This window comes from Solibacillus isronensis, assembly GCF_023715405.1.
In the GTDB taxonomy this organism is placed as follows: domain Bacteria; phylum Bacillota; class Bacilli; order Bacillales_A; family Planococcaceae; genus Solibacillus; species Solibacillus isronensis_B.
The window spans coordinates 1612690-2361702 of sequence record NZ_JAMBOC010000001.1 but is presented as its reverse complement, the minus strand read 5'-3'; the positions used below and the strand labels follow the sequence as shown (position 1 = coordinate 2361702).

Below are 749013 nucleotides of genomic sequence, written 5' to 3'. Positions count from 1 at the left end.
ATTTCCCATTACGCAAGTAAGTAAGACCCCTGAAAGACGATCAGGTAGATAGGTTCGAGGTGGAAGTGCGGTGACGCATGCAGCTGACGAATACTAATCGGTCGAGGACTTAACCACATTTTATTGCACAATTCAATGAAACGTTTATCCAGTTTTGAAAGAATGAAATTTCTTTTAACTAAATAATTAAGTGAAGTGATGATGGCAAAGAGGTCACACCCGTTCCCATACCGAACACGGAAGTTAAGCTCTTTAGCGCCGATGGTAGTTGGGGGCTTCCCCCTGCGAGAGTAGGACGTCGCTTCGCTTATTTTTTTTGGGAGGATTAGCTCAGCTGGGAGAGCACCTGCCTTACAAGCAGGGGGTCGGCGGTTCGAGCCCGTCATCCTCCACCATTTTAATCAAGAGCCATTAGCTCAGTTGGTAGAGCATCTGACTTTTAATCAGAGGGTCGAAGGTTCGAGTCCTTCATGGCTCACCAGTTTTATAATCATTTTATATACTGTCAGAATAAAAATTCTCTAATGCATTTTGCGGAAGTAGTTCAGTGGTAGAACACCACCTTGCCAAGGTGGGGGTCGCGAGTTCGAACCTCGTCTTCCGCTCCAAAAAATGCCGGGGTGGCGGAACTGGCAGACGCACAGGACTTAAAATCCTGCGGTGAGTGATCACCGTGCCGGTTCGATTCCGGCCCTCGGCACCATCTTTTAAATAAACAATATGCGCCCGTAGCTCAATTGGATAGAGCGTCTGACTACGGATCAGAAGGTTGTGGGTTCGACTCCTGCCGGGCGCGCCATATAACTCAACTGGATAAAGCTTACACGCTTTACAAGTAGAGATAAACTTATCATCATGGCTACCTAGCTCAGCTGGCTAGAGCATTCGGTTCATACCCGAAAGGTCGTGGGTTCGACTCCCTCGGTAGCCATTTTATACTTTTGGAGGTATACCCAAGTCTGGCTGAAGGGATCGGTCTTGAAAACCGACAGGCGGGTAACACCGCGCGGGGGTTCGAATCCCTCTACCTCCTCCATTTTTACAAACTGAGTAATGAAACAAGTTTAAACATAATATTGTCGCGGGGTGGAGCAGTGGTAGCTCGTCGGGCTCATAACCCGAAGGTCGCAGGTTCAAGTCCTGCCCCCGCAACCAAATGGTCCCGTGGTGTAGCGGTTAACATGCCTGCCTGTCACGCAGGAGATCGCCGGTTCGATCCCGGTCGGGACCGCCATTTGTGGGTTTGTAGCTCAGTTGGTAGAGCATTAGATTGAAGCTCTAAGTGTCGGCGGTTCGATTCCGTCCAAACCCACCATATGCGGGTGTAGTTTAGTGGTAAAACCTCAGCCTTCCAAGCTGATGTTGTCGGTTCGATTCCGATCACCCGCTCCAGTTTTTAAATAGGGCCTATAGCTCAGCTGGTTAGAGCGCACGCCTGATAAGCGTGAGGTCGATGGTTCGAGTCCATTTAGGCCCACCAAATACAATTATTCCGAAGTAGCTCAGTTGGTAGAGCATCCGGCTGTTAACCGGCAGGTCGCAGGTTCGAGTCCTGCCTTCGGAGCCATGGCCCGTTGGTCAAGTGGTTAAGACACCGCCCTTTCACGGCGGTAACACGGGTTCGAATCCCGTACGGGTCATTTCTAAGCATGTAGCAGAGGCTACATGCTTTTTTGTTTGTAAAGGAATTTAAATTTTAATTTCCAATATAAATCCTCGAACTAGGAATTATCAATATTAGGTTGTTTAGAAAAAGACAAATCCCACTTCTAATTTTGAGTAATCATGAATGGATGATCAATCCATTACTACCAAAAAGATTTATTAGATACTATTCGAAAATAACTTCCTTTCTTTATTAAAAAACCTATAATGTATAAGGGAGGTTAGAAAATGAAAAAAGTATTTAGTTTATTATTAGTGTTTCTTCTAGCTATATCCACAATGTTACATACTACAACGACGAGTGCAGAACAAGTGTTTACCGACGTACCGCCAAAACATAGTAATTATCAGGATATAGCTTATTTATTGAATAAAGGGATTATTAGTGCCGACAAAAAGACGTACGGTGTAAAAGATATTGTGACGCGCGAAGAAGTGGCTGTCATGGTTGCAAAAGCTGTTGGTCTTGATGGGACACAACGAGCGACAAAATTTAAAGATGTTCCGAAGTCACATAAAAACAGCGGATATATTCAATCAGCTGTAGAAGCCGGTATCATTAACGGCTATACGGATGGCACGTTTAAGCCGACAACAAAAGTGACACGTGGTCATATGGCGGCATTTATTGCACGTGCATTTGATTTACCGAAGGGTACGAAAACATTTAAAGATGTAAAAAAAGGGCATACGGCATATGAAGCGGTAAGTCAATTAGCTGCAGCAAAAATTACAACTGGTTATGAAGACGGTACATTTAAGCCTGCGAATAATTTAACTCGTGCTCATATTTCTGCGTTTTTAGCACGTGCGGTGAAATATCAGGAGAGCTTAGGATCATCATCTTCTAAATTGAACGTACATTTTTTAGATGTTGGACAAGGGGACTCGATTTTCGTACAAGCACCAAATGGCAAAACAATGCTTATTGATGCAGGGACGAAAGAGTATGGGAATACGGTTGTTGCTTATTTGAAATCTAAAAATGTAACGAAACTTGATTACGTAGTTGCAACACATCCGGATGCCGATCATATTGGTGGATTGGCTGCAGTACTGGAAAGCTTTACGGTTGGTGAATTTATTAACAGCGGAAAAGTCCATACAACGGCAACGTATGAAAACTTACTGCAGATGGTAGCCGATAAAAAAATTCCTTATACAGAGCCGAAAGCGGGAGACTTGATTTCATTGGATTCAAATATGAAGACTCAAGTTTTAGCTGTCAATGCACAAGCAAGTGATATGAATGATGCTTCGATCGTCTTAAAGCTGACGTATCAAAATATGTCCTTCTTATTGATGGGCGATGCGGATGCAGGAATCGAAGAGCAAATTGCGAAGAAATATGATGTTTCCGCAACGATTTTAAAAGCGGGTCATCACGGTTCAAGTTCAAGTAGTTCGCTTGGATTTTTACAAAAAGTAAATCCGAAAGCGGTTATTTTAAGTTATGAAGAAGGCAACAGCTATGGCCATCCGCATAAAGAAGTGCTTTCAAACATTAAAACGGTTGGTACGAAAGCTTACGCAACTGCACAGGATGGAACAATTGTTGTGACAACGAACGGTCAATCCTACTCGATCAGTGCGAAAGAGTTCATCTTGCCGAATACGACACCTGAAAAACCAAAAGGTGATGTGAATTCTGGAACGTATGTTATTCCAGGAGCACCGACTGCATTTAAAAACTGTACAGAAATGCGGGTTTATTATCCGAAAGGTGTCAGCTCATCGCATCCCGCTTACGCAACAGCAAGAGACGGCGATAAAGATGGCTGGGCTTGTGAATTATAATATACGTGAAGCAGCTTAAGTGATATTTACTTAAGCTGTTTTTTTATTGGGCGTTTTTATTAGAACAATGTTGCGGGATATTAGAAAAGTTGTAGGGGATATTAGAAGAAATCAGAAGGATATTAGAAGTTGCGCCGGTTTCATCTATTTTTTAGTCTTGTATGCGGTCGAATTCGCAAAACTGTAATGCGATCAGATTTATATTAGAACATTCTCGAACATATTAGAACACTGCGACCAACCTTAAAAAGTTTTACCGTTAAGGAAAGGGGGAGGAAAAAATAAATGAAAAAACGAAACACCAGCAGTACGTCCGGTGTTTCGTTTTTTATTACATCCTTTATTACTGAACGCGGGCAAACCCGAATCCTGAAGCGTAGTCATCGCCTGTAGCGGTACCGTAACCGCCTTTAATATCTACAGCTTTTGCGCGTGTTTGTAAGTTAGAACGCAGTTGCGTGTGTGACCAAGACGGGTTTTGCGCCCAGATTTTTGCTGCTAAACCTGATACGTGAGGTGTAGCCATCGATGTTCCGCTAATTGTATTGTAGCCGCCGTTATACCATGTAGAATAAATGGCTGAACCAGGAGCTGAAATTTCAATATCACCTTGTTGAATGACATAATCGCCATCCGTTGAAGCATAACCGCGTGAAGAGTAGTCAGCTACACGGTAAGTGCCGTTTTGCTGTACATTTTCCAATGCAGCTACTGCAATGGCGTTCGGTAATGCACCCGGATAGCCGATTGTTCCTTGTGCATAGCCTGAGTTACCAGCAGCTGCTACTACAAGTACGCCTTTGCTGTATGCATAGTTGACAGCACTTGAAATTAGGCTGTTGTTCGCTGAAGAACCTAATGACATGTTAATAACTGTTTTTGTACGAGTAGATGTTGCTTGATCAGCCGCATGGCGAATCGCAGCAGCAATATCATCCGAGTAACCAGAACCGCTGTCTGTTAACACTTTGTATGCCCAAAGATCTGCATCTGGAGCAACACCGTAGACGCCACCTTGGTCGCTTCCACCATCAGCCAATGCTGAACCGGCAACATGCGTACCGTGGCCGTTTCTGTCAGTACAGCTATTGTTTACAACAGTAGTTGCAGTCGTAAAGTCTTTACATTGCTCCACATTGTTGGCTAGGTCAGGGTGGGACGTGTTCACTCCCGTATCAAGTACGGCGATATTTACGCCGCTTCCTCCAGATGTAGATGTTAAAGAACTATTATTATAAATCGCTTTAATTCCCCATGGTACTTGCTGGGAAGCTCTTGCGTAAGCTGATGCATCCGGCGTTCTATCTTCTACTGTATAATCCTCGCCCAACTCCAAGTTGATCGGATCTAAAGAAACGACAGGAACTTTTGTGACTGTGAAATTTTTATTCTTTTGTAATGCCTGAAATTGCTTTTCATTCATTTCCGTTGAAAATCCGTTCTCTGTTAATTCCCAACGAGCAGAATATTGTGCCTTTGCTGATTGTTTTGCAGACTGGTTGTTTGCTTCAATGTACACACGGAACTTTTCTTGGCCGACATTGTTTGCCGAATCGTCTTCGCTACCCAAAGTTGCCGCATGTGCTGGACTCATCAATGACCCTGCAATCAAAAGACTAAATAACGTACTCTTCACTTTTTTCATTTTTCCTGACCCCTTTTCAAAATATATTTAGATTACATATTGAATTTATCACATTAATAGTTTTTTGATTATTGGGAAAATATTAAGTATACTAGATAAACTAACAAACTAACTTTAAAAGGGGTGTGGTATTTGAATGAAAATAGGTTCTTTAATAAAGTACTACCGTACAAAGCTTGGAATGACTCAAAATGAGGTAGCAGCGGGAATTTGCTCGATTCCACATTTAAGTAAAATTGAGAATAACAATAAAGAAGCAAACTGCGAGACAATTCGACTACTCTTGGAACGTTTAAATATTAATAGCCGTGATGTAGAAAATAGCGAACACCATATCATAAAGTTATTGAAAGACTTACAAAAACAGATCAATTACCTAGAAAATGAAAAAGCTATTGCGACAATGGGGCTATTAAAAGATTATGAAGAGATCATTGGTTTTACAGAATCAGTTTATTTATATGAACTTTATAAATTACGTTACTACGTGTTTATTAACGATTACAAAATGGCGGAACATCAGTTGAAGTGGCTAAATGCCCACCGTCAGAATTTTTCCCAACATGAGAGATATTTACATTCTTACTATTATGCATTAGTTTTAATAACAAGGGGTAAGTATGCAGAAGCAGCTGTAGAACTAACTAATATACTTAAGACAAGCTCGGAACTTGGATCACTGGAAGGGGAGTTTTACTATCACTTTTCGTTAATAAAAGGCCGGCTGGATGAACCGAGCCAGGCGATTCTTTATGGGAGAAAAGCACTGCATTATTATAAGGATCAGTTTAATTTTAAGCGGATTATTTATACTTCCATGTCGCTCGCTCTTTATTACGCGCAGGGGAAAGTATTCCATGAAGCAATCGAAATTTATGATCATCTCTTGAGAAATGTGGAACTGATGCAGCAACAGCAGTTATTGCCTGCTATATATCATAACCTTGGGGATTTATATCAAATGAGAGGCGAATATGAAAGAGCCCTCGTTTATTTTGAGCAAAGTGCTTCGTTAATGGAAAATAACAGCGATAACTATCTATTTTGTTTATATAATTTGGGCATGACGCAATTTCGCCTTGATCAAAAAGTAGAAAGTTTCAAAACCTTTACTATGTTAAAGGAAGAAGCAAAAAGTAAGAGAAAACTAAGTTTTAATTTATTTGCTTCTTTTTATTTATATTTGCTAGGTGGACAAGAAAAGAAAGCAATGGAATTTTTGGAGGGGAGGTTAATTCCGTTTACAGCAAACAGTGAAGAGTTTAAAGAAATGCACCAGCAGTTTTCTTATTTACTGGGCGAGTATTACAGGCAAGAAAAGAAATTTGAAAAAGCAATCCAATTCATTTAATTATAAAGGAGACGAGGAATATGAAGAAAAACGTTAAATTATCGTTATTATTATTAAGTGTGGCATTGGTGACATTGTCTATCCCAATTTATCCCCCAGTTTTATCATAATAAAAAGCGCCATTCAGAAGCTTTTAAGCTGCTGGATGGCGTTTTGCATTATTTCATAACCTTTGATTTCATCAAAAAAGCAAAGCCTTCCGCGCTCTCCAATGAAAAAGATGCGCCCTGACCTTCCATTACATCAACAAGAACTTGCATATGCTTTAAATACTCCGACTGATGCTTATCAAAATAATACGGAACATCCGCAATTTCCCCGAGAAGTACAAGCTGGCTGCTAATATAGTGCCCGTCCTTTGTAAAACACATTGGCACCGTACCATCACAGCAACCGGAAGACTGCTCAAACACCAAGTTTCCATGCTTTGCCTTCAACAGCTCGATAACCTCAATCGCTTTTTCAGTCGCGATTAACTTTTCCATAAAGCATCCTCCTAAAAAAAGAGGATGTACTGTAAAAGCACATCCTCTAATAGTTCGCTTCTTGTTTCGGCTTAGAAGAAACCTTGAGCGTTTTTGTTATAGCTTACTAACATACATTTTGTTTGTTGGTAGTGATCTAACATCATTAAGTGGTTTTCGCGACCGATACCTGATTTTTTATATCCGCCGAATGCAGCGTGAGCAGGGTATTGGTGGTAAGTGTTTGTCCAAACACGACCAGCTTGGATACCACGTACAGCGCGGTAAGCTGTATCCATGTTACGTGACCATACACCAGCACCTAGACCGAATTCAGTGTCGTTAGCGATTTCCATAGCTTCTTCGAAAGTAGAGAAAGTTGTTACAGAAAGAACTGGACCAAAGATCTCTTCTTGGAAGATACGCATTTTGTTGTGACCTTTGAATACTGTTGGTGCCACATAGTAGCCGCCTTCTTGGTCAGCATCTAATTGGTTTTGGTAGCCGCCGATAAGTAGCTCAGCGCCTTCTTCTTTACCGATTTCGATGTAAGATAAGATTTTTTGTAATTGCTCATTTGAAGCTTGAGCACCCATCATTACTTCTGTATCTAACGGGTTACCGATTTTGATTGCTTTAACGCGCTCTAATACACGTTCCATGAATTTGTCATAGATAGATTCGTGAACTAATGCACGTGAAGGACATGTACAAATTTCGCCTGAGTTTAATGCGAACATTACTAAACCTTCGATAGCTTTATCTAAATACTCATCGTCATGATCCATTACGTCTGGGAAGAAGACGTTTGGTGATTTACCGCCAAGCTCTAATGTTACAGGGATAATATTCTCTGTAGCATATTGCATAATTAAACGACCTACACCAGTAGAACCAGTGAACGCCACTTTGTTGATACGTGGATTCGTAGCAAGTGGTTTACCAACTTCGATACCTAAACCATTAACAACGTTGAATACGCCTTTTGGTAATAAGTCTTGAATTAATTCGATTAATACCATGATTGAAGCTGGTGTTTGTTCAGCAGGCTTCATTACGATTACGTTACCAGCAGCTAATGCCGGAGCAATTTTCCAAGAAGCCATTAATAATGGGAAGTTCCAAGGAATAATTTGACCGACAACCCCGATTGGCTCGTGGAAGTGGTATGCTACTGTATCGTTGTCGATTTCAGAAATTCCGCCTTGTTGTGCACGAATCGCACCAGCAAAGTAACGGAAATGATCCACTACTAAAGGAATATCAGCGTTTAATGTTTCACGTACTGCCTTACCGTTGTCCCATGTTTCAGCAACAGCGATTTTTTCTAAATTTTCTTCAATGCGGTCTGCAATTTTATTTAAAATATTCGCGCGGTATGCAACAGAAGTTTGTGCCCAGGCACCTTTAGCTGCATGTGCTGCGTCTAATGCTAATTCAATATCTTCTTCAGTTGAACGTGCAACTGATGTAAATACTTTACCAGTTACAGGTGATTTTACATCTAGGTATTGTCCTTTTACAGGAGCTACCCATTCGCCACCGATAAAGTTATCGTATTTTTCTTTAAAGTTAACTACTGCACCAGCAGTATTAGGGTTTGCATAGATCATCTATTAACACCTCTATTATTGTTTTAAAGTTATAGTAACTTTATGTCTTAATTATGCAACTAAGTAAGTAAAATAGCAAATGAAAATGCTTACATACTTAGTTATGTCGTTATACTTGTAAAATGAAATCGCATGAAAAAATCATTTTTGGTGAAATTGTTTGTGTACTGATACAGTGGTTTTAGGTGGGTGAGGTGATGGAAAAAGTGGATTAAACCTTATATTATTATAATGAATGGTTATTATATAACAAAAATATATAGTGGAACTATATGTATAAAAATTCATGAACATTTATAAAAAATTTTTATATATTATATTTTCTATTTAATTAGTAGCTTTATAAGGGGTGTATTACCAGTTTAAAAAGTTGTTCGCATTACGAAATAATTTGAGTTAAAATGAACGTATTCATCAAAGAAAAGGGGAGAAGTTATGCTTCTTGTATTCGTCATTGCACTTATTGGGGCACTTCTATTCTCCGCGCTTTCACTGCCGATTCCATGGCTGATCGGTCCTATTTTTTCGGTACTGGTTGCCCAGTTTTTCATAAAAGATAGGCTGAGATGGCCAGCAGTTTTGCGTAATACTGGACTTATAATCGTCGGTGTCGCGATTGGACAGCAATTTGATTTCTCGCTATTTTCCGATTTCAAATCATTGCTGTTCTTTATGGTCATCGTCAATGTTCTATTGTTTGCGTTTTGTTTAGGTATTGCATGGATTATTGCCCGATCAACGGGTCTTACATTTAAAACAGCCGTCGCTGCCAATGTGCCAGGTGGATTATCTCAGCTTGTATTGTTTGCAGAAGAAGAAGGGGACGTCCATTTAACAGCAGTCACTTATTTTCATATTGTGCGTGTGTTGGGGGTCGTGCTGCTCATTCCGTTTTTAGTATCTGGTCACGTTGTTGGGGGGGCGAGTATTCCGTTAACATGGGATGTTTGGCAAGTGATCTTGGTCATTTTGCTCGCTGCTGTTGCCGTTCCGCTTGGCAGAAAATTAAAGCTGCCTGTCGCGCACTTTTTAACGCCAATCATCATTGTTATCGGATTAAAATTCTTTGGAATTGAAGCGCCGACAATGCCAAGTGATGTTCTTCATATTGCGCAAATTTTAATCGGTGCCTATATCGGGCTGTTATTAAAGCCGGAAACATTGCGTCTTCCATTGAATGTTTTGATCGGTGGGATTGCCAGTACGGTTGCGATGATTATTCTCACATACGGCACAAGCTTGCTCATCGCCCGGTTTTTAGATTTAAGTTTTGCGACAAGCTTTTTAAGTACAGCACCTGGTGGACTCGATCAAATGGGGCTTTTAGCGGCTGCGGTTAAGGCGGATATTTCCGTTGTAACGGTTTTCCAGCTGTTTCGTTTGCTGTTTATATTCTTATGTGTACTACCTATTATTAAGTGGGTTTACCGAGAGCGGGAAGAGTCTGTACAATAATGAATGATAAGCCGTTTCGTTAATTGTCTGCCCAGCAATCCAATCATTAATTGTGACAGGATTATCACGACATTTTAAATGGGAAAATGAGAAAAAAAGCCTGGATGCTAACCCTTTACGTCCTGATTAGGTTATACTAGAGAAAGTGATTAATTAGGAAGTAGGATTAAGAACATGCAAACGCAATCGAATCGACAGTTGTGGGCGCAAGCAGTGAAGACCGGCATTATAAAATCTAACTTAATTCCGATGATCGCGGCATTAATGCTCGCCCTGTATACGTATGAATTAAATTTTATTGATCATATTCCCGCTATTATTTATGCAATTATTGGTTCTGCGGCCGTCATAGCTGCTGCAGGTGCATATAACAACGTATATGACCGGGACATTGATCAAATTATGCCCCGTACAAAAACACGTCCAACCGTTACTGGAGAACTTTCTGCGAAGTTAGTGCTAATTGTTGCGACGATTTTATTAATACTAGGATGTACGGCGCTTTATTTAGCATCACCGTTAGCTGCTTTGTTAGGGTTTTTAGGTGTATTTTTCTATGTTGTCCCTTATACAATGTGGACAAAACGCCGTACGATCTGGAATACAGAAGTTGGTAGTATTTCAGGCGCTATGCCCCCACTTATTGGATGGGCAGCCGTCGCTCCGGATCTTTGGCATCCGGCTGCATGGGCACTGTTTCTAATTATGGTCATTTGGCAAATGCCGCATTTTTATGCCATCGCCATTCGTAAAAAAGAAGACTACGCCGCGGCGAATATCCCGATGCTACCTGTAGCAAAAGGGGAGCAACGCACATATATTCAGTCGAATATTTATCTCGTGCTCCTAATTTTATCGAGCTTTTTATTTTTACCGCTTAGCTTAGGTTTAACAATCGTTTCTCTTGTCCTTGGTGTCATTTGGCTCTGCATGAGTATTGCGGCATCAAAAAAACAAGGTGAGAAGAAATGGGCGAATATTATGTTCGGCTATTCGCTCTTCCATATGATGGCTGTATTTGGGACAGTCTTTATTTATGCAACAGTTGGCATGATTTTAAATGCGCTTTAAAGTTGTAGAATTAAAAACTCATTCATTTTCTTAGAGGGAAAATGGATGGGTTTTTTGTTTATAGAGGCTGAGCGCATGCATAGGTTTGTTCCTTTTTTTTTAGTGAAAAGTACTTATATATAATGAATTTCTCTTTTAAATTATAAAATTTCATCAAAAATCAACTAAGTAATATCAAAATATTATTATTTTCTATCCGCTTGTTGAGAAATTGTGAACAGAAAATGTGAGCATAATATGACAATGAGAACCCTCGTGTTTTTTGATGGAAGGGGACATGTTATTATTGGTTTATCAAGTAGAGCGGGTTGCATGGTAGGCAGACTTGCTCACTCATTGATATGCTATGTTACTCATAAATCTCGTACATGACTTCGACAACATATAAAACCCCCCTATTTTTTATATGGTCTCGTACGGATTACAAAAGACTCCAATGCTGTAGTGGGCATTGGAGTCTTTTTTGTTTAAGGCTAGGCTAAAGAGCCAACTCCACGCAACATTTCGGTCCCTCGTGCAAAAGTGGTGAAGCATTTACTTTTGCGTCGGGCCCTCCAATGTCAGAGGCTCACATGATGTGGGTCATTATGGGCATGCCACAGGGACATGGCGTTTTGCCCACTAGGAGTTGGACTGGCGCTTTAGCACTTTTATCTTTAAAATTTAATTGTTGCTACTTCATGCATGTAATCGCCAAGTACTCGCAAGCCTTGGTCGAAGTTTTCAAGATGGAAGTGTTCGTTTGGTGCATGGAAGTTTTCACTTGAAAGACCGAAGCCCATTAGCACAACAGGCAGGCCTAAAATTTCATCGAATGCTGCAACAATCGGGATTGATCCGCCACCGCGCGTATAAGCTGTAGGTACTTCGTATACTTTTTCATATGAACGACCTGCCGCCTGAATTGCCGGGTGGTCAAATGGTGTTAAATAAGGTTTTCCTTTATCAAATTCAGAAATCGTTACTTCGACACCAGTTGGTTTATGCTTTTCAATATGCGCTTTCAGTAAAGAAACGATTTCTTCAGGGTCTTGATCCGGTACCAAGCGGCATGTAATTTTTGCACCCGCTTCAGCAGGTAATACTGTTTTAATGCCTTCACCAGAGAAGCCGCCAAATACGCCGTTCACTTCCAATGTTGGACGTGCCCATGTTTGTTCCAAGTAAGAATAGCCAGCTTCACCGAATAATTCTTTCACACCGACTTCTTCTTTTAATGCTTCTTCATCAAAGTTTAGGTCACGGTAAGCTTGACGCTCTTCTTCAGATAGGGGACGCACTGAATCATAGAAGCCTTCCACTTGAATTGTCCCGTGCTCATCACGGAAAGATGCTAAAATTTCGGCAAGTGCATGGATCGCGTTTTGAACACCGCCGCCATAAAGGCCAGAGTGCAGGTCACCTTTTGCACCGCGCACATCAATCTGCACACCTGTTAGTCCGCGTAAGCCATAGCATACTGCCGGTTTTCCTTTTGCGTATAGACCTGTATCGGAAATGACGATCAAGTCTGCAGCTAATTTTTCTTTATTGTCCTCTGTATACTGTGGAAGAGACGGACTGCCGATTTCCTCTTCACCTTCATAAATGAATTTCACGTTTACCGGTAATGTACCTTCTGTCGCAAATAACGCTTCGATCATTTTTAAATGCATGAACACTTGTCCTTTATCGTCCGAAGAACCACGTGCAAACAGTTTATTGTCGCGGATGGCCGGTTCAAAAGGAGGTGTTTCCCATAAGTTTAACGGATCAACTGGTTGTACATCATAATGACCGTAGAACAGAATCGTCGGTTTGCCTTCAGCATGAAGCCATTCCCCATAAACGACCGGATGACCAGCTGTTTCATCTACTGATACGTTTTCGATGTTTAATGATTTTAAGTGGTCTGCCAGCCAGTTTGCCGCTGACAACATATCTGCCTTATGCTCAGATAAAGCGGAAATACTAGGAATGCGTAAAAATTCGTTTAACTCCGCTAAATGACGTTCACGGTTTTCTGTGAAGTAAGCATCTAATTTTTCTAAATGACTCATATGATTGAGTGCCTCCCTTTATCTTATTCAGCAACCCTCACCTTTTCAGGAGAATGTTGAGCGCTTGTTTGTTTAATTCAGCGAGTATCTTAAAAGCCCGCTGAATGAAGATAAGCCTCTGGCAGATGTCACAGATTTTTAAAGGAAATTTTTGAGTAAACTCAAAAAATCTGGACGCAATTACGCAGAGGCGTAATTGATTCGGTTGTAGAAATAATTATAGCATAGAACATCTGGAAATCAGCTTCTCATCTTTCCTTTTTTTGACCCTGCGTCAAACACCCAATACATTGTCGCTGTCGCAATGGCAAAGACAATTCCGCCATATAAAGGCAAGTAAATGGATTCCATCATGAGGGAAATTGTCATTAAAAGCGTGAAGGAGATGAGTAGATGCGCAAAGTATTTATGGAACCGTTGATGCAAAGTTGTTTTTAATTCAATCAGGACATCGGATACCATGACAAGCCCAAACTCTATAATCCCGTAAATTAGGATGAACCCAATTAAGTTGCCCCAACCTTCAAATTCAATTCCGACAAGCAGTAAAATTCCTACTTCCACGGAAATTGCGATTCCGATGATCGCTATAAATAGTAATCCGATAAAAATAAAGCCGATAAAACCTCCGAAATTCTTCATATAAACTCCTAACAAATTTGAATAGATAATAGTTAGTATAAATGATTTTTAGAAAAAAGAGGGAAGCACGCTCCGTGAGGGAATATAAAAGCAAACTTTTTTCAATTGATTCTCTAAATGATTATATGGAGTACCCGCGAATAATTATTTTATAAACCCATTTAAAGTTAAGAAATACTGAATTGTGTTTTTGATAAATATGGAAAGCAATCGGTGCAACTTCTGCTCAAATACGCTACGATAAAAATAATAAATCCAAAAGGGTGATCAGGATGTTCTATATATTGCTAAGTTATTTATTCGGTACAATCCTTTTTGCGGTCGTTATAGGGAAAATAAAAGGAATTGATCTGCAACATGCAAATAGCGGCAATCTTGGAGCGCGAAATGCCGGACGCACATTAGGTAAGTGGGCTTTTATCCTCGTGGCAGTGGGGGATGGTATGAAAGGGCTGATCGTAGTAGAAACAGGGCGTATGCTGGAGCTTCCTGAACTGACGATTGCACTTGCTGTCATTGCTGTAGTGCTTGGTCATTTGTACCCGTTTTGGAATCGCGGAAAAGGCGGAAAAGGAGTAGCAACGGTAATCGGAGCAATGGTCGCTTTTTCGCCGTTATTGATATTAGTATTTTTAACCGGCTTTTTATTGAGCCTGCTCGTAACAAAAAGTGCAACACTTAGTATGACAGGCGGATTCATCGTGTACGGACTAGTCTCGAGCGTATATATGGATGCAGGGTTTATCGTAACGATTGCACTTGTTCTCGTTATTTGGAAACAGCGTCAAAGCATTGTAGAGAGGGTGAAACCAAATGTACTGGAGTAAAATTGCAGCAACAGATGAAGAGTTCGACGCAATTGCAGCATTAAATTATGAAACATTTGTGGAGGAAATTCCTCAACATGAGCACAATCCTTCGCGTCGTCTCATCGATAAATTTCATGAAGAAAATGTATATGTGATAGTTTATAAAAATACGGAAATGGTTGGTATGGTAGCATTCCGCGATACACGACCATTTTCAATCGACCGTAAAATCGGGGATGTAGAAAACTATTTGGATGCAGAAGTTTGCGAGCATTTATGCGAAATCCGGCTGCTCGCGGTAAAAAAGGATCACCGGAACGGACGTGTTTTTACAAAGCTTGCAACAGCGATCTACCGCTATTTTTATGATGAGGGTTATACGGCATGTGTCATTTCCGGTACGGTACGTGAAGAGAAAATGTATACACAAATGGGGTTCAGACAATTTGCTTCAGCCGTCGGAACAGAGGAAGCACGTTATTTGCCGATGGTTTTAACACGGCAGGAAAGTGCGGTTTTCCGTGAGCGTCTGCGTGAACAGAATATAGTGTTTTTCCCAGGACCGGTTGCATTGGAAAAGCCGCTCATTCCATCAACGATTTCTCATCGCTCCGTAAAATTTCAACAAGAGCTTGATGAGATGGAAAATGAGTTATGTAAGCTAGCAAAGGCAAATTACGTAATACCGCTTGTTGGTACAGGGACACTTGCCAATGATGCGATGCTTGGCCAGATGAAAAGTGAATTTCCTAATGAAGCCGGACTAGTATTGGTGAATGGGGAGTTCGGCCATCGCCTTTATAACCAGGCAAAACAGTGGGGTCTACATATTGAAAAAATCGATGTTGGATGGGGAAATCTATTCGATATTGCGCAAATTGAAGCATATTTACAAATGGGCGGTTATCGATACATTGTATTTGTGCATGGCGAAACGTCAAACAGTATATTGAATCCGCTTGACGAGTTACGGGAGCTGGCGGATAAATATGATATCAAGTTATGTGCGGACTGTATTAGTTCGTTTGGTTCTGTACCATTTTCAATGCAGGGGCTTCACTATGCAACAGCAGTTAGCGGGAAGTCGCTCGGTGCGATGGCGGGACTTGCTTTCATCTTTTGTAAGGAACGGCCGTTTTCGAGTGATGCGCCGTTGTATTTAAATTTGCCTTATTATATAGAGAAACAAATTCCATTCACATTGCCGCATTATTTTGTGGAAGCTGTCAGTGATGCACTAAAGTTTTATCCGGGGCGCTTTGAAGTATTGGAAAAGCGGATGGCAACAATTAAAAATTCGGCATTTAAAGTAACAGCAACTTATCCGATGATTGCTACATGGGAACACCCGAAAATGGCAGAACTTCTTACTATATGTGCATTGAACGGCTTTTTACTGCATGGTGACAGCGCTTATTTAAAGCAACGCAACATCGCCCAAATCAGCACAATCCAGCCAAGTTTTGAAAAGGATTTTAAAAGATTACAAGAATTGCTTACTTATGTAATGGAAACGTTGTAGGGGATATTAAGGGATAGTTGATTGGAATGGAGGGGAGGCGACTCCTAGGGGGCTAGCCCGAGTGAGAGCGCAAGGAACAAAAGCTAAGAACGCCACGTCCTGTGGCAACGCTTTTGTGACCAACATCGTGTTGGCCTCGGGCCCCTGGAAAGCGTCCGACCCGGAATGGAAATCAACCATACTATAATGAAGAGGCGTTTACTATCATATAGAATTTTATAATGCAGAAACATTTATTTCGTTCAAATGATTACAACCAATCTTACAGCATTGTAAGGTAATTGAAAGCCAATCCGATAGAGTGTAATAGTTTAATTTGGCACAATAAGGTCATAAGGAAATTTAACATAAACATACGATGTAACTATGCCAAGGGCGCACTTCATATAAAATCTATCGGAGGACTTTCAAATGAATGAATTATTAACGACTATTTATGATGAATACAACCGCTACATTTACCATCTTTGCTTAAAGCTTACACGCAATCAAAACGAAGCAGAAGATTTAATGCAAGAAGTTTGGGTAAAAGTTGTACGCTATGAAGAATCAGTATCAAAAGTAGACCATGTAAAAGCATGGCTTACAACAATTACGATGAATACATTCCGCGACCGCTATCGCAAAAATGTACGTCGCAGTAAATACATGATGAATCAACCTGAACAATTAGACGTGCCGATTTTAGATTTGGTTCCCAACAATGATTTTACGACAGAAGAGCTTGTGGAAAAAACAGAAATCACAAAAATCGTCCAAGAGAAAATGGGCCAACTTGATAGCATTTACCAAAAAACATTATGGTATTTCTATGTGGACCAATTCTCACTAGCTGAAATTTCCGAGCTGATGAAAGTATCAATCGGTACTGTAAAATCTCGTCTGTTCCGCGCAAAAGCACGCTTGAAAGAAATTTTATTATCCGACAATGGTGTCGCAGAAGCAGTATTGGCTTAGTAAATTATAGGACGAAAGCTATGGCAGAAAGTTGCCATGGCTTTTTTTCCGTCTATGAATGGCGAATAAAAATAAAAGTGGCCAATATATCAGGAAGAGGCGAATATTATTTTAAAGTGGCTATTTTTTCTTTGAAAGTGGAGAATACAGAGGCAGTTGTGGCGAATACGAAAGAAGAAGCGGCGATTATCACACTAAAAGTGGTGAATAAAGTAAAACACGATTAGCAGAAGCCAAACAAAAGAACACATGAGCATCATATGCTCATGTGTTCTATAACTTCGTACATTTATCAAAAATTGCCGTTAAAGTTTTAATTTCATCTTCTGTTAACATGCCGAACAGGTTTTCGAAAAGATTGTCTACTTGCTGTTGAGAGCGTTCGAGCACTTCGATTCCTGCTTCGGTAATATGAATTTGCGAAGCGCGGCGATCCGTTTCATTTTGTGTTTTTTCAATGAGCCCCGCCTTAATGAGCTTCGTCGTCAAAACCGTCACGCCACCTGTAGTCACTTTCAGCTTTTCTGCAATGGCAGAAGGGCGCTTGGGGCCATCTGTATGCAAGTAAGCTAAAATTAAAATATGTGATTTCGAGAAGCCTAACTGATTTTGACTGTTCCATTGATTAGCAATTTTGCGTTCCAACGATGTCATCTTTTCAAAAAGTTCGGTTAACTGCTCGCGTTTATGCTCATTCATCAGTGTCAACTCCAAATGTTATCACTATTCTACGGCTAATTTCTGGAGGGCATTTAATTCAAATGCACGCACTTTACGAGGGATGAAACGACGAATGTCCATTTCGTTATAGCCGATCTGAATGCGTTTTTCATCAAGTAAAATAGGGCTGCGCAACATACGAGGATGCTGCTGTATTAAGTTGTACAGTTCTTGAATGGATAACTGGTCAATATCAATGTCCAGGTTTTTGAAATCATTCGAGTTTGTCGCAATAATTTCATCCGTACCATCTTCTGTCATACTTAAAATATGTTTAAACTCTGCTAAAGTCAAAGATTGAGATGTTGTTCTTTTTTCAGTATAAGTAATATTATTTTCGTTTAGCCATTTCAATGCTTTTCGTGATGAGGAACAGCTCGATTGTGTATAGATTGTTACTGTCATAATTAATTTCCTCGCTTTCCCATAATCAATAATTTGGTGATAGCTTAGTTGTAAGACATTTACTTATAATAATATCTTACCAGTAAGCTATTTATAATGCAATAAGTTTATTATATGTTTCCCTTTAACTGTTTACCCATTCTTCTAATAATTTATACGTATAAAACTATAAAAAGTTTCTAATTTAATATTACAGTTTTGTAAAGTAGAAACTAGAAGAGGGAGGGGACCTGCTGGGCGCGGTTAGTTTTGAACAGGAAATTATTCTAATATGTAGTGGGAGTGCTCTAAAAGACCGCGACTTTTTAATATATTCTTGAAATATTCTATATAGAACTTACTATTTAAAAATTTTTTCTCGAATAAAGAGGTTGACTGCGATTACCCAATAAAACAGCATTTGTTCCAATAAGTATGGCAGTTTTTAAATAAGTGCTCGAACAATTTATATATTCTTCAGCTATACCAAAAAATCCTTGCGAAGCGCTAATATATTAAAGAAAAATTCTAAAATTTGCATAGGATTTTCAAATATTTGCCATAATTCTTCTAACACACTAAAAAAACAGCGCACTCCTAAAAAAGAGTGCACTGCTTCATTAAAAACTATTTAAATTCGTTTAATTCCTTCGTTTCACGAGTCGTAAACCAGTCTTGCACGTTCCACACTTTTGTCGCTAAACCTTCATAGAACTCCGGCTCATGCGATACTAGAACGATTGTACCTTTGAAGTCCTTCATGGCGCGTTTAAGCTCTTCTTTCGCATCAACGTCCAAGTGGTTTGTAGGTTCGTCAAAGATCAGCCAGTTTGTTTGATCCATCATCAGCTTGCAAAGACGTACTTTAGCCTGCTCACCACCAGAAAGAGAATTCAGCGGACGAGTAATATGGTCTGTTTTCAGACCGGCACGTGCCAATGCTGCACGAACTTGTGCTTGTTCCATAGAAGGGAACGCATTCCACACATCATCGATCGGTGTGATTTTATCTGCTTTTACTTCTTGTTCGAAGTATGATGGCTCCAGATAGTCGCCTAAAATCACTTTACCGTCCAACGGTTGAACTTTGCCTAACATTGTTTTCAGTAAAGTCGATTTCCCGACACCGTTCATGCCGACTAATGCAATTTTTTCACCACGTTCGATTTGGAATGTAAGTGGCGGCAATAATGGTTTTTCTTTATCATAGCCAATTACTAAGTTTTCTGCTTCCACTATATAACGGCCAGGTGTACGCGCTTCTTTAAAGCTGAACTCCGGTTTTACGGCAGTTTCCGGGCGATCGATACGCTCCATACGGTCCAGCTGTTTCGCACGTGATTTTGCACGGCCGCTTGTTGAGTAACGTGCTTTGTTGCGCGCAATGAAATCTTCCTGCTGCTTAATAAATTCCTGCTGTTTTTCATATGCATCTATATGCTGGCGCTTATTGATTTCCGCAAGCTCGATAAACTTTTCATATGTCGCAGTGTAACGCGTCATTTTCGTGAACTCTAAATGTAGAATTACATCAACAACATTATTCATAAATTCCGTATCATGCGAAATTAACAGGAATGCATACGGATAGTTTTTTAAATAGTTTTTCAGCCAAGTAACATGTTCTTCATCAAGATAGTTCGTCGGCTCATCCAGTAATAATACTTTTGGTTTTTCAAGTAAAAGTTTAGCAAGTAAAACTTTTGTACGCTGACCACCAGATAATGCGGCAACATCGCGCTCCAGACCAATTGCATCTAATCCTAAGCCACGAGCGATCTCATCAATTTTCATATCAAGGCTATAGAAGTCACCAGCATCCAATGCATCCTGGATTTCAGACATTTCTTCCAATAGGCTGTCGTAATCTGCATCAGGTTCGCCTAACTCCACTGAAATTTCATTTAAACGATCTTCCTTCTTATATAAAGGTGCAAACGCGTCACGTAATGCATCACGCATAGAACGGCCGGCTGTTAAAACCGTATGCTGATCTAAATAACCGTAATGTGTGCCAGGCAACCACTCCACTTTTCCTTCATCGTGAATTGCTTGCCCTGTAATGATGCTCATCAATGTCGATTTCCCAACACCGTTTGCACCAACAAGTCCGATATGATCGCCTTCAACAAGACGGAATGAAACCTCTTTAAATAACGTACGGTCACCAAATGAATGACCTAAATTTTCAACAGTTAATATTGCCATATATAATCCTCCGAGTGTTTTAGTGTTTCCTACTAATAACGTTGATTTCCGTTTCGGCGGACGCTTTCCGGGGGCGTGGCCTGACACGAACGTCTCAGGCGTCACGCTTTTCCCCCAGGAAGCTTTGAGTGACTTCTTTGACTCCGCTTCGCTCTGCAACGAAAGGCGGAGCCGGCAGTTGCACTCGCCGCCTACACTCCAATCAACTAGATTCTTGTTTATAAAAAATTTTATCCATTAAAAAACCCGCAACATTAAAGTGCTGCGAGCTGTTTGTTTAGTTCTGCTAGCCGTGCTTCCATATTTTCAAGGCGTGCGAGCGCTTGTTTTACTGAGTCTGCATGGCCAAGTGATTCTAGCTTTTCCATATCGCCTTGAAGATTGATGTAATCATTCTTTAATTCGGCGATTTCCTGCTGAAGCTGGTCTTTTGTTTGCATCATTAATTACTCCTTTATTTTCGGAAATTAATCTTTTCATATTGTAACATAATGCATACATTTATGTGATGGGGAAAGCCTAACTTTTTAAGTTAAATATGTGCCATATTATGACGGGCATAAGCTAAATCGAGCAGCAGGTTTTTCAGAATATCATTGTTTGTCAAAATTTCAAGACTGCGCTGCTTTCGGACAGCACGTTCACGGCGCTGCTCATGAAGCAAGAGCTCCATTACGGCATTTTGAATAATGGACTGCTTCATTTTTCGACCTAACCCGATATGGATAAAGCCGTTCATCTCGCGTGTAAATGCATAATTCAGTTCATTATCCTGTTGGGCCGTTGTAATACAAGGAATTCCTGCTGCTGCCACTTTATATGGCGTATAGTTGGCATTGCAAATAATCAAGTCTGCTTGCGGCATCAACTCGAGCAGGGCATCAGGTTTTTGAACGATGACGGTATTTTTCCGGCTTAACGCCATCATTTTTAGACTATCGATGTCATGATGATAGTCATCATCAATCGCAACTGAAATCTTTAAGGGAATTTGAAGTTGGGTTAAGTGGCGTAAAGTACGGTAAGTCAGGTTGTTGCTATCCCCATCTTCAAATGCGACAACAATATGCGGAAGTGAATCTTTAATTGAGCTATCGGGTTTTTCAAGGATTTGATGTGCGACTTTTTCTAAATTTGGCGTTACGGCAAACGCATAGCTGCCGGCAAGCTCATGTGTATGGGTCTCTTCATGGGACTCACCAAACAACGAAACGATATGACAGTCGCTAAGCTGTGCACCCATGCCAAAATCATCAAAATGAACAATCGTCGGGCAAAACGGTTTAATCATTTCAATTTGTTCAACTTGGGTATCTTTGCCTTCATGGATGATTAAATGAGGTTCCAATTCACGAATTTTCTTTTTGAGTTCGATAAAACGTTCAAACTTTACAATATTTAAGCCTGTTTGGGCTAATTTATCAAGAAGCTGTTCGTTTGCAGTTTTCACAAAGAGAACGACCTCTTCTTCCTGCAACAGATTTGCCAATGTTACTGCACGCTCAAAAGGATAAGTTCCTTTAATCTCACAATGCTCGATAATCCATATAATTTTTCTTTTTTGCACGTAAATCCCATCCTTTCCACTATCTCTATAAAATATGGTGGAATTGCCGAAATTATGAATGAGAGAGTTTTCTACATATACATACATCAAAATAAAGAAAAGAGGAAACATATGAAAACGATGCGCTCGGCGTTGGTCGTAGGTGCAACAGGATTGGTCGGTTCTTCGCTTGTGAAGTTACTATGCGAGAGTGAGGAGTATGCTGCAGTCAATGTCATTTCGAGAAGACCGCTTGATTTTACGCACCCGAAGTTAGTTGTAAAGCTGTGTGAATTTGATCAGATTGCCGACAAGGATATTGAATTTGCTCATGAAGTATTTTGTTGTTTAGGAACGACGATGAAAAAAGCGGGTTCAAAGCAGCAGTTTGAAAAGGTCGATTTTGAGTATCCGCTAACGATTGCAGCTATTGCAAAAAACCGCGGGATCGGCCATTTTATTGTTATTTCTGCAATGGGAGCAAATGAAAAGGCACTTGCTTATTATAGTAAGGTAAAGGGAAAATTGGAGGCAGAACTTGTTAAAATGGATTTCCCTCGACTATCAATCGTACGTCCATCACTCATTACAGGGAATCGCCAAGAATTCCGTCTAGGAGAAACGATTGGCGATAAAGTATTAAAGATACTTAATCCGATTTTATTCGGACCGCTGAAAAAGATGCATTCCATAACAGCAACACAAATAGCATTGGCAATGAAAGTAATTGCACTTCACGGGAAAGAGCAAAATGTGGCGATTTACTTATCAGATGAACTGCTGGAAATGCAAATGCCCATGATTGAAAAGAGAGAAGCTTTAGCAGAAGAAGAAGAAGTGACCTTTAACTGGGATAAATACAAGGAAGACACATTGCCGACAGTAAATATTGAGGACGTAGAGGGAAGTGGGAAAAATGAAGAGCGGGGTAAATAAGGCTTAACAATCCTCACTTCCAGTTAGGAAATTATTGAAATCCCTTTCCCGATATAACAATGTAAGACGAAAGACTGAAATTAAACTTTACTAAGCAACTACCTATTAAAAAGCAATGTTATTCTGATACAATATGAGTACAATGATTTACATGGAGGAACATTTATGAAAATATTACTTGTCGATGGAACCATTTTTGGTCGTAAAACCGGCGTTCTTTTGGAACAGGTTCAACAATATATTCAAGCTTTCAACCCTTCGCTAGAATTAGAGATTTTATACTTCTCAAAATTACAGCATCAAATTTTAGACGGCAGTCCGCTAAATGATGATATGAAAAAAATGATACAAAAATTTGAAGAAGCAGATGCTTACATTTTCGCATCACCGATTTTCCAGGCATCGATCCCAGGCGTACTGAAAAATGCCTTCGATATGATTCCACCAAAAGCGTTACGTTACAAGCCTGCAGCTATTATCGGCAATGGTGGAACATACCAGCATCATTTAGTATTGGAAAACCAATTGCGCCCGATTCTTGATTACTTCCGCTGCCTAGTTACACCAAACTATGTATACACACATGCGGATCACTTTGATAAAGAAAATAAAATTATCGATGAAGATGTGCACAACCGCCTGCGCGAACTTGCACGAGTATTCGTTCAATATTGCGAAATGACAAAAACATTATCAAAACAAGCAGTTGATATGCAATAACCATTAGGAGCCTCCATTAATATATGGAAGCTTCTTTTTTATTTCTTCGGCAAACGCCTCATTACCCCTCAGAAAATTCATGAATATAAATTGGCGTATAATAAATTTCTTTAATCATCATAATTTAAAGTTAGGAAGATGCTATAATAGAATTGTTAAATTTTGTAATGACGAGGAACGGAAAATAGTTTCAATTGAATCCAACGTCATTTTGAAGTACCATGAATATTTATGTAAAGAGAAGATTTTACTTCCGGAGCATTTGGAGGCGAACCAATAGTGGAACAAACGATATGGCAACAGGAAGAAACACACTTAAAAGAAATTAGTGCTCTTCTAAAACAACAAATAAAGATTCAGTCCAATCATTTAAAAAAGCAAAAAGGAGACATTGTTGAGGAACGCTCACAAGCATCTTCGGAGTTTAACGATGTTTCAGGGGAAAGTGCCATTCAGTTTTCGCAAATGCTGCAAACGATGCAATTGCGCGAACGGGAGTATCTGAATGCCAGCGAACAATTGAGCAAAATGCATATTTTATATAAAAGTCCGTATTTCGGGCGTATTTCAATTGAAAATGAAGAAGGCGAGCGGGAACATTTATATATTGGCTTATCAACATTCCGCGAACCAAATACGGATGATGTGCTGATTTATGACTGGCGTGCACCAATTTCAAGCCTTTTTTATGAAAATAAAGTCGGAAAAGCACGCTATCAAATTCCGGACGGAGAATACATTTCGGTTACGATTCAAGGCCGCCGTCAGTATAAAGTAAAGTACGATGAGCTGTTGCAAGTGTTGGACGCGGATATATATGTAGGCGATGAAGTGCTGCAAAGTCTGCTGTCGGATACGGCAAAAGAAAAGATGAAATCGATTGTCGCAACGATCCAAAGTGATCAGAATATCGTCATTCGTTCATCGAATAAGGATAATTTAATCGTACTCGGACCGCCTGGCAGCGGGAAGACATCTGTTGCGATGCAGCGAATTGCTTATTTACTGTATGAGTACCGCCAAACAATGAATGCACGCAGTATTCTGCTTATTTCACCGTCCGATTTGTTCAATGACTACATTTCGAATGTGCTGCCGGAGCTCGGTGAGGATAATGTTCAACATACGACGTATTACCGTTTGTTGCGCGATTTAAAGTTATCTTATTATAAAGCAGAATCAAGCTACGAAAATATTGAACGTCTTCAAAAGGCGAGCAAAGAGGAACGCGAGCACTATGCATTTAAAGGTTCGCATGCATACGTAAAGCAGCTGCTGAAGTATATTGAAAGTCTAAAGAAGAGCGGCATGCCGTTTTATAATTTAAAAGTTGAAGGAAAGCTGTTCGTTTCCGCCAAGAAACTGACGGATCTGTTTTATGACAAGTTCGGCGCATTGGATATTGATTTCCGCTTGAAAAAAATCCGTACAGTACTGCTGGAAAAAATAGAGCAGGAAAAAACAAAAGACCGCAAAGTATTGATGAAGGAATTAAAGTCAGTCAATACGTATATCGGGACAGATAAGGAAATCGAGCAGCAGGCAAATGAAAAGCTTCAAAAAAGGTACGGCAAACTTGAAAGTGCGATTCATCAGCTAGGGTTTGTAAATTTAAATAAAATGTATCTGCATACGTTAACATACCAAAATGATAATTTAAAAACACAAATGATTCAGGCTGCAACGACTGAAACGCTGAAACAACGCATATTATATTACGAAGATTTGGCACCAATCATGTATATGCAAGCTGTTGTAAAAGGCTTGTATACAGATAATACGATTAAACATATTGTCATTGATGAAATTCAGGACTATTCGTATTTGCAGCTGCTGACGATTAAAGCAATGCATCCAAAAGCGCATTACACATTGCTGGGGGATAAAAACCAGGTCGTGCATCCGCAAATGAAGGACTCACTTGCAGGTCCATTGTCCAAGCACTTTAAAGCAGTCGAGTTAAATAAATCGTATCGCTCGACAAATGAAATTACCGATTTTATGAGTGCGATTTTAAACAACAAGACAACCGAGTCGCTTGGTGTATCAGGGGATAAGCCACAAATTATCGAAACGAATACAGGGTGCAAAACAATTGCCCAGCTTGTCGGCTTGCATTATAAAGAAGAAGAAAGCTTCGTCATTTTATGCAAAAATAAGCTGGCATGCGAACAATTATACAACGAATTAAAACCGCTTCTTCCACAGCTTCAGCTCGTTACAGAAGAACAGAAGGTATATATGAAGGGGCTGCTTATCATGCCCGGCTATATGGCGAAAGGCTTTGAGTTTACAACAGTTCTTGTAGCGGATGCCAATGCCCATGTATACAGGGAAGAGATGGATGCGTATTTACTGTATACAATTGCTTCACGTGCGACACGCCACTTATTTCTAGTAACGGACGGAACATTACCAAAAGCGCTTGCACACATCGGAGAACAGTATTATCGTAAAGAAGTGAACATTTAGCCGCCTTAATGCGTCTAACCGAAGAGGACTACTTTTTTAGGAGATACAAATGGAAAATTTTGATTTGATTTTAGTGTTAAAGCATTTTATTATCGGTATTGTTCAAGGTTTAACTGAACCGATTCCGGTGTCATCAAGTGGGCATGTCATGATTGTAAGTGAAATTCTGGGAATGGGCGAACAGGGCTTTACATTCGCAATCCTAACGAATACGGCATCATTGATTGCAATTATGTTTATTTACCGTGAAGATATTATTCGGTTAATTACTGGATTTTTACTGTTTATTAAAACACGTAATGCGCGATACCGTAAAGACTTTAATTTTGCGCTTTACGTCATTATCGGCTCGATTCCAGCAGGTGTTTTAGGGGTTTTGCTAAGCGATGTTATTGCAGACAGCGTGAGCATGACGACAATCGCGATTATGCTGTTCGTGACAGGGATTGCCTTATGGTTAATTCGTAATTTACGCGGAACGAAACGCGACGGGGATTTATCAGCAAAGGATGCCTTATTAGTAGGTTTTGGGCAGGCAGTTGCATTAACACCGGGGATTAGCCGATCGGGTGCGACAATTATTTCGGCAATCGCTGTCGGAATGAAACAGGAAACAGCACTGCGTTTCTCATTCATGCTGTATATTCCGGTGAGTTTAGGCGGTGTCGTTTTAGGGTTTACAGACTTCCTCGATGAGCCAAACAAAATGGATTTAGCCCTTCCGTATACAGTTACATTCCTTGCGACATTGTTTATGACATATTTCGCCATGCGCTGGTTCATGGGTATTATGAAAAACGGAAAGCTGCATTACTTCACGTATTACTGCTTTTTAGTTGGTATTTTATTATTAATATTCTTTTAGCATGGATAAACACGCTTGTAGTCTTAAAGGCTATAAAGCGTGTTTTTTAGTTCAAAGTAAGGTAGGGGTTACCGGTAATTTTCCATTTATTTTCCCAAATAAAACGGAATTACTTTCTCTATTTTTTCGAGTATTTGCATAACCTAATTTATCAGCCTTCCAAACCAATTTAGCACTCTATTTTTTGTCAAATTCAACTCGTCCAGTAAAAAAAGATTGACAAATGAAGCAGATTTTTATTTAATTAGTTAGGTTAACTAACCATTTTAGAAGAAATAGGGAGGTAATATAATTATGACTTTCTTTTTACAATTGCACCGTTTTCATAAACGATATACGCAGCGTCTTACTAATATACTGGCAGTGCATGAACTGTCTAATGCCAACTGGTCTTTAATGCATTATTTGGCGAATGAAGAGCTGGCAACAATGAGCCAGATTGCGAAATATTGGGATGTTGAGAAGCCGACTGTTTCCGCAAATGTTAAGACATTGACGAAACAAGAGCTTATTCAAATGAAACAAGGCAATGACAGACGGGAAAAATATATAAGTTTGACTGAAAAAGGAGAAAGATTGTATAAAAATATTTCCCCGGAAATTAAATTTCTACAAAATCAGCTATTAAACAACCTGTCAGACGAACAACAGGAGCTTTTCGAAAAAGCACTGTCTGATATGGAGAAAATATTGAAAGAAGGGCTAGAATGAAGGGAACAAAAGAACCAATCTGGACGAAGGATTTTATCATTGTATCGATCATTAACTTTATAGCAATCTTAATATTCTTCCTGCTAATGGTGACCATTTCAAGTTATGCAGTAGACACATATCAAGTTTCTACAAGTATTGCAGGACTTGTTTCTAGTATTTTTATTATCGGATCATTGATTGGCCGGATAGGGGCAGGACGTCTCATCGGCAGTATCGGGCCACAGAAGATGCTTTTAATTGGTCTTATTATATTTTTCGTAACAACAACACTTTATTTAATGGAATGGGGCGTTGTTTATTTATTGATTATCCGCTTATTACAAGGGATAGCTGTCGGAACGGTCGGAACAGCTACAGGTACGATTGTTGCTATGATTTTACCCGCATCACGTAAAGGGGAAGGGATTGGATACTTTAGCTTAAGCGCTATTTTGGCGACAGCAATAGGGCCGTTTGTCGGCATGTTTATGCTGAAGCTTGAAAATGGCTTTGATGTTATTTTTTATATGAACACTGCGCTTTCGCTTATATTACTAATCGCTTATTTCTTTGTTAAAATTTCCTTACCACAACCGAATAAACAAAGTGGAAATCAGGAAGAAAAGCTTTCATTTCTGGAAAAATTCATTGAACCAAAAGCGCTTCCGATTTCATTTATTGCCTTATTAATTGGCTTTGCATACTCGGGAGTTATGACGTTCATTACGTTTTATGCAAGAGAAATCAATTTAGTGGAAGCGGCAAGCTACTTTTTCTTAGCCTATGCGGGGGTTGTCGTTATTTCTCGTCCATTTACCGGGAAATTGATGGATGTGCGTGGTCCGAATATTATTGTGTATCCATGTATTGCCGTTTTCGCGATTGGAATGTTGCTATTCAGTCAGGCATCAGCAGGCTGGATGCTGTTACTTGCAGCTGTCCTTATTGGCTTTGGCTACGGGAACTTCAATTCCATTGCCCAAACGATTGCAGTTAAAGTAACGGAGCCACATCGATTTGGCTTAGCAACATCCACATACTTCATTTTGTACGACTTAGGATTAGGTGTCGGACCATTTATTTTAGGGATGATTGAACCTTATACAACATACCGTACAATCTTCGTATCGATGATTCCGCTAATTCTTGTCTGTATTCCGTTATATTATTTATTAGTAGGAAGAAAGCGAAAGCTGGCATAAGTTCTATTAAAGTAATTATTCAGAATGACAGTTTCATGTCATTAACTTACTAGCAATAAGCATGTATCTTCTTAAATGGTACATGCTTATTGTTTATTCGTTTAAAAAGTGATAAAATTTTGAAAATTACAAAAAGGAAGAGAGTCTATTATGCAATATTCTGATAGCATTTTAAAAACACCATCATCATTCATCCGAAATATTTTAAAGGTAACGGATGCATACGACGTCATTTCATTTGCGGGAGGCTTGCCAAATCCAATCTCATTTCCAATTGATGAGTTAAAGCAGTCGGTAAATGATGCGATTGATGCAAATGGTGCAAAGGTATTTCAATATTCTACGACGCAAGGTTATTTGCCGCTACGTCAGTATATTGCAGAAAAATATAATAACAAGCAATCGAACTTAAATTATACAGCAGATGATGTACTAATTACGACAGGATCCCAGCAAGCATTAGAGCTTATTTCCAAAGTTCTGCTGAACAAAGGGGACGGGGTTGTTATTGAGGAGCCCGGTTATTTAGGAGCGATCCAGGCATTTACATTACGTGAACCAAGTTTCTATGGTGTAACACTGGAAACAGAAGGACTGAATGTAGAACAGTTGAAGGATGTACTAAAACAGCCGAATGTGAAAATGGTATACACAGTTCCGAATTTCCAAAATCCTACTGGGTTAACGTATACGAAAGAGCGCCGTGAAGAAGTATTTGAAGCGGTAAAAGATCAAGATGTCATTTTTATCGAGGATGATCCATACGGTGAGCTTCGTTTTACTGGGGAACACTTGCCATATATCGCAGCTGGGAAGATGACAAACAGTGTCGTATTAGGTTCGTTTTCAAAAACGGTTACACCGGGTATGCGCCTAGGTTATATTTTGACGAAAAATCATGAACTTCTAAATCATGTCGAAACAGCGAAGCAGGCAACGGATTTACATACAAACATTTTCGCACAATACATTTTGCATCAGTATTTAACGACGAATGAGTATGAAGCGCATGTTGAGAAAATTATAGCACTCTACAAAACGCAAGCAGATGCGATGCTGGCTGCAATGGAAAAGTACTTCCCGCCATATGTGAAATATACAAAACCTGAAGGCGGTATGTTTGTATGGGTAACTCTTCCGGAAGGCGTAAATGCGCTTGATAAGTTTTCGGAAGCGATGGAGAAAAAAGTAGCATTCGTGCCGGGAAATCCATTTTATACGAATAAAGAATCAGTTAATACACTGCGTCTGAACTATACAAATGCAACACCTGAAATTATTGAAGAGGGTATTAAACGTTTAGCGGAAATTTTATAAGTAAATTTAGGGAAGCTATTGCTTGGAGGAATCCGAGTAATAGCTTTCTCTTATATTGTAAGTTTCTAGAAGGAAAAAAGGGGAATAATAATATAATTATATTAATTGAGAGCACACGTTGAGTGAACTAGAGAAGCGATTGCACCATTTCAGGTTTTTCCGCTGTCACCGGTCCTATATCGTCAATTTACATAAAGCAAGGGAAATCCTTACGTGGACCTGCAACAGTTACAGCTTATCCCTTTAAGGTACAAACAAATCATAAGTACCATTATCACGCACAAAACTTACGGAGCTATAAGAAATTGTCGGAATATAGATTTCCTGGGAAATAGCCCGTGCAATTCATCGAATTTTAACACCAAACACCTTCAATTTGCGACAATTCACCCTCAAAATAATGCTGTCATTTCCATTCTCCCTTAAATTAAAGGTAACAACGAAACCAAGGAGGAACAAATGATGACAAACATTATTGAGGTTCAAAATTGGCAAATGAAGTTTGGGAATTATTCAGGAAACGTACGAAAGATGAATAGCTTGGAAATAGAAATGGCTGTGCCGAAGTCTAAGTTTCGGCACAGCTGTTTTTTATCGTTATGAAACTATAAAAAGAAGCATACCCGATAGAGTATGCTTCTTGCAACTAACTATGTGAACTTAATTCCTTAGAATTAAAGTTTTGTTACGTTAGTAGCTTGTGGGCCACGGTTGCCTTCTTCAACGTCGAATTCAACTTTTTGACCTTCGTCTAAAGTTTTGAAACCTTCGCCTTGGATAGCTGAGAAGTGTACGAATACATCGTTACCGCCTTCAACTTCGATGAAACCGAAACCTTTTTCTGAGTTAAACCATTTTACTGTACCTTGTTGCATGAGAGAAAACCTCCAAAAAATTAATTAATTGAATTGCTAAATGTATAAAAAATTCACACATTAAAAAAGGGAGCGTACACGTTCACTTTTTTAATATGTGAATTGATCGTAAACAGCTTAAGCAATTTAATTAACTTTATTGTATAACAACATTATCCAAATGTCTACTAAAAATTCTCCAAATACAGAAGAAAATTTTGATTTTTCGTACAAATGAAGGGAAAGTACGATTATCAGGAAATAAATTAACAGTATTTTACTAGCTACTTTCGGAATAATAAGTAAATTTTTGTGAATTTATTAAATTTCATTTAGATAACTCGGTGTTTGTATAATTAAAATAAACTGAATGGATCAATTGGTTTATGGGAAATTAACGTGTCGTGTATGTTTTTTAGACTGCTTTCATCCCTGTATAATTAATTGTTCCCCCTATTTTGAAGTTTTAAACATCATTGTTGTAATTATTTTATTGAAGTTACCTGAACAAAATCAAATGATTAGTTCATAATCTCTAAAAAAGTTGAACCAGTAGGCCAGGTGACGAAGGCTCTAGAAGAAATTGCTCAAAGAAACTTATCGATACAACCATTGAAAATTAAAAATAAAGACGAAGTGGGTATGATGGGGCAAAGTTTTAATGAAATGCTGACAGATCTTCGAAGTATTGTCTCGAATGTAAATGAGTTGTCTATGCAGGTGGCTGCAAATGCTGAAGAACTTTCGGCAAGCTCGCAACAAAGTTTGGCCTCATCACAGATGGTGGCAAAATCAGCCGAGAATCAGTTGACTACAAGCACAGAGCAAGCGCACCATATGAATGCATCGATTGGTTCAATGGAAGAGCTACGTACAAGTGTTGATCAGATTTCAGGTGACAATGAACAAATGCTGAATGCCACTACTGATGTCAAAGATTTAATTGATCAAGGGGCGACAACGATTCAAAATGTTGTGGACCAAATGCAAACTATTCATACGACGTTTAAAGATACTACACAAATGATGAATACAATGTCCCAGCATTCGAGCAGCATTCAAAATATCACAGGTATTATTACAGACATTGCTGACCAAACCAATCTGCTAGCATTAAATGCTGCAATCGAAGCAGCGCGTGCAGGAGAGCATGGGAAAGGGTTCGCAGTTGTAGCGGAAGAAGTACGGAAGTTAGCGGAGCAATCGAAAAACTCAGCGACAGAAATTGGCGGTATGGTACAGCAAATTCAACAGACATCGAGTACGGCAACGAAAACAATTGTGGACGGCGGTACAATGGTTGATGAAGGAATGGAGAAAACATCTGAATCACTACGTGTATTCGGGGATATTGAAAACGGTATTGGAGAAGTGGTTTATCGTGTGGAATCTGTATCTGCAGCAATAGAAGAAATTCAGGCAATGACAGGCTCGGTAACAGAAAGCATGAGATCTGTTCAAGACCTTGCAGCAATAACAGCCGATAGTGCAAGCGACACGAGCGCGGCAACAGAAGAACAATTAGCGGCAACGGAAGAAATTTCGAGCAACGCTTATTCCCTATCTGAACTAGCTGAACAGCTGCAGCGAGAAGTTAGTCTCTTTAAACTATAATTGGAAGGGGCCATTAGCTGATATCAGTTAATGGCTCTTTTAATTGTATGCTATAGTAAAAACAAGGATTTTTGAAAGGATGAAACATATGGTTAAAAGCTTAGTATTAGCAGAGAAACCTTCAGTTGCACGCGATATTGCGAATGTCCTGAAGTGTCATAAAAAAGGCAATGGATTTTTAGAAGGAGACAAATATATCGTCACATGGGCGTTAGGACATTTAGTAACGCTGGCAGATCCGGAAAGCTACGACGAGAAATATAAGAAGTGGGATTTAGCCGATTTACCGATGCTGCCGGAACGTCTGAAATTAACAACAATCAAGCAGACAAGCAAACAATATAATGCGGTTAAATCACAGCTAACGCGCAAAGATGTTAATGAAATTATCATTGCAACAGATGCCGGTCGTGAAGGGGAGCTTGTTGCCCGCTGGATTATTGAACGTGCAAAAGTAAATAAACCGGTTAAGCGTTTATGGATATCATCTGTTACCGATAAAGCAATTAAAGAAGGCTTTGCGAATTTAAAGCCAGGGAAAGCGTATGAAAACTTATATTATGCAGCTGTTGCCCGAAGTGAAGCCGACTGGTATATCGGGCTGAACGCAAGTCGTGCATTATCGACGAAATTCAACGCACAGCTTAATACAGGTCGTGTACAGACGCCGGTTGTCGCAATGGTTGCGGCCCGCGAAGATGAAATTAAGCATTTTAAACCTCAAACGTATTATGGGATTGAAGCCCAAACGAAAGAGCTGAAATTAACTTGGCAAGATCAAAATGGCAATTCGCGCAGTTTTGATAAAGAAAAGATTGACCGAATCGTTAACACACTGGATAAGCAAAATGCGAAAGTAATCGACATTGAACGTAAACCGAAAAAGTCGTTTTCACCAGGGCTATATGATTTAACTGAATTGCAACGTGATGCAAACAAGCTATTTGGCTATTCGGCAAAGGAAACGTTGAATATTATGCAAAAGCTTTATGAATCACATAAAGTGCTCACATATCCTCGTACCGATTCACGGTACCTGTCATCGGATATTGTCAGCACATTGCCTGAACGCGTGAAGGCATGTGCTGTTGGGGAATATCGCACATTAGCAAACAAAGTACTAACAAAGCCGATTAAGGCCAACAAATCGTTTGTTGATGATAGTAAAGTATCGGATCACCATGCCATTATCCCGACTGAAGAATATGTAAACTTTGCGAACTTCAATGATAAAGAGCGTAAAATTTATGATTTAGTCGTAAAGCGTTTCCTTGCGGTACTTTTCCCTGCACATGAGTTTGAGCAATTAACGGTTCAAGCCGAAATCGGGAAAGAGAAGTTCATCGCACGCGGTAAAACGGTAATTACTGCCGGGTGGAAAGAAGTGTACTCGAACCGTTTTGATGACGAGGAAACTTCAGAGGATGTAAAGGAACAGCTGTTGCCACGCCTTGAAAAAGGACAAGTGCTAAACGTGTCATTACTAGCCCAAACTTCAGGACAAACGAAACCGCCAGCACGTTTTACAGAGGCGACGATATTGACAGCGATGGAAAATCCGGCAAAATATATGAACACGCAAAATAGAGCTCTTGCCGATACATTAAAATCAACTGGAGGGTTAGGGACTGTTGCGACACGTGCTGATATAATCGATAAATTGTTCAATTCATTCCTTATTGAAAAGCGCGGAAAAGACATTCACATTACGTCAAAAGGCCGCCAGCTGCTTGATTTAGTGCCGAATGAACTGAAATCACCGGAAACGACAGCACAGTGGGAGCAAAAGCTTGAACAAATTGCTAATGGCAAGCTGAAAAAAGATGTCTTCATTAATGAAATGAAACAACACACAAAAGCAATCGTTGCTGATATTAAAAACAGTGATAAAAAGTTCAAGCACGATAATATTTCAACGAAGACCTGCCCAGATTGCGGAAAGCCGATGCTTGAAGTAAACGGGAAAAAGGGCAAAATGCTTGTATGCCAGGACCGTGAGTGTGGTCACCGCAAAAACGTCTCACGCGTAACGAATGCCCGTTGCCCGCAATGTAAGAAAAAGCTGGAGCTGCACGGACAAGGCGATGGTCAGATTTTTGTATGTAAATGTGGTTACCGTGAAAAATTATCCGCATTTGAAGCACGCCGTAAAAAAGAAGGCGGCGGTAAAGTTGATAAGCGCAGTGTACAAAAATACTTGAAGCAGCAGGAAAAAGAAGTTGAGCCAATTAATAACGCATTTGCAGATTTATTAAAAGGCATGAAGTTTGATGAGTAATCATTTTGAATAATTAAATGCAAGATTGGAAAACCGTACTTTAAATAAGTGCGGTTTTCATGTTTTAAAGGGGTTCTGGAGTTTCTACTATATTAATCAATAAATAGCGTGAGAATGGAATCTATTGGAGCTTCACCATTCGCAACTGCCATCACTTTATCAACATACTGCTTGTCGATTAAATACTTTAACGGCTGCTCTACTGTATTAAAATGTTTGAATGTTTCCCGTGCTATCTCATCCCATTCTTTATAATAGGTTAAGTAGTCATTTGCCGTTACTTTTGTTCTTGATGTGCCTTCCTCAGGGATGCACTCAAAATCCTCATCATCTCCCAAAGTGCCGTAATCACATGTTAATTGCTCGCCAGGTTGAATGTCTTTTGCAGCCATTTGAAAATTATAAGCTGTATCGACACAATTTGGATTGAAACTGTGATTCATGTATTTTGCGTGATCCCAATGAAGAACATAAAGGCCGTCAGAATCTAAATATGCATATTTATAGACATCCGCTTTTTGCAAATCACCAAGGGTTTCAATGAATTCCTCTGTCAACATCAGGTCAAGGTCATCTTTAATCCAGACAATCGTTCCTTTAGGAATTAATTTTGTTGCAAAGACACCGACGCCTACCTCCTCACTGACGAATTGAATTTCTGTATCCGGGTGCATCATTTGTTATTCCTCCTAAAAATAATCCCATTCAAATGTTATGTTGGACGGGGATAAGTCATTTCCTTGAAATCAGATTGTTTTAATATGTTTATGTCATTACTTTCTATTTGGAATAGGCTTTCGTCTTGTTTTAAAACGCTATGATGCACGTGAATTTCACGTTATATTGCGGAATCCATTTCATTAGAAAACCATGTAGAATAATTACTGTTCTACATGGTTTATTTCACAAGCCTAACGTGATTATTGAATTCTCTTTATTCTTTTGTGCAATAATCCATCCGAGCTGTTATTCTCACCAAAAACAAAATCCGGCATATAGTAAGCTAAATATTTTCCGTAATTACTTTCCGTCTTCATTAATAACTCATCGACATAATAGGCACCTAAAGGAATCGTATCTAATAGTAAACTTGCGGTACCTGCATATATTCCGCACGCTACCTGAAAGTATGTGGCACTTGTGTTGTATTTTTTGAATATATCTTCACTTTTCATCGTGTTATACATATAGATTTCCTTATCTTCGTAAACTAAAAGAACCCCGACAAGATCTTCTCCTTCAACTTCTCCCTCAGCAGGGTCGATTAACGCTTGATTCCAATTCCAAAGGTCATCCACATCATCTAAATTATTTCGGATTAATTCCGTTGTATGTTCATTAACCCGATAAAGAAAGCCTAACTCAAAATCAAACAGTTTTCCTAATGACAGTACTTCCTCATGGGGCATGAGACATCCATAAAATTCTCGATCTCTTAACGTAACCTTAAATTCGGTCGCATACACATGATCGTACATGTAGAGCGGAATCTGATCACGGACAAACATAGGATAGCTTAAAATAGCTTCATCGAGAAAACATTCAACAGACCATGTTGTATAGATCGTTTTAGGATCGACAAGGTTTTCGTCTTTATAAAAAGAACTGTCATGCTCAAAAATATAGCAAGCTAAAGGTGGGTCACTCGTATGTTCCTTCAATAATTTAATTGCCATCCATTGCACGACACCGGGATTCATACCTGAGCCTATAATAGCTCTCGTATTGGTAATGGCATCTTTCTTTTTTTCGAACCGGGTATATCGTTCGGGAAGCGGAAAGCCATACAAGCTTTCGTCTAGATCAACTGCAGTGTTTTCTAAGGCTGAGTTTATATAATGAACGCCAAGCTTATTGCAGCATTCGACCATTTCGATGGTATCGGCCCAGGATACATCAATCACTAGTTTGGTGCTGGTTGATTGTAAATGTTCGATAAATTGATCAAGGTTATTCAAATCAAATTGAACGGTAATTATTTTATCCTTTAAATTAGGGAACAGTTGATGGTAGTAATCCATTGTTTTTTGTTTGATATCAATTAAGTAAAGCTTTGAAGTTACAATAAAATGGTGGATGGGATCATTTTTATCGGTAATCGAGTGATTTAAAATCGATAAGATAGACTTCGCAACACCACCCGTACTGCCAAGAATTGTGATTGTATATTCATTTAGTTGAACCACAGCAAAACATCCTTTACCTGTAATTCCTATAGCGTATGAAATTTTGGTGGGGGGTGTATGTATGACTAACTAGTTTAGAAAAATAAATTTAGTATGAAAAAAAATACCATTTTCTCTTGTGGAGAATAATGGTATTTAAAAGGCTCTATTTTAAGCAATATTTAGCAACGACTTCAGCTCCAGCTTTTGCTGCAACTAATAGTGCCCGTTCGTCAATATCAAACTTTGGGTGATGGTTCATATAAGGTACATCTAAATACGTCGGTTGGCAGCCAATATAATAAAAAGTGGAAGGCTTTGCGAGTGCATAATAGGCAAAGTCCTCAGATCCGGAGAATAAAGGCGCTTCTTCAACGGCAATGATTTCTTCCTGTTCCGAAGCTTCCAGTATTTCTACTACAAAGTTTGTTAAGTCTTCATCGTTTACTAATGGCGGGTAATCCTTTTCGTAAGTGAGCGTACAAGTAACACCAAATTGGATCTCCAAACCATCTACTAAACGTTTGATTTCCTGCTCAATCGTAGCGTGAACTGTATCGTTCATATATCGGACATCACCTTCAAGTGTTACCGCATCTTTAATAACATTGAACGTGCCTTTTCCATCAAAGGAACCGATTGTGACGACACCCATATCATACGGGTTTAACCGTCTGCTAATAACCGTTTGTACCGTTGTTACAAAATTCGAGGCTGCAACAATCGCATCGTTTGCCAGGTGAGGGGACGAACCATGCCCGCCTGTACCATGTACGACCAGTTTGAAAAATGAGCGACCGGCCATTGCAGCACCAGCACGGTAACCGATATGACCAACCTTAAATGTTGGAAATAAATGTGCTCCGACAATAATTTCACAGTCATCGAGCAAGCCGGAAGCCATCATACTTTTCGCACCACCAGGGGGTTTTTCCTCTGCATGCTGATGAATAATTTTTACTGTTCCGTGCAGTTCATCCTTTAATTGAATAAGGCAGTCCGCTAAAACAAGCAAATACGCAGTGTGACCGTCATGACCGCAAGCATGCATGACACCAGGGTTTTTCGATTTGAATGGGACATCTGTTTCTTCTTCAATTGGCAAGGCATCAAAATCTGCACGTATTCCGATGACGGGACCCGGATGACGGCCTTGAATTTCTACAATAATTCCGTACCCATTGCCGACATTGCGATGGACATTTACGTCTTTATTTTCATAGAAATCCGCGATATACTGCGCTGTTTGCTGTTCTTCAAAGGAAAGTTCCGGATTTTCATGCAAATGACGGCGAATTGCAATCATCTCATCGTTCCTAGTTGCTAACTTTTCCATTAACTGTTGTTTAATTGTCATGATGCTTGTTCACCTGCTTTCATTTTTTCAAGAATTACGGCAAAGAGTACTGTTCCTGCAATACAAATAAATGTTTGGAATGACGGCGGAACAGGACCAAGCGCTGCAAAAATACCTAACCCGATTGCACCGATTCCCCAAACAGGCTTTTTAAGGGCAAACTGTGCGAGCACGCCTCCAAAAATAGCCGGCAATACAAAGCTGAAGCTCGCGCGGATTGACTCAGGCAGCGCATTAATTAAGTAAGAACCACCTAAAATTACAGCAATTAGCATTGTTGTATTCACAATCGAAGCAGCAGAAATTGCTAATGTCGCTGTAACTTCACCTTTGCGTGTCCCTGGCTCTGCTTTTACGATGGATTGGGCAATAGATGCGCTAGGTAAGCACATATTTCCGATATTGCCTGTTAGAAAGGCCAAATACGTGCCCGACACACCTAAAATTGGGTAGTAGCTAATTGGCTCGACAAACCAGATGATCGATACAACGGCCCCGTAACTTAAAAAACCTGTTAAGATAACAGACCAACCTGGATGGTACCCTAGACCAAATGATAAATAGAGGGGAAGGGCAATCGTACAAATGATGACACTCCAAATAGTAAGACGCCCCCAGAAATGTGCCTGACTATGAAACGTTGCAAAGTTTTCCTCGCTTTTTGTAGGTGAAGCATCTGTTGTGTGACGCTCTAAAACGACCATTTTAATCATCCTCCTTCAATTAGATTAAGAAATACCCGACGCTCATACCGATTAAAATAACTAATCCTAGTGACCACTCACGGAGCCAATTCTGGTTAAAGCGTTGAGCTGCCCACATAATAACCGGCATTACAAGTAAAGCGACTATAAAAATAATCGTTTCATTCATACCTTTTGCGATCTGGCCACCACCAAAATATCCGAAAGCACCAATCATTGCTGCAGTCGAAATGACACTTAACCATTTTGCCCGATTGCCGCCACCGCTCGTTAACTTACTTTGAAGGCGACCAAGAGATTTCGTAAACAATGTTGTAACAATCAACCATCCCATGCCGCCTAAACACATTGTCCAAACTGCTGCTGTAAATGCTTGTGCTGAAAAGTTTTTGTCGCTCAACTGTTCACCTGCTGCTTCGGCCCCAAGACTTGCTCCTACTGTTTCGATCGGTGCTGATCCGACAATACCAATTCGCATCATTGTCGTTGGTTCACCAATTAAAGTAATTAAAGAAATGGCCACGATAATAATGGCAAATGATGGACCTAATGAACTAATTGCACCTGTTCGAATAATTGAAGTGACTTCCTTGTTCGTTAAGCCTACTTCTGGTGCTACTTTCTTTGAAATCCGTATAAAGACAATGGCTTGGAAAATTACAATGAGTACAACGACAAATGCTATAACCCATAAAATCGGATGATCCATAATCTCTGATGCTAAGTTCATAAAACCCCTCCTTTAAATTGACGAACAATTCAGTTTTTTAATACTATACTTTGTTTTCTTGTTGCGAAACAATGTGTAATCCTCTATATTTATAAATAAAATTATGGAATATTCTATATATTTCAGAAAGAGGGGAATGTCTATGTCAGATGGACAAGAAGCAATTCTACGTCACTTAACACTTTCAAATAAACAGTTATCTATCCTCGTGGAAAGTATCCGGACAATCACTTCCAAACTTCATATTGATGAAGTATTACATACAATCATGCGGCATGCACTGAACGTTATTCCTGAAGCAGATGCAGGGTATTTAATGCTTTTTGATGAACAGAAACAGTGTCTAATTCCGAAAACCTATATTCATTTCCCGCCACTTATTGAACAATTTCAAACAAAGCCGAATGAGGCCATTACTGGTCGTGTATTTGCGACAGGAATCGGTGAGTTCTTTAACAGTTACGATGAAATTATGGCTGCTATGTACCATCAAAATGTAAGCCCGCGTAATTTACAGACAATATTAAAGAGCGCACATGTTCCGCAAGCAGCTCTTTGTGTACCGATAACTGTTGATGCTAAGCCAATCGGCATCATGATCCTTCACCAACTTCGAAAGAAAAGAGACCTCACACAAGAAGATCTATTATTTTTTCAAGCCTTTGCCGATCAGGTAGGGGTGGCAATTCAAAAAGCCCAGTATTATGAACAGATGACTGAGAAAGTAAAAGAAGCGCACGAATTATCTCTGGCATTAGAGACAAAACATACCCTTCTTAAACAGCGCTATGATGTGCATGCTACATTAAATCAATTGCTCTTACAAAACGAACCGATTTCCGTCATTTTAAATGAACTAAAAAACTTAACACAATTACCAATTGGTTTTTATGATGCATATGATGATGTGTTTTTTGAAGATGATCAGTCCATTCCCCCTCACACAAAAGCTAAAATAAAAAAACAATTATTCTTGAAAATGAAGCCATTTGAGTATCGGCTTAAAAATGACCGCAGCTTTATTGTTTATCCTCTCTATAATTTGGATATTTGTTTAGGGAGTATGATTATTGAACAGAAAGGCATCATTTCCTACAAAGATCAGCAAACACTGGAGCAGGGGGCCAATATTTTAACACTGCAAATTTTACGCAATAAAAATGTTCTGGAGCACCATAACAAACGAATGCAGGAAACATTCCAGCATATCATCGATGCACCTAATCAAAAAACAGTTGCTTCTATGGCATATCAACTTGATCTAGAAGTGCTGGACTACTACCGATTATGTATTTTCGAGTTCAAACAAACGGCCGACATGTTATCGATTGAACAATATTTACATCAGTTCATCTCCATGCTAAAGGAACTATTTATAGGTGAACGGAAATTACTTTTTTATGAAAAAAACAAAATCACTCTTTTAATCGGTGTGCCGTCACCAGCAATGCTTACAACATTAAACGAAACACTCTCGCGCCTACAAAAAAAGTGGCAATCACTGCATAAACCGCTTTTTCGGTGCGCAATTAGTAAACAATATAAAACCCTACAGACAGTTTCTTCTCTATACGAAGAAGCGCTGCAAACATTGCGCTTTTTACATGTACGTGATGAATGGACAATTACGAGCTACGATAAAATCGGTCTCAACCAGCTGATTTTACAAGTCCCGCCAAAAGACTTGGCAAACTTCATTCATGACCAAATCGGTGAGTTATTGACTAAAGCCAATAAAAGTCACCTGTATGAAACATTGTTGGCCTATTTCAGATTTAATCGCTCCGTTCAGCAAACAGCACAGCATTTACATATTCATACCAACACTTTGTACCAGCGATTAAGCCGAATTGAGCAAATATTAAATATCTCGTTTCAAATACAGGAAGATGCACTGAAAATACAATTAGCCTGTTATTTAAAAGAAAATTACTTAACACCTGTAAAAAAACGAGAGTAAATATAGGGGAGTGAGGGGGATAACTGTCATGCTAGAAAATTAATACATCTTAATAAAAATGTATACTAAAATTTCAAGTGAGTATAAAATAGGACAAGTTAGCATGGGTGTAGGAAAGTGACTTTGTATTTAGGAGATGTTGGTGCAGAATTTTAATAGTTGACGAATTAGCACGGCCTACATACCCACAGAAAAAGTTGAAAAAATAGAGGAAGTGGAACAATGGATTGGTTCGGTAATATATTGGGTGAAGTGAATACAATATTATATTCATATGTATTAATAATTTTATTAGTAGGAACAGGCATATTTTTAACGGTTAAAACAAAGTTTATTCAATTTAGATTAATAGGTGAAATGTTTAAACTTATAACAGAATCGGCGCCAACAGATAAGTCAGGAAAAAAAGGTATATCTTCTTTTCAGGCTTTTACAATTTCTGCTGCTTCTCGAATTGGAACAGGTAATATAGCGGGTGTCGCGACGGCAATTGCTCTTGGCGGTCCCGGTGCGATATTTTGGATGTGGATGATTGCGCTGATCGGAGCGGCATCTGCACTAATTGAAAGTACATTAGCACAAGTATATAAAGTGAAAGATAAGAGTACTGGATTGTTTCGTGGTGGTCCTGCTTATTATATGGAAAAAGGCTTAAATAAAAGATGGATGGGTATTCTTTTTGCTGTTGTCATTACAATTACGTATGGCTTTATTTTTAATTCTGTCCAGGCAAATACGATTTCCATTGCATTTGAAGAAAGTTTTGGTGCCAATCGATTTGTAGTAGGTTTAGTATTGGCTGCTTTAACAGGGATTATTGTTTTCGGTGGATTAAAGAGAATTGTTAGCTTTACTCAAATAGTTGTTCCTGTTATGGCAATTTTGTATATTATAATTGCTCTTATTGTTGTATTCCTCAATATTTCCGAAATTCCGAATGTATTTCTTCTTATCATAAAGTCTGCCTTTGGATTGGAAGAAGCCTTTGCGGGAATGATCGGGGCAGCAATTATGAATGGTATTAAACGGGGATTATTCTCAAATGAAGCAGGGATAGGTTCTGCACCCAATGCAGCAGCAACAGCAGCTGTTTCACACCCAGTAAAGCAAGGGTTAATTCAAGCCCTTGGTGTATTTATAGACACATTAGTCGTTTGTACAGCAACAGCGGCAATCGTATTATTAGGCGATGCATACCTTCAATCTGACGCAACTTCAGTCAATTTAACGCAAGCCTCTTTAGTCGGAAGTTTAGGTGATTGGGCAGGCAGCTTCTTAGCGATCATTGTATTTATGTTTGCTTTTAGTACGGTTATTGGCAATTACTATTACGGTGAATCGAATATTAGTTTTATAAAAGATTCAAAGACCGGTTTATTAGTATTCCGTATATTTGTCGTACTTTTTGTTATGTTTGGTTCCATTGCAAAGGTACAAGTTGTATGGGATTTAGCGGATCTGTTTATGGCCTTTATGGCGATCATTAACTTAATTGCTATTCTCCAACTTTGGAAAGTGGCCAAACCGGTTATTAATGATTATTTAACTCAACGGAAGCAAGGCAAAGATCCAGTATTCTATAAGAAAAACGTACCTAATTTAGGCGAGGTGGAATGCTGGGGCGAAGATGAAGAAATAGAAGGAAAACGTTAAATTTGAGCTTTCATTCAGGAATACTACTTCGTAAATAGCTATTAAAATTTAAAATGGGGCAATCACTAAATTGGTGATTGCCCCATTACATTATATTAGAAGCGAGTCTAGTTTAACCCGTATGGCTGTAGACCCTTCTTTTTTACTTGAATACGCCACACCTCGTTCTTTGATGATTCGGTTACGTACAGGTACCCATCATGAAAAGCTAAGTTTGTTGCGAATGTTCCTGCATCTTCAGGAAGGCGAATTGTTCCGTATTTAAAACCATCGGCGTCAAGCACTACAACTTCTCCAGCTTGGAAATGAGCTACGTACAGATTGCCTTCAGCATCTACAGCTAATCCATCCGGGCCGATTCCGCCTTCAAAACGACCAAAAATAAACGGTGATTCAGGAGAATTTTCAGCATTCACAGAAGGCACAGATAAAATTTGATTTTTATCAAACTCTGAAATATAGACACGCTGACCATTTGCTGAAATTGCGATTCCATTAGGATAAGCAATATTCTCTGAGAAGAGGATTCCTTCAGTTTCGCCAGGAGGTAAGTAGAAGACACGACCTGTTGGATGAGTAGCACTAGAACCCATTGGCTCAGTAAAGTAAAGTCCGCCTGTTTCATCAAAAACAAGGTCATTTAAACCGTTTAAAGGTTTTCCATCGTAAGAATTGACAACAGTTTTGCATTCACCAGTAGCGGGATTGTAAGAATAAAGTTCTCCTTTACCATCCGTAATAAATAAGCGACCATCTTTGTGGAACTTTGCTCCAATTGGCATTAATTTATCTTTATCTCCTAAAACTGTTTTAACTTTGTCGTCTTTAATAGTTAGGATTTCACCGGTTGTCGGACTAACTAACCAGATGTTTCCTTTACGATCAAAGTTAATACCTTCCATGAATCCATTACCTGTAGCAACCTTTTCCCATTTACTACTCTGATGAATGATTTCAGAAATATCATGTCTTTCTTTTGCCGGCACTGGTTTTGTTTCATACAATGTCTTTGCACCAGTGAATGTGACCATTATAAGTGAGAGAACAAGAACCAATATCCATGCAAGTGCACCTTTTTTAGACCTCATAAATACCTCCTAAATGACAGTGAATTTTTTTGAAACAGTATTCCTCAAGAAGAAAGAAGTAATTAATTTATTAACCTTTTTGAATATAAGCGCTTATATTCTTGGTATCATATCATTTGTTCAATGGTCTAAATAGCAGAAAAAGAACTCGAATGAAACTAATAAAAAGTATTATTTTTAGCTATTTAGAAAATTCTTTATTTGTTATACTGGAAATTTAGACTATTATAAAAAATACTTGCTATATAATTGGGCTTTTTAACAAAGAATGTAGTCTATAAACATTTGATTTAAAAGAAAGGGGGACAACCTTTTTGCACTCTATACACAAAATAGGTAAAAGTTTTTGGTATATCACCCCAGTCTCGTTGACTGACCGCCCGATTTTAGGAATGGTGGTTGGCAGTAAAAAGACATTAATGATTGATGCAGGAAACTCGGAAGAACATATGCATTATTTTCTGAATGAACTTCAAAAAAGGGGAGTTCCTAATCCGGATTTAGTTGTCCTAACACATTGGCATTGGGATCATATATTTGGTCTTTCCGCATTACCCGATACTGTTTCAATTGCCTCCAAAGAGACTGAAAGGGAAATGGAGAAGCTTATTCCATTTTCATGGTCAGATGAAGCCATTGATGCGCGAGTAAATGAAGGCGTGGAAATTGAATTTTGTGCAAAAGCGATTAAGGAAGAATACACGAATCATCGAAATATTAAAATTACTTTGCCGGATATTACAATAGAGAAAAGGGCAGAGATAAATCTTGGTGATGTGACTTGTATCGTACAACAAGTTGGAGGGGACCATGCTGCAGATTCTGTCATTGTGTATATAAAAGAAGAGAAGATTCTTTTCTTAGGGGACTGCATTTATCCAAGAATGTATGCCGAAAAAGTACACTATACAATTAATGAAACTTTACGGTTATTAGATGTATTAGAAACTTTTGATGCGGAAACCTATATCCCTTCCCATCAACAACCAATTTCAAAAGAAGCTTTCGATAAAGAAGTCGCCATGCTAAGAACGATTGCCAAATATACAGAGGTCTGTAAGGGAGATTTACCGATAATAGTGAAGGAATACGAAAACTATGTAAAAAGGGAACTTACCGAAGATGAATTAGAAACCATCTCCCATTTTGCCGATGGATACTAACTGATTGCGCTCCTTTACGAGAAAAATTACAATTTTGAAGAACCACCTAATTGTTGATATACAACGAATTAGGTGGTTTTTTCTAAAAAAAGACGTTAGGCCAAAGAAAAATTAATAGAGAGAACATTTATAAGGTATTCTCTTTTTATTTCCCCTATATAAGTCAGCTGTTTCCTGTACTGTGCAACCCAAAAACCCCTTTGATTCTTAAAAATTTAAACCATCTGTATTAATTGCCAATTTGACAAAAGTAACAACCTATTTATAATTATAAGTTGTTAGATGTTAATTTTTACATATAACTCGCTCTCAGTAAAACAATCAGAAAGGAAGATTTTATGAAACTCATTAGTTTATCGAAGCTAGGATTAATTTTAGTATTAAGTTTATTATTAGCTGCATGTTCTTCGGAGGCTGAAGGTACAGAAAAACAAGCTGTCAACTTAGCCTATGTTGAATGGGAGACTGAGGTTGCCTCCACTCATGTAGTAGGACAAGTTCTAGAAGATTTAGGGTATGATGTAACGCTGACGCCTTTAGATAATGGAATTATGTGGGAAGCCCTTGCAAATGGAGAGGTTGATGGCATGGTTTCAGCTTGGCTACCGCAGACGCACGCCCCGCAAGTTGAGAAGTACAAAGGCCGTATAGATGATTTAGGTGAAAATTTGTTAGGCGGAAAAATTGGGTTAGTAGTCCCTAGTTATATGGATGTGGATTCCATCGAAGATTTAACAGATGAAGCGGGTAAAACGATAACGGGCATCGAACCAGGTGCAAATATAACAGGAACTACAGAAAAGGCGTATGAGATATATCCAAATCTTGAAGGGTGGACAGTACTAAGCTCATCTTCAGTAGCAATGACAGGGGCTCTTAAACAAGCGATTGAGAACAAAGAAGAAATCATAGTGACAGGTTGGTCTCCTCACTGGAAATTTAACTTATTTGATTTGAAGTATTTAGATGATCCTAAAGGGATGTACGGAACTGAAGAATATATCGGTACATTTGCACGTAATGGATTCAAAGAGGATAATCCTGAGGCACACAGTGTTCTCGATAATTTCCACTGGACGCCAGAAGATATAGAAAGTGTTATGTATGATATTATGGAAGGCATGGATCCGAAAGATGCAGCAAAAAAATGGATTGAAGAAAATGAAGCTAAAGTTGCCGATTGGACAAAAGAAGTTAAATAAGTACCAAGTAGCGGGTGCACTCAATTTGATCGGTCTCAGCATATAAGTCATCATGCTAAGGAGCGCTGGTTAACGGGAATGTCTGCTAGTATCATTTCTATCGCTTTTATTTTTACCTTAGCAGAATAACTTACTCTTGTCCCCATAAAAAAACACCTCTATGTTGATTCTTGGTATTCAATACCCATTTTTCAACGAAAGGTGTTTTTTATTTGTGTCATTATTTTAGGTCAGTGCAAAAATACATAAATTATTTCTGTTTGTTTTTTATTTCTAATAACCCATGTCATACATTAGGTGTATACTAGGATATTTATGGAAAGGAGACAAAACTTGAATAAAACCTTACTTAATGCACTTAGAAATGGGGGATTTATATTTTATGCAAGGCATGGAGAAGCGACTGTCGGAAGCGATTTAGCTAACTTAGACTTTCAAAACTGTTTAACTCAGAGAAATCTTTCTGAAATGGGACGTAGGCAAGCAATTTACTATGGAGAAATACTTCGGTATTTAAGAATACCATTCGAAATCCCTGTTTCCTCAAGTCCCTATTGCAGGACAATCGAAACAGCACAGTTAGCATTTGGTAGTGGTAATGTTCAAATTAATCCTTTTTGGGTTGAGATAAACAGGTTAAGCGAAAATTTACCAAGTAATGATAGGCAAATAATTTTGAGTAATCTTCAATCAATATTAGAATATATTCCGGATAAGGGGAAAAATAAAATGATTGTTGATCACATTTTCCCTGCAAAAGTTGGATTAGGTCCAATCTCTTATATGGGGACAGTTATTATTAAGCCAAAAGGGCGAGGTAACGGCTATGATATTGTTGGTCAACTATCTTTAGAAGATTGGTCTACATTAGATAGTTAGAAGAACATTGTGTGAACAAAAAACCATGGAGACCTAAGCACGGTATTCCCGATTGAATGAACTGATTTACAAATTAGTTATCATCTATATTTAATTTTTCAAACCAGCTGAATGCAACTTCTGCTTTAACTATTTGATTATTAGGTGAAATTAAGAAAATTACAAATGAACTACCTGGTGGAAAAATAAATTTTCCATCTTCATCTACATCTATATCTGAAAACCGCACTTAAATTTGTTACGGAAATGTACCGTATCATAAGTAAGTGCGGTTTTCTTTAATACCTTCAAGAAAATGAAATTTCTCCAATATAAATCTTAAAACCGATAATTTATGTAGATTTAGTAATGTACAGTAAATCTTCAATGTGTAAGCAATCGTTGTTTATTTTATTTCTGCTACTTTATTTAAGGCAAAAAAAATACACCTGCCAAATGCATTGTAAAAAATGCGGACACGTGGTAAGTTTATATAGATATACATAATTATTTGAACTTGTGTATATTATTCCTTACTCTAAGTATATATAAAAATTCTTTATTAGTCAACTCTTAAATATTTTCAAGGAGTGAATGTTATGAAAGCAGATTTCCTGAACGAACAAAAGAGGTTAAATAGCGTTGTGAACGTAATTAATGATCAAACACTTCAACTGGAATCAGAAACGTTAAAGCTCCGAAATGAAGTAGTAAATACTCGTAAGCATTTTTGGGATGAAATTAAAGTTAATACGGATTCGTTTGATGACTTTTTGGAAACCGTGATTAACTTAAGACAAGAAGCACAGGCATTAGCTGTTGGCGAAAGTACGCACCATCACGCATCCAAAAGATTAGCTGTCTTGCATCGGATGAAGTCAGTCCCTTATTTTGGACGAATTGATTTTCTTGAAGAAGGTTTTTCAGAGCAGGAGAAAATTTATATTGGGATTTCATCTTTGATGGATGCAAGTGGTGAGGACTTCCTTATTTATGACTGGAGAGCACCAATTTCAAGCGTCTACTATGATTATGAGCCTGGTCCCGCACAGTATACAACGCCTGGGGGCAAGGTTTACGGTGATCTCAAGAAAAAGTGGCAATACGTTATTCGTGATGGAAAACTGCAATCTATGTTTGACACAAGTCTCACGATTGGTGACGAAATTTTACAGAAGGTGCTTGGAAAAGGCGCGGATAAGTATATGCAAAGTATCGTAGCAACGATTCAAAAGGATCAAAACCGTATTATACGCCATGATCAAGGGCGTATGCTCATTGTGCACGGTGCAGCAGGCAGTGGTAAAACTTCTGCTGCATTACAAAGAATCGCATTTCTATTATATAAATACCGGGACCGTATAAAAGCCGACCAAATTATATTATTTTCACCAAATGCTATGTTTAATAGCTATGTTTCCAACGTACTTCCGGAGCTTGGGGAAGAAAATATGCAGCAAGTTACATTTCAGGAATATTTGGATCACCGTTTAAGTAAAGATTTTCACTTAGAAAATCCATATCACCAATTGGAATATGTGCTGACTGCAGCAAATAGCCCTTCGTATAGCGCAAGAATAAAAGGCATTCAATTTAAAGCATCTGTTAAATATGTTGAGGCAATTAAATTATACCGTGAAACTTTGGAAAAATCGGACCTGCTATTTAAGGATATAAAGTTCAGAGGGAAAACAATCATATCAGCCCAGCAATTGTCAGAGAAGTTTTATGGGGATCATATTTCACTGAGTTTCCAAAGCAGACTTGAAAAACTGAAAGACTGGCTAATGAATAAAATTAAAGAAATTGAAAAAGTTGAACGTTCTCAGCCATGGGTAGAGGAAGAAATTGAGCTACTAAGTGATGAGACATATCATAAAATTCACAAATATTTAGCGAAGAAAAAAGGCTTTGAACGAGAAGAGCAGGCAGATTACGAAATGGATCATGACGCACTTATTCAAGTAATCGTCCGCCTGAAATTGAAGGCAGTGAGAAAACAAATTCAAACACTCGACTTTATTGATTTAGAAGGCGTGTATAAACAGCTTTTTACAAATCCATTATTGATGCAACAGCGATTAAAAGTAGAAGTACCAAATGAGTGGGAAGCAATATGCGAAGATACACTGCAAATGATGGAGGCGGGAACGCTGTATTATGAAGACGCGACACCATTTCTGTTTTTGCAGGAATTGATTCAAGGCTTTCAAACGAACCGTTCGATCAAGCATATTCTCATTGATGAAGCGCAGGATTATTCGCCGTTTCAATTTGAATTTTTGAAGCGCTTATTCCCTTCTGCAAAAATGACAGTGCTAGGTGATTTTAATCAGGCTATTTTTGCTCATGCGAGTGGAGTGGTAGATTTTCAAGTACTTAACCACCTCTATGGAGAAGAAGAGACGGAAGTTGTCAACATGAACCGAAGTTATCGTTCGACAAAGCCAATTATTGAATTTACACGGAGTCTTATTGTAAATGGAGAAAAAATCATTCCATTTGAGCGCGCAGGCGGGTTGCCGGTATTAAACCAAGTGGAGAATCATACAGAATTGCATCAGCGTATTATGTCTAAAATTTCGGAATTGCAAAGTGAAGGTTATGGCAGTATCGCAGTTATTTGCAAATCAGCAGAAGAAAGTAAGACAGCATTTGAGGCATTAAATAAAATTGACGGAATTAAACTGATAAAAAGTGGTACAGCGGAATTCGAGCAAGGAATTGTAGTCATTCCTTCTTATTTAGCGAAGGGAATTGAATTTGAAGCGGTCATCATTTACGACGTATCCGAAAACGTATATGGAGACGAAAGTTTACGCAGAATTTTTTATACAGCCTGCACAAGAGCAATGCACGTGCTACAACTATATAGTGTAGGGAAACCGAATCCTTTTATGCAAAAGCCTTTAAAAGAGAACCTTGTACAACTTGAGTTGAATTCAGAAAGCCTTAGGTAAACATAGTTGTTTCATTAAAACTTAAAGTAAACGGAGCCCGAGAGTGTACCGGGCTCCATTTTAATTTTGGGTCTAAAATCCATATTACCTGTTATTTCTTAATAACCGGAATCCACATTTCGCCGTATACCTGACCGATTTGTTGATCCATTACAACTGCTGCGTTTGGACCTCCTACATAGGCATAATCTGTTGCTTCTTGTAACGCTTGTCCAAAGGCAATTCCAGTAACAATATTGGCCAGCTCTTCTGCAGTAGAAGCTTCGCCTTTAACAACTACGTACTCACCTTTAGGAAATTGGATAACTCTAGTTGCCTCTGGTAATGTTTCATCAGTCAGAACCCCGGCATAATGCATCATCTTATTATTCACTGCTTCGTTCACGATAAAAATATAGTCGTTTGTGGCTACAGCCTTTAATGCATCCAGTCTTCCATCCTCATTGACCACATGCCAAAAATCGGCCTTTTCTTTATTTATTCCCATATAGTCTGTGTAATCGCTCTTTAGTTCTGTTCCGAAACCTAAAACAACAAAGCTGTCCTTTTCTTCAATCGTGTAATTTGCCATATAAAACCCTTCTTTCAATTTTGTTTTAATCAAGATTTGTTTTTTTACTTGATAGGTTTATAATAGCCATAAATCATGTCAGAATATGATACTGTTTCGGAGGCGCCAATGAAAAAAGTTGAACGGATTAATACAATTATGCGGTATATCAACAACCGTGCTCACTTTACCATTTCTGAAATTATGCAAGAGTTTAATATCTCGCGTTCAACGGCTATACGAGATATTAGAGAAATTGAAACTATTGGGATGCCCCTTGTCGCTGAAGTAGGAAGAGAAGGGGGTTATAGTGTTCTGCATAATTCTGTGCTTCCAGCTGTTCGCTTTACAGATAATGAGATTAAAGCTCTTTTTATTGCCTTTATGGCGACAAGAAATCAACAGCTTCCATATTTAAAAAGTCGCCAGTCGTTAGCTGAGAAACTACTCGGTTTAATTTCAGAAAACCAGCAAGACGACCTTGTGCTGTTAAACCAAATCTTGCTTTTCGAAGGTACGAACCCTCACAATCCGGATTTGCTGGATTTATCCGATTTACCTGATCCTGTGATAGAAAAGCTTATACAAACACTTCTGATTGACCGCTATTTAATTATTTCAGTGAAAGAAGGGAAGTTAATAAAAACATATTCAATTTATCTCTTGTATCTTCATCATAAAAAGGGGAACTGGCTGATAGAAGGCTTTGATGCAGGTGAGGAAAAGAATCGGATTTTTCCTGTCTCGCATCTTATCGATATAAAATCGGACGAGGGGAAAAATAGAATCAGTAAGAAGGAGATTTTAGAAAAGCTTAGTGAGCGGAGTAAAGAGAATAACCTTGTACTTGAGCTTGGTCCAAAAGCGATTGCACAGTTTAAAAAATATCATCCTTTAAAGCTTTCTATTTCCTATACAAATCCTTACCAAACGACAGCCATTCTAGAGGCTTTCATCAATACTGAAAACGAGGAAGACATAGTAGAGATAACGAATTGGCTGCTGTTTCTGGGAGCGGATATAACAATTAGAAAATTGCCGGAAGAAGTTTTAAAAGGGATACAAGAGAGCGTGTCCGTATATTGCCGTTGAAAAACCCACTTAAACTGTATAAGTGGGTTTTATCATTGAAGACAAATTTCAATTTATATCTTTAACATATTGCTCCAGATCAGCGGGAGATTTTAGCTCATTCAGTTCTTTTACAGACTCCGCATCCTCTGATTCATACGAAAAATAAAATCGGGCAGTTCTATCATCCAAATGTTTGAAGTTAAACTCATTATAGGGTAGTTTGCGGTCCCTTTTCGTCAGCTGTTTTTGCACATCTTCATTAAAGAACACAATTTCAATGTTGAAGTAATTTAAATTCTGATTTTTAAAATGCTGAATCATCTTATAGGCTTTCTCCAGCTGGTCGTTTATATTGTTGGAGGATTCCAGAATAACATTTGCAAAGACAATATTTCCGATACCGTTAGCTTCTTTTTGCAAAATCTCTTCGTACGTGTCGTTATGGTCATATCGTGCTTCGATTTCATCCGAAAATGACACATTTACCATATAGGAGTATTTTTCAACCGTTCCATAAAGCTCTTCATACAGCAACCCGAATCGCGTATTCAGTTCATCACGCCAATGGATTTGCAAATACGTATCATAAAACGGCTCCATATCCTCATTTACCGAAACTGTAACTTCCAGATCAGGATTCTTTTTTGGATGAGCGATAATATGGTAATCCCCGAAATCATTGCCCAATGGTTTGGAGTAGGTAGATTCATCAATCACAAAGTCTTCGTTATATTTTTCTTCAAGAGAAGCTTCGGCGGCATTTTCTGCTTTGAAGCCGATAATCGGGTAGTAAAAATAATCAAATGAAGCAATCGTGAGTATTAAAATAAAGAACGCTGGAATCGCCAGTAACGCCAGTAACACTATCTTTATTATTTGCATCGCTGTTTCTCCTAAAACGTATAGCGTGCTACTTGCTCACCATCAATAACAAGGCCGTCTATTTCCTGGAAGCCCATTTTTTTATAGATGCGCTTTGCATGCTCATTGTCAGGTTCATAGGAAAGGGTAATCGTTTGATGGTGAGGTTCTTTCATTTTCTGAATATCCTCTATAACGAGCTGAACCGCCTCTTTGCCATAACCTTTCCCCTGATGTTTTTGGTCAATCATCATACGGTAAATCCAGTACTCATGGTCTTCTTCATCCAGACCATAAAGCGTGAACCCGACCATTTCCTCCCCATAGTAAATTCCTTTCGCATGGAAGTTTTGCAGAAAGTTCAGCTGTGCCAGTGATACCGCATTTGAGGCGACAAACTTCACTTGATCCTCCCGTACTTTTAGCGAGATCGCTTTTATCCAATTGTCTTTTGTAATCGTTTTTAAATGCAGCATTTTTTTCCCTCTCTCATTTAAAGTGAAGTATTGTGCGTTATGCACTAACAATTAATACCATAAAAGGGAGTGGAGTTAAATATTACATTTTACCGCATTTCATTATATTAAAAGGAAGTGGAATAACTGCTGAAAGTCCCAACAATCTCTTGTTTATATAACTGGGGGTATGTGGATATAAAGTTTACGATGATTAATCCATTGTCCAGAGCTGGATAGACATCGAATATAAAGCGGTCACCATACCGGATCGCCGTCAATGCAAGCGGCAATTCACGCCTGAATACTTCATAACGCCGCATTGCTGTATTAAAATCCTGTCCTTCTTTGTTAACCATTACATAGGCGTTGTAATAAATATAGTACCCATTCGTTTTCCAGTCGCCAATTACTTCATCTCTCATATCATTATTCACTTTGTCCCACGCAAACTGTGTTCCGATTGTTAAAAATAATTCTCCGGTGTTATCAGAATGGGTGAGTGTATGATGTCTTGAAATAACAGGTTCTGTTGCGGTAATACCATCCCTGTATTCAACGGACAGCCTTTCGGGATTAAATTTGTTCATGACATTGCTCCAATCTTTTTCTTTATTCATATGCATTCTTTTTATTGGGGGTGAAGGGGGCGTGACTATGAGTAATTAACGTTTCATCCAAGTATTTCAAATGTCTATATTGCGAAAAATCATGAACATATACTAGGTTAGAGTTCAAACTTAGTAGGGAGGTGAATCATATGCCATTTTTTGGGCAAAATTCTAGAGCGGGGATGTTTCCGCCAAATGGACAACAATTTGGTCCTCCACCGCAAATGGGCAGACAGCAGATGGGAATGCCTCGATCCAATGAATTTGCAAGACCGAGGGAAGCCTTTTATCCGCCATATCCAGTGAATCCTAGACAGGGGCGGCAGGGGCAACAGCAGTTCAATCCTTATCCACAACAGCAGCAACAGCAGTTCAACCCTTTTACCCAACAGCAACAACAGCAGGGGTCTCGCTTTAGCGGTCTATCTGATAATTTAAATACAATGATGGGCCATGTAGGGACATTAACTAATGGAATTAATACGATGAGACAAGTAGGCGCAATGCTGAATCTCTTTAGATAATTAAATATAAAACTCGAAATATCAATTTAGCCTATCAATAGAAAATTATTGATAAGCTTTTTTGTTTCTGTAAATAAAAAGACGCTAACCAACGGCTGTTTGCACAGTTGATTAGCATCCTAATTAATTTTTATTATGCTGATGAAGAATTGTTCTTTTTGATCGTTTTCTCATCCGAATGATGTTCGGGCCGATTTCATTTAATACAATCGCTATGAGGATCAGCACAATTCCGATCCATTGCAAAGTTGTGACCGTTTCAGCCAAAATAATGCTAGCCGATAAAATCGCGACAGGCAGTTCAACAGAAGTTAATATATTCGCCAAACCTCCTGAAATGAGTGGTGCACCGACTGCATAAAACAGTGGCGGCAATACCGCTCCAAACAATGAAACCCCGGCTGCACTCGTCATCAAGTTTCCTTCAAGAGGAAATACAGCAGGAATGTCCTTCATAAAGATAAGAAATACTAAAATCGTGGAACCTGTCACCATTAAAGATGTACGGGTTAATGGATGAACTTCAACAGCAACTTTCCCGCTGAAAAAGATAAAGGCAGCATATGTAAAGGCAGATAATATCCCCATAACAAATCCTTTAATCGGAAGGCCTTGCATATCGCCAGTTAAAATATTCGATGCGAAAAATACACCGATTAAAATAAGAACAATGGCCAATAGAGTAATCGGCGCGGGTTTAATTTTATTGAAAACCCATTCGAACATAATGCCGATCCAAACGAACTGGAACATTAAAATGATGGCCAGTGATGCAGGTAAATATTGCATCGCACCATAATAAAAAATACTTGTTAAACCAATAAAACAGCCGGTAATCATTATTGGAAGGATGTTCTTTTTAGTCAGTCCCTTCGCCCCGACCCCTTTTATGAAAGAGATCAACCATAACAGCAGAAAGGAAATGACCATTTGGACAAGATTGATTTGACCAAGTGAGTAACCGTGCCCAAACCCTAACTTAGCGAATACAGGTGTAAAACCAAAGCATCCTGCACCAAGCAGTACAAAGAATACGCCTTTATTTATCTTCATTTCTATAAACCTCCGATAGTGCTTGAGAATAACGATTTTATATTAACATATATAACTTACAGTGGCAGAGTTAGCGGGTTTTGTAGGGAATAAAAAAACTGGGAAAAAACCAAAAGAATGGGCTCTTTTGGTTTTCCTTTTCTTTACATTTAAACATTGTATAAAGCGCCGTCAATTGTGAACGAAGAAGAGCTTACATAAGAGGCTTCATCTGAAAGTAAGAAAGCAATAACATTTGCTACTTCTTCCGGTTCACCATAGCGTTTCATCGGTACAGCATCATTGTAGGCTGCTTGAGCTGCCTCAGCAGCGCCCGGCGCAACATTTGATTCAATTTTACGCATCATTTGTGTATTGATCACACCTGGATTTACCGTATTTACGCGAACATTATACGTTGCTGCTTCTAAAGCGGCTACCTTATTAAGACCCATTACAGCATGTTTAGAGGAATTATATAGTGCCATACTTGGAGAACCGATTAAACCGGCTACAGATGAAGTATTGACTATAGAACCGGATTTTTGCTCTTTCATTACCGGCAATACATATTTCAAACCGAACAGAACACCTTTTACATTAATGCCATATACAAAGTCGAATTCTTTTTCTGTAATTTCTTCAAGAGGTTTTGCTGGGCCTTCAACACCAGCGTTATTCACAAAGCCGTCGATCCGGCCGAATTTCGAAATGGTTTGATCCACATAGTTTTTTACATTGTCTTCTTTTGACACATCTGCTTTTACGATTAAGCTGTTTTCATCTGTAAGTGAGAGTTCTGTTTGAACGGATTTAATCGCGTCTTCGTTTAGATCGACCAATACAACTTTTGCTTTTTCATTAACCAGTTTTCTTACAACCTCTTTACCAATACCTCCTGCTGCGCCAGTGACAATGATGATTTTGTTTTCGAATTTCACTTTCTTCATCTCCTGTTTCTTTCAAATATTTTTTATAAATAATTGAATTCCTATAGAAAGTATGGACTTTCTACTACTTCTCAATCGACTAAAAGAAATGAAATTATTGACAACTAAATTTATAATATGGTAAATTTATCTCGAAATAAAGATACTTTAATTTGAAATAAATTACAAGGAAGAGGTAGCACAATATGAACTTTGAAGAATTAGTAAAATCTCGCCATTCCGCAATGAACTTTATTGAAAATGAACAAATGACAGAAGAGGATTTTAAAAATATATTTGAGCTGACAAAGCTGGCTCCAAGCGCATACAACCTTCAGTTTACGAATTACTTGGTTATTACAGATCAAGAGAAGAAAGAAAGAGTAAAAGAATTAAGCTACAACCAATATAAAATCCATACATCAAGCGGTGTTGTTATTGTTATGGGGAATAAAAACAGCATTGAAATGCCGGAAGTCGAAAAAATCTACAGTCCACTAAAAATGCTGAAGATGATGGATGAAGTGGAATATGATATGACGATGGAATTGATTAAAGGATATAGTGACGGGTTAAAAGACAATCCGCATGAATTAAATTTAGAATTGATGCGAAATGCAGGGATTCACGCCATGCTTTTTATGATGAGTGCCAAGCATTACGGATTTGATACATGTCCAATGCATGTCCATAATGTTGATGAATTAAGAAAAGAGTTCAATATTCCAGATCATTTAGAGCCGGTTATGATGATTACAATTGGGAAAAGCGTTGATAAAGTACGCGCACGAGGTTACCGTAAACCGGTTGGAGAATTTGTGAATTTCAATGGGTATTAGTGAATAAAAATTAAGCGACTGAACATCCGATAAGGGATATTCAGTCGCCTTTTATATTGTCCGGATTTCATTCAGAACTCGGATTTATTCCTTCTATTAAATCCGAGTGAGGGCGCCCGATTGCGTAGCCTTGCGCATAATGAACGCCAACTGATTGGATGAATTCATATTCCGCCTTTGTTTCAATGCCTTCAGCAATTACTTTTGTCCCCGATTCGATTGCATAATTTAAAATAACTGTTAAAAGCTGCTGCTGTGCTTTATGCTGATCGATATTTTGAATAAGTGAGCGATCCAGCTTAATGAATTCCGGCTTTAGATAAATTAATGTTTTTAAACTATTGTAGCCTGAACCGACATCATCAACCGCAATACGATAGCCTTGTGACCGGTAGTGGGAAAGGACCCGTGCAAATTCCTCGAAATCTCCGACAGCACTGCGTTCCGTCAGCTCAAATACAACTTGCTCAGGGGAAATATTCAATTTTTCCAGTAAAGCCCTTGTTTCGCCGCTATGATATTTTTTATCGAGCAAAACATTTGGATGGATATTGATAAACAAAGTGAAATCTTTCGTCGTATTGTAATTGAGCAATTTTTTGTGATAGCGCACGAGCGAAAGATTCCGGCAAAAGCATTCAAACAAAAATACTTTATCCGTTTGTCCAACAAATTCATAGAAAATATCGGCCGTTTGAAAAAGCTTCAGCGCAATAGGGCGGTTCAATGCTTCAAAACCAAATGTCGTATTGTATCTTACATCATAAATAGGCTGAAAATATGTACTCATTGCCTCCTGTGCAATAATATTTTTCAATGCTAATGACCGGGATAGATGACGGATTGTTTTACTCTTTAACAGAAACCGCTGCATCACTTCCTTGAAATCAATTGAATTGTTCGGCTTTGAATTTACGGATGTTTTCATGGAATGCTCCTACCTGTAGTAATGATTCTTAATTTTAAACGGAGATTGTTTCCATACTATAAAGGCAGTGTAAAGATTGGTTTTTTTATTATAGGTAATGGGTACTTGAATTAAAACTAACAGATAGTCCATTTTGTAGATTGAGAGAGCAGAGAAGGTTGGTAAGAAAGTTCTGAATATGAACAATCGGTGAATATCTTCTATATAAAAGCGGTATATGTTGGTATATTAATAAAAAATTAATGCAACTTTTACAAAAGGGGTGAAGAAGATGAAGATTAGTAGCTTGGCACGAAGATTTAGTCCAGAGTTAGATGATAGAAAACGCTCCCAGCTCCGCAAAGAGGCGGGCGAAGCATATAAAAAGCATGCACAGTATACGGATCCAAGTAAAAATCCACTGCTAAAAGTGCTGGAAAACCTCCTTTCCGGTAAAACAGAAAAAGATTTGCTAACACAGGATAATGCCAATCTGGCCGAAAATCTTGCAGTGGTAAATGACTTCACGTATAAACAAACACCAACATTGGATAATGTGCGTCCAGCATCAGCTGTCCCTTCATCTCAAGATTTACTTACAGCAGCAAATGTATCAACTTCCATTCCGCAAATGCCGGCAAACACTCAAAACCAACATTCAGAGCAAGTACAATCAGAGGAAGCAATCTCGTTGGCTAACGAAAATCTTTCCTTTACAATACCGGAAAAGTTCCAACAAGATTTTGCACTTAATCCAGACGAGCAAACAGTATTTGGTCGAGGGTTGGAAAAGCAGTTATTTCAGCGTTCATTCAATATAGTTGCAGAAAAGTATAACTCACATATTGCAATGGTGAATAACGGTTACCGTTTGACAGAGGAATCGGTTTTCTCCCAAATTGCATGACACTAAGCCCGCTCATATGGAGTGGGTTTTTTACATTTAAGTAAATTATAAAATTGCTTTGAAGCAGCACTTAGTAAATCATTCAGTGGTATAATATTTCCAAAGTTGAGAATATGGAGTGGTCTTTTTGGCGAAGAAGCAAGCAAAAACAAATGCAGTTCGTTTAATAGAGCAGAAAAAAATCGCACATGAAATTTTTGAGTATACGATTAACGACGGGGAATCGGTCGATGGATTGACCGTTGCCGGCAAAATAGGCCAGCCTGTCGAACACGTCTATAAAACATTGGTCGCGACTGCAGGAAAGGGCAATTATTTTGTTTTCGTCATTCCGGTTGATGCGGAATTAAATTTAAAGGCTGCAGCAAAAGTGGTAAGGCAAAAGAAAATCGAAATGCTCCCTGTTAAGGAGCTGCTTGGCTTAACCGGTTATATTCGCGGAGGCTGTTCGCCGATCGGGATGAAAAAGCTGTTTCCGACTATTATTGAGGAAGCGGCGACTGCACTAGATTATGTGATTGTCAGTGCAGGTAAAATCGGGATGCAGATCAAGCTTGCACCGGAAGATTTACAAAAGGCAACGAACGGGCAATTTGCATCGATTGTCTCATCATAGAAAGAAGGATTGTTGTGTCGAAGAAATTTAAATGGCAATGGGGAAGTTTTTTTGTAGGAATGATGATCATGGCGTTTGGTATTACAATGACGATTAAAGGGAATGTTGTCGGTACAGCTCCATGGGATGTTTTCCATATTGGTCTTTACAAGCAAATTGGATTGACGATCGGTTCTTGGTCCATTTTAACGGGTCTGACGATTATTATCGGGACATCGATTTATTTGAAACGCATTCCGAAGCTTGCCACGTTTTTAAATATGCTGTTCATCGGTTCATTTATTGATTTGTTCAACTGGCTCTTGCCAGAGACGAGTATTTTTGTACTGGAACTTGCGTATTTTACAGCAGGATTTTTTGTAATGAGCATTGGCTGTGCACTTTATATTGCGGCAAGTCTTGGCGAAGGGCCGCGTGATACGATTATGATGATTATTGCGAGTAAAGGCTATTCTGTGAAAACAGGGCGGCTCGTAATGGAGGTATTTGCGACAGGTGCCGGATGGCTGCTTGGTGGTCCTGTTGGTTTCGGGACGGTTATTTTAGCGCTCGGCACAGGTTATGTTATTCAGCCTTCCTTGTTTTTCTTTAAAAGAAAGCTTGAGGAAATAATCGGAGAGCCGCTTACATAAAATTTTCATTCTCTGTGCTAAAATATAGTGGAAATAGATATCGAAAGGATGAACGCGCATGTCAAACGTATTAAACACCTTTTTAGATGAAAACTTACTGGCACTACAAGCACAAGGTTTATACAACGAAATCGATCCGGTAGAAGGAGCAAACGGCCCGATCATTAAAGTTGGGGGCAAACAGCTTGTAAACCTGTCATCAAACAACTACTTAGGTTTGGCGACGAACGATGAGCTGAAAAAGATTGCTCAGGACACAATCGCCTCATATGGTGTTGGTGCAGGTGCTGTTCGTACAATTAACGGTACGCTCGATCTACACGTAAAACTGGAAGAAACATTAGCGAAATTTAAAGGTACAGAAGCAGCAATCAGCTATCAATCAGGCTTCAATTGTAATATGGCGGCAATTTCTGCTGTTATGGACAAAAATGATGCGATTTTATCGGATGCATTAAACCATGCTTCAATTATCGACGGCTGCCGTTTATCTAAAGCTAAAATTATTCCATTTGCGCATGCGGATATGGATGATTTACGTGCAAAAGCAAAAGACGCAAAAGAATCAGGCCTTTACAATAAAGTAATGGTTATTACAGACGGTGTTTTCTCGATGGATGGCGATATTGCCAAGCTTCCTGAAATCGTGGAAATCGCAAAAGAATTTGATTTAATTACGTATGTAGACGATGCACACGGTTCAGGCGTTACAGGTAAAGGTGCTGGAACAGTGAAGCATTTCGGTCTGCAACACGACATCGACTTCCAAATCGGTACATTGTCAAAAGCAATCGGTGTTGTCGGCGGCTATGTAGCAGGGAAGAAAAATCTGATCGACTGGCTAAAAGTTCGCTCTCGTCCGTTTTTATTCTCAACAGCATTACCACCAGGGGATGTTGCGGCGATTACACGTGCGGTAGAGATGATTATGGAATCAACAGAGCTGCATGACAAGCTTTGGGAAAACGGTCAGTATTTAAAAGATGGCCTAGCAAAACTTGGCTTTAATATCGGGGAATCGGAAACACCGATTACACCATGTATTATCGGCGAAGAAAAGCTGACACAACAATTCTCGAAACGTTTACTTGAAGAAGGTGTGTACGCAAAAGCAATCGTGTTCCCGACAGTACCAAAAGGAACAGGTCGCGTGCGCAATATGCCAACAGCGGCACATACGAAAGAAATGCTCGATGAAGCATTAGCGATTTACGAAAAAGTAGGCCGCGAGTTAGAAGTAATTAAATAAGCGACGTTAAGCTCAGCACTGATTTTGATGGTGCTGAGTTTTGTTATGTTGAGGATTATAAATAGTAAACTGAGGATTAAGTAAGGGTAAGTGAGGATTATTGAGATGAGTTTGAGGATTATTTAACTGAAATTGAGAATTAAATAAAAATGCGGCGAATAAAACACCGCATTTTCGATAGCAGAGCATTCAAAAGTCATTTCAAAACCGTCTGCGCAAACAGACCAAGCTTCGCGACACGCTGTATGGCTTCGCGCAAACGTTCTTCATCGACGAGCAGCCCGACACGAATATAGCCTTCGCCGTATTCACCAAAACCATTACCGGCTGCAACGGCAATATCCGCTCTTTCCAGTAAAAAGTCAGCAAACAGTTCACTCGTATATGGTGCAGGTACATGGAGCCATGCAAAGAACGAGCCTTTTGGTGCTGTGATTTCCCAGCCGATTTTATGGGCTTCTTCAACGAGTACATTGCGGCGGCGCTCATATAATGCACGCAATTCCTCTACACAAGATTGCTCTTCATTCAGTGCAACTGCGGCTGCATGCTGGATCGCAGGGAACTGGCTGCAAAACAGATGGTCCTGAATAATATTGATCGCTTCAATCATTTTTGCATTACCGACAGCAAAGCCGATACGCCAGCCTGCCATATTGTACGATTTGGACAATGTATAAAGCTCAATGCCGACTTCTTTTGCACCGGGTGCCTGAAGGAAGCTTGGCGGGCGTTCACCATCAAAGCCTAGTGCCCCGTAAGCGAAGTCATGGGCAACCGCAATGTTATTTTCTCTAGCGAACTGTACGGTCTGTTCAAAAAAATCATGCGTTGCGACACCGCCAGTCGGGTTGTTCGGATAATTTAAATACATTAATTTGGCCCGGTTTTTAATGTCTGTGGACAATGCTTCGTAGTCTGGCAAAAAGTGATTTTCCTCTTGAAGCGGCATCGTATCAAACTTTACATCTGCAAGTGCGACACCGGATAAGTAATCCGGATAACCCGGATCTGGGAGGAGCATATAATCGCCAGGATTCAAGAGTCCAAGCGGAAGTTCGACTAAACCGATTTTTGTTCCGCCTAAGACGGCCACTTCTGTAGCGGGATCAATGTCGACATTATATTCACGTTTATAGAAGTCCGCAGCTGCTTGCTTGAGCTCTGCAATACCACGGAACGGAGAATATTTATGTGTTTGTGGATCATTTGCCGCATTTTGCAGTGCTTCCACAATATGTGCCGGTGTTGGCTGGTCCGGGTTTCCCTGACCTAAATTAATCACATCGCGCCCTTCAGCAAGCGCTTCATTTACTTTGTTTACAAGTGCTGCGAAAAACTGTTGTGGTAATTGCTGAAGCTTTTTCGAAAATTCAATCATTCTTTATCACCTCTGAAAAATAGTAAGGTTAATGTTAGTCTAAAACTTCACTTAAGTAAAGTGAAGATTTTGACAACTTGAAGTGAGATGTTACAATGAAGTACGAATATGCGAAAATAGATTCGCACGGAATTTTTAAGGCGGTGGCAGTTATGAAAATCGGTTGTATTCAATTAAATGTTGGTTTTGGCAAGGTAGATGAAAACTATGAACGCGCGGAGAAATTTATTCGCGAAGCGGTAGCAGGCGGTGCTGAAATCGTTGTATTACCGGAAATGTGGAATACGGGCTATGCGCTCGAAAAACTGGAAGAGCTGGCGGACGAAAATGGAGAACGTACGAAATCATTTTTAAGCAGTCTTTCAAAAGAATTGGCGGTACATATTGTAGGTGGATCGGTATCGGTGAAACGTGATGATAAGTTTTTCAATACGATGTACACATTCAATCGCGATGGTGAATTAGTCGGCGAGTACAGTAAAGTGCATTTATTCCGCTTAATGGATGAGCATTTGTATTTGGAATCCGGCAGTGATATGAACCGTTTCGCATTAGGTGAGCTCGAAGCGGGCGGAGCAATTTGCTATGATATTCGCTTCCCTGAATGGCTGCGTTCCCATGCGTTGGATGGTGCTAAGGTGCTGTTTGTACCAGCACAATGGCCGACACCACGTATCGATCACTGGAAAATATTACTGCAGGCGCGAGCGATTGAAAACCAGTGCTTCGTCGTTGCGGTAAATCGTATTGCCCGTAAAGTGGAAAATTTCAATGGTCAGTCAATGATTATCGGGCCATGGGGTGAAGTGCTTTGGACAGGTGCAGAGGATGAGGAACTGGCGATTATTGACGTTGATTTTTCAACAGTCGATGAAGTGCGCGGCCGCATTCCTGTATACGAAGATCGCCGTCCGGGTCTTTATGAAAAAGTAATAAAAGAATAAATTTTAAAAGCGTACCGGATGAATGTCGGTGCGCTTTTTTTGCATTAAGCAGCAAATTAACTCACTGATACAATAAAAAAATCCCTCTCAACCAAAACAGCCACTACTTTCCACTTGCCATCTCACACGTCTCATTTTAATATAAGAACAAACGTTCGATATAAGGAGATGAGCTTTATGTATGAAAATGTGCCGGAACGTTCGATTATTTGTATTGATATGCGCAGTTTTTATGCAAGCTGTATTGCATCGGTTGAAAATTTAAATGTAATGGAAGTACCGATTGCGATTGTCGGAAATTTTCAGCAAAAGGGAAGTGTTGTACTTGCAGCGTCCCCTCCGATGAAAAAGCGCTTTAATATTCGCACAGGTTCACGATTATACGAAATCCCGCCACATCCGGATATTCGTCTTTTTGAGCCGCGGATGTCATTATTTATACGCATATCAATGGAAATTACACGTCTGTTCAACGAGTTCGTTCCAAAAGAGGCCATTCATGTATATAGCGTCGACGAAAGTTTTATCGATTTAACCGGAACCGAAAAATTATGGGGGCCGCCTGAAGAAACGGCAAAATACATTCAGCAGCTCGTTTACAACCAATTTGAAATTCCATGTGCAGTCGGTTTTGGCCCAAATATGCTGATGGCAAAACTGGCGCTCGACATCGAAGCAAAAAAGACGGGATTTGCGAAATGGACATATAATGATGTACCGGAAAAACTGTGGCCGATCATGCCGCTGTCCACGATGTGGGGAATCGGCAGCCGTACGGAAAGAACGCTGAATCATATGGGCATTTATTCTGTCTACGATTTGGCGCATGCCGATTTAGCGTTACTTGAAAAGCGCTTCGGAATTCTCGGCAATCAGCTGTATTACCATGCATGGGGAATCGATCATTCGACAGTCGGTGCGCCGATTATGCAAGGGCAAATCAGCTTCGGTAAAGGGCAGATGCTGATGCGCGATTATCGCAGTAGAAAGGAAATTTTAGTCGTATTGCTGGAAATGTGTGAAGACGTGGCAAGGCGGGCGCGGGAAGCGAAGAAAATCGGTCGGACGATTTCATTAGGGCTTAGCTACAGTAAAGATGCCTTCGGGGGCGGATTTCATCGTTCACGTACAATCGATGAGCCGACAAACGATACACTGAAAATTTTCGAAGTGTGTAAGCAGCTGCTCGATGAATTTTATGCCGAACGGCCGGCACGCAAAATTACGATTACATTAAGCAATATTGAAAGTGAATATTCGATGCAGCTCAGCCTGTTCGATGAGATGCGTTGGCGTAACCGCAAGCTCGGAGAAACGATGGACCGTTTACGTACAAAATACGGTACAACAGCGATATTGCGTGCGGTTTCCTATACGGAAGCAGGTACTGCACTGACACGGGCTGAATTAGTAGGCGGGCATAAACAATAGGGAGTGAAGGCGATGAACAGAGATAGAGGAACAATTAAATGGAGCGCAATGATGTTGCCGGAGCATGTCCAACTATTGCGTGAATGGCAGGAAGAGGACGCAATTGTTACCCAACCCCAACTTGACGAAGCCCAGTTAGAACAAATTAACATCAATCTGCAGCGAGCCTACACAGAGCATTGCCCGATCCAACTAAAAGTATGGGAGCAAACTGGCCTCTATACAGTTTCCGGGGCAATCCAAAAAATCAATATCCACGAACAATATGTCAAACTGGCAAACAGCGAAAGAATTCAGTTCCACCATATTTATGAAGCACTCTTGGATGAGTAGACTTTCCAGTTGTCCAATAAAAATATTGAAATGGGGGAGGCAACTCCAGCGGAAAGCGTCCGACCCGGAATGGAAATTGACCCAATGTTAGAAAGAGAAATTAAATTTCACTTGATTTTACAACCAGAGCCACTCGTATAAAAGTAATCTTTCTATTCGAATATTTCACACGTACAAATGTATTGCTGAAAAAGAATATTTTTAACATATTGTTTTTTAGAAAAGAACACCATATAATAAATTTCATGAAAATGTTTGAACATCAATATTTTTGGATGGTTATATGTATTTTCCACAAGGACATTTGTTTTAATAGATGAGAAATAATAGACGGTATATTCAGCGGTAACAGGCTGAAAACATGTCTTTTAAAGGATAGGGAGGCTTCAGATTGAAGAAAATTATGGTGACCGGTGCTTTAGGTCAAATTGGTTCGGAATTAGTAGAGAAATTACGCCATACGTATGGCACAGATAATGTATTGGCAACAGATATTCGAAAAATTGATCAGCATGAAGGTCCATTTGAAGTATTGGATGTAACAGATGGGAAACGCATGCACACACTTGCCCATGATTTTGGTGCAGACACGATGATACACATGGCTGCATTACTCTCGGCAACAGCAGAAAAAAATCCGGTATTCGCCTGGAATTTAAATATGGGCGGTTTAATGAATGCACTTGAAGTGGCACGTGAACTAGATATGCAGTTTTTCACGCCAAGTTCAATCGGCGCATTCGGTCCTTCTACGCCAAAGGACAATACACCACAAGATACATTACAGCGTCCAACAACGATGTACGGTGTCAATAAAGTAGCTGGCGAATTATTATGCGACTACTACTACACACGCTTTGGACTGGATACACGCGGTGTCCGTTTCCCGGGGCTGATTTCTTATGTAACGCCACCTGGTGGAGGAACGACGGACTATGCCGTAGATATTTATTATAAAGCTATTGCGGAAGGACGCTACACATCGTATATTGCAGAAGGTACGTATATGGATATGATGTATATGCCGGATGCACTGCAGGCCATTGTTGATTTAATGGAAGCAGATCCGGCAAAGCTTGTGCACCGCAATGCATTTAATATTTCGGCGATGAGCTTTGAGCCGTCACAAATCGCAGCCGAAATTAAAAAGCATATTCCAAGCTTCACAATGGATTATGATGTGGACCCGATCCGTCAGGCAATTGCCGACAGCTGGCCAAATGCAATCAACTCATCGGCAGCGATTGAAGAATGGGGCTTCAAAGCTAACTACGATCTGGAAAAAATGACGGTCGATATGCTGGAAAAACTAAAAGTACGATTAGCACAAAACGCGATTTAACTTATAGAAGCGAGTGAAACTGTTGAAAAGCAGTTCACTCGCTTTTTTATATAGGTGCCTGTGGAAAGCCTCGAGGTGGGAGACCCTAAAAGCAAAATTTTGTAATATTCGTTTCTCTAGTAAAATGAAATCGCTGCATTATTGACAAAATATTTTCATTTTTCAGTATATTATATTAGAATGGTATTGTGGGAGAAATTAGGAGGTGTTTTATTGGTAATGGGGATTGCCGGTAAAGATAATGCCTCATAAAAGGGGGAAATATATAATGATGATGCAAACACCACTCGTTTTAACAGATATGGTCAAGCGTGCAGAGACGTATTATGCACACAAAGAAATTATTTCACGTACAAGTGAAAAGAAGGTTCATCGCCTTACATACGGGCAATGGGTAAAGCGCACAAGAAAGTTAGCGCACGCATTAACAAAGCTGGGCATGGAGCGCGGTGACAAAATTGCGTCATTTGCCTGGAATCAGCACCGCCATTTAGAAGCCTATTTTGCGGTTCCATGTACAGGCGCAATTTTGCATATGGTCAATATCCGCCTGTCACCGGAACATATTGCGTACATTATTAATCATGCAGAAGATAAAATAATTTTAATAGATGAAGATTTAGTACCGCTCATTGAAGAAGTGCAGTCGGAACTGAAAACAATTGAACATTATATTATTATGGCGGATGGGGAACTGCCGGAAACAACATTACCGAACGTACTGTCATACGAGGCATTGCTGGAAGGAGCAGATGAAAACTTTGAGTTCCCGGAAGATTTGGATGAAAATGCGCCGGCAAGCATGTGCTATACAAGCGCAACAACGGGAAATCCAAAAGGGGTCGTGTATACACATCGTTCGCTTGTGCTGCACTCCATGTCAATTTCAATGGTGGATACGATGGCAATCTCGGAACGTGACACAATTTTACCGATTGTTCCGATGTTCCATGTTAACGCTTGGGGGATGCCGTTTGCAGCAGTGAATGTAGGGGCTACGCAAGTATTGATCGGTCCTCAGTTTACACCGGCATTAATATTGGATTTCATTGAGCAATACAATGTAACGAAAACGGCAGGCGTCCCGACAATCTGGCTCGGTGCATTGCAGGAGCAAGAAAAAAGAGCACGTAATTTATCGACATTACAGGAGATTTTCTGTGGAGGATCGGCTTCACCAAAAGGCCTTATTAAAAAGTACGAAGAAATGGGCATCAACTATATTGTGGTATACGGCATGACGGAAACTTCACCGATTGTTTCGATGTCACGTGATATGTCACATATGAATGACTGGTCATTGGATGAAAAAATTGAAACACGCGCAATGCAAGGCTTAACGGTTCCAGGAATTGAATCGAGCATCGTCAATGAAAACGGTGAAGTGCCGTGGAACGGAGAAACAATGGGCGAGCTGCGTCTGCGTGGTCCATGGATTGCGGCAGAATATTATGAGGATGAGCGTACAGCGGAAGCATTTTCTAATGGGTGGCTGTATACAGGGGATATCGCGGTTCGTTCAAAAGAGGGATTCATTAAAATAACAGACCGAACAAAGGACCTGATCAAATCCGGTGGTGAGTGGATATCATCCGTTGATTTGGAAAATGCGCTCATGTCGCATGAAGCGGTATTTGAAGCGGCGGTCATTGCCATTCCACACGCGAAATGGCAAGAGCGTCCGCTGGCATGTGTTGTCTTGAAAGAGGGGGCCTATGCAACAAAAGAGGAACTTACAGCATTTTTGGGAGGCCAATTTGCAAAGTGGTGGCTGCCGGATGATATCGTCTTCCTAACGGAAATTCCGAAAACTTCTGTTGGGAAGTTCTTAAAGGCGAAGTTACGTGAAAATGTGAATGAAATTTATCCACAGCTTCAACTGTAATTTGAAATGATGGGAACGCTCTTAATTACCGGGCGTTCCTTTTTTATATTTTTACTAGAATAAAAAGGGAAGGTGTGCAAAAATAATGGCAAGTTGATTTCAATTAAAGAAGGTGCGGAAATTGCGAATTTTAGTAGCGGACGATGATCATACATTGTGTGATAACATCGCGAAAATATTGAAGCTCGATTTTTATGCGGTTGATTCCGTGTTTGATGGAGCAGAAGCGAAGGATTTAATCGATTACTATCAATACGATCTGCTCGTGCTCGACTGGATGATGCCGGAAGCTTTAGGGATTGAAGTTTGCCGGTATGCACGGAGCAAAGGATTTGATGGTGGAATTTTAATGCTGACGGCAAAAGATGCAACGGAGGACATTATCGAAGGATTGGATAATGGCGCGGATGACTATATGGTGAAGCCATTTAAAATGGAGGAGCTTCGCGCAAGAGTCCGGGCACTGTTGCGTCGGAAAAACAAAATGGTGGAAGAGGAAGTCATCGTAGGTTCGCTGAAGCTTAATAAAAACAAGCGGACCGTTTTTATTGAGAATTTCGAAGTAAGCCTGACGAAAAATGAATTTCTGCTGCTCGAATATTTAATTGAAAATAGAGGACAAGTACTGACACATGAACAGATGCTCGACTATATTTGGGACATTGACGATAATGCCAACACAAATACACTGGCAGCGCTCATCCGTCTAGTGCGCAAGAAAATCGATATGGAAGATGAGCCGTCCTATATTCAAAGCATTCGCGGACTTGGCTATAAATTGAGGGACAGCGATGTTTAGAAAAATAAAAATGCGCCTCACATGGATGAATGCCATCAGCTATTTTGTTTTTCTCGTGCTGTTTTTAATTGTTTTCTATATATCTTTTGCGCAAATTTTGAACAAAGTACAGGAAAATATGGTTGAAAGTTATGCGGCTAACAATATTGATAAGTTTTTCAATATTTATAACGGACCACCGAAGCCTCCTCAGCGTTTTGAACTTGAAGTCGATAAAGTTAGCTTCTTTTATGTCGTTAACCGTGATCTGGAAATTTTATACGGCGAAGAGCTGCATGCGGGATTCAATAAAGTATTGCAGGAAAATTTAACGCCGGTAGAAACGAAACAGTTTAAACGATATGACTACGAAGGCGAAACATTGCTCGTTATGACACAGGCTGTGCGCATGAAAGGGGAGACACTGGGCTATATCGCAGTTGGCCAGGATGTCACGACATATGAAGAACTGTTACAAAACGTGCTTATTTTACTTATTATGCTGCTGACTGTTTCAAGTATCGGTATCGCGATTTTAAGTTATTTCCTAGTAAAAAAATCGATGGCACCAATCCAGACGTCGTATGAGCAACAACGTCAATTCGTAGCAAATGCTTCCCACGAGCTCCGGACACCGCTTGCCGTACTGTACAGCTCGCTGGAATTATTCGAAGCGCAAATGAAACAAAAGGGAACCGACTACCCGACTGATACGATGGATGATATGAAAAATGAAGCAAATTATATGAATGATATGCTTTCAAGTTTGCTTACGCTAACACGATCGGATCAAAATCAAATTCAGCTGAAAATCAGTGAAGTGGATTTATCGAATGTACTCATTCAACGAACACGTCGCTTTGCCAAAACAGTGCAGCACCTATCATTTCAGCTCAATATTGAGGACGATTTGACGAGTAAAGCAGATAAAATATTGGTAGAAGAACTGCTTTATATTTTACTGAAAAATGCAGTGACCTATACAACGGAAGGTACGGTTCATGTTCGCGCATATAAGGAAACAAGCTTCGTGAAAATTGAAGTGGCGGATACCGGGATCGGCATTGCAGCGGAAGATTTACCCCACATTTTCGAACGATTTTACCGGGCAGATAAAATACGCAATAAATCTGGAACGGGGCTCGGACTTGCCATCGCAAAAGTCATTACCGATCTGCATGACGGGCAAATTACAGTAAAAAGCGAGCTAGGCGAAGGGGCAGTATTTACTGTTGAATTGCCGATTGTTCAAAAGTAGGCGAGGAGTTCTGATTAACATCCGCAACAAAACAAAATACATGAATTATAGACTCAATTTTTTTCTTCTGGAGAAAAGTTGAGTTTTTTTATTTACCCGAACCATTTTTTCATTTTCATTTCATTTTTCCTCTGTATTGTATCGTTTGTAAGGAGGAATGACTTTGAAAGTGCGTACAAGATGGCTAGTTGTACCAATTATTTTAACGGTTGCCGTCGTGATAGCAGCAGTTTATGGGCTGAAGTATTTTAACGTAGAAAAATCAACAGCAGGCTATGACTATAAAGAACAATTATTTAACGAAGATGAACTCGGAGTCGTAGAAATAACGGTGAGTGACAGCAACTGGAATAAGATTTTGGACAACCCGACTGCCGAGGAATATGTGGAAGCAACAGTAACGATTAACGGTGAAGCATATGACAATGTAGGTGTTCGTGCAAAAGGGAACTCCTCATTATCAAGTGTGGCGAACAGCGATTCAGAGCGCTACAGCCTAAAAGTTGATTTTGCCCAATATGATACGAACCAGACATTTTACGGTTTGGAGAAAATTAATTTAAACAATAACTTTTCAGATACAACACAAATGAAGGAGTTTGTCTCATACGAACTGATGGAACAGCTTGGGATCGCGACACCAGCACACTCTTATGTGAAGGTGCTTGTGAATGGTGAATATTACGGACTGATGCTTGCCGTTGAAGAAATCGGGGAAGCCTTTGCAAAAACAAATTTCGGATCGACAGAAGGGTTTATTTTTAAACCGGAAGGCGATGGCAGTGATTTAGCCTATAAATCGGATGCTACAGATGATTACGCCGGAATTTTTGATGAAGTAAAAATGAACAAAAAAACAGCTGAAAAAAATTCGAATATCATCAACATGATGAAAGAAATTAGCGAGGGTGACAGCTCTTCGGTTGATATTGACCAGGTAGCCCGTTATTTCGCATTAAATACGGCGCTTGTCAGCATGGACAGTTATCAAGGCTCATTCAAGCATAACTACTATTTATATGAAGATGAAAATGGCCAATTCTCTGTTATTCCATGGGATTATAACATGGCATTCGGTGGATTTGGCGGTGGGGGTGGTCGTCCGGATGGGCAAGCCAATGCCGGTGCCAGTGCCGGGCAAAGTAACGAAGCACAAACAGAAGAAACTGCAAACAATCCTCCGGAGATGAACGGTGGCATGGGGGGCGGCGGTATGATGCTTAACGAAACGATTATAACCGACTCCAATATTAATTTCAGTATTACGGAGCCTGTATCCGGAACAACTGTTGATGCACGTCCATTATTGAAAATTATTTTAGAGGACGAAGAGGCGCGGGCGTTATATGACGGTTATTTAGAAAAAATCGCAACTGAAATTTTAACAGAACAAAATGTACTTGCGATTACAACCAAATTGCAAGATTTGCTGCAGAAAGCAGTAGATGAAGATCCGTCCAAATTTGCAACGACAGAGCAATTTCTGGCAGGAGTGAGCGGTGAACAAAGCTTGCCGGAATTTGCAAAACAGCGCAGCGAATCGATTTTAAAGCAGCTTGCCGGTGAAATTGAAGGTGTATCAGGGGCAGGATCAGGATTTGGCGGAGGTCCGGGTGGTGAAATGAACGGCGAAATGCCTGAAATGAACGGGCAAGCCCCATCGGAGTTCGGGGACAACGGGCAAGGGAATGCCAACCAAGAGCGCGGTAATCGCCCACAAAGAAATGGACAGTTACCCGCGAACGGAGAAATGCCGAACTTTGAAAACATGCCCCAAATGAACGGTATGCCAGGGCAGCAACATACAAAAGACGCGGCAACAGGCAATTCAAAACAGACGATCATCATATTGGCAGCTTCCTTTGCAGCAGTCATTATCGCAATCGGTGCTGTTGTAATCCTAAGCAGAAGAAAATATAAAAAGGGGTGAGCAAGGTGACAAAACAAACATCCTATAATCCAAATGGCCGCAGTGAAATGAAATTTGGGATTACATATATCGACTATCAAATTTTAAAAATGAAGCTGCGTCATATGATGAAGCTCGATCCGCATGCAAATGCAAACGGGCGTTATCTCATCCGTTCCTGTTATTTCGACAACTTCGACAATAAGGTAATGAACGAAAAGAAGGAAGGCTTTTTAAACCGGGATAAATACCGGGTGCGCATTTACAACAAAAGTGATGCGGTCATTCATCTTGAGCGCAAATCGAAGCGCAATAACCAGACATACAAATCTAAATGTTCGCTGACAAAAAAAGAATTTGAGCAATTGCGTGTAAATGATTTCGAATGGATGAAAGATGATGAGCGATCATTAATTCGAGATTTGTATAAAGATATCAAACTATATCACCTGAAACCAACGACCGTTGTCGACTATGAACGTGAAGCTTACTTGTATGAGCATGGCAATGTGCGTATAACATTCGATTGCAAAGTACAGACAAGCTTGCGCAATACGGATATGTTCGACAAAAACTTACCAATGGTCGATGTACTTGATCAAAATGAAGTCATTTTGGAAGTGAAGTATGACGAGTACTTGCCGACAGTCATTAAAATGCTGCTGCAGGGCATTCATACGCGTCATGAAGCTTATTCAAAATATCAGTTAAGCCGCATGTTCGGCTAAAAAATAGGAGGGATTTTAAGTGTTTACATTATTAGCAGCAACGAATATCACCAATTTTGATGATATTTTCAAATCGAGTTTTTTAGAAAAGACGTCCAGCTTTTCTTTAATTGACGCATTGATCGGACTGGCAAGTGCCTTTTTATTAGGTGTATTTATTTACTTCATATATAAGAAAACGTTTAACGGGGTTGTGTACTCACATTCGTTCAATATTTCGTTGATGATTATGGCTATGGCAACAGCACTTGTCATTATGGGAATCAGTCAAAATGTTCTATTATCACTTGGTATGGTCGGTGCATTATCAATCGTTCGTTTCCGTACACCGATTAAAGACCCGATGGATTTAATATTCCTGTTCTGGTCAGTAGTAGTCGGAATTTTATGTGGTGCAGGATTTATTCCTTTAGCGGTAATTGGTTCAGTCATTATCGGAGTAGTCATTATTGTTTTCCAAAATAAAATTGTGATCGAAAACCCGTACTTAGTTATAGTACGTTTTGAGCATGAAGAAACAAATACAGTAATCGAAAGATTGTTGAAAGAAGCTTCAAAACGTTATTTATTAAAATCAAAATCGGTAATGAATGATGAACAAATGGAAGTAACCTATGAAGTACGCCTAAAAGGGAACGATGCCGCTTTCGTATCAACATTATCAAAAGTAGAAGGTGTATCGTCAGCAGTAATGTTAAGCTATGACGGAAACTTCACAGCATAAAACAGGGAGTGTAATAATGAAAAAAACTATAATCGGTATCACATTGGCGGCTTCACTTTTGTTGGCGGCATGTGGTAATACAGATAACGAGATTGTCGCAACAACGGCTTACGGGGATATTACGAAATCAGGGTTTTATGAACAAATGAAAGAAATAGCCGGAACAACTCTTTTGGAACAAGTTGTAATTGATAAAATTTTAACGGACCAGTATGAAGTGTCAGACAAAGAAATAGAGGAACAGCTCGAAACGTATAAAGAAATGTACGGAGACAGCTTTGAATCGGCTTTGGCGACGAATGGCTATACAGAAGAAACATTCAAAGATACAATACGTTTCCAATTGCTCCAGCAAAAAGCGATGGAGGATGTTGAAGTAACACAAGAAGAAATCAAGACCTATTATGAGCAAGGGAAATATGAGCTTCATACACGCCACATTTTAGTCGAGACGGAAGAAGAGGCGCAGCAATTGTATGAAAAGATTTCGGAAGGCAGCGATTTTGAAACGGTTGTGAAAGAGAGCTCACAGGATAGCGAAACAGCTGAAAACGGCGGTGATCTAGACTGGCTGTCCATTGCTGATATGGAGGCAACATTTGCAGATGCAGCGTATGCATTAGAAACTGGAGAAGTATCAGAGCCGGTGGAAAGTACTTTAGGCTATGAAATTATTCAGCTGGTAGATAAACGAGAATTGAAAGACTATGCTTCACTGGAAGAGCAAAAAGAAGAAATCAAAAAGACATTGAAAGAGCAGATTGTTGCGAATACTGAGTGGGAAACAGTAGAGGCACGTTTATTGAAAGAAGCGAATGTTACAATTAAAGATGCTGATTTTAAAGGTACATTTAGCGAAACATTAAATGAAGAAGAGTAAACGAAAAATAAAAAACGGGGACGCATCGAATTACCGAGCGTTCCCGTTTTTCGTCGTCCCGCCTACGAAAAAGCGTTTCATAAGGGAGAGTCCTAAGTTGAAAAGGAAAATAATGAGTGCAACACGAAAGAATGCGACAAAGTATTGCCAAGTCGTTGTACTGTCTATGAACAGCTTTGGCATGCTATCTACTAATACATACGTAAAATAACCGGCAATCGCAATAAAAAACAAACCACCAAAAAAGTCCTTTACATTCATCTTGAACCCCCACTAAATAGATTTAATCAAAGGATACCATATAAAGGAAATATAATATATATAGAAGAAAGTGGGATGCAAAGGTACTGAAAGGAAGAGATGGGGTCCTCCAATTCTTCAAGCCGTTGCATCTTCAATAATCAGCAGCGATTAAATCACAGCTGTCTTCTTCGTTGCCTGTACAAGCGCTTCGATTGTTGCCCAGTCTTGCTCGACGAGTGCCGTAACAATTTTACTGCCGACAATTACTCCATCTGCGATATCGCCAAAGCTTTTTACATGTTCAGTCGTTGAAATACCGAAACCTGCTAACACGGGAATATTGCTCGCTGCTTTCAAGTTTGCAAAATGCCCGGCAAGTTCCGCGGCAAAGCTTGCACGTTCACCGGTAATGCCATTTACCGTTACAGCATAAACAAAGCCTTCACTTGCAGCGGCTAATTTCTTAATACGTTCAGGGGGACTCATCAATGATACGAGCTGGACAAGCGCAATGCCATTTACCTTTAAAGCGTCATGCAATAAAGCACTTTCTTCGTAAGGCATATCCGGTACAATCAGTCCTTGAACCCCACTGCGTTTTGCATCCTCTGCAAATGCTTCAATCCCATAAGCTAAAATCGGGTTTAAGTAAGTCATGACAACGAGCGGAATATGGATTTCCTGTGCAAAGCTTTGCAGTTCATCCAGTACTTTTTTCAATGTCACACCTTGTGCAAGTGCACGTTCACCGGCTTGTTCAATCGTTGGTCCATCTGCTACAGGATCGGTAAATGGTATGCCGACCTCAATTGCGGAAACTCCGATTTGCTGAAGCTTTAGTATAGTAGGTTTTAATGTTTCAAGCCCGCCATCGCCTGCCATAATATAAGGAACAAATGCTTTATCTCCTGCTGCTAATACGTTTTCAAGCTGTTTTTGCAATGTCATTTCGCGCCACCTCCAAGTTTATCCATTAATGTGTGAACATCTTTGTCTCCACGACCTGATAGGCAAACGACAACAATTTCATCAGCAGGTCGGTCCTTGGCAAATTGGCTCGCATAGTAAACGGCATGCGCGCTTTCCAATGCCGGTAAAATTCCTTCCGTTTCACATAATAGCTTTACACCTTCAAGTGCCTGTTCATCGGTAACAGAAGGGTAGGCAGCACGACCTGTTTCATGTAAATGACAGTGCTCAGGTCCAACTCCCGGATAATCAAGTCCTGCTGAAATTGAATGGGCTTCTTGAACAAAACCGTTATCATCCTGTAGTAAATACATGAACGCACCATGTAGGACACCTGTTTTCCCTACGTGAATTGCTGCCGCATGCTTGTCGGTATTGACACCTGAACCTGCAGCTTCCACTCCATATAATGCTACATCCTGATCTTCCACGAACGGATAGAACATTCCGATTGCATTACTGCCGCCACCGATACAAGCAATAACTGTATCCGGAAGACGTCCTTCCTGCTGTAAAATTTGGGCACGTGTTTCATCCCCGATGACACGCTGGAAATCACGGACAATTGTAGGGAAGGGGTGGGGTCCAAGTGCCGATCCTAAAATGTAATGCGTATCTTCTATATGAGTGACCCAGTGACGCAACGCTTCATTAACCGCATCTTTCAATGTAGCAGAGCCTTTTTCTACCGCAACAACTTTTGTCCCGAGCAGCTCCATACGGAAAACGTTCAGTTGCTGACGGCGTACATCTTCTGCCCCCATATAAACGATACATTCCATATCAAGCAATGCACACGCAGTTGCCGTTGCAACACCGTGTTGACCTGCACCAGTTTCAGCAACAATTTTTTTCTTCCCCATACGCTTTGCTAAAAGTGCCTGGCCGATCGCATTATTTATTTTATGTGCGCCAGTATGATTTAAATCTTCACGCTTTAAATAGATTTTCGCACCGCCGACTTTATTCGTTAAACGCTCCGCAAAATATAGGGGAGTTTCACGTCCGACATATTGCTTTAAATAATAATCTAGCTCTTCCTGGAAAGAGGGGTCTTTTTTTGCTTCCTCATATGCAAGCTCCAATTCCTCAAGTGAAGTCATCAATGTCTCGGGCACAAATTGACCACCGAATCGCCCGAATCGTCCTTTTACTGTCGTCATAAAATCAACTCTCCTTTTGCTGTTTCAATAAAATTCGTAATCGCTGCTGAACTTTTTCGACCATCTACTTCTACACCACTTGAAACATCTACTGCAAATGGCTCGACAAGCATAATCGCCAGTCCAACATTTTCTTCATTTAATCCACCTGCCAAAATAACCTTTTCAAGCGGGATTTTTACTTTATCAAGCAGCATCCAGTCAAAGGATTTTCCGCTTCCTCCACGAAAGTCAGTTCCAGGCGCATCGAACAAATAGTAGTCCACATCATACGTCGCTGCTCGTGTCACATCCTCTTCACTGCGAATCGAGAACGCTTTAATTGCCGGCAGCCCGATTTCTTGAATCTGTTCGGGTGTTTCATCACCGTGATACTGGATATAATCGAGTCCGACTTCTTTTACAATTTGACGAATAGTGGCTGGCTCTTCATTGACAAAAACCCCGACTTTTTTGACCGTACGCGGAATTGCCTTTGCCAGTTCCGCTGCTTCCTCTACCGTAATGCGTCGTTTACTGGGCGCAAACATAAATCCGATAAAATCAGCACCTGCTTTGACCGCTGTTTCTACATGTTCAATTTCTTTTAATCCGCAAATTTTTACTTTTGTCATCGATTTTCGCCAACCTTTGCTGTTATGTCGATTTGTAGTGCTTTTAGTGAATTTTTGACATCTCCGCTGCGCATTAATGCTTCGCCGACTAATATTCCTTTTGCGCCAGCATTCGCCACAAACTTTGCATCTTCCGGACCTAAAATTCCGCTTTCACTAATAAATGCTATCGGTGATGGAGGAAGAAGCTGCGCAATTTCAAGTGTTGCTGATAGTGAAACATCGAATGTTTTCAAATTCCGGTTATTCACTCCGATAATGTTTGCCCCAATGGCAAGGGCACGCTTTAATTCATCGGCATCATGTACTTCAACGAGCACTTCCAGCTGTTGTTCTGTCGCATAGGCGTAAAGGGATTTCAGCTGGTCGTCTGTTAATGCTGCAACAATCAACAGGACAACCGATGCGCCGGCAGCCTTCGCGTAGTCGATCTGTACTTCATGAATGATGAAGTCTTTACATAAAACCGGTATGTTTACGGCATTGGCAACGGCATTTAAATCCGCATAGCTTCCTTTAAAAAATGCGCGTTCTGTCAATACGGATATACAGGCAGCACCTGCTTCTTCATATTGTAAAGCTTGCTCAACAGGGTCGACTTCTGTCGCAATATCGCCTTTAGAAGGGGAGGCACGCTTCATTTCCGAAATGACTTGCAATGAATTGGCTGATATTAATGTTTCGTATAAAGAAGGGCGGACCTTATCAATTGTTAAAAACACAGGCTTTGTCGAAAGCAATTGTGGCAGCTCAGTCTTTTTTTGGTCAATAATACGGTCTAAAATCGTCATTTTACGGGTTCCTCCTGCATCTGTTTTTGGCTATAAGCAATGATATTCTCTAACTTTTCATAAGCGCGTCCGGATAAAATGCTGTCCTTCGCCATATCGATACCTTCTTTCATTGTCTCGGCAAGCCCATATGCAAAGAAGCCAATGCCGGCGTTTAAAAGAACCGTATCAAAATACACGCTTTGTTTTCCTTTTAGTAAGTCACGCATAATATCCGCATTTTCTGCAGGAGTGCCGCCGCGAATTGCAGAAAGTGGCTGTGAGGCTAAGCCGACATCTTCAGCACGCAGTTTAAATGGAATTATGTCCCCGCGGTCTAACAGTACAAAAGTGTTTTCACCATCCAGTGATGCTTCATCCATTCCTTGTGCACCAGATACGACGATTGCACGCTCACGTCCTAACAGATGGAGCACTTCTGCATAATCGGTCGTAAAGTTTGGTCGGTTAATGCCGACAAACTGTGTTTTTAGCGGAACAGGGTTTGTTAGGGGACCGACTAAATTGAAAATCGTCGGCTTGCCGATTGCCTGTCGTACTTCACCAATCCGTTTTAACTTCGGATGCATATTCGGAGCATGTAAGAAGGCGATACCGTGCTGTTTAAGCAATTCGGATGTTTGCTCGATATTCGGCAACAGCGTAATGCCAAGTGCCTCCAACACATCCGAACTTCCTGAAGCACTCGATACTTTCCGGTTGCCGTGCTTAGCTACTAAAATGCCGCCGCCTGCCAATACAAAAGCGGATGTCGTACTAATATTGAAGCTTTGAAGTCCGTCGCCGCCCGTGCCGCAGTTATCGATATAAATGCCTTCCGGTACGTCGACAGCAACTGCATGTGATTTCATAACAGAAGCTAAGCCTGCCACTTCATGTGCCGTTTCTCCTTTTGCACTCATCGCTGTTAAAAATGAGGCAATCTGTTCTTTCGGTGTTTGCTCATTAAAAATAAGCTGTGCCGCCTGCTGCATTTCCTCAAAAATTAAGTGCTCTTTTCGCTCAATCTGTTCAATGTATGGAAGTAAAGACATGTTCATCATCCTTTCAGTAAAGAGTGGAATGGCGCTTCTTCATCTGTCTCCGAGTGAAGCTGTGCGACATTTCCTTGAATTATTATCGTCTGTTCAGGTGTTGTGAAATCGACCTGACCATTAAAGCCGATATAGCCGATCAAGCCTTGTGCTGGTAATAGCCCTTTCACGACATCGATGGCATGAAGGGTAGGGCTTAACGTACTTGTTGTAACATTTGCAAGCTGCTGCACCGAATTTTCTGTACTATAGCGTTCGATTGACGGTGCATCATTCGTAACGGAAATATTCCCGTTCCTTACTTGCATGTAGTTTGATTTTGATGTACCGATTACTGTGCAATCATCAAATTCGACATAGTACATATATGGTGCAGCGTGCTCAATGCGCATTTTTCGATAAAGGGAAAGGGCCTCTCCGGAAAATTGTGCGCGATAACGTCCATTCCCCTCTTTTTCGACATGTTGTAATATATAGGAAGATTGTTCAGGTGTTGGTGTTGCAAACAGCTGTTCAATCAATTGATCAATGTTCGGTTCTACTTGCTCTGCTTCAATATTTGTATGGAAAACAGCGATTTCATCTGTTAAATGATCAAAAATAATGAGTGTATCGTAAACATGAAACTGCAGTTCAGGCAATGGCTTTTGCAATGCATGAATATAGCCAATTCCGCCACCTGTAAACGGATATTCCGTATGTGATGAGACACGAGGCATCACTTGCTTTAATAGTTGAACCAGCTCGCCTTCATATGTGTAGGCTTTATTGGAATGATGTGCATGATCTAAAAGTTGATCACCTGTCCCGATATACGTTTTACGAGGGTTGACCCCGATGAACGAATAGCGTCCATTCCCGTCATACTTAGAGGAACTTTCCAATAAAAACTTCCGTTCACCTTGCAGTCGCTGGAAAATAGAAATTGGTGTTAGTAAATCCCCATTTACTTTTTTCATTGATGTACGAAAATGTTGCTGAACTACCATATGAACAACTCCTTTTTTGAAATAAATTACGCCTTTACGATTCAGATTATTTAGCAATCTTGTAATTAATTTAAAGCTTTGCTGAACAAAAAAATCGCCCTCAGCAAAAGAATTAACTTTTGCTGAGGACGATCTGCACCGCGTTGCCACCTCGTTTGAAGCAAACCAAAAAAACCTTGCTTCCACTTAAACCTGATAACGGCAGGGTACCGTCCGCCGACTAACGCCAGCAGCTTTCATAAGGCCCATTCACATTTACCTTTTGGCGTATTTTCACCAGCCATACGCTCTCTTTACAAAACGGTAAATGCTACTCTTCTTATTCAACAATTTACTCAACTAAGCTCAACTAAACGAAAACGGTGGTCACGCTCCCGCAACCTGCTACCGTAAATAATAATTTGAATATGCTTTATTCTAACACTGAAAAATGAAATGTCAAACAATTCTAAAATATTTTCGCTGAATAAAAAACCAGCTGACGTTTTAAAACCAGCCGGTGAAAAAATCGATATTAAATTAATTTTTTGAAATTCAATCGTTTATTTAAAGTGTACATAATCGGTGCTCCAACCGCCAATACAACAAATTCGCCAAATGCTACAAACAGCCAAGTTTCCCAGAACGGGAAGCCAAGCACGATATTCAGCTGTGCTGCAATGATAAACATTGTAAACGTAAATAGTGTTGTATTAATAATCAGACGAGCCCAAATATTTTTCACAAACTTACAAATGAATATGAAAATTCCGAGTGTAATAATCGTATGTCCGACACCAAATACTAAATCAATTGGACCGATCGAAGACATCAGGAAATTGGAAATAAATACACCTAAAACAACACCTAACATATAGCGCGGGTTAAATGCGACTAAATGGTTAAAAATTTCGGCAATACGGAACTGTACTTGCCCAAAGCTAATTGGCGCAACAAGCATTGTGACAGCAATATATAATGTTGCAATAATGGCACTCGCTGCAATAAACTTTACCTTCATATGAAATTCCTCCTAGTTTTTTAACGTGGGATGGTTACGAACCACGCAAAGCAACTGCAATCATAGCAATATTGAAAATAAAAGTAAAGATTTATAGGACTTTTTTTTCAATAAATACTCAAAAAAATTCTAAAGAGTAAAAACTTCAACAAACCGCGTTGCTTAGCGGTTTGAAGTGTATCAACTAAATTTCGAAATGAGGCACATTACCTAGAATAAATTCAGAAGATTCTAAATGTTATTGACTATCTAAATACGACGCGGTAATATTATTTCAACACACTTCATCCAAATGAAGTTCGGTGCTTTAAATCGATAAAGTAAACTAGGGGGAAATAAGATGAGAAAAAATTTAATGAAGCTATCCTTTTTATTATTCGGGCTTCTTTTATTATTAGCTGCTTGTGGCGGGGAAGAGAGCGAGACATCTTCGAACGAGACGTCAAATGGCGAGGCTGTAGATACAGCTAAAGCAGATAGCGATAAAACATTTAAAATCGGAACAACACAAATTGTTGAACATCCATCATTAGATGCAGCAAAAGAAGGATTTAAAAAAGCAATTGAAGATGCAGGTATTAAAGCAGAATACGTAGACAAATCTGCGAACAACGATAACAGTGCAAACATGACAATCGCCCAGCAGTTAGTCGGGGATAATGTAGATTTGATTTTCGCAAACTCAACACCTTCAGCACAGGCGGCAAAAAGCGCGACTTCTGATATCCCGGTTATCTTTACATCGGTAACGGATGCAGTAGGTGCGGAATTGATCGAGTCAATGGCAACACCTGGTGCCAACGTAACAGGTACGATTGATTTACATCCGGAAACAATGCCGAAAACAGTTGCCTTCCTAAAAGAATTAGGGGCAAAAAATGTAGGGATGGTATATAACGCTGGTGAGCAAAACTCAGTTGCACAAATTGCGGCAGTAAAAGAAATTGCAGCAAAAGAAGGCGTAACAATTGTGGAAGCAGCGGTATCTGCTTCATCTGAAGTACGTCAGGCAGCAGAATCACTAGTAGGAAAAGTAGATGCATTTTATATTATTACAGATAATACGGTCGTATCGGCACTTGAATCTGTAATCGAAGTAGCAGATGCAAACAAATTACCTCTTGTTGTCGGTGAGCTTGATTCAGTAGAGCGCGGCGGTTTAGCAGCTTACGGTTTCGAATACTACGATATCGGCTATGAAGCAGGGCAAATGGCAGCACAAATTTTATTGGAAGGTAAAACACCTTCAGAAGTTCCGGCTGCGTACCCGGCTAACTTAAAACTAGTAATCAATAAAGCTACTGCAGAAAACTTAGGCCTGGAAATTAAGCCTGAATGGGAAGCAGAAGTACAATAATTCATTATTTTTTATAAAAAAGCAAGTCAGCCTAAACAGGTAAATGTTTAGGCTGACTTGCTTAAAACTTTTAAAAAAGTCAGGAGATGATTCGAGATGTTTACAGCTATGTTTGGGTCAGTGGAGCAAGGGATCATCTATGCAATTATGGCACTTGGGGTTTATTTAACATTCCGTGTGCTGGATTTTCCGGATTTAACGGTTGATGGAAGCTTTGTAACGGGGGCAGGTACGGCAGCGATGATGATCGTGCTTGGCTATAACCCGGTCCTTGCCACATTGGTCGCAACAGTTGCTGGATTTATTGCTGGATGTATGACAGGAATTTTACACACTAAAGGGAAAATTAATCCTCTTCTTGCAGGGATTTTAATGATGATCGCCCTCTATTCGATTAATCTTCGAATTATGGGATTAAGCTCAGATACCGGTGTAACACGACCAAATATTCCACTATTAAATTCAGAAACAGTTTTTTCGACGTTCGGTTCATTCTGGTCGAATTTAGGTATTGATTCAGCAATTACAAATGTACTGAAATCAATGGGCTTAGCTTCTGTTCCAACAACTTGGGGAATTTTAATTTTAATGATTGTTGTTACAACGATTATTAAACTAGTAGTAGACTGGTTCTTAAAAACAGAAATCGGTCTCGCGATTCGTGCAACAGGTGACAATAAACGAATGATTCGCAGCTTTTCGGCAAATACCGATTCACTGGTCATTTTAGGACTGGGAATTTCAAACGGTATGGTAGCATTATCGGGTGCATTAATTGCCCAATATACAAAGTTTGCCGATGTCGGATTAGGTATTGGTATGATTGTTGTCGGTTTGGCATCTGTAATTATCGGTGAAGCAATTTTCGGAACAAAGTCGATTGTTCGTGTCACATTTGCAGTTATTGCCGGGGCAATAATTTACCGAATGATTTACGCATTGGCGTTACGTGTAAAATGGCTTGACTCGGGAGATATGAAACTAATTACGGCGGTTATCGTTATTTTAGCGCTAGTAATCCCGCAAATCGTAGGGAAATATAAAGAGAAAAAGAGAAAAGCAAAACGTTTGGAAGAACGTCTCGCATTACAACAGGCAAAAGTAGATATTGAGCAGGGAGGGAAGAGCCTTGCTTAAATTAGATGGCATTAATAAAGTATTTAACGAAGGAACACCCGATGAGAAAATTGCACTGGACAATATTAATTTGCATTTGGCACCTGGTGATTTCGTTACAATTATCGGCAGTAACGGAGCCGGAAAATCGACAATGATGAATATGATTTCAGGAGCGTTAACACCAGATTTCGGCTCTGTCGAAATTAACGGCAATGATTTAACCCGCTTGCCGGAATATAAGCGTGCTGTACATATCGGCCGCGTATTCCAAGATCCGATGGCAGGAACAGCACCAACGATGACTATTGAAGAAAACTTGGCGATTGCCTATTCACGTAACACAAAGCGTTCATTGCGTTTTGGTGTTGATAAAAAGCGTCGAGAGTTTTTCAAAACGTCATTGGAAAAGCTGCATTTGAATTTGGAAAATCGTTTATCGGCTAAAGTCGGGCTATTATCGGGTGGGGAACGCCAGGCATTAAGTTTATTAATGGCGACATTTACGAAGCCTTCAATTTTACTGCTTGATGAACATACAGCAGCTCTTGATCCGTCCCGTGCAGAGCTTATTACAAAGCTGACAAAAGAGCTTGTCGAGGAAAGCCGGCTGACAACACTGATGGTCACGCATAATATGCAGCAGGCGCTCGATTTGGGGAATCGCCTCATTATGATGGATAAAGGGCAAATTATTCTGGAAGTCGGTGAAGACCGTAAACAGGACTTGACGATTCCGGATTTAATGCACGAGTTCGAACAAATCCGCGGCGAAAAAATGAATTCAGACCGCGCGTTATTAGGGTAAATGAAAAGTTCCAGAAAGATAAAGCAAAAACTCGATTTTCTCTGAGAGAAAATCGAGTTTTTATATTTCAATAAAAGTATTTATACTAGCAACGCAAACAGCGTACTGTCGTTATTTACTTCTTTATACTCGAAACCGTTTGCACGCATACGTTCAATTAATCCTGCGTGGTCTTCGCGATGTGCAAGCTCAATGCCGACCAATGCCGGACCACTTTCTTTATTGTTTTTCTTCGTATACTCAAACGTTGTAATATCATCATTCGGACCAAGCACTTCCGTCAAAAATTGGCGTAATGCTCCTGAACGCTGAGGGAAACTTACGATGAAATAGTGCAGCAGCCCTTCATAGATGAGTGAGCGTTCTTTAATTTCCTGCATACGCCCGATATCGTTATTTCCTCCAGAGATAATGATGACAACCGATTTTCCGCGAATTTGCTCTGCGTAAAAGTCAAGTGCTGCAACCGACAATGCTCCAGCAGGCTCGGCAATAATAGCATGCTTATTATAAAGATCTAAAATAGTCGTACATACTTTACCTTCCGGAACGGCGATAATATCATCCAAATAGTGACGGCATACTTCATATGTATCATGCCCAACACATTTTACAGCAGCGCCATCAACGAATTTATCGATCGTGTCCAGTGAAACCGCTGCTCCGTTTTGGAAAGCAGATTTCATACTTGCCGCCCCTGCAGGCTCTACACCGATAACTTTACTCGAAGGGGACAAGTTTTTAATGTAGGAAGAGACGCCTGACATTAATCCGCCACCGCCGATACTGCCAAATACATAATCGATCGGTTCTTCGATGTCATTCATAATTTCGACCGCCACTGTTCCTTGGCCAGCCATTACATCCGCATCATCGAATGGATGGATGAAAATGCGGTTCTCCTGCTCACAATAGGCAAGTGCGCTTTCCGCAGAGTCGTCAAATGTATCTCCTGCCAGTACAATTTCTACAAAGCTTCTGCCAAACATCCGCACTTGATCGATCTTTTGTTTCGGAGTTGTTTTCGGCATAAAGATTGTCGCTTTAATTTCCAGCTTTGCGCACGCATACGCAACACCTTGTGCATGGTTGCCGGCACTTGCACAGACGACACCTGAAGTACGAGCCTCATTTTCGATTTTTTTAATTTTATAATAGGCACCACGTAATTTAAATGAGCGAACATGCTGCAAATCTTCACGCTTAAAGTAAATTTTTGCCCCATACTTTTCTGATAAATATTCGTTTAATTGCAGGGGTGTATGTACAACAACATCTTTTAAAAAATGATGTGCGATTAATACGTTTTCGACTGCAATCGTATTCGGTTGAGTAACTCCCATTTCCATGTAACCTCCGTCATCTGATTAAAGATTATATTATTCTATCATAAATTTATGTCGTAATGGCGTAAAAATTCTGTAAATTATGAAAATTAATCAATACGTCATAATGAAAGCGGTTTAATAGAGAAATCAGGCATCGATTCAGACAAGATTTCCTTGAAACTGAAACGCGCACTATATCTCTTTGAAGTGCATATCATCGAACGGAACAGGAAAAGCTTATGTATGAACCAAGTCTTAAGTCACCTCCCAATGTTTATTTGAAAAACAAAGGGGAAAAATAAATTATTGTGGCAGGAAAATTTTGCGCATAGGAAAAACTTATTGGCAGCGTCCAAAATCATTTTAGGAGGAATAGCTATGACTAAAACAGCGATTATTACAGGTGGAGGCAGCGGGTTAGGACAAGCAACAGCTATCCGTATGGCACAGGAAGGTATTAATATTGCGGTAGTGGATGTCAGTGAAAAAGGCGGAAACGAAACAGTTGAACAAGTGAAAGCACATGGCGTAGACGCTATTTTCATTAAAGCGGATGTATCAAAAGCTGAAGAAGTAAAAAATTATGTTGATGAAACAGTTAAGCATTTTGGAGCGATTGATTACTTCTTTAACAATGCAGGAATTTCCGGCAGCGGTAAATTCTATTTAGATACGACGATTGAGGAAATTGAACAAATTGTCGGTATCAACTTGTTAGGGGCACTTTATGGTGTACGCTATGTGGCCGAAGTAATGCTGAAAAACGGTGGCGGTTCCATTGTAAATACGGCATCAAGTGCCGGTGTAATTGGACAGGATTCCGTTGTTACATATTCAGCAACGAAACACGGAATTGTCGGGTTAACAAGAAGTATGGTAGCGGAATACGCAAAAGACGGGCTACGTGTAAATGCGATCGCACCAGGCCCGACTGAAACACCAATGGTAAAAGCCTTTTATGAAGCAAATCCGCAAATGAAGGAAAATGCTACTGGTGGAATCCCTCAAAAACGCTTAGGTACACCAGAGGAAGTAGCAGAGCTTGTAACCTTCCTGCTAACTTCAAAAGCAGAGTATATTAACGGGGAAGTCATTCGAATCGATGGCGGCTTCACAAGCACGAAGTAAATAGTAAAAAGGGCTGCCCGGAACGTCAGTAGAGAATCTGACTTTCCGGCAGCCCTTTATTGTTTAATTAAAATAAAAGATGCGCAATTGCTGCGATAATTGGAATTGAAATGATTGTACGGATTAAGAAAATGATAAATAGATCCCAGATTTTTAATGGAAGCTTCGTACCTAGAATCAGTCCACCGACTTCCGACATGTAGATTAACTGTGTAACCGATACTGTCGCGATGAAGAAACGTGTCATTTCTGATTCAATGCCAGCACCTAAAACTGAAGGTAACAGCATGTCCGCAAAACCGACAATCATCGTTTGTGCAGCTTCACCGGCTTCAGGAATTTGCAGAAGCGCCAAAATCGGCTCAAATGGCATTCCTAGTATACGGAAGAAACTTGTAAACTCTGCTAACACTAATGCAATTGTTGCGAACGCCATAATAATCGGTGTAACCGCAAACCACATTTCCAGTACATTAATAAATCCATTTTTGATCATTTTACCTAAGTTACGGTTAGAATCGGCTTTCGATAAAGCATTGTGCAATCCAAAAGAAAATACATTATATCCATCTTGTACATCTTCACGGTTTGCAGGCACTTGAGAGCCATCAATTAAAGTATCCGCTTTTTGTTTTAACGGGTAAATACGAGGCATAATGAATGCTAAAATTAAACCACAAATAATGACAGAAGCATAGAACTCGATGAAGTAATCACCAATGCCGATTGTTTCAACTACAACTAAACAGAAAGTAATCGATACGACCGAAAAAGTTGTTGCGATTGTTGCAGCTTCACGGCCTGTATAATTTTTTTCTTCATATTGTTTGCTTGTAAGCAATACGCCGATTGTGCCATCACCAACCCAAGAAGCTAGACAGTCAATGGCAGAGCGTCCTGGGATCTTGAATAGGGGGCGCATAATTTTCACCATCATTGAACCGAAGAACTCGAGTAAACCGAAGTCTGTTAATAAAGGCAACAATAAACCGGCAAATAAAAACAGTACAAACATGAAAGTTACAAGACCGGATGCCGGATCAAGCAGCACGCCTGTTGTAACGTCACTTGTTAAACTCTCAGGTCCGATTTGGAACACATACATACTCGCAAAAATGACTGCAAGCACACGCATAATTGTCCAGAACCAGTTTACACGGAATAATGAATCAGCGAGTGTACGTTGCTCTTTTTTTTGCGGAATAAACTGCATTACGACAGATCCTGCCGCCGCAATAATAAATATGATGAATGCGAACCAGTGAATGAATGGCTCCACTTTACCTGCCAAAAAGTTCGCAAGGATCGCAATTGGTACTTTTATGCCGTCTTCTGTATTAATCGGTGTAATAAATAAAAACACACCAAGTGCAGAAAGGGCAATAAACAGAAACCAAGTATAAGAAGAAAATTTTGTTTTCATATATGATAACCTCTTTGATTGTTAGTTTGAATATTTATACACTATAAAACGTGTTTATTCATTTGTCTACTGTTTTACATAAAGATTAATATTTCTGAAAACTATACTGATTAAAAAATGAATATAATTAGGCTGGCGAAAGGTTTAGATGTAATAAACATCATATTTTTGAAGAAATAAGCTAAAATTGGACCGAATAAAAATACAAGAGATGAATACGAGAAAAAAGGACGTCTGCAAATCCCAAAATATGCAAACGTCCTTGAAATTATAAATATACATTAATCATTGAATGATACAGTATAAAACCTTTCGTTGCTTAACCAGTTATCTAGTGAGACATCACCGGTATCTACCCGTTTTTCTGCGTCTTGTATCATCCAGGCAGTTTGAGAAGCATGAGCTTTTAAAGCTTTTAACTTATCTGCTTTGACAGACGAGATTTCGATTGTAACATCCGGTTCACCGTTTTTCTCGACTGTGTCATTCGCAAATGCACAAGCTAAAATACGAGGGCGATACTGCTTATCGATACGACGTACCGCTTCGACAACAGCGCGCCCAGTTGCTTCATGATCGGGATGGACAGCAAAGCCAGGTAAAAATGTGAAGATTAGTGATGGATTCAGCTCGACAATCAAATCATTAACGAGCTTGACCATTTTCTCATCGTCTTCAAATTCAACTGTTTTGTCACGTAAACCCATCATACGCAAATCACCGATACCCATTGCCTCACACGCTTCCATCAACTCTTTTCTGCGTATTTCCGGCAATGACTCGCGCGTTGCAAATGGAGGATTTCCTAAGTTTCGTCCCATTTCGCCTAATGTTAAACAAGCATATGTAACAGGAACTCCCATGTTATGGAATAAGCGTAGTGTACCTGCAACTGAAAAGGCTTCATCATCCGGGTGCGGATAAACGACTAAAACGTGACGTTCTTCTTTTAATGTCATATAAGCGACCTCCTTAATAAGCAAATGGCGTTTCGCTGATTTCTAATGCAACCGCCAGCTTTCCAGTATTATCTAAACCAGCCATTAGTAATCGGCCCTGATCGTCCAGTTCAAAATGTGTAATTCCTTGTGCGTAAACCCAGCCATGCGGCATTTTAAGTCCGACACGGTGTGGGGCGTCTCCTACAACCTTTCCCAATTCATAGCGGATTTGTACATTGCGGATAAATGCGCCTGCATTGAAAAAGCCTTCATTGTAATGTGTTGCATAAGAGCCGTTTGTAGTTTCTAGATGAATAAAAACGTCTTTGTTCGCAAAAGAATTAATTAACTCCTGGAGCTCGTTAGTATTTACTTCCTTCATCACTCTTATTAACTCCTTTCGAATCTTTCTATTAATAGTATAGTCAAATATATTCGACTGTGAAACGAAAAAGTCACACAAGAATTGAGTTCTTGTGTGACGCCAAATCAATTACGCCTCAGCGTAATTGCGTCCGGATTCGGCTTTGCGCTGACGCAAAGACCTCATTACCGGATCTGTGACATCCGCCGGAGGCAAAACTTCTACGTGTAGAAGTTTTTATGCATGTAGATAGTTTGGAATTGTTGTAACAGTAATTTCAGGTGCACCGAAACGTGGTTTTGCCCCGTGCATTACTGGTCCAACATGTTCATTTAAAGCCCATCCGTGTTTAATCGCCGCTGAAACGAATTCTTTCGCTTCAATAACCGATTCCTCAACAGAAAGACCATTTGCTAAGTTTGCACAAATACTCGCTGCAAAAGTACAGCCTGCCCCATGATTATAAGTAGAAGAAACTTTTTCTGTTTCTAATAATTTAAATTCTACTCCATTATAGAACAAATCAACGGCTTTATCATGTACTAAGGCTTTTCCACCTTTAATTACAACATTTTTTGCGCCAAGCTCATGAATTTTCACAGCGGCAGCTTGCATTTGCTCGATTGTTTTCGGCGTTGTTGTGCCTGCCAGCTGTCCTGCTTCGAAAAGGTTAGGTGTGACAACTGTTGCATAGGGTAATAAATATTTAATCATTGCTGTCGTGTTGCCAGGGTTCAATACTTCATCTTCGCCTTTACAGACCATTACAGGATCGATGACAATTTTATCAGTGCCGGAAGCTTGAATCGCTTTTGAGGCCATTTGAATAATTTCTACAGTTGAAAGCATGCCTGTTTTAATGGCATCGACACCTGTTGAAAGGGCTGTATCGATTTGCTTTTGTAATAATTCTGTCGGTAGCGGTGTGACTGAGTGGCTCCAAGTTTTCGGATCCATTGTCACAACTACTGTCAATGCGACCATTCCGTATGTGCCATGTTCTTGAAAGGCTTTTAAATCGGCCTGCATACCTGCGCCTGCAGAAGTATCAGAACCGGCAATTGTTAAAGTTTTTTTTAGTGTCATATAGCATATCTCCTTAAAGTGAAAATTCGAATTATAATTAGGTTAAGTATAACGCCTAGCTGACTATATAAAAATAGTCAGAAAACGAAAAATCTATAATGCCAGATAAATCACTTGAACTTCTGCAGCAAATTCACTAGCGTATAAAATGAGGTGGAAATTATGATGGAACAGTTGACGAATAGTTGGAAAGATTTATTGGCTCGAGAAGCAGAGCAGCCGTACTATAGACTTCTTGAGACATTTTTAGAGAGACAATACAGGGAAGAGACAGTTTATCCAAAGAAGGAGAATATTTTCAATGCCCTCCAGTTAACGGATTACGAAAATGTAAAAGTAGTCATATTAGGACAAGATCCGTATCATGGTCCGAATCAGGCACATGGATTAAGTTTTTCAGTTGAAAAAGGGCAAAAATTGCCGCCGAGTCTAAAAAATATGATGAAGGAACTGCAGCAGGACATTGGCTGCGAAATCCCGGAACATGGGGACTTAACGTCGTGGGCAAAGCAGGGTGTATTATTATTGAACACCGTTTTAACTGTACAGGCAGGCAAAGCCAATTCCCATAAAGGCCAAGGTTGGGAACAGTTGACGAATACTATTATTGAACATCTCGCAAAACGTGAACAGCCAATTGTATTTTTATTATGGGGAAAACCGGCGCAAAGTAAACGGATTTTAATTGAACAGATTTCAGATAAACATATTATTTTGCAATCGCCTCATCCGAGTCCATTAAGCGCACACCGCGGCTTTTTCGGAAGCAAACCTTATTCAAAAACAAATAAAGCACTACTGTCTTTAGGACAGCAGCCTATTGACTGGTGCTTAGCGAAGAAATAGGGAAACAAGCTAAACTTTTGCCTGAAAGCATGGTAAAGTAATGATAGAAAGAGAGGGAACGGCAAATGAAAGTAGATTGCTTTAAATGCCAGCATTTTCGTGTGACATGGGATCAGTTTAATCCGCGCGGTTGCACAGCATATGGCTTTAAAACGAAGCAGCTGCCATCTCTCGTTGTAAAACAGTCTTCGGGAATGGACTGCTTAAAATTTGTACCGAAAAATAGAGAAGGTGGGCAAATGCGATGATTACGTATGAATCGATTGTTAAGCAAATTGAAAAATTGACAACAGAAGCAGCACATGCGGCAACAGAACAACAAGCCCGTGAAAAACTTGCGGCAATTCGTGCGCTATGTGATGTCGTTTTAGACGAAAAAATCAGTTCGCCAAAACCTGCTTCCATAAATAGCATGAGTACAACGATCTCGTCACCCGTATACACGCAACCGGTCGCAATTCCTGCACAAAAGCTTGAAGAAGACGATGCAAACGGCGACTCATTGTTTGACTTTTAACAGAGAGATACGCCTGTTCGGAATGAAATCCCCCTATTTATAGGGATGAAACTTGTATTAGAAAAAGAAAGAGGTAAAAGAAATGAAAGGTTCAATTATATCTGGCGCAATTCACGGTTTTTTAGCAGTTGCATTAGGCGCATTTGCAGCTCATGCACTCGAAGATTTACTGGATGAGTACAGCGCCGGTATTTGGGATACAGCGATCCAGTATCAAATGTTTCATGCAACAGCACTTATTTTGGTCGGTATTTTAATGTCAAAAGCTATTTTCGGTGAAGTGAAGCAGTTGAAAATTGCGATGTTCTGCTTTAATGCAGGTATTATAATCTTCGCGGGAAGCTTGATGGTATTAGCTTTAACAGGAATCGGTGTACTAGGCGCCATTACTCCTATCGGTGGGGTATTCTTTTTAGTGGGCTGGATAATGGTTATAACAGCAGTAGTAAAAAAGACTCAATAAAATTTATAGCATATACTTCTTAAAAAGGAAGTATATGCTTTTTTTATTATTTTATTAGGAAAATTAAATCTTTTATCTAAATTATTTGAATTTATTGTATAGTTATAAAGTAAGAGAGTAAAGGGGTAAGGAAAATGGACCAATTATTATTAAAGTTAGAAGATAATTTTGAAGAGATGGTAATTATTCGACGCTATTTACATGAGCATCCGGAACTATCCCATCACGAAGTACATACACCTGCATACATTGCCAAGTTCCACCGTGAATTAGGCTTGGAGGTTCGAGAATATGTTGGAGGGCGTGGAGTTGTAGCCACATTAAAAGGGGCAAAATCTGGAAAGACGGTAGCATTACGTGCCGATTTTGATGCATTGGCAATTCAGGAACTAAATGATTTTCCTTATAAATCAAAAAATGATGGAGTGATGCATGCATGCGGTCATGATGGTCATACGGCAACATTACTCATTTTGGCGAAAGCATTGACAGAAATGCGGGAACATCTATCCGGCAATATCGTGTTTATCCATCAGCATGCAGAAGAACTTGCTCCAGGAGGGGCAAAGGCAATGATCGAAGATGGCTGTTTAGACGGTGTGGACGTAATTTTCGGAACACATTTATGGGCACTGACTCCTTTAGGAGAAGTGCTTATACGAGAAGGAGCCATTATGGCAGCGGCAGATCGATTTGAAATTGTGATTCAAGGAAAGGGCGGACACGGTGCAGAACCACAGCATTCGGTTGACGCAATCGTTGTTGGTGCACACTTTGTCACTCAGTTGCAGACAATTATTTCGCGCCGTATTGCACCGCTTGAATCAGGTGTAGTGACGGTCGGACAATTTGAAGCGGTCAATCCGTTCAATGTCATAGCCGATACAGTGAAAATTCAAGGAACTGTACGTGCATTTGATGAACAAGTCCGAAAACAGATGAAAGAGGAAATCGAATTATTATTGAAAGCGACATGTTTAGGAATGCATGCTGACTATCGTTTTGAATACTTCGATGGGTATCCGCCTGTAGTCACTCATGTAGCGGAAACACAATTTGTTGCACAAATTGCAAACGAAACACCAGGTGTTGAAAAGGTCACAGTCTGTCCTCCATTTATGATTGGGGAAGATTACGGCTACTATATGCAGCTTGTTCCAGGAACTTTCTTCTTTACAGGAGCAAAGGATCCGGAATGGGAAACAGTTTATCCGCATCATCATGCCCGGTTTGATTTTGATGAACGGGCAATGCTTATCGCTGCAAAAGTTTTAGGACAGGCAACATTGGAATTTCTTTTAAATGAACAACGAGAAGAGGAATCAACATGAGTGTAGGGAAAAGATTAAATGCTGCACTAATTATAATGATCATATTAATTATGATTACAGTAGTACTTAACTATATGAGTTTGAAAAATATACAGGGAAATATGGAAGAAGCACTCGACTACAGGGTAGAGCAGATTCGTTCCGTAGACAAAATCCGTTTTAATGTCGCGATGCAAGGAATGTATGTGCGGGCACTTGTTTTTGATGGAAAAGAAGAATCTGCCGAAAGCTTTAAGCAGTACAACGAATTACTGGATCAGGAGATTGAATATTTAAGTACGCTAGTATCGAGTGATACGATGACAGAACAGATGGAACAAATCATTAAGTACCGGGATGACTTTAATTACGGTTACCTTGATATGATGGATGCTTTCGAACGGGGCGATCAAATACTCGCAAACGGTTTTATTAATACAAAACTGCGCGCAGCAAATGACGGAATGTTCGATGCAACAGCTCAAATGGTTGAGCATCAGGAAAAAGAACTTGATGCAATTAAAACGAAAGCCGGTGATGCGATTGGTTTCTCCGTTTTAGTTGCAGGAATTGCTTTAGCAATCAGTGTTCTTATTGGCGTACTTGTTATGATTTATATTCGTAAAACAATTATTTCCCCTTTAAATGGAATTGTGAATGAAGCGAATCTTATTGCAGCAGGGGATTTATCGCAGCAAGATATTCTAGTGAAAACAAAGGACGAAATTGGGCAGCTGGGCAACGCGTTCAATTCGATGAAAAATAATTTATCGAATCTGATTAAAAATATTCAGGTTAATTCAGAGCAAGTAAATGCGGCAGCACAGGAGCTTTCGGCAAGTACCGAAGAAATATCGGCGACGACGGAAGATGTAACGGTGCGGGTAAATGATACAGCTGAAAGAGCTCAAATTTCTGCACATGCATCAAATGAAAGTGCACGTGCTATGGAAGAAACAGCAGCAGGTGTACAACGAATTGCGGAATCAACGCAAAAATTGCTTGGGAATTCGGTTGATGCGACACAGACAGCTAAAGATGGTGGACAAATTATTTATGATGCCCAACAACAAATGAGCATTATTAGTTCATCCACAAACTCTGTAAATGCTCTAGTGCAAAAACTGGCACAACAAACAGAAGAAATTAATAACATTTCCCAACTAATCACATCGATTACGGATCAGACGAATTTATTGGCATTAAATGCAGCGATTGAAGCCGCACGTGCCGGAGAACATGGAAAAGGGTTCGCTGTTGTAGCCGATGAAGTGCGGAAGCTGGCAGAGCAATCCAAATCATCCGCCAACTCAATTGTTAACTTAACACTTGAAATTAAAGCGGATACAGAAAATGTTGAACGTGCCGTATCGGATTCGTTAGTTTCTGTGGAAGATGGTGTGAAGATTATTGCAAATGCAGGGGAATCATTTACAACGATTGTAGATGCAGTGACACAAATGTCGATGCAAATCCAGGAAATTTCAGCTACTTCCGAAGAGCTTTCTGCAAGTGCAGAGCAGGTGACAGCATCGGTTAATGAAATTGCCCAAAGTTCAAATGAATCAAGCGGCAATTTGGAGATGATTGCGGCAGCGGTAGAGGAACAGACCGCTACAATGCAGCAAGTAAATGCAGTTGCCGTGACATTAAGCGATAATGCACAAACACTCCAACAGGAAATTTTGCAGTTTAAAGTATAATCCATTCCATAAGGGTGAAATGAGTGGAAACCTGCTTGAAAAAGAGTTAAGTACTCGTAGTAAGAAGCTAATATTTTTATTTACAGCAAAAAACGTCATTTTTCTCCTGAGAAAAATGACGTTTTTGAGTTATGTCTGCTGCTTTTCTGCAACAAAAAAAAGGCGCTTAAAAAAGGCGCCTTACTTATTTAAGGTTGCTGTGTAAAGTAACTTAATTCTTCATCGAATTCCGCATAGTCAAAGTAAATCATCGGGAACAGGAAGCGGTGGTTATTTTTTAAATCACGTAAAATTACATGGTCACGGCCGGCTGCTTCCACAACCCCACGGACCGCCCGTGTATTACTGCCAGCTACCGCATTATCAAATGAAAAATAAAACGTACCTGGTTTACCTCTGTTTAATCGTAAAATATTCTCGATATAGGATTCCTCACGTGGAAAGCCTACTCCTTGCATACCTGGTATACCCGAAGTCATCGGAACCGTCGCAGGATTCATTTGTTGCATTGGAGACGTCCAATAATAAGTCAATTTTGCATCCTTTCATAAAGAAATTTAATATACTGCAGTCATCGGCGCAAGAAACAGTAAACGAAGAAATGGCTGCTGTTTCTCTGTGTTCACAATAAGCAGGACACTTGCTTCACCTTCTGCCGCACTGTAACCGAAGAAAGAAGGGCGGCATGTAAACCTTTTATTTGAAGTTTAGGCGTTCGATGTGACCTCCTTTTTCGACTTAGTATATGCATAAATAAAAAAGTTGAACACCAAAAACAGTGTTGTTTTTTGAACAGGCGACATACTATAGGTTAATTAGTTCGGATATATGTAATAAATTTCAATGTATTGGGAAAGATAAAGTAAATAAATAAGAGATTGTTGCCGGTGTTGACGAAAAGCGCAGGAGTGGAACATCATGAAAATAGGAGTTTGGTTAGGCATAATAATTAGCGCATTATTGTCTTTTGCGGTTGCAATATTTTATGAACAGCCGATTCATTGGTATTTATTGGTTCTTCTAATCATCATCGGTTTCTTCATTAATACAATCATTATAATTTTAAAGTTGCAGGATGAATCAAACGTAAAAGATGAGCCGAAATAAATCGGCTCATCTTTTACGTTTCAGGAAAAAAAAACCCGTTCCACACTTTTGAAATTGGTTAAGCCAAACATCAAGTGGGGGAACGGGTTAAGACATTAAATTGCTAACAGTTTTTCTAGTTTTTCATTGTCCAGCAGGTTTCCTACTAGGAACTCACCGAATTCGCCGTAACGAGCTGAAACTTCATCAAAGCGCATTTCATAAACGATTTTCTTGAATTGAAGCATATCATCAGAGAATAATGTAACGCCCCACTCATGATCGTCTAAGCCGACAGAACCAGTTATAATTTGTTTGATTTTACCTGCATAGCTGCGGCCGATTAGACCGTGGTCATACATCAATTTTTTACGATCTTCCATTGAAAGCATGTACCAGTTGTCATTGCCTTCACGTTTTTTATCCATTGGATAGAAGCATACGTATTTTGATTTTGGCAGTTCAGGATATAAACGCGCACGAACATGCGGGTTTTGATATGGATCTTCATCTGACTTACCAGCTAAATAGTTCGATAATTCGACTACAGAAACGTAAGAATACGTTGGAATTGTAAAATCGGCAATCGCCAATTTCGCGAATTTTGTTTCGATTTCATTTAGTTCTTCAGGTGTTTCACGTAAAGTCATAATCATGAAATCCGCTTTTTGGCCAATAATTGAGTAAAAAGCATTCGAACCTGTATCTTTATTTAAGTCTTCTAAAAATGCGATAAATTCTTTTGTAGCGGCTTCGCGTTCTTCGGCCGAAACCAATTTCCATGATGCCCAGTCCATTGAGCGGAATTCATGTAATGCGTACCAGCCGTCTAATGTAATTGCTGCTTCATTCATCTGTTCAAACACTCCTTGTAAATGAAAATGATTCACAAGTAGTGTAGCATAGTTTCAGGAAAAAATATCATTTCAAAACCGTAAATTCCGTCAATTCACCAATTTGACATGACTTTAAAATACGGTATGCTAAAGTGAGGAAAAATTAGGCTAGGAGTATAAAATATGAATGATATTTTGCAGCAAACAGTGTGGCGTTTTATCGATCAGTCGATCAGCGCGAATAAACGCTCGCCATTAGAGTCCTTTGCAATGGATGATACACTATGTCATCTAGTCGGTCAGAAAATGACCAATTCGACAATACGAACTTGGGTCCATCATGATGCAGTAGTTCTCGGAATTCAAGATCATCGCTTACCTTATATAGAGCAAGGAATGGAAACATTGAAGAACAGTGGTTATGAGCCGATTGTCCGCAATTCTGGAGGACTGGCTGTCGTATTGGATGCAGGGGTTTTAAATATTTCAATTGTATTAAATGAGGACAAGCCTCTAAGTATTAATAATGCATTTGAAATGATGGTTGCATTGATTCGTCAGTTATTCCCTGAAATTGCAACCAAAATAGAAGCATATGAAATTGTTGGTTCATATTGTCCAGGTTCATATGATTTAAGTATAGGTGGTCAAAAGTTTGCCGGTATTTCACAGCGTCGCATGAAAAACGGGATTGCTGTTCAGATTTATTTATGTGTTGAAGGCAGCGGCAGTGAACGCGCGGAACTGATTAAACATTTTTATGAAAGTGGTCTGCAAGGCGAGAAAACGAAATTCGAGTATCCGGATATCAAGCCGGAAGTCATGGCTTCACTTCAACAACTGACAGGGCAAAACCTGACAGTATTTGAAGTGAATGAAAGACTTCGCAATCTATTGAAGCAAAAGAATGGCCAGCTATTTGAACTGCCATTGCAGCAAGAGGAAATGGAATTGTACAACTTCTATTTAGACCGCGTGTTCAAGCGCAATGAATCAATGCTAAGTAAATAATTAAATAAAAAGCAGGCGAGGTGCTAATATAGCGCTTCGCCTGAATCATTTAACGATGTTTGGGAAATCAAGTTGCCGTTACGCTCCATTTTGAATGTTGGCGTGGCCTCAGTATCTGTTTCTAGTGCTACAAGTCGTCTTGCGCGGTTCATAATAGAAACAAACTGCTCGTAATCTTCTTTAATCGCTTTATTCTCTTTTTGCAGTGCTGCAAGCTGTTGCTCGAGCTGGTTTTTCTGTTCCGTTAATAGTGATGTCAATTTGCGCCATTTCAATAAATCCTGCTCATTTGAATTCGAATGCTGCAGTTGTACTAAGTATGCAATGACGATATCGAGTGATAATGCCGATAATGGTATCGATGTTGGCTGATTTTCATTTGACGGCAGTAAGTATACTGGTGTTGTTCTGCGTTTTGTAGCCGTATTCATCATGCGCATACGTTCTTTACGTTCTTTTTTTGCTTGTGCCAAATCTTCTTCATAAATACGTCGGACTACGGCATTCCAGCGAAATCCGCAAGCTGCTGCTGTTCGATTCAGTAAATCCCCAGCTTCTTCAAATGCATTTAATTGTGTACTTCCTTCTTTTACATGGCGTAAAACAGCCTCTGCTAACAGCTCATCATTCTCTTTCACCCATGCATCTTGTCTTGTTTTTGTCATCAAAAACTCCCCCTGATTAATAATAGTTTTGTTGTTGTAAATCTATCATGTCCAAAGGGGAAAACATTTATTCAATATATCGTAAATTGTTGCTAGAATGATGAGAAATATGTTCCTAGCAGAACTTTGACCGGAATTGCTAGGATAATGCTTGAATGAAATAAGCAAAATGAGATACAATAGCAAATAGGTTAAAACAGCGAAAATAGCTCATAGAGAGGTGTTGACACTATGGCAAACTTATTCCACGTTTGCGATGAATGTCAGGCCGTTAATTTAAAGACGTTAATTCCAAAATTAAAGGAAATTGATCCAGAAGCAACGATTGAAATTGGCTGTCATTCATACTGTGGCCCAGGCCGCAAAAAAACATTTACATTTGTAAATAACCGACCAGTCGCCGCATTAACTGAAGAGGAGTTAATGGTAAAGGTACTGGACAAATTGAAAAAGTAACAGCGTAAAAAGGACGCGTTCTGAAATATATTCAGAACACGTCCTTTTTGCGTTTTCGGCGGATTCATTTCTATTTCAATGACAACTCACTTATAATGATGTTAAGAGATAAGGAGGTGGGCTATGTTGATGACATATGCAAAAACAAAACTGCAAGAGGAAAAAGTTTTTAAAGACCCTGTCCATCGCTATATTCACGTTCGGGATCAAGTCATCTGGGATTTGGTCAAAACAAGAGAATTTCAAAGACTGCGCCGTATCAAGCAGCTTGGTACGACGTATTTAGTGTTCCACGGAGCTGAACATAGCCGATTCAATCACTCATTAGGAGTATATGAAATTGTCCGTCGTATTGTGGATGATGTATTTAAAGGAAGAAAAGAATGGGATGAGTCTGAGCGGTTACTCGTATTATGTGCCGCATTACTGCATGATTTAGGGCACGGTCCGTTCTCCCATGCATTTGAGAATGTATTTGAAACAGACCATGAATATTTTACACGTCAAATTCTGCTGGGGGATACAGAGGTAAATGCCGTACTCCGTCGAGTGGCGGATGACTTCCCTGAAAAGGTTGCACAAGTAATTGAAAAAACGTATCCAAATGAATTGGTTGTCAGCCTGATTTCCAGTCAGATCGATGCTGACCGTATGGATTACCTGCAACGCGATGCGTATTACACAGGCGTCAGCTACGGACATTTTGATATGGAGCGCATCATGCGTGTTATGCGTCCGCGCGATAATGGAGTTGTTATAAAAGAAAGCGGAATGCATGCGGTCGAGCACTACATCATGAGCCGCTACCAAATGTATTTGCAAATATATTTTCACCCGGTATCAAGAAGTGCGGAAGTCGTGCTGAACCATATTTTGAAACGGGTAAAAGTGCTGTGCAAAAATGATTATCCATTTAAATATGAACCGACGCCTTTCGTATCTTTTTTCAGAGGGAATGTTACATTGGAAGACTATATTGCACTTGATGAAAACATCATGATGGCGTATTTCCAATTTTGGATGGAAGAAGATGATGAGATTTTACGGGATCTATGCCGAAGATTCGTCAACCGGAAACTGTTCCAATATACGAATTTGAATCCTTACAAGCAGCCGGAAGTATATGCACAGCTGCAACGACTATTTTTACAGGCGGGCATTGACCCGGAATATTATTTAGTACATGATTCTACATCAGATTTACCGTATGATTTTTACCGCCCTGGTATTGAAGGGACGAAGAAGCCGATTTATTTACTTATGCAGGACGGGATGCAGCGTGAACTATCGGAAGAAAGTCAAATTGTTGAAGCAATTGCCGGTCGTATCAAGGTGGACCATAAAGTGTATTATCCGGAAGAGCTATTTACAGACGAGCGGATCCCGGCCACGTTGCGTAATGAAATTAAGCAGCTTATTGAGGAAGTATAATGTAAGCAGGATGGCCGGCACATAGCCGGAAAAAGCCCGCTAAGTTACAGAAATCAATACCCGCAAAATTAAAAACACCTCATTTTCCATAGGGAAGATTGAGGTGTTTCATATTTATTAATTAACTGAAATTCACGCTACTCAACCATTATTGATCGCTATAGCGTACGCCACCTTTTGCGAAGTGGTTTTTAGACATTTCTTCAATAATAATTGATACATTTTCTACTGGTGCGTCAACTGTTTTAGAAACAGCTTGTGTAACTTCTTCAACGAGCGCGCGTTTTTGTTCATCTGTGCGGCCCTCAACCATTTTAATTGTAACGATTGGCATATTGTCGCCTCCTAGTTAAAATATAGTGTATAGTATTTATATTAGCGTATTTGGAGGGATTTACAATGGCAAATGAAGAAAAATCGAAACCGAAAATGGGTTTTACAATAATAAAAAATGATCCTACCGATGGGCATAAAGGATTCGGTATTGGTTCACTTTCTTTGGAAAACGTTTCACCGGTCATTGTCGATGTCACGGAAGGAACAGCAATTGTTGATATCGGAGCAATGCATGCGAAAAGTGAAGTAGAGCGCGGCATTAAGTTTACGATGAACCGTGAAGACTCAGCAGGCGGAAAAGATTACTGGCTCGTATGGGTTACAATTGACCATAAAGAGTCAGGTGCTTATTTTGCGGGGGTAACGGCTTGTGAAATGGTCGTAAACCGTGAAAAACGTCGTGGCTACAAAATCTTGGCAGAACATGTAAACAGAATGGATAAATCGATGAAGCGCCACATAATTGTGGACCATATGGATGCGCCATCAAAGAAAATACTGGCTGACTTCCTGAAAAGCCACAATGAAGAAATGTGGAACAACAGTGAAGAAAAATTAAAACAGGACTTGGCATAATACTGCAATATTTAACGGAATCTATATTTTATTAGAAATATTACGCAATTCAGTGAACAATATGTGACATTTCAAAAACTACAAAAATCCATGGTTGAAACTGGTTCTAAAAGAAAGTAAACTGAATTTAAAGCTTGCGAAATAGTAGGCTAGGACATGTGGGAAATGAAACAGGTTGAGCAGTATGCGGCATTTGAACCTTCCCAAGCCGAATGCCCCATGGTTCTCAACCTTTCATTCACCACAAATAGAAAAGCTCTTTCGTGTCACGGACTAGAACCGGATACGAAAGAGCTTTTTTAATTAAATTTATTCCCAAAAGTTGCGCAATGCTTCAAAAGGCAATGATTCAAAGAAATTTCCCCAAGAATCCTGATTGAAGAGATCAAATGATGCACAAGATTCTTTTGGTATATCTTCTGTTTTCATGTAAATAATGCGCTGGCTTGAGCATGACTCATGCGCCAGTTTACCTGTACGAATATCGACAGTCACAGGCTCTACACCGCTTGGCATTGTAAATGTTTCGTTCGCCTTTCCATCAAGTGCTGTTTCCATAAAATCAATCCACACTTGCTTAGATGCGGCCATATCTGCCTGAACAGATAAAGTTTTACCTTGGTCATAGCCATTCCATACACCTGCAGTTAAACTCGGTGTAAAACCGATCATCCATTGGTCACTGTTTGTCGTTCCTGATTTGGCTGCATATGTGTGACTCATACGTGAACGCAATGATAACCCGGTTGCCGGAGAGTAATCACTGAATACAGGATCGAACATACCTGTCATCATTTGCGTTAAAATGAAAGCATCCTGTTCGGAAATGACTTGTTCTTCTTCAGGTTTCTTATATTTGTAAACGACTTTTCCTTTTGCATCGGTAATGGACAATACAGTAGTCGGTTGTCGTTTCTCTCCGCCCGCAGCAATGATGTTATAGGCATTTGTTAAATCATACAACGAGTTTTCTGCTGTTCCGAGTGCAATGGATGGTACATCTTTTTCGGAATAGTTTAGCCCGAAACGTTTCTGAACATCGCGGAAAGATCGGTAGCCGATGTTTTCCAGTGCTTTAACAGCATAAATATTATCGGAAATCGCCAATGCCTGCGCCATGGAAAGTTCGTGATCAGCATATTTTTTATTAACGTTTTGCGGTGTATAAGTTGCTCGTCCACTATCATACGTAAAAGTTGTTTCACTTACATCCAGGAAGGACATCGGATTGAAATCCTTTTCCAGTGCTGCCGCATACAGTATCGGCTTGATGGCAGAACCCGGCTGACGGTTACCTAACGCAACACGGTTAAACGAACTTACACTGTAATCACGACCGCCGACAAGTGCTGTAACAAAACCTGTATCAGCTTCCATACTTACAAAGCCAACTTGCAATTCACTGTTTGGCATATTCGTTTTGATCGCATTTTCCGCCGCGCGTTGATGTGCCTGGTTGAGTGTAGTTTGAATCGTCCAGCCACCTTCACTAATACTCAGGTTTTTTTCTTCTAAAATATCGCTTGCTTCTTCCCATACAACATCCAGGAAGTAAGGAGCAATTGATTTTGTCGCAATCCACTCATCGCTTTTTAGGGCAACCTGCTCAGAAGTGGCACGGGTTTTTTCATCGTCTGTAATTTTCCCCTGATCATTCATTAACCGCAAAATTACTTGCTGACGATTTGTCGCCTTTTCCAAGTTATTAAGCGGCGAATAATACGTCGGTCCTTTTGGCACGCCTGCAAGCATTGAAGCTTCGGCCAATGTCAGATCCTTTGCGGATTTGCCGTAGAAGTAACGGCTTGCTGCTTCGGCCCCGTACATTCCGTGTCCGTAATAAACCGTATTTAAATAGCCTTCTAAAATTTCTTCTTTTGAGTAAAATAACTCCAATCGATATGCAAAAAGGGCTTCGTTTAATTTCCGGTTCCAAGTTTTTTCATGGGTTAAATATAGATTTCGTGCATATTGCTGTGTCAGCGTACTGGCACCTTGCACTTTACTGCCGGCTTTAATATCCGCCAAAACGGCACCTGCAATCCGGGAAAAGTCAAAACCGCTGTGCTCGAAGAAATCTTTATCTTCTACCGCAACAGTAGCATCAATTAGGTAAGGCGAAATTTCATCAAGGTCTGTCCAGTAACGACGCTCCTTTGTAAAATAGTCACCTATCTGATTATGATTGCTATCTAAAAAAATTGAAGCTTTCGGAACGGTAAGTGGCGGTGCTCCGGCAACTTGTGCATATATACGTAATGAAAGGAACATAACAGCGAAAAAACATAAAAGGGCAATCATAAAGAGTCCGATTTTTTTTGCGAAATTTTTTCGCTTTTTTCGTTTTTTAAATTGCTGTCTTTTCAAGTTTTTCCACCTCATTTCTTATTTAATTGAGAGCAAAATAAATTTAACGAATTACAAAAAGTAATGAAAATTCTATTGCACTTTTAATGAAAACAACTATACTTTTTCGTAGCGTATATTACGTGATTGCAGCTATTACAAAAGTAATCCATAATGTCGAATTATGTCAGTTGCACTTAATTATACGAAAATAGCGAAACAAAAGTTTCATATGTTAGATTTAGTATGAGCAACTTCTTCTATCGCTATGCATTCTAAATTAAGAAATCGATTTAAAATACACAATTTAAAATAGAGAAAGGTATGGGTGAATGTAAATGAGATTTGATGAAACTTATGCAGGGAATATGTTTATTAAAAGCCACCAAAACTATGAAGAAAGTAAAGCTGTTTTATACGGCATGCCAATGGACTGGACAGTAAGTTACCGTCCCGGCCAACGTTTTGGTCCGGCCCGAATTCGTGAAGTATCGGTTGGTTTAGAGGAATATAGCTTTTATTTGGACCGTGAGCTGGCAGATGTACCTTTTTTTGATGCGGGAGATATTCCATTGCCTTTCGGTAATCCGGAAAAATCATTAGCAGAAATTAAGACGTTTGTCCGCCAAGTACTGGCAGATGATAAAATTCCAGTAGGGATGGGCGGGGAGCATTTAGTATCACTGCCGGTTATGGAAGCTGTCTATGAAAAGTATGCAGATTTAGCGATCATTCATTTTGATGCACATACAGATTTACGTACAGATTATGAAGGGGAGCAATACTCTCACGCAACACCGATTCGTAAAATCGCGGATACAATCGGACCTGAAAATGTTTATTCATTCGGAATTCGTTCTGGCTTAAAAGAAGAGCTGCAATGGGCAAAAGAAAACGGCATGCACATTTCATTATTTGAAGTATTCGAGCCGTTAAAGCAAGTGCTGCCTACATTAAAAGGACGCAATGTTTATGTAACGATCGACATTGACGTACTGGACCCTGCACATGCACCTGGGACAGGCACTGTTGATGCTGGTGGTATTACACCTAAGGAACTATTGGCATCAATTCATGAAATCGCACGCTCTGAAGTAAATGTTGTTGGCTTTGACCTAGTTGAAGTGGCACCAATTTATGATCACTCAGAAATTACAGTGAATACTGCTGCAAAATTAATTCGCGAAATGATTTTAGGCTGGGTGAAATAGCAGGGGGTTAGGTTCATAATTTACACAAATAAATATCATATCAAAGTCGTTGGCGATTGCTGGCGGCTTTTTATTATTAGAAATATAGTAGTGACAATTATTTCCATACACATTATGATTAGTGTGGACGGGAGGTATAGTTATGAGTTTAATTTTACGTTTAAGTAATGGTGAAAAGATAGAGATGAAAGCCAGTCTTAAGGAATTTGAAGAAATGTATTTACAAGATGACGGTTACTTTCATTATGGTTTTATAAGATTCGTGTTAAATGATGGAAAAGAAGAGCAGTCAGAATTAATATTTACAAACCACATTGTTTCTATAGAAGAAGTAAAGTGATATTCCAATCGGTTGTGGCTTTTTATTATCAAAATCGTATTATGTCTCATTTTATATATGCTTACAATTGTAGGTAGATGGGAGGTGATATTATGGTTGATAAAGTATGGCTTGAAGCATTGAAAGAAGTTAATACTCAAGCTTAACCGCTAATGTTAATTTAAAGGTACTCGACGGAGTATCTTTTTTTTGTAGAGGTTTCATTTAGACAAATACTGTAAGTTTGAAAAAATGTACCATGTTACAGTTCGATATTTACAGGGTAAAGAATAGTATGATGCCGCATGATAAGTGCTTCCGTTGATTCGGGTATTTCAAAGTATCCCGCTAATAAGGGTGCATATATATTTTTAATAAAACTGAAAATAATACATAGGGCGTTGCATTATTTACGGGGGGCAACTGCCAGAGCGAGCTTCAGAAGGAAGGGTAATAAGGCGCTGTAACATTATGTGGAGAACTTTGCATTTTGTTCGGCTACTCAGAGCCAAGTTAGAAATAGGAGTGTTTATGTTGGAAAAGGGTTATTTTATATTAATTATTTCATTGATCTTCAATGTACTGTTATTAGGAACAGGAAGTTATGTGGTGAAAAATATCGGCGGATTAGAATTTATTAAAGCAAAAATGCAGTCAACGCCTTCTCCCAAAACGGATTCCGCCTATTACTTTACGAAAAAAAGTGTCTTTGAACAGTCATCAAGTAGTAATATTGATAAAGTGTTCATAGGTGACAGTATTTCCGATTATGGAGAATTCCAGGAATACTTTCCCGATGAAGTTGTGCTGAATCGAGGAATTCGGAATGATTGGACAGGAGGGGTATTAAACCGTATTCAGGAAGTAGTGGACCGCAACCCAAAAGAGGCTTATTTAATGATCGGTGTCAATGATCTCCGTTACAAAACAGAAGACGAAGTATATAAACGTAATGTCGAGAAAATCGTGAATTCGTTTGAAGGAAAAGATACAAAACTCGCGATACAATCAATCCTGCCTGTGAATAATGGGTTGTTCGGAAATGAAGTGACAAATGATCAGGTGAAGCGGTTTAATATTATTTTGCAACAGATCGCGGAAGATAAAGGAATTGAGTATATCGATCTGCACTCAAGTTTTACTGATAAAAACGGGCAACTGGATAAGCAATATACAGGAGATGGGCTCCATTTAAATGGGAAAGGATATAAAGTTTGGGTCGATAGGCTTCTCTCAAAATAAAATGAAATATATAAAAAGCTGGACCTCGTGAGATGAGGTCCAGCTTTTTACGTCGATATAGGGGTCCTTTTTTTCTGGATTGAAAACCCACCAAGCAGTATTGTCCCGTTCGGTAACCACTTTTTTATTAAAATTGAAACAATGATAGGAATGAATATCCCAATCGTTGTGTAACCAATAAGCCCGTACGTCAAATAATCATTTAAAATAATATCTGCAAATATATGCAAATACATAATGGTAAGCGAGTGATTTTCTATTTTCTGCAGCCAATTGAGCGATAGTTTTGCTGCAAGCAACTGGAAGCAACCTACTAATACGATTGTAAATGATATGGGAATGACCAAATCCAATATAAAATGCTCATACCGTAAGAACTTCATACTCAGTCGATAATCGATGATATTGAACCGATCAAGCAACAACATCGTCGCACTCAGGAATACGGCCGCAACCATCCATCGTTTTGATATATCCATCCATAATTCTTTGAAATAATATCCGATTGCAAAATAGACGATTGCCATCATCGCAACATCGATGTTCCAAATCATTGGAATCGATTGCGCTGCTTCAGAGGGCTTGCCGCTGATGACTTTCATAGCGATGATGCTCTCAAAATGTGCGATAACATAAAAGAGTCCTAGAATTATAAACTGTTTCACCCGAGTGAAGTAAGTTGTCAACCACATGAATAATAAATATGTGAAGAATAATGTCGTTACAAACCAGAAAACACCATATGCTCCGCGAATAAAACGCCCCCCTATGGCAAGTGTCCATAAGTCATTAAGATACCATTCTATATCCCAATTGCCTGAAAAGATCTCCATTCCATAACGGACTAGTGTAATACTGACAAGGAAAAATAGGTAAGGGAAGATTAATTGCATGAAACGCTTGTGAATTGTCAGCTTTATTTCCTTTTTATCTAAAATCGGCTTAAAGAATAAACCACTTAATATGAAAAATGCCGGCATATGAAACCAATAAATATACTTTGCGAGTGGAAATTCAAGCTCTCCTGGATAATGCCCGATGACGACAAGAATCATTAAGAATCCCTTCGTAATATCCACCCACGTTATCCGTTTTTTGTTCATCAATAACACCTCTAAAAAAATATGCTGTTATTATATACCCTTTACTAATGTTAAAAGTGGAATGTAACAGTAAAGATATGTAATTGATATATATACGGGAAATCACGGATATAAAGGATTCTTGTGGTGTTTGAATTCATAAATTTTAAAAAGTGGAAATCTTAGGTATGGGTAAATAAGAAAAAGGTGCGTTAAAAGTTACTTCGACTTTTAACACACCTTTTTAATTTCGCTGTTTAATTTGATTATAATGGCAGATTGGAACATTTGCCTGATGTTTTGCTTTCAATAAGGCTTTATTTGAAAATCGGTAAAGCTCTTTAACAGTTTGTCCGTTTTGCGGAAATGAGCAGATTCCAATCGCAAGAGTCAGTTGACAGGATGGATAATTTTCAAAAGTAAGCTGCTGTACAGTTTTATTAATTGAATAGGCTAAAGTAATCGCTTCTGCAGGTGTCATTTGTGGCAGCACTACATAAAACTCATCACTATCAATTCGTCCGATAAGTGCCTTTTCCGGAAGCTGGTCTTTTATTAGTTGAGAGATTTGTACAAGTATTTCATCGCCTGCTTTATAGTGATACATATAATTCAATTCGCGAAACTGGCGAATATCGATATGAAGCAGTTCAAAAGGTATTTTTGCATTCACATAAGACAATAACTTCTGTTCAATCGCAATATTATTAGGCAGTTGTGTAAGCAAATCCGTTTTCTTTAGCGCATAGATTTGTTTAATTTGTTTATTTTTATCGTCAAGCTGCATTAATATTTTTCGGACTGCATAAAAAGTGAAGGTCGAAACAACAAAGTAAAGTATTAAATAGAACAGATTATTTACTTCGAATCGGTCATAAATAAGTAGGATGATAATGTGTTCGATTGTTATGATGAAAAAATAGATCGGTAAATTTTGAAACGTAATGGGACGTTTTATTGTAAAATAGCATGCAACGACGCTCACTACTAAAGTATTCAGCATGATAATGAAAGACAATATTGATGTGTACAATAAAACATACCGACTAATTACAATCATAAAGCCTGTAATGAAAATTGAAACAGGTCCCCCAAGTAAACCACTGAATAGCACAAAAATAATCCGATTGTTTATTAGCATACCGTGTGCATAGGGAGTAGCCAATGCAGTCAAAATAAAGGCGGCACATCCGAATGTCACACCGACGATGATGGACTTATATTTATGGATGAAAGGGTTATCTTCATATTGAATGAAAGGCCAAAAAATTAAAATCGTAAAGCAAAACAGAATCGAAAAGTTGATTGTCAGCTCAAAAAACATGGCATCACCCACCTTGGTAATATAACACTACCCGTTATTTTAAATTATTTATATGGAAATAAGAAGATAGTTTTGTTTTTGCCTGCTGTTTTGCTGTAAATACATTTTCCAGGAGTTCCAAAGATGTTTGTCCATTATCAGGATAGGAACTGATTCCTACAGTTACGGAAATATGAATAGATAAATCTTTGGATACTTCGAACTGCTGTTGGGCAATCATATTAATTAGATTATTGGCCTCTACAATTGCTACAGCAGGAGGCACATCCTTTAAAACGAGAAGAAATTCCTCACCGCCCAACCGGCCAACATAAGCCCCATTCTTATTTGCATATTCCATCAAGTGTTGGGCAAGTTGTTTAATAACAAGATCACCTGTAGAAAAACCATACTGCAAATTGAGCATTTTAAAATTCCGAATATCCATGAGCATTAAATTGAAATTGGATTTCTTTTTAATCATGTTTTTAATATGCTTTTCATTCTCTTTATTGTTCGGCAACTGTGTTAAAAAGTCGATCTTTTTCAAATGAGTCGTCTGTTTTACCGTATCATTGGCAAGTTTGATTTGGCGAATAACAATGTAAATGAAATAAAATGAAAAAATCGTAAATATGCCATAAAGCAATAAATACTCAAAGCTTTTATTATGGAAACAAAACCCGAGAAATAATGCAATTAATGTTTCAATAAAACAAGCCCAAAAAAATAAAAATATATTTTTATTGGTCAATTTATATTTCCTTGTGATAAAGAACAATGTCAGAACAAGAACAAGAAAATTAATATTCAGGATCATCGGTACCAATTCCAGATATGGCAGGAAAAACAGTCCGATTCCTATGGTCAGACCACTGATCAGAATAGCAAATGGCCCTCCTAATAGACCACTGTACAACACCGGAATGTACTGAATGTACATCATGAAATCATTCGTAAGGTGAACTGCCGAGAATGTTAAAACAAGGCCTGTTATACCAAATTTCACTCCGATTACATAAGGACGTGTGCGATGAATGAACGGTGTTTGTTTAAAGTGGTTAATAAATGGCCAATAAATTAAAAGTGTAAACGTAAATAATATACAGAAGTAAGATAATATTTCAATTAACATAATAAGCTCCTTTATACTTTAATCATTACAGTTCTGAACGAAAATTACTATAAAAATAGTGGAATTAAATAAAAATTGTTCAAATCAAGTTGATTGTAGGAGTAAGCGCAAAGTTAAGTTCGTTGTTGCTTAAAGATAGTTACTTATCCTATAATAAAAAGGTTATAGAAATATATGTATAGGAGCTGACTGCTATGGCGAACGAGAGCGGGAAAACAGTCAAAATCAAACTAGTTTCCTCAATCATTCCAACCGAGGGCGAGCTTGAACAATATGAAATGTGGCTTGAAGGCAGTTGTGTAGAAAAAGGGAACAGTCATTATTTGCGCTATGAGGAAGTTCAGGAGGATCTGCAAATTCAAACGACGATCAAACTTAATGAAGCGAATTCGTTTATTATGCGAAAAGGCGGTGTGAACATGCGGTTGCCTTTAAATCCGGACTTACGCGAGAATGGTCATTATGATAGCCCATTCGGTTCATTACCTCTTGTTACCGATACACATCAGTTAGCCATTGAAGTAGTACAAAGCGAAAAAGTGTCAGGGCAATTTAAAACGCAATATGACCTTATCATAGGTGGCAATTCAGTTGGCCATTACAAATTAGACATTGAATTTACGGAGGTATAACTATGAATGCAGTAGAACAATTACAGCAATCGATTAAAGCAGCATTAAAAGCAGCAATCGATCAAGCAGGCCTAGTAGAAGCAGGCACGGAAATCAACATCCATTTAGAAACACCAAAGGATAAAGCAAACGGTGACTTTGCAACAAATATCGCAATGCAATTAACTAAACTGGCGAAAAAGCCGCCACGTGCAATTGCAGAAGCGATTTTAGAACATTTAACGACTGAAGGCACAGACATCGAAAAGATTGAAATTGCAGGACCAGGTTTCATGAATATTACAGTTCGTAAAGACTTCTTGGCGAGTGTTGTTACAGCAGCATTTGAACAAGGCGAAAACTATGGTCGTTCAACTGCAGGCGCAGGAGAAAAAGTACAGGTCGAGTTCGTTTCAGCTAACCCGACTGGTGACTTGCATTTAGGCCATGCGCGCGGTGCATCTGTAGGGGATTCATTATGTAATGTATTGGATTTTGCTGGTTTTGACGTATCACGTGAATATTATATTAATGATGCCGGTAACCAAATTAATAACTTAGCGTATTCTTTGGAAGCCCGTTATAAGCAAGCATTAGGAATGGAAGCTGAAATGCCGGAAGACGGATACCACGGTCCTGATATTATCGGAATTGCCGGTAAGCTGGCTGAAGAATTCGGTGCAACAATTTTGGACAAATCTGATGAAGAACGCTTTAAATTTTTCCGTGAGCACGGCTTGAAACTGGAATTGGCGAAACTGCAAAATGACCTTAAAAACTTCCGTGTTGAATTCGATGTTTGGTATTCAGAAACTTCTTTATATGAAAACGGTAAAATCGATGTAGCATTAGACAAACTAAAAGCAAATGGCCATGTTTTTGATGAAGAAGGCGCGACTTGGTTCCGTTCAACAACATTCGGTGATGACAAAGACCGCGTATTAATTAAAAACGATGGTTCATACACATATTTAACACCGGATATTGCTTACCATGAAGATAAATTACGTCGCGGCTTTGATAAGCTGATCAATATTTGGGGTGCTGACCACCACGGTTATATTCCACGTATGAAAGCGGCAATCGAAGCACTTGGCTATGACCGCGGTACATTGGAAGTAGATATTATCCAAATGGTACAGCTGTACAAAAACGGCGAGAAATTCAAAATGAGTAAACGTACAGGTAATGCTGTAACGATGCGTGAATTAGTGGAAGAAGTAGGCTTGGATGCTGTTCGTTATTTCTTCGTTAAAACAGCAGGGGATTCACATATGGACTTCGATTTAGACTTAGCGGTATCACAATCGAACGAAAACCCGGTATATTACGCACAGTATGCACATGCTCGTATTTCATCAATTTTGCGTGCAGCAAACGAGCAAGGTTTCGAAGCATCATTGGAAAACCTGAACTTGCTAGTAGCAGAAAAAGAAGAAGATGTGCTTAAAAAAGTCGGCGCATTCCCGCAAATCGTGGCAGATGCAGCGAAACACCGCACACCACACCGTATCGCAAACTATATTCAAGACTTGGCTGCTGCATTCCATAGCTTCTACAATGCAGAAAAAGTATTGAACCAAGATAATAAAGAGCTGACAGAAGCTCGTTTAGCCTTGATCACAGCAGTAAAAACTACATTAGCGAATGCACTGAAACTAATCGGCGTAAACGCACCGGAAAAAATGTAATTTAACTTTTTAAAGCACTCTATTTCTATTTAAGGGAATAGAGTGCTTTTTATTTGAAATTGCCGTTGTTCTATTTGAAAAGCGATTTGTTCTACTTTAGATGCAACAGTTCGCCTTTCGCGTCGTAACTTTTCACATTATGGCGAATAGGTTCTCCTTTTTTCCGCAAACGTTCCACTTTCACCGGCAAAACTTTCAATTGTCGCGAAAATAGACTGCATGGAATCCCTATAAGGGGACTGGGGATATCTATTGACTTGTAATTTCCCGAAACGTACTATTAAATTTGACTTCTATATACAGGACAATAAATATGAGGTGGTGCTTTTCATGAGCAAGGAATTATTTATTCAAACAGACGAGCAGCAACAATGGCTGAAAAAGCTCGAAACAATAGCAGAGAGCGTGAAAGAACATGCTCAGCAAACAGATGAACAAGCGACATTTCCATTTGAAAATTTCCGGAAGCTGAGAGAAATCGGCTATACAAAAATAACATTGCCAAAGGAATATGGCGGAGATGGCTTTACAGTATATGATGCGCTGCTACTGCAGGAAACTTTGGCGAGCTATTGCGGAAGCACGGGGCTGGCTGTATCGTGGACAATTCAAAATGTAGGCGAAATATTTGAAAATCGCTACTGGGATGAACAAAAGCTCGACTGGTTTGGCAAAGAGATCGCAAATGGCGCGACAGTCAATCGCGCGGTAAGCGAGTTTGCGATGGGAAGCCCGGTTCGTGGGGGTCGTCCGGGGACTTCAGCAAAACGTGATGGTGATTATTATGTAATTAATGGACGTAAAAACTATACGAGCGGTGCACCGGACCTCGATTATTTTTTAGTGTCTGCATGGATTGAAGATGAGGGTCAGTTAGGATTTTTCCTCGTTCCGAAATCGGCGGAAGGGGTATCGGTCGAAAATACGTGGGACGTTGCGTCAATGCGCGGTACGGGAAGCGATGATTTAGTACTTGATAATGTACGTGTTGATCAAACAAGCTTAGTGGAAATCCCGAACTATTCAACCGGATTTAAGCTGAACGGCTGGCTGCTCCTCATCCCGGCAACTTATTTAGGGATTGCCCAGGCTGCACGCGATTACGCGGTCGACTTTGCGAATAGTCATTCCCCGAACAGTATTCAAGGAACAATTGCCCAGTTGCCAAACGTGCAAACGCTGATCGGAGAAATGGATTTGGCGTTGACGAAAGCACGCTTTACAATTTACGGTGTTGCGGGGCTTTATAATGATCCGATTAAAAAGTCGACATTAGTCAATGAAATCAATATTGCGAAACATGTCGTGACAAATACAGCAATCGAAGTTGTAGATAAAGCGATGCGTCTAGTTGGGGCAAAAAGCCTGCAAAGATCTAACCCGCTGCAACGTTATTATCGTGATGTACGGGCAGGTCTGCACAATCCGCCAATGGATGATATTACAATTAAACGATTGGCTGAAACGGCAATTGAAAAAAACTTGAAAGAGAAAGAATAAGCTGTTCTTTTATTCGTGATTTCAACAAATTAAGACAAATTATCAGAAATTTTAGCGAACGAGCATACATTTTACCGCCTATCAGCTATAATAGAGCTATTAATTTTATATGGACGATAAAGGTTCTTACTCGTTGGATTGAGTAAGGAGTAAAAGGGAAATCGGTTCAAATCCGATGCGGTCCCGCCACTGTAATTGCTAGTTAAGAGCAGCATGCCACTGAAAAACTTTCGGGAAGGCGCTCTTCAACGTTTATGCATAAGCCAGGAGACCTGCCTTTATAATGCCCTAAATTAAACCTACGAGGATAGGATGTGGCGGATAAATTCTTTTTATTGAATTTTATTTGCATACGTAAAGCTTCCCTCATTTATAGTAGGGGGAGCTTTTTATTTTTGTAGAAAATTATACAACAAGATTTCAGGAGGTTTTTATTTTGAAAAAATGGCAACTGCTTTCTTCCGCAGCATTACTTACATTAACATTGACTGCATGTAATTCGGAAAAAGCAACAGAAGAACAATCTGCAAATGGAAGCACAGAAGTAACGGAAACAGCACAATTTCCGGTTACATTAAAAGATGCTTTGGACAAAGAAATTACGCTTGAAAAAGCACCGGAGCGCATCATTACATTAGCTCCATCGAACACAGAAATTTTATTCGGCTTAGGATTAAACGATGAAATCATCGCTGTGAACGACAATGATACATATCCTGAAGAAGCATTATCAAAAGAATCAGTTGGCGGCATGGAGTTCAATTTAGAACAAATAATCGGTCTGCAGCCCGATTTAGTCTTAGCACATGAATCCGGATTGTACAGCTTCAATGAACAGGCGATTGCGCAGCTTGAATCAGTAGGAATTCCAGTATTCGTTGTAAAAGATGCGAAAACATTTGAAGAAACGTACGAAACGATCGAACAAATCGGGCAGCTGACAAATAAAGAACAAGCAGCCGAAAAAATGATTGCATCAATCAAAGAGGAGATTGAAGAAATTGAAGTGAAAGTAGCCGACCTGGAAGAGAAGTCCGTATTTGTTGTTGTTGGGACAAATCCGGAACTATATGTTGCTGGACAGGAGACGTTCATTAGTGAAATGCTTGAAGTATTAAATGTTGAAAATGCTGTTCCGGAACTCGATTGGCCGCAGTACAGCTCGGAGCAATTTGTAAAGAGCAATCCGGATATCATTTTAGTAACATATGAAAACGACATGGCGGCAATCGAGGAAAATGATGCATATGCAGAAATGGATGCTGTGAAAAACGCCAATGTGAAATTAGTCGATGGCGATACGACAAGTCGACAAGGTCCGCGTATTGTAGAAGGTATTGAATCAATTGGGGAAGCAATTTATCCAGAGGTATTCAATGAATAAAAAATATTCAATCGCCTATGTACTATCGATTGGATTGCTTTTAAGCAGTATTTGGATCGGCATTTCGTTCGGGTCTGTTAATATTCCGTTTTCGACATTGTGGGATAAAACAACAGATCCGGTTGCATACAGTATTTTGTGGAAAATCCGAATGCCACGCGTCATTTTAGCCGCATTAATCGGGGCTTCTTTAGCAATTGCGGGGGCAGCATTCCAAGGGTTGCTTAAAAACCCTTTGGCAGATCCATACACATTAGGAATTTCATCAGGGGCCTCGGTAGGTGCGGTAATGACAATCTTTTTAGGCATTTCCATACCGGTGCTCGGTGTATTCACATTGCCGATTTTCAGTATGGCTGGAGCTGCATGTACGATGATCATCGTCCTGACATTTGCCAGACTTGTTGACCGCTCGATGAAAATGGAGACGCTAATTTTGACGGGAATTATTTTCAGCTCGTTCTTAGGGTCCTGTATTTCCTTAATGGTCGCACTTACTGGTGAACAGCTACGAGAAATCATCGGCTGGCTTCTAGGAAGTGTATCGATGCGAGGGTGGCCATATGTCCAGATGGTTCTGCCATTTATGGTGCTTGGTACAGCAATTATTTGGCTGACTCGCCGTGAATTGAATGCGATGATTTATGGAGAAGAGCGTGCCCAGTATTTAGGGGTAAATGTTAAGCGCAGCAAGTATATGATATTGGCGGGTGGTTCCATTTTAACAGGAGCGGCTGTTGCTGCATCCGGGACAATTGGATTTGTCGGATTAGTAGTACCGCATATGATTCGCCTGCTAATCGGAGCAGACCATCGACATTTATTGACATTGTCGTTTTTGAACGGTGCAAGCCTGCTCGTCATTTGTGACTTAGTATCACGTACAATTATTTCCCCTATTGAACTGCCGATTGGTGTTATTACTTCCTTTATTGGAGCACCTGTCTTTGCCTATATCTTCTTCAAGCAACGTAGAAAGGTTGTTGCATAATGTTAAAAGTAAATAATCTATCCGGCGGTTACGGTGGGAAAACGGTTGTGAAAAATATGACGTTTCACGTGGAAAAAGGAAGAATTCTCGGGATTCTTGGTCCAAACGGCAGCGGAAAATCGACATTACTGAAGATGATCAGTGGTGTGCTGAAATGTGAAACAGGCGAAATTTTTATTGAAGAGAAACCGCTTAAAAGCTATGATAACAAGCAATTAGCGAAAAAGATGGCCGTACTCCCTCAATTAAATGCAAGCGCATTTACGAACAGTGTATATGATGCGGTTTCGTTAGGACGTTATCCCCATCAAAGCGGCTTCTTTTCTTCCTGGACCGAAGAAGATGAAAAGACAGTTCAGCGGGCGATGGAAAGCACAGGTGTGTCGCAATATAATAATCAGTACTTGGAGTTTTTATCGGGAGGCGAGCAGCAACGGGTATTTATTGCCCAGGCACTTGCACAAAATTCGGAACTGCTTCTATTGGATGAACCGACTAATCATTTGGATATCGCTCATCAAAAGCAGATTCTGGATATGATTCGGATGCAAGTTGAATTGCAAGGGCTGACAGTTGTCTCGATTTTTCATGATATTAACTTGGCATCGCTTTATTGTGATGAACTCCTTCTGTTGGAAAATGGTGAAGTACGTGCGTTTGGCGAGCCGCACGAAGTCGTGTTGCAAGAACAGATTGCCGATGTATATCAGGCTAGAATTGCGACATATCCTCACCCGGAGCTGCCAAAGCCGCAAATTACGATGTTGCCAAAGAATGAAATGGGACGAAAAGCTACGACAATCCAAATGGACCAGTTTCAAATAACGGAAGACTATATCGAATATCAGGCCCAGGCACCACTGAAAATAATTTCTTCTGCTGTGCATAATGCCGGCATAGGCTGGTATGACACATTACTCAACCGTTCCATTGCTCCAGAATACGATATTTATAATGTGAAGGAGGAAACGGAGCAATTTTTAATAGAGCGTAAATTTTCTCCAACAAATACAGTCGTGATGCTTACAGCAGTGGAAACAAGCTGTGCAGTAATTCGGCATTTCTCGAAAAATAATGTAGAAATCCTTGTCATGGTAACAGCAGGTGTAGGAAATAGTGTCGATGTTACGAAAACATATTTGCGGGAAGATGAGCCACATGTCGGTACGATTAATACATGGGTTATCGTTAATGGTAAGCTGACAGATGAAGCATTTATTCAGGCGATGATTACAGCAACAGAAGCAAAAACGAAAGCATTGGCAGATCAGCAAATAAAAGATTCAGTGACAAATACAATTGCAACTAGTACCGCTACCGACAGTCTATTGATTGCGGCTACCCAACAAGGGGATGAAATGCCGTATGCCGGACCTATTACGGAAATCGGCAAACTAATCGGACGGGCTGTTTTCGAAGTTACAATAGAAGCAATTAAAAAATATAAACAGCATTATAATAAGTAAAGTGGCTGGAAAAACGTCAGCTAAAAAAAGAGTGTCATTATACTAAAAGGGGATTTTTAAAAAAACTAGAAATACTATTTTAAATCGAAAGGGTGATTATTGATGAAATTATATACAAAGTCAGGCGATACAGGGAAAACGAGCATTATTGGAGGACGTGTCGATAAAGACCATCTGCGCGTTGAAGCATACGGCACAATTGATGAGCTGAATTCATTTATCGGTAAAGCTGTCAGTGAATTGGATCAGGAAAAGTTCAAGGATTTGATTGAAGATTTAACTGCCATTCAACACGAATTGTTTGATGGAGGCGGGGACTTGGCGAATGTGATGAAAGAACGTCATTATAAACTTACGGAAGAACCGATCACTGTTTTGGAAAACCGAATCGATGCACTTTCTGAAGAAGCACCACCATTAAAACGTTTTATCTTACCGGGTGGGGCGCCTGCAGCTGCTACACTGCATATCGCCCGCACTGTTGCCCGCCGCGCGGAACGGGAAACTGTATCTTTAATGAAAGAAATTGAAGATGTTTCTCTAGTTGTACAGAAATATTTAAACCGGTTATCGGATTATTTATTTGCTGCAGCACGTGTCGTAAACTACCGATTATCAATCCAGGATGTCGAATATATCCGTAGTGGTGACGTATTTAAATAAACGAAAAATGCTAGTTAAGACGATATATTTGTCTAACTAGCATTTTTTATATTTTGATTTAATTTTCAGAATTAATGACGAAATCTGTTGACTGAATGCTCATTCATAACTACAATGGGTTTATAGATTCATATAGTTTATCGGGGTGAATTGGATAAACAAAGGGGTAAAAACTTCGTATTCCAGGGGGGAAAACAATGAATACATTTTTAATTATTAACTGGATTGCATTCATCGCCGTGTTACTTTATGCGCTAGGGTTATTCGCATATTTATTAAAAACACGTTATGACTATATTCAACTTGGTCGTAAAGAAGAGTTCAATCATAAATTTTCTGAAAGCATAGAAGATATCGTTGAGAAAGTATTTGGTCAATCAAAACTATTAAAAGATAAGAAGATGGGACTTGTACACGTTCTGTTTTTCTACGGATTTTTAATGGTTCAATTTGGGGCTATCGATTTAATCTGGAAAGGGCTCGCACCGGGATCACACCTTCCGCTAGGTGGTCTGTACCCAGCATTTACATTTACACAGGAACTTGTTGTATTAACGATCTTAATCGCGGTAGCGGTTGCATTTTACCGTCGTTATATGGAGAAACTTGCACGTTTAAAGCAAGGTTTTAAAAATGGTTTAGTTTATATGTTTTTAGCTATTTTAATGTTTGCTACATTATTTGGCAATGGATTTTACTTAATTTGGCATGATCATGGTTTAACAGGATCAGAACCAGTAGCTTCTGCAGTTGCCTGGGTATTCCAATGGATGGATCCGACGATTGCTGCTGTTATGTTCTTCGTTATGTGGTGGGCACACTTGTTGGCATTATTAGCATTCCTTGTTTATATCCCGCAAGGCAAGCACTTCCACTTAATTACATCGATTTTCAACGTTTATTACAACCGTCAAGACCGTATTGGCACATTACGTCCAATCGATTTTGCTGCATTGGAAGAAGCGGAAGATGAGGAAAGTATGCCGCCGCTTGGAGTCGGAAAAATTCACGATTTCACGCAAAAGCAAATGCTTGATCTGTATGCATGTGTGGAATGTGGACGTTGTACGAATATGTGTCCGGCAACAGGAACAGGAAAAATGCTGTCACCGATGGACCTGATCGTAAAATTACGTGATCATTTAACATTTACTGGTGCAGTTGAGCTAAAGAAAAAGCCATGGGTGCCATTCTCATTCTTCAATAATACACAAGGTAACCAATTGGCAATGGCTGCTGGTGCTGAAGGTGCAGTAATTGAAGACATTTACAGCCCGTCATTAATCGGCGACGTTATTACAGAAGAAGAAATCTGGGCTTGTACAACATGCCGTAACTGTGAAGATCAATGTCCGGTAATGAATGAGCATGTTGATAAAATTATCGATTTACGTCGTTATTTAACGATGACAGAAGGTAAAGTGAATCCGGATGCTCAACGCGCAATGACGAACATTGAGCGACAAGGGAATCCATGGGGATTAAACCGTAAAGAAAAAGAAAACTGGAGAGAGCTTGACGAAACAGTTCACGTTCCAACAGTTAAAGAATTGAAAAAATCGGGCGAAGAAATGGAATATTTATTCTGGGTCGGTTCAATGGGTTCATTTGATAACCGCTCACAAAAAATTGCATTGGCATTCGCTAAACTAATGAACAAAGCAGGCGTAAAGTTTGCCATTTTAGGCAACAAAGAGAAGAACTCAGGGGATACACCGCGTCGTTTAGGTAACGAATTCCTGTTCCAGGAGCTTGCAACAGCCAACATTGATGAATTTGAGAAAAATGGTGTGACGAAAATTGTAACGATTGACCCGCACGCATACAATATTTTCAAAAATGAGTATCAGGATTTCGGTTGGAATGGGGAAGTACTTCACCATACAGAATTGCTGTACGATCTGATACAGGAAGGCCGTTTAACAATGGATCACCGTGTCGATGAAACGATTGTATTCCATGATTCATGTTACTTAGGACGCTATAATGATGTTTTCGATCCGCCACGCGAAATTTTAAAAGGTATTGCAGGCGTGAAGCTAGTTGAAATGGAACGTAATCGTGAAGACGGCATGTGCTGTGGTGCCGGCGGTGGATTAATGTGGATGGAAGAGCATGTCGGAAACCGTATTAACGTTGCCCGTACAGAACAGGCAATCGCAACACAGGCATCGGTAATTTCTTCAGGCTGTCCTTACTGTTTAACAATGCTTTCGGATGGAACGAAAGCAAAAGAAGTGGAAGATACAGTCGGTACTTACGATATTGCAGAAATTTTAGAGCGTGCGGTATTCGGAACACCGGAAAAAGCACAAGTTCAAGTTCAACAAGAGCAACAAGAAGTAGTGGAAGAAACAGTTGTAGCACCTGTAGAAACAATTGAAGCTGAGAAACAGGCATCACCTGTTGAATCTTCAACGCTTCCGGAAGAGCAGCAAGTAGCAACAGATGCAGCACCCGCTGACGATGAAAATAACGAACAAAACAAATAATCTATGAATTAACGAGAAATAAATTTATAGTCAGTATATTTGAATAATTGTTGCGAATTCAAAAAGGATTTAATACAATGAAAGTAAGCGAAGAAATGAGAGTAGTAAATACTCTCATTTTTTTCTAAAGAATGATTGAGCGAGCGTTCAGTCGAATTATTAATTACAGCCTGCAAGCAGTGTTTTTATTAGTAAGTGATGGGGATCGTTACTAATAGATTAATAGTCTGCAGCAGAACTTCACAATACGGATGGCGATGTATAAAATTCGGATTAATTCAAACAAAGGGGTGTATGGATTGTCGAGAACAGTCATTTTAGACGGCGCACGAACACCATTCGGAAAATTTGGTGGCGCATTAAGTTCATTAACAGCAAGTGATTTAGGCGGAATTGCAATTAAAGAAGCATTGGTGAAGGCCAATGTATCAGCAGATGAGGTAAATGAAGTCATTATTGGAACCGTATTGCAGGCGGGGCAGGGGCAAATCCCTTCACGGCAAGCGGCGACAAAAGCGGGAATTTCGTGGAATGTGAAAACGGAAACAATTAACAAAGTATGTGCTTCAGGTATGCGCAGTGTTACTCTTGCCGATCAGCTTATTCGATTAGGGGACGAAGAAGTGGTCGTGGCAGGTGGAATGGAATCGATGTCAAACGCACCGTACTATATGCCAAAAGGTAGATTTGGTTTGCGTATGGGAGATGCGAGTTTAGTAGACGGCATGATTTATGACGGTTTGTCTTGTGCCTTTCATCCGAAACAAGTGCATATGGGCGTTTACGGTAATGACACAGCGAGCAAGTTTGAGGTTTCCCGTGAACAGCAGGATGCATGGGCAGTTCGCAGTCATGAAAAAGCACTTGCAGCAATTGACTCAGGTAAATTTGCAGAGGAAATCGTAGCAGTGGAAATTCCACAGCGAAAAGGCGACCCACTTCATATTGAGACGGACGAAGCACCACGAGCAGGAACTACTTTGGAAACGCTAACAAAATTAAAATCGGCGTTCAGCAATGATGGCACAATTACAGCCGGAAATGCTCCAGGTGTGAATGACGGAGCGTGTGCACTTGTTTTAATGAGTGAAGAAAAAGCACAGCAGGAAAACCGTCAGCCGCTCGCAACAATTCTTGCACATGCGGAAGTTGGGGTAGCACCGGAAGATTTCCCTCAAACACCGGGACTTGTAATAAATGAGTTGCTTAAAAAGTCAGGTAAAACATTGGCAGACATTGATCTAATTGAAATTAATGAGGCGTTCGCAGCGGTTGCTCTAGTTAGCAATCAAATTAGCGGACTGGATGAGAGTAAAGTAAATGTTAACGGTGGTGCCGTAGCTTTAGGCCATCCGATTGGAGCAAGTGGTGCCCGAATTATTTTAACGCTCGCTTATGAACTGAAACGTCGTGGAGGCGGTTTAGGAATTGCGGCTATCTGTTCAGGCGGCGGTCAAGGGGACGCGGTATTAATCGAAGTTACAAACTAAGGGGATGAAATAAATGGCGATTCAAAAAGTAATGGTCATCGGAGCTGGGCAAATGGGTTCCGGGATTGCGCAAGTTTGTGCACAGGCAGGCTACGATGTCATTTTAAATGATATGAAGGAAGAGTTTTTCGAACGCGGTTTAAATACAATCACGAAAAACTTGGCACGTGATGTTGAAAAGGGCCGTAAAACAGAAGAAGAAAAAACGGCTGTGTTAGCTCGTATTACTAAATCATTGACGATTGAAGACGCGAAAAACGCGGATATTATCATTGAAGCAGCAGTCGAAAACATGGACATTAAACAATCGATCTTCAAGCAGCTTGATGAAATTGCACCAAAGCATGCGATTTTAGCAACGAATACATCAAGTTTACCGATTACTGAAATTGCGGCAGTGACAAAACGTCCGGAGCAAGTAATTGGTATGCACTTTATGAATCCGGTACCGGTCATGAAACTTGTGGAAATTATCCGTGGTTTGGCAACATCTGATGAAGTGTACGAAAAGGTTGCAGATATGACAAAGCAACTGGGGAAAACAGGTGTGGAAGTGAATGACTTCCCGGGCTTTATTTCAAATCGTATTTTACTGCCGATGATCAATGAAGCAATTTATGCATTGTATGAAGGGGTAGCAACGAAAGAAGCGATTGACGATGTAATGAAAATGGGAATGAATCATCCAATGGGACCATTAACATTGGCTGATTTTATTGGATTGGATACATGCTTGTCGATTATGGAGATTTTACACGAAGGACTTGGTGACAGTAAGTATCGCCCATGTCCGTTATTACGCAAATATGTGGCAGCCGGCTGGTTAGGCAAAAAGAGCGGTCGAGGATTCTACATATACGAAAGCTGAGGGACTTCTATGAATTTACAATTTACTGATGAGCAGTTGATGATGCGTAACATGGTCCGTGATTTTGCCAAAACCGAAATTGAGCCGTTTATCGAGCAGATGGAAGCGAGCGAGTTCCCGAGGCATTTGCTGACGAAAATGGGTGAGCTTGGGCTGATGGGAATTACGGCACCTGCTGAATATGGCGGGGCGGAAATGGATTTTACTTCTTATATTATCGCGATCCATGAACTATCAAAAGTAAGCGCGGTAATGGGCGTTATTTTGTCAGTGCATACTTCTGTCGGCACAAACCCGATTTTATATTTCGGCAATGAAAACCAAAAGAAAAAATATATACCGAAGCTGGCAAGCGGAGAATCGATCGGAGCATTTTGTTTAACGGAGCCTAGTGCCGGTAGTGATGCTGGTTCATTGAAAACGAAGGCAGTACGAGACGGCGATCATTACGTAGTGGACGGTGCGAAAGTGTTCATTACAAATGGCGGGGAAGCAGATGTGTATATCGTTTTTGCATCTACAAATCCGGAAGCCGGTTCACGCGGGATTTCAGCATTCATTGTAGAAAAAAATACACCTGGTTTAATAATCGGGAAAGATGAACGGAAAATGGGACTGCACGGTTCAAGTACGGTTCAGTTAACATTTGAAAACATGCGAGTGCCTGCAGAGAACCTGCTCGGGCAAGATGGAGACGGCTTTAAAATTGCGTTGGCCAACTTGGATGTAGGTAGAATCGGAATCGCAGCTCAAAGTTTAGGAATTGCCGAAGCTGCATTGGAAGCGGCAACTGCCTATGCAAAAGAGCGTATCCAGTTCGGAAAACCAATCGCCAAGCAGCAAGGGGTTGGCTTTAAGCTTGCCGATATGGCAACAGCAGTGGAAGCTGCCAAACTGCTCGTTTACCGGGCTGCAAACATGCGCAGTGAAGGACTGTCATGCGGAAAAGAAGCATCAATGGCAAAACTGTTCGCATCTCAAACAGCAATGGATACAGCAATCGAAGCCGTACAAATTTTCGGCGGCTACGGCTATACCGAAGACTATCCGGTAGAACGCTATTTCCGCGACGCAAAAGTAACACAAATTTACGAAGGCACAAGCGAAATCCAACGCATCGTTATTAGTAAGCATGTGATTGGTTGACGTAAACCTTCTACTATATTTAAAAAAGGGGACATGGGGAAATGAACTTTCAATTATCAGAAGAACACCAACAATTACGCGAAATGATTCGCGATTTTGCAATCAATGAGGTAGCACCAACAGCAGAGCACCGCGACGAGCATGAAGAATTTGACCGTGGTATTTTCGATAAAATGGCCGAGCTTGGCTTAACAGGTATACCTTGGCCGGAAGAATACGGCGGAGCAGGGTTTGACTACTTGGCATACTGTATCGCAGTTGAAGAATTATCACGTGTTTGTGCATCGACAGGGGTAACACTGTCAGCACACACATCACTTGCAGGCTGGCCGATTTTCAAATTCGGCAACGAAGAGCAAAAGCAAAAATATCTTCGTCCAATGGCAGAAGGTAAAAAAATCGGTGCTTACGGCTTAACAGAACCAGCTTCAGGCAGTGATGCAGGCGGAATGAAAACCTATGCAGTAAAAGACGGCGACGACTATATTTTAAATGGTTCGAAAATCTTCATCACAAATGGCGGGGTTGCAGATATTTATGTAGTATTTGCGGTTACTGATCCGGAAGCGAAAAATGGCACGACTGCCTTTATCGTTGAAGCGGACTTCCCGGGATTCTCTGTAGGGAAAAAAGAGAAGAAACTAGGAATTCGTTCATCTCCAACGACAGAAATCATCTTTGACAACTGCCGTGTACCGAAAGAAAACGTATTAGGCGAAGAAGGTCAAGGTTTCGTTATCGCTATGAAAACACTTGATGGTGGACGTAACGGAATTGCAGCTCAAGCAGTAGGTATTGCACAGGGTGCATTGGATGCAGCGGTTGACTATGCAAAAGAGCGTGTTCAATTTGGCAAGCCGATTACAGCAAATCAAGGTATATCATTCAAGTTAGCAGATATGGCAACAGAAATTGAAGCTTCTCGTTTATTGACGTATCAGGCAGCATGGCTGGAATCAAACGACTTACCATACGGAAAAGCATCGGCAATGGCAAAACTGCTTGCAGGTGATACAGCGATGAAAGTAACGACAGAAGCTGTTCAAGTATTCGGCGGCTATGGCTATACGAAGGATTACCCGGTAGAGCGTTATATGCGCGATGCGAAAATCACGCAAATTTATGAAGGTACACAAGAAATTCAACGCCTCGTAATTTCGCGTATGATTACGAAATAGCCTATGGCAAAAAATGATAAGCTGCACGTCCAATCGTCAATAAAAGATGAAAATAAAATTATCGCACGCCGTCAGCAAATTATCGATGCCGGTGTAAAGCTTTTCAAGGAAAAAGGATTTCATCGTGCAACAACAAGAGAACTTGCAAAAGCGGCCGGTTTTTCTATCGGGACTTTATATGAATATATTCGTACGAAAGAAGATGTTTTATTTTTAGTATGTGACAATATTTTCAATGAAGTAACGAAATGCTTAACCGATTTCCCTTCCGATACAGGTACAATCGAAGGTTTGAAACAGGCAATCCGTCAATATTATTTGCTTATTGATCAAATGCCTGAGGAGTTTACGATTATGTATCAGGAAACGAAGTCATTGCAAAAAGCTGCGATGCATTACATTCTCGATAAAGAGCTTGAAATGGTCGCAATCTTTGAACGCATATTAAAAGACTGTGTTGAAGCCGGCAATTTAACGCTGTCTGAAGATGCAATCTATTTAGCGGCAAATCACATCGTCGTACAAGGTCAAAGTTGGGCATTCCGTAAGTGGGCACTGCAAAAACGATACACGATCGATCAATATATAAAATTGCAAACAACAATGTTTTTACAAGGCATTATGCAGTTTGAAAATTAGGAAAGGAGAATCGCCATGTAGAGCAACTAGTCAAACAGTTTGCTTCGCATGGCTATTTTTCATTATTCCAACATAACAAAGGGGTTATTAAAATGGGGAAAACTGAAGTATACAAACCAAAAAATCATATTCGCTTTGTCACAGCATCGAGCCTTTTTGATGGGCATGATGCTTCAATAAATATTATGCGCCGAATTTTACAGTCAAGTGGAGCAGAAGTTATTCATTTAGGCCACAACCGTTCCGTTGAGGAAGTGGTGAATGCTGCAATACAGGAAGATGCGCAAGGGGTGGCACTATCTTCATATCAGGGCGGTCATATTGAATATTTCAAATATATGTACGATCTGCTTCGCGAAAAAGGGGCACCACATATTAAAATTTACGGTGGCGGCGGTGGTGTAATATTGCCGCGCGAAATTAAGGAACTGCATGATTACGGCATTGCCGGCATTTTTTCACCGGAAGATGGGCGCCAATTAGGTTTACAAGGGATGATAAACAAAAAGCTTGAAGGTGCAGATTTTTCTACACTAAAAGGAAATTACAAAGAACTTTTGGAAAAACTTTCGACCGATACGCCGGAAATTTTGGCGAATTTAATTACAGCTGCCGAAGTTGGCGGGGATACAGAAATTGAAGAAATGCTGCAGCTTGCACGAACTAAAAGTTTAAACACACCGGTAGTTGGGATTACAGGTACAGGCGGTGCAGGGAAATCTTCGTTGACAGACGAACTGATCCGCCGATTCCTGCAAGAATTCCCGGATAAAAAACTTGCGATTATATCGGTTGACCCGACAAAACAAAAAACAGGCGGGGCTTTATTAGGTGACCGTATCCGTATGAATGCCATCTTTAATAACCGTGTTTATATGCGCAGTTTGGCAACACGCGGCTCGCATACGGAATTATCAAGTTCGATTGGTGATGTACTCGATGTTGTACGCACAGCAGGATTTGATTTAATCCTTGTTGAAACAAGTGGTATCGGGCAAGGCGATGCTGAAATTACGAAACATACAGACCTTTCGATGTATGTAATGACGAGCGAATTCGGTGCCCCGACACAGCTTGAAAAAATCGATATGATCGATTTTGCGGATTTGATTGCGATCAACAAGTTTGAACGAAAAGGCTCTGAAGATGCATTGCGTCAAGTTCAGAAACAATACCAGCGTTCACGTGAACTATGGGAAGAACCGCTTGATCATATGCCTGTATTCGGGACGATCGCTTCACAGTTCAACGATTTAGGTACGAACTCATTATTTGCGGCTCTTGTAGCGAAAATTAATGAAAAGTTCGGTTTAGATTGGGAAACTTCGTATGAGCAATTTGTGAAAACACAAAAGCAAAACATTGTTATTCCGAATGACCGTCGCTATTACTTGCGCGAAATCTCGGAAACGATCAGAAATTATCATAAGCATGCGGAACAGCAGGCATTACTGGCAACGAAGTGGTATCAGCTTGAAGGAACGAAAGCACTGCTTCCGGAAAGTGAAACAGCATTAACTGCATCAATTGATTCTTTACTGGAAGGCGTTCAAAATGAATTAACTGCGGAGTCGAAGCGTATACTGAAAAATTGGAATGAATTAAAAGAAGCTTACGCTGGCGACGAACTTATTACGAAAGTGCGTGATAAGGAGATTAAAACAATTTTACGTACCGAATCGCTTTCAGGCTTGAAAATTCCAAAAGTCGCGCTGCCGAACTTTAAAGATTACGGCGAAGTTTTACGCTGGGTGTATAAAGAAAATGTACCAGGTGAATTCCCGTATACAGCAGGGGTTTTCCCGTTCAAACGAGAGGGAGAAGATCCGAAGCGTCAATTTGCTGGTGAAGGAACTCCAGAACGTACAAATAAGCGTTTCCACTACTTATCAAAAGATGATGATGCGAAGCGTTTATCGACGGCATTCGATTCGGTAACATTATACGGGGAAGATCCACATACACGTCCTGATATTTACGGAAAAGTCGGGGAGTCTGGTGTAAGCATCTGTACATTGGATGATATGAAGAAACTTTATGCGGGCTTTGATTTATGTGCACCTTCTACATCTGTATCGATGACGATTAATGGACCTGCTCCGATTATTCTGGCAATGTTTATGAATACAGCAATCGACCAGCAAGTACAAAAGCGTGAACTGGAGTTGGGCCGTACTTTAACGGTGGAAGAATTTATAGAAACGCGTGAACAGACATTGCAAGTGGTGCGCGGTACCGTACAGGCAGATATATTAAAAGAGGATCAGGGGCAAAATACTTGTATCTTCTCAACTGAATTTGCGCTGCGTATGATGGGCGATATCCAGCAATATTTCATCGATCATAAAGTAAGAAACTACTACTCGGTATCCATTTCGGGCTACCATATTGCCGAAGCCGGGGCGAATCCGATTTCGCAGCTTGCATTTACATTGGCAAACGGCTTTACGTATGTTGAATATTATTTAAGCCGCGGTATGAATATCGATGATTTTGCACCGAACTTAAGTTTCTTCTTCTCGAACGGTCTTGACCCTGAATATACAGTCATCGGTCGTGTAGCACGTCGCATCTGGGCTGTTGTCATGCGTGAAAAGTACGGCGCAAATGACCGCTCGCAAAAGCTGAAGTATCATATTCAAACATCGGGCCGCAGTCTGCATGCACAGGAAATCGACTTCAATGATATTCGTACAACACTGCAGGCATTAATGGCATTACAGGATAACTGTAACTCACTGCATACGAATGCGTACGATGAGGCAATTACAACGCCTACAGAAGAATCGGTACGCCGCGCGATGGCGATTCAAATGATTATTACAAAAGAGCACGGCTTATCGAAAAACGAAAACCCGTTACAAGGGGCATTCATTATTGAAGAGCTTACACAGCTGGTGGAAGAGAAGGTGCTGGAAGAGTTTGATCGCATGAATGATCGCGGCGGGGTACTTGGTGCGATGGAAACACAGTATCAGCGCGGAAAAATCCAGGAAGAATCGATGCACTATGAGCATTTAAAACATTCAGGACAACTGCCGATTATTGGCGTGAACACGTATTTAAACCCGAATCCGCCATCTGAAGAAGCAATCGATAACATGGAGATCGCACGTGCTTCTAAAGAAGAAAAAGATTTGCAAATTGCAAACTTGGCAAGCTTTAAAGAATCAAATGCGGACAATAGCCAAAAAGCGCTTGATCGATTAAAAGAAGTAGCTAAAACAGGTGGCAATATTTTTGAAGAATTAATGGAAACGGTTAAAGTAGCGAGCCTTGGCCAAATTACACAGGCCCTCTATGAAGTAGGCGGCCAATACCGCCGAAATATGTAGGGGATAACAGATTTATTGTTTGTAGCATGCGGAAAACAACTTAATAACTAGCCTTATTTACTTAGTTATTAGTAAAAAATGCAAAAAAATGAACTTAGAATACCACGAGTGCGGAAATTTTCGTTATACTAGTAAATACATGGACGATCTGATGAAGGAAGGTGCGCAATAGTGCAACAGTATGTACATTATATTTTAATTTTAGCATGCCTAATCGCAACCTTCTTTTTATATAACCGACAACTAGCAGCAATCCCTTTGCTGCTTTTATCCTTCATTTTATTTTTTGTTGCCTATAAAAAAGTAACAAATTTAAAAAACAAGAAATGAAACTAGCATAGTGATAGCATGTTTGTATATAATGGGTATTATGCTTATATCCATCCAGTTGTTGTACAAGCAACGACAAGAGCGGGTATAAGATCTTCGGCAGATGTTAAGGATTTGGAAGACGAATCCAAACGCAATTACGCCGAGTCGTAATTGATAAATAGACATGTAAGAATGGAAAGGACGTGCACGATTTGAACTTTCGTGGTATGACAGATGAACAATTAGCAGAAGAGTCATTAATCGACTTAGCATACGCACTATTAGAAGATAAAAAACAAGCAATGCCGTTAAATGAATTATTAAAAGGTATTCAAGCATTAAATGGTATTTCGGATGAAGATTTAAAATCCCGTTTAGTACAATTTTATACTGACTTAAACGTAGAAGGCCGCTTTTTATTAAACCAAGAAAATGGCTGGGGTTTACGTGAGTGGTATAAAGTAGAAACAATCGAAGAAGAAACAGCGCCAACAATTAAGACACGTAAGAAGAAAGCAAAAGCTGTTGACGACGAAGATGAAGATGAAGTTATCGACCTTGAAGAAGAGGATGTATTATTCGAGGAAGATTACGATGAATTCGTTGACGACGAAGAAGAGGAAGAAGTGGATGAGGAAATCGACTTCGTAGAAGAAGATATTGAAGAAATCGATCCTGACATCGATGAAGAAATAATCGATGAAGATGATACATTTATTATCGAGGATGATGAAGAAGAAATAGACGAAGAGTTAGATGAGGAATTAGAAGAAGACGAAGATTTAAAGTAATCAATTTTCACATTGGAAATTGAAAGTGCTTGACTTCTATTTCAGTTCCGTATAATCTTTTACTTGGGCTCCTTTAAAGAGGAGATTGACCGTATAAGTTATACGCTCCCCCTGCAAAATAGTGCAGGAGGAGCGTTTTTTATTTTTTCATGCGTTTTTAATTAGAAAAACATTCCCTTGCATTTAGGAAGCAATAGAGTGTTTTTCTAATTTGTTTTAAAAGAAGGAGGAATTTGTATGACAAAGTATATTTTCGTAACAGGTGGGGTAGTTTCATCACTTGGTAAAGGGATTGTAGCAGCATCTTTAGGTCGTCTATTAAAAAATCGTGGATTGGAAGTAACAATTCAAAAATTTGATCCATATTTAAATATTGATCCAGGTACAATGAGTCCATACCAGCATGGTGAAGTATTCGTTACAGATGATGGTGCAGAAGCGGACTTAGACTTAGGTCACTATGAGCGTTTCATCGATATTAATCTTGGTAAACACTCAACTGTTACTTCAGGTAAAGTATATCAATCGGTACTAAATAAAGAGCGCCGCGGTGACTACAATGGTGGTACAGTTCAAGTAATTCCTCACGTAACAAATGAAATTAAAGAACGTGTACAACGTGCTGGCCGTGAAACTTCTGCTGATGTTGTTATTACGGAAATCGGTGGTACAGTAGGTGACTTTGAATCACTTTCATTCCTGGAAGCGATTCGCCAAATGCGCCGTGATTTAGGCCATGAAAATGTAATGTACATCCACTGTACATTAATGCCTTATATTGCAGCTGCTGGTGAAATGAAAACAAAACCGACACAGCACTCTGTTAAAGAGTTGCGTTCATTAGGTATTCAGCCAAATATTATCGTATTACGTACAGAACAACCAGTTCCACAAGACATGAAAGAAAAAATCGCGTTATTCTGTGACGTAAAACCTTCTGATATTATCGAATCACGTGATGCAGAACATTTATATGAAGTGCCATTAAATCTTCATGCACAAGGTTTTGACCAAATCGTTCTTGATCATTTCGGTATTACAGCGCCAAAAGCGGATATGACAGATTGGAAAGAGCTTGTACATTTAGTGAAAAACCTGGAGCACAAAACACGTATCGCTTTAGTAGGTAAATACGTAGAATTGCAAGATGCTTATATTTCAGTTGTAGAAGCGTTAAAACATGCAGGTTATGTATACAATTCAGATATCGCAATCGACTGGATCAATGCTGAGCACGTTACAGCGGAAAATGTTGATGAATTGCTAGGACAAGCAGACGGTATTTTAGTGCCAGGTGGTTTCGGCGACCGTGGTGTTGAAGGAAAAATCGAATCGATCCGTTATGCACGTGAAAACGATGTACCGTTCTTCGGTATTTGCCTAGGTATGCAAATGGCGACTGTAGAATTTGCACGTAATGTTATGGGCTTGGAAGGTGCACACTCAACAGAACTGGACAAAAACACGAAGTATCCGATTATCGATTTCTTACCGGATCAAACAGAAGATACAGATATCGGCGGAACATTACGTCTTGGTCTATATCCATGTAAATTAAAAGAAGGATCTCGTGCACGCGCGGCTTACAATGGTGAAGAGTTAGTATACGAACGTCACCGTCACCGTTACGAGTTCAACAATGAATTCCGTGAAGCAATGGAAGCGGAAGGTATGGTATTCTCAGGATTATCTCCTAACAATAAATTAGTAGAAATTGTTGAGTTACCGGAAAAGAAATTCTTTGTGGCTGGCCAGTTCCACCCAGAATTAATTTCACGTCCACAACGTCCACAACCATTATTCCGTGAGTTTGTTGGCGCAGCGTTTAATAATAAAAAATAAAGAGTTGGGGCAAAAGTAGCTCCAAAATTAAAAGCAGCTCAATTTTACGATAGTAAAGTTTGAGCTGCTTAATTTGTATACCTATTTTGTATCCGTTGTTCTCCGTTACGGCGGACGCTTTCCTGGGGCACGAGGCCAACACGATGTTGGTCACAAAAGCGTTGCCACAGGACGTGGCGCTCCTAGCTTTTGTTCCAAGTCTCTTCCACGTGCTTGGCCCCTGGGAGTCGCCGCCTTCACTCCGAACAACTAATTTACCTTCTAATCAAAGAGAGGCACATATAAATATAAAAATATAAAAGACGACCCCCATACCAGTATGGATTAAGAGTCGTCAATAAATTATGCGAATGGAGACGGATGGCTGTCCATTAATTCGTCGTCCTCTTCATCATCGTCCACGAGCATTTCGTCGAATTCCATCTTAATTGCTTCATAAATATATAAAGCTGCAATAAGATGTGGAAATACGATGCGTTCGCCGAGCTTTGTAGGATGCGGCAAAATGCCACCGCGCACTTTCAATGAAATATACGTATAAGCAAGATCGCTTAACGGATTTTCATCGCCGGCCATTTCACTTGCGACAGCCGCAAATGGGATAAACTCTGCATGCAGTTGCTGAGCAAGTTTTAATGCTTGTTCATCTGTTGCGTGTCGAGTAAAAATAATTACACGGTCAGCAGGCAAAAGTTCAACATTTTCTGTATAGCGTGCAAACTTAGCAAATTTACCTTCACCAAGCTCTGCATTTATTGCAACAGCTTTCATTTCACCAAATGCCGCAAAGTAAATTGTTCCTTGCCCAATTGCTGCCTGTGCCAATAATCTTGCAGTTTCTTCAATAGATTCTTCTTCAGTTTGCTGAATGCGCTGTAGAAGACCTGTTAATTGCGTAGTTAAAATTTTAGACATATTAACACCTCAAAGTTATTATAAAATTGTGCACATAAAAAAGCAAAAGCACAAACTCTCTCGATAAAAGAGGGGAAATCAATTTAGTAATAGAATGTAACTTATATAAAGTGAAACTTCAATCAGTGGGGGGTTCTTGCCCACTGATTGTTAGTTGAACCAATCGGGCATTTATGGGTAGTTGATCTCCCGCCTATCCTTTTCGCCCTTGATAAGTACAGAGGCGGGAGTCTTACTACCCGTTAATCCGGGATAAATTATTATTATAATGGGGGATCACATTGAAGGGGATACTAATAGTAGATGATCAGCAGGGAATAAGGATGCTTCTAAATGAAGTATTTAAAAAAGAAGGATTCACAACTTATCTAGCGGCAAACGGATTTGACGCAATAAAAATTGCACAGGAAAATGCTCTCGATTGCGTCCTGCTGGATATGAAAATACCCGGAATGGACGGACTGGAGATTTTAGCCCGTTTGAAAGAAGATCACCCGGAGCTACCTGTAATGATGATGACTGCTTATGTGGAACAGCATATGATGGACAGAGCGAACGAATTAGGTGTGATAAAATACTTTACCAAACCTTTTAATATTTTTGAAGTACGTGATGAAGTTAATAAACTAGTAGAAAAGACTGAAAAAATATAAATGAAACAGGCGAGCAGGCAGTAGCGCATACTGTCTGTTTTTGTTATGATTAATCTAAATGTTTTTGTCAATTCATGTGATTTTGCATGGAATAGACGATGAAAAAAATACTTAAAAAAAGCATTTTGCGCAAACTATGTTTTTCTAGCAGCAAACTATTTATGTATCTTCGAGGAGGATTTTAATAATGGCATTAGTTTCAATGAAAGAAATGTTAATTAAAGCAAAAGCAGAAGGTTATGCAGTAGGTCAATTCAATATTAACAACCTGGAATGGACACAAGCCATTTTACAAGCAGCAGAAGAAGAAAAATCACCGGTAATTCTAGGTGTTTCTGAAGGTGCCGGAAAATATATGGGCGGCTTCATTGCTGTAGTAAAAATGGTTGAAGGCTTAATGGAAAGCTACAAAACAACTGTTCCAGTAGCAATTCATTTAGATCATGGTTCAAGCTTCGATAAATGTAAAGAAGCAATCGATGCTGGTTTCTCTTCTGTTATGATTGACGCTTCACACCATCCATTCGAAGAAAATATTCAAACGACTAAACAAGTTGTGGAGTATGCACATGCAAAAGGTGTATCTGTTGAAGCGGAACTTGGTACTGTAGGCGGCGAGGAAGACGGTGTCATTGGCGGCATTATGTACGCAAACCCACAGGAATGTAAAGCACTAGTTGAAGCTACAGGTATTGACTGTTTAGCTCCAGCATTAGGTTCTGTTCACGGTCCTTACAAAGGCGAACCAAACTTAGGATTTGCTGAAATGGAAGAAATCTCAACGTTGACAGATGTTCCGTTAGTATTACATGGTGGAACTGGTATTCCAACAAAAGATATTCAACGTTCAATTTCTTTAGGTACAGCAAAAATTAATGTCAACACAGAAAACCAAATTTCGGCTACGAAAGTAATCCGTGAATTTTTAGAAAATGATAAGAAAACATATGATCCACGTAAATATTTAGGTCCAGCTCGTGAAGCGATTAAAGCGACAGTAATCGGTAAAATGCGCGAATTCGGCAGCTCTGGAAAAGCTTAATTGATAGAGTGAACCTTCTTTCACGGGAGTCTTCATCTGCCGATACGTTTTCAAGGCAGAAATTCTACCTATTAATGCGGAATAATGAATCCACAAAAGAAAAGTGCACAAAATAAGCGTACTTTTCTTTGTGAACACGTGTTTTTCAACATAAGACATCTCGTTCACAAATTGAGCGAGATGTGTTTTTATAATCAAATGTAAATCGGAGGCTATTATAATGAAATTTTTTATCGATACAGCAAACTTTGACGAAATTAAAGAAGCATACTCTTGGGGGATTCTTTCAGGTGTAACGACAAACCCATCATTAGTTGCAAAAGAATCAGGCGTGAATTTCCACGACCGCTTACGTGAAATTGCTGAGCTGGTAAACGGCTCGGTTTCTGGTGAAGTAATTTCTTTAGACGCTGAAGGAATGATTCGTGAAGGGGAAGAATTGGCAGCGATTCACCCGAATATTACAGTAAAACTTCCAATGACACCGGAAGGATTAAAAGCATGTAAACACTTCTCTGAAAAAGGGATTAAAACGAACGTGACATTAATTTTCTCTGCTAACCAAGCATTGATGGCAGCACGTGCAGGCGCTTCTTATGTATCTCCATTCTTAGGACGTCTAGATGATATTGGTCAAGATGGCGTAGAATTAATCCGTGAAATTGCGGAAATGTTTGCTATCCACGAAATTGACACGGAAATTATTGCCGCATCTATTCGTCACCCGCAACATATTACGCAAGCTGCATTAGCTGGCGCACATATTGCAACAACTCCATACAAAGTTTTACAGCAACTGTTTAATCATCCATTAACAGACAAAGGAATTGAAGGATTTTTAGCGGATTGGGCAAAGCGTGAAGGGAAATAATAAGAATACCTCACAGCAGTTGCAGTCTACTTTACTGTGAAATTTGTCCAATGTAAGGGAGAACACAAAATGGATGTTTATAAAATTCAAGGCGGAAATCGTCTAAAAGGTAAAATAACCGTTAGCGGTGCAAAAAATAGCGCAGTTGCTTTAATTCCTGCATCAATTTTGGCTGATTCTTCCGTTACCATTGGAGGAATTCCAGAGATTTCAGATGCATGGACGTTAAAGGCACTACTTGAAGAAATTGGCGGCGAAGTAACATTCGAAAATGGCAAGATGAAGATTGATCCATCAAAAATGGTTGCGATGCCGCTGCCAAACGGCAATGTTAAAAAATTACGTGCTTCCTATTATATGATGGGTGCCATGCTTGGACGTTTTAAACAAGCGGTAATCGGCATGCCAGGCGGATGTTTTTTAGGGCCGCGTCCAATTGATCAACATATTAAAGGTTTTGAAGCTTTAGGAGCAAAAGTAACAAATGAGCACGGTGCCATTTATTTACGCGCAGAAGAACTAATCGGTGCGAAAATTTACCTGGATGTTGCAAGTGTCGGCGCAACAATTAATATTATGCTGGCAGCAGTGCGTGCAAAAGGGAAAACTACAATCGAAAATGCAGCGAAAGAGCCTGAAATTATTGATGTTGCAACACTATTAACCAATATGGGTGCCAACATTAAAGGGGCAGGAACGAGCGTTATTCGTATTGAAGGTGTAGATGAGCTAAAAGGTACAAAACATACAATTATACCGGACCGGATTGAAGCAGCCACATTTATGATTATGGCTGCAGCAATTGGTGATGGTGTACTCATCGATAATGTTATTCCGCTTCACATGGAAGCCGTCACAGCGAAACTTCGCGAAATGGGTGTAACTGTGGAAGAGAATGAGGAAAGCATCTTTATTTCCAAGCAAACGAAACTGCAGGCAATTGATGTGAAAACACTTGTCTACCCAGGATTCCCGACTGATGTTCAACAGCCTTTATCTGTATTAATGACGCAGGCAGAAGGTACTTCGATGATTACAGATACGATTTATTCTGCTCGTTTCAAGCATATAGATGAACTGCGACGTATGAGTGCAAAAGCTCGTGTTGAAGGCAATACTGCCATCATTCAAGGACCTGCATCTTTGGAAGGATCCACGGTAACGGCAACAGATTTACGCGCAGGTGCCGCATTAGTATTGGCTGGACTTATCGCAAAAGGTGAAACAGAAATTCACGATATTTACCATATTGAGCGCGGCTATAGTTCGTTAATCGAAAAGCTGTGTGCAATCGGAGCAAATATTCGTAAAGAGTCCATTGTCATTAATACAAAGAATAATGCATAAATTTGCTATAATTCGTGATCAGAATCGCGCAACGATGAGAGTATGATAATATATATTTGGGTAATGAAAATATGTTAGTTCATAATACAATTCAAAAAAGCAGTTAATTTAGGCTGTTAAAATCGGTTTTAACCGATTACAGGAGGCAAACACAAAATGGAACGTAGTTTATCAATGGAAGTAGTACGTGTAACAGAAGCAGCAGCGATTGCATCAGCGAAATGGATGGGACGCGGACTTAAAAATGAAGCGGACGACGCAGCAACAACAGCGATGCGTGTTATGTTTGATACAATCCCAATGCATGCGACAGTTGTAATTGGTGAAGGAGAAATGGATGAAGCACCGATGCTTTATATCGGTGAAGAATTAGGGCTTCGAAATGGCGGACCTGAAGTTGATATCGCAGTAGATCCATTAGAAGGTACAAATATCGTAGCAAAAGGTACAAATGGCGCGATGACAGTACTGGCAATTGCAGACCGTGGCAATCTATTAAATGCGCCTGATATGTATATGGATAAAATAGCTGTAGGACCGGAAGCAGCAGGAAAAGTTGATATTAACGCTTCTGTTACGTACAACTTATTGCAAGTGGCAAAGGCAAAAAATAAAGATATTTCCGATGTGGTAGCAACACTTTTAGACCGTCCACGTCATCAGCATATTGTCGATGAAATCCGTGAAGCGGGTGCACGTATTAAATTCATCCAAGACGGTGATGTAGGTGCAGCGATTAACACAGCATTCGATGAAACTGGTATCGATATTATGTTCGGTATGGGTGGTGCCCCAGAAGGCGTTATTGCGGCAGTTGCATTAAAATGTTTAGGTGGCGATTTCCAAGCGAAACTAGTGCCTGAAGATGAAGAACAGCTTGCACGTTGCGTAAAAATGGGAGTCGACGTTGATAAAGTATTAATGATGGAAGACCTAGTTAAAGGCGATGATGCGATTTTTGCAGCGACAGCTGTAACGGATTCTGAGCTTTTACGCGGTGTTCAATATAAAGGTTCCTATGCACTTACACATTCAGTTGTTATGCGTGCAAAAACAGGAACAGTACGTTTTATCGAAGGTCGCCACAGCATTGAAAAAAAACCAAAGTATGACCAAATTTAACTTCCTATATAATGTAAGTAGCCTCAAATAGAAAATGCCCATTTTCAAATTACTTGCACTATAATATAATAAATGCCCAGTGTAAAAACTGGGCATCTTTCAAATAAAGTGTAGTATACTTCTCTTACACAAATTCCTAAACAATAACTTAATTTTTTCAAATTAAATTTTAATAGACTGGAGAAAACGTATGACAGCATTAACAATTGCTCAATTAGAAAGCATGACATTAAAAGAATTATATGCTTTAGCGAAGCAATACAAATTATCAAATGCTAGTAAGCTAAATAAAAAGGAACTAATTTTTGCAATCTTAAAAACCCGCTCTGAACAAGAAGGCTTCTTCTTCATGGAAGGTGTTTTGGAAATTATTCCTACAGACGGCTTCGGATTCCTGCGCCCGATTAACTACTCTCCTTCAAAAGAGGATATTTACATTTCTGCTTCCCAAATTCGTCGCTTCGATTTACGAAATGGTGATAAAGTTTCAGGGAAAGTTCGTCCACCAAAAGAAAATGAACGTTACTATGGCTTATTGCAAGTTGATGCTGTAAATGGCGAGGACCCTGAAGTTGCAAAAGAACGTGTGCATTTCCCTGCATTAACGCCGCTTTACCCGAATCGCCATATCAAATTGGAAACAGTTCCTACAAAACTTTCGACGCGTATTATGGATTTAGTAGCGCCGGTTGGTTTTGGTCAGCGTGGTTTAATTGTGGCGCCGCCAAAAGCCGGTAAAACATCTTTATTAAAAGAAATTGCCAATGCGATTACGACAAACCATCCGGAAGCGGAACTGATCGTACTACTTATCGATGAGCGTCCGGAAGAAGTAACGGATATCGAACGTTCAGTTAATGCAGACGTAGTATCTTCAACGTTTGATGAAGTGCCTGAAAACCATGTAAAAGTAGCGGAAATCGTTTTGGAACGTGCACGACGTCTAGTAGAACAAAAACGCGATGTTATTATTTTAATGGATTCGATTACACGTTTAGCACGTGCCTATAACTTAGTAATCCCGCCAAGTGGCCGTACACTTTCAGGTGGTATTGACCCTGCTGCATTCCACCGTCCGAAACGTTTCTTCGGTTCTGCCCGCAATATCGAAGAGGGCGGCAGTTTAACAATTTTAGCGACTGCTCTTATTGATACAGGCAGCCGTATGGACGAAGTAATTTATGAAGAATTCAAAGGAACGGGTAACCTTGAACTGCACTTGGATCGTAGCTTGGCAGAACGCCGTATTTTCCCGGCAATCGATATCCGCCGTTCAGGTACACGTAAAGAAGAGCTTCTTATTCCGAAAGACCAGCTTGATAAATTATGGGCAATCCGTAAAACATTCAGCGATTCACATGACTTCGGTGAAAAGTTCTTACGCAAAATACGCACAACAAAAACAAACGAAGAATTCTTTGAAAAGCTTGATACAGATATGAAGAAAGCTACGAACGGTAAAGGGTTGTTATAGAATTTTAGAAGATTGACCGGAATGAAAATCAAGTTCTTGATTTAGTGAGGAACTACATACATTCAATTTCGTAAAATAATATAAAATAGTTGCAACCTTTTTTAAAACTTGCTATACTTCTTTAAGTATGAAACGTGCACATATATAGCTGACCTCAACACATTACGTATGTAGTGACATATTCGGGCTATGTAAGGTGCAGTTCGAAAATACTCTGTTCCGGATGGTTCAGGGCGAGAGGAGAAAACGAATATGAAACAAGGTATCCACCCAGATTACAAAGTAGCAACAGTAACTTGCTCTTGTGGTAATTCTTTTGAAACAGGTTCAGTTAAAGAAAAGATCTCAATCGAGTTCTGTAACGAATGTCACCCATTCTATACAGGTCGTCAAAAGTTCGCTTCTGCAGACGGACGTGTAGATCGCTTCAACAAAAAATATGGTATGAAATAATACCTCTGCCCATTTCCGGATTTCCGGAAATGGGTTTTTAATTTTTGTAGAGCATTAATTTTGTTTTATTAGAAGATATTGCGCAGTTATTAAAAAAATTTTGCAGGTTATTAGAAAATCCGAAACGTTTATTTGAAAACCGCAATGCGATATTAGAATATGTACATATTATATTAGAAGTTCAAACTTTTATTAGAAGGAATAAAAATATATTAGAAGAAATTAGAAGATATTGGAAATCTTTCGCACATGTTTTTCTAAAGAGAAAGATTCTAATAAATAGAGCACCTTTTGCAATAGACGAATGACAAAAAACTAGCTAAGATAAAAGAAGTAAAAGTTGACCTTGAGTTAGATACTCAAGGTTTTTTGTTGGTGAAAAAACGAACTTGCAATTTTAATTAGAAACGAGGAAATAGAAATGGCGCAATTATTTTATAAGCATGGGGCGATGAATAGCGGGAAATCGATTGAAATTTTAAAAGTTGCCCACAATTATGAAGAGCAAAATAAAGCGGTACTGATTTTTACTTCAGGAATTGATACACGCGATGAAGTCGGAACAGTTTCAAGCCGAATCGGTTTAAGACGTCCGGCGATTGCGGTGTTTGAAGATACAAACATATATGAAATAGTAGAAAAACACGAAGAAAGATTATATTGTGTACTTGTAGACGAAGTACAATTTTTATCAAAAGAACATGTATTGCAGCTGACTCAAATTGTCGATGAGCTGAACATTCCTGTTATGGGCTTTGGCTTGAAAAATGACTTCCAGAATGAGCTGTTTGAAGGCAGCCGTTATATGACGATATACGCGGATAAAATTGAGGAAATGAAAACTATTTGCTGGTTCTGTCATAAGAAAGCGACGATGAACTTACGAGTAGATGAAAATAAAAAGCCGGTCCGTACAGGTGATCAGATTCAAATTGGGGGTAATGATAGTTATTACCCTGTTTGCCGCAAGTGCCATTCCAATCCGCCACTATAATTTAGAGTGAACGGCACAACCAAATTTAAATATATGAATGCCAATGTGTAAATGATATGAAGAAAGTTCAACATAGATGTAGCAACAACCGTAAAATTTCTTTATACTAGTAAAGGTGCATTTTAACGTGACTCGTGAGAAGACGAGTGAAATACAACTAATAACAAAATAACTTTTAGAGGTGAAATATAGATGTTTGATCGTTTACAGGCGGTTGAAGACCGTTACGAAAGATTAAATGAATTACTAAGCGACCCGGATATCGTCAGCGATTCCAATAAGCTTCGCGAATATTCGAAAGAGCAATCCGATATTCAGGAAATGGTAGAAGTATACCGTGAATACAAATCGGTGAAAGAGCAACTGGCAGATACACGGGAATTAATGGAAATTGAAAAAGATGCAGATATGCTGGAAATGATGAAGGAAGAGTTTAACGATTTAAACAAACAAGTTCCAGAGTTAGAAGATCGTCTGCGTATTTTATTAATCCCTAAAGACCCGAACGATTCGAAAAACGTAATTATGGAGATCCGCGGTGCTGCTGGTGGTGACGAAGCCAATATTTTTGCTGGTGACCTATTCCGTATGTACACACGCTATGCGGAAACGCAAGGCTGGAAAGTGGATGTAATGGAAGCAACACCAAACCCGGCAGGCGGATTTAAAGAAGTAATCTTCATGATCAACGGTCAAGGTGCATATTCAAAATTCAAATATGAAAATGGCGCTCACCGTGTTCAACGTGTACCTGCGACAGAATCACAAGGCCGTATCCATACATCAACTGCTACGGTAGCATGTTTACCGGAAGTACATGTAGAAGATGTAGAAATTCATGAAAAAGATATTCGCGTTGATACATTCGCTTCATCTGGTGCAGGTGGTCAGTCAGTAAATACAACGATGTCTGCTGTTCGTATGACCCACTTACCGACAGGTGTTGTCGTTTCGATGCAAGATGAACGTTCACAAATTAAGAACCGTGAAAAAGCGATGAAAATTTTAGTAGCACGTGTAGCGGATAAACACCGTCAGGAAGCACAGGCTGAAATCGATGCAACACGTAAGACAGCAGTAGGAACAGGCGACCGTTCTGAACGTATCCGTACTTACAACTATCCACAAAACCGCGTAACAGATCACCGAATTGGTTTAACGATTCAAAAACTTGACCAAATCGTTGAAGGTAAGCTGGATGAAATCATCGATGCACTTATTTTAGATGAGCAGGCAACACGCTTATCAAATTTAAATGAAGATGCATAAAACCATTTTTGAGGCCCTGAATGGGGCTTCTTCTTTTTTAGAGGAAAACGGTCGCGAAGGAAATGCCGCACGGATTTTATTGCAGCATATTTTACAGACAAGCTATTCAGGATTAATGATGAAGATGCACGATATTCTACCCGAAGAGCAGCAACAGCAGTTTGATGCTTTTATTCAAGAGCATGTGAAAGGGCGTCCTGTACAATATATAACGGGTGTAGAAGAATTTTACGGACGCTCATTTATAGTTGATGAATCGGTACTGATCCCTCGTCCGGAAACGGAAGAACTGATTGTTGGAACGATTGAGCGGATCCGCAAGTTATTCGGAGACAAGCAAAATCTGAAGTTTGCCGACATTGGGACTGGCAGTGGTGCCATTGCCATTACAATGAAAAAGGAATGTCCGCAGCTTGATGTAACAGCAACGGATCTTTCACCTGCAGCACTTGCAACAGCACAAAAAAACGCTGAGCAGCTGCAAGCGGAAATTGAATTTAAGCTAGGCGATTTAACAGAACCGGTTGCAAATGAAAAATGGGATGTTGTCCTTTCTAATCCGCCGTATATCGCATATGAGGAAATGGAGGATATGTCCGATGTTGTCGTAGCGCACGAACCTCATCAGGCATTGTTTGCCGATGAAGAAGGACTATTGCTTTATCGTAAACTAGCAGAAAATTTACCGGCTCTTATGAAGAGGCCGGCATTAATTGGGCTGGAAATCGGTTATACACAAGGAGAAGCCGTAGCGAATTTTTTCAAAAAAAGCTTTCCAAATGCCCATGTATCAGTCATTCAAGATATAAATAAAAAAGAACGTATTGTTTTTTGTGAGATTAGTGAATAAAAAATAGATTCCTTGTAAACAATGTTTGCAAGGGGGAATGATTATGTTACATGATTACGATATTCAAAATGAATCCAATCTATTTTTAGCGATTGCTAAATTACTAATAAGTGTTCTATTTTTATATTGCGCTGCTACGTTTATACCTACTTTCGTAGATGAGGTACGCATTGATCAGGGAGAAAGCAATGACCAGTTAAAGTTCCGTGTTATTGCAAACAGTTCGACAAATGCCGACCAGCTTATCAAATATGAGGTTGTCGGAACAATTCAAACTTATTTGCAAAATACACCTGAATTTTCAGAAGATATCCACAGTGTGGAAAACATGTATCAGGAAATTCAGAAAACTTACCCACAATTAAAAATCACCTATAAGTTTGGGGATAACTTAATTCCCCCGAAATGGGTGGCTGGTCAGTTTTATCCGCAAAAAGAGTATTATTCTGTTAATTTCATTATTGGACAAGGTCGAGGCGAAAACTGGTTCTGTGCAGTGTTCCCAACGCTTTGTATAGTTAATGAGCCGGTGGAAAATGAACGGCCGCCATTTTTTATTGCTGAATGGTGGGAAAAACATATGGAAAAAAGTGATCCACAAAACACAGAAGAACTTGTAGAAAATGATCCAACTTACTCACAATTTGTGGATAGTTAACTCAAACATTTACAGAAAGGAGGAAAAAGTAATGCACACTTTCCAATTAAATGTGGATGAATTTGTGGATAATTCAGAAAATTATACACAGGCTGTGGATTTATTAAATAACGGCGAAATAGTCGCATTTCCGACAGAAACCGTATATGGCTTAGGTGCTGTTGCGACAAATGAGCTGGCCGTGAAGAAAATATATGCTGCAAAAGGAAGACCTTCGGATAATCCCTTGATTGTTCATATAGGAACAGTGGAAGAAGTATCGTTATATACAACAAATATTTCGGAAGTTGCCCAAAAATGTATGGATGCTTTTTGGCCTGGTCCATTGACACTTGTCATGCATGCAAAGCCGAATGTTTTAGCGTCAAGTGTTACGGCAGGATTAGATACGGTTGGAATTCGTATGCCCGATCATCCAGTAGCACTGGAACTTCTTCAAACATTAAAGAAACCGTTAGCAGCGCCTAGTGCAAATCGCAGCGGTAAGCCTAGTCCGACAAAAGCCGAACATGTATTTGAAGATTTGCAAAACATTATTCCTTGTATTTTGGATGGAGGAATGACGGGGATCGGACTTGAATCGACCGTTTTGGATGTCACACTGGATACACCCGTTATTTTGCGTCCGGGCGGGGTAACGAAAGAAATGCTCGAAGCGGTAATCGGACCAGTTATTGAGCCAAGTCTGGAACAGCAGAAAATTGAATCGACACCAAAAGCGCCTGGTATGAAATATACCCACTATGCACCGGAAGCTCCCGTCTATTTAATAGACGCAAATAAGGAAGCGATTGAAACGGCTATTGCCGAATTAAAACCGGAACATAAAGTTGCCTTATTGGCACCGGAAAGCTTTAAAGAAATTAAGGTCGATTATTATTTCTCATTCGGGAATGCAAATGATCTTGAACAAATGAGTGCTTCGCTATATGATGCATTGCGTGCATGCGATAAAACGGATGCCACGATTATTCTAGCGACGGCAACATCAAAAACAGGTGTTGGTACAGCTATTATGAACCGTCTGGAAAAGGCGGCAGGCGGCAAATGGTACGCACTATAAGAATAAAACCACATCTTGCAACATCGGGATGTGGTTTTTGTGTATAAACAAAAGGATATTTCCCGGCCTAAAAGCATAAATTACAACAGCGCTTAGTGGAAGAGGGGAATAGATGCAAGAAGTAGTTGCCGGGATCTTAATGTCGTTCGATGTCGTTGCACTGTATTTAATTGCTACAAATGTTAAGGCAAAATGGTTATTAGCTTTATGGACGGCATTTTTACATATGCTTTTTCCATTACTCGGTTACCGCTTTGGGGAATGGCTTGCCGTCTATTTAACAAACTGGGCATCAGGCCTTTCTACACTGTTATTGTTTTTTGTTGGACTGCAATTACTGCTCTCGAAGAAAGATGAAAGTTTTCCGGCAATGTCTTTACCGATAATTGCGATTTTTGCAAGTGTTGACACCTTTTCAGTTAGCCTTTCTTTTGGTATGCTAAATTTACAAAAATATGTTTTTGTTATCAGTGCTGGCCTATCAACATTTATATTGTCATATGCGGCATTGATAATAGCGCAAAAATCACCAATTTTTAAAAATAACGCATTAAAAAAAGTAGCAGGAATCCTCCTGATTATTATGAGTGTAATGCTACTAAAATGGTAAACTAGAGGGTGTGAGGAACATTAATATTTATTTTATTTGTACAGGCAACACATGTAGAAGTCCTATGGCAGCAGCAATTTTACAAGCAAAAAACTATGAGAATATTACTGTGCGTTCAGCAGGTATTTATGCGCACGAAGGCAGTGACATGTCCCTGAACGCAAAGGAAATATTACACAGAAAAAATATTGCGCAATCGCACCGTTCATCTCAATTTACGGTAGAAGATGCACAATGGGCGGATTTAATTTTAACGATGACGACCGCTCATAAAGAAATGGTCATCCGTTTAGTAGAAGAAGCGGCACATAAAACGTTTACGTTAAATGAATATGTTGCGATGGAAACAGGACTTGATATTCAAGATCCATTCGGTGGAAACCTGCAAGTATATGAACAAACATATGAGCAATTGAACGAAGCAATTAACAAGCTGGAAACTAAATTGAAGTTGGAGGATAAAATTTAACATGGACTCTCAGAAAAAGATCTTTAGTTTGCGCCGGAAGCTCGTATTGTTTGTCGGGATATTAGCGCTGATTACCTACACTTGCAGTTTTGTATTTATCGAATATTTACACCCAATGTTTTTTGAAACGACTAGCACAAGCTTATTTCAGATTATTACCTATTTATTAGGAATCTTTTGGTCATGTGCATTAGCAGCTGTATTTGGTTTAGTCATTGTTCGCCCTTTACAGCAATTGGAGCGCAGTGCAAACCATGTAGCGGAAGGTAAAATCGGACAAGATGTCGAAATGCCGAAAACAAATGATGAAATCCGCTCTGTAGCAGAGGCATTCCAAACGATGGTGTTTAATTTGCGTAAAATGGTAAACGGCATCGAAGACAATTACAAGTCAACCGATGAAACGATTTTGAAATTGTCGGAAGAAAGTATCTCTGTTACGAACAATGCCGAGCAAATTACAAGCAATATTAGCCAAATTTCATTAGGGGCTGAATCTTCGGCAGTTGCCATTCAAGAAACAGTGGAAGCAATTGAAGAGGTTCGCACATTAGCCGCGGAAGTGAACAATAAAGCACTACATACGGCAAGTCGCTCAAAAAATCTTTTGACAAACTTAACATCTACAACGGATTCGATTCATGGTGTTGTAAACAGTATTAAAAAAATCGCAACCGATAATGAAAATTCATTAGTAAATATTCGCGAGCTGGAAAAAAATGCTGAGCAGATTGAACGGATTATAGGTTTAGTAGGCGATATCGCAGGACAAACAAATTTACTTGCTTTAAACGCATCGATTGAAGCTGCACGAGCAGGTGAGCATGGGAAAGGCTTTGCGGTTGTTGCAGAGGAAGTCCGTGGTTTAGCGGATGAAAGTGCAAGTGCTGTGCAGGGGATTACAACATTGATCCACACGATGCAGCAAAATGTTTCGGTAGTAGTAAAACAGATGAACGAACAAGTATCATTTGCGGTAAATGAATCATCACGTGTTTCTGAAACAACGTCAGCAGTTGAAGGTATGACAAAATCTGTTTATGAAATGGCCGAGGATGTTGTCCAAATTTCAGAATTAGTCGCACAGCAAATGAAAAATATTGAACATACGTCACATCAATCACAGGAAGTGGCGGCAATTGCAGAGCAAACTTCTGCAAGCGCTCAGGAAGTAACATCCGCTTCACTGGAACAGGCCGAAGCGATCAAGCAAGTAGAAGAACTGGCGAGCAATTTGAAACAACAGTCTGCAGAGCTGTATCGAATGATTCAACAATTCGACCGCACACAGTAGATCGGAATATAGGTTTAAAATACCTGATGGATAAACGGACATGTTTATCTGTTGGGTATTTTTATTTCGTTCGTGAGTGCATTTCAATGAAGTTTTCTAATATAAAGGGAAGATTGTCTAATTACCGTGTTAAAGTTCTAATAATATGTCGATCTTCTAATATCCGAAGCGAATGTTCTAATAAACAATACCAAGCTTCAAAATCATGTACACGTTTCGAAAACAAAAAGCCTGGGTATGGTACACTATTGTTTACAATAATTAGTCCTGGGGGGATTTATATTGAACAAAATGAAGTACTGGCTACTGATGGGTGTAGTCGTAGCGGGTCTTGCTGGATGTGGAGACGCAGAGGATGCGGATACGACAGATTCAGTTGACTCAACACCGGCCGAATCCACTGAATCATCAGGAGGAACGGATTCAGCTGAAACTACAGATGTCTCAGCAGGTGAAAAAGTGGCAAATGCCAGCTGTGTAGGGTGTCATGGCGGAGATTTAACGGGAGCAATGGGGCCGGACTTAACGAAAACTTCTTTATCAAAAGAGGAAATTGTTGATGTCCTAGTCAATGGTAAAGGTGCAATGCCGTCGGGTACAGCAGATGGGGAAGAAGAAGCGGTAGCCGAATATATTTTATCATTACAATAACTGTTGAAGACCTGCTCTAATCTGAGCGGTCTTTTTTATTGGGAACTAATTGCTCAAAAGCCTTTTTAACTTAACAAACTTACGTAAAGCTGAACATTGAAGTGATTTATAATAGAAAAACAAGAGAATATCATCGAAATGTTAACGATAAGGTACGATTATTCACTTAATATTCGTCTTTATGCATGTATTTTGAAAGTTATTCGGAAAAGACGTGTTATTCTTCCGGAATAAATGGTACACTGATGGTGAATATAATAAGTAATAAAATCAAGGCAGGAGGGATCTTCATGAGAATTGCAATTTCTTCAGATCACGGCGGTAATAATTTACGTAAAGAGATTATGTCACTACTTGATGAAATGTCAATCAGTTATGAAGACTTTGGTCCACAAACGGACGAGTCAGTAGATTACCCGGACTATGCACGTCCAGTAGCTGAGAGAGTAGCTGCAGGGGAATTTGACAGAGGAATTTTAATTTGCGGGACTGGAATTGGAATTTCGATTGCTGCAAACAAATTTAAAGGGATTCGTTGTGCACTTGTACATGACGTGTTCTCGGCAAAGGCGACACGTTGTCACAATGACTCAAACGTTTTAGCAATGGGTGAGCGTGTAATCGGTCCAGGGCTGGCACGTGAGATTGTTGCAACTTGGTTGGATACACAGTTTGAAGGCGGTCGTCATATTCGCCGTGTTGAAAAGATAACTGAAATCGAAGAAGGGTAACAGATGGTGATTCAATGATAAACTTACACGATTTGCAAAAAGATTTAGCGCAAGCATTATCCGAATTTGAGCAACAAGTGAAGTTTTCTGAAGGTCAGCTATTTGTCATCGGCTGTTCCACATCGGAAGTGATGGGTGAGAAGATTGGAACAGCTGGTGCATTCGATGTAGCGCAAGTTCTATACAAAGAATTTTCAATATTCGCGCAAAGACATAAAATTCACTTAGTTTTCCAAGGCTGCGAGCATATTAACCGAGCGCTGACACTCGAGGCTGCAGCTGCTAAAATGTACCATTTAGAACCTGTTTCGGTCATTCCGGTCCGTACAGCAGGTGGCTCTATGTCTGCATACGCTTTTACACAAATGGATGAGCCTGTAATTGTGGAAACCATCCAAGCACATTACGGGATTGATATCGGTCAAACATTAATCGGCATGCACTTAAAAGCGGTTGCTGTGCCTTTACGAACATCTGTTGAGCAATTAGGCGATGCAGTCATTACGTTAGCGACAACACGTCCGAAACTTATCGGTGGAGAACGTGCGCAATATACTGTAACACCTTAACGTTACATATATCATTTTGAATTGGAAACTCCGATCGAATCGGAAGTACATTTAGGGGGATTTGAAAATGGCATTTGAAAAATTAGCAGGACAAGACAAGGCAATTTTAGACGCAATTTTATTAGAGAAAAAACGTCAAAACACAAACATCGAACTAATCGCATCAGAAAACTTCGTATCGGAAGCTGTAATGGAAGCACAAGGTTCATATTTAACAAATAAATATGCGGAAGGTTACCCTGGCAAACGCTATTATGGCGGTTGTGAACATGTAGACGTAGTGGAAAACATTGCGCGTGACCGTGCAAAAGAATTATTCGGTGCAGCATATGTTAACGTACAGCCACACTCAGGTGCACAAGCGAACATGGCAGTTTACCATACAATTTTAAAACCGGGTGATACAGTACTTGGTATGAACTTATCACACGGCGGTCACTTAACACATGGTTCACCAGTAAACTTCTCAGGTATTCTTTATAACTTCGTAGAATACGGTGTAACTGAAGATACTAACTTAATAGATTATGAAGATGTTCGCCAAAAAGCGTTGGAATCGAAGCCGAAATTAATCGTTGCTGGTGCATCAGCTTATCCTCGTGCGATCGACTTTGCAAAGTTCCGTGAAATCGCGGATGAAGTTGGCGCATATTTCATGGTTGATATGGCGCATATTGCCGGCTTAGTAGCAGCAGGCGAGCACCAAAATCCAGTACCGTATGCAGATTTCGTAACGACTACAACTCATAAAACGTTACGTGGTCCTCGTGGCGGTATGATTTTAACTAATGATGGAAAATGGGAAAAAGAATTAAATAAATCAGTATTCCCGGGTATTCAAGGTGGTCCATTAATGCATGTCATCGCTGCAAAAGCAGTATCTTTCGGTGAAGCATTACAACCGGAATTTAAAGATTACGCAAAACAAATTAAAGCAAATGCAGCTGCACTTGCAAAATCTTTAGTTGATGAAGGTGTTGAAATCGTTTCAGGCGGTACAGACAACCATTTACTTCTATTAAATGTGAAATCTTTAGGTTTAACAGGTAAAGTTGCTGAGCATGTACTGGATGAAGTAGCAATTACAACAAACAAAAATACTATTCCATTCGATACAGAATCACCATTCGTAACATCAGGTATCCGTGTAGGTACAGCAGCTGTAACTTCTCGCGGTTTCAAAGAAGAAGATGTAATCGAAGTAGGTAAAATTATCGCTTCAGTTCTTAAAAACCATGAAGATGCAGCAGTAAAAGAAGAAGCACGCAAACGTGTTGAAGCTCTTACAGCAAAATATCCTTTATATGCATAATTGAGTTTAAGCCTTCTATTTACAATATGTAGATAGAAGGCTTTTTTATTAGAAAAAATAACGAATAGATAGGCTACTAAAGCAAATCCTAATTGAAGATATATTTGTTCTATTTTTGTATTATAAAAAGGGCAATTTTTAAAACATTCCTATCATAGTTTTCGTTAACTTTATTTTCTGTTATACTGTTTTAGATAAACAACAGTTAGGAGATGTCAACGTGAGTAAAGTATACGTATTTGACCACCCATTAATCCAACATAAGTTAACTTATATTCGAGATAAAGAAACAGGAACAAAAGAATTCCGGGAGTTAGTTGATGAAGTAGCAACATTAATGGCTTTTGAGATTACTCGGGATTTACCGCTGGAAGAAATTGAAGTGGAAACACCTGTTACGAAGGCGAAAGCGAAAGTATTATCTGGGAAGAAAATGGCGATTGTCCCAATTCTACGTGCGGGTATCGGAATGGTAGATGGCGTATTAAAATTAATTCCTGCTGCAAAAGTAGGTCATATTGGTCTTTACCGTGATCCGGAAACATTAAAGCCGGTAGAATATTATGCGAAACTTCCAGCAGATGTTGAAGAACGTGACTTCATTATTGTTGACCCGATGTTAGCAACGGGTGGTTCAGCTGTAGAAGCGATTAATTCACTGAAAAAGCGTGGCGCTAAAAGCATTAAGTTTATGTGTCTGATCGCAGCTCCAGAAGGTGTCGAAGAAATTCAAAAAAATCACTCAGACGTAGATATTTACATCGCATCTCTAGATGAAAAATTAAATGATCATGGCTATATCGTACCAGGCTTGGGTGATGCCGGGGATCGTTTATTCGGAACAAAATAATAAATAAACGAGACGTCCGTAAGCAGTTGCGGGCGTTTTCTATTAATACGGCAAGTATACTAAACACTTGCAGAAAAAATTAATTATAGATTAGACAAGGAGAAGAATAATGACGAAGAAGTTTAAAGTTATGACGATTTTTGGAACACGTCCGGAAGCAATTAAAATGGCACCACTTGTGCTGGAACTGGAAAAGCATCCGGAACAAATTGAATCGATTGTTACTGTAACGGCCCAGCACCGTCAAATGCTTGACCAAGTGTTGGAAACTTTTGAAATTACACCGGATTATGATTTAAATATTATGAAAGACCGTCAAACATTAGTAGATGTAGCGACGAATGCACTTTTAGGACTTGATCGAGTAATGAAAGAAGCGAAGCCTGATATCGTGTTAGTACATGGTGATACGGCGACAACTTTTGTTGGGAGTCTGGCGGCTTTCTACAATCAAATTGCAATTGGCCATGTGGAAGCAGGACTTCGTACAGGTCAAAAATATTCACCTTACCCTGAAGAGATGAACCGTCAGTTAACAGGTGTAATGGCAGATTTGCATTTTGCGCCAACTGAGCAATCTCGTGCAAACCTGTTAAAGGAAAATAAACCGGCAGAAGCAATTTTCGTAACTGGTAACACGGCAATTGATGCATTAAAAACAACAGTCAGTGATCATTACACACATCCGGTTATTGAAAAAATCGGTTCAGATCGCATGATTTTACTAACAGCACACCGTCGTGAAAATCTAGGTGATCCAATGCGCAATATGTTCCGTGCAATTATGCGTCTATTGAACGAGCATGATGATGTTCAGGTTGTTTACCCGGTGCATATGAATCCTGCAGTACGCGAAGTTGCAAATGAAATTTTAGGGGACAACCCACGTGTTCATTTAATTGAACCGTTGGAAGTATTTGATTTCCACAATTTCGCTGCCCGCTCTTACATGATTTTAACGGATTCTGGCGGTGTTCAAGAAGAAGCACCATCGTTAGGGAAGCCGGTGCTGGTTTTACGTGATACGACAGAACGTCCTGAAGGGATTGCAGCAGGTACATTAAAACTTGCGGGAACAGATGAAGAAGTTATTTACAAGATGGCAAAAGAATTGCTAGTAAATGATGAAGCTTATGAAGCAATGGCACATGCATCGAATCCGTATGGAGATGGATTTGCTTCAGAGCGTATTGTGGAAGCATTATTGAAGTTTGCTCAAAAACAGTTAGTAGAAGAAATTATCGAAAAAGCAGAGACTCGATAATCCAAAAAATTACTGAAATTTACTTAAAAATGAAATTGACAACAGGAATTAGCGTTTTCCTCCTGTTGTCAAGTATTAAATTCGTTATTATTGCCAAAAAATTTTTTCTTGGATACAAAAAATGAAACGACATGGAAAAAACGCATGAAATAGCGAATTTTAGCGTTAGTGAAAAAATGCAAAAAATATTTGTGCATAACTATACACAAATTTGTCAACAATTTGACAAGGAATGTATCTATGTGAAGTTTTTCACCATTACTAATTGACATCAAAAACCCCCTATTGTATGCTTACAAAGGGTAAGAATGATAAGAGTTTCGCCTAGTCAAAAGACGTTGAAACGCTTGTTATATCAAGTTTCTACTAGATTGACAGTTGAAACGAAACTCGTCAATTTGCAACGTTCTATGCGCCTGGATGAAGTCCGTTAAGATTAAGAGACATTTAGAAGTATGAAATGAATGTTCACTATGGAATTTTCCTGAGGTGGAAATTATTTACTACTTGTAACGGCCTCTAATTTTGTAGTGCATTTACTACGTTTTAAATTCATTTAATGGTCGATGAACACTTTCTTTACTCGAAAAAAGTTTCAGGAGATTAACTGCCAATGCTAAATTTGCATCACGTTTTTGCAATGCAGAAGAAAGCGTTCTTTTTTTTGCTTGCTGTTTGTACGTTAGGCTGGGGATTTTCGCCATATGATTCGATATTTGCTGGTATAGCCCTAGGTGCGTTCTTTGGTACGTATAATTTTTGGATTTTACTTCGACGTATGGAAAAATTTGACCGTTCCATTAGTGAAGGGACAAAAGTAGCATCTATCGGTACAGCGCTTCGCTTTGGATCAGGTGTTGCCGCAGTCGCAATCGCAATATCGTTGCCACAATATTTTCACTTAATAAGCACGGTCATTGGGCTGATGATTCCGTACATCTTTTTAGTAGTAGAAAGAGTAGTACATCATATAAAAAGCCACTAAGGTGCATTTGAAAGAGAGGTGAATGCAAAAATGGATCATACAGCTCCAGAGCTACATTTGGATTTAGGCTTTATGACGCTTACTTTCAACTTATCTACAGTACTAACTCTCTTAGTAGCTGCAGTCATCGTATTTATTATCGCGTTTGTTTCAACACGTACACTTGCGTTAAAACCGACTGGTATGCAGAACTTCATGGAATGGGTTATGGATTTCGTGAAAAATATTATTAAGAGTAACATGGACTGGAAAACTGGTGGACGCTTCCACATTCTAGGGATTACATTAATCATGTTCATTGCAGTGTCCAACTTACTTGGTTTACCAATGGGTGGTATTGCTTACGGCAGTGATTTATGGTGGAAATCACCAACAGCCGATCCAGTCGTAACAATGACATTAGCTTCGATGGTTCTAGTATTAACACAGTATTACGGCGTGAAAATGCAAGGTACAGGCGGTTATGCTAAAACATTCTTCCAACCAATGTCGTTTATGTTCCCGTTAAAAGTTATTGAAGAGTTTGCAAATACGTTAACTCTAGGTCTACGTCTATACGGTAACATTTATGCCGGGGAGATTTTACTAACGTTACTTACTGGTTTAGCAGTTTCAAGTGCGTTTGGTTTCTTCGGTGCAATCGTACCAATGATGGCGTGGATGGGATTCTCGATTTTCATCGGGTTTATCCAAGCTTTCATTTTCACTATGTTAACGATGGTTTACATGGCTCACAAAGTGAGTACAGACCATTAATTATAAGTTTCCGCATTCAATGTAGTGCGGTAATTTGAACCAAAAAAAAATTACAACATCCAAGGAGGATATTATCAAATGGTAGGTTCAGTAGGTTTATTAGCAGCAGCAATCGCAATCGGTTTAGCAGCACTAGGTGCAGGTATTGGTAACGGTTTAATCGTTTCAAAAACAGTAGAAGGTATCGCTCGTCAACCAGAAGCACGTGGCGCACTTCAAACTACAATGTTCATCGGGGTAGCGTTAGTAGAAGCATTACCGATCATCGCAGTAGTAATCGCATTCATCGTAATGAACCAATAGTCTTCATTAAGATTATTAAATCCAGTGGCGAAGTAGACTTCTTTTGAAACCCTTCGCCATTAGTTTTGTGTATAAAAGATATACCCTTTTTATTTAATATTAAATATGAACAAAAAGTATGACAAAATATAGATTTTATTCAAGCTCTTGAAGGGAGTGAAACAATCGTGTTTTTAGACTATCTTGTACTAGGTGCAGGCGCTAGTGGCATTAACTTAGGTGATGCTCTTGCGACTTTAGTGATTTTCTTAGGTTTAATGGCACTTCTTAAAAAGTTCGCTTGGGGTCCTTTAATGGGTATCATGCGCGAGCGTGAAGAGTTAGTTGCGAGCGGTATCGATGCAGCTGAAAAAGCTAAAAAAGAAACACAAGCACTATTAGAAGAACAAAAGAGCCTTCTTAAAGAAGCTCGCACTGAAGCGCAATCAATTATTGAGAACGCTAAAAAGCAAGGCGAAGCAACTCGCGAAGAAATCGTGGTAACTGCACGCGCTGAAGCGAACCGTCTAAAAGAATCTGCTGTTCGTGATATCGAAGCAGAAAGAGAAAAAGCAATCGCTGCTGTACGTGAAGAAGTAGTTTCATTATCAGTACTTGCTGCGTCTAAAGTTCTTGGGAAAGAAATTTCTGAAGCAGACAATAGCGCATTAATTAAAGAAACGATTGCGAAGGCAGGCGAAGCGAAATGAGTCAATCGACTGTAGCAAATCGCTATGCTCAAGCAATTTACGAATTAGCATTAAGCAACAACCTTCTTGCAGAAGTAGGTGCAGATTTACGTGAGATCAAAACAGTATTGGCTACGAACGAAGAGTTTATGGCCTTACTTACTGCTCCGAAAATTTCTACTGATCGTAAGAAAGAGCTTATCGCTCAAATTTTAACGGGTGCACAGCCAATCGTTGTAAATATGGTTCAATTCTTAATTGAAAAGAAACGTTTAAATGAATTAACAGCTGTAGCAGACCAATATCAAGCATTATCAGCTGCCGCTCAAGGCACTGCAGATGCAAAAGTATACTCAACGCGTGAATTAACAGATGGCGAACGTGCAGAAATTTCTGCTGCTTTCGGCAAGTTAGTCGGCAAAGGGCAACTTAACATTACAAACATTATCGATGCGTCATTAATTGGTGGCGTACGCGTTCAAATCGGCAACTATATTTTCGACAGTACTGTAGCGTCTAAGCTAGAGGACTTAAAACGAACATTAGTTGGCTAAATCTTAAGAAATGTGAGAGGTGAACATACATGGGCATCAAAGCTGAAGAAATCAGCAGTCTGATTAAACAGCAGATTGAAGGTTATCAATCGGAATTAAAAGTAAGCGAAGTAGGTACAGTTATCACTGTTGGTGACGGTATCGCTCGTGCTCATGGCCTCGACAACGCCATGGCTGGAGAGCTTTTAGAGTTCTCAAACGGTGTTATGGGTATGGCACAAAACCTAGAAGAAGGTAACGTTGGTATCGTAATTTTAGGAGACTACCTAGGCATCAAAGAAGGCGATGAGGTTCGTCGTACAGGTCGTATTATGGAAGTACCAGTTGGTGAAGCACTAATTGGCCGTGTTGTAAACCCACTTGGTATGCCAGTGGATGGATTAGGTCCAATCAACACAACAAAATCTCGTCCAATCGAAAGTCCAGCTTTCGGTGTAATGGCACGTAAATCAGTACATGAGCCATTACAAACAGGTATCAAAGCGATTGACGCTTTAGTACCAATCGGTCGTGGTCAACGTGAGTTAATCATCGGTGACCGTCAAGTTGGTAAAACATCTGTAGCGATTGATACAATCTTAAACCAACAAGGCGAAGATATGATCTGTATCTACGTTGCAATTGGTCAAAAAGAATCAACTGTACGTAACGTAGTTGAAACTTTCCGTAAGCACGGTGCATTAGATTACACAATCGTTGTAACTGCATCTGCATCACAACCAGCTCCATTACTATACCTTGCTCCTTTCGCAGGTGTATCTATGGCAGAAGAATTCATGTTAGATGGTAAGCACGTATTAATCGTGTATGATGACTTAACTAAACAAGCATCAGCATACCGTGAACTTTCACTTCTTCTACGCCGTCCTCCAGGTCGTGAAGCATACCCTGGTGACGTGTTCTACTTACACAGCCGTCTACTTGAGCGTGCTGCGAAGTTAAACGAAACATACAAAAACGGTTCGATTACAGCGCTTCCATTCGTAGAAACGCAAGCGGGCGATATCTCTGCATATATCCCAACAAACGTAATCTCAATCACAGATGGTCAAATCTTCTTACAATCTGACTTATTCAACTCTGGTGTACGTCCTGCGATCAACGCTGGTTTATCAGTATCACGTGTAGGTGGTTCTGCTCAAATCAAAGCGATGAAAAAAGTAGCGGGTACATTACGTCTTGACTTGGCAGCATTCCGTGAGTTAGAGTCATTCGCTCAGTTCGGATCTGACTTAGACGCAATCACACTTGCTAAATTAGAGCGTGGTAAACGTACAGTTGAAGTTTTAAAACAAGACTTAAACAAACCACTTAAAGTTGAAAAACAAGTTGCGATCCTTTATGCATTAACTAAAGGTCACTTAGATGATATTCCAGTACAAGACATCGTTCGTTTCGAAAACGAATTCTTAAGCTGGTTAGATACAAACCACACAAATGTTTTAGATCATGTTCGTACAACTAAAGAACTTGCTCCAGACGCAGAGTATGTTGAAGCTATCAATGCGTTCAAAAAGACTTTCGCTAAATCTGAGTAAGAATTGAACGGTTTTTCACGCACAATACTGTAGCGTGAAAAACTGGACAACTCTTTTTTAATAAGAGCTTGATAAAAATCTAAAGGTGGTGAAATACCAGTGGTAAACTTACGCGAAATTAAAGGTCGTATTAACTCTACAAAGTCAACGAAACAAATTACGAAAGCGATGCAGATGGTTTCTTCTTCAAAGTTACGTCGTGCAGAGCAAAACGCTAAGTCTTACGTTCCATACATGGAAAAAATCCAGGACGTAGTAGGCGCAATCGCAACAGGTACAAAAGACAGCGGACATCCAATGTTAACTTCTCGTCCTGTTAAGAAAACAGCTTACTTAGTCATCGGTTCTGACCGTGGTCTGGCAGGTGCTTACAACTCAAGCATCTTACGTCAAGTTCAAAGCACTATTGATAAACGTCACAAGTCTAAAGATGAGTACGTAGTTTTAGTAGTAGGTCGTGTTGTTCGTGATTACTTTGTAAAGCGTGGACACAATGTTATCGCAGATGTCGTTGCTCTACCGGACCAACCGTCATTTGCTGATATTAAAGAAATCGCTCGTAATGCTGTTGGTATGTTCATTGATGGTACGTATGATGAACTTTATATGTACTACAATCACTTCGTATCTGCAATTCAAAACGAAGTGACTATGAAAAAAGTTCTTCCTCTAACTGATATTGCACCTTCTTCAAGCAATGCTTCTTATGAATTTGAGCCATCAGGCGAAGCCATTTTAGAAGTATTACTTCCACAATATGCGGAAAGCTTAATTTACGGCGCGATTTTAGACGGAAAAGCGAGTGAACATTCAGCGCGTATGACAGCAATGAAAAACGCTACAGACAATGCAAACGATCTTATTGCAGACCTTTCTCTACAATATAACCGTGCACGTCAAGCGGCGATTACACAAGAAATTACAGAAATCGTTGGTGGAGCTGCTGCCTTAGAATAGGGCGCACTCACCAATGTCGTATAAGAATACGATAGGAGGGTACAAAGTAATGAACAAAGGACACGTTCTTCAAGTAATGGGTCCAGTAGTAGACGTAAAGTTTGCTAATGGTCAATTACCAGCAATTTATAACGCATTAACAGTTACAATTGAACGTCCTAACGAAGCTCCGACTACTCTTGCATTAGAAGTAGCGCTTCACTTAGGTGACGATTCTGTTCGTACGATTGCCATGTCATCTACTGACGGTTTACAACGTGGAGCAGAAGTAACAAACTCAGGAGCACCAATCTCAGTACCAGTTGGTGAAGCTACATTAGGTCGCGTATTTAACGTACTTGGTGAAGTTATCGACTTAGGTGAAGAAATTCCTGCTGAAGTTCGTCGTGATTCAATTCACCGCGAAGCTCCAACATTCGATGAATTATCAACTACTGTAGAAATCCTAGAAACAGGTATCAAAGTAGTAGACTTATTAGCACCATACATCAAAGGTGGTAAAATCGGTCTATTCGGTGGTGCCGGTGTAGGTAAAACAGTATTAATCCAAGAATTAATCAACAACATCGCACAAGAGCACGCAGGTATTTCTGTATTCGCAGGTGTAGGTGAGCGTACTCGTGAGGGTAACGACTTATTCTTCGAAATGACAGATTCAGGCGTAATCAAACAAACAGCGATGGTATTCGGTCAAATGAATGAGCCACCAGGAGCACGTATGCGCGTAGCTTTAACTGGTTTAACAATGGCTGAGTTCTTCCGTGATGAGCAAGGTGCAGACGTACTTTTATTCATCGACAACATTTTCCGTTTCACACAAGCAGGTTCTGAGGTTTCTGCCCTATTAGGTCGTATGCCTTCAGCGGTAGGTTACCAACCAACACTTGCTACAGAAATGGGTAAATTACAAGAGCGTATCACATCTACTACTAAAGGTTCTGTAACTTCAATCCAAGCGATTTACGTACCAGCCGATGACTATACTGACCCGGCTCCGGCTACAACTTTCGCCCACTTAGATGCTACAACTAACCTTGAACGTAAATTATCTGAAATGGGTATCTATCCAGCGGTAGACCCACTAGCTTCAACTTCTCGTGCATTATCACCAGAAATCGTTGGACCAGAACATTACGCAATAGCTACTGGTGTTCAACGTACAATCCAACGTTACCGTGAACTGCAAGATATCATTGCTATCTTAGGTATGGATGAGCTAGGTGACGAAGATAAGAAAACAGTTGAACGTGCTCGTCGTATCCAGTTCTTCTTATCTCAAAACTTCCACGTAGCAGAGCAATTCACTGGTCAAAAAGGTTCTTATGTACCTGTAAAAGAAACTGTTCGTTCATTCAAGGAAATCCTTGATGGCAAATGGGATCACTTACCAGAAGATGCTTTCCGTCTAGTTGGTTCTATTGATGAAGTAGTAGCGAAAGCTAAAGAAATGGGCGTACAAGTCTAATTAGCTGACGAGGAGGAAAAAATATGAAGACAGTTACAGTCAATATTGTCACTCCCGACGGCTCAGTATACGATTCAGAAGTAACGATGGTAATCGCTAAAACGACTTCAGGTGAAATTGGTGTCTTAGCTGGCCATATTCCTATGGTTGCTCCACTTACAATTGGTTCTGTGAAGCTTAAAAAAGCAGACGGCACTACAGATGTCGCAGCGGTTAGCGGTGGTTTCATTGAAGTTCGCCCTGAAAAAATCTCGATTTTAGCTCCTTCTGCAGAAGTTGCTTCTACGATCGATGTTGCCCGTGCTAAAGAAGCTTTAGCTCGTGCTGAAGGTCGCCTTCAAAAGAAACAAGATGACATCGATTTCCAACGCGCGGAATTATCTTTAAAACGTGCGATGAATCGTATCAATGTTCATGAGGGTAATATCTAATGTTTAACAAGCGGGCAGATTCTTTCTGCCTGCTTTTTTATAGTCATGAAAGAATTATAAGAAGTTAAACAGTTTGGAACACAAATCGCCATCATTTGGGGTAAGGTGTTTAAAAGGAGCGGGGAAAATGGATTTATATGTCGAGGCAGGCCAACAAGCAATCGTTAATGTGTTAGCATATATTATATTTATAGGAATTGCCCTTTATGCATTACAAGGACTAAGAATCGAACAATTATTTAAAAAAGGTAAGACTTTTCAAATTCAGCTCTTTTACATTTTGTCGAGTATTGTTATTGGTTCAATTGTAGCGGATTTCTTTTTAAACTTTTTAAGCTGGTCGCAAACGATTCCCTATATTTTTAATTAGTACAGGAAATAGATGCGGTTTTATTTCTTGTAAAGGGGAATAAACGTTTGTTTTCCACTACAAGAAATAAAAATTTCCTAGGAAATAAGAGGTTTGTAAAGTTACATGATTTGGGTAGTTATTTTTAGGAAAGTACTTTTTTGTGAAAATTTGTCTATTCACACTAAATAGTTGCGCTGCGTATTATAATTTAATAGCCTTTTCAAACAAATTAGATTAAAATAGTAATTTGGGTGCTTGAATTACCGCCCTAATAAATGTAGTATATTTTTGTGTGTAAATTGAGTCAAATGAAGTTTAAAATAATTTAAGTTTAATTGAACTTATTCCTTTATTATATGAGAATTGAATTCGGAGGGACGAATTGTGGAGAGAATTATTGTTACTGGAGGTCAGACACTAAAAGGCACAGTACGCGTTGAAGGCGCAAAAAATGCTGTATTACCGATTTTGGCTGCTTCTCTATTAGCTTCTAAAGATAAAAATATGATTAAAGATGTACCAAACTTAGCAGATGTCGGTACGATTGGTGAAGTGTTAAAAAGTTTAAATGCGATTGTCGAATATGATGTCGAGAAAAACGAAATGATGATTGATGCCTCTATGAAGCTATCTAGTGAAGCACAATTTGAGTTTGTAAGTAAAATGCGTGCATCCATTTTAGTAATGGGTTCATTATTAGCACGTAATGGCTATGCACGTGTAGCATTACCAGGCGGCTGTGCAATTGGATCTCGTCCAATCGAACTTCATTTAAAAGGCTTCGAAGCTATGGGTGCAGAGATTTCCTTTGGACATGGTTATGTCGAAGCAAAAGTAAAAGGTGAACTAAAAGGCGCAGAAATCTATTTAGACTTCCCAAGTGTTGGGGCTACTGAAAATATTATGACAGCAGCATCTTTAGCAAAAGGGACGACTATTATTGAAAATGCAGCGAAAGAACCTGAAATAGTAGATTTGGCAAACTTTATTAACGCAATGGGTGGCCGTGTCATTGGTGCCGGTACTGATACAATTCGTATCGAAGGCGTTAAAGAATTAAAAGGTTGCGAACATTATATTATTCCAGACCGCATTGAAGCTGGAACATTTATGGTAGCGGCAGCAATTACTCGCGGAGATGTATTAATTGAAAACGCTGTACCAGAGCATATGACAGCACTAACTGCAAAAATGCGTGAAATGGGCGTAGAAGTTATTGAAGAAGATGAAGGCATCCGTGTGCGCGCAAATGACCCATTAAAAGCGGTTGATATTAAAACAATGCCACACCCAGGTTTCCCGACAGATATGCAATCACAAATGATGGCATTAATGTTAACGGCAAACGGAACAAGTATCATCACGGAAACAGTTTTCGAAAATCGTTTTATGCATGTTGAAGAATTCCGTCGCATGAATGCAGACGCAAAGATCGAAGGACGATCTGTATTCATTGAAGGTGGCAAAAAACTTCAAGGTGCCGAAGTATCAGCGACAGATTTACGTGCAGCAGCAGCACTAATTTTAACTGGCCTTGTATCTGAAGGCGTAACTCGTGTTACAAAGTTACACCATTTAGACCGCGGCTATGTGGATTTCCACAAAAAACTAGCTTCTTTAGGTGCAATGATCGAGCGCATCGATTTAGAAGAAGAAGTGTTACAAGAAATCGTTGTGACAGTTTAATAGCTAGATTCATATAAACATATAAAGCATTCAGGAAGCGAGATTTGGGCTTACCGGATGCTTTTTTGTTTATGAAGGATAGGGTTTCCGGGAATTAGAAGGTTTTGACGAGAAAGTAGAACGGTTAGGGCTGAAAGTAGAACAAAGCGCTTTGAATGTAGAACGTTTACAGGGAAAAGTTTAATGTTTCCGTTTGAAAGTAGAAAGGCGCCGTGAATTAGAAAGTCCTAGCGCGAAAGTAGAACAACTCCGTTGGAAAGTAGAACTCGCCGCTATTAAAGCAGAACGATTCCTTCCGTAAGTAGAAACCTTGCACCGCTCTATCACCCGAGAACCCCTCCTAAAATCCCATTCCTCATAAACTAGAAATTCTCTCTCCAAATGAACTCATATTCTTATTGCAAGCTCATATACTGTCTCATGAAAAAAATTATCATTTATTTTATCATTGGCGTCCTATTGTTTTTAGTCCCTTTCACGTTAAAGTCTAAGAAACAAAACTCCATTACTGAATCAACGGAATCTACTACTTGTCCTTTATTTATTAAAGTGAATAATACTGACGTTCCGATTGAAGATTATTTAATTGGTGTAATTGCAGGGGAAATGCCGGCAAGTTTTCATGTGGAAGCATTAAAAGCTCAGGCGATAGCCTCCCGGACTTATGTATTGAAGCAGACCGATTATGGGAAAAAGCCGATCCTCACAACGACAGCGCATCAAGTCTACAATGATCAGGAACTACGAGAAGAAAAATGGAAAACTACTTTTGCAGAAAATGAAGAGAAAATAACAGAAGCCGTCAATCAAACTGCCAACCAAATTCTTACTTATAATGATGAACTGATTACAGCCATGTTTCATGCATCATCCTATCAATATACCGAGTCTGCGGAAAACTATAGTGGAAATCCGATCCCCTACTTAACAGCAACCACTTCACCTGAACAATTAAATCAAGAACAGATAACGTATACATTTGAAGAAATAAATAAAAAACTCAAACAGAATTTCTCGAGGGCCCAGCTTCAAAATGCGAAGCTGCAGCGAAACGATACGAACCGCATCGAGCAAATTACCATCCATAAAAAAACATGGTCGGGTAGAGAACTGCGCACACTTTTAAACTTACGCTCCACGAATTTCACATGGGAACCGACAGCGACCGGTATAACGATTAAAACTTATGGATACGGGCATGGGGTAGGGATGAGCCAGTATGGAGCAAACGCGATGGCACAGGGGGGATTAACGGCGGAAAATATCCTTTCTCATTACTATCCATCGACAACATTAAAATCGATAAATTATTGTAAAAAATAATGTTTAACTTTCCAATTTCTTGTACACACTTCCATTTGAGGTGATGAATATGAGAGAAGTTAAACAAAAGCCTTCTCAGAAACCAGTTATGCAAAGACGGTGGTTTTGGCCGGCTGTATACGGTGGTATGGCAGTAATGATTGTGGCAGTTATTTTTAGTTTTAATGCATTGTACGAAAGTCAAAATGAGCAGGAACTGATGGAAGAAGTTTCTGCACCAGCCGACCAGTCGATTGTTCCAACAACAGCGACTGTTACGGAAACTTTGAAGTATCCATTCAAAGAAGAATACTTAAATGAAGTAACGGTTTTGCAGGATTTTTATGACGTCTCAAAAGATGAAGCTACACGCGAAAACTCATTGCTTGTATTTAATCAAGTGTTCACAACATCTACAGGGGTCTCTATCGCAATTAACAGCGAGCCTTTTGAAGTTGTTGCTGCAATGAGCGGAGAAGTGACAGAAGTAAAAATGGATGCATTTACGGGCAACAGCATTACTCTTACACATCCAAATGGTATGCAAACACGTTATAACTCCGTGGCAGATATTCTTGTAAAACAAGGCGATCAAGTTTCACAAGGCGATCAGCTTGCTACTTCACAAGAAAATGAATGGAATCCAAACATTGGCGTTCATTTACACTTTGAAGTAATGGAAGATGGTGTACTGGTGGATCCGAACAAATATTTATCCTTTTGATTATTTAGCAAAATGGATGAATTCGGATATATTTTTAGTAAGTTAACAACGAATCCTGCAAACTACTCCGAATAATTAAGAGCCTATTCACATAAGGTGAAATATTAAGAAGCAAGGCTCTTTAGATTAGAAGTGGAGAGGGAGAGGACGTGCACGAACATATTCGGCAACGCTGCGTTCGTTTGGGTGAACTGTTGGTAGAGACAGGTGAAACCGTGCGTGCACTCGCGAAAATGACGGGATTCTCTAAAAGTACTGTACACAAAGATTTGACAGAGCGGCTAAAACAAGTGAATGAACCACTTGCGCTACAAGTACAACAAGTTTTAACCTATAACAAATCGATTCGCCATTTACGCGGTGGTGAAGCAACACGTAAAAAGTGGATTACAAAGCAACAAGAAAAAAGCATTTAGTCTGTTTTTATAACAACTAAATGCTTTTTTTAGTGATTATTACTTTAGATTTTTACCATTTAAAGCCATTATAAAGGAAAATCCTTCCCACAATATTGATGTAATTCAACACTGTATATGATAAAATAACTAAGATAGACATATATAGAATCGTATACATGTTCAAATGGGCGGAAGGAGAATAATGAAACATGTTTTCTAAAGATATTGGGATTGATTTAGGTACTGCAAATGTGCTGATTCATTTAAAAGGCAAAGGGATTGTTTTGAATGAGCCATCTGTAGTAGCAATCGATAAAAAAACAAATAAAGTATTGGCAGTCGGTGAAGAGGCACGTCAGATGGTGGGACGTACACCGGGGAATATTGTCGCAATTCGTCCGTTAAAGGATGGCGTAATTGCAGATTTCGATGTAACAGAAGCGATGTTAAAACATTTTATCAATAAATTGGATGTTAAAGGGTTCTTGTCAAAGCCACGGATTTTAATTTGCTGTCCGACAAATATTACATCGGTAGAGCAAAAAGCAATACGTGAAGCTGCTGAAAAATCAGGCGGCAAAAAAGTTTATTTGGAAGAAGAGCCTAAAGTAGCTGCAATCGGCGCAGGTATGGATATTTTCCAGCCAAGCGGTAATATGGTCGTTGATATCGGTGGAGGTACAACGGATGTAGCAGTATTATCAATGGGCGATATCGTAACGAGCGAATCGATTAAAGTTGCTGGAGATGTATTCGATAATGACATATTGCAATACATAAAGAAAGAATACAAGCTGTTGATCGGTGAACGTACAGCAGAAAATATTAAAACAACAATCGGTACAGTATTCCCTGGTGGACGCGATGATACTATGGATATCCGCGGCCGTGATATGGTTACAGGCTTACCGAGAACAATCGAAATCAATTCAGAAGAGATTGAGCACGCATTACGTGAATCAGTTAGTATGATTGTACAGGCAGCCAAAGACGTACTGGAAAAAACACCACCTGAATTATCGGCCGACATCATTGACCGAGGCGTTATTTTAACAGGCGGCGGTGCGTTACTGCATGGGATTGATCAGCTGTTAATCGAAGAGTTGAAAGTACCTGTATTTGTTGCTGAAAACCCAATGGACTGTGTGGCAGTTGGGACTGGAATTATGCTGGACAATATTGATCGCGCGGTAAATAAATAAGTTATATTACTTATAATTATCAGTTTTTTGCCGATAAATGATAAATACGGCATAATTTGAGGTGAATTGAGTGTTCAAAGGTTTTTATACAGTAGCTACAGGAATGGTTGCACAACAACGTAAAACTGAAATTTTAACGAATAATATGGCCAATGCCAATACACCTGGCTTTAAATCAGACCAAACGACAATTCGTTCTTTCCCGGATATGTTGATGTCGGCAGTAAATTCGACAACAATTCCGACTGAAAACGGGTTTACAGTAAAGAATCTTAATCCGGTTGGTGCGGTGAATGCGGGTGTTTATTTACAGGAAACAATGCCAAACCAAACGCAAGGTCAGATTTATTCAACCGGTTTAAATACAGATATCGCACTTATCAATAGTTCGATGCCCACTGACGAAACATCGGGAAATTCAGGACAAATATTCTTCCGCTTAGAAAATGAATCCGGAACAGAAAGCTATACACGTAACGGGAATTTTACGCTGGACGGGCAGGGGAACTTAGTAAACCCCCAAGGACTATTCGTATTGGATGCAAATGGGGAACGACTGCAATTTGATAACGACAATATTCGCATCAGTTCGGACGGGGCGATTTTTGACGAAAATGATATGCAGATCGGAACATTAGGTGTCGCATTTTCTGAAAACCCTGACGTACTTGTGAAGCGTGACAATGGGTTATTTAATACATTGGATGGTGTCGATCTACCATCTGCCTATGGACAGGCAAATGTACAGTTTTCTATGCAGCAGCAATATTTAGAAGGCTCCAATGTCGATGCTTCTAAAGCAATGACAGATCTATTAACTGCATACCGCGCATTTGAAGCAAACCAAAAAGTGCTGCAGGCCTACGATAAGAGCATGGAAAAAGCAGTTAATGAAATTGGACGAGTTAATTAAACAAGGAATAGCGATTATTTTCATTAGCTGTCGAATTTTCGTATAATTAAGGAGGTGCGGGAAATGTTACGTACAATGGTGAGTGCGACAAATACATTATCTCAACTACAGCATCAGTTGGACACAATCAGTACAAATATCGCAAACAGTAATACAACAGGCTATAAAGCACAGCAGGCAAATTTTACGGAAATGCTGTATCAGCAATTTAATAATGATGAATTAGACCGCACTGTCCGAGATACACCTGTAGGCATTCGTTATGGTGTCGGTGCACAGATCGGATTAATCCAATCAAATCAGACACAGGGATCACTGCAAGTAACAGACCGCGATTTAGATTTTGCATTAACAACAAAGAATCAATATTTTAATGTGTTAATGCAAAGTGAAGAAGGCGATGTGCGAACTGCATATACCCGTAACGGTAGCTTCTATGTTACACAGACAGAACCTGGCATTCTTTCACTTGTAAATAGTGACGGATACCAAGTTGCAGATGCAAATGGACAGCCAATTACATTCCCGGATAATGTAACAGGCTTTACGATGGATTCAGACGGTTCGTTAGTGGCAAGCTATGAAAATGGCACACCGCTAAAGTTCCAGCTTGGAATTTCTGAACTGCAAAAACCAAATGTAATGGAAAAACTGCAAGGCGGGACATATATTGGCTTACCGGAAAATCTGGATGCACTTGGCTTCACGCAAGCGCAAGTACTGACAGATCTGCAAGGTGCCAATCGTCAAGTGGGTATTCAAAAAGGTGCACTTGAAATGTCGAATGTAGATGTATCAAAAGAGATGACAAATTTAATTCAAGCACAGCGTTCATATCAATTTAATACACGTGCGATTACAATTGCAGACCAAATGCTTGGGTTAATTAACGGTATTCGCTAAACGTGCGACATTGTTAAGGAGAAGTTTTATGACGAATGAGTTAGAGACACAGATGGAGCAAAAAGAACCTGTAGCCAAAAAGTCGAGACGCCGCGTAAAGAACGTTTCTGAGCCACCAACGGATCAGCCTGTTGGTAAGGTTCGGCTTCGCCTGATTCCGATCTGGCTACGGATAATAATCGTAATTCTATTATTTTTAGTAGCAGTAATTGTAGGACTGGTTATTGGCTATAGCGTTATAGGGGACGGCGCAGCATCCGATGTTTTAAAGTGGGAAACATGGCAGCATCTTCTCGATATTATAAATGGTAAAGAGTAGAGGGATTGTCGGGAAAGCCATTTCCGAGCAATCCCTTTACAGCGAAAAAGCAAAAATTTAGTTTACTAAATTGAATTGGAGTAAAAAGCCGACTGAAATTCCAGGTTCTTTCTCCAATAATTGCATCGCTTTACCAGAACATACATAAAAATTAACGATTATCTACATAATATTATAGAGGAAACAAGGGGGATTTTTTAATGTTAAACGCAGAGCAAATTCAAAATATTTTACCACATCGCTATCCATTTTTATTAGTTGATCGCATTCTGGAAATCGAAGAAGGAAAGCGCGCACTTGGATTGAAAAATGTATCGATCAACGAAGAATTTTTTAACGGACATTTCCCTGGCTATCCAGTAATGCCTGGTGTCCTAATTGTCGAGGCACTTGCGCAAGTAGGTGGTGTTGCATTATTAAATGCACCAGAATATAAAGGACGTCTAGTATTTTTAACAGGGATTGATAGTTGCCGTTTCAAGCGTCAAGTCGTACCGGGCGATCAGTTGAAGCTTGAAGTGGAATTTTTGAAATTGCGCGGACAAATGGGGAAAGGCCGCGGTACTGCGACAGTAGATGGCGAGCTAGTTTGTGAGTGTGAGATTTTATTTGCAATTGGACCTGTACAGCCAAAATAAGGCGATTTGCAATTGGAACTCAAAGATTATAAAATATAAAGGTTGAAGAAAATCTTTAACTTCTTTAAGCAGAAGTCTCCCAATGAGATAAGATAGGTGTGGGACGATTGCCAGTGTTCACCTTTTATGGGTTTTCATGTGCCTGTAAACAATGAGCGAAGTTTGGCTTTAAACGTAGGAGGTTTTAAAATAGATGTATAAACAACTGTCTTCAGGCGTAAAAATTAGTATTACACGATCAATATCGACGTCGTTTGAAGCTTATTTAGCAAGCATTGGTTGGGATGAAGAAAAATTTTCGATGGAAGACTATATGGCAAGCTGGCAAACGTATTTTAAAGAAAATGCCGCTTGGATTGATAAAATACCGGCAGACATTTTACTTAGCCCTGAATTTCATGAAGAAATTGCTAAGAAAATGGATGAAGTCATTGCTAAAATTTTAAGTGAAGAGCCAACAGAAAAGCAAAAGAAGGAAATTGCTGAATTACAGAAACAATTAGGTACAAATTACAAATTCGACTGTAAAGCAGAAGCCGCTTATGTTGAACAGCTCTTAAAAGATAAATTGAAATAACCGCAATTTTTTGTAGGATAGATCCTTCTTTTCCCGGGCACTATATGTACGATCACACGAAGTGATTGACTCATGATTGCATATGGGAAAGGAGGGAATTTTTTATGCGAAAATCAGCACTACTTGTCGCACTTTCGCTTGGTTCACTGTTATTTCTCTCAGCGTGTAATACAAATGACAACGCTGGAGATGACAATCTAGGAAACGATGTCGAAAACGGTGTTAACGATGTAATGGATGACACACGTGACGTTATTGACGACACGGTTGATACAGTCGATCCAGACACAGATGGGCGTAGCGGTCAAAATGACATGAACGGACAAACAAATGAGAGCACGATTGACAACAATCAGAACTCAAATGTCCCGAATGGTTCAAGCGGACCAAATGGTGATAATGGCGCAACTGCACCAGGAGCTCCATCGGTAAACCAGGAAGATATCATCGAAGACCGTGATGATCGAAAGGATAAAGACCACGTAGATAATCACTAGTCTAAAGAGGGAATCAGTGTTCACTTTATGTGGGCACTGGTTTTTTTAATTTGGCGTGGCGAGTTATTCCTCACTTATACGATATAGGTTTTCAATAAAATTTGGAACACCGCTAATATGAAAAATCGGAAACTTCTCCAAAGATTCATCTAAAATAGCTTGTTGGTTTGCGATGACGACAGCAAAAAACACTGGGATAGTGAATTGCCATTTTCGCAAACATTGTTCCAAAAATAGCTGATGCCGGTAAACTTGATCAAGGGGGTTTCGGAAGTTTTCACGTTTTTCGTTGTGGATGCGGTAAAATTCATACTGCGCGGATTTATAAAATAAAACTCCGGACAGCAGTTTTACTTCAAAAATTACTATAAAATCTGGCGTCATTAAAATAGCGTCTATCTAATGGGAAAAGCCATTATCATTCATGCATTCAAAATTGTAGAAGATATGATGGTCTGTTTTAAAGTAATAATTGGATAGAGCCTGCTTCAACTTCATTTCTCCTGCAAATCCAGCCTCCAAGCGATGAAACTCTTGCTGGATCGCACTTGCTTCCATATCATCGGGCAAAATCCTTTTAGCTAATACTCCTATATATAGATGATGCTGCGATTTATGCATTAATTTCACCTCCCCTTGAATATACGATACAGGGTGAGGAATGACAAATGCTCCGAAAGCGTTAATACTACAAAGAAAACTGAAGTAAATGACCCTTAATAAATCAATTTAAATATCAAAAAACTACTTTCCGTCCTCTTCATTATTTTTCTGTAATGAAGGGCGATTGCGCATTCCTTGGTCAAATGCCTCTAGCAGCTCATCATTTCTTAAACCATCTTCAAGCAGCTGTGCCAATAATAGCTCGGCATATTTTTTGCGCTGAGCTTTTAAACGGCCTTTAATAAGTACCGAAATTTTATCTCCTACTTTTGTAATCGAATGTACGACAACAGCGAATGGGGCAGGCTCGTTGTCCGGTAGCGAAATGATGGCACGCGCATCCAGCACTTCACCAGATGTAACAAACTTTTGGAAAAAATCGTAATATGTATCTGCTGTAAACAATTCTAAAATCCACATTTTATGGCTATTTTCCTGATTAATAATAATGCCGTCTGTTAAAGGAATTTCTTTTATTTCATCGTTTAGTAATAAATCAAAAGCAAGCATTTTAAAGGTTTTCACTTCTAAATCCCTCCTCAATTTTCTTATGTAAAAGTATAACATACAAAAAATGTGAAACTGCCAATTTCAGCAAATTGTAATATTATCTACAAGTCCATTTACATCAGCATTCTCATTAAAATGAGTGAAATACCATATAGGCGAAAAGGTATTTTTGAATCAATATTTTAGCCGGAAAATTCAAATTCGGGTTTTGCTAAAAAAGGCAGGGTTCGGCTATGCTTTAGTTAGTTTTCGAAAGAAAGGAGGTCAATGAATGAATCAAGTTGGGATTGTAGGTCGAACGACGAAAGATTTGGAACTCAGGCACTTATCTGAAGGCAGGGTTCGGGCATACTTTAGCATTGCTACTAACCGTCCTTTCAAAAATAGTGAAGGGAAGGTTGACGCTGACTTTGTGCAATGTGTCGCATGGGGGAGAACTGCTGAGCTGATGGCAAAATATTGCGGGAAAGGCTCGCTCGTCGGCATTAAGGGACGCTTGCAGACAAGGACATATGTGAATCGTGAAAATCAGAAAGTATACACGATGGAAGTCCAAACAGAAGAAGTGCAGTTTTATGCTTTAAAAGCCCCTGGTGAAGCAGGAAAGCTCCAGACAACGCCCCCGATTGCCGAAGATTTCGTGCTTCCAGAACAAGAAATCAAACTCGTGCACCAACCTTAGACTTTTCCCTTTCCAATAAAAAAACTCTCCAGGAGGTGAAATGCCCAAATCTGCTGTTTGACCGCGCAGTAGTAATCATTCTTTCTCACAATCCTATAACAACTGAATAAAGTAGTGAAGTAAGCATAAAAAAGAGTCTACTTCATGGCGTAAAAGTAGACTCTTTCCAATTTATTTTATATTGCCTGTATCAAGAACAAGTAAATCCATGAGTTCTGAATCATCAAGTTCAGTCAACCATTTGCTTGATTGAATTAATTCTTCAGATAGCGCGGATTTCATTGCAATCATTTTATCAATTTTTTCTTCAATCGTCCCGATCGTCACAAACTTATGCACTTGCACAAACTGTGTTTGTCCGATACGGTATGCACGGTCTGTGGCCTGATTTTCGACTGCCGGATTCCACCAACGATCGGCATGGAGCACATGCGTAGCTGCTGTTAAGTTAAGACCTGTTCCGCCAGCTTTAAGCGACAGTAAAAATACAGGGAACTCTCCTGCCTGGAATTGATCGACTAAATTGTCGCGCTGATTTTTTGGCATACTTCCTGTTAAAAACGGTACATCAACATTATAAAGCTCTGTTAAACAATGCTGAATTAAATTACCCATTCCGATATACTGTGTAAAAATTAAGCATTGTTCGCCATTATCTATAATTTCCTTTGTCATTTCAATAATGCGCTTTAGCTTTACAGAACGGGAAATCATTGAATTGGCATCTTCAAAAGGTTCTTTTAAAAACAGGGCAGGGTGGTTGCACAGCTGTTTTAATTTATTGAGCATTTTTAAAATACGTCCCTTTTTCTCAAAGCCAGTGAGCTCTTCAAGAGTAGCTAAAGTATCCTGAATATAGCCTTCATAATGTGCTGCTTGCTCAGGTGTAAGAGCACAAAATTCAAGGGATTCCTGTTTATCAGGTAAATTCAGCTGAAGCTCGGGATCGCGTTTTGAACGACGCAATAGGAACGGACGAATTTTCATCCGCAAAACACGTTTATGGGATTCCGACTCTTCACGTTCAATTGGTGTAATAAAGTTTTCGGTAAATCTTGTGAAGCTTCCTAAATAGCCTTTATGGATAAAATCAAAAATGGCCCACAACTCGGAAAGACGATTCTCAACAGGTGTTCCTGTTAATGCAATATGATGCTCGCCTTTTAATTTCCGTATTGCACGGGATTGCAATGTTTGCATATTTTTTATATTCTGCGCTTCATCCAAAGCGACCGTTGCCCAGTCGATAAGCTGTAAGTCATCTGCATCCTGAGTGACCGTACCATATGTCGAAAGGATAACATGCGGCCGCTGTGTTGCAATATAGCTCGTCAAGTCATCGCCTTTTAAACGACGGGGCCCGTAATGTGTATAAACCTCCAGATCAGGAGCAAAACGAGTAAGTTCCTTTTGCCAGTTGCCGACAACCGATGTCGGGCACACAATTAAGGTCGGTTTATCGATTTGCAGAACTGAAACAGTATGGAGCATATACGTAATAAGCTGAACAGTCTTACCAAGTCCCATATCATCTGCCAGACAGGCACCGAATTTCTGGTCACGCATGAAAACAAGCCATTCAAAGCCTTCCTGCTGGTATGGACGTAGCTCGGCATGAAGTTTTACAGGTACAGCTACTTTCGGCAGACCTTTTTTATTTTGCAGCTGCTCGATATACGTCTGCAGGGATTGCTGCATTTCAAATGCAAATAACGGATCATCACGCTCGGCATCATCTTCCATATCGTCTTCTATGGGAGCTGTTAAAGTTTCAGGCAGCTCACGGAACAGTAAATCGCGTACTGTCCAATTTTCTTCCTTTGCCTGATCCATCAGTTCACGCATTTCATTGAGCCATTCTGCATCAATACGGAACCATTCCGTGCCAATACGGACAAATTCACGTTTTTCATCAACGAGTTTCTGGAAGGCTTCAGCGGAAATTTCCTCACCATTCATGGAGAACTGCCATTTGAATGTCAAAATATCGTCCAGTCCTGCAACACTGCGGGCCGACTGGTTATTTGCACTGACACGTACACGCATTTTCGATTGGCGGAGTTCTTTAAGCCAAGCCGGTAAAATCACATCAAAGCCTAAAGCTTGTAACTTAGTAAGTTCGAGACGTAAAAATTCACGTACTTCCTGATCATTGAATTGTGTATGAATAAACTGCGCACTTTCAGCATTTAATTGAATTAAATCAACTATTTGATTTTGCAGCTCTTCAATGTCATTAGCAATCGCACTCCATTTTTTCGGCAGTGCATCCGATATTGGCAGTTTTAGTTTTGATGAAGCAGGTGTCCAATGTTTTGCGGCATTCGGACTAATAAGCACCGTTTCCAACAGCCAGTTTTCTTCATTTTCCTCTGGCTCACTTAAACGCAGTGCTACCTTCACACCATCGAAAACATGGGAAGTTTGCATCGGCCAGCCGCCATTTTGGAAAAATGGAATCAGTGCAAGCGTATCGTCTTTAGAAAGCCCGGCATCCATCAGTTTTTGTTCAACTGCATGCTGTAATAGGTCATTGGAAAATGAAAAGCCTTCTTCTGTTACAGTTACCTGCTGCCAAAGCTTTGGGTCATTCCAAAGCGGCAATGTCGTTTGGATTGTTTGAAAATGATTCACAGTTTCATCATCATACGCAGCGAAATCCAAAAACGGATGACGATTTGCAGGTGACAGAACGTCTAGCAAATGAGATGCCGATATGATTAAATCACGCTCTTCCAATGAAGTGTGCAGACCGTAAAAACTTTGCTCAAATTTGAAAAAGAGTGACGGAGTCCAATTGGCTGTCGGTAAAATTAAATCATTTTTATTGTACGCAGTAGCGCGGAAGTAACCGGGACGCAGCGCTGAAAGCTTTATGCGAAAGACTTGTAGAAAGGGTAGCTTCGTATTAAATAAATATTGCATTGTATCGTTGCGCGGTAAACGCAATGTCACCTCCTATTAGCAAAATACATAATCTAGATGAGTAAATTGCTTTTATTTATCTCTTCTTGCAGTGCACGCAAACGTTTGTACTGCTGCTGCACGGCTTCAATATATGCTGTAAAGTAGTCGAGTTTTCCGGCTTTTTTGGAAGCCGATTTCATGGCACGCCAAATGCGGACTGCCTGCTTATAATTTTGCCGCGATTTCTGCTGAATTTCTTCCATCGCATAAAAATGGTAAAGAGGAAGCGCAGTTTCAGGTGACTGTGCAACAACATCCTTTAAACCGCACTGGTCTAAATAAGGAATCGATGAAGGATATAGCTGATGCAGTGCTACCCACTCGTCCAAACGATTTTGACGCAGTAAATAGTTTGAAAACGACTCAATCCCATATCTGCCAAACGAAGAGTACAGTGCGAGCTCCTCATTTTCACTTAATTGAATTTGACCGTATAAGTGATCGAGTTTACGCGTAAATTTTTGGCGACGAATCGGCAATAAGTTATCCTGCACAAACGTCTGTAAAAAAGGAAGGGCCTTTTTTAAAATAACAGTCGCCTCATCAACAAAGTCTTTCTGTAATGCATATTGGGCTATGTCGATAAACCCTTCCACATTATGTTCACTCATTGTTTCGACTGCTTGTTCCAGTTGTGGCGGGGAACTTAATAAAATATAAAAAATGGATTTTACTACATTCAATTCGATATCTGTGTTGCTATCATCGCTTTGTTCCAAAAGAGCCAGTTCATTTTTTAAGCGCTTTTGTTCATTAAATAGCTTAGTCCAAAATTGCAAATACAATGACAACCGGAATGCTGTTGCTCCTTTTTCGATAAAAAGAATCTCATGGACATTCTTCTGAATTGCATCAAAAAATGGTTCTGTTGCAAACAGCCTTGTTGTTTTACTTAATGTATCAATCGATCGCTGTATTCGGCTTAACGTATTTTCCAAAAAGAACTGAACATAATGATGGCTCAGATCTGTTTTCGTTTTGACTGCGTGTAACAGAAAGTGATTCGAAACAGCGATATCCATAAACAAGTTAAACAGCTCCTGCCATTCCTGCTCATAAGGGCGGTGGCGCTGAAGCTTAGTACGAATATTCTCAATTAAGCCCGATAACGTATACGGCTCCAATGGTTGCGGACCTTTAATTGCATAATTAAGCACTTCGTCAGCCATCATCTGCCAGTTTTCCGGACTGCGCTCTGACGCTAAAGACTGGAGCGGAACGGATCTTTTAGAACGCCAAATAGATAGCCATTGCTGCAGTGAAATAAAGTACTGCGACAGCTTTAAAATAACCGCAAGTTGATGTCGGCACAACTCCTTTTTAGGGCAGCTGCAGCTAATCTGCCGTTCCGGAAAATTAATTGTCACTTCCGCTGTATTGACATCCTGGATTTGGCATACCAGTATTTGACTGAATCTTGAATAGTGCGGTGGCTTGATTGCCTGATTACGGACAGAGAACATGGCGCGTGTCACCAATTCTGCATCTTCATTTGCTGAAGGGAGAAGCTGTTCTTCAAAGGATTGTAATGTATGTTGAATAAAGTCTTTATGTGCATGGGCAATCTCGGAAAAAGATAAACTCAAAACGGGTTTCCCCTCCCTAATAATTAATTGCATTGGAAATTTTAACATCCTTCAAGGTGAAGGAAGAAAAAAAGTCGTTCCTTCCATTATAATACGAATCCGGACAAATCGGTAATGTGAAGAGACATTGAATAAATTTTTTAAGCGAATAGCACTTTTTAAAAGGTTTGAAATGTGGAAAGTGTGGGGAAACTATAAGCAACAGAGAAATTGATTTAATATTCAAGAACACCTGAATGATTGCACCCATATGATAAATGAAATTAGGTCTTATGACTCGGATAAATGCCAACAAAATAAGTGAAGGAGGAATTCCCATGATTCAAGTACAATTTATGAAGCCTTTTTATACAAAAATGACAGGCACGAAATTACGCTTAGTCTTTGCTTATCAATACTTTTCCATTACAAAAGATGAGGAAGTTTTTCATTTTATCCCGATTGAAGGGAAAGAAATGATTATTGACTTAAACTCACTGCAAGTCGAAAACTTATCGGAAGTTTTTGTATTCCAGCGCGGCAACCGCTTCGTGCGTCTCCCCCTGTATCAGCTTTTACTCGTATCAAATGTACATGAGTATTTAATGCCGATAATTGAAAATGTATCAAGTAACGTAACACCATTAAAAAATGAAACGTCACCGGTATTCGATGAGGAAGTGGAAGGAATTGTTCGGGCTTTAGAAGAAAACAACTTATCCCGTCTAATCGATGAAGCGCTCGAATCACGTGATGAAGCATTGTTCCACAATTTAATTGCGGAAAAGGAACGATTAACTGGAGGCTACGCATCGTGAGTGCCCATTTAAACTAAACCCTGTTAGCTAATCTTAGCTAATGGGGTTTTTGCTTATTACCGATCATTTCTCACCAATTAGTATAACAATCCCTTTCAAAGGCAAAATTAATAGGAAACCTTTCATTAAACAGCTTGAATAATAAAAACTATTTCACACGGCGAGCAGAAAGTTGTATACTGTAATGCAGGACTAATTTTCAAGCATTTACAGGCAACCATTTGAACAACCATTCCGTCCTATAAATGAACGGAATTTTGAAACTGTATTAAATGAAGTTATTTAATTTATAAATAACGAATGCAGGCAAAATGCGTGAAACAAATTATACAATAATCAAACAATGAGATATAGCTTTTTTGAAAGTGAAGGAGAAACGATCATGACAAAATCAATCTGTGTCGTTGGATTAGGATACATCGGTTTACCAACGGCGGTAATGTTCGCAAATCACGGCGTAAAGGTACATGGTGTTGATGTGAATCCAGCAGCTGTGAAAAGTATTCAGGATAAACAATTACATATTGAGGAGAACGGTTTACAGGAGCGCCTAGACAAAGCGGTAGATGAAGGCTTTTTAACGGCATCAACGACACCTGTCGCTTCGGATGTGTATATTGTCGCGGTACCGTCACCAATTAATCCGGACAATACAGCGAATTTAGAATATGTTCGTCAAGCAACAGCTTCAATCGTACCTTTCGTGAAAAAGGGCGATTTAGTTATTTTAGAATCAACAGTACCACCAAAAACAGTAGAAAATATAATGCTGCCTGAATTAGTGAAGTCTGGTTTAGAGATCGGGACAGAACTATTTGTAGCCCATTCTCCAGAGCGTGTAATTCCAGGACGGATTTTTGAAGAGCTTGTTAACAATGACCGTATTGTTGGCGGGATTTCACAAAAATCAGCAGAGCTTACAAAAGAACTGTACGAAACATTTGTTAAAGGTACGATTCATTTAACAGATGCGACGACAGCAGAATTAGTAAAAGTAATGGAAAACACATATCGTGACGTGAACATTGCATTTGCGAACGAACTGGCTAAAATGGCTGAAAAATTAGATGTGAACATTTGGGAAGCGATTAAATTTGCGAACTATCACCCACGTGTAAACGTCCATTTCCCAGGACCAGGTGTAGGCGGTCACTGTATCGCGGTCGACCCTTGGTTCCTAGTTGAATTAGGCGGGGAACAAGCCCAAATCATTCATTTATCACGTAACACGAACGATTCAATGCCAAGCTTCACAGCACAAAAAACACAGGCAATTTTAAATAAAAACGGTATTGCAGGTGCAACAGTTGCTGCATTAGGTTTAGCGTTCAAAGGAAATGTAGATGATATGCGTGAAAGCCCATCGACAATCGTAATCGATGAGTTAGAAAAACTAGGCTTAACTGTCGTTTCACATGATCCGCATATTAAGCAAAACAAACATAAAACACAAACACAAAGTATGCAGGAAGCGTTGGAGCAAGCTGATATTTTAGTGTTTCTGACAGACCACAAAGAATTTAAAGAGCTAGATCCGTCAACATTAAACATGAAAAGCAAAATCGTATTCGATACGAAAAACTGCCTAAACCGTGAAGCATGGGAAAAAGCAGGCTTCCAGTTCCACTTACTTGGAGATGCGAAGAACTAAATTATCTTTTAATAAAGATGATAAATTTATTGTACAAGCAAGTTGATTGGAATGTAGGGGAGGCGACTCCAGCGGGAATAGCAAAATTTATTTTGCGACGAAAGCGAAGCGGCAGGAGCACCGACGCCCTCATGTAATGGGGAAGAACTAATATTGTAAACTTGGCAGTGCGTCTAAACGTACTGCCTACTGTTTTTTATAGATGGAAAAAAAGAAGGGAAGACTATATATGAAAGAAACCGTACTCGGCATTCAAGTAAATACCGAAAGCTATGATGAATTACTTCCAAAAGTATTTGATCAAATCGAGAAACAGCAAAAGTCGTTAATTGTAGCTATTAATCCGGAAAAGATTATTAAAGCAAAAGAAGACCCTGCATTAAAAACACTACTTAATAACGCGGAGTTTCAAATTCCGGATGGCATAGGGGTTATTTTGGCTTCGAAAATCCAGAAGGGTCAAATTACATCACGTGTAACAGGTGTAGATATGATGCTGCGTTTATGTGAAGAGGCAGCACAGCGTAAAAAACCTATTTTTCTTTATGGAGGGAAGCCGGGAATTGCAGATCAGGCCGCTAAGAAATTACAAGAACTCTACCCATCTATCCAAATTGCCGGCACACAGGATGGATATGAAAAGGATAATCAAAAAGTCGTGGATAAAATTAATGAAGCGAAACCTGATTTATTGTTTGTAGCAATGGGTTCACCAAAGCAGGAGAATTGGATTAACGCGAACCGTGATCAGCTTCATCCAACAATTTACCAAGGTGTTGGTGGTTCATTTGACGTATTGGCCGGTAATGTGAAAAGAGCACCGGAAGCTTTCCAGAAAGTGGGGATGGAATGGTTTTACCGTTTAATGAAGGAACCGCACCGGATTAAACGCCAAATTGCCTTGCCTTTATTCCTGTTGGAAGTAGCGCGAGGAACAAAGAATAACAAGTAAAGGAAAAAAAATAGTGTAATCTTTGTAATAATTGATTGTTTATTTGTAATGTTAATGATACACTAAATTCAGTAGTGAGATTTCCTCTACGATATATATTAAATTTTAACTTTTCCCTGCAAGGAAAAACTCGGTTGGTAGCCCGAGAAAAAGGCTTTAGCATATAAATGCTAAAGCCTTTTTCTTTTTTTATTTTTGTCGAATTTTAGCGAACCAGTTCTATTAATTCGTATCGTTCATATACTAACTAGGTAGGAAAAAAATCCGTAACATAAATAATAACTATATTACAAAAGTAAAATATTAGTAACAATTGTAATACATAAATTCCGGTTAAAACCTTGGTATTATTGCATTACATATCCATTTAAACTTCTTATTACTGTGTAATAAACCATTAATTACCACTAAATATAGTTATATTTGAATAGTTTTGGAAATTAATTGTCAAAGAAAAAGTTGTTTTTATGAGTATATGTATGTCATAATTAAAGAAATTTGAAGTTATCTGAATATATTTACGGATTCAAATCTTAAAAACTATAAAAACAGGCTATTTCTGGATTTATTGGCAGAAAAAGATTGACATAGTAAATGTATACTACTAGAATTTATGTGTAGTTAGTTTTTCTGCACATATTTCGTGTGGGTAACTAAAATTATTATTTTCACTTATGAGGAGGAAATTTTTCAATGGCTAACCAACCAAAGAAATACAAAAAATTCGTAGCAACAGCTGCGACAGCTACATTAGTAGCATCTGCAATCGTACCAGTTGCATCTGCTGCATCACTATCTGACATCTCAGGTACTCACGAGGAGTATATCACTGCATTAGTAAGTGAAGGTATTATCTCTGGATACCCAGATGGCACTTTCAAGCCTAACAAAGAATTAACTCGTTCTGACGTAGTTAAGTTATTAGGTAAATTCTTAGAAACTAAAGGTTTTGAAGCTGCTGCAGACTACAAAACTCGTCCAGCATTCTCTGACTTAACTACAAAAACTAATGAAGAATTATTAAAATACGCTTCTGTAGTTAAAGAAGCTGGCGTATTCGTAGGTTCTAACGGTAACCTTTTAGCTGGTGACCCAATTACTCGCGAAAACATGGCGATTACTTTAGTACGTACAGTAAATACTGTTTACGATATCAGCTTAGAAGAGTACGTAGCTACTCAAGACTTCAAAGGTGATGTAAATGACTTAACTCAAGCTAAAGCAGAAGCTCGTTCAGCGATTTCTGTATTAGACTTCTATGACATTACTAACCCAGCTGCACCTGCATTCAACCCAAAAGGTAACACAACTCGCGGTCAATTCGCGTCATTCTTACACAAAACAATCAATGCTGACTACACAGCTGTAACTGATGTTGCAAACATTGCTGTATCTGAAATCAAAGCAATTAACTCTACTACTTTAGAAGTTACTTTAGCTGAAGCTCAAACTGATTTAACAGCTGCTGACTTCAAAATCACTGTAAATGATACTGCAGTAACTCCAACTTCAGTTACAGCTGATGCAACAGGCGCTAAATATACAATCGTACATGCTGACTTAGATGGTACAAAAGGTACTGTGTCAGTAAACGGTGTAAAAGCTGACTTCGATTACACAGGTGCTGCTAAGGTTGAGTCAGTAAGTGCAACTAACCTGAAAGAAGTTGTTGTTACTTTCGACGGTACTGTTGATAAATCAAGTGCTAGCGAAGTTGCTAACTATTCACTTTCTGGAACTAATTCTCCAGAAGTAGATTCTGTATCTGTATCTGAGGATGCTAAATCTGTAACTTTAACAGTAAAAAATACATTAACTAATCAAGCTGAATACAAATTATCAATCAGCAATATCAAAGCTGGCGCTAAAGTATTAAATGAAAAAGATTTAGCTTTCAAACCACTTGATAATACTTTACCAACTGTTTCTAAAGTTGAAGCTTTAGGGAACAAAACAGTACGTGTAACTTTCAGTGAGCCAATTAAAGCTGCACAAACTTCTCACTTTACAATTGATGGGAAAGTTGTTGTTGGTTCAATTCAAACAACAGGTAAATCTGTAATCATTAAATTATCTTCTTCTTTAACAGATGGTGAACATACATTAACTGCTGAAGGTATTCAAGATTACAATGACTTTAAAGCTCTTAAAGTTGAAAATAAATTTAATGTAGTTGAAGACAAAACTGCTCCAACTGTAACTTCAGTGGTAAGTGCATCATTTGAAAAAGTAGTGCTTAAGTTCTCTGAACCTGTTGAGCAAGTCTTCGCTTCAAACGTTTACTGGATGCAAGGTGCATCTAAGAAACAAGCTTCAAATGTAAAAGCATTAGCTGATGACACTTATGAGTTTACTTTCGCTGATTCTAATAAACTTGTTTACACTACAGACTTGTATGTAACAAATGTAAAAGATTACTCTGGAAACGTAATTGATAAAGATACTAAAGTTCAAGTAACTCCTGTAATTGATCAAACACGTCCAGAAGTATTAAGTACTACTTTTGTTAAAGATTCAAATAACAAACAAATCGTAATTAAATTCTCTAAATCTTTAGATGCAGATTCTGCTAAAAAAGCAGCTAACTACGTAATTAAAGATAAAGATGGAAAAGTTCAATATATCTCTGGTACAGTTGATGTATCAAAAGATAAAGAAGTTACAATTACATTATTGAACACATTGAAAGACAATCAAGATTATACTTTATCTATTACTGGTGTAAGTGATAACACTACATTGAAAAATGTAATTTTACCTTATTCAACTACATTATCAGTGAAAGATGTTACTGCTCCAACATTTGATAAAGTAACTCGTTTAAATAGCAAACAACTTTACATTGAATTTAGTGAAGCTATGGCTACAAGTGGAGATGGCTCAATCGTTGATTCTGCTAAATACACAATTACTAACACAAGTGTAACTCCAAATAAAACTATTTCACCTGCATCATTCAATGTAACTGGCGATTCAAAAGGAGTTGTTCTAAGCTTTAATGATGATCTTCCTGCTGCTGGAAACATCACAGTTAAAGTACAATTAGTTAAAGACTTAGCAGGTAACTACCTAAGTGGATTACAATCTACTAAAGCTGTAGACACTCCAATTGCTACAAATATTAAATCTGTTACTGCAGTTGCAACTGATAAAGTTGAAGTAGAATTCACTAAAGCAATTCAATCATTAAACCAAGGTGATTTCGAAATCGAAGGTCAACAAATTGCTTATTCAGAATTATCTTCTGATGGCAAAACTGCTACTTTCACATTAAAAGGTGATCTTGCAGAAGATGTAAAAACTGCTTTAGGTGCAAAATTAAAACTTACTGTAGCTACGAGTCCTTCAACAGTTGATATTCTAGGCGAAAAAATCGCTGGCGCAATTGTTCCTCAAGATATTGAAGATGAAATTAGTGCAACTGTTAAGAAAGTTGAAAAAGATGATAATAACGGTAATAAAATCAAGATTACTTTCAACGAAGCAGTTACAGCTACATCAGGCGCTACTACTGACTTCGTTGTAAAAGACAACTTAGGTAAATCTGTGGCAGTTACTGCTGTTACTGCATCTAGCACTGAGTTAGTAATCACTTTAGAAAAAGCGGTTGTTGCTGCAACAGTTTCTGCTAAAGATGTTCGTTTTGTAAAAGACGGTGCAGGTAATACGATTGCTGATATTGATGCAACTACTGTTGAATTAGGTGGAGATACACAACCTCCTACTGCTGCTGATGTTACTAAGTTAACTATAGCTGCTAATCAATTAACTGGAGCTGCTGGCTCAGTTGAAGGTGGAGCTACTGTTAAGATTGTTGCTGATGGAGCTGCTGCTACTACTGCAACTCCTGTAGGAACTGCTACTGCTGCTGCAGATGGAAGCTTTGCTGCTATTACTGGCTTACAAGCAGCGACTGCATATGATGTATATGTAATTGATGCTGCGGGCAATGTATCAGCTAAATTAGATATCACTACAGCAGCTGCTCCTGTAACTCCTTAATAAAAATAAACGAAACGTTATTTCATAAATTCAAATTTATTTGAATGAAAGAAGTGGAACAAACCTCATGATAATGCTTTATTAGCCTCTTCCATGAGGTTTTGTTCTAACTGTTACTTCCAAATAGTGGGTGAAATTCCCGCTCTTGTGAACAGTCATTATACATGTGCCTAATCCTCCTGCATCCAGTGAAACGCTTAATCAGTTGAAGGGATGAAGTCAGGTGAAGTCGTACTCAATTACATGAGGCGGGGCTCCTTAAAAGGTGGCTATGGCTAGGAGACGAATCCATGTTGATCCAGGGTGAGTTAGTGAATACTACGTTGAAGCTAGGGGTTTAGTGTTCATCCTTATTTGTGAAATCAAATAATGGCGATTAGAATAATTGGCTGTTAAACTAGTCGTTCTTATTCCTGAAAAGTGGAAGCCTAAGGTCATCAAAAGTAGGGATAGAAGTAATGGAACGTTTGAAGTCTTGCTAGAAGAGGTGGGTAAGCACCAATGAAGCTAGTAAGATGGCGGCGGGTTCATAGTAGTGTAGATTGCTAGCCGTTTGTATCCATATGGTAATATATGGAGAGGGTAAAACTAGCAGGAGCGAAGGAACCCAGTCAGTAGAAAATTTCTAATAAAACTTATTTCCCCAAAAGTAAGTTTAAAAGATACCAATCATGTAAAAAAACATGATTGGTCTCTTTTGTTGACGGAATAGTTAATTTAACTATTAATAAACTGAGGGAAAAAAATATTGACGGATCGCTGTGTGCGGTGAAAGCCGCCTGCATAGTGAAGGCTCTAAACGAAAGCCGTGATAATGCGGTATAAGTCGAGAATAGCAACGCATTAGGTGTTATACCTGCCGACATATTACAAGGGGGCACCCTAAAAAACGGTGTAGAGTATGGTAATGGTAATGTTAAAATAGCATTTTTTAACCACCATGCTAATAATCCTGGTTGGGCAGATAGATTGCTAATAGTTGGATTACCATATTCTACACACAAAATTTCCGTATCGACAAATTCTTTAGCGGGAGGAAATAGTTTAGCCATCAATTTGAATAATGGTAGACCTGGAATAAATGATGGTGACGGTGGATTTAATTTAGGAATTAATGTTGGTAAAAAACCTCAATTCACTATTACTTTCAAAGATGAGGATGGAAACGAAGTTGAAACGGGTATCTTTACAGCAGAACGTCAAGATGGAAGTGTTTTACAGTAAAAGCTCTTAAATGAGACATTATTAAATGCTTTTTTATTAGTTTATTTAAAATTGTTGTACAAAACATTTTATGAATTTTGAATAAATGGAGAGCTTAATAAAGAAGAAGAGAACTGAGTCTAGTAGTACTCAGTTCTCTTTTTTTTTGGAGAGTTAGTATTTAAATTTAATACTCAAATATATTAACTTTGTAATAAGGTAAGGTTTCTCTGATTATTGAAGGAACTGGAAGAAAAATTATACTTAAGAACTAATATATTAAAAAGAAAATAAGGCAACAAGATGATAGCAAGAATAACAAAGTCCCAACCTTTAATGAGAGGATAGAATAGTAAGAAGTTTACTATTTATTTACAAATAAATAAATAGAATTAATATAGCATTAAAACTAGTTTGTTTACATATAATGTATGGGGAAATAATTTTTGGAAGTGTACTGACGGAACGCCGTATGCGATGAAAGTCGCCTGTACGGTGTAGGCCCGAACCGAAAGCCACAGGTGTACATCACGTGGTATAAGACGGGAATAGCAATTCGATTTTAGATAATTTTAATACAGCAATTAATGATGCTAAAGGGGGAGTTGTTGAGAAGGCGTATACGATTAAAGATGAAATTCCAGACGGTACTGTATTTAATCTTGACGGAAAAACGATCAAGGATTTAACAATAGATTTATCTAAAGTAAAAACTGGAGCAAAAATTAAGCTGTCAGGTTTATTAAAAGGTGGAACTGTCGAAAAATTAAAAATCATTGATAAAAATGGTGTCACTCTAGATATGGATTCAGTATCTATTAAAGATGTAACATTTAAATAAAAGACTACCACTGATACTAAGGTGGAAGGGGGATTATAACCTTTCACCTTAGTTTAATTTTGGAAATCTAACGGAATCTCTTAAGGAGGATTTAAAGAATGAAAAAGGGAAATAAACGTTCTGCTAAATATACAAGTTACGCCATTTTATCTTCGGTTGCTTTTACATCTTTAGTTGGCTCGCCTGCTATCGTAGCTCATGCAGATGTACAATTAACTGGGAATACAAAGATAACTGGTGAGTTAGAAATAAAAAAACAAGTAGAAATTCAAGACAAAACAAGTGAAGCTTTAAAAGATACAAAAGTAATTATTAATCCTGATGAAAAAGCAATAATTGATTTAAAGGATTTAGAGATTGGTAACATTGAAATAAAAAATTCGGTAAATTTAAAAGGAATAAAATTAGAGAACGCAACAATTGTTATTAATTCTGATAATAAAGATAGCCAGATTGATCTAAGGGGTATCACATCTAAAAATATTGTTATTTCTAAAGAAGTTAAAGAAATAGTGGTGGCAGATACTGCACCACTAATTCAATTGGAATCCGGTGTAAAGCCTCCCAAAATCGTAAATAAAGAAAATATAGAATTACCTGGAGCGGTTGAGATCATTAAAACTTTATTGAATAAAGATTTAGGTTTAACTGCTAAAAGTACAGTATCATCGAATGAAAATATTGCAAAAGCTACAGTTACTGAAGAAGGAATTAAAGTTTCAGCTAAAGCTGAAGGAAAAGCTACTATTACAGTAAAAGATAAAGAAAATAAAAATTTGGTAGTTTCAGTAACTGTAAGTAAAGTAAATGGTAATTTTAAAATTGAAACTTCAATAGAACAGCCTAAAGACAATTTCAATTTATCAATTATGCATACAAATGATACACATGCAAGCTTGGATGGAATTGCTAAAACAGTTACAGCTGTTAAAGAAGTAAGAGCACAGAAACCAGATGCTTTATTGTTAAATGCTGGAGATGTATTTTCTGGTACTCTCTACTTTAATGAATTCGAAGGAAAAGCAGATTTAGAATTTATGAATCTGATGAAATATGATGCAATGACATTTGGAAATCATGAATTCGACTTAGGATCAAGCACGGAAGGTCATAAAGCATTAGCTGATTTTATTGCTGGTGCCAACTTCCCGTTTGTTAGTGCAAACGTTAATTTTGAAGCGGATGAGAAATTTCAGGGGTTGTTCAGTGACATTGTTTCAAGTGAACCGAAAAACGGAAAAATTTATAACGGCATTGTAAAAGAGATTAATGGAGAAAAAGTTGGTATCTTCGGATTAACTACAGTAGAAACAGAGGATATTTCCAGCCCGGGCAAAATAACATTCGAAGATTATAAAAAAGCAGCTGAAAAAGCAGTAAAAGCATTTGAAAACATGGGTGTTGACAAAATTATTGCTATTACACATATCGGATATGACGATAATGCGGCTGTAGACAATGATTTAATATTAGCTGCAGAAGTGGAAGGTATCGATGTAATCGTAGGTGGCCACACACATACAGCCCTAAATAAACCAGTTGTTGTTTCAAAAGATGAGACACCAACAATAATTGTACAAACAGGTGCGAACAATAATAACTTAGGTGTACTGGATGTAGAATTTGACAATAAAGGTGTTGTAGTTAAACACGATGGCCAGTTGATAGCGATTGGTTCTCAAGTGGAAGATGCAGATGCTAAATCAATTCTGGCAGAGTACAAAGAAAGAGTAGATTCTGTATCTTCAACAGAAATAGGTGTATCAGCTATTACACCGCTACTAAATCCACGGTCTGGAGATGTAGGTAATACAACTGGAGAAAGTGTTCGTAAAAATGAAACAATACTAGGTAACTTAATCACTGATGGGATGCTTTCGAAAGCAAAAGATTTCACAGGTGATAATGTTATCATGGCTTTACAAAATGGTGGTGGTATTCGTGCTGCAATTGACAAAGGTCCAATTACAGTCGGTGAAGTAATTAAAGTTTTACCTTTTGGTAATACATTGGCTGTAATGAATGTAACTGGTTCCGAGCTTAAAGAAGCATTTGAAATTAGCTTAGGGAATTTACCGGGAGAAAATGGTGGATTCCTTCATGTATCAGGAGCAAAAGTTAAATATGATTCATCAAAATCAAAAGGTGGACGCATAGTTTCAATTGAATACAAATCTACAGATGGAAGATATGTAACTATTCAAGATAATGAAACTTATAAAATTGCAACAAACGCATTTACTGCACAAGGTGGAGATGGGTATACACCATTTGCAAAAGCTTATGCAGAAGGTCGTGTAACAGATCTTGGCTTATCAGACTGGGAAAATTTCCGTGATCATTTAGTATCTCTTAAAGAAGTTGGAATTCCTACTGAAATTGAAGGCCGTATTGTAGATTTAGCTGGTCAACAGAATCCGGGATCAGAAATTCCAGGTGGGGCGATTGAACAAGAAACCTTCTCTGGATCGATAGAAAAATTTAAAGTATATTCTAGCGATGTAACTGTGAATATTAAAGACTTTGATAAATTAGAAAACGCTGTAATTAAAGGGGATTTAACTATTAAAGGTAAGGTAACAGGTGGGTTTACACTTTTAAACATTACAGTTGAAGGTAATCTGAATTATTCAGATTTAGAAGCTAGTTCATATAACTTAAACGGAATCACTGTTGAAGGAAATACAATTTCTTAATTTCATACAAAAGCCTTCTTCTAAAGATGAGGAAGAAGGCTTTGTTTTTCTAATAATAGTCAAGTTTTCTCAACACGAAGGGAGAAAGATTTAATTGTACAAAAAGAAATGGAAAAAGAATGTTAATACATTTATAGCAACAAGTTTAGTAGCAAGTGTTGTAGTACCTGCAACACCAGTTGTCACAAATGCCGAAACATTAGCGACAGATTTAATTATTTCGGAATATATTGAGGGTACTAGTATTAATAAAGCAATTGAATTGTATAATGGGACCGGGAAAACTATTGATTTAAGTTTATATAACTTAGATCTTTACGCAAATAAAGGTGATACAGGTACTCCTACTGAGGGTAAGACAAGTTCGACTGCTAATTTAAAGTTAGATGGAATGCTAGAACATAGTGAGACTTATGTAATCTATAATAGTACAGATGATGCTATTGTCTCTAAAGGAAATAAAAAAGATACAGGGGTTATAAACTTTAATGGGAATGATCAAATTGTTCTAAAAAAAGGAACTGAAATAATTGATTCAATTGGTAAAGTAGGATCTGCTGAAACTTTTGCAAAAGATGTAACATTAGTTAGAAAAAGTAATGTCAAATCCGGTGATACAATTATAAATGATGATGTGGATTTATCTGGAGAATGGATTGCCTATGAGGTTGGTGATTATAGCCATCTTGGACTACATACGATGGATGGCGGAGTAGTAACACCACCCGAAGAATCAAAAGTTGCAGTAGTAACAGCTTCGCAACCTTCATCAACAGTATCAAAGGGGACTACAATAACTTTATCTACTACTACTGATGGAGCGGTTATTTACTACACAACAGATGATTCAAAACCAAGTATTGAAAATGGCAAACTATATAGTGAACCAATAGTAATTGATCAAACAACTACAATTAAAGCGATTGCAGTTGCGGAAGAAATGGAAAATAGTGATGTCACAACTTTCACTTATACTGTGACAAATGAAGAGGATATTCCAACGATTGCCGAGGTGCGTGGACAGGCTGTAGGAACAACAGTGACAGTGAAAGGAAAAGTTGCAGCTAAGCTGAAAAATACGATTTCCGTTCAAGATGAAACGGGTGGTATTGCTGTTCGACCAACAAGCTTAAATGTTTCTGTAGGCGATGAGGTCACATTGACTGGTAAATTAGCTGATTTCAGAGGACTTTTGCAGTTGGATAGTGCGGCTGTGATTGAAAATGTTACAGGAGGAGAAGGGCCAAATGCGAAAGTCGTGGCAATTGGTGATATTAATGAAAAGCTTGAATCGCAACTTGTAACAGTAAAAAATACAACATTAAGTATTGATTCATCTGGGAACGGTTGGATTAATTATAAAGCTGTAGACGAGCAAGGAAATAATATTTTAATTCGTGATGAAACCGGACAATTGGATTCACTGCGAGCAGATGGTAATTATGAAAGCATTACAGGTATTGTTCAACAATATGATAATGACTATCAAATCATACCGCGTTCATCGGTAGACATTGTAGAGGACAGTGCAACATTAAGACCGGCTGTTGCTTTACCTGGTGCGGGAACTTATATTGGCAAACAAGTAGTAACATTATCTACCCCTACGGCAGGTACAAAGATTTACTATACAGTGGATGGAGATAATCCAACAACTGAAAGTATTGAATATTTGTCACCTATTGAAATTGAAAAAGATACAACTTTAAAAGCGATAGTAGTGAAAGATGGTATCTCGAGCGATGTAACAACATTCGAATATAAAATTACGGATGGTTTACAGATTCATGATATTCAAGGAGCGGGCCATAAAACCTCATTTGAAAATGAGAGTGTAGAAGTACAAGGGATTGTGACATATGAATTTATGTTAAATGGCGCATATTATTACACTATCCAGACGCCAGATGAGTTAGTGGATAACAATCCGTATACATCTGAAGCTATTTTCTTATATGCTGGTACGAAGGCTTGGCCGGTTAAAATTGGGGATTTAGTGAAAGTGACGGGTAAAGTAAGTGAATATGCATATGACGGGTACAGTGACCGCCAAATAACAGATTTAAAAACAACGCAAATTAATGTGCGAAATGACCAGGGCGGAAAAGTGGAAGTAATCGAAAGAGGAGTAGCGCTTCCGGAAGCGATTACATTGGATGAGGCCAATATAAGCTTTACTACAATTGATAATGACCAGTTCACTGTATTTGACCCTGAAGAAGATGCAATCGATTTTTGGGAAAGTATTGAAGGGATGCGTGTGAGTGTTGGTAATGTAAAGGCAGTGTCTCCTCAAGAACATGGGGACTTAATCACAGTGCTTGAGAGTGAGCCAACTAACTCGTTACATGGTGGGGTTTTATATGAGGACGGTAAGACAAATCCTAATCGTATTCAATTCCGTTTGGAACCAAATGGTGCTGCACGTGATTTTGAAGTAGCAACAGGTGATAAATTTAATGGACCTATTACAGGAATTGTAGGCTACTCTTATCAAAACTACAAAATTTATGCTGATTTGAATGATATGAGCCAAAAGCTTGTAAAAGGATCTACTACACCTGAAAAAACTTCACTTAAAAAAGATGAGAAGAAGTTGACGATAGCTTCTTACAATTTGGAAAATTTTTCAAATAATACTGGAGAAACATCAAATGAAAAGGCTAAAAAGCTTGCTCGCGCATTTGTACATGATATGGAAAAGCCAGATATTATCGGTGTAACTGAAGTACAGGATAATAATGGTTCAAGTGCTGGAAATTCTGCAGCTAATCAAAGCTATGAACGCTTAATCAAAGCTATCAAAGATGCAGGTGGCCCGGAATATAAATATTTAAATATTGATCCGGTAAATAATGCAGATGGCGGAGCTCCAAATGCGAATATTCGTGTAGGATTCCTTTATAATCCGGAGCGGGTCGAATTGCCAGAAGGAATTAAAGCAGGAGATGCAACAACTGCTGTAGGATACGAAAATGGCCAATTGACATTAAATCCAGGACGAATAGACCCGAATAATTCAGCATTTAATAGCAGCCGTAAGCCATTAGCAGGACAGTTTACTTTTAATGGTGAGGATGTTATTGCTATTGTAAATCACTGGAATTCAAAATCAGGTGATACACCTTTATTTGGATCCATTCAACCGCCTGTTTATGAAAGTGAAGTACAACGTAAAAAAATTGCTCAAATCGTTTATGGCTTTGTAGCAGACATTAAATCTAAAAATCCGAATGCTAATATTGTATCTGTAGGTGATTTTAACGATTATCAATTTGCAGATGCTTTGAAGATTCATGAAGGTCAGTTAATGACGAACATGATCAACAAAGTAGAAGAAAAGGATCGTTACACTTATCTATATCAAGGGAATTCACAAGTATTGGATCATATTTTAGTTTCTAACAATTTAGTGAAAAACACAGAAATTGATATTCTGCACATTAATGCTGATTTTACAGATATGGCTGGTCGTGCAAGTGATCACGATCCAGTAATGGTACAAATTGACTTAAATGGATTTGGTGATGATACACCAATTTCTGAGCAAAGAGTGTATAGCATCGCTGATTTATCTACTACAAAATTAGTCTTTAATAAAGAAAATGTTAACGTAGACCTTGATGGTGATTCCGTAATAACAAACGGCGTTTTCTTCCATGGACAATATGTGGAACTAAGCGGAGAGGGCTTTGCAGAAAACTCTGTTACAATTAAGCCTGAAAAAGCTGGTGCCATCATTGACTTAAAAGGAACAAAAGTGAAAGAGTTAATTATTGATGGTACAAATGTAAAAGAAATTCGAGGCGCTGAAAATGCAACAATTAAATATGAAAATGGCGCATCGAAAGAACAAATTAAAGTTACTAATTCGGAAGGGGCTCCAATCGGAGACCCTTCTTTTCCATCTAAAGCACCTATAGTAGCATTACCCATTTCTAATAAAGATGTTATGGAAGATGAAGAAATTAGTATTTCTTTATTAGACCATTTTTCAGATCCAAATAATGATACATTAACATTTTCTGCAACAAAAGGTAGCGTTAATGGCGATATCTTAACTTTATCTTTACCAGTTGGTTCGCATATCGTTGGGGTCACTGCAACAGATGGAGAGTTTAGTGTAACAACACAATTTTCAGTAACCGTATCAGCAAAAGGTGAAAATAATGGATACTATGCAGCGGCATCAGGAAAAACGGGTGCGGCATTGAAGAGTACTTTACATGAAATTATTTCTAATCACAAAGTTTTAAGCTATGACCAAGTATGGGAGGCCCTAAGAATTACAGATGAAGACCCAAACAATTCTAACAATGTTCTGCTCTTCTATTCTGGTATTTCGCGCTCTAAATCTTCAAATGGTGGTAATGTAGGCGACTGGAACCGTGAACATGTCTGGGCAAAGTCCCATGGAAACTTTGGAACAAGTAATGGTCCAGGAACAGATATTCATCATCTACGTGCTACCGATATGCAGGTGAATAGTTCAAGAGGAAGCTTGGACTTTGATAACGGTGGAACGAGTGTGAAAAATTGTGAACTTTGCAAACGTGACAGTGATTCATTCGAGCCACCAAACCACGTTAAAGGTGATGTTGCCCGTATGTTATTTTATATGGCGGTACGTTACGAATCAGGTGATCGGGTTGATCTTGAATTAAATGAAAAAGTAAATAACGGAAAAAACCCTTATCATGGAAAATTATCTGTTTTACTAGAATGGCACAAAAATGATCCTGTAGATGAAATTGAAAAAAGACGGAATGAAAAAATCTTCGAAATACAAGGAAATCGTAATCCATTTATCGATAATCCTGAATGGGCAAAGTTAATTTGGAATTGATTTAAAAGGTGCATAAATAAAGGTGAAAAAAGCCTGTGAAATTTTGCGAAGTTTAAAATTTCATAGGCTTTAATTTTATAGATGAAATAGCAATAGGTATTAAATAATTTTAGTATTCAATAATTATTTTAATAAAATCTTCAATATATTAATCAATAAGATATTCTACCTTTATATTAAGTTTTACTAAATAATTAATTATATTTTGATTGCAGTTATATAAGATAAGAATTTATTGAATGGTAAAACATAAAAATTTGTCTTATTCAATTTTAATATAATATATGCGACAGTTAGTATTATATAGGGAAAATAAAAATTATTTATGTTGTAGTTGAAATAGCAGAAAATTCTCTATTAATCAAAAATATCCTTGAAATTGACTATCCATACAATTACAATTAGCAATAAGGAAAGCGCTTAACTAAATTTACATAGGAGGTTTCTATAGGTGGAATTAAAATGGGGAATTTTAAGTGCAGCCAATATTGCATTTGAACAAGTTGTACCTGCTATCAAAAAAAGTCCGACATCCAAAGTAACAGCCATTGCCTCTAAATCAATAACTAAAGTAGAACGTTTTCAAATTCAGACAGCTTATGATTCGTATGAAGAGCTATTAGCAGATGAAAAACTGGATTCAATCTACATCCCATTACCAAATGAGTTACATGCCAAATATGTTGTAAAAGCTTTGGAGGCAGGTAAACATGTATTGGTGGAGAAACCTTTAGCTGTAAATCTTGAACAAGTAGAGGAAGTAATCGCTGCCCAACATGAAACAGAAAAAGTTGTTTTAGAAGCTTTTATGTACCAGCATCATGCGCAGCATAATATTGTTAAGGCATTTATAGACAAAGGAGAGCTCGGGGATATAAAGCATATCAAGGCACATTTTTCATGGCAGATTGAAGATGAAAATGATATTCGCTTAAAGGCTAATTTAGGCGGGGGTGCTTTGAATGATGTTGGTTGTTATTGTATGCATGTAATTACACAAATTTTAAAGTTTCAGCCTAGTCATATCCACTATATTAAAACTGAAGGACAAGATGTGGACTTAACGGGTGTATGTACGATGGTTGACCGGCATGGGGTGACGGCTACTTTTGTTTGTTCTATGAATATGCCATTTTATGATATGTATGAAATCATAGGTACAAAAGGCAGCATACGGGTGGAACACTGCTTTAGACCTGATTTATCCTACGACCATAATGGTCATATTACGATTTTTGATGAAAATCGTAAATTAATAGAAAAACATACAATTGAAGATGATCAATATTTACGTCAAATAGAAGAATTTGAACGCTGTATAAATAATCCGGACCTTGCTAAACAATATTTGGAAGCATCCATTCAAAATATGAAGTATATACAAAAAGCACATGAGTCTTTAAATAGTCGAATACTTACTGCAATGGGGGAATGAAGGAAATGATTTCTGTAGCATTAATCGGGCTAGGAAGGTTAGGGATTAGTCATGTAGAAAATTTACTGAAAATTAGGAATTTTAACTTAAAAGTGGTCTGCGATAATAAGTTGGAAATTGCTCAAGAGGTCGCAATAAAATACGGGATACCTAAATTTACAGAGCGCACTGAAGATATTTTTGAAGATGAAAGTATACAAGCCGTAGTTATCGTTTCATCTACTACAACTCATTTTGAATTAGTAACAGGTGCTTTAAAAGCAGGTAAAGCTGTTTTTGTTGAGAAACCGCTTACCATCGATTTAGAGGAATCTTTGCAGATAGAACAAGTACTGGTTGAGACTAATGGATTTTGCCAAATCGGTTTTATGAGACGCTTTGATTTTGACTATATGGAGGCAAAGCGAGCGATAAATGAGGGAGCGATCGGTCAGCCCATTTATTTTAAAAGTATAAGCCGGGATCCATATGCTCCACCTCTATCCTTTATAGAACGCAGTGGAGGAATTTTTATCGATCTGATGATACATGACATTGATCTGGCACATTACTTGATGGGGACAACCGTTTCAGAGATTGCTGCTTTCGGCAGTATTATAAAATACCCGGATTTCAGTCAGGCGGGAGATGTGGATCAGGCGTTGGCTTTTCTGAAATTTGAAAACGGTTACATTGGAGATTTAGAAGGAAGCCGAAATGCATTTTACGGCTACGATGTAAGAACAGAAGTAATCGGAACAGAAGGGACGCTGTTAATCGGCAGTAACCGGAAGTCCAATGTTCAAATATTAACAGGCAGCGGAAACCGACATGAAATTATTCCAGTGTTTCAGGAACGCTTTACATCCGCTTATGTCAATGAGTTAAGCGCTTTCGCAAATGCGATTGAACAAGGATTACCTTCATTGGCAACTGTGAGTGATAGTATTCGAGCATTAAAAGTAGCTCATGCTGCGACCCAGTCTTTTAAACAGAATGGGGTGCTCATTCCAACAAATGCTTAAAGGAGTGACAGGATGAAACAATCATTATTAGAAGTAAAGCAACTATTCAAAAGCTTCTCGAATAATCATGTTCTAAAAGGGGTCGATTTTAATGTGAAACCTGCAGAAGTACATGTATTACTTGGTGAAAATGGCGCGGGAAAATCAACACTGATAAAGATTTTGACAGGGGCCTATTCATTGGATAAGGGTGAAATTTACTGGGAAGGGCAACCGGTAAAGATTAACACGCCAATTGAAGCAATGGATATCGGAATTGCAACAATTTATCAGGAGTTAAATGTTATCGAGGAATTAACAGTCTATGAAAATATTTTCTTAGGACGGGAAATGAAAAACAGCAGATTCAGTTTGCTTAACCGCAAGCAGATGATTGAAAAAGCAAAGGAATTATTAGTTCGACTCGGTCAAAATCCTCTTTTGGCAACTGAAACATTAGGTAATTTAGGGATGGGTCAGCAGCAACTGGTGGAAATTGCGAAAGCGCTTATTCTGGAGGCCAAACTCATTATTATGGACGAACCGACATCCAGTTTAAGTGGTCGGGAAGTCGAACAGCTCTATAAAATTGTTGATCAGTTGAGAAATGAAGGGATTGCTATTATCTTTATTTCCCACCGTTTGGAAGAAATTCAGCGTTTGGGAGACCGGATTACGATTTTAAGGGATGGTAACTCCATCGACACGGTAGAAGTGGCTACTACTACACCTGATGAATGGATTGAGCTAATGGTAGGGCGTTCATTGGATGAAAAGTTCCCTAAGAAAGATTTTGAACGCGGAGAAGTTGGCTTCAGTTTAAGGGACTTTGTTGTGGAAGCAGGTCAAGAACCGATTAATCTGGATGTTCACTATGGTGAAATTGTCGGGATTTCGGGGTTAGTCGGAGCAGGCCGGACTGAGTTGGCAAGGGCTATATTTAGTGCAGATAAACGGGTTACCGGAAAAATATTGATTAACGGAAAAGAAAAGAAAATTAAAAATCCTCGACAGGCAATTGATGCGGGAATCGCCTTTATTACTGAAGATAGAAAATCGGAAGGACTTTTGCTCGACTTGCCGCTGGATTTAAATGTCTGTCTGGCAAATATGAAGAAGTTTACAGGCAAATCAAGGTTATTGGATTTAAAGGCAATGAAAGAACAGGCAAACAACTATATCCAGGATTTGCAGGTGAGGCCGAATAACATTGAGTTGAATGCCCGACATTTCAGTGGTGGGAATCAGCAGAAGGTTGTTATCGCCAAGTGGCTTTGTACAAATGCCGATATATTTATTTTTGATGAACCGACAAGGGGAATTGATGTTGGGGCAAAAGTTGAAGTATATCGTCTGATGAATACATTGGTCGATGAGGGCAAGATCGTAATCATGATTTCATCGGATCTGCCTGAAATCCTTGGAATGTGTGACCGTGTACTGGTAATGAATACAGGAAAGATTACAGCGGATTTACCAATCGCAGAAGCTACGCAAGAACAAATAATGAAAGCGGCTACAATCGGCTTATAAAGGGGGAAACTGTAATGGAAAAACTAACGGAAATAGGCGGGGAAATTAGTGTTGAAGCTGAGAAAAGCAGGTTTAATTACAAAGGTTTATTAGGTAAATTTGGATCTTTACTGGCGCTCATTCTTTTAATGATTGTCCTAACAACATTGTCGGATAAATTTTTAACAGTAAATAACTTAATGAATATTGCGAGACAGTCAACTGTAAATGCATTACTTGCACTAGGAATGCTGCTGCCGATTTTAACGGCAGGAATCGACTTGTCTGTCGGCTCTATCTTGGCTATTTCGATTATGTCGATGGGATTAGTTTCAGTCACGATGGGGATGCATCCTATTTTAGGGATTCTAGTTTGTTTACTTGTTGGTGCTGGGTTTGGACTTTTAAATGGTGTGCTGTTAACGAAGCTGCGTCTGCCACACCCGTTCATCTCAACGCTGGGAACGATGAATATTGCTAGAGGACTTGCATTAATTATTACCGGAGCAGCACCAATTGCAGGTTTCCCGTTTTTAATTCAGTACTTCGGCAGTGAATATGTGGGGCCAATCCCAGTGAGTTTTGTAGTAGTAATAATTTTCTATTGTCTGTTCCATGTGTTCTTAACAAGATCACAAACCGGACGATACATTTATGCAATCGGAGGCAACAAAGAAGCGGCAAGACTTTCAGGAATTAACGTAGACCGGGTGTTAATTATTGTTTATACATTAAGCGGTTTAATGGCAGGATTAGCCGGATTAATGATGGTAGGACGTGTCAATTCCGCCTTTCCATTAGCTGGATCGGGCTATGAGTTGGATGCCATTGCAGCTGTAATTATTGGAGGAGCAAGTTTCTTCGGCGGTGTCGGAACGGTATGGGGCACATTAGTAGGGGTATTTATCATTGCAGTATTACGGAACGGTTTAAATTTACTGAATGTATCCGCGGATTTCCAGATGGCTGTTATCGGTATTGTAATCATCGCTGCAGTATTTGTTGATGTACTTCGTCAACGCAAATCAAAATCATCTTAAAAAAGGGAGTGCTATTATGAAGAAATTCAATTGGTTATTACTTATCGTATTGGTTGTCGGTGTACTGACAGCTTGTGGGTCAGATGAAACATCAGGTGAAGTTCAAGGAGCTTCAGGTTCAAGTTCGGATGCCAGTGTTGCAGTAGTTTTGAAAACATTATCAAGTCCTTATTGGAAATATGTTGAGGCTGGTGCAAAAAAAGCCGGTCAGGAATTGGGTGTGGATGTAACTGTAGTAGGTCCATCTTCTGAAGCTGAGGTATTGGAACAAGTAAACATGCTGGAAGACCAAATCAGTCAAAATCCAAGTGCCATTTTATTATCTCCCACACAGCCGGATACAATTATTAATGTGGTAAAAGATGCTTCAAGAAATGATATTCCGGTATTATTAATTGATACAGATGCTGATTTTGAGGGTAAGGTTACATTTATCGGAACAGATAATTATACTGCAGGATTTGAAGGCGGAACTGCATTGGCAGCAATGCTGACAAAAGGAGACAAAGTGGCATTGATTTCAGGTGCGTTAGGGAATCCTTCCACAGATGACCGCATTAAAGGTGCTAAAGAGGCATTACAAGAAGCCGGTATGGAGATTGTAGCGGAGCAACCTGCAAACTCTGATAAATCAGAAGCAATGTCCGTAATGGAAAATATCCTTGAAAAACATGGTGATATCAAAGCTGTATTTTCGGCAAATGATGACATGGCATTAGGCGTTTTACGTGCTGTGCAAGCAAAAAAACTTGATGTGAAGATCTTTGGTACCGATGGAACGGAAGAAGCGGTACAATCAATATTAGATGGCGGCTTAACAGGTACAGTCGCTCAAAGTCCATACAATATGGGATATGAAGGCGTCTCAAATGCAATAAAAGCAATCAACGGTGAAAAGGTTGAGGAGCGTATTGATTCAGGGATTGAAATTGTAACAGCAGATTCAGCCCAGGAATTTATGGACTTCTTAAAATCAATTTCAAAGTAAGCAAAGGGTGTGTTGGCTATGGGAAGTACAATTTATGACGTAGCAAAAGAGGCGGGTGTTTCAATCGCCACTGTTTCTAAAGTAGTAAATGGTACCGGCCGGATTAGTGAGAAAACAATTAAGCATGTGAATGAAGTGATGAGGAGGCTGAATTACCAGCCTAGTACAATTGCTTCTGCCTTAACAAGCAAGAGAACCTATACATTAGGCATTATCGTGCCAAATATAGCGAATCCGTTCTTTGGAGAAGTTACACGCATTATTGAAAAATATGCACATGAGTCAGGCTATACAATGATGGTTTGCAGTACGTACAATAATATCGAACTTGAAGTTCAGAATATTCAACTTTTCATGCGACAACAAGTAGACGGCATGATTATTGCTACTGAACAGATTTCTAATGAAATATTAATGGAATTAAATGTAAGAAATGTACCGATTGTAAAGTTTTCAGCTTTTAATGATTCTGAAAGGATGCTCAGTATTTCAACAGACAATTATAAAGGCGGTCAAAAGGCAGCTGCTTATTTATATGAAAATGGACACCGTCATATTTGGATTATAGGTGAGCAGAGCAGATATAGTGAGCAACAAAGGATTGCCGGTTTTAGAGCTTATTTCGCTCAAAAGGGACATGAACTGGATGATTCTGTAATCTATCATTCGGATACAGAATACGAAGACGCAATCGAAATGGTAAAGCAATTGTTAAAGCAGGATAACCTTCCTTCGGCAATATTTGTTACAACGGATATTGTGGCAGTTATCTTAATGAACATTGCGCAGCAAATGGGCATCCGTGTTCCTGAGGATCTCTCGGTTATCGGCTTTGACAACACAATTTTTGCGCAGCTTTATCACCCGCAGCTGACAACCATCGCTCAGCCAGTCAACGCCATGGGACGTTTAGCGGTTGAATCCTTGATAGATACAATTGAAGAAAAGATTACATCACCTTTTCAGTTAACTTATTTTGAACCTAAATTAATTGAACGTGCTACGGTGAAAAAACTGGAGGTTAAAACAGTATGATAACAGTGGGAGTTATTGGAGCGGGTAGAATAGGGCAGTTGCATGTTAACAATTTAAAGCGTATTCCCGACATCCGAATAAAGGCGATCGCCGATGTTCAGAAAAACTTGATTAGTCAGTGGGCAAAGGCTAATGAGATTGATATGGTCACGGATAATCCATTAGATATTATTAATGATCCAGAGATTGATGCGGTACTGATTTGCAGCCCAACTTCTACACATGCCGACCTGATTAAACAGGCGGCAATGGCAAAAAAGCATATCTTTTGTGAAAAGCCAATTAGCTTTTCTGCGCAGGAAACAAAGGAAGCTTTACAAGTGGTAGAAGAGCAAGGGGTTATATTACAAGTAGGGTTTAATCGACGTTTTGATCAGAACTTTAGAACGGTAAGAGAAAAAGTTGAACGTGGCGAAATCGGTCGAGTGCATACTTTAAGAATTACTTCTCGTGATCCTCATCCACCACCGATTGATTATATTAAGACTTCAGGTGGACTGTTTATGGATATGATGATTCATGATTTTGATATGGCACGTTATATCGTTCAATCTGAAATTGTTGAAGTATTTGTTAAAGGTACTACTTTGATTGATGAGCAAATTGCGGAATGCGGTGATATTGATACTGCAATGGTGCTGTTGACGTTTGAAAATGGTGCAATTGGCATCATTGAAAACAGTCGGAAATCTGCCTATGGATACGATCAGCGGTTAGAAGTTTTTGGGGCGGATGGAGCACTGAACGTGGAAAATAACCGTCCAAATAATGTAACAAAGCTAACGGCAAATGGCATCGAAGCGGAAAAACCATATCATTTCTTTTTGGAACGTTATTCACAAGCCTATATTGATGAAATGCTGGAATTTTACAGAACAATTATGATGGGGCTTCCTGTTGTTTGCAGTGGACAGGATGGGTATGCAGCCGAACTTATTGCCGAGGCTTGCAAAGATTCTTTACAGTTTGGGAAAGCGGTTTCTTTGAGAGGAAGTGAAGAGCATGTTACGAATAAATAAAACAACTGATCTTGTGGCAATCGGTCGGGCATGCATAGATCTGAATGCCAATGAGATTCATAGACCGATGGAACAGACGATGACATTTACAAAATATGTAGGTGGTTCACCGGCTAATATTGCTATTGGGTTAGCAAGATTAGGAATGAATGTAGGTTTTATAGGTAAATTAGCAAATGATCAAATGGGACGCTTCATACATCAGTACTTTGTTGAAGAAGGCATTGATACAAAAGGTATTGTGACCGATCACACAGGTGCTGTAACCGGCCTTGCTTTTACGGAAATTATTAGTCCAAGCGAATGCAGTATTTTAATGTACCGTGACAATGTGGCAGATTTACTTTTAAATTCATCAGAAGTAAATGAAGAGCTAATTGCGCAAAGCAAGTGGTTACTTGTATCGGGTACAGCGTTGGCAAAAAGTCCTTCCCGTGAAGCAGTCTTTGTAGCACTGGATTATGCGAAAAAATATGATACGAAAGTTGTCTTTGATTTAGACTACCGCCCATATACTTGGGAATCTGATAGAGAAACAGCTGTTTATTATAATTTAGTAGCTGAAAAATGCCATTTAATTATAGGGACACGTGAAGAATTCGATATGATGGAAGCTTTATTGCAGGAAAGTCATGAGGATGAAGTGACAGCACAGAAGTGGTTTGATTATAGTGCGGATGTTGTCATTATTAAGCATGGCGGTAAAGGCTCCATTGCTTATAGCAAAGAGGGAGAGAAAGTACAAAGTGGCATTTATGAGACAGCTGTATTAAAGACATTCGGGGCAGGAGATTCTTATGCTTCGGCATTTCTGTACCAGTATTTACAAGGTGGTTCGTTGGAGGACAGCATGAAATATGGAAGTGCTTCAGCTTCAATTGTAATTTCAAAACATAGCTGCTCTGATGCAATGCCGACATTAGAGGAATTGGAAAGTAAAATTATGCAAGGAACGTATATCAAATAAAACTAGGGGGTATTTACATGCAAATTTCACAGAATATTCAACAAATCGGTAACTATATTAATGGTGAGTGGGTTGCGCCAAAAAGTGATCGTTACGAAGATGTATTCAATCCAGCGACAGGAGAAGTAATTGCCCGTGTAGCACTTTCTTCAAAAGAGGATGTCGAACTCGCTGTTTCAACAGCAGAAATCGCATTTGGAGACTGGTCAAGAACACCGGTACCAAAACGTGCGCGTATATTATTTAAATATCAGCAATTATTAGTGGAAAACTGGGAAGAGTTAGCGAAGCTAGTAACATTGGAAAACGGTAAATCGTATTCTGAAGCTTACGGTGAAGTACAGCGCGGAATTGAATGTGTTGAGTTTGCGGCTGGAGCCCCAACATTAATGATGGGATCACAATTACCGGATATCGCCTCTAATATTGAATCGGGTATGTACCGCTATCCAATCGGAGTTGTCGGTGGAATTACACCATTCAATTTCCCGATGATGGTTCCTTGCTGGATGTTTCCATTAGCAATTGCTTGCGGTAATACATTCGTTTTAAAACCTTCGGAGCGTACACCATTATTAGCAAGCCGTTTAGCGGAACTGTTAAAAGAAGCAGGATTACCAGACGGTGTTTTCACAATTTTAAACGGTGCGCACGATGTGGTGAACGGTTTACTGGAACATAAATCAGTAAAAGCGATTTCATTTGTGGGATCTCAGCCGGTTGCTGAATATGTATACAAAACTGGAGCGGCAAACTTGAAACGCGTACAAGCTTTGGCAGGTGCTAAGAATCACTCCGTAGTATTAAAGGATGCAAATCTGGACTTCGCAGCAAATGAAATTACAAATGCTGCATTCGGTTCTGCAGGTGAACGTTGTATGGCAGCCGCGGTTGTTGCGGTAGAAGAAAGTATTGCGGATGAATTTGTAGCGAAATTAAAAGAAAAAGCAGATACGATTAAAATTGGAAATGGAATCGAAGACGGTGTGTTTTTAGGACCGATTATTCGTGAGCAGGCTAAAGAACGTACACTTGGATTTATTGAATCAGGTATCGCTCAAGGTGCAACAGTTGTCAGAGATGGACGCGAAGACAAAGAAGCGGCAGGAGAAGGTTACTTCTTGGGACCAACAATTTTTGATCATGTTGGGCAAGAGATGGACATTTGGAAAGAAGAAATCTTTGCCCCGGTATTATCGATTGTTCGAGTAAAAGACCTGGCTCATGCAATTGAAGTAGCGAATGCGAGTACATTAGCCAATGGAGCTTGCTTATATACAAATAGTGCATTAGCTATTCGTGAGTTCCGTGAAAAAATCGATGCAGGGATGTTAGGAATCAATGTAGGTGTACCTGCACCAATGGCATTCTTCCCGTTCTCTGGATATAAAAATTCATTCTATGGAGACTTACATGCGAATGGTAAAGACGGCGTAGAATTTTATACACGTAAAAAGATGGTGACAGCAAGATTTATAGATTAACGAGGTGAAGATAAATGGAAACAATTCGTTTAACCACTGCACAAGCGGTCGTCAAATTTTTGAACGCACAGTATATTTCTTTTGAACAAAAAGAGCAACGTTTCGTACATGGTATTTTCACGATTTTTGGACACGGCAATGTGCTTGGCTTAGGCCAGGCACTTGCTGAAAATCCGGGAGAACTGGTAGTTTATCAAGGTCGTAATGAACAGGGCATGGCGCATGTGGCAACAGGATTTGCAAAGCAGGCATTACGTAAACAGATAATGGCATGTACTTCATCTGTTGGTCCGGGAGCGGCTAACATGGTGACAGCTGCAGCAACAGCGACAGCAAATCAAATTCCGTTATTGCTTTTACCGGGTGATGTCTTTGCAACAAGACAGCCAGATCCGGTCCTGCAGCAAATTGAACAGACATACGATTTATCGATTTCAACAAACGATGCGTTTCGCGCTGTAAGTAAATACTGGGATCGTGTAACACGTCCCGAGCAGCTGATGTCGGCAATGATTAATGCGTTTCGAGTATTGACATCGGTTGAAAATACAGGGGCAGTAACGATTTGTTTACCCCAGGATGTACAAGCAGAAGCATGGGATTTTCCGGCGAGCTTCTTTGAAAAACGGGTTCATGTAATTGACCAGCGCATACCAGCGCAACATCAATTGGAGCAAATCGCTGAAATGATCCGTCAAAGCAAAAAACCGCTAATCATTGCTGGGGGCGGTGTCCGGTATGCAGAGGCTAGTAACGAACTATTGGCTTTTGCAAAGGCGCACCAAATCCCGGTAGCTGAAACACAGGCTGGAAAAAGCGCCATTGTCTCATCGGAACGTTTGAATGTGGGTGGAATCGGCGTTACAGGGAACAGAGTAGCCAATACCCTTGCAAAAGAAGCGGATTTAATTATAGGAATCGGTACACGCTTTACCGATTTTACAACGGGCTCTAAATCACTAGTAGGTCGAACACCACTCATTGCGATTAATGCTTCACCATTCCATGCGCAAAAACTGGATGCAATTCCGGTCATTGCGGATGCGAAACTGGCAATCAAGAAGCTCGGGCAATTGCTAGAAGGATATACCACCCAGCATGATCAGCTTGATATGTATAAGGAACAATGGGAGCAAGAACTGCAGCGTTTAAAAAATCAGACGTATCAGATTGGTGGACAGCTAGAGATTGCCGGTCAGTTGGATGAACAGGTACCGGATTATATCGATACACTGCAGACAACTATGACTCAGACGAGTGCTTTTATGCTGATCAATGAAAAAGTAGATAAAGACGCGATTGTCGTGGGCGCAGCCGGAAGTTTACCTGGAGACATGCAACGTTTATGGAAAACAAATGTCCCGAATACGTATCATATGGAATACGGCTATTCTTGTATGGGGTATGAAGTGGCGGCTGCACTTGGTGCGAAAATTTCCAGCCCTGAACAGGAAGTATATGCAATGGTTGGAGATGGCAGTTTTCAAATGTTACATTCAGAATTTGTAACTTCCCTGCAGGAACAGAAAAAAATCAATATTTTACTGTTTGATAATGCCGGATTTGGCTGTATTAACAATCTACAAATGGGTAATGGTATGCCGAGCTATAAAACAGAGTTTCGCTACCGTGAAGGAAATGATCATCAAGGGGCTGTTATGGCGATTGATTATGCAAAAATTGCAGAAGGCTATGGGGCTAAAACATTTACGGTACACACATTGGAACAGCTGGAAAGTGCACTAGCAGAAAGCAGAAAAAGCAATGTCAGCACATTGATTGATATAAAAGTGCTGCCTAAAACAATGTCCGATGGCTATGACGCATGGTGGCATGTTGGAGTAGCTGAAGTAGCACAGTCAGAAAGTATTCAGCAAGCCTACGAAAATAATGCGCAACAGAAATTAAAGGCAAGAAGTTATTAGGAGGGTAGTAGATGATTGAATTGGGTATTGCGCCAATTGGTTGGACAAATGATGATTTACCTGAGCTAGGCGGCCATATTACATTTGAACAATGTATCAGCGAGATGTCGTTGGCCGGATTTAAAGGTTGTGAAGTCGGCAATAAGTTTCCGCGTGACCCGGAAGAATTGCGGCATTATTTAATACCACGAAATTTGCAAGTTGCGGCCGCTTGGTTTAGCAGCTATTTAACAACAAAGCCGTATGAAGATTCGGCACAGGCATTTATTGAACACCGAGACTTTTTGCATGCGATGGGAGCCAAAGTAATTGTTGTATCTGAGCAGGGTAATAGCATTCAGGGAAATCCATCGATTGCAGTCACTGCAAGCCAGCCTGTATTTACAGAAAAAGAGTGGAACTTATTGATAGATGGATTGGAGAAGCTCGGAGATTTAGCTGCAGAGAAAGGCATGAAAATTGCCTATCATCCCCACATGGGCACAGGTATTCAGACAAACAGGGATATAGCACGCTTAATGGATCATTCAGATTCTCAAAAGGTATCGCTACTTTATGATTGCGGCCATTTGTATTTTGCACGAGAGAACATTTATGAAGTGTTGACCAAATATATGGACCGGATTGTTCATATTCATTTAAAAGATGTACGTGAAGAAATACTGGTACAGGTGGAGCAACAGCAACTAAGCTTCTTGACAGCAGTAAAAGAAGGGGTTTTCACAATACCCGGGGATGGAAAAATCGATTTTACCCCGATTTTCGAAATGATTAAGCAAAGCGATTATTCCGGCTGGATTATTGTGGAGGCGGAACAAGATCCGGCTAAGGCAAATCCGCTGATTTATGCTAAAAATGCAAGACAGTTTATTCATGAACATGCAGGATGGTAGGTGAGGAATAGATGACACTTGTAACAGTAAAAGAGCTTACAGACAAGGCTTATCAAAATGGCTATGCAATTGGCGCATTTAGTGTTGCCTCTACAGAAATGATTAATGGTGCCATTCAGGCGGCAGAGCGTACTAATGCCCCAATTATTCTGCAAATAGCAGAAGTGCGGTTAAAGCAAACACCTCTTCATATTATAGGACCTGCCATGGTACAAGCAGCGAAAGAGGCAGCTGTACCGGTAGCGGTTCACCTTGATCATGGATTATCTGAGCCTGTAATAAAGCAGGCATTGGATTTAGGCTTTACTTCCGTAATGTTTGACGGCTCAATGTTTCCTATTGAAGAGAATATCGCCAAGTCACAAAAAATTTCTCGAATGGCCCGCCAATATTCAGCATCATTTGAAGCGGAGATTGGAAAAGTGGGCGGTTCAGAAGATGGTACGGAAGATATTGAAGCACAATTGACGGCTCTTCATGAAGCGAAGCTGTTTCTTAACCAAGTAGATGTAGATGTACTAGCTGTTGCAATCGGCAATAGTCACGGCTTTTATAAAAGTACTACACAAATTCGTTTTGACCATTTGGAAGTATTGCAACAGGCTTTGCAGTATCCATTTGTACTACATGGTGGTTCAGGATTGACGGAGCAAGATTTTCATGTAGCAATTACACAAGGTGTTGCAAAAGTTAATGTAGCAACATCCACATTTCATGCAGCCTTACAAAAAGTAAAGGAACTCGAACCAATGCAAGACTATTACGAGTTACATAATGCTTTAATTGATGGTTCTGCAGAAAATGTGGAAAAGCATATCCATATGTTCAGAAGTGCCGGGAGGGTTCAGTATGTATAAAAAATTAACTCAGGATTTTGGATACATCGCCTTAACAGAAAGGTCCGATCCAGATTCCTTGATGGATATTGGTATTTACCTTTTAAAAGCAGGGGAATCGGTCACATTGCAAGATGAATTATGCGAGATGGCTGTTTTGCCTTTAGAAGCACATGTTGAACTTCAATGGGAAACGCAACAAATAACAGTAAAACGACAAAGTTTATTTGATGAAGAACCCCATTGTCTCCATGTGAGTAAAGATACTATTGTAATTGTGAATGCTATCGAAGACAGTCAAGTACTTGTACAAAAAACCGATAATACATCGAAGTTTGATGCGTACCTTTATAAACCTGAGGAATGCCAAAGTGAGGATGCAGGGGCGGAGGTATGGAATGATACAGCATTCCGAACAATTCGAACAATATTTGATTACACAAACGCGCCATACTCTAATCTTGTGATAGGTGAAGTAATTTCCCATCCTGGAAAATGGTCCAGCTATCCGCCACACGTACATCAACAACCGGAAGTCTATTATTATCGCTTTGACCGACCACAAGGATTTGGTTGTGCGATGATCGGCGAAGAGGCCTACAGAATAGAGGATCATAGTTTTATTACTATACCAGGTAACTTAGACCATCCTCAATCGACAGCACCAGGTTATGCAATGTATTTTTGTTGGATGATTCGTCATTTAGATAACAAACCATGGACTGAACGAATATTCGTAGATGAGCATAAATGGTTATTGGAAGAACAACCATCTATCTGGCCTCATAAAAAATAAAATTAAACAAAAGCAAGCTCTAGATCAATTAGCAAAATGATCTAGAGCTTGCTAGTTTTTAGGGATGTATTAACCTGTCACTAACGGACAACTCTCATCCGCCGCCCACTCATTCAACGACCCATCATAAACTGCCACATTTTCCTGCCCTAATTTATTCAGCAATAATGCGTTCCATGTCGCAGCAATTCCTCCGCCGCAATAAGTAATCACCTTTTTATTTGGATCTAGTGCACCCAATTTTTCAAATGTAGCACGTAGTGTAGCATCATCGTTCAGTAAACGTGTTTCCGGATTTGAATGAGATCCGAAAAAGGCATGCTTGCTTCCGGGGATATGACCAGGGCGCGGGTATGTTGTTGTTTCACCTCGGAAATCTGCCTCTGACAAACTGTTTATCAATACAATATTTTCATCCCCCAAAGCAGCTTTTACATCTTCTTTTGATACAATCAGATGCTCACGGCGTTCTCCTGGAAACGGCGCAGGTTCATAGTTGGAGATTCCTGATTCAGTTGGACGACCATCGAGTTTCCATTTACGGAATCCTCCGTCGAGAACAGCTACATTATCAAAGCCTTCATATTTTAATTGCCAGCGTAAACGTGCCGACCAGTCAGATGCTAATATATCGACATTTACTAATGGGCCGCGGTCATAAATTACTACATAAGTTTCTTCGGTAATTCCTAAAGGTTCCACAGCTTTCAGAAATTGCTCTCTTGTTGCAATTGTAAAAGGTGCCTTTCCTTCAGGGTTAGTAAAGTCTTTCAGTAAATCCGCATAAGCCGCTCCGGGAATATGATCTTCTTTATAAGCTTCGAAACCGGACCATAGCTCTGGAAACCCTTCGCCCTCAGGAATTTTTAAGAACGTTGATGCATCGATTAAGCGTAAGTTTGGGTCTTCCAGTTGTGCCTCCAACCAGTCACCATCCACTACATATGGAATATTTCTCATCATTATCAAGCTCCTTCTATATTATTCTTACTGAATTACTCTGTATAAAATTTACTTTAGCACAAATTATTAGTGAGTTCTATTTGCTGCTTTGTTATATGGGCAAATCTAACATAAGGTAGATGAGCTAGCTGTGATAGTAATGGATATAGAAATTTTATGTAATATATAGAATTAACGATAGATGAAACAGAAATTATTAATGAGAAATAAGACCCTAATTAATATAATAGGAGAAATTACTCTACTAGATATTTCTGAAATTTAATAAAATTTAAATATTGGATAAATATAACTTTCATATTCATTACTATTAAGGATAAAAGTAAGTATTCCTTTATAAGAAAAATTTTTGAAAGCTAGTAAGAATCTATTTAATCTCCCAAGGCAAATCCTCTAATTAAATAAAGAAGGGTTTGCTTTTTTTTGAGATATAAAAAATTATAAGGAGCTAAACAAATGAAAAATAGTGGATTCAATTTCGTTTCCAAAATTGCTTTATCATTTTTACTTGTAATTTCGATGATTCTACCTCACTTTGCAGTTACGAAGGCTGAGACAACAGGTGCTATTGGAGTTGGAGATGCGATCAGTCAGTTTAATCCAGCTTCAGTTAAGCCCGATGTAACAGTAGAGGGTTATATAGTAGGGTTTGCGAAAAGTGAAACCTCTTATGTAGTAGAAGCTGAAACCGATACGAATATTGCTATCGCGGATACACCGGGTGAAACCGATGTAACGAAAATGCTCTACGTTCAATTGCCAAATTCACCTGCTTCAATTAGAGCCGAATTTGGGTTAAAAACGAATCCTGGAAATCTTGGTAAAAAAGTAGTAATAACAGGTTCACTGGAAAAATATTTTGGTAACCATGCAGGATTAAAATCACCTAGTTTCATTCAGTTTGTTGGTAATGATACACCTAATCCAGAAGAGCCGACACAAGTAGCATCTATCAAAGCTTCTCCGACAACAGGCGAAATTTATGCAGGAACAAATGTAACACTATCAACGACTACTCAAAATGCAACGATTTATTACACAACTGATGGTTCTGAACCGACGACAGAAAGCACGGTTTATAATGGATCGACAGGTATTATTGTTGATGAAGCGATGACAATTAAGGCATTCGCGACAGCATCAGACTTGGCCAATAGCGAAGTTGCAACATTTGATTATACGATCAAAACAGCGCCAACAGCTATCTCAATTGAAGAGGCACGCAATAAGGCAATCGGCGAAGAAGTAATCGTTTCGGGAATTGTCACAGCAAAACTAGAAACAGCGACAGCACATATTCAGGACGAAACGGGTGCGGCGATTGCAATTTACCCTGCGGACAGCCTTTCAGCAAATGTGGGAGACTTTGTTTCTGTTCAAGGGAAAGTTGATGAATACAGTGGTCTTAAACAGCTAACGAAGATTACTCTTATTAGTAAATCAGCGGCAACTTTACCAGAGCCACAAGTTGTAACAAGTATTGGAATTGCAGAAGATAATGAATCACGATTAGTAACACTGAAAAATATAGAAATTACCGGGTCTGGCCAAAACTATACGGGAACAGATGCAGCAGGTACATTTGCAATTTATGATAAATTGAGAGATTCAGGTTTAATAAGTGGAAAAACGTACGGGGAAATTACGGGGATTGTTGGCCAATTTACAAACCATCAGCTTCTTCCAATCCGTATTATTGAAGATACCTCAAAAGTACAGAATATCCAAGCTTCACATACAGGTGGCGTAACAGCCGGCACAAATGTAACACTTTCTACAATTACAGAAGGAGCAACAATTTATTACACAGTGGATGGTTCACTACCGACTACAGCAAGCACTGTATATACGGATCCTATTACTGTCAATGATTCGATGACGATTAAAGCTATTGGAGTTAAAGAAGGCATAACGAGCAGCGCGGTTGCAACATTCGTTTATGAAATTATAGATTTGGACAATGCGACAATCAGTGACATTCAAGGGGCAAATCATACTTCGCCATATGCAGGATTACAAGTAAACGATGTAGATGGAGTTGTAACTTTTGTAATTGACGCTTCAAACTTCATTATGCAGGAAAATACATCGTTCGATGGTGTGAAATCAACTGCAATTAAAGTGAACAAGTCATCGCATGGCCTAGCGGTAGGAGATTCAGTGAAAGTAACAGGAACTATAACAGAAGCTGGCGGGAATACGCGTTTAAAAGATACGCAAATCGCTGCTAATGAGATCGAAAAAACAGGTACGGATACTGTTCCTAAAACACTAGTTATCGGTGAAGATTTAATCCCACCGAACAAAATTATCGATAATGACAGTTTTGCAATTTTTGACCCACAAGAAGATGGAATCGATTTTTGGGAGTCCATCGAGTACATGCTTGTGTCATTCCCTGATGCAAGAGTAGTAGGACCGATGTATAACAATGATTCGCCAATCGTCGTTCCTAATACAACAAACAATACATTTAACGATAATGGCGGTTTAAATATCGCTGCTGATGATTACAACCCTGAAAAGATTATGCTGGAAGGAGTATCAGCGAAAAACTATGAATCAGGCGATCGTTTTAATGATGCGCTGATCGGTTTTGTAGAAAACTTCTCTGATGGTTACCGCCTGAATACGAATAAAGTATTCCCGGAAGTAACAAAGGCGAACATTCAGCAAGAAGTAACACATCTTGAACCAGTAGCGGACAAGCTGAATTTGGCATCTTACAATATCGAAAACTTTTCGAATAACAAGGATAATACATCCGATGAAAAAGCTGCAAAAATTGCTTCAACATTTGTAAACAATATGAAGTCGCCGGATATTATTACATTAGTAGAAGTACAAGATAATGACGGTCAAACAGATTCAGGAAATGCCGATGCATCAGAAAGTTACTTGCGATTAATTAACGAAATTAAAGTAGCGGGAGGTCCTCAGTATGACTGGATTGATGTTATGCCGATCAATAATACAAGCGGTGGTGCACCAGGCGGAAATATCCGTGTAGGGTACTTGTATAACCCTGAACGTGTATCACTTGTTGATGGGACAAATGGAACAGGAGAGCAGGCGAATGCATGGACAGAAGAAGGCAGCCTTGCATTGAATCCAGGTTTTGTGAATCCTTCAAAATTTGAAGATACACGTAAACCGATTGCAGCGGAATTTGAATTCCAGGAAGAACGTGTTGTCGTGATTGGTGCACATTTAAATTCTAAAGGTGGGGACGATTCGTTATGGGGTCCAACACAGCCACCGGTTTTAGGATCTGAACCGGAGCGTATTGAGCTTGCACAGGTAATCAATGACTTTATCGATGAAGGTCTTGCAAAAGATCCGGACGTGAACATTGTCGTAGCGGGTGATATGAATGATTTTGAATTTACACCGGCTCTTGAAGCATTAAAAGGCGACGTTTTAACAAATATGGTGGACAAGGCACCTGTGGAAGATCGTTTCAGCTACTACTTCCAAGGGAACAACCAAGTGCTGGATCATATTTTAGTTTCTAACAATCTTGCAGAAGTAACAGAGATTGATATGATTCATATTAATGCGAACTTTACTGAAGCACAGGGCCGTGCATCTGACCACGATCCGGTATTAGTCCAAATTGATTTGAAATCTGGTAAAGAAGAAACACCGGTGCCAATCGTACCGGAAAACGAGTACAATTATAAAAACTATAAAACAGGCAAGTTAATTATGAACCGCCCAAGTATTTCACTTACATTAGGAGAAAATACAGATATTAAAAACGGCATTGCGGTATTTAGTGAATATGCCGAATTCCACGGAACAGGGTTTGCAGACAAAACTGTAACGATCAGTCCGAAAAAAGGAAATGCGATTATTGATTTTAAAGGAACAAAAATCAATCAAATCATTATTGAAGGTAATCATGTAAAAGAAATACGTAATCTGCCCTCCGATGCGAATATTACGTATACAAAAGGGGCATCACCAGAAACAATTGAGTTTAAATAATAGATAACGGGGAGCATCGCCAAATTGGGAAATGGATTTGGTGATGCTTTTTTACTGGTTCATTACATAAATTTCTAACAAGATTGTCATAAATATGTTGCATATGCTGATATGGAATTAGTCCTGCTATGTTATAATACTAGCAATTATATTAAATCAAATATATCTACCTATATTTGGACTAGGAGATTATAATGTTTTCGTTACGAAATTTCATTAAATTAAAATATTTATTCATATTAGTCATTGCCCTTGCCTTTGTACTTTCAACGCTAATCAGTGTTTACAGCAACTACAAAGGAAATATGAAATTAATGCAAGAACAGACACTGGAAAATAATCGGGTATACGCGCTGAAATTAGCGGAAACAGTCGATAAATTTATTGTTAATTCAACAAACACGATGCGTTATAGTGCAGCAGAGATTGCCTATGACTTTGAAAATATAAACAAATTGCAGGATGTAGCAAACCGTCTTTATTTACAAGGCGATACATTTAGTTCTGTTCTCATTGTTGATGCGGAAGGCAATATTATGGTGAATGCACCGCAATCTCTCGGTGAAGCAGGTAAAAAGGTTCCATCCATAAATGGACTGGAAAACTATGATAAACATGAACCTTTTGTTTCAGATCCATATATTTCACCTACAGGACGTAAAGTCATTACCATTTCGATGCCTATTTATGATGAATCGGTAAAATTTAAAGGAGTTTTGAGCGGCACGATTTATCTGTATGACTCCAATATTTTTGAATCGATTCTAGGTGAACATCCTTATGAAAATGGATCTTATGTGTATGTTGTCGATACTCGAGGAAAAATTATTTATCATCCTAGAAAAGAAAGATTAGGGGGAGATGCTTCCAGAAGCGAGGTAGTTGTTCAATTATTAAAAGAAAAACGTGGTGCTTTAGAAGCTGTTAATACATTTGACCAGCCAGTACTCGCAGGGTATAGCCAAAGTGAAAAAACACGGTGGGGGATTATTGTCCAAACACCATATGATGAAGCGCTTAGTATGGTAGGGCAACAAGTGCTAAGTGTGTTTAAAATTGGTTTACCTTTTATTATATTCTCAACAATTGTCGTATTTTTATTGGCCAGCCATATTGTTCGTCCTCTTGAAAAAATAGCGGAAATCACAGAAAACAGTGTGAAAGATCAAGAGATGAAAAAGCTGAAGGAAATCCGGGCCTGGTATTACGAGGTGTATAAAATACAGGAAGCACTCATCAGTAGTTTTTCGGTTTTACATGGGAAAGTGAATACACTGAAAGAAGAAACATCAACAGATTCACTAACAAAGCTATTGAACCGCCATACTTTTGAAAAGAAAATCAAAGTACTAACTGAGAAGCAAAAAGACTATACGCTCGTTATGTTGGATGTAGACTGGTTTAAATCAATAAATGATACGTATGGTCATATTGCAGGGGATGAGGTACTGCAAGTTTTAGCAAGTAAACTAAAAGAATCGTTACAAGAAGATGATTTAGCATGTCGTTTCGGGGGAGAAGAATTTATTCTTGTCTTTACAGAAACAACGATTGAAGATGCTTATGAACGCGTTGAATTGCTTCGGTCAAATGTTCAGCAAATTATTAATCCTGAAGGAGAAGCTCTTACATTTTCTGCTGGTATGGCAAATTATCCGCTACATGGTGACGAACTAAAGGCTATTATTGCAAAAGCCGATGAAGCGTTATACAAAGCGAAAGATAACGGGCGCAATCGTGTAGAAGTCACAAATGCATAATTTAAAAATCCATTCTTCTTTAAAAATTAAGTGGAACTGTTTACTCTACATGGCATTGCTGGGTAGAGTTTTTTTATATTATAGGGATTGAAAAAACTGTACAGAAGAATGGTGAAAATTATTCAAATTTATAAAGGGTGTTCTAGTTAATTGATAAATCACTAAAGAATGGTATGCTAAAATTATACAAAGTTTTTTAAGTGTTAATTAAGCTTTTTTTATGTTTTAATTAGTTTTATTCTGCTTAAGTATAAATTTTGATCAAAATATAGGTGTTTAAAACTTAAAATTATTCTATTCTTTAGGAGAAATGCATGATCTCTTTAAAAAAATATATGAAACTAAAATACTTAATAGTCGCGGTTATTTCCCTCGCCTTTTTTCTTTCTGTAATTGTTAGTACATATTTTAGCTATCAAGGAAATGTGAAGTTTATGGAAGAACAGGCATTGGAAAATAACCGGGTATATGCCTTGAAATTATCTGAAACTATTGACCAATTTATCGGGGATACAAAAAGGGTTATGCGTTATAGTGCAGCAGAAATTGGTGAGGACTTTAATAATATGGAAACCCTGCAACAAGAGGTTAACCGTCTTTATTCGCAGGAAAACACATTTAGTTCTGTCGTTGTTGTAGATGCGAATGCGAATATTTTAGTCAATGCGCCACAAAATCTTGGTCTGGTTGGTAGTAAGGTAACATCAAATGAAGGGCTTGATGTGCTAAAAAGGCGTACGGCTTATATTACCAATCCTTATATGTCGCCGACCGGTCGTGAAATTATTCTTCTTTCCATGCCAGTCTATAATAAAGAAGGCATATTTAAAGGGGTTGTGAACGGGACGATTTATTTGCATGAGTCGGATATTTTTGAAATGGTTTTAGGCCGGCACCCTTATGAAAACGGTTCTTATGTATATGTTGTAGATACAAATGGAAAGATCATTTATCATCCGGATAAAGCACGACTAGGGGAAAATGTCTCACAAAATGAGGTTGTAGAAAATCTGATAAAGGAAAAAAGCGGTGCAAAGGAAATTGTCAATTCTCTTGATCAGCCAATGCTTGCTGGGTATAGCTCCACAGAAAGAACGCGCTGGGGAATTGTAGTTCAAACCCCGTATGATGAAGCAATAAATGCCGTTGGAAAACAAGTATCGGAAGTCTTTGCGCGAGGTTTGCCATTTATTCTTCTCTCAACTATTTTCGTCTTTATACTGGCAACACGTATTGTACGTCCGCTTCAAAGTATGGCGGAAATAGCAGGGAACAGTGCACAGGAGCAGGAGATGAACAAGCTCAAAGACATTCGCGCATGGTATTTTGAAGTGTTTAATATTAGGGAAGCCCTTATTCAAAGCTTTTCAATTTTGCATGGACAAGTTAATACACTTAAAGAAGAATCCTCTACGGATCCGTTAACAAAGCTTTTAAATCGCCGTACTTTTGACAAAATAATTCACTTATGGACCGAACAGCAAAAACCATATACATTAGTCATTTTAGATGTTGATTACTTTAAAAAAGTTAATGATTCCTATGGTCACACTATAGGAGACGAGGTATTGCAATTTATAGCTAGTAAATTAAAAGAAGTTGTTGATGAAGAAGATTTAGCTTGCCGTTATGGTGGGGAAGAATTTATACTCCTGCTTTCTGAAGAGACGGTAGGTAATGCATATAGCCGGTTAGAAGCACTCCGCAAAGAAATTTCCCGACTTATTAGTCCGACAGGGGAAGTAATTACATTCTCAGCCGGAATCGCAAATTATCCGTTGCATGGGGATCAGCCAAAAATTATTTTGGAAAAAGCGGACGCAGCACTATATGAAGCGAAAAAGAACGGGCGAAACCGTGTGGAAGTAACAAATGCATAATTTAAAAATCCAGTCTCTCTAATTAAGAGGGACTGGATTTATTAGTTTAATGGAAATTAATGGTAAAGTAAGGGCTCTTTTTGCTGCTGTACTCCAAGCCTACAATTGCATTTTTATAGGCAGGCTGTAATAAATTATCACGATGACCTTTACTATTCATAAAGCCTTCATGCGCATAAATCACATTGTAGTGACCATACGAAATATTTTCGCCCCAAGTTCTAAGTTCGGATTTGCTCATACCGCCGCTGATCATACGGTCATACGGTGTTGTTCCTGAAAGACCTGTATGAGAGAAATAGTTGTTATCGATCATATCTTTGCTGTGTTTACGTGCAATCGATGCCCATTGCGGTGAATGTGTAAGCGGATTAACCCCTTCAGCAGCACGTGCCTGGTTCATCAGCTCAACCATCAGCTGTTCAGAATGTTTTTGCGTATCCGATATATCACCGTAATAGCCATCTTTATTCACTTCATAGTCTTTATGGACATAAAGGATTGAGCGAATGACATTCTTTTTATGAATATCATAGAAAAACGTTACGTAATAGTCATCTATCAAATAGAAATTATATTCATTGGAAGCAGGTGTATTATAGATTACATTTCCGCGACGCACATCTGCATTTTTCGTTCCGTACTTCGCTTTTACATCGCTTGCATTATTTTTGCCGATTTGCAAATCTTGTGCAGCAAAGAAGCTTTTTCCTTGTTTAGTCATATATCGTGCAACTATCTTATTGTTGTCGACACCTTCTAATTCAAAGTCCAGATTTTTGCCTGTTTGTTTCCAAGCGAAGTCATATTCACTATTGTAATTTGCTATAGCTGTATCGGATTTTTCAGCAGTTGGAGGTGTTGGTTCGCTGATTACTTCACCGGTCGTTTTGAAACTGAGTGCCCGATATAGGAATGTTGCCATTTGTGCACTTGTGACATTATTATTCGGTAAAAACTGATTTTTTTCATTGCCGGTCGTAATACCGTGGCTCGCTAAAATATTTACATAGTCATAGTACCAGCTGGATTTTGAGACGTCTTTAAAGCTGACTGTCGTACCGCCGTTTAATTTCAGGCTTTCTACTAATATCTTTGACAGATGTGAGCGTTTTACTGACTGATCCGGATTGAAATTGCCGTATTCATCCCCATCAAAAATGCCTGATTCATATGCCCAAATAGTCTCTTGTGTAAAAGGAGTGGAGTTCGTTACATCTTTAAACTTTCCATCATAAGAACGAACTTTTGGAATGGAAAGGGCCGAATCGCTTGAAAGAATCGTCTGGAGAATTTTTGATGCTTCTGCGCGTGAAACAGGTTTACTGAAATTAAATTGGTTGCCGGATTTATAATCATACACATTTAAGTTATTTAAATATTGGATAGCTTCCGTATGGGAATTATGGCTGTTTTCTACATCATAAAACGTCTTTTTCGCAAAGACGTCATCACTTGCAACAAATAATGCGGAAGCGAACAGAGTAGTAGCTATGAAACTTTTTGTAATTCTTTTTTTCATTTGTTTCGACTCCTTTAGTAAAATTCTATATTCCGTGTCTATTATTTTTTGTCTTTACCCGTACTGAAAGACAACAAAACACGGTGTTATGTATCATAATAAAACGGCGGGAAGAGCATGTTCCCGCCGTTTCATATTTTATTTAATTAAATACCAAAGAGCATCTTTCCATGTCGCATCAACATATGTCCATTCAAACGTATGTAATGGGTACGGTCTGAATGTAGGGGCGAACAGATTCTTTTCGTCGCCGTCAATAAAGATTTGCTGTGGTGCGATAGGAGCTGTAAATACAGCCGTGTCCTCTAAATCTTCATCTTTAGCAGCGTCCTCTTTCTTGGAATCTTCCAGCTCAACAGTTTGGATGCGCGGTTCAGTAACTATGGCATCCTCTTCAAGGCTTGCTTCTTTGATAATTTCCTCAATCGGTTCGCCATACATGAACTCTTCTTGTTTTATTTCCGCTTTATGCTTGAATAGTAGGTCAACCGGTTCTAATCTTGTTTTCCCATCTTCTCCTACTGTATAAATAAGGTTTCCTGAATTGTCTTGTTCATATTTTACAAGCCAATCCTCGTTTACTTGGAAGCTGTCATTTGCTTCAAATGTCGTAATTGTCGCATCGGCAAGTATACCAATCGGTGTTTCTGTTAACATGTCAGTTGGTTCGATGCTAACTTCATAGACCGTATCATCCGGCTTTACTTTATCGTTCTTTTTCATTTCATTAAACGCAATGGAATCACGTGCTGGTATTTGCTGTTTCTCCAGTACATCTCCATCAATGACCAGTTCATCTTCTTTGCCTTCATTCAAAATAACAGAAGCCTTTTGACCGATTTCGACTTCCTTCCAGTTTTCATGTTCAACATAGGCAACAAACTTCTTTTCTAGTGATTGAATTTGGAAAATAATCGAATCGCCTTCAAGAACAATTTCCTTAATAATTCCGTCTACTGGTGTAGTCAAAGAATTGTTGTTACTTAACTGGGAAATCATACTGTCCAAAATGCTAATTTGACGCTCCGTTTCCGCAATGGAACGTTGAATAATCGCAATACCTTCTGCTGTTGGCGTGCTTTGTTCAATACCCAGCTCCAGTGTTAAATTAATATTCCATAATTCATTATCGCCAAGTGTTGTTGAGTCTGTTGCTGTACTCGGTGAGGAAGAACTGTTTTCGGATTGTAAGTCTGAAACAATTCTTTCCAATTCTGATAGCTCGTTTTCATAAGCGTCGCGATCTGTCTCAAGACGTGAAATTTCACGTTCAGCTTCTTCCGGTTTATAAATGGCAAGCTCCGTTAACAGGCTAACACTTTGTCCTTGTGTAACGAGCACCTCGCTAATTGATTGTACAGGCGCTGCGATGAAATGTTCCTGCTTCGCTGCAACAACAGCATCCGTTTCCAGAACTTTTTCATGATAATCGGCTACTGCAAACTGCACATTGTTAATATAGTAGTTTTTCATAATAATATCATTGTCTTTTAACAGTAAATAACCATTCACTAAAACAAACACTAAGGCAACTGCGCTAAATATCTTTACTTTTTTTGTCATACGCATTACAGACCAAGCCACCCTTCGATCCAAGTTAAAACAGGAAGAATGCTATATAACGCAACAAGTGATGCCAATACGATTTGAATAAGTATTAACTTAAACAGCAACGCTTTCGGTCGATCTGTCCAATTCGATAAAAATATGTATTGAATCCATACCGCTATTATCGATGCGACTGTTAACTGATTCAGGAAGAACAATAAATAGTCATGATAATATACGTATGCCATCATAGGTGCCAATGAAAACATAGTGAACTGTGTAGAATATCCTGCTATTGCAAAGATAATCACCGTCAGCAGTTTTTCAAGAACAATGAAAAAGATGACATATAGCTGTATCTTTCGAATCCAGCCGTAATCGATATTTGTCAATAAATGAATCAAATATGTAATGACATAATAATGAATGATAAAAAATAAAATACCTGCCGGAATCGCACCGATTAATGACATCAGTCGAGCGAAACTATATAAATCTCCTTCACCATTTACCAGCAATGCTGTTAAGTCGGTTGTATTCATCCCCCAGAAGTTGCGGACTATAAAAAACAGTAAAGTAAAACCAAAAATAGCCAGCAAAATTTTCCGATACCCTATAAGTCTTTGATCTTCGCTACGTTCAATATTATGTATGAGTTGCGATGGGTGTGAAAGATGATGCCAAAACTTGTACTCGAACATAAATTCACCTCAATATTTTTATTAACATATGCTTAATACCCTAATTTGGAGTAAATAACACATATATTAACAGTGTAATAGAAAATATAGTTTCATTATAAACCTTATTGCAAAGTAAGTGTAAAAAGTATGTAAATTATGAGAAATAGGCTATATGAAGCGAGAGAGAAGTGCTACTTTTAGAAAAGGTAAAGATTAAATACAGAAGAGTACACTAAAAAAGAGACTTAAGGAGTTAGCAATGAATTCTATGAAGCAAAATCGAATCAAATCACTTCTCGAAATATTTTTGGTTTCAACACGATTAGGGCTGACATCCTTTGGGGGACCGACTGCTCATCTAGGATATTTTCATGAAGAATATGTACGAAGAAGAAAGTGGATAGATGAAAAAAGCTATGCGGATTTAGTTGCGCTTTGTCAGTTTCTGCCCGGGCCTTCGAGCAGCCAAGTGGGAATCGGCATTGGAATTATGCGCGCTGGAATACTGGGGGGAATTACATCATTTATAGGGTTTACATTTCCCTCGGTTGTAGCACTTATTGCATTTGCATTACTCATGACAGGGTTTGATGTCGGAAATGCGGGGTGGATTCATGGTTTGAAAATTGTGGCGGTAGCGATTGTTGCACATGCCATTATAGGAATGGCTAAAAGTCTGACACCCGACCTGAAAAGGAAGGCAATAGCCATTTTTGCTTTGCTTGTGACACTTCTTTGGCAAACTGCTTTTAGTCAAGTCGGGGTAATTTTGATTGCCGCATGTATAGGGTACTTTTTGCTGAAACAAAAGAATGAGGGGGCAGGGGTGCAGGCGCACTTTCCTGTTTCTAAACGGGTTGGAGGGTTTTGCCTTCTATTGTTTGTTAGTTTATTGGTAGCTTTGCCTTTGTTGAAAGAGGCGACAGGTTCTTATTGGTTAGCAATGGTTGATAGTTTTTACCGCTCAGGCTCTTTCGTTTTTGGCGGGGGACATGTAGTGCTGCCATTACTGGAAAAGGAATTTGTCCCAACAGGCTGGATGAGCGAAGAAGCATTTTTATCGGGGTATGGTGTTACACAGGCAGTACCAGGTCCTCTCTTTACATTTGCCGCTTATTTAGGGACGGTCATGAATGGCTGGCAAGGTGGAGTAGTCGCGACAGTAGCAATTTTTTTACCGGCGTTTCTTTTAGTAATTGGTGCACTGCCGTTTTGGGATCAACTACGTAACCATCCGAAAATTACAGGTGCCATCATGGGTGTGAATGCAGCTGTTATTGGGCTTTTAATTGCTGCGTTATATACTCCAATCTGGACTAGTTCTATATTGGAGGCGAAGGATTTTGGGTTAGCCGTTGTGTTATTCAGCATGCTAGCTTACTGGAAAATGCCGCCTTGGATTGTCGTTGTTACCGGGGCGGTAGTAGGATTAGTACTTTTATAGAATTGTGAAGCTGTCTCTAGCGTTAGAGATGGCTTTTTTCATTTTTATTTGGCGAGATTCTACTTTAAACGTATTTTGTTCTACTTGTTATGGAAAACTTTCTACTTCTTTAACTAGATCTTCTACATTTCTTCAATAACTTCCACATCAGCTCAAATATTCTACTTTCATATAAGCGAGAAGTACACTACTGAAAAAATATTGGAATTGTAGTTCTATATTTGTAATTAATATACTAATTAGGAAGTCATAAAAGTACCATTTTAATACCATTTTACACAATTCGGAAAATATAAAAGTTATATTTCAAAACTAATTATTACCATGCGAATTAATTATTACCAAATAATAATACTTAAAGTTCTGAAAACTAAAGCATTGGTAATATTAGTAATGGTGGGTTTCCTTTATATTTCCTAAATTAGCATTGACATTAAAAAATCTTACTAATATACTTAAAATTGTTATCGTAATATACGAGACAACATTTGTTGAAATGATAAAAAAATGTTTTTATTGGAGGAAATCATTCTATGGCTAACCAACCTAAGAAATATACTAAATTCGTAGCAGCTGCTGCTACAGCTACTCTTGTAGCATCTGCAATCGTTCCTGTGGCTTCTGCTGCTGGCTTTTCTGACGTAGCAGACACAAACTCACATGCTGTTAACATTAACGCATTAGCTGAAGCTGGCATCATCGGAGGATATCCAGATGGCACTTTCAAACCAAACCAAGAATTAACTCGTGGTCAAGTTGTTAAAATGTTAGGTAAATGGGTAGAAAAACAAGGTTTTGAAATCCCAGCTGACTATGCAACTAAAGCTCGTTTCACTGACTTAGCTGCAGACGCTAAAGACCAAGAATTAGTAAAATATGCTGCATTAGTATTCGACACTGGCGTCTTCGCTGGTTCTAACGGTGCATTAAACGCTGGTGGCAAAATCACTCGCGAAAACATGGCTCTAGTATTAGACCGCGCTTTCAAAGCAATCAACGACACTACATTAGTAGAAGTTGCTGCTGAAATCGAAGACGTTAAAGTTGCTGACTTAAACACAGCTAAAGCTGAAGCTCGTGAAGCTATCCAAGCATTACGTAACTTAGGTATTTCTGGTGTTGAAAACTTCATGCCTAAAAACTCAGTAACTCGTGCTCAATTCGCTTCATTCTTAAACAAAACAATTAACACTGATGCAGTTGTTGAATTAACTGTTAAAGAAGCAAAAGCTGTAGATGCTAACACTGTTGAAGTAACTTTATCTGATGATAAAAAACACACAATTAAATTAGAAAAAGCTTTAGAAGCTAACGTAGCAACTGAAGTAACTTTCAAAATTGAAGAAAAAGAATACACTGCTACAGTAACTTATGTAGTTGAAGCTCCAGTAGTTAAAGCGCTAAACGCTGCACAAGTTGAAGTAACTTTCGGTGAAGCTGTTGATAAAGCAACTGTAATTGGTGATAAAGATGTTGTTAAAAATGTAACTTTAACTTCTTTAGATGATAAAAAGGTTACTGAAACTAAAGCTGTGTTATCAAAAGACGGCAAAATCCTTACTATTACTGCATTAAATGGTCAAGTATTCGAAGGTCGTTATGATATTAAAATTGAAAATGTAAAAAATACGGCTGGTAAAGAAATTGAAAAATTCGAAGCTAAAAACATGGACTTCGGTAAAGACAAAACTGCTCCAGTAATTACTGGTACTGAGAAAGTAAATGCTACTCAAGTTAAAGTTAACTTCTCTGAACCATTAAAATCAATCGGTAACTGGACATTTGCTGACGCTGAAGGTAAAACAGTAAATGTTAAAGCTGAAGCTTCAGGTGATGCTGCTGTTCTTTTCACTATCGATGATGCAAAAGTTAAAGCAGGTGCGGAAATTACTGCTACAGTAATCGGCGCTACTGACATTGTTGGCAACTTAGTTAGCCCTAACCCAACTTCAGTAACTTTCACTAAAGGTGATAAAGATGGAGTTGCTCCAGTAGTTTCTTCTGTTACTGCAACAGGTTTAGACAAAGTAGAAGTAAAATTCTCTGAAGAAGTTCTAGGATTCTCAAAAGACAACGTTAAAATTGCTGGTGCAACAGTAACAGTTAAACAAGACGAAAATGATTCAACTAAATATGTTGTAACTTTAGATAAAGCATTAACAGAAGGGTTACACAAAGTTGATATTACAACTGATAACGTAACTGATTTATCTGGTGAAGCTCTAACTGCATTCTCTAAATTAGTAGAATTCAAAGCAGATAAAGTTGCTCCTAAATTTGTTAAATCTGAAGTAGTAGTTGACGAAGCAACTAAAGAAGAAAAATTAGTACTTTCTTTTGATAAAGAAGTAACTGAAACTTCTTTAGAAAATGCAACAGTTACGGAATTAAACAAAGATTATGTAACTACTTCAGGTGCATTTACTGGTAAATTAACTCCAAATGCAAAAGATAAAACTAAGTTAGAAGTTGCATTAAAGGATGTTAAATTTAAAGTTGGAGATAAAGAAGCTGTAGCATTAGCTAAAGATGCAACTTATACAGTGAAATTTGCTAAAGGTGCAGTAGCAGATACTAACACAACTGCTAACACTTCTGAAGCATTCACAGTATCTTTCAAACGCGGTGTTGACGGTGTTGTAACAACTACTGATAAACCAGTAGCAAAAGTAACGGCTACAGACAGCAACACAATTACTGTTGAATTCGACAAAGCAGTAGAAGGTTCTTCGGCAACTAAAGTTGAAAACTATGCAATCGCTGGCTTAACAATCGAATCTGCAATCTTAAAAAATGATGCAGCAGGTGTAGCAAATACTGTTGTATTAACTTTAGCTAAAGGTACTAACAAATTAGACGGTGCTCGTGATTTAACAATTGCTAACGTAGCTGCTAAAAACGGTGCAGTAATGGAAACAACTACTAAAACTCTTACATTGAAAGAAAATGTTGCTCCAACTGTTCAAACAGCTAAATTCACAAACACTAAAGATGGTTTAGTAAATGAAATTACACTTACTTTCTCTGAAGCAGTAACTTTAGATGCAGATGCTTTCCAAGTATTTGTTGGTACTGAAACTAATGCTGTAGAAACAACTTCTAGTGTTGCTGATAAAGCAGTTAAAGAAGTTAAAATTGAATTGACTAAAGGCTTAACTACAGAACAAATTGCAAAAACAATTACTGTAAAATTAGCTACTGATAAAAAAGTTAAAGATGCCAACGAAAATGCATTAGAATTAACTTCTATCCAAGCTATTCAATAATAACTATTCATTTTCTTAAATGAATTACAATTAAAACTAAGCTCCTATCTAATCGGAATTCTTCCGATTAGATAGGAGCTTTTTGTTTATGTAAGGAATTACATTGCTAGAAAATTTGTAATAAACAAGGAAAAATTATACAATATTTCCTGTGGAGGGATGCACATGCATTTTTTTAACCAATTAAAAGTGAATGGATGTTTGCTAGAGGTACAAGGTTATTTTCAGTCTAAAATAAATGTCCTGGAAATTCAGTGCAAAGAAGTATTGCCGTTGTTTAGAAATTGGAAATATGAAGAAGTGCTTGTTGAAGAATTTGCTTTAATTGATAATGATCAAACGGTTTATTCAGATAGCTCTCCTTTGGTTATAGCAGAAGTTTGTCATAATCAAATAAAGTTATTACATATATAAAACTATCATCTTAAATTGGGGGAGTTACATATGAAAGTTCATACTAAATTTCTAGCATCTGCAACAGCAGCTGTTCTAGCAGCAACGGCGATTGTTCCAGCAGCTAGTGCCGCATCGTTTACAGATATTAAAGGCAGCGGGCACGAAAATGCGATTACGATTTTATCAGAACAGGGTATTATCGGGGGGTATCCCGATGGTACGTTTAAACCGAATCAAAACTTGACGCGTTCAGATGTTGTAAAACTATTAGGGAAATATTTAGTTTCTTTAGGTCATGAAGTTCCGAAAGATTATAAAACGAAAATGCGCTTTACAGATTTAACGGCGAAATCACAGGATGAGTTATTACAGTATGCGGCATTAGTAAAGGATGTTGGAGTTTTCCAAGGAAGTAACGGGGCACTTATGCACCGTGACCAGTTACGCCGTGACCAGATGGCGACTGTTTTAGTACGCGCATTTAAAGTGATCAATAAATTTGATTATGTGGAAGCAATGAAAGAAACTGACTATAAATCGAATATCAGTGATTTAAACAGAACAACTAAGGAGCACCAGGAGTCAATTGAAACACTGGCTTACTATGCGGTGACAAAGCAAAAAACATTTAATCCGAAAGATCCGACAAAGCGTGGTCAATTCGCAACATTCCTTTATAATATGCTGCAAATTGAAGTACCGAAGCCTGAACCGGAAAAGCCGGTGTTAACAGTAAAAAAAGTAGAAGTACAAGCAGCTGACAAGCTGCGTGTTACGCTTTCTGACGATAAGGCGTATATTGTGACATTAAAAACACCATTAGTGGAAAATGTGGAAACTGACGTTACTTTTGATGTTAACGAACAAACTTTTACTACTAAAGTGAAGTTTGAAGTGCCGGATTTGAAAATCTCTTCTATTACAAACCCAAACGGCGGACAACTTGCGATTACATTTAATCAGCCTGTTAAACTGGGTACAGAGTTAAATACGGCAGCCATTAATAAACTTGTTGCGATGACTGGTGTCGATCGTCTTGGACAAGTACAATTGTCAAAAGGACAATTAAGTGAAGATAAGCGTACATTGACGGTGACAATTAATGCAACTGCCGGACTTGAAGGACGCTACCGTGTCGTAGTTGACGGCATTGAATCAGCAACATCGAAAAAGCTTGTTAAATATGATGATATTGCAACATTCGTGCCTGATAAAACATCACCGGGCGTTTTGAAAGTAGAAAATGTTTCGGCTACTAAAGTAAAAGTGATTTTTACAGAACCGGTTACAAATCCGATTGGAGTAACTCAATTTAAACTAGCAGATGGTTCGGTTGTTTCGGGTATTCAAGGGACAATTGAAAAAAATGCGACAGAAGTTATTTACGATTTATCTGCAGCTACAGCAAAAGGACATGTTTTAGCACCAGGTACGTCCATTGCCATTACTTTTGGAACAATCATCGATATTTCAAACAATCTTTCTTCGCCAAACCCGTTAACAACATATATTACAAAAGGGGATAAAGATGGGGTTGTACCAACTTTAACGAATGTTACACAAATGGGCGCGAAAAAGTTCAAGTTAACATTCTCTGAGGAAATTCGTACAATTGTGCCGGCAGATATTACGATTGCCCAAAATACTTATTCACCAGGCATTACGAGTATTGTGAAAGATAAAGACGATGCTAATTCCTATATTGTTACGACAAATGGTTCGTTAAATGGCTATACTACAATATCGACAACGCCTAAACGGTATATTACCGATGTTTCCGGTGAAGTGAATGTATTTTCAACAGCCTACAACTTTGTAGCAGATACGACGATTCCATCTGTTGTTAGTGCAAATGTTGTGAAAGATAAAGGAATCGAGTATTTAGAGTTTACATTTGACCGTAATGTAGAAGCTGCGGCATTTGCACAGGTGACGCTGGCCGGAAGTTATATTTTAAACGGGTATACGTATCCGTTAGCAAATAATTTGATCGGACAGGTTGAAAAATCAACAACAAACGACAAAACAATCCGCGTTCGTTTAAGTAATTTATCTAGCTCTGGTGTGAATGGGGCTACTACTGCAGGGTACACATATTCAGTTGGTGCTACATTTACGGGAGTTACGAGTGAGTATGGACAAGCGGTGAACCCAGCCTATCAAGTTAATTTTGCACGCGGCTCAGATTTTGCACAAAATGAGGAGAATTTATCTGTATTAAGCGTGGAAACTTCCTATAATGCTAGACAGGGAACGAATATTGATAATAAAACAATCGTCATTACGTTTTCAACACATGTAGACGGTATTACGGCGTCGAACCTGCAAAACTATACATTGGACGGTTTGACAATAAAGCAAGCAGTTGTTAAACATAATGAACCGTACAAAGTATATTTAACGGTTAAGGAAGATATTGCCCAATCCCGCGTTACGAATTTAACAATCAGCAATCTGCGGGCTTTGAATTCAATTGTAACGATGGAACCTAAAACTGAACTGATCTTTTTAAATGAAAATATCGCCCCAAAATATCAGTATTATAATATTACAGGTACCGATACGATTACCCTTTCATTTAATGAAGCCGTTAAAAATGCATTGAATCATTCGTTTGAAGTAAAAGTGGGCGATTTAGCTGTGCCGATTTCACAAATTTATTCGACTACTAACGAGCAAGTGGCAATCCGATTGGCCCAACCGTTAAAATCAAACCAAGTTGTTACAATTACACAAACGGCCACTTCAACGGTAAGTGATTATGCAAATAATAAACTAGTCCTATCACCGATTCAATTTACCGTCCCTACGAATATAAATTACTAATTTTTGGAGCATATCTATTTCGATAGGTATGCTTTTTTATATCTTTATAATGCTTTCTAGTTATTTTAACGGAATTATGTTTATATTCAAATAATTAGTGGAATTGGAAAGGATGTAAGCAAGTTTGAAGAAGGCAACATATTTAATTGTTTTACAAACTAGGAGGTTAATAAAGATGCAGATGAAGTATAAGAAGTTTTTAACGACAGCGGCTACTGCGACATTAGTGGCATCGGCAATTGCTCCGGCAGTAAATGCGGCAAGTTTTTCGGACACAGCAGGAAATACTCACGAGCGTGCAATCGATTCACTCGTAAGCCAAGGCATCATTTCAGGATATCCGGATGGCACCTTTAAACCAAACCGTACATTGACGCGTTCGGATGTTGTAAAACTATTAGGTAAATACTTAGTGTCACAAGGTTACAAAATTCCTTCAGATTATAAAACAAATATGCGCTTTTCGGACTTGCGCAGCACTTCACAGGACGAGCTGTTGCAATATGCGGCATTAGTAAAAGACAACGGTGTATTTAACGGAAGTAACGGAAACCTGTTACCGGGTGATCCGATTACACGTGAAAACATGGCGGTTGTTTTAGTGCGTGCCTATACGAATATTAATAATTTTGACTTCCTAGGATATGTAATCGGGCAGGATTTCAGTGAGGATGTCGTCGATTATAACAGAGCAAAGGCAGAAGCACGTTCGGCAATCAGAGTATTGGACTACTATAATGTAACGGGCGTACCGAACTTCAACCCGAAAAGCTTCACAACGCGCGGTCAGTTCTCTTCATTCCTGTATAAAATGCTTCAAGTGGAAGTGCCGGGAGAAGGATTGAAAGCGGTCGAAGTTATAAATGCTTCGACATTAAAAGTTACACTTACAAACAATACTGAACATACGGTGAACTTAGAAACGCCGTTGGAAGCCGGCAAAGAAACGCCTGTTAAATTTACGATCAACGGTAAAGAGTATGGAACTTCTGTCACTTACAATGTTCCTTTAACAGTAAAATCAGCTGAAGCTACGGGAGCGAATAAATTAAAAGTCACATTAAGCGACAATTCCGAGCACGAAGTTACTTTAGAGAACAATCTTCCTGAAAATGAAGAAACAACGGTAGATTTTAAGATTGACGGTAAAGATTATTCAGCGAAAGTAACGTATGTCGTTACAGAAGTGAAAGTCGCAACTGTCAAGGCACTGAATGGTGGACAACTTGAAGTGAAATTCAATCAAAGAGTAGACTTGCCTGCCAGCTTAACACAAGCTCAATTAGCAAACTATGTAACAGTCGCGGATGTAGATAGTTTGAATGCGATTACTCTTTCGAGAGGACAGTTAAGCGAAGATGGCCGTACACTGACAATCTTTACAAACGGGACAACAGCTTTAACAGGCCGCTATCTCGTAAAAGTAAATAATGTGAAAAATGCAGCCGGTACAACGGTTACTCCATATGAAGAAATCGTCAACTTCGGTACGGATACAGTTGCACCAACGTTAATCAGTACTGTAAACCGGGATGCGAAAACAGTTCGCGTTACATTTTCAGAGCCTTTGCGCGCATTTAGTAACAGCAGTGTTACATTCAGACTGGCGAACGGTACGAATGTAGCGGGCATTACCGGGGAAATCGCCGCGGGTGCAACATATACGGATTTTGATTTATCAAATGCAACGGTTAATGGTCAGCCATTAGCGGCAAATACGCAAGTAGAAGCAACATTTGCTGGACTGCGTGATATTGCCGGAAACTTCAGTACACCAAACCCGTTAAAAACGAGCTTTGCAATGGGTGGGGCTGACGGAGTAAAACCAACATTAACAAGTATTTCACAAACAGGTCCGAAAACATTTAGGCTGACATTCTCTGAGCGAATTCAAAAGCCGGCAGTGACGGATCTGGAATTACGTTTAGGTAATTCGCCAAATGCCATTACGGCAATCGAGGCAGTCCCTGGTGATGATCGTTCATTTATCGTTACTGCTACGATTGATTTAACTGGTGTATATAATATCGGTACAGCATCCGGCAAAACGATTACAGATATTTCAGGTGAAACGAATACATTTACAACTGCTCATTCATTTACGCTTGATACAGCAGCACCAGAAGTTACATCAACTTCTGTAACACGAGAAGGCAATTTCGAGTATTTAAATATTACGCTCAATAAACCGGTAGATTTAGTAACTGCATCACGTGTAACCGCTTCCGGCAACTATGTTAAAGGCGGCGTAACTCATAGATTCTCTGGCACAGCAACACCTTTAGAATATAGAGAAAACGGCAATCGTTCGGTAGTACGCGTGAAACTGGATGATTTATTAGGTTCTGCTGATGCGGATAATGCCACATACAATGTGACGTTATCATTTACTGAAGTGGATAGCGCATACGGTATAAATACGGCAAATAAAGCGGTCACGTTCCAGCGTACAGCGGATTATACAAACAATGACAATGTACTGGTAGCGCCAACTGTTACTACTTCAGTGACGGATTCAACGTTAACGAACAATCAAGTGCGACTGAAGTTTAACCATGTGGTGGATGCAACAACAGCAGCAAATGCAAGCAATTATTCTATTCCAAATGCAAAGATTGCAAACGCGCAAGTGCCAAGCGACGCATTGGATACGGTTATTCTGACATTAACGCCAAATGAAACAACGACAACTGGTTCGCGTAATTTAACGATCAGAAATGTGAAAGCGAAAGATTCGATTGCATCACAGCGAGACTTAACAGCCGTTGTCGATTTAAAGGAAAATATTCGCCCGGTATTAAATTCCGCTCGATTTACGTCAGCAAACCAAATCGAGCTCACATTTAGCGAGAATGTAAGCGGTCTTGATACAGATTCATTTGTAATTGTAAATGCTGCAGGAGCAACAATCGGAATTACATCCGTAGCAGAATCGACGACAGGCAATACAGTAACGGTTACTTTAGCATCGAATCAAGCAATTAATACGTCAGTTACAATTACACAAGGTGCAGGAATTGAGGATGTAGTTGATGGAGCAGGCAATCCGGTAGTTCATCCATTCACTTTAACAACAACATTAAGAACAAACTAGGTTGCAGGTAAGGGCATACATGCTAGATTGCGTGTATGCCTTTTTATGATGATTAGTCTTCTAATATAAGAGGTAGATTTTCTAATAAATCGGTGAAAGTTCTAATAAATTGCCCGTTTTCTAATAAAAAGTTAATTTCTTCTAATAAGTGTGCTTCATTTTCAAATATCTCCGTTCAAAGTTCAAATAAGTGAGGCGGAACTTCTAATATAGGTATTGATTTTGCTAATAAAATATTTAGTGTAAGGATATTAGAGCGGTTTGGGCTTAGATATAATTGAATTGAGCAGTGAAATATATGGAATTGCTAATGTCGATAGCAAAATTTCTAATAAAATTTAGAAATCATCGAATATGTTCGAAAATCTTTCTAATAAAATTGGTCAAGGTTAATGAGATGCCCACTTTAAGTAATCGTCTACATAAAACTATAAACTATTGTATAATTATGCTAACTAGTTTAAGAGGAAGGGTTGAATTAAATGAAGAAGTTTTTCTATCGCACAATTCTTACTGCCGTACTTATTATTTCGAGTGTTGTAGTAAGTGGCCATTCAGTACAGGCATCTACAAATCCATTTACCGACGTAAAAGAAACGAATTCACATGCAAACGCAATAGTCTCTTTATATAATGAAGGCATTATTACAGGCGTAACGAGCAATACTTATGAGCCAGGTAAGTCGGCAACACGTGGGGATGCGGCAGTATATTTAGCGAATGCATTAAATCTGCAAAACAGTTCCGCATCAAATCCAGGTTTTAAGGACGTTCCAACATCAAGTAAATATTACAAGGCCATCGCTGCATTAAATAAAGCGGGCATTGTATACGGCTATGGCGATGAATTCCGTCCGAACGCAACATTGACTCGTTCTCAGTTAGCCAAAATGTTGACGGTCGGTTTTGAGTTGCAGCAATCTACTACTACAAAGACGAAATTTACCGATGTCAATAAGTTAACGGATACTGCAACGAAGAAATACATCCAGACATTAGTAGATTACGGAATTTCAAAAGGTACGACTGCTACAACATTCAGCCCGAATATGAAATTAACACGCGCCCAGTTAGCAACATTTTTATATAATGCTATCGAAGCGACTTCAGATGACTTTATTGTTATTGGAGTAGAATAAGGAAGCGTTTTGACGAATGCACTTGAGTTTTGAATAAGCTCAAGTGTATTTTTATGGGGAAATTTAGAGATTAAAATATTGAGATAGAGGGCAGAGAAAAAATGGAAAGTTCTTATGCAAAAGGAGAAAGTTTGTGCTTGAAAGTGGTACCCGTAAAAGATATTAGCCGGTTGCCGTCAGAAAGTAGAACCTTAGAAGGGAAAAGTAGAAAGTTCCGGCTCGAAAGCAGAACTTGGAAAAGATAATCGCCACCTGCCCTTCGAAAGTAGAACCACCATGGTTAAAAGTAGAACAAATCACTCTAAAAGTAGAACCTAAATACAGAAAAGTAGAAAGCCCCGCCGGAAAGTAGAACCTTTTTGTCGAAATGTAGAATCATGGCGCGCAAAAGTAGAACTGCCTCCCCGACACCCCAAAAAAGAAATACCTACTAAAGAAAGCGAGAATTACCATCGCTTCATAACAAGTAGCGTGCTACACTTAATTTGATTGCTATTATTCTATTAAATATTGTACATTTCAGTGAAATATATGGCGATATTCGGTATAATTTATACGTTATTGAAATAAAAGGAGGGAATCTGTCGAATGTTGAAAATAAAATCAGCACTGTTAGCCTCGCTACTATTTTTATCCACAGCGCTACCAACCGCTACGTATGCAAATGTACAAGGCACAGTTGAAGCTGAAAATCCAACAGCACAAAATTCAACCACTACTATGACTCCAACTACGGATTCCGGTAATATTCCAGTAGTTCAAGAGGAAACGGTTACAGATGAAAAGGAAGCGGAATCTACTTCTGCTGATGAAAAAGCTGAACAAACAACGACAACACCTGCTCAGCAAGAACCACAAACAGAAACATCTCCGGAAAAAGAGGAATCAGTAGAGCAAGAGCAAGAGTCTCCGGCACAAACTGAACAGCCTGCAACAGATGCAGAACAAAACGAGTCATCTGAGGAGCCAGCTAATCAGCCGCAAACAGGTGAAAAGTTAACGGTTAAGCAGAAGCTTGCGGATGTACCTGATAGTTTCTGGGCTAAAAATGAAGTAATGCAGCTTGTAGAAATGGGCGTTATCGGTGGTTATCCGGATGCACAATTCCGTCCAAATTTAAATATTAACCGTGGTCAGGCAGCAAACCTGTTTAAAGGGGCATTAAAGCTTCCGGATGGTAAGTATCAGAACAAGTTTTCAGATGTAAGTGCGAAATCAAGCTTTTTACAAGGTGTATTTTCTACATATGAAGCTGGTATTTTTGGCGGTAAACCAGACGGACGTTTCGGTGTAGCGGATGCGTTAACACGTGAACAGATGGCGACGACTTTAGTGCGTGCATTTGATTTGAAAGATACAGGTAAAGAACTGACATTTAAAGACTGGAACAAAATCAGTGAATCACATCGCGAAAATGTTAAAATTTTAGCGCAGCACGGAATTACAACAGGGCGTGAAGACGGTACTTACGATCCGAAAGCAACAGTTAACCGTGTTACGTTCTCGGTCATGCTTCACCGTGCACTTGTTGCAACAAATCTAATTGCAAAAAACGAATATAAAGTTCAAGCAGCAGAAGTATCAAGTAATTTTAAAAACAATCGTGAAGAAATGAACTTTGCACAAGTAACATCGGATGCAAACCCGTTATATCTTCGTTCAACAGCTACGATTGTATTTAAAGGAACAACGACTGAAACTTACGGTGTTGCAAAGGATACAGTTTATAATTATGCCGTCGGGAATCAAGGTGCAACAGTGAAAGTAACAGTTCGAGCTTTGGAAAACGGCGATGATTTTGTGTTTACAACGTTAACGAATAAAGGGAAATCAAAGCTGACTGTGGATTTATTCCAGAAAGCAACGAATGTAACGAATTACCGATTGTACCGATATGATCGTTTCCCAATCGAGAAAAATTCGGCTGATGTATTTGGCTTTGACTCGTCATCATACCCGACAGGATTATTACGCATTATGGAGAACGAAAAGCTGGCGACAGATCGTATGGTTGGAAAGGCATATCGTTCAAAACAATTAACACAAAGCTATAAAGATACTGGTGGTACAAGTTATATGCGTGATTTGGAATCGGAGTATGAAGCGTATTCACAAGCATGGCTTGGCGAAGATTTATTCAGCTACTATACACTTGTTTCTAATGGCAATGATATTGTTGACACATGGTATATGAATTCAAATGAACGTTTATTTAAAACAGATGAAAATATGAATGGCTGGATGCTTGAAACTGCGCTTAACTATAAGAAGCGTAACAACTGGTACACAGCAGAAGGTCCATACAATAAAATGGCGACAACTACAGAGCCAATGCCGAAATCTTACCAAGGTTTCGGGCGTAATCTATTGTTGGTAAAAGAAGACCGCGCACTTGTATTATTAAAAGAACAGGGCGACCGTTATTTTGCAAACTTAGTGAAAAACTCGTTCATTAACTTGAATAAGTTTAAAGGCGACGCGACTTACTGGAAGACTGAAGTAACGAGTACGTATTTGAAAAACTTATTTGGAATTACAGCACCATTTATCGACACGCGCTTCAATGAGCAGATTGCGTTATTCTACTATAATTCCGGGGCCGAGTTTAATATGCCGAACTATAAAGAGCCATTACGCAATTATGCGGACCTTTTAGCATCGCGTAAACAGGCGGGGCATGTAATCAATGTTGCTAAAGATGCTTATTATATTTCAGATTACTTCCCTGTGAATCAGCAGGTGACAACACATGCATCGATGAACCATGTACTTGGTGGCATGAATGTTCTGTTGTTGGCATATAAAGAATTCCAGGATCCAAAATATTTAGAAGCGGCAAAATCGATTAGCCGTGCATTGCAAATTGAGAAGAACAAGTGGATCCGTTCAAACGGAGATATTTGGTACCGTGTGAATCCAAAAGGTGAATTCGCCGGTGATGATTATCAGCACTTAACGCTTGAAGACTTGATCAACTCTTATAAAAACTGGAAAGATGTAGATCCATCACAATTACCTGTATTTGAAGAGATGTTGATTTCAAAAGCGAATTATTTATCGAAAAACCGTTTAGGTCACACATACAAAATTAAAAATGGTCTTGAAGAAATCGGCATGTCCGAGTATTTACCAGAAGGCAAATTATATACAGACGCATTGTAATAAAAGATCACTCTATTCTTTATTGGATAGAGTGATTTTTTTGTTTTTAAAGAAAATGGCGGATAAATATAAAAAGTGTCTATTAAATATAGAATTGCCGATTATTTGATATTGAATGACTAAAATACTAATGAAAATGACTAATAAGCTCACAATTTTGACTAATATGAATAGATAATTGGCGAATAATGTTGTCAGTTACGGACTTTGCAAATTTACAATGCATTTTGACGAATAAGGATCTTCTTTAGGCGAAAAAAGTATGTAAAGTGCCGAATATTCATTGGGCTCACTATCCCTAAATCATTTTCCTTATATATCAACTAACAAACTGTGAGAATATGCCGATAATTAACCTAGGATTATGAACCATTTTTAAGCATGACCCGTGAAGGAAGGGATAAAACGATGAAGAAAAACTTGAAGGTTGGTTTGATGGCAGGACTCTTGATCACTCCGGCAATCGTCGCGCAGGCTGGAGAGGCAGAAGCGAGTGAAACACCGACTCCGTTTAATGTCGTAGCTTCAGTTACTGCAGAAGGATTATTGAACAGCTTTAAAGCTGCCAATGAAGAGTCCACAAGTGCGACATTAACTCAGGAAAGAACAATTTACGATACATATAAAGATGATGAAACATTTGCGGATATCATGCCGCTGATAAATGCTAAACTGATATATTTAGAAAAATACATGCAACTTAAGCAAGATGCAGCACAAGTAAAAATTTTAATTTCAAAGTTAACGAATACAAATAAAAACTTAGTTGCAGACAGACAAGCAGCACTGGAGGCACTTGAAAATCTAAATGTAAATTTGGAGAATGCCGCCACTGAGTTAAGCAAAACTGTAAACGGTAATGCAGGTACGTTTTTGGAAACATTACTGTATTACGATGAAAATGGTCAAACGGATTTCATTAATAAATACGTGACTGAAGTATCTTTGAATCATTTACAATCTTTTGAAGAACAAACGACAGCCATTGAACAATTTATTGAAAATTATATTAGCCCCATCACGACATTAACGGCTCAGGAGTCATTTAGTAAGGGGAGCTTTATTAGCGTTGTAGCTAATGCACGAAATGAATTTAATGACATAACAGATCTTGCCTTTAAAAATGTATTGAAAGTTCAACTAGTAGAAAGTAATGCAGGGATTGAACAATTTATAAAAAATGCAGAAGCTGATATTAAAAAGGCACAAACGGTTGAAGATAAAATTAGAGATTTAGTTGATAACCCACCAACTGCAACAACATTTAATTCAAAAGTAAATGCACTTGTTAAAGAATATGGACAATTAACAGATGTTCAAAAAAAACTGGTACCAAACGCGGATGAATTAAAACCATATGAGAATGTATTAAACGTAGTAAATGAAATTACGAGAATTTCTAAGTTACCAGCAAATACTGAAGAATTCCGTGAAGAGGCAGAAAATGTAGAGAAACTATATAATGCCCTCGATCCTTTGGATACACGATTAGTAGTGAATTATGACAAATTACTAGAAATGCAAGCGGCAATTGAAAATGCAAAAAAAGTTGAAACAGAAATAGTAAAGATTGATTCAGCAAAATATGAAGAGAAAAGCTCAATCGTTGCAGATGCAAGAGCAGCGTACAATGCATTACCAACAACTGAGCGCAAATATGTTTTAAAAGAATTATTGGATCTCCTTACATCATGGGAAAAATCAACTGCAACTGCTGCAACGATCAATAAACAAATCGACGCGATCAAAACAGATGTATTTGCGAATCTGGATGATAAAAAGCTGACGGATACGAAAAAGCGCTCAACTACCACTTCATTTATTACAAAGGTGCGTACTGCGGAATCTTCGTATGCCAAAATTGAAGAGCGGGAGCTTGTTCATAATCGAGCTCGTCTAGAAGCTTTAATACCGATAACAAAAATTGCCGATCAAGTAGTGAATTTAAACGTCACGAGTACTACTTATGCAGAGGATTTAGTATCAGCGGAAAATAAGTTAAACGAATGGAATTCATTAAAAGAAGCGATTCCTTCAAATGAAGCAGCAAATGTCGAAAAGCTTCATCAATTTTTAACGTCCTATTTGCAATTACAAAAAGAGGAACAATCTAGCGCGGCAAAATTGGATGCTGATATTCTTATCTTTCAAAATGCTGAATTAGTTGATTTGCAGCAAATTGATGCAGCTCGTGAAAAATATAATTCATTATCTGCAAACGGCAAGCGGTTAGTAAAAAATATTAAAGTATTAACAGAAATCGAAAAGGCGAACAAGGCAGTATTAAATACAATTCAGGCAATCAGCAAGATAGATGTAATGGCAAAAGATTTCACACGTAAAACGACTGCAGCTGAAACTTCTTTTAATAAACTGGCAGAGCCTATGCAAGGGCTTGTTTACAATAGAGATAAACTAGTTGAGCTGTTGCCGTTCGCAAAGCTGATGTTGGAAATTGATGCAATTCGCCCAACGGCAGCTGAGTTCAAAGTTAGCCTTTCAACTCTACAAAATGATTTTGAAAAAATATTAAAGGATTATACTGCACCTGTAGAACCAATTACGGATTTAGAAAATATTCAATTAAGGCTTTTTACCGAATACGGGAAAAAATTAACGGACTATGAAGTGATTGTTTCAGATTCTTTTTCAATGGAAAGCCGAATTGATGCACTGCAAACGAAATCCGGTGAAGCATTCATCACCGATTTAGCGGAAGTATCGGCAGCTTACAAAAAATTGGATTCAGCAACAAAACGCAATGTCGGGAACTCAAAAGTTTTAACGGGGCTTGAACGGGACTACAAAGCATCATTGAAAGTAATCGATCTTATTGAAAAACTGCCTGTTCATACAGACCGTAATTACCCTTCAAAAGTATCTGTAGCTCAAAAAGCGTATGAACGGCTAACCGATAAGCAAAAGCAAGATGTTTATAACTATGGCTCGAAGCTGGACAATATTTTAAAAGTAGCGGATTTAATCAATCGTATTGAAAAATTACGTGTCGGTTCAAAAACATACGAAGCGGATGTCACGGTAATTCGTGCGGAATATGCAGCATTGACTGGTGCGGAACAAGAACTCGTGCATAATATTACGAAACTTTCAGCTGCAGAACAAGGTGTTTCCGATGCCAAGCAAGTAATTGCACTCATTGATGCAGCGGTTCCTATGACAGAGAACTATATCCAAAAACTAGTCGATGCGCGAAACAGCTATGATAGTCTGGCTAAATCAGATCAGCGTTTAGTAACGAACTACAAAGACTTAACGACTCGTGAGCGTGGTGTAAAACCGGTACTAAAATTGGATAGTGATATATTAGCGTTGGATCCATCGAATGCACGTACTTTTATTTCGAAATTTAAATCGGCTGAAAAAGCATATGAAAAACTAACGATGTCTGAACGTTCACTGCTCATCAACAGCGAAAAGTTATTAGGAGATCTTACGACAATTTATAATGTAGTAAATGCAATCAATTCAATTAAGCCATCGAGCAAAACGTTTGTAGAAGAGACGGCGGCAGCGAGAGCATTATATAACGAACTGCCGGATGAGTTAGCGGTACAAGTGTCTAATTTACCGACATTGCAGGAACATGAACTGAATGTGGAAGGCGGCGCAAAGGTAGATGCGATGATTCGTGCATTAAATGCAGCACCGTCAAATGAATTTATCACCAAAATAAAAGAAGCGCGTGAAGCCTATAAATCGTTAAGCTCGGCCAACAAAAAAGGTGTGACACTCGAATTTGAATTAAAAGAGCAGGAAAAGTACATTAAACCAATCGAAGCGGCAATTAAAGCAATTGATGGCTTAAGCGATCCAAGAAATGATTTGAGCCGTCAATTTAATACAGTCAATAATGCTTTGAAAAAATTGGATGATAAACAAAAAGAGTATGTAACGAATATGGACCAATATTCGAACTTGTCCAATGTAATCCATGTCTATACACTGATTGCAGGGTTAAAGCCAAGCGACAAGTACTATCAAGGAAATATGGAAGCCGCAAAGCTGGCATATGACAAATTGTCGGAAGAGGAAAAACTGAAGGTTACAAACTATTACAAGTTACAGCAGGCTGTACTCGATGTAACGGAAGTCCAAAAGGTAACATCAATCATTGCCTCATTGAATTCTTCTTCAAGCAGTTTTGATACTGATGTTACAAATGCAGTAGCTGCATATAAAGCACTTCCTTCCGGGTCTAAGCGCCAAGTACTGAACTATTCTGTACTTCAGCAAGCCGAAAAAGATTTAAAAGCGGCGGAACGTGTCATGAAGCAAATAGAGGATTTGGATTCATCTTTAAGAACGTATGCTTCAAGAGCGAAGTCTGCGAAAACTGCTTACGAACGCCTGACTATCAACCAAAAGTCTTTAGTGAAAAACTACAATAAACTGCAGGCTGCTATTTTTGAATTAGGCTTGTAATTTTATTGAAAATACTATAATTTAATTACTGTACCCCAAAAGGTAGAATGGAGAATCTGCCTTTTGGGGTATTTTTTAGTATAAACTTAGATTAAAGCGAGGCGCCTAATTATAGAATATAAGAAAGATTTCTGTCGAATTTGGCGTAAAATTTCTATTTCGTGGCTTTTAAGTTAGTTGCAAGTTTTTCTGTTAAGAGAAAAGTAATTAATCCATTGTATAATAAGTTATGGACTGATAGGGGGGGTTTGATGAAACGGGTTTTAATTATGGGGTCCATCATTGCGTGTTTATTACATGCACCATCTTCTGAGGCATATGCAAAAACGACTCCAACTTTCACCGATGTGAAAAGTACGTATTGGGCGGCACCTGTAATATATGAGCTAGTTGAAAAAGGTTTTATGGAAGGCTATACAGACGGTACATTCAAACCGAACAGTACGACGACTCGTGCTGAGGCGGCAAGTATTATTGCAAGAACGATGGGCGTACAACTAACGACTGATTTTGTTCCAAAATTTACGGATGTTCCTACAGATCACCGTTATTATAAAGAAATTTGTAAACTAGCAGAATTGGGGATTATTCAAAACGCTAGTGAGTTTCATCCTGAAGCCCCTTTAAAGCGCGCACATATTTCAAAAATGATTGCTCTTGCCTATGCGGTTGAAGTGGATCAGAAAAACAAGACATCGTTTAAGGATCTGCCTAAAAACTATTGGGCAAAAGATATAATTGAATCACTGGCAGATGTGGAAATTGTAAAAGGAAAGACTGCCAAAACTTTTGAACCGAATGAATTTGTTACGCGTGCTCATGTAGCTGCACTCACTATGCGCGGAATGGAGTTTAAGGAAAAGGTTAAAAATTTGGATGTAATATATGACTTTTTGCAAAAGGATTATATTGATACAGTGAATCATCATAAACAGTGGGAGAAAAAAATATTGGAGCTTGTTAACAAGGAACGGGCTGCTAAAGGACTTTCGCCACTTATGCAAGATAAGAAATTAGCACAGATCGCCATTATTAAAGTGAAGGATATGCTAAAACGCAATTATTTCGAACATAATTCACCTTTTTACGGCAACCCGTGGGATTTAGCGACGTTATTTGATTATGAGTATACAAGCTATGGAGAAAATTTAGCCCGTAACTTCGAGTCACCGGAAACAACGGTAAAGGCTTGGATGGCTTCACCGAAACATCGTGACAATATTTTAAAAGAAGTATATACACATATGGGTATCGGCATTGAGCAATCTAAAAATGGGAAATATTATGTAGTTCAACATTTTTCTAGTAAATGAACTGGTAAATACTAGTACCTTACATTACAGTAATGTTACAAGTTTTATTTCATTAATATAAATATTCTACAAAAAACACCGAATCTCTGCGTAAATGCTGAGATTCGGTGTTTTCTGTTTTTATATCAAAATACTGCAAACTGTTACACAAGTGAAAAATAATATCACAATTATATATGTTACCCTGTTATTAGGTTAAATAAACATGAACAAACAAGTTTTACGTTATGTTATACCTCGAATATTCATCGCGAGGCCTATTTTGAAGGGAGTTCCATTTTAAAGTGAAAAAGAAAATCTTATTACCGATCTTTGCAACTTTCATGATTTTTTCAGGTGTAGGGATGGGTTCAAATAATACAGCACAAGCAGCATCAGTTTCAGAATTAACAGCAACAGCTTCTAAATATATCGGTGTACCATACGTTTACGGAGGAACAACAGCAAGCGGGTTAGATTGCTCTGGATTTACTCAATTAGTATTCAAGCAATTAGGCTTTGACTTAAACCGTACAGCAGCTGCTCAATATAAACAAGGTAGTGCCGTTTCAAAATCAGATTTACAACCAGGCGATTTAGTATTCTTTAATACAACTGGTAAAACCGCTTCTCACGTTGGTATCTCATTAGGAGGAAATAAATTCGTTCACGCTGGTACAAGCACAGGCGTTACTGAAGCAAGTTTAAGTTCTTCTTACTGGGCGAAGCGTTATAACGGAGCAAAACGCGTAGCAAGCTTTGGAGAAAGTCAAAAAGTAGTTGCAGCAGTTTCTTCAGTTGAAAAAGAAGAAGTAAAAGATTCAGCAATCGATTTCACTGTTTATGCATCACGTGGTGAAGTAGCAATTCAATTAGCTAAAACATTAGGTTTAGATACATCTGATACAAATTCACCATTCACAGATATTAAATCATCATCTAAATATGCAGGTGCAGCAACTGCACTATATAAATTAGGCGTTTTCACTGGTGATGAAGGTAAATTCAATCCAGCTTCACCATTAACACGTGCTCAAATGGCAAAAGTGTTAGTAAAAGCATTCGACTTGAAAATGAAGCAGGATACTTTAAACTTCACAGATGTACCAACATCTCACTGGGCACATAGCGACATCTCGATCTTAGCATCGAACGGCATCACAGTAGGTAAAGGTGACGGCACATTCGGTACAAACGACAACGTTATGTTAAAACATTTAACAGCTTTCATTAACCGTTTACAATAATAAGATTGGCAATACCAATACTTAATGAATAAAAATTAGTAACTTCTACATATCTCAATAGATATTCACCTTGCAGGGAAGTACTTACTAATAGTAGTTGAAACACAGACAAATTTGTCTGTGTTTCTTTTTGTTGTGGGGCTTGGGGTGTGTGCTGCTTTATTAGCCAATGGGGGAGGGGAAGTGGAAGCTGCAGTCCATAATGAGGAACAATTCAGATCGAAAGTAGAAAGCGGTAACCTTATTAGAAATTCTCTAAATAAAGGTAGAAACTTTTCCATCAAAAGTAGAAATTTTGCCAGGGAAAGTGGAAGCTATAGCTAAAAATGTAGAACATTTCATACCTAAAGTAGAACGCGCACATATATTAGCCAATTCCAGACTAAAATTAGAACCACTTTCATCTATAACAGAATCTCTCATCTCTTATATGAAAAATATCACATTCTACTTCCTGTAAACTAGAAAAATATTAAGTTTCTTGCTTTGTACATATTAATTTTATGAATAATTTGGTAAAATGGGAACTATCTAATAGAGGGGAGGATTTTAACATTGTCTTTGCGTAATCTTGTCGTGACGGTGACAATCATCTTCATGGCAATGTTCCAATTGAATACGGCCTATGCTAGTACAAGCTTTGCCGATGTCCCTTCTTCAAACGGGGCGTATAATGAAATAAATTATTTAGTAAATGCGGGTGTCATAAAAGGGTATACGGAAAATGGTAAAACTCTTTATAAACCGAACGCCCATGTAACCCGTGGACAAGCTGCTAAAATGGTCGTTGTGGCCACAAATAACAAGCCTTTAACTGTAAAAAAGTCTTCTTTTTCTGATGTTACATTGGGAACAGAACTTTCGGGTTATGTAGAAAGTGCGTTGAAATTAGGGTTTTTCTCTGAGCAATCTAAAGGGAAATTTGGACCGAACACACCTTTAACACGAGAAGAAATGAGTAAAGTGCTGGCCATTGCATTTAAATTAAACACAGCTCAAACGGAAAAGCTGGAAATTCCTTTTAAGGATATTAAACCGACGTATGGCTACTATCCTTATATCGCGGCGATTTACTTTAACGGAATTACAATGGAGGCCGATAAATATAATCCGAAAAATTCAGTAACACGTGCGCAGTTCGCTTCATTTATCGCTCGTGCATCTTCCGAAAAGTATCGTTTACCGTTGCCAGTACAAGGGGTGAACGTACCAGATGTTTCAGCAGCAATTGCTTCTGTTAAAGCAAATGTTAATAATTTAAATGTCCGTACATCTGCCTCTTCTTCAAATGCATCGAATATTTTGGCGAAAGTAAATACAGGTGCATCGTTTGCCGTATTTGATATCCAGAAAGACGGTTGGCTGAAGGTTTCACATGAGGGACGCTATGCTTATGTTTATAAGGATTATGTAGATTTTATAGATGAATCCGGCAAGCTGCTTAACAAAGTCCAAAAGCATGTTTACGCATTGGGCAACATTCAAGCATATGAAAAGCGTGATGTTGGTTCAAATAGTGTAAGTTCAATAGCAGCAAAAGAGAAAATTGCAGTTTATAATACGATTGGCAATTGGTATGTTACGTTAGTAAATGGTTTACCTGCCTATGTACGAGTGTCTCAAACCGAGGATTCATTACAGACAGAACCAGTAACTCCGCCAGTAGTGGTACCGGAAAAACCGGCAGTGGAAGAGGAAAATAATGTACCGAACCCTCCTGCGGAAAATAACGGAGAAAACGAACAACCAGTAACGCCGCCGCAACAGCTATTGACGAATACGGTAGGCAAAGCGACAGTTGATGCCTTACAAATTCGTGAGTCGGCTTCAGGTACTTCACGTTCGCTTGGGCAAATTAAGCGAGGAACATTAGTGGAAGTCCATTCGGTATCAGGAAGCTGGGCTAAAATCACATATAACGGTATTAACGGTTATATTAATAAAACATATTTACAACTTCTTAATCAAAAAGGACCTGCTGTAAAAGATCGTATTATTGTTCTTGATCCAGGTCATGGCGGTAAAGACCCTGGTGCTGTCAAAAGTAATGCACGTGAAAAGGAAATCGTTCTAAAAGTTGCAAATCTAGTAAAGCAGAAGCTTGAAAAAGATGGTGCGATCATAAAAATGACGCGTTCTGGTGATACATATCCTAGCTTAGAGGATCGTGTTCGATACGCTAAAAATGAGAACGGTGAAATTTTTATCAGCCTTCATGCAAATGCAGCAGCAAAGGAATCAGCGAATGGAACAGAAACATTCTACAGTGTTACTTCCAATGCAAATGAAAAAGAGGATTTAGCGTTGGCAACAGCTATTAATAATGAAATCGTTAAAAATGCAAAAATGTACAACCGCGGTGTAAAGCGTGCAGATTACGTTGTTATTAAAGGAAACGTAATGCCTGCTGTTTTAGTGGAGCTCGGCTTCATTACAAATACTGCAGATAGAGAAAAGCTTGTATCTGACGAGTATGTCGAAATTTTTGCCCAGTCTATTTACAACGGTATTGTGCAATATTATACGAAATGATTGGCTGAGCGGCTTCCTGATTGGGGGGCTGCTCAGTTTTTTATTTATGTATGATTTTCTAATATGTTTCGCAGAAGTTCTAATATCCTGTGAAATGTTCTAATAAAAGTGCCAAGTTCTAATATAATAGCCATTTCTTCAAATATGTCATTCAGATGTTCTAATATCATACCCCGAAGTTCAAATATTCTAACCCAATCTTCTAATAACCTTCCTAACTTTTCTAATAAACTGTCACTCCGGAAACCCCAGGCCAAAACTACAAAAAAAACCAGCACTTCCGAAGAAGTACTGGATTAAAAATTAATTTCCTGGAATTAATTGAACTAAATCAGAGCGTACCCAACCGTGTTTTGCAGGAGGGTTATTGTCTGACAAAATTTTGTACCATACATAGCCGTCCGTACCTTTCGTTTCTTCGACGATTGCGACAGGATAGCCGAACACGCCTGTTTCACCTACATATTTCGCTTTATAAGTGAAGTGAATTGGCGATGATGTTGTTGGTTCATTACGCACATTTACAAGATGGCCGTTTTCATATGATACGAATGCCAAGTTCGCCTGCTTGTAATCTTTTTTACCGAAGCGGTTGTCCATGCGATACATATGACCGGCAATTTTACTGCCCCAGAATGGATCTGATGCATAGTGAACATTCATGCCGGATGTTTTATTCCCCGGTACTGCACCTTTTGCGTAAGCACCTGATTGAGGCACGTACTTCAAATTGACGTAGCGGTTAATAAACGCAAGTACACTATCATCACGGTTTTTATATACTTGACCTAATGTTGGATCAGTGTCGAACACTTCAATACCAAAAATGTTGTTTTTCGTCAGTGCATTTTTACTTACTCCGTAATCACCTTCATGCATTGCTGCAGCTAAAATGAATAAGGCATTGACATGATATTGTGATTCCACTTGCTTTAAAAATTTCCCCATCCCGATTAAACGAGATTCAATCGTTGCTTTGGCATATTGAGGGGAAGTTTTGATTGCCTGGCGCTCTTTTAATAATGTCATAATCATATTGTCCAGTTCTTCAGCTGTATAATTAGATGGCTGACGAATCGACTGGAATTGGAAATACGGATAATGTGTTCCTACTTTTTTCGTTAATAGAACATCAGAGTAGAAGTTTACACCATCTTGGCTATAATATTGTGACCCTGGTTTTATAAAGGAAGGTGCTTCACTCACTACATAATTGCCGTAATACTTTTGTGTAATATGGTTATACGTACGATGTGTTAAGTAACCGCCTTCAGCAAAATAGTAGTCTTGTCCTTTAATTAAGCTTGTTGGTGTTAATGTTACTTCATCAATTTTCGCATAGCCTTTTGTATCTGCTAATTGAACGATTGCATACTCATCATTGCTTCCAATATATTTAAACTGAGAGCCTTCTACAGCATACGATAACGACTTCGTGAAGTTTTTATCTGAATAAATTGTTACAGTGTTTGCTTTCGTATCAGCTGCTGAAGCGATACCAGAAGACATTTTAATGATTTTGTCGCCTTTAATAATTATGTTTGAACCAGAACTTTTTAACGCTGACTCTGCTTGTTCGTAGTTAAAATAAACAGTAGAGTTTTTCGTTATTACTCCATTTGAAATTTTACCTACATAATAAATATTAGGGTTCGGAGCTGGCGTTTCCGTCGGTTCTTCACCTTCTTTTACAGCAAATGTTTCGATTGTCGTTTGCATACGGAATAAAAATGCTGCGGCATGTGCGATTGTCGCATTGCCTTGAGGTTCAAAAAATACCCCATTTTTCGTATGTGATCCACGGATAATATTGTAGTAAACGTTTGTAGCTACTGCCGGTTTGAACTGATCGCTAATTTTGTTGTTATCCTTGAACGTTAGTGGTTGTCCTTCCAACGGCACGTTTGAATAACGCAATGCTTTTTCCAAAAGTGCTGCCATATGCTGGCGCGTAATTTTTTCGTTCGGACGGAATGTGCCATCAGGATAACCGCTTAAAATGTTTGATCCGGCAGCTGCCTGGATTTCACGTGTCAGTTCATTACCAGCTTTTAAATCCTTAAAAGTGTATGTAGACGAATCTGGTAATTTAAGTGCGCGGGTAATATAAGAAGCAAATTCTCCACGCGTAACGGCACGGTTAGGATTGAAATTTCCTTTGCTGTCTGGTCGGATGACATTTTGATTAGACCAATATGTTAATTCATTTACCATTTGATGGCCTTTTATATCATTTGCATGAGATGTTGATTGTGTTGTGAAAGACAGAGCAACGACTAATGCGAATGCTAGTCCAACTATTTTTTTAAACACAGATTCACGCTCCTTTCCTATATGATGATATTTTACCAATATATGAGCGAGAATCATAGATGAATCCTAATACTTTAGATGTTTGTAATATAAATGTAATTAAAAAGTCCTTTGAAAACTAGTTTAAAGATAGGGAAAAAAGAGCTCTGTAATATAAAAGTTGAAGATATAAAAAAGAGTGAGCCAGATTGAAGCTCATAAAAAATTTAATGTGAAAAATAAATGGGGGTCTTGCGATTGAGGGATAGAAATGAATGAGAAGGGAACATCTTAAAAAAAAGTGTCATATTTTATCTTTCTATTAAATAGGAAATTGAGAAGAATTATAAGTTTAATGCTTTCGATATTTTTTTTACTTCTTTAGTTAAGTAATGAAGCTGTTCATGAACTTCCTGGAGGTCCACGTTATTTTGGCTGTAGTTACTGGCCTGCTGTTGTGCTTCCTGCAGTGCAAGAGCGGATGCAAATGTTGAAATCCCTTCCGCTAACGTAGCTAATAATCCGGCCAACACCTCAAGTGAAGCGGCTTGAATTAATGGATTGTTATCGATTGGCGGTTCATTGTTTTTCTTACGGTTATTTTGCAATACTACGACCTCCAAAATAGTGATGTATATATTTTATGGTTTTTAGGAGTAATTATGAATGGCTGGGTGGAATTTGTTCCGGAATGTTTTAAATCTCTCTAGTCTTTATAATGGTGAAATCTAGATATATTTAGATGTGGGAGTTTAGGGGGAATAAGTCTTTTAATGATAGTTATAATCAAAAAACATCGGGAGTTATTTAAATGGAAAAGTAAGGGGTTCTCGAATATGAAGATTTGAAGAGAGGCAAAAATTTTGTCTCTTTTTTTTGTACAAATATGGTTCCTATTTATTTAGGACCGAAAAACCATTGATCTGACAATTATTCTAGTAATTTAGGGTGTGTTTTATACTCTCATTGAATTATAATTGTAACCATATTATACTTAAGTTCGTCTTAATCCACATGAGCAAAACTCATCTAAAAATAGAGAACTTCATATAGGAAAGGGTTTGGGACTTCTATGAATGACATTTCTGTCAAAATGAATAAAAAAGAGTGGCTCGAAATTTTTGGGGCAATTCTTGTACTTGTGGCGGCCATACTGCTTCCGCCTTCGATAGCGCAAATCAGTACAGCAATTTTCTTTGTACTCTTCGCATTTTTTAAGCCATTTCAAAGTTTAGTAATTTTAGTACCGTACGTTATTTTCCGTACATTCTTTATTGAACTCAACCCTGGTCTTAAACTCATCGGCGATTTAATTACGATCGTCGTATTGCTGCGTTTATTTTTATTAAATACGAAGAAATTTAAAACTTGGTTTCATTTCAAACCATTTGAATACTTCTTCTTCGCCTTTTTAATCTTCGGTGCAATCATTGGATACAAAAACGGTGTATCATTAGGTGCAATTATCTTCCAATTACGTACATTCGGTGTTATGTATTTACTGTATTACATTCTAAGCCGCAGTGAATTGCCGAAAAACTTCCTTGTGAAATTGGCATGGGTTACAGTATTTTCAGGTGCCGTTATTTTCATTCAGGGGATCGTCGAAAAACTGTCGATGCGTCAATTATTAATGCCGGAAGTATGGACGGAAAAAATACTTTCTTCAACAAACTTCGTGCGTATCTACGGTATGCTGAACAATCCAAACTCGTTGGCATTAGTCATGTTCTTTGCAATTGCCGCAGTATTTTTCCTGCGATGGGCATATAAAAACAATGAATTTAAATGGACGTTCCGTATTGCACAGGTCGCATTCTTTGGAATGCTATTATTGACACTTTCACGTGGTACATGGATTTCTGCTTTCATGCTTGTCTTGTTCTTTATGTTGCTATCTCGTAATTGGCAGTTATTGAAGAGAATTGCCATTTCATTTGTTGTGGCAATCGCGCTTATTTATTTCCCTGTAAACTGGGGAGTATCAATTTTACAAAACTTAGGTGTGGAAAACACGGTAGCACCTGAGGAAATTTCAGGTGGTATCAGCAATCGTTTCACGGAAACATTCTCGGACGACACGTTGGAGCTTATGCAGGAAAGTGGTCGTATGTTCTATATTAAAAAAGGATTTGAAGTGCTGAAAGATTATCCGATTACAGGTGCCGGCTTTGGTACATTCGGTGGTTCGGCTACTTTATCATATGACTCACCAATTTATGAGGAGTACGGTATCCGTTCTGATATTTATGGAGGCAAAAACTTCTATTCGGATAACCAATATATCCAGGTTATTGCGGAAACAGGAGCAGTCGGCGTTCTATTCTTTGCCGGATTCCTTCTTGCGATGGTATGGATGTACTGGAAAGAACGTAAAACAGTCTTTGGACAATATTTATTCGGGCTATGGTTCGCAACAGGTGTAGCCGGCTTCTTCTATAATATTTGGGAATTAAAAGTTTATGTATTGTTCTACTTTATTCTCTTTGGAATATTTGCGAGTATGCGCACAATGTATCCAATGCTCAAGCTTAGCGATTACGAAAAACAAAAAGCAGAATAATTCAAGGAACTATCTTCTTAGGGGGATAGTTCTTTTTTATTGAAATTAAAAGACTCGAAGCTTCAATTATTGTTTTTCATTATTCTCTTATACAATATGTAACTTTATGTAGGAAAAACCTGTATTTTGTAAAATGTAACAAAAGATTAATAGTCTCACACGCGAAAATTTGTTAAGGTTAGAGATAGGACATTAAGAGAGGAAGGTGACTTGCTTCAAGTTAACTAGGAAGCACAAATTATGAAAACAAATAAATCTCTATTTATTGCAGTGCTAATGGTGTTTGCACTTATTTTCAGTACACCGCAATTTGCAAGTGCAGCACAATCGACAAATGACTCATACCCGCTTTCAACAGGGGTAACATATTCGAACTATACTCATAAAGGTTCTAAAACAAGTATAGTTAATCATTTAGAAGTAGATTTAACAGACTCTTTCACAAAGATCGGGTTAGGCTTACCAACTCCGGTTAATACACTAATGACAACAACGCAACATGCGAACAGTCATACGAAGGAAGGAAATCGTGTAGTTGGGGCAATCAACTCTAACTTCTACAATATGGGGGATGGCTATCCTTTATATTTAATTTCTCAATATAATACTATCGTTACACCAAGCGTTATTTCAGACTCAAGTTCGAACTATGTCAGCCAACCGATCGCATTCGGTATTACAAAGGACGGATATGGAGAGATTGCTTACTACAATAGTAAGATTAACGTTACATATAACGGTCAAACGAATGAAGTAAATGGTCTTAATGTAAAGCGCGGAACAGATGAGGCGGTTGTTTATACACCGCAAAACCATAGTTCTATGACGCCGAACAACGGAAAAGGTATGGAGTTTATCGTTGAAACTGGCAACACAATCGGTGCGACGAAATTCGGACAAACTTTAACAGGTAAAGTAACTGCAATCCGCGGTTATGATGATGAAACAAAAACGAAAATTCCGCGTAACGGTTTCGTGCTTTCTTTTAACGGATCGGCATGGGGCGATAAATACCGTGGAATTAAAATCGGCGATGAAATTTCAGTAAACTTTGCTATTGATGATCGTTGGATGGATGCACAGTTTATGATGGCAAGTGGTCCATTACTAGTATTGGACGGCAAAAAAAGCCTGACAATCAATGAATCAAGCTCACGTGCAAGAGAAGTTGCACCACGTACGGCGATTGCAATCAGCAAAGATAAGAAAAAAGTACACTTAATTACAGTGGACGGACGTATTAACTCAAGTGCAGGTATGTCTTTACCACAGTTTGCGGATTATCTAGTAAGCCTTGGTTTTGACCGCGCGATTAATTTAGATGGCGGCGGTTCAACAACAATGGGTATTCGTAAATACGGCAGCAACACTGTCGTTTTAGCCAATACACCGTCTGGAGGTACACAACGTCGCGTATCTGCAATTATTGAAGCAATCAGTACAGCACCAACAACAAATACACCTAAATATATTCAAGTAAATCGTGATAAAGTAGGTACGTTATTAGTTGGTGCAACAGTGAAACTTACGCCAAACTACGTGTTGGACGAGTATTACAATCCGTTAGCAGTAAATGCAAATGATTTTGTGTTAACGCCGCAAAATAACACAGTGACAGTTAACGGCTTAAGCTATACAGCTGTAGCGCCTGGCTCTGAACGTATCACGGTTTCAAATAAAGGCGCAACACAAACAATTAGCTTCAATGTAGTGGATGCACCGGCTGGACTTTCAATTTCAGGAGTATCAGGTCCAATTGAACCAAATGCATCGCTTCAATTAAAAGCAAATGTAACAGGGTCAAATAATGAAACACTAATTTATAACGACTCGCAAATTAAATGGTCTGTTGATGGAAACATCGGTACAGTATCCAGCTCAGGTCTTTTCAAATCAAATGGTAAAGAAGGCACTGCCCGTGTAACGGCGACATTAGGAACAAAATCCGTTTCTAAAGAAATCGTTGTAAAGGCTGTTGAAAAACCATTATTCAAAGATATTTCTGTAAACAATGTTTATAAAACAGAAATTCAATATTTAGTTGATAATAACTTAATCAACGGGTATCCGGATGGTACATTCAAACCGGATTTAGCATTAAACCGTGGTCAAGCGGCTGTATTGCTAACTCGTGCATTAGGCTTATCGACAAAAGATGTGCCAAACCCTGGATTCAGCGATCTATCAACAAAGAGCACATATTATGGTGCAGTTGCAGCGATTGTACAAGCAGGCATCATGAGTGGTACTGGTGATGGCAAGTACGAACCGGGAAAACCATTAACTCGTGCTCAAATGGCGAAAATTTTAGTTGAAGCATATAAATTAACGGGTACTACTTCTACGAAATTTAAAGATGTAAGCACAAAGCACTGGGCATACGATTATATTCATACGCTAGCAGCTAATGAAATTACGACAGGTTATGAAGATAATACTTACAAACCAAGTCAAGAAGTATCACGCGTGCACTTCAGCTTATTCTTATACCGTACAATTACACAAAATAAATAAGTGAGAACCTTTGTAAAGTTGCAGCGAGGAATCGCAACTTTTACAAAGGTTTTTTTATGGAGAAAAGAGGGCTATGGGGAAGAGAGGGGGAAAGGGCAAGTGAAGTGAGACTGAAACGAGGATTTTTATTGCGAAGTTTGGGTTTTATAGATTGGAGTGTAAGTATAGGCTTAGGTGTTATTGGTGAAAGTAGAATATTTGGGCGCGGAAGTAAAACGCTTGGGCTGGAAAGTAGAACTCCGCGCCAGGAAAGTAGAACGTTTCCCCGGTAAAGTAGAAAGATTCACTTGAAAAGGAGAACCGGTTGCGACTATTCGCCAAGATGACGGAGAAAGTAGAACATGTTGGCGCGAAAGTAGAACTCTGCGCCAGGAAAGTAGAATGTTTCCTCAGTAAAGTAGATAGATTCATTTAAAAGGTAGAACGTTTTGGCTCCGAATGAGAACCTAAAGCTATTAAAATAGAACTCTACCCGAGAAAAGTCGACTAGTATATTTCGTAAGTAACTCCTCACCTCCTTTAAGTAGAATTATTCAAATATGAGTTACAGCTACATAAGGAAATTACCTTACCTGTTCTAAAACGTCTTCAGGAATTAAATAATACACACCACGTCCCTTGCCGAATTGCTCAAAGTTTAAGCGCTTCAACAGTTTGGAAGCAACTGCTTTACAGTCGATTCCGACAAATGCCCTTAATTCACGATTGGTAATACGATCCCCGATTAATACGCGATATTGATGTAAAGCTAAAAAGATAGCCTCTTTACTTTTCTCGCCACAGTGTGGGCAAATCCATAATCCGTGATGATAATACAGGACATGCTGAAATTCGCACTTTTCGCAAAGGACGCCATCACGTATACGATCTCTTTCTATTTTTCTTCTAACAGGAAGCCGGCAAGAGATAGCCAATAGTTTACTTTCCAATTGATCTAAATCCACTGTTGTTTCAGCATATTTTGCATATAATTTCTCCAGAAAATTTGGCAAGCCGCTTAAATAAATAATTGGAGAACCGTCTAAGGACGAATCCAATTTCGTTCTAATATTAGCGTTGACCACAATATATAAAACAGACAGCTGAATTCCGCACTTTGATAATAAATGTGATAAAAATAACTTGTGCCGGTATGCCTGGTCAAATGGATTTGGAAAATTTTCTATAATCCCCTCCTCAGTTTGACGAGCAAATTCATGAAATGTGGGTTTATAAAATAATGTACCGGAAATTTGTTTAACTTCGACAACGAGGAGAAATCTTGTCGTTATAATAAGGGCATCAATTTGATGAGAAAAACCCTTTTCATTTACACACTCAAAGTTATAAAAAATTTTATAGGGACCTATAAAATGATAATCCTCTAATGTGCGCTTCATTTTTACTTCGCCAGCAATACCAGCATTGATTCGATAATAAGCCTCCTGAATTGATGTAAACTCTTCGTCGTTCGTTTGTAATCTACTCACAAGCGCTACTAAATACATAAGATTTTCAGATCGATACAATAAATCACCTCTAACTTGGGCATTGAGACAAAAACTCTATGACAGAAATTTATCCGAAAATCCCCTAGCATGCAAATGACCTCGAAAAGTCATTTACTGCATAAATTTCTCTTCAAAAAGTAAAAATGAAACTAATCTTATATACAAACCGTCTCATTAACGAAAAACTACAAATTTATCGTTAATTTTCTTGTCTTGAAATGGAGTGTTCTTGCCCTCGGGAATATCGTTTCAAACTGACATTATGCTATACTAAAAATACGAGTCATAACGCAGAACACATCTACTTCAGATGTGTTTTTCAAATGAAAAATGAAATAAGCCAAGCATACTCAAAACGCTTGATTCAAAGGATGAATGTATAAATGAAAATTGGAATTGTTGGAAACTACGGAAATGATAATAATGGAGACGAGGCGATTTTATTAAGTATCATTCGCCAGCTGCAGAAGGTATTTCAAATAGATACAAAAAATATTACAGTATTTAGTAATAATCCAAAACAAACAGCGGAACGTTATTCTGTGCAAAGTTACCCTTTATACTACAAAAACGGTAATGCCGTAAAAACGTTCATGAAGACATACAAAGAGAATTCCAAAGTCGTGAAAAACCTTGATTTTGTCGTAATCGGCGGCGGCGGTATTTTAATGGATCTTTATAAGCGTGAAGCACCGCTATATGGTTCTTATGCAATGATGGCAAAAAATAATAATGTACCGTATGTTGTCTACGGCTGTGGTGCGGGTCCGCTTAACACAGGTTTAGGGAAATGGTTTATCCGCTATATGGCCAAGCATGCACAAAACATTTCAGTGCGTGATCCGCAATCACAACAGCTGCTTAAAACAATTGGTGTAAAACGTGATGTACCTGTCATTGGGGATCCGGCATTTAGTTTAGAAGTAGAACGTTCAAATTATAGCGATAAACCAAAATCAGTTGGGGTTACAGCAGTCCCATACTACAATGCTTCATATTGGCCAACCGGCGATGAGGCAAAATACGAAAACTATATCGATGGCATGGCGAAAAACCTGGACCGTTTAATTGAAGAGCATAATGTCGATGTAACGTTTTTTGCGACAAAATATCCGCAAGATGCTGATGTGACAAAGGACATTCAAGCTAAAATGAAGCATCCGGAAAATACAAAAATTATTGATGAAAACTTGCCGCCGCAACGTATTTTACAAATTACGTCTACGTTTGATGTGCTAATCGGTACAAGACTTCATTCATTAATATTGGCAACGGATGCGAAAACACCGATTATCGGTGTATCTTATCATGTGAAGGTTAATGACTTTTTACAAATGGCAGGGCTTGGCAACTATTCATTACCGATTGATTCACTTCATGAATCAGACGAGAAGTTTGCAATGCTCTTTAACGATATGGCAGTAGATTGGAACGGTGCACAAAACTTAGCGGCTCGTACAAATGCGTCATTTAAAGAAAAATCAGCATTAGGAGAGCAGCTTTTAAAAGAAGGTGCGAAAAAGTAATGAAAAAAGTATTCGTCATTAGCAATATGTATCCATCTAAGGAACATTTAGCTTACGGCATTTTCGTAAAAAATCAGGTCGAGCAGCTGGAACGAGAAGGAATCGAGACAGTGCTCGCAGTTAATACGAATCCCGCGACAGGAAAGAAAAATGTTATTTTGAAATATTTAAAATGGGCGCAGCAGTTTATGCGCGTTTTTCGTGCAAACAAGCGGAATATTTCGCTAACACATAGCCATTACGTTTTTCCGAGCGGGATGTTCAGCTACTATTTAAAAAAGCGTCACAATATCCCGTATATTGTGACAGCACATGGTGGCGATATTAATAAAATGGCCAAAAAGGGCGGGCAAATCCGTGAGTTTACGGAGAAAATTTTACAGTCTGCAGATCATGTCGTTGCAGTAGGAGAAGAGCTTGCTACAACGATTGAAACAACATTCCATGTTAAAAGCGATAAAATATCGGTGATGAGCATGGGGATTGATCGTACGGTTTTCAAAGAAGTGGAAGCTAAAAAACAACTTGCAAAAGAGTTGGGAATGGATCCTGATAAAACAAACTTTTTATTCGTAGGCAACATCATACGGGAAAAAGGCGTTACAGAACTTGTGCGTGCATTCAATAAAGTATCGGAATCTCTTCCGGAGCAAGCCGCTCTTTATTGTGTTGGTTCGACAAAAGATAGCAATTTTACTAGTAAAGTAAAAGAACTGGCTAAGGACAATACAGCAATTCACTTTATCGAACCGATGCCGCAGCAGGAGTTGGCAAGGTATTTCCAGGCGGCAGATGTTTTTGTACTGCCTTCTTATATTGAAGGACTGGGATTAGTAGCTTTAGAGGCAATGAGCTGCGGTACGCCGGTTATCGCATCGGACGTCGGAGGACTGCATTATATGCTGGCAGATGGAGCGGGGGTATTAGTACCTCCTAAAGACGAGATTTTACTACAGCTGGCACTTGAAAATGCAGTGAAAGACGGAATCGCAGTGAATGAAGCGCGTGTAGCCGAGCTGCTTCATACACATGATGCAAAAAATATTATTGTACGTTTAAAAGAGCTCTACACAACACATGCGAAATAAAGTAATTGTAATTAAAGGATTGTGATAAGCGTTGAAAGGAATTTTGAAAATAATAGGGGCCGTCGCGGTTATTAATATTTTAGCGCGTCTGGTCGGCTTTGCCCGTGAAACATATATCGGGATTGAATTTGGTACAACTGTATATTCAGATAGTATTATTAATGCTTATACAATTCCAAACTTTTTATATTTAGTCATTGGCGGAGCGTTTACGACGGCGTTTATATCCATTTACCATAAGACATCATCGAGTATCACTGAATATATACAGCGAACGTTTACAACAATTGTTGTTTCGATTACGCTCATTGTCATTTTATTTATGGCGTTGGCTGATCCGATATTAATGAAATTTTTTCAAGTTGAAGATCAGGCGGAATATGAAATGCTGCGCTCGCTATATTACTGGATGATGCCTTCGACGATTATGCTAGTTTTATCGACTTGGATGAGCGGTATTTTAAATGTCCAGGGCCGGTACCATTTATCCGCATTTTCGGTGCTTATTTATAACGGATCATTTTTAATCGTCTCGGTAATATTGTCTATTACGATGGGACCGATTGGAATGGGGATCGGGGCATTAGTCGGGGCAATTTGTATGTTCTTGTTCCTTGTATTCGGGGTTCGGAATGTGAAAGAAATGTCTTTCAAGCCGAACTTTAAACAGGCTGAAGATCAGAAAATGTTATGGAGAGTTGCGTTGCCGATTATGCTTGGCGGTGCGACTGCACAGCTTTATATTTTAATTCAACGATTTTTCACGAATATGCTGGAAGCCGGTGTTCCGTCAGCGATGAACTACGCGACAAAAATGTCCCAGTTCCCGCAGGCAATTTTAATGACTGCTGTAACGACCGTTATTTTCCCGTTACTCAGTAAAAAAGAGGGAGAAGGGGACACAGAGTCGGTAAAACAACTTTATGTTCGCGGGATGCGTTTATTATATTTACTCGTATTGCCTATTTCAGTGTTCTTCTACTTCCAGGCAGAAGGTGTTATTCGTATCGTCTTTGAATATAAAGAATTCAATGCCGAATCAACAGCAATTACAGCGCCATTGCTGCAAGTATTCAGTACAACGATGTTCTTCCTTGCCGCGAACACGTATATTACGCGTTTCTACTATGCAAAGGGCAATTCCGTATTACCGATGATTTTCAGTATTTTAACGGTATTCGGTGTAAATATTGCGGTCGTAATGGCGACTATTGATGAAATGGGCGCTAATGCGGTTGCTTTAGGGACATTAATCAGTGCCATCGTAAACTTCCTCTTGCTTGTCATTGTGCTGCAAAGTAAATATCAGTTAAAACTTTTGGACAAAAACATTGGTCAGCTATTTAAGTTAGTTACTATTGGATTAGTTTTTGTTGCCATTAACTGGGTGATTGCACAATGGATTGTAATTGATCAGAAATGGATTCATATAATTGTTACATTTATAGTTGCATCGATCAGCTATCTTGTATTGCTGTTTGCATTCAAAATGGATGAACTGCAGCAAATTACAGGTAAAGTAAAAGGAAAGATTTTTAGAAAAAAATAATATGATAAAGTGCGTATCCGGATTTAAAATTGGATACGCCTTTTTAATACATACTATTTAAACATAATATTAAAAAGAGAAATTTTCCCTTTTCGCTTATGTCCTTTATCCTTATAACAGGACAATTTAAGTGTAATGTTTTTTGATTATTGCTAAGTTATGTCAATTGGTTGCTGATATTAAGGAGAAATGTTAGTTATATGACAGAAAACTTTATTTTAAAAAAACTTTCCTATATAATCATAAGTGGAATAATTGGAATTTAATATATAATTTACTAAACATCTAAAATAGAGATAAGGGTGGAGAAGTATGGCAAGAGGACGACGTGTAAATTCGTGCGGTGAAAAAAGTAAAAAGTTATTATTGGAAAAAGCAGTTGAGCTATTTTCTACATATGGTTATCATCAAACAAAAATCAGTGATATTGTGAAGTCGGCAAATTTAACACAACCGACATTTTATCTATACTTTCAAAGTAAAGAAACATTATTTAACGATTTAAATGAGAAATTCCACAATGAATTAACTGATATTTTTTCAAGTTCAGCAAATGACATAAATGAAGGTAAATTTGGAATCGATCTTATTCAGGGAAGTCTTACACATATTTTCAATTATTTTATCGAAAATCCTAACTTAACGAAAATCGGTTTTTATGAAGCAGAGCAGTCAACTGCCGTGAAGGAAATGCTCGTTTCAAAATTAATACATATTCTTAACACGCAATTAAAAGATTCTAACGTTGTAAAGCTGGTGGATGCTAATATTCTGGCAGAAAGTCTCGTTGGTTCGGTGGAACGACTAACATTGACAAATTTACTGACGAATAAATCGAATCCGGAACAGTTAGCAAAAGAGATTTGCATGATTTATTTTGCAACGGAGCTAAGTTTAGTACATTCATAAAATTGAAATGAGACGATTGCCATTGTGCAAATCGTCTCATTTATGTTTACTGTTTTGTTGTTACATGTAAATAAACACCGGCTTTTAAATTTTTGCCTTTTTCGTTTTTTACTTTAGGATGAACGATAAGGGCATATTCTTTACCGGCCGTTAACTCTTTTGAAGGGGTAACAACTAGCTGTTGACCCGATAATTTGTACGTTGTTTTGACAGTATCCGCACCTAGCTCGACTAGTTCAACGGAAGAAGAAGCAAGCTCTTTCGCCAGTTTAGCAGAAAACTTGATCGTAAATGTTTTGTTTAATGGAACATTCTTTAATGCAGTAAGTTCTTTATAGTTTTTTAAGTTTGAAGCGATTGTATCGTAATGTGCTTTAAAGAGCGGTTCACTTACTGTTTTAATATGAGGTTTAACCCCAACTTCATTTATTTTCGTGCCGTTTGGACCATAAAAATGACCAACTGTTAATTTTAGAAAACTTCCATCTTCAAGCTCATAAAATGCCTGCATGGAACCTTTACCATAAGTTGTTTCCCCGTATAGCGTAACTGCTTTTTGATCAGCAAGGGCTGCTGCAGTCATTTCCGATGAACTTGCACTATATCTATTTACTAGCATTTTCGTATTTTCAGGGAATGTTGTCGATTGCTTCATCGAACGTACAATAGATGTCCCAGAAGTTTCCTTCAGCTTGTAGGCATAGGTGGCATTCGGGAACATACCGATAAGCTGTTCTGCTGCTGTTACATAGCCGCCTCCGTTATTTTGTAAATCGAAAATAAAAGATTTTGCCCCTTTATTTTTCAAATCACGAATGGCTTTTGATACGAGGCTTGCCGTGTCGTTTGAAAATGAATTCAACGAAATGTAGCCCGTATTACCGTATAAAAGCTTTGTTTCCACATTAGGCAACGAGAAAGCTTTACGTGTTAATTTTTTCGTTAATATTGTACCATCTTCACGTGAAACCGTTATAGAAACCGTTGTATTTGCTGCTCCTTTTATACGGGTAGAAGCCTGGTCGATTGTCAGCCCTGCAACCGGTTTTCCATCGATCTCTGTTATGATATCGCCAACTTTTAAGCCTGCATTTTTTGCACTGCCCCCATCGATCAGCTCGGAAATTTGAATACCGCTTTCTACCTTTTCGATGACCACACCGATACCTACAGTAGTAAGGTCCACACCATTAATAAACTCATCGAATTCTTCCGGCGTAAAGTAAGCGGAATACGGATCAAGCATTTCTGCCAGTTGCTCGAGGCTTGTGGCCCGGTTGATGTCACCGTTAACATTCCCTACATAGTTTTCCTTAACAATCTGTTTTGCTTCATCTAAAGGAGCACCTAGTACCGTCAAAGGAACAGCCAGGCACATGATGAAAAACAGCATTGCTGATAAATGTTTTTTTAGCATGAGTCCACCTCATCAATTTTATTTTTCTATAATGTAATGCGTAATGCCATGATAGGGATATTACCATATTTTATCATGAAAGCTTCCCGAATTTATGGTAAGGGTAAAAAATATTTTAAGCTATTTTTTTCCAATAAAAGAGGGTAAGTTACAAGTTTTTACACTTGTAACTTACCCTCTTTAAAGTAATTAAACTTACTTCCGTTTCGCTAAATACATGATGTAGCCGATGACACCACCGACTAATGCAGGTACAACCCATGCGATGCCTTGCTCATAAAACGGGAAGAATGATAAAAATTTATCGTATGCTGCAATTTCAAAGCCGGCAGTTTTGATTCCGTCATAGATTGCAACAATACCTGTGAAAATTAAAGCCATACCATATACGCTCGGTGCGTGGTTGAATAAATTTCCGAATAGTGCAAAAATCATAAGCACGATTGCGAACGGATAAATTGCAACTAAAACAGGTAATGATAATTTAATCAAATCAGCTAATCCGAAGTTTGAAACACCAAAGCTGAATAGTGCGAAAATTACTAAGTACACTTGGTAAGAAACTTTCGGGAAAATCTTATGGAAGAATGTTGCGTTTGCAGATAAAAGACCTACAGATGTTGTTAAACAAGCTAAAATGATAACGGCAGATAAAATAATCTTACCTGCTTGTCCATATAGTTGCTGTGCTGCTAAAGAGATAATTGTACCGCCATCTTCATGGAAGCCGATAGCTGATGTACTTGTTACCCCAATATAACCTAATGATACATAAACAAATGCTAAACCAATTGCAGCGACAATCCCTGCGAAAATTGTAATTTTAACTTGTTTTACTCTATCAGTTACGCCACGTGCAACTAATGATTGAACGATAACAATTCCGAAAACCAATGATGCGAGTACATCCATCGTTAAGTACCCTTGAATGAACGATTCACCAAAAGCGTTATTAATATATGGACCCTGTGCTTCACCAGGTTCACCTAACGGAGTAATAACGGCTTTAATCGCAAGTAAACAAATAACGATTAAAAGAGCAGGTGTTAAAATTTTTCCGACACGGTCGACGATTTTTGTCGGGTTATAAGCTAAGTAGAATGTAATTCCGAAAAAGATAAGCGTTGTAATGAATAATGGAACCCAGCTACCTTTCATTGCTTCTGTTAAAAACGGTTCCACACCGATTGAATAAGATACAGCGCCAGTACGCGGAATTGCGAAGAATGGTCCGATCGACAAGTAAATAATCGAAGTGAAAATTATACCGAAATATGGATTAATGCGGCCAGCCAATATTTCCAGGTCTCCGCCGTTCTTTGCAACGGCAATAATACCTAGTAGAGGCAAACCGACTCCTGTTATTAAAAATCCGATCATGGATATTACAATATTTTCCCCAGCCATTTGACCTAACTGTGGTGGGAATATGATATTACCTGCACCTAGAAATAATGCAAATAACATAAAACCTACCGCGATATTCTCACGAAAAAAACTTGACTTGCTATTCATGTTGATAAACTCCTTTAATTTGAAAATACAAAGTTTTCTAAAAATTTAAATCTTTTAACAAAAATTAATTCTATCATAAAATTATTAAAATACAAGCATATTTTCAGAAAACAATTATCGCTAAACCACTACCTATGAAATGTTATTGAATTTCTATTACATGATATTAATATGTGAGTATAATATTAGGGAATAGATATAACCATCTGAAGAATTTTCTCATAAAAAGAGGGTTGTATACTCTATTGAAAATTAAGTAAAATAGAGTAAAAAATAGTTTCATTGAAATGGGGGAGTTTTCATATTGAATAATAAATGGAAGGTAGTGCTGACAGGTGTAACGTTTTCACTTGCACTATTCATCGCACCAGATGCCCAAGCATCCACCTATACGGTGAAACATGGCGATACGTTAACAAAAATTGCGAAAGCCCACAACACGACGATCAATCAGCTTAAACAATGGAACAAATTATCTCAAGATCGCATTTTTATCGCACAAAAACTTGTTATTGCGCCAGCAAAAAGTGCAGTGAGTAAATTGCCGGCGGCAACTAAAACGACAGCAACAACCAAAACGACAGCTGTTTCAGTTGTTGAGGAAAAATTCGAAAGCCCGCAAAATGCAATTTCCCATACTGTTATTAAAGGGGATAATTTAACAAAGATCGCTAAAAAGTATAGTATATCGGTAGCTAGTATTAAACAGTTGAACAATTTGAAAACTGATGCAATTAAAGTTGGCCAAAAGCTGACAATTAGCCAGCAGTCGACTAAAGACTTAGCTGTTGAAGCTCCTTCTGCTAAAACAGTAGAAGCAGAAATTAATTTTAATCAAACAGCTGACGAAGAGATTGAAAAACAGTTAAAGAAGGAAGTTGCACTGCCAGGGAAAGTTTCGCAACAAACAGAGAGCCTTTATGGACAAGCTATTGAAGCGGCTAACGCAGTATTAGGTACTCCTTATAAATATGGCGGAACGACAATAGATGGATTTGACTGCAGCGGCTTTGTAAACTATATATTTAATACTGTTGGTGTCCCAATGGATCGTAAAAGCAGTCTCATGTATTTCGAGCAAGATACGACGAAAGTAACGCAACCAGTACCGGGAGATTTAGTATTTTTCAAAAATACATTTATCCCTACGATTTCCCATATGGGCATCTATTTAGGAAACAATGAATTTATCCATGCTGGCTCAAAAGGGATTACAATTTCAAATATTGGGGAAAAGTATTGGTCGGAGCGCTTTGTCGCATATAAACGCATTAATAATTTAAAATAAATATTGAAGAACTAATAAGTGTCGTTAAAAATCCGCTTATTAGTTCTTTTTTGTTACATAAATTCGTGATAATGTTACAAATGTTACAAGGAAGGCTATAAATATTGGTTAATATTACAATTAATAACGGTAATTGTTTGGTCTATAGTTTAAAATCCCTATTTAAAATAGGTTCTTTGGCAATGTTTGAAGTTATTTGAAAGCGGGTAAATGTAACTTTGTTGTTACATAACTGTAATGTTATTAAATATAATCTCGTGTTAACCTAATATCAGTTAAGTTTTCAGAAAATTTATTGATTGGTTGGAGGAACACGATGGATTACTTGAAATTAATACGCAATACCGTACTAACTTTGGCAGCTGCCTTCGTAATTTTCTTCGCACCGGTGAATGAAAAGGAAGCTTCTGCAGAATCAGCTTACTCAATTGATGAGTTAAAAGAAGTCTCTTCAAAGTATTTAGGAGTTCGCTATTCATACGGCGGCACATCAGCAAAAGGCTTTGACTGCTCAGGATATGTACGTCACGTATTTAAAGAACTAGGCATCACATCACTGAATCGCACATCTTCAGAAATGTATACACAAGGTACGAAAGTTAAGAAAAGTGACCTTGAGCCAGGCGATTTAGTATTTTTCAACACATCAGGCAAACGCATCTCTCATGTAGGGATTTACATTGGTTCAGGAAAATTCATCCACGCTTCCACAAGTAAGGGTGTTATTAAAACAAGCATTAACGACAAATATTATTGGGGTAAAAAGTACGTAGGTGCTAAACGCATCGCTAACTTCTCAACGGCAGAAGCCCTAGTTGCAGACGCAGACGATTCAGATGTAGACAACACACCAGAAGAAGAATAATACATAGCTTATACACACTACTACATACTGCAAAATTCGTAATTACAATCTCTCACCTTTTATAGGGTGGGGGATTTTTTAATGCAGTTTGGGCAAGGGTATGGGGCTGAATGATAGTTTGGTTTTCTGTTTTTGTAGTAGGGAAGCTAGGTTGTACGGGCGTTCTACTTTATGAGAGAAATGTTCTACATAAGTTTCGACGCCATCCACATTATGAGCGCTTTATTCTACATTAGTGCTGAAATTTTCAACATTTGGCTTGGAATGTTCTCATTTACTGATTAAATGGTGAATAAAAAGTCGATGTTCTACTTTCTATGCGGAACTTTCTACATTCCAAGTGAACCGTTCTACATTTGCAGTGAAAGTTTCCACATTAGACCCGCAACATTCTACATTTCAAGACAGAATAGCGAATAAAGAATCGGCGTTTTACTTTTTAAACAAAACTTTCTACTTAAGCTCCGCAACATTCCTTTTTACCAGCGTTCCGTTCTACATTAGCAAAGAAATCTTCTACTTTTCCCAAAAAATCGGAAAAAAAAGCGTGCCCTGGATAATAACGAGTGACACAAACAAAAAATAGCACCCGAAAGTCAAAAATGACTACGGATGCTGCATATAGAAACTATTGTGGTACGCGAGCTGTCCAGCGAGATAAATCAGCGCCATCAGCCGTTACTAATTCTTTAGGGAAGATGAATGTCCAAGGCTTTGTCGTATTAGGCTGTACAGTTAATACAGGGTCTAATTTGAACGATCCTTTTGCAACTAGGACATTGCGTGCATCCATAATTTCAAGTGGTAACTGTTCCAAGTTAATCGCCTTTTCGTGTCCATTACGGATGAAAATTGACGCGTGGAAGCTGCCGTCATCGTTTAATTTTGCTTGTAGTCCTGTGAAGTTTACTTCCGTTTTTCCTAACTTCGGTAAAGTTTTCACAATTTCAGCTAACTTTTCTTGCTGATCTTTCGGTAATTGTTTCTTCCATGTATCGTCCAAGTCTAATTGGTGACCGCGTAATGAAAGTAAGTTAAATGAAATTTTCCAGCCTTCTTCAGGCACTTCGTCTGCTGTAATTGACGAAGCAGGGAATGTGAAAATCCATGGACGTGCACTTTCAGCAGGAATCACGCCTAGCTCTTTAAAATCAAAGTAATGTGAAGCAATGCGGTTATCATCTTTATCTAAAATTAATAGTTCAATTTCGCCTAATTCAATTGCTTCTGTTAATGAAGAACGGAAAAATGCTTTTACATTCCAAGAACCGTTTGCCATTGAAGGCTCGATATTAATTGCTGACAATGATAACTGATTTGGTTTTAATGGTGCTAAATCATTCGCAAGGAAATTAAAAACATATTTTTGTTCCTGTGGTACATCCCATTCAGGATGGAACGATAATTTAGTAATTACGTCACGATTTGCACCTTTTTTAGAAGTATCACCAGATGTTTTTACGACTGATGAAGAATCAACAGCACTGTCTTTACCTACTTTGTCACCTTTTTTAAATAAATCGAATAAACCCATCTGCTATTCCTCCACGTTCATCGTAATGTTTTTCATAAATGTTACAAGTTCTTCTACTATTTTGCGGCGAAGTTCCTGATAGTTTTTACCGAATAATTCTAGTCCTTCACGTTGGTAAATACGCATTGGATCTTCCTGTTGGTAATGACGTAAGCCAATGCCTTCTTTTAAGTGAGCCATTTGTTCTAAATGTTTTATCCACATTTGATCGATGAAGCTCAACATGACTTGCGGAATAATCGCCATAATTTGTTCGTTTTCTGCAAAGCCCTTGATAACTTCTGTTAATTCATTTACAGAAGGATCCATTGCATCGAGCATTTTCTTCACTTTTGTTTCTTCACGGTTCACAGTAACAGGTGTTAAGAATAAAGAGTTCACTGTACGTTCCATTTTATCGAAATCCCACTCAAGCACATCTTTATCTTCCGGGGCATTTTCACGAACAGCAAAATCAACAGTTTCCTTCATCATCGTCACTAAATGTTCCAGAATATTTTCATTGCGTAATACTTTATCGCGTAAATCATAAACTACACGGCGTTGATCATTAATTACATCATCAAGTTTTAAGTTGTATTCACGCATAGAGAAATGAGCGCCTTCAACGATACGTTGTGTACGTTCAATCAGCTCTGACACTTCTTTGTTTTGAATGAGACCGATTTCGTCAGTTGTCATTTTCTTGCGGAATTTCTCTACATCATCTTTTGCGAAACGCTTGAACATATCGTCTTCAATCGAAAGGATGAATCGAGTTTCACCAACGTCACCTTGACGACCTGAACGTCCGCGTAACTGGTTATCGACACGACGACTTTCGTGCTTCTCAGTACCGATTACAAATAAACCGCCAAGATCTTCAACGCCTTCGCCTAAGACGATATCTGTACCACGTCCAGCCATGTTTGTTGCGACTGTTATACGATTTTTTTGCCCGGCTTCCGAGATTAACTCAACCTCTTGCTCGACTGTTTTCGCATTTAATAATTGGAACTGTAAGCCATGCTTTTTCAAGTAACTTGCTACTTTTTCTGATTGTAAAATAGAAGTTGTCCCGATTAATACCGGCTGTCCTTTTTCGTGGCGGCGCACTGCTTCCTGTGCCACATATTCGTATTTTTGCTCAATGTGTTCGAATACGATATCCGGCTGATCCAGGCGTCGACGTGGACGGTTTGTCGGTATTTGAATAACACGCATACCGTAAACTTCTAAAATTTCTTTTTCCTGAGTTTTCGCAGTACCTGTCATCCCTGATAATGTCGGATACATACGGAAATAGTTTTGAATTGTAACTTGTGCCTGTGCTTTGTTTTCCTCGGTGATTGTTACGCCTTCTTTCGCTTCAATCGCCTGGTGTAAGCCATCAGAAAGGGAACGGCCTTCCATAATGCGGCCTGTAAACATATCGACCAATTCGATTTTGTCATCACGAACGATGTAATCAACATCACGCTCAAACATCACGTGTGCACGTACTGCCTGAATTACGTAATGGTACAACGTTTGATGTTCCAAATCGTATAAGTTGTCGACACCGAATGCCGCTTCAACTTTCTCAATACCTTGATCTGTTAATGAAGTTGCTTTTGTTTCATCGTCGAAATCATAATCTTCTTCCGCTTTGAAACGCTTCGCAAGCATTGCAGCAATACGGTGCAATTCTTCGTTTGCACCCATTTTACCAGCAATGATTAATGGTGTTTTCGCTTCGTCAATTAAGACAGAATCTACTTCATCGATAATCGCAAAGTGATATGGTCGCTGAACTTTATCACCAATTGTATGTGCCATATTATCACGTAAATAGTCGAAACCGAATTCCGTTCCAACACCGTATGTAATATCAGCATTGTACGCTTCCTTTTTATCTGCAGGTTCCATCATTGGAACATTCAATCCAACTGTTAACCCAAGGAAACGGTGGATTTGACCGATTAATTCGAAGTCACGTTTTGCAAGGTAATCGTTTACCGTAATAACGTGTACACCTTTACCTTCCAATGCACGAACGTAAGAAGGAAGTGAGGCAACAAGTGTTTTACCTTCACCAGTCGGCATTTCAGCAATATTACCTTCAGTCAATACTAGACCGCCGATTAACTGCACATCAAAGTGGCGCATGTTTAATACACGTTTAGAAGCTTCACGGACAACAGCAAATGCATCAGGGATAATATCAACTAGCTGAGTTCCGTTTTCTAAACGCTCTTTAAATGTAAATGTCATATTTCGAAGTTCTTCGTCAGACATGGGACTATATGTTGCTTCGAGGCTGTTAATTTGCTCTACCGTTTTGTAGTATCTTTTTAGCTCTCGAGCACTTGTTTGCTCTTTATTACGTTTGAAAATTGAGAACATTATTTTACTCTCCTTTGAAATTGGCTACTTTAATATAGTAGACACTCCGTTATTTTATCAAATAATGCACAAAAAGACTACTGACCAAAAGGGAATTCATAGGAACAATATAAATAAATTGGATGAGCTTTCTATTATATTAATAATTATTTGATAGGTTTGAAATATACTAGAAGAATGATAGATGTAAAATTTATGTGAGGTGAATAAATAGTGGAAGGAAATTAAGCTATATTTTATGTTTTGTTCATGCTATACTTATGGTGAATAAAAATGTAGAGTTTTTAATGAATCTCCAAAAGGCGATTTATTGTAATGCTTAATACTACAAAAATTAAGGAGGAGAGACATGATTTACGTGTCTTTAATCGTAGCTTTTATTGCTGCAATTATACTAACTCCGCTTGTGAAGCGATTGGCTTTTCGCCTTGGAGCTGTAGATGCCCCGAACTATCGTAAAGTGCATGCTCGCATTATGCCACGATTAGGCGGTTTAGCAATTTTTGGTGCGTTTATGATCGGGATATTACTTTTAAAATTTGTCACGAACTTCGAAAGTGACTACTTATACGCGATTTTAATTGCCGCGACAATTATCGTAGCAACAGGTATCGTTGATGACATGCGTGAAATTTCCGCTAAAGCTAAATTGCTTGGCCAAGTGATCGCTGCCTGTATTGTTGTATTTGTCGGCGGTATTCAAATTGACAATATTAACTTACCGTTTGGTGGGGAACTGGAATTCGGCTGGTTAGGAATTCCGTTCACAATTATTTGGATTGTGGGTATTACAAATGCAATTAACTTAATCGATGGTCTTGATGGACTAGCTGCAGGTGTATCAACAATTGCTTTAATGACATTAGCCGTAATGGCAATGATCATGGGGAATGGTATTGTTATCGCAATGGCTGCAATTTTGGCTGCTGCAACAATCGGTTTCCTGTTTTTCAACTTCCACCCTGCGAAAATTTTCATGGGGGACACAGGTGCACTGTTTTTAGGATTTATGATTTCGGTGCTCGCACTTTTAGGATTTAAGAACGTAGCGGTTATTTCGTTCGTTATCCCGGTTATTATGTTAGGAGTTCCGATTTCCGATACATTCTTCGCAATCGTGCGTCGTTTGCGTAGCGGTAAAAAGTGGTCAGATCCGGATAAATCGCATTTACACCACCGTTTATTGGATTTAGGATTCTCACATCGTCAAACCGTGACGATTATTTATGCGATGGCTGCAATGTTCGGTCTCGCTGCTGTCATCTTCTCGATGGCGAAAGTGTGGGGCGCAATTTTACTTATTGCCGTTATATTAGTAGCAATTGAGCTGTTCGTAGAAATTATCGGCCTTGCCGGCAAAAACTATAAACCTCTGCTCAACCTCGTAAGAATATTTAATAAGTGAAAAGATCGAAACAAGTAAATGGCATTGTGCTGTTTGCTTGTTTTTTTTTTTTTTTTTTGGGGAATTTTTGACGGAAAGTAGAAAGTTTGGCGGTTAAATTGGACCGGGATGGAGTAAAAGTAGAAAGTTCAGAATCGAAAGTAGAAATTCCTCGTGGAAATGTAGAACGAATACTCGAAGAAGTAGAACCCGTAAATTTATTAGCAAATTCCCGGGGGGAAAGTGGAACAGAATGAAGAGAAAGTAGAAAGTTCAGAAGCAAAAGTAGAAGCTTCTCATGGAAATGTAGAACGAATATCCGAAGAAGTAGACCCCGCAATTTTATTAGCAAATTCGTGGGGTAAAGTAGAACACCCATTTATTATAGGTAGAAACCCCAAATAAAAAACCAACCCCCGTATCACTCGCGGAGGTTGGCTCATCTTATTGTGTATCTGTATCTGTTCTTGTTGTATAAGCTGAATTTGATTGAGAGCTTGTGCCAGAAATATTTGTCGATTCCGGAGTAAGTCCTAAATGACTTTTTAAGATATGGCTTGTTTCTGCAAGCGCTTCTTCATCAAGTTTGTAATAGTAAACACCTGTTGACATGTCGTCATAGCCTTCCAACGTCAATGTGTCAATTCGAGGCATGCCGTTTGTTAAATAGCTGAAGAAAGATTTCATTTCAGTGAACGTCATATCTGTCTTCATATTGTTTCCTACAGCAGATAAAATATCATCGTATTTTGAGATGGATGTAAATGATGCTGCTTTAGTTGCGATTGCCTGAATGATTTCCTGTTGGCGTTTACCGCGTTCAATATCATTGTCCTGTTTACGTGTACGGGCAAGGGCCAATGCTTCACGGCCACCCAATGTTTGCAATCCTGGCTGCAAGTTGACAGTATTGCGGTCGAACTCGTCTTTTTCAAGCATTGCGTAAGGAACTTCTGCTTCAATGCCGCCTAATGCATCGACAATATCGATGAAAGCATTAAAGTTTACACGTAAATAATAGTCAATTGGAATATCAAATAATTCTTCTACAGTTTCAATTGAAGCAAGTGTTCCACCGCGCGCATGCGCATGATTGATTTTATCGTTATATCCGATATGAGGGATGTAAACATATGAATCACGTGGAATACTTACTAGTTTAACTGTTTTTGTTTTATTGTTTAAAGTGGCAAGCAAAAGGGCATCTGTGCGGGAATTGTCTGCACCTTGATCGCGCTTTTCACTATCATCGACACCTAAAATTAAAATAGAAACATTATCTTGGGCAGGCTCAACTTTTACTTCTCGCTGGTCCGACATTTCTCGGTCCTCGATTACTTCATATGCACTGTCTGCAGCATGTTCGGCTTGCTTCGTCAAATAGACACCGTATGCTGTTGCACAAATTACGAGCGAAAGAGTCAGAAGCATCGAAACTTTAAGAAACAATCTGAATTTCGATGAGCCTTTCTTTTTATTTTGCCTTGTTTTCATAAAGATTCTCCTCTAGGTTAGGGATAGGTTACTATATTAACTGGTATATTATAGCTACTTTGTAATCTTATCTAATATACTACAATCTACTTTTGTCGTAAAGTAACGATATCGTGCTTTCTCATGACAAATATTTCGACACGATTACTTCGGAAATTCGATAAAAAGCGCGTCTTCATTTGTAATGACCGCCTGGCCGTTTGTCAGCTCAGTGATCCAGTCAATAAAAGTTTGCTCTTCCTCTTTTAAAACGTGTACATAAATTTCTACATTTTCAGCATACTGAATATCATGAAGAGGGTAGTGGGAACCGCGTATCTCATTTTCTAATTTCCCTAACCACACATAATCAATCCCGATTTTCATTAAATAATGCAGTTTTCGCTCAACAACTTGAGCAGCTGTAATACCTTCTGTTGTTGCTTTACTATAGGCGCGGATCAAACCGCCACCGCCAAGCTTAATCCCGCCGAAATAGCGAGTGACGACAACAACCGTATCTTTTAAACCTTGTTTTTTGAGTACTTCTAACATAGGGACGCCTGCAGTACCACTTGGTTCCCCGTCATCATTCGCTTTTTGGATCTGGTCATGTTCCCCGATCATATAGCAGGAGCAGTTATGGGTAGCCGATGCATGCATCTTTTTTATTTTATCTATAAAGAGAATCGCTTCTTCTTCTGTCTCAACGCGTTCGACATAAGTTAAAAAACGCGATTTTGATATGATGATTTCCGATTCTCCGTAACCTTTTACAGTAATATAGTTATTTCTCATTATCGATTCTCCTTAATATTACAATTTGATTTCAAATTTGTGGTTATAATTTAACTTAAAAAATGATTTACTAATGATATAATATGTATGTACTATAATAGTAGGTTGCAAAGTAAAAAGATAGAGTAGTTCGCATTCTGACTAAGTAAGGTGGGGAAAAAGTGCTAGAAAACAATCAAATAGACATCGCCTCGCTTGATGTAATATTTAATCGAATGTTGGAAACTATTACAAGTTCGAAAGATGATGTATTTATTATAAGCGAACAAAGCCGCAGAAACTTTGAGGAAATGCAACAAGAGCTGGAAGTTGTGCGTCATGAAATTAAGATTATAATAGATGAAAGTGATAACTTGGAAAAGTTGCTTCAATTATCTAGACAGCGATTAGTCGTTGTAAGTAAAAGTTTCAATAATCATTCAGAAGAGCAAATACGTGCAGCTTATGAAAATACAAGTAATTTACAATTAAAAGTTTCCCTTTGCCGGGAGCGTGAAAAGCAGCTAAGAGATAAGCGTGACGATTTGGAAAGGCGCCTGCGCACACTTTATGATACGATTGAAAGAGCGGATCATATCGTGAACCAAGTGAATGTTGTTATTAACTTTTTGACGACCGATCTGAAAAATGTCGGGGCAGCACTTGAACAGGCGAAGATCAAACAGGATTTTGGTATACGTATTATCGCAGCCCAGGAAGAAGAACGAAAGCGTTTATCGCGTGAAATTCATGATGGGCCTGCACAAATGATGGCGAATGTGCTGATGCGTTCAAATTTAATTGACCGCACTTTCCGGGAAAAGGGAGCCGACGCCGCTTTAAAAGAAATTCATGACTTGAAAATAAGCGTTCGCAACGCCTTATCCGAAGTACGCCGCATTATTTATGATTTACGTCCAATGGCACTCGATGACCTAGGTATTGATCCAACATTGAAAAAGTATTTATCTACGATTATGGAATACAATCCAGGTGTTGAGATTCAGTTCCTTTCATATAATAACGAGCGCAGAATCCCTTCAGATTATGAGGTAGCCGTTTTCCGTTTAGTGCAGGAAAGTGTAAACAATGCATTGAAACACGGAAAGCCTAACCTGATTATCGTTAAACTTGAGTGGTTATGTGACGAAATTAATGTTGTAGTAAAAGATAATGGTGTTGGATTTGATACAGAAAGCGCTCGTGAAGGATCTTTCGGTATTATAGGGATGAAAGAAAGAATTGATCTGCTGAAAGGTTCTTTGAAAATTAGCAGCAGTATCGGTAAAGGAACAACGATTTTAATGAAAATTCCATTGCCGACAAAAGATGAAGAGATAAGATAGCAGAATTCCAGGGGGTTTCGAAATGACGAAAATTATTATTGTAGATGATCACCAATTATTCCGTGAAGGGGTAAAACGTATTTTAGATTTTGAAGACACATTCGAGGTTGTCGCTGAAGGTGATGACGGCACAGATATCGTTAACTTATATGAACAAAACGAACCGGATGTTGTATTAATGGATATTAATATGCCTGGTAAAAACGGTGTTGAGGCAACAGCTGATTTAATCGCTGTATATCCGGATGCAAAAGTAATGGTTTTATCAATTCATGATGACGAATCATATGTAACACACGCATTAAAATCAGGTGCACTTGGCTATATGCTGAAAGAAATGGATGCCGATGAAATCGTTGAAGCGATCAAAGTTGTTTCTAACGGTGGTTCTTACCTGCACCCGAAAGTAACAAAAAATCTAGTTGCGGAATTCCGTCGTCTATCAGAGCACGAAAACAAAGGTAATTTCCATCAAACAGAAATCCGCCGTCCATTCCACTTATTAACGAAGCGTGAATGTGAAGTGCTTCAATTATTAACAGATGGCCAATCAAACCGTACAATTGGCGAGACATTATTCATCTCGGAAAAAACGGTTAAAAACCATGTATCAAGTATTTTACAAAAAATGAATGTTAATGACCGTACACAAGCAGTTGTAACAGCAATCAAAAACGGCTGGGTAGAAGTACGTTAATTACATATTAAGCGTTAAAACAGGGATTCGATTTCGTCTCCCTGTTTTTATTTTTGCATATTATTTCCGATTAATAAATAGTTTTAGCCGTGTAGTCTATGAAACATCTGTGAACAAGTTTCGTCCTAATGTTTTGAATGCGGTAGCAAATAATTCGAATTTCGAAATTTATTTTGATAAAGATATTATCTGGTCTTCAATGGTATTCGTATAAAACATCATCTCATGCTAGTTTGAACAAGATGTGTTTTTTCAATATTGTGTGCTAAAATGTTTGCGGGAGGTTGTAAAATTATGAAAAAATGGTTGGTAGCTGTACTTTCGGTTTTTGTACTAGCAGCTTGCGGGGATGAACAAGAAGCTTCACCTGAAAATCTGCAGAAAACGATCGATGAAGGTACTGTAGGTTTTGAAATGATGGGTGGAAAGATTCAAGAAGCAACCGGAGTCCCTAAAGGAGAAGCGAAGAAATTATTAGATGTATTTAATGAATATATTGAAGCATCAAATAATAAAGATATAGAAAGATATATGAAAACTATTTCTAAAAATGCAAAAGGTTTAGATTACGAAGAAGATAAAAAAAATACTTTAGAGACTTTTAAAAAATATGACGTCAAGAGAAGTGCGGAAGACATTACAATTATTAAATATAATGATAAGGAAGCTCACATTTATGCACATATGAGTATGGATGTTAAAGAAATAGGAACTGGGAATGAATATCATAGTAAAGCAAGGCAAGTAACATTATTTATTAAAGAAGAAGGGCAATGGAAAATTTCAGGGTTAAATGGAATGGTCGACAGTGAATAATTCTTGAATATGAGAAAGAGATATATTTAATTATTTAGGCAGTGAATAAAAACTTATCTTCTATAATATATAGTAAAAACATCTTGCGCGAAGTAATGCCAAGATGTTTTTTTCATATAGCGATGAAGGTGTGAAAGTGTAGAGTTCCCTATAAGAAAGGCAAATTACCGTTCACAATTATAGTGAGTTCATGTAAACTAGTGAACATAGGAGAGTGGGAGAGCGATGAAAACAGCAATTGTTACAGATAGTACAGCCTATTTAACACTTGAAGAACGAAATTCGTACAATGTCCATATGATTCCTCTAAGTGTTAACATTGAAGGAACATTTTACGATGAAGAAATCGATATTACAGCTTCAGAATTTTACGACCGTGTGCGCGGTGCAGCGGAGTTTCCGAAAACAACGCAACCGTCTGTCGGAAAATTTGTCGAGCTTTTTGAAACTTTAGGAAAAGATTATGATGAAATTGTAACGATTCACCTATCAAGCGGAATCAGCGGAACTTTCCAAGGTGCTGTCCAAGCGGGCGCAATGGTGGAAGGTGTATACGTTCACGCATTTGACTCGGAAGTTGCCGCCTACTTGCAAGGGTTCTATGTAAAAGAAGCAGCGAAACTAGCATTGGAAGGCGCTTCAGGCGAGCAAATTATGGCACACTTGAACGATTTGAAAGATACAATGGATGATTATATTATTGTTGACGATCTGCAGCATCTGCAGCGCGGCGGTCGTTTATCAGCTGCAGCAGCATTGATTGGCGGATTGCTTCAAGTAAAACCGATTTTAACATTCCAGAACAAAGTCATCGTGCCATTCGAAAAAATCCGTACACGTAAAAAAGCACTACGCCGAGTAGAAGAGCAACTAGCTTCAGCAGTCGAAAAACACGGCGCCCTTCAAGCAACAGTTATTCACGCCAACTGTGAGGATGAAGCACGCGAATGGATGAAGTCTCTTGAAGCGGCTTACCCAACAGTCGATTTCACACTAAGCTACTTCGGCCCAGTAATCGGCACACACCTAGGTGAAGGTGCAATGGCGATGGGTTGGATTAAGAAATAATTTTGTTTTAGGCTTAACAGTTACTACTTCTTAGGGAGGGTGGCTGTTTTTTGTTTGGGGTGAGGGAGGTGGATGACGGCGAGGGGTATTAGAAGTTTGTGGGTGGAAAGTGGAACGTTCTTCACGGAAAGGAGACAGTTTTAAGGTGAAAGTGGAACGGAAACGGGGGAAAGTAGAAGCGGCTGTTGGTATTAGAAGTTCATGGCTGGAAAGTAGAACTTGTGCCCCTAAAAGTAGAAAGTTCTGAGCTAAAAGTGGAAGCTAAAGGGGGAAAAGTAGAAAGTTTCGGGTAAGAAGTAGAAGTGGATGTCGGTATTAGAAGTTCGTGGCTGGAAAGTAGAACTTGTGCCCCTGAAAGTAGAAAGTTCTGAGCTAAAAGTGGAAGCTAAATGGGGAAAAGTAGAAAGTTTCGGGTAAGAAGTAGAAGCGGCTATAGTTATTAGAAGTCCGTGGCCGGAAAGTAGAACGTGAGCCTCTGAAAGTAGAAAGTTCTGAGCTGAAAGTGGAAGCTAAATGGGGAAAAGTAGAAAGTTTCGGGTGAAAAGTAGAAGCGGCTGTAGTTATTAGAAGTTCGTGGATGGAAAGTAGAACTTGTGCCCCTTAAAGTAGAAAGTTCTGAGCTAAAAGTGGAAGCTAAATGGGGAAAAGTAGAAAGTTTCGGGTAAGAAGTAGAAGTGTCTCTCTATATTAGAAGTTCGTGATTGAAATGTGAAACGTCTGTCTCTGAAAGTAGAATATAAACAGGGAAATGTAGAACCTAACGTATTAAAAGTAGAATAGTCCGCGATTACTTCATTAGTCCATTTAATTTCGAAGATCATCAACAACATCTAAAAATAAAATTGAATAAAGGAGCGAAAATTATGTTCCCAACAACCTTAATAAACAAACGTTATCGACTTCTCAAATCCTTTGTCTCAAATATACTCAATTATCCAACCCATACCCGCTACATGGGACTCATCCCCGAACCGGCAATCGTAAATTTCTTCACCGGTAGAATCTGGTCGCGCCATCACACACCATTTCCTCAACAAAAAATTGATACCTATATCAACCACGGCTATTTTGAAACAACCCCCGCTGTCATCACAGCCCCCAAGCTTACTTGCAGGCGTTGTCTAAATGAACGACCACATAAATTCGTTTCCTTTAACTGTGCGAAGTGCCAAAAAATCTGTTACTATTGCCGGCACTGTATTACGATGGGGCGAATGTGCAGTTGTGATGAATTGATTCTCTGGAAAGGAACGGAAACCCCGAAACCAAAATCGCTAGTACAGTTTGCATGGACCGGCAACCTTACCCCTCATCAGCAAAAAGCGGCGAATGAACTCGCACATAGTATTTCACAGAACAGAAATCATCTTTTGGAAGCGGTTTGTGGTGCTGGAAAAACGGAGATCCTTTTCGCTGCAATACACGATTCACTAAAAGCAGGTAAAAGAGTCTGTGTGGCAACACCGAGAACCGATGTCGTATTGGAATTGTACCCGCGTTTTCAGCAAGTGTTTCAAAATATTACAATCCATGCACTTTACGGCGGGGCAGAAATTAACAATCAGTTCGCGCAACTTGTCCTGGCAACGACACATCAGCTGTACCGGTTCGAGCATGCATTTGACGTTATGATTGTCGATGAAGCGGATGCCTTTCCGTATACTTATGATGAGGCGTTGCAGCGTGCCGTATTGAAAGCGAAAAAACCGGATGCCCCGATTGCATTCGTTACAGCCACTCCGTCGAACAAATTGCTCCTTAAAAAAAGAAAAGAAAACTGGGGCTACTCATTTATCGCAAGAAGATTCCATGGTCATCCTTTACCAGTTCCGAGGTTCCAATCACTCTGGAATTACGAAAAGGCACTTCAGAAAAATAAAATCCCACAAAAGCTTGAAGTCTGGCTCTACAAAAGACTTCAATATAACGAACCTTTCCTTATTTTCTTCCCTACAATCGAAATGATGGAACAAGCAACACCGCTGTTTCAAAAAATAGAATCTACTATTGTAAGTGTCCATTCCGAAGACCCCTACCGGAAAGAAAAAGTTCTGCAATTGCGCAATGAACAACGGAAAGGTCTATTAACTACGACTATACTGGAACGCGGAATCACCATTAAAAATGTCCAGGTAGCCGTAGTCGGAGCGGAAAATCCTGTCTTCACATCGAGTGCGCTTATTCAAATTAGCGGAAGAGTCGGACGGAATATACAGTACCCTACTGGTGATATCGTATTTTTCCACCATGGCATCACGATGGAAATGGACCGGGCACGCAATAAAATAATGGAGATGAACCGCCATGAATAAGCAAATCCTGAATTGCCTATTATGTGATCGCGAACTCCATCAAAATATTGGCTGGAAAGAGCTGATCCTAAAAACATTACCTCAAACAATTTGCCCTCGTTGTGAACAACGCTTTCAACGAATCGAGCAGCAACAGGAAGAAGGTGTCGTATCTTTATTCCACTATAATGAAGCAATGAAAGATTATTTGCACCGCTATAAGTTTCTTCACGATATACTCCTTGCAAAATTATTCAATAAAATCATCCATGAACAGCTTAAAGATGAAACCCGCCTCATTATCCCGATTCCAATGCATCCCGAAAACTTGCGACTAAGGACATTCGCACATATCGATGAATTGCTAAAAGCTGCAAATATTCCGTTTGCTCATCATTTAACCAAGGTTTCGAATGAGCTGCAATCATTAAAAACAAGAGAAGAACGTCTAAAAACCCCGCAATTATTTGAAGTTATCAACCCTACTGCAATAAAAGATAAAAACTTACTTATAGTTGACGATATTTATACTACAGGGACAACATTAAACCATGCGAAAAAGGCTCTGCTCGAAGCGGGCGCAAAAACAGTGGACGGATTCACATTAATCCATGGATAAAGAAAGAACCTATTATTTAATTAAGATCATAAAGAGTTTTAATTGTAATCGAATGAGGAGAGATTAAAATGGCTGAATTAAGAAATTGCCCAGGATGTAACGGTTTTTTTAACTATACGGGTATGAGGGATGTTTGCCATAACTGTGCACAAAAAGAAGAGGATCAATATCAGGAGGTGTATCGTTTCCTGCGTAAGCGTGAAAATCGAGCTGCAAATGTCGACCGGATTGTAGAAGCAACGGGGGTTGAACGTGACTTGCTATATAAATGGGTAAGAAAAGGACGTCTGCATCCGGCGATGTTTCCGAACCTTGGCTACCCATGTGATAACTGTGGACGTATAACAAATTCAGGAAAGCTATGTGAAAAATGCCAAAATGAATTAAAATCAGAATTGCGTACATTGGAAGCGGCACAGGAATTCCGAGAAGAGATGGATCGCCAAAATCGCGCAACTTATCTCTCCGGGAAAAAATAATTGTTTAAAACGAAGTCGTTTAAATAGGACTTCGTTTTTATTTTTTGTAAAATGAGCATAATAAAATACTACATAAGTCCGGTTTTTGCGATAAAGCATAAACAATCGGCTAAAGCAGTCGAAATATATAGTAGACAAAAAAGCTTTTAATTTGAGAGGAGGTCTATAAAGATGAAGATAAATCCAATCGGTGTGCAGGCGGTCAATCCGTACAACAAACAGGCACGCGCTGTAAAAACGGCAGAAACCCAAAAATCATTTGCAGACCAGATCGAAATTTCAAGTAAAGCAAAAGAGATGCAGGCAAATTCGACCTATGCAAATGAGCGTGCAGAGCGTGTGAAAAAGATTAAGGAAGATATTGATTCTGGAAACTACAAAGTAGACGCAAAGCAGGTTGCTGAAGACATGCTGAAATTCTACCGCGACTAATCACAGAAATTTAACAGGTAAGGGAGCGCTAAATACATGTCAATTGCCACAATTGTCGTCACGCTGGAGAAGCTAGAGAAAATGCATAAAAGTCTGCTGGAACTAGCGCTTGCGAAAACGGAATATATTAAGCAAGGTGATATGGAAAAGCTTGATCAGCTCATCAAAAATGAGCAGGCACATGTAGCGGCGATTAACACACTTGAACAACAGCGTCAGTCGATGGTAACGGATTACCTCCGAGCAAAAGGAATTGCTCTCACTGACACACCGTCTGTTGCCGATGTGATATCGGCCGCTGAAAACAGCGAATCCACAGAAGAATTGGTCAGTGTGCGCGAACGACTTATCGCGCTCTTGAACCAATTAAAGATGCAAAACGATTTGAATCAGAAATTGGTCATGAACTCATTGCAGTTTATTAACATTACATTGGATGCAATGCGCCCGCAGCGTACGGAACAGTTCAATTATTCCGGTGCACAAGTGCGCGGTAATGCAGAAGTAACGAAGCGTTCGTTCAATGAATTTAAAGCCTAATCGCATGTAAGCTTCCGCATGCTGCGGGGGTGATACATGCGTTTTTTATTGATACTTTGTTCGATATAACACACTTAAAAGGGAGGTCCTGCAATGCGTTCAACATTTATGGGACTTGAAGCAAGCAAGCGCGGTCTGTTCACACAGCAATCAGCGCTATACACAACAGGACATAATATTTCAAATGCCAATACAGACGGCTATTCGCGTCAGCGCGTTAATATGGAAACAACACCGGGATTTCCAAGTCCGGGTTTAAATACAGGTAAATCGGCGGGGCATATCGGAACGGGGGTACAGGCACATTCTGTACAGCGGATTCGAGATGGTTTCGTAGATCAGCAATACAGACAGGAAACGCATAAGCTTGGTTACTGGCAGACGAGATCTCATTCTATCAGTCAACTGGAAGATGTGCTGAATGAGCCATCTGATTACGGTCTGGCAGAATCGATGAATGAGTTATGGAATTCCCTGCAGGATCTGAATGTTCGTCCGGAAAATGGCGGAACACGTGCGGTTGTCGTGCAGCGGGGGATTGCAGTAGCGGATTCTTTCCATTACATGCACAGCTCGATTAAAAAAATCCAGGATAATGCTGGTGCAGAAATCGGAATTCAATTGAGAGATGCGAACTCGATTTTGAAGCAAATTGGCGATCTGAATGCGCAAATCCAAACAATCGAACCGAATGGGTATATGCCGAATGATTTATATGATGCACGTGATAGTTTAATAGATGAGCTGGCAACACATTTCCCGATTGAAGTGAAGCGTTCGGAAAAAGGTTCAGGCGGGAATTCGCTTGCTATAGCTGAAGGACCTGTTACCGTTTCACTTATTTTAAAAGATGGCTCAAAGCTTAAACTCGTAGACGGGAAAGATTATGCCCAGTTCCGTACAGATGATGCAGTTGATGGCGTTACACCAGTCGGCAATATGACAGGGATTTCCCTTGTGAAATTAGACAAAGACGGAAATGATACCGCACTCCCGGCTGACTGGTCTCAAACAGACACTACTGTTGACATCAATGACATTAGCGACCTTGGGAAGTTTAAATCATTAGTCAATTCTTACGGGTATACAAACAATACCGGTGAGACAACAGGGCTCTTCCCAGAAATGATTAATAAATTAAATGACATGGCTAAGGCTTTTGCTGAAAAGTTCAATGAAATCCATAAAAGTGGAACAGATTTAGAAGGAAATCAGGGAAAAGACTTCTTTATTTCAAATGATCCGCTAGTACCAGGCATTACTGCTGAAAATATTTATGTATCGGACACAATCATAAAAGATCCGAACACAATTGCGGCTTCAGATTCAGATATTGGCAATGCAGAAGCGGGGAACGGTAAAAATGCACTTCTTCTGGCAAATATGAAGTTTGTTGGGTTAGAAGATTTGGATAATCTGAGTGTCCAAACATACTTTGAAGGCTTAATCGGACAGCTCGGTGTAGACGGCCAGCAAGCAGCACGCCTTGAATATAATGCAGGAACACTTCAACAGGCAGTGAAAGAACGCCGTGACTCGGTAAGTTCTGTATCGCTCGATGAAGAAATGACAAATATGATTACATTCCAGCAGGCATATAATGCCAACGCCCGTATGATTACTGTAATCGACGAAACACTCGATAAAATCATCAACGGCATGGGCCGTGCCGGATTATAGGAGGTAGACCGAAATGCGCGTTACACAATCAATGCTTTCAGGCAATATGCTTCGTAATTTATCAAACAGCTATGAAAAAATGGGGAAACTGCAGGAGCAGGTGAACACAGGGAAAAAGGTGAACCGCCCATCAGATGATCCCGTTACTGCTATGAAAGGTATCAACTACCGTGCCGAGCTAAACAATGTGGAGCAATTTGTCCGCAATATCGGTGAAGCACATAACTGGCTTGATACGACAGATGACACATTCGATAAAATTGGTTCAACAATTCAACGAGCAAATGAACTGATGGTACAGGCTTCATCTGATACTAATACTGTAGATGACCGTAAAAAAATCGACAGTGAACTTCAGCAGATAAGAGAACATATTCAAAACTTAGCGAATACGAAAATTGGTGACCGCTATATTTTCAGCGGGACTAAAACTACGACACCACCATTTGATGGGAAAAATTTTGTAGACGATCCAGCGTTTGCAAAACCAATTGAAATTGAAGTGTTCAGTGGAATTATGTTGCCGATTAATAGTACCCCAATCGATGTATTTAAAGATATCGATAAAATGTTTGAAGATATCAGCGCAGCGATTGAAGGTGGTGCAACAGGCAGTGAGCTGGCAGAACATATTTCAACGATTGACAAAAATATGAATAAGCTCCTTGAAACAAGAGCAGGAATCGGTGCACTTCAAAATCGTGTGGAATTGATGGACACACGCCTGCAGTCACAGGAAGTAATTGCAACAAAGCGTATGTCTGAAAATGAAGATATCGACTATGAAAAAACGATTACGCAAATGATTACACAGGAATCGATTCACCGTGCTGCCTTATCGGTAGGGGCTAAAATTATTCAACCAACATTAGCAGATTTTTTAAGATAATGAAAAAGCGTTTGGACACATTGTGCCAAGCGCTTTCTTTAAAGGGAGGGACAATATGAATATCCCGCAAATTCAATTACAGACAACTAGAGGACAAATCGGACTGATGACACAAAGACCGGTCCAGCAGATCGAACAGCCAAAAGCCGATTTGGATATCCAGCAGCCAAAAGCAGAGATGTCGATCCGTACAACGAAGTCGGAGCTATCTATTGATTCGGTTGAAATGCGAGAAAGTCTTGATTTAATGAGTTCACGCAGCCGAACAGCCGAAGTTGCCCAGTACAGTAAGCAAACAGCAATGGAAGGATTGGCAAGAAGAGCACAAGAAGGCAGCGAGCTCATGAAAATTGAAAACGGTGGCAATCCTCTTGCCGAACAGGCAAAAAGAACAGGAAGACAGCCATATTCAAGCTTAGGAATTAAATTTATCCCCCAAGCCGGTAGTGTCAAAATAAATTTCACACCTGGTTCGGCAGATATTCAGATAGAACCACAAAAGGTGATTAATAATACGAATATAAACAAGCCAATCCATAACTACACACCTGGGAAAGTGAATGTGGAGATGCAGGAATACCCGTCTCTGAAAATTGATTGGCTTATATAAAGGAGAATACGATGAAAATTACAACTGCTTATATGGGGGAAGTCGAAATTAACCCATCCCAAATCATTAAATTTGAGCATGGTTTACCTGGTTTTGAAGACGAGAAGGAATTTATACAGCTGCCATTGTCAGAAGGTAGTGCGTACCAAGTACTGCAGTCCGTAAAAACAGCGGGGCTAGCATTTATTATTACAAGCCCATACGCGTTAATTAAAAATTATAACTTTGACTTGGAAGACTCGGTTATTCAAGCACTGGATATTAAAAGTGCTGGAGATGTCGCGGTATTTGTCATTGTGTCTTTAAAGGATATGCTGGAAAAATCTACAGTTAATATGAAAGCACCAATTGTATTAAATATCGAAAACCAAAAAGCAAAACAAATTATTTTAGAAGAAGATTATGAAATCCGCCATCAGTTAGCTACAAATAAAAAGGAGGTATGAACACATGCTTGTATTAACAAGGAAAGTAGGCGAAACAATCTGGATTGATGAAGAGATTGAAATCGTTATTACCGAAGTGAAAGGCGACCAGGTGAAAGTAGGAATCCGCGCACCACGGCATGTGGACATAATCCGTGGCGAATTGAGAAAGGATATTTCTGATTCGAATACAGAGGCAGCAATTAAGGATTTATCACTGTTTGATAAGTTGAAATAAAAAAGAAAAAAAGATTAGAAAACTATTAAACAAAAAAAAGTTCGTCCGATAATAATAGTGTCAGCAAGAGAAGCCAGACCGGCCGGCTAACTTCTCTTCTACATAAAACAAAATTTGCCCACAAGGACGTGGGTCAAACATTCCAGGGAGGAAATTATAATGAGAATTAATCACAATATTGCAGCACTTAACACACACCGTCAATTAAATACGGCGTCTACTGCTCAATCTAAATCAATGGAGAAATTGTCTTCAGGCTTACGTATTAACAAAGCTGGAGATGACGCTGCAGGTTTAGCAATTTCTGAAAAAATGCGTGGTCAAATTCGCGGTTTAGATATGGCTTCTAAAAATGCTCAAGATGGCATTTCTTTAATTCAAACTGCTGAAGGTGCATTAAGTGAAACACATGATATTCTTCAACGTATGCGTGAATTAGCTGTACAGTCGGGTAATGATACAAATACAGATTCGGATCGTAAAGAACTTCAAAAAGAAGTAGATCAACTGGCACAAGAAATTACTCGTATTTCAAATAATACAGAATTTAATACTCAAAACCTTTTAAATGGTGGAATGACTTCTGCTGGTAATGGTGAAGTGAAATTCCAAATTGGTGCAAATGCTAATCAAAGTCTTACAATTAGTATCAATGCAATGGATGCAAAAACATTGGGTGTAGCTAGAGATACTTTTACTGCAACAGGTACAAGTGCTGGTGATATAAATACTGTAACTTTTGATAATGATAATTTAGGTTCTGAAGTTGTCAATGGTGCGGTTATTTCTGCACAATATACTGCAGCAAACTCTGCACAGCCTGCAACAGCTGGGACAGTAATTGGGACAGCTGCAGCGGAAGCTAATGTAACTAAAGGTGGAGACTTGGAATTAAAAATTAATGGTGGATCATCATTTACTGTTACTATAGCTGATAATGCTTCAAAAGCGGATGTTGTAAATGCAATTAATACTGCTGCTAATGCTGCGAATAGTACAACTGGTATTAATTACGCATCTTTAGATGGATCAGGTGTATTATCAATTGGATCAAATACAACTGGTACATCATCTTCAGTATCAGTAGTAGATGCAACAGGTACTGGTAATACAATCTTGAATGACTTAAAAATATCTGCAGGTACTGAATCGGGTTCAGCATCAACAGCTGCAACATCTGCAAAAATTACACTTACAGATGCAGAAGGAAACACCCAAGATATTAATATTTCTGACCCAGATGCAACATCATTATCTGTAACTTCTGGAAATTTTTCTGGATTAACTTTTAATATGGATGCAACTAAAAAACTGTCAGATTTGGATTCAGTTAATGATACGATAACTGTAACTACTAATGTTGATGTTGCTACAGCAGCTTCATTTAATGGTGGCACTACAGCAGCTAATGCTAAAGCTGGTATCGATATTTCTACTCAATCTACAGCTAATGATGCTGTTACAGCCATTAATAATGCTATTGAAACTGTTTCTTCTGAACGATCTAAATTAGGGGCAACTCAAAACCGTTTAGAGCACACAATCAACAACTTAAATACATCTTCTGAAAACTTAACTGCTGCGGAATCTCGTATCCGTGACGTAGATTATGCTTTAGCTGCTTAGGCAGTGACAAGCACAGTCGTCCTAGCTGGTAACGGCTAGAGATAATAATCGGGTGAATTGCTGGAAACCCCTAAAACTTACTTCCCTACAACGTAGTTGGAAACGGCAAGCGTGAACGGTCGAAAAGAAGTGAGATTGGGCAATCAGCAGCCAAGCTCCTGTCTCGAAAGAGTGGAGAAGGTTCAACGACTAGGATAGACCATCTAAAAGCTAAGCTCATGGTGATGAAATCCATAGGTGAAACAATGTCCATCAGCATTGTGAATCCGAAGTGCCCGACCCCTACTTTTAAAGAGGGTGAAGATATAGTCTGGTCATTTATGAAAGTAAATGTTCGCACGATGGCGAAAGAAATGATGGAACAAACTAAGAATTCAATTCTTTCTCAAGCAGCACAAGCAATGTTGGCTCAATCAAATCAGATGCCTCAAGGAGTTTTACAACTTCTGAGATAATGATAGAAGGGCGTCTTACCTGGTAACGGGTAAGAGCATCACTGGGTGAATTGCTGGAACTTCCTAAAGCTCGATCAACTACAACGTAACTGGAAACGGTCAGCGTGAATGTTAAAAAATAATCGAGATATGACAATGGATAATCAGCAGCCAAGCTCCTGTAAGGAAACTTTGGAGAAGGTTCAACGACTAGGATATACGGTCTAAGGCATATGCTATGACAATGAAATCCGTAGGGCAGCAATAGCTGTTCGAAGTGCCCAGCCCCTATAGATTTAGGGTGAAGATATAGTCTATTCTGTAAGTGAAAGCTACAGTCGCAAAGCAAGCGAACCAACAACCACAAGGCGTATTACAATTATTACGTTAATCAATAACTTATGAAAGGGATCCTATTTATAGGGTTCCTTTTTCTCATATCATGTTTTCATTTATTAAGTATTAGGTGGAGGTAAATTTGTTATTTTATTGCGAAGCAAAAAGTAATAATAGTGCAGTTTTAGATGTACACAATCTAGAAGAATTAAAACAATGGTGGTTGGAACTGGATATTTCTCCTTGGATTTCAGAAGATCAACGTAGTCTAATTGAAATTAAGAATTTGAAAATAGTAAAGTACCGTGGATTACGTGAAGGTTTATGGTATAAAATACCTGATAATTTTTGGTCTGAATTTAAATTCGATTTAGAGAAATTCTCGTATGCACAAGAAAACCGATCTTTGCTTTTTCGTTTATCTGTTAACTATGAAGGAATTGATAATATAGATTTTGTTTCTTATAGAACTGATAATTTAGAGGAGTGAGATTAGTGATAAATAGTTTAATAAAAAGTTTAGATACCTTTAAAGGATCAATTGAAATTATTGTTCGAGATGTGGGACACGGAAACTGGAATGAAATACGATTTGGTACCACTCGTATTTTTTTTGATATAGGGGCCCAAAAGGATTGGCATGAAAATAAAGTTCAAAATCTTGTAACTGCAGCTAATATAAGAAAAAGTGAAAATATTTATATTTTTGTTAGCCATTGGGATGTAGATCATTATCATGCTATATTAAAATTATCGGATTTCGAATTAAAGCAGATAAAGGGCTTTTTTGCGCCAGAACGCATACCAAAAACAAATACAGCCGAACGGGTGAAACATCTCTTGAATAGTGCTGGTATTGGTTTATACCTAATTCCATGGACAACCAAAAAGCATACAGACAAAAGAATAGAGCTTAATATGGTATTTGGTGGGGATAAATTAAAAATATTCAGATCTTCAAAAACAAATTCTAGAAATTTAGATAGTATTGTATTTTATATTGAAACCTACAAAAACAGTGTGATGTTAACGGGTGATCAAAAATATGAGAAGCTTTATGACTACATTGTCAGTGAAGTTTTACCAAAAGCACCAATGATTTTTGTATTACCACACCATGGAGGTAATGCAGGAGATTTTAATATTAGCCATTGGAGTACAACTTCTCTAGAAGAAGTAATTATTTCTTACCACGAAAGTAATACTTATGGTCACCCATTAGAGAATAATTGTAGAACTGCACAGAGCTTATTGGTATGTAAACCAATTTTGTCTACTAATGATACGGGAGATAAAGTATTCCTATTATGATATAATATTCGGGTGCACGAAGAATTTCTTGCACTCTATACATAGATAAATGGATACTCCAATATAGTGAAATTTTATACACCGGGTGCCAAACATAATTCAATACAATTTATAAATATACATTAAAAAATCTAGAGTACGCTTGTTTTCTACTTAGCGATTACCACATAGATTAAGTTGTATTCATTATGTTATTTACTGTTGTTGGTTCCATTCTTTTTGAAAATATACTGCACCGGGTGCGCATACAAAGCCTCTGCTTTTCATTAGCCACAATATTTTTTATTTCCCCTGTTCAGAGCCAACGCATATTTTTGGCTCAAAAATGAATTTGGCGAAATTGATATAGGGCTTATTTTTAAATAAGTGTCATTTTAGGTCTTTTGTCAGGAGTTGACGCTTATTAGAAAATAAGTTGTATATCGTTTTTCTGGATTTTCAGATTTTCCGAAAAATTGCGATAGGAAAATTTCCATTGCGGTTTTGCAGTAGTCGCGACCTTTTGTGTATGCCAATTTTCTGCACCGGGTATACACACAATTAAAGGTGTAGTTGCCAATAGCCAGTTTATTGCTGTATCACTTAATACAACAATTCATTACAGTGTGCTCGGTTTTGCCCATGTTTTTGGCGAAAAATGTCTATGTCTCTACATACGAAGGAAGTCCCCTCTCTATACACTAAAACAATATTCCACCAACTTACTAACAGTCAGTCCCGTTTGCTGGCGTATCGTGGCTAGCGTGTATCTATGATTTTCTTGAAGAATAATCTGATAGCTTTTCATAGGTTGTTCAGTACTCCGAAAAGTTTTAAAGGTATCAAAAATAAAATCTTTGCAAATCCTGCCCGTTTCATCAATTAGTAAGGTATTCAATTTATGGAGCTGCTCATTAATTTCATAAGTAGGATTATTAAGTTTGATTTTTTCAGGCAAGTAAATAGAAGTTCTTTTGGCAATTGCTTTAATGGGTTGTGCCGCCAATGCTTTTCTGTTCATGGATTCATGTAGCCAAGGGGAAATTAGATGCAGAAAATAAATAATTTGAAATTGATCATACAGAATAAGACGGTTTTGGCCGTCTCTATGAAACCGTAAGTGGAACTTTCTAAACAGATAGTGTAAAAGCCATGTATTTTCATCTTCCGTAAAACTGTCTGTAGACAAAATAATCTTCTGTGCAACATTGTTCACGATTTTCAAATGGCCATCATCCTGATACCACCAGGCAAGCGCCTGTTCGTTCAGATAGTGTTCGAGAAAATTGAGAGGCAACTTCTTTTTTCTATTAGGGTACCATTGCTCGTATAATTCTGAAATCACAGGACTCGTTCTGGACTGCACAAAGAAGCTTTCAGAATACCCTTTTTCAAGTCGTGAATCATATACTTTTTTGTATACAGGCGGATTTAGCGGCAAGAAAGGCTTTAGCGATTCATAGCAATAATTTGTCCACTCGTAATCCTCAGCTCTGTGCATAAATTGGAATCTTGCTTTTCTGCTTCCTTGTTTAGTCATAGAACCGTCTCCTAACAATTTTCCGCAAATAAAATAATAGAATTCATTTTCCTCATTCATAGTTTTCACCCTTTACAAATAAGAACGTATATTCTTATTTTAGCATGGTTGTATAATTTCCTGCACTTAATATTCACTCAACTAATATATTAAAATTAACCAAGCAGATTCTATAAAGATCTTTAGATATGAAAAAATCAAAAACAAATAAAAAGCCATTTACTGTTTCTTCCGTTATAGTAAATAAAACTAATTAGAATGGAGATTCCTATGACTAATGAAAAAGAAGAACTCACTTTTCTAGAGTCGCAGCTGGAGTGGATAAAACAAAGAGATGAACTGCTTGAGCAAATTGAAAATAAATTATACAAAATGAAACAGATTGCCGAAAAAGTAGCAGCAAACGGAGATTTTATAACGGTGAATGAAAAGCATCAATTAAATGAACGATTTCTGCAGTTGAAATCTGAAATAGCAGAATTAGAAAGAGGGCTTCAAATTTACTATAATTGATGAAATGTAGGTAAATTATTTTTCTATCTTCCAAACAACGATAAAACAATCAGAAATGCAGCCGATAAAATATAAAAGAAGATGTGGTATCGGAGGGGTAAAAATGCGAATTGACGGAACGAGTATTTCAATGCCTAACATGACACAACAGTCGGGGGAAGGACAACCACCGCGTCCTGCACAGACGGATATCATTACCAAACAAATTCAACCAACAGAAGAGAAAATAGATACGAAAGAAAAACTGGAACAGGCAATCGATTCTTTGAATGAGTTTTTTACAATTAATAATAGTGAATTGAAGTTTGTATTCCATGAAGGACTGGATACGTATTATGCACAGCTAGTAAATTCGGAAACCGATGAGATTATTCGGGAAATTCCCTCTAAAAAAGTGCTGGATGTGTTTTATGAAATGCAAAAGCTCGTAGGAATGATAGTCGATAAAAAAATTTAGTGCCAGCCGTAATAATGCTGGGCAAAATTGAGGATAAGTAGTTTGGAGGAGATTATATGTCAACGATGCGTATTGGCGGTCTGGCATCAGGGATGGATATAGATAGTATTGTAGAAAAGTTAATGGTTGCTGAGCGAATGCCGATGGACAAGCTCGAGCAGCAGAAGCAGATTTATGAATGGCAGCGTGATGCCTATCGTGACGTCAATAAAAAGATGACGACATTAGATACGTATATTGCCGATAATTTTATTTTAAAAAGCCTAAATACGAAAACGGCGACAAGCTCGAATGCGGATCTTGTTTCGGCTGTCGCAACAGGAGCGGCATCGGGCTCGCTGTCGATTGAAGGTGTATCGCAATTGGCGAAAGCCGCGCGGGGTATTGGGGAGCAAATAAATGCAACAACTAGCACGAAGCTGAGTTCTTTATTTGGGACTGAAACGATGCCGACAAAATTTACATTAAACGCAATTGATACGCAAGGGAAATTAGGTAAGGAAGTATCGATTGGCATTGATGCAAATACTACAGTAGGCGAATTAATAACTAAAATCAATGGGAGCAATGCGGGCGTTTCAGCAGTATTCGAGAATGGGCGTTTATCGTTAACGGCCCAGAACACCGGTAAGGCAGTTGATGGCGGTGCTGCGATAAAGACAGATGAAGAAAATGGCAAAGTGCTTTTTGGTAAATTAGGACTTTCTAAATTAGTAACAGAAGATGGGCAAAATGCAAAATTCCAAGTAAACGGCATCGCCACGGAGCGCACAACGAATTCCTTTTCGCTGAACGGCTATAATATTACGCTGAAGTCTGTATTCAATGAGGGTACTACAATTAAGAAAGCAGCTCAGGATACAGTGGACTTTGCTGAAAAAGAACTAAAAAGTACGCTGACAACCCTTGCTTCCAAATATAATGTAACATTATCTGAAGACGAAACAATAGAGAATCAAATAAAAGCTGTGAGAGATGCAATTACAATTAAAACTAGTGATGAAGACCCGATAGTGTCAGCGGAAGCTGAAGAAGCAAAAAAGTTGCTTAATACAAGTGAAACAACTTACACTAATGCGAAAAAGGCACTGGATGATGTTATCACTAATAAGCCTGAAACTACCGTACCTGCTAGCACAGTAACAATGACTTCTTCCACAAACGTCGACGAAATCCTGACTAAAGTAAAAGAATTCGTCGCAACATACAATGGCTTCATCACAGATCTGACTGCTCAAACAAAGCAGCCAAAATACCGCGATTATCAACCATTAACAGAGCTTCAAAAGAAAGAGATGGATACAAAAGATATTGAGAATTGGGAAACTCGCGCGAAAAGTGGTTTATTACGCAATGACTCCATTATTACAAGCGGACTTTCATCACTGCGTGGTCTTGTTTACCAAACAAACCACGCGGTAACAAATCAAAAGTACAACGCCCTGTACACAATCGGAATCGGCACTTCGAAAGATTATATGAGCGGTGGTACGCTTGAAATTGATGAAACGAAATTGCGTAAAGCATTGGAGGAAGATCCAGATGCAGTTGTGCAATTGCTTACTATGAGCGGCGAAAAATCTGCAACTGTAACGAAGGCTGACGGTACAACAGTTCAAAGCGATACACGCGGTTTCATGCGAAAAATCCGTGATGAGATGGACATTATCGAGAAGAAAATCGATGAGCGTGCAGGCCGTGGTTCAATGACGGAAACGCAATATACGTTAGGGAAATACTTGCGCAATGTCAATCAAAGTCTTGATGCATGGAAAGATAAACTAGTATCTATCGAAGACCGCTACTGGAAGCAGTTCGGTGCGATGGAAGCGATGATTAACAAGGCGAACAGTCAATCGGCTTCATTGATGAGTCAGTATTACTAAAAGAGCGGAGGCGAAAACATGGCGGTAGAACAGCAATTACTTCAAGTTTCCGCAAAGCTTTTTAAACAGCTCGGGGAAGTGGGGCAAACAGAAGACCGTGATGCACTTTTAAAAACGGTTGATGAGCTGCTGGAAGAGCGCGGTCAGCTCATTGCCTCCCTTCAGCAGGAAAATATTCAGCTGTCGAAAACCAACCCGCAGCATGCGCTGTTGCAGGAGCTCGACAAAGGGATACAGGAACGACTGGCATCGCTCATGGGCGAAATCAGACAGGACATGAAAAACGTTCAGACAGCAAAAAAAAGTGAAGTGCAATATAATAACCCGTATGCGTCCGTTCGTGTCATGGACGGGAAGTACTACGATCAAAAGAAATAACAACGTGCCAGGCGCGTTTTAACTATAGAGGAGTGTGTAGGATGACAGTTCAAACAGCAGCTGCTTTTAATGCATATAAACAAAACAGTGTGACAACGGCGTCACCGGGTGAGCTTACATTAATGCTATACAATGGCTGCCTGAAATTTTTAACGAGAGCTAAAAAAGCGATTGAAGAAAAAAATATCGAAGAAAAAAACACAAACATTCAAAAGGCTCAGGCTATTATTTCGGAACTGATGTCGACTTTAAATAAAGATCTTGAGGTATCTAAGCAAATGATTCCATTGTACGACTATATGAACCGCCGTTTAATGGAAGCGAATATCAACAATGACTCTACAATTATCGTAGAAGTCGAAGGCCTCGTAACAGAATTCCGCGACACATGGAAAGAAGTAATCAAAATTACACGCCAGCAGCAATATGGTACTGCTGGACAAGTTTAAAATATAGAAGCCGTTGTGAGAAGAATACAATCTTTTCACAACGGCTTTTTCAAATATAACTTTTCTCTCAAATTTCGACTTCTTTATTTATAAAATTTAAAATAGTCAAAATAGTATTGATTATATTGTACTATTTTGTATAATGTAAATAATTAGCAAATTCTACTTGAAAAAATCTAGTTTAGATTAGGCATACATAACCGATAGACCTACATTAATCTAATACATCCTACGATCATCAGCATCAATAATTTAATATTCGCCTTTTACTAAATAGAAAACGGTAATATTAAACCCCAAAATGCAACTACATCCCATGAATCCGAAAATTTCATCCGTTTTCCAATACATAATAAATCGGTTAGTCGTCTATTACAATCTATTCCGTTGCGGTATTGTTTTTGGCTGGAAAAATTCTATTACTTTTATTCATCAAAGAAAGCGGTTACCATCCAGGTTAACCGGTAAAGGGGGTGAGTGAGTATGTGAAATGGCAAAATAAAAAACCCCAAGTGAAGATCCTGCATAGACATCACCTGAGGTTTGATCGCCGGAGTATACCGACATATAGTAAGTATACTCCTTTTTACTAAAAATGATAACTACAAATTGGAAGGAGTATGGAAAATGTATAGAAATTCCTTGTATGATGCCTGTGTATTAAAGCCTGAATTTGATCAGTTTAATAATCTTTATACGCTTATGATTACTCCAAATGGCTATAAAAAAGTCCCTTTAACACCGATGCAATTGCTCGATATGGAGCTGAAACAACATGGTTCCAGCTTAAAAGGTGCAAAGGAAGCTGCAAATGCAATGCTTGACTCCAAATCTGTTAACCCGATCATGATTCCGAGGTCTCGGCTATCTCATTTTTGGTTTCCGACAGAGGCGATGCGTAATATCGAAGATTGTATGTACTTTGCATTGCATCATGTCGATGATATCAAGCCGCATTTGGAAAATCATTCAGTTGTCATTTTAACAAATAATGAAAGAATTAAAGTGCCTGTATCGTACAGTAAACTGAATAAGCAGTGGATGAAGGCAAAAGATTATTGTTCGACTACCTTAATAAAGCAATTTTACAGGGATACTGTATATTCAAATGCCGAGCAACAAATTATGTTAAAATGCGCAGAAATAAATGAAGAGTATGTAATCCACTAATAAGCATAGAGTTTTACGCAAAGGATCATCCCAATGTGTGAAACTCTTTTTGTTTCTCAATTTTTTATCGATTGCACATTCTTTTATTGCAAACGGAAAAAATTCCAGGTCAATTGTCATGAGTTTGAAGTCACAATTTCTCCTTAAAATAGCAATTAAGCACATAGACATTTAATCGTATATTACATCATAATGTGGGTATATAAATTGTAGCAATGAATGGCTAGGGGGAACAGTTATGGCGTTTAAACGCACAGAAGGATTTCGCTTTACTTTTGGGGTCCCAATCGAAGCAAATTTTACCGAATTGATCAATGGAAAACAGGAACAATTAGAGGTGATAAAATACCCTTGTGAAATCATCGATGTAAGCCCGCACGGAATGAAAATGTTTTCTTCTCGGGAAATTGGTGAAAATAATAATAACCTGGTGCAGTTGGAACTGGAATTCATTTTAGACGAAGTATTGATTAAGGCCATTGGAGACATCGTATGGAAGAAGAAATACGGCGGTAAGTTTCAATATGGTTTGATCTTCGAAAATCAGCCAGGTATTGAAGAATTAATCGTCAGTGAGTTAAAAGTTCGTCGCAAAAAAGAAGTCGGACGTAATTAAATTGGTTGGTTACCATTGATTCCATATAACGATACGGTGTCTTTCTTATCAATATGTAGGACAACTTGTCGAAAATTGAAAAAAGTTTCAAGTCGTAACAGGATTTTATTTATGTATGTAGAATTAGATTAGTAAGAGCAGTAATGAAGGAGGAGTTCACATGCTAAAGTTTAACATTCGTGGTGAAAATATTGAGGTAACTCCAGCGATTCGTGATTACGTGGAGAACAAAATTGAAAAGGTAGAACGCTATTTCAATGAAGATCTAAACGCGAACGCTAACGTCAATTTGAAGGTTTATAATGATAAACAAACAAAAGTAGAAGTGACGATTCCGATGAAAAATTTAACGCTGCGTGCCGAAGAGCGTCATAACGACATGTATGCGGCTGTTGACTTAATTGTCGACAAGCTTGAGCGTCAAATCCGTAAACATAAAACAAAAGTAAACCGTAAATTCCGTGATCGCGAAGGTACAGGTATCTATTTCGCCAATGTAACATCCCAAATGGAAGCGAACGCTGAATCTTCAGAGGATGAATATACAATCGTTCGTACGAAGCAATTTGATCTGAAACCGATGGATCAGGAAGAAGCCGTTCTACAAATGAACATGCTTGGCCATGATTTCTATATCTTCACAGATGCAGAAACAGACGGTACAAACATCGTTTACAAACGTAAAGACGGTAAATATGGTTTAATTGAAACTAACTAAATGATTGGCTTGCAAGCGGATTGTCTGAAATAGGCAGTCCGTTTTTTGAGTTGAATCGTTCCTAAAATTACCATTTTACATCAGTCCATTTGCACCACCGGTATATATAATGCTAAAATATACTTTGAGACTATTTATTGGGAAGTGACCAATTCGATGGCAAACATATTAAATAAATTATTTGATTTCAATAAAAAAGAAGTAAAGCGTTTAGAAAAGATTGCAGATAAAGTAGAAGCATTGGCAGGGCAGTTTGAAAGCCTTTCTGATGATGCATTAAAAGCGAAAACAGAAGAATTTAAAAACCGTTATCAAAATGGCGAAACTGTGGACTCTTTGTTGCCTGAAGCATTTGCGACAATTCGTGAAGCATCACGCCGTGTTCTTGGCATGTTCCCGTTCCGCGTTCAGATTATGGGGGCTGCTGCATTAAATGAGGGTAATATCGCGGAGATGAAAACCGGTGAAGGTAAAACGTTAACGTCGACAATGTCCGTTTATTTAAATGCGCTTACTGGTAAAGGTGTTCACGTCGTAACGGTCAACGAATATTTAGCAAGCCGTGACGCGACTGAAATGGGAGAGTTATATAATTGGTTAGGCTTAACGGTTGGTTTGAACCTGAACAGCCTGTCAAAAGAAGAAAAGCGTGAAGCATATGCAGCGGATATTACATATTCGACGAACAATGAGCTTGGTTTTGACTATTTACGTGATAACATGGTGCTTTATAAAGAAGATCGTGTACAGCGTCCGCTTTATTATGCGGTAATCGATGAGGTTGACTCGATTTTAATCGATGAAGCGCGTACACCGTTAATCATTTCCGGACAAGCAGGGAAGTCTGCACAGCTTTACGTACAGTCAAATGCATTTGCCCGTATGTTAAAGCAGGATGAAGACTACAACTATGAAGAATCAACAAAAGGCGTAACGTTGACAGAGCAAGGGATCGAAAAGGCAGAGCGTGCGTTTGGCATCGACAACTTATTCGATTTAACACATGTCCGCTTAAATCATGCGATCAATCAAAGCTTAAAAGCACATGCATCAATGCATAATGATGTTGACTATGTTGTGCAGGACGGGGAAGTTGTAATCGTTGACGGCTTTACTGGTCGTCTAATGAAAGGTCGTCGCTATTCGGATGGTTTACACCAGGCGATTGAAGCGAAAGAAGGTCTCGATATTCAAAATGAATCGATGACAATGGCGACCGTTACATTCCAAAACTATTTCCGTATGTACGAGAAACTTTCTGGTATGACAGGTACAGCGAAAACAGAGGAAGAGGAATTCCGCAACATCTACAATATGCAGGTTGTAGCGATTCCTACGAACAAACCGATTGCGCGTGATGACCGTCCTGATCTAATTTTCGCAACGATGGAAGGCAAGTTTAAAGCCGTTGCAGAAGATATTGCAGAGCGTCACCGTAATGGTCAGCCGGTACTGGTTGGTACGGTTGCAATCGAAACATCGGAAATCATTTCAAAATATTTAACGAAATTTAAAATTCCGCATAACGTGTTAAATGCGAAAAACCATGAACGTGAAGCGGAAATTATTTTAAATGCCGGTCAAAAAGGTGCCGTAACGATTGCGACAAACATGGCCGGTCGTGGTACGGACATTAAACCGGGTGAAGGTGTACTTGAAATTGGCGGTTTAGCGGTAATTGGTACGGAGCGTCATGAATCACGCCGTATTGATAATCAGCTACGTGGTCGTTCTGGTCGTCAAGGGAACCCGGGGGTAACGCAATTCTATCTTTCTTTGGAAGATGAATTAATGCGTCGCTTCGGTTCAGATAAAATGAAGTCAATGATGACAAGACTTGGTATGGACGATACACAACCGATCCAGTCAGGCATGGTTTCAAAAGCGGTAGAATCAGCACAAAAACGTGTTGAAGGGAATAACTTCGATGCGCGTAAACGTCTATTACAATACGATGACGTACTTCGTCAGCAACGTGAAGTAATTTACAAAGAGCGTGAAGAAGTATTGGATTCGGAAAATATGCGTGCATTAGTAGAGTCGATGATTTCACAGGCGATCGAAAATCAAGTAGCCCTTCATACACAAGGTGAGAAGGAAAACTGGACACTGGATGCACTTGAAGACTATATCGCAGCAAATCTTTTAGATGAAGGCGATATTACGAAAGAGCAGCTTGAAAATAAATCACCAGAAGAAATGATTGCGTTCATCTCTGAAAAAGTGACAACGCGCTATGATGAAAAAGAAGAAGCGATGACACCAGAGCGTATGCGCGAGTTCGAAAAGGTTATTTTACTTCGTTCAATTGACTCGAAATGGATTGACCATATCGATGCAATGGACCAGTTACGTCAAGGAATCCATTTACGAGCTTACGGTCAAAACGATCCATTACGCGAATACCAGCAAGAAGGTTTCGCAATGTTCGAAGACATGGTCGCAGCGGTACGTGAAGATGTAGCGAAGTACGCATTAAAAGCGGAAATCCGCAGCAATCTGCAACGTGAAGAAGTAGCAAAAGGCCAAGCTGTTAATCCGAAAGAAGAAGGTGCAGCCAAACCGAAAAAACTACCAACACGTAAAGCAGAAAACATCGGACGCAACGACCCATGCCCATGCGGCAGCGGCAAAAAATACAAATCATGCCACGGCGTAGGCCAATAAAAGCAATAAAACCGAGGTCATTGAAACTATGCTCAATGACCCGGTTTGTTTTTTCATAAAGGTTGAAATGTACCAAATAGGTGAGCAGTGGGAGCCTTTTTTCGCTGGTTGATTACTAGGCGAATTAGATGAAAAACCCTAATTTTACTCGCTCACCCCAACTTTGAGCAAAATAAAATCACAACGCAGTAAATTTATTAGTAATGGAACTTAGTTGATTGGAGTGGAGGCGGCGACTTCTGCGGGAATAGCGGGACAGCCGATACACCGCAGGAGCAAAGCGACGAGGAGGATTGGCGCCCGCCCGCGAAACGCGTCCGCCGCAACGGAAATCAACGGTATGAGAAGACCAAACTTTAACACCCAAATACGGAGGAAAATATATGATGGAATTAGCAGATGTGCGTAATGCACTCGAAAATACAGCTACAAAACTAGCGGACTTCAGGGGGTCTCTTTGACTTAGAAAACAAAGAGGCTCGTATCCAGGAACTAGATGAACTTATGCTTGAACCGGAATTCTGGAACGACCAGAACGGTGCACAGGCAATAATTAACGAAAGCAACGGCATTAAAGCAGTTGTCAACGAATACAAAGAATTAGTCGACACACAGGAAAACCTCGAAATGACACTCGAGCTATTACGCGAAGAACCAGACGCAGAATTGCAGGAAGAACTAGGCATAGAACTAGTCGAATTCCAATCAAAAATGGAAGATTTCGAACTGCAGATGCTGTTATCAGAACCATACGATAAAAACAATGCCATTTTAGAGCTGCATCCAGGTGCAGGTGGTACAGAGTCACAGGACTGGGGCTCGATGTTATTACGTATGTACACACGCTGGGCAGAGAAGCGAGGATTTAAAGTAACGACAATTGACTATTTGCCTGGTGATGAAGCCGGCATTAAGTCGGTTACATTGCAAATTTCAGGCCATAATGCGTACGGCTATTTGAAAGCAGAAAAAGGCGTACACCGCTTAGTTCGTATTTCACCGTTCGATTCATCAGGCCGCCGTCATACATCGTTCGTTTCATGTGATGTTATGCCGGAGTTCAATGACGAAATCGAAATCGATATTCGAACAGAAGATTTAAAAGTCGATACGTACCGTGCAACTGGTGCCGGTGGTCAGCATATTAACACGACTGACTCGGCTGTACGTATTACCCATCTTCCAACAGGTGTCGTTGTACAATGCCAGTCTGAACGTTCGCAAATTAAAAACCGTGATGCGGCAATGAAAATGCTGAAATCGAAGCTGTATCAGCTGGAAATCGAAAAGCAGCAAGCACAGCTGGATGAAATTCGTGGAGAACAGAAAGAAATCGGCTGGGGCTCACAAATTCGTTCATATGTGTTCCATCCGTATTCAATGGTAAAAGATCACCGTACAAGTGCCGAAACAGGGAATGTAGGCGCTGTAATGGATGGCGATCTCGATGTATTCATTACTGCCTATTTACGATCAAAAATCTCATATTAAAATCTTACAGCGGTCATCCGCTCGAAAAAATGAAAGCCGTGCCTTAGTAAAAAGCTAAGGCACGGTTTTTTTAGTGAAATTTAAGCTAAGTAATAATTTTCCTCTTGTCAGATTTTAAAAAATATGTGAAAATAAATATACGAACAAACGTTCTTATCGATTGGAGGTATTCGTATGCTGCAAATTCCTTCTAAAACGATTCCGTATTATGAGGCTGGGATTTATTTGCCGTTGCTGTTAATTATTCTTGGGAAAGATTACACAATAGTGGAGCAAAGTCCGTTCAAATTTAAAAATCCCTATTTGCAATTAATCGATGCTGTACGTATCAAAATAGAGCATGACTTAAAAGAAACGAAGGACTATTTTAAACTTCATCAGATGCGCTTAGTGAGAGGCAAAACGGATGATTTGTTTACCGAGTATCATTTTTACTTTGGGGGAATCATGGAGTGTAGAAGATATTCGAATATTCGCCTTCGTAATCATAGTGAGTTACTTCTTGCTGAATATTTTAAAAAAAGCTGATGCTCTTATAAGATCGCATTGCGCTGTAAAAGCAAATATTTATAGTACATCGCAGCGCGTACATATTGCTGGTTGAATGATTTCATATTGATATCCAGACTAATCTCAGTATTATCTACAAAAGTTACGAGCGTTTTATCACCGTCTTCACTAATATTAATAATAGGATTCAAAGATAACCATATATTTTGAGGTGAAAACGGTGAAAATAGCGGGAATAAAATGCACGGATCCCCGAAATCATAGGCCACCATTATCGGCAATTTATGTTTATTCTCTCCGAAGAATCGTCTCGCCTGATATTTGCTGGCGTCATAGGAACTTCCATGCAGGCGACACGTATCGCGAATAATTTTTAAAGGTTTATACGGAGAAGTAGATTGGCCGTACTTGTCCAAAATGGCAGTGTGAATTTTATCTCGATGCTGATAGGACCTTAAACAGAAGGTAGAGTTAGAAATAATGTAATTGGTTTTTTGTGTTAAATTACTAATCATTTTGTATCCCCTATCTTTCCTACTTTTTTAATCGCTTAAATTTTCACTATACATCTAAACTACTGCATAAACTGCTAAAAATCAACATTATATTTAGAAAATTCTGTCATATGATAATTTTTCAGAATATATTGCAAATTAAATGACTTTTAATTTATAATGGTTAAAAGAGGTCGAGGTGATATCGATGGATAAATATTATTCGTATACAGACTTTTTAAAAGCGGTTAGTCAGCAGTCCACTGAACATCATGCAGAGAAGCTATTGAATGAAATTTATTTAGATTTATTTATTAGTCGGTTGCAGCGCATGCAACGTATTGAACAATTAAAGCTACTTATCGATACATCGTTAGATCAGAAGAACGAACAAGCATTTCTCAGCTATACTACAGAGTTAAAAGAGTTATTGGAAACTGTTTCTTAGAAGCCATCCTATTCCAGGTGGCTTTTTTTTATTGGCAAGCAGCGGGTTTCAGCTGTTTTCTAATAAGTGATAGAAAGTTTCTAATAAAATTAAAATAGTTCTAATAAATTGGTTAGTTTCTAATAAAAAGGATAATTCTTCTAATAAGTGCTAGAGATTTTCGAATAACCGGTCCCAAACTTCAAATAAGTCACCGAACTTTTCTAATATCCGCCACCAAAGTTCTAATAAATCCAGCCCACCTAAAAAGACACACAACCACATTAAATTCGAATGTACGTTCGCAATTTTATCGTAAATTAAAAACGGGTATGTTAAAATAGAAGATAATATAAGCGACAGAAAGGACAATCTGAATATGACAGAAACATTTACAATACAGTCCGCCTATCAGCCTGCCGGGGATCAGCCGGAAGCAATTAAACAGCTCATACAAGGGGTTAAAGAAGGCAAGCGTCACCAGACATTGCTTGGGGCGACAGGTACGGGTAAAACATTTACGATATCCAATGTGATTAAAGAAGTGAACAAGCCGACGCTCGTGATGGCACACAATAAAACACTGGCCGGCCAATTATATAGTGAGTTTAAAGAATTTTTCCCGGACAATGCGGTTGAGTATTTCGTCAGCTACTATGACTATTTCCAGCCGGAAGCGTATGTACCGCAAACGGATACGTACATTGAAAAGGATTCAAGTATTAATGAAGAAATCGATAAATTGCGCCATTCGGCAACGACTGCGTTATTTGAACGGAAAGACGTTATTATTATCGCGTCCGTATCGTGTATTTACGGTCTCGGTAATCCGGAAGAATATCGCGAAATGGTCGTTTCCATTCGTACAGGAATGGAAATCGAGCGCAATCAGTTATTGCGAAAACTAGTCGACATTCAATATGAGCGTAATGATATTAACTTTACACGCGGTACGTTCCGAGTGCGCGGGGATGTTGTCGAAATTTTCCCGGCATCACGCGATGAACACTGTATCCGTATCGAATTTTTCGGCGATGAAGTAGACCGAATCCGTGAAGTGGATGCACTGACGGGCGAAATTTTAGGGGACCGTCAGCACGTAGCCATTTTCCCGGCATCCCACTTCGTTACCCGCGAAGAGAAGATGAAAGTTGCCATTGAAAATATCGAAAAAGAGCTGGAGGAGCGTCTTGCTGTCCTGCGTTCGGAAGACCGATTACTGGAAGCGCAGCGTTTGGAGCAACGGACAAACTATGATTTGGAAATGATGAAGGAAATGGGCTTTTGCTCAGGTATCGAAAACTATTCGCGCCATTTAACATTGCGTGAAGCAGGGGCGACACCGTATACATTACTCGATTACTTCCCAGAGGACTTTTTGCTTGTTGTTGATGAAAGCCATGTTACATTACCGCAAGTACGTGGTATGTATAATGGAGACCAGGCTCGTAAAGGGGTATTGGTCGAACATGGTTTCCGTTTGCCGTCCGCATTGGATAACCGCCCGCTCATGTTTGACGAGTTTCAGTCAAAAGTAAGCCAGGCCATTTATGTGTCGGCAACACCGGGTCCATACGAATTAGAGCACACACCGGACATGGTAGAGCAGATTATTCGTCCGACAGGGCTGCTTGATCCGACAATTGATATCCGTCCGATTGAAGGGCAAATTGATGATTTGATTGATGAAATCCATGAGCGTATTCGCCGTAATGAACGGACATTAATCACAACATTAACGAAGAAAATGTCCGAAGATTTATCAAGCTATTTAAAAGAAATGGGCTTGAAAGTCGAATACTTGCACTCGGAAATCAAAACGCTGGAACGGATCGAAATTATCCGGGAGCTTCGTAAAGGGACATATGATGTGTTGATCGGCATTAACTTACTGCGGGAAGGCCTAGATATTCCGGAAGTTTCCCTTGTCGCGATTTTAGATGCGGACAAGGAAGGGTTCCTCCGTTCAGAACGTTCACTCATTCAAACAATTGGACGTGCTGCACGTAACTCGAACGGTCATGTCATTCTATATGCCAATAATATGACGGATTCAATGACAAAAGCGATCAGTGAAACGAAGCGCCGTCGTGAAACTCAAATGGCATACAATGAAAAACATGGTATTACACCGAAAACTATTATTAAAAAGATTCCTGAAATTATCCGTGCTACACAAGCTGCGGAAGGGGAAGAAACATATATTACAAAAGTGACAGGCGGCAAAAAGCTGACGAAAAAAGAGCTGGAGAAGCTTGTTGAGACATTGCAAGTTGAAATGAAAGAAGCCGCAAAAGCGCTGGACTTTGAACGCGCGGCTGAATTACGTGACATGATATTTGAATTGAAAGCAGAAGGGTGAACAATGTGAAAAATACAGAAATTGTCGTACAAGGTGCACGAGCGCATAATTTAAAAAATATTGATGTCACAATTCCTCGCGATAAAATTGTCGTTGTGACAGGTCTTTCAGGTTCCGGTAAATCTTCATTGGCATTCGATACAATTTATGCGGAAGGGCAGCGCCGTTACGTCGAATCATTGTCTGCATATGCACGACAATTTTTAGGGCAGATGGACAAGCCGGATGTCGATACAATTGAAGGACTGTCTCCGGCCATTTCGATCGACCAGAAGACGACGAGCCGTAACCCGCGCTCAACTGTCGGGACAGTAACGGAAATTTACGATTATTTACGTCTCCTTTTTGCGCGGATCGGAAAACCTTACTGCCCGACACATGGGATTGAAATTACATCACAGACAGTTGAGCAAATGGTCGACCGCCTGATGGAATATCCGGAGCGCACGAAAATGCAGCTGCTTGCCCCTGTTATTGAAGGGAAAAAAGGAACGCATGTAAAGCTGCTTGAAGACTTGAAAAAACAAGGCTTTGTGCGTATCCGTGCAAACGGGGAACTGCGTGATCTCGATGACAATATCGAGTTGGATAAAAATAAAAAGCACACGATTGAAGTAGTCGTGGACCGTGTTGTCGTAAAAGAGGGCAATGAAACACGTTTAAGTGATTCACTTGAAGCAGCGCTCAGAATTGCGGATGGTCGCGTTCTAGTCGATGTGATCGATCATGAGGAACTGTTATTCAGTGAGCATCATGCATGTCCGCTATGCGGATTTTCAATTGGTGAACTGGAACCGCGCATGTTCTCATTCAACAGTCCATTTGGGGCTTGCCCTACATGTGACGGGCTTGGTAGTAAGGCAAAGGCCGATATCGACTTAGTCATTCACAACTGGGATTTAACATTGCTTGAAAATGCGATTGCACCATGGGAATCCGTATCGTCCAACTATTACCCGCAGCTGTTGGCATCGGTATGTAAACATTACAATATTCCAATGGATGTGCCGGTAAAAGATATTCCTAAGGAAAAAATGGACAAAATTTTATACGGTTCAGGAAAAGAGAAAATTCTCTTCGAATATACGAATGATTATGGCAGTATGCATAAGAAAAATATCGAATTTGAAGGCGTCATCGCGAATATCGAGCGCCGCTTTACAGATTCATCTTCAGACTATGTGCGTGAATCAATGCAAAAGTACATGACCGAACAGCCTTGTGCTACTTGTAAAGGGCACCGTCTGAAAAAGGAAACATTGGCCGTAAAAATTAAAGACCAAAATATTTCGGAAGCGACTCGACATTCCATTCAGGAAATGTATGAGTTCTTTAGTTCAGTAGAATTAACGGAAAAAGAACGCCAGATTGCAAATTTAATTATTCGTGAAGTTATTGAACGACTGAAGTTCTTATTGGACGTTGGTTTAAACTATTTAACACTTGCACGGTCTGCTGGAACATTATCCGGCGGGGAAGCACAGCGGATCCGACTGGCAACACAGATCGGCTCCCGTTTAACAGGTGTTCTTTATATTTTGGACGAGCCGTCAATCGGGTTGCACCAGCGTGACAATGACCGGTTAATTAATACACTTGTAAATATGCGCGACCTCGGTAATACATTAATTATCGTCGAGCATGATGAAGATACGATGATGGCAGCAGACCATTTAATCGATATCGGGCCGGGTGCCGGTGTACATGGCGGTCAAGTCATTGCGCAAGGGACACCAAAGCAAGTAATGAAAAACAAAGAGTCGATTACCGGTCAATATTTAAGCGGGAAGAAATTTATTCCGCTTCCGCTTGAACGCCGTAAATCAGATGGCCGAAAAATAAAGATTAAAGGCGCTTCTGAAAATAACTTGAAAAATGTCAGTGTCGATATTCCATTAGGGCAGTTCATCGCCGTTACAGGTGTGTCAGGTTCCGGTAAATCGACATTGGTAAATGAAATCTTATATAAGTCACTTGCATCAAAACTGAACCGTGCAAAAGTGAAGCCGGGTAAGCATAAAACAATAGAAGGTTTAGAACAGCTGGAGAAAGTAATCGATGTGGACCAATCGCCAATCGGCCGTACTCCACGTTCAAACCCGGCAACGTATATTGGCGTATTCGATGATATTCGTGATGTTTTTGCGATGACGAATGAAGCGAAAGTGCGCGGCTATAAAAAAGGACGTTTTTCGTTCAACGTAAAAGGCGGACGTTGTGAAGCTTGTCGTGGGGATGGCATTATTAAAATCGAGATGCACTTCTTACCGGATGTTTATGTGCCGTGTGAAATATGTCACGGGAAGCGTTATAACCGTGAAACACTGGAAGTAAAATATAAAGATAAAAATATTTCCGATATTTTGGAGATGACGGTAGAAGATGCGTTGGAGTTTTTCGGGAACTTGCCAAAAATCCAGCGTAAACTGCAAACGATCGTCGATGTCGGTCTTGGCTATGTGAAGCTTGGTCAGCCAGCGACAACATTATCTGGCGGTGAAGCACAGCGTGTAAAATTGGCGTCGGAATTGCATCGTCGTTCAACCGGCAAGTCGTTTTATATTTTGGATGAGCCAACGACCGGTTTGCATGCGGATGATATTTCCCGTTTATTGATTGTACTGCAGCGCTTAGTTGAAAACGGGGAGACCGTGCTTGTTATTGAACATAATCTCGATGTTATCAAAACTGCCGACCATATTATTGATTTAGGTCCTGAAGGCGGCGAAGGTGGCGGTACAATTTTAGCGACAGGTACACCGGAGAAAATAGCCGAAGTGAAAGAAAGCTATACTGGACGCTACTTAAAACCGATTCTGGAACGTGATCGTGAACGTATGGAATCAAGAATTAAAGAAGCGCAAAATAAATAGATTGAAAAACTAAGAGCGCAAACGAAACTTTTCTTTCTCCCTCCTCGTATAATAACTATATACGAAGCAGAGGGAGGAATTTTTTTATGCAAGAAGAACGTAAACGCATTTTAAAATTAGTTGAAAGCGGTACAATTACGGCAGAAGAGGCGATTGTATTACTGGAAAAATTGTCGTCGGAAAAGGAATCCACTCCAGCACAAGCAGCACCAGTCGAACAACCGGTTTTTGAAGAAAAGTATGAAGAAGAGCCGCATAAGGCAGAACCGGTTTTTGAAGAACAAAAAGAAAAACGTAAAACAACAGGATTTGAAGATATTTTCGGCAAGTCATTTAACGATAAAGAATTCAATAAAAAAATGGACGAGTTTATGGGCGATATTAAGCAGGATTTATCGCAATTCAGCACACGCATGACAGGGTTAGTCGGTGCAGCTTTATCAAAGTTTAAAGAGCTTGATATTGATACACCGTTCGGAGAAAAAGTGGAATTCACTAAAACGTATGCTTACCCTGTAGCTGATGTTAAAGGGGTAGAGCTGGAAATCGCCAATGGTAAGGTGGATATCGTACGTGCAACGGATGATTTAGTTACTGTGAATGTGACAGGGAAAACACCGTTAAAAGGTACTGAGGAAGAAACGATTGCACAGGCAACGGAAAACATGTCGAAGCTGACAAATGACAAATTATTTATTCAATCAACAAATAAATTTGCACAAGTGAAAGTCCAAGTAGCTATTCCAGAAAAACATTATGATGTAGTCATTGCGAAACTATTAACAGGTAGCGTTTCAATCGAACAGGTTGATGCAAAGCTAGTAAAAGCGCGTACACATAACGGCGTAATCCGTCTGGAAAATGCAACATTTGATCATGCGGAACTGCAAACGAGCAATGGTGCAGTAGAAGCCCGTCATATTAAAGGTGAAGATCTGGAAATCTGCACAGCAAATGGACGTATTTACGTTGACGGTGAATTAAATGAAGTCGAAGCTGAATCGATGAATGGACATGTTGTTATCACAACAACAAGTGCGGAAGCGCATAAAATCAAGGCACGTGCACTAGCAGGTTCAGTAGAAATTTATGTTCCGAAAACAGTCGCACTGGATGGCCAGGTTTTCTCAAACTTCGGAAAAGCAGATATCGGTTTAAGTGATGTACTGGTTACAGAAGAAGAGGAGCAATTCCTGTCAAAATCAGTCCGTTTCACAAAAGAACTGGAAGGTGCGAAACTCCTGAAATTAGTAGGGGAATCTCGCACAGGAACAGTAATAGTACGTTATACACTGCTATAGGGGTAGGATTTACCAGGGTTTCGGAAGACTCAAAGCAACAACAAACTCATTAATAAAATCAGGCATCCATCTTCTCATAAAGAATTTGGATGCTTTTAATTTTGTTTTCCGCCAAATCTCCAATTAAAAGTCACAAACTGCCGCATTCCTACATAGAAAAATGTAATTTCTAAAAAACTACCTATAAATACCATAATAATCCAAATGCTGAGAAGGGTTTTCACTGAAAACGTCGAATAATTAAAAATAGTGTAGAGTATTTTATTATATTAAGAACATTTCATACTTTAACAAATACATTACGAAAACCAAAAAATAAGTGTATTTCTATGAAAATTTAGCGACAATTGATTTCTTTTAATGTTGTCATGGCGGTGCAGAGAGTTTGAAAACGAGGCGGGGCTTACATTGAAAAGAAAATGTAATAAAATTTGAGCCTGAAAATGCTATAATGGGTAAGACTAAAATTTAAAATACTAGATATTGAGCTTAGGTGGTTTCGTGAATGATTGAAATGAATAATGTAGTGAAGAAGTATCCTAATGGGGTCGTCGCCGCAAACGGGATTACGGTTCATATAAAAAAGGGTGAATTTGTATATATAGTTGGCCCGAGTGGAGCAGGTAAATCGACATTTATTAAATTGATGTACCGTGAAGAAAAACCGACTTCCGGCGATGTCATCATTAATGGTATTAACTTGAGAACGCTAAAAAATAATCGCGTACCTCATTTACGCCGTCATCTTGGTGTCGTCTTCCAGGACTTTAAATTATTGCCGCGCTTAACAGTATATGAAAATGTAGCGTTCGCGATGGAAGTAATTGAAGAACAGCCAAGTGTCATTCGTAAACGGGTAATGGAAGTACTCGAACTGGTGGGATTAAAGCATAAAGTGCGAATGCTGCCGAATGAGCTGTCAGGTGGAGAACAGCAACGTGTTGCAATTGCCCGCTCGATTGTGAACCGTCCAAAAGTGATGATTGCGGACGAGCCTACAGGAAATTTAGACCCGGAAACTTCGTGGGAAATTATGAATATTTTTGAGGAAATCAATCGCCAAGGTACGACGATTTTAATGGCAACACATAACCGTGAAATCGTAAATACTGTGCGTAAAAGAGTTATTGCTATTGAAGGCGGAATGATCGTCCGTGATGAGTACGGAGGTGACTACGGCTATGAAAACTAGAACAATTGCCCGTCATTTCCGTGAAAGTTTTAAATCATTAGGCCGTAACAGCTGGATGACACTCGCTTCAATCAGTGCTGTAACGGTCACATTATTATTGGTCGGTGTATTTGCAGCGATTATGATGAATTTAAACAAAGTCGCTTCCGATTTGGAAAACGATGTTGAAATTCGTGTCATGATCGATATTATTCCGGAAGCGGAAGAAGCGAAACTGGCAGAAGAACAGCTTCTTGACGAGATTCATAATATGCCGGATGTCGAGGAAGTTACATATTCTTCAAAAGAACAAGAATTAAGCAAGTTAATCAAAGATTTTGGCGATGAATTAAGTTTATTCGAACAGAACAACCCGTTATACAATGTATTGTATGTCAAAGCTGTCGATCCTTTGAAAACAGCTGATGTCGCAAAACAGATTGATAGCTTAGACAATACTTTTGAAGTAAAATATGGCGAGGGTAAAGTAGAAAAACTATTTAACTTCTTAGAAATCGCTCGTAATGTTGGACTCGTATTGATTTTAGGACTGCTGTTCACAGCGATGTTCTTAATCTCTAATACAATTCGCATTACGATTATTGCACGTAAAGATGAAATTGAAATTATGAAGCTTGTAGGGGCTACAAATTCTTTCGTCCGCATTCCATTTGTATTGGAAGGAATGTGGCTTGGTTTGATTGGATCTATTATTCCAGTCGCAGCCGTTACAATTGCTTATTACAATATTTATGATTTATTGGCACCTCGATTAAAAGGGGAATTATTCCAATTGTTAGAAGTAACACCACTTATGTACCAGGTGAATGGTTTAATTATTTTCATCGGGATGTTCATCGGTATATGGGGAAGTTTCATGTCAGTTCGTAAGTTTTTAAAAGTATAACTTCTTTCAGCGACTGTCACACATTGCCAAGGCAAAATTGACAATGACGAAAATAGTGGGAAGTGGCTCGTTTTGAGACAAAAAGAGCCACTCTTACCCATGCATTTAGGGGGAAAAGTTTTTGAAGAAGCTAACGACGCGTTCATTTAAAACCATTGCAGCAATACTTGCGCTAGTGCTATTTGTTCAAATACCGGCAGCATCTGCAGCAACATTAGATGAACTGAAAAAAGAGCGCAGTCAACTCGAAGCAGAAAAGAAAAACATTAATAAATCACTTGAACAAAAAACAAATGAGATTCAAACAAACCAAAACAGACAGCAAAAAATCATTTCACAACTAGAGCAACTTGGTGCTGAAATTAATGAAACGAACCATAAAATTGCCGTTGTCGAATTGGATATTGAAATTGCAAACGAAGAAATTTCTATTTTAGAAGATGAAATCGCAGAATTAAAAGAGAAGATCGAACAGCGAAATGAGCTATTGCGTGAACGTGCTCGCGCGATTCAGTCATCAGGTACAGTAAGTTACCTTGACGTATTGCTTGGAGCAAATAGTTTCGTAGACTTTATCGATCGTTTTTCTGCTGTAAGCACACTTATGGACGCTGATCGTCAAATTATGCGTGAGCAAAAAGAAGACCAGGAAAAGCTTGAAGTTCAAAAGCTGGAGCTTGTGAAGAAAAAAGAAAACCTTGAAGCGAATAAAGCGAAATTAAAAAGTTTGATGGCTTCATTAAATCAACAAAAGAAAGAAAAGAAAAAATTAGTAGCAGAGCTTGAAAAAGAAGAAGCGAAACTACGATCTGAGAAAACAGAACTTAAAGCTGAATACGATGATAAAGTAGAATTAAGTAAAGAGCTGGAAGAGAAGTTTCTTAAAGAACAGCGCCGATTAGCGGAAGTTGCCCGTCAAAAGGCATTGGAAGCTGCGGCTGCTAAAAAGAAAAAACAAAACAGCAGTAGCAATAGTGCTGTAAGTTCCGGAAACTTGCCGGTTGTTTCGGCAGGAAATTGGACAAGACCTGCAGCGGGTCGCTTTACATCAGGGTTCGGCAGACGTGATATTGGACCAATCGGAAGTAAAAATCACTTAGGAATTGACATTGCCAACTCAATCGGTACACCGGTTGTTGCAGCAGCTGATGGTGTTGTTTCGTATGTTGGTTCGATGAATGGTTACGGTAACGTAGTAATGGTTACTCACTCGATTGAAGGACAATTATTCACAACAACGTATGCCCATTTAAGCGGATTTAACACGAGTGTTGGGGCATCGGTTTCAAAAGGTCAGCAAATTGCACGACTTGGAAATTCAGGTAACTCAACAGGACCTCATGTACACTTTGAGATCCATGTCGGTGAATGGAACGGCAGTCGTTCAAACGCCGTAAACCCATTAAATTATATTTCACTGTAACATAGAGAAAAGACCAAACTTTAATTAAAGTTTGGTCTTTTTATTTGTGTATGAAGAAAGGTTGGGAGAGTTAACGTTATATAATTTATAGCAATTTTTCCCGCTTTCTTTAGCCTCGTATAGGGCAATATCTGCTTTTTTTATTAAACTGGATTCCGTAAAATTCAATTGACTAGATGCCGTTGCGATTCCCATGCTTGTTGTAACCGTTAAGGTATGCCCGTTCAGTTTCCAAGGCTGCTGGATAGCGTGGTTGATTCTTTCTGCAATTTCTATTGCATTATAGCTTTGAATGTTTGAGAGGAGAATAACAAATTCATCTCCGCCTAATCTTGCCACCATGTCATGATCACGGATAGTTGATTTAATACGAGAACCAAATTCTTTAATAACCGCATCTCCTGTATCATGGCCATAAGTATCGTTAATCAGTTTGAAATGGTCAATATCTAAAAGTATTAGAGCAAGAGGTGTATTATTTGTTAGAAACTGTTCTTTTGCAAACGCAAATTGTTCTTTAAAAAATAAACGATTTGGAAGATCTGATAAACTATCGTGATAAGCAAAATATTTCAATTTGGATTCATATTCTCTTCTTAAGGTAATGTCTCTAGTGAGTACAACCAGATGCTGAAAAGTATTTTTTTGGTTGAACACGGGATTTCCGATGGATTCACACCAAATCATATCTCCTTTAGCATTTTTTTGTCTAAATTGAATAGTAAAAGGTTCACCTGAACTGATCGAATTACGGACAGTTTCTACTAAACGTTCTTGATCATCTATATGGACATTATGAAGGAAACTTTTCTTAAGATATTCCTGATGGTAGTAACCTAATATATTTTTATAAGATGGGGAAACATATGTAATTTCTCCATCTTTATTAACAAGTGTAATTAAGTCATGAGCATTCTCTGCAATAATACGAAAACGTTTTTCACTTTCTTCCAGCTTGTTAATGCTCTGTAACTGTTCAGTGATATCTTTCAAAATTCCGTATAATCCAATGATTTTCTCATCGATCAAAAGCGGGATGATTTTAAAAATGATGTTAATTTGCTCGCCATTTTTATTTTTAAAGTTTAAATCTCCACTTTGATTAGTTCCTTTAAGTGCTTCGCTTATCAAATTATCAAAGTTGCCGGTATCTTCTTTGTCTAATAACTCTTTAAGTGGTTTTCCAAATAATTCTTTTATTTTATAACCGGTAATATGTTCAGTCGCTTCATTTCCATCTGTAATATAACCCATTTTATTTAAAATAAAAATGCCGTCTGTATTATGAAAAAATAAAGAATGATAACGCTCATTACTTTCAGCCAGTCCACTTATCATTTCCATTGCATCTGAAAGCGCATTTCTTTCATGTGTAATATCGCGTACAACCGCTATGATTCGATCAACTTTACCTTTTTCATCAAAAAAGGGGCTTAAATCGGTTTCGGCATAATACTTTTTACCATTCTCTTCGTAAACATCTTCATAAGTATAGCTTTTTTGACTTTCAACAACTTTGCTGTATTGCTTATATAAAAATATTGCCTTTTCCTTTGGTTCAATCTCCATAATGCTTGAGCCAATAATCTGGTTAGACAAATTTAAACGTTTCATTGCAGCGGTATTAATAAACTGAAAACGAAAATCATTGTTTACAACTTTAAGAATAAAGACCATATCTTTAATACCGTTCATTAAAACTTCTTGATAAAATTTCTCCATAAAAGTTCCCCTTGTTTTAACTGGACTAAAATTTATTTCTTCTGAAGTAAGTATGGGCATCTTCATAGATAAATTCAGTGTTTGGAATTTTTTCATTATTCCTAATTATGGTGCTTAATTTATTTCCGTAAGATGGATTTCTGCAAACTCTTCATTTTACCATCTTAACTCACTAATTATATGTACAAATAAGATTCAAATGTCTAATATGTTTTCATTAAATGTAACGGGACGATTGTATTAAGACTATGTATTTAGAACAAAATATGTATATTTTAAATACCCGTTTTTTATAATAAATAATCATATTTGGTAAAATTAAATTTATATAGGTTTTTAAATGATTCATTAGATTATTAAATCAATGACGATTCAAAAGAAGTTTTTCCAGTTTGAATAAATACCTGAAAGTTATGATAATGTACTAATAGGAAGAAATAGTGGGGTGATGTTGATGAAAAAAAATATTGGAATCGGTATTATTTTAGTGCTTGTCATCACAATGCTTGGCACTTACATAAAAGCTGAGATCAATCAAAGTACGGCAATCAACGAAAATGCAATAGGAAAAGAAGTTGAACTGGGCGAAGAAGTGGGCCTCGAAAAAGGTCAGTTTGCACCGGATTTTACATTATATAATTTACAAGGCGAGCCACTGACACTTTCTGAGCTGAGAGGAAAGCGGGTCGTACTGAATTTCTGGGCAACGTGGTGTCCGCCATGTGAAGCAGAAATGCCGCATATGCAAAAATACTACGAAAAATATCGTGAAGAAGACAATGTGGAAATTGTCGGTGTCAATATGACGTATGCAAACGAAAAACTGGAGCGTGTGGAGCAGTTTTTAAAAAGCTATGAGATCACCTTTCCGATCGTACTGGAACAAACAGAAGCAGTCGCCTATCAATATGAAATTATAACAATGCCGACAACGTACATGATTGATACAGAAGGGAAAATACAAAAGCAAATCATTGGCCCGCTGGATTTGGATGCATTGCGTGAAAATGTCATGCAACTAGATTAAGCTTGGAGAATGCGCAGACCGGCATCTTAAATATCTTCATTTTGTGACGTTTAAATTCGACTTTATAAGTATGATTCTTTCATTCGCTTCATAAATTTTATGGAACGGAGGAGAATTCGTGCGGAAAAGTCGGATTTTTTTATTAATTGTTGTAATGGTGTGTATCGGTGTAATTGTTTATGGTGTTATGAAAATCAAGGCGCAGCCACAAGAGGAACAGGCGGGTTTTGCGGTAGTCAATGAACTGCATGAGTTAATTACGAGCGAATCAGTTTATGATGTCAACTCTGAAAAATTGGTGGAAGGTGCACTGCGAGGGATGGCAAATGCAATAAATGACCCTTATAGTACTTATTATTCGGAGCAAGAAGCAGCATTACATAAACAGACGCTCGCAAGTGAACGAATCGGCATTGGTGTGGAATTGGCAGAAGCAAATGGCAAGATTATCGTCGTGGCTCCTATTAAAGCATCGCCTGCAGAAAAAGCGGGTATTCGACCATTGGATGAGCTTATACAAATTAATGAAGTACGACTTGACGGAAAATCTATGGGGGAAGTTCGTAAGCTGATGTATGGTAAGGAAGGGGAAGCGGTGGAGCTTGTCATTTATCGACCGGAAATGGATCAGCATTTAAAGTTAGTCATGAAAAGAGAACGTTTGAAAAATGATACGGTGGAAGCAGAAGTTCTCGAAGTAGAAGGGAGAAAACTTGGCTATATAACGATCAATCTTTTTGGTGAAAAAACAGCAGAAGAATGGAAAGAGGCTCTTGATGAGGTAATTAAGGAGGAAGTGGAAGGGTTAATTATTGATGTGCGGGACAATCCAGGTGGCTATTTACATAGTGTTGCCCAAATGATGAGCATGTTCGAGCAAAAAGAAAAAATCTTTGCGTATATGCAAAATCATGATGGTGTAACAGAGCCACTGAAAACAAAGAAAGTGGAACAGTTCCAGCCTTACGCAAATTGGTTGCGTGACACGCCTTTAACTCTTATCCAAAATGAAGGAAGCGCATCAGCCAGTGAAGTGTTTGCAGGTGCCCTACAGGACTGGAAACGTTCGGTCATTATTGGAGTGACGAGCTTCGGTAAAGGAACGGTCCAACAAACATGGGATCTTCAAAACGGCGGAGAAGTAAAGTTATCAACGAACAAATGGCTTACCCCTTCTAAAAAGTGGATCCATGATGTAGGAATAGAGCCGGATGTCGAAGTGACACAGCATCCTCTTTACAGTGTGGAAACAAAAATACTGAAAGGGCGCTATGAAGAGGGAGAATACAGTGAAGAAATTGCCTACAGCCAGCGTATTTTAAGTGAACTGGGCTACGCTATCAGCCGGACAGATGGATTCTTTGATAAGGATACAGCTCAGGAAGTAGAGAGCTTCAGACACAAGCATGATATTGCAGAAGGAAGCTATATGGATGAAGTATTTTTCAATGAATTAACGAAAGAACTGCAAACATTCAAACAGTCGAAAGTTAACGACATGCAGCTGCAGATGGCGATTAGTTATATTATGCATCAGTTTGAGTAAGGGATAGTGTAAAAGATATTGAAAGCTCGTTTCTTAACGAAATGGGCTTTTTTTATTTGATTACCATTTTATTTAAAAACGATCTGAAAAAATTCCATCTTATTTACCTCCTCCATAAATCTCCGAATCTCCCACCCTGCCTTTATTTCATTTCCGGTACAAATGGGACTACGCATTCCGTAAAGGATTTGGTACAATTATTCGTACGGTAGGTGAGAATATGGATGGAACAGTTTTGATTGAAATTTTAAAAGGGATTGGCCGATTTTTTATAAATCCTTTGTTTTATATCGCCATCATTTCCGCAGTTTATTTAGGATATCGCCGAGTGAAGCGCGAACGAAGGTATTTTAACCGACGGATACTAGGTGGCTGGTCCGAGCTGAAAAATATGCTTGCGATGGGCTTTATGCTGTCCGTTATTATTTCCTTATTTAGTCTTGTAATAGGCTTAACAGTATCACTCGAATTATTGACAATTGTATTTATTGTAAGTTTCGTAGGTTTGATCATTTATATGTATCAATTATTATCGCCGGCAATTGTTATGGCGGTTGCTTTTTGCGGAATCGTTTGGATGCAATGGCAAGATTGGTCATATACAATCGGAACTATTGAATTGGCAGGGAGAAATGTTACGGACGATCTTGTTATGACCGTTCCGATTATGACAGGACTCTTGCTGATGGCAGAAGGAATTTTAATTCGCCGGTATGGTGCCCGTTTTGCTTCACCGATTGTTGAGAAAACAAAGCGTGGATTAAATGGAATAGGCTATTTTAGTAAACAGCTTTGGATTTTGCCTGTCTTTACGATTATTCCAGGTGAAGGCATTCAAAATTTTGCGCCTTATTGGCCACAGTTTACGGTCGGAGCAGAACAGTTTTCGATCATCGTTTTTCCGTTTATTATCGGATTCCAGCAGATGGTGCGTCAAAAGCTGCCGATGAATGTTTATCCTCAAATGGGACGTTCAATTATTATGATCGGGCAATTTGTGCTGATCGTCGGATTGGCTGCATATTTTCTGCCGGTACTTGGTGCTGCTGCATTAGCATTAGGTGCGATTTCACGCACAATTATCGGCATTCATTATAGTCGTTCAGAAGACCGCAATAGTTATGCTGTTGTACGGAGTGATAAAGGTGTGATGATTGCCGGCATTTTACCGGATTCTCCTGCAGAGAAAATGGGACTTGTTGCAGGTGAGATTATTAAGCGTGTAAATGGACAAGATGTTTTTACAGAAGAAGATTTGTATAAAGCATTGCAGATCAATGCTGCCCATTGTCGTTTGGAAGTGCTTGATCATTCAGGCGAATTGCGTCTTGCCCAGCATGTTGTCCATCGTGATGATAATCACAAAATAGGGTTATTAGTTGTTAGTTAATTTCAAAAGAATCTCGGTAATGCGAGGTTCTTTTTTTTGGCTGAAACGGGTATAAACAAATTATGTTAAGATTAAATTGTACTAGACAGCATTGGATAACTTCAGGAATTTTTATCGTTTTTGGTAGGGGTGATTGATTTATGTTAGATTGGCTGACAATCGATAATTTAGAAACAATTGTAGAGAAATATAAGTTATTAGGTCCTTTTTTCGGAATTTTATTAACATTTTTAGAATCATTTATACCGATATTGCCGCTGTTCGTAATAATTATTGCCAATGCCGCAGCATACGGTTTATTTTGGGGATTTTTACTGTCCTGGCTTGGAACGGTAGCAGGATCATACATGTTCTTCCTCATGATTCGCATGTTCGGAAAGTACCGTCTCTTCCGCCGGATTAAAGAACAGAAACAAGTAAAAAAACTGATTAACTGGGTGGATATTAGAGGATTTACACCACTGTTTGTCCTGCTGTGCCTGCCGTTTACACCTGTTGTCGTTGTCAATACGGTTGCTGGTTTATCCAATATTAAAAAGAAGTATTATTTTTTGACACTCCTTATTTCAAAACCCATTTTAATCTTTTTAATTAGCTATTTAGGCAGTGATTTGCGTGATATTTTAACCTCTCCTGTAAAACTTATTATTTCAGCTGTCATTATTTTAATCATTTGGGGAATCGGAAAATTGATTGAACATATTTTAAATAAGCGTGTGGAAAGAGATTTGCGAGAGATTGGAAAGCTACGAAAACATAAATAAATTCTACGAGTCTTGTCTTTTAACAAATTGTGAAAAGACAGGGCTTTTTTGTATGATTGCAATTAATGCACGAACATGTATTCTTATATTATAATAGAAGAAAGAAATAAAAGTGAGGTGGGATTTGTGACGTTACGAGTTATATCAGGACGGGCAGGCACGGGAAAAACAACATTGATTCACCGTGAGATTGTTGAAGATTTAAAAACAAATATATTTGGACATCCAATTTTTTTATTAGTTCCTGACCAAATGTCGTTTACAGCGGAATATGAGCTGACGACGAATTATGACATTGAAGGAATGATGCGTGCACAGGTAATGACATTCAAACGGCTTGCCTGGTTTGTGCTGCAAAATGAAGGCGGTATCGCCCACGAACGCATTGACGGCACAGGGTACCGCATGCTGTTGCGACGTATTTTGGAAGAACATCAGGAAGAATTCCTACTATTTAAACGAGCGGCAGGTAAACCTGGTTTTACGAAGGAAGTAGAGCAGATTTTAAAGGAATTCAGTCAATATCATATCGATGTGGAAACAATCGACCCGCTAATCGAATCATTAAAATTAAACGGTGCAAGTGAAGTACTGCTTCATAAATTGCATGATCTGAATATTATTTTAAAGCAGTTGCATGAGCGAATCGGGACGGAATATATTGATGGCGATGGCTATTTTCCGCTGTTAATTGAGCGCATTCCGAAAATGGAAAGCTTGCGTGATACCCACATCTATTTAGATGGGTTTGTTTCATTTAACGGACAGGAATTTGCCATTTTAAAAGAGCTTCTTATTTATGCAAAGCGTGTCACAATTGTTCTCCCGATGGAAAACCCAGAAATGGATTTACTCGAAGGATCGGTATTTTACAGAGCTGCGGTGACGTACGACAAAATAAAGAATGAGCTGCAAAAATTACGTTTCGAACGAGGAATTGATATTGAAGAGGAGGCGCGTGTTCATTTAGAAGTAAACTACCGTGCGACAAATCGGGATTTACTGCATATTGAACATTGCTTCGACAAAATTACGGATATACCAGTCGAATCGACGGGACATACGAAAATATTGGAAGGTGTAAACCCGCGCGCAGAAGTGCAAGGTATTGCCCAGGAAATTAAACAGCTCGTTCTGGAAAAGGGGCTTCGCTATAAAGATATCGGGATAATGTACCGCCAGGCGGATGTATATGATGCGATTATCGGAACGACCTTTACCCAATACGAAATTCCGTTTTTCTCAAATGAGAAGCGTGCGATGCTTTACCATCCGCTTATCGAATTCAGTCGATCCGTACTGGAGATTATTACGACAAACTGGAAATACGAGCCGGTTTTCAGAAGCATTAAAACCGATTTGTTTTTCCCTTACGGAGCCAATTTAGTTGCAATGCGTGACAGAGCGGATATTTTGGAAAACTTCGTCATCGCAAAAGGAATTGTCCATGACCGCTGGATGAAAGATGAAGTATGGCATTATCGCCGTTTTAAATCACTGGAAAAAGTAAATGCCGTTCAGACAGAAGACGAGCTGGAGCATGAGCAACTTTTAAAATCCGTCCGTGACTTAATCCGGGAGCCGGTACTGGCATTGCAGAACCGGTTGAAAGGCAAAAAAACAGGCCGTGAAATTGTAGTGGCACTGTATGAGTTTATGGAGCGGCTTGATATTTATAAGAAGCTGCTAAAAATGCAGGAACAGGAAGAGCAGGCCGATTCACTCCATCAGTCATTGGAGCATGAACAGGCTTGGAATGGCTGGATCCATATTTTGGAGCAATTTGACCTTATGTTCGGCGATAAAGTTATGCCGTTGGAAGAAGTAGCGCAAATTTTGGATGAAGGCTTTGAAACACTTGAGTTTGCAAGTGTCCCGCCGACATTGGATGAAGTGACTGTTTCGACTGTCGAGTTTGCACGTTTTGACAATAAAAAGGCAATTTTCGTAATCGGTGTTAACGACGGAGTATACCCGATGCGTATGGAAGCGGGAGGACTGCTGTCTGATGACGAGCGTGAAACATTTGAGAAAATCGATGTGGAATTGGCCCCGGGGATAAAAAGCAGGCTTCTGCAGGAAAGTTTCCTATTTTACCGGGCGATTTCTTCATCGACACAATATTTATATATTACGTATGCAAATGCAGACGAGGAAAGTAAAAGCAAGCTTCCATCGCTTTATATTAACCGCCTGCACAGCATGTTTGAGATTACCGAAAACCAGGGTACCCCCGAGGAAAAAACGGTTCGCACACTGCCACATCGGCAAATTGCAATGGACCCGCTTGATGAACTCCAAAAAGATAATGTGCTCAATTATTTACAGCATCCGTCACCGGCAATCGGCTTCTTAATGACCCAGCTGAAGCAGGCACAGCACGAGCGACGTCCGCTTACCGAAGAATGGGCGGCGTTAAAAGCATTTTATGAACGGGAACAGCGATGGAAAGATGTACTGAATATCGTGGAAAAACCTTTGTATACGACGAATGAAGCAGAACCGCTAACGGAAGACGTAGCAACAGCATTGTACGGGGAAGACTTTTTGGCAAGTGTATCGCGTATTGAGCGCTTTTACAGCTGTCCATATTCACATTTTGCATCCTATGGACTGAAACTGCAGGAGCGTACGGAATTCAAGCTGGAAACATTCGCGATGGGCGATCTGTTCCATGAGGCAATCCGGACAATTTTATCCGAGAAAGAGCCATCGATCCCGCTTACGACATATGTAGCGTGCTATAAAAAGGCGGATGAAACCATTTCAAAACTGGCGGATTATTTCTCGTACAGTATTTTAAAAAGCAGTCACCGCTTTGAATATATTAAAACGAAACTTGTGAAAATCGTGGCACGTACAATTTATGCGCTCATTAATCAAAGTGAGCTGTCGAAGTTTAAAGCGATTGCCCATGAAAAGCCGTTTGGGAAACGCGACGACAAAAATACGGAACAGGATGACCGCAACCCGCTGGAAGCATTGAAAATCGATCTGGAACATAACCGGAAAATGTATGTACGCGGGCAAATTGACCGTATTGATGCATATAAAGATGCGGAAAATCTGTATTTGCGTGTTATTGATTATAAATCTAGCGGTCGCAAGCTTGATTTTACCGAAGTATATAACGGGATTTCGCTGCAGCTGTTGACATATTTAGATGTAGCGATGAAAAATATTCCGATTATCGCACGTGAAGGAAAGTTCATCCAGGACTTATCGGAGCTGGAGAATATCATTGTCCAGGCGGCTGGGATGTTCTATCTGCATGTGCATAATCCGCTAATTCCTACAGAAGATTATGAGCAGTATGATCGCGTGGAAAGTTTACGTCAGGAGAAGTTCAAGTTAAGCGGCTATATGGTAAAAGATGTGGAAGTGGCGCAACTGATGGACAAGTCACTTGAGCCGAGTAAAACATCCATTATCGTACCGGCAGCGTTTAAAAGCGGAGAGAACCCTGAATTCAACAGCCGTTCCTCAAAAGTGATCGAACAAGACCAGATGGAAAACCTGCAGGAATTTGTACACTATAAATTCCGTCAGGCGGGCAATGAAATTTACCGTGGTAATACAGAAATTAAGCCGTACAGCCTGGGCAATCAAAAAGCTTGTACGTATTGCAGTTTTAAGTCGGTTTGCCAGTTCGACCAGTCGGAAACAGGCAACAGCTTTAATGAAATCAAGAAACAGCCGGAACAGGAAGTATTTGAAAATATTAAAAAGGTGGTATGTGCAGATGACAATTCCAGAGAAGCCGAGTGATGTTCAATGGACAGATGTGCAGTGGAAAGCCATCTACGCATCCGGTCATGACATATTAGTATCCGCAGCGGCCGGTTCAGGAAAAACGGCGGTATTGATCGAGCGACTGATCCAAAAGATATTAGCGCCTGAAGACAAGCGCATAGATGTTGATGAGCTGCTCGTCGTAACGTTTACAAATGCCTCGGCTGCGGAAATGCGCAACCGTATGGCAGAAGCGCTCGAAAAGGAACTTGCCCAAAATCCGAGCAACCAATTTCTGCGCCGTCAGTTAAGTTTATTGAACAAAGCGCAAATCTCCACGCTGCATTCATTCTGTTTATCAATTTGCCGTGAATTTGCATACACCATTGATTTGGACCCGGGTTTCCGTCTGGCAAGTACAGAGGAAGCTTCGTTATTGCAGGATGATGTGCTGATGGATGTGCTTGAAAAGGCATACCGGGGCGATATGGAAACTTTGTTCTCGAAAGAAGAACTTTACACATTAGTCGACAGCTTTGCATCTGACCGCAGTGACCAGGCGATTGAACTGTTGCTGCAGGAAATGTATAAAGTATCGCGTGTACAGCCAAACCCGTATGAATGGCTGCGCGCATTGCCGGAGAAATACGATATTGATCCGGAAAGTCCGATTGATGACCTGGTTATTGCGCAGGAAGTCCGACCGTTTATTATCGGAAGCCTGAAAGAAATCGCCACTCGTCTTGAAAAAGGGTTGCAAATTGTGTCTGTTACACCTGTTTTAGAGAAAAACAAGCCATTGTTTGAAGCTGAATATACAGGGGTTAAGCATGTACTTGAAGCAATGGAGGGAGGCTCATGGGAACAGGCATATGAGCTGATCCCTGCAGTCGAGTTTGGACGCATCAAGCCGTTGACGAAAAAGGATACCGAGGAAGATAAGCAATATTATGCGTTAGCGAAAAATCATCGTGATACGGCAAAAGAAATGCTGACGGATTTAAAGGAAACATTTTTTGCGCGTCATCCGAAGTTGTATGTCCAGGAAATGGCGGCGACGAAGCCAATTTTGGAAACGCTCGTAAAACTGACGATTGAATACAGTGAAGCGTTTAAAAAGGCGAAGCAAGAGCGCGGCCTGCTTGATTTTTCAGATTTGGAGCATTATGCACTCGAAATTTTGACAGATGAAGAAAGCACGTCAACACCACCCCAGCCATCTGATGTGGCATTGAATTTCCAGAAGCGTTTCAAAGAAGTGCTTGTTGATGAATATCAGGATGTCAATTTCCTGCAGGAAACAATTTTGCAGCTTGTGAAAAACGGCGGTGAGCAGGACGGGAATATGTTTATGGTCGGTGATGTAAAGCAATCAATCTACGCGTTTCGTCTTGCAGAGCCACGTCTTTTCCTTGATAAATATAAGCGCTTTGAAGAGAACCCGTCCGGCACAGGGATGAAAATTGATTTGAATGCCAATTTCCGCAGTCGTTCGGAAGTTCTGGAAGGTACGAACTATGTATTTGAGCAAATAATGGACGAAGAAGTCGGCGAAATTGCGTACGATGAACAGGCAAAACTGAAATTCGGGGCGAGCTATGATGAGCAACAAGTACCGATTGAATTAGTTTTACTGGAAGGGGATTCGAAAGCTCAAATCATTCCGGGAAGTGAAGATGGTTCCGAGGAAGAAAGCATCAGCGCGGCACAGCAGGAAGCACGTTATATTATTCAGCGCATCCGTGATTTAGTCGATCATGGCGGACAAGTGTACAATCCGAAAACGAAATCGATGCGTCCTGTCAGCTACCGCGATATTGTCGTATTGATGCGTTCTCGCACATGGTATACGACGTTTGCAGAGGAATTCAAAATGGCCGGCCTGCCGCTCTATGCTGAAACGGACGGCGGTTATTTTGAATCTCTTGAAGTGATGATTATGATCAACACATTAAAAGTTATCGACAATCCGTATCAGGATATTCCGCTCGCTTCTGTACTGCGTGCACCGTTTATCGGGTTAACGGAAAACGAACTGGCGAAAATCCGTTTAATTAACGGGAAAGTACCTTTTTATGAGGCATTGAAGCAGTATAAAGAAGAAGCAGCGGGTGACATGCCAATCGAAATAGAGGCTAAGCTTGATAAGTTCTTTACGATGCATCGAAAATGGCGCCAGTTCTCCCGTCACGGGGCATTGGCCGATTTAGTATGGCAAGTGTATTTAGATACGAATTATTATGAAATGGTCGGTGCAATGGCGAACGGCAAGCAGCGCCAGGCGAACTTACGGGCACTGCATGACCGTGCATTAAGCTATGAAAAATCTTCATTCCGCGGATTATTCCGCTTCCTGCGATTTATCGACCGGATGAGTTCACGTGGAGATGATTTAGGAATTGCGAAGTCGACGAGTGAAGCAGACGATGTCGTCACATTGCTCACAATCCATAAATCAAAAGGATTAGAATATCCAGTCGTATTTGTAGCGGGCATGAGCCGTACATTCAATACAAAAGATTTAGGCAGCCGCTATATTTTCGATCAGGATTTCGGGTTGGCAATTAAATCGGTGAATCCGGATTTGAATATTATTTCGACTTCTTTACCGCATTTATATGTGAAGGAGAAAAAGCTTGCGAAGATGAAGGCAGAAGAAATGCGCGTCTTATATGTGGCGATGACCCGTGCAAAAGAGCGTCTCATTTTAGTCGGCTCGATTAAAGATTGGGAAAAGCAGAAGGAAGAATGGGCATTTTATCAAGAACTGGAGGATACAGTGCTCCCTGCATACATTCGTTCAAAAGCGAACAGCTATTTAAGCTGGGTCGGTCCAGCTGTTGCACGTCATAATGATTTCCTGTTTGCCGATTACGGCTATTCGAATGAAGCGGCAACAACGAAAGAATGGACTGTACGCATCATTCCAAATCGTGACTACTTGCTTGCCAATGAAGCGGAAACGGTGGAGCATGAAATGGTTGAACAGGCAGTGAATGAAGATATGGTTCAGCTGCTGGCGAAACGTTTCACGACACCGTATCCATATGCAAATGCGGTTACGAAGAAATCAAAAACGTCGGTATCGGAGCAGAAGCGTCTTGAAAGTTTGCAGCGGATGGAAGAAGAGCAGCTTTACAATATGGAAGCGAAGCGCTATGTAAAAACCGATGTACCAAGCTTTATGCTGAAAGGGAAAAAAGAACGCAAGCTTTCGGCAACCGAAGTCGGTACAGCTGTCCATGCCGTTATGCAGCATATCCCGCAACAAGGGTTTACAACGATGGAAGAGACGGAAAGTTATATCCAATCGCTTGTAAAACGTAAGCTGTTGCAGCAAATTGAAGCTGATGCAGTTTCAGCGGAAAAAGTATTTGCCTTTTTCCAAACAGAAGTCGGTGAGCGTTTTAAAAAGGCCAAGCAAGTACTAAGAGAAGAACCGTTTACCCTTAGTTTGAAAGATCAGGAAGGGGATGCCCAAATTGTACAGGGGGTCATCGACTGTATTTTTGAAGATGAACAGGGTAATTGGGTACTTCTGGATTATAAAACGGACTATATCGAACAGTATTTATTAGGCGATTTTGAGAAAATTAAACAAAAAATGACAAAGTCGTACCAAATTCAATTAAACTATTATCAGCATGCTGTACAATCAATTAAGCGTATTCAAATAAACGAACGCATTTTATATTTATACAGTATTGGACAAGAAGTGAAAATAGATTAGGGGGATGGACGGTGGATTTTCGCCCAGTAGGTACGAACGAGCGTGTTGCAACACTCGATATATTGCGCGGGGTAAGTTTACTCGGCATTTTATTAGTTAATATGTTTGGGTTTTATTTACCGATGCCGCATATAACCGATTTGAGCAGCTGGTTTAATGAAGTTCAGGATATAATACTCCAACAGCTTTTGGATATTTATGTACAAAGCAGCTTTTATCCGTTATTTTCTATGCTGTTCGGGTATGGATTAGCAATGCAATTTGTAAAAGCAAATGAGACGGGCGCAGATTTTTACCGATTTGCGCCAAAGCGTCTAATTTTATTATTTTGCATTGGAATGTTTCATGCGATTGTCATTTGGTGGGGCGATATTTTGGCCACGTACGCATTTTGCGGAGTATTTTTAATCGCGCTAATTCGTATTAAGGCAAAATGGCTCCTGCTTGTGGCGGTTGCGGTGAATGCTTTGTATCATGGTTTTAATTTAAGTTTATATGTCGCGGCAGGTTTTTTTTCGGCATCAATGGATAGTTTCCCTGTCGATATTGAAGCAATGCAAAGTGCCTTAACAGCATATGGTATCGGGAACTGGACGGATGCATTTATGCAGCGTCTTGATGATTTATCGATTCAGATGAGTGTCATGATGTGGATTTCGTCTTTATTTACAATATTACCTTATATGCTGTTTGGTGCAGCACTTGCAAAATGGCGTATGATCGAGCGGGCAAAAGAAAAAATCATAGTTTGGATCATTTTGGCTGTTGCTGGTATAGGCGGCGGACTTTATATGAAGAGCTTGCCGATATCAGGTGACCAAACATTGGGCAATGAATACTTGCAAGTTTATATCGGCGGACCGCTGCTTGCGATTGGCTATATGGCAGCCATAACATTGTTGACACAATTGCCGGTCATAGTAAAACTGCTGACGCCGATTGCAAAGGCTGGTCGTATGTCTCTCACGCTTTACCTGATGCAGTCCGTTATTTGTACGGTGCTGTTCTACAATTGGGGCTTCGGTTTATACGGAAAAGTGGATGTGCAAATGGGGATTTATATGGCGGTCGGAATTTTCGTTATCCAAGTACTATTTGCGGAGATCTATTTCTCGAAATATAAACAAGGACCGATTGAAGCATTACTGAAAAGATTTACTTACGGCAAACCTGCAGAACGTAAAACGTGAACAAAGATGCACCGAAAGCTTAGTTTTACGAATTAAGCCCCTTTTTGTCAGAAAAGTAAGGCAATTGTTTATATTTTAATGTATGATGTAAAAAAACAGAAGGAGTGCTCCACGTTATGAAATTGTTATCATTTAAAGTAAACGAACAAGTAAAGTTTGGCCCAAAAGTAAAAAAAGAAGAGGCAGTTTGGGATGTTATCGAAATCCAAAACCAACTTAATGTACTAAAAGACTTTCCGAAAACAATTATTGACGGGATTGCACATGGCTATGAATTTGTTGAGCAAGTTCGTAAATTAGTAGAGGCAGCTCAGAATCATGAAGGTGGAGCTCAGTTCAAACTGGCTTATTCTGATATTGAGTGGCTGTCGCCAGTTCCTCGTACACCGAAAAATATTTTATGTGTTGGTAAAAATTACAGTGATCATGCCCGTGAAATGGGTGCAGAAAAGGCACCGGAACATATCGTTGTCTTCACAAAGTCACCAACTGCAATTGCCCCGGATGAATCAACATTACCTGTGCATGCAGAGGTGACGGATTCTCTTGATTATGAAGGAGAGTTGGCTGTTGTAATCGGCAAGCGCGGAAAAAATGTTCCAAAAGCAATGGCATTTGACTATGTGTTCGGCTATACAATTGCCAATGATCTTACAGCCCGTGATGCACAGGAGAAGCATAAACAGTTCTTCTTAGGCAAGAGCTTGGAAGGCAGCTGTCCAATGGGGCCGTATTTAGTAACAAAAGATGAAATTCCTGATCCGCATACTTTATCGATTGTGACGAAAGTAAATGGTGAAGTACGCCAAAATGGATCGACGAAAGATATGTTGTTCTCTGTTTCCGAAATTATTGAGACAGTTTCAAAATATGTAACGTTAGAGCCGGGTGATGTTATTTTAACAGGTACGCCTGCCGGAGTCGGAAAAGGGATGAACCCGCCTCAATTTTTAAAAGCAGGCGATGAAGTGAAAATCGCAATTGAAGGAATCGGGACTTTAGCAAACCGATTTGCTTAATTAAATTAGGATATTCATAGCTGCAGATTGCTAGATTCGCTTTTAATAGGCAGTAGATTTTCTGGTGGAAGGAAAATCTACTGCTTTTTTGCGGAAAAGTTTCGTTTTTTTATGACAACTCATAGAACACTTGGCAGATTCAATTGAATTTATAGGGCTTTACATGGTAGGATATTGCCTGTAGAGAATAAATAGAAGAGGTGGAAAATTCGTGGATTTCTTAACTAGTACGACGCATATGCACATCACGACTTGGGTAATAGCATTAATATTATTCTTTATCGCTGCATTATCCGGCAAAAAGATGAAAGCAGTACACATGATCTTACGTGTAATGTATATTTTAGTAATCGTAACAGGGTTGTCTTTATTCCTGGAATGGCGCGATAAGATTACTGAAAGCGGCATGAACTATGATATGAAAGTGTTATTTGGTATTTTAGTAATCGGCTTTATGGAAATGGTATTAGTACGCAAAAGCAAAGGCAAATCTGTCAATATGTTCTGGGTACTATTCGGTATCGTTCTATTAATCACATTATACTTAGGCTTAAGCATGGGTATCGGTGTAAACTTCTAATAAAGATTGAAGCGTGTAAAAAGTGGAGGTGGCTTTTTACACGCTTTTTTGTATGGAGAAGGGAGGATTCTACTTTTAAGGGGATTCGTTCTACTTTTATAGTGTTTTGTTCTACATTAGGGGAGAGGTGTTCTACTTTTTGGTTTCCTCTTTCCACATTACAACCTGAAAGTTCTAATATCTCCGGGTGTTCTACATTCAGATGCATATGTTCAACTTTTGAGGAGAGACGTTCTATATTAGGTCGTCAGTGTTCTACTTTCCTGACTCAACGTTCTACATTTCACCTGTAAAGTTCTAATATCCCAGCAGTTTCTACATTCGCCAAGATTCGTTCAACTTTTGGAGTAAATTGTTCCACATTAGATTCAGGTTGTTCTACTTCATCCCCCTCAACGTTCCAGATTCCACCTGAAACCTTCTAATAAAACACAACGCGCCGTCAATACCTAACCATATTAAACACTCTATACACATTTCTGACACGTATTTGTTGAATTTCCTATAAATAACTATTTAAGCTAGCTACATTTATACCTTTTTTGGTAAAATGACGATGGACTGTATATGAAAGAGAGGGAAATGAATGGGATTTAATAAATGGTTTCGTACATTAGCTGCGGGTGTGCTGCTTTCGACTTCATTGTCAGTTGCTGCTGTTGCAAATGCGGAAGAGCGTACAATTGCAGATGAAAGTATATATGATGTTTTAGTGGACCGTTTCTTTAATGGTACCGGTAAAAATGATGATGATACAGTAAATGCGCAAGACCCGACGATGTTTGCTGGCGGGGATTTCAATGGATTGCTGAAGAAAATCGATTATGTTGCAAATATGGGCTATACGATACTGTCAATTGGCTCTGTATTTGAGACTGAAAAATATGATGGGTCGATGCCTACGAGCTATACAATGTTCGACCACCGTTTTGGAACAGCAGAGGAATTTAAAAACATGGTCGAGGCGTATCAAAAACGTGAAATCAAAATGATGGTTGATTTCCCGATTTCCAATGTTAGTCCAAACCATGAACTTGCTGAAAAACAAGGATTTGTGGCATCTGAAAATGATGGGAAAATACAGTGGGACTTAACGAATGAAGAAGTACAGAATGAGCTCATCAACAGTGCTGTACAATTTGTAAATACATATAAACTAGACGGGGTTCGACTGACGAATATTGAACAAGCCGATACTGCTTTTTTAAATCGCTTTATTGAACAGTTAAAAGCAGCAGGTGCCTATGTTATTGCGAATGCAGAAAGTGATGCAGATTTTGACGCGAAATTTTACAGTGATACTGCGGCCAACTTTACGAATGCATTTAAAAATGTTGATTTAAATACGACAGTACTGGAGCCTCATATCGAGGAAATGCTTTCAGGGACTCCGGTATTATCGATGACCGATACTATCTGGTCGAACCGCTTCACATTGGCGGCAACAGAGGAAGGTATGTATCCACCGACACGCAGTAAAATTTCCATTGCGAGCACGCTTTTACTTCCAGGTGTGCCAATCGTACAATATGGATCTGAAATTGCGATGAATGGGGAAGCGGGTGTTGAAGCACACCAGTACTACAATTTTAAAACAGACTCGGAATTAGCCGATTATGTCGGGAAGCTCCAGTCATTAAGAAATGATTCCGATACTTTGCGAAACGGAGAATTTAAATGGCTAGAAAATAAAGACGGCTATGTTGTATTTGAACGCAAATCCGATGAAGAAACATGGATCGTTGTCATTAATAATAGTAGTAAAACAAAACGAGTGCATATTCCTGTGGCTGAGCTGGGTGAAGGAAAAGAAGTTCGCGGAATGTTCAACAGTGAAATCATCCGTGAAAATAAGGACGGCAACTATGCGATTATTTTAGACCGTGAAATGGTCGAAGTGTACCAAGTAATTGAAGCACGTGGCATTAACACCTCTTATATTGTGGCACTTGGATTGGTCGTTGTTTTATACACAGCATTTATGGTTGTGATTATGAAGCGCGGAAAAAAACGCCGTGCCGAGAATTCAGCGCACTAAATAAAACAGCCTGGAGAAGCAGACAACATGCTTTTCCAGGCTGTTTATATTTTATTATAGTTTTAATCGGTCCTGCAAAAATTTCCCTATGCCGTCTTCGTTGTTCGATAGCGTAATTTCATTGGCGATTGTTTTCAAGTCGTCGATACCGTTACTCATCGCAACGCCAACGCCTGCGTATTCAATCATTTCCAAGTCGTTGTCCTCATCGCCAAATGCAATGATGCGTTCACGGGGAATGCCCATTTCTTTTGCAATATAGTCGATGCCTACTGCTTTACTTAACCCTTTATGGACAATTTCAATAATCGGGAATGGAGCTCCCCAACGTCGGTGCTCGATCAGTTCAGCGTGAACATCCTGCAAATGTTTGCGGATAATCGGTGTATTTACATCATCGGCTTGAATAAGCAAACTTGTCGGGTCTTCTTTTAATGTATTTTTCAGATCGCCTGTTAGAATATTCGGGTTGCCCATATGCAGCAACTGAAGCACACCTTCATCTTCACGATGGAGATACACGTCATCCATTACTTCGGCGATTAAGTTGTCGTATTCATATTTATGAACAGATTCTACAACATCATGGACTACACTTAAATTGACTGTTGTATGAATCGTTTTCCACATCGGATTTTTAGGGTGGTGGATGAGGGCTCCGTTGAAATTGACAATCGGAGTTGTTAAACTCAGCTCCTGGTAATAAAGCTGACTCGCACGATACGGACGTCCTGTCGCGATCATCACCTGATGACCTGCTTCTTTTGCTTTTAACAAAGTTTCCTTTGTCAGCGCAGAAATTTTTTTCTCGTCCGTCAATAAAGTGCCGTCTAAATCTAATACAATTAAATGTTCGTTCATAAGAGTAAGCCTCCTTTAGCCTGGGTATAATTGTAACGTGCAAAAATAGCATTCGTCAAAGTTTTGAAACATTGACCAATTTTTGCTAATGTAAACAAAGAGGTGAGAAATTTGATAGTTGACAAAGAACAATGGAAGTCCATTCCATTACTGCATGTATATGATGAAACGATGGATGAGCAAACACCGGTCGTTATTTTTCTTCATGGTTTTTTAAGCGCAAAGGAACATAATTTACATTACGCTTATCAGTTTGTGCAACAGGGTGTACGCGTTATACTACCGGATGCGTTAATGCATGGTGAGCGCTCGAATCAATTGACGGAAGACCAGATGAACTTTAACTTCTGGAAAATTGTATTAAAGTCAGTGGAAGAAGTACATACTATTTATGGAGAATTGAAGCTGAAAAACTTGGCAGGAAACAAGGTTGGGATTGCCGGAACTTCAATGGGCGGAATCGTCACTTCAGGCTGTTTAGCGATCTATCCATGGATTGAAACGGCAGGTATTTGTATGGGTACAACAAGCTATACGAAACTGGCCCTCCATCAAGTAGAGGATCTAAAGCAAAAAGGCGTAACATTTCCGTTGTCTGAAGAACAGCAAACAGGCTTGCTTCAAATGCTGCAAAAATTTGATATGGAGCAGCATGAGGAATTATGGGCAAACAAACCGATTATTTTCTGGCATGGTGAGCGCGATACGGTCGTTCCTTATCATATGAGCCGAGATTATGTTGAACAACTGGAAAAAGAAAAAAAAGCGGCACATATTACTTATTTGGCAGAACGAAAAGCAGGGCATGCGGTATCGAGAAACGGAATTTTGCAAGTCACGCAATTTATGGCGCATTGTTTGGCATAAATCATGCGTTCTGCTATGATTAACATTAACACCATGGCGAAAGGGGAAATTTAAAATGGCAATTGATCACGATATGAAAGAAAGTATGTTAGGTGCATTGGAAAACGTAATTGACCCTGAGTTAGGCATTGATATCGTCAACTTAGGCTTAGTATATGAAGTAGATTTAACAGATGAGGGCTTAGCAATCGTTACGATGACATTAACATCAATGGGCTGTCCGCTTGCTCCAGTTATCGTTGACCAAGTAACAACTGCACTTAGCGAATTACCGGAAGTAAAAGAAGTAAAAGTAGATATCGTATGGCAACCGGCGTGGTCTAAAGACAATATGTCCCGCTATGCAAAAATGGCATTAGGCATTCGTTAATTAATAAGTGAATAAATGAATTGAAATTCGGTCATTTTGCGTATAGGCAAAGTGATCGTTTTTTATTAGGATCTTTGCGAAGGAAACAGAGCTTAATTATTTGTTGTTTGACCAACTTTGACTTATAATTAAATTAATCAAAAAAGGTCAAACTAAATGAAAGGGTGCACTTTATGCAATTTAACCAAACACAAGATAATCGTCCTCCATTAGAGCAATTTGGACGAAACTTAATTGAACAAGTAAAAAACGGTAAGATGGATCCGGTTATTGGACGAGATGAGGAAATCCGGAACGTCATTCGTATTCTGTCACGTAAAACAAAAAACAATCCGGTCCTCATCGGTGAGCCAGGTGTTGGTAAAACAGCGATCGTCGAAGGGCTGGCACAGCGTATCGTAAGACAGGATGTTCCGGAAGGATTAAAAGATGCGGAGCTTTATGAACTGGATATGAGTGCACTAATTGCCGGTGCATCGTATCGCGGGCAGTTTGAAGAGCGGCTGAAATCGGTATTAAAGCAAGTGAAAGAATCAGATGGACGTATTATTTTATTCATCGATGAGATCCATACAATTGTCGGTGCAGGAAAAGCGGACGGAGCAATGGATGCAGGAAATATGCTGAAACCAATGCTTGCACGTGGTGAACTGCATTGTATTGGAGCAACAACATTGGATGAATACCGTATGTATATCGAGAAAGATCCTGCATTGGAACGCCGCTTCCAGCAAGTAATGGTGAGAGAACCTTCTATTGAAGATACGGTTTCCATTTTACGTGGAATAAAAGACCGTTTTGAAGAACATCACCGTGGTGTTCGCATTCATGACCGCGCGATTATTGCAGCGGCTCAACTGGCGAACCGTTATATTACAGACCGCTTTTTACCGGATAAAGCAATTGATCTTGTCGATGAGGCATGTGCGATGATCCGCATAGAAATCGATTCAATGCCACAGGAACTGGATCAGTTAATGCGCCGCCTCACACAGCTGAAAATTGAGCAGCAGGCACTGAAAAAAGAAAAAGATGATGCAAGTAAAAAACGTCTTGAAATAATTACAGATGAAATTGATACATTGGAAGTTTCAATTAAGTCAATGAAGGAACAGTGGGAACTCGAGAAAAACGGTTTACAGATTGTACGCGATAAAAAAGATGAACTGAAAAAAATGGAAGCCGAGCGCGACGATTTATTTATTTCAGGCAGTAATTTAGCGCGGGCAAGTGAGCTTCAGTACAGTAAAATACCACAGCTTGAAAAGGAAATCGCCGAACTGGAACTGCAGTTGAAACAGTCGGAAGGTAACCGGATGCTGCGTGAAGAAGTGACTGAAGAAGAAATCGCTAAAATTATTTCACGCTGGACAGGGATTCCGGTAACGAAGCTTGTTGAAGGTGAACGCGATAAACTGCTCCGTTTAAAAGATACATTGCATGAAAGGGTAGTCGGTCAGGACGATGCGGTAACTTATGTAACGGAAGCAGTTTGGCGTGCGCGTTCCGGTATTAAAGACCCGAATAAGCCGATTGGAAGCTTCCTGTTCCTTGGTCCAACCGGTGTCGGGAAAACGGAATTGGCCAAAGCATTGGCCGCACAACTTTTCGATTCGGAAGACCATTTCATCCGTATTGATATGAGCGAGTATATGGAGAAGCATTCTGTATCCAGACTTGTCGGAGCTCCTCCAGGCTATATTGGCTACGAAGAAGGTGGTCAGCTGACAGAAGCGGTACGCCGCAATCCGTATGCTGTAGTACTGTTGGATGAAATCGAAAAGGCGCATCCGGATGTCGCGAATATTTTACTTCAAGTACTTGATGATGGCCGCATTACCGATAGCCAAGGACGGATTGTCAATTTTACGAATACCGTTATCATCTTGACATCGAATATCGGCTCACAGTTTTTACTGGAAGCATCAGAAGAAGCGGAACAGCTTGTTCAAGCAGCATTACGCCAGCACTTTAAGCCGGAGCTGTTAAACCGGATGGACGATATTATTATGTTCCATGCATTATCGAATGAGCACTTCCATAAGATTGCCTGGAAATATGTAAAGCAGCTTCAAGATCGGGTCGCAGAACAGGAAATTACGCTGTCTGTTGATGGGGAAGTTGTGGACTGGATTGTGAAGCACGGGATTGACCCGCAATTTGGTGCACGTCCGCTCAAACGCTTTGTCCAACGCCATTTGGAGACGATTGTTGCCCGTGAACTGTTAAAAGGGGAAGTCACAGCAGGTGGAAGTTTATCGATTGCATTGGAAAATGGAGAGTTAGTAATAAAATTAAATTAAGTTTGAAGACAGCTTGTGCGTGAAATGCGTACAAGCTTTTTTTGGTGGTTTGAAATGTTCTAATAAGGATGGTTAAAGTTCTAATATAAATGAAAAAGTACTAAGAAAAGCCGGAAATTTTAATATAAATGTCACTTGTGCTAATAAGAGGTGCTACTGTTCAAATAAACGTGGCGACTTTTCTAATATCAAGTATAAAAGTTCTAATATGTATTGAATTTATCTAATAAAGTCAGCGCCCCCCACAAAAGTGGGTGTAAATAACAAGGGGCTGTCCAGTAGTTTTACCGGACAGCCCCTTGTTATCTATTAATGATGCTCTGCTTCTGCTTCTGGAGTTGATTCGTTTGGAATGATTGCAGCGATAATAATAACTAATACGCTGAATACTAATGATACGATTACGCCATTCATGAAGTTAAAATCTACACTTAATACAGAACTTACTACATAGTTTAGCATTGAAACTAATAAGAATGACCAAAAGAACGTAATGATATATTGCATCAAATTCACCTCATTGAACTTATTTATAACGTTATTGTGAAATTACATCTTCAATATCATACCACAAGCATTCATCAAATTAAAAGGGCGAATCAAATTATTCTTCAAGTTGTCATAAATGCTTGTTTTTATTGCTTTTTTAAGTAGGAATTAACACGGAAAAAGAGAAGATTAGCTCGAAGTTGTTTGTCTAATAATGGAACGTTTTTTACATTCGCTCTTTAAAAGTTTAAACGTAAGAAATGAACGAATACTGCTGTCCGTTATTCAATTTTCATCCAGATGTTTTATCAATTAGTATAGCCATTTTAATTGAAAGAAAAAACAAGAATAAATCCCCAATCCCTCTTTTTCCGGAAATTTTAATTGTGTTAAAAATAATTATGTTCTATAATTAGTACCAACTACTAATAATTAGTTATATTTTTTGATTCATGAGAAAACAAGGGGGCTATTATATGAATGCCGGTATTATAGGGATGGGGAAATATGTTCCGGAAAAAGCTATAGCAAATAAGGATTTTGAAAAAGTTTTAGATACATCAGATGAGTGGATTCGTTCTCGGACAGGTATTGAAAACCGTTTTATCGCTGAGAATGAAGAAACATCGGATTTAGCATATAAAGCAGCAGTGCAAGCTATTGAAAATGCAGGTATAACACCAGATCAAATTGGTCTAATCGTTGTTGCGACGGTTACACAGGATCAGAATTTCCCGAGTGTAGCGTGTCAAATTCAAGAACGACTTGGAATATCGGGATGTGGCGCAATGGATGTGTCCGCTGCATGCTCAGGATTTATTTATGGAACGGCTATTGCAAAACAATTTATTGAGAGCAATAATTATGAATATGTATTAGTAGTAGGTGTTGAAAAACTGTCGAAAATTGTGGATTGGGATGACCGCAACACAGCTGTCCTATTTGGCGATGGTGCAAGTGCGGCTGTTCTCGGCAAAGTTTCGGAAGGCCGCGGAATTCTTGCGTTCGAACTTGGAGCTGACGGAACAGGCGGAAAGCATCTTTATTTAAATCCTAAAAACCATATTGCGATGAATGGTCGTGAAGTATTTAAATTTGCAGTTCGTCAAATGGGCGAATCAGCAGTAAATGTAATCGAAAAGGCAGGCCTGACGAAGGAAGATGTCGATTATTTGGTACCGCATCAAGCGAACATCCGCATTATGGAAGCCGCGAGAGAGCGTCTTGACTTACCAGAGGAAAAAATGTCGAAAACAATCCAGAAATACGGCAATACATCAGCCGCTTCAATCGGTATTTCAATCGTTGAAGATTTGGAATCAGGAAAAATCAAAGATGATGATATCGTTGTTTTAGTAGGTTTCGGCGGTGGCCTTACATGGGGAGCACTTGCATTAAAGTGGGGTAAATAAGCACGTTGATTGGAATGTTGGGGAGGATGGAACGAATACTAAAATCGTCACCGACATCGTATTGGCCAAAGACCCGAAATGAAATCAACCTTTAAATAGGGAAAAGAATTTAACTTAGAAAAGGGTGTTAAATAATGGAGAAAAGAAGAGTTGTTGTTACAGGAATCGGTGCAGTATCGCCAGTAGGAAACAGTGCAGAGCAAGCATGGGAAAATGTAATTGCAGGCAAGTCTGGTATTGGACCATTAACACGTGTAGATGTGAGCAAATTTCCAGTCTCTGTAGCCGCTGAAGTAAGAGATTTTAATATAGAAGAATATATTGAAAAGAAAGAAGCACGTAAAATGGACCGCTTTACACATTATGCGGTCGCTGCTTCAATGATGGCTGCAAAAGATGCCAACTTGACGATTACCGAAGAAATGGCACCGCGCGTAGGTGTTTGGATCGGTTCTGGAATCGGCGGAATGGAAACACATGAACAGCAGTTTCTAACATTCCAGGAGCGCGGTGTTCGCCGTGTAAGTCCATTCTTCGTACCGATGATGATTCCGGATATGGCATCTGGACAAGTATCGATTTATCTAGGGGCAAAAGGAGTAAACTCTTGTTCTGTAACGGCTTGTGCATCAGGAACAAACTCGATTGGGGATGCGTTCAAAGTAATCGAACGTGGAGATGCGGATGTCATGATTACAGGCGGGGCAGAGGCACCAATCGTAACAATGGCGGTTGCCGGCTTCGTTGCAAACACAGCGTTATCGTTAAATCCGGACACGGCAACTGCATCACGTCCATTCGATAAAAACCGTGACGGCTTCGTTATTGGTGAAGGCGCAGGGATTTTAATTTTGGAAGAGTATGAACATGCAAAAGCGCGCGGTGCGAAAATTTACGGTGAAGTTGTTGGATATGGTTCAACTGGGGATGCCCATCATATTACAGCACCGGCTCCAAACGGTGAAGGTGCAGCACGTGCGATGCAAATGGCAATCGATGATGCACAAGTATCGCCTGACCAAGTTGGTTACATTAACGCACACGGTACGAGTACACCATATAATGACTTATTTGAAACACAGGCAGTTAAGACTGTTTTTGGTGACCATGCCTATAAATTAGCGATGAGCTCAACGAAAAGTATGACAGGCCATTTATTAGGTGCAGCAGGCGGTATTGAGGCAATCTTTACGGTACTTGCGTTGAAGGAAGGTATTTTGCCGCCGACAATGAATTTACACGAGCCGGATCCGGAATGTGATTTGGATTATGTACCAAATGCCGCAAGAAAAGCGGAAGTTGAATATGCGTTAAGCAATTCACTCGGTTTCGGCGGACATAATGCTTGTTTATTATTTAAAAAATTTACAGATTAATAAAATGACAAAAAACGAACGTGCTTCTTCTATCGCACGTTCGTTTTTCGTATAGTTGTACGAAGGATGGTGTTTTGACACGTTTCGTACTTTTTTTATTTTTTTATGGGCTCAGTGTCATGTCGATCAGTAATATGATTTTATACTTGAATTACCGCACGCTCGGTTATTCATGGCATGCTGTATTAATGTACATTGTACACGGAGCAGAGTTGTATATGCTGCTTGTTGCTATTGGCGGGATGTTTAGCGTCGTTTACGGCCTAAGCCCATCGCGTTCTCCATTTTCTTGAGTGTTTTAGAGGCAATGGCATTCGCTTTTACTGCACCCTCATCCAAAATTTCATCAAGTTCAGGTGAGTCAATCAGTGCATAATAGCGTTCTTGAATTGGTGTTAAGTGGTCAATAACAGCCTGTGCTACTCCAGCTTTAAAATCACCATAGCCTTTGCCTTCATACTTTGCTTCTAAATCTGCAATTGCTGTTCCGGATAAGGCAGATTCAATAATAAGCAAGTTTGATACACCTGGTTTGTTTTCAATATCAAATTTAACGATTCCCTCAGAATCCGTTACAGCAGATTTGATTTTCTTCTCGATTTCTTTTGCTGTATCAAGCAGGCGAATCGTCGCTTTTGAGTTCGTATCCGATTTGGACATCTTTTTAGTCGGCTCTTGCAATGATTTGATACGTGCGCCTTCTTTCGGCAACTGAATATCAGGAATCGTTAATACGTCATTGTAGCGCTTATTGAAACGCTCAGCTAAATCGCGTGTTAATTCAATATGCTGCTTTTGGTCTTCGCCTACTGGTACGATGTCTGTATTGTAAAGAAGAATATCGGCAGCCATTAACGGCGGGTATGTTAATAGTGCGGCAGAAACGGACTCTTTACCTGTTGATTTGTCTTTGAACTGTGTCATACGCTCTAATTCACCTATTGAAGCGACGCATTGCAGCATCCAGCCGGCTTGGGCGTGGGCAGGGACTTCTGACTGAATAAATAAAATCGATTTTTTCGGATCAATGCCACATGCAATATACATAGCTGCCAAAGAGCGGATATTTTTACGCAACTCCAGGCGATCCTGTGGCACAGTAATTGCATGCTGATCCACGATGCAATAAATGGCGTTGTTGTTTTCCTGTAAAGCAGGGAATTGTTTAATCGCTCCGATATAGTTCCCTAAAGTAATAGTTCCTGTTGGTTGTACACCTGAAAAGATTGTTTTCATTGGGTGTTCCTCCTTAAAATCAAATGAAAATAAAAAAACATCATGCGTCCTCTATTCGAAAATAGAAGGGACGAATGATGTTAAAATCCGCGGTACCACCCAGCTTGCCTTAATTGGCCACTTTGCTTCGTAACGTGAAGGCGACGAGCTGGACTACTAATAGAAACGTTCATCAAGCTAACTCGGAAGTCCATTCCATTTAACGAATGATCTGTTTACACCAACCACAGACTCTCTAGGCATTCTCATTAAATGTACTACTCTTCGTCATCGTTTTTTATAATCTTGAAAGGATTATAACTTAATCATTGAAAAGAAAGCAATCGTTTTATTTTAAAGAAACAGGAATAAAACGAAGTGAAAATGGAAATAGTAGTAAATAGATGATTGTATTATATGAAATGACATTGTATTTTCTGATTTTTTTCTCAATTACATTTTGTTAAATGAGAAAAAATATCGAAAATCAGGACGTTTTATTTTTCTATTATACGGGTAAAATTTGTTATGGCACAAAATTATAGAAAGTGTGCCTATTAGAGAGAAATACGTAATAAAATTTATTACGTAAGTTGAATTATTTGTTGACATTGTATATTCAAACATGGGTTATTCATGTATAATGGGAACAGAATCTTAAATTAAATTAATTCTAAATTGAGTTTTACTTATACATTTGTGCTTCTTTAATAACAGGAAGCAACATCTAGCAATTGAATTGAAATCAATTAGAGAGGGAGTGAGCCAATGTTAGTAACATTATTTACTTCACCAAGTTGTACTTCATGTCGAAAAGCAAAAGCATGGTTAGAGGAACATGATATCCCATATACAGAACGTAACATTTTTTCCGAGCCACTTACAATTAGTGAAATCAAAGAGATTTTACGAATGACAGAAGATGGTACAGATGAAATTATCTCAACGCGTTCGAAAATTTTCCAGAAGTTGAATGTCGATGTTGAAACATTGCCGTTACAACGATTATATGAGCTTATTCAGGAATATCCGGGACTATTACGTCGTCCGATTATTTTAGATGAAAAACGTCTGCAAGTTGGTTATAACGAAGATGAAATTCGTCGATTCCTGCCTCGTAAAGTACGAGCATACCAGTTGCAAGAAGCCCAACGCATGGTTAACTAAATAGACCGCTCATGATGTTACGGATGCATATTGTGCAATTGTAGCATCTTTTTTTTATTTTAGAACATATTAGAAAGACACCTTAATTACTTGATTTAAATGGAGTGGTGCAATACAATTTCAATTATTCAAATTATTTATCCTGAATAATGTTTTTCCTTTTCATTTTAATCCATTCCATCATACAATAGAGTTATAGATACTTCTAATATTTAAAAGTATCTCAGTTCCGATGCAATAGAACGCCATATTGTATGCCACTTGGAAATAAAGCGACGTTCTATACAATGACTGTGAAGGGGGTTGAGGTCTAATGGACATCGAACGCATTAATGAAAATACGCTAAAATTATTTATTACGTATAGTGATATCGAGGACCGCGGTTATACTCGCGAAGAAATATGGTACAATCGCGCAAAAGGTGAAGAGCTTTTCTGGGATATCATTGGTGAAATAAATACAGATGATTATTTCGATTTAGATGGTCCAATTTGGATTCATATTAACGCTTCAGAAAGTGGATTGGAAGTCGTTGTTACACGCGCGTCTGTAGGTAATGACTCCGAAACTTCTTCAATGACAGGCAACTTTGAAGATGACCTTCATATATCAGATCAATTAAATGAAATGGAAGAATCGATCTTCAATGCGATTGGCAAAGCTGCAAAAGAAGAAGAACAATCGCTTGAAAATGCCCGATTCCGATTTAAAGATATTGACGAACTAGTACCTCTTGCAAAACGCGCAGCACCATTAGGATTAGAATCTGTGTTGTATAAATGGGAGGATTACTACTATTTATATGTAGATTTGAAAGATTTGGAAAGCCAGGAAGCGAGAAATATCATCGCTTTATGTACTGAATATTTAGCTGCTTCCAAAATTACAGCGCACCGCCTTGAAGAGTACGGGGAAACAATCATTGCTGAAGACTGCTTCGAAACAATCATTACGTATTTTGATTAGGACAGCAGTTTACGAAAGTCACCTGATTTCAGGTGGCTTTTTTGTGTTTGTGCTGGGGGATATCTGGTTGGAGGAAGTAGAATATAGAGCGGCAAAAGTAGAATATTGGTTGAGGAAAGTTGAATATAGTGCGTGTGAAGCAGAATAGGGCATCGAGAAAGTAGAACCTTGTGACGGAAAAGTGGAAAGTTCGTCTATAAAGGGGGACGGTAATCAATAAAAGTAGAAATCCATTGAAAAAACCAGTTTCCAATAGTTACTATTTACAAGTTGAAAATGAATATGCATTTCATTAAGATGGTTAAAAAGGAGTGGAAGCAAATGCTGGTCGCAATGACCGAACAACAGCAATTATTCCATTTAACGTCGAAACTACCGCTGGATGAATTACAAAGAATAAGAAAGCAGCAGTCCTTTTTCTGCCCTCAATGTAAAGAACAGCTTTTATTAAAGGCTGGACATATAAGAATTCCCCACTTTGCACATGAAAAAAATAGTGAATGTGATTCCTTGTTTTCTGAAGGGGAATCTGCCGAACATCTCCTTGGGAAACAACACCTCTTTGAACTTTTTACGAGCCTTCAGCTACGTCCCGTCCTGGAACCGTATTTGCCGCAGCTTCAACAGCGACCGGATATTCTCATCACAATAAAAAATCATCAATATGCAATCGAATTTCAGTGCAGTCCAATCGCGCATCCATCTTTTCAACAGCGTACTAGAGGCTATTTGCAAGCAAAAATAACGCCGATATGGATTTTGCATACTCCCGATAAATTCAAAGGTACCGGTATCGTAAAAGTTTCAATCAATCATACACATTCCCAATTTATGCAACAGTATAAAGAACAGAAATTCCTCATCACCTATGATGTAAAAAGTAAAACCTTCTACTATATTAGCAATTTAATTCATCTTCATAAATGGCAGTATTTCGCTGTTGTTAAGCCATTGCCCCTTAGTCAACAACGTTTTCCGCTGTTGGTTCCTGAAAAAGTATCAAAATCCCAATTTCATCTGCTCCTGAAAAACTACAGGAAATATCGGGAATACTATATCCATCCCCGTCTCCTATTAAGCAAAAAAGGGGTAAACGATCAATTTTTCCGTTCAATTTATGAATTAAGGCTAACGATGACGGAGTTCCCGATTTTTTTGGGGATTCCTGTTTACAATACGCATGCTTTTAATCAATTTTGTATAGAATGGCAAGTAGGGCTTTTTCATTTTATGGACTACCATGCGCTCACTCCCAAAACGATGAATGTACATGCAATTCCTTATTTTTTCAAATGGAGTCAATTGAAGTTGACGGATGAGCGAAAAGCGGCGGTGGAACACTATTTAGCAATTTTAAGACATCTCAATATTGAGCAACTGGGTGAGAATATCGCCGAGGAACAACTTTTTAATGTTCTGTACGACGAATTGGTTGCATTTGGATGTTGAAATTGTTTAAATAGATTTATAATTTCGAATATCGGAATAGTAGGAGGCAAATAAATGGCAAAGCAAATTTTAACGCGTGAAGAAGTACCTGAGCAATTAACATGGGATTTAACAACAATTTTTGAATCCGATGAAGCTTGGGAAGCTGAACTGAAAGAAGTGGAACAATTATCAAAAAAAGCTTCGGATTATAAAGGGAAAGTAGCAGATAGCGCGGAAAGCTTATACAATACATTGCAGTTCAGTGATGCATTATACGAGCGTCTGAGCAAGTTATATGTATATTCTCATTTGAAGCATGATCAGGATACGACGAATAGTAAATACCAGGATCTTGATGGTCGTATTCGCTCTGTTCTTACAAATGCAGGAGCAGCGTGGTCATTTATTACACCTGAAATTTTGGCATTGGATGAAGCGACTTTAAACAGCTATGTGGAAAGCTATGAACCACTTTCACTATATGAACAAAGCCTAAAAGAACTAAACTTGGGCCGTCCTCATATTTTATCTGCTGAAAAGGAAGAGTTGCTGGCACAATTTTCTGAAGTGACATCGACAGCTGGCAAAACATTCAGCGCTTTAAACAATGCTGATTTAGAATTCCCGAAAATCATAGGGGAAGATGGAGAAGAAGTACAAATTACGCACGGTAACTATATTACAATGCTTGAAAGCGACAATCGTGAAGTACGTGAGGCAGCATTTAAAGCCGTTTACAAAACTTACGGCCAATATAAAAATACATTTGCGACAACTTTAGCTGGGAATGTAAAAGCGCATAATGCTAATGCAAAAGTTCGTAATTACAATTCTGCTCGTCATGCAGCACTTAGCAATAACTTCATTCCTGAAAAAGTGTATGACCAGCTTGTTTCAACAATCCATGATTACTTACCGGCATTACACCGTTATGTAGAGCTTCGCAAAAAAGTACTTGGTGTAGATGAGCTGCATATGTACGATCTGTTTACGCCGCTTGTTAAAGAAGTGAAAATGGAAGTAACATATGACGAAGCAAAGAAAACGATGGTAGAAAGCTTCGCGCCACTTGGTAAAGAATATCAGGAAATCGTTGAAAAAGGTTTGGAAAGCCGTTGGGTAGACGTGCTAGAAAACAAAGGGAAACGCAGCGGTGCCTATTCTTCGGGAACGTTCGGTACAAATCCGTATGTCTTAATGAACTGGCAAAATAATGTGAATAACCTTTATACATTGGCACATGAATTCGGCCACTCGATGCACAGTTATTATTCACGTGCCAACCAGCCGTATCAATATGCAGATTACTCGATTTTCGTTGCGGAAGTGGCTTCAACGTGTAACGAAGAACTATTATTTAATCACTTAATGAAAACATTGGATGATGATAAGCAGAAAATCTATTTATTAAATCAATGGCTGGATGGTTTCCGCGGTACGGTATTCCGTCAAACAATGTTCGCTGAGTTTGAGCATATGATTCACGAATTAGATGCAAAAGGCGAATCGATCACATCGGAAAAATTAACATCGATTTATTACGATTTAAACAAACAATACTTTGGTGATGCAATGACAGTAGACGAAGAAATCGGTCTGGAATGGGCACGTATTCCACACTTCTACTACAACTATTACGTATATCAGTATGCAACAGGTCAATCAGCGGCAACAGCATTATCTAAACAAATTTTAGAAGAAGGCGAACCGGCAGTTGAGCGTTATATTAACAACTTCCTGAAAGCAGGCTGCTCGGACTTCCCGATTGAAGTATTAAAAGCTGCAGGTGTAGATATGGAATCTCCGGAACCGATCGCATTGGCATGTAAAGTATTCGAAGAGAAGCTGGAAGAGCTTGAAAAATTATTATTGAATAATTAATAGTTTGTGAAAACGCATCTGTTTCAGGTGCGTTTTTTGCTTGAAAAAATGGAAATTTACTTTGTTTTGGTGAAGTTTGATGAGTATGTTTTAACGGTTATAGTTGGAAGGAAAGGCTTTCTGAGTGTTGATATATCGGCGTTTAAGGCAGATAATTAAAGAAGAATTTATGACATTTTACTTTAAACCTCATTACTTCGCTTGGAAACGCTTACTATATGACGAATTTGTGAAATTGTGAAAGATACATTGCAAGAAATATTATTCCATGATAGAGTAATACTCGTGAAATAAATCACATAACAAACATACACCCCTTTGTTTGAACGTGAACATTTCTCCCATCCCCTTTGTGAAAAAGAGGCGTCTTATTTCTCGAGAATAAGGCGCCTCTTTTGTTTTTGTTCTCCATTATTCGTGTATTCGGGTTTAATGGGGGAGGGCGTTCTACTTAATCAGGCAAGTGTTCTACACTCCGATGAAAAGTTTCTACATACTAGGAGCAACATTCTACTTTTACCTCAAAAGATTCTACTTTTCCAATCCAAACGGCGAATATAGACGGAGCAATCTACTTAAGCTTGAAACTTTCCACATTTCAGGGCAAATGTTCTCCATTCACCTCGGACGATTCTCCTTTCTCGATCGAAAAGGTAAATAAAGGAGGAGTGTTCTACATAAACAGAAATACTTTCTACATTTCATTCGAACTTTTCCACATTCCAAGGAGAACATTCTATTTTTCCCCCAAAAACTTCTACTTTTCCAATCCAAACGGCGAATAAAATAAAGATTACTGCACTTCATCCAAAACGCCTCTAAATCCCTCACAATTGCTTCTGCATTCCACCTGACTTAGGCTAGCAAGTTCTCCTTTCACGACGGCCTGAACGAACACAGGGGCAAATTTACCTATGTCTATCCTCATATCATCAAAAAACTCTATTGTACTTATTGAATTTCAAATATCCTGCAGAAAACATAAAAAAACCAGCCTGCATGAATGCATAGCTGGTGAAAATATTGTATAAGTGCGTTTTATAAATTATTTAGTAGGTCGTGCGTTCTTTTGCACGCCATAGTGTAATTTCGTCAGTCATGATGCGTTCTACTTTTTGCTGTAGCATACGTTTCTTTAATTCGCGTTCTGCCAGTTGTTCATTGATTGAGTAGATTTCGGCTACTTCAGCTGTTGTAAGGGTGCTGAATCGATCGAATAACTCGTCTAATGCGGGAACCGGTTGGCGAATTAATTCTTCTCCTAGCAATTCTGCTAAAATATGCTCGTAAACTTCATAATTATAAGAACCGCTTACTTTCAGGCCTTCATCTTCAATGCACTCATTGAAAAATACGATGCTTGGAATTTCTTCAACTTCCATTTCACGTGTTAAGTATAAATCACATTGGAAGGCGCGAGCTGCTTCTTTTGAACCAAAGTCGGACACGAACTCATCCATATCCAGGTTAACTTGCTGTGCGATTTCAATTAAAGTCGCATGGGAATTGATATTGCGTGTATTAAGTGTCGCTACTTCTTGAACTTTGTTTAAATAGCGGAAACCTGCTCGCTTTCCTTGAAGTTCAGCCGCTTTAATTGCAATTGAAGGTAATGCTGGATGTGTAATATCCAATTCCGCTCCGGAAACACAGCCTTTCATCCGGCTCGTCATGCTGTTGAGAGCAGAGAGTTCCGTACTAAGGACATATCGACATGTAAAGTAATGACCATATTCTACTTGCAGTTTACGCATTGTCGTTTGAAGAGATAATGCTTTTTCGCAAAGGGGGTCAATAAAAATGTAAAGCTCAATCGGTTTATTACATGTGGATGGTGCAACAGGTTGCTGTAAAAGTTGGATATTATTCACTCAAATCCCTCCTCATCATTTGGGGCGTTGACCATATGGTGAGCAGTCATTACGAGACGCTTATAGTAAACTTCACGGAATTTCCCGTCCAAGCCCACTTCGTCCATCGCCTCTGCCATACATTCAAGCCATGCCTGGGCACGATCGGGTGTAATTTTAAAATGCATATGTCTAGCACGCATCATTGGATGACCATGTTCTTCAGAGAAAAGGTTAGGCCCCCCAAGATACTGCGTTTGGAATTGTATTTGTTTACGAATTGTTTCCGTCAGATCTTCAGGAAAAATAGGAATTAATAAAGGATGCTTCGCCACTCGAGAGTAGAACGCGTTAATTAATTCAGAAAGCTTTTCAGCACCGAGTTCCTCATAAGGAATCGTATATTTTCGATTCATTAGTTATACTCCTTTGTGTCTTTCTTTGCCAGTATATGAAATATGAATGTCATGTAAGTAATGTAAATTTCATATAGGCGATACAATCATTCTAGCAACGTAGGGCCATTTTAACAAATAAAGTGCCCTGCCAAAAAATTTGAAGGGCGTTTCACATCTATTATCAGAACGGTGGAATTGTTGATTTAATAGGTGTTCACAACGATTTTCCAACTAATCCAAAATACAGCATTTCAGGAGCATAAACAATAAAATCTCAAAATCCCTTTTGGCTTTCGTCTTCAAATTTTCACGACAAGTTCACCGCTATTTATAAATAATTTACACATTCATATAGTTCATTATTTTTTTGACATAGTTTTGAGTTTCTTGGAAAGGAGGGATACCCCCGTATTTTTTTACATTTCCAGGACCTGCATTGTACGCAGCAAGCGCTGTTTCCACATTATTATCAAACTGGTCGAGCATTTGGCGTAAATATTTTGCGCCACCCATAATATTTTGGGCAGGGTCAAAACGATCAGACACCCCTAAATAGCGCGCAGTTGCAGGCATGAGCTGCATTAAACCGGATGCGCCGGCAGCACTAGTGGCAGATGCTTTAAAGTTCGACTCCTGTTTAATAACGGAAGTAATCAGTTTTTCAGGTAAATTGTATTTCTTAGCGGCAGCAGCAATTTCTGCTTGATAAGTTTCAGCACCGGCAAAGAAATTTGCTACATCGGTCTTTCTTGTAAAATCCGTCATATACTGTTCAATTGTGGATGTTTCATTACTTGCTGAAAGGCTGTTGAATGTACCCGGTAAATTCGTTAAGTTAGTTGAATTATTCAACAAAAATGTTGCGATATAGTTTTGAGCAGCCGAGTTTTGCTGCTGCGAATTAGAAGTTTGTTCGGAATCCGTTAACTGCTGGAAAGTGCTAACATCACCAAGTCCAGTTAGCGAACTTGATAAAGATTGTCCGCCTAAAATGTCGCTCATTAAATCGGAAAATAAAGTCGACGTAGATGATGATAATACACTTGCGCTTGACTGATTGGATGTATTTAAATTCTGCATTGCCTGAAGTTCAAGCAATGTTTTCATTGATGAAATATCCATCACAGCACCTAGCCTTTCTGATTGTTTAAAGCCGTCATAAAGCGCACAATTTTCTTTTGCGCAGGCTGTGGCTCAATTTCATGATGTGCCAAAAATTCGGAGAAAATTTCCTTTCCGACTGCTTCATCATGTGTCTCATATTCTACCTCATAATCGTCGCAGTGCAAATAGAAAGAATGGTCAAACACGAGCAAACCACCTTTATATGGGATTTCCACACGGTCGGTCGTCAATGTACCGTAACAGTGCAAATCGCCAACCGGAATATTAAATAACGCCAGTCTTTCGCTTACAGAATACGGGGGCACTCCATCACCGGCCAGCATACGATCTGCTTCCTCACGTGCTAAATAATCTGTCGTTTCTAGATGCTGGTGTTTGGAAGCTTTTTCTTTTAACGTAAATTCAATCGAATCTTCCACGACACGAATTCGAAGAGCGCTGTGAATTTGTTTTAGATGGTTTTCTTTTGTATCAAAGTAATGGTTAACTTGACGAATAATTTGTTCGCTTTTTATGGAGAATGTTTCAAGAAGCTGTTCATACTGTGACTTTGTTAGTATATTCTTGAATTCTATTTCAATTTGCTGTGTCATTTTCATCGTCCTTTTTAGTAATAGTTTTCAATTAAATCCAATGGCTGTAAGAATTAAACGTTTCTGCACCAAATGAGTGTCCTATGGTAAAATGTGAAGGGTAGATGGATCATCAATTTTATCAACCGACATTTTCCGGTGATGAAAAGAAAAAGGAGATTAATTCATTGCGAAACGTATATTTAATTGATCATGTTGAAGTAGTACATAATGAAATCTATTTTATTTTAAATGAAAAGAAACAACTTAGCCAATTGCAATCGACAGGGCAAGTGATCGTCGATTCGGATAATGAGGCGTTTCTTTATATCATAGAAGAAAATGAGGCATACAGTTATATTAGCTTTTCAAAAAATGTATGGCCGCAACTATTACAAATGTTATTGGCAGAGCAAAAAACATACTTGAAAGTGGAAGATGGTCTGCTGCCGCTTCAACAATTTGCTGATGAATTACAAGGATTGCTTTATAATATTGAAGGCAACAGCAACTATGGAGATCAATTTGTTGATAATATCGAAAAGGCATTTGCCGAATTCTTGAATAAATAGTAATAAACTTAATTATCACAAGAAAAACGGTCATTTCACGTGATTTAGGTGTGAAATGTGTATTTCTCGTCTACAAGAAGTATAATTGTTTGAAACAACGTGTTGATGAAATAGTGTGACAGGTATGAACTATTTCTAGTTGGGGGGTTTTTAAATTGGGGCAGTGGGAAGTATTTTTGAGTCCATATCGACAAGCTGTGGATGAACTTAAAATAAAATTAAAAGGAATGCGTTCGCAATTTGGTATTATGAGTGCCAATTCGCCGATTGAATTTGTGACAGGTCGTGTAAAACCACTTGCTAGTATATATGACAAATCGCTTGATAAAGGGATACCATTCGAACCGACTGCGCGTTTAGGAAATGAATTGCAAGATATCGCCGGTGTACGGATTATGTGTCAGTTCGTTGATGATATAGCAACAGTAACCGAACTGATCCGTCAGCGTAATGATATGAAAGTTATCGAGGAAAAAGATTATATTACACATAGTAAACCGAGTGGCTATCGTTCACACCATATGATTATTGAGTATCCGGTAGAAACGATTCAAGGTCGCATCGTAGTTGTGGCAGAAATACAAATTCGTACATTAGCGATGAACTTCTGGGCATCAATTGAACATTCCATGAACTACAAGTATAAAGGGATTTTCCCTGAAGAAATAAAAAATCGATTGCAAAGCGCAGCTGAAGCAGCATTCCGATTAGATGAAGAAATGTCCTCAATTAGAAGTGAAATTCAAGAGGCACAGGCATATTTCAGTGAAGTGAAAGAAGCAACGAATACAGCTATCCATAAGTCAACTGACAAAGAGGAGCGTGACAAATAATGAAGTTTTCAATACAATCACGCAGAGATGACCAATCAAATGAATTGATGGAGCTCGCAAAATCTTATTTAATTGATTTCGGTTTACAATTTGATGAACAAGAGCCGGAAATTGTTCTTTCGATTGGCGGCGATGGAACATTATTGCATGCTTTCCACCGCTATTTGCACCGTTTGGATAAAACAGCATTTGTCGGGATCCATACAGGCCATTTAGGCTTTTATGCCGATTGGAAACCTTCAGAGCTAGAAAAGTTAGTATTGTCGATTGCCAAAAAGGAATACAATGTCGTGGAATATCCGTTATTGGAAGTGCAGGTTCATCGCCAGCATTCCGAATCCAGTACGTTTCTTGCACTGAATGAAGCAACGATTAAATCGCCGGACGTAACGCTTGTAATGGATGTGGAACTGAACGGCGAGCATTTTGAGCGCTTCCGTGGAGACGGCTTATGTATTTCGACACCGTCGGGCAGTACAGCATACAATAAGGCACTGGGTGGAGCGATTATTCATCCGACATTGCAGGCTTTGCAAATAACAGAAATGGCATCGATCAATAACCGCGTTTTCAGGACGGTCGGATCTTCTTTAGTATTGCCGGCACACCATAACTGTGTATTAAAACCCGTACATGAGCAGCAATTTAATATGACGGTCGATCATATTAGCATGACGGAAACCGATGTAAAATCGATTACTTTTAATGTGGCAAATGAAAAAGTGCGGTTTGCACGTTTCAGACCATTCCCGTTTTGGGAACGTGTGCACGATTCATTTATCTCGAATGAATAGAATGAGGGTATATGGATAAACAATTTCAATTACAATTTATCAATACGGTCGATCAGGAGCTTTTGCGAGATGCAATTGCTCACTGGGGCATTTCAAAGCGTGCATTAACCGCCATTAAATTTGATGGTGGGGCACTTTTGGTTAACGGAGAAGAAAGAAATGTGCGGCATCGTTTGGCAGAAGGCGATGTTGTGACGATTATTTTCCCGGTAGAAGAAGCAAGTGAAGGACTGATTCCTGTAAAAGGAGAATTAGCTGTTGTGTATGAGGACGAGGCAGTGCTTCTTGTCGACAAACCGGCCTTCATGAGTTCGATTCCTTCTCGGGAACACCCGAATAATTCGCTTGCAAACCTTGTATATGGCTATTTTGAACAGCAGCAGCTTGCTTCCACTGTTCATATCGTGACAAGACTTGACCGCGATACATCCGGGTTGATGCTTATAGCGAAGCATCGTCATATACATCATTTAATGAGTGAACAGCAAAAAAAGGGACAAATTCACCGTGAATATGAAGCAGTTGCAGAAGGTATCATTGAACAAGCTCAGCAATCCATCATTGCTCCGATCGGACGGAAAGATACGAGCATTATTGAGCGTGAAGTACGTCCAAACGGGCAATTTGCCCATACGGATGTAACTGTGCTAACACGCAAAAATAATATGACACATATTCGCCTGAAGCTCCATACGGGAAGAACCCATCAAATACGTGTTCATATGGCTTATATTGGCCATCCATTAGTAGGGGATGAATTATATGGAGGTAATCATACATTAATTAACCGCCAGGCACTCCATTGCCGCTACATTGAATTTGAACACCCGTTAACGAAAGAAAGAGTACACTTTGAAAGCAAGTTGCCAGAAGAGATTTCTACATTGATTAACTAATGCAAGATGCCAAGATTTCATTGGCATCTTTTATTTTTAGGGAAATTGGGAATATACTGTTGAGAAGGAATTTACGTGATACGAAAAAGTTATGGTAAAACGTAATTAGCCTTGACGAGGGATAGCAATTAATCATAAAATAACTCGTTATGAAAAGTCGAAAGGAGGGGGCAAGCATGATAGAGGAAAAAAATGATGAAGTCCAGTACGATGAAGCGTTTTTACGAATGCTGCTTGATGAAGAAAACATCGAGTCGTTCCGTGAATATTTCCTTGTACTCCATCCATATGATCAAGCACAGTTTTACGAAGAGGTGGGCCCGGATATACGGCAAATTATTTATCGTTACTTGTCTCCTCAGGAAATGGCCATCATTTTTGAAACAACTGAAATTGAAGACGATGAATATAAAACTTACTTAGATGAGATGGATCCATCATACGGTGCGGCCATGTTCGGCTTCATGTATACCGATAATGCGGTAGATATCCTCAATGAATTGGATACCCAGCAACGGGAAAATTACTTGGATATGATGGATGAAGAAACCGTCGATGAAATTAATGAGCTTTTAGGCTACGAAGAATATACAGCCGGTGCCATTATGACGACAGAATATGTATCGGTCGTTGAAAGCGCAACGGTTCGTGAGGCAATGCGAGTGCTGCGGCAGGAAGCCCAAACCGCCGAAACGATTTATTATATTTTTGTAGTGGATCAGGAACATCGATTACTTGGTGTCATGTCTTTAAGGGAACTGATTGTTGCTGAAGGGGATTTGTATGTCCGAGACATCATGAGTGAACGTGTCCTAGCTGTAAAAGTGACGGATGACCAGGAAAATGTCGCGAACTTGATAAAGGACTACGACTTATTGGCAATTCCTGTTGTCAACGAGAGCCGTGAACTTCAAGGGATTATTACGGTCGATGATATTATCGACGTTATTGAAGAAGAAGCAGAGGACGACTATTCCAAGCTGGCAGGTATTGCGGATATGGATGATAATGATGCAGGTCCTTTACGGGCGGCAGGAAAGCGTTTGCCATGGCTCATTATTTTACTGTTCTTAGGTATGCTGACATCGGGACTTATGGGGATATTTGAAGCAACGCTCGACAAAGTCGCCTTGCTTGCAACATTTATTCCGCTTATTTCAGGTACATCCGGTAATAGTGGCACCCAGGCATTGGCTGTAGCGATACGAGGGATTGCAACAGGTGATATTGGCGGGAAAAGTAAATTCAGGCTGATCGTGCGGGAATTAAGTACAGGGCTTATTATGGGAGTAGTAAGTGGTGCCATAGTTGTCGGAATCATATTCTTCTGGAAAGGTACATTGATAATCGGTCTGCTTGTCGGGGCATCGATTTGCTGCTCGATTATTGTCGCGACACTGGCTGGATCGTTTATACCGATTTTAATGCATAAGCTGGGTGTTGACCCTGCAGTTGCATCAGGACCTTTTATTACAACGTTGAATGACGTCACAAGTATTATTATTTATCTTGGCCTAGCATCGACGTTTATTAGCCGGATTCTGTAAGTAACGATTTCAAAAGACTTTGCATATTGTATGAAAAAGGATGTGGAATGTGGAAATTCACCCATTACTTTTTATTGCAAGTCCGGTTTATATACAAGAAAAACGAGTCGAAATAGAGGAAGAAAGTACATCAATTTATGTACGACCTATTACTGAAAAAATTGAAAATGCCCTTATTGCACGACAGCTCCATTATTTTTCGAAACCGGCGAAAGAGCCAAGGGTATTGGTATTTATTTTGCAATCAGGTGAAAAAATACACGGATCAATCGATAAAATAAGTGGTAGTCAAGTATTGCTGAATTGCCAAGATACAAAACGCTGGATAAAAGCTAATGAGGTTGTGTTAATTCATAATACGTTATAAAAAGGAGGAGCCAAATTAATGGCTCCTCTTTTTTAGTTCTTTCATGAAAGAAAATACAGCATCTCGCGCTATATGCGCGAGATGTGTTTTTCATATGAATTAGTCACAAATGCCAAGGTCTACATCATCGATACATTGAACAGCACAGAAGCAATCTAAATCAACTGTGATACAGCTGTCTGAAGCTTCAAATTGTGTTACTTTACATACTTGACGGAAATCAATACCTGTTCCGTGATCATTTAGTAAATCAACTGTATGTTCTTTGTCATCTTGTGGTACAAGAACACGTAATGTTGCACAGCAGCCATCAAATACATCTTCAACACGGAAATAAATCGATACACAAGGACAATCATGGCCATCTGCTGTAGTGAATGTAGCGAAGAATGGAGAACCATCCTTGTTTAATAAAGTAAATACACGTGTGTCGACATTGTTACGAGCCGGGTTAACAATTCCACCAAGCGGCTCTAGGAAACAGTTTGTTGTACAGCGACTGCATTCATCCTGTACTGCTGCATTTTGAATTTCTAAAATCGCACGGACAACCTCACAAACACAACCACGTGATTGGTGATGTTCACCTGTTCCACCTACATCATTATTACCTCTTCCACAACCCATTATTTTTTCACCTCCGGTTTACTTAACTCTTACTAATAATATGAACCGGTTCTCAAAAGAATCGGGCTAATGAACAGGTTTCACCAAACTTCTTTGGGCGATGAATAATTCAAAATACGACAGGTTATACTTGGAGAAAAATGGACAAAAGGGGGGACTGCTATGTGGAAAGCACTTATGACATTGAGTTTGCTTTTAATTCTTGCAGGCTGCAATGACCGTGAGAAAGTTGTGACGTATGAGCTGACAGATAATGTACAGAATCAGCAGGAAATAAAAAAGCTTTTAAAGGAAGATGATGCAATTGAACAAGCGAATCTGTTAGTAATTGAAGATGAATTATTTGTCGCAATGCAATTAAAACCGTTGAAAAAATGGAACCGCGAAAAAATTGAGCAAGATTGGAAAAAGAAGTTGGAAGATAAATTTTCCGATAGTAAAGTCAATGTTTCCGCAGATTTTAAAATGTTTTGGGAATCGACTAAATTAATGGAAGAAAAAGACCAGAAAAAAATGCTGAAAGAATTGCATGCATTAAAAAAGCTTGCTAAGGAGGAAACGTAACTTGAAAGAGCAACAATACAATACATTAAAAGATCAAATTACACCGAAAACGCCTCTCGCCATCAATTGTTTAAAAGCATTTGTTGTTGGCGGTGTCATTTGTTGTGTAGGACAAGCGATTTCCTTTTTTTATATGATGTTTTTTGATTTTACGGAGAAAACTGTGGGTAACCCAACAGTAGCAACAATGGTGTTTATCGCCATGCTTCTGACTGGGTTCGGACAATATCGTAGACTAGGCCAATTTGCGGGAGCTGGAAGTGCAGTTCCGGTAACGGGGTTCGGTAATGCTGTTGTTTCTGCAGCAATTGAAGGGAAATCGGAAGGACTTGTATTAGGTGTCGGCAGTAACATGTTCAAGCTTGCCGGCTCGGTTATTTTATTTGGAGTAGTCTCGGCCTTTTTTGTAACCTTGATTAAATTAATACTAGTATCGGTAGGTGTCGCGGCGTGGTAATTGTTTTTCAGTCAAAGCCATCCATTCTTTCTTCAGGTGTTGTAGTAGGGCCTTTGGAAAAACGGAGTGTCTTTCAAACGTATTTTGACAAAATATCAACCGATGAACGGTTGCAAAAAGATTCGAATGAAAAAGGGAATGCCGTTCTCATTTCAGATGCATGTCAGACAATATTAAAAAAATCGAATTTAAATAATTTGGATATTGATTATTTACTGGGCGGAGACTTAGTTAATCAAATGACACCCACAAACTTTGCAGCAAGGGAACTGGCTGTTTCGTTTATCGGTCTTTTTTCTGCCTGTGCAACATCTGTCTCTTCTATAGTTATTGCTTCTTTATTGACAGAACTGGGTGCCAGCGATTTTTCCATTGCAGGTGCTTCAAGCCAGCATAATTCGGTCGAGCGCCAGTTTCGCTATCCAGTTGATTATGGAGGTCAAAAACCTGCAACTGCTCAGTGGACTGTAACAGCAGCAGGATTTGTATTAGTTGGTAAGCATCAGCCGAAACTTCCATATGTAGAAGCCGCAACAATCGGAAAAGTAATTGATTACGGAGCAACAGATCCATTTCATATGGGTGGAGCAATGGCACCGGCAGCATTTGATACGATTCAGGCACATTTAAAAAAGCGTTCGCAAACAATACAGGATTACGATGTCATAATGACAGGTGATTTAGGGAAAATCGGATTGAAAATTTTAATTGCGATGTTTGCCCAAAGTGGTGTGAAAAAAGAAGATTTATCAAGATTCCGTGATGCCGGTGCAGAATTTTACGGTGAAGATACAGCATTTTTGGCAGGGGCGAGTGGTGCGGGTTGTTCTGCTGCAGTCTATAGCGGCTATATGATGGAACAATTTAAAAGTGGTCGTTACAAGCGCGCATTATTAGTGGCAACAGGTGCACTTTTATCGCCGCTTTCTTTTCAACAAGGTGAGTCAATTCCGTGCACAGCACATGCAATTGAAATCGGGATGGGGTGAGTACAATCGGCTTTACATTTTTAGTGGCATTTGTCGTTGGTGGATTAATTTGTGTAATTGGTCAGTTATTAATGGATGTAGGAAAGCTGACACCTGGTCATACTTTATCCATTTTAGTTGTAGTAGGAGCAATTTTAGATGGACTTAATTTATATGAAGCCTTAATAAACTTCGCCGGTGCCGGTGCGACAATTCCAATTACTTCATTTGGAAACTCATTGACACATGGAGCAATGGCTGAAGCTGAAAAGCACGGCTGGATTGGCCTCTTGACAGGTATGTTCGAGGTGACAAGCTCTGGAATTAGCGCTGCGATATTGTTTGGTTTTATCGCGGCATTAATATTTAAGCCTAAAGGAAAAGTAGATTAGACGAATACCCTCCTTTTTTTTGAGTGTTTGCATACACTACAAAATAGAAAGGGGGGTATAAGTATGTCTGGATATGGTTGGCAGCAGCAAGGTTGGCAGCAAGGTTGGCAACAAGGTGGTTGTGATTATGGTTGTTCCCCAGGCTATGGCGGTAATAACAGTATGACATTCGTATTGATCGTTGTACTCTTTATTTTACTTATTATCGTTGGTAGCGCATTTATTTAAGGGAGGTAAGTAAACATTATGGATCGTTCGTTTTTTAAAAAAGTGGAGCGCAAAACCGGCGTTGATTTCGATGAAATTATGACGCTTGCAAATGCATTAACGTATGCAGATTTCTCGGATGAAAAACAAGTTCGAAAAATCGTTAAAAAAGTGAGCCGTCTTGCAAATAAACCGATTACGAGTGAACTTGAAGACAAAATTGTCCAATCAATCATTCAAGACGGTAAATCCTTGGATTTTTCGAAAATTGAGAAAATGATGAAATAAGTCGGAACTTAAAAAAGTGGCGTAACAATACGAAAAACATCCATTTTCTTCGGCGGAAAATGGATGTTTTTCTACTTTTATGAGATTAAAAGAATTAGATTTTCTTCTCCATAGCGCGATGCGGAATGCCAGCATCCATAAATTCCGGGGAAGTGACAGTGTATTCCAGTTTTTCATAGAAAGGAACTGCATAGCTTTGGGCATTCAATTTAAGCTTTTCAAAAGCTGCATTCTTTGCGTATTGTTCAACAGCTTCCATAATTAATGCACCAAGTCGTTTACCGCGATAGTTGTTCAAAACGCAAACGCGTTCCACTTTTCCTACTTTCGGTTCTACTTCTCGAAGCCGTGCTGTAGCAATTGAACTTTCACCTTCGTTTACTAAGAAATGAATGGCTTTCTCATCGTATTCATCTAATTCCAGACTTAGTGGAACTCCTTGCTCTTTAACGAACACTTCTTTACGTAGCGCAAATGCATGTTCGCGATCTTCTTCAGTTGTAACTAGTTTTACTTCAAACACGTATTACTCAGCTCCAGTCAATTTGTATGTTTCATAAGTTGTCCATGAGCCGTCTTCCAATTGGTAAAGCAAGTGGAAACGATCGATCGAATCTTTTTCATCTACTCCAACCATACGCAACTGACCATAAATATCATCATGCTCCGAAGCGCTCATTTTTTGTGCAATTGTAATATGCGGCATAAACACATGCTTTGGCGCACCCAAGTTGATCTTTTCCTGAATTAGTTTTTGAATATTTTCCAACTGTGGTGTTGGCTCAATTCGGAAGTAAATGGCATTCGTCGTCGGGTAAAATGAACTGATTCGAGAGGCATGAATTTGTAAAGGTGCAAACCTTGATGCCACTTCCTGCAAATGCTTGGAGATTTCTCCGATTTCAGATTCACCCGCATCAAACGCATCCTTCAGCGTAAGATGAGGTGTGATTAAAGCATAATGCGGGTCATAGCGTTTGCGATAAGTGTTCGCTAAATCTTGTAATTTTTTAGATGGAAAAGCAACAATACCGTATTTCAAATTCATTACCCCCTAAAAATAATATAAATAATTTCATATAGCACCGTGCTAAATGATTGTGAGACGTCCTGTAAATGGCATAAAAAAATCTAGATACAGCCACACCAAGGCGTAATTGTTTTAATTATAACAGAAAAATTTGTGAATAAACATTTCCAGCATACCGTATTATCCGAAAATTTCAATTAGTGCACGTTTTAGATCAGGTTTCCAGTAAGTCCATGTATGATTTCCATTGAATTCTTCATAGAATGTATCAATACCATGTTGAACGAACATTTGATGCAGCTCACGGTTCGGTGTTAACAGATCTTTTACCGTACCATCCTTTAATGCCACTTGATCTTCCTGGAGGCCGATAATATGGTACAACGAAAGAATATTGACATTTTTCGCATCTTTAACAGCCTGCAATACAAGCTCATCTACATAAGGTGATTGTAAAATAGCTTTACCGAAAATATTTGGATAATGGAATGCAGTCATTAATGAAATGGTTGCAGCCATAGAATCACCTATTAATGCACGCCCACCGCCGACTTGTGTAGTTGAAAATTCATCATCTAAATAAGGCACGAGCTCATGTGCCAAAAATCGCATATACGCTTCAAATTGATCCCCTGCTGGTGTATATTTTCTCTTTCGATCTTCATAATTTTTGTATGGCACACCAACAATAATTGTATTTTCAATTAAATAGCCATCGATCAGTTCATCTGCAAGACGCGGAATGCCTCCTAGCTGAAAATAGTCTTTACCATCGGATGCGATTAAAATGTTATATTCATATAATGGTGAATAATTTGCTGGAATATAAATTAGTAATTCTAACTCTTCGTTTAATGCATTGCTAAAAAAAGTAACATCTTTTACTGTGCCTCTCTCCAATGTTGTCACCCCTGTATTTTGATGTATGTAAAATTGTATCATATAGTAAAATAAAGGTGTAATATATAAAGAAAGCCATAAAGTGAAACCTAAATCAGTGGTGAGTTTTTCCATCCCCTGGTTAGCAGGAACACAAGCTAATACTGGAAGCTTACTTTTACTGGTATTTTTACTATCCGTTAATGCGGGAAAAATGAGTGCTTAAAATAAACTGAAGTGAGGATTTCTTATGCATAATAAAAATATTCGTGTACATTCAGACGAAGTGACAAAAGCTACGTATAACGCGTTGGAACGACGTCATGTAACAATTGAAGATATTGCTGAAATCGTGTTTACGATGCAATCACCATATAATGAAGGCTTAACAATCGAACACTGTATTCAATCGGTTGTTCGTGTATTAAATAAACGTGAAGTGCAACATGCTGTACTAGTAGGAATTGAGCTTGACGAACTGGCAGAAAAAAGACTGCTGTCGGCACCGCTTCAAGCAATTATCGAGGCAGATGAAGGATTGTTTGGTGTTGATGAAACTTTGGCATTAGGGTCAGTATTTACGTATGGAAGTATTGCTGTAACAACTTTCGGTCATTTGGATAAGCAAAAAATCGGGATCATTGAAAAGCTTGATACAAAAGCGGGCGAATCGGTAAATACATTTTTAGATGATCTAGTCGGGAGCATCGCAGCTTGTGCAGCTTCACGATTGGCACACCGTATGCGCGATTTAGAAGAAGAAGGCGGCACATTCGCAGATATTCCTCCGGTAGAATTAGGACCAAATCCTAAGTCAAACACGGACATTTAGAAAGGATTTTAATATAAACGATGAAATTAAAAGATGTAAAAACACTAATTACGAGCGGTACTATTATTATTGCAGTAGGTTTATACTTAGCATTTAGCGAACCTAAAAAAGATACAGAGCAAACAACTTCCCCTGCCATTACGGAACAAAATACAGAATACAAACTTACAACTGATGTTGCGATGGACAAAACAGGCAATCAATTAATCGACGTGAAATATTTGAATGCCAATGATGGCGATACATTCAATGTCGAAATAGATGGTAAAAAAGAGCGTGTACGTCTTCTTATGATTGACACACCTGAAATGAACTATAACAAAGGCGAACCTATGCCATACGCAGAAGAGGCAAAGGAACGTACGATCGAACTGATGGAACAGGCGGAATCCGTTCAACTTTTATTCGATAAAGGCCCCGAGACAGATAAATATGACCGATTATTGGCCTATGCTTTTGTAGACGGTGTTAGTTTACATGAAATTTTATTAAGTGAAGGTCTGGCAGCAGTGCGTTATGTCAATAAACCGAACGATACTCTGGAAGATGAGCTTTTGGAAATTCAGCAACAAGCTGAAAAGAAAGAGCTGAACATTTGGGCTCATGACAATTATTTACAGCGTGACGGTTTCCATCCGGAAGAAGTAAGCAAGTAATTCTGATACAACTAAAAATTTGTTAATAAACCGGACTTGAAAATAACTTTTCAAGTCCGGTTTATTACGTTTTGCCTCATAAAGGAAGATTTTGTTTCCCTTTTAGCTCATGTTGAAGAAGCAGGTTGTATATAAAACGATGGGATTGGTATGATGGTATGGCAAGAATCTTTAGGAATTAAATTACTTATATCTTTCGAAAGCATATTTATTTTAAGGGGGAAGAATGATGACAAAAATTTTAATGTTGCACGGTGTTAACCACAACATGTTCGGAAAACGCGATCCTGAACATTATGGAAAGATACCTTTAGAGGAAATTAATCAAACGATTCAGGAACTGGCGAACGAGCTAAATGTTGAAGTAGAGACTTTCCAGACAAACCACGAAGGTGAATTTGTGGAGAAAATTCACGAAGCGTTCCTTTCCGGGGTTGACGGTATTGTTCTAAATGCTGGTGCCTGGACCCACTACAGTTATGCAATTCGAGATGCTTTAGATATTTTTACAGGTCCAACCGTTGAAATACATATGTCCAATATCCATGCACGTGAAAGTTTCCGTGAAAAATCTGTGTTTGCGGATATAGTGACAGGTCAAATCTCTGGTTTTGGCAAAGAAAGCTATTTGCTGGGTATTCGTGCAGCAGTACAAGCAATAAAAAACAATTAATAATGAAAATACTAAAATTATTCAACATGTTTCGGATAAACTATTAAGCGATTTCTATTAATGGAAATCGCTCGAATCCCTTGATATCTATATTGCCTACAGGGCATCCTTCCCATTCCAACGCATTGCCTTTTTATTGGGAATATATGAAATGTAATATTTTGTTAAGTTGCAAAAACGACAAATTAATGAAGTTTGCCATCAAAAGAAGTAAATTTATTATAAATGAGAATATCATCAATTGAGAAACAGGTAATTTTATGGCATGCTATATAGTGGTATTGAGAAATATTCTCTATTAGGAATTGAAATAATTTATAGAAAAGGAGGAGAAATGGTGTGAGAAAAAGTTTCTTCATATTTTTTGCTGCTCTTTTTTTGGTAGCGTTTACTTTACCGAATAATTCATCTGCAGCAATTGCTGATGGTACATATGATGTTAGTTATCAAGTAAATAAACCCGGGAGCAATTCGGCATCTATGGCGAATGACTATTTTTTAAAGCCAGCCAAATTAATTGTAAACAACGGAAAAATGACAATGCAGCTTACGATTAAAAACAGTAGCTGGGTTACACAGTTTAATCCTCCGGGTGGTGCGAAAGTAATCAGCTCAAGTGCAGACCAGCGCACAGTGCAATTTCCTGTTTCCAATGCAAATTTAGTGACTATAGCGATGAAAATCGACATTGATGATATCGATTACCATCATAGCTATAGTGTAGATTTTGTATTTAATAGCGGGGGGTTACCTGAAGCAAAAGTCGAGGAACCTAAAGAAACAGTAAAGCAGGAACCGGCAAAAACAACTCCGGCACCTAAGGAAACACAAACAAAGTCGTCAGGAAGTAATACTTCTTCAAATACACCAGCACCATCAACTGAAAAGCAGAATACAGGTTCATCCGATCAGCAAGCGACAACAGAAATAACAAAGACAGATGATTCAACAAAATCTGATGAAGAAATTGCGTCTGAAACGAAGCAAGCTGAAAATTCTGAGGTAGTAGAAAATCCAGAGACGAGCGATGAATTACCGTTAATGGCGATTATTTTATTTTTCATAGCTGCCGTTGTATTCATTCGCACTAAGAAAACAAAAACTATATAGACAGATAGGGGAAATAAAGAATGGCTAACAAATCCAAAGCAACTAAAGCAGTATTAGCATCATTACTTGCTACATCAGCTATCGTACCAGCAATGGCAGTATCTGCTGATACAACTACAGAAACGAAGGCAACAGAAGCGGCAATTTCTACAGCAACTAAAACTATTGACTTCAAAGTTGACGCGGAAGATGCACTAAAACGTTTTATCCCAACTTCAGGTGAATTAGTTGAGCGTAATGGTCAAAAATTTATCAATATTGAATTATCAGATGCGGTACTAGCAATGGTAAATAGCGTAACAGTGGCAGGACAACCTGCAATGGCTGAATATAATGGTAAAAAACACATTAACATTCCAGTAACTGCAGATTATACTCCTGTAGAAGCTACTCTAAATATGACAATTACTTTCGTTGGTAAAGATCCGGTTGATTATAAAGTGACGTTAACACCTGACGCAAAATCAATTAAAGAAGTAACGGAAACAACAAAGCCAGTTGAAGAAGTGAAAGAAGAGAAAGTATATACACCTGGTAAAACTTTTGAGTCGGTGGCGGATGGTACTTACGATATTGTTTGGGATGCATATAATTCAGAAAAATTAGGTAACTACAAAGCAATTACGAACCACTTCACACCTAAAGCGAAATTAATCGTAAAAGACGGCGAATATTCTGTAGAAGTATCTGTAGCGGCAACTTCAAAAGAAATGGTAGCTGGATTTAAAATTGCGGGTAAAGAAGCAACCGAAAAAGATGGCGTTTATACAGTAGAAATTCCTTCAATTAGTGAATTACATGAAGCAGGTGTACATGTTGTTGTTCCAGCAGCGAAGATGGATAAATGGTATGACTTCGGTTTCGCTATCGAAACAGCTGACCTGGAGTTACCAAAAGCTGAAGTAAAACCTGCGCCTGTTGAATCTGTAAAAATGGATGTTACAGCATTAAAGAACGGAACTCAGGAATTGTCTATTATGCACAATAAATATTTAGACGATGAGGTAACAGTGACAACAACTGAAGGGGGCTATGATGTAGAATTAACATTCCCTGAAGGTCAACACTTATTAGGCTTCGATGTTGAGGGCGCAACAGTTGCATTAAAGTCAGAAGAAAAAGTTGGCAATAATACAGTAAAAATCTACACGTTATCATTTAAAGATTTAGAAAAAATCTATACAGCAACAGCAGATTTAAAAGTAGTTCTTAATGGGAATGTATTATATGAAACTGCACATGACTTCCAAATGAAGTTTAGCGATAAGAACTCAACAACTGTTCCATTTAAAGATATCGAAAACAACGGTAACAAAGATGCGATCATTAACCTTTATAACAAAGGGATTTTCAAAGCTGCAGACAAGTTCAACCCTGGAAACAACTTGAAACGCTCTCAATTCGCATTAATGCTAAACCGTGCATTAAAATTGGATGTACCAGCAAAAGCGAATTTCTCTGATATCGCAAAATATGATGCTGAAACAAAAACAGCAATCAATGCATTAAACGGTTACGGTATTATTAACGGTAAAACAGCTACTACATTTGCACCTGGACAAGATATAACTCGTAAACAAGCGGCGTTAATGATTTACCGTCTATTAGAGAAAAACGGCTATAAAGCATCAGGAGAGGCAGCAAAATTCTCTGATATGCCAAAAGAAGTTGAAGCATCAAAAGCAATTTCTGAATTAAATAAATTAGGTATTATTTCTGGTTTTGAAGGGAAATTCAATCCGGAAAACAAATTAACACGTTCTCAAATGGCAAAAATCTTAAACAATACATTAACTGTTGTTGACGGTTTAAATAAATAATTTAATGTAATGTGAATGGCTTATAACAAACAGCCATTGCTAATACTATTTTAGGTAGGGGTGTGTTAAAAGCTGAGGCTTTTAATACAGCCCCAATCCTATTTTTAAGCAACGACAGTTAATACGCTACGCTTAAATTGAACTAAACTTCCATCTAGTACGGGATGAAATTTTACTTCAGTTTAAACAGCTAGGAGGAAAATAAATGAAGAAGTGGTTAATCGGACTCGCATTGAGTATGGCGGTACTTGCGGGATGCGGAAATAGTGAACAGAAAGCAGCGTCATCCACTAACGGAGATGTTAACACTGCATCAGAACAGGCCCCGGTTGTTGAAGAGGAGCATCGTATTATCGCTGGAACAGTAGTCATTGCACAAATTCTGGACCGGCTGGATCTTGATGCGGTCGCAATTCCGGATACGGTGAAGGATTTACCGGCACGATTTGACGATCTGCCGAATATCGGGAATGCGATGGATCCGGATGCGGAAATTATTAAATCGCTCAATCCTACTGAAGTGCTGTCCGCGTCAACATTGGAATACGATTTAAAGGATAAATTTGAGCAATTGAAAATTCCGGTCGATTTTGTTGATTTAACAAGTATTGAATCGATGATAGGCGAAATTACAGCACTTGGTGAACGCTACAACCGTGTGAACGAGGCAAAAGCTTTAAATGATGAATTACAGGCAGAAATTGATGCGGTAGAGGTTGCAGCAAGTAATGAAGAAAAGCCTCGCGTACTCATTTTACTTGGAGTGCCTGGCAGTTATTTAGTGGCGACGGAAAATTCATATGCAGGTGATTTAGTACGTCTTGCAGGTGGTGAAAACGTTATGGCTGGTCAGGATGCAGAATACTTGCCATCCAATACAGAACATTTATATTCATCAAACCCTGATATCATTTTACGTTTATCGCACGGTATGCCGGCTGAAGTTATTGAAATGTTTGATGAGGAATTTGCCAAAAATGATGTTTGGAAACATTTTAATGCTGTCAAAAATGGACAAGTATATGATTTAGAAGAAGAACTATTTGGGACGACTGCCGCATTGAATGTACCGGAAGCTCTCAATGAGTTAGTAGAAATATTTTATCCATAAGACCTCTGCCTTCTAGACTTAAGAAGGGAGAAGAGGATATGCGGGACATAAACTCCCCGTTCTCGTTATTAATAACAATGTTGGAAAAGCAAAGTCTTGAGGGAGGTGCTTTTCATCATATAAAGGATGTTTTCTGTGACCAAAAAAATTTTTAGCTTTATCGCTGTCACTGTATTGCTTGTTATAACAATCATTTACGCAGCGACAACAGGAAGTATAAAGATGTCGTTTATCGACTTTATCACGAATTTCTTCAATGCCGATAATGCGGATATGGCAGCGATTAAAGATTTGCGTTTCCCAAGAATCATCGTAGCGATATTTGCCGGAGCGGCTTTATCGGTTGCCGGTGTTTTATTGCAGGCAATTATGCGAAATCCATTAGCGGATGCCGGGTTCATCGGAATATCCGCGGGGGCTGCATTTACAAAATTATTTATCGTAAGCTTTGTACCGACACTATTTTTCTTCACACCACTAGCAGCATTTATCGGAGGAGCGCTCGCATGTTTCTTTGTTTTCCTGCTTTCCTGGAAGTCAGGGCTGAATCCATTAAAGTTAATTTTGGTCGGGATTGCGATCAATGCCATGTTCTCTGGGCTTACAGAAGCGATGATCAGCTTTGGTGCTTCGGCAACAGGTGCGATTACATCAAATCTTTCCTTAAAAACTTGGGATGATGTAACGCTGATTGTTACATATGGTTCTATTGGTTTACTTCTTGCTTTTATTTTATACGCTTCATGTAATGTGCTCGTGTTATCTGATAAAACCGCAAAAAGTGTCGGTTTTAATGTAACAGGTGCACGCATACTCATTGCGACGGTTGCTGTAATGTTAGCAGCTTCATCTGTTGTAGTGGCAGGGGTCATTTCATTTGTCGGAATTTTAGTGCCGCATATCGCACGTCGACTTGTCGGTTTTGATCATAAAGTGTTAATTCCGTTTACGGCACTACTGGGCGCATTTATTATATTATTGGCCGATACACTTGGACGTACAATGTTCAGCCCGATGGAAGTACCGGCATCAACGATTATGGCCATTATCGGAGGACCATTCCTCATATTCCTACTTAGAAAAGAGTGACAACCAATATGGAAATTAAACAAGTAGTCGTTTCCCATGACGGGACGACCCGTCATTTAAATGCAGTATCGACTGCTATTCCAAAAGGGAAAGTGACGACAATTATAGGACCGAATGGCTGCGGAAAATCCACCTTGCTAAGTGTCATGTCACGAAACAACAAACCGCTCGAAGGTCAGGCGATGCTCGAAAATCGGGACTTGGTGGAATATAAGCCGAAAGAGTTTGCGAAGAAATTGGCGATTGTATATCAGCAAAACGATATTCCATCAGATTTGACGGTGGAGAAGCTTGTTATGTACGGACGGATGCCGCATACTTCATTATTCAAAAAGAGAGCGGAAGAGGATGAGGAGGCAGTTACATGGGCGCTTACTTGTACGAACCTGCTTGAAAAACGGCATAATGATTTATCGGCACTATCCGGTGGGGAACGCCAGCGTGTATGGATTGCAATGGCACTTGCACAAAAGTCTGAAATACTGTGCTTGGACGAGCCGACAACGTACTTGGATATATACTATCAGCTGGAACTGCTGGAGCTCGTAAAGCAGCTGAATGAACAGTACGGCTTGACGATTGTTATGGTGCTACACGACATTAATCAGGCGATTCGTTACAGCGAACACATTATTTTGATGAAAGCCGGTACAATTATCGCTGAAGGTGCACCACGAGATGTTATTACAAAAGAAGTAATTAAGGAAGTATACGGGGTCAATTCCGTGTTTCATGAAGATGAGCAGCTCGGGTTATATATGATGCCGTTAAGTATTTAATATGCGTAAAATTGTTCAAATTTTAAGCGGCATCGTGATGATTATTTGTGCAGGGATTATTATCCGTTATTTTTTTAGCTATGAGAAAGTGGAAAAAGAGCTTGAAAATGCTCAGCAAATTGTCGAACAAAGTGAGCTTGCCGAACTTCAACAGCAAAACGATCATATTATCGGCTGGCTCACACTGGAGGATACCCGTCTTAATAATCCTGTTCTGCAAAGGGATAATAACGAATTTTACTTAACTCATAATTATTCGGACGAGAAAAGTCGCGGCGGGAGCATATTTGCCGATTTTCGAAATGAGGTAATGGAAGACCGGCATACGATTTTTTACGGGCATGTTTTACGCAATGGTACGATGTTCGGAGATTTGCCTAAGTTTAGCGAGCAGGCATATGCAGAAGCCCATCCTGTTTTTTACTATGAAACAAATGACAAGCGCTATGCATTGCATGTGTTTGCCGCCTATGAAACAACGACCGACTTTTATTATATCGAAACACAATTTACAGACTACACGTATACGCAGTTTTTAGAGGAAGTTCAGCGACGTTCCGATATAAATTTGCCAGTTCACGTAACGGCTACCGATAAAATCGTTACATTGTCGACATGCACGACATCCCAAAATGACAAAGAGCGTTTCGTCGTTCATGCAAAAGTAGTCGAACTAGAAAATAAGAGGTGAATTATGATGAAAAACAGTAAAAAATTAATGACTGCTTTACTTGCTGTTTCTGTATTGGCAGCATGTGGGCAAAAAGAAGAAGAAAAAATAGCAGAGCCTGTAGAACAGCAGGAAACAACGATTGATGTCAGTGCAGAAGCAGAGCAGTTTAAATCGCTTTTAGCAGGGCAAATGGACAGCTTTGTAACAGATACTGAGCTTTTAGCAAGTGCTATTAAAGAAGGTAAGCTGGAAGACGCACAGAAGCTGTATCCGTTAGTAACGATGTATTATGAAAGACTACAACCGCTAACTCCGAGTTTCCAGGAGCTTGACGAAAAAATAAACGGTGACATTGTTGAAGGAAAAGAAACGGACACAGCAGGCTTTCAACGTATAGCATATGGATTATTTGCTGAAAAGAAGACAGCAGGTTATGAAAAAATAGCTGATGAACTTGTTGCAAATGTAAAATCACTTCAAGCTGATTTTGCGACAATTGATGTGACGGAAAATAATGTACTTGCTTCAGCTGTAACTATGTTTCAGGATATGACCAATACCAGACTTACTTCACCGAGCATTGCAGGAAATGAAGTATATGCAGTGAAAGCACAAACAGAAGCAGCCGAAGATTTAATGGAAGTTTTTGTACCACGTGTTTCAACTGAAAGTGCGGATGCTGCATCAAAAGCAATTACAGCATTAAATGAAATTGTAGCGTACTACGAAGTGGGAAAGGAAGATTACGTAAACTATACTCTCTTTACGACAAAACAAGAGCAGGAACTCATTACAGCAGTAAAAAATGTCGAAAAGGCATTACAGCAAATGAATGATTCGATTAAATAACGGGATAAACAGACATAAAAATAAGGCGGTTCAAACTTTACATTATGTAAAGTTTGAACCGCTTTTTATATTAAGGATTTTTAATCCAAATGCTCATGCTTTATATATTGTGTGGCTGACTGGGGAATGTCTTTATACGAAATTTCATTGAAAGTAACTAGTGCCTCATCATCAAAAGTGACAGTTAGAATTTCCGTATCTTTATTTTTTACAGGCACAAACCATTTTAATGTAATATTATTTATCTCTTCCACGTGCTGGATTTCGTTAAGTAAGTTATAACTATCTTTCAGCAATGTTGTTTCACTAAGAAATTCTGATGCCCTTAGTGAGACGATAACATTTTGTTTCTCATCAACCGGTATAATTTCGATATTCAGCATTATATTTTCAACAAACTGTTTCAGCACGATTTCAGTCAACATCAGCATAGTGTGAGTTTTTAATTGCTCCTGAGTCATCGATGCTTTTGCTTCAATGATTGTTTCTTCCTGATCGGAATTCTTCATTTTTATAATATATTGTACTGAAACGGCGCAAACAAAAATAAGTAAGGCGATTAACATAGATTTCAGTAATTTATTTAAAATAAGGATAACCTCCTATGAACTTAGCGTCATAATCACTATTATATAGTCATTATGCCAAAAAAAATACTAAAAAGGACTGTCAATTGTGACAGTCCTTTTAAAAATTAAGTATTTTGTTCTTCATTAGGAATAGTAGCAACAAATTCGTCAAAGTATAAAAATGATTCATCCTCAAGTTGTTTAACTTTCTGTTCGTTTAATCCAATAGATAATGGCCCGGAAAAAATCTCGCCCCACCAAGTTTCAGTAATAATCATTTTATATAGCCTCCTTGTACGATTGTTTTACATTACTTATTATGTTCGATTATTAATTTAATTATGAAATTCCCATATGCCTTAATTTATAAACATTTCTTTAAGAATTAAGACAATTTAATCATGAAGCCTCCTTTTTTTAGCAGGATATTTTTAAAACTTTGTAGTAGTTATTACTATAGTTAATATGTGTGAACAGCTATAATTTATGCATACATTTATCTTCATTCAATAAAAATGATTATTTTCCTTAGCCATTGACGAATGAAGCTGGAGTTTTGTATAGGTCACGGATATTAATTTCGGGAAGGATGAAAAAAATGAATTTTACTGCAAATGATGTTGAACAAATGATTGAGAATCAACGCGCTTTTTATTTTACGGGCGCTACAAAAGATGTGGAATTTCGTAAAGAACAGCTTGTAAAATTAAAAGAAACAATAAAAAAATATGAAGAACAAGTAATAGAAGCTTTAGCATTGGATTTAAGAAAAAGCGAGTTTGAAGCATTCACAACTGAAATCGGTATTGTTTATGATAGTATTTCCTATTTTTTAAAAAATATAAATAGCTGGATGGAACCACAGCCTGTCAAAACTCCGCTTCATTTCCAGCCCGCAAAAAGCTATGTTGTACGTGAACCATATGGAGTGACATTAATTATTGGACCATTCAACTATCCATTCCAATTGATTATGGAGCCATTGATCGGGGCGATTATCGGAGGAAATACAGCAATCGTAAAGCCATCGGAATCTGCCGAAAATACAGCATTTATTGTGAAGAAAATTCTGGAAGAAGTATTCTCTCCTGAATATGTACGTGTTGTAGAAGGTGAAAAGGATGAAGTAACAGCATTAATTCACGCATCTTTTGATTATATATTCTTTACGGGAAGTGTGGCGGTTGGAAAGGTTGTTGCAAAAGCAGCAGCAGAACGTCTTACACCGATTGCATTGGAATTGGGTGGAAAGAGTCCGGCAATTGTCGACCAGACAGCAGATTTGGATGTAGCGGCGAAGCGGATTGTATGGGGGAAATTCAATAATACAGGCCAAACATGTGTGGCGCCAGATTATGTTCTTGTCCATACAAGCGTTGCGAAAAAGTTTACGCGACTTCTTAAGAAAGCAATTAAAGAATTTTACGGTGATGATCCACAGCAAAGTCCGGACTACGGGCGTATTATTAATGAACGCCAATTCGACCGTCTACAGACTATTTTAGATAATGAACGGGATACTGTCACATTTGGCGGGCGAACTGACCGTGAAGATTTATATATGGAACCGACCGTGCTGGAAAATATTACGTGGAATAGACCTTCCATGGAAGACGAGCTGTTTGGACCAATTTTACCGGTTATGACATATGAAAATTTACCAAGAGCAATTCATGAAATTCGTCAATTGCCAAAACCATTAAGTGCCTATTTGTTCTCGGAAAATGAAAAAGCCATCGCATACTTTCTAGAAGAGCTTCCGTTTGGCGGAGGCTGTATAAATGATGTTATTACACATGTCGGCAATACTCATTTACCGTTTGGCGGAGTAGGACCTTCAGGTGTGAAAGCATACCACGGGAAAGCAAGTTTCGAAAACTTCACACACCCGAAATCGATTATGCACCGTTCTAATAAACTGGCAAATAGTTTACTATATCCCCCGTATAAACAAAAAGTAAAGCTTGTTCGAACAATTATGAAATAAGAAAAAAGAAGGCTTTCCCGAACAGTGAAACTCAGGAAAGCCTTCTTCTTCTATTATTCTGTCATGATCGGAAATGTTAATAATATTTCAGTACCGACATGCTGTTTACTTTTAATTTGGATGGTCCCTTGATGATCTTGTACAATTTTATGGATAATCATCATGCCGAGCCCTGTTCCATTTGTTTTTGTCGTATAGAAAGGCTCAAATATCCGATTCAGTACATTTTGTGGAATACCGCATCCAGTATCAATAATCTGGATATAAATATCCTTCTCATCTTTACTTTTGCATACTTGTAATGTAATAGAACCATCTTCAATAATCGCTTCAATCGCGTTTTTAAATAAATTTATAAATACTTGCTTTAGTTGATTTTTATTTCCTAAAATTGTAATGTTTAAAAATTCGTTAATAATTTTCAAGGAAATTGCTTTTGACTGGAACTCATATTGAAGAAACTGGACGACTTCCGATAAAGCTTCCGCCAAATTAATTGGGGCATATTGGTTTGCTTGAGGTTTAGATAATACAAGAAACTCCGATAAAATTAATTCGATTCGCTCTGTTTCATTTTGAATGAGCTTTGTATACTCATAGTAAGGTGAATCAGGATCTTCATTCATCATTTGTACATAGCCGGAAATGACCGTCATCGGATTGCGGATTTCATGGGCTACACCCGCAGCAAGCTCGCCGACAAGCTTTAACTTTTCCGATTGTAAAATCAGATTTTCATTTTCTTTAATATAGGATATGTCTCGCGAAATGACAGACGATCCGATAATGTTACCATGCGGACTTAAAATAGGCGACAATGAAATTTGTGCATCAAAAAAAGTGCCGTCTTTTCTCATATCGGTCGTTTCATGCAGACGATATTTTTTTCCGAGCATCAAATCTACTTTCCTTTGCTTTGACTCTTCCTCATTTTCTGGGGGAATGAGCGGTAAAACACGCCCTAATGCTTCCTCCTTAGACCAACCATACAATTTCTCAAATGCAGGATTGACCGCAATAACACGGTCCTCCAAATCGAAGACAGCAATTGCATCATTAGCCTGTTCGAAAAACAAATGTAAGTATGCATGTTTGGAATTCAGATAATATTCACGGTCGATTGCATTTTTCTCAAGCTTTAACCAAATCTGTTTTATTAAAAGGCTTTGACCAATACTCATAATGCAGACAGCAATTAGAAAGCTGAAGAGTAAAAGATGATCTTCAGATTTAAAACTATGATAGGGTATCATTGATAATTTATTTAATATAAAAATTTCAATGAAGACTAGTACTATGTTGATGATGGAAATAATATATGAACGGTAAATTGTTAAAATCGCTATAACCCAGATAAAAGTATAAAACGAAATTATATTTACATTTTGATAGTTGAATAGGAATACGATTATATGCCATGTACAAATCAAAATAATTTGAAGTACTTTTGGAGGCGTTTTTAAATAATACAAAGCAATGAGTATAATGCAACTTCCAATGCTAATAACTAAAAATGAATAAGGATGCTTGAACAGCTGTGTAATAATGACAGTAGTAAAAATAAGCGTTGAGAAAAAATAAGTAATAACCATAAGCAAATTTCGCTTATTCAGAATTTCATGTTGCTGCATAAAACACCTCGGATAAGTAATATTAACTATAATGATACAGTAATTCATGATGTCGATAAATGGCGAATTTTGATATGATATATATATCGTATAAATAAATTAAATAAGGGAACAAAGTGGAATCTTTATTTTAATATAATTTTAGTTCTTAAATCCTGTATATTGAGTCAATAGCGAGAAAAATGAACTTATGTATTATATGTCCAAAGTCCTTATGTTGCAAACATGTTTATTTATACGGAAACATTACAGTTAATGAAAAGCGTGGAAATTTCATTCTATGCACAGTATGATGATTAGTACATAGAAGAAAATTATCATTCGCAATTATATTGCAATTGTGGGGGAAAGAATTATGTATGCAGAAGAACTTTTAAGTACACTGATGCAAAAAAAAGTTGTAGGTCAATTACCGAAACTGATTACCGATATTGCGATTGACTCGCGCAGTGTACAGCCAAACAGTTTATTTATTTGTATAAAAGGTTTTACGGTGGACGGGCATGACTATGCTCAAAAGGCAGTTGATGCAGGTGCAACTGTAATCGTTACGGAACGTCTATTACAATTAGATGGAGAAATTGCACAAATAATCGTAAAAAATACGACTCGTACACTTGGAATTTTAGCGGCAAAGTTTTTTGATTATCCATCGAAGGATATTATGATGATTGGAGTAACAGGTACAAACGGGAAAACAAGTGTATCTGGAATTATCCACAATATATTAATCGGACTTGGCGAAAAATCGGCATTGTCGGGAACAATCGGCTTCAATTTAAATGGAGTGCTATATGAATCGGCAAATACGACAAGTGATTCATTAAATACACAACAGATGATTTTCCGTGCTAAAAGCGAGGGCTGCCGTGCAATGGTGATGGAGGTTTCGTCACATGGTTTAGCGTTAGGCCGTTTAGCAGGTGTTGATTATGATGTGGCGGTATTTACGAATTTAACGCATGACCATTTAGATTTCCACGGTACGATGGAAAACTACGGCAACACAAAAGGTTTGCTGTTTTCTCAACTTGGACAAGACTTGGAGAAGAACAAGCATGTCGTTTTAAATGCTGATGATCCATGGTCTGAGCGCTATGCGGAAATGACACCATATCCAATTTGGACTTATGGATTGCATAATAATGCGATTTTCCGTGCAGTAAACTGCAATTATGAAAATGGAATGACGCAATTTGATATGGAAACACCGGAGGGTACATTCCCGGTATCAATGCATTTACTAGGTGAATTCAATATTTACAATGTCCTTGCAGCAACAGCCGTATTTTATGCTCGCGGTTTCCCGATTGATGTCATTATTGAACAAATTGAAATGCTGCCGCCGGTGAAAGGGCGTATGGAGAAAGTAGATTCAGATTTACCGATTCAAATGTTCATCGACTATGCACATACACCGGATGCAATTGAAAAGGCGATCAATGCGGCAATGCCATATAAAAAACCGGAAAATAAATTGATTTTCCTTGTTGGTACAGGTGGCGGACGCGATAAAACGAAACGTCCGACGATGGCAGAAAAAGCATCTGTTGCAGATTATGTTGTCCTGACGACGGATGATCCGCGCTATGAGGAATTTGACAGTATTACGGGTGATTTGGCGAAAGGTATGAAACATAAAAATTATGCCTGTATCGGTGACCGTGCGGAAGCTGTTAGACATGCAGTAAGCGTAGCAAATCCTGGTGATATTATTATTTTCGCAGGAAAAGGTCATGAGGATTACCAAATTATCGAAAATACGAAATATCCGCATAGTGATGCGAAAATTGCGATTGAAGCTGGAAAGTTAAAATTTGTATAGATTATGCAATAATTTTTTCAAATCCACCGTGTTAACGTAAAAGCGTTAGCGGTGGATTTTTTTGGAGGTGACAAAAATGATCCATTCATTTTTACTTAGTATGATTGCATATTGCACTGTGAGCTTCCCCATTTATTGCATATTGCGAATGTTCTATATAAAAAATAAAACAAAAAATGCGAGGCGTGAATTGGTGATGCTCGTATTCTTCTTTTACAGTGTCAGTATTTTTTCACAAACGATTATCCCTAACTTCCAAATCTCGAATGGACAGATCATTTTTGATACTTCGACCGCATATGTGCGCAGCAATTTTACCCCATTACAAACAATTTTGCTGTATTATGACCAATTGAATGGACCATTGGCAAATATCGCATTTTATAATTTGGCAGGCAATATTGTCTTGTTTATTCCTTTTGGCTTCTTTATTCCGCTATTATGGAAAAAGTACAGAGGATGGCGCATCATGCATATCGTTGCATTTGCCATCCCATTATTTATTGAAGGGACACAATATTTTATTGGTCGTAGTATTGATGTCGATGATGTATTATTAAATGCAATCGCCATTGTAATCGGCTTTATGCTCTTCAAAATATTTCGGAGATTACGTAAAATGAGCACGCCAAAGTAAAAAAGGTTGTAACAAATGACTGTTGTCTTTTAAAATAAGAAAGTATGAAAAAAGGAGACGAAATTAATGACTTTAGAACAAGATATATTATCGCGTCGTACATTCGCCATCATCAGTCACCCGGATGCTGGTAAAACGACGATTACAGAAAAACTACTATTATTCGGTGGTGCGATTCGTGACGCAGGAACAGTAAAAGGAAAGAAGTCAGGAAAGTTTGCGACATCTGACTGGATGGAAATCGAGAAACAACGTGGGATTTCGGTTACCTCTTCTGTTATGCAGTTCGATTATTCAGGCTGCCGTGTAAACATTCTGGATACACCGGGACACCAAGACTTCTCGGAAGATACGTACCGTACGTTAATGGCTGTAGACTCGGCTGTCATGGTAGTCGATGCGGCTAAAGGGATTGAGGCCCAAACATTAAAGCTATTCAAAGTTTGTAAAATGCGCGGTATTCCGATTTTTACTTTTATCAACAAATTGGACCGTCAAGGGAAAGAGCCACTAGAGCTTATTGAAGAATTGGAAGAAGTGCTTGGTATTAATGCATATCCAATGAACTGGCCGATCGGTATGGGGAAAGAGTTCCTAGGAATTTACGATCGTTACAACAAACGTATCGAGCAATTCCGTGTAGAAGAAGGCGACCGCTACTTACCGCTTGATGAAGAAGGGCATTTAGCCATTGATAACGATATGAAAAAAACATCGTATTATTCACAGGCTATTGACGATATCGAACTTCTGAATGAAGCTGGCAATGAGTATTCGGAAGATAAAATTGCACGTGGTGAATTGACACCGGTATTCTTCGGTTCGGCATTAACGAACTTCGGTGTTCAAACATTCCTTGATACGTATTTAAAATTTGCACCGATTCCTCAGCCTCGTATTACGGAAGAGGAGCAATTTATCGATCCTGTAGACCATGGCGAATTTTCTGGTTTCATTTTTAAAATTCAAGCGAATATGAACCCGGCACACCGCGACCGTATTGCATTCGTGCGTATTGTATCGGGTAAATTTGAGCGTGGTATGAACATGACACTTTCACGTACAGGTAAATCTTTCAAAGTGACACAGTCAACACAATTCCTTGCAGATGATCGTGAAACAGTAAATGAAGCGGTTGCCGGTGACATTATCGGTCTTTATGATACAGGTACGTATCAAATTGGGGATACAGTAGTCGGCGGTAAGAAAACATTCAACTTTGAAAAATTACCTCAATTCACACCTGAAATTTTCATGAAAGTTTCGGCGAAAAACGTAATGAAAGGGAAGCAATTCCAAAAAGGCGTTCTGCAATTAGTTCAAGAAGGCGCAATTCAGTACTTCAAAACTCTGCATACTGAAGAAGTAATCCTTGGTGCGGTTGGTCAATTACAGTTTGAAGTATTCCAGCACCGAATGATTAACGAATACAATGTAGATGTAATTATGCAGCCGATTGGCAGCAAGATTGCACGTTGGATTGAAAACGAAGAAGATGTGAAAGATTCAATGCATTCTCAACGTTCTATGCTTGTTAAAGACCGTTTCGATAATAGAGTATTCTTATTCGAAAACGAATTTGCGATGCGCTGGTTCTCTGAGAAAAACGAAAATATTCATTTATACAGCTTGTTATAATCTGATATTTATAAGCCCCGGTGATTTTCTGTGAAGGAAAATCGCCGGGGTTTATTGTGCTTTAATATATAGTGATAGTAGATACCGGAAATTTATCAGAAATTTCCGATTTAAATGTAGGAAGTAAAGAGAGAAAAGGAGAATGTTTTACGTTGAAAGTGGAACGATTCACCCCGAATGTGGAACAAAAGCTTGAGAAAAGAGAACCGAGGCCGGATATTAGAATACTTGCGATATAAAGTAGAACGCCAGCCTTTAAAAGGAGAATATTTCAGGTGAAAAGTAGAACGATTCACCTGAAAAGTAGAACTCCTCCCCGGCCTCAGCTCGCTGAAATTCACTCACTCTCCCGCATCTATACGGTAAGCCCGGTCGAATTTATATTTCCCGTCCTCATATGTCCGCTCAAGAAAATCAATCTCCCCTTTATTGTGGAAAACAATGGCTGTTGAGCAGCGAGTGCCGTAATTAGGAAGTTTTACAAATTGAGCGGATAAAGACCGTTCCAGATGGATACCTACACCAGTATTTGGCAATACTTCATCTTGTGCGATTTCGTCATTTGCCAATAGCGAAATTAAGGTATTCACTTCGATTGCCTCGTTTTCGAATGTATTTTCCAGTACACTCTTTGCCGAATTTACTTTTGGCCATGGTGTATTGATAGTAGCATTACTTACACCGTGAATTCCGCTTTCTACAATGCGGTGTTCATCGTAAATATTATTGTAATGATGCATATCTTCGCCGTCATAAAGCAAAACATTGAAGCCGCCGTACAAATCTCTTTTTGAACGGAGTGACTGGATAAATGAGTCTGTCGATTCCGTAGAAGTTAAAAATAACCGTACAATTTCTCCACGTGACAATTGGCCGGTTTCAGGAAGACGCGGATCACGGTAATTTGTGATGGCAGCAAAACGACCATTTTTCGACACACCCATCCAACTTCCTTGTTGTCGTAAATCTCGTCCAGCTAATATATCAGGTTCATCTTCCCAAAAATGGGCGGCTGCTGTCGGACGGTCATAAAATTCGTCACGATTTGCAACGATGATGAGTGGATATGATGGATGGACTTTATAGGAAAATGCAATTAAACACATAAATGGACCCCCGTAGCTAATGTAGTAGGCATGACAATCCAGCAAAAAAAATCACTGAATTTTACAATAAAAACTGCTAAAACCTGCCTACCTTGTATGATTTTTTGTAACATTTTGCTGTAGTAACGTAAGTTTTTGTCAAATGATAAAAGGGAAAAAGATAGCTCTACACGAATTTTAATTAATATAAAGACAAAATGAAAGGACTTTCCACCGATGAATATAAGCAAGTTTTCTATAAAACGCCCGGTTTTTACAATTGTTTCAATGATTTTCGTGCTAATACTCGGCGCAGTTTCATTATTTAAAATACCAGTTACGTTAATACCCGATTTAAATCCGCCGATTGGAGTTGTTGTGACAAGCTATCCGGGTGCAAGTCCGATAGAAGTAAACGAAAAAGTGACAAAGCCGCTTGAAGCTTCCCTGGCGACATTACCGGGGATTAAACGAGTGCAGTCGACATCGCTGGAAAGCTCCAACTTGATTATATTGGAATTTGATTGGTCAACGAATATGGATGATGTTCAAACGGATATCTTACAGCGTATTGATCTTGTCCCACTTCCTGAAGATGCAGGAAGGCCAAGTTTTTTGAAGTTTGATCCATCGCAATTTCCGATTATTCAATTGGCATTGTCTGCAGAAAGTGAAGAAGTCGATATCCGACAAATCGCCGAATCACTTGAACAGGAATTGCAACGTACTGAAGGGGTAGCCAGTGTAACCGTCTCTGGTGAAATAGTAGAAGAAGTACAGATTGAGCTTGATGCGCAGAAGCTTGAGCAAAATAATTTAACGCAAAATGATGTTATGCAAATTATCCAGGCGAGTAATATTTCAATGCCGGGTGCAGAGCTAAGTACAAAAGAGAATCAGTTGTTAACGACTCGAGTAGTCAGCTTGTTTACAAGTCCGGAAGAAATAGCGAATGTTGTGCTTTCTGTCAATCCATTAACAGGTGAAGAAATAAAAGTTCAGGATATAGCAAACGTAGAACGAAAAGAGCAGGAAACGAACACAATTACAAGGGCCAATAACCAGCAGGCTGTACTCATTTCGGTTTTGCAGGAGTCTGGAGCAAATACTGCAGATGTTTCCGAAACTTTTCAGAAGGAGCTTGGACAATTATTAGATGAACCCCAATATGATGGAATCGAAGCGACCATTTTATTTGACCAGGGGGACTATGTACGCTTGGCGATTGGTAATATTAGCTCCTCGCTTATTTTTGGCGGGCTGTTTGCAATGCTTGTGTTATTCGTCTTTTTATCCGGAATAAAAAGTCCGCTTATTATTGGGATCGCGATTCCTTTTTCGGTCATTGTAACTTTTGTGCTAATGTTCTTTGCGGACTTTTCTTTAAACATTATGACACTGGGTGCCCTTGCACTTGGAATCGGGATGCTAGTGGATAATGCCATCGTTGTAATAGAAAATATTGAGCGCCATCTAGAGCTTGGGGAGAATCCTAAAGATGCGGCAGTCAATGGAGCTAAGGAAGTGGCTTTGGCAATTACCGCTTCTACTGTCACGACGATTGCGGTTTTTGTCCCGGTCATTTTTATAAGCGGGTTAATCGGTCAAATATTTTTAGAGTTCGCGTTAACGATTTCATTTAGTTTGATTGCTTCACTATTTGTGGCATTAACAGTTGTTCCGATGCTAGCCAGCCGTTTCTTACGTACAAAACCTTTAATTGTAGTGAAGAAGCGTCAGGAATCTTGGCTGTATCAAAATTATTCGAAAGCACTAAAATGGAGTTTAAAGAGACGGGCCCTTATTTTAACAATCACAATCGTCTTGGTAGGTATATCTGGATTTATATTATATAAAACAGGTACTGAGTTTTTGCCGCCTACAGATGAAGGGTTTGTGTCCTTGTCTGTCGAGCTTCCAAACAGTGCAACTGTTGAGAAAACAGAACAAATTGTTTCGGAAATTGAAGAGATGGCGAAACAGTATGAAGAAGTTGATGTAGTGGTCAGTTTAATTGGAGGAAATCAGCAATCTTTATCCCGAGGTACTAGTGAACAAAATGAAGGGGAGATTTCAGTCAAGCTTGTTGAATTATCAGAACGAGATCGCTCCATTTTTGAGTTTGTTGAACAGTTTGAAAAACAAGTACAGCAGGAAATCGGAGAGCGTGCAGAAGTGACGTTTTCATTGTCATCTTCTTCTGGATCAACACCGAACTCTTTAACATTTCGTGTGACAGACAGCAATGAGCCTCAGCTGAAAAAAACGGTCGCTTCTATTCAGCAACGTGTTGCACAGATTGATTCAGTTATTGAGGTAACCACTGATTTGGATGAAGTGAAAGAGGAAATTCAAATTGAAGTAAATCGTGATGATGCACTTCAATATGGGTTAATGCCCGCACAAATCGCACAAACCGTCAATATGATGACACGAGGCGCATTTACAACACAGATCATAGCCGAAGATGGTGAAGTACTTGGAGTATACACTGGTTTCGGAAAGGCGTACCGTGAAGATGTAGAAGCACTTAAAACGATGAAGCTTCGAACAAATGCCGGGGTATTTGTCGAACTGCAACAGCTGGCATCGGTCGAAATAAAAGAAACCCAAACCGCTATTCGGAGATCGGATCAGGCATCGGCCGTTGCAGTTTTTGTAAAATACAATACGTCCGAATCCCTTAGCGGCATTTCCCGAAAAGTGGATGAAGCGATTGAAGAAGACGGCATTCCTGCAACATCGAAAGTTGTTTTTGGCGGTGACCGAGAACTATTCGACAGTGCAAAACAAGATATGATTTTGGCTATTCTGCTGGCGGTCATTCTTATTTATTTAGTTATGTGCGCTCAATTCGAATCATTTAAGCTGCCGTTTGTTATGATATTCAGCGTTCCGCTAATGATTATCGGTGTCGCTGTTTCATTGTTTGTAACAAATACATTGCTCGGTGTCACAGCTATTATCGGAATCCTTATATTAGTAGGGATTGTCGTGAATAATGGCATTGTTCTCATTGACTATATTAATCAAAAACGACAGCTCGGATTAAATATCTACGATGCTATTATTATTGGCGCGCAGGATCGCATGAGACCGATTTTAATGACGGCTCTGACGACTATTTTAGGGTTGGTACCATTAGCGTTGGGAATTGGCGAAGGGACAGAAATGAATCAGCCAATGGCGGTTGTCGTTATTGGAGGGTTGATGAGTTCAACAATTTTAACGTTATTTATCGTACCAATCATTTACAGCCTGATTGAAAAGGAAGCAAAAAAATAGACTGAAAAGAAATATTTACCGCGCGTTAATGTAAAATTTTGATGAATTATAGAAGAATCGTTTGATTTTTCGGGACATTATCGGTAAAATAGCAATATAAGAATTGAATTGAATATCCAATTGACATTTGTCAAAGGGGAGTAGCTATAAGAGATTTAAATAGCAGCCTATCGTTTTAGATAAGCGCTATATTTAAATGTACTTACTTCACATTCGTCATTACATGGTTAGGAGCCATCGGGTGTGATAGCATTATGTGCTTAGCAAGACCTTTGCCTATTTACATAGGCAGAGGTCTTTTCTTTTTTGGCAAAAAGGATATTTTTTCAAATTTATATTATTAACACCTAATTTATTGGGTACAAGTAAATAATAAGGAGGAGAAATTTCATGGAAGCAATTTTATTAGAATACGCATGGGTCTTACTTGTATTAGTATTCCTTGAAGGGCTGTTAGCTGCAGATAATGCAGTGGTAATGGCAGTAATGGTTAAACATTTACCGAAAGAACAACAGAAAAAGGCATTATTTTACGGGTTATTCGGAGCGTTTGTATTCCGGTTCATCGCATTGTTCCTTATTACGTTCTTAGCGAAATACTGGGAAATTCAGGCGCTTGGTGCAGCGTATCTATTATTCATATCCATAAAACATCTATACGATAATCACTTTAAAAAGCAGGATGAGGAATCGGATATCAAAGAAGGTAAAGGCTCTGGCTTCTGGATGACTGTATTGAAAGTAGAGCTTGCGGACATTGCATTTGCGATTGACTCAATGCTTGCAGCAGTAGCTATTGCCATGACATTACCGCATATTAGTGATTACCACATTGGCGGGATCAATGCCGGTCCATTTGCTGTTATGTTCCTTGGTGGTTTTATAGGGCTTGTCATTATGCGTTTTGCTGCGCAAATGTTTGTTAAGCTGTTAAACGACTATCCGACATTGGAAACAGCGGCCTTCTTAATTGTAGGCTGGGTAGGTGTGAAATTGGCTGTATTGGCGTTAGGACATGAGAACTTGGCCATTATCGACCCGCACTTCCCGCATTCGACATTGTGGAAATCCATCTTCTGGGTCGTGCTCCTTGGACTTGCTGTAGGCGGATATATTGTAAGTGTGTACAAAAACAAAAAAGCAAAAGCGGAATAACAAAAGATTTAGGAGATACTTCAACTATTAGAAGTATCTTCTTTTCATTTTCAAGGTTATTAATTATACTAGAAAAAATGTAATTAATTATCGGAGGCCAATCTATGCCTTTAAAAAAGTTCGAAAGTCGGAAAATTACGCCTTTCCAAATTTTAATCACTTATTATTCTGTTGCCATTTTAGTGTCCTTTTTACTGCTGCGTCTTCCAGGGGTTCATTTGGAAGGGGTACACGTATCGTTTCTGGATAGTCTGTTTACAGCGGTTAGTGCAGTTAGTGTAACAGGTTTAACAACAGTTACTGTTGCAGAAACCTACAGTAGCTTTGGACTTGCTATGATTTTGCTGATCCTGCAATTTGGTGCAATCGGGATTATGTCCATAGGTACGTTTTTATGGCTGTTGTTTGGAAAGAAAATCGGTATGCGTGAACGTCAGCTCATCATGATTGACCATAATCAGTATAATTTATCGGGTGTTGTTGCATTAATTCGTCAAATTACCAAGCTGCTCTTTATGATTGAATTTACCGGTGCCTTTATATTAACGGTTCATTTTAAGCGTTATTTTGCGACATGGGAAGAGGCGTCGATCAATGGATTGTTTGCAGCTATTTCTGCGACAACAAATGGAGGCTTTGACATTACCGGAATGAGTTTGCAGCCGTTTCACCACGATTATTTCATCCAATTTGTTTGTATGATTTTAATTTTCCTGGGAGCAATCGGTTTTCCTGTATTAATTGAAGTGAAGGCCTATTTAACGAAGAAGGATCCGGCATTTCGCTTTAGCTTATTTACAAAGGTTACGACATTCACGTATGTTGCCTTGTTTATTTTCGGTTCAGTTGTTATTTTTATTATTGAATCCTTCCAGTCATTTAAAGGGATGCGATGGCATGAGGCGGCGTTTACGGCCATGTTTCAATCGGTTTCCACTAGATCGGCCGGTTTAACGACCTTTGACGTAACATCGTTTAACGAAGCGACACAGCTCTTTATGAGTGCGCTAATGTTTATCGGAGCGTCACCAAGTTCTGTCGGAGGCGGAATTCGCACAACGACATTTGCGATTGTCATTTTGTTTTTAATCGCATTTTCCCGCGGGCAGTCGGAGATTCAAATTTTTAACCGGGAAATTCATGTAATCGATGTATACCGTTCGTTTGCGGTGCTGATTTTTGCGATTATTATGGTGCTCGGCGCTGCAATGGTATTGTTTATTACAGAATCCCGCGCAACGATGATGGAAGTTATATTTGAAATTACTTCAGCGTTCGGAACTTGCGGGATGTCGCTCGGCATAACAGGGGACTTAACGGCATTCGGGAAAATGGTCATTATGGTTCTCATGTTTGTAGGACGTGTAGGACTCATTTCTTTCCTGTATTCAATCGGCGGGTCTGCACAGAAGAAGAAGTACCATTACCCGAAGGAACGAATCATTATCGGGTAAGTATTTTAAAACAATACGTAAAAACGTCCATTTCCTTTGAGGGAATGGGCGTTCTTTTTAAGCGCAGCTATTTTTCATGCAATGTGAGAATCATCAGTCTGTAAATAGTAAAAACTCCGATATAGGCACCGGAAATTAAAAAGAGTTCATTTAAAAATAAACCATGGATTTTTGTCATAAATACAGCATCATCAACAATGATCTGATAAATGGAAGTAGATGCAATACTGCCGAAAATGATGACAAAAATAACAGCGAGTATATTGAAAACAAGAGCGGACTTACTAATCTTCTTTCTTAGAACAACCATAATAAGCGGAACAACAATGCTTGAAATAACTAAAAAGATTTTCAAAAAATAGCACTCCTTTCTTCTTATTTGAATTATGCCCTCTTTTTTGGGGTATAAAACGAGTAGGCTGCTGCAGCTCTGTTTAACCAGTTCGGCGGAATAGATAATAGCCGAATGGTTAATTTATAGGATGGAGGTGATCTATATGGAGAAAAAGAAAGGGAATGACCGTCAAAACATGAAAGAAGAGGTTGGGCCAGAATTAAACCCGGATGATTTGGATCTTCGTGAAGACAATGATTTAACAGAAGAACAATCTAATAATAGTCCGGAAAAAAAGCAGACGGATTCTGAATCGAATAAAAAATAAGTTTTCAGTTCATAAAAAACGCTGCACACCCTTTATTAGGAGTTTGCAGCGTTTTTGAATTAATTAAATGTGCTGAAGTAAGGCTGTTGTCCATTGCGGAAATAGGTGAATAAATAGCCCGTTTTCTTTTGTGGTGCACCGACTTCGTAGTTTTGTAAATCGATGTGGAACGGAATAATTAAAGAGTGCTTGAATAATTCGCGTTCAGTAATCTGCATTGCTTCAAATTCTTCACCTACTAGAGAAGGGTTTTCTTTGATACGTGCATAGACATCTTTCATCTCTATTTCAGAAAGGCGATCATTCCACCAAAGTTTACGCGGCTGGAACTGCTGACCTTGCAGGAAGTCGTACTTCATTAAGCTTGTAATCACTTCTAAGTCGGCATGCTCGACTGTTTGAAGGAACTCGAGTAAACGGCGGAATAAATCTTCAAGCTGATGGCCGATACGTGACCAGCCTTTTGTTTCCCAGTATGTGCCGAAGCTTTGGAAGAAGTCGAATGGCGTTTCGAATACTTCTGTCACTAAATATTCAATTGTATTGTCCATACGATGTGCATTCCAATACTTTTCCAGTACGTCTTCCGCATGTTTAATACGGACAATATCATCAAAAGTTAATACATTATTTGAGAAAATTTCATATGGCGAAATATCAACATATGTGTAACCGTACTTTTCGGCTTCCAATCGTAAGCCTGTCCCGCGAAGCAGTTTCAGGAAGCCAAGTTGTAGCTCTTCTGGGCGCATCGCAAAGACATCATTAAATGTTTTACGGAATGATGCATAATCCTCTTCAGGCAATCCGGCAATTAAGTCCAGATGCTGATCGATTTTCCCGCCTTCTTTTACCATTGTGACAGTACGAGTAAGCTTCTCGAAGTTTTGACGACGTTTTACAAGGTCGTTCGTTAAGTCATTAGTTGACTGGACACCGATTTCAAAACGGAACAGCCCTTTAGGTGCATTGTCATTTAAAAATTGGATGACTTCAGGACGCATAATGTCCGCCGTGATTTCGAATTGGAATACGACACCTGGCTGATGTTCATCAATTAAAAACTGGAACATTTCCATCGCGTAGCTGCGACTAATATTAAAGGTACGGTCTACGAATTTAATCGTTTTTGCCCCGTTATTCATTAAGTAGCGAATATCTTCTTTAATCTTCTCGCGGTTGAAATAACGAACCCCTACTTCAATAGAAGATAAACAGAATTGACAGCTAAACGGACAGCCACGACTCGTTTCGATATATTGAATCCGCTTCCCTACATGAGGTAAATCTTCTTCAAATCGGAAAGGGGAGGCAATTTCTCGTAAATCGATTTTCGGTGGCTGTGCATGGATTTTTAATTTGCCTTCTTCTAAATAGCAAATGCCCGGCACTTTTTCGAGTGGAATCTCACCATTGAAGTGGCGAAGCATTTCTTTAAATGAGACTTCACCTTCACCCATAATGATATAGTCAATTTCTTCATGTTTGCGAATCCATTCATGGACATCATAGGAAACTTCCGGACCGCCTAATACAATTTTGACATTCGGTAATACCGTTTTTAGCATACGGATTACTGCAATCGTCTCATTAATATTCCAAATATAACAGCTGAATCCGACAACATCCGGTTTCTTTTGGAAAAGGTCGGATACAATGTTGAAAGCCGGGTCTTTAATTGTATATTCAGCAAGCTCACAGTCGAATTCAGGCAGTGCAGCTGCTTTTAAATAGCGTATCGCTAAATTAGTATGAATATATTTTGCGTTGAGTGTACTTAATATAATTTTCATAATTTTATTCTCCTCTTCATAAAGTCTATTGTAGCAGTGTAAAGAGATACAAACAATATGGGAGAATATGCCCATTTTATTCCAAATAGTAATGTGAAATAATATACGGTAAGTATACAATTCTGAAAATTCTATAATATTTGAAATTGGGGGGTAATATGTGTAGTGGAAGGCCAATTGAATTATATGTTAAAAGAGCTTTTTCAACAATCCAATGAAAAAATCATTATATTGAACCGCCAAGGTAAAATTGAATTTATGAATAGTAAGGCGGAAGAAATATTGCAATCTGTTCATTTACCAGCGCGCTTTTGGGAAAGTGCGGATAAACTTAGTGGTGAGTGGGAGCGATTTATAAGTTCTGTAAATGAAAATTCAACATCTACTGCTACTTTTACATTAATAAATAAATACCATCAAAAAATACCGGTACAAGTTTGGGGTCATTATCTAGAGCATAAACAACTAATCTTTACTCGATTAAATGTAAACCCTTCCAATGTCATTTCATTTGAAGAAAAGAGCAACACACTTATGTTTCAAAATTTAATAGATGGAATGGCACAAGGTGTAATATTGACGATGTTGAACGGAAAGATTATATCAGGTAATGCAATGGCATTACATTTACTTGATCGAAAAGCAGCTCAAATAGAAAATAGAAGCTATGACTATCTATTTGAAGATTGCCAGTACGATTCCCAAGTCATCACTCAATATTATAAGAAGATTTCAAACAGGGAAATGGCCAGTATTTTTGTTATGAGAAAAACTGAAGATGGAAATACAGTCTATCTGAATTTTATTAGCAAAGTAGATGAAAATTTAGGAATATTAGTCACAACAATTATTGATCAAACAGAAGAGATGATGCTGTTAAAAAGAATTGAGCATCAGCAATCTTTATCGTTTATTGGTCAAAATATTGCATCGATTGCCCATGAAATACGGAACCCAATGACATCAATCCAAGGTTTTATTCAGATGATTAAAAGCAGCTTAAATGAGCAGGAATATCCTTACTTTAAAATTCTCGAATCCGAATTGAAGCGGATGGATGATTTGCTTGGAGACCTTCTGAATATTTCTAAACCAAAGAAACAAGTATTACAAATGGTTGATGTGAAGGAAGTTGTAGACCAGTCAATTCAGCGTATGCAGCCTCTAGCATTGAAAACAAATGCTATGATTTTATTTGAATATGACGAAAAAGTAGAATATCGGATTAATGGGGACTTTAATCGCCTGATGCAAATGATTATGAACTTGCTGAAAAATGCAATCGAAGCTATGGATACGAATAATTACATTGTCGTACGTTTACTTTACCGAGGCAAAAATACGCTTCAGCTATCAGTTGAGGATAGTGGAAAAGGGATGAATGCGGTCGATATTGAAAATGCGTTAAATCCTTTTTATACGACAAAAGAAACAGGATCTGGATTGGGATTAATGCTTGTACAAGCTGTCATTAAAGAGCATAATGGGGCTCTCCACATTGAAAGTGAGCAAGGTGCAGGATCTAAGTTTTTAATTGATTTTGATTTGCGAAATGAAATTGAATATTTAAATTCTTCTCCTTCTTATTCAATGAGAGTGGCTAGAATGGCGGCAATTTCGAAGTGATTTTGACAAAACTTCCAATCCATCGCTATAATATGTACATCTTCAATTAGCAGGTTTCGCAAACAATAGCTGAAATCTGAAGAATTCATTGTAAGAGCACTGCTTCCGACTGAGTACTTATCTCAACGTTGGCCATGCTTCTTGCAGATGTCACAGATTATTAAAGGGAATTTAAAGAGGAAGTTTGTCTATAGTTGTCGCATTATGGACAACAGCTGACAGTCCCATCCAGTGGGTCTCCTTAAATTCTACGCAATTGCGCACAGCGTAATTGATTATTTAAAATAGAGGATGGTTTTTATGGCTTCAGAGGAAGTAAAGCAATCGTTAAAATTATTTATCGTTTTATCAAGAGCGCATAAAGCGATAAGTGAAGCTACGAATCAATTTATACAAGCAAATGGTTTGAATCCTACAGAATTCGCGGTTTTAGAACTTTTATATCATAAAGGTCGTCAGCCCCTGCAGCAAATCGGGAACAAAATTTTATTAGCGAGCGGGTCGATTACTTACGTAGTTGATAAGTTGGAAAAACGGAATTTTTTAGCACGTGTTTCGTGTCCAACCGATCGTCGCGTCACATACGCGGAAATTACCGATCCTGGTTCCGAGTTTATGGACAAGCTGTTTCCTCAGCATGAACAGAAAATTCATGAACTTTTAGGAGCGTTATCGGTTGAAGAAAAACAGACGGCAATTGAGCTATTAAAAAAATTAGGATTATCTATCAAAGACTTATCCTATTAAACAAGAAAAGGACGCCCATAATTTACGGGCGTCCTTTTTGGGGATTATTGAATTGTTAAGCCCATTTGTAAAAAGGCGTCTGTTAAGTCCGCTTGGACATTATCGTAAATTGTTAACGTAATAAACAAGTTTTCACGTTCAATTACAACTTTTACAACCTTTTCATCCTCTAATAAAGCTTCATATCCAACAATATTTAAAATTTCCTCACGTTCTGACAAAGTTGAAGCTAAATCCAGATCTTTCGTGCTTTCAGGTGCAATGGCAGAAATTGTTTCTTTTGCAGATTCCTTTAACTGATCAAAAGTTACATCTTCTTTTTTTACTACTTCAATCTGCATTGACGTAGCTTCATCAGCATTATTTAATAAACTATCGACACCTGGCTCTTCTGAAGTAAGTGTATAGTTTTCTAAATGCTGAATCGTGTAATTCATTTCATCACTTGTTGAAGTTACTACTTTTTCTTCAAACGGCTGGCCATTTGAAATGTAAGTCAATGTAGTATTATCAGCTTTATCTTCTTGTTCAGCTTTTGTTTCTTCTGATGTCTCAGTAGCTTCTTCTTTTTGGTCTGAAGAAGAGTCATCCGATTCGATTGTCTCGTCCGTCTCGTTTGTTTCTTGCTGTTCTTCGTTTTGCACTTGTTCTGTTTCGGTAGGTTCTTCTTTTGCTGCATTTGATGTTGTAGGCTCGTCTGTATCCGTATTACAAGCTGCCAAAAATGCAGATAAAATAACTACGGCCCCGACTTGATAAATTTTTTTCTTCATATGGATCCCCCTTTTACATGTATAGACGGAATTTAGAAAGATAAGTTTCTGCTTTAATTGTATCAGAATAATGGTAAAACTAAAAATAATAGTAAAACAAAGACAATATGGGTAACGATAATTAATGGTAAACTTTTTTTCCATTCATACAAAGCTCCCCAAAGCATACCAGCGATAATAGCTGCAAGAGCACCTGGAAGGAACCCGCTAATAGCTAGAGACAGTGAAAATAACATTGAAGTGATTACGACAGCCCAGAAAGGCGATGTGAATTGTTTTAATTGCTGCTGAACATAGCCTCGCCAAAACATTTCTTCCCCGACGGCTACGATAAAAATTAGCATTAAGTAATGGAAAATATTTTGAGGACCATATACATCCAAAAATTTCGTTATATCCTTTGCTGCGCTTTTATCGAGATAAGGCATTAATATATAACCGAGTTTTACAATACCATACGTAATTGTCCCGTACCCAATACCGTAAATCAAATATTGCCATGTTGGGATTCGGTCTTCAAATTTACCTGCCACTAAGCTGATTGCAATTCCAACTAGTAATGTAAAGGCATATAAATACCAAAAAATCGATTTTTCATAAAATGTAAAAAACATCATGCTGAAAATAAAAACTAATGCCAGAAGGAGTGTAATGATTTGTTTTCGGTTTTTCAATTGCTTCAACCTCCCCTTACGTATCGTAACAAAAATTACCCTTTTTATCATCATCTCAATGTTAAAAAGGGTAATTTGCATTAAATTATTCGTTATTAGCTAATATTTTATACCGTTTGTGATTAACAACTGTTTTTTCTTCCATTTCTAAATCATGAAAATTATCCATAATCGTTATATCAACGATAACGGAATTCTCATTCACTTTTTCAACGACTCCTTTTAAGCCGTCTTTAAACTCGATTATATTTCCAACTTCCGCAATTTTCATACACAGTCAGTCCCTTCATCGACTACTAATTAACAGTTTGCTTGAAATTATACTACAAAATTCAATTAGTTTGAATAATTTTATTAATTTACTAGGGTTTATTTGGAATATATTTTCGATTAAGAGTCTGATATATTGGGTTTATACATATAAAAATGGAAAGAGGGATCCATATGACAGACTATAAAAGTATTATCGATCAGTTGCGTAATGGTGAATTACAATCTGTAATTATAAAAAAAGAGGAATTTCTTCAGTTTCGCGAACATCTTATTAAAGATGAACAATTTAAAAACTTCCGTGGTGAGGCGAAACAAGGTGGGGATGTAGTTTATACATTTTCCGAAAATTCAAGATCATAACAAGTGTCGGATTTTGAAAATAGATTATTTTGTAAGAAGATTACAAAATGGGTATAATAATGGCAAATGACAAAAAGGAGGAAATAAATTGGGTAGACCTATCTCGAATGAGGCACTACTTTTGGCAATTGAAGAAAAGCGTAAACAAATGATTCAATCAGGTTTAGAAAATGGTTTACGAAGTGACAAAACGCTCCAGCTAAGCGTCCAAGTAGACAATCTAATGAATGCTTTTAATCAATCGAGAAGTGCACATCTGTTTTATAAACATTAAATTAAAAATATTTATAAAGTTTATGTTTAAAACAGTGATGAGAAGGGAAGAGTAATTTTGAACACAGCAACATTCTCATTTCCCCCTTTAGAGTAGAAGCGGACCAACGCTACTGCTCTCTTTTTTTATATATGCACGAATATCTAATTTATTCATACAAACCTTTAAATACTTCTGACAAAAACTCTCAAAATGATGAACGCATCCATGTATAAAATTATCCTAATTAATAAAGATGAATATATTTGATTTTGAATTATTGAAATACACTGACATTGAAGTTCTCTCTGATTTTGTTAAAATAAAAGAAAATACTAAAGGGGCATACATATGGAATCAAAAAAAATAGGGTTTATCGGTACTGGTGTAATGGGGGCAAGCATTGTCATGCATTTGCTGAATGCGGGTTATGAAGTGACAATTTTTACAAGAACAAAAAGCAAAGCTGCAGATCTTCTTGCTGCTGGCGCGAAATGGGCGGAAACACCGGCAGAAGCAAGTAAAGAGCAGGAGATTATCTTTACCATGGTTGGTTATCCAAAAGATGTAGAAGAAGTTTATATTGGTGAGAACGGTATTTTCTCTGCTGCAAAACAAGGGGCGATTGTCATTGATATGACGACATCCGAACCGACGCTTGCAAAAAAACTTTATCACGAAGCTAGCGAACGTGGAATGCATAGCCTTGATGCCCCCGTATCAGGAGGAGACGTTGGTGCAAAAAATGGTACATTATCGCTTATGGTGGGTGGCGACAAAGATGTATTTGAAAAACTGCAGCCGATTTTCGAACTGTTTGGACAAAATATTGTTTACCAAGGTGTTGCAGGCAGCGGGCAACATACGAAAATGTGTAATCAGATTGCGATCGCATCCGGCATGATTGGTGTGTGTGAATCAATTGCCTACGGATTAAAAGCAGGACTAACGATGGAAGAAGTTCTTCGTTCGATAACAGCAGGGGCAGCAGGATCATGGTCTCTATCCAATCTTGCCCCGCGTATGTTGAAGGGGAATTTAGAGCCGGGCTTTTACATTAAACATATTATTAAAGATATGAAGATTGCGCTTGATGAAGCAGAGCGCATGAATCTCCAATTACCAGGCTTAACCTTGGCGAAATCTATGTACGATCAGTTACTTGCAGAAGGCTATGGGGACAATGGGACACAAGCATTAATCAAGTATTATGAATGAGTACAAAGGGCATAATAATAAATAGTAGTTAAATAGTTCTTATGATACAATGGGGTTATTGTAAGCGTGGCAGTTTGGAAGGAGAGACATGTAGTGGAAAATCATAAAGGGATTTTACTAGAAAGTGGAACAAATGAGCTTGAAATTGTTGAATTTGAGGTGGCGAATAATAAGTTCGGTATAAATGTAATTAAAGTAAAAGAAATTATTCAGCCAATACCAGTGACATTTATTCCGCATGTACATCCACATGTTGAAGGCATAATTCAATTGCGTGGGGAAGTATTGCCGGTTGTTGATATGTTAAAAGTTTTAGGCATACCTACTGAAAACCGAAACCCACAGCAAAAATATATTGTGGCAGAATTTAATAAGCAACGTGTTGTATTCCATGTTGATAATGTTACTCAAATTCACCGTATTTCCTGGGATCAGATTGAAAAACCTTCGGATATGTATCAAGGTGGAGCATCTCAGGTAATTGGCGTAATCAAGTCTCAAGATGAAATGATTTTACTACTGGACTTTGAACGAATCATGGTTGACATTAATCCTGAATCTAGTATTAGTGTGGATGCTGTTAAGAAACTTGGCAAGCGTGAACGCACTGAAAAGAAAGTCATTATTGCAGAAGATTCACCGTTATTGCGTAAACTGTTATTCGATACGATGAATGAAGCAGGCTATGTCAATACGGAGTTTTTCGAAAACGGGCGTGATGCATACGAATATTTGGAAGCGTTGGCGAAGGCAGACAAACAAATTGAAAAACATGTACAGCTAGTTGTTACAGATATTGAGATGCCACAAATGGACGGTCACCATTTAACGAAGAAAATTAAATCGCATCCTGATCTGAAAAAGCTTCCGGTCATTATTTTCTCAAGTCTGATTACCGATGATTTACGCCATAAAGGCGAACAGGTAGGAGCGGAAGAGCAAATTTCGAAACCGGAAATTGCAGAGCTGATTTTACGCATGGATAAGTTAATTCTGTAAAAAATTATTTAATAATTGATGCATTGTTTTAAAATGTATAAAATAATGAGAAAGCCGGATACTTGAAAAAGTTATTCCGGCTTTTTTGTAAACTAAAAAGGAATTTAAAATTAATTGAAAATATTTGGTAGCAACTCTTTTTGAAGACGCTAATAAAGAGGGTAAAAGAATACAAAGGTATTCAGAAGGAAGTGAAGCGTATTATGAAAAAAATCAAGACAGCCATTATTGATATTGGTTCTAACACGATTCGACTTGTACTATACTCCTATAATAAAAACGAAGGGCTAAAGGAATTCGGAAATATTAAAACCGTAGCCCGTCTGCGCACATATTTATTGCCAAATGGGGAAATGTCCGAAGAGGGCATTCAGTTATTGGCTGAGACGTTAAAATCGTTCCGTTTAATATTGGCGGATTATCAGGTAACAGACGTAAAAGCGGCTGCTACTGCTGCAGTACGTCAGGCGATCAATAATGATGTAATTATTACCCGTATGAAAGAAGAAACGGGTATTCTGATTGATATTTTAACCGAAGAAGAAGAAGCCTACTACGGATTTGTTGCAGTTGCCCATTCAATGGATACTCCATCTGCAGTGACGATTGATATTGGCGGTGGTTCGACGGAAATTACGTTATTCATCAATAAAAAGCTCCAAAAAACGATCAGTTTTCCATTTGGTACTGTTTCTTTAAAGCAAAAGTTTGTAAGCGGAACGATGATTAATAAAAGTGAGCGTGAGAAGCTGCGAGCGTTTGTAAAAGAACAATTTAGCTCATTGAAATGGATAGTTGATGTAGGATTACCGGTTATTGCAATTGGGGGGAGTGCACGTAATATTGCCCAAGTTCATCAGCAGAAAATTGGCTATCCACTGTCTGGTGTTCATCAATATGAAATGAATGTGAGCGACCTACAACAACTGCGCGACTATTTAACAGAATTTTCGTACGATAATTTAAGGCAGCTAGATGGTCTTTCTTCAGACCGGGCGGATATTATTGTTCCTGCATTGGAGGTTTTTATGGCGCTCCTGTCTACTGTAAATTCGAATTCTTTCCAGGTCAGTAAAAAAGGGTTGCGGGAAGGTCTCATTATTAGCCGTGTTTTGCAAGGGAATCCTCAAGCATATGACAAATACAATGTTTTTGAAGAAAGTGGCCGGCAGCTTGCATTAGCCTATGGGCGTACGGAAGAGGAAGTAAAAACACTGGAATTTTTGACAGAACAATTATACCGAGGCTGTATTAATTTAAAGCTATTTGAATATAGTGAAGTAGATTTACAGCTAATAAAGAAAGCCGCAAAAGTTTATGGAATCGGAGAATATATCGAGCTGGATTCCTCCAGCCAGCATACATTTTATTTGATCTCCAATCAATCAATACCAGGCATGTCCCATATTAATCGGGTTAAACTGGCATTGCTGGCATCTTATAAAAACCGTGATTACTTTTTACGTTTTGCACGTCCGTTCGATTCCTGGATTTTAAAAGAAGAATTTAAAAAGCTGCGCGATTTTGGCGCAATTTTGAAATTTGTATACGCCTTGAACATGACGAAGCGCAATGTCGTTAAAAACATTGCAATTGAAAAGGTGAACAACCAATTTCACATAGAAGTACTGACTTCTGAACGGGCAATAGCTGAAATGGCTCAGGCGGAAAAACAGAAAAAGCATATCGAACGTGTTTTCAAAGGCGATGTAAAACTTAATTTCAAGGAAGAAAGGCAGGGTTGATATGACAATGAATATGGAAAAGGATCCGCTTTTTGATCCGGAGCATGAAGACTTTGAAAATAGTCCGGATTTCAGCATCGAGCTGCATGAGGAAATTGCTAAGCCACAGTATTACAACAACCGTGAACTGAGCTGGCTCGCGTTTAATGAACGAGTATTGGAAGAAGCTGAAGATACAAATAATCCGTTGTTGGAACGGATGAAATTTTTGGCGATTTTCAGTTCCAATTTGGATGAATTTTTCATGGTCCGGGTTGCGGGTTTGCAAGACCAAATTCGCGCAGGGTATCATAAGCCTGAAAATAAGTCGGGTTTAACTCCGAAAGAACAGCTTGCTAAAATTGCTGAACGTACGCAAGCGTTGGTAAGACGCCAAACGGAAGTGTACCGCCATTTAGTGCATGAACTTTTACCGAAAGAAGATGTGCATATTCTTGATTTGAAAATGCTGAATGCGCAAGAAAAAAGTTATATCAATGAATTTTTTGAAGAAACGATATTTCCTGTCCTAACACCTGTTGCGGTCGACGCCTATCGTCCGTTTCCCACATTGTTGGGACGTACACTCAACTTATTTGTCATGCTGGAAAACAGCAGTGAGGATTCGGAAAACCATATGGATAAAGTAGCAATTGTTCAAGTACCATCCGTATTGAATCGTTTTATTAAAATACCGTCAAATGGCAATAAGACGTTGTTTGTATTATTGGAAGATGTCATTTCAAGTAATATCGACCGTTTATTTTTAGGTTATAAAGTGAAATCGACCCAAGCATTCCGGTTAACGCGAAATGCGGATTTGACCATTCATGAGGAAGGCGCACAGGACCTGTTAGTGGAAATAGAAAAGGAACTGAAAAAGCGTAAATGGGGCGTCGGTTCACGTTTGGAAGTACGTGACGGTGAAATGAATGATGATGTGCTGGATTATTTACTGGATGAATTTGAACTGGGAGAGTCCGATGTTTTCAAAATTGATGGGCCGCTCGACTTAACGGCAATGTTCGGTTTTGTAAAAGAGATTTCGGTAGGACGGGAACATCTGGAGTATGAAAGTTTTATTCCGCAGCCTCCTCATGATTTACAGTCGGACGAAAATATTTTTGAAAAAGCGTTAACCCAGGATATATTTTTCCATCATCCATACGAATCATTTGGACCGATTGTTGATTTTATCGCAGAAGCAGCGGAAGATCCGAGCGTTTTGGCAATTAAGCAAACGCTGTATAGGGTAAGTGGTAATTCGCCGATTATTCAAGCTTTAAAGCAGGCTGCAGAAAACGGTAAACAGGTGACAGTTTTAGTAGAGTTAAAAGCACGTTTTGACGAAGAAAATAATGTGCATTGGGCGAAACAGCTTGAACAAGCAGGATGCCTTGTCATTTATGGAATGAACAATTTAAAAACACATTCAAAAATTACACTTGTTGTCCGTCGACGCAACGGGAAAATTGAACGCTTTGTTCATTTAGGGACGGGCAATTACAATGATGCTACAGCAAAAATCTATACGGATATGGGGATTATTACATCGCATAAGGAATTTGGAATTGATGCGACAAACTTCTTCAATTATTTAAGCGGTTATACTGACAAACCTGAATTCCATCATATTGTCGTCGCGCCTTTTGATATTCGTGATGAATTCCTTGATTTAATCGATAAGGAAATTGCATTACATAAAAAATATGGAAACGGGTTTATACGGGCAAAAATGAATTCTTTAACCGATAAGGATTTAATGATGAAGCTTTATGAGGCGTCGATTGCAGGTGTAAAAATCGAGCTGATTATTCGCGGTATTTGCTGTCTGCGTCCAGGCATCCCGGGAATTTCCGTTAATATAACCGTTTTGAGCATCGTTGGTCGTTTCCTTGAGCACTCCAGGATTTTCTGGTTCCATCATAATGGGGAGGATAATCTATATTTATCTTCTGCAGATATGATGACACGGAATATGATTAAACGAGTGGAAATTCTGTTTCCGATCTATTCACCAGAAATAAAATACCGGATTCAGCGCATTATGCTGCTCCAAATTAAAGATAATCAAAAAGTACGCATTCAGGATTCAAATGGGAAATACCACTATAAAGAGGGCCATCAAAGTGATGTCCGAATTAACAGTCAGGAAATCTTTCTAGCCGAATCACTCGGTCCGATTATGGAAGAATAGTAGAAGAGATTAAGCTATGGACGAAATGTTCATAGCTTTTTAAATTTGCCTGGGAGTGGGACAGGGGATTTATTAGAACAACTGAAGGCGAAATTAGAACAAAGCAAATACATTTTAGAACATGTTGAAGATATATTAGAACTTCGCAATTTTATTAGCACAAATAAATTTATATTAGACAATTTGACAATATATTAGAAGATCAGAATTTTCCTATATACCTTAAATAAGAAAATAGATTATAATTCCAGTTAATTATCGAATGAAACAGAAAATTTTATATTTTAGTATTTATTTCTCCTCTATTATAGTAAACTCTATTTATGAATGAGTGTTCATTTTATAGTCAAAGGGGATGGATAAAATGTTACAAGGCAAGACGATTATAATTACAGGCGGCTCTAGCGGGATGGGACTCGGAATGGCAAAGCATTTCGTGAAAGAAGGGGCAAATGTTGTGATCACCGGGCGTGACTTGGAGCGTTTAGCCAATGCAAAGAAGGAAATAGTGGAATTTGGTTCTTCTATCGAAACATTTCAAATGGATGTTCGCGAACCGGAACATGCACAGGCAATGGTTGCATTTGCTGCAGAAAAATTTGGACAAGTAGACGGCTTAGTGAACAATGCGGCAGGAAACTTTTTAGTGCATGCAGAAAAATTATCGCCGAATGGATGGAAGGCCGTTATTGATATTGTGTTAAATGGATCATTTTATTGTACTTCTGCAATTGGTCGCTATTGGATTGAAAATGGCATAAAGGGGTCGATTATCAATATGGTGGCTACATATGCTTGGGGTGCAGGAGCTGGCGTCATTCACTCGGCTGCTGCAAAAGCCGGGGTGCTCTCATTGACACGATCGCTTGCGGTTGAATGGGGCGGCCAATATGGGATTCGCGTAAATGCCATTGCACCAGGGCCAATTGAGCGTACAGGCGGGGCAGACAAACTATGGGAATCGGAAGAACAAGCGAAACGTACATTGGATTCTGTTCCATTAAAGCGTCTTGGCACGCCTGAGGAAATAGCCGATCTAGCGGTATTTATGCTATCGGATAAGGCAAGCTATTTAAACGGAGAATGTATTACTTTAGATGGTGGGCAATGGCTAAATCAGCATCCGTTTTAACTTTTTCAATTGATATCATAAAAGAATAAATTCCAAATTGTTGCTGCATACTATCGCTAACTGTTAAAAGGAGGCGATTGCAATCGGAATATGGCTTTATCCAACGATTTTCGTTGTCATCATTTTATGTTTTATAGGCTATTATTTAACGGTACGTGTTGGACATAATATCGAGGGCAGCGGTCAGGAACGTGATTCGGAAGTGCCTGAAGAAATTCAGGAGCATCCTTTTCTGCTCAACCCGATTATTTTATCGTATGCAGTTTTTGGAACATTTACAGGTATCATTATCTTCTATTATTGGGCAAGGGGTTACTGAAATTAATGCATAATGGGACGAATCTTCTCGTCTTATTATGCTTTTTCTTTTGTAATCATAGGCGCCTTTCATAGTCATAAAAATGATCCATATGGTATGATAGAGATTAGAGAAACTGTTTTGTCGAAAGACAGGGCAAAGAATAACGGCAGTAAGTTTTCAGTTTGTTTTAGTATGGTGCTGCCCGTTATTAGCGGGATAAAGGAGTAGAATGTCATGATTTCAACAAATAACAGAGCTTTACTAGATATGCCTATAAAAGATTTTATTATTTCATCTGAGAAGGTTGCCCATGTACAAAGTGGAAATAACGCTGAACATGCATTATTAGTTTTAACAAAAACGGGGTATTCTTCTATCCCGGTTCTGGATGTAAAGTATCGTTTAAAAGGATTATTAAGTACCAAAATGATAACGGAGTCTATTTTAGGATTAGAGCGAATTGAATATGATAGATTAGCAGACATTCGTGTGGATGAGGTCATGAATCAGGAAGTTGTATATTTAAAAATTACCGATACATTCCAACGTGCACTCGATCTAGTAATTAACCACGCCTTTTTATGTGTAGTCGATGAAGAAGGCACATTTGTCGGTATTATGACCCGAAGAATTATTTTAAAACAATTAAAGAAATATATTTACCAGCACAACGCTTAAAATAAAAGTCGACAAAGTCCTAAAGGGATTTTGTCGTTTTTTTAACCGTTTGTTCGGAAAGGAAGGGTTGTCAGTGACAGCAACAGAAGCAGAGATTATTAAAGTGTTGGCAGAAGAGAGAAATATGCGAAAAGCGGCAGAGCGCCTTTTTTTAACGCAACCAGCACTGTCACAGCGACTTCAATCAATTGAAAAAGAATGGGGCGTTCAAATATTTATTCGTTCCCAAAAAGGATTAACTCCAACGCCTGCGGGAGAACTGGTCATTCAGTATTCGAATGATTTGATTATAAAGCGGGAGGAAATTTTTGAAACGATTCACTCTTTGAATACAAAAGTGCACGGTACATTAAAAATTGCCTGTGCTTCAATTGTCGGTCAAAATTGGCTGCCAAAAGTATTAAAAGACTATGTAACGAAATATCCGGATACGAAAATTTCGTTAATTACTGGATGGAGCTCTGAAATCATAAAAGCTCTTTATGATGGGGAAGCGCATATTGGCATTGTCCGTGGACAGGCAGAGTGGAAAGGGAAAAAAATTCATTTGTTCCGCGATACGATGTATTTAGTAGATAAGGAAATTCAGGATATGGAAGATATATTGACATCCGATCGCCCATTTATTCAATTTAAAAGCGATTCGAATTATTACCAGGAAATTCAGCAATGGTGGCAACGTCATTTCAACTACAATCCAAAACATCAAATCATTGTGGACCAAATTGAAACGTGCAAGCAGATGGCACTAAATGGTATCGGCTATGCAATTTTGCCTTCAATTACATTGAACGGTGAAGAAAAAGTTCATAAAATTCCTTTGTCTAATAATGGAGGAGACGATGGATTAACTCGCGATACATGGCTGATCGGATATGAATCAACATTCGAACTACGCCAAGTGGAAGCTTTTGTCGACTTAGTACAAGACCATGCACGCTGCCTGTACGATTATCCAAGTGAAACCAGCTAAAAAAATAGTTTTAATATTACTGAAAATTTAGTACAATTATTCATGTTAAAAAATCTAACACGCAGCGAGGTGTCATATGGAAAAATTAAATGCACAACAAATTATTGATTTTATTTCAGAAGCAAAAAAGGTAACACCAGTAAAAGTTTATGTAAAGGGAATTGGTGTTGCGGATTTATCATTTGGTACCGAAAGCAAAGTGTTTGGTGAAGGAAATAATGCGGTAGTGTTTGGCGAATGGTCTGAAATTGAAGCATCACTAAAAAAATATGCAGATCTTATCGAAGACTATGTAGTAGAAAGCGATCGTCGTAATTCAGGTGTACCGCTTTTAGATACGAAAAAAATAAATGCACGAATTGAACCAGGTGCAATTATCCGTGATCAAGTTACAATCGGTGACAATGCAGTAATTATGATGGGTGCCATTATTAATATTGGTGCAGAAATCGGTGCAAAATCAATGATTGATATGGGCGCGGTACTAGGTGGTCGTGCAACAGTAGGAGCAAACTGCCATATTGGTGCAGGAACTGTTCTTGCAGGGGTAGTAGAACCACCGAGTGCGTTACCGGTTGTTGTAGAAGATGATGTTGTCATCGGCGCAAATGCCGTAGTATTGGAAGGTGTTCGCATCGGTAAAGGAGCAGTAGTAGCAGCTGGAGCAATCGTTATTAAAGACGTTGAGCCATTCACAGTCGTTGCAGGCGTACCAGCTCGTCAAATCAAAGTATTGGATGAAAAAACAAAGTCGAAAACAGAAATTATCGATTCACTGCGTAATTTATAAAAAGGCGGGAACGACATGAGGCATCTTATTGAAGTAAGACGAGACCTACATAAAATTCCTGAAGTAGGCTTTAATGAATTTAGAACACAGAGCTATTTACTCCAATTTATTTTAAACCTAGATCAGCAGCATTTGCAAATAACAACGTGGAAAACAGGAATTGTTGTATTTATCCAAGGAACAAACCCGTCAAAGCTGATTGGTTGGCGTACAGATATAGATGCACTTCCTGTACAAGAAGAAACGGGACTCCCTTTTGAGTCGGAGTATGCCGGATTTATGCATGCTTGCGGTCATGATTGTCATATGTCTATTGCGCTTGGACTTGTCGAGGCGTTTTCAAAACAGCCGCCTGTTCAAAATGTCGTTGTATATTTCCAGCCTGCTGAGGAAGGTCCAGGCGGGGCAGAACCGATGCTGGAATGGCTAAAAGCAGAACAGCCTCATCTTGTTGCAGATGAAATCTATGCTTTACATATCGCTCCGGAATATCCGGTAGGTACGATTGCAACGAGACCAGGGCTTCTGTTTGCCAATACTTCCGAGCTGTTTATTGATTTGAAAGGGATTGGCGGCCATGCAGCCTATCCGCATAAAACAAGGGATATGACCATTGCGGCAGCCAATTTAGTGATGCAGCTGCAAACAATTATTAGCAGAAATGTAAATCCAATGGATAGTGCAGTCATTACGATCGGGAAAATGACTTCTGGTACAGTTCAGAATGTCATTGCAGAAAATGCGCGTCTTGAAGGAACAATTCGAACATTGAATGCACAGGCAATGGCAGAAGTAAAACGTCGTATTGAAGCAATATGCAAAGGAATTGAAGCCGCATTTGAATGCGCTATCGCTATTGATTACGGCTCAATGTATTATGAAGTAAACAATGATGCAAACTGTGCCAATGCCTTGCTGGAGTTTGCCGAACAGTTTGAAGGGACTACCGCTTATGAATGTCCTGCTGCAATGACAGGTGAAGACTTCGGTTATTTCATCAAGGATTTGCCAGGTGCGATGTTCTGGACAGGAGCCGATTCAAACTACGGACTCCACCATGCTAAAATGGCACCGGACGAATCACTCATTCCTCTAAATTGCCGCTTCGTCGAACAATTTATCCGCCAGCTTGTTTAACATATAAAAAGGGCTATCCAATTTAATTTTGGATAGCCCTTTTTGATTTTTAAGAAGCAGCTCTCATTAAATGAGGCGCTTTTTTGACTGTCCATAAATAGGCAAGCGTGAAACAGCCGACAAGCACAAAGGTACCTAAAATGTATGGCGAATTCGGGTTCCAATCGAACAGGACACCGGCAAGCGCTGGACCGAACATATTGCCAAGACTCATATAAGCATTGTTCATACCGGCAGCAAAGCCTTGTTCATTACCAGCAAGCTTTGAAATAAGTGTATTTACTGCAGGACGAATAAATGTAGTGGCAATCGAGAACAGTGTAGCGACAACTAAAATAATGAAGAAACCACTAATGTAAATAACGAGCAGCATCATTGCGGCCGCCAACAATAAGTTGACTAAAATAACCTTCATTTCCCCGAAACGTTTAAACAATTTATTCACGACAAACATTTGCAATACTACACCCGCAAACCCGCCGACTGTTAAAATAATGGCGATTTCCGATGGGGTATAACCAAATTTATGGTCTAAATAAAGCGTTAAAGTTGCTTGGAAATTGGAAATACCAAAACTGAACGTGAAGACGATGATTAAAAAGATGAAATAGGAGGTCTTCACAGATTTGACCATTTGCATTGCCAGTTTTTCTCGTGGCGCAATTGTCTCTCGAATATTTTTAATATTAGGTAAATATATAGCGGACATAATTGCAGCCATATATGCTACAGCACCGGCTAAAAAGAAAGGGAATGTCAAATTTACTTCAGATAAGAATCCGCCTACACCCGGACCGACCATAAAGCCTAAAGACATTGCGGCACCAATCATGCCCATCCCTTTGCCGCGCTCTTCAAATGTCGTTATATCGGCTACAAATGCCATAATTGGCGCCATAATGAATGCCGCGCCTGTCCCGCTTAAAAATCGTGCTAAAAATAATACCCATACCTCTGAAGCGAGACCGAATAAAATTTGTGAAGACCCATACACGATCAGTCCGCCAATAATAAACATTTTCCGGCCATGGCGGTCCGACAAATCTCCGGCAACCGGAGAGAACAGAAACTGTGCGAGAGCGAAGCCTGCAATTAAAAAGCCGAGCACTTGTCCACCGACACCGAACACTTGCAAATAGGCAGGCATAACAGGAACAATAATCCCGATACCGCCCATTGTAATGAACATATTAAACATTAATAAATAAAGCGCTAACTTATTGGATTTCTCTGTCATATAATTCCAGCCTTCCTGTTTAGGTATTTCGATACTAGAAATATATATTTATACTAAATATCATACTCTAAAAATTTCAAAATTGCATTTAATCATATCATATCTTAAAAAAGAAATTGTTACTAAGATCTATTTGCATGCAGCTGATAGAAGTCATGAACTATCGGGTATTTATGCTAAAAAGTATACCCCTTACACATAATACTTTTGTGTAAGGGGTACATTAAAATTCAGTATTTAATGAACATTATTTCGTTACGATATAGGATTCACCGAGAATTTCATGCAACGTGTATTCGTTTGATGAAAGTTGCTGATTAATAAAAGATTGAACAACCGATTTTTCCAGATCGTACATCACTTCAATTTCTTTAGAAAAAATTAGCTTTTCCGTTTTTAGAAGTGTAGGTAAGGATGGTCGTTCTGTTGGTTGAAGTTCCTCGGTATCAATAACTTGTTTTAAACCGTCAATATAGGCCTGTAACGGCTGACCACCAACAATTTTAACACCTTTATTTTCCTTGTTCACTATGACGATCGTTGGGAAACCTCTAACTCCGAGAGTTTTCACAAGGTCGAAATCTTCATTTAATAATTGTTGTCCGATTGGTTGCTCTGCTTTACTTACAATTGATTCGCCATCAAGTCCTAGCTGATTGACAAGTTCCACTAAAACAGATCGTTCAGAAATATTCTCGTTAAAAACAAAAAGGGCTTCTCTTGCACGACGTAAATATTCGGATGCAATATTCTCGCTATAATTCTTTTGGAGTACTTTGAAAACATGAGATGGAGGATAAGATGATTGAACAGGATTATCCACCATTAAAGAACCATCAATCGGCATTCTTGAATACTGACCTACTTCCCGCCAATGTCCTGCTACGTCAGCTGGCTTATATATTCCGTTTGCAGGATCAATAGGTCCATCATGCCATTTTTCCAGCAAGCCACCCATTACTGTATGGAAGTTGAAATGCTTTCCAAACTGTTTTACAAAACGGCCAATTACAGGTTCAATTGCCCAGCAATGCGAACAAATAGGATCTGTTACATAATAAAGGTCCACTGATTTTTCCTGTTTGTTAAAATCAATTAGTTCCAATTCATTTTCCTCAGCCACACCACAAACCCCAGTTACTAAATCACAAACCATATTATTATTTTTCAATGTCAATTCCTCCCTTAAGTGATATCTTTGTTCTATAATTGAATTGTAAAATATGTTAAATACATTGAGTACCGATAGTTCGGGCGATATGTTGTATATTCAACACATTCGAAAATCTGTATAAAAAATAGGAGGGATAATAATGAAGGAAGTAAAAGTTGATCCTAGAATACGTCGTACACGTAAACTAATAATGGATGCTTTTATAGAACTTTCAAGTCAGAAGGAATTTAAGGATATAACGGTGAAGGATATTACAGCTGAGGCGATGATTAACCGTGCAACTTTCTATTATCATTTTGAAGATATTTACGAACTTTTGGATAAATCATTATCGGAAGTATTATTAGTTAATTTAGACTGTGAGACGTACAAAAGCAGTGAACTAAATGAAGAAGTGGTATGCAGCATTTTCAAGGCTATTACAGATTTCCAAATGTCACTATCTACACGTTGCCATCGGGGGTATGAAGATACGATTGCTCGAATTATCAGGGAACAGCTTGAAATTATTTTTTATCAAATGCTCCTTAAACAGCGTGCCAATGAAGATATGCAAGCATTAAAGCTTACGGCACTCATGTTGAGCTGGGGGATATACGGAGCTTCTGTGGAGTGGAAAAGAAGCGGTGAAAAAGTTGAACCGGAAACCTATATTAAATCAGTAATACCATATATCATGTCTGGAATTAGCGGCATGTGAAAGGGGAGGTATAGATGAATTATAAATTTTGGACTGTTGTAATGATACAAAAAGAGGATCGTGTGTTATTGCTCAATCGCCAGCATGATCATTTCAAAGGCTATATTCCACCAGGTGGTAAAGTGGACTTTCCTGAAGGCTTTGCTGAAGGGGCAATCCGGGAAGTAAAAGAAGAGACAGGACTGGATGTACAGTCTTTAGTATTTAAAGGAATCTCCCATTATACAAATCCGGAACTGCACGATCATTTTATTATTTATAACTATTGGACGGATCATTTTATGGGCGAAGTTTTAGGCTCCTGCAATGAAGGGGAGCTGGAGTGGGTAAAAATAAGCGAAGCCAGGAATTACCCGATGCAGGAAGACATTCAAGTGCGCTTCGATTTATTCTTTGAGCCAGGGACATTTGAAATTCATACAATGTGGGATGAACGAAACAATCAAATCGATAAGCGAATCATACATAAGCTATAAAAAAGCGTGACCAAAAATTTTGGTCACGCTTTTGTTCTATCTCAAACTCATCTTAAATTCAAGAAAGTATTCGTTATATTTACCTAACCATTCAAGGCCAAGGTTTTCATAAACTTCCAATGTTTCACGCTGGTCATGTGACGGATAGAAACGTTCGTCGTTAATAACTTCCTCGTCCATGAGTTCCCATGCTGCTTCATTCGGTGTTGAATAGCCGACATAGTCCGCGTTTTGCGCAGCATTTTCAGGATCAAGCATGAAGTTTATAAATTTATGGGCACCTTCAATATTTTGTGAAGTTTTTGGAATGACCATATTATCAAACCATAAGTTGGAGCCTTCTTGCGGTACGGCAAACTCCAATTCTTCATTTTCCCACATCATATCTGCGGCCTGACCGGAGAATGTTAATGCTACAGATGCTTCATTGTTTATCATAAGCGGAGTAATCTCATCGCCGATAATCGCTTTAATATTTGGTGAAAGCTCAATTAAGTGATCTGTCGCTTCACGCAATAAATCTTCATCTTTCACATTAAGCGATTCGCCGATTGAGTTCAGTCCCATTCCGACTACTTCACGAGAGCCATCGACCAGAAATACTTTTCGTTTTAATGAAGGATCCCATAAGTCTTCCCAAGTTTCGAATGTTAAATGGTCTTCGATTAAATTCGGATTATAGACAACCCCAACTGTTCCCCAGAAATAAGGAATGGAGTATTCATTGCCGGGATCGAACGGCAAATCCATAAAGTCTGCATTAATATTTTTCAGATTGGGCACTAAACCGTGATCAATCGGAATGAGCAGGTCATCTTCCTTCATCGATTCGATTGTATATTCAGAAGGGACCGCAATATCATAGGCAGAACCGCCTTGCTGTACTTTCGTCAACATCGCTTCATTTGAATCAAATGTTTCATATGTTACCTTAATTCCAGTTTCGTCTTCAAACTTATCGATTAATTCCGGGTCGATATATTCCCCCCAGTTATAAACCGTTAATGTATCTTTACTTCCTGCAGAACCAGCTGATTGCATACGGTCTACTGTAAAAAACAGCAGGGCACATACAATGACAATGGCAGCCGTTGCTTGAACTAATTCTCTCATCGTTGTCCCCCCGTTGCTACTGATTTTGAACGTTTGTTAATAAAGTAGTATCCGATAACGATTAATACCGTTACAGCAAATACTAAACCTGAAATAGCATTGATTGTTAATGAAATACCGGCACGGGCCATTGAGTAAATTTCAACAGATAATGTGCTGAAGCCATTTCCTGTTACGAAAAATGTAACTGCAAAGTCATCTAGTGAATACGTCAATGCCATGAAGAAACCGGCGAATATCCCCGGTGAAATATACGGTAAAATAACACGTGTCAATACATCGCGTTTAGTAGCACCTAAGTCTCGTGCAGCATCGATAAGAGAAGTATTCATTTCAAACAATTTCGGTAAAACCATAAGAACAACGATCGGTACACTGAACGCTACATGCGATACAAGTACTGAAGCAAACCCTAGTTTTACACCGATCATCGTAAATAAAATTAAGAAGCTTGCACCGATTACAACATCAGGTGAAACAATTAATACATTATTTAACGAAAGCAATGTATTGCGCATCTTTTTGTCTTTTAATGAAACAATACCGATTGCCCCTAGCGTTCCGATAATCGTTGCGATTAAACCTGATAAAAGGGCAACGAGTACTGTGTTCAGCAAAATGATAATTAATCTTGAATCTTCAAATACAGCCGCATAGTGCTCAAGTGTGAATGACTCGAAGTTATTCATGTTGCCGCCACTGTTAAAGGAGTAGAAAATTAAATAAAATATTGGTGCGTAAAGGATCGCGAATACGAAAAGTAAATATACTTTCGACATAGCGGACAACTTTTTCATCAGACACGTCCTCCTTTAGATTTTTGTCTAGTAAACAGCATTGTAAGCACCATGAATAAAATTAAGAACACGGCAATTGTCGAACCCATACCCCAGTTTTGGGAAACGAGGAATTGCTGCTCGATCGCCGTACCTAAAGTAATGACCTGGTTGCCGGCGATTAAACGTGTAATCATGAACAGTGATAATGCCGGAATGAACGTTACTTGAATACCTGATTTTACGCCGTCGATTGTCAGCGGGAAAATGACACGGCGGAAAGTTGTCCATGCATTTGCCCCTAAGTCACGTGAAGCATAAATAAGTGAAGGATTCATTTTGTCCAATGAGTTGAAAATCGGAATAATCATAAACGGAATGAAAATATAGACCGATACAAATACGAAACTAAAGTCTGTAAATAAAATTTGCTTTGGATCAAAACCAAATACTTCGATCAGTGCATTGATCGGACCGTATAAACCGAAAATGCCGATAAATGCGTATGTTTTTAACAGCAGGTTAATCCAAGAAGGGATAATGATCAGCATAAGCCATAGCTGTTTATGCTTCGTTTTTGTCAGTAAGTAGGCAGTAGGGTAGGCAAATAATAATGTGAATAATGTAATTAAAAACGCATACCAGAAACTGCTCAATGTCATTTTCAAATAAACCGGTGTAAAGAACTTCGCATAGTTGGCCAATGTAAAGTTCCCGTTCAAATCAAGAACAGAATAATAGACGATTAACGCAATTGGTGCGATAACGAATAAAATTATCCAAAATACGTAGGGGATTAAAGGTCCTTTAGCTGCTTTATTCATGTTCTTCATCCCCATACGCTTCCAGACGTTTATCAAAATCTTCTTCCGTTTCGTTTAAACGCATTACGTGGATTGCTTCCGGATCAAAGTCCAATCCGATTTCCGCTCCAACTTCCGCTTTTTTCAATGAATGAACAAGCCATTCATTGCCGTCTTTATCATATGTCGATAATTCGTAGTGCACGCCGCGGAACAGCTGTGTATCTACTGTTACGATTAGCTTGCCATTTTCGGGTGTAGTAATTTCCAGATCTTCCGGACGAATAACGATATCGATTTTTTCGTTCTTCTTCATCCCGGCATCGACACATTCAAACTCTTTTCCGGCAAATTTCACACGGTAATCTTCAATCATGATGCCGTCCACAATATTGGATTCACCGATAAAGTCTGCAACAAAACGGTTGATTGGCTCATCATAAATATCAACAGGTGTACCGGATTGTTTAATTTCACCTTGAGAAAGAACAAATATTTCATCACTCATCGCAAGCGCTTCTTCCTGATCATGCGTAACAAATATAAATGTTTTGCCAAGACGCTGCTGCAGTTCGCGAAGCTCATACTGCATTTCTGTACGTAATTTTAAATCAAGTGCAGATAAAGGCTCATCGAGTAAAATTACATCCGGATCATTGACAATTGCACGGGCAATCGCAACACGCTGACGCTGACCACCAGACATTTCCAAAATTTCCCGGCTGCCGTAGCCTGCCAAGTTAACGAACTTCAATGCTTCTTGTACACGTTCTTTCACTTCAGCTTCTTTTACTTTTTTGATTCTTAAGCCAAATGCTACATTTTCAAAAACATTCAAGTGGGGGAAGAGCGCGTAATCCTGAAATACTGTGTTTACTTGGCGTTCATTTGCAGGCACATCGTTAATCCGTTTTCCGTTGAAGAAAACATCACCCGTAGATGCATCGGTAAACCCGGCAATAATACGTAAAATCGTTGTTTTCCCGCATCCGGATGGTCCGAGTAATGTATAGAACTTACCTCGTTCCAATTCAAAGTTAATATTTTTTAATACTACTGTTCCGTCATCATATGATTTTGTGACATTTTCAAAGCGAATAATTGTGTTATCCATTTTGCATCCTCCTAATTTATAAATATGATTGTGTCGCGACAAGGAGCAATTTTGTTATGCCACTGTGCGCATTGAAAATTTGATGGTTGGAAGATGCTTCGTAATATACGGCATCACCTTCACTTGCTATGTATTCATCATTGCCCAAAACGACTCGAATCCGTCCGTTTTGAACATAGATGAACGTCTCTGCCAGTGACGGCTCAAATGCTTTAAATTCTGCATCTTTTTGCAATGTAATGAAAACAGGCTCCATTTCCTTTTCATTTGAAGTAGGAATAAGCCACTCGATTTCAAATTTTTTATCCTGATCAATAAAGCATGTTTGATCATCTTTTGTGAAAACAATTTTTTCATTTTCTTGCGTATCATCAAAAAAGTCTCGCGGTGTACACCCGAGAACTTCCAGTAAGTTAAACAATGTTTCAATGGAAGGGGAATTTAAGTCTCGCTCCAATTGCGAAATATAACCTTTCGTTAAATCAGTACGTTCCCCAAGCTCTTCCTGGGTAAGCCCTTTTTTTATACGAAGGGCTTTAATTTTTGAACCAATTTGCATATAGTCACACCCCTTATATTTTTCGCTCAATAGTTTACTGTTTATAAACCTTGAGTAAGGAAGTTTACTTTTACATTACTTTAAGTTTACGAAAGCAATAATAATTATACCTAATAAATATGTATTTTCAAGGGTCTTGTCCAAATATATTGATATACGTATTGGGGCATTTGAATGGTACCGAAAAATCCGTCATTACATATGTTACAACGAGGTGAATATAAATGAGAATTCGAACAATAATGCCATCGCTAAGTGGCGCGACGAAAATATTAAATCGGGAGAATACTTACGAAGAAAATGCTAAAGCAACATTGGTTTATTTCTGGTCAATGAGCTGTTCGGAATGTGCCCATTCCATCAAAAACTTGAAGGAATTGGAGCGGATATTTGGGGATCGGTTAGCGGTTCATGCGATTCATATGCCAAGAGAAGAGTCGGATTATTCGGAAGCCCTTGTAAAAGAGAAAATAAAGCAATTGGAATTAATATACCCTGTTTACCTTGATAATGAACTAAAAATAAGCGACAGGTTTGGAAACAAATTCGTACCTGCTTACTATATATTTGATCAACAGCAGCAATTACGCTTTTTTAAGGCGGGCTATTTTGCATTAAAATTACTGCAACAGAAAATAGAACGTATAATTTAATGACAACAGCTGTTTTGATACGTTAAACTAGTTGCAACTGGATGTTCGGAGGAGAATAGTATGAAAAAAGAATTCGTAGTAATAGGGCTGGGACGTTTTGGGGGAAGTATCGTACGTGAACTCGTTAAACAGGGAGCCAATGTAATGGCAATCGATACAGATAGTGAACGTGTCGATGAATATGCCCGTATTGCAACACAGGCTGTAGTAGCGGATACGACAGAAGAGGAAACGATCAAATCACTAGGTTTATGGAATTTCGAACATGTTATTGTAGCGATTGGAGAAGATATCCAATCGAGTATTTTAACGACGCTTATTTTGAAAGAGCTCGGCGTTCCGCAAATTACAGTAAAGGCGCAAAACGACTACCATGAAAAAGTATTGCTGAAAATCGGTGCGGATTTTGTTGTGCATCCTGAACGTGATATGGGTATCCGAATCGCTAATAACATGATGTCAAACAGTGTTCTTGATTACTTGGAGATTTCAGGTGAACATTCAATCATGGAAATTAAAGCAAATGAAAGCATCGCCGGCCAATCGTTAATCGAGCTGGATGTACGGGCAAAATACGGTTTGAACATCGTCGGCATTACACGCGGTGATGAAATTATGATTTCCCCAAATGCAACCGAACGCATTCAAGTAGGGGATGTCCTGCTCATTATCGGTGCGGATGTCGATATTAACCGATTTGTGAAGAAGGTTATTCAGAAGTAAGTTAGACCGTTGTTGACGATATTAAATTTGGATATAACTAAAAATCCATCATCTTGCGAAAGCAAAATGATGGATTTTTTATATTGAGGACTAGTCCCGTTTTATACTTCCATAATGATCGGTAAAATCATTGGACGACGTTTCGTTTTTTCATATAAATATGGGCCTAATACATCGGTAATTTCATTTTTCAAATCATTCCATTGTGTATCTTTTTCCTGAATCGTGCTGTTTAAATGATGGTTCAGCATTTTTTGTGCTTCATTGATCATCATGCCTGATTCACGCATATACACAAATCCGCGAGAAATAATATCCGGACCAGAAACAATTTTGTTTTTAGCCATATCGACACTTACGACTACGATGACTAAACCTTCTTCTGAAAGAATTCGTCGATCGCGTAATACGATATTGCCGATATCCCCAATTCCATTACCATCGATATACACATCGCCTGAAGGAATGCGTCCTGCCACATGTGCTTCATTTGCACTTAATGCAAGAACATCACCATTTTCCATAACGAATGAGTTTTCCAATGGAACTTCACAAGCTTCAGCTAATTCAGTATGAATTTTCAACATGCGATATTCACCATGAATCGGCATAAAGAATTTCGGTTTCATTAAACGAAGCATAAGCTTTTGTTCTTGTTGAGAACCGTGACCTGAAGTATGGATATTATTTAATGCGCCATGGATAACTTCTGCACCAGCGCGGAATAATAAGTTGATGATTTTGTTTACGCTCATCGTGTTACCAGGAACCGGAGAAGATGAGAATACAACTGTATCACCAGGCTGGATTTGAATCTGACGGTGTGTACCGTTAGCAATACGTGATAATGCAGCCATTGGTTCACCTTGAGAACCGGTACATAAAATCATCACTTCATTTGCAGGTAAACGGTTTAAGCTTTGTATATCAACAAATGTTTCTTTAGGTGCTGTAATATAGCCTAATTCACGGCCGATTGTAATCGCATTATCCATTGAACGACCGAACACAGCAACTTTACGACCATATTTCACAGCTGCATCAGTTGCCTGTTGTAAACGGTGGATATTTGAAGCGAATGTTGCAAAAATAATACGTCCGTCAACTTTACGGAAAATTTCGTCAATGCTTTTCCCGACTGTACGTTCAGACATTGTAAAATCAGGCTTTTCGGCATTTGTACTATCCGATAGTAAACAAAGGACGCCATCACGGCCGATTTCTGCCATTTTCGTCAAGTTAGCAGGCTCGCCTACTGGAGTAAAGTCAAACTTAAAGTCACCAGTATGCACAATATTACCCGGTGGTGTCTTGATGACAATACCATATGCATCTGGAATACTATGTGTTGTACGGAAGAAGCTAACAGCTGTTTTACGGAATTTAATGACATCATTCTCTTTAAATTCAATCAGTTTTGTTGTACGTAATAAGCCATGCTCTTCTAATTTGTTGCGAAGTAGACCTAGTGCAAGTTTTCCGCCGTATACAGGAATATTAACTTGACGTAATAAATAAGGAATACCACCGATATGATCTTCGTGACCATGTGTTATAAATAAGCCTTTGATTTTGTCTACGTTTCGAACTAAATACGTATAGTCTGGAATTACATAGTCAATGCCAAGCAAATCGTCTTCAGGGAATTTAATACCTGCATCTATTAGTATGATTTCATCTTGGAATTGTACTGCATATGTGTTTTTGCCGATTTCGCCCAGTCCGCCGAGTGCGAATACAGCCGCTTGATCATTCTTAACGAATTTCATAACAATTAAGCGTTCTCCAGACGGAAATTCGGGCTATTTTGTTCATATTCTAAATAGTTGCCTTCTAGAAGTTGAACAAGTTCGATATTGTAGTTACGGTCTTTTAAATAGTGACGTACTTCACGTTCAGATGACGCCTCTAAATAAAGTGTTTTTGTGTTTTCGCGAACTGGAATCTCAGAAATGTTTTCTTGATAATAGACTTTGTAAATCATAGTTACTCTCCTTTAAGTACGAACATTATTACTGCACTTCTAACTTGTAGAAAAATGCATTTCCTTTATATTATCACGTGACTCCTTTAAAATAAAGAAAAGCCCTTCAAATTTCGTGAACAGTAAAGTGGCCACGAATGAAAAAAATGGCACGTCCTGTAATCGGGCGTACCACTCTAAATGAAGTGTTAGGCAATTAATTTTTTTCCGAGGATGCCATTTAATCGTTTTCGCCATTTCTTTTTGAGACGTTTTAACATAGGTCATCACTCCTCAAACTCATTATACTAAATATTCAGATTTTTGTAAAGGGCCTACAAAAATAAAGGAGCGTTATAAATTGAAGAAAATATTATTTTTTGATGTAGACGGTACTCTATACAATTCAGATAAAAACTTACCTGCTTCAGCAAAGGAAGCGATATTCAAGGCGCGCGAAAACGGTCATGAAATTGCGATTGCAACAGGACGTGCTCCATTTATGATAAAAGATATACTGGAAGAGCTTAAAATCGATACATATGTGACATTTAACGGGCAATATGTCGTTTATCAAGGTGAAGTCGTTTATACAGATCAAATCGCCAACGAAACTTTAACAGAAATTCTGGAATTTGGCGCACAGCGAAACCATCCGTTAGTTTTCCTGAATGAAAAGGAAATGATCGCTAGCGAAAGCGACTATGAAAGTGTGGAAAGCAGTTTAGCAACACTTCAATATCCGTATCCGCAAATTGATCCGCAATACTATTTGCATACACCGGTTTATCAAACACTTGTATTTATAGAAGAAAAAGATCAGCCTATTTATGAGCATCAATTCCCGCAAGTGCAATTTATCCGCTGGCATCCTTTCTCTTGTGATGTGCTGCCAGATGGTGGTTCAAAGGCAAATGGCATTCGAAAATTGCTGGAACATATTAATTTTCCGGTAGAGGATGTTATTACATTTGGCGATGGATTAAACGATATTGAAATGCTTTCGGAATTTGGCTATAGTGTTGCGATGGAAAATGGTCATGAACGGGCAAAGGAAGTGGCTTCAATGATTACGGGGCATGTGGACAATGACGGCTTGGCTGACGCGATGAAGAAGTTGAAGTTGATATAGTTAGGTTAGGAAAAGCGTTGTGAAAATATATTTTTCGCAGCGTTTTTTGTTTGTCAAATGGGAATTTGCTTTATTTGAACAATGTTAATGTTTATTAGAAAATTGGATGTCGATATTAGAAGGAATGGCAAGGGTTTTAGAACATCGCGCGGCCATTTTAGAATGGACAGTTATATTAGAAAATCTCATTTTTATTAGAACATTTAAAAGGATATTAGAACATTTACGATTTTATTAGAACATTCAAAAGCTAAAATGACTTTCTTCTATAGTAACTGATCAAAAAAAGAACCCAATTTCGCTAATAACGAAAATGGGTTCCGCAGAAGTTAGTCTCTTCCGAATGGAATGCTGTTTTCTAATTGGACAAACGGGTCTTTTTCATCGATTCGATCGTAAAACATGACTCCGTTTAAATGATCAAGTTCGTGCTGGAACGCGATTGCAGGAAGTCCTGATAAACGCATTTTCTTTTCTTCTCCGTCTACTGTCATAAACTTCACAGTGATACGTGCATAGCGATAAACATAGCCAGGCACGGCACGGTCTACAGATAAGCAGCCTTCGCCACTTGTTATATAAGTCTGTTCAACAGAATGGCTTACAATTTTAGGGTTAACTGCGACAAAACTGATCTGTTCGCCGTTTTCATCTTCCAAATGCAGTGCAAACATACGTTTTAAACTGTTTACCTGGTTTGCAGCTAAGCCGATGCCGCCGCGTAAATTATATTTTTCAGCAATTTCAGGATTTTGGCTATTAATTAAATATTGCAGCATATCATCTGCGAGTTGTCGATCTTCTGCAGATAACGGAAAAGTAACTTCTTCCGCGCGGGTACGTAAAGTAGGGTGTCCTTCACGGATAATATGTTCCATTAAAATCATGTGAAACTTCCTTTCAGTTCAAACTTATATGTGTAAGTATACACGACTCTCCGGAATCGAAGTAAGAAAAAACCTTTTCCAAAAGAAATTTATCATAATTTCAGATTTAACAATTCATTATAAGGGAATGAATAAATCGTGCGGTGTTATAAATTAAATAATAAAATTTATTGGATGTTTTTTCTATTATAGTACAGAGGTGATTCCGGTATAATACAGGTAATGTAACTGTATCAGTTTCGTTAGATGTGAGGAAAAATCTTTAATTAAGATGATAAACAATGATTGACCGATAGAATTTTATTCTTTATACTCGGGTTATAGAAACGTTGTACTAGTAAAAAATGAATTTTTTTTAATACAGTTCAAAGGGGATGTAAACAATGGCAGAAAAAATGAAGAATCAATTGGACCCAGCTGGAACGTTACAGGAAATTGAAAGTAAGTTTGAGATGTTCCAAATTCTAAACGAGCAGGGTGAAATAGTAAATGAAGCGGCAATGCCGGATTTAACGGACGAGCAATTAGTTGAATTGATGGAACGTATGGTTTACGTACGTATTTTAGATCAACGTTCGATATCGTTAAACCGTCAAGGACGTCTTGGTTTCTATGCACCGACTGCGGGTCAGGAAGCTTCACAACTTGCATCACATTATGCTTTGGAAAAAGAAGACTGGATTTTGCCGGGCTATCGTGATGTTCCACAAATCGTTATGCACGGTTTACCGTTATGGAAGGCATTTTTATTCAGCCGCGGTCACTTCATTGGTAACCAAGTACCGGAAGGCGTTAATGTATTGGCACCACAAATTATTATCGGTGCACAATATATCCAAACTGCTGGTGTAGCACTTGGTTTACAAAAACGTGGTTCAAAAACAGTTGCGATTACTTATACAGGTGATGGTGGTTCATCACAAGGTGATTTCTACGAAGGAATTAACTTTGCAGGTGCATTCAAATCACCGGCGATCTTCATCGTACAAAACAACCAATATGCAATTTCAACACCGCGTGAATTACAGACATCTGCTAAAACAATTGCACAAAAAGGTGTAGCGGCAGGTATTCCATGTGTATTAGTAGACGGAATGGACCCATTAGCAGTATATGCAGCGACAAAGGATGCGCGTGACCGTGCAGTTCGTGGTGAAGGGCCAACATTAATCGAAACAATGTGTTACCGTTATGGGCCACATACGATGGCGGGGGATGACCCGACACGTTACCGTACAACGGATATCGACAACGAATGGGCTGCGAAAGATCCATTAGTACGCTTCCGCACATTCCTTGAAGGTAAAGGTTTATGGGATGAACAAAAAGAAGAAGCAGTAATTGAGCGTGCTAAAGAAGAGATTAAAGATGCTATTAAACAAGCAGACCAAGCACCAAAACAAAAAGTTACTGAATTAATGGAAAATATGTACGCTGGAGAAATGCCGGCGAACTTAAAAGAACAGTATGCGATTTATAAAGAGAAGGAGTCGAAATAAGCCATGGCACAAATGACAATGATTCAAGCAATTACAGATGCATTACGTTGCGAATTAAAAAATGACGAGAACGTTTTAGTATTCGGTGAAGACGTTGGTGTAAACGGCGGGGTATTCCGTGCAACTGAAGGTCTTCAAAAAGAATTCGGCGTTGATCGTGTATTTGATACGCCACTTGCAGAATCAGGAATCGGTGGTTTAGCAATTGGTTTAGCGTTAACTGGATATCGTCCAGTACCTGAAATTCAATTTTTCGGCTTCGTATTCGAAGTAATGGATTCTATCAGCGGGCAATTGGCTCGTATGAGATACCGTTCAGGTGGTACGTATAATGCACCAGTAACAATCCGCTCTCCATTTGGCGGTGGTGTTCATACGCCTGAAATGCACTCGGATTCTTTAGAAGGGTTGATGGCTCAATCACCAGGATTAAAAGTGGTTATTCCCTCAACACCATATGATGCAAAAGGTTTAATGATTGCTTCGATTCGTGATGATAATCCGGTTATTTTCTTAGAGCATTTAAAACTATACCGTTCATTCCGTGAAGAAGTTCCGGAAGAGTCATATACAATTGAATTGGGTAAAGCAGATGTAAAGCGTGAAGGAAAAGACCTTTCTATCATAGCTTACGGCTTAATGGTTCACGAAAGTCTAAAAGCGGCAGAAGAATTGGAAAAAGAAGGATACTCAGTAGAAGTAATCGATTTACGTACAATTCAGCCGTTAGATATCGAAACAATTATTGCGTCTGTTGAAAAAACAGGCCGCGCAATTGTTGTTCAGGAAGCGCAAAAGCAAGCAGGTATTGCGGCAAATGTAGTCGCAGAAATTACAGAACGTGCGATTCTATCATTGGAAGCGCCAGTATTACGTGTTGCTGCACCAGATACAATCTATTCATTCCCGCAAGCGGAAGGTGTATGGTTACCTACGTATAAAGATGTAATGGAAACTGCAAAGAAAGTCTTAACATTCTAAGAATTGAGGGTGAGATAAATGGCATTTACGTTTCGTTTACCAGATATCGGAGAAGGTATTCATGAAGGTGAAATCGTCAAGTGGTTCGTTAAACCTGGCGATCAAGTAAAAGAAGACGATATTTTAGCAGAAGTTCAAAATGATAAAGCAGTCGTTGAAATTCCGTCACCAGTTGATGGTACAGTAGAAGAAATCTATGTAGAAGAAGGAACGGTTGCGATTGTCGGGGATGCCTTAATCCGCTTTGATGCACCAGGCTATGAAGATTTAAAACTAAAAGGTGATGACCACCACGAATCAAATGAATCAAACAAAACAGAAGCACAAGTACAGTCTACTGCTGAGGCTGGCCAAAATGTGAAAAAAGAAGAAACTAAATCAGATAAAAGTGCAGACGCTGCTCAGCCGGAAGCTCCTGCTGAAACAGAAAAAGCTGCATCGCCATCTGAAACAGAAACTTCAGGCAAACGCATTATCGCAATGCCTTCTGTTCGTAAGTATGCTCGTGAAAAAGGTGTCGAGATTCAGCAAGTTTCAGGCACAGGCAAAAACGGCCGTGTGTTAAAAGAAGATATTGAGAGCTTCCTAAATGGAGGTCAACAGTCGGCTTCTGAAACAGAAGAAGTAAAAGAGACACAACAGCCACAAGCAGAAACAAAACAAGCTGCTCCTGTCGCACTTGAAGGCGAGTTCCCTGAAACACGCGAAAAAATGAGCGGTATCCGCAAAGCGATCGCCAAAGCGATGGTTCATTCTAAACATACGGCTCCGCACGTAACGTTAATGGATGAAGTGGACGTAACAGAACTTGTTGCACACCGCAAACAATTCAAAGATATTGCAGCAGAACAAGGTGTTAAATTAACGTATTTACCGTACGTTGTGAAGGCTTTAATCTCGACTTTACGTAAATATCCTGATTTCAACCGTTCGCTGGATGATGCGACACAAGAAATTATTCAAAAACATTATTATAATATTGGTATTGCGGCTGATACAGAAAAAGGTTTATTAGTTCCAGTAATTAAGCATGCTGATCGTAAGTCTGTATTTAGCTTATCACAGGAAATTAATGAATTGGCTGTAAAAGCACGTGATGGTAAGTTAGCAACGCATGAAATGAAAGGTGCGTCAATGTCGATTACAAATATCGGTTCAGCTGGTGGACAATGGTTCACACCAGTAATTAACCATCCTGAAGTGGCAATCTTAGGAATTGGCCGTATTTCAGAGAAACCAGTAATAAAAAATGGTGAAATTGTAGCAGCACATGTGTTAGCATTATCATTGAGCTTTGATCATCGAATGATCGATGGAGCGACTGCACAAAACGCTTTAAATCATTTAAAACGTTTATTAAGTGAGCCGCAACTATTATTAATGGAGGCGTAAAAAAATGGTAGTAGGAGATTTTCCAATCGAACTAGATACTCTTGTAGTAGGTTCTGGCCCTGGTGGTTATGTAGCAGCAATTCGTGCAGCACAAACAGGTCAAAAAGTAACAATCGTTGAACGTGGAGCATTAGGCGGGGTATGTTTAAATGTAGGTTGTATCCCTTCAAAAGCTTTAATTTCTGTAGGTCACCGCTTTGAAAATGCCCAACATTCAGATGATATGGGTGTTACAGCATCTGAAGTGAAATTAGACTGGTCTAAAGCACAAGCATTTAAAGACGGCGTTGTTAAAAAATTAGTAGGCGGCGTTGAAGGCTTATTAAAAGGAAACAAAGTAGACATCGTAAAAGGTGAAGCATACTTCGTGGATGCAAACACTGTACGTGTTATCGACGGCGACAATGCTCAAACTTATACATTTAAAAATGCTATTTTAGCAACAGGATCTCGTCCAATCGAAATCCCGACATTTAAATTTACAAAACGTGTAGTAAGCTCAACTGGTGCATTGTCTTTCCCTGAAGTACCAGGTAAATTAGTAGTTATCGGTGGCGGTTACATTGGTACAGAGCTTGGTTCAGCTTATGCTAACTTAGGTTCTCAAGTAACAATTATCGAAGGTGGTAAAGATATTTTAGCTGGTTTCGAAAAACAAATGACGCAAATCGTTAAAAAAGGTCTTAAGAAAAAGGGCGTTGAAGTTGTAGTAAACGCATCTGCTAAAGGCGTAGAAGAAAACGAAAATGGCGTAGTTGTTACTTATGAAGCGGGTGGCGAAGAAAAAACTGTTGAAGCAGATTACGTATTAGTAACTGTTGGTCGTCGTCCGAATACGGATGAAATGGGCTTAGAAGAAGTAGGTATTAAATTCGCAGAACGCGGATTATTGGAAGTAGACAAACAAAGTCGTACTTCAGTATCGAACATCTATGCAATCGGTGATATCGTTGCAGGTCCACAACTTGCTCACAAAGCTTCTTATGAAGGTAAAGTTGCTGCAGAAGCAATCGCTGGTGAACCATCAGAAGTTGATTACTTAGCAATTCCAGCAGTATGCTTCACAGATCCAGAAATGGCAACTGTAGGCTACTCTGAAGAGCAAGCAAAAGCGGAAGGTTTAGAAGTGAAAGCTGCTAAATTCCCATTCGCTGCAAACGGTCGTGCTTTAGCATTAAACGAAACAGAAGGTTTCGTGAAACTAGTAGCGCGTAAAGAAGACGGCTTATTAGTTGGTGCTCAAATCGTTGGTGTTGGTGCTTCTGATATGATCGCAGAAATGGCAACTGCTATTGAAGGCGGTATGACTGCAGAAGATATCGCATTAACTATCCACGCACACCCAACTTTAGGTGAAATTACAATGGAAGCTGCTGAAGTTTTACTAGGCAATCCAATCCATATTGTAACTAAATAATTATATTAAAATTTACACTGTCCATTTAAAATGGGCAGTGTTTTTTTGTGGTTATGAATAACTAAGGGACAACTCATGAAAAAGAAAAATTGAATTATAATGGAAGAAATAAGTTCCCCCTCCATTATGAGGGATATTTTTAAATTGTAAAAAATGGTTATATATAACTGAAAGATTCATTTGAAAAATAAAAAAGTAGAGCAAACAAACTAAATGAAATTCGGCACAATTGTGAAATAGGCTCTAATTATTGGGGATGGACCGCTTGTAGGATTTCATTGATTAAGGGAGTTGTCACGATATGAATTATTCAAGTGAAAAAAAGAAACTGCAAAGTGAATGGATATCATCGACAGTTGTATTATTACTGGAGTTAAAAGAAGAAAAGCATGAGTGCCAGACAGATCGTTTTGCAACAATTGCACTAGATATATTAGTAAGGAAACTGCTTGAAGTGCAAAATGAAGATTTTACAATAGACTCTTATGAGTTGTTACAGCACGCTATATTCGATGCTATCAATATTAGGTCTACTGATATAGCGCAAGCTTATGACGGGCTGATTACAGCGGCAGGGAAACTTCAATCAAGCCATTTAATAATGGAATCACATTATCCATATAAATATATTAACAGGGAAAATTCGATCCAAAATGCCGAATCCGTTTTACGGGGGACATTGCAGGCTATTCTATTCAATATAAACCAATTTCCATTCAATGAAATGACAGATCAATCTGTCGATCAAATAAATCAGACAATGCAATTTGCAAAAGAGGCTATTGATGAAAATGCAACGGCACATGAACTGATTTTTGCTTTAAGAAGTGTTTTAGGATCACTAATGGATGTACAGCTAAAACAAAAAGGTAAAATGAAAAATTAATGATAACGACCTTTCGATTATTAGGAGTAGTTTGATGATTAAGTACATTTTAAATGAATATAACTGACTGAGGCTATCTTGTATAAATTTAAACAAGGTAGCTTTTCATGTTTTCTTAAATACAAAGTAATGAACCAAATTATAGTAGGAAAATAAAATAGACAGAAATTTCTAATGGACGTACAATAAAGTAAAACTTCTATCAGTGGGGCATCCCTATGATTAGAAGGAACACAAGTTAAAACCGTCACTTCCTGTGACAACGCTTGTGTGACCCACATCGTGTTGGCAAGAACCAATCGGGCTTTTACGGGTAGTTGATCTCTCACCTATCCTTTTCGACCTATTTCCGTTTAGAGGCTGGAGAGTTACTACCTGATAATGCAGATGTGGGTAAAACTGTGTAAAGGGGTTTAGCTGGTGGAGATTATTCGTACTATTGCTCAAATTGGTATTATCATTTTGTTTTATCTCATTGGAGAATTTATCGTTTCGGTTACCGGTATTATTATACCTGGAAGTATTATCGGGTTAGTTATATTATGGCTTGCTCTTTACTTTAAAATTTTAAATGTGAAATACATACAAAACGGTGCCAGTTTTATGCTAACATTTTTAACATTGTTTTTTATTCCTTCAACAGTGGCAGTCATTAATTATCCGGAACTGCTCACGCTATCAGGAGGGCTTTTTGTTTTAGCTGTTATTATCAGTACAATTTTTGCGCTTGTCATTACGGGGAAAATAAGTAAATTGATAGAAAGAAAGGAACGCAAAATGAGGGAGGAAGAGAGTATTGCTGCATCTACTGCTAATTCTATTCATCATAAGTAGCACTGTTCTTCTTTTTATATTACTGAACAGGCTGTACTTGAAGGTTGGCCACCCATTATTATTGCCTATTTTAACGGCGACTTGTATTACAGTCATTATTTTACTAGTTTTTAATATTCCCTATGAAACATACATGGAAGGAGGTCAATGGATATCCAAAATGCTCGGTCCTGCAGTCGTAGCGTTGGCATTTCCTTTATACAACCAGCGGGAACTTATATTTAAATACAAATACTCGATTATTACGAGCATCATTGTCGCAATGCTCGCGGGTCTAATTAGCGTTGTAGCATTACTTTTACTTTTCGGGTCAAGCAAAGATTTTATCCTCACTTCATTACCGAAATCATTAACAACACCTGTTGCAATGCAAGTAAGTGATATTGTTGGCGGGATACCGCCGCTGACTGCTGTAATGGTAATGGTGGCAGGGTTTACTGGTGCCATATTAGGTCCGGTACTTTTTAAATTATTTAAAATTGATACGGCGATCAGTCGAGGAGTCGCTATGGGAAGTGCCTCGCATGGTGTCGGATTGACAAAATTAAAGGAGTATAGTGAAGAAGATTTATCGATTGGCTCACTCTCTATGGGGCTTAGCGCGGTTGTAGGGGCCTTTATTATTCCGCTTATATCGATTTATTTATTTTAAAAAAGACAGACAGCATTTAGCTGTCTGTCAGAAATATTAATAAATCGCTTTCCGCTCTTTAATAACACGAATATTTTTTAATGTACTGTCTTCAGGTCCTTGAACAGGGAGACCTGCTTCAATATTCATCTTAATAAAATCGATATTGCTTTGCGTAATTATTTCCCCGGGAATAAATATTGGAATGCCCGGTGGGTACACCATTATAAATTCTGCGCAAATATATCCTTCTGCCTGTGCAAGAGGAATACTTTCCGTTTGTGCATAAAATGCATCACGCGGCGTCATGGCAAGAGCGGGAATTTCAGGTATTTGAACATTTGTTTCAGTAATCGATGCTTCCGATTCGAAGTTTTTCGACATACGTGTCAAAGCATTGACAAGTAAATTAATTTCTTTTTTCGAATCTCCAATTGTTACTAAGCATAAAATATTGTATAGATCGGACAACTCTACTTCTAAGTTAGCGTTATGACGTAACCATTCTTCTGCAACATGGCCGGTAATGCCTAAATCCTTAACGCAAATTAACAGCTTTAACGGATCCATATCAAATGTAGCCGAAGTTCCGAGTTTTTCACGTCCTACACAATGTAGATGCGGAATTGCATTAATGCGTTTACGGGCATCTTTTGCCAAACGGATTGCTTCGTCCAATAAATCATATCCATGGACAGCAAGCTGGCGACGTGCCGTATCTAAAGACGCCAGTAAGGGATAGGAAGTCGATGTCGTTGTTAGCATGGAGAATACAGCCTGTACTCTTTTAGCTGTTACAAGGCCTTCTCTGACGTTTAAGACAGAACTGCCTGTCATGGAGCCGCCAAGCTTATGTGTGCTCGTAGCAGCCATATCCGCGCCGGCCTGCATTGCAGATAACGGCAACTCATCATGGAATTTAATATGAACGCCATGAGCTTCGTCCACAATTACTGGAATATTACGTGCATGTACAATTTCGACAATGCGTTTTAAATCTGCTACAAAACCGAAATATGTCGGGTTGATGACAAGTACGGCTTTCGCATCTGGATATGTCGTCAATGCGCGCTCAACGGACTCTGGTGAAATACCATGAGAAATGCCGAGCTCACTGTCAACTTCCGGATGGATAAAAATAGGGATAGCACCTGCAAAAACAATCGCTGACATAATCGATTTATGTACATTCCGCGGTACTATAATTTTATCGCCTGGGCCAACGACAGTCATAATCATCGTCATAATGGCGCCACTAGTACCTTGCACGGAAAAAAATGTATGGTCAGCACCAAAGGCTTCAGCAGCAAGGTTTTGTGCTTGCATAATCACACCTTTAGGAGCGTGTAAATCATCTAGTGGAGCAATATTAATTAAATCAATTGATAAAACGTTGTCGCCTACAAATTCTCTGTAAGCTGGATCCATACCTTGCCCTTTTTTATGGCCTGGGATATGAAACTGGATAGGGTGTCTGTTGCGATGCTTAAGTAATGCATCAAACAAAGGAGTCTCTAACTGTGACAACGCAGGTACCACCTCACTATATAGTATTTTTTAAAAACAAATGAATTATAGCACCTATTAAAGTTGCTGACTATATAAATATTTTAATCAACTGAATTGATAGTTATTATTTTAGGAGGAATAACAATGAAATGGCAAACAAAAGTAACTGATTTACTACAAATTCAATACCCGATTATTCAGGGGGGATTAGCATACCTGGCCTACTCGGAGCTTGCTGCAGCGGTTTCAAATGCAGGAGCCCTCGGACAGATTACCGCAATGAGCTTGCCGTCACCGGAAGCGTTAAAAGAAGAAATAAAAAAAGTGAGAGAAATGACAGATCGGCCATTTGGAGTAAACTTTGCGATAGGAATGCATGGAAAAGGATACGAAAAGATGATCGAGGTGGCTGGTGAAATGGATGTACCTGTAGTAACAATTACTGGGGGAAATCCTGCACCGATATTCGACATATTAAAAGATGCATCATGTAAAAAACTTGTACTCGTTGCTGCGAAACGACAAGCTCAGAAAGCTGAACAGCTGGGAGCGGATGCAGTTATGGTAGTTGGACAAGAAGGCGGTGGCCATTTAGGAAGAGATGATGTCGGAACAATGGTGCTCGTACCGCAAGTAGTCGATAGTGTATCGATTCCGGTTATCGCCTCAGGGGGAATTGGAGATGGCCGAGGATGGATGGCAGCACATGCATTAGGGGCGGAAGGAATTGAAATGGGGACACGCTTTATTGCGACAAAAGAATGTGTACACGCTTCTCTAGCATATAAACAGGCACTGATTGAAAGTGAAGAAACGGATACGACGATTATTAAACGCTCGATCGGTGCACCTGCCCGAGTAATCAGCAATGCATTTACAGATGAGATTTTAGAAGTGGAGCAAAAAACGCCTACATATGAAGCGCTGAAATCATATATTAGCGGTGAAGCAAACAAAAATTTCATTTACGGTGGCGATGCGACAAAAGGTTACGGCTGGGCGGGTCAAGTAACGGGATTAATTCAAGATGTACCGTCAGCTGGAGAATTAATTCAGCGTATGGTTGTACAAGCGGAAAAAATCCGTTTAAAATGGGGTCAGTAATAATTAAAGGCAGGTAATAACTATGGAATATTCATACCCGTTATCGACGGACTGGACAACCGATGAAATGGTCGATGTCGTACGCTTTTTTGAAGTGGTGGAAATGGCTTACGAAAAAGGGGCAAAGCGTGAACTAGTCATGGCACGCTACAAACGATTTAAAGAAATTGTACCTTCCCAGGCGGAAGAAAAAACAATCTGCCGTGAATTCGAACAGGCAAGCTCTTATGTACCATACCGTGTCGTAAAGCTTGCAAAAGAATTAGCGGACGGGCAAATTGTGAGAATGTAATAAAAACGAAGCTGTGACAGAAGAAGTTCTTGGATAAGGCAAGGCATATAAAAAAATGTATCTTCTGTACAGTAAAGAGCAGCATTTTTCTCCACGAGGAAAATGCTGCTTTTAGTTTAATTTTAAGAATTTTTAAATTATTTTTAAATTGTTGGAATGTTTAGCAGTCTTTTGTACATATTAATAATAAATGGATGCAATTAACCTTTGATGACTTCATAAACAGGGAGAAGCTCATCAAATGTTTGTTCAGCCAATTGCAGAAATTGTTCTGCAGACATTTTAATTGCTTCATCTGCAGATATACGACGCCCAACAAGAAATTCTCCTTTTTTTACATCACGCAGGCGTATAAGGAGCTGTTCAAGCTTTTCGGTGCGCGCTTCTTTTAAAGAGATCGTATCTGGTTGCATATGATCGCCGGAAAGTACGTAATCATCGGATAAATCTTTAATCACTTGCATATTTTTCAGTAAGCGCTGTGCCATTTCCTCTTTTTTCGGCGCTTCATAAATCACTGCAACAACGATGAAAAGGTGCGTACCCCATAACCCAATCTGGAAATGCGGCAGAGCTTTATAACCACGCTTATAAGGAGCAAATGCAACCCAGGAATCTTTTGGCGGGTTTACAGTACGGCGGGCATGTTTCGCAACATGACCGAAAAACTCTTCACCTGTTTGTGCACTGAAATACCCTGTAAACGTTTCTGATAGTTCATTAAACTTCGGTCGGATAATTGTTGTTAAAGCTTCCATACGTTCATCTAGACCGTCAATATCAAATACTTGAAAGTCTTCTTTAGTCCATTTGACAATACTCATTTTTATAATTCCTTTCGATTTAATGTTTATTTTATTAATTTTTTGGGAAAAAATCTTGTAATAGAAACTTTATACCAATGGAAAACATTAAGGGTGAGGCTAGAAGTCTTAATGAATTACTCATATTATCCAGTTTGGTTAAAGTCTGAAAAATTATGATGAGGAAGTGATTTATTATGAAACAGATGATTAAGATTATACGCAAAGTTGATATTGAAAAGCAATACGAAGAGATTTTAATGTTGGAAATGGATTATGAACTAGCAACACTCTATGCGGCGATGAATGACAAAAATCAATCTGAAATTGATAAATCTAAAAAACGATTAACAGAAATTCAAGAGGAATTAAAGGGTTTACATGCATATGCGTAACAAAAAAACTTTTCCAAAATAAAAAATCACTTGCCGACGTAAGAAAGCAAGTGATTTTTTGTTATAATAAGGATACTTTAGAAATGCTCAACATTTTTACATATATATAAACTAGCGATTGTTGTCGGAAGGTGGATGAACGATGGATATAAGAAAACTGGATGAATTTGCAAAAGAAATAATTTTTGAAGCAGGAAAAAATATTCGAACAGCATTTTCCTATAATATTGAAATCGAAACAAAGTCGAATCCCAATGATTTAGTAACGAATATAGATCGGGAAACGGAATTATTTTTTATTGAAAAAATAAAGGCATTTAATCCGGACCATCGTATTTTAGGTGAAGAAGGAATGGGCGAAAAGGTTGACAATCTGGAAGGTGTTGTATGGATTATTGATCCAATTGACGGCACGATGAATTTTGTGAAGCAGCATCGTCATTTCATGATTACAATCGGTATTTATGTTGATGGTATCGGGGTATTAGGTTACATATTTGATGTAATGAGGGAAGATTTATTTAATGCAATTGCAGGTGTAGGGGCATGGTATAATGATTCTCCCCTGCGTAGATTGCAGCCGGTGAAAATCGAAGAGGCGGTAATCGGCATCAATGCAAACTGGGTTACGCCGAATAGTCGCATCAATCATGAAAAAATTATCGAACTTGTTCGTACGGTGCGCGGTACACGTTCTTACGGTTCGGCTGCTATGGAAATCGCCTTTGTTGTAAGCGGGAAGCTGGATGCCTATATGTCCATGCGCCTTGCACCTTGGGATATTGGCGGGGGAGTCATTATTGCAAAAGAAGTGGGGGCCATTGCGACAAACTTAGAAGGCAAAGATTTCGATTATTTATCGAAAGATACATTCCTAATCGCCAACCCTTCTATTCATCAGTTAATTTTGAATAAATATATTGAAGAAAAAAATAAATAAGTAGGTATGACAGAAGTAGAAATTAATCGGAGAAGATAAAAACTCTCTGTAAGAAATGGATATTTTATAAAATTGATTGAAATGGAGGGCGACTCCAGCGGGAATAGCGTGACGCCTGAGACTACAGGCGTCACGCCCGCGGAAAGCGTCCCGGAATGGAAATCAATTTTGAAGCACAGCAAAAAACCCCCATTTTTCTCGCAGAGAAAGATGGGGGTTTTGGATTATGTCACCGAAGTTTTTATTTCTATAGTAAACCTTGATCTCGGAATTTACGTTTTGTCTTAAATGCCATACCGAAAATTCCACACATAACGATAACACCTAAAATAACACCGATCCAGCCTGTTGTTTCATATTTTGGCCCTGTCATGAAAACAAGTGAAAATGCAAAACCAATACTAATCATTGAAAGAATCGCAGCTAATGCGTAAATAAACATTACAAATTTTGCTTTATTCATCGTTCATACCTCCATATACTTTTTATATGTGACAATAAATGTAATTAATTATTGTGAAAAGACATTTAATCTTTCATGTGCTATAATATCACAGTTAAACAATTGAAAAAAGAATATGGAGTGGAATAATGACAAATTTACGTCAAGATATTCGTAATATCGCAATTATTGCTCACGTTGACCATGGTAAAACAACGTTAGTAGACCAATTATTAAAACAATCAGGGACTTTCCGTTCAAACGAACGTGTTGAAGAACGTGCAATGGACTCTGGTGACATAGAGCGCGAACGTGGAATTACGATTTTAGCAAAAAATACTGCAGTAGATTATAACGGTACTCGTATCAACATCCTTGATACGCCTGGACACGCAGACTTCGGTGGAGAAGTAGAACGTATCTTAAAAATGGTGGATGGCGTTTGTTTAGTTGTCGATGCGTATGAGGGTTGTATGCCTCAAACACGTTTTGTATTAAAGAAAGCATTGGAACAACGTTTAACACCAATCGTTGTAGTAAACAAAGTAGATAAAGATTCAGCTCGTCCACTGGAAGTAGTAGATGAAGTTTTAGAATTATTAATCGAGCTAGGTGCAGATGAAGATCAATTAGAATTCCCAGTTGTTTATGCTTCTGGTGTAAATGGTACAGCATCTTTAGATCCAGACCCAGCAAATCAAGAAGAAAACATGACTTGCCTATTCGAGAAAATCATTGAAGCAATCCCAGCACCAATTGATAACTCAGAAGATCCATTACAATTCCAAGTAGCATTACTTGACTATAATGACTTCGTTGGTCGTATCGGTATCGGTCGTGTATTCCGCGGTAAAATTTCAGTAGGTCAACAAGTTTCTCTAATGAAATTAGACGGTACAGTGAAAAACTTCCGTGTAACAAAAATCTTTGGTTTCTTCGGTCTTAAGCGTGAAGAAATCGAAACAGCAATAGCTGGTGACTTAATCGCGGTTTCAGGAATGGAAGATATCAACGTAGGTGAAACAGTTTGTCCAGTTGACCACCAAGAAGCGTTAACACCATTACGTATTGATGAGCCAACATTACAAATGACATTCTTAGTAAACAACTCACCATTCGCAGGTCGCGAAGGGAAATGGGTAACTTCTCGTAAAATTGAAGAGCGTTTACTTGCACAATTACAAACAGACGTATCTTTACGTGTAGAAGATACAGAATCACCGGATGCATGGACAGTTTCTGGTCGTGGTGAGCTTCACTTATCGATCTTAATCGAAAATATGCGTCGTGAAGGTTATGAATTACAAGTTTCTAAACCACAAGTAATCATCCGTAACATCGATGGCGTTAAATCTGAGCCGATCGAACGCGTACAAATCGATGTACCTGAAGATTCAGTAGGTTCTATTATTGAATCAATCGGTACTCGTAAAGGTGAAATGCTAGATATGATTAACAACGGTTCTGGACAAGTACGTTTAATCTTTAACGTACCAGCACGTGGTTTAATCGGTTATACAACTGAGTTCATGTCAATTACAAAAGGTTTCGGTATGATGAACCATACATTCGATCACTACGCTCCAGTAGTAGCAGGTAAAGTTGGCGGCCGTCACCAAGGTGTATTAGTATCTATGGAAAACGGTAAAGCTACAACTTACGGTATGATGGGAGTAGAAGACCGTGGTACATTATTCATCGAGCCAGGTACTGAAGTATACGAAGGTATGATTGTTGGTGAAAATACACGTGATGCTGATATTACTGTTAACATTACAAAACAAAAACAAAAAACAAATATCCGTTCAGCGAATAAAGACCAAACGAATGTTATTAAAAAACCTCGTATTTTATCACTTGAAGAAGCATTAGAATACTTAGGTGATGACGAGTATTTAGAAGTAACTCCAGAATCAATTCGTTTACGTAAACAGATTCTTGATAAAGGTGAACGTGAACGTGTTGCTAAAAAGAAAAAGAACGCTGAGTTAGAAGCTTAATTGGCGTCATTAAGGAAAGGTTGAGTGATGTTGAATATTACGGCTGTGTTTGGTAGCTATTTAAATTTAGTATTACTGGCAACGGTATCTACAAATGAAAGTGATTACGTGTTTAATCGTATGTCTGGAATTACAAGATATTTATACGAAAATTTACCGAGCTACGAAATAGCTGGCTATGCAACATTCGTTCTTGTATTCCTTATGTCGGCAATTGTATACAAACTTGGTTTTGCAAAAAAACTTTCATTCGGCAGAAATGTCATCATCTATACTTTCCTGTTTATAGGGTGTATGGTGTTAACGTTTTTAGCTCTATTTTTACCGATGATTGAAGGTTTAATTGTAGCTGCGTTAATTCTGATCATTTATAAATCACGTTTATGGCGTGAAAAACGAGAAGAAGCGAAACAGCTAAGTTAATAGAGAGGGGGATGTGTTAATTTGGACACATTCCCTTCTTTTTTAAGTCGGTTTAATTGAAAACACTTTATTCGGAGCGTTATAATTCATAACTGGGGATAATAACTAAAATGGAGTAGAAAAAATGAACCTTACTAAAAAGCAAATTTTTATCATTGTTGGATTAGCGCTAATTATTATATCTTGCGTTATTTTTATACCTGCAGTATTATCGGCGAAAAATGAAGATAATGCAGCAGCGGAATTAAGTGAAATTTATAACGATCAATTTGTCGTTACAAAATCTACGGCACCTGCAATCGGTGATGATTTTGAAGTGACGGTCCAGTCTGAAACATCAAAAACAGTGTATGATTTTGAAGTAAAAGACGGTAAATATTTTGGCGAATATTTTGGTGAAAATGTAAACATGCAGGTGAATGAACTGATTCAACCAATCGTTGGGGAAGAGATATTAGTTATGTCGAATGTCTTCCAGGAAGGCTTGGAAGAACAGACAGCACTTGAAAATGTGAAAGCGGAAAAAGCTACTGTGCACTTATTAGTGGACGCTGAAGTTTCAGAAGCAACAGCACAGCAAATTGCAGATGCTGTAAAAGCACAATTCGGCGAAATACCAGTGACTGTTGAAGCGTATGTTGTTGATGAAGAGCGTGTTTTTGAAGGGGTAAAAACAGAAGTATTAAACTTCTTCCAGTTAAGCAAAATCAATGGAAAAAGCTTTGTCGACTTTAAATTCCACGAACAGTCTTTTGAATATTAATAAAAATGCGACGAGCTCTTTATGAGCCCGTCGCATTTTAAAATTCTTCATCAAATTTCGATGATGTTCGGAAAAAGCGGAATTTTCCTGTTGCTATTCGTTTACGGGTGTTCTCGGAAATACGTTCCGAACATGTTGGGCACATAAACGTATGGATTGGACGATTGCGTAATTTTTTTGCTAAAGGTAAATCGTTTGGTAGTTCATGTAGTGTATCGCAAATGACACATTTTACACGCATGACGAAATCCTCCTATTGAATACGAATCGCACGCACATTTTTTATTGGATTTTCAACATTTGAACCATCAGCAAATAGCACATGTACTGGTCCATCTTCTAAAAGTGGCTTTCCTTCTTGGCTGAATTTAAAAATGAAACTTTCAGCCTGCTGTAATGGAAATGCAAATTCCTCGTCTGTTGTACATTCAAAAACAACTTCATTTGCTCCATCAGCAAGTTCGGCATTTTTCAAAAATGGTTTGATTTCCATTCCGAATGTGCCCGTCATCATGCCTTTACGGTCAAATTTACGTTCTGTTTTCAATGTAGGCGGAAATACTGCACCTTCCATAATTTCACGCGACCAGTGTGCACCCATGTCACGTAAATATTTTTCGTTATTTTCTTCAACTTTTTCTGAAACAAAATATGTATTCAGATCCAGTTTACGATCATCAAAAATCCATACAGTAGGATCTAATGTTAGTTCAAATTTAACCGCGCCTTTAATTGGAATGATTGTTTCGGTCATTTGTAAGTCCCCCTTCACTATGTTCCTTCATAATTATAACGCGATTCCTCATAGAAAGAAATATAATTGAATTGAATGCAAAACATACAAAGACACTTGCATTTTTGAATGTAAAAAGATACACTTTACTAAGATAGAATCGAAGAAATATCATAGATGGGGGCGTCCTCATGGATACGAAAGCACAAGCTTCCTTTCAGGAAAAAGCATTAGAGCTGTTAACTGCGGATGCAGATAAAATTGCTCGATTAATTCGCGTACAAATGGATAATCTGACAATGCCATCTTGTCCGTTATATGAAGAAGTTTTAGATACACAAATGTTTGGTTTATCGCGTGAAATTGAATTTGCCGCGAGACTCGGGCTGATCGAACGTGAAAAAGGCAAGCAAATTCTTGATTCGTTAGAGAAAGAGCTTTCTTTATTACATGATGCGTATACAGACAAATAAAAGAAAACTCAAACGCTACATTGCGGTTTGAGTTTTTTTTTCAAAGATGAGGTTTATAACATGAAACAATATTTTAAAAATTATTTTCGCAATTTTGATTATGGGTTGATGTTCGTTTACATTTTGTTAATGTTATTTGGACTTGTCATGATCTACAGTTCGAGTATTTGGGTTTCTATTATTCAATATGATGCAAATCCGAACTTTTATTACAATCGGCAGCTCGTCAATATAATTTTAGCGCTGATTTTGTTTACGGTCGCTGTCATTACGCCATATAAAAGATTATCCAATAAATCTATATTAGGTCTTTTGCTGGCAATTATGTTTATACTAGAGTTATGGCTTTTAATAGCCGGCAAAAATGTTAATGGTTCCAGAAGTTGGATCAGCCTGTTCGGCCTTATGAATTTCCAGCCGTCAGAATTTGCCAAACTCTTTATTATTATTTTCTTTGCGGGAACTTTTTACCGTAAAAGTATGAACCGGGGTTCGATGCAGCTGTTAACATTTGATGATGTGTCGTATCCGTTGGGCATGTGGTTATTTATCGTACTTGTTGTCGGTTTTGAAACCGATCTCGGTGCACTAGTTATTATTGTAGCCATTGCACTTGTTGTTGTAATTACGAGCGGACTTAGAGGTAAGACGCTCGGCAGAATTTTTGGACTGCTTTCGGCTTTAGGGGTTGTCGGAATAATCGGGATTTTAATCTTTAAATGGGACACGGTTTTTAACGCAAGTCGAAGAGGCCGTATTACTTCCTTTATAGACCCTTTCAGTGATCCGCTTAATTCCGGTTATCATGTAGTCAACGGATATTATGCAATCGGAGCAGGAGGTTTGGAAGGTCGGGGGCTCGGGCAGTCGATTCAAAAGCTGGGGTATGTACCGGAACCGCAAACCGATTTCATTATGGCGATCATTGCCGAAGAGTTAGGGATTTTTGGTGTATCAATTGTTATTCTTGGTTTAGGCTTTATTGTGATGCGCGGTTATTATATCGCGATGTCAACAAAAGATCCGCTTGCACGAATGTTAGCGGCGGGCATTTCTACATGGATAGGATTACAGACTTTTATTAATTTAGGTGGATTATCGGGACTTATCCCGTTAACCGGAGTAACGTTACCTTTTATAAGCTATGGCGGTACTTCTATATTATTGCTCTCAGTGGCAATGGGGATACTTATTAATGTATCCACACATCACAAATTGGAAAAAAGAAAGTAATTGGGGGTTAAGGAGAAATGAAGTCGATTCAAAAGATTTTAGTTGCAAACCGAGGCGAAATTGCAATCCGTATTTTACGCGCCTGTAATGAGTTACATATTAAAACAGTGGCAATTTATTCTCGTGAAGATAGCGGATCTTATCACCGCTATAAAGCAGACGAGGCATATATCGTTGGCGTAGGTAAAAAACCGATTGATGCTTATTTGGATATTGAAGGCATCATTAAGATTGCGAAAGAGGCAAATGTGGATGCGATTCATCCTGGTTACGGTTTTTTATCGGAAAATGTTGATTTCGCGCGCCGTTGTGAAGAAGAAGGTATTCAATTTATTGGACCGACTTCTAAGCATCTTAATATGTTTGGCGATAAAGTTAAAGCGCGTGAACAGGCAGTTTCTGCGCAAATTCCGGTTATTCCGGGTACAGACGGTCCTGTAGTAAACTTGGAGGAAGTAGAACAGTTCAGTGAAACATACGGCTTCCCGATTATGATTAAAGCGGCTCTTGGTGGTGGCGGACGTGGAATGCGTTTAGTAAATTCCAAAGAAGAACTGCAATCGGCTTATGATCGTGCAAAATCTGAAGCAAAAGCGGCATTTGGCTCGGACGAAGTATATGTGGAGAAGGCGATTATTAAGCCGAAGCATATTGAAGTTCAAATTATCGGAGATACACACGGTAATATTGTGCATCTATATGAACGTGACTGTTCAATTCAACGACGTCACCAAAAGGTAGTGGAAATTGCACCTTCAAATTCTATTTCTGAACAGCTCCGCAATGAGATTTGTGATGCAGCTGTTAAGTTGATGAAAAATGTCGGCTATATTAATGCAGGTACTGTAGAATTTTTAGTTGCAGACAATCAGTTTTATTTCATTGAAGTAAATCCGCGTATTCAAGTTGAACATACGATTACAGAAATGATTACCGGACTTGATATTGTGCATGCACAAATTAAAGTAGCAGAAGGGCTTGACCTTCATTCGAAAGAGGTCGGAATTCCTGTACAGGACAAAATTCCGCTGTTCGGTTACGCGATTCAGTCTCGAGTAACAACGGAAGATCCTGCAAATGACTTTATGCCGGATACAGGGAAACTGATGGTATACCGTTCAAGTGGCGGTTTTGGTGTTCGTCTGGACGCAGGAAATGGTTTCCAGGGCGCTGTTGTAACACCATACTATGATTCCTTGCTTGTAAAAATTTCGACATGGGGAATGACGTTTGAAGAAGCCGCGGCAAAAATGGACCGTAACTTACGTGAGTTCCGTATTCGAGGTGTGAAAACGAATATCCCGTTTTTGGGTAATGTTGTAATACATGAAAAATTTATAAAAGGTGAGTTTGATACGAGCTTTATTGATACGACACCGGAATTGTTTGAATTCCCGGAACGTAAAGACCGTGGAACAAAACTATTAAACTATATTGGAAATGTCACATTAAATGGATTCCCGGGTGTTGAAAAACGTACAAAGCCGATTTTTGTACAGCCTGATAAGCCAAAAGTAGATATTCTAATTCCTTCACCAGAAGGTACAAAACAAATTCTTGATGCACGAGGTGCAGACGGACTTGTGAAATGGATTAAAGAGCAAGAAGATGTTTTACTGACAGACACGACATTCCGTGATGCCCATCAATCATTGCTTGCAACGCGTGTGCGTACGCAGGATATGCTTGAAATTGCAGACGAAACATCTCGTCTAATGCATGACTATTTCTCGCTTGAAATGTGGGGTGGGGCAACATTTGATGTTGCGTACCGTTTCTTAAGCGAAAATCCTTGGGACCGTTTGGAAAAACTTAGAAAGAAAATTCCGAATGTTCTGTTTCAAATGTTGTTACGCGGAGCGAATGCGGTAGGTTATACGAACTATCCGGATAATCTGATTCGTGAGTTCATTCAGGAATCTGCATCTTCAGGTGTGGACGTTTTCCGAATTTTCGACTCGCTTAACTGGATTAAAGGAATGGAAGTAGCAATCGATGAAGTGCGTAATAGCGGAAAAGTAGCGGAAGCGGCAATCTGTTACACAGGCGATATTTTAGATGACAGCCGCGCGAAATATACGGTTCAGTACTACAAAGATATGGCACGTGAACTAGAAGCGACGGGCGCTCATATTTTAGCAATTAAAGATATGGCGGGACTGCTTAAACCACAAGCTGCATATCGACTTATTTCCGAGCTTAAAGATGCGACTAGTTTGCCAATCCACCTGCATACACATGATACGAGCGGAAACGGCATTTACTTATATGCGAAGGCAATTGAAGCAGGTGTTGATATTATTGATACAGCACTAGGTTCAATGGCCGGTTTAACATCACAGCCAAGCGCCAATTCATTGTACTATGCAATGAAGGGTTCTGAGCGTACTGTACGGGCAGATATCGATAGCCTGGAAAAATTGTCTTACTACTGGGAAGATGTTCGCAAATATTATGTTGATTTCGAAAGCGGCATGAATGCACCACATTCTGAAATTTATGTACACGAAATGCCGGGCGGTCAATACAGTAACCTGCAGCAGCAAGCAAAAGCAGTCGGTTTAGGCGACCGTTGGGATGAAGTGAAGACAATGTATTCCCGTGTAAATCTAATGTTCGGTGATATTGTAAAAGTAACACCGTCATCAAAGGTAGTAGGGGATATGGCGTTATTCATGGTACAAAATGATTTAACGGAAGATAATATTGTTGAGCGTGGACAAACGATTGATTTCCCTGAATCTGTTATTGAATTTTTCCAAGGTTATTTAGGACAGCCGCATGGCGGATTCCCGGTGGAAATTCAGAAAGTTGTATTAAAGGATCGTACGCCTATTACAGTTCGTCCTGGAGAATTGTTGCCGCCGGTTGATTTCGATCAGCTGACAGCAGAATTAACTGAAAAGTGTGGACGAGCACCGTCTAAACAAGACGTTCTCGCATATGCGCTTTACCCGAAAGTATTTGAGCAATTTACTGATGCTGTGAATGCATTCGGCGATGTTTCTGTACTCGATACGCCTACATTCTTCTATGGATTGAAAATTGGTGAAGAAATTGAAGTAGAAATCGAAAAAGGAAAGACACTGATTGTTAAGCTTGTATCAATCGGTGAACCGCAGCATGATGGAACACGCATTATTTATTTTGAACTGAATGGCCAATCTCGTGAACTGGTAATTCAAGACTTAACGGTAGAAGTAGACGGCAGCATTGCACTGAAAGCCGATCCGTCAAACCCGAACCAAATCGGTGCAACAATGCCGGGTACTGTTCTAAAAGTCGTTGTTAATAAAGGAAGTACAGTAAAACGTGGCGAGCACTTATTAATTACTGAAGCGATGAAAATGGAAACAACAGTCCAAGCGCCAAAAGACGGTATTGTAAAAGAAATCTATGCAAAAGCAGGAGATGCAATTTCAACAGGCGATCTGCTTATTGAATTAGAATAGGATAAGTAACCTAGTCTAAATGAAAAGAGCCGGAAATTTTTAATTTAAAATTTCCGGCTCCTTATTTTATATTTACTTTATCGATGTGAGCTTTACAGTGGAACAACAAAAGGGAGAGTGCTAAGTGCATTCTCCCTTTTCTAGTAACTATAAACCTAATTAATTTATTTCGACCTTGAAACTAGCATAATCAAATAACATAATAAACCGAATAGAAGTGTAATTAATAACGAGTGCATTAATGAAACGAATAAGTGAAGTTTTAACAGGACTACAAGCATGCCGGCAATCACTTGTAAAATTACAAGTGAAAGAGCGATTGTCCAGCCCCAGAAAATAATCCGCTCTTTTTTGTAGTTTCTGATAACATGGATAGCAATATAGGCAATCCAAATTACGAAGATTAACACTGCAAAACGGTGCCCCATCTGAACCCACTCATACATATTGTACGGTATCGTCATTGGTTGATCGTTACGGCAGAACGGCCAATCTGGACAGACTAGACTAGCATCGGTATGACGTACAAGAGCCCCGCTATAAACAACTATATATGAATATAAAGTAACGCAAATAGTATGTATTTTTAATTTCCTGCTCATGTACAATCGATCGGCATCAAACTTTTTGTCGACTTCAAATACAATCAAGGTAAGCAGCAGTACAGCCGCAAATGAGATTAATGAAATCCCGAAATGTAACGCTAAAATAAAGTCACCTTGTCCCCATAATACTTGGGCAGCCCCAATAAGTGCCTGAAGAGCAAGGAAGAACAGTGCTAAAAACCCTAAAAGCTTAACTTCACGAATATGGCCTAGTGCGCGCCATGTCCAAATAACAAGAATTAGGATAAAAATGGATACTGATCCTGTTACAAGACGGTGAGAAAATTCAATTAATACTTCTGTTGTAATTTCTTTCGGTATTAATGAACCGTTGCAGTCCGGCCAGTTTCTTCCACAGCCCAAACCGCTATCGGTCTTTGTAACAAGTGCTCCACCTTGAAGGATGAGCAACATGCCGAGGGTAGACAAAACAGCAAACCATTTTAGAAATTTGTAATATTTTTGATGCATAAAATGAGCTCACCTACTTTAATTTTCGCTTCGCTACAAAGAGCGTCTCTAATTTTAGATAATAGCGAAAATAACTGAAAAATACAACCATAATAGGGATTCGGTTGTAAACGCAACCATTTTTTCACAAATTGTTCATAAATTCGTCTTCTTGCATTCACAAATATTGGCAAAAAATACATTACTATATAGTTGTTGATAAAGATTTCTGCATGTTTCGTCAAGTTTGTCGTGAAGTAGTTTGAAATTTCATGAAACGTCTAGAAATCCTATCCAAATTTAGATATAGTTATGGTAACGGAATATGCTTACAAATTTGAAAGGAGAAGTAAGTTATTGGACCTTTTTGCCAAAACCCCGTCGAACTATAGATATTTTTAGCACAATTACTCTTTAAGTTTTCTTGCACTTATAAAGATAGGAATCTGTACTTCACATTACTGAAGACTTAAAGAAGAATCGAAGTTTTCTAGATATTTTGCTTATTTTTCTAGCAAAATAGTATAAACTAGAATTTAGCAGTAAAATGGGATATAAGTAAAAATGTCTCAGTAATTTCAAAATCCTACTTATTGCGTAAGCGGATTTTTGTAACCGATAGCAGTGACTGCTGTCAGCATGTGAGGACTTATAAATTTCTGAACCGTATCATTTAAGTGAAACTTTACTCAAATATATTAGAATTTTTCCAATCGAATCTGTATTTGACTTAACACGATTAGAAGAACAGGAGACTAAACAATATTTGAGTATAAAGGGAAGCAGCAAGTAGTGGGCGGCTAAAAGATCGGGATTCTTTCCAGTACAGTATTGCACTGTACAAGAATTCACATAGACATAACCGCAGTCATGGTTACACATGAAAATACAACAAAGAAAGAGGGGTTTATTAAGCTATGATGAAAGGGCTTAAAAAATGGCGTTTATTCTCGTTATTAACAGTAATGACAGTATTCCTTTCAGCATGTGGTGAAGAGTATATCTCGACGCTTCGTCCATCTGGTCAAGTCGGTAAAGAGCAATTAAACATCTTATATTTATCCATAGCTATTATGGCATTAGTCGTTATTGTCGTATCGACAATTTATTTAGTTGCTTTCTTTAAATTCCGCCGTTCAAAAGTTGGCGAAGACCATATGCCGAAGCAAGTGGAAGGCAGCCATACTTTAGAGGTGATTTGGACAGTTATTCCAATTATTTTATTATTAGTCTTAGCTGTTCCAACGCTGCACTATACGTATAAATTTTCGAATGTTGCTGCAATGGACGAAGTAGACGAAAGCGGTAACAATACTGCACTTACAGTAAATGTTACGGCAAAGTTATACTGGTGGGAATTTGAATATCCAAACCAAGGAATTATTACAGCACAGGAACTGGTTGTTCCAACTGATGAAAAAGTATACTTCAACTTAATCGCATCTGATGTAAAGCACTCATTCTGGATTCCGGCTATTGGCGGAAAGATGGATACAAACGTTGATGGCATTAACAAATTCTATTTACAGTTTGATAGAGAATCAGCCGGTTTAAACGATGGTGAAGGCGTATTCTATGGTAAATGTGCGGAGTTATGCGGTCCTTCACATGCTTTAATGGACTTCAAAGTAAAAGCACTTGAGCCGGAAGCATTCAACGCATGGGTTACAGCAATGCAGGCTACTGAAGGTGCCACAGCAGATAAAGAGTCATCTAATTTAGGTGAAGCAACATTTGCCAACTCTTGCTTAGGATGTCACGCAGTGTCCGGAGTTGCAGGCAATGGATTAGGTCCTAACTTAACAACTTTCGGCGACCGTAACCGTGTTGCTGGTTACATGGAACATACAGTAGAAAATACGGCAGACTGGATTTATGAACCTTCTAAATACAAACCAGGAAATACGATGCCGGATAAACTTGTGACAGAAGAGGAAGCACAAGCAATCGCTGACTATTTAATGTCATTATCAGTTGAAAAGTAATATTTACATTAGAGAGAAACATTGAAGGAGGTTAAAGGTGTGAGCTCTGTTACACAGAAAAAGGGCTTTGGAGCACATGTATGGGACTATTTAACAACGGTCGATCATAAAAAGATCGCAATCATGTATTTAGCAGCCGGTACTCTGTTCTTCGCAATTGCAGGATTTGAAGCGTTACTGATGCGTATCCAATTAATGTTCCCTGAAAGTACATTCATTTCTGCAGGCCTATTTAACGAACTATTAACAATGCACGGCACAACGATGCTATTCTTAGCAGCAACACCAATAATATTTGCCTTTATGAATGCGGTCGTACCACTTCAAATTGGAGCGCGTGACGTTGCATTCCCGTTCTTAAACTCATTAGGATTTTGGCTATTCTTTATTGGTGCAGTATTCCTTCACCTTTCATTCTTTTTAGGTGGAGCACCTGATGCAGGTTGGACTTCTTATGCATCATTATCTTTATATTCACCGGGCCACGGTATTGACTTCTATATTCTTGGTCTGCAAATTTCGGGTGCAGGTACGTTAATTTCAGGTATTAACTTCATCGTAACAATCATTACGATGCGAGCACCTGGTATGACGTTCATGCGTATGCCTTTATTCACTTGGACGACTTTAGTAGCAAGTTCACTAATTTTATTCGCATTCCCTCCACTTACTGGCGGATTGTTCTTAATGTTAGTTGACCGTATGTTTGGGGCAAACTTCTTTGATCATACAATGGGTGGTAATACAATTATTTGGGAGCACTTATTCTGGATTTTCGGTCACCCTGAAGTATACATCTTAGTACTGCCGGCATTCGGTTTATTCTCGGAAATTATTCCGGTTTTCGCTCGTAAACGTTTATTCGGATACTCATCAATGGTATTCGCTACAATTTTAATCGGTTTCTTAGGGTTCATGGTATGGGCCCACCACATGTTCACAGTTGGTTTAGGTGCTACTGCGAACGCCATTTTCGCTGTTGCTACAATGGCGATCGCTGTTCCGACTGGGATGAAAGTCTTCAACTGGATCCTTACAATTTGGGGTGGTTCGATTAAAGTAACGGTACCGATGCTGTATGCACTTGGATTTATTCCTTCATTCGTTGCTGGTGGGGTTACAGGGGTAATGCAGGCAACTGCCCCACTTGACTATCAGCTGCATGATTCATACTTTATCGTAGCGCACTTCCACTACGTAATCGTAGGTGGTATCGTAACAGGTTTATTCGGTTCAGCGCATTTCTACTGGCCAATTATGTTTAACCGTGCATTAAATCCTAAACTGGGAATGATTACTTTCTGGATGTTCTTTATCGGATTCCACTTAACGTTCTTCATCCAGCATTTCTTAGGATTAATGGGTATGCCACGTCGTGTATTCACTTACATGGAAGGTCAAGGTTGGGATTTATTCAACTTTATCTCGTCAATCGGTGCTATTATGATGGGAATCGGGGTAGTATTATTAGTAATTGATGCAATATTATCGATTAAATCAGAACCGGTTAACCGCCGTGATTACTGGGGCGATGGTCGTTCACTTGAGTGGGCGCTTGAAACACCGCTGCCATTCTATAACTTTAAACAAACACCACTAATTCGTGGTTATGATCCTTATTGGATTGAAAAAGAAGAAGGCAACAAAGAAGGTATGGTTTATGCTGAGCCGTTAGGTGAAATCCATATGCCAAATAATTCAATTCTGCCATTTATTATGTCAATCGGAATGATGATTGCCGCATTTGGTGCTCTATACAGCCCGTGGGGAGATCAAGTTCAGGCTGGTACAGCGACAGGAACAACACCTGCCATTTCTTTAGCATTGATTATTGGTGGTCTAGGATTAACAATTGCATGTATGATCATCCGATCGTTCAAAGACGATTTAGGATTCCACGTAACAGTTTCTGAAATTGAACAGGTGGAAGCGGATTTAGCTCACTACCGTGCAACAGGTAATAAAGGGGGTAACAAGTAATGGATCTTAATCAAAAATTTACTCCACAAACTTGGCCGAAACACCCTGAACAAGCTACTTTAGAAGGGAAAAACAAGTTAGTTGGACTTTGGATTTTCCTGGCATCGGATACAGTATTATTCGCGAGTGTATTTGCTACATATATCGCGCTTAAAGATAGCGGTCCGGCAGGGATGGAATTCTCGGCAAAGGAACTTTATGAATTACCGTTGGCGTTTGTAATGACAATGTTATTATTAACATCTTCATTAACTTCTGTATATGCGATGTACCATATGAGAAACTTTAACTATTCCGGTGTTCGTACATGGATGGGGATTACAGTTTTATTAGGGTTAGGCTTCCTTGCATTGGAAATCTATGAATTCCAGCACTATATACACATCGGGTTTGGTTATACACAATCGGCGTTCTCTTCTGCGTTCTTTACGCTCGTAGGGATGCACGGTTTGCATGTTATTATCGGTTTAGTTTGGATTACGGGATTAATCATCCGCAATAGTAGCCGTGGATTGAACCTATACAACGCACCGAAGTTCTTTGCAGCTTCACTGTATTGGCACTTCATTGACGTTGTATGGGTATTCATTTTCACAGTAGTCTATCTGATGGGAGTGGTTGGATAAAATGGGACACGAAACTCATGTAGAAGTACGTACTCAGGCACAATTCGAATATGACAGAGAACATGCCAAAGCGCATATGCGTAAACAAGTAGTAAACTTTGCGATCATGATTTTCCTGACTTTTATCGCATTTGCCGCTGTACTGGCTGACTTTGCTCCAACATTTATCATTCCGATTATTTTATTATTGGCTGGAGTACAAGTAGTACTGCAACTTTATGCTTTTATGCACTTGGAAGATCGCACAACACATATGGTTGGTGTAATTGAGTTCTTCATCTGGAGTGCAGCCTTCATCGCGTTCACGTTCTTCCTGGCGTTTACGACAATTATTTGGTGGGGGAATTAAACGCATAACAATTGACGTCCTTAGCAAATGCTGGGGACGTTTTTTGTTTATAGGTATGTTTGCAAAGTGAGCTATATAGTTACATAAGAAATTTGGGAGTTTGAGCGGAAGGTGCAGACTCCTGAGAATCAGCAAATTTAAATTTATGACGAAAGCAAAAGACACAAGCGCCTAGCGGAAAATCCACTTAATAGGGACGAGTCCCAATGCCCACGGAAAGCGTCCACCCACCATGACAATTAACCTTCTTAATTAGATGGAAAGGTTGACTTAGCTTCATATTAAATAATGTACGGTCTAACCTATATGTAAAATACATGTTTGATTCAAGCAATTGTCATAGTTCTTTCATTGATGTTGGAGAAATTGCCATCTATAATAAAATTACTGATGTTTAAAGGAGCATGGTCATATGCCAATAAGTATATTCGGTTTTCAAGCATTATGGAGCCCATATTTATTCGGGTGTTTACTATTTGTAACGGCTTTCTATTTTTTACTGACTGTTACATGGCGAGATAAGTTTAAATTGAGTGAACCGTTAAAGAAAAGTGAAGCAGCTTATTTTGTACTGGGAATTATTTCTTTTTATATAATTAAAGGATCTCCAATTGATTTGCTTGGTCATATTATGTTTACGATGCATATGACGCAAATGGCATTTTTATTATTATTAGTGCCGATATTCTTTATTAAAGGAATTCCTTGGTGGGTTTGGAAAGTGGTTGTGGAAGCACCTGTTATGCGGACAATTTTTAAAATTTTTACAAAACCGCTCGTTTCGATTATCGTCTTTATTGGCTTATTTTCGGTATATCATTTACCATCTGTATTTGACACGATTAAATTAAACGAAATATACCACCTGGCTTATACAGCGATTTTGTTTATTTCAGCTATTTTTATGTACTGGCCATTATTGAATAATGTTGATGGACAGCATGAAATGAAGAATATGACTAAATTGGCGTATATTGCCTCGAATGCAGTGTTAATAACACCAGCCTGTGCGCTTATTATATTTGCTTCGAGCCCAATGTACGGTACATACAGTGATAGTGACATGTGGCTGAAGGCGATGGAATTATGTGTTCCTTCCACTACATTATCAGGACTTACATTATCTGGTCCGGAGTTGTTCTCAAGTATGGATTTATTGAGCGATCAGCAGGTTGGCGGAGTATTGATGAAAATTATTCAGGAAATTATATTTGGCGTTATCTTATTTAAAATTTTCCGTAAGTGGTGGAATACAGAGCGTTCAAATCAGCAGGAAATTACAGATAATGCTTTAAAAGAGTTTCAAAATAGAACACAGTACTAATAAGATGTTAAACTGTGTACAAATGGAGCAATCAACATAGTAATGTTGTTCATATTGATAGATTAAGTAAGAATGGAGATTTGAAAATGAATTTACCTATATTACCCACTATAAGCACGACGTTTATTGTCCTTAGTGCAGTGCTCGTAGCAATTGGCTGGGTATTGATCGCGAAGAAAAATGTGGAAGCACATAGAAAAGTAATGTTGGCAGCGGGTGTTTCGGCACTGGCATTCTTTATCATTTATGTATCACGAACTGTGTTCATTGGTAATACGGCCTTCGGTGGACCGGATGAGCTGAAAATATATTACACAGTCTTTTTAGTTTTCCATATTACATTAGCAACAGTTGGGGCAGTATTCGGTCTGACTAGTATAATTTCTGGTCTTAAATCAAAGCTGAAATTACACCGCAAAATTGGTGCGATTACAAGTATTATTTGGTTCTTCGTAGCGATTACTGGGGTTATTGTATATTCACTGCTTTATGTTATTTATGAAGGCGGCGAAACGACGTCTGTCTTTAAAGCAATTTTAGGATTTTAAATTTGAAGGCTTCCTATATTTAGATATAGGGAGCTTTTTTGGCAAATAAAAAAAGCTGGGTTGGGTTGCCAGCTTTTAAAGGGATTAAATACCGTATGCTGATAGCTCTCTGCGAACATCTGCCAGTACTTTTTCACACTCTTTTACAAGATGTCCCGGGAATACCTCATCTGTGTATTCAACACCGTGTGGATAATAGTATTTTCCAATTGCAGGTTTGTTGATATTTAAAGTTGCATTATGTGCACCTACATCACCCGATACTGCATTACAAAAAACACGTAAATAAAAACGACCTTCACGTACATCATAGCAGCGGTCAAATGTCATTCGGTCATAGTCCCAGGCACCGTGGCACTCTAAACCGAATTTGCCCATTACTGTCGTTAAAACTTCTTGATCAACTTTAACATGTTCGAGTTGTGTGTTTTCAAAATACATTTCTTTATCCTCCCTTTGCCTATCGTACATAAGTTTACGGTCAATTCTAATAATAGAACAAAATGGTAATTGATGCAATGACAACATTGTGTCATAGTGTCCAAAATTGGTATAATTATACTACCCAAAATAATGGTGGAGGATTTTAATGAAAGTTTTATTTCGCATATTAATTATTGCAACTTGCATCGGGATTGTTCTTTATTATTCAAATGAAGAATCCTCTCAAACCGAATTATTGGAAGGCCCGCCAAGCATTACGAAACCTGTAGTCGAACTGGAACCTTCCATGCCGACTGAACAGTTTCTTCCGCGACCAGCTACCGGTATTTCTACACTAATAGGGAAAACATCGAAGGAAGTATTGGAAAAATATAGTACTCCGAAGCGAATCGATCCAACGGAATATGGATACGAATGGTGGATTTACGAGACAGACAATGGGCTGTTAATGGTCGGTATGAAGGAAGATCGAGTAAATCAGATTTATACAAATAATGGTGAATTTGATATCACACCGTTTGTAATCGGTGAGCCATTGGACGATATTTATCGTACGACAGTATTGGGGCAGGAAATAACAGTTGAACTCGAGGAGAATATTTATATATTTGCAATGAATGAACAAGATTTACATGATCGCATTCTAGTAAAATATGATAATCTGTATGCGCAATTATACATAGATCACGAAACGAATCAATTATACAGTGTCCGTTTCCTCGATGGGGAAACACTCGTATTACATAAGCCGTATGAAATGCAATTTATAGGAGAGCTCTTTGAAGCAAGTACCCCTTCCAGCTATATGCAAATTGATATTAATTTGGCGAACCGGAGACAATTGACGGATTTGGCAAACTCCTTGCGTGTGCAATTTGGATTGCCTGCTTTACTCCCGTCTGATACGCTCGCTTCCTTGGCGGATTATAATAGTGAACATATGTTTATAGGGATGATGGATTCTCAAGTGACAGATGATGAATATAAGATTGAAGACCAGTTGAATGAAATGCGGCAGGTCTATGAGCAGCATGGTGTCAATGTGGCAACAAATTATAAAGATGCCATTGAGGTGATTCATGGCTGGATGAACTCGAAAGAACATCGCACATTGCTTACGGATGAAGAATTTACGCATATCGGTTCTGGAGCATTTATGAATTACTATACACAGCTGTATGTGAAACAAAAATAAAAATAAATAAAAATTAAACGCTGCGATATGTAGCGTTTTTTTTTTGTCTTCATAAAGTATGGTAAGGAGTGAAACCGTGCAAATTGGAGAATTGATTAAAGATTGGCCGTGCACTATGAAGGGCTCCATTAGAGTGGAAATAAAACGAGTGGAAGACGATGCGAATCTTATTTTGCCTGGAGATGCTTTTATCGCCAGAAAGGGAAATAAGTCGAGTGGTATTTCGTATATTGATAGCGCTTTGGAGAAGGGCGCAGCAGCAATTGTAGTAGATGATGAAAATTACTTTAATGAAGCCGATTTACCTGTACCGATTATTTGGGTACCGAATTGTTTGAGTTTTATCGCCTATGCGAGTGCAAAAATTTATAATTTCCCCGCAGAAGCATTGACCGTGATTGCGGTAACAGGCACAAACGGCAAAACAACTGTTACGCATTTTATCGGACAAATTCTAAACCAGTTAGATAAGCGCACTATGGTAATCGGTACGAACGGTGTTTTTATCGACCAGGAAAAATGTTATCCGGAAATGGAAGCATTGACAACATTACAGGCGAAAAATATTCAATTTTTGTTTAAAGAAGCAATCCGTCTTGATGTACCTTACGTTGTTCTGGAAGCTTCGTCCATTGGTCTGGAAAAGCACCGTCTGGATCATTGTGATATTGATATCGGTATTTTCTTGAATGTGACAGAAGATCACATTGAAGACCATGGTAGTTTTGAACGCTACAAACTATCCAAACAGATTTTATCGACCTTGGCGAAAAAAAATATTATAAACAGTGATGACAGTGTTTGTCGTTCCATAGGTTTGGCGACGAAAGGCAAGCGTATTTTTTTCGGCAAGGGGAGCCATGTCGACTACTTTTTCCAAACGCTAGTTGACGGACCAGCATCAACAACTTGTTGTATTCAGCATAAGAAAGAGAAGCATATAGTGAACATTCCGTTAGTGGGGGACTATCAATGCAGCAATGTGCTTGCAGCGATAAGCTGTGTGGCACAGCTTGATTTTCCGTTAATTAACATATGCAAAGCAATCGGAAATTTAGAATTGCCTGAAGGGCGGTTTGAGCATGTGCAAAATCAGTTAGGCTTATCGATCGTTGTCGATTATGCCCATACACCGGATGCGATGAAAATGATTTTGCAAACATTAAAAAAACATACAAAGCGCAGGCTAATTGTCATGTTTAGCTGCGGTGGTAACCGAGACAAGGCAAAACGACCGAAAATGGGAATGATCGCATCGATATATGCGGATTATATTATTTTAACGACAGATAATGCGCGCAGTGAAAGTCCGCAACAGATCAATAAGCAGATTCGTGAAGGCTTTTCTTCTTCACAGGAGTATATTGAGTGTCTCAACCGAAAAGAAGCGATTGAACATGCACTTAATTATGCGGAAGAAGGCGATACAATCGTACTGCTAGGAAAAGGTCATGAAAAAACACAGCAAATTGGAGACAAACAAAAATACTTTTCCGATTTAGTATTTGTTCGGGAGATGGTGAGGCAATTGGAAAAACGTCGGTTGAACAATCATTGATTTTCCCTTCAATTCTGTTATGATAAAGTGAGATTGGAGGAATAAACAATGCTCATGACTTCTGATTGGGTTTTTATTTTAGATGAGGTCGATGAATTAAATGCGATGATCCTTTCCTCTGAGCAAGCCGAAAACCTTCGTCTTGCGAAAAAGGCAGTCTACGAGGATGCGGAATTAAGCGCACAAATTATGGCCTTTCAACGATTAAAAGACCAATATGAGGATGTACAACGCTTTGGCAAATATCATCCTGATTACAATATAATTATGAAAAAAATTCGAACAGAAAAGCGTCTGATCGATATGAATGAACAAATTGCGGCACTTAAGGTGGCGGAGAATGAATTTCAGGATTTACTTGATGAAATCAGCCTGCTCATCGGCCATTCTGTTTCGGAAGCTGTAAAAGTTCCGGTAAGCAACCCGTTTTTTGCAAGCAGCTCTTCTTGTGGCAGCGGATGCGGTACAGGCGGCGGTTGTTCGTGTTCAGCTTAATGTAATAAAAAAGCTCCCGGAAATTTCGGGAGCTTTTCTTGTTATTGCGATACTTTTTGAATGAGTACTTCTGCGATATCCGGACGGTTTGTCACGATTCCCATTGCCCCTTGTCGGATGACACGGTTCATTGTTACGAGATCATCAATGTCGCTGTAAATCGTCGGTACATTAAGTTCCGATAAAAACTTGACAAAGCGCGGTGAATCATAATTGAAAACACCTTGTTTTAATGGAACGATGAACAAATCTACTTTTGGGTGATACAAATGACCGAATTGACTTGTGAATGAAGTCATCGCCTTTTTAATGTCGCCTTCACCGGCACCAAGAGCGATACGGTTTTGTGCATATAAGTTGAAGCGGTCGATTTGTTCGCTATACGGACTTGTAACGATGACCTGGAATTGAATATTCAATTCTTCGATTAATCGCCATAGTTTAGAAGGCATTAAACTACCTTCATATGTGTCTGGGCTATCTTGAATGTTTACGATAAATAGTTTATCCGGATAAGTTTCGATTAATTGGCGTAATGTCACGGCCAGTATATGCTGTTCTCTGTATGGGAAAGCACCTTCTAAATCTTCAAAGTTATAGCCGATATTGAGTTCTTTTAATTGTTCAAATGTAAAGTCTTTAATAAAGCCAGAGCCATTTGTTGTGCGGTCTACCGTTGCATCATGAAAAGCGATAATTTCTTCATCTTTTGAAAGGCGGACACTTACTGTAAAGCCATCCACACCGATTTCCGCTGCTCGTTCAAAAGCAAGTAACGAATGTTCAGGTGCCAGACCCGCGCCTCCATGTTGTGCGATAATAATTGGACGTTCAAATTGTAATGCTTCTTTTGATTCACGTTTTTGCGGCTTTGAAATCGCTTTTGTTCCTGCCCATGCCGCCGCACTAGCCGCCGCGATTGCTAAAGCTACTTTTGTTTTCTTACCCATTAAATTCGTCCTCCTCTAACCGTACATTGTTTCGTTGAAAGCTATGTGCAATAAATGAGTTTTGAAAGCTTAAAATAGTATGAAGTGTATATCTCACTCTACTATTTTCCATTATAACGGAAAAGAAGTGGAACTGTCTAAACTCTGTTGCTAACAATTTGCACATTTGGTATGCTTTTAGTGAAAAAGACGGCATGAAACTGAGGAAATTTACAGGAATTTGTTGCATGATTTAGCTGAATATAAATTTTTTTATGAAGAAACGGGGAGTTTTCCATGAATGAAAGACAAGGTTTAATTATATACGTTCATCAATTAAAACATGCGAAGTCGTTAAGAAAGTATGGTCACGTAAATTTCATCTCCAGGAGATTAAAATATGTTGTGATTTATTGTAATCGAGACGAGATCGAAACATTGAAAAATAAAATACAACGCCTTCCATTTGTGAAAGACGTTGTTGAATCATACCGTCCATTTGTTAAAAATGAATTTGAAAATGCAAAGCCGGATAAAGCAAAAGAGTATGATTATAAAATAGGTTTATAATTTTTACTTATTGCATCGGTGGTATGTAACGATTTAATCTCAAAATACCAATTAAGTATTGATAATATTGATTTTTTTCCGAAAAAACAGATGAGTGTTTAATTTCAAGAATGTTTTCTTGCTGCTTAACATCTTGAATCGTTTGTTTAAATATCTCAATTCGCTTTGACAGTTTTTCCTCGCTATATGGAATCCCTTCGCGGCAAATATATATTGGCATGAATTTGCTTTCACCTGATGGTTTAAAAGCCACGGCTATTGAAGCGACTGAATTGCCATCATGAGTTGCAGTGAAAATAAATGCGTTATGGAATCGATGCTCATTTGTTTTGACCAGTTCGCAAAGCTCATATATATCGCCATAGCCTTGACCGAGTTCGATAAATTGTTGAATCATTTTTTTAGCACATCCTTTCTTTATAATAGTAACATGATGCAGGAGGTCAGGCACTTGAAAATTGCCGTTAGTATTTTTTCATTTTTAACGATACTAATCGGAACTATACTTTTTATGCAGTTCCAAGTTTATTCGGATAAAGTGGACTCGACTGAAAAAGGCTATCGTTATTCTCAGGAAATTGAAATCGTGTATCATGGCGAAAGCTTGGACATTCGCCAGCATTTCAAAAATTTGCCGAATGAGGAACTGACGATTGAATGGCCGAAAGCATCCATTAATCCTGATTGTTTTATAGAAAATGAACATAGCTGTGCACGTTTAAGTGAAGATTCCAATAAGTTTGAAGCCGGAGAAACACGGGCACAATCGATTTCCTATGTCATTCCATTAAAGAACGGCTTACAGTCTCGTAAGCTTATGAAAAATGTCTTTGCTACATTAAAAAACGGTGATGTTCAGTTCTCTACGGTGCATATTTCCACTGAAAAAGAAGTGAAAGGGCAGTGGGTAACAGGTTTGCCGTTAATCGGTGAGCAAAATTTGTCACTTGTCAACTATTCAATGTTTAGTGGGGAAGGCGCGGTGAAAGATCTGTTTTGGCAAGATGGGGACTTTGCGCTGCAAAATGAAGCGGGCGTTGTTTCCATTTATTCAAGAACCCCATTAAAAACAGCATTTTATGAAAAGCTTGAAAAAGTCAACTTTTTAAGCGATGAACATCTTGCAATCATTAACGGTACAAATATAGATGGGATCGATGGGTTCCGTATGCTTTTTGTGCCTAATGTAACGGTGGCGAAAGTGCAGCGGAATGTCCTGATTTCACAACTGGAAGAATCCTATGATTTTGGTGACAGTCCGTATTGGCTGAAAGAATTAATGGCATCATTTTTGACGGGTACGGTATTTGGTGGCGAGAAAACAAAAGAAGTCACTGCAACAATTACAGCCCAACTAACGGATGTGCAACTGACGGATTGGCGAGAACGTTTACGGGCATTGGAAGGTAAAAAGATCAGTGGAGAACTGCTCGACAAGGAGCTGTCTGAAGTATTGGGAGCTTCTACGAAATATATTTCAATGAATGCACAATCAGAAAAGTCCTATCCGTTTTTATATAATGACTCACGGAATCTTTACGTCAATTCGGAAAAGCAGCCTGCCGTTCAAGTTGTATTAAAGGATGGCGAAGTATTGTACGGGGCAGATTTGCTGCTGGAATCGATCGGTTATGATGTAAGTATAGGAAAACATGGGTATTATGCAGTAAGTGAAACGCGTGAATTCAGATTCCCAAATGAACCTGGTTTTTATGTATTTAATCAGCGACGCTATGATACGGCATCTTTACCGGTTAAACAAGTTGCGGGCCAATATTTCATTGAAGAATCATGGTTAAAGCGTTTGTTTATAGTTGAAATTGAAAAGACGGAAGACCGAATTAATATTTCGGCTCCTTAAAAAAATTACGAACACGATGTAGTAGGAAAGTTTGGTGAAAATCATGCGCGTTGTTGCAGGAGATAGAAAAGGGATGCCTTTAAAGGCGATTACAGGAAATACAACACGACCGACAACAGATAAAGTAAAGGAATCCATTTTTAATATGATTGGGCCATTCTTTAATGGTGGTTTGGCGGTTGATTTATTTGCCGGGAGTGGCGGGCTAGGGATCGAAACACTAAGTCGCGGTGCAGATCATGCGCTGTTTATCGAGAAAGATGCCCGTGCTTTTCAAGTGCTTCAGGAAAATATAAAAAAATGCCGTTATGGGGATGTATCTGAACTTTTCCGGACAGATGCGACGCGTGCGGTGAAGGCTTTATTAAAAAGAGATATTGTCATTGACTATTTATTTCTGGATCCGCCTTATCACAAAAAAGAATATTATGATTTAGTCGAAACACTTGTTGAAGGCGGGAAGCTGGCGGATGACGCAATTATTATGTGCGAACATTCAACTGAAGTCACATTGCCGGAAAACTACGGCCGCTTTAACCTAGTAAGACAAGAAGAATACGGCAGTACGATCATTTCAATTTATCGTCATGAAGAGGAAGAGGGAGAAACCGTTTGACAGAAAAAATCGCAGTAGTACCTGGAAGTTTTGATCCGATTACGAATGGTCATATTGATATCATTCGTCGGGCAGCCGATGTTTTTGACACAGTATATGTCGCAGTATTAAATAACTCAGCTAAAAAACCATTGTTTACAATTGAAGAGCGAACAGCCTTAATTAAAGAAGTGACAAAAGATTTGCCGAATATTCAAATCGAAACTTCTTCGGGACTGCTGATCGATTATGCCCGTGAAAAGAAAGCGAAAGCCATTGTACGTGGTTTACGCGCAGTTTCCGACTTTGAATATGAAATGCAGATTACTTCGATGAACCGAGTGCTTGATGAAAATATTGAAACATTTTTCATCATGTCAAAAAATCAGTATTCATTCTTAAGTTCAAGCATCGTTAAAGAAGTAGCCAAATACGGCGGAAAAGTAAGTGAACTCGTACCAGCTCATGTTGAAAAAGCACTAAACGAAAAATTTGCCAAATAAAGAAGAGCTTCTGTGAAGGATAACGCCCTTACACAGAAGCTCTTTTCTGTATTCACACTGGAACTGTACCCGTAACAAAGCGTCTGGCCGTAACGGTAATTAACGGACTTCATTAAAATACTTATTCTACAAAAACAGCAGGAAAAATAATATTGGAATGACGATGCTGTAAACAACACGTGTGAAAATATATGGCCGAATCGCAATATTGGCAGATCGGGCAATTACGATTACTTGCAGGTGAATACTTAAACTCTGAGTTGTCAAAAATACGACAGTGAAAAATATGAGCATGTCGCCATATAGTTGCTGGTGAAGCAAATGTAACCCGTTCGTCACTTCAAGAAAGCTGGCAATTCCAATTTCTAAATAGGTAGGAATTGATTTAAAAACCATTTCGACACTATGTAGAAACACTTGGTAAATCGTCGTAAAAAAAATGATCGTTGTTGCCACAATTAATATTGTAGGGGCACTTTCCTTGATACTTGACGTAAATGGTGTCGGGTCTTTAGGTGTTCTATGCACTTCTTTTGAAAGCGGAGGAGAAAATTTATATACGGCAATCAGTAAAATAAATGAAAAGCTATGTAATAAAATTAAATATTGCCAGCTGAATGTTGTAGAGTTTAATAAATCGCTTCCGACAAAGCCGAATAAAAAAAGCGGGCTTGGACAATGGCAAATGCCGAGCAAATAGGCGGCTTGCTGCTTTGTGATTGAATTACGTTTCACGAGTTGCGTAATTGTAGCAGCACCTGTAGGATACCCTCCGATTGCACTAATTCCATAAGTTTGTAAAAAAACGATAAAGGGTGAATTATTATAAGAATGCGTCAATTTTAAAAGCCATGTTGTCAATACTAAATACGGCAGTAAATATGGAAATAAAGCTTCCATAAATAGCGATACACCAATGTCTGCACCTACATGTGTCATTTCCGGGAAAAATAATAATAAACTAATTAATGTGATACATAAAAGGATTGTCCAAATATTTTTCATCCTTTTCAATATTTTGTCATTCGCTCGTTCAAATGCTACACTAATTGTATGCAATTGAAGTTTAAATTAGTATTTCAACTAATCGGCATGTAATTTTTAAGGAACGAATTTTGACATAAAACCGTCTTATAATTTGGTAGCTGACAGAAATTAGTCCTGATACAATTACGCCAATGCGAAATCGATTAATTATAGAGGAGTCTAAAAAATGGGGAATAAAGGGAAAATAGCATTTGGTCTGTTTCTAATTATATTAATGGGTTTGTCTTTCTATAGGTTGGATTATTATATTACAAAACCGGGTGGTACATATAATGTAAGCGAATTTTTGGCGATACAAAATGGGGACCGGGACGATGAAGGTTCATTTTATATGACGACCGTTGCAATGGGGCAGGCAACTCCGTTAACTTATGCAATGGCAGCTGTTGCGGATTATTATGATATTGTAAAATTAACAGATGTACGCCAAGAGGAAGAGGATGACGAAGAGTATAATGTTCGGCAATTGAAATATATGACGGACTCCCAGTTTAACGCAACGTATGTAGCGTTCAATCGCGCAGGGCTTGATTATCAAGTGACGTACAAAGGACTCTATGTATTGAATGTGCTTGCAGATGGTGCTGCAGACGGACATTTAAAGCCGGGAGATGAAATTGTGGAAGTGGATAATGAGCGTATTGATAGTTTGGAAACGTTTCTTACTCTCATTACGCCGAAAGTAAAGGGAGATACGATTAATCTAGTTGTAAAACGTGAGGATAAACTTATTGACGAAACGCTGGAGATTAAAGAAATACCCGGTTCTGAAGGGCGTATTGGTATCGGTATTACCTATTCAGAAAGTAAGTCAATCAAAACCGATCCGAAAGTTACCGTCAAAACAGAAGATATTGGCGGACCGTCTGCCGGATTAATGTTTACATTAGAGCTGTTAAATCAGCTAATAGATGAAGATTTAACAAAAGGCTATGAAATTGCAGGTACCGGTGAAATGCTGGAGGATGGAACGGTAGGTCGAATTGGCGGTATTGAGAAAAAAGTTGTTTCTGCGGATAAGGAAGGCGTTGATATTTTCTTTGCACCGGATGACGAAATTACAAAAGAAATGCTTGAGTATAACCCAAGCATTACTTCAAATTATGAGGTGGCAGCCCAAACAGCAAAAGCCATTGATTCCGACATGAAAGTCATTCCTGTTAAAACAATAGACGATGCTCTGAATTATCTAAATCAACTACAACCGAAAAATTAATAGCGAATAGGCGGAGTTTTATAATCTTCGTCTATTTTTTTATTTGAAAATTGCTGTATGCCTAATTGGTACATTTGCGTAGCATGCAGATCGATGGCCAATATAGGATCACTGACAGCTGCAACTCGACTGATGAGCGGCAGGGAAAGGCACTTTTTAATACTTGAAATATATTGTTGCCCTGCAGATGTCATGCCCAATATCCGAATATATGTCGGGCTTGAATAGGCATGCAACTGCTCTTTCGTGACGCCTGTATAAATATGTGTCAGCATTCGCTGGAGTCTTGTCCATGTATAGCGCTTCGATTTCAATGCGTTCATAAATTCCTCAAAGTCCGAACTCGTTCTTGCATATTTTATAAGTGAGTTTTCAAGCCCTTCTGATACGTCTGCATACAGTTTTAACTGCTGTGGGGTATGTCTTAAAATAGCATACTGTAAAAGCGGCCAAAAGCCTTCCCAGCTTGCAAAACGACCATGTTCTGCCTGCCATTGTCCAAGTTGACCAATACTTGGCTCGGGTAAATATTGTGTAACCTGCTCGAGAGACTTACCGCTGAACAATGCCTGACGTATCCCGGTAGCGCTGGCAATTTCGCTGTCTGTATCTATCGCGTCATGATATCCTGCAGCAATTCGCTGAATGGTAGCAGGTCTCATAACCGTCTGTAGCTTCTCCATTGCTTCGACGTAATGGAAGCCTAGTATATTATTTGGTTGCCCTAAATCAATGTATGCATTCGGGGAAAGTTGTTTAAGCTGTTCATATGCCGTAAAAAGAGCTTGCGGATAGCTTTTGCCTTGCTGAATTGTTTCTTTAATAATGGAGTTATAGAGTGTACGGTTACTTTCAATTAAGTGATAAGTGTTGAGAAACGGTGTGATGCTTCCTTGTTCGCTCCCAAATGCTAATGTCGTGCATTGCATTGCTTCCAATAGTTGTACAGCACCTGAAGCAAAACCAGTTGCCTGAGCAGTGCTGAAAATATAAGGAAGTTCGATTACGACGTCAACTCCGCTTGCGAGTGCCATCTTTGTCCGATGCCATTTGTCGACGAGTGCGGGCTCTCCTCGCTGTAAAAATTGACCGCTCATAACAGCAACCGCAACATCACTGTTGGTTGTGCGTTTTGCTTCATTTACGTGATGCAGATGGCCATTGTGAAATGGATTATATTCAACAACTATACCGACGGCTTGCATAAACTTCCCCCTTACGCTAAAATAGTTTTTTGTTCGCATCAATACGTTCGAAATGAATGTATCTATGCAATATGTTAGAATTAATTTGATTATAAGCACGTTTTGTAATAGTGACAAGAAATTATCTTGACATCTTTTTTTATGGGCTATATAATAAACAGTGTTGTCTCGAGGTGATTAACGAATGAAATGGTCAATTCATCAATTATCAAAGTTTCGAAAAGACGGAATGCCGATTGATACAGTTGTTCAGTTGGATGAAGTAAAAAATCGTAACACCGATATACGTAACGTTTCACCCGTTCATGTAAAAGGGCTTTGTACTTTTGGTGCATCGCAAATGACTTGTCAATTAACGATTAGCACTACGTTGACGCTTCCATGTGCACGCACGTGGGAAGATGTTGAATATCCTGTGAACATTGAAACGGTAGAAGTTTTCAGCTGGACCGATGAAAGAAATCGCGGGGATGTTGAGAGCGAAATCCATTATGTTGATGGTGACGTTGTTGATATGAAACCAGTCCTGGAGGAATTAATTCTTCTGGAAGTACCGATGCAAGTATTCAAAGAGAATACCGAAGGACAAGTGCAAGGCGGTAAAGGCTGGGACTATTCAACGGATGAAGATGTAGAAAATGCTAAGGAAGTTGACGAACCAAAATTGGATCCAAGACTGGCTGCTTTAGCTAAGTATTTTGATCAAACAGATGAATAAATATCTGTAAGGAGGTGCCATCAATGGCTGTACCATTTAGAAGAACTTCTAAAACTGCAAAAAGAAAGCGTCGTACGCATTTCAAACTATCTGTACCTGGTATGGTAGCTTGCCCAAACTGTGGAGAAGCTAAACTATCTCACCGTGTTTGCAAAGCTTGCGGACAATACAAAGGTAAAGAAGTAGTAGCGAAATAATTCAGTATTTGCGCTATATAAAGACTAGTTAAGAGACCATGGCTCTTAACTAGTCTTTTTTCTGTTTTTACATAGAAGCATTGTCAAAACAATAGCGCTCAACTATTATTAGAATAGTTTGATATATCGAAATAACTACTAAAGGGGATGAGCAAGTGGATTACTTAATTCAGAATGAAGATGGGATTCTAACATTTACGATTAATCGCGAAGAAAAAAGAAATGCTATAAACTACGCGGTGATGGATGGTTTAAAGGAAGTTATTACATACATAAAAGAACACAATGATGTGCGCTTCTTAGTTATTACAGGTGCCGGGGATAAATCGTTTTGTTCGGGCGGGGACTTGTCAGAGTTTCATAGTTTGGAAACGGAAGAAGAAGCGTTTGGCATGCTGAGTAAAATGGGGAATATTTTATATGATTTAGCGACATTGCCTGTACCGACAATTGCTTTAATAAACGGAACGGCTGTAGGAGGGGGTTGTGAAATTGCAACAGCTTGCGATTTTCGCCTGATTTCCTCACATGCAAAAGCCGGATTCATCCAAGGGACACTGGCGATTACGTCTGGATGGGGTGGTGGAACTTATTTGTTTGAACGTGGTCTGCGCCATGACCGTGCATTAAAAATGCTCGTAGACGCAAAACCATATGACGCGCAAACGTTATATGAAATTGGTTGGGCAATGCGTGTCTATATTGAAGGAACGAAAGAGCAGGCTCTTGAGGAATTCATTGAGCATATGGCAAAAATCCATCCTTCTGTCCACCAGGCGTATAAAGAAATTGAATTAAGAAAATGGCGTGAGCGCAATATGTACGAGCGAGTGATGGAAGAAATCGGACTATGTGCAAAGCTTTGGGAATCCGAAGCCCACCACAAAGCAGTACAGAATTTCCTCGAGAAGAAAAAGTAATCCGTTAACAGATTGCTTTGCTAATAATTTATATTAAGACTGTTGATGGGAATGAAGGGAGATGGAGTGAATACTAAAATCGTTCCTTTCTGTAATAGCGTATTTGTGACCAACATCGTGTTGGCCACTGAACCGCACTGAAAATCAACTTCCCCTAGTTACGATGAAAACTATTTTTCTCGTAACTTTTTTTGTTTTTAAGTCTATTTTGTTCATCATGGCATATAGTAGTAAAAAATATGAGGTGGTGCAACTGTGGAGCAAAAAAGAAGGAAAGATCAATGGACAATTGCAGATGATGAAAAGTTAGCTGAAATTGTGATTCAAACAGTTCAAAACGGACGTACACAACTAGAAGCTTTTGAGCAGGCAGCACAGGAATTAAACCGGACGAAGCAAGCTTGCGGCTTTCGTTGGAATAAAACATTGCGGGCGCAGTATGGACAGGTTTTGAACAGCGTCAGAAAGCGCCCGAAGCAGTTGATGCGCAGTCACTTAAAGTTGGCGTTATCTAGTTTTGAAGAATTGACAGAAGCTTATAACGAACTAGAAATGAAATATTCGGAATTACAATCAGAGTACGACAAAATTGCGAAGTGGTTACAACAAGGCGTAGCCTTAACGAAAGGGAAACCGAGTTAAAGAAAAATAACTATAAGTAGAAATAAAATAATTTTTCGAGAAAATAATTGTAATTAATTTTAAGGCTACTTACAATAGAAGTAGAAACATAGCGCGAGTAGCGCAAATATCTTCTAACAAGGGGGCCTTTTGCATGGCAGAAGTAAAAGCACAGATGGCAGGGACAGTATTCGAGGTAAGTGTTAAAGAAGGGGACAGTGTGACAAAAGGGCAAACACTCATCATTTTGGAATCGATGAAAATGGAAATCCCGCACGAGGCAGAAGCGGATGGGACAGTAGCAAAAATTACTGTTGCTGAAGGAGATTTTGTTGAAGAGAATGATATTTTAGTAGAATTAGCTTAAGTGATGGAGGAAAGATAATGACACAGCCTACTTATAACGAGCACTTACAGCAAAAAATAGAAGAAATCTACGCGGGCGGGCAATCAAAATATCACGAAAAGTTAAAAGAAACGAATAAACTTTTTGTCCGGGATCGCTTGAAACAATTATTTGATGATGGAATTTATGAGGAAGATGCCCGTTTTGCAAATTGTGAGGCCGGAGATTTGCCTGCAGATGGCGTTGTAACAGCTATTGGGCAAATTGATGGTCAAACCGTTTGCGTTATGGCAAATGACTCTACTATCAAAGCTGGGTCATGGGGTTCGCGAACAGTTGAAAAAATAATCCGTATTCAAGAAACAGCGGAAAAGATGCAAGTACCAATGCTTTACTTAGTCGATTCTGCAGGGGCGCGCATTACAGATCAGCTTGAAATGTTCCCTGGGCGACGAGGGGCAGGCCGGATTTTCCATAATCAAGTACGTATGAGCGGAATGATTCCTCAAATATGTATTTTATTCGGTCCATCTGCTGCAGGAGGAGCCTATATTCCGGCCTTTTGTGACATCGTTATAATGGTGGACGGAAATGCTTCAATGTACTTAGGATCACCGAGAATGGCTGAAAAAGTAATCGGTGAAAAAGTTTCGCTCGAAGAAATGGGTGGAGCGCGTATGCACTGTACCGTTAGCGGCTGTGGAGATGTATTGGCTGCAAACGAAGAAGAGGCAATACGTGAGGCGAGACGTTATATCAGTTATTTCCCTGCAAACTTTGCAGAATTCCCGCCGATTGATGAAACGAAGGCACCGAAAAGCGGGAGAACGCTGGAAGAGATTATTCCGGAAAATCAAAATGCACCATTTGATATGTATGAATGTATCGAAAAGCTGATTGATGAAGACAGCTTCTTTGAAATTAAAAAGCTTTTTGCTTCCGAACTGATAACAGGGCTAGCCCGCATTGATGGGCAAGTTGTAGGAATTATTGCCAATCAGCCGAAAGTAAAAGGTGGCGTATTGTTTATCGATTCTGCCGACAAAGCGGCGAAGTTTATTACGCTTTGTGATGCATTCTCGATTCCGCTTTTATTTTTAGCGGATGTACCGGGCTTTATGATCGGTACAAAAGTAGAAAAGGCGGGCATTATTCGACATGGTGCGAAATTTATTTCGGCGATGAGTTCAGCAACAGTACCGAAAATTTCAGTTATCGTTCGTAAAGCGTATGGAGCTGGCCTTTATGCGATGTGCGGACCGGCATTTGAACCGGATGCAGTCATTGCATTACCAACTGCCCAAATTGCAGTAATGGGTCCGGAAGCGGCTGTAAATGCTGTTTATTCAAATAAAATTGAAGCGATTGAAGATCCGAAAGAGCGAATGCAGTTTGTGAAACAAAAAATCGAAGAATACAAAGAAGAAATCGATTTATACAAATTGGCTTCCGAAATGGTAATTGATGATATTGTCGCACCAAATCAACTGCGACATACATTAATTCAACGCTTTAATTACTATAATTCGAAACAAATTGTTTTACCATATCGAAAACATCCGGTATATCCAGTATAATAAATTTAGCTAAAGGTCTGTCTTGAAGGCAGACCTTTTTAATTCGAAATAAATTTGAGGTATAATATAATGCGAATTGAAATCATTGGTGCAGGTGCAGTTGGTTTATTAGTAGCAAGCTATTTTGCTGAAAAGAATATGGATGTGTATATTGTCGGGAAACCTGCAGAGGAAACTGTATTTAAGGACATTCAGATTGCTAGAACAAACTTGAATCAATCTGTTACGACCGTCAACGTTAAATATATTTCGGCACTTTCAAATGATGCGAATTTAATCATTGTAGCTGTAAAATATGGACAACTTTATGAAGTATATGCAAGTATGGAGCATGTAAAGGAATCTATTCCGTTATTATTTTTGCAGAATGGTTTAGCGCATTATGAGGAAGCTCTTGCATTAACTAAAGCCCATATTGCATTTAGCTCGGTTCAATTCGGGGCTCTTAAACTGTCGCAGAATCATGTCGCCCATAAAGGGGAAGGTTTGATGAAAGTTGCTGTAGCAAAAGGGGATCACAGCAAGTTTGATTTCCTGAACGAACTTTCATCGTCCGGACTGCCGATTGTATTTGAACAGGATGCCGAAACGATGCTGATGGAGAAAGCGCTGCTGAATTGTTTTATCAATCCGTTAACCGCGATTTTGCAAGTGAAAAATGGACAGCTAATAACACATAGCTATACATTGCAATTATTGAAGAATTTATATAACGAACTCATGACGGCATTTCCGCAATTTAAAGAATCGTTCCAATTTGAACAAGTTGTTGCACTTTGTGAAAGAACAGCAGAAAATACATCGTCTATGCTGGCGGATCGTCTCGCAAATCGCAAAACCGAAATTGATACGATAGCGGGAGCGATTTTAAAAAAAGCGGAGCAAAATGAGAAAGAATTACCTGTGTTACAAACACTTTATCATCTAGTGAAAGCATTTGAAGAGAGCGGTGAACAACTGTGATATTATTTTTTCGATATTTGGTGGCAGCAATTATTGTATGTCCGATTATTGCTTTTATCACTGTGCTGCTCATATGCCGTAAGCTTCGAATAAAAAAACATAAGGCGATTGGCATGGCGGCGGATATTACAACATTTCTTTTGTTTTTTTCGATACCAATTGCGTTACAAGGACTATGGAATATTGGTATATTAATGCCGATGCTAATTATCGTACTCGTAATTGCGATTGTTTTTACATATGTTGATTGGCGAACGAAAAAAGAAATTGAAGTAAAGCCATTACTGAAAAAAGTTTGGCGCTTTTACTTTTTATTGTTCAGCATCACTTATTTTATAATTTGGATCGTTGGAATTACCCATTCAGTTATGATGTTTATGATGGTTGATTAGGTGGCTAGACTTTTCTTTTACTGTAAACTAGTATCCGGAGAAAAATAAAGCAACGCAGTGATAAAGGTAATTTTCAAAATTGAGTAAAGAGAAGTAGAGGAGAATTTTCATGGAGCTAGAACAAATAAATTCACCAGTAACGAATAAGCTATTAGCGGACTATTGGTCGGAGAATGCCGATATCCATTCGTTTTTTGAATATAAATATAATGAGGGAGCTTTTGATCAACGCTTTGCCTATTTAAAAAATCGTTCATATCGTTCGAAAGAGCTTGCTCAAATTATACGCAGTTATATGGAGCAGTATGGCATCTCGGAAAAAACGGCGCATCATTTAGATGAACTTGAACAAGGTGCTGTAGTTGTAGTAGGTGGTCAGCAAGCTGGTTTGCTGACAGGACCTCTCTATTCTGTTCATAAAGCGATTACAGTTATTCTGCTGGCGGAACAACAAAGAGAAGTACTAAATGCACCGGTCGTTCCAATGTTTTGGATTGCGGGTGAAGATCACGACATAGAAGAGATCAATCATACGTACACAATGGCGAACGGCGAAGTGAAAAAACGAGGATACAGTGAACGTTCTAAGCTGAAGAAAATGGCTTCGACTACAGAATTGAATAAAGAAGCACTACAACAGTTTATTTTAAATGTATTTAAAGATTTTGGTGAAACAGAACATACAGCAGACTTACTGAACAATGTTTTGAATCATGCAGAAAATAGCGAAACATTTACAGATTTCTTTACGCTGCTGATGAATGATTTATTTAAAAAGCACGGCTTATTAATGCTGGATGCAACATATGGGCCATTTAGACAATATGAAAAAAACTATTTTGTACAATTGATTGAAAACAACGAATCGATTGCAACAGGTGTTGTAGCGCAGGAAAGAAAGCTTGCCGAGAAAGGCTATGCAATGCCTATCGAGGCTACAGAGCAAAATGCGAATTTATTTTACATTAAAGAAGGCGAGCGGTTTCTGCTGGAGCGCAGGGGCGACCATTTTAAAAATGGCTCAGCCCATGCGAATTTTTCAAAAGAGGAATTAGTGGCTATTGCGAATGAGTCTCCTGAATGTTTGAGTAATAATGTTGTTACCCGACCATTAATGCAGGAAATGGCTCTACCGGTACTGGCTTTTGTTGGCGGTCCTGGTGAACTTGCTTATTGGGCTACATTAAAACCTGCATTTGATACGTTGCAACTGCAAATGCCGATATTTGCACCAAGGCTCAGCATTACGCTTGTAACACGTCAAGTTGATGCATTAATGGAACAAAAAGAGCTGTCTGTAACGGATGTGCTGACAGGCAAGGTTGATGATCATTTAACGCAATTTGTGGAAAGTGTGAAAGACGAACAAGTAACGCGCGCAATTGAGCAAATGCAAAAACAGATGGAAGAGCAGTATGAACAGCTGACGAGCTATCTGCAACATGGTAACTATCATGTAGAAGATTTATTGGAGAAGAATAAAAATTACCATGAACGTCAATTCCAATATTTACGCTCGAAACTGGAACAGCAAAATATAGAAAAGCATGAAGTTGCAATTCGCCAATACAAAACGATCCAGTCGCTATTATATCCAAATCATAGTTACCAGGAGCGCTTGTACAACCCTTATTTATTTCTAAATACCTATGGGGAAAAGCTGATTGATGATTTATTAGAGTTACCTATGAGTATTTCCATGAAACACCAACTTATTACCTTATAAAAAACAAGAGTTATCTCATATGCAGATAACTCTTTTTTGTGTCTTTTGGCACCGAACGTATGTGTGAGAATATGCTCATTTACGTAATTTCGATTTATTGTTATGAGAAGCAAGGAATTTGGTGGTAGAAAGTGGGGGGATGTGGTACATTATTTATTAAAGTGGGGTGAGTAGCATGTTCATGGGAGAATATCAACATTCTATCGATGCAAAAGGCCGTATGATTGTCCCAGCAAAGTTTCGAGAATCACTTGGAGAACACTTTGTAATAACTCGCGGGCTAGATCAATGCATTTTTGGATATCCTATGGATGAATGGCGAAAACTCGAAGATAAATTAAAGGATTTACCGATGACCAAAAAAGATGCACGTGCATTTGCGCGATTCTTTTTTTCTGGGGCAACAGAAGTAGAAGTGGACAAGCAAGGCCGAATTAATATTCCGTCTACACTGATTGGATACGCTAATCTTGAAAAAGAATGCGTGATATTAGGTGTATCGAGCAAAATTGAAATTTGGGCGAAAGAATCTTGGCAGCAATACTTCGAGCAATCGGCAGAATCATTTGATGAAATCGCAGAAAATCTGATTGGCTTTGATTTTTAAATTTAGTAGAAGTTGAAAAATTTAAACCAATGGTCACTATTACAGAACCGACATGAACTTTTAATCCGGGTGTAATAGTACCGACACGTAATTGAATTAATATTAAGAGGTGCTTCAAACTATGTTCGATCATACAACTGTATTATTGCAAGAAACTGTTGATGGGTTGAACATCAATCCGGATGGTATTTATGTAGACTGCACATTAGGTGGTGCAGGCCATAGTGAGTACCTTGTACAACAATTGTCAGAAAAAGGCCGTTTAATTTGCTTTGACCAAGATACAACGGCTATTGAAAATGCAAAAGTACGATTAGCCGATTATTTGGATCGCATTATATTCGTACACTCAAATTTCCGCTATTTAAAAGAAGAATTACACAAACTGAACATTCATCAAGTAGATGGGATTTTATATGATTTAGGTGTTTCATCACCACAACTTGATACACCTGAACGCGGATTTAGTTACCACCATGATGCACCGCTCGATATGCGAATGGATCAGACTGCAGAACTGAGCGCATATCATGTTGTGAATGAATGGTCATACGAAAATCTTGTTCGTATATTCTTCCGTTACGGAGAAGAAAAATTTTCAAAACAAGTTGCGCGCAAAATTGAACAAGCCCGTGAAATTGCTCCTGTCGAAACGACGGGTCAATTAGTAGAGCTTATAAAAGATGGTATTCCAGCCCCAGCACGTCGCAAAGGTGGACATCCTGCAAAACGAATCTTCCAGGCTATTCGAATTGCTGTAAATGATGAATTAGGTGCAGCGGAAGATTCTTTAGTAGATGCAATCGATTTATTGAAAATTGGTGGTCGTATAAGTGTGATTACATTCCACTCATTAGAAGACCGCTTAACAAAAACACTTTTTAAAGAGGCTTCATCATTGCCGGATTTACCGCCAGGATTACCGGTTATTCCAGAGCATATGAAACCAATACTTAAATTAGTGACAAGAAAACCGATTTTACCATCAGACGAGGAGTTAGCTGCGAATAATCGTTCACGTTCAGCAAAATTGCGCATCGCTGAAAAAATTAACGATAAAGGACGTGGGTAAAAAATGGCAGTAAGAGCAAGACAAACTTATATACAACAACAGCCAGAACTACCTCAACATCAGCAGCAGGAACAAAGACTGCCGGTCCAGCAGAAAAAACGCAAACCAAAGTATTTTTCGGCACAGGAAAAGTTTTTGTTCCTAGTACTTGCAATCGTAGTAGCATCTTTCGCTATTTCCATATTACATACTCAAGGAGAAATCCAAACGCTCAGTATGGAAATCCAAAAAATCGAACGCGACATAACTGAAGTCAATAATAATAATACAGATTTAAAAGTACAAGTAAGTGAACGCTCCACTCACCAACGTATTTGGGAAAAAGCGAAAGAACTCGGATTAACACTAAATGAGAAAAATGTGAAAGTAGTGCCGGGAGAATGAAAAAGAGAAGATTTCGTTACCAGATAGGAGCCTTTCTAATGTTTATATTCTTTGGAGGGCTCTTTTTACTATTATATTGGCGTTTTGCAACAATCCAGGCGACAGGAATGGTAAAAGGGCATGAATTGGAAGAAGAAGCATTATCAAGGTACGAAACTGGATATGTGTTATCTGCAGACCGTGGGAAGATTCTGGACCGCAATGAAAATGTGATTGCCGAAGATACATTAAGCTACCGTCTTGTAGCGGTAATTAAAGAATCGGCAACAGAAAATAAAAAAAATCCAAGGCATGTCGTCGATAAAGCAAAAACAGCAAAATTATTGGCGCAATACCTTCCGATGGAAGAAGAAAAAATTTATGAAAGACTAAACCCTTCCAAAGATTTATATCAAGTCGAGTTTGGACTGGCAGGGCGCGGCATCAGTCATGAAGTGAAAAAGAAGATTGAAGAGCTTGATCTGCCTGGCATTCTATTATATAGCGACAAAAAACGCTATTATCCGAACGGCGCCTTTGCCTCTCATCTTATAGGTTTTGCATTGCGTGAAACCGATGATGACGGAAATTCTTCGGTTGTCGGGAAAATGGGGCTTGAATATATTTATGATAAGCAGTTAACAGGAACCGACGGTAAGTTAACCTACCAGCGTGATGCACGTAACTATTTATTGCCAAGCAGTGATAAAGTCATACAGGAAGCACAGGATGGAAACGATATTTATTTAACAATCGATAAAACAATCCAAAACTTCCTGGAAGAAGCAATGACACGTGTTAACGACAAATATAATCCGCAGTCAATGGTTGCTGTCGTTGCGAACCCAAAAACAGGGGAGATTTTGGCGATGTCACAACGGCCAACGTTCAATCCTGACACGCGTGCAGGGTTAGATGGCAACTGGCTAAATGATGTTGTGGAAAATACGATTGAACCGGGTTCCACATTTAAAACATTTACGGTTGCAGCCGCAATCGATTCAGGGAATTGGCATCCGAATGCCGAATACCAGTCAGGCCAGTACAAAGTTTATAAAAACACGGTACGTGACCATAATACACACGGCTGGGGGAGAATTTCCTATTTAGAAGGCATTCAGCGCTCTTCGAATACAGCAATGACGAACTTGCTTGATATTATGGGATGGGAAACGTATGAGAGCTATTTAAAGGATTTTGGTTTCGGCCAAAAAACAGGTATTGACTTACCAAATGAAGCGAGCGGCATTATTAACTCACGCTATCCTTTAGAAAAATATACGACAACATTCGGTCAAGGTTCGACTGTTACACCGATTCAGTTAATTCAAGGGGTAACGGCAGTTGCAAATGACGGGAAAATGATGCAGCCATACGTAATTGATAAAATTGTCAATCCGAACACAGGTGAGATTGTAGTAGATTCAAAACCTACTATAAAAGGTGAACCAATTTCGGCAGAGACAGCACAGAAAACACGTGAAGTTTTAGCTTCGACTATATACGGTGAAGCAGGGAATGCGAAGCGTTTCCAAATTGAAGGTTATAAAGTAGCGGGGAAAACAGGGACTGCCCAAATGCCGAAAGCAAATGGTATCGGTTATGACTGGGGGAAAAATGAATTCCTTTATTCATTTTTAGGAATGGCACCTGTAGAAGATCCGCAACTGGCGGTATTTATTGCCGTTGCAAAGCCAAAACTAGGTGCAACCGAAATAGGTTCTGACCCAGTTTCACAAGTTTTCAATTCAGTTGTATTGAACAGTTTGAAGTATATGAATATCAATCCGTCGGACGTAGCGGAAGTTGAAACAACAAAAATTGAGGATTATGTAGGGAAGCAGACAGATACGGTCATGACTCAACTGGAAGCAGAAGGGCTGGTTCCTGTAATAATTGGTCAAGATGGAGAAATTACAGAACAGTTCCCTGCAGCAGATGCATCATTAACAAGTGGGAGCATCGTTTTCTTAAAGACAGATGGAGAAATTACATTACCATCGTTTAGTGATTGGTCACTACGTAATTTACTTGTTTATAAGTCACTATCAAAACTGCCGATTGAAATTGTCGGGGAAGGTTATGTTGAAAGCCAAAGTGTTTCTCAAGGGACGCCGATAACAGATGATTCACCGATCGTCGTCAAGCTAAAAACCCCTGAGGAGAAGCATTTGACCCCTCCGGCAAAGGATATGGAGCTTGAAGAAGAGGAAGACGAAGAATTTAGTGAAGAACTTCCACAAGATTAGAGAGATTTGAATACAAACTTCATCTTTAACATACGTTGTTTTAGGTGAGGTGTCATATTATGAAATGGGTAACTACAAAATCTAAAAAACGTTTAACATGGATCGCCATCGCACTTGTACTATACGGCGTGGCGATTTTTGTTAAATTAGTATCCGTTCAAATTATTCAGTATGATGAGCTTTCGACAAAGGCAAAAGAAAACTGGGACAGGGAAATTCCGTTCCATACACAGCGAGGCGAAATTACTGACCGAAACAATGAAGTAATTGTAACGAATAAACTTGCCCCGACTTTGTACTTCATGCCTTCACAAAACGAAGATAAAGAACAAGCAGCAGATGCCATTGCAAACGTGCTCAATAAGGATCGAGCCAAAATATTGGAAAGACTGCAGCAACGGGTATCCCTGGTAAAACTTGCTCCGGAAGCTAAAAACATCACTTATGAGGAAGCGGAAAAAATTCAGCAGCTCCAAATTCCGGGTTTATACAGTGGTGTCGATTATGTAAGATCTTATCCGCACGGTAATTTGCTCGCACGCTTTTTAGGGTTTACAGGTGCAGATAACCAAGGTTTGGCAGGAATCGAATACGAATATGATGAATTATTAAAAAGTTCGGATGCAGCTATTCGGTTATTTACTGATGCAAAAGGGAATGCATTGGAGCATGTGGATGATGAATGGAAAGACGGAAAAGACGGTGCGACAATTCAGCTGACAATTGATTTAAAGCTTCAGAAAATTGTCGAACGTGAATTATCGCAGGCGATGCTGGAGTATGATGCAGATCAGGCATTGGCCATTGCCATGAATCCAAATAGTGGTGAAATACTGGCGCTTGCATCATTCCCGACATACGATCCGACGAAATTTTCGGAAGTAGAGCCAAGTATATATAACCGTAATCTTCCTGTATTTATGTCTTATGAGCCGGGTTCAACATTTAAAATTATTACGCTCAGTGCTGCTATTGAAGAAGGTGTAGTCAACATGGAGGAAGAACATTTTCATGATCATGGCTATACAATGGTCGAGGGGGCACGATTGCGCTGTTGGAAACGTGAAGGACATAAAGATCAGACTTTTTACGAAGTTGTACAAAATTCCTGTAACCCTGGATTTGTAGAACTAGGACAACGAGTTGGTTCAACAAAGTTGCTTGAGTATATTCACAAATTCGGATTTGGGAAAAAAACGGGTTCGAATATTTCCGGTGAATCAACAGGCATATTATTTTCAAAAGAAGCATTTGGTCCGGTAGAGCATGCTACGACCTCGTTTGGTCAGGGTGTTTCCGTTACGCCGATTCAGCAGATGCAGGCGGTCTCAGCAGCAATTAATGGTGGTACATTATATACACCGTATACGGTTTCGAAAATACTGGATTCCAAAACAAACGAAGTCATTATGGAGCAAAATCCGGAAGCGAAAGTGCAGGTTATCAGTGAAGAGACATCGGAAAAAGTGCGTCATGCTCTGGAGCTTGTAGTTGCAAAAGGTTCTGGTCGCCAGGCATTTCGAGACGGCTTACGCATTGGGGGCAAAACAGGGACAGCACAAAAGGTGGAAAACGGACGCTATAAGGACGGAGACTATATTGTATCGTTCATCGGTTTTGCGCCGGCCAATGATCCGGAAATTATCGTTTATGTTGCGATTGACAATCCGAAAAGTTCTTTGCAATTCGGAAGTGTTATCGCTGCACCGATTGTAGGCCGCATTATTGAAGATGCAGCACCGCTGTACAATATCGAAAAGCAAAAAGATCAAATAGAACGGAATTACGTTTGGGGCGATGAATTGACGGAGCGTACACCAAACTTTATTGGAATGACAAAAGAAGAAGTAATTCCACATTTATATCCTTATAAGATTGAATGGCACGGAGAAGGCGAAAAAGTAATTCAGCAAGTCCCATCAGCTGATAGTCTCATTCTCCAAAGTGGTAGTGTCCATTTATATTTAGGAAATTAAATTGAAATTCCATCTTTCAAAATGCAACTAAAACAACTATTATAGTGAAGGACGTTTTTTCACAATAATATCTTAAGGTCGTAATCGTTGAAAATCAAACGTTCCACCATATTCAGACAGAAGTTTTAAAGGAGATATATTATGACATTATCAACAACATTGACCATACTCTTTTCATCATTTTTAGTAACGGTCATTTTAGCACCAGTAGGAATCCCTCTTTTACGCCGATTAAAATTCGGGCAAAGTATACGTGAAGAAGGCCCTCAATCACATATGAAAAAAGCGGGTACACCTACAATGGGTGGTTTAATTTTCTTGTTAGCCATTATTATTTCGACAATTATCGTAGCAATGATTTTCGACTTGTTTACAACACAAACGATTGTATTATTACTTGTTTTAGTTGGATTTGGCGTAATTGGCTTTTTAGATGATGGGCTAAAAGTTATATTTAAACGTAATTTAGGATTGACTTCTCTTCAAAAATTAATTGGTCAAATCGCAATTGCAATTGCGGCATTCTTACTATTACGTCTAGGTTCATTTGATACATCTGTAGGGATTCCGTATACCGATGTATCGATTGATTTAGGAATTCTTTATGTTGGGTTTTTAATTTTCTGGCTAGTAGGTTTTTCAAATGCAGTCAATTTAACAGATGGTTTGGATGGGCTCGTATCAGGAACGGCTTCAATCGCTTTTGCAGCATTCGGTGTCATTGCATTATTTAACGAGCAAGCCGATATCGCCTTATTTGCATTTGCTGTAACTGGTGCATTACTTGGATTTCTGATTTTTAATGCAAACCCGGCAAAAGTGTTTATGGGAGATACAGGTTCCCTTGCGCTTGGCGGTGCATTGGCAATGATTTCGGTACTGGTAAAACAAGAATTGTTGTTACTGTTAATCGGTCTCGTATTTGTTATTGAAACATTATCCGTTATTTTACAAGTAGGTAGCTATAAACTCCGTAAAAAGCGTATATTCAAAATGAGTCCGATTCATCACCATTTTGAATTATCTGGCTGGTCAGAATGGAAAGTCGTACTAGTATTTTGGTCAACAGGGTGTATCGTAGCACTTATAGCAGTATTAGCGGAGGCGTTATTATGATGGAATATGAAGGATTAAAAGCTAAAAAAGTACTCGTTTTAGGATTGGCGAAAAGTGGTGTTGCGGCTGCTGAACTTTTGCATCGGTTAGGTGCATTTGTAACAGTCAATGATGCAAAGCCATTTGATGCAAATCCTGAAGCGCAGGAGCTTTTGTCGAAAGGAATTACCGTAATTTGTGGACGACATCCAGAAGATTTGCTTGATGAAGGTTTTGAGCTTATCGTAAAAAACCCTGGGATTCCATACACAAATCCGATCGTTGCCGATGCGATAACAAAAGGTCTGCCTGTTATTACAGAAATGGAACTTGCCTATTTAGTAAGTGAAGCGCCATTTATCGGTATTACCGGTTCGAATGGTAAAACAACAACGACAACATTACTTTACGAAATGCTGAAAGTAGGCCGTTTAAAACCATTAATCGCCGGGAATATTGGAACCGTTGCTTGTGGTGTTGCAGCAGAAGCAAAAGCAGATGAGGTCATCGTTACCGAATTATCATCGTTTCAGTTAATGGGAACACGTGAATTCAGACCACATATTGCAATTTTGACAAATCTTTATGAAGCCCATCTAGATTACCATGGGACATTTGAAGAATATGCTGAGGCTAAATTTGGGGTCACACGCAACCAGACAGCTGAAGATTATTTTATTTATAATGCGGATCAGGAAGTTGTGGCGAAATATGCCCAAAAATCAAATGCCCAACTCGTTCCATTTACGACAAAAGGTCATGCAAAACAAGGAATCAGTGCTGATAAAGAAAACATTTATTGGCAAGGCGATGTGATCTTAAAACGTGATAATATTGTATTGCCGGGCGAGCATAATTTAGAAAACATTTTATGTGCTGTAGCAGCAGCGCTACTGCAGCAATGTCCTGTTGAAGCAATTGAAGAAGTTTTATCAACATTTGCAGGGGTACGTCACCGTACGCAGTTTGTCCGTGAATGGCAAGGACGTAAAATTTATAATGATTCAAAAGCAACAAATGTACTGGCAACGAAAAGTGCCTTGGCTGCATTTGAGCAACCGATTGTATTATTGGCCGGCGGATTAGACCGTGGGCATTCATTTGAAGAGCTTCGTAAAGAAATGACACGTGTAAAAGCAGTTGTCGCGTTTGGCGAGACTGCACTTCGCTTTATCGAATTTGCAAAATCATGTGGCATTACGAATATTGTGCGTGCAATTGATGTAGAAGATGCAGTCGGTTACGGAGCAAAAATGTCTGAAGAAGGTGACATCATTTTACTGTCACCGGCATGTGCAAGCTGGGATCAACATGCGAGCTTTGAAATTCGGGGCGACTTATTTATAAATCGTGTTATGAAACTTTCATAGGAAAGGATAGTTACACTGTCGCAAAAAAATCAACAGTATTTTATGATCACTGCGATTGTATTGTCGCTTATTGGTATTCTCTTTATTTATTCTGCAGGTACATATTGGGGGAATGTTCACTATGATGGACAAACCCCGTTTTACCTGAAGCAGTCCATTTATTTCGTCGTTGCACTTATCATTTGTGCAGCCATTATGAACTGGGAGTTTCTACAGCAACCGAAAGTGTGGAAGATTTTTTATATCATCTCGCTTGGCTTACTTGTTGCTGTTCTTATTCCGGGTATCGGGATTGTCCGAAATGGTTCTCAAAGTTGGATTGGAGTCGGTCCTTTAACGATACAACCGGCTGAAATTGCGAAAGTAACGACAATTATTTATATTAGTGCATTATTAACACAGCGGAAATCGTATGAGCGCATTGTTCAATTGAAGCATTTTCTCATATTGATCCTTCCGGCAGCCTTAATTATGCTTCAGCCTGATTTCGGTGCTGTCTTTATTTTAGTTGTAGTTGTTTTAATTATATTTTTTATTGCACAATATCCGTTGCGCTTATATGTTGTCCTCATCACTTTAGGTATAGGGGGCCTTGCCGGGTTAATTATCGCGGCTCCATATCGTCTTAAACGGATCGAAGCGTTTATCAATCCTTGGGCAGACCCGTTAGGAAGCGGCTTCCAAGCTGTACAATCTTTATTTGCGATAGGTCCGGCAGGCTTGTTTGGACATGGATTATTAAAAAGTAGACAAAAGTATTTATACTTACCGGAACCGCAGAACGATTTTATATTTGCAATTATTTTAGAAGAAATCGGCCTTGTCGGTGGAATGGGACTGCTGCTTATTTTTGCGTGCTTTTTAATTCTTGGATATCGCTTGGCATTACAATGTAAGCATGTATTTCATTTTTATGCAATATGCGGGCTTACAACGATGATTGCTGTACAGGCAGCGCTGAACATAGGGGTAGTTATTAATTTACTGCCTGTAACAGGTGTAACACTGCCATTTATAAGCTATGGCGGAACATCGCTTGTTGTTGTCTGGGTAACAGTAGCGCTTATTTTAAATTTCTCTTATGAAAGAAGGAAGGAGTAAGGATAATGGAAAAAGTAATCGATATTACAGAACGAGTACCAGCTATGAAAAAACGCAGAAGACGCCGTACAAATTTTAAATTTTTAGCACTAGTGACGATTTTTCTTTTTATCATTATCATCCTTCTTTATTTTCAATTACCTTATAGTGATATAAAAAAGATTGATATTAAAGGGGCAGCCCTTAAGGAAGATACGTACTATATCGAACAGTCAAATTTAAAAATTGATGATTCGTTATGGGGCTTTAAAATTTCGGAAGTGGAGCAGGCGATTGCTCAGCACGAATGGGTAAAATCCGTAAATGTCGAAAGAAAATTCCTGAATGAAGTTCAAATTACAATAGAGGAATGGCAAAAAGTAGCCTATATTTCACAAGACGGGGAATTTTACCCTATGCTTGATAATGGCATTGTTTTTGAAGAATCCAATGAAATTGTTCCGATCGATGCCCCGATTTTTCGGGACTTTGAAAATGAGTCACTTCGAAAAAAGCTGTTAAAGGAACTTGCGAATCTAAAACCGGAAGTACTGTCGCTCATTTCACAAATTAATGCAAATCCTACAGAAGCGGACCCGTATTCAATTACGCTATTTATGAATGATGGCTATGAAGTACGCGCAGATGCGAATACTTTAGCAGAAAAGTTAAATTACTATCCATCGATCATTGCGCAAATTGAAAGCGAGGACGTTTCTGAAAAAGGAATTGTAGATATTGAAGTCGGTTCATATTACCGACCTTTTTCAGGAGAGTATTCATTAATAAAAGAAGACACTGAAGAAACTACAGATGAAACAGAAAATGCGGAAACTGATGAAGGGGGGCAACTGGAAGAACAAAATGAAGAAGAGCCAGAATGATAACAGAAGGCAGCCGAGGAAAAGTTCAACTTTATTTTCAAAAAAGTATGGCGCTATACTCATTGTATGCGTGATCACAGGATTTATTATCGGCTTTTCCTATAATTTATCAAAGGACAAGCGTACATTAAGTTCTGCCTCTCCCCAGTTTGAACAGGAAAACCGGTACATGGAAGATTTGATTGAAAAACAGGAAAGAAACAAAGAGCTTGCAGATGAGTTGGCCCAATTAGAGGAGAAAATTCGAACGTATGAAAAGCAGTTCTCTTCGAACGAAACGCAATATGAACAGAATCGGCAGGATGCTGAGCAATTGCGACTTTTACTAGGAATAACAGATGGAATGGGACAAGGGATCAAAATAACACTGCAAGATGGGAATTATAATCCAAATTCTACTAACCCGAATGAGTATATTGTGCACGAAAGTCACATATTTAAAGTATTAAATGAACTAAAAATTGCAGGTGCCGAGGCAATTTCGATTAATGGGCAACGTTTAAAACCGAATTCTTACATTGCCTGCAATGGTCCTGTCATTACAATTGATGGACAACAGTACCCAGCACCATTTGTAATCGAGGCGGTAGGTAATCAGGATGTACTTGTTTCTTCGTTAGAATTGGCAGGGGGAGTATTTGACCAATTATTAAATGAACAAATTGTTGTTACTTTGGAAAAAGATGACCTAATAGAAATGCATACAGTCAGCGATGAATAAGGCATAAGATCGGAGGGAGGATGATGACGAAAAAAATGTACCGCAATATTACAATTATCTCGTTCATCATCGGCTTTATGCTCGCAGTGCAGTACAACACTATTCAAAATCCGGCCGAAAGAAATACAGTCGATGTTTGGGAAATTCGCCAGCAATTATTTGCGGAACAGGAGCAGCATTCCGAACTGTTGAGAGCAATAAGCCAATTAACCGAAACTGTCAATAAATACGAGGATGCAGAATTTGATAATCCGGAAATACTATTGCAGCAAACTGTTGATCAACTTAAAGAACGTGCAGGGATCCTTCCGGCTGAAGGACCGGGGTTAACGTTATCAGTTGGCTCTTCACCTGAATTAATGGGCTTAGGCTATGAAATAAAGCCTGTATCTCCTGAACTGTTAATTCGGCTTATAAATGATTTAAATCGCTATAACGCCCGGGCAATTGAAGTCGATGGCAAACGCTTAAGCTACAATTCAGCCATTCGAGATATTAATGGGAAAACGACGATCAATAGCGAGCCGATTCAAAATACGGATATCGAAATAAACATCATTACATTTACGCATGAGCAAGCCGAAAAGATGAAAAACCATTTGCTGGCATCTACATTCCAGAATGAGTTTTATATTGATAATCTAGTATTGACGATTCATGAAGCAGAGCAGAATATACAAATTGATTCAGTTGCGCCTGTACAAAAAATTAAGTATTTATCAGAAAAGTAGAAGGGGATGCGAATATGTGGTTACCACTTTTAGGTCTTATATTAGGTGTGGTATTAGGGATTTTAACAGATATTCAAATTCCATCTGTTTATGAAAACTATTTATCCATTGCTGTACTGGCGGCTCTCGATACAATGGTCGGCGGTATCCGTGCATTAATGCAACAAGTTTACGATGACAAAGTATTTATTTCCGGGTTTTTCTTTAATATAATTTTAGCAGCAGGATTGGCTTTTCTCGGTGTTCATATAGGTGTCGATCTTTATTTAGCCGCTATTTTTGCATTCGGAGTTCGACTGTTTCAGAATATCGCAGTCATTCGTCGGTTATTATTGACAAAATATGAGAACAGAAGATTGAAAAAGGAGGAAAACTCTTAACAATCACGTTAAAATATCATTACAATTTATCGTTTTACTTAGACAATCAACGAAATTTACAATAGAATGAACTATAGGAGTAATCGAAGGAGGTGCAGAAAGTTGAATCATCAAGAAATTTATGTTTCTCTCGATATTGGATCATCTTCAATAAAGGTCCTGATCGGAGAAATGAACGGTGATCAATTGCACGTAATTGGTGTAGGTCATGTGAAATCAACAGGGATAAGAAAAGGTGCAATAGTTGATATAGATGCAACTGTACAGTCCATTAAAAAAGCTGTAGATCAAGCAGAGCGAATGACTGGTATTAATATAGAAGAAGTGGTGCTTGGAGTTCCTGCAAACCAGACAGTTCTACAGCCTGTTAAAGGGGTTGTAGCGGTAAACGGTGAAGACCGGGAAATCACGGACGATGATTTAGCTAGAGTAATAGACTCTGCACAGGTAATGTCGATTCCACCAGAGCGAGAGTTAGTAAATTTGATTCCGAAACAATTTATCGTAGACAACCTAGATGAGATTAAAGACCCGCGTGGTATGATTGGCATTCGTTTAGAGATGGATGCGACAATGATTACGACTTCCAAGACGCTTGTACATAATGTTTTAAGATGTGTAGAACGTGCAGGCTTGCAAATTCGCGAAATTTATCTACAACCATTAGCAGCAGGCAATTTTGCGCTGACGGAAGATGAGAAAAATCAAGGAACTGCTTATATCGATTTAGGCGGCGGATCGACAACTGTTGCGGTATTCCAAGACGGACTGCTGACAAATACAGCTGTTATTGCGGTAGGTGGAGATCATATTACGAAAGATTTATCGATTGTATTAAAAACACCGACAGAACAAGCCGAAAAAATCAAAAAGCAGTATGGACATGCCTTTTACGATGATGCTTCCGATGAACAAACGTTTGATGTTCCTGTTGTTGGTACTGATACAACAGATCAATACAGTCAACGCTTCATCTCGGAAATTATCGGAGTACGTTTAGAAGAGTTATTTGAATTAGTATTGGATGAATTAGCACGTATGGGGGTACAGGATTTACCGGGTGGTGTCGTCATTTCTGGCGGGGTAGCACAGCTTGAAGGAATTGCTCAGCTGGCGCGACAAGTAATGTTAACGCGTGTTCGCATTTATACACCTGATTACATCGGTGTACGTGAACCGGCCTTTACAACGTCAGTAGGTTTAATTCGTTATGCACATGCAGAAGACGAATTTTACGGAAGAAGCGAGCCGGTACCAGCTTCTTCATATGCAGCACCTTATCCTACTCAACCAACTCCTTCTAAAAAACAATCAAATGTGCCGGAGAGAGTAGATAGCGCAAATAAAGTAAGTGTGATTGATCGCGCGAAAAACTTATTAAACAAATTTTTCGATTAATACGAAAATGAATGACGTGAACAATTAGGAGGAGAAGAGTATGTTAGAATTTGAAACGGATGTTGAACAATTAGCCGTTATTAAAGTAATCGGCGTTGGCGGAGGCGGTAACAATGCCGTAAACCGCATGATTGAACATGGTGTACAAGGTGTAGACTTTATCGCTGTAAATACAGATGCGCAAGCTTTAAATCTGTCAAAAGCTGAGTATAAACTACAAATTGGCGGTAAATTAACACGTGGACTAGGTGCAGGGGCAAACCCGGAAGTAGGAAAAAAAGCTGCTGAGGAAAGTCGCGAACAATTGGAAGAAGTATTACGTGGTGCTGATATGGTATTCGTAACTGCCGGTATGGGCGGTGGTACTGGTACGGGTGCAGCACCGGTAATCGCATCAATCGCACGTGACTTAGGTGCATTGACAGTAGGTGTTGTAACACGTCCGTTTACATTTGAAGGCCGTAAACGCCAAACTCAGGCAATCGGCGGTATTACTTCAATGAAAGAAGCAGTTGATACATTAATCGTCATTCCAAACGATAAATTACTGCAAATTGTTGATAAATCAACACCAATGCTGGAAGCGTTCCGTGAAGCGGACAATGTATTGCGTCAAGGTGTACAAGGTATTTCAGATTTAATCGCAACACCTGGTTTAATTAACCTGGACTTTGCCGATGTAAAAACAATTATGTCCGATAAAGGTTCTGCATTAATGGGTATCGGGATTGCTGCTGGTGAAAACCGCGCAGTAGAAGCTGCTAAAAAAGCAATTTCTTCTCCATTACTTGAAACATCAATCGATGGAGCAAAAGGTGTCATTATGAATATTACAGGCGGAACGAACTTAAGTTTATTTGAAGTTCAGGAAGCTGCCGATATTGTACAGCTCGCTTCAGATGAAGAAGTAAATATGATCTTCGGTTCTGTAATTAACGATAACTTAAACGATGAAATTATCGTAACGGTAATTGCAACAGGTTTCTCTGATGACTTTATTATCCAAAAGCCGCAGCCTGTGCGTCCGTCAATCGGTGCTCGTCAACAAGCTGCAACAAGCACAAATCAACCGCAACAACAGCAGCCTGTACGCCAGCAAGATCCGGTGCAGCAAGAAGCGCCACGTCATACGCAACAAACAAACTATCAGCAGGACGATGCATTGGATATTCCGACATTTTTACGCAATCGTCGCAATCGCTAATAGTACAAACTTCAATTATATGAAAAACGGTTATTTACATGTATATGTGAATAATCGTTTTTTTTAGTTTAAGAGATGTTGTGAAAAGTAGCGTGGCTATGCATGTATAGGCAAGAAAAAGTAGATTCACAGATTCCCACCATCACATTAATACCTCCCCCTATGCCCCTATGATTCTTTAACTTTCCTGCTCCCAACTTTTTGTCGATTGGATTTGAATGTCGTAACAATATGTCATACGATTCTTCCAAATTTATGCAACAGTTAGACAAAAAACTCTGGGGGGGTTTGATAATCTTATTTACAGGAGGACAATACATGTATGCAGAGTGGATTCTTTTAATGAATTTTTTAATGAATCTCGTACTACTAAAATTTACCGCAACAATAACATATACCATCATTCCAATTTGGAGATTACTATTAGGGGCCTTTTGTAGTGCGCTGATCGCTGTTTTATTTATGGGAAACATATTCATGTTGCTTGTAAGTTTCATCGTACTATTAGGCATTGCCTTTTCATTTAAATGGAAAATATTTTACGAGCAAGGGAAGTGGATTGTTGTCGCTACTTTGCTCGCAGGTGGGTTAATAACAGCATTACAACCATTTTTGCTTGCATCTCCGTTTTTCGTTTATATTTTTTTATGTTTCGGCATAGTATGTATTAGTTTGACAGTGATGAAACAAGGCTGGTTTCAAAAACTGCAGAATGTTGCACAAAGTCGGTATGTAACGACAAGCAAAGTGGAACTGTTCGAACAACAAATGGAGCTCGTCACATATATCGATACCGGAAATGAATGCACTGAACCTTTAAGTCAGGCACCGGTCCATTTTATTTCGTTTAAAACAGTTCAATCGATGTTACCAGATGAATTTAGTGAATGCCTGCTCAAATGGAATGAGCAGGAGCCTTACTCACTGACAATGTTTTCTAAGGAAATACAGAAAAGAATACGTATTGTTCCTATTACAACGGTTCAAAAAGGCACATTACTCGTACCGGCCTTTCGCGCCACAATTGTCATTCAGAACAAGACGTATCCAAATCACTATGTTGTATTTACGAAAAATGATGCACGCTTTCCGCAAAATGCACAAATGATTGCACATGTGTTTGTCCTAACGAATTCATAAGGGAGGATCGATATTGCTTAAAAAAATTCAATCGATAATTTTAAACATACTAAGCTACTTTAGAAGAAAAAAAGGGACATACTATATAGGGGGACATGATTCATTGCCTATTCCATTAACTAGAGAAGAAGAAGTTGTCGTAGTCGAAGCATTTATGAATGGTGACTTGCATGCCAGAGATATGTTAATTGAAAGAAATTTACGTTTAGTCGTTTATATTGCAAGACGTTTTGATAATACAAGCACGCCGATTGAGGATTTAATCAGCATCGGTTCCATTGGCCTTATTAAAGCGATTGAAACATTTAATTTGGATAAAAACATTAAATTAGCGACGTATGCATCGCGCTGTATCGAAAATGAAATATTGATGCATTTACGAAAGACGAGCCGCATGAAAGGCGAAGTTTCCTTTGATGAACCGTTAAATGCGGATGCAGACGGCAATGAACTATTACTTTCAGATATATTAGGGACAGAAGAACATATTATAACACTTGATGTAGAACGTAAAATTGAGCGTCAGCATATGTTTAATGCCATTAATCAGCTGACACCTCGTGAAAAATATATTATGGAATGTCGTTTTGGCCTAAACGGAAAAGAAGAAATGACGCAAAAGGAAGTAGCGGACCATTTAGGTATTTCACAATCTTATATTTCAAGATTGGAGAAAAAAATTATTATGGATTTACGTGAATTCTTGAACGAACCAATTGCATAAGATGGTTAAATTTGGCGCGCATAGCGATGACCATTTCGGACAAAATGATTGAAAAGACAAAAGACAATCAAGTTCGGAAGGTGAAGTTGGATGCGTACAAAAGTGGAATTGTGTGGTGTGGATACATCTACATTACCAGTACTGAAGCCAGATGAAATGAAAGATTTATTTATACGATTACAGCAAGGAGAATGGATTGTTCGGGAGCAGCTTGTTTTCTGCAATTTACGCTTAGTGCTCAGTATTGTCGGCCGATACGCTTATCGTGGCGAACAGGCAGATGATTTATTCCAAGTAGGATGTATTGGTTTATTAAAAGCAATTGATAATTTTGATTTGAAGCATAATGTTCGATTTTCAACATATGCTGTACCGATGATTATGGGAGAAATCCGCAGACACCTGCGCGATCATCATGCACTGCGTGTGTCTCGTTCATTGCGTGATATTGCGTATAAAGCGATGAAAGCGAAAGAACAATTTATTGCGGAACATTTAACAGAACCCACAATCGAGCAATTGGCACAGGCAATTGAGATGAAAAAAGAAGATGTATTGTTTGCTCTTGATGCAATTCAAGACCCGATGTCACTGCAGGAACCGATTTATTCCGATGGTGGCGATGCGATCTTTATGATTGACCAAATTAAAGATAAAGTGACAGAAGAGCATTGGGTCGGCTCGATTTCATTGCAAGAAAGTATGAAAAAGCTAAATAGCAGACAAAAAATGATTATAGAAAAGCGCTTTTTCCTAGGAGAAACTCAAACGGAAATTGCCCAGTCTTTAGGTATTTCACAAGCGCAAATATCAAGATTGGAAAAAAGTGCGGTAGAATTGATGAAGCGGGATTTCCGTTAATTAGATAGAAATTCTGAGGGACTGTCCAACACGTAGGGCTGTCCCTTTCATCATAATTTCACAATGTTTGAATACTTATAATGAGGTAAAAGTAAATTAATGATACAGAGAGGATGGAGGAATGCGATTTTCATCCGTTCAGGAAAAGGAAATCATTGAGGCAACAAGCGGAAAATTTATCGGTTATATTGTAGATGCGGAGGTGGATGAAAAAGAAGGAGCCATTACTGCATTTATAATTTCCCCGCCAAAAAAGTTTTACCATTTATTTCAAGGGGAAGAGTTAGTTAAGAAAATTCTCTTTAGTAATATACTCACAGTCGGAAAAGATGTCATCTTAGTGAAATCACCGGATGAATAGTTCACGCTATTCATTGAAAATTAAACTATCACTTGATACAATGAGAGAAACTATTGTTGTAAAGTTGGGAAAAAAGTGACGAAAATCATAGAAAATTTAAAACAGATTCAACATCAAATAGAAATTGCAAAACAACGTGTCAATGCTGAACAGGCAGTCCAGATTATTGCTGTAACGAAAGAAGTAGATGTCAACCGGACAGAAGAGGCAATTGAAGCGGGACTTGTCCATTTAGGAGAAAACCGTCCTGAAGGCTTATTAAATAAGCTGGATTCGATTAACTCAGCTGTTTCCTGGCACTATATAGGTTCAATACAGACGAGAAAAGTAAAGCAAGTAATTGATCAGATTGATTATTTACATTCTCTTGATCGATTAAGCCTGGCAGAAGAAATTGAAAAAAGAGCAACAAAACGAGTGAAATGTTTCTTGCAAGTAAATGTTTCCGGTGAAGAATCGAAACATGGCTTAACGAAAGAACAAGCGCTGGATTTTGTAAAGCAGCTTGAGCAATTTTCAAAAATTGAAGTAGTAGGTTTAATGACAATGGCTCCTTTTACTGAAGATGAAACGATGATTAGACAAGTGTTTAAACAGTTAAAACAATTGCAACAAGAAGTGTCACAATTGAACATTCCAAATGTACCTTGTACTGAATTATCGATGGGCATGTCAAATGACTACGAAATTGCAGTTGAAGAAGGGGCAACATTTGTTAGAATTGGAACAGCTCTTGTTGGCTAAGGAGGATTAATATGAGCATTAAAAATATTTTTGACAAGTTCTTTTATTTAGAAGAAATAGAAGAAGATTATGCTCCTGCCCAAACGCAAACAGTGCAAAAACAAGCACCAAAAGCAGTTCAAAATGAACCACAGCAATTTTACCAGGATTATGGACAAAAGCAGCAACCACAACTCATTCAAAACCGAATGAAGAAGGAGCGTAAAATGCAACAGCAACCACCACGCAATGAAGTCGTGATGCAAAATCATAACAATGTTGTGAGCCTTCAAGCTGCGTCTTCATCGAAGAATTCCAAATTAGTATTATTAGAACCACGCGTGTATGCAGAGGCGCAGGATATCGCAGAACATTTGAAAAATAAACGTGCTACCGTTGTTAATTTACAGCGCATCGACCGAGATCAAGGGAAGCGAATAATCGATTTTCTGAGCGGAACAGTGTATGCTTTAGGTGGAGATATTCAGCGTATTGGAAATGATATTTTCTTATGTACACCAGAAAATGTAGAAGTATCAGGAGAAATTTCTAATTTAACGTTCGAGTAATTAAATTTTGTGAGGTAAAAATATGATTATATTTTCAATTGTATCAACAGCATTTCTTGTTTACCGTTTTATGCTGATTGGATACATATTAATGTCTTGGGTTCCGGCATTGCAAGAATCGGCTGTTGGTCGTTTCCTGGAAACAGTATGTGAACCGTATTTAGGATTCTTCCGCAAATTTATTCCACCGATTGGGATGATTGATATTTCACCAATTGTCGGTTTATTCGCGTTAGTATTTATCGAGCGAGGCGTCTATGGCGTCCTAGCATTTTTCTTATAATCTAATTGAACTCCTGCCATTGTAGGAGTTTTCTTTATTTCCGGTTGTTTCGCGGTTATCGGATTGAAATGGGGCAACATTCAACTGGAAAAGGTTTTAAATTGGCTGAATGCATGCTGTATACATAAATTAAAAGTTTAATTTAATCAGAAAGTGGAAAAATTAGTAACACAGTTTAAAAGAAAGTAGGAATTATGATGGAGCATTTAATCCAACATTTTCGTAAAGATGAACAACCTTTCATTGAGCAAGTTATTGGATGGCAGCGTGAAGTAGAGGATCGCTATGCTCCAAAATTGACCGATTTTTTAGATCCGAGACAGCGTTTTATCGTAGAGTCCATCGTTCAGCAATCAGATGATCTCCATGTGTTCACTGAAGGTATATTTGAAGAGGCGGAACGTAAACGAATGCTGATAGCCCCTTCGTATTATGAGCCGGCAGAAACGGATTTTCAAATTGCTGTATATTCACTGAATTACCCGACAAAATTTGTCCAGCTGCGCCATCCTGATGTGTTAGGGGCCTTATTATCGATAGGCTTAGACCGCAGCAAGTTTGGGGATATTCGGCTAGCCGATAATACGGTCCAATTTGCCATTGCATCGGAAATCGCGGATTATGTGCGGATGCATTTAACGAGTATCGGCAAAGTGAAAGTAAGTGCTGAGGAAATGGATGCCACTACACCGTATATCCAAAATGAGGAGCAATGGGTCGAAAGCTCGCATACGGTTTCTTCAATGCGCCTTGATGTGGTTTTAGCAACAATCGTTAATATCTCCCGCCAAAAATCACAAAGTTTAATCAATGCCGGAAAAGTAAAAGTTAACTGGACTGTCAGGGAAGCTGTGGCTTTTGAATTGCAGGAAGGCGACATTATTTCAGCAAGAGGATATGGACGGTTAAAAGTCATCCTGACAGAAGGACGGACAAAAAAAGATAAGATTCGATTACAAGTAGGACGTTTAGAGCAAAAAGTATAATTTTCAACTGTTTTTTAGGAAAACATGATGTTATTCCCTAAAGAAACGTTTATAATACTTGTAAGAATGTACGTAAAAAAGGAGAGTAGAACGATATGCCATTATCACCTCTTGATATACATAATAAGGAGTTTACACGTGGGTTCCGTGGTTATGCAGAAGACGAAGTAAATGAATTTTTAGATCAGATTATAAAAGATTATGAAATTGTTTTACGCGAGAAAAAAGAGCTCGAAGAAAAGATTAAAATGATGTCGGAACAGATGAATCATTACAATTCATTGGAAGACACATTACAGAAATCAATTGTTGTTGCTCAAGAGGCAGCTGGCGAAGTTCGTCGCAATTCCGAAAAAGAAGCAAAGCTCATCGTTAAAGAAGCTGAAAAAAATGCAGATCGTATTGTAAATGACGCATTGGCAAAAGCGAGAAAAGTGACGATTGAGATTGACGAATTGAAAAAACAGTCAAAAGTATTCCGCAACAGATTTAAAATGTTAGTGGAAGCACAGCTTGATTTACTGAATACAGGGGATTGGGATCAATTACTGGAATATGACGTTGACTTAACGGAAATTCAGGAAAACAATCGTAAAGAAATCAAAGAAGAGAACCAAAATGACGAAAATGCCGTGTATTAGTCAACGGTACTTGACATTTTATACAGCCTTTTCATATACTGAAAAATAATGAATAGGATGCACTTGCATCAGGCTTTGACGGAGACAGTAAATTTAACATTGTGGTATAGCGATTCGAGGATGGTGAGAGCTCGAACAAAGCAAGTTAAATCGAAAATCACTCCTGAGCTAAATAACTGAAATTCGAGTAAGTTATTTCGTAGCACACGACGTTACAGTGTCTAATGAGGCTAATTTTATTTAGCGAATTTAGGGTGGTACCACGAGACTAATGCTCCTCGTCCCTTTTTACAGGGATGGAGGGGCTTTTTTGTTATTTAAAAAGCTACCAAATCCTTAAGAGCATTAAAAAACATGATAAATTTAGAACGCTACATTATTAGCTAAAGCTGTTGATTAGAATTTAGGGGAAGATTGAACGAATGCTAAAATCGTCACGTCCTGTGACAATGCATTCGTGAGCAACATTGTGTTGGCCCCGACCCGGATTAGAAATCAACACTCGATAAGATCACTAGGAGGAATTTACAATGGTAGAGTATAAAGACACATTATTAATGCCGAAAACCGACTTCCCTATGCGCGGCGGTTTACCAACAAAGGAACCGCAAGTTCAGGCACAATGGGATGAAATGGATATTAACAAGCTAGTACTGGAGCGTACAAAAGATCGTCCTCATTATTTACTGCATGATGGCCCACCATATGCAAACGGAGACATCCATATCGGTCACGCATTAAACAAAGTTATCAAAGATATGATTAACCGCCAAAAATCAATGTCAGGTTTCCATGTTCCATATATTCCAGGTTGGGATACACACGGTTTGCCAATCGAGCAGGCACTGACAAATAAAGGTGTTAAACGTAAAGAAATGTCGGTTGCAGAATTCCGTGAACTTTGTGAGAAATATGCTTATGAACAAATTGAAAATCAAAAAAGCCAATTCCGTCGTCTAGGTGTACGTGGTGACTGGGCAAATCCATATATTACATTAAAACCTGAATTCGAAGCACGTCAAATCGAAGTATTCGGGAAAATGGCAGAGAAAGGCTATATTTATAAAGGTCTAAAACCGGTCTATTGGTCACCGTCTTCTGAATCTGCATTGGCAGAAGCGGAAATCGAGTATAAAGATGTTGAATCGTATTCAATTTATGTTGCATTCGGCATTAAAGACAGCAAAGGCGTAGTACCGGCAGATGCCAAATTTGTCATCTGGACAACAACGCCATGGACAATTCCGGCAAACTTAGGGATTTCAGTGAACCCTGAATTCACTTATGCTGTCGTTGAAACAAACGGCAGCAAATATATCGTAGCAAAAGATTTACTTGAAAAGTTATCAGCAACATTTGGCTGGGAAGATGTTCAAATCGTTCAGGAAGTACAAGGTGAACAGCTTGATATGATCGTTGCAGAACATCCTATTTACAAGCGTGATTCATTAGTAATGGTTGGTGACCACGTAACTGCTGATGCTGGTACGGGTTGTGTACACACAGCGCCGGGCCACGGTGAAGACGACTATCAGATCGGGAAACGCTATGGTCTTGACATTTTATCACCAGTAGATAACGGTGGCTGCTATACAAATGAAGCACCTGGTTTTGAAGGATTATTCTACGAAAAAGCAAATCCGGTTGTTATTGAAAAATTAAAAGAAGAAAATGCATTATTGCATGTTTCTAAATTTACACACTCATACCCGCATGACTGGCGTACGAAAAAACCGGTAATTTACCGTGCAACACCACAATGGTTTGCATCTGTTGAAATGTTCCGTGATGAATTATTAGATGCCGTAAAAGCGACAGAATTTACACCGGCATGGGGCGAAACTCGTCTTTATAATATGATCCGTGACCGCGGTGACTGGGTAATTTCTCGTCAGCGTGCATGGGGTGTGCCAATTCCGATTTTCTATGCGGAAGATGAAACACCGATCATCACACCGGAAACAATCGCACATATTTCAAAATTGTTCCGTGAACACGGTTCGAATATTTGGTTCCAGCGTGAAGCGAAAGACTTGCTTCCAGAAGGTTTTACACATGAAGGCAGCCCGAACGGCAAGTTTACTAAAGAGAACGACATTATGGACGTATGGTTCGACTCTGGATCATCTCACCAAGGTGTTTTAGCAGAGCGCGGACTGAAATATCCTGCTGACCTTTATCTTGAAGGATCTGACCAACACCGCGGCTGGTTCAACTCATCATTAATTACATCTGTTGCAATTAATGGGCATGCACCATATAAAGGTTTATTAACACATGGTTTCGTATTGGACGGTGAAGGACGCAAAATGTCTAAATCACTTGGCAACACGATTGACCCGATTAAAGTAATGAACCAATACGGTGCCGACATCATTCGTATGTGGGTAGCATCTGTCGACTATACAGGCGATGTTCGAATTTCAATGGATATGTTGAAGCAAGTTTCTGAAACATACCGTAAAGTGCGTAATACATTGCGCTTCCTGCACGGAAATGTGACTGACTTTAACGAAACAACTGACCGTGTAGCTTATGAAGAATTACGTGAAATGGATCAGTATATGTACATGCGCTTACAGGATGTTGTAAAGACAATCCGTGAAGCTTATGACCGTTATGACTTCTCAACTGTATACACAACTGTAAATAACTTTGTAGCTATCGAGCTTTCTTCATTCTACTTGGATATCGCAAAGGATGTTGTATATATCGAAGGAACAGATAATAAAGACCGTCGTGCAATGCAAACAGTTATGTATGATACATTAATGGCACTAGTAAAACTATTAACGCCAATTATTCCACATACGACTGAAGAGTTATGGAGCTACATCGAATTCGATGGCAAGCCACAATCTGTCCAATTAACAGATTTTCCTGAAGTAGTAGAACAGGCAAACTTTGCAGAACTACGTACGAAGTGGGTAAAAGTAATCGCAGTACGCAACGAAGTGTTAAAAGCATTGGAAGAAGCGCGTAATGCAAAAACAATCGGTAAATCACTGGAAGCAAAAATTTCGGTTTATGCAGATAGTGAAACAGTCGAGCTATTGAATGATGCAAACATCGATTTTGCACAGCTTTCAATTGTATCTCAATTCGTTATCGCAGGTAGTAAGGAAAATGCACCTGCAGAAGCGTTGGTACTTGATAAAACAGCGTTAGTTGTTGAAAAAGCTGACGGTGAAAAATGTGAGCGTTGCTGGACAATTTCAGAAACAGTAGGCGCAAGCGAAAATCACCCTACATTATGTAAACGTTGTGCAGATGTTGTAGAAAACTATTACGTATAAAAATCCGGAACGCTATTGCCATTTTGGCAATGGCGTTCCTTTATACCTTTTTTATTTTTTGAAAAAATAAATTATTTAGGAGTTGTACATTTTGGAACGAATCGAACAGAAGCCATTAACTCCTGATACGTTTCTGCAGGGGGTAAAAGACTGTGTGCCGACATTGCTCGGCTATATTAGTATCGGTCTTGCATTTGGTGTTGTCGGAATTGCTTCGGGAATTTCGGTATTGGAAGTATTTTTACTTTCGGTACTTGTATATGCAGGATCCGCCCAGTTTATCTTTTGTGGCCTGTATTTAGCCGGTGCCCCTGTAACGGCGGTCATTGCTACCATTTTTATCGTCAATTTACGGCACTTGCTTATGTCTTTGACTATTGCCCCGTACTTCACAAAGTATTCCATGCTGCGTAATATCGGGTTCGGGACATTGCTGACAGATGAAACATTTGGTGTTTCCGTCGTTAGTGCCGGAAAAGAAGGACGTCTTGGCGGGAAGTGGATGGATGGCTTAAACATAACGGCCTATACAACTTGGATTGCGGCATGTACGATAGGCGGCGTTATCGGGCAATGGCTGCCGGACCCGGAAAAATGGGGACTGGACTATGCTTTGGTGGCAATGTTTGTCGCACTGCTTGTTCTGACACTTGCGAGCATTCCAAAAGAAAAATTAATGCATTACATAAAACTAATCCTCATTATGGTTATCAGCATGTACGGGATGCTTTACTTTATGCCCGGGCATTTAGCTGTCCTGTTATCAACCGTAATTGTTGCAACGATTGGGGTGGCATTGGAAAAATGACAACCTCGGTAGCGATGGTATTACTAATTTTAGGCTGCGCCCTAGTAACGTGGATTCCTAGAATATTGCCGTTTATATTAGTGAAAAATATGAAGATGCCGAAAATCGTGCTGCGCTGGCTTGCCTACATACCTGTCTGTATATTGTCCGCCCTCGTAATAGAAGGCTTCTTCGAGAAAGAAGAAGCAATCGTTACGGTTCATTGGCTTAATGTGATGGCGTTTATTCCTACGTTATTTATTGCTTTACTTACCAAAAGTCTATCGAAAACAGTTATTGCCGGAGTGTTGACAATGGCAGGATTGCGATTATTTTTTGGTTGAAGGTTTAGAGGGTTTTGAGCTTGTTTAGTTGAATGTGACTAAACAAGCTTTTTTCATAATTAAATGTAGTAGCTGCTCTTTTAATAGCTAATATGGATTCGAATGTAGAAGCTTGATCACCGAAAGTAGAATCTTTAGCATGAAAAGTAGATCTTTTACCTAAAAAGTAGAAGCTGCTGCTTTTATTGTCACTTTTCACACATTAAAAATATCAGATGGTCTGATATTATGTTAAAATAGGTAAGATATATCGTAAACGGAGGATTTGCTGTGTATAAATATTACGGAATCGCAATAATTGCAGTCATTTTGGATCAATGGACAAAGTGGCTCATTGTTAAAAATATGGAATTAGGGGAACGCATCAGTGTGTGGGATCCTTGGTTTGGCATCTTATCGCATCGTAATCGTGGTGCGGCATGGGGCATGTTGGAAGGACAAATGTGGTTGTTCTCACTCGTAACAGTTGCTGTCATTATCGCAATTATTTATTTTAATCATACAGAAGCAAAGGGTAAGCCACTATTTCATGTAAGTTTAATGTTGTTATTAGGTGGTGCGGTCGGTAACTTTATTGACCGTTTATTCCGAGGAGAAGTAGTTGATTTTGTCGATGTTTTTATACCGGTAATCAATTATCATTTCCCAATCTTCAATATCGCAGACGCAGCTTTAACAATTGCTGTTGTAATGCTTTTCATTACGATCATACTAGAAGAAAAAAAGGATAAGAAAAAGGTGAAATAATGACAGTAGTCACATTAACAATAGAAGAATTTGCAGGGGAACGTATCGATAAGGCGCTTTCACAAATGGAAGAATCTTGGTCACGTTCGCAAATTAGTAACTGGCTGGATGCAGAACGTATTTTAGTAAACGGTGCAACCGTAAAACCAAAATATAAAGTAAAGCAAGGGGACGTTATTGAAGTAACGATTCCGGAAGTAGAAGATTTGGAAATCATTCCAGAAGATTTAAATTTGGAAATCGTTTACGAAGATGCCGACGTATTAGTTGTGAATAAACCGCGTGGAATGGTAGTTCACCCGGCACCAGGCCATACTTCAGGCACATTAGTAAATGGTTTAATGCATCATTGTAAAGACTTATCAGGCATCAACGGTGTAGCACGTCCAGGTATTGTACACCGTATTGATAAGGATACGTCCGGTTTATTAATGGTTGCAAAAAATGATGTTGCTCATGAAAGTCTTGTTAATCAGCTTGTTGAGAAATCGGTAACACGTAAGTATACGGCTTTAGTACATGGTCATATTGCGCATGAAAAAGGAACAATTGATGCACCAATCGGCCGTGACCAAAAAGACCGTCAAAAGCAGGCAGTTGTTGATAAGGGCAAGCATGCCGTTACACATTTCCAAGTAATCGAGCGTTTCGGTGAGTTTACTTTAGTGGAGTGCCGTCTTGAAACAGGACGTACTCACCAAATTCGTGTGCATATGAATTACATCGGCTTCCCGTTAGCAGGCGATCCAAAATACGGTCCAAGAAAAACAATCGATTTCGGCGGCCAAGTATTACATGCAGGTGTATTAGGATTTATCCACCCTGTAACGAAAGAATATTTAGAGTTTGAATCACCACTACCGGAAGATTTCAAACAATTATTAGAAGAATTACGCGGGTAATCGCGAACAGCCGTCTCCTTTTTTGGGGGAGGCTGTTTTTTTTAGGTTGGGAAGCATTGCCCCGGCTTTTATTAGAACTTTTGAAACAGATATTAGACATTACTGCGGCGATATTAGAAGATTTCAAATTATATTAGAACATTCACCACACTTATTAGAAAATCCTCACCTCGTAATAAATTCAAACTCTTCAAACATTAATTTTCAGTTGTCTGACCTTCAAAAAGTTTATTGACTTATAAAATAATCAAGCCTATACTGACAACAGTGAGCTACAGAACTTGACGAGAGCAAGCAGGTAGTCACGGCAAATCAAATCAATCTGAATATTGTTCACCTTTAATGGCAGTCCAGAGAGGCTGAGAAGGGATAATGTGAAGCAACGGAATTTTTGTGCGCAAAAATACCCGTGTGCAGTTTTTCAACATGACTTTTCAAACCCTCTAGAACTTTCTAGGGGGTTTTTTGTTTGAAACTTACATTGATCATACCCAGTGAACACGGAAAAAACGAAAGGAGAAAAAAACATGGAAAACTTTACAGTATTACTTGATGGACCATCGATGAACCGTGCGATTACACGAATTGCACACGAAATTATTGAACGCAACAAAGGCATTGATGAAGTGATTTTAGTCGGGATTAAAACACGCGGTGCCTATTTGGCAAGACGGCTTGCGGAAAGAATCGAATCGATTGAAGGAAAAGCGATTCGCACAGGAGAGCTTGATATTACATTGTACCGAGATGATTTAACACCTAAGCACGATCAGGCACAAGTTAAGCAAGTCGATATTGAGCACCAAGTAAAGGATCAGAAAGTTGTACTGATTGATGATGTTCTTTATACAGGAAGAACAGTTCGTGCAGCATTGGATGCCATTATGGACTTAGGCAGACCGGCACAAATCCAGCTTGGGGTTCTCGTTGACCGGGGCCATCGCGAATTGCCGATACGTGCTGATTATGTAGGGAAAAATATCCCGACATCAAGCGTTGAACGCATTGTCGTCAATCTAGTAGAAACAGACAAAGAAGATATTGTAACAATTCATAAATTTGAGGAATAAGTGAATACAGGGAGAGAACATCATGACGAAAGCAGTATTGGATATTCATGAAAAACCTACAGTAGGGCAGCTGATTACATTTAGTTTCCAGCACATGTTTGCCATGTTCGGATCAACAATTTTAGTACCAAAATTAGTCGGGTTAAGCCCATCCATTGCGCTTTTAACAAGCGGAATTGCGACAATTATCTTTTTGATTATCACACAGTTTAAAGTACCGGCTTACTTAGGTTCATCATTTGCCTTTATCTCTCCGATTATATTAGTGGCAGGCTTAACAGAAGCAGGTGTTTCCATCAACCCTGGAAATGCAATGATCGGGGCAATGATGGTCGGGGTTGTTTATGCAATCGTAGCATTATTAATTTGGAAAACGGGCTATAAATGGCTGATGAACATTTTGCCGCCGATCGTCGTTGCACCGGTAATCATCGTAATCGGATTAGGATTATCAGGCACGGCAGTAGATATGGCGATGAATGTGGACGGCGAATATAGCGGGCTTCACTTCTCGGCAGCATTAGTAACATTAGCTACGGCGATTATTTTCAACGTATTCTTTAAAAATATTTTAAGCGCAATGCCGATTTTAATGGGAATTGTAGTCGGCTATGTATATTCAGTCATTATTGGAATCGTTGACTTCACGGCAGTACACAATGCGAAGTTCTTCGCATTGCCGGACTTTTTAATCCCTGGTGTAAACTACGAGTTCCAACTTACAGGAGCAATTTTTATCGGGATGGTGCCGATTGTCATTGTAACGATTTCAGAACATATCGGTCACCAGCTAGTATTGGGGAAAGTTGTAAACCGCAACTACATTAAGGACCCGGGCTTACATCGTTCCCTGTTAGGTGACGGTCTTGGAACATTTGCTTCAGCGCTGATCGGTGGTCCGCCAAAAACAACATACGGCGAAAATATCGGGGTTCTTGCGATCACACGTGTATATTCAGTGTATGTCATTTTAGGGGCAGCGGTTGTTGCCATCGTCGTATCGTTCTCAGGTCAGCTGATGGCACTGATTGAAACAATCCCGACAGCAGTACTTGGCGGTATATCAATCCTGTTATTCGGGATTATTGCAGCAAGTGGTTTACGTATGTTAGTGGAAAGCAAAGTAGACTTCGGAAATAACCGAAACATGGTCATTGCATCCGTAATATTGGTAGTCGGAATTGGCGGGGCAGCAATGCGCTTTACAGAAACCTTTGCGATTGAAGGAATGGCATTAGCATCAATCATCGGTGTCATCTTGAATCTTGTATTGCCAGGTCGTGAAGTTACAGAAAAAGATATTTACGAAACAGAAGACTAAAATAATATACCTTTTAAAGATTGTCCAGAGAGGCAAGGAAGGGTATGACATGCATGAAAGGTTCATCAACAGGATGATGCCTTACCTTGTCACACCCTCCAAGCCTCGCTAATGATGATAGCGAGGCTTATTTATGACGAGATATTGTATATTTAAACAAAAAGTAGATTAAATATTCATAATGTAATAAAATAATATCAAGCTAGCATTTGCGCCGGGGCGTAATTGATATAAGCGGAGGTACTCACATGAAAAACTTATTATCGATGGAACATTTGTCAAATGAAGAAATAATGATGATTTTAAATCGAGCACAGCATTTCGAAGTTGGAGAAAAACCTGTGTTACAACGTGAATTTCATGTAGCAAACCTTTTCTTTGAGCCAAGTACACGTACAAAAACGAGCTTTGAAATGGCAGAGCGTCGACTAGGATGTACAGTTATTCCGTTTGATGCGGAGTTCTCGAGCACAACAAAGGGAGAAACGCTGTACGATACAGTCAAAACATTGGAAATGATCGGAATCGATGCAGTCGTTATTCGGGATAAGGAAGATGAATATTACAACGAACTTTTAGAAGGTATCGGGTGTGCGGTGATCAATGCAGGAGACGGCGCAGGCCAGCATCCTTCCCAGTCACTGCTGGATTTATATACGATTCAAAAAGAATTCGGGCGATTTGAAGATTTGAATATTACAATCGTCGGTGATATTTCACATAGCCGTGTTGCAAAATCAAATGCGACTGCACTTACTCGTTTAGGGGCAAATGTTCGCTTCCTTTGTCCGCCAGCATGGGCAGGCAATTTCGAAGCGGCACATAGCTGGGATGAAGTACTGGAAGACAGCGATGTCATCATGCTGCTGCGTATCCAGCATGAACGTCACTCCGTAAGTAAAAACTTCTCAAAAGAAAGCTATCATGCAGAGTATGGCTTAACAATTGAACGTGAACAGCGAATGAAAGAGCGGGCTATCATTATGCACCCGGCACCGGTAAACCGCGATGTGGAAATTGCGGATGCCCTTGTTGAATGCAGTCGTTCCCGCATTTTTGAACAAGTGCGAAACGGTGTATTTACACGAATGGCCATTTTAGAAACGATTTTGAAAGGAAGAGATCAATATGACTACAGTTATACAAAATGTGAAGCTACTCAATGAGGAAGGCGAATTAGTAGTATCTACTATTGTAATAGAAAACGGCAAAATCGCTTCGATTAATGGAGACATTCCAGCTGGCGCTAAGCTGATTGATGGTAAAGGCCATTTCGCATCACCAGGTTTTGTCGATGTACATACACATTTACGTGAGCCTGGCTTTGAACATAAAGAAACAATTGCAACAGGCTCGGCATCTGCAGCAAAAGGCGGTTTTACAACAATTTGTGCGATGCCAAATACGAAGCCGGTACCGGATTCGGTAGAAAACATGCAGCTCATTAACGGATTGATCAAAGAAAGTGCAGTAATCCGAGTATTACCATATGGTTCATTAACAAAAGACATTTCAGGTGAAGTACGCACGAATATGCAAGAGTTAAAAGAACAAGGTGCAGTCGCTTTCTCGGATGACGGAATCGGTATCCAGCTAGCGTCGACTATGTATGAGCAAATGCAGCAGGCAGCAAAAATCGATGCGGTTGTTGTTGCACACTGTGAAGATAATTCACTTATTTACGATGGGGTTATGCATGAAGGAAAACGCAATAAAGAGCTTGGATTACCAGGGATTCCTTCTATTTGCGAGTCAGTACAAATTGCACGAGATGTACTGCTGGCTGAAGCGGCTGGTGCACGTTACCATGTATGCCACGTATCGACGAAAGAATCCGTACGTGCTGTAAGAGATGCAAAAGCAGCAGGAATTAAAGTGACAGCAGAAGTTTGTCCACACCACTTATTATTAGAAGAAATGGACATTCCATCAGATGATGCGAACTGGAAGATGAACCCGCCATTACGAGCTGCAGACGATAAAGACTCACTGCATACAGCACTGCTGGACGGTACGATTGACTGTATCGCGACAGATCATGCACCGCACACAGAAGAGGAAAAATGCTGCGGTATGGTTGGGGCACCATTTGGTATTGTTGGTTTTGAGACAGCATTCCCATTATTGTATACAAATTTTGTAGCGACAGGGAAATGGACATTAAAGCAATTAGTCGACTGGATGAGTGTAAAAGCAGCCCAAATTTTCGATCTTCCATACGGAACATTGGAAGTAGGCGCTTCAGCGGATCTTGTACTAATCGATTTGGATAAGGAACAGGCAATCGATGCAGAAGGGTTTGTTTCTAAAGGACGCAATACACCATTTAACGGATGGACAGCAAAAGGGTGGCCGGTAGTAACGATGTTTGAAGGCAATATTGTATATCAGGAGGCAGAATAATGAAGAAGCGTTTACTAATTTTAGAAGATGGCACTGTATTTACAGGTACTGCATTTGGAAGTGATAAAGCAAGTCAAGGAGAAGTTGTATTTACTACAGGGATGACAGGCTACCAGGAAACTATTTCAGACCCATCATTTTACGGGCAAATTGTTACATTAACATACCCGTTAGTCGGAAATTACGGCATTAACCGTGATGACTTTGAAGCAATTACTCCTGCAATCCGCGGTTTTGTAGTGCGTGAATTGGCAGAGCAGCCATCAAACTGGCGCTCGGACATGTCATTGGGGGATTACTTGGCAGCGCAAGATATTCCTGGCATAGAAGGAATCGATACAAGAAAATTAACGCGCATTATTCGTACAAAAGGAGCTGTACGAGCGATTTTAACTGAAGCAGATGCCGAAGTAGATATCGCACAGATCGTAGCTCAATTACAGGAAACACCGTATATTACACACCATGTCCGCGAAGTATCGCCAAAAGCGGCATACCCGTCTCCAGGACGTGGAAAACGTGTTGTACTGATCGACTTTGGAATGAAGCACGGAATTTTACGCGAACTGAACAAGCGTGACTGTGATGTACTGGTCGTACCTTACAATACGACTGCCGAACAAATTTTAGCAATGCATCCGGATGGCATCATGCTTTCAAATGGTCCAGGGAACCCGGAAGATGTAGCAGAAGGAATCGAAACAATTAAAGGACTAATCGGAAAAGTGCCAATCTTCGGTATTTGTCTAGGGCACCAGCTGTTTTCACTAGCTTGTGGCGCGAAATCATTTAAATTGCCATTCGGTCACCGAGGCGGAAATCACCCGGTAAAAAATCTGCGTACTGGTCGCACGGATTTAACGAGCCAAAACCATGGCTATGCAATTGATATCGAGTCATTAAAAGATACTGATCTAGAGTTAACGCATGTCGCTTTAAATGATGGGACTTGTGAAGGGGTACGCCATAAGAAATATCCGATTTTCACTGTGCAGTATCACCCGGAAGCATCACCAGGTCCTGAAGATTCAAACTACCTATTTGACGAATTTATCGAAATGATGGAAATTGAAGCAGCAAAGGAGAACCAATATGCCTAAACGTACAGATATAAATACAATTTTAGTAATCGGCTCAGGTCCGATCGTAATCGGTCAAGCAGCGGAATTTGACTATGCAGGGACACAAGCATGTCTTTCATTAAAAGAAGAGGGCTATAAAGTAATTTTAATTAACTCGAACCCGGCGACAATTATGACAGATACTGAAATCGCAGACAAAGTATACATCGAGCCAATCAGCCTTGAATTTGTATCGCGTATTTTACGTAAAGAGCGTCCGGATGCCATTCTATCTACATTAGGTGGTCAAACAGGATTAAATATGGCAATCGAGCTTGATGAATCCGGCATTTTAGATGAACTAGGAATTGAAATTCTAGGTACGAAACTGGATGCGATTCATAAAGCGGAGGACCGTGACTTGTTCCGTAACTTAATGTATGAACTTGGTGCACCGGTTCCAGAGTCAGATATTATTCATAACATGGAAGAAGCAAAAGCATTCGTTGCAAAAATTGGTTATCCGGTAATTGTCCGTCCGGCATTTACACTTGGCGGAACAGGCGGCGGAATTTGCTATAACGATCAGGACTTACAGGAAATTGTAACGTCTGGTTTAAAATATTCTCCTGTAACACAATGTTTACTGGAAAAATCAATCGCAGGCTTTAAAGAGATTGAATACGAAGTAATGCGTGATGCGGCGGATAATGCAATCGTTGTATGTAATATGGAAAACTTTGACCCGGTCGGTATCCATACAGGTGACTCGATTGTTGTTGCACCAACACAAACATTATCGGATCGTGAAAACCAAATGCTGCGAAACATTTCACTCGATATTATTCGTGCATTAAAAATCGAAGGTGGCTGTAACGTTCAGCTGGCATTGGATCCTTACTCATTCCAGTACTATGTAATCGAAGTAAACCCGCGTGTATCGCGTTCATCTGCATTAGCATCAAAAGCGACAGGCTATCCGATTGCAAAGCTTGCAGCAAAAATCGCAGTAGGACTTACATTGGATGAGATTAAAAATCCTGTTACAGGTTCAACATTCGCTTGCTTCGAACCGGCACTTGACTACATTGTCGCAAAAATTCCACGTTGGCCATTTGATAAGTTTGAATCAGCAAAACGTAACCTTGGTACACAAATGAAAGCGACTGGGGAAGTAATGGCACTTGGTCGTACATTTGAAGAAGCGATTTTAAAAGCTGTTCGTTCATTGGAAACAGGCCATGTGCATATTGAAATGAAAAATGCGGATGATTTAACTGATGCATGGATTGAAAAGCGTATTAAAAAAGCAGGGGATGAACGTCTATTCTTTATCGGTGAAGCAATTCGCCGTGGTGTGACAGTGGAAAAAATCCATGAATGGTCTGCGATTGATATGTTCTTCTTAACGAAGCTGAAAAAAATTGTAGATATGGAAACAACATTGGCAGAAAACATTGGCAATCAGGAAATTTTACGCACAGCGAAACGATTAGGCTTTGCAGATAAAAAAATTGCACAGCTTTGGGGAATGGAAGAGCAAGCGGTTTATGATTTCCGTAAAGAGCATGGAATTATTCCAGTATATAAAATGGTTGATACTTGTGCGGCAGAATTCGAATCGAATACACCATACTTCTATGGCACATATGAGGATGAAAATGAGTCCATCCGTACTGACAAACCTTCTGTAGTAGTACTTGGCTCAGGTCCGATCCGTATCGGTCAAGGGGTTGAGTTCGACTATGCAACAGTTCACTCTGTATGGGCAATTCAGGAAGCAGGCTATGAAGCAATCATCATTAACTCAAATCCAGAAACGGTTTCAACTGACTTCTCGATTTCGGATAAATTATACTTCGAGCCATTAACAATTGAAGATGTGATGCATATTATCGATCTGGAGCAGCCAATCGGTGTAGTTGTACAGTTCGGCGGACAAACAGCAATCAATTTAGCGGATAAGCTTGAAGCAAACGGTGTGAAAATTTTAGGGACATCACTTGAAGATATCGACCGTGCTGAAAACCGTAATAAATTTGAAGCGGCATTACAAGAACTGAAAATTCCGCAGCCTCCTGGCGATACAGCAACATCAGCTGAAGGTGCGATGAAAATTGCGGAAGGTTTAGGTTTCCCTGTATTAGTTCGCCCATCATATGTACTAGGCGGCCGTGCAATGGAAATCGTCTATAACATGGAAGAACTTGCTCACTATATGACAAACGCGGTTGAAGCATCACCGGATCACCCTGTATTAGTAGACCGTTACTTAACGGGACAGGAAATTGAAGTTGATGCCATTTGCGACGGTGAGAATGTATTAATTCCAGGGATTATGGAACATGTTGAACGAGCAGGTGTGCACTCAGGTGACTCAATCAGTGTATATCCACCACAAAAGTTAACAGATGCTCAGAAAGAAACATTAGTAGACTATACGACTCGCCTGGCAAAAGGCCTTGGTATTGTCGGCTTAATGAATATCCAATATGTAATGAGCGAAGGCGAAATTTATGTAATCGAAGTAAATCCTCGCTCAAGCCGTACTGTACCGTTTTTAAGTAAAATTACAAACATCCCAATGGCAAATATCGCAACAAAAGCGATCCTTGGTCAATCGATTATTGAACAAGGCTACCCAACAGGACTGGCAAAAGAACAGCAAGGTGTATTCGTAAAAGTACCGGTATTCTCATTCGCCAAATTACGCCGTGTCGACATTACATTAGGACCTGAAATGAAATCTACAGGGGAAGTAATGGGGAAAGACGCAACATACGAAAAAGCATTATATAAAGGCTTCGTGGCAGCAGGCATGGAAATTAAAACACATGGTACCATCCTGTTCACTGTATCGGATAAAGATAAACAGGAAGCAATCAGTCTGGCGAAACGCTTCTCAACAGTTGGCTACCGCATCGTAGCAACAGAAGGTACAGCAAAAACATTTGAAGCAAATGGTATTAAAACAGATGTTGTTGAAAAAATCGGCGGTAAAGGCAAAACATTGATCGATATGATTCAAAACGGTGAAGCCCAATTAGTAGTCAATACATTAACAAAAGGGAAACAGCCGGCACGTGATGGCTTCCGTATTCGCCGTGAATCGGTAGAAAACGGCGTACCATGTCTGACTTCATTAGACACAGCAGAAGCAATGCTGCGCGTAATTGAATCAATGACATTTACAGCAGAAGAAATGCCGAAAGCGGAGGTAGTACACTAAAATGATTCGTCAAGAGAAAATGACAGTTGTAGCACAAAAGCAAATTGCGACGAACATTTTCGAATTGACACTACAAGGACAACTGGTTCAGGACATGTCGCCTGGCCAGTTTGTTCATGTAAAGGTGTCAAATACATTCGAGCCCTTGTTGCGTCGACCAATCAGTATTGCCAATGTAGATAAAGAAAAAAATGAATTCACGATGATTTACCGTGCTGAAGGTCGCGGCACAAAATTTCTGGCAACAAACCGTGAAAATGAAATCGTGGATGTATTAGGTCCGTTAGGGAACGGGTTTCCTGTTGAAGCGGCAAAACCCGGCCAGACAGCGCTTTTAGTAGGTGGGGGAATAGGTGTCCCGCCGCTCCATGAATTAGCGAAACAACTGAATGCGCGCGGCGTGAAAACGATCCATGTACTAGGCTTCCAATCAGAGAATGTATGCTTCTACGAGGAACAGTTCAACGCTTTAGGCGATACGTACTTTGCAACAGTAGACGGAACGAAGGGAACTAAAGGGTTTGTTACAACGGTATTTGATGAAGTAAAACCTGAGTTCGATCTGTTTTATTCATGTGGTCCATTGCCGATGCTGCGTGCTTTAGAAGGCTATTACCCTGAAAAAGAGGGGTACCTATCCTTTGAGGAACGGATGGGCTGCGGTATCGGTGCGTGCTTTGCATGTGTATGCGATACGACTGAAGGTTACGGAAAAGATTATGTAAAAGTGTGCTCGGATGGGCCAGTATTCCCGAAAGGAGTTGTCGCATTATGAGCCGTTTAAACTTACAATTGCCAGGTTTGGACTTAAAAAATCCAATTATGCCTGCGTCAGGCTGCTTTGGCTTTGGGCGCGAATATGCCCAGCTTTATAACTTGTCAAAGCTTGGTGCCATCATGATTAAAGCAACAACAGTGGAAACGCGTAAAGGAAATCCGACACCGCGTGTAGCCGAAACATCAGCTGGTATGCTTAATGCAATCGGTCTGCAAAATCCAGGGATTGAAAAGGTAATGGCAGAAGAGCTGAAGTTTTTGGAAAGCTATGATGTCCCGGTTATTGCCAATGTTGCCGGAACAGAAGTTGCGGATTATGTGGAAGTAGCAGAGCGTATTTCAAAGGCAACTAACGTAAAAGCGTTAGAATTGAATATTTCTTGTCCGAATGTAAAATGCGGCGGCATACAGTTCGGGACGGATCCGGAAACAGCCAGACAGTTAACTGCTGCTGTAAATGCGGTTTCAACTGTACCTGTATATGTAAAACTATCTCCGAACGTGACAAATATCGTAGACATTGCCAAAGCGGTTGAAGCAGGTGGTGCGGACGGTATAACGATGATTAACACACTTGTGGGAATGCGTTTGGACGAGCGTACAGGGAAACCTGTCATTGCAAACGGGACAGGTGGCTTATCAGGTCCAGCTATTAAACCGGTAGCGATACGTATGGTGTATGACGTTTATAAAGCAGTAAACATTCCGATAATCGGCATGGGTGGGGTAACTTGTGCACAGGATGTAATCGACTTTATGTCCGCTGGTGCATCAGCTGTAGCAGTCGGGACAGCAAACTTTGTTGATCATTTCGTATGCCCGACAATCATTGAAGAATTACCGGACTTGCTGGACACGTTAAATGTGGACCATATTTCAGGAATTATCGGAAGGAGCCACCGTTAATATGAATACAAAACCTATTATTGCTTTAGATTTTCCCGGTGAAATAGACGTTATGAGCTTTTTAGCACAATTCGAAGCGAAACTTTTCGTTAAAATTGGAATGGAACTGTATATGCAGGAAGGTCCTAATATTGTAAGGAAAGTAAAAGAACAAGGGCATGATATATTTTTAGATTTAAAACTTCATGACATCCCGAACACTGTGAAATCAGCGATGAAGGGCTTAGCGGGGCTTGGTGTGGATTTAGTGAATGTCCATGCAGCAGGTGGCCGTACGATGATGGAAGGTGCATTAGAAGGTTTGGAGGCCGGTACACCAGCCGGGGCTAAAAGAGCAGCATTAATTGCCGTTACACAACTGACGTCTACGACAGAACAGCAAATGCAAGATGAGCAAAAAATTGCCTTATCTTTAAATGAATCCGTTTTACAATATGCGCAGCTGACAAAACAAGCTGGTCTTCAAGGTGTAGTCTGTTCTGTTCATGAGGCACAGGCAATCCGTGAAGCATGCGGTGATGACTTTTTACGGGTGACACCGGGGATTCGTATGCTTGGTGGGGAAGCACATGATCAACAGCGTATTGCAACACCGGATGGAGCTAAAAAGGACGGTTCATCACTAATTGTTGTAGGTCGTGCCATTACTGATGCTGTCAATCCGGTAAAAGCGTATCAAGAAGTTTGTAACTTATGGGAGGCTAACTAAAATGTCATTACAAAACGAAATTGCACATGCAATGCTAAAAGTAGGAGCAGTGGAATTAAATCCAACCGATTTATTTACATGGGCTTCAGGAATTCAGTCACCGATTTACTGCGATACACGTTTAACAATTTCGGATCCTGTTATTCGCAAACAGATTGCCAATGGACTATCATCATTAATCAACGAGCATTTTTCTGACTGTGAAGTAGTTGCAGGTACTGCTACTGCGGGAATTCCTCATGCTGCCTGGGTTGCGGATATTTTGCAATTGCCAATGGTGTATGTGCGCTCAAAAGCAAAAGAGCATGGGCGCGGAAACCAGATTGAAGGAAAATATGCCAAAGGTCAAAAAGTAGTCGTAATTGAGGATATCATCTCAACAGGAGGTTCTTCCATTACTGCTGTTGAAGCGTTACGTAATGCAGGTTGTGAAGTATTAGGGGTAGTATGTGTTTATACATATAATCTGCCTAAAGCAGATAAGGTATTTGATGAAGCTGGCGTTAAATTTGTTTCTTTAACAAATTTCGATTACTTAATCGCTGCAGCAAAAGAAGCAGCTGCTATTCAGGAAGATGATATTCCATTCCTGAAAAAGTGGCATCAAGACTTAAAAACGGGAAATCTAAAATAAAAAAATATTAAAAATATTCGAAAACGTGTGAAGTTATCAAAATTATACTTTACACGTTTTTGTTATAGTTATATAATTCCATTATGCAAATTATCAGTTTTTTCAATAATGAAGTTTAATGAATTTAAATTTTATTAAACCGCATAAAAAAGTATTTCTAGTTGTTTTTATGTTGAAAAGACATAATTATAATCATAAAGCGTTAATTTTTATAGTAAATTATCGGAAAATTTAAATTTAAAAGAATAGTTTGCTATTGATAAATTTAAAATGTTAAATTAGAATAGTTAGAAAGTTTAATAATTGACATGTAAATATATTTTATGGATAATTTACGGAGTAGTACAAAAAATTAACAAATTATTAATATTTTAAAAAGACTGAGTATTAGCAAGGTTTAAATTTTTTTGAAAAGGGTATTTTAATCTATTTGGAAAAATTTAATATAGAGCGAGTTTAGCAGAGTCGAATGTATGTTTAAGAAGAAAGGAGCGGTTATTTAATGTCTACGAATGAATTATTAGAAATCCGAAATTTACGTACGAGTTTCCGAATTAAAGATACATACTACCCAGCTGTAGACAATGTTTCGTTAACGCTTCGCAAAAATGAGATTTTAGCAATTGTTGGTGAATCAGGTTGCGGGAAAAGTACTTTGGCAACATCAATAGTCGGGTTGCACAATTCAGTTACTACAAAAGTTGAAGGTGAAATACTTTACAACAATCAAAACTTAGTTAAATTGACAGATGAACAGTTTAATAAGTTAAGAGGAAATGACATTGGCTTCATTTTCCAAGATCCACTTTCTGCATTAAACCCATTAATGCGTATCGGAGAGCAAATTGAAGAAGGGTTAATTTATCATACAAAATTAACTAAAGAACAACGTGAAAAACGTGTTATTGAATTACTGGATCAAGTAGGGATTGCGAATATGCAACGTGTTGCAAGTCAATTCCCGCATCAGTTATCGGGTGGTATGCGTCAGCGTGTTATGATCGCGATCGCATTATCAGGAAAGCCTGCAATCATTATTGCGGATGAACCGACAACAGCGCTTGATGTAACAATACAAGCGCAAATTTTAGACTTATTAAAGTCACTACAAGATGAAATTCAATCAGGTATTATTTTAATTACACATGACTTAGGGGTTGTTGCTGAAGTAGCGGACCGAGTAGCTGTAATGTATGCCGGAGAAGTAATAGAGGAAGCACCTGTTGTGGAATTATTCAGAAATCCGAAGCACCCGTATACAAGGTCTTTACTGAAATCAATTCCTCAAACAAACAGTGAGAATGAAAAATTAGAAATAATTCAGGGGATGGTTCCTTCTTTAATGAAGTTACCACGCCAAGGCTGCCGTTTCTCATCACGTATCCCGTGGATTCCGCAATCAGCACATGAAGCAAATCCACAGCTTCATGAAGTTGCTCCTGGCCATCTTGTACGCTGTACTTGCTGGAAAGAATTCCATTTTGAGGATGAGGAAGGGAGCGTAAATCAATGAGTTTCATGCAAGTAGAAGATTTAAAAGTTCACTATCCGATCCGAGGTGGATTTTTTAACACAGTAGTTGACCATGTTTACGCAGTAGATGGTGTAACGATGGAATTTGACCGAGGAAAAACTTACGGTCTTGTAGGTGAATCAGGCTCAGGTAAATCAACAACCGGTAAAGCAATTATCGGATTGGAGAAAATCACATCAGGCCGTATCCTGTACGAAGGTGAAGATGTAACAAATGCACGCCGTAAACGTGATTCAGCCTATAACCGAGATATCCAGATGATATTCCAGGATTCGCATTCCAGTATGAACCCGCGTAAACGTGTATTAGATATTTTAGCAGAGCCAATTCGTAATTTCCTGAAGTTGTCTCCGCAAGAAGAGCGCAAACGTATTAATGAGCTACTGGCAATTGTAGGGATGTCAGAGGACGTACTTCTTAAATATCCGCACGAATTTTCTGGTGGACAAAAGCAACGTTTAGGGATTGCCCGTGCTGTTGCATGTAACCCAAAAATGATTATTGCTGATGAGCCCGTTTCGGCACTTGATTTATCCGTTCAGGCACAAGTTTTAAACTTTATGAAGGATATTCAAGAACAATATGGAATTAGTTATTTATTCATCTCTCACGATTTAGGTGTTGTTCGCCATATGTGTGACCACATTTCTATTATGTATAAAGGTAGATTCGTAGAAACAGGTAAGCGTGAAGATATTTACACAAATCCGCAGCATATTTATACAAATCGTCTGCTTTCTGCAATACCTGATATTGAGCCTGAAACTCGAATTGAACGTAAGCTTGAACGTCAGCAAGTTGAAGCAGCATATCGCCAGGAACAACATAAATATTACGATAAGGATGGAAAAGTATATCCTTTAAAATCGATTTCAGACTCACATCGAGCAGCAATGTCTGAAGATGAAAAGGAGCGTGTATAGTATGTGGAAAACGATAGTTCGCCGTGTATTAATAATGATTCCGCAGCTATTTATTTTAAGTCTCCTAATTTTCATATTAGCGAAACAAATGCCAGGGGATCCATTTACAGGATTAATTACTCCTGAAACAGATCCGAATGTTATTGAAGAATTACGTGTTAAAGCAGGTTTTTATGATCCATGGTATGTACAGTACTATAACTGGATAACAAATGCAGCACAAGGTGACTTCGGTCAAAGTTATACATTTAAAAAGCCGGTTGCAGATATTATTGGGGATCGTGCTATGAACACATTATTACTTTCATTGCTTAGTGTAATTTTCCTTTATGTGCTGGCGATTCCTCTAGGAGTACTGGCTGGACGTTACCACGATTCATTTTTAGATAAGTCTATTGTACTTTACAGCTTTATCTCTTATGCAATACCTGCATTCGTACTGTATTTAATTTTCGTATTCATTTTCGGATACCGGCTAATGTGGTTCCCGACAAGTGGTACGGTGGAAATAGGGGTAGATCCAGGAACCTGGAGTTATTATTGGAGTAAATTCTACCATTTATTGTTACCTGCAGCCAGCTATGCACTGCTAGGTACGACGGGTGTCATTCAATATTTACGTTCGGAAATTATTGATGCAAAAACAATGGATTATGTTAAAACAGCACGCAGTAAAGGGATACCGATGAAGAAAGTATATTCACGTCATATCTTCCGTAACTCTTTGTTACCGATTGCAGCGTTCTTAGGATTCACGATTACCGGTTTACTCGGTGGATCGATTTTCATTGAAACTGTATTCGCTTATCCGGGAATGGGTAAATTGTTTGTCGAATCCATTTCAAGTCGTGACTACAGTGTAATAACGGCATTAGTAATGTTATACGGCTTCTTAGCATTATTAGGTAGTCTATTATCCGATATTATCTTAAGTATAGTGGATCCGCGAATTCGCATAGACTAATCAATCAATTAATAATGACTAAGGAGAGGTGATTTTAATCATGGAAAACAAAAATGAACAGACATTAGAAAAATTAGAATCTCAAAGCTCTCCACCAACTGGTTTTCAAGTAATATGGCGAGAGTTTAAAAAAGATAAATTAGCAATGTTCTCATTAATAGGAAGTATTCTGTTAATGATTGCGATTATGATTATGGCATTCTTTACAATTGATCAAACTGAAGTAATGAAAATTCAATTATTGGATCGCTTTACTGAACCAGGTGTCCGAGGGTATATTCTTGGGGCCGATGAAGCCGGTCGGGACATGCTTGGCCAGCTCATTATCGGAGCGAAGAATTCAATTTTAATCGCAATTGCGGTTACGGTTATTGCAAATGTTCTCGGTATTATGCTTGGTATTATTATGGGATATTACGGTGGTTTCATCGATAATTTCTTCATGCGTATTATTGATTTCTTTATCACTCTACCAACTACAATGATTATCATCGTAGTCGTAACAATCATTCCATCATACGGGATATTAGACTTAATTTTAATTATTGCAGCATTTCAGTGGATGTCGACGGCCAGACTTGTGCGATCTAAAGCACTTTCTGAAGCACGACGCGATTACATTAGTGCTTCTAAAACAATGGGTACAAGTGATTTTGCGATCATGTTTAAAGGGTTATTGCCAAACTTAAGCTCGATCTTAATTGTCGAAGTGACATTAAGCTTTGCGGGAAATGTAGGGATTGAAACTGGTCTTTCATTCTTAGGTTTCGGTTTACCACCGTCAACACCAAGTTTAGGAACTTTAGTAAGTTATGCTATGAACCCGATAATTTTATCGAGTAAATGGTGGGTATGGTTGCCTGCATCAATATTAATCTTAGTAATGATGCTTGGTATAAATTATGTTGGTCAAGCGTTACGACGCGCAGCTGACGCAAAACAACGTTTAGGATAATAAGGGAGGAAAAACAGATGAAGAAAAAGAAAGGTTTAATGCTGTCATCAGTATTTGCTACGGCATTAGTATTAGCAGCTTGTGGAGGAGATGACGAAACGTCAACTGAAAAACCAGCTGAAAATGATGGGAAACAAACAGAAGAAAAAACAAATGAAGGCGGTTCTTCTACTGCAGAATCTCCAACATTACCATCAGAAGTTACAAATGATGGAGATGCAATCGAAGGCGGTACATTACAATTCGCTTTAGTAACAGATTCTCCTTTCCAAGGAGTATTCTCATATGAATTATATGAAGATGGTTATGATGCAGATATTTTAGGCTTCATGACAAACGAAATTTTCGAAACAGATGGTGACTTCCTTGTAACGGATAAAGGGATTGCGAAGTTAGATGTAGATGCAGATAACAACAAAGTAACAATCACTATCCAGCCTGACGAAGTGAAATGGTCTGATGGTCAGCCAATGACTGTTGAAGATATCATTTATGCTTACGAAATTATCGGTCACCCTGACTATACAGGTATCCGTTATGATGATGACTTCAAAAACATCATCGGTGCTGCTGAATATAAAGCAGGTACTGCAGATACAATCTCTGGTATTAAAAAGATCGATGACAAAACAGTTGAAATTTCTATGACTAAAGTTTCTCCGGCTATCTACTCTTTAGGTGATGGTTTATGGGGTTATGCAGTACCAAAACATGTATTGAAGGATATTCCTGTTAAGGACTTAATCTCTTCAGATGCGGTACGTAAATCTCCTGTAACTTTAGGACCGTTTAAATTAGATAAATTAGTTGACGGTGAATCTGTTCAGTTCGTAGCGAACGAGCACTACTGGAGAGGTCAACCGAAGTTAGACAAAGTAGTATTACAAGTAGTTCCTTCATCTTCTATTGGTGAAGCATTACGTACAGGTAAATACGATATGGCATCTGCATATCCGACAAACCAATATGATGGCGTTAAAGATCTTGAAAACTTAACAGTATTAGCTCGTCCGGAGTTAGCATACTCTTACCTTGGCTTCAAGCTTGGTAAATGGGATGCAGCTGCAAGTGTAAACGTTACAGATGAAAATGCAAAAATGAATGATGCTAACTTACGTAAAGCAATCGCATACGCAATGGATATCGAGCAAGTTGGTGAGCGTTTCTACCAAGGTTTACGTTCACGTGCAACTTCATTAATTCCACCAGCATTCGCTTCATTCCATGATAATTCTTTAGAAGGATTCAACTATGATCCTGAAAAAGCAAAAGCATTATTAGATGAAGCTGGATACAAAGACGTTGACGGTGACGGAATCCGTGAAGATAAAAATGGTGAAAAATTCGAAATCCGTATGGCAGGTATGTCAGGTTCTGATACTGACGAAGCGATCGTTGAATACTACCGTCAAAACTGGAAAGATGTTGGTTTAGATGTACAGTTAACTACTGGTCGTTTAATCGAATTCAACAGTTTCTACGACAAAGTAAAAGCGGATGATCCAGAAATCGATATGTTCATGGCTGCATGGGGTACTGGTACAAACCCATCTCCACTTGGATTATACGGTGAAGGAGCTTCATTCAACTACAGCCGTTTCGTAACACCGGAATTACAAGCATTATTAGTTGATATCGATTCTAAAGAAGCGGTTGATGCAGAATACCGTGCGGATGCATTCCGTAAGTGGGAAGAGTATATGTTCGAACAAGCAACAACAATTCCGACATACTTCCGTACAGAAATCATTCCAATTAACAAACGTGTGAAAAACTACAATGTTGATTATGCTAATGATACTATGGACAATTTACACCTACTGGAATTAACGGCTGACGCACCAATTAAATAATTATTAACAAAAAGAACCGCTTAGAAAATTTCTAAGCGGTTTTTTCCTTGTTTACTTTTTCAGTTGCATAACAATCGCTTCATCCGGTGTGACATAAAGTGTTTTTTGTTCAAAATAAATAACAAACCCTGGTTTTGCGCCATTCGGTTTTTTCACATGGCGAATTTCCGTATAGTCTACCGGTACAGACGAAGAGTCGCGTGCTTTAGAAAAATAAGCACTCAATACAGCGGCTTCCGTTAATGTTTGTTCATCCGGGTTTTCCGAATGGATGACAACATGTGATCCCGGAATATCTTTCGTATGCAGCCATACTTCGTTGCGTTTTCCAATTTTAAATGTCAAATAATCATTTTGCTTATTATTTTTGCCGACCGAAATTAAAATACCAGAAGATGATACAAATTTTTCGGGTTCAGGTTTTGTCGGTTTCTTTTTACGCTTTGCCTGGCGGATTCGAAGTAATCCTTGTTCTGCCAGCTCTTCACGGATCTCTTCAATATCTTTAGTGGAAGCTTGCTGCACTTGCTGTGTAAGCATTTCCAAATAGTGGATGTCTTCCGTTGCTTTATGCTTCTGTTCCTCAATCATAATTAACGCTGTCTTCGCTTTATTGTACTTTGTGTAATAGCTTTGCGCATTTTCGATTGGTGTTTTTCTCGGGCTAATCGGTATTCTAACTGTTTCGGCGTTTTCGCTGTAATAGTTTTCAACGTCGACGTATTCAGCGCCTTTTTCGAAATTATAGAGATTAGCCATTAAAAGCTCACCGTAAAGTTGGAACTGCTCCAGATTTTGAGCACGTTCATAATCTTTTTGCAGCTTTTTTTGTTTCAGTTTTAATTTATTCAATTCATTTTGCAACCAGCGTTCGAGATCACCGGCTTGCTGTTTCACCCGGTCCCGTTTTGCACGGGCGAAAAATACACGGTCAAGCAGTTCGCCAAGTGTTTCATAATTCGTAACAGCGCCTGATAAATGAGTTAGCGCTGTTGGCGAGAAATAGATTTTCCCTTCCTGCTCAACATAGGTCGGGTTAGCGCTCGTTGCAATTTCGTTCATCAGCTGTCTGCATGCTGTTACCGCATCATTTGTCGTAATGCGGTACAGTAACTCGTTTGCATGCAAAGGAGAGAAACCGGCAAATTGTTCGACAATATCTTTAGTAGTTGGTTGTTTTGAAAAAACCTCTTTCAACTCTACATCGGATAAACTTGTCAGTGCAATTTTTTGTTGTTGTGGCGGCGCGATATATTGCTGACCTGGTAAAACAGTCCGATAGCTGTTCATCGATGGCGGCAAATGTTTGATGCTGTCAATAATGACATCATTTTGAGCATCGATTAACAGCAAGTTACTATGACGCCCCATAATTTCGATGACGAGTTTTCGCTTTACGGCATCGCCGATTTCATTTTTACTGTCGATTTCAAAAGTGATTACCCGTTCAAAGCCGTCCTGAACAACAGATGAAATAAAGCCTCCTTCAATATGTTTGCGTAACAGCATACAAAACATTGGCGGGTCAGCCGGATTTTCAATCGACTGATCTGTTATGTGAACGCGGGAATAGGAAGGGTGGATAGAAAATAATAGTTTACTGTTTTGGCCTGCTGCACGAATTTGCAATACAACTTCAAGTGCATTCGGCTGATAAATTTTTGTAATACGTCCGGAAGTCAGGCTTTGTAGTTCCTTGCTCATCGAACGAGTAAATAGTCCGTCAAATGCCATCTTTATGCCTCTTTCATTAAATAAGTCTTTTTGATTGTTTAATCATACCATTTTTTCGTTTAAACCTGTAGTTATCGTAAATTACTATATATTAAGGAAACGTATTATTTATATGAGGGAAATATGATTAAAGCCTGTTGATTGGAATGGAGGGGTGGTGACTCCAGCGGGAGCAGCGAAATTTATTTTGCGACGAAAGCGCAGCGTCAGGAGCACTGACGCCTGAGACTACAGGCACAGGCCACGCCCGCGGAAAGCGTCCGCCCCGGTATGGAAATAAACTCCCTAATTATAGGAAGCCAATTCTTTCCTTTTTACATAAAATAAAAAGTATTTTATTACATCCTATCTATGATAAAATATATATTCGGATAATAGACGTTAACGCAAAATTGATAACACATATGCTATAATTGAAACAATTAAGTAAAGAAGGATGTGACGAACCTTGGTACGTAGTATGACCGGATTCGGCAGGGGGGTCACAACAACGAAACACTTTCAACTCACTGTTGAAATTCGTGCTGTGAATCATCGTTTTTTAGAAATTAATACAAAGTTTCCAAAAGAATGGATGGAATCTGAAGTAGTAGCAAAAAAAATGTTGTCGGATGCAGTTTCTCGTGGGAAAATAGATGTTATCATTTTTCTGAAGGAGCTCCATGACACTGAACAGACGATTCAAATCAATTGGTCACTGCTCAATGCTTTTCTCCAAGCAAAAAAGGAGTTGTCACAAACAGTTCCGATGGAGGAAAAGTGGACAATGCAGGAAATTGTAAGTTTGGACCAAGTGTTGCAAGTTGAAAAAATTGAGTTCATGCAGGATGAGATTATCGATGCTGTTAAAAATGCTTTGGCAGAAGCAATCCAAAACCTCATTGCGATGCGTGATCGTGAAGGGCAAGGATTGCAGCAAGTGATGCTGCAGTATAAATCGGATTTGGAAGCGCAAATTGCTGAAATTCGGCAATATTCACCGCTCGCAGTTGAAAAATATCGTGAACGTTTAATGAGCCGTTTAGAAGAAGTGGCAAGCGGTCATTCATTGGACGATCGTTTACTTACAGAAGTTGCGATCTTTGCAGAGCGGATTGATATTACAGAAGAGCTTGACCGTTTAGAGAGTCATTTTAATCAGTTATCCGAAACGTTAACTGAAAACATTGCGATTGGACGCAAGCTTGATTTCATTATGCAGGAAATGAACCGGGAAATTAATACAATCGGTTCAAAAAATCAGTCTACCCAATGTTCAGCAGCAGTCGTGCAGGCGAAGACGATTTTAGAAAAAATGCGTGAACAAGTTCAAAATATTGAATGATATAAAGGAGTTACTTATGAAAAAACAACGTGGATTATTAATTGTTTTATCTGGTCCATCAGGTGTGGGTAAAGGGACAGTTCGAAAAGAGCTCTTTTCACAGCCGGATACGAATTACGAATATTCGATTTCAATGACAACACGTAATCCTCGCGAAGGAGAAGAAGATGGTGTAGACTATTTCTTTAGAACACGTGAGGAATTCGAAGCGTTAATCGAGCAAGGAGGCTTACTGGAACATGCAGAATTTGTAGGCAATTATTACGGTACGCCACTTGCATATGTACACGAAACGCTAGAAGCAGGACGCGATGTATTTTTGGAAATTGAAGTACAAGGAGCAGCACAAATTCGTGAAAAAGCACCAGATGCGTTGTTTATTTTTTTAGCACCACCAAGCATTTCCGAATTGGAACAACGTTTAGTTGGGCGTGGTACGGAAACAGAAGATGTAATCGCCCGTCGTATCGCTACTGCTCGTGAAGAAGTCGAAATGATGAGTTTATATGATTATGTTGTAGAAAACGACCAAGTTCAAAATGCATGTGATAAAATAAATGCTATCATAGTAGCAGAGCACTGCCGCCGTGAACGTGTGGAAAAACGCTATTTGTCAATGTTGAGAGGAGAATGAAACCATGTTATATCCATCAGTAGATAAGTTAAAAAAACAAATTGATTCTAAGTATTCTTTAGTGAGCTTAGCTTCAAAACGTGCGCGCCAAATGCAAGAAGAGGGCGGCGAGCACTTAAGCTCATACGTTTCTTACAAACCAGTAGGAAAAGCATTGGAAGAAGTAGCTGCCGGAAAGCTTCGCAAAGTTCAACAAGACGCTTCAACTGTTTACGAAGACGAAATCTAGTTGGTAATTTACTAAAAGAATACTCCCTGAGTAGAAGCTCCCTAAGAATTTTTCTTTGGGAGCTTATCCTTTGAAAGGACGGTAAAATAATGAAAAGAAACAATATACTATTGTGTGTGTCGGGTGGAATTGCTGTATATAAAGCGGTAGCGTTAGTAAGCAAACTGTCTCAGGCAGGCTTTAACGTAAAAGTGATTATGACAGCTTCTGCACAAAAGTTCGTTACCCCTTTGAGCTTCCAAGTGATGTCTAAAAACGACGTGTTTTTTGATACTTTCGATGAAAAAGATTCCAATGTCATTGCCCATATTGATTTGGCAGACTGGGCCGATTTAGTTATCGTAGCTCCTGCAACAGCCAATATGATTGCGAAAATGGCACATGGTATGGCGGATGATATGGTGACAACAACCTTACTGGCAACGACTGCACCTGTATGGGTGGCACCGGCTATGAATGTACATATGTATGAACATCCGGCCGTTTTACGGAATATTGCACAACTTCATGAAGATGGCATCCGCTTTATCGAACCGTCTGAAGGATTTTTGGCATGCGGCTATATAGGGAAAGGGCGTCTGGAAGAGCCGGAAAAAATTACGGCACTCGTAGAAAGGCATTTCCGTGAGCAATCAGGAAGCGATGGACAATGAGATTTGCACAAGTAATCGTCGATGTTTCCGCATATCCGGTTGACCGTCCTTTCGATTATTTAATACCGGAAGATTGGGAAGAGCTGATAGACATAGGATGTCGTGTCAAAGTGCCATTTGGACCGCGCAATGTGCTTGGATTTGTCGTCGGCATTACAATTGAATCAGACGTTCCGGTTGAAAAAATAAAGCCGATTTCGGAAATACTCGATTTGGAATCTATTTTAACGGAGGAAATGCTGAGCTTGGCAAAATGGCTGAAGCATCAAACAATCTGTTATGAAATTGATGCATTACAAGTAATGCTGCCGGGTGCTTTGCGGGCCAAGTATGAGAAGTATGCTGTCCTGCTAGGCGAAATTCCGCAATTACCTGAAATGCTGCAGCCTTACTTCGAGAAAACTGAAAGAGTGAATTTAGCCCAATTTGAAAAGGCAAACTTATTAAAACCAGTAAAACGGGCAGTAAAAGACGGCCTTCTCAATATTGAAAATGAAGTGAAACAAAAAGGCCAAGTAAAACAAGTACGCAAAGTGCAAATCTATTCCCGTGAACAAATAGAAGAAGTTATCGGACAAATGGGGAAACGGGCACCGAAGCAGCTGGCATTAATGGAATGGATGCAGGAGCATGCGGGAGCCGTCGTTTTACCGGAACAAATTTATGAAGCTGTTCAAGTGACAAGCAGTGTATTAAACAGTGTCATTGATAAAGGGGCAGCAGCGTATATACAAGAAGAAGTTTACCGCGATCCGTTTACAAAGGAAGTCGTGAAAACAGACTTCTTACAATTGACAGATGAGCAAGACGTGGCACTGAAAAAAATTACGGAAGCGATAGATGATAAGCGTCAAGAGACTTTTCTGCTTCACGGCATTACAGGCAGCGGGAAAACAGAAGTGTATTTGCAGGCGATCCAGCGTACAATCGCAGACGGCAAAGAAGCGATTGTACTCGTACCTGAAATATCATTGACACCGCAAATGACAGAGCGTTTCAAATCGCGTTTTGGTAATGAAGTAGCGGTCATGCATAGCGGATTGTCGGTCGGTGAAAAATATGATGAATGGCGGAAAGTGCAGCAAGGGAAAGTTAAGGTAGTCGTGGGTGCACGGTCAGCTGTTTTTGCACCGTTTAAAAATCTCGGTTTGCTTATATTGGATGAAGAACATGAGTCAACATACAAGCAGGAAGATTCCCCCCGCTATCATGCACGGGATGTCGCGATATGGCGCGGAAATTATTATAATTGTCCTGTTATATTAGGGAGTGCGACACCTGCATTAGAATCGTTTGCACGTGCGAAAAAAGGTGTATATACATTGCTGACATTGTCACAGCGGGCAAAAAATCAGCCATTGCCGTCTGTTCAGATTATCGATATGCGGGAACAGCTTCAGGCAGGAAACCGCTCGATGTTTTCTGAACCGCTAATGGAGGCATTAAGGGACCGTCTAGATAAAAAAGAGCAGACCGTGCTGTTTTTAAATCGCCGCGGCTATTCATCGTTTGTATTATGCAGGGATTGCGGAACAACAGTGCAATGTCCTAACTGTGATATTTCGTTAACGTATCACCGCTATCAGGAAAAGCTGAAATGCCATTATTGCGGTCACGACGAATATATTCCGGAAACATGTCCGGAATGCTTAAGTGAAAACATTCGTTATTTCGGTACCGGTACACAAAAGGTGGAAGAAGAAATTTATAAGCTGTTTCCGGAAGCGCGTGTCATGCGGATGGATGTCGATACGACCAAACAAAAAGGGGCACATGAAAAAATGCTCGATGCGTTCGGTCGAGGCGAAGCGGATATTCTGCTCGGTACGCAAATGATTGCAAAAGGACTTGATTTCCCGAATATTACATTAGTCGGCGTATTGAGTGCCGATACATCGCTTCATTTACCGGATTACCGGGCTGCGGAAAAAACATTCCAGCTTATGACGCAAGTTAGTGGACGAGCAGGACGCCATAATAAGCTTGGTGAAGTATATATCCAAACGTATACACCGGAGCATTATGCGATCCAACTGTCTAAAGATCAGCATTATACACCGTTTTATGAACGTGAAATGCATGCTAGGCATATTGCCGGATATCCGCCTTATTATTATATTGCGCTTATTCAAGTTTCTCATGAAGACGTCATGTTTGCTGCAGAATATGCAGGACGTGTCGCGGAGTATTTGCGTTCCAATTTATCATTTAAAGTTTCCGTTATCGGACCGACAACAGCCAGTATCGCTCGTCTCCAAAATAGATATCGTTATCAATGTTTGATAAAATATAAAGTAGAGCCAAATTTAATTCCGGTTCTTTTACAGCTTATAAAACTGTATCGATCGGAATGGATTAAAAAAGGCATAGTGCTAACAGTTGATTTAGATCCGACAATGATCTAATGCATATAGAAAGAGGTATTAAAATGGCAATTAAAGAAGTTGTGAAAAACCCAGCGAATGTATTATCACAAAAAACGCGAGAAGTTGAAGTGATCGATGAAAATATCATTCAACTTTTAGATGATTTATATGACACGATGGTAGAAAATGATGGTGTAGGCATTGCTGCACCTCAAATTAATGTTGATTTACGTGTAGCAATCGTAGAATTAGGCGAAGATATTTTAGAAATGATCAACCCGATCGTAATTGAAACACGTGGTGAAGAAGAAGATGTAGAAGGCTGTTTAAGTTTCCCGGACCTGTTTGGAATGGTCAAGCGTCCAACTTACGTTAAAATCGAAGCATCTGACCGTGAAGGACGTATTTATGAACTTGAAGCTGAAGACTTTGAAGCACGTTGTATTTTGCATGAAATCGATCATTTAGACGGTGTTTTATTTGATTCGAAAATGACGCGTGTATTAACAGAGGAAGAATTAGAAGAGCTTTACGCGGACGCTGAGGAGGAATAATCGATGACAAAAATCGTATTTATGGGAACACCTGCCTTTTCAGCGCCAATTTTGCGTATGCTTCATGAAGAAGGCTATGATATCGCAGCGGTTGTGACACAGCCGGACCGTCCAGTTGGTCGTAAAAAAGTACTAACGCCGCCGCCTGTAAAAGAGGAAGCACTACAATTAGGCTTACATGTTATTCAGCCTGAAAAGCTACGCGGTTCACAGGAGCTGGAAGAAATTTTGGCATTAAATGCTGACCTTGTCGTAACAGCGGCTTTTGGACAAATTTTGCCGAAAGAACTGCTTGATGCACCGCGATTAGGTTGCATTAATGTCCATGCGTCATTATTACCTGCTTACCGAGGCGGTGCACCAATTCATCAGGCAATTATTGATGGACAGGCAACAACAGGTGTAACGATTATGTATATGGCGGAAAAACTGGATGCCGGGGATATTATTTCGCAACGGGAAATTGCTATTGAAGATACGGATAATACGGGCACAATGTTTGATAAATTAAGTGCCGTTGGTCGTGAACTATTAAAAGAAACAATGCCATCGATTATCGACGGGACAAATTCCCGCATTCCACAGGATGAATCACTCGTAACATTTGCGCGCAATATTAGCCGCGAACAGGAGTTGATTGATTGGAATAATGAAGCGCGTGCATTGTATAATCAAGTGCGCGGATTACACCCTTGGCCTGTTGCCTATACGACATTTGAAGGGGCTAACTTTAAAATCTGGGCGGCAAAGGTTGGCGAAACTTCAACAAACGCTGCACCTGGAGAAGTCGTGAAAATTGAAAAAGATCATTTTGAAGTAGCGACAGGCGATGGCAGTACATTGGCGCTGTATGATGTACAACCAGCAGGGAAGAAACGCATGACAGCAGAAGAGTTTTTACGTGGTACGGGCTCGAAATTACAGATTGGGGACCGTTTTGAATGAGTAAAAAGAAACAAGTGATTTGGGACGGTAATGTTCGGGATGCCGCTTTAACGATTTTATTGACGGTCGATAAAAGCCAGGCATACAGCAATTTATTATTACACCAAACAATTGAGAAATATAAAATCGATGCGAAAGACCGTGGCCTGTTAACAGAGCTCACATATGGAACATTGCAGCATAAACTGACACTGGATTATTATCTGGAGCCATTTATTCGTGGAAAAGTGGATATTTGGGTACGCTGGCTGTTGCGTATGTCACTCTATCAAATGCAGTATTTAACACGTATTCCAGCACACGCCGCTGTCAATGAAGCAGTGGAAATTGCAAAACGACGAGGCCATAAAGGGATTGCCTCAATGGTAAATGGTATTTTACGTTCAATTTTACGTGAAGGTGTTCGTTCAACCGATTTAATAGAAGATGCAAATGAGCGTCTGGCAATCGAAACGAGCCATCCGCAATGGCTGGTCGATCGATGGGTTGAAAGCTACGGCTATGATAAAACACGTGAAATGCTGCTTGAAAATAATATTGCACCATTGCAGACAGTACGTGTCAACACGACGAAAGCAACTGTTGAACAAGTATTGACAACGCTTGAACGTGAAGGTGTAAAAGCGCGCCGCAGTGAGTATATACCTGAATGTCTGCATCTTGAAAGCGGGCAGGCTGCACGTACGGGAGCGTTCCGAAATGGGCTTATTACGATTCAGGATGAAAGCTCGATGCTGCCGGCAAAAGTGCTGAATCCGCAGCCAGGTATGAAAGTACTTGATATGTGTGCAGCACCAGGAGGGAAAACAACGCATCTTGCTGAAGTTATGAAAAACGAAGGTTCAATTTTAGCGACCGATCTTCATCCGAAGAAATTGGATTTAATCGAAGAGAATGTTGCGCGTCTAGGATTGAATATTATCGAAACAGCTCCGCTTGACGGAAGAAAAGCAGCTGGCTTCCTACAAAAGGAAGGCTATGATGCCATTCTGGTTGACGCACCTTGCTCAGGTTTGGGCGTAATGCGACGCAAGCCGGATATTAAATATACAAAGCGAGAAGAAGATTTAGAGAGCCTGCAAACAATTCAGCTTTCGATTTTAAATAATGCAGTCCAGCTATTAAAACAAGACGGACGATTAGTGTATTCAACATGCACAGTAGACCGCAGTGAAAATGAAGGTACGGTACAAGCCTTCTTAAAAGAGCACCCTGAAATGAACTTGGTGCCGATTGAAAATTTACCAACACAACTAGAAGCGAAGCAACAGGACGGGATGCTGCAAGTATTCCCGCAAGATATAGGCAGTGACGGATTTTTCGTAGCTGCATTCGTAAAAAAAGGAGCGTCCAATTAACTAATGGAGCAAGAACAATTAAAACAATTTGATGAACGAATTCAGGATTTAGTGGAAGAAACAGCAGATAAGCCGGTACGACGTGTGAAAAAGGAAAAGCCACAGTTAAAACCTTCAATCTATTCTTTACGTTTAGATGAAATGAAGGAATGGCTAACAGCAAATGGAGAAAAGGCTTTCCGTGCAGCGCAAATATATGAATGGCTTTATGAAAAACGTGTCCAAACGTTTGAAGAAATGTCAAACTTACCGAAATCATTGCGTGAAAAGCTGGAAGCCGAGTTTGCATTAACGACACTTTCAACAATTATTAAGCAGGAATCAAAAGACGGTACAATCAAGTTTTTATTCCAGCTGCAGGACGGCTATTCAATTGAAACGGTATTGATGCGACATGATTACGGAAATTCAATTTGTGTAACGACACAAGTAGGATGCCGTATCGGTTGTACATTCTGTGCATCTACATTAGGTGGCTTGAAGCGTCATTTAATGGCAGGAGAAATTGTTGAGCAGGTCGTAAAAGTACAACAACAGCTTGATGAAACAGAAGAGCGCGTATCATCAATCGTAATTATGGGTATTGGTGAGCCTTTTGATAACTATGATGCAATGATGAACTTCCTTAAAATTATGAATGATGACAAAGGATTAAATATCGGTGCCCGCCATATTACGGTTTCGACTTCAGGAATCGTGCCGAAAATTTACGAATTCGCAGATGAAGGTATGCAAATTAACTTTGCGGTTTCTCTACACGCACCGAACCAAGAGGCCCGTCAGAAATTAATGCCGATTGCTAAAGCATATAAATTAGAAGAATTGATGGAAGCAGTAAAATACTATACGAAGAAAACAGGACGTCGTGTCACATTTGAATACGGTTTAATGTCAGGGCAAAATGATACAGAAGAAGTAGCGATGGAACTGGCGAAGCTGATTAAAAATATTAAATGTCATGTCAACTTAATTCCGATTAACTACGTGCCGGAGCGTGATTATATTCGTACATCACGCAGTAAAATTTTTGCTTTTGAAAGAACGCTTAAGGAGCAGGGGATTAACGTAACAATCCGCCGTGAGCAAGGTGCAGATATTGCAGCTGCATGTGGCCAGTTACGTGCACAGGAACGATCACACGAAACAAAGTAGGTGGACTATAGTGAACTTTACAGTGGAAAGTGATATTGGGTTAAAGCGAAAAATAAATGAAGATCGGGCCGCGTTTTTTGAGCGCCCCGATCATTTTAAGCTTGCGATTTTAGCAGATGGTATGGGTGGTCATAATGCTGGTGATGTAGCGAGTGAAATGGTTATTACCGAAATGCATGAACTCTTTAAAGAAGAAAATGCAGAAAGTTTTGCAACAAAACAGTTAAAGCTGGAATGGTTGCGTAATGCGGTGTCACATATTAATCAAAAAATATATCATTATTCATTAACACATGAAAATTGTCAAGGTATGGGAACGACAATGATTGCTGTGTTGCTTGACAAGAATGATTGCACGATAAGCCATGTCGGCGATAGTCGTGTATACCATATTACAAACGAAACAGTAAAGTTAGTAACGAGAGATCATTCTTATGTAAATATTTTATTGGAAAATGGAGAAATTAGTGAAGAAGAGGCACAAAATCATCCTCAACGGAACTTTATTTTAAAAGCACTCGGTACAGAAATATCGATTGAACCTGATTTTTATGAAATCACTTTATCAAATGAGGCCTTTTTACTCATTTGTTCTGATGGGTTAAGTAATAAACTGTCTACAGAGGAAATGGGCGAAATTATTACAGCAACGGCTTCCATTCAGGAAAAAGGAAAAAAATTAGTTCAGATTGCAAATGATCGTGGCGGAGAAGATAATATTTCCCTTATCTTAATGACAACGGTGCAGGAGGTGTAACAATGCTAGTAGGAAAACATATAAGTGGCCGTTATAAAATTTTAAAATTAATTGGCGGTGGCGGGATGTCAAATGTATATTTGGCACACGACATTATTTTAAGTCGTGACGTCGCAATCAAAATATTGCGTTATGATTTATCAAATGAAGAAGAATTGCACCGTCGTTTCCAGCGTGAAGCATTGTCTGCAACAAGTTTGACTAATCCTAATATCGTAAGCATCTATGATGTTGGCGAAGATGGGGATATGCACTATATTGTCATGGAATACATTAAAGGGAAAACATTAAAACAATACATACAAGAGTTTTCACCTTTATCTGCAGCGCGAAGTGTCCATATTATGAAGCAGCTAACATCGGCGATTGCCCATGCACATGAAAACGGCATAATTCATCGAGATATAAAGCCACAAAATATATTGATGGACGAAGAAGGCAATGTGAAAATTACTGATTTCGGGATTGCAACATCACTTGGAGCAACAAGCTTCACTCAAACGAACTCAGTCATCGGAACTGTCCATTATTTATCCCCGGAGCAGGCGCGCGGCGGTTTAGCAACGATGAAGTCGGATCTATATGCACTTGGGATTGTCTTTTATGAGCTGTTAACAGGAGAATTGCCATTTTCGGGAGAATCTGCTGTATCCATTGCATTAAAACATCTGCAGTCGGAAACACCTTCAGTACGTGAATTCGATGCAAGCATTCCGCAAAGTGTGGAAAATATTGTTTTAAAGGCAACAGCGAAAGATCAAAACCACCGCTACAGCAATGCAGAAGAGATGGAAGAAGATTTAAATACATGCTTATCATTACAACGCGTGAATGAACCTAAATTTATGCCGCCGGTAGATGACGGGGCGACAAAGCTGATCCCGATTATAAAAGATCCCAAACCCGTACCTATCCTGGTGCAAGAGCCATCTACCGGTATAACGGAACAAACAGTCCGGATTGATTCAAAACCGCCATCAGAGGAAGAACCGAAGCCGCAAAAAACGCCAAAACAAAAAAAGAAAAAGAAAAAATGGCCGCTAATCGTTGGGCTATTAGTTCTTTTAACAATTGGTGCAGTAGTAGCTGCTGTTCTCCTGACTCCAAATAGAGTAGTCGTAGAAGATGTGACAGATATGACGGTTGAAGAAGCGATTCGAATTTTAGAAGAGCAAGGCTTCGTTATAGGAGAACAAGAAGAACGCAACAATGAAGAGATTGAATCCGGAAATATCATCGAAACGAATCCGCAAGCAGGTCGGGAACGTGAGAAAGGTACTACGGTTGATTTAATCGTCAGCATCGGTAAGGAAATGACAAAGATGGAAGATTTCATCGGCAAGCAGCGGGATGAGGTAATGGATGCGTTAGAAGAATTTAACGACTATGATTTCAAAGAGGAATATTCTTCTGAGCATCCAGCAGGCGAAATTATCGCTCAAACACCTGAAGCCGGAGAGGAAATTCACGTCAATGAGACGGATGTTGTTTTAACGGTTAGCAGAGGGCAAGAGCAAGTAACGGTGCGTGACTTAAAGGCATTTAACGAAGCAAACCGTTCAGAATATGAAAAAAGCTCAGGTTTTAAAGTGAATGTAACAGGTGAAGAACATTCGGATAAACCGGCCGGTGAAGTAATCAGTCAAACACCAAAAGCAGGCACAAAGCTTGAAAAAGGCGGCACAATCAATGTCGTCATCTCAAAAGGGCCAAAAGCAAAACAGGAAAAATTCTATACAAATACAATTGAAATTCCGTACGAGCCTTTAGAGGAAGGGATGGAACAAGAAGTCTCCATTTACATTCAGGACAAAACACGTACAATGGCAGAGCCTGTAGAAACGATAACAATAACTGAAGATACTTTATATACAATTAAGCTGGTTATTGTTGAAGGGGACAAAGCAGCCTACCAAATTGTACGGGATAACAATGTAATTGAAAATAAAACAATTACTTATGAAGAATTGGCGGAATAAGGAGGAATTGGATGGCGCAAGCCCAAATTCGAAAAGCATTAAGCGGTTATTATTATGTTGAAAAAGACGGTGATTTAATTCAATGTCGCGCTCGAGGGATTTTCCGTAATCGCGGAGAATCTCCACTTGTCGGCGATTTTGTGGAATATTCTTATGATGGCGAATCGGATGGTTCAATCGATAAAATTCTGGAACGCCATAATGAGCTCGTTCGGCCGCCGATTGCAAATGTAGATCAGGCCTTACTAGTGTTTTCCGCAAAAGAACCGGATTTTAATACAGTACTGCTCGACCGTTTTTTAGTCGTTCTCGAGTCGTTCCATGTGCAGCCGATCATTATTTTGACGAAGATGGATCTATTGAATGATGCCGAACGTGCACATTTACAAACATACATTGACGACTATAAGAAAATCGGCTATGACATTATCGAAACATACATTGATGATCCGACATTGCTGGAGAAAATTGAACCATACTTGCAGGAAAAAACATCGGTGCTTGCTGGACAGTCAGGTGTAGGGAAGTCAACATTATTAAATACATTGCTTCCTGAGCTTGACTTAAAAACAGGTATTATTTCAAAAAGTTTAGGGCGCGGGAAACATACAACTCGCCACGTCGAGCTGATTGAAGTATGCGGCGGACTATTGGCGGACACACCAGGCTTTAGTTCTTTTGATTTTGAAATGATAGAAAAAGAAGAGCTGACATCCTGTTTACCAGAGTTCGAACGTATTAGCGAGAATTGTAAGTTCCGTGGCTGCCTGCATATAAAGGAACCGAAATGTGCTGTAAAACAGGCGGTAGAAACCGGTGAAATCCGTACGTACCGCTATGAACATTATGAACAAATTTTACAAGAAATTATTGACCGAAAGCCGAGGTATTAGACATGATTAAAATTGCACCATCAATTTTAGCAGCAGACTTTGCAAAGCTGGGACAAGAGGTAAAAGAAGTAGAAGCCGCAGGAGCGGAATTGATTCATATCGATGTAATGGACGGCCATTTCGTACCAAATATTTCATTTGGTGCGATTGCATTAGAAGCAATTCGCCCCCTTTCTACATTACCGATGGACGTACATTTAATGATTGAAAATCCGGATCAGTATATTGAACAATTTGCAAAAGCAGGTGCAGACTACATTACAGTACATGTTGAAGCATGCCGCCATTTGCACCGTACAATCCAGTTAATTCGTTCATTTGGTGTTAAACCGGGTGTTGTATTAAATCCGCATACGCCGATTGAAACGATTCAGCATATTTTGGAAGATGTTGATATGGTGCTGTTTATGACGGTTAACCCAGGCTTTGGCGGGCAAAAGTTCATTGAATCGGTTGTGCCTAAAGTGGAAGCATTATCGAAAATCATTAAAGAACGTGGCCTGAATATCGAAATTGAAATTGATGGCGGAATTAACGCTGAAACAATCGTACCTTGTGCAAAAGCAGGTGCAACGATTTTTGTTGCGGGTTCAGCTATTTACAGTAAAGAAGATCGCGCACAAGCTTTACAGGAAATTAAACAAGCAGGATTAGCGGCAATTCAGTGATTGTAGCAATCTGCTCAGGCGGCCCCGTTCATGAGGTCGCCTTTTCTTTAACACCGGATATATGGATTGGAGTCGACCGGGGCGCATTATATTTAGTGGACAAAGGCATACATCCACACAGCATTGTCGGTGATTTTGATTCTATTACAGCGGAGGAATTTGCGCGGATTTCCGAAGTTGTAGACCATGTTGAACAGTTTCAGGCGGAAAAAGATGAGACGGATACAGACTTAGCCTTGCTGAAGGCACTTACATATGAGCCACAGGAAGTTTTTTTAACGGGTGTTACAGGCGGGCGCTTGGATCATTACGAAGCGACTCTAAGATCAGTTTTTCTTATGCAGCAGCAGTATCCTCATATTACTTTTAAAATCATTAATTCTCATAATATCATTCAATTTTTACTGCCGGGTACACATATTCTGAAAGAAGATCATTATACTTATGTATCGTTTTTTGCCTATGGAAAAACTCTTCAGAACGTTACGTTGCGAGGGGTTAAATATGAAACGACAGATGAAGTGATTGAACAGGGGACAACGCGTTTCACAAGCAATGAAATAAAAGGTACAGGGTCTATTTCATTTAAGGAAGGCATATGTTTAATGATAAAGAGTAAAGATTAAGGAGGAACAACGCTGAAAGTATATACATTCCAAATGCCTAAGTGGTTAAGCGGTGTGGCAAGAGGCTGCGTGAAGTTGTTTCGTAGAGATAAAAAAGAAAAATAAAGATCCTGGCTACAGCTCATAGCGATTATGGGCTGTATTTTTTCTGGCTTTTTACGCAAAAAAATAGAGTACCAGCATTGCTGATACTCTATACGCGATTATACGCGCTCGATTTTACCTGATTTTAAAGCACGAGCAGAAACCCATACACGTTTTGGCTTACCGTCAACTAAGATACGAACTTTTTGAAGGTTAGCACCCCAACTACGTTTGTTAGCGTTCATAGCGTGTGAACGGTTGTTGCCTGTACGAGCTTTACGGCCAGTAATTACGCATTGTTTTGGCATTGTAAAATTCCTCCTTACAGCTGAATCTGAAATCTTTATTTCAGTTCGTTATTTCACATACCATAATAATTTAACATACAGAGTCAATGAGTGCAAGACATTTTGCATAACCTTTCAAGAAAAAAACCTTTACACCCCATTTTGCTTAATCAAGATTAAAAACTTTCTGGAAAAGGTAACGTACTATATAAACTAATTACTTGGGGGAATCAGTTATGAAAAAATGTATGGTTATCATCAATCCTTCTTCAGGAAAAGAAAATGCAAGTGAGTACGAAAAGAAAATTATTGGACAATTACATAATTATGAAGTTGTTGTGAATGAAACAGCAGGGGAAAAGGATGCAACCCGCTTCGCTAAAATGGCATGCGAAGAAAAATATGATGCGGTCATTTTAGTCGGCGGAGACGGTACATTAAATGAAGGAATCAATGGCATTGCAGAGCAGTCTCACCGCCCTGTTGTAGGAATCGTCCCATTGGGTACAGTCAACGATTTTGCCCGTGCATTGGATATCTCGCTTGATCCGGATGAAGCGATAGCGTTACTTGGCGGAAAAACAACAAAAGCTGATATCGGGAAAGTGAATGATCATTACTTCACGAATGTCATTGCGATTGGATTGTTGGCAGAAGCAGTCGGCGATGTGACGGTGGAACAAAAAACGTCACTTGGTTCGCTCGCTTATTTATTTGAAGGTGTGAAAGCGGCTATTCAAAATGACTCTTACGAAATGGAAGTTAAGGCAGATGGACAAACATATAAAGAAAATATGATGCTCTTCATCTGTGTATTGACCGATTCAGTCGGAAGCTTCCGCCGCCTGAATGAAGATGCCGACAAATCAGACGGTCTTTTGCACGGATTTATTATTAAAAGTACGAACACACTACAAGTGGTAGGCACAGCTAAAAACCTGCTGACAGGCAATTATGAGTATGACGACAATATTATTAAATTGAATGCGCATGAAATGTATATTAGCGCGAATGAAGCGCTTCCGCTGAATGTTGACGGTGATTTAATCAGCCAACTACCGGCGAAAATCTCCATTTTGCATAATCATATCGAATTTTTTTCGAAATATAGCTAAGTGATACGTTTCATAAATGGTTCTTTGTATAACAACCGGAAATTGTCGAATACTCTAATTAGATTGTGCTAAAAAATTATTATAGTATGATGTTGTTCCGTTTAAAAATATAGAGAAGCCTAATAAATAGAAAGTTTAAAAAACGACTTCAGGCTAGACGTAGATGAACGTTTTCTTTTATAATCGACTTTTGTGTAGTACAATATAAATTAGTCAAATAGAGCCAAGGGGGCATTCACTATGTCAGTAGAATTAAATAACGAATTCGGTCATATTGATATATCCAATGATGTTATTGCTCAAATTGCTGGTGGAGCAGCGATTGAATGCTATGGCATTGTAGGCATGGCATCAAAACATCAAATTCGTGATGGTTTAACAGATATTTTACGAAAAGAGAATTTTGCAAAAGGTGTGCTCATTCGCCAAGAAGGTGATGACTTACATATTGATATGTACATTATTGTAAGCTATGGTACGAAAATTTCTGAAATCGCTTATCAAGTACAATCCAAAGTAAAATATACAGTAAATAAAACATTAGGTATGAGCGTTAAATCAGTTAATATTTTTGTTCAAGGCGTTCGTGTTGCGAATGTGTAAGAGGAGGAAATGAATCGAATGAAGTCTTTAGACGGAATTAAATTTGCTGAAATGGTACAAATGGGTGCACATCACCTATACCAAAATGCAGCTTATGTAGATTCGCTAAATGTATTCCCTGTGCCGGATGGTGATACAGGGACAAATATGAATTTATCAATGACATCTGGTGCAGATGAAACAGAAGCCAATGTAAGTGCACATATCGGTAAAACAGCTCAGGCTTTATCAAAAGGCTTACTAATGGGCGCACGCGGAAATTCGGGCGTAATTTTATCGCAGTTATTCCGCGGGTTCGGTAAAGCGATTGAAAAAGAAGCTGAAATCGATGCGAAAAGCTTAGCGAATGCATTTCAGGCTGGTGTAGATACTGCCTATAAAGCCGTTATGAAACCAGTGGAAGGGACAATCCTAACGGTCGCTCGTGAAGCAGCAGCAAAAGGTGTGGAAGTTGCTGAAACAGAAGAAGATATGATTGTGCTGATGGAAGCATTCATCGAGGAAGCAAAACAATCATTAAACCGTACGCCGGATCTTTTACCTGTATTAAAAGAAGTGGGCGTTGTTGATAGCGGCGGCCAAGGATTGCTGTTCGTTTATGAAGGTTTCCTTGCTTCTATGAAAGGCGAGCCACTACCGGAAAAAAATGAATCTTCACTGGACGATTTAATTAATGCAGAACATCACCGTGTACAAGACTTCATGGACACATCTGACATTGAATTTGGATACTGTACAGAAATCATGGTGCGTTTAGAGGAAGATAAATCACCATTTGATGAAGAGCAGTTCCGCCAAGAATTGAATCCGATGGGCGATTCACTACTGGTAATCTCGGACGATGAAATTGCAAAAGTACATATACACTCGGAAACTCCAGGTGCCGTACTTGCAGCGGGTCAAAAATATGGTAGCTTAATTAAAATTAAAGTAGACAATATGCGTGAACAGCATTCTGCGATTGTCAACGATGCTCCACAAGCACCTGCGAAACAGCAAAAAACAAAAGTGCCATATGCGATTGTAACGATTGCAATGGGTGAAGGTGTATCCAATCTTCTACGCTCGATCGGTGCTTCTTATGTAATTGAAGGCGGACAGACGATGAACCCTTCTACAGAAGATATCGTAAAGGCTGTAAAAGAAATTGGGGCAGAGCGTGTACTAATTTTACCGAACAACAAAAATATCATTATGGCGGCAGAGCAAGCAGCTGAACTTCTGGATATTGAAGCAGCGGTTGTACCGACAAAAACGATCCCTCAAGGAATGGCAGCTGTTTTAGCATTCAATCCTGCTGAGTCGGTTGAAACGAATAAGGCAAACATGACACAAGGCTTTGCACATGTGAAGACAGGTCAAGTAACTTTTGCAGTACGTGATACATCGATCGACGGTGTTGAAATTCGCAAAGATGATTATATGGCATTAGCTGAAGGTAAAATTATTTTATCCACTCCTGAAATGATGGACGCAGCGAAAAAAGTGCTTGAAGGATTAATGGATGAAGATTCAGAAATCATCACAATCATTTATGGTGAAGATGCGACAGCAGAACAAGCCGATGAATTACAAAACTTTATCGAAGAAAATTATCCGGATGCTGAAGTGGAAATAGTTGAAGGTAAGCAATCCCTGTATCCGTTCATTTTATCCGTAGAATAAAATCAATAGTGAAAGCAGTGTGTACACTCATGTATGCACTGCTTTCATTATGTTTAAGCAGAGTGACATGGGTTTTTAATCGGTATCGGTAGTGTTTCCTATATTGGATTAGTTAAGGGGGAATAATTCTAGCATATTTCCTTACTGCTTACATGCCAGCGTAAACTTATGGAGGATAATCCTCAATTTGGTTATTATTCTGTTTTTACAACAAGAAGTTTGTTAATTGCAGAGAAAATGAGTACACTAGGAGTAAATGAAAGTATGAAAGAATATGGGGGGATAACTTTATGAAATTTACATCGGTTTTTGATATTATTGGACCTGTTATGATTGGTCCGTCCTCTTCACATACAGCAGGGGCAGCACGAATTGGACGTGTTGCACGCGACTTGTTTGGACGTCAGCCGAAATGGGCGAAAATTTATTTATACGGTTCTTTTGCCGAAACATACCGCGGCCATGGTACAGATGTGGCGATTGTCGGTGGATTACTAGATTATGATACGGATGATGAACGGATTAAAACTTCTTTTGCGGAAGCAGAAAAGGCAGGTCTACAGTTTGAGTTTATTCCGGAAACAGCTAATAAAGAGCATCCGAATACTGCGCGGATTTTAATGGGTGATGACGAATCAGAAATGAGCGTTGAAGGCATTTCGATCGGCGGAGGTAAAATTGAAATTAGTGAAGTGAATGGATTTAAGCTGCGTCTGACAGGCGGGATGCCGGCAATTTTAGTTGTGCATGATGACCGTGCAGGCTGTATTGCAAACGTGGCGAACTGTCTAGCCATGCATGATGTTAATATTGGACATATGGAAGTATCGCGTATTGAACGTGGTTTAACCGCTTTAATGGTAATAGAAGTCGATCAAAACATTGATCAGCGTCTATTAGAGCAAATTTCATACATTCCACATATTACGAAAGTATCGAAAATTAATAACTAAGGAGTGACAAATATGGATGTTTTATTCCGCAGTGTTCGTGAGTTAGTGGAGTTAGCCGAAAGAGAAGGAAAGCTTATTTCTGAATTGATGATCGAGCAGGAAATGTTAATTACAGGTCGCTCGCGTGAAGAAATCTTTACACAGATGGACCGCAACTTAACGATTATGGAAGAAGCAGTAGAGCGCGGCCTAAAAGGTGTACAGTCCGTAACAGGTTTAACAGGTGGCGATGCTGTACTCATTCAAAATTATATTAAAAAAGGTAATACATTAGCCGGAGACCTTTTACTTGATGCTGTCAGCAAAGCTGTTGCAACAAATGAAGTGAACGCGGCAATGGGTACAATTTGTGCGACTCCAACTGCAGGTTCAGCGGGAGTAGTTCCGGGGACATTATTTGCAGTTCAGAATAAATTAAATCCGACACGTGAACAAATGATTCGTTATTTATTCACATCGGGAGCGTTTGGATTTATCGTTGCGAACAATGCATCAATTTCAGGTGCGGAAGGCGGCTGTCAGGCGGAAGTCGGCAGTGCATCGGCAATGGCGGCAGCAGCGATTGTAGAAATGGCTGGCGGAACAGCGCAGCAAAGTTCGGAAGCATTTGCAATCACGCTGAAAAATATGCTCGGATTAGTATGTGATCCGGTTGCAGGCTTGGTGGAAGTACCTTGTGTGAAACGTAATGCAATGGGTGCATCCAACTCATTAGTCGCAGCGGATATGGCATTAGCAGGAGTGACAAGCCGCATTCCATGTGATGAGGTTATCGGCGCAATGTACCGAATCGGTCAGGCGATGAGCCCGAACTTGAAAGAAACGGCGCGGGGCGGTTTAGCTGCAACACCAACAGGCAAAGCCATTACCCATGCAATCTTTGAAGGCGGAGACCTGAAAAGCCTACTAAAATCACGTGTAGGCAGTAACTAACTATCAGTTCAGAAACTGATGAAATTGAATATAGAAATCTTAAAGTACTAAATAACTAAAAAAAGAACACAAATTTTTGTGTTCTTTTTTTAGTTTGTGAGGGAACATATGCACCCATTTTATGATATTGTTAAATTATAAAAAATTCGTAAAGGAAGTGTCGACAATGATTCATGAGCCAGTTTCACAATTAAAGGGAATCGGAAAAGAAACAGCCGAAAATTTAATGAAAATTGGCATCGAGACAATCCATGACTTGATTTGGACATTTCCATACCGCCATGAAGATTTTCGATTAAAAGATTTAACTGAAACACCGCATAATGAGCGTGTGACGATTGAAGCACGTGTCGAAAGTGAACCGACCGTATTATTTTTAGGGAAAAATAAATCCCGACTACAATTTACGGCTCTTGCAGGAAGACATTTAATTAAAGTTGTGTTTTTCAATCAAAATTATTTGCGGCAAAAAATTTCAACTGGCGGCATAATTACGGTTACCGGAAAATGGGATCGCGGACGTCAAGTTATTGTCGGATCGTCCGTGACATTCGGGCCGAAGACAGAACAAGTTGATTTTGAGCCTGTTTATAGTTTGAAAGGGAATATTCAGCAAAAGCGCTTCCGTAAATATATGCGCCAGGCGTTGGATACCGTAATGGAACAACTGCCTGAAACATTGCCGAATTATCTGCGAGAGAGCTATCAGTTAGTTAACATTCAAGATGCGCTTGAAGGGGTACACTTTCCGCAAAGTGCAGACCATGCAAAACAGGCGCGACGCCGCTTCGTATACGAAGAATTACTGCAGTTCCAGCTGCGTATTCAAGCATTGAGAAAAGCGAATAAGGAAAATGAAAAAGGGATTTCCGTTCGCTTTGATCTGGAAAAATTAAAGGAATTTATTTCGACTCTGCCGTATGAGTTAACAGGTGCACAAAAGCGGGTTGTCAATGAAATTTGCAAAGATTTATTGCTGCCGCAACGTATGAACCGCCTACTTCAAGGGGATGTTGGTTCAGGGAAGACGGTCGTGGCGGCAATCGGCCTATATGCAGCTGTAACGGCTGGGTATCAGGGGGCTTTAATGGCACCGACTGAAATTTTAGCAGAACAGCATGCGGAAAACTTGCATATGTGGTTTGATCCGATCGGCGTCAGGATAGCTCTATTATCGGGCTCCACAAAAACAAAGGCGCGCCGTGAATTATTGGCGCAGCTGGCAGCAGGAGAAATCGATATTCTCATTGGGACACATGCACTCATTCAGCCGGATGTTGAATTCAAGAAGCTGGGATTTGTCATTACAGATGAACAGCATCGTTTTGGTGTAGAACAACGTCGAGTACTGCGTGAAAAAGGTGAAAATCCGGATGTGCTATTCATGACCGCAACACCTATTCCGCGTACATTAGCCATTACAGCTTTTGGCGAGATGGATGTCTCGATTATTGATGAATTGCCTGCAGGGCGGAAAGAGATTGAAACACATTGGCTGAAGAAAGAACAGCTGAACAGTGTATTGATGCGCATGACGCAAGAACTTGAAGCAGGCCGCCAAGCGTATGTCATTGCTCCGTTAATCGAAGAGTCCGATAAACTGGATGTGCAAAATGCAGTGGAAGCCTACGAACAATTGAAGGCGTATTTCGGCACCCGTTTTGAAATCGGCCTTATGCATGGTCGACTGCATTCGGACGAAAAAGATGCGGTCATGCGAGCATTTAGTGATGGGGAAATTCATGTGCTTGTATCGACAACTGTTGTCGAAGTTGGGGTAAACGTTCCAAACGCAACATTCATGACAATTTATGATGCCGAGCGTTTTGGTTTAGCACAGCTTCACCAGCTGCGAGGTCGTGTCGGCCGTGGAGAATATCAATCCTATTGTGTACTGATTGCCGATCCGAAAACAGATGAAGGAAAAGAACGTATGATGAGTATGACCGAGACGAATGACGGTTTCCGCCTGGCCGAAAAAGATTTGGAGCTGCGCGGATCAGGCGATTTCTTCGGGAAACGACAAAGCGGATTGCCGGAATTTAAATTGGCCGACCTTGTCCATGATTACCGGGCACTTGAAACGGCAAGACAGGATGCCGAGAAAATGCTTTATGATGAAGCATTTTGGCAAGATCCGGAATATGAATTTTTACGAGAAGATTTAACGGCTTCTGGCGTTCTGCAAGGAGAACGAATTGATTAAACGATTAGAACCTGTAATTGGTGGAAAACTATTTAGGCTACTTAAAAATGCTGAAAAGAGGTTATAAGATGGGAAACCTGTATCCGTATTTCGTGTTAAATGGACAAGCAAAAGAGGCAGTGGTGTTATATGCAGAACTGTTTAATGCCAAAAGTGTAACGATTTCAACTTTTGGAGAATTACCGCCAAATCCTGAGCGCCCTATTCCACCAGAAGCAAAAGATTTGGTAATGAATGCTCAAATTGAACTGCAGGAAGGTCAAATGATGTTTTCCGATACGTATCCGGGCTCTCCGCAAGTGACGGTAGGGGACAATATCAGCATTGCCTATACGTCAAAAGACGAGCAGGAAATCCGATATATTTTCGATGGTTTAAGAGAAGGCGGAAAGGTCGTAATGGAGTTACAGGAGACCTTTTGGAGCAAGTGCTATGGGCAAGTAACAGATAAGTTTGGTGTGCTGTGGCAGCTAAGCCTTGAAGCATAAGATTTTAGGAACGCGACAAAAAGTTGTTGCGTTCTTTTTTTTATACATGTATATTGATATTAGTACCAAGTGCTAATACTAATCTTTTAGAAAATTAAAGGTAGGTAACAAATACGATGAAGCGTTCCAAAAAAGAGCGACAGTCGTTATTGACTGAACAGATCGCAGACAATCCTTTCGTGACAGATGAACAATTAGCAGCTGAATTTAATGTGAGCGTTCAAACAATTCGATTGGATCGCATGGAACTCGCTATTCCGGAATTGCGTGAACGTATTAAAGATGTTGCTGCTAAAAAATATGATGAAGTAAAATCATTGCCACTTGATGAAGTCATCGGTGAAATTATTGATATAGAGCTGGATAATCGGGCAATTTCAATATTTGATGTTGGAGAAGAGCATGTATTTCAGCGCAACGGCATAGCGCGCGGTCACCATTTATTTGCACAGGCTAATTCTTTGGCGGTAGCAGTAATTGATGATGAGCTTGCCCTTACTGTAAAATCAAATGTAGCTTTCGTGAAACCGGTTCGAGCAGGAAACCGCGTCGTAACGAAGGCAGTTGTAAAAGGGAAAAACCCTGATAAAAACCGTACATTTATCGAAGTGACTTCTTCTGTTGATAATGAAATAGTTTTCAAGGGAGAGTTTGAAATGTATCGGATGAAAGGTGAAGAAACAACATGAAAATAGCAGTAGATGGTATGGGTGGAGATAACGCACCACAGGCAATCGTGGAAGGTGTCTTCATGGCCCTTGAAGATTTTCCGAAATTAACAATTGATTTATATGGCGATGAACAAAAAATGGCACCGTATTTAAAAAATCACGATCGCCTAACGGTTGTTCATTGTAGTGAAGTTGTAGAGGCAGAGGATGACCCGGCACGCGCAGTACGCCGCAAAAAGGATTCTTCAATGGCTCGTATGCTGGATGCGGTTGCTGAAGGAAAGGCGGACGCTTGTTTATCTGCAGGAAATACTGGTGCTTTAATGGCAGGCGGACTTTTCAAAGTAGGGCGTATTGATGGGGTAGCGCGTCCTGCATTGGCAACGACATTACCGACGATGAATGGTGATGGCTTCCTTATGCTTGATTTAGGGGCAAATGCAGATGCAAAACCTGAAAACTTATTACAGTACGCAATTATGGGTGATATCTATGTGAAGCAGGTACGCGGTCAAAAAGCACCTCGTATTGGTTTATTAAATATCGGAACTGAAGATAAAAAAGGTAATGAATTAACGAAAGCGGCATTCACTTTACTGAAAGAAGCGGATTTTAACTTTGAAGGCAATGTAGAAGCACGCGAATTACTGAATGGGGTCGCTGATGTTGTCGTAACGGATGGGTTTACAGGCAATATGGTGCTGAAAACAATTGAAGGTACAGCAGGTACGGTTTTCAAAATGTTGAAGGATGCATTATTTGCCACGACAAAAACGAAAATTGCTGCAGCATTAGTAAAAAATGATTTAAAACAGTTAAAAGATAAAATGGATTATACAGAATATGGTGGAGCGGCTTTATTTGGTCTGAAGGCACCTGTTATTAAAGCGCATGGTTCGTCGAATGCACGTGCGATTTACAGTGCAATTCGCCAAGCGACAATTATGGTAGAGCATAAAGTATGCGAAACAATTGCCAAAAAAATTGAGCAATTGCCAAAACCAGAATAAGCTTTTTCACAAAGGGGATTATCAAATGACAAAAATTGCTTTTATTTTTCCAGGACAAGGTTCACAAACTGTAGGGATGGGTGCGGAGTTTGTTGCGAATGATGAAGTAAGCAAACAGTATTATGAACGAGCAAACGAAGTGTTGAACCTTCCATTGTCGGACTATATGTTAAACGGTCCACAAGAAACATTAACACTGACATATCATGCTCAGCCAGCTTTGTTGACATCAGGGGTGATGATCGCAAATAAGCTGATTGAAGCTGGTATTGCGCCGCAATATACTGCGGGACATTCATTAGGAGAATACAGTGCATTTGTCATTTCAGGAGTAATTGATTTTGAGGATGCAGTTCAAACGGTTCATAGACGGGGGTTATTTATGGACGAGGCAGTACCTGCAGGTCAAGGAGCAATGGCAGCTATATTGGCGTTAGACGGAGAAAAACTAGACGCCATTTGCCAACAAGTATCCGCTGAAGGAGAAGTCGTTCAAGTAGCGAACTTTAACTGTCCGGGCCAGATTGTGATTTCAGGGACGAAACAAGGTGTTGACGAAGCATGTAAAAGAGCGAAGGAAGCAGGAGCAAAACGAGCTTTACCTTTAGTCGTAAGCGGTCCCTTCCATAGTTCATTAATGCAGAAAGCGGCACATAATTTAAGAAATACAGTAGCAAATTTACCATTACAGGAACCACAAATTCCGGTAGTGAGCAATGTGACTTCAGAGCTTTTAACAACGGTTGAAGCAATTAAAGAAGAAATGGTTGCCCAAGTAACAAGCTCTGTACAATGGCAGCAAAACATTGAAAAGCTTATTGCTGAAGGGGTAACGGTCTTTATTGAATGCGGACCTGGAAAAGTATTATCAGGCTTAGTGAAAAAAATCGACCGCAATGTACAAACATACTGTGTATATGATGAGACGAGTTTGACACAAGTTGTTGAGGCATCAAAGGAGTGGAAACAATGGGTTTAACAGGGAAATGTGCTGTCGTAACAGGGGCATCTCGTGGCATTGGTCGCGCGATCGCATTACAATTGGCAAGTGAAGGTGCAAAAGTCGTTGTCAATTATAGCGGGAGCGAGCAAAAGGCACAGGAAGTTGTAGAAGAAATTAAAGCAAATGGCGGCGAAGCAATTGCTGTACAGGCAAATGTGGCAGATGCAGATTCTGTACAGAATTTGATGAAATCAGCGCTTGATACGTACGGTTCAATTGATATTTTAGTGAACAATGCGGGCATCACGCGCGATAACCTATTAATGCGTATGAAAGATGACGAATGGGATGATGTCATCAATACGAATTTAAAAGGTGTTTTCCTTTGTACAAAAGCTGTTACGCGTCAAATGATGAAACAGCGTGCAGGACGAATTATTAATATTTCTTCAATCGTAGGGGTTGCCGGAAATGCCGGACAGGCAAACTACGTAGCGGCAAAAGCGGGTGTGATCGGTCTGACGAAAACAACTGCGCAGGAACTTGCATCACGTAATATTTTAGTCAATGCCATTGCACCAGGCTTTATTACAACGGAAATGACAGAAGGCTTACCGGAAGATTTAAAAGAAGGTATGCTTAAACAGATTCCATTGGCAAAACTAGGTCAACCGGAAGATATCGCAAAAGCTGTCGTATTTTTCGCATCAGACAGTTCCAACTACATTACAGGCCAAACGCTCCAAATAGACGGCGGCATGGTAATGGCTTAATATTATTGAAATATAAGCAATTAAGTTGATGATACTTGGGGGTCAAGTATACCAGGAACGGAAATCAACAGGTTAGATTCATTGAGGGGAGGTGACTGATTTGTCTACAGTATTTGAGCGTGTTTCAAAAGTAGTCGTTGACCGTTTAGGCGTTGACGAAAGCGAAGTGAAATTAGAAGCATCATTCCGTGAGGATTTAGGTGCAGATTCATTAGATGTTGTTGAGTTAGTAATGGAACTTGAAGATGAGTTCGATATGGAAATTTCTGATGAAGATGCAGAAAAAATTGCAACAGTTGGTAATGCAATTTCATACATCGAAAGCAAAATTAGCTAATTCATTTATAAAACACAGGGCTGTACGAAGTCACAACGACTTTTGTACAGCCTTTTTCGCGTCTGAAAATTGCGTTAAATAGCAGTTTCTAGTTGACTGAACAAATAAAACGAAATTTGATAGGAATTTGACTGATACCCTTTGCACAATGCTATAGAACAAGGTAAACTAAACGATAGAAACTAGAAGGAAGGCAGAAAGTACATGACCTATAGAAAAAAAGGGAACAACCAGAAACCCGGTGTACTCCCTGAAAAAGTAAAAGAGCAATTCCAAGTTTTAGAAAACGAAATGAACATTCATTTCCAGAATAAAGATTTATTATATCAAGCATTTACCCATTCATCTTATGTGAATGAGCATCGCCGCAAATTATTTACGGACAACGAGCGATTAGAATTTTTAGGGGACGCTGTATTAGAGTTATCTGTATCAAAATATTTATTTGAAAAATTTCCGAATATGAGCGAAGGGGAACTTACGAAATTACGTGCATCAATCGTTTGTGAGCCATCACTAGTTGTTTTTGCGAATGAACTAAACTTCGGACAATTCGTTTTATTAGGTAAAGGTGAAGAATTAACAGGTGGTCGCGAACGTCCGGCATTACTTGCTGACGTATTTGAATCATTTGTCGGAGCCCTTTATTTAGATCAAGGTCTAGAAGTAGTTGTCGCATTTTTAGAACGTGTCGTATTCCCTAAAGTTGAAGTCGGTGCTTTTTCGCATGTGATGGATTTTAAAAGTCAATTACAAGAAATTATTCAACAAACAAATAACGGCCTTTTACATTATGAAATTGTTGATGAAAAAGGTCCAGCACATAATCGAACATTCGTTTCACGTGTATTGTTAAACAGCCAGGAGTTAGGTATTGGCCGTGGAAAATCAAAGAAAGAGGCTGAGCAGCAAGCAGCACAAAGTGCCATGCTGATGCTTAAGCAGTCAAAGCAAGAGGAGGAATAACATGTTCCTTAAAAGACTCGAAGTAGTAGGCTTTAAATCATTTGCCGAACGTATCGGGATTGATTTTGTACCTGGTGTTACAGCAGTTGTAGGACCAAATGGTAGTGGGAAAAGTAATGTAACAGATGCAATCCGGTGGGTATTAGGAGAGCAGTCTGCCAAAAGTCTGCGTGGAGCCAAAATGGAAGACGTTATTTTTGCAGGAAGTGAATCAAGAAGAGCACTGAACTTTGCTGAAGTTACACTCGTTTTAGATAATTCAGATGAACTAGTAGCAATACCTTATACAGAGGTAAGTGTGACGAGACGTGTTTATCGTTCAGGCGAAAGTGAATATTTACTGAATAACCAGCAATGTCGTCTGAAGGATATTACAGACTTGTTTATGGATTCGGGGCTTGGGAAAGAAGCCTTTTCCATTATTTCGCAAGGGCGAGTTGATGAAATTTTAAACAGCCGTCCAGATGACCGCCGCAGTATTTTTGAAGAGGCTGCAGGTGTTTTAAAATATAAGCAGCGCAAGAAAAAAGCAGAGCATAAGCTTGTAGAAACAGATGAAAATCTAAATCGGGTTCTCGATATTTTGCATGAAATCGACCAGCGTCTGGAGCCATTGAAAATTCAGGCGTCCAGCGCGAAAGATTATGTGCGAATGACCGAAGAGCTGAAAGATTTTGATATAGCATTAATGGTTCATGATATCCGTGCAAACGGGAAAGTATTGCAAGGCTATACTGAAGAACAGCGGAAATTAACAGCAACCGAAAAAGAACATGCAACTGAAATTGCGACAGTTGAACAACAATTGCGCAAAATGCGTACGGAGTTAAAAGCGATTGACGAAGTGCTGGACAGTTCTCAAGAACAGCTTGTCGAGGCGAGCGCGGAAGTAGAGCGATGGGAAGGCCGTAAAGCGTTATTTAACGAAAAGCGTTCAAATGCAGAAAAACAAATTCAACAATTACGTGAAAGCTTAACGGAAGCAGCCAATACGGTAAAAGATCTGCAAGAAGCTGAACGGGAAAAACGCGGTCAGTTTACAGAAAAGCAAAAAATCGTTACCGAAATTCGTTCGACGCTAAAGCAGGTCGAGCAAGCTTTAACACGCTCTGCTTCGGAAATCGAACAAGAAATTGAAAATGCGAAAAATACGTACATTAACTTGCTTAACGAAGAAGCGACCGTTAAAAATGAATTAAAGCATATCGATCAACAACTTTCGCAGGAACAGGCAACTGTTGAGCGAATGACGGGTCGTTCATCTGAAATTCAAAAAGAACTGACTGAAGCACTCATTGCAAAAGAAGTGACAGAACGTGCACTTGAACAGGCGGAACTGTCTGTGAAAGAGCAACTTAATCATTTTGATGTCATGCAGCTTCAGTTAAAATCAGCGACTGCCGATTTAGATGAAAAGCAAGCATTATTGTATAAGGCTTATCAGCATCATCAGCAATTAAAAGCGCGTAAAGAGACATTGGCTGAACTTGAGGCTGATTTCTCAGGCTTCTTCCATGGTGTTAAGGAAGTCCTTTTAGCGCGAGATCGTAAAGAACTGCAAGGAATCGAAGGTGCGGTAGCCGAGCTGATTCAAGTCGAGGCGAAATACTCGCAGGCTATTGAAACTGCATTAGGTGCAGCTTCACAGCATATTGTGACTGAAAATGAACAACATGCCCAAAAAGCAATTGGCTGGTTGAAGCAAAAACGTGCAGGCCGTGCAACATTTTTACCGAAAACAGTAATGCGTTCACGGAAAATTCATGCACAGCAATTAAGTGATATTCAATCACATCCAGCATATGTTGCAATGGCATATGAACTAGTAAATTATGCACAGGAAAATACGACAATTATTGAAAACCTTTTAGGTAATGTATTAGTAGCATCTTCTTTGGAAGGTGCGAGCCAAATTGCCCGTTTATGCGGATTTAAGTACCGCGTTGTTACCCTTGAAGGGGACATCGTGAATGCTGGTGGTTCTTTAACTGGTGGTGCCGTAAAGCAGCAAAGTTCATTGTTCTCGCGTAAAGCGGAACTCGACAAACTCGTATCGACATTGGGAGAAATGGAATCAACAATCCATTCTGCCGAGCAAACGGTAGCGACGAAGAAAGAACAGATTGCAACATTACGACACTCATTGGAAGAGATGAAGCTGCAAGGTGAATCAATGCGTGAGCAAGAGCAAATTCATCGTTCGAAGCTTATGGAACTCGATATGATCGTGAAGAACTTACAGACAACAGTAACGATTACACAGTCGGAGCAAACTTCATTATCGACACGTAAAGAGTCATTAAACGAACAGCAGTCAGCTGCACAATCACGATTGACTGAATTAAGTAAAGAATTACAGGAAATCCAGCAAACGGTTGATGAACTGACAATCGCTAAGGCACAGAGTGAAACGCAAAAAGATGTGTTGCGTGAACAGTTAGCCCAACAACGATCTGAGCTTGCAGTTGCCCAAGAGCAATTGACACAAGTACAAGCATCGATTGCAGGAATTGAACTGAATTTGTCTAAAGCACAGGCAAATGTCGAAAAAATTTCCCGGGAAATCGACTGGGTAGAATCTGAAGATGGCTTAAATGGGCCATCCGCAGAAGAATTGGCCCAAACAATTGTCGAATGGACGGAGAAAAAAGACGTACTGACAGAAATTATTCAAAAGAACCGTACACTGCGTTCTACTTTGCATGAGCAAGTTACGGAAAATGAAATTCACCTGCAGGAAATACAGCGAGTACATAAAAGCTATGTTGATGCATTGCGTGCACTCGAGCTGAAATGCAGCCGAATTGAATTTGAAATGAATAGTCTGCAAGAGCAATTACTCGAGCAATATGAATTAGATGTATTATCTGCTCAAGAAGAAGCAATCAGCATTGAAGACGAAGAACATGTTCGACGGAAAGTGAAGCTGTTGAAGCAATCGATCGAAGAACTTGGTCCAGTCAATTTAACTTCGATTGAGGAATATGAACGTGTTCAGGAACGCTATACATTTTTAAGTGAACAACGAGAAGATTTAGTTGCTGCAAAAGATACGCTGCACAAAGCAATCGGCGAGATGGATGAAGAAATGACAGAACGCTTCAGTGAAACATTTAAGCAGATCCGTAAGCAATTTGTCATTTCGTTCAGAGAGCTGTTTGGCGGCGGTACGGCGGACCTGGTGCTGTTGGATCCTAATAATATGTTAGAAACGGGCATTGAAATTATTGCCCAACCACCAGGGAAAAAACTGCAAAGCTTAAGTCTGCTTTCTGGCGGAGAACGTGCATTAACGGCTATTGCTTTATTGTTTGCGATTTTAAATACACGACCTGTACCATTCTGTATATTGGATGAGGTTGAAGCAGCATTGGATGAATCGAATGTTGTGCGTTATAGTGAATATTTACGTAAATTTAGTGAGCATACTCAATTCATCGTCATTACACACCGTAAAGGCACGATGGAAGGGGCAGATGTTCTGTATGGTATTACAATGCAAGAGTCGGGTGTATCGAAACTTGTATCGGTAAAACTGGAAGAACATGCTGAATTAGTAGCGCAAGGGAGTGGCGGAAAATGAGTTTTTTTAAGCGACTGAAAGAAAAACTGGCAGGTAGCAGTGAACAGCAAGAACAACAAGAACAACAAGAACAACAGGTGGATTTGTTACCGCTTGACGAACAAGTGCAGGAAGAAAATCAACTAATCGAAACGGTAGAGGAAGAAATTCCTGAAACTGAACAAGCTGTTGAAAAAGAGCAGGAAGAAACAGTTGAGCAGCCGCCAATTGAAGAAGTTCAACCTGTTGAAGAAGAGATTTCTAATCAATCGGAAACAGATGTTGAGGAGCAACCTCAAAAGCAGTCTGCGTGGTCGATTACCCAGAAGTTTAAAGCGGGATTGGAAAAAACACGTAACTCTTTCACTTCTAAAGTAAACGATTTAGTTGCACGTTATCGTAAAGTGGATGAAGATTTCTTTGAAGAGCTAGAAGATGTCCTGCTGCAAGCGGATGTCGGCTTTGAAACAGTGATGGAATTAATGGATAAATTACGTTTTGAAGTACAGCGTCAAAACATTAAAGATACAAACGGAATTCAGGCGATCATTTCCGAAAAGCTTGTTGAAATTTATGAATCTGGTGAAGAAAATTTAACAGAATTAAATATTCAGCAGAGCGGAGATTTAACGGTTATTTTATTTGTTGGTGTTAATGGTGTCGGAAAGACTACGACAATCGGTAAATTGGCCCACCGTTTAAAATCTGAAGGGAAATCTGTGATGTTGGCAGCGGGAGACACATTCCGTGCCGGTGCCATTGAGCAGCTGCAAGTATGGGGCGACCGTGTCGGTGTAGAAGTTATTGCACAATCAGAAGGTTCCGACCCTGCAGCAGTAATGTATGATGCTATTCGTGCAGCTAAAAACCGCGGTGTCGATATTTTAATTTGTGATACAGCCGGCCGTCTGCAAAACAAAGTCAACTTAATGAACGAACTTGAAAAAGTGCATCGTGTAATTTCTCGTGAAATTCCGAATGCACCACATGAAGTACTTCTTGCATTGGATGCGACAACAGGCCAAAATGCGCTTGTTCAGGCTCAAATGTTCAAAGAGGCAACAAATGTAACAGGTATTGTTTTAACAAAACTGGATGGTACGGCAAAAGGCGGTATCGTATTGGCTATTCGCAATAAACTGCACATCCCTGTGAAATTTGTAGGACTTGGTGAAAAAATGGACGATCTGCAACCATTCGATGCAGAACGTTATGTATATGGTTTATTTGCCGAAGGACTGGAAAAAGAACTGGAAAAAGCAGAAGAGTAACGATTACTTTCGCTTTAAAATTATATTAAGAAAGCAATTCGTATAATTTTTACGAATTGCTTTTTTAATGGAAAAATGATTCAATCGACTGATTTTTCTTTTAATTCTGAATTGAGGGGTTGCTTTTCAAATTATATTTTGACATGATAAACTTTACCAAAACGTTTTAGTAAACATTTATTAACAAAAGGAGATAAAAATGAAAAAAGTAACAATAGCCGACGTTGCTAAGGAAGCAAATGTTTCGGTCAGTACCGTTTCACAATTTATGAATCAGCGCTACGAGTATATGAGTGTTGAAACACGGGCAAAAATCCAGTTAGCCGTTGAAAAACTGCACTACCGGCCAAATATTTTAGCACGAAGCCTGAAAAACAAAGGGACACAAACAATTGGGATTATTGTCGCTAATATTATGTACACGTTTACTACACATATCGTCCATCATTTAGAGCGTCATTTTCAGCAGCACGGCTTTCAGGTCATTGTGTGCAACGCAAATGATAACCCGAAATTGGAGCGTGAACATATTGATTTGCTGCTCGCAAAGCAAGTAGAAGGATTTATTCTTTTTCCTACAGGCAATAACAAAGACTTGTACGACTATTTGTATAACAGTAATATACCGGTTGTCTTTTTAGATCGTATGATTGCCGACGTGAAAATACCAAGTGTTCTACTGAATAATGAAAAAGCAATCGAGCTCGCAGTTGGGGAACTGATGAATAAGGGCTATGAAAATTTAGCAATTGTGGCAGGCTCGATTGAACAAAATATTACGCCTCGTCTTGAAAGGTTGGAAGGTTTCCGCCAAGCGATGAAAAAGAGGGGGGTAGCATACGGAGAACATCAAGTAATCGCCACTTCAACGGAAAACTTGCCGGAAAAATTCAATCAGTTGCTTACAGAAGTCAACCTGGATGGAATCATAGCCGGAAATGACCGTATGCTGCTCGCAATTTTACATTACTTAAAAGAACATGCTCCAGATCTTTTGGGGAAGATCGGTATTGCTGTAATTGATGAAATGCCATTAGCTAAATTTATGTCTACAAAATTGACAACGATTGAACAGCCAACAGAAGAAATGGCGAAACAAGCGGTTCATTTGTTCCTGCAAATCAAAAAAAGCGGCTACACAGAAGAATTATTATCCTCATACCGGTTTGATCCGATTTTAGTATAGGATTCATAACGATTGAGGAACTGTATTAAGAACAGGTCCTCTTATATTATACAAAATACTTTTTAAGAATAATATTCTAAAAATTAAGAATTATCCTTGCAAATGTATTGAAGATAATTTATTATTTTTTAATAAAACGTTTTACTAAAACGTTTTAGCTAAATGTAACCGCATACAAGGGGGAGAAATGATGAAAACAAAAGGGGTTTTAATGCTATTACTTGCATTAACAATATTTTTAACTGCTTGTAATTCTTCTGAAGAAGCTCGAACAATCATTTTAGCCGAGAACCAGGTAGATGATTATCCTACTTCCGTCGGCGATTATGAATTTGCGAGATTGATAGAAGAAAAAACAGATGGACGTTACAAAGTGGAAGTTTACACAGGAGGTCAGCTTGGTGACGAAAAGAGTGCCATTGAATTAATGCAGGTAGGGGCGATTGAACTGGCACGGATTAATGGCAGTCCTTTAATGGAATTTTCGGACTCATTAGGTGTTTTATCGTTACCATACTTATTTTCGGATGATGAGCATAAGTGGGAAGTATTGAATGGTGAAATCGGCGAGACATTATTAAATGGATTAAGCGAATCGAATTTACAAGGGTTGGCTTTTTACGATTCAGGCAACCGCCACTTCTATAATGCGGTTCGCGAAATAAAATCACCGGAAGATTTAGAAGGACTAAAAATAAGAGTACAGCAATCAAGTTTAAATATTGACATGGTTGAGGCATTAGGAGCTTCTGCCACAGCAATGTCTTATGGTGAGGTATATTCGGCAATTCAAACAGGGGTAATTGATGGTGCTGAAAACAACTTCCCAAGTTATTACACGACAAATCATTTTGAAGTGGCTAAATACATAACGATGGACGGACATTCTGGTGTACCGGAAGTTTTGACAGCTTCGAAAGCTTTCTGGGATACGTTATCCGAAGAAGATAAGGAAATCTTTAAGGAAGCAGCATTGGAATCACAAGTCGTGCAACGAGAAGCGTGGGCAGCACTGGAAGAAAAGTCTTTACTTGAAGCGCGAAATGCCGGTAATACAGTTACTGTCATCGATGATGTGACACCTTGGCAAGAAGCAGTTGAACCAATCTACGCAAAATACGGGCAACAGTTTAAAGAAAATTTAGAGAAGATTCAATCATTGGTTAAGTAAAATAAAGGGGAGGGCTATCGAGTGGCTACTATAAAAAAGGCAAAAAGTATTTTAGACCGCAGCCTAGATTATATTTTAGGAACGATGGTTATTGCGATGACACTGATCATCATCTATCAAATATTTACACGTAACTTTTTAGACTTCACACCGAGATGGACGGAAGAATTGGCATTGCTTTTATTAATTTGGATTGCCTTTATTGGAATTGCAATCGGATTTAGAGACAACTTACATATTGGGGTAGGGGTATTTGTAGGTTTGATGCCAAAGGGCATTCAAAAGAAAATCGATCTCATCACTAAAGTATTGGTAGTTGCAATGAGTATCATTTTTATCTATTACGGCTTCCGTTTTACATTTTTAATGCATGGCTCATTAATGGCCGGTACAAGATTGCCGCAAAGTATTTTATACAGTGCGATTCCTGTCAGTGGTATTTTAACATTCATTTACGGGATTGAAATGTTCTTTAAAGATGCGATTCATGAAGATTTTGATGACGATGCCAAAGAAGCGATGGAGGCGGCTAAATAATGGGGATTGCAATATTACTTGCAGTATTTGTAGTGTTATTACTTTTACGTGTACCGGTTGCACTATGTCTGGCGGTTTCGTCTTTTGTCACTACGATTTATTTAGGGATTGATTTAGCGGCAATTGTACAGCGAATGGTAAGCGGATTGAACAGTTTTTCGCTTATAGCGATTCCATTTTTCATTTTAGCCGGGGAAATTATGAATGAAGGCGGTATTTCACGCCGTTTAATTAATTTAGCAAATGTTATTGTCGGTAAAGTGCGCGGGGGCTTGGCGATGGTAAACGTTTTGTCATCAACGTTTTTTGGCGGTATTTCCGGTTCTGCTGTAGCGGACGTATCATCAATTGGTTCTGTATTAATCCCAATGATGAAAAAGCAAAAATATGATGCGGAATATTCTGTTGCCGTTACAATTTCAAGTGCTGCACAAGGCGTTTTAATTCCACCAAGTCATAATATGATTATTTATTCTACTGCTGCCGGTGGTGTATCGGTTGGTGCATTGTTTATGGGGGGAATCGTTCCGGGTATTGCATTAGGCTTAATTTTAATGATTTTTGCATATGCGATTGCAGTAAAGCGTAATTATCCAAAAGGTGAACCGATTAAGCGTGAAGAGGTACCTAAAATTGTACGCGAAGGTTTATTAGGATTGTTTACAGCGGTTATTATTATCGGGGGTATTTTATCCGGTATTTTCACAGCGACAGAATCTGCGGCAATCGGTGCATTATATGCGTTTATTATTTCATTTTTCGTTTATAAAGATGTGCCGATTTCGGCGATGGGGAACATTCTGAAACGTACTGTCAAAACATTGTCGATGGTACTGTTTTTAATTGCAGCTTCTTCAGCATTCGGCTGGCTGCTTGCATTTTTAAAAGTACCTGCAATGGTTACAGAAACGTTATTGGCTGTTTCACCGAACGATTTTGTTACATTATTAATTATTAATGTCATTTTATTAGTATTAGGTATGTTTATGGACATGGCACCGTTAATTTTAATTGCGACACCAATTTTATTGCCGGTAGCAATCGAAGCAGGTATGGATCCGGTTCAATTCGGTGTTGTATTAATTCTGAACTTAGCGATTGGTCTTGTAACACCGCCGGTTGGTACGTGTCTGTTTGTCGGATGTGCCATCGGTAAAATACCGATCGAAAAAGCAACAAAGGGAATGCTTCCATTTTATGGCGCAATGATTGTTATACTACTATTAATAACGTTTGTTCCAGATATTACGTTAAAACTTCCGGAACTACTATTAAAGTAAGGGGACTAGAATATGACAAAAACATTTTTAGGTGATTCGTTTTTATTGAATAATAAAGTAGCTGAGAAGTTGTATTTCGATTATGCAAAAGATTTACCGATTATTGATTACCACTGTCATTTAAGTCCTCAGGAAATTTATGAGGATAAGCAATTCAAAAATATAACAGAGGCTTGGCTGTACGGTGACCATTATAAATGGCGTGCGATGCGGGCAAATGGGGTTCCGGAGCATCTAGTAACGGGTGATGCGGCTGATTATGAGCGTTTTGAAGCATGGGCAAAAACCGTTCCGTATACAATTGGAAACCCTTTATATCAGTGGACACATCTAGAGCTTCGCCGATTCTTTAATGAAGAAACTCTATTAAATGAAAAAACAGCACGCGCTATTTGGGATAATGTAAATGAACAACTACCTCAAAAAACAGCACGTCAGTTAATTATAGACTCAAAAGTAGAAGTAATCTGCACAACAGATGATCCGATTGATTCACTTGAATATCATATCGCGCTTCAAAAAGATGAGCAGTTTAACGTGAAAGTACTGCCAAGTTTCAGACCGGATAAAGCATTGGAAATCAATAAGCCGACATTTGCGGACTGGATTGGATCATTATCGGAAGTAGTCGGTGAAACAATTGAGTCTTATGAACAATTGAAAGAAGCTCTTGCAAAACGTATTCAATTTTTTGATGAAGTCGGCGGTAAAGTATCAGACCATGCATTGGATACGATTTATTATGCAGAAGCGACAGAACAAGAAGTGAGTGCTATTTTTGAAAAGGGGCTTGCGGGTGGACAAGTATCGCTGGAAGATGAAGCGAAATATAAAACAGCATTGCTTATCTTTTTAGGAAAGCAATACGCTTTATATAATTGGGCGATGCAATATCATATTTCCGCACACCGCAACAACAATACACGTCAGTTTAATGAATTAGGGCCGGATACAGGCTATGACAGCATTAATGACGGTCCAATCGCAGTACCGCTGACACGTTTACTGGATGCACTTGCACTTGAAGATGCATTACCGAAAACGATTATTTATTCATTAAATCCGAAAGACTATTACGTTATTGCCAGTATAATCGGAAGCTTCCAGGAAAAAGTGCCGGGGAAAATTCAATTCGGTACAGCTTGGTGGTTTAATGATCAAAAAGAAGGAATGCTTGATCAGATGAAAGCACTTGCGAGCATCGGGGTATTCAGCCGCTTTATCGGTATGCTGACGGATTCACGCAGTTTCCTGTCTTATACGCGCCACGAATATTTTAGACGCTTAGTATGTGATCTTATTGGCGGATGGGTTGAAAATGGAGAATTCCCTGAAGATTATGAGCTTCTTGGAAAGGTAGTACAGGATATTTGCTATTACAATGCAAAAAATTACTTTAACTTTTAAATGGGGTGGATGAAGCATGCAACAGTTATCAAACGAAGTGTATACTCGAAAAACAGCTGTCGTAGAGCGTATTGTCCAATTTGGCACGGGGAATTTTCTCCGTGCTTTTGTTGATTGGCTTGTACATGAAGCGAATTTACAGCAGCAACAGGATTTAGGAATTGTTATTGTCCAGTCAACATCAGGAAGTACGTCAGAAATAATCAATGCGCAAGACGGCCTATACACACTTGTTACGCAAGGGATTCAAAATGGTAAGCGAGTCAACTATGAACAAGTGATTGAAAGTGTAACACGGAGCATATCACTGCAAAAGCAATACGAAGAATATATGAAGCTCGCGGTTTCAGAAGACCTCCAATATGTTGTATCCAATACTACCGAAGCGGGGATTGTTTATGAAGAGCTTCCATTTGATAAACAGCCATCAACAAATTTTGTAGCGAATGTGACTCATTTTTTATGGAAACGCTATGAAACATTCGGCGGAGACCCGTCAAAAGGGCTGATTTTCCTGCCGTGTGAATTAATTGAACAGAACGGTACCGCTTTAAAAAATGGGATTGTAAGCTATGCAAATGCATGGAACCTAGGGCAGAGCTTCATCGATTGGGTAACAAATGCCAATACGTTTTGCAACACACTTGTTGACCGTATCGTACCGGGATTCCCGAAAAGCCAACATGAAGAATTATCGATGAAGCTTGGGTATGTTGACAAATTACTTGTCTCGGCAGAACCGTATTATATTTGGGTAATAGAAAATGAGGAAGCGCTTCATTCTTTTCCGTTAGTTAATAATAAATTTGAAGTAAAGCTTGTAGAAGAATTGAGTTATTACCGGGAGCGCAAAGTGAAAATGCTCAATGGTGCACACTCCGCATTAACACCGCTTGCTATTTTGATGAATATAGATACAGTCGGGCAAGTGATGGAACACCCTGGATTAAGACCGTTTGTTCAACGCTTACTTGCCCAGGAAGTGATACCTACCATTAATGGTGACAAAGAACAGTTAATCATATATCAACAAGCGGTTTTAGAGCGCTTTGAAAATCCTTTTATTGCACATTACGTAAAAAGTATTGCACTCAATGCAATCGCCAAGTTTAAAACTAGAAATATCCCATCGTTACTGGCGTATTATAAGCAATATGAAACACTTCCGAAACATTTAACAACATCATTGGCTGCCTGGATTTACCTATATCAGACACCGGCAGTATTTTCGCCGCAAGATGCTCCGGAAGCGATTGAGCAAATTACGGCAAACTCATTAGAGGCTGTATTGCGTAATGAAAATCTTTGGGGAATAGATTTAACCACGATTCCACAACTTGAACAATTTGTCGGGCAGGCAATTGCGGCATTTAAAGAACAACAAACAGCACAGTTTATTGCGGAATTGGAAGAGGAGGTAATGGGATTATGAAAGAAACGATTGTAATTCATCCATCTGATAATGTTGCGGTCGCTTTACGTGCGTTTGAAGCGGGAGAGCCATTTTCCATCGGTCAAGAGCAGATTAATTTGGCACAGGAAGTTACTAGAGGCCATAAAATTGCCACACGTAACATTGAAAAAGGGGAACATATTATAAAATATGGCTATCCGATTGGACATGCTACTGAAGATATTGCAAAAGGAACTGTTGTCCACACGCATAATGTGAAAACAAATTTGCAGGACATCATTAACTATAATTACGACAAGAAAGATATTACATTAAACTACCCGCAGCGTAATTTAACATTTAAAGGGTACCGACGCAGCAATGGTGAAGTCGGTATACGGAATGAGCTGTGGATTATTCCTTCAGTCGGATGTGTGAATGGTATTGCGGATATGATTATTCGGGAGTTTGAGCAACGCGTAGGAAGTATTGCGCCTTTTGAATCGACACTCGTATTAAAGCATAATTTTGGCTGTTCGCAATTAGGCGACGACCATGAAAATACACGTACTATTTTACTGGATGCAATTAATCATCCGAATGCTGCAGCGGTGCTTGTATTAGGACTTGGTTGCGAGAATAATACAATTGAAGAGATGAAGCAGGAACTAGGTGATTACGATACTTCCCGTGTGAAATTTGTCGTGTCTCAGCAAGTTGATGATGAAGTTGAAGCAAGTGTAGAAGCACTCGTGGAACTTCATGAAGCAGTCCGCAATGACCGCCGAGAAGATATTCCGATTAGTGAATTGCGTATCGGACTAAAATGTGGCGGTTCAGACGGCTTATCGGGTATCACGGCGAATCCGCTTCTAGGCCGTTTCTCCGACTTTTTAGTAACACAGGGCGGCACAACGGTGCTGACGGAAGTTCCGGAAATGTTCGGAGCGGAAACGATTTTAATGAACCGTGCACAAGATGAAGAAACATTTGAAAAGATTGTTTCGCTTATTAATGACTTTAAGCAATACTTCATCGACTACAATCAGCCGATTTATGAAAATCCTTCACCAGGAAATAAAGCAGGCGGGATTACAACGCTGGAAGACAAGTCGTTAGGTTGTACGCAAAAAGCGGGCAGTGCTGAGATTGTAGACGTTTTGAAATACGGCGAACGTTTAAAAAAACGCGGGTTGAATTTATTGAGTGCACCTGGGAATGATCTTGTAGCATGTACAGCACTTGCATCAGCTGGCTGTCAATTAGTACTGTTTACTACAGGTCGTGGTACGCCATTCGGCTCATTTGTACCTACGATGAAAATTTCAACAAACAGTGCTATTTATGCGCAAAAAAAGCATTGGATTGATTTTAACGCAGGGCAAATATTAGAAGATGACATTGATGAAGATGCGGTACTGGAAGAATTTATTCAATACATTATTGCTGTTGCAAGTGGTGAGCCATTAAATCATGAACGAATGAATTTTAAAGAAATGGCTATTTTTAAAACAGGTGTAACGCTGTAAAAGTATCTTCGCTTTATAGTAATCTTCCTATTATATAAGAAATGGCGATGCTTCCTTTTTCTTGAGGGAGTGTCGTCATTTTTTAAATTTGCTTATCGATGGAAAGAAAAAGGTTATCCATACGGACAAGGGGATTACCTTGACAGTAACTGCCCACAAGATTATGATAAGATAGACAAATTATGATTGGAGAGATAAAAATGCTACTTGAAAAAACAACACGCATGAACTTTCTCTTCGACTTTTATCAAGCGTTATTAACTGATAAACAGCGTAGCTACATGGAACTGTATTACTTGGACGATCACTCGTTAGGAGAAATTGCCGAAAGTTATAGTATTTCACGCCAAGCTGTTTACGATAATATTCGCCGTACTGAGGCGATGCTTGAAGAATATGAAGAAAAACTAAATTTATTCGAAAAGTTTCAACAACGTCAAATCGTGTTAAAACAATTGACGAATGCGATCATGGATGAGGCTTCTACGACAGAGGCGAAACTGGCATTGGTTGAACAACTGAAGGAATCGGATTAGGGGGCGAACGAGTTGGCTTTTGAAGGTTTAGCAGAGCGACTCCAAGGTACGATCCAAAAGATTAAAGGTAAAGGTAAAGTAACGGAACAAGACGTTAAAGAAATGATGCGTGAAGTCCGATTTGCCTTAATCGAAGCGGACGTAAACTTAAAAGTAGTAAAAGAATTCGTTAAAAAAGTTAGTGAGCGTGCAGTCGGCGTCGACGTCATGAAATCACTAACACCTGGTCAGCAAGTCATTAAAATTGTCCAGGATGAATTGAAGAATTTAATGGGTGGCGAACAAAGCCCGATTAAATTCAGCAACCGTCCTCCGACTGTCATTATGATGGTTGGTTTACAAGGTGCAGGTAAAACGACGACTACAGGTAAGTTGGCGAATGTATTACGTAAAAAGTATAATAAAAAACCATTATTAGTAGCAGCAGATATTTACCGTCCAGCCGCTGTTCAGCAATTACAGACAATAGGCAAACAGTTATCTCTGCCAGTATTCTCACTAGGTACAGATGTTTCACCTGTTGAAATTGCACGTCAGGCAATCGAGCATGCAAAAGAAGAGCATTTGGACGTTGTATTAATCGATACAGCTGGTCGTCTTCATATTGATGAAGAGCTGATGCAGGAACTGAAAGACATTCGCGGTTTAAAAGAGCCGGATGAAGTATTTTTAGTTGTTGATGCAATGACTGGTCAAGATGCTGTAAATGTTGCACAAAGCTTTAATGAAACAGTCGGCATTACGGGCGTTGTCTTAACAAAATTAGACGGCGATACTCGTGGTGGTGCGGCACTGTCGATTCGCTCTGTTACTGAGAAACCGATTAAATTTGTCGGTATGGGCGAAAAAATGGATGCGTTGGAACCATTCCATCCTGAGCGTATGGCATCACGTATTTTAGGGATGGGTGATGTACTTTCACTGATCGAAAAAGCACAGGCCAACGTTGATATGGAAAAGGCAAAAGAGCTGGAAGAAAAGTTCATGACACAGAGCTTTACGTTTGATGACTTTATCGAACAACTTCAAGCTGTGAAGAAAATGGGACCACTTGATGAATTATTGAAAATGATTCCAGGTGCAAACAAGATGAAAGGCCTTGACAATGTCAAAGTCGATGAAAAGCAGATGGGACGCATTGAAGCGATTATCTATTCGATGACACCAAATGAAAAGACAAACCCGGAAATCATTTCGGCGAGCCGCAAAAAGCGTATTGCTACAGGTTCAGGGACGTCAATTCAGGAAGTGAACCGCTTATTGAAGCAGTTTGAAGAAATGAAAAAAATGATGAAACAGATGACAGGCATGGCTCAAGGTAAAGGTAAAAAGAAGATGAAAATGCCTGGTTTTGATTCATTATTTAAATAAAAAATAAGGTGTTAAGAAAAAACACTTTACAAACCATCAAGACATTGCTAATATAATATCTTGTGTGAAACTTATTCGGAGGTGCTATAAAAATGGCAGTTAAAATTCGCTTAAAACGTATGGGAGCTAAAAAATCTCCTTTCTATCGTATCGTAGTTGCAGACGCTCGTTCACCACGTGACGGCCGTCAAATCGAAACAGTAGGTACTTACAACCCACTTACAGTTCCAGCTACAGTACAAATCGATGAAGAGAAAGCTCTTAAATGGTTAACTGATGGTGCAAAACCATCTGATACTGTACGTAACCTGTTCTCAGAACAAGGTATCATGGAAAAATTCCATAACGCTAAATACAGCAAATAATTCAATGATTAATTCGGAGGTGGCATTATGCAGCAGCTGATTGAAGCAATTGTGAAACCGTTAGTCGATTATCCTGAAGACGTTCGTATTGAGACGGACGAAACTTCAAATCGAGTTGTTTATAAGCTTTTTGTTCATCCAGAGGATCGAGGGAAAGTAATAGGCAAGCAAGGACGTGTTGCGAAGGCAATTCGTACGATTGTGTACTCAGCAGCGGGCGGCCACCAGAAGAAAAAGACGTATGTCGATATATTGGATTAGTAAAAGAAGGGTGGCATTTTGCTAACCCTTCTTTTTTTGTTATGATAATGTTGTTTTCCGTTACGGTAGGAGTTTATTGCGGTTGCCATAGAAGCATTGTGCATGTGCTCCTGTCGCTCTGCTTTCGTCGCAAAGTAACATTCAAATCAAAAGGCATTTGAATGTTACTTCGCCGCCTTCACTCCAAACAACGGTGTATATAAAAGTTATGTGGTAACAAATTATTATAAAAGGTGGAATATACATGGAATGGTTTAATGTAGGACGTATTGTAAATACACATGGTATTCGTGGAGAGCTGCGAATCTTATCGACAACGGACTTTGAAGAAGAACGTTTTGCGGTAGGATCAAAACTAGCAGCATTCAAAAAAGATGATAAAAAACCGACTTGGGTAACGATCAGTTCATCAAGACGCCATAAAAACTTTATCTTGGTGACATTTGAAGGAATGGAAAACATTAATTTAGTGGAACCATTTAAAGAAGGCCTATTAAAAGTGTCGATGGATCAATTAGCGGAAGATGAGCTTGAAGATAATGAATACTATCACTTTGAAATTAAAGATTGTGAAGTGTTTTCAGAAGAGGGCGAACTGATCGGCGTTGTTACCGATATTTTAGAAACGGGCGCAAACGATGTATGGGAAGTTAAAGCGCAAAATGGTAAGAAACACTACATTCCTTACATTGAGGATATCGTAAAAGATATTGATGTCGATGAAAAGAAAATCGTTATTCACGTAATGGAAGGTTTGTTGGAATGAAGATTCACGTATTAAGTTTATTTCCTGATATGTTCACAGGTGTGTTTGGGTCATCGATTTTAAAAAAGGCTCAGGAAAAAGGTGCCGTTGAGCTAGCGGTAACTGATATCCGGGATTACAGTGAAAACAAGCACAAACAAGTGGATGATTACCCGTACGGCGGCGGAGCGGGAATGGTATTAAAGCCGGAACCGATGTTCAATGCGGTGGAAGCCATTACAGAAGGCCGCAAGCCACGTGTTATTCTCATGTGCCCACAAGGCGAGCGCTTTACGCAGAAGAAGGCAGAGGAGCTTTCAAAGGAAGAAGATTTAGTATTCCTTTGCGGGCATTATGAAGGATATGATGAGCGGATTCGGGAGTATCTAGTAACAGATGAGATTTCGATTGGCGACTTTGTTCTAACAGGAGGCGAGCTACCTGCGATGACGGTAATCGATGCGGTTGTACGTTTGTTGCCGGGTGTACTTGGTCAGGAAGATTCACATATTCAGGATTCATTTTCAACAGGATTATTAGAGCACCCTCATTATACGCGCCCATCTGACTTTAGAGGAATGAAAGTGCCGGATATATTGCTATCAGGTAATCACGCGAAAATAGATGCGTGGCGTGAGGAACAGTCATTCAAGCGTACGTTGGAGCGCAGACCGGATTTATTGGACGCTCTTGAATTAACGGACAAGCAAATGAAAATAATCGAAAAAATTAAGAATGAAATGTAAAGCAAAACTACTTGCAAGCCTAAAACAATTATGGTAAGATTCATTTTGTGCTTCAATGTAAGCACTGAATTACGGTGTTCCGCTGTGGCTTAAATTAGCGTGCATGAGCATCTGTCTAAGGAGAGAAAACAATGTCAAACATTATTACAGAGATCACTAAAGATCAATTACGTTCAGACTTACCTACATTCAAACCAGGTGACACAGTTAAGGTACACGTTAAAATCGTTGAGGGTACTCGTGAGCGTATCCAATTATTCGAAGGTGTAGTTATTAAACGTCGTGGTGGCGGAATTAGCGAAACTTTCACAGTACGTAAAATTTCTTACGGTGTTGGTGTAGAGCGTACTTTCCCAGTACACACTCCAAAAATCGCTAAGTTAGAAGTAGTACGTAAAGGTAAAGTACGTCGTGCTAAACTTTACTACCTACGTAACTTACGTGGTAAAGCTGCTCGTATTAAAGAAATTCGATAAGAACTTTTTAGAAGGGGGCTTGTATAATACAAGTCCCTTTCTTTCTTTAAGTAAAAAATGTGTATTAACATGTGATTTTGACAATAAACTATAGATAATATGATGTAATAATTTAGATTAGATTTTTGCTTGATATACATATTTCGTATACAATAAATGTGATGAGCAAGGGGGATAGCTACGTGGAAAAAACTGAAAAAGAAAAAAATGAGCTTTGGGAATGGACGAAAGCTCTACTGATTGCGTTTGCGATTGCCGCATTTATTCGTTACTTTTTATTTACACCGATTGTAGTAGACGGGGATTCAATGATGCCTACCCTTGAAAATGGAGATCGTATGATCGTCAACAAATTCAGCTATAAAATCGGCGAACCCGACCGTTTTGACATTGTCGTATTCCACGCACCTGAACAAAAGGACTATATTAAACGTGTCATCGGTGTTCCAGGGGACTTTGTAGAATATAAGGATGATCAATTATACATTAATGGTGAACCAATCGACGAACCGTATTTGGACGCTTATAAGGCCGAAATTAGCGAAGGCAACTTAACAGGTGACTTCTCGCTGAAAGATATCGATCCGTCACTGGACGTAATTCCGGAAGGCTACGTATTCGTAATGGGCGATAACCGTCGCTTCAGTAAAGACAGCCGCCATATTGGAATCGTCGAACAGAAAGAAATTATCGGTAATACGAACATCATTTTCTGGCCGTTAAACGAAATTGAAATCGTAAAGTAAAATTTATCGGATTTTCATCAATAGATGAGGATGACTTAACTAAATGTCATAGCGGTTGATTGGAATGGAGGGGAGGCGAGTTGATTTCGCTTTCTCATTTATCAAGTCGTTGCTTCTGCGGTGGCCGCAATAAATTGCCGCCATCCTCGGCGCAAAGAATTAGTTACAAACAAGTTTGACTCTAATTCTTGCCCGGAAAGCGTCTGCCCTGTAATGGAAATCAACCCCATATTTGATGAAGGATCATTTATCGCAATAAATATTAAATATTGTCTAAAATGAGGGGGCAGTTTAAACTCCTCATTTTTTTGTTGAGAATAGAAGTATGTAATTTACAGGAGGTTATACATTATGACAATTCAATGGTTTCCAGGACATATGGCAAAGGCGCGCCGTCAAGTATCGGAAAGTTTAAAGCTTGTCGATATCATTTTTGAGCTTGTCGATGCGCGTTTACCATTATCTTCACGTAATCCGATGATCGATGAAGTCATTCATCAAAAACCGCGCCTGCTCGTTTTAAATAAACAAGATATGGCCGATGAGCAGGAAACACGCCGCTGGATTCAATATTTCGCCGACAGAGGCTTTAAAGCAGTAGCCATTAACTCGTTGGAAGGGAAAGGCTTACAGGCGGTTACAAAGGCCGCACAGGAGATTTTGGCGGATAAATGGGAGCGCATGAAATCAAAAGGAATGAAGCCCCGTGCCATCCGCGCAATGATTGTAGGTATTCCGAATGTCGGGAAATCAACTTTAATCAACCGTTTAGCGAAGAAAAACCTTGCGAAAACAGGAAATATGCCGGGTGTTACAAAAGCACAGCAATGGATTAAAGTCGGTAAGGAAATTGAACTTCTGGATACTCCGGGTATTTTATGGCCGAAGTTTGAAGATCAGGAAGTCGGCTATAAGCTTGCTTTGACTGGTGCGATTAAAGATACAATTATGAATATGGAAGACTTGGCTGTATACGGCTTACGTTTTTTAGAAACTCACTATCCAACACGCATGGAAGAACGCTATAAAATTTCAGCAGTATCCGAAGAACTTGTCGAAACATTTGATGCAATTGGAAAGTTACGCCGTGTATTTGGACAAGGCGGAGAGATTGACTATGATCAAGTGTCCGTATTAGTTGTACGCGACATTCGTGAACAGAATCTTGGGAAACTCACATTTGATTTTGTTTCCGAGCAACTTGAAAAAGAGCAATTGGAAGAAGCGATTGCGCTGGAAAATGAAGAGCGCCGGAAAAAAACTGCCGCGCTAAACCGCCAGAAAAAGCAAGAAAGCAACGAATAAAGTGGAATAATAGACAGTCAAAACCTTTTTCATTTATTTGAGAAAGGTTTTTTCTTTTATAATAAGAAAAGTAGACGATATAACAAGAAGATTGATAGATTTGAGGACTTTATATGAAAACAATTAAAGAGATTACAGAAGCATTAAAAACAGCAGCACAAATCGAGCCATGGATGGATTATATAGTAAAGGATGAACGGGCAGGCGTCCAAAAAGCATGGATGCAATTTCAAAAACGCCTGGAAAAGATAGAAGCACTCCAACAAGCACATAATGAAAAACTGCAATTTGACGCAAGCTATTTACCATATGAAAATGCCTATATTGCAGGCACAGACGAAGCAGGCCGCGGACCACTCGCGGGACCTGTCGTAACCGCGGCCGTTATATTGCCGAATTATTGCCAGGAACTGATTGGCGTAAACGATTCCAAACAATTATCAAAAGAAAAACGTAATCAGTTTGCTGAACGGATTAAAAAACATGCATTATATTATTCTGTTCATTTTCAAAGTGCCGAAGAAATCGATCGCCTTAATATATATGAAGCAACACGCCAGTCAATGTTAAAAAGTATCGAAACACTTGAAGTCAAACCGAACTTCATATTGGCTGATGCGATGACACTTTCGACGTCGATTCCGCAAGCATCCATCATAAAGGGGGATGCACGCAGCCTGTCAATCGCAGCAGCATCTATTTTAGCGAAAACGGCACGTGATGACTATATGGAAAAGCTGGATTGCGAATATCCGCAATACGGTTTTGCGCAGCATGCCGGGTACGGAACAAAGCAGCACTTGGAAGCAATTGCCCAATATGGACCGACAGAACATCATCGAAAAACATTTGAACCGATTAAATCAATGCTTCAAAGAAGGGAGTAACGGCATGAACTTCTCATCGTTTAATGCAATCCAAACTAATACTTCGCAGCAAGTAACAGCAAACCAGCCATTATCGTTAAGACAGGATCAGGTATTTCACGGGACGATTAAGCAGCTCTACCCAAATCAGATGGCAGAAGTCCAAGTGGGCAATCAAAAGCTCATGGCAAAGCTGGAAGTACCTTTAAAGCTAGGCGATGCACATTTTTTTCAGGTGACAGCGACAAATCCGCAAACAGAATTAAAAGTAGTAACTGGACCGATGTCGCAATCAATGACAGCCGGCCAGCAGATGTCCCAGCTGCTTGAAACAATGAATTTGCCGAAATCGAGTGAAATGCAGCAAGTACTTTCGCATTTTATGAAAGCCCAGTTACCCCTTGCAAAAGAACAGCTCATAGCCGCGGAAAGCTGGATGAAAAACTTGCCTGCAGGAGTAGATAAGAATAATGCACTTCACGCACTGCAGCGAATGGTGGAGCTGAAAATGCCTTTTACAAATACCGTATTTCAAGCATTGACTCAAGGAATCAAAACAGATGGCATGTCGGCAAATTTAGCCAATTTGGCGCAGCTCTTGGCATCTCAATCTGGAGGGAATGAAACGATCAAATCATCGCTATTACAGCAAATTGACCAGCTGGCAAAGCCGTTGAACAATGAAACAGGCGGTATCCTCCTTGCAAGGGCGACTCAAAATTTACTGGATAATAATTCATCGATTGCATCGAAACTTCAATCGCTGACGGTATTAAAAGAAGCGGGTATTTTACCGCAAAATGCAACTTTGCAAAATTGGCAAACGGTAAATCAGCAAGGAAACCAACAGACGATGAATCCATTACAGGCTGCTGCAACACCGCTGTTAAAAGGGGCGGGCCAAATGCTGCAGCAGCTCGGGCAAACGAACCCTGAACAAATAAAACCGATGTTAGAGCAAGTAAAAGCATGGATTAGTAATGAAAGCTTATTAACGTCAACGCAAAAGCAGCAACTACAGCAATTACTGTCACGTTTTGAACAGATTCCGGCTTCAAAGCCAGCTGTTGAAGTATTGGTAAATCAACTACGGCAGCAACTGACAAACGCATACAGTGAAAATGTAACGACGCGATTATTTATGCAAAATGATCAAGGGCTGTCCGCGAAGGATCAATTGCTCACGTTACTGAAGCCAGAGACAAATTTACCGATTGCCGATCAGCTGTTGCGCAATTTAGTGAAAGTGACGGCTGACAGTCCGCAGCCTGTGATGCAAAGTGCGCTCACACAAGCAGAAGGTCAAGTACAGGCTGCGGTTGATAGTCGTGCGATGGAACAGGCAATAAAGACTGTCTTAAAAGGGCTTGGCGTCAGCTATGAGGCGGCGCTGGCGAATAAGGCAGGGGATATACAGGCAATTGCCCAACAAATAAAGCCGCAATTATTAGCGCTACTTCAAGATGTCCAAACACCGGTTGCAATAAAGGATGCCGCTGAAATGGTGATGGCCAGACTAAATGGGATGCAGCTCAATTCAGGGGAAAACGGACATCAGCATCAGCTTGTCATGCAAGTGCCGTTGGATTTCTTCGGCAAGAAAATGGATGCCACATTGCAATGGAATGGTCGTATGAAAGATGATGGTAAAATTGATGCCAATTTTGCCCGCATTCTATTTTATTTAAATATGGAAACCTTGCAACAGACTGTAATCGATATGCAAGTACAAAACCGTGTCGTCACAATTAATATATATAATGATATGCCAAATTTAGATTCGTTGGCGACTTCCCTGAAAGGAACGTTAAAGGCAGGGTTGCTGGAAAAAGACTATACATTATCCGGACTGTTTATCAAACCTTTTGGAGAACAAGCAGGAAAAACTGTCACAAAACTGTCAAATCAGCAAGAAGACGAGCAAGGAGGGGTAGATATCCGCGTATGACCGAAAAAAAATATATACGAAAAGAAGCGATCGCCCTTTCCTATGATCCGCAGAAAAGCAGTGGTCCGACAGTTGTCGCGAAAGGAAAAGGGAAAATTGCGGAAAATATATTAGAAAAAGCAGCAATGCATGAAGTACCTGTTTATGAAGACCCCAACTTGGTGGAACTGTTGGGCCAGCTTGATTTGAACACATCCATCCCGGAAGAACTTTACCAAGCAGTGGCCGAAGTTTTTGCCTTTATTTATCATTTGGACGAAAAGCAGAAGTTAACTTCTAAAAATAAATAACCGGTATTTTATTATTTTTATGTAGAGTATATCTTTCGGAAAATTAGAAAATATCTATACAAAGAATATTTTGACATAAAGCAAACTAAAAATTGCTTGTGTGACAAATATAGACATTGTCTGAATAATTGTATAAAATAGATTATGTTAGTAGAATAATTTCCAAATGTCCGATGGGAGGATGTATCATGAATATCCATGAGTATCAAGGGAAAGAGATATTAAGACAATACGGTGTAGCGGTTCCAAGAGGAAGTGTCGCGTTTTCACCAGACGAAGCAGTAAAAGCAGCAAAAGAGCTTGGATCAAACGTAACAGTAGTAAAAGCACAAATTCATGCAGGGGGCCGCGGTAAAGCGGGGGGCGTTAAAATTGCAAAAAACCTCGATGAAGTTCGCTCTTTCTCTAAAGAATTGTTAGGCAAAATTTTAGTAACTCACCAAACAGGTCCAGACGGTAAAGAAGTAAAACGTCTTTATATAGAAGAAGGTTCGGACATTAAAAAAGAGTATTACTTAAGTTTAGTATTAGACCGTGCAACTTCTAGTGTAGTAATGATGGGTTCTGAAGAAGGTGGTATGGATATCGAAGAGGTAGCCGAGACTAATCCGGAAAAAATCTTCAAAGAAGTGATTGACCCGGTTACAGGATTAAATGCTTTCCAGGCGCGTCGTATGGCGTTCAATATGAATATCCCTGCTAAGCTAGTAAATAAAGCAGTAGGGTTAATGCTTGGTATTTACAAAGCATTTATCGATAAAGATGCATCTACAGTAGAAATCAACCCGCTAGTTGTAACTGGTGATGACCAGGTAGTGGCGCTTGATGCAAAATTCAACTTTGATGCAAACGCTTTATATCGTCATAAAGATATCGTAGAATTACGCGATTTCGATGAAGAAGATCCAAAAGAAATTGAAGCATCTAAATATGATTTAAGTTATATTTCGTTAGACGGCAATATCGGCTGTATGGTAAATGGTGCAGGTCTTGCTATGGCGACGATGGATACGATTAGTTACTACGGCGGATCACCCGCAAACTTCCTTGACGTTGGGGGCGGTGCAACAGCTGAAAAAGTAACAGAAGCTTTTAAAATTATTTTATCAGACAAAAATGTAAAAGGAATTTTCGTTAACATTTTTGGTGGAATCATGAAGTGCGACATCATTGCAAGTGGTGTTATCACGGCTGCAAAAGAAGTCGGTTTGGCAGTTCCATTAGTAGTACGTTTGGAAGGGACTAACGTAGAGCTAGGTAAAAAGATGTTAAATGAATCTGGTTTAAACATTGTGGCAGCTGACTCAATGGCGGACGGCGCACAAAAAATCGTGAAATTAGTTGAAGCTGAAGGCGGGGTAACGGCATGAGTGTGTTCATTAATCAAGAGACAAAAGTAATCGTACAAGGGATTACTGGGGAAACAGCCCTTTTCCATACAAAACAAATGCTTGAATACGGAACGAAAATCGTTGCAGGGGTAACACCAGGTAAAGGTGGCCTTGAAATCGAAGGTGTTCCTGTATTCAATACAGTACAAGAAGCAGTCGATGCGACAGGTGCAAATGTATCTGTTATTTACGTACCGGCACCATTTGCGGCTGATGCTATTATTGAAGCAGTTGATTCGGATTTGGATATGACGATTTGTATTACTGAACATATTCCGGTACTTGATATGGTTAAAGTAAAGCGCTATATGGAAGGCAAGAAAACACGTTTAGTTGGTCCAAACTGTCCGGGTGTTATTACTGCTGATGAGTGTAAAATCGGTATCATGCCAGGCTACATTCATACAAAAGGACATGTAGGCGTAGTTTCACGTTCTGGTACATTAACTTATGAAGCGGTACACCAACTGACTCAGGCAGGTATTGGTCAAACAACGGCGGTAGGAATCGGGGGAGACCCGGTAAATGGGACAAACTTTATCGATTGCTTAAAAGCATTCAATGAAGACCCGGAAACTTATGCGGTTGTCATGATTGGTGAAATTGGTGGTACAGCGGAAGAAGAAGCTGCTGAATGGATCCAGGAAAACATGAATAAACCGGTAGTAGGCTTTATCGGTGGCCAAACAGCTCCTCCAGGAAAGCGTATGGGTCACGCAGGTGCCATTATTTCCGGCGGTAAAGGAACAGCTGCAGAGAAAATCAAAGCAATGAATGCAGCGGGTATTGAAGTAGCTCCGACGCCTTCTGTAATCGGTGAAACACTGATTAAAGTAATCCAAGAAAAAGGCTTGTACGAAGCTTGTAAAACACATTAAAATGGAAGATGTAGCGGTCGCCTCGCTACATCTTTTTCATATGTCTCCATATATTAGGTTCCATAAACGGGTTATGAGCCCGAATTCATTGGCTACACTATGTTTTACACAATGCTTACCTCACAATTAAAAACTGCGGTCATCTGAATTTCTTCTATTAAAAAGGAGTGTCGAAATGACCAACCCAATAAATGAACAATTATTGAAACTGCATTATATTCTTCCCCTCTCCTGGAAAAAAGTCCGAAATTTTATGAAAATTACAGATGATTTCGACGAAATATTGCATATTTCGCCAAAATTTTTAGCGGTCCAGCTAAATATAAAAGAAGAAAAAGCCTCACAGCTCATAAAATATTATAAAGAGCTCATACCAAGGTCGATGGCAACTTATTATGGCCAACATAATATAACGGCCATTCCCTATACGAATCCTTTATATCCGGAACGCTTAAAACAACTGTTCGATGCACCTGCTGTTATTTATGCTAAAGGTGATATTCAGTTACTGAACAGACCGAAAATGCTTGCGGTCATCGGTTCAAGGGCAGCGACTAGCTATAGTGAGGACGCGTTGAATTTCATTGTTCCCCCGCTAATTCGTGAGCAATATGTTATAGTGAGCGGTCTTGCAAAAGGAGCAGACCGACTTGCACATGAAGCAACAATCCGATATGGTGGAAAGACAATAGGTGTTTTAGGCCATGGCTTTTTCCATAGTTATCCGCCTCAAAATAAAGAGCTAAATGCATTTATGGCACATGAGCATTTACTTGTAACAGAATATCCACCCTATGTCGGTGTGCAAAAATGGCATTTCCCTGCACGAAATCGTATTATTAGCGGATTGAGCGAAGCGCTGGTCGTTACGGAAGCCGCACTGAAAAGCGGAACACTTATAACAACGGAGCTTGCTCTTGAACAAGGAAAAGATGTTTTTGCAGTGCCGGGAAATATTTTTAGCGAGCAGTCAAGAGGGACAAATAAATTAATAAAAGAAGGCGCAATTCCAGTGTGGGATGGCTTTCAAATCTTAGAGGAAATCCAATTGTTTTCAAAATCACGTTGAAAAAAAGTTGCAATATTAGCCAATCTGTTATACATTTTGCAACAGGAAAAGCTTTGACAAACATGGACAGCTTCATGTGAGTGAATATAAGAAAAATAACTATACCTCTATAAGGAGGACAACAGATGGCAGATTATTTAGTAATTGTTGAATCACCTGCAAAGGCGAAAACAATTGAACGATATTTAGGAAAAAAATACAAAGTAAAAGCTTCGATTGGACATGTACGTGATTTACCACGTAGTCAAATGGGAATCGATACCGAAAATAACTATGATCCAAAATATATTACGATTCGCGGTAAAGGTCCTGTACTTCAGGAACTGAAAACAGCGGCAAAAAAAGTGAAAAAGATTTATCTCGCAGCCGATCCAGACCGTGAAGGGGAAGCAATTGCCTGGCATTTAGCCACTGCTTTAAACGTTGATATTAATTCAGATTGCCGGGTCGTATTTAACGAGATTACGAAAGAAGCAATTTTAGAGAGCTTCAAGCACCCGCGTCCAATTAATATGGATTTAGTCGATGCACAGCAAGCACGTCGTATTTTAGACCGTCTAGTAGGCTACAATATTAGTCCGATCCTTTGGAAAAAGGTTAAGAAGGGCTTGTCGGCAGGACGTGTACAATCTGTTTCATTGCGTTTGATTATTGACCGTGAAAATGAAATTAAAAACTTCGAGCCGGAAGAATACTGGTCGATCGAAGCAAGCTTCGAGAAAAACAAAAAGCAATTCGATGCCTTTTATTACGGAAACGGCAAAGAAAAAATTAAATTAACAAATGAACAACAAGTAAAAGATATTTTAAAAGGTGTAAAAGGCTCAGAGTTTGAAGTGATGAATGTTGTAAAAAAAGAACGGAAACGCAATGCGTCTCCGGCTTTCACGACTTCTTCACTTCAACAGGAAGCTGCACGTAAGTTAAACTTCCGCGCTAAGAAGACAATGATGCTTGCACAGCAGCTTTATGAAGGTATTGAGCTAAGCAAAAAAGAGGGTGCTGTCGGATTAATTACGTATATGCGTACCGATTCAACGCGTATTTCTGATACAGCAAAAACAGAGGCTAAGTCATATATCGAAACAAAATACGGCAAAGATTTCATTGCCGGAGAGCAAAAGCAGGCGAAAGCGAAGGCAAATGCACAAGATGCCCATGAAGCGATTCGCCCAACGAGTGCAATGCGTACACCAGAGGAGCTCAAAGCTATTTTAAGCCGTGACCAGCTGCGATTGTATCGTTTAATTTGGGAGCGCTTTATCGCAAGTCAAATGGCACCAGCTGTACTTGATACCGTGACAGTTGATTTGCAAAACAATGATGTATTATTCCGTGCGAATGGTTCTCAAGTGAAATTTGCCGGGTTTATGAAGCTTTATATTGAAGGCACAGACGATCAGGAAGAAGAAACAAATAAGCTTTTACCTGAAATGGAAATCGGAGATAAAGTAAAGTCGCTTGAAATCGAACCGAAGCAGCACTTCACTCAGCCACCTCCTCGCTATTCAGAAGCGCGTCTAGTAAAGACATTGGAAGAGTTAGGCATAGGCCGTCCATCGACATATGCCCCAACACTGGATACTATCCAAAAGCGCGGTTATGTGCAGCTAGATGCGAAACGCTTTGTGCCGACTGAACTCGGAGAAATCGTTCATCAGGCAACATTGGAATTTTTCCCGGAAATCATCAACATTGAATTTACCGCACAGATGGAGCACAATCTTGATGAAATTGAAGAAGGCATTACACAATGGGTAAATGTCATCGATGAATTTTACAAAGACTTTGAACCACGGGTGAAATATGCGGATGAAGTAATGGAAAAAATCGAAATTAAAGATGAGCCAGCTGGAGAAGACTGCGAAAAATGCGGTGCGCCAATGGTATTCAAGCTTGGACGTTACGGTAAATTTATGGCTTGTTCAAACTTCCCGGATTGCCGCAACACAAAAGCGATTGTAAAACCGATCGATGTTAAATGTCCTTCATGTGAGACAGGTGAAATTGTTGAGCGTAAATCCAAAACAAAGCGCATTTTTTACGGATGCAATCAGTATCCGGAATGTGACTTCGTATCATGGGATAAGCCGATTAGTAGACCTTGTCCGAAATGTAGTGCATTATTAGTGGAGAAGAAATTGAAAAAAGGTGTTCAAATTCAGTGTACAAACAGTGAATGTGATTATGAAGAAACACCGTCACAATAAAATGAAGAGGTAACAAAAATGACACAACAAGTAGTAAATGTAATTGGTGCAGGTTTAGCCGGTTCAGAAGCAGCTTGGCAAATTGCGAAGCGCGGTGTGAACGTACGTTTATATGAAATGCGCCCAGTAAAGCAAACACCAGCACATCATACAGATAAATTCGCTGAGCTAGTATGCTCAAACTCTTTACGTGCAAACGGACTGACAAATGCTGTTGGTGTAATTAAAGAAGAAATGCGTAAATTGGACTCTGTTATTATTGCAGCTGCAGACAATAGCTCTGTACCTGCAGGCGGTGCTTTAGCAGTAGACCGTCATGAATTTGCTGGTATCGTAACAGAAAAAGTGAAAAACCACCCATTAATCGAGGTAATCAATGAAGAGGTAACTGAAATTCCGGAAGGCATTACAGTAATCGCAACAGGTCCATTAACTTCTGAAGCGTTGGCAAAACAAATTCAGGGCCTTACAGGAGAAGACTATTTGTACTTCTATGATGCGGCAGCGCCGATCATTGAAAAAGATTCAATCAATATGGATAAAGTATACTTGAAATCACGTTATGACAAAGGTGAAGCGGCATACTTGAACTGTCCGATGACAAAAGAAGAATTCAATGCTTTCCGTGAAGCACTTATAACAGCGGAATGTGCACCTTTAAAAGAATTCGAAAAAGAAAAGTATTTCGAAGGGTGTATGCCAATTGAAGTAATGGCAGCACGCGGCGAAAAGACAATGACATTTGGACCGATGAAGCCGGTTGGTCTGGAAGATCCGAAAACGGATAAACGTCCATATGCTGTTGTTCAGTTACGACAAGATGATGCAGCGGGAACACTTTATAATTTAGTAGGTTTCCAAACACATTTAAAATGGCCAGAACAAAAGCGTGTATTCTCGATGATTCCTGGTTTAGAGAACTTGGAAATTGTACGCTACGGCGTAATGCACCGTAATACATTTATCAATTCACCAAAAGTGCTGACACAGACATATCAGTTGAAAGCACGTCCGAACCTTTTCTTCGCAGGTCAAATGACAGGTGTTGAAGGTTATGTAGAATCAGCCGGAAGTGGTCTGATTGCTGGGATTAATGCAGCACGTATGGCTTTAGGTCAAGAATTGCTTTACTTCCCTCATGAAACAGCATTAGGTGCAATGGCTCGATACATTACACATACAGATGCGAAAAATTTCCAGCCGATGAACGTGAATTTCGGAATTTTCCCTGAACTTGGCGAGCGCGTCAAATCAAAGCCGGAGCGTGCTGAACGCCATGCTAACCGTGCATTAGAATCAATTCGGAATTTTATTAATAATCAGGCAATTTAATTGCGGAAAGCCCTTAAAGACTGTTATACTTTAGGGGCTTTTAATTTTGCGGTGATTATTGTTATAAATGGCTATAAAAATAAGTATTACTTGACATGATATTGCGAAATTTGTCGAATAATACAAAGAAGTTGAATAACTCCAGCAAATTTTACTTGAAAAGTATTCACAATAGGTATAGTGTCAATATGTGTGTTTTTTTAGTAGGAAAATAAACATATTTATTCATACAACATCATTTCTCTTTTGTAATAACAGGGGGTATACACGATGGATGAAAACTTGCAAAGTCAGCTTGACCAATTTATTCGCTACGTGCAACTAGAAAAAAACTTTTCCCTACATACTGTCCGCGAATATACTTCTGATTTAGAAGAATTTTTTGCATTTTTGCATGCTGAAGGTATACAAAAAATTACAGAAGTTGAGTATATCCATGCACGTCTATATGTAACAAAGCTTTATGATGAACAAAAAGCAAGGACTTCAATTTCCAGGAAAATCTCATCGATCCGTTCTTTTTTCCGTTTTTTAAATCGAGAACAGAATATTGATGATGCTCCGTTTCGTTCACTTTATCATCCGAAAAAGGAAGAGCGATTACCGAGCTTTTTTTATGAAGAAGAATTGAAGGAACTATTCGAGAAAAATGAAGGCGATGAGCCGATTCAAATTCGTAATATGGCACTGTTGGAACTTCTTTATGCGACTGGAATGCGTGTAAGCGAGTGTGTCAGTCTTGAACTGACAGATATCGATTTTCATTACAATATCGTCCGCGTAATGGGGAAAGGACGAAAAGAGCGGATTATTCCGTTCGGTCAATATGCGCATGATGCACTTATACGTTATATAGATCGAGTACGTCCGACATTAATGAAGAAGGAAAATCATCAGAAAGTTTTTGTCAATATGCGCGGTGGCGAACTTACTACCCGTGGTGTGCGTTATATATTAAGTGAGATGATTGAAAATGCCAGTATGCATACGAAAATTTATCCACATATGTTGCGACACACATTTGCTACGCATTTATTGAATAATGGGGCAGATATGCGTACAGTCCAGGAACTACTTGGGCACGCTAATTTATCTTCAACTCAAATTTATACTCATGTAACGAAGGAAGCTTTAAGAAAGACATATATGAATAGTCATCCGCGAGCATAGTTAAGGAGGAAATAAAGAATGGGTCAAATTCATGCGACAACGATTTTCGCTATTCACCACAACGGTGAATGTGCAATGGCCGGGGATGGTCAAGTAACATTGGGAAATGCAGTTGTAATGAAGCATACGGCACGTAAGGTCAGACGTCTGTTTAATGGGAAAGTACTGGCAGGTTTCGCAGGTTCTGTTGCGGATGCTTTTACATTATTCGAAATGTTTGAGGCAAAACTGAATGAATATAATGGTAACCTGCAAAGGGCTGCAGTAGAAGTAGCAAAGCAATGGCGTGGGGATAAAATGCTCCGTCAATTGGAAGCGATGCTGCTTGTAATGGATAAATCAACATTGCTTCTTGTCTCAGGGACAGGTGAAGTAATTGAGCCGGATGATGGCATTTTAGCAATTGGTTCAGGTGGGAACTATGCATTATCAGCTGGCAGAGCATTAAAAAAACATGCGGGCGATCGTTTATCGGCAAAAGAAATTGCAGAGGCTGCGCTGACGACCGCTGCGGATATTTGTGTGTTTACAAACCATAATATTATCTTGGAGGTATTATAATGACTTCGATCAATTTAACACCAAGACAAATTACGGAACAATTAAACCGTCATATTGTTGGTCAGGAAACAGCAAAACGTGCAGTTGCAGTTGCGCTGCGTAACCGGTACCGCCGCTCTTTATTAAGCGAAGAATTAAAAACAGAAGTAATTCCGAAAAATATTTTAATGATTGGACCTACTGGTGTAGGTAAAACAGAAATTGCACGCAGAATTGCAAAACTGACAAATGCTCCGTTTATTAAAGTGGAAGCGACAAAGTTCACGGAAGTTGGTTATGTTGGGCGTGATGTCGAGTCAATGGTGCGCGATTTGGTAGAAGCTTCTCGTCGCCTTGTGAAAGACGAAATGTTCGAAAGAGTAAAGGATCAGGCAGAGCGCAATGCAAATGATGTACTTGTTAAATTACTTGTACCTTCAAAAGTAAGAGAAAAGCTTACGCAAAATCCTTTTGAAATGCTATTCGGTCAAAAAGAGTCGTCTCAAGAAGAAACTGCTAACCAGGATGAACCGGAAATTCGTACACGACGCGCGCAAATTGCCCAAGATTTAAAAGACGGAAAATTAGAAGAGCAATGGGTAACAATAGAAGTAACCGAAAATACTCCATCTCTTTTTGATGCAATGCCAGGTATGAATATGGATAATGCAAACGGTATGCAAGATATGCTTTCTAATTTAATGCCGAAAAAGACGAAAAAGCGCAAAGTCCAAGTAAAGGATGCGCGTCGTTTATTAACGCAAGAAGAAGCAAATAAGCTGATCGATACAGATGCGTTGTCTAGTGAAGCAATTCAACGGGCAGAGCAGGCCGGCATTATTTTTATTGATGAAATCGATAAAATTGCAAGCAAAGGTTCTTCATCGGCAGAAGTTTCCCGCGAAGGCGTTCAGCGTGACATATTACCGATTGTGGAAGGATCCACAGTTACGACAAAATACGGCACTGTTAAAACTGACTATATGCTCTTTATTGCAGCAGGTGCTTTCCATATATCAAAACCGAGCGATCTTATTCCTGAATTGCAAGGGCGATTCCCGATTCGTGTTGAACTTGAAAAATTGACGAAGGATGATTTTGTTCGTATTTTGAAAGAACCAGATCAATCGTTAATATTGCAATATAAAGCATTGCTTGAAACAGAAGGTGTTACGCTGAACTTTACGGACGAAGCGATTGAACGCATAGCGGAAATTGCAACAGAAGTAAATCAGGAGACGGATAACATCGGTGCACGCCGACTGCACACAATTTTAGAACGATTGCTTGAGGAGCTTTCCTATGAAGCATCGGAAATTGCGCCGGCACATATCGACATTACACCGAACTATGTCGATCAAAAATTGGCGAATATAGTAAAAAACAAAGATTTATCGCAATTTATTCTTTAAGTACAAGTTGAATTAGTATCTTTAAATTGTAAAAACCTTTAGAATATTAAGTGAATTAAAACGTTCCGTAGGAGGAAACAGAAATGAATTTATTAACAAAAACACGAAAAATCAATGCAATGTTACAAGCATCTGCTGGTAAACCAGTTAACTTTAAAGAGATGGCTAATACTTTAGGTGATATTATCGAAAGTAACGTATTTATCGTAAGCCGTAAAGGTAAATTGCTTGGCATTTCAATTCACCAACAAATCGAGAATGAGCGTATTAAGAAAATGTTCGAAGAGCGCCAATTCCCTGAAGAATATACACAAAACTTATTCAATATTACAGAAACATCTTCAAACTTAGATGTTAACAATGAGCACACTGCATTCCCAGTGGAAAATAAAGACCTGTTTGCATCTGGTTTAACTACTATTGTACCGATTATCGGTGGCGGTGAGCGCTTAGGTACATTAATGTTAGCGCGTATTAGTGATCAGTTTGAAGATGATGATCTTATTTTAGCTGAATATGGTGCTACAGTAGTAGGTATGGAAATTTTACGTGAAAAATCTGAAGAGATTGAAGAAGAAGCACGTTCTAAAGCAGTAGTTCAAATGGCGATTAATTCATTATCTTATTCTGAGCTTGAAGCAATCGAGCATATCTTCGAAGAATTAGATGGCAATGAAGGTTTACTAGTTGCTTCGAAAATTGCTGACCGTGTTGGTATTACACGTTCGGTTATCGTAAACGCATTACGTAAACTGGAGTCTGCTGGTGTAATTGAATCACGTTCATTAGGTATGAAAGGAACATATATTAAAGTATTAAACGATAAGTTCCTGAACGCTTTAGCAGAAATTAAAATGAAATAAATCATATTCATGCACAGCAAGGAGGATTTTTCTCCTTGCTGTTTTTTTATTTTTTTTAAGGAAAGGAAGAAAATTGTCGAATAAAAATACTCTAAACGAGAAATTTTTTTAAATTAATTGTATAATTAGGTATATCGTCGTTGTCGACTAAAATAAATAAATATCTTTTATACCTAAATGGTGATAAAATTTGTATGACAAACGATTTGTTACAAAATTATGAAATGTAATTATATAAATACTAATACAAAGGGATTTAATGTATGATGTTTAAGGAAATAAATAGTATTTCAGTAAACTAAAAATTTTGAGGTTAAGATTTATATATTAAATTTCTGTTAGATAAAGTATATATATAGGTCTTAATAGTCTTATGAAATTTAATGTCGAAAAATATTTGGACTAATATATTGATAACTGTTAATTTTTACAAGTAAAAATAGCCCTTTTTGACTATTCGAAAGGGTCAAAAGTCGATAGACACTAAGGTTTAATCTAATTACAATTGTATTATTAAGTTTTTGTGCGCAAATTTTAGCGAAATATGAATGAGGTGAGAATTTTGGATTTATTTGGCGGGACAATAAGTAGCCTGGAAAAGGGACTTTCCTATGCAACTTTGAAAAATAAAGCAATTACACAAAACATAGCGAATGTTGATACACCGAATTATAAAACTAAAGAAGTTAGCTTCAAAGACGTATTAAATGATGCAAAGCAAGCAACGATTCCTGCGTATCGCACAGATGCGAGGCATTATGATTTTGAAATTAATATTGGGAGCAACGGTGTGTATTCGAATGAAAACTTCCGCAGCAGAGCAAATGGAAATGCTGTAAATATGGATGCTGAACAAGCAAAGCTGGCTGAAAATACAATTTATTATAATGCGCTTATAGATCGTGTCAGCAGTAAATTTTCAACATTGAATAATGTTGTAAAAGGAGGAAGATAGTAATGTCCATTTTTCATAGCATGAATACGACAGCTTCTGCATTAACGTCACAGCGATTACGAATGGATGTAATTTCCTCTAACATTGCCAATGTCGATACAACGCGAGCGAAGCAGGTAAATGGTGAATGGGAGCCATACCGAAAAAAATCTGTCACATTAAAAGAGCAGCAAGGTCAATTTTCCAACTTTTTAAATATGGCGATTGGAAAATCGGAAAAAGACGGTGTTGGTAACGGTGTTAAAGTAAGTTCTATTAAAGAAGATACAGAAACCCCTTTTAAATTAGTTTATGATCCATCACATCCCGATGCGAATGCAGAAGGATATGTTCAAATGTCGAATGTTGACGTATTAAAGGAAATGGTTGATCTCATTTCAGCAAGCCGCTCTTATGAAGCGAATATTACTGCTTTTAATGCAAACAAGAACATGTTAACAAAAGCATTAGAAATCGGGAAGGGATGATATTTAAATGGCGATTAATCCAATAACATTCATGTCCCCTGCACAATCTGTGAATGAAGTAAATGTTCAGAATCAACTGACTCCTGCAAATGCGCAACAGCAATTTGCAGACACATTAAAAGAAGCGATTGCAAGTGTCAATGAACATCAAAAAACATCAGATACAATGACACAAAAATTAATTAACGGTGGAGATGTTGATTTATTTGAAGTGATGATTGCTGCTCAAAAAGCAAGTGTTACTTTAAACACAACAATTGAAGTTCGTAATAAAGCTGTGGAAGCTTATCAAGAAATTATGCGTATGAGTGTGTAATGATTTGAAAAACGACTGAATAATTGTTGGGCATTCACTTTAAGCGGAGGATTCATAATGAATGAACGACTTACAAAAATTAAAAGCGACTCAACCGGTTTCTGGAAAAGTCGCACTAAAAACCAAAAAGGTGCATTAATCGGTGCGTTTGCTGCTGTCATTGCAATTGCAGCGGTAATTACGTATTTCTCAACGCGTACGACAATGGCTCCGTTATTTCCGGAAATGTCACAAGCTGAAGTAGGGAGAATTACGGAAGTGCTTACTTCCCAAGGTGTAAAATACGAAGTGGCAAACGGCGGGACAGTAATATTAGTGCCGGAAAATCAAGTACAGGACTTACAAGTGTCATTAGCAGCCCAGGGTTATCCTGATTCTGGGGAAATTGACACGTCTTTTTTTACTTCTAACGCAGGCTTTGGGATGACCGACAATGAATTTAACGTAATTAAGCAAGCGACGATCGAAACGGATCTGGCGAATTTAGTTCGTAAGTTTGAAGGAGTCAAAGATGCGAGTGTCATGATTACTTTACCTGAAGAAGGTGTCTTTCTTAAAGATGCCAAAGGTGAAGCACAGGCTGCAATTGTGTTGGATACAGCACCTGGACACAAATTCTCGGACGATCAAATTAAAGGATTATTTAATTTAGTATCGATGAGTATTCCGAATTTACCTAAAGAAAATATCACGATCATGAATCAGTATTCTGAGTATTATGATCTCGCTTCAGCGGAAAGCGGTGGCGGCGGAATCGATTCAGTTACTGGACAAATGGAAGTGAAGAAAACGATTGAGCGTGATTTGCAGCGCCAAGTGCAGCAAATGCTAGGTACGTTAATCGGTCAGGATAAAGTCGTAGTAAATGTATCGGCTGATATTGACTTTAAAAAAGAAAATCGCGAAGAAAATTTAATCCGACCTGTTGATGAGGAAAATATGGAGGGTATTGAAATAAGTGCCCAACGTATTACAGAAACATACACAGGCGGTGCTGCAGGAGCTGCAGAAGGTACTACTGAAGCCGGAAGTGTAACTGATAACTTTGTAGATTATGTAGAAGGAACAAACGGTGATGGCGATTATGAACGAGTAGAAGAGACGATTAACAATGATGTTAACCGTATCCGCCGTGAAATCCAGGAAAGTCCTTACAAAATTCGTAATTTAGGTATTCAAGTAATGGTAGATCCTCCAAATGCAGAAGAAGGGTTCGATCAAGGTGTTCGTACCGATATTGAACAAATTTTATCGACAATTGTCCGTACATCGATTGATCAAGAAGCTGCCGGTAACCTGACAGACGAAGATATTGCAAATCGTATTGTCGTGTCTGTACAGCAATTCCAAGGAAATGATACAGCGGAAGATCAGCCGCAATCGGTAATTCCTTGGTGGGTATGGGTAATTGGCGGTATATTAGTTGTTGCAATTATATTACTTGTCATTAATGTTCTTCGTGCACGCCGACGTAAGCAAGATGAAGAAGAGCTGGAAATTTTAGAACAGCAACAGCAGTTAATTGAAATAGAAGATATTTCCGAAGAAAAAGAAACTGAAGCGACTGTACGCCGTAAGCAATTAGAAAAAATGGCCAAAGATAAGCCGGAAGATTTTGCGAAATTATTGCGTAGCTGGATTGCTGAAGACTAATAGGAGGTTCCGCTGTGTCCAAGAAAGATAAAGATCTATCAGGAAAGCAAAAGGCTGCTTTACTGTTAATTTCTCTAGGACCGGAAGTTTCGGCTTCTGTATATAAGCATTTAAGTGAAGAGGAAATTGAACGTCTGACACTGGAAATTTCGAGTGTGAAAAGGGTGGAATCGACAGTCAAAGAAGAAATTATAGAAGAATTTCATCAGATTGCACTCGCGCAGGACTATATTACGCAAGGCGGTATAGGATATGCGAAGACGGTACTGGAGAAAGCATTAGGTGCTGAACAGGCACAGGCGATATTAAATCGTTTAACCTCTTCCTTACAAGTAAGACCATTTGATTTTGCTAGAAAAGCAGATCCGGCACAAATTTTCAACTTTATCCAAAATGAACATCCTCAAACAATTGCTCTTATTCTATCTTATTTAGAACCAGGGCAAGCAGGGGTTATTCTATCTTCGTTACCACAGGAAGTACAAGCGGATATTGCGAAGCGTATTGCAATTATGGAATCGACGTCTCCGGAAGTCATTAGCGAAATTGAGTCCGTATTAGAGCGAAAACTATCATCTACTGTGACACAGGATTACACAGAAACAGGCGGTGTAGATGCGGTCGTGGAAGTATTGAATGGTGTGGACCGACAAACTGAGAAAACGATTCTGGATGCACTTGAAATTCAAGATCCGGAACTAGCCGAAGAAATTAAAAAGCGCATGTTTGTGTTTGAAGATATCGTTACACTCGATAATCGTTCAATCCAGCGTGTTATTCGTGACTGTGAAAACGAAGACTTATTATTATCGATGAAAGTCTCTTCAGAAGAGGTAAAAGAAATTATTTTCCGCAATATGTCACAACGTATGGCGGATACATTCCGAGAAGAAATGGATATTATGGGTCCTGTGCGCTTACGTGATGTAGAAGAAGCGCAGTCTCGAATTGTAGCAGTTATCCGACGTTTAGAAGATGCAGGTGAAATTATTATCGCACGTGGCGGAGGAGATGATGTAATTGTCTAAAATCATCCGTTCAACAAATGCACAGCAACCCGAAGAGTCATCAGTTGTAGAAATTAAACTTCAAAATTTCTTCGAGCCGATTCATTATGGGAAAACGGACGATGAACGTACAGAGGAATTGTCACAACAAAAATCAATAGATATTGAAGCTGAACGTCAGCAAATGCGGGAACAGGCAATTTATGAAATCGAACAGCAAAAAGCCCAATTCGAGCAATATCGAACAGAGCAGCTTGCGGCAATTGAAGCGTTAAAGCAATCATGGGAAGAAGAAAAAATCATTCTTCAACAGGAAGCTTATGACGGTGGTTTTGCACAAGGGTATGAGGATGGCGTACAAAAGGCAAATGCAGCGATGCAGCAGTCATTACAAGCGGCAAATGAGACGATGTCAAATGCGGAGAAAAATGCAGCATCTTATATTGAGTCCCAGGAGGCAGTCCTTTTGGATCTTGCATTAACAGCTGCAGAACGCATCATTCATACAGCACTTGACCGTGACGATGAAATATTTGTCTCCATTGTACGACGTGGTTTAAAAGAAGCACGGGAAATGAAAGAAATTAAATTATATGTTTCACCGAAATATCATCCGATTGTGACAGAACAGTTAAAAGAATTAGCGGAAATGTTCCCGGTAAATGTTCCGTTTATGGTATTTGTCAATGAAGATTTACTAGATTCGGAAAGTTATATCGAGACAAATCATGGCCGCATCGTTGTTTCAATTGACGAACAATTGCAGGAGCTCCGCAGACAGTTATACGAACTAATCGAAAGTAAGGAATGATAAGGATGAAAATGGCTCAATTAGTTGAACAAATTCCTAATCTTAATACATTTAAAAAGTATGGTAGAGTGACGAGAGTTGTCGGCTTGATGATTGAGTCCCAAGGTCCTGAAAGTTCCATCGGGGACGTATGTAAAATCCATATCCAAACATCGAAAAACGGTCCGCAAGTTATGCTGGCAGAAGTCGTAGGGTTTAAAGATGAAATCGTGATTTTAATGCCATACTCTTCGTTGAAGGAAATTTCGATCGGCTGTCTTGTAGAGGGGACAGGTTCACCGCTGGAAGTGAAAGTTGGCCCTGAACTGATTGGGAAAGTACTTGACGCAATGGGCAACCCGTTTGATGGGCAACCATTGCCAAAAGGATTAACGACAGTCCCAACGGAAAAAGAGCCGCCAAATCCTTTAAATCGCCCGCCCATTAACGAACAGTTAGAGGTCGGAGTAAAGGCGATTGACGGAATGCTTACAGTTGGAAGTGGTCAGCGTGTCGGTATATTTGCAGGATCGGGCGTCGGTAAAAGTACATTGCTTGGTATGATTGCCCGAAACACGGAAGCGGATATTAATGTTATTGCTCTTGTAGGAGAACGTGGACGTGAAGTACGGGAGTTTATCGAACGGGATTTAGGTCCGGAAGGTTTACAACGGTCGGTTGTCGTAGCGGCTACTAGTGATCAGCCTGCATTAATGCGAATTAAAGCGGCATTTACCGCAACAGCCATTGCAGAATATTTCAGGGACCGCGGGAAGAACGTTATGTTAATGATGGATTCCGTAACACGTGTTGCGATGGCACAGCGTGAAATTGGACTGGCAATCGGTGAACCGCCTGCGACAAGAGGTTACACACCATCCGTTTTTGCAATATTACCAACATTGTTAGAACGGTCAGGTACGAATATAAATGGGACCATTACCGCATTTTATACAGTGCTTGTAGACGGTGACGATATGAACGAACCAATTGCAGATGCAGTACGGGGGATTTTGGACGGGCATATTGTACTGGACCGGAATCTTGCCAACAAAGGACAATATCCGGCGATTAATGTATTAAAAAGCGTAAGTCGTTTGATGAACCATATTGCACAGCCTGAGCATGTTCGTGCAGCAAGCCGTTTGCGGGAATTATACTACAGCTATTCAAAATCCGAGGACCTGATCAATATCGGGGCATATAAACGCGGGACATCGAAGGAAATTGATGAGGCGATTATGTATGAGCCGCTCATTACAGAATTTTTAAAGCAAGGATATAAAGATAAAATTTCGATCGAACAAACTGTCAATGAAATTATCGCTTTATCGAATGGTGGTGCCCGTTAATTATGAAATACAATTATCGTTTTGAAAAAATTCTTGTTGTTAAAGATCAGGAAAAAACGGAATCGGAACTGGCTTTTAAAGAATCGGTGCAAGTGTTTGAGGAAATTGCTACAAAGCTGTATGACCTGTTAAAGAAAAAAGAAGATTTAATCGAGTATCAGCAGGAACGGTTAAAAATTGGGTCTTCCATCGATGAAATCAACCATTATTCGAAATTTATCGATAGTATGGAAAAAACAATTGAGGATGCACAGCAAAAAGTAATGCAGGCGCGTGCAAAAATGAATTGGCATGAGCAAAAGTTATTGGAAAAAAGTTTGGAAGTACGTAAATATGAAAAAATGCGTGAAAGAGATCATGAAAGATTCATAGAAGATCAACTTCATATAGAAGCAATACAGCTGGATGAGCTTTCAACAATTGCGTATTACAAGAAGGAAATCAGGTGATTCCGTGGCAAAAAAAATAAAAAATACGATGGAACAAGTGGAAGAAATGGAATTGGAAAGCCAATCTCCAGGTTTTTTCAAAAAGTTTTTCTACCTATTTTTAATCCCGTTCATGTTTCTCATCGCAATTTTATTGATTATTACATCTATGACGGAATATAACGTGTTTAAAATGGCGGATGAGGCAATTGAAAAAATCCCGTTTATCAGCTCGGATGAAAAAGAGGAAGTAGTAGAAAATAGCTCATTAAATGAACAAAAGGTAGTGGAGCTGCAAGCGGAAATTCAGGAAAAGGAAGCGCAAATTTCTCAGCTGCAATCACAAATTGACGCATCAGCGACTGAAAAGGAAGAGCTTTTAATTGAGCAGGAACGATTGCTGTTTGAAATTGAAAAATTGCAGCGCAATCAGGAAGAGACGAAAAAAGAGTTCAAAGAAATTCTGTCTACTTTCGAAAAAATGTCTGCAAGAAAAGCAGCACCTATATTAGTTGAAATGAGTGACACGGAAAGCGTACGTATTATGTCGGAGATGAAACCCGATACATTATCAGCTATTTTCGCAAAAATGGCGCCGGCAGATGCTGCCCGCTATACAGAGCTTTTATCACAGCAATAGTCCTTGAATGGAGGGAGGTGTAGTAAATGAATATAGCAATGTTACAAACAGTAAAAATGCCGAAGCAAGATTTCCAGCCAAACACAGTAAAAACGCCAAAGCCAGATTCAAAAGCATTTGGAAGTGTGTACAATTCGATGATTTCTAAGTCGTCTGCTCCAACTGCTAAGCAAGCAGAATTATCAGAACCGCCGCTTGCTGAAAGTATTTCTGGAATTTTAGAAGAGGACTCACTGGAAAGTTTACTCGAACAATTAGGTGTGAAAATGGATGAGTCGGGGCTATTTGCACTAGTAGGTGAAGAAAGTACACCGGTTGCGCTAGACGAACTAATGACTTTAGATAACTTGACGGAACTTTTAGGAATGACAAAAGAAGAGTTGAGTCAAATTATTGAACAGTTGTTAGGGGACACAAAGCAGGAAATTACGGATGTTTGGTCTCTAATAGAGCAGGCACCGCATATTTTAAATGAAGTAATGGCAGCTGTACAGAAGCCTGAGCAAAACAATGTGCAACCAAAAGAATTGCAGCAAATTGTCCAGCTGTTAAAGTTAGCTCAACTAGCCGGAAGTAAAGTTGATACGGTCTATCAACAGGAAGTTCAATTAGCCAGTTTAAAAGATGCATTGCTGACATTGGCAAATGAAGCTCAGAAATTAGCAGGAACAGAGCAGAGTACTTCAAAAAATACGACTTTCCAACAAGTAATACAGCAAGGTCAACAGACGACTGTTAAAGTTGAAACGGATACACAAACAGCAGGTCATTTACAGCAGCAAGTGACACATACAAAAACAGTGACTGTTACATTACCCGCTGAAAAGCCGGCACAGTCGGATGCATTAATAAAAGAAATTCAAAACTTGATCAATCGCAGCCAGCTTTCAGGACAGCCAGGTAATATGAAATTATTCCTGAAACTGTTTCCGGAAAACCTCGGTCAAATACGAATTGAATTAGTTCAAAAAGATGGGGTAATGACTGCCCGATTATTGGCAACGACAGCAATGGGGAAAGAGTTACTGGAAAATAACATTAACCAGTTAAAAGCCGGTTTCGTCTCTCAAAATATTCAAATGGAACGAATCGATGTTGCACAGTCTTTACAGGATGCAGATCGGAATGCGCGTGATCAAAATTTCTTTAATAACTTCTTCCGTCAAAAAGATGGAGAAGAAAAACAGGACAATAACGAAGATACGCTAGAAGAAGAAAATATTTCGTTTAAAGATCTATTAAGTGAGGAGGTAGAGTAAGTGGCAAACACAATTTCAAATGATTATTTTTTACAGGCGAATAATGCGAATTTCAAAGTAACAGATAAACAAGATAACGGGGCGCTCGGAAAAGATGCGTTTTTAAAAATATTAATTACCCAATTGCAAAACCAGGATCCGACAAGCCCGATGGATGATAAGGAATTCATTTCACAAATGGCACAATTTTCTTCACTTGAGCAAATGCAAAATATGACAAAGGCGATGGAAAATTTACTTGAATCACAGAACCAATCACAGTTAATGAACTATTCAACATTTGTCGGCAAAGAAGTGAAATGGCATGAAATTACAGACAAAGTGGACGCGGACAACAAGCCGATCTACAACGAAGGAACAGGCGCTATTAAGGAATTAAAATTTGTTGATGGTGAGGCCGTGTTTGTACTGGCTGACGGCAAGGAAATTAAACCAGGCAATATTTCATCGATTCTTGGTAGTACGAGTGCAACAGAGCCGACAGTTCCAGCAGGAAATCCATTAGCAGAAGCGAGCCAGCTGATCGGACAGACGGTTCAATATACAAATGGTGACCAAGTCGTTGAGGCAATTATTGAAGCGATTAAAACAAATAATGTGAATATCGAATACATTTTAAATGATGGTTCTCGTTTAACGAAAGACCAATTTACAGTGAGTTCTCAAACAACCCAAAATGAAAATGTAACAGAATAAGAGGTGGGGCTGATGAACAGAGTCAATATTCAACATATCCCTTACCATCCACCGATAAAGCCGATGGTAAAGCAAAATACTGAGCAAGTTTCAAAGCAGTCCTTTATGGACCATTTAAAACAGGCGACCGGTGATGAATTAAAAATAAGCAAGCATGCTTCAGAACGGTTGAATGAACGAAATATTTCTATAACAGATCGTGAATGGCAGCAAATCTCCAAAAAAGTATTTGAGGCAAAAGATAAAGGTGTGAAGCAGCCGTTAGTCCTGTTAGATCAGGCAGCCTTAATTGTAAGTGCAAAAAATGCGACGGTTATTACGGCGTTGGATCGTAATGAAGCAAAACAGCAACTATTTACCAATATTGATGGAACAATTCTTATATAGGCCGGACCTTCAGAAGTAAGGAAGCCTACAGTCGTTGAATGATCGATACGACTGAACTAAAAAACAGATTTGAAAAACGAAGGGAGAACGACATTTCATGTTACGTTCAATGTATTCAGGTATTTCAGGTTTAAAAAACTTTCAGACAAAATTAGACGTGATTGGGAACAATATTTCAAATGTTAATACGTACGGCTACAAGAAAGAACGTACTATTTTTAAAGATTTAATTTCACAAACACAGGCAGGAGCATCTGCACCTTCAGCAACTCGCGGTGGTGTAAACACGATTCAGGTTGGATTAGGATCGCAACTTGCTGCTATCGATACTATTCACAATGCAGGGTCTATGCAAACGACTGGTCGTACTTTGGATTTAGCAATTTCAGGTGATGGATTCTTTATGGTTGCTGATGCAGTTGATTTTGAACAAGGCGATGCAGCAAATGGTGAACCTGCTACAGCAGGGGGATACACAAATACGCTCTATACTCGTGCAGGGAATTTCTATATGGACCGAAATGGCTTTTTAGTTAACGGAGACGGTAAATACTTGGTTGGTTTTGCAGCAGATGTAACTGCTTATGATGCAATAGATCCATTGGATGCTCCGGGTCCAGGATTTGAAGAGAATAAACCAGAAGTTGCCGGTGGTGCTAACTTGATTGATCCGGAAACTGGTGAATTGTTAGCTCAAGGGGACACTACTCCATCTCCAATTCGTATTCCGACTACAGCACAATCTATGAGTATATCTCAAGATGGGACAATTTCATTTGTCGATGCAGCTGGTGATCTTCAGTATGCTGGTACGATTGTACTTGCAAAATTTGCGAATGCTAGTGGTCTTGAAAAAACAGGGAGTAACTATTTCCAAACGACTCCAAACTCTGGAGCTATTTATGCCCAATTAGCTACACAAGATGGTATCGGTTCAATCAACTCGGGCTTCATGGAAATGTCCAACGTAGATCTTTCGGAAGAATTCACGGAGATGATTGTTGCGCAGCGCGGGTTCCAGGCGAACTCTCGTATTATTACTACGTCAGATGAAATTTTACAAGAGCTAGTTAACTTAAAACGATAGTTTAAATTTATTATAGAAGAGGGGGGCCGGGCCGGCTCTCAAGTGCAGGTCCGGCCCTATTTTAATGATTGAGGTGACTCGCCTTAATGGTAAAGCATTTACTTTAAATGCTTTATACATAGAAACAGTTGAAGCATTTCCGGACACCCAAATTACGCTGACAACTGGACGTAAATTCATTGTGTTAGAGACTGAAGAACAGGTACGGCAAAAAGTGAGGACATTTTATCAGAATGTCCAAGTTTTATCTAACCCGCACCTTAGAGGTGAAGAAGATGAAGAATAATAAACTATTAACAATTATGCTAATTATATTAGTGACGATTACATTATTCGGTGTTATTGTAGTTGTGTTATTGACACAGCTCGACAAAGAGAAGCCAGATGGTCCAACGATTGATGAAATCATCGAGTCATCGGTAGACATTCCTGAGATTACGACGAACTTGGCAGATGGAAGTTTTGTTCGAATTACATTAAAAATTCAGGCATCAGATAAAAAAGCTGGTGAAGAGTTGTTTAAACGAGACTTCCAAGTAAAAAATATCGTGATCCAAGAACTTTCTGAAATGGAAGAGAAAGCTTTAGAAGGCAAGCAAGGGAAAATTACATTCCAGGATGCAATTAAATCTCAAGTAAATGAGTTAATGCAAGAAGGGGAAGTTACGCAAGTGTATATTACTTCATACGTACTTCAGTAATCATCAGTACTACACAATTTTAATTTTTGAAATGGAGGTGGGCAAATGGCAGGAGATATAATGTCGCAATCCGAAATTGATGCGCTTTTATCGGCGATATCTACCGGAGAGATGTCTGCAGAAGACATAAAAAAAGAAGATGAAACACGAAAAGTTAAAGTATATGACTTTAAGCGGGCTCTGCGCTTCTCAAAAGACCAAATCCGAAGTTTGACCCGTATACATGAAAACTTTGCGCGACTGTTAACAACATTCTTTTCTGCACAGTTAAGAAGCTATGTTCAAATAACAGTTGCATCCGTGGACCAAATTCCGTTTGAAGAATTTGTTCGTTCTATCCCAAACATGACATTAATCAATGTATTTGAGGTCCCGCCTTTAGATGGCAATATTTTAATGGAAATCAACCCGAACATTGCCTATTCGATGCTCGATCGATTGATGGGCGGAGCAGGGGGAAGTCATAGCAATGTCGACAATTTAACTGAAATCGAAACGAAAATCATGACAAATTTATTTGAACGTTCTTTTGATAATTTACGTGAAGCATGGGAGAACGTTGCTGAAATCGATCCGATGCTTGTGGAATTGGAAGTAAACCCGCAGTTTTTACAAATGATTTCGCCAAATGAAACGGTTGTTGTCATTTCGTTTAATACAATTATCGGGGAAACGACAGGGATGATCAATATTTGTATTCCGCATGTTGTACTAGAGCCGATCGTTCCGAATTTATCTGTTCGCTATTGGATGCAGACAAATACGAAAGAAATTTCACCGGAGCAAACAAAAATGCTTGAAACACGTGTGAAACAAGCAAAATTACCGGTTATTGCAGAGTTAGGAACGGCAGACATCACAATTGAAGATTTCCTGACAATGGCTGTCGGTGATGTCATTCCGTTAAATCAAAAAATTGAAAATCCGTTAACACTGAAAGTCGGCAGTTTACCGAAATTTACCGTACAGCCAGGGAAATTGAATAATAAAATGGCTGTTCAAATTATCGACCCTTTGGAAGGAGGAGACGAAGATGAGTGATGAAATGCTCTCCCAAGAAGAAATTGAGGCTCTATTAAGGGGCGAAACGCTGGAGGATTTTTCTGCAAATACAGCAGATCCGGAAGAAGAAATTAAAGTTGAGGATCACTTAACTCCGATAGAAATTGATGCATTAGGTGAGGTAGGTAATATCTCATTCGGCAGTTCTGCTACTGCATTATCTTCATTACTAGGTCAAAAAGTAGATATTACAACACCTAGTATTTCAATGATTAATCGTAACCGTTTAGAACAGGAATTCCCGCATCCGTATGTTGCTGTACAAGTAGAGTATACAACTGGTCTTTCAGGAATGAATCTTCTCGTAATTAAACAATCGGATGCTGCAATTATTGCAGATCTAATGCTGGGTGGCGATGGAGTTAATCCAAGACCAGAATTAAGTGAAATTCAGTTAAGTGCTGTTCAAGAAGCGATGAATCAAATGATGGGCTCAGCTGCCACATCCATGTCAACAGTATTTAACCAAAAGGTTGATATTTCACCACCGACAATTGATTTACTGAATATTTCACAAGATGAGGGTACGGAAACGATCCCAACAGATGAATTATTAGTGAAAATTTCATTCCGATTGCGTATCGGTGAATTGATCGATTCGAATTTAATGCAATTACTACCTTTAAAGTTTAGTAAAAAGATAGTAAAGTCATTAATGGGAGAAACTGATGAACCTCTTACTGCAACAACAACAGTGGAGCCTACACCAGTTCAGCCGACACAACAGCAACCAACGCAGCAGGCACAACAACCGACTGCACAGCAACCTGTGTTTGAACAACCGGTTCAGCAGCCAGTTTATGAGCAGCCAGTACAACAGCCGGTCTATCAGCAGCCAATGCATGAGCAACCGATGCAGCAGCAAGCGTATCAGCAACAGCAACCTGTATATGAACAGCCAGTTTATCAGCAGCCTGCTTATACAGCACCACCGGCAAATGTACAGCAAGCTCAATTTGCAAGCTTCGAATCGCCAAATATTACACAGGCAGAAGCGCGCAATTTAAATATGCTGCTTGATATTCCATTGCAAGTAACAGTTGAGCTGGGACGTACTAAACGTTCAGTAAAAGAAATACTTGAACTATCAAGCGGATCGATTATTGAATTAGATAAGCTTGCAGGTGAACCTGTAGATATTTTAGTAAACAGTCGGTTAATTGCAAAAGGTGAAGTTGTAGTAATTGATGAGAACTTCGGTGTTCGCATCACAGATATTTTAAGTCAGGCAGATCGCTTGAACAATATTAGATAGTTTTAATTGGAGGAATTAGATTATGTCTAAAAGGATTTTAATTGTTGACGATGCAGCATTCATGCGCATGATGATCAAGGATATTTTAACGAAGAATGGTTTTGAAGTAGTAGGAGAAGCAGCTGACGGAATTCAAGCGGTTGAAAAGTACAATGAATTACGTCCGGATTTAGTAACAATGGATATTACAATGCCTGAAATGGATGGTATTGCAGCATTAAAAGAAATTAAAGGCACGGATCCGAGCGCGGTAGTTATTATGTGTTCAGCAATGGGCCAACAAGCTATGGTTATCGATGCGATTCAAGCAGGTGCAAAAGACTTTATCGTAAAGCCTTTCCAAGCTGATCGCGTAATCGAAGCGATTCAAAAAGCTTTAGGTTGATCTGATGAAAGCAAAAAAATCATTTCGATTTTGGATCGCTGTTGGAATTGTATTGATGACGGCATTATTTACACCAATCTCAAATGGAACTTTTGCGATGGTAAGTAACGTATACGAAAACTGTAATGAAAACCCTGAAGTATGTTCAGAAGAAAAAATTTCAGATGAGAGTACTCCGGATGCCGACGCAGAACAAACTGACTCGGCATCCGTTAGTATTGGATTTTGGGATTATCTTAAAGTTTTAATAGCACTTGTCTTCGTCATAGGGCTATTATTGTTCATTTTAAAGTATTTAAACAAGCGTAACTTCAACTATCAACAAAATGCCGTTATTAAAAATATCGGTGGCTTGTCTGTAGGACAGCAAAAGTCTGTACAATTATTACTAATTGGTAAACGAGTTTATGTAGTTGGTGTCGGCGATAACATTCAGCTTCTGAAGGAAATTGAATCCGAAGAAGAAATCGACCATTTACTAAATCAAATTGAAACTAAGCAGAGCATGGTGAATACTTCACCATATATAGCTCAATTAATTAATAAATTTTCACAAAAAAAGCGCCCTCAGGATATTTCGAAAAGCCCTAAATTCAATGATTTGTTCAATGAAAAAATCGGGAAAATCAAGCAGCAACGAAGTGACGAGCTTGAGCGGTGGAAAGAACAGGAGCGTGATGATCGATGAACGAAATTCTTTCCGTGTTTTCTGAAAGTGATCCGGGGAATGTATCCACGTCCGTTACGCTGTTATTCCTGTTAACTGTACTATCGTTAGCGCCGAGTCTATTAATATTAATGACTTCATTTGCGCGTATCGTCATTGTTCTGTCGTTTACTAGGACAGCCCTTGCCACGAACCAAATGCCTCCTAACCAGGTAATTATCGGGTTGGCATTGTTTTTAACATTCTTTATTATGGCTCCGACATTCCAGCAAGTAAACGAACAGGCATTACAGCCGCTCTTTGATGAAGAAATTAATTTGGAAGAGGCATATGAACGGGCGACGATTCCGTTCAAACAATTTATGTCTCAGCATACAAGGCAAAAAGATTTAGAACTTTTTATCGAATATAATCAGGCAGAGTATCCGGATTCCATAGAGGAAATTCCGATGACGCTGCTCGTACCCGCATTTGCGTTAAGTGAAATTAAGACAGCTTTTCAAATGGGCTTTATGATCTTCATTCCGTTTTTAGTTATTGATATGGTAGTCGCAAGTACACTGATGTCAATGGGGATGATGATGCTGCCTCCAGTAATGATTTCACTGCCATTTAAAATCTTATTATTTGTACTCGTCGATGGTTGGTATTTAGTGATGAAATCTTTACTTCAAAGTTTTTAGGGGATGATATAAAGTGACACAGGAAATGGTCATTGCAATTGCAGAGAATGCAGTATTCACGATATTGATAGTTTCGGGACCTTTACTATTAATCGCACTTGTCAGCGGTTTAATAGTCAGTATATTTCAGGCGACAACTTCCATTCAAGAACAAACATTGGCGTTCGTACCTAAAATCGTAGCGGTATTAGTGGCGATTATTTTTTTTGGTCCGTTTATGATCAGCAAGATGACGGACTACTTTCACGACATTTTAAATAACCTAGTTCGGTATATTGGGTGAGAAAATGACGGAATTACTACCGAATTTGTCAATATTGCTATTAATTTTAGTACGTGTTTCTGCATTTTTCGTCTCCATCCCTTTATTTTCATATCGTACAATCCCCCCGCAAGTGCGCATTGTATTGGCTGTCGCTTTGGCGTGGATGATGTATTATACGTTTAATATTGAACCGTTTGAAATTAATGCTTTCTATTTGCTGCTCGTTTTAAAAGAGGCAATTATCGGGCTGATGCTAGGATTGGCTGCGATGATTATCGTTTCCGCTGTTCAAATAGCGGGCGGATTTATCGATTTCCAGATGGGGTTTGCGATGGCGAATATTATCGATCCGCAAACAGGTGCCCAGTCTCCGCTAATGGGGCAGTTTTTAAACTTTTTAATGCTTTTAGTATTGCTTTCAATAAATGGTCATCATCTAATTTTAGATGGGATTTTTTATAGTTATCAGTTTATGCCGATGGATCAGTTTTTCCCGAATTTCGGTGAAGAAGGGACCCCACTGTTTATTATAAAAATATTTGTTTCTGTTTTTGCCATAGCATTTCAAATGTCAGCTCCAATAGTTGCAACATTATTTTTAGTAACGTTAGCGTTAGGTATTACAGGGAAAACGGTACCGCAAATGAATATATTTGTAATCGGATTCCCGATTAAAATTGCAGTAGGGTTTCTAGTATTGATGGTGACAATGGGTGTATTAGTAGGAGTTATGAAGGAGCTAATTGAATTTATGATTATTTCTTTACGTGACTTAATGGTTATTTTAGGTGGTGGCTAACATGGATAAAAAGCTATTGATCAACGTTGACCTTCAGTTTTTTGCAGGTGAAAAAACGGAAAAAGCAACACCGAAAAAGCGGCAGGATTCACGTAAAAAAGGACAAGTATTAAAAAGTCAGGATGTCACAGCCGCCGTATTACTGCTATTGTCATTTTTCTTTTTACTTTTCTTTGCACCATTCATGTACGAAGGAATGAGAGATTTTTTACTACAAGCACTTAACCGCAATATGTTAATAGAAACGCTGAACGCTGAAACCGTAATGGATATGTATGTTGAATCCATTAAAGAAATGGCAATTATCGTTCTGCCGATTATGGTCATTGCCATTATTGCAGGTATTGGAGCTAACTTTTTTCAGTTTGGCTTACTTTTTACAACAGAGACACTAAAAATAGATTTGAAAAAAATGGATCCGATTAAAGGGATCAAAAAGATTATTTCTGTACGAGCGATTGTCAATTTAATTAAATCATTATTGAAAGTAACGTTAATCGGGACCGTAACTACCGTTGTCATTATTATATATTTGGAAGATGTATTATCGCTTGCTTTACATAGTCCGGCACAAATTTTGGCCACAGTAGCATACTTGTCGGCAATCATGGGAATTGCCGCTTCGATTATGCTCGTATTCATTGCATTGTTTGACTACATTTATGAACGGCATGAGTATGAAAAGCAATTGAAGATGTCGAAACAGGATGTTAAAGATGAGCATAAAAATGCAGAAGGCGACCCGCTGATCAAGTCGAAAATTAAACAGCGTCAACGGGAAATGGCAATGCGCAGAATGATGCAGGATGTACCTGCTGCAGATGTTGTCATTACAAACCCGACCCATTTTGCCATTGCATTAAAATACGATGAAGATATGATGGATGCGCCAAAAGTTGTAGCAAAAGGGACCGATTTTGTCGCACAGAAAATTAAACTTATTGCAAAAGAACATGATGTCATTATGGTAGAAAATCGTCCGCTTGCCCGTGCGATGTATGACCAGGTTGAAATCGGCCAGGCTGTACCGGAAGAGTTTTTCAAAGCTGTTGCCGAAGTTCTTGCATATGTATACCGGATCAAACGCAAAATTTGACATAGATTTCAGGAGGGACAACAATGCAAATACGCGACTTAGGGGTTTTAGCTGCAGTGATTATGGTTGTAGCGATGCTCATTATCCCTCTTCCACATTGGCTACTCAGTTTTTTAATTATTATCAATATTACATTGGCACTACTCGTATTATTAACTTCAATGAATATGAAGGAAGCGCTCGATTTCTCGATTTTCCCGACTGTCATTCTATTATTAACGCTGTTCCGTCTGGCATTGTCTGTATCTACGACACGTGCTATTTTAGCGGAAGGTGACGCAGGTAAAGTAGTAGAGACATTTGGTAATTTCGTAACAGGCGGTAATATTTTAGTAGGTTTAGTTATTTTCTTATTATTAGTTATTATCCAGTTTATCGTTATTACTAAAGGTTCGGAACGTGTTGCGGAAGTTGCTGCGCGTTTTACTTTGGATGCGATGCCTGGTAAACAAATGAGTATTGATGCAGATTTAAACGCCGGAATGATTTCGGAAAAGGAAGCACGCGAACGCCGTGAAAAAGTATCCGGAGAAGCAGACTTCTACGGAGCGATGGATGGTGCGACGAAATTCGTTAAAGGGGATGCGATCGCCTCAATCATTATGGTTGGTATTAACTTACTCTTCGGTATGATTATCGGTATGCTTCAGATGGAGCTGAGCTTTAGTGAAGCCGCATCGAAATATTCGATGCTGACAGTCGGTGACGGACTTGTATCGCAAATCCCGGCATTATTAATTTCGACTGCAACAGGTATTGTTGTAACACGTGCCGCTTCAAAAGGAAATCTTGGTTCAGATATTACAGCCCAGTTATTTGCACAATCCAAGCTTCTATATGTAGCTGCCGGTACAATTCTCCTGCTCGGGTTATTCACACCGATTCCAGACTGGATTACAATTCCGATTGCAGTAGCATTAGCGGTTGGCGCATTCTTAATGGATCGTAAAAAGGAAGAAACGCCGGAAGAAATTATGGAATTCGAAGAGGAAGTTGCTTCGGATACGATGAAAAGTCCGGAAAATGTTATTAATTTATTAAATGTCGATCCAATTGAGTTTGAATTTGGCTACGGATTAATTCCGTTAGTGGATGCAGCTCAAGGTGGGGATTTACTGGACCGCGTAGTTATGATCCGCCGTCAGCTTGCATTGGAGCTTGGGATTGTCATACCGATTGTCCGTATTCGTGACAATATCCAACTGCAGCCAAATGAGTACCGGATTAAAATAAAGGGAAATGAAATGGCACGAGGAGAATTATTGCTGGATCATTATTTGGCAATGAGCCCAGGGGATGATAATTCAATCGATGGTATTGATACAATCGAGCCATCATTTGGATTGCCTGCAAAATGGATCACAGAAGCAGTAAAAGAGGATGCCGAAATGTTCGGCTATACAGTTGTCGATCCGCCAAGTGTTGTTTCTACACATTTAACCGAAATTATCCGTGCAAATGCCCACGATCTGCTTGGCCGTCAAGAGACGAAGCAACTGATCGATCATTTACGCGAAACCCATGCGATTTTAGTGGACGATCTAATTCCGACACCATTATCAATAGGGGAAGTACAAAAAGTATTGGCAAAACTATTGCGTGAAAATGTTTCAATACGTAATTTGCCGATTATATTCGAAACATTAGCAGATTATGCAAAGCTTACTAGTGATCCCGATATTTTAACAGAATATGTGAGACAGGCATTGGCTAGACAAATTACATCTCAATTTATTAACGGCCAACAAGCATTGAAAGTTATCACAGTATCTGCAAAAGTGGAAAAACTCGTAGCTGACAGCATTCAGCAAACAGACCATGGAAATTATTTAGCAATGGATCCGCAGCAGTCGCAATTCGTATTGGAAGCTATTGCAAAAGAAGTGGAGCGTGTTTCCTATACGGAACAGTCGCCAATTATTTTATGTTCGCCAGCTGTGCGTCTGTATATAAGACAATTAACAGAACGTTATTTCCCGCAAGTACCGATTCTTTCATATAACGAATTGGATGCAGCCGTTGAAATTCAAAGTGTAGGGGTGGTGAATGTTGAATGAAGATGAAAAAATACAATGCACCTTCCATTGCTGAGGCAATGAAACAAATTCGCGCCGATTTAGGGGAAGATGCAGTTATTCTGAATTCGAAAGTCGTCGTGACGAAAAAGTTTTTTGGATTAGTAAAAAATAAAAGCTATGAAGTCGTGGCAGGATATGACCAGGTGGAAAAGAAACCTTCATTGCCGTCTTTAGAAGACATTCCGACATTTGCGCCGCAATTGAAAGAGCAAGGGATCCGCGAAGCAGCTTCGTCTGTGGAACAACATAAAAAAGTTCCGCAAGGCGATTCTGCCGGCTTGCCTGATAACCTGATCAAAGAAATTGCAGATTTAAAATCGATGATGCAATCGATGCAACGTATGTCGGTACAATCTCAATATCCTGATGAACTCTTACCATTTATCGACTTTCTACGTGAGCAGGAACTTGGAGAGGAGCTTATCACAAAAATCAGTGATGAGCTTTTTATGTATTATAACGAGCATGGCAAGCAAATCATATGGAACGATATGCAGGAAGTTGCCAAAGACTATTTAAGAAAAGAATTGTATGACTTGCCGATCAGCGGAATTTCATATGAGAAAAAATACATTAATGTGTTAGGTCCAACAGGTGTTGGAAAAACGACAACGATTGCGAAAATGGCAGCACGCGCTGTCCTTGAAAAGAAAAAGAAAATCGGCTTTATTACAACAGACACGTATCGTATCGCCGCAATCGAACAATTGAAAACGTATGCTGCATTGCTGCAGGCACCTGTTGAAGTTGTTTATAATGCAACAGATTATGCTGAGGCGATCAAAAAGTTTGATCATTTGGATTTAATTTTTATTGATACGGCCGGAAGAAACTATAAAGAAGCGAAATATGTAGATGATTTAAAATCATTAATACAATTTAGCGAACAAGTAGAATCCTACTTAGTTTTATCTTTAACGTCTAAGCAAAAAGACTTAGAAGCAATTATTGAACAATTTACGAACTTGCACATTGAAAAATTTATCTTTACGAAGCTTGATGAAACAAATTCTATTGGCACTATGTTTAATTTAATGATTAAATATAATAAAGGACTAGCTTATTATACAAATGGTCAAGAAGTACCAGAAGATATTGAACAACCAAATAGTGATAATTTACTAGAACTTTTCTTCGAGGAGAATACGGATGAAAGACCAAGCTGAAAAACTACGCCAGAAAATGCTGGAAAGTGAACATAAGCCAGGGCGATCAATTGCAGTTGTCAGTGGAAAAGGCGGAGTAGGAAAAAGTAATTTTACGACAAACTTCGCTACCCTTTTATCAAAAAAAGGGAAAAAGGTAGTCATTTTAGATATGGATATTGGCATGGGCAATGTACACATTCTCATAGGAAGCTCCGTGAAATATAGTTTAAAAGATTACCTCGATGGTCAAGTACCGCTTGAAGATGTTTTATGCGAAACAAACGAGGGGGTAAGCTATATTTCCGGCGGTTCAGGTATGTCGTCGTTAATGGAGTGGTCTTCAGATGTTTTTGCCCGTCTAATCACGGCTTTTGAAACATTGCAGAAAAATTATGATTTTGTCTTATTTGATATGGGAGCAGGTGTTGTTGATTGGTCGCTCGATCTATTAACATCCATTGAAGAAATTATCGTTATTTCTACAGCTGAACCGACGTCCATTATGGATGCTTATTCTATGATGAAATTTATCCATCTAAAAGATCCAATGAAGAAGTTTTATCTGTTAGGCAATCGTGCATATACAGTTGAGGAAGGGCAAGATACGACACAGCGTCTAAAAACAGTGATGCAGCGTTTTTTAAAGAAGGAAGTATCAATTTTAGGATCGCTGCCGGAAGATCCTGTTGTGCGTCAAGCGGTACGTCAGCAAGCCTTATTTACAGTGCTGTATCCTGATGCCCCAATTACAAAAACGATGAAAAAAATTGTTGAGCAATTTTTAACAACGCAGGCAGTAATGAAAGAAGTGCATGCAACAAACGAGTCTATGAAATTTATATCAAAATTAAAAAGCATCTTTTCGAGAGGGCGTGAGTAAATGAGCAACTTACAGAAAACCAAACTGCTGGTTGTTGATGATTCCGCCTTTATGCGGAAGCTAATAAGCGATTTTTTTTCGGACCATCTGCATATTGAAGTCATCGGGGCTGCACGCAATGGGAAAGACGCCATTAAAAAAATCGAGCAGCTTAGACCCGATGTCGTGACAATGGACGTGGAAATGCCGGAAATGAATGGGATGGAAGCGTTAAAAGAAATTATGCAGAAGTATCCATTACCTGTCATCATGCTTTCAAGTACGACAAAGCGCGGAGCAGAAAATACATTAATGGCAATGGAGTACGGAGCAGTCGATTTTGTTGCTAAACCAAGCGGTTCCATTTCATTGGATTTACATAAAATTAAGGATGAACTTGTACGAAAAGTGGAAGAGGCATCTAAAGTAACAGTTTCAAAATTGAAAAAAACTTTCCGTAAATCGACAGTCGCAAGTCAAGCGATCCGTCATCCTTTCGACAAGGAAGAATCAAAATTAAGAAGTTTGACAAAGCCGACTGACAACATCGATGTGCCGATTAAAAAGACAGAGTGGAGCAAAACTTCGAAGAAAATCATTTTAATCGGGACTTCAACTGGTGGTCCTCGAGCTTTACAGGAAGTCATTACGAAAATTCCCGCTAATGTGGGTGCACCGATTTTAATCGTGCAGCATATGCCTGCAGGCTTTACAAAATCGTTGGCAGCAAGACTCGATCAGTTGAGCGAAATTCATGTAAAAGAAGCAGAGCAAGGTGACCTGCTGCAAAAGGGAACAGCCTATATTGCGCCGGGTGGCTATCATCTTAAATTAAGAAAAATCGGATCATCATTTGCAGTTGTACTTGATGATCAGGAACCGCCAAGAGCAGGCCATCGCCCGTCTGTAGACGTCATGTTTGAAGACGTCAGCCAGTACTCGGAGTTCGATAAAATTGCCGTTATTATGACGGGAATGGGCTATGACGGATCAAAAGGACTAATCTCACTAAAGAAAACAGGGAATGTCACGGCTATTGCCGAGTCAGCAGAAACATGTATCGTATATGGAATGCCAAAAGCTGCCGTGGAAACGCAGCTTGTAGATGAAGTGGCGGATGTTGATGATATTGCCCGAACAATTATGAAATATATGCCTTAAAAAGGGGTGCCCTCTAAATGGAATTAAATCAATATTTGGAAATGTTCATTGAAGAAAGTAAAGAGCATTTACAAGCGTGCAGCGAACACTTATTGGAATTGGAAAAAAATCCGGAAGATTTAACGATTGTCGGAGAGATTTTCCGTTCGGCACATACTTTAAAAGGTATGGCAGCAACAATGGGCTTTGAAGATTTAGCCGACTTAACACATAAAATGGAAAATATTCTGGATGCGATCCGCAACAGTAAAATTAAAGTGAACGCAGAGATTTTGGATGTTGTATTTGAATCTGTGGATCATTTAGAAGAAATGGTATACGACATTGCAGATGGTGGTGACGGAAAACGCAATGTGCAAGCGACAGTGGAAAAGCTTAAGCGCATTGAAGCAGGTGAACCGGCAACTGCCGTTTCAGAAGAACCAATTTCAAGTCAGGAAGTTGCTGCTGCAATGGTAGCCAACGAAATCGAACAGCCAGCTGAAGCATTGGAATTGAAATTAACCTATGATGATTTTGAAAAAACGGTCATTCTGCAATCATCTGAACAAGAATTCAATGCATATGAAATTACAGTAGCTTTACGTGAAGATTGTTTATTAAAAGCAGCTCGTGTATTCATGGTATTCGAAATACTGGAGAAAAACGGAGATGTCATCAAATCTTCGCCGACAGTAGATAAATTGGAAGAAGAACAGTTTGATAGTGTATTCCACGTTGCCTTTATTTCGAAAGAGTCAGCTGAAGATTTGCAAAAGATGCTGATGAAAGTATCAGAAGTTGATCGTGTAGTGGTCAATAAAATAGACCGAGATGTGTTTGTTACAAAAACTACGGCAACTGAAGTACCTGCTGAAGAAGCACTGCCACAGCCTGCAGTACAGGAAACTGAAACTGCTGTATCTGAGGAACAGCCAAAAACAGCGGCAGCTAAAAACAATACTAGTAAATCCGGGCATGCATCGAGTAAGACGATTCGTGTGAATATTGAGCGCCTTGATATATTGATGAACTTATTTGAAGAGCTTGCAATTGATCGCGGCCGTCTTTTATCGATCGCCGGTGATGTAAATCATGGAGAACTAAATGAGACAGTTGAACGTATGAGCCGTACAATGGGTGATCTGCAAAATATCGTTTTAACGATGCGCATGGTTCCTGTAGATACAGTATTTAACCGTTTCCCGAAAATGGTACGCCAATTGTCGCGTGATTTAAACAAAAAAATCGAACTTAATATTGTCGGTGCAGAAACAGAGCTAGACCGTACAGTAATTGATGAAATCGGAGATCCGTTAGTTCACCTGATCCGCAACTCTGTTGATCATGGAATCGAAAGTCCGGAAGTACGCCGTGCAAAAGGTAAACCGGAAGAAGGAACAGTAGAACTTCGTGCTTATCATAGTGGAAACTATGTATTCATCGAGATTGAAGATGACGGAGCAGGGATCAACCGCGATAAAGTATTAGCAAAAGCGCTGTCTAAAGGAATTGTTACAAAAGAACAATCGTTAACGATGACAGACAAGCAGGTTAACGAGTTAATTATGGCATCAGGTTTCTCAACAGCCGACGTCATTTCGGATGTGTCGGGCCGTGGTGTCGGTTTAGATGTTGTTAAAACAACAATCGAATCATTAGGCGGCAATATTTCGATTGAATCGACTCAAAATGTCGGCTCTGTTTTCTCAATTCAATTACCGCTGACACTGTCGATTATTTCAGTCATGCTCGTAGAAATTGAAAATGAAATTTATGCAATTCCATTATCGTCTATTATTGAAACATCGATTATCCGTCAATCAGACATATTAAACGCACATAATCAAAAAGTAATCGATTTCCGTGGTAAAGTTGTACCGCTTGTATTCCTGGAAGAAATTTTTGAAGTACCGCGCGCTGTACAAAATAATGATGGCCTCCATTCAGTTGTAATTGTCCGTAAAGGTGATAAATTAGCTGGTTTAGTAGTCGATTCATTTATCGGTCAGCAGGAAATTGTATTGAAATCATTAGGTAACTACTTAACAAATATTTTTGCAATCTCGGGTGCAACAATATTAGGAAACGGAAAAGTGGCGTTAATTGTAGACTGTAACGCACTGATGAAGTAAAAGGATAAGAGGTGTGAAGAATGACGAATGCAACAGAGCAAAAAAACTTGAAAGTAATTGTGTTTCAATTAGCAGATAAAGAATATGCCATTCCTGTTTCGCACGTAAAGGGAATTGAAAAGTTAATGCATATTACTCGTGTACCGAAAACAGAACGTTATGTAAAAGGTGTCATTAATCTTCGGGGTGTTGTAACACCTGTCATCGATTTACGTGAACGTTTCGACTTGCCGGTTTCAGGTAACGAAGAAACAACCCGAATTATTATTATTGCACTGGAAACGATGGAAGTCGGTTTTATTGTAGATTCAGCGAATGATGTTTTGGACATTGATGCATCTTCCATTGAACAGCAGCCTGAAGTGGTTGGCTCATTATTAGAAGATTTTATCGCAGGTGTCGCAAAATTGGAAAACCGCTTATTAATTTTACTTCACTTAGATAAAGTATTAAATCCGATAGATTAATTTCAATGAATAATTTTCCGGGTGAGCCTCGCTTGCCTGGAATCTATTAAAGTAGGGATTGAAAATGAGCTTTAATGAAAAAATTACGTTGCTCCATTTAGATGTTTTAAAGGAAATCGGAAATATTGGTGCTGCACATGCGGCTACGGCATTATCGAATTTATTGGGAAAAAAGATCGATATGCGTGTACCCGACGTGAAAATGGCCTCGTTTAATGAAATGATGGAGCTCGCTGGCGGATCGGAAAATGCTGTCGTCGGCATTTATCTTCGTATTGAAGGGGATGCACAAGGAAGCATGTTTTTCATTTTGCCGATTGAACAGGCAAACCGATTTATTCGAAGTCTCATTCATGACGAATCTTTTGATTTTCACACACCGCCATATTCGGAAATTGGCTTATCGGCAATGCAAGAAATGGGCAATATTTTATCCGGCTCTTATTTATCCGCATTATCGGATTTTACAGGTCTTAAAATCTTTCCGACAGTACCTGGATTAAGTGTCGATATGTTTGGCGCAATTATTAGTATCGGACTTATTGAACTATCACAAGTAAGTGATACGGTCATCGTCATTAACACATCCATATATGAAGAAGTCATGTCAGATGATGAAGCGGTAAAAGGACAGTTCTTCCTGTTACCAGAACCTGATTCATTTGAAGCCATTTTTAAAGCATTAGGAGTGCCTACGACATGATAGTTATCCATTCAAACGAAGTGATTAAAGTAGGCATTGCGCAAATGGATATCGTGAAAGTTCCTAAAACGATTCGTACGTCGGGATTAGGTTCTTGTGTAGGTGCGGTCATTTACGATGATTCCAAAAAAGTTGCAGGTATGGTCCATGTCATGCTGCCGGACTCCAGTTTAAATCGAACGGCAACAATGAATGTCGCAAAATTTGCCGATACCGGAATTGCCGCTTTAGTCCATCTTTTAAAACAAGAAGGGGCGCAACGCTTTAAGTTGAAGGCGAAAATTGCGGGCGGTGCGCAAATGTTTCAATTTACTGCAGATAAAGATTCAATGAGAATTGGGCCAAGAAATGTGGAAGCTGTAAAAGCACAGTTAAAAGAACTGGGCATACCGCTTATCGCTGAAGATACGGGCGGCAACAGCGGTCGTACTATCGAGTTTAACCCTGAAACATGCATGCTTCAGGTACGTACCGTCAATAAAGGAGTGAGTGAAATTTAATGTTTGGTTCAATATTTTATAATTTTTGGGCAGCACTACTTTCATTCGCTGTATATTTTATCGCTGGAATTCAAAATCCGTATGCGATGCCACTGCCGACGATTGGCGCCGCTTTGGTCATTTCTGTCATTGCATTTAGTTTAATGTTTCTTATCCGTTACTTCCTTGGGTATGTATTTTATACACCGGAAGCACCTGTTTTGTCACAAACAGAAGAGGAACTGCCTGTAGTTGCGAAAGAGACGGATAAAACACAAATTGTTTCGCAAAGCGATCATACAACAATGGAAGTTGAAGATGAGAATACGGAAGAAATTGCACAAGTCGTTCGTTCGATGCTTCAAAGCGATGAATCCCTTACACGGTAAAAGAGTCGTATATCCGGCTCTTTTTTATTTAGCGGAATATAAGGAAATCCTGTGTCGAATGACTGGATTAAATGTATATTAAAAGGCTTTTTGGTATAATTAACTCAAAGAATGTTACTTTTCAAATAAAGGGGTGGGTATGTTTGACAGAACAAAGGCATAGAGACGAACAATCATTATGGGTTCGTTGGACAAAGAACCGTGATCCCGAAGCAGGCGATTTATTAATAAAGAAGTTTAAACCACTCGTATCGTATCATGTACAGCGTATCGCTGTCGGGCTTCCGAAAAACATTTCCAGAGACGACTTAATGAGTCTTGGGATGATGGGGCTGTTTGATGCGTTAAATAAATTTGATATAAACCGAGATTTAAAATTTGATACGTATGCCTCATTCCGTGTACGCGGTGCTATTCTTGATGGTTTACGTAAAGAGGACTGGCTCCCGAGATCGGCACGTGAAAAAGCAAAAAAGCTTGAATCGCAAATCGAATCCCTTGAGCAAAAGCTGATGCGACATGCTACACCGGAAGAAGTTGCAGCACATATGAATTTGCCGGTCGAAGAAGTATACCAAACTTTCCAGGAACACTTTTTCTCGAATGTGCTGTCCATCAATGAGCAGCTGGACCAGGAAGAATCGGAAGGCAAGTCCTTTGTTATCCGTGATGACAATACGAAAACACCTGAGCAGCAAACCGTTCATGTAGAGCTATTGGGCGACTTGGCTGAAAATATTAAAAAGCTGAATGAAAAAGAGCAGCTTGTCATCAGTTTATTTTACTCGGAAGAATTAACATTAACCGAAATCGGTGAAATACTGGAACTGTCGACATCAAGAATTTCGCAAATCCACTCAAAAGCATTGTTTAAATTACGTAAATTATTGTCTTCGGAAATGATCAATACGTAAGGAGGCGGCGTTATGAGCTTAAAGGGCCTGGAATTGCAGATTGCGATTCCTAAAACATTTGAGGCAGGGAAATTGGCGGATCAGCGTCAACAAAATACAATCCTGCAGCAAATGCATGCAAATGAAGCATTGAACAGGGAACTGGAACGCAAACAATTATCCGTCAATGAAACAGAGCATCTGAACGCAGTCAATGATGAGGAACAGGAAAAGGCTTCCCAAAGCGGGCAAGAGCCAATGCAGGAAAACAAGAAAAATAAGGAACAGCTAGATCAAAAAGTGCAGCACCCGTTTAAAGGGAATCTTTTTGACTTTAGTGGCTAGGAGCAGTCATCTATGATCGCAGTTATAATTACCTTATTTCTTATCCAAATGATTACGATTTTTGTAATTGTTCTTTTATATAGTAAGCTTTCTAAGTTTCAGAATTTAGAAAAGCGCCAAAATGAACTGATTAATGAAATGGACAATGCGATTAGTGTATATTTAATGGAGATGAAAGAAGAGAATGACCGGTTAATCAGTGAATTGAAAAAACCGAATGTTGCTCAAAAGACGGCACAATCCCGTAAAGAAGAGTCTTCATTGACTTTAAAAGAGCAGCCGGTAAAAGAACAGGAACTGGAACCGCGCAAATTTGTACAGGTCAAGCAAGCAGCAAGTGCCTATCAAAAGCAAAAGACACAGCAGCATGTTGAAGAAAAGAACGATGCAGCATTAGTAAAAGCGGAACCACTTTCTGATGACAATGCCGTCCAAGAGCAAAACCTGACATTTGAACAGCAAGTAATTAATCATTATCGCAACGGGAAAACAATCGAAGAAATTGCGAGAATGATGGGACGCGGAAAAACGGAAATTGAACTCCTCGTAAAGTTTCATGCGTAAAGTAGTTGCACTTGAAAGTCCATTATGATATAGTTACAAGCGGTGTTAACAATACACACGTATTTTGATGTAGTAAGTGGTGCTCGTAAGTCTACGGGTAGCTTGTTGCAGATGAAAAATACGGAGGAAAAAAACCAAACATATTAGGAGGAAACACTCATGTCAGTAATTTCAATGAAACAATTACTAGAAGCTGGTGTACATTTCGGTCACCAAACTCGCCGTTGGAACCCAAAAATGAAGAAATATATCTTCGTAGAGCGTAACGGTATTTACATTATCGATTTACAAAAAACGGTTAAAAAATTAGAAGAAGCATACGATTTCATGCGTCAAGTTGGTCAAGACGGTGGTAAAGTTTTATTCGTAGGTACGAAAAAACAAGCACAAGAAGCGATCAAAGAAGAAGCTGAACGTTCTGGTAACTACTACATCAACCAACGTTGGTTAGGTGGTACTTTAACAAACTTCGGTACTATTCAAAAACGTGTTAAACGTATGAAAGATATCGAGAAAATGGAAGAAGACGGTACTTTCGCTGTACTTCCTAAAAAAGAAGTAATCCAACTTAAAAAAGAGCACGAGCGCTTAGTTAAATTCTTAGGCGGTATCCGTGATATGAAAGCTATTCCGGACGTAATGTTCGTTGTAGACCCTCGTAAAGAGCGTATCGCAGTTGCAGAAGCAATCAAATTAAACATCCCTCTAGTTGGTATCGTAGACACTAACTGTGATCCAGATGAAATTGATTACGTAATCCCTGCAAACGACGATGCTATCCGCGCGGTTAAATTATTAACTGCTAAAATGGCTGACGCTTTATTAGAAGCTAAACAAGGTGAAGAAGAAGCTCCTGCAGTAGAAGAAGCTACAGCTGAGTAATTCACTGTTAGAAAAGGTGATAAGTGGATGAACCCCTTATCACCTTTTTTTGAGAAATGAATTTGAAGATGTATGAATCGTTGAAAAATAGCGATTTATCGCTTAAAGTATGAAATAGTGTAAATAAATTTTTCATTATATTTAGGAGGAAACTCAACATGGCAAACATTACTGCACAATTAGTAAAAGAATTACGCGAAAAAACAGGCGCAGGTATGATGGACTGTAAAAAAGCATTAGTATCAACAGAAGGTGACATCGATGCTGCAATCGATTTCCTACGTGAAAAAGGTTTAGCTGCTGCTGGCAAAAAAGCTGACCGTATCGCTGCTGAAGGTACAACTTACATTTTAGAAAACGGTAATGAAGCGATTCTTTTAGAAGTAAACGCTGAAACTGACTTCGTTGCGAAAAACGACAAGTTCCAAATTTTAGTTTCTTCTTTAGCAGAGCAATTATTATCTGCTAAACCAGAATCAGTAGAAGCTGCTTTAGAATTAGAAAAAGACGGCGTGAAAATCGCTGACCAAATTTCTACAGCTACTGCTACAATCGGTGAAAAAATCTCATTACGTCGTTTCGAAATCAAAACAAAAACTGATGCAGATGCATTCGGTTCTTACTTACACATGGGCGGACGTATTGGTGTATTAGTAGTTCTTGAAGGTTCTACTGACGCTGCTGCTGCAAAAGATATCGCTATGCATATCGCTGCAATCAACCCAACTTACATTTCCCGTGACGAAGTTTCTGCTGACGAAGTAGAACGTGAGCGCAAAGTATTAACTGAGCAAGCGTTAAACGAAGGTAAACCAGAAAACATCGTAGCGAAAATGGTAGAAGGCCGTCTTGGTAAATACTTCGAAGACGTATGCTTATTAGACCAAGCTTTCGTTAAGAACTCAGATCAAAAAGTACGCGACTTCGTAAACTCATTAAATGCTACTGTAACAAGCTTCACTCGTTATGCTGTTGGTGAAGGTATCGAAAAGCGTGAAGATAACTTCGCTGAAGAAGTAATGAGCCAAGTTAAAGGTAACTAATTAAATTACAACTTAAATTAACATTAATTTAAGCAAACAGTAGGGAGCACCATTTGCGTGTTCCCTATTTTTAAAGAAATCTATTTTTGAATGAAGCGAAGTACGATACATAGAAAACACAATCGTATTTCCTTTTAAATAAATGAGTAACGGAGGTCTACTATGGGTGTGTCAGAGTACAAACGAGTAGTTATTAAACTTAGCGGGGAAGCATTAGCTGGAGAATTAGGCTTCGGTTTCTCACCGGATGTTATTAAATCGATCGCAGCAGAAATTAAAGAAGTTATCGACTTAGGTGTAGAGGTCGCATTAGTTGTCGGCGGAGGCAACATTTGGCGCGGGAAAATCGGCGCTGAAATGGGAATGGAACGTGCCAATGCAGATTATATGGGTATGTTAGGAACAGTGATGAATGCACTTGCATTACAAGATTCACTGGAAAATCTGGGTGTTCCTACACGTGTTCAATCATCGATCGTTATGACACAAGTGGCAGAGCCATATATTCGACGTAAAGCAGTTCGTCATTTGGAAAAAGCACGTGTCGTAATTTTTGCTGCAGGAACAGGTAACCCATACTTCTCGACAGATACGACAGCAGCTTTACGTGCCGCGGAAATTAATGCAGATGCAATTTTAATGGCGAAAAATAATGTGGATGGCGTTTATTCTGCAGATCCAAAATTAGATTCTGAAGCAGTTAAGTATGACACACTTACGTATTTAGACGTTATTCAACAAGGTTTACAAGTAATGGATTCTACAGCTTCGACATTATGTATGGATAATGATATTAAGCTTGTTGTTTTCAACTTATCAGAACCAGGTAATATTAAACGTGCCGCATTAGGCGAAAAAATTGGAACAGTTGTTAGGAGAGATGCGTAATGACACAACAAGTATTGAATCAAGCAAAAGAAAAAATGACAAAATCAATTAATGCTTTCTCACGTGAATTAGCTTCAATTCGTGCAGGTGTAGCAAATGCTTCACTATTGGATCGTATTACGGTGGACTACTATGGTACTCCGACACCGATCAACCAAATGGCAGGTATTTCTGTACCGGAAGCACGCCTATTAGTTATCCAGCCATATGATAAATCAATCTTAGGCGAAATCGAAAAAGCAATCATGCGTTCAGATATCGGCATCACACCGACAAATGACGGAAATGTTATTCGTTTAGCAGTACCGGCATTAACTGAAGAGCGCCGTAAAGAATTAGTAAAACAGGTGAAAAAAGAATCAGAAGACGCAAAAGTTGCTGTACGTAACGTGCGCCGTGATGCAAACGATGACCTGAAAAAATTAGAAAAGAACGGTGAAATCACAGAAGACGAACTACGCGGCTTCAACGATGACATCCAAAAACTAACAGACAACTCAATCGTTAAAATCGAGGAGTTAGTGAAAGAAAAAGAAAAAGAAATTTTAACAGTTTAATTTTAATTTGCTTCGCGCTGGTGGATCACATTAGCGCGAAATCTTTTTCTGACGATGTATGAACTTTACATGGATTAAAACGTCCTGCTAATAAGGACGTTTTTTTTACAATAATAGATTAAATTTAAAATTTGTTAGGGAAATATAGCTGTAGCAAAAAAACATGCACATGAACCCGTTCCCCCTAATTGAAAGTATAAATTGTGGAAAAAATACATATGAAAGATTAAAAGAAGCACAATTATTCTTTAAGATAGTAAAGAAGTTCATTATATAAAAAGGACAGGCTATCCCTTTTTTGATATGATAAAAAGGGAAGCAGTCCGATCTGTGCAGTTGGGGGTATTAACTATGTTTAAAAAACTTTTTGGGAAAAATACAAATAAAGAACAGTCATTCGGTAGTGAAAATGTGGACTTAGTTAAGGGAGAGGATATCCCTACCCATATTGCAATTATTATGGACGGAAATGGACGTTGGGCGAAAAAACGTTCAATGCCACGAGTTGCAGGGCATCATGAAGGAATGAAAAACGTTCGAAAAATAACACGTTGCGCTTGTGATTTAGGAGTAAAAGTATTGACGCTCTATGCGTTTTCAACGGAAAACTGGAAGCGTCCTAAATCAGAAGTAGAATTTTTAATGCGTTTACCAGAGCAATTTTTAAATTCCTTTTTACCGGAGCTGATGGAGCTAAATATTAAAGTAGAAATGATTGGTGTGATGGATTCATTGCCAGACTATACACAATCCGCTTTAAGAAAGGCGATGGAAGCGACTGCAGGGAATACAGGATTAGTATTAAACTTTGCGATGAATTATGGTGGGCGTGCTGAAATTGTAATGGCGATGCAACAGCTTCTGAAAGAAGTAGAAGCTGGAAATCTTACAATTGATGAATTAAATGAACAACATATTTCCCAGTATGTAATGACGGCTCATTTACCTGAACCTGATTTATTAATTCGCACGAGTGGTGAAGTGCGCATAAGTAACTTTATGCTATGGCAGCTTGCCTATACGGAATTTTGGTTCACTGATACGCATTGGCCTGATTTTGATGAAGCCTGTTTAAAAGAGGCAATCTCTGTGTATCAAAACCGTAACCGCCGTTATGGAGGGCTGAAAGGAGAAGGAACAAATTGAAACAACGCATCATTACCGGAGTAATTGCTGCAGCATTATTTATTCCATTCGTAATTTATGGAGGAACGCCATTTGCGGTTTTAATGAGTATCATCGCAGTTATTGGTTTCTATGAATTGCTGAAAATGAAAGAAATTTCAATTGCATCTGTTCCAGGTATTATTGGTACACTTGCATTATTAGTTTTGGTTGTACCAAATGATTGGTCACGGAATATCGTTGATTTTTTTCAATATGATTCAATTTTGATGATCGTGTACGGAATTGCGACATTGTTGTTGATTTATATTGTACTTGTAAAAAATAAAATGACCTTTGATGAAATTGGTTTTATATTGCTAGGGGCATTTTATGTCGGACTGGGATTCCACTATTTTATCGAAACACGTTTTATCGGATTGGAATATGTCGTCTTTGTATTGCTAGTCGTTTGGACAACAGATTCCGGTGCCTATTTTGTAGGACGTAAGTTAGGGAAAAATAAATTATGGCCGGAAATTTCACCTAAGAAAACAGTGGAAGGTTTTATTGGCGGGATTGTTATTGCAGTTATTTTCGCAATTGCCATGCAGCTCATCTATCCTTTTGCTTCAAGCTGGCTGCAATTAATCGTTGTGACAATAATTGCATCGATCATTGGACAAATGGGTGATTTAGTCGAATCAGCTATTAAACGTCATTTTGGTGTAAAGGATTCAGGCAATATTCTCCCAGGACACGGTGGCATATTGGACCGTTTTGACAGTTTATTATTTGTCGTACCATTATTGCATTTTTTACATTTCTTTTCCTAGGACATAGAAGGGACGTATCATTGTGAAAAAAATTAGTTTATTAGGTGCAACAGGTTCCATCGGATGGCAAACCTTTGATATTTTACTTGCGAATCCGAATGAATTTAAGCTTGTTGCATTTTCAGCCGGACAAAATATTGAAAAGTCCCGCGAAATTATAAAAAAACTTCAACCAGAATTAGTTTCAATGCAAACTGAGGAAGCGGCAGGCACTTTACAAAAAGAGTTCCCACATGTTTCCTTTACATATGGCGATAAAGGATTGGTCGAAGTAGCGACACATCCGGATTCGACAGTGCTTATCAATGCAGTATTAGGCAGCGTTGGACTGGAATCGACACTTGCTGCGATCCGTATGGGGAAAACGATTGCCATTGCTAACAAAGAAACACTTGTAACAGCAGGCCATCTAGTAATGGCTGAAGCGAAAAAATACAATGCCCCAATCTTACCGGTAGACAGTGAGCATTCAGCTATTTTCCAATCGATGAACGGTGAAAACAAAAAGCGTATCGAGCGTATTATTTTAACGGCATCAGGTGGTTCATTCCGTGATAGAACAAGGGATGAGCTAGTAGGTGTAACAGTAAAAGATGCTCTGAATCATCCGAACTGGTCAATGGGAGCCAAAATTACGATTGACTCGGCAACAATGATGAATAAAGGGCTTGAAGTAATTGAGGCACATGTACTGTTTGATATGCCTTATGACAACATCGACGTATTGCTGCACCGTGAAAGCATCATTCACTCGATGGTGGAATATGAGGATACAAGTGTCATCGCACAGCTCGGAACACCGGATATGCGCGTACCGATTCAATATGCGCTTAGCTACCCGGACCGTTTACCACTTGCAAATGGCCAACGTTTAAATTTGGCCCAAATTGGACAGCTTCATTTTAAGGAAGTTGATTTTGACCGTTTCCGCGCATTAAAGCTTGCTTATGATGCAGGAAGAATGGGCGGGACAATCTTAACGGCAATGAACGCGGCAAACGAAGCAGCCGTTGCATTGTTTTTACAAGAAAAAATTACTTTTTTAGAAATTGAAGAATGTATTGAGCGTATTATGAATAGTCATAACAATATCGCTTTGCCAGATTTAGCAACTATTTTACATGTAGACAGTGAAACGAGAAAAACCGTCGCAAGCATGGTAAAATAGTGAAGTGTGAAAAACGGACGTGAAGAACGAAAAGGCGGACATCCCCCTTTTTGTACAAGCGGTGCCTTTTTTCAAGAGCTTGATTGCTAGAAAAGATTGAGCGAAATAATATTCGGCTCAGTTCCAATGAAGGTGGGAGATTATGCAAACAGTTATAGCCTTTATTTTAATTTTTGGCTCACTCGTTTTTTTCCATGAGCTAGGTCACTTCTTATTTGCAAAGAAAGCAGGCATTATGGTGCGTGAATTTGCGATTGGTATGGGACCGAAGATTTTTGGGATGACGAAAGGTGAAACAGTCTATACGCTACGATTATTACCAATTGGCGGTTATGTAAGAATGGCCGGCGAAGATACCGATACGGTAGAACTGCAGCCTGGTTACCGCGTAGCTTTAATAACGAATGAAGAAAATATTGTAGAAAAAATCATTCTCAACCAAAAAACACATTACCAAAACGTCATCTTTTTAGAAGTAGAGCGTGCGGACTTAGAACGTGAACTTTGGATTGAAGGTTATGATGAAGATGATCAGTTCATTCGCTACAATGTATCACGTACAGCAAGCATCGTTGAAAATGGTACGGAGCAGATGATTGCGCCGCTTGATCGCCAATTTAATTCAAAATCTGTTGGTGCTCGTGCAATGGCGATTTTCGCTGGTCCATTATTCAATTTTATTTTAGCGTTTTTCATCTTCCTGATTATCGGGCTTATTCAAGGGATTCCTTCTGAGGAACCGATTATTGCCGAAGTTATGGACAATTCTGTTGCGAGCAGTGCCGGATTGGTCGATGGCGATAAAGTAGTCAAGGTGAACGGACAGTCGATTTCAACTTGGGAAGAATTATCAGAACAAATTTTCAAGAACCCGAACAAAGCCGTAACATTCGAAGTCGAACGTGAAACGGGTAATGAAGTAATTGAACTTACACCAAAAGCTGTAGAGCAGGAAGGTGGTCCGGATTACGGACAAATCGGTGTGATGCGTTCCATTGAAAAAAATCCATTACAAGCCGTAGTGTATGGTGTGGAAGAAACGTATAACATGATTATTACAATCGGAACACTTGTCGGAAAACTGATTACCGGCCAATTCTCGATCGATGCATTATCAGGCCCGGTAGGAATTTATAAAACAACTGAAACGGTTGTAACGTTCGGTTTATATAATATTCTATACTTTGCGGCAATGCTGAGCGTCAACTTAGGGATTATGAACTTGTTACCATTACCAGCACTTGATGGTGGCCGTTTACTTTTCTTCGCTGTGGAAGCAGTAAGAGGAAAACCAATCGACCGTCAAAAAGAAGGTATGGTTCACTTCGTCGGAATACTCCTGCTGATGATCTTAATGGTCGTCGTAACATGGAATGATATCCAGCGATTCTTCTTCTAATATTAATTAAGATGATTTAGCTAAAGGGCAAGCAAGTTGATTGGAATGAAGGGGAGGCGACTTAATTATGCCTTCTCATTCATCAAGTCGTTGCTTCTGCGGTGGCCGCAATAAATTGCCGCCATCCTCGGCGCAAAGAATTAGAGACAAACAAGTTTGACTCTAATTCTTGCCCGCGGAAAGCGTCCGACCCGTAATGGAAATCAACACCATGTCAGATGTAGAATCTCTTTTAAACAAAATACGTTTTAAAATGGCAGCTTTGAGCGTTTTGTATGAATAATACTAGCGTTCAAAGCTAAATTTGATTAGTATTATAGAAGTAGCAATTTAAATAAAAAAGGTGGCACTATTTATGAAACAGACCAAAACGTTTATCCCTACTTTAAGGGAAAATCCATCCGATGCCGACGTGAAATCGCATCGTATGCTTATGCGTGCCGGATTTATCCGACAAAATGCAGCCGGAGTATATTCGTACTTACCATTAGCGCGCAGAGTATTATCAAAAATCGAACAGATCATCCGTGAAGAAATGGAAGCAATCAATTCAATCGAGTTATTAATGCCTGCATTGCAACCAGCAGAGCTATGGCAGGAATCAGGTCGCTGGGAAGCATACGGTCCAGAGCTTATGCGTTTAAAAGACCGTCATGACCGTGACTTCGCTCTAGGTGCTACTCATGAAGAAGTGATTACAACTTTGGTGCGTGATGAAATTAAATCATATAAAAAATTACCGTTAACACTTTACCAAATTCAAAGCAAATTCCGCGATGAAAAACGTCCACGCTTCGGCTTACTGCGCGGTCGCGAATTCATTATGAAAGATGCTTATTCTTTCCACTCATCACGTGAATCACTTGATGCAACATACGATGATATGTACCGTGCATATTCAAACATCTTCTCGCGTCTTGGACTGAACTTCCGTGCTGTAATTGCGGATGCAGGTACAATTGGCGGTAAAGGTACGCACGAATTTATGGTGCTTTCTGAAATCGGTGAAGATACAATCGCTTATTCGGATACATCGGATTATGCGGCAAACATCGAAATGGCAGAGGTTGTTGTAGAATATACAGCACCGACAACACCATTGAAAGACATCGAAAAAATTGAAACACCAGACCAAAAAACAATTGAAGAAGTATCGGCATTTTTAAATGTGGAACCTTCAAATGTGATTAAATCACTAGTTTTTGATATTGATGGCGAGTTGGTTGTTGTTTTAGCGCGCGGTGACCACGAAATTAACGATATTAAACTGAAAAATGCATTAGGTGCTACATCTGTTGAATTGGCAGAAGACGCAGCTATTAAAGAATTACTAGGCTGTACACCAGGTTCAATCGGTCCTGTGAAATTGCCGGTAAATGTAAAAGTTATTGCGGATAACGCAATCAAATCAATCCGTAACGGTGTTGCAGGTGCAAACGAAGATGGATTCCACTTATTAAATGTTAATCCGGAGCGCGACTTCGCGATCAGCTCTTATGAAGACATCCGTTTCATCCAACAAGGTGACCCATCTCCGGACGGTCAAGGTATCATTAAGTTTGCTGAAGGAATTGAAGTTGGACATATTTTCAAATTAGGTACAACTTATTCAGAAAAACTAAATGCAACATTCCTTGATGAGCAAGGTAAAGCAAAACCTTATATTATGGGATGCTATGGTATCGGGGTTTCTCGTATACTTGCTGCAGTAGCAGAACATTTCCAAGATGAAAACGGATTTGTATGGCCTGCACAATTAGCACCATATGACTTGCAACTAGTACCAATCAATGCAAAAGACGAAGCACAAGTTCAATTAGCGGACGAGCTTTATGGTGTACTGAAATCATACCGCTATGAAGTGTTATATGATGACCGTGCAGAACGTGCCGGCGTAAAATTTGCAGATGCAGATTTAATCGGATTACCTGTTCGTATTACAGTAGGTAAAAAAGCTTCAGAAGGTCTTGTGGAAGTGAAATTCCGTTCAACAGGCGAATCTGCAGAATGGGCGAAAGAAGAAGTAGTCGATCGCTTAAACGAATATTTCCGCCAAAACTAGTAACGATTAAGATAGAGAGAACGGGAAAGTACAATTTTTTATGTACTTTCTTTTCTTTTTCATTGGAAGTGAAGGGGCCATTTTTTATGTATTGGGTTGGCTTGGATGAATAACGGTATTAATTCCGCTTATTTTAAATAAAGTGGAGTATTTGTTCATGTCCGATGAAATCCCTCACCTTACAATGGAAACAGCATGATGAAAGGGTGAAACAATTGTCAAAACAGGAAGGAAGACAAAAATTCCTACTATTGTTACAGCAGCTTGAATTGACTGATGATGTCTATATGTCCTTTTTTGAAAATGGAACACTCGAACGTGTAACGGTTCATAAAAAGAAACGTATTTGGGACTTTAAAATAAAAATTGAAAATATATTGCCTTACCAAGTGTATCAATTGCTGAGAATGCGGATGGTCGAGAAGTTTTCTCCTATAGCCAATGTGTTACTGACGATTGAATCGCATAATCCGGTAGTTAATGAGCAGCATATTTTGGATTATTGGCAAGTAGTAGTGGAGCAATTGGATGAAATGTCGCCACTATTGCGTGCAAATTTATCGAAGCAAACACCGAAATGGACAGGTCATAAGCTTGTCGTAACATCGATGCTCGAAGTCGAGTACTTATCATTAAAAGCAAAGTATACAGATAAAATTGCCGAATCGTACAAAACATTCGGCTTCCCGCATATCCCGCTTGAGTTCCAGCTTGTAGAGGAAAATGATGAATTTATTGCACAGCAAGAAGCGTTTTACCAGCAGCGCAGGGAAGAGGAAGAGCGACTGTCTAAACAGGCGATGGCCGATTTTGCAACACGCGAAAAAGAGAAAGCGGCCAATCCTGGTGCTGTTTCCAATGGAGATACACCATTCCAGATTGGTGCACTCATTAAAAATCCGGATCCGGTCGAAATCCGCACAGTACTGGAAGAAGAACGCTCGATTGTACTGGAAGGGTTTATTTTTGCATGTGATATTAAAGAACTTCGAAGCGGTCGTTCATTGCTTGAATTTAAAATTTCCGACTACACCGACTCACTAATGGTCAAAATGTTCTCAAACGGTGACGAGGACGTCGTGAAGATGAAGCAGATGAGCAAAGGGATGTGGGTGCGTGTACGCGGATCGATTCAGCTTGATACATTTGCCCGCGATTTAGTCATGATGGTAAAAGACATCAACGAAATCAAGCGTGAACCTAAAAAAGACCATGCTCCGGAAGGCGAAAAGCGAGTTGAGCTTCACCTGCATACACCGATGAGTCAAATGGATGCGATGACATCTGTCGACAAGCTAGTGGCACAAGCAGCCAAATGGGGACATCCTGCGATTGCGGTAACCGACCATGCTGTTGTTCAGGCATTCCCTGAAGCGTATGCTGCCGGTAAGAAAAATGGCATTAAAGTCATTTACGGCGTGGAAGCAAACTTAGTTGATGACGGAAAACCAATTGTTTACGATCCGATTGATGTTGACCTTGAAGATGCAACGTATATCGTATTTGACGTAGAGACGACCGGCTTCTCGAACGTGTATGACACGATTATCGAGCTGGCGGCCGTCAAAATTAAGAATGGTCAAGTTATTGATACATTTGAACGATTCTCAAACCCGCACCGTAAATTAACAGCAAAAATTATCGAGCTGACTCATATTACTGATGATATGCTTGTCAATGCACCAGAGCTGAGTGATGTCATTCGTGAATTCCATGACTTTATCGGCGATGGGATTGTTGTCGCGCATAATGCAGCGTTTGACTTAGGTTTCTTATATGTTGCATACAAAAATGCCGGCATAGAAGTTCGCCACCCGGGGATCGATACGGTCGAGCTTTCCCGTCTTGTAAATCCAGGGCAAAAATCGCATAACTTGAAAACATTAACGAAAAAATACAATATCGAACTAACCCAGCATCACCGGGCAATTTATGATACCGAAGCAACAGGAGAGCTATTCCTGCATTTATTGAAACAGGCTGCCGATTTAGGTATTAAAAACCTGATTGAAATGAATGACCATGTCGGCGGTGCAGAAGGATATAAACAGTCACGCCCAAGTCACTGTACAATTTTGGCGGTCGATGATGCCGGACTGAAAAATCTGTTTAAGTTGATTTCAATTTCGCATACGGAAACATTTTACCGTGTGCCACGTATTCGTCGATCTGATTTGCAAAAACTACGACAAGGTTTAATCGTAGGCTCAGGCTGCTCGAATGGTGAGTTATTTGAAACAATGATGAATAAGACGCAGGAAGAAGCCGAGCGTATCGCAAAATTCTATGATTATTTGGAAGTAATGCCGAAACCGGTCTATTCTCCATTAGTGGATGGCGGTACAGTCCATGATGAATGGGCATTGGAAGACATTATCCGCCGTATCGTAAAGCTTGGCAAAAAGCTGAACTTACCGGTCGTAGCAACGGGAAATGTCCACTACTTGCATGAAACCGATGCAAAGTTCCGTCAAATCCTTGTTGGATCAATGGGTGGTGCAAACCCGTTAAATCGTAATCCTTTACCGAAAGTCCATTTCCGTACAACGGATGAAATGCTGAAGGAATTCGACTTTTTAGGCCCGGATTTAGCAAAGGAAATCGTTGTGACAAATACGCAGCTTGTCGCCGATATGATTGGCGATGTAAAACCGATCAAGGACGACTTATATACACCGAAGATTGAAGGCTCGGATGATGAAGTAACGAATCTGACTTATGAAATGGCACATAGTATTTACGGCGAAAATTTACCGGAAATTGTCCAGGCACGTATTGATAAGGAACTGAAATCGATTTTGGGGCACGGGTTCGGAGTAATTTACCTGATTTCCGCAAAGCTCGTTAAAAAATCGCTTGCTGACGGTTACTTAGTAGGTTCGCGTGGTTCTGTAGGGTCATCCCTCGTCGCGACATTTATGGAAATTACCGAAGTAAACCCGCTACCGCCGCATTATGTTTGTCCAAAGTGCAAGCATTCCGAGTTTATCGCGGATGGTTCGGTTGCATCAGGCTATGACTTACCGAACAAACAATGCCCGGAATGCGGTGCTCCGTACAAAAAAGACGGCCAGGATATCCCGTTCGAAACATTCCTGGGATTCAAGGGCGACAAGGTGCCCGATATTGATTTGAACTTCTCCGGTGAATATCAGCCACAGGCGCATAACTATACGAAAGTGCTGTTCGGTGAAGATTATGTATTCCGTGCCGGAACAATTGGTACCGTCGCTGAAAAGACGGCATATGGTTATGTAAAAGGGTACGGAAGCGACAATGGCATCACTTACCGAAATGCGGAAGTGGACCGCCTTGTGCAAGGATGTACAGGGGTAAAACGTACAACCGGACAACACCCAGGGGGCATTATCGTAGTTCCGGATTATATGGATATTTACGACTTCTCGCCAGTACAGTTCCCGGCGGATGCCCAGGATTCGGAATGGAAAACAACCCATTTCGACTTCCACTCGATTCACGATAATATTTTAAAGCTCGATATACTTGGACACGATGATCCGACCGTAATTCGTATGCTTCAGGATTTATCCGGAATCGATCCGAAAACAATCCCGACAGACGATCCGATTGTTATGAAGATTTTCAGTTCAACGGAATCACTAGGTGTAACGGAAAAGCAAATTGGCACGAAAACAGGAACGCTCGGAATTCCTGAGTTCGGGACAAAATTCGTACGCCAAATGCTAGAAGAAACAAAACCGTCAACATTCAGTGAACTTGTTCAGATTTCAGGACTATCACACGGTACAGACGTATGGCTTGGAAATGCACAGGAACTGATCAAAGACGGCACTTGTGTATTAAAAGAAGTAATTGGCTGTCGTGACGATATTATGGTTTATTTAATTTATCAGGATTTGGAACCGTCGTTTGCCTTTAAAATTATGGAGTCTGTTCGTAAAGGTAAAGGCTTAACAGATGAAATGGAAGCGGAAATGCGTGCGAAGAAAGTGCCGGAATGGTATATCGATTCTTGTAAAAAGATTAAGTACATGTTCCCGAAAGCCCATGCCGCAGCGTATGTATTAATGGCCGTGCGTATCGCATGGTTCAAGGTACATCATCCGATTCTTTACTATGCAGCTTACTTCACTGTACGTGCATCGGACTTTGATTTAATTGCGATGACGCAAGGTTCTGTCATGATTCGCAAAAAAATCGATGAGATTAACATGAAGGGGCTCGATGCAGCGCCAAAAGAGAAAAGTTTACTGACGGTTATGGAACTGGCACTTGAAATGTGTGAACGCGGCATGAGCTTCAAAAAGGTAGATTTATACCGTTCACAGGCGAGTGAGTTCATTATTGAAGGAAACTCATTGATTCCGCCATTTGATGCCATTCCTGGCCTTGGTACAAACGTAGCGAAACAAATTGTTGAAGCACGTAAAAACGGAGAGTTTTTATCGAAGGAAGATCTACAGCAACGCGGCCGTGTATCGAAGACATTAATCGAGTATATGGATGAGCTTGGATGTCTGGAAGGAATGCCGGATGCCAACCAGCTGTCATTATTCTAATGTACGGATTGGCTAAAAGAGAGGATTTTGTATTTACAGATGCATATTCTCTTAATTGTTGTTAATTCTATGTGTTAATAGGCAAAATTTGCATTAGGATAGCCTTTGTGCTATGCTAAATGTAATAATTTGTTGATAGTTCACCAGCAAAAGAGTGGGGTTTCCCGCTCTTTTCTGTTGTTTACACAACTATTTAATTTCGATGAGCAAGTGTTCAGATCATTTGTTCAATGGAGTTGAACCTTTGGCGAATATCACAAATTTAAAATGAAAAAAATGAAGTCCGTCTAAAACGTCGTATCTTACGGCGATGACTGGCTGACCCACGTCCTGTGGGCCTCAAAAGAAATCTGGACGCAATTGCATTTAGATGTAAATGTCTCCATTTTTTTCAATGAAAACTCGTCTTTTGTTTAACCAATACTAAGAAGATTTAAAACAAACAAAGACGTTAGGGAGGATACGATGAGCAAAGTTACGTCGATCATTGAAGAGCTAGTGACACCGATCGTGGAAGAGCTTGATTTGGAATTAGTTGATATCGAGTTCGTGAAAGAAGGACGCGACTGGTTCCTTCGTATTTATGTTGACACACCAGAAGGCGGCATTGATATTTTACAATGTGCACAAGTGAGTGAACGTTTAAGCGAGAAGTTGGATGAAAATGATCCAATCGAGCAAAACTATTACTTAGAGGTTTCTTCACCAGGAGCGGAACGTCCGTTAAAGAAACAACAGGACTTTGAAAAAGCAATCGGCAAATATATTTATGTGAAAACTTATGAACCAGTTAAGGATTTAAAAGAATTCTATGGTTATTTACGCGCATATACAGATGAATTTTTAGAAATCGAATTCCGTATTAAAACACGTAAAGTTACAGTACAAATTGAAAAAGAAAAAATTGCGCAAGCGCGTCTTGCTATCGATTTTTCAGATAAGCAAATTTAGGAGTGAAAACAAAAATGAGTAGTGAATTACTAGATGCCCTAACTGCCCTTGAAGAGCAGAAAGGTATTTCAAGAGATGTATTAATTGAGGCGATTGAGGCGGCTTTAGTAACTGCGTACAAACGTAACTTCAACCAAGCGCAAAACGTTCGCGTGGATCTTAACCTAAATACAGGTTCAATGGTTGTTTATTCTCGTAAAGACGTAGTAGAAGAAGTAGAAGACGATCGTCTGGAAATCGCATTGGAAGACGCGAAATTCATTAATGCAGCTTATGAAATTGGTGACGTCGTAGAAGAAGAAGTAACACCACGGAACTTCGGACGTATCGCGGCACAGACTGCTAAGCAAGTTGTAACGCAACGTGTTCGTGAGGCAGAGCGCGGTTTAATTTATGAAGAGTATGTAGACCGTGAAGATGACATCGTAACAGGTGTAATCGAGCGTCAAGATGCACGTAATATTTATGTGTCAATCGGTAAAGTGGAAGCGGCATTACCTGTTAACGAACAAATTCAAGGTGAAGTTTATAAGCCAACTACACGCATCCGTGTTTACATTACAAAAGTTGAACGCACAACACGTGGTCCACAAGTAATCGTATCTCGTACACATCCTGGATTATTGCGCCGTCTGTTTGAAATGGAAGTTCCAGAAATTTATGATGGCACTGTAGAAATCAAATCAATCGCGCGTGAAGCGGGAGACCGTTCAAAAATCTCTGTATATGCACATAATGAAGAAGTAGATCCTGTAGGTTCATGTGTTGGAGCTAAAGGTGCACGTGTGCAAACAATTGTAAACGAATTAAACGGTGAAAAGATCGATATCGTAGAATGGTCAGAAGATCCGGTTGTATTCGTTGCAAACGCACTAAGCCCTTCAAAAGTTCTGGACGTTCAAGTAAATGAAGAAGAAAAGTCAACAACAGTTGTCGTACCGGATTACCAATTATCACTAGCGATTGGTAAGCGCGGACAAAATGCTCGTTTAGCAGCAAAATTAACGGGCTGGAAAATCGACATCAAGAGTGAAACAGATGCACGCGAATTAGGGATTTATCCTTCTGAAACGAGCACATTCGTTCCACGTGAAGATGCAGAAGAAGTACAATTTGATTTATATGGTGATGACGAAGAGTAAGCCATCATTTGGAATGATTTTGCAAGGAGGGTAAGCAATATGGTCGTTAATAAAAAAATTCCTTTACGCAAATGTGTTGCAACAGGCGAGATGCTTCCGAAAAAATCAATGATTCGCGTCGTTCGTTCAAAAGAGGGCGAAGTGACTGTTGATATTACAGGAAAAAAATCCGGTCGTGGAGCATATGTTTCTAAAACGGAAGATGCTGTTGAAATGGCGCGTAAAAAGAATATTTTAGATCGCCAGCTTGATGCAAAAGTGCCGGATGAGGTGTATGAGGAGCTGCTAACGCTAATCCGCCGGGAGTCGATTTTATGACAAACCCGGCATTGCTACAGCTATTAGGTTTAGCAGCACGTGCACGAAAAACAATATCCGGAGAAGAGCTTGTCGTAAAAGAAATTCGCAACGGCAATGCAAAACTTGTCTTTTTAGCTTCGGATGCTTCGGCAAATACGAGCAAAAAGATTCAGGATAAATGTACGTTTTATAAAGTTGAGTATTATGTTTTCGGAGATCGATATGATCTTGGACATGCTACCGGGAAGGAAGCCCGTGTAGCGATTGCTATTACAGATAGCGGATTTGCTAAAAAAATGTCTAGTCTACTCAACGAAAATTAATCGGGGGTGAGCAGATGAGCAAAGTAAGAGTTCATGAATATGCGAAAAAGGTAAATAAAACAAGTAAGGAAGTTATTGAGGTGCTTGCAAAACATAATCTGCCGGTGAAAAATCATATGGCGGTTATCGATGAGCAGGCGGTCTCAAAACTAAATTCTGTCTTTAAGCAAGCAGTGGAACCAACGAAAGATTCTCCTGCAAAGACACCTGCCAAAGCTGTAAATGTTACACCAAAACGCGGTGAACAAGGGCAGAAGAAAGTGCAGCAAGGTCAAAAGCAGGATCGTCCACAATCTGCTTCAAATAACCAACAACCGAACAAAGCTTCAAACGCCCAAGGGCAACCAAAATCGCAACAAGGCGAAAAAATAAGAAATGAAAAAGGTAACCAAAATCGAAATATGACACAAAATAACAATAATAACCGCAAAAGCGGCACAACACCAAACACTAGTAATAATAAAGGCGGCAACACGCCAAATAGAGGCGGAAATACGCCAAACAAGGGTGGCAACACTCAAAACAAAGGCGGCTATCAACAACGTAGAAAACCAGGTATCAATGGTGGTAAACGTCGTACGCATCGCCCGGCACCACAACCAATGGTGCAAAAGGAATTACCGGAAAAAATTACTTTCTATGAAAGTTTATCAGTTGCAGAACTTGCAAAAAAATTACACCGTGAGCCATCGGAAATTATTAAAAAATTATTCATGCTTGGCGTAATGGCAACAATTAACCAAGAACTTGATAAGGATGCAATTGAGTTAATCTGTGCAGACTACGGGGTAGAAGTAGAAGAAGAAATCCGTATCGACAAAACAGATTTAGATACGTACTTCGATGATACTATCGTGGAAGTTGACGAGAATGCATTAGAAGAGCGCCCACCAGTTGTAACAATTATGGGACACGTTGACCACGGTAAAACATCATTGCTTGACTCAATTCGTAAAACGAAAGTTACAGCGGGTGAAGCAGGCGGTATTACTCAGCATATCGGTGCATACCAAGTAGAAGTTAACGGGAAGAAAATTTCATTCCTTGATACTCCTGGTCACGCGGCATTCACAACAATGCGTGCGCGTGGTGCATCAATTACAGATATCGCAATTATCGTAGTTGCAGCAGATGACGGTGTAATGCCTCAAACAGTTGAAGCAATCAACCACGCAAAAGCTGCAGAAGTACCAATTATCGTAGCAATCAACAAAATGGATAAACCATCTGCCAATCCTGACCGTGTACAACAAGAGTTAACTGAGCACGGATTAGTTCCTGAAGCATGGGGTGGAGATACAATCTTCGTACCAATTTCAGCACTGAAAGGTGAAGGTATTGACCAACTTCTGGAAATGATTTTATTAGTTTCTGAAGTAGGCGAATTAAAAGCGAATCCGACTCGTTCAGCAATCGGTACAGTAATTGAAGCACAGCTTGATAAAGGCCGTGGTGCAGTTGCAACACTTTTAGTTCAAGATGGTACATTACGTATTGGTGACCCAATCGTAGTCGGTCATGCATATGGTCGTGTACGTGCAATGGTCAACGATCTTGGCCGTCGTATTAAAACAGCTGGCCCTTCTATGCCAGTTGAAATTACAGGTTTAAGCGAAGTACCACAAGCGGGCGACCGTTTCGTAGTATTCGAAGACGAAAAAACAGCTCGTCAAGTTGGTGAGTCTCGTTCAATGACTGCAATTCAAGCGTCACGTTCAGAAAAACAACGTGTAACACTTGATAACTTATTCGAACAAATGAGCCAAGGCGAAATGAAAGAGCTAAACTTAATCGTTAAAGCAGACGTACAAGGTACAGTGGAAGCAATGGCTTCTTCATTAATGAAAATTGATGTTGAAGGTGTTAACGTTAAAATCATCCACACTGGTGCGGGTGCAATTACAGAATCGGATATCTCTCTTGCTGCTGCCTCAAATGCAATCGTTATCGGATTCAACGTACGTCCGGATACAAATGCAAAACGTGCTGCTGATGAAGAAGGCGTAGATATTCGTCTACACCGTATCATCTATAAAGTAATCGAAGAAATTGAACACGCGATGAAAGGGATGCTTGATCCAGAGTTCGAAGAGAAAATCGTTGGTCAAGCGGAAGTTCGTCAAACAATTAAAGTATCTAAAGTGGGTACAATTGCAGGTTCATACGTTATCGAAGGTAAAATCGTTCGCGATGCCGGCGTACGTGTAATTCGCGAAAACGTTGTTGTGTTCGAAGGTGAACTTGATTCACTAAAACGCTTCAAAGATGATGCAAAAGAAGTTGCAAAAGGATATGAGTGTGGTATTACAATTAAAAACTACAACGACATTAAAGAAGGCGACATTATCGAAGCCTTCGTAATGGAAGAAATTGTTCGTAAATAATGATTGTATACGCAGAAATTGAATTCATGATTCAGACTGCCCACTCATTAAAAGAAAAGCGCGCCGTCCTACAACGGATGGTTACGCGTACGAAACAAAAATTCAACGTTTCCGTTGCTGAAATTGACCATCAGGATGTATGGCAGCGTACAAAGCTTGCGCTTGTCGCAGTTGCTTCTTCCAAAGAAGCAGCTGAACGCGAGCTTATGCGTGCCGTCCATTATCTGCAGTCAAATCCGCAATGGGAACAGCTGGATTTTTATCGTGAATATTTATAAAGTCCACTTATCGTGGCAAACTGTACTATTAATTACGCAATTTAAATGAGGTGACATTTATGTCTCTACGTTCTAATCGAGTTGCTGAGCAAATGAAAAAAGAAATTACTGAAATCATTGCGCGCAAAATCAAAGATCCGCGTGTAGGCTTCGTTACGGTTACTGATGTAGCAGTAACAGGAGACTTACAGCAAGCAACTGTTTATATTACATCGTTAGGCAATGACCGCGAACGTGCGGAAACATTGCAAGCGTTAGAAAAAGCATCCGGTTTCATCCGTTCTGAAGTTGGTTCACGTATTCGCTTACGCCGTACGCCTGAACTGGCATTCGAATTCGATACAGCAATCGAATACGGAAACAAAATCGATGCTTTACTACGTGGCCTAAACGAAGATAAATAAAACTAAGAAGTCTGCGCTGCATAACTATGCAGGCAGACTTTTTTGCTTTTGAAATTCTTTAACGGAATTGTTGAATACAGAAGTTTTGTTAAGGAAATAAACTTTATGCTAAGGTAGAGTGACGCGAAGCGAAGGGGGGCGACTCCTAGGGGATCAGCGTGCGCGGAAAATCCACTTTATCGCTGCCGCCGTAAGGGTAGCGATAAAGTTAGTTGGAGCCACGCCCCCAGGAATATTTGAACGAATGCTAAAACCGTTATGTCGTGTAACAACGCATTCGTGATCAACGTCCTGTTGGCCTCCCGTAGCGAAGCAGAACGGATCGTATGAAAAGTACCAACTATAGCTGAAGCTTATATCAAAGAATCTATTAAATATCGAAATCCCTATTTCAAACAAAGGAGCAAAACAATGAACGGTATTTTGCCATTATGGAAAGAGCGCGGCATGACAAGTCATGACTGTGTATTTAAATTACGAAAAATATTAAAGACGAAAAAAGTAGGCCATACCGGGACACTTGATCCAGGTGTAGAAGGCGTCCTGCCAATCTGTATCGGCCAGGCAACACGCATCGCCGAATATTTAACAGATGCCGGCAAAACGTATGAAGCAGTCGTATCGATCGGACGCACGACAACAACAGAAGATGCGGAAGGCGAAACAGTCGAGCAAAATACAGATTTCAAATCGTTTACTCGTGAAGAAATTTTACAAGCACTCCAAACGCTGACAGGCGAAATTGAACAAACGCCTCCGATGTTTTCTGCGGTAAAAGTGAACGGGAAAAAGCTTTATGAGTATGCAAGAGCCGGCCAAACAGTCGAGCGCCCAACACGTAAAATTACAATTTACGAGCTGGAATTATTGGATGATGCACAAACGTTCGAAGGGGAAGAAGTGAAGTTCTCGATTCGCATCAAATGTTCAAAAGGGACGTATATTCGCACATTAGCTGTTCAGATCGGTGAAGCATTAGGCTGTCCTGCACATATGCATGAACTTGTACGAACAGCATCAGGCACATTTACTAAAGACAATTGCTTTACATTAGCCGAAATCGCGGAAATGATGGAAGCAGGGGAGCAGGAGAAGTTTCTGTTGCCTGTTGAATATGCATTATCCGATTATCCATACATTGAAATTACGGAAGACATTGAAAAGCAAATTTTCAATGGGCAAGTTCTCCCGATGCATACTTTATTAACGGAACATGATAAAATTGTTTATGGTGTAGAGGGACGAGCATTTGCGGTTTACATCGCCCATCCGACAAAGACCGGGCAAATGAAGCCGGATAAGATGTTTCCCGAAATTAATTAGGAGGCCCAAGATGAACGTTATTCATTTGAAATACCCCCATCAATTAGCACAGGAAATAGAAAAAGAGGCGTACTCATTAGCAATCGGATTTTTTGATGGGGTACATAAAGGACATCAGGCGGTCATTGAAGCGGCAAAGCAAAAAGCCGAGCAGCTTAATATTAAAAGTGCCGTGATGACTTTTGATCCACATCCATCGATTGTACTAGGCAGACGTAATGAAAAAGTGTTTTACATTACGCCACTACCACAAAAATTAGATACATTAAAAAAATTAAATATCGATACAGTATTTGTTGTAAACTTTACATCAGACTTTGCAAAGCTTACACCGGAAGAGTTCATTAAGTATTTTATCGTAGATTTAAATGTCCAGCATGTAACGGCAGGCTTTGATTTCTCATTTGGCGCATACGGCAAAGGCAATATGGAGCTGATGGAGCAACTGTCGAACGGGCGTTATGGTGTGACGGCAATCGAAAAACAGCAGGATGCAGTCGAAAAAATCAGCTCAACACGTATTCGCCAAGCATTACAGGACGGGGAAATGGAGCAGGCTCGTAATCTATTAGGCCGCGCATTTGAAGTGCCGGGAATCGTCGTGCACGGAGATAAGCGCGGACGGACAATGGGCTTTCCGACAGCAAACGTTCAGGCGATGGAAGGCTGCTATATACCGGCAACCGGTGTGTATGCAGTGAAAATTTTAGTGCAAAATAAATGGTATGACGGGGTTTGTAATGTAGGCTATAAACCGACATTCAACAACCCGGAAGAAAAGCTGCTGTCGATTGAAGTGCATATTTTAAATTTCAATAAAAATATTTACGGTGAAGAGGTCGTTGTCGGCTGGTATAAACGCATTCGCAGCGAACGGAAATTTAATGGCATCGAAGCGTTAATTGAGCAAATTGAATTAGATAAACAGCAAGCAATCGCCTATTTTGAACAACTACGCTAAATAGTTGCGCATCTATAAACAATTATGGTACTATTCACTAGTACGAAATTCTCGTATGAACCTTAGCTCGGCTTTTCGCAACTCCAGCGACTGCTCTGCTAGTGGGGATATCTTATTTATCAGGAGGTCATTTAAAATGGCAATTACACAAGAACGTAAAAACGAAATTATCGCTGAGTACCGCGTACACGAAACAGACACTGGTTCTCCAGAAGTACAAGTAGCTGTATTAACTGCAGAAATTAACGCATTAAACGCTCACTTAGCTACTCACAAGAAAGACTTCCACTCTCAACGTGGTCTTCTTAAAATGGTAGGTAAACGTCGTCATTTATTAAAATATTTACGTGAAAACGACGTAGCTCGTTACCGTGAATTAATTACTAAACTTGGATTACGTCGCTAATACGTCGTTAATCTGACAATAAAAAGCGGGATTTTTCCCGCTTTTTATTATGTTTGAAAATGAGTCAGCTTTCCGAATCAATGGTGCGATGTTTAACTTCTTTGAGCAGGTGTCAACACGCCTGTTGAAAGAAGTTAAACCATTGCTGGAAAGCCAAAAATATTTTATTAAATTTATCGATATTTAGATCAAAAAATTTAGCATAGAAAACGCTTTTTTGATACACTAACTATGGTACATAATATGATACGTAGAGTGTTTCAATAAGAAAGGGGTTCATTTAATGAACGAAAAAAAGGTCTTTTCGTATGAATGGGCAGGCCGTCCACTAGTAGTAGAAGTAGGACAGCTAGCAAAACAAGCAAATGGTGCTGCAATGATCCGCTACGGCGAAACAGCAGTTCTAGCTACGGCAACAATGTCAAAACAACCAAAAGCATTAGATTTCTTCCCGTTAACAGTTAACTTTGAAGAACGTCTATATGCAGCAGGTAAAATCCCTGGTGGTTTCATTAAACGTGAAGGACGTCCATCAGAAGCGGCAGTATTAACTTCTCGTCTAATTGACCGTCCAATCCGTCCAATGTTCCCGGATGGTTTCCGTAACGAAGTACAATCAATTTTAATGGTTATGTCAAATGATTCAAACTGCCCTGCTGATGTAGCGGCAATGTTTGGTTCTTCATTATCATTAGCAATTTCCGATATTCCATTCGACGGACCGATTGCAGGTGTACATGTAGGATATATCGACGGAGAATTCGTTGTGAACCCGACTGTAGAACAATCAGCAAAATCGACTGTTCACTTAACAGTAGCAGGTAACAAAGACGCGGTTAACATGGTAGAAGCAGGTGCTTTAGAAGTAACTGAAGATATAATGCTTGAAGCGATTATGTTCGGTCATGAAGAAATTAAAAAGTTAATTGCCTTCCAAGAGCAAATTGTTGCTGAAGTGGGTAAAGAAAAACTTGAAGTAACATTATATGAATTAGATGCAGACTTAACAGCAGCGATCAAAGCTGAATGTGAAGCTGATATGAATACAGCAATCCAAACGGTGGACAAGCAATTACGCCAAGAAAATATTACAGCAGTAAAAACACGTGTGATCGAAGCTTATGAAGCCCAAGAAGCTGACGAAGCTACGATGAAACAAGTGAATGCTATTTTAGATAAAATGGTAAAAGATGAAGTGCGTCGTTTAATTACAGAAGATAAAGTTCGTCCGGATGGTCGTAAGCAAGATGAAATCCGTCCGCTTTCTTCTGAAGTAGATTTATTGCCACGTGCACACGGTTCCGCATTATTCACACGTGGACAAACGCAAGCATTATCAATTTGTACTTTAGGTGCTTTAGGCGATGTTCAAATTATTGACGGCTTAGGTATTGAAGAGTCAAAACGCTGGATGCACCACTACAACTTCCCACAATTCTCAGTTGGGGAAACAGGCCGTTACGGTAGCCCGGGCCGTCGTGAAATCGGTCACGGTGCATTAGGTGAGCGTGCAATTTTAGCGGTAATGCCAACAGAAGAGGAATTCCCGTATGCAATCCGTTGCGTATCGGAAGTATTGGAATCAAATGGTTCTACTTCTCAAGCATCAATTTGTGCATCAACAATGGCACTTATGGCTGCAGGTGTGCCAATTAAAGCACCAGTTGCAGGTATCGCAATGGGTCTTGTTAAAAAAGGCGAGCACTATACAGTATTATCAGATATCCAAGGTATGGAAGACCACCTTGGCGACATGGACTTTAAAGTGGCAGGTACAGCTAAAGGTGTAACAGCACTTCAAATGGACATTAAAATCGATGGTCTGTCTCGTGATATTTTAGAAGAAGCATTAACTCAGGCGAAAATCGGCCGTATGCACATTTTAGAGCATATGATGTCAACGATTTCAGCGTCTCGCACTTCATTATCACAATACGCACCAAAAATTGTTTCAATCAAAATTAATCCTGACAAAATCCGCGATGTAATCGGACCGGGTGGTAAAGTCATCAATAAAATTATTGATGAAACAGGCGTTAAAATTGATACAGAACAAGATGGTACAATCTACATCGCTTCAGCTGATGAAGCAATGATTAACCGTGCTAAAGAAATGATCGAATCAATCGTACGCGAAGCTAAAGTAGGCGAGTACTACTTATCAACAGTAAAACGCATTGAAAAATTCGGTGCATTCTGTGAAATCTTCCCAGGTAAAGACGGCTTACTGCACATTTCGGAAATTCAGGAAGAACGTACGAAAGAAGTAGAAGACGTATTAAAACTAGGCGATGAATTACTAGTGAAATGTATCGAGATCGATAAACAAGGTCGCGTAAACTTATCACGTAAAGTAGTTATCAAAGAAGAAAAAGAGCGCGCGGAACAAGGGAAATAATTGAAACAAGCGTTGCAAACAAGATAAAAAGGGAGGTTGTACACTATTGTACAGCCTCTTTTTTAAATAACGTTAAGTTGATGATTTGCGATATCCATAACTTGATGAAGTATGGTAAAGGGAGGTATGCGTAATGGAGAGGCCGACTTCAAGGGGATTAAGCGTGTGCGGAAAATCTGGTTGCTCCTGCGGTTACTCGTCGCAAAGCTTTATTCAAAGCTTTGGAGCCACGCTTCCAGAAATAATGGAACGAATGCTAAGAGCGTCACATCGTGTGACAATGCATTCGTGACCAACAATCCTGTTGGCCTTCGGAATGGAGCATACCGGGCTATATAAATAAGCCTCGAATTGGAATACTACGGTTTTTTAAGTCATACTTATAATTTATTAGCCGAAACAAAGGAGAAATTTATGGTACAAGTAATTACAGCAAAAAATGGCGTACGCATTGTCACAGAGCAAATGCCGCATGTCCGGTCATTATCGGTCGGTATTTGGGTCAACGCAGGCTCACGCTACGAAACAAAAGAAGAAAATGGGATTACCCATTTCATCGAGCATATGCTTTTCAAAGGAACGAAAAACCGTACAGCCCGCCAAATCGCGGAAGAGTTCGACCGTATCGGCGGCGAGATTAATGCCTTCACTTCGAAGGAACATACATGCTATTACGCGAAAGTGCTGGACCATCATGGGGAGCTCGCAATCGATATTCTGGCCGATATGTTTTTTAACTCATTATTTGCAAAAGAAGAAATTGAACGTGAACGCCAAGTTGTTCTTGAAGAAATCTACATGAGTGAAGACGATCCCGCAGATGATGTCCATGAAAAATTATGGGGTGTCATGTTCCCGGATGATGCGCTAGGCCGTCCGATTTTAGGGACACCGGAAACGCTATCGACATTTGATGAAAAGATGATTCGGGGGTATATGGCGAAACATTACGGCCCTCAAAATGTTGTCATTTCGATTGCAGGGAATATTGAAGAAAGTTTACTGGAAAAAGTGGAAGCACTATTCGGAAACTATGAAGCAAGTGCTGAGTCAATTGTTTCCAAACCGTCTTATCCGGTATTTACACCAGGTGAAGTTGAAAAAATGCGCGATACCGAACAGGCGCATATTGCAATTTCATTCCCGGCCATTGCGGTAAAAGATCCGAAAATGTACAGCTTTATTGCGTTAAATAATATTATCGGCGGCAATATGAGTTCACGCCTGTTCCAGGAAGTGCGCGAGGAACGCGGCTTGGCGTATTCTGTATTCAGCTACCAGTCAAGCTATGAAGATGTTGGGACGTTTACGATTTATGCGTCGGCATCGAAACAAAACTTAGATGCATTAAAGCAGCAGATCGACCAGACGTTATTTGACCTTGTGGCAGGAGGGGTAACAGAAACTGAGCTTGAAAATGCGAAGGAGCAGTTAAAAGGCGGCTTCGTTCTAGGGCTTGAAGGAACGGAAGACTTTATGAACCGTAACGGGGTCAATGAACTGATCCACCAAAATCACCGCTCAGTAGATGAAGTACTGGCAAAGATTGATGCGATTTCGATGGAAACGATCGATGAGTTAATTACACAAATTTTATTATCCGAACCGGCAATTGCGATTATCGGACCGGAAAACGAATAACGAAAAAAGGACAGCGCGTGCTAGCAGTTAGCATGCGCTGTCCTTTTAAAATTCGGCTGCCTGAAATTTTATTGCAGCCGATTTATAATATTGATAATAGATTATAAAACCAATAATCGAAACAATCGGTGCCCCCATTAGTTCAATATTCATAATACTAAATATAAACAAGATTAGTAAATGAACTAACGTAAAGATAAAAAAGTAGCCCAGCATTGTTCCAATTGATATGCTTTTCGTACCTTTAGTCGGATTGCTTAAATAATTTTTCACCATCGAGCCGACCGAAGCAATTCCTGCAGCAAAAGCGATTGAAAGTAATGACAATTCAATTGGCCCGATTTGATTATCCAAATATAAATATGTTTGATAAATCCCGATAGGAATCGTAATGATAAGCAAGAGCAGCAAACTGAAAACAAATAAGCTTTTTACAAAGTCCCTTGGATCAATCGGCATTACCCGGAATCGTTTTATAAAGTGATTTTCGATCAAGTAGCTCATACCTAATGACGGCGAGAGCAACATAAAATAGAAAACCATAAAACCAAAATTAATTTCTTTCAAAATAATCCACAGAATCGCGATCATCCCTACAATAAATAAAAAAACAGTGATAAATAGTTTTCGCGATAGATAAAAATGCATTTTAAGCAGTGCAATCATGAGACATCCCTCCTGTTTTCACGAAAGTAAGTGATGCTTGCTGCGATGATGAGAACAACTAATAAAACAAAGAATAATACGGTGCTCATTAAAGTTGTCAGGTTTTCAAAAAATGACAAAAATTGTGTGAACGCCAATGGAAGAAAGATGATGGAAAGGTTTAAAAAGTATCCGAATCTGATACGCCGAAACAGCAGGAAAAAAGCGATAATAAAAAAGCTGATGCCAAAGCTTACTAATAGCTGTTTGACAGAAGGCAAAACAAGTTGCTGTTCGAGTAATGTTTGAATAGCAGTCGATGCTACAATTGTATAAAGGATATAGTACAGTGTGTAACGTCCTAAAAATGAGAGGTCCACAATGAAAAATGTCTTTTTGGAAATCGGAAACAAACTTGTCATGACGAGCTGGCTCTCACGTTGATCCAGATAAACGGCACAGAGCGCTGTTATACTGATGGACAGTATAAAGTAAGCAGCCGATTCGGCACCTTCAAATAATAAAGGAAGAGCGATAATTGATGCCACAAGTGGTGTAAACAAAATCCATGCAGACAATTGCTGTCCGTAAAAACGAAAAAGCATCTGTTTCATTTTTTACGCCCCTTTACGAAAAACAGCATCAGATCATCAATCGTCGGTTTTTGCAATTCAATAACTGGATTCACGAATTCACGCATGACCAAGTACTCAATTCCAAATACATAATCCCGTTTGCCGATAATCGAATGGTTCGGTATAACTTTCGCTTCTTCATGAGATCCTTTCCAAATTCCGTAACCGTACAACAGGTCATCTTTATTCTCACTGAACAAAATTTCGCCATCATGGATAAATGTTATCGTATCTGCAATTTTCTCTAAATCTGTTGTAATATGCGATGAAAATAAAATGGCATGATCTTCTTGTTCCATAAAATTTTGTAGCATTCCGAGCACTTCATCGCGCACGATCGGATCAAGACCGCTCGTCGGTTCATCAAGCAGCAAAAGTTTCGGCCGGTGTCCTAGTGCAAGTGAAAGGGCGAGCTTCATTTTTGCTCCTTTAGACATTGTTTTGATTTTGTCATACTTCGGCACATCCAGCTGATCCAGCAATTGATAAAAATAAGGACGGTCCCAAGTAGGATACACATTTCCGTACAGCACATCGAGCTCCTTCGGTGTATAGCTTTCGGGTACATGCAGTTCATCAAATACAACCCCGATTTGCGCCTTTAACTCCACTTCATGTTCAACATGATCTTTTCCGAATAAAAAAATATCGCCGTCAATTTTTTTTAGCAAATTTAAAATGAGTTTGATTGTCGTCGATTTTCCGGCCCCGTTTTGCCCGATAAAGCCTGCAATCGTTCCGCTCTCAACCGTGAACGAAATATTTCTTAAACGAAATTTTTTGAATTGCTTCGAAACATTTTTTACTTCAATTGCGTTCATCATCATTCCTCCAATAGTAAATCGAGTAAGTCATGCAGTTCCTCTTTCGGCACATTGGCAGTTTTCGCGATGGATACCACTTTCGTGAAATGCACTTCAATTTGGCGGATCAGCTCTTCACGCAGGAAATCCTGATTGCGTTCCGACACATAGCTTCCTTTACCGGCAATCGTGACGATAAAGCCATCCCGTTCCAAATCTGCATACGCCCTCTTCGTTGTCATAACACTGATTTTCAATTCTTTCGCCAATGCCCTAATAGAAGGTAGGGAATCACCTGTTAACAGTGTGCCTGTCAAAATGGCCTGTTTTAACTGATCTGTAATTTGCTCATAAATAGGCTTTTCACTGTTATTGCTCAATTTGATAATCAATCATTTCACCTCACATGTTTAGACTGTGTATATACAGTATATACAGATATGGCAGATTATGTCTACTGAAAATTATAGAAACTAAATTTTAATATGATGGATTTTTAAATAAGGTTAATTACTGCCATTATTTTTCCGAACGAGTGCTGTATGATCGTTACCCGCGAATAGCTTCAAACTTAAATGTTGAACCATTTCACTTCTGCCCATGTTGATGCATATAGTAATGTAGGCTCTTACAAGAGGAGGGATACAATGCTTTTATCAGAGCTCGCTGAAAAAGAACTCATTGAAATGGCAAACGGCGTTCGATATGGATTTTTAGCTGAGACCGAATGTATTTTTGATGCCAAAACAGGAAAAATCACAGGCTTTGAAATGCCGGCACAAATGGTAAAGATGCCGTTCCAAAAGAAAAAGGCAGGGATGGTAAAATATATTCCCTGGAGTGAAATTATTTTAATTGGTGAAGACCGAATATTATTTCAAAAAACAACTTCGACATTAAAGCATGCCGATGATGACTGAACGCTGGCTTGTGATCGGTACAGACGAGCGGATGAAGTTTTTGGCGAAGCAGTTATCGACAAATGATCGCACGGTGTATTACAAAAATACGACTGTTTGGGATGAAGCACTGAACAAAGTGGCGTTGGAGCTGCACCCGACAGAAATTGTGTTGCCGATCCACCCTTTATCGATTCAAGTGGAGGAGCTTTTAGGTATACGTCAGGCACGATTTTTTGCGGGGAAATTGACAGATCAATGGAAACTAGTTCTTGAAAATAAGTGCTTGCATTATTATTTGGAAGATGAAACATTCATCTGGAAAAATGCCGCACTTACTGCAGAAGGCTTTCTAGCGCATTTGTATAAAGAAAAGGTAAATGTGCAGTATAAAACAATTATGATTACAGGGTTTGGACGTGTAGCAAAAATGCTTGCCCTGTTTTTAACACGTCTCAATGCAAAGGTCATCATCGCCGTTCGTTCGGAAACGCAAAAAGCCGAGGCCCTTGCATATGGCTATACTGGTATTGAATTAACTGAGAAAAATAGTATGGAAGCGGATTTTATGATTAATACGATCCCGACAAAATGGCTGACAAAGGATTTTGAATCATGGATGATCCGTCCGATTTATGATGTCGCATCAAGCCCGGGGTGTTTGAACGATATCAAATTATCTCAATATGAGCTGCTACCTGCATTACCTGGGAAATACTTTCCGCAAGCTGCAGCAAACTTATTATACGAAACGATACTAGAATTACGAAAGGAGGAAGCAAATGCTTGAGGGAAAACGCATTGGTTTAGGAATTACCGCATCACATTGTACGTATGAAGATGTCATACCGAAAATTACTCGATTTCGTGAAGCCGGTGCAACCGTTGTACCGATTATAACGCCTTCTGTATTACATGCAGCTACACGATTTGGAACGGGTGAAGAATGGATTGCGAAAATCGAAGAATTCTCTGGGGAAAAGGTTGTCAGTTCCATTGCGGAAGCGGAGCCGTTTGGACCGAGTAATCCATTAGACTGTATGGTAATCGCACCGATGACAGGGAACTCGATCAGTAAATTTGCGAATGCCGCAACAGACAATGCCGTACTGATGGCAGCAAAGGCGACACTTCGAAATGGTTCACCTGTAGTACTTGGTATTTCAACGAATGATGCGCTTGGGTTAAACGGAATGAATTTAATGAAATTAATGAATGCGAAAAACATTTTCTTCATTCCATTCGGTCAGGACGATCCAATTAAAAAACCGACGTCACTCATAGCGGATTTCACAAAAATGCTCGATACTGTAGCATATACGCTCGCTCATAAAAAACAGATCCAGCCGATATTTATACAATATTTTAAATAATCAAATTATCTCACACAATTCTAATAATATATGATACAATATCCAACATTATATACATACCGATATTTTTAGGAGAGATGAGACATGACAAAGAAATTGAATGTTGCCGTAGTTGGGGCAACAGGAGCTGTAGGTTCAAAAATGATGGAGAAGCTGATTGAGCGCAAATTTCCAATTGCATCTATCAAGTTTTTAGCTTCTGCTCGTTCAGCGGGAAAACAAATTGAATTCAATGGTGAAAACTATACGATAGAAGAAGCGAAACCGGAAAGCTTTGAAGGGATCGATCTAGCATTATTTTCAGCAGGCGGAGCTGTATCTGAAGTACTGGCACCTGAAGCAGCAAAGCGTGGAGCGATTGTTATTGATAACACAAGCCATTTCCGTATGGATCCAGAGGTACCGCTTGTTGTACCGGAAGTAAATCGCCATGCATTAAAAACGATTCCAAAAGGGATTATCGCAAATCCTAACTGTTCGACAATTCAAATGGTTGCAGCATTACAGCCAATCCGTGAAAAATTCGGCTTAACAAAAGTTGTTGTATCGACATATCAAGCGGTATCCGGTTCTGGTGTGGCAGCAATTGAAGAGCTGCGTGAGCAAAGTGCACAGTGGGATGCAGGGAAAAATGTTGAAGCGAAAGTTTTACCGGTTAAATCAGATAAAAAACATTATCCTATCGCACGTAACGTCATTCCGCAAATTGATAAGTTTACGGACAATGGCTTTACATATGAAGAAATGAAAATGATTAATGAAACGAAAAAAATTATGGAAGCACCTGAGCTAAAAGTCGCTGCAACATGTGTACGTGTTCCGGTTGTTTCAGGCCACTCAGAATCGGTTTATATCGAACTGGAGCAAGAAGCAACAGTACAGCAAATTTTTGACGCATTAACTGGGGCGCCGGGCATTGTTCTGCAAGATGACATTCGCGAACAGCTTTACCCGATGCCGATTTTTGCAGAAAATGAAGAACCGACATATGTTGGACGTATTCGCCAAGATTTAGACAACAAAAAAGGATTCCACTTATGGATTGTGTCAGATAATTTATTAAAAGGGGCTGCACTCAACTCTATTCAAATTGCAGAAGCTATGCTAGAGGATCACTTACTATAAGGGGAGGATTATTAGTTATGGATTTCGGACGTATTGGTACAGCGATGATTACGCCGTTTAAAAAGGACGGTACGATTAATTATCCTGAGTTAGAACGAATTATTGATCACTTAATTGAAAATGGTACAGATTCAATTATTGCTTGTGGAACAACTTCGGAAAACCCGACAATGTCAACTGAGGAAAAAATCGAGGTCGTGCGCTTTACTGTCGAAAAAGTGGCAGGACGCATCCCTGTTATTGCAGGTACAGGTGATAACGAAACAGCCTACTCGATTATGATGACTCATAAAGCAGAGGAAAATGGGGCAAACGGAATCATGCTCGTAACTCCATATTATAATAAGCCAAACCAGCGCGGCATGTATGCCCACTTTAAAACAATCGCAAAAGAAACAAAACTCCCTGTCATGCTATATAATGTCCCTGGTCGTACAGGTGCCAATATTTTAGCTGAAACAACGATTGCGATCAGCAAAGACGTACCGAATATTACATGCATTAAAGAAGCAAGCGGTAACCTGGATCAGATGGGCGACATCATTGAAAATGTCGATCCGGATTTCTATGTATATTCAGGGGATGACGGGTTAACATTACCACTGCTTGCTATCGGCGGACGCGGCATTATTTCTGTCGCTTCACATGTAGTAGGAAAAGATATGCAGCAAATGGTTCGCGCATTTGAAGAAGGCCGTCATCAGGAAGCTGCACAAATTCACCGTGCGTTATTGCCGCTCGTTCGTGCGTTATTTGCACAACCGAATCCATCTCCAATAAAATACGCGATGACAAAATTAGGCTTTGATACACTTGATGTACGGATGCCGATGATGGAAATGCTACCAGAAGAAAAGGCAGCATTTGATGAAATTTGGGATACGTATCAGGAAAAAGCAAAAAGTTTCCGCGCATTACAAGTGAACTAACACATAAACAGTCACACCTTCCGATGAGAAGCGGGTGACTGTTTTTTTATTTTTAGTCAGTATGAGGAAGATAGCGGATGAAGTGAGGAAGAATGGTCAGCAACTGAGGATTATGAGGCGGGGCTTGAGGATGATCGGTTACCAACTGAGGATTATCCAAATAAAACGGAGGATTAAAATTTCGGCATTCTGTAAAACGGTTGCGATTTTAATTTGCCCGCAGTTCCGTAAAAAAAGAAAATCACTTTTTTATTTGTACTAACGTCATTCTCACCGTATAATGAACTTTAAGTGGTTGCTGTTCGGAACAATTTAGGAGGAAATAAAGTGACAAAATCAAAAAATGAACTTATCCGTGTCATTCCATTAGGTGGAGTTGGCGAAATCGGAAAATCAATGTATGTAATAGAAATCGATGAAGAGCTTTTCGTAGTAGACAGTGGGCTCATGTTCCCAGAAGACGAAATGCTTGGAATTGATATCGTCATTCCAGATATCACGTATTTAGAGGAAAATAAAGAGCGCGTAAAAGGTATTTTCCTTACACATGGACATGAAGATGCAATTGGATCGATTGCGTATGTATTAAAGAAAATTAAAGCACCGGTATATGGTTCAAAGTTAACGATCGCATTGGCGAAGGAGCATTTAAAAGAATTGCCAGCACCTTACCAAGTGAAATTCTTTGAAGTATCGAGCAATAGTCGCATGAACTTCAATTCTACTTATGTGACATTCTTCCATACAACACATAGTATTCCAGATTCATTAGGTATTGTGTTCCATACTTCTGAAGGCGCTATCGTTCACACAGGCGAATTCAAGTTTGACCAGTCGGCAACAGGCAAGTTCAAGCCGGATTTGGCAAAAATGGCGATGCTCGGTGAAGAAGGCGTATTCATGCTTTTATCAGAATCAATGGAAGCAGAACGCCCAGGCTATACAACAAGTGAAGCAGTGATTGCGGAAGAATTGCAAAAAACGTTCCATTCGGCACCAGGTCGAATTATCGTAGCATTATATGCATCAAACTTTATTCGTATTCAGCAAGTATTTAGACAAGCTGCCGCATCGCACCGTAAAGTCGCGGTAGTCGGAAAATCGTTAGAAAAAATGGTCGATATCGGTGTGAACCTAGGCTATTTGGAAATCGATGAGTCAACACTTGTACCAGTAAACGAAATTCATAAATATCATGATGACGAAATTATTATTATGGCAACGGGCAACAAAGGTGAACCACTTGATGCACTAGATAAAATTGTGCGTAAACACCACCGTGACATTAAAATCAGAAATACAGATACAGTCTTGATTACATTTACACCATCACCAAGCATGGAAGTGCAAATGTATAACACGATGAACCAATTGGCTAAAGCTGGCGCACATGTCATGACTTCAAACAAAAAAGTCCATGTTTCCGGCCACGGCAGCGCGGAAGATTTAAAACTGATGCTGAACTTTATGAAGCCGAAATACTTTATTCCGGTTCAAGGGGAGTACCGCATGTTAATTGCGCACTCGAAACTTGCACAACAAGTGGGCTTGCAAAAATCACAAATCTTCATCGCAGATAAAGGCGATATTGTCGAGTACAAAAACGGCAAAGTGCGCATGACAGGGCGTGTACAAGCAGGGAATGTACTGATCGACGGAATCGGTGTAGGCGATGTAGGTAATATCGTTTTACGCGACCGTAAACTGCTTTCTCAAGATGGTATTTTCATTGTCGTTGTGACATTGAACCGTGCACAGAAGAAAATTGCTTCAGGTCCCGAAATTTTATCGCGCGGTTTCGTATACGTACGCGAGTCAGAACAGTTAATGGAAGAAGCTTCTGAAATCGCACGCGAAGTGATCGAGAAGTATGTCGGCAAAGAAACGTTCGAATGGACAAACATTAAGCAAGAAATTCGCGACACATTAAATCAGTATTTATTCCAAAAAACAAAACGTCGTCCAATGATCATTCCGATCATTATGGAGTATTAATTTGAAGGGGAGACAACGATCGTTGCTCCCATATCTATAATCAAAAAGGGTTTTCTTACATTAAGCGTGAGAAAGCCCTTTTTCTAACTAATTTTCCGGAGTGGGATGTACCTTGTTACTAGTATTAGAGAATGCTGGATAATTGCGGTAAAAACTAAAGTTTATTTGAAAAAAACTGATTTTTCGGTACATAGCAGTAATAACTATTCCATTCAGCACAAACTAAGTCAATTGATTAAATATAACGCATCACCACAACCCGGAAGCCTATATAGCAACTTTGGCGTCTAATATTAAGGAACAATTTTTAAGTAGGTGAACAAAGATTGGATAAAAAGAAAAGTACTAAAACAAAAGCAAAGGCAAAACCGACGCTAAAGCCAAAAACGAAAGAGGAGCTCCATCCGCTCGCATATGAAATTATCGGATTATTGCTGATTGCATTAGCCATTATCGAATTTCTGGAGTTCGGACTTGTTGGAAGAATGCTCCATTCAATTGCCATGTTTTTCTTCGGCAATCTGCATTTTATCATCCCATTACTATGCTTTTTAGTCGCTGGGATGTTAATGGTCAAACGCCGGGGTGTCCCATTTAATACCCGTGTCGTATACGGTGTGTTGTTTGTCGGTGCCAGCTTGACGATTTTCAGTCATAGCTTGTTATTCGAACAGATGCTTGCAACAAACACACTGTTGTCAAATTCCGTATTAAAGGAAACATGGAGAATACTCATCAGCACAGATGGAATCGTAAACCGCAGCAATGCGCTCGGTGGCGGTATGATCGGCGGATTATTATTCAGCCTGTTCCATGTATTATTTGATGCATCCGGAGCAAAAATTGCCGCATTTGTATTATTGGCCATCGGGATAATTTTAATTACCGGAAAAGCACTCGTGCCAATATTAGTAGAGAAGGCCCCTACACTTAAGGGAAAGTTCAAAAGAACGAAACGCAGCACAAGAAGTAAGCCAAAACCTGAACCTCAGCAGAAGCAGCGTCGTTCTAGAACCGAACCGATGATCGAAGAGGAAGCGGCTGATTTGGAAGACCTGATTATTACGACAGCAACGCCAACACATCATGAGCCGATCATTTCGAATTTTGTGGAGCAAGTAAAACAGGAACAGCAAAAAGGTATCGAAAACGAAGTGGAGGAAAAAATAAGTGAGCCGATTATGGCCGTAACATCCGAAACGGACCAAACCTACATTTTGCCGTCAATGCAGCAGCTGAACCCGCCGCCCGAACATGATCAAAGCGGCGAATATTCGGTTATTCAAACAAATGCAAAGAAACTGGAACAAACATTTTTAAGTTTTGGTGTAAAAGCGAAAGTGACACAAGTTCATTTAGGTCCTGCAGTGACAAAATATGAAGTAATGCCGGACACAGGTGTAAAAGTAAGTAAAATTGTCAGCCTTCAAGATGACTTGGCACTTGCCCTTGCAGCAAAAGATATTCGTATTGAAGCACCGATTCCCGGGAAATCGGCTGTCGGGATCGAAGTACCGAACAGTGAAGTGGCAGTCGTAACGTTACGTGAAGTGCTTGAAGCAAATGAGCAGGTAAAAGTCGGGGCCAAATTGTTGGTAAGTTTGGGACGCGATGTAACAGGCCAGGCGATTGCGGCAGAATTAAACAAAATGCCACACTTATTAGTTGCCGGTTCAACAGGGAGCGGTAAAAGTGTATGTATCAATGGTATTATTGTGTCACTATTGATGCGCGCAAAACCGAGTGAAGTAAAAATGATGATGATCGATCCGAAAATGGTGGAGCTAAGTGTGTACAACGGTATTCCGCATTTATTGGCACCAGTTGTAACAGATCCGCGTAAAGCGGCCCAGGCATTGCAGAAAGTTGTGTCGGAAATGGAACGACGCTATGACCTGTTTTCACATTCCGGTACAAGGAATATTGAAGGATATAACGAATATATCGATATAAGCAATGAAGAGGCAATGGAGAAACAGCCGAAGCTTCCGTATATTGTCGTAATTGTCGACGAGTTGGCGGACTTAATGATGGTTGCGTCGAGTGAAGTGGAAGATGCGATAACACGACTTGCCCAAATGGCACGTGCAGCAGGGATTCACCTCATTATCGCAACACAAAGACCGTCTGTTGATGTTATTACCGGCATCATCAAAGCGAATATTCCTTCACGTATTGCATTTGCCGTGTCGTCGTCTGTCGATTCACGCACAATCTTGGATATGGGCGGCGCCGAAAGATTACTTGGCCGCGGTGATATGCTGTATTTACCGGCAGGAGCATCTAAACCAGTTCGTGTGCAAGGTGCATTTGTAAGTGATCATGAAGTCGAAAGAATTATTAATAGTGTCATTGAGCAGCAAAAAGCTCAATATGAGGAGGCGATGATTCCGACTGATGAACCAATCGTTGACGTGATGGACGAAACGGACGACTTGTATGACGATGCCGTACAACTCGTATTGGAAATGCAAACAGCTTCCGTATCTTTACTGCAGCGCCGATTTAGAATCGGGTATTCACGTGCAGCTCGGATTGTCGATCAAATGGAGCAGCGCGGGGTTGTCGGACCACCAGAAGGAAGTAAACCACGTCAGGTTCTAGGAAATCGATTTTAACTAGGAAAACCTTGACATTGTCGCACTTTTCGGAATATATTCTTTTCTATAAGTTTTGAAATAAATTCGCTAATTTTTCACATTAACATGACACATTTAAAGAAATATGTTTTCTTTTTTCGTTTAAAGTGTTATATTATTCACGAATTAGTAGGAATGTTGTACATCAGATGTCTGATCTCTATGTTATGGTGGTGATACTAATTGACAATTAAAGCAGATCATCGTCATTTATACTTACAAGTTATTGATCGTTTGAAGTCAGATATAGATAAAGGGACCTATCGTGAAAACGAAAAATTACCCTCAGAATTCGAACTTTCAAAAACATTGGGTGTAAGTCGTGCAACGCTTCGTGAAGCACTGCGACTTTTGGAAGAAGAAAACGTTATTATCCGTCGTCATGGTGTTGGTACATTCGTCAATCCAAAGCCGGTCTTTACGTCAGGCATTGAGCATTTATCGAGTGTATCTTCTATGATTGAAAACGCTGGTATGAATCCAGGCACAATCTTCATCAGTGCGAAGGAAGAAAAAGCCACGGAAGATGATGTGGAACGTTTCCAAGCTGACATTGATGACAATGTTATCACGATTGAACGTGTAAGAACGGCAGACAATGAACCGGTTGTTTACTGTGTAGACAAAGTACCGGCCAATTTACTGCCAAATGAATTTATAAGTAATCAAAACGTTTCGATTTTCTCGGCTTTAGAGCAAACCGGATCTATCCGTGTCGCATATGCAGTGACATATATTGATCCAGTAGGCTTCCACGATGAAGTATCACCGATATTGAAATGTGGGCCGGAAACAGCATTGCTTGTATTAAAGCAACTTCACTATGATGAAAATGATCGTGTTGTTCTTTATTCAAAAAATTATTTCAGAGCTGACAAATTCAGCTTCCATGTAGTACGTAAACGGGTGTAGAACAATAATTTCTATTATTTAATTCCTGCTAATATCAATTACCTTTGAGGGGGACTCATTAATGAAAAAGCGTAAATTTGGTTTATTAATTTCTTCTGTAGTAGCAACTGGTGCAATTTTGGCGGCATGCGGAACTGACGAAGAGTCAACTGATTCAAAAGACACTTCAAACAATGATTCTAAATCTGGTTCTGAAACAAGCACTGACGCAGGTTCTGGCGATTTCTCAATCGCAATGGTTACAGACGTAGGTGGCGTAGACGACAAATCATTCAACCAATCAGCTTGGGAAGGTGTTCAACAATTCGGTGCTGACAACGGCCTATCTAAAGGTGACGGTGGTTTCGACTACTTACAATCTCAATCAGATGCTGACTACAACACAAACTTAAACAACTTATTACGTCGTGACTTCGATTTAGTTTTCGGTGTTGGTTTCATGATGGGTGATGCAATTGAAGAGATCGCTAATGACAATCCAGATGCACAGTTAGCATTAATCGATGCTGAAGTAGAAGCTGATAACGTAGCAAACATCCTGTTCAAAGAGCAAGAAGGCGCTTTCTTAGCTGGTGTTGTTGCAGCTTCAATGTCTGAATCAGGCAAAATCGGTTTCGTAGGTGGTACAGATATCCCAGTAATTAACCGCTTCCACGCTGGTTTCATCGAGGGTGCAAAAGCTGTTAACCCGGACATCGAAATCCAAGTAAACTACACAGGTGTATTCGACGATGCATCTAAAGGTAAAATCGCTGCGAACTCAATGTACTCTTCTGGCGTAGATATTATTTTCCACGCTGCTGGTGGTACTGGTAACGGTGTATTCTCAGAAGCTAAAGAGCGTAAAGCAAAAGATAAAGATGCTAACGTATGGGTAATCGGTGTTGACGCTGACCAATATGCAGAAGGTCAAGTTGATGACTCTACTAACATCACTTTAACTTCTATGTTAAAAGGTGTTAACAACGCGGTAGTGGATATCGCTACTAAAGCGAAAAACGGTGAGTTCCCAGGTGGTACAACTACTGTTTACGGTTTAGCTGAAGATGGTGTTGGCTTAGCAGATTCTCGTGGTGCAATTCCTCAAGAAGTAATGGATAAAGTAGAAGAATATAAAGAGAAGATTGCTTCTGGCGAAATTAAAGTTTCAGAAGAAAAACCTAAAGATAAATAATAATTCTTAATGGTAGTCATCATAGGGGAATTATTCCCCTATGATGATTTTCTAATGTAAAGGTCTGTTTTAAATATTCGGTAAATTTAGTATTAAAAGAAATGTAAGCGTTATATTTTCATAGAATTGTAAGACAAGGGACTTATTTAGTGTAGAATTCGTCTGAAAAATTAATAGATGAAAGATTTTTACAAAAATCTTTCATGTGTTAATTTTATAAAAATACTTTTAAAGATAAATAGCCTAAGGGAGTGAGTCTAGTGGAATACGTGATTGAAATGCTAGGGATCCGCAAAGAGTTCGGTAATTTCGTAGCAAACAACAATATCACCCTCCAGTTAAAAAAAGGCGAAATTCATGCACTATTAGGAGAAAACGGTGCAGGTAAATCGACTTTAATGAATGTACTTTTCGGTCTATATCAACCAGAAGCCGGAGAAATTAAAGTACGCGGAGAATCAGTAAAAATTACAGATCCGAACAAAGCAAATGATTTAGGAATCGGAATGGTGCACCAGCACTTTATGCTTGTGGAAAACTTTACGGTTACGGAAAATATCATTTTAGGCAGCGAACCTACGAAACTGGGAGCTATCAATATTAAAGATGCTGCAAAAGATATCGCTGCATTATCGAAGAAATACAACTTGGATGTGGATCCATATGCGAAAATTGAAGATATTTCTGTCGGAATGCAACAGCGTGTAGAAATTTTAAAAACACTATACCGCGGTGCGGAAATCTTAATTTTTGACGAGCCGACTGCATCATTAACACCGCAAGAGATTACGGAATTAATGGCAATCTTAAAACTTCTGATTAAAGAAGGCAAGTCGATTATCATCATTACGCACAAGCTGAAAGAAATTATGGAAGTATCTGACCGTGTAACAATTATCCGTAAAGGTGAAGGTGTTGGAACGGTAGTAACAGCTGAAACCAATCCGGATCAGCTTGCGGAATTAATGGTTGGTCGACAAGTAGAATTCAAAACAGAAAAAGGGGAAGCAAACCCTACTGAAGAAATCTTTAAAGTCGAAAACCTTGTTGTAACGGATTACCGGGATGTTGAAAAAGTAAAAGGTCTGAATTTATCGATTCGCCGCGGTGAAATCGTTGGTATTGCAGGGATTGACGGAAATGGTCAATCAGAATTAATCGAAGCAATTACAGGACTGCGCAAAATCAAGAGCGGTAAAGTAACTTTAGGCGGCAAAGATATTACAGGTTTAAAACCGCGTGAAATTACGGAAACAGGTGTAGGACATATTCCTCAGGACCGTCACAAACACGGGCTAGTCCTGGATTTCCCTATTGGGCACAATATCGCACTACAAACTTACTATAAATCGCCAATTTCTAAAGGCGTTATAATGGACTATAAGAAGATAAATGAAAAAGCACGCCAAATCATTGAAGAGTATGATGTTCGTACAGGTCAGGGCGAAATGACGCCAGCACGAGCGCTTTCAGGCGGTAACCAGCAGAAGGCCATTATCGGACGTGAAGTTGACCGTGATCCGGATCTGCTGATTGCAGCACTTCCTACTCGTGGATTGGACGTAGGGGCAATTGAATTTATTCACTCTCGTTTAATCGAGCAACGTGATAAAGGGAAAGCCGTATTATTGATTTCCTTTGAATTAGATGAAGTTATGAACGTTTCTGACCGCATTGCCGTAATTTACGATGGGACAATCGTGGATACGGTCTATCCGAAAGAAACATCTGAACAAGAGCTGGGCTTATTAATGGCCGGTGAAAAACGTAAAGCAAAGGCAGTTAAGGAGGGGAACGAATAATGTCAAATCGAGTTGTGAATCTGCTCGTTCCACTCATCTCGGTAGTTTTAGGATTACTCGTTGGCGGTATCGTCATGGTTGTCAGCGGCTATGATGCAATCGATGGGTATACAGCACTATGGAATGGTATTTTCGGAGATTCTTATTCTATCGGTAATACGATCCGTCAAATTACACCTTATATTTTAGCAGGTCTTGCAGTAGCATTTGCCTTCCGTACAGGATTATTCAACATCGGTGTTGAAGGTCAGCTATTAATGGGTTGGCTAGCAGCGGCATATGTCGGTTATGCAATTGAAGGATTACCACGTATTATCCACTTGCCATTAGCATTACTAGCGGCTGCTGCAGCTGGTGCATTCTGGGCATTTATCGTCGGTTTCCTGAAAGCAAGACTTCAAGTACACGAAGTAATTGCTTCGATTATGTTAAACTACACAGCATTATACTTAACAAATGCTGCGATTAAATCATTATCAGACGGCGGATTCAAAACGCCGACAGTATTAGAATCAGCTACATTACGTAATCAGTGGTTACGTGAAATTACGGATAATTCAAGTCTTCACTTAGGAATTATCGTGGCACTGATCATGGTAGTTGTTATGTGGTTTATTTTAGAAAAAACAACTCGCGGTTATGAGTTGAAAGCAGTAGGGTTCAACAAAAACGCTGCTGAATATGCGGGTATGAACGTAAACCGCAACATCATTTTAGCAATGACAATTTCCGGTGTATTCGCCGGTCTGGGCGGTGCGATGGAAGCATTGGGAACATACCAAAATGCTTCGATTAAAGCAGCGGCATCAGGTATCGGATTCGACGGGATCGCTGTAGCATTACTAGGTGCGAACAATCCGATCGGTGTATTCTTCGGAGCTTCATTATTCGGTTCCCTGAAATACGGATCATTAAACATGCCGAACGAAGCAGGTATTCCGGAAGAAATCGTATCGATCATTATTGCAGTAATTATTTTATTCGTAGCTTCAGGCTATATTTTACGTGTTGGTTTACAGAAATTCGGAAAGAAAAAGGAGGGCAAGTAACATGAGCTTTTTAGAAGTGTTATACTTTATCGTCCCTTCTGCCCTTTTATACGCAACACCGCTTATTTTAACAGGTATCGGGGCTCTATTCTCGGAGCGTGCAGGGGTAATCGGTCTTGGTGTTGAAGGGTTAATGATTGTCGGTGCATTTACAGGTATTTATATCAACTTAGAATACTATGATGATTTTGGCAGAAATGTAATTTGGCTTGCGTTACTTGCTTCATTATTAGCAGGAGCAATTTTCTCGCTAATCATTGCGATCGCAGCAGTAACATTCCGTGCAGACCAAACGGTAACAGGTGTTGCACTAAACATGCTAGCTGCAGCCATTACAGTTTTCTTAGTAAAACTGATTTACGGTAAAGGTCAAACAGATATGGTTCAAGCACCATTACAACGTTTTGAAATACCGTATTTATCCGATATACCGTTTTTAGGACCATTGCTGTTCCACAACGTGTATTCAACAACGATTATCGCGTTCATTGTGGCAATCGGTGCATGGTTCGTACTTTACAAAATGCCATTCGGTTTACGTATCCGCGCAGTTGGGGAACATCCAATGGCAGCAGATACAATGGGTATTAACGTAGCGAAAATGCGTTATATCGGCGTTATGATTTCCGGTGCGTTAGCAGGTGTCGGTGGTGCATCATTAGCGATGACATCATCAAGTGATTTCTCTGCATCAACAGTAGCCGGACAAGGTTTCATCGCCATCGCCGCAATGATCTTCGGTAAATGGCATCCGATCGGAACATTAGGTGCCGCACTATTCTTCGGCTTGGCACAAACATTAAGTATCGGTGGCGGGAACATCCCATACATTCAGCAGATCCCACCAGTAATCCTGCAAGTCCTGCCATACGTCCTGACAATCCTGGCATTAGCAGGCTTCGTAGGAAAAGCAGTAGCACCAAAAGCATCAGGCGTTCCATACATCAAAGGAAAACGCTAATTATAGAACCGTCTGTACAAAGTGGATTTGTACAGGCGGTTTTTTGGTGTTGATTGAGTGGGAGGGCGTTGATTTATTAACCGAGTTGCGGAGGGAAGTAGAACATCTTGAAGGTGAAGTAGAATGTTTTCAGGCTAAAGTGGAAACTGTTTATGTAAAGTAGAACGATTCGCCGGTAAAGTAGAAAGCGTGGAATTTATTAGCCGAGTTACGGGTGAAAGTAGAACCTGTTGAAGAGGAAGTAGAAAGTTCTCCGGCTAATGTAGAAACTATTCAAAGAAAAGTAGAAAGTTTTGCGACTAAAATGGAAACTATTTAGGAAAAAGTAGAACAAATATCCAGGATAGTAGAAAGCGTTGAACTTATTAGCTAATTGGCTGGAAAAAGTGGAACGTATAGAGGGAGAAGTAGAAAGTTTTATGGCTAAAGTGGAAACTATTCAAAGAAAAGTAGAATAGGTAGACCGTAAAGTAGAAAATTCGTTTTTATTAGCCAAGTTGCGTTAAAGCGTGAACTTTGAAGGGAATAAAATTCACCGTACCTTGCCTCAAATTAAATAAGCAGCCCAAACTTCATACAAAACCATAGTTGTGCGGAGTGGAGGGGCCGACTCCTTTGGGATTAAGCGTGCGCGGAAAATCCACTTGATGTATGGCGCCGTAGAGGCATACATCAAGTTAGTTGGAGCCACGCCCCCAGGAAAGCGTGCCCCGCAACGCAGCACAACGGCCCCCATTAAGAAACGCAGAAAGCGTAAAGAAATTTTATTTGAAAAAGAAATATTTTTTATTTTCACTCGTTCACAATTTTCATTCATAAATGTCACGAGTTAGGGAATACTTAGTACGGATAATAACTTTGCACAAATCAAGGCAACACATGTATAGTAGAGAAGAAGCATTTATATTTATATTCACGAGGTAGTCAGGAGGAGTTTTTTTGTTTTTAACAACAGAAATTGCGAAAGGTGTTTCGCTTCATATACGACAAACCGCCCAATTCAAAACGGTGAACTTTTCGATTAAATGGAGAGCGCCATTAAATGAAGAAACAGCGGCACAGCGTACAGTATTATCGAATGTCCTGCAGCACAGCAACGAAAAATTTCCAACATCGGCAAGTTACCGCAGCTATTTAGATGACCTGTTCGGCACAGTATTGTACTTTGACACGGCAAAGCGCGGTCAGGAACATACAGTATTATTAAATGTCGAAACAGTAAACGACCAATATTTATCGCATGGCAATGTATTAAATGAAGCAATCGACCTGATCCAGGAAGCGATCTTCAAACCGAACTTCGAAAACGGTGTATTTAAAGAATCAATTGTCAACCGTGAAAAGGAAATGGTTATCCAACGAATCCAATCAATTTTCGATGACAAGTCACGCTACGCACAAAAACGTTTAACAGAAATTATCCGTCCAAACAGTGCAGCCTCAATTTCTGCAAACGGTAATATCGAAGCCGTAAAAGCAATTACACCACAATCATTGACAAAAACATATGAAGATATGCTAGCAAATGATGTCATTGATATTTACGTTGTCGGTGATATTAATGTAGAAGAAATGACCGAAAAGTTAAAAGCAGCATTTCCATTTGCAGACCGCAATGTACTACAAAAGACACAAGAAAATACTGCTCCTGCAAATGTCGAACCATATACGAAAGAAACGCAGGATATGAAACAAGGGAAACTGCATATCGGCTACTCGACACCAGTACGATTCGGCGATGAAGATTTCCCTAAAATGCAAATTTTCAACGGAATCTTTGGCGGTTATGCCCATTCAAAACTGTTTATGAATGTCCGTGAAAAAGAAAGTTTAGCTTATTATGCATCAAGCTCCTATTCTTCACAATACGGATTACTGTTTGTCGTGTCAGGTATTGAGCCGGCAAATGAAGAAAAGGCACGCAAATTAATTGCCGAACAATTAAAAGTAATGCAAAATGGTGAAATTACCGATTTGGAATTGGCGCAAACGAAGGCAATGCTTATTAACCAGTTAAAAGAAGCATTGGATTCACCTCGTGGCCAAATTGAAATTTTTGACCAATACAAAGTATTAGACGAACCGTTTACTATGGATACGTGGACTGCACGCTGGCAATCTGTGTCAAAAGAAGATGTGCAAAAAGTGGCACAGGATATTAAATTAGAAGCAACGTATTTCTTATGCGGTAAGGGGGAGTAATCCATGGAAACAATTGAATTCCAGCAACTAGATGAAACATTATATTACAAGCAACTAAACAATGGATTAGACGTATACATTTTGCCGAAAAAAGGTTTTTCAAAAACATTTGTGACATTTACAACGAAGTATGGTTCGATTGACCGTACATTCGTACCTATCGGAGAAACAGAGCCGATTACAGTTCCGGACGGGATTGCCCACTTTTTAGAGCATAAAATGTTCGAAAAAGAAGACGGGGATGTATTCCAAAAGTTCAGTGAAGTGGGCGCGCAGGCAAATGCATTCACATCATTTACCCGCACAGCGTACTTGTTCTCTGCAACGGACCATATTTATAAAAGTACTGAAACATTACTGAATTTCGTACAGGAGCCGTACTTCACGGAAGAAACGGTGAATAAGGAAAAAGGCATTATCGGACAGGAAATTACGATGTACGATGATCAGCCGGATTGGCGTTTATATTTTGGTGCGATTGAAAATATGTACCATAACCACCCGGTGAAAATTGATATTGCCGGCACGATCGATTCAATTGACGGAATTACAGCCGAGCATTTATATACGTGCTACAACACGTTTTACCACCCATCAAACATGCTATTGTTCGTAATTGGTGCAGTAGACCCTGTTGAAATGATGGCATTTATTGAAGATAACCAAAACAAAAAGACATTCCAGGAGCCGACAGACTTAAAACGCTTATTTGATGAAGAACCAACAAATGTAGCGGAAAAAGAGCGCGTGCTTCATATGGATGTGCAAAAGCCAAAAGTGTATGTTGGATTAAAAGCGAAGCAAGTTGGTTTAAGCGGCGAAGAAATGCTGAAGCATGAGCTTGCTGTACAAATTGGTGTTGAATGTTTATTCGGCCGCGCTTCATCATTCTATACAGATGTGTATGAAAACGGCTTAATCGATGAATCATACGGCTATGATTTCTCATTGGAAAACGGCTATGGATTTGCACTGATCGGCTCGGATTCGGAACAGCCGGAACAGCTTGCCAAATTGATTAAAGAAAAGTTGGCAGAATCAGAGCAAGGAAACTTATTTACTTCTGAAGATGTAGAACGTATTAAACGTAAAAAAATCGGTTTCTTCCTGCGTGCACTGAATTCCATCGAATTTATCGCCAACCAGTTTACACGTTACAAATTCAACGATATGAATTTATTCGACGTTGTACCGGTCCTGGAGACAATTACTGTGGAAGATATCGAAAAAGCGTTTAAAACAATTCAAGGTGAAGAGCAACAAACGGTGTTTACAATTATGCCAGTTAGCGGGCGCGATCAAAAATGAAGAAGTTTGCATTAGTTTGCGGTGCTTCCGGTGCGATTGGGCAAGCAATTTGCCAGCAGTTAGCACAGGATGGCTGGTCACTCTATCTGCATTATCATACTGGGCATACTGTCATTGACAGTATGCTTCAAGTGTTTACCGAGAACTTTCCGGATCAGGAGTTTATCCCGGTAAAAGCCGATTTCAGCAGTGACACCGGGGCGGAGCAAATTGCCGCCCAAATTTTTTCATTACAGGCGATCGTTTATGCGAACGGCCATGCATTCTATGATTTACTGGAAAACACACCAGCCGAGGAAATGACGAAACTTTGGCACGTCCATGTACAAAATCCGATGCGGACGACGGCGCTGCTTGCGGGCAAATTACGAACGAACAAAGTCAGCTATGTGCTTGTCATTGGTTCGATTTGGGGTGATGTCGGTGCAGCTGGAGAAGTAGCCTACTCCGCTGTAAAAGGCGCCCAGCACAGCTTCGTGAAAGCGTACTCTCAGGAAGCGGCATTTAGCGGTATTCGCGTTAACGCGATTGCACCTGGAATTATCAATACAAAAATGAACGCAAAGTTTGATGCAGAGGAGCGCGAAATGATCGAAAGCCAAATCCCTTTGCAATCATTTGGCGAAGCGCTTGATATTGCGAATATGGCGGCTTTTTATTTGAGCGGACGCGCTGATTATGTAACAGGACAAATAATTCGAGTTAATGGCGGCTGGTACATATAATTTCCCGATATCCGCACATACTATTTGTGCGAGAGGAGGGAAAGCAAATGGGACTATTACAAAACTGGGAACAATGGACAAGCTTCTTAGGTAAACAAGTATCTGATGCAAAAGAAAGCGGCATGCCTAATAAAATGATTGAGAAAGCCGCAGTTCAGATTGGCGAGTATCTTGCGAAAAACGTTGACCCACAAAACGAGCAAGAGCGCGTATTATCGGATTTATGGTCTGTTGCCGAAAAGGACGAAAAGCAAGCGATTGCAAGCTGCATTATGAAGCTCGTTCAAAACAAAACAACACACTAATTAGTTTTACGGAAAAAATGTCACTCACTGCATTAGTGAGCGGCATTTTTTTATGGATGCGAAAGTGGCGAATAAGCACCTTAAGTTGACGATTAAATGGTCAAAACTGACGAATATCTCTATAGAAGTGGAGAATAAATTTACTCTACATAAAAAGTGGCGATTATTTCAATAAAGTTGACGATTATTCCATACATATTGAGGATTAACACTTAATAAGAATGTCTAATAAATCCCCCTTCTTTTAAACAAATTTTCCTTGCATGATTTTCTATTAGTACCAATCTCCAACTGTAAATGCACGATTGTCCAACATTGATACTTCTAGAACGTGTTTTTTCAAAAATTATTTCAAGAAAACTAACAAAAACGTGGCTTTCTAACTTTTCAATAGGTAGAAAATCCGCTATGATGGAACTTGTAAGAAATAAATACGTTTCTATTATGAGGGGACAGATACAAAATGGGCGAATGGTATTTTGAATATGAAATTCAAGTGAATCGACCAGGTTTATTAGGAGATATTGCATCGCTGTTAGGAATGCTTCGCGTTAATATTGTCTCGATTAACGGTGTGGATGAGGAGCATCGAGGAATGCTGTTATCTACAGAGAATGAAGAATCTATCCAGCGTTTTATTTCAATCGTCTCAACAATGGAAAATATTAATGTAACAAGATTTCGTGAGCCAAAGCTGCGTGATCGATTGGCTGTTCGGCATGGGCATTATATACCGAAAGATGCGGATGAAAAAAATACATTCCGGTTCGTACGTGACGAATTAGGAATTTTAGTTGATTTTATGGCCGAATTATTTAAAAAGGAAGGGCATAAATTAATTGGGATCCGTGGAATGCCGCGTGTAGGAAAAACAGAATCAATCGTTGCTGCAAGCGTGTGCGCGAATAAAAAATGGATTTTCATCTCTTCTACTATGATTAAACAAACTGTCCGCAATGCGTTAATGGGTGATGAGTTTAATGGGAATAATATTTTTATATTGGATGGTGCCGTGACACGTCGCTCGACGGATGAACGCCACCAGCAGTTAGTTCGGGAAATCATGGGTATGCCGACGATTAAAGTCATTGAGCATCCAGATCTGTTCGTACAGCATTCATCATATAAAATAGAAGATTTTGACTATATTATCGAATTGCGCCATGAACCGAATGAGGAAATAACATATGAAATTATCGAAAAGAATAATATGTTATCGAGTACAGACCATTTTGGCGGGTTTGGTTTTTAGTAAATAAGAGGGCTTAGTGCCATCTTTATTTGAATATATTAAAAGTAGGTGTTTTTTTTGACGGAACTAGGAGCTCGCTTGAAAGAGGCGAGATTAGCTAGAGGTTATAGTCTAGATGATTTGCAAAATATCACGAAAATCCAAAAACGTTATCTAATAGGAATCGAAGAAGGCAACTATACAATTATGCCTGGTTCTTTCTATGTACGTGCCTTCATTAAGCAGTATGCCGAAGCAGTTGGATTAGATGCGGATGAAGTATTAACTGAGTATCGAAAAGATATTCCGGAAATGCAAAAAGAAGAAGTCGCCCAATCATTCACACAAAGTCCGAGTCGCCGTAATATGAAAGCGACATCGAGCAATAAGATGATGGAAGCAATGCCGAAATTGATCGTTGCATTGTTTGCGATTGTCATTATTATCGTTATTACAACTCTATACTTCCAAAAAACGGGCAGTACGCCGGATGGAGGAGAAGAGGAGATTGAACCGATCGAATACGAACAAAATCCGAATTCAACACCAACAAAACCTGTTGAAGACAACGAAGAAAACACAGAAGATGACACTGAAGAAAATGTTGAGCCTGAAGAACCTGTCACAGACGAGCCTGAAGTAGCTCAAACAATCAGTGAAGGTGTTGTACAAGGCGAAGATTCAACATTTGAAGTATCAGGTACAGACAGCTTAAATGTCCGTATTGAAGTATCAGGTGAAACATGGGTTGGTATCCGAAATGAACAACAGCAGGAGCAAGTGAATGCAACAGTTTATAAAGCTGGAGATATCGTAGAAAATGATTCAACTGCAGATGGCTATGCAAGAATCCGTTTGGGGAATTCAAAAGTGGCTAAAGTATATGTAAATGATGTAGAATTGACATACGCACAAGATCGTATGACGCAAAATATCATTTTAAAATTAGTGAATGAAGGACAAGGAGAGTAGTCATCTTAAAAGATGGCTCTTTTCTTTAGACGAAAGGTGTTAACAAATGAACATTCCAAATAAGATTACAGTCTCGCGCATTTTATTAATCCCACTATTTGTGATTGTAATGATGTTTGATTTCGGTTGGGGAAATATGACGCTGTTTGGCGCGGAAATGCAAGTGAACTATTTTGTTGGGGCACTGATTTTTATTTTCGCTTCGGCAACGGACTGGGTAGATGGCTACTATGCCCGCAAATATAATTTAGTGACGAACTTAGGGAAGTTTTTGGACCCGCTTGCAGACAAGCTGCTCGTTTCTGCTGCCTTTATTTTATTGGTGGAAATCGACCTGGCACCTGCCTGGATTGTCATTATCATTATTTCGCGTGAGTTCGCGGTAACGGGACTTCGACTGATTTTAGCAGGACAAGGGGAAGTCGTAGCGGCGAACCAGCTTGGTAAAATTAAAACTTGGGCCCAAATCGTGGCGATTTCTGCATTAATTTTACACAATACGATTTTTACATTAGTTGGCATACCTTTTGATATGATTATGCTTTATGTAGCATTGTTCTTTACAGTATGGTCTGGATGGGATTATTTCTATATAAACCGTCGTGCATTATTGGATTCAAAATAAATAAAATTTCTAAAACTAGGTTAGAATTTCTTTTAGGATAGGTAATAGTAATAAGTATCCATAAAAGATAGAACAAGACTCGTGAACGCGAGGAATGTTTTTCTAATCTAGTTTTTCTTTATTTTTACAGCAGTTGCCAAAACAACTGCTGTAAAAAAAGCCTCTGGCAGATGTCACAGATTTTCTAAAGGTACTTTTGAGTATACGCTAGAGCGTATACTCAAAAAATCTGGACTCCATTACGCCAAGGCGAAATTGATCTATAGGGGGTTTTAGGAATGAATGCAGAAATTATAGCGGTAGGATCAGAATTATTATTAGGACAAATCGCCAACACGAACGCGAAATTTATTTCGAGCCAGCTTTCGGAACTTGGCATTAATGTGTATTATCATACAGTTGTGGGAGATAACGAGGCGCGGCTTCTAGAGGCAATTAAAATTGCGGAACAGCGCGCGGATGTAATTATCTTCTCAGGTGGTTTAGGTCCGACGAAGGATGATTTAACGAAAGAAGCAATTGCGAAACATTTGAATCGTACGTTAGTGTTTGATGAAACGGCGCTGTTTGCAATTGAAGAGTTCTTCTCAAAGCAAAGACGACCAATGACGGAAAACAACCGGAAACAGGCGCTTGTACTGGATGGCTGTGATGTATTATTAAACCAGCACGGTATGGCACCGGGGATGTTTTTAGAGGAAAATGACCTTATTTATATTTTACTGCCGGGTCCGCCAAAAGAACTTGAGCCGATGTTTCAATATGAAACAAAGCCAAAATTGGCGGCACTTCTGCATGACGGTGGGGTTATTTTATCGCATGTACTGCGCTTTTACGGTATCGGTGAAGCAGATCTGGAAACCCGCATACAGCATATTTTGGATGAACAAACAAATCCAACTGTTGCCCCGCTTGCTTCAGACGGTGAGGTAACATTGCGTATTACGGCAAAAGCTCAAAATGAACCACAGGCTTTCCGTCTTATTGAATTGAAGAAACGTGAAATTCTCGATATTGTCGGAGAATACTATTACGGTGTAAATGATGAATCATTAGGCTTCAAGCTTGTACAAATGCTTCTGGAGAATGAGTTAACGGTTTCCGCTGCCGAAAGTTTAACGGCCGGTCTGTTCCAGTCGGAGCTGGCAGAAGTTCCGGGAGTCGGATCTGCATTAATCGGCGGTGTCGTAACATATACGAAAGAAGCGAAAATCAAACATCTCGGTATTTCCGGTGAACTGCTTGATGAATACGGAATCGTCAGCAGTGAATGTGCTGCGGCAATGGCGACGCAAGTCCGAGAAAAGTTCGGGACAGATATCGGAGTTGGACTGACAGGTGCAGCTGGACCGGGCGATCATGACGGACAGCCTGCAGGATCGATCTGGGTCGGTATCAAGATCGGTGACACAGAGCCATTAACGTACCGACTGCAATTAACCGGCTCAAGAAATACAAACCGGATCCGCGCGGTGAAGTTTACGTTCAGCTATTTAATGAGGGAATTGGCGAATCAAGGGTACAAAAAGCTGATTTAATTGTCGGTTTCTTTTGATAAAGGCGATTTGATCACTGATTTAAAGGCATTTAGAAACATTCAAATAAAAGGCGAAAATATGTTCGCTTTTTTCTTGAATGTTATCTCATTAGCAAGTATAATAGAGACATAAGTTAAATAAAGCTTTTTCTTAAGGAGGAAATAGTTTGAGCGATCGTAAAGCAGCATTAGATATGGCGTTAAAACAAATAGAAAAACAATTCGGTAAAGGTTCTGTCATGAAACTGGGTGAAAACTCAAACCGTCATATGGAGACAACTTCATCAGGCTCTATCGCAATTGATGCAGCATTAGGTATAGGCGGCTACCCGCGCGGACGTATTGTAGAAGTTTACGGACCGGAATCATCTGGTAAAACAACAGTTACATTACATGCCATCGCAGAAATTCAGGCAAACGGCGGTACGGCAGCGTTTATCGATGCTGAGCACGCACTTGACCCGGTATATGCACAAAAATTAGGTGTTAATATTGACGAATTATTATTATCACAGCCGGATACAGGTGAACAAGCACTTGAAATCGCGGAAGCATTAGTACGTTCTGGTGCGATTGATATTATCGTAATCGACTCTGTAGCAGCATTAGTACCAAAAGCAGAGATCGAAGGCGAAATGGGTGACTCGCACATGGGTCTTCAAGCGCGTTTAATGTCTCAGGCATTACGTAAATTATCAGGTGTTATTAACAAATCGAATACGCTTGCTATTTTCATCAACCAAGTTCGTGAAAAAATCGGTGTTATGTTCGGTAACCCGGAAACAACAACAGGTGGACGTGCCCTTAAATTCTACTCTTCTATCCGTTTAGAAGTACGTCGCGGTGAAGCGATTAAGCAAGGTACAGAAATTATCGGTAACAAAACGAAAATCAAAGTCGTGAAAAATAAAGTAGCACCACCATTCCGTACAGCGGAAGTTGATATTATGTACGGTGAAGGGATTTCAAAAGAAGGCGAAATCGTCGACATCGGTGCAGAACTGGACATCATCCAGAAGAGCGGTTCTTGGTATTCTTACAACAGCGAACGAATCGGCCAAGGTCGTGAAAATGTAAAACAATTCTTCAAAGAAAATCCTGCAATGAGAGAAGAAGTAACAGAAAAAATCCGTCAACACTTCGGTATCGGCGAACTAGGCTACACAATCGGCGCCAATGATACAACAGGCGAAGAAGAACTGGACGAACTAGAATTATTCGAAGACGAAAAAGAATAATGTTACAGACCCAAGCGGAGTAATTTGCTTGGGTTTTGTTTTGTTGGGGGAAACATGCGGATGGGGTGTGCCTGGGATTATATTAGAACAAATTTAGGATTTATTAGAAGAATTCTACTTGATATTAGAAGATTAGGAGCAGATATTAGAAGATCGGACTGACTTGGCCCCTTTTGATTGAATTTTGTTAGAGTACACCGGTGAAAAAGTACAGCGGGAACTTTTATTAGAACAAATTTTACGATATTAAAAAATCTCCGCCTGATATTAGAAGATTTGAAGAGGATATTTAAAGATCTTGAACACTTATTAGAAGAAGTGCTGGATATATTAAGAAATCAAAAGTTTATTAGAACATATAAAAATATATTAGAACATTTTAAGATTTATTAGAACTTCCGGCCGCCAGCAGTGCCTCAGCTGGATATATTTTGGTAAAATTAGGTTATACTAAACCGCAGGGCCCACAAGCTCTCTATAATAACACCAAACCTTATTTAGAAAATTTTAGGATACACTAAACCCTATCACCACCACCAAACCAACTCAACCAAAAAATATAAAAGACCCCTTAAACCATGGCTATTCTTGACATACCTTATTTTGAACTATACAATTAAAATGTATAATTTCTAAATTTTGAAATGAATAGGCGGTATGTTTGAACAATTCAGATATATTGTGCCAACTAAGAGAACATCAGACATATATAGGCATAGGAGGGAAACGATATGGAAATGATACTCCCTGCTTTGCTAGGATTCGCTGTCGGTGTCGCTGTTATCTATTTCTACATGAAAAACGTGAATGAATCAAAAGTGACTGGTGCAAAGCATGTTGCCGAGCAAATCGTGGAAGACGCGAAACGTGAAGCAGATGCACTTAAAAAGGAAGCACTGCTTGAAGCAAAGGATGAAACTCACAAATTTCGAACTGAAGCGGAAAATGACATTCGTGACCGTCGTGGAGAGCTTCAGAAACAAGAGAACCGTTTATTGCAAAGAGAAGAAAACCTTGACCGCAAAGATGATACTCTGAACAAAAGAGAGATAAGCTTAGAGCGTAAAGAAGAAGCTCTAGCTAGCAGACAACAGCATATTGAACAGATGGAAAGCAAAGTAGAACAACTTGTTGCAAGTCAAAAAACTGAGCTTGAGCGCATTGCAGCTCTGACGCGCGAAGAAGCGAAAGAGGTTATCTTGAAGGAAGTTGAAAACGAACTTTCTACAGATATCGCTGTAATGACGAAAGAATCGGAATTGCGTGCAAAAGAAGAATCAGACAAAAAGGCTCGAGAAATTTTATCACTTGCATTACAACGCTTTGCAGCTGACCATGTTGCAGAAACAACAGTGTCCGTTGTAAATCTGCCGAATGATGAGATGAAAGGCCGTATTATTGGTCGTGAAGGCCGTAACATCCGTACATTAGAAACGCTTACAGGTATCGATTTAATTATTGATGATACACCTGAAGCAGTTATTTTATCCGGCTTTGATCCGATCCGCCGTGAAACAGCACGTCTTGCATTGGAAAAACTAGTTCAAGATGGTCGTATTCACCCGGCACGTATCGAAGAAATGGTTGAAAAATCCCGCCGTGAAGTGGATGAACAAATTCGCGAAACTGGTGAGCAAACAACATTTGAAGTAGGTATTCATAACCTGCATCCGGATTTAATGAAAATCCTTGGTCGTATGAAGTATCGTACAAGCTATGGTCAAAATGTATTGAAACACTCAATCGAAGTAGCCCACTTAGCAGGATTACTTGCTGCTGAACTAGGCGAAGATGTGACATTGGCGCGTCGTGCAGGTTTACTGCATGATATCGGCAAAGCAATTGACCATGAAGTCGAAGGAAGCCACGTTGAAATCGGTGTGGAACTGGCAACGAAGTATAAAGAACACCCAGTTGTTATTAACTCGATTGCATCCCACCATGGTGACACAGAAGCAACTTCAGTTATCGCCGTACTTGTAGCAGCAGCCGATGCATTATCAGCAGCCCGCCCAGGTGCCCGCAGTGAAACACTGGAAAACTATATTCGCCGCCTTGAAAAGCTGGAAGAAATCTCAGAAAGCTATGACGGCGTTGAAAAATCATTCGCGATCCAAGCAGGCCGTGAAGTACGTATCATCGTACAACCTGAAAAAATCGATGATCTGGCATCACATCGTTTAGCGCGAGATATCCGCAAACGTATTGAAGAAGAACTCGATTACCCAGGTCACATCAAAGTGACAGTTATTCGCGAAACACGTTCAGTGGAGTATGCGAAGTAATTAACTTACTAACAATTGAAAATCCTTAAACTTTAGAATAAAAGACACCCAATTTCCTCTATGAGGGAAAGGGGTGTCTTTTTGTGTCTCTTAGAGGGTTTCAAGAATATCGTTTTATTATGGTAAATTTAGTAAATATAGAAGTGGTGATGTGCCCAATTTAGACGAAGAGTTGGTTAATTAAGCGGAGATTTTCCTTAGATATGTAAAATGCGTCCAATTTCTTCATTCTAATTGTACAATTAGTCAGTTCGTTACATAGTGATTTATTCTTATAAAATATTTCTTAATGCTATTTAAATGCTAAATTTTTATTGTAATTAAATTATTTTAAAGTATTATAAATAGTATTATATTATTATTTAAAAAGAAAATTGTGCAAATATTTCCACCTTTCAAATCGCTATGATATAATCGGCATATCTTGATAAAAAAATGGAGGTTTATACATGAAAAAACAATCTTATAAAAAATTGTTCAATGTAGCATTAACTACCACTCTAGCAGCTGGTGCAGTTGTAGCAGTAGCACCACAAGCGCAGGCGGCAATCAGCTTCAAAGACGTAAAAGAAACAAACTCGCACTATGAAAACATCATGAATCTAGCGGAGCGCGGTATTATCCGCGGTTATGAAGACGGTACATTCCGTCCGGGAGATTCAATCAAACGCGGTAACGCAGCACACATTATTGCAGAAATCATCGGTCTAGACACTACAAACGTTAAAAACCCTAACTTCAAAGATATTTCTACGAAAAACTCAAACTACGGTGCAATTGCAGCATTAGCAAATGCGGGCATTATTAACGGTTTCGAAGACGGTACATACCGTGCGAACGATATGCTTACACGCGGTCAAATGGCTAAAATTATTGACAACGCATTTAAATTAGCTTCAAATGGCGAAGCGCTTCCATTTACAGACGTTCAAAATTCTCAATATAAAGAACATATTGCTGCATTATATGCTAACAACGTAACAACTGGTAAAACACCAACGTTCTTTGATGCAAAATCAAATGTAACACGCGCTCAATTATCATCTTTCGTAGTACGCGCTGAAAAAGCAGCAGCTACACCAGCACCAGGAACACCAACAGTTGAAGAAGGCGTATTTACTGTAGGTTCAGTAGTAGGGAACACAGTGAAAATTGGAAATGAAGATTTCGAAGTTTCAACAGAATTAGCAGCTGTATTTAATGCAGACAACGCTGCAGCATTACAAGATTCTGTTGTAACACTTGTTGTTGAATACGCACCTGAAACAGTAGCATCTACAACACCAGTATTTGCAAAAGGTAAAGGTAAAATCGTAGGCATCAAAACGTTAAAATTAGTAAAAGACAATACAAGCTTTAATCCAAAAGGTTTCAAGATTGCTAAAATTGAAGCAGCAGCTAAATCACTTACATTAGTAAATGTTAAAGCTGATAATCTTGAGGTTCCAGCAAACAGCGCTGTAACAATTTCTGGCGGTGAGATTGCTAATTTAGTAGTTGCTGATGATGCAGCTGTAACATTAAATAATACAGCTGTTACTACACTTGAAGTAAAAGGCGACGGCAAAATTACAATCGGTGAAGGTACAACCCTTACTACTGTAGTTCTTGAAAAGGGCAAAACTTTAGCAGATGTTATTACAAACTATGAAGCAGTAAAATCTCAATTAGCGAATGTTAAAGTAGTAGAATCTGATGGTACAGTTGTAACGCCACCAGTAACTCCTCCAGTAACACCACCAGTTGGAGGCGGCGATGGCGGTTCTAATCCGCCAGTAATTACAGAGAAACAAAAACAAGATTATATCAAGGACTTAAATTCAACATTAAACAGTCTAAAAGTTGATGGTGTTAATAGTATTGTTTCGGATGGTAGCACCGTAACAATTACTACTTCACCAAGTATCAATAAATCTCAGTTAGCTAAGGTATCTAGTGATGTTATTTCTAAATTCACTGGTTTAGGTACTACTGCAGTATTGGACTCTGTTTCAATTGGCGGGAAAGATTATACTGAAAATGACCCAATAGATTTAGATGCTATTGCACTTCGTTTAGCAATTGCACTTGGTCTTGAAGAAGAAGCTGGCGATGTATTAGATTTAGGAGCTAATGATCCGATTTGGGATGCATTAACTGGTGATGCATACGATGGTACAATTTCTTTAAACTTTAAAGATCGTACTTCAACTCCAGTAAAAATTATTTTAACAAAATAATATAAGCATTCAAAAGTTCCCTAGAGCGAAAGTTCTGGGGAATTTCATTAAAAAAAGGGATTTGGTTTATAATTGAAAATAAGGGGTAATAAGGTACCGGTCGTTATCCTTTAGATTAAGGATAAGCCAAAAAACTGCAAAGGAGCCTACAACTGATGAAAAAGCTGAAGTATATATTTATTGCTCTGGCAGTGATTGTGTTATGTATTGGTGGATATATTGTTTACGAATTGAAATTCAAGTCCTATGACACAGCAGATCCTGAAGTAGATGCTTTAATCGAAGAGACATATAATGTCGAATTGCCGGATGGAACGGTAATTGTTGTCGATAAAGAAGGAAATATTGTCGAAAACAAAACATTGGATTCCCAAAACAACGGCGTGACAACTGCATCAGCTCAAACTTCTAGTACCAATGAAAATTCTGACTCTACACAAGACGATGAAAAAGGTACAGAAACCGGTACTACGAATAACGGAAATAGTTCGTCAAATTCGAATTCCGGACAAACTGGAACATCTGCTAGCTCAAATTCTAGTTCGAATACAGGTACAACAGGATCAAATTCAAACGCAAACCCGAGTACAAACACGAACACAGGCGGATCAAATCAACCAGCTGAAAAAGTAACAGTTGCGTCGATTAAATCGAAATACGAGGGAACTTTTAAAAGTCTGGAAAACCAATCCCGAGCTCGTATCAATTCATTGATCAGTCAGGCAGCGAATGAATACTCGACGAAAAAGAGTAATGGTGAATCAATCAGTTACGGATATTTCTATAAAAAATATATGGGTGCAGCAAATGGAATCGAATCTGCTACTGATTCTACTGTAAATGTAGTAGTAGGTTTAGTGGAAAAAGACCTGCAAAAAAATGGTTTTGATAAATCCTATGCTCAGAGCTTTAAGGAAGATTACAATGCAATGAAAGAATCTCTGCGTTCTGAAATGATGGACAAAGCACTAAGCTTCCGTTAGCCTTTAAAGGTTTGCAGTACGTATAAGCGTTTTGCAAACCTTTTATAATTCAATAGCTAATTACCTTATCATTACAAATATCTATATTTATTTACAAAAATGTCAAATATACTGCGTTTATCAAATATTTATCAATTATATGAGGATCCTATGTAATAATGGTAGCAACTCATGTATAATCTTAGAAGTTATTATAAAGGAGCGTAACACTTTTGGAAGAGACAATAAGCTTACAAGATATATTCAAGACATTAAAAAAGCGGGCTGCTCTTATTCTTTCGCTTACTATTTTTGCAGGGATTGTAGCAGCAATTGTTAGCTACTTTTTACTGACGCCTATTTATCAGGCAAACACACAAGTACTGGTCAATCAAAAAAAAGAAGACATGACACAGCAAATGACATCACAAGATATTCAATCCAACTTACAATTAATTAATACATACAATGAAATTATTAAAAGTCCAGCGATTTTATCCATTGTAGTAGAAAACTTGGACTTGCCGTTAACTCCTGGACAATTGGCTTCAAAGATTTCAGTAACAAATGCGAATAACTCGCAAGTATTAAATGTAAGTGTACAGGATGAAAACTATAATGTGGCAGCCGATATGGCCAACCAGGTTGTAGAAGTATTTAAAGAAGAAGTTCCAAAACTGATGAATATCGATAACGTTAATATACTGGCTCCAGCACAATATTCGGATAATCCGACACCGATCAAGCCAAATAAAATGCTGAATGTCGCGATTGCACTTGTAATTGGATTAATGGTAGGGGTAGGTTTAGCCTTTTTACTAGAATACCTTGATACAACAGTGAAAACAGAACAAGACGTGGAAGAAATAATAGGATTGCCAATTATTGGGGTTATTAGTATAATAAATCCAGAAGAAATGCGAAAAGAGGAAGCAAGAAGAGCTTCTAGACACCGAAAACAAAAAAAAACATTAATTGACCGAAAAGTGAGGGTGTGAGGATATGTTCAACAAGTTTAAACGCAAAAAATCACAGCCAACTACATTAGCGAGAAAGCTTATAACCGATTCTAATCCTAAATCGATTGTATCAGAGCAATTTAAAACAGTTCGTACGAATATTAACTTCTCGATGCCGGACAAAGATTTAAAAACACTTGTCGTCACGTCATCCACACCGGGAGAGGGAAAGTCGACAAATGCTTCGAATATTGCTGTTGTATATGCACAATCCGGGAAGAAAGTGCTCTTAGTTGACGGGGATATGCGTAAACCGACTACTCATCATACATTTGGAGTAAGAAATGCCAGTGGTTTATCAACGGTTTTAATACGCCAGCATACGGTCGAGGAAGTAGTAAATGAAACGCAGATCGAAGGCCTTTCACTAATAACGAGCGGTCCGATTCCGCCAAATCCTGCTGAACTGATAGCTTCAAAAACGATGGACCAGTTTATTGAAGCGGTTAAAGAAAAATACGATATGGTCATTTTCGATGCACCGCCTGTATTATCTGTAACGGATGCGCAAATTCTATCGAATAAATGCGAAGGTACGATATTAGTTATCAATTCAGGAAAAGCAGAGAAAGATAATGTGATAAAAGCGAAAGAAATGCTGCTAGCTTCAAAAGCAAACATTATCGGAGCGGTATTGAATAATTACGCAATCGATAAAAATCACTATTATTATCAATATTACGGGGCTGTAGAATAATAAACTTAGCCCCTCGAAACTAACATCTAGAAGAGGGGCATTACATTGATAGATATACATAGCCATATATTGTTTGGAGTCGATGACGGACCCGGAGATTTATATGAAACACTAAGTATGCTACAAAAAGCCGTAGACGAAGGCATTACAGAAATCATTTCAACTTCACATAGTTTTCATCCACAATACAATGTTACAGCTAAACAAGTAACCGAGCAGATGGCTGTTTTACAGGAACAGCTTCAGCTCAATAATATTCCATTAAAAATCCATCCAGGTCAAGAAGTCCGTTTAGTCGAAAACATTGTCTCTTTAGTAGAGGCTAAGGAAGCTTTGACTCTCGCAAACTCCAATTATTTGCTGCTTGAACTACCATCCAGCACAATACCGAAATATACAAAAGAACTGATTATCACCCTTCAAGCGAAGGGGATTACGCCGATAATTGCACATCCCGAACGGAATAAAACAATTGCCGAACGACCATATAAGCTGGAAGAGCTAGTAAGGGAAGGCGCAAGGGCACAAATTACTGGCGGAAGTCTTGCGGGGCATTTCGGAAAAAACATTCAAAAGCTATCGCTAGATTTAGTGAAAGCGAATCTGGTCCATACGTATGGTTCAGATGTGCATAACTTGACAACTCGCCCATTTTTATTTGATGAAGGGCTTATATATTTGGAAAAAAAGAAACAGTTAGATGCAGTGGATATGCTTTTAGAAAATAATGCAAGGATCATTGAAAATAAGAATTTTATCTTATATGAACCTCAGGAAATAAGTTCTAAAAAATGGTGGTCTATTTTCTGAAGAAATAGCATATAGAAAGGTTATGGGAAGAATGAACTATCGTAGAAGATACGCAGTATTTTTTATACTCGATTCTATCATTGTATTAACGGCGATATATATTAGTTATTGGCTGCTGCACCCGACAGTTAGTGTATATACGAACAAAACATTATTTATCAGTGCGATTACGCTACTAATCGCACATCATATTGTCGCTAATATTTATAAGCTATACAGTCGTATCTGGGCGGTTGCCTCAATTAGAGAACTGATCATTATCGGAGTTGCTGTAACAATTTCCGTAGTGATGGCGATGATTATGCAGCAGCTCATTAATGGAGACATTTATTTCCGTGTACTGATGATCACATGGCTGCTCCATATTATTATGATCGGCGGTTCTCGCTTTTTATTAAGGCTTTTACACGAAAAAAGAAAAATAAAATTTGATGGTGAAGCAATTCGTGTGTTAATCGTAGGTGCCGGCCAGGCCGGTACGATTCTTGCACGCAATATTAGCCGCAATGAATTTACTGAATATCAAATTGTCGGTTTTGTTGATGATGATCCAAATAAAAAATATTTAACATTAGTAGATTACCGAGTACTAGGTACCACAAGTGAAATTGAAAAAATTGTTGAAAGTAAAGGTGTTCAAGAAATTATTTTAGCTGTTCCATCTTTACCTAAAAGTGAAATGAAAGCACTGTTCGAGCGCTGTTCAACTACTAGTGCAAGCGTAAAAATTATGCCGAAAATTGAAGATGTACTGACAGGTAAAGTGACAGTGAACGACATGCAGGAAGTCAATATTGAAGACCTGCTTGGCCGTGATGAAGTGAAGCTCGACATGTTAGCAATTTCTGAAGGAATTACCGATAAAGTTATCTTAGTAACTGGTGCAGGTGGTTCGATTGGATCGGAAATTTGCCGACAAGTGATGAAATTCCAACCGAAAAAATTATTATTACTTGGTCATGGGGAAAATTCCATTTATTTAATTCACATGGAGCTAACGGAACAATATAAAGATTTAGATATTGAGATAATGCCTATTATTGCTGATGTACAAGATAGAGATCGCATTTTTGAAGTAATTCAAAACTATAAACCTAATGCAATTTATCATGCGGCAGCGCATAAACATGTTCCGCTCATGGAAGCCAATCCATTGGAAGCGATAAAAAATAATGTGTTCGGTACTAAAAATGTTGCGGATGCTGCACATAAAGCCGGTGTCGACCGCTTTGTATTGGTGTCAACAGATAAAGCTGTTAATCCACCGAATGTAATGGGGTCTACAAAACGAATCGCAGAAATGGTTGTTCAAAACTTGGCTACACAAAGTAAGACGACATTCGCAGCAGTAAGGTTCGGAAATGTTTTAGGATCACGCGGTTCAGTAGTACCTCGCTTTAAAGCACAAATTGCTGCAGGCGGCCCGGTTACCGTAACGCATCCGGAGATGACACGTTATTTCATGACAATACCAGAAGCAAGCCGCCTAGTATTACAGGCAGGGGCCTTGGCCCGCGGTGGGGAAGTGTTTGTACTTGATATGGGTGAACCTGTATACATTACAGATTTGGCGAAAAATTTGATTCGATTATCCGGGTTTAAAGAAGATGAAATCAGCATCGAATATTCAGGTATCCGACCAGGTGAAAAAATGTATGAGGAACTGCTTAGTCCAAATGAAATACAAGAAGAGCATGTATATCCGAAAATTCATGTTGGGAAGGCAAACTGTATGTCGCCAAAGCAACTGGCAATGTTTTTATCAGAGCTTGAACAGCAGGATAATCCCCAATTAAAAGAAAAAGTAATTGCTGTAGCAAATGGCCATTGGGAAGTAATTACTGATTTGCATATGGATGTAGCTGCAACTGAATAAGTTAAATCCTAGTTAAAACATAGATTATATTCGCAATCGGAAAGGGTGTCTATAAATGAAAAAAGTGAAAAAAGCAATTATACCAGCAGCCGGACTTGGAACACGTTTTTTACCAGCTACAAAAGCAATGCCAAAAGAAATGCTGCCGATTGTCGATAGACCGACTATTGAATACATCGTCGAAGAAGCAATCGCATCAGGTATTGAAGATATTATCATCGTAACAGGTAAAGGTAAAAGAGCAATTGAAGATCATTTTGACCGTAATTTTGAATTAGAAGAAAATCTAATTAGCAAAGGTAAACTGGATATTCTGGAGAAAATTAATCAATCTTCAAAAGTAGAAATCCATTATATCCGTCAGAAAGAACCAAAAGGATTAGGTCATGCAGTATGGTGTGCACGAAACTTTATCGGGGACGAGCCGTTTGCTGTCTTACTAGGTGATGATATTGTAAGTGCGGATAAACCGTGTACAAAACAGTTAATCGAACAGTATAATACAACAGGTTCTTCAGTAATCGGTGTTCAAACAGTGTCAGATGAAGAAACAAAACGCTACGGGATTATTGATCCGATTTCTTCAAAAGGCAGATGCTATGAAGTGAGCAATTTTGTTGAAAAACCGGCTCAAGGTACTGCACCATCAAATTTGGCAATTATGGGCCGCTATGTATTAACACCTGAAATTTTTGAATTTTTAGAAACGCAAGAAACTGGTGCGGGTGGAGAGATTCAACTGACCGATGCCATTCAAAAACTGAATGAAAGCCAAAAAGTTTATGCGTATGATTTCGACGGTGTACGCTATGATGTCGGGGAGAAGTTAGGGTTTATTACGACAACGATTGAGTTTGCCTTACAGAATGAAGAAATCAAGGCTGATTTATTAGAATATCTAGAAGAGATAGTGAAAAAGAGTAATGTAAAAAGTTAAGTTCTAACGTATTTGCTGTCAGGTGATGTCTTCTTATCTCTATCATTGAAGGTACTTGATTATGCTGTGGGTGGCGTGTCATGTGCCACCTTAAATGCTTTTTGTCAAGATGGGAAAGTTAGGTTAGATGCTCGAATTTTATTGTAAATAATTTAGTCAGGGAATGTTAGAATTGGCAAGTAGGTTAAAGTGACGAAGTTTTAATTTCCATAATCATGAAAAACGACAATTTAAAATAAACTACTTAGATGGTTAAGAAAACATTATTGTAATAAGGAATAAAAGGAAAAATTATTTTGTTCTTCTCTAATGTGTTTTAACTGATATTATTAGAAGTGATTATGAAGGAGGACGCCCAATAAAAAGGAAATCGGTTACGGTTACAAATTCAAAATTATTTATATTGTATTTACTTTGAGCTAGTTATTAAATAACAAATAAATATTTAAGTATATTAGTATTTTAGTAGTTGATTTGAAAGTTTCTAATTAAGTCCTAATCTACTAAAGAAAATATTCTAAGGAGTGTAGTTAGATGTATATGAAGATTAAAAGATTGATAGACATCATTCTATCTTTAATCGGACTTATTGTTTTATCTCCCATTTTTTTTATTTTAATTATTGCTATTAAGATTGAATCAAGAGGACCGGTTCTGTTTAAACAAAAGAGATTAGGAATTAACAAGACCCATTTTAACATTTTAAAATTCCGTACCATGAGAATAGATACACCGAAGGACACTCCAACTCACTTATTAAGTAATCCAGAACAGTATATCACTAAGATGGGTAAATTTCTGAGAAAGACCTCCCTTGATGAGCTACCGCAAATTTGGAATATTTTCGTTGGGCAGATGAGTATAATCGGGCCTAGACCAGCACTGTGGAATCAAAATGATCTTATCGCTGAACGGGATAAATATGGCGCTAATGATGTACCACCCGGGTTGACAGGTTTGGCACAGATTAATGGTAGGGATGAACTTCCTATCGAAATCAAGGCTAAGTTAGATGGGGAGTATGTGGAGAAGATTAGTCTTTGGATGGATATTAAGTGCTTCTTTGGCACTATCGTAAGTGTTGTTAAGAGTGATGGTGTAGTTGAAGGTGGAACTGGAGTGAACAAGGGAGTTGCAAGTGCTAAGATGAGAAGCTCTTCAGGAAAGTAAACTAGTAGAGGTGGAAATATAATGTTATTAGTTACAGGAATTACGGGACATAGTGGCAAGTATTTCTTGCAAGAGCTTATAAAAAATAAATACGATGGTCCAATTCGATGTATTGTTAGATCAAACTCTGATACATCAATGATAGATAATTCTAGATTAAATATAGAAAAGATAGTTGGAGATTTAGAAAACCAAGAATTTTTGAATGAAGTTATGAACGGAGTTAGTACAGTTGTACATATAGCCTCTATCTTTTATTCTGTAAATGTGATAAGGGCAGCTATTAAGAATAATGTCAAGAAAGCTATACTTGTTCATACAACGGGTATTTATTCAAAGTATAAGAGTGCATCGGAAGAATATAAAGATATTGAGAATAGCATAGATAGGATAATAAAAGATAACAATTCAACAATAGGGCTAATATATTTAAGACCTACTATGATTTATGGATATATTAATGATAGTAATATGATTGTTTTTATAAAAATGGTAGATAGATTAAGGTTATTTCCTATCATTGACCAAGGTAGAAATTTATTGCAACCTGTCAATGGTAGAGATTTAGGGAAAGCATATTATCAGGTATTAAGGAAATCTAATATAATAAGCGGCGATTATATATTATCTGGTGAAAGGCCAATCTCAATGAAAGAGTTATTTACATTGATAAGTCAAATACTAGGTAAGAAAACAAAGTTTATTAGTTTTCCTTTAGCATTAGGGGTTTTTATGGCTAGATTTATAAAAGTCTGTACGCTTGGGAAGGTTGACTATATTGAGAAGGTTCAGCGTATGGGAGAGGATAGAAGCTTTTCTCATAACAGTGCTACAGAAGATTTTGATTATCAACCTATGTTGTTATCAGAGGGATTAAAAATTGAAATTGAAGAATATTTAAAAAAGGTTCAATAGAATTTGGAGGCGTAAGCTTAAATGAAAATCTTAGTTGTCTGCCAATATTATTATCCGGAACCTTTTCGTATTTCAGATATATGTGAAACATTAGTTGAAAAAGGACATGATGTAACAGTACTTACAGGACTTCCGAATTATCCAGAGGGTCAAGTGCTGGATGATTATCGATATGGTAGAAAAAGAAATGAAATGTTAAACGGTGTAAAGGTTATACGAAGTTTCGAAATAGGTCGTGGAAATAGCAAATTGAGGCTTTTCTTAAATTACCTTAGCTTTGCAGTATCAGGTTCGATGAGAGCGTTTTTTATGGATGAAAAGTATGATGTAGTATTAGTTAATCAACTTTCCCCGGTATTAATGGGAATCCCAGCTATTGTATATAAGAGAAAACACAAGAAAAAGATTTTACTTTACTGCCTAGACCTATGGCCTGATAGTTTAGCTGCAGGGGGTATCAAGGAAAGTTCAGTGGTTTACAAGTTTTTTAAGAAGCTTTCTAAATGGGTTTATAGCTCTGCAGATTCCATAGCAGTAACTTCTAGTATGTTTAAAGAATATTTTAGAGATACTCTTAAGGTGTCTAAAAAAGAAATACATCATATACCGCAATATGCAGAGGACTTGTTTACTGAAAGCATTGAAGTTCCTAAAAATGATAAATTTAATTTTGTTTTTGCTGGAAATATTGGTGATATGCAAAGTGTAGAAACTATAGTTAAAGCTGCAAATGAATTACGCAATCATACTAATATTATAATTCATATAGTTGGAGATGGATCCAAATTAGAAGAATGTAAATTACTAAGCAAACAAATGAAGTTGGACAACATAATCTATTATGGTAGGAAACCCGTAAGTGAAATGCCGTATTACTATGGGTTAGCAGATGCAATGTTAATTACCTTGAAGAATAATAAGGCTATTTCATATACCTTGCCAGGTAAGATGCAGTCTTATATGGCTGCATGTAAACCCATAATAGGTGCCATTAATGGTGAGGCAAGCCACGTAATAAGAGAAGCTAATTGTGGATTATGCTGTGCTGCTGAAGATTATAAAGAATTAGCCAACTTATTAATAGATTTCTGTAACAGTGATAAAAAAGATGAAATGGCTAAATGTTCATACGATTACTATATAAGTAATTATAGTAAGGAAAGATTTATATCGTTGTTAGAAAATACCCTAACAAACATGGAGGAATAAAGGATGTTTAAAGATAAAACTTTATTAATTACAGGTGGAACAGGCTCTTTTGGAAATGCTGTAATGAATAGATTTCTAGATACAGATATAAAGGAAATTAGAATTTTTTCACGTGATGAGAAAAAGCAGGATGACATGAGAAGAGTTTATAATAACGATAAACTTAAATTTTACCTTGGAGATGTTAGAGACTTAGCAAGTGTTAAGAATGCTATGCATGGAGTTGATTATATTTTTCATGCAGCTGCACTAAAGCAGGTTCCGTCTTGTGAATTCTTTCCTTTAGAAGCAGTAAAAACGAATATTTTAGGAACTGATAATGTATTAACAGCTGCTATCGAGTATGGTGTGAAAAAGGCAATTTGCCTTTCGACAGATAAAGCAGCATATCCAATTAATGCAATGGGTATTTCAAAAGCAATGATGGAAAAAGTATTTGTTGCTAAATCGAAAACTGTTGATTCAAATAAAACACTAATTTGTGGAACTAGATATGGTAATGTGATGGCCTCACGTGGCTCAGTTATTCCACTATTTATTGAGCAAATTAAGAGTGGTCAGCCTTTAACAGTGACTGATCCTAATATGACAAGATTTCTTATGAGTTTAGAAGAAGCAGTAGAATTAGTAGTATTTGCATTTAAAAATGCTAAGGCAGGAGATATCATGGTTCAAAAATCTCCGGCAAGTACAATTGGTGATCTGGCTCAAGCGGTTAAAGAATTATTTAATGCAGACAATGAAATAAAAATTATTGGAACCCGTCATGGAGAAAAACGTTACGAAACACTTCTTACTAAAGAAGAATATGTAAAAGCAGAAGACCTACCAGGTTTCTATAAAGTTCCTGCTGATCAAAGAGATCTTAACTATGATAAGTATTTTGATGAGGGAGATAAAAAACTTTCTACTGTAGAAGAGTATAACTCGGATAATACACAAATTCTTACCATTGAACAAATTAAAGAGAAATTACTTGAATTAGACTATGTGAAAAGTGAGCTTAATCAATGGAATAAAAAGGTTCACTTAATGAACTAAAGGTGGTATTAGCTTATGAAAATTCTGGTAACCGGCGCAAATGGTTTTGTAGGGAAAAATTTAGTTGCTGAGCTTAAAAATATAGGGGATAATGAGATATTTGAAATTACTAGAGAGAGTGATTATTCGCTTCTCGAAAAATACACAAAAGAATGTGAATTTGTTTTTCATTTGGCTGGTGTAAACCGACCAAAAGATGAAGATGAATTTATGAAGGGGAACTTTGGCTTATCTTCTCAATTACTACAACTATTAAAAAAACATAAAAATAAAGCGCCTGTACTTCTAACTTCTTCTATTCAAGCAGAGAAGGATAATCCTTATGGAAGAAGTAAGAAGGCTGGAGAGGATTTATTGTTTGATTATTTCAAAGAAACCGATGTAAAAGTCTATGTTTATAGACTACCAAACTTATTTGGAAAGTGGAGTAAACCTAATTATAACAGTGTAGTAGCGACATTCTGCCATAATATAGCTAAAGGGGCAGACATTCAGATAAACAATCCGGATACAGAGCTTAATCTTTGTTATATAGATGATGTTTTAGAAGAATTCTTAAGAGCTTTAGAGGGAAAGCCAACAATGCAAGGAGATTTTTGTATAGTATCTGAAACGCACAATATTAAACTTGGAGAATTAGGTGACCTGATAAATGGTTTTAAAAAAAGTAGAAAAAATTTAAGCATTCCAAATATGGAAAATGCTTTAACTAAAAAGCTTTATAGTACCTATTTAAGCTTTCTACCCGAAGACCAATTTTCATATGATCTTAAAATGAACTCTGATCATAGAGGTTCTTTTACAGAATTTATGAGAACGCCAGAAAGAGGCCAAGTATCAATAAATGTATCAAAGCCAGGAATTACAAAGGGAAATCATTGGCATCATACTAAAAATGAGAAGTTTTTAGTTGTAAGTGGGGAGGGCTTAATCCGCTTTAGAAAGATAGATTCCAACAAAATTATTGAATATAGAGTAAGTGGTAAAAATTTACAAGTTGTAGATATTCCAACTGGATATACACATTCAATAGTAAATGTAGGAGAAAACGATCTCGTAACAGTAATGTGGGCAAATGAATGCTTTGATCCAGAAAAGCCGGACACTTATTTCGTGGAGGTATAGTTTATGAAAAAATTAAAAGTTATGACAGTCGTAGGTACAAGACCGGAGATAATAAGATTATCAGCTGTTATTAATAAGTTAGAAGATTCCAATGCCATTGAACATACACTTGTTCATACAGGGCAAAATTATGATTATGAATTAAATGAAGTATTTTTTAAAGATTTTAATTTAAGAAAACCAGATTATTTTTTAAATGCAGCTACAGGAAATGCAGTAGAAACTATCGGTAATATCTTAGTTAAAATAGATCCAATTATGGAAGAAGTAAAACCAGATGCATTTTTAGTACTTGGAGATACTAATAGCTGTTTATGTGCTATTGCAGCAAAAAGAAGACATATTCCAATTTTTCATATGGAAGCAGGAAATAGATGCTTCGATCAAAGAGTACCAGAAGAGACCAACAGAAAGATTGTTGATCATACAGCAGATATTAATTTAACTTATAGTGATATTGCAAGGGAATATCTCCTGAAAGAAGGATTTCCATCAGATAGAATTATTAAAACAGGAAGCCCTATGTTTGAAGTCATTAACTCAAGAAAAGATGATATTGATACATCAGATGTATTAGAGAGACTAGGACTGGAGGCAGAAAATTATTTTGTAGTATCGGCCCATAGAGAAGAAAATATTAATTCAGAAACTAATTTCCTAGATTTAGTTGATAGTTTAAATGCTGTTGCTGAAAAATATAATATGCCTGTTATTATAAGTACTCACCCTAGAACTAAAAATATGATTAATGCTAAAGGGATTGAATTTAACTCATTAATCAAAACAATGAAACCTTTAGGGTTTAATGATTATGTGAAACTTCAAACTAAAGCTAAAGCGGTGCTTAGCGATAGTGGAACAATTAGTGAGGAATCTTCTATTCTTGGTTTTAAAGCATTAAATATTAGACAAGCTCATGAGAGACCGGAGGCAATGGAAGAGTCTTCTGTTATGATGGTAGGGCTTAACAAGGAAAGAATTTTACAAGGGCTAGAGATTCTAGAAACTCAAGAAAAAAGTACATTAAAACTTGTAAGAGATTATAGTATGCCTAATGTATCCGAAAAAGTACTTAGGATTATTTTATCTTATACAGACTATGTAAATAGAATTGTTTGGATGAAGTAAGGAGTTAGGCAACTGCATAAAATAATTAAACTATGAATTAGAATGTAATTAGGTCTGTTGATAGTTATTAGGAGTGTAATAAATGGCAGATTTAACAACAATAATTTTAACTTATAACGAAGAATTAAATATTGAAGAGTGTATAAAATCGGTTAATAACATATCAAAGCGTATTATCGTAATAGATAGTTTTAGCAATGATAGGACTGTGGAAATTGCTCGTAAATTGGGAGCAGAAGTAATCCAAAATAAATTTGTTAATCATGCTAAACAATTTAAATTCGGCCTAGATGCTTCTAATATTGATACTCAGTGGATTTTCAGAATTGATGCGGATGAGAGACTTACTAAAGAATCTGCAGAAGAAATTGATAGATTGTGTAATCAGAATAAAGACACGGATATTAATGGAATTATTATTAGACTCGAAGTTAACTTCTTAGGAAAGAAACTTAGACATGGTGGAATTTATCCTATTAAAGTTTTACGTGTATTTAAACATGGAATAGGAAATGTTGAAGCTAGAAATATGGATGAACATATTATTCTATCACATGGGAAAACTATGGAATTAAAAAATGACTCTCTACACAATGATTATAAGGATCTATCTTCTTGGATTGACAAACATAATAAATATTCTTCAAGGGAAATGATGGATTATTTTGAAAATCTTTCGAATACAGATAATGTTGAAAATTTAAATAAGAGTGCAAAAACAAAAAGAATTATTAAATTTAAAATATATTATAAATTACCTTTGGGACTACGTTCCTTAATTTATTTCATATATAGGTATTTCTTTAAGTTGGGATTCCTTGACGGGAAGGAAGGTTTAATATTTGCTGTATTACAAGCCTTTTGGTACCGCTTTTTAGTTGATTCAAAGATTTATGAAAAAAATAAAAAAATAGTAAGGACTAAAGAAAGAGTGGAGGGAGGAAAATGAAAAAAAAGGTACTTATTTTAGCGGGTTATTATACTCCAGGTATCAAAGCAGGTGGTCCTATACAGTCAATTAAAAATTTAGTAGACAATCTTTCTGATAGGGTTGATTTTAAAATTGTTGCTTTGGATAGGGATAAGGGAGATGAAAGTCCCTACCCCAATATTATTACTGATAAGTGGGTAGAAGTTGGAAATGCACAAGTATATTATGTTAATCAAGCTACTTTAAATTGGGGAAGAATCAGGCAATTAATCAACGAAGCTGACCATGATATTTTATACTTGAATAGTTTTTTTGATTATAAGTTATCAATAATCCCCATAATTTTAAGAAAAATAAATTTAATAAGACCTAAGCTAACAATCTTAGCACCTAGAGGAAATTTTTCTATAGGAGCCCTTGGATTGAAAAGTAAAAAAAAGAATCTATTAATAAAGGTCTCAAAAATATTGAATTTGCATAATGATGTTGTATGGCATGCAACAGCCCAAGAGGAACAAAAAGATATTGAGTTGATTTTTGGGGGAAAAGAGAATATCAGAGTAGCTAATAATTTAACTGCCAATTACAGTGAACTTGAATATGAAAAAGCAATAAAGAAAAATAATGGTGAACTAAGCATTGTATTTATCTCTAGAATACATCCAAAAAAAAATTTATTGAAAGCCATTGAGTATCTCAATCATATTAATGGAACTGTTTATTTTAATATTTATGGACCTATAGAGGATAAAGAATATTGGGCAAAATGCAACGAAAAAATAGGAGAATTACCAAAAAATATAACAGTCTCATATAAAGGACCTATTGACCACGATAAAGTAATTGAGATTTTTAAAAAACACCATGTTTTTCTTTTTCCTACATTAGGAGAGAATTATGGACATGTTATTTCAGAAGCATTAATTGGTGGTTCACCTGTAATAATAAGTGATCAAACACCGTGGAGAGAACTAGAAACGTTTCAAGTTGGTTGGGATATTAAACTTAATGATGAAGAAAAATTTATTGAAGTGTTACAGAGATGTGTTAATTTGACCCAATATGAATATGAATTATTATCGAGGCAATCATTTAAATATGGGAAAGAAACTGCCAATAATGAAAAAGGTAAAGAATATACATTTAAACTTTTCGAGGACCTTTAAAAATCAAGTTAGAAGTTGTAGGTGAGGGAAATGAAAATTTTGTTCGTAGCTGAGCATCTTTCGTATGGAGGAGCGCCAAGGAGATTTATTGATTTAGCCAATGCAATGGTAGACAGGGGTATAGATACAACAATATTTGTATTTAATGGAAGTATAGAGATAAAAGATAAGGTGAATAGTGCTATAAAGTGTATTGAAAGAAAAAGTATAAAGCCCCCTAATAGTTGGTTGTCTAGAAATATATTCTATCGATTAAAATGTATCCAAATAATCAATAATTATCTGAAAATCAATAAATATGATATTGTAGTTTCCTTTAATGATATGGTTAATATCAGTGTGTTGTTAAGTAAAAATGCAAGAAAAAGTAAAATTGTTATTTCTGAACGAAGCGACCCTAACTATAACAAAAAAATACTTCAGATAGTAAAAAAAATAATATATCAAAATGCAAAGGGAATAGTTTTTCAAACCAAGGGAGCACAGGAATTTTTTGGATCAAAAGTCAAGGTGAAAAGCGTAGTTATCCCAAACCCAATTCCAAGTAATGTAACATTTGAACCTTATACTGGTGAACCTGAGAAAATAATAGTAAATGTTGCAAGGCTTTGGTTGTTTCAAAAAAGACAAGATGTATTAATAAAGGCGTTTAAAGTATTCTCACAAAAGCATCCAGATTATAAATTAGTTTTATATGGGGATGGACCAGATGAACTTGTTATTAAGCAGTTAGTTAAAGATTTGAAACTAGAATCAAAAGTGGTTTTTGCTGGAGTAACATCTAATGTTATTGAGGCAATAAAGAAAGCAAGATTATTTGTATTAACATCAGATTTTGAAGGAATCCCCAATGCGCTGATTGAGGCAATGGCAATTGGGTTACCAGTTATATCAACTGATTGCAGTCCAGGTGGGTCTAGATTGCTTATCAAATCTAAAGAAAACGGAATTTTGATAAAGTGTGGGGATATTAATGAGTTATTAAATGCAATGGAGGATATGGTAAGTGATCCTGATAAATCCTATTCAATGGGACATAAAGCTAGAGATGTTGTTAACTTACTTGATGAGAAAAGAATTTATGATATATGGCTAAATTATTTCTATGACGTAGCAAATAACTAAGTACTTGGAGCTTTTTGAATTTTTGAATTTGGTAAAGAAAATAACTTATAAATTTCTTGCTAATAATTAAAAGTGTTGATATATAATAGTTCGTTAGCATTTTAAGATTGTTATTCATAATTTCAGATTAAATTTAGTAGTGAACAGGGAGATTATTTATGTATAACCATGCAAATACTATAAAAAATATAAAGGCTCAACCAATGAATAATTCTTATCTGATATATTTACTAGAAGTCACTGTTTACATTTTATTCTTTTTTATAGCAATATTGTATGGCATGACACCTCTATATTCAATTTATGTTGTTTGCGTAGGATGGACTTCAATTAGAATAGCAAATATCTTATTAAATAAAGTTAAATTGAGTCAAAAGGTTAGTATGTTTCTTTTGTTAGGTCTGATGATAAGAATGCTATTTGTTCTGTTTAACTATCAATGGAGTATAACAACAGGTTCAATAGATAATCCAAATTTATCAATGGTAGACTCTAAAATCTTTCATACTAGTGCTTTACTAATAAGCACTACGGAAAGTAATATATTGGGATTCATTAGTGTTTTAGGATACCCTCTTATTTTGTCATTATTTTACCAAATATTTTCCCCAAATATATTAGTAGGCATGCTACTAAATCTTTTGGTTGGAATTACAAACATTGCTCTTATAGGTATTATAGGCTTTTTATTATTTGGAAAAAGACAAGTAGCGGGTTATTCTATATTGTTTGCTTCAGTTTCTCCAATTTTATTTTCTTTTGACGCCGTCATATCAAAAGACCCAATTATTGTTACTGGAGTAGCATTGACAGTTATAAGTATGCTTGGGTTTTCTAAGGGGCTATTTAATAATTCTTTTAGCTTTGGTCTATTGATTATAGGATTTATAATTTTATCAACATTTAGACCAATATTGTTGCTAGTTCCTTTGGCTTTATTTATTATAGTTCAATCAAAAATGTCAGGAAGCAAAAAAGTAATTTCTACTATACTCGTATTAATGTCCTTTTCCGTAGGATTCTATCTCGCAAATAGATTCACTAGAGAAGGTATAAATTTAAGTTCTTATGCTACTATGGAGCAAAATAAAGATTGGGAAAATCAAGGTATCATGTCATACTTCGATGGGTTTGCTTCATGGCCAATTTATTTAAGGAGTTTTGTCTCACCAATTTTTGCTGGAATTCAATATTTATTACCGATTGGATTTTGGAACTTAAATTTTGACGTGCCTTATGATTTTGGGAGAAGGGTAGGAAATATAATTTGGCTTTTAGGCATTGGGCCAATCTGGATATTCTCGATAATTTCCTTTAAAAAGCTGGATCATATTCAAAAGTCTTTCTTATTTATAGGCTTATTTTTATATTTTGTGTTAGCTACGATAACGGCTGGGGCTCAATCTAGGTATGTTGCCTCAATTATGCCATTAATTATTCCTTGTGCTGCTGGAATTTTTTCTATTATTCAAACTAATAATAGAGTACGTAAAAGGTGGCATGGATTTTATTTATTTTACATTTTAATTGGAATTATCTCTGTTTGTTTATACGCTTTGATCAAATTATAACTTGAATTTAAAATCAGTATTTGCAAAGTGAATATTGGGGAAAATAAATTTGGATTAGAGTTCATATAACTATTGGGAACTTCCTTTTTCTAGAATAAGGTGGTGCAAAAACTTATGAATATAAAAAATATTATAAAGAAAAATGAGAATTTTACTTCATTTTATAGAAATATAAGGTACTTTTACCTTAAAAGCTTTGTGTCAGATGAACGACTAATTAGAAAACAGTTTAGGAAAATAGTGGGTAGAGAACTTGATTTAAATAATCCAGTCTATTTCAATGATAAATTACAATGGCTTAAAGTGAATTGGTATGACCCAATTGCTACTATGTGTGCAGATAAATTTGAAGTGAGAAATTTTGTTAAAGAGCAGATTGGTGAAAAGTACTTAAACGAACTCTATGCCGTTTATGATTCAGTAGATGAGATAGATATTAAGAAACTGCCCGATTCATTTGTTTTAAAAGGCACTCATGGTTCTGGTTCTAATCTTATTTGTAAAGATAAGAACAGTATTGATTGGAACAAACAAGTTAAAATTATGAAAGGATGGCTCAATAAGAACTTATACTGGTATTATCGTGAATGGGTCTATAAAGATATTAAGCCAAGAATAGTTTGTGAGAAATATATGTCAGAAGGTCTCGGAACTAATTCACTTACTGATTATAAGTTTTTTTGTTTTAATGGTGAAGTGAAATATTGCCAAGTAATTAGGGGTAGAGGAATAAATGAAACTATCGACTTTTATGATATTGACTGGAATCACATGCCATTTACAGGACTAAGGCCGTTACCAAATTCAAAAGAGACCTACTTAAAACCTAAAAAATATAATGAAATGTTAGACCTAGCCAAAAAGCTATCAGAGTCTTTTCCTTTTGTAAGGGTTGATTTCTATTATGTAAATGAAGAAATTATATTTGGAGAGTTGACCTTCTTTCCCAGAAGCGGTTATGGAAGTTTCTATCCGACTGAATGGGATAAGAAGATAGGAGATTTATTAACACTCAATAAATAATAATAGGATAGATTCAAATTCCAAACAATATTTAGATGAAACGAATTATGATAATTATGAGTAACAGAATATTTTATGTATCTAAGAAGGGGATTAGTAAACAAGATTTTTTCTACACTTATAGTTTAATGTGTACCCACTGAAAATTTTTGTTTGCTAGTTTTTCTAAAGGTGAATTTAAAGTGGAAGAAAATAATTTTCAAAAAAAAATTATTAATGCGACAAAATGGTCTACAATTACTCAGATCGCTGCAAAAATTATTAATCCTCTTACTAATATGATATTAGCTAGGATACTTGCTCCAGAAGCATTTGGGGTAGTTGCCACTATAATAATGATTACTAGTTTTGCTGAGATGTTTACTGATGCAGGATTTCAGAAATACCTGGTTCAACACGAGTTCAAGGATGAAGAAGAAAAGAATAAAAATGCTAATGTGGCATTTTTAACTAACTTAGCAATATCCATCTTTTTATGGGGATTAATAATTCTTTTTAGTGAGCATATCGCTGCAATAGTAGGAAATCCAGGTCTGGGAAATGTAGTTGCAATAGCCTGTATCCAATTGCCACTTACAGCTTTTTCAAGCATACAAATGGCTTTATATAGAAGAAACTTTGATTTTAAAACACTATTCACTGTCAGAATCGTTTCCATTTGTCTTCCGTTTGTGGTAACTATCCCGCTAGCTTTTGTAGGTATGAATTATTGGGCGTTAATTATTGGCAATATAGTAATGCAACTTTCAAATGCAGTAATATTAACAATTAAGTCAAAGTGGAAACCAAGTTGGTTTTATAAGGTTAGTATTTTAAAAAAGATGCTGTCGTTTAGTATTTGGTCATTAGCTGAAGCAATTGCAATATGGTTAACTGCATGGATTGATGTATTTATAATTAGTACCTTTTTGACTGAATATTATATAGGTTTATATAAAACATCAATTACAATGGTTAATGGTTTAATGACGTTATTTACAGCTTCAATAATGCCAATTTTATTTGCAGCGTTATCAAGGCTTCAGAACAATGATATTGCATTTAAACAAGTATATTATAAATATCAGAGGGTTATGGCTTACTTTGTTTTACCAATAGGTATAGGATTGTTTTTATTTAGCGATCTTGCAACTCAAATTATGCTGGGGAGCCAATGGACCGAGGCAAGTAGTATAATAGGAATATGGTCATTGACTTCTGCATTTTTAATAATTACATCATATTTCAATGGTGAGGTATACAGATCAAAAGGAAGACCTAAATTGTCATTTATATCTCAAATGATACATCTTGCTTTTATTATTCCTACTTGTCTAGTTAGTATACAGTACGGATTTTTGGCTTTAGTTTTCTCCCGGGCATTAATAAGATTTCAAGGTATGATAACTAGTTTTATAATTATGAAATTTTTTATGAATTTTTCGGTTTTTGATACAATTAAAAATGTTTCCAAACCATTAATTTTTACATTTATGATGACCCTTGTTGCATTACTATTAAAACAGTTATCAAGCACAATGTTATGGGATTTTGTAACAATAATCTTTTGTGCTTTAATATATACTGGTATTGTATTGATATTTGCAAAAGATGATGTAAAAATGGTGAAAAATATAATAAAAAGAAATTGATACTAATAATATATGTATTTAACTATAGTTGTAGATAACTAAATATTATATGATTGGAGAAACAGTATGCAAGATGAAAAAACTGATATAAGTTTGAAAAATAATGTAGTAAGGATTCTATGGACTGGTGGATGGGATTCAACTTATAGAATTGTAGAACTTTCAAGACAATTATGTACCGTACAACCTATTTATGTATATGGTGATGGGAGGCATAGTGAACAATTTGAGATAAAAGCTATGAGGAAAATCTTGTTGGAACTAAGTAGAAGAAAAGAAACGAGAGCAACTATTTTACCTATTGAATTTATAGATAAAAAATCGATTCCCTCAAATCAAGAAGTTACTAAAGCATTTGAACAAATTGCTAATACAACTAGATTGGGTACTCAACATGAATGGTTAGCCCGTCTTGCATTATTAAACCCTGGCCTAGAATTGGGGACAGAATCAGCACCATTGGAAGTTAGTAATATTTTAACGGCGATTAATAAATATGGGAAACTAAAAAAGGATGAAAACGGAGATGGTTTTATTCTTGATTCTAGTAGAAGTAATAAAGAAGTAATGCTAGTACTTGGAAATTTTAAATTCCCGATTATTAATAAAGCAGGTCATGATATGAAAAGTAATATTCAAAAATGGGGTTATGAGGATATAATGAAAAATGTCTGGGTATGTCATGCTCCTATATTTGGAAAACCATGCGGATTTTGTCATCCTTGTGAATTAAAAATCGAAACAGGTATGGATTTTCTACTAACAAAATCTGCATTAAAAAGGTATGCTAGACGAAATAAAAAAATATTTATTTTAAATAAGATTGAAAGAAGAATTAGTAAAGCGGCTGAAAAAGTAATCCCTAATTCCCGAAATATTTAAGAATGGAAATAATGGGAAGTTTTAGTTAAATTTAGAAAAATTATAATATAATATAAAAACTTTTAGTATTTAACTAGCAAAATAATAGTTTTTAGTCATTTCTCTTAAGATGGTCTATTTCAATTTTATAATATTTGGGGGCTTTTTTATGTACAAAATAGCAGTAGCAGGGACAGGTTATGTAGGATTAGTAGCTGGTGTGTGTTTTGCCGAAGTAGGTCATCAAGTGACCTGTGTTGATATAGACGAGAAAAAAGTAGAAATAATGAAATCAGGCGTTTCTCCAATCTATGAAGATGGCTTGGAGGATTTGATGAAAAAGAATTATGAAGCTGGAAGATTGGATTATACAACAAATTATCAATCTGCCTATAGAGACGCTGATGCTATTTTTATAGGTGTTGGTACTCCAGAGCAATCTGATGGATCTGCAAATCTATCATATATCGCAACTGTTGCAAGACAAATTGCTGAATCAGTAGAAAAAGATTGCCTAATTGTTGTAAAATCAACAGTTCCTATTGGAACTAATGATAAGGTGGAACAATTTATTCAGGACTTTTTAGTAAAAGATGTGAAAGTAGAAGTTGCATCAAACCCGGAATTTTTAGCGCAAGGATCCGCAGTCCATGATACACTTCATGCTGAAAGAATCGTTATTGGAACAGAAACTAAATGGGCTGAAGAATTACTTACGAAAATCTATGAGCCATTCAATTTACCGATTGTATCAGTAAATAGAAAATCGGCAGAAATGATCAAATATGCGTCTAATGACTTCCTTGCTCTTAAAATCTCTTATATGAACGACATAGCTAATCTTTGTGAATTAGTTGGAGCAGATATACAGGATGTTGCAAAAGGGATGAGTTATGATCAACGTATTGGAAATAAGTTCTTAAATGCAGGTATCGGCTTTGGAGGCTCATGTTTCCCTAAAGATACAAAAGCGCTTGAGCATATTGCGAAACAGAACGGTTATGAGCTCAAAACGGTTATAGCTGCTATTGATGTGAATAACAAGCAAAAAACAATTCTCTATAAAAAAGCTAGTAAAAGACTCATTACATTCAATGGTCTTAAAGTGGCTGTATTAGGCTTGACCTTTAAACCAGGAACAGATGATTTGAGAGAAGCGCCATCACTTGAAAACATACCATTATTATTGGAACAAGGCGCAGATATTTATGCATTTGATCCTGTTGGAGCAGAAAACTTTGCTAAAGTTCATCCGGAAGGGAAGAATGGCAAGGGCAATATTACTTATGTTTCCAATATTGAGGCTGCTTTAGAAGATGCGAATATTTGCTTTATCTTTACTGAATGGGGAGAAGTAAAAGCTTTAACTCCTGAAAATTATAAAAAGCTAATGAGAACTCCTTTAGTATATGACGGCCGAAATATTTATCGTGTTGAAGAGATGCAAAAAGCAGGAGTAGAGTATCACTCAATCGGGAGAAAATCTGCAACTAGTGAAGCTGGTAAGGAGTCGAGGAATATTGAATTACAAAAATCTTGATTCTAGTAAAATATATTTGATTACAGGTGCAGCTGGATTTATCGGATACTACTTATCTAAAAAATTACTGGAGCAGGACTGCCAAGTTATCGGTATAGATAATGTAAATGATTATTATGATGTGAATCTAAAACATATTCGTTTAGGAAATCTGAAACCTTATGAAAAATTTACTTTTATTAAAGGTGACATATCCGATAAGGGTTTGATTATGAAAACCTTTAAGGAGTACAAGCCAAATATTGTAGTAAATTTAGCTGCTCAAGCAGGAGTAAGGTATTCAATAGAGAATCCGGATGTCTATATTCAAAGTAATATCATAGGCTTTTATAATATCCTAGAGGCGTGCAGATTTTATCCAGTGGATCATCTTGTCTATGCATCATCCAGTTCAGTATATGGAGCCAATAAAAAAGTTCCGTTTGAAGAAACAGATTTTGTGGACACTCCCGTTTCATTGTATGCGTCAACTAAAAAATCAAATGAATTAATGGCATATACATATAGCCATCTTTATAAAATTCCATCTACAGGGCTTCGTTTCTTTACAGTTTACGGTCCAATGGGTAGACCCGATATGGCTTACTTTGGATTTGCAGATAAGTATTTTAATGGTGAGCCAATTAAAATTTTCAATAATGGCGATTTTGAAAATGATCTTTACCGTGATTTTACGTATATTGATGACATCGTTGAGGGAATTGAACGATTATTAAGTAATCCGCCTCAAAGTGAAGTTCAACATAAGGTTTTTAATATCGGAAATAATAGTCCTGAAAAATTAATGGTTTTTATTAAAACACTTGAGAAAGCGTTAAGTAATGCATTAGGAAAAGAAGTGCAATTCGAAAAGGTATTCGAACCTATTAAGCCAGGTGACGTCCCCGCTACATATGCTTCTACTGATGAATTGCAGAAAGCTGTAGGTTTTAAACCGGAAACTTCAATCGAAGATGGACTGCAAAAGTTCGCTGATTGGTATGTGGATTATTATAATTTAAAGGACTAAATACAAATTACCCGCTAGCCTTAACGGGCTTGGCGGGCTTATTTGTTGTACTTTTTAAATTTTTCTACACCAAGGGGATTTAGTTGGCAACACCAGGATGAAATTACCCAATAACGCAGGAATAAAATACCTCATTTCTGTTTGCAGGTTGCAGCTGCATGTTATCTGTATAAAGATAATTTTTATTAAGGCAATGCCTTTAATATAAATTTCTCTGCAGTAAATAAAGCTTGTTCTCTAGTAGAGAAGATTCCTGTTGCCCCATTAATTATTTGATCTTCAATCTCAATAGTATATTCTGCTGAATATTGCTGATCCATAAATTTCTTTAAAGTAATGGAGATTATTAAATCCTCGTAATTAAAAACTTCAACACTATAGACTTCGGCTTCAAATGTACCTAATTCATAAATAATTGATTTTTCTAACCCTATCAAGTAAATTCCTCCATTCATTTGTATTATATTCAATTATACGAAGAAATTTTAAGTAATCCTACCATCTGTTTTTGATAATTTATGCGTCAAAAATACTTTTTTAGGCTATTTGTAGGGGAAACTTATTAATTTTGATTCTAATTTATACTGTAACCCTTCTCTCACTGTTCTCTACAACAATCTCCCCAATATAATAAGGAAATTCCTTAACTCGCTCCTTTAACATAAATAGATAGATTTCCTCATTTGTTTCGTTATGTAGGATACTCGTGTATTTATGTTGATTATAAATGCTGTGCCATTTTGTAGGTTTAGAGCCATAAATATTGGAGTGCAGCATTTGTGCATCGTATGGTGTTCTTGCAAAATATAGGGCATACTTAGCATCTGAAATGCTTGTTGCATAGAGTTTAATCCGATTGATGCCGAGTACATCACGCTCATTCATTGCGTTGATTTCAGCGATTTCTTCATCAGTAAAAGGTACATCGTAAATACGCTTTGGGTCATCTTCCTTTTGCAAATAGCCTTTCTTTAAAGCAAGGTATATCCAGTAAGCGCCAAAGTTTTCTTCATGTTTGATCATTTCTAATAGAAGGTTATAGACACTCATTTTAGGCATTCACTTCGCTCCTTGTCCAAATATGTCCTGTTTTTTTGTTATAGATGGCTTTCGCTGTGTCAGTCGGCCCATTGCGGTTTTTCGCAACGATGAATTCCAGTAAATCAGGGGCATCGGTCTTTTCTGTTTCATAATACGAGTTGCGATATAGTAAAATAATGACGTCCGCATCTTGTTCAATAGAGCCGGAATCACGTAAGTCACTCATTACTGGTCGCTTATTACTGCGGGTTTCAACATTGCGGTTGAGCTGTGATAGGCAAATGACCGGACAGTTAAACTCTTTAGCCATTTGCTTTAGGGCGCGGCTGATTTTGCCCATCGCCATCGCCGGATAATCGTGGTCACCATCCGTCTGAATAATTTGTAAGTAATCAATTAAAATGACGGGTGTCTTGTTTGGGTTTTGCCGGATGATACGGCGAGACTGACTACGGATTTGCGGCATCGTTAAGCTGCTGCGATCATCAATATGGATACTCGACTTATTAACATTCTCTAATACATGCAACCACTTATTTTTCTGGTCCTCCGAAAAATATTGTTTTGGGTTGCGCATCTTTAGCCGAGAATAGGGACCTGATGTTGCAATAAGCCGATTCAGTAAAATGGTTTTACTCATCTCCAATGAAAAGATGATCGGTAAATGTCCTTGCCAGCCAGCTTGTAGGGCGATATTGTTCATGACATCAGTTTTTCCCATTGAAGGCCGGGCTGCTATAATCGTCAATTCGCCTGGTCGAAATCCATCGATTATGGAAGCAAGACTCTGGATGTGGGGGACGATGAGCCCGGGAGTCTCGACGTCCTCCCAAGGGCGGTTATGCATTCCGACCAAATCTTGGGTGATGGATGTATCCACCTGATTGCCTTCTAGCTGTGTATAATCAAGCCGTTCAATAATTTGAGAAATCGCCCAATCACCTTCCGCAGCCTGAAATAATATTTGGGCTTTTTGTCGTTCACGCCAGATTTCTCGTAACAGTCGGGCATACTCATCAAATTTTTCCGCATTGGCACACATCATGAGCTCCGTAACATAGGACAGGCCGATTGTTTCCATCTGTTCAAATCGTGCGCTCAGTGTCAGATAATCGACCGGGTGTCCTTCTGCTACGAGTTGCTGCATCAGCATAAAAAGCTGTCGGTGGTGTTGTCCGTAAAACATCTCCGGCTTCAGCTGACTATCCATAATCAAATAGTTTTCCTCGAGCATTGTTGCTAAAATACTCTGCTCCAGAAATTCCTTTTTAATCAATAGCATTCACCTTCATCAAAATCGAGTACGACTGGTTCAAAATCGAAGTTGTTTTCTTGCTGTCTTGTAAGTGCATCGTTTAAATAGCTTTCAAAATTCCCAGGTCGAAATAATGTGATCGGTCTTAAATATTTGTTCATCTGCGGATCGTTCTTCCAGTTTCTCACCTGTTCATCAATAACTAAATAGCAATCTTCAACTGTGTAGCCTTCCTTTAAAATAGCCTGGATAAGTCGGATATTTGTTTTCGAACTACCATTAAAATTCTTTTTGGCTTTTTCATTTAAGTAGTGAATGATGTTTGCAATCTCCACGTTGTGATCGGCATTTGGTTTCTTTATTTTCTTCTCGGGCAATTTTGGTTCTCCAGGAAACAGCTCACCTTGATTATAAATTTCCGTTTGAAGTAGTTCGTTGAGTTTTTCGTAATTAATCCGGTACCATTTCGTACGGTCTGTATAGAAGCGGTTAAATCTGTTGGATGAAACAATAATATGATAGTTTTCCAACTTTCTTAACAGTCTTCTGACTTTCGGAACGTTCCAAAAGAAGCATTGCTTCGACCAATCTTCGTATGTTTGGCAATACCAAATGTATCCCTCTTTACTAACCCCTTCTGTTTCTAATCGATAACTCAGGTGCTGAAGCAATAACGCTTCCTGAATACCGATTCGAGCTGACAAGCTCGGTGATACAAGTAAGTGCTCTTCGTTCACTAATAATTTCATGTCCTAACCTCCAATTTTTTTTTACTGTCTTGCCCTATATATGGCCTTCGAAATCAAAAAAAGGGACACGATATGTAAAATAATATTTTTCGTTGGAACAATGCTAAGGAGCATAAAGAAAAAAATCATACGGTTGCGTTTTAACGCAACAATATAAATCTTTTTAAATTCTTTTAAAAGATTTTAAGATCTTAAAGATCTTTTATTGAGGAGACTTTCTTGGGCAGGGGGATGTGATAAAATTGAATTACGAGAAGTAACTTGAGCGGCAGAAGAGAGAGAAATTATTTTAACGTGTGAACATCCAAAAATAGCTCAGAATAGTTTGTTGAAAAGTTAGGAGATTTTCTATTTTGCGATAACAAATTATAGAATAAAAAATTTTAGAATTCCCCTTCAATAATGAAGAGTGTAGATAAACTCATTTGAAAATGACTAAAAAACATGTGATAAATTTAGAGATATTTGTTTTTGGTTAGAAATAAAGTCATAAATTGTAGTAGATTGTCGAAATGATTATCTAACATAACTGAGGGTTTCCCTAGTATGTGGGTACTATTTACCGTATAATAGAGTGATATTAGTAGAGAAGAAATTATTCATGTAATTAGTACCAACAAAATCGAATGGAGGAATATTATTGCAGCTACAGTTATTAAAAACACATATTTTAAACTATGATTTAACAAACATTGACTGGCAGCACTATACAAAAAAAGTGGAAGTACTCCATGATTACTTACATCGTACGGATCATAATACTACCGGCTGGATGGATTCACCACTTGAAGATCAGAATGCACTTTTTGCGCAGATTCATGAAGTTGCGACAGAAATAAAATTAAAGGCGGACATCCTTATAGTTGTGGGAATCGGCGGATCATATCTCGGTGCGCGCGCAGTACAAAATGCGTTAACTCCCCATTTCATTGAACGAAAATCCGGCATTGAAGTCGTATATGTCGGTCAAAATATGAGCGGTGCATATGTACAAGGGTTAATCGATTATATAAAAGATAAGCGTGTCTATGTCAATGTGATTTCAAAATCAGGCGGTACGATGGAGCCTGCATTAGCGTTCCGTGTTTTCCGTCAATATATGGAGGATAAATACGGTGTAGAAGCAAAGAACCGTATTATCGTAACTACCGATGCAGAGACAGGTATTTTACGTGATATTGCAAATAGCTCTGGATACCGTCAATTTGAAATTCCCGCCAATGTTGGTGGACGCTACTCGGTTCTAACGCCTGTAGGATTATTACCACTTGCTGTTGCTGGCATTGATATTGACGCATTAATGATTGGTGCAAAATCTGCTGCAACTGAATTTTCAGCCTCTCATTTGGAAGATAATGAGGCTTATCGTTATGCCGTATTACGTCATGCATTGCATACACAAGGTTATAAAGTTGAATTGCTCGCTTCCTTTGAGCCTGCCTTGAAACGTTTCCATGAATGGTGGATGCAGCTTTTTGGCGAGAGTGAAGGGAAAGAGGCGAAAGGTCTATTCCCGACATCGGCTAATTTTTCGACAGATCTGCATTCAATCGGTCAATTTATTCAGGAAGGTAGTCCGATATTATTTGAGACATTGCTTCACTTTAAAGAAATTAATGTGGATTATAAAGTACCGTTTGATCCTCGTGATGAAGATGGATTAAATTATTTAGCTGGTCACACTTTTAATGAAATCAACGCAGTTTCCAAAGAAGGGACAGCGCTTGCCCACTCGGAAGGCGGCGTGCCTGTCATTCAGTTGGAACTTGATAAATTAGATGAATTCCACCTTGGCTATTTAATTTATTTCTTTATGAAAGCTTGTGCGATGAGTGCACTTTTACTGGAAGTCAATCCGTTTGATCAACCAGGTGTAGAAGCTTATAAGAAAAAAATAATGGAACTTTTAAAGCAAGAGAAGGTGACAGAATGATTACAGTTAAAACTCAGCTTGAACAATGGGGAGCAGCAAATCTACCAAATTACTTAAAAAATGAATTGGATGAAATTCGTACTGATGAACGATTAGTAGAAGATCATTTCTATCAAAACGTAAAATTCGGTACGGGTGGGATGCGTGGTGTACTAGGTGTTGGTACAAATCGTATGAATATCTATACAGTGCGTCGTGCAGCAGCAGGTCTTGCGCAGTATGTATGTGAAGGCGGCGAAGAAGCGAAAACACGAGGTGTAGTAATCGCTTATGATACACGTCATTTTTCAAAAGAGTTCGCTGTTGAAACTGCGAAGGTGTTAGGAGCTTACGGTGTACATAGTTATGTGTTCAGTGAATCACGCCCGACGCCGGAGCTTTCGTTTGCAGTGCGTTATTTATACGCTTATGCGGGGGTTGTTATTACGGCAAGCCATAATCCGAAACAGTATAACGGATTTAAAGTATATGGTGCAGACGGAGCACAGCTTGTACCTGCTGGAGCAGATACCATTGTTTCTTATATGGATAAAATTGAAGATATTTTTGCGATTGAAACAGTGGAATTTGAACAGTATGGTCAATATATTTTAGAAAAGATTGATCAGGCTTATCAGTACAGTCTCCTTCACTTAAAAGAACAGCCTGTAAAAAGCAATATGAAGCTTGTTTACACACCACTTCACGGTGCAGGGTTAGTGCCTGTATGTGAAGGGTTAAAAGCATTTGGATTTAATGAAGTACATGTCGTTGAAGCACAGGCCATTCAAGATGGTGCGTTTCCGACTGTTCCATATCCGAATCCGGAAGAAGCAGCCGCTTTTGAATTGGCGATGGAGCTAGGTCATAAAGTAGGTGCAGACTTACTGCTCGCAACTGATCCGGATGCCGACCGTCTAGGCGTAGCAGTTAGAAACGGTCAATCGTATGAACTATTAACTGGTAATCAGTTAGGGGCTTTACTGTTAAATTATATTTTACAGACAAAGCAAAGCAACGGAACGCTTCCTGAAAATGGGATTATGATTAAAACGATTGTCACATCGGAACTAGGTACGAAGATTGCTGCTCATTTTGGTGTAGAGACCGTTAATACCTTAACTGGTTTCAAATACATTGCTGAAAAAATCGCCGAATATGAACAGTCAGGTGTGTATAAGTATTTATTCGGCTATGAGGAAAGCTACGGCTATTTAATCGAACCATTCGTACGCGATAAAGACGCGGTGCAAGTGGCGTTAAAAATAGCGGAAATGGCAAGCTTCTACGAGTCAAAAGGCAAAACATTGCTTGATGCATTGGAAGTTGTGTATAAGCAGTTTGGCTATTACAAAGAAGCACTAATTTCAAAAGTATTCGAAGGTAAATCAGGACAGGAGGAAATGGCCGCACTGTTAGACGCGGTTCGCCAAAATCCGCCAGCTGAAATTGCAGGGAAAAAAGTTGTTCGATACGAGGATTATTTAACAGCGATAGCAACTGCGGTTACAGGTGACAAGCTACCAATCGATTTACCGAAAGAAAATGTACTGAAATTTATATTGGAAGACGAATCATGGATTGCCATCCGTCCATCCGGGACTGAGCCAAAATGTAAATACTATTTTGGTGTGATAGGAGAAAGTGCTAGTCAAGCATCAGAACGATTGGAGCAATTAAAATTGAGTTTTATATAAAAGATGAAAAGGTGTTTAGAATAAAATATTCTAAATGCCTTTTTGCATTTAATAGAAGAAATGAGGTTAGTATAAAAAATGGACACGTCTTAAGAGACACTTTAAGATTAAGATATCTAAAAAAGGACGTGGAACGATGAAAGAAAAACAAACTCGTAAGCGATTAGACGCACAAACAAAAGAATATATTTTAAAGTCTGTTTTAGAAGATGGCGCAAAAGTTTCGGATCTGGCATTTAAGTTTGAAATTGGGTCTTCAACTATTCATAAATGGATTAAAGATTATCGTGAATCGAAAAATCAGGATGTCACACGTTACTTTACTTCTAGCGAAGTAGATAAGTTGCAGGCAGCGTTTGATAAGAAGTTACGTGATTTGGAAGAAGAGAATGAAATTCTAAAAAAGGCTATGCACATCTTCGCGAAAAACCCCGAGTGATTTATGCATTCATTGAAAAGCATAAAAATGACTTTGGCATTGCGATGATGTGTAAAGTATTGATGGTTTCAAAAAGCGGTTATTATGACTGGCGTAAAAAACAGATACAGCCCTTATCGGAAAAAGAAGTAAGCGATACAGAAATTGCCCGTCAGATTCATCAATCCTATACGAGGAGTTTTGGTACATACGGTAGCCCTCGAATTGCGCAAGACTTAGCGAGTATAGGTTATGTCTGTTCGCAAAAGAAGATTGCGAATATGATGCGAAACCTTGGGTTAAGTGCCATAATCCCAAAGACTGTTCAACGAACAACGGATTCCAAACACCATCAATTTATTTATCCGAATCTAGTCAAACGTCAATTTCAAGTTAAAGAGAAAAATAAAGTATGGGTCGCAGATATAACTTATATTCGAACACTGGAGGGGTGGGTGTATCTTGCGTCAATCATGGATTTATATTCTCGTAAAATCGTCGGCTGGGCCATCGCAGATCATATGGAACAAACATTAGTAGATCAAGCCTTGAAGCATGCTTTAGCAGTTCGAAAACCCGAAAAAGGATTAGTTCATCATTCAGATCGAGGCGCACAATATTGTGCCACAAGCTATACAAGAACTTTAAAAGAACATGGGATTAAAATTAGCATGAATCGAAAAGGAGATCCCTATGACAATGCGTGTATTGAATCCTTCCACGCCACAATCAAAAAAGAATGGATTTATCGTCACCGTTTCCAATCCAAAAAAGAAGCAAGAAAGAGCGTGGAGTCATACATCGTAAACTTTTACAATGAACGACGACGACATTCAACAATCGGTTATTTATCACCAAACCAATTTGAGAGAAATCAACAGGAGTCTGTTTGTCAAAATGCCTCATAAAGTTCTCTTATAGGGTTTTCATCCCTCCATGCCCATGTCTGGGCATGGAGGGATGAAAAGCAGAGCAACCGAAGGGCGGTAGCAAAAAAAGTCTCTTAACGTTTGTCCGAAATATTGACGGAAGACCAGAAAAACTTGAATAGTAGGTATATATTAGATGTTTCGAGACTATACTATTAGAAAGATATTTATAGAATCTATTTTAATGCATCAAAATAGTTGAAAAGCAACAAATCGTCAATCAGCCTATCTACTACAAATTTTAGCAAACACATTTCACCTTTAAAACACTACCATTTGCTACTCTATTATTCACAGCTAAAACTTCACTAATTACCCTAATCCTAATCAATTAGTAATGTGAAAAAATAATAGAAGGAGCTGTGATTCATTTATGCAAATCCCATTACATGCAAAGCGCTATGCATTCACACAAGTCGTAAAGTTATCCCCAATTGCTGCAAGTAAATTATTATATTGGAACAGATTCAAAACCCGTTTAAACCTGGAAAATCCAAAAACCTTTAATGAAAAACTAATGTGGCTCAAACTATTTGAAGATGTTGAATTTAAAAGAAGATTTACAGATAAAGTAAAGGCGCGCGAATATATGATCACAGTCGGCTACAACTATTTACTGCCGCCGCTGATCGGTATTTTTGATGAAGTGGAAGATATTATTTTCGAGCAGTTGCCGAGAAAATTTGTTTTGAAATGTTCCCACGGTGATGGTATGACAATAGTTTGCGAGAATAAACGTGAAATGGATTACCGGGAAACAAGGCAGCAATTAGCGGAAATGATGGCAACGGATTATTCGCTTAAATATGCTGAGCCCCACTATACATCAATTGTTCCTAGAATTATTATTGAACGTTTTATTGAATCAACAACTGGCAATGATACACAAGAATACAACATTCATTGTTTCCATGGGGTGCCGAAGATTATCGAGACTACTTTCCACCGTTTTACACCGAAAGAGCAAACACTCATGTTAACACCGGATTGGTTTAATACGAATTATATAAAGAAAAAGTATCCGTTTGATGAAGGAAAAGTAAAGCCTGCGCAGCTTGAAGAACTGCTCGCCATTGCGAAAAAGCTGAGTAAGCCGTTTACGTATGTGCGAATCGATCTAAAGGTAGTAGATGAGAAAGTTTACTTTAACAACTTTACATTCACGCCGGACGCTTGTTTAAATAACCAAATTCAAGAAGATGACAGTCTGAAGCTTGGGCAATGGCTTGATTTGGATATTGAGAAGTCGAGGCATCCGGTTTCTGTAGCCCGTTCCAAATATTAATCACTTTTACTGTTTAGGAGGATTTCCATGATACCGATTGTGTCTATTATTGTGGCAACACATAATGTTGAATATTCGATTAGAGAATGTCTTAAAAGCCTGCAGCAGCAATCATTGAAAGATATCGAAGTGCTTATTATGAACAATGGTTCTTCTAAAGGAACGGCTCTTGTTTGTGAAGAATTCGTTAGTGAAGATGAACGTTTTAGTCTATTTAATGCGCAAAACCTTACGTTAAGTGAAGCGCGTAATTACGGAATGCAGGAAGCTACAGGTAAATATATTGCCTTTGTGGATGGACATGATTTTGTGGAAAGTACGATGTATGAAAAGCTCGTACAGCGAGCTGAGCAGAAACATGCGGATCTCGTACTGTGTGGCTATACGAAATACTGGCCGGAAACGGAGCGCAAAAAACAGGTGAAGGTCAATGAAGCACTGTTAACAAAACCGAACCCAGTAAATTATTATCTCACAAAGCACAATGAAGCGTATATCGTGCCGTGGAATAAACTGTTTTTACGTTCCATCATTATGGGGGAGCGATTATATTTTGATAATCATCCATTTTTTGAAGATGTTGGGTTCATCGCGCAATATTTATCTTTTGCGAAAAAGATTGCCATTGTAAATGAACCGCAGTATAACTTTGTACAATATGAGGATATGCTGATGAAAAACTATAGTCCATCGATTGCCCACTCACATGCACAAACGTATGCACAATTGAAGCAGTTTTTTGATAAAAGACAATACCGCAATGTGATTGAGGGGTTAAATTTACGATTATATATTCATCGTTATCATCATGTGTTGTTAACGACGTCAAACACAAGGCAAGTGAAATCGCTGGAGCGTCAAATTATCCGGGAAAGCAAAAACTTTTCTCAGCTCCCGTGGAATCTGCGCATGATGAAACCGTTAGTGAAAATGAGGGTCTATCCGACATTTTTCCGGTTGGTTCATAAAGTAAAGGCTTAAAAAGAGTAAATATACTCGTAACTGTAGAAGTAAAATTCGAAGCTTGATAAGGGGGAATATTTGTGATATTAGTCGTTGGTGGAGCGGGCTTTGTTGGAAGCCATGTCGTAAATTTATTACTGGAAAAAGGGCCGGTCGTTGTGTATGATAATTTATCCACAGGACACCGTGGAGCAGTCGATGAGCGGGCTATTTTTATTGAAGGTGAATTATCGGACCAGCAACGGTTAACGCAAATATTTACATTGTTTCCGGTTCATACCGTAATCCATTTTGCAGCATCGGACTCAGTCAACGAGGCAATGGGGAATCCTGAATATTACTATGAAAATAATGTCGGTGGTACATTAGCATTATTGAAAGTCATGCGTGCATGCAGAGTGAGAAATATAATGCTTTCTTCAGCCGTTATGGCATGTTCAGAAGAGCATGAGCTTTTACAAGGGCAGAAATGTATGATTGAACAAATGCTTGAAGTCTATACGAAAGCCTATGATATGAATGGGAGCGTTCTCCGTTATAGTAAGAGCACTAGTGTACAGGCTTCGGTTAGTGGAAATCTGGAAGTTGCGATTGATGAGCCAGGCAACCGTGGTTTTAATAATGTGAGCGATGTTGCAAATGCACATGTTTTAGTACTTGAAGCGTTGGAGCGAGAGAAGCCATCATTTAGGATGTATGATTTATCTGAGGTTAGTTCAAAAAACATACAACCGGAGCTTAGATGGCATACAGAACAAAATTTAAATGAAATGATTGAAGATGCCTGGAATTGGCATGAAAACTCAAAATGTTAGCGTATTAGTCTGTTACAATTCATTTTGTAACAGTTTTTTTGCGTCTATTGTACAAAAAGTGATAAAATGATTAGATGTTGAAGAACAGAAAGAGTGGTTTTTAATAATGAAAGTATTATTTATTGGCGATATCGTTGGTTCAATCGGTCGCGATGCAGTAGAGCAGTATTTGCCTCGCTTAAAGAAAAAATATAATTTGGATGTTGTTATTGCAAATGGTGAAAATGCTGCAGCAGGGCGCGGTATTACACGTGCGATTTACAATGATTTACTGCAAATGGGTGTCGATGTCATCACGATGGGCAATCATACGTGGGACAACAAAGACATTTTTGATTTTATCGATGATGCAGATTACTTAGTGCGTCCGGCAAACTTTTCGAAAGATGCACCAGGACGCGGTATGACGCAAGTATCGAAAAACGGTGTGACGATTTCGGTTATTAATTTGCACGGTCGCGTATTTTTACCGCCGCATGAAGATCCGTTTGCGATGGCAGTTGAAATGGTTGAAGAAGCGAAAAAAACGTCGCCAATCGTATTTGTCGATTTCCATGCTGAAGCTACGAGTGAAAAAATCGCATTAAGCTGGCATCTGGACGGCAAAGCATCTGTTGTTGTCGGAACACATACACATGTCCAAACGGCGGACAACCGTATTTACCCAGGTGGCACGGCATATATTACTGACGTCGGTATGACGGGTCCGTATGATGAAGTGTTAGGTATGGGGAAAGATAATGTCATTTATAAGTTCCTGACAAACATGCCGGCACGCTATGAAGTACCGAAAAAAGGCCGCGCTGTATTAAGTGCCTTCTTTGTCGAAATTGATGATAAAACTGGGAAAGCAATTCGCCAGGAACGTGTACTCATAAATGAGGATAACCCGTTTCAAGCATAAGTGAATAATGACACCTATTACTTATACAAAAGGTAACTGCCTTTTGTATACAGTGATAGGTGTTTTTTTAGTCCTTTAATAGCTGATTGAGGATTATAAAAAATAATTGAGGATTAATTTGTATGAAGTGAGGATTATGCAAAGGTAGTTGAGGATTAACGAATACAGATTGAGGATAAAATCACATAAAGAGAAGAATATATTTGCACCATATTTAACAAACCTGTAAAATCGGTAAAATATTTAAAACTACACAATAGCATTCTAATAGAAATTAGAATAAAATGGAAAACATGTGGGAATAATTGTAACGATGCGAAAGATTGGACCAAATAGACTTTTTAATAAAAGAGGTGGAAACAAAAATGAGAAAAATACTCGCTTGGCTGATTGTTATATTGTGGATGATGCTCATTTTTTACTTTTCACAACAACCAGTAGTAGATTCAAGTCGCTTAAGTTCAAATATTACAAAACAATTGATAGAGGTTGCAGAAAAAATAACACCACTGGAAAATGTGCAGGAGAGCCAGCTGCATTACCTCGTCCGAAAAAACGCTCATTTCACGATTTACTTTTTCTTGGGGATTTTTGCATTGCTAGCACTAAAATTAACCGGGTTAAAGCATTCTTGGAGTGCAATAATTTCGCTTGTCCTATGTATGATCTACGCGGTTACCGATGAATACCATCAGGATTTTGTTGATGGCAGAGGGGCTCAACTAAAAGACATTTTTATCGATTGGGCAGGGGCTGCGACGGGAATTACGGTGGCGACGCTTCTTGGTTTAATCGGGAAGACCGGCAAGGCTCGTTCGGAAAACAGAAAAACCAACTCTAGATATAAAGTAAGCGAACGTTAACAACTTTGTTACTAAGAAATCACTAAATTATATGAATAGCTCTCAGGTTTTATGAATATGTATAAACGTACATGAACTATAGAACGAAGGGAGCCCATGATGAAAGAGCGATGGAAATGGGGGATTATCATCGTGATTATATTTTGCATCGTATCGCTGATCATCTCGCTCAATATTTAAAAAGTGAAAAATAAATTAAAAGAAAGTAAAACTTTGTCGAAAACGAGGTTTTACTTTCTTTTTTTAGGGAAAGTGAATAGTTTGGAATAATTTATGGTATGATAAAATAACTATATATTTGGGTAATGATGTAAAAAGTTAAATATAAGGTGGAATTATATAGTTCCTTTTTACGTCATTTGTACAAGGAAGGAGATTAAGAGAATAATTTAGAATCATAAGTGAAATTTTAATAGCAATTTAAAGGATTGGTAGTCTTTAGTACCCAATGCCCAAAGGTGCCAAGCATTTCGGACGTAATTATTAAACTTTTATTGTCTAGTCGAGGGAGGATTTTGATTGAGCTACACTGCAAGATACACGACATTTTCCATTTTGGATTCATTGATTGTCGTGTCGGCCATTTTCATCAGTTATTTTTTACTGCATCCGTCATTAACAGTTTATTCGGATACAGTCATCGTTTTAACTGCCGTTACACTGCTTATCAGTCACCATATTACGGCACATTTTTTCCATTTGTACAACCGGCTATGGAGTTTGGCCTCGGTTAAAGAGCTGCTTATAATCGGCTATGCCGTTACGATTTCTGTTTTAGCAGCAAGTGCCATGCAGTATGTCATTAAACAGGATATTTATTTTCGTGTGATGGCTGTTACTTGGCTGCTACATATTTTATTAATCGGCGGTTCGCGTTTTTTGCTGAGGGTTGTTCATGACTGGTCTACCTACAAACCAACTGCAGATGTAAAACGGGTATTGATTGTCGGTGCTGGTGAGGCGGGGACAATGCTGCTGCGAAGTCTGAAGCGAAATCCATCAGAATATCAAGTAGTCGCCATTGTAGATGATGATCTGAATAAACAGCATTTAAAACTGCTGGACGTAAATGTATGCGGAACAACAAAGGATATCCCGCAACTTGTACAGACGAAGGGAATCCAGGAAATTATTTTAGCTATCCCTTCCTTAAGTAAAAAAGAAATCCGTGAAATTTATAATCGCTTAGGTGAAACAAAAGCAACGATCAAAATCATGCCGAAAATTGAAGATGTAATGACCGGTAAAGTTTCAGTGAGCGATATGCAGGAAATTAAAATTGAAGACTTGCTCGGTCGTGAAGAAGTCAAACTTGATATGGTGGCACTATCAAATAATTTGACGAATAAAAAGGTACTTATTACAGGTGCGGGGGGATCGATTGGTTCGGAAATTTGCCGGCAAACCGCTCACTTCCATCCGAAACAAATCATCATGCTTGGGCATGGAGAAAACTCCATCTATAAAATCCACCTAGAATTATCTGAAAAGACTGAATACAAGGATATCGAATTTATTCCGGTCATTGCGGATGTGCAGGACAGGGAGCGAATTTTCGAAGTCATTAAAGAGTTGGAACCGGATATTATTTATCATGCGGCAGCTCATAAGCATGTACCGATGATGGAAAGCAATCCACGAGAAGCGGTAAAAAACAATATTTTCGGTACTAAAAATATAGCCGAGGCAGCCCATGCATTCGGTGTTCCCAATTTTGTCATGATATCAACCGATAAAGCGGTCAACCCACCGAATGTAATGGGTGCGACAAAGCGTATAGCTGAAATTATTATTCAAAATCTAGCGACGTACAGCGACACAAATTTTGCTGCTGTTCGTTTTGGTAATGTTCTTGGATCAAGAGGCAGTGTTATTCCAAGGTTTAAAGCGCAAATTGCGGCAGGCGGACCTGTGACGGTTACGCATCCTGATATGACCCGCTATTTTATGACGATTCCGGAAGCGTCCAGACTCGTACTGCAGGCGGGAGCACTTGCTCGAGGCGGAGAAGTATTCGTCCTCGACATGGGAGAACCAATGAAAATTGTAGACCTGGCCAAAAACCTGATTCGTCTATCCGGTTTTTCGGAAGAGGAAATTGAAATTGAATTTTCCGGAATTCGACCGGGTGAAAAAATGTACGAGGAATTATTGAACGCAGAAGAGATTCAGGAAGAGCATATTTACCCGAAAATTCATGTCGGGAAAGCGAGCCGTATTGAAGGACAATTGCTGACTGCATTACTGAAAGACATTGATGAGAGTCGGTCGTCTGAATTAAAGACGAAACTGATTAAAATTGCAAATGCGAAGTGGAATCAAAATGTGATCAGTGTGCAAGAGACGAGTGCCTGAATTATATAGAAGCAGTTGAGGGGGAAAACCATTGGGAGAAACAATCAGTCTACAGGAAATAATAAAGATCATTAAAAAACGGCTTGTATTAATTATTGCTCTTACAGTAATCGGATGTGCAGTGGCAGCTGGTATCAGTTTTTATGCGATTACCCCGATCTATGATGCGCAAACGCAGATTTTAGTGAATCAAAAAGGCAATGCCGATCAAGTGTATTCATTGCAAAGTACTAATATCGATTTAAGTTTAATTAATACGTATCAAGTCATTATTACAAGTCCGGTCATCTTGACTCCAGTACTGGAAAGCCTTGATTTGGACAAAACGACAGGGCAGCTGGCACAGCAAATATCGGTATTTAGCAAAACGGATTCAAAAGTCGTCAATATCCGTGTGGAGGACCCGAATCCGGCAGTAGCAGTGGACATATCGAATACGGTCGCGGAAGTGTTTAAAGAGAACATTCCACAGTTAATGAGCATCGATAATATCTCCATTTTATCCGCGGCGAAATTAAGCGAAAATCCGTCACCGGTAAAGCCGAATAAGATGATGAATATCGCAATTGGCGCTGTTATTGGTGTTATGCTTGGCATAGGTTTGACATTTCTCATTGAGTATTTGGATATGTCGATCAAAAGTGAGCGCGATGTGGAAGATTATCTGGAATTACCGGTGATCGGTATGGTTGATTTGATTAAAGAAGAAAATCAAAAGAGATTTTCATTAATTCCCCGAAAAGCGAGGAGAGGTTAAATGGTGAGGCTGAGTCTGAGAAAAAAGAAAAATGTTCTGCAAAATGCAAATGCAGCAAGGAAGCTTGTCACTTTTACTGAAACGAAATCCCATGTTATCGAGCAGTTCCGTACGATCCGTACAAATATTAGATTTTCGATGCCGGATGAGCCGTTAAAAACTATTTTAATAACGTCTTCTACTCCGGGGGAAGGGAAATCAACGAACGCGGCGAATCTTGGTGTTGTATTTGCTCAGGAAGACAAAAAGGTACTCATTATTGATGCCGATATGCGTAAGCCGACGCTTCATCATACATTTAAAACATTCAACAAAGTAGGTCTCTCGAATGTCCTGGCCAGAAGATCGGAACTGCATGATGCGATTCAGGAGACATTTATTGTAGGGCTTGATGTCATTACAAGTGGTCCTATCCCGCCAAATCCTGCTGAACTGCTTTCGTCTCAAGGATTGGATGTGTTGCTTCAGGAGGTTAAGAATCAGTATGACATCATCATTATCGATTCACCGCCGTTATTATCGGTGACTGACGCGCAGATACTGGCGAATAAATGCGACGGCGCCATTATGATTTTAAATACAGGTGTAATCGATAAACGTGCGGCAAAAAAAGCACAGACGCTATTGGCGGCTTCCCACACAAAGATTTTGGGTGTCGTTTTGAACAACTACAAAACAAAGAATCATTATAATTATTATGATGGTTATCGTTATGCTGAATAAACTGAATAATTTCTTACAGTAGTTGCAAAAATCGGATTCTAATTGGTCATTGAAGCGCATACAATGACGTACAGGCAATAAAAACAGCCTGAAAAAAAGATAAAGCAGTACTAGATGAGGAGGAAATAGCTGTGGATTCATTAAAAGTATCATCTCGTTCTAATCCTAATTCTGTTGCAGGAGCACTCGTTGCGGTTATACGAGAGCAAGGGTTTGCTGAAATGCAGGCGGTAGGTGCAGGTGCGTTAAACCAGGCAATTAAAGCAGTAGCAATCGCTCGAGGGTTTGTAGCCCCAAGCGGCACAGATTTAATTTGTGCACCGGCTTTCGCGGACATTATCATTGCAGGAGAAGATCGTACGGCATTAAAACTACTCGTTGAAAAAAGAACTCGTTAATTCATGAAGACCCATACACTCGCTTAGCACCCAAACTGGGCTAAGCGGGTGTATTTTTGTTTGCGGGATATATTTAAATAGAAGAGATTTAGATTCCGTTAAAATTTTAATCGTCATTTTGATAAGGTTAATCGTCAATTTTGTTCACTTATTCGTCAGTTTCGGATATTTAATCGTCACTTCCACTTTTAGGAGAAAATGAAATTCTCACTCATATACTGGAACAGCAAACCGCTTCTTTTAGAACGCAACCCTTTTACATAACCAATCGTCCTCGTATAAAAGATTTCCCATATAAATTTTAGGGAATAGAAATCTTGTTTTAATTCAAAACAAATTATGTACAGAACTTTCCGTCAAAGGTCTGATTTTTTGACTCGATATGACATTTGCAATAGAAGAGACGAAAACTTCATGTTAAACTAATGTAGGAAAAAACTATAAAATGGCTGTGCAATACGGCAGCTGCTCGATAAAGCATCTTATACGCTTTATTTATAAATACAGAAACTTTAAGGAGATGTTGATATGTTACATCAGCTTTCATGGAAAGTCGGTGGGCAGCAAGGTGAAGGGATTGAGAGTACAGGTGAAATCTTCTCAATGGCAATGAATCGTCTAGGGTATTTCCTATACGGTTACCGTCATTTCTCTTCTCGTATTAAAGGTGGCCATACGAATAATAAAATTACGGTTCGTCCGACAGAAGTACGCGCAATTGCGGACGACTTAGATATACTAGTGGCGTTTGACCAGGAAACGATCGACGTGAACTATAAAGAATTAACACCAAGCAGTATCATTTTAGCGGATGCGAAATTCGATCCGAAAAATCCGGAAGACAGTGTCGCGCCATTATACGCGGTGCCATTTACGGAAATTGCGGCTGAGCTTGGTACGTCTCTAATGAAAAACATGGTGGCGATTGGTGCAACGGCAGCGCTTTTAAACTTGGATGAATCGGTTTTCCAAAGTGTTGTAAATGAAATTTTCGGACGTAAGGGTGAAGAAGTCGTTGCGAAGAACATTGAAGCGATTGAACGTGGTCGTCAAGCGATTTCAGAGCAAATCGGTGACCGTGTCGGCACATGGGAAATTGCGCCTGCAGACGGAAAACGCCGTATGTTCATGATCGGTAACGATGCAGCGGCATTAGGTGCATTGGCAGCCGGCTCTCGTTTCATGGCAGCATATCCGATTACACCGGCATCTGAAATTATGGAATACATGATTAAGAAGCTTCCCTTAGTAGGTGGAGCGGTTATTCAAACAGAAGACGAGATTGCTGCAGCAACAATGGCGATCGGTGCAAACTACGGTGGTGTGCGTGCATTCACAGCATCAGCTGGTCCGGGTCTTTCATTAATGATGGAAGCAATCGGTCTTTCAGGTATGACGGAGCAGCCGCTTGTTATTTTCGATACACAGCGCGGTGGTCCATCAACAGGTTTACCGACAAAGCAAGAGCAATCGGATTTAATGGCGATGCTTTACGGTACACACGGTGAAATTCCGAAAGTAGTCATTGCGCCTTCTACAATGGAAGAAGCGTTTTATGATACGATTCAGGCGTTTAACATTGCCGAAGAATTACAATTACCTGTTATCGTGATGACAGACTTGCAGTTATCATTAGGTAAGCAGTCGGTTGATCCATTTGATTACAGTAAAATTGAAATTCGCCGCGGCAAAATTGTCGAAGCAGTTGAAGATGTAGAATCAAAAGATTACTTCAAGCGTTATGAAAATGCAGAAGACGGCGTTTCTCCACGTGTCCTGCCAGGTACAAAAGGCGGTATTCACCATGTAACGGGTGTAGAGCATGATGAAACAGGGAAGCCATCTGAAGCAACGGGCAACCGTCGCACGCAAATGGATAAGCGTATGCGTAAATTACAGCATGTCCGCTTTGAAAATCCGGTATACGTAAACGCACCGCATGAAGATGCGGACGTATTGCTTGTAGGCTTCAACTCAACGCGCGGAGCAATAGAAGAAGTTCAGGAAAAGCTGAACTCTGAAGGCGTAAAAGTGAACCATGCACATATTAAGCTGATCCATCCATTCCCTGCAGAAGAGATGAGTGCATTAATGGATAAAGCGAAAAAAGTGATTGTCGTTGAAAACAATGCGACAGGTCAGCTTGCAAATGTTATGAAAATGAATATCGGTGGTCACGCGAAGACTAAATCGATTTTAAAATACGATGGTACACCATTCTTACCACGTGAATTAACAAACTTAGTGAAGGAGGAAATTTAATCATGGCAACATTTAAAGATTTCCGAAATTCCGTAAAACCTAACTGGTGTCCAGGCTGTGGTGACTTCTCCGTACAAGCGGCGATTCAGCGTGCAGCAGCAAACGTAGGCTATGAACCAAGCGAATTGGCAGTTATTTCAGGAATCGGCTGTTCTGGTCGTATTTCAGGCTATATTAACTCATACGGCTTCCACGGTATTCACGGTCGTGCATTACCGATCGCACAAGGCCTTAAAATGGCGAACAAAGACCTGAAAGTTATCGCTTCAGGCGGTGACGGTGACGGCTTCGCTATCGGTATGGGTCACACAATCCATGCAATCCGCCGTAACATCGACATTACGTATGTAGTAATGGATAACCAAATTTACGGATTAACAAAAGGGCAAACGTCTCCACGTTCTGCAGCTGGTTTCATTACGAAATCAACACCAGGCGGAGCGATTGAGCCATCATTAAAACCATTAGAAGTAGCGTTAACAGCAGGAGCGACATTTGTGGCACAAGGCTTCTCAACAGATATTAAAGAACTGACAGCGATGATCGAAGCCGGTTTAAACCATAAAGGCTTCTCATTCATTAACGTATTCTCACCATGTGTAACGTACAACAAAGTAAATACGTACGACTGGTTCAAAGAGAATTTAACAAAGCTTGCTGATATCGAAGGCTATGATTCATCTAACCGTGAACTGGCGATGCAAACAGTAATGCGCCATGAAGGTCTTGTAACAGGCATTATTTATCAGGATACTGAAACAACTTCGTATCAGGAAAAAATTAAAGGCTATTCAGAGCTGCCGTTAACAGATATCGATATTAGCTTATCAGCAGAACAATTTGATCAGCTGACGAAAGAATTTATGTAAATAGTTTATAGGGCTATACAGGCTGGAGTTTCCGGCTTGTATAGTTTTTTTGTTATGGGCGGGAGTTGGCGAATAAACATTTTATTTCGCTAATATATATTGAATTGGCGATTATCTTGGGGAAGTATGAATAAGTAAAGTGATGTGACGATAATCCGGTTCCAGTTGGCGAATATGAATAAACAATTGGCTAATAAATAGTCCGACGATGTACTGCAAGCTTATTTTCAGATGATTTGACGAATAAATCGGTGTAATTGTCTAAAATAATGAAAATAGCGGCGATTAAATTTTTCCGATTATTTTTTCAGGTCATGGATGGATTTGTGCCTCGGAAATGATAGAATTTTACAACAACTTAACATATTTACATATATCTGTTTACATAGTCCCTTTATACTAAATCAAAATACATAGATAAATGAGGTAGTGTAACGTGCGCTTTCGGAATGCGATTAAATTTAAAGACCGGCTTGCCGTATTAATGATCATTTGTATTTGCTCGAATATCATTTTAACCGTATTTAGTATGGATTACTTGAGGAAAATGGAAAGGGAAGCACAGGCTTTATATGAAGAAAAGCTCATGACCTTACATATGATGCAGGAATTCGAACAACAGTATCTACAAACGAATGAAATCCCCACACAGTCCATGGAGCGATTAGACGCTTTTGATTCCAAAATGGAGTTTTATATGAAGCAGTTGGCAAGTAACCCATCCATCGATCTCTTTGAGGAAATTGATGCATACATAATCGAGCGGGCATCCGCACAATTAGCCAATCATGAAAATGATATAAAATTCGGCTACAGTCTTCTATTATCGATCTCGATGATTTTAATGCTGCTTGTACTGTTTTTCGGCATTCAGGCGATTCGTTCGATCAATAAGCCGACCCGTGAGCTGAAGCAGCTATTTAAACTTGTACAGCAAGGGGATTTAACGAAGTACGCGACATACTCGGCTCGCGATGAACTGGGGGAAACAACGAAATACTACAATTTAATGATTGGAGATATGAAGGAGCTTTTAAAATCAGTCCGGAAAAATACAGAATCGGCGACAGAAGCGAATAACGAGCTTCAAACAAATGCCGAGAAGATTACAACAGGGGCAATACGTATTGCCGCAAGCTCGGATGACATGACAGGATCACTGCAATATGCAACGACCCGATTAGCGGATAACGCAGCATCTGTACAGCAGGTGGCTGCCGGGATTGACGAAATAACCGAGCGCATGCATTATGTTGACCATTATATAAAAGAAACGATCGCTCAGGCTGATGACGGTGAATCGATCGTCGGGCAAAATCTGTTGCAGATGCAGGATGTGGAAAGGGCGATGCAAACAGCGAACAATACAATTACCCAGCTGAATGAACAGACACAGCATGTATCACGTGCAGTGACGATGATTCACTCGATTGCCGACCAGACGAATCTGCTTGCACTAAATGCCTCCATTGAAGCAGCAAGAGCAGGGGAACATGGACGAGGGTTTGCTGTTGTGGCTCAGGAAGTAAGGAAACTAGCGGAACAATCGCAGGAGTTCACAAAATCCATTGCAACAATTGTTACAAAAATTCAGCAAGGAACTTTGGAAGCGACGAACAATATGGAAAATGCGATGAGAAGTGTTGATACGGGGGTCACGACAACGGAACAAAGCGCGGCCAAGTTCAGGGAAATTACGATGCAAGTACAACAGATTGGTCCGCAAATGGAGCAAGTTTCTACTATTATGAATGAAATTTCCAGTCATACCCATGATGTTGCACAAAGTTCGATGGAGTTAAGCAACCGCTCCGAGGAAAATCTCGTTTCGATGCACCAGATTCAGGAACAAATTGACATACAGAAAAGTTCAACGTCAGAAATTTATGAAGAAATTCAAAGCATTGCAAAAAATATGCGTTCGTTAACACATGCAGTCAAACGGTTTCAAATCTGATTACGCTGATTTTGACAGTTTTTGTCGAAAGCATTTTAATTTTTGATATATTACTGTAATATTTATAAGTAATTTACAAGAAAAGATAAAAATACGATAAAATTTGTAATTATTTTCTGAAAACTGATGAAATTTATCATGAAAACTGGTATCTTTAATCAAGAAGTCATATTAATGAATGATATGTAAATTTATTCCATAATACAATACACCTATAGTCATTGATTTAATATTAAGAATATTTTTAAGAATGTAGCTTTTAATAAATTATTGACTGTAGTAGAATATTGGTATAAAAATAGCGTATTTTATTGGTTAATATGAAATTATATAGAGAGAATAGTTAGTAGAAAATATTTGTATCTTACCATTTCATTTCAATACAGACTTCAATTTTCTGAATGTTTGTAAAAGGGCAGAGTGTTATGTTCAACTTGGCAAATACTTAATAATTGCTGTGATCAATTAGATTTGTCATTAGATAAATATATTAAATAAGGGGATGTATTTTTTATGAACAGTCAAATTCAACTAATCGAACCGAAGTGGTTTGTCCAGGATGAGCTACATATCATCGAAACGATCGTTAGCAAAACTTCAGCGGATACAGGTATTGTCATTGCAGGGGAAAACTTTGATGCAACAAAGCGTTGCCGTCCAACTGTACGCCTTTATATGATCCAACTATTGGATGATCAATATGAAATAACAAAAGAATTGGATGCCTTCCAGTTCGATACTGCTGAAGAAGCAAAGCAATTTTGTGCAAAGCTGCCTGAAATGACAGCTATTGATTTGGTAATGTTAATGAATAAAGAAGAGCCTGTATTTTCTATTTAATAAATTAATCCAGCTTTGTTGAATGAATCTTCATTTAACAAAGCTTTTTTTGTTGTCTCTTTTCCGAGGGTCCGTATTTGTATTTTAGTGGATAAAGGCTACAATAAAGGAGAACAACTAGAATAAGGAAGTGATTTAAATGGCTAGAGGTGTATATATTCACATTCCTTTTTGTCATCAAATTTGTAATTACTGCGATTTTAATAAAGTATTTTTTAAAAATCAGCCAGTTGATGAATATATTGAAGCACTTGGACGGGAAATGGAAATGACGGTTGCGCAAATGCCGGAAGCGTTCACGAATATCGAAACGATTTTCCTTGGTGGCGGTACCCCGACTGCATTGTCTGCACAGCAAATCGAAAAATTATTATCGCTCATTACGAAACATATTCCGATGTCATCCGTAAAAGAGTTTAGTAGTGAAGCAAATCCGGATGAACTGACAATCGATAAATTGCAGGCACTTTATAATGGAGGCGTCAATCGTTTAAGTATGGGCGTCCAATCATTCGACCAGTCACTGCTTAAGAAAATTGGCCGTACCCATTCGAATGAACATGTATATGAAACGATCCAAAACGCAAAAAAAGTTGGATTTAAAAATATAAGCATTGATTTAATGTATGGTCTGCCTGGCCAGACGATGGAGCAATGGCAAGAGACGCTTGAAAAGGCTTTGGCATTGAAGCTGCCGCATTATTCGGCGTACTCGCTTATTGTAGAGCCTAAAACGATCTTTTATATTCAGTATGCGAAAGGGAAGCTTCTTTTGCCGACAGAAGATCTTGAAGCGGACATGTATGGTGTTTTGATGGATACGATGGAAGCGCATGGACTCCAGCAGTACGAAATCAGCAATTTTGCGAATGAAGGCTATGAGTCAACACATAATAAAATCTATTGGGATAATGACGAATACGCAGGATTTGGCGCTGGTGCTCACGGTTACTTGGAAGGAATACGCTATTCCAATGTCGCACCGATCAAAAAGTATATTGAAACAGTGATGGCAGGGGAGCGTCCTTTATTGCATGAGCATGTAGTGACAGGTGATGAGAAGCTGGAAGAGCAGATGTTCTTAGGGTTAAGAAAATCTGACGGCGTGACGCATGAAGAATTTGAAAAGAAATTCGGTCAGCCGATGCTTTCTATATATAAGGAAATAATCGATCAATTACGGGAAGAGCAACTTATTGAAATTGACTCTGAAGGGATCCGTTTAACAAGAAAAGGCCGTTTTATCGGCAATGAAGTATTTCAGCGGTTTTTAGTAGGGGAATAATCTTTTTGCAGCGGTGCTTGAAAAAAGTTAAAAAAAACGGACGAATTCATTGACATCAATATAGAGATTTGCTAATTTATAAATATATTAGCACTCCTCTTAATCGAGTGCTAACAGAGGTGAGAAAGATGTTAACAAATCGGCAGTTACAACTATTGCAAGTAATCGTAGACGAATTTGTGATGTCAGCACAGCCTGTTGGTTCGCGTCAACTATCCAAAAAAGAAGGTATTACGTATAGTGCTGCTACAATACGTAATGAAATGGCAGATTTGGAGGAGTTAGGTTTTTTAGAAAAAACGCATACTTCTTCAGGCAGGGTCCCTTCTGAAAAAGGGTATCGCTTTTATGTCGACCATTTGCTTCAGCCTCAAATCATTACGAGTGGCGAAGTAGCGCAAATCCAGTCACTCTTTAAAAAGCAGATTGTTGAAGCAGAACAAATTATAAAAGAATCCGCAAATATATTATCGGAATTGACGACATACACGACCATTTTACTCGGTCCGGATGTTCAAAAACATCGTGTCAAAAAATTTCAGATTGTACCGTTAACAGAACAGACAGCGGTGGCTATTATCATCACAGATAACGGTCATGTAGAAAATCGCACACTAACGTTACCACCGGGTTTTAACCCGCATGATATTGAAAAGATGGTTAATATTTTGAATGACCGCCTAGTCGGTGTACCGTTATATGAACTTCCGATAAAGCTTCAAACTGAGGCAATATCGGTATTGAAGTCTCATATTCATGCATCCGATTCGATTGTCCGGTCATTGTTATCCATTACTTCAAACCATCACGAAAATAAAGTTTATTACGGTGGTAAATCCAACATGTTGAATCAGCCGGAGTTCCATGACTTAGAAAAAATGCGAATGCTGATGGATCTGATCGACAAGGAAAGCCAAGTTCAAACTTTATTCAATGAACAGAAAAATGGTATTCAAATCCGAATAGGTTCAGAAAACAATCATTTAGCGATGGAAAACTGCAGTGTCATCACCGCTTCCTTCCTTGTAGGGGAAGAACAGCAGGGGGCGATCGCCATTATCGGTCCGACGCGCATGGATTACCGACGTGTTGTCACATTATTGGATGTTATGACAAACAGTCTGTCCAGAGCGTTTTTCGATAAAAAGCAGTAAAGCCATTGAATCAGCGGTCGTAATGTTATACATAACCGCTGAATTCATAAATGATTGATACTCGAGGAGGAAAAGAAGTGTCAGAAACAAAAAACAATGAAGAATTGCAGCAAGAAGAAACTACGGAAGAAGTAGTGGAAACAGCTGAAACTACTGAAACAGAAGAAAACGCAGTAGATGAAAAAGATCAGAAAATCGCTGAACTTGAAGCGAAACTTGCTGAAGAGGATACGCGCTACTTGCGTTTGCGTGCAGATTACGATAACTTAACACGACGCAACCGTTTAGACCGTGAAGCAGCTGAAAAATACCGTGCACAAAGCTTATTAACTGAACTTTTACCGGTGCTGGACAATTTAGACCGTGCACTGCAAGTAGAAGTGACGACAGAAGAAGCGGCTTCATTATACAAAGGTGTACAGATGGTATATGACCAGTTACTTGCTGCAACGGAAAAAGAAGGTCTTACGATCATTCCGGCAGAAGGCGAAAGCTTTGATCCGAACTTCCACCAAGCTGTAATGCAGGAGCAAGACAGTGAAAAGGAAACAGGCGTCATTTTACGCGAACTGCAAAAAGGGTATCAGTTAAAAGACCGTGTACTGCGTCCGTCGATGGTATCTGTAAACGAGTAATTTAGTGCTTTTCGGTACTATCTATATATTTAAAATTTAGATTTTCATATCAAACACATTTTGTTTTTTACTATTAGGAGGAAAATTAAATTATGAGTAAAATTATCGGTATTGACTTAGGAACAACAAACTCTTGTGTATCTGTATTAGAAGGCGGAGAACCAAAAGTAATTCCAAACCCGGAAGGTAACCGTACATCTCCATCTGTAGTAGCATTCAAAAATGGAGAAAAACAAGTTGGTGAAGTAGCAAAACGCCAAGCTGTAACAAACCCGAACACAATTATTTCAATTAAATCAAAAATGGGTACGAACGAAAAAGTTAAAGTGGAAGATACAGAGTATACTCCACAAGAAGTATCTGCAATGATTTTACAATACTTAAAAGGCTATGCTGAAGACTACTTAGGCGAAAAAGTAACAAAAGCTGTTATTACAGTCCCTGCTTACTTCAACGATGCTCAACGTCAAGCAACTAAAGACGCTGGTAAAATCGCTGGTTTAGAAGTAGAGCGTATCATCAACGAACCAACAGCTGCAGCTTTAGCTTACGGTTTAGATCAACAAGACGTTGACCAAAAAATCCTAGTATTCGACTTAGGTGGCGGTACATTCGACGTATCAATTCTTGAATTAGCTGACGGCGTATTCGAAGTATTAGCAACAGCAGGTGACAACAAACTTGGTGGTGACGATTTCGACGACAAAATCATCGCTTATTTAGTTGAAGAATTCAAAAAAGAAAACTCAGTAGATTTATCAAAAGACAAAATGGCAATGCAACGTTTAAAAGATGCAGCTGAAAAAGCGAAAAAAGACTTATCAGGCGTAACTTCTACTCAAATTTCATTACCATTCATCACAGCTGGTGCTGATGGTCCACTTCACTTAGAAATGTCATTATCACGTGCGAAATTCGATGATTTAACAAAAGACTTAGTTGAGCGTACAATCGTTCCAACTCGTCAAGCATTATCAGATGCAGGTCTTTCAGCTTCAGAATTAGATAAAGTAATCTTAGTTGGTGGTTCTACTCGTATTCCTGCAGTAGTAGAAGCAATCAAAAAAGCAACAGGTCATGAGCCACACAAAGGCGTAAACCCTGACGAAGTAGTAGCAATGGGTGCTGCTGTACAAGGTGGCGTATTAGCTGGTGACGTACAAGGCGTATTATTATTAGACGTAACACCATTATCATTAGGTATCGAAACAATGGGTGGCGTTATGACGAAACTGATCGATCGTAACACGACTATCCCGACATCTAAATCACAAGTGTTCTCAACAGCTGCAGACAACCAGCCGGCAGTAGACATTCACGTATTACAAGGTGAACGTTCAATGGCTGCAGACAACAAAACACTTGGTCGCTTCCAATTATCTGATATTCCACCAGCACCACGTGGAATTCCACAAATCGAAGTAACATTCGATATTGATGCGAACGGTATCGTATCAGTTAAAGCGAAAGACTTAGGTACACAAAAAGAACAAACAATCGTGATCCAATCTGATTCAGGTTTATCAGAAGAAGAAATCGAGCGTATGGTGAAAGATGCAGAAGCGAACGCTGAAGCAGATGCGAAACGTAAAGAAGAAGCAGATCTTCGCAACGAAGCAGACCAATTAGTATTCCAAGTGGATAAAACAATCACAGACTTAGGCGAGCAAATCACAGAAGACGAAAAGAAATCTGTTGAAGATGCACGCGACGAGTTAAAAGCAGCTTTAGAAAAAGGCGAGCTTGAAGGCATCAAAGCTTCTAAAGAAAAATTAGAAGGCGTATTACAACCATTAGTAATGAAAGTTTATGAGCAAGCGGCAGCAGCAGCTCAAGCACAAGGCGGCGCTGAAGGCTTCGAAGGCGCAGCAGACGCTGGTCAAAAAGACGACGGTATCGTAGACGCTGACTTTGAAGAAGTAAAAGACGACAAAGACAATAAATAATTCTTTCTGATTTCCACATAAAAGCCAAAGACCGCTTGCGGCTTTGGCTTTTAAGTTTGTCATAAGCCCCATTTATATTCGGGAGAGTGGGCGAGGCGCGAGGCAAGGCGGAGTGAAGCGGCGATTTTAATCCGTTTTAGGAAGCATCGCCCATTTTTCGCGGGAGTTCGAGTTTTATTAGAAGAATTAGGTGAGAAAGTAGAACTTGTGGAAGCGAAAGTAGAAGGTTCAGGGGCTAAAGTGGAAGTTCTTCGATGAAAAGTAGAATAATTCACCCATAAAGTAGAAATTTGAATTTTATTAGAAGATTCGCTTGAGAAAGTTGAACTTATGGAAGTGAAAGTAGAAAGTTCAGGGGCTAAAGTGGAAGTTCTTCAATGAAAAGTAGAACAATTCACCGGGAAAGTAGAAGTTCGAACCAGAATGTAGCTCAATTTAGTTAGAATACGAAATTTAATACTAACCGGGAAGTGCTTGGAATGAAGGGGAGGCGACTCCTGCGGGAACAGCACGACGCCTGAGACTACAGGCTCAGGCCGTGCCCGCGGAAAGCGTCCGACCCGAAATGGAAAGCACTGGAGAATATAAAAAAAGTACACTTTATATTGATATAGTGTATGTACTAGTATTTGTACCCCGCAACGCAGCACAACGGGCTTATGAAGGAAAAGGCATCTTATAACTTCCACGTAATAAAAAGAACGGGACTATATTAGATGGCCCACACTTTATATTCCTATAAAAAAGTACCAAAGCAAAAGCTATACATCAATTTTTCAACATGTTAAAATAGACGTTATGTAAAAAGAGCGGAGAGTGAACAATGAGTAAGCGCGATTACTATGAAGTACTTGGCCTGAGCAAAGGTGCAAGCAAAGATGAAATAAAAAAAGCGTATCGTAAATTATCAAAACAGTATCACCCTGATTTAAACAAGGAAGAGGGCGCGGACGAAAAGTTCAAAGAAGTCGCAGAAGCATATGAAGTGCTGTCAGACGACCAAAAACGTGCTCGCTATGACCAATTCGGCCACGAAGATCCAAATGCAGGCTTTGGTGGCGGCGGCTTCGGCGGCGGCGCTGGATTCGGCGGTTTTGAGGACATCTTCAGTTCGTTCTTCGGTGGCGGTCGACGCCAAGATCCAAACGCCCCACGTAAAGGCGACGATCTTCAATTCCGTATGAACATTTCTTTCGAAGAAGCAGTATTCGGAAAAGAAACAGAAATTGAAATTCCAAAAGAAGAAACATGTGATACATGTCACGGCTCTGGTGCAAAACCAGGTACGCAGCCACAAACATGTTCACAATGTAATGGTGCGGGCCAAATTAACCAGGCGGTCGACACACCGTTTGGCCGTATGGTAAACAAACGTTCTTGTCCATCATGTCGTGGTCAAGGTAAAATCATTGTGGAAAAATGTTCGCCATGTCGCGGTACTGGTACAATTACGAAGAAGAAAAAAATCAAAATCACGATCCCGGCAGGTGTGGATGATGGCCAACAATTACGTGTAGCAGGTCAAGGTGAAGCAGGATTCAACAATGGTCCTGCCGGCGATTTATACATTATTTTCAATGTTCGTAAGCATGAATATTTCGAACGTGACGGCGACGATATTTTATATGAATTAAAATTAACTATCCCGCAAGCAGCATTAGGTGATGAAATCGAAGTACCGACAATTCACGGGAAAGTGAAGCTGAAAATTCCTGCAGGTACACAATCCGGTGCGCAATTCCGCCTGAAAGATAAAGGCGTAAAAAATGTACACGGCTATGGCATGGGGAACCAGTATGTCATCGTAAACGTTGTAATACCGACGAAACTAACGGAAAAACAAAAACAATTGTTACGTGAATTTGCAGAAATTAGTGGAGACATTCCGGAAGAACACGGAAGCTCCCTGTTCGACAAAATTAAGAAAAAAATTAAAGGCGACTAAGGAGTGTATTGCAAGTGAAATGGACAGAACTTTCGATTTTAACAACGCATGAAGCTGTTGATGCAGTGACGAACATTTTACACGAAGCTGGTGCAAGCGGTGTAGTAATTGAAGATTCAAAGGAATTAGACAAAGAGAGAATCGATAAATTTGGTGAAATTTATGCACTGAATCCTGAAGATTTTCCGAAAACAGGTGTCATTGTAAAAGCATATTTATCGGCTTCAAGTTTTTTAGCGGAAACAATCGAAGAAATTAAGCTTGCAATCGCAAACCTTGTAAACTTTGATATTAATATTGGTGAAAATGTATTAACACTTTGTGAAGTTGATGAAGAAGATTGGTCAACGGCGTGGAAGCAATACTACCATCCGGTAAAAATTTCAGAACGCTTCACAATTGTACCGACTTGGGAAGACTACAAACCAGTATCAACGGATGAGCTGATCATTGAACTGGATCCGGGAATGGCGTTCGGAACAGGAACACACCCTACAACAGTTATGTGTTTGCAGGCGCTTGAAAAAGTTGTACAGCATGACCACACAGTTGTCGATGTTGGTACAGGATCTGGTGTACTGTCAATTGGTGCTGCCATGCTTGGTGCGAAAAGTGTTCATGCGCTGGACTTAGATGAAGTGGCAGTAAATGCAGCACGTGAAAACGTTGAATTGAATAAAATGAGTGATATTGTTGAAGTATTCCACGGTAATCTTTTGGACACAGTAAAAGAACCGGCTGATATTGTTGTAGCGAATATTTTAGCGGAAATCATTATGTCATTTACGGATGATGCATTTTCAATTGTAAAACCAGGCGGTATTTATGTTACATCGGGCATTATCGGAGCGAAGAAAGATGATGTAAAAGCAGCTCTTGAAAAAGCCGGATTTGTCATTGAAGAAGTATTAATGATGGAAGATTGGGTAGCGATTATTTCACGTCGTCCTTAATTAAATCGTTTAATCGAAAATCGAACATTTTGCTAATGTGCAAAATGTTCGATTTTTACGTTATCAACAAGGAGTGAAGGCAATGCAAAGATATTTTGTAGATACAGTGGATAATGAAATGGACCAATTTATCATTTCCGGAGAAAACGCGCGTCATATTTCAAAAGTAATGCGCATGACGGTGGGAGAAGAAATCATTGTTGTACATGATAATGTAGCGTATATTTGTGAAATTACCGAGCTGGACCAGGATGTCCATGCGAAAAAAACAGGTACGACAATCCCTTCGCCGGAAATGCCGGTTAAAGTAGATATTGCATGTGGCCTGCCAAAAGGCGATAAACTGGAACTGATTGCACAAAAGGCGACAGAGCTCGGTATGCATGCATTAATCCCGTTTGCTGCGGAACGTTCAATTGTAAAATGGGATGATAAAAAAGCGAAGAAAAATCAGGAACGCCTTCAAAAAATCGCTCAGGAAGCGGCTGAGCAATCGCATCGAACATATGTCCCGAATGTTGTACAACCAATCAGTTTCAAACAGCTTGTACAAACATTCTCTAACTATGATGCTGTATATATTGCAGATGAAGAGGATGCGAAGTTGGCGACACGTACGACATTTAAACAAAAGCTGCAATCGTTAAATGCTGATAAAACGCCGCGCATCCTATGCATTTTCGGTCCTGAGGGCGGCATTTCCCGCAATGAATCGGCATCACTGCTTGAAGCCGGTGCACAGACAATGTCACTTGGGCCGCGTATTTTACGAGCAGAGACGGCGCCATTGTATGCGTTGGCTGCAATTTCTTATGAATTTGAATAATGGATTGGGTTTGAATTAACAGACCTATAAAAAGTAGCAAGCCTTAATTTCTCGCGCAAAGAGAAATTAAGGCTTTTTGTTTTGTAAACAGGCCCCCCACTACTTATAAACTATCTCAAATTAAATGTATTTCCCCCTTGTATAATGAAAAGTAAATATGTATAATGTTTGTATAACTTAAAACAGCATCTATTGATAAAATTTTATTATAAACAGCTTTAATATAGAGTTTCATTAATATTAACACCGAAAAGATTAAAGGGAACCTCTAAACGTTATACAAGTCAATTTACACGAGTGAAACATTGTACAATATCGAATCGAAACAGGGAGGAACTATAAATGAAAAAAATTGCAGTGGTAGGGGCAGGTCCTGGCGGATTAGCGGTCGCCATGTTATTGGCGCATAAAGGTTATGAAGTAACGATTTATGAAAAGCAGGCTTATGTAGGTGGTCGAACAAGCGAAATTAAGCTTGGTGATTATAAATTTGATATGGGCCCGACGTTTTTAAATATGTTGTACATTGCAGAAGAGATTTTTGAATTAACAGGTCGCGATATTCACGACTATGTCGATTTGATTGATTTGAATCCTATGTATCAATTAATCTACCATAACAAAAAAATTAATATGACACGTGATGCAGATGAAATGATTCGTCAAATCAACGAGCTTTTCCCTGGAAATGAGGGGAGCTATGAGCGTTATATGGAGCAGACACAAAAGAAACTCGAAGTGCTTGCCCCTGTGCTGCAGGCTCCGATGAATAAGCTGACAGATTTGTTCAACCCGAAAGTGATGAAAGCGTTCAAAGAATTGGAAGTAGGAAATTCCCTTGTTGATACACTGTCGAAGTTTTATAACGAAGAGGAATTACAGCTCGCTTTCACATTCCAGGCAAAATATTTAGGGATGTCTCCATGGGAAAGTCCTGGCGCATTTTCGATTCTTTCGTATATTGAACATGCGTACGGTGTCTACCACATTAAAGGTGGTATTAATAAGCTGACGGAAGCGATGGCAAAAGTTGTGCTGGAATCAGGCGGGAAAATCCTACTCAATAATGGGGTGAAAAAATTAAAAACAAACGGCAGAAAAGTGACGGGTTTACTGCTGGAAGATGGTCAGGAGATCGAAGCGGATGAAGTCATCATTAACGGAGATTTTGCACATGCGATGACAAATCTTGTTGAGCCAGGACTATTAAAAAAATATACACCTGAAAAACTTGAGAAAAAACAATACTCTTGTTCAACGTTCATGCTGTATTTAGGTGTCAATAAACGATTTGATTTACCGCATCATACAATTTGGTTTGCGAAAGATTACCGGAAAAATGTAGAGGAAATTACAAAAACAAAACTGATGTCCGATGATCCATCGATTTACATTCAAAATGCCGTCGTAACGGATGAAACGGTTGCGCCAAAAGGGAAATCGACATTATACATTTTAGTGCCGGTACCGAATAATATGAGTGGAATTGACTGGTCTGAAAAAGCAGCTCCATTCCGGGATATGATATTAAATATGGTATCGGATAAACTGGGCATTAAGGACATTTGGGAGTATATCGAAGAAGAACGTATGATTACACCTGCTGACTGGGAACGCGATATTCATGTTTATAAAGGAGCGACGTTCAACTTAGGACACCAATTGTCACAAATGCTTGTATTTCGTCCGCGTAATAAATTTGAAGAGCTGGATCAGTGCTGGTTAGTCGGTGGTGGTACACATCCGGGCAGTGGCTTGCCCATTATTCTGGAATCAGCCCGAATTACAGCAAACGGCATTTTACAGCAGGATAAACAGACATTGCTTCCTGTAAAACCATTGCCGAAAGTGGAACTGTATAAAAAGAAACAACGACAATTACAGCATCAGCCTGCAGCCATTCAAACGAATGCTTAGAAAGTGATTTCATTGTATGAAACTTTTATTTGAATGGAAACGTATAATAACTATTCATTTAAAGGAGGCAATACAATGTTCAAAAAATTAGCATCAGATGCATTAGGTCTATCAGATATTGGGGTAGTGATTTCAAGACAGGACTTTGACAAAACAGATTCGGATGATTTTATTTTTAATGAAGTTGATGAAAAAATTTATTTCCTGATTAAAACAAAAGCAGATGAGTATTGCTTCACAAACTACGCATTAATCCATGTAGACGGCGCAAATGCCATCAGTAAAAAACGTATGCTGCGCCGCTATGACTACGAACATTTTGCGATTGAAGAAGTACTGCTGGAAACTGCGGGGACAATCGATTTGGATGTAGAGATCAAATTTGTAATCGGAAATGTGCCGTTAAGCATTGATATTCATAAAAAACATTTAACGGAAATTAAGGATTTATACAAAGCGCTTCATGCCATTTCACTTGAACAAAAAGCGAATACATTCAGTATGGATGCTGCAAAACAAAGCTTGAATTTAGCGGCATCTGCAATCGGCCGCGCGGGCAATGAAGGGGTTTCACCAGCTGAGGCGTTCAAGGAGATTACAGCATTTTCACATAGCTGGCTGCTCGAGCAAAAGAAATCATTTGTGAAAAAAGATTTCGGAGATGTTTTCGAAAAATATATTAATAACTAATAATAGCTAACACTCATTTCTTATAGAAATGGGTGTTTTCCTTTTCTATCAGCCATTTTCTGTTTCTCCTCCGTGTTTAAGGGGAAGAGAAACAATAAAGTAATTCTTTCCCTTTTAAATTATTTTGAATAATGGCAGGTGGCGTTGTTGAAGAAAAAGTTGATTTTACTTGGATTACTGCTTCTCATTTCGGTTCCGCTCGCGATTTATCTAATGAATAATCAATCCGTTTCAGAAAGAGATGATGTTAACGTGGATTCCCCGAACTCAAAACAAATAGCCAAAACATCGGTTGAACCGGTCTATGAGCAGGGGGTTGCCTATATTGCCCGGATATTGAACGATAAATATGAAGTGTTGCAAAACGGCGTATGGCAGAAAATGACGATTAAAGGGGTAAATATCGGGATGGCAAAACCGGGTCTATTCCCAGGTGAAGCTGGCATTACCAAAGAAGATTATTCGGGATGGCTTAAGTCAATCGGTGAAATGCATGCAAACGCTATTCGAATTTACACAATACATCCACCTGCATTCTATGAAGCGTTGCTCGAATACAATGAGTCGCATGAACAACCGATTTACTTGTTCCATGGGGTATGGCTCGAAGAAGAACCGGTGATTGAGCAGTTGGATGTATATGGTGAACCGACGGAGAAGTTCCAAAAGGAAATGAAAAATATTATCGATATTCTTCACGGCAATGCAGAAATTGAACATCAGCCTGGTCATGCATCGGGGAGCTATACTGCCAATGTTGCTCCGTATGTAATAGGGTGGATGATCGGTATCGAATGGTATCCGCAGGCAGTTCAATCTGTGAATGAAAAATATAATGGCAAGCCTCAATTCGACGGCAGGTATTTTGCGACAAAGGACGCAGCGCCATTTGAAATATGGCTTGCGGAACAAATGGAGTATGCGGCCAAGTACGAAATAGAGCAATACAGTTGGATGCGCCCATTCAGTTTTACGAATTGGGTAACGACTGATTTACTCGACCATCCGTATGAACCGAGTGAAGAGGAAGATATGACGTCGGTAAACCCGAACGTTATTTATGAAAAAAACGAAATTCAGCAAGTTGGTCAATTTGCAAATTATCATGTGTATCCGTATTACCCTGATTTTATGAACTTTACCCCTGAGTATTTGCAGTATATCGACCATCGCGGTAAACCAAACAACTATGCCGCGTATTTGAATGATCTGAAGAAAGCGCACAGATTGCCGATTCTAATATCGGAATTCGGCATCCCGGCTTCACGGGGAATGACCCATAAAAATCCGTTTGGCTGGAATCAGGGCTTTGTGACAGAGCGTCAGCAAGGAGAATATTTAGTCAGTCTCTATGAAGATATTCTGCACGAAGGCATGCTTGGTGGTTTAGTATTCTCCTGGCAGGATGAATGGTTCAAAAGGACGTGGAATACGATGGATCTCGATAATCCGGATCAACGGCCATTTTGGTCAAATGCGCAAACGAATGAACAGCAATTCGGACTGCTCAGCTTTGATACATTGAAAATAAAAGTAGATGGGGATACATCGGACTGGTCAGGTAAAAAAGCGGTGTATGAAACCGAACAGCTGAACATGTTTATGGATTCTGATGAACGGTATTTATATTTACGGCTAGATGCAAAAAATGTGGAGTTTTCAAATGATTATTATCCATTGATTTACTTCAGTACAGTAAAAAACCAAGGGAATTCGTCGTATAAAGGTTATCCGCTGTTAAACGAAGCGGATTTTGTACTCGCGATTAAAGATGAGGAAAACAGCAGATTGGAAGTGGATGCGTACTATGATCTGTTTCAGAAACTATATGGTGAACTTTTGGAGCAAGTTCCATTTGAAGGTGTAACTCAAAAAAACAGCGGGCAATTTAACCCTATTGAGTATGCACTGAATAAACAGCTGACGATTCCAATACTCGATGAGACCTATCCATTTGAAAAATACGAGACTGGAAAGCTGAGGAAAGGAAACGGCAATCCGGAAAGCCCGGATTATGATTCACTTGCCGATTATGAAGTCAATGAAGCGGCTGGTGTTGTGGAAATCCGTATTCCGTGGCTATTGCTGAACTTTACCGATCCTAGCCGTCGGGAAGTATGGGCTGATTTGTATGCGAATGAGGAGATGACTAGGGAAATTACAGAAGGGATTGAAGTTGGGCTATTGATGATCAAAAATGATGAAGCGAAACTGAGTGTCCCGGCAAATAAGTCAGACCTGAAAAGCTATACATGGGAAGGCTGGACTCTTCCGGAATATAAGGAACGTTTGAAGGAATCGTATTATATTTTGCAGGAAAAATTCTTAAATATTCAATGAATCGTGAACAGCAATGATCAGATTATCTGCGTGAATAGGGGTGAAATACAGGTGGAAGTAACGACGAGTCAGTTTAGTAATGGGATTGGAAATTTTCAAGGTTTAAAGAAACTCTATGATTTGCAGCTAGCTTATATAAGAAAAAAGGGAATTCATTTTACGTTTGTTTTCGTGAAATATTCAGAGGAAGCTGCTGTGAGTTACGAAGATTTCTATCAGGTAGTAAAAGAAAATTTAAGAAAATCAGATTTTGTGTTTGCCCATCAGTCAAAACAATATGTCATTTTGGTACTGACAATCAGCAAAGTAATGGAATCCAAATCATTTCTTGGTCGGCTTCAAACTGCGATGTCACCATTAAAAATGCCGCTTGTAGCTGTAATTGCAGAAATTGCAAATTCTTCTCATCCCCTTGAAGAAGTTCTGGATGTTGGTGAGAAAAAGGTGATGAGCCTGGATTTTTCAGAGACACAAATGATAGCTATTCCTCATTTTATGGAAAAAGAGCGAATCAAGATGAAAGTAAGCATAATCGAAAATGACCATATTACACAATCGATCTTTTCGAATCTGTTTCATAATCTGGAAACCGCTGAACAGGATTTGGAGGTCCGGGTGTTTAATGACGGACTTGAATTTATGGAATCAGACTGGTACCGAAGTGAGCATCCTCATATTGTCGTGCTGAATGATATATTACCAAGGAAAAATGGTTTTGAGGTATTGCATTTTCTGCGCGGTTTACCTAATGATCAAAAGTATTTGATTTTATTTATATCAACTCGTAATTCTGAAGAAGCCCAGCTTTACTGCCTTGAAAATGGTGCTGATGCTTACTTTGTCCGTCCCTTTAACTTGAAAATATTTGAAATCCGCATCAAAAATCATTTGAGAAGGTCGCGTTAATATGATTAATCGTCAATTTTTAATCGGGTCGGTCATAGTCGGCATCATCATGCTGATCATTATTTTCTGTATATTTATGTATTTAGTATATAAAGGGATGGAAAGAAATCGGATCAATGAAAAGATGAATGTATATTTCGAACAATATAAAACCGAGTGGTATAACTATCTTGTTTATGATAAACCGCTGGATCACCGGCCGGAAAATAATATTACAATGAAGGCGATTGATCATTTGTTTGTTTCTTATTTGACTACACTCAACAATGAGACGATTCACAAGAAAGTTTCCGAATACGCTTCATTGAATATGCAGGATTACTATATCGAGCAAATAAAAAGCCGTGATCGATCGGTCCGTCTGAATGTTTTGCAGCGTACATTATTGCTTGAACTGGATTTTTTAGTACCGATTATTGAGCAGCATTTAAAACACAAACGTGATTATGAGATGGAAGAATATTTACTAATGTTGCGGGTAGTCGCGAAATATAATCGGAATTTGTTTTATGCCCATGTTTATCAACCGAAATTACCGTTGAATGACTATGAATATAAACTTTTGTTATCGACGATTGATGAAGGGTATATCGACTATTTCACAAATCATTTTGATGCCTTGCCAATCGTGCTGAAACTTGCTCTTCTTGATTATCTGAGTTTAAGCACAAATGTAAGTAATGATTCTCTCTCTTTCTATGAGCGTTTGTTAATATCGGACAATCAGGAGTTAAGAATCCGGGTTCTAAAAGCGATTGCCTCATTCGGAATGATTTCGAATCTGCAGCTGTATGAGCGCTTTGTTGATTCTGCCAGCTGGGAGGAGAGGCTGATGATGGCGAAAATATTGCGGTTTGTAAAAGAGGAGAAATCCTATCAAGCTCTTGAGCTGCTAATAGCCGATTCGAATTGGCAAGTACGTAAACAGGCGGCCTTATCATTATTGAATATGCCAAAGGGACAATTAATATTGCAGCAAATAATCGATAGTAAAAAAGATTTGTATGCGGCGGATATAGCAAGGGAAGTCATGAAGTTAGGGTGATGATACATGAATTCAGAAACAATACTTTATTGGTTTAACGAAGTGTTCAGTTCATTAATCTTTATATATATGTTATTTGTTATTGTGATCTATACATTAATGCTGATCTTTGCTTTTTTTCAGCTGAGAAAAGACAGGAATCTGGATAAACATTTGGAAGGCAAGGTAAATTTGAATGCCGTTTACTCGAAGCCTGTATCAATCATTGTTCCTGCTTATAATGAGGAAATCGGTATTATCAGTACGGTTCAATCGTTATTGACCCTTGAATACCCGCAATACGAAATCGTAATTGTCAACGATGGTTCGAAAGACTCGACATTGCAGACAGTGATTGACGCTTTTCATATGGAGCCTGTTTTCCGGACCGTGCAAAATCAGTTGCCGTCAGCGAAGGTAAGGGGCATTTATCATTCAAAACTCCATTATAATATTGTTTTGGTGGACAAGGAGAATGGAGGGAAGGCGGATGCTTTAAATGCAGGCATTAATGTATCGAGATTTCCTTATTTTTGCTCGATTGACGGTGATTCGATTTTATCCACTAAATCATTGCTGCAAGTGATGAAGCCAATTGTCTCGTCTAACGGGAAAGTCATTGCTGCAGGGGGAAGTGTGCGTATAGCAAACGGTTCAGAAATCGAGTACGGCAGTGTATTGAAATCGGTTGTACCGAATAATCCGATTGTCGTCATGCAGATTATTGAATATTTACGTGCATTTTATATGGGAAGAATTGCGCTGAGCCGTTTTAATTTATTATTAATTATTTCCGGTGCGTTTAGTGTCTTTTCGAAAGAATATACAATAAAAGTCGGTGGCTACAATAAGAATACGATCGGCGAAGATATGGAACTGGTCGTCCGGCTGCACAACTATTTACTGAAGAATAAAATAAAAAAATCGATTGAATTTATTCCCGATCCGGTATGCTGGACAGAGGCCCCGGATAATCTAAAGGATTTAAAAACACAGCGGAGACGATGGCATCAGGGGCTGTTAAGCAGTCTTATGCTGAACCGTGGGATGCTGCTCAATCCGAAATACAAACAAATCGGTCTCATATCTGTTCCGTATTTTGTATTTATTGAATTAATCGGCCCGATTGTTGAACTATTGGGATATATATATGTCATTTTATCATTTGTAATTGGGAACATATATTTGGAATCGGCTCTTACTTTATTTGTCCTGTTTTTAATTTACAGTACCGTCATTTCGATGTTTTCTATTTTGCTGGAAGCATGGAGTATGGGCACTTATCCACGTATCCGGGATTCGGTAAAACTATTATTGTATTCTTTATCGGAAGTGTTCTGGTTCCGTCCGCTAATGGTTATTTTCCGCCTTCAAGGATTCTGGTATTTTATTCGGGGAAAAAACGATTGGGGAAGCTTAACGCGATCTGGATTGCAAAAGAAAACAAATGATATTTAATATTATAGACTAAGTCGATAGGCGGAAAATCTCCGTCTATTTTGGCTGTTTACTCTTTATTATTGGAAGAAGGGGAGTTATCCTCCCGTTTTCTAATAGAAAATGTATACATATTAATCCGCGTTTTTATATTTAAATTACTTAAATGGACAGAAAATGGAGCAAATTTCAATTATAAATACTATATTGGAGACAGGAGAAAAAATTGGATGTATAAACATAATGAAAAAAGGTGATATATTAGTAATTAACATGGAAAACAGATTGAGAGGGTCGCGATACTAATGAAAATTGAAGAAATTTTAACAGGGATCTTAATTATCTGTAGTGTAATGCTTTTTATTCTATTATGTATTTACTTTTTTGCGATTTATCGAATGAACAGGAAGAAACACTCCTTCAATAAAATAAATAACTATATCCAGCAAAATGAGAGGGACTGGTATAATTATTTAGTTTTAAACAAACCTCTTCGGAATCATTCAACTACAAAGGATGAGCTGGCGGCAGTTGATTCTATTTTTGTTTCATATGTTACATCGATGAATAAAGAAGAGATCCTGGAGAGAGCTTCAACATATGCTGCATTAAATATGAAAAACTATTATACAAAGCAATTGATGAGTCGTGATGAAGCTGACCGTCTTCATGCTTTGCAGCGCACACTGATTCTGGATCTGGAATTTTTAGTGCCGTTAATCGAACGCCGACTAAAAGACAATCGTACAGGGTCTATGGAAGAATATTTATTAATGTTAAAGGTTGCAGCGAAATATAATAGAAATTTATTTTTGGCGCATATGTACAAGCCGAGATTGACTTTTTATGATAACGAGTACCATTTGTTGCTATCGAATATTGAGGATAGTTATTGTGACTACTTTAAAGATCATTTTGAAGAATTGCCGATGCAGCTGAAATTAGCGTTCCTGGAGTTCTCATGCCTGAACAGGAACTTGGACCCTTCCTACCTTTCATTATTTGAACAGTTACTGACTTCCGAATGTGCGGGTATCCGTCTTCGTGCATTAAGAGCAATTTCATCGTATGGCGAAATTTCGCATGTGAAGCATTATGAAGAATTTGCCGATTCAACACATTGGGAAGAGCGTCTATTGCTGGCGGAAATTTTACGTTTTGTCAAAGAGGACGATTCATACACTTATCTAAAAAAGTTAATGCTTGATCCAAACAGCAATGTTCGAAAACAGGCTGCTTTATCGCTGATGGGTTTACCGGATGGACAGGCGATACTGCAACAGGTATCCGACAATGAAGAACATATCCGTTCTAACTAGTACAAACGGAAGAATCCAGTAATTTAACAAGTAGTTAAAAAAATAGGCTTTGTATAGCGATTTGTGCTATTATAAAACACGTTGATATTTTTCTTCATCAAGTGAATGAAGAGCATGCTACCGGTCGACTAAAAGAGGCAATTCACCGGAGTAAAATAGATAAGTGCTAACCTTGAAAGGATGATATAAATTATGAGTTACGAACGTACGAAAACCGTATCTCTACATACATTAGGGTGTAAAGTAAACCACTATGAAACAGAAGCAATTTGGCAACTATTTAAAGAGCAAGGATACGAGCGTACTGAGTTCGATCATCAAGCGGACGTTTATGTTATTAATACTTGTACAGTAACGAACACTGGCGATAAAAAATCACGTCAAGTGATTCGCCGTGCTATCCGTCAAAATCCGGATGCGGTTATTTGTGTAACAGGCTGTTATGCACAAACATCACCGGCTGAAATTATGGCAATCCCAGGGGTCGATATCGTTGTGGGTACTCAGGACCGCGAGAAAATGCTTGGATATATCGATCAATATCGCAACGAGCGCCAGCCAATCAATGCGGTACGTAATATTATGAAAAACCGTGTGTATGAGGAATTGGATGTACCGGCATTTACAGACCGTACTCGTGCCTCGCTGAAAATCCAGGAAGGCTGTAATAACTTCTGTACGTTCTGTATCATTCCTTGGGCGCGCGGCTTAATGCGTTCACGTGATCCGGAAGAAGTTATTCGTCAGGCTCAGCAGCTTGTTGATGCGGGTTATTTGGAAATCGTCCTAACAGGTATCCACACAGGCGGATACGGACAAGACTTCAAAGACTATAACTTAGCGCAGCTGTTACGTGACTTGGAAGCACAGGTAAAAGGCTTGAAACGTTTACGTATTTCTTCAATCGAAGCATCTCAATTAACAGATGAAGTGATTGAAGTACTGCAAAACTCTGAAATTGTTGTAAACCATTTGCACATTCCGATTCAATCGGGTTCAGATACGGTATTAAAACGTATGCGTCGTAAATATACGATGGAGTTTTTCGCAGAGCGTCTGGAAAAGCTGAAAATCGCTTTACCTGACTTGGCGGTTACTTCTGACGTAATCGTAGGTTTCCCAGGTGAAACGGAAGAAGAGTTTATGGAAACATATAACTTTATCCGTGACCACAAATTCTCTGAGCTTCATGTATTCCCGTACTCTCAACGTACAGGTACACCTGCAGCGAGAATGGACGATCAAATTGATGAAGAAATTAAAAATGAACGCGTTCACCGTTTGATTGCACTGAATGATCAGCTTGCAAAAGAATATTCTTCCCGTTTTGAAGGGGAAGTACTGGAAGTTATTCCGGAAGAACGCTTTAAAGATGGCGACAATGAAAACTTATATGTCGGCTATACAACGAACTACTTAAAAGTAATTTTCGAAGGCACTGAAGAAATGGTCGGCCAACTTGTAAAAGTTAAAATTACGAAAGCAGGCTACCCATACAACGAAGGACAATTCGTTCGCGTATTGGAAGGCCAAGCAATTTAATAGTACGCTTTTTAAAGAAAGAGGGATTGCACAGTGCAATCCTTCTTTTTGTTTTAGACGAATTTACTTGATATAAAAGGTTAACTAGTTGTTCGGAGTGAAGGCGGCGACTCCTTGGGGATAAGCACGACGCCTGAGATAAGGAACAAAAGCTAAGAACGCCACGTCCTGTGGCAACGCTTTTGTGACCAACTTCGTGTTGGCCTCGTGCCCCCAGGAAAGCGTCCGCCGTAACGAAGAACAACGGCTAAGAAGCAGGCACTAAATTAGCCGGCTCTTTTTTACTTCCAATAAAATAGGGTAGAAAAAATAGTGTGCGCAAGTTTTCATAATCGGGCGAAACATCGTGTACTTTTATGCAGCATATTAATTTACAAAAAGTTAGTCGTAAACTTATGGAAGTTTAAGTATATTATGAGGAAGACAAGCCAACACTATTATTCGGAACATAATGTATGTTTATCCCGATTACAAGCAAAGAAGGTGAGCAATTTATATGAAGAAAATATGGATGTTTGCTGCAATTCTATTTATTTTATATGGTTGCACGGAGAAAAAGGAAGAACCAACAGTAGAAAGTGAATCGGCTATGGTGGAAGTCAATATTCCTACAGAAGTAGCAAGACATTACGGCTCGCTAAATATTGAGTACAAAGCATCGGATGTTTATAAAACAATTCAGCCAAATGGTGTCGTTTCTTTGGGAATGAACAAGCAACAGCTATCTGAAATTGCGCACCAAACAGAACAATTCCTGGAGCAGTACAAAGAAACAAGTGAGAAAAGTACAGAAGATGGAATTACGCATATCGATGCAAATGAAAACTATTCGAATTGGGAAATTGTATTATCGGACGATACTCTTTTAGGGCAAGAAGCGTTTGATTTGGCACAGGAGCATTTAATTAAAAATATTTTAACGTACCAGTTAGTCCATCGTCATAATCCTGAGTTAAATATTCAGTATGTCACAGATGCCGGTGAACCTTTGGACAGAAAAATTATTCGTACAAAATTCGCCTATTCAGACGAATAATTTAAGTTGTCTGATAATTTGCGTCAATTAAAATACATGCTAAACTATAGATGTACGGACAACTAATGTTTAGTAAAAGGAGTAATGAGAAATGACTCGAAATTATGCAGTAATGATTGATCATACTTTATTAAAAGCTGAATCTACAAAAGATCAAGTAGAAAAAATTTGTGCAGAAGCGAAGCAATACGGATTTGCTTCAGTATGTGTAAACCCTACATGGGTGAAATTCAGTGCAGAGCAATTAGCTGGTACAGAAGTTAAAGTATGTACAGTAATCGGCTTCCCGTTAGGTGCTACAACATCTGCAGTAAAAGCATTCGAAACAAAAGACGCGATTGCAAATGGTGCTGGCGAAATTGATATGGTTATTAATATCGGTGCTCTAAAAGACGGCAACTACGATTTAGTTCGTGATGACATCAAAGCAGTAGTAGATGCTGCAAATGGTACATTAGTAAAAGTAATTATTGAAACTTGCCTATTAACGGATGAAGAAAAAGTAAAAGCTTGCGAACTTTCTGTTGAAGCAGGAGCAGATTTCGTTAAAACTTCTACTGGATTCTCTACAGGCGGAGCGACAGTTGAAGATATCGCATTAATGCGTAAAACAGTTGGTCCTGATCTTGGAGTAAAAGCTTCTGGCGGTGTTCGTAGCTTAGAAGATATGCAACTTATGATTGAAAATGGCGCTACTCGTATTGGTGCTTCTTCTGGTGTTGCTATCATGAATGGTCTAAAATCAGATTCTAATTACTAATTCGATAGTTTTTGTTGACTCTTTTTTAAGGATACGCTATACTACTTTAGTACACATTAACTAAATGTTAGCATGTACTGACGTGTGTTCGGAGGGAGGGAAAGAGAGATGTCAAAAACTGTCGTTCGCAAAAACGAATCGCTTGAAGATGCTCTTCGTCGCTTCAAACGTACTGTATCAAAATCAGGTACAATTCAGGAAGTTAGAAAGCGCGAGTTCTACGAAAAACCTAGCGTTAAACGTAAAAAGAAATCAGAAGCTGCACGTAAACGTAAGTGGTAATTTTCCCTGTAAAAACCCTACGTTCATAACACGCAATTTTCAGATTTAACTGAGCAGACAAATGATATACCCCGCAGTTATTTATATAACTGCGGGGTATTTGTATTTATTCTCAAAATCACCCATAATAGAGAAGAAAAAGAAAGCGTTTTCGAGAAAGTTTTAATAATCTGCAACTTGTACCGTATACTTGGTATATGTTAGCAAATAATAGTGAAGTAAGTTTTTTCAAGTTTTATAAAAAAGTTTGAAACTTTTCTTCATCTCATCCGTAGAATTAACTGTACATAACTTAGCTAAAGGGGTGATAAAATTGAGACGAACGAAAGGGATTAGTTGGATTTTTCTGATGGTCATGTCATTCGTATTAATGTTTCCTTCTTTAACGGCATTTGCAGATGGTAAAGTGTATGAAATCTCCATCAATAATGAAATTGAAAAAGGTTTGGTGGAGCATTTAAAGCGTGGATTCGATGAAGCAAAAGATAATAATGCAGAAGCGATTATTCTAAATATGCATACACCGGGCGGATTTGTTACTGCGGCTTCGGAGATCGGCAGGCTGATGGATGAAATTGATATACCGATTATTGCATTCATCAATTCAGATGCGCTGTCTGCTGGTGCATTCATTGCTTTACATGCAGATGAAATTTATATGACACCTAATGCAACAATGGGTGCTGCAGCGGTCATCGATTCTTCCGGTAACACAGCGGGAGAAAAGGCGGAAAGCGATTGGCTTGCTAAAATGTCATCTGCTGCGGAAAACTCCGGAAGGGACCCTAAATATGCGAAGGCAATGGTCAGAAACGATTATGATCTGCCTGACCTAAGAGCCCCGAAAGGAAAGCTCCTAACACTAACTGCGAAAGATGCGGAAAAAGTTAAGTACTCCGAAGGCACTGTTGCATCGATAACGGAACTGCTTGAAAAAACCAACCTTGATGGCAGCGAAGTAGTAACAATTGAGCAAACATTTGCTGAAAAGCTGGCGCGCTTTATTACAAATCCGATTATCGTTCCTATCTTACTGTCGATTGCAAGTATCGGATTAGTTGTTGAGCTGTATTCACCAGGCTTTGGTGTTGCTGGGACAATGGGGCTTGCTTCGTTAGGTATGTTCTTCTTTGGACATACGATTGCAGGTTTTGCCGGATATGAAACAGTCATCATTTTTGTAATCGGACTTATTTTACTCATTGCCGAGCTATTTGTACCAGGTGGCATAATAGGTATTATCGGTGGCGCTTTAATGATAGGAAGTTTGCTTTTTGCAGGGGAAAGCTTTGTTCATATGGCTTATTCGATTTTAATCGCAATGATAATTGCAGGTATAGGAATGGTGATACTTATGAAATTCTTCGGGAAAAAGTTGCATATGTTCAACCGTCTCGTGCTGAGAGATGCAACGACGACGGAAGAAGGTTATGTTTCAAACAAAAACCGAATTGAATTAATAGGCAAGACAGGGCAGGCTATTACGCCGTTGCGACCATCAGGGACCGTTATTGTTGATCAGGACCGTCTGGATGTTGTAACACAGGGCGGCTATATTGATGCTGGTAAAACAGTTGAAGTAGTGAAAGTAGAAGGCTCTCGTATTGTCGTAAGAGAATTTATTGGAAGAGGTGGAGAATAAGTATGAATATGTTGGCAGATGCAGGAACAATTACATTAATTGTCGGATTAGTCATTGCATTTATTATCCTGGCAGTATTTTTCACATTTGTTCCGGTTGCACTATGGATTAGTGCACTAGCAGCAGGTGTAAGAGTAAGTATTTTCACATTAGTCGGAATGCGTTTACGTCGAGTAATTCCGTCACGTATCGTGAATCCGTTAATTAAGGCTCATAAAGCCGGTTTAGAAGTAACAATTAACCAATTGGAATCACACTATTTAGCAGGTGGTAACGTAGACCGAGTTGTCAACGCATTAATTGCGGCACACCGAGCGAATATTGAATTAACATTTGAACGTGCAGCAGCAATCGATTTAGCTGGCCGTGACGTATTAGAAGCGGTACAAATGTCGGTTAACCCTAAAGTTATTGAAACACCATTTATTGCCGGTGTTGCGATGAACGGGATTGAAGTAAAAGCAAAAGCACGTATTACAGTACGTGCAAACCTGGACCGCTTAGTCGGTGGTGCTGGTGAAGAAACAATCGTTGCCCGTGTTGGTGAAGGTATCGTATCGACACTAGGTTCTAGTGAATCACATTCAAAAGTACTGGAAAACCCGGATTTAATTTCTCAAACGGTTTTATCTAAAGGTTTAGACTCTGGTACAGCATTCGAAATTCTATCGATCGATATTGCGGACGTTGATATCGGTAAAAACATCGGTGCCGAGCTTCAAATCGAGCAAGCACAGGCAGATAAAAACATCGCTCAGGCTAAAGCCGAAGAGCGTCGTGCAATGGCCGTAGCAAGCGAGCAAGAGATGATTGCAAAAGTTCAGGAAATGAAAGCGAAAGTAGTAGAAGCAGAGGCGGAAGTTCCAATGGCTCTTGCAGAAGCGCTACGTTCTGGCAACTTCGGTATTATGGATTACATGAACTACAAAAATATTCAGGCGGACACATCAATGCGTGATTCAATCTCAAAAGTTTCGAATGACGACAACAACAAAGATCCGAAAAACAAATAATCGAGGAAGGGAGTGAGCACTAAATGGAAGGACTTATCATTATGGTGATTGTCTTTATTGTCAGTTCTTTATTAGGTAAAGGTAAAGAACAACAGCAAAAAAAAGAATCAAATCAGATGCCGCCATTTAGCAGTCAACCTGCTCCTCGAAAACAGGAAGTTGAGCGCCGAACAGAGCAAAGACGTCCGAAATCATTGGAGGACTTTGCGAATGAAGTATTCGGCCAGCTGAATGAAAAAGTAAAACCGGTAAGTCAAAGAGTAGAACGCGAGCTTCCTAATCAAGTAGAAAAACCTGTTGAAGCTGCTCGCTCTATTGTGGAACCAGTAACTGACAAGATCCATAATCCTCGTTCATTAAAGGAGCGTCCAATTGTTGCGATGGCCAAAAAAGAAGCAGAAGCCTTCCAAGTCGTGCCATCGAGCAAACGTGATTTAATGCAGGCCATTATTATGACAGAAGTTCTGGGCCCACCTAAAGCAAGAAGAAAATAATACGAGACTACCTATTTCAACGTAATGTGGGAATAGGTAGTTTTTTTACATAGGATATAATGAAATGGTGATATTTAATGGTGGAACAGGAGTTGATTGGAATGGACGGTGGCAGGGTTCATGCTGTCGGTTTCACCTTTCACACTGTAAAAAAATCCGCTGACGTCTAGCGCCTTTCGCTACGAGCAAGCTTACTGCGGGAACAGCAAAATTTATTTTCGACGAAAGCGAAGCGACAGGAGCACCAAGTGAGAGACTGCAGGCTCGAGCCGTGCCAGCGAAAAGCGTCCGCCAATAATGGAAATCAACGGACTTTATGAAAACATGCAACTAAATTTTTGAGGAAACGGGTATATCTATTATGAGAGGGGGAAACAGACATGAAAAAAAGATGGATGTTATTTTTAATACTTATTTTAGTACTTGCTGCATGCGGTAAGGAAGTGGAAGAATCAATTTCGGAGGCAGATGAAACCGCTACTGTATACGAAAGCGAGGAGTCATTGACACATAATATGGAAGGTGTCACTTTAAAGCTCGACTATAAAATTCAAAAGGTATCCGCAGAGCCGGGAGAATTAATGCTTGAAATTAACGGCAATATTGAAAATGAGTACAGCCAAATTGTTTACTATACGCCGGATTTTACAATTCAAACATCAGAGCAGGAAGATATAGAGCAGTTGTCGTCTTCTGTTGAGAACGAACAAATTATGGTGAACCCTCAAATGGAAACGACTTTTAATGTGACTTATTTAATTCCTCAGAATGTATACGATGAAAATAAATCTCTGAATTTAAAAGTTCCAGCAGCATTTAAGGAGCCGGAAAGTGAAAGTTCCGGTGATGCGTTAGGAGACTTTGCGAACTGGGAAATTCCGATAAAGTGAAACTTCAATCAATTGGGGCTTTAGCTCCAATTGATTAAAAGGAACACAAGCTAAAACCGTCACGTCGTGTGACAACGCTTGTGTGACCAACATCGTGTTGGCCCTAACCAATCGGGCTTTTACGGGTAGTAGTCGATCACCTATGCTTTATGCCATAGTTGGTAGTCTTGCCTCTAGAGCAGCACAATCGAGGAACATAAATTACTACCCGTTAAAGCGGGATTAAATAATCTATACATGCCTTCTTTTTTCTAAGCATATAGTGACGTAAAAAGGAGGCTTTTATTGAAAAATTTATTTCCTAAAAACAATAAATTGCAAATCACCTCTTTTATGGATATCCGCTATGATGGTTCCTATACAATAGGTGATGTAACCCCGACTGAGTATAACTGCACGACGAAAGATTTTACGATGTATGTTCATGCGGGGGAAGTGGAAGTCCAGCATTTATTCGAAGAAGGTTTTTTAATTCAATGTAAAAATCTGCAGAAGCTTACGATTGAGCGGAATGCAAAATGAGTAAATCCTATAAAAAGCTAATAACAATCAAACTAAAGCAATCTAAAGAAGCAAGCACTTTTATTATGCTGATGAAAGAGCATAAAATCCGAGTTTTTCATTTAACTTTTAAACAGAGCGAAATAACTTTCCAAGTGGCGCATAGTAATTTGTCTTTATTGCGCAGACTAAGAAAAAAAGCGAAAGTAAAAATTACAATCCGTTACAGCGAGCCGGAGAGAATTCTGCAAAAAGATATGGTTACGGCGATTGGTATCATCATGTTAATCATCCTGCCGATCATACTATCCCGGTTTGTATGGCAAGTCGAAGTTGATGCCGCCACGATTGAACTGGAAGATGAAGTAGCACTCTATTTACAAAAGGAAATGGGTGTGGAGTTTCCTGTACCGAAAAAAACATTTTTATCCGATAATGAAATCCGACAGACGATGATGAAGGAGTTTCGGGAGTTTTCATGGGTACATATTATGAAAAATGGAAGTAAAATTACGATAAATCCGCAATTGGCGCCAAAGATTGAGCCGGTTCCAAAAGTGAACAAGAACCAGCATTTAGTTGCGAACAACAGCGGTGTCGTCACTCATTTCCAAATTGAGCGCGGTGTTCGTCAAGTTGAGCAAAATATGACGGTACACAAGGGAGATATTCTCGTTTCAGGTGTGTTGCAGCATGGTGAAAAAGAAATCGTTATTGGTGCTGAAGGCGAAGTGTTTGTTGATTACTGGCTTGAAACATCGTTTTCCGTTCCTAAAACAATCGAAATGGAAGTATTGGATGACCATGGCTGGAAATATGACGTAAACTGGGAGAAGATCGGGACAGCGATAGAACAAATGTCTATTGAACCGTTGAAGTCTGTTGTGACTTATAAGCCTTATCGAATGTTTCATAAAAAAAAGGAAAAGATAAGTGAAAAGGATGTAGAAACAATTATCTTGCCATTATTGCATGAAAAGATGATTTCTTCATTACCGCTTGAAACCGCCATTAAAGCAGAAAAACTTTTGCACGTCAACAGTGATGATGATACAGTTAAAGGGAAAGTCTTGTATTTAATTAATGAAAATATCGCACAACCACATCCAATTCACCAAGGAGAATGAGTATGTCAGAAAAATATGTTGAGCTCCAAATCGACAATCCAAATGAAGCTGTAATGCTTTTAGGAATGTCAGATGCAAATATAACATTGATTGAAGAAACTTATAGCGTACAAATTATTACGCGTGGGGAAGTAATACAAATTGCAGGCGATGATTTAGAAAAGAAAAATCAAGCATATGCAGTTTTAGAAGCGTTATTGAAAGTAATTCGAAAAAATATTAATATCGATCAGCGTGATGTATCAACAGCCATTGAAATGGCCAGTAAAGGCACGATTGAGTATTATGCGGAGTTATATGATGAAGAAATTGCGCGTAATACAAAAGGCAAGCCGATACGTGCAAAAACAATCGGACAGCGCGAATACATCCGGGCAATCCGTCATAAAGACCTGATTTTCGGAATTGGACCAGCCGGAACCGGTAAAACGTATTTAGCGGTTGTGATGGCTACACAGGCATTAAAAAATGGTCATGTAAAACGTATTATTTTAACACGCCCTGCCGTTGAAGCAGGAGAGTCATTAGGATTTTTACCGGGGGATTTGAAGGAAAAAGTCGATCCTTATTTACGTCCGCTTTATGATGCCTTACATGATATTTATGGACAGGAACAGACGCAGCGCCTAATTGAGCGCGGGACGATTGAAATCGCGCCGTTAGCATATATGCGTGGCCGTACATTGGATGATGCGTTCGTCATTTTAGACGAAGCCCAAAACACAACGCATCAGCAAATGAAAATGTTCTTAACACGTTTAGGTTTTGGCTCGAAAATGGTCATTACAGGTGATAAAACACAAATTGATTTACCTAAAAACACGGAATCCGGTCTGATTATTGCAGAGCGTACATTACGCTATGTAAAAGATATCCACTTCCAAATACTTGAGCAAGGTGACGTAGTCCGTCACCCATTAGTAGCGAGAGTCATCCAGGCTTACACAGAGCAGGAATTATAAAAAAGGAACTTTCAACTTTTATTGTAAGGTTGAAAGTTTTTTTATTGGGTAAATTAGCATGAAACTTATTGGAAAAATTTACGTATATAAACTAAAAGGAGGAATTGATGTCAACGTTAATCGGTAGAAAGACATTTATTTGAAAAACATACGTACTTTTCGTAACACCAAACATATAAATTTGATAAAATGTACATAGAAACAAAGGGAGGTGCATGATCATAGAAAGATTTAACAAGCTCATCCAACTAATCAGCTTTCGCGCACTATTAATCATTATACTTGCAGCTACTGCCCTTCTTCAGTTTTTCCTGATGATTGATAATGTTCGTGGCGTTACATATGATATCCAGCTAACTGAATTATCACCGGAAACCATTCGTTCATCTAAAACAGTGGAAGATACGGTAAAGACAGAAATAGAAAGGGAAAATGCGGAGAAAGCCGTAGATCCTGTATACATATATAAAGATGAGGTACCTAGTCAGCGTGCAACTTTTGTGACAACCATTTTTGATATTGCATTAGATGTGAAAGATGAGATTGCAAAGGCAGAGGAAGAAATACCTCAAGCTGATCAAATAAAAATGCTGCGTTCAGCGTTAAAAGATATTTTTGATAATCAGCAAAATCTGATTTTATCAGATGCACAGTTGTTGAATGTATTAAGTGCATCACAAGCAAATCTTGAATCTACACGTGATGCATTAGCGACATTGGTTGAAGTGAACTTAAATTATCCGCTTCGTAAGGATAGCTTACTGCCATACCGAAATGAACTGGAAAGTAAAATCCGTCAGCAGCCTTCAATTTCTGAAGGGTTAATGAGCTTGGCGATTGTCATTGGTCGTGCAGCTATCGTTGAAACTGAAGTACTCGATGATGAAAAAACAGCGATTGCCAAACAGCAGGCAAAGGAAGCGGTTGAGCCGACACGTATTTTGCAAGGACAGATCATCGTCCAGGAAGGCGAAGTCATTACACGCGAAATTTACCGCCAGCTTGAATTGTTAGGGATGCTGGACAGTGAGGAATCGATTAAACCGATTGCCGGGTTAATCATTTTGATTTTACTGCAAATGTCTTTCCTTTTCGTCCTGTTTGATCGATCTGAAAAAGACATTGCTTCAAAACGCAATGAACTGCTCGTTACAATCATTGTGTATGCAATTGCACTAATTATGATGAAGCTGATCGCACTGATTTCAACGAATTTCGATCTGTTGATTGCCTTCATTTTCCCGTCAGCGTTAGCGACAATGCTTGTCCGCGTGCTGGCCAATGATCGTACCGCAAGTATTGTGACGATCATTACAGCAGCATCTGCAGGGATCATCTTTCATGAAGGATTATCAGGTATTTTACAGATGGATACAGCGCTTTACATTTTATTTGGGGGATTTTCATCGATTATTTTCATGCGCAGCCTGGAAAAACGGACAGACATTTTGCAGGCGGTTGGTATTGTAACGCTTGTTAACATAGTGTTTATCACATTTTATATTCTAATGGGACAGTCAGGTTACGGAATGAAGGAAGTTGCATTTTACGTTGCTGCAGCCATTATTTCGGGATTATTATCCGGTGCTTTAATGATGGGACTGCTACCATATTTCGAATCGGCTTTCGGACTTTTATCGGTCGTGCGTCTGATCGAATTATCGAATCCAAATCACCCGCTGTTAAAGAAAATTTTGACGGAAACACCCGGTACCTATCACCATAGTATAATGGTGGCGAATCTGGCTGAAGCGGCATGTGAAGCAATCGGGGCTGATGGCTTGCTGGCAAGAGTCGGTTGCTATTATCATGATGTAGGGAAAACGCGAAGACCTCTATTTTTCATTGAAAACCAAATGGGGACAAACCCTCATGATACGATGGCACCCGAAAGTAGTGCGGAAATTATTATTGCGCATACTACGGATGGGGCAGAGCTCTTGAAAAAGCATAAAATGCCTCAGGAAATCATCGATATTTGTCTACAGCATCATGGGACAAGCACATTGAAATTCTTTTTGTTTAAGGCTAGGGAAGAAGGGAAAGAATTGGACGAAAGTGTATTCCGATACCCGGGTCCAAAGCCACAGACGAAAGAGGCCGCGATTATCAGTATTGCGGACAGTGTGGAAGCGGCAGTCCGTTCGATGCAGCAGCCAAATGCAGAGAAAATACAGAAGCTTGTGCAATCGATTATTCAGGATCGTGTACAGGATGACCAGTTTGATGAATGTGATATTTCGCTAAAAGAACTGAAAAAGATAGAAGACGTATTATGTGAAACATTGAATGGAACGTTCCACTCGCGTATTGAATATCCAAAGGAATAATAGGAGGGAACAACATGTTATTAATTGATTTTTTAGATGAAACAAATGAAGTACAACAATCCCACTTGGAATTAGTGGAAAAATTACTCCAGCATGCAGCGGAGCAGGAAAGTATCGAGGACGGCTCGGAAGTGTCAGTTACGTTTGTGACGAATGAAGCGATCCATGAAATTAACCGTGAATACCGTGATAAAGACCAGCCTACTGATGTTATTTCTTTTGCATTGGAAGAAATGGGCGAAGGGGAACTGCAAATTATCGGTGAAGGGATTCCACGTGTTTTAGGAGATATTATCATCTCGACAGATCGTACACGTGAACAGGCAGCTGAATATGGCCATACGTTTGAACGTGAGCTCGGCTTCTTGGCTGTCCATGGCTTTTTACACCTGCTAGGCTATGACCATATGACACCTGAAGATGAAAAAGTCATGTTCGGGAAACAAGATGAGATCTTACAGTCATACGGCCTAGGTCGTGATATGAATGAACGTCCGTAAATTTTTTCGTTCTTTTCGTTATGCAATGGAAGGACTAGTTACGGCAGTACACGAACAGAATTTCAGATTTCACTTAGTGAGTGCAGTGATTGTCCTGCTGGCTGGTTTACTGACAGGGCTATCGATCGTTGAATGGTGTATCATCATTTTAGTCATAGCTTTTGTCATCGGAACCGAGTTGATCAATACGGCAATCGAGCGTGTGGTGGACTTGGCATCACCGGAAATTCATCCGCTAGCCAAGCAGGCAAAGGATGTTGCGGCAGGTGCCGTACTTGTTTTTGCGCTCGCAAGTGTTATAATCGGACTACTCATATTTTTACCAAAATGGTTTTAAAAATAAAGTTTTGGGGGAACCAAAGATGAACATGGAACAATTAATGGATCAATCTAAAATTGCACGTGAATTTGCTTATGTACCTTACTCGAAATTTAAAGTAGGTGCGGCTTTATTAGCTGAGGATGGTACAGTGTACAATGGCTGCAATATCGAGAATGCAGGTTACAGCATGACAAACTGTGCTGAACGTACGGCGTTTTTCAAAGCAGTGTCAGAAGGCAATATGAAATTTAAAGCGCTGGCGGTCGTAGCAGACACACCGGGTCCATGTTCCCCATGCGGAGCTTGTCGACAAGTAATGAGTGAATTTTGTGCTCCGGATATGCCCGTCTACTTAACAAATATGAATGGTGACGTTCAACAAACAACAGTAGGTGAGCTGATCCCGGGTGCATTTAATACGGAGGATATGAAAAATGCAGGAAAATAAAGGATACAAATCGGGCTTTGTCTCGATTGTAGGTCGTCCTAATGTGGGCAAATCAACATTTTTAAACCGAGTGATCGGCCAGAAAATTGCAATTATGTCTGATAAACCACAAACGACACGTAATAAAGTACAAGGTGTTTTAACACAACAAAACTCTCAAACAATTTTCATCGATACACCGGGGATTCATAAGCCAAAACATAAATTAGGCGAATTTATGCTGAAAACTTCCCGCAACGCATTGCGCGAAGTGGATGTAATTATGTTTATGGTTAACGCTGAACAAGCAATCGGTAAAGGTGATGAATTTATCATCGAGTTGTTACAAGGTAATCAAACACCGGTATTTTTAATCATCAATAAAATCGATTTAGTACATCCGGATGAACTGGTAAAAATTATTGATTCGTATAAAGATAAGTTCGACTTTGCAGAAATTATTCCAATTTCAGCATTACAAGGCAACAATGTAGAAAACTTATTAACAACAATCGAAAAGTATTTACCTGAAGGGCCTCAATATTATCCGGCAGATCAAGTAACGGACCACCCGGAACGCTTCATTATTTCTGAATTAATCCGTGAAAAGGTATTGCACTTAACACGTGAAGAGATTCCTCATTCAATTGCGGTTGTTATTGAGCGAATTAAGCCACATGAAGAAAAAGAGAACATGATTCATGTACAGGCGACTATCATGGTAGAACGCGATTCACAAAAAGGAATTGTTATCGGTAAACGCGGCGCCCTTTTAAAAGAAGTCGGCTCACGTGCCCGCCAGGATATTGAAATGCTATTAGGCTCAAAAGTATACTTAGAGCTTTGGGTAAAAGTTCAAAAAGATTGGCGTAACAAGCAAACACATTTACGTGATTTCGGTTTTAGAGAAGACGAGTATTAATAGATAGCAGCAGACACACCGATGAAAAATCGGTGTGTTTTTATATGGAGTTCTACTTTTCAGGCGTTTTGTTCCACATTGACGGTGAAAAGGTCTACATTCGGGCCAAAACTTTCTACTTTGCCCTCGAAACGTTCTACATACTCTGATGAATTGGCGAATAAAATGAATGGGTTCTACATTTCCTCAGCTTTGTTCCACATTATCGATGAAAAGTTCTACATGCATCTGGAAGTATTCTACTTTTCCGACGAAACGTTCTAGATACTCAGCTGAATTGGCGAATAAAATAAATAGGTTCTACATTACAACAGCTTTGTTCCGCATTTCATTAAAAATGTTCTACATTCGCCCCAAAACTTTCTACTTTCCCCTCAAAATGTTCTACATTTCCCCCAAACCTGGCGAATAAATCCCGCCTCTCAGGACGAAAATGATTTTATTCTTGATTATGGCCAAGGTTCTGCTACCATTTAGTAAGGGAATATTTAACAGAAGTCAGAAGGTGAATACAATGAATAATTTAAATAAATTTTTACTGGCACTTTGGGCGATATCGCTCGCTTTATTATTTATTGTCATTGCGACCGTCGACCAAGATCAAACAATTTTGGTCGCAGAAGGGCAAATGAATATTGAAGAGCCAAATTCATCACAAATTAAGATAGAGAATGATATAAATGATAAAAACGAATCCATTAGTGAACCAAAGCAACAGGTCGCTAAAGAATCGATTCGTCTTGCAATGACCGGGGATATTTTGCTGCATTTAAGACTTGCGAAATATGATGATTATACTTCATCTTTTGCAGCGGTGCTGCCGAAGATGCAAAGCTATGATTTTCTGATCGCCAATCAGGAATCTCCACCTGTAGGCAATGAGTATCCATTAAGCGGGTATCCGCTATTTTCAAGTCCAGCCCATATTATTCGGGATCTCCAACATACAGGAGTCGATTTAGTCACAATCGCCAATAACCATATTATCGATCAAGGGGAAAATGGTATGCGTACCGTCTTTAACAATCTTGAAGACTACCATATGCCTTATGTAGGGGCTTATAAAAATGAAGACGACAGATCTACACAACGCATCATGGAAATCGGATCGATAAAAATTGGACTGCTCGCCTACACATACGGTACAAATGGCCTTTATTTGCCACAGGAATCGCCATTTCTCATAAATTATATTGATGAAGCAAAAATAAAAGCGGATGTCGAGGAATTAAAACAATCGGTCGATGTAGTAGCTGTATCGATGCATTGGGGATCTGAATACGTTTACGAAGCGAATGACAATCAAAAATATTATGCCGATATATTAAATAAAGCCGGAGTCGATATTATTTTCGGGACCCATCCGCATGTATTGCAGCCATATGACAAGCTGATCAATGAACAGGGGCAGGAGACGCATATTTTTTATTCGCTCGGTAATTTCTTTTCAACAATTATAACAATACCGAACACAATGATTGGCGGAATCGCGAGCCTTGAAATTACAAAGGAAGGCGACCTGATTACAATAGATGAACCTGAGCTTTATGCCACTTCTGTATTAAAAGATGCAGACGGTATTTATCGGGTCTATCCATTAAAAGATGTGGAACAGCGCTCTATAAAAAATCTGCAGTGGGTAAAGAAAATCATGGGACAACATGTAACCGTTTATTAAACTTTTCTAGCAATAGTACGGTATAATAGAGATATGAAAGAAATAGAAGGATGTGCAACAGATGCTACATAAATGGGAAGGCATCGTTTTAAAGGCGCGTGCTTATGGTGAATCCAATAAAATCGTGACACTTATGACACGTGAAGCAGGTAAAGTCGCGTGTATGGCACGTGGAGCGAAAAAACCGACGAGTCGTTTAGCAGGTGTAACACAAACTTTTATGCATGGCTCGTTTTTAGTCCAGCGAACATCAGGCATGGGGACATTGCAGCAAGGGGAACATTTCAATTCGATGCGTCATATTCAAACAGATATTGTGGCAACAGCTTATGCAAGCTACATCGTGGAAATAGTGGATCGCCTCGTTGAAGAAGGCAGACCGGAACCTTATGCTTTTGATATATTAATTCAGGCATTGAATGCAATTGAAGAAGGGTATGATCCTGAAGCAATTACATTGTTTGTAGATTGGAAAATGCTTCCGTTTGCAGGTATCCAGCCGATTTTGCATGCATGTGCAGGGTGTGGGGCCGTTGATGGGGAATTTGCATTTTCATTTACACAAGGCGGATTTATATGTCATCGATGTTTCCATTTGGACCCGTATATTATTCGGTTATCACCAACGCAGCTCAAGCTGATTCGCATGTTTTATACGGTGCCGATTGAGCAAGTCGGCAAGCTGGAATTAAAACCGCAAACGAAGCAATTTATTAAAAAAATTGTAACGACAATTTATGAAGAGCAAACAGGGATCCGTCTGAAATCACGCAACTTCATCGAACAACTGGAGCGTACACCGTTACTGCAGCGTGAAAAGAAGGAAGAAGAATAAAATTATTGCCTAGGAAATAAAGCGAGTCGAAAGTGCGTAGAATCGCGCAGACTCGCTTTCTTCTATTAAGGAGTGAAAATAGTGCGCCAATTTGAAAATGAGCAACTGACCGTTTTTCAAAGTGTTTTGTATCAAACGACATCTGCGGTAATCAAAACGAAGAAGGCCTTAATCGTGACCGACCCTAACTGGCTGCCGAACGAAATTGCTGAAATAAAAGGCTATATCGAGTCGATTATTGAAGATCGGAAATTATATATTATTTATACACATAGTGATTATGATCATATTATTGCTGCAGGTGCTTTTCCGAATGCTACAACAATTGCCAGTGAAGCTTTTGTTAAGCGAATAAATAAAGAAGAGGTATTGGAGCAAATCCGTCAGTTTGATGCTCAGTACTATATTGAAAGAGATTATCCTATTATTTATCCTCACATAGACATTATTATTAAAGAAGATGGCCAAACACTTGAGCTGCAGGATATAACGTGTAGCTTTTACTTATCGCCAGGGCATACGGGAGATGGGTTATTTACAGTGGTGGAGCCGTTCGGTATTTTACTGGCGGGGGATTATTTATCGAATGTTGAGTTTCCTTTTATTGAGGATTATGAAGCATATTTTGCAACGATCCAAAAAGTGCAAACGATTATATCGGATAAAGAAATTGAAGTTATGGTGCCAGGACATGGGACAACGACGAATAACCTCGATGAAATTCAAAAACGAATTGACGAGTCATTATTATATTTAAATAATTTAGCGAACGATAGTATTGACGAATCACAATTGCAAAAGCTTTATCCTTTTTATAAAGGTTTACAAGAAATGCACGAATTAAATAAAAAAGCCGTACACAAATAAAAATAGCCGCAGGATTTAGGTAATACTAAAATCCTGGGCTATTTTTGCGCATTTAGCTGTTTGCCAGTTCATTCATCCGTTCCAGCACTCTTCGCTTGCGATATAGCATCATACCTGCCTCGGCAATATCTTCAATCATCGATTTATTAATAAAGGCACCGAAAATCATACCTGCTACAGGAATCATTTGAAAGAGCTTTTTCATACCGAAGTTATCGCGGTACGTAAAGAAGACTTCCTGCCAGCCCTGTAACTGGGAAACCATATTTTCTGCAGCGTTCGGCTTTTCATAATGTTGTGCCAGTTCATTTAATATCGCTTCTTTTCCGACAACATCAGAGGAAGCAAACTGCAGACATTTTACGATGAATATACGCTCGGCTTTTTCATTTGGATCATAGCCATGGATCATTGCGATTTCCTGCAATGTTTTTAGCGCAATTCCTAGAATAACAGGGATATCGAGTGCCAATGTAAAAACACCGCCAAAGCCGGTAGATGCCCCTTGTACGGTTGCGACCTTTGCACGGTTTTTCTGTAGTTTTTCACTCAGTTCCACCATATCTTCAATCGGCATTTGTCCAATATCCTTCAAGGTGGAAACCGAATGCAGCGTATGCTTTTGAATATGACGCATCATCGATTTTTCGCTTACTAAATATTTTCCGCCTGTTTGGACATAGCTTACCAATTCGTCGATCAAGACGGAAATTTTCTCTTGAATGAATTTCGGTGTTAATTTATCGAGTATTTTAAAAGGGATGCGGCCGATTTTTTCCCAAAACCATAAACCGCTTTGATCTTTTTCCCAAAGTTGGATTGTTAATAAATGATTTTCTAGCTGCTGTTGAGTTTCCATAAATCATCCTCCCAATGGACATGCTCCTTATTTTACGTTCCATAACGGAAAAGGTTTCAGCAAGTCACTCGAATTGTGTCAGTAATGGGATGATATCTTCTTTTAACCGTTCATAAAACTCTTCTTCAAGCTTTAAGTATTGATGATGATGCATGTGTTCAAAAAGAGTGAACATATTCTCTATTTTTTCTTTGGAAAAGCGGAAGTGATGATTAAAATGGCTACGTTTATTATCGTCGCTTAAATGCATATAGCCCCGGATAATTGTAAACAATTGATTGTATTTTTTATTTGCCAGCTCATAAGCTTCACGGCTTAAACGACCAAGTGCGTTGCTCGGATCGTCAAACTTTCTGTAAAATAACTGTGCTTCACGATAAGTTTCAAGTTTCATATTCGCCGTGTAGAGGATGTGGTGTTGTGCGCGGTGTTCTGGGCATTCAAATTGAAGTATAGCCTTTACGAGATGTGAAATTTTATCGAATGTGTCTAAAGGTGTGTCGGTTTTGTCCTTTACCTGAAAAAACATAAAATCCCCTCCATCTATTACTATCTTTGATTATAACTTATTTAAAATTTAATTATTTGAATAATCTAAAAATTAAAGGGCTTTTTTTAATACAAGGTAATGTGAAAAAAGGTGCTTAAACTTTAGTGAATGAATCTTTGGATTATTCAATGCTTGAGAGAGGGGGCTAATGGATAAATAACTGTAGATAAGATTTTATATTTCAATCCTGTAAAAAGAAAAAACACTTTCTGCTCAAATCGAACAGAAAGTGTCTTATTGATTTTAGAATTGTAAATGCTTCTCGATGTAAGCTTTTACTTCCGCGATTGGCATACGGATCTGTTCCATTGAATCACGGTGACGTACTGTTACTTGACCGTCTTCTTTTGAATCGAAATCGTACGTGATACAGAATGGTGTACCGATTTCGTCCTGGCGGCGGTAACGTTTACCGATAGATTGTGACTCATCGTAATCAACCGGGAATGCTTTACGTAAATCAGCCCATACGTCGCCAGCTTCTTCTGATAATTTTTTAGATAGTGGCAATACAGCTGCTTTGAATGGAGCTAGAGCAGGGTGGAAGCGTAATACTGTACGAGTATCGTCGCCTTCTAATTGCTCTTCTTCATAAGCATCGCATAAGAATGCCAATGTTACACGGTCTGCACCTAATGATGGCTCGATGCAGTATGGTACATAGCGCTCATTTGAGACAGGATCGATGTAAGTGAAATCTTCACCTGAATGTTCCATATGCTGCTTTAAGTCATAATCTGTACGGTCTGCGATACCCCATAGTTCGCCCCAGCCGAATGGGAAGCGGAATTCAATATCCGTTGTCGCATTTGAATAGTGTGAAAGCTCATCGTCTTCATGGTCGCGTAAACGCATTGAATCTTCTTTCATACCTAATGCAAGAAGCCAGTTTTTGCAGAACTCTTTCCAATATGAGTGCCACTCAAGGTCTTCACCCGGTTTACAGAAGAATTCTAGTTCCATTTGTTCGAATTCACGTGTACGGAATGTAAAGTTACCAGGTGTGATTTCGTTACGGAAAGATTTACCGATCTGTGCGATACCGAATGGTGTCTTTTTACGCATTGAACGCTGAACATTTTTAAAGTTTACGAAAATACCTTGTGCAGTTTCTGGGCGCAGGTAAATTTCATTTGATGAAGATTCAGTTACACCTTGGTGCGTTTTGAACATCAAGTTGAACTGGCGGATATCTGTGAAATCGATTTTTCCGCAGTCTGGACAAGCTACTTCAAGCTCTTCCATTTTTTCTTTCATTTGATCGAAAGTCATACCGTCAACGATAATTTCTTTGCCTGTTTTTGTTAAAGAAGCATCTTCAATCAATTTATCTGCACGGTGACGCGCTTTACATGATTTACAGTCGATCATCGGGTCATTAAAGTTACCTACGTGACCAGATGCAACCCATGCTTTTGGATTCATTAAAATCGCAGCATCCAAACCTACGTTGTGTTCAGATTCCTGAACGAATTTCAGCCACCAAGCTTTTTTTACGTTGTTTTTAAGTTCTACACCAAGTGGACCGTAATCCCAAGTGTTTGCTAAACCACCGTAAATATCAGATCCGGGAAATACGAATCCGCGGTGTTTTGCTAATGATACAATTGTCTCCATTGATTTTTCTGCCATGAAAAAAACCTCCTGTTCGTTAATGAAAAAAATAAAAGCACCCGTCTCCGGGCACAAAAGCTCTGCCCGGGGACGAGTGCATCAAGACGATGTACCCGCGGTTCCACCCCGCTTGTTTTTAAATAAATAAAAACCTCTTTTATAAAAATAGCTCAGGGGCGCCGTTTCTCAATTCATTGTAGGCTTGCACTATCCCTACTCGCTTATGTTAGAATTGATACTTATTAATCCCTTCATCGCTTACATATTAATATTCAAAACAACAAGTGAGTTGTTCGCTAATATTGTAGCATGGGTTTGTTTTCTTCGCAATATAGAAGGGAATAGTATATAATAATTAAGGATAAAGTATAACATTATTTGAAGCGGGTGAGTCCAATCGAACTCAATAAACGTCAAGATGTAATC

General features: G+C 39.1%; 679 protein-coding genes, 14 tRNA genes, 2 rRNA genes, 3 pseudogenes, 2 riboswitches and 3 other annotated features (1 of these 703 only partly in view). Of the genes and pseudogenes, 575 read left to right on the top strand and 123 right to left on the bottom strand.

The features are described 5' to 3' along the window. The 17 genes from M3166_RS11790 to M3166_RS19400 all read left to right on the top strand — a co-directional run. Positions 1–117, top strand: a 23S ribosomal RNA gene (locus M3166_RS11790); the annotation flags it as partial. Positions 118–191: 74 nt separating this feature from the next. Further along, positions 192–307, top strand: a 5S ribosomal RNA gene (rrf, locus tag M3166_RS11785). Positions 308–319: 12 nt separating this feature from the next. Further along, positions 320–395: transfer RNA gene (locus tag M3166_RS11780), tRNA-Val, on the top strand. A 10-nt stretch (positions 396–405) separates the two neighbouring features. Continuing rightward, positions 406–481: transfer RNA gene (locus M3166_RS11775), tRNA-Lys, on the top strand. Between the two features lie 52 nt (positions 482–533). Continuing rightward, positions 534–608 (top strand) — tRNA-Gly (locus tag M3166_RS11770). 6 nt (positions 609–614) lie between these two features. Further along, positions 615–703: transfer RNA gene (locus tag M3166_RS11765), tRNA-Leu, on the top strand. Between the two features lie 19 nt (positions 704–722). Then, positions 723–799: transfer RNA gene (locus tag M3166_RS11760), tRNA-Arg, on the top strand. 58 nt (positions 800–857) lie between these two features. Beyond that, positions 858–931 (top strand) — tRNA-Met (locus M3166_RS11755). Between the two features lie 12 nt (positions 932–943). Further along, positions 944–1036 (top strand) — tRNA-Ser (locus M3166_RS11750). A gap of 44 nt (positions 1037–1080) precedes the next feature. Next, positions 1081–1155, top strand: a tRNA-Met gene (locus M3166_RS11745). Between the two features lie 3 nt (positions 1156–1158). Further along, positions 1159–1234, top strand: a tRNA-Asp gene (locus tag M3166_RS11740). Positions 1235–1239: 5 nt separating this feature from the next. Next, a tRNA-Phe gene (locus tag M3166_RS11735) sits at positions 1240–1315 on the top strand. A gap of 3 nt (positions 1316–1318) precedes the next feature. Further along, a tRNA-Gly gene (locus M3166_RS11730) sits at positions 1319–1392 on the top strand. 11 nt (positions 1393–1403) lie between these two features. Continuing rightward, positions 1404–1480 (top strand) — tRNA-Ile (locus M3166_RS11725). Between the two features lie 11 nt (positions 1481–1491). Next, positions 1492–1567 (top strand) — tRNA-Asn (locus M3166_RS11720). A gap of 1 nt (position 1568) precedes the next feature. Next, positions 1569–1640 (top strand) — tRNA-Glu (locus M3166_RS11715). Positions 1641–1893: 253 nt separating this feature from the next. Beyond that, positions 1894–3462 (top strand): S-layer homology domain-containing protein, encoded by a 1569-nt coding sequence (locus M3166_RS19400; protein WP_285848823.1) that lies wholly within the window; start codon positions 1894–1896, stop codon positions 3460–3462. A 343-nt stretch (positions 3463–3805) separates the two neighbouring features. On the opposite strand, the gene M3166_RS11700 is transcribed toward M3166_RS19400, so the two are convergent. Then, positions 3806–5107, bottom strand: coding sequence for a S8 family peptidase (locus M3166_RS11700; protein ID WP_251689979.1), 1302 nt, complete (start codon positions 5105–5107; stop codon positions 3806–3808). 136 nt (positions 5108–5243) lie between these two features. Here M3166_RS11700 and M3166_RS11695 point away from each other — a divergent pair, with 136 nt between their 5' ends. Beyond that, positions 5244–6458, top strand: a complete 1215-nt coding sequence (locus tag M3166_RS11695; RefSeq protein WP_008404706.1) for a helix-turn-helix domain-containing protein — start codon at positions 5244–5246, stop codon at positions 6456–6458. Between the two features lie 158 nt (positions 6459–6616). On the opposite strand, the gene M3166_RS11690 is transcribed toward M3166_RS11695, so the two are convergent. Then, entirely contained in the window at positions 6617–6943 is a 327-nt protein-coding gene (locus tag M3166_RS11690) for a DUF779 domain-containing protein (RefSeq protein WP_251689978.1), read from the bottom strand. Positions 6944–7014: 71 nt separating this feature from the next. After that, entirely contained in the window at positions 7015–8535 is a 1521-nt protein-coding gene (gene exaC / locus M3166_RS11685; protein ID WP_014824816.1) for an acetaldehyde dehydrogenase ExaC, read from the bottom strand. A gap of 435 nt (positions 8536–8970) precedes the next feature. Between exaC and M3166_RS11680 the strand changes: the two genes are divergently transcribed. Further along, positions 8971–9990: an AbrB family transcriptional regulator gene (locus M3166_RS11680; RefSeq protein ID WP_251689977.1), complete on the top strand. Its 1020-nt coding sequence runs from the start codon at positions 8971–8973 to the stop codon at positions 9988–9990. A gap of 174 nt (positions 9991–10164) precedes the next feature. Next, on the top strand, positions 10165–11061 hold the full coding sequence (gene cyoE / locus M3166_RS11675) for a heme o synthase (RefSeq protein ID WP_251689976.1): 897 nt from the start codon (positions 10165–10167) through the stop codon (positions 11059–11061). A 656-nt stretch (positions 11062–11717) separates the two neighbouring features. On the opposite strand, the gene M3166_RS11670 is transcribed toward cyoE, so the two are convergent. Together M3166_RS11670 and M3166_RS11665 are read right to left on the bottom strand one after the other, a co-directional pair. Next, the gene (locus M3166_RS11670; RefSeq protein ID WP_251689975.1) at positions 11718–13100 is read right to left on the bottom strand and encodes a dipeptidase; all 1383 of its coding nucleotides are present in this window, start codon (positions 13098–13100) and stop codon (positions 11718–11720) included. 240 nt (positions 13101–13340) lie between these two features. Continuing rightward, positions 13341–13742, bottom strand: coding sequence for a histidine kinase (locus tag M3166_RS11665; protein ID WP_251689974.1), 402 nt, complete (start codon positions 13740–13742; stop codon positions 13341–13343). Between the two features lie 272 nt (positions 13743–14014). On the opposite strand from M3166_RS11665, the gene M3166_RS11660 reads away from it, so the two are divergent. The 4 genes from M3166_RS11660 to M3166_RS11645 all read left to right on the top strand — a co-directional run bounded on the left by M3166_RS11660 (position 14015) and on the right by M3166_RS11645 (position 17257). After that, entirely contained in the window at positions 14015–14569 is a 555-nt protein-coding gene (locus tag M3166_RS11660; RefSeq protein WP_251689973.1) for a glycerol-3-phosphate acyltransferase, read from the top strand. After that, entirely contained in the window at positions 14556–16073 is a 1518-nt protein-coding gene (locus M3166_RS11655; RefSeq protein WP_251689972.1) for an aminotransferase class V-fold PLP-dependent enzyme, read from the top strand. The genes M3166_RS11660 and M3166_RS11655 overlap by 14 nt, the downstream gene beginning before the upstream one ends. A 411-nt stretch (positions 16074–16484) precedes the next feature. Further along, the gene (locus tag M3166_RS11650; RefSeq protein WP_251689971.1) at positions 16485–17030 is read left to right on the top strand and encodes an RNA polymerase sigma factor; all 546 of its coding nucleotides are present in this window, start codon (positions 16485–16487) and stop codon (positions 17028–17030) included. A gap of 20 nt (positions 17031–17050) precedes the next feature. Further along, positions 17051–17257 (top strand): hypothetical protein, encoded by a 207-nt coding sequence (locus tag M3166_RS11645; protein ID WP_251689970.1) that lies wholly within the window; start codon positions 17051–17053, stop codon positions 17255–17257. A 46-nt stretch (positions 17258–17303) separates the two neighbouring features. Here the strand turns inward: M3166_RS11645 and M3166_RS11640 are convergent, their stop codons facing one another. The 5 genes from M3166_RS11640 to M3166_RS11620 form a co-directional block, all read right to left on the bottom strand. Then, a complete protein-coding gene (locus M3166_RS11640) occupies positions 17304–17729 on the bottom strand; it encodes a MarR family winged helix-turn-helix transcriptional regulator (protein ID WP_251689969.1) in 426 nt (141 codons plus the stop codon). 24 nt (positions 17730–17753) lie between these two features. Then, complete coding sequence (spxA, locus tag M3166_RS11635) at positions 17754–18155, bottom strand: transcriptional regulator SpxA (protein WP_008404676.1); 402 nt, start codon at positions 18153–18155, stop codon at positions 17754–17756. 606 nt (positions 18156–18761) lie between these two features. Further along, the gene (locus tag M3166_RS11630) at positions 18762–20342 is read right to left on the bottom strand and encodes an ABC-F family ATP-binding cassette domain-containing protein (protein WP_251689968.1); all 1581 of its coding nucleotides are present in this window, start codon (positions 20340–20342) and stop codon (positions 18762–18764) included. 254 nt (positions 20343–20596) lie between these two features. Continuing rightward, positions 20597–20782, bottom strand: a complete 186-nt coding sequence (locus tag M3166_RS11625; RefSeq protein ID WP_251689967.1) for an SE1832 family protein — start codon at positions 20780–20782, stop codon at positions 20597–20599. Positions 20783–20874: 92 nt separating this feature from the next. Continuing rightward, positions 20875–21909 carry a PseG/SpsG family protein gene (locus M3166_RS11620; RefSeq protein WP_251689966.1) on the bottom strand — a complete coding sequence of 345 codons (1035 nt, stop codon included), beginning with the start codon at positions 21907–21909 and terminating at the stop codon, positions 20875–20877. Between the two features lie 111 nt (positions 21910–22020). Here M3166_RS11620 and M3166_RS11615 point away from each other — a divergent pair, with 111 nt between their 5' ends. The 8 genes and pseudogenes from M3166_RS11615 to M3166_RS11580 all read left to right on the top strand — a co-directional run. Continuing rightward, positions 22021–22824, top strand: a complete 804-nt coding sequence (locus M3166_RS11615) for an NAD(P)H-binding protein (protein ID WP_251689965.1) — start codon at positions 22021–22023, stop codon at positions 22822–22824. 165 nt (positions 22825–22989) lie between these two features. Then, on the top strand, positions 22990–23544 hold the full coding sequence (locus M3166_RS11610) for an NADPH-dependent FMN reductase (protein ID WP_008404666.1): 555 nt from the start codon (positions 22990–22992) through the stop codon (positions 23542–23544). A gap of 279 nt (positions 23545–23823) precedes the next feature. Continuing rightward, the gene (gene helD / locus M3166_RS11605) at positions 23824–26016 is read left to right on the top strand and encodes an RNA polymerase recycling motor HelD (RefSeq protein ID WP_251689964.1); all 2193 of its coding nucleotides are present in this window, start codon (positions 23824–23826) and stop codon (positions 26014–26016) included. 49 nt (positions 26017–26065) lie between these two features. Then, the gene (locus M3166_RS11600; RefSeq protein WP_251689963.1) at positions 26066–26881 is read left to right on the top strand and encodes an undecaprenyl-diphosphate phosphatase; all 816 of its coding nucleotides are present in this window, start codon (positions 26066–26068) and stop codon (positions 26879–26881) included. A 294-nt stretch (positions 26882–27175) separates the two neighbouring features. Continuing rightward, positions 27176–27592 carry a MarR family winged helix-turn-helix transcriptional regulator gene (locus tag M3166_RS11595; protein ID WP_251689962.1) on the top strand — a complete coding sequence of 139 codons (417 nt, stop codon included), beginning with the start codon at positions 27176–27178 and terminating at the stop codon, positions 27590–27592. Further along, positions 27589–28776 (top strand): MFS transporter, encoded by a 1188-nt coding sequence (locus M3166_RS11590; RefSeq protein WP_251689961.1) that lies wholly within the window; start codon positions 27589–27591, stop codon positions 28774–28776. Before M3166_RS11595 ends, M3166_RS11590 begins: the two co-directional genes overlap by 4 nt. Positions 28777–28926: 150 nt before the next feature. Continuing rightward, positions 28927–30093: a PLP-dependent aminotransferase family protein gene (locus M3166_RS11585; protein ID WP_251689960.1), complete on the top strand. Its 1167-nt coding sequence runs from the start codon at positions 28927–28929 to the stop codon at positions 30091–30093. 115 nt (positions 30094–30208) lie between these two features. Next, positions 30209–30337: pseudogene (locus M3166_RS11580) on the top strand (LytTR family DNA-binding domain-containing protein); the annotation flags it as partial. A gap of 430 nt (positions 30338–30767) precedes the next feature. Here the strand turns inward: M3166_RS11580 and M3166_RS11575 are convergent. Next, positions 30768–30968 (bottom strand): cold-shock protein, encoded by a 201-nt coding sequence (locus M3166_RS11575; protein ID WP_008404655.1) that lies wholly within the window; start codon positions 30966–30968, stop codon positions 30768–30770. Between the two features lie 507 nt (positions 30969–31475). Between M3166_RS11575 and M3166_RS19510 the strand changes: the two genes are divergently transcribed. Continuing rightward, on the top strand, positions 31476–32561 hold the full coding sequence (locus M3166_RS19510; protein WP_353056577.1) for a methyl-accepting chemotaxis protein: 1086 nt from the start codon (positions 31476–31478) through the stop codon (positions 32559–32561). Positions 32562–32649: 88 nt separating this feature from the next. Next, a complete protein-coding gene (locus M3166_RS11565) occupies positions 32650–34839 on the top strand; it encodes a DNA topoisomerase III (RefSeq protein ID WP_251689958.1) in 2190 nt (729 codons plus the stop codon). Between the two features lie 92 nt (positions 34840–34931). On the opposite strand, the gene M3166_RS11560 is transcribed toward M3166_RS11565, so the two are convergent. From M3166_RS11560 to M3166_RS11540, 5 genes are all read right to left on the bottom strand, one after another. Beyond that, positions 34932–35516 carry an SET domain-containing protein gene (locus M3166_RS11560; RefSeq protein WP_251689957.1) on the bottom strand — a complete coding sequence of 195 codons (585 nt, stop codon included), beginning with the start codon at positions 35514–35516 and terminating at the stop codon, positions 34932–34934. Positions 35517–35759: 243 nt separating this feature from the next. Continuing rightward, positions 35760–37025, bottom strand: coding sequence for a saccharopine dehydrogenase NADP-binding domain-containing protein (locus M3166_RS11555; protein ID WP_251689956.1), 1266 nt, complete (start codon positions 37023–37025; stop codon positions 35760–35762). A 145-nt stretch (positions 37026–37170) separates the two neighbouring features. Then, a complete protein-coding gene (locus M3166_RS11550; RefSeq protein WP_251689955.1) occupies positions 37171–38361 on the bottom strand; it encodes an amidohydrolase in 1191 nt (396 codons plus the stop codon). Next, positions 38358–39065 carry a small-conductance mechanosensitive channel gene (locus M3166_RS11545; protein WP_251689954.1) on the bottom strand — a complete coding sequence of 236 codons (708 nt, stop codon included), beginning with the start codon at positions 39063–39065 and terminating at the stop codon, positions 38358–38360. The genes M3166_RS11550 and M3166_RS11545 overlap by 4 nt, the downstream gene beginning before the upstream one ends. Positions 39066–39084: 19 nt before the next feature. Beyond that, positions 39085–39795: a DUF5058 family protein gene (locus M3166_RS11540; RefSeq protein WP_251689953.1), complete on the bottom strand. Its 711-nt coding sequence runs from the start codon at positions 39793–39795 to the stop codon at positions 39085–39087. A gap of 142 nt (positions 39796–39937) precedes the next feature. Here M3166_RS11540 and M3166_RS11535 point away from each other — a divergent pair, with 142 nt between their 5' ends. After that, a complete protein-coding gene (locus M3166_RS11535; protein ID WP_251689952.1) occupies positions 39938–41755 on the top strand; it encodes a helix-turn-helix domain-containing protein in 1818 nt (605 codons plus the stop codon). Between the two features lie 222 nt (positions 41756–41977). Then, positions 41978–43408 (top strand): alanine/glycine:cation symporter family protein, encoded by a 1431-nt coding sequence (locus M3166_RS11530; RefSeq protein ID WP_014824801.1) that lies wholly within the window; start codon positions 41978–41980, stop codon positions 43406–43408. A 107-nt stretch (positions 43409–43515) separates the two neighbouring features. Here the strand turns inward: M3166_RS11530 and M3166_RS11525 are convergent, their stop codons facing one another. After that, on the bottom strand, positions 43516–44496 hold the full coding sequence (locus M3166_RS11525) for an SMP-30/gluconolactonase/LRE family protein (protein WP_251689951.1): 981 nt from the start codon (positions 44494–44496) through the stop codon (positions 43516–43518). Positions 44497–44810: 314 nt separating this feature from the next. Here M3166_RS11525 and M3166_RS11520 point away from each other — a divergent pair, with 314 nt between their 5' ends. The 3 genes from M3166_RS11520 (at position 44811) to M3166_RS11510 (ending at position 47740) form a co-directional block, all read left to right on the top strand. Further along, on the top strand, positions 44811–45659 hold the full coding sequence (locus tag M3166_RS11520; RefSeq protein WP_251689950.1) for an MBL fold metallo-hydrolase: 849 nt from the start codon (positions 44811–44813) through the stop codon (positions 45657–45659). A 338-nt stretch (positions 45660–45997) separates the two neighbouring features. Continuing rightward, entirely contained in the window at positions 45998–46861 is an 864-nt protein-coding gene (locus M3166_RS11515; RefSeq protein WP_251689949.1) for a glycine betaine ABC transporter substrate-binding protein, read from the top strand. A gap of 333 nt (positions 46862–47194) precedes the next feature. Further along, on the top strand, positions 47195–47740 hold the full coding sequence (locus M3166_RS11510) for a histidine phosphatase family protein (protein WP_251689948.1): 546 nt from the start codon (positions 47195–47197) through the stop codon (positions 47738–47740). Between the two features lie 73 nt (positions 47741–47813). Here M3166_RS11510 and M3166_RS11505 read toward each other — a convergent pair whose 3' ends face one another. Further along, entirely contained in the window at positions 47814–47969 is a 156-nt protein-coding gene (locus M3166_RS11505; RefSeq protein WP_251689947.1) for a DUF6143 family protein, read from the bottom strand. 349 nt (positions 47970–48318) lie between these two features. On the opposite strand from M3166_RS11505, the gene helD (M3166_RS11500) reads away from it, so the two are divergent. Beyond that, positions 48319–50679, top strand: coding sequence for an RNA polymerase recycling motor HelD (gene helD / locus M3166_RS11500; protein WP_251689946.1), 2361 nt, complete (start codon positions 48319–48321; stop codon positions 50677–50679). Positions 50680–50770: 91 nt separating this feature from the next. Here the strand turns inward: helD (M3166_RS11500) and M3166_RS11495 are convergent, their stop codons facing one another. Continuing rightward, the gene (locus M3166_RS11495) at positions 50771–51250 is read right to left on the bottom strand and encodes a GyrI-like domain-containing protein (RefSeq protein ID WP_251689945.1); all 480 of its coding nucleotides are present in this window, start codon (positions 51248–51250) and stop codon (positions 50771–50773) included. A gap of 108 nt (positions 51251–51358) precedes the next feature. Here M3166_RS11495 and M3166_RS11490 point away from each other — a divergent pair, with 108 nt between their 5' ends. Beyond that, on the top strand, positions 51359–52321 hold the full coding sequence (locus tag M3166_RS11490; RefSeq protein ID WP_251689944.1) for a helix-turn-helix transcriptional regulator: 963 nt from the start codon (positions 51359–51361) through the stop codon (positions 52319–52321). Positions 52322–52369: 48 nt separating this feature from the next. Here M3166_RS11490 and M3166_RS11485 read toward each other — a convergent pair whose 3' ends face one another. The 3 genes from M3166_RS11485 to M3166_RS11475 form a co-directional block, all read right to left on the bottom strand. Further along, positions 52370–53185, bottom strand: coding sequence for a murein transglycosylase (locus M3166_RS11485; RefSeq protein ID WP_251689943.1), 816 nt, complete (start codon positions 53183–53185; stop codon positions 52370–52372). A gap of 11 nt (positions 53186–53196) precedes the next feature. Further along, positions 53197–53640 carry a GNAT family N-acetyltransferase gene (locus M3166_RS11480; RefSeq protein WP_251689942.1) on the bottom strand — a complete coding sequence of 148 codons (444 nt, stop codon included), beginning with the start codon at positions 53638–53640 and terminating at the stop codon, positions 53197–53199. Between the two features lie 107 nt (positions 53641–53747). Next, positions 53748–54209 carry a staygreen family protein gene (locus M3166_RS11475; RefSeq protein WP_251689941.1) on the bottom strand — a complete coding sequence of 154 codons (462 nt, stop codon included), beginning with the start codon at positions 54207–54209 and terminating at the stop codon, positions 53748–53750. A 170-nt stretch (positions 54210–54379) separates the two neighbouring features. On the opposite strand from M3166_RS11475, the gene M3166_RS11470 reads away from it, so the two are divergent. Beyond that, complete coding sequence (locus tag M3166_RS11470; RefSeq protein ID WP_251689940.1) at positions 54380–54754, top strand: hypothetical protein; 375 nt, start codon at positions 54380–54382, stop codon at positions 54752–54754. Between the two features lie 123 nt (positions 54755–54877). On the opposite strand, the gene M3166_RS11465 is transcribed toward M3166_RS11470, so the two are convergent. Further along, positions 54878–55807: an EamA family transporter gene (locus M3166_RS11465; protein ID WP_251689939.1), complete on the bottom strand. Its 930-nt coding sequence runs from the start codon at positions 55805–55807 to the stop codon at positions 54878–54880. Positions 55808–55956: 149 nt separating this feature from the next. Continuing rightward, the gene (locus M3166_RS11460; RefSeq protein WP_251689938.1) at positions 55957–56736 is read right to left on the bottom strand and encodes an SDR family NAD(P)-dependent oxidoreductase; all 780 of its coding nucleotides are present in this window, start codon (positions 56734–56736) and stop codon (positions 55957–55959) included. Positions 56737–56921: 185 nt separating this feature from the next. On the opposite strand from M3166_RS11460, the gene M3166_RS11455 reads away from it, so the two are divergent. Beyond that, complete coding sequence (locus M3166_RS11455) at positions 56922–57554, top strand: nitroreductase family protein (protein WP_251689937.1); 633 nt, start codon at positions 56922–56924, stop codon at positions 57552–57554. Positions 57555–57621: 67 nt separating this feature from the next. Here M3166_RS11455 and M3166_RS11450 read toward each other — a convergent pair whose 3' ends face one another. After that, the gene (locus M3166_RS11450) at positions 57622–58482 is read right to left on the bottom strand and encodes an EAL domain-containing protein (RefSeq protein WP_251689936.1); all 861 of its coding nucleotides are present in this window, start codon (positions 58480–58482) and stop codon (positions 57622–57624) included. A 271-nt stretch (positions 58483–58753) separates the two neighbouring features. Between M3166_RS11450 and M3166_RS11445 the strand changes: the two genes are divergently transcribed. The 4 genes from M3166_RS11445 to M3166_RS11430 all read left to right on the top strand — a co-directional run bounded on the left by M3166_RS11445 (position 58754) and on the right by M3166_RS11430 (position 61865). Continuing rightward, positions 58754–59368 carry a hypothetical protein gene (locus M3166_RS11445; RefSeq protein ID WP_251689935.1) on the top strand — a complete coding sequence of 205 codons (615 nt, stop codon included), beginning with the start codon at positions 58754–58756 and terminating at the stop codon, positions 59366–59368. A 127-nt stretch (positions 59369–59495) separates the two neighbouring features. Beyond that, entirely contained in the window at positions 59496–59984 is a 489-nt protein-coding gene (ybaK, locus tag M3166_RS11440; protein ID WP_251689934.1) for a Cys-tRNA(Pro) deacylase, read from the top strand. A gap of 14 nt (positions 59985–59998) precedes the next feature. After that, positions 59999–60616, top strand: a complete 618-nt coding sequence (locus M3166_RS11435; protein ID WP_251689933.1) for a YczE/YyaS/YitT family protein — start codon at positions 59999–60001, stop codon at positions 60614–60616. Positions 60617–60674: 58 nt separating this feature from the next. Beyond that, entirely contained in the window at positions 60675–61865 is a 1191-nt protein-coding gene (locus tag M3166_RS11430; RefSeq protein WP_251689932.1) for a glycine C-acetyltransferase, read from the top strand. A gap of 196 nt (positions 61866–62061) precedes the next feature. Here M3166_RS11430 and M3166_RS11425 read toward each other — a convergent pair whose 3' ends face one another. Next, a complete protein-coding gene (locus M3166_RS11425; RefSeq protein WP_251689931.1) occupies positions 62062–63246 on the bottom strand; it encodes a pyridoxal phosphate-dependent aminotransferase in 1185 nt (394 codons plus the stop codon). 152 nt (positions 63247–63398) lie between these two features. Here M3166_RS11425 and M3166_RS11420 point away from each other — a divergent pair, with 152 nt between their 5' ends. The 11 genes from M3166_RS11420 (at position 63399) to M3166_RS11370 (ending at position 75458) form a co-directional block, all read left to right on the top strand. Next, positions 63399–64190, top strand: coding sequence for a carbon-nitrogen family hydrolase (locus tag M3166_RS11420; protein WP_251690053.1), 792 nt, complete (start codon positions 63399–63401; stop codon positions 64188–64190). A gap of 177 nt (positions 64191–64367) precedes the next feature. Next, the gene (locus M3166_RS11415) at positions 64368–65621 is read left to right on the top strand and encodes a DinB/UmuC family translesion DNA polymerase (RefSeq protein ID WP_251689930.1); all 1254 of its coding nucleotides are present in this window, start codon (positions 64368–64370) and stop codon (positions 65619–65621) included. A 12-nt stretch (positions 65622–65633) separates the two neighbouring features. Then, complete coding sequence (locus tag M3166_RS11410) at positions 65634–65954, top strand: YolD-like family protein (RefSeq protein WP_251689929.1); 321 nt, start codon at positions 65634–65636, stop codon at positions 65952–65954. 391 nt (positions 65955–66345) lie between these two features. Next, complete coding sequence (locus M3166_RS11405) at positions 66346–67296, top strand: L-threonine 3-dehydrogenase (protein ID WP_251689928.1); 951 nt, start codon at positions 66346–66348, stop codon at positions 67294–67296. 271 nt (positions 67297–67567) lie between these two features. Further along, positions 67568–69181 (top strand): long-chain fatty acid--CoA ligase, encoded by a 1614-nt coding sequence (locus tag M3166_RS11400; protein WP_251690052.1) that lies wholly within the window; start codon positions 67568–67570, stop codon positions 69179–69181. A 121-nt stretch (positions 69182–69302) separates the two neighbouring features. Next, on the top strand, positions 69303–69980 hold the full coding sequence (locus M3166_RS11395; protein ID WP_251689927.1) for a response regulator transcription factor: 678 nt from the start codon (positions 69303–69305) through the stop codon (positions 69978–69980). Beyond that, entirely contained in the window at positions 69973–71217 is a 1245-nt protein-coding gene (locus M3166_RS11390) for a sensor histidine kinase (RefSeq protein ID WP_251689926.1), read from the top strand. The genes M3166_RS11395 and M3166_RS11390 overlap by 8 nt, the downstream gene beginning before the upstream one ends. Positions 71218–71386: 169 nt before the next feature. After that, positions 71387–73147 carry a CotH kinase family protein gene (locus tag M3166_RS11385; protein ID WP_251690051.1) on the top strand — a complete coding sequence of 587 codons (1761 nt, stop codon included), beginning with the start codon at positions 71387–71389 and terminating at the stop codon, positions 73145–73147. Positions 73148–73152: 5 nt separating this feature from the next. After that, positions 73153–73854 carry a polyphosphate polymerase domain-containing protein gene (locus M3166_RS11380; RefSeq protein WP_251689925.1) on the top strand — a complete coding sequence of 234 codons (702 nt, stop codon included), beginning with the start codon at positions 73153–73155 and terminating at the stop codon, positions 73852–73854. A 19-nt stretch (positions 73855–73873) separates the two neighbouring features. After that, positions 73874–74578, top strand: coding sequence for a DUF4956 domain-containing protein (locus M3166_RS11375; protein WP_251689924.1), 705 nt, complete (start codon positions 73874–73876; stop codon positions 74576–74578). A gap of 16 nt (positions 74579–74594) precedes the next feature. Next, positions 74595–75458, top strand: coding sequence for a peptidylprolyl isomerase (locus M3166_RS11370; protein WP_251689923.1), 864 nt, complete (start codon positions 74595–74597; stop codon positions 75456–75458). 30 nt (positions 75459–75488) lie between these two features. Here the strand turns inward: M3166_RS11370 and M3166_RS11365 are convergent, their stop codons facing one another. From M3166_RS11365 to M3166_RS11330, 8 genes are all read right to left on the bottom strand, one after another. Then, positions 75489–75719: a sulfate permease gene (locus M3166_RS11365; protein WP_251689922.1), complete on the bottom strand. Its 231-nt coding sequence runs from the start codon at positions 75717–75719 to the stop codon at positions 75489–75491. Positions 75720–75869: 150 nt separating this feature from the next. Beyond that, complete coding sequence (trpA, locus tag M3166_RS11360; protein WP_251689921.1) at positions 75870–76649, bottom strand: tryptophan synthase subunit alpha; 780 nt, start codon at positions 76647–76649, stop codon at positions 75870–75872. Beyond that, a complete protein-coding gene (trpB, locus tag M3166_RS11355; protein ID WP_251689920.1) occupies positions 76646–77833 on the bottom strand; it encodes a tryptophan synthase subunit beta in 1188 nt (395 codons plus the stop codon). The genes trpA and trpB overlap by 4 nt, the downstream gene beginning before the upstream one ends. Continuing rightward, positions 77830–78447 carry a phosphoribosylanthranilate isomerase gene (locus M3166_RS11350; RefSeq protein ID WP_251689919.1) on the bottom strand — a complete coding sequence of 206 codons (618 nt, stop codon included), beginning with the start codon at positions 78445–78447 and terminating at the stop codon, positions 77830–77832. Before M3166_RS11350 ends, trpB begins: the two co-directional genes overlap by 4 nt. Further along, the gene (gene trpC, locus M3166_RS11345) at positions 78444–79238 is read right to left on the bottom strand and encodes an indole-3-glycerol phosphate synthase TrpC (protein WP_251689918.1); all 795 of its coding nucleotides are present in this window, start codon (positions 79236–79238) and stop codon (positions 78444–78446) included. The genes M3166_RS11350 and trpC overlap by 4 nt, the downstream gene beginning before the upstream one ends. Beyond that, positions 79235–80272 (bottom strand): anthranilate phosphoribosyltransferase, encoded by a 1038-nt coding sequence (gene trpD / locus M3166_RS11340; protein ID WP_251689917.1) that lies wholly within the window; start codon positions 80270–80272, stop codon positions 79235–79237. Before trpD ends, trpC begins: the two co-directional genes overlap by 4 nt. Before the next feature lie 5 nt (positions 80273–80277). After that, positions 80278–81261, bottom strand: a complete 984-nt coding sequence (locus tag M3166_RS11335) for a metal ABC transporter ATP-binding protein (RefSeq protein WP_251689916.1) — start codon at positions 81259–81261, stop codon at positions 80278–80280. A gap of 121 nt (positions 81262–81382) precedes the next feature. Further along, positions 81383–81597, bottom strand: a binding site (T-box leader). A 178-nt stretch (positions 81598–81775) separates the two neighbouring features. Further along, entirely contained in the window at positions 81776–82261 is a 486-nt protein-coding gene (locus M3166_RS11330; RefSeq protein WP_251689915.1) for a QueT transporter family protein, read from the bottom strand. A gap of 6 nt (positions 82262–82267) precedes the next feature. Continuing rightward, a riboswitch (PreQ1 riboswitch) is annotated at positions 82268–82312 on the bottom strand. Between the two features lie 289 nt (positions 82313–82601). Between M3166_RS11330 and M3166_RS11325 the strand changes: the two genes are divergently transcribed. The 3 genes from M3166_RS11325 to M3166_RS11315 all read left to right on the top strand — a co-directional run bounded on the left by M3166_RS11325 (position 82602) and on the right by M3166_RS11315 (position 85542). Next, positions 82602–83618: an ABC transporter substrate-binding protein gene (locus tag M3166_RS11325; protein ID WP_251689914.1), complete on the top strand. Its 1017-nt coding sequence runs from the start codon at positions 82602–82604 to the stop codon at positions 83616–83618. Between the two features lie 96 nt (positions 83619–83714). After that, entirely contained in the window at positions 83715–84755 is a 1041-nt protein-coding gene (locus M3166_RS11320) for an ABC transporter permease (RefSeq protein ID WP_251689913.1), read from the top strand. Then, positions 84748–85542, top strand: a complete 795-nt coding sequence (locus tag M3166_RS11315; RefSeq protein WP_079524586.1) for an ABC transporter ATP-binding protein — start codon at positions 84748–84750, stop codon at positions 85540–85542. The genes M3166_RS11320 and M3166_RS11315 overlap by 8 nt, the downstream gene beginning before the upstream one ends. A gap of 80 nt (positions 85543–85622) precedes the next feature. On the opposite strand, the gene ilvA is transcribed toward M3166_RS11315, so the two are convergent. After that, positions 85623–86891: a threonine ammonia-lyase IlvA gene (ilvA, locus tag M3166_RS11310; protein ID WP_251689912.1), complete on the bottom strand. Its 1269-nt coding sequence runs from the start codon at positions 86889–86891 to the stop codon at positions 85623–85625. Positions 86892–87248: 357 nt separating this feature from the next. On the opposite strand from ilvA, the gene M3166_RS11305 reads away from it, so the two are divergent. Beyond that, positions 87249–87998 (top strand): SDR family NAD(P)-dependent oxidoreductase, encoded by a 750-nt coding sequence (locus tag M3166_RS11305; RefSeq protein ID WP_251689911.1) that lies wholly within the window; start codon positions 87249–87251, stop codon positions 87996–87998. Positions 87999–88065: 67 nt separating this feature from the next. Here the strand turns inward: M3166_RS11305 and M3166_RS11300 are convergent, their stop codons facing one another. The 4 genes from M3166_RS11300 to thiD form a co-directional block, all read right to left on the bottom strand. Beyond that, entirely contained in the window at positions 88066–89421 is a 1356-nt protein-coding gene (locus tag M3166_RS11300; RefSeq protein WP_251689910.1) for a YjiH family protein, read from the bottom strand. Between the two features lie 281 nt (positions 89422–89702). Further along, on the bottom strand, positions 89703–90380 hold the full coding sequence (gene bshB2 / locus M3166_RS11295) for a bacillithiol biosynthesis deacetylase BshB2 (protein ID WP_251689909.1): 678 nt from the start codon (positions 90378–90380) through the stop codon (positions 89703–89705). A 13-nt stretch (positions 90381–90393) separates the two neighbouring features. Beyond that, on the bottom strand, positions 90394–90744 hold the full coding sequence (locus M3166_RS11290) for a YojF family protein (protein ID WP_008404569.1): 351 nt from the start codon (positions 90742–90744) through the stop codon (positions 90394–90396). A 219-nt stretch (positions 90745–90963) separates the two neighbouring features. Further along, positions 90964–91812 (bottom strand): bifunctional hydroxymethylpyrimidine kinase/phosphomethylpyrimidine kinase, encoded by an 849-nt coding sequence (gene thiD, locus M3166_RS11285; protein ID WP_251689908.1) that lies wholly within the window; start codon positions 91810–91812, stop codon positions 90964–90966. 162 nt (positions 91813–91974) lie between these two features. Between thiD and M3166_RS11280 the strand changes: the two genes are divergently transcribed. From M3166_RS11280 to M3166_RS11255, 6 genes are all read left to right on the top strand, one after another. Then, complete coding sequence (locus M3166_RS11280) at positions 91975–92658, top strand: uracil-DNA glycosylase (protein ID WP_251689907.1); 684 nt, start codon at positions 91975–91977, stop codon at positions 92656–92658. A gap of 65 nt (positions 92659–92723) precedes the next feature. Then, positions 92724–92906, top strand: coding sequence for a uracil-DNA glycosylase (locus M3166_RS11275; protein WP_251689906.1), 183 nt, complete (start codon positions 92724–92726; stop codon positions 92904–92906). Then, positions 92903–93175 carry a YwdI family protein gene (locus M3166_RS11270; RefSeq protein WP_251689905.1) on the top strand — a complete coding sequence of 91 codons (273 nt, stop codon included), beginning with the start codon at positions 92903–92905 and terminating at the stop codon, positions 93173–93175. Before M3166_RS11275 ends, M3166_RS11270 begins: the two co-directional genes overlap by 4 nt. 82 nt (positions 93176–93257) lie before the next feature. Continuing rightward, entirely contained in the window at positions 93258–93638 is a 381-nt protein-coding gene (locus M3166_RS11265) for a DUF423 domain-containing protein (protein WP_251689904.1), read from the top strand. A gap of 134 nt (positions 93639–93772) precedes the next feature. Next, positions 93773–94969 carry an amidohydrolase gene (locus tag M3166_RS11260; RefSeq protein ID WP_251689903.1) on the top strand — a complete coding sequence of 399 codons (1197 nt, stop codon included), beginning with the start codon at positions 93773–93775 and terminating at the stop codon, positions 94967–94969. Next, positions 94966–96651 (top strand): methyl-accepting chemotaxis protein, encoded by a 1686-nt coding sequence (locus M3166_RS11255; protein WP_251689902.1) that lies wholly within the window; start codon positions 94966–94968, stop codon positions 96649–96651. Before M3166_RS11260 ends, M3166_RS11255 begins: the two co-directional genes overlap by 4 nt. A 188-nt stretch (positions 96652–96839) precedes the next feature. Here M3166_RS11255 and gerQ read toward each other — a convergent pair whose 3' ends face one another. Further along, the gene (gene gerQ, locus M3166_RS11250) at positions 96840–97160 is read right to left on the bottom strand and encodes a spore coat protein GerQ (RefSeq protein WP_251689901.1); all 321 of its coding nucleotides are present in this window, start codon (positions 97158–97160) and stop codon (positions 96840–96842) included. 409 nt (positions 97161–97569) lie between these two features. On the opposite strand from gerQ, the gene M3166_RS11245 reads away from it, so the two are divergent. Further along, positions 97570–97758, top strand: a complete 189-nt coding sequence (locus M3166_RS11245) for a hypothetical protein (RefSeq protein WP_008404557.1) — start codon at positions 97570–97572, stop codon at positions 97756–97758. Positions 97759–97853: 95 nt separating this feature from the next. Here M3166_RS11245 and hemQ read toward each other — a convergent pair whose 3' ends face one another. Next, positions 97854–98591: a hydrogen peroxide-dependent heme synthase gene (hemQ, locus tag M3166_RS11240; protein ID WP_251689900.1), complete on the bottom strand. Its 738-nt coding sequence runs from the start codon at positions 98589–98591 to the stop codon at positions 97854–97856. 165 nt (positions 98592–98756) lie between these two features. On the opposite strand from hemQ, the gene M3166_RS11235 reads away from it, so the two are divergent. Then, the gene (locus tag M3166_RS11235) at positions 98757–99584 is read left to right on the top strand and encodes a lipoate--protein ligase family protein (RefSeq protein ID WP_251689899.1); all 828 of its coding nucleotides are present in this window, start codon (positions 98757–98759) and stop codon (positions 99582–99584) included. 23 nt (positions 99585–99607) lie between these two features. Here M3166_RS11235 and M3166_RS11230 read toward each other — a convergent pair whose 3' ends face one another. Further along, the gene (locus M3166_RS11230) at positions 99608–100249 is read right to left on the bottom strand and encodes an RsfA family transcriptional regulator (RefSeq protein ID WP_251689898.1); all 642 of its coding nucleotides are present in this window, start codon (positions 100247–100249) and stop codon (positions 99608–99610) included. A 231-nt stretch (positions 100250–100480) separates the two neighbouring features. On the opposite strand from M3166_RS11230, the gene M3166_RS11225 reads away from it, so the two are divergent. Further along, positions 100481–100705 carry a DUF1450 domain-containing protein gene (locus tag M3166_RS11225; RefSeq protein WP_008404549.1) on the top strand — a complete coding sequence of 75 codons (225 nt, stop codon included), beginning with the start codon at positions 100481–100483 and terminating at the stop codon, positions 100703–100705. 123 nt (positions 100706–100828) lie between these two features. Beyond that, complete coding sequence (locus M3166_RS11220) at positions 100829–102136, top strand: HD domain-containing protein (RefSeq protein WP_251689897.1); 1308 nt, start codon at positions 100829–100831, stop codon at positions 102134–102136. A gap of 148 nt (positions 102137–102284) precedes the next feature. On the opposite strand, the gene M3166_RS11215 is transcribed toward M3166_RS11220, so the two are convergent. After that, positions 102285–102470 (bottom strand): 2-hydroxymuconate tautomerase, encoded by a 186-nt coding sequence (locus M3166_RS11215; protein ID WP_079524602.1) that lies wholly within the window; start codon positions 102468–102470, stop codon positions 102285–102287. Between the two features lie 65 nt (positions 102471–102535). Between M3166_RS11215 and M3166_RS11210 the strand changes: the two genes are divergently transcribed. Together M3166_RS11210 and M3166_RS11205 are read left to right on the top strand one after the other, a co-directional pair. Further along, a complete protein-coding gene (locus M3166_RS11210) occupies positions 102536–103048 on the top strand; it encodes a YwhD family protein (protein ID WP_251689896.1) in 513 nt (170 codons plus the stop codon). A gap of 156 nt (positions 103049–103204) precedes the next feature. Beyond that, positions 103205–103351: a hypothetical protein gene (locus M3166_RS11205; protein WP_251689895.1), complete on the top strand. Its 147-nt coding sequence runs from the start codon at positions 103205–103207 to the stop codon at positions 103349–103351. A 6-nt stretch (positions 103352–103357) separates the two neighbouring features. Here the strand turns inward: M3166_RS11205 and M3166_RS11200 are convergent, their stop codons facing one another. Next, positions 103358–105415, bottom strand: a complete 2058-nt coding sequence (locus M3166_RS11200) for a transglycosylase domain-containing protein (RefSeq protein ID WP_251689894.1) — start codon at positions 105413–105415, stop codon at positions 103358–103360. 317 nt (positions 105416–105732) lie between these two features. Between M3166_RS11200 and speB the strand changes: the two genes are divergently transcribed. The 3 genes from speB to M3166_RS11185 all read left to right on the top strand — a co-directional run bounded on the left by speB (position 105733) and on the right by M3166_RS11185 (position 108166). Then, positions 105733–106605: an agmatinase gene (gene speB, locus M3166_RS11195; RefSeq protein ID WP_251689893.1), complete on the top strand. Its 873-nt coding sequence runs from the start codon at positions 105733–105735 to the stop codon at positions 106603–106605. A gap of 142 nt (positions 106606–106747) precedes the next feature. Further along, positions 106748–106945 (top strand): hypothetical protein, encoded by a 198-nt coding sequence (locus M3166_RS11190; protein WP_251689892.1) that lies wholly within the window; start codon positions 106748–106750, stop codon positions 106943–106945. Between the two features lie 510 nt (positions 106946–107455). Beyond that, the gene (locus M3166_RS11185; RefSeq protein ID WP_251689891.1) at positions 107456–108166 is read left to right on the top strand and encodes a GDSL-type esterase/lipase family protein; all 711 of its coding nucleotides are present in this window, start codon (positions 107456–107458) and stop codon (positions 108164–108166) included. 47 nt (positions 108167–108213) lie between these two features. On the opposite strand, the gene M3166_RS11180 is transcribed toward M3166_RS11185, so the two are convergent. The 3 genes from M3166_RS11180 to M3166_RS11170 all read right to left on the bottom strand — a co-directional run bounded on the left by M3166_RS11180 (position 108214) and on the right by M3166_RS11170 (position 111686). Continuing rightward, positions 108214–109269, bottom strand: coding sequence for an acyltransferase family protein (locus tag M3166_RS11180; RefSeq protein ID WP_251689890.1), 1056 nt, complete (start codon positions 109267–109269; stop codon positions 108214–108216). 223 nt (positions 109270–109492) lie between these two features. Next, positions 109493–110572 (bottom strand): diguanylate cyclase, encoded by a 1080-nt coding sequence (locus tag M3166_RS11175; protein ID WP_251689889.1) that lies wholly within the window; start codon positions 110570–110572, stop codon positions 109493–109495. 34 nt (positions 110573–110606) lie between these two features. Continuing rightward, positions 110607–111686 carry a GGDEF domain-containing protein gene (locus M3166_RS11170; protein WP_251689888.1) on the bottom strand — a complete coding sequence of 360 codons (1080 nt, stop codon included), beginning with the start codon at positions 111684–111686 and terminating at the stop codon, positions 110607–110609. 194 nt (positions 111687–111880) lie between these two features. Between M3166_RS11170 and M3166_RS11165 the strand changes: the two genes are divergently transcribed. The 16 genes from M3166_RS11165 to M3166_RS11090 all read left to right on the top strand — a co-directional run bounded on the left by M3166_RS11165 (position 111881) and on the right by M3166_RS11090 (position 134085). Then, positions 111881–112318, top strand: coding sequence for a DUF1934 domain-containing protein (locus tag M3166_RS11165; RefSeq protein WP_251689887.1), 438 nt, complete (start codon positions 111881–111883; stop codon positions 112316–112318). Positions 112319–112320: 2 nt separating this feature from the next. Beyond that, a complete protein-coding gene (gene argS, locus M3166_RS11160; RefSeq protein ID WP_251689886.1) occupies positions 112321–113988 on the top strand; it encodes an arginine--tRNA ligase in 1668 nt (555 codons plus the stop codon). 330 nt (positions 113989–114318) lie between these two features. Next, positions 114319–115488 carry an acyl-CoA dehydrogenase family protein gene (locus M3166_RS11155; RefSeq protein ID WP_251689885.1) on the top strand — a complete coding sequence of 390 codons (1170 nt, stop codon included), beginning with the start codon at positions 114319–114321 and terminating at the stop codon, positions 115486–115488. 103 nt (positions 115489–115591) lie between these two features. Continuing rightward, a riboswitch (cobalamin riboswitch) is annotated at positions 115592–115782 on the top strand. 142 nt (positions 115783–115924) lie between these two features. Further along, positions 115925–116872 carry an ABC transporter substrate-binding protein gene (locus M3166_RS11150; protein WP_251689884.1) on the top strand — a complete coding sequence of 316 codons (948 nt, stop codon included), beginning with the start codon at positions 115925–115927 and terminating at the stop codon, positions 116870–116872. Beyond that, complete coding sequence (locus M3166_RS11145; RefSeq protein ID WP_251689883.1) at positions 116865–117863, top strand: FecCD family ABC transporter permease; 999 nt, start codon at positions 116865–116867, stop codon at positions 117861–117863. Before M3166_RS11150 ends, M3166_RS11145 begins: the two co-directional genes overlap by 8 nt. After that, positions 117863–119329 carry an adenosylcobinamide amidohydrolase gene (locus tag M3166_RS11140; protein ID WP_251689882.1) on the top strand — a complete coding sequence of 489 codons (1467 nt, stop codon included), beginning with the start codon at positions 117863–117865 and terminating at the stop codon, positions 119327–119329. Before M3166_RS11145 ends, M3166_RS11140 begins: the two co-directional genes overlap by 1 nt. Positions 119330–119431: 102 nt before the next feature. Further along, positions 119432–119992 carry a cob(I)yrinic acid a,c-diamide adenosyltransferase gene (locus M3166_RS11135; protein ID WP_251689881.1) on the top strand — a complete coding sequence of 187 codons (561 nt, stop codon included), beginning with the start codon at positions 119432–119434 and terminating at the stop codon, positions 119990–119992. Between the two features lie 197 nt (positions 119993–120189). Continuing rightward, a complete protein-coding gene (locus tag M3166_RS11130; RefSeq protein ID WP_251689880.1) occupies positions 120190–122484 on the top strand; it encodes a heterodisulfide reductase-related iron-sulfur binding cluster in 2295 nt (764 codons plus the stop codon). A gap of 299 nt (positions 122485–122783) precedes the next feature. Then, entirely contained in the window at positions 122784–123974 is a 1191-nt protein-coding gene (locus M3166_RS11125) for an acetyl-CoA C-acetyltransferase (RefSeq protein ID WP_251689879.1), read from the top strand. Between the two features lie 13 nt (positions 123975–123987). Continuing rightward, a complete protein-coding gene (locus M3166_RS11120) occupies positions 123988–124842 on the top strand; it encodes a 3-hydroxybutyryl-CoA dehydrogenase (protein ID WP_251689878.1) in 855 nt (284 codons plus the stop codon). Positions 124843–124851: 9 nt separating this feature from the next. After that, positions 124852–125988, top strand: a complete 1137-nt coding sequence (locus tag M3166_RS11115) for an acyl-CoA dehydrogenase (protein WP_251689877.1) — start codon at positions 124852–124854, stop codon at positions 125986–125988. A gap of 41 nt (positions 125989–126029) precedes the next feature. After that, entirely contained in the window at positions 126030–127166 is a 1137-nt protein-coding gene (locus M3166_RS11110) for an acyl-CoA dehydrogenase (protein WP_251689876.1), read from the top strand. A 3-nt stretch (positions 127167–127169) separates the two neighbouring features. After that, a complete protein-coding gene (locus M3166_RS11105; RefSeq protein ID WP_251689875.1) occupies positions 127170–127805 on the top strand; it encodes a TetR/AcrR family transcriptional regulator in 636 nt (211 codons plus the stop codon). Between the two features lie 92 nt (positions 127806–127897). Next, positions 127898–131140: a fused isobutyryl-CoA mutase/GTPase IcmF gene (gene icmF / locus M3166_RS11100; RefSeq protein WP_251689874.1), complete on the top strand. Its 3243-nt coding sequence runs from the start codon at positions 127898–127900 to the stop codon at positions 131138–131140. Between the two features lie 515 nt (positions 131141–131655). Then, the gene (gene rpoE, locus M3166_RS11095; RefSeq protein WP_251689873.1) at positions 131656–132243 is read left to right on the top strand and encodes a DNA-directed RNA polymerase subunit delta; all 588 of its coding nucleotides are present in this window, start codon (positions 131656–131658) and stop codon (positions 132241–132243) included. 237 nt (positions 132244–132480) lie between these two features. Then, the gene (locus tag M3166_RS11090; protein ID WP_251689872.1) at positions 132481–134085 is read left to right on the top strand and encodes a CTP synthase; all 1605 of its coding nucleotides are present in this window, start codon (positions 132481–132483) and stop codon (positions 134083–134085) included. A 342-nt stretch (positions 134086–134427) separates the two neighbouring features. Here the strand turns inward: M3166_RS11090 and M3166_RS11085 are convergent, their stop codons facing one another. Then, a complete protein-coding gene (locus M3166_RS11085; RefSeq protein ID WP_251689871.1) occupies positions 134428–135000 on the bottom strand; it encodes a DUF2529 domain-containing protein in 573 nt (190 codons plus the stop codon). A 281-nt stretch (positions 135001–135281) separates the two neighbouring features. Here M3166_RS11085 and M3166_RS11080 point away from each other — a divergent pair, with 281 nt between their 5' ends. The 42 genes from M3166_RS11080 (at position 135282) to M3166_RS10875 (ending at position 171714) form a co-directional block, all read left to right on the top strand. After that, positions 135282–135653: a response regulator gene (locus M3166_RS11080; RefSeq protein WP_251689870.1), complete on the top strand. Its 372-nt coding sequence runs from the start codon at positions 135282–135284 to the stop codon at positions 135651–135653. Between the two features lie 187 nt (positions 135654–135840). Next, positions 135841–136695 (top strand): class II fructose-bisphosphate aldolase, encoded by an 855-nt coding sequence (locus M3166_RS11075; RefSeq protein WP_251689869.1) that lies wholly within the window; start codon positions 135841–135843, stop codon positions 136693–136695. Positions 136696–136915: 220 nt separating this feature from the next. Beyond that, complete coding sequence (gene fsa / locus M3166_RS11070) at positions 136916–137566, top strand: fructose-6-phosphate aldolase (protein ID WP_079524628.1); 651 nt, start codon at positions 136916–136918, stop codon at positions 137564–137566. A gap of 69 nt (positions 137567–137635) precedes the next feature. Beyond that, positions 137636–138913: a UDP-N-acetylglucosamine 1-carboxyvinyltransferase gene (locus M3166_RS11065; protein WP_251689868.1), complete on the top strand. Its 1278-nt coding sequence runs from the start codon at positions 137636–137638 to the stop codon at positions 138911–138913. A gap of 156 nt (positions 138914–139069) precedes the next feature. Beyond that, positions 139070–140035: a class II fructose-bisphosphatase gene (gene glpX / locus M3166_RS11060; RefSeq protein WP_079524630.1), complete on the top strand. Its 966-nt coding sequence runs from the start codon at positions 139070–139072 to the stop codon at positions 140033–140035. Positions 140036–140225: 190 nt separating this feature from the next. Continuing rightward, positions 140226–141509, top strand: coding sequence for a transcription termination factor Rho (gene rho / locus M3166_RS11055; protein WP_251689867.1), 1284 nt, complete (start codon positions 140226–140228; stop codon positions 141507–141509). A 252-nt stretch (positions 141510–141761) separates the two neighbouring features. Continuing rightward, a complete protein-coding gene (rpmE, locus tag M3166_RS11050; RefSeq protein WP_008404481.1) occupies positions 141762–141962 on the top strand; it encodes a 50S ribosomal protein L31 in 201 nt (66 codons plus the stop codon). Positions 141963–142383: 421 nt separating this feature from the next. After that, positions 142384–142956, top strand: coding sequence for a thymidine kinase (locus M3166_RS11045; RefSeq protein WP_251689866.1), 573 nt, complete (start codon positions 142384–142386; stop codon positions 142954–142956). 192 nt (positions 142957–143148) lie between these two features. Beyond that, positions 143149–144225 (top strand): peptide chain release factor 1, encoded by a 1077-nt coding sequence (prfA, locus tag M3166_RS11040; RefSeq protein ID WP_251689865.1) that lies wholly within the window; start codon positions 143149–143151, stop codon positions 144223–144225. Further along, complete coding sequence (prmC, locus tag M3166_RS11035) at positions 144212–145075, top strand: peptide chain release factor N(5)-glutamine methyltransferase (protein ID WP_251689864.1); 864 nt, start codon at positions 144212–144214, stop codon at positions 145073–145075. The genes prfA and prmC overlap by 14 nt, the downstream gene beginning before the upstream one ends. Positions 145076–145118: 43 nt before the next feature. Further along, positions 145119–145733, top strand: coding sequence for a stage II sporulation protein R (locus tag M3166_RS11030; RefSeq protein WP_251689863.1), 615 nt, complete (start codon positions 145119–145121; stop codon positions 145731–145733). Positions 145734–145764: 31 nt separating this feature from the next. Then, positions 145765–146796, top strand: coding sequence for an L-threonylcarbamoyladenylate synthase (locus M3166_RS11025; RefSeq protein WP_251689862.1), 1032 nt, complete (start codon positions 145765–145767; stop codon positions 146794–146796). Positions 146797–146908: 112 nt separating this feature from the next. Further along, positions 146909–147406: a manganese efflux pump gene (locus M3166_RS11020; RefSeq protein WP_251689861.1), complete on the top strand. Its 498-nt coding sequence runs from the start codon at positions 146909–146911 to the stop codon at positions 147404–147406. Positions 147407–147416: 10 nt separating this feature from the next. Beyond that, positions 147417–147875, top strand: coding sequence for a low molecular weight protein arginine phosphatase (locus M3166_RS11015; RefSeq protein WP_353056561.1), 459 nt, complete (start codon positions 147417–147419; stop codon positions 147873–147875). Position 147876: 1 nt separating this feature from the next. Further along, positions 147877–149169 (top strand): methyl-accepting chemotaxis protein, encoded by a 1293-nt coding sequence (locus M3166_RS11010; RefSeq protein ID WP_251689859.1) that lies wholly within the window; start codon positions 147877–147879, stop codon positions 149167–149169. Positions 149170–149460: 291 nt separating this feature from the next. Next, a complete protein-coding gene (locus tag M3166_RS11005; RefSeq protein ID WP_251690050.1) occupies positions 149461–149820 on the top strand; it encodes a c-type cytochrome in 360 nt (119 codons plus the stop codon). Between the two features lie 290 nt (positions 149821–150110). Next, positions 150111–150551 carry a ribose 5-phosphate isomerase B gene (gene rpiB / locus M3166_RS11000; protein ID WP_008404461.1) on the top strand — a complete coding sequence of 147 codons (441 nt, stop codon included), beginning with the start codon at positions 150111–150113 and terminating at the stop codon, positions 150549–150551. A 14-nt stretch (positions 150552–150565) separates the two neighbouring features. Next, positions 150566–151120 carry a TIGR01440 family protein gene (locus M3166_RS10995; RefSeq protein WP_251689858.1) on the top strand — a complete coding sequence of 185 codons (555 nt, stop codon included), beginning with the start codon at positions 150566–150568 and terminating at the stop codon, positions 151118–151120. Positions 151121–151187: 67 nt separating this feature from the next. After that, positions 151188–152432: a serine hydroxymethyltransferase gene (gene glyA / locus M3166_RS10990; RefSeq protein ID WP_251689857.1), complete on the top strand. Its 1245-nt coding sequence runs from the start codon at positions 151188–151190 to the stop codon at positions 152430–152432. Positions 152433–152652: 220 nt separating this feature from the next. Further along, on the top strand, positions 152653–153282 hold the full coding sequence (gene upp / locus M3166_RS10985; RefSeq protein ID WP_251689856.1) for a uracil phosphoribosyltransferase: 630 nt from the start codon (positions 152653–152655) through the stop codon (positions 153280–153282). Positions 153283–153391: 109 nt separating this feature from the next. Next, complete coding sequence (wecB, locus tag M3166_RS10980) at positions 153392–154546, top strand: non-hydrolyzing UDP-N-acetylglucosamine 2-epimerase (RefSeq protein ID WP_251689855.1); 1155 nt, start codon at positions 153392–153394, stop codon at positions 154544–154546. A gap of 613 nt (positions 154547–155159) precedes the next feature. After that, a complete protein-coding gene (locus M3166_RS10975) occupies positions 155160–155531 on the top strand; it encodes an ATP synthase subunit I (RefSeq protein ID WP_251689854.1) in 372 nt (123 codons plus the stop codon). A gap of 30 nt (positions 155532–155561) precedes the next feature. Further along, positions 155562–156287 carry a F0F1 ATP synthase subunit A gene (atpB, locus tag M3166_RS10970; RefSeq protein WP_251689853.1) on the top strand — a complete coding sequence of 242 codons (726 nt, stop codon included), beginning with the start codon at positions 155562–155564 and terminating at the stop codon, positions 156285–156287. Positions 156288–156365: 78 nt separating this feature from the next. Beyond that, positions 156366–156590 (top strand): F0F1 ATP synthase subunit C, encoded by a 225-nt coding sequence (gene atpE / locus M3166_RS10965; protein WP_008404451.1) that lies wholly within the window; start codon positions 156366–156368, stop codon positions 156588–156590. 167 nt (positions 156591–156757) lie between these two features. Then, on the top strand, positions 156758–157279 hold the full coding sequence (gene atpF, locus M3166_RS10960; RefSeq protein ID WP_251689852.1) for a F0F1 ATP synthase subunit B: 522 nt from the start codon (positions 156758–156760) through the stop codon (positions 157277–157279). Further along, positions 157276–157812, top strand: a complete 537-nt coding sequence (locus M3166_RS10955) for a F0F1 ATP synthase subunit delta (protein ID WP_008404449.1) — start codon at positions 157276–157278, stop codon at positions 157810–157812. The genes atpF and M3166_RS10955 overlap by 4 nt, the downstream gene beginning before the upstream one ends. Before the next feature lie 29 nt (positions 157813–157841). Beyond that, on the top strand, positions 157842–159350 hold the full coding sequence (atpA, locus tag M3166_RS10950; protein ID WP_008404448.1) for a F0F1 ATP synthase subunit alpha: 1509 nt from the start codon (positions 157842–157844) through the stop codon (positions 159348–159350). 99 nt (positions 159351–159449) lie between these two features. Further along, on the top strand, positions 159450–160307 hold the full coding sequence (gene atpG, locus M3166_RS10945; protein WP_251689851.1) for an ATP synthase F1 subunit gamma: 858 nt from the start codon (positions 159450–159452) through the stop codon (positions 160305–160307). A 49-nt stretch (positions 160308–160356) separates the two neighbouring features. Beyond that, a complete protein-coding gene (gene atpD, locus M3166_RS10940; protein WP_008404446.1) occupies positions 160357–161772 on the top strand; it encodes a F0F1 ATP synthase subunit beta in 1416 nt (471 codons plus the stop codon). A 23-nt stretch (positions 161773–161795) separates the two neighbouring features. Then, positions 161796–162203: a F0F1 ATP synthase subunit epsilon gene (locus M3166_RS10935; protein ID WP_079524653.1), complete on the top strand. Its 408-nt coding sequence runs from the start codon at positions 161796–161798 to the stop codon at positions 162201–162203. A gap of 127 nt (positions 162204–162330) precedes the next feature. Further along, positions 162331–162573, top strand: a complete 243-nt coding sequence (locus M3166_RS10930; RefSeq protein WP_251689850.1) for a DUF1146 family protein — start codon at positions 162331–162333, stop codon at positions 162571–162573. Between the two features lie 366 nt (positions 162574–162939). After that, a complete protein-coding gene (gene murA / locus M3166_RS10925; protein WP_251689849.1) occupies positions 162940–164241 on the top strand; it encodes a UDP-N-acetylglucosamine 1-carboxyvinyltransferase in 1302 nt (433 codons plus the stop codon). A 420-nt stretch (positions 164242–164661) separates the two neighbouring features. Continuing rightward, positions 164662–165564, top strand: a complete 903-nt coding sequence (gene spoIID / locus M3166_RS10920; RefSeq protein WP_251689848.1) for a stage II sporulation protein D — start codon at positions 164662–164664, stop codon at positions 165562–165564. 49 nt (positions 165565–165613) lie between these two features. Then, positions 165614–166267 carry a M23 family metallopeptidase gene (locus M3166_RS10915; RefSeq protein WP_251689847.1) on the top strand — a complete coding sequence of 218 codons (654 nt, stop codon included), beginning with the start codon at positions 165614–165616 and terminating at the stop codon, positions 166265–166267. Positions 166268–166416: 149 nt separating this feature from the next. Further along, positions 166417–166683, top strand: coding sequence for a sporulation transcriptional regulator SpoIIID (locus tag M3166_RS10910; RefSeq protein WP_008404436.1), 267 nt, complete (start codon positions 166417–166419; stop codon positions 166681–166683). A 191-nt stretch (positions 166684–166874) separates the two neighbouring features. Further along, positions 166875–167867: a rod shape-determining protein gene (locus tag M3166_RS10905; protein ID WP_251689846.1), complete on the top strand. Its 993-nt coding sequence runs from the start codon at positions 166875–166877 to the stop codon at positions 167865–167867. A gap of 70 nt (positions 167868–167937) precedes the next feature. Next, positions 167938–168780, top strand: coding sequence for a flagellar hook-basal body protein (locus M3166_RS10900; RefSeq protein ID WP_251689845.1), 843 nt, complete (start codon positions 167938–167940; stop codon positions 168778–168780). Positions 168781–168843: 63 nt separating this feature from the next. Beyond that, a complete protein-coding gene (locus tag M3166_RS10895) occupies positions 168844–169683 on the top strand; it encodes a flagellar hook-basal body protein (RefSeq protein WP_251689844.1) in 840 nt (279 codons plus the stop codon). A gap of 28 nt (positions 169684–169711) precedes the next feature. Then, positions 169712–170002: a DNA-directed RNA polymerase subunit beta gene (locus tag M3166_RS10890; protein WP_251689843.1), complete on the top strand. Its 291-nt coding sequence runs from the start codon at positions 169712–169714 to the stop codon at positions 170000–170002. Positions 170003–170202: 200 nt separating this feature from the next. Continuing rightward, positions 170203–170640, top strand: a complete 438-nt coding sequence (fabZ, locus tag M3166_RS10885) for a 3-hydroxyacyl-ACP dehydratase FabZ (protein WP_079524660.1) — start codon at positions 170203–170205, stop codon at positions 170638–170640. Positions 170641–170833: 193 nt separating this feature from the next. Beyond that, entirely contained in the window at positions 170834–171217 is a 384-nt protein-coding gene (locus tag M3166_RS10880) for a hypothetical protein (protein WP_087615657.1), read from the top strand. 104 nt (positions 171218–171321) lie between these two features. Next, positions 171322–171714, top strand: coding sequence for a hypothetical protein (locus M3166_RS10875; protein ID WP_251689842.1), 393 nt, complete (start codon positions 171322–171324; stop codon positions 171712–171714). A 63-nt stretch (positions 171715–171777) separates the two neighbouring features. On the opposite strand, the gene M3166_RS10870 is transcribed toward M3166_RS10875, so the two are convergent. From M3166_RS10870 to M3166_RS10860, 3 genes are all read right to left on the bottom strand, one after another. Next, positions 171778–172104 carry a nuclease-related domain-containing protein gene (locus M3166_RS10870; protein WP_353056575.1) on the bottom strand — a complete coding sequence of 109 codons (327 nt, stop codon included), beginning with the start codon at positions 172102–172104 and terminating at the stop codon, positions 171778–171780. Positions 172105–172113: 9 nt separating this feature from the next. Continuing rightward, entirely contained in the window at positions 172114–172335 is a 222-nt protein-coding gene (locus M3166_RS10865) for a hypothetical protein (protein ID WP_251689840.1), read from the bottom strand. Positions 172336–172458: 123 nt separating this feature from the next. Continuing rightward, positions 172459–172902 (bottom strand): YwpF-like family protein, encoded by a 444-nt coding sequence (locus tag M3166_RS10860; RefSeq protein ID WP_251689839.1) that lies wholly within the window; start codon positions 172900–172902, stop codon positions 172459–172461. A 256-nt stretch (positions 172903–173158) separates the two neighbouring features. Here M3166_RS10860 and M3166_RS10855 point away from each other — a divergent pair, with 256 nt between their 5' ends. After that, positions 173159–173569, top strand: coding sequence for a single-stranded DNA-binding protein (locus tag M3166_RS10855; RefSeq protein WP_251689838.1), 411 nt, complete (start codon positions 173159–173161; stop codon positions 173567–173569). A gap of 171 nt (positions 173570–173740) precedes the next feature. On the opposite strand, the gene M3166_RS10850 is transcribed toward M3166_RS10855, so the two are convergent. Further along, on the bottom strand, positions 173741–176518 hold the full coding sequence (locus M3166_RS10850) for a DEAD/DEAH box helicase (protein ID WP_251689837.1): 2778 nt from the start codon (positions 176516–176518) through the stop codon (positions 173741–173743). Positions 176519–176547: 29 nt separating this feature from the next. Further along, positions 176548–178122 carry an SWIM zinc finger family protein gene (locus tag M3166_RS10845; RefSeq protein ID WP_251689836.1) on the bottom strand — a complete coding sequence of 525 codons (1575 nt, stop codon included), beginning with the start codon at positions 178120–178122 and terminating at the stop codon, positions 176548–176550. Positions 178123–178439: 317 nt separating this feature from the next. Here M3166_RS10845 and M3166_RS10840 point away from each other — a divergent pair, with 317 nt between their 5' ends. The 20 genes from M3166_RS10840 (at position 178440) to M3166_RS10745 (ending at position 210023) form a co-directional block, all read left to right on the top strand. Then, positions 178440–178919 (top strand): IDEAL domain-containing protein, encoded by a 480-nt coding sequence (locus M3166_RS10840; protein WP_079524668.1) that lies wholly within the window; start codon positions 178440–178442, stop codon positions 178917–178919. 382 nt (positions 178920–179301) lie between these two features. Then, the gene (locus M3166_RS10835) at positions 179302–180570 is read left to right on the top strand and encodes a nucleotide sugar dehydrogenase (protein WP_251689835.1); all 1269 of its coding nucleotides are present in this window, start codon (positions 179302–179304) and stop codon (positions 180568–180570) included. Positions 180571–180799: 229 nt separating this feature from the next. Beyond that, positions 180800–181522, top strand: a complete 723-nt coding sequence (locus tag M3166_RS10830; RefSeq protein ID WP_251689834.1) for a WecB/TagA/CpsF family glycosyltransferase — start codon at positions 180800–180802, stop codon at positions 181520–181522. A 693-nt stretch (positions 181523–182215) separates the two neighbouring features. Next, complete coding sequence (locus M3166_RS10825) at positions 182216–185524, top strand: Ig-like domain-containing protein (protein WP_251689833.1); 3309 nt, start codon at positions 182216–182218, stop codon at positions 185522–185524. A 969-nt stretch (positions 185525–186493) separates the two neighbouring features. Beyond that, positions 186494–186748, top strand: a complete 255-nt coding sequence (locus M3166_RS10820) for a hypothetical protein (protein ID WP_251689832.1) — start codon at positions 186494–186496, stop codon at positions 186746–186748. A 918-nt stretch (positions 186749–187666) separates the two neighbouring features. After that, a complete protein-coding gene (locus M3166_RS10815) occupies positions 187667–190264 on the top strand; it encodes a bifunctional metallophosphatase/5'-nucleotidase (RefSeq protein ID WP_251689831.1) in 2598 nt (865 codons plus the stop codon). A 94-nt stretch (positions 190265–190358) separates the two neighbouring features. After that, positions 190359–195110, top strand: a complete 4752-nt coding sequence (locus M3166_RS10810) for an endonuclease (protein WP_251689830.1) — start codon at positions 190359–190361, stop codon at positions 195108–195110. A 451-nt stretch (positions 195111–195561) separates the two neighbouring features. Further along, a complete protein-coding gene (locus M3166_RS10805; RefSeq protein ID WP_251689829.1) occupies positions 195562–196545 on the top strand; it encodes a Gfo/Idh/MocA family protein in 984 nt (327 codons plus the stop codon). A 5-nt stretch (positions 196546–196550) separates the two neighbouring features. Next, positions 196551–197549 carry a Gfo/Idh/MocA family oxidoreductase gene (locus M3166_RS10800; RefSeq protein WP_251689828.1) on the top strand — a complete coding sequence of 333 codons (999 nt, stop codon included), beginning with the start codon at positions 196551–196553 and terminating at the stop codon, positions 197547–197549. Between the two features lie 12 nt (positions 197550–197561). After that, complete coding sequence (locus M3166_RS10795; RefSeq protein WP_251689827.1) at positions 197562–199061, top strand: sugar ABC transporter ATP-binding protein; 1500 nt, start codon at positions 197562–197564, stop codon at positions 199059–199061. 128 nt (positions 199062–199189) lie between these two features. Continuing rightward, on the top strand, positions 199190–200080 hold the full coding sequence (locus M3166_RS10790) for an ABC transporter permease (RefSeq protein WP_251690049.1): 891 nt from the start codon (positions 199190–199192) through the stop codon (positions 200078–200080). A 16-nt stretch (positions 200081–200096) separates the two neighbouring features. After that, complete coding sequence (locus M3166_RS10785; RefSeq protein WP_251689826.1) at positions 200097–201068, top strand: sugar ABC transporter substrate-binding protein; 972 nt, start codon at positions 200097–200099, stop codon at positions 201066–201068. A gap of 18 nt (positions 201069–201086) precedes the next feature. Beyond that, positions 201087–202103, top strand: a complete 1017-nt coding sequence (locus M3166_RS10780; RefSeq protein ID WP_251689825.1) for a LacI family DNA-binding transcriptional regulator — start codon at positions 201087–201089, stop codon at positions 202101–202103. After that, the gene (gene iolG, locus M3166_RS10775) at positions 202100–203122 is read left to right on the top strand and encodes an inositol 2-dehydrogenase (RefSeq protein ID WP_251689824.1); all 1023 of its coding nucleotides are present in this window, start codon (positions 202100–202102) and stop codon (positions 203120–203122) included. The genes M3166_RS10780 and iolG overlap by 4 nt, the downstream gene beginning before the upstream one ends. Next, positions 203106–204089 (top strand): 5-dehydro-2-deoxygluconokinase, encoded by a 984-nt coding sequence (gene iolC / locus M3166_RS10770; protein WP_251689823.1) that lies wholly within the window; start codon positions 203106–203108, stop codon positions 204087–204089. Before iolG ends, iolC begins: the two co-directional genes overlap by 17 nt. 17 nt (positions 204090–204106) lie before the next feature. Beyond that, positions 204107–205573: a CoA-acylating methylmalonate-semialdehyde dehydrogenase gene (locus M3166_RS10765; protein WP_251689822.1), complete on the top strand. Its 1467-nt coding sequence runs from the start codon at positions 204107–204109 to the stop codon at positions 205571–205573. Between the two features lie 14 nt (positions 205574–205587). Next, entirely contained in the window at positions 205588–207498 is a 1911-nt protein-coding gene (gene iolD, locus M3166_RS10760; protein ID WP_251689821.1) for a 3D-(3,5/4)-trihydroxycyclohexane-1,2-dione acylhydrolase (decyclizing), read from the top strand. An 11-nt stretch (positions 207499–207509) separates the two neighbouring features. Continuing rightward, complete coding sequence (gene iolE, locus M3166_RS10755; RefSeq protein ID WP_251689820.1) at positions 207510–208391, top strand: myo-inosose-2 dehydratase; 882 nt, start codon at positions 207510–207512, stop codon at positions 208389–208391. Between the two features lie 11 nt (positions 208392–208402). Beyond that, positions 208403–209248: a ketose-bisphosphate aldolase gene (locus M3166_RS10750; protein WP_251689819.1), complete on the top strand. Its 846-nt coding sequence runs from the start codon at positions 208403–208405 to the stop codon at positions 209246–209248. Further along, entirely contained in the window at positions 209241–210023 is a 783-nt protein-coding gene (locus tag M3166_RS10745) for a 5-deoxy-glucuronate isomerase (protein ID WP_251689818.1), read from the top strand. Before M3166_RS10750 ends, M3166_RS10745 begins: the two co-directional genes overlap by 8 nt. A gap of 69 nt (positions 210024–210092) precedes the next feature. Here the strand turns inward: M3166_RS10745 and M3166_RS10740 are convergent, their stop codons facing one another. Further along, entirely contained in the window at positions 210093–210983 is an 891-nt protein-coding gene (locus tag M3166_RS10740) for a sulfurtransferase (protein ID WP_251690048.1), read from the bottom strand. A gap of 459 nt (positions 210984–211442) precedes the next feature. On the opposite strand from M3166_RS10740, the gene M3166_RS10735 reads away from it, so the two are divergent. The 3 genes from M3166_RS10735 to M3166_RS10725 all read left to right on the top strand — a co-directional run bounded on the left by M3166_RS10735 (position 211443) and on the right by M3166_RS10725 (position 218616). Beyond that, complete coding sequence (locus M3166_RS10735) at positions 211443–214976, top strand: chitobiase/beta-hexosaminidase C-terminal domain-containing protein (protein WP_251689817.1); 3534 nt, start codon at positions 211443–211445, stop codon at positions 214974–214976. 194 nt (positions 214977–215170) lie between these two features. Further along, positions 215171–216736 carry a sensor domain-containing diguanylate cyclase gene (locus M3166_RS10730; protein WP_251689816.1) on the top strand — a complete coding sequence of 522 codons (1566 nt, stop codon included), beginning with the start codon at positions 215171–215173 and terminating at the stop codon, positions 216734–216736. A 314-nt stretch (positions 216737–217050) separates the two neighbouring features. Next, positions 217051–218616, top strand: coding sequence for a sensor domain-containing diguanylate cyclase (locus M3166_RS10725; protein WP_251689815.1), 1566 nt, complete (start codon positions 217051–217053; stop codon positions 218614–218616). A gap of 46 nt (positions 218617–218662) precedes the next feature. Here the strand turns inward: M3166_RS10725 and M3166_RS10720 are convergent, their stop codons facing one another. The 3 genes from M3166_RS10720 to M3166_RS10710 all read right to left on the bottom strand — a co-directional run bounded on the left by M3166_RS10720 (position 218663) and on the right by M3166_RS10710 (position 222387). Further along, positions 218663–220138 (bottom strand): S-layer homology domain-containing protein, encoded by a 1476-nt coding sequence (locus tag M3166_RS10720; protein ID WP_251689814.1) that lies wholly within the window; start codon positions 220136–220138, stop codon positions 218663–218665. A 138-nt stretch (positions 220139–220276) separates the two neighbouring features. Further along, entirely contained in the window at positions 220277–221707 is a 1431-nt protein-coding gene (locus M3166_RS10715; RefSeq protein ID WP_251689813.1) for an HlyD family secretion protein, read from the bottom strand. After that, positions 221707–222387, bottom strand: a complete 681-nt coding sequence (locus tag M3166_RS10710; protein ID WP_251689812.1) for an amino acid transporter — start codon at positions 222385–222387, stop codon at positions 221707–221709. Before M3166_RS10710 ends, M3166_RS10715 begins: the two co-directional genes overlap by 1 nt. 241 nt (positions 222388–222628) lie before the next feature. Between M3166_RS10710 and M3166_RS10705 the strand changes: the two genes are divergently transcribed. The 11 genes from M3166_RS10705 to M3166_RS10655 all read left to right on the top strand — a co-directional run bounded on the left by M3166_RS10705 (position 222629) and on the right by M3166_RS10655 (position 247210). Next, complete coding sequence (locus M3166_RS10705; protein ID WP_251689811.1) at positions 222629–223813, top strand: chromate transporter; 1185 nt, start codon at positions 222629–222631, stop codon at positions 223811–223813. Between the two features lie 533 nt (positions 223814–224346). Further along, positions 224347–227079 (top strand): S-layer homology domain-containing protein, encoded by a 2733-nt coding sequence (locus M3166_RS10700; protein WP_251689810.1) that lies wholly within the window; start codon positions 224347–224349, stop codon positions 227077–227079. A gap of 165 nt (positions 227080–227244) precedes the next feature. Next, positions 227245–227493, top strand: coding sequence for a hypothetical protein (locus M3166_RS10695; RefSeq protein ID WP_251689809.1), 249 nt, complete (start codon positions 227245–227247; stop codon positions 227491–227493). Between the two features lie 30 nt (positions 227494–227523). Continuing rightward, positions 227524–230301: an S-layer homology domain-containing protein gene (locus M3166_RS10690; RefSeq protein ID WP_251689808.1), complete on the top strand. Its 2778-nt coding sequence runs from the start codon at positions 227524–227526 to the stop codon at positions 230299–230301. 175 nt (positions 230302–230476) lie between these two features. Next, positions 230477–233395 (top strand): S-layer homology domain-containing protein, encoded by a 2919-nt coding sequence (locus M3166_RS10685; RefSeq protein ID WP_251689807.1) that lies wholly within the window; start codon positions 230477–230479, stop codon positions 233393–233395. Between the two features lie 482 nt (positions 233396–233877). After that, positions 233878–234534, top strand: coding sequence for an S-layer homology domain-containing protein (locus tag M3166_RS10680; RefSeq protein ID WP_251689806.1), 657 nt, complete (start codon positions 233878–233880; stop codon positions 234532–234534). A gap of 588 nt (positions 234535–235122) precedes the next feature. Further along, complete coding sequence (locus M3166_RS10675; protein WP_251689805.1) at positions 235123–237696, top strand: S-layer homology domain-containing protein; 2574 nt, start codon at positions 235123–235125, stop codon at positions 237694–237696. Positions 237697–238104: 408 nt separating this feature from the next. Further along, entirely contained in the window at positions 238105–242139 is a 4035-nt protein-coding gene (locus tag M3166_RS10670; RefSeq protein ID WP_251689804.1) for a hypothetical protein, read from the top strand. Positions 242140–242390: 251 nt separating this feature from the next. Next, on the top strand, positions 242391–243452 hold the full coding sequence (locus tag M3166_RS10665; protein ID WP_251689803.1) for an S-layer homology domain-containing protein: 1062 nt from the start codon (positions 242391–242393) through the stop codon (positions 243450–243452). A gap of 284 nt (positions 243453–243736) precedes the next feature. Next, positions 243737–244678 (top strand): NlpC/P60 family protein, encoded by a 942-nt coding sequence (locus M3166_RS10660; RefSeq protein WP_251689802.1) that lies wholly within the window; start codon positions 243737–243739, stop codon positions 244676–244678. A 555-nt stretch (positions 244679–245233) separates the two neighbouring features. Continuing rightward, positions 245234–247210 (top strand): N-acetylmuramoyl-L-alanine amidase, encoded by a 1977-nt coding sequence (locus M3166_RS10655; protein ID WP_251689801.1) that lies wholly within the window; start codon positions 245234–245236, stop codon positions 247208–247210. 303 nt (positions 247211–247513) lie between these two features. Here the strand turns inward: M3166_RS10655 and M3166_RS10650 are convergent, their stop codons facing one another. Further along, complete coding sequence (locus M3166_RS10650; protein WP_251689800.1) at positions 247514–249523, bottom strand: S-layer homology domain-containing protein; 2010 nt, start codon at positions 249521–249523, stop codon at positions 247514–247516. A 323-nt stretch (positions 249524–249846) separates the two neighbouring features. Next, positions 249847–250110: a multidrug ABC transporter ATPase gene (locus M3166_RS10645; RefSeq protein ID WP_251689799.1), complete on the bottom strand. Its 264-nt coding sequence runs from the start codon at positions 250108–250110 to the stop codon at positions 249847–249849. A gap of 464 nt (positions 250111–250574) precedes the next feature. Here M3166_RS10645 and M3166_RS10640 point away from each other — a divergent pair, with 464 nt between their 5' ends. Further along, a complete protein-coding gene (locus M3166_RS10640; protein ID WP_251689798.1) occupies positions 250575–252065 on the top strand; it encodes an O-antigen ligase family protein in 1491 nt (496 codons plus the stop codon). 240 nt (positions 252066–252305) lie between these two features. Next, positions 252306–254579, top strand: coding sequence for an S-layer homology domain-containing protein (locus tag M3166_RS10635; RefSeq protein WP_251689797.1), 2274 nt, complete (start codon positions 252306–252308; stop codon positions 254577–254579). Between the two features lie 563 nt (positions 254580–255142). Here the strand turns inward: M3166_RS10635 and M3166_RS10630 are convergent. Next, entirely contained in the window at positions 255143–256087 is a 945-nt protein-coding gene (locus M3166_RS10630) for a nuclease-related domain-containing protein (protein ID WP_251689796.1), read from the bottom strand. A gap of 365 nt (positions 256088–256452) precedes the next feature. Here M3166_RS10630 and M3166_RS10625 point away from each other — a divergent pair, with 365 nt between their 5' ends. The 4 genes from M3166_RS10625 (at position 256453) to M3166_RS10610 (ending at position 261141) form a co-directional block, all read left to right on the top strand. Further along, positions 256453–257595, top strand: a complete 1143-nt coding sequence (locus M3166_RS10625; RefSeq protein WP_251689795.1) for a polysaccharide pyruvyl transferase family protein — start codon at positions 256453–256455, stop codon at positions 257593–257595. Continuing rightward, positions 257595–258683 (top strand): glycosyltransferase, encoded by a 1089-nt coding sequence (locus M3166_RS10620; RefSeq protein WP_251689794.1) that lies wholly within the window; start codon positions 257595–257597, stop codon positions 258681–258683. Before M3166_RS10625 ends, M3166_RS10620 begins: the two co-directional genes overlap by 1 nt. A gap of 31 nt (positions 258684–258714) precedes the next feature. Further along, positions 258715–260232 carry a murein biosynthesis integral membrane protein MurJ gene (gene murJ / locus M3166_RS10615; protein WP_251689793.1) on the top strand — a complete coding sequence of 506 codons (1518 nt, stop codon included), beginning with the start codon at positions 258715–258717 and terminating at the stop codon, positions 260230–260232. A gap of 312 nt (positions 260233–260544) precedes the next feature. Further along, positions 260545–261141: a TetR/AcrR family transcriptional regulator gene (locus tag M3166_RS10610; protein WP_251689792.1), complete on the top strand. Its 597-nt coding sequence runs from the start codon at positions 260545–260547 to the stop codon at positions 261139–261141. A 46-nt stretch (positions 261142–261187) separates the two neighbouring features. On the opposite strand, the gene M3166_RS10605 is transcribed toward M3166_RS10610, so the two are convergent. Both M3166_RS10605 and brnQ read right to left on the bottom strand, forming a co-directional pair. Continuing rightward, on the bottom strand, positions 261188–262558 hold the full coding sequence (locus M3166_RS10605) for a S41 family peptidase (RefSeq protein WP_251689791.1): 1371 nt from the start codon (positions 262556–262558) through the stop codon (positions 261188–261190). A 195-nt stretch (positions 262559–262753) separates the two neighbouring features. Continuing rightward, on the bottom strand, positions 262754–264073 hold the full coding sequence (gene brnQ / locus M3166_RS10600; protein WP_251689790.1) for a branched-chain amino acid transport system II carrier protein: 1320 nt from the start codon (positions 264071–264073) through the stop codon (positions 262754–262756). Positions 264074–264377: 304 nt separating this feature from the next. On the opposite strand from brnQ, the gene M3166_RS10595 reads away from it, so the two are divergent. Further along, positions 264378–265361 carry a LysM peptidoglycan-binding domain-containing protein gene (locus M3166_RS10595; RefSeq protein ID WP_251689789.1) on the top strand — a complete coding sequence of 328 codons (984 nt, stop codon included), beginning with the start codon at positions 264378–264380 and terminating at the stop codon, positions 265359–265361. A gap of 316 nt (positions 265362–265677) precedes the next feature. Continuing rightward, positions 265678–266226 (top strand): C40 family peptidase, encoded by a 549-nt coding sequence (locus M3166_RS10590; RefSeq protein WP_251689788.1) that lies wholly within the window; start codon positions 265678–265680, stop codon positions 266224–266226. Positions 266227–266854: 628 nt separating this feature from the next. On the opposite strand, the gene M3166_RS10585 is transcribed toward M3166_RS10590, so the two are convergent. Both M3166_RS10585 and secA2 read right to left on the bottom strand, forming a co-directional pair. Then, positions 266855–267760, bottom strand: coding sequence for an accessory Sec system S-layer assembly protein (locus M3166_RS10585; protein WP_251689787.1), 906 nt, complete (start codon positions 267758–267760; stop codon positions 266855–266857). A gap of 3 nt (positions 267761–267763) precedes the next feature. After that, positions 267764–270124, bottom strand: a complete 2361-nt coding sequence (gene secA2, locus M3166_RS10580; RefSeq protein ID WP_251689786.1) for an accessory Sec system translocase SecA2 — start codon at positions 270122–270124, stop codon at positions 267764–267766. A 349-nt stretch (positions 270125–270473) separates the two neighbouring features. On the opposite strand from secA2, the gene M3166_RS10575 reads away from it, so the two are divergent. Continuing rightward, positions 270474–271529: a glycosyltransferase family 4 protein gene (locus tag M3166_RS10575; protein ID WP_251689785.1), complete on the top strand. Its 1056-nt coding sequence runs from the start codon at positions 270474–270476 to the stop codon at positions 271527–271529. A 222-nt stretch (positions 271530–271751) separates the two neighbouring features. Continuing rightward, complete coding sequence (locus tag M3166_RS10570; RefSeq protein ID WP_251689784.1) at positions 271752–271913, top strand: hypothetical protein; 162 nt, start codon at positions 271752–271754, stop codon at positions 271911–271913. Between the two features lie 39 nt (positions 271914–271952). On the opposite strand, the gene M3166_RS10565 is transcribed toward M3166_RS10570, so the two are convergent. Continuing rightward, positions 271953–273002 carry an LCP family protein gene (locus M3166_RS10565; RefSeq protein ID WP_251689783.1) on the bottom strand — a complete coding sequence of 350 codons (1050 nt, stop codon included), beginning with the start codon at positions 273000–273002 and terminating at the stop codon, positions 271953–271955. Between the two features lie 144 nt (positions 273003–273146). Then, a complete protein-coding gene (locus M3166_RS10560) occupies positions 273147–273779 on the bottom strand; it encodes a YigZ family protein (protein ID WP_251689782.1) in 633 nt (210 codons plus the stop codon). 161 nt (positions 273780–273940) lie between these two features. On the opposite strand from M3166_RS10560, the gene M3166_RS10555 reads away from it, so the two are divergent. From M3166_RS10555 to M3166_RS10465, 18 genes are all read left to right on the top strand, one after another. Further along, positions 273941–275104: a sensor histidine kinase gene (locus M3166_RS10555; RefSeq protein WP_087615613.1), complete on the top strand. Its 1164-nt coding sequence runs from the start codon at positions 273941–273943 to the stop codon at positions 275102–275104. A gap of 22 nt (positions 275105–275126) precedes the next feature. Next, positions 275127–275801: a response regulator gene (locus tag M3166_RS10550; protein ID WP_008407366.1), complete on the top strand. Its 675-nt coding sequence runs from the start codon at positions 275127–275129 to the stop codon at positions 275799–275801. A gap of 294 nt (positions 275802–276095) precedes the next feature. Further along, entirely contained in the window at positions 276096–276617 is a 522-nt protein-coding gene (locus M3166_RS10545; RefSeq protein WP_251689781.1) for a nuclear transport factor 2 family protein, read from the top strand. A gap of 225 nt (positions 276618–276842) precedes the next feature. Further along, positions 276843–277685: a DegV family protein gene (locus tag M3166_RS10540; protein WP_251689780.1), complete on the top strand. Its 843-nt coding sequence runs from the start codon at positions 276843–276845 to the stop codon at positions 277683–277685. A gap of 1232 nt (positions 277686–278917) precedes the next feature. Continuing rightward, a complete protein-coding gene (locus tag M3166_RS10535) occupies positions 278918–279997 on the top strand; it encodes a DEAD/DEAH box helicase (RefSeq protein ID WP_353056560.1) in 1080 nt (359 codons plus the stop codon). After that, positions 279990–280595 carry a ComF family protein gene (locus M3166_RS10530; RefSeq protein ID WP_251689779.1) on the top strand — a complete coding sequence of 202 codons (606 nt, stop codon included), beginning with the start codon at positions 279990–279992 and terminating at the stop codon, positions 280593–280595. Before M3166_RS10535 ends, M3166_RS10530 begins: the two co-directional genes overlap by 8 nt. A gap of 68 nt (positions 280596–280663) precedes the next feature. Then, the gene (locus M3166_RS10525; protein WP_251689778.1) at positions 280664–281074 is read left to right on the top strand and encodes a TIGR03826 family flagellar region protein; all 411 of its coding nucleotides are present in this window, start codon (positions 280664–280666) and stop codon (positions 281072–281074) included. Positions 281075–281245: 171 nt separating this feature from the next. Next, positions 281246–281506, top strand: a complete 261-nt coding sequence (flgM, locus tag M3166_RS10520; RefSeq protein WP_251689777.1) for a flagellar biosynthesis anti-sigma factor FlgM — start codon at positions 281246–281248, stop codon at positions 281504–281506. Positions 281507–281542: 36 nt separating this feature from the next. Then, positions 281543–282046, top strand: a complete 504-nt coding sequence (locus M3166_RS10515) for a flagellar protein FlgN (RefSeq protein ID WP_251689776.1) — start codon at positions 281543–281545, stop codon at positions 282044–282046. A 93-nt stretch (positions 282047–282139) separates the two neighbouring features. Then, on the top strand, positions 282140–283726 hold the full coding sequence (gene flgK, locus M3166_RS10510; RefSeq protein WP_251689775.1) for a flagellar hook-associated protein FlgK: 1587 nt from the start codon (positions 282140–282142) through the stop codon (positions 283724–283726). Between the two features lie 13 nt (positions 283727–283739). After that, on the top strand, positions 283740–284615 hold the full coding sequence (gene flgL / locus M3166_RS10505; protein ID WP_251689774.1) for a flagellar hook-associated protein FlgL: 876 nt from the start codon (positions 283740–283742) through the stop codon (positions 284613–284615). A 55-nt stretch (positions 284616–284670) separates the two neighbouring features. After that, a complete protein-coding gene (locus tag M3166_RS10500) occupies positions 284671–285225 on the top strand; it encodes a DUF6470 family protein (protein WP_251689773.1) in 555 nt (184 codons plus the stop codon). Between the two features lie 11 nt (positions 285226–285236). Further along, positions 285237–285671 carry a flagellar assembly protein FliW gene (gene fliW, locus M3166_RS10495; protein WP_251689772.1) on the top strand — a complete coding sequence of 145 codons (435 nt, stop codon included), beginning with the start codon at positions 285237–285239 and terminating at the stop codon, positions 285669–285671. Positions 285672–285675: 4 nt separating this feature from the next. Further along, positions 285676–285888 (top strand): carbon storage regulator CsrA, encoded by a 213-nt coding sequence (gene csrA, locus M3166_RS10490; protein WP_251689771.1) that lies wholly within the window; start codon positions 285676–285678, stop codon positions 285886–285888. A 159-nt stretch (positions 285889–286047) separates the two neighbouring features. Next, the gene (locus M3166_RS19390) at positions 286048–287514 is read left to right on the top strand and encodes a flagellin (protein WP_285848818.1); all 1467 of its coding nucleotides are present in this window, start codon (positions 286048–286050) and stop codon (positions 287512–287514) included. 218 nt (positions 287515–287732) lie between these two features. After that, the gene (locus tag M3166_RS19575; RefSeq protein ID WP_435368067.1) at positions 287733–287969 is read left to right on the top strand and encodes a flagellin; all 237 of its coding nucleotides are present in this window, start codon (positions 287733–287735) and stop codon (positions 287967–287969) included. A 457-nt stretch (positions 287970–288426) separates the two neighbouring features. Further along, positions 288427–288774, top strand: coding sequence for a hypothetical protein (locus tag M3166_RS10470; RefSeq protein WP_251689770.1), 348 nt, complete (start codon positions 288427–288429; stop codon positions 288772–288774). A 5-nt stretch (positions 288775–288779) separates the two neighbouring features. Next, entirely contained in the window at positions 288780–289595 is an 816-nt protein-coding gene (locus M3166_RS10465) for a hypothetical protein (protein WP_251689769.1), read from the top strand. A 673-nt stretch (positions 289596–290268) separates the two neighbouring features. Here M3166_RS10465 and M3166_RS10460 read toward each other — a convergent pair. Beyond that, the gene (locus M3166_RS10460) at positions 290269–291174 is read right to left on the bottom strand and encodes an endonuclease (protein WP_285848817.1); all 906 of its coding nucleotides are present in this window, start codon (positions 291172–291174) and stop codon (positions 290269–290271) included. A 210-nt stretch (positions 291175–291384) separates the two neighbouring features. On the opposite strand from M3166_RS10460, the gene M3166_RS10455 reads away from it, so the two are divergent. From M3166_RS10455 to M3166_RS10405, 11 genes are all read left to right on the top strand, one after another. Then, positions 291385–291627, top strand: coding sequence for a hypothetical protein (locus tag M3166_RS10455; protein WP_251689767.1), 243 nt, complete (start codon positions 291385–291387; stop codon positions 291625–291627). Positions 291628–291730: 103 nt separating this feature from the next. Further along, positions 291731–292084 carry a flagellar protein FlaG gene (locus tag M3166_RS10450; protein ID WP_251689766.1) on the top strand — a complete coding sequence of 118 codons (354 nt, stop codon included), beginning with the start codon at positions 291731–291733 and terminating at the stop codon, positions 292082–292084. 56 nt (positions 292085–292140) lie between these two features. Continuing rightward, positions 292141–293970 (top strand): flagellar filament capping protein FliD, encoded by a 1830-nt coding sequence (gene fliD, locus M3166_RS10445; RefSeq protein ID WP_251689765.1) that lies wholly within the window; start codon positions 292141–292143, stop codon positions 293968–293970. A gap of 18 nt (positions 293971–293988) precedes the next feature. Further along, positions 293989–294348, top strand: coding sequence for a flagellar protein FliT (locus tag M3166_RS10440; protein WP_251689764.1), 360 nt, complete (start codon positions 293989–293991; stop codon positions 294346–294348). Positions 294349–294389: 41 nt separating this feature from the next. Next, a complete protein-coding gene (gene fliS, locus M3166_RS10435; RefSeq protein WP_251689763.1) occupies positions 294390–294797 on the top strand; it encodes a flagellar export chaperone FliS in 408 nt (135 codons plus the stop codon). A gap of 627 nt (positions 294798–295424) precedes the next feature. Further along, a complete protein-coding gene (locus tag M3166_RS10430; RefSeq protein WP_251689762.1) occupies positions 295425–295967 on the top strand; it encodes a competence protein ComK in 543 nt (180 codons plus the stop codon). Between the two features lie 238 nt (positions 295968–296205). Continuing rightward, a complete protein-coding gene (locus M3166_RS10425) occupies positions 296206–296583 on the top strand; it encodes a PilZ domain-containing protein (protein WP_079524739.1) in 378 nt (125 codons plus the stop codon). A 160-nt stretch (positions 296584–296743) separates the two neighbouring features. Beyond that, entirely contained in the window at positions 296744–297301 is a 558-nt protein-coding gene (hpf, locus tag M3166_RS10420) for a ribosome hibernation-promoting factor, HPF/YfiA family (RefSeq protein ID WP_079524740.1), read from the top strand. A 156-nt stretch (positions 297302–297457) separates the two neighbouring features. Then, positions 297458–299968 carry a preprotein translocase subunit SecA gene (gene secA, locus M3166_RS10415; RefSeq protein ID WP_251689760.1) on the top strand — a complete coding sequence of 837 codons (2511 nt, stop codon included), beginning with the start codon at positions 297458–297460 and terminating at the stop codon, positions 299966–299968. A gap of 386 nt (positions 299969–300354) precedes the next feature. Next, positions 300355–301459, top strand: a protein-coding gene (gene prfB / locus M3166_RS10410) for a peptide chain release factor 2 (protein ID WP_251690045.1) whose coding sequence is annotated in 2 segments (ribosomal slippage) — positions 300355–300426 and positions 300428–301459 — 1104 coding nt in all. Because the reading frame shifts where the segments join, the coding sequence is not laid out codon by codon here. Positions 301460–301633: 174 nt separating this feature from the next. After that, entirely contained in the window at positions 301634–301987 is a 354-nt protein-coding gene (locus tag M3166_RS10405) for a hypothetical protein (RefSeq protein WP_251689758.1), read from the top strand. 5 nt (positions 301988–301992) lie between these two features. Here the strand turns inward: M3166_RS10405 and M3166_RS10400 are convergent, their stop codons facing one another. Continuing rightward, a complete protein-coding gene (locus M3166_RS10400) occupies positions 301993–302484 on the bottom strand; it encodes a competence protein ComK (RefSeq protein ID WP_251689756.1) in 492 nt (163 codons plus the stop codon). A gap of 187 nt (positions 302485–302671) precedes the next feature. On the opposite strand from M3166_RS10400, the gene M3166_RS10395 reads away from it, so the two are divergent. From M3166_RS10395 to M3166_RS10365, 7 genes are all read left to right on the top strand, one after another. Then, entirely contained in the window at positions 302672–302911 is a 240-nt protein-coding gene (locus M3166_RS10395) for an IDEAL domain-containing protein (RefSeq protein WP_251689754.1), read from the top strand. 358 nt (positions 302912–303269) lie between these two features. Then, the gene (gene uvrB, locus M3166_RS10390; RefSeq protein ID WP_251689752.1) at positions 303270–305252 is read left to right on the top strand and encodes an excinuclease ABC subunit UvrB; all 1983 of its coding nucleotides are present in this window, start codon (positions 303270–303272) and stop codon (positions 305250–305252) included. 5 nt (positions 305253–305257) lie between these two features. Beyond that, positions 305258–308125 (top strand): excinuclease ABC subunit UvrA, encoded by a 2868-nt coding sequence (gene uvrA, locus M3166_RS10385; protein ID WP_251689750.1) that lies wholly within the window; start codon positions 305258–305260, stop codon positions 308123–308125. Positions 308126–308211: 86 nt separating this feature from the next. Then, positions 308212–309426 (top strand): DUF4097 family beta strand repeat-containing protein, encoded by a 1215-nt coding sequence (locus M3166_RS10380; protein WP_251689748.1) that lies wholly within the window; start codon positions 308212–308214, stop codon positions 309424–309426. Between the two features lie 505 nt (positions 309427–309931). Beyond that, entirely contained in the window at positions 309932–310618 is a 687-nt protein-coding gene (gene ftsE, locus M3166_RS10375) for a cell division ATP-binding protein FtsE (protein ID WP_008403596.1), read from the top strand. Then, positions 310608–311504 (top strand): permease-like cell division protein FtsX, encoded by an 897-nt coding sequence (gene ftsX / locus M3166_RS10370; protein ID WP_251689746.1) that lies wholly within the window; start codon positions 310608–310610, stop codon positions 311502–311504. The genes ftsE and ftsX overlap by 11 nt, the downstream gene beginning before the upstream one ends. Before the next feature lie 121 nt (positions 311505–311625). Then, positions 311626–312927, top strand: a complete 1302-nt coding sequence (locus M3166_RS10365; protein ID WP_251689744.1) for a murein hydrolase activator EnvC family protein — start codon at positions 311626–311628, stop codon at positions 312925–312927. A 24-nt stretch (positions 312928–312951) separates the two neighbouring features. Here the strand turns inward: M3166_RS10365 and M3166_RS10360 are convergent, their stop codons facing one another. Next, a complete protein-coding gene (locus tag M3166_RS10360) occupies positions 312952–314649 on the bottom strand; it encodes a sensor domain-containing diguanylate cyclase (RefSeq protein ID WP_251689742.1) in 1698 nt (565 codons plus the stop codon). Positions 314650–315103: 454 nt separating this feature from the next. Between M3166_RS10360 and M3166_RS10355 the strand changes: the two genes are divergently transcribed. The 10 genes from M3166_RS10355 (at position 315104) to M3166_RS10310 (ending at position 331665) form a co-directional block, all read left to right on the top strand. Then, entirely contained in the window at positions 315104–315676 is a 573-nt protein-coding gene (locus M3166_RS10355; RefSeq protein ID WP_251689740.1) for a peroxiredoxin family protein, read from the top strand. Between the two features lie 118 nt (positions 315677–315794). After that, positions 315795–317222 carry a S41 family peptidase gene (locus M3166_RS10350; protein ID WP_251689738.1) on the top strand — a complete coding sequence of 476 codons (1428 nt, stop codon included), beginning with the start codon at positions 315795–315797 and terminating at the stop codon, positions 317220–317222. Between the two features lie 220 nt (positions 317223–317442). After that, complete coding sequence (locus M3166_RS10345) at positions 317443–318612, top strand: PDZ domain-containing protein (RefSeq protein ID WP_251689736.1); 1170 nt, start codon at positions 317443–317445, stop codon at positions 318610–318612. A 140-nt stretch (positions 318613–318752) separates the two neighbouring features. Continuing rightward, entirely contained in the window at positions 318753–319376 is a 624-nt protein-coding gene (locus M3166_RS10340) for a TVP38/TMEM64 family protein (protein WP_251689734.1), read from the top strand. 126 nt (positions 319377–319502) lie between these two features. Then, positions 319503–323144 (top strand): helicase-exonuclease AddAB subunit AddB, encoded by a 3642-nt coding sequence (addB, locus tag M3166_RS10335; protein ID WP_251689732.1) that lies wholly within the window; start codon positions 319503–319505, stop codon positions 323142–323144. Further along, the gene (addA, locus tag M3166_RS10330; protein ID WP_251689730.1) at positions 323119–326838 is read left to right on the top strand and encodes a helicase-exonuclease AddAB subunit AddA; all 3720 of its coding nucleotides are present in this window, start codon (positions 323119–323121) and stop codon (positions 326836–326838) included. Before addB ends, addA begins: the two co-directional genes overlap by 26 nt. Positions 326839–326849: 11 nt before the next feature. Continuing rightward, positions 326850–328028 carry a DUF418 domain-containing protein gene (locus M3166_RS10325; protein WP_251689728.1) on the top strand — a complete coding sequence of 393 codons (1179 nt, stop codon included), beginning with the start codon at positions 326850–326852 and terminating at the stop codon, positions 328026–328028. Between the two features lie 116 nt (positions 328029–328144). Next, complete coding sequence (locus M3166_RS10320) at positions 328145–329047, top strand: fumarylacetoacetate hydrolase family protein (protein ID WP_251689726.1); 903 nt, start codon at positions 328145–328147, stop codon at positions 329045–329047. A gap of 211 nt (positions 329048–329258) precedes the next feature. Continuing rightward, positions 329259–329627 (top strand): YisL family protein, encoded by a 369-nt coding sequence (locus M3166_RS10315; RefSeq protein ID WP_251689724.1) that lies wholly within the window; start codon positions 329259–329261, stop codon positions 329625–329627. Positions 329628–330213: 586 nt separating this feature from the next. Next, complete coding sequence (locus M3166_RS10310) at positions 330214–331665, top strand: alpha-amylase family glycosyl hydrolase (RefSeq protein ID WP_251689722.1); 1452 nt, start codon at positions 330214–330216, stop codon at positions 331663–331665. 54 nt (positions 331666–331719) lie between these two features. Here the strand turns inward: M3166_RS10310 and M3166_RS10305 are convergent, their stop codons facing one another. After that, positions 331720–332526 carry a Cof-type HAD-IIB family hydrolase gene (locus M3166_RS10305; protein ID WP_251689720.1) on the bottom strand — a complete coding sequence of 269 codons (807 nt, stop codon included), beginning with the start codon at positions 332524–332526 and terminating at the stop codon, positions 331720–331722. Between the two features lie 111 nt (positions 332527–332637). Between M3166_RS10305 and M3166_RS10300 the strand changes: the two genes are divergently transcribed. From M3166_RS10300 to M3166_RS10290, 3 genes are all read left to right on the top strand, one after another. Then, on the top strand, positions 332638–333393 hold the full coding sequence (locus M3166_RS10300) for a dienelactone hydrolase family protein (RefSeq protein ID WP_251689718.1): 756 nt from the start codon (positions 332638–332640) through the stop codon (positions 333391–333393). A gap of 61 nt (positions 333394–333454) precedes the next feature. Beyond that, positions 333455–333763 carry a metal-sulfur cluster assembly factor gene (locus tag M3166_RS10295; RefSeq protein WP_039966323.1) on the top strand — a complete coding sequence of 103 codons (309 nt, stop codon included), beginning with the start codon at positions 333455–333457 and terminating at the stop codon, positions 333761–333763. Positions 333764–333936: 173 nt separating this feature from the next. Further along, positions 333937–336066 carry an ATP-dependent Clp protease ATP-binding subunit gene (locus tag M3166_RS10290; RefSeq protein ID WP_251689716.1) on the top strand — a complete coding sequence of 710 codons (2130 nt, stop codon included), beginning with the start codon at positions 333937–333939 and terminating at the stop codon, positions 336064–336066. A gap of 309 nt (positions 336067–336375) precedes the next feature. On the opposite strand, the gene M3166_RS10285 is transcribed toward M3166_RS10290, so the two are convergent. Further along, positions 336376–336573 carry a YjzD family protein gene (locus M3166_RS10285; RefSeq protein WP_008403579.1) on the bottom strand — a complete coding sequence of 66 codons (198 nt, stop codon included), beginning with the start codon at positions 336571–336573 and terminating at the stop codon, positions 336376–336378. A gap of 458 nt (positions 336574–337031) precedes the next feature. Between M3166_RS10285 and M3166_RS10280 the strand changes: the two genes are divergently transcribed. Beyond that, positions 337032–337967: a beta-ketoacyl-ACP synthase III gene (locus M3166_RS10280; RefSeq protein ID WP_251689714.1), complete on the top strand. Its 936-nt coding sequence runs from the start codon at positions 337032–337034 to the stop codon at positions 337965–337967. A gap of 134 nt (positions 337968–338101) precedes the next feature. Continuing rightward, the gene (fabF, locus tag M3166_RS10275; RefSeq protein WP_251689712.1) at positions 338102–339343 is read left to right on the top strand and encodes a beta-ketoacyl-ACP synthase II; all 1242 of its coding nucleotides are present in this window, start codon (positions 338102–338104) and stop codon (positions 339341–339343) included. A 246-nt stretch (positions 339344–339589) separates the two neighbouring features. Here fabF and trpS read toward each other — a convergent pair whose 3' ends face one another. Next, positions 339590–340579, bottom strand: coding sequence for a tryptophan--tRNA ligase (trpS, locus tag M3166_RS10270; protein WP_014824616.1), 990 nt, complete (start codon positions 340577–340579; stop codon positions 339590–339592). Positions 340580–340642: 63 nt separating this feature from the next. After that, positions 340643–340859: a binding site (T-box leader), on the bottom strand. A 467-nt stretch (positions 340860–341326) separates the two neighbouring features. On the opposite strand from trpS, the gene spxA (M3166_RS10265) reads away from it, so the two are divergent. The 4 genes from spxA (M3166_RS10265) to pepF all read left to right on the top strand — a co-directional run bounded on the left by spxA (M3166_RS10265) (position 341327) and on the right by pepF (position 346004). After that, complete coding sequence (gene spxA / locus M3166_RS10265; RefSeq protein WP_008403575.1) at positions 341327–341725, top strand: transcriptional regulator SpxA; 399 nt, start codon at positions 341327–341329, stop codon at positions 341723–341725. A 313-nt stretch (positions 341726–342038) separates the two neighbouring features. Continuing rightward, positions 342039–342692: an adaptor protein MecA gene (mecA, locus tag M3166_RS10260; protein ID WP_251689710.1), complete on the top strand. Its 654-nt coding sequence runs from the start codon at positions 342039–342041 to the stop codon at positions 342690–342692. Positions 342693–343013: 321 nt separating this feature from the next. Continuing rightward, complete coding sequence (locus tag M3166_RS10255; protein ID WP_251689709.1) at positions 343014–344141, top strand: competence protein CoiA; 1128 nt, start codon at positions 343014–343016, stop codon at positions 344139–344141. Between the two features lie 54 nt (positions 344142–344195). Then, positions 344196–346004 carry an oligoendopeptidase F gene (gene pepF, locus M3166_RS10250; RefSeq protein WP_251689707.1) on the top strand — a complete coding sequence of 603 codons (1809 nt, stop codon included), beginning with the start codon at positions 344196–344198 and terminating at the stop codon, positions 346002–346004. 1049 nt (positions 346005–347053) lie between these two features. On the opposite strand, the gene M3166_RS10245 is transcribed toward pepF, so the two are convergent. The 4 genes from M3166_RS10245 to M3166_RS10230 form a co-directional block, all read right to left on the bottom strand. After that, complete coding sequence (locus M3166_RS10245) at positions 347054–347875, bottom strand: DsbA family protein (RefSeq protein WP_008403571.1); 822 nt, start codon at positions 347873–347875, stop codon at positions 347054–347056. Continuing rightward, positions 347872–348270 (bottom strand): hypothetical protein, encoded by a 399-nt coding sequence (locus M3166_RS10240; RefSeq protein ID WP_008403570.1) that lies wholly within the window; start codon positions 348268–348270, stop codon positions 347872–347874. The genes M3166_RS10245 and M3166_RS10240 overlap by 4 nt, the downstream gene beginning before the upstream one ends. Positions 348271–348591: 321 nt before the next feature. After that, complete coding sequence (locus M3166_RS19385; protein ID WP_285848815.1) at positions 348592–349374, bottom strand: lytic transglycosylase domain-containing protein; 783 nt, start codon at positions 349372–349374, stop codon at positions 348592–348594. 8 nt (positions 349375–349382) lie between these two features. Continuing rightward, positions 349383–349970: a CYTH domain-containing protein gene (locus tag M3166_RS10230; protein ID WP_251689705.1), complete on the bottom strand. Its 588-nt coding sequence runs from the start codon at positions 349968–349970 to the stop codon at positions 349383–349385. Positions 349971–350074: 104 nt separating this feature from the next. Between M3166_RS10230 and M3166_RS10225 the strand changes: the two genes are divergently transcribed. The 6 genes from M3166_RS10225 (at position 350075) to M3166_RS10200 (ending at position 354958) form a co-directional block, all read left to right on the top strand. Further along, positions 350075–350521 carry a hypothetical protein gene (locus M3166_RS10225; RefSeq protein ID WP_251689703.1) on the top strand — a complete coding sequence of 149 codons (447 nt, stop codon included), beginning with the start codon at positions 350075–350077 and terminating at the stop codon, positions 350519–350521. 155 nt (positions 350522–350676) lie between these two features. Continuing rightward, positions 350677–351354, top strand: coding sequence for a GTP pyrophosphokinase (locus tag M3166_RS10220; protein ID WP_251689702.1), 678 nt, complete (start codon positions 350677–350679; stop codon positions 351352–351354). After that, a complete protein-coding gene (locus M3166_RS10215; RefSeq protein ID WP_079524781.1) occupies positions 351354–352148 on the top strand; it encodes an NAD kinase in 795 nt (264 codons plus the stop codon). Before M3166_RS10220 ends, M3166_RS10215 begins: the two co-directional genes overlap by 1 nt. 11 nt (positions 352149–352159) lie before the next feature. Continuing rightward, a complete protein-coding gene (locus M3166_RS10210) occupies positions 352160–353044 on the top strand; it encodes an RluA family pseudouridine synthase (RefSeq protein ID WP_251689700.1) in 885 nt (294 codons plus the stop codon). 176 nt (positions 353045–353220) lie between these two features. Next, positions 353221–354591, top strand: a complete 1371-nt coding sequence (gene mgtE / locus M3166_RS10205) for a magnesium transporter (RefSeq protein ID WP_251689697.1) — start codon at positions 353221–353223, stop codon at positions 354589–354591. 49 nt (positions 354592–354640) lie between these two features. After that, the gene (locus M3166_RS10200; protein WP_251689695.1) at positions 354641–354958 is read left to right on the top strand and encodes a 4-diphosphocytidyl-2C-methyl-D-erythritol kinase; all 318 of its coding nucleotides are present in this window, start codon (positions 354641–354643) and stop codon (positions 354956–354958) included. A gap of 99 nt (positions 354959–355057) precedes the next feature. On the opposite strand, the gene M3166_RS10195 is transcribed toward M3166_RS10200, so the two are convergent. After that, positions 355058–355585 carry a CotY/CotZ family spore coat protein gene (locus M3166_RS10195; protein ID WP_251689693.1) on the bottom strand — a complete coding sequence of 176 codons (528 nt, stop codon included), beginning with the start codon at positions 355583–355585 and terminating at the stop codon, positions 355058–355060. A gap of 162 nt (positions 355586–355747) precedes the next feature. On the opposite strand from M3166_RS10195, the gene M3166_RS10190 reads away from it, so the two are divergent. From M3166_RS10190 to M3166_RS10165, 6 genes are all read left to right on the top strand, one after another. Next, positions 355748–356149, top strand: a complete 402-nt coding sequence (locus M3166_RS10190; RefSeq protein ID WP_251689692.1) for a YhcN/YlaJ family sporulation lipoprotein — start codon at positions 355748–355750, stop codon at positions 356147–356149. A gap of 1 nt (position 356150) precedes the next feature. Beyond that, positions 356151–356606 carry a stage V sporulation protein AC gene (gene spoVAC / locus M3166_RS10185; protein ID WP_251689690.1) on the top strand — a complete coding sequence of 152 codons (456 nt, stop codon included), beginning with the start codon at positions 356151–356153 and terminating at the stop codon, positions 356604–356606. Continuing rightward, positions 356600–357595 (top strand): stage V sporulation protein AD, encoded by a 996-nt coding sequence (locus M3166_RS10180; protein ID WP_251689688.1) that lies wholly within the window; start codon positions 356600–356602, stop codon positions 357593–357595. The genes spoVAC and M3166_RS10180 overlap by 7 nt, the downstream gene beginning before the upstream one ends. Then, positions 357592–357966, top strand: a complete 375-nt coding sequence (spoVAE, locus tag M3166_RS10175; protein ID WP_079524798.1) for a stage V sporulation protein AE — start codon at positions 357592–357594, stop codon at positions 357964–357966. The genes M3166_RS10180 and spoVAE overlap by 4 nt, the downstream gene beginning before the upstream one ends. 63 nt (positions 357967–358029) lie before the next feature. Continuing rightward, complete coding sequence (locus M3166_RS19380; protein WP_285848814.1) at positions 358030–358194, top strand: YjcZ family sporulation protein; 165 nt, start codon at positions 358030–358032, stop codon at positions 358192–358194. 18 nt (positions 358195–358212) lie between these two features. Further along, the gene (locus tag M3166_RS10165; protein WP_008403555.1) at positions 358213–358461 is read left to right on the top strand and encodes a stage VI sporulation protein F; all 249 of its coding nucleotides are present in this window, start codon (positions 358213–358215) and stop codon (positions 358459–358461) included. Between the two features lie 94 nt (positions 358462–358555). Here the strand turns inward: M3166_RS10165 and M3166_RS10160 are convergent, their stop codons facing one another. From M3166_RS10160 to M3166_RS10150, 3 genes are all read right to left on the bottom strand, one after another. Continuing rightward, positions 358556–358984, bottom strand: a complete 429-nt coding sequence (locus M3166_RS10160) for a GNAT family N-acetyltransferase (protein ID WP_251689687.1) — start codon at positions 358982–358984, stop codon at positions 358556–358558. 3 nt (positions 358985–358987) lie between these two features. After that, positions 358988–359503, bottom strand: coding sequence for a YjcG family protein (locus M3166_RS10155; RefSeq protein ID WP_251689685.1), 516 nt, complete (start codon positions 359501–359503; stop codon positions 358988–358990). Positions 359504–359671: 168 nt separating this feature from the next. Beyond that, positions 359672–360391: an alpha/beta hydrolase gene (locus M3166_RS10150; protein WP_251689683.1), complete on the bottom strand. Its 720-nt coding sequence runs from the start codon at positions 360389–360391 to the stop codon at positions 359672–359674. Positions 360392–360620: 229 nt separating this feature from the next. Here M3166_RS10150 and M3166_RS10145 point away from each other — a divergent pair, with 229 nt between their 5' ends. The 10 genes from M3166_RS10145 (at position 360621) to M3166_RS10100 (ending at position 369962) form a co-directional block, all read left to right on the top strand. Continuing rightward, a complete protein-coding gene (locus M3166_RS10145; RefSeq protein WP_251689681.1) occupies positions 360621–361202 on the top strand; it encodes a phosphatidylglycerophosphatase A family protein in 582 nt (193 codons plus the stop codon). A gap of 20 nt (positions 361203–361222) precedes the next feature. Beyond that, complete coding sequence (locus tag M3166_RS10140; RefSeq protein WP_251689679.1) at positions 361223–361858, top strand: thermonuclease family protein; 636 nt, start codon at positions 361223–361225, stop codon at positions 361856–361858. A 229-nt stretch (positions 361859–362087) separates the two neighbouring features. Next, the gene (gene aroQ / locus M3166_RS10135; protein ID WP_251689677.1) at positions 362088–362531 is read left to right on the top strand and encodes a type II 3-dehydroquinate dehydratase; all 444 of its coding nucleotides are present in this window, start codon (positions 362088–362090) and stop codon (positions 362529–362531) included. A gap of 339 nt (positions 362532–362870) precedes the next feature. Beyond that, on the top strand, positions 362871–363641 hold the full coding sequence (locus tag M3166_RS10130) for an NEAT domain-containing protein (RefSeq protein ID WP_251689675.1): 771 nt from the start codon (positions 362871–362873) through the stop codon (positions 363639–363641). A 20-nt stretch (positions 363642–363661) separates the two neighbouring features. Beyond that, the gene (locus tag M3166_RS10125; RefSeq protein WP_251689673.1) at positions 363662–365461 is read left to right on the top strand and encodes an S-layer homology domain-containing protein; all 1800 of its coding nucleotides are present in this window, start codon (positions 363662–363664) and stop codon (positions 365459–365461) included. Between the two features lie 205 nt (positions 365462–365666). Continuing rightward, on the top strand, positions 365667–366572 hold the full coding sequence (gene isdE, locus M3166_RS10120; protein WP_251689670.1) for a heme ABC transporter substrate-binding protein IsdE: 906 nt from the start codon (positions 365667–365669) through the stop codon (positions 366570–366572). A gap of 135 nt (positions 366573–366707) precedes the next feature. Further along, positions 366708–367661, top strand: coding sequence for a FecCD family ABC transporter permease (locus tag M3166_RS10115; protein ID WP_251689668.1), 954 nt, complete (start codon positions 366708–366710; stop codon positions 367659–367661). 8 nt (positions 367662–367669) lie between these two features. Beyond that, a complete protein-coding gene (locus M3166_RS10110) occupies positions 367670–368440 on the top strand; it encodes an ABC transporter ATP-binding protein (RefSeq protein WP_251689666.1) in 771 nt (256 codons plus the stop codon). 1 nt (position 368441) lies between these two features. Beyond that, positions 368442–369131: a class B sortase gene (gene srtB, locus M3166_RS10105; RefSeq protein ID WP_251689664.1), complete on the top strand. Its 690-nt coding sequence runs from the start codon at positions 368442–368444 to the stop codon at positions 369129–369131. Positions 369132–369137: 6 nt separating this feature from the next. Beyond that, positions 369138–369962 (top strand): imelysin family protein, encoded by an 825-nt coding sequence (locus M3166_RS10100; protein ID WP_251689662.1) that lies wholly within the window; start codon positions 369138–369140, stop codon positions 369960–369962. 80 nt (positions 369963–370042) lie between these two features. On the opposite strand, the gene M3166_RS10095 is transcribed toward M3166_RS10100, so the two are convergent. Further along, positions 370043–370471, bottom strand: coding sequence for a hypothetical protein (locus tag M3166_RS10095; RefSeq protein WP_251689660.1), 429 nt, complete (start codon positions 370469–370471; stop codon positions 370043–370045). 185 nt (positions 370472–370656) lie between these two features. Further along, entirely contained in the window at positions 370657–370809 is a 153-nt protein-coding gene (locus tag M3166_RS10090) for a hypothetical protein (protein WP_008403534.1), read from the bottom strand. 320 nt (positions 370810–371129) lie between these two features. Between M3166_RS10090 and M3166_RS10085 the strand changes: the two genes are divergently transcribed. Further along, entirely contained in the window at positions 371130–372518 is a 1389-nt protein-coding gene (locus tag M3166_RS10085; protein WP_251689658.1) for an aldehyde dehydrogenase, read from the top strand. A gap of 53 nt (positions 372519–372571) precedes the next feature. On the opposite strand, the gene M3166_RS10080 is transcribed toward M3166_RS10085, so the two are convergent. Further along, positions 372572–374149, bottom strand: coding sequence for a two-component system sensor histidine kinase NtrB (locus M3166_RS10080; protein WP_251689656.1), 1578 nt, complete (start codon positions 374147–374149; stop codon positions 372572–372574). A gap of 355 nt (positions 374150–374504) precedes the next feature. On the opposite strand from M3166_RS10080, the gene M3166_RS10075 reads away from it, so the two are divergent. From M3166_RS10075 to M3166_RS10065, 3 genes are all read left to right on the top strand, one after another. Beyond that, positions 374505–375974 carry a UDP-N-acetylmuramoyl-L-alanyl-D-glutamate--2,6-diaminopimelate ligase gene (locus M3166_RS10075; protein WP_251689654.1) on the top strand — a complete coding sequence of 490 codons (1470 nt, stop codon included), beginning with the start codon at positions 374505–374507 and terminating at the stop codon, positions 375972–375974. A gap of 196 nt (positions 375975–376170) precedes the next feature. Next, the gene (locus M3166_RS10070; protein WP_251690043.1) at positions 376171–376611 is read left to right on the top strand and encodes a VanZ family protein; all 441 of its coding nucleotides are present in this window, start codon (positions 376171–376173) and stop codon (positions 376609–376611) included. A gap of 66 nt (positions 376612–376677) precedes the next feature. Then, a complete protein-coding gene (locus M3166_RS10065; RefSeq protein WP_251689652.1) occupies positions 376678–378249 on the top strand; it encodes a peptide chain release factor 3 in 1572 nt (523 codons plus the stop codon). Positions 378250–378701: 452 nt separating this feature from the next. On the opposite strand, the pseudogene M3166_RS10060 reads toward M3166_RS10065, so the two are convergent. Next, a pseudogene (locus M3166_RS10060) lies at positions 378702–379355 on the bottom strand (NRDE family protein); the annotation flags it as partial. A 216-nt stretch (positions 379356–379571) separates the two neighbouring features. Between M3166_RS10060 and M3166_RS10055 the strand changes: the two are divergent. From M3166_RS10055 to M3166_RS10045, 3 genes are all read left to right on the top strand, one after another. Continuing rightward, a complete protein-coding gene (locus M3166_RS10055; RefSeq protein ID WP_251689648.1) occupies positions 379572–382619 on the top strand; it encodes an efflux RND transporter permease subunit in 3048 nt (1015 codons plus the stop codon). Positions 382620–383009: 390 nt separating this feature from the next. Beyond that, on the top strand, positions 383010–383774 hold the full coding sequence (locus M3166_RS10050; RefSeq protein WP_251689646.1) for a TerC family protein: 765 nt from the start codon (positions 383010–383012) through the stop codon (positions 383772–383774). A 104-nt stretch (positions 383775–383878) separates the two neighbouring features. Beyond that, positions 383879–385228: a TrkH family potassium uptake protein gene (locus tag M3166_RS10045; protein ID WP_251689644.1), complete on the top strand. Its 1350-nt coding sequence runs from the start codon at positions 383879–383881 to the stop codon at positions 385226–385228. A gap of 67 nt (positions 385229–385295) precedes the next feature. On the opposite strand, the gene M3166_RS10040 is transcribed toward M3166_RS10045, so the two are convergent. Further along, positions 385296–385583 (bottom strand): transposase, encoded by a 288-nt coding sequence (locus tag M3166_RS10040; protein ID WP_251689642.1) that lies wholly within the window; start codon positions 385581–385583, stop codon positions 385296–385298. A gap of 142 nt (positions 385584–385725) precedes the next feature. On the opposite strand from M3166_RS10040, the gene M3166_RS10035 reads away from it, so the two are divergent. Next, a complete protein-coding gene (locus M3166_RS10035; protein ID WP_251689640.1) occupies positions 385726–385890 on the top strand; it encodes a hypothetical protein in 165 nt (54 codons plus the stop codon). A 59-nt stretch (positions 385891–385949) separates the two neighbouring features. Here the strand turns inward: M3166_RS10035 and M3166_RS10030 are convergent, their stop codons facing one another. Further along, the gene (locus M3166_RS10030; protein WP_251689638.1) at positions 385950–387683 is read right to left on the bottom strand and encodes a B12-binding domain-containing radical SAM protein; all 1734 of its coding nucleotides are present in this window, start codon (positions 387681–387683) and stop codon (positions 385950–385952) included. A gap of 165 nt (positions 387684–387848) precedes the next feature. Here M3166_RS10030 and M3166_RS10025 point away from each other — a divergent pair, with 165 nt between their 5' ends. Both M3166_RS10025 and M3166_RS10020 read left to right on the top strand, forming a co-directional pair. After that, positions 387849–389309, top strand: coding sequence for an ATP-binding protein (locus M3166_RS10025; protein WP_251689636.1), 1461 nt, complete (start codon positions 387849–387851; stop codon positions 389307–389309). 300 nt (positions 389310–389609) lie between these two features. Continuing rightward, the gene (locus tag M3166_RS10020; protein ID WP_251689634.1) at positions 389610–390056 is read left to right on the top strand and encodes a MarR family winged helix-turn-helix transcriptional regulator; all 447 of its coding nucleotides are present in this window, start codon (positions 389610–389612) and stop codon (positions 390054–390056) included. Between the two features lie 44 nt (positions 390057–390100). On the opposite strand, the gene M3166_RS10015 is transcribed toward M3166_RS10020, so the two are convergent. The 3 genes from M3166_RS10015 to M3166_RS10005 all read right to left on the bottom strand — a co-directional run bounded on the left by M3166_RS10015 (position 390101) and on the right by M3166_RS10005 (position 391774). Next, positions 390101–390829, bottom strand: a complete 729-nt coding sequence (locus M3166_RS10015; protein ID WP_251689632.1) for a chemotaxis protein — start codon at positions 390827–390829, stop codon at positions 390101–390103. A gap of 62 nt (positions 390830–390891) precedes the next feature. Continuing rightward, complete coding sequence (locus M3166_RS10010) at positions 390892–391503, bottom strand: CPBP family intramembrane glutamic endopeptidase (protein ID WP_251689630.1); 612 nt, start codon at positions 391501–391503, stop codon at positions 390892–390894. Positions 391504–391588: 85 nt separating this feature from the next. Then, complete coding sequence (locus M3166_RS10005; protein ID WP_008403508.1) at positions 391589–391774, bottom strand: YkvS family protein; 186 nt, start codon at positions 391772–391774, stop codon at positions 391589–391591. Positions 391775–391947: 173 nt separating this feature from the next. Here M3166_RS10005 and M3166_RS10000 point away from each other — a divergent pair, with 173 nt between their 5' ends. The 11 genes from M3166_RS10000 to M3166_RS09950 all read left to right on the top strand — a co-directional run bounded on the left by M3166_RS10000 (position 391948) and on the right by M3166_RS09950 (position 403538). Then, the gene (locus M3166_RS10000; protein ID WP_251689628.1) at positions 391948–392136 is read left to right on the top strand and encodes a hypothetical protein; all 189 of its coding nucleotides are present in this window, start codon (positions 391948–391950) and stop codon (positions 392134–392136) included. 88 nt (positions 392137–392224) lie between these two features. After that, entirely contained in the window at positions 392225–392410 is a 186-nt protein-coding gene (locus M3166_RS09995; RefSeq protein ID WP_251689626.1) for an aspartyl-phosphate phosphatase Spo0E family protein, read from the top strand. A 330-nt stretch (positions 392411–392740) separates the two neighbouring features. Next, positions 392741–393607, top strand: a complete 867-nt coding sequence (locus tag M3166_RS09990; RefSeq protein WP_251689624.1) for an NAD(P)-dependent oxidoreductase — start codon at positions 392741–392743, stop codon at positions 393605–393607. Positions 393608–393700: 93 nt separating this feature from the next. Then, entirely contained in the window at positions 393701–394606 is a 906-nt protein-coding gene (locus tag M3166_RS09985; RefSeq protein ID WP_251689622.1) for a chemotaxis protein, read from the top strand. Positions 394607–394809: 203 nt separating this feature from the next. Then, positions 394810–396351 (top strand): Ppx/GppA phosphatase family protein, encoded by a 1542-nt coding sequence (locus M3166_RS09980; protein ID WP_251689620.1) that lies wholly within the window; start codon positions 394810–394812, stop codon positions 396349–396351. 1 nt (position 396352) lies between these two features. Continuing rightward, entirely contained in the window at positions 396353–398527 is a 2175-nt protein-coding gene (locus M3166_RS09975; RefSeq protein ID WP_251689618.1) for an RNA degradosome polyphosphate kinase, read from the top strand. A 364-nt stretch (positions 398528–398891) separates the two neighbouring features. Continuing rightward, positions 398892–399659: a 2,4-dienoyl-CoA reductase gene (fadH, locus tag M3166_RS09970; RefSeq protein WP_251689616.1), complete on the top strand. Its 768-nt coding sequence runs from the start codon at positions 398892–398894 to the stop codon at positions 399657–399659. A 535-nt stretch (positions 399660–400194) separates the two neighbouring features. Then, entirely contained in the window at positions 400195–400638 is a 444-nt protein-coding gene (cbpB, locus tag M3166_RS09965) for a cyclic-di-AMP-binding protein CbpB (RefSeq protein ID WP_008403498.1), read from the top strand. Between the two features lie 73 nt (positions 400639–400711). Continuing rightward, positions 400712–401611, top strand: a complete 900-nt coding sequence (locus M3166_RS09960) for a LysR family transcriptional regulator (RefSeq protein ID WP_353056559.1) — start codon at positions 400712–400714, stop codon at positions 401609–401611. A 76-nt stretch (positions 401612–401687) separates the two neighbouring features. Next, positions 401688–402401 carry a 2,3,4,5-tetrahydropyridine-2,6-dicarboxylate N-acetyltransferase gene (dapD, locus tag M3166_RS09955; protein ID WP_251689614.1) on the top strand — a complete coding sequence of 238 codons (714 nt, stop codon included), beginning with the start codon at positions 401688–401690 and terminating at the stop codon, positions 402399–402401. Between the two features lie 15 nt (positions 402402–402416). Then, on the top strand, positions 402417–403538 hold the full coding sequence (locus M3166_RS09950; RefSeq protein ID WP_251689612.1) for an N-acetyldiaminopimelate deacetylase: 1122 nt from the start codon (positions 402417–402419) through the stop codon (positions 403536–403538). Between the two features lie 49 nt (positions 403539–403587). Here M3166_RS09950 and M3166_RS09945 read toward each other — a convergent pair whose 3' ends face one another. Both M3166_RS09945 and M3166_RS09940 read right to left on the bottom strand, forming a co-directional pair. Then, positions 403588–404775: an MFS transporter gene (locus tag M3166_RS09945; RefSeq protein WP_251689610.1), complete on the bottom strand. Its 1188-nt coding sequence runs from the start codon at positions 404773–404775 to the stop codon at positions 403588–403590. Positions 404776–405022: 247 nt separating this feature from the next. Then, complete coding sequence (locus tag M3166_RS09940) at positions 405023–405946, bottom strand: DsbA family protein (RefSeq protein WP_251689609.1); 924 nt, start codon at positions 405944–405946, stop codon at positions 405023–405025. 142 nt (positions 405947–406088) lie between these two features. Between M3166_RS09940 and M3166_RS09935 the strand changes: the two genes are divergently transcribed. Together M3166_RS09935 and M3166_RS09930 are read left to right on the top strand one after the other, a co-directional pair. Continuing rightward, on the top strand, positions 406089–406649 hold the full coding sequence (locus M3166_RS09935) for a TetR/AcrR family transcriptional regulator (protein ID WP_251689607.1): 561 nt from the start codon (positions 406089–406091) through the stop codon (positions 406647–406649). Positions 406650–406663: 14 nt separating this feature from the next. Further along, positions 406664–407125: an 8-oxo-dGTP diphosphatase gene (locus tag M3166_RS09930; RefSeq protein WP_251689605.1), complete on the top strand. Its 462-nt coding sequence runs from the start codon at positions 406664–406666 to the stop codon at positions 407123–407125. A gap of 36 nt (positions 407126–407161) precedes the next feature. Here the strand turns inward: M3166_RS09930 and M3166_RS09925 are convergent, their stop codons facing one another. From M3166_RS09925 to M3166_RS09905, 5 genes are read right to left on the bottom strand one after another with little or no spacing between them, the layout of a single operon-like run. After that, the gene (locus tag M3166_RS09925; RefSeq protein WP_251689603.1) at positions 407162–408238 is read right to left on the bottom strand and encodes an ABC transporter substrate-binding protein; all 1077 of its coding nucleotides are present in this window, start codon (positions 408236–408238) and stop codon (positions 407162–407164) included. Then, the gene (locus M3166_RS09920) at positions 408235–409035 is read right to left on the bottom strand and encodes an ABC transporter permease (protein WP_251689601.1); all 801 of its coding nucleotides are present in this window, start codon (positions 409033–409035) and stop codon (positions 408235–408237) included. The genes M3166_RS09925 and M3166_RS09920 overlap by 4 nt, the downstream gene beginning before the upstream one ends. Next, complete coding sequence (locus tag M3166_RS09915) at positions 409035–409838, bottom strand: ABC transporter permease (RefSeq protein ID WP_251689599.1); 804 nt, start codon at positions 409836–409838, stop codon at positions 409035–409037. Before M3166_RS09915 ends, M3166_RS09920 begins: the two co-directional genes overlap by 1 nt. Beyond that, entirely contained in the window at positions 409831–410931 is a 1101-nt protein-coding gene (locus M3166_RS09910) for an ABC transporter ATP-binding protein (protein WP_251689597.1), read from the bottom strand. The genes M3166_RS09915 and M3166_RS09910 overlap by 8 nt, the downstream gene beginning before the upstream one ends. A 16-nt stretch (positions 410932–410947) precedes the next feature. Further along, positions 410948–411490, bottom strand: a complete 543-nt coding sequence (locus M3166_RS09905) for a helix-turn-helix domain-containing protein (RefSeq protein ID WP_251689596.1) — start codon at positions 411488–411490, stop codon at positions 410948–410950. Between the two features lie 224 nt (positions 411491–411714). Between M3166_RS09905 and M3166_RS09900 the strand changes: the two genes are divergently transcribed. Beyond that, positions 411715–412143, top strand: coding sequence for a redoxin domain-containing protein (locus M3166_RS09900; protein ID WP_251689594.1), 429 nt, complete (start codon positions 411715–411717; stop codon positions 412141–412143). Positions 412144–412203: 60 nt separating this feature from the next. Continuing rightward, positions 412204–412866: a potassium channel family protein gene (locus M3166_RS09895; RefSeq protein WP_251689592.1), complete on the top strand. Its 663-nt coding sequence runs from the start codon at positions 412204–412206 to the stop codon at positions 412864–412866. 101 nt (positions 412867–412967) lie between these two features. On the opposite strand, the gene rnjA is transcribed toward M3166_RS09895, so the two are convergent. Next, complete coding sequence (gene rnjA / locus M3166_RS09890) at positions 412968–414635, bottom strand: ribonuclease J1 (RefSeq protein WP_008403476.1); 1668 nt, start codon at positions 414633–414635, stop codon at positions 412968–412970. A gap of 5 nt (positions 414636–414640) precedes the next feature. Continuing rightward, positions 414641–414850 (bottom strand): DNA-dependent RNA polymerase subunit epsilon, encoded by a 210-nt coding sequence (locus M3166_RS09885; RefSeq protein WP_008403475.1) that lies wholly within the window; start codon positions 414848–414850, stop codon positions 414641–414643. A gap of 340 nt (positions 414851–415190) precedes the next feature. Between M3166_RS09885 and M3166_RS09880 the strand changes: the two genes are divergently transcribed. Continuing rightward, positions 415191–415961, top strand: a complete 771-nt coding sequence (locus tag M3166_RS09880; protein ID WP_251689590.1) for a Cof-type HAD-IIB family hydrolase — start codon at positions 415191–415193, stop codon at positions 415959–415961. 329 nt (positions 415962–416290) lie between these two features. Here the strand turns inward: M3166_RS09880 and def (M3166_RS09875) are convergent, their stop codons facing one another. Then, a complete protein-coding gene (gene def / locus M3166_RS09875) occupies positions 416291–416848 on the bottom strand; it encodes a peptide deformylase (RefSeq protein ID WP_251689588.1) in 558 nt (185 codons plus the stop codon). 383 nt (positions 416849–417231) lie between these two features. Here def (M3166_RS09875) and pdhA point away from each other — a divergent pair, with 383 nt between their 5' ends. The 7 genes from pdhA (at position 417232) to M3166_RS09840 (ending at position 424509) form a co-directional block, all read left to right on the top strand. Beyond that, positions 417232–418347, top strand: coding sequence for a pyruvate dehydrogenase (acetyl-transferring) E1 component subunit alpha (pdhA, locus tag M3166_RS09870; RefSeq protein WP_079524913.1), 1116 nt, complete (start codon positions 417232–417234; stop codon positions 418345–418347). Between the two features lie 3 nt (positions 418348–418350). Then, positions 418351–419328, top strand: a complete 978-nt coding sequence (locus tag M3166_RS09865) for an alpha-ketoacid dehydrogenase subunit beta (RefSeq protein ID WP_251689586.1) — start codon at positions 418351–418353, stop codon at positions 419326–419328. A gap of 18 nt (positions 419329–419346) precedes the next feature. Continuing rightward, on the top strand, positions 419347–420720 hold the full coding sequence (locus tag M3166_RS09860) for a dihydrolipoamide acetyltransferase family protein (RefSeq protein ID WP_251689584.1): 1374 nt from the start codon (positions 419347–419349) through the stop codon (positions 420718–420720). A gap of 4 nt (positions 420721–420724) precedes the next feature. Continuing rightward, complete coding sequence (lpdA, locus tag M3166_RS09855; protein ID WP_251689582.1) at positions 420725–422137, top strand: dihydrolipoyl dehydrogenase; 1413 nt, start codon at positions 420725–420727, stop codon at positions 422135–422137. 301 nt (positions 422138–422438) lie between these two features. Then, on the top strand, positions 422439–423023 hold the full coding sequence (locus tag M3166_RS09850) for a hypothetical protein (RefSeq protein WP_251689578.1): 585 nt from the start codon (positions 422439–422441) through the stop codon (positions 423021–423023). A gap of 420 nt (positions 423024–423443) precedes the next feature. Further along, positions 423444–423857 (top strand): CidA/LrgA family protein, encoded by a 414-nt coding sequence (locus M3166_RS09845; RefSeq protein WP_251689577.1) that lies wholly within the window; start codon positions 423444–423446, stop codon positions 423855–423857. Next, positions 423820–424509, top strand: coding sequence for an LrgB family protein (locus tag M3166_RS09840; protein ID WP_285848813.1), 690 nt, complete (start codon positions 423820–423822; stop codon positions 424507–424509). The genes M3166_RS09845 and M3166_RS09840 overlap by 38 nt, the downstream gene beginning before the upstream one ends. A 36-nt stretch (positions 424510–424545) precedes the next feature. On the opposite strand, the gene M3166_RS09835 is transcribed toward M3166_RS09840, so the two are convergent. Then, positions 424546–426015 carry an aminotransferase class I/II-fold pyridoxal phosphate-dependent enzyme gene (locus M3166_RS09835; RefSeq protein ID WP_251689573.1) on the bottom strand — a complete coding sequence of 490 codons (1470 nt, stop codon included), beginning with the start codon at positions 426013–426015 and terminating at the stop codon, positions 424546–424548. Positions 426016–426141: 126 nt separating this feature from the next. Between M3166_RS09835 and M3166_RS09830 the strand changes: the two genes are divergently transcribed. Beyond that, positions 426142–427101, top strand: a complete 960-nt coding sequence (locus M3166_RS09830; protein ID WP_251689571.1) for an NAD(P)H-dependent flavin oxidoreductase — start codon at positions 426142–426144, stop codon at positions 427099–427101. 22 nt (positions 427102–427123) lie between these two features. Beyond that, complete coding sequence (locus tag M3166_RS09825) at positions 427124–427393, top strand: UPF0223 family protein (RefSeq protein ID WP_079524933.1); 270 nt, start codon at positions 427124–427126, stop codon at positions 427391–427393. 200 nt (positions 427394–427593) lie between these two features. On the opposite strand, the gene M3166_RS09820 is transcribed toward M3166_RS09825, so the two are convergent. Next, complete coding sequence (locus M3166_RS09820; RefSeq protein WP_251689569.1) at positions 427594–428217, bottom strand: YktB family protein; 624 nt, start codon at positions 428215–428217, stop codon at positions 427594–427596. Positions 428218–428393: 176 nt separating this feature from the next. Between M3166_RS09820 and M3166_RS09815 the strand changes: the two genes are divergently transcribed. Together M3166_RS09815 and M3166_RS09810 are read left to right on the top strand one after the other, a co-directional pair. Next, positions 428394–428591 (top strand): hypothetical protein, encoded by a 198-nt coding sequence (locus M3166_RS09815; RefSeq protein WP_008403454.1) that lies wholly within the window; start codon positions 428394–428396, stop codon positions 428589–428591. Positions 428592–428733: 142 nt separating this feature from the next. Continuing rightward, positions 428734–429531 carry an inositol monophosphatase family protein gene (locus tag M3166_RS09810; RefSeq protein WP_251689567.1) on the top strand — a complete coding sequence of 266 codons (798 nt, stop codon included), beginning with the start codon at positions 428734–428736 and terminating at the stop codon, positions 429529–429531. Between the two features lie 247 nt (positions 429532–429778). Here the strand turns inward: M3166_RS09810 and M3166_RS09805 are convergent, their stop codons facing one another. Next, entirely contained in the window at positions 429779–429994 is a 216-nt protein-coding gene (locus M3166_RS09805; RefSeq protein WP_008403452.1) for a DUF5325 family protein, read from the bottom strand. Positions 429995–430122: 128 nt separating this feature from the next. On the opposite strand from M3166_RS09805, the gene typA reads away from it, so the two are divergent. The 3 genes from typA (at position 430123) to M3166_RS09790 (ending at position 433159) form a co-directional block, all read left to right on the top strand. Next, entirely contained in the window at positions 430123–431973 is a 1851-nt protein-coding gene (typA, locus tag M3166_RS09800; RefSeq protein WP_251689565.1) for a translational GTPase TypA, read from the top strand. 24 nt (positions 431974–431997) lie between these two features. After that, on the top strand, positions 431998–432396 hold the full coding sequence (locus M3166_RS09795; RefSeq protein ID WP_435368066.1) for a YlaH-like family protein: 399 nt from the start codon (positions 431998–432000) through the stop codon (positions 432394–432396). Between the two features lie 124 nt (positions 432397–432520). Beyond that, the gene (locus M3166_RS09790) at positions 432521–433159 is read left to right on the top strand and encodes a fucose permease (protein WP_251689562.1); all 639 of its coding nucleotides are present in this window, start codon (positions 432521–432523) and stop codon (positions 433157–433159) included. Between the two features lie 37 nt (positions 433160–433196). Here M3166_RS09790 and M3166_RS09785 read toward each other — a convergent pair whose 3' ends face one another. Both M3166_RS09785 and M3166_RS09780 read right to left on the bottom strand, forming a co-directional pair. Then, a complete protein-coding gene (locus M3166_RS09785; RefSeq protein ID WP_251689561.1) occupies positions 433197–433400 on the bottom strand; it encodes a YlaI family protein in 204 nt (67 codons plus the stop codon). Between the two features lie 12 nt (positions 433401–433412). Next, on the bottom strand, positions 433413–433913 hold the full coding sequence (locus M3166_RS09780; protein WP_251689559.1) for a peptidyl-prolyl cis-trans isomerase: 501 nt from the start codon (positions 433911–433913) through the stop codon (positions 433413–433415). Between the two features lie 170 nt (positions 433914–434083). On the opposite strand from M3166_RS09780, the gene M3166_RS09775 reads away from it, so the two are divergent. From M3166_RS09775 to pyc, 3 genes are read left to right on the top strand one after another with little or no spacing between them, the layout of a single operon-like run. Beyond that, on the top strand, positions 434084–434365 hold the full coding sequence (locus M3166_RS09775) for a YlaN family protein (RefSeq protein WP_251689557.1): 282 nt from the start codon (positions 434084–434086) through the stop codon (positions 434363–434365). A gap of 60 nt (positions 434366–434425) precedes the next feature. Continuing rightward, complete coding sequence (locus M3166_RS09770; protein ID WP_251689555.1) at positions 434426–435598, top strand: FtsW/RodA/SpoVE family cell cycle protein; 1173 nt, start codon at positions 434426–434428, stop codon at positions 435596–435598. Between the two features lie 17 nt (positions 435599–435615). Next, positions 435616–439050, top strand: coding sequence for a pyruvate carboxylase (gene pyc, locus M3166_RS09765; RefSeq protein ID WP_251689554.1), 3435 nt, complete (start codon positions 435616–435618; stop codon positions 439048–439050). A 164-nt stretch (positions 439051–439214) separates the two neighbouring features. Here the strand turns inward: pyc and M3166_RS09760 are convergent, their stop codons facing one another. Then, positions 439215–440126 carry a COX15/CtaA family protein gene (locus M3166_RS09760; protein WP_251689552.1) on the bottom strand — a complete coding sequence of 304 codons (912 nt, stop codon included), beginning with the start codon at positions 440124–440126 and terminating at the stop codon, positions 439215–439217. An 896-nt stretch (positions 440127–441022) separates the two neighbouring features. Here M3166_RS09760 and coxB point away from each other — a divergent pair. The 6 genes from coxB to M3166_RS09730 all read left to right on the top strand — a co-directional run bounded on the left by coxB (position 441023) and on the right by M3166_RS09730 (position 446917). Continuing rightward, positions 441023–442090 carry a cytochrome c oxidase subunit II gene (gene coxB / locus M3166_RS09755; protein ID WP_251689550.1) on the top strand — a complete coding sequence of 356 codons (1068 nt, stop codon included), beginning with the start codon at positions 441023–441025 and terminating at the stop codon, positions 442088–442090. A gap of 39 nt (positions 442091–442129) precedes the next feature. Continuing rightward, complete coding sequence (locus M3166_RS09750) at positions 442130–444070, top strand: cytochrome c oxidase subunit I (RefSeq protein ID WP_251689548.1); 1941 nt, start codon at positions 442130–442132, stop codon at positions 444068–444070. After that, on the top strand, positions 444070–444696 hold the full coding sequence (locus M3166_RS09745; protein ID WP_251689546.1) for a cytochrome (ubi)quinol oxidase subunit III: 627 nt from the start codon (positions 444070–444072) through the stop codon (positions 444694–444696). Before M3166_RS09750 ends, M3166_RS09745 begins: the two co-directional genes overlap by 1 nt. Position 444697: 1 nt before the next feature. Next, the gene (locus M3166_RS09740; RefSeq protein ID WP_251689544.1) at positions 444698–445045 is read left to right on the top strand and encodes a cytochrome C oxidase subunit IV family protein; all 348 of its coding nucleotides are present in this window, start codon (positions 444698–444700) and stop codon (positions 445043–445045) included. Between the two features lie 412 nt (positions 445046–445457). Next, complete coding sequence (ctaG, locus tag M3166_RS09735) at positions 445458–446369, top strand: cytochrome c oxidase assembly factor CtaG (RefSeq protein ID WP_251689543.1); 912 nt, start codon at positions 445458–445460, stop codon at positions 446367–446369. A gap of 86 nt (positions 446370–446455) precedes the next feature. Then, positions 446456–446917, top strand: a complete 462-nt coding sequence (locus tag M3166_RS09730; protein WP_251689541.1) for a DUF420 domain-containing protein — start codon at positions 446456–446458, stop codon at positions 446915–446917. An 84-nt stretch (positions 446918–447001) separates the two neighbouring features. On the opposite strand, the gene M3166_RS09725 is transcribed toward M3166_RS09730, so the two are convergent. Next, the gene (locus M3166_RS09725; RefSeq protein ID WP_008403436.1) at positions 447002–447358 is read right to left on the bottom strand and encodes a YugN family protein; all 357 of its coding nucleotides are present in this window, start codon (positions 447356–447358) and stop codon (positions 447002–447004) included. Between the two features lie 148 nt (positions 447359–447506). Between M3166_RS09725 and M3166_RS09720 the strand changes: the two genes are divergently transcribed. Genes M3166_RS09720 through M3166_RS09710 form a run of 3 tightly spaced genes read left to right on the top strand, consistent with a single transcriptional unit; the run spans position 447507 to position 450609 of the window. Further along, the gene (locus M3166_RS09720) at positions 447507–448556 is read left to right on the top strand and encodes a CAP domain-containing protein (protein ID WP_251689538.1); all 1050 of its coding nucleotides are present in this window, start codon (positions 447507–447509) and stop codon (positions 448554–448556) included. 58 nt (positions 448557–448614) lie between these two features. Further along, positions 448615–450114: a UDP-N-acetylmuramoyl-L-alanyl-D-glutamate--2,6-diaminopimelate ligase gene (locus tag M3166_RS09715; protein ID WP_285848812.1), complete on the top strand. Its 1500-nt coding sequence runs from the start codon at positions 448615–448617 to the stop codon at positions 450112–450114. Positions 450115–450162: 48 nt separating this feature from the next. Beyond that, a complete protein-coding gene (locus M3166_RS09710; protein WP_251689535.1) occupies positions 450163–450609 on the top strand; it encodes a YlbF family regulator in 447 nt (148 codons plus the stop codon). A 41-nt stretch (positions 450610–450650) separates the two neighbouring features. On the opposite strand, the gene M3166_RS09705 is transcribed toward M3166_RS09710, so the two are convergent. Next, positions 450651–451559: a glycerophosphodiester phosphodiesterase family protein gene (locus tag M3166_RS09705; RefSeq protein WP_251689533.1), complete on the bottom strand. Its 909-nt coding sequence runs from the start codon at positions 451557–451559 to the stop codon at positions 450651–450653. 276 nt (positions 451560–451835) lie between these two features. Here M3166_RS09705 and M3166_RS09700 point away from each other — a divergent pair, with 276 nt between their 5' ends. After that, positions 451836–452108, top strand: coding sequence for a YlbG family protein (locus M3166_RS09700; protein WP_008403430.1), 273 nt, complete (start codon positions 451836–451838; stop codon positions 452106–452108). A gap of 7 nt (positions 452109–452115) precedes the next feature. On the opposite strand, the gene M3166_RS09695 is transcribed toward M3166_RS09700, so the two are convergent. Then, positions 452116–452505 (bottom strand): DUF7147 family protein, encoded by a 390-nt coding sequence (locus M3166_RS09695; protein WP_251689531.1) that lies wholly within the window; start codon positions 452503–452505, stop codon positions 452116–452118. 54 nt (positions 452506–452559) lie between these two features. Between M3166_RS09695 and M3166_RS09690 the strand changes: the two genes are divergently transcribed. The 3 genes from M3166_RS09690 to coaD are packed head-to-tail and all read left to right on the top strand — an operon-like array spanning position 452560 to position 455067. Next, the gene (locus M3166_RS09690; protein ID WP_251689529.1) at positions 452560–453969 is read left to right on the top strand and encodes an RNA polymerase II; all 1410 of its coding nucleotides are present in this window, start codon (positions 452560–452562) and stop codon (positions 453967–453969) included. A gap of 43 nt (positions 453970–454012) precedes the next feature. Then, on the top strand, positions 454013–454585 hold the full coding sequence (gene rsmD / locus M3166_RS09685) for a 16S rRNA (guanine(966)-N(2))-methyltransferase RsmD (protein WP_251690041.1): 573 nt from the start codon (positions 454013–454015) through the stop codon (positions 454583–454585). Beyond that, complete coding sequence (gene coaD / locus M3166_RS09680; RefSeq protein WP_251689527.1) at positions 454582–455067, top strand: pantetheine-phosphate adenylyltransferase; 486 nt, start codon at positions 454582–454584, stop codon at positions 455065–455067. The genes rsmD and coaD overlap by 4 nt, the downstream gene beginning before the upstream one ends. Before the next feature lie 126 nt (positions 455068–455193). On the opposite strand, the gene M3166_RS09675 is transcribed toward coaD, so the two are convergent. Next, a complete protein-coding gene (locus tag M3166_RS09675; protein ID WP_251690040.1) occupies positions 455194–456072 on the bottom strand; it encodes a hypothetical protein in 879 nt (292 codons plus the stop codon). Positions 456073–456280: 208 nt separating this feature from the next. On the opposite strand from M3166_RS09675, the gene M3166_RS09670 reads away from it, so the two are divergent. Next, positions 456281–457330, top strand: coding sequence for a SepM family pheromone-processing serine protease (locus tag M3166_RS09670; RefSeq protein WP_251689525.1), 1050 nt, complete (start codon positions 456281–456283; stop codon positions 457328–457330). Here the strand turns inward: M3166_RS09670 and M3166_RS09665 are convergent. Next, a complete protein-coding gene (locus M3166_RS09665) occupies positions 457327–458535 on the bottom strand; it encodes a nucleotidyltransferase (protein ID WP_251689523.1) in 1209 nt (402 codons plus the stop codon). The two genes, M3166_RS09670 and M3166_RS09665, sit on opposite strands and share 4 nt — an antisense overlap. Positions 458536–458719: 184 nt before the next feature. Between M3166_RS09665 and M3166_RS09660 the strand changes: the two genes are divergently transcribed. From M3166_RS09660 to M3166_RS09405, 52 genes are all read left to right on the top strand, one after another. After that, on the top strand, positions 458720–459253 hold the full coding sequence (locus M3166_RS09660) for a YceD family protein (protein WP_014824552.1): 534 nt from the start codon (positions 458720–458722) through the stop codon (positions 459251–459253). Positions 459254–459276: 23 nt separating this feature from the next. Further along, positions 459277–459450: a 50S ribosomal protein L32 gene (gene rpmF, locus M3166_RS09655; RefSeq protein ID WP_008403415.1), complete on the top strand. Its 174-nt coding sequence runs from the start codon at positions 459277–459279 to the stop codon at positions 459448–459450. Between the two features lie 155 nt (positions 459451–459605). Further along, entirely contained in the window at positions 459606–460370 is a 765-nt protein-coding gene (locus tag M3166_RS09650) for an enoyl-CoA hydratase/isomerase family protein (RefSeq protein ID WP_251689521.1), read from the top strand. A gap of 255 nt (positions 460371–460625) precedes the next feature. After that, positions 460626–461012 (top strand): transcriptional regulator, encoded by a 387-nt coding sequence (locus M3166_RS09645; protein ID WP_251689519.1) that lies wholly within the window; start codon positions 460626–460628, stop codon positions 461010–461012. 133 nt (positions 461013–461145) lie between these two features. Next, complete coding sequence (locus M3166_RS09640) at positions 461146–461358, top strand: acetyl-CoA carboxylase biotin carboxyl carrier protein subunit (RefSeq protein WP_079524997.1); 213 nt, start codon at positions 461146–461148, stop codon at positions 461356–461358. Positions 461359–461375: 17 nt separating this feature from the next. Next, a complete protein-coding gene (locus M3166_RS09635) occupies positions 461376–462914 on the top strand; it encodes an acyl-CoA carboxylase subunit beta (protein WP_251689517.1) in 1539 nt (512 codons plus the stop codon). A gap of 69 nt (positions 462915–462983) precedes the next feature. Next, positions 462984–463877, top strand: a complete 894-nt coding sequence (locus M3166_RS09630; protein WP_251689515.1) for a ketopantoate reductase family protein — start codon at positions 462984–462986, stop codon at positions 463875–463877. Then, positions 463874–464269, top strand: coding sequence for a DUF3397 domain-containing protein (locus M3166_RS09625; RefSeq protein ID WP_251689513.1), 396 nt, complete (start codon positions 463874–463876; stop codon positions 464267–464269). Before M3166_RS09630 ends, M3166_RS09625 begins: the two co-directional genes overlap by 4 nt. Positions 464270–464378: 109 nt before the next feature. Further along, on the top strand, positions 464379–465995 hold the full coding sequence (gene bshC / locus M3166_RS09620) for a bacillithiol biosynthesis cysteine-adding enzyme BshC (RefSeq protein ID WP_251689511.1): 1617 nt from the start codon (positions 464379–464381) through the stop codon (positions 465993–465995). Positions 465996–466170: 175 nt separating this feature from the next. Continuing rightward, positions 466171–466602: a division/cell wall cluster transcriptional repressor MraZ gene (mraZ, locus tag M3166_RS09615; RefSeq protein WP_014824545.1), complete on the top strand. Its 432-nt coding sequence runs from the start codon at positions 466171–466173 to the stop codon at positions 466600–466602. 121 nt (positions 466603–466723) lie between these two features. Further along, positions 466724–467674 carry a 16S rRNA (cytosine(1402)-N(4))-methyltransferase RsmH gene (rsmH, locus tag M3166_RS09610; protein ID WP_251689509.1) on the top strand — a complete coding sequence of 317 codons (951 nt, stop codon included), beginning with the start codon at positions 466724–466726 and terminating at the stop codon, positions 467672–467674. A 3-nt stretch (positions 467675–467677) separates the two neighbouring features. After that, positions 467678–468058: a cell division protein FtsL gene (ftsL, locus tag M3166_RS09605; protein ID WP_251689507.1), complete on the top strand. Its 381-nt coding sequence runs from the start codon at positions 467678–467680 to the stop codon at positions 468056–468058. A gap of 38 nt (positions 468059–468096) precedes the next feature. Then, a complete protein-coding gene (locus tag M3166_RS09600; RefSeq protein WP_251689505.1) occupies positions 468097–470286 on the top strand; it encodes a penicillin-binding protein in 2190 nt (729 codons plus the stop codon). Between the two features lie 59 nt (positions 470287–470345). Further along, the gene (locus tag M3166_RS09595) at positions 470346–472262 is read left to right on the top strand and encodes a penicillin-binding transpeptidase domain-containing protein (RefSeq protein ID WP_251689504.1); all 1917 of its coding nucleotides are present in this window, start codon (positions 470346–470348) and stop codon (positions 472260–472262) included. A gap of 141 nt (positions 472263–472403) precedes the next feature. Further along, positions 472404–473378, top strand: coding sequence for a phospho-N-acetylmuramoyl-pentapeptide-transferase (gene mraY, locus M3166_RS09590; protein WP_251689502.1), 975 nt, complete (start codon positions 472404–472406; stop codon positions 473376–473378). Further along, the gene (gene murD / locus M3166_RS09585) at positions 473375–474727 is read left to right on the top strand and encodes a UDP-N-acetylmuramoyl-L-alanine--D-glutamate ligase (protein ID WP_251689500.1); all 1353 of its coding nucleotides are present in this window, start codon (positions 473375–473377) and stop codon (positions 474725–474727) included. The genes mraY and murD overlap by 4 nt, the downstream gene beginning before the upstream one ends. Before the next feature lie 42 nt (positions 474728–474769). Next, on the top strand, positions 474770–475828 hold the full coding sequence (locus M3166_RS09580; RefSeq protein ID WP_251689498.1) for an FtsW/RodA/SpoVE family cell cycle protein: 1059 nt from the start codon (positions 474770–474772) through the stop codon (positions 475826–475828). Positions 475829–475833: 5 nt separating this feature from the next. Then, positions 475834–476691: a cell division protein FtsQ/DivIB gene (locus tag M3166_RS09575; RefSeq protein ID WP_251689496.1), complete on the top strand. Its 858-nt coding sequence runs from the start codon at positions 475834–475836 to the stop codon at positions 476689–476691. Beyond that, positions 476672–477412 (top strand): DUF881 domain-containing protein, encoded by a 741-nt coding sequence (locus M3166_RS09570; RefSeq protein ID WP_251689494.1) that lies wholly within the window; start codon positions 476672–476674, stop codon positions 477410–477412. Before M3166_RS09575 ends, M3166_RS09570 begins: the two co-directional genes overlap by 20 nt. A 23-nt stretch (positions 477413–477435) precedes the next feature. Continuing rightward, complete coding sequence (locus M3166_RS09565) at positions 477436–478143, top strand: DUF881 domain-containing protein (RefSeq protein WP_251689493.1); 708 nt, start codon at positions 477436–477438, stop codon at positions 478141–478143. Between the two features lie 14 nt (positions 478144–478157). Further along, positions 478158–478523 (top strand): small basic family protein, encoded by a 366-nt coding sequence (locus tag M3166_RS09560; RefSeq protein WP_251689491.1) that lies wholly within the window; start codon positions 478158–478160, stop codon positions 478521–478523. Positions 478524–478625: 102 nt separating this feature from the next. Beyond that, complete coding sequence (gene ftsA, locus M3166_RS09555; RefSeq protein WP_251689489.1) at positions 478626–479921, top strand: cell division protein FtsA; 1296 nt, start codon at positions 478626–478628, stop codon at positions 479919–479921. A 40-nt stretch (positions 479922–479961) separates the two neighbouring features. Further along, positions 479962–481125: a cell division protein FtsZ gene (gene ftsZ, locus M3166_RS09550; RefSeq protein ID WP_251689487.1), complete on the top strand. Its 1164-nt coding sequence runs from the start codon at positions 479962–479964 to the stop codon at positions 481123–481125. Positions 481126–481443: 318 nt separating this feature from the next. Further along, on the top strand, positions 481444–482265 hold the full coding sequence (locus tag M3166_RS09545; RefSeq protein WP_251689485.1) for a sigma-E processing peptidase SpoIIGA: 822 nt from the start codon (positions 481444–481446) through the stop codon (positions 482263–482265). 13 nt (positions 482266–482278) lie between these two features. Continuing rightward, positions 482279–482989: an RNA polymerase sporulation sigma factor SigE gene (gene sigE / locus M3166_RS09540; RefSeq protein WP_079525036.1), complete on the top strand. Its 711-nt coding sequence runs from the start codon at positions 482279–482281 to the stop codon at positions 482987–482989. Positions 482990–483079: 90 nt separating this feature from the next. After that, positions 483080–483850, top strand: a complete 771-nt coding sequence (gene sigG, locus M3166_RS09535) for an RNA polymerase sporulation sigma factor SigG (RefSeq protein WP_008403388.1) — start codon at positions 483080–483082, stop codon at positions 483848–483850. Positions 483851–483971: 121 nt separating this feature from the next. Further along, on the top strand, positions 483972–484211 hold the full coding sequence (locus M3166_RS09530; RefSeq protein WP_079525038.1) for a PRC-barrel domain-containing protein: 240 nt from the start codon (positions 483972–483974) through the stop codon (positions 484209–484211). A 75-nt stretch (positions 484212–484286) separates the two neighbouring features. Continuing rightward, positions 484287–484955, top strand: a complete 669-nt coding sequence (locus M3166_RS09525) for a YggS family pyridoxal phosphate-dependent enzyme (protein WP_251689483.1) — start codon at positions 484287–484289, stop codon at positions 484953–484955. 11 nt (positions 484956–484966) lie between these two features. Further along, entirely contained in the window at positions 484967–485503 is a 537-nt protein-coding gene (locus tag M3166_RS09520) for a cell division protein SepF (protein WP_251689481.1), read from the top strand. A gap of 22 nt (positions 485504–485525) precedes the next feature. Further along, complete coding sequence (locus tag M3166_RS09515; RefSeq protein WP_079525044.1) at positions 485526–485786, top strand: YggT family protein; 261 nt, start codon at positions 485526–485528, stop codon at positions 485784–485786. 197 nt (positions 485787–485983) lie between these two features. Further along, positions 485984–486772, top strand: a complete 789-nt coding sequence (locus M3166_RS09510; RefSeq protein ID WP_251689478.1) for an RNA-binding protein — start codon at positions 485984–485986, stop codon at positions 486770–486772. Positions 486773–486867: 95 nt separating this feature from the next. After that, on the top strand, positions 486868–487413 hold the full coding sequence (locus M3166_RS09505; protein WP_251689476.1) for a DivIVA domain-containing protein: 546 nt from the start codon (positions 486868–486870) through the stop codon (positions 487411–487413). 66 nt (positions 487414–487479) lie between these two features. After that, positions 487480–487702: a binding site (T-box leader), on the top strand. Positions 487703–487943: 241 nt separating this feature from the next. Beyond that, a complete protein-coding gene (gene ileS / locus M3166_RS09500; RefSeq protein WP_251689475.1) occupies positions 487944–490709 on the top strand; it encodes an isoleucine--tRNA ligase in 2766 nt (921 codons plus the stop codon). 91 nt (positions 490710–490800) lie between these two features. After that, the gene (locus M3166_RS09495; protein WP_251689472.1) at positions 490801–491517 is read left to right on the top strand and encodes an AzlC family ABC transporter permease; all 717 of its coding nucleotides are present in this window, start codon (positions 490801–490803) and stop codon (positions 491515–491517) included. After that, a complete protein-coding gene (locus M3166_RS09490; RefSeq protein WP_251689470.1) occupies positions 491514–491840 on the top strand; it encodes an AzlD domain-containing protein in 327 nt (108 codons plus the stop codon). Before M3166_RS09495 ends, M3166_RS09490 begins: the two co-directional genes overlap by 4 nt. 270 nt (positions 491841–492110) lie before the next feature. After that, a complete protein-coding gene (lspA, locus tag M3166_RS09485) occupies positions 492111–492587 on the top strand; it encodes a signal peptidase II (protein WP_079525056.1) in 477 nt (158 codons plus the stop codon). Beyond that, the gene (locus tag M3166_RS09480) at positions 492587–493489 is read left to right on the top strand and encodes an RluA family pseudouridine synthase (protein WP_251689467.1); all 903 of its coding nucleotides are present in this window, start codon (positions 492587–492589) and stop codon (positions 493487–493489) included. Before lspA ends, M3166_RS09480 begins: the two co-directional genes overlap by 1 nt. A 527-nt stretch (positions 493490–494016) precedes the next feature. Next, entirely contained in the window at positions 494017–494559 is a 543-nt protein-coding gene (gene pyrR / locus M3166_RS09475) for a bifunctional pyr operon transcriptional regulator/uracil phosphoribosyltransferase PyrR (RefSeq protein WP_251689465.1), read from the top strand. Between the two features lie 22 nt (positions 494560–494581). Next, the gene (locus M3166_RS09470; RefSeq protein WP_251689463.1) at positions 494582–495880 is read left to right on the top strand and encodes a solute carrier family 23 protein; all 1299 of its coding nucleotides are present in this window, start codon (positions 494582–494584) and stop codon (positions 495878–495880) included. A 248-nt stretch (positions 495881–496128) separates the two neighbouring features. Beyond that, entirely contained in the window at positions 496129–497046 is a 918-nt protein-coding gene (locus M3166_RS09465) for an aspartate carbamoyltransferase catalytic subunit (protein WP_251689461.1), read from the top strand. Beyond that, on the top strand, positions 497009–498283 hold the full coding sequence (locus M3166_RS09460) for a dihydroorotase (protein WP_251689459.1): 1275 nt from the start codon (positions 497009–497011) through the stop codon (positions 498281–498283). The genes M3166_RS09465 and M3166_RS09460 overlap by 38 nt, the downstream gene beginning before the upstream one ends. Further along, positions 498283–499383 carry a carbamoyl phosphate synthase small subunit gene (locus M3166_RS09455; RefSeq protein ID WP_251689457.1) on the top strand — a complete coding sequence of 367 codons (1101 nt, stop codon included), beginning with the start codon at positions 498283–498285 and terminating at the stop codon, positions 499381–499383. The genes M3166_RS09460 and M3166_RS09455 overlap by 1 nt, the downstream gene beginning before the upstream one ends. Beyond that, positions 499376–502573 (top strand): carbamoyl-phosphate synthase large subunit, encoded by a 3198-nt coding sequence (carB, locus tag M3166_RS09450; protein ID WP_251689455.1) that lies wholly within the window; start codon positions 499376–499378, stop codon positions 502571–502573. Before M3166_RS09455 ends, carB begins: the two co-directional genes overlap by 8 nt. Before the next feature lies 1 nt (position 502574). Further along, the gene (locus tag M3166_RS09445) at positions 502575–503348 is read left to right on the top strand and encodes a dihydroorotate dehydrogenase electron transfer subunit (RefSeq protein WP_251689453.1); all 774 of its coding nucleotides are present in this window, start codon (positions 502575–502577) and stop codon (positions 503346–503348) included. Continuing rightward, complete coding sequence (locus M3166_RS09440) at positions 503345–504256, top strand: dihydroorotate dehydrogenase (protein ID WP_251689451.1); 912 nt, start codon at positions 503345–503347, stop codon at positions 504254–504256. The genes M3166_RS09445 and M3166_RS09440 overlap by 4 nt, the downstream gene beginning before the upstream one ends. 1 nt (position 504257) lies before the next feature. Then, a complete protein-coding gene (gene pyrF, locus M3166_RS09435) occupies positions 504258–504965 on the top strand; it encodes an orotidine-5'-phosphate decarboxylase (protein ID WP_251689449.1) in 708 nt (235 codons plus the stop codon). 1 nt (position 504966) lies between these two features. Continuing rightward, positions 504967–505599: an orotate phosphoribosyltransferase gene (pyrE, locus tag M3166_RS09430; protein WP_251689447.1), complete on the top strand. Its 633-nt coding sequence runs from the start codon at positions 504967–504969 to the stop codon at positions 505597–505599. 502 nt (positions 505600–506101) lie between these two features. After that, entirely contained in the window at positions 506102–507112 is a 1011-nt protein-coding gene (locus M3166_RS09425; RefSeq protein ID WP_251689445.1) for an ABC transporter ATP-binding protein, read from the top strand. Then, complete coding sequence (locus M3166_RS09420) at positions 507109–508056, top strand: ATP-binding cassette domain-containing protein (protein ID WP_251689443.1); 948 nt, start codon at positions 507109–507111, stop codon at positions 508054–508056. The genes M3166_RS09425 and M3166_RS09420 overlap by 4 nt, the downstream gene beginning before the upstream one ends. Before the next feature lies 1 nt (position 508057). Beyond that, positions 508058–509020: an oligopeptide ABC transporter permease gene (gene opp4B, locus M3166_RS09415; protein ID WP_008403358.1), complete on the top strand. Its 963-nt coding sequence runs from the start codon at positions 508058–508060 to the stop codon at positions 509018–509020. Between the two features lie 40 nt (positions 509021–509060). Beyond that, entirely contained in the window at positions 509061–509975 is a 915-nt protein-coding gene (locus tag M3166_RS09410; RefSeq protein ID WP_251689441.1) for an ABC transporter permease, read from the top strand. Positions 509976–509992: 17 nt separating this feature from the next. Beyond that, positions 509993–511828, top strand: coding sequence for an oligopeptide ABC transporter substrate-binding protein (locus M3166_RS09405; RefSeq protein ID WP_251689439.1), 1836 nt, complete (start codon positions 509993–509995; stop codon positions 511826–511828). Between the two features lie 51 nt (positions 511829–511879). On the opposite strand, the gene M3166_RS09400 is transcribed toward M3166_RS09405, so the two are convergent. Beyond that, on the bottom strand, positions 511880–513562 hold the full coding sequence (locus M3166_RS09400; protein ID WP_251689438.1) for an Rqc2 family fibronectin-binding protein: 1683 nt from the start codon (positions 513560–513562) through the stop codon (positions 511880–511882). Positions 513563–514010: 448 nt separating this feature from the next. Here M3166_RS09400 and M3166_RS09395 point away from each other — a divergent pair, with 448 nt between their 5' ends. The 14 genes and pseudogenes from M3166_RS09395 (at position 514011) to M3166_RS09330 (ending at position 527700) form a co-directional block, all read left to right on the top strand. Beyond that, complete coding sequence (locus M3166_RS09395) at positions 514011–514886, top strand: YicC/YloC family endoribonuclease (RefSeq protein WP_251689436.1); 876 nt, start codon at positions 514011–514013, stop codon at positions 514884–514886. Positions 514887–514902: 16 nt separating this feature from the next. After that, a complete protein-coding gene (gene gmk / locus M3166_RS09390) occupies positions 514903–515520 on the top strand; it encodes a guanylate kinase (RefSeq protein ID WP_079525094.1) in 618 nt (205 codons plus the stop codon). A 4-nt stretch (positions 515521–515524) separates the two neighbouring features. Then, positions 515525–515749 (top strand): DNA-directed RNA polymerase subunit omega, encoded by a 225-nt coding sequence (rpoZ, locus tag M3166_RS09385; RefSeq protein WP_008403352.1) that lies wholly within the window; start codon positions 515525–515527, stop codon positions 515747–515749. An 89-nt stretch (positions 515750–515838) separates the two neighbouring features. Next, positions 515839–516384, top strand: a pseudogene (coaBC, locus tag M3166_RS09380) (bifunctional phosphopantothenoylcysteine decarboxylase/phosphopantothenate--cysteine ligase CoaBC); the annotation flags it as partial. Positions 516385–516398: 14 nt separating this feature from the next. Then, positions 516399–518807 (top strand): primosomal protein N', encoded by a 2409-nt coding sequence (gene priA, locus M3166_RS09375; protein ID WP_251689434.1) that lies wholly within the window; start codon positions 516399–516401, stop codon positions 518805–518807. Between the two features lie 23 nt (positions 518808–518830). Further along, positions 518831–519322, top strand: a complete 492-nt coding sequence (gene def, locus M3166_RS09370; RefSeq protein ID WP_251689432.1) for a peptide deformylase — start codon at positions 518831–518833, stop codon at positions 519320–519322. A 3-nt stretch (positions 519323–519325) separates the two neighbouring features. After that, on the top strand, positions 519326–520267 hold the full coding sequence (gene fmt / locus M3166_RS09365) for a methionyl-tRNA formyltransferase (protein WP_251689430.1): 942 nt from the start codon (positions 519326–519328) through the stop codon (positions 520265–520267). After that, positions 520264–521625 (top strand): 16S rRNA (cytosine(967)-C(5))-methyltransferase RsmB, encoded by a 1362-nt coding sequence (gene rsmB / locus M3166_RS09360; protein ID WP_008403347.1) that lies wholly within the window; start codon positions 520264–520266, stop codon positions 521623–521625. Before fmt ends, rsmB begins: the two co-directional genes overlap by 4 nt. A gap of 3 nt (positions 521626–521628) precedes the next feature. Continuing rightward, positions 521629–522777, top strand: a complete 1149-nt coding sequence (gene rlmN / locus M3166_RS09355; protein WP_285848811.1) for a 23S rRNA (adenine(2503)-C(2))-methyltransferase RlmN — start codon at positions 521629–521631, stop codon at positions 522775–522777. A gap of 10 nt (positions 522778–522787) precedes the next feature. Further along, positions 522788–523534, top strand: a complete 747-nt coding sequence (locus tag M3166_RS09350) for a Stp1/IreP family PP2C-type Ser/Thr phosphatase (protein ID WP_251689428.1) — start codon at positions 522788–522790, stop codon at positions 523532–523534. Between the two features lie 2 nt (positions 523535–523536). After that, positions 523537–525513 (top strand): Stk1 family PASTA domain-containing Ser/Thr kinase, encoded by a 1977-nt coding sequence (gene pknB, locus M3166_RS09345; RefSeq protein ID WP_251689426.1) that lies wholly within the window; start codon positions 523537–523539, stop codon positions 525511–525513. 11 nt (positions 525514–525524) lie between these two features. Continuing rightward, a complete protein-coding gene (gene rsgA, locus M3166_RS09340) occupies positions 525525–526406 on the top strand; it encodes a ribosome small subunit-dependent GTPase A (protein WP_251689423.1) in 882 nt (293 codons plus the stop codon). A gap of 2 nt (positions 526407–526408) precedes the next feature. Then, positions 526409–527074: a ribulose-phosphate 3-epimerase gene (rpe, locus tag M3166_RS09335; RefSeq protein ID WP_251689421.1), complete on the top strand. Its 666-nt coding sequence runs from the start codon at positions 526409–526411 to the stop codon at positions 527072–527074. Next, entirely contained in the window at positions 527071–527700 is a 630-nt protein-coding gene (locus tag M3166_RS09330) for a thiamine diphosphokinase (protein WP_251689419.1), read from the top strand. The genes rpe and M3166_RS09330 overlap by 4 nt, the downstream gene beginning before the upstream one ends. 203 nt (positions 527701–527903) lie before the next feature. Here M3166_RS09330 and rpmB read toward each other — a convergent pair whose 3' ends face one another. Beyond that, positions 527904–528092 (bottom strand): 50S ribosomal protein L28, encoded by a 189-nt coding sequence (rpmB, locus tag M3166_RS09325; RefSeq protein WP_251689417.1) that lies wholly within the window; start codon positions 528090–528092, stop codon positions 527904–527906. A 215-nt stretch (positions 528093–528307) separates the two neighbouring features. On the opposite strand from rpmB, the gene M3166_RS09320 reads away from it, so the two are divergent. The 100 genes from M3166_RS09320 to M3166_RS08825 all read left to right on the top strand — a co-directional run bounded on the left by M3166_RS09320 (position 528308) and on the right by M3166_RS08825 (position 630731). Next, on the top strand, positions 528308–529186 hold the full coding sequence (locus M3166_RS09320; RefSeq protein WP_251689415.1) for a diacylglycerol/lipid kinase family protein: 879 nt from the start codon (positions 528308–528310) through the stop codon (positions 529184–529186). 240 nt (positions 529187–529426) lie between these two features. Next, on the top strand, positions 529427–529789 hold the full coding sequence (locus M3166_RS09315; protein WP_008403339.1) for an Asp23/Gls24 family envelope stress response protein: 363 nt from the start codon (positions 529427–529429) through the stop codon (positions 529787–529789). 18 nt (positions 529790–529807) lie between these two features. Next, positions 529808–531454 (top strand): DAK2 domain-containing protein, encoded by a 1647-nt coding sequence (locus M3166_RS09310; RefSeq protein ID WP_251689414.1) that lies wholly within the window; start codon positions 529808–529810, stop codon positions 531452–531454. 290 nt (positions 531455–531744) lie between these two features. Next, complete coding sequence (gene sdaAB, locus M3166_RS09305) at positions 531745–532407, top strand: L-serine ammonia-lyase, iron-sulfur-dependent subunit beta (protein WP_079525121.1); 663 nt, start codon at positions 531745–531747, stop codon at positions 532405–532407. A gap of 12 nt (positions 532408–532419) precedes the next feature. After that, entirely contained in the window at positions 532420–533340 is a 921-nt protein-coding gene (gene sdaAA / locus M3166_RS09300) for an L-serine ammonia-lyase, iron-sulfur-dependent, subunit alpha (RefSeq protein ID WP_251689411.1), read from the top strand. A 166-nt stretch (positions 533341–533506) separates the two neighbouring features. Next, on the top strand, positions 533507–535546 hold the full coding sequence (gene recG, locus M3166_RS09295; RefSeq protein WP_251689408.1) for an ATP-dependent DNA helicase RecG: 2040 nt from the start codon (positions 533507–533509) through the stop codon (positions 535544–535546). A gap of 68 nt (positions 535547–535614) precedes the next feature. Next, positions 535615–536034, top strand: coding sequence for a VOC family protein (locus M3166_RS09290; RefSeq protein ID WP_251689405.1), 420 nt, complete (start codon positions 535615–535617; stop codon positions 536032–536034). Positions 536035–536150: 116 nt separating this feature from the next. Continuing rightward, on the top strand, positions 536151–536723 hold the full coding sequence (gene fapR / locus M3166_RS09285; protein WP_079525130.1) for a transcription factor FapR: 573 nt from the start codon (positions 536151–536153) through the stop codon (positions 536721–536723). Next, a complete protein-coding gene (plsX, locus tag M3166_RS09280; protein WP_251689403.1) occupies positions 536720–537715 on the top strand; it encodes a phosphate acyltransferase PlsX in 996 nt (331 codons plus the stop codon). Before fapR ends, plsX begins: the two co-directional genes overlap by 4 nt. Before the next feature lie 25 nt (positions 537716–537740). Continuing rightward, on the top strand, positions 537741–538694 hold the full coding sequence (gene fabD / locus M3166_RS09275) for an ACP S-malonyltransferase (RefSeq protein ID WP_251689401.1): 954 nt from the start codon (positions 537741–537743) through the stop codon (positions 538692–538694). Further along, a complete protein-coding gene (fabG, locus tag M3166_RS09270) occupies positions 538685–539431 on the top strand; it encodes a 3-oxoacyl-[acyl-carrier-protein] reductase (RefSeq protein ID WP_251689399.1) in 747 nt (248 codons plus the stop codon). The genes fabD and fabG overlap by 10 nt, the downstream gene beginning before the upstream one ends. A gap of 100 nt (positions 539432–539531) precedes the next feature. After that, entirely contained in the window at positions 539532–539768 is a 237-nt protein-coding gene (gene acpP / locus M3166_RS09265; RefSeq protein WP_008403327.1) for an acyl carrier protein, read from the top strand. Between the two features lie 204 nt (positions 539769–539972). Continuing rightward, positions 539973–540734 carry a ribonuclease III gene (gene rnc / locus M3166_RS09260; RefSeq protein ID WP_251689397.1) on the top strand — a complete coding sequence of 254 codons (762 nt, stop codon included), beginning with the start codon at positions 539973–539975 and terminating at the stop codon, positions 540732–540734. A gap of 1 nt (position 540735) precedes the next feature. Continuing rightward, positions 540736–544317: a chromosome segregation protein SMC gene (gene smc, locus M3166_RS09255; protein ID WP_251689395.1), complete on the top strand. Its 3582-nt coding sequence runs from the start codon at positions 540736–540738 to the stop codon at positions 544315–544317. After that, positions 544314–545567: a signal recognition particle-docking protein FtsY gene (gene ftsY / locus M3166_RS09250; RefSeq protein ID WP_251689393.1), complete on the top strand. Its 1254-nt coding sequence runs from the start codon at positions 544314–544316 to the stop codon at positions 545565–545567. The genes smc and ftsY overlap by 4 nt, the downstream gene beginning before the upstream one ends. A gap of 199 nt (positions 545568–545766) precedes the next feature. Next, a complete protein-coding gene (locus M3166_RS09245) occupies positions 545767–546753 on the top strand; it encodes a LacI family DNA-binding transcriptional regulator (protein ID WP_251689391.1) in 987 nt (328 codons plus the stop codon). 190 nt (positions 546754–546943) lie between these two features. Then, the gene (locus tag M3166_RS09240) at positions 546944–547924 is read left to right on the top strand and encodes a TRAP transporter substrate-binding protein (RefSeq protein ID WP_251689389.1); all 981 of its coding nucleotides are present in this window, start codon (positions 546944–546946) and stop codon (positions 547922–547924) included. Between the two features lie 21 nt (positions 547925–547945). Continuing rightward, positions 547946–548461 (top strand): TRAP transporter small permease, encoded by a 516-nt coding sequence (locus tag M3166_RS09235; RefSeq protein WP_251689388.1) that lies wholly within the window; start codon positions 547946–547948, stop codon positions 548459–548461. Next, positions 548461–549741 (top strand): TRAP transporter large permease, encoded by a 1281-nt coding sequence (locus M3166_RS09230; protein WP_251689387.1) that lies wholly within the window; start codon positions 548461–548463, stop codon positions 549739–549741. The genes M3166_RS09235 and M3166_RS09230 overlap by 1 nt, the downstream gene beginning before the upstream one ends. 12 nt (positions 549742–549753) lie before the next feature. After that, complete coding sequence (gene uxaC / locus M3166_RS09225) at positions 549754–551148, top strand: glucuronate isomerase (RefSeq protein WP_251689385.1); 1395 nt, start codon at positions 549754–549756, stop codon at positions 551146–551148. A gap of 16 nt (positions 551149–551164) precedes the next feature. Beyond that, the gene (locus M3166_RS09220) at positions 551165–552580 is read left to right on the top strand and encodes a tagaturonate reductase (RefSeq protein WP_251689383.1); all 1416 of its coding nucleotides are present in this window, start codon (positions 551165–551167) and stop codon (positions 552578–552580) included. Next, on the top strand, positions 552577–554070 hold the full coding sequence (locus M3166_RS09215; RefSeq protein WP_251689380.1) for a UxaA family hydrolase: 1494 nt from the start codon (positions 552577–552579) through the stop codon (positions 554068–554070). The genes M3166_RS09220 and M3166_RS09215 overlap by 4 nt, the downstream gene beginning before the upstream one ends. Positions 554071–554270: 200 nt before the next feature. After that, positions 554271–554606 carry a putative DNA-binding protein gene (locus tag M3166_RS09210; RefSeq protein WP_251689378.1) on the top strand — a complete coding sequence of 112 codons (336 nt, stop codon included), beginning with the start codon at positions 554271–554273 and terminating at the stop codon, positions 554604–554606. A 12-nt stretch (positions 554607–554618) separates the two neighbouring features. Beyond that, positions 554619–555977: a signal recognition particle protein gene (ffh, locus tag M3166_RS09205; protein ID WP_251689376.1), complete on the top strand. Its 1359-nt coding sequence runs from the start codon at positions 554619–554621 to the stop codon at positions 555975–555977. Between the two features lie 92 nt (positions 555978–556069). Beyond that, positions 556070–556342 carry a 30S ribosomal protein S16 gene (gene rpsP, locus M3166_RS09200; protein WP_008403312.1) on the top strand — a complete coding sequence of 91 codons (273 nt, stop codon included), beginning with the start codon at positions 556070–556072 and terminating at the stop codon, positions 556340–556342. Between the two features lie 27 nt (positions 556343–556369). Further along, positions 556370–556603, top strand: a complete 234-nt coding sequence (locus tag M3166_RS09195; protein WP_008403311.1) for a KH domain-containing protein — start codon at positions 556370–556372, stop codon at positions 556601–556603. Between the two features lie 244 nt (positions 556604–556847). Further along, entirely contained in the window at positions 556848–557369 is a 522-nt protein-coding gene (gene rimM / locus M3166_RS09190) for a ribosome maturation factor RimM (RefSeq protein ID WP_251689374.1), read from the top strand. After that, positions 557366–558094 carry a tRNA (guanosine(37)-N1)-methyltransferase TrmD gene (trmD, locus tag M3166_RS09185; RefSeq protein ID WP_251689372.1) on the top strand — a complete coding sequence of 243 codons (729 nt, stop codon included), beginning with the start codon at positions 557366–557368 and terminating at the stop codon, positions 558092–558094. The genes rimM and trmD overlap by 4 nt, the downstream gene beginning before the upstream one ends. A gap of 131 nt (positions 558095–558225) precedes the next feature. Further along, on the top strand, positions 558226–558570 hold the full coding sequence (rplS, locus tag M3166_RS09180; RefSeq protein ID WP_008403308.1) for a 50S ribosomal protein L19: 345 nt from the start codon (positions 558226–558228) through the stop codon (positions 558568–558570). Between the two features lie 182 nt (positions 558571–558752). Then, positions 558753–559316, top strand: coding sequence for a signal peptidase I (gene lepB / locus M3166_RS09175; RefSeq protein ID WP_251689370.1), 564 nt, complete (start codon positions 558753–558755; stop codon positions 559314–559316). Positions 559317–559667: 351 nt separating this feature from the next. After that, entirely contained in the window at positions 559668–560621 is a 954-nt protein-coding gene (gene ylqF, locus M3166_RS09170) for a ribosome biogenesis GTPase YlqF (RefSeq protein ID WP_251689369.1), read from the top strand. 113 nt (positions 560622–560734) lie between these two features. Beyond that, entirely contained in the window at positions 560735–561508 is a 774-nt protein-coding gene (locus M3166_RS09165) for a ribonuclease HII (protein WP_251689367.1), read from the top strand. Between the two features lie 4 nt (positions 561509–561512). Beyond that, positions 561513–563435 (top strand): hypothetical protein, encoded by a 1923-nt coding sequence (locus M3166_RS09160; protein WP_251689365.1) that lies wholly within the window; start codon positions 561513–561515, stop codon positions 563433–563435. Continuing rightward, positions 563432–563725 (top strand): EscU/YscU/HrcU family type III secretion system export apparatus switch protein, encoded by a 294-nt coding sequence (locus tag M3166_RS09155; RefSeq protein ID WP_251689363.1) that lies wholly within the window; start codon positions 563432–563434, stop codon positions 563723–563725. Before M3166_RS09160 ends, M3166_RS09155 begins: the two co-directional genes overlap by 4 nt. Before the next feature lie 188 nt (positions 563726–563913). Continuing rightward, on the top strand, positions 563914–565095 hold the full coding sequence (sucC, locus tag M3166_RS09150; RefSeq protein ID WP_251689361.1) for an ADP-forming succinate--CoA ligase subunit beta: 1182 nt from the start codon (positions 563914–563916) through the stop codon (positions 565093–565095). Beyond that, on the top strand, positions 565092–565994 hold the full coding sequence (gene sucD / locus M3166_RS09145) for a succinate--CoA ligase subunit alpha (protein WP_251689359.1): 903 nt from the start codon (positions 565092–565094) through the stop codon (positions 565992–565994). The genes sucC and sucD overlap by 4 nt, the downstream gene beginning before the upstream one ends. 175 nt (positions 565995–566169) lie before the next feature. Beyond that, complete coding sequence (dprA, locus tag M3166_RS09140) at positions 566170–567063, top strand: DNA-processing protein DprA (RefSeq protein WP_251689357.1); 894 nt, start codon at positions 566170–566172, stop codon at positions 567061–567063. A 125-nt stretch (positions 567064–567188) separates the two neighbouring features. Next, the gene (gene topA, locus M3166_RS09135; protein ID WP_251689356.1) at positions 567189–569273 is read left to right on the top strand and encodes a type I DNA topoisomerase; all 2085 of its coding nucleotides are present in this window, start codon (positions 567189–567191) and stop codon (positions 569271–569273) included. Between the two features lie 18 nt (positions 569274–569291). Further along, positions 569292–570605: an FADH(2)-oxidizing methylenetetrahydrofolate--tRNA-(uracil(54)-C(5))-methyltransferase TrmFO gene (gene trmFO, locus M3166_RS09130; RefSeq protein ID WP_251689354.1), complete on the top strand. Its 1314-nt coding sequence runs from the start codon at positions 569292–569294 to the stop codon at positions 570603–570605. A 270-nt stretch (positions 570606–570875) separates the two neighbouring features. Next, positions 570876–571775, top strand: coding sequence for a tyrosine recombinase XerC (gene xerC, locus M3166_RS09125; RefSeq protein ID WP_251689352.1), 900 nt, complete (start codon positions 570876–570878; stop codon positions 571773–571775). A gap of 18 nt (positions 571776–571793) precedes the next feature. After that, on the top strand, positions 571794–572336 hold the full coding sequence (gene hslV, locus M3166_RS09120) for an ATP-dependent protease subunit HslV (protein WP_251689350.1): 543 nt from the start codon (positions 571794–571796) through the stop codon (positions 572334–572336). Then, positions 572336–573727 carry an ATP-dependent protease ATPase subunit HslU gene (gene hslU, locus M3166_RS09115; RefSeq protein ID WP_251689348.1) on the top strand — a complete coding sequence of 464 codons (1392 nt, stop codon included), beginning with the start codon at positions 572336–572338 and terminating at the stop codon, positions 573725–573727. Before hslV ends, hslU begins: the two co-directional genes overlap by 1 nt. Positions 573728–573810: 83 nt before the next feature. Beyond that, positions 573811–574590 (top strand): GTP-sensing pleiotropic transcriptional regulator CodY, encoded by a 780-nt coding sequence (gene codY, locus M3166_RS09110; RefSeq protein ID WP_251689346.1) that lies wholly within the window; start codon positions 573811–573813, stop codon positions 574588–574590. A 562-nt stretch (positions 574591–575152) separates the two neighbouring features. After that, on the top strand, positions 575153–575545 hold the full coding sequence (gene flgB, locus M3166_RS09105; protein ID WP_251689344.1) for a flagellar basal body rod protein FlgB: 393 nt from the start codon (positions 575153–575155) through the stop codon (positions 575543–575545). A gap of 2 nt (positions 575546–575547) precedes the next feature. Then, on the top strand, positions 575548–576012 hold the full coding sequence (gene flgC, locus M3166_RS09100; protein ID WP_251689342.1) for a flagellar basal body rod protein FlgC: 465 nt from the start codon (positions 575548–575550) through the stop codon (positions 576010–576012). 7 nt (positions 576013–576019) lie between these two features. After that, positions 576020–576328 carry a flagellar hook-basal body complex protein FliE gene (gene fliE / locus M3166_RS09095; RefSeq protein WP_079525200.1) on the top strand — a complete coding sequence of 103 codons (309 nt, stop codon included), beginning with the start codon at positions 576020–576022 and terminating at the stop codon, positions 576326–576328. A 57-nt stretch (positions 576329–576385) separates the two neighbouring features. Beyond that, on the top strand, positions 576386–577981 hold the full coding sequence (fliF, locus tag M3166_RS09090) for a flagellar basal-body MS-ring/collar protein FliF (RefSeq protein ID WP_251689340.1): 1596 nt from the start codon (positions 576386–576388) through the stop codon (positions 577979–577981). Positions 577982–577995: 14 nt separating this feature from the next. Next, the gene (gene fliG / locus M3166_RS09085) at positions 577996–579009 is read left to right on the top strand and encodes a flagellar motor switch protein FliG (protein ID WP_065216424.1); all 1014 of its coding nucleotides are present in this window, start codon (positions 577996–577998) and stop codon (positions 579007–579009) included. Beyond that, positions 579002–579799 (top strand): flagellar assembly protein FliH, encoded by a 798-nt coding sequence (gene fliH / locus M3166_RS09080; RefSeq protein ID WP_251689338.1) that lies wholly within the window; start codon positions 579002–579004, stop codon positions 579797–579799. The genes fliG and fliH overlap by 8 nt, the downstream gene beginning before the upstream one ends. A gap of 5 nt (positions 579800–579804) precedes the next feature. After that, positions 579805–581130 (top strand): flagellar protein export ATPase FliI, encoded by a 1326-nt coding sequence (gene fliI / locus M3166_RS09075; protein ID WP_251689336.1) that lies wholly within the window; start codon positions 579805–579807, stop codon positions 581128–581130. 2 nt (positions 581131–581132) lie between these two features. Next, a complete protein-coding gene (fliJ, locus tag M3166_RS09070; protein ID WP_079528662.1) occupies positions 581133–581579 on the top strand; it encodes a flagellar export protein FliJ in 447 nt (148 codons plus the stop codon). 4 nt (positions 581580–581583) lie between these two features. Then, positions 581584–582198 (top strand): MotE family protein, encoded by a 615-nt coding sequence (locus M3166_RS09065; RefSeq protein ID WP_251689333.1) that lies wholly within the window; start codon positions 581584–581586, stop codon positions 582196–582198. Positions 582199–582224: 26 nt separating this feature from the next. Then, a complete protein-coding gene (locus M3166_RS09060; protein WP_251689331.1) occupies positions 582225–583457 on the top strand; it encodes a flagellar hook-length control protein FliK in 1233 nt (410 codons plus the stop codon). Then, the gene (flgD, locus tag M3166_RS09055) at positions 583458–584153 is read left to right on the top strand and encodes a flagellar hook assembly protein FlgD (RefSeq protein ID WP_251689329.1); all 696 of its coding nucleotides are present in this window, start codon (positions 583458–583460) and stop codon (positions 584151–584153) included. It abuts the gene before it with no gap. 12 nt (positions 584154–584165) lie between these two features. Then, a complete protein-coding gene (locus M3166_RS09050) occupies positions 584166–584540 on the top strand; it encodes a TIGR02530 family flagellar biosynthesis protein (RefSeq protein WP_251689327.1) in 375 nt (124 codons plus the stop codon). Positions 584541–584637: 97 nt separating this feature from the next. Next, positions 584638–585627 (top strand): flagellar hook-basal body complex protein, encoded by a 990-nt coding sequence (locus M3166_RS09045; protein WP_251689325.1) that lies wholly within the window; start codon positions 584638–584640, stop codon positions 585625–585627. Between the two features lie 64 nt (positions 585628–585691). Then, the gene (locus M3166_RS09040; RefSeq protein WP_251689323.1) at positions 585692–585913 is read left to right on the top strand and encodes a flagellar FlbD family protein; all 222 of its coding nucleotides are present in this window, start codon (positions 585692–585694) and stop codon (positions 585911–585913) included. After that, a complete protein-coding gene (gene fliL, locus M3166_RS09035) occupies positions 585903–586328 on the top strand; it encodes a flagellar basal body-associated protein FliL (RefSeq protein ID WP_251689321.1) in 426 nt (141 codons plus the stop codon). The genes M3166_RS09040 and fliL overlap by 11 nt, the downstream gene beginning before the upstream one ends. A 45-nt stretch (positions 586329–586373) precedes the next feature. Beyond that, positions 586374–587369, top strand: a complete 996-nt coding sequence (fliM, locus tag M3166_RS09030; RefSeq protein WP_251689319.1) for a flagellar motor switch protein FliM — start codon at positions 586374–586376, stop codon at positions 587367–587369. Then, positions 587362–588645 carry a flagellar motor switch phosphatase FliY gene (gene fliY / locus M3166_RS09025; protein WP_251689317.1) on the top strand — a complete coding sequence of 428 codons (1284 nt, stop codon included), beginning with the start codon at positions 587362–587364 and terminating at the stop codon, positions 588643–588645. Before fliM ends, fliY begins: the two co-directional genes overlap by 8 nt. A gap of 22 nt (positions 588646–588667) precedes the next feature. Beyond that, positions 588668–589030, top strand: coding sequence for a response regulator (locus tag M3166_RS09020; protein WP_008403273.1), 363 nt, complete (start codon positions 588668–588670; stop codon positions 589028–589030). Between the two features lie 4 nt (positions 589031–589034). Next, entirely contained in the window at positions 589035–589718 is a 684-nt protein-coding gene (locus M3166_RS09015; protein ID WP_251689314.1) for a flagellar biosynthetic protein FliO, read from the top strand. Then, positions 589715–590380 (top strand): flagellar type III secretion system pore protein FliP, encoded by a 666-nt coding sequence (gene fliP / locus M3166_RS09010; RefSeq protein ID WP_251689312.1) that lies wholly within the window; start codon positions 589715–589717, stop codon positions 590378–590380. Before M3166_RS09015 ends, fliP begins: the two co-directional genes overlap by 4 nt. Positions 590381–590393: 13 nt before the next feature. Continuing rightward, positions 590394–590663, top strand: coding sequence for a flagellar biosynthesis protein FliQ (fliQ, locus tag M3166_RS09005; RefSeq protein WP_079525230.1), 270 nt, complete (start codon positions 590394–590396; stop codon positions 590661–590663). Positions 590664–590667: 4 nt separating this feature from the next. After that, positions 590668–591444 (top strand): flagellar biosynthetic protein FliR, encoded by a 777-nt coding sequence (gene fliR, locus M3166_RS09000; protein WP_251689310.1) that lies wholly within the window; start codon positions 590668–590670, stop codon positions 591442–591444. A 1-nt stretch (position 591445) separates the two neighbouring features. Continuing rightward, complete coding sequence (flhB, locus tag M3166_RS08995) at positions 591446–592540, top strand: flagellar biosynthesis protein FlhB (RefSeq protein ID WP_251689308.1); 1095 nt, start codon at positions 591446–591448, stop codon at positions 592538–592540. A 23-nt stretch (positions 592541–592563) separates the two neighbouring features. Next, positions 592564–594597 carry a flagellar biosynthesis protein FlhA gene (gene flhA, locus M3166_RS08990; RefSeq protein ID WP_251689306.1) on the top strand — a complete coding sequence of 678 codons (2034 nt, stop codon included), beginning with the start codon at positions 592564–592566 and terminating at the stop codon, positions 594595–594597. Further along, positions 594594–595784 carry a flagellar biosynthesis protein FlhF gene (flhF, locus tag M3166_RS08985; RefSeq protein ID WP_251689304.1) on the top strand — a complete coding sequence of 397 codons (1191 nt, stop codon included), beginning with the start codon at positions 594594–594596 and terminating at the stop codon, positions 595782–595784. Before flhA ends, flhF begins: the two co-directional genes overlap by 4 nt. Continuing rightward, on the top strand, positions 595768–596646 hold the full coding sequence (locus tag M3166_RS08980; RefSeq protein WP_251689302.1) for a MinD/ParA family protein: 879 nt from the start codon (positions 595768–595770) through the stop codon (positions 596644–596646). Before flhF ends, M3166_RS08980 begins: the two co-directional genes overlap by 17 nt. Further along, entirely contained in the window at positions 596647–597786 is a 1140-nt protein-coding gene (locus M3166_RS08975) for a protein-glutamate methylesterase/protein-glutamine glutaminase (RefSeq protein WP_251689300.1), read from the top strand. It abuts the gene before it with no gap. A gap of 17 nt (positions 597787–597803) precedes the next feature. Further along, positions 597804–599900: a chemotaxis protein CheA gene (locus M3166_RS08970; RefSeq protein ID WP_251689298.1), complete on the top strand. Its 2097-nt coding sequence runs from the start codon at positions 597804–597806 to the stop codon at positions 599898–599900. A gap of 20 nt (positions 599901–599920) precedes the next feature. Continuing rightward, complete coding sequence (locus M3166_RS08965) at positions 599921–600367, top strand: chemotaxis protein CheW (RefSeq protein ID WP_251689296.1); 447 nt, start codon at positions 599921–599923, stop codon at positions 600365–600367. A gap of 64 nt (positions 600368–600431) precedes the next feature. Next, positions 600432–601070 (top strand): chemotaxis protein CheC, encoded by a 639-nt coding sequence (locus tag M3166_RS08960; RefSeq protein ID WP_251689295.1) that lies wholly within the window; start codon positions 600432–600434, stop codon positions 601068–601070. Next, positions 601067–601570: a chemotaxis protein CheD gene (locus M3166_RS08955; RefSeq protein WP_251689292.1), complete on the top strand. Its 504-nt coding sequence runs from the start codon at positions 601067–601069 to the stop codon at positions 601568–601570. Before M3166_RS08960 ends, M3166_RS08955 begins: the two co-directional genes overlap by 4 nt. Further along, complete coding sequence (locus tag M3166_RS08950; RefSeq protein WP_251689290.1) at positions 601570–601938, top strand: multidrug transporter; 369 nt, start codon at positions 601570–601572, stop codon at positions 601936–601938. Before M3166_RS08955 ends, M3166_RS08950 begins: the two co-directional genes overlap by 1 nt. A gap of 143 nt (positions 601939–602081) precedes the next feature. Then, positions 602082–602852: a FliA/WhiG family RNA polymerase sigma factor gene (locus tag M3166_RS08945; protein ID WP_079525256.1), complete on the top strand. Its 771-nt coding sequence runs from the start codon at positions 602082–602084 to the stop codon at positions 602850–602852. Positions 602853–602864: 12 nt separating this feature from the next. Next, positions 602865–603176 (top strand): RNA polymerase subunit sigma, encoded by a 312-nt coding sequence (locus M3166_RS08940; RefSeq protein WP_251689289.1) that lies wholly within the window; start codon positions 602865–602867, stop codon positions 603174–603176. 12 nt (positions 603177–603188) lie between these two features. Next, positions 603189–603740, top strand: a complete 552-nt coding sequence (locus M3166_RS08935) for a DUF6115 domain-containing protein (protein WP_251689287.1) — start codon at positions 603189–603191, stop codon at positions 603738–603740. Positions 603741–603899: 159 nt separating this feature from the next. Continuing rightward, positions 603900–604622, top strand: a complete 723-nt coding sequence (rpsB, locus tag M3166_RS08930) for a 30S ribosomal protein S2 (protein WP_008403254.1) — start codon at positions 603900–603902, stop codon at positions 604620–604622. 158 nt (positions 604623–604780) lie between these two features. Beyond that, positions 604781–605665, top strand: coding sequence for a translation elongation factor Ts (gene tsf / locus M3166_RS08925; protein ID WP_079525264.1), 885 nt, complete (start codon positions 604781–604783; stop codon positions 605663–605665). A 162-nt stretch (positions 605666–605827) separates the two neighbouring features. After that, positions 605828–606553, top strand: a complete 726-nt coding sequence (gene pyrH / locus M3166_RS08920) for a UMP kinase (RefSeq protein ID WP_079525266.1) — start codon at positions 605828–605830, stop codon at positions 606551–606553. Beyond that, positions 606553–607110, top strand: a complete 558-nt coding sequence (frr, locus tag M3166_RS08915) for a ribosome recycling factor (RefSeq protein ID WP_251689285.1) — start codon at positions 606553–606555, stop codon at positions 607108–607110. The genes pyrH and frr overlap by 1 nt, the downstream gene beginning before the upstream one ends. Before the next feature lie 351 nt (positions 607111–607461). Next, the gene (locus M3166_RS08910) at positions 607462–608256 is read left to right on the top strand and encodes an isoprenyl transferase (protein ID WP_251689283.1); all 795 of its coding nucleotides are present in this window, start codon (positions 607462–607464) and stop codon (positions 608254–608256) included. Further along, positions 608253–609050, top strand: coding sequence for a phosphatidate cytidylyltransferase (locus M3166_RS08905; RefSeq protein ID WP_251689282.1), 798 nt, complete (start codon positions 608253–608255; stop codon positions 609048–609050). Before M3166_RS08910 ends, M3166_RS08905 begins: the two co-directional genes overlap by 4 nt. A 22-nt stretch (positions 609051–609072) precedes the next feature. Continuing rightward, positions 609073–610218 carry a 1-deoxy-D-xylulose-5-phosphate reductoisomerase gene (dxr, locus tag M3166_RS08900; protein WP_251689281.1) on the top strand — a complete coding sequence of 382 codons (1146 nt, stop codon included), beginning with the start codon at positions 609073–609075 and terminating at the stop codon, positions 610216–610218. Between the two features lie 142 nt (positions 610219–610360). Beyond that, on the top strand, positions 610361–611617 hold the full coding sequence (gene rseP / locus M3166_RS08895; RefSeq protein WP_251689280.1) for an RIP metalloprotease RseP: 1257 nt from the start codon (positions 610361–610363) through the stop codon (positions 611615–611617). A 355-nt stretch (positions 611618–611972) separates the two neighbouring features. Then, entirely contained in the window at positions 611973–613679 is a 1707-nt protein-coding gene (locus tag M3166_RS08890) for a proline--tRNA ligase (protein ID WP_251689279.1), read from the top strand. Positions 613680–613843: 164 nt separating this feature from the next. Further along, a complete protein-coding gene (locus M3166_RS08885; RefSeq protein ID WP_251689278.1) occupies positions 613844–618220 on the top strand; it encodes a PolC-type DNA polymerase III in 4377 nt (1458 codons plus the stop codon). Positions 618221–618685: 465 nt separating this feature from the next. Next, complete coding sequence (gene rimP / locus M3166_RS08880; RefSeq protein ID WP_079525284.1) at positions 618686–619171, top strand: ribosome maturation factor RimP; 486 nt, start codon at positions 618686–618688, stop codon at positions 619169–619171. A gap of 14 nt (positions 619172–619185) precedes the next feature. Beyond that, complete coding sequence (gene nusA / locus M3166_RS08875) at positions 619186–620313, top strand: transcription termination factor NusA (protein WP_251689277.1); 1128 nt, start codon at positions 619186–619188, stop codon at positions 620311–620313. 39 nt (positions 620314–620352) lie between these two features. Continuing rightward, on the top strand, positions 620353–620631 hold the full coding sequence (rnpM, locus tag M3166_RS08870) for an RNase P modulator RnpM (protein WP_008403237.1): 279 nt from the start codon (positions 620353–620355) through the stop codon (positions 620629–620631). Then, entirely contained in the window at positions 620628–620936 is a 309-nt protein-coding gene (locus tag M3166_RS08865) for a YlxQ family RNA-binding protein (RefSeq protein WP_251689276.1), read from the top strand. Before rnpM ends, M3166_RS08865 begins: the two co-directional genes overlap by 4 nt. 14 nt (positions 620937–620950) lie before the next feature. After that, positions 620951–623320, top strand: coding sequence for a translation initiation factor IF-2 (infB, locus tag M3166_RS08860; RefSeq protein WP_251689275.1), 2370 nt, complete (start codon positions 620951–620953; stop codon positions 623318–623320). Then, entirely contained in the window at positions 623320–623598 is a 279-nt protein-coding gene (locus M3166_RS08855) for a DUF503 domain-containing protein (protein WP_251689273.1), read from the top strand. The genes infB and M3166_RS08855 overlap by 1 nt, the downstream gene beginning before the upstream one ends. Positions 623599–623657: 59 nt before the next feature. After that, the gene (gene rbfA, locus M3166_RS08850) at positions 623658–624002 is read left to right on the top strand and encodes a 30S ribosome-binding factor RbfA (protein ID WP_251689271.1); all 345 of its coding nucleotides are present in this window, start codon (positions 623658–623660) and stop codon (positions 624000–624002) included. A gap of 411 nt (positions 624003–624413) precedes the next feature. Beyond that, a complete protein-coding gene (gene truB / locus M3166_RS08845; RefSeq protein WP_251689269.1) occupies positions 624414–625325 on the top strand; it encodes a tRNA pseudouridine(55) synthase TruB in 912 nt (303 codons plus the stop codon). A gap of 10 nt (positions 625326–625335) precedes the next feature. Next, positions 625336–626286, top strand: coding sequence for a riboflavin biosynthesis protein RibF (gene ribF / locus M3166_RS08840; RefSeq protein WP_251689267.1), 951 nt, complete (start codon positions 625336–625338; stop codon positions 626284–626286). 136 nt (positions 626287–626422) lie between these two features. After that, positions 626423–626692, top strand: a complete 270-nt coding sequence (gene rpsO, locus M3166_RS08835; protein WP_008403229.1) for a 30S ribosomal protein S15 — start codon at positions 626423–626425, stop codon at positions 626690–626692. 283 nt (positions 626693–626975) lie between these two features. Beyond that, a complete protein-coding gene (gene pnp, locus M3166_RS08830; RefSeq protein ID WP_251689265.1) occupies positions 626976–629090 on the top strand; it encodes a polyribonucleotide nucleotidyltransferase in 2115 nt (704 codons plus the stop codon). Positions 629091–629504: 414 nt separating this feature from the next. Beyond that, positions 629505–630731, top strand: a complete 1227-nt coding sequence (locus M3166_RS08825) for a M16 family metallopeptidase (RefSeq protein WP_251689263.1) — start codon at positions 629505–629507, stop codon at positions 630729–630731. A gap of 45 nt (positions 630732–630776) precedes the next feature. Here the strand turns inward: M3166_RS08825 and M3166_RS08820 are convergent, their stop codons facing one another. From M3166_RS08820 to M3166_RS08805, 4 genes are read right to left on the bottom strand one after another with little or no spacing between them, the layout of a single operon-like run. Continuing rightward, a complete protein-coding gene (locus M3166_RS08820) occupies positions 630777–631397 on the bottom strand; it encodes a hypothetical protein (protein ID WP_251689261.1) in 621 nt (206 codons plus the stop codon). Further along, the gene (locus M3166_RS08815; protein WP_251689259.1) at positions 631394–631990 is read right to left on the bottom strand and encodes an ATPase; all 597 of its coding nucleotides are present in this window, start codon (positions 631988–631990) and stop codon (positions 631394–631396) included. Before M3166_RS08815 ends, M3166_RS08820 begins: the two co-directional genes overlap by 4 nt. Then, entirely contained in the window at positions 631987–632832 is an 846-nt protein-coding gene (locus M3166_RS08810) for an ABC transporter ATP-binding protein (RefSeq protein ID WP_251689257.1), read from the bottom strand. Before M3166_RS08810 ends, M3166_RS08815 begins: the two co-directional genes overlap by 4 nt. A 2-nt stretch (positions 632833–632834) precedes the next feature. After that, the gene (locus tag M3166_RS08805) at positions 632835–633206 is read right to left on the bottom strand and encodes a GntR family transcriptional regulator (protein WP_251689255.1); all 372 of its coding nucleotides are present in this window, start codon (positions 633204–633206) and stop codon (positions 632835–632837) included. Positions 633207–633461: 255 nt separating this feature from the next. On the opposite strand from M3166_RS08805, the gene M3166_RS08800 reads away from it, so the two are divergent. The 44 genes from M3166_RS08800 to M3166_RS08585 all read left to right on the top strand — a co-directional run bounded on the left by M3166_RS08800 (position 633462) and on the right by M3166_RS08585 (position 686065). Then, the gene (locus tag M3166_RS08800) at positions 633462–633734 is read left to right on the top strand and encodes a YlmC/YmxH family sporulation protein (protein ID WP_251689253.1); all 273 of its coding nucleotides are present in this window, start codon (positions 633462–633464) and stop codon (positions 633732–633734) included. After that, entirely contained in the window at positions 633727–634503 is a 777-nt protein-coding gene (locus tag M3166_RS08795) for an NAD(P)-dependent oxidoreductase (protein ID WP_251689251.1), read from the top strand. Before M3166_RS08800 ends, M3166_RS08795 begins: the two co-directional genes overlap by 8 nt. After that, positions 634496–635086, top strand: coding sequence for a dipicolinate synthase subunit B (locus M3166_RS08790; protein ID WP_251689249.1), 591 nt, complete (start codon positions 634496–634498; stop codon positions 635084–635086). Before M3166_RS08795 ends, M3166_RS08790 begins: the two co-directional genes overlap by 8 nt. An 84-nt stretch (positions 635087–635170) precedes the next feature. Then, positions 635171–636211, top strand: a complete 1041-nt coding sequence (locus M3166_RS08785; protein ID WP_251689247.1) for an aspartate-semialdehyde dehydrogenase — start codon at positions 635171–635173, stop codon at positions 636209–636211. Between the two features lie 17 nt (positions 636212–636228). Next, entirely contained in the window at positions 636229–637140 is a 912-nt protein-coding gene (dapA, locus tag M3166_RS08780) for a 4-hydroxy-tetrahydrodipicolinate synthase (RefSeq protein ID WP_251689245.1), read from the top strand. Between the two features lie 327 nt (positions 637141–637467). Continuing rightward, a complete protein-coding gene (locus M3166_RS08775) occupies positions 637468–639135 on the top strand; it encodes a ribonuclease J (RefSeq protein WP_251689243.1) in 1668 nt (555 codons plus the stop codon). 326 nt (positions 639136–639461) lie between these two features. After that, positions 639462–641753 carry an FtsK/SpoIIIE family DNA translocase gene (locus tag M3166_RS08770; protein WP_285848809.1) on the top strand — a complete coding sequence of 764 codons (2292 nt, stop codon included), beginning with the start codon at positions 639462–639464 and terminating at the stop codon, positions 641751–641753. Between the two features lie 204 nt (positions 641754–641957). After that, positions 641958–642686 carry a GntR family transcriptional regulator gene (locus M3166_RS08765; RefSeq protein ID WP_079525331.1) on the top strand — a complete coding sequence of 243 codons (729 nt, stop codon included), beginning with the start codon at positions 641958–641960 and terminating at the stop codon, positions 642684–642686. Positions 642687–642747: 61 nt separating this feature from the next. Continuing rightward, complete coding sequence (locus M3166_RS08760) at positions 642748–643860, top strand: BMP family lipoprotein (protein ID WP_251689241.1); 1113 nt, start codon at positions 642748–642750, stop codon at positions 643858–643860. Between the two features lie 260 nt (positions 643861–644120). Then, positions 644121–645662: an ABC transporter ATP-binding protein gene (locus M3166_RS08755; RefSeq protein WP_251689240.1), complete on the top strand. Its 1542-nt coding sequence runs from the start codon at positions 644121–644123 to the stop codon at positions 645660–645662. After that, the gene (locus tag M3166_RS08750) at positions 645662–646711 is read left to right on the top strand and encodes an ABC transporter permease (RefSeq protein WP_251689238.1); all 1050 of its coding nucleotides are present in this window, start codon (positions 645662–645664) and stop codon (positions 646709–646711) included. The genes M3166_RS08755 and M3166_RS08750 overlap by 1 nt, the downstream gene beginning before the upstream one ends. Before the next feature lies 1 nt (position 646712). Beyond that, positions 646713–647672 carry an ABC transporter permease gene (locus M3166_RS08745; RefSeq protein ID WP_251689236.1) on the top strand — a complete coding sequence of 320 codons (960 nt, stop codon included), beginning with the start codon at positions 646713–646715 and terminating at the stop codon, positions 647670–647672. A 939-nt stretch (positions 647673–648611) separates the two neighbouring features. Next, the gene (gene yfmF, locus M3166_RS08740) at positions 648612–649874 is read left to right on the top strand and encodes an EF-P 5-aminopentanol modification-associated protein YfmF (RefSeq protein WP_251689234.1); all 1263 of its coding nucleotides are present in this window, start codon (positions 648612–648614) and stop codon (positions 649872–649874) included. Positions 649875–649877: 3 nt separating this feature from the next. Further along, positions 649878–651182 carry an EF-P 5-aminopentanol modification-associated protein YfmH gene (gene yfmH / locus M3166_RS08735; protein ID WP_251689232.1) on the top strand — a complete coding sequence of 435 codons (1305 nt, stop codon included), beginning with the start codon at positions 649878–649880 and terminating at the stop codon, positions 651180–651182. Continuing rightward, on the top strand, positions 651179–651907 hold the full coding sequence (gene ymfI, locus M3166_RS08730) for an elongation factor P 5-aminopentanone reductase (protein WP_251689230.1): 729 nt from the start codon (positions 651179–651181) through the stop codon (positions 651905–651907). Before yfmH ends, ymfI begins: the two co-directional genes overlap by 4 nt. A gap of 47 nt (positions 651908–651954) precedes the next feature. Beyond that, complete coding sequence (locus tag M3166_RS08725; protein WP_079525348.1) at positions 651955–652212, top strand: DUF3243 domain-containing protein; 258 nt, start codon at positions 651955–651957, stop codon at positions 652210–652212. Between the two features lie 463 nt (positions 652213–652675). Beyond that, complete coding sequence (locus tag M3166_RS08720) at positions 652676–653464, top strand: DUF3388 domain-containing protein (RefSeq protein WP_251689227.1); 789 nt, start codon at positions 652676–652678, stop codon at positions 653462–653464. Positions 653465–653512: 48 nt separating this feature from the next. After that, complete coding sequence (locus M3166_RS08715; RefSeq protein WP_340717699.1) at positions 653513–654415, top strand: helix-turn-helix domain-containing protein; 903 nt, start codon at positions 653513–653515, stop codon at positions 654413–654415. Positions 654416–654461: 46 nt separating this feature from the next. Further along, positions 654462–655040, top strand: a complete 579-nt coding sequence (gene pgsA, locus M3166_RS08710; protein WP_008403198.1) for a CDP-diacylglycerol--glycerol-3-phosphate 3-phosphatidyltransferase — start codon at positions 654462–654464, stop codon at positions 655038–655040. A gap of 278 nt (positions 655041–655318) precedes the next feature. After that, positions 655319–656578 carry a competence/damage-inducible protein A gene (locus M3166_RS08705; protein ID WP_251689224.1) on the top strand — a complete coding sequence of 420 codons (1260 nt, stop codon included), beginning with the start codon at positions 655319–655321 and terminating at the stop codon, positions 656576–656578. Positions 656579–656744: 166 nt separating this feature from the next. Then, positions 656745–657815: a recombinase RecA gene (recA, locus tag M3166_RS08700; protein WP_285848808.1), complete on the top strand. Its 1071-nt coding sequence runs from the start codon at positions 656745–656747 to the stop codon at positions 657813–657815. A 731-nt stretch (positions 657816–658546) separates the two neighbouring features. Continuing rightward, positions 658547–660100 (top strand): ribonuclease Y, encoded by a 1554-nt coding sequence (gene rny / locus M3166_RS08695; protein WP_079525364.1) that lies wholly within the window; start codon positions 658547–658549, stop codon positions 660098–660100. A 449-nt stretch (positions 660101–660549) separates the two neighbouring features. Continuing rightward, on the top strand, positions 660550–662319 hold the full coding sequence (locus tag M3166_RS08690) for an S-layer homology domain-containing protein (protein WP_251689222.1): 1770 nt from the start codon (positions 660550–660552) through the stop codon (positions 662317–662319). Between the two features lie 155 nt (positions 662320–662474). Next, positions 662475–663302 (top strand): hypothetical protein, encoded by an 828-nt coding sequence (locus M3166_RS08685; RefSeq protein WP_251689220.1) that lies wholly within the window; start codon positions 662475–662477, stop codon positions 663300–663302. A 212-nt stretch (positions 663303–663514) separates the two neighbouring features. After that, positions 663515–664279: a YveK family protein gene (locus M3166_RS08680; protein ID WP_251689218.1), complete on the top strand. Its 765-nt coding sequence runs from the start codon at positions 663515–663517 to the stop codon at positions 664277–664279. Between the two features lie 4 nt (positions 664280–664283). Then, the gene (locus M3166_RS08675) at positions 664284–664997 is read left to right on the top strand and encodes a CpsD/CapB family tyrosine-protein kinase (RefSeq protein ID WP_251689216.1); all 714 of its coding nucleotides are present in this window, start codon (positions 664284–664286) and stop codon (positions 664995–664997) included. A 45-nt stretch (positions 664998–665042) separates the two neighbouring features. Continuing rightward, complete coding sequence (locus tag M3166_RS08670; RefSeq protein WP_251689214.1) at positions 665043–665807, top strand: tyrosine-protein phosphatase; 765 nt, start codon at positions 665043–665045, stop codon at positions 665805–665807. Positions 665808–665838: 31 nt separating this feature from the next. Continuing rightward, on the top strand, positions 665839–667683 hold the full coding sequence (locus tag M3166_RS08665) for a polysaccharide biosynthesis protein (protein WP_251689212.1): 1845 nt from the start codon (positions 665839–665841) through the stop codon (positions 667681–667683). A gap of 55 nt (positions 667684–667738) precedes the next feature. Further along, the gene (gene galU, locus M3166_RS08660) at positions 667739–668620 is read left to right on the top strand and encodes a UTP--glucose-1-phosphate uridylyltransferase GalU (protein WP_251689210.1); all 882 of its coding nucleotides are present in this window, start codon (positions 667739–667741) and stop codon (positions 668618–668620) included. Positions 668621–669154: 534 nt separating this feature from the next. Beyond that, positions 669155–669790: a sugar transferase gene (locus M3166_RS08655; RefSeq protein ID WP_251689208.1), complete on the top strand. Its 636-nt coding sequence runs from the start codon at positions 669155–669157 to the stop codon at positions 669788–669790. Positions 669791–669811: 21 nt separating this feature from the next. Further along, on the top strand, positions 669812–670705 hold the full coding sequence (locus M3166_RS08650) for an NAD-dependent epimerase/dehydratase family protein (RefSeq protein ID WP_251689206.1): 894 nt from the start codon (positions 669812–669814) through the stop codon (positions 670703–670705). Between the two features lie 21 nt (positions 670706–670726). After that, a complete protein-coding gene (locus M3166_RS08645; RefSeq protein WP_251689204.1) occupies positions 670727–671914 on the top strand; it encodes a glycosyltransferase family 4 protein in 1188 nt (395 codons plus the stop codon). A 3-nt stretch (positions 671915–671917) separates the two neighbouring features. After that, positions 671918–672955: a nucleoside-diphosphate sugar epimerase/dehydratase gene (locus tag M3166_RS08640; protein WP_251689202.1), complete on the top strand. Its 1038-nt coding sequence runs from the start codon at positions 671918–671920 to the stop codon at positions 672953–672955. Positions 672956–672970: 15 nt separating this feature from the next. Next, entirely contained in the window at positions 672971–674080 is a 1110-nt protein-coding gene (locus M3166_RS08635; protein ID WP_251689200.1) for a capsular polysaccharide biosynthesis protein CapF, read from the top strand. Positions 674081–674083: 3 nt separating this feature from the next. Continuing rightward, on the top strand, positions 674084–675208 hold the full coding sequence (wecB, locus tag M3166_RS08630) for a non-hydrolyzing UDP-N-acetylglucosamine 2-epimerase (protein WP_251689198.1): 1125 nt from the start codon (positions 674084–674086) through the stop codon (positions 675206–675208). A gap of 82 nt (positions 675209–675290) precedes the next feature. Then, positions 675291–676157, top strand: coding sequence for a glycosyltransferase family 2 protein (locus M3166_RS08625; RefSeq protein ID WP_251689197.1), 867 nt, complete (start codon positions 675291–675293; stop codon positions 676155–676157). Continuing rightward, positions 676154–677305, top strand: a complete 1152-nt coding sequence (locus M3166_RS08620) for a glycosyltransferase (RefSeq protein WP_251689195.1) — start codon at positions 676154–676156, stop codon at positions 677303–677305. The genes M3166_RS08625 and M3166_RS08620 overlap by 4 nt, the downstream gene beginning before the upstream one ends. Positions 677306–677335: 30 nt before the next feature. Further along, positions 677336–678430 (top strand): glycosyltransferase, encoded by a 1095-nt coding sequence (locus M3166_RS08615; RefSeq protein ID WP_251689193.1) that lies wholly within the window; start codon positions 677336–677338, stop codon positions 678428–678430. A gap of 158 nt (positions 678431–678588) precedes the next feature. After that, the gene (locus M3166_RS08610; RefSeq protein ID WP_251689191.1) at positions 678589–680001 is read left to right on the top strand and encodes a glycosyltransferase family 39 protein; all 1413 of its coding nucleotides are present in this window, start codon (positions 678589–678591) and stop codon (positions 679999–680001) included. Positions 680002–680115: 114 nt separating this feature from the next. Beyond that, positions 680116–681024 carry an ATP-grasp fold amidoligase family protein gene (locus M3166_RS08605; protein WP_251689189.1) on the top strand — a complete coding sequence of 303 codons (909 nt, stop codon included), beginning with the start codon at positions 680116–680118 and terminating at the stop codon, positions 681022–681024. Between the two features lie 182 nt (positions 681025–681206). Next, positions 681207–682655 (top strand): lipopolysaccharide biosynthesis protein, encoded by a 1449-nt coding sequence (locus tag M3166_RS08600; protein WP_251689187.1) that lies wholly within the window; start codon positions 681207–681209, stop codon positions 682653–682655. Positions 682656–682721: 66 nt separating this feature from the next. Next, positions 682722–683537: a hypothetical protein gene (locus tag M3166_RS08595; RefSeq protein WP_251689185.1), complete on the top strand. Its 816-nt coding sequence runs from the start codon at positions 682722–682724 to the stop codon at positions 683535–683537. Between the two features lie 148 nt (positions 683538–683685). Further along, on the top strand, positions 683686–685056 hold the full coding sequence (locus M3166_RS08590; protein ID WP_251689184.1) for a UDP-glucose dehydrogenase family protein: 1371 nt from the start codon (positions 683686–683688) through the stop codon (positions 685054–685056). Then, complete coding sequence (locus tag M3166_RS08585; protein WP_251689182.1) at positions 685037–686065, top strand: GDP-mannose 4,6-dehydratase; 1029 nt, start codon at positions 685037–685039, stop codon at positions 686063–686065. Before M3166_RS08590 ends, M3166_RS08585 begins: the two co-directional genes overlap by 20 nt. A 185-nt stretch (positions 686066–686250) precedes the next feature. Here the strand turns inward: M3166_RS08585 and M3166_RS08580 are convergent, their stop codons facing one another. The 4 genes from M3166_RS08580 to M3166_RS08565 all read right to left on the bottom strand — a co-directional run bounded on the left by M3166_RS08580 (position 686251) and on the right by M3166_RS08565 (position 689110). Further along, positions 686251–686502, bottom strand: a complete 252-nt coding sequence (locus M3166_RS08580; protein WP_251689181.1) for a hypothetical protein — start codon at positions 686500–686502, stop codon at positions 686251–686253. A 142-nt stretch (positions 686503–686644) separates the two neighbouring features. Then, positions 686645–687124, bottom strand: a complete 480-nt coding sequence (locus M3166_RS08575) for a hypothetical protein (RefSeq protein WP_251689179.1) — start codon at positions 687122–687124, stop codon at positions 686645–686647. Beyond that, a complete protein-coding gene (locus tag M3166_RS08570) occupies positions 687117–688382 on the bottom strand; it encodes a replicative DNA helicase (protein ID WP_251689178.1) in 1266 nt (421 codons plus the stop codon). Before M3166_RS08570 ends, M3166_RS08575 begins: the two co-directional genes overlap by 8 nt. After that, on the bottom strand, positions 688379–689110 hold the full coding sequence (locus M3166_RS08565) for a conserved phage C-terminal domain-containing protein (RefSeq protein ID WP_251689176.1): 732 nt from the start codon (positions 689108–689110) through the stop codon (positions 688379–688381). The genes M3166_RS08570 and M3166_RS08565 overlap by 4 nt, the downstream gene beginning before the upstream one ends. Positions 689111–689750: 640 nt before the next feature. Here M3166_RS08565 and M3166_RS08560 point away from each other — a divergent pair. The 50 genes from M3166_RS08560 to M3166_RS08315 all read left to right on the top strand — a co-directional run bounded on the left by M3166_RS08560 (position 689751) and on the right by M3166_RS08315 (position 745564). After that, positions 689751–691043 (top strand): glucose-6-phosphate isomerase, encoded by a 1293-nt coding sequence (locus M3166_RS08560; RefSeq protein WP_251689174.1) that lies wholly within the window; start codon positions 689751–689753, stop codon positions 691041–691043. Beyond that, entirely contained in the window at positions 691040–692719 is a 1680-nt protein-coding gene (locus M3166_RS08555; RefSeq protein WP_251689172.1) for a phospho-sugar mutase, read from the top strand. The genes M3166_RS08560 and M3166_RS08555 overlap by 4 nt, the downstream gene beginning before the upstream one ends. A gap of 136 nt (positions 692720–692855) precedes the next feature. Beyond that, entirely contained in the window at positions 692856–693158 is a 303-nt protein-coding gene (locus tag M3166_RS08550; RefSeq protein ID WP_014822792.1) for a transposase, read from the top strand. After that, positions 693155–694045 carry an IS3 family transposase gene (locus M3166_RS08545; RefSeq protein ID WP_251689170.1) on the top strand — a complete coding sequence of 297 codons (891 nt, stop codon included), beginning with the start codon at positions 693155–693157 and terminating at the stop codon, positions 694043–694045. The genes M3166_RS08550 and M3166_RS08545 overlap by 4 nt, the downstream gene beginning before the upstream one ends. A gap of 394 nt (positions 694046–694439) precedes the next feature. After that, positions 694440–695351 carry an ATP-grasp fold amidoligase family protein gene (locus M3166_RS08540; RefSeq protein ID WP_251689168.1) on the top strand — a complete coding sequence of 304 codons (912 nt, stop codon included), beginning with the start codon at positions 694440–694442 and terminating at the stop codon, positions 695349–695351. Positions 695352–695378: 27 nt separating this feature from the next. After that, positions 695379–696332: a glycosyltransferase family 2 protein gene (locus M3166_RS08535; protein ID WP_251689166.1), complete on the top strand. Its 954-nt coding sequence runs from the start codon at positions 695379–695381 to the stop codon at positions 696330–696332. A 62-nt stretch (positions 696333–696394) separates the two neighbouring features. After that, entirely contained in the window at positions 696395–697129 is a 735-nt protein-coding gene (locus M3166_RS08530; RefSeq protein WP_251689164.1) for an NAD-dependent epimerase/dehydratase family protein, read from the top strand. 106 nt (positions 697130–697235) lie between these two features. After that, on the top strand, positions 697236–698033 hold the full coding sequence (locus M3166_RS08525) for a TIGR00282 family metallophosphoesterase (protein WP_251689162.1): 798 nt from the start codon (positions 697236–697238) through the stop codon (positions 698031–698033). A 365-nt stretch (positions 698034–698398) separates the two neighbouring features. Next, a complete protein-coding gene (locus M3166_RS08520; protein WP_251689160.1) occupies positions 698399–698896 on the top strand; it encodes a VanZ family protein in 498 nt (165 codons plus the stop codon). Between the two features lie 519 nt (positions 698897–699415). Further along, on the top strand, positions 699416–701251 hold the full coding sequence (locus M3166_RS08515) for a polysaccharide biosynthesis protein (protein WP_251689158.1): 1836 nt from the start codon (positions 699416–699418) through the stop codon (positions 701249–701251). 31 nt (positions 701252–701282) lie between these two features. Then, positions 701283–702008: a YveK family protein gene (locus M3166_RS08510; RefSeq protein ID WP_251689156.1), complete on the top strand. Its 726-nt coding sequence runs from the start codon at positions 701283–701285 to the stop codon at positions 702006–702008. Next, positions 702009–702731 (top strand): CpsD/CapB family tyrosine-protein kinase, encoded by a 723-nt coding sequence (locus tag M3166_RS08505; RefSeq protein WP_251689154.1) that lies wholly within the window; start codon positions 702009–702011, stop codon positions 702729–702731. A gap of 131 nt (positions 702732–702862) precedes the next feature. Next, the gene (locus M3166_RS08500) at positions 702863–703129 is read left to right on the top strand and encodes a stage V sporulation protein S (RefSeq protein WP_251689152.1); all 267 of its coding nucleotides are present in this window, start codon (positions 702863–702865) and stop codon (positions 703127–703129) included. A gap of 528 nt (positions 703130–703657) precedes the next feature. Further along, complete coding sequence (locus M3166_RS08495) at positions 703658–705391, top strand: 2-oxoacid:acceptor oxidoreductase subunit alpha (RefSeq protein WP_251689150.1); 1734 nt, start codon at positions 703658–703660, stop codon at positions 705389–705391. Positions 705392–705393: 2 nt separating this feature from the next. Continuing rightward, positions 705394–706260, top strand: coding sequence for a 2-oxoacid:ferredoxin oxidoreductase subunit beta (locus M3166_RS08490; protein WP_251689148.1), 867 nt, complete (start codon positions 705394–705396; stop codon positions 706258–706260). A gap of 436 nt (positions 706261–706696) precedes the next feature. Continuing rightward, positions 706697–708217, top strand: coding sequence for a methyl-accepting chemotaxis protein (locus tag M3166_RS08485; RefSeq protein WP_251689146.1), 1521 nt, complete (start codon positions 706697–706699; stop codon positions 708215–708217). A gap of 513 nt (positions 708218–708730) precedes the next feature. Further along, complete coding sequence (locus M3166_RS08480) at positions 708731–709057, top strand: geranylgeranyl pyrophosphate synthase (RefSeq protein WP_251689144.1); 327 nt, start codon at positions 708731–708733, stop codon at positions 709055–709057. Positions 709058–709196: 139 nt separating this feature from the next. After that, positions 709197–710342: a radical SAM family heme chaperone HemW gene (hemW, locus tag M3166_RS08475; protein ID WP_251689142.1), complete on the top strand. Its 1146-nt coding sequence runs from the start codon at positions 709197–709199 to the stop codon at positions 710340–710342. Between the two features lie 128 nt (positions 710343–710470). Then, entirely contained in the window at positions 710471–711496 is a 1026-nt protein-coding gene (gene hrcA, locus M3166_RS08470; protein WP_251689141.1) for a heat-inducible transcriptional repressor HrcA, read from the top strand. Between the two features lie 77 nt (positions 711497–711573). Beyond that, complete coding sequence (grpE, locus tag M3166_RS08465; RefSeq protein ID WP_251689139.1) at positions 711574–712131, top strand: nucleotide exchange factor GrpE; 558 nt, start codon at positions 711574–711576, stop codon at positions 712129–712131. A gap of 92 nt (positions 712132–712223) precedes the next feature. Further along, positions 712224–714077, top strand: coding sequence for a molecular chaperone DnaK (gene dnaK / locus M3166_RS08460; protein ID WP_251689137.1), 1854 nt, complete (start codon positions 712224–712226; stop codon positions 714075–714077). An 823-nt stretch (positions 714078–714900) separates the two neighbouring features. Then, positions 714901–716022 (top strand): molecular chaperone DnaJ, encoded by a 1122-nt coding sequence (gene dnaJ, locus M3166_RS08455; protein ID WP_251689135.1) that lies wholly within the window; start codon positions 714901–714903, stop codon positions 716020–716022. 14 nt (positions 716023–716036) lie between these two features. Next, positions 716037–716975: a 50S ribosomal protein L11 methyltransferase gene (gene prmA, locus M3166_RS08450; RefSeq protein WP_008403155.1), complete on the top strand. Its 939-nt coding sequence runs from the start codon at positions 716037–716039 to the stop codon at positions 716973–716975. 82 nt (positions 716976–717057) lie between these two features. Further along, a complete protein-coding gene (locus M3166_RS08445; protein ID WP_251689133.1) occupies positions 717058–717801 on the top strand; it encodes a 16S rRNA (uracil(1498)-N(3))-methyltransferase in 744 nt (247 codons plus the stop codon). A gap of 342 nt (positions 717802–718143) precedes the next feature. Next, on the top strand, positions 718144–719718 hold the full coding sequence (locus M3166_RS08440) for a phytoene desaturase family protein (protein ID WP_251689131.1): 1575 nt from the start codon (positions 718144–718146) through the stop codon (positions 719716–719718). A 75-nt stretch (positions 719719–719793) separates the two neighbouring features. After that, a complete protein-coding gene (locus tag M3166_RS08435; RefSeq protein ID WP_251689129.1) occupies positions 719794–720408 on the top strand; it encodes a PH domain-containing protein in 615 nt (204 codons plus the stop codon). Between the two features lie 147 nt (positions 720409–720555). Then, positions 720556–722748, top strand: a complete 2193-nt coding sequence (locus M3166_RS08430; RefSeq protein ID WP_251689127.1) for a hypothetical protein — start codon at positions 720556–720558, stop codon at positions 722746–722748. 51 nt (positions 722749–722799) lie between these two features. Continuing rightward, the gene (locus tag M3166_RS19505; RefSeq protein WP_251689126.1) at positions 722800–723654 is read left to right on the top strand and encodes a response regulator transcription factor; all 855 of its coding nucleotides are present in this window, start codon (positions 722800–722802) and stop codon (positions 723652–723654) included. 1 nt (position 723655) lies between these two features. Next, positions 723656–724699, top strand: coding sequence for a HEAT repeat domain-containing protein (locus tag M3166_RS08420; RefSeq protein ID WP_251689125.1), 1044 nt, complete (start codon positions 723656–723658; stop codon positions 724697–724699). A 6-nt stretch (positions 724700–724705) separates the two neighbouring features. Next, the gene (locus M3166_RS08415) at positions 724706–726136 is read left to right on the top strand and encodes a glycosyltransferase family 2 protein (RefSeq protein WP_251689123.1); all 1431 of its coding nucleotides are present in this window, start codon (positions 724706–724708) and stop codon (positions 726134–726136) included. Positions 726137–726420: 284 nt separating this feature from the next. Further along, a complete protein-coding gene (locus tag M3166_RS08410) occupies positions 726421–727434 on the top strand; it encodes a HEAT repeat domain-containing protein (protein WP_251689121.1) in 1014 nt (337 codons plus the stop codon). Positions 727435–727626: 192 nt separating this feature from the next. Then, complete coding sequence (gene mtaB, locus M3166_RS08405) at positions 727627–728976, top strand: tRNA (N(6)-L-threonylcarbamoyladenosine(37)-C(2))-methylthiotransferase MtaB (protein WP_251689119.1); 1350 nt, start codon at positions 727627–727629, stop codon at positions 728974–728976. A gap of 496 nt (positions 728977–729472) precedes the next feature. Further along, a complete protein-coding gene (locus M3166_RS08400) occupies positions 729473–730012 on the top strand; it encodes an adenylate cyclase (protein ID WP_251689117.1) in 540 nt (179 codons plus the stop codon). Between the two features lie 91 nt (positions 730013–730103). Then, positions 730104–730772 carry a deoxyribose-phosphate aldolase gene (gene deoC / locus M3166_RS08395; protein WP_251689116.1) on the top strand — a complete coding sequence of 223 codons (669 nt, stop codon included), beginning with the start codon at positions 730104–730106 and terminating at the stop codon, positions 730770–730772. 108 nt (positions 730773–730880) lie between these two features. Then, positions 730881–731054: a 30S ribosomal protein S21 gene (rpsU, locus tag M3166_RS08390; protein WP_004227078.1), complete on the top strand. Its 174-nt coding sequence runs from the start codon at positions 730881–730883 to the stop codon at positions 731052–731054. A 313-nt stretch (positions 731055–731367) separates the two neighbouring features. Then, positions 731368–732696, top strand: a complete 1329-nt coding sequence (locus M3166_RS08385) for an NfeD family protein (protein ID WP_251689114.1) — start codon at positions 731368–731370, stop codon at positions 732694–732696. Positions 732697–732698: 2 nt separating this feature from the next. Continuing rightward, positions 732699–733709 (top strand): flotillin-like protein FloA, encoded by a 1011-nt coding sequence (gene floA, locus M3166_RS08380; RefSeq protein ID WP_251689112.1) that lies wholly within the window; start codon positions 732699–732701, stop codon positions 733707–733709. A 23-nt stretch (positions 733710–733732) separates the two neighbouring features. Then, a complete protein-coding gene (locus M3166_RS08375) occupies positions 733733–734203 on the top strand; it encodes a hypothetical protein (protein WP_251689110.1) in 471 nt (156 codons plus the stop codon). 380 nt (positions 734204–734583) lie between these two features. Further along, positions 734584–735093 (top strand): hypothetical protein, encoded by a 510-nt coding sequence (locus M3166_RS08370; protein WP_251689108.1) that lies wholly within the window; start codon positions 734584–734586, stop codon positions 735091–735093. Between the two features lie 285 nt (positions 735094–735378). Then, a complete protein-coding gene (locus tag M3166_RS08365; protein WP_008403137.1) occupies positions 735379–735615 on the top strand; it encodes a hypothetical protein in 237 nt (78 codons plus the stop codon). Next, on the top strand, positions 735612–736721 hold the full coding sequence (locus M3166_RS08360; protein ID WP_251689106.1) for a sporulation protein YqfD: 1110 nt from the start codon (positions 735612–735614) through the stop codon (positions 736719–736721). Before M3166_RS08365 ends, M3166_RS08360 begins: the two co-directional genes overlap by 4 nt. Before the next feature lie 2 nt (positions 736722–736723). Next, positions 736724–737683 (top strand): PhoH family protein, encoded by a 960-nt coding sequence (locus M3166_RS08355; protein ID WP_008403135.1) that lies wholly within the window; start codon positions 736724–736726, stop codon positions 737681–737683. Between the two features lie 215 nt (positions 737684–737898). Further along, the gene (locus M3166_RS08350) at positions 737899–740013 is read left to right on the top strand and encodes an HD family phosphohydrolase (RefSeq protein WP_251689104.1); all 2115 of its coding nucleotides are present in this window, start codon (positions 737899–737901) and stop codon (positions 740011–740013) included. Between the two features lie 14 nt (positions 740014–740027). After that, positions 740028–740513, top strand: coding sequence for an rRNA maturation RNase YbeY (gene ybeY / locus M3166_RS08345; RefSeq protein WP_251689102.1), 486 nt, complete (start codon positions 740028–740030; stop codon positions 740511–740513). Further along, positions 740500–740850: a diacylglycerol kinase family protein gene (locus tag M3166_RS08340; RefSeq protein WP_251689100.1), complete on the top strand. Its 351-nt coding sequence runs from the start codon at positions 740500–740502 to the stop codon at positions 740848–740850. Before ybeY ends, M3166_RS08340 begins: the two co-directional genes overlap by 14 nt. A gap of 25 nt (positions 740851–740875) precedes the next feature. Beyond that, entirely contained in the window at positions 740876–741283 is a 408-nt protein-coding gene (locus M3166_RS08335; RefSeq protein ID WP_251689098.1) for a cytidine deaminase, read from the top strand. Next, positions 741270–742184, top strand: coding sequence for a GTPase Era (era, locus tag M3166_RS08330; protein WP_087615321.1), 915 nt, complete (start codon positions 741270–741272; stop codon positions 742182–742184). Before M3166_RS08335 ends, era begins: the two co-directional genes overlap by 14 nt. 514 nt (positions 742185–742698) lie before the next feature. After that, positions 742699–743862 (top strand): CapA family protein, encoded by a 1164-nt coding sequence (locus M3166_RS08325; protein ID WP_251689096.1) that lies wholly within the window; start codon positions 742699–742701, stop codon positions 743860–743862. A gap of 61 nt (positions 743863–743923) precedes the next feature. Continuing rightward, complete coding sequence (gene recO / locus M3166_RS08320) at positions 743924–744697, top strand: DNA repair protein RecO (RefSeq protein ID WP_008403126.1); 774 nt, start codon at positions 743924–743926, stop codon at positions 744695–744697. Positions 744698–744778: 81 nt separating this feature from the next. Then, on the top strand, positions 744779–745564 hold the full coding sequence (locus M3166_RS08315; protein ID WP_251689094.1) for an MBL fold metallo-hydrolase: 786 nt from the start codon (positions 744779–744781) through the stop codon (positions 745562–745564). A 52-nt stretch (positions 745565–745616) separates the two neighbouring features. Here M3166_RS08315 and M3166_RS08310 read toward each other — a convergent pair whose 3' ends face one another. From M3166_RS08310 to M3166_RS08300, 3 genes are all read right to left on the bottom strand, one after another. Further along, the gene (locus M3166_RS08310) at positions 745617–746423 is read right to left on the bottom strand and encodes an EcsC family protein (protein ID WP_251689092.1); all 807 of its coding nucleotides are present in this window, start codon (positions 746421–746423) and stop codon (positions 745617–745619) included. A gap of 64 nt (positions 746424–746487) precedes the next feature. Beyond that, complete coding sequence (locus M3166_RS08305; protein ID WP_251689090.1) at positions 746488–746952, bottom strand: hypothetical protein; 465 nt, start codon at positions 746950–746952, stop codon at positions 746488–746490. A 264-nt stretch (positions 746953–747216) separates the two neighbouring features. Continuing rightward, positions 747217–748605, bottom strand: coding sequence for a glycine--tRNA ligase (locus M3166_RS08300; protein ID WP_079525619.1), 1389 nt, complete (start codon positions 748603–748605; stop codon positions 747217–747219). A 369-nt stretch (positions 748606–748974) separates the two neighbouring features. Here M3166_RS08300 and M3166_RS08295 point away from each other — a divergent pair, with 369 nt between their 5' ends. Then, on the top strand, positions 748975–749013 hold the beginning of the coding sequence (locus tag M3166_RS08295; protein WP_008403112.1) for a helix-turn-helix transcriptional regulator. The gene runs 600 nt beyond the window's last position; the window shows 39 of its 639 coding nt (coding positions 1–39); its start codon is at positions 748975–748977; the stop codon falls past the right edge of the window.

Bases quoted from the DNA above. Each gene is read 5' to 3' on its own strand.
- M3166_RS19400 (WP_285848823.1), top strand. From the start codon at position 1,894: ATGAAAAAAGTATTTAGTTTATTATTAGTGTTTCTTCTAGCTATATCC.
- M3166_RS11700 (WP_251689979.1), bottom strand. From the start codon at position 5,107: ATGAAAAAAGTGAAGAGTACGTTATTTAGTCTTTTGATTGCAGGGTCA.
- M3166_RS11695 (WP_008404706.1), top strand. From the start codon at position 5,244: ATGAAAATAGGTTCTTTAATAAAGTACTACCGTACAAAGCTTGGAATG.
- M3166_RS11690 (WP_251689978.1), bottom strand. From the start codon at position 6,943: ATGGAAAAGTTAATCGCGACTGAAAAAGCGATTGAGGTTATCGAGCTG.
- exaC (WP_014824816.1), bottom strand. From the start codon at position 8,535: ATGATCTATGCAAACCCTAATACTGCTGGTGCAGTAGTTAACTTTAAA.
- M3166_RS11680 (WP_251689977.1), top strand. From the start codon at position 8,971: ATGCTTCTTGTATTCGTCATTGCACTTATTGGGGCACTTCTATTCTCC.
- cyoE (WP_251689976.1), top strand. From the start codon at position 10,165: ATGCAAACGCAATCGAATCGACAGTTGTGGGCGCAAGCAGTGAAGACC.
- M3166_RS11670 (WP_251689975.1), bottom strand. From the start codon at position 13,100: ATGAGTCATTTAGAAAAATTAGATGCTTACTTCACAGAAAACCGTGAA.
- M3166_RS11665 (WP_251689974.1), bottom strand. From the start codon at position 13,742: ATGAAGAATTTCGGAGGTTTTATCGGCTTTATTTTTATCGGATTACTA.
- M3166_RS11660 (WP_251689973.1), top strand. From the start codon at position 14,015: ATGTTCTATATATTGCTAAGTTATTTATTCGGTACAATCCTTTTTGCG.
- M3166_RS11655 (WP_251689972.1), top strand. From the start codon at position 14,556: ATGTACTGGAGTAAAATTGCAGCAACAGATGAAGAGTTCGACGCAATT.
- M3166_RS11650 (WP_251689971.1), top strand. From the start codon at position 16,485: ATGAATGAATTATTAACGACTATTTATGATGAATACAACCGCTACATT.
- M3166_RS11645 (WP_251689970.1), top strand. From the start codon at position 17,051: ATGGCAGAAAGTTGCCATGGCTTTTTTTCCGTCTATGAATGGCGAATA.
- M3166_RS11640 (WP_251689969.1), bottom strand. From the start codon at position 17,729: ATGAATGAGCATAAACGCGAGCAGTTAACCGAACTTTTTGAAAAGATG.
- spxA (WP_008404676.1), bottom strand. From the start codon at position 18,155: ATGACAGTAACAATCTATACACAATCGAGCTGTTCCTCATCACGAAAA.
- M3166_RS11630 (WP_251689968.1), bottom strand. From the start codon at position 20,342: ATGGCAATATTAACTGTTGAAAATTTAGGTCATTCATTTGGTGACCGT.
- M3166_RS11625 (WP_251689967.1), bottom strand. From the start codon at position 20,782: ATGCAAACAAAAGACCAGCTTCAGCAGGAAATCGCCGAATTAAAGAAT.
- M3166_RS11615 (WP_251689965.1), top strand. From the start codon at position 22,021: ATGAAAACGATGCGCTCGGCGTTGGTCGTAGGTGCAACAGGATTGGTC.
- M3166_RS11610 (WP_008404666.1), top strand. From the start codon at position 22,990: ATGAAAATATTACTTGTCGATGGAACCATTTTTGGTCGTAAAACCGGC.
- M3166_RS11600 (WP_251689963.1), top strand. From the start codon at position 26,066: ATGGAAAATTTTGATTTGATTTTAGTGTTAAAGCATTTTATTATCGGT.
- M3166_RS11595 (WP_251689962.1), top strand. From the start codon at position 27,176: ATGACTTTCTTTTTACAATTGCACCGTTTTCATAAACGATATACGCAG.
- M3166_RS11590 (WP_251689961.1), top strand. From the start codon at position 27,589: ATGAAGGGAACAAAAGAACCAATCTGGACGAAGGATTTTATCATTGTA.
- M3166_RS11585 (WP_251689960.1), top strand. From the start codon at position 28,927: ATGCAATATTCTGATAGCATTTTAAAAACACCATCATCATTCATCCGA.
- M3166_RS11575 (WP_008404655.1), bottom strand. From the start codon at position 30,968: ATGCAACAAGGTACAGTAAAATGGTTTAACTCAGAAAAAGGTTTCGGT.
- M3166_RS11565 (WP_251689958.1), top strand. From the start codon at position 32,650: ATGGTTAAAAGCTTAGTATTAGCAGAGAAACCTTCAGTTGCACGCGAT.
- M3166_RS11560 (WP_251689957.1), bottom strand. From the start codon at position 35,516: ATGATGCACCCGGATACAGAAATTCAATTCGTCAGTGAGGAGGTAGGC.
- M3166_RS11550 (WP_251689955.1), bottom strand. From the start codon at position 38,361: ATGACAATTAAACAACAGTTAATGGAAAAGTTAGCAACTAGGAACGAT.
- M3166_RS11545 (WP_251689954.1), bottom strand. From the start codon at position 39,065: ATGGTCGTTTTAGAGCGTCACACAACAGATGCTTCACCTACAAAAAGC.
- M3166_RS11540 (WP_251689953.1), bottom strand. From the start codon at position 39,795: ATGAACTTAGCATCAGAGATTATGGATCATCCGATTTTATGGGTTATA.
- M3166_RS11535 (WP_251689952.1), top strand. From the start codon at position 39,938: ATGTCAGATGGACAAGAAGCAATTCTACGTCACTTAACACTTTCAAAT.
- M3166_RS11530 (WP_014824801.1), top strand. From the start codon at position 41,978: ATGGATTGGTTCGGTAATATATTGGGTGAAGTGAATACAATATTATAT.
- M3166_RS11525 (WP_251689951.1), bottom strand. From the start codon at position 44,496: ATGAGGTCTAAAAAAGGTGCACTTGCATGGATATTGGTTCTTGTTCTC.
- M3166_RS11515 (WP_251689949.1), top strand. From the start codon at position 45,998: ATGAAACTCATTAGTTTATCGAAGCTAGGATTAATTTTAGTATTAAGT.
- helD (WP_251689946.1), top strand. From the start codon at position 48,319: ATGAAAGCAGATTTCCTGAACGAACAAAAGAGGTTAAATAGCGTTGTG.
- M3166_RS11495 (WP_251689945.1), bottom strand. From the start codon at position 51,250: ATGGCAAATTACACGATTGAAGAAAAGGACAGCTTTGTTGTTTTAGGT.
- M3166_RS11490 (WP_251689944.1), top strand. From the start codon at position 51,359: ATGAAAAAAGTTGAACGGATTAATACAATTATGCGGTATATCAACAAC.
- M3166_RS11485 (WP_251689943.1), bottom strand. From the start codon at position 53,185: ATGCAAATAATAAAGATAGTGTTACTGGCGTTACTGGCGATTCCAGCG.
- M3166_RS11480 (WP_251689942.1), bottom strand. From the start codon at position 53,640: ATGCTGCATTTAAAAACGATTACAAAAGACAATTGGATAAAAGCGATC.
- M3166_RS11475 (WP_251689941.1), bottom strand. From the start codon at position 54,209: ATGAACAAATTTAATCCCGAAAGGCTGTCCGTTGAATACAGGGATGGT.
- M3166_RS11470 (WP_251689940.1), top strand. From the start codon at position 54,380: ATGCCATTTTTTGGGCAAAATTCTAGAGCGGGGATGTTTCCGCCAAAT.
- M3166_RS11465 (WP_251689939.1), bottom strand. From the start codon at position 55,807: ATGAAGATAAATAAAGGCGTATTCTTTGTACTGCTTGGTGCAGGATGC.
- M3166_RS11460 (WP_251689938.1), bottom strand. From the start codon at position 56,736: ATGAAGAAAGTGAAATTCGAAAACAAAATCATCATTGTCACTGGCGCA.
- M3166_RS11455 (WP_251689937.1), top strand. From the start codon at position 56,922: ATGAACTTTGAAGAATTAGTAAAATCTCGCCATTCCGCAATGAACTTT.
- M3166_RS11450 (WP_251689936.1), bottom strand. From the start codon at position 58,482: ATGAAAACATCCGTAAATTCAAAGCCGAACAATTCAATTGATTTCAAG.
- M3166_RS11445 (WP_251689935.1), top strand. From the start codon at position 58,754: ATGAAGATTAGTAGCTTGGCACGAAGATTTAGTCCAGAGTTAGATGAT.
- M3166_RS11430 (WP_251689932.1), top strand. From the start codon at position 60,675: ATGTCAAACGTATTAAACACCTTTTTAGATGAAAACTTACTGGCACTA.
- M3166_RS11425 (WP_251689931.1), bottom strand. From the start codon at position 63,246: ATGATTGAATTTTCGAAAAAGCTTCAGCAATTACCACAACAGTTTTTC.
- M3166_RS11420 (WP_251690053.1), top strand. From the start codon at position 63,399: ATGAAAATCGGTTGTATTCAATTAAATGTTGGTTTTGGCAAGGTAGAT.
- M3166_RS11415 (WP_251689930.1), top strand. From the start codon at position 64,368: ATGTATGAAAATGTGCCGGAACGTTCGATTATTTGTATTGATATGCGC.
- M3166_RS11410 (WP_251689929.1), top strand. From the start codon at position 65,634: ATGAACAGAGATAGAGGAACAATTAAATGGAGCGCAATGATGTTGCCG.
- M3166_RS11400 (WP_251690052.1), top strand. From the start codon at position 67,568: ATGATGCAAACACCACTCGTTTTAACAGATATGGTCAAGCGTGCAGAG.
- M3166_RS11390 (WP_251689926.1), top strand. From the start codon at position 69,973: ATGTTTAGAAAAATAAAAATGCGCCTCACATGGATGAATGCCATCAGC.
- M3166_RS11370 (WP_251689923.1), top strand. From the start codon at position 74,595: ATGAAAAAAACTATAATCGGTATCACATTGGCGGCTTCACTTTTGTTG.
- M3166_RS11365 (WP_251689922.1), bottom strand. From the start codon at position 75,719: ATGAATGTAAAGGACTTTTTTGGTGGTTTGTTTTTTATTGCGATTGCC.
- trpA (WP_251689921.1), bottom strand. From the start codon at position 76,649: ATGACATTGCAAAAACAGCTTGAAAACGTATTAGCAGCAGGAGATAAA.
- trpB (WP_251689920.1), bottom strand. From the start codon at position 77,833: ATGACGACAGTAAAAGGACGATTCGGGCGATTCGGTGGTCAATTTGTG.
- M3166_RS11350 (WP_251689919.1), bottom strand. From the start codon at position 78,447: ATGACAAAAGTAAAAATTTGCGGATTAAAAGAAATTGAACATGTAGAA.
- trpC (WP_251689918.1), bottom strand. From the start codon at position 79,238: ATGACGATTTTAGACCGTATTATTGACCAAAAAAAGACTGAGCTGCCA.
- trpD (WP_251689917.1), bottom strand. From the start codon at position 80,272: ATGTCTTTACTTCCATACATTGAACAGATTGAGCGAAAAGAGCACTTA.
- M3166_RS11335 (WP_251689916.1), bottom strand. From the start codon at position 81,261: ATGGTAGTTCAGCAACATTTTCGTACATCAATGAAAAAAGTAAATGGG.
- M3166_RS11330 (WP_251689915.1), bottom strand. From the start codon at position 82,261: ATGAAGGTAAAGTTTATTGCAGCGAGTGCCATTATTGCAACATTATAT.
- M3166_RS11325 (WP_251689914.1), top strand. From the start codon at position 82,602: ATGAGAAAAAATTTAATGAAGCTATCCTTTTTATTATTCGGGCTTCTT.
- M3166_RS11320 (WP_251689913.1), top strand. From the start codon at position 83,715: ATGTTTACAGCTATGTTTGGGTCAGTGGAGCAAGGGATCATCTATGCA.
- ilvA (WP_251689912.1), bottom strand. From the start codon at position 86,891: ATGGAAATGGGAGTTACTCAACCGAATACGATTGCAGTCGAAAACGTA.
- M3166_RS11305 (WP_251689911.1), top strand. From the start codon at position 87,249: ATGACTAAAACAGCGATTATTACAGGTGGAGGCAGCGGGTTAGGACAA.
- M3166_RS11300 (WP_251689910.1), bottom strand. From the start codon at position 89,421: ATGAAAACAAAATTTTCTTCTTATACTTGGTTTCTGTTTATTGCCCTT.
- bshB2 (WP_251689909.1), bottom strand. From the start codon at position 90,380: ATGACATTAAAAGAAGAACGTCACGTTTTAGTCGTTTATCCGCACCCG.
- M3166_RS11290 (WP_008404569.1), bottom strand. From the start codon at position 90,744: ATGAAGGAAGTAAATACTAACGAGCTCCAGGAGTTAATTAATTCTTTT.
- thiD (WP_251689908.1), bottom strand. From the start codon at position 91,812: ATGACACTAAAAAAAACTTTAACAATTGCCGGTTCTGATACTTCTGCA.
- M3166_RS11280 (WP_251689907.1), top strand. From the start codon at position 91,975: ATGATGGAACAGTTGACGAATAGTTGGAAAGATTTATTGGCTCGAGAA.
- M3166_RS11275 (WP_251689906.1), top strand. From the start codon at position 92,724: ATGAAAGTAGATTGCTTTAAATGCCAGCATTTTCGTGTGACATGGGAT.
- M3166_RS11270 (WP_251689905.1), top strand. From the start codon at position 92,903: ATGATTACGTATGAATCGATTGTTAAGCAAATTGAAAAATTGACAACA.
- M3166_RS11265 (WP_251689904.1), top strand. From the start codon at position 93,258: ATGAAAGGTTCAATTATATCTGGCGCAATTCACGGTTTTTTAGCAGTT.
- M3166_RS11260 (WP_251689903.1), top strand. From the start codon at position 93,773: ATGGACCAATTATTATTAAAGTTAGAAGATAATTTTGAAGAGATGGTA.
- M3166_RS11255 (WP_251689902.1), top strand. From the start codon at position 94,966: ATGAGTGTAGGGAAAAGATTAAATGCTGCACTAATTATAATGATCATA.
- gerQ (WP_251689901.1), bottom strand. From the start codon at position 97,160: ATGCAACAAATGAATCCTGCGACGGTTCCGATGACTTCGGGTATACCA.
- M3166_RS11245 (WP_008404557.1), top strand. From the start codon at position 97,570: ATGAAAATAGGAGTTTGGTTAGGCATAATAATTAGCGCATTATTGTCT.
- hemQ (WP_251689900.1), bottom strand. From the start codon at position 98,591: ATGAATGAAGCAGCAATTACATTAGACGGCTGGTACGCATTACATGAA.
- M3166_RS11235 (WP_251689899.1), top strand. From the start codon at position 98,757: ATGAATGATATTTTGCAGCAAACAGTGTGGCGTTTTATCGATCAGTCG.
- M3166_RS11230 (WP_251689898.1), bottom strand. From the start codon at position 100,249: ATGACAAAAACAAGACAAGATGCATGGGTGAAAGAGAATGATGAGCTG.
- M3166_RS11225 (WP_008404549.1), top strand. From the start codon at position 100,481: ATGGCAAACTTATTCCACGTTTGCGATGAATGTCAGGCCGTTAATTTA.
- M3166_RS11220 (WP_251689897.1), top strand. From the start codon at position 100,829: ATGTTGATGACATATGCAAAAACAAAACTGCAAGAGGAAAAAGTTTTT.
- M3166_RS11215 (WP_079524602.1), bottom strand. From the start codon at position 102,470: ATGCCAATCGTTACAATTAAAATGGTTGAGGGCCGCACAGATGAACAA.
- M3166_RS11210 (WP_251689896.1), top strand. From the start codon at position 102,536: ATGGCAAATGAAGAAAAATCGAAACCGAAAATGGGTTTTACAATAATA.
- M3166_RS11205 (WP_251689895.1), top strand. From the start codon at position 103,205: ATGTGGGAAATGAAACAGGTTGAGCAGTATGCGGCATTTGAACCTTCC.
- speB (WP_251689893.1), top strand. From the start codon at position 105,733: ATGAGATTTGATGAAACTTATGCAGGGAATATGTTTATTAAAAGCCAC.
- M3166_RS11190 (WP_251689892.1), top strand. From the start codon at position 106,748: ATGAGTTTAATTTTACGTTTAAGTAATGGTGAAAAGATAGAGATGAAA.
- M3166_RS11185 (WP_251689891.1), top strand. From the start codon at position 107,456: ATGTTGGAAAAGGGTTATTTTATATTAATTATTTCATTGATCTTCAAT.
- M3166_RS11180 (WP_251689890.1), bottom strand. From the start codon at position 109,269: ATGAACAAAAAACGGATAACGTGGGTGGATATTACGAAGGGATTCTTA.
- M3166_RS11175 (WP_251689889.1), bottom strand. From the start codon at position 110,572: ATGTTTTTTGAGCTGACAATCAACTTTTCGATTCTGTTTTGCTTTACG.
- M3166_RS11170 (WP_251689888.1), bottom strand. From the start codon at position 111,686: ATGTTAATTGAAATATTATCTTACTTCTGTATATTATTTACGTTTACA.
- M3166_RS11165 (WP_251689887.1), top strand. From the start codon at position 111,881: ATGGCGAACGAGAGCGGGAAAACAGTCAAAATCAAACTAGTTTCCTCA.
- argS (WP_251689886.1), top strand. From the start codon at position 112,321: ATGAATGCAGTAGAACAATTACAGCAATCGATTAAAGCAGCATTAAAA.
- M3166_RS11155 (WP_251689885.1), top strand. From the start codon at position 114,319: ATGAGCAAGGAATTATTTATTCAAACAGACGAGCAGCAACAATGGCTG.
- M3166_RS11145 (WP_251689883.1), top strand. From the start codon at position 116,865: ATGAATAAAAAATATTCAATCGCCTATGTACTATCGATTGGATTGCTT.
- M3166_RS11140 (WP_251689882.1), top strand. From the start codon at position 117,863: ATGTTAAAAGTAAATAATCTATCCGGCGGTTACGGTGGGAAAACGGTT.
- M3166_RS11135 (WP_251689881.1), top strand. From the start codon at position 119,432: ATGAAATTATATACAAAGTCAGGCGATACAGGGAAAACGAGCATTATT.
- M3166_RS11130 (WP_251689880.1), top strand. From the start codon at position 120,190: ATGAATACATTTTTAATTATTAACTGGATTGCATTCATCGCCGTGTTA.
- M3166_RS11120 (WP_251689878.1), top strand. From the start codon at position 123,988: ATGGCGATTCAAAAAGTAATGGTCATCGGAGCTGGGCAAATGGGTTCC.
- M3166_RS11115 (WP_251689877.1), top strand. From the start codon at position 124,852: ATGAATTTACAATTTACTGATGAGCAGTTGATGATGCGTAACATGGTC.
- M3166_RS11110 (WP_251689876.1), top strand. From the start codon at position 126,030: ATGAACTTTCAATTATCAGAAGAACACCAACAATTACGCGAAATGATT.
- M3166_RS11105 (WP_251689875.1), top strand. From the start codon at position 127,170: ATGGCAAAAAATGATAAGCTGCACGTCCAATCGTCAATAAAAGATGAA.
- icmF (WP_251689874.1), top strand. From the start codon at position 127,898: ATGGGGAAAACTGAAGTATACAAACCAAAAAATCATATTCGCTTTGTC.
- M3166_RS11090 (WP_251689872.1), top strand. From the start codon at position 132,481: ATGACAAAGTATATTTTCGTAACAGGTGGGGTAGTTTCATCACTTGGT.
- M3166_RS11085 (WP_251689871.1), bottom strand. From the start codon at position 135,000: ATGTCTAAAATTTTAACTACGCAATTAACAGGTCTTCTACAGCGCATT.
- M3166_RS11075 (WP_251689869.1), top strand. From the start codon at position 135,841: ATGGCATTAGTTTCAATGAAAGAAATGTTAATTAAAGCAAAAGCAGAA.
- fsa (WP_079524628.1), top strand. From the start codon at position 136,916: ATGAAATTTTTTATCGATACAGCAAACTTTGACGAAATTAAAGAAGCA.
- M3166_RS11065 (WP_251689868.1), top strand. From the start codon at position 137,636: ATGGATGTTTATAAAATTCAAGGCGGAAATCGTCTAAAAGGTAAAATA.
- glpX (WP_079524630.1), top strand. From the start codon at position 139,070: ATGGAACGTAGTTTATCAATGGAAGTAGTACGTGTAACAGAAGCAGCA.
- rho (WP_251689867.1), top strand. From the start codon at position 140,226: ATGACAGCATTAACAATTGCTCAATTAGAAAGCATGACATTAAAAGAA.
- rpmE (WP_008404481.1), top strand. From the start codon at position 141,762: ATGAAACAAGGTATCCACCCAGATTACAAAGTAGCAACAGTAACTTGC.
- M3166_RS11045 (WP_251689866.1), top strand. From the start codon at position 142,384: ATGGCGCAATTATTTTATAAGCATGGGGCGATGAATAGCGGGAAATCG.
- prfA (WP_251689865.1), top strand. From the start codon at position 143,149: ATGTTTGATCGTTTACAGGCGGTTGAAGACCGTTACGAAAGATTAAAT.
- prmC (WP_251689864.1), top strand. From the start codon at position 144,212: ATGAAGATGCATAAAACCATTTTTGAGGCCCTGAATGGGGCTTCTTCT.
- M3166_RS11030 (WP_251689863.1), top strand. From the start codon at position 145,119: ATGTTACATGATTACGATATTCAAAATGAATCCAATCTATTTTTAGCG.
- M3166_RS11025 (WP_251689862.1), top strand. From the start codon at position 145,765: ATGCACACTTTCCAATTAAATGTGGATGAATTTGTGGATAATTCAGAA.
- M3166_RS11020 (WP_251689861.1), top strand. From the start codon at position 146,909: ATGCAAGAAGTAGTTGCCGGGATCTTAATGTCGTTCGATGTCGTTGCA.
- M3166_RS11010 (WP_251689859.1), top strand. From the start codon at position 147,877: ATGGACTCTCAGAAAAAGATCTTTAGTTTGCGCCGGAAGCTCGTATTG.
- M3166_RS11005 (WP_251690050.1), top strand. From the start codon at position 149,461: ATGAAGTACTGGCTACTGATGGGTGTAGTCGTAGCGGGTCTTGCTGGA.
- rpiB (WP_008404461.1), top strand. From the start codon at position 150,111: ATGAGAATTGCAATTTCTTCAGATCACGGCGGTAATAATTTACGTAAA.
- M3166_RS10995 (WP_251689858.1), top strand. From the start codon at position 150,566: ATGATAAACTTACACGATTTGCAAAAAGATTTAGCGCAAGCATTATCC.
- glyA (WP_251689857.1), top strand. From the start codon at position 151,188: ATGGCATTTGAAAAATTAGCAGGACAAGACAAGGCAATTTTAGACGCA.
- wecB (WP_251689855.1), top strand. From the start codon at position 153,392: ATGACGAAGAAGTTTAAAGTTATGACGATTTTTGGAACACGTCCGGAA.
- M3166_RS10975 (WP_251689854.1), top strand. From the start codon at position 155,160: ATGCTAAATTTGCATCACGTTTTTGCAATGCAGAAGAAAGCGTTCTTT.
- atpB (WP_251689853.1), top strand. From the start codon at position 155,562: ATGGATCATACAGCTCCAGAGCTACATTTGGATTTAGGCTTTATGACG.
- atpE (WP_008404451.1), top strand. From the start codon at position 156,366: ATGGTAGGTTCAGTAGGTTTATTAGCAGCAGCAATCGCAATCGGTTTA.
- M3166_RS10955 (WP_008404449.1), top strand. From the start codon at position 157,276: ATGAGTCAATCGACTGTAGCAAATCGCTATGCTCAAGCAATTTACGAA.
- atpA (WP_008404448.1), top strand. From the start codon at position 157,842: ATGGGCATCAAAGCTGAAGAAATCAGCAGTCTGATTAAACAGCAGATT.
- atpD (WP_008404446.1), top strand. From the start codon at position 160,357: ATGAACAAAGGACACGTTCTTCAAGTAATGGGTCCAGTAGTAGACGTA.
- M3166_RS10935 (WP_079524653.1), top strand. From the start codon at position 161,796: ATGAAGACAGTTACAGTCAATATTGTCACTCCCGACGGCTCAGTATAC.
- M3166_RS10930 (WP_251689850.1), top strand. From the start codon at position 162,331: ATGGATTTATATGTCGAGGCAGGCCAACAAGCAATCGTTAATGTGTTA.
- spoIID (WP_251689848.1), top strand. From the start codon at position 164,662: ATGAAAAAAATTATCATTTATTTTATCATTGGCGTCCTATTGTTTTTA.
- M3166_RS10915 (WP_251689847.1), top strand. From the start codon at position 165,614: ATGAGAGAAGTTAAACAAAAGCCTTCTCAGAAACCAGTTATGCAAAGA.
- M3166_RS10905 (WP_251689846.1), top strand. From the start codon at position 166,875: ATGTTTTCTAAAGATATTGGGATTGATTTAGGTACTGCAAATGTGCTG.
- M3166_RS10895 (WP_251689844.1), top strand. From the start codon at position 168,844: ATGTTACGTACAATGGTGAGTGCGACAAATACATTATCTCAACTACAG.
- M3166_RS10890 (WP_251689843.1), top strand. From the start codon at position 169,712: ATGACGAATGAGTTAGAGACACAGATGGAGCAAAAAGAACCTGTAGCC.
- fabZ (WP_079524660.1), top strand. From the start codon at position 170,203: ATGTTAAACGCAGAGCAAATTCAAAATATTTTACCACATCGCTATCCA.
- M3166_RS10880 (WP_087615657.1), top strand. From the start codon at position 170,834: ATGTATAAACAACTGTCTTCAGGCGTAAAAATTAGTATTACACGATCA.
- M3166_RS10875 (WP_251689842.1), top strand. From the start codon at position 171,322: ATGCGAAAATCAGCACTACTTGTCGCACTTTCGCTTGGTTCACTGTTA.
- M3166_RS10865 (WP_251689840.1), bottom strand. From the start codon at position 172,335: ATGCATAAATCGCAGCATCATCTATATATAGGAGTATTAGCTAAAAGG.
- M3166_RS10855 (WP_251689838.1), top strand. From the start codon at position 173,159: ATGAATCAAGTTGGGATTGTAGGTCGAACGACGAAAGATTTGGAACTC.
- M3166_RS10840 (WP_079524668.1), top strand. From the start codon at position 178,440: ATGATTCAAGTACAATTTATGAAGCCTTTTTATACAAAAATGACAGGC.
- M3166_RS10835 (WP_251689835.1), top strand. From the start codon at position 179,302: ATGACAAAATCAATCTGTGTCGTTGGATTAGGATACATCGGTTTACCA.
- M3166_RS10830 (WP_251689834.1), top strand. From the start codon at position 180,800: ATGAAAGAAACCGTACTCGGCATTCAAGTAAATACCGAAAGCTATGAT.
- M3166_RS10825 (WP_251689833.1), top strand. From the start codon at position 182,216: ATGGCTAACCAACCAAAGAAATACAAAAAATTCGTAGCAACAGCTGCG.
- M3166_RS10815 (WP_251689831.1), top strand. From the start codon at position 187,667: ATGAAAAAGGGAAATAAACGTTCTGCTAAATATACAAGTTACGCCATT.
- M3166_RS10800 (WP_251689828.1), top strand. From the start codon at position 196,551: ATGATTTCTGTAGCATTAATCGGGCTAGGAAGGTTAGGGATTAGTCAT.
- M3166_RS10795 (WP_251689827.1), top strand. From the start codon at position 197,562: ATGAAACAATCATTATTAGAAGTAAAGCAACTATTCAAAAGCTTCTCG.
- M3166_RS10790 (WP_251690049.1), top strand. From the start codon at position 199,190: ATGATTGTCCTAACAACATTGTCGGATAAATTTTTAACAGTAAATAAC.
- M3166_RS10785 (WP_251689826.1), top strand. From the start codon at position 200,097: ATGAAGAAATTCAATTGGTTATTACTTATCGTATTGGTTGTCGGTGTA.
- M3166_RS10780 (WP_251689825.1), top strand. From the start codon at position 201,087: ATGGGAAGTACAATTTATGACGTAGCAAAAGAGGCGGGTGTTTCAATC.
- iolG (WP_251689824.1), top strand. From the start codon at position 202,100: ATGATAACAGTGGGAGTTATTGGAGCGGGTAGAATAGGGCAGTTGCAT.
- iolC (WP_251689823.1), top strand. From the start codon at position 203,106: ATGTTACGAATAAATAAAACAACTGATCTTGTGGCAATCGGTCGGGCA.
- M3166_RS10765 (WP_251689822.1), top strand. From the start codon at position 204,107: ATGCAAATTTCACAGAATATTCAACAAATCGGTAACTATATTAATGGT.
- iolD (WP_251689821.1), top strand. From the start codon at position 205,588: ATGGAAACAATTCGTTTAACCACTGCACAAGCGGTCGTCAAATTTTTG.
- iolE (WP_251689820.1), top strand. From the start codon at position 207,510: ATGATTGAATTGGGTATTGCGCCAATTGGTTGGACAAATGATGATTTA.
- M3166_RS10750 (WP_251689819.1), top strand. From the start codon at position 208,403: ATGACACTTGTAACAGTAAAAGAGCTTACAGACAAGGCTTATCAAAAT.
- M3166_RS10745 (WP_251689818.1), top strand. From the start codon at position 209,241: ATGTATAAAAAATTAACTCAGGATTTTGGATACATCGCCTTAACAGAA.
- M3166_RS10740 (WP_251690048.1), bottom strand. From the start codon at position 210,983: ATGAGAAATATTCCATATGTAGTGGATGGTGACTGGTTGGAGGCACAA.
- M3166_RS10735 (WP_251689817.1), top strand. From the start codon at position 211,443: ATGAAAAATAGTGGATTCAATTTCGTTTCCAAAATTGCTTTATCATTT.
- M3166_RS10730 (WP_251689816.1), top strand. From the start codon at position 215,171: ATGTTTTCGTTACGAAATTTCATTAAATTAAAATATTTATTCATATTA.
- M3166_RS10725 (WP_251689815.1), top strand. From the start codon at position 217,051: ATGATCTCTTTAAAAAAATATATGAAACTAAAATACTTAATAGTCGCG.
- M3166_RS10720 (WP_251689814.1), bottom strand. From the start codon at position 220,138: ATGAAAAAAAGAATTACAAAAAGTTTCATAGCTACTACTCTGTTCGCT.
- M3166_RS10715 (WP_251689813.1), bottom strand. From the start codon at position 221,707: ATGCGTATGACAAAAAAAGTAAAGATATTTAGCGCAGTTGCCTTAGTG.
- M3166_RS10710 (WP_251689812.1), bottom strand. From the start codon at position 222,387: ATGTTCGAGTACAAGTTTTGGCATCATCTTTCACACCCATCGCAACTC.
- M3166_RS10705 (WP_251689811.1), top strand. From the start codon at position 222,629: ATGAATTCTATGAAGCAAAATCGAATCAAATCACTTCTCGAAATATTT.
- M3166_RS10700 (WP_251689810.1), top strand. From the start codon at position 224,347: ATGGCTAACCAACCTAAGAAATATACTAAATTCGTAGCAGCTGCTGCT.
- M3166_RS10695 (WP_251689809.1), top strand. From the start codon at position 227,245: ATGCATTTTTTTAACCAATTAAAAGTGAATGGATGTTTGCTAGAGGTA.
- M3166_RS10690 (WP_251689808.1), top strand. From the start codon at position 227,524: ATGAAAGTTCATACTAAATTTCTAGCATCTGCAACAGCAGCTGTTCTA.
- M3166_RS10685 (WP_251689807.1), top strand. From the start codon at position 230,477: ATGCAGATGAAGTATAAGAAGTTTTTAACGACAGCGGCTACTGCGACA.
- M3166_RS10680 (WP_251689806.1), top strand. From the start codon at position 233,878: ATGAAGAAGTTTTTCTATCGCACAATTCTTACTGCCGTACTTATTATT.
- M3166_RS10675 (WP_251689805.1), top strand. From the start codon at position 235,123: ATGTTGAAAATAAAATCAGCACTGTTAGCCTCGCTACTATTTTTATCC.
- M3166_RS10670 (WP_251689804.1), top strand. From the start codon at position 238,105: ATGAAGAAAAACTTGAAGGTTGGTTTGATGGCAGGACTCTTGATCACT.
- M3166_RS10665 (WP_251689803.1), top strand. From the start codon at position 242,391: ATGAAACGGGTTTTAATTATGGGGTCCATCATTGCGTGTTTATTACAT.
- M3166_RS10640 (WP_251689798.1), top strand. From the start codon at position 250,575: ATGAATGACATTTCTGTCAAAATGAATAAAAAAGAGTGGCTCGAAATT.
- M3166_RS10635 (WP_251689797.1), top strand. From the start codon at position 252,306: ATGAAAACAAATAAATCTCTATTTATTGCAGTGCTAATGGTGTTTGCA.
- M3166_RS10625 (WP_251689795.1), top strand. From the start codon at position 256,453: ATGAAAATTGGAATTGTTGGAAACTACGGAAATGATAATAATGGAGAC.
- M3166_RS10620 (WP_251689794.1), top strand. From the start codon at position 257,595: ATGAAAAAAGTATTCGTCATTAGCAATATGTATCCATCTAAGGAACAT.
- M3166_RS10610 (WP_251689792.1), top strand. From the start codon at position 260,545: ATGGCAAGAGGACGACGTGTAAATTCGTGCGGTGAAAAAAGTAAAAAG.
- M3166_RS10605 (WP_251689791.1), bottom strand. From the start codon at position 262,558: ATGCTAAAAAAACATTTATCAGCAATGCTGTTTTTCATCATGTGCCTG.
- brnQ (WP_251689790.1), bottom strand. From the start codon at position 264,073: ATGAATAGCAAGTCAAGTTTTTTTCGTGAGAATATCGCGGTAGGTTTT.
- M3166_RS10590 (WP_251689788.1), top strand. From the start codon at position 265,678: ATGGATTACTTGAAATTAATACGCAATACCGTACTAACTTTGGCAGCT.
- M3166_RS10585 (WP_251689787.1), bottom strand. From the start codon at position 267,760: ATGGGTTTATTCGATTTATTTAAAAAAGGTGACAAAGTAGGTAAAGAC.
- secA2 (WP_251689786.1), bottom strand. From the start codon at position 270,124: ATGTTCTCAATTTTCAAACGTAATAAAGAGCAAACAAGTGCTCGAGAG.
- M3166_RS10575 (WP_251689785.1), top strand. From the start codon at position 270,474: ATGATTTACGTGTCTTTAATCGTAGCTTTTATTGCTGCAATTATACTA.
- M3166_RS10565 (WP_251689783.1), bottom strand. From the start codon at position 273,002: ATGAAAACAAGGCAAAATAAAAAGAAAGGCTCATCGAAATTCAGATTG.
- M3166_RS10560 (WP_251689782.1), bottom strand. From the start codon at position 273,779: ATGAGAAATAACTATATTACTGTAAAAGGTTACGGAGAATCGGAAATC.
- M3166_RS10550 (WP_008407366.1), top strand. From the start codon at position 275,127: ATGACGAAAATTATTATTGTAGATGATCACCAATTATTCCGTGAAGGG.
- M3166_RS10545 (WP_251689781.1), top strand. From the start codon at position 276,096: ATGAAAAAATGGTTGGTAGCTGTACTTTCGGTTTTTGTACTAGCAGCT.
- M3166_RS10540 (WP_251689780.1), top strand. From the start codon at position 276,843: ATGAAAACAGCAATTGTTACAGATAGTACAGCCTATTTAACACTTGAA.
- M3166_RS10530 (WP_251689779.1), top strand. From the start codon at position 279,990: ATGAATAAGCAAATCCTGAATTGCCTATTATGTGATCGCGAACTCCAT.
- M3166_RS10525 (WP_251689778.1), top strand. From the start codon at position 280,664: ATGGCTGAATTAAGAAATTGCCCAGGATGTAACGGTTTTTTTAACTAT.
- flgM (WP_251689777.1), top strand. From the start codon at position 281,246: ATGAAGATAAATCCAATCGGTGTGCAGGCGGTCAATCCGTACAACAAA.
- M3166_RS10515 (WP_251689776.1), top strand. From the start codon at position 281,543: ATGTCAATTGCCACAATTGTCGTCACGCTGGAGAAGCTAGAGAAAATG.
- flgK (WP_251689775.1), top strand. From the start codon at position 282,140: ATGCGTTCAACATTTATGGGACTTGAAGCAAGCAAGCGCGGTCTGTTC.
- flgL (WP_251689774.1), top strand. From the start codon at position 283,740: ATGCGCGTTACACAATCAATGCTTTCAGGCAATATGCTTCGTAATTTA.
- M3166_RS10500 (WP_251689773.1), top strand. From the start codon at position 284,671: ATGAATATCCCGCAAATTCAATTACAGACAACTAGAGGACAAATCGGA.
- fliW (WP_251689772.1), top strand. From the start codon at position 285,237: ATGAAAATTACAACTGCTTATATGGGGGAAGTCGAAATTAACCCATCC.
- csrA (WP_251689771.1), top strand. From the start codon at position 285,676: ATGCTTGTATTAACAAGGAAAGTAGGCGAAACAATCTGGATTGATGAA.
- M3166_RS19390 (WP_285848818.1), top strand. From the start codon at position 286,048: ATGAGAATTAATCACAATATTGCAGCACTTAACACACACCGTCAATTA.
- M3166_RS19575 (WP_435368067.1), top strand. From the start codon at position 287,733: ATGGTGATGAAATCCATAGGTGAAACAATGTCCATCAGCATTGTGAAT.
- M3166_RS10460 (WP_285848817.1), bottom strand. From the start codon at position 291,174: ATGAATGAGGAAAATGAATTCTATTATTTTATTTGCGGAAAATTGTTA.
- M3166_RS10455 (WP_251689767.1), top strand. From the start codon at position 291,385: ATGACTAATGAAAAAGAAGAACTCACTTTTCTAGAGTCGCAGCTGGAG.
- M3166_RS10450 (WP_251689766.1), top strand. From the start codon at position 291,731: ATGCGAATTGACGGAACGAGTATTTCAATGCCTAACATGACACAACAG.
- fliD (WP_251689765.1), top strand. From the start codon at position 292,141: ATGTCAACGATGCGTATTGGCGGTCTGGCATCAGGGATGGATATAGAT.
- M3166_RS10440 (WP_251689764.1), top strand. From the start codon at position 293,989: ATGGCGGTAGAACAGCAATTACTTCAAGTTTCCGCAAAGCTTTTTAAA.
- fliS (WP_251689763.1), top strand. From the start codon at position 294,390: ATGACAGTTCAAACAGCAGCTGCTTTTAATGCATATAAACAAAACAGT.
- M3166_RS10430 (WP_251689762.1), top strand. From the start codon at position 295,425: ATGTATAGAAATTCCTTGTATGATGCCTGTGTATTAAAGCCTGAATTT.
- M3166_RS10425 (WP_079524739.1), top strand. From the start codon at position 296,206: ATGGCGTTTAAACGCACAGAAGGATTTCGCTTTACTTTTGGGGTCCCA.
- hpf (WP_079524740.1), top strand. From the start codon at position 296,744: ATGCTAAAGTTTAACATTCGTGGTGAAAATATTGAGGTAACTCCAGCG.
- secA (WP_251689760.1), top strand. From the start codon at position 297,458: ATGGCAAACATATTAAATAAATTATTTGATTTCAATAAAAAAGAAGTA.
- M3166_RS10405 (WP_251689758.1), top strand. From the start codon at position 301,634: ATGCTGCAAATTCCTTCTAAAACGATTCCGTATTATGAGGCTGGGATT.
- M3166_RS10400 (WP_251689756.1), bottom strand. From the start codon at position 302,484: ATGATTAGTAATTTAACACAAAAAACCAATTACATTATTTCTAACTCT.
- M3166_RS10395 (WP_251689754.1), top strand. From the start codon at position 302,672: ATGGATAAATATTATTCGTATACAGACTTTTTAAAAGCGGTTAGTCAG.
- uvrB (WP_251689752.1), top strand. From the start codon at position 303,270: ATGACAGAAACATTTACAATACAGTCCGCCTATCAGCCTGCCGGGGAT.
- M3166_RS10380 (WP_251689748.1), top strand. From the start codon at position 308,212: ATGCAAGAAGAACGTAAACGCATTTTAAAATTAGTTGAAAGCGGTACA.
- ftsE (WP_008403596.1), top strand. From the start codon at position 309,932: ATGATTGAAATGAATAATGTAGTGAAGAAGTATCCTAATGGGGTCGTC.
- ftsX (WP_251689746.1), top strand. From the start codon at position 310,608: ATGAAAACTAGAACAATTGCCCGTCATTTCCGTGAAAGTTTTAAATCA.
- M3166_RS10360 (WP_251689742.1), bottom strand. From the start codon at position 314,649: ATGGAGAAATTTTATCAAGAAGTTTTAATGAACGGTATTAAAGATATG.
- M3166_RS10355 (WP_251689740.1), top strand. From the start codon at position 315,104: ATGAAAAAAAATATTGGAATCGGTATTATTTTAGTGCTTGTCATCACA.
- M3166_RS10345 (WP_251689736.1), top strand. From the start codon at position 317,443: ATGGATGGAACAGTTTTGATTGAAATTTTAAAAGGGATTGGCCGATTT.
- M3166_RS10340 (WP_251689734.1), top strand. From the start codon at position 318,753: ATGTTAGATTGGCTGACAATCGATAATTTAGAAACAATTGTAGAGAAA.
- addA (WP_251689730.1), top strand. From the start codon at position 323,119: ATGACAATTCCAGAGAAGCCGAGTGATGTTCAATGGACAGATGTGCAG.
- M3166_RS10320 (WP_251689726.1), top strand. From the start codon at position 328,145: ATGAAATTGTTATCATTTAAAGTAAACGAACAAGTAAAGTTTGGCCCA.
- M3166_RS10310 (WP_251689722.1), top strand. From the start codon at position 330,214: ATGGGATTTAATAAATGGTTTCGTACATTAGCTGCGGGTGTGCTGCTT.
- M3166_RS10305 (WP_251689720.1), bottom strand. From the start codon at position 332,526: ATGAACGAACATTTAATTGTATTAGATTTAGACGGCACTTTATTGACG.
- M3166_RS10290 (WP_251689716.1), top strand. From the start codon at position 333,937: ATGCAATTTAACCAAACACAAGATAATCGTCCTCCATTAGAGCAATTT.
- M3166_RS10285 (WP_008403579.1), bottom strand. From the start codon at position 336,573: ATGCAATATATCATTACGTTCTTTTGGTCATTCTTATTAGTTTCAATG.
- M3166_RS10280 (WP_251689714.1), top strand. From the start codon at position 337,032: ATGAATGCCGGTATTATAGGGATGGGGAAATATGTTCCGGAAAAAGCT.
- fabF (WP_251689712.1), top strand. From the start codon at position 338,102: ATGGAGAAAAGAAGAGTTGTTGTTACAGGAATCGGTGCAGTATCGCCA.
- trpS (WP_014824616.1), bottom strand. From the start codon at position 340,579: ATGAAAACAATCTTTTCAGGTGTACAACCAACAGGAACTATTACTTTA.
- spxA (WP_008403575.1), top strand. From the start codon at position 341,327: ATGTTAGTAACATTATTTACTTCACCAAGTTGTACTTCATGTCGAAAA.
- mecA (WP_251689710.1), top strand. From the start codon at position 342,039: ATGGACATCGAACGCATTAATGAAAATACGCTAAAATTATTTATTACG.
- M3166_RS10255 (WP_251689709.1), top strand. From the start codon at position 343,014: ATGCTGGTCGCAATGACCGAACAACAGCAATTATTCCATTTAACGTCG.
- pepF (WP_251689707.1), top strand. From the start codon at position 344,196: ATGGCAAAGCAAATTTTAACGCGTGAAGAAGTACCTGAGCAATTAACA.
- M3166_RS10240 (WP_008403570.1), bottom strand. From the start codon at position 348,270: ATGAATCGAAAATATACGATTCCTTATGAGGAACTCGGTGCTGAAAAG.
- M3166_RS19385 (WP_285848815.1), bottom strand. From the start codon at position 349,374: ATGGATATTTCATCAATGAAAACATTGCTTGAACTTCAGGCAATGCAG.
- M3166_RS10230 (WP_251689705.1), bottom strand. From the start codon at position 349,970: ATGACACAGCAAATTGAAATAGAATTCAAGAATATACTAACAAAGTCA.
- M3166_RS10225 (WP_251689703.1), top strand. From the start codon at position 350,075: ATGGATCATCAATTTTATCAACCGACATTTTCCGGTGATGAAAAGAAA.
- M3166_RS10215 (WP_079524781.1), top strand. From the start codon at position 351,354: ATGAAGTTTTCAATACAATCACGCAGAGATGACCAATCAAATGAATTG.
- M3166_RS10210 (WP_251689700.1), top strand. From the start codon at position 352,160: ATGGATAAACAATTTCAATTACAATTTATCAATACGGTCGATCAGGAG.
- mgtE (WP_251689697.1), top strand. From the start codon at position 353,221: ATGATAGAGGAAAAAAATGATGAAGTCCAGTACGATGAAGCGTTTTTA.
- M3166_RS10195 (WP_251689693.1), bottom strand. From the start codon at position 355,585: ATGGGTTGTGGAAGAGGTAATAATGATGTAGGTGGAACAGGTGAACAT.
- M3166_RS10190 (WP_251689692.1), top strand. From the start codon at position 355,748: ATGTGGAAAGCACTTATGACATTGAGTTTGCTTTTAATTCTTGCAGGC.
- M3166_RS19380 (WP_285848814.1), top strand. From the start codon at position 358,030: ATGTCTGGATATGGTTGGCAGCAGCAAGGTTGGCAGCAAGGTTGGCAA.
- M3166_RS10165 (WP_008403555.1), top strand. From the start codon at position 358,213: ATGGATCGTTCGTTTTTTAAAAAAGTGGAGCGCAAAACCGGCGTTGAT.
- M3166_RS10145 (WP_251689681.1), top strand. From the start codon at position 360,621: ATGCATAATAAAAATATTCGTGTACATTCAGACGAAGTGACAAAAGCT.
- M3166_RS10140 (WP_251689679.1), top strand. From the start codon at position 361,223: ATGAAATTAAAAGATGTAAAAACACTAATTACGAGCGGTACTATTATT.
- aroQ (WP_251689677.1), top strand. From the start codon at position 362,088: ATGACAAAAATTTTAATGTTGCACGGTGTTAACCACAACATGTTCGGA.
- M3166_RS10125 (WP_251689673.1), top strand. From the start codon at position 363,662: ATGGCTAACAAATCCAAAGCAACTAAAGCAGTATTAGCATCATTACTT.
- isdE (WP_251689670.1), top strand. From the start codon at position 365,667: ATGAAGAAGTGGTTAATCGGACTCGCATTGAGTATGGCGGTACTTGCG.
- M3166_RS10110 (WP_251689666.1), top strand. From the start codon at position 367,670: ATGGAAATTAAACAAGTAGTCGTTTCCCATGACGGGACGACCCGTCAT.
- srtB (WP_251689664.1), top strand. From the start codon at position 368,442: ATGCGTAAAATTGTTCAAATTTTAAGCGGCATCGTGATGATTATTTGT.
- M3166_RS10100 (WP_251689662.1), top strand. From the start codon at position 369,138: ATGAAAAACAGTAAAAAATTAATGACTGCTTTACTTGCTGTTTCTGTA.
- M3166_RS10095 (WP_251689660.1), bottom strand. From the start codon at position 370,471: ATGAAGAATTCCGATCAGGAAGAAACAATCATTGAAGCAAAAGCATCG.
- M3166_RS10090 (WP_008403534.1), bottom strand. From the start codon at position 370,809: ATGATTATTACTGAAACTTGGTGGGGCGAGATTTTTTCCGGGCCATTA.
- M3166_RS10085 (WP_251689658.1), top strand. From the start codon at position 371,130: ATGAATTTTACTGCAAATGATGTTGAACAAATGATTGAGAATCAACGC.
- M3166_RS10080 (WP_251689656.1), bottom strand. From the start codon at position 374,149: ATGCAGCAACATGAAATTCTGAATAAGCGAAATTTGCTTATGGTTATT.
- M3166_RS10075 (WP_251689654.1), top strand. From the start codon at position 374,505: ATGTATGCAGAAGAACTTTTAAGTACACTGATGCAAAAAAAAGTTGTA.
- M3166_RS10070 (WP_251690043.1), top strand. From the start codon at position 376,171: ATGCTCGTATTCTTCTTTTACAGTGTCAGTATTTTTTCACAAACGATT.
- M3166_RS10065 (WP_251689652.1), top strand. From the start codon at position 376,678: ATGACTTTAGAACAAGATATATTATCGCGTCGTACATTCGCCATCATC.
- M3166_RS10055 (WP_251689648.1), top strand. From the start codon at position 379,572: ATGAATATAAGCAAGTTTTCTATAAAACGCCCGGTTTTTACAATTGTT.
- M3166_RS10050 (WP_251689646.1), top strand. From the start codon at position 383,010: ATGGAAGCAATTTTATTAGAATACGCATGGGTCTTACTTGTATTAGTA.
- M3166_RS10045 (WP_251689644.1), top strand. From the start codon at position 383,879: ATGCCTTTAAAAAAGTTCGAAAGTCGGAAAATTACGCCTTTCCAAATT.
- M3166_RS10035 (WP_251689640.1), top strand. From the start codon at position 385,726: ATGGAGAAAAAGAAAGGGAATGACCGTCAAAACATGAAAGAAGAGGTT.
- M3166_RS10030 (WP_251689638.1), bottom strand. From the start codon at position 387,683: ATGAAAATTATATTAAGTACACTCAACGCAAAATATATTCATACTAAT.
- M3166_RS10020 (WP_251689634.1), top strand. From the start codon at position 389,610: ATGGCTTCAGAGGAAGTAAAGCAATCGTTAAAATTATTTATCGTTTTA.
- M3166_RS10015 (WP_251689632.1), bottom strand. From the start codon at position 390,829: ATGAAGAAAAAAATTTATCAAGTCGGGGCCGTAGTTATTTTATCTGCA.
- M3166_RS10005 (WP_008403508.1), bottom strand. From the start codon at position 391,774: ATGAAAATTGCGGAAGTTGGAAATATAATCGAGTTTAAAGACGGCTTA.
- M3166_RS10000 (WP_251689628.1), top strand. From the start codon at position 391,948: ATGACAGACTATAAAAGTATTATCGATCAGTTGCGTAATGGTGAATTA.
- M3166_RS09990 (WP_251689624.1), top strand. From the start codon at position 392,741: ATGGAATCAAAAAAAATAGGGTTTATCGGTACTGGTGTAATGGGGGCA.
- M3166_RS09980 (WP_251689620.1), top strand. From the start codon at position 394,810: ATGAAAAAAATCAAGACAGCCATTATTGATATTGGTTCTAACACGATT.
- M3166_RS09975 (WP_251689618.1), top strand. From the start codon at position 396,353: ATGACAATGAATATGGAAAAGGATCCGCTTTTTGATCCGGAGCATGAA.
- fadH (WP_251689616.1), top strand. From the start codon at position 398,892: ATGTTACAAGGCAAGACGATTATAATTACAGGCGGCTCTAGCGGGATG.
- cbpB (WP_008403498.1), top strand. From the start codon at position 400,195: ATGATTTCAACAAATAACAGAGCTTTACTAGATATGCCTATAAAAGAT.
- dapD (WP_251689614.1), top strand. From the start codon at position 401,688: ATGGAAAAATTAAATGCACAACAAATTATTGATTTTATTTCAGAAGCA.
- M3166_RS09950 (WP_251689612.1), top strand. From the start codon at position 402,417: ATGAGGCATCTTATTGAAGTAAGACGAGACCTACATAAAATTCCTGAA.
- M3166_RS09945 (WP_251689610.1), bottom strand. From the start codon at position 404,775: ATGACAGAGAAATCCAATAAGTTAGCGCTTTATTTATTAATGTTTAAT.
- M3166_RS09935 (WP_251689607.1), top strand. From the start codon at position 406,089: ATGAAGGAAGTAAAAGTTGATCCTAGAATACGTCGTACACGTAAACTA.
- M3166_RS09930 (WP_251689605.1), top strand. From the start codon at position 406,664: ATGAATTATAAATTTTGGACTGTTGTAATGATACAAAAAGAGGATCGT.
- M3166_RS09925 (WP_251689603.1), bottom strand. From the start codon at position 408,238: ATGAGAGAATTAGTTCAAGCAACGGCTGCCATTGTCATTGTATGTGCC.
- M3166_RS09920 (WP_251689601.1), bottom strand. From the start codon at position 409,035: ATGAAAAAGTTGTCCGCTATGTCGAAAGTATATTTACTTTTCGTATTC.
- M3166_RS09915 (WP_251689599.1), bottom strand. From the start codon at position 409,838: ATGAATAAAGCAGCTAAAGGACCTTTAATCCCCTACGTATTTTGGATA.
- M3166_RS09910 (WP_251689597.1), bottom strand. From the start codon at position 410,931: ATGGATAACACAATTATTCGCTTTGAAAATGTCACAAAATCATATGAT.
- M3166_RS09905 (WP_251689596.1), bottom strand. From the start codon at position 411,490: ATGCAAATTGGTTCAAAAATTAAAGCCCTTCGTATAAAAAAAGGGCTT.
- M3166_RS09900 (WP_251689594.1), top strand. From the start codon at position 411,715: ATGAGAATTCGAACAATAATGCCATCGCTAAGTGGCGCGACGAAAATA.
- M3166_RS09895 (WP_251689592.1), top strand. From the start codon at position 412,204: ATGAAAAAAGAATTCGTAGTAATAGGGCTGGGACGTTTTGGGGGAAGT.
- rnjA (WP_008403476.1), bottom strand. From the start codon at position 414,635: ATGAAATTCGTTAAGAATGATCAAGCGGCTGTATTCGCACTCGGCGGA.
- M3166_RS09885 (WP_008403475.1), bottom strand. From the start codon at position 414,850: ATGATTTACAAAGTCTATTATCAAGAAAACATTTCTGAGATTCCAGTT.
- def (WP_251689588.1), bottom strand. From the start codon at position 416,848: ATGATTTTAATGGAACATATTATCCGTGAAGGACACCCTACTTTACGT.
- pdhA (WP_079524913.1), top strand. From the start codon at position 417,232: ATGGCAGAAAAAATGAAGAATCAATTGGACCCAGCTGGAACGTTACAG.
- M3166_RS09865 (WP_251689586.1), top strand. From the start codon at position 418,351: ATGGCACAAATGACAATGATTCAAGCAATTACAGATGCATTACGTTGC.
- M3166_RS09860 (WP_251689584.1), top strand. From the start codon at position 419,347: ATGGCATTTACGTTTCGTTTACCAGATATCGGAGAAGGTATTCATGAA.
- lpdA (WP_251689582.1), top strand. From the start codon at position 420,725: ATGGTAGTAGGAGATTTTCCAATCGAACTAGATACTCTTGTAGTAGGT.
- M3166_RS09850 (WP_251689578.1), top strand. From the start codon at position 422,439: ATGAATTATTCAAGTGAAAAAAAGAAACTGCAAAGTGAATGGATATCA.
- M3166_RS09830 (WP_251689571.1), top strand. From the start codon at position 426,142: ATGAAATGGCAAACAAAAGTAACTGATTTACTACAAATTCAATACCCG.
- M3166_RS09825 (WP_079524933.1), top strand. From the start codon at position 427,124: ATGGAATATTCATACCCGTTATCGACGGACTGGACAACCGATGAAATG.
- M3166_RS09820 (WP_251689569.1), bottom strand. From the start codon at position 428,217: ATGAGTATTGTCAAATGGACTAAAGAAGACTTTCAAGTATTTGATATT.
- M3166_RS09815 (WP_008403454.1), top strand. From the start codon at position 428,394: ATGAAACAGATGATTAAGATTATACGCAAAGTTGATATTGAAAAGCAA.
- M3166_RS09810 (WP_251689567.1), top strand. From the start codon at position 428,734: ATGGATATAAGAAAACTGGATGAATTTGCAAAAGAAATAATTTTTGAA.
- M3166_RS09805 (WP_008403452.1), bottom strand. From the start codon at position 429,994: ATGAATAAAGCAAAATTTGTAATGTTTATTTACGCATTAGCTGCGATT.
- typA (WP_251689565.1), top strand. From the start codon at position 430,123: ATGACAAATTTACGTCAAGATATTCGTAATATCGCAATTATTGCTCAC.
- M3166_RS09790 (WP_251689562.1), top strand. From the start codon at position 432,521: ATGAACCTTACTAAAAAGCAAATTTTTATCATTGTTGGATTAGCGCTA.
- M3166_RS09785 (WP_251689561.1), bottom strand. From the start codon at position 433,400: ATGCGTGTAAAATGTGTCATTTGCGATACACTACATGAACTACCAAAC.
- M3166_RS09780 (WP_251689559.1), bottom strand. From the start codon at position 433,913: ATGACCGAAACAATCATTCCAATTAAAGGCGCGGTTAAATTTGAACTA.
- M3166_RS09775 (WP_251689557.1), top strand. From the start codon at position 434,084: ATGGATACGAAAGCACAAGCTTCCTTTCAGGAAAAAGCATTAGAGCTG.
- M3166_RS09770 (WP_251689555.1), top strand. From the start codon at position 434,426: ATGAAACAATATTTTAAAAATTATTTTCGCAATTTTGATTATGGGTTG.
- pyc (WP_251689554.1), top strand. From the start codon at position 435,616: ATGAAGTCGATTCAAAAGATTTTAGTTGCAAACCGAGGCGAAATTGCA.
- M3166_RS09760 (WP_251689552.1), bottom strand. From the start codon at position 440,126: ATGCATCAAAAATATTACAAATTTCTAAAATGGTTTGCTGTTTTGTCT.
- coxB (WP_251689550.1), top strand. From the start codon at position 441,023: ATGATGAAAGGGCTTAAAAAATGGCGTTTATTCTCGTTATTAACAGTA.
- M3166_RS09745 (WP_251689546.1), top strand. From the start codon at position 444,070: ATGGATCTTAATCAAAAATTTACTCCACAAACTTGGCCGAAACACCCT.
- M3166_RS09740 (WP_251689544.1), top strand. From the start codon at position 444,698: ATGGGACACGAAACTCATGTAGAAGTACGTACTCAGGCACAATTCGAA.
- ctaG (WP_251689543.1), top strand. From the start codon at position 445,458: ATGCCAATAAGTATATTCGGTTTTCAAGCATTATGGAGCCCATATTTA.
- M3166_RS09730 (WP_251689541.1), top strand. From the start codon at position 446,456: ATGAATTTACCTATATTACCCACTATAAGCACGACGTTTATTGTCCTT.
- M3166_RS09725 (WP_008403436.1), bottom strand. From the start codon at position 447,358: ATGTATTTTGAAAACACACAACTCGAACATGTTAAAGTTGATCAAGAA.
- M3166_RS09720 (WP_251689538.1), top strand. From the start codon at position 447,507: ATGAAAGTTTTATTTCGCATATTAATTATTGCAACTTGCATCGGGATT.
- M3166_RS09715 (WP_285848812.1), top strand. From the start codon at position 448,615: ATGGTAAGGAGTGAAACCGTGCAAATTGGAGAATTGATTAAAGATTGG.
- M3166_RS09710 (WP_251689535.1), top strand. From the start codon at position 450,163: ATGCTCATGACTTCTGATTGGGTTTTTATTTTAGATGAGGTCGATGAA.
- M3166_RS09705 (WP_251689533.1), bottom strand. From the start codon at position 451,559: ATGGGTAAGAAAACAAAAGTAGCTTTAGCAATCGCGGCGGCTAGTGCG.
- M3166_RS09700 (WP_008403430.1), top strand. From the start codon at position 451,836: ATGAATGAAAGACAAGGTTTAATTATATACGTTCATCAATTAAAACAT.
- M3166_RS09695 (WP_251689531.1), bottom strand. From the start codon at position 452,505: ATGATTCAACAATTTATCGAACTCGGTCAAGGCTATGGCGATATATAT.
- rsmD (WP_251690041.1), top strand. From the start codon at position 454,013: ATGCGCGTTGTTGCAGGAGATAGAAAAGGGATGCCTTTAAAGGCGATT.
- M3166_RS09675 (WP_251690040.1), bottom strand. From the start codon at position 456,072: ATGAAAAATATTTGGACAATCCTTTTATGTATCACATTAATTAGTTTA.
- M3166_RS09670 (WP_251689525.1), top strand. From the start codon at position 456,281: ATGGGGAATAAAGGGAAAATAGCATTTGGTCTGTTTCTAATTATATTA.
- M3166_RS09665 (WP_251689523.1), bottom strand. From the start codon at position 458,535: ATGCAAGCCGTCGGTATAGTTGTTGAATATAATCCATTTCACAATGGC.
- M3166_RS09660 (WP_014824552.1), top strand. From the start codon at position 458,720: ATGAAATGGTCAATTCATCAATTATCAAAGTTTCGAAAAGACGGAATG.
- rpmF (WP_008403415.1), top strand. From the start codon at position 459,277: ATGGCTGTACCATTTAGAAGAACTTCTAAAACTGCAAAAAGAAAGCGT.
- M3166_RS09640 (WP_079524997.1), top strand. From the start codon at position 461,146: ATGGCAGAAGTAAAAGCACAGATGGCAGGGACAGTATTCGAGGTAAGT.
- M3166_RS09635 (WP_251689517.1), top strand. From the start codon at position 461,376: ATGACACAGCCTACTTATAACGAGCACTTACAGCAAAAAATAGAAGAA.
- M3166_RS09630 (WP_251689515.1), top strand. From the start codon at position 462,984: ATGCGAATTGAAATCATTGGTGCAGGTGCAGTTGGTTTATTAGTAGCA.
- bshC (WP_251689511.1), top strand. From the start codon at position 464,379: ATGGAGCTAGAACAAATAAATTCACCAGTAACGAATAAGCTATTAGCG.
- mraZ (WP_014824545.1), top strand. From the start codon at position 466,171: ATGTTCATGGGAGAATATCAACATTCTATCGATGCAAAAGGCCGTATG.
- rsmH (WP_251689509.1), top strand. From the start codon at position 466,724: ATGTTCGATCATACAACTGTATTATTGCAAGAAACTGTTGATGGGTTG.
- ftsL (WP_251689507.1), top strand. From the start codon at position 467,678: ATGGCAGTAAGAGCAAGACAAACTTATATACAACAACAGCCAGAACTA.
- M3166_RS09600 (WP_251689505.1), top strand. From the start codon at position 468,097: ATGTTTATATTCTTTGGAGGGCTCTTTTTACTATTATATTGGCGTTTT.
- M3166_RS09595 (WP_251689504.1), top strand. From the start codon at position 470,346: ATGAAATGGGTAACTACAAAATCTAAAAAACGTTTAACATGGATCGCC.
- mraY (WP_251689502.1), top strand. From the start codon at position 472,404: ATGACATTATCAACAACATTGACCATACTCTTTTCATCATTTTTAGTA.
- murD (WP_251689500.1), top strand. From the start codon at position 473,375: ATGATGGAATATGAAGGATTAAAAGCTAAAAAAGTACTCGTTTTAGGA.
- M3166_RS09580 (WP_251689498.1), top strand. From the start codon at position 474,770: ATGATCACTGCGATTGTATTGTCGCTTATTGGTATTCTCTTTATTTAT.
- M3166_RS09575 (WP_251689496.1), top strand. From the start codon at position 475,834: ATGGAAAAAGTAATCGATATTACAGAACGAGTACCAGCTATGAAAAAA.
- M3166_RS09570 (WP_251689494.1), top strand. From the start codon at position 476,672: ATGAAGAAGAGCCAGAATGATAACAGAAGGCAGCCGAGGAAAAGTTCA.
- M3166_RS09565 (WP_251689493.1), top strand. From the start codon at position 477,436: ATGACGAAAAAAATGTACCGCAATATTACAATTATCTCGTTCATCATC.
- M3166_RS09560 (WP_251689491.1), top strand. From the start codon at position 478,158: ATGTGGTTACCACTTTTAGGTCTTATATTAGGTGTGGTATTAGGGATT.
- ftsZ (WP_251689487.1), top strand. From the start codon at position 479,962: ATGTTAGAATTTGAAACGGATGTTGAACAATTAGCCGTTATTAAAGTA.
- M3166_RS09545 (WP_251689485.1), top strand. From the start codon at position 481,444: ATGTATGCAGAGTGGATTCTTTTAATGAATTTTTTAATGAATCTCGTA.
- sigG (WP_008403388.1), top strand. From the start codon at position 483,080: ATGCGTACAAAAGTGGAATTGTGTGGTGTGGATACATCTACATTACCA.
- M3166_RS09530 (WP_079525038.1), top strand. From the start codon at position 483,972: ATGCGATTTTCATCCGTTCAGGAAAAGGAAATCATTGAGGCAACAAGC.
- M3166_RS09520 (WP_251689481.1), top strand. From the start codon at position 484,967: ATGAGCATTAAAAATATTTTTGACAAGTTCTTTTATTTAGAAGAAATA.
- M3166_RS09515 (WP_079525044.1), top strand. From the start codon at position 485,526: ATGATTATATTTTCAATTGTATCAACAGCATTTCTTGTTTACCGTTTT.
- M3166_RS09510 (WP_251689478.1), top strand. From the start codon at position 485,984: ATGGAGCATTTAATCCAACATTTTCGTAAAGATGAACAACCTTTCATT.
- M3166_RS09505 (WP_251689476.1), top strand. From the start codon at position 486,868: ATGCCATTATCACCTCTTGATATACATAATAAGGAGTTTACACGTGGG.
- ileS (WP_251689475.1), top strand. From the start codon at position 487,944: ATGGTAGAGTATAAAGACACATTATTAATGCCGAAAACCGACTTCCCT.
- M3166_RS09490 (WP_251689470.1), top strand. From the start codon at position 491,514: ATGACAACCTCGGTAGCGATGGTATTACTAATTTTAGGCTGCGCCCTA.
- M3166_RS09480 (WP_251689467.1), top strand. From the start codon at position 492,587: ATGACAGTAGTCACATTAACAATAGAAGAATTTGCAGGGGAACGTATC.
- pyrR (WP_251689465.1), top strand. From the start codon at position 494,017: ATGGAAAACTTTACAGTATTACTTGATGGACCATCGATGAACCGTGCG.
- M3166_RS09470 (WP_251689463.1), top strand. From the start codon at position 494,582: ATGACGAAAGCAGTATTGGATATTCATGAAAAACCTACAGTAGGGCAG.
- M3166_RS09465 (WP_251689461.1), top strand. From the start codon at position 496,129: ATGAAAAACTTATTATCGATGGAACATTTGTCAAATGAAGAAATAATG.
- M3166_RS09460 (WP_251689459.1), top strand. From the start codon at position 497,009: ATGACTACAGTTATACAAAATGTGAAGCTACTCAATGAGGAAGGCGAA.
- M3166_RS09455 (WP_251689457.1), top strand. From the start codon at position 498,283: ATGAAGAAGCGTTTACTAATTTTAGAAGATGGCACTGTATTTACAGGT.
- carB (WP_251689455.1), top strand. From the start codon at position 499,376: ATGCCTAAACGTACAGATATAAATACAATTTTAGTAATCGGCTCAGGT.
- M3166_RS09445 (WP_251689453.1), top strand. From the start codon at position 502,575: ATGATTCGTCAAGAGAAAATGACAGTTGTAGCACAAAAGCAAATTGCG.
- M3166_RS09440 (WP_251689451.1), top strand. From the start codon at position 503,345: ATGAGCCGTTTAAACTTACAATTGCCAGGTTTGGACTTAAAAAATCCA.
- pyrF (WP_251689449.1), top strand. From the start codon at position 504,258: ATGAATACAAAACCTATTATTGCTTTAGATTTTCCCGGTGAAATAGAC.
- pyrE (WP_251689447.1), top strand. From the start codon at position 504,967: ATGTCATTACAAAACGAAATTGCACATGCAATGCTAAAAGTAGGAGCA.
- M3166_RS09425 (WP_251689445.1), top strand. From the start codon at position 506,102: ATGTCTACGAATGAATTATTAGAAATCCGAAATTTACGTACGAGTTTC.
- M3166_RS09420 (WP_251689443.1), top strand. From the start codon at position 507,109: ATGAGTTTCATGCAAGTAGAAGATTTAAAAGTTCACTATCCGATCCGA.
- opp4B (WP_008403358.1), top strand. From the start codon at position 508,058: ATGTGGAAAACGATAGTTCGCCGTGTATTAATAATGATTCCGCAGCTA.
- M3166_RS09410 (WP_251689441.1), top strand. From the start codon at position 509,061: ATGGAAAACAAAAATGAACAGACATTAGAAAAATTAGAATCTCAAAGC.
- M3166_RS09405 (WP_251689439.1), top strand. From the start codon at position 509,993: ATGAAGAAAAAGAAAGGTTTAATGCTGTCATCAGTATTTGCTACGGCA.
- M3166_RS09400 (WP_251689438.1), bottom strand. From the start codon at position 513,562: ATGGCATTTGACGGACTATTTACTCGTTCGATGAGCAAGGAACTACAA.
- gmk (WP_079525094.1), top strand. From the start codon at position 514,903: ATGAAAAAACAACGTGGATTATTAATTGTTTTATCTGGTCCATCAGGT.
- rpoZ (WP_008403352.1), top strand. From the start codon at position 515,525: ATGTTATATCCATCAGTAGATAAGTTAAAAAAACAAATTGATTCTAAG.
- priA (WP_251689434.1), top strand. From the start codon at position 516,399: ATGAGATTTGCACAAGTAATCGTCGATGTTTCCGCATATCCGGTTGAC.
- def (WP_251689432.1), top strand. From the start codon at position 518,831: ATGGCAATTAAAGAAGTTGTGAAAAACCCAGCGAATGTATTATCACAA.
- fmt (WP_251689430.1), top strand. From the start codon at position 519,326: ATGACAAAAATCGTATTTATGGGAACACCTGCCTTTTCAGCGCCAATT.
- rsmB (WP_008403347.1), top strand. From the start codon at position 520,264: ATGAGTAAAAAGAAACAAGTGATTTGGGACGGTAATGTTCGGGATGCC.
- rlmN (WP_285848811.1), top strand. From the start codon at position 521,629: ATGGAGCAAGAACAATTAAAACAATTTGATGAACGAATTCAGGATTTA.
- pknB (WP_251689426.1), top strand. From the start codon at position 523,537: ATGCTAGTAGGAAAACATATAAGTGGCCGTTATAAAATTTTAAAATTA.
- rsgA (WP_251689423.1), top strand. From the start codon at position 525,525: ATGGCGCAAGCCCAAATTCGAAAAGCATTAAGCGGTTATTATTATGTT.
- rpe (WP_251689421.1), top strand. From the start codon at position 526,409: ATGATTAAAATTGCACCATCAATTTTAGCAGCAGACTTTGCAAAGCTG.
- rpmB (WP_251689417.1), bottom strand. From the start codon at position 528,092: ATGCCAAAACAATGCGTAATTACTGGCCGTAAAGCTCGTACAGGCAAC.
- M3166_RS09320 (WP_251689415.1), top strand. From the start codon at position 528,308: ATGAAAAAATGTATGGTTATCATCAATCCTTCTTCAGGAAAAGAAAAT.
- M3166_RS09315 (WP_008403339.1), top strand. From the start codon at position 529,427: ATGTCAGTAGAATTAAATAACGAATTCGGTCATATTGATATATCCAAT.
- M3166_RS09310 (WP_251689414.1), top strand. From the start codon at position 529,808: ATGAAGTCTTTAGACGGAATTAAATTTGCTGAAATGGTACAAATGGGT.
- sdaAB (WP_079525121.1), top strand. From the start codon at position 531,745: ATGAAATTTACATCGGTTTTTGATATTATTGGACCTGTTATGATTGGT.
- sdaAA (WP_251689411.1), top strand. From the start codon at position 532,420: ATGGATGTTTTATTCCGCAGTGTTCGTGAGTTAGTGGAGTTAGCCGAA.
- recG (WP_251689408.1), top strand. From the start codon at position 533,507: ATGATTCATGAGCCAGTTTCACAATTAAAGGGAATCGGAAAAGAAACA.
- M3166_RS09290 (WP_251689405.1), top strand. From the start codon at position 535,615: ATGGGAAACCTGTATCCGTATTTCGTGTTAAATGGACAAGCAAAAGAG.
- fapR (WP_079525130.1), top strand. From the start codon at position 536,151: ATGAAGCGTTCCAAAAAAGAGCGACAGTCGTTATTGACTGAACAGATC.
- plsX (WP_251689403.1), top strand. From the start codon at position 536,720: ATGAAAATAGCAGTAGATGGTATGGGTGGAGATAACGCACCACAGGCA.
- fabD (WP_251689401.1), top strand. From the start codon at position 537,741: ATGACAAAAATTGCTTTTATTTTTCCAGGACAAGGTTCACAAACTGTA.
- fabG (WP_251689399.1), top strand. From the start codon at position 538,685: ATGGGTTTAACAGGGAAATGTGCTGTCGTAACAGGGGCATCTCGTGGC.
- rnc (WP_251689397.1), top strand. From the start codon at position 539,973: ATGACCTATAGAAAAAAAGGGAACAACCAGAAACCCGGTGTACTCCCT.
- smc (WP_251689395.1), top strand. From the start codon at position 540,736: ATGTTCCTTAAAAGACTCGAAGTAGTAGGCTTTAAATCATTTGCCGAA.
- ftsY (WP_251689393.1), top strand. From the start codon at position 544,314: ATGAGTTTTTTTAAGCGACTGAAAGAAAAACTGGCAGGTAGCAGTGAA.
- M3166_RS09245 (WP_251689391.1), top strand. From the start codon at position 545,767: ATGAAAAAAGTAACAATAGCCGACGTTGCTAAGGAAGCAAATGTTTCG.
- M3166_RS09240 (WP_251689389.1), top strand. From the start codon at position 546,944: ATGAAAACAAAAGGGGTTTTAATGCTATTACTTGCATTAACAATATTT.
- M3166_RS09230 (WP_251689387.1), top strand. From the start codon at position 548,461: ATGGGGATTGCAATATTACTTGCAGTATTTGTAGTGTTATTACTTTTA.
- uxaC (WP_251689385.1), top strand. From the start codon at position 549,754: ATGACAAAAACATTTTTAGGTGATTCGTTTTTATTGAATAATAAAGTA.
- M3166_RS09220 (WP_251689383.1), top strand. From the start codon at position 551,165: ATGCAACAGTTATCAAACGAAGTGTATACTCGAAAAACAGCTGTCGTA.
- M3166_RS09215 (WP_251689380.1), top strand. From the start codon at position 552,577: ATGAAAGAAACGATTGTAATTCATCCATCTGATAATGTTGCGGTCGCT.
- M3166_RS09210 (WP_251689378.1), top strand. From the start codon at position 554,271: ATGCTACTTGAAAAAACAACACGCATGAACTTTCTCTTCGACTTTTAT.
- rpsP (WP_008403312.1), top strand. From the start codon at position 556,070: ATGGCAGTTAAAATTCGCTTAAAACGTATGGGAGCTAAAAAATCTCCT.
- M3166_RS09195 (WP_008403311.1), top strand. From the start codon at position 556,370: ATGCAGCAGCTGATTGAAGCAATTGTGAAACCGTTAGTCGATTATCCT.
- rimM (WP_251689374.1), top strand. From the start codon at position 556,848: ATGGAATGGTTTAATGTAGGACGTATTGTAAATACACATGGTATTCGT.
- trmD (WP_251689372.1), top strand. From the start codon at position 557,366: ATGAAGATTCACGTATTAAGTTTATTTCCTGATATGTTCACAGGTGTG.
- rplS (WP_008403308.1), top strand. From the start codon at position 558,226: ATGTCAAACATTATTACAGAGATCACTAAAGATCAATTACGTTCAGAC.
- ylqF (WP_251689369.1), top strand. From the start codon at position 559,668: ATGACAATTCAATGGTTTCCAGGACATATGGCAAAGGCGCGCCGTCAA.
- M3166_RS09165 (WP_251689367.1), top strand. From the start codon at position 560,735: ATGAAAACAATTAAAGAGATTACAGAAGCATTAAAAACAGCAGCACAA.
- M3166_RS09160 (WP_251689365.1), top strand. From the start codon at position 561,513: ATGAACTTCTCATCGTTTAATGCAATCCAAACTAATACTTCGCAGCAA.
- M3166_RS09155 (WP_251689363.1), top strand. From the start codon at position 563,432: ATGACCGAAAAAAAATATATACGAAAAGAAGCGATCGCCCTTTCCTAT.
- sucC (WP_251689361.1), top strand. From the start codon at position 563,914: ATGAATATCCATGAGTATCAAGGGAAAGAGATATTAAGACAATACGGT.
- sucD (WP_251689359.1), top strand. From the start codon at position 565,092: ATGAGTGTGTTCATTAATCAAGAGACAAAAGTAATCGTACAAGGGATT.
- dprA (WP_251689357.1), top strand. From the start codon at position 566,170: ATGACCAACCCAATAAATGAACAATTATTGAAACTGCATTATATTCTT.
- topA (WP_251689356.1), top strand. From the start codon at position 567,189: ATGGCAGATTATTTAGTAATTGTTGAATCACCTGCAAAGGCGAAAACA.
- trmFO (WP_251689354.1), top strand. From the start codon at position 569,292: ATGACACAACAAGTAGTAAATGTAATTGGTGCAGGTTTAGCCGGTTCA.
- xerC (WP_251689352.1), top strand. From the start codon at position 570,876: ATGGATGAAAACTTGCAAAGTCAGCTTGACCAATTTATTCGCTACGTG.
- hslV (WP_251689350.1), top strand. From the start codon at position 571,794: ATGGGTCAAATTCATGCGACAACGATTTTCGCTATTCACCACAACGGT.
- hslU (WP_251689348.1), top strand. From the start codon at position 572,336: ATGACTTCGATCAATTTAACACCAAGACAAATTACGGAACAATTAAAC.
- codY (WP_251689346.1), top strand. From the start codon at position 573,811: ATGAATTTATTAACAAAAACACGAAAAATCAATGCAATGTTACAAGCA.
- flgC (WP_251689342.1), top strand. From the start codon at position 575,548: ATGTCCATTTTTCATAGCATGAATACGACAGCTTCTGCATTAACGTCA.
- fliE (WP_079525200.1), top strand. From the start codon at position 576,020: ATGGCGATTAATCCAATAACATTCATGTCCCCTGCACAATCTGTGAAT.
- fliF (WP_251689340.1), top strand. From the start codon at position 576,386: ATGAATGAACGACTTACAAAAATTAAAAGCGACTCAACCGGTTTCTGG.
- fliI (WP_251689336.1), top strand. From the start codon at position 579,805: ATGAAAATGGCTCAATTAGTTGAACAAATTCCTAATCTTAATACATTT.
- fliJ (WP_079528662.1), top strand. From the start codon at position 581,133: ATGAAATACAATTATCGTTTTGAAAAAATTCTTGTTGTTAAAGATCAG.
- M3166_RS09060 (WP_251689331.1), top strand. From the start codon at position 582,225: ATGAATATAGCAATGTTACAAACAGTAAAAATGCCGAAGCAAGATTTC.
- M3166_RS09050 (WP_251689327.1), top strand. From the start codon at position 584,166: ATGAACAGAGTCAATATTCAACATATCCCTTACCATCCACCGATAAAG.
- M3166_RS09045 (WP_251689325.1), top strand. From the start codon at position 584,638: ATGTTACGTTCAATGTATTCAGGTATTTCAGGTTTAAAAAACTTTCAG.
- M3166_RS09040 (WP_251689323.1), top strand. From the start codon at position 585,692: ATGATTGAGGTGACTCGCCTTAATGGTAAAGCATTTACTTTAAATGCT.
- fliL (WP_251689321.1), top strand. From the start codon at position 585,903: ATGAAGAATAATAAACTATTAACAATTATGCTAATTATATTAGTGACG.
- fliM (WP_251689319.1), top strand. From the start codon at position 586,374: ATGGCAGGAGATATAATGTCGCAATCCGAAATTGATGCGCTTTTATCG.
- fliY (WP_251689317.1), top strand. From the start codon at position 587,362: ATGAGTGATGAAATGCTCTCCCAAGAAGAAATTGAGGCTCTATTAAGG.
- M3166_RS09020 (WP_008403273.1), top strand. From the start codon at position 588,668: ATGTCTAAAAGGATTTTAATTGTTGACGATGCAGCATTCATGCGCATG.
- M3166_RS09015 (WP_251689314.1), top strand. From the start codon at position 589,035: ATGAAAGCAAAAAAATCATTTCGATTTTGGATCGCTGTTGGAATTGTA.
- fliP (WP_251689312.1), top strand. From the start codon at position 589,715: ATGAACGAAATTCTTTCCGTGTTTTCTGAAAGTGATCCGGGGAATGTA.
- fliR (WP_251689310.1), top strand. From the start codon at position 590,668: ATGACGGAATTACTACCGAATTTGTCAATATTGCTATTAATTTTAGTA.
- flhB (WP_251689308.1), top strand. From the start codon at position 591,446: ATGGATAAAAAGCTATTGATCAACGTTGACCTTCAGTTTTTTGCAGGT.
- flhA (WP_251689306.1), top strand. From the start codon at position 592,564: ATGCAAATACGCGACTTAGGGGTTTTAGCTGCAGTGATTATGGTTGTA.
- flhF (WP_251689304.1), top strand. From the start codon at position 594,594: ATGAAGATGAAAAAATACAATGCACCTTCCATTGCTGAGGCAATGAAA.
- M3166_RS08980 (WP_251689302.1), top strand. From the start codon at position 595,768: ATGAAAGACCAAGCTGAAAAACTACGCCAGAAAATGCTGGAAAGTGAA.
- M3166_RS08975 (WP_251689300.1), top strand. From the start codon at position 596,647: ATGAGCAACTTACAGAAAACCAAACTGCTGGTTGTTGATGATTCCGCC.
- M3166_RS08970 (WP_251689298.1), top strand. From the start codon at position 597,804: ATGGAATTAAATCAATATTTGGAAATGTTCATTGAAGAAAGTAAAGAG.
- M3166_RS08965 (WP_251689296.1), top strand. From the start codon at position 599,921: ATGACGAATGCAACAGAGCAAAAAAACTTGAAAGTAATTGTGTTTCAA.
- M3166_RS08960 (WP_251689295.1), top strand. From the start codon at position 600,432: ATGAGCTTTAATGAAAAAATTACGTTGCTCCATTTAGATGTTTTAAAG.
- M3166_RS08955 (WP_251689292.1), top strand. From the start codon at position 601,067: ATGATAGTTATCCATTCAAACGAAGTGATTAAAGTAGGCATTGCGCAA.
- M3166_RS08950 (WP_251689290.1), top strand. From the start codon at position 601,570: ATGTTTGGTTCAATATTTTATAATTTTTGGGCAGCACTACTTTCATTC.
- M3166_RS08940 (WP_251689289.1), top strand. From the start codon at position 602,865: ATGAGCTTAAAGGGCCTGGAATTGCAGATTGCGATTCCTAAAACATTT.
- M3166_RS08935 (WP_251689287.1), top strand. From the start codon at position 603,189: ATGATCGCAGTTATAATTACCTTATTTCTTATCCAAATGATTACGATT.
- rpsB (WP_008403254.1), top strand. From the start codon at position 603,900: ATGTCAGTAATTTCAATGAAACAATTACTAGAAGCTGGTGTACATTTC.
- tsf (WP_079525264.1), top strand. From the start codon at position 604,781: ATGGCAAACATTACTGCACAATTAGTAAAAGAATTACGCGAAAAAACA.
- pyrH (WP_079525266.1), top strand. From the start codon at position 605,828: ATGGGTGTGTCAGAGTACAAACGAGTAGTTATTAAACTTAGCGGGGAA.
- frr (WP_251689285.1), top strand. From the start codon at position 606,553: ATGACACAACAAGTATTGAATCAAGCAAAAGAAAAAATGACAAAATCA.
- M3166_RS08910 (WP_251689283.1), top strand. From the start codon at position 607,462: ATGTTTAAAAAACTTTTTGGGAAAAATACAAATAAAGAACAGTCATTC.
- rseP (WP_251689280.1), top strand. From the start codon at position 610,361: ATGCAAACAGTTATAGCCTTTATTTTAATTTTTGGCTCACTCGTTTTT.
- M3166_RS08890 (WP_251689279.1), top strand. From the start codon at position 611,973: ATGAAACAGACCAAAACGTTTATCCCTACTTTAAGGGAAAATCCATCC.
- M3166_RS08885 (WP_251689278.1), top strand. From the start codon at position 613,844: ATGAAATCCCTCACCTTACAATGGAAACAGCATGATGAAAGGGTGAAA.
- rimP (WP_079525284.1), top strand. From the start codon at position 618,686: ATGAGCAAAGTTACGTCGATCATTGAAGAGCTAGTGACACCGATCGTG.
- nusA (WP_251689277.1), top strand. From the start codon at position 619,186: ATGAGTAGTGAATTACTAGATGCCCTAACTGCCCTTGAAGAGCAGAAA.
- rnpM (WP_008403237.1), top strand. From the start codon at position 620,353: ATGGTCGTTAATAAAAAAATTCCTTTACGCAAATGTGTTGCAACAGGC.
- M3166_RS08865 (WP_251689276.1), top strand. From the start codon at position 620,628: ATGACAAACCCGGCATTGCTACAGCTATTAGGTTTAGCAGCACGTGCA.
- infB (WP_251689275.1), top strand. From the start codon at position 620,951: ATGAGCAAAGTAAGAGTTCATGAATATGCGAAAAAGGTAAATAAAACA.
- M3166_RS08855 (WP_251689273.1), top strand. From the start codon at position 623,320: ATGATTGTATACGCAGAAATTGAATTCATGATTCAGACTGCCCACTCA.
- rbfA (WP_251689271.1), top strand. From the start codon at position 623,658: ATGTCTCTACGTTCTAATCGAGTTGCTGAGCAAATGAAAAAAGAAATT.
- truB (WP_251689269.1), top strand. From the start codon at position 624,414: ATGAACGGTATTTTGCCATTATGGAAAGAGCGCGGCATGACAAGTCAT.
- ribF (WP_251689267.1), top strand. From the start codon at position 625,336: ATGAACGTTATTCATTTGAAATACCCCCATCAATTAGCACAGGAAATA.
- rpsO (WP_008403229.1), top strand. From the start codon at position 626,423: ATGGCAATTACACAAGAACGTAAAAACGAAATTATCGCTGAGTACCGC.
- pnp (WP_251689265.1), top strand. From the start codon at position 626,976: ATGAACGAAAAAAAGGTCTTTTCGTATGAATGGGCAGGCCGTCCACTA.
- M3166_RS08825 (WP_251689263.1), top strand. From the start codon at position 629,505: ATGGTACAAGTAATTACAGCAAAAAATGGCGTACGCATTGTCACAGAG.
- M3166_RS08820 (WP_251689261.1), bottom strand. From the start codon at position 631,397: ATGATTGCACTGCTTAAAATGCATTTTTATCTATCGCGAAAACTATTT.
- M3166_RS08815 (WP_251689259.1), bottom strand. From the start codon at position 631,990: ATGAAACAGATGCTTTTTCGTTTTTACGGACAGCAATTGTCTGCATGG.
- M3166_RS08810 (WP_251689257.1), bottom strand. From the start codon at position 632,832: ATGAACGCAATTGAAGTAAAAAATGTTTCGAAGCAATTCAAAAAATTT.
- M3166_RS08800 (WP_251689253.1), top strand. From the start codon at position 633,462: ATGCTTTTATCAGAGCTCGCTGAAAAAGAACTCATTGAAATGGCAAAC.
- M3166_RS08795 (WP_251689251.1), top strand. From the start codon at position 633,727: ATGACTGAACGCTGGCTTGTGATCGGTACAGACGAGCGGATGAAGTTT.
- M3166_RS08790 (WP_251689249.1), top strand. From the start codon at position 634,496: ATGCTTGAGGGAAAACGCATTGGTTTAGGAATTACCGCATCACATTGT.
- M3166_RS08785 (WP_251689247.1), top strand. From the start codon at position 635,171: ATGACAAAGAAATTGAATGTTGCCGTAGTTGGGGCAACAGGAGCTGTA.
- dapA (WP_251689245.1), top strand. From the start codon at position 636,229: ATGGATTTCGGACGTATTGGTACAGCGATGATTACGCCGTTTAAAAAG.
- M3166_RS08760 (WP_251689241.1), top strand. From the start codon at position 642,748: ATGAAAAAGCGTAAATTTGGTTTATTAATTTCTTCTGTAGTAGCAACT.
- M3166_RS08750 (WP_251689238.1), top strand. From the start codon at position 645,662: ATGTCAAATCGAGTTGTGAATCTGCTCGTTCCACTCATCTCGGTAGTT.
- M3166_RS08745 (WP_251689236.1), top strand. From the start codon at position 646,713: ATGAGCTTTTTAGAAGTGTTATACTTTATCGTCCCTTCTGCCCTTTTA.
- yfmH (WP_251689232.1), top strand. From the start codon at position 649,878: ATGGAAACAATTGAATTCCAGCAACTAGATGAAACATTATATTACAAG.
- ymfI (WP_251689230.1), top strand. From the start codon at position 651,179: ATGAAGAAGTTTGCATTAGTTTGCGGTGCTTCCGGTGCGATTGGGCAA.
- M3166_RS08725 (WP_079525348.1), top strand. From the start codon at position 651,955: ATGGGACTATTACAAAACTGGGAACAATGGACAAGCTTCTTAGGTAAA.
- M3166_RS08720 (WP_251689227.1), top strand. From the start codon at position 652,676: ATGGGCGAATGGTATTTTGAATATGAAATTCAAGTGAATCGACCAGGT.
- pgsA (WP_008403198.1), top strand. From the start codon at position 654,462: ATGAACATTCCAAATAAGATTACAGTCTCGCGCATTTTATTAATCCCA.
- M3166_RS08705 (WP_251689224.1), top strand. From the start codon at position 655,319: ATGAATGCAGAAATTATAGCGGTAGGATCAGAATTATTATTAGGACAA.
- rny (WP_079525364.1), top strand. From the start codon at position 658,547: ATGGAAATGATACTCCCTGCTTTGCTAGGATTCGCTGTCGGTGTCGCT.
- M3166_RS08690 (WP_251689222.1), top strand. From the start codon at position 660,550: ATGAAAAAACAATCTTATAAAAAATTGTTCAATGTAGCATTAACTACC.
- M3166_RS08685 (WP_251689220.1), top strand. From the start codon at position 662,475: ATGAAAAAGCTGAAGTATATATTTATTGCTCTGGCAGTGATTGTGTTA.
- M3166_RS08675 (WP_251689216.1), top strand. From the start codon at position 664,284: ATGTTCAACAAGTTTAAACGCAAAAAATCACAGCCAACTACATTAGCG.
- M3166_RS08665 (WP_251689212.1), top strand. From the start codon at position 665,839: ATGAACTATCGTAGAAGATACGCAGTATTTTTTATACTCGATTCTATC.
- galU (WP_251689210.1), top strand. From the start codon at position 667,739: ATGAAAAAAGTGAAAAAAGCAATTATACCAGCAGCCGGACTTGGAACA.
- M3166_RS08655 (WP_251689208.1), top strand. From the start codon at position 669,155: ATGTATATGAAGATTAAAAGATTGATAGACATCATTCTATCTTTAATC.
- M3166_RS08650 (WP_251689206.1), top strand. From the start codon at position 669,812: ATGTTATTAGTTACAGGAATTACGGGACATAGTGGCAAGTATTTCTTG.
- M3166_RS08645 (WP_251689204.1), top strand. From the start codon at position 670,727: ATGAAAATCTTAGTTGTCTGCCAATATTATTATCCGGAACCTTTTCGT.
- M3166_RS08640 (WP_251689202.1), top strand. From the start codon at position 671,918: ATGTTTAAAGATAAAACTTTATTAATTACAGGTGGAACAGGCTCTTTT.
- M3166_RS08635 (WP_251689200.1), top strand. From the start codon at position 672,971: ATGAAAATTCTGGTAACCGGCGCAAATGGTTTTGTAGGGAAAAATTTA.
- wecB (WP_251689198.1), top strand. From the start codon at position 674,084: ATGAAAAAATTAAAAGTTATGACAGTCGTAGGTACAAGACCGGAGATA.
- M3166_RS08625 (WP_251689197.1), top strand. From the start codon at position 675,291: ATGGCAGATTTAACAACAATAATTTTAACTTATAACGAAGAATTAAAT.
- M3166_RS08620 (WP_251689195.1), top strand. From the start codon at position 676,154: ATGAAAAAAAAGGTACTTATTTTAGCGGGTTATTATACTCCAGGTATC.
- M3166_RS08615 (WP_251689193.1), top strand. From the start codon at position 677,336: ATGAAAATTTTGTTCGTAGCTGAGCATCTTTCGTATGGAGGAGCGCCA.
- M3166_RS08610 (WP_251689191.1), top strand. From the start codon at position 678,589: ATGTATAACCATGCAAATACTATAAAAAATATAAAGGCTCAACCAATG.
- M3166_RS08605 (WP_251689189.1), top strand. From the start codon at position 680,116: ATGAATATAAAAAATATTATAAAGAAAAATGAGAATTTTACTTCATTT.
- M3166_RS08595 (WP_251689185.1), top strand. From the start codon at position 682,722: ATGCAAGATGAAAAAACTGATATAAGTTTGAAAAATAATGTAGTAAGG.
- M3166_RS08590 (WP_251689184.1), top strand. From the start codon at position 683,686: ATGTACAAAATAGCAGTAGCAGGGACAGGTTATGTAGGATTAGTAGCT.
- M3166_RS08575 (WP_251689179.1), bottom strand. From the start codon at position 687,124: ATGCCTAAAATGAGTGTCTATAACCTTCTATTAGAAATGATCAAACAT.
- M3166_RS08565 (WP_251689176.1), bottom strand. From the start codon at position 689,110: ATGAAATTATTAGTGAACGAAGAGCACTTACTTGTATCACCGAGCTTG.
- M3166_RS08555 (WP_251689172.1), top strand. From the start codon at position 691,040: ATGATTACAGTTAAAACTCAGCTTGAACAATGGGGAGCAGCAAATCTA.
- M3166_RS08550 (WP_014822792.1), top strand. From the start codon at position 692,856: ATGAAAGAAAAACAAACTCGTAAGCGATTAGACGCACAAACAAAAGAA.
- M3166_RS08540 (WP_251689168.1), top strand. From the start codon at position 694,440: ATGCAAATCCCATTACATGCAAAGCGCTATGCATTCACACAAGTCGTA.
- M3166_RS08535 (WP_251689166.1), top strand. From the start codon at position 695,379: ATGATACCGATTGTGTCTATTATTGTGGCAACACATAATGTTGAATAT.
- M3166_RS08525 (WP_251689162.1), top strand. From the start codon at position 697,236: ATGAAAGTATTATTTATTGGCGATATCGTTGGTTCAATCGGTCGCGAT.
- M3166_RS08520 (WP_251689160.1), top strand. From the start codon at position 698,399: ATGAGAAAAATACTCGCTTGGCTGATTGTTATATTGTGGATGATGCTC.
- M3166_RS08505 (WP_251689154.1), top strand. From the start codon at position 702,009: ATGGTGAGGCTGAGTCTGAGAAAAAAGAAAAATGTTCTGCAAAATGCA.
- M3166_RS08495 (WP_251689150.1), top strand. From the start codon at position 703,658: ATGTTACATCAGCTTTCATGGAAAGTCGGTGGGCAGCAAGGTGAAGGG.
- M3166_RS08490 (WP_251689148.1), top strand. From the start codon at position 705,394: ATGGCAACATTTAAAGATTTCCGAAATTCCGTAAAACCTAACTGGTGT.
- M3166_RS08480 (WP_251689144.1), top strand. From the start codon at position 708,731: ATGAACAGTCAAATTCAACTAATCGAACCGAAGTGGTTTGTCCAGGAT.
- hemW (WP_251689142.1), top strand. From the start codon at position 709,197: ATGGCTAGAGGTGTATATATTCACATTCCTTTTTGTCATCAAATTTGT.
- hrcA (WP_251689141.1), top strand. From the start codon at position 710,471: ATGTTAACAAATCGGCAGTTACAACTATTGCAAGTAATCGTAGACGAA.
- dnaK (WP_251689137.1), top strand. From the start codon at position 712,224: ATGAGTAAAATTATCGGTATTGACTTAGGAACAACAAACTCTTGTGTA.
- dnaJ (WP_251689135.1), top strand. From the start codon at position 714,901: ATGAGTAAGCGCGATTACTATGAAGTACTTGGCCTGAGCAAAGGTGCA.
- M3166_RS08445 (WP_251689133.1), top strand. From the start codon at position 717,058: ATGCAAAGATATTTTGTAGATACAGTGGATAATGAAATGGACCAATTT.
- M3166_RS08440 (WP_251689131.1), top strand. From the start codon at position 718,144: ATGAAAAAAATTGCAGTGGTAGGGGCAGGTCCTGGCGGATTAGCGGTC.
- M3166_RS08435 (WP_251689129.1), top strand. From the start codon at position 719,794: ATGTTCAAAAAATTAGCATCAGATGCATTAGGTCTATCAGATATTGGG.
- M3166_RS08420 (WP_251689125.1), top strand. From the start codon at position 723,656: ATGATTAATCGTCAATTTTTAATCGGGTCGGTCATAGTCGGCATCATC.
- M3166_RS08415 (WP_251689123.1), top strand. From the start codon at position 724,706: ATGAATTCAGAAACAATACTTTATTGGTTTAACGAAGTGTTCAGTTCA.
- M3166_RS08410 (WP_251689121.1), top strand. From the start codon at position 726,421: ATGAAAATTGAAGAAATTTTAACAGGGATCTTAATTATCTGTAGTGTA.
- mtaB (WP_251689119.1), top strand. From the start codon at position 727,627: ATGAGTTACGAACGTACGAAAACCGTATCTCTACATACATTAGGGTGT.
- M3166_RS08400 (WP_251689117.1), top strand. From the start codon at position 729,473: ATGAAGAAAATATGGATGTTTGCTGCAATTCTATTTATTTTATATGGT.
- deoC (WP_251689116.1), top strand. From the start codon at position 730,104: ATGACTCGAAATTATGCAGTAATGATTGATCATACTTTATTAAAAGCT.
- rpsU (WP_004227078.1), top strand. From the start codon at position 730,881: ATGTCAAAAACTGTCGTTCGCAAAAACGAATCGCTTGAAGATGCTCTT.
- floA (WP_251689112.1), top strand. From the start codon at position 732,699: ATGAATATGTTGGCAGATGCAGGAACAATTACATTAATTGTCGGATTA.
- M3166_RS08375 (WP_251689110.1), top strand. From the start codon at position 733,733: ATGGAAGGACTTATCATTATGGTGATTGTCTTTATTGTCAGTTCTTTA.
- M3166_RS08370 (WP_251689108.1), top strand. From the start codon at position 734,584: ATGAAAAAAAGATGGATGTTATTTTTAATACTTATTTTAGTACTTGCT.
- M3166_RS08360 (WP_251689106.1), top strand. From the start codon at position 735,612: ATGAGTAAATCCTATAAAAAGCTAATAACAATCAAACTAAAGCAATCT.
- M3166_RS08355 (WP_008403135.1), top strand. From the start codon at position 736,724: ATGTCAGAAAAATATGTTGAGCTCCAAATCGACAATCCAAATGAAGCT.
- M3166_RS08350 (WP_251689104.1), top strand. From the start codon at position 737,899: ATGATCATAGAAAGATTTAACAAGCTCATCCAACTAATCAGCTTTCGC.
- ybeY (WP_251689102.1), top strand. From the start codon at position 740,028: ATGTTATTAATTGATTTTTTAGATGAAACAAATGAAGTACAACAATCC.
- M3166_RS08340 (WP_251689100.1), top strand. From the start codon at position 740,500: ATGAACGTCCGTAAATTTTTTCGTTCTTTTCGTTATGCAATGGAAGGA.
- M3166_RS08335 (WP_251689098.1), top strand. From the start codon at position 740,876: ATGAACATGGAACAATTAATGGATCAATCTAAAATTGCACGTGAATTT.
- era (WP_087615321.1), top strand. From the start codon at position 741,270: ATGCAGGAAAATAAAGGATACAAATCGGGCTTTGTCTCGATTGTAGGT.
- M3166_RS08325 (WP_251689096.1), top strand. From the start codon at position 742,699: ATGAATAATTTAAATAAATTTTTACTGGCACTTTGGGCGATATCGCTC.
- recO (WP_008403126.1), top strand. From the start codon at position 743,924: ATGCTACATAAATGGGAAGGCATCGTTTTAAAGGCGCGTGCTTATGGT.
- M3166_RS08310 (WP_251689092.1), bottom strand. From the start codon at position 746,423: ATGGAAACTCAACAGCAGCTAGAAAATCATTTATTAACAATCCAACTT.
- M3166_RS08305 (WP_251689090.1), bottom strand. From the start codon at position 746,952: ATGTTTTTTCAGGTAAAGGACAAAACCGACACACCTTTAGACACATTC.
- M3166_RS08300 (WP_079525619.1), bottom strand. From the start codon at position 748,605: ATGGCAGAAAAATCAATGGAGACAATTGTATCATTAGCAAAACACCGC.